The sequence below is a fragment of the Pseudomonas sp. PDM22 genome, assembly GCF_014851965.1.
Taxonomy (GTDB): Bacteria; Pseudomonadota; Gammaproteobacteria; order Pseudomonadales; family Pseudomonadaceae; genus Pseudomonas.
The window spans coordinates 285,583-1,138,572 of record NZ_JACVAR010000002.1 but is presented as its reverse complement, the minus strand read 5'-3'; the positions used below and the strand labels follow the sequence as shown (position 1 = coordinate 1,138,572).

The 852,990-nt window shown below is 64.0% G+C and carries 770 protein-coding genes, 7 tRNA genes, 1 rRNA gene, 5 pseudogenes and 3 riboswitches (1 of these 786 only partly in view); of the genes and pseudogenes, 365 read left to right on the top strand and 418 right to left on the bottom strand.

Going from position 1 to position 852,990, the window contains the following annotated elements; all coding sequences use genetic code 11:
• Window positions 1-121: ribosomal RNA gene (locus tag IB255_RS10860) — 16S ribosomal RNA — on the bottom strand; the annotation flags it as partial.
• Between the two features lie 241 nt (window positions 122-362).
• A complete protein-coding gene (locus IB255_RS10855) occupies window positions 363-584 on the bottom strand; it encodes a hypothetical protein (RefSeq protein ID WP_192210327.1) in 222 nt (73 codons plus the stop codon).
• Window positions 585-1,138: 554 nt separating this feature from the next.
• Between IB255_RS10855 and IB255_RS10850 the strand changes: the two genes are divergently transcribed.
• The 6 genes from IB255_RS10850 to IB255_RS10825 all read left to right on the top strand — a co-directional run bounded on the left by IB255_RS10850 (window position 1,139) and on the right by IB255_RS10825 (window position 7,239).
• The gene (locus IB255_RS10850; RefSeq protein ID WP_081518139.1) at window positions 1,139-1,633 is read left to right on the top strand and encodes a Bro-N domain-containing protein; all 495 of its coding nucleotides are present in this window, start codon (window positions 1,139-1,141) and stop codon (window positions 1,631-1,633) included.
• Between the two features lie 570 nt (window positions 1,634-2,203).
• Window positions 2,204-2,596 carry an HIT family protein gene (locus IB255_RS31240; RefSeq protein WP_192210325.1) on the top strand — a complete coding sequence of 131 codons (393 nt, stop codon included), beginning with the start codon at window positions 2,204-2,206 and terminating at the stop codon, window positions 2,594-2,596.
• Window positions 2,593-3,669: an HNH endonuclease gene (locus IB255_RS10840; protein ID WP_192210323.1), complete on the top strand. Its 1,077-nt coding sequence runs from the start codon at window positions 2,593-2,595 to the stop codon at window positions 3,667-3,669. Before IB255_RS31240 ends, IB255_RS10840 begins: the two co-directional genes overlap by 4 nt.
• 86 nt (window positions 3,670-3,755) lie before the next feature.
• Complete coding sequence (locus IB255_RS10835) at window positions 3,756-4,109, top strand: nucleotide pyrophosphohydrolase (protein ID WP_225594814.1); 354 nt, start codon at window positions 3,756-3,758, stop codon at window positions 4,107-4,109.
• Window positions 4,110-4,137: 28 nt separating this feature from the next.
• On the top strand, window positions 4,138-5,994 hold the full coding sequence (locus IB255_RS10830) for a DUF2075 domain-containing protein (RefSeq protein WP_192210319.1): 1,857 nt from the start codon (window positions 4,138-4,140) through the stop codon (window positions 5,992-5,994).
• A 129-nt stretch (window positions 5,995-6,123) separates the two neighbouring features.
• Entirely contained in the window at window positions 6,124-7,239 is a 1,116-nt protein-coding gene (locus IB255_RS10825; RefSeq protein WP_192210317.1) for an HNH endonuclease, read from the top strand.
• A 120-nt stretch (window positions 7,240-7,359) separates the two neighbouring features.
• On the opposite strand, the gene IB255_RS10820 is transcribed toward IB255_RS10825, so the two are convergent.
• The 3 genes from IB255_RS10820 to IB255_RS10810 form a co-directional block, all read right to left on the bottom strand.
• Window positions 7,360-8,190 carry a restriction endonuclease gene (locus IB255_RS10820; RefSeq protein WP_192210315.1) on the bottom strand — a complete coding sequence of 277 codons (831 nt, stop codon included), beginning with the start codon at window positions 8,188-8,190 and terminating at the stop codon, window positions 7,360-7,362.
• 151 nt (window positions 8,191-8,341) lie between these two features.
• Window positions 8,342-9,175 carry a hypothetical protein gene (locus IB255_RS10815; protein ID WP_192210313.1) on the bottom strand — a complete coding sequence of 278 codons (834 nt, stop codon included), beginning with the start codon at window positions 9,173-9,175 and terminating at the stop codon, window positions 8,342-8,344.
• Between the two features lie 97 nt (window positions 9,176-9,272).
• On the bottom strand, window positions 9,273-11,033 hold the full coding sequence (locus tag IB255_RS10810) for a hypothetical protein (RefSeq protein ID WP_192210312.1): 1,761 nt from the start codon (window positions 11,031-11,033) through the stop codon (window positions 9,273-9,275).
• Between the two features lie 442 nt (window positions 11,034-11,475).
• Between IB255_RS10810 and IB255_RS10805 the strand changes: the two genes are divergently transcribed.
• The 4 genes from IB255_RS10805 to IB255_RS10790 are packed head-to-tail and all read left to right on the top strand — an operon-like array spanning window position 11,476 to window position 19,662.
• Entirely contained in the window at window positions 11,476-12,984 is a 1,509-nt protein-coding gene (locus IB255_RS10805) for a TIGR02677 family protein (protein ID WP_225594743.1), read from the top strand.
• Window positions 12,981-14,249 carry a TIGR02678 family protein gene (locus IB255_RS10800; protein WP_192210311.1) on the top strand — a complete coding sequence of 423 codons (1,269 nt, stop codon included), beginning with the start codon at window positions 12,981-12,983 and terminating at the stop codon, window positions 14,247-14,249. Before IB255_RS10805 ends, IB255_RS10800 begins: the two co-directional genes overlap by 4 nt.
• Window positions 14,246-18,391, top strand: coding sequence for a TIGR02680 family protein (locus tag IB255_RS10795; RefSeq protein WP_192210310.1), 4,146 nt, complete (start codon window positions 14,246-14,248; stop codon window positions 18,389-18,391). Before IB255_RS10800 ends, IB255_RS10795 begins: the two co-directional genes overlap by 4 nt.
• Window positions 18,388-19,662, top strand: coding sequence for a TIGR02679 family protein (locus IB255_RS10790; protein WP_192210309.1), 1,275 nt, complete (start codon window positions 18,388-18,390; stop codon window positions 19,660-19,662). Before IB255_RS10795 ends, IB255_RS10790 begins: the two co-directional genes overlap by 4 nt.
• 258 nt (window positions 19,663-19,920) lie before the next feature.
• Here IB255_RS10790 and IB255_RS10785 read toward each other — a convergent pair whose 3' ends face one another.
• The 33 genes from IB255_RS10785 to IB255_RS10625 all read right to left on the bottom strand — a co-directional run bounded on the left by IB255_RS10785 (window position 19,921) and on the right by IB255_RS10625 (window position 56,980).
• Window positions 19,921-21,708, bottom strand: a complete 1,788-nt coding sequence (locus tag IB255_RS10785) for an ATP-dependent helicase (protein WP_192210308.1) — start codon at window positions 21,706-21,708, stop codon at window positions 19,921-19,923.
• Window positions 21,701-23,500 (bottom strand): ATP-dependent nuclease, encoded by a 1,800-nt coding sequence (locus IB255_RS10780; protein WP_192210307.1) that lies wholly within the window; start codon window positions 23,498-23,500, stop codon window positions 21,701-21,703. Before IB255_RS10780 ends, IB255_RS10785 begins: the two co-directional genes overlap by 8 nt.
• Before the next feature lie 72 nt (window positions 23,501-23,572).
• Entirely contained in the window at window positions 23,573-25,795 is a 2,223-nt protein-coding gene (locus IB255_RS10775) for a S8 family peptidase (RefSeq protein ID WP_192210306.1), read from the bottom strand.
• A 3-nt stretch (window positions 25,796-25,798) separates the two neighbouring features.
• Entirely contained in the window at window positions 25,799-26,950 is a 1,152-nt protein-coding gene (locus IB255_RS10770; RefSeq protein ID WP_192210304.1) for an AAA family ATPase, read from the bottom strand.
• Window positions 26,951-27,164: 214 nt separating this feature from the next.
• Complete coding sequence (locus IB255_RS10765) at window positions 27,165-27,416, bottom strand: DUF2274 domain-containing protein (protein ID WP_192210302.1); 252 nt, start codon at window positions 27,414-27,416, stop codon at window positions 27,165-27,167.
• 2 nt (window positions 27,417-27,418) lie between these two features.
• Entirely contained in the window at window positions 27,419-28,696 is a 1,278-nt protein-coding gene (locus IB255_RS10760; RefSeq protein ID WP_192210300.1) for a TrbI/VirB10 family protein, read from the bottom strand.
• Between the two features lie 2 nt (window positions 28,697-28,698).
• Window positions 28,699-29,685 (bottom strand): P-type conjugative transfer protein TrbG, encoded by a 987-nt coding sequence (gene trbG / locus IB255_RS10755; protein WP_192210298.1) that lies wholly within the window; start codon window positions 29,683-29,685, stop codon window positions 28,699-28,701.
• Window positions 29,682-30,386, bottom strand: a complete 705-nt coding sequence (gene trbF, locus IB255_RS10750) for a conjugal transfer protein TrbF (RefSeq protein ID WP_192210296.1) — start codon at window positions 30,384-30,386, stop codon at window positions 29,682-29,684. Before trbF ends, trbG begins: the two co-directional genes overlap by 4 nt.
• A 12-nt stretch (window positions 30,387-30,398) precedes the next feature.
• The gene (trbL, locus tag IB255_RS10745) at window positions 30,399-31,772 is read right to left on the bottom strand and encodes a P-type conjugative transfer protein TrbL (protein WP_192210294.1); all 1,374 of its coding nucleotides are present in this window, start codon (window positions 31,770-31,772) and stop codon (window positions 30,399-30,401) included.
• Complete coding sequence (locus tag IB255_RS10740) at window positions 31,769-32,098, bottom strand: hypothetical protein (RefSeq protein ID WP_192210292.1); 330 nt, start codon at window positions 32,096-32,098, stop codon at window positions 31,769-31,771. Before IB255_RS10740 ends, trbL begins: the two co-directional genes overlap by 4 nt.
• 11 nt (window positions 32,099-32,109) lie before the next feature.
• Window positions 32,110-32,835 (bottom strand): P-type conjugative transfer protein TrbJ, encoded by a 726-nt coding sequence (gene trbJ / locus IB255_RS10735; protein ID WP_023087075.1) that lies wholly within the window; start codon window positions 32,833-32,835, stop codon window positions 32,110-32,112.
• The gene (trbE, locus tag IB255_RS10730) at window positions 32,832-35,282 is read right to left on the bottom strand and encodes a conjugal transfer protein TrbE (RefSeq protein WP_192210290.1); all 2,451 of its coding nucleotides are present in this window, start codon (window positions 35,280-35,282) and stop codon (window positions 32,832-32,834) included. Before trbE ends, trbJ begins: the two co-directional genes overlap by 4 nt.
• A 15-nt stretch (window positions 35,283-35,297) precedes the next feature.
• A complete protein-coding gene (locus IB255_RS10725) occupies window positions 35,298-35,567 on the bottom strand; it encodes a VirB3 family type IV secretion system protein (protein WP_023087073.1) in 270 nt (89 codons plus the stop codon).
• Entirely contained in the window at window positions 35,564-35,947 is a 384-nt protein-coding gene (locus tag IB255_RS10720; RefSeq protein WP_023087072.1) for a TrbC/VirB2 family protein, read from the bottom strand. Before IB255_RS10720 ends, IB255_RS10725 begins: the two co-directional genes overlap by 4 nt.
• Window positions 35,944-36,957 (bottom strand): P-type conjugative transfer ATPase TrbB, encoded by a 1,014-nt coding sequence (trbB, locus tag IB255_RS10715; protein WP_192210288.1) that lies wholly within the window; start codon window positions 36,955-36,957, stop codon window positions 35,944-35,946. The genes IB255_RS10720 and trbB overlap by 4 nt, the downstream gene beginning before the upstream one ends.
• Window positions 36,954-37,415, bottom strand: coding sequence for a ribbon-helix-helix protein, CopG family (locus IB255_RS10710; protein WP_023087070.1), 462 nt, complete (start codon window positions 37,413-37,415; stop codon window positions 36,954-36,956). Before IB255_RS10710 ends, trbB begins: the two co-directional genes overlap by 4 nt.
• Window positions 37,412-39,412: a conjugal transfer protein TraG gene (locus IB255_RS10705; RefSeq protein ID WP_065984934.1), complete on the bottom strand. Its 2,001-nt coding sequence runs from the start codon at window positions 39,410-39,412 to the stop codon at window positions 37,412-37,414. Before IB255_RS10705 ends, IB255_RS10710 begins: the two co-directional genes overlap by 4 nt.
• Before the next feature lie 221 nt (window positions 39,413-39,633).
• Window positions 39,634-39,897: an EexN family lipoprotein gene (locus tag IB255_RS10700; RefSeq protein ID WP_023087068.1), complete on the bottom strand. Its 264-nt coding sequence runs from the start codon at window positions 39,895-39,897 to the stop codon at window positions 39,634-39,636.
• Window positions 39,894-40,829, bottom strand: a complete 936-nt coding sequence (locus IB255_RS10695; protein WP_023087067.1) for a LysR family transcriptional regulator — start codon at window positions 40,827-40,829, stop codon at window positions 39,894-39,896. Before IB255_RS10695 ends, IB255_RS10700 begins: the two co-directional genes overlap by 4 nt.
• Window positions 40,830-41,122: 293 nt before the next feature.
• Window positions 41,123-42,496, bottom strand: coding sequence for an MFS transporter (locus IB255_RS10690; protein WP_192210286.1), 1,374 nt, complete (start codon window positions 42,494-42,496; stop codon window positions 41,123-41,125).
• A 16-nt stretch (window positions 42,497-42,512) separates the two neighbouring features.
• Window positions 42,513-44,984 carry a LuxR C-terminal-related transcriptional regulator gene (locus IB255_RS10685; protein ID WP_192210284.1) on the bottom strand — a complete coding sequence of 824 codons (2,472 nt, stop codon included), beginning with the start codon at window positions 44,982-44,984 and terminating at the stop codon, window positions 42,513-42,515.
• A 25-nt stretch (window positions 44,985-45,009) separates the two neighbouring features.
• Entirely contained in the window at window positions 45,010-46,173 is a 1,164-nt protein-coding gene (locus tag IB255_RS10680; RefSeq protein WP_192210282.1) for a saccharopine dehydrogenase family protein, read from the bottom strand.
• Between the two features lie 66 nt (window positions 46,174-46,239).
• A complete protein-coding gene (locus IB255_RS10675; protein ID WP_065985088.1) occupies window positions 46,240-47,544 on the bottom strand; it encodes a DUF1329 domain-containing protein in 1,305 nt (434 codons plus the stop codon).
• 54 nt (window positions 47,545-47,598) lie between these two features.
• The gene (locus IB255_RS10670; RefSeq protein WP_128724007.1) at window positions 47,599-49,410 is read right to left on the bottom strand and encodes a DUF1302 domain-containing protein; all 1,812 of its coding nucleotides are present in this window, start codon (window positions 49,408-49,410) and stop codon (window positions 47,599-47,601) included.
• A gap of 239 nt (window positions 49,411-49,649) precedes the next feature.
• Window positions 49,650-51,623 (bottom strand): relaxase/mobilization nuclease and DUF3363 domain-containing protein, encoded by a 1,974-nt coding sequence (locus IB255_RS10665; protein ID WP_192210280.1) that lies wholly within the window; start codon window positions 51,621-51,623, stop codon window positions 49,650-49,652.
• A gap of 384 nt (window positions 51,624-52,007) precedes the next feature.
• Window positions 52,008-52,595, bottom strand: coding sequence for a S26 family signal peptidase (locus IB255_RS10660; RefSeq protein ID WP_192210278.1), 588 nt, complete (start codon window positions 52,593-52,595; stop codon window positions 52,008-52,010).
• On the bottom strand, window positions 52,592-53,125 hold the full coding sequence (locus IB255_RS10655) for a DUF2840 domain-containing protein (RefSeq protein WP_192210276.1): 534 nt from the start codon (window positions 53,123-53,125) through the stop codon (window positions 52,592-52,594). Before IB255_RS10655 ends, IB255_RS10660 begins: the two co-directional genes overlap by 4 nt.
• Window positions 53,122-53,373 carry a chromosome partitioning protein ParB gene (locus tag IB255_RS10650; protein ID WP_192210274.1) on the bottom strand — a complete coding sequence of 84 codons (252 nt, stop codon included), beginning with the start codon at window positions 53,371-53,373 and terminating at the stop codon, window positions 53,122-53,124. The genes IB255_RS10655 and IB255_RS10650 overlap by 4 nt, the downstream gene beginning before the upstream one ends.
• The gene (gene parA / locus IB255_RS10645) at window positions 53,370-54,008 is read right to left on the bottom strand and encodes a ParA family partition ATPase (protein ID WP_192210272.1); all 639 of its coding nucleotides are present in this window, start codon (window positions 54,006-54,008) and stop codon (window positions 53,370-53,372) included. Before parA ends, IB255_RS10650 begins: the two co-directional genes overlap by 4 nt.
• Window positions 54,009-54,249: 241 nt before the next feature.
• Window positions 54,250-55,083, bottom strand: coding sequence for a replication initiator protein A (locus IB255_RS10640; RefSeq protein WP_192210270.1), 834 nt, complete (start codon window positions 55,081-55,083; stop codon window positions 54,250-54,252).
• A 26-nt stretch (window positions 55,084-55,109) separates the two neighbouring features.
• Window positions 55,110-55,406: a helix-turn-helix transcriptional regulator gene (locus tag IB255_RS10635; protein ID WP_192210268.1), complete on the bottom strand. Its 297-nt coding sequence runs from the start codon at window positions 55,404-55,406 to the stop codon at window positions 55,110-55,112.
• A gap of 84 nt (window positions 55,407-55,490) precedes the next feature.
• Window positions 55,491-56,288, bottom strand: coding sequence for a DUF2285 domain-containing protein (locus IB255_RS10630; protein ID WP_192210266.1), 798 nt, complete (start codon window positions 56,286-56,288; stop codon window positions 55,491-55,493).
• A gap of 341 nt (window positions 56,289-56,629) precedes the next feature.
• On the bottom strand, window positions 56,630-56,980 hold the full coding sequence (locus IB255_RS10625) for a DUF2958 domain-containing protein (RefSeq protein ID WP_192210365.1): 351 nt from the start codon (window positions 56,978-56,980) through the stop codon (window positions 56,630-56,632).
• 334 nt (window positions 56,981-57,314) lie between these two features.
• Here IB255_RS10625 and IB255_RS10620 point away from each other — a divergent pair, with 334 nt between their 5' ends.
• Window positions 57,315-57,596: a helix-turn-helix domain-containing protein gene (locus IB255_RS10620; RefSeq protein ID WP_192210265.1), complete on the top strand. Its 282-nt coding sequence runs from the start codon at window positions 57,315-57,317 to the stop codon at window positions 57,594-57,596.
• A 6-nt stretch (window positions 57,597-57,602) separates the two neighbouring features.
• Window positions 57,603-59,384, top strand: a complete 1,782-nt coding sequence (locus IB255_RS10615; protein ID WP_192210263.1) for an SIR2 family protein — start codon at window positions 57,603-57,605, stop codon at window positions 59,382-59,384.
• 64 nt (window positions 59,385-59,448) lie between these two features.
• Here IB255_RS10615 and IB255_RS10610 read toward each other — a convergent pair whose 3' ends face one another.
• On the bottom strand, window positions 59,449-59,739 hold the full coding sequence (locus tag IB255_RS10610) for a DUF736 domain-containing protein (RefSeq protein ID WP_192210364.1): 291 nt from the start codon (window positions 59,737-59,739) through the stop codon (window positions 59,449-59,451).
• A 440-nt stretch (window positions 59,740-60,179) separates the two neighbouring features.
• Between IB255_RS10610 and IB255_RS10605 the strand changes: the two genes are divergently transcribed.
• Window positions 60,180-60,989, top strand: coding sequence for a hypothetical protein (locus tag IB255_RS10605; RefSeq protein ID WP_192210262.1), 810 nt, complete (start codon window positions 60,180-60,182; stop codon window positions 60,987-60,989).
• A gap of 53 nt (window positions 60,990-61,042) precedes the next feature.
• Here IB255_RS10605 and radC read toward each other — a convergent pair whose 3' ends face one another.
• Window positions 61,043-61,552 (bottom strand): RadC family protein, encoded by a 510-nt coding sequence (radC, locus tag IB255_RS10600; RefSeq protein ID WP_192210260.1) that lies wholly within the window; start codon window positions 61,550-61,552, stop codon window positions 61,043-61,045.
• 787 nt (window positions 61,553-62,339) lie between these two features.
• Here radC and IB255_RS10595 point away from each other — a divergent pair.
• The gene (locus IB255_RS10595; protein WP_192210258.1) at window positions 62,340-63,683 is read left to right on the top strand and encodes a DarT ssDNA thymidine ADP-ribosyltransferase family protein; all 1,344 of its coding nucleotides are present in this window, start codon (window positions 62,340-62,342) and stop codon (window positions 63,681-63,683) included.
• Window positions 63,683-64,846 carry a macro domain-containing protein gene (locus tag IB255_RS10590; protein WP_192210256.1) on the top strand — a complete coding sequence of 388 codons (1,164 nt, stop codon included), beginning with the start codon at window positions 63,683-63,685 and terminating at the stop codon, window positions 64,844-64,846. The genes IB255_RS10595 and IB255_RS10590 overlap by 1 nt, the downstream gene beginning before the upstream one ends.
• Window positions 64,847-65,081: 235 nt before the next feature.
• On the opposite strand, the gene IB255_RS10585 is transcribed toward IB255_RS10590, so the two are convergent.
• The 3 genes from IB255_RS10585 to IB255_RS10575 form a co-directional block, all read right to left on the bottom strand.
• Complete coding sequence (locus IB255_RS10585) at window positions 65,082-65,333, bottom strand: helix-turn-helix transcriptional regulator (RefSeq protein WP_192210248.1); 252 nt, start codon at window positions 65,331-65,333, stop codon at window positions 65,082-65,084.
• Window positions 65,334-65,446: 113 nt separating this feature from the next.
• A complete protein-coding gene (locus IB255_RS10580; protein WP_318652754.1) occupies window positions 65,447-66,292 on the bottom strand; it encodes a hypothetical protein in 846 nt (281 codons plus the stop codon).
• Between the two features lie 616 nt (window positions 66,293-66,908).
• Complete coding sequence (locus IB255_RS10575; protein WP_192210247.1) at window positions 66,909-67,151, bottom strand: hypothetical protein; 243 nt, start codon at window positions 67,149-67,151, stop codon at window positions 66,909-66,911.
• Between the two features lie 35 nt (window positions 67,152-67,186).
• On the opposite strand from IB255_RS10575, the gene IB255_RS10570 reads away from it, so the two are divergent.
• A complete protein-coding gene (locus IB255_RS10570) occupies window positions 67,187-68,386 on the top strand; it encodes a tyrosine-type recombinase/integrase (protein WP_192210245.1) in 1,200 nt (399 codons plus the stop codon).
• 72 nt (window positions 68,387-68,458) lie between these two features.
• On the opposite strand, the gene IB255_RS10565 is transcribed toward IB255_RS10570, so the two are convergent.
• From IB255_RS10565 to IB255_RS10520, 10 genes are all read right to left on the bottom strand, one after another.
• Window positions 68,459-68,535, bottom strand: a tRNA-Pro gene (locus IB255_RS10565).
• 85 nt (window positions 68,536-68,620) lie between these two features.
• The gene (locus IB255_RS10560) at window positions 68,621-68,977 is read right to left on the bottom strand and encodes a MerR family transcriptional regulator (RefSeq protein ID WP_015476661.1); all 357 of its coding nucleotides are present in this window, start codon (window positions 68,975-68,977) and stop codon (window positions 68,621-68,623) included.
• The gene (gene ihfA, locus IB255_RS10555) at window positions 68,958-69,260 is read right to left on the bottom strand and encodes an integration host factor subunit alpha (protein WP_003090661.1); all 303 of its coding nucleotides are present in this window, start codon (window positions 69,258-69,260) and stop codon (window positions 68,958-68,960) included. The genes IB255_RS10560 and ihfA overlap by 20 nt, the downstream gene beginning before the upstream one ends.
• 3 nt (window positions 69,261-69,263) lie before the next feature.
• The gene (gene pheT, locus IB255_RS10550; RefSeq protein ID WP_081518114.1) at window positions 69,264-71,642 is read right to left on the bottom strand and encodes a phenylalanine--tRNA ligase subunit beta; all 2,379 of its coding nucleotides are present in this window, start codon (window positions 71,640-71,642) and stop codon (window positions 69,264-69,266) included.
• A gap of 34 nt (window positions 71,643-71,676) precedes the next feature.
• Complete coding sequence (pheS, locus tag IB255_RS10545) at window positions 71,677-72,693, bottom strand: phenylalanine--tRNA ligase subunit alpha (RefSeq protein WP_024763164.1); 1,017 nt, start codon at window positions 72,691-72,693, stop codon at window positions 71,677-71,679.
• A gap of 97 nt (window positions 72,694-72,790) precedes the next feature.
• The gene (rplT, locus tag IB255_RS10540) at window positions 72,791-73,147 is read right to left on the bottom strand and encodes a 50S ribosomal protein L20 (protein ID WP_003099086.1); all 357 of its coding nucleotides are present in this window, start codon (window positions 73,145-73,147) and stop codon (window positions 72,791-72,793) included.
• Window positions 73,148-73,168: 21 nt separating this feature from the next.
• Window positions 73,169-73,363 (bottom strand): 50S ribosomal protein L35, encoded by a 195-nt coding sequence (gene rpmI, locus IB255_RS10535; RefSeq protein ID WP_017516491.1) that lies wholly within the window; start codon window positions 73,361-73,363, stop codon window positions 73,169-73,171.
• 60 nt (window positions 73,364-73,423) lie between these two features.
• Window positions 73,424-73,975 carry a translation initiation factor IF-3 gene (infC, locus tag IB255_RS10530; RefSeq protein ID WP_174824622.1) on the bottom strand — a complete coding sequence of 184 codons (552 nt, stop codon included), beginning with the start codon at window positions 73,973-73,975 and terminating at the stop codon, window positions 73,424-73,426.
• Window positions 73,975-75,897: a threonine--tRNA ligase gene (thrS, locus tag IB255_RS10525; RefSeq protein WP_192210243.1), complete on the bottom strand. Its 1,923-nt coding sequence runs from the start codon at window positions 75,895-75,897 to the stop codon at window positions 73,975-73,977. Before thrS ends, infC begins: the two co-directional genes overlap by 1 nt.
• 241 nt (window positions 75,898-76,138) lie before the next feature.
• The gene (locus IB255_RS10520) at window positions 76,139-76,972 is read right to left on the bottom strand and encodes an alpha/beta fold hydrolase (protein ID WP_081518111.1); all 834 of its coding nucleotides are present in this window, start codon (window positions 76,970-76,972) and stop codon (window positions 76,139-76,141) included.
• A gap of 254 nt (window positions 76,973-77,226) precedes the next feature.
• On the opposite strand from IB255_RS10520, the gene IB255_RS10515 reads away from it, so the two are divergent.
• Both IB255_RS10515 and IB255_RS10510 read left to right on the top strand, forming a co-directional pair.
• The gene (locus IB255_RS10515) at window positions 77,227-77,580 is read left to right on the top strand and encodes a histone-like nucleoid-structuring protein, MvaT/MvaU family (RefSeq protein WP_081518110.1); all 354 of its coding nucleotides are present in this window, start codon (window positions 77,227-77,229) and stop codon (window positions 77,578-77,580) included.
• 443 nt (window positions 77,581-78,023) lie between these two features.
• Window positions 78,024-78,248: a hypothetical protein gene (locus tag IB255_RS10510; protein WP_045217792.1), complete on the top strand. Its 225-nt coding sequence runs from the start codon at window positions 78,024-78,026 to the stop codon at window positions 78,246-78,248.
• Window positions 78,249-78,322: 74 nt separating this feature from the next.
• On the opposite strand, the gene IB255_RS10505 is transcribed toward IB255_RS10510, so the two are convergent.
• Entirely contained in the window at window positions 78,323-78,844 is a 522-nt protein-coding gene (locus tag IB255_RS10505) for a DUF4946 domain-containing protein (protein ID WP_081518189.1), read from the bottom strand.
• Between the two features lie 734 nt (window positions 78,845-79,578).
• Between IB255_RS10505 and IB255_RS10500 the strand changes: the two genes are divergently transcribed.
• Complete coding sequence (locus tag IB255_RS10500) at window positions 79,579-79,893, top strand: hypothetical protein (protein WP_081518109.1); 315 nt, start codon at window positions 79,579-79,581, stop codon at window positions 79,891-79,893.
• A gap of 286 nt (window positions 79,894-80,179) precedes the next feature.
• On the opposite strand, the gene IB255_RS10495 is transcribed toward IB255_RS10500, so the two are convergent.
• A tRNA-Val gene (locus tag IB255_RS10495) sits at window positions 80,180-80,256 on the bottom strand.
• 186 nt (window positions 80,257-80,442) lie between these two features.
• Between IB255_RS10495 and IB255_RS10490 the strand changes: the two genes are divergently transcribed.
• A complete protein-coding gene (locus IB255_RS10490; protein WP_045217794.1) occupies window positions 80,443-81,726 on the top strand; it encodes an NAD(P)/FAD-dependent oxidoreductase in 1,284 nt (427 codons plus the stop codon).
• Window positions 81,727-81,760: 34 nt separating this feature from the next.
• Here the strand turns inward: IB255_RS10490 and IB255_RS10485 are convergent, their stop codons facing one another.
• The 7 genes from IB255_RS10485 to moaA all read right to left on the bottom strand — a co-directional run bounded on the left by IB255_RS10485 (window position 81,761) and on the right by moaA (window position 87,045).
• A complete protein-coding gene (locus tag IB255_RS10485) occupies window positions 81,761-82,720 on the bottom strand; it encodes a formate/nitrite transporter family protein (protein WP_081518108.1) in 960 nt (319 codons plus the stop codon).
• A 73-nt stretch (window positions 82,721-82,793) separates the two neighbouring features.
• Entirely contained in the window at window positions 82,794-83,738 is a 945-nt protein-coding gene (locus IB255_RS10480) for a PA2778 family cysteine peptidase (protein ID WP_081518107.1), read from the bottom strand.
• 11 nt (window positions 83,739-83,749) lie between these two features.
• Window positions 83,750-84,145, bottom strand: a complete 396-nt coding sequence (locus IB255_RS10475) for a PA2779 family protein (protein ID WP_081518106.1) — start codon at window positions 84,143-84,145, stop codon at window positions 83,750-83,752.
• 131 nt (window positions 84,146-84,276) lie between these two features.
• A complete protein-coding gene (locus tag IB255_RS10470; RefSeq protein ID WP_081518105.1) occupies window positions 84,277-84,762 on the bottom strand; it encodes a hypothetical protein in 486 nt (161 codons plus the stop codon).
• Window positions 84,759-85,094: a low molecular weight protein tyrosine phosphatase family protein gene (locus IB255_RS10465; protein WP_081518104.1), complete on the bottom strand. Its 336-nt coding sequence runs from the start codon at window positions 85,092-85,094 to the stop codon at window positions 84,759-84,761. The genes IB255_RS10470 and IB255_RS10465 overlap by 4 nt, the downstream gene beginning before the upstream one ends.
• A gap of 59 nt (window positions 85,095-85,153) precedes the next feature.
• A complete protein-coding gene (locus IB255_RS10460; protein WP_192210241.1) occupies window positions 85,154-85,918 on the bottom strand; it encodes a substrate-binding periplasmic protein in 765 nt (254 codons plus the stop codon).
• Between the two features lie 131 nt (window positions 85,919-86,049).
• Window positions 86,050-87,045, bottom strand: a complete 996-nt coding sequence (moaA, locus tag IB255_RS10455; protein ID WP_081518103.1) for a GTP 3',8-cyclase MoaA — start codon at window positions 87,043-87,045, stop codon at window positions 86,050-86,052.
• A gap of 210 nt (window positions 87,046-87,255) precedes the next feature.
• Between moaA and IB255_RS10450 the strand changes: the two genes are divergently transcribed.
• Window positions 87,256-87,909 (top strand): TetR/AcrR family transcriptional regulator, encoded by a 654-nt coding sequence (locus IB255_RS10450; protein WP_081518102.1) that lies wholly within the window; start codon window positions 87,256-87,258, stop codon window positions 87,907-87,909.
• A 113-nt stretch (window positions 87,910-88,022) separates the two neighbouring features.
• Here IB255_RS10450 and IB255_RS10445 read toward each other — a convergent pair whose 3' ends face one another.
• Window positions 88,023-88,454 carry a GlcG/HbpS family heme-binding protein gene (locus IB255_RS10445; RefSeq protein WP_081518101.1) on the bottom strand — a complete coding sequence of 144 codons (432 nt, stop codon included), beginning with the start codon at window positions 88,452-88,454 and terminating at the stop codon, window positions 88,023-88,025.
• Window positions 88,455-88,811: 357 nt separating this feature from the next.
• On the opposite strand from IB255_RS10445, the gene gcl reads away from it, so the two are divergent.
• The 11 genes from gcl to IB255_RS10390 all read left to right on the top strand — a co-directional run bounded on the left by gcl (window position 88,812) and on the right by IB255_RS10390 (window position 103,056).
• Window positions 88,812-90,587, top strand: coding sequence for a glyoxylate carboligase (gene gcl, locus IB255_RS10440; protein WP_081518100.1), 1,776 nt, complete (start codon window positions 88,812-88,814; stop codon window positions 90,585-90,587).
• Between the two features lie 132 nt (window positions 90,588-90,719).
• Complete coding sequence (hyi, locus tag IB255_RS10435; protein WP_081518099.1) at window positions 90,720-91,502, top strand: hydroxypyruvate isomerase; 783 nt, start codon at window positions 90,720-90,722, stop codon at window positions 91,500-91,502.
• A 69-nt stretch (window positions 91,503-91,571) separates the two neighbouring features.
• Window positions 91,572-92,462 carry a 2-hydroxy-3-oxopropionate reductase gene (locus IB255_RS10430; RefSeq protein ID WP_081518098.1) on the top strand — a complete coding sequence of 297 codons (891 nt, stop codon included), beginning with the start codon at window positions 91,572-91,574 and terminating at the stop codon, window positions 92,460-92,462.
• A gap of 306 nt (window positions 92,463-92,768) precedes the next feature.
• Window positions 92,769-94,040, top strand: coding sequence for a glycerate kinase (locus tag IB255_RS10425; protein ID WP_081518097.1), 1,272 nt, complete (start codon window positions 92,769-92,771; stop codon window positions 94,038-94,040).
• Entirely contained in the window at window positions 94,037-95,467 is a 1,431-nt protein-coding gene (gene pyk, locus IB255_RS10420) for a pyruvate kinase (protein WP_192210239.1), read from the top strand. The genes IB255_RS10425 and pyk overlap by 4 nt, the downstream gene beginning before the upstream one ends.
• A 408-nt stretch (window positions 95,468-95,875) precedes the next feature.
• Window positions 95,876-96,793 carry an urea transporter gene (locus tag IB255_RS10415; protein ID WP_192210237.1) on the top strand — a complete coding sequence of 306 codons (918 nt, stop codon included), beginning with the start codon at window positions 95,876-95,878 and terminating at the stop codon, window positions 96,791-96,793.
• A gap of 33 nt (window positions 96,794-96,826) precedes the next feature.
• Complete coding sequence (dapF, locus tag IB255_RS10410; RefSeq protein WP_192210235.1) at window positions 96,827-97,663, top strand: diaminopimelate epimerase; 837 nt, start codon at window positions 96,827-96,829, stop codon at window positions 97,661-97,663.
• A gap of 217 nt (window positions 97,664-97,880) precedes the next feature.
• The gene (gene sstT, locus IB255_RS10405) at window positions 97,881-99,125 is read left to right on the top strand and encodes a serine/threonine transporter SstT (RefSeq protein WP_081518093.1); all 1,245 of its coding nucleotides are present in this window, start codon (window positions 97,881-97,883) and stop codon (window positions 99,123-99,125) included.
• Window positions 99,126-99,214: 89 nt separating this feature from the next.
• Entirely contained in the window at window positions 99,215-100,066 is an 852-nt protein-coding gene (locus IB255_RS10400) for an ion transporter (protein ID WP_081518092.1), read from the top strand.
• A 147-nt stretch (window positions 100,067-100,213) separates the two neighbouring features.
• A complete protein-coding gene (locus tag IB255_RS10395) occupies window positions 100,214-101,869 on the top strand; it encodes a mucoidy inhibitor MuiA family protein (RefSeq protein ID WP_225594742.1) in 1,656 nt (551 codons plus the stop codon).
• 188 nt (window positions 101,870-102,057) lie between these two features.
• Window positions 102,058-103,056: a sulfate ABC transporter substrate-binding protein gene (locus IB255_RS10390; protein ID WP_151186440.1), complete on the top strand. Its 999-nt coding sequence runs from the start codon at window positions 102,058-102,060 to the stop codon at window positions 103,054-103,056.
• A 164-nt stretch (window positions 103,057-103,220) separates the two neighbouring features.
• Here the strand turns inward: IB255_RS10390 and IB255_RS10385 are convergent, their stop codons facing one another.
• Both IB255_RS10385 and eutH read right to left on the bottom strand, forming a co-directional pair.
• Window positions 103,221-103,577, bottom strand: a complete 357-nt coding sequence (locus tag IB255_RS10385) for a DUF1937 family protein (RefSeq protein ID WP_081518089.1) — start codon at window positions 103,575-103,577, stop codon at window positions 103,221-103,223.
• A gap of 67 nt (window positions 103,578-103,644) precedes the next feature.
• A complete protein-coding gene (gene eutH, locus IB255_RS10380; protein ID WP_081518088.1) occupies window positions 103,645-104,877 on the bottom strand; it encodes an ethanolamine utilization protein EutH in 1,233 nt (410 codons plus the stop codon).
• 376 nt (window positions 104,878-105,253) lie between these two features.
• Here eutH and IB255_RS10375 point away from each other — a divergent pair, with 376 nt between their 5' ends.
• The 4 genes from IB255_RS10375 (at window position 105,254) to IB255_RS10360 (ending at window position 110,244) form a co-directional block, all read left to right on the top strand.
• Complete coding sequence (locus IB255_RS10375; protein WP_081518087.1) at window positions 105,254-106,030, top strand: DeoR/GlpR family DNA-binding transcription regulator; 777 nt, start codon at window positions 105,254-105,256, stop codon at window positions 106,028-106,030.
• Between the two features lie 147 nt (window positions 106,031-106,177).
• Window positions 106,178-107,587 carry an NAD(P)/FAD-dependent oxidoreductase gene (locus tag IB255_RS10370; RefSeq protein ID WP_192210233.1) on the top strand — a complete coding sequence of 470 codons (1,410 nt, stop codon included), beginning with the start codon at window positions 106,178-106,180 and terminating at the stop codon, window positions 107,585-107,587.
• On the top strand, window positions 107,574-108,806 hold the full coding sequence (locus IB255_RS10365) for an NAD(P)/FAD-dependent oxidoreductase (RefSeq protein WP_192210231.1): 1,233 nt from the start codon (window positions 107,574-107,576) through the stop codon (window positions 108,804-108,806). Before IB255_RS10370 ends, IB255_RS10365 begins: the two co-directional genes overlap by 14 nt.
• Before the next feature lie 22 nt (window positions 108,807-108,828).
• Entirely contained in the window at window positions 108,829-110,244 is a 1,416-nt protein-coding gene (locus IB255_RS10360) for a glycerol kinase (protein WP_192210230.1), read from the top strand.
• 253 nt (window positions 110,245-110,497) lie between these two features.
• On the opposite strand, the gene IB255_RS10355 is transcribed toward IB255_RS10360, so the two are convergent.
• Window positions 110,498-111,595 (bottom strand): P1 family peptidase, encoded by a 1,098-nt coding sequence (locus tag IB255_RS10355; RefSeq protein WP_151186437.1) that lies wholly within the window; start codon window positions 111,593-111,595, stop codon window positions 110,498-110,500.
• 20 nt (window positions 111,596-111,615) lie between these two features.
• Window positions 111,616-112,980, bottom strand: a complete 1,365-nt coding sequence (locus IB255_RS10350; protein ID WP_192210228.1) for an APC family permease — start codon at window positions 112,978-112,980, stop codon at window positions 111,616-111,618.
• Window positions 112,981-113,192: 212 nt separating this feature from the next.
• Between IB255_RS10350 and IB255_RS10345 the strand changes: the two genes are divergently transcribed.
• The 3 genes from IB255_RS10345 to IB255_RS10335 all read left to right on the top strand — a co-directional run bounded on the left by IB255_RS10345 (window position 113,193) and on the right by IB255_RS10335 (window position 116,285).
• Window positions 113,193-113,996 (top strand): helix-turn-helix transcriptional regulator, encoded by an 804-nt coding sequence (locus IB255_RS10345; RefSeq protein WP_192210361.1) that lies wholly within the window; start codon window positions 113,193-113,195, stop codon window positions 113,994-113,996.
• Window positions 113,997-114,167: 171 nt separating this feature from the next.
• Window positions 114,168-114,752 (top strand): HD domain-containing protein, encoded by a 585-nt coding sequence (locus IB255_RS10340; protein ID WP_081518080.1) that lies wholly within the window; start codon window positions 114,168-114,170, stop codon window positions 114,750-114,752.
• A gap of 141 nt (window positions 114,753-114,893) precedes the next feature.
• Window positions 114,894-116,285 (top strand): adenylate/guanylate cyclase domain-containing protein, encoded by a 1,392-nt coding sequence (locus IB255_RS10335; RefSeq protein WP_081518079.1) that lies wholly within the window; start codon window positions 114,894-114,896, stop codon window positions 116,283-116,285.
• Window positions 116,286-116,748: 463 nt separating this feature from the next.
• Here IB255_RS10335 and IB255_RS10330 read toward each other — a convergent pair whose 3' ends face one another.
• Window positions 116,749-118,050, bottom strand: a complete 1,302-nt coding sequence (locus IB255_RS10330; RefSeq protein WP_081518078.1) for a dicarboxylate/amino acid:cation symporter — start codon at window positions 118,048-118,050, stop codon at window positions 116,749-116,751.
• Between the two features lie 365 nt (window positions 118,051-118,415).
• Here IB255_RS10330 and IB255_RS10325 point away from each other — a divergent pair, with 365 nt between their 5' ends.
• Both IB255_RS10325 and IB255_RS10320 read left to right on the top strand, forming a co-directional pair.
• A complete protein-coding gene (locus tag IB255_RS10325) occupies window positions 118,416-119,417 on the top strand; it encodes an AraC family transcriptional regulator (RefSeq protein ID WP_192210226.1) in 1,002 nt (333 codons plus the stop codon).
• A 12-nt stretch (window positions 119,418-119,429) separates the two neighbouring features.
• The gene (locus tag IB255_RS10320) at window positions 119,430-119,825 is read left to right on the top strand and encodes a hypothetical protein (RefSeq protein ID WP_139791545.1); all 396 of its coding nucleotides are present in this window, start codon (window positions 119,430-119,432) and stop codon (window positions 119,823-119,825) included.
• A 226-nt stretch (window positions 119,826-120,051) separates the two neighbouring features.
• On the opposite strand, the gene IB255_RS10315 is transcribed toward IB255_RS10320, so the two are convergent.
• The 5 genes from IB255_RS10315 to IB255_RS10295 form a co-directional block, all read right to left on the bottom strand.
• A complete protein-coding gene (locus IB255_RS10315) occupies window positions 120,052-121,395 on the bottom strand; it encodes an ATP-binding protein (protein WP_192210224.1) in 1,344 nt (447 codons plus the stop codon).
• The gene (locus IB255_RS10310) at window positions 121,392-122,069 is read right to left on the bottom strand and encodes a response regulator (protein ID WP_151186432.1); all 678 of its coding nucleotides are present in this window, start codon (window positions 122,067-122,069) and stop codon (window positions 121,392-121,394) included. Before IB255_RS10310 ends, IB255_RS10315 begins: the two co-directional genes overlap by 4 nt.
• Window positions 122,070-122,125: 56 nt before the next feature.
• On the bottom strand, window positions 122,126-122,737 hold the full coding sequence (locus tag IB255_RS10305; RefSeq protein ID WP_192210222.1) for an outer membrane beta-barrel protein: 612 nt from the start codon (window positions 122,735-122,737) through the stop codon (window positions 122,126-122,128).
• Between the two features lie 183 nt (window positions 122,738-122,920).
• Window positions 122,921-124,129, bottom strand: coding sequence for a lytic murein transglycosylase (locus IB255_RS10300; RefSeq protein WP_192210220.1), 1,209 nt, complete (start codon window positions 124,127-124,129; stop codon window positions 122,921-122,923).
• Window positions 124,126-124,797 carry a polysaccharide lyase family 7 protein gene (locus IB255_RS10295; protein ID WP_081518072.1) on the bottom strand — a complete coding sequence of 224 codons (672 nt, stop codon included), beginning with the start codon at window positions 124,795-124,797 and terminating at the stop codon, window positions 124,126-124,128. The genes IB255_RS10300 and IB255_RS10295 overlap by 4 nt, the downstream gene beginning before the upstream one ends.
• A gap of 195 nt (window positions 124,798-124,992) precedes the next feature.
• Here IB255_RS10295 and IB255_RS10290 point away from each other — a divergent pair, with 195 nt between their 5' ends.
• The 3 genes from IB255_RS10290 (at window position 124,993) to IB255_RS10280 (ending at window position 128,347) form a co-directional block, all read left to right on the top strand.
• Window positions 124,993-125,793 (top strand): dienelactone hydrolase family protein, encoded by an 801-nt coding sequence (locus tag IB255_RS10290; protein WP_081518071.1) that lies wholly within the window; start codon window positions 124,993-124,995, stop codon window positions 125,791-125,793.
• 237 nt (window positions 125,794-126,030) lie between these two features.
• Complete coding sequence (locus IB255_RS10285; RefSeq protein WP_192210218.1) at window positions 126,031-126,753, top strand: 4'-phosphopantetheinyl transferase family protein; 723 nt, start codon at window positions 126,031-126,033, stop codon at window positions 126,751-126,753.
• Between the two features lie 220 nt (window positions 126,754-126,973).
• Entirely contained in the window at window positions 126,974-128,347 is a 1,374-nt protein-coding gene (locus IB255_RS10280; RefSeq protein ID WP_192210216.1) for an OprD family porin, read from the top strand.
• 139 nt (window positions 128,348-128,486) lie between these two features.
• Here the strand turns inward: IB255_RS10280 and modC are convergent, their stop codons facing one another.
• From modC to modA, 3 genes are read right to left on the bottom strand one after another with little or no spacing between them, the layout of a single operon-like run.
• Window positions 128,487-129,590 carry a molybdenum ABC transporter ATP-binding protein gene (modC, locus tag IB255_RS10275; protein ID WP_151186428.1) on the bottom strand — a complete coding sequence of 368 codons (1,104 nt, stop codon included), beginning with the start codon at window positions 129,588-129,590 and terminating at the stop codon, window positions 128,487-128,489.
• A 7-nt stretch (window positions 129,591-129,597) separates the two neighbouring features.
• Window positions 129,598-130,284 carry a molybdate ABC transporter permease subunit gene (gene modB, locus IB255_RS10270; RefSeq protein ID WP_192210360.1) on the bottom strand — a complete coding sequence of 229 codons (687 nt, stop codon included), beginning with the start codon at window positions 130,282-130,284 and terminating at the stop codon, window positions 129,598-129,600.
• An 11-nt stretch (window positions 130,285-130,295) separates the two neighbouring features.
• Window positions 130,296-131,051 carry a molybdate ABC transporter substrate-binding protein gene (gene modA / locus IB255_RS10265; protein WP_192210214.1) on the bottom strand — a complete coding sequence of 252 codons (756 nt, stop codon included), beginning with the start codon at window positions 131,049-131,051 and terminating at the stop codon, window positions 130,296-130,298.
• A gap of 126 nt (window positions 131,052-131,177) precedes the next feature.
• Between modA and IB255_RS10260 the strand changes: the two genes are divergently transcribed.
• Complete coding sequence (locus IB255_RS10260; protein ID WP_192210212.1) at window positions 131,178-131,606, top strand: TOBE domain-containing protein; 429 nt, start codon at window positions 131,178-131,180, stop codon at window positions 131,604-131,606.
• A 218-nt stretch (window positions 131,607-131,824) separates the two neighbouring features.
• On the opposite strand, the gene IB255_RS10255 is transcribed toward IB255_RS10260, so the two are convergent.
• From IB255_RS10255 to IB255_RS10245, 3 genes are read right to left on the bottom strand one after another with little or no spacing between them, the layout of a single operon-like run.
• Window positions 131,825-133,450: an ATP-binding protein gene (locus IB255_RS10255; RefSeq protein WP_081518065.1), complete on the bottom strand. Its 1,626-nt coding sequence runs from the start codon at window positions 133,448-133,450 to the stop codon at window positions 131,825-131,827.
• Complete coding sequence (locus IB255_RS10250) at window positions 133,447-134,007, bottom strand: GNAT family N-acetyltransferase (RefSeq protein WP_192210210.1); 561 nt, start codon at window positions 134,005-134,007, stop codon at window positions 133,447-133,449. The genes IB255_RS10255 and IB255_RS10250 overlap by 4 nt, the downstream gene beginning before the upstream one ends.
• Before the next feature lie 3 nt (window positions 134,008-134,010).
• Window positions 134,011-134,715: a response regulator gene (locus IB255_RS10245; protein ID WP_192210208.1), complete on the bottom strand. Its 705-nt coding sequence runs from the start codon at window positions 134,713-134,715 to the stop codon at window positions 134,011-134,013.
• Window positions 134,716-135,485: 770 nt separating this feature from the next.
• Here IB255_RS10245 and IB255_RS10240 point away from each other — a divergent pair.
• The 4 genes from IB255_RS10240 to IB255_RS10225 all read left to right on the top strand — a co-directional run bounded on the left by IB255_RS10240 (window position 135,486) and on the right by IB255_RS10225 (window position 142,212).
• Entirely contained in the window at window positions 135,486-138,374 is a 2,889-nt protein-coding gene (locus tag IB255_RS10240) for a ribonucleoside-diphosphate reductase subunit alpha (protein ID WP_081518062.1), read from the top strand.
• Window positions 138,375-138,612: 238 nt separating this feature from the next.
• The gene (locus tag IB255_RS10235; RefSeq protein WP_192210206.1) at window positions 138,613-139,860 is read left to right on the top strand and encodes a ribonucleotide-diphosphate reductase subunit beta; all 1,248 of its coding nucleotides are present in this window, start codon (window positions 138,613-138,615) and stop codon (window positions 139,858-139,860) included.
• A 132-nt stretch (window positions 139,861-139,992) separates the two neighbouring features.
• A complete protein-coding gene (locus IB255_RS10230) occupies window positions 139,993-141,510 on the top strand; it encodes a P-loop ATPase, Sll1717 family (RefSeq protein WP_192210204.1) in 1,518 nt (505 codons plus the stop codon).
• A 234-nt stretch (window positions 141,511-141,744) separates the two neighbouring features.
• Entirely contained in the window at window positions 141,745-142,212 is a 468-nt protein-coding gene (locus tag IB255_RS10225; protein WP_192210203.1) for a Bro-N domain-containing protein, read from the top strand.
• A 1,033-nt stretch (window positions 142,213-143,245) separates the two neighbouring features.
• Here IB255_RS10225 and ycaC read toward each other — a convergent pair.
• Window positions 143,246-143,875 carry an isochorismate family cysteine hydrolase YcaC gene (gene ycaC / locus IB255_RS10220; RefSeq protein ID WP_192210201.1) on the bottom strand — a complete coding sequence of 210 codons (630 nt, stop codon included), beginning with the start codon at window positions 143,873-143,875 and terminating at the stop codon, window positions 143,246-143,248.
• Window positions 143,876-144,230: 355 nt separating this feature from the next.
• On the opposite strand from ycaC, the gene IB255_RS10215 reads away from it, so the two are divergent.
• Window positions 144,231-144,452 (top strand): DUF1654 domain-containing protein, encoded by a 222-nt coding sequence (locus IB255_RS10215; RefSeq protein WP_024763117.1) that lies wholly within the window; start codon window positions 144,231-144,233, stop codon window positions 144,450-144,452.
• A 55-nt stretch (window positions 144,453-144,507) separates the two neighbouring features.
• On the opposite strand, the gene IB255_RS10210 is transcribed toward IB255_RS10215, so the two are convergent.
• Window positions 144,508-144,831: a hypothetical protein gene (locus tag IB255_RS10210; protein ID WP_081518058.1), complete on the bottom strand. Its 324-nt coding sequence runs from the start codon at window positions 144,829-144,831 to the stop codon at window positions 144,508-144,510.
• Between the two features lie 157 nt (window positions 144,832-144,988).
• Here IB255_RS10210 and IB255_RS10205 point away from each other — a divergent pair, with 157 nt between their 5' ends.
• From IB255_RS10205 to IB255_RS10190, 4 genes are all read left to right on the top strand, one after another.
• The gene (locus tag IB255_RS10205) at window positions 144,989-145,261 is read left to right on the top strand and encodes a hypothetical protein (RefSeq protein WP_192210199.1); all 273 of its coding nucleotides are present in this window, start codon (window positions 144,989-144,991) and stop codon (window positions 145,259-145,261) included.
• Window positions 145,262-145,343: 82 nt separating this feature from the next.
• Entirely contained in the window at window positions 145,344-146,228 is an 885-nt protein-coding gene (locus IB255_RS10200; RefSeq protein WP_151186421.1) for a LysR family transcriptional regulator, read from the top strand.
• A 187-nt stretch (window positions 146,229-146,415) separates the two neighbouring features.
• Window positions 146,416-147,252: a bifunctional allantoicase/(S)-ureidoglycine aminohydrolase gene (locus tag IB255_RS10195; RefSeq protein ID WP_151186420.1), complete on the top strand. Its 837-nt coding sequence runs from the start codon at window positions 146,416-146,418 to the stop codon at window positions 147,250-147,252.
• Between the two features lie 183 nt (window positions 147,253-147,435).
• A complete protein-coding gene (locus IB255_RS10190; protein ID WP_192210197.1) occupies window positions 147,436-147,957 on the top strand; it encodes a hypothetical protein in 522 nt (173 codons plus the stop codon).
• Window positions 147,958-147,961: 4 nt separating this feature from the next.
• Here the strand turns inward: IB255_RS10190 and IB255_RS10185 are convergent, their stop codons facing one another.
• Window positions 147,962-148,810: a CAP domain-containing protein gene (locus IB255_RS10185; RefSeq protein ID WP_081518053.1), complete on the bottom strand. Its 849-nt coding sequence runs from the start codon at window positions 148,808-148,810 to the stop codon at window positions 147,962-147,964.
• Window positions 148,811-149,054: 244 nt separating this feature from the next.
• Between IB255_RS10185 and IB255_RS10180 the strand changes: the two genes are divergently transcribed.
• Entirely contained in the window at window positions 149,055-150,494 is a 1,440-nt protein-coding gene (locus tag IB255_RS10180; RefSeq protein ID WP_318652753.1) for a diguanylate cyclase, read from the top strand.
• 7 nt (window positions 150,495-150,501) lie between these two features.
• Here IB255_RS10180 and IB255_RS10175 read toward each other — a convergent pair whose 3' ends face one another.
• On the bottom strand, window positions 150,502-150,795 hold the full coding sequence (locus IB255_RS10175) for a putative quinol monooxygenase (RefSeq protein WP_081518052.1): 294 nt from the start codon (window positions 150,793-150,795) through the stop codon (window positions 150,502-150,504).
• Between the two features lie 164 nt (window positions 150,796-150,959).
• On the opposite strand from IB255_RS10175, the gene IB255_RS10170 reads away from it, so the two are divergent.
• A complete protein-coding gene (locus IB255_RS10170; protein WP_192210195.1) occupies window positions 150,960-151,550 on the top strand; it encodes an NAD(P)H-dependent oxidoreductase in 591 nt (196 codons plus the stop codon).
• A gap of 172 nt (window positions 151,551-151,722) precedes the next feature.
• Window positions 151,723-152,004, top strand: a complete 282-nt coding sequence (locus IB255_RS10165; protein ID WP_017516439.1) for a peptidylprolyl isomerase — start codon at window positions 151,723-151,725, stop codon at window positions 152,002-152,004.
• 70 nt (window positions 152,005-152,074) lie between these two features.
• Here the strand turns inward: IB255_RS10165 and IB255_RS10160 are convergent, their stop codons facing one another.
• A complete protein-coding gene (locus IB255_RS10160) occupies window positions 152,075-152,707 on the bottom strand; it encodes a LysE family translocator (protein WP_081518050.1) in 633 nt (210 codons plus the stop codon).
• A 211-nt stretch (window positions 152,708-152,918) separates the two neighbouring features.
• Window positions 152,919-153,578: a response regulator gene (locus IB255_RS10155; RefSeq protein WP_218035506.1), complete on the bottom strand. Its 660-nt coding sequence runs from the start codon at window positions 153,576-153,578 to the stop codon at window positions 152,919-152,921.
• A 27-nt stretch (window positions 153,579-153,605) separates the two neighbouring features.
• Here IB255_RS10155 and IB255_RS10150 point away from each other — a divergent pair, with 27 nt between their 5' ends.
• The 4 genes and pseudogenes from IB255_RS10150 (at window position 153,606) to IB255_RS10140 (ending at window position 158,058) form a co-directional block, all read left to right on the top strand.
• Window positions 153,606-155,375 carry a hybrid sensor histidine kinase/response regulator gene (locus IB255_RS10150; RefSeq protein WP_192210193.1) on the top strand — a complete coding sequence of 590 codons (1,770 nt, stop codon included), beginning with the start codon at window positions 153,606-153,608 and terminating at the stop codon, window positions 155,373-155,375.
• A gap of 79 nt (window positions 155,376-155,454) precedes the next feature.
• A pseudogene (locus IB255_RS31235) lies at window positions 155,455-156,288 on the top strand (PAS domain-containing protein); the annotation flags it as partial.
• On the top strand, window positions 156,268-156,828 hold the full coding sequence (locus tag IB255_RS31230) for a methyl-accepting chemotaxis protein (protein WP_412548093.1): 561 nt from the start codon (window positions 156,268-156,270) through the stop codon (window positions 156,826-156,828). The pseudogene IB255_RS31235 and the gene IB255_RS31230, both read left to right, overlap by 21 nt.
• A gap of 114 nt (window positions 156,829-156,942) precedes the next feature.
• A complete protein-coding gene (locus IB255_RS10140) occupies window positions 156,943-158,058 on the top strand; it encodes a PilT/PilU family type 4a pilus ATPase (RefSeq protein WP_081518047.1) in 1,116 nt (371 codons plus the stop codon).
• A gap of 84 nt (window positions 158,059-158,142) precedes the next feature.
• Here IB255_RS10140 and IB255_RS10135 read toward each other — a convergent pair whose 3' ends face one another.
• A complete protein-coding gene (locus tag IB255_RS10135; RefSeq protein WP_192210191.1) occupies window positions 158,143-159,375 on the bottom strand; it encodes an SGNH/GDSL hydrolase family protein in 1,233 nt (410 codons plus the stop codon).
• A gap of 105 nt (window positions 159,376-159,480) precedes the next feature.
• Between IB255_RS10135 and IB255_RS10130 the strand changes: the two genes are divergently transcribed.
• Window positions 159,481-160,389, top strand: coding sequence for a LysR family transcriptional regulator (locus IB255_RS10130; protein ID WP_192210190.1), 909 nt, complete (start codon window positions 159,481-159,483; stop codon window positions 160,387-160,389).
• 88 nt (window positions 160,390-160,477) lie between these two features.
• Complete coding sequence (locus tag IB255_RS10125) at window positions 160,478-161,029, top strand: hypothetical protein (protein WP_192210188.1); 552 nt, start codon at window positions 160,478-160,480, stop codon at window positions 161,027-161,029.
• Here IB255_RS10125 and IB255_RS10120 read toward each other — a convergent pair.
• Window positions 161,026-161,931 (bottom strand): YihY/virulence factor BrkB family protein, encoded by a 906-nt coding sequence (locus IB255_RS10120; protein WP_192210186.1) that lies wholly within the window; start codon window positions 161,929-161,931, stop codon window positions 161,026-161,028. The two genes, IB255_RS10125 and IB255_RS10120, sit on opposite strands and share 4 nt — an antisense overlap.
• Before the next feature lie 156 nt (window positions 161,932-162,087).
• The gene (locus IB255_RS10115) at window positions 162,088-162,522 is read right to left on the bottom strand and encodes a PGDYG domain-containing protein (RefSeq protein WP_192210184.1); all 435 of its coding nucleotides are present in this window, start codon (window positions 162,520-162,522) and stop codon (window positions 162,088-162,090) included.
• A 207-nt stretch (window positions 162,523-162,729) separates the two neighbouring features.
• Between IB255_RS10115 and IB255_RS10110 the strand changes: the two genes are divergently transcribed.
• From IB255_RS10110 to IB255_RS30935, 3 genes are all read left to right on the top strand, one after another.
• Entirely contained in the window at window positions 162,730-163,167 is a 438-nt protein-coding gene (locus IB255_RS10110; protein ID WP_081518042.1) for a hypothetical protein, read from the top strand.
• Between the two features lie 21 nt (window positions 163,168-163,188).
• Window positions 163,189-163,377, top strand: a complete 189-nt coding sequence (locus IB255_RS10105) for a hypothetical protein (RefSeq protein ID WP_081518041.1) — start codon at window positions 163,189-163,191, stop codon at window positions 163,375-163,377.
• Window positions 163,378-163,451: 74 nt separating this feature from the next.
• Complete coding sequence (locus IB255_RS30935; protein ID WP_017516671.1) at window positions 163,452-163,580, top strand: hypothetical protein; 129 nt, start codon at window positions 163,452-163,454, stop codon at window positions 163,578-163,580.
• 161 nt (window positions 163,581-163,741) lie between these two features.
• Here the strand turns inward: IB255_RS30935 and IB255_RS10100 are convergent, their stop codons facing one another.
• From IB255_RS10100 to edd, 10 genes are all read right to left on the bottom strand, one after another.
• Window positions 163,742-164,578, bottom strand: a complete 837-nt coding sequence (locus IB255_RS10100; RefSeq protein WP_081518040.1) for a D-hexose-6-phosphate mutarotase — start codon at window positions 164,576-164,578, stop codon at window positions 163,742-163,744.
• 180 nt (window positions 164,579-164,758) lie between these two features.
• Complete coding sequence (locus IB255_RS10095; RefSeq protein ID WP_081518039.1) at window positions 164,759-166,117, bottom strand: carbohydrate porin; 1,359 nt, start codon at window positions 166,115-166,117, stop codon at window positions 164,759-164,761.
• A gap of 52 nt (window positions 166,118-166,169) precedes the next feature.
• A complete protein-coding gene (locus IB255_RS10090; RefSeq protein ID WP_192210182.1) occupies window positions 166,170-167,330 on the bottom strand; it encodes an ABC transporter ATP-binding protein in 1,161 nt (386 codons plus the stop codon).
• An 11-nt stretch (window positions 167,331-167,341) separates the two neighbouring features.
• Window positions 167,342-168,187, bottom strand: a complete 846-nt coding sequence (locus IB255_RS10085) for a carbohydrate ABC transporter permease (RefSeq protein ID WP_151186408.1) — start codon at window positions 168,185-168,187, stop codon at window positions 167,342-167,344.
• Window positions 168,180-169,106 (bottom strand): carbohydrate ABC transporter permease, encoded by a 927-nt coding sequence (locus tag IB255_RS10080; protein WP_192210180.1) that lies wholly within the window; start codon window positions 169,104-169,106, stop codon window positions 168,180-168,182. The genes IB255_RS10085 and IB255_RS10080 overlap by 8 nt, the downstream gene beginning before the upstream one ends.
• A 102-nt stretch (window positions 169,107-169,208) precedes the next feature.
• A complete protein-coding gene (locus tag IB255_RS10075; protein WP_081518035.1) occupies window positions 169,209-170,471 on the bottom strand; it encodes an ABC transporter substrate-binding protein in 1,263 nt (420 codons plus the stop codon).
• Between the two features lie 164 nt (window positions 170,472-170,635).
• Complete coding sequence (locus tag IB255_RS10070) at window positions 170,636-172,057, bottom strand: ATP-binding protein (protein WP_139791564.1); 1,422 nt, start codon at window positions 172,055-172,057, stop codon at window positions 170,636-170,638.
• A gap of 19 nt (window positions 172,058-172,076) precedes the next feature.
• Entirely contained in the window at window positions 172,077-172,811 is a 735-nt protein-coding gene (locus IB255_RS10065) for a response regulator (protein ID WP_081518033.1), read from the bottom strand.
• Between the two features lie 47 nt (window positions 172,812-172,858).
• Entirely contained in the window at window positions 172,859-173,857 is a 999-nt protein-coding gene (locus IB255_RS10060; RefSeq protein ID WP_225594739.1) for a glucokinase, read from the bottom strand.
• 116 nt (window positions 173,858-173,973) lie between these two features.
• Window positions 173,974-175,800, bottom strand: coding sequence for a phosphogluconate dehydratase (gene edd / locus IB255_RS10055; RefSeq protein WP_192210178.1), 1,827 nt, complete (start codon window positions 175,798-175,800; stop codon window positions 173,974-173,976).
• A gap of 128 nt (window positions 175,801-175,928) precedes the next feature.
• Between edd and gap the strand changes: the two genes are divergently transcribed.
• A complete protein-coding gene (gene gap / locus IB255_RS10050; RefSeq protein WP_192210176.1) occupies window positions 175,929-176,933 on the top strand; it encodes a type I glyceraldehyde-3-phosphate dehydrogenase in 1,005 nt (334 codons plus the stop codon).
• A 94-nt stretch (window positions 176,934-177,027) separates the two neighbouring features.
• Here the strand turns inward: gap and IB255_RS10045 are convergent, their stop codons facing one another.
• Window positions 177,028-177,210, bottom strand: coding sequence for a DUF1289 domain-containing protein (locus IB255_RS10045; protein ID WP_081518029.1), 183 nt, complete (start codon window positions 177,208-177,210; stop codon window positions 177,028-177,030).
• Window positions 177,211-177,386: 176 nt separating this feature from the next.
• Here IB255_RS10045 and IB255_RS10040 point away from each other — a divergent pair, with 176 nt between their 5' ends.
• Window positions 177,387-178,166 (top strand): hypothetical protein, encoded by a 780-nt coding sequence (locus IB255_RS10040; RefSeq protein WP_192210168.1) that lies wholly within the window; start codon window positions 177,387-177,389, stop codon window positions 178,164-178,166.
• Window positions 178,167-178,225: 59 nt separating this feature from the next.
• Here the strand turns inward: IB255_RS10040 and bglX are convergent, their stop codons facing one another.
• From bglX to IB255_RS10010, 6 genes are all read right to left on the bottom strand, one after another.
• Window positions 178,226-180,523 carry a beta-glucosidase BglX gene (bglX, locus tag IB255_RS10035; RefSeq protein WP_318652758.1) on the bottom strand — a complete coding sequence of 766 codons (2,298 nt, stop codon included), beginning with the start codon at window positions 180,521-180,523 and terminating at the stop codon, window positions 178,226-178,228.
• Window positions 180,524-180,740: 217 nt separating this feature from the next.
• Window positions 180,741-181,799: an SMC-Scp complex subunit ScpB gene (scpB, locus tag IB255_RS10030; RefSeq protein WP_192210164.1), complete on the bottom strand. Its 1,059-nt coding sequence runs from the start codon at window positions 181,797-181,799 to the stop codon at window positions 180,741-180,743.
• Window positions 181,800-181,883: 84 nt separating this feature from the next.
• Window positions 181,884-182,771 (bottom strand): segregation and condensation protein A, encoded by an 888-nt coding sequence (locus tag IB255_RS10025; RefSeq protein ID WP_412548119.1) that lies wholly within the window; start codon window positions 182,769-182,771, stop codon window positions 181,884-181,886.
• A gap of 485 nt (window positions 182,772-183,256) precedes the next feature.
• Window positions 183,257-184,471, bottom strand: a complete 1,215-nt coding sequence (locus IB255_RS10020) for a tryptophan--tRNA ligase (protein WP_081518025.1) — start codon at window positions 184,469-184,471, stop codon at window positions 183,257-183,259.
• Between the two features lie 61 nt (window positions 184,472-184,532).
• On the bottom strand, window positions 184,533-185,162 hold the full coding sequence (locus IB255_RS10015; protein WP_081518024.1) for an L-threonylcarbamoyladenylate synthase: 630 nt from the start codon (window positions 185,160-185,162) through the stop codon (window positions 184,533-184,535).
• Entirely contained in the window at window positions 185,159-186,034 is an 876-nt protein-coding gene (locus IB255_RS10010; RefSeq protein ID WP_081518023.1) for a PHP domain-containing protein, read from the bottom strand. Before IB255_RS10010 ends, IB255_RS10015 begins: the two co-directional genes overlap by 4 nt.
• A 200-nt stretch (window positions 186,035-186,234) precedes the next feature.
• Between IB255_RS10010 and IB255_RS10005 the strand changes: the two genes are divergently transcribed.
• From IB255_RS10005 to IB255_RS09975, 7 genes are all read left to right on the top strand, one after another.
• A complete protein-coding gene (locus tag IB255_RS10005; protein WP_081518022.1) occupies window positions 186,235-186,828 on the top strand; it encodes a septation protein A in 594 nt (197 codons plus the stop codon).
• A 1-nt stretch (window position 186,829) separates the two neighbouring features.
• Window positions 186,830-187,129, top strand: a complete 300-nt coding sequence (locus IB255_RS10000) for a YciI family protein (protein WP_081518021.1) — start codon at window positions 186,830-186,832, stop codon at window positions 187,127-187,129.
• A 107-nt stretch (window positions 187,130-187,236) separates the two neighbouring features.
• Window positions 187,237-187,659, top strand: coding sequence for a translation initiation factor 2 (IF-2, GTPase) (locus IB255_RS09995; protein WP_081518020.1), 423 nt, complete (start codon window positions 187,237-187,239; stop codon window positions 187,657-187,659).
• A gap of 13 nt (window positions 187,660-187,672) precedes the next feature.
• Window positions 187,673-188,350, top strand: coding sequence for a response regulator transcription factor (locus IB255_RS09990; RefSeq protein WP_045210141.1), 678 nt, complete (start codon window positions 187,673-187,675; stop codon window positions 188,348-188,350).
• A gap of 170 nt (window positions 188,351-188,520) precedes the next feature.
• Window positions 188,521-188,976, top strand: coding sequence for a Spy/CpxP family protein refolding chaperone (locus tag IB255_RS09985; RefSeq protein ID WP_045210140.1), 456 nt, complete (start codon window positions 188,521-188,523; stop codon window positions 188,974-188,976).
• Window positions 188,977-189,069: 93 nt separating this feature from the next.
• Window positions 189,070-190,407: a sensor histidine kinase gene (locus tag IB255_RS09980; RefSeq protein WP_151186397.1), complete on the top strand. Its 1,338-nt coding sequence runs from the start codon at window positions 189,070-189,072 to the stop codon at window positions 190,405-190,407.
• A gap of 26 nt (window positions 190,408-190,433) precedes the next feature.
• The gene (locus IB255_RS09975; protein WP_151186396.1) at window positions 190,434-190,913 is read left to right on the top strand and encodes a hypothetical protein; all 480 of its coding nucleotides are present in this window, start codon (window positions 190,434-190,436) and stop codon (window positions 190,911-190,913) included.
• Here IB255_RS09975 and IB255_RS09970 read toward each other — a convergent pair.
• Window positions 190,894-191,454 (bottom strand): nitroreductase family protein, encoded by a 561-nt coding sequence (locus IB255_RS09970; RefSeq protein WP_138212796.1) that lies wholly within the window; start codon window positions 191,452-191,454, stop codon window positions 190,894-190,896. The two genes, IB255_RS09975 and IB255_RS09970, sit on opposite strands and share 20 nt — an antisense overlap.
• A 179-nt stretch (window positions 191,455-191,633) precedes the next feature.
• Between IB255_RS09970 and IB255_RS09965 the strand changes: the two genes are divergently transcribed.
• Window positions 191,634-193,088: a TrkH family potassium uptake protein gene (locus tag IB255_RS09965; protein WP_081518016.1), complete on the top strand. Its 1,455-nt coding sequence runs from the start codon at window positions 191,634-191,636 to the stop codon at window positions 193,086-193,088.
• Window positions 193,089-193,256: 168 nt separating this feature from the next.
• Here the strand turns inward: IB255_RS09965 and IB255_RS09960 are convergent, their stop codons facing one another.
• Complete coding sequence (locus tag IB255_RS09960) at window positions 193,257-194,255, bottom strand: AraC family transcriptional regulator (RefSeq protein ID WP_192210160.1); 999 nt, start codon at window positions 194,253-194,255, stop codon at window positions 193,257-193,259.
• Window positions 194,256-194,403: 148 nt separating this feature from the next.
• On the opposite strand from IB255_RS09960, the gene IB255_RS09955 reads away from it, so the two are divergent.
• Window positions 194,404-194,721, top strand: a complete 318-nt coding sequence (locus IB255_RS09955; protein WP_081518014.1) for an Mpo1-like protein — start codon at window positions 194,404-194,406, stop codon at window positions 194,719-194,721.
• Between the two features lie 12 nt (window positions 194,722-194,733).
• Here IB255_RS09955 and IB255_RS09950 read toward each other — a convergent pair whose 3' ends face one another.
• Both IB255_RS09950 and IB255_RS09945 read right to left on the bottom strand, forming a co-directional pair.
• Window positions 194,734-196,254, bottom strand: a complete 1,521-nt coding sequence (locus IB255_RS09950) for a glycosyltransferase family 39 protein (protein WP_192210158.1) — start codon at window positions 196,252-196,254, stop codon at window positions 194,734-194,736.
• A 57-nt stretch (window positions 196,255-196,311) separates the two neighbouring features.
• Entirely contained in the window at window positions 196,312-200,628 is a 4,317-nt protein-coding gene (locus IB255_RS09945; protein ID WP_192210157.1) for a DEAD/DEAH box helicase, read from the bottom strand.
• Window positions 200,629-200,739: 111 nt separating this feature from the next.
• Here IB255_RS09945 and IB255_RS09940 point away from each other — a divergent pair, with 111 nt between their 5' ends.
• Window positions 200,740-201,108, top strand: a complete 369-nt coding sequence (locus IB255_RS09940; protein WP_192210155.1) for a hypothetical protein — start codon at window positions 200,740-200,742, stop codon at window positions 201,106-201,108.
• 190 nt (window positions 201,109-201,298) lie between these two features.
• Here IB255_RS09940 and IB255_RS09935 read toward each other — a convergent pair whose 3' ends face one another.
• The gene (locus tag IB255_RS09935) at window positions 201,299-202,861 is read right to left on the bottom strand and encodes a sigma-54-dependent transcriptional regulator (protein ID WP_081518010.1); all 1,563 of its coding nucleotides are present in this window, start codon (window positions 202,859-202,861) and stop codon (window positions 201,299-201,301) included.
• Window positions 202,862-203,121: 260 nt separating this feature from the next.
• Between IB255_RS09935 and phhA the strand changes: the two genes are divergently transcribed.
• The 3 genes from phhA (at window position 203,122) to IB255_RS09920 (ending at window position 205,565) form a co-directional block, all read left to right on the top strand.
• The gene (gene phhA, locus IB255_RS09930; protein WP_081518009.1) at window positions 203,122-203,910 is read left to right on the top strand and encodes a phenylalanine 4-monooxygenase; all 789 of its coding nucleotides are present in this window, start codon (window positions 203,122-203,124) and stop codon (window positions 203,908-203,910) included.
• A gap of 105 nt (window positions 203,911-204,015) precedes the next feature.
• Window positions 204,016-204,372: a 4a-hydroxytetrahydrobiopterin dehydratase gene (locus tag IB255_RS09925; RefSeq protein WP_081518008.1), complete on the top strand. Its 357-nt coding sequence runs from the start codon at window positions 204,016-204,018 to the stop codon at window positions 204,370-204,372.
• Window positions 204,369-205,565, top strand: coding sequence for an amino acid aminotransferase (locus IB255_RS09920; protein ID WP_192210153.1), 1,197 nt, complete (start codon window positions 204,369-204,371; stop codon window positions 205,563-205,565). Before IB255_RS09925 ends, IB255_RS09920 begins: the two co-directional genes overlap by 4 nt.
• Window positions 205,566-205,691: 126 nt before the next feature.
• On the opposite strand, the gene IB255_RS09915 is transcribed toward IB255_RS09920, so the two are convergent.
• From IB255_RS09915 to IB255_RS09890, 6 genes are all read right to left on the bottom strand, one after another.
• Complete coding sequence (locus tag IB255_RS09915; protein ID WP_081518006.1) at window positions 205,692-206,714, bottom strand: transporter; 1,023 nt, start codon at window positions 206,712-206,714, stop codon at window positions 205,692-205,694.
• A gap of 158 nt (window positions 206,715-206,872) precedes the next feature.
• On the bottom strand, window positions 206,873-208,003 hold the full coding sequence (locus tag IB255_RS09910) for a TIGR03364 family FAD-dependent oxidoreductase (RefSeq protein WP_192210151.1): 1,131 nt from the start codon (window positions 208,001-208,003) through the stop codon (window positions 206,873-206,875).
• A 337-nt stretch (window positions 208,004-208,340) separates the two neighbouring features.
• Entirely contained in the window at window positions 208,341-209,366 is a 1,026-nt protein-coding gene (locus IB255_RS09905; RefSeq protein WP_081518004.1) for a putative 2-aminoethylphosphonate ABC transporter substrate-binding protein, read from the bottom strand.
• 95 nt (window positions 209,367-209,461) lie between these two features.
• Window positions 209,462-211,177 (bottom strand): putative 2-aminoethylphosphonate ABC transporter permease subunit, encoded by a 1,716-nt coding sequence (locus IB255_RS09900; protein ID WP_081518003.1) that lies wholly within the window; start codon window positions 211,175-211,177, stop codon window positions 209,462-209,464.
• A 1-nt stretch (window position 211,178) separates the two neighbouring features.
• The gene (locus tag IB255_RS09895) at window positions 211,179-212,234 is read right to left on the bottom strand and encodes a putative 2-aminoethylphosphonate ABC transporter ATP-binding protein (RefSeq protein ID WP_081518002.1); all 1,056 of its coding nucleotides are present in this window, start codon (window positions 212,232-212,234) and stop codon (window positions 211,179-211,181) included.
• 469 nt (window positions 212,235-212,703) lie between these two features.
• Entirely contained in the window at window positions 212,704-213,555 is an 852-nt protein-coding gene (locus IB255_RS09890; RefSeq protein WP_081518001.1) for a LysR family transcriptional regulator, read from the bottom strand.
• 255 nt (window positions 213,556-213,810) lie between these two features.
• On the opposite strand from IB255_RS09890, the gene wecB reads away from it, so the two are divergent.
• The 5 genes from wecB (at window position 213,811) to IB255_RS09865 (ending at window position 222,357) form a co-directional block, all read left to right on the top strand.
• Window positions 213,811-214,965, top strand: a complete 1,155-nt coding sequence (gene wecB, locus IB255_RS09885; RefSeq protein WP_081518000.1) for a non-hydrolyzing UDP-N-acetylglucosamine 2-epimerase — start codon at window positions 213,811-213,813, stop codon at window positions 214,963-214,965.
• Window positions 214,962-217,136, top strand: coding sequence for a cyclic di-3',5'-guanylate-activated glycosyltransferase NrfB (nrfB, locus tag IB255_RS09880; protein WP_081517999.1), 2,175 nt, complete (start codon window positions 214,962-214,964; stop codon window positions 217,134-217,136). The genes wecB and nrfB overlap by 4 nt, the downstream gene beginning before the upstream one ends.
• Complete coding sequence (locus IB255_RS09875) at window positions 217,133-220,318, top strand: NfrA family protein (protein WP_081517998.1); 3,186 nt, start codon at window positions 217,133-217,135, stop codon at window positions 220,316-220,318. The genes nrfB and IB255_RS09875 overlap by 4 nt, the downstream gene beginning before the upstream one ends.
• The gene (locus IB255_RS09870; protein WP_081517997.1) at window positions 220,318-221,193 is read left to right on the top strand and encodes a DUF4434 family protein; all 876 of its coding nucleotides are present in this window, start codon (window positions 220,318-220,320) and stop codon (window positions 221,191-221,193) included. The genes IB255_RS09875 and IB255_RS09870 overlap by 1 nt, the downstream gene beginning before the upstream one ends.
• A 96-nt stretch (window positions 221,194-221,289) precedes the next feature.
• Window positions 221,290-222,357, top strand: coding sequence for a sensor domain-containing diguanylate cyclase (locus IB255_RS09865; RefSeq protein ID WP_192210149.1), 1,068 nt, complete (start codon window positions 221,290-221,292; stop codon window positions 222,355-222,357).
• A gap of 53 nt (window positions 222,358-222,410) precedes the next feature.
• On the opposite strand, the gene IB255_RS09860 is transcribed toward IB255_RS09865, so the two are convergent.
• Window positions 222,411-222,487: transfer RNA gene (locus IB255_RS09860), tRNA-Arg, on the bottom strand.
• A gap of 92 nt (window positions 222,488-222,579) precedes the next feature.
• Here IB255_RS09860 and IB255_RS09855 point away from each other — a divergent pair.
• Entirely contained in the window at window positions 222,580-223,056 is a 477-nt protein-coding gene (locus tag IB255_RS09855; protein WP_192210147.1) for a GNAT family N-acetyltransferase, read from the top strand.
• A 2-nt stretch (window positions 223,057-223,058) separates the two neighbouring features.
• On the opposite strand, the gene phnN is transcribed toward IB255_RS09855, so the two are convergent.
• The gene (gene phnN, locus IB255_RS09850; RefSeq protein ID WP_192210145.1) at window positions 223,059-223,622 is read right to left on the bottom strand and encodes a phosphonate metabolism protein/1,5-bisphosphokinase (PRPP-forming) PhnN; all 564 of its coding nucleotides are present in this window, start codon (window positions 223,620-223,622) and stop codon (window positions 223,059-223,061) included.
• A gap of 487 nt (window positions 223,623-224,109) precedes the next feature.
• Between phnN and amrZ the strand changes: the two genes are divergently transcribed.
• Window positions 224,110-224,442 (top strand): transcriptional regulator AmrZ, encoded by a 333-nt coding sequence (gene amrZ / locus IB255_RS09845; RefSeq protein WP_017517196.1) that lies wholly within the window; start codon window positions 224,110-224,112, stop codon window positions 224,440-224,442.
• A gap of 125 nt (window positions 224,443-224,567) precedes the next feature.
• On the opposite strand, the gene mgtE is transcribed toward amrZ, so the two are convergent.
• Window positions 224,568-226,010 (bottom strand): magnesium transporter, encoded by a 1,443-nt coding sequence (mgtE, locus tag IB255_RS09840; RefSeq protein WP_081517981.1) that lies wholly within the window; start codon window positions 226,008-226,010, stop codon window positions 224,568-224,570.
• Between the two features lie 322 nt (window positions 226,011-226,332).
• Between mgtE and IB255_RS09835 the strand changes: the two genes are divergently transcribed.
• Window positions 226,333-226,857 carry a DUF4124 domain-containing protein gene (locus IB255_RS09835; RefSeq protein ID WP_192210143.1) on the top strand — a complete coding sequence of 175 codons (525 nt, stop codon included), beginning with the start codon at window positions 226,333-226,335 and terminating at the stop codon, window positions 226,855-226,857.
• Between the two features lie 82 nt (window positions 226,858-226,939).
• On the opposite strand, the gene IB255_RS09830 is transcribed toward IB255_RS09835, so the two are convergent.
• From IB255_RS09830 to IB255_RS09710, 25 genes are all read right to left on the bottom strand, one after another.
• A tRNA-Arg gene (locus IB255_RS09830) sits at window positions 226,940-227,016 on the bottom strand.
• Window positions 227,017-227,114: 98 nt separating this feature from the next.
• Window positions 227,115-227,191, bottom strand: a tRNA-Arg gene (locus IB255_RS09825).
• Window positions 227,192-227,300: 109 nt separating this feature from the next.
• Window positions 227,301-227,391 (bottom strand) — tRNA-Ser (locus IB255_RS09820).
• A 60-nt stretch (window positions 227,392-227,451) separates the two neighbouring features.
• Window positions 227,452-227,637: a carbon storage regulator CsrA gene (gene csrA / locus IB255_RS09815; protein ID WP_003085981.1), complete on the bottom strand. Its 186-nt coding sequence runs from the start codon at window positions 227,635-227,637 to the stop codon at window positions 227,452-227,454.
• A gap of 186 nt (window positions 227,638-227,823) precedes the next feature.
• Window positions 227,824-229,059 carry an aspartate kinase gene (locus tag IB255_RS09810; protein WP_081517979.1) on the bottom strand — a complete coding sequence of 412 codons (1,236 nt, stop codon included), beginning with the start codon at window positions 229,057-229,059 and terminating at the stop codon, window positions 227,824-227,826.
• A 101-nt stretch (window positions 229,060-229,160) separates the two neighbouring features.
• Complete coding sequence (alaS, locus tag IB255_RS09805) at window positions 229,161-231,785, bottom strand: alanine--tRNA ligase (protein ID WP_192210141.1); 2,625 nt, start codon at window positions 231,783-231,785, stop codon at window positions 229,161-229,163.
• Between the two features lie 121 nt (window positions 231,786-231,906).
• Window positions 231,907-232,911 carry a low-specificity L-threonine aldolase gene (gene ltaE / locus IB255_RS09800; RefSeq protein ID WP_192210139.1) on the bottom strand — a complete coding sequence of 335 codons (1,005 nt, stop codon included), beginning with the start codon at window positions 232,909-232,911 and terminating at the stop codon, window positions 231,907-231,909.
• Between the two features lie 92 nt (window positions 232,912-233,003).
• A complete protein-coding gene (gene astE / locus IB255_RS09795) occupies window positions 233,004-233,996 on the bottom strand; it encodes a succinylglutamate desuccinylase (protein WP_081517976.1) in 993 nt (330 codons plus the stop codon).
• A 50-nt stretch (window positions 233,997-234,046) separates the two neighbouring features.
• Entirely contained in the window at window positions 234,047-234,328 is a 282-nt protein-coding gene (locus tag IB255_RS09790; protein WP_026078911.1) for a GTPase, read from the bottom strand.
• A gap of 9 nt (window positions 234,329-234,337) precedes the next feature.
• The gene (gene astB / locus IB255_RS09785) at window positions 234,338-235,684 is read right to left on the bottom strand and encodes an N-succinylarginine dihydrolase (RefSeq protein ID WP_192210357.1); all 1,347 of its coding nucleotides are present in this window, start codon (window positions 235,682-235,684) and stop codon (window positions 234,338-234,340) included.
• A 14-nt stretch (window positions 235,685-235,698) separates the two neighbouring features.
• Window positions 235,699-237,165, bottom strand: a complete 1,467-nt coding sequence (gene astD, locus IB255_RS09780) for a succinylglutamate-semialdehyde dehydrogenase (protein WP_192210137.1) — start codon at window positions 237,163-237,165, stop codon at window positions 235,699-235,701.
• Between the two features lie 25 nt (window positions 237,166-237,190).
• Window positions 237,191-238,210 (bottom strand): arginine N-succinyltransferase, encoded by a 1,020-nt coding sequence (gene astA, locus IB255_RS09775; RefSeq protein ID WP_081517973.1) that lies wholly within the window; start codon window positions 238,208-238,210, stop codon window positions 237,191-237,193.
• Between the two features lie 11 nt (window positions 238,211-238,221).
• Window positions 238,222-239,238, bottom strand: a complete 1,017-nt coding sequence (aruF, locus tag IB255_RS09770; RefSeq protein ID WP_081517972.1) for an arginine/ornithine succinyltransferase subunit alpha — start codon at window positions 239,236-239,238, stop codon at window positions 238,222-238,224.
• A gap of 165 nt (window positions 239,239-239,403) precedes the next feature.
• Window positions 239,404-240,624, bottom strand: coding sequence for an aspartate aminotransferase family protein (locus IB255_RS09765; RefSeq protein ID WP_081517971.1), 1,221 nt, complete (start codon window positions 240,622-240,624; stop codon window positions 239,404-239,406).
• Between the two features lie 512 nt (window positions 240,625-241,136).
• Window positions 241,137-242,120, bottom strand: coding sequence for a transcriptional regulator ArgR (gene argR, locus IB255_RS09760; RefSeq protein ID WP_081517970.1), 984 nt, complete (start codon window positions 242,118-242,120; stop codon window positions 241,137-241,139).
• Window positions 242,121-242,154: 34 nt separating this feature from the next.
• On the bottom strand, window positions 242,155-242,919 hold the full coding sequence (gene aotP, locus IB255_RS09755) for an arginine/ornithine transport ATP-binding protein AotP (protein ID WP_015476463.1): 765 nt from the start codon (window positions 242,917-242,919) through the stop codon (window positions 242,155-242,157).
• Between the two features lie 17 nt (window positions 242,920-242,936).
• On the bottom strand, window positions 242,937-244,049 hold the full coding sequence (locus tag IB255_RS09750; RefSeq protein WP_081517969.1) for a succinylglutamate desuccinylase/aspartoacylase family protein: 1,113 nt from the start codon (window positions 244,047-244,049) through the stop codon (window positions 242,937-242,939).
• A gap of 10 nt (window positions 244,050-244,059) precedes the next feature.
• Window positions 244,060-244,758 carry an ABC transporter permease gene (locus IB255_RS09745; protein ID WP_081517968.1) on the bottom strand — a complete coding sequence of 233 codons (699 nt, stop codon included), beginning with the start codon at window positions 244,756-244,758 and terminating at the stop codon, window positions 244,060-244,062.
• Between the two features lie 16 nt (window positions 244,759-244,774).
• On the bottom strand, window positions 244,775-245,464 hold the full coding sequence (locus IB255_RS09740; RefSeq protein WP_081517967.1) for an ABC transporter permease: 690 nt from the start codon (window positions 245,462-245,464) through the stop codon (window positions 244,775-244,777).
• 140 nt (window positions 245,465-245,604) lie between these two features.
• Window positions 245,605-246,384, bottom strand: coding sequence for an ABC transporter substrate-binding protein (locus IB255_RS09735; RefSeq protein WP_081517966.1), 780 nt, complete (start codon window positions 246,382-246,384; stop codon window positions 245,605-245,607).
• A 627-nt stretch (window positions 246,385-247,011) separates the two neighbouring features.
• Entirely contained in the window at window positions 247,012-248,967 is a 1,956-nt protein-coding gene (acs, locus tag IB255_RS09730; protein WP_081517965.1) for an acetate--CoA ligase, read from the bottom strand.
• A gap of 162 nt (window positions 248,968-249,129) precedes the next feature.
• Window positions 249,130-250,410 (bottom strand): C4-dicarboxylate TRAP transporter large permease protein DctM, encoded by a 1,281-nt coding sequence (dctM, locus tag IB255_RS09725; RefSeq protein ID WP_081517964.1) that lies wholly within the window; start codon window positions 250,408-250,410, stop codon window positions 249,130-249,132.
• Window positions 250,407-251,045, bottom strand: coding sequence for a TRAP transporter small permease (locus IB255_RS09720; RefSeq protein ID WP_081517963.1), 639 nt, complete (start codon window positions 251,043-251,045; stop codon window positions 250,407-250,409). Before IB255_RS09720 ends, dctM begins: the two co-directional genes overlap by 4 nt.
• A gap of 61 nt (window positions 251,046-251,106) precedes the next feature.
• A complete protein-coding gene (locus tag IB255_RS09715; RefSeq protein WP_081517962.1) occupies window positions 251,107-252,123 on the bottom strand; it encodes a TRAP transporter substrate-binding protein in 1,017 nt (338 codons plus the stop codon).
• Between the two features lie 204 nt (window positions 252,124-252,327).
• Window positions 252,328-253,275, bottom strand: a complete 948-nt coding sequence (locus IB255_RS09710; RefSeq protein ID WP_081517961.1) for a LysR family transcriptional regulator — start codon at window positions 253,273-253,275, stop codon at window positions 252,328-252,330.
• A gap of 363 nt (window positions 253,276-253,638) precedes the next feature.
• Here IB255_RS09710 and IB255_RS09705 point away from each other — a divergent pair, with 363 nt between their 5' ends.
• Window positions 253,639-255,786, top strand: a complete 2,148-nt coding sequence (locus tag IB255_RS09705) for an FUSC family protein (protein WP_081517960.1) — start codon at window positions 253,639-253,641, stop codon at window positions 255,784-255,786.
• 475 nt (window positions 255,787-256,261) lie between these two features.
• Window positions 256,262-256,525 carry a DUF2790 domain-containing protein gene (locus tag IB255_RS09700; protein WP_081517959.1) on the top strand — a complete coding sequence of 88 codons (264 nt, stop codon included), beginning with the start codon at window positions 256,262-256,264 and terminating at the stop codon, window positions 256,523-256,525.
• Between the two features lie 58 nt (window positions 256,526-256,583).
• On the opposite strand, the gene IB255_RS09695 is transcribed toward IB255_RS09700, so the two are convergent.
• Window positions 256,584-257,906: a phospholipase gene (locus IB255_RS09695; protein WP_081517958.1), complete on the bottom strand. Its 1,323-nt coding sequence runs from the start codon at window positions 257,904-257,906 to the stop codon at window positions 256,584-256,586.
• A 237-nt stretch (window positions 257,907-258,143) separates the two neighbouring features.
• On the opposite strand from IB255_RS09695, the gene IB255_RS09690 reads away from it, so the two are divergent.
• Window positions 258,144-259,808: an MFS transporter gene (locus IB255_RS09690; RefSeq protein WP_081517957.1), complete on the top strand. Its 1,665-nt coding sequence runs from the start codon at window positions 258,144-258,146 to the stop codon at window positions 259,806-259,808.
• Between the two features lie 59 nt (window positions 259,809-259,867).
• On the opposite strand, the gene IB255_RS09685 is transcribed toward IB255_RS09690, so the two are convergent.
• Window positions 259,868-261,205: a DEAD/DEAH box helicase gene (locus IB255_RS09685; RefSeq protein WP_139791562.1), complete on the bottom strand. Its 1,338-nt coding sequence runs from the start codon at window positions 261,203-261,205 to the stop codon at window positions 259,868-259,870.
• 171 nt (window positions 261,206-261,376) lie between these two features.
• On the opposite strand from IB255_RS09685, the gene IB255_RS09680 reads away from it, so the two are divergent.
• The 3 genes from IB255_RS09680 to IB255_RS09670 all read left to right on the top strand — a co-directional run bounded on the left by IB255_RS09680 (window position 261,377) and on the right by IB255_RS09670 (window position 263,266).
• A complete protein-coding gene (locus IB255_RS09680; protein WP_139791537.1) occupies window positions 261,377-261,922 on the top strand; it encodes a dihydrofolate reductase family protein in 546 nt (181 codons plus the stop codon).
• Window positions 261,919-262,317 (top strand): NUDIX hydrolase, encoded by a 399-nt coding sequence (locus IB255_RS09675; protein ID WP_081517954.1) that lies wholly within the window; start codon window positions 261,919-261,921, stop codon window positions 262,315-262,317. The genes IB255_RS09680 and IB255_RS09675 overlap by 4 nt, the downstream gene beginning before the upstream one ends.
• A gap of 343 nt (window positions 262,318-262,660) precedes the next feature.
• On the top strand, window positions 262,661-263,266 hold the full coding sequence (locus IB255_RS09670) for a C40 family peptidase (RefSeq protein WP_081517953.1): 606 nt from the start codon (window positions 262,661-262,663) through the stop codon (window positions 263,264-263,266).
• 56 nt (window positions 263,267-263,322) lie between these two features.
• On the opposite strand, the gene rarD is transcribed toward IB255_RS09670, so the two are convergent.
• From rarD to mtnA, 11 genes are all read right to left on the bottom strand, one after another.
• Complete coding sequence (gene rarD, locus IB255_RS09665) at window positions 263,323-264,219, bottom strand: EamA family transporter RarD (protein WP_081517952.1); 897 nt, start codon at window positions 264,217-264,219, stop codon at window positions 263,323-263,325.
• On the bottom strand, window positions 264,216-265,085 hold the full coding sequence (locus IB255_RS09660; RefSeq protein WP_081517951.1) for a carboxylate/amino acid/amine transporter: 870 nt from the start codon (window positions 265,083-265,085) through the stop codon (window positions 264,216-264,218). Before IB255_RS09660 ends, rarD begins: the two co-directional genes overlap by 4 nt.
• 140 nt (window positions 265,086-265,225) lie before the next feature.
• The gene (rpsA, locus tag IB255_RS09655; RefSeq protein ID WP_017517968.1) at window positions 265,226-266,908 is read right to left on the bottom strand and encodes a 30S ribosomal protein S1; all 1,683 of its coding nucleotides are present in this window, start codon (window positions 266,906-266,908) and stop codon (window positions 265,226-265,228) included.
• A 396-nt stretch (window positions 266,909-267,304) separates the two neighbouring features.
• Window positions 267,305-267,994 (bottom strand): (d)CMP kinase, encoded by a 690-nt coding sequence (gene cmk / locus IB255_RS09650; protein ID WP_192210135.1) that lies wholly within the window; start codon window positions 267,992-267,994, stop codon window positions 267,305-267,307.
• Entirely contained in the window at window positions 267,994-270,219 is a 2,226-nt protein-coding gene (locus IB255_RS09645) for a bifunctional prephenate dehydrogenase/3-phosphoshikimate 1-carboxyvinyltransferase (RefSeq protein WP_081517949.1), read from the bottom strand. The genes cmk and IB255_RS09645 overlap by 1 nt, the downstream gene beginning before the upstream one ends.
• A complete protein-coding gene (gene hisC / locus IB255_RS09640; protein ID WP_081517948.1) occupies window positions 270,212-271,324 on the bottom strand; it encodes a histidinol-phosphate transaminase in 1,113 nt (370 codons plus the stop codon). The genes IB255_RS09645 and hisC overlap by 8 nt, the downstream gene beginning before the upstream one ends.
• A 31-nt stretch (window positions 271,325-271,355) precedes the next feature.
• Window positions 271,356-271,871: an adenylyl-sulfate kinase gene (cysC, locus tag IB255_RS09635; protein WP_353620472.1), complete on the bottom strand. Its 516-nt coding sequence runs from the start codon at window positions 271,869-271,871 to the stop codon at window positions 271,356-271,358.
• Window positions 271,872-271,950: 79 nt separating this feature from the next.
• Entirely contained in the window at window positions 271,951-273,048 is a 1,098-nt protein-coding gene (gene pheA, locus IB255_RS09630) for a prephenate dehydratase (protein WP_015478144.1), read from the bottom strand.
• On the bottom strand, window positions 273,048-274,133 hold the full coding sequence (serC, locus tag IB255_RS09625; protein WP_151186365.1) for a 3-phosphoserine/phosphohydroxythreonine transaminase: 1,086 nt from the start codon (window positions 274,131-274,133) through the stop codon (window positions 273,048-273,050). The genes pheA and serC overlap by 1 nt, the downstream gene beginning before the upstream one ends.
• 14 nt (window positions 274,134-274,147) lie before the next feature.
• On the bottom strand, window positions 274,148-276,928 hold the full coding sequence (gene gyrA / locus IB255_RS09620; protein ID WP_081517945.1) for a DNA gyrase subunit A: 2,781 nt from the start codon (window positions 276,926-276,928) through the stop codon (window positions 274,148-274,150).
• Window positions 276,929-277,161: 233 nt separating this feature from the next.
• On the bottom strand, window positions 277,162-278,238 hold the full coding sequence (mtnA, locus tag IB255_RS09615) for an S-methyl-5-thioribose-1-phosphate isomerase (protein ID WP_081517944.1): 1,077 nt from the start codon (window positions 278,236-278,238) through the stop codon (window positions 277,162-277,164).
• Window positions 278,239-278,389: 151 nt separating this feature from the next.
• On the opposite strand from mtnA, the gene IB255_RS09610 reads away from it, so the two are divergent.
• The 5 genes from IB255_RS09610 to IB255_RS09590 all read left to right on the top strand — a co-directional run bounded on the left by IB255_RS09610 (window position 278,390) and on the right by IB255_RS09590 (window position 283,195).
• Window positions 278,390-279,715: a TRZ/ATZ family hydrolase gene (locus IB255_RS09610; RefSeq protein ID WP_081517943.1), complete on the top strand. Its 1,326-nt coding sequence runs from the start codon at window positions 278,390-278,392 to the stop codon at window positions 279,713-279,715.
• Between the two features lie 111 nt (window positions 279,716-279,826).
• A complete protein-coding gene (ubiG, locus tag IB255_RS09605) occupies window positions 279,827-280,525 on the top strand; it encodes a bifunctional 2-polyprenyl-6-hydroxyphenol methylase/3-demethylubiquinol 3-O-methyltransferase UbiG (RefSeq protein ID WP_081517942.1) in 699 nt (232 codons plus the stop codon).
• Entirely contained in the window at window positions 280,522-281,199 is a 678-nt protein-coding gene (gene mupP, locus IB255_RS09600) for an N-acetylmuramic acid 6-phosphate phosphatase MupP (protein ID WP_139791535.1), read from the top strand. Before ubiG ends, mupP begins: the two co-directional genes overlap by 4 nt.
• A gap of 58 nt (window positions 281,200-281,257) precedes the next feature.
• Complete coding sequence (locus IB255_RS09595; protein WP_081517940.1) at window positions 281,258-282,001, top strand: YciK family oxidoreductase; 744 nt, start codon at window positions 281,258-281,260, stop codon at window positions 281,999-282,001.
• A gap of 267 nt (window positions 282,002-282,268) precedes the next feature.
• The gene (locus IB255_RS09590) at window positions 282,269-283,195 is read left to right on the top strand and encodes a GGDEF domain-containing protein (RefSeq protein ID WP_081518181.1); all 927 of its coding nucleotides are present in this window, start codon (window positions 282,269-282,271) and stop codon (window positions 283,193-283,195) included.
• A gap of 92 nt (window positions 283,196-283,287) precedes the next feature.
• Here the strand turns inward: IB255_RS09590 and rluB are convergent, their stop codons facing one another.
• On the bottom strand, window positions 283,288-284,682 hold the full coding sequence (gene rluB / locus IB255_RS09585) for a 23S rRNA pseudouridine(2605) synthase RluB (protein ID WP_081517939.1): 1,395 nt from the start codon (window positions 284,680-284,682) through the stop codon (window positions 283,288-283,290).
• 122 nt (window positions 284,683-284,804) lie between these two features.
• Between rluB and IB255_RS09580 the strand changes: the two genes are divergently transcribed.
• The 4 genes from IB255_RS09580 to IB255_RS09565 all read left to right on the top strand — a co-directional run bounded on the left by IB255_RS09580 (window position 284,805) and on the right by IB255_RS09565 (window position 287,584).
• Window positions 284,805-285,239, top strand: a complete 435-nt coding sequence (locus IB255_RS09580; RefSeq protein ID WP_081517938.1) for an NUDIX hydrolase — start codon at window positions 284,805-284,807, stop codon at window positions 285,237-285,239.
• Between the two features lie 151 nt (window positions 285,240-285,390).
• Window positions 285,391-286,818 carry a cytochrome-c oxidase, cbb3-type subunit I gene (gene ccoN / locus IB255_RS09575; protein ID WP_151186357.1) on the top strand — a complete coding sequence of 476 codons (1,428 nt, stop codon included), beginning with the start codon at window positions 285,391-285,393 and terminating at the stop codon, window positions 286,816-286,818.
• Between the two features lies 1 nt (window position 286,819).
• Window positions 286,820-287,050 (top strand): cytochrome Cbb oxidase CcoQ, encoded by a 231-nt coding sequence (locus IB255_RS09570; protein WP_081517937.1) that lies wholly within the window; start codon window positions 286,820-286,822, stop codon window positions 287,048-287,050.
• Between the two features lie 267 nt (window positions 287,051-287,317).
• Complete coding sequence (locus tag IB255_RS09565) at window positions 287,318-287,584, top strand: DUF2790 domain-containing protein (RefSeq protein ID WP_081517936.1); 267 nt, start codon at window positions 287,318-287,320, stop codon at window positions 287,582-287,584.
• Between the two features lie 185 nt (window positions 287,585-287,769).
• On the opposite strand, the gene IB255_RS09560 is transcribed toward IB255_RS09565, so the two are convergent.
• A complete protein-coding gene (locus IB255_RS09560) occupies window positions 287,770-289,674 on the bottom strand; it encodes a potassium transporter Kup (RefSeq protein ID WP_081517935.1) in 1,905 nt (634 codons plus the stop codon).
• 244 nt (window positions 289,675-289,918) lie between these two features.
• On the opposite strand from IB255_RS09560, the gene rimO reads away from it, so the two are divergent.
• Genes rimO through IB255_RS09545 form a run of 3 tightly spaced genes read left to right on the top strand, consistent with a single transcriptional unit; the run spans window position 289,919 to window position 292,128 of the window.
• Window positions 289,919-291,241 (top strand): 30S ribosomal protein S12 methylthiotransferase RimO, encoded by a 1,323-nt coding sequence (gene rimO / locus IB255_RS09555; RefSeq protein WP_081517934.1) that lies wholly within the window; start codon window positions 289,919-289,921, stop codon window positions 291,239-291,241.
• Between the two features lie 49 nt (window positions 291,242-291,290).
• Window positions 291,291-291,752, top strand: coding sequence for a DUF1456 family protein (locus IB255_RS09550; RefSeq protein ID WP_081517933.1), 462 nt, complete (start codon window positions 291,291-291,293; stop codon window positions 291,750-291,752).
• 7 nt (window positions 291,753-291,759) lie between these two features.
• A complete protein-coding gene (locus IB255_RS09545; RefSeq protein ID WP_081517932.1) occupies window positions 291,760-292,128 on the top strand; it encodes a DUF2784 domain-containing protein in 369 nt (122 codons plus the stop codon).
• Here the strand turns inward: IB255_RS09545 and IB255_RS09540 are convergent.
• On the bottom strand, window positions 292,076-293,659 hold the full coding sequence (locus IB255_RS09540; RefSeq protein WP_081517931.1) for an ArnT family glycosyltransferase: 1,584 nt from the start codon (window positions 293,657-293,659) through the stop codon (window positions 292,076-292,078). The genes IB255_RS09545 and IB255_RS09540 overlap by 53 nt on opposite strands.
• A gap of 173 nt (window positions 293,660-293,832) precedes the next feature.
• Between IB255_RS09540 and IB255_RS09535 the strand changes: the two genes are divergently transcribed.
• Window positions 293,833-294,606 (top strand): SDR family oxidoreductase, encoded by a 774-nt coding sequence (locus IB255_RS09535; protein ID WP_081517930.1) that lies wholly within the window; start codon window positions 293,833-293,835, stop codon window positions 294,604-294,606.
• Window positions 294,607-294,663: 57 nt separating this feature from the next.
• The gene (gene tsaA, locus IB255_RS09530; RefSeq protein ID WP_081517929.1) at window positions 294,664-295,362 is read left to right on the top strand and encodes a tRNA (N6-threonylcarbamoyladenosine(37)-N6)-methyltransferase TrmO; all 699 of its coding nucleotides are present in this window, start codon (window positions 294,664-294,666) and stop codon (window positions 295,360-295,362) included.
• Between the two features lie 8 nt (window positions 295,363-295,370).
• Here tsaA and IB255_RS09525 read toward each other — a convergent pair whose 3' ends face one another.
• Entirely contained in the window at window positions 295,371-295,673 is a 303-nt protein-coding gene (locus tag IB255_RS09525) for a putative quinol monooxygenase (RefSeq protein WP_081517928.1), read from the bottom strand.
• Window positions 295,674-295,733: 60 nt separating this feature from the next.
• Between IB255_RS09525 and IB255_RS09520 the strand changes: the two genes are divergently transcribed.
• Complete coding sequence (locus tag IB255_RS09520) at window positions 295,734-296,147, top strand: VOC family protein (RefSeq protein WP_081517927.1); 414 nt, start codon at window positions 295,734-295,736, stop codon at window positions 296,145-296,147.
• Window positions 296,148-296,439: 292 nt separating this feature from the next.
• Here the strand turns inward: IB255_RS09520 and fpr are convergent, their stop codons facing one another.
• Window positions 296,440-297,216, bottom strand: a complete 777-nt coding sequence (gene fpr / locus IB255_RS09515) for a ferredoxin-NADP reductase (protein WP_081517926.1) — start codon at window positions 297,214-297,216, stop codon at window positions 296,440-296,442.
• A gap of 222 nt (window positions 297,217-297,438) precedes the next feature.
• Between fpr and IB255_RS09510 the strand changes: the two genes are divergently transcribed.
• Window positions 297,439-298,365, top strand: coding sequence for a LysR family transcriptional regulator (locus tag IB255_RS09510; protein WP_081517925.1), 927 nt, complete (start codon window positions 297,439-297,441; stop codon window positions 298,363-298,365).
• A 115-nt stretch (window positions 298,366-298,480) separates the two neighbouring features.
• Here IB255_RS09510 and IB255_RS09505 read toward each other — a convergent pair whose 3' ends face one another.
• The gene (locus tag IB255_RS09505) at window positions 298,481-298,852 is read right to left on the bottom strand and encodes a diacylglycerol kinase (RefSeq protein ID WP_192210133.1); all 372 of its coding nucleotides are present in this window, start codon (window positions 298,850-298,852) and stop codon (window positions 298,481-298,483) included.
• Window positions 298,853-298,960: 108 nt separating this feature from the next.
• Window positions 298,961-299,611, bottom strand: a complete 651-nt coding sequence (erdR, locus tag IB255_RS09500; protein WP_024765291.1) for a response regulator transcription factor ErdR — start codon at window positions 299,609-299,611, stop codon at window positions 298,961-298,963.
• A gap of 265 nt (window positions 299,612-299,876) precedes the next feature.
• Here erdR and IB255_RS09495 point away from each other — a divergent pair, with 265 nt between their 5' ends.
• Complete coding sequence (locus IB255_RS09495; RefSeq protein WP_192210131.1) at window positions 299,877-300,761, top strand: DMT family transporter; 885 nt, start codon at window positions 299,877-299,879, stop codon at window positions 300,759-300,761.
• A gap of 66 nt (window positions 300,762-300,827) precedes the next feature.
• On the opposite strand, the gene IB255_RS09490 is transcribed toward IB255_RS09495, so the two are convergent.
• Both IB255_RS09490 and IB255_RS09485 read right to left on the bottom strand, forming a co-directional pair.
• Window positions 300,828-301,544: a tRNA-uridine aminocarboxypropyltransferase gene (locus IB255_RS09490; RefSeq protein ID WP_081517923.1), complete on the bottom strand. Its 717-nt coding sequence runs from the start codon at window positions 301,542-301,544 to the stop codon at window positions 300,828-300,830.
• Window positions 301,545-301,697: 153 nt separating this feature from the next.
• Window positions 301,698-303,395: an OmpP1/FadL family transporter gene (locus IB255_RS09485; protein WP_081517922.1), complete on the bottom strand. Its 1,698-nt coding sequence runs from the start codon at window positions 303,393-303,395 to the stop codon at window positions 301,698-301,700.
• Window positions 303,396-303,726: 331 nt separating this feature from the next.
• Here IB255_RS09485 and IB255_RS09480 point away from each other — a divergent pair, with 331 nt between their 5' ends.
• Entirely contained in the window at window positions 303,727-304,134 is a 408-nt protein-coding gene (locus IB255_RS09480; protein ID WP_017518004.1) for a quorum-sensing-regulated virulence factor family protein, read from the top strand.
• 9 nt (window positions 304,135-304,143) lie between these two features.
• Window positions 304,144-304,359, top strand: a complete 216-nt coding sequence (locus IB255_RS09475) for a DUF3820 family protein (RefSeq protein WP_045210039.1) — start codon at window positions 304,144-304,146, stop codon at window positions 304,357-304,359.
• 40 nt (window positions 304,360-304,399) lie between these two features.
• Here IB255_RS09475 and IB255_RS09470 read toward each other — a convergent pair whose 3' ends face one another.
• Window positions 304,400-306,805 (bottom strand): xylulose 5-phosphate 3-epimerase, encoded by a 2,406-nt coding sequence (locus IB255_RS09470; protein ID WP_081517921.1) that lies wholly within the window; start codon window positions 306,803-306,805, stop codon window positions 304,400-304,402.
• Between the two features lie 125 nt (window positions 306,806-306,930).
• On the opposite strand from IB255_RS09470, the gene IB255_RS09465 reads away from it, so the two are divergent.
• Together IB255_RS09465 and IB255_RS09460 are read left to right on the top strand one after the other, a co-directional pair.
• A complete protein-coding gene (locus IB255_RS09465) occupies window positions 306,931-308,352 on the top strand; it encodes an MBL fold metallo-hydrolase RNA specificity domain-containing protein (protein WP_081517920.1) in 1,422 nt (473 codons plus the stop codon).
• A gap of 167 nt (window positions 308,353-308,519) precedes the next feature.
• Entirely contained in the window at window positions 308,520-309,593 is a 1,074-nt protein-coding gene (locus tag IB255_RS09460; RefSeq protein ID WP_081517919.1) for a TIGR00730 family Rossman fold protein, read from the top strand.
• 61 nt (window positions 309,594-309,654) lie between these two features.
• Here the strand turns inward: IB255_RS09460 and recX are convergent, their stop codons facing one another.
• The 3 genes from recX to IB255_RS09445 form a co-directional block, all read right to left on the bottom strand.
• Complete coding sequence (gene recX / locus IB255_RS09455) at window positions 309,655-310,119, bottom strand: recombination regulator RecX (protein ID WP_081517918.1); 465 nt, start codon at window positions 310,117-310,119, stop codon at window positions 309,655-309,657.
• Between the two features lie 5 nt (window positions 310,120-310,124).
• Window positions 310,125-311,180 carry a recombinase RecA gene (gene recA, locus IB255_RS09450; RefSeq protein WP_081517917.1) on the bottom strand — a complete coding sequence of 352 codons (1,056 nt, stop codon included), beginning with the start codon at window positions 311,178-311,180 and terminating at the stop codon, window positions 310,125-310,127.
• Between the two features lie 85 nt (window positions 311,181-311,265).
• Window positions 311,266-311,778 (bottom strand): CinA family protein, encoded by a 513-nt coding sequence (locus IB255_RS09445; RefSeq protein WP_081517916.1) that lies wholly within the window; start codon window positions 311,776-311,778, stop codon window positions 311,266-311,268.
• Window positions 311,779-311,860: 82 nt separating this feature from the next.
• Here IB255_RS09445 and mutS point away from each other — a divergent pair, with 82 nt between their 5' ends.
• Together mutS and fdxA are read left to right on the top strand one after the other, a co-directional pair.
• Entirely contained in the window at window positions 311,861-314,434 is a 2,574-nt protein-coding gene (mutS, locus tag IB255_RS09440) for a DNA mismatch repair protein MutS (protein WP_177429484.1), read from the top strand.
• Window positions 314,435-314,499: 65 nt separating this feature from the next.
• Window positions 314,500-314,823, top strand: a complete 324-nt coding sequence (gene fdxA, locus IB255_RS09435; protein ID WP_015476292.1) for a ferredoxin FdxA — start codon at window positions 314,500-314,502, stop codon at window positions 314,821-314,823.
• 435 nt (window positions 314,824-315,258) lie between these two features.
• On the opposite strand, the gene rpoS is transcribed toward fdxA, so the two are convergent.
• The 8 genes from rpoS to IB255_RS09395 form a co-directional block, all read right to left on the bottom strand.
• Window positions 315,259-316,263 (bottom strand): RNA polymerase sigma factor RpoS, encoded by a 1,005-nt coding sequence (gene rpoS, locus IB255_RS09430; protein ID WP_045210031.1) that lies wholly within the window; start codon window positions 316,261-316,263, stop codon window positions 315,259-315,261.
• A 95-nt stretch (window positions 316,264-316,358) separates the two neighbouring features.
• Window positions 316,359-317,207 (bottom strand): peptidoglycan DD-metalloendopeptidase family protein, encoded by an 849-nt coding sequence (locus IB255_RS09425; protein ID WP_081517914.1) that lies wholly within the window; start codon window positions 317,205-317,207, stop codon window positions 316,359-316,361.
• A 73-nt stretch (window positions 317,208-317,280) separates the two neighbouring features.
• Window positions 317,281-317,916: a protein-L-isoaspartate(D-aspartate) O-methyltransferase gene (locus IB255_RS09420; RefSeq protein WP_139791561.1), complete on the bottom strand. Its 636-nt coding sequence runs from the start codon at window positions 317,914-317,916 to the stop codon at window positions 317,281-317,283.
• A gap of 25 nt (window positions 317,917-317,941) precedes the next feature.
• A complete protein-coding gene (gene surE / locus IB255_RS09415) occupies window positions 317,942-318,700 on the bottom strand; it encodes a 5'/3'-nucleotidase SurE (RefSeq protein WP_081517912.1) in 759 nt (252 codons plus the stop codon).
• A complete protein-coding gene (truD, locus tag IB255_RS09410; RefSeq protein WP_081517911.1) occupies window positions 318,688-319,746 on the bottom strand; it encodes a tRNA pseudouridine(13) synthase TruD in 1,059 nt (352 codons plus the stop codon). The genes surE and truD overlap by 13 nt, the downstream gene beginning before the upstream one ends.
• Window positions 319,743-320,216 (bottom strand): 2-C-methyl-D-erythritol 2,4-cyclodiphosphate synthase, encoded by a 474-nt coding sequence (gene ispF / locus IB255_RS09405; protein ID WP_081517910.1) that lies wholly within the window; start codon window positions 320,214-320,216, stop codon window positions 319,743-319,745. The genes truD and ispF overlap by 4 nt, the downstream gene beginning before the upstream one ends.
• Window positions 320,217-320,275: 59 nt before the next feature.
• A complete protein-coding gene (gene fghA, locus IB255_RS09400) occupies window positions 320,276-321,127 on the bottom strand; it encodes an S-formylglutathione hydrolase (RefSeq protein WP_081517909.1) in 852 nt (283 codons plus the stop codon).
• Window positions 321,128-321,172: 45 nt separating this feature from the next.
• Entirely contained in the window at window positions 321,173-322,285 is a 1,113-nt protein-coding gene (locus IB255_RS09395) for an S-(hydroxymethyl)glutathione dehydrogenase/class III alcohol dehydrogenase (protein ID WP_081517908.1), read from the bottom strand.
• A 216-nt stretch (window positions 322,286-322,501) separates the two neighbouring features.
• Here IB255_RS09395 and IB255_RS09390 point away from each other — a divergent pair, with 216 nt between their 5' ends.
• The 3 genes from IB255_RS09390 to yedF all read left to right on the top strand — a co-directional run bounded on the left by IB255_RS09390 (window position 322,502) and on the right by yedF (window position 324,904).
• Window positions 322,502-323,395: a LysR substrate-binding domain-containing protein gene (locus tag IB255_RS09390; RefSeq protein ID WP_081517907.1), complete on the top strand. Its 894-nt coding sequence runs from the start codon at window positions 322,502-322,504 to the stop codon at window positions 323,393-323,395.
• Window positions 323,396-323,463: 68 nt separating this feature from the next.
• A complete protein-coding gene (gene yedE, locus IB255_RS09385) occupies window positions 323,464-324,690 on the top strand; it encodes a selenium metabolism membrane protein YedE/FdhT (protein ID WP_081517906.1) in 1,227 nt (408 codons plus the stop codon).
• On the top strand, window positions 324,656-324,904 hold the full coding sequence (gene yedF, locus IB255_RS09380) for a sulfurtransferase-like selenium metabolism protein YedF (protein ID WP_081517905.1): 249 nt from the start codon (window positions 324,656-324,658) through the stop codon (window positions 324,902-324,904). Before yedE ends, yedF begins: the two co-directional genes overlap by 35 nt.
• Before the next feature lie 237 nt (window positions 324,905-325,141).
• Here yedF and ispD read toward each other — a convergent pair whose 3' ends face one another.
• The 23 genes from ispD to rpsB form a co-directional block, all read right to left on the bottom strand.
• Window positions 325,142-325,840, bottom strand: a complete 699-nt coding sequence (ispD, locus tag IB255_RS09375; RefSeq protein WP_151186279.1) for a 2-C-methyl-D-erythritol 4-phosphate cytidylyltransferase — start codon at window positions 325,838-325,840, stop codon at window positions 325,142-325,144.
• Window positions 325,837-326,121 carry a cell division protein FtsB gene (gene ftsB, locus IB255_RS09370; RefSeq protein ID WP_041711814.1) on the bottom strand — a complete coding sequence of 95 codons (285 nt, stop codon included), beginning with the start codon at window positions 326,119-326,121 and terminating at the stop codon, window positions 325,837-325,839. The genes ispD and ftsB overlap by 4 nt, the downstream gene beginning before the upstream one ends.
• A gap of 67 nt (window positions 326,122-326,188) precedes the next feature.
• Entirely contained in the window at window positions 326,189-327,478 is a 1,290-nt protein-coding gene (eno, locus tag IB255_RS09365) for a phosphopyruvate hydratase (protein WP_081517903.1), read from the bottom strand.
• 107 nt (window positions 327,479-327,585) lie between these two features.
• Window positions 327,586-328,431: a 3-deoxy-8-phosphooctulonate synthase gene (gene kdsA, locus IB255_RS09360; RefSeq protein ID WP_081517902.1), complete on the bottom strand. Its 846-nt coding sequence runs from the start codon at window positions 328,429-328,431 to the stop codon at window positions 327,586-327,588.
• 2 nt (window positions 328,432-328,433) lie between these two features.
• A complete protein-coding gene (locus IB255_RS09355; RefSeq protein WP_024766069.1) occupies window positions 328,434-330,062 on the bottom strand; it encodes a CTP synthase in 1,629 nt (542 codons plus the stop codon).
• A gap of 171 nt (window positions 330,063-330,233) precedes the next feature.
• Complete coding sequence (tilS, locus tag IB255_RS09350; protein WP_192210129.1) at window positions 330,234-331,553, bottom strand: tRNA lysidine(34) synthetase TilS; 1,320 nt, start codon at window positions 331,551-331,553, stop codon at window positions 330,234-330,236.
• A gap of 69 nt (window positions 331,554-331,622) precedes the next feature.
• Window positions 331,623-332,573, bottom strand: coding sequence for an acetyl-CoA carboxylase carboxyl transferase subunit alpha (gene accA, locus IB255_RS09345; RefSeq protein ID WP_192210124.1), 951 nt, complete (start codon window positions 332,571-332,573; stop codon window positions 331,623-331,625).
• Window positions 332,574-332,696: 123 nt separating this feature from the next.
• Window positions 332,697-336,227: a DNA polymerase III subunit alpha gene (dnaE, locus tag IB255_RS09340; RefSeq protein ID WP_081517899.1), complete on the bottom strand. Its 3,531-nt coding sequence runs from the start codon at window positions 336,225-336,227 to the stop codon at window positions 332,697-332,699.
• Between the two features lie 154 nt (window positions 336,228-336,381).
• On the bottom strand, window positions 336,382-336,993 hold the full coding sequence (gene rnhB, locus IB255_RS09335) for a ribonuclease HII (protein WP_081517898.1): 612 nt from the start codon (window positions 336,991-336,993) through the stop codon (window positions 336,382-336,384).
• Complete coding sequence (gene lpxB / locus IB255_RS09330; RefSeq protein ID WP_081517897.1) at window positions 336,993-338,135, bottom strand: lipid-A-disaccharide synthase; 1,143 nt, start codon at window positions 338,133-338,135, stop codon at window positions 336,993-336,995. Before lpxB ends, rnhB begins: the two co-directional genes overlap by 1 nt.
• 2 nt (window positions 338,136-338,137) lie before the next feature.
• Window positions 338,138-338,914 (bottom strand): acyl-ACP--UDP-N-acetylglucosamine O-acyltransferase, encoded by a 777-nt coding sequence (lpxA, locus tag IB255_RS09325; RefSeq protein WP_081517896.1) that lies wholly within the window; start codon window positions 338,912-338,914, stop codon window positions 338,138-338,140.
• Window positions 338,911-339,351: a 3-hydroxyacyl-ACP dehydratase FabZ gene (gene fabZ / locus IB255_RS09320; RefSeq protein WP_081517895.1), complete on the bottom strand. Its 441-nt coding sequence runs from the start codon at window positions 339,349-339,351 to the stop codon at window positions 338,911-338,913. The genes lpxA and fabZ overlap by 4 nt, the downstream gene beginning before the upstream one ends.
• Before the next feature lie 48 nt (window positions 339,352-339,399).
• Complete coding sequence (lpxD, locus tag IB255_RS09315; RefSeq protein ID WP_081517894.1) at window positions 339,400-340,461, bottom strand: UDP-3-O-(3-hydroxymyristoyl)glucosamine N-acyltransferase; 1,062 nt, start codon at window positions 340,459-340,461, stop codon at window positions 339,400-339,402.
• Window positions 340,461-340,964: an OmpH family outer membrane protein gene (locus IB255_RS09310; protein ID WP_081517893.1), complete on the bottom strand. Its 504-nt coding sequence runs from the start codon at window positions 340,962-340,964 to the stop codon at window positions 340,461-340,463. The genes lpxD and IB255_RS09310 overlap by 1 nt, the downstream gene beginning before the upstream one ends.
• 48 nt (window positions 340,965-341,012) lie before the next feature.
• Window positions 341,013-343,388, bottom strand: coding sequence for an outer membrane protein assembly factor BamA (gene bamA / locus IB255_RS09305; protein WP_081517892.1), 2,376 nt, complete (start codon window positions 343,386-343,388; stop codon window positions 341,013-341,015).
• 73 nt (window positions 343,389-343,461) lie between these two features.
• Complete coding sequence (gene rseP / locus IB255_RS09300) at window positions 343,462-344,814, bottom strand: sigma E protease regulator RseP (protein ID WP_081517891.1); 1,353 nt, start codon at window positions 344,812-344,814, stop codon at window positions 343,462-343,464.
• 16 nt (window positions 344,815-344,830) lie between these two features.
• Window positions 344,831-346,021: a 1-deoxy-D-xylulose-5-phosphate reductoisomerase gene (gene ispC / locus IB255_RS09295; protein ID WP_081517890.1), complete on the bottom strand. Its 1,191-nt coding sequence runs from the start codon at window positions 346,019-346,021 to the stop codon at window positions 344,831-344,833.
• Entirely contained in the window at window positions 346,018-346,833 is an 816-nt protein-coding gene (locus IB255_RS09290) for a phosphatidate cytidylyltransferase (protein ID WP_081517889.1), read from the bottom strand. Before IB255_RS09290 ends, ispC begins: the two co-directional genes overlap by 4 nt.
• A complete protein-coding gene (gene uppS, locus IB255_RS09285) occupies window positions 346,827-347,582 on the bottom strand; it encodes a polyprenyl diphosphate synthase (protein ID WP_081517888.1) in 756 nt (251 codons plus the stop codon). The genes IB255_RS09290 and uppS overlap by 7 nt, the downstream gene beginning before the upstream one ends.
• Before the next feature lie 16 nt (window positions 347,583-347,598).
• Window positions 347,599-348,156: a ribosome recycling factor gene (gene frr, locus IB255_RS09280; protein WP_081517887.1), complete on the bottom strand. Its 558-nt coding sequence runs from the start codon at window positions 348,154-348,156 to the stop codon at window positions 347,599-347,601.
• A gap of 1 nt (window position 348,157) precedes the next feature.
• A complete protein-coding gene (gene pyrH / locus IB255_RS09275) occupies window positions 348,158-348,895 on the bottom strand; it encodes a UMP kinase (protein ID WP_017521181.1) in 738 nt (245 codons plus the stop codon).
• Window positions 348,896-349,101: 206 nt separating this feature from the next.
• Window positions 349,102-349,971, bottom strand: coding sequence for a translation elongation factor Ts (gene tsf / locus IB255_RS09270; RefSeq protein ID WP_017521180.1), 870 nt, complete (start codon window positions 349,969-349,971; stop codon window positions 349,102-349,104).
• A 125-nt stretch (window positions 349,972-350,096) separates the two neighbouring features.
• Complete coding sequence (gene rpsB, locus IB255_RS09265; protein ID WP_045210003.1) at window positions 350,097-350,837, bottom strand: 30S ribosomal protein S2; 741 nt, start codon at window positions 350,835-350,837, stop codon at window positions 350,097-350,099.
• A 302-nt stretch (window positions 350,838-351,139) separates the two neighbouring features.
• Here rpsB and map point away from each other — a divergent pair, with 302 nt between their 5' ends.
• The 3 genes from map to dapC all read left to right on the top strand — a co-directional run bounded on the left by map (window position 351,140) and on the right by dapC (window position 356,028).
• Window positions 351,140-351,937 carry a type I methionyl aminopeptidase gene (gene map / locus IB255_RS09260; protein WP_225594795.1) on the top strand — a complete coding sequence of 266 codons (798 nt, stop codon included), beginning with the start codon at window positions 351,140-351,142 and terminating at the stop codon, window positions 351,935-351,937.
• A gap of 143 nt (window positions 351,938-352,080) precedes the next feature.
• Window positions 352,081-354,780: a [protein-PII] uridylyltransferase gene (locus tag IB255_RS09255; RefSeq protein ID WP_192210123.1), complete on the top strand. Its 2,700-nt coding sequence runs from the start codon at window positions 352,081-352,083 to the stop codon at window positions 354,778-354,780.
• Window positions 354,781-354,831: 51 nt separating this feature from the next.
• The gene (gene dapC, locus IB255_RS09250) at window positions 354,832-356,028 is read left to right on the top strand and encodes a succinyldiaminopimelate transaminase (protein WP_081517884.1); all 1,197 of its coding nucleotides are present in this window, start codon (window positions 354,832-354,834) and stop codon (window positions 356,026-356,028) included.
• Window positions 356,029-356,285: 257 nt separating this feature from the next.
• Here the strand turns inward: dapC and IB255_RS09245 are convergent, their stop codons facing one another.
• Window positions 356,286-357,950 (bottom strand): Na+/H+ antiporter, encoded by a 1,665-nt coding sequence (locus IB255_RS09245; protein ID WP_192210122.1) that lies wholly within the window; start codon window positions 357,948-357,950, stop codon window positions 356,286-356,288.
• A gap of 171 nt (window positions 357,951-358,121) precedes the next feature.
• Here IB255_RS09245 and IB255_RS09240 point away from each other — a divergent pair, with 171 nt between their 5' ends.
• From IB255_RS09240 to IB255_RS09220, 5 genes are all read left to right on the top strand, one after another.
• Window positions 358,122-358,472: an ArsC family reductase gene (locus tag IB255_RS09240; RefSeq protein WP_081517882.1), complete on the top strand. Its 351-nt coding sequence runs from the start codon at window positions 358,122-358,124 to the stop codon at window positions 358,470-358,472.
• Between the two features lie 11 nt (window positions 358,473-358,483).
• Window positions 358,484-359,110 (top strand): LysE family translocator, encoded by a 627-nt coding sequence (locus tag IB255_RS09235; RefSeq protein ID WP_081517881.1) that lies wholly within the window; start codon window positions 358,484-358,486, stop codon window positions 359,108-359,110.
• A 43-nt stretch (window positions 359,111-359,153) separates the two neighbouring features.
• Window positions 359,154-360,188, top strand: a complete 1,035-nt coding sequence (dapD, locus tag IB255_RS09230; RefSeq protein ID WP_081517880.1) for a 2,3,4,5-tetrahydropyridine-2,6-dicarboxylate N-succinyltransferase — start codon at window positions 359,154-359,156, stop codon at window positions 360,186-360,188.
• Between the two features lie 94 nt (window positions 360,189-360,282).
• Window positions 360,283-361,488 carry an aminotransferase class V-fold PLP-dependent enzyme gene (locus IB255_RS09225; protein WP_081517879.1) on the top strand — a complete coding sequence of 402 codons (1,206 nt, stop codon included), beginning with the start codon at window positions 360,283-360,285 and terminating at the stop codon, window positions 361,486-361,488.
• A complete protein-coding gene (locus IB255_RS09220) occupies window positions 361,485-361,895 on the top strand; it encodes a SufE family protein (protein WP_081517878.1) in 411 nt (136 codons plus the stop codon). Before IB255_RS09225 ends, IB255_RS09220 begins: the two co-directional genes overlap by 4 nt.
• Before the next feature lie 52 nt (window positions 361,896-361,947).
• Here IB255_RS09220 and tcdA read toward each other — a convergent pair whose 3' ends face one another.
• Window positions 361,948-362,754 carry a tRNA cyclic N6-threonylcarbamoyladenosine(37) synthase TcdA gene (tcdA, locus tag IB255_RS09215; protein WP_081517877.1) on the bottom strand — a complete coding sequence of 269 codons (807 nt, stop codon included), beginning with the start codon at window positions 362,752-362,754 and terminating at the stop codon, window positions 361,948-361,950.
• Between the two features lie 301 nt (window positions 362,755-363,055).
• Between tcdA and IB255_RS09210 the strand changes: the two genes are divergently transcribed.
• The 5 genes from IB255_RS09210 to IB255_RS09190 all read left to right on the top strand — a co-directional run bounded on the left by IB255_RS09210 (window position 363,056) and on the right by IB255_RS09190 (window position 368,364).
• A complete protein-coding gene (locus tag IB255_RS09210; RefSeq protein WP_081517876.1) occupies window positions 363,056-365,653 on the top strand; it encodes a glycosyltransferase in 2,598 nt (865 codons plus the stop codon).
• 177 nt (window positions 365,654-365,830) lie between these two features.
• Complete coding sequence (gene dapE, locus IB255_RS09205; RefSeq protein ID WP_177429483.1) at window positions 365,831-366,988, top strand: succinyl-diaminopimelate desuccinylase; 1,158 nt, start codon at window positions 365,831-365,833, stop codon at window positions 366,986-366,988.
• On the top strand, window positions 366,985-367,179 hold the full coding sequence (locus tag IB255_RS09200; protein ID WP_081517874.1) for a hypothetical protein: 195 nt from the start codon (window positions 366,985-366,987) through the stop codon (window positions 367,177-367,179). The genes dapE and IB255_RS09200 overlap by 4 nt, the downstream gene beginning before the upstream one ends.
• Window positions 367,173-367,982: a putative RNA methyltransferase gene (locus IB255_RS09195; RefSeq protein ID WP_081517873.1), complete on the top strand. Its 810-nt coding sequence runs from the start codon at window positions 367,173-367,175 to the stop codon at window positions 367,980-367,982. Before IB255_RS09200 ends, IB255_RS09195 begins: the two co-directional genes overlap by 7 nt.
• Window positions 367,983-367,992: 10 nt before the next feature.
• Complete coding sequence (locus tag IB255_RS09190) at window positions 367,993-368,364, top strand: hypothetical protein (protein WP_081517872.1); 372 nt, start codon at window positions 367,993-367,995, stop codon at window positions 368,362-368,364.
• 65 nt (window positions 368,365-368,429) lie between these two features.
• Here the strand turns inward: IB255_RS09190 and IB255_RS09185 are convergent, their stop codons facing one another.
• Both IB255_RS09185 and IB255_RS09180 read right to left on the bottom strand, forming a co-directional pair.
• Window positions 368,430-368,639 (bottom strand): cold-shock protein, encoded by a 210-nt coding sequence (locus IB255_RS09185; RefSeq protein WP_045209986.1) that lies wholly within the window; start codon window positions 368,637-368,639, stop codon window positions 368,430-368,432.
• Window positions 368,640-369,195: 556 nt separating this feature from the next.
• The gene (locus tag IB255_RS09180; protein WP_081517871.1) at window positions 369,196-369,666 is read right to left on the bottom strand and encodes a YMGG-like glycine zipper-containing protein; all 471 of its coding nucleotides are present in this window, start codon (window positions 369,664-369,666) and stop codon (window positions 369,196-369,198) included.
• Between the two features lie 169 nt (window positions 369,667-369,835).
• On the opposite strand from IB255_RS09180, the gene plsB reads away from it, so the two are divergent.
• The 20 genes from plsB to IB255_RS09080 all read left to right on the top strand — a co-directional run bounded on the left by plsB (window position 369,836) and on the right by IB255_RS09080 (window position 393,218).
• Complete coding sequence (gene plsB, locus IB255_RS09175; protein WP_081517870.1) at window positions 369,836-372,346, top strand: glycerol-3-phosphate 1-O-acyltransferase PlsB; 2,511 nt, start codon at window positions 369,836-369,838, stop codon at window positions 372,344-372,346.
• A gap of 90 nt (window positions 372,347-372,436) precedes the next feature.
• Window positions 372,437-372,883, top strand: coding sequence for a low molecular weight protein-tyrosine-phosphatase (locus IB255_RS09170; protein WP_081517869.1), 447 nt, complete (start codon window positions 372,437-372,439; stop codon window positions 372,881-372,883).
• Window positions 372,884-373,032: 149 nt separating this feature from the next.
• Window positions 373,033-374,085 (top strand): glycosyltransferase family 4 protein, encoded by a 1,053-nt coding sequence (locus IB255_RS09165; RefSeq protein ID WP_081517868.1) that lies wholly within the window; start codon window positions 373,033-373,035, stop codon window positions 374,083-374,085.
• A gap of 223 nt (window positions 374,086-374,308) precedes the next feature.
• A complete protein-coding gene (locus tag IB255_RS09160; RefSeq protein WP_081518180.1) occupies window positions 374,309-374,755 on the top strand; it encodes a low molecular weight protein-tyrosine-phosphatase in 447 nt (148 codons plus the stop codon).
• Window positions 374,756-374,777: 22 nt separating this feature from the next.
• Window positions 374,778-377,021 (top strand): polysaccharide biosynthesis tyrosine autokinase, encoded by a 2,244-nt coding sequence (locus IB255_RS09155; protein ID WP_081517867.1) that lies wholly within the window; start codon window positions 374,778-374,780, stop codon window positions 377,019-377,021.
• Window positions 377,022-377,058: 37 nt separating this feature from the next.
• Window positions 377,059-377,556: a transcription/translation regulatory transformer protein RfaH gene (rfaH, locus tag IB255_RS09150; RefSeq protein ID WP_081517866.1), complete on the top strand. Its 498-nt coding sequence runs from the start codon at window positions 377,059-377,061 to the stop codon at window positions 377,554-377,556.
• 157 nt (window positions 377,557-377,713) lie between these two features.
• Window positions 377,714-378,130: an adenylyltransferase/cytidyltransferase family protein gene (locus IB255_RS09145; RefSeq protein ID WP_081517865.1), complete on the top strand. Its 417-nt coding sequence runs from the start codon at window positions 377,714-377,716 to the stop codon at window positions 378,128-378,130.
• Window positions 378,131-378,161: 31 nt separating this feature from the next.
• Window positions 378,162-379,391 (top strand): oligosaccharide flippase family protein, encoded by a 1,230-nt coding sequence (locus IB255_RS09140; RefSeq protein WP_192210121.1) that lies wholly within the window; start codon window positions 378,162-378,164, stop codon window positions 379,389-379,391.
• Window positions 379,381-380,424 carry a CDP-glycerol glycerophosphotransferase family protein gene (locus IB255_RS09135; RefSeq protein ID WP_081517863.1) on the top strand — a complete coding sequence of 348 codons (1,044 nt, stop codon included), beginning with the start codon at window positions 379,381-379,383 and terminating at the stop codon, window positions 380,422-380,424. Before IB255_RS09140 ends, IB255_RS09135 begins: the two co-directional genes overlap by 11 nt.
• A gap of 7 nt (window positions 380,425-380,431) precedes the next feature.
• A complete protein-coding gene (gene wzy, locus IB255_RS09130; protein WP_081517862.1) occupies window positions 380,432-381,736 on the top strand; it encodes an O-antigen polysaccharide polymerase Wzy in 1,305 nt (434 codons plus the stop codon).
• The gene (locus IB255_RS09125; protein WP_192210120.1) at window positions 381,729-382,856 is read left to right on the top strand and encodes a glycosyltransferase; all 1,128 of its coding nucleotides are present in this window, start codon (window positions 381,729-381,731) and stop codon (window positions 382,854-382,856) included. Before wzy ends, IB255_RS09125 begins: the two co-directional genes overlap by 8 nt.
• Window positions 382,853-384,088, top strand: a complete 1,236-nt coding sequence (locus tag IB255_RS09120) for a glycosyltransferase (protein WP_081517860.1) — start codon at window positions 382,853-382,855, stop codon at window positions 384,086-384,088. Before IB255_RS09125 ends, IB255_RS09120 begins: the two co-directional genes overlap by 4 nt.
• A gap of 37 nt (window positions 384,089-384,125) precedes the next feature.
• Complete coding sequence (locus tag IB255_RS09115) at window positions 384,126-385,535, top strand: mannose-1-phosphate guanylyltransferase/mannose-6-phosphate isomerase (protein ID WP_081517859.1); 1,410 nt, start codon at window positions 384,126-384,128, stop codon at window positions 385,533-385,535.
• Between the two features lie 205 nt (window positions 385,536-385,740).
• Entirely contained in the window at window positions 385,741-387,156 is a 1,416-nt protein-coding gene (locus IB255_RS09110; RefSeq protein ID WP_081517858.1) for an undecaprenyl-phosphate glucose phosphotransferase, read from the top strand.
• A 166-nt stretch (window positions 387,157-387,322) separates the two neighbouring features.
• Window positions 387,323-388,429 carry a polysaccharide biosynthesis/export family protein gene (locus IB255_RS09105; RefSeq protein WP_192210119.1) on the top strand — a complete coding sequence of 369 codons (1,107 nt, stop codon included), beginning with the start codon at window positions 387,323-387,325 and terminating at the stop codon, window positions 388,427-388,429.
• Window positions 388,430-388,438: 9 nt separating this feature from the next.
• Window positions 388,439-389,095 (top strand): YjbF family lipoprotein, encoded by a 657-nt coding sequence (locus IB255_RS09100; protein ID WP_192210117.1) that lies wholly within the window; start codon window positions 388,439-388,441, stop codon window positions 389,093-389,095.
• On the top strand, window positions 389,092-389,865 hold the full coding sequence (locus tag IB255_RS09095; RefSeq protein ID WP_192210115.1) for a capsule biosynthesis GfcC family protein: 774 nt from the start codon (window positions 389,092-389,094) through the stop codon (window positions 389,863-389,865). The genes IB255_RS09100 and IB255_RS09095 overlap by 4 nt, the downstream gene beginning before the upstream one ends.
• Window positions 389,862-391,949 (top strand): YjbH domain-containing protein, encoded by a 2,088-nt coding sequence (locus IB255_RS09090; protein ID WP_192210110.1) that lies wholly within the window; start codon window positions 389,862-389,864, stop codon window positions 391,947-391,949. Before IB255_RS09095 ends, IB255_RS09090 begins: the two co-directional genes overlap by 4 nt.
• Window positions 391,950-392,030: 81 nt before the next feature.
• Window positions 392,031-392,432: a YbaY family lipoprotein gene (locus tag IB255_RS09085; RefSeq protein ID WP_151186251.1), complete on the top strand. Its 402-nt coding sequence runs from the start codon at window positions 392,031-392,033 to the stop codon at window positions 392,430-392,432.
• A 108-nt stretch (window positions 392,433-392,540) separates the two neighbouring features.
• A complete protein-coding gene (locus IB255_RS09080) occupies window positions 392,541-393,218 on the top strand; it encodes a DUF4197 domain-containing protein (protein WP_081517852.1) in 678 nt (225 codons plus the stop codon).
• 197 nt (window positions 393,219-393,415) lie between these two features.
• On the opposite strand, the gene IB255_RS09075 is transcribed toward IB255_RS09080, so the two are convergent.
• The 3 genes from IB255_RS09075 to IB255_RS09065 form a co-directional block, all read right to left on the bottom strand.
• The gene (locus IB255_RS09075) at window positions 393,416-393,880 is read right to left on the bottom strand and encodes a Bro-N domain-containing protein (protein WP_225594734.1); all 465 of its coding nucleotides are present in this window, start codon (window positions 393,878-393,880) and stop codon (window positions 393,416-393,418) included.
• A 542-nt stretch (window positions 393,881-394,422) separates the two neighbouring features.
• Window positions 394,423-397,491, bottom strand: coding sequence for an efflux RND transporter permease subunit (locus tag IB255_RS09070; protein ID WP_192210109.1), 3,069 nt, complete (start codon window positions 397,489-397,491; stop codon window positions 394,423-394,425).
• A gap of 6 nt (window positions 397,492-397,497) precedes the next feature.
• Window positions 397,498-398,601, bottom strand: coding sequence for an efflux RND transporter periplasmic adaptor subunit (locus tag IB255_RS09065; RefSeq protein ID WP_081517850.1), 1,104 nt, complete (start codon window positions 398,599-398,601; stop codon window positions 397,498-397,500).
• A 97-nt stretch (window positions 398,602-398,698) separates the two neighbouring features.
• Between IB255_RS09065 and IB255_RS09060 the strand changes: the two genes are divergently transcribed.
• On the top strand, window positions 398,699-399,331 hold the full coding sequence (locus IB255_RS09060) for a TetR/AcrR family transcriptional regulator (protein WP_081517849.1): 633 nt from the start codon (window positions 398,699-398,701) through the stop codon (window positions 399,329-399,331).
• A gap of 296 nt (window positions 399,332-399,627) precedes the next feature.
• Here IB255_RS09060 and IB255_RS09055 read toward each other — a convergent pair whose 3' ends face one another.
• The 8 genes from IB255_RS09055 to ppc all read right to left on the bottom strand — a co-directional run bounded on the left by IB255_RS09055 (window position 399,628) and on the right by ppc (window position 407,646).
• Window positions 399,628-400,410: a class I SAM-dependent methyltransferase gene (locus IB255_RS09055; RefSeq protein ID WP_192210108.1), complete on the bottom strand. Its 783-nt coding sequence runs from the start codon at window positions 400,408-400,410 to the stop codon at window positions 399,628-399,630.
• 55 nt (window positions 400,411-400,465) lie between these two features.
• On the bottom strand, window positions 400,466-401,116 hold the full coding sequence (locus IB255_RS09050) for an extensin family protein (RefSeq protein WP_192210107.1): 651 nt from the start codon (window positions 401,114-401,116) through the stop codon (window positions 400,466-400,468).
• Window positions 401,117-401,161: 45 nt separating this feature from the next.
• Window positions 401,162-401,989, bottom strand: a complete 828-nt coding sequence (locus IB255_RS09045; RefSeq protein ID WP_081517846.1) for an isocitrate lyase/PEP mutase family protein — start codon at window positions 401,987-401,989, stop codon at window positions 401,162-401,164.
• A gap of 75 nt (window positions 401,990-402,064) precedes the next feature.
• On the bottom strand, window positions 402,065-402,925 hold the full coding sequence (locus IB255_RS09040) for a DUF72 domain-containing protein (RefSeq protein ID WP_139791533.1): 861 nt from the start codon (window positions 402,923-402,925) through the stop codon (window positions 402,065-402,067).
• Window positions 402,922-403,269, bottom strand: coding sequence for a hypothetical protein (locus IB255_RS09035; protein WP_151186248.1), 348 nt, complete (start codon window positions 403,267-403,269; stop codon window positions 402,922-402,924). The genes IB255_RS09040 and IB255_RS09035 overlap by 4 nt, the downstream gene beginning before the upstream one ends.
• Before the next feature lie 67 nt (window positions 403,270-403,336).
• Window positions 403,337-404,011: a tRNA (adenosine(37)-N6)-threonylcarbamoyltransferase complex dimerization subunit type 1 TsaB gene (gene tsaB, locus IB255_RS09030; RefSeq protein WP_192210106.1), complete on the bottom strand. Its 675-nt coding sequence runs from the start codon at window positions 404,009-404,011 to the stop codon at window positions 403,337-403,339.
• Between the two features lie 102 nt (window positions 404,012-404,113).
• Window positions 404,114-404,761 carry an adenylate kinase gene (gene adk, locus IB255_RS09025; protein ID WP_081517842.1) on the bottom strand — a complete coding sequence of 216 codons (648 nt, stop codon included), beginning with the start codon at window positions 404,759-404,761 and terminating at the stop codon, window positions 404,114-404,116.
• A gap of 248 nt (window positions 404,762-405,009) precedes the next feature.
• Window positions 405,010-407,646 (bottom strand): phosphoenolpyruvate carboxylase, encoded by a 2,637-nt coding sequence (ppc, locus tag IB255_RS09020; protein WP_192210105.1) that lies wholly within the window; start codon window positions 407,644-407,646, stop codon window positions 405,010-405,012.
• A gap of 196 nt (window positions 407,647-407,842) precedes the next feature.
• Here ppc and IB255_RS09015 point away from each other — a divergent pair, with 196 nt between their 5' ends.
• Window positions 407,843-408,178, top strand: coding sequence for a pilin assembly protein (locus IB255_RS09015; protein WP_081517840.1), 336 nt, complete (start codon window positions 407,843-407,845; stop codon window positions 408,176-408,178).
• Window positions 408,179-408,512: 334 nt separating this feature from the next.
• Here the strand turns inward: IB255_RS09015 and cadR are convergent, their stop codons facing one another.
• A complete protein-coding gene (gene cadR / locus IB255_RS09010) occupies window positions 408,513-408,980 on the bottom strand; it encodes a Cd(II)/Pb(II)-responsive transcriptional regulator (RefSeq protein WP_192210104.1) in 468 nt (155 codons plus the stop codon).
• An 87-nt stretch (window positions 408,981-409,067) separates the two neighbouring features.
• Here cadR and IB255_RS09005 point away from each other — a divergent pair, with 87 nt between their 5' ends.
• The 4 genes from IB255_RS09005 to IB255_RS08990 all read left to right on the top strand — a co-directional run bounded on the left by IB255_RS09005 (window position 409,068) and on the right by IB255_RS08990 (window position 413,509).
• Window positions 409,068-411,440, top strand: coding sequence for a heavy metal translocating P-type ATPase (locus tag IB255_RS09005; protein ID WP_225594733.1), 2,373 nt, complete (start codon window positions 409,068-409,070; stop codon window positions 411,438-411,440).
• Between the two features lie 204 nt (window positions 411,441-411,644).
• Window positions 411,645-412,064, top strand: a complete 420-nt coding sequence (locus tag IB255_RS09000) for a DUF4398 domain-containing protein (RefSeq protein WP_081517837.1) — start codon at window positions 411,645-411,647, stop codon at window positions 412,062-412,064.
• A gap of 37 nt (window positions 412,065-412,101) precedes the next feature.
• Entirely contained in the window at window positions 412,102-412,893 is a 792-nt protein-coding gene (locus IB255_RS08995) for an OmpA family protein (protein WP_081517836.1), read from the top strand.
• A gap of 166 nt (window positions 412,894-413,059) precedes the next feature.
• Entirely contained in the window at window positions 413,060-413,509 is a 450-nt protein-coding gene (locus IB255_RS08990) for a hypothetical protein (protein WP_192210103.1), read from the top strand.
• 1 nt (window position 413,510) lies between these two features.
• Here IB255_RS08990 and IB255_RS08985 read toward each other — a convergent pair whose 3' ends face one another.
• The 15 genes from IB255_RS08985 to IB255_RS08915 form a co-directional block, all read right to left on the bottom strand.
• Window positions 413,511-414,020: an O-acetyl-ADP-ribose deacetylase gene (locus IB255_RS08985; protein WP_192210102.1), complete on the bottom strand. Its 510-nt coding sequence runs from the start codon at window positions 414,018-414,020 to the stop codon at window positions 413,511-413,513.
• A 38-nt stretch (window positions 414,021-414,058) separates the two neighbouring features.
• Window positions 414,059-414,385, bottom strand: a complete 327-nt coding sequence (locus tag IB255_RS08980) for a hypothetical protein (protein WP_081517833.1) — start codon at window positions 414,383-414,385, stop codon at window positions 414,059-414,061.
• Window positions 414,382-415,320 (bottom strand): alpha/beta hydrolase, encoded by a 939-nt coding sequence (locus IB255_RS08975; protein ID WP_081517832.1) that lies wholly within the window; start codon window positions 415,318-415,320, stop codon window positions 414,382-414,384. Before IB255_RS08975 ends, IB255_RS08980 begins: the two co-directional genes overlap by 4 nt.
• A 162-nt stretch (window positions 415,321-415,482) precedes the next feature.
• Window positions 415,483-416,787 carry a flavohemoglobin expression-modulating QEGLA motif protein gene (locus IB255_RS08970; protein ID WP_081517831.1) on the bottom strand — a complete coding sequence of 435 codons (1,305 nt, stop codon included), beginning with the start codon at window positions 416,785-416,787 and terminating at the stop codon, window positions 415,483-415,485.
• Window positions 416,784-417,347: a hypothetical protein gene (locus IB255_RS08965; RefSeq protein WP_081517830.1), complete on the bottom strand. Its 564-nt coding sequence runs from the start codon at window positions 417,345-417,347 to the stop codon at window positions 416,784-416,786. The genes IB255_RS08970 and IB255_RS08965 overlap by 4 nt, the downstream gene beginning before the upstream one ends.
• A 107-nt stretch (window positions 417,348-417,454) precedes the next feature.
• The gene (locus tag IB255_RS08960) at window positions 417,455-418,171 is read right to left on the bottom strand and encodes a TetR/AcrR family transcriptional regulator (RefSeq protein ID WP_081518178.1); all 717 of its coding nucleotides are present in this window, start codon (window positions 418,169-418,171) and stop codon (window positions 417,455-417,457) included.
• A 349-nt stretch (window positions 418,172-418,520) separates the two neighbouring features.
• Window positions 418,521-420,026 (bottom strand): lysine--tRNA ligase, encoded by a 1,506-nt coding sequence (gene lysS, locus IB255_RS08955; RefSeq protein WP_081517829.1) that lies wholly within the window; start codon window positions 420,024-420,026, stop codon window positions 418,521-418,523.
• 82 nt (window positions 420,027-420,108) lie between these two features.
• Window positions 420,109-421,204, bottom strand: a protein-coding gene (gene prfB, locus IB255_RS08950) for a peptide chain release factor 2 (protein ID WP_138212621.1) whose coding sequence is annotated in 2 segments (ribosomal slippage) — window positions 420,109-421,131 and window positions 421,133-421,204 — 1,095 coding nt in all. Because the reading frame shifts where the segments join, the coding sequence is not laid out codon by codon here.
• A gap of 119 nt (window positions 421,205-421,323) precedes the next feature.
• Window positions 421,324-422,334 (bottom strand): response regulator, encoded by a 1,011-nt coding sequence (locus IB255_RS08945; protein ID WP_139791560.1) that lies wholly within the window; start codon window positions 422,332-422,334, stop codon window positions 421,324-421,326.
• A gap of 38 nt (window positions 422,335-422,372) precedes the next feature.
• Complete coding sequence (locus IB255_RS08940; RefSeq protein WP_081517827.1) at window positions 422,373-423,380, bottom strand: chemotaxis response regulator protein-glutamate methylesterase; 1,008 nt, start codon at window positions 423,378-423,380, stop codon at window positions 422,373-422,375.
• The gene (locus IB255_RS08935; protein WP_081517826.1) at window positions 423,377-425,656 is read right to left on the bottom strand and encodes a hybrid sensor histidine kinase/response regulator; all 2,280 of its coding nucleotides are present in this window, start codon (window positions 425,654-425,656) and stop codon (window positions 423,377-423,379) included. The genes IB255_RS08940 and IB255_RS08935 overlap by 4 nt, the downstream gene beginning before the upstream one ends.
• Window positions 425,653-426,354 (bottom strand): chemotaxis protein CheW, encoded by a 702-nt coding sequence (locus IB255_RS08930; protein ID WP_192210101.1) that lies wholly within the window; start codon window positions 426,352-426,354, stop codon window positions 425,653-425,655. The genes IB255_RS08935 and IB255_RS08930 overlap by 4 nt, the downstream gene beginning before the upstream one ends.
• On the bottom strand, window positions 426,347-427,582 hold the full coding sequence (locus tag IB255_RS08925) for a CheR family methyltransferase (protein ID WP_192210100.1): 1,236 nt from the start codon (window positions 427,580-427,582) through the stop codon (window positions 426,347-426,349). The genes IB255_RS08930 and IB255_RS08925 overlap by 8 nt, the downstream gene beginning before the upstream one ends.
• Window positions 427,579-428,091 (bottom strand): chemotaxis protein CheW, encoded by a 513-nt coding sequence (locus IB255_RS08920; protein WP_151186239.1) that lies wholly within the window; start codon window positions 428,089-428,091, stop codon window positions 427,579-427,581. Before IB255_RS08920 ends, IB255_RS08925 begins: the two co-directional genes overlap by 4 nt.
• Window positions 428,066-429,685, bottom strand: coding sequence for a methyl-accepting chemotaxis protein (locus IB255_RS08915; RefSeq protein ID WP_151186238.1), 1,620 nt, complete (start codon window positions 429,683-429,685; stop codon window positions 428,066-428,068). Before IB255_RS08915 ends, IB255_RS08920 begins: the two co-directional genes overlap by 26 nt.
• 203 nt (window positions 429,686-429,888) lie before the next feature.
• Here IB255_RS08915 and IB255_RS08910 point away from each other — a divergent pair, with 203 nt between their 5' ends.
• From IB255_RS08910 to IB255_RS08900, 3 genes are all read left to right on the top strand, one after another.
• On the top strand, window positions 429,889-430,326 hold the full coding sequence (locus IB255_RS08910; protein ID WP_192210099.1) for a YqaA family protein: 438 nt from the start codon (window positions 429,889-429,891) through the stop codon (window positions 430,324-430,326).
• A gap of 156 nt (window positions 430,327-430,482) precedes the next feature.
• Complete coding sequence (locus tag IB255_RS08905) at window positions 430,483-432,105, top strand: methyl-accepting chemotaxis protein (RefSeq protein WP_192210098.1); 1,623 nt, start codon at window positions 430,483-430,485, stop codon at window positions 432,103-432,105.
• A gap of 118 nt (window positions 432,106-432,223) precedes the next feature.
• Window positions 432,224-432,613 (top strand): hypothetical protein, encoded by a 390-nt coding sequence (locus IB255_RS08900; protein ID WP_081517819.1) that lies wholly within the window; start codon window positions 432,224-432,226, stop codon window positions 432,611-432,613.
• A gap of 305 nt (window positions 432,614-432,918) precedes the next feature.
• On the opposite strand, the gene IB255_RS08895 is transcribed toward IB255_RS08900, so the two are convergent.
• A complete protein-coding gene (locus tag IB255_RS08895; protein WP_081517818.1) occupies window positions 432,919-433,203 on the bottom strand; it encodes a hypothetical protein in 285 nt (94 codons plus the stop codon).
• A gap of 266 nt (window positions 433,204-433,469) precedes the next feature.
• Here IB255_RS08895 and IB255_RS08890 point away from each other — a divergent pair, with 266 nt between their 5' ends.
• The 8 genes from IB255_RS08890 (at window position 433,470) to IB255_RS08855 (ending at window position 439,787) form a co-directional block, all read left to right on the top strand.
• Window positions 433,470-434,060, top strand: coding sequence for an amino acid synthesis family protein (locus tag IB255_RS08890; RefSeq protein WP_081517817.1), 591 nt, complete (start codon window positions 433,470-433,472; stop codon window positions 434,058-434,060).
• Window positions 434,061-434,083: 23 nt separating this feature from the next.
• Window positions 434,084-434,917 (top strand): alpha/beta fold hydrolase, encoded by an 834-nt coding sequence (locus tag IB255_RS08885; RefSeq protein WP_081517816.1) that lies wholly within the window; start codon window positions 434,084-434,086, stop codon window positions 434,915-434,917.
• Window positions 434,914-436,395, top strand: a complete 1,482-nt coding sequence (locus IB255_RS08880; RefSeq protein ID WP_192210097.1) for an aldehyde dehydrogenase — start codon at window positions 434,914-434,916, stop codon at window positions 436,393-436,395. The genes IB255_RS08885 and IB255_RS08880 overlap by 4 nt, the downstream gene beginning before the upstream one ends.
• A gap of 13 nt (window positions 436,396-436,408) precedes the next feature.
• Window positions 436,409-436,897, top strand: coding sequence for a flavin reductase family protein (locus tag IB255_RS08875; RefSeq protein WP_081517814.1), 489 nt, complete (start codon window positions 436,409-436,411; stop codon window positions 436,895-436,897).
• A gap of 172 nt (window positions 436,898-437,069) precedes the next feature.
• Entirely contained in the window at window positions 437,070-437,459 is a 390-nt protein-coding gene (locus IB255_RS08870; protein WP_081517813.1) for a carboxymuconolactone decarboxylase family protein, read from the top strand.
• 82 nt (window positions 437,460-437,541) lie between these two features.
• A complete protein-coding gene (locus IB255_RS08865; protein WP_081517812.1) occupies window positions 437,542-438,294 on the top strand; it encodes a GntR family transcriptional regulator in 753 nt (250 codons plus the stop codon).
• A gap of 4 nt (window positions 438,295-438,298) precedes the next feature.
• On the top strand, window positions 438,299-438,862 hold the full coding sequence (locus tag IB255_RS08860) for an NUDIX hydrolase (protein WP_081517811.1): 564 nt from the start codon (window positions 438,299-438,301) through the stop codon (window positions 438,860-438,862).
• A 460-nt stretch (window positions 438,863-439,322) separates the two neighbouring features.
• Entirely contained in the window at window positions 439,323-439,787 is a 465-nt protein-coding gene (locus IB255_RS08855; protein ID WP_081517810.1) for an REP-associated tyrosine transposase, read from the top strand.
• 573 nt (window positions 439,788-440,360) lie between these two features.
• Here IB255_RS08855 and IB255_RS08850 read toward each other — a convergent pair.
• From IB255_RS08850 to ribBA, 5 genes are all read right to left on the bottom strand, one after another.
• Complete coding sequence (locus IB255_RS08850) at window positions 440,361-441,503, bottom strand: ABC transporter ATP-binding protein (RefSeq protein WP_081517809.1); 1,143 nt, start codon at window positions 441,501-441,503, stop codon at window positions 440,361-440,363.
• 17 nt (window positions 441,504-441,520) lie between these two features.
• Window positions 441,521-442,330 carry an ABC transporter permease gene (locus IB255_RS08845; RefSeq protein WP_081517808.1) on the bottom strand — a complete coding sequence of 270 codons (810 nt, stop codon included), beginning with the start codon at window positions 442,328-442,330 and terminating at the stop codon, window positions 441,521-441,523.
• Window positions 442,331-442,333: 3 nt separating this feature from the next.
• The gene (locus tag IB255_RS08840; RefSeq protein ID WP_081517807.1) at window positions 442,334-443,284 is read right to left on the bottom strand and encodes an ABC transporter permease; all 951 of its coding nucleotides are present in this window, start codon (window positions 443,282-443,284) and stop codon (window positions 442,334-442,336) included.
• Window positions 443,269-444,294: a polyamine ABC transporter substrate-binding protein gene (locus tag IB255_RS08835; protein ID WP_081517806.1), complete on the bottom strand. Its 1,026-nt coding sequence runs from the start codon at window positions 444,292-444,294 to the stop codon at window positions 443,269-443,271. Before IB255_RS08835 ends, IB255_RS08840 begins: the two co-directional genes overlap by 16 nt.
• Window positions 444,295-444,617: 323 nt before the next feature.
• Window positions 444,618-445,727: a bifunctional 3,4-dihydroxy-2-butanone-4-phosphate synthase/GTP cyclohydrolase II gene (gene ribBA / locus IB255_RS08830; RefSeq protein WP_192210096.1), complete on the bottom strand. Its 1,110-nt coding sequence runs from the start codon at window positions 445,725-445,727 to the stop codon at window positions 444,618-444,620.
• 88 nt (window positions 445,728-445,815) lie between these two features.
• On the opposite strand from ribBA, the gene IB255_RS08825 reads away from it, so the two are divergent.
• On the top strand, window positions 445,816-446,109 hold the full coding sequence (locus tag IB255_RS08825; RefSeq protein ID WP_081517804.1) for a DUF1330 domain-containing protein: 294 nt from the start codon (window positions 445,816-445,818) through the stop codon (window positions 446,107-446,109).
• Between the two features lie 504 nt (window positions 446,110-446,613).
• Here the strand turns inward: IB255_RS08825 and IB255_RS08820 are convergent.
• Complete coding sequence (locus tag IB255_RS08820) at window positions 446,614-448,011, bottom strand: purine-cytosine permease family protein (RefSeq protein WP_081517803.1); 1,398 nt, start codon at window positions 448,009-448,011, stop codon at window positions 446,614-446,616.
• A gap of 334 nt (window positions 448,012-448,345) precedes the next feature.
• Here IB255_RS08820 and IB255_RS08815 point away from each other — a divergent pair, with 334 nt between their 5' ends.
• On the top strand, window positions 448,346-448,831 hold the full coding sequence (locus IB255_RS08815; protein WP_045209928.1) for a flavin reductase family protein: 486 nt from the start codon (window positions 448,346-448,348) through the stop codon (window positions 448,829-448,831).
• A gap of 575 nt (window positions 448,832-449,406) precedes the next feature.
• On the opposite strand, the gene IB255_RS31225 is transcribed toward IB255_RS08815, so the two are convergent.
• Window positions 449,407-450,135 (bottom strand): methyl-accepting chemotaxis protein, encoded by a 729-nt coding sequence (locus IB255_RS31225; protein ID WP_412548118.1) that lies wholly within the window; start codon window positions 450,133-450,135, stop codon window positions 449,407-449,409.
• A gap of 129 nt (window positions 450,136-450,264) precedes the next feature.
• Window positions 450,265-451,197, bottom strand: a pseudogene (locus tag IB255_RS31220) (cache domain-containing protein); the annotation flags it as partial.
• A 357-nt stretch (window positions 451,198-451,554) separates the two neighbouring features.
• Here IB255_RS31220 and IB255_RS08805 point away from each other — a divergent pair.
• The gene (locus IB255_RS08805; RefSeq protein WP_081517801.1) at window positions 451,555-452,598 is read left to right on the top strand and encodes an LLM class flavin-dependent oxidoreductase; all 1,044 of its coding nucleotides are present in this window, start codon (window positions 451,555-451,557) and stop codon (window positions 452,596-452,598) included.
• A gap of 283 nt (window positions 452,599-452,881) precedes the next feature.
• On the opposite strand, the gene IB255_RS08800 is transcribed toward IB255_RS08805, so the two are convergent.
• The 3 genes from IB255_RS08800 to IB255_RS08790 all read right to left on the bottom strand — a co-directional run bounded on the left by IB255_RS08800 (window position 452,882) and on the right by IB255_RS08790 (window position 456,798).
• Window positions 452,882-453,220: a DUF5713 family protein gene (locus IB255_RS08800; protein ID WP_081517800.1), complete on the bottom strand. Its 339-nt coding sequence runs from the start codon at window positions 453,218-453,220 to the stop codon at window positions 452,882-452,884.
• A 149-nt stretch (window positions 453,221-453,369) separates the two neighbouring features.
• Window positions 453,370-455,007 (bottom strand): MFS transporter, encoded by a 1,638-nt coding sequence (locus IB255_RS08795; RefSeq protein WP_081517799.1) that lies wholly within the window; start codon window positions 455,005-455,007, stop codon window positions 453,370-453,372.
• Window positions 455,008-455,133: 126 nt separating this feature from the next.
• Window positions 455,134-456,798: a GMC family oxidoreductase gene (locus IB255_RS08790; RefSeq protein ID WP_081517798.1), complete on the bottom strand. Its 1,665-nt coding sequence runs from the start codon at window positions 456,796-456,798 to the stop codon at window positions 455,134-455,136.
• 124 nt (window positions 456,799-456,922) lie between these two features.
• Here IB255_RS08790 and IB255_RS08785 point away from each other — a divergent pair, with 124 nt between their 5' ends.
• The 7 genes from IB255_RS08785 to IB255_RS08755 all read left to right on the top strand — a co-directional run bounded on the left by IB255_RS08785 (window position 456,923) and on the right by IB255_RS08755 (window position 467,304).
• Window positions 456,923-457,828, top strand: coding sequence for a LysR family transcriptional regulator (locus IB255_RS08785; protein ID WP_081517797.1), 906 nt, complete (start codon window positions 456,923-456,925; stop codon window positions 457,826-457,828).
• A 956-nt stretch (window positions 457,829-458,784) separates the two neighbouring features.
• Window positions 458,785-459,255, top strand: a complete 471-nt coding sequence (locus IB255_RS08780) for a Bro-N domain-containing protein (protein ID WP_081517795.1) — start codon at window positions 458,785-458,787, stop codon at window positions 459,253-459,255.
• A 198-nt stretch (window positions 459,256-459,453) separates the two neighbouring features.
• A complete protein-coding gene (locus IB255_RS08775; RefSeq protein WP_081517794.1) occupies window positions 459,454-460,182 on the top strand; it encodes a WGR domain-containing protein in 729 nt (242 codons plus the stop codon).
• Window positions 460,183-460,676: 494 nt separating this feature from the next.
• Window positions 460,677-462,062 (top strand): chitoporin ChiP, encoded by a 1,386-nt coding sequence (gene chiP, locus IB255_RS08770; protein ID WP_192210095.1) that lies wholly within the window; start codon window positions 460,677-460,679, stop codon window positions 462,060-462,062.
• 26 nt (window positions 462,063-462,088) lie between these two features.
• The gene (chiQ, locus tag IB255_RS08765) at window positions 462,089-462,403 is read left to right on the top strand and encodes a ChiQ/YbfN family lipoprotein (RefSeq protein WP_081517792.1); all 315 of its coding nucleotides are present in this window, start codon (window positions 462,089-462,091) and stop codon (window positions 462,401-462,403) included.
• 17 nt (window positions 462,404-462,420) lie between these two features.
• Window positions 462,421-465,090 carry a family 20 glycosylhydrolase gene (locus IB255_RS08760; RefSeq protein ID WP_192210094.1) on the top strand — a complete coding sequence of 890 codons (2,670 nt, stop codon included), beginning with the start codon at window positions 462,421-462,423 and terminating at the stop codon, window positions 465,088-465,090.
• 237 nt (window positions 465,091-465,327) lie between these two features.
• Window positions 465,328-467,304, top strand: coding sequence for a tetratricopeptide repeat protein (locus tag IB255_RS08755; RefSeq protein ID WP_151186221.1), 1,977 nt, complete (start codon window positions 465,328-465,330; stop codon window positions 467,302-467,304).
• Window positions 467,305-467,400: 96 nt separating this feature from the next.
• Here IB255_RS08755 and eco read toward each other — a convergent pair whose 3' ends face one another.
• The 3 genes from eco to IB255_RS08740 form a co-directional block, all read right to left on the bottom strand.
• Entirely contained in the window at window positions 467,401-467,883 is a 483-nt protein-coding gene (gene eco / locus IB255_RS08750; RefSeq protein WP_081517789.1) for a serine protease inhibitor ecotin, read from the bottom strand.
• Window positions 467,884-467,992: 109 nt separating this feature from the next.
• Window positions 467,993-468,730, bottom strand: coding sequence for a tellurite resistance TerB family protein (locus IB255_RS08745; protein WP_081518177.1), 738 nt, complete (start codon window positions 468,728-468,730; stop codon window positions 467,993-467,995).
• A gap of 289 nt (window positions 468,731-469,019) precedes the next feature.
• Window positions 469,020-469,742: a tellurite resistance TerB family protein gene (locus IB255_RS08740; protein WP_081517788.1), complete on the bottom strand. Its 723-nt coding sequence runs from the start codon at window positions 469,740-469,742 to the stop codon at window positions 469,020-469,022.
• Between the two features lie 259 nt (window positions 469,743-470,001).
• Between IB255_RS08740 and IB255_RS08735 the strand changes: the two genes are divergently transcribed.
• The 11 genes and pseudogenes from IB255_RS08735 to IB255_RS31210 all read left to right on the top strand — a co-directional run bounded on the left by IB255_RS08735 (window position 470,002) and on the right by IB255_RS31210 (window position 482,682).
• A complete protein-coding gene (locus IB255_RS08735; RefSeq protein WP_081517787.1) occupies window positions 470,002-470,913 on the top strand; it encodes a LysR family transcriptional regulator in 912 nt (303 codons plus the stop codon).
• Between the two features lie 296 nt (window positions 470,914-471,209).
• Window positions 471,210-472,664, top strand: a complete 1,455-nt coding sequence (locus IB255_RS08730) for a gamma-aminobutyraldehyde dehydrogenase (protein ID WP_412548113.1) — start codon at window positions 471,210-471,212, stop codon at window positions 472,662-472,664.
• Window positions 472,665-472,784: 120 nt separating this feature from the next.
• Window positions 472,785-473,930 carry a putative ABC transporter substrate-binding protein YdcS gene (ydcS, locus tag IB255_RS08725; protein ID WP_192210092.1) on the top strand — a complete coding sequence of 382 codons (1,146 nt, stop codon included), beginning with the start codon at window positions 472,785-472,787 and terminating at the stop codon, window positions 473,928-473,930.
• Between the two features lie 200 nt (window positions 473,931-474,130).
• The gene (locus IB255_RS08720) at window positions 474,131-475,159 is read left to right on the top strand and encodes an ABC transporter ATP-binding protein (RefSeq protein WP_192210091.1); all 1,029 of its coding nucleotides are present in this window, start codon (window positions 474,131-474,133) and stop codon (window positions 475,157-475,159) included.
• A gap of 1 nt (window position 475,160) precedes the next feature.
• Complete coding sequence (locus IB255_RS08715) at window positions 475,161-476,111, top strand: ABC transporter permease (RefSeq protein WP_192210090.1); 951 nt, start codon at window positions 475,161-475,163, stop codon at window positions 476,109-476,111.
• A complete protein-coding gene (locus tag IB255_RS08710; RefSeq protein ID WP_192210089.1) occupies window positions 476,101-476,922 on the top strand; it encodes an ABC transporter permease in 822 nt (273 codons plus the stop codon). Before IB255_RS08715 ends, IB255_RS08710 begins: the two co-directional genes overlap by 11 nt.
• Window positions 476,923-477,187: 265 nt before the next feature.
• Window positions 477,188-478,612 (top strand): gamma-aminobutyraldehyde dehydrogenase, encoded by a 1,425-nt coding sequence (locus tag IB255_RS08705; protein WP_192210088.1) that lies wholly within the window; start codon window positions 477,188-477,190, stop codon window positions 478,610-478,612.
• A gap of 278 nt (window positions 478,613-478,890) precedes the next feature.
• Entirely contained in the window at window positions 478,891-480,753 is a 1,863-nt protein-coding gene (locus tag IB255_RS08700) for an FAD-dependent oxidoreductase (RefSeq protein WP_192210087.1), read from the top strand.
• Window positions 480,754-480,839: 86 nt separating this feature from the next.
• Entirely contained in the window at window positions 480,840-481,316 is a 477-nt protein-coding gene (locus IB255_RS08695; protein ID WP_024766936.1) for an ester cyclase, read from the top strand.
• 49 nt (window positions 481,317-481,365) lie between these two features.
• Window positions 481,366-481,818: pseudogene (locus IB255_RS31215) on the top strand (methyl-accepting chemotaxis protein); the annotation flags it as partial.
• A gap of 132 nt (window positions 481,819-481,950) precedes the next feature.
• Entirely contained in the window at window positions 481,951-482,682 is a 732-nt protein-coding gene (locus IB255_RS31210; RefSeq protein ID WP_412548090.1) for a cache domain-containing protein, read from the top strand.
• 51 nt (window positions 482,683-482,733) lie between these two features.
• On the opposite strand, the gene IB255_RS08685 is transcribed toward IB255_RS31210, so the two are convergent.
• Window positions 482,734-483,063, bottom strand: a complete 330-nt coding sequence (locus IB255_RS08685; RefSeq protein ID WP_081517779.1) for a hypothetical protein — start codon at window positions 483,061-483,063, stop codon at window positions 482,734-482,736.
• 594 nt (window positions 483,064-483,657) lie between these two features.
• Here IB255_RS08685 and IB255_RS08680 point away from each other — a divergent pair.
• The 3 genes from IB255_RS08680 to IB255_RS08670 are packed head-to-tail and all read left to right on the top strand — an operon-like array spanning window position 483,658 to window position 485,674.
• A complete protein-coding gene (locus tag IB255_RS08680) occupies window positions 483,658-484,398 on the top strand; it encodes a hypothetical protein (RefSeq protein ID WP_192210085.1) in 741 nt (246 codons plus the stop codon).
• 38 nt (window positions 484,399-484,436) lie between these two features.
• Entirely contained in the window at window positions 484,437-484,838 is a 402-nt protein-coding gene (locus tag IB255_RS08675) for a TssQ family T6SS-associated lipoprotein (RefSeq protein ID WP_081517777.1), read from the top strand.
• A 26-nt stretch (window positions 484,839-484,864) separates the two neighbouring features.
• A complete protein-coding gene (locus tag IB255_RS08670; RefSeq protein ID WP_192210084.1) occupies window positions 484,865-485,674 on the top strand; it encodes a hypothetical protein in 810 nt (269 codons plus the stop codon).
• An 88-nt stretch (window positions 485,675-485,762) separates the two neighbouring features.
• Here the strand turns inward: IB255_RS08670 and IB255_RS08665 are convergent, their stop codons facing one another.
• The 3 genes from IB255_RS08665 to IB255_RS08655 all read right to left on the bottom strand — a co-directional run bounded on the left by IB255_RS08665 (window position 485,763) and on the right by IB255_RS08655 (window position 488,004).
• Window positions 485,763-486,869 (bottom strand): NADH:flavin oxidoreductase/NADH oxidase, encoded by a 1,107-nt coding sequence (locus tag IB255_RS08665; RefSeq protein ID WP_081517775.1) that lies wholly within the window; start codon window positions 486,867-486,869, stop codon window positions 485,763-485,765.
• Between the two features lie 197 nt (window positions 486,870-487,066).
• Window positions 487,067-487,375 (bottom strand): transcriptional repressor, encoded by a 309-nt coding sequence (locus tag IB255_RS08660; RefSeq protein WP_081517774.1) that lies wholly within the window; start codon window positions 487,373-487,375, stop codon window positions 487,067-487,069.
• Between the two features lie 8 nt (window positions 487,376-487,383).
• Window positions 487,384-488,004, bottom strand: a complete 621-nt coding sequence (locus tag IB255_RS08655; RefSeq protein WP_192210083.1) for a hypothetical protein — start codon at window positions 488,002-488,004, stop codon at window positions 487,384-487,386.
• Window positions 488,005-488,311: 307 nt separating this feature from the next.
• On the opposite strand from IB255_RS08655, the gene IB255_RS08650 reads away from it, so the two are divergent.
• Genes IB255_RS08650 through IB255_RS08640 form a run of 3 tightly spaced genes read left to right on the top strand, consistent with a single transcriptional unit; the run spans window position 488,312 to window position 490,334 of the window.
• Window positions 488,312-489,496 (top strand): PepSY-associated TM helix domain-containing protein, encoded by a 1,185-nt coding sequence (locus IB255_RS08650; RefSeq protein WP_192210082.1) that lies wholly within the window; start codon window positions 488,312-488,314, stop codon window positions 489,494-489,496.
• Window positions 489,493-490,017, top strand: coding sequence for a thiamine pyrophosphate-binding protein (locus tag IB255_RS08645; protein WP_192210081.1), 525 nt, complete (start codon window positions 489,493-489,495; stop codon window positions 490,015-490,017). The genes IB255_RS08650 and IB255_RS08645 overlap by 4 nt, the downstream gene beginning before the upstream one ends.
• Window positions 490,014-490,334 (top strand): hypothetical protein, encoded by a 321-nt coding sequence (locus tag IB255_RS08640; protein WP_081517770.1) that lies wholly within the window; start codon window positions 490,014-490,016, stop codon window positions 490,332-490,334. Before IB255_RS08645 ends, IB255_RS08640 begins: the two co-directional genes overlap by 4 nt.
• Before the next feature lie 164 nt (window positions 490,335-490,498).
• Here the strand turns inward: IB255_RS08640 and recJ are convergent, their stop codons facing one another.
• The 3 genes from recJ to IB255_RS08625 form a co-directional block, all read right to left on the bottom strand.
• Window positions 490,499-492,214, bottom strand: a complete 1,716-nt coding sequence (recJ, locus tag IB255_RS08635; protein WP_081517769.1) for a single-stranded-DNA-specific exonuclease RecJ — start codon at window positions 492,212-492,214, stop codon at window positions 490,499-490,501.
• A gap of 67 nt (window positions 492,215-492,281) precedes the next feature.
• Window positions 492,282-492,821, bottom strand: coding sequence for a YaeQ family protein (locus IB255_RS08630; protein WP_192210080.1), 540 nt, complete (start codon window positions 492,819-492,821; stop codon window positions 492,282-492,284).
• Between the two features lie 61 nt (window positions 492,822-492,882).
• Window positions 492,883-494,061: a GGDEF domain-containing protein gene (locus IB255_RS08625; RefSeq protein WP_192210079.1), complete on the bottom strand. Its 1,179-nt coding sequence runs from the start codon at window positions 494,059-494,061 to the stop codon at window positions 492,883-492,885.
• Between the two features lie 260 nt (window positions 494,062-494,321).
• Between IB255_RS08625 and IB255_RS08620 the strand changes: the two genes are divergently transcribed.
• On the top strand, window positions 494,322-495,521 hold the full coding sequence (locus tag IB255_RS08620) for a CaiB/BaiF CoA transferase family protein (RefSeq protein WP_192210078.1): 1,200 nt from the start codon (window positions 494,322-494,324) through the stop codon (window positions 495,519-495,521).
• Window positions 495,522-495,716: 195 nt separating this feature from the next.
• Here IB255_RS08620 and IB255_RS08615 read toward each other — a convergent pair whose 3' ends face one another.
• Entirely contained in the window at window positions 495,717-496,403 is a 687-nt protein-coding gene (locus IB255_RS08615; protein WP_081517765.1) for a GntR family transcriptional regulator, read from the bottom strand.
• Window positions 496,404-496,475: 72 nt separating this feature from the next.
• On the bottom strand, window positions 496,476-497,210 hold the full coding sequence (locus tag IB255_RS08610) for an SDR family NAD(P)-dependent oxidoreductase (protein ID WP_045209895.1): 735 nt from the start codon (window positions 497,208-497,210) through the stop codon (window positions 496,476-496,478).
• A 333-nt stretch (window positions 497,211-497,543) separates the two neighbouring features.
• Between IB255_RS08610 and IB255_RS08605 the strand changes: the two genes are divergently transcribed.
• The 3 genes from IB255_RS08605 (at window position 497,544) to IB255_RS08595 (ending at window position 501,116) form a co-directional block, all read left to right on the top strand.
• Window positions 497,544-498,572, top strand: coding sequence for an ABC transporter substrate-binding protein (locus tag IB255_RS08605; protein WP_151186205.1), 1,029 nt, complete (start codon window positions 497,544-497,546; stop codon window positions 498,570-498,572).
• 136 nt (window positions 498,573-498,708) lie between these two features.
• Window positions 498,709-499,797 carry a phosphotransferase gene (locus IB255_RS08600; protein WP_192210077.1) on the top strand — a complete coding sequence of 363 codons (1,089 nt, stop codon included), beginning with the start codon at window positions 498,709-498,711 and terminating at the stop codon, window positions 499,795-499,797.
• Complete coding sequence (locus IB255_RS08595; RefSeq protein ID WP_081517761.1) at window positions 499,794-501,116, top strand: aspartate aminotransferase family protein; 1,323 nt, start codon at window positions 499,794-499,796, stop codon at window positions 501,114-501,116. Before IB255_RS08600 ends, IB255_RS08595 begins: the two co-directional genes overlap by 4 nt.
• A 77-nt stretch (window positions 501,117-501,193) precedes the next feature.
• On the opposite strand, the gene IB255_RS08590 is transcribed toward IB255_RS08595, so the two are convergent.
• The 3 genes from IB255_RS08590 to IB255_RS08580 all read right to left on the bottom strand — a co-directional run bounded on the left by IB255_RS08590 (window position 501,194) and on the right by IB255_RS08580 (window position 503,190).
• Window positions 501,194-501,652 carry a sn-glycerol-3-phosphate transporter gene (locus tag IB255_RS08590; RefSeq protein ID WP_192210076.1) on the bottom strand — a complete coding sequence of 153 codons (459 nt, stop codon included), beginning with the start codon at window positions 501,650-501,652 and terminating at the stop codon, window positions 501,194-501,196.
• A gap of 14 nt (window positions 501,653-501,666) precedes the next feature.
• Window positions 501,667-502,131, bottom strand: coding sequence for a glycine zipper 2TM domain-containing protein (locus tag IB255_RS08585; RefSeq protein WP_081517759.1), 465 nt, complete (start codon window positions 502,129-502,131; stop codon window positions 501,667-501,669).
• 129 nt (window positions 502,132-502,260) lie between these two features.
• The gene (locus IB255_RS08580) at window positions 502,261-503,190 is read right to left on the bottom strand and encodes a LysR family transcriptional regulator (RefSeq protein WP_192210075.1); all 930 of its coding nucleotides are present in this window, start codon (window positions 503,188-503,190) and stop codon (window positions 502,261-502,263) included.
• Window positions 503,191-503,283: 93 nt separating this feature from the next.
• On the opposite strand from IB255_RS08580, the gene IB255_RS08575 reads away from it, so the two are divergent.
• Window positions 503,284-503,883: a short chain dehydrogenase gene (locus IB255_RS08575; protein ID WP_081517757.1), complete on the top strand. Its 600-nt coding sequence runs from the start codon at window positions 503,284-503,286 to the stop codon at window positions 503,881-503,883.
• A 128-nt stretch (window positions 503,884-504,011) separates the two neighbouring features.
• On the opposite strand, the gene IB255_RS08570 is transcribed toward IB255_RS08575, so the two are convergent.
• Entirely contained in the window at window positions 504,012-504,410 is a 399-nt protein-coding gene (locus IB255_RS08570) for a DUF488 domain-containing protein (RefSeq protein ID WP_081517756.1), read from the bottom strand.
• Window positions 504,411-504,486: 76 nt separating this feature from the next.
• Between IB255_RS08570 and IB255_RS08565 the strand changes: the two genes are divergently transcribed.
• Complete coding sequence (locus tag IB255_RS08565) at window positions 504,487-505,155, top strand: COG3650 family protein (RefSeq protein WP_192210074.1); 669 nt, start codon at window positions 504,487-504,489, stop codon at window positions 505,153-505,155.
• Between the two features lie 211 nt (window positions 505,156-505,366).
• On the opposite strand, the gene IB255_RS08560 is transcribed toward IB255_RS08565, so the two are convergent.
• From IB255_RS08560 to IB255_RS08510, 11 genes are all read right to left on the bottom strand, one after another.
• The gene (locus IB255_RS08560) at window positions 505,367-505,618 is read right to left on the bottom strand and encodes a hypothetical protein (protein ID WP_081517755.1); all 252 of its coding nucleotides are present in this window, start codon (window positions 505,616-505,618) and stop codon (window positions 505,367-505,369) included.
• Between the two features lie 14 nt (window positions 505,619-505,632).
• The gene (locus tag IB255_RS08555) at window positions 505,633-506,322 is read right to left on the bottom strand and encodes an aspartate/glutamate racemase family protein (RefSeq protein WP_192210073.1); all 690 of its coding nucleotides are present in this window, start codon (window positions 506,320-506,322) and stop codon (window positions 505,633-505,635) included.
• A gap of 16 nt (window positions 506,323-506,338) precedes the next feature.
• Window positions 506,339-507,439 (bottom strand): PLP-dependent cysteine synthase family protein, encoded by a 1,101-nt coding sequence (locus IB255_RS08550; protein ID WP_192210072.1) that lies wholly within the window; start codon window positions 507,437-507,439, stop codon window positions 506,339-506,341.
• A 38-nt stretch (window positions 507,440-507,477) separates the two neighbouring features.
• Entirely contained in the window at window positions 507,478-508,383 is a 906-nt protein-coding gene (locus IB255_RS08545; protein ID WP_081517752.1) for a DMT family transporter, read from the bottom strand.
• 104 nt (window positions 508,384-508,487) lie between these two features.
• Window positions 508,488-508,823 carry a Na+/H+ antiporter subunit G gene (locus tag IB255_RS08540; protein WP_081517751.1) on the bottom strand — a complete coding sequence of 112 codons (336 nt, stop codon included), beginning with the start codon at window positions 508,821-508,823 and terminating at the stop codon, window positions 508,488-508,490.
• Window positions 508,820-509,089, bottom strand: coding sequence for a K+/H+ antiporter subunit F (locus IB255_RS08535; RefSeq protein ID WP_081517750.1), 270 nt, complete (start codon window positions 509,087-509,089; stop codon window positions 508,820-508,822). The genes IB255_RS08540 and IB255_RS08535 overlap by 4 nt, the downstream gene beginning before the upstream one ends.
• Window positions 509,074-509,574: a Na+/H+ antiporter subunit E gene (locus tag IB255_RS08530; RefSeq protein WP_081517749.1), complete on the bottom strand. Its 501-nt coding sequence runs from the start codon at window positions 509,572-509,574 to the stop codon at window positions 509,074-509,076. The genes IB255_RS08535 and IB255_RS08530 overlap by 16 nt, the downstream gene beginning before the upstream one ends.
• On the bottom strand, window positions 509,571-511,067 hold the full coding sequence (locus tag IB255_RS08525; protein ID WP_192210071.1) for a monovalent cation/H+ antiporter subunit D: 1,497 nt from the start codon (window positions 511,065-511,067) through the stop codon (window positions 509,571-509,573). Before IB255_RS08525 ends, IB255_RS08530 begins: the two co-directional genes overlap by 4 nt.
• Window positions 511,064-511,396 (bottom strand): Na+/H+ antiporter subunit C, encoded by a 333-nt coding sequence (locus tag IB255_RS08520; protein WP_081517747.1) that lies wholly within the window; start codon window positions 511,394-511,396, stop codon window positions 511,064-511,066. The genes IB255_RS08525 and IB255_RS08520 overlap by 4 nt, the downstream gene beginning before the upstream one ends.
• A complete protein-coding gene (locus IB255_RS08515) occupies window positions 511,396-514,194 on the bottom strand; it encodes a monovalent cation/H+ antiporter subunit A (RefSeq protein ID WP_081517746.1) in 2,799 nt (932 codons plus the stop codon). The genes IB255_RS08520 and IB255_RS08515 overlap by 1 nt, the downstream gene beginning before the upstream one ends.
• A 257-nt stretch (window positions 514,195-514,451) precedes the next feature.
• Window positions 514,452-514,916 carry a glycine zipper 2TM domain-containing protein gene (locus IB255_RS08510; RefSeq protein ID WP_045209875.1) on the bottom strand — a complete coding sequence of 155 codons (465 nt, stop codon included), beginning with the start codon at window positions 514,914-514,916 and terminating at the stop codon, window positions 514,452-514,454.
• 195 nt (window positions 514,917-515,111) lie between these two features.
• Here IB255_RS08510 and IB255_RS08505 point away from each other — a divergent pair, with 195 nt between their 5' ends.
• Window positions 515,112-515,348 carry a hypothetical protein gene (locus IB255_RS08505; protein WP_192210070.1) on the top strand — a complete coding sequence of 79 codons (237 nt, stop codon included), beginning with the start codon at window positions 515,112-515,114 and terminating at the stop codon, window positions 515,346-515,348.
• Here IB255_RS08505 and IB255_RS08500 read toward each other — a convergent pair.
• The 6 genes from IB255_RS08500 to dinG form a co-directional block, all read right to left on the bottom strand.
• Window positions 515,333-516,472 carry a glycerate kinase gene (locus tag IB255_RS08500; protein WP_192210069.1) on the bottom strand — a complete coding sequence of 380 codons (1,140 nt, stop codon included), beginning with the start codon at window positions 516,470-516,472 and terminating at the stop codon, window positions 515,333-515,335. The genes IB255_RS08505 and IB255_RS08500 overlap by 16 nt on opposite strands.
• A gap of 228 nt (window positions 516,473-516,700) precedes the next feature.
• On the bottom strand, window positions 516,701-517,348 hold the full coding sequence (pdxH, locus tag IB255_RS08495; RefSeq protein WP_192210068.1) for a pyridoxamine 5'-phosphate oxidase: 648 nt from the start codon (window positions 517,346-517,348) through the stop codon (window positions 516,701-516,703).
• 108 nt (window positions 517,349-517,456) lie between these two features.
• Window positions 517,457-518,269: an OmpA family protein gene (locus IB255_RS08490; RefSeq protein WP_192210067.1), complete on the bottom strand. Its 813-nt coding sequence runs from the start codon at window positions 518,267-518,269 to the stop codon at window positions 517,457-517,459.
• A gap of 244 nt (window positions 518,270-518,513) precedes the next feature.
• Complete coding sequence (locus tag IB255_RS08485) at window positions 518,514-519,659, bottom strand: serine hydrolase domain-containing protein (RefSeq protein ID WP_192210066.1); 1,146 nt, start codon at window positions 519,657-519,659, stop codon at window positions 518,514-518,516.
• A 118-nt stretch (window positions 519,660-519,777) separates the two neighbouring features.
• Window positions 519,778-522,060, bottom strand: a complete 2,283-nt coding sequence (locus IB255_RS08480; protein ID WP_192210065.1) for a beta-galactosidase — start codon at window positions 522,058-522,060, stop codon at window positions 519,778-519,780.
• A gap of 79 nt (window positions 522,061-522,139) precedes the next feature.
• Complete coding sequence (gene dinG / locus IB255_RS08475) at window positions 522,140-524,284, bottom strand: ATP-dependent DNA helicase DinG (protein ID WP_081517739.1); 2,145 nt, start codon at window positions 524,282-524,284, stop codon at window positions 522,140-522,142.
• Between the two features lie 122 nt (window positions 524,285-524,406).
• Here dinG and IB255_RS08470 point away from each other — a divergent pair, with 122 nt between their 5' ends.
• Window positions 524,407-524,871, top strand: coding sequence for a CopD family protein (locus tag IB255_RS08470; protein ID WP_192210064.1), 465 nt, complete (start codon window positions 524,407-524,409; stop codon window positions 524,869-524,871).
• A gap of 64 nt (window positions 524,872-524,935) precedes the next feature.
• Here the strand turns inward: IB255_RS08470 and IB255_RS08465 are convergent, their stop codons facing one another.
• The 3 genes from IB255_RS08465 to IB255_RS08455 all read right to left on the bottom strand — a co-directional run bounded on the left by IB255_RS08465 (window position 524,936) and on the right by IB255_RS08455 (window position 526,733).
• Complete coding sequence (locus IB255_RS08465; protein ID WP_081517737.1) at window positions 524,936-525,700, bottom strand: collagen pro alpha-chain precursor; 765 nt, start codon at window positions 525,698-525,700, stop codon at window positions 524,936-524,938.
• Window positions 525,693-525,980, bottom strand: a complete 288-nt coding sequence (locus IB255_RS08460; RefSeq protein WP_192210063.1) for a DUF1145 domain-containing protein — start codon at window positions 525,978-525,980, stop codon at window positions 525,693-525,695. Before IB255_RS08460 ends, IB255_RS08465 begins: the two co-directional genes overlap by 8 nt.
• A 120-nt stretch (window positions 525,981-526,100) precedes the next feature.
• On the bottom strand, window positions 526,101-526,733 hold the full coding sequence (locus tag IB255_RS08455; protein WP_081517735.1) for an OmpA family protein: 633 nt from the start codon (window positions 526,731-526,733) through the stop codon (window positions 526,101-526,103).
• Window positions 526,734-526,873: 140 nt separating this feature from the next.
• Between IB255_RS08455 and IB255_RS08450 the strand changes: the two genes are divergently transcribed.
• From IB255_RS08450 to IB255_RS08440, 3 genes are all read left to right on the top strand, one after another.
• On the top strand, window positions 526,874-527,362 hold the full coding sequence (locus tag IB255_RS08450; RefSeq protein ID WP_192210062.1) for a DUF6231 family protein: 489 nt from the start codon (window positions 526,874-526,876) through the stop codon (window positions 527,360-527,362).
• A gap of 2 nt (window positions 527,363-527,364) precedes the next feature.
• Window positions 527,365-527,838: a YchJ family protein gene (locus tag IB255_RS08445; protein ID WP_192210061.1), complete on the top strand. Its 474-nt coding sequence runs from the start codon at window positions 527,365-527,367 to the stop codon at window positions 527,836-527,838.
• A gap of 123 nt (window positions 527,839-527,961) precedes the next feature.
• Window positions 527,962-528,588, top strand: a complete 627-nt coding sequence (locus IB255_RS08440) for a trimeric intracellular cation channel family protein (protein ID WP_138212538.1) — start codon at window positions 527,962-527,964, stop codon at window positions 528,586-528,588.
• On the opposite strand, the gene IB255_RS08435 is transcribed toward IB255_RS08440, so the two are convergent.
• Window positions 528,589-529,149 (bottom strand): hypothetical protein, encoded by a 561-nt coding sequence (locus IB255_RS08435; protein ID WP_151186193.1) that lies wholly within the window; start codon window positions 529,147-529,149, stop codon window positions 528,589-528,591.
• Between the two features lie 122 nt (window positions 529,150-529,271).
• Here IB255_RS08435 and IB255_RS08430 point away from each other — a divergent pair, with 122 nt between their 5' ends.
• The 4 genes from IB255_RS08430 (at window position 529,272) to IB255_RS08415 (ending at window position 533,446) form a co-directional block, all read left to right on the top strand.
• Entirely contained in the window at window positions 529,272-529,757 is a 486-nt protein-coding gene (locus tag IB255_RS08430) for an LEA type 2 family protein (RefSeq protein ID WP_081517731.1), read from the top strand.
• An 8-nt stretch (window positions 529,758-529,765) separates the two neighbouring features.
• Window positions 529,766-529,966 carry an SEC-C metal-binding domain-containing protein gene (locus tag IB255_RS08425; RefSeq protein WP_045209858.1) on the top strand — a complete coding sequence of 67 codons (201 nt, stop codon included), beginning with the start codon at window positions 529,766-529,768 and terminating at the stop codon, window positions 529,964-529,966.
• A gap of 183 nt (window positions 529,967-530,149) precedes the next feature.
• Window positions 530,150-532,690 carry a penicillin acylase family protein gene (locus tag IB255_RS08420; protein ID WP_192210060.1) on the top strand — a complete coding sequence of 847 codons (2,541 nt, stop codon included), beginning with the start codon at window positions 530,150-530,152 and terminating at the stop codon, window positions 532,688-532,690.
• A gap of 198 nt (window positions 532,691-532,888) precedes the next feature.
• Window positions 532,889-533,446, top strand: a complete 558-nt coding sequence (locus IB255_RS08415; RefSeq protein ID WP_192210059.1) for an AAA family ATPase — start codon at window positions 532,889-532,891, stop codon at window positions 533,444-533,446.
• Here IB255_RS08415 and IB255_RS08410 read toward each other — a convergent pair.
• From IB255_RS08410 to apbC, 3 genes are all read right to left on the bottom strand, one after another.
• On the bottom strand, window positions 533,420-534,010 hold the full coding sequence (locus tag IB255_RS08410; RefSeq protein WP_081517728.1) for a hypothetical protein: 591 nt from the start codon (window positions 534,008-534,010) through the stop codon (window positions 533,420-533,422). The two genes, IB255_RS08415 and IB255_RS08410, sit on opposite strands and share 27 nt — an antisense overlap.
• 25 nt (window positions 534,011-534,035) lie before the next feature.
• Window positions 534,036-534,602 (bottom strand): dCTP deaminase, encoded by a 567-nt coding sequence (gene dcd / locus IB255_RS08405; RefSeq protein ID WP_017521037.1) that lies wholly within the window; start codon window positions 534,600-534,602, stop codon window positions 534,036-534,038.
• A gap of 96 nt (window positions 534,603-534,698) precedes the next feature.
• A complete protein-coding gene (gene apbC / locus IB255_RS08400) occupies window positions 534,699-535,790 on the bottom strand; it encodes an iron-sulfur cluster carrier protein ApbC (protein WP_081517725.1) in 1,092 nt (363 codons plus the stop codon).
• Between the two features lie 210 nt (window positions 535,791-536,000).
• On the opposite strand from apbC, the gene metG reads away from it, so the two are divergent.
• Genes metG through IB255_RS08375 form a run of 5 tightly spaced genes read left to right on the top strand, consistent with a single transcriptional unit; the run spans window position 536,001 to window position 540,708 of the window.
• Window positions 536,001-538,034, top strand: coding sequence for a methionine--tRNA ligase (gene metG / locus IB255_RS08395; protein WP_081517724.1), 2,034 nt, complete (start codon window positions 536,001-536,003; stop codon window positions 538,032-538,034).
• 35 nt (window positions 538,035-538,069) lie between these two features.
• Entirely contained in the window at window positions 538,070-538,867 is a 798-nt protein-coding gene (locus tag IB255_RS08390) for a DUF4349 domain-containing protein (protein WP_412548117.1), read from the top strand.
• Window positions 538,864-539,184 (top strand): hypothetical protein, encoded by a 321-nt coding sequence (locus tag IB255_RS08385; RefSeq protein WP_151186187.1) that lies wholly within the window; start codon window positions 538,864-538,866, stop codon window positions 539,182-539,184. The genes IB255_RS08390 and IB255_RS08385 overlap by 4 nt, the downstream gene beginning before the upstream one ends.
• Window positions 539,184-540,299, top strand: coding sequence for a glutathionylspermidine synthase family protein (locus IB255_RS08380; RefSeq protein WP_151186186.1), 1,116 nt, complete (start codon window positions 539,184-539,186; stop codon window positions 540,297-540,299). Before IB255_RS08385 ends, IB255_RS08380 begins: the two co-directional genes overlap by 1 nt.
• 10 nt (window positions 540,300-540,309) lie before the next feature.
• A complete protein-coding gene (locus IB255_RS08375) occupies window positions 540,310-540,708 on the top strand; it encodes a DUF350 domain-containing protein (RefSeq protein WP_151186185.1) in 399 nt (132 codons plus the stop codon).
• Here IB255_RS08375 and IB255_RS08370 read toward each other — a convergent pair.
• Window positions 540,702-541,232, bottom strand: coding sequence for a hypothetical protein (locus IB255_RS08370; protein WP_192210057.1), 531 nt, complete (start codon window positions 541,230-541,232; stop codon window positions 540,702-540,704). The genes IB255_RS08375 and IB255_RS08370 overlap by 7 nt on opposite strands.
• Before the next feature lie 208 nt (window positions 541,233-541,440).
• Between IB255_RS08370 and rsxA the strand changes: the two genes are divergently transcribed.
• The 8 genes from rsxA to IB255_RS08330 all read left to right on the top strand — a co-directional run bounded on the left by rsxA (window position 541,441) and on the right by IB255_RS08330 (window position 548,188).
• Window positions 541,441-542,025, top strand: coding sequence for an electron transport complex subunit RsxA (gene rsxA, locus IB255_RS08365; protein ID WP_192210056.1), 585 nt, complete (start codon window positions 541,441-541,443; stop codon window positions 542,023-542,025).
• The gene (rsxB, locus tag IB255_RS08360; protein ID WP_192210055.1) at window positions 542,022-542,576 is read left to right on the top strand and encodes an electron transport complex subunit RsxB; all 555 of its coding nucleotides are present in this window, start codon (window positions 542,022-542,024) and stop codon (window positions 542,574-542,576) included. The genes rsxA and rsxB overlap by 4 nt, the downstream gene beginning before the upstream one ends.
• The gene (gene rsxC / locus IB255_RS08355; RefSeq protein WP_192210054.1) at window positions 542,573-544,885 is read left to right on the top strand and encodes an electron transport complex subunit RsxC; all 2,313 of its coding nucleotides are present in this window, start codon (window positions 542,573-542,575) and stop codon (window positions 544,883-544,885) included. The genes rsxB and rsxC overlap by 4 nt, the downstream gene beginning before the upstream one ends.
• Window positions 544,885-545,925 (top strand): RnfABCDGE type electron transport complex subunit D, encoded by a 1,041-nt coding sequence (locus IB255_RS08350; RefSeq protein WP_192210053.1) that lies wholly within the window; start codon window positions 544,885-544,887, stop codon window positions 545,923-545,925. Before rsxC ends, IB255_RS08350 begins: the two co-directional genes overlap by 1 nt.
• Window positions 545,922-546,557, top strand: a complete 636-nt coding sequence (gene rsxG, locus IB255_RS08345; RefSeq protein ID WP_192210052.1) for an electron transport complex subunit RsxG — start codon at window positions 545,922-545,924, stop codon at window positions 546,555-546,557. Before IB255_RS08350 ends, rsxG begins: the two co-directional genes overlap by 4 nt.
• Window positions 546,550-547,263: an electron transport complex subunit E gene (locus IB255_RS08340; RefSeq protein ID WP_192210051.1), complete on the top strand. Its 714-nt coding sequence runs from the start codon at window positions 546,550-546,552 to the stop codon at window positions 547,261-547,263. Before rsxG ends, IB255_RS08340 begins: the two co-directional genes overlap by 8 nt.
• Complete coding sequence (nth, locus tag IB255_RS08335; protein WP_081517715.1) at window positions 547,260-547,898, top strand: endonuclease III; 639 nt, start codon at window positions 547,260-547,262, stop codon at window positions 547,896-547,898. The genes IB255_RS08340 and nth overlap by 4 nt, the downstream gene beginning before the upstream one ends.
• Window positions 547,899-548,005: 107 nt before the next feature.
• Window positions 548,006-548,188 (top strand): PA3496 family putative envelope integrity protein, encoded by a 183-nt coding sequence (locus IB255_RS08330; RefSeq protein ID WP_081517714.1) that lies wholly within the window; start codon window positions 548,006-548,008, stop codon window positions 548,186-548,188.
• A gap of 77 nt (window positions 548,189-548,265) precedes the next feature.
• Here the strand turns inward: IB255_RS08330 and ppnN are convergent, their stop codons facing one another.
• From ppnN to IB255_RS08310, 4 genes are all read right to left on the bottom strand, one after another.
• A complete protein-coding gene (gene ppnN, locus IB255_RS08325; protein ID WP_081517713.1) occupies window positions 548,266-549,657 on the bottom strand; it encodes a nucleotide 5'-monophosphate nucleosidase PpnN in 1,392 nt (463 codons plus the stop codon).
• A 287-nt stretch (window positions 549,658-549,944) separates the two neighbouring features.
• A complete protein-coding gene (gene gloA, locus IB255_RS08320; protein ID WP_045209838.1) occupies window positions 549,945-550,337 on the bottom strand; it encodes a lactoylglutathione lyase in 393 nt (130 codons plus the stop codon).
• Window positions 550,338-550,432: 95 nt separating this feature from the next.
• Window positions 550,433-551,650: an argininosuccinate synthase gene (locus IB255_RS08315; protein ID WP_081517712.1), complete on the bottom strand. Its 1,218-nt coding sequence runs from the start codon at window positions 551,648-551,650 to the stop codon at window positions 550,433-550,435.
• 132 nt (window positions 551,651-551,782) lie between these two features.
• Window positions 551,783-552,781: a flagellar protein MotY gene (locus IB255_RS08310; RefSeq protein ID WP_318652751.1), complete on the bottom strand. Its 999-nt coding sequence runs from the start codon at window positions 552,779-552,781 to the stop codon at window positions 551,783-551,785.
• 138 nt (window positions 552,782-552,919) lie between these two features.
• Between IB255_RS08310 and pyrC the strand changes: the two genes are divergently transcribed.
• Both pyrC and rnt read left to right on the top strand, forming a co-directional pair.
• Window positions 552,920-553,966 (top strand): dihydroorotase, encoded by a 1,047-nt coding sequence (gene pyrC, locus IB255_RS08305; protein ID WP_151186176.1) that lies wholly within the window; start codon window positions 552,920-552,922, stop codon window positions 553,964-553,966.
• Window positions 553,963-554,643 carry a ribonuclease T gene (rnt, locus tag IB255_RS08300; RefSeq protein WP_037011317.1) on the top strand — a complete coding sequence of 227 codons (681 nt, stop codon included), beginning with the start codon at window positions 553,963-553,965 and terminating at the stop codon, window positions 554,641-554,643. The genes pyrC and rnt overlap by 4 nt, the downstream gene beginning before the upstream one ends.
• Window positions 554,644-554,703: 60 nt before the next feature.
• Here rnt and IB255_RS08295 read toward each other — a convergent pair whose 3' ends face one another.
• Window positions 554,704-555,306: a peroxiredoxin gene (locus tag IB255_RS08295; RefSeq protein ID WP_081517709.1), complete on the bottom strand. Its 603-nt coding sequence runs from the start codon at window positions 555,304-555,306 to the stop codon at window positions 554,704-554,706.
• Between the two features lie 268 nt (window positions 555,307-555,574).
• Between IB255_RS08295 and IB255_RS08290 the strand changes: the two genes are divergently transcribed.
• Both IB255_RS08290 and bfrB read left to right on the top strand, forming a co-directional pair.
• The gene (locus IB255_RS08290; RefSeq protein WP_081517708.1) at window positions 555,575-555,790 is read left to right on the top strand and encodes a bacterioferritin-associated ferredoxin; all 216 of its coding nucleotides are present in this window, start codon (window positions 555,575-555,577) and stop codon (window positions 555,788-555,790) included.
• A gap of 220 nt (window positions 555,791-556,010) precedes the next feature.
• Window positions 556,011-556,487, top strand: coding sequence for a bacterioferritin BfrB (gene bfrB, locus IB255_RS08285; RefSeq protein ID WP_017521012.1), 477 nt, complete (start codon window positions 556,011-556,013; stop codon window positions 556,485-556,487).
• Between the two features lie 46 nt (window positions 556,488-556,533).
• Here bfrB and IB255_RS08280 read toward each other — a convergent pair whose 3' ends face one another.
• From IB255_RS08280 to IB255_RS08270, 3 genes are all read right to left on the bottom strand, one after another.
• A complete protein-coding gene (locus tag IB255_RS08280; RefSeq protein WP_081517707.1) occupies window positions 556,534-557,697 on the bottom strand; it encodes an MFS transporter in 1,164 nt (387 codons plus the stop codon).
• Between the two features lie 64 nt (window positions 557,698-557,761).
• The gene (gene grxD, locus IB255_RS08275) at window positions 557,762-558,088 is read right to left on the bottom strand and encodes a Grx4 family monothiol glutaredoxin (protein WP_017521010.1); all 327 of its coding nucleotides are present in this window, start codon (window positions 558,086-558,088) and stop codon (window positions 557,762-557,764) included.
• A gap of 132 nt (window positions 558,089-558,220) precedes the next feature.
• Entirely contained in the window at window positions 558,221-560,314 is a 2,094-nt protein-coding gene (locus IB255_RS08270) for a molybdopterin oxidoreductase family protein (protein ID WP_081517706.1), read from the bottom strand.
• 315 nt (window positions 560,315-560,629) lie between these two features.
• Between IB255_RS08270 and argF the strand changes: the two genes are divergently transcribed.
• Complete coding sequence (gene argF / locus IB255_RS08265; RefSeq protein WP_081517705.1) at window positions 560,630-561,547, top strand: ornithine carbamoyltransferase; 918 nt, start codon at window positions 560,630-560,632, stop codon at window positions 561,545-561,547.
• 149 nt (window positions 561,548-561,696) lie between these two features.
• Window positions 561,697-562,758 carry an ABC transporter ATP-binding protein gene (locus tag IB255_RS08260; protein WP_081517704.1) on the top strand — a complete coding sequence of 354 codons (1,062 nt, stop codon included), beginning with the start codon at window positions 561,697-561,699 and terminating at the stop codon, window positions 562,756-562,758.
• On the opposite strand, the gene IB255_RS08255 is transcribed toward IB255_RS08260, so the two are convergent.
• From IB255_RS08255 to ybaK, 3 genes are all read right to left on the bottom strand, one after another.
• Window positions 562,755-563,711, bottom strand: a complete 957-nt coding sequence (locus tag IB255_RS08255; protein WP_081517703.1) for an FAD-binding protein — start codon at window positions 563,709-563,711, stop codon at window positions 562,755-562,757. The genes IB255_RS08260 and IB255_RS08255 overlap by 4 nt on opposite strands.
• 95 nt (window positions 563,712-563,806) lie before the next feature.
• Window positions 563,807-564,592 carry a PhzF family phenazine biosynthesis protein gene (locus IB255_RS08250; protein WP_081517702.1) on the bottom strand — a complete coding sequence of 262 codons (786 nt, stop codon included), beginning with the start codon at window positions 564,590-564,592 and terminating at the stop codon, window positions 563,807-563,809.
• 93 nt (window positions 564,593-564,685) lie between these two features.
• Window positions 564,686-565,156 carry a Cys-tRNA(Pro) deacylase gene (gene ybaK, locus IB255_RS08245; RefSeq protein WP_081517701.1) on the bottom strand — a complete coding sequence of 157 codons (471 nt, stop codon included), beginning with the start codon at window positions 565,154-565,156 and terminating at the stop codon, window positions 564,686-564,688.
• A gap of 171 nt (window positions 565,157-565,327) precedes the next feature.
• Between ybaK and glpK the strand changes: the two genes are divergently transcribed.
• The 3 genes from glpK (at window position 565,328) to glpD (ending at window position 569,511) form a co-directional block, all read left to right on the top strand.
• On the top strand, window positions 565,328-566,842 hold the full coding sequence (gene glpK / locus IB255_RS08240) for a glycerol kinase GlpK (RefSeq protein WP_081517700.1): 1,515 nt from the start codon (window positions 565,328-565,330) through the stop codon (window positions 566,840-566,842).
• 224 nt (window positions 566,843-567,066) lie between these two features.
• Window positions 567,067-567,822 carry a DeoR/GlpR family transcriptional regulator gene (locus IB255_RS08235; protein WP_081517699.1) on the top strand — a complete coding sequence of 252 codons (756 nt, stop codon included), beginning with the start codon at window positions 567,067-567,069 and terminating at the stop codon, window positions 567,820-567,822.
• A gap of 147 nt (window positions 567,823-567,969) precedes the next feature.
• Complete coding sequence (gene glpD / locus IB255_RS08230; protein WP_081517698.1) at window positions 567,970-569,511, top strand: glycerol-3-phosphate dehydrogenase; 1,542 nt, start codon at window positions 567,970-567,972, stop codon at window positions 569,509-569,511.
• A gap of 12 nt (window positions 569,512-569,523) precedes the next feature.
• Here the strand turns inward: glpD and IB255_RS08225 are convergent, their stop codons facing one another.
• The 5 genes from IB255_RS08225 to glnH are packed head-to-tail and all read right to left on the bottom strand — an operon-like array spanning window position 569,524 to window position 573,626.
• The gene (locus IB255_RS08225; protein WP_192210049.1) at window positions 569,524-570,426 is read right to left on the bottom strand and encodes a MurR/RpiR family transcriptional regulator; all 903 of its coding nucleotides are present in this window, start codon (window positions 570,424-570,426) and stop codon (window positions 569,524-569,526) included.
• Window positions 570,423-571,481, bottom strand: a complete 1,059-nt coding sequence (locus tag IB255_RS08220; RefSeq protein WP_192210048.1) for a C45 family autoproteolytic acyltransferase/hydolase — start codon at window positions 571,479-571,481, stop codon at window positions 570,423-570,425. The genes IB255_RS08225 and IB255_RS08220 overlap by 4 nt, the downstream gene beginning before the upstream one ends.
• 9 nt (window positions 571,482-571,490) lie before the next feature.
• A complete protein-coding gene (gene glnQ, locus IB255_RS08215) occupies window positions 571,491-572,213 on the bottom strand; it encodes a glutamine ABC transporter ATP-binding protein GlnQ (protein WP_081517696.1) in 723 nt (240 codons plus the stop codon).
• Window positions 572,210-572,866 (bottom strand): glutamine ABC transporter permease GlnP, encoded by a 657-nt coding sequence (gene glnP, locus IB255_RS08210; RefSeq protein WP_081517695.1) that lies wholly within the window; start codon window positions 572,864-572,866, stop codon window positions 572,210-572,212. Before glnP ends, glnQ begins: the two co-directional genes overlap by 4 nt.
• 16 nt (window positions 572,867-572,882) lie before the next feature.
• Window positions 572,883-573,626 carry a glutamine ABC transporter substrate-binding protein GlnH gene (gene glnH, locus IB255_RS08205; RefSeq protein ID WP_151186169.1) on the bottom strand — a complete coding sequence of 248 codons (744 nt, stop codon included), beginning with the start codon at window positions 573,624-573,626 and terminating at the stop codon, window positions 572,883-572,885.
• 355 nt (window positions 573,627-573,981) lie between these two features.
• On the opposite strand from glnH, the gene IB255_RS08200 reads away from it, so the two are divergent.
• Window positions 573,982-575,310 carry an aspartate aminotransferase family protein gene (locus IB255_RS08200; RefSeq protein WP_192210047.1) on the top strand — a complete coding sequence of 443 codons (1,329 nt, stop codon included), beginning with the start codon at window positions 573,982-573,984 and terminating at the stop codon, window positions 575,308-575,310.
• A gap of 10 nt (window positions 575,311-575,320) precedes the next feature.
• A complete protein-coding gene (locus IB255_RS08195; RefSeq protein WP_081517692.1) occupies window positions 575,321-575,884 on the top strand; it encodes a carboxymuconolactone decarboxylase family protein in 564 nt (187 codons plus the stop codon).
• 9 nt (window positions 575,885-575,893) lie between these two features.
• Here the strand turns inward: IB255_RS08195 and IB255_RS08190 are convergent, their stop codons facing one another.
• The gene (locus IB255_RS08190; protein ID WP_081517691.1) at window positions 575,894-576,904 is read right to left on the bottom strand and encodes an alpha/beta fold hydrolase; all 1,011 of its coding nucleotides are present in this window, start codon (window positions 576,902-576,904) and stop codon (window positions 575,894-575,896) included.
• A gap of 194 nt (window positions 576,905-577,098) precedes the next feature.
• Between IB255_RS08190 and IB255_RS08185 the strand changes: the two genes are divergently transcribed.
• The gene (locus IB255_RS08185; RefSeq protein WP_081517690.1) at window positions 577,099-577,542 is read left to right on the top strand and encodes a CopD family copper resistance protein; all 444 of its coding nucleotides are present in this window, start codon (window positions 577,099-577,101) and stop codon (window positions 577,540-577,542) included.
• A gap of 141 nt (window positions 577,543-577,683) precedes the next feature.
• Complete coding sequence (gene metR / locus IB255_RS08180; RefSeq protein WP_024765378.1) at window positions 577,684-578,604, top strand: transcriptional regulator MetR; 921 nt, start codon at window positions 577,684-577,686, stop codon at window positions 578,602-578,604.
• A gap of 645 nt (window positions 578,605-579,249) precedes the next feature.
• On the opposite strand, the gene IB255_RS08175 is transcribed toward metR, so the two are convergent.
• From IB255_RS08175 to IB255_RS08165, 3 genes are all read right to left on the bottom strand, one after another.
• Entirely contained in the window at window positions 579,250-579,894 is a 645-nt protein-coding gene (locus tag IB255_RS08175) for a glutathione S-transferase family protein (RefSeq protein ID WP_192210046.1), read from the bottom strand.
• A gap of 57 nt (window positions 579,895-579,951) precedes the next feature.
• Window positions 579,952-581,274, bottom strand: a complete 1,323-nt coding sequence (locus tag IB255_RS08170) for an APC family permease (RefSeq protein ID WP_054911245.1) — start codon at window positions 581,272-581,274, stop codon at window positions 579,952-579,954.
• Window positions 581,275-581,435: 161 nt separating this feature from the next.
• Complete coding sequence (locus tag IB255_RS08165) at window positions 581,436-582,254, bottom strand: carbon-nitrogen hydrolase family protein (protein WP_192210045.1); 819 nt, start codon at window positions 582,252-582,254, stop codon at window positions 581,436-581,438.
• Window positions 582,255-582,404: 150 nt separating this feature from the next.
• Here IB255_RS08165 and IB255_RS08160 point away from each other — a divergent pair, with 150 nt between their 5' ends.
• The 4 genes from IB255_RS08160 to IB255_RS08145 all read left to right on the top strand — a co-directional run bounded on the left by IB255_RS08160 (window position 582,405) and on the right by IB255_RS08145 (window position 588,069).
• A complete protein-coding gene (locus IB255_RS08160) occupies window positions 582,405-583,184 on the top strand; it encodes a helix-turn-helix transcriptional regulator (protein WP_081517684.1) in 780 nt (259 codons plus the stop codon).
• Between the two features lie 264 nt (window positions 583,185-583,448).
• Window positions 583,449-584,828, top strand: coding sequence for an L-serine ammonia-lyase (locus tag IB255_RS08155; protein WP_081517683.1), 1,380 nt, complete (start codon window positions 583,449-583,451; stop codon window positions 584,826-584,828).
• A 455-nt stretch (window positions 584,829-585,283) separates the two neighbouring features.
• Window positions 585,284-586,894 (top strand): FMN-binding glutamate synthase family protein, encoded by a 1,611-nt coding sequence (locus IB255_RS08150; RefSeq protein ID WP_192210044.1) that lies wholly within the window; start codon window positions 585,284-585,286, stop codon window positions 586,892-586,894.
• A 176-nt stretch (window positions 586,895-587,070) separates the two neighbouring features.
• Complete coding sequence (locus IB255_RS08145) at window positions 587,071-588,069, top strand: acyltransferase family protein (RefSeq protein WP_081517681.1); 999 nt, start codon at window positions 587,071-587,073, stop codon at window positions 588,067-588,069.
• A 53-nt stretch (window positions 588,070-588,122) separates the two neighbouring features.
• On the opposite strand, the gene IB255_RS08140 is transcribed toward IB255_RS08145, so the two are convergent.
• The gene (locus tag IB255_RS08140; protein WP_081517680.1) at window positions 588,123-588,554 is read right to left on the bottom strand and encodes a hypothetical protein; all 432 of its coding nucleotides are present in this window, start codon (window positions 588,552-588,554) and stop codon (window positions 588,123-588,125) included.
• Window positions 588,555-588,711: 157 nt separating this feature from the next.
• Here IB255_RS08140 and IB255_RS08135 point away from each other — a divergent pair, with 157 nt between their 5' ends.
• Both IB255_RS08135 and IB255_RS08130 read left to right on the top strand, forming a co-directional pair.
• Window positions 588,712-589,548 (top strand): AraC family transcriptional regulator, encoded by an 837-nt coding sequence (locus IB255_RS08135; protein WP_192210043.1) that lies wholly within the window; start codon window positions 588,712-588,714, stop codon window positions 589,546-589,548.
• Between the two features lie 52 nt (window positions 589,549-589,600).
• Window positions 589,601-590,209: a LysE family translocator gene (locus IB255_RS08130; RefSeq protein ID WP_192210042.1), complete on the top strand. Its 609-nt coding sequence runs from the start codon at window positions 589,601-589,603 to the stop codon at window positions 590,207-590,209.
• A 3-nt stretch (window positions 590,210-590,212) separates the two neighbouring features.
• On the opposite strand, the gene IB255_RS08125 is transcribed toward IB255_RS08130, so the two are convergent.
• Complete coding sequence (locus tag IB255_RS08125) at window positions 590,213-591,121, bottom strand: LysR family transcriptional regulator (RefSeq protein WP_192210355.1); 909 nt, start codon at window positions 591,119-591,121, stop codon at window positions 590,213-590,215.
• 118 nt (window positions 591,122-591,239) lie between these two features.
• On the opposite strand from IB255_RS08125, the gene IB255_RS08120 reads away from it, so the two are divergent.
• Window positions 591,240-592,997 carry an amidohydrolase gene (locus IB255_RS08120; RefSeq protein WP_192210041.1) on the top strand — a complete coding sequence of 586 codons (1,758 nt, stop codon included), beginning with the start codon at window positions 591,240-591,242 and terminating at the stop codon, window positions 592,995-592,997.
• A gap of 148 nt (window positions 592,998-593,145) precedes the next feature.
• Window positions 593,146-593,889 (top strand): TorF family putative porin, encoded by a 744-nt coding sequence (locus IB255_RS08115; protein WP_081517676.1) that lies wholly within the window; start codon window positions 593,146-593,148, stop codon window positions 593,887-593,889.
• Here the strand turns inward: IB255_RS08115 and IB255_RS08110 are convergent.
• From IB255_RS08110 to IB255_RS08060, 11 genes are all read right to left on the bottom strand, one after another.
• Window positions 593,886-594,278: a DoxX-like family protein gene (locus tag IB255_RS08110; protein ID WP_081517675.1), complete on the bottom strand. Its 393-nt coding sequence runs from the start codon at window positions 594,276-594,278 to the stop codon at window positions 593,886-593,888. The two genes, IB255_RS08115 and IB255_RS08110, sit on opposite strands and share 4 nt — an antisense overlap.
• Window positions 594,271-594,699: a thiol-disulfide oxidoreductase DCC family protein gene (locus IB255_RS08105; protein WP_081517674.1), complete on the bottom strand. Its 429-nt coding sequence runs from the start codon at window positions 594,697-594,699 to the stop codon at window positions 594,271-594,273. Before IB255_RS08105 ends, IB255_RS08110 begins: the two co-directional genes overlap by 8 nt.
• A gap of 61 nt (window positions 594,700-594,760) precedes the next feature.
• A complete protein-coding gene (locus tag IB255_RS08100) occupies window positions 594,761-595,216 on the bottom strand; it encodes a DUF3237 domain-containing protein (protein WP_081517673.1) in 456 nt (151 codons plus the stop codon).
• Between the two features lie 69 nt (window positions 595,217-595,285).
• On the bottom strand, window positions 595,286-596,107 hold the full coding sequence (locus IB255_RS08095; RefSeq protein WP_081517672.1) for a class I SAM-dependent methyltransferase: 822 nt from the start codon (window positions 596,105-596,107) through the stop codon (window positions 595,286-595,288).
• A 1-nt stretch (window position 596,108) separates the two neighbouring features.
• Complete coding sequence (locus IB255_RS08090) at window positions 596,109-596,480, bottom strand: nuclear transport factor 2 family protein (RefSeq protein ID WP_081517671.1); 372 nt, start codon at window positions 596,478-596,480, stop codon at window positions 596,109-596,111.
• Window positions 596,481-596,570: 90 nt separating this feature from the next.
• Complete coding sequence (locus IB255_RS08085; protein WP_192210040.1) at window positions 596,571-597,395, bottom strand: aldo/keto reductase; 825 nt, start codon at window positions 597,393-597,395, stop codon at window positions 596,571-596,573.
• Window positions 597,396-597,497: 102 nt separating this feature from the next.
• A complete protein-coding gene (gene ddlA / locus IB255_RS08080; protein WP_192210039.1) occupies window positions 597,498-598,592 on the bottom strand; it encodes a D-alanine--D-alanine ligase in 1,095 nt (364 codons plus the stop codon).
• Between the two features lie 91 nt (window positions 598,593-598,683).
• A complete protein-coding gene (locus IB255_RS08075; protein WP_192210038.1) occupies window positions 598,684-599,577 on the bottom strand; it encodes an ABC transporter substrate-binding protein in 894 nt (297 codons plus the stop codon).
• Between the two features lie 71 nt (window positions 599,578-599,648).
• On the bottom strand, window positions 599,649-600,353 hold the full coding sequence (locus tag IB255_RS08070; RefSeq protein WP_192210037.1) for a (2Fe-2S) ferredoxin domain-containing protein: 705 nt from the start codon (window positions 600,351-600,353) through the stop codon (window positions 599,649-599,651).
• Entirely contained in the window at window positions 600,353-602,242 is a 1,890-nt protein-coding gene (locus tag IB255_RS08065) for a TonB-dependent receptor plug domain-containing protein (RefSeq protein WP_225594783.1), read from the bottom strand. Before IB255_RS08065 ends, IB255_RS08070 begins: the two co-directional genes overlap by 1 nt.
• 159 nt (window positions 602,243-602,401) lie before the next feature.
• A riboswitch (cobalamin riboswitch) is annotated at window positions 602,402-602,609 on the bottom strand.
• A gap of 73 nt (window positions 602,610-602,682) precedes the next feature.
• Window positions 602,683-603,111 carry a VOC family protein gene (locus IB255_RS08060; protein ID WP_081517666.1) on the bottom strand — a complete coding sequence of 143 codons (429 nt, stop codon included), beginning with the start codon at window positions 603,109-603,111 and terminating at the stop codon, window positions 602,683-602,685.
• 173 nt (window positions 603,112-603,284) lie between these two features.
• Between IB255_RS08060 and IB255_RS08055 the strand changes: the two genes are divergently transcribed.
• Window positions 603,285-603,653 carry a cupin domain-containing protein gene (locus IB255_RS08055; protein WP_081517665.1) on the top strand — a complete coding sequence of 123 codons (369 nt, stop codon included), beginning with the start codon at window positions 603,285-603,287 and terminating at the stop codon, window positions 603,651-603,653.
• Between the two features lie 191 nt (window positions 603,654-603,844).
• Window positions 603,845-604,150 (top strand): DUF3303 domain-containing protein, encoded by a 306-nt coding sequence (locus IB255_RS08050; protein ID WP_081517664.1) that lies wholly within the window; start codon window positions 603,845-603,847, stop codon window positions 604,148-604,150.
• Here the strand turns inward: IB255_RS08050 and IB255_RS08045 are convergent.
• Window positions 604,140-605,138, bottom strand: coding sequence for a GlxA family transcriptional regulator (locus IB255_RS08045; protein WP_192210035.1), 999 nt, complete (start codon window positions 605,136-605,138; stop codon window positions 604,140-604,142). The genes IB255_RS08050 and IB255_RS08045 overlap by 11 nt on opposite strands.
• A 109-nt stretch (window positions 605,139-605,247) precedes the next feature.
• Between IB255_RS08045 and IB255_RS08040 the strand changes: the two genes are divergently transcribed.
• The 5 genes from IB255_RS08040 to IB255_RS08025 all read left to right on the top strand — a co-directional run bounded on the left by IB255_RS08040 (window position 605,248) and on the right by IB255_RS08025 (window position 609,269).
• Entirely contained in the window at window positions 605,248-605,796 is a 549-nt protein-coding gene (locus IB255_RS08040) for a cysteine hydrolase family protein (RefSeq protein WP_081517662.1), read from the top strand.
• Between the two features lie 37 nt (window positions 605,797-605,833).
• On the top strand, window positions 605,834-605,965 hold the full coding sequence (locus tag IB255_RS30925; protein WP_263866017.1) for a hypothetical protein: 132 nt from the start codon (window positions 605,834-605,836) through the stop codon (window positions 605,963-605,965).
• A gap of 34 nt (window positions 605,966-605,999) precedes the next feature.
• Window positions 606,000-606,596, top strand: coding sequence for a LemA family protein (locus IB255_RS08035; protein ID WP_138212478.1), 597 nt, complete (start codon window positions 606,000-606,002; stop codon window positions 606,594-606,596).
• Window positions 606,597-606,617: 21 nt separating this feature from the next.
• Window positions 606,618-608,528 carry a M48 family metallopeptidase gene (locus IB255_RS08030; protein ID WP_192210034.1) on the top strand — a complete coding sequence of 637 codons (1,911 nt, stop codon included), beginning with the start codon at window positions 606,618-606,620 and terminating at the stop codon, window positions 608,526-608,528.
• Between the two features lie 366 nt (window positions 608,529-608,894).
• Window positions 608,895-609,269 carry a 5-carboxymethyl-2-hydroxymuconate Delta-isomerase gene (locus tag IB255_RS08025; RefSeq protein ID WP_192210033.1) on the top strand — a complete coding sequence of 125 codons (375 nt, stop codon included), beginning with the start codon at window positions 608,895-608,897 and terminating at the stop codon, window positions 609,267-609,269.
• Between the two features lie 59 nt (window positions 609,270-609,328).
• Here IB255_RS08025 and IB255_RS08020 read toward each other — a convergent pair whose 3' ends face one another.
• The 3 genes from IB255_RS08020 to IB255_RS08010 all read right to left on the bottom strand — a co-directional run bounded on the left by IB255_RS08020 (window position 609,329) and on the right by IB255_RS08010 (window position 612,040).
• Window positions 609,329-610,723 (bottom strand): amino acid permease, encoded by a 1,395-nt coding sequence (locus IB255_RS08020; RefSeq protein ID WP_139791530.1) that lies wholly within the window; start codon window positions 610,721-610,723, stop codon window positions 609,329-609,331.
• Between the two features lie 325 nt (window positions 610,724-611,048).
• Window positions 611,049-611,726, bottom strand: a complete 678-nt coding sequence (locus tag IB255_RS08015; RefSeq protein ID WP_192210032.1) for a class I SAM-dependent methyltransferase — start codon at window positions 611,724-611,726, stop codon at window positions 611,049-611,051.
• Window positions 611,727-611,770: 44 nt separating this feature from the next.
• A complete protein-coding gene (locus IB255_RS08010; RefSeq protein ID WP_151186144.1) occupies window positions 611,771-612,040 on the bottom strand; it encodes a hypothetical protein in 270 nt (89 codons plus the stop codon).
• Window positions 612,041-612,270: 230 nt separating this feature from the next.
• On the opposite strand from IB255_RS08010, the gene IB255_RS08005 reads away from it, so the two are divergent.
• On the top strand, window positions 612,271-615,387 hold the full coding sequence (locus IB255_RS08005) for a transglycosylase domain-containing protein (RefSeq protein WP_192210031.1): 3,117 nt from the start codon (window positions 612,271-612,273) through the stop codon (window positions 615,385-615,387).
• 378 nt (window positions 615,388-615,765) lie between these two features.
• On the opposite strand, the gene IB255_RS08000 is transcribed toward IB255_RS08005, so the two are convergent.
• From IB255_RS08000 to IB255_RS07990, 3 genes are read right to left on the bottom strand one after another with little or no spacing between them, the layout of a single operon-like run.
• The gene (locus IB255_RS08000; RefSeq protein WP_081517655.1) at window positions 615,766-615,987 is read right to left on the bottom strand and encodes a VF530 family DNA-binding protein; all 222 of its coding nucleotides are present in this window, start codon (window positions 615,985-615,987) and stop codon (window positions 615,766-615,768) included.
• 59 nt (window positions 615,988-616,046) lie between these two features.
• Window positions 616,047-616,355 carry a DMT family transporter gene (locus tag IB255_RS07995; RefSeq protein ID WP_081517654.1) on the bottom strand — a complete coding sequence of 103 codons (309 nt, stop codon included), beginning with the start codon at window positions 616,353-616,355 and terminating at the stop codon, window positions 616,047-616,049.
• Window positions 616,355-616,993 (bottom strand): FMN-dependent NADH-azoreductase, encoded by a 639-nt coding sequence (locus IB255_RS07990; protein WP_151186142.1) that lies wholly within the window; start codon window positions 616,991-616,993, stop codon window positions 616,355-616,357. The genes IB255_RS07995 and IB255_RS07990 overlap by 1 nt, the downstream gene beginning before the upstream one ends.
• A gap of 139 nt (window positions 616,994-617,132) precedes the next feature.
• On the opposite strand from IB255_RS07990, the gene IB255_RS07985 reads away from it, so the two are divergent.
• Both IB255_RS07985 and IB255_RS07980 read left to right on the top strand, forming a co-directional pair.
• Window positions 617,133-618,047: a LysR substrate-binding domain-containing protein gene (locus IB255_RS07985; protein WP_192210030.1), complete on the top strand. Its 915-nt coding sequence runs from the start codon at window positions 617,133-617,135 to the stop codon at window positions 618,045-618,047.
• 159 nt (window positions 618,048-618,206) lie between these two features.
• Entirely contained in the window at window positions 618,207-619,403 is a 1,197-nt protein-coding gene (locus tag IB255_RS07980) for a sugar transporter (protein WP_192210029.1), read from the top strand.
• A 132-nt stretch (window positions 619,404-619,535) separates the two neighbouring features.
• Here the strand turns inward: IB255_RS07980 and putP are convergent, their stop codons facing one another.
• Both putP and IB255_RS07970 read right to left on the bottom strand, forming a co-directional pair.
• Window positions 619,536-621,053 carry a sodium/proline symporter PutP gene (gene putP, locus IB255_RS07975; protein WP_151186139.1) on the bottom strand — a complete coding sequence of 506 codons (1,518 nt, stop codon included), beginning with the start codon at window positions 621,051-621,053 and terminating at the stop codon, window positions 619,536-619,538.
• Between the two features lie 787 nt (window positions 621,054-621,840).
• Complete coding sequence (locus IB255_RS07970) at window positions 621,841-622,590, bottom strand: helix-turn-helix transcriptional regulator (RefSeq protein ID WP_192210028.1); 750 nt, start codon at window positions 622,588-622,590, stop codon at window positions 621,841-621,843.
• Between the two features lie 250 nt (window positions 622,591-622,840).
• On the opposite strand from IB255_RS07970, the gene IB255_RS07965 reads away from it, so the two are divergent.
• Entirely contained in the window at window positions 622,841-624,889 is a 2,049-nt protein-coding gene (locus IB255_RS07965; protein ID WP_192210027.1) for a TonB-dependent receptor, read from the top strand.
• 4 nt (window positions 624,890-624,893) lie between these two features.
• On the opposite strand, the gene IB255_RS07960 is transcribed toward IB255_RS07965, so the two are convergent.
• Window positions 624,894-625,757, bottom strand: coding sequence for an ATP-binding protein (locus IB255_RS07960; protein WP_081517647.1), 864 nt, complete (start codon window positions 625,755-625,757; stop codon window positions 624,894-624,896).
• 84 nt (window positions 625,758-625,841) lie between these two features.
• Between IB255_RS07960 and IB255_RS07955 the strand changes: the two genes are divergently transcribed.
• The 8 genes from IB255_RS07955 (at window position 625,842) to cmoB (ending at window position 633,981) form a co-directional block, all read left to right on the top strand.
• A complete protein-coding gene (locus tag IB255_RS07955) occupies window positions 625,842-626,648 on the top strand; it encodes an AraC family transcriptional regulator (RefSeq protein WP_081517646.1) in 807 nt (268 codons plus the stop codon).
• A gap of 118 nt (window positions 626,649-626,766) precedes the next feature.
• Entirely contained in the window at window positions 626,767-629,166 is a 2,400-nt protein-coding gene (lon, locus tag IB255_RS07950; RefSeq protein WP_081517645.1) for an endopeptidase La, read from the top strand.
• A gap of 400 nt (window positions 629,167-629,566) precedes the next feature.
• A complete protein-coding gene (locus tag IB255_RS07945; protein ID WP_081517644.1) occupies window positions 629,567-629,962 on the top strand; it encodes a protease inhibitor I42 family protein in 396 nt (131 codons plus the stop codon).
• Window positions 629,963-630,079: 117 nt separating this feature from the next.
• On the top strand, window positions 630,080-630,754 hold the full coding sequence (locus IB255_RS07940; protein ID WP_081517643.1) for a lysoplasmalogenase: 675 nt from the start codon (window positions 630,080-630,082) through the stop codon (window positions 630,752-630,754).
• 1 nt (window position 630,755) lies between these two features.
• A complete protein-coding gene (locus tag IB255_RS07935; protein ID WP_081517642.1) occupies window positions 630,756-631,502 on the top strand; it encodes a substrate-binding periplasmic protein in 747 nt (248 codons plus the stop codon).
• An 87-nt stretch (window positions 631,503-631,589) separates the two neighbouring features.
• Entirely contained in the window at window positions 631,590-632,162 is a 573-nt protein-coding gene (locus IB255_RS07930; RefSeq protein ID WP_081517641.1) for a hypothetical protein, read from the top strand.
• A 113-nt stretch (window positions 632,163-632,275) separates the two neighbouring features.
• A complete protein-coding gene (cmoA, locus tag IB255_RS07925) occupies window positions 632,276-633,016 on the top strand; it encodes a carboxy-S-adenosyl-L-methionine synthase CmoA (RefSeq protein ID WP_081517640.1) in 741 nt (246 codons plus the stop codon).
• A complete protein-coding gene (gene cmoB / locus IB255_RS07920) occupies window positions 633,013-633,981 on the top strand; it encodes a tRNA 5-methoxyuridine(34)/uridine 5-oxyacetic acid(34) synthase CmoB (protein ID WP_081517639.1) in 969 nt (322 codons plus the stop codon). Before cmoA ends, cmoB begins: the two co-directional genes overlap by 4 nt.
• A 234-nt stretch (window positions 633,982-634,215) precedes the next feature.
• Here cmoB and pdxJ read toward each other — a convergent pair whose 3' ends face one another.
• The 12 genes from pdxJ to rpoE all read right to left on the bottom strand — a co-directional run bounded on the left by pdxJ (window position 634,216) and on the right by rpoE (window position 644,795).
• Window positions 634,216-634,959: a pyridoxine 5'-phosphate synthase gene (pdxJ, locus tag IB255_RS07915; protein WP_081517638.1), complete on the bottom strand. Its 744-nt coding sequence runs from the start codon at window positions 634,957-634,959 to the stop codon at window positions 634,216-634,218.
• Window positions 634,952-635,656, bottom strand: a complete 705-nt coding sequence (gene recO / locus IB255_RS07910; protein WP_081517637.1) for a DNA repair protein RecO — start codon at window positions 635,654-635,656, stop codon at window positions 634,952-634,954. Before recO ends, pdxJ begins: the two co-directional genes overlap by 8 nt.
• Window positions 635,657-635,744: 88 nt before the next feature.
• Window positions 635,745-636,686: a GTPase Era gene (era, locus tag IB255_RS07905; protein WP_081517636.1), complete on the bottom strand. Its 942-nt coding sequence runs from the start codon at window positions 636,684-636,686 to the stop codon at window positions 635,745-635,747.
• Entirely contained in the window at window positions 636,679-637,371 is a 693-nt protein-coding gene (gene rnc / locus IB255_RS07900) for a ribonuclease III (RefSeq protein WP_017517395.1), read from the bottom strand. Before rnc ends, era begins: the two co-directional genes overlap by 8 nt.
• The gene (locus IB255_RS07895; RefSeq protein WP_081517635.1) at window positions 637,368-637,745 is read right to left on the bottom strand and encodes a DUF4845 domain-containing protein; all 378 of its coding nucleotides are present in this window, start codon (window positions 637,743-637,745) and stop codon (window positions 637,368-637,370) included. The genes rnc and IB255_RS07895 overlap by 4 nt, the downstream gene beginning before the upstream one ends.
• Before the next feature lie 142 nt (window positions 637,746-637,887).
• Window positions 637,888-638,742, bottom strand: a complete 855-nt coding sequence (lepB, locus tag IB255_RS07890; protein WP_081517634.1) for a signal peptidase I — start codon at window positions 638,740-638,742, stop codon at window positions 637,888-637,890.
• Between the two features lie 5 nt (window positions 638,743-638,747).
• Complete coding sequence (gene lepA / locus IB255_RS07885) at window positions 638,748-640,547, bottom strand: translation elongation factor 4 (RefSeq protein WP_045210230.1); 1,800 nt, start codon at window positions 640,545-640,547, stop codon at window positions 638,748-638,750.
• A gap of 147 nt (window positions 640,548-640,694) precedes the next feature.
• Entirely contained in the window at window positions 640,695-642,125 is a 1,431-nt protein-coding gene (locus IB255_RS07880; RefSeq protein ID WP_081517633.1) for a DegQ family serine endoprotease, read from the bottom strand.
• A gap of 36 nt (window positions 642,126-642,161) precedes the next feature.
• Window positions 642,162-642,632: a SoxR reducing system RseC family protein gene (locus IB255_RS07875; protein ID WP_192210026.1), complete on the bottom strand. Its 471-nt coding sequence runs from the start codon at window positions 642,630-642,632 to the stop codon at window positions 642,162-642,164.
• Window positions 642,629-643,573 (bottom strand): MucB/RseB C-terminal domain-containing protein, encoded by a 945-nt coding sequence (locus tag IB255_RS07870; RefSeq protein WP_151189625.1) that lies wholly within the window; start codon window positions 643,571-643,573, stop codon window positions 642,629-642,631. The genes IB255_RS07875 and IB255_RS07870 overlap by 4 nt, the downstream gene beginning before the upstream one ends.
• A 21-nt stretch (window positions 643,574-643,594) precedes the next feature.
• On the bottom strand, window positions 643,595-644,179 hold the full coding sequence (locus IB255_RS07865) for a sigma-E factor negative regulatory protein (protein ID WP_081517630.1): 585 nt from the start codon (window positions 644,177-644,179) through the stop codon (window positions 643,595-643,597).
• 31 nt (window positions 644,180-644,210) lie between these two features.
• Window positions 644,211-644,795: an RNA polymerase sigma factor RpoE gene (gene rpoE, locus IB255_RS07860; protein ID WP_017516654.1), complete on the bottom strand. Its 585-nt coding sequence runs from the start codon at window positions 644,793-644,795 to the stop codon at window positions 644,211-644,213.
• Window positions 644,796-645,256: 461 nt separating this feature from the next.
• Between rpoE and nadB the strand changes: the two genes are divergently transcribed.
• Window positions 645,257-646,873, top strand: a complete 1,617-nt coding sequence (gene nadB, locus IB255_RS07855) for an L-aspartate oxidase (RefSeq protein ID WP_192210025.1) — start codon at window positions 645,257-645,259, stop codon at window positions 646,871-646,873.
• Here nadB and IB255_RS07850 read toward each other — a convergent pair.
• Both IB255_RS07850 and IB255_RS07845 read right to left on the bottom strand, forming a co-directional pair.
• Window positions 646,842-647,294, bottom strand: coding sequence for a protein YgfX (locus IB255_RS07850; protein ID WP_192210024.1), 453 nt, complete (start codon window positions 647,292-647,294; stop codon window positions 646,842-646,844). The two genes, nadB and IB255_RS07850, sit on opposite strands and share 32 nt — an antisense overlap.
• Window positions 647,278-647,532 (bottom strand): succinate dehydrogenase assembly factor 2, encoded by a 255-nt coding sequence (locus tag IB255_RS07845; protein ID WP_138212446.1) that lies wholly within the window; start codon window positions 647,530-647,532, stop codon window positions 647,278-647,280. The genes IB255_RS07850 and IB255_RS07845 overlap by 17 nt, the downstream gene beginning before the upstream one ends.
• Window positions 647,533-647,702: 170 nt before the next feature.
• On the opposite strand from IB255_RS07845, the gene IB255_RS07840 reads away from it, so the two are divergent.
• The gene (locus IB255_RS07840; RefSeq protein ID WP_192210023.1) at window positions 647,703-648,638 is read left to right on the top strand and encodes a YgfZ/GcvT domain-containing protein; all 936 of its coding nucleotides are present in this window, start codon (window positions 647,703-647,705) and stop codon (window positions 648,636-648,638) included.
• Between the two features lie 45 nt (window positions 648,639-648,683).
• Entirely contained in the window at window positions 648,684-649,520 is an 837-nt protein-coding gene (locus IB255_RS07835; RefSeq protein ID WP_081517625.1) for an HDOD domain-containing protein, read from the top strand.
• 55 nt (window positions 649,521-649,575) lie between these two features.
• Here the strand turns inward: IB255_RS07835 and IB255_RS07830 are convergent, their stop codons facing one another.
• Complete coding sequence (locus IB255_RS07830) at window positions 649,576-650,982, bottom strand: sensor histidine kinase (RefSeq protein ID WP_192210022.1); 1,407 nt, start codon at window positions 650,980-650,982, stop codon at window positions 649,576-649,578.
• Window positions 650,975-651,646, bottom strand: coding sequence for a response regulator (locus IB255_RS07825; RefSeq protein WP_192210021.1), 672 nt, complete (start codon window positions 651,644-651,646; stop codon window positions 650,975-650,977). Before IB255_RS07825 ends, IB255_RS07830 begins: the two co-directional genes overlap by 8 nt.
• A gap of 286 nt (window positions 651,647-651,932) precedes the next feature.
• Here IB255_RS07825 and IB255_RS07820 point away from each other — a divergent pair, with 286 nt between their 5' ends.
• Genes IB255_RS07820 through IB255_RS07805 form a run of 4 tightly spaced genes read left to right on the top strand, consistent with a single transcriptional unit; the run spans window position 651,933 to window position 656,277 of the window.
• Entirely contained in the window at window positions 651,933-653,222 is a 1,290-nt protein-coding gene (locus IB255_RS07820) for an OprD family porin (protein WP_151189620.1), read from the top strand.
• A 29-nt stretch (window positions 653,223-653,251) separates the two neighbouring features.
• The gene (locus IB255_RS07815; RefSeq protein WP_081517622.1) at window positions 653,252-654,229 is read left to right on the top strand and encodes a Bug family tripartite tricarboxylate transporter substrate binding protein; all 978 of its coding nucleotides are present in this window, start codon (window positions 653,252-653,254) and stop codon (window positions 654,227-654,229) included.
• 49 nt (window positions 654,230-654,278) lie between these two features.
• Window positions 654,279-654,746 (top strand): tripartite tricarboxylate transporter TctB family protein, encoded by a 468-nt coding sequence (locus tag IB255_RS07810; protein ID WP_081517621.1) that lies wholly within the window; start codon window positions 654,279-654,281, stop codon window positions 654,744-654,746.
• 10 nt (window positions 654,747-654,756) lie between these two features.
• On the top strand, window positions 654,757-656,277 hold the full coding sequence (locus IB255_RS07805) for a tripartite tricarboxylate transporter permease (protein ID WP_192210020.1): 1,521 nt from the start codon (window positions 654,757-654,759) through the stop codon (window positions 656,275-656,277).
• Between the two features lie 77 nt (window positions 656,278-656,354).
• Here IB255_RS07805 and ung read toward each other — a convergent pair whose 3' ends face one another.
• Window positions 656,355-657,047: a uracil-DNA glycosylase gene (ung, locus tag IB255_RS07800; protein WP_081517619.1), complete on the bottom strand. Its 693-nt coding sequence runs from the start codon at window positions 657,045-657,047 to the stop codon at window positions 656,355-656,357.
• A gap of 54 nt (window positions 657,048-657,101) precedes the next feature.
• Entirely contained in the window at window positions 657,102-657,665 is a 564-nt protein-coding gene (locus tag IB255_RS07795; protein ID WP_081517618.1) for a hypothetical protein, read from the bottom strand.
• A gap of 209 nt (window positions 657,666-657,874) precedes the next feature.
• On the opposite strand from IB255_RS07795, the gene IB255_RS07790 reads away from it, so the two are divergent.
• On the top strand, window positions 657,875-659,122 hold the full coding sequence (locus IB255_RS07790; protein ID WP_081517617.1) for an ABC transporter substrate-binding protein: 1,248 nt from the start codon (window positions 657,875-657,877) through the stop codon (window positions 659,120-659,122).
• Between the two features lies 1 nt (window position 659,123).
• Here IB255_RS07790 and IB255_RS07785 read toward each other — a convergent pair whose 3' ends face one another.
• Window positions 659,124-660,002 carry an AraC family transcriptional regulator gene (locus IB255_RS07785; RefSeq protein ID WP_081517616.1) on the bottom strand — a complete coding sequence of 293 codons (879 nt, stop codon included), beginning with the start codon at window positions 660,000-660,002 and terminating at the stop codon, window positions 659,124-659,126.
• Between the two features lie 170 nt (window positions 660,003-660,172).
• Here IB255_RS07785 and IB255_RS07780 point away from each other — a divergent pair, with 170 nt between their 5' ends.
• The 6 genes from IB255_RS07780 (at window position 660,173) to IB255_RS07755 (ending at window position 665,945) form a co-directional block, all read left to right on the top strand.
• Window positions 660,173-661,336 carry an isobutyryl-CoA dehydrogenase gene (locus IB255_RS07780; protein ID WP_017516638.1) on the top strand — a complete coding sequence of 388 codons (1,164 nt, stop codon included), beginning with the start codon at window positions 660,173-660,175 and terminating at the stop codon, window positions 661,334-661,336.
• 142 nt (window positions 661,337-661,478) lie between these two features.
• Window positions 661,479-662,297 carry an enoyl-CoA hydratase gene (locus tag IB255_RS07775; RefSeq protein WP_081517615.1) on the top strand — a complete coding sequence of 273 codons (819 nt, stop codon included), beginning with the start codon at window positions 661,479-661,481 and terminating at the stop codon, window positions 662,295-662,297.
• Window positions 662,298-662,307: 10 nt separating this feature from the next.
• A complete protein-coding gene (locus IB255_RS07770; protein ID WP_081517614.1) occupies window positions 662,308-663,411 on the top strand; it encodes an enoyl-CoA hydratase/isomerase family protein in 1,104 nt (367 codons plus the stop codon).
• A 174-nt stretch (window positions 663,412-663,585) separates the two neighbouring features.
• Window positions 663,586-664,470 (top strand): 3-hydroxyisobutyrate dehydrogenase, encoded by an 885-nt coding sequence (gene mmsB, locus IB255_RS07765; RefSeq protein ID WP_081517613.1) that lies wholly within the window; start codon window positions 663,586-663,588, stop codon window positions 664,468-664,470.
• Between the two features lie 70 nt (window positions 664,471-664,540).
• A complete protein-coding gene (locus IB255_RS07760; protein ID WP_177429481.1) occupies window positions 664,541-665,173 on the top strand; it encodes a potassium channel family protein in 633 nt (210 codons plus the stop codon).
• A gap of 130 nt (window positions 665,174-665,303) precedes the next feature.
• Complete coding sequence (locus IB255_RS07755) at window positions 665,304-665,945, top strand: NAD(P)-dependent oxidoreductase (RefSeq protein WP_081517611.1); 642 nt, start codon at window positions 665,304-665,306, stop codon at window positions 665,943-665,945.
• Between the two features lie 344 nt (window positions 665,946-666,289).
• Here the strand turns inward: IB255_RS07755 and IB255_RS07750 are convergent, their stop codons facing one another.
• From IB255_RS07750 to IB255_RS07740, 3 genes are read right to left on the bottom strand one after another with little or no spacing between them, the layout of a single operon-like run.
• Window positions 666,290-667,660 (bottom strand): HlyD family type I secretion periplasmic adaptor subunit, encoded by a 1,371-nt coding sequence (locus tag IB255_RS07750; RefSeq protein WP_081517610.1) that lies wholly within the window; start codon window positions 667,658-667,660, stop codon window positions 666,290-666,292.
• Window positions 667,650-669,806, bottom strand: coding sequence for a type I secretion system permease/ATPase (locus IB255_RS07745; RefSeq protein WP_081517609.1), 2,157 nt, complete (start codon window positions 669,804-669,806; stop codon window positions 667,650-667,652). Before IB255_RS07745 ends, IB255_RS07750 begins: the two co-directional genes overlap by 11 nt.
• Window positions 669,807-669,827: 21 nt before the next feature.
• Window positions 669,828-671,189, bottom strand: coding sequence for a TolC family outer membrane protein (locus IB255_RS07740; RefSeq protein ID WP_045209747.1), 1,362 nt, complete (start codon window positions 671,187-671,189; stop codon window positions 669,828-669,830).
• 339 nt (window positions 671,190-671,528) lie between these two features.
• On the opposite strand from IB255_RS07740, the gene IB255_RS07735 reads away from it, so the two are divergent.
• Complete coding sequence (locus tag IB255_RS07735; protein WP_192210019.1) at window positions 671,529-685,691, top strand: retention module-containing protein; 14,163 nt, start codon at window positions 671,529-671,531, stop codon at window positions 685,689-685,691.
• Between the two features lie 115 nt (window positions 685,692-685,806).
• On the top strand, window positions 685,807-686,136 hold the full coding sequence (locus IB255_RS07730) for a tryptophan synthase subunit beta (RefSeq protein ID WP_081517608.1): 330 nt from the start codon (window positions 685,807-685,809) through the stop codon (window positions 686,134-686,136).
• 186 nt (window positions 686,137-686,322) lie between these two features.
• Here the strand turns inward: IB255_RS07730 and lapD are convergent, their stop codons facing one another.
• From lapD to IB255_RS07715, 3 genes are all read right to left on the bottom strand, one after another.
• On the bottom strand, window positions 686,323-688,266 hold the full coding sequence (lapD, locus tag IB255_RS07725) for a cyclic di-GMP receptor LapD (RefSeq protein WP_081517607.1): 1,944 nt from the start codon (window positions 688,264-688,266) through the stop codon (window positions 686,323-686,325).
• Window positions 688,267-688,326: 60 nt separating this feature from the next.
• Window positions 688,327-688,974 carry a cysteine protease LapG gene (gene lapG, locus IB255_RS07720; RefSeq protein WP_192210018.1) on the bottom strand — a complete coding sequence of 216 codons (648 nt, stop codon included), beginning with the start codon at window positions 688,972-688,974 and terminating at the stop codon, window positions 688,327-688,329.
• A gap of 222 nt (window positions 688,975-689,196) precedes the next feature.
• On the bottom strand, window positions 689,197-691,170 hold the full coding sequence (locus IB255_RS07715; RefSeq protein ID WP_192210017.1) for an alkyl/aryl-sulfatase: 1,974 nt from the start codon (window positions 691,168-691,170) through the stop codon (window positions 689,197-689,199).
• A 97-nt stretch (window positions 691,171-691,267) separates the two neighbouring features.
• Here IB255_RS07715 and IB255_RS07710 point away from each other — a divergent pair, with 97 nt between their 5' ends.
• Entirely contained in the window at window positions 691,268-692,179 is a 912-nt protein-coding gene (locus IB255_RS07710; RefSeq protein WP_192210016.1) for a LysR family transcriptional regulator, read from the top strand.
• A gap of 3 nt (window positions 692,180-692,182) precedes the next feature.
• On the opposite strand, the gene IB255_RS07705 is transcribed toward IB255_RS07710, so the two are convergent.
• Together IB255_RS07705 and IB255_RS07700 are read right to left on the bottom strand one after the other, a co-directional pair.
• Complete coding sequence (locus tag IB255_RS07705) at window positions 692,183-692,347, bottom strand: hypothetical protein (RefSeq protein ID WP_167523272.1); 165 nt, start codon at window positions 692,345-692,347, stop codon at window positions 692,183-692,185.
• Between the two features lie 123 nt (window positions 692,348-692,470).
• Window positions 692,471-692,728: a DUF1145 domain-containing protein gene (locus tag IB255_RS07700; protein WP_081517603.1), complete on the bottom strand. Its 258-nt coding sequence runs from the start codon at window positions 692,726-692,728 to the stop codon at window positions 692,471-692,473.
• Window positions 692,729-692,995: 267 nt separating this feature from the next.
• Window positions 692,996-693,094, top strand: a riboswitch (guanidine-I (ykkC/yxkD leader).
• Between the two features lie 57 nt (window positions 693,095-693,151).
• On the opposite strand from IB255_RS07700, the gene IB255_RS07695 reads away from it, so the two are divergent.
• The 13 genes from IB255_RS07695 to IB255_RS07635 all read left to right on the top strand — a co-directional run bounded on the left by IB255_RS07695 (window position 693,152) and on the right by IB255_RS07635 (window position 708,987).
• On the top strand, window positions 693,152-694,216 hold the full coding sequence (locus IB255_RS07695) for a putative urea ABC transporter substrate-binding protein (protein WP_151189607.1): 1,065 nt from the start codon (window positions 693,152-693,154) through the stop codon (window positions 694,214-694,216).
• A gap of 116 nt (window positions 694,217-694,332) precedes the next feature.
• Window positions 694,333-695,148 (top strand): ABC transporter permease, encoded by an 816-nt coding sequence (locus tag IB255_RS07690; protein WP_192210015.1) that lies wholly within the window; start codon window positions 694,333-694,335, stop codon window positions 695,146-695,148.
• A complete protein-coding gene (locus IB255_RS07685) occupies window positions 695,145-695,990 on the top strand; it encodes an ABC transporter ATP-binding protein (protein WP_192210014.1) in 846 nt (281 codons plus the stop codon). Before IB255_RS07690 ends, IB255_RS07685 begins: the two co-directional genes overlap by 4 nt.
• Window positions 695,962-696,681: an urea amidolyase associated protein UAAP1 gene (locus IB255_RS07680; RefSeq protein ID WP_192210013.1), complete on the top strand. Its 720-nt coding sequence runs from the start codon at window positions 695,962-695,964 to the stop codon at window positions 696,679-696,681. Before IB255_RS07685 ends, IB255_RS07680 begins: the two co-directional genes overlap by 29 nt.
• An 11-nt stretch (window positions 696,682-696,692) precedes the next feature.
• Window positions 696,693-697,328, top strand: a complete 636-nt coding sequence (locus IB255_RS07675; protein ID WP_192210012.1) for an urea amidolyase associated protein UAAP2 — start codon at window positions 696,693-696,695, stop codon at window positions 697,326-697,328.
• 315 nt (window positions 697,329-697,643) lie between these two features.
• Entirely contained in the window at window positions 697,644-701,447 is a 3,804-nt protein-coding gene (locus IB255_RS07670) for a 5-oxoprolinase/urea amidolyase family protein (protein WP_192210011.1), read from the top strand.
• A gap of 190 nt (window positions 701,448-701,637) precedes the next feature.
• Complete coding sequence (gene atzF, locus IB255_RS07665; RefSeq protein WP_192210010.1) at window positions 701,638-703,446, top strand: allophanate hydrolase; 1,809 nt, start codon at window positions 701,638-701,640, stop codon at window positions 703,444-703,446.
• A gap of 317 nt (window positions 703,447-703,763) precedes the next feature.
• Window positions 703,764-704,840 (top strand): DUF2157 domain-containing protein, encoded by a 1,077-nt coding sequence (locus tag IB255_RS07660; RefSeq protein WP_192210009.1) that lies wholly within the window; start codon window positions 703,764-703,766, stop codon window positions 704,838-704,840.
• Window positions 704,837-705,670: a DUF4824 family protein gene (locus IB255_RS07655; protein ID WP_081517594.1), complete on the top strand. Its 834-nt coding sequence runs from the start codon at window positions 704,837-704,839 to the stop codon at window positions 705,668-705,670. Before IB255_RS07660 ends, IB255_RS07655 begins: the two co-directional genes overlap by 4 nt.
• Window positions 705,671-705,768: 98 nt before the next feature.
• Complete coding sequence (locus IB255_RS07650) at window positions 705,769-705,984, top strand: cysteine-rich CWC family protein (RefSeq protein WP_192210008.1); 216 nt, start codon at window positions 705,769-705,771, stop codon at window positions 705,982-705,984.
• Window positions 705,984-706,679, top strand: coding sequence for a pseudouridine synthase (locus IB255_RS07645; RefSeq protein ID WP_192210007.1), 696 nt, complete (start codon window positions 705,984-705,986; stop codon window positions 706,677-706,679). The genes IB255_RS07650 and IB255_RS07645 overlap by 1 nt, the downstream gene beginning before the upstream one ends.
• A gap of 132 nt (window positions 706,680-706,811) precedes the next feature.
• The gene (locus tag IB255_RS07640) at window positions 706,812-707,864 is read left to right on the top strand and encodes a L,D-transpeptidase (protein ID WP_081517591.1); all 1,053 of its coding nucleotides are present in this window, start codon (window positions 706,812-706,814) and stop codon (window positions 707,862-707,864) included.
• Window positions 707,865-708,240: 376 nt separating this feature from the next.
• Window positions 708,241-708,987 (top strand): murein L,D-transpeptidase catalytic domain family protein, encoded by a 747-nt coding sequence (locus IB255_RS07635; protein ID WP_081517590.1) that lies wholly within the window; start codon window positions 708,241-708,243, stop codon window positions 708,985-708,987.
• A gap of 69 nt (window positions 708,988-709,056) precedes the next feature.
• Here IB255_RS07635 and IB255_RS07630 read toward each other — a convergent pair whose 3' ends face one another.
• Together IB255_RS07630 and IB255_RS07625 are read right to left on the bottom strand one after the other, a co-directional pair.
• Window positions 709,057-711,930, bottom strand: coding sequence for an HD domain-containing phosphohydrolase (locus tag IB255_RS07630; protein WP_151189599.1), 2,874 nt, complete (start codon window positions 711,928-711,930; stop codon window positions 709,057-709,059).
• Between the two features lie 3 nt (window positions 711,931-711,933).
• The gene (locus IB255_RS07625) at window positions 711,934-712,767 is read right to left on the bottom strand and encodes a substrate-binding periplasmic protein (protein ID WP_081517588.1); all 834 of its coding nucleotides are present in this window, start codon (window positions 712,765-712,767) and stop codon (window positions 711,934-711,936) included.
• A 502-nt stretch (window positions 712,768-713,269) separates the two neighbouring features.
• Between IB255_RS07625 and IB255_RS07620 the strand changes: the two genes are divergently transcribed.
• From IB255_RS07620 to IB255_RS07600, 5 genes are all read left to right on the top strand, one after another.
• Window positions 713,270-714,163 (top strand): alpha/beta fold hydrolase, encoded by an 894-nt coding sequence (locus IB255_RS07620; protein WP_081518170.1) that lies wholly within the window; start codon window positions 713,270-713,272, stop codon window positions 714,161-714,163.
• Between the two features lie 153 nt (window positions 714,164-714,316).
• A tRNA-Gly gene (locus IB255_RS07615) sits at window positions 714,317-714,390 on the top strand.
• 101 nt (window positions 714,391-714,491) lie between these two features.
• A complete protein-coding gene (locus tag IB255_RS07610) occupies window positions 714,492-716,894 on the top strand; it encodes a site-specific integrase (protein ID WP_192210006.1) in 2,403 nt (800 codons plus the stop codon).
• 167 nt (window positions 716,895-717,061) lie between these two features.
• The gene (locus tag IB255_RS07605) at window positions 717,062-717,424 is read left to right on the top strand and encodes a histone-like nucleoid-structuring protein, MvaT/MvaU family (RefSeq protein WP_192210005.1); all 363 of its coding nucleotides are present in this window, start codon (window positions 717,062-717,064) and stop codon (window positions 717,422-717,424) included.
• Window positions 717,425-717,860: 436 nt separating this feature from the next.
• Complete coding sequence (locus tag IB255_RS07600) at window positions 717,861-718,892, top strand: IS110 family transposase (protein ID WP_192210004.1); 1,032 nt, start codon at window positions 717,861-717,863, stop codon at window positions 718,890-718,892.
• Between the two features lie 289 nt (window positions 718,893-719,181).
• On the opposite strand, the gene IB255_RS07595 is transcribed toward IB255_RS07600, so the two are convergent.
• Window positions 719,182-720,033, bottom strand: a complete 852-nt coding sequence (locus IB255_RS07595; protein ID WP_192210003.1) for an aldo/keto reductase — start codon at window positions 720,031-720,033, stop codon at window positions 719,182-719,184.
• Window positions 720,034-720,271: 238 nt separating this feature from the next.
• Between IB255_RS07595 and IB255_RS07590 the strand changes: the two genes are divergently transcribed.
• From IB255_RS07590 to IB255_RS07575, 4 genes are read left to right on the top strand one after another with little or no spacing between them, the layout of a single operon-like run.
• Entirely contained in the window at window positions 720,272-721,363 is a 1,092-nt protein-coding gene (locus tag IB255_RS07590) for an alpha/beta hydrolase (RefSeq protein ID WP_192210002.1), read from the top strand.
• Window positions 721,364-721,418: 55 nt separating this feature from the next.
• The gene (locus tag IB255_RS07585) at window positions 721,419-722,474 is read left to right on the top strand and encodes an alpha/beta hydrolase (RefSeq protein ID WP_192210001.1); all 1,056 of its coding nucleotides are present in this window, start codon (window positions 721,419-721,421) and stop codon (window positions 722,472-722,474) included.
• Entirely contained in the window at window positions 722,471-722,992 is a 522-nt protein-coding gene (locus IB255_RS07580) for a cupin domain-containing protein (RefSeq protein WP_318652750.1), read from the top strand. Before IB255_RS07585 ends, IB255_RS07580 begins: the two co-directional genes overlap by 4 nt.
• Window positions 722,970-723,752: a carboxymuconolactone decarboxylase family protein gene (locus IB255_RS07575; RefSeq protein ID WP_225594730.1), complete on the top strand. Its 783-nt coding sequence runs from the start codon at window positions 722,970-722,972 to the stop codon at window positions 723,750-723,752. Before IB255_RS07580 ends, IB255_RS07575 begins: the two co-directional genes overlap by 23 nt.
• A gap of 29 nt (window positions 723,753-723,781) precedes the next feature.
• Here the strand turns inward: IB255_RS07575 and IB255_RS07570 are convergent, their stop codons facing one another.
• Window positions 723,782-724,675: a LysR family transcriptional regulator gene (locus IB255_RS07570; protein ID WP_192209999.1), complete on the bottom strand. Its 894-nt coding sequence runs from the start codon at window positions 724,673-724,675 to the stop codon at window positions 723,782-723,784.
• A gap of 155 nt (window positions 724,676-724,830) precedes the next feature.
• Window positions 724,831-725,283 (bottom strand): Lrp/AsnC family transcriptional regulator, encoded by a 453-nt coding sequence (locus tag IB255_RS07565; protein ID WP_192210351.1) that lies wholly within the window; start codon window positions 725,281-725,283, stop codon window positions 724,831-724,833.
• Window positions 725,284-725,447: 164 nt separating this feature from the next.
• Here IB255_RS07565 and IB255_RS07560 point away from each other — a divergent pair, with 164 nt between their 5' ends.
• The 3 genes from IB255_RS07560 to IB255_RS07550 are packed head-to-tail and all read left to right on the top strand — an operon-like array spanning window position 725,448 to window position 727,425.
• Entirely contained in the window at window positions 725,448-726,065 is a 618-nt protein-coding gene (locus IB255_RS07560) for a LysE family translocator (protein ID WP_192209998.1), read from the top strand.
• 23 nt (window positions 726,066-726,088) lie between these two features.
• A complete protein-coding gene (gene panB, locus IB255_RS07555) occupies window positions 726,089-726,925 on the top strand; it encodes a 3-methyl-2-oxobutanoate hydroxymethyltransferase (RefSeq protein ID WP_192209997.1) in 837 nt (278 codons plus the stop codon).
• A gap of 23 nt (window positions 726,926-726,948) precedes the next feature.
• The gene (locus tag IB255_RS07550) at window positions 726,949-727,425 is read left to right on the top strand and encodes a MaoC family dehydratase (RefSeq protein WP_192209996.1); all 477 of its coding nucleotides are present in this window, start codon (window positions 726,949-726,951) and stop codon (window positions 727,423-727,425) included.
• 89 nt (window positions 727,426-727,514) lie between these two features.
• Here the strand turns inward: IB255_RS07550 and IB255_RS07545 are convergent, their stop codons facing one another.
• On the bottom strand, window positions 727,515-727,796 hold the full coding sequence (locus tag IB255_RS07545) for a hypothetical protein (RefSeq protein WP_225594729.1): 282 nt from the start codon (window positions 727,794-727,796) through the stop codon (window positions 727,515-727,517).
• Between the two features lie 435 nt (window positions 727,797-728,231).
• On the opposite strand from IB255_RS07545, the gene IB255_RS07540 reads away from it, so the two are divergent.
• On the top strand, window positions 728,232-729,488 hold the full coding sequence (locus tag IB255_RS07540) for a tyrosine-type recombinase/integrase (RefSeq protein ID WP_192209995.1): 1,257 nt from the start codon (window positions 728,232-728,234) through the stop codon (window positions 729,486-729,488).
• Window positions 729,489-729,607: 119 nt separating this feature from the next.
• Here IB255_RS07540 and IB255_RS07535 read toward each other — a convergent pair whose 3' ends face one another.
• The 4 genes from IB255_RS07535 to IB255_RS31200 all read right to left on the bottom strand — a co-directional run bounded on the left by IB255_RS07535 (window position 729,608) and on the right by IB255_RS31200 (window position 732,346).
• Complete coding sequence (locus IB255_RS07535; RefSeq protein ID WP_192209994.1) at window positions 729,608-730,990, bottom strand: relaxase/mobilization nuclease domain-containing protein; 1,383 nt, start codon at window positions 730,988-730,990, stop codon at window positions 729,608-729,610.
• Window positions 730,987-731,283, bottom strand: coding sequence for a plasmid mobilization protein (locus IB255_RS31205; RefSeq protein WP_192209993.1), 297 nt, complete (start codon window positions 731,281-731,283; stop codon window positions 730,987-730,989). The genes IB255_RS07535 and IB255_RS31205 overlap by 4 nt, the downstream gene beginning before the upstream one ends.
• 326 nt (window positions 731,284-731,609) lie before the next feature.
• Window positions 731,610-732,053, bottom strand: coding sequence for a hypothetical protein (locus IB255_RS07525; protein ID WP_192209992.1), 444 nt, complete (start codon window positions 732,051-732,053; stop codon window positions 731,610-731,612).
• Window positions 732,050-732,346: a helix-turn-helix domain-containing protein gene (locus IB255_RS31200; protein ID WP_192210349.1), complete on the bottom strand. Its 297-nt coding sequence runs from the start codon at window positions 732,344-732,346 to the stop codon at window positions 732,050-732,052. The genes IB255_RS07525 and IB255_RS31200 overlap by 4 nt, the downstream gene beginning before the upstream one ends.
• Window positions 732,347-732,474: 128 nt before the next feature.
• Between IB255_RS31200 and IB255_RS07515 the strand changes: the two genes are divergently transcribed.
• A complete protein-coding gene (locus IB255_RS07515) occupies window positions 732,475-732,804 on the top strand; it encodes a hypothetical protein (RefSeq protein ID WP_192209991.1) in 330 nt (109 codons plus the stop codon).
• 712 nt (window positions 732,805-733,516) lie between these two features.
• Here the strand turns inward: IB255_RS07515 and IB255_RS07505 are convergent.
• Window positions 733,517-733,822, bottom strand: a pseudogene (locus IB255_RS07505) (pirin family protein); the annotation flags it as partial.
• Window positions 733,823-733,922: 100 nt separating this feature from the next.
• Here IB255_RS07505 and IB255_RS07500 point away from each other — a divergent pair.
• Window positions 733,923-734,064 (top strand): annotated as a pseudogene (locus IB255_RS07500) (LysR family transcriptional regulator); the annotation flags it as partial.
• A 462-nt stretch (window positions 734,065-734,526) separates the two neighbouring features.
• Window positions 734,527-734,736 (top strand): cold-shock protein, encoded by a 210-nt coding sequence (locus tag IB255_RS07495; protein WP_192209989.1) that lies wholly within the window; start codon window positions 734,527-734,529, stop codon window positions 734,734-734,736.
• A 357-nt stretch (window positions 734,737-735,093) separates the two neighbouring features.
• Here the strand turns inward: IB255_RS07495 and IB255_RS30805 are convergent, their stop codons facing one another.
• Complete coding sequence (locus IB255_RS30805) at window positions 735,094-735,303, bottom strand: hypothetical protein (protein ID WP_225594728.1); 210 nt, start codon at window positions 735,301-735,303, stop codon at window positions 735,094-735,096.
• Between the two features lie 412 nt (window positions 735,304-735,715).
• Between IB255_RS30805 and IB255_RS07485 the strand changes: the two genes are divergently transcribed.
• Window positions 735,716-736,453, top strand: coding sequence for a Crp/Fnr family transcriptional regulator (locus tag IB255_RS07485; RefSeq protein WP_192209988.1), 738 nt, complete (start codon window positions 735,716-735,718; stop codon window positions 736,451-736,453).
• Between the two features lie 7 nt (window positions 736,454-736,460).
• Here IB255_RS07485 and IB255_RS07480 read toward each other — a convergent pair whose 3' ends face one another.
• Together IB255_RS07480 and IB255_RS07475 are read right to left on the bottom strand one after the other, a co-directional pair.
• A complete protein-coding gene (locus IB255_RS07480) occupies window positions 736,461-744,971 on the bottom strand; it encodes a GH36-type glycosyl hydrolase domain-containing protein (RefSeq protein ID WP_225594727.1) in 8,511 nt (2,836 codons plus the stop codon).
• 443 nt (window positions 744,972-745,414) lie between these two features.
• The gene (locus IB255_RS07475; protein WP_192209987.1) at window positions 745,415-745,657 is read right to left on the bottom strand and encodes a hypothetical protein; all 243 of its coding nucleotides are present in this window, start codon (window positions 745,655-745,657) and stop codon (window positions 745,415-745,417) included.
• A 209-nt stretch (window positions 745,658-745,866) separates the two neighbouring features.
• On the opposite strand from IB255_RS07475, the gene IB255_RS07470 reads away from it, so the two are divergent.
• The gene (locus IB255_RS07470) at window positions 745,867-746,373 is read left to right on the top strand and encodes a hypothetical protein (protein ID WP_192209986.1); all 507 of its coding nucleotides are present in this window, start codon (window positions 745,867-745,869) and stop codon (window positions 746,371-746,373) included.
• 53 nt (window positions 746,374-746,426) lie between these two features.
• Here the strand turns inward: IB255_RS07470 and IB255_RS07465 are convergent, their stop codons facing one another.
• Window positions 746,427-746,576, bottom strand: a complete 150-nt coding sequence (locus IB255_RS07465) for a lmo0937 family membrane protein (RefSeq protein WP_192209985.1) — start codon at window positions 746,574-746,576, stop codon at window positions 746,427-746,429.
• A 569-nt stretch (window positions 746,577-747,145) separates the two neighbouring features.
• Here IB255_RS07465 and IB255_RS07460 point away from each other — a divergent pair.
• Complete coding sequence (locus tag IB255_RS07460) at window positions 747,146-748,054, top strand: slipin family protein (RefSeq protein WP_192209984.1); 909 nt, start codon at window positions 747,146-747,148, stop codon at window positions 748,052-748,054.
• A gap of 65 nt (window positions 748,055-748,119) precedes the next feature.
• On the opposite strand, the gene IB255_RS07455 is transcribed toward IB255_RS07460, so the two are convergent.
• A complete protein-coding gene (locus IB255_RS07455; RefSeq protein ID WP_192209983.1) occupies window positions 748,120-748,329 on the bottom strand; it encodes a cold-shock protein in 210 nt (69 codons plus the stop codon).
• Window positions 748,330-748,604: 275 nt separating this feature from the next.
• Here IB255_RS07455 and IB255_RS31195 point away from each other — a divergent pair, with 275 nt between their 5' ends.
• A complete protein-coding gene (locus IB255_RS31195; RefSeq protein WP_412548112.1) occupies window positions 748,605-748,778 on the top strand; it encodes a hypothetical protein in 174 nt (57 codons plus the stop codon).
• A 72-nt stretch (window positions 748,779-748,850) separates the two neighbouring features.
• On the opposite strand, the gene IB255_RS07450 is transcribed toward IB255_RS31195, so the two are convergent.
• The 14 genes from IB255_RS07450 to IB255_RS07385 form a co-directional block, all read right to left on the bottom strand.
• The gene (locus IB255_RS07450; protein ID WP_192209982.1) at window positions 748,851-749,126 is read right to left on the bottom strand and encodes a hypothetical protein; all 276 of its coding nucleotides are present in this window, start codon (window positions 749,124-749,126) and stop codon (window positions 748,851-748,853) included.
• A gap of 117 nt (window positions 749,127-749,243) precedes the next feature.
• Entirely contained in the window at window positions 749,244-749,489 is a 246-nt protein-coding gene (locus IB255_RS07445) for a hypothetical protein (RefSeq protein ID WP_192209981.1), read from the bottom strand.
• 193 nt (window positions 749,490-749,682) lie between these two features.
• Window positions 749,683-750,072, bottom strand: a complete 390-nt coding sequence (locus tag IB255_RS07440; RefSeq protein WP_192209980.1) for a response regulator — start codon at window positions 750,070-750,072, stop codon at window positions 749,683-749,685.
• Between the two features lie 737 nt (window positions 750,073-750,809).
• Window positions 750,810-752,447: a mechanosensitive ion channel domain-containing protein gene (locus IB255_RS07435; protein WP_192210345.1), complete on the bottom strand. Its 1,638-nt coding sequence runs from the start codon at window positions 752,445-752,447 to the stop codon at window positions 750,810-750,812.
• A gap of 126 nt (window positions 752,448-752,573) precedes the next feature.
• Window positions 752,574-754,547 carry a BCCT family transporter gene (locus IB255_RS07430; RefSeq protein ID WP_192209979.1) on the bottom strand — a complete coding sequence of 658 codons (1,974 nt, stop codon included), beginning with the start codon at window positions 754,545-754,547 and terminating at the stop codon, window positions 752,574-752,576.
• Between the two features lie 154 nt (window positions 754,548-754,701).
• A complete protein-coding gene (locus IB255_RS07425) occupies window positions 754,702-757,212 on the bottom strand; it encodes a fused MFS/spermidine synthase (protein WP_192210343.1) in 2,511 nt (836 codons plus the stop codon).
• A 124-nt stretch (window positions 757,213-757,336) separates the two neighbouring features.
• Window positions 757,337-758,911 carry an arylsulfatase gene (locus IB255_RS07420; protein ID WP_192209978.1) on the bottom strand — a complete coding sequence of 525 codons (1,575 nt, stop codon included), beginning with the start codon at window positions 758,909-758,911 and terminating at the stop codon, window positions 757,337-757,339.
• Between the two features lie 111 nt (window positions 758,912-759,022).
• Window positions 759,023-760,021 carry an HAD family hydrolase gene (locus tag IB255_RS07415; protein ID WP_192209977.1) on the bottom strand — a complete coding sequence of 333 codons (999 nt, stop codon included), beginning with the start codon at window positions 760,019-760,021 and terminating at the stop codon, window positions 759,023-759,025.
• A 13-nt stretch (window positions 760,022-760,034) separates the two neighbouring features.
• Entirely contained in the window at window positions 760,035-761,357 is a 1,323-nt protein-coding gene (locus IB255_RS07410; RefSeq protein ID WP_192209976.1) for a BatD family protein, read from the bottom strand.
• Window positions 761,354-762,928: a VWA domain-containing protein gene (locus IB255_RS07405; RefSeq protein WP_192209975.1), complete on the bottom strand. Its 1,575-nt coding sequence runs from the start codon at window positions 762,926-762,928 to the stop codon at window positions 761,354-761,356. Before IB255_RS07405 ends, IB255_RS07410 begins: the two co-directional genes overlap by 4 nt.
• Entirely contained in the window at window positions 762,928-763,935 is a 1,008-nt protein-coding gene (locus IB255_RS07400) for a VWA domain-containing protein (protein WP_192209974.1), read from the bottom strand. Before IB255_RS07400 ends, IB255_RS07405 begins: the two co-directional genes overlap by 1 nt.
• A complete protein-coding gene (locus tag IB255_RS07395; RefSeq protein WP_192209973.1) occupies window positions 763,922-764,419 on the bottom strand; it encodes a DUF4381 domain-containing protein in 498 nt (165 codons plus the stop codon). The genes IB255_RS07400 and IB255_RS07395 overlap by 14 nt, the downstream gene beginning before the upstream one ends.
• A complete protein-coding gene (locus IB255_RS07390; protein WP_192209972.1) occupies window positions 764,416-765,357 on the bottom strand; it encodes a DUF58 domain-containing protein in 942 nt (313 codons plus the stop codon). Before IB255_RS07390 ends, IB255_RS07395 begins: the two co-directional genes overlap by 4 nt.
• Window positions 765,358-765,368: 11 nt before the next feature.
• Window positions 765,369-766,343, bottom strand: coding sequence for an AAA family ATPase (locus tag IB255_RS07385; protein ID WP_192209971.1), 975 nt, complete (start codon window positions 766,341-766,343; stop codon window positions 765,369-765,371).
• Window positions 766,344-766,664: 321 nt separating this feature from the next.
• On the opposite strand from IB255_RS07385, the gene IB255_RS07380 reads away from it, so the two are divergent.
• The 3 genes from IB255_RS07380 (at window position 766,665) to IB255_RS07370 (ending at window position 769,784) form a co-directional block, all read left to right on the top strand.
• On the top strand, window positions 766,665-767,966 hold the full coding sequence (locus IB255_RS07380) for an OmpP1/FadL family transporter (protein WP_192209970.1): 1,302 nt from the start codon (window positions 766,665-766,667) through the stop codon (window positions 767,964-767,966).
• Between the two features lie 65 nt (window positions 767,967-768,031).
• Window positions 768,032-768,703 carry a DUF3313 domain-containing protein gene (locus IB255_RS07375; protein WP_192209969.1) on the top strand — a complete coding sequence of 224 codons (672 nt, stop codon included), beginning with the start codon at window positions 768,032-768,034 and terminating at the stop codon, window positions 768,701-768,703.
• A 64-nt stretch (window positions 768,704-768,767) separates the two neighbouring features.
• Window positions 768,768-769,784: an AraC family transcriptional regulator gene (locus IB255_RS07370; protein ID WP_192209968.1), complete on the top strand. Its 1,017-nt coding sequence runs from the start codon at window positions 768,768-768,770 to the stop codon at window positions 769,782-769,784.
• A gap of 4 nt (window positions 769,785-769,788) precedes the next feature.
• Here IB255_RS07370 and IB255_RS07365 read toward each other — a convergent pair whose 3' ends face one another.
• Entirely contained in the window at window positions 769,789-772,032 is a 2,244-nt protein-coding gene (locus IB255_RS07365; RefSeq protein ID WP_225594766.1) for a tetratricopeptide repeat protein, read from the bottom strand.
• A 321-nt stretch (window positions 772,033-772,353) separates the two neighbouring features.
• On the opposite strand from IB255_RS07365, the gene IB255_RS07360 reads away from it, so the two are divergent.
• From IB255_RS07360 to IB255_RS07350, 3 genes are read left to right on the top strand one after another with little or no spacing between them, the layout of a single operon-like run.
• Window positions 772,354-772,704: a DUF3302 domain-containing protein gene (locus IB255_RS07360; protein WP_192209967.1), complete on the top strand. Its 351-nt coding sequence runs from the start codon at window positions 772,354-772,356 to the stop codon at window positions 772,702-772,704.
• A 1-nt stretch (window position 772,705) separates the two neighbouring features.
• On the top strand, window positions 772,706-773,665 hold the full coding sequence (locus IB255_RS07355; RefSeq protein ID WP_192209966.1) for an HlyD family secretion protein: 960 nt from the start codon (window positions 772,706-772,708) through the stop codon (window positions 773,663-773,665).
• A 48-nt stretch (window positions 773,666-773,713) separates the two neighbouring features.
• Window positions 773,714-774,091 carry a metalloregulator ArsR/SmtB family transcription factor gene (locus tag IB255_RS07350; RefSeq protein ID WP_192209965.1) on the top strand — a complete coding sequence of 126 codons (378 nt, stop codon included), beginning with the start codon at window positions 773,714-773,716 and terminating at the stop codon, window positions 774,089-774,091.
• A 156-nt stretch (window positions 774,092-774,247) separates the two neighbouring features.
• On the opposite strand, the gene IB255_RS07345 is transcribed toward IB255_RS07350, so the two are convergent.
• On the bottom strand, window positions 774,248-774,496 hold the full coding sequence (locus tag IB255_RS07345; RefSeq protein ID WP_192209964.1) for a helix-turn-helix domain-containing protein: 249 nt from the start codon (window positions 774,494-774,496) through the stop codon (window positions 774,248-774,250).
• A 200-nt stretch (window positions 774,497-774,696) separates the two neighbouring features.
• Here IB255_RS07345 and IB255_RS07340 point away from each other — a divergent pair, with 200 nt between their 5' ends.
• From IB255_RS07340 to IB255_RS07330, 3 genes are all read left to right on the top strand, one after another.
• The gene (locus IB255_RS07340; RefSeq protein WP_192209963.1) at window positions 774,697-775,653 is read left to right on the top strand and encodes a hypothetical protein; all 957 of its coding nucleotides are present in this window, start codon (window positions 774,697-774,699) and stop codon (window positions 775,651-775,653) included.
• A 50-nt stretch (window positions 775,654-775,703) separates the two neighbouring features.
• A complete protein-coding gene (locus IB255_RS07335; RefSeq protein WP_192209962.1) occupies window positions 775,704-776,150 on the top strand; it encodes a hypothetical protein in 447 nt (148 codons plus the stop codon).
• Between the two features lie 284 nt (window positions 776,151-776,434).
• Window positions 776,435-776,893 (top strand): hypothetical protein, encoded by a 459-nt coding sequence (locus IB255_RS07330; protein ID WP_192209961.1) that lies wholly within the window; start codon window positions 776,435-776,437, stop codon window positions 776,891-776,893.
• Between the two features lie 233 nt (window positions 776,894-777,126).
• On the opposite strand, the gene IB255_RS07325 is transcribed toward IB255_RS07330, so the two are convergent.
• The gene (locus tag IB255_RS07325; protein WP_192209960.1) at window positions 777,127-778,020 is read right to left on the bottom strand and encodes a LysR family transcriptional regulator; all 894 of its coding nucleotides are present in this window, start codon (window positions 778,018-778,020) and stop codon (window positions 777,127-777,129) included.
• Window positions 778,021-778,151: 131 nt separating this feature from the next.
• Between IB255_RS07325 and IB255_RS07320 the strand changes: the two genes are divergently transcribed.
• Together IB255_RS07320 and IB255_RS07315 are read left to right on the top strand one after the other, a co-directional pair.
• The gene (locus IB255_RS07320) at window positions 778,152-778,574 is read left to right on the top strand and encodes an ester cyclase (protein WP_073700333.1); all 423 of its coding nucleotides are present in this window, start codon (window positions 778,152-778,154) and stop codon (window positions 778,572-778,574) included.
• Between the two features lie 388 nt (window positions 778,575-778,962).
• Entirely contained in the window at window positions 778,963-779,271 is a 309-nt protein-coding gene (locus IB255_RS07315; protein ID WP_192209959.1) for a hypothetical protein, read from the top strand.
• A 189-nt stretch (window positions 779,272-779,460) separates the two neighbouring features.
• Here IB255_RS07315 and IB255_RS07310 read toward each other — a convergent pair whose 3' ends face one another.
• Window positions 779,461-779,742 (bottom strand): CopG family ribbon-helix-helix protein, encoded by a 282-nt coding sequence (locus IB255_RS07310; RefSeq protein WP_192209958.1) that lies wholly within the window; start codon window positions 779,740-779,742, stop codon window positions 779,461-779,463.
• Between the two features lie 236 nt (window positions 779,743-779,978).
• Between IB255_RS07310 and IB255_RS07305 the strand changes: the two genes are divergently transcribed.
• The 12 genes from IB255_RS07305 (at window position 779,979) to IB255_RS07250 (ending at window position 792,880) form a co-directional block, all read left to right on the top strand.
• Window positions 779,979-780,353 carry a hypothetical protein gene (locus tag IB255_RS07305; protein ID WP_192209957.1) on the top strand — a complete coding sequence of 125 codons (375 nt, stop codon included), beginning with the start codon at window positions 779,979-779,981 and terminating at the stop codon, window positions 780,351-780,353.
• Window positions 780,354-780,453: 100 nt separating this feature from the next.
• Entirely contained in the window at window positions 780,454-781,812 is a 1,359-nt protein-coding gene (locus tag IB255_RS07300) for a PepSY-associated TM helix domain-containing protein (protein ID WP_192209956.1), read from the top strand.
• 13 nt (window positions 781,813-781,825) lie between these two features.
• Window positions 781,826-782,203 carry a DUF2946 domain-containing protein gene (locus tag IB255_RS07295; RefSeq protein WP_318652749.1) on the top strand — a complete coding sequence of 126 codons (378 nt, stop codon included), beginning with the start codon at window positions 781,826-781,828 and terminating at the stop codon, window positions 782,201-782,203.
• A 71-nt stretch (window positions 782,204-782,274) separates the two neighbouring features.
• Window positions 782,275-784,482, top strand: a complete 2,208-nt coding sequence (locus IB255_RS07290; protein WP_192209954.1) for a TonB-dependent receptor — start codon at window positions 782,275-782,277, stop codon at window positions 784,480-784,482.
• Window positions 784,483-784,797: 315 nt separating this feature from the next.
• Window positions 784,798-785,169, top strand: a complete 372-nt coding sequence (gene copC / locus IB255_RS07285) for a copper homeostasis periplasmic binding protein CopC (protein WP_192209953.1) — start codon at window positions 784,798-784,800, stop codon at window positions 785,167-785,169.
• A gap of 5 nt (window positions 785,170-785,174) precedes the next feature.
• Window positions 785,175-786,029: a copper homeostasis membrane protein CopD gene (copD, locus tag IB255_RS07280; protein ID WP_192209952.1), complete on the top strand. Its 855-nt coding sequence runs from the start codon at window positions 785,175-785,177 to the stop codon at window positions 786,027-786,029.
• 287 nt (window positions 786,030-786,316) lie between these two features.
• Complete coding sequence (locus IB255_RS07275) at window positions 786,317-786,697, top strand: DUF2946 family protein (RefSeq protein WP_192209951.1); 381 nt, start codon at window positions 786,317-786,319, stop codon at window positions 786,695-786,697.
• A 123-nt stretch (window positions 786,698-786,820) separates the two neighbouring features.
• Complete coding sequence (locus IB255_RS07270) at window positions 786,821-787,120, top strand: c-type cytochrome (RefSeq protein WP_192209950.1); 300 nt, start codon at window positions 786,821-786,823, stop codon at window positions 787,118-787,120.
• A gap of 57 nt (window positions 787,121-787,177) precedes the next feature.
• The gene (locus IB255_RS07265; protein ID WP_225594726.1) at window positions 787,178-789,115 is read left to right on the top strand and encodes a TonB-dependent receptor plug domain-containing protein; all 1,938 of its coding nucleotides are present in this window, start codon (window positions 787,178-787,180) and stop codon (window positions 789,113-789,115) included.
• 25 nt (window positions 789,116-789,140) lie between these two features.
• On the top strand, window positions 789,141-789,575 hold the full coding sequence (locus tag IB255_RS07260) for a copper uptake system-associated protein (protein ID WP_192209949.1): 435 nt from the start codon (window positions 789,141-789,143) through the stop codon (window positions 789,573-789,575).
• Window positions 789,576-789,616: 41 nt separating this feature from the next.
• Complete coding sequence (locus IB255_RS07255) at window positions 789,617-791,716, top strand: TonB-dependent copper receptor (protein WP_225594725.1); 2,100 nt, start codon at window positions 789,617-789,619, stop codon at window positions 791,714-791,716.
• Window positions 791,717-791,966: 250 nt separating this feature from the next.
• A riboswitch (cobalamin riboswitch) is annotated at window positions 791,967-792,162 on the top strand.
• Between the two features lie 37 nt (window positions 792,163-792,199).
• Window positions 792,200-792,880, top strand: a complete 681-nt coding sequence (locus IB255_RS07250; RefSeq protein WP_192209947.1) for an energy-coupling factor ABC transporter permease — start codon at window positions 792,200-792,202, stop codon at window positions 792,878-792,880.
• 328 nt (window positions 792,881-793,208) lie between these two features.
• Here IB255_RS07250 and IB255_RS07245 read toward each other — a convergent pair whose 3' ends face one another.
• The 5 genes from IB255_RS07245 to IB255_RS07225 are packed head-to-tail and all read right to left on the bottom strand — an operon-like array spanning window position 793,209 to window position 800,466.
• Window positions 793,209-793,853: a BRCT domain-containing protein gene (locus IB255_RS07245; protein ID WP_192209946.1), complete on the bottom strand. Its 645-nt coding sequence runs from the start codon at window positions 793,851-793,853 to the stop codon at window positions 793,209-793,211.
• Window positions 793,846-794,247, bottom strand: a complete 402-nt coding sequence (locus IB255_RS07240; protein WP_192209945.1) for a hypothetical protein — start codon at window positions 794,245-794,247, stop codon at window positions 793,846-793,848. The genes IB255_RS07245 and IB255_RS07240 overlap by 8 nt, the downstream gene beginning before the upstream one ends.
• A gap of 42 nt (window positions 794,248-794,289) precedes the next feature.
• Entirely contained in the window at window positions 794,290-796,512 is a 2,223-nt protein-coding gene (locus tag IB255_RS07235; RefSeq protein WP_192209944.1) for a DEAD/DEAH box helicase, read from the bottom strand.
• Entirely contained in the window at window positions 796,487-797,782 is a 1,296-nt protein-coding gene (locus tag IB255_RS07230; RefSeq protein ID WP_192209943.1) for an ATP-binding protein, read from the bottom strand. Before IB255_RS07230 ends, IB255_RS07235 begins: the two co-directional genes overlap by 26 nt.
• Window positions 797,779-800,466 (bottom strand): TerB N-terminal domain-containing protein, encoded by a 2,688-nt coding sequence (locus tag IB255_RS07225; protein WP_192209942.1) that lies wholly within the window; start codon window positions 800,464-800,466, stop codon window positions 797,779-797,781. The genes IB255_RS07230 and IB255_RS07225 overlap by 4 nt, the downstream gene beginning before the upstream one ends.
• A gap of 357 nt (window positions 800,467-800,823) precedes the next feature.
• On the opposite strand from IB255_RS07225, the gene IB255_RS07220 reads away from it, so the two are divergent.
• Complete coding sequence (locus tag IB255_RS07220) at window positions 800,824-803,532, top strand: AAA domain-containing protein (protein ID WP_192209941.1); 2,709 nt, start codon at window positions 800,824-800,826, stop codon at window positions 803,530-803,532.
• 233 nt (window positions 803,533-803,765) lie between these two features.
• Here the strand turns inward: IB255_RS07220 and IB255_RS07215 are convergent, their stop codons facing one another.
• Window positions 803,766-804,698, bottom strand: coding sequence for a hypothetical protein (locus tag IB255_RS07215; RefSeq protein ID WP_192209940.1), 933 nt, complete (start codon window positions 804,696-804,698; stop codon window positions 803,766-803,768).
• A gap of 272 nt (window positions 804,699-804,970) precedes the next feature.
• Here IB255_RS07215 and IB255_RS07210 point away from each other — a divergent pair, with 272 nt between their 5' ends.
• From IB255_RS07210 to IB255_RS07195, 5 genes are all read left to right on the top strand, one after another.
• Entirely contained in the window at window positions 804,971-805,726 is a 756-nt protein-coding gene (locus IB255_RS07210; protein WP_192209939.1) for a metallophosphoesterase, read from the top strand.
• Window positions 805,723-806,130 (top strand): DUF6957 family protein, encoded by a 408-nt coding sequence (locus IB255_RS31190; protein WP_412548111.1) that lies wholly within the window; start codon window positions 805,723-805,725, stop codon window positions 806,128-806,130. Before IB255_RS07210 ends, IB255_RS31190 begins: the two co-directional genes overlap by 4 nt.
• 27 nt (window positions 806,131-806,157) lie before the next feature.
• Complete coding sequence (locus tag IB255_RS07205; protein WP_192209938.1) at window positions 806,158-807,468, top strand: type II toxin-antitoxin system HipA family toxin; 1,311 nt, start codon at window positions 806,158-806,160, stop codon at window positions 807,466-807,468.
• Between the two features lie 237 nt (window positions 807,469-807,705).
• Entirely contained in the window at window positions 807,706-808,197 is a 492-nt protein-coding gene (locus IB255_RS07200) for a transcriptional regulator (RefSeq protein WP_318652748.1), read from the top strand.
• Window positions 808,184-808,375, top strand: a complete 192-nt coding sequence (locus IB255_RS07195) for a type II toxin-antitoxin system PrlF family antitoxin (protein WP_192209937.1) — start codon at window positions 808,184-808,186, stop codon at window positions 808,373-808,375. Before IB255_RS07200 ends, IB255_RS07195 begins: the two co-directional genes overlap by 14 nt.
• Before the next feature lie 392 nt (window positions 808,376-808,767).
• Here the strand turns inward: IB255_RS07195 and IB255_RS07190 are convergent, their stop codons facing one another.
• From IB255_RS07190 to IB255_RS07165, 6 genes are all read right to left on the bottom strand, one after another.
• Window positions 808,768-810,036: a hypothetical protein gene (locus IB255_RS07190; protein ID WP_192209936.1), complete on the bottom strand. Its 1,269-nt coding sequence runs from the start codon at window positions 810,034-810,036 to the stop codon at window positions 808,768-808,770.
• Between the two features lie 18 nt (window positions 810,037-810,054).
• Complete coding sequence (locus tag IB255_RS07185; RefSeq protein WP_192209935.1) at window positions 810,055-811,035, bottom strand: tyrosine-type recombinase/integrase; 981 nt, start codon at window positions 811,033-811,035, stop codon at window positions 810,055-810,057.
• The gene (locus IB255_RS07180; protein WP_192209934.1) at window positions 811,035-812,330 is read right to left on the bottom strand and encodes a hypothetical protein; all 1,296 of its coding nucleotides are present in this window, start codon (window positions 812,328-812,330) and stop codon (window positions 811,035-811,037) included. Before IB255_RS07180 ends, IB255_RS07185 begins: the two co-directional genes overlap by 1 nt.
• A gap of 626 nt (window positions 812,331-812,956) precedes the next feature.
• Window positions 812,957-813,346: a hypothetical protein gene (locus tag IB255_RS07175; RefSeq protein WP_192209933.1), complete on the bottom strand. Its 390-nt coding sequence runs from the start codon at window positions 813,344-813,346 to the stop codon at window positions 812,957-812,959.
• Window positions 813,339-813,554 carry a hypothetical protein gene (locus tag IB255_RS07170; RefSeq protein WP_192209932.1) on the bottom strand — a complete coding sequence of 72 codons (216 nt, stop codon included), beginning with the start codon at window positions 813,552-813,554 and terminating at the stop codon, window positions 813,339-813,341. The genes IB255_RS07175 and IB255_RS07170 overlap by 8 nt, the downstream gene beginning before the upstream one ends.
• Window positions 813,555-813,576: 22 nt before the next feature.
• Window positions 813,577-813,792 (bottom strand): hypothetical protein, encoded by a 216-nt coding sequence (locus IB255_RS07165; protein ID WP_023084896.1) that lies wholly within the window; start codon window positions 813,790-813,792, stop codon window positions 813,577-813,579.
• A 151-nt stretch (window positions 813,793-813,943) separates the two neighbouring features.
• On the opposite strand from IB255_RS07165, the gene IB255_RS07160 reads away from it, so the two are divergent.
• From IB255_RS07160 to IB255_RS07140, 5 genes are all read left to right on the top strand, one after another.
• Entirely contained in the window at window positions 813,944-814,183 is a 240-nt protein-coding gene (locus IB255_RS07160) for a DNA-binding protein (RefSeq protein ID WP_225319078.1), read from the top strand.
• Between the two features lie 128 nt (window positions 814,184-814,311).
• Window positions 814,312-814,605, top strand: a complete 294-nt coding sequence (locus IB255_RS07155) for a hypothetical protein (RefSeq protein WP_192209931.1) — start codon at window positions 814,312-814,314, stop codon at window positions 814,603-814,605.
• A gap of 80 nt (window positions 814,606-814,685) precedes the next feature.
• Window positions 814,686-815,384, top strand: coding sequence for a hypothetical protein (locus IB255_RS07150; protein ID WP_192209930.1), 699 nt, complete (start codon window positions 814,686-814,688; stop codon window positions 815,382-815,384).
• 34 nt (window positions 815,385-815,418) lie between these two features.
• On the top strand, window positions 815,419-819,054 hold the full coding sequence (locus IB255_RS07145; protein WP_192209929.1) for a hypothetical protein: 3,636 nt from the start codon (window positions 815,419-815,421) through the stop codon (window positions 819,052-819,054).
• A gap of 298 nt (window positions 819,055-819,352) precedes the next feature.
• A complete protein-coding gene (locus IB255_RS07140) occupies window positions 819,353-821,203 on the top strand; it encodes a diguanylate cyclase (protein WP_192209928.1) in 1,851 nt (616 codons plus the stop codon).
• Between the two features lie 2 nt (window positions 821,204-821,205).
• On the opposite strand, the gene IB255_RS07135 is transcribed toward IB255_RS07140, so the two are convergent.
• Window positions 821,206-821,709, bottom strand: coding sequence for a Bro-N domain-containing protein (locus tag IB255_RS07135; RefSeq protein WP_192209927.1), 504 nt, complete (start codon window positions 821,707-821,709; stop codon window positions 821,206-821,208).
• A gap of 546 nt (window positions 821,710-822,255) precedes the next feature.
• Here IB255_RS07135 and IB255_RS07130 point away from each other — a divergent pair.
• The gene (locus IB255_RS07130) at window positions 822,256-823,608 is read left to right on the top strand and encodes an SIR2 family protein (RefSeq protein WP_192209926.1); all 1,353 of its coding nucleotides are present in this window, start codon (window positions 822,256-822,258) and stop codon (window positions 823,606-823,608) included.
• 55 nt (window positions 823,609-823,663) lie between these two features.
• Here the strand turns inward: IB255_RS07130 and IB255_RS07125 are convergent, their stop codons facing one another.
• A complete protein-coding gene (locus IB255_RS07125) occupies window positions 823,664-824,863 on the bottom strand; it encodes a cytochrome c biogenesis protein DipZ (RefSeq protein WP_192209925.1) in 1,200 nt (399 codons plus the stop codon).
• Window positions 824,864-824,960: 97 nt separating this feature from the next.
• Window positions 824,961-825,233: a DUF2790 domain-containing protein gene (locus IB255_RS07120; protein ID WP_192209924.1), complete on the bottom strand. Its 273-nt coding sequence runs from the start codon at window positions 825,231-825,233 to the stop codon at window positions 824,961-824,963.
• Between the two features lie 223 nt (window positions 825,234-825,456).
• On the opposite strand from IB255_RS07120, the gene IB255_RS07115 reads away from it, so the two are divergent.
• From IB255_RS07115 to IB255_RS07100, 4 genes are all read left to right on the top strand, one after another.
• Window positions 825,457-826,197: a response regulator gene (locus IB255_RS07115; RefSeq protein WP_081517582.1), complete on the top strand. Its 741-nt coding sequence runs from the start codon at window positions 825,457-825,459 to the stop codon at window positions 826,195-826,197.
• Window positions 826,194-827,504, top strand: coding sequence for an ATP-binding protein (locus IB255_RS07110; protein ID WP_151189545.1), 1,311 nt, complete (start codon window positions 826,194-826,196; stop codon window positions 827,502-827,504). The genes IB255_RS07115 and IB255_RS07110 overlap by 4 nt, the downstream gene beginning before the upstream one ends.
• Before the next feature lie 118 nt (window positions 827,505-827,622).
• Complete coding sequence (locus IB255_RS07105; protein ID WP_192209923.1) at window positions 827,623-828,261, top strand: hypothetical protein; 639 nt, start codon at window positions 827,623-827,625, stop codon at window positions 828,259-828,261.
• Between the two features lie 93 nt (window positions 828,262-828,354).
• Window positions 828,355-828,870 carry a DoxX family protein gene (locus IB255_RS07100; RefSeq protein ID WP_151189541.1) on the top strand — a complete coding sequence of 172 codons (516 nt, stop codon included), beginning with the start codon at window positions 828,355-828,357 and terminating at the stop codon, window positions 828,868-828,870.
• A gap of 152 nt (window positions 828,871-829,022) precedes the next feature.
• On the opposite strand, the gene IB255_RS07095 is transcribed toward IB255_RS07100, so the two are convergent.
• Window positions 829,023-829,955, bottom strand: coding sequence for a DMT family transporter (locus IB255_RS07095; protein ID WP_151189539.1), 933 nt, complete (start codon window positions 829,953-829,955; stop codon window positions 829,023-829,025).
• A gap of 79 nt (window positions 829,956-830,034) precedes the next feature.
• Between IB255_RS07095 and IB255_RS07090 the strand changes: the two genes are divergently transcribed.
• The gene (locus tag IB255_RS07090; protein WP_151189791.1) at window positions 830,035-831,477 is read left to right on the top strand and encodes a PLP-dependent aminotransferase family protein; all 1,443 of its coding nucleotides are present in this window, start codon (window positions 830,035-830,037) and stop codon (window positions 831,475-831,477) included.
• A 227-nt stretch (window positions 831,478-831,704) separates the two neighbouring features.
• Here the strand turns inward: IB255_RS07090 and IB255_RS07085 are convergent, their stop codons facing one another.
• The 5 genes from IB255_RS07085 to IB255_RS07065 form a co-directional block, all read right to left on the bottom strand.
• A complete protein-coding gene (locus IB255_RS07085) occupies window positions 831,705-832,127 on the bottom strand; it encodes an organic hydroperoxide resistance protein (RefSeq protein WP_081517574.1) in 423 nt (140 codons plus the stop codon).
• 12 nt (window positions 832,128-832,139) lie between these two features.
• On the bottom strand, window positions 832,140-832,913 hold the full coding sequence (locus IB255_RS07080) for a DUF2063 domain-containing protein (RefSeq protein WP_192209922.1): 774 nt from the start codon (window positions 832,911-832,913) through the stop codon (window positions 832,140-832,142).
• Entirely contained in the window at window positions 832,906-833,751 is an 846-nt protein-coding gene (locus tag IB255_RS07075) for a DUF692 domain-containing protein (RefSeq protein WP_151189535.1), read from the bottom strand. Before IB255_RS07075 ends, IB255_RS07080 begins: the two co-directional genes overlap by 8 nt.
• A 59-nt stretch (window positions 833,752-833,810) precedes the next feature.
• Window positions 833,811-834,335 (bottom strand): hypothetical protein, encoded by a 525-nt coding sequence (locus tag IB255_RS07070; RefSeq protein ID WP_081517571.1) that lies wholly within the window; start codon window positions 834,333-834,335, stop codon window positions 833,811-833,813.
• Window positions 834,336-834,734: 399 nt separating this feature from the next.
• Window positions 834,735-835,112, bottom strand: coding sequence for a RidA family protein (locus IB255_RS07065; protein WP_081517570.1), 378 nt, complete (start codon window positions 835,110-835,112; stop codon window positions 834,735-834,737).
• Window positions 835,113-835,562: 450 nt separating this feature from the next.
• Here IB255_RS07065 and IB255_RS07060 point away from each other — a divergent pair, with 450 nt between their 5' ends.
• The 4 genes from IB255_RS07060 to IB255_RS07045 all read left to right on the top strand — a co-directional run bounded on the left by IB255_RS07060 (window position 835,563) and on the right by IB255_RS07045 (window position 840,645).
• Window positions 835,563-836,891 carry an OprD family porin gene (locus IB255_RS07060; RefSeq protein ID WP_138212384.1) on the top strand — a complete coding sequence of 443 codons (1,329 nt, stop codon included), beginning with the start codon at window positions 835,563-835,565 and terminating at the stop codon, window positions 836,889-836,891.
• 368 nt (window positions 836,892-837,259) lie between these two features.
• Complete coding sequence (locus IB255_RS07055) at window positions 837,260-837,604, top strand: hypothetical protein (RefSeq protein WP_081517568.1); 345 nt, start codon at window positions 837,260-837,262, stop codon at window positions 837,602-837,604.
• A 182-nt stretch (window positions 837,605-837,786) separates the two neighbouring features.
• Entirely contained in the window at window positions 837,787-839,457 is a 1,671-nt protein-coding gene (locus tag IB255_RS07050) for a sensor domain-containing diguanylate cyclase (RefSeq protein WP_081517567.1), read from the top strand.
• A 384-nt stretch (window positions 839,458-839,841) separates the two neighbouring features.
• The gene (locus tag IB255_RS07045) at window positions 839,842-840,645 is read left to right on the top strand and encodes a gamma-glutamyl-gamma-aminobutyrate hydrolase family protein (protein ID WP_151189532.1); all 804 of its coding nucleotides are present in this window, start codon (window positions 839,842-839,844) and stop codon (window positions 840,643-840,645) included.
• 45 nt (window positions 840,646-840,690) lie between these two features.
• On the opposite strand, the gene IB255_RS07040 is transcribed toward IB255_RS07045, so the two are convergent.
• Entirely contained in the window at window positions 840,691-841,725 is a 1,035-nt protein-coding gene (locus IB255_RS07040; protein WP_225594724.1) for an acyltransferase family protein, read from the bottom strand.
• A gap of 202 nt (window positions 841,726-841,927) precedes the next feature.
• Between IB255_RS07040 and IB255_RS07035 the strand changes: the two genes are divergently transcribed.
• Window positions 841,928-842,701, top strand: coding sequence for an SDR family NAD(P)-dependent oxidoreductase (locus IB255_RS07035; protein ID WP_192209921.1), 774 nt, complete (start codon window positions 841,928-841,930; stop codon window positions 842,699-842,701).
• Here IB255_RS07035 and chrA read toward each other — a convergent pair.
• The 7 genes from chrA to IB255_RS07000 all read right to left on the bottom strand — a co-directional run bounded on the left by chrA (window position 842,698) and on the right by IB255_RS07000 (window position 847,835).
• On the bottom strand, window positions 842,698-843,894 hold the full coding sequence (gene chrA, locus IB255_RS07030) for a chromate efflux transporter (protein WP_081517564.1): 1,197 nt from the start codon (window positions 843,892-843,894) through the stop codon (window positions 842,698-842,700). The genes IB255_RS07035 and chrA overlap by 4 nt on opposite strands.
• Window positions 843,895-843,952: 58 nt before the next feature.
• Window positions 843,953-845,206, bottom strand: coding sequence for an RNA polymerase sigma factor (locus tag IB255_RS07025; RefSeq protein ID WP_192209920.1), 1,254 nt, complete (start codon window positions 845,204-845,206; stop codon window positions 843,953-843,955).
• A gap of 208 nt (window positions 845,207-845,414) precedes the next feature.
• Complete coding sequence (locus tag IB255_RS07020; RefSeq protein WP_081517562.1) at window positions 845,415-845,855, bottom strand: YybH family protein; 441 nt, start codon at window positions 845,853-845,855, stop codon at window positions 845,415-845,417.
• Between the two features lie 32 nt (window positions 845,856-845,887).
• Entirely contained in the window at window positions 845,888-846,649 is a 762-nt protein-coding gene (locus IB255_RS07015; protein ID WP_412548116.1) for a DUF899 domain-containing protein, read from the bottom strand.
• 32 nt (window positions 846,650-846,681) lie between these two features.
• Complete coding sequence (locus tag IB255_RS07010) at window positions 846,682-846,834, bottom strand: hypothetical protein (protein ID WP_167523265.1); 153 nt, start codon at window positions 846,832-846,834, stop codon at window positions 846,682-846,684.
• A gap of 29 nt (window positions 846,835-846,863) precedes the next feature.
• Entirely contained in the window at window positions 846,864-847,394 is a 531-nt protein-coding gene (locus IB255_RS07005) for an SRPBCC family protein (RefSeq protein WP_081517560.1), read from the bottom strand.
• A 72-nt stretch (window positions 847,395-847,466) separates the two neighbouring features.
• Complete coding sequence (locus tag IB255_RS07000) at window positions 847,467-847,835, bottom strand: YciI family protein (protein ID WP_081517559.1); 369 nt, start codon at window positions 847,833-847,835, stop codon at window positions 847,467-847,469.
• A gap of 266 nt (window positions 847,836-848,101) precedes the next feature.
• Between IB255_RS07000 and IB255_RS06995 the strand changes: the two genes are divergently transcribed.
• The 4 genes from IB255_RS06995 to IB255_RS06980 all read left to right on the top strand — a co-directional run.
• A complete protein-coding gene (locus IB255_RS06995) occupies window positions 848,102-848,647 on the top strand; it encodes a fimbrial protein (RefSeq protein ID WP_081517558.1) in 546 nt (181 codons plus the stop codon).
• 99 nt (window positions 848,648-848,746) lie between these two features.
• On the top strand, window positions 848,747-849,499 hold the full coding sequence (locus IB255_RS06990; protein WP_081517557.1) for a molecular chaperone: 753 nt from the start codon (window positions 848,747-848,749) through the stop codon (window positions 849,497-849,499).
• The gene (locus tag IB255_RS06985) at window positions 849,483-852,074 is read left to right on the top strand and encodes a fimbria/pilus outer membrane usher protein (RefSeq protein WP_081517556.1); all 2,592 of its coding nucleotides are present in this window, start codon (window positions 849,483-849,485) and stop codon (window positions 852,072-852,074) included. The genes IB255_RS06990 and IB255_RS06985 overlap by 17 nt, the downstream gene beginning before the upstream one ends.
• On the top strand, window positions 852,071-852,990 hold the 5' portion of the coding sequence (locus IB255_RS06980) for a fimbrial protein (protein WP_081517555.1). 439 nt of this gene lie beyond the right edge of the window; the window shows 920 of its 1,359 coding nt (coding positions 1-920); it begins with the start codon at window positions 852,071-852,073; its stop codon lies off the right edge, out of view. Before IB255_RS06985 ends, IB255_RS06980 begins: the two co-directional genes overlap by 4 nt.

The window sequence follows — 852,990 nt, the reverse complement described above, 5'->3', positions numbered from 1 at the left end:
CTAGGCATTACTCACCCGTCCGCCGCTGAATCCGGGAGCAAGCTCCCATCATCCGCTCGACTTGCATGTGTTAGGCCTGCCGCCAGCGTTCAATCTGAGCCATGATCAAACTCTTCAGTTCAATACTGCTTGGGTTTTGAGAAAACCCTAAACTTGGCTCAGCAATCGCATGCTCTATTTAAAGAGCTAAAACTCTCGAATTCACGAGTGTTACTTGCGTTGCTGATAATCAGTCGATCATCAGTCTTACATCACAAGCACCCACACGAATTGCTTGATTCAACTTGTTAAAGAGCAGTTGGTTAAGGCTTTCGCCTCAACCGAGGCGCGCATTCTACGCTAACCTCACCCTCCGTCAAGCTTTATTTTTCGAAAATTTCTTTTCTACTCAATCGCTTGTGCTTCAGCGAAGGAAACCTTCTCATCAGCGGGAGGCGCATTCTACAGCGATCAAACTCGCTGTCAACCACCTCGGCGACCTTCTTTTCAGCTCGCTGCCGGAGCAGCCAATGAAGAGCGGCAAGTGAATCACCTGCCTGATCACCACCCTCAACTTCGAATCCCTGTAAGTACTTGATTTTCAAGTTCTTTCAGCGCTTAGTCGTTGGGAGTGGTGCGCATTATAGGGAGTTTAAATTGGCCGTCAACGACTTTTTGCAGAAAGATGACAAAGGGGCTTCTCCCCTCCCCCCTTTATATAGAAGCAGCACGTGCCCGCCCCCGCTCCGCACCGGCGCAGCAACGGTTTCCAGCCAGCTACGCTCTGCCACCTATATAAAGAAGGCACCGCTGAACCTCACATCCCAGAGATGCGCTTCCCGGATTCCTACGCGCTTTGCAGGTTGCCGCCTCGGCAAGCCCTCCCCCATCCTCCACCCGTCACGGTCAATCCCGTGACCAGGTTTAGCGACTTGAGAGATGGCGCGACTGCGCTGAAAGCGCATGCGGGAAACAGCGAAGGTTTCCTGTAGGCCCTTTCACGCCTGTAGTATTCACTACTGGCTCTATGGCGGATCGCGCGGGGAGACCCTCGGGTCTGCCGGTACCATCTCCCGGTTCGCTAACCCTGCGCGGTCCGCCACCCTTCGAATAGCGACGACGCGTGGCGGCTCCTCAACCTCGTAGATGGAGCTCCACCATGCAAGACGCCTACAGACCTGTCATTTTCCAACGCCATACCCTCCAGTTACGCGCCGTCCTGATCGACCACCAGCCCTGGTTCGTCGGCCTCGACTTCGGCCGCTTAATCGGCACCGGCCGCCCCTACCACCTGCCCAAGCGCATGGACCCGGAACAGAAACGCGCCGTTGTCCTGGAATACCTCAGCGGCTTCCGCGAGGAAGTGGAAGTCATCAGCGAATCCGGCGCCTACAAAGCCCTCTACCGCTTCTGGCACCCCGAACACCGCCACATCGCCAAATGGCTCAGCGACGAAGTCCTCCCCACCCTCCACGACACCCAGCACATCCCCGACACTCACCCCCACCGCGCCTTCATGACCTGGGCCGACCAACGCATCGGCGTCATCAAGTGGCAAGGCGAAATATGGATAGCGCGACGGGACCTGCCGACATTTCTGGCGGCGCAGGATGATTGGGCGCTCAGGGACGCGCCGAGTTGGCGGACGATTTAGGTAATCTTTGCGAAAAGAGAAATACAAAAAGGCCGGTTCATTGCTGAACCGGCCTTTTCAGATTTTGGTCGGGACGGAGTGATTCGAACACTCTACCCCTTGCACCCCATGCGAGTAGTCGACCATGTAACCCATTGATTTTAAAAGCACTACTCAGGACGCTCGCTGCAACCGATGTCCTACAGCTCCCCACGATTATTTACGGTTTCCCGCAAAAGTCCCTGGCGCCGCGAATGGCTGTGAGCCGAATACGCAGCACTTTCGGCTCACTGAATGAGCCGAATAAGCCCGGTAATCTACGCACATACGATCAATCACCACGGATGCCCTCTGTGGCTCAAATGATCGCGCGTCAATGGGCCTCCAACTCAGCGATCCGCCGAGATGCTTGGGCCGTAGCAAGTCCTTTGCCGGCTTGAGGGTTGAGCCGATACAAGGCCAGGGGGCAAAGCTCGACAAAAGGCTCGAGGCTGAGCACATGGTGAGCTATTCAGCTTTCTTGCCCGGAGATTCCGCAGGTGCCAAAGTTCGGGTTTTAAGCGCGTTCACTTTGGAATTGTTCGCCATCCCATGACCGAAATAGCCTGCCCCTTCTGCACCCTGCCCTCCTCTCGAGTCCTTGGGGAAAATCTCCACGCTTTCTGGATCCGGGACGGGTACCCAATATCACCTGGGCATAGCCTGATCATCCCCAAAAGGCATGTCGGATCCTTTTTTGAGGCAACGCCAGAGGAACGGGCTGCACTTCTGACGCTCTTGGACGAGGCCAGAAGCAATGTTGAGAAGGAATATCAGCCTGATGGCTACAACATCGGCATCAATGACAGCGCGGCTGCAGGCCAGACCGTTCCACACCTACATATCCATCTCATCCCACGCTTTCACGGCGACATGAAGGACCCCCGAGGTGGCGTACGCTGGATCATTCCGGCTAAAGCGGATTACTGGAGTCAGCGAGAGTGAGCCTGAATACTCCGCCGCCTTCAGCTGACGCACAGTTACTCTTCCTCACGAAGCTGCAAAGACTTTTTGCCGAGGGTGATTTCACCGCGACCTACAAATTCGCTCTTCTCATCGTGCTAGCTGACTTAGCGGTTGAGCTCGGTACTGATAACGGGGACTCACTTGATCTCACTACACGAGAGATTGGTGAACGCTTCATCCAGCTCTACTGGCACCAGACCTCCCCTTATTTGGCCTCGCAACCAGACGCCACGCCCAAAGTGCTCATCCAAAACAACGGAGCACAGGCTGCAGTTGTCTCAGCTATCGAGAGTTTTCGAGCTAGAACGCTTTGCTCAAGCCCTTTAGCTGCATCCAAACATCCGGAATACGCATCTCTACGGGCAACCGTGACTCAGACCGTGTCAGCGCAGCCGCTGACTTACCTCCAAAATTTTGCCGGCGGTACTGATGAATTCATCTATGAAAGGCCGGCACGCGGGCTCGTTCGGCTTAAGAGCGGTGTAGCGTTCTGCTTCCGACGTTTCCAACCCATACTGCAAGAGATTGCGCGCTCAAACTGGGTGAAGCACATCAAGAATAATCGTCTCAACCACATGATTCTGGGCGTAGCTGATGATCTTGAGCAGTTCCTGTTTGAGGCGTCCCGCCAGTCTCTAGCTTCGCTAGCCGTCGGACTCCGAAAGGTTGATGGCAATAACTGCTTCTATTGCGGCGCGCCCTTGAACAAGGTCGACATTGACCACTTCATTCCCTTCTCACTTTACCCGCGGGACTTAGCCCACAACTTTCTTCTTGCACACCCTGCTTGCAACCGAAGCAAGTCGTCCATGTTGGCGGGCAGGCAGCACCTGGAGCGATGGCTCGAGCGTCTGGCCAAACGTGGCGACGACATTGCGGATATTGGCCTCCAAGCGGGCCTCGTTGTTGACGCTCAAGCATGTCGCCGAGTCGTCAACTGGGCTTACTCCAATGCCTATTCAAGCGGAGCTACCGCGTGGCTCAGGCCGGGCATTTTTGAAACAGTCGACAGGGATTTCTTAAGCTTGGCCGTACTGGGTTCTCCAGGATGACCCGCTTACTAAGCCCCGTCTAAGCCCTCTGAATACTCGACTTAATACGATAGGAATTCATAGTGACATCCCAAAGCACCCCAGCCCTGGTCGACGTAACGCATCTTGCGAAAGAGCTTGAGCAGTTTGCCAATGACCGTAACTGGGCTCAGTTCCACTCCCCCAAAAATCTGGCAATGGCCCTGAGCGGCGAGGTAGGTGAACTCGTGGAGATTTTCCAGTGGATGACTGAAGACGCCTCCAAGGCGGCAGCTGGCAACCCGGAGACATCCCAAGCTGTGAAGGATGAGCTTGCGGACGTGCTTATGTATGTGGTCCGGCTTGCCTCTGTACTCGGGGTAGACTTGAACGCTGCAGCCCAGCAGAAGCTGAAGCTCAACGCTGAAAAATATCCAGTCGCTAAAGCCTGGAACACAAGCAAGAAGTACGATCAGATCTAGACCTGACGTTTGCCAAGGAAGACTGAAGTTGATTGTCTACGAAGCCACGAAGAAGCAGTTCCTTCACGTACATGACAATGAAGACATCGAGGATGTAATCCTCGCCCACTACACCGCCAAAACAGGCAAGCGAGTTGGGCGCTCCGAAATGGAGTCCTGGAGGGGATCTCTCGGCTACATGGCCAAGGTCCTTCGCGATGAAGGGGTACCTGACGATGCAGGTCTCGCTATCGAGCTGCACCTTCCTCAATCGTCAAAACGAATCGACTTCACCCTAACCGGTCACGGCGAGGCCGGCCAAAAAAATGCCGTTCTCATCGAGCTCAAGCAATGGAGCTCATCGAGGCTGTCTGAGAAAGACGCCATCATCGTCACCGCGCTAGGTAAAGGCTTGAACGAGACCGTTCATCCCTCATACCAGGCTTGGTCTTATGCCTCCTTGCTCGAAGGCTTCAACGAGGCCGTATACGACCGCAGCATCGCTCTTCGACCATGCGCCTATCTGCACAACTATGTGCGCGACGGCGTCATTGATGCGCCTCACTACCAGCCTTACATCGAAAAGGCTCCGCTGTTTCTTAAGGGTAAGGACGAGCTCGAGCAGCTGCGGGCATTCATCCGAAAATACATACATTCTGGCGACAGCAAGACTGTTCTATACGAGCTGGTCAATGGCCGTATTCGCCCATCCAAAGCTCTTGCTGACTCGCTGACTGGCCTGCTCAAGGGTAAGCCCGAGTTCGTCCTGATTGACGACCAGAAAGAGGTCTACGAGGCCACGCTTGCCGCCGCAAAATCCTCCTCGAGCGATCAGCCCCGTGTTGTGATAATCGAAGGCGGCCCAGGAACAGGTAAAACCGTCCTTGCGCTGAACCTACTCGTCAAACTGACATCCTTGGGGCTTCTGGGGAAATACGTTTCTAAGAATGCGGCCCCTAGACGTGTTTACGAGACAAAACTGGTTGGGACGATCACTCGAACCAAGTTTTCCCACATGTTCACGGGCTCTGGCTCATTTGTCGATGCCGAGACCAACCTCTTCGACTTCCTGATCGTCGATGAAGCCCACCGGCTCAATGAGAAGAGTGGTCTCTACGCCAACTTGGGTGAGAACCAGATCAAGGAGCTCATCGAGGCCTCCAAGTGCACGGTCTTTTTCATCGACGAGGATCAACGTGTAACCCTGAGCGATATCGGCAGCAAGAAGGCAATACGTCACTTTGCCGAAGCTAAGGGCGCGATAGTCGAAGAGTACGACCTAGCATCGCAGTTCCGCTGCAGCGGCTCTGATGGTTATCTGGCCTGGCTCGATAACGCTTTAGATATCAGGCCAACGGCAAATGAGGTTCTAGATCGTCGCGATTATGACTTCCAGGTCTTCGACACCCCTCAAGCGCTTCATGAGGCCATCGAGGCCCACAACGCAGGCAACAAAGCCCGAGTCGTCGCCGGATACTGCTGGCCATGGCGGAGCAAGAAAGACCCTCTCGCAGACGACATCGTGATCGGCGAGTACCGGCGGCAATGGAATCTAAGCGAAGACGGCAGCCTTTGGATCATTGCTGATCAGTCCATTAATCAGGTGGGATGCATCCATACCTGCCAGGGGCTTGAGGTTGACTATATCGGCGTAATCATCGGGCCAGATCTGGTCGTGAGAAATGGAGAGGTCGTCACCTGCCCCTCCGAGCGGGACAAACATGACAAATCGATTCGCGGCTACAAGAAGCTGAGCAAGGAGGACTCGGCCTTTGCTCAGAGGGAGACCGATCTGATCATCAAGAACACCTACAGAACCCTCATGACCCGAGGAATGAAAGGTTGCTATCTGTATTGCACTGATCCGGAGACGGCTGAGTACTTTCGAAAGTTTCTTGCGCCGTGACCAATGTCCGGCGGGGCAGTGAAACGGGCCATCGTGAGCCATCGTGGGCTTGGCCTAGATCGCGAGCCTGGCTACCTATTTCCATCACTTGATAAACCTTCACCATGAATTCGATCAGGGACGTCTGAATTGATCCTGCCAAACGCCACTGCTGCCAAGCTCGAACGAGCTATCAAACTGTTCGACCGCGATCTGCGCGACACCCAAGAATGGGATGGTTGGGAAGAAAACAGAGCTCATCGCTATGCGATCAAATGGCAAGGCCGCCTCTACCCAGCGAAGAAAATCGTCTCCCTGGCAACAGGAACACCCGTTGGGCATTTTTCCGGAGGCATCCAAACCAACGGCTATCTTCGAGCGCGCGGATTCGAGGTCATTAACCTACGAGGGGCTGAGAACTCCCCGTTCAAGATTAGCTTTGAAGTGGGCGAGATTTACGATCGTAGAGAAGACATCCATGGTCTGTTCGGCGGTAGCAAACAAAGCGGCATTTCCCCCTCGAAAAAAGCGCCAGTCGTTTTTCTGTTTACCGGAGATAGCGGTAAGCAGTACGGGTACCAGGACCATTTCGATGAAGCCGGCGTATACCATTACACGGGCGAAGGACAATCCGGAGACATGCGTCTTTCGGGTGGAAACAAAGCCGTCTTAAATCATGCACAAGAGGGCCGCTCCCTTCATCTATTCAAGTCTCTCGGCAAGAAGGCAGGCAAAAGCCTTGGCCAAAAATACTTGGGGGAGTTCGTCTGCGCAGACCACTACTGGGCGGAGGGAGAAGACCGCGAGGGGAATCGACGAGCGATTGTGATCTTCCAGCTTGTGCGCCTGAATAGCATGAACGAGGCAGGTATCGAGGATGACGTCGATGAACCTAAGCCTCCTACTCTCGATGACGCTCGCAAGCTCGCCCTGCAGGCAATCGAGTCTGGGGAGCAATCAGCTACAGGAAACGCGCTGCGCAACATCTACAAGCGAAGCGTCAAGGTCAAAAACTATGTACTGATGCGCGCCGCAGGTCTCTGCGAGTCGTGCGGCGAAAATGCTCCATTCAAACGAAAAGATGGTTCTCCCTACCTCGAACCACACCATATCAATCGCCTTTCGGATGGAGGTCTAGATCACCCACGTTTCATTGGTGCGGTATGTCCCGCGTGCCATCGGGAGATCCACTATGGTCTTGATGGCGATGCCAAAAACGAAAGGCTGCGAATTTACGTCGCTAGCGTTGAGCAAAGCCTTAACTAACACACTATAGATTTTTCTCAGTGTGAGCGCAGCACGTTAGGATGCCTTCCATAAGGGAAATATCAAAGAGACACTGAAGACCCTTTGAGCTCATGAGCCGCCTCATCAAGGATGCTGACTCTACCGCAATGACGGCATTACCATGGGACTTTCAGGAAGTGACTGATCTTTACAATAAGTGGAGATCAGATCTCCTCGATCAATTTTCGCAAAGACAAAATCCCCATCCAACCGTCCCAGCATGTGGCCAGGAGCCGCAATAACATAGGTGGCATTCATTGCATCCACGGTTAATATAAAAACCGCCAGATGTTTAGCCTCAAGCCCTCTCACACCCCAATTAACGCCTAAACCATTTAGTTCAACGTATCTCTCTGCTTGGTGCTTTGAATAAAACAGCAAAGCATATGAGTCCTTCCCCTGCCTCATTCCGAACGGTGCAAATGTTTTAATGTCATAGATCGTCCAAAATGGCTGCCCTATCACGTGCGCACCTGGGATAGCGACACTCTCCAACCTCATTCCAAGGAGTCTTCCAATAGAGGGTAACTCGTTTAGTGTTATAGCGATAATTCCGTTATCATTCGCGTATTTTGTCGCACCTTCTTGAAAACCATTAGCAGCCACAATGATTCCCTGCAGGCCAAAGCAGTCCTCAACCTTCCCTTTGAATGCAATCACATCATTACGCTCAACTGCCCGCTTAGTGTTTTTGCACTCTATGGCCACTCTGTGCCGCACGCCGGCAAGCTCAAATTCATAGTACACATCTATTTGATATTCCGATCCATCCCTGCCGCGGACATGCACATTTCGCCCAACGACAGCTTTTTCACCATCTAGATCAATCAAGGTTTGATATACCGCCTGAACATGCTCTTCCAGACCACTCCAATCTTTAGGGCCAGGGCGTTCTTCACTAGACTTAAGAACCTCTATGAGAGCGGCCATCGATGGACCGTTATCCATAAAAAACCCCACGATTGGAAAAGGGAAATTCAGACTTAGTAAGAAATTTTGAACGAAGCCGACGAGTACTACAACCCCACAGAGCGACTGAGCTTTTCACTTACCCTTCTAAATACTTGCTCTGAAACAGACCCTACGGAATGTAGAGGAACACTAAAGCTCCGTTCATAAAGACCGACAGCTTCCTCCTTAGGATCCAAAAGGGAACCCGCCAATACAAAATTACTGAAATACAGTTCTCGCCGTACTTGCTAAAAAATTTTCTAACCTCTAAAGATATCCGCTCATCGCTTGCCTTGAGCTGACTTGATATATTTGAAAACCCATCAATTCTTATGAACTCATTACCCGGATTAATCAACGAGGACATATCAATCGCAGCAATGCCTTTCTGATTACGAAAATCACTTGAGCTAAACCTTCCAACCGCTTGTTTTAGAGCCTTCTCAACATTTTTACCAAAAGTATCTTCTTTAGAGGGTCGTTTACACTCTACAAATATCGAATCCCGCTCATCATGAGCATTAAAATCCGCGACCGTTTTAAAACTTATAGAGTACCCTGCCCGCTTGAAGCATCTAGCCATATAAAGCTCAAACAAAAAATCTCTTGCAGAATTAGGCTTTGAGCCCACCAACTCATCGCTATATCTCTCCTGCCCAGAAATAATCTTCCTTAAACTTTGATGTAAATCCTCACAGTAAAGCTCAGACAGCTTATCTTTTATCTCTATAACTCCATGAACCTCATAAATAGAGCTAGCATAGTCACGATCGGCAGAAATCTGACTGAAGCTCTCACTCCCCCAATTATCAATCAGTCTTTCATAGTGGGCAGCATACCTACCGTATCTGCTAGCGCGAACGTGAAGTCCTTTTGACTCTAGCCAATCCACCGCCTCGCTGTATTTTTCGAGCGTTTTAGATAATGACTCTTTTTTCAATTTTGAATTTACGATTGAAGGCATGCAGCTTTTGCACTCTGAGTAAATTAACTATAAAAGTAGATCCAGTGACACACCAGCCTAAGCCATCAAGCCGCATGTGAAAATCGTTTATTCCGCCTCACTCTTGACAATAAACAATTGGATGAATCCCAGCTTCTTTAGCCGCATGCACAAATGACGAAAGAATCCAGTAGAGCTGGGTTATATTTCCAGCTACAGCCTTACCCTTTTCGATTTTCCTAAACTCCCTTTCTATCATTTTCTTAGAAATGAACGAGCAGCAGATAATGCACCTGCGATTGAATCGGTAATCCTGTCTAACTCGATAAAGGTAATCTTCAAATTTACCAGGAAGGCTTTTTCTTGTTCGACTTAAAAGACCACCACTATAGGTTTTTCGAAATTTATCTTTATATTTTTTTAGGAAAATTTTTGGCTCAATATCCATATTGCCAATGTTTTTAATAGCCTGCCCAACGACCTCATGAAGATTGCTTGCTGACCTGCTGGGCTTTCCGTGTTTGGAGTGTATGAAAGACACAGAGAAATCGGACTGATTAAAGGTGATATGATCAGCCCACTCATTACCCAGGTCATCGCAAAAAATGTAGTCGTCGGCACCATGCGCTCTCTCGACGATGTCGAATATCGAGACGGAATCGAACTTGGTTATCTTCTTCGTGAACTCACCTTTCTCCGAAGTAGCTAAAGAAAGTGTTGGTAGGACCTTCAGAGTTCGAAGCATTGCAGGAATTTCATTGATCCCTGCACCATCCTCGAAGCACTGCCCCATGAAGTACATGTACCTTGGATCGGAAAACGTGATGGTCGCGAGATTATGCTTCTTTATATAGGCCTGAAGCGTCGTCTTCTTGCCGTTTTGCTCGAAATTGACACTTCGAAGTGCCAGGCTATTTACAGCAATTGAGTGCAAATTTTTTTTGAGTTCAGCCTGCCGAAAACTGCCTATGAGCTCATGGTCTGGCGCCGGCCCGATCTCGTAAACTTGCTCCATCTCCGCAATCAAAGATTTGATTTGCTTGGATGTCATCTCGATGACACGACCACTTCTGGTTGTGTAGAAAATTGGAACACCTTGGTTAACTACGTTCTCAACAAAAAAAGAATGCTCCAGCAAAACCGCGTTTGGTGTGCTTGATTTCCAGACCAGGTCTAGATCTATAAATTTGGCAAAATTGTTGAGAAAGTCTTTTTCAGTGGAAGGGTTATGGATGTCGTGTAGCTGTGCCCTAGCCCACTCCACGGCGTGATGGATTGATTTACGCTCCGATGCCTCGACCACGCGACCACTTTGCGCGGATATAGTCTTGGTACGCCCTTTTAGTTTCAGCTTGAAGAAGTACGGGATTGACCTCCCTGCAGCATGTACAGACATAAGCCCTTTCAGATCAGAAGCTTCGAAGGCTCGGCCACGCATAGCACGATCGGAAACGGTCATGTTGCGGGTTGCCATCTTTTGATACTGCGCATCGACGTCACTAAATGCGGAGGTTAGCTCACTACTTCGAATCAGCTTCGCATGTTTATCCATGCTTTCCGCTATACTGGCACAAGACTTTTTAAAAACTGCAATACAGCCATCAACAACAACGATCAATATAAATGCATAAATTGTGTCTTTGATCGGCTGCTGCCAAAAATGTACATCGCGGTCTGTTTTGAAGACACGAAGGCTATAGGAAAACTTGCTGCCATCTGGAAGCGTATCCTCATGATCAAGAATGTCCGCGATAAGCGCGCTGCCAATTGTCATATTGGAACTAGCAGCTTCGAGGATGACGGTAAGCGTAGCCTTCGTGAAAGGTGCAGTTGGACGATAGAACTGGGCATTCTGCGTAAGTAGAAGATCTTGCGACATCACGGTCCTTCCTTGGAATTCTGGCAGTTAGTGGCATAACGCCACCTATATTTCTGATGTACGGCATACGCCCCCCCAGCGTCAAGTCAGGCAGCCCTTACCTGGCCAATTCTGGCCGTTCTTTGGACGCAACAGTGGCGCCAACCCCCGTAATCAACCCCTATACAAATGAAACCAAGAGAACTGCACCGTTGACGCTGCAGCAGTAGAAGTGCAGTAGTGCATGAGCTGCCAATGGGCCCGGCCTCAAGCGGGCGCGGTGCAAAAATAGCGCTGCTACGGACACACTGCACCGGCATCCCTTTACCCCTTGCCACGTGAATCGCGGGTAAGGCTTGGCAAATAGCGAAGAGGACTGAAGAATGGCCTCGTCGATCACGGAAGGTCACTGAGGCAAAATTTGGTGATTCACGAATCATCCTGGCCGGAAGCTTCAGCGGACTTGTTCCGCCACGCCACGGCGGAAAAAGCAGCCCTCTATCGCGCCATCATGGAGGTGTTCGCTGCTGCCAAGCGCCAGTACCGCCTGCAATTACGGCCCGACGAAGTATTGTCCGAGGCGAAATGGGGTCAACGGACGCCACCGGCTCAGGAAGAGGTTGCCGCTGCATTAGCTCAGTTGGCGGCCTGGGGCAATCTCGAATCGCAGCCGGACATGACGCGTGTATCCACGCTCAATGACTATTACCGGGCACGTTTTCTCTATCGGCTATCGCGCGGCGGCGAGGCAGTAGAGGCAGGGCTGACCGCGTTCGCGCAGAGCCTCCGTCATAGAGCCGAGCTACAAACGGTCGCGCTGGAGGATATCGACAGCCGTCTACAGGCCTTGCAGCGACTAATGAGCGAAGCGCAATCCAGGGATGATTTGGATACTGCCAAGGCACATGAAATTCTGCGCGATCTGGTGCGGGTGTTTGAGGGCCTTGCTGAAAACGCCCAAGCGTTCATGGCCGGGGTGGCACGTAGTTTGGAACTACAGCAGGCCGACGCAACCACATTGGTCGCCTACAAGCGACGGTTGATCGACTATCTCGAACGCTTCATGGGCGATCTGATCCGTCGCTCCGACGCCATCGCCCGCACGTTGCATGACCTGTCCACCTCCATCGACTACGTCTTGCGCCAAGTCGCCACACGTGAAGCACGTGATACCGCCCCCGACGGCACTGGCGAACAGGCAGAGGAAGCACAACGCCGCCAGGGTATCTGGCGCGAGCGCTGGAAAGGATTACGTGGTTGGTTCCTGGCAACCGGCAACGAACCACCTCAAGCAGAACTGCTGCGTGCGAGGGCACGCTCGGCGATTCCGCAACTGTTAAGTGCCATCGCGACGATCAATGAGCGCCGCAGTGGGCGCAGCGACCGGTCGGCCGATTTCCGAGTGTTGGCGCAGTGGTTCGCTGCATGCGACACCGACGACGATGCTCACCGTCTTGCGCATGCAGCCTTCGCGTTACACCCAGCACGCCACTTCTCACTTGAGGTTGCTGAAGCAGACGACGTGCCAGCGAGCACCTCTTGGCTGGATGCACCGCCGCTGATCATAAATCCTCGCCTGCGCGAGTATGGAGAAGCGGCACCGCGTGGCGCACTGGCGAAAGTGCGGGATCGTAGCCGGGATCGTGCGCTGATGGCTCAGCAATTAGCGGAGGAATCGCGTCAGGTCGAAGCCGCGCGCCGGAGATTGGCGACCGGCAGCCCGACTCGCCTATCGGAGCTAGGTGAGCTCGATGTGCATGCTTTCGGCCTCTTTCTAGGATTGCTTGGCGAGGCACTGGCTGAACAACAGGACCCGAACAGCCCTGTCGAGCGCCAAACGGGCGACGGTCTGCTGCATATTCGCCTGGAACCTCTGGCTGAAAACAGCCGCGCCCAAATCTGCACGGCCGCCGGCGTGTTCTCCGGCCGGGATCATCTGCTGACGATCCGGCTCACCGAGGACAGATCATGAGCATACCCTCGTCCCGCCGTGGCATCCGACATGTCGGAGAAACACAGAAGGCGCAGCAACAAGACGAATTCCGCCGGGCTCTGCGCAGCCTGCTGATGTGCCCGCTCATGCCGCCGGGGCACGCGGACTTCCCCGCCGTACGTCGCCAAGCCGAGCGCCTGCGCGAGTGGTTCGCCCGCGAGACCGGCTGGCCGCTGCATGTGGACCGCGAGGGTGCCCGCCTGTTCAAGCGCCCGGCCGACCTGTCCGCCCCGACCCGCGGCCTGCCGGACTATGACCGACGTCGCTATGTACTGCTGAGTCTGGCTGCTGCAGTGCTGGAGCGAGCCGACCCGCAGATCACCCTGCGACAGATCGGCGAACGGATCGTACAACAAGCCGCCGACCCGGCATTGAAGACATTGGGTTTCGCCTTCACCTTGCACGGCGCTGCCGAAAGGCGCGAGTTGGTCATGGTGTGCCGTACCCTCCTGGCTCATGGCGTTCTCGAACGTGTCGCTGGCGAGGAAGAGAGTTACGTACAGGACGGCAGCGGGCCACAGTCCGACGCGCTCTACGACATTCACCGGCGCTTGCTGGCCGGCCTGCTGGCGGCGGTGCGCGGGCCCTCGACCTGGAGCACAGAGGAGACTCCGGGAAGTACCGAGGCGCGGCTGCATGCACTGGTGGCCGGCTTTACAGCGGACAGCGAGCAAGGCAGGCGCGACGCCATACGCCACCACCTGGCGCGACGCCTGCTCGACGATCCGGTGCTGTATACCGACAGCCTGGATGAAGAGACGCGCAGCTATTTCCTCAATCAGCGGGGTGTTCTCGCCAACCGCCTGTGTGAAGCCACCGGACTGGTCGCCGAGCAACGTGCCGAAGGCCTGGCCCTGATCGATGAGAGCGGGCAACTGACGGATGTAGCCATGCCCGCCGAGGGCACTGAGGCTCATGTAACGCTGCTGGTAGCGGAGTACCTAGCTCGGCGTCTGCGGGATAAACGTGCCCCATTGCGAGCGACCGAAAGCGAGATTGCCCTGTTCCTGCGCGAGGCCGCTGGGCGATATGGCCGCTACTGGCGCAAATCGGCGCGCGCGCCAGGCGCCGAACACGAGCTGGCGGAAATCGCCATCGTTCGCCTATGTCGTCTGGGCCTAATGCTGCGTGATATGCATGGCGTACATCCGTTGCCCGCTATCGCCCGCTTCTCCCTCGGACAGACCGAGGTACGCAACGCCCTGGGGGCCGAAACCCTGTTTCTAACCGAGCCTGACGCATGACCAGCGACCTATTCATCACCTCCTCCCGCCCCGCACTGCCCAAACCTCTGCGCGAACGCTGGCAGCCCTTACGTCTTGGCCTCGTCGAACTGTTCCACTACGACAGCGAGGAGTTCTGGTTCCACGATGGTCATTTACTTCTACGCGGCAATAACGGTACCGGGAAATCCAAGGTGCTGTCGCTGACCTTACCGTTGCTGCTGGACGCACAATTGCGCTCGTCGCGCGTCGAGCCCGACGGTGATAGCGGCAAAAAGATGGCCTGGAACCTCCTGGTCGGCAACTATCCCCGCCGTATCGGCTACAGCTGGATCGAGTTCGGCCGACGCGAGCTCGATGGCCGCCCCCGCTACCTGACCCTGGGGGTCGGTTTGTCGGCAGTCGATGGCCGAGCTCAAGTGGACAGCTGGTTTTTCATCGTGGAAGGTGACGGCACGACACTAGACCCACGTATCGGCGAAGATCTCTGGCTTACCACTGCCGAGCGCCAGGTTCTTACTCGCGAGCGCTTGCGCGATGCACTTGGCGGACGCGGTCAGCTATTCGAAAACCATCAGCTGTATCGCCGTGCCGTGGACGAGCGCCTGTTCCAGCTAGGGACACGGCGCTATGACGCGCTGATGGATACGCTGATCCAGCTGCGCCAGCCACAACTGTCGAAGAAACCCGACGAAACCGGCCTTTCCAATGCCCTGAGCGAGTCGCTGCCACCGCTACCACCCGAGCTGCTGGGCGATGTGGCCGAAGCGCTCAACCAGTTGGAGGAAGACCGCACTCAATTGGAAGAAACGCGCCTTCTGGAGCAAACCGTCACCCAGTTTGAACGGCGCTACCGCATCTATACCGGTATGTTGGCGCGGCGCCAGGCACGCGAACTACGCCAGGCTCAAACCCATTTCGACAACGCCAGCGAGGCCCGCAATCAAGCGCAGGCTGAACTCGCCGGCGCACAGAGCGCGCAGGGTGAGGCTTTTGCGGAGCACGAAGCCGCGAAGCTGAAGTATTCGGCGGCCCGGGAGCTGGTAGATACGCTGCAGAGCGATCCCGCCAACCAGGACGCCAACCGTCTTGCCTTGGAAGAGCGCAATGCCACTGAACGGCAACATGCAGCTCACACGGCAGGCCGACAGCGCGATCAAGCGCGTAGCAAACTCAATAGCGAAGTAGAACTGAGCCAGCGACGGACCGCTGCGGCCACTCAAGCTCGCGATGAGCTGGACAAGTCGCGTACTCGTACGCTGGACGCGGCCGAAGCACTCGCTATAACAGCAGACCTCGCAATCAACCCACTGCTTAGCCTTGAAGCCGAAGTGCTCGCGGCACATCCGCCCGAGTACAGGGCCGCTGAAGAAGCCCTGCGCGAGCTGGTGAGAAATCGGCGCCAGGACATCGCCCATCTGCGTAAGCGTCATGCCGAAGTTAGCCAACACCAAGCGGTACTGGCGGACAAGCAAGAACACGTTCGAAGCATTCGCGGTGAAATGGACATAGCACTGGCGCAACGCGAGCGGGCCGATCAGCACGCCGAACAGGCAGGCAGCGTTTTGCTCGGAGCCTGGTCCGAGCACTGCACAAGCCTCGTCCAGCTGCGCTTCGATGCTGAGCAGCCCTTGCTGCAACTGGCCGAGTGGGTGGCCCTTCCGGAAGGCGAAAACCCGGCGCAAGTGGCACTGGACAACGCCTGGCAGACGACGCTACAACGACACGCCGCCCAACAGGCGGAGCTGGACAGTAACCTTACTAGCCTGGACAAGCAGCGCGCCGATATCGAGGACGAGTGCACCCGCCTGGCCGCTGGCGAAGATGCGCTGCCCGCCGAGCCGACCACCCGGGCCAGTGGTGTGCGCCTGCAACGGCATGGCGCGCCACTCTGGCACCTGGTGGATTTCCACCCGAGCCTGGATGCCGCGCAACGGGCCGGGCTGGAAGCCGCCCTGGAAGCCAGCGGCCTGCTTGACGCCTGGCTGTCGCCAAATGGGGTATTGAGCGATAACGACGGTACGCCGCTGCTGGATAGCAGCTGGCACCAGCGCGCGCCAGTGAACGGTGCCAACCTGAACGCTGCGCTGATTCCCGCATTGCCCGAGGCCTGCCCGATCACACTAGCTACGCTGACTGCGCTGTTGGCGGGCGTGGCTTACGGCACGCAGGAGCCGAGCGATGCCGAAGCCTGGCTGTCGCCTGATGGTCGCTATCGTCTGGGGCCGCTGGCAGGTGCCTGGCAAAAAACCGAGGCAGGCTACATCGGCCGTAGCGCACGGGAGCTGGCGCGACAACGACGGCTGGAAGCACTCGCCACCCTCCTCGCCGAACTCGACATGGCGCAAGCCAAGCTCGAACGGCAATACGAAACCCTGGCCGCCGAGCGCAACCAAGCCGAACGGGAACGGAAAAGCGTACCCTCCGAGCGCCAACTGCACGATGCGATTGCTGCCGCGCTGCAGGCCGCCCGTGATGTTGATCGGACCCGGCAGCTGCTGGCGCTGGCCGAAACGCGCAGCCAGGAAGCCAAAGACGCATGGCAATCGGCACGCGAGCAGTTACACCACGACGCGACCGACCTGAGCCTGCCGGCAGACCCCGAGCTGCTACCGGCAACCGAAGAGGCCTTGGAACACTTCGCCAACGTCCAGGCGCATCTGGTCCAGGCAGCGCGCGACTGGCAGCGCGCATGGCCCGATCAGTGCCAGCAGCAACAGCGCGAAGGCGAAGCGCGCAGGGTGCTGGAACAGGCTGAGGAAACCCTGATGGTCGCCGACGAGCAGGCCGAACAGGCCCGGGTCCGCTTGGAGGCGCTACGCCAGTCCATCGGCCAGCAGGTGGAAGAATTGCTGGCAAAACTGGCCACCGCGCTCGCCGGACGTGCGCAGGCCGAGCAGGACGCCGAAACACGCCGCACAGCGCTGGGCGAAGCGGAAAAAAGGCTGGCCGTGACCGCAGCGCACGTCGAACGCACTGAGCAGACTCTGAGCGAGCGTAGCAACGAGCGCGCCATGGCCGTCGAACGCCTTCGCCATTTCAGCGCCAGCGGCCTGCTGGCCGCCGCATTGCCGGACCTGCAATTGCCTGAGCATTGGAGTATCGACCCGGCGCTGAACCTAGCCCGCCGCATCGAACAGGCGCTGGCTGACATCGCCGATGACGAGGTCACTTGGGCCCGCGTACAGAAACAGATCGCCGAAGACCTAAGTGAACTACAGCGCGGGCTGAGCGCCTTGAACCACCAGGCCATCTCAGAACCCAACGATTGGGGCATCACCGTCACAATCCAGTACCAGAACCGTGCCGAGCGCCCCGATACCCTCGCGCTACTGTTGGCCGAGGATATCGCCCAGCGCAGCGAACTGTTGTCTGCGCGCGAACGCGAGGTATTGGAAAATCACCTCCAGGCGGAAATCGCCGCCGAACTCCAGCGCCTGATGCGGGCTGCCGACGACCGAGTCAAGGCGATAAACCACGAACTGCACAAACGCCCAACCACCACAGGCGTACGCTACCGTCTTCTATGGGAGCCGCTATCCACCGAGGAAGGTGCGCCAGCCGGCCTGGAAGCTGCCCGCCAGAGCCTGCTCAATACCAGCGCAGACCTTTGGACGGCCGAGGACCGGCGCGCAGTAGGCATCATGCTGCAACAGCAGATCGCCACCGAACGCGCCCTGGCCGACGCCGACAGCGCCGGCAGAAGCCTGCTCGATCAACTCGCCCACGCGTTGGACTACCGCTATTGGCACCGTTTCCGCATCCAGCGCCAGCAGGATGGTCAATGGCGTAAGCTGTCCGGGCCGGCTTCCAGCGGCGAGCGCGCACTGGGCCTGACCGTACCACTATTCGCAGCGATCGCCAGCTTCTACGGCCACGGCGGCAGTCCCTTGGCGCCACGCTTGATGCTGCTCGACGAAGCCTTCGCCGGTATCGACGATACCGCCCGCGCCCACTGCATGGGCCTGGTGCGGGAATTCGACCTGGACTTCGTCATCACCAGCGAACGGGAGTGGGCCTGCTATGCGGAGCTACCTGGCGTGTCGATCTGCCAGTTACAGCGTCGTGAAGGTATCGATGCGGTGTTCGTCTCGCGCTGGACCTGGGATGGACGGGCTAAGCGACTCGAAGAAGATCCTGATCGCAGGTTCCCCTTGGCATGAAGACCAGCCCCGACTTACGTCTACAGCGCCTGCTCGGCGGGCCAGCACTGGCCGCCCTGCGCCAGCGCCTGCGCCGCCGCTTTGAGCTCGCCGATGCCGAGCAGTCGCTATCCTCGGTTCACTTGAGCAACCTTGCCGCGGAAGAGTACTCGGCTCTTTGCCAACTGACTGGTCGTCCCTCGCGTATAGCACGCTCAATGACGCTGGACATTACCGACCTCGATGCTCGGTTGCGTGCAGCCGGGCTCGCCACCTCGCTACAAGATGCCCTAGAGCAGCTGGATGGCCCAATTGTTGCGAAAGCCAGGCTCCGTAAAACGCTATCGGAACAATGGTCGGCCCTGACAACGTCGGCGTCGGCCGAAAGCAGCCCGATTCTCCGCGCCTGGCTGCAAAACTCAGCCACCTCCATGCCCCTGCTAAAGCGTCTTGGGCGTGATCCCGCGCGCGCCAATCAGCTACTGGCAGCGACTGATACTGTGCTCCGCCGTCTGCCCGAGGAAGGACTGCCTCGCTCGCAACTTGCCGCCGAAACGCTGGGCGATGCCCATGCGCTGGATCCCGGCCGTCCTGTAGCGACCCTGGTACTGTCGGCGTGGCGCCTGCACGAGCGCGCGGGCGGCTCTCAAGAAGATGAGGCAACAACCGAGACTGGCGGTGGAGCCGAAGAGCGTGTGCGGGAGGTCTGGTCGAGGACGGGAGTTCTCGTCAACGAGCTGGCCCGCCCTGCTCTCTTTCTTAACTTGCCTGCGCTGCCAGACACTGCCCACACCTGGCTGCCTGGCGAGCCCGCCTACCTCTCACTGCGGCAATTGGTTCGCAAGCCGTATTCCTGGGCAGTAGACGGACGGAATGTGTACGTATGTGAAAACCCGAACATATTAGCCATCGTCGCCGACCGTCTGGGTGCCGGTAGTGCTCCATTAGTCTGCACCGATGGCATGCCCGCCGCTGCGCAGCGAATTCTACTCGACCAGTTGGCCGCCGCCGGCGCGCGCCTGCACTACCATGGCGACTACGACTGGCCAGGGATCGTCATCGGCAATCACGTCATGCGTACTTGGCAGGCAGCCCCTTGGCGATTCGGGTGCAGAGACTACCTCGAAGCGGTGATGGTAACGCCGACGCGATCGCGCGATTTGGACATCAACGGGGTCGAGGCTCTATGGGACAAAGAGCTGCATACAGCTATGGACACCCAAGGACTCGCCATTCCAGAGGAGGCGGTTTTCAGCACGCTCTTAGACGATCTGAGCCATAAGGTGAATTAACCCACTCCATCATCAACAGATCGCCTAAACCAGCGTAGTCAAAGGGATTGGCAGTGATCGACATGGGCCTTGACCGTCATAAGCGTCAACCTTTTGCTGGCGCGGAAGATGGGGCAATTTGCGGGGTGGCGATTCTGGCTAGCCCATTGTCAATCGGTAGACATCAAGAGCGCGTCGTATGCACAGCATCATGGCGCCCAAGCATTCGTGCCGCAGCTTTGCCCCGTAGGAAGGCTGCCGGCATCAAATACGGGGCCATCAAGCACCCTCGGCCAAGTGATCTTCAATTTCTTCCACAAACGGCGATGAACGCCCCGCGGTGTGCACCAGATGAATCTCAGACTTAGCACGCGTAAAGCCTACGTAGAACAGCCGGCGCGCCTCGACGACCTGTTGCGGACCAACACCGTTGCGCGGTAACCGGCCGCGGTCCATACCAAACATAAACACCACATCGAACTCCCTGCCCTTCGCGCTGTGCAGCGTCGACAGTGTTAGCCGATTCAAATGTTCGCCGTCGCCAGCCAACTCGCCCAGAACCATATCTGCACGATCTCCCGCCGGGGCAATCCGAGCAGCGAAGACGGCCAGGGTGTCCATCTCATCCCTCAGCGCAGGACATTCGGAGACGAATGGCTGGATCACCTCCATCGACAGTCTTGCAAGCCAACCATGTAGGTTCAGGTTCGCCTCCCGGCTATCCCACAGGGTGGCGATCAATTGGCGATGAAAGTCCATCGCCTGGCCATCGCTATGTATGGACTCTGCGAACAGTCGCCGCCCCTCCCGCGCTAGCTGAGCAAAACGCGGCTTCCCCGTTCGCCATCCACCACAACACCATTGGCCACACAATTCCAACCACTGCATGACGCGACTGGAACGTGGGTACAGGGCGTTGCCATCTGTGCGCACGATTGGTATGCCGGCAGCTTGCGCCGCCCCGGCTACAGCATCGCCGATCCATGCGGCCGGGTAGAGCACTGCAACATTACGGTAACTGAGTTGCGGGTGACGCCTCAGCGCCTGGGGCAACAACTCGCCGACAAGGCGGGCCGATTGCTGCTCATAGGTACCGCCTGTCGGGTGAATATAAACAGTTCCCTGCGCCGCAGCATCAGCCGCCTCGTAGTCACGCTCTTCACCCAAGGCCACGCGCGATGCCAGGACGATACGGTTCCCACTGCGGTAGTTCAGCCGCAGGCGCACAGTCTCGACGTCGTCGCGCTCTGACAATCTGCGGAGCAAATCAGGGCGAGCCCCAGTGAATCCGTAAATCGACTGATCAATGTCGCCCACTGCAAAGAGCCGCATGCCCGCTCGAAAACACAACCCCATCACCATACGATGCAACGCGACACCAAGGTCCTGGTACTCATCGACGACAAGTACGGGGTATTTGGCGAGCAACGCCCGCTGCAACCACGGGTTTTCACGCAGCGCTCGAACCGCGAGCAAGGGCATATCATCGAAGTCGATCAAGCCACGACGACGAAGCTGTGCTTCGTAGGTTTCCACAAGGCGCGCAAGCTCCGGATCGGTATCAGTCCATTCTTGACTGTCGCGATTTAAGATTGATCGGCGATAGTTGCCAAGCCGGAACTCCCAATCTTGAGGATTGCCGGGCGCTTCGATCGTGAGGTTCACCGCTTCGGCCAGTGCTGCCTGTCGCTCAGCCCGGGTCGCCACGCCGAAGCCCTCAGGCAAACCCAATCGGGCAACCTTGGCATAAGGTAAGAGGATCTGCGTAAGCGAGAAGGAATGCACGGTCCCGACAAACACACGTCCACCCGGCGCCACTCCGAGTGAAGCCAGCCGAACTTCCAGCTCACGCGCGCATTCATTGTTATATGTGATGCACGCGATGCCGCGAGATTCCGGCACGTCCTCCACGAGCATACGCGCCAACTTTGTCACAAGAGTCTTGGTTTTCCCACTCCCGGGCCCCGCCAGCACGACGCAATGACCACGGGATTCGTATGCAGCCCATTGCCCCGCATTGCGCTGAAGCTGCGCGGCCGCCCGCAGGTAGGCCGCGCGATCAGACACGGTCGACCACGTAGGTAATTGCGCGCGCAATGTAGGGGGGCGGTGCAATACCCTCAATGCGAGACGCCAAACGCTGTGCAAATCGCCCTTTTCCGACGGCTTCGATCAGCTTGAGGTAGTTCTCCCGATCCAACGTCTCTGGGTCGTCTTCCCACTGGTTCACCCAAACCTGCCGCTCCTCGCTTAACCTTTGCTCCCGGAGTGTTTCGATGATGGCCGCTGTGAAATCTTCATCTTCAAACAAGTCGACTTCTAACGTGTCGAGATTGGTGAAAACTCCATACCCCTCACAGCGATCAGAGAAATCGCTGTACTGCTCGATCCTCTTGATCTCCTCGATGAGCCCACGTTGATCCTCACCCGTTCGGACTTCCTCAATAGTTTTTACGAGTCGCCACGAACGGTTGTAGCCGAGAGGTGTCCGGTCTCCCTGTGGATCCCAATCGGTCACTATTGAAAACGGGATGCCTAAGGCAGCAAGGAATTTCGAGTATGGCGTGAAGTTCGTGCCCGCTACCGAGCACACCGTAATACCGAGATGATCGAGATCGTGCCCCATTGAGGCGGCAAACACCGGCAGCAAGAATTTCTCGGCATCCCCTTCGACCAAGACAATCCCTCGTGCGAACAGCATCTCGGCACGCGTCACGTCAAGGTAGCGCGCAAGATCGTCCTCCTCTTCATCGGTGAGGTCGATCGACGCGGCCGAGGCGGCCACAGTTCCCTCGTCAACCGTGTCGCGAAGCAGCACCAGGGAACGCAGAGGTGCGACGCTAGCAATATGCGGCGAGTGTGTTGTCAGGAGTAGTGAGAGCGACTCATTCTCCTCCTCACCCGCAAGACCTTCGAATAGATGGCGATACACGGACCGTTGCAGATGGGGGTGCAAGTGGGCCTCTGGCTCCTCAATTGCCAGTAAAGTGTGGTCGCGCCGGTTCTCGCCCATCAGTTGGCGAAGCTCCAGGGCCTTCAAGGTCAGGAACGCCACATTAGCCGAACCGAGACTGGCCTCGCTAATTGTGCGTAGGCCGCCATCGATCAGTAGCCGAAGATTGCGGAACAGGCGTGTCACGTCGGTCGTCCCGAACCCTAGGCTAGGTTCGATATCCTGCTTGGGACCGCTCATCGATGCGAACAGTTGCTGCAGAGCCTGCTCCAAGTTCTGCACCGAAGGGAAATCCGCCAGTTGTCCCGTCGCGGCCTGGACAGCATTGCGAACACCTGCGAGGTCTTCGCCAGACACGCTTGCAAAGGCGCGTTCGAGCAAGGGCCGCAAAGGCGAGCGGCGCCACGTAGCTAGATCACCTTCAGCATCGCGCAGCGCCGGCAGGAGGTCCATAGCAATGCGCCGACGCACTTCGTGACCAAACCGCTTCGTCTCGACTTCACCGCCGAAGCAGATGAACTCGTAGTCGTCGTCGCATTCTGGCGCCCCCTCTAAGCCAGGAATCGGCCGGAAATTGTAGGTAAGCCGCACTGTGTGCGGATCGTCGTCAAGTCGAAAGTCCGTGAGCTGAGCGAGAAGATCCAGATCATCTTCAAACTCCTGCAACTCTACGAAGACAGTGATTTCTTCGTCTTCGAGTGGCTCTCCCAAGCCATCCCAGAAATCGCCCTGCCCAAGCTGTCGACCGCTATCGGGTAAGCTGGGATCGAAAACAAGTCGCAAAGCATGAAGCAGGTTACTCTTACCAACGCGATTCTCGCCGACGATGACGACACTTCCATCTACGACGATGTCTGCGTCGCGAAAGTTGCGAAAATTGCTAACGTAAATTCTTGTGAGTTTCATGCCCCATCTCTTCTTGAATTTTGCGATCGAAGCCGGCAAGGCATTGTAGCGATACGTGTCCGCCTTTTTCCGCTACACACGGATTGGCAATGTGACCTTGGGCTGAATGGGCACCAACATCTTGGCGTAAGCGCGCAGAATTTCGTTGTACAGATCCGCGTGCTTGGGCGCCTCGACCGTGATAATTAGCGCGTAGCGAATCTTTTCTGCACTCGTCGTCGGCGCACCAGCCTCGCGTGCGTTGTAGTGGATATCGAACACGGGGTTATCCAGGCTAGTGCCACGCATGGACTTGTTACCGTGTAGGACCGTCTCCCACTTGCCCATGTCGGAACGACGCTCCTCTTCCGTAGCGTACTTCTTCATATCGAAGAAGCCCTTCGTGTCCGCGTTGCTCTTGCCTTCCTTGATCTTCTTATCGCTGGGCCGGAACACGATTTCCAAACCGGCCCGCGTGTAAGCAACAGCATCCTGCGGATCTGTCGGAGACGCATAGCAGAAGGTCGCCTTCAAGCGGATGTTGCCTTGCAAACCACCGGCAGGCAGAGGGAGTGACGCGCGCAGATATTTCCCCGGCTTTAGCTCGCCCTGGTAGACCACTCGCGCCACGCCGGTTGGGCACGTAATGACATCCATCAAGTCTTCCGGCACCTTGCCCCAACCGACTTCGAGCTTGTCGTGCGTGGATGAATCCGCGGCATGAACAAGCAAGGCCTTGATAGCCAGCGGAGTCAAATCTGCTCCGAGGATCGCTCGAACACCAACGGCATTGCGCAATAGATACGGTGACGCAAAGCTGGTGCCCAACTGCGGCACCAGTGTCGGCTTCGCACCAGGTGCCAGCACATGGAAATACTGGGAGCTGGCGGCATCCCCACCGAAGGCCATGAGGTCCGGCTTTACCACGCCGGGGCTGCGCCCCGGCCCGATGGCACTGTAGGCGGCACGCGACCATGACGCGTTCGTGTTGTCGGCAGCGCCGACGGATAGCGCATTAACGCAGTCGGAAGGCACCTGCACACGGGCATTTCCTACCGACCGATCCATTTGACCATTGTTGCCAACAGCCACGGTCATCAACGTCTCGCCATCGCTGAGAAGGTCGTCGATCACGGAAGTCCAGGCATGCACGTCCGTGTCATCGATTGGGAGGTCCGGCCCAAGGCTCAAATTGATGAACTGATACTGCCGCGACAGCAGCACTTCCTCGACTAGCCCCAGTGTGCGATACAGCTCCAATGGGTCCTCCGAGTCAGTCTCACGATCCAGTACACGCAGGTGGTCGACGTAAGAGTAAGGGCGTGCAGCGACGCTGTTAGGAGCAATTGGGCCAAACAGGAATGCTGAAGTCACGCCAAGTCCGTGCTCCAGGCCGCCCGGATCGTCGGCCGCCGTTTCATCGAGAACTCGGTAGGTATGCAACCATGGAGCGATACCGTGCTGCTCAGGCAAGCCGCCATCGAGGATAGCCACCTTAGGTTCGGACGATAGCGGCTGTTCCGTCGGCAGACTGCATGACACTGTTACACCCGCCGAGCGCTGTACGGGACGCATGCCACGCAACTTCGGCATGGAACGAATCACCCGCACAAATGAGAACTCAGCCAGACGCACAACATTGTCATGCGCTCCCTCAACCGGGAGGAACCACAGATTGCCAGCGCTAAACGCCAAGTCGGCATGGATTTTCACGCCGACATCGGTCGCGTACTTGGCAAATGCTCGCTGCACAAACTGATCGTTGTCGCCAGGAAGCAGATGGATGCCAACCTCGAAGAAGCGATCCTTTTCCTCGCCGAGCGAAACAATACGGTCATTCGGCTCGAATGCGGAAATCCGCTCAATATGCGACAGATCCTTCGCTTCGTTAGATCCCTCCTCCAGTTGCCCTGCCCAGTCCTTCAACTGCCGAAAGGCCTGGCGCCTGCCCACCACGAATAGCTCTGTGGTGGTCGACTCCCGCGGCGCCCCCTTCTTCGACCAGCTCTCCGGCGTCAGTTTGACCGCCCTACTACCGACAGATTCAAGACCTACGCTACGCAGCATGGCCGCCGGAAAGAAGGACCGCGCGATGTAACTAGGATTAAGTGCGAGGCGTGCCACTCCCAAATCCCCCGGACAGGCGTTGTTGGGCAAACTGTCGAGGCTTGCTGCAACGTCGACGAACTGCGGTGTCAGTCGGATCCTCGCCTGCTGCAACGTGTAGACCTCGGCCTTATCCATGCCGCGCTTCGGCCCCTTGATTTCGTGGGTCAGCAACTCGCCACGTCCGATCAGGAAATTGGTCTGGTTCATGCCTCACGCCCCCCGTTTTTTGGGCGCGACGGTCAGTCCGTCGCTTGTGTACTTCCGAATGGTGTCTCGGCTCACGCCGGTGATATCCGAGATGCTGTGCTGGGATAAACGCGTCTGCTTAGCCAGCAGCACCGCCATATCGATGCGCCCCTGACGATCAAGCGACAGGGCGCGCGCCTTTATGAACTCTTCGATCAAATCTGCATCCGGCGTCGTCCCCAACGCCACGGCACGCCGAAAACGCTGTATCTCGCGCTCGATGTCACTGAAGGATTGGCCACGAAACGCGAAGGCCAGAATCTCGATCCAACGCCCAAACAGCGCGAAGTCCGGCCCCAAGAACCGCTTGATCGCCTCTTTGACCGCTGCTGCTTCTGGCACCTTGAATTCGACCACGAGGTCGAATCGACGCCAAAGCGCCGGATCGATCAGTTCAGGATGATTGGTTGCTGCCAGTAACATCCCCGTCGCAGGCCACTCATCAACCTCCTGCAGTATCACGGTCACCAGCCGCTTGAGTTCGCCGACGTCAGTATCATCGCTGCGGCGTTTGGCGATCGCGTCGATCTCATCCAGCAATAAGACACAGGGGACGCGTTTGGCAAAATCTAGCGCCGCGCGCAGATTGGTGCCACTACGCCCCAGCAAGCTACTCATCACAGCAGTCAGGTCGAGTACGTACAACGGCACGCCAAGTTGAGCTGCCAACCAACGCGCTGTCAGTGTTTTCCCAACACCTGGCTGACCAACGAAGATGGCAGAGCGTGTCGGTGTCAGGCCCAGTGCGGTAAGACGCGCTACCTGCTTGCGCTCCTGAATTAGCTGACCAAGGGACTCCTCCAGACTGGCAGACAGCAGTGGCGCGTCCCGATCCGGAGAGTCCTTGAAAACCTTAAGCAGCGACAAACGCGACTCATCATCCATCGGCAGCACCTGCTCGACGAGCGACGGCGCGGCCGCCTTGCGCAATGGCTTTCCCGCCCGATGCGGCTTGGCGCGAAGAAATAAATCCACCTGCTCAGCCAGTTCCGGCTCAGTGCTCCGATACTTTCTGACCAGCCTCGCAGCGTACAGACGAACATCCTCCGTCTGTTCAGCCAACGCCAGCCTCACAATCTGGGCTAAATCAGCCTTCAAACCAGTCAATTCGCCCATAAAATTTTCAACCTACTGATTTATAAGGAATTTTTTAAAACAAAAAACGGACTATATTTATTCTCACACACTTTCAGATGTCTGTGAAGGCGATTGGAAATGGGCAAATCGCGCCTGCCTCCGATAAAAGGCGGGCGCAGAGATTGCACGGGAGGACACAGATCACCGAGTCAGGCGCAGGGGGGGCAGTCAGCGGAGGTGCGGCAGATAGCTGTCAGTCGTCGCTGGCGTTGGGCTTTGCGACCGGAAATTTGCTAGTCCGCCGAAACGTTCGATCCCCTGCCATAAAGGCCTCCAACATGTGCGGAATCAAAACAGTGGCATCGACGGCCTCGCCATATGCTTGCGCGTGCAGCGTGGCGTAGCGGTCGAGATCGGCTTTCAAGCTGGCCGGACAGGCAAAGGCCAACCTGATGCTCTCAGTCTTGGGCAGCGGCCCCAGCCGCAGCTTTCGAGTCGTACTCATTGCTAAGTCCCCCGATTGAAGAACAGTGGTTGGTAAGGCCGAAGCACCAGATCCCGGTTGACAATGATGCGCACCGGCAGGCCAGGCCGCTCGGTCAACATGGGCTGGATGTTCATGTTGCGTCGAGTCATCTCCTGCCCGACCTGATTCACGCTGTCCTGCAGGCCGTCACGGCTAGCGATGATGATGCGATCGCCACCCTGACGGCTCTCGGGCGCGGCCAGCTCAGCACCAACGCCCAGCAGTGTCGTCAGCGCCGCGCCTGCGAAGACGCGATCCCAGTGCCAATCCACGCCGTCCTCCAGACCTGCATAACCGGCCGGATCGGTGCCCACGAGGTTGTCCAGCGTCAGCGAGGATGTGTCCGGCAGGATGATTCGATTCCACACCACCTGCACGCGGCTCTGCCCGTAGCTGACCTGGCTGTTGTAGCGGCCGAGGATGCGTGAGCCCTGCGGGATCAGCAGGTGCTTGCCGGTCGCCGTGTCGTAGACTGGTTCCGTCACCGTACCAATCACGTCACCCGGAAGATCCGACTTGATGCCCGTCACCAGGGCGCCGGCGATCACCGTACCGGCCATGACCTGGTAAGGCGACGCCGGTAACTGGAGGTTCCCGGAACTGCGGGTTTCCGTAGTGCCGGCTTGAAGGAATGCCTCTTTCTGCTCCTGCCGGTTCTGCACGGCTGTCGGATCGAGGGGTTGCGCCGCCGTCGAGGCGGGGCTGGCGACCAGCGAATCGAAGCCCACCAGTGTTGTTCCATCTGCGACAGGTTGTGCAGGTGCAGCCATGGCTGGGCGCTGGCCGCCCGTGCGGAAAAACACCGACGAGGCGACCGCTTCCTCCGCCTCCTTCAACCGCGCCAGCCGCTCAGCCTCGGCGGGATCGCGGCCAGGGGTCGTGTAGCTGGGTGCCGCAGGTCGTTGCGACTGCACGATGGCCGGGCCAAGGTCGCCCGGCAGGGGTGGCCCCAGCTCGGGTGGTTGCGGCGGTGCTGGCAGCTTGGAGTAGTCCGAGGGCAGCCGATCGAGCCCTTCGGAGCGCGAAACCCGGTCGACGTTGTACAACTCGGCCGGACCGTTTCCACTCCGAGGCTTCGGCGGTTGCAGGGACCAGATGGTAGCTCCCAGCACTGCGGCGGAGAGTCCACCAGCAAGCACGGCCAAGGTGCGCCGGTTCAACCGCGTGACCGGGCGCGGCTGGGCACGCAGCGCGACCGACTCGGGCGGAACCTTGTCCGCCCGCAGCGCGACAGGATCGGAGGTGTCGTCCTGGTTCATGCTCATTTCCCCTGGGCCACGCCGTCCGTGCGCTCGATACGCACCACGTCGCCCTTCTCACCGCCCAAGCGCAGCTCGGCCGCGCCGAACAGTCGGTCCACGATGTAATACGGCGAGCGGAAACGGTAGTTGACCAGTTGCCCATCACCCTGCGCGCCGATCACGAACAGCGGTGGCAGCTCGCCCTGGGCGATGCCGGCGGGAAACTGGATATAGACCTTCTCGCTATCGTCGAAGGCGCGTAGCGGCTGCCATGGAGGATTGCTGCCGCTGATCGCGTAGCGAAAGCGGATCTTCTCCAGCGAGAGGCCGGTATCGACCGGCGCGCTCGCCTGCGCGGCCTGCGCCTGGCGCTGCAAGGCCAGCATCCGGTCCTTCGGGTAGTCCCAGGACACCGAGGCCATCCAGGCTTTCTCGGTCGAGGTCAGCTCGATCAGGTAGGTACGCCGGCTGGTGGTGATGACCAGGTTGGTCTTCAAACCCGAGCGAATCGGTTTGACCAACACGTTGACACGTAGCGCATCGCCGGCGCCGCTGGAGGTGTCGCCGACGATCCAGCGCACCGTGTCGCCAGCAGCCACAGTCACCAGCTCTTCGCCGGCCTGCAGCGTGATCACCGTCACCCGCCCCGGCGCGGCATAGACTTGGTACAGCGCACCGTCGCTGTAGGGCCAGACCTGGATCGCATTGACGTAGCCCTCGCGGGTAGGCGCCACCCTCGCCTCCTGGTTCGCACGCGACACCCTCACCTTCTCGTCGGCCGGCTCCGGGGCAGGACTGGCCTCGTCCGGCAATGGCTTCATCTGCCCTGGCATCGGTAGCACCTTCGGCACCGCCACCACTTCCACCGGCTTCGGCGGCTCCGGCAGCGGCTGCGCCCGCACCGGCTCGTCGAGCGAGATGCGCGGCGGCGGCTTGCCCGGGCTGGAGCAGCCGGCCAAGGCCAGCAGGACCAGGGGGAACGCGGACTTACGCAAGGACAGGTTCATGGCTTAGCTCCTTCGGACGCATCGAGCTCGCGGCTCCACGACAACCCGTTGACGTAGATACCCAAGGGGTTCTTGCGCAGTCGCTGCTCGGTGCGCGGGGTTTGCAGGACGGTGGAGATCACCGCGTTCCAGAGCTCGGTGCCAGCGGGCGCGCCATTGACGAAGCGCCGCTCCGTCCAGCGCACGTTAAAGGAGGCGTCGCTGGCCCGCACGACGCTGCTGACCTGCACCGTCACCGACTCCTTGCCCACGCGGGCGAACGGATCGTTGCTGCGCGCGTAGTCGTTGAGTACGGCCGCACCACGGTCAGTGGTGTAGTCGTAGGCGTCGAGCCAGTTCTGCCGCACCACGATCGGGTCGATGGACAGCGAGCGCACCAGCGTGACGAAGCGCGCCAGGTGGTAGGCGACCTGTGCATCGGCCGGCCGGTAGGGTGTGGCGGCCTCGCCGACCGCACGTACCTGACCGGTCTTGTCCACCTCCACCACGTAGGGTGTGACGATGGACTGCGCCGAGCGCCAGACCAGGCAGCCCGCCATAAGCAGCGCGAGCACCAGGCAGCCGAAGGCCATCAGGCGCCAGTTCTTCGCCTGCACGCGGGCCGAGCCGATGCGCTCGTCCCATGCCTGGGCGGCAGCCTGGTACGGGGTCTCGGATTGTGGCGTCTCGGCGTAACGCACCCACGGTCGTTTGAAGCGCATGGCTCGCCCTCCTTATGAGTCCGAATCCCGCAAGCTCGGGCCACTGCCCGATCCACCGCCGTCTCCACCACGCAACGTGTGCGCAACGGTGGTGGCTGCATGGCTGATCTGCTGACGCCTCTGCAAGCGCCTGGCCCAGGCAGGCTGCGCCGTTGTACTAGAAGTAGCGTCGACGGAATCGCTCTGGGTCGCATTGCCTTGAATGCTCCTGCCGCCGCCAGAAGAGGCACCAGCCCCTTCGGCTTGGAAGGTGGAGGCAGCGCGTGACTTGAGTGAACGCATACCGGCGGCAACCCTCTGTCCCGCAGCCTGCGTGCCGGCCTTGGCAACGTTGCCCAAGCCGGCCGCGGTGCCCTTGAGGCCGCCACCGGCAGCGGAAGATCCGAGTTGGAATGCGGCACGCGCACTGCTAGCTGTCGAGGTGGCGGCACGCACGCCACTGCCAGCCATCCTGGCGGCGGCCGGCGCCATACGCGCCCCGGCCGCAACCGCAGCACCGACACCCGTGGCAGCGGCACCGACGGCGACGGCCGTACCCGCCGCGCCGAGTGCGGTGCCCGCCATCGCCCCCGCCCCGAGCTGCGGGCCACCGGAAATCAGCCCGGTAGCGATACCCGGGCCGAAGATGCCCAGGGCGAGCAACGCCAGCGAGGCCAGCATGACCACCAGCGCGTGGTCGATGGAGGGTTCGTCGGGATGCACCTGGAACTCGGCGAACAGCCCCGTGCCGATACCGACGATCACCGCCAGCACCAGCACCTTGACGCCGGAGGACACCACGTTGCCCAGCACCTTCTCGGCGAGGAACGCGGTCTTGCTCCACAGCGCGAAGGGCACCAGCACGAATCCCGCGAGCGTGGTCAGCTTGAACTCGATCAGAGTGATGAACAGTTGCACCGCCAGCACGAAGAAGCAGACGATGACCACCAGGTAGGCCAGGAACAGGATGACGATGGGGTCGAGGTTGACGAACACCTCAGGGAAGCCGGTCAGTTCGCCGATCTGCTCCAGGATCGGCGCACCGGCGTCGATGCCGGTTTTCGCCAGCCGTCCCGGTTGCAGGAAAGTCTCCATGCTGAGCGCGCCGGTCGCCGTCAGGCCCAGCCCGGCGAAGGAGCGGAAGACGATGCCGGCCAACCAGTTGAAGTTGCCGATGATGTAGGCAAAGGCACCGACGTAGAGCACCTTGCGGATCAACTTCGCCATCACGTCCTCACCCTGGCCGGTGGCGTGACCGAGCGACCAGTAGAGCCCGGCAATCGTCATGTCGATCGCTATAAGCGTGGCGGTCAGGTAGGCGACTTCACCTTGCAGCAGCCCGAAGCCCGAGTCGATGTAGCGCGAGAAGGTATCGAGGAAACGGTCGATGACCGTAACGTCGTTCATGGTGCGTCCTCCTTGAAGACAACCAGCCACGCAGCGCTTTCGGCCACCTCGTCGCCGGGCTCATCGAAGGTCGGTGGAACCGGCGGTAACGCCTCCAGAACAACGTACTCGCCCGGGCCGGAGTGGCCGGTGAAGAAGCGGCGCCGGTACGCTTCGGCGGCGGCCCTACAGATACCCTCGCCCACCGCCTGCCAGTCGGCCGAACACTCCGCACGCAACGTCGCGAGCCGCGCGGGATTGGCGGCCAGCGTTTCGGCCAGATACTCGCAGGGCGACCGACCCCAAGCCGCCAGCAAGGCAACCGAGAGCACGAGAACGCTACGCATGGCGGCCACCCTCAATTCCCGTAGAACCGGACCGCCTGCGGCGTGTACGGCGTGCCCTCGCCCAGGAAGCGCCGCCGCACCTCGCGGGCGCGCTCGGTCGCCGCCGCCTGCCGCGCCAGCTCCAGCGAGGCGGCGCGATCTTGGGTGAGCTGGAGCTGCTGCGCCTGGATGGACTGCTTGGCCTGCAGGGCCAGCAACTGGTTGGTCGCCTGCATGGCCTGCAGGGCACCCGTCGCCGATTGGCTCTGCCCCACCAGGTCGGCCAGCGCGCTTTCGTCCTCACTCAGGTTCCGCGACACCTGCGCCTGCAGACGCATCGAGGTGTGCAGGCCGTCGAGCGTGTGCTTCCAGCGCTCGCGGGCGTCCCGGTACATTTGGTCGCCGCTGACGGTGGCGGCGTACTCCTCCGGGTACAGCCGCGCGAACTCTCGGTCGAGATTCTGCACGTTATAGGCCAGCCCCTGCGCCTCGGCGATAAGTTGCTCGCTCCTCGCCAGCGACGCGCGCAGCCGGTTGACGACATTGAAGTCCAGGCTCGCCAGGTTGCGCGCCTGATTGATGAGCATCTGCGATTCGTTCTGCAGTTGCTGCACCTGGTTGTTTACCTGCTCCATCGCGCTGATAGCAGTCAGGGTGTTCTGCACGAGGTTCGTCGGGTCGATGACGGTGAATGCCGACACGGGCTGAACAGCCAGCAACGACACCGAGAGCACGACGGCGAGCACGCGGGTTTTCATGGCGAAACCTCCAGGGCTTGGGCGGCCAGAGAAGGGACGGCGGATGGCGCGGACGGCAGCAGCTCGGCCGCCCAATCGAGGCCGCGATGGCGCAACCAGGCTCCGGCGAAACCCGGCACTCCGGCATCGCGCAGCACGTCGTCGATGGCGCGCTGGTCCAGGGGCATCGAGGCGCCGGCGAACGCGAGCGCGACCGGCCCCAGATCGAGGTCGAACAGGCGGTTGCCCGCACGGGACTGGTAGTAGTAATCGCGCTTGGGCTGCGCGGTGGCGACGATCTCGATCTGCCGGCCGTTGAGGCCGAAACCCTCGTAGATCGAGCGAATCTGCGGCTCGGTCGCCTGCGGGTTGGGCAGGAAGATGCGGCTCGCGCAGCTCTCGATGATCGCCGGGGCGATGGTCGAGTCCTTGATGTCGGCGAGCGACTGCGTGGCGAAGATCACGCTGACGTTCTTCTTGCGCAGCGTCTTCAGCCACTGGCGAATGCGCGCGGCGAACACAGGGTCGTCGAGGAACAGCCAGGACTCGTCGAGGATCAGCAGCGTCGGCGTGCCATCGAAACGCTCCTCGAAACGCGCGAAAAGGTAGCCCAGCACGGCCAGCACCGCCGCCTTGCTGGGCATCAGCTCCTCCATCTCGAAGCACTGCACATCAGCCATGCCCAGATAATCGAGGTCGGCATCGAGCAGCTTGCCGTGCGCCCCGCCCAGCACATAGGGCGCGAGCGCCTGGCGCAGCGCGTTCGATTGCAGCAGCACCGACAGGCCGGTGAGCGTGCGCTGTTCGACCGGCGCGCCGGCGAGGCTGCCGAGCGCCGACCAGATGGCCGCCTTCTCGTCGGGGCCGATGGCCACGCCCTCGTGTGCCAGGCGACCCTCCACCCATTCGGCCGCCCAGGTGCGGTAACCCGCCTGGTCGATGCGCGCGAGCGGCTGGAAGGCGATCGCGCCATCAGCGCCCAGGTCATAGTGCTCGCCGCCCAGGCCCAACACCGTCGCCCGCATGGAACGCCCCATGTCGAAGGCGAAGATGCGCGAACCGGGGTAGCGGCGGAACTGCATCGCCAGCGTGGCGAGCAGGACGGACTTGCCCATGCCAGTCGGGCCGACGACCAGCGTGTGCCCCACATCGCCGATATGCGTCACAAGCCGGAAGGGCGTCGCGCCCTCGGTGCGGGTGATGATCAACGGTGGGCCGTCGAGATGAGCGTTGCGCTCCGGCCCGGCCCAGACCGCCGATACTGGTATCAGATGGGCAAGATTCAGCGTCGAGACGATGGGCTGGCGCACGTTGGCGTAGGCATTGCCCGGCACCGACGACAGCCACGCCTCCACCGAATTGAGAGTTTCCGGGATGGTCACGAAGCCCCGGCCCTGGATGACACGCTCCACCCTGCGCAGCTTCTCGTCGGCCAAGGCAGCGTCAGCATCGAGCACCACCACGGTGGCGGTGACAAAACCGAAGGCGACCTGGTCGCTTCCCAGCTCCTGCAGAGCGGCATCCGCGTCGGCCGCCTTGTTGCTGGCGTCGGTGTCGACCAGCGGGCTCTCCTGCTGGAAGAGGGTTTCGCGCAACAGCGCCAGGATGTTCTTGCGCTTGGCGAACCACTGGCGGCGCAGACGGCCGAGTTCCTTTTCCGCCTCGGCCTTGTCCATGCAGAGGAAGCGTGTGCTCCAGCGATAGGCGAAGCCCAGCCGGTTGAGGTCATCCAGAATCCCCGGCCAGGTCGAGGTAGGGAAACCACGTACCGTCGCCACGCGCAGGTGCGCGTCGCCCAGCATCGGCGCCAGGCCGCCGAACAGCGGAGTATCAGCCAGCAGCGTGTCGAGGTGGAACGGTACTTCCGGCGTGTCGATGCGGTAGCGTCGCGTCGAAACGGTCGCGTGCAGGTAGGTCAGCGTTTCGTCGTCATCGAGCCAGTCGAGCTCCGGCATCACGCCCATGAGCAGATCGAAGATGCGTTCGATCTCCGCGATAAAGGCCGTGAGGCGCTCGCGCCAGTCCACGCCGGCGGTAGGCGTGTGCTCGTACAGCAACCTGGCCGCGCGGGCATGCGACTCCTCCGGCGGCAGGTATTGCAGCGTGAGGTGGTAACCGCTCTCGAAGTGCTCGCCGGACTCCTCGAACGTAGCCCGCCGCTCCTCGTCCACCAACCACGACAGCGGTTCGGGGAAGTCCGAGTGCGGGTAATCTGCCGCCGGCCTACGCTCGGCCTCGACGAACAGCGCCCAGCCCGCGCCGAGCCGACGCAGCGCGTTGTTCAGCCGCGCGGTGGTGGCCATCAGCTCCCCTTGCGTGGCGCTGTCCAGGTCAGGCCCACGAAAGCGCCCCGTGCGCTGGAACGAGCCGTCCTTGTTCAGCACCACGCCGGGCGCCACCAGGCCGGCCCACGGTAGCCAGTCGGCGAGCAAGGCCGGGCGCTGGCGGTACTCGGTGAGGTTCAGCATCGTGGCCCCCTCCCCTCACACGTCCAGCAGCGGTTTGTGCTTGAGGTGCCGGGCGAACACCTGCATGAACTGCGGGTCGACACGCGCGCCCCATACCGCGAGCGCATGGCCGACCATCCACAGCGCCAGGCCCGGCAGCCAAAGCTGCAGGCCCAGCCCGACGGCGGCGGCCAGCGTGCCGTTAGCGATCGCCACGGTGCGCGGCGCACCACCGAGCAGAATCGGCTCAGTCAGCGAGCGGTGCAACGGTACCTCGAAGCCCGGCAGGTCGCTTCCCGTGCTCATACGACGGCCCCGCCGGAGAAGCTGAAGAAGGACAGGAAGAACGAGGACGCGGCGAAGGCGATGCTCAAGCCGAACACGATCTGGATCAGCTTGCGAAAGCCGCCCGAGGTGTCGCCGAACGCCAGCGCGAGCCCCGTGGCGATGATGATGATCACCGCCACGATGCGCGCGACCGGCCCCTGGATCGACTCGAGGATGGATTCGAGCGGACCTTCCCAGGGCATCGAAGAGCCGGCGGCCCTCGCCGTGCCGGCCGTCATCAGCATGACGGCGGCCAGCAGCAGGCCACTCCGCACGGGAGCGGCCAGGCGATGCAGGCGTGCGAGGACCGGAACCGGATTTACGGAAAAGCGGAAAGCAGGGGCGCGTGTCGGCGTCATGGCAGTTCTCCAGGCGTGGTCGGGGACAGGAAAAAGGGCGTGAGCTGATCGGCGAGCGGCTCTCCCGGCACTTCCGCCAGGCGGTAGCCCGCCTCGTCGAAGCCGGTTACGCGGGCGATGCTCTCGATGCGGCGCTTGCGGCCGCGGCCGGCGATGAAGACCACCATGTTGACCGCCTCGGCGATCAGCGCACGCGGCGGATTCACCGCCACTTCGAGCACCAGTTGTTCCAGGCGCAGCAGCGCGCCCAGGGCGGAGCCGGCATGGAGGGTGGCGATACCGCCTGGATGGCCAGTGCCCCACACCTTGATGAGATCCAACGCCTCGCCGCCGCGCACCTCACCAACCACCACGCGGTCAGGACGCAGGCGCATCGTGGCGCGCACCAGCTCGCGCATGGACACCACACCCGCGCGGGTGCGCAGCGGCACGTGGTCGCGCGCGGCGCATTGCAGCTCGATGGTGTCCTCGAGCACCAGCACGCGGTCGCCGGTGGCGGCGATCTCCGCGAGCAAGGCATTGGCCAGCGTGGTCTTGCCGGTGCTGGTGCCGCCGGCGATCAGGATGTTCTGTCGCTCGCGCACCGCGCCGCGCAGGAACTCGGCCTGCGCGGCAGTCATCATCCCGTCGGTCACGTAGCTCTCCAGCGGGATGACACCCACGGCGCGCTTGCGAAGCGCGAAGGCCGGCCCCGGCGCCGCCGGCGGCAGGATGCCCTCGAAACGCTCACCCGTTTCCGGTAGTTCGGCGGTCAGCAACGGCTGGCCGCGATGCACTTCCGCGCCGACGTGAGCAGCGACCAGACGGATGATGCGCTCGCCGTCTTCCTCGGACAGTTCCGCGCCCAGCGGTGCGCGCCCTGACGACAGGCGATCGACCCAGAGCGTGCGGTCGGGGTTGAGCATGATCTCGACCACGTCCGGGTCTTCGAGCGCGGCGGCGATCACCGGCCCCATTGCCGTGCGGAGCATGCAGATGCGCCGGTCCAGCGAGGTCACCGTGGCACTCATGAGGCACGCTCCCGCGCTTCGCCCAGCACCGCCTCATCCGCGTGCGGGCTGTCCGGGTACAGCTCCTCAACCACGTCGCGTACCAGGCTGCGCCCACGCAGCAGGTGGCGTCCGAGCTGCTCCACGAATTGCTCGAAGCGCGCCTTGCCCTGGGCCTTGGCCGCTTCCTGGTGCGCCTCGGGCACCGGCGTGCTGACGGTCAGGAAGTAGCGCACGAATAGTGCCAGCGTCTCGATCTCGATGGCCTGGTCGCGCTCCAGGCGCTCGAACTGGCGCGACAGGCGATCCAGCCGCTTGGCGATGACCGCCTCGCGCTGGTCGCCCGCATCCGGCGACAGCCACGATGCGAGCGCCGCAGCGACGATGGAAGACTTGGACACGCCCTTCTTGGCGGCCAGCTCGTCCAGTCGGCGGGCATGCTCGGGCTGAATGAACAGGTTGAGGCGGTACTGGCTCATAGCTGGATTCCGTCGTCAGGATCGAGGGAAGCAAGCCGGGCGACCCGCTGCATGGCCGGATCGAGCTGGCGAGAGAGAACGGGCTGCAGATCATCGTCATCGAGCAGCGCCAGGTCGCTGCAGGCTGGCGCCCGCTCCGGGCTGTAGGCGACGGTCTCGGACAGTTCGGGCTGGTGGCGTGGACCACCCTCCTCGACGGTGGCGGCCAATTCATCGCCCAGGGCCGAAGCCAAGGGTGCCGGCACAGCCGGCATGGCCAGGCCGCTCCAGTCGTCCGCTCGCGCCGGCGGTGCGTCGGCGTAGCGCCCGGCCACGAGGACGGGAGGCGGCAGCACGCGATGCTTGAAGTTGGCGTCGGTGTAGTAGCGCAGCTTCCTGGCCCTGATCGGCGCGACGCTGGAGATCATCACCACGGCCTCGTCCGGCGGCAGCTGCATCACCTCTCCAGGCGTCAGCAGCGGCCGCGCTGTTTCCTGACGTGAAACCATCAGGTGCCCCAACCATGGCGCGAGCCGGTGGCCTGCGTAGTTGCGTTGCGCGCGCAGCTCCGTCGCGGTGCCCAGCGTCTCGGAAATGCGTTTGGCCGTGCGCTCGTCGTTGGTGGCGAAGGTCACACGCACATGGCAGTTGTCGAGGATGGAATGGTTCTGCCCGTAGGCCTTGTCTATCTGGTTGAGCGATTGGGCAATGAGAAAGCTGCGGATACCGTAACCGGCCATGAAGGCAAGCGCCGTCTCGAAGAAGTCGAGCCTGCCCAATGCAGGGAACTCGTCGAGCATCAGCAGTAGCTTGTGGCGGCGCTCGATGCCGTCAGAACCGTCGAGCGATTCGGTGAGCCGCCGCCCGATCTGGTTCAAGATGAGCCGAATCAACGGCTTGGTGCGGCTGATATCGGACGGCGGCACCACCAGGTACAGCGACACCGGATGCTCGGCGGCGATCAGGTCGGCGATGCGCCAGTCGCACCGCGAGGTGACCTCGGCCACCGTGGGATCACGGTACAGGCCGAGAAACGACATGGCGGTGCTCAGCACACCCGAGCGCTCGTTCTCCGACTTGTTGAGCACTTCGCGTGCGGCGGACGCCACCACTGGATGCGTCCCGTCACCCAGGTGACGCGTCGTCATCATCTGGTGGAGCGTCACCTCGAATGGGCATGCCGGGTCGCTCAGGAAGTTGGCGACGCCGCGCAGCGTCTTGTCTTCGCCCGCAAAGAGCACGTGCAGGATGGCGCCGACTAGCAGCGCGTGGCTGGTCTTTTCCCAATGGTTGCGGCGCTCCAGCGCACCTTCAGGGTCGACCAGGATGTCGGCGATGTTCTGCACATCGCGCACTTCATGCGAGCCGCGTCGAACCTCCAGCAACGGGTTGTAGGCAGCCGACAGCGGGTCGGTGGGGTTGAACAGCAGGCAATGCGAGCAGCGCGAGCGCCAGCCGGCGGTGAGGTTCCAGTTCTCGCCCTTGATGTCGTGGATGACCGCCGAGGCCGGCCAGCTCAGCAGCGTGGGGATAACCAGGCCGACGCCCTTGCCGGAGCGTGTCGGTGCGAAGGCCAAAACATGCTCAGGCCCTTCGTGGCGCAGGTACTGGTCGCCATGCAGGCCAAGGAAAACCCCCGCTGTCTGGTCCAGGCCCGCCTTGTGGATGTCGGCGGCCTCGGCCCAGCGCGCCGAACCATAGGTCGTGACCAGGCGCGACTGGCGCGAACGCCTGATCGACATGGCGATGGCGACCGCCACGGCGACCATGCCACTGGCGGCTGCAATGGCGCCCCCGATGTCGAAGACCTGTGGCGCATAGGCACCGAAGAAGAACCACCAGTCGAACAACCGCCAGGGGTGATAGACCGGCGTGCCGAAGCAGTCGAACCAGGGCGAGCCCAGGCGTACCTGATAACCCAGGGCGGAGGCTGTCCATTGTGTGGCGGTCCACACGCCGGCGATCACGATGCCAAATACGGCGGCGATCTGCCCGAACAGCACGTTCGTCCCTTGCATTTCCCGGCTCCCAATCTCTCCAGTGAAGACAGCAAAAATGCTGGCTGCGTAGTCGAGATTCGGTGCCGGGGCAGTGCCGGTCAAAGACCTTTATCGGGATAAAACTAAACCGGAGCGCATCAATTCATGCGAGAGCAGATGTAGGGAAAATACCGCAAGCACGAGCGCATGGCAGCGTGTAGGGCGAGAACATGGAAGGTGTGTGGAGGCCCCACACACGATCAGAGCTTGGGCGGCTCTTTCGGCAGCGTGTAGGGCACTTTCCCATCGCCATAGAACCGTTTGCGCGTGGCCTCGGCCACACGGTTGCACAGTTCGTCACCCAGCTGGGCGCGCTCCAGCTTGCACTGCTGGCGCAGCTCTTTCAGTCGTGCGGGATCGACCACGAGCTCATCAATCGTAGGCAACGCCGACGTCGTCGGTGTTTCAGGCTGACCGCAGGCCGCAAGGGCCAGGACACAGAGAAACGGCATAATTTTCTTCATGGCTCGATTTCCTCCCTGGTATTGGTCTGGCTAGCGATCTGGACGTCATCCGAAGAATCGATGGTCTGTACCCGCTCGATGAAGCGAGCCAGCGTTGCCGATGGTTCACGCGACGAACGCAGCAGATAGGTCGTAAGTTGAGGAGAGCCCCTTAATGCGCGACCCACGACACCCGATTCGCGGCTAGCCGCGATGCACGACTCACCGGTCAGACCCAAGGCGAAACCAGCCGCGACAAGCGCCATCATCAGGTCGCAGGAGGCCACCTGCTCCGCGACCAGGGGCTCGGCTTCGGTCTGGCGCAGGAAGCGCTCGACCTGCCGTGCATGGCCTTCACACGCCTGTGGGTCACATAACACCAGTGGATAACGCAGCAGTTCTTCCAACGAAATGCGTTTGTGGGACAGGATGGGATGGCGCTCAGGCACCGCCGCCACCAATGGCTCGCTCCAGGCCAAAATAGCAACGACGCCATCTCCGACCTCGTCCGACTGGGCGAACCCCACGTCATAAAGATCGTCATGCAGTCCCTTGATCTGCTGCGACAGCGACACCTCAAACAAGCGAATCTCGACCTCCGGCTCCTCTTGCCGGCATAGCGCCAGAAACGAAGAGAAGCGCAAGGGAGAGATCCCGTCCGAGAGAGCCACCCTCAGTTGGCCGCAGTACCCATTCGCGACGGCCTTCACGCTGTCGCGCGCCTGTTGCAAAGCAGTAAATACGCGCGGCACATGCTCCAGAAACAGTCTCCCGGCATGCGTAAGCCTCGTGCTCCGCGTGGTTCGCAGGAAGAGCTGCGTGCCCAGCTCTTCCTCAAGCTCCTTGATCGCACGCGATAACGGTGACTGCTCGATATGCAACCGCTCAGCCGCACGAGCAAAGTGCAACTCCTCTGCAACGGCCAGGAAGCAGCGAAGATGTCGAAGTTCCACTTTTGACACTTTCCCTTGTCATATAAGACAAAAACATTAATAAAATCCGACCACAAACATCAACCCAAAAGCAGCGAAATCAAATAACTCCCGAAGACTTCTCGAAGAATGAACCCAACCAGCACACCATACCCGCCACAAGCAAGAAAAAATCTTCAGCGAGAATAACACCAGAATACCCAAAGCCAACTACAGTCACTACACGACACCCAGCCAAGCTCACATACAACGCCAAATAACGATTACCTAACCCCCCTATATAAAATCCGGGACACTCTAAGTGAACGATGACATCAGCCAGACGAAAGCCCAGGACTCTGCTGCGCCTTGTTTGACAAATGATCACGCCCACCTAGCCCAGACATAGCTTTGGCAGAACATAGCAAAGCTGGTATCGAGAGCAAGCAAACCAGCGCCGGTAGCAAAGTGGCCATCAATAGAATCCCATACAATGCGGTCTCACTCTGCTCCAACACCTGGACACCCGCGCCCTGCTGAAACCCGACTAGTTGCAAAACCAGACCACTGAGCCCGGCACCGATAGCCAAACCAACTTTCTCTCCCCATATCCAAAGTCCAGTGAAAGCACCTTCCTCGGCAATTCCCGTCCTCGCTCGCTGCAGCGCGATAATGTCAGGAACAATCGCGAAGCAAAATAATTGTTGGCCAGCATTGGCTATGCCGAACAGGATGATTGCAAATGCTAAACCGACGTTACCGTACATAATGAGCCATAAAGACGCGGTTGCTGCTGCATAGAGCACTGTAGCCACAATAAAGGCTCGGTGTTTACCTATACGCCTCGACAGTAAAGTCCAGCACCAAGTAGTAACAACCGTGAGCAGAGCCATACCTGCGAAGATGCTGGGGATGGTGCTTTCCTTATTCCCCAGCCAATACTTGTCGTAAAATGGCAACATTGCTGTGCAGATACTCACCGAGACCATCTGCACGATGAATCCCAACCACAACCAAGTGAACGCCTTGTTGCTGAACGGTGCCAGCATGTTTCTTGGCGGATGTGCGATAGGTCTGTGAGCAGGGATACCGCCGGTACCAACTACCGCGCCAGCCATTCCAGCAAAAGCGATCAGCCCTACGAGGATTCCCATCTGGGCATAGCCCTTCTCGCCCCCTCCCCCCGCCCCCACAAGCCAAGGCGCCAGGCTTCCTGCGAGAACGAAACCAATGGCAAGTAAACCACTGCGCCAGGCGGCAACTCTGGTTCTGGCATGCGGATCTTCAGTAGCTTCGGCTAGCAAGGTTGCATAAGGCACCGTGAATAGTGAATAGGCGGTGGAGGTCAGCGTATAGAACGCAATCACCCAGGCCAGCGAATACCGCCAGTCATTGAAACTCGGAGGAGAAAACATCAGTGCAAAGGTGGCCAGGAACATCACGCTACCTACAGCCATCAATGGTCGACGGCGCCCCCAGCGGGTTTGCAGGCGATCTGACCAACGACCGATCAGTGGATCACTGATCAACTCCCAGAGTTTCGGGATCAGCAAGCCTCCGCCAGCCATACCGGCGGGGATACCAAGGGTTTCCGTCATAAAGAACAGCAGCAACACCTGGGGAGTCAGAATAAATATGGCCGGACCGAAACTGCCCAGCCCATAGGCAGGAGCGAAGTAGCGTGAAGGGAGATTGTTCGTACTTTGCATTTCGCTTCCTTAAAAGTCACAAGAGCAGGCCAAGGGCTTTGGCTCGAGCTGCCGCCATCGTCCGATTGCTGGCTTTAAGCTTCGAGTTGATGTGCTTGGCGTGGGTTTTCACGGTATGCAGGGATAGCGAGAGGATTGAGGCGATCTCGTTATTGGAATAGCCCTTCGCTATCAAGCCCAGCACTACCAACTCACGCTGGCTGAGCAATTCCGTTTCTTGTGTCGGCATACCCTGGGGGATGACGGCAATATCGTTCTCCGATGTAGGTTCGACTACTCCTGATTGAATGCCCGTGAGTAAATTGCGCTGCCCTTGATGCACCGCCATCGCCGCTGCAGAGGCGAAAAGTCGCTCCGACTGGAGCACGTCACCTTTCATGCGGCGGACCTCCGCCAAGGCGTATCGAGCCTGGCAGACAAGAACTTCGAAAGTGTTTCCCTCCGCCCACTCCAGCACTGCGTCAAGTAGAAGACCTGCATCACCTAATGAGCCTCTGGAGCACAGAACCTCAGCTTGAAGGAAGCCCAACAGGGCGTGCAGTTCGGGAAACGAACTTGGAGGAGTGAGGGCTTGCGTGCCTTCATACTGCTCACGCAGTCGAGACAGTAACTGGCTTGCCGAGCTGGAATGGTTGCTCCGCAGCCAGACCCTGGCAGTGCTCATGCTCAGAACACCGCGATAGATGACTTCGGCGACATTCCACGCATGCATCTGGCGCTGCACATTAACCAGGCGCTGCTGAGCCGAGGCGAAATCGCCATTGTTGGCATCGAGTTGAGCCAACAAGACATGGCCGTAGACGCTCACCGGGCTACGGCAGGCCTGGACCAGCAACATCCCATCCTCCAAGGTCTGGCGTGCTTGGTGCTCCTGGCCAGTGAGGATCAACAACCAGCCGCGCCGGATCGACTTGCATCCCTTTAGCAGAGCGGAGCTAGGGTTCTGGGCCAGCAGCAAGTCGATCTGGTCAAGAACCAGAAGGGCCTGGGGCAGATTGCCTGCGAGTTCGTCGATCTGCGCTTGGTCGAGCATAAGCAGGCATTCGAAAAGCACTTCGCCCTTGCGCCGCGACAACTCGATCCCCTGATGCTGCAGATGCCTGGCCGTGGCGATGTCACCGAGGGCAAGGCTGGCACGGGTCAGGCATGAGAAGCAGAGGATCATCTGCGCCCACAGGCCATTTCGCGCCAACCCATCGAGGGCCTGGAAACCCAGGCTACGGGCCTTCTGAGCCTGCCCCTGATGCAGCGACAGCTCGGCGCTCAGGGCCATGCGCAGGTCGCTATCTCGCTCCGCAATCAGTTCGATGGTGGCCTCGGCCTCATCCAGCCGCCCCCCCATCAACAGGGACCTGGCGATGATCTCCAGAGCCTCCGGATGTTGTTTGAGCCAGTCCGGGCCAAGCTGATCGATGCCTTCTAGCAGATAGTTCAGGTTCTGCCCGATATACAGCTCGCGCGGGGCAGTCCGCCCTATGGACACAAGCGCACGCGAGGTGTCCGGAATGGCCAGCGCATATCGGAAGGCCTCGACGTGAGCGCCGGCAAGATGCAGCCAACTGCTGGCGGCAAGCAAAGGAGTAGCTTGGTCCGGGTAGCGCTCCTGAAGGATCCTCTTGAGCGGAGCAAACAACGTAAAGCGGTCTTCGGAGCCCGGCAGACGGTGCATGAAGACTTGTTGCTCCAGAAGCCGGTTCAGAGCCAGTGGATCGTCGGCGAGGAAGGTACAGAGCGGTCCGTCGACGAATGGCGCATGGGCGATGACGCGCAAGAGGTCGAGCATCTCCGCTGACAGGTACTCCATCACTTCGCTGTCGAGGTAGTCCTGTATCAGCGCGTTCCGGTGCAATAGGCCGCTCGCATGGTGGCCCACCGACTGCAACGAGAGCAGGTGCAGGCGAATGCCGGCGATCCAACCTTCGCTCTGCCGCTGCAGGTCCTCGGCGGAAATGCTGCGGGCCATGTTCAGCCTCGACAGCAGCATTTCAGTCTCGCCGACGGTAAACGCCAGGTCGTCTCCATCCAGGATGAGCAGTTCGTCGGCCAGCAGCCAGCGACCAATCCGCCAGGCGGGTCGGCAGCGTGCGCAAACCAGCCACTGAAGACCTGGCGGGGATGCCTCGAACAGGCGTTCGAGCCATTTGTCCGTGGTTGCCTCGTTGCTGTAGCCGTCCAGCACGACGAATGCATTTACGTGCCGTTGCAAGGCCTCCTCTACCTGGCCGAAGGAAGCCTCGGCATCGAGACCGAGCGCCCCGGCGAGCTGACTGCAGAATTGCTCGAGCCCACCCGGCGAACTATGCAGATCCAACCAAAGCAACGGCTGCCGAGCCTGCTCAGCGAACTGCCGGGCAAGCTCGCTCTTGCCGAAGCCGGCCGGCGCATGTAGCAAGCGGATGCGCCGACAGCGCCCCGGCTCGAGCCGTTCCAGCAGGCGAGTACGCACGATCAAGCCCGGCTTTCTCGATGCTTCGCTTGGCGAGGTCATGCTGCTCGTCCTCCGGTCGCCGGGGTCAGTGGGCGAATGTCACGGTCAGGCCGCAGTCCCGCCCTTCGACGAAGCCATTCAACAAGGCGAAGAAGGCATCGGCATCGATTGCCTGCTCGGGGGAGAATACCCCAGATCCCTTCACGGCTCCCTGATGCAGCAGCGGCAGGAACAACGCATGGGGGATGCCGGTGACCGCGCTCATGCCTCCGCTCGGCACATGCCGCAGGCGCGCGCCAGCCCGTGCCGGCCGGCCGTCTTTGAGGCCGCCGGCAAAAGCCAGGATGCCCGGCGCGTCCGGACCTTCATGCTCCTGCAGGCGCTGGCGGCGTTTCTCACGGCCACCATCGCTGGTCAGAAGGGCGGCAGCCTGCTCCAGGCTCATCGCGCCGGCGCGCACATGGTCCGCCAGCTGGTGCAGGTCGTCGATGATGGTTTCGACGCCGAGCATGCCGTTCAGGCAGTTGCGCAGACCAGTGTAGTGGCGCGGCAGGGTGACGGCCTCGGGGTGGCCGATGGTCCAGATATCCAGCTTGCCGACGCCCGGGTAGTCGAAACCGCAATGCTCCAGCGGCAAGCGGTCCTCGACTCGACCGTCTCGCACCAGCGGAATCTTCTCGCTCAGGCAGTGCACCAGATGTACTGCCGCCGCGTCGGTATTGGCCTCGTTCTCGTCGAAGAAACCATCGTCCTCGTTGTGGGCATTGGACAGGCGCCAGGCCGAGTACAGTTCGTGCACTTCGTCCAGTTGCTCGGCAGCCTTGACCGCCAGCAGGTTGGCGATGCCAGGGCTGGCACCGAGCCCGATGACCGCTGTGACGCCCTGGCGCCTCGCCTCCTCGTCGAGGGCGAACATGTCCAGGGTCGGCTCCCAGTCATCGCAGATGTCGCAGTAGTTCTTGCCTTCGGCGATAGCTGCTCGCAGCACCGGCAGGCCAAACCGGAAGAATGGGCCGGCGGAGTTGAGGACCACGTCGCACTGGCGGATCGCCTGACGCAAAGCGTTTTCGTCGGTGATGTCCAGATAGATTGCGCGGATGCGCGGATCATTCAGCGACCGGGCGAAGCGATCGGCACGCTCATGGTCGATGCCGGCCAGGACGATCTCCTCGACAAATGGGAATCCCAGTGCGGTGCGGGCCGTGGTTCTTCCCATGCCGCCGCCGCCACCGATGGACAAAACTTTCATTAGGCCTCTCCTGCCTGATTGCGATTGGTTGGCCGAAGCGAAGTGCTCCGGCCTGATGGAGTGATTTCAGCGCACGCCGCTCTTGCGCAGCGCCGAGGGGGTGTAGTCGCTTATCCGCGCCTTGAAGCCATATTCGAAGCTGCGCGCCTCCTCGTTCTTCATGCCCAGCGCCAGATAGCGGCCTGCCTGCAGGTCGTAGAGAGCTTCGAGGGTGTAGCCCATATGCTGATGGTCGAAGTACTGCTGGGCATGCCCCTCACCTACGCGCCACAGCTGTCCCCGCCCGTCGAAGTGATCGGCCAGGGCGATCTGCCAGCTATCCTCGTCGACGTAGAACACGCGTTTGGCGTAGATATTGCGCTGGCCATCCCTGAGAGTGGCCTCGACCACCCAGACCCGGTGCAGCTCGTAGCGCGCCAGATCCTGGTTGATATGGCCGGCCTTGATGACCTGCTCGTATTTGAGCGCAGGAGAGTCCAACTCATAGCTGTTGTACGGGATGTAAACCTCACGCTTACCCAGCAGCTTCCAGTCGTAGCGATCCATTGCCCCGCCGAACATGTCGAAGTTATCGGTGGTGCGCAGGCCATCCGAGGCAGTACCCGGTCCGTCGTACGCCACCTGCGGGGCTCGCCGGACTCGGCGCTGGCCAGAGTTGTAGACCCAGGCAAGACGCGGCTCTTTCAACTGGTCGAGTGTCTCGTACACCAGCAGCACGTTCCCGGCCAGGCGCGCGGGGGCAGTCACCTTCTGCTTGAACAGTTGCAGCAGGTTTTGTGCTCGCGCAGGCTCGATGCCCTCAGCCTGAGCCGGTTCGACAATTTCCTCCTCGAAATGCACGGTGGTGAAGTCGCCATTCACCTGGGGCGTTACCTGGGTGATCCAGCGCCGGAAATTGCCTCCGTGATAGCGGGCCTGGTGGTTCCATATCACTTCGGTACCCGTCTTCGGTAGCGGGAACGGGTAGTAGCTGGTGGTGAAGTTTTCGATGCTCAGTCCGTTCGAACCGAGCCTGGTGACCTCGGCATTGGTGGCGGCAGCCTTATAAAGGCGCTCAGGCAAGGCGAGCGTGCGGTGGGTCGGATACACGGGCAGGCGATAGGTATCCGGATAGCGACGCAACATCGCCATCTGCCCCTCGCTGAGGTGCTCGCTGTATCGTTCGGCGTTCTGTGCGGTGATCACGAACAGCGGCTTCTCGCCGGCGAAAGGGTTGGAGAGAAAGCCCTTGCCATCGACACTGGCCGCGTCGGTTGGCAAGCCGCCGGTCCATGCGGGAATAGTCCCCTCCTTGTTGCCAGCCTTCTCGGCACCCAGGGGGGTTAGGCCAGTGAAATCAGCCGCGACCACTGGCAGGCTGGAACCGCCCATGACCAGCCAGGCGAAAGGCAACCACAAATACATTCTCATGGCGTTTTCCTCTAGTTAGAAGCTGACACTGACGCTGGCTGCGACATAGTCACGATCAGTAGTCGGGTTGAACTCGCCACCGAAGAAATCGGTGTAGGAAATCGTGGCGCTGTAGCGGTTCAGGTAACTGGCGTTGAGCGCCAGGTACACCGACTTGGCGCCCTCGTTGAAGTTAGGGCCGTAGCCATCTACGTCGTGGGACCAGGCAATCTCTGGCGTGAGGTTGATGCCGGCAATGACGTTGCTGTATTCCAGACTGGTAGCCAGGCGGTACCCCCAGGAGCCACTGGTATAGAAGCCGTGTCCATTGCAGTTGTCGGGGTTGTCGGTATTCAGAAGCCCCTCGCACAGACCCGGGACGCCCACTTCCCCGTACCCATAAATGGAGTCGCGGCCAAAACGCAGTTCTCCTGGCCCACTCTTCAGGCCATTGATGCGGTTGTAAGCCACCTCACCCAGGAGCGACATGCGCTCCGCGCCCGCGACTTGGTCGATGAAGTGGATCGCGGCCAGTTGCACTTGGCTGACGGGCATCCGCTTGTAGCCAGCCACGTATGCGCCAGGACGCAAGGGGCCATCATTGATTACTGAGGGACTGATTGGCTGCCCTACCCCGCCCCAGGCCGGCGGAAGGCCGGTCACCGAGTCGAGCCCAAGGGCGGCGAATGTGAGGTCAGTGCTATTGAGCTGGAGCGGCATGTTTGGTCGATAGCTGAACTCACCGCTAATCGAGGTACTCCCGAGAGTGGTCTGGAAACTAAGACCATACAGGCGCATATCCTCGGGGTACTCGACTAGGTAACCCGCCTTTGGAGAGTTGCCGATCAAGTTGGGATCGAAGCCCGGATCAGTCGCATCCAACACCGAACTGCTTGTGACACTGTAAACAGGCATCCGGCTATGCAGGTTCATGGCATAGAGGCCGATTTCGGTGTCGTTCAACTGGGGAACGAACCAGCGCAGCGCCACGCCGTACTGCCCACCATCGCGAGCATCCCGGTCCTTAAGGCGTGGGACGAACAGGTTGCCTGCATTGTTCGGGTTGTAGTCGCTGCCGAAGATCAGATTGCGATCATTGCAGCCATCGGCCACCACATCGGTACCCGAGAAGAAGGTGCCGCAGTTGTCGACGACCGTCTTGTCCCATTCGAGCTGATAGAAAGCCTCCATGGACAGGTTGGCGGCCAGGTCTTGGCCGAGATAGAACATATTGACCGGTATCAAGCCTTCCTTGATCTCCGCACCGGGGCGGCGGAAGGCGGCCACATCGATAGGGTTGATCTGGTTTACACCGCGGATGAAGAGGTTCTCGCCCCAGCTGACCACCTGTTTGCCGAGGCGCGCCGTGCCGGCCAGCTCGTTGATTTCGTAGCCGGTATAGACGAAGGCGTCGAGAATCTCCGCACCCGAGGCCTTAGCGCTGCGGGCACGACCGCTGTCGTCAATATCGAAGAGCCGCTGGTGACCATCCTTCAGCTCGAAGTCGTACCAGTACTTGCCACGCAGGAATACACCGCTATCGCCGTACTTCAGCTCCAGATCGTGAACGCCCTTGAAGGTGTTGGAGATCAGATCGCGTTTCTTGAAGTTCAAGCGACCGTCGTCGGACGACAGGGTCGATGCTGTTCCGCCGTTGCCGACTCCGACGAAGTCCCGATCCGGATCACGCATGGCCCAGCTCGCGCCGACGGAAAGGGTGCTATCGAAATTTCCTTCGATCTCACCCACGTCAAAGCTCAAGGCTTGCACCTGGGGTACCTGTGCCAGGGAAACCAGCGGTAGCAATATGAGCGGCAGCCTTTTTGCCTTTCTTGTTGTGAATGCCATAACTCCTCCCATGAAGGGGGTATCCCTTCGGAGGAAGCAGATTCGCAATCAAAGCTTCATGCGGGAATGACTCCATGGGGGTATTCGTCAATACCCCCATGGCAGCGCTTCTCTAGAATATGAATCTTTACATTGAGCTAAATGACTCCAGGCGAACCCGCGTACAGATGGCACGCAGTCAAGTCGGGTACAAATGCAGCACTGCTTTATGTCACGCCTGTGCGCTCATATCAGTGCAACTATCGCCCTATGCCTCTATCAACATCCCAGGTCGCTCCCGGCCCGCTTATCGTGACTGAAACTGACTGGCCCAAGTAGCGCTCAGCCACTCCCTTCCAAGGAACCAGGCTGAATCCCTTGCCATCATCGAGCACCGCGTAACGTCCGCTTGCGAGCATGATGCTACGCCGATAGATGCCAGCAACTCGCTGTCCCTCATGCAAAGACCGATACACCAACCCGGTTTCGGCAGCAATCTCCCGAGCGGTTTGGCTCAGCTCCCGATTGCGCAGGGCAGCCAGCAGGTTGCGCGCCAGTATCACTCGTTGGCCTTGCCTTTCCGCCAGGCCTTGCTCGACCAAAAAATCCACACGCTGCTGAATGGCCTGCCGCACCTCGCCAGCAAACCCGAGTTCGCCTAGCCCTCGCCCACTTCCAATCAGTTGCTGGTCGAGCCAGGTGGCGCCAATTATGCGAGCCAGCTTTTCAATCGGCAGGTGCGATTTCAGCTCCACAGCAACTCCCCCTCGGCGCTGCGCGTCGTACTGGCGGCCACGCTCGGGCAAATCGTCCGGCACCTTCCACAGCCCTTCAGCCATACGCTCCACGATACCGGCACGACGCAGGGCTTCCAGTCGGCGGACGTGAGTCGCCACGATCTCCTGCGGATCGCGGCCAGTCTTTGCCTGGCCCTGAGCAACTTCCAGATGATGGTCGGTGCGATACAGGCCATCGCTCGCCAGTGCGACAATGGTGCGGTCGGCCGCACGTATCTCGGCCGAGCCACGCACCTCCACCACCGAGCCTGTGGGGTAGTTCGCTAGTTCGTCGCGGGCGTTAAGCGCGACGTAGTGGGCCTTGCCGTCCACGCCGTCGATGACCAGATAGCCGCGGTCGTGCAACTCGTCGGCCAGCCCTTTGGCGGTCACTCGGCCGATAACGGTACGCCCCTCTTCTCCCGGCTCGAACACCGCCAGCTCGCGCGGCTGACCGCCCATGGCGCGCTGCAGGGTACGGATGATGTCGCCACGCTCGCCCAAGGCGCGCAAGGTCTTCTCAACGTCGGCCTGGAGAGCCCAGATGCCTGGCCGAATCTCATCTGCTAGATCCATGCGCTGCAAATGTTGCAGGCGGCCGATCAGCAGCAGGCGCTGGCGTTGCAGACGGAGTTCGTTGAGGCGTTCGACATGTATCTGGCCATCGTTGCCAGCCTCACGTTTTAGCGTTCGGTCGAGGCTCGTCCACCGCCCCGGCTCCACCTCGCGCAGTAGGGCCTGCTGGATCTCCAGCTCGGTGCGTGGCCCCAGCCATTCGGTGGCCAATTCTGCGGCCCGGTGGCGGAAGCCGTGGGCGATGTAATCGCCAGCGATGATGAGGTCCTTGCCGGTGTCGTCGCGCCCGCGCAGGACGATATGGGTGTGCGGGTTATCTGTGTTCCAGTGATCCACCGCCACCCAATCCAGCCGCGTGCCCAGGTCGGCCTCCATGCTCCCCATCAGATGCCGGGTGTAGGTGCGCAGGTCGTCCAGCTCGGCACCATCCTCTGGCGCGACGATAAAGCGGAAATGGTGCCGGTCGTCCTGGCAGCGCTCCTTGAATGCACCAAGGTCGGCCTCGTCCGCCTGCGGCCCATAGGCCCGCCCCGGTTCGCCGTCGCGGCCGGCGCCGTCGCGTTCGATGTAGCGCAGGTGCTTGGCCAGCGACCGTGGGCTGGCCTGGCGCTGGTTGACCAGCAGGGTCTTGATGGTCACTCGGCGCGAGAATGGCGTAAGTGAGGCGCCCGCGAAACGCGCCGCCGTGTGCCCACGCCCCAGGCGCGAGCCGGGCCGCTGACCGGCGTGTTGTCCCTTGCCTCCGGCCAGTGCCGGACGCCGTACAGCCGACTTGCCACCGGCCTTGCCGACCTGCTTGAGCACCTTGGAGACAAAGCCCTTGCCCCGGCTCTTCGGGGCGCTGGGCCGGATGCGGAAATCGTCGTCACGCCGGTCGGTCATGGCTGTTCCCTCGTCGAGCCAGGGCGTGTCCTGGCGTGTGAAGCACACGGGTATGCCGGCATCGGAGCGTGTTGCGCGTCGCACACAGCACGGCGGCGAAGCCGCGCCGTGCCGCTTCTCCCCCACGTGCAGACGGGTGTTGCGGGCGAGCAGGTGCCGCCCCCTTTTGTCTTGCCTTCCGCTTTTGCTCTGCCCTGCCCCCCTGGCCTCGGCGGCCAGGCGGCTCTGCTGCACCAGAAGCCTGCCTGTCTGCGAATGCGCCAATGGCCACAGCCCGGAAGCGTTCGAGGCAAGACAGCTGCGCCGGATGTTGTGCAAAGCGTGGTGCGGATGCGCCCGCGCTGCACGTGCGACGACAAGGCAGCAGCAGCGAATCGGCGACCATCATGGATGTGTCTCCGACCAGATCGGGCGCGCGACGCCGATCACGGCGGACGTGCTGATCGGCCCGAAGTAGCGGCTGTCGAACGACGCCGGGTTAGTCACGCTCAGCAGGAACAGTTCGCCCTCGATCAGCGCTCGGCAATGCCGCCAGGATGGCAGCGGCCGGCCCAGGTGATCGGCAGGCAACGCGGTGGCCACCGGCACGCCGTCGATACGTACCTGGCCGGCGACGATACAGACGTATTGCGGCGCAACCGCGCCCACGCGCTTGAGCAGCGGGATGTGCGCCGGCAGGTAGCCGCGCTGCGCAGCGAGTGCGGTAGCGTCGGCAGGCAACCGGACCAGGACGATGCTGCCCACGGACAACGGACGAGGCAGCGAGCCGGCCCGGTGCTGGCGTGGTTCGATGCGATACCAGCCGACCGGAACGCTGTCGGACGGGTTGTAGATCAGGCGCGGCAGCGGCTGCACGAAGGACGCCCAGGCCAGCGCGGCAAGGCCGACGGCGGACAGTACGGCCAAGACGATGCGAGCGCGCAGACGCGAGTATGGACGCGGCGCGAGACCTGCCGTGGAAACAATGGTCATGACCATGATCTCCCGGCGAGCCAGGCGGCGTGCCGCTCGGCGGTGTAGTCGGGCAGCGGCGAGCGTGCAACGATTCGGTTGCCCAGCGTGCGCCAGTACGCGGGCGATGCGGCGGCGGGTGCGATGCCCAGCGCCTCAATGGCGTCGATGCGTTCGAGCACGGCACGCACCGTGTTATCGCCTTCCGTATGCAGCAGCAGGCGCGCGCCAGGCAGCACGCCGGGGATGCGCTGCACGGCGTCCAGTGGCGTGCAGGCCTGCATCACCATCAGTTGCCAGCGGATCGTGCCGTAGTCGTTGGCCTGCCAGCGGATACGGCAGAAGACGGCACCCGGCAGGAACACCGCGACACGTCGCCAGTGATCCAGGCGGGTGATGCGTGCCGGCTCGCCGAAACGCAGGTAGAGCTTGATGCGCTGCTCCACATAGGCGAGCGAAACTCGGGTCAGCTGCGCGACGTCGGTCTGGCCGGCGAGCACTGCGAGCGACGGCGAAGACGCAGGTGTGGCCTCCGAAAGCTGGGCATTCATGAGGATTTCTCCGGGAACTCACGCTCCAGCAGCGCGCGCAGCAGATCGGCAACCGTTACCCCCTGGGTGAACGCCGACACCTTGATGCGGGCGCGCATGGCGGGCGTGATGTCGAGGGTCAGGCGCGCGGTGTACAAGTCGCCTTTCTGCAGACCGTCGGCGTCCCCCTGGCGCACCCACGCCTCGGCGTGCGGATTCGCCGGCGGACGCGCGCCGATGGCCGTGCGCTTGCCGCGCTCGCGGGTCATGCCGTCCACCGCAGCAGCTCGTCGACCAGCGCGGTGATCTCGCGCGCGGCGGAGCTGTCCGGTGCCGTCTCACGAGCGAGTCGCCCGGCGGCCACGCTGTCGGCAAAGACGATGCGCTGGCGCACCTCCGCGCACAGCGCCGGCAGTGGTTGGTCGGCCAATGCCTGGCGCGCCTCGCGACCAATGATGGTGGTGCTGACGCGCCGGTTGATGACGAAGGCCGCCGCCAGTTGCGGCCGGAACACCTGCGCCTCGCGGATCAGCGCGACCATCTCGGCGCTGGCCCACAGGTCGTACGGGCTGGGCTGCACCGGGATCAGCACGCGCTCGGCCGCCAGCAGCGCGGAGCGCGCCAAGGCGGCGATGCGCGGTGGCCCGTCGATGATCACGTGATCGGCGCGACGTGCCAGTTCGGGCGCTTCCTGGTGCAGGGTTTCGCGGGCGAGGCCTACGGTGCTGAACAACCTGGGCAAGCCCTGCTGGGCACGCCGTTGCATCCAGTCCAGCGATGAACCCTGTGGGTCGGCATCCAGCAGGACGACGTGCGCACCGCGCAGCGCCAGTTCGCCGGCGATATGGGTGGCGAGCGTGGTCTTGCCGACACCGCCCTTCTGGTTAAGCAAGGCGATGATCATGGCGCGGCCCTCCCCACTGGAAAGCCGGCCTGGCCGTGCCGTTTCGTGGTTGTCCACCGGAACGGCGCGCCCCTACAAAAAGTTAGAGCTTTTAAGTTAGAGAAGTTAAGGGAGGATGGAGCCCGCGCAGGCTCTGGCCTGCAGAGGATTTCGCACGCCCGATAGCACGATAGTAATACGCCTGATAGCACGATACCCCGTACGCCTGATAGCACGAGTCCGCTCACAGGTTTTACCGCGCTTATCCCCGTGCCGTGGGCGACACGGGCCGGAACGTCAGCAGCTCCACGTTGGCTTCCGGTATACGCTCGATGCCTAGCACGTAGCCGGGCAGCGACTGACGCGCCGCCAGGGCACGCAGGTCGCAAGCGAAATCGCAGAGCCTGGCCGTGCTGCCCGACTTGCGGTGCAGGTGACGGAAGTCGAACTGCCAACCGTCCGGCTGCTTGCCGCCATGCTTGCGCACCAGGCGGTACAGCCAGCGCTCGATGCCGCCGGTGAGCCGGAAATACGCCGGGTCGATGGTCAGCACCAGGGCTGCGTCCAGCACGCCCGCGTAGAACCAGTCCGGCAGGATCAGCTCGATGCCCTGCGGGGTGCCACGGGCGTCGGCCAGCTCCTTCCACTCGTTGATCCAGGAAAAACGGTGCAGGCGCCGACCGCTGGTCTCGCGGATGGAGGTGGCCACCGTGGTCGACTGCAGGCGATCCAGGGCGGCCTTGAGGCGCTGGTAGTCGCGCAGCGACACTCCGCGCCCGATGAAGCGCAGGATCTCGTAGGGCGTGGCGCGCATCAGGCGCGAAGGGTGCAGGCCCACGTCGCGCGCCGCAACGATCTGGCTGGCCGCCCAGATCAGCACGTCGGCATCCCAGATCGTGGCAATGCCGTGCTCCCGCGTGCCTTCCACACGTACCGTAACGCCACCGGACTGGAAATCGATCGGCGCGGTGCGCCGCGACTTGGCCAACGAGAAGAACGGGTAGGCCATCAGGTCCTGGCTGTCGCGCGGCGCCATGTCGCCCGGCAAGGCGCGGAACAGGTCGAGCTGTTCCCGCTCCGGTGCCGAGCTGGGCATGGCGATGGCCTCCGGCGAGCCGCCGCTCAGCGCGCACGGCTGTCGGCCGAGTGCTGCTCGGCGTACTCGGGATCGGAGGTGGCCTCGAAGCTGTGCTGGTCAGCCCAGGCATCGAGATCGGCGACGGCGTACGTGACGCGCCGGCCGAACTTGCGAAAGCGCGGGCCACCGCCGATCACACGCTGCTTCTCCAGCGTGCGCGGCGACAGGCGCAGATAGGCGGCCGCCTCGTCATTGGTCAGGTAGCGCTGCGGCTGGACAGCGGCAGCGGGTTGCAGGGGCTTGGCGTGGGCGGCAGCAGGCCGCACAGGAGCGGGTCGCATGGGATGAGCCTCCATCGTTCAGGACAGCCCGGCCACACCAGCGCAGCCGGATGGAGGCAGTCTCAGAAAGGCTTGGAGGCCTGCTCAGGGTCGTTTTACGGGCCGCGTCGAACGGCCCTCCCCGTGCCCGTCGATCTGTGCCAGGCGGCGATAGCCGCCGTGCATCAGCTCCCGGCCACGCCGCACCAGACGACGCACCTTCGAGCGCAGGCCGCCGTCGGCGTGCCAACCGCCAGTCACCGCCACCGGGCCGAACAGCCCTGCGGCCACCTCGCGCAGGGACGCTCCCGCCAGGGTGGCGTCGAGCGCTTGCAGGGTCTGCAGCTCCAGCAGTACGGCCGGGCAGGGTCGGCAGCGGGCCGCCGCGAGCGGCGCAGCATCGGCGGCGACAGCCAGCCTGTCCAGCTCGGCCGCGATGGCGCGGAAGCGTGCGCAGGGTCTGGCGCAGGCCCGGACGGCGTGGACATAAGCCATGCCCTGCTCCAGGCCGGGCGCAACGGTCAGCCGCAGGAAACAGCCTGGCCAGCGTGTCGTCAGCAGCAGGCGCCGGCCATCATGGATCAGGCCTTTGCTGCCAGGGATACGCCAGAAGTCGAAGGCCACGGAGTCGGGCATGGGATCGACATCGGGATACAGGTGGATCAGCTCTGGGTGCTCAGGAAACCAGGCCGGATGCGCATCGCGCGCGTCCAGGCGTGGGTCTTCCAGCTGGCGCAGCCCCCAGCGTTGCGCCGCTTCGGGCCGACGCTGGCGATCCCGCCAGTCGCGGCGGTACTCCGGGTTCCGGCGCAGGTACTCCCAGGCCAGGGCAAGGTCATCCAGGTGCAGGACGTAGAGATAAGCTGCGGTGGGATACCACTGCTCGGCGTTGTGATCGGCCATGGGGCAACCTCCCTTTGCACAGAGTCCGTCGCCACGGGGCTCGCAACGCGAGGTCAGCGCCTCCTCGACACAGCATTAGATGGAAATACGTCAAACGACAACATCGAGACCGATTGACTCCGAAGCCTTACGCGGATCGTCCGAATGCGACAGAGCCGCCGCCCATCATTGGTGCGGCGCCAGGCATATCCTGCAGCCTTGAGCGGTAGCCATCGTGACCGATTGGGTCAGGCTTGTAGCGCCTGAGTGCAATAGCACCGATTAAGACCTGGGCGGTCTGGACTCGGATCGAGTCGATCACAGTGCCCCCCAGACAACCTGGGCGGGATAGGCCGGATCGGTCAGTCCATGATCGAGCCGTTGAGCTGCGCCAGCCGCATGTACTCCGACAATGTGCGTGTCGGCCGGAAGTACAGGTCGCGCATGACCGGACACTTGAGCGGCCCGACTATGGACGCCAGCTCGGACAGCTTCACGGTGCCCAGCGCGGGCATGCCAATCCCCACATCGCACAGACCATAGGCCGTGTCTCCGTCGACCGGATCGAGAGCAGCCAGAAGCCAGGTCGCATGCGCATCGGGGGTGAACAGGCGCACCACCGGCAACGGATCGACGGCCTGGTCCACCGCCCGGGCGCGGCTGTTCGCCAGCAGTTGCTCGCGCTCCGTCTCGGTGATGAGCGACAAGGTCATGGCCGCACGCAGGAATTCGCCCACGCCCTGCTTGCAGGCGTGGACGCAAAGAGGTGCTTTCGCACGGATTCGCCAATCCGCCGATGCGGATTCGTGCATTCGTTCAGAGGCACGGATGCGCATACCAACGAATCCGCAAAAGCGCCAAGGCGTGAAATCGGCATTGCGCAACTCAGGAAAGACACGGAGGCGCCTCTGGGTTCTGATGAAATCCACCGGTACGGATTTCCGTAAAAGCACGAAAGCGGCACTAATTGCACCACATTGAACACTATAGTTTGTAGCCCTATAGGGCGCAATCAGCTGACATCTTGGCTTTTATGGGAGCCAGTGGATGACAGCGAAACCCTCGTTGGCAACAGCACTACGGACGGTCAGGAAAGCCCGCGGCTTGAGCCAGGAAGCCTTCTCCGATGTATCCAGCCGCACCTACATGAGTTCGCTGGAACGCGATCTGAAAAGCCCGACGCTGAATAAGTTGGCAGAGCTGTGCGATGTGATGGAAATCCATCCGATGACACTTCTAGCACTGGCATATTCTGGAAATGACCGTAACAAGGCGGAACAGCTGCTCTCGACGGTTAGGGATGAGCTTGAACTGCTGGCAAAGGACTGACGATCAATGACACTTCTCCAAAATGACCCCACCACCCAACTTGCATTTTCCGTCTACGAGAACAAGGGAGTTTTCGCGGTTCTTCTAGGGTCAGGCCTGTCACGCTCTGCAGAAATTCCGACAGGCTGGGAAATCACGTTGGACTTGGTACGTCGCGTGGCAACCGCCCAAGGCGTTGAGGAGCAGTCCGATTGGGCAGCCTGGTACCGTGAGAAGACGGGCCAAGAACCGAACTATTCTGCTCTGCTGGAAGAAATCGCGGGCTCCCCTGATGAGCGAAGGGCGATACTGCATCGATATATCGAGCCAGACGAGCGGGATCGCGAAGAAGGTCGAAAAGTCCCCACCAAGGCACATCATGCGATAGCGCAGTTGGTTCGCTCTGGTCACGTCCGCGTGATCGTCACAACGAACTTTGACCGGCTCATGGAAAATGCTCTTCGGGAGCAAGGGATTGAGCCCACAGTTGTGTCCTCCGCCGATGTTCTATCTGGCGCAGAACCGCTGACACACAGCCGATGCTATCTGCTCAAGCTACATGGTGACTACAAGGATGCCCGCATCCTGAACACCGATCAGGAACTGAGCGCTTACCCAGAAAGCTACGACAAGCTGCTAGACCGCATCTTTGATGAGCATGGTCTGGTCATCTGCGGCTGGTCGGGTGAATGGGATCATGCACTACGGGCTGCCTTCCTCCGTGCACCGAACAGGCGCTATCCCGTGTATTGGGCAGCTCGGGGTAAGTTGGGCTCGGGAGCCAGCGAGCTGGCCATCCATCGAAGTGCCAAAGAGATACCAATCTCAGGCGCGGACGAATTTTTCCAAACACTTCAACAGCGAGTCGAAACGCTTAATCAAAGCCAGCGCCAGAATCCGCTGAGCATCGAATTGCTGGTCAATAGTACGAAGCGCTACCTAGCGAAGCCAGAACATCGCATTCAACTGGACGAGTTGCTTTCGCAGGAGGCGGAGCGGTTGATGACGCAGCTCGATGGGGGCCAATTCGCACCCCATGGCCAGTGGGATCAGGAAGAATTCCGATCAAGGGTACTGCGATACGAAGCGTTGGCAGAACCCCTGACGCGCATGGCTGGCGTGCTCGGTAGATGGGGGGATGGTTCTGAACTAACCACAGTCCTCGACATCGTCCGGGGGTTGTATCTGCAGGCCGAGAAAGTCGGAAACGGCTTGATGGTTTGGCTCGGTCTGCGATCCTACCCGGCCGTCTTGATATTCACTGCCTACGGAGTCGGCCTGACACGCTCGCAGCGGTGGCAGACACTTCACGAACTGCTGGTTGCTCCGTGGCCTCGGGAATATCGTGACCCGAAACGAGTGGTTTCCACGCTGTTCTTGGATGAGTGGAAGGGAGCGAAGAATGAGCTCTGGAAAGAGTTGGAAGGACTTGATCGCCGCAAGACTCCCCTGAGCGATCATCTGCTCGAAGTGATGACGAACTGGCGATCCAGCTTTGCCGGTGTATCGGCTGAGTTTGAACTGATGTTTGAACGATTTGAACTGCTCGCTGCTCTTGCCTATCTGGAGGAAAACAGCGAAGCGAGTTTGGAACAAGCCTTTGCCGATACGCCTCACGGACTATTCGCCCGTATGCCCGTAGGGCGTGTTGGATGGCATGACTCCTCAGCCAATGCACTGATTCTGGAGCTTCAATCGGAAGCGACTATCACAGCTTTGCTGGACGCAGGCTTTGCGCGGAACAGCCGCCGTTTCTTGGAGCTCTCCATCGAGAGTTTCAAGCGCTACATGAACAAGATGTCCTGGTAGCAGTCTCCCCGCCGCAACGGGCGGGGCGCCGAGGTGGCCGTCAGGCAGCCGGCTTGCTGCGCGATCAGATCAGATTGTGCGTACCGTCCTCCTCCTCGATCAGCCGGGCGTAGATGGTCGCCGGGAACGAAGGGGCGTCTAGGGTCACGGACAGGTAGGGCCGTTCGGCATGGCTGACTTTCTTCCAGGCCGCGCCAATGTCGTAGCCGCCGGCCGCCTGGATGCGGTAGTCGGGGGCGTTCTCGCTGTTCCTGTCGTTCGGGACGAACTTGACCTTGACGTTGAGCGTCAGGGTGCGGATTGTGCCGGTGAAGCCGTCGTTCTGAGCCCTGAGTTCATCGCCCGCGACGGTCAGGAGCGCGCGGACGGGGCCGTCAAGGAGGCAAGCGCTGGGTGGGTGCGGACCGCAGGCGCAGCCGAGGACACGGCCCGGCGCGCCTTGACGGCTCAAGGCCGCGGGCTACAGTCGCGACAAGGTGATGAAGTCAGGGAAAGGCGGATCGACAGGCCACGGCCGCAGCGTTGGCGCAGACGCCACGCAAGCGCAGCGCGCAGGCCCTGCGTAGCCGGGCCGAAGGCATCAGCCGAACGCAGTAAGGGAACGATGGAAGCCCGAATGGGGCGAGACTCGCGCAGCGTGGCTCGATGCACAGCACGACAGCGCGACGGGCCATTGACCGGGATGCCCAAAAACACAGGTACCTGAGGGCAGGCCGAACAACAGGCCCTGGGGTACCGACAAGCGCAACTCGGCTCATTACGCTGCCAAGCATCCTCACCACTCAGAGACGACCCATGCGTACCGCACCAACCCTATCCCCGCAGCAAACCTGCGAGAACATCCTGATCGACGATAAAACCTACAACGTCGAGCACAACATCCTGTCCAGCGAAAACGCCATCATCGATCGCCTGCTCGCGCGACGCCTCGAACTGAATGAAGCCTACGGTGAGCTGTACGACAAACTGCACCTGCATCCTCGGGCACTCTCGGTATTCCTGAGCCTCTTGCTCAGTACCGCAGCATTCTGGGCCCCAGAGAAGATCGCCAGGGCTCGTGCTCAACGGGACGAACTTGTCGACACCAACCAGCAGATTGCACAGAAAGCCGAGGAGCTGGCCCAACTGCTGGAGCACCGCTCCAACCTGCACAACACATCGGGTTTCAGCAGTGACACTCACTACCATATTTGCGACGTAATTGAGGATGCAGCGAAGGATCACTACCTTTTTAACGCCTATGTGAGAGAGCGCCTGAACACCGTTCGCAACCAGTTCGAATGGAAGTACTGGCCCACCGTGGAACAGTTCGTTCGAGCGCTGGGCAGAGATGCCAACGGCGCCAAACTGGAGGCCACAGACCCGCTGACTCGAGTCGCAACCGCAGCCACACGTCACTCGCCTGCGGACTTCTTCAAGGCACTCTTCGCCGCCATCGAGGAGAACAGCGAGCCGAACGGTGGGCCGCTACCCGAAGGCTTCAAGCTCAGCGATGCCACGCTGGCCTCGCTGGTGAACTGTGCATTGGATCTGAGCCCTGACGAACTGAAAGACAGCGCCTACGTGAAGCGACTGCGACAACGCGAACGCAATAGCGACAAGTGATGCACGGCCAGCAGGCAGGGCGCAGCAAAAAAGGGGGCCGAAGCCCCCTGCTGTCAGAGTAACCCCTGTTCGGCAAATGATGCAGTCGCCTCGCCACCCACGATGACGTGATCCAGCGTGCGCACATCCACCAGTGCCAGAGCCTCCTTGAGGCGCTGGGTCAGCACCTTGTCTGCCTGGCTTGGCTCTGGATTTCCGCTCGGATGGTTGTGCGAGAAAATCACCGCCGCTGCGTTGACGCGCAATGCCTCCTTCACCACTTCCCGTGGATACACCGCCGCCGCATCGATGGTGCCACGAAACAACTCCACATACTCAAGCAGCCGATGCTGGCTGTCGAGGAATAGCGCCGCGAACACCTCGTGCTCGAAACCAGCCAGTTTGGTGCGCAGGTAGTCCTTGACCAGCTCCGGCGACGTGAACAACGCTCCACGTTGGTATTTCTGGTCGATCACCTGACGCGCCATGTTCAGGATCTGATCTGCAGACGCAGGCAGGTAGCGCCCCTGTGCATCACGCACCAGCAGCATGGCATCGAACGAGGAAAAGGAAAGTTGCGACATGGTCGTGCTCCGGTTGCTCGGGCGGAATTGCCCGGAACCGGCGCCAGCACGGCGCAGCGCAGCTGTCAGGGGTCACCGACGGCCGCCAGGACGCCAGCGTGCAAGGCACGCGCAGCCCTTGACGGCGAGAACGCCGTGATACGGTGAAGGGAACAGCAAGACCGCCCCACTCCACCCATGCCACGGATTGGCAAGCGGAGCGCGCAGGCCCTCATGGGCCGGAGGCGTCAGGGATCAAGGTCATGACTCGGCACGAGGCACGGGGCGTAGCCTGCGAGCCCGACGTGGAACGCCGGGTACTCTAGCTAATGGCAAAATACGAGCTCGCAGCCTTAGGCCAAGCAGAGTAAATGAGCAAGACTCATCGGTGATGGATGAGTATTAGCCTGCTAGCTCTACACTGCAGTTCGCTGTTGATTGGCAGAAACAGCCAATTGCGGTCAGTAGGCCAGCAAATAAATCTGTTCACTTTTTGTACTGACTGGTGCTGGAGGTCGAAGTAAATCATTTGATTTGGTATAGGCTTGGGATACACAATCCAAAATGCGATTCGGCGTGCCTTGCCAAGGCTCAAATAAAAAACAGTAAAGATCGGGGGCGATTAAGTTATGGCGGAGGTGTTTGGCTCTATTCCAGAATGCGAAATAAAACTTGCTGAGAAAATTTTTCGCGATGGCGAACAAAGAGGGATTTAAACTCTGCCTCGACAAATTGCAATGATGTCAGAGAAATATAAAGAACAATGATTTTAGTGTCGCTCTATCAATAGCTTATCCAAGGAGGAAACATGGCAGTTCCCGCACACCACAGGGGTCGCAGTGCATATCATTTCACATCGATAGAGAATCTAGAGTCAATAATTGATCACGGTATTTTTTCGACCAATCAGAAAATTGCTCGCGGTATCCTGCATGTTAACGTTGCTGAGGAAGGCATACAGAGGCGTCGGGCGCTGATGCAAGTGCCTGGAGCCAACGGTCGGTGTGTTCATGATTTTGTTCCATTCTATTTCGCAAAGAAAACGCCTATGCAACTGGCGGTGTTGCATAAAAAAAACGTAGATCAGCAATTTATTATCTACCTCTCCGTTTCGGTTTTGCTGATGGAGACAAGACCTGGGGCCTATTACACAAGCGCGTCCGCAAATACGGAAATCCCCCCAACTTTCTTTGCTGGAAATTATCAGTCTGATCAGCTCGATCAACTAGATTGGCCAACTATTGATAACGGTCGATGGGGATATGACGACGATGATCAGAAGCACCGTAAAATGGCGGAACTTTTGTTACCAGATCATGTTCCATTGTGCGAAATTAATCAAATAGTTACGTTTAATCGCAGCGTGTCTGACTGTGTCAGGCAAATTTTTCAGAGCAAAGGGGTTATTCCGCCGAGCGTGGTTGAGGCGGGATGGGAGCATTATTATCTAGAGCCTGGAAATTGGAGTGCTTCTTTGGTTACAGGGCCTTTTTTTCTGAAGCGCTTTGTGGATGAAGCTGTTTCTCATGTAATCTCTTTTCAGCGTCAGGTGATGCCGAAATTCCGGACCCTAAGTGACGCCTTGCATGCTATTCGCGCTAACTTATCGGCCATCAGAGAGTTAGAGGATATCGATGGTCTAGGTGCTAACTACGGGCCGCATAACGAAGATGTTGGCGCTCATTCTCGACGCGTTGCGGGGCTGGTGCTGAACTCACCTGAATATAATCAGTTGGATCCTATCCATCGTGAAGTTTTGGAGCTTTCTGCTTATCTTCATGACATAGGCAAAGGGCCGAAAACACGCTGGCCCAATAGCTTTATGAATAAGGCAGACGAGGAACACCCAAAAAAATCCCTGCCCATGTTGAAGAGAATTCTGACAGAGGATTTGCCCATTCTGCCGCCAGATATAGTTCGAAAAATTATAACCCTGGTGACCTATGACGACCTACTGGGTGAGATCGTTGCTAAAGGCCGGAACAAAAGTCAGTTGTTCGATATAATTACTTGCCCTGAAGATATCAATATGTTGGTGGCTTTGAGCAAGGCTGATATTGGTGCAATAAATCAGTTTTGGCTGATGCAAGTCTCTGCTGGAATAGACAACCTCAGAGCTGAGTCACTCCAAAAATTGCAAGGTGGCAACTAATGATAGAGTTTGTTACTGGAGATTTTTTCGATTTTGATGCGGACATCATGATCAATACAGTCAACTGTGTTGGTGTGATGGGCGCAGGTGTGGCACTCGCATTTAAGAAAAGATTTCCTGAAATGTTTGATGATTATGCTGAGAAGTGTCGCTTGGGCATCATTCGCCCCGGACTGCCCTCCGTTTGGTTGCAAAAGGATATGATCTCAAAAGACATCGAGATCATAAATTTCCCGACTAAAAAGCATTGGAAAAAACCATCTGAATATCATTATATCGATGATGGGTTGGAATGGCTTTCTAAGTATCTTGAAGATAAAAGTGGGAAAATAGTAACTCTCCCGGCCTTAGGCTGTGGCCATGGTGGTTTGGACTGGGGCAGGGTCCGATCCATGATTGCTGAGAAGCTAAAAAACTCTCCTGCGCATATATACGTCTTTGAACCTTTCGACTCAGTGAAGGCGGGCGATGTCAAGGCTTCAGAGCCAGACTATGAGCAACTGCTTGGCTCGGTGGGGGCTGGGGTTGTTAAATATGAGTCAGACTCATACCCGGAAAAATTACGCAGCTATACTAAGAAAAACGTTTATTACTATCCAAAGCAGCAAAAAAAAATTGGATACGATTATTCAATGGTGTGCAGCAGCACGCCTGGCTCTAGCGAAATAAATGCTATACGGAAATTTGTTGATTTTTGCGTCATCGAGAGGCGGAGTATTTTGTTGGGAGGGACAGCCTTTGAAAAAAAACTCGCACTTGAACTTTCGGCAAAAGGTCTAATTTGCGGCTGCGTTCTACCATCCGGAATTTACGAGTCCATAAAAAAAGTATCGTCATCGCCGCGAAAAGAAAAACCTAATCTTCTTTCGATAGGCAATCCAGTAGTTGCCTTCGACAAGAAAGAATTCATGCCTTCTGTTTTTGCGAGAATGTATCTTTCTGAGAAAGTGGTATTTTTTTCTGGAAAGCTTGCTTGGTTGGAGAGATATAAGAGTCAACTCAAGCGAATATCTATAGATGCGTATTATTGCGTTTCTGAAATCAGCTCTCCAGAGGATATGAAGGCAATATCAAGCATAGGGGCAAAAGGATTTGACTTGGATGTCCACTTAAAAAGCTTTTTCGCGGATGATACTCACAAGTCTGATGCGGCTAGGGGGTAGGTGATCAGGCTCTTGCTTGATCTTAACTTATCTAAATTAGAGCTATGGCATAGCTCATTGCATTTAATGGCTTGTGATGTGTAATCATTTTATTTAAGAGTTTTATTTTTGACAGAAATAGAGCACTGGTAAAAAGGCAGATTTATTTACTGGTCTACTGTCCGCTAATCCCTGGAACTGCTGAGGATCTTCCCGCTATAACCCTCTGACGTTGAAAGCTGCAGCACGGTAGCCATCAGTCAAACACTCCCTGAATTTCGTCCAACGTCGGCATGGCCGCAGGCACCAGCGCGAACTCACAGCCCAGGGCTCCCAGTAGTCGCGCATAGGCCGTCATACCCACCGTCAAGTCTCCCCTCTCGATGGCGATGACCTTCTGCCGGGTGATGCCTGCCAAGGCAGCCAGCTTGGCCTGTGTTAGACCGCGATTCAGGCGGCGCTGCCGGATCTGCTCGCCAAGGCGCCTCGTGATAAGGGAATAATCCATGTTCTGTATACGTAACAAATTAGATTAAATGTAACGTATACGTAACCTATGGAAAAATCAAAGCGGATTAGAGCAGCCATGCTCGAGAATCAAAGCCAGCCTGCACTTCTGCCTCACCGCTCTTCTGGTCCTCGCCATTTCATCAACACGCCAAGCGTATCCATCTTCCCAACAAGCTCCGTGGCAATGGCCAGGCGCCCCAGCAATACCTCCCTCTCCTCGCTTGTTCTCGACAAGGCTTCGTCCTCGGCCTCGCGGAAGAATGCTTGTATCCGCCGCACGTCATCCCAGGCACGAATGGCATCAAGCAGCTCTTGCCGGGCTTCGGCCCTAGCTTTTTCCTGGCGCTCCCGCTCCCACCGCTCCTCCAGTCGCCGCCGCTCTTCCTCCCATTCCCGCCTTCGGATCTCAGCCTGGCGCTCACCCTCCTCGACTAGGCCAGCAATAGTGGTAGCCGCCTTTGCCAGGTAGTCGACTATTTCGTCCAGTTGCCCCCGAAGTTCGCGCACCTTGGCCTCTGGCCAGCGCTGCACCCAATCTGCGACTGGGTACGGACTGAATGCCTGAAGACACAGCCGTCCGGTAGCGAAATGCTTCTGCGTGGTCCAGCTCCAACTGGGCATCGGACGACGTCGCTCGGCAGCCGGCAGCTTGCCAAGAGGGATATACTCCCCATCGACGTACCGCGCCTCCAGCTCCTCGGTCATCTCGAAAAGGGTCAGGCCGATAGCGACGGAGCCCACGAAGACAACAGTCGCCTTGGAGGGATGCCAAAGGCTCGGATAACGATTATTAACCGTCTTTCCAGGCTTTTCTCTTTCCTCCACGGGAGCGCGGGAATAGGTACGATCGCTCGGCGCCAGCATGACCCGGTAACCAGCAACTTCCAGCCTGAGGAAAAGGGCATTGGCCGTATCCAGCGCATCGTCGAGCATCGGCTCCGAGACAACTACATCCACCAGGCGCCTCTGCGACGGCTTCAGGTAGCCGCTGTCGATTACCTTTCCCTTGGTAAAAAGGTCTCGTACACCGCTGACCAGGGTATGGCGGGCTGAGCGAGAAATACGTGGCCGCGGACGGGCAACCTGGCGCTCCGGCGGTTTGGGAAGCGGATACCTGGCCGGCCCCGGGGCATCGCCTCTTCGCCATATCAAATGGTCTCCCGGGCGTGCGTCAGGCAAGGGTACCTGGGGACTTGGCTTGCCATGCTCGAGCTTGGTCCAGTGGCCGCGCGGCGGGCGCGGCACGTTCATGGAGGTGCAGACCCTCGCCATGAAGCTCGACGAAACCCCATAGCGCTCCGCCACCCTGATCATCGGATGACGCCACACCTCATCGTAGAGTGCCTCCCGGGACACCTGCCCAGGCGGATCCTCGCGATCAGTGGCATCTAGCAGAACTGAATTCACCCACTATCCTCCTGTCGCTCATCGTCAAGATTCGTCACCTCCCGCATCGCCTGGCCGCTCTTGGCTGCACCTTCGCCTGAACATGCAGCAACCCGCCACAGCGGGTTGCCCCTTCAATTGGTCTGTCTTGAACATGACACCCTCATGCCAGGAGGCAGATGCCATGTCAGACGCCAGCAGGAAACCCCTGCCCAACCGACTTTCTTGCCCACCACGCGTTATCCGGGCCGGGGCGGCTCCCGCTTATCTTGGGATGTGCAGGGATGAGTTCAACAAGACCGTACGTCCCTATGTCCGCGAATTTCGCATAGGCCGGCAAGGCATCGGCTTTGATCGCGAGGAGCTGGACGCCTGGGCAGATGACTACATCGAACGAACGGTTATTGAAAAGAATGGTGCCCAGGGACAAGATCGATTCCGCAGCGAGCGCCAAGGAGAAAAACCATGGCGCGAAAAACCATCACTGGCCTCTACGAGAGAAACGGAATCTGGCACGTCGACAAGGTCGTCAGAGGTCAGCGACTTCAAGAAAGCACTGGCACAAGCAACCGGGAGGAAGCAGAACAGTACCTGATACACCGGCTCGAGAAGCTCCGACAGGAGAAGGTCTACGGTATTCGCCGAGTCAGGAGCTGGCGCGAAGCCGCGACCCGCTACCTGATGGAGTATAAGGACATGCCGTCGATCGGTCTGGCCGCCATCTACCTCGAGCAGTTGGATCCCTACATCGGCGACCTACCGCTCACGCACGTCGATGACGAGTCGCTTGCCCCGTACATCAGGGACAAGCTGAAGCCGAGCAGGACATCGACCGGCAAGGTGAAGCCTGGTGTAACCCCAAGGACGGTGAACATCGCCCTGGAGAAGGTCATCCGCATTCTCAACCTATGCGCCCGGAAATGGCGTGACGAAGAGAAACGGCCCTGGCTGGACACGGTACCGATGATCAGCAAGCTGGACGAGAAGCGATCGAGGCGAACGCCCTACCCACTTTCGTGGGAAGAGCAATCGCTGCTGTTCTCGGAACTGCCAGACCACCTGCGCCGAATGGCGCTTTACAAGGTCAACTGCGGCTCCCGGGAGCAAGAAGTGGTCAAGCTGAGGTGGGACTGGGAGATCCCGGTGCCAGAGCTCGACACTAGCGTGTTCCTGATTCCTTCGGATTTTGGAGGCAGGGACAAAGGATCGGGTGTGAAGAACGGAGAGGAACGGCTGGTCGTGCTGAACGCGGTGGCCAAATCGGTCATCGAGGGACAGCGTGGCCTGGATCCGGTCTGGGTATTCCCGTATGGGATGCCCGACAGGAACGGCAAGGCGACACCGGTTCATCGGATGAACGATAGCGCCTGGAAGAAGGCCCGGATCCGGGCGGCGAAGAAGTACCAGGAACGCTTCCTGCGACCGGCACCGAAGGGGTTTGCCTCGATCCGCATCCACGACCTGAAGCACACCTTCGGGAGAAGACTCCGGGCAGCCGGTGTAACCGAGGAAGACAGACGGGCCCTGCTGGGCCACAAGAACGGCAGCATCACCAGTCACTACTCGGCGGCGGAGCTGGGAAAACTGATCGATGAGGCCAACAAGATATCGGCGACGGACTCGCGAGGACCGGCGCTGACGATACTGAGGAGGAAGGCAGGATGAAAAGTCCCGCAAAAGTCCCTGAAACGAAAAAGGCCAGCTCATCTCTGAACTGGCCTAAGTCGTGGAGTTATTTGGTCGGGACGGAGTGATTCGAACACTCGACCCCTTGCACCCCATGCAAGTGCGCTACCAGGCTGCGCTACGCCCCGACGTTGCTTCCAAGTTCCCTCAGAAGCGGATCGCACTATACCCCAAGCATTTGCTTTGGAGAAGTGCTTTTTTCATTTTTTTCAGTTACTTGCGCAGCACATGCAGCACATCTTCCAATTCGGCGATCATCTGCCGGATCAGTTGCTTGTACTGGGTGGCGTCCTCGCGGGCTTCATCGCCGGTAAGGCGCTGACGGGCTCCACCGATGGTGAAGCCCTGGTCGTAGAGCAGCGCGCGGATCTGGCGAATCATGAGCACATCCTGGCGCTGATAGTAGCGCCGGTTGCCCCTTCGCTTGACCGGGTTGAGTTGCGGGAACTCCTGTTCCCAGTACCGCAGCACGTGCGGCTTAACCGCGCAAAGGTCACTGACTTCACCGATGGTGAAATAGCGCTTGCCCGGGATGGGGGGCAACTCGTCGTTATGACTTGGTTCCAGCATAAGCTTCAACCCTGGCCTTCAGTTTCTGCCCTGGACGAAAGGTGACGACGCGCCGGGCTGTGATCGGGATTTCCTCTCCCGTCTTCGGGTTGCGTCCGGGACGCTGGCGCTTGTCGCGCAGATCGAAGTTGCCGAAACCCGACAACTTCACCTGTTCGTTATGCTCCAGCGCCTGGCGGATCTCTTCAAAGAAGAGCTCCACCAGTTCCTTGGCTTCCCGCTTATTCAGGCCCAGCTCTTCGTACAGACGTTCAGCAATTTCAGCTTTCGTCAGAGCCCCCATACGCTACTTCCTTAACGTGGCGTTGAACCTTTGTTCCAGCGAGGCGACGATATTCTGCGTAGTCGCGTTCACCTCGTCATCATTAAGAGTGCGTGATGGATGCTGCCAGGTCAAGCCAACGGCCAAGCTTTTTCTAAGCGGATCAATGCCTTTACCGTGGTAGACGTCAAAGAGCCTGAGGTCCGTCAGCCATTCGCCCGCCGTTTCACGGATATTTGCCAGGACGAATTCGGCCGGGGTATCCAGATCGACGACCAGCGCGAGGTCACGGCGCACTTCGGGGAAGCGCGACAGTTCGCTGAATTTCGGCAGGCGACCCTTGGCAACCTCGGCCAGTACCAGCTCGAAGACGTAGACCGGGCAATCCAGGTCCAGCGCCTTGGCCAGCTCCGGGTGCAGGGCGCCCAGGTAGCCGACCAGCACGCCGTCGCGCTCGATCTTGGCGGTCTGGCCCGGGTGCAGTGCCGGGTGTTCCGCCGGGGAGAAGGTGAAGGCTTCGAGGGCGCCGGCATTACCCAGCAGCGCTTCGACGTCGGCTTTCACGTCGAAGAAGTCGACGTTCTCGCGGCCGTTGGCCCAACCTTCCGGCTGACGGGCACCGCAGACGACGCCGGCGAGCATGTTTTCCTGCACCAGACCTTCCAGCTGGCCGACGAAGCGCAGGCCGCTTTCGAACAAGCGCACGCGAGTCTGCTGGCGGTTGAGGTTGTGCTGCAGGGACTTCACCAGACCCGGCCAGAGCGAGGCGCGCATGGCGGCCATGTCGGCGGAGATCGGGTTGGCCAGCATCAGCGGCTCGACACCAGGGTGGAACAGCTGGAACAGCTTGGGATCGATGAAGCTGTAGGTGATGGCTTCCTGGTAGTCGCGCGCGACCAGCAGGCGGCGCAGTGCCGGCAGCTCCGCCTGGGACTCAGACTTGGTGTTCGGTGCCAGGCGAGCCTGCGGGTAGCGAACCGGCAGGCGATTGTAGCCGTACAGGCGGCCCAGCTCTTCAATCAGGTCGACTTCGATGGAGACATCGAAGCGATGGCTCGGCACACCCACGGTCCAGGCATCGGCACCGGCTTTCTGGACATCGAACTCCAGGGCAGTGAGCAGACGCTCGATCTCGGCGTTCTCCAGGGTCATGCCCAGCATCTGGGTGACGCGATCGGCACGCAGGGTGACCGGTGCGACCTTCGGCAGATCGGCTTCGCTGGCTTGCTCGACGATCGGGCCAGCTTCGCCGCCAACGATCTGCAGCAGCAGTTCTGTGGCGCGCTCCATGGCACGACGGGCCAACTGCGAATCCACGCCACGCTCGAAGCGGTGCGAGGCATCGGTGTGCAGGCCATAGGAACGGGCCTTGCCGGCCACGGCGATGTTGTCGAAGAAGGCGCTTTCGAGGAACAGGTCGCGGGTCTTGGCGCTGACGCCGCTGTGCTCGCCGCCCATCACGCCGGCAATGGCCAGGGCGCGTTCGTGGTCGGCGATCACCAGGGTATCGGCACGCAGGGTGACTTCCTGGCCATCGAGCAGAACGAGCTTTTCGCCCTCCTCCGCCATGCGCACGCGAATGCCGCCCTTGATCTCGTCGAGGTCGAAGGCGTGCATTGGCTGGCCCAGTTCGATCATCACGTAGTTGGTGATGTCGACGGCGGCATCGATGCTGCGGATGTCGGAACGGCGCAGGCGCTCGACCATCCAAAGGGGGGACGGCTTGCTCAGGTCGACGTTGCGGATAACGCGGCCGAGGTAGCGCGGGCAAGCCTTGGGCGCCAGCAGCTCGATGCTGCGAACCTCGTCGATGCGCGGGGCAACGGCATTGACCACCACCGGCTTGACCTCGGCGCTGTACAGCGCGCCGACTTCGCGAGCGAGGCCGGTCAGGGACAGGCAGTCGCCGCGGTTCGGGGTCAGGCCGATCTCGATGGAGGCGTCGTCCAGTTCGAGGTAGTCGCGCACGTTGGCGCCCACCGGCGCATCTGCGGCGAGCTCCATCAGGCCGGCGTTCTCTTCGCTGATTTCCAGCTCTTTGGCCGAGCAGAGCATGCCGTTGGATTCAACGCCGCGCAGCTTGGCTTTCTTGATCTTGAAGTCGCCCGGCAGTTCGGCGCCGATCATGGCGAAGGGGATCTTCAGGCCCGGGCGCACATTAGGCGCGCCACAGACGACCTGGAAGGTCTCCGAGCCGTTGCTGACCTGGCATACGCGCAACTTGTCGGCGTCCGGGTGCTGTTCGGTCGACAGCACTTCGCCTACGACCACACCGCTGAACTGGCCGGCAACCGGGATCACGGCGTCGACCTCGAGGCCGGCCATGGACAGACGAGCGACCAGCTCGTCACGGGATACCTGCGGATTTACCCAGCTCCGCAGCCACTGTTCACTGAATTTCATCCTGCTCTCCTAAATGCGTTGACGGTCGTGCGGGCTAGCGGAACTGGCCGAGGAACCGCAGATCGTTGTCGAAGAACAGGCGCAAGTCGTTCACGCCATAGCGCAGCATGGCCAGGCGCTCGATCCCCATGCCGAAGGCGAAGCCCTGGTATTTCTCGGGGTCGATGCCGGACATGCGCAGCACGTCGGGGTGGACCATGCCGCAACCCATGACTTCCAGCCAGCCGGTCTGCTTGCAGACGCGGCAACCCTTGCCGCTGCAGAGCACGCACTGGATGTCGACTTCCGCCGAAGGCTCGGTGAAGGGGAAGAAGGACGGACGGAAGCGGACGGAGAATTCCTTCTCGAAGAAGGCGCGGAGGAATTCCTCGATGGTGCCCTTGAGGTCAGCGAAGCTGACGTCTTCATCGACCAACAGACCTTCGACCTGGTGGAACATGGGCGAGTGGGTCAGGTCGGAGTCGCAGCGGTAGACGCGGCCCGGGCAGACAATGCGAATCGGCGGCTTCTGGTTTTCCATGGTGCGGACCTGTACCGGCGAGGTATGGGTGCGCAGCAGCATGTTCGCATTGAAGTAGAAGGTGTCGTGCATGGCACGAGCCGGGTGGTGGCCCGGAATGTTGAGCGCTTCGAAGTTGTGGTAATCGTCTTCGACTTCCGGCCCCTCGGCCACTTCATAGCCGATGCGGGTGAAGCACTGCTCGATGCGCTCTTTGGTGCGGGTGACCGGGTGCAGGCCGCCGGAGGACTGGCCACGGCCCGGGAGAGTCACGTCGATGCGCTCGGCAGCCAGCTTGGCGGCGAGGGCGGCGCCCTCAAGCTCAGCCTTGCGGGCGTTCAGCACATCCTGAACCTTTTCCTTGGCGACGTTGATCAGCGCACCGACCTTGGGGCGCTCTTCGGCCGGCAGGTCGCCCAGGGTCTTCATGACCTGGGTCAGCTCGCCTTTCTTGCCGAGGTAGTGAACCCGGATCTGCTCCAGGGCGTTGACGTCTTCGGTGTTCCGCACGGCGTCCAGGGCCTGCGAGACCAGCGCGTCCAGGTTTTCCATGTACCAACTCCAGATACAAAATAGGGGAAGAGCGGTAAGGCTCTTCCCCTATCGGTGACGTTACGTCCGGACCGAGATCCGGTAACTGTCGTGGGGCTTAAGCCAGGCTGGCCTTCGCTTTCTCGACAATCGCGGTAAACGCCGCTTTTTCGTTCACAGCCAGATCGGCCAGGACCTTACGGTCGATCTCGATGGCCGCCTTTTTCAGGCCAGCGATCAGACGGCTGTAGGACAGACCGTTCTGACGAGCACCAGCGTTGATACGGGCGATCCACAGGGCGCGGAACTGACGCTTGCGCTGACGACGGTCACGGTAGGCGTATTGGCCGGCCTTGATTACCGCCTGTTTGGCAACACGGAACACGCGCGAACGCGCGCCGTAGTAGCCTTTTGCGAGCTTCAGAATCTTTTTGTGACGACGACGGGCAATCACGCCACGCTTAACACGAGCCATTTATTTATCCTCTACCAGAAATCAACGCAGACGCAGGGAGCGCGCTACACGGCGAACGTCGGAAGCAGCGAGCATCGAAGTGCCGCGCAGCTGACGCTTACGCTTGGTGGTCATTTTGGTCAGGATGTGGCTCTTGAAAGCGTGCTTGTGCTTGATGCCACCAGCAGTCACTTTGAAGCGCTTTTTGGCGCCACTCTTGGTTTTCATCTTTGGCATGTTTGGTACTCCGCATTCGTTAACAACTGATAACCATCAGGCCTGCCAGTGCCCGGGAGGTTATTTACGCTTCTTGGGAGCGATGACCATCATCAGCTGGCGTCCTTCCAGCTTAGGATGCTGTTCCACGGTGCCGACTTCGGCGAGGTCGGTTTCGACTCGCTTCAGCAGCTCCATGCCCAGCTCCTGGTGGGCCATCTCACGACCACGGAATCGAAGCGATACCTTGGCCTTGTCCCCTTCATTAAGGAAACGTACCAGGTTGCGTAGTTTTACCTGGTAATCCCCTTCTTCCGTCCCTGGACGAAACTTGATTTCTTTGATCTGTTGCTGGTGCTGGTTCTTCTTCGCAGCAGCGGCTTGCTTCTTCTTCTCGAAGAGGTGCTTGCCGTAGTCCATGATGCGGCAGACAGGGGGCACCGCATCAGCAGAAATTTCCACCAGGTCCAGCTTGGCTTCGTCAGCCAGACGGAGAGCCTCATCGAGGGAGACCACACCAATCTGCTGACCGTCAGCACCAATCAGGCGAACCTCACGGGCGGTGATGTTCTCGTTGATCGGCGGTTTCGGGACAGCCCGCTTATCCTGTCTCATTTCACGCTTAATAATGATTACTCCGAGTCTTGGCGACCACGCCGGGAAACCGCCTGAGCGAGCAGCTCAGCGAACTGGGCGACCGGCATCGAGCCGAGGTCTGCCCCTTCGCGCGTACGTACGGCGACGGCCTGCGATTCAACTTCTCTATCGCCGATAACCAGCAGATAGGGAACCTTGAGCAAAGTATGCTCGCGGATTTTAAAGCCAATTTTCTCGTTTCTCAAGTCAGACTTGGCACGGAATCCGCTTTGCTCGAGCTGACGCACCACTTCTTCAGCCCATTCGCCCTGCTTGTCAGTGATATTCATCACTACTGCCTGGGTCGGTGCGAGCCACGCCGGGAACAGGCCGGCATAGTGCTCGATGAGCATGCCGATGAAGCGCTCGAAGGAGCCGAGGATCGCGCGGTGCAGCATGACCGGGCGGGTACGGCTGTTATCTTCGGCGATATAGCTGGCATCCAGACGCTCCGGCAGGTTCGGGTCGTACTGCAGGGTGCCGCACTGCCAGTTACGGCCGAGGCAGTCCTTCAGGGTGAACTCGATCTTCGGACCGTAGAAAGCCCCCTCCCCCGGCTGGTATTCCCACTCCAGGCCGGATTCGTTCAGAGCGTCGGCCAGCGCACTTTCGGCGCGGTCCCACAATTCTTCGGAACCGACTCGCTTGGCCGGACGAGTGGACAGCTTCATGGAAACATCGGTGAAGCCGAAGTCCGAGTAGACCTGCAGGGTCAGCTTGATGAAGTCGGCCGCTTCCTTCTTCACCTGTTCTTCGGTGCAGAAGATGTGGGCGTCGTCCTGGGTGAAGCCACGCACGCGCATGATGCCGTGCAGCGCGCCGGACGGCTCGTTGCGGTGGCAGGCACCGAACTCGGCGAGACGCAGCGGTAGGTCGCGGTAGGATTTCAGACCCTGATTGAATATCTGCACGTGACATGGGCAGTTCATCGGCTTGACCGCGAAGTCACGGCTTTCCGACGAAGTGGTGAACATGTTCTCGGCGTAGTTGGTCCAGTGGCCGGAGCGCTCCCAGAGGATGCGGTCGACGACCTGCGGGGTGCGGACTTCCACGTAGCCGTGGTCGCGCTGCACCTTGCGCATGTACTGCTCGAGCACCTGGTAAACGGTCCAGCCGTTCGGGTGCCAGAAGACCATGCCAGGAGCTTCTTCCTGGAGGTGGAAGAGGTCGAGCTGCTTGCCGATGCGACGGTGATCGCGCTTCTCGGCTTCCTCGATGCGCTGGATGTAGGCAGCCAGTTGCTTCTTGTCCGCCCAGGCGGTGCCGTAGACGCGCTGCAGTTGCTCGTTCTTCGAGTCGCCACGCCAGTAGGCACCGGAAATCTTGGTCAGCTTGAAGGCCTTCAGGAAGCGGGTGTTCGGCACGTGCGGGCCGCGGCACATGTCCACGTACTCCTCGTGGAAGTACAGGCCCATGGCCTTCTCGTCCGGCATGTCGTCGATGAGGCGCAGCTTGTATTCCTCACCACGAGCCTTGAAGGTCTCGATGACTTCGGCACGCGGCGTCATCTTCTTGATGACGTCGTAGTCCTTCTCGATCAGCTCGGCCATGCGCTTTTCGATCGCAGCCATGTCTTCCGGCGTGAAGGGGCGCTCGAAGGCGATGTCGTAATAGAAGCCTTCGTCGATCACCGGGCCGATAACCATCTTGGCGATCGGGTACAGCTGCTTGACCGCATGGCCCACCAGGTGAGCGCAGGAGTGGCGGATGATTTCCAGCCCATCCTCATCCTTCGGGGTAATGATCTGCAGGGTCGCATCGCTGTCGATGATGTCGCAGGCATCGACCAGTCGGCCGTTGACCTTGCCGGCCAGGGTGGCTTTCGCCAGTCCCGCGCCAATGGATTGCGCCACCTCGGTCACACTGACCGGATGATCGAAGGAACGCTGACTACCGTCGGGAAGAGTAATGATGGGCATGGCGCCTCCTCTCCTAGTGGTGACCCCTACGAAAGGCCACATGGGTTGGGATGTGCCAGTAAGCGTCGCCCGCCGGGTAAGCCTGCCTCACAGTGGCAGGCGCCTTGTCGGCACCCTGCGCATTCGCGCGCGGACGTAGATCACTGGAAGAAATCGAAAACCTGCCCGCAAACGATAGCGGGCAAGGCGTGGGATGTTACTGCAAGTTAAGGAAGCTGACGAGCGGCAAGCCTGACTTCGCTCAGTACTGCTCGACAAATTCCAGCACGCTGCGATTGAACGACGCAGGGCGGATCACATTCATGCCGTGGGACGCACCAGGAATCGTCACCGAGCGCGCACCCACCAGTGTCGATTGCAATGCCTGGATGATTCGCGGAAACGGCTCCGGACTTTTTGCCCCGCCGATCAGCAATACCGGCAACTGCAATTGCAGGATCTGCTCATGCTTTATAGGCACGGGATGATCGGCGACCTGCCCAACCAATGTCATGGCATTAGCTGTCGCCATTTCGCGGAATTGCCGGGAAGACCGCGACCAGACTCCCGCACCACTGACAGTATCGACAAAGAGTTGCAGCCCCTCTTCCACCGCCCCCGCTCGAATCATCTCCAGCGCCTGCTGACGAAACTGATTACGCGCCACGGGAGATACTGGCGCCTCGATATTTACCCCCGCGAAAACATCATCGGCAAAGTCCCCGCCGGGATCGGCGAGCGTCAACGAGAGCAATTTCTGCGGAGCCGCCAGCGCCACACGCAGACAGATATTACCGCCCCGCGAATGCCCCAGCAGGTGAACCGGACCGGGCAACTGATCGAGCAACGCCAACAGATCATCGACATGCTGCTGCGTTGTAAAACCCGGCCCCGCGCCATCCCACTGCTCGGGAAAATAGTGGCGCAGGCTGGGCACCAACACACGATAACGGGCAGACAACGCCTGAACCTGCCCCTGCCAGTAGCGGTAGTCACAGAGTGACCCATGCACAAGCAGCAGCGGCACGCCCTGCCCGGCAACCTGGCACGTCAGTTCATAATCATTGACCCGGTATTGCACTATCTCGTTATTCATCCAGCACTCGCACGCAACGCACCACAATAAAGCACACAGATTTCGCAGGGGTTATTGATCGACGAAAAATACCGCCACACCCTTTAGCCTGGGCATTATCCCTCATTGATCAATTAATCGACCAACCCTTCATGCGCCCTTAACATTTAAAGCGTGCCTCCCAATCGCAACAATTCATATATTCAGTTGACGCGAACAATCACAAGAACACAGAATCGCGCCGTACTAATCACCCTGCATACGGGAGCACCCAGATGTCCAAACTTGCGGAATTCCGCGAAGCCGAGCGCAAACTCCAGGAACAACTCGCCCTGCTCGAGAAACTCAAGAGCGATGGCGGCCTGAAGAAAGAACTGGAGTTCAAGGATCAACTGCAAGCCTTGATGGACCAGTACGGCATGAACCTGCGCAACGTCATCAACATTCTCGACCCGCAGAATTCCACCGAGCCGGCTGCCGCACAACAGCCGCGCCGCACCCGCCAACTGAAGGTCTACAAGAACCCGCACAACGGCGAGACCATCGAGACCAAGGGCGGCAACCACAAGACCCTGAAAGCCTGGAAACAACAATACGGTGGCGACACCGTGGAATCCTGGCTGCAGTAATGCTGATGTTCCGCGGAGCGCTCCCGCTCCGCGGAATCTCTCCCTCGCTCGGCGACTTCTGACAGACGGCTGTATAAAAACTAGCCATCGTTAGAAGAAATCCTTATACTGGCTGACAGCGAGCACCAAACCCAAGGTCGCCCCTCCCAGCACTCCCTACCTGATCCAGGGCAGAAGCTGGGCTCTACAGGGCCACGGCCAGCGCATCCTCCGCATCGATTCCAGAGCACGCCAACCGCGCCAGGAACATTTGCCCGAGCGATCAGCGCCCCACGTCAGATCCTCTGCTTTCACCCAACATCGCAGCCTGACGCGAACAGACCCTCAAGTTTCCAATCGCTGCCATATTCCGGTCATACGTTTTCTGCATTCTCAGATCGCACCCGGAGCTTTTGACGATTTCGACGGTCATAGGACCGTTACCTATTTGGAAAGACAAGACAATGAAAACCTCCCTGCAAATCCAGGAGGCGATTCGCACCCTCTCGGCGGCTTTCGCCCCTCTGAACTGCGTCATCCAGGCCAAGCGCAAGCACGGCTTCAGCTTCACCCTGGTGAACGAGCATGGCATCGCCAAGCACACCGAACGCCTCTACCCTCAGCAGTACCAGGGCGAGGCACCGCTGAGCGCGGTGATTCAGCGAGTGCAAGCCACTATCGCTGCCTGAGCCTGAAAACGAAAAAAAAAAGCCCCGCATGAGCGGGGCTTTTGCTTTTCTGCCTCTCCTATAGAGGCAGCACCTCAATTCAGACTGATGCCCGCCTTCACCGCTTCGATCTCCGCCATCAGTGCCGCATAGCGCTCCGATGGTGCCGCATAGGTCAGCGAGTACGCCGCCCCATCACCCAATGCGACCTGAACGGTCTGCTTGAGCACCTCGGTGCCGTTCTGGCTGATACCGCAATGCACTTCCAGCCCCGCGAGCCCACCCAGCTTTGCATCCAGAGGCTTGCTGCACGCTGCCTGGAACCCCTGGCGCATGAAGTCCTTCTGGAGCGCCTTGCGCATCTCGACGATAACATTCTCGACACTGACCTGGGCGGCAGAGCCAAGTCGACTGCGGGTAACCTCCATGATCAGGTCCTGGGAGCCATCCTCCGCCATGCGCACCCCACGCTGACGAACCACGGGCGCATCAGCTGCCGCATCCATTGGCGAGCGCGAAACTTCCCAACCCTGCGGCCAGATCACCTGCATTTCCGCCAACGCCGGTAGCGGCACCCACAACACGCTGAGCAACAACCAGGATCGCAGACCGCTCATCACCACCTCCGGGCACACCTCAACGGACACCATAGCAGGCTCCCCTGTCATTTCGCGGGCCAGCCGCCCTTCGGAGAACCAACGGAAGGGCGACCCTACCGAACCGCCCATCCAGCGCCAAGTGCCACTGACGACACCTGACGAGCCAACCACTGGAAGGACGCCAGGCCGGAGCTACAGTCCACAGTGCAGCCGAAGGACCGGCCAGCTCGCAATCCCCTGAGTTGCCGTCTTGAAGCCCCGCTCTCTCCAGGTGCGGGGCTTCTCGTTAGTGCCGCCGGCACAATCCCTTCCATCGCCGCCGGTCATGCATCGGCGCCGACACAATACTTACCTTGCCGATACCAAATTCTTCGAGACACCCGCGCCGCCTGCGGGTCTACTTTGCGCCGTTTTTTCCCGCCTCATGGTGTCTCGATGTTGTCCAAGCTGACCAAAGCCGCTCTGCTCACCACCTTAGTATTGCTCTCCGGCTGCTGGCCGTTCTTCCCACCCTTCGGCGGCCCGGGCGGCGGCCCAGGAGGCGGAAGCAACCATGGAGGTGGCGGTCACGGCGGCGGCCCCGGCTTTGAAAACCACCGATAAGACGACGCCCGATGCACAGCATCGGGCGTTTTTTGTTTACGACCCGCCCCGCCCGATCCCCCTGAAGATGAGCCCCGCCGGACGAGCAGAAGACCGCAGCAGACTCCATACTGACAGGCAGAACCAAATTGCAGGCTCAGTGAGGCCAAATGAACAAGCTCACAGCGATGCTCCTGCTCATGACCCTCGCCAGCAGCGCTCAAGCGTCTGACTTCTGCACCGGCATCGGCTTGTTTGCACGTGCGGGAGCGCTGTACCGAAACGAGGGGAAAACCGAACAGCAGGCCATCGCAGCCATTCACGAGGGTAGCGCCAAGCTTGACGCTGATACGCAGGTGATCGTCAGGTACTTCGTGCGCTTCGGCTACCACGGCAACCAGACTCCCGATCAGGCGTCCGCCAACGCCGAACAGAAGTGCCGACAGTACGAAGCCTCCAGCGAACGCAGGAACGCCATGAACTAGGGCCGGCACCTTTAACCCTCGCCCCACACTCCTACTGCCGAAGAGCAGCACGGGCACACACACGAACTGCACGCGAATGAATTCAGGCTCTCCATATAAGGAAGGCTTGCCGAGCAAACAGACACAAGCTCCGCCAGGCCGTGCCAACCCAAATCAGAAGCAGCAGGCGCGCCAAGCCGAAGCAACGGAGCATGCAGGCGCTTCCCGACTCAGAAAAGAAACGCGCAAAACAAAAAGGGCGACCCTTTCGGATCGCCCTTTCTGAAATCGCCGAAGCGATTATGTTTGGTAGGCACAATTGGACTCGAACCAACGACCCCCACCATGTCAAGGTGGTGCTCTAACCAACTGAGCTATGTGCCTGTCGTGTGGGGCGCATTCTACGCGATCGTTTTAGAGCGTCAAGCACTTTTTTCAGCTAAGCCACTGAAAAAGTGAATTTTTTTATGTTCGACCGTCCGTAAATTATTTTGCACGGGCACTAGCCGGTCTGATTCGACTCAGGTAGCATCCGCACATCTCGTAAAAAATAACAAACACAGGTGCATTATGCCGCACACCTCCTACCCCTCCTCCTATTACGCAGCTTCGGCCAACCCGGTCCCGGCCCGTCCTGAACTGCAAGGCGAGGTGGAAACCGATGTCTGCGTGATCGGCGCAGGCTACACCGGCCTGTCGACCGCCCTGTTCCTGCTGGAAAACGGTTTCAAGGTCACCGTACTGGAAGCCGCCAAGGTTGGCTTCGGTGCCTCGGGCCGCAACGGCGGTCAGATCGTCAACAGCTATAGCCGCGACATCGACGTCATCGAACGCACCGTCGGCGCCAAGCAGGCCAAACTGCTGGGCGACATGGCCTTCGAAGGCGGCCGAATCATTCGCGAGCGCATCGCCAAGTACAACATCCAGTGCGACCTGAAGGACGGTGGCGTGTTCGCTGCCCTCAGCGCCAAGCAGATGGGCCACCTGGAGTCGCAGAAGAAGCTGTGGGAGCGCTTCGGCCATACCCAGCTGGAACTGATGGACGCCAAGCGCATCCGTGAAGTCGTCGGCACCGACAGCTATGTCGGCGGCATGCTCGACATGAGCGGCGGCCACATCCACCCGCTGAACCTCGCCCTGGGCGAAGCCGCCGCCGTCGAGTCGCTCGGCGGCGTGATCCACGAGCAGTCCCCTGCCGTGAAGATTGACCGCGGCGCCAACCCGGTAGTGCACACCCCGAAGGGCCGCGTGAAGGCCAAGTTCATCGTGGTGGCCGGTAACGCCTACCTCGGCGGCCTGGTGCCGGAACTGGCTTCCAAGTCCATGCCGTGCGGTACCCAGGTGATCACCACCGAGCCGCTGAGCGCCGACCTGGCCAAGTCCCTGCTGCCGACCGACTACTGCGTCGAGGACTGCAACTACCTGCTCGACTACTACCGCCTGACCGGCGACAACCGCCTGATCTTCGGCGGTGGCGTGGTCTACGGTGCACGCGACCCGTCGAACATCGAAGCGATCATTCGTCCGAAGATGCTCAAGGTGTTCCCGCAGCTGAAGGACGTGAAGATCGATTTCGCCTGGACCGGCAACTTCCTGCTGACCCTCTCGCGCCTGCCGCAGGTTGGTCGCATCGGCGACAATATCTACTACTCCCAGGGCTGCTCGGGCCACGGTGTGACCTACACCCACCTCGCGGGCAAGCTGCTGGCCGAAGTGCTGCGCGGCCAGGCCGAGCGTTTCGACGCCTTCGCCACCCTGCCGCACTACCCCTTCCCGGGCGGCCGCATGTTCCAGGTTCCGTTCTCCGCGATCGGCGCCTGGTACTACACCATGCGCGACAAGCTGGGCATCTGACGCCTTGCTTCTCACCGCACGAAAAAACGGCGCCTCAGGGCGCCGTTTTTCTTTTCGGGGACTTCTCCGGTGGCGACGTATCGCTGCGCACCTGGGCATGGCTCATCAAAGCGAAGATCAGGCTGCCACCGACGATATTGCCCACCAGCGTCGGCAAGGCGAAATCGACGACGAACGCCGCCAGCCCCACTTCGCCGGCAAACATCAGGTAACCCACCTCGCAGGTGCCGACCACGATGTGGCTGAAGCTGCCCAACGCCATCAGGTAGGTAACCAGGAAGATGATCCACACCTTGGCGTTTTCCGCCGCCGGCACCAGCCAGACCATGGTGGCGATCATCCAGCCGGAAACGATGCCCTTGGAGAACATCTGCCAGTGGTCGTTCTCCATCACCTCGCGGCCTATGTCGAGGAAGGCCTGGTCGGCCTTCGTGTCGAAGATCGGCAGATGCAGCATGCCGTAGGCGAACAGCAGCGCGCCGACGACATTGCCCGCCAAGACCACCGACCACAGCCGCAGCAACTGGCCGAACTTTTCCAGCGTTGGTTCGCTCATCACCGGCAGCACTGCCGTCAGGGTGTTCTCGGTGAACAGCTGCTGGCGCGCGAGAATGATCGCCAGGAAGCCCACCGGATAACCCAGGCTGGTGGTGATCACCGCCATGTCGTGATCCGGCAGCCGAGCACGGAACAACCCCATGGCCATCAGCGACAGGCCGATGGTCAGCCCGGCCGCCAGCGCCGACCACCAGAGCGCCGCAAGGGTGCGGTCCAGTTCATGATTGCCCTGCAGGCGGATGACTTCATGCAGCACCAGCGCGCGGGGCGGCTGGCTTTTCTCGACCTTGCGGCGCTCCTCGGCGGAGAGATCGTCGGCCGTGTCACTTCCGGCTTTCGAGCTGCGGGAAGGATTGCGAGGCGCCGCCTTCTTGGCAGTCGACGCGCTCTCCTTGGCACGCGCGCCGCCGCGTGCCGGTGGTTTTTCGCTGGCCATGCCAAGCACCTCGCTGGGACATTGCAGGTTTAGGCTGTGCCCTTCCCGCTTCGGTTCCAGAAACCTTCGCGCCTCAGTTCGCCGGGCAGGCCGGAACCGCCTGGCAACTGCCACCTGCCGCGGCCGTACTGCCGATCTTCTGCGAGAAGCGCGCATCGTCCGGCGCCAGGTACCGCGCACAACTCGCCGCTGCGCCAGCCTGCTGCGGACAACCACGCTCGCCCAATACGTTGGCCAGATTGAACCAGCCCGCCGCAAACCCCGGCTTCGCGCCGACGCTGTGGCGCAGCGCATCCTCGGCATCGCCGAGATTTCCGTCGCTGTAGCGCGCATTGGCCAGGGCGAACCAGCCGAGCGACTCCTGCGGCCAGGCCCTGGTCGCGGTGCGGTAGGCCTGCTCCGCCAATGCCGGCTGACCGGTTTCCTCCAGATCGTGGGCCGCCCTCAACCAGGCCGTCGGCTCCGCCGTCGCCGGTAGCCGATCCGCCGGCACGGTCAGCACAGCCCAGCGCTGGCTGCGCTTCCAGGTCACGTCGAAGGCGGTGAAGTCGATCACCAGGCGCTCGGTGATGCCCGAGCGGAGGATCAGTTCGTGCCGATTGCGATCGAAGCCGACCACCACCGCGAAGTGCCAGACAGGCAGCCAGTCCAGCCCCTGATTCTGCAGGATCAGCACCGGATTGCCCGCCGCCACTTCGGTCAGGATGTTCTCCAGGCGCGGCTTGAGCGGATAGACCAGCATGCCCTTCTCCCGCGCCGCCGCTACCAGCTCCACCTGCAAGCTGCCCTCGCGTCCGGGGATGAACACCCGATCCTTCAGTTCGCGCGGCGTCACCCGCACGCCGCGCTGGTTAAGCATGGTCGCCAGCGCGGCCGGGCCGCACTGGAACTCCTGCTGCGGGAAGAACTGCACATCACTCAGTTCCACTCGCTCCGGCAACGCCTCCACGCTGGCTGGCAACGTCGGCGACTGCGCGCAGCCGCCGAGTGCCACGGCCGCCGCAAACGCGACGGCCATGGCCCAGCGTCTCAACGCTGGCACCTCACAAAGGTGAAGATGTGGGTGATACAGAGCAGGTCGGTGATCACGAAGATCAGCAGGAACAACAGGATGATGCCGATGATGCCGCCAGCGGGGGCCTCGTCCAGTTGCTGGTTGAACTGCGCCAGCTCTTCATTGGACAGGCTCTTGATGCGCTGCTCGACCTTGCTGCGCTCGACGCCCATGGACTGCAGTTTTTTCTGCACGCCCTGGTCATCGAGCATTTTCAATAACTGTTCGCGGTCGACCTGTTGCTGCTGTGCCTGCAGCACTTCGCCGGTGCCAACCATGGCGGCCTGAGCCAACGGGACTTCCGCAACGACACCCAACTGCGCGAACACCAGGACTGCTGCAAGGCTCTTTACCCGTCTTGTTATGGTCATTCTGGGTCACCTCATCATGGACTGCATGCACTGGGCAGGAGGTGCAGGCCGCTCGCACGCGAGACAACCGACCATGACGCTCCCGCCATATCGGCGGCAACCGCAGGGCCGCTATCTAGTGTGATGCCGGCTCAGGAAAAGAGTTCGAAGCGTATTTGGCGCCAGTCGGCGTCCAGATGCCCCAGGTAGAGGCAGGCATGGCCACGGGGAAAGAGGATGTGCTCCGGGCCGATGCCCGGACCTTCGAGACGCAGCAGGCGCCCCCAGGGATGGTGGCTGATGCGCCCGCGCACATCGTCGACCGTGCCGCCACGCCACCAGTGGATGGCGGCCTCGGCATCCTCGACGCCTTCGGGCTGCTCGATACGCACCGGCTCGTCGCGCCAGCCGATCACCCGCTGCGGGTCGAATCCGACCTGCTGGGCCAGCGGCAGCGGCGTGATCCACTGTGCGCCGTCACGCTCCTCGAGCGACACAGCCAGCGGGCACCACTGCGGCTGCTCCAGCGCCCAGAGCAGATCGCCGTCGATGGCCAGCGAGGGTTCGGGCTGTGCCTGGATGCGGAAACCGGGGCAGACCAGCGTGCCTTCGCGCAGGGGAATATGGAGCTCGCTCATGCACTCTCCTGCCGCAGGAGAGGTCCGACCTTGCGCTCCAGCAGGAGTACCAGCTCGGGCTGCAGATAGACGTAGTCGTCAGGGATATCCAGGCACACCAGACGCTTGCCGCGCATCGCCACGGGGAAGCGGCGCAGCAGTGCCTGCCGATGGCGGCGCTCCATGACGAAGACCAGGTCGGCCCACTCCAGTTGCTCGGCACTCAGCAGGACTTCCGCATCCGGCGCCAGCCCGGCGGAGTCGGTCTCGACCTCCGGCCAGCTGGCGAAGACGGTTTCGGCGGTGGGACTGCGCAGGCGATTGCGGCTGCAGATGAACAAAGCGCGGCGCACTTCATCCTCCCTACGGCTGGCGCGCAAACGGCAGCGGCGATTCTAGGGAAGAAGGCGGCTCACGGCGACTTCTGTTTCGCTTTCTGGCGCTCGAGGAAATCCACTTTCCACTGCTCGACGCCCAGGTGCTCGGAATCCAGGCTAGCCTCGACGCCGTACTTGGCCTTTAGCACGGCCACCTCCCTGGAATGGTCGACGAGGAAGCGGTCGAAGCGCTCGATCAGCTCGCCCTGCTTCACCGTGGACAGGTGGAAGGCGCTGCGCGCGTGTGGCAGTGAAGGATCGAACACCAGCGCCCCCGGCTTCGCACGGATGTTGTCCAGGTAGAAAGTGGCGACCACCACGTTGAAGTAGACGCCATCGGCCTGCTTCTTCAGCGCGGCATGGATCATCTGCTTGAGGTCGGCGCTGGGCGTGAGGGCAATCTGCCCGGCCTGCACCGACTGCTCGTAGCCACGCGGCGTCCAGCCGTCCACCAGCGCCAGCCGCTTCAAGGCGCCAACGCCTTGCCCCAGCCGCTCCGGCGCCACCAGCACGCCGTCGACGTACTCGGTCACCGGCTGGCTGTAGCGCAGGGTTTTCCCGGCTTTCTGCTCGGGCGCCCAGTTCGGGTTGTCCGGGTACTTGAGATCGATCTGGCCCGACAGCAGCGCCGGCAGCAACTCATCCACCGGCAGCGGGCGATATTCCAGTGTGATGCCGCTGGTACTGGCGAACAGGTCCAGCACCTCGCGGGCGAAGCCCTGGTAACTGCCCTGCGCATCGGTGCTGTAATGGGGGGCGAACGCCAGGTTCTCGACGCCGACGACGTAGGTCTGCGCCATGGCGGCACTTGAAACACCGCTGGAAAAAATGCTGGCGAGCGCGCAGCAGAATGCCTTGAGCTTCAAACGACTCTCCTTGTTGCCTGTTGTTTTTGTTCTGTCCGGCGGGCCGGGCGCCCGCCGTGGCGGACTCAGCCGCCGGTCATGCTCATGAAGCGCAGCACCTGCACCTGCTGGTCGGCTTCGAAATGATGGCGTTCGGGCTTGAGCTGCAGCGCCTGCATCAGCGCCTCGCGCAGGCGCGCGCCGTCGCCGGGGTGCTCGCGCAGCAGTTGGCGCAGGTCCAGCGCGCCCTCGTGACCCAGGCAGAGCACCAGCTTGCCTTCGGCGGTCACCCGCACCCGGTTGCAGTCGCCGCAGAAGTTGTGGCTGTGCGGGGAAATGAAGCCGATGCGGCTGGCGTAGCCGTCGATGCGGTAGTAACGCGACGGGCCGCCACTGCGCTCCGGCGTCGGCAACAGTTGCCAGCGCTCGGCGAGCTGCGCACGGACTTCGTCGCTGCTGCACAGAGTCTGCTTGCGCTCGTGGCTGCTGACGCTGCCCAGCGGCATCTCCTCGATGAAGCTGATGTCGATACCCTTCTCCAGGGCGAAGGCCACCAGGTCGCAGACTTCGTCGTCGTTGCGGCCCTTCTGCACCACGGCATTGAGCTTGATGCGCTCGAAGCCGGCCTCGCGGGCGGCGTCGATTCCGTCGAGCACCTGCTCCAGCTTGTCGGAGCGGGTGAAGGCGGCGAAGCGTTCGCGGCGCAGCGAGTCGAGGCTGATATTCAGCCGACGCACGCCGGCCGCGCGCAGCTCTGCTGCACGCTCGCGCAGTTGCGAGCCGTTGGTGGTGATGGAGAGATCGTCCAGCTCCGAACGTGCGCCCAGTCTTGCCAGCAGACCGGTCAGGCCCTTGCGCACCAGCGGCTCGCCGCCGGTGATGCGGATGCGCTTCACGCCCAGGCCGATGAAGGCGTCGGCGACGGCTTCGAGTTCCTCCAGGCTCAATACCTGGTCGCGCGGCAGGAACTGCATGTCTTCGCTCATGCAGTAGGTGCAGCGGAAGTCGCAGCGGTCGGTGACCGACAGGCGCAGGTAGGTGATGCGTCGACCGAAGGGGTCGACCAACTGGGAATCGGACATGGGGGGTTCCGGATGGCAGGTGCCGAACGAAAGTGCGCTAGAAATACCCTAGAACGCCGTCGCTGTACACACAAAACCGACCCGCGAGTCAGGAAATTGCACGCAAGTACCCGCAACGGGGCCGAGTTGAGGGGCTCAAGAACCCGGTGCTACCATGCCCGGCTCGGTGACAACAGCTATAACAGCAATAAAAGAAAAGAAGACCAGCCAATGACCAGCATCCGCGAGCGTAACCGTCGCCTCATCCTTCGCGCCGCCAGCGAAGAATTCGCCGAAAAGGGTTTCGCGGCGACCAAGACCAGCGACATCGCCGCTCGCGCCGGGCTGCCCAAGCCCAACGTCTACTACTACTTCCAGTCCAAGGAAAACCTCTACCGCTGCGTACTGGAAAGCGTGGTGGAGCCGCTGCTGCAGGCCTCCGCGCCGTTCCGCGAGGATGACGAACCGAGCGAGGCGCTGCGCGCCTACATCCGTTCCAAGGTGAAGATTTCCCAGGAGCTGCCGCACGCCTCCAAGGTGTTCGCCAGCGAGCTGATGCACGGTGCGCCGCACCTGCCCAGGGAATACCTGGATGAGTTGAACGCCCAGGCACAGCGCAACATCGCCTGCCTGCAGAGCTGGATCGACCGCGGCCTGCTGGCGCCGGTGGACCCGCATCACCTGCTGTTCACCATCTGGGCGGCGACCCAGACCTACGCCGACTTCGACTGGCAGATCTCCATGGTCACCGGCAAGACCAGCCTCAGCGAGGCAGACTTCGAAGCGGCCACCGAGACTATCACCCGCCTGGTGCTGCGCGGCACCGCGCCGGACAATGGCGCCGAACACAAGCCGCAGGGGCGTTTGCGGCCGTTGTCGATCTGACGGTTATCAACCGCTGCGGCATGGGTATCGCTTCGCTCCACCCATCCTACGGATGCCCCGGAAACGCGTAGGAGCGAGGCGCGCGATGAACCGCGCGCCCTGCCCTTCTTCGATCAGCCCGCGTCAGCGACCAGGCCCAGCGCCTGCACGCCACGGATCGCGCATTGCTCGTCGATGTCCGAGACGTCGCCGCTGATGCCGATGGCACCAATCACTTCATTGGCCGAATTGCGGATCAGCACGCCGCCGGGCGCGGGCACCACATTGCCTTGCGCCAGGGTGTTCACCGCGGCGATGAACGACGGCCGCTGCTGAGCGTCCGCCGCCAGCACGCGCGACGATTTGCCCAGCGCCACCGCGCCCCACGCCTTGCCGATGGCGATCTGCGGACGAAGCATGCTCGCGCCGTCCTCGCGCTGCAGGCTCAACAGGTGCCCGCCGGCATCCAGCACGGCGATGGTCAGCGGAGCGGTGGACAGCTCGCGGCTGGCGACCAGGGCGTGACGGGTGATGTCCAGTGCGGTTTCCAGACTCAGGGTGCTCATGAGGTTTTCCTCTTCAAGTTGATAAGGCGGTTCAAGGTCGACAAGCCGGGGCCACGCCATGCGCAGAGGTGAATGCTGCGCACACGCGTATCAGAAATCTGTACGCAATCTAGTAGCCGAAGGTCTCAACCAAAGCAACTGAAAAGGACAATTCACATCTATTTTTGTATACATTTTTTCAAACGACAGTTTGACCCAGCGTTCAGCTTTTTCTCGACCCCCCCGGAATACAAGGCCTACAGCGAAAAATGACCACTCAGTCCCTCGTATACAACCCGTCTTGACCTTCGTCGAATTGCCTGCCTAGAATCGCCTCAACTTTTGTACACAATCAGTATAAGAACCGAGGAACAAAATATGGCCAGAATGAGAGCAATCGAGGCTGCCGTACTCGTCATGCGTCGCGAAGGCGTGGATACCGCCTTCGGCGTACCGGGCGCCGCCATCAACCCCATGTATGCGGCCATGAAGAAACTCGGTGGCATCGATCACGTCCTGGCCCGCCACGTGGAAGGCGCCTCGCACATGGCCGAGGGCTACACCCGCACCAACGCCGGCAACATCGGCGTGTGCATCGGCACCTCCGGCCCCGCCGGCACCGACATGGTCACCGGCCTGTACTCGGCTTCCGCCGACTCCATCCCGATCCTCTGCATCACCGGCCAGGCTCCCCGTGCGCGTATGCACAAGGAAGACTTCCAGGCCGTGGACATTACCAGCATCGTCAAGCCGGTCACCAAGTGGGCAACCACCGTGCTGGAGCCGGGCCAGGTGCCCTATGCCTTCCAGAAGGCCTTCTTCGAAATGCGCAGCGGCCGTCCCGGCCCGGTGCTGATCGACCTGCCCTTCGACGTGCAGATGGCCGAGATCGAGTTCGACATCGACGCCTACGAACCGCTGCCGGTGAACAAGCCCAAGGCCACTCGTGCCCAGGCCGAGAAAGCCCTGGCCCTGTTCAATGACGCCGAGCGTCCGCTGATCTGCGCCGGCGGCGGCATCATCAACGCCGACGCTTCCGACAAGCTGGTGGAATTCGCCGAGCTGACCGGCGTGCCGGTCGTCCCGACCCTGATGGGCTGGGGCACCATCCCCGACGACCACCCGCTGATGGCCGGTATGTGCGGCCTGCAGACTTCGCACCGCTACGGCAACGCCACCGTCCTGGAATCGGACATGGTGCTGGGCATCGGCAACCGCTGGGCCAACCGTCACACCGGTTCGGTCGACGTCTATACCGCTGGCCGCAAGTTCGTCCATGTGGACATCGAGCCGACCCAGATCGGCCGTGTGTTCACCCCGGACTTAGGCATCGTTTCCGACGCCGGTTCCGCCCTCGACGTGTTCCTCGAAGTAGCCCGCGAGTGGAAAGCCGCCGGCAAGCTGAAGGACCGCAGCGCCTGGGTCGAAGCCTGCCGCGAACGCAAGCGCACGATGCAGCGCAAGACCCACTTCGACAACGTGCCGGTCAAGCCGCAGCGCGTCTACGAAGAGATGAACGAGTTCTTCGGCAAGGACACCTGCTACGTCAGCACCATCGGTCTGTCGCAGATCGCCGGCGCGCAGTTCCTGCACGTGTACAAGCCGCGCCACTGGATCAACTGCGGCCAGGCCGGCCCGCTGGGCTGGACCATTCCGGCAGCGCTGGGCGTGGTCAAGGCCGACCCGAGCCGTCAGGTCGTCGCACTGTCGGGCGACTATGACTTCCAGTTCATGATCGAAGAACTGGCCGCCGGTGCGCAGTTCAACCTGCCGTACATCCACGTGCTGGTGAACAACTCCTACCTCGGCCTGATCCGTCAGGCGCAGCGCGGCTTCGAGATCGACTACTGCGTGCAGCTGGCCTTCGACAACGTCAACGCTCCGGAGCTCAACGGCTACGGTGTGGACCACGTCGCGGTGGTGGAAGGTCTGGGTTGCAAGGCGATCCGCGTATTCGACCCGAACCAGATCGGCGCCGCCTTCGCCCAGGCTCGCGAGCTGATGCAGCAGCACCGTGTACCGGTGGTGGTCGAGGTCATCCTGGAGCGCGTCACCAACATCTCCATGGGTACCGAGATCAACGCGGTCAACGAGTTCGAAGAGCTGGCCCTGAAAGGCGTTGATGCGCCGACCGCCATCTCGCTGCTGGACTGATAGATCCGAACGACTCCTCCCTTCGGGGAGGAGCAGGGGGTGGATATTTCCTGGCGGAGAGTCCCCCACCCCCTGCTCTCTTTCATCAGGAAGCCGAGCGCCACGCACCACCCGTTTAACAGGAGTGACCCCATGCCCCGTTTCTGCGCCAACCTGTCCATGCTGTTCACCGAGGTGGACTTCCTCGACCGCTTCGAAGCCGCCGCGCGCGCCGGTTTCAGCGGTGTCGAGTACCTCTTTCCGTATGACGTCGAGGCCGAGGTGATCAAGGCCCGCCTGGACGCCAACAAGCTCGAACAAGTGCTGTTCAACCTGCCGGCCGGCGACTGGTCGAAAGGCGAGCGCGGCATCGCCTGCCACCCGGACCGCGTCGAGGAATTCCGCGCCGGCGTCGACAAGGCCATCGCCTACGCCAAGGTGCTGGGCAACACCCAGGTCAACTGCCTGGCCGGCATCCGCCCGCAGGGCCACGACTGCGCGACCATCGAGAACACCTTCCTGAACAACCTGGAGTACGCGGCGGGCAAGCTCGAAGCCGCGGGCATCAAGCTGGTCATGGAAATGATCAACACCCTCGACATTCCCGGCTTCTACCTGCAGACCACCAAGCAGGCCCAGGACATCCGCGAGAAGGTCGGCAGCGCCAACCTGTTCCTGCAGTACGACATCTACCACATGCAGATCATGGAAGGTGACCTGGCGCGGACCATCGAGAAGAACCTCGCCTCGATCAACCACGTGCAGCTGGCCGACAACCCCGGCCGCCACGAGCCGGGCACCGGCGAGATCAACTACCGCTTCCTGTTCGATCACCTGGACCGCATCGGCTACCGCGGCTGGATCGGCTGCGAATACAAGCCCAAGACCACCACCGAAGCCGGCCTCGGCTGGCTCAAAAGCCACAACGTCATCTGATTCGCCAGCCGGCGCGGTGGGTACGCACTGCGCCAGCCAGCCTAACAAGAACAACCAGGAGAACTCCTCATGGCCAAAATCGGATTCATCGGCACCGGCATCATGGGCCTGCCCATGGCGCAGAACCTGCAGAAAGCCGGTCACCAGATCTTCGTTTCCACCCACCACGACGCAGCCCCGGCGGCCCTGGTCGAAGCCGGCGCCATCGGCCTGGCCAACCCCAAGGAAGTCGCCCAGGAAGCCGAGTTCATCATCGTGATGGTCCCGGACACCCCGCAGGTCGAAGACGTGCTGTTCCGCAAGGACGGCATCGCCGAAGGCGTGGGCCCGAACAAGGTGGTGATCGACATGAGTTCGATCTCCCCCACCGCCACCAAGAACTTCGCCGAGAAGATCAAGGCCACCGGCGCGCAGTACCTGGACGCCCCGGTCTCCGGCGGTGAAGTCGGCGCCAAGGCTGCTTCCCTGAGCATCATGGTCGGCGGCTGCCCGAACACCTTCGAACGCGCCCTGCCGCTGTTCCAGGCCATGGGCAAGAACATCACCCGCGTCGGCGGCAATGGCGATGGCCAGACCGCCAAGGTAGCCAACCAGATCATCGTCGCCCTGAACATCCAGGCTGTTGCCGAAGCCCTGCTGTTCGCCGCGAAGAATGGCGCCGACCCGGCCAAGGTACGTGAAGCGCTGATGGGCGGCTTCGCCTCCTCGCGCATTCTCGAAGTGCACGGCGACCGCATGGTCAAGGGCACCTTCGATCCGGGCTTCCGCATCAGCCTGCACCAGAAGGACCTCAACCTGGCCCTGGCCGGTGCTCGCGAACTGGGCCTGAACCTGCCCAACACCGCCAACGCCCAACAGGTGTTCAGCACCTGCGCGGCCATCGGCGGCAGCAACTGGGACCACTCCGGCCTGATCAAGGGCCTGGAGCACATGGCCAACTTCTCCATCCGCAAGGATTGAGAAAGGCATTCGTAGGATGGGTGGAGCTTGCGATACCCATCATTCAGCGGTACCGGGATCGATGGGTATCGCTTCGCTCCACGCCATCCTACGAAGAGCAAGTTGTACGGCGGATAACGCCAGCAAGAGCAAAGTGACGGGCGAAGTTATGGGAGTGGCCTCGCCCGCCACGCTGCAAAGCGACTCGAACACCCGGCCGTAGGGAATACGGCCTCGCCGGCCGGGATGTTCGATTCCATCGCTGAGTCTTCTTGAGACAGAAGCCTGAGCCATGGAACACCACAACAAGAATCATCGGAGCCTGTCATGAGCCTCGACCCACGCGCCTTCCTGCGCGAGCTGTTTGACACCGCCATTGCCGCCGCGCATCCGGCCCAGGTACTGGCGCAGCACCTGCCCACCGACAAGGGCGGCCGCACCATCGTCATCGGCGCCGGCAAGGCCGCCGGAGCCATGGCTGAAGTCGCCGAGAAGCACTGGAATGGTGACGTCCAGGGTCTGGTGGTGGCGCCTTACGGCTATGGCGCCGAGTGCCGCAGCATCGAAGTGGTGGAAGCCTCACACCCGGTGCCGGACGACGCCGGCGAACGCGTCGCCCGTCGCGTGCTGGAACTGATCAGCGGCCTGTCCGAGAACGACCGGGTGATCTTCCTGCTCTCCGGCGGCGGCTCCGCCCTGCTCGCCCTGCCGGCCGAAGGCATCAGCCTCGACGACAAGCGCAACGTAAACAAGGCGCTGCTGAAATCCGGCGCCGCCATCAGCGAAATGAACTGCGTGCGCAAGCACCTCTCGGCCATCAAGGGCGGCCGCCTGGCCCGCGCCTGCTGGCCAGCCAGCGTGTACACCTATGCGATTTCCGACGTGCCCGGCGACGAGGCCACGGTGATTGCCTCCGGCCCCACCGTGGGCGACCCGACCACTTCCGCCGATGCCCTGGCGATCCTCAAGCGCTATGCCATCGACATCCCGGCGAACGTGCGCGCCTGGCTGGAAGACCCGCGCTCGGAGACCGTCAAACCCGGCGACGAATGCCTGTCGCGCAGCCACTTCAAGCTCATCGCCACGCCTCAGCACTCCATTGACGCGGTAGCTGCCAAGGCCGAAGCCGCCGGCATCCCGACGCTGATCCTCGGCGACCTGGAGGGCGAATCCCGCGAGGTCGCCAAGGTCCACGCCGGTATCGCCCGGCAGATCCGCAAGCATGGCCAGCCGCTGAAGGCGCCGTGCCTGATCCTTTCCGGTGGCGAGACCACCGTGACCGTGCGCGGCAACGGCCGTGGCGGACGCAATGCAGAGTTTCTCCTCAGCCTCACCGCCGACCTCAAGGGCGAACCGAACATCTGGGCCCTGGCGGGGGACACCGACGGCATCGACGGCATGGAAAGCAACGCCGGTGCCCTGATGAGTCCGTGCAGCTACAGCCGCGCCCTCAAGGCCGGCCTGAATCCGCTGCACGAACTCGACAACAACAACGGCTACGGCTTCTTCGCTGAACTGGGCGACCTGGTGATTACCCGGCCGACCCGCACCAACGTCAACGACTTCCGCGCCATCCTGGTCCTCGAGAACGACAAATGACTCCGGATAAAAAAGTAAAGATCCTCGCCACCCTGGGCCCGGCGATCAAAAGCCGCGACGACATCCGCGCCCTGGTGGAAGCCGGCGCCAACCTGTTCCGCCTGAACTTCAGCCACGGCGAATACGACGACCACGCCCAGCGTTTCGCCTGGGTGCGCGAAGTGGAAGCCGAACTGAACTACCCCATCGGCATCCTCATGGACCTGCAAGGGCCGAAGCTGCGCGTGGGTCGTTTCGCCGACGGTGCGGTCCAGCTGCAGAAGGGCCAGACCTTCACCCTCGACCTGAACGACGCACCGGGCGACGACAAGCGCGTCACCCTGCCCCACCCGGAAATCATCCAGGCGCTGGAGCCGGGCATGAGCCTGCTGCTGGACGACGGCAAGATTCGCCTGCAGGTACTCAACGCCCATAGCGATGCCATCGAGACCCGCGTGATGAACAGCGGCGAGCTGTCCGACCGCAAGGGCGTCAACGTCCCCGAAGCGGTGCTCAAGCTCAGCCCGCTGACCGCCAAGGATCGCCGCGACCTGGCTTTCGGCCTGGAGCTGGGCGTGGACTGGGTCGCCCTGTCCTTCGTGCAACGCCCCGAAGACATCGAGGAAGCCCGCGAGCTGATCGGCGACAAGGCCTTCCTCATGGCCAAGATCGAGAAGCCCTCGGCGGTGCAGTCCATCGAAGCCATCGCCAGGCTGTCCGACGCGATCATGGTCGCCCGTGGCGACCTGGGCGTGGAGATGCCGGCCGAGAGCGTACCGGGCATCCAGAAGCGCATCATCCAGGTCTGCCGCCAGCTCGGCCGCCCGGTGGTGGTCGCAACCCAAATGCTCGAATCCATGCGTTTCTCCCCGGCGCCGACCCGCGCCGAGGTGACCGACGTCGCCAACGCCGTCAGCGAAGGCGCCGACTGCGTGATGCTCAGCGCCGAGAGCGCCTCGGGTCAGTACCCGCGTGAAGCGGTGGAGATGATGGCGAAGATCATTCGCCAGGTCGAAGCCGAACCGGACTACCAGGCCACGTTGGAGATCAACCGCCCGGAACCGGACGCCACCGTCTCCGACGCCATCAGCTGCGCGATCCGCCGGATCAGCCGCATCCTGCCGGTGGCGGTGCTGGTGAACTACACCGAGTCCGGCGCTTCGACCCTGCGCGCCTCCCGCGAACGGCCCAAGGCACCGATCCTCAGCCTGACGCCGCAACTCAAGTCCGCCCGCCGCCTGACCGTGGCCTGGGGCGTCCATTCGGTGGTCAACGCACAACTCGCCCATGTCGACGAGATCTGCTCCACCGCCCTGGACATCGCCCTGGCCCAGCGCATGGCGCGCCGTGGCGACACCGTGGTGATCACCGCCGGCGTGCCCTTCGGCCAGCCGGGCAGCACCAACATGCTGCGGATCGAGACGGTGGCGCCGGCATTGCAGGCGTAAGCGTGAAAGCCCCTTTCCCCTTCGCGGGAGAGGGCAACCGAGTTCAGGAGCCACGCCCAAGCGCGTGCCTCCGCACCGAGTCACTCCCGGACGGACGGGGCCGGGAATACGGGGCCGCGTCCCCGTCCGTCCGGGATTGACCTTTGTTCTGAGTGCTTGCGCACCAGCAACATGCGTACCGAATGCTTGTCGGTCCATGGCCCCCACGCAGCAACTCCCAATGCTGGCCATGGAATTTCGAGGTTGCCTGCGGTGATCCCGCCGGCAGCCTCTTTTCTTTTTCCAGACCCGTGGCGCAGCCCCGTATGGCGGCGTCACAAGATTCTCACGCAGCGCCCGCCGATGGGGCCTCGATGCCCCACACCCAACGAGGCGCTGCGGAGTCACTTCCAACTGCCCAGAACCAAGATGCCCCTGACCCTCTTCTCGCAGAAACGGCTCCTCCCCAACCGGCTGATCGGCTTCGGCCAGATCTACCTGCAGGCCGACGCGCGCTTCGGCCTGATCCTGCTACTGACCATCGCCTGGTCCGCGCCGCAACTGCTGCCCGGTGCCCTGCTCGGCGCACTGCTCGGCCCGCTCACCGCGCGCTTCGTGCGCGAGCCGCAGGCGGACATCGACGCCGGCCTGCACGACTACAACCCGATCCTCATCGGCCTGCTGCTGCCTTTCCAGTTCCAGTGGTCGCTGGGGCTGGTGATGCTGACCGTTGCCGCCATCCTCACCAGCGTCGCCGTGCAGGCCGTGCTGCTGCGCCAGTCGCGCCGGCGCTTCGGCCTGCCGGCCTACACCTCGGCCTTCGTGCTGCTGGGCTGGGTCTCGGTGGCGCTGGGCAAGGCGCTCGGTTTCGCGCCGGCCAGCGGCGTCGCCTGCCTGTCCTGCGGCGCTGCCAATCCGCTGCTGGATTCGACCGCACTGGGCTTCGGCGAAGTGATCTTCCTCGGTGAACCGCTGGCCGGCCTGACTATCGCCCTCGGCCTGCTGCTGATGGAGCGTCGCACCGCGTTCTGGGCACTCGCCGGCGCCGCCGGTGCGCTGGCCATGGCGCCGCTGTTCGACCTGCCGGCCGCCTCAGCGCAGGCCGGCCTGCTCGGCCTGAACGGCGCGCTGGCCGGTATCGCCCTGTCGCTGCGTTTCCGCAGCCCGCTGGCGCCGCTGTGCGGCATCGTCCTGGCGGTGCTGCTGCAACCCGGCTTCGCCCTCGTCGGCCTGCCCGCGTTCACCGCGCCGTTCATCCTCGCCTGCTGGCTGGTGATCCTCGGCCAGCGCGCGCTGGAAGCGCTGCTGCACGATCCGCGAAGGGAAAACAGCGGCCCGCGTGTATAGTCAGGAGCCTTCTTCCGGCGACGGATCGCACCGATGAACTTCGTGAAATACCAGGCCCTGGGCAACGACTACCTCGTCTATGCCAGCGACGCACCTTTTGCCCTGACCGCTGCGCAGATCGGCCGCGTCTGCGACCGCCACCACGGCATCGGCTCCGACGGCATCCTGGTGGCGAACCACAGCGACGCCGCCTTCGGCCTGCGCATCCTCAACCCCGACGGCTCCGAGGCGGAGAAGAGCGGCAACGGCCTGCGCATCTTCTCCCGCTACCTGTGGGACTGCGGGCTGGTCGCCGGGCAGGCGTTCGACATCGTCACCGCCGGCGGCACCGTCACCAGCCAGGTGTCCGACGAGGGCCGCACCGTGAAGGTGTCCATGGGCCGCGCCGAGTTCGCTTGCGCGAAGATCCCGGTGCTGATCGATGCTCCCGAGGCGCTGGACTTTGCGCTGGAAGTCGACGGCGTGGCGCTGAGGATCAACGCCGTCTCCATGGGCAACCCGCACTGCGTGGTGTTCGTCGAACAGACCAGCCGCGAGCTGGCCTGCCGCCTCGGCCCGCTGCTGGAAAACCACCCGCTGTTCCCCCGCCGCACCAACGTGCAGTTCGTCCAGTGGCTATCCCGCGATGCGCTGCGCGTGGAAATCTGGGAGCGCGGCGCCGGCTACACGCTGTCCTCGGGCACCAGCAGCTGCGCCGCCGCTGCGGTGGCGCGCCGGCTCGGCCTGTGTGACGGGCACATCGACCTGCACCTGGCCGGCGGCCTGCTGAAAATCCGCGTCGAAGACGACTTCCAGGTGACCATGCGCGGCGCCGTACAGCGGGTCGCCGGCATCGACCTGGACCCGGAAGCCTTCGCCGACCTCGGCTGACCCGCCGGCTGGTTCCTCGGGAATTGCCGACGCGACCGGCATGGATCAATGCCGGTCCGCTCGCGCCCGTCCAGACTGCGACCTGACACCTGCCGAAGCAAAGCCTGACCGATCAATCGACGGGTAACCGCGCATTTCCCGGCATCAGACGGCATAATCCGCGACCTTTCGCACCCGGCCCGCCGGGGCGATCCCACTTCCAGCAGCGAAAGACGTCATGACGCTTCCAACTCCCACCCTCCTGCAGCGCCTCAAGGGCACCAGCCTGGTCCTGCGGATCTTCATCGGCATGCTCTGCGGCATCGCCCTCGCCGTACTCTGGCCGCAGGGCGCGGCGGCGGTCAGCCTGCTCGGCAAGCTGTTCATTTCCGCCCTGAAGGCCGTGGCGCCAGTGCTCGTCCTGGTGCTGGTGATGGCCTCCATCGCCAACCACAAGCAAGGCCAGCGCACCCACATCCGGCCGATCCTGCTGCTGTACCTGATTGGCACCTTCTCGGCTGCCGTGGTCGCGGTGATCGCCAGCTTCACCTTCCCCTCGACCCTGGTGCTCAGCGCCCCCACCAGCGAACTGGCGCCGCCCGGCGGTATCGGCGAAGTCATGCGCTCGCTGCTGTTCAGTGTCACCACCAACCCGGTGAAGGCGCTGCTGGAGGCGGACTTCATCGCCATCCTGGCCTGGGCTATCGGTCTGGGCATCGCCCTGCGCCACGCGCGCCAGAGCACCCGCGACCTGCTCGATGACATGGCGGGCGGCGTGACCCTGATCGTCCGCGTGGTGATCGCCTTCGCCCCGCTGGGCATCTTCGGCCTGGTGGCCGGCACCATCGCCGAATCCGGCTTCGACGCACTGCTGGGCTACCTGCACCTGCTGGCCGTGCTGCTGGGCTGCATGCTGTTCGTGGCGCTGGTGGTCAACCCGCTGATCGTCTTCGCCAAGATCCGCCGCAACCCCTACCCGCTGGTCCTGCTGTGCCTGCGCGAGAGCGGCATCACCGCTTTCTTCACCCGCAGCTCGGCGGCCAACATCCCGGTCAACCTGCAACTCTGTGAACGCCTGGGCCTGCACGAGGACACCTACTCGGTGTCGATCCCGCTGGGCGCGACCATCAACATGGCCGGTGCAGCGATCACCATCAGCGTGCTGACCCTGGCAGCGGTGCACACCCTGGGGATAGCCGTGGACCTGCCCACCGCCATCCTGCTCAGCGTGGTCGCCTCGGTCTGCGCCTGTGGCGCCTCCGGCGTGGCCGGCGGCTCGCTACTGCTGATCCCGCTGGCCTGCGGCCTGTTCGGCATCTCCAGCGAAGTGGCGATGCAGGTGGTGGCGGTCGGCTTCATCATCGGCATCCTCCAGGATTCGGCCGAGACCGCGCTGAACTCCTCCACCGACGTGCTGTTCACCGCCGCGGCGTGCATCGCCGAAGGCGACGTGGACGAGCCGCAGGAAGGCGAGCGCGCCTGAACCTGCTTTCCCGGATGTGAACCGGGGCGGCTGCGGCCGCCCCGGTGCATCTCGGCTAAGGTGTCTGAATCCCTTCCGTGGATTCCCCCATGGCCGACTCACCCAGCTGGCGCCAGCGTCTCTACGTCGTCATCTTCCAGTCCGACACCATTGCCGGCCGGCGCTTCGACAGTGCGCTGCTGATAGTCATCCTCGCCAGCCTGCTGGTAGTGATCCTCGACAGCGTCGACGACATCAGCCACGCCTACGGCGGCCTGCTCAGCGACATCGAGTGGGTGATCAACGGCCTCTTCCTCATCGAATACCTGCTGCGCCTGTACTGCTCGCCCAAACCGCTGCGCTACGCGCTGAGCTTCTACGGGCTGGTCGACCTGCTGGCAGTGCTGCCGGGAGTGATCGCCATCTTCTATCCCGACGCGCAGTACCTGCTGGCGGTACGGGTGATCCGCGTGCTGCGCATCTTCCGCATCCTCAAGCTGCGCCAGTACCTGCGCCAGGCCGACTTCCTGCTCACCGCGCTGCGCGGCAGCCGGCAGAAGATCACGGTGTTCTTCGTCTCGGTGATGAGCCTGGTGACGGTGTTCGGCTCGCTCATGTACGTGGTCGAAGGCCCCGAGCACGGCTTCACCAGCATCCCGCGAGGTATCTACTGGGCCATCGTCACCCTCACCACCGTGGGCTTCGGCGACATCACGCCGAAGACGCCGCTGGGCCAGGCCATCGCCAGCCTGGTGATGCTCACCGGCTACTCGATCATCGCCGTACCCACCGGCATCTTCAGCGCCGAACTGCACAACGCCATGCGCCAGGAACGCCCAGCGGGCGCGCTGGACAAGCCTTGCCCCGCCTGCGCCAAGGCCAGCCACGAGGCCGAGGCGGCGTTCTGCTCGCGCTGCGGAAACCCGCTGTTTCCTCGAGCGGACGACGCCACCCAACGCTGACGGCCGATGACCGCTCGTCGTCCATGACGGCATGGCCTCCCCCGTGCTCAACCCGTTTCCACCGCCCTCTTCGTCACACGCTGCATGGACGGACGCCGTGGTGGCGTTCCGCAGTGCCGGCCGCCTTCCAGGCCGCGAGGTGAGCACATGCCCTTTCGATTCCACCCACTGATCCTCGCCATGGCCGGCGCGCTGGCCAGCCCTTCGCTGCTGGCCGCACCGCAGGTGGCCGACAGCCGAATCAGCGCGGTCACCGTCTACACCGACCGCGCCATCGTCACCCGCACCGCCACCCTGCAATTACCTGCCGGCCAGCATGAAATCGCCCTGGAGCAGTTGCCCCTGCGCATCGACGACAACAGCCTGCAGGCCTCGCTCAGCGCCAGCGCCGCCGCGACCCTGCTCGATGTCAGCAGCGCGCCGCAGGTGTCGCCGCCCTCCGCGGACAACCGTCTGCAACAACTGGACGCACAACTGCGCGACATCGAGCGGCAGGAGCGTGAGATCAGCGACCGAGGCAGCGTGCTGGAGAACCAGAAGCAGTTTCTCGCCGACATCCAGGCCAGCAGCACCAAGCCGGGCAAGAACCAGGCACTGCCGAGCATCGACGAACTGAAGAACCTGCTGCAGATGAGCGAGGGCAACCTCGGCCGCATCCTCGACGAGCAGCGCAAGCTCGACCAGCAGGGCGAGGAGTTGCAGCAGCGCAAGCAGGAGCTGGAGAACCAGCGCAGCCACCTGGCTGGCGACGGCACCCACTACAAGCGCGCGATCCTGCGCGTAGCGCTGGAGAAGCCCGCGCAGGTCCAACTGCAGCTCAGCTACACGCTGTATGACGCCTCCTGGCGCCCGGCCTACGACGCCCGCCTGCGCGATGGCGAAGAGCAGATCGAGATGACCTACCAGGGCATCGTCCGGCAGAGCAGCGGCGAAGACTGGACCGACGTCGACCTTACCCTGTCCACCGCCCGCCCCAATCTGGGCAGCAGCGTACCGGCACTCTCGCCGTGGTTCGTCGATACCTTCGACCCGCGCACGGTGATGGCCGCCCGCCCCGCCCCGGCGCCAGCCGCGCCGATGATGGCGCTGGAGGCGAAGAAGGCCCAGCGCTTCGCCGCCGACGAGATGGCCGTTGCCGGTTCGCTGGAAGAGATGCCGGTGGCCGTCGCCGAAGTCAGCGGCGCCACCACCAGCGCCTCCTTCCATATCCCGACCCGTGCCACACTGAACAGCGACGGCAGCTCGCAGAAGGTCTCCATCGCCCAGTTCAAGCTGCCGGCGACCTTCCGCTACCTGGCCACGCCGTCGCTGCGCGAAGCCGCCTACCTGCAGGCCGACACCCGCAACGCCAGCGACTATCCGCTGCTGCCGGGCACACTCAACACCTACCTGGGCAACACCTTCGTCGCCAGCGGCCAGCTGCGCGCAGTGATGCCGGGCGAGACCTTCGAGCTGGCCCTGGGCGGCGACGAGGCGATGTCGATCAAGCGCAAGCTGGTCAACCGCTACACCGACTACACCGGCCTCACCGGCAGCCGCAAGCGCGTCACCTACGAGTTCCGCATCGACGCGCAGAACAACCACAAGACCGAGCAGCGCCTGCAGTTCAAGGATCAGTTGCCGGTCTCGCGCAACGAGCAGATCAAGGTGGCCCTGCTGGCGCCCGAAGACCAGTCCGCCACCCGCGAGGACGACGGCAAGCTGCTGTGGGACTGGCAACTGAAGCCGGGCGAGAAACGCAGCACCACCTTCAAGTTCAGCGTGGAGTATCCGAAGGAGCTGGAAGTCAGCGGGCTGGACTGACGTCCGTCGGGGCAGTCATTGCCCGGCAGGCCTGCTAGGCTGCCGGGCAAGCTTCCCCTTCGTTGGGTGCGGAATTCGCGGAACCGCGAACCGGGTCCCCGCATAAGCAAATAGCCTTTAAGTATTTAAGTGCCATATAACCTGTCGGCATAATCGACACCCAACAACATTGCCAAAAGGAACTGCTCGTGAAACGTCTGTTCAGCGCCTCGCTGCTGGCCGCCGGCCTCGCCCTGGCCTCCACCGCCCAGGCCGCCCAGCCCCTGCTCAACGTCTCCTACGACGTGATGCGCGACTTCTACAAGGACTACAACGCCGCCTTCCAGAAACACTGGCAGGCCGAGAAAGGCGAGAAGATCACCATCCAGATGTCCCACGGCGGTTCCAGCAAACAGGCCCGCGCAGTGATCGACGGCCTGCCGGCCGACGTCATCACCATGAACCAGGCCACCGACATCGACGCCCTGGCCGACAACGGCGGCCTGGTGCCCAAGGACTGGGCCACCCGCCTGCCCAACGACAGCGCACCCTTCACTTCCGCCACCGTGTTCATCGTGCGCAAGGGCAACCCCAAGGGCCTGAAGGACTGGAACGACCTGGTGAAGCCGGGCGTGCAGGTCGTGGTGCCGAACCCGAAGACCTCGGGCAATGGCCGCTACACCTACCTCTCCGCCTGGGGCTACGCGCAGAAGCACGGCGCCGATGAAGCCAAGGCCAAGGAATTCGTCGCCCAGCTGTTCAAGAACGTCCCGGTGCTGGATACCGGCGGCCGCGCAGCGACCACCACCTTCATGCAGAACCAGATCGGCGACGTGCTGGTGACCTTCGAGAACGAAGCCGAGATGATCGCCCGCGAATTCGGCCGTGGTGGCTTCGAAGTGGTCTACCCGACCGTCTCCGCCGAAGCCGAGCCGCCGGTGACCGTGGTCGACAAGGTGGTCGACAAGAAAGGCACCCGCGCCGAGGCCGAGGCCTACCTGAAGTACCTGTGGTCCGACGAAGGCCAGACCATCGCCGCGAACAACTACCTGCGCCCGCGCAACCCGGAAGTGCTGGCCAAGTTCTCCGACCGCTTCCCGAAAGTGGACTTCTTCTCCGTGGTGAAGACCTTCGGCGACTGGCGCACCGTGCAGAAGACCCACTTCGCCGACGGCGGCGTGTTCGACCAGATCTACACTCCGAACTGATTCCGCACCCGCGAAAATGTGAAAGCCGGAGCTGCCCAGCAGCTCCGGCTTTTTTATGGCTCGGCAATCCCCTGCAGGAACACGCCGCTTTTTAGAAGGCATTTGGGGCGCGCCCGCGGGCGTGGCCCGCTCGTGCAAGAAGCCACTGGCTCGCTCGCGTCGGCTCAGTGAAACTCGTGCTTCACCTCGCTCCACAGGCTGACCCGCAACCCACGTGCCTCGAAGAACTCGATCTCGCGGCGAATACCGGCGCTCTGGTCCCAGCCCTCCAGGTCCAGCACCACCAATTCCTCCAGCGCTTCCATGAAGAACGCATCCACCGGCCCCCACATCTTGCCGATGGCCGCCCGGTCCAGTTCCGGCAGGCAGCGATTGATCGGGTGGGACATGGACACCTGGCTGTAGACCGCATGGCCTGACTTGACGATTTCGGCAGCTACCTGATTGCAGGCCGCGAAGCGTTGCTCGACCACTGCGGCGTCCGCATGGCTGTAGGGGCAGGCCAGGAAAATCTTGCGCATGAATACCTCTTGCAGAGAAAAACGCCCCGGCCGGCATCACCGGCGCGGGGCTATGGGAAGGGTTGGATCAGGCGGTGCGCAGTGCGCCGTCCTGTTCCTCGGGCTGCGGGTCCTGCAGGGCGAAACGCTCAGCGGCAGGGACCGAGATCTTGATGGCGATGAAGACGGCGAACAGACCACCAAACAACTTGCCGAGCAGGATCGGCAGAATCAGCGTGGGCTGGAAGTTGGCGGTAAAGGCCAGGTGATCGCCGATGGTGGCCTGGGCGCAGACTCCCAGCGCCACGCACAGCACCTTGTCGCGCGCGTTCATGTACTTGAACAGGTGGTAGGTGGCGATGATGTTCGCCAGCACCATGACGAAGGCCGTGGCGCCGATGCGCGTCAGGTTCAGCTGACGGCCGAGCAGCTCCATGGGCTTCCTGCAGTAACGCTGGAACAGGTAGCAGATGGGGAAGGTACCGGCGAGCATGATGCCGATGTAGCCGGCGATCTCGATGGCGCGGATCAGTTCCTTCTCGTCGGCGAACATCGGGTCGAGCCCCCAGCTGCCGAAGACCTTGGCGAATACCCCGGTGAAGTGCTCGACGATGGACAGGGCCAGGGCGATCTTGATGAAGGCATCCATGATCTTGCCGAACACCAGGAACCCCGAAACCATCATGTTGGCGCGGTACTTCAGCCCCGCCGCCAGCAGGAAGCAGAAGACGAACAGCGGCGCCAGCAGCTTGAGCATGCCGATGAAGTCCAGCGCCAGATAATGCGTGGCCGGCGAAGAGGTGGAGACCAGCTCGCGGACCGGCAGCTCGCCCAGGGTGATCAGCAGCAGCGCCGCCAGCACCGCGAAGGGAATGCTGATCAGCCCGGCCATCGCTCCCAGCGCCAGGTACTTGTGATCCTTGCGCTCGAGCATCGTCAATCCGACCGGGATGAGATAGACGATGGTGGCGCCCGAGGTGTAGCCCACCAGCATCGCCGTGATCCACATGTCACGATTGGCCGTCAGGGCATCAGCCAGCTGATAACCGCCCATGTCGACCGCGATGATCGATAGCGCCGCAATGGATACATCCGAGCCCAGGGCGTGGAAGAACGGCCCCAGCACATGGGAAATCAGCTTCGACAGGTAAGGGATCGCCACCATGATCCCGGCCTGGGCCAGGAACACCGGGCCAATGGAGTGAATGCCATTGACGAATTCGCGCCCCAGCCCGCTGTCGGGCCGCAGTATCGATGCCAGCGCGCCGATGACGGCCCCCAGCATGATCAGATAGATCACGTAATTTCCGAACTCGGCCATCTGCCGTGCACTCCCCTCATCGAGTCTTGTAATGGACGCGTTCAGCGTCGCTGCTTGCCGACCAGTCAGGCGAATGGTCGTTCTGGCTGTGGTTGCTTCGAATGCTCTCTCGCACGCAGCGTGCCAACGCTTGGTTTTAATGTTGATTTGAGGTTTTAAACTGCCTAAATTAATGGAAAAACCACAGCCAGCGACTTCCGTGTCTGAGCAGGGAAAAGCCTTACAGAGCTGTGGGAGATTTTTTCCAAACGTACAGAAGACATGTCTTGCACACCCCACCTGGTGCAAAGCGCGGCTGGCCGGGCGCCCCAATGGTGTGCCTTGGTAACAGTCACGGCCCCAGTGGGTGGCAAGACAATGATCCGGAGAACGGCGCATGCGCCCCAATGAAAGACGGCAACAGATTCTCGAACTGCTCCGCCAACGCGAACGCGTGTCGGTGGATGAACTGGCGCACCTGCTCGCCACATCCCAGGAAACCATTCGCCGCGACCTCGCCGAACTCGCCGCCGGTGGCCACGTCACCAAGTTCCATGGCGGCGCCTCGCTGCCTCCCAGTGGCGAGCACGAGAACGCCTTCCAGACCCGACTGAACGAGCATGCCCAGGAAAAGCGCGCGGTGGCGCGCTACACGGCCGGCCTGTTCGCTCCCGGCGACAGCATCTTCGTCGATACCGGCACCACCACACTGCTGCTGGGGCGGGAACTGGCGCGGCTCAATCGCCTGACGGTCATCACCAACTCGCTGCTGATCGCCAACGAGGCGGCGGCGTCCGGCAATCGGGTGTTCATGATCGGCGGCGAATTCCGCAGCGAATCGCAGCAGAACGTCGGCGCCCTGGCGCTGGAGCAGATCAGCCGGTTCAACGCCGAGCACGCGGTGATCACCATCGGCGCCCTGGACTGTGACGGCGCCATGGACTTCTCCATCGAGGAGGCCGAAGTGGCGCGCGCCATGATTGCCCAGGTGCGTACCCTGACGGTGATTGCCGACTCCTCGAAAATGGGACGTCGCGCACTGTTCAAGGTGTTTCCCCTGAACCGGATCGACCGCCTGGTAGTGGACCGCTCGCCGACCGGCGCGCTGCTCGAAGCCTTGCAGGAAGCGGGTGTCGAGATCCACGTGCCGCCAGTTCGCAACCCGATCAGCTGAGCGGAGCCTGAGGCGAAGGGAATGATCGGCTGTTGACTGAGTTGAAATTAAAAGCCACATTAAAACAACATAACTTCAACACAATTCCGCTAATACGGTAACAAAACCTCCTAAAATGGAGTGTTACCACAGGAAACAGTCAATAAAATGACCGATCATACCGCGAAGGCCGAAACGGCCTTCGACATCGCCGTCATAGGTGGCGGTGTAGTGGGCTGCGCCATGGCGCGCCGCTTCACCCTCGAGGGTGCGCGAGTGGTGCTGCTGGAGCGTGGCGCCGATATCCTCTCAGGGGCCAGCAAGGGCAACAGCGCGATCCTCCACACCGGCTTCGATGCGCCGCCGGGCAGCGTCGAACTGGCCTGCATGCAGGAGGGTTACCAGGAGTACCTGGAGATTCACCGCAAGATGAATCTGCCCCTGCTGGAAACCGGAGCCCTGGTGGTGGCCTGGAGCGAAGAAGACCTCGCCCGGCTCGACGGCATAGTCGCCCAGGCCCACGCCAATGGCGTCATGGACACGGTCAGGGTCGACGGCAGGGAACTGCTCACCTATGAACCCGCGCTGGCGCGCAGCGCGCTGGCTGCCGTGCGGGTTCCCGGCGAACACCTCATCGACCCCTGGTCCGCACCGCTGGCCTACCTGCGCCAAGCCGTTTTGCATGGCGCCGAGGTTCGCCTGGGCACGGAAATCCTCGGCGGCGAGTTCGATGGCGAGTGCTGGTCCCTGCGTTCGGCCGACAGCACGCTGAAGGCCCGCACCGTGATCAACTGCGCCGGCCTGTTCGGTGACGTACTCGAAGAGCGCCTGCTGGGCGAGGCAGCCTTCCGCATCCATCCCCGCAAGGGTCAATTCGTGGTGTACGACAAGGCGGCCTCAAGCCTGATCAACCACATCATCCTGCCGGTGCCCAACGAGCGCACCAAAGGCATCGTGTTCACCCGCACCATCTTCGGCAACCTGCTGGTCGGGCCGACCGCCGAGGAGCAGGACGATCGCGTACACGCTGGCCTGGAAACGCCAACCCTGCAGCACCTGATGGAGGCCGCCGAGCAGCGCATTCCCGGTCTCGTCGGCATGCCGGTCACCGCGACCTACGCCGGGCTGCGCCCCGCCAGCGACAAGAAGGAGTACCGCATTCGTGATCTGCCCGAGCGCCACTGGATCACCGTCGGCGGCATTCGCTCGACCGGGCTCACGGCGGCGCTGGGTATCGCCCGGCATGTCCATCGACTCTATGCCCAGCGGCAAACCCATTTACCGCCGGGCGACCTCCAGTGGCCGCAGCTGCCCAACCTCGCCGAACACCTGCCGCGCGACTGGCAGCGAGCCGGCTATGGGGAAATTGTCTGCCACTGCGAAATGGTCACCGAACGGGAGATCCGCGAGGCGCTCGACGCCCCGCTGCCTCCGGGAGACTTCGGCGGACTGAAACGGCGCACCCGTGCCTGCATGGGGCGTTGCCAGGGCTTCTACTGCGGCGCGCGGGTTGCCGAACTGAGCGCGGGCCGACTGGCCCTGCCACTTGCCATCGGGGCCTGCCATGAACCGCACTGAGACCACCGACGTCGCCATCATCGGCTCCGGCCCGGCGGGCCTGGCTGCCGCCATCGAACTCAAGCGCCTGGGCGTTGCCCGGGTCATGGTACTGGAGCGCGAGAGCGAAGCCGGCGGCATTCCACGCCACTGCGCTCATCCGCCCTTCGGTTTTCGCGAATACGGCCGGTTGCTGACCGGCCCCGCCTATGCCCGTTTCAATGCCGAGACCGCCCGAAATGCCGGAGTGGACATCCGCCTGCGCCACAGCGTCGTCAGCCTGGGGCTGCTGGGGCATCTGGAAGTCGCCACCCCGGAGGGCCCGCTGAAGGTGGAGGCCAGGCGCGTCCTGCTGGCCACCGGCGCGCGGGAGACGCCCCGCTCGGCACGCCTGGTCGGCGGTGACCGCCCCTTGGGCGTGATCAATACCGGCGCCCTGCAATCCTACCTCTACCTGCAAGGGCTCAAGCCTTTCGAACGCCCGCTGATCGTCGGCACCGAACTGGTCAGCCTGTCATCGGTCCTCAGCTGCCGACGCGCCGGCATCCGCCCGGTGGCCATGATCGAGGCGCGTGAGCGCGCCACCGCACGCTGGCCGCTGAGCCTGTTCCCGAAACTCTGCGGCGTGCCGATGCACTTTGGCTGCGAGCTGCTGGACATCCAGGGCACCGGCCGCGTGGAGTCCGCGCGGGTACGGCAGGCCGACGGCAGCATCCGCGAGTTCGACTGCGATGGCGTGCTGCTGACCGGGCGCTTCACCCCGGAGTCCAGCCTGGTGCGCCTGAGCCACCTGCACCTGGACCCGGCCAGCGGCGGCCCGAGCATCGACCAGTTCGGGCGCTGCTCCGACACCAGTTACTTCGCCGCCGGCAACCTGTTGCGCCCCATCGAGACGGCCGGCTGGTCGTATCGCGAAGGCAAGCGGCTTGCCGGGCTGATTGCCGAAGATATCCAGCGGTCGCTGCCGGCTCCCGGCGACTTCATTACCGTGAAGTGCTCGGCGCCCCTGAAGCTCTGCGTGCCGCAGCGCCTGGTACCCAGCGACAAGGTCGGCCTGCAGCAGTTGCAATTGCGCGTGGACCAGGCCGTCAGCGGCGAGCTGCAGGTCTGCCTGGATGGCCGCGAGATCTGGCGCCGCCGGACCTCCTGCCTGCCGGAGCGACGCCTGCTGATCCCGCTGGGCGAGCTCCCACTGACCGCGAGCGTCCAACGCCTCGACATCGCCTTCCTGCCACGCTGAACATCGTCCAAGAGAGCACGCCATGCGCATTGCAGCACTCGACCAGGGAACCACCAGTACCCGCGTTCTGGTCACTGGCCAGGATGGCTCGGCCGACATTCATCTGGCCTTGCGGCATCGGCAGCACCACCCGCAGTCCGGCTGGGTCGAGCACGACCCGCTGGAGCTGCTGGCCAATCTGCAGAGCTGTCTGGAGGCTGCAGGCCCGATCGACGCCATCGGCCTGGCCAACCAGGGCGAAAGCTGCATGGCCTGGGATGCTCGCAGCGGTGAGCCGCTTTCGCCCCTGATCGTCTGGCAGGACAACCGCACCACCGGGCGCATCGAGGAGCTGCGCGCCCAGGGCGGCGAAGCACTGACGCTGGAACGAGCAGGCCTGCCGCTGGACGCCTACTTCTCGGCCAGCAAGCTGGCCTGGATCATCGAGCATCTGCCCGCCGCGCGTGATGCGCTGGCGACAGGGCGACTGCGCCTGGGCACCAGTGACGCCTGGTTCCTCGACCGCCTCACCGGCATCTACGCCACGGATGTCACCACCGCCTCGCGCACCTCGCTGATGAATCTCTCCAGCGGGCAATGGGACCCGGATTTGTGCGCCCTGTTCGGCGTGCCGATCGAGGCGCTGCCGGAAATCCGCGATACCGTCGGGTACTTCGGCGACATCGGTGTGACGCCGGTGACCGCCTCGGTGGTCGACCAGCAAGCGTCCCTTTACGGGCATGGCTGCCGCCAGCCCGGCGATGCCAAGATCACCTTCGGCACCGGCGCCTTCGCTCTGACGCTCAGCGGCGACCGCATCATTCGTTCGCCGGAAAACGGCCTGCTCGCCACCATCGCCTGGCAGCTCGACGGCAAACCCGTCTATGCCATGGATGGCGGCGTGTACGACGCCAGCGCCGCCGTCGAGTGGGCCGGGCGGCTGGGGTTGTTCAGCGATGTCTCCGAGCTCGCCGGATTCGACCAGCCGGCAGCCATCAGTCGCGGGCTGGCGTTTGTCCCTGCGTTGTCCGGGCTCGCCTGTCCGCACTGGGACCGCAGCGCCGGAGCACTCTGGCTGGGCATGAACGCCGCCACCACCCGCGAGGACATGTGCCAGGCACTGCTGGAGGGCGTCGCCCTGCGCAGCGCGGAGGTGATCCGCTCGATGGATGGTTTCCTGACCGTCACCGACCGCCTCTCCATCGACGGCGGCCTGGCCCGGAGTCCCTACTTCGCACAGTTCCTCGCCGATATTCTGCAGCGCCACATCACCACGCAACGCTTCGACGAGCTCACCGCGTTCGGCTGTGCTGCGCTGGCGGCGCGCGGCCTGGGCGTTGAGCTGAAAGCTCCGCGCAACACCTGCACCGAGTTCCGCCCGAAGATCGACAAGGCGACCGCGGAGCAATGGCAGGCGCGCTTCAGCGATGCCATCGGCCGTAGCCGCGGTTGGCGCTGACGGCGCGAAAATGAAAGCCGGAGCTGCCCAGCAGCTCTGGCTTTTTTCATGGCACGGCATTCCCCTGCAGGAGCGCGCCATGCGCGCGATCGCGCCCCTGCATTTCTAATAAGCGGCCCGCTCCTACAGGGATGCTCGCCGCCAACTGTTTTTCGTAGGAGCGAGCTTGCTCGCGAACCCGCCCAGCTCTGGATCTGCCGGAAAATCCGTTCGCGAGCAAGCTCGCTCCTACACATCCTGCAAATACGTCACGTCATCCCTTCCAACCGACCTCGCGCAACGCTGCCAGCAGGCGCTCCCCACTCAACGCCGGCACCAGCACGCCGTCATCGGTGCGCATGTCCTTGCCGGCCAGCAGCACGTTGACGATGGCTTCCTCCACTGCCTCGGCGGCGGCGGAGAACAGCGGCGAGATGTGGTCGTTGTTGAGCATTTCCAGCGCCGTGGCGAAAGGCAGGTCCTTGCGCCCATAGTCTGCCGGCGGCAGGTCGCGGTTGCCGGTGGCGAAGGCCAGGAAGATGTCGCCGCTGGAGTCGTCGGTACCGCCCCCCGTGCGGGCGATCCCCAGCGAAGCACGCTGCGCCAGGCGCTGGCACTGGTGCGGCAACAGCGGCGCGTCAGTGGCGAGGATCACCACGATGGAGCCCATGCCCGGCGTGCCCTGCTCGGCGAAGGGTGACGGCAGGTCACCCAGCTGGCGGCCGACCGGGTAACCATCCACCCGCAACTCGCGACGCTGGCCATGGTTGGCCTGTACCAGCGCGCCCACGGTCCAGCCGCCCTGCTCCATCGGCAGCTTGCGCGAGGAGGTGCCAATGCCGCCCTTGAACTCGTGGCAGATCATCCCCGTGCCGCCGCCCACCGGCCCCTCCCGCACCGGACCGGATTCAGCCGCGGCCAGCGCCTCGCGCACCTGTTCGGCGCCGATGTGCTGGCCCCAGATGTCGTTGAGCAGCCCGTCGTAGGTTTCCATCACCACCGGCATGCACCAGTAGATCGACGGGTCCGCCAGTTCGGCATGTTCGGCGGCGATCAGCGCATCGCGCACCGTGCCCACGCTGTGGGTGTTGGTGATGGCGATGGGCGTGGTCAGCAGCCCTGCCTCGCGAATCCACTCAAGCCCGGTGGCGTCGCCGTTGCCATTGAGCACGTGGCAGCCGGCGAAGCAGGGTTGCTGGCGCGCTGCGCCGTCACGGGGTTGCACTACCGTGACGCCGGTGCGCACGGCCTTGCCGTCATGCTCGCCGATCAGGGTGCTGTGGCCGACGCGGATGCCGGGAACATCGGTGATGGCGTTGAACTCACCGGGAGTGCCCAGGCCGAGGGTGATGCCGAGTTGACGAGCGCGCATGCTGTCTCCTTGGTTGGGTTTCAGAGCTTCTGGAAGGCCGGACTGAGCTTGCCGTAGGTGCTGTAGAGAATCACCGACACGGCCAGTATCCCGACAATGATCATGACGTCCCGCGAAGAGGCGTCCAGTAGCAGGTTGAGCAACAGGTAGCCGGCGCCGACCACCGCCAGCATCGCCGGCAGCGGCCACAGCGGCATGCGGTAAGGGTGTTCACGGTCGCGGCGCAGTACGCGGCTGAACAGCGCGCAGAGCGCCACCACCAGGTAGACCATCACCAGCAGCAGTACGGTGAAGGAGGTCAGCTCCTCCAGGTTCGAGCTGAAGCTCAGCGCCGCCGAGGGCACGCCGAGGAACAGCGTGGCGATCCACGGCGATTCCCAGCGCGGGTGGATGCGGGTGAACGCGCGGTTCATCAATGGCGTCCACAGCTCGTCGCGGCCGCTGCTGAAGATCACCCGACCGACCTGGATGACGATGGCGACGATGGCATTGAACACCGAGAGGAAGATGCCGGCGCTGACCAGCCGCGACAGCGTTGCATTGCCGTGGGCGGTGAGCAGGTAGCCGACCGGATCGGGGCTGGCGATCATGTCCTTCAGCGAAGGCGCGCCCAGCAGCAGTGCGGTCAGCGGGACGATCTCGATCGCCACCACCAGCACCAGCGACCAGATCACCGCGCGGTGCACATTGCGCCCACCGCACTTCATGTCCTCGGCCAGCAGCACCGCGCCGCCGAAGCCGTTGTAGGAGAACAGCGCGGTGCCCACGGCGCCGATCACCAGCGCCCAGGGCGCGGCGGCCAGTATCCCGCCGTCGATGTGCTGTGGCTGCACCAGCACGCTCACCGGCTGGCTGACGTGGCCGAAGCCGAGCACCACGATCACCAGCAGCGCCGCCACTTCGCAGAGCAGGAACACACCGGTGATCCAGGCGTTCACGCGGATGTTGAGGATGCCCAGCACGTAGCTGGCGGCGACTATCACCAGGGCGACGGTCTGGGTGTCGAAGCTCGTCCCCAGGGCGTTGTTCAGGTAGGTCGCCGCGCCCGTCGCCAGTACCGGCGGGATGAACAGCAGCGAGACCAGCACGGTAAGGAAGGTGGCGTAGCCGGCGAGACCACCGAACACGCGCTTGGCGTAGACGTACTCGCCGCCAGCGGAGCTGTGCGCGCGGCCGAGTTCGGCATAGCACCAGGCGAACATCAGGGCCAGGAAGCCGGCGAAGACGAAGGCCAGGAAGGCGCCGCTGCCGGCCTGCTGGATGGCGAAGGGGGCGATGACGAAAACGGAGCTGGCGGGAGTGACCGCCGAGACGGTGATCGCGACTACGTCGGGCACGCCCAGGCTGGGCTTGAGCGCGCTCGCTGGCGCAGGGGAAGCGCTCATATCGTTGTTTCCTCGTGTTGTTATTGGTGGCTGAGGCAGGAACGAAAACCTTGTTGCGCCCTCTTGCTCGGGGCGTCAGGTGGCGCTGAGTCTGTGCGTGGCAGGCAAAGCGGCCAATCACCATTTGGGGTTACGCCCCCTTGACGGCGAACCGGTAAAAGGAGGAAACCGTGGGCCGAACCCACGCCGCCTCTTTCGGAGAAACGCCGCCGATGCACACCCTGTTCCGCGAGGTCGGCATGCACGCCAACCTCGGCCGCGCCATCGAGCAGATCGGCCAGCCGCGCTTCTGGAAGCAACTGGTCCTGCTGCTGCACCAGTGGTTGCCGTTCGATAACGCCCTGGCGATGTTCTACCCGGCCAGCGGCACCCCGGTGGCGCTGGAGGAGTACGACGCCGAGCCCACCGCCGGCCCGGCCGCCATGGCCATCTACCTCGACGGCCTGTTCCAGCTCGACCCGTTCTACCAGGCCTGCCGCGAGGGCGTGCCCAGCGGGCTGTACCGGCTGGAGGAAATCTCCCCGGACCAGTTCCGCCAGAGCGAGTACTTCCTCAGCTACTTCCACGACAACGTGCTGGAGGACGAGGTGCAGTTCATCCTCCAGCTTCCCGGCCAGGGCGCGCTGTCGCTGTCACTGGGTATGCGCCAGCTGTTCGATGGCGAGCAGACCGGTCTGCTGGCGATGCTCTGCCCCTGGGTGCTGGCACTGATGCAGCAGCACTGGCAACAGCGCAGCCAGCGCCTGCTGCCGGGCACAACCGACGGTGTGGCGGTGCAGGTGCGCGACGCCCTGAGCCACTTCGGTGCCGGCGTGCTTTCCGAGCGTGAGCTGGAGATCGCCCGGCTGATCCTGCGGGGTTACTCCTCCAAGGCCATGGCCGAGCGCCTGGCGATCTCGCCGGAAACCATCAAGGTCCACCGCCGCCACCTGTACAACAAGCTCGACATCTCCTCGCAGCCGGAGCTGTTCTCGCTGTTCCTGCAGTCGCTGGGGCACGACCCGCAGAATCCCTGAGCGTCGCCTCAGGCCAGAGCAGCCGCCATCCGCGCGGCTGATGCCAAGCCATTCGCGCCCACCGGGACACCCTGCTGGCGTTGCACGGACACTACCGCGTGCCCGTCAGGCTTCTAGACTGGACCCGTGCCATCCAGACACGCCACGACAATCACAAGAGAGCACAGCCTGATGAACGCACGCGCCAACTTCACCCACATGGAAGACGGCAGCGCCGAGGACTGGGCGATCATCGCCAAGGACTTCGGCCAGTACGCCGCGCTTCTGCCCGACCGGATCATGACCCACCTGCGCCTGCTCGACGGCGACTTCGGCGGCTTCCCGGTGGACCGCCTGACCCACTCGCTGCAGACCGCCACCCTGGCCCACCGCGATGGTCGCGACGAGGAGTACGTGGTCTGCGCCCTGCTCCACGATATCGGCGACACGCTCGGTTCGTTCAACCACGCCGACATCGCCGCGGCCATCCTCAAGCCGTTCGTCAGCGAGGCCAACCTGTGGATGATCGAGAAGCACGCGATCTTCCAGGGTTACTACTTCTTCCATCACCTGGGCCTGGACCGGCACCTGCGCGAGCAGTTCAAGGACCACCCGCAGTTCGAGCAGACCATCGAATTCTGCGCGCGCTACGACGCCGCCGCCTTCGATCCGGACGGCGAAGTGCTGCCCCTGGAGTTCTTCGAACCCATGCTGCGCCGGGTCTTCGCCCAGCCCCGCCGTTCGATCTACCAGAAGCCCGATGGCACGATGGCCTGAGGGTCCCGTGGTGACCGGCGGTCCGCGACGAAGAGTGGCGAACCGCCGCTGGCCCGGGGGCTGCGCATGGAATAAGATTCCTCCCAAAATCAGACGCGCAATTGGCCACGAGCCTACGCGCACCAGGGAAGTTTCTTGCGCATGAAGCCTAACGTTCTTGAGCGTTCCAGCAGTCCGCTCACCCCCGCCCCTCTGCGCGAATACCATTCCCGCGTGCTGGCGTATATCGCCGTCGCCGCGACCATCACCGCCGGCACCTTCGCCAGGTACTTCGGCTACGAGATCCTCTGGATGATCCCGTACGCCCTGCTCTACCCGCACCTCGCCCAGCAGGTCAGCCGCCGCTTCAAGCGTGACAACCCGCAACGCACCCGCCTGGTACTGCTGTTCATCGACGCCCTGCACGCCGGCATCGCCACCACGCTGCTGGGCTTCTCCGAAGTACCCAGCCTGATGCTGGTGCTGATCCTCGCCTTCTCCGCGCTGATCATCGGCGGCCTGCGTTCCCTGGGCCTGGCACTGCTGGTGGCGCTGAGCGCCGCGGTCCTCAGCGCCGCGCTGATCGCCCCGGCCTACAAGGGCCAGACGCCGAGCATCGTCGCGCTGGTCAGCGTGCTGTTCTCCACCCTGTACATCTGCATCACCGCCTTCTTCGTGCACCAGCAGGGCCTGCGCCTGGCCCAGGCCCGCTCGGACATCACCCTGGAGCAGGAAAAGGCCGCGCGCCTGGCCAGCAACCTGGCCAAGTACCTGTCGCCACAGGTGTGGGAATCGATCTTCAGCGGCAAGCGCACGGTGCGCCTGGAGACCCAGCGCAAGAAGCTCACGGTGTTCTTCTCCGACATCAAGGGCTTCACCGAGCTGTCCGAAGAGCTCGAAGCCGAAGCCCTTACCGACATGCTCAACAACTACCTCAACGAGATGTCGAAGATCGCCCTGAAGTACGGCGGCACCATCGACAAGTTCGTCGGCGACTGCGTGATGGTGTTCTTCGGCGACCCGGCCACCCAGGGCGCGAAGAAAGACGCCGTGGCCGCCGTGTCCATGGCCGTGGCCATGCGCAAGCACATGAAGGTCATGCGCCAGCAGTGGCGCGCCCAGGGCATCACCAAGCCGCTGGAAGTGCGCATGGGCCTGAACACCGGCTACTGCACCGTGGGTAACTTCGGCGCTGACACGCGCATGGACTACACCATCATCGGCCGCGAAGTGAACCTCGCCAGCCGCCTGGAAAGCGCCGCCGAAGCCGGCGAGATCCTCATCAGCCACGAGACCTACTCGCTGGTCAAGGACGTGCTGATGTGCCGCGACAAGGGCCAGATCGCGGTGAAGGGCTTCAGCAAGCCGGTGCAGATCTACCAGGTGGTCGACTTCCGCCGCGACCTGGGCTCCAACCCCAGCTTCGTCGAGCACGAGGTGCCGGGGTTCTCCATGTACCTGGACACCAACAACGTGCAGAACTACGACAAGGAACGGGTCATCCAGGCGCTGCAGCAGGCGGCGGAGAAGCTCAAGGACAAGATCATTCTTTGATCGTCCCGATTTCCTCGCCGGCAGCTCGAATTCGCAGAATTGTTCTCCCTTCGCTGACGCCTCCCCTATCGCGGATGGAGACCGCTCCTGCGCTCGCCGGGTGCCATCTGCCGTCCGGCAAGGCTGACGCCTTGCGTCGCGGGCATGGCCCGCTCCTACACCACACCGGATAGCCCCGCGCCAGCCCCCCTGCAGGAGCGGGCCATGCCCGCGATCCGTCGCCTGGCGACGGCCATCCCAACCACAACTGCTGGGCCATGCGCGCCGCCGTGGCCTGGCTTGCGAACCCGCCCCACTCCGCAATTGCCGGGAAAGGCTTCGCGAGCAAGAGCCAGGCGCCCCCTCGCTCCTACGAAGAGCCGCCGTCTTTCACCCGCCCATAAAAAAGCCCGCTCAATCGAGCGGGCTGGAAAGGCTCCGGCGCTTCACGTTCACCGGGCCGAATTGCTCGTTGAGGAACTCGTCAGGAGGGCTGAAGCTCCGCGGAGTTGCCCGGGCCGGCGGCCAGTTCGGTGGACAGGGTCTTCTCGTCCAGCTGCTTGCACCACTTGGCGACCACGATGGTGGCCACGCCGTTGCCGACCAGGTTGGTCAGGGCGCGGGCCTCGGACATGAAGCGGTCGATACCCAGGATCAGCGCCAGGCCGGCAACCGGCAGGTGGCCGACGGCGGACAGGGTGGCGGCCAGCACGATGAAGCCCGAACCGGTGACGCCGGCAGCACCCTTGGAGGCGATCAGCAGCACGACCAGCAGGGTCAGCTGGTGGGTGATGTCCATCGGGGTATCGGTGGCCTGGGCGATGAACACCGCGGCCATGGTCAGGTAGATCGAGGTGCCGTCCAGGTTGAACGAGTAGCCGGTGGGGATCACCAGGCCGACGACGCTCTTGTCAGCGCCCAGCTTCTCCATCTTGGCGATCATGCGCGGCAGGGCCGACTCGGAGGACGAGGTGCCCAGCACGATCAGCAGTTCTTCGCGGATGTAGGAGATGAAGCGCAGGATGCTGAAGCCGTGGGCGCGGGCGATACCGCCGAGCACGATCAGCACGAACAGCAGGCAGGTGATATAGAAGCACAACATCAGCTGGCCCAGCTGCACCAGCGAGCCGAGGCCGTAGGCGCCGATGGTGAAGGCCATGGCACCGAAGGCACCGATGGGAGCGACCTTCATGATCACGTTGATGATGTTGAACATCACGTGGGTGATGCGATCGATGAACTCGAACACCGGCTTGCCGTAGTCACCCAGGCGGTGCAGCGCGTAGCCGAACAGCACGGAGAAGAACAGCACCTGGAGGATGTCACCGTTGGCGAAGGCGCCGACCACGGTGCTGGGGATGACGTTCATGAAGAAGTCGATGGTGCTCTGCTTCTCGCCCGAAGCGATGAAGCCGGTGAGCGCCGCGTTCTTGTTCATTTCGGCGGTCAGCGTGGCGACGTCGGCGTGCATGCCGGCACCCGGCTGGACGACGTTGACCACGACCAGGCCGATGATCAGCGCGACGGTGGAAACGATTTCGAAGTACAGCAGCGCCATACCGCCCGTCTTGCCCACGGCCTTCATGCTCTGCATGCCGGCGATGCCGGTAACCACGGTGCAGAAGATGATCGGCGCGATGGCCATCTTGATCAGTTTGACGAAGCCATCGCCCAGCGGCTTCATCAGTTTGGCGGTGTCGGGGTAGAAGTGGCCGAGTGCGATACCGATGGCGATGGCGATCAGTACCTGCACGTACAGGCTTTTGTAGAAGGGTTGCTTGGTCATGGCAGCTCTGTCCTCACGGGCGAGTGCTCCCTGGGAGGAAACACAAGACCGAACGCGTTATCTCCCTGCAATGGGAGAATTTGTTTTCAGGGCATGCCAGAAGGCAGGCCTTGATCGCATATGGCAAGTGCTGTGCCAGACCTTTAAAAAATATGTAATCCCTTTAAATTCAATAGCTTCCGTAAAAAGTCGCGGCACGGAAGGCCTCAGAAATGGCGGAAACCCGCCTCCTGGCTGGCGGGTTTCCCGCCCTCTGGCGGGTATCCGCCACGGCCTTCGTACCGTAGATTGTAGAACTCCGATCAGGTTCGATCGGGTTAACCGCGCGGCTGTTGGACGTGCGGCCAGAACAACAAGGACCGCTCATGCGTGAACGCACCATTGCCAGCCATTTCGTCCGCGCCGCCGTCCACGGGGCCCAGCGCAAGGGGCTGGATGTCCAAGTCCTGCTGCGTGACGCCGGTATCGCCCCGGCCATCCTCGACGAGCCCCGCGCACGCATCGATCCGTCGCAGTTCACCTGCCTGATGCAACTCCTGTGGGAAGTGCTCGACGACGAGTACATGGGCTTCGGCGCCATGCCCAGCAAGCGCGGCACCTTCGCCATGATGTGCAACGCGATCATCCACTGCCGCACGCTGGAAAAGGCTCTGGGACGCGGCGCGCTGTTCTACGGACTGTTTCCCGAGGCGCCACGGATCGAGCTGGTGCGCGACGGCGACCGCGCCCGCCTGACCCTGGACGAAACGCACCTGCGCGACCCGGACCACTTCCTCGCCGAGAGCCTGCTGCTCATCTGGCACCGCCTGGCCAGCTGGCTGATCGGCCAGCGCATCCGCCTGGAGGAAGCTACCTTCAGCTACCCGGCGCCCGAGCATCAGGCCGAGTACGACCTGCTGTTCCCCTGCCCTCGCCGCTTTTCCGCCGGCAGCACCAGCCTGCTCCTGCAGGCGCGCTACCTGGACATGCCGCTGCTGCAGGACGAGCGCACGCTCAAGCACTTCCTCAAGGATTCCCCCGCCGACCTGCTCGCCCGCCCCGATGGCGGCGACAGCCTGACCAGCCAGATCCGCCGCCTGCTCGGCCGCGACTGCCGCAGCTGGCCGGACCTGGAACAGGTCGCCGCGCAACTGCACATGAGCCCGCAGACCCTGCGCCGCCACCTGCGCGAGGAAGGGCCGAACTTCCAGGAGCTGAAGGATCAGTTGCGTCGCGACCTGGCGATCTACTACCTGGGCCGCGACGAACTGTCGATCCAGGACATTGCCGACCAGCTCGGTTTTTCCGAGCCCTCGGCGTTCCATCGGGCTTTCAAGAAATGGACGGGGCTGACGCCGGGGGCCTATCGTTCGCAACACTCCGAATGAATAGGTAATGCCATGAGCACTCCGCCCATCGCCGCACCTCTTGCCGATGCCGAGGAAAAAGCCATCCAGCTCAGGCAAGCAAACCGTCTGATATTGCAGGGCTTTGCAGGAGCCGTTGGAAGCGTGGCAAAAATGGCATTCGCCATTGCATTATTCGCCGCCAGCCCGGAAGTAAGGCTAGGCCGCACAGGTGTTGCAATTGGATTGGCCTTGCTCGCATTTGGTTTGCTCCGAAAAAGTCGTGCATGCGCCGCGACCTTGCTGCTCTATGCCCTGTTTACAGTAGTTTTTACAGCCAACAATTCAGCGTGGACTCCGTGGTGGCTAATCCAGCTGGCCATTGCGTGGCTTCAAGTGCAAGGGCTGCGAGGCACGTTGCTGCATGCCCAGCTCAAGCAAGCAAACTAGACCGTAGGGCGCATAACCCGGAACGGGTTATCCGCCGATTGCTCTCGCGGCGGATAACGCTGGCGCGTTATGCGCCCTACGACTAAAACGAGGCTCCGGTGCGTGGGCGTTCGCGAGCAAGCTCGCTCCTACGAAGAGCGGGCCCTGCATAGCGGTCTTCGGCAGCACAGGTCGACCGGCTTTTCTGTAGGAGCGAGCTTGCTCGCGAACCCGCACCGGCGCCCGATCACCCTGGCAAGCGAATCCTGAAACACGCCCCGCCCATCGAGGAATCCTCCAGCGCCAGCTCGCCGTCGTAGCTGTCGATGATGTCCTTCACCACCGCCGTGCCGATGCCCTGGCCGGGGTGCTGGGTGTCCAGGCGCTCGCCGCGCTTGAGGATGCGTTCGCGCTGGCTGGCCGGCACGCCGGGACCGTCGTCCTCGATGATCAGCTCGAACAGCCGGCCGGGCTTGCGTGCGCTGACCTTTACCGTGGTCAGGCACAGGCGGTAGGCGTTCTCCAGCAGGTTGCCGAGCATCTCCAGCAGGGCGCCCTTCTCCAGCGGCAGGGAAAAGCCCGGCGGAATCTCCCGCTCCAGCTTCACACGCTTGTCGCGGTAGACCTTGTCCAGCGCGCCGCCAATGGTGTCCAGCAGTGGATCGAGTTCCGCACGGTGGCGGATCAGGCCGCTCTTGCGCATCGTTGCGCGCTGCAACTGGTAGCCGATCTGCTGGCTCATGCGCTCGATCTGGGTCTGCAGCACCTGCACCTGCTCGCGGTTCTTCGGCTCGTCGGCGAGGGTTTCGCTGACGCCCTGCAGCACCGCCAGCGGCGTCTTCAGGCTGTGGGCAAGGTCGCCCAGGGAGTTGCGATAGCGCTCGCGCTGGGCGCGCTCACTTTCCAGCAGGCGGTTCACCGAGTCGGTCAGGCGCAGCATCTCGGCGGGGTGATCGTCACTCAGGCGCTCGCGGTCGCCGGTCTCGATCTGGTCCAGTTCCGAACGCAGGCCGCGCATGGAGCGGAAGCCCCAGCCGAGGCCGAGCCACAACAGGCCCAGCAACAGCAGCAGCGCGCCACCCAGCCAGAGGTAGAGCTGGTCGCGGAAGCCGCTGACCAGCTCGCGGAACTCGCTTTCCGGCTGCATGGTGACGATGCTGTAGGCCGCACGCTTGCCACCGAGCAGGTCGATCTCCACGTCGTAGACGAAGAACTCCTGGCCGGTGGCGTCGCGGATGCGGGTGAACTCGTCGATCAGGCCGTCGTACTTGGGCGAGTAACTGACGCTCTCGTCCTGGGCCGAGGTGGAGCGCCACACCAGCCTGCCGGACTGGTCGTAGATGAAGCCCAGCAACTTGGACTCTGGGAGGTTGAAGTCCTCCACCGGCAGGTGCTCGGGCATGCTCAGGACATTGCCCTCGATGCGCGCCGAGGACACCAGGGTCGCCACGTCCGCCGCCAGGCGCTGCTGGATGGCGTTCTCCAGGGCGATGCTGAACGCACGCTGGAGAGCCGGCAGCAGCGCCGCCATGAACAGCACGGCGAGAATCGCCGCACCGATCATCAGCCGCAGCCGCAGCGAGCGGATCATTTACACAGCTCGTTGAAGATATAGCCCTGGCCGCGCACGGTATCGATCGGCTTGAAGCCCGCGGCACTCTCCAGCTTGCGGCGCAGGCGGCCGACCAGCACTTCGATGACGTTCGGATCGCGCTCGTCGTCGTCCGGGTAGAGCTGCTCGATCAGGCGCTCCTTGGCCACCACCTGCTGGTGATGGCGCATGAGGTATTCAAGGATGCGGTACTCGAAGGCCGTCAGCTGCAGCGACTCACCGTTGACCAGCGCCTGCTTGCGGTTGGTGTCCAGCACCAGCGGGCCGGCCTCGATGCTCGACTGGGCGAAGCCGCTGGAACGGCGCAGCAGCGCGTTCAGCCGGGCCTCCAGCTCTTCGAACTGGAAGGGCTTGACCACGTAGTCGTCGGCGCCGGCGGCCAGGCCTTCGACCTTGTCCTGCCAGTTGCCGCGAGCGGTGAGGATGAGAATGGGGAAGGTCTTGCCCTGGCTGCGGAATTCGCGGATCAGGTCCAGGCCGCTCATGCCCGGTAACCCGAGGTCGATCATCGCCAGGTCGTGATGGTATTCGCTGGCGCGGTACAGCGCCTCTTCGGCATTGGCGACGGCATCGACCACATGGCCTTGCTCGCCGAGCCGGGTATACAGGTGATGGCGCAACAGCGCCTCGTCTTCCACCACCAGCAGTTTCATGCGCGTGCTCCCTGAGTCAGGCAACCGGGCCACGCGGGGCCCGGTTGCGGTACCGGTCAGAACTTGTAGTTGGCACCCAGGTAGAACTGGGAGCTGCTGTGCAGGTCAAGGGATCCCACCTTGCCGCCGCCGTGCGGGCTCATCTCGGTACTCGCGTTGGTACGCAGGTAACGGTAGCCGCCTTCTACGGATGCGTTCTTGCCGAGTTCCTGGAGGATACCGGCTTGGGCGCCGATGGCGTAACCCACATCGCTGTCGCGGCTGTAGCCCTTGGAGTCCTGCTCCAGCTTGACCAGGCCGGCGGTGCCGCCGCCGAACAGCTTGGTGCCCTGGTCGCCCAGCGGCAGGAGGGCGTCGTAGCTGCCGAGCAGGTTCTGCTGGCGCAGCTTCAGGCCGTTCTCGGTGTCGGAGACGTTTTCATAGGTGACGTAGTAGCGACCCTGCTCCATCTGCTGGCCGGCGCGTACGCCCCAGGTGCCGCTGTTGTTGATCACGCTGTCGAATTTCGGGTTGCCGAGGTTGCGGTTCAGCGCATCGGACTTCTGGATGTTGTTGCTGGTTTCACCCCAGGTCATACCGACGAAAGTGTCGGCGGCATTGGCTGCGGTAGCGGCGACACTGGCACCGAGAATGGCGGTGGCGAGGGCGATTTTCTTCATGGTTTTCATGGGGATTCTCCCGTCAAGGATGTCTGTAATGTGTTGACGGGGAGTAGGTTACGAGGGGGGCACTGAACCGAACCTGTCGGACTGCTGAACCAATGCTGAACGACCTGGCTGTAGGAAATTTCGCTCATACAGAAATGCAAAGCCCCGGCACAGGCCGGGGCTTTGCTGGAGCGGGAAGGATGCTCAGCCGCCCTGCAACGCCTTGAGGATCTTCTGCCCCGCGCGACCGTCCGCTGGCGTCATACCGCGCTTGTTCTGCTCCTGCTGGATCGCCTTGCGCGTCACGTCGCCGATCATGCCGTCGGGCTGGCCGATGTCGTAGCCACGCTGGATCAGCAACTCCTGCAGCTCCTTGCGCTGCGCCCGGCTCAGGCCCGGATCGTCGGTCGGCCAGGGCGTGCGCAGGCCCTGCTCGCCACGCAGGCGATCGGACAGCAAGGCAATGGCCAGCGCGTAGCTTTCCGCCGCGTTGTAGGAATAGATCGCGTCGTAGTTGCGCAGCACCAGGAAAGCCGGGCCGTTGGCGCCCGCCGGCAGCAGGATCGCCGCCTTGGAATCGATGCTCGGGATCGGCTTGCCGTCGACGCGCTTCACGCCGCGGCTGGTCCAGTCGGACAGCGCACGGCGCTTGGTGCGCCCGGCCAGCGAGGCGTCGAAGCCCGCCGGCAGTTTCACTTCGTAGCCCCACGGCTGCCCTTCGCGCCAGCCGGCCTTGCGCAGGTAGTTGGCGGTGGACGCCAGGGCATCGGCGGTGCTGCCGACGAGGTCGCGATGACCGTCGCCGTCGAAGTCCTCGGCGATGCGCGCGTAGGTCGAGGGCATGAACTGCGTCTGGCCAAAGGCGCCCGCCCAGGAACCGGTGATGCCGCTGTCGCGGATATCGCCCTGCTGCAGCAGCTTGAGGGTGGCGATGAACTCGCCCTGGAAGAACGACTGGCGCCGCCCGTAGCAGGACAGCGTCGACAGCGACACCAGCAGCGGGCGCTTGCCGGTGATGCGCCCGTAATCGCTCTCCACGCCCCACACGGCGACCACCGTGGCCGGGTCGACCTGATAGCGCGCCGCGACCTTGCGCAGCAGGTCGGCATGCTCGGCCATGCGCGCCTTGCCGTCGGCCACGCGTTGGTCGTCCACCAGCCCGGCCAGGTAGTCCCAGATCGGCGTGGTGAACTCGGGCTGGGCGTCCAGCAGCGGCAGCACGCTCATGTCCGGCTGCAGGCCTTTGGTGAACTGCGCGAAGCTGGCGGCGCTGACGCCCTTGGCCTGGGCTGCGCCCTGCAAGCGGTTCAGGCAGGAGCCGAAATCGTCGCCCGGCGCTGCCTGCGCCAATGCCGCCGGGAGCAGCAGGGACAAGGCCAGGGACGCGCGGCGCGCGATGGAGGAAGTCTTCATTGGTGTCGAATGCTCAGATCGGTGAAGGTGGCGCGCCCGCCCTCGCTGGCGGGCCCGCGATTGTCCTGCAGGTAGAGCCCTGCCTTGAAGTACAGGCCCTGGTAGGCCCATTTCGTATCCAGTTGCTGGCTGACCTGGCCGCCCTCGACCTGCACGCTCAGCACCCCGCTACTGGACACGCCCAGCCGGTAGGTAAAGGTATCGCCCAGCGCAATGCCGTCATAGACGGTATAGGTGCGCGTGGTGATGTCGTCCGGCCGATCGCGAACCAGCGCCTGTACCCGCGCCTTGTCCAGGCGCTGCTGGTAGACCAGCTTGACCAGCGGCAGGGCCTCGGCGCTGCCGCTGCCGTTGCTGTGGATCTGCCCGATGACCATGCGCCGGCTGGAGGGCACGGATTCCACGCGCAGGGTGGCGACCATCAGGTTCTCCGCCAGAGGATAGCGCCAGGTCACCAGGCGGCCGTCGGGCTTGGTCTCGCGCAGTTCGGTACGGGGATATTCGCTGCCGCTGGTGTGGGCGCCGTTCACCGGCACCCAGAACTCCACGCCATCGGTGCTGCGGCGGAAATACGGGCTCTCGTAGTCACGGCCGAGTTTCGCCGTGGAAATGGTCGCGGCCGGGCCGCGTTGGGGAATGGTCAGATTCCAGGTGCTCAGGTCCAACATCGGCCTATCGCTTCGCGGGTCAGGACATGGGCGCAAGGGTAGACGAGGCTGTCGGACTTTTCATCCATACGGCTTCCCCATCTTCTGGCGGACAACCGCGCCCTTGAGCGGCCGCGTACAGGCTGCACAGGCGTTTTCCGCATCAGCGGCTATCGTCATGGTTTCCGCCATCCGCCATCGCCACGGAGAAACCTCATGCGCCTGCTCACTGCCTTGCTGCTATTCGCCTTCGCGGCCAGCGCTTCAGCCGCGATCAAGACTCAGGAAATCCCCTACGAATCCACTGACGGCACGAAGATGATCGGTTACTTCGCCTACGACGACGCCAAGTCCGGCATCCGTCCCGGCGTCATCGTCGTCCACGAATTCTGGGGCCTGAACGACTACGCGAAAAGCCGCGCGCGGCAGCTCGCCGAACTGGGCTACAGCGCCCTGGCCATCGACATGTACGGCGAAGGCAAGCACACCGACCATCCCAACGATGCCAAGGCCTTCATGGCCGAGGCGCTGAAGAATGCCGACGCCGCCAAGGCGCGCTTCCAGGCCGGCCTGGAGCTGTTGAAGAAACAGCCGCAGACCGACCCGAGCAAGATTGCCGCGATCGGTTACTGCTTCGGCGGCAAGGTGGTACTGGACATGGCCCGCGCCGGCCTGCCGCTGGCCGGCGTGGCCAGCTTCCACGGCGTGCTGGCGACCCAGACGCCGGCGCAGCCGGGGCAGATCAAGGCGAAGATACTGGTCGAGCACGGCGGCGCCGACACCCTGGTACCGGCCGAGAGCGTTGCGGCATTCAAGACAGAAATGGACAACGCCAAGGCCGACTACAAGCTGGTGATCCAGCCTGGCGCCAAGCACAGCTTCACCAGCCCGGACGCCGACAAGCACAAGGGGCACGGCCTGGACGTGGGCTACGACAAGACCGCCGACCAGAAGTCCTGGGCGGACCTGCAGGCGTTCTTCAAGGAAATCTTCGACGTCAAACCGGACGCGTCATAAATCGCAGGCAATAAAAAACGGGAGCCCATTCGGGCTCCCGCACTCAATCAAGTGTCTAAGGTCAGAGCCCGCCTTGGCGGCACTCCAACAACAACCTCACCTGCGTCCCCTAGGGAACGCGGCGTGCAGTGTGACAAAGCTTGTCAGACGAATCCGTACGCCTTTGGTGAAGGTTTGCAAACGAATGTAAGTGCCGCGTGACTGGTGAGCCACGTTCTGGCGCGGCAGAATGCTCCCATGACTGCCCTCCCCGACTTCTGCACCCCCCTCGATGCCGACTGGCCCCTGCCCACCCCGCTGGCAGGCATTCAATTGCGCAGCACCCGCTTCGACCGCCGGCGCCTGCAGGCCGGGGACTTTTCCCTGAGCCAGGTCGAGGCGCCGGCCAACATCCAGCGCTCCGTCGCCAAGCGCCAGGCCGAGTACCTGGCGGGGCGCATCTGCGCCCGCGCGGCATTGCTGGCCGCAGGCTCGACGGCCTGGGTACCGGGCACCGACGAGGAACGTGCGCCGGTCTGGCCGACGGGCTTCTGCGGCTCGATCACCCACGGTGACGGCTGGGCGGCGGCCATTGTCGCCCGCGACAGTTGCTGGCGCGGGCTCGGCCTGGACGTGGAGAACCGCCTGGAAACCGCACGAGCGGAGCGACTGGCCGCTGAAATCCTCACGCCGGACGAACTGGCGCGCCTCGACCCACGGCAGGCGGCGCTGCAGGTCACCCTGACCTTTTCCCTCAAGGAAAGCCTGTTCAAGGCGCTCTTCCCGCTGGTGCGCAAGCGCTTCTACTTCGAACACGCCGAGCTGCTGAGCTGGTCCGCCGGGGGCCATGCGCGCCTGCGTCTGCTCACCGACCTGTCGGAGGAATGGCACCACGGCAAGGAGATCGACGGGCAGTTCAGCCTGTTCGATGAACGCCTGCTGAGCCTGGTGGCCATTCCTTCGGTCAAGGGCAGCGCCTGACCGCCGCGACTGACAGACACATCTGAAAGTCTTGACTTAAAAGTCAGAATTTGGCGTCATGCACGCCATCCAGACGTCCCCGTACCTCTTTTGATCCTCAGATTTTGCCTTCAGAGGAATCGTCAGCAGGCCTATCGGTATATAGAATCTTATACAGCCAAACGGCAACGTCTGGTTCTTGGGGTCCCCACAAAAAGAAATGACCATCGGAGCAAACGTAATGACCAGAAACACCCTGGCGCTCGCCATTGCCGCCAGCTCGCTCGGCCTCATCGCGCAATCGGCACACGCCGGCGGCTTCATCGAAGACAGCAAGGCCAGCCTGACCCTGCGCAACTTCTACATCAACACCGACAACCGCAACGGCCCCGCCTCGCCCAGCAAGCAGGAAGAATGGGGCCAGGGCTTCATGCTCAACTATTCCTCGGGCTTCACCCAGGGCACCGTGGGCTTCGGCGTCGACGCCCTGGGCCTGCTCGGCGTGCGCCTGGACGGCGGCGGCAAGTCCGGCAAGGCCGGCGTGGATCGCCAGCCCGGCACCATCTTCCCGCTGGAGAGCGATGGCAGCGCCGTCGACGAATTCAGCAGCCTCGGCATGACTGCCAAGGCGAAGATCTCCAAGACCGAATTCCGCTACGGCACCCTGCAGCCCAAGCTGCCGGTGGTGGTCTACAACGACGCCCGCCTGCTGCCGATGACCTACGAAGGTGGCCAGGTCACCTCCACCGACATCGACAACCTGACCCTGACCGGCGGCCAGCTGACCCACACCAAGGGCCGCAACTCCACCGACTGGCGCAGCATGTCCATCGCCGGCGCCAACGGCAGCAGCGCCTCTTCGCGCGACAGCAACAAGTTCTACTTCGCCGGCGGCGACTACAAGGCCAGCAAGAACCTGACCCTGTCGTACTACTACGGCGAGCTGGACAACTTCTACAAGCAGAACTACCTCGGCCTCGTCCATAGCTTGGCTGTAGGAACGGGTACCCTGAAGTCCGACATCCGCGTCTTCATCAGCGATTCCGACGGCAAGAACGGCAGCGCTTCCGGCCGCGCCGACGGCTACGTCAGCAGCGGTTACTACGGCGGCAACAGCCTGAAGGGCGAAGTGGACAACAACGTCTACAGCGGCATGTTCACCTACTCCCTGGGCGGCCACAGCATCGGCGCCGGTTACCAGACCATGACCGGCGACAGCGACTTCCCCTACCTCAACCGCGGCGACGGCGAAGGCACCAGCACCTACCTGATCTCCGACGCCCAACTGCTGAAGTTCAACCGTGCCGGCGAGCGCACCTGGATCGGTCGCTACGCCTATGACTTCGCCGACCTCGGCATGCCCGGCCTGACCTTCAGCGTGCTCTACCTGAACGCCGACAACATCGACACCAAGCAAGGCGACAAGGGTGAGTGGGAACGCGATATCGCCCTGGGCTACGTGGTCCCGGAAGGCACTTTCAAGGGCCTGGGCCTGGCCTGGAAGAACGCCGCCATGCGCAGCGGCCTGCCGGCAACCAGCACCGCGGGCGTGCCGAGCCAGCGCGATCAGGACGAGAACCGCCTGATCGTCAGCTACACCATTCCGCTGCTGTAAGGCGTGGAGTGAAACGAAAAAGGGCGGCCACTGGCCGCCCTTTCTGTTTCTGATCTATCCGCAAAGCTGGACGTCAGGAGGCATCTGCAGGATGGCGTGGAGCGCAGCGATACCCATCCTACGAGAGGCAGGCGCAGTCTCAGGCCAGCAACGCCACCGATTTGATCTGCGCCCAAACTTCCTGCCCGGCGTGCAAGCCGAGTTGGTCGTGGGAGTAGCGGGTGATCCGCGCCAGCAGCGGCGTGCCGGCCACATCCAGCTTCACCAGCAGGTGCGCCGGGTTGTCCGTCGGCACTATCTCGACCACCGTCGCCGGCAGCACGTTGAGAATGCTGCTGTGGGCCGCCGGCTCCAGGCTCAGGCTGACGTCCCGCGCCTGCACCTTGATGCGCAGCGCCCTGCCCTTGTCCATCGGCGCGTGGGCCAGGCGAATGCGCTGCTCGCAGTGCGGCAGCGCCAGGGTCAGCAACCCGTAGTCGGCGTTGTGCCCCAGCACCTGGCCGTCGATTACCACGCCGGCGTCTTCCAGATGGGAGATGGGCAGGTCGGTGCGCGCCAGGGTTTCCACTACCGGGCCACTGGCGATGGCCTTGCCCTGGTCCAGCAGCACCAGGTGATCGGCCAGCCGCGCCACTTCATCCGGCGAGTGGCTGACATAGAGAATCGGGATATCCAGCTCGTCGTGCAGGCGCTCCAGGTACGGCAGGATTTCCGCCTTGCGCTTGAGGTCCAGCGCCGCCAGCGGCTCGTCCATCAGCAACAGGCGCGGGCTGGTCAGCAACGCGCGGGCCATGCCGACACGCTGGCGTTCGCCGCCGGAGAGGTGCCCCGGCATGCGCTCCAGCAGATGACCGATGCCCAGCAGCTCGGTGGCTTGCTCCAGCTCGACTCGGTGCTGGTCGCGCGGCACGCGCTTCATGCCGTAGGTGAGGTTGCGCTTCACCGACAGGTGCTCGAACAGATTGGCGTCCTGGAACACATAGCCCAGTGCCCGTTTGTGCGGCGGCAGGAACACGCCGCTGGCGCTGTCCTGCCAGACCTCGCCGTTGACCACCAGCCGGCCGAGCGGCGCGCGCTCCAGGCCCGCCACGCAGCGCAGGCAGGTGGTCTTGCCGGAGCCGGAATGGCCGAACAGTGCAGTCACACCCTTGCCCGGCAGCTGCAGGTCGACGTCGAGGCTGAAGCCCGGATAGGCGATCTGGAAGCGGGCCTCGATGGCACGCGCGGAAAGCTCTTGCGACATGCCCACCTCAGGCCCAGGCCGACCGGCCGCGGCGACTCGCGTAGAGCGCCAGCAGGACGAAGAAGGAGAAGATCACCATGCCGCCGGCCAGCCAGTGCGCCTGGGCGTACTCCATGGCCTCGACGTGATCGAATATCTGCACCGACACCACGCGGGTCTTGCCCGGGATGTTGCCACCGATCATCAGCACCACCCCGAACTCGCCCACCGTGTGGGCAAAGCCGAGGATGCTGGCGGTGATGAAGCCCGGCCGCGCCAGCGGCAGGACCACGGAAAAGAAGGTATCCAGGGGGCTCGCGCGCAAGGTCGCGGCGGCCTCCAGCGGCTTGTTGCCGATGGCCTCGAAGGCGTTCTGCAACGGCTGCACCACGAAGGGCAGCGAATAGAACACCGAGCCCACCACAAGCCCGGCGAAGGTGAACGGCAGACGCCCCAGCCCCAGGCTCTCGGTCGCCTGGCCGATGACGCCGTGAGGCCCCATGGTGATCAGCAGGTAGAAGCCGATCACCGTCGGCGGCAGCACCAGCGGCAGCGCCACCACCGCTCCCAGCGGACCTTTCAGCCAGGAGCGGGTGCGCGACAGCCACCAGGCGATCGGCGTGCCGATCAGCAGGAGGATCAAAGTGCTCAGGGCGGCCAGCTCGATGGTGAGCCGGATGGCCAGGAAATCCTCCTGCGTGAGGGGCATCGCTATTCCTTGAAGGCTTAGAGTTCGTAACCGTAGGACTTGATCACCGCAGCGGCCTTCGGCCCTTTCAGGTACTCGACCAGCGCCTTGGCGGCGGCACTGTCCTTGCCCTTGTTGAGGATCACCGCGTCCTGGCGGATCGGGTCATGCAGGTCGGCCGGGACGATCCAGGCGGAACCGCTGGTCACCTTGCCATCCTTGTAGATCTGCGACAACGCCACGAAGCCCAGCTCCGCGTTGCCGGTGGAGACGAACTGGAAGGCCTGGGTGATGTTCTGGCCTTCGACGATCTTGCCGGCGACCTTGTCCTTCAAGCCGAGCTTGTCGATCACCTGGGTCGCTGCCAGGCCGTAGGGCGCGGCCTTCGGGTTGGCGATGGACAGGTGCTTGTACTCATTCTTCTTCAGCACGTCGCCCTTGGCGTCGACGTAGCCGTCCTTCGCCGACCACAGCGCCAGGGTGCCCACGGCATAAGTGAAGCGCGAACCGGGGACGATTTCCTTCTCTTCCTCGAGTTTCTTCGGCGTGGTGTCGTCGGCGGCGAGGAAGACCTCGAACGGCGCGCCGTTCTTGATCTGGGTGTAGAACTGGCCGGTGGCACCGTAGGCGGCGACCAGCTTGTGGCCGGTGTCCTTCTCGAAGTCCTTGGCGATCGCCTGGATCGGCGCGGTGAAGTTGGCGGCGACGGCAACCTGCACTTCATCGGCCAGGGCCGAGTGCAGGGTGAAGCAGGAAGCGACCAGCAGGGAAAGACTTGCGAAGCGGTGTTTCATCGTGAGGCTCCAGTGGGTGTTGTTTTAAAACTTCGATCTGTCAGGACTGGTCTATAAACTCGGTTCAGCCCCGTGTTACGTCCGGCGATAAGTCGGCCATTCAAAACGTTCAAGGAGAGTCAGTTCATGAAGGTCAGTGCACGCAACGTGTTCAAGGGCAGCGTCAAGCAACTGCGCAACGGTGCGGTCAACGCGGAAGTCGTGGTTGCCCTGCCCGGCGGCAGCGAGCTGGTGGCGATCGTCACCGAGGAAAGCGTGAAGAGCCTGAGTCTTGCCCAGGGCAAGGAAGTCATCGCGCTGGTTAAGGCGCCCTGGGTGATGCTGATGACCGAGGCCGACGGCATCCGCCTGTCCGCGCGCAACTGCCTGGCCGGCACGGTGAAATCGGTCACCGACGGCGCGGTGAATGCCGAAGTCGTGCTGAGCCTGCCGGGCGGCACCGACGTGGTGGCCGTGGTCACCCGCGATGCGGTCAGCGAGCTGGGCCTGGCGGCCGGCGTGAAGGCGACTGCAGTGATCAAAGCGTCCCATGTGATCCTCGGTGTTCCTGCCTGAAACCCTGTGCGGGCCTGTCGCTGACAGGTCCGCCTGCCGTGCCTGCAAGCGATCGTTATAGCAAAAATTACATAACGATACCGGTGACTCTGCAATACCCCCTAAGAGAGAGTGATCCCGGAAGGGCTATTTACCGTAGGGAAGGCATGCAGAGTGACGCGGCGACTGCCATCCACCCGTGATGGCACCGCAGCATTCTGCATTTTTTGACTTCAAGGTCAAATACTGTCTTCGACCTTCGGCGCCTGGCGGCGTGGCCACATCAGCGTGAAGCACGCGCCGCCCAGCACTTCGCTTTTGGCGATCTGCGCGCGGCCGCCGTGCCAGTGGATGATCCGCCGCACGATGGAGAGCCCCAGCCCATGCCCGCCGGTAACCCGCGCGCGGCTGTCGTCGGCGCGGAAGAACGGCTGGAACAGCCGGTGCCACTGCGCTTCCGGCACGCCGGGGCCGTCGTCCTCCACGTCCACCTGGCAGCGGTCCACGCTCACCCGGTAACTGATGCGCACCCGCCCTTCGGCGTAGCGCAGCGCATTGGTCATCAGGTTCTGCAGCGCGCGATGCAGGTAGCGCGGCTCCGCCTCGATCCAACTGCCCTGGTCGAACGGCACCAGTGCACCCGCCTCGCAGGTGACGGTGATTTCCCGGCGCAGCGGGGCGATCTCCGACACCACTTGCTCCACCAGCGCGCCCAGCTCGATACGCTGGTAGCTCAGCGCCGGCGAGCCCTGCTCCAGCCGCGCGTAGGTGAGCATCTCGTCCACCAGCTGGTCGAGGTCCTGGATGTCGCCATCCATGCCTTCCATGTACTTGCGCCGGGCCTTGTCGGTCTCGGCGGACTCGATCATCTCCAGCCCGAAGCGCAACCGCGCCACCGGCGTGCGCAGCTCGTGGGACACCGCGCGCACCAGCTCGCGCTGCACCGTCAGCAGCAGGTGCAATTGCTCGGCCATGTGGTTGAAGGCCCCGGCGAGGCGCCCCACCGAGTCCGCGCCGCGTACCTCCACGCGGGTATCCAGGCTGCCGCGGGCGATGCGCGTGGCAGCAGACTCGAGGCCGCGCAGGCGCTGCTCCAGGCCGCTGATCAGCAGGTACAGGGTCAGGCCGATCAGGGTCAGCGCGACCACCACGATGATCGTCAGCAGCTGCGGCGGGTACGGGTTCATCTGGTAGATCGGCCCCAGTTCCAGCACCCAGGGCGTGTCGAGGATGCCGGAGAGCACGCGGATCGAATCGCCGCCCTTGCCCAGCGCCATCACCGTGTCGCCCTCCTCCACACGACGGCTCTGGTCGTCGTCCAGATCGACTTCCTTCAGACGCAGCAGGTGCACCTCGAAGCCGAAACGCTTGTCGCGGACGATGCGCGCCAGGTGATAGGGCTGCTCGCTGGCCGGGTAGCGCTTGAGCTCGTCCATCAGCAGGTAGATGGTGGCGCGCGCCAGCTGCTCGCTGACCTGCTCCACCTCGCCGGTGAGGACCAGCCCTTCCGCTGCGCTCACCTGGGTCATCACCTTCACTTCATGGGGCGCACCGGCCTGCACCAGCACCTGGTCGTTCATCAGCCGCGCCCGGCTGCGCCCTTCCATGCCCAGCGCGTCCAGGCTGGTGAGCTTCAGCGGGATGCCCAGCAGGCGGCTCCACTGGCTCAGCGCACGCTTGCGGTCCACCTCGCTCATGGGCAGCAACTCATCCGCCATCAGGCGGAAGGTGCCGCGCGCCAGGTCCTCGCGGTAGCGCTCACCACGCACGTCGTTGACCAGGTGCAACGTCAAAACCGCCAGCGCGGCGACCGCCACCAGGGTCAGCAGCATGCCGCCGTAGATGCGCAGGAAGATGGATTTCATGGCCGGGACTCTGCCGCTGGCGCGAGCAACCCATAGTTGTCCAGGCTGAGGAACGCCCCGTCCTTCACCTCGCACTCGCGGCGCCGGCCTTCCAGCGTGAACCCCTGGCGCAGCAGCAGGCGGCCGCTGGCAAGGTTCTCCGTTTCCACCTCGGCCTCGATGCGGTGCACGTTCATTTCGCGGAAGGCGTGGCGGAAGATCAGCGGCAGGCACTCGCCCATCACGCCCTGCCCCCAGTGCTCGGGCAGCAGCCAGTAGCCCAGTTCCAGGCGCCGATGTTCCTGCTGCCAGTTGTTGAAGCCGCAGCCGCCGAGGATGTCCTCGGGCGCATCCGGCCGGCAGATCGCCCACCAGATGCCGCTGCTTTCCTTATGGATGCGCTCGAACCATTCCATCTGCTCGCGGGTGGCTTCCAGCGTCGCGTAGGAGACGCCGTAGTAGCGGATCACCTCGGGATGCGACAGCGCGCGGAACACCGCCGGCTGGTCGGCATCGGTGAAAGCCCGCAGGCGGAAGCGTTCGCCGTGCAGCTCGGGGAACGGTGGCACGGCGCTCACGGCTCAGAGTTCCCCGACGAACAGGTAGCCCTTGCTGCGCACCGTTTTGATCAGGCGCGGGTGCATCGGGTCGTCGCCGATCTTCGGGCGGATGCGCGAGATACGCACGTCGATGGAGCGGTCCTGGCCGTCGTACTCGATGCCGCGCAGGGAGTTGAAGATTTCCTCGCGGGAGAGGATGCGCCCGGCGTTGGCCGCCAGCAGCCAGAGCAGGTCGAACTCGGCGCTGGTCAGCTCGATGGTCTGCTCGTCCAGCCAGGCCTCGCGCATCGCGTTGTCGATCACCAGCTTGCCGAAGGTCAGGCGCTTGCCGCCCACCACAGGCGCGGCTTCGGCCGGCTCGCTGCGGCGCAGCAGGGCGCGGATGCGCGCCAGCAGCACGCGCGGGCGCACCGGCTTGCACACGTAGTCGTCGGCGCCCATCTCCAGGCCCTGCACCTGGTCCATGTCGTCGGTACGCGCGGTGAGCATCAGGATCGCCCCGTCATAGTCCGGGCGCAGGCGCTTGCAAATGGACAGCCCATCCTCACCCGGCAGCATCAGGTCGAGCACCACCAGGTCCGGCCGTTCGGCCAGCACCCGCTCCACCGCCTTGCCGCCATGGGACTCGATGGACACCGTCAGGCCGTTGCTCTCCAGGTAATCCTGGGTCAACTCGGCCAGTCGCTGGTCGTCCTCGACGATGAGAATGCGCGCTTCTTGTTCCACCTTGCCTCCTGATGCGCCATGAGCGAGCACGGGCCCCCTAACTATAGAGAGCCCGCAAAAGCGGCCGGCATTGTAGCCAGATTGCCAGCGCCGCCGCACGCCAACGGCGTAAACAGGCATTACGCAAAAAGGTCAAGGGCTGCTGCGCCAGAAACACTACATATTGTGGTAATGTTCCTCCCCGTGCAGCGCCCCCTACGCGTGTGAAAAATCTGTCGCCAGGCACGACGAACGGTGAAAGGCAGACAGCATCAGGGATAGCGCGAGTTACCCCGCTTCACCCACATTCCATGCACATTTTATCCACAGCTTTTCCCCGTCTCCCCGCCTTGCAAACACCCCCTTAGCGCATTATCTTGTATCCCCGTTGCGGTATACCCCTACATCTTGGGGTTGCAGCAGCGAACCGGACACAAGAAGAAAGTCGAAATCCCGAGCCTGTTCCACGGCTCCTCCGGTTCCACCACAACGTATTCCAGACGTACTGATGTGCCAGGCGGGCCCACCCGCAAGGAGCGATTCATGTCGATGGAAATGCGGTACGGGTGTTGCAACGTAACGTTCAACACCACTAGGTATTGTGGTCCCGGCCCGTAAAGCCGGCACCCGAGATGGGCCAGGGAGGCGCTTCGGGTCATTCCCCCTGTTCCAGAAGAATTCCAGCTCGCGGCTGCAATCGCGGGCGACTGCTCTTTTTGCTCTTTTTATCTAGGAACGGCGCCCCGGCGTCAGCAACACACCAAATTACGAGAACGTGGAGACAACCACCCATGCAAATCGACACCACTCGCGAGAACCCGCAGGCCGCAGCGCCCACGGCCGCCGAATCCGCTCAGGATCTGGCTGCCACTGCGCCCGGCCAGCTGCGCGTGATCAAGCGCAACGGCACCGTAGTTCCCTACACCGATGACAAGATCACCGTAGCCATCACCAAGGCGTTCCTCGCCGTGGAAGGCGGCACCGCCGCCGCCTCGTCGCGCATCCATGAGACCGTGCGCCGCCTGACCGAACAGGTCACCGCGACCTTCAAGCGCCGCATGCCCTCCGGTGGCACCATCCACATCGAAGAAATCCAGGACCAGGTCGAACTGTCCCTGATGCGCGCCGGCGAGCAGAAAGTCGCCCGCGACTACGTGATCTACCGCGAAGCCCGTGCCAACGAGCGCAAGACCGCCGGCACCGCCAGCGACATCGCCCAGCCGCACCCGAGCATCCGCATCACCAAGGCCGACGGCAGCACCCAGCCGCTGGACATGGGCCGCCTGCAGACCATCATCCGCGAAGCCTGCGAAGGCCTGGCCGAAGTCGATGGCGCCCTGATCGAACGCGAAACCCTGAAGAACCTGTACGACGGCGTAGCCGAGAAGGACGTCAACACCGCCCTGGTGATGACCGCCCGTACCCTGGTCGAGCGCGAGCCGAACTACTCCTACGTCACCGCCCGCCTGCTGATGGACACCCTGCGCGCCGAAGCCCTGGGCTTCCTGGGCGTCGCCGAGAGCGCCACTCACCACGAGATGGCCGACCTCTATGCGCAGGCCCTGGTCGCCTATGTCGAGAAAGGCTCCGAGTTCGAGCTGATCGACAGCAAGCTCAAGGGCTACGACCTGGCCAAGCTGGGCGCCGCGATCAACCACGAGCGCGACCAGCAGTTCACCTACCTCGGCCTGCAGACCCTGTACGACCGCTACTTCATCCACAAGGACGGCATCCGTTTCGAACTGCCGCAGGTCTTCTTCATGCGCGTGGCCATGGGCCTGGCCATCGAAGAGAAGGACCGTGAAGCTCGCGCCATCGAGTTCTACAACCTGCTCTCCTCGTTCGACTACATGTCGTCCACCCCGACCCTGTTCAACGCCGGCACCCTGCGTCCGCAGCTCTCCAGCTGCTACCTGACCACCGTTCCGGACGACCTGTCGGGCATCTACAACGCCATCCACGACAACGCCATGCTGTCCAAATTCGCAGGCGGCCTGGGCAACGACTGGACTCCGGTCCGCGCGCTGGGCTCCTACATCAAGGGCACCAACGGCAAGTCCCAGGGCGTGGTTCCGTTCCTCAAGGTAGTGAACGACACCGCCGTCGCCGTCAACCAGGGTGGCAAGCGCAAGGGCGCCGTCTGCGCCTACCTGGAAACCTGGCACCTGGACATCGAGGAATTCCTCGAGCTGCGCAAGAACACCGGTGACGACCGTCGCCGCACCCACGACATGAACACCGCGAACTGGATTCCGGACCTGTTCATGAAGCGCGTCTTCGACGACGGCAAGTGGACCCTGTTCTCCCCGTCGGAAGTTCCGGACCTGCACGATCTGACCGGCAAGGCCTTCGAAGAGCGCTACGAGTATTACGAAGCCCTGACCGAGTACAACAAGATCAAGGTGTTCAAGGTCGTCCAGGCCAAGGACCTGTGGCGCAAGATGCTCTCCATGCTCTTCGAGACCGGCCACCCGTGGCTGACCTTCAAGGACCCGTGCAACCTGCGCAGCCCGCAGCAGCACGTGGGCGTGGTCCACAGCTCGAACCTGTGCACCGAGATCACCCTGAACACCAACAAGGACGAGATCGCGGTCTGCAACCTGGGCTCGATCAACCTGGTCAACCACATCGTCGACGGCAAGCTGGACACCGCCAAGCTCGAGAAGACCGTGAAGACCGCCGTGCGCATGCTCGATAACGTTATCGACATCAACTACTACTCGGTCCCGCAGGCTCGCAACTCGAACCTCAAGCACCGCCCGGTAGGCCTGGGCATCATGGGCTTCCAGGACGCGCTGTACCTGCAGCACATCGCCTACGGCTCCGACGCTGCCATCGAGTTCGCCGACAAGTCCATGGAAGCGGTGAGCTACTTCGCCATCCAGGCTTCCTGTGACCTGGCCGACGAGCGTGGCGCCTACGAGACCTTCGACGGCTCCCTGTGGTCCAAGGGCATCCTGCCGCTGGACTCCCAGCAGATCCTCATCGAAGCCCGTGGCCAGAAGTACATCGACGTCGACCTGACCGAATCCCTCGACTGGGCTCCGGTACGTGCCCGCGTACAGAAAGGCATCCGTAACTCGAACATCATGGCCATCGCGCCGACCGCGACCATCGCCAACATCACCGGCGTATCGCAGTCCATCGAGCCGACCTACCAGAACTTGTACGTGAAATCGAACCTCTCCGGCGAGTTCACCGTGATCAACCCCTACCTGGTTCGCGACCTGAAAGTGCGCGGCCTGTGGGACCCGGTCATGGTCAACGACCTGAAGTACTACGACGGCTCCGTGCAGCAGATCGAGCGCATCCCGCAAGACCTGAAGGACCTGTACGCCACCGCCTTCGAAGTCGAGACCAAGTGGATCGTCGACGCCGCCAGCCGCCGCCAGAAGTGGATCGACCAGGCCCAGTCGCTGAACCTCTACATCGCCGGCGCCTCGGGCAAGAAGCTTGACGTGACCTACCGCATGGCCTGGTTCCGTGGTCTGAAGACCACCTACTACCTCCGTGCCCTGGCCGCTACCAGCACCGAGAAGTCCACCATCAACACCGGCAAGCTCAACGCCGTGTCGGCCGGTGGCAACGAAGGCCTGCAAGCCGCCGCTGCCGAGCCGCAGCCGGCTCCGGTCCCTCAGGCTTGCTCCATCGACAATCCTGATTGCGAAGCCTGCCAATAAGGTGAGCGCGCCGCGAAAGCGGCGCTGACACCGAAACGGCAGACCGCACGGACTGTCCCCTCTCCCTCTGGGAGAGGGCTAGGGTGAGGGGCTCTTCCGGGCCCCTTTTCCCCACCGAACAACAGCCTCCTCCGCCGCGCACCGCGCAGGACGGAAGACGCACAAGCTCTTAGCGTGCACCACACGCCACCAGACATCAGGCCGCCCTAGAACGGCCATCCAGAACAGGAGAGGACCCATGCTGAGCTGGGACGAATTCGACAAAGAAGACGCCACCGAAGCCAAGGCCGCCCCGGCCGTCGCCCAGGCCGCCGCGCACAACGCTGACAAACTCGACGCCGACGCCGCTGGCTCCGTCGAAGAAGCGCGCGCCGTATCCGCCGACGACTCCGACGCCGTCGCCCGCGCCAAGCAGGCCCTCGACGCCCTGGACATCCAGGAAGGCCTGGACGATCTCGAAGGCTCCGCCGCCCGCGTACAAGTCGGCGACAAGCAGATGATCAACGCCCGCGCCGACCTCAACCAGCTCGTACCCTTCAAGTACGACTGGGCCTGGCAGAAGTATCTGGATGGTTGCGCCAACCACTGGATGCCCCAGGAAGTGAACATGAACGCCGACATTGCCCTGTGGAAGAGCAAGGACGGCCTGTCCGAAGACGAGCGCCGCATCGTCATGCGCAACCTCGGCTTCTTCTCCACCGCCGACTCCCTGGTCGCCAACAACCTGGTGCTGGCCGTCTACCGCCTGATCACCAACCCCGAGTGCCGCCAGTACATCCTGCGCCAGGCCTTCGAGGAAGCGATCCACACCCACGCCTACCAGTACTGCATCGAGTCGCTGGGCATGGACGAGGGCGAAATCTTCAACATGTACCACGAGATTCCTTCGGTCGCTAAGAAGGCGTCCTGGGGCCTCAAGTACACCCGCTCGATCTCCGATCCGAAGTTCGAAACCGGCACCCCGGAGACCGACCGCCAGTTCCTGCGCAACCTGATCGCCTACTACTGCGTCCTGGAAGGCATCTTCTTCTACTGCGGCTTCACCCAGATCCTCTCCATGGGCCGCCGCAACAAGATGACCGGCACCGCCGAGCAGTTCCAGTACATCCTGCGCGACGAGTCCATGCACCTGAACTTCGGCATCGACGTGATCAACCAGATCAAGATCGAGAACCCGCACCTGTGGGATGCCCAGATGAAGGACGAGGCCACCCAGATGATCCTCCAGGGCACCCAGCTGGAGATCGAATACGCTCGCGACACCATGCCGCGCGGCGTACTGGGCATGAACGCCGCGATGATGGAGGACTACCTCAAGTTCATCGCCAACCGCCGCCTGACCCAGATCGGCCTCAAAGAGGAATACCCGGGCACCAGCAACCCGTTCCCGTGGATGAGCGAAATCATGGACCTCAAGAAGGAAAAGAACTTCTTCGAGACCCGCGTGATCGAGTACCAGACCGGCGGCGCGCTGAGCTGGGACTGACGGAAGTAGTAGCACCACCGCAAGTCAAGACCATTAGAAACGCTGTAGACCGAAATGGATTTTTGGGGCAGTGATAAAAAGACAAAGCCCCGCCTAGTGCGGGGTTTTTTTTAATACAAAATGGGAGAGATCATGGGAGTCCTCAACTGGCTGTCAAAGGTTGGCGAAGTAGCCGCAGAGAATGACCTAAACCTGCATCACTATTTCTATGACGCTGGAATTTCCAGAGAGATCGTAGTAAGCGACAGAATGTATCTTATGCTTGGTCGAAAAGGTGCAGGAAAAACTGCCGTATATAAGCACCTCACAGACCCAAATTGCGACTTATTCACGAAAAGCAGCGACATCGTTATACCTCTCTCACTTTCTAGCTACAGCTGGAATGCACATGCACTGCTTGCGAACAGAGAGAAAGCTGCTGGTTTCGAGCAGAAAGACTCTTGGCGCTTTATCCTTTCCGTTGAGGTTATCAAGGCATTCTCTGAGAAGCTTAAAGAGGAAGGAGCCCCTGCTTCAAAGCCTATTAAAAAAGCACAAAATATTCTTGAAAAGCTTTTCAGCGAACCCACCCCTTCGTGGTTTTCAATACTTGGCGAAAAACTCTACTCACTAGCCCATATCAAACTCCCATCTTTGGAGAGCGACGACCTTCAGATATCCGCAAATGGCGGGGAAGTCAGCTTCGAAGAAATAAAAGAAGACAAGAACCTCTTAAGTAGCTTAAACAAGAACATAGACGGCCTCACCATATATCTTGAGCAACTAATCAAGACCGAAATCAAAGATAGAAGAATTTTCCTTATCTTTGACAGACTTGACGAAGGCTGGGTAGATGCATCTGCGAACTCTTGCAAAGAGATCATAAGTGGATTAATTCATGCTAGCGATGACTACACTCAAAGATTCAGCGGAAAGGTAAGACCAATTATTTTCCTCAGGGAGGACATCTTCTCCGTCCTTGATATAAATGACAAAAACAAACACCTAGAGGACTTTGGAAAAACCTTAACATGGAACCAAGACACTCTAGAAAAATTAGTTCTTCGCAGAATTAAATATTACGCCGGACTGCAAAACATCGAAGCGCCCTCATCCTTAGATGAGTTATTCGATAAAACAGAAATGCGAAATAGAAATCGCCCAAAGAACTACATACTGGGCAGAACATTCTACCGCCCACGTGACATAATTTGCTTTATGAACCGTCTCCTCACCACAATGCGGGAAGAAGCCCAAGAAGAAAGCGAACTTCTCAACTATGATACCTTGAGAGCAGAGGACGTTTACAGTGCAGAACCAGGATATAGTGAATGGCTGTACAAAGAGCTTCACGACGAGTGGAGAGTACAGCGACCAGACCTCTTTGAGAACATAGACAGTCTTCAGAATATTGGATATTCAATATTCAACACCGACTCTTTTTTCGACCAACTAAAATCAAAAAACCCCGAAATAACACGAACAAATTTCAGAGAAAATCTGAAGTTCATGTATGACAACTCGATTATTGGATTCAAAAAGGGTGACAATAAATGGCGATTTAAATGCCATCGTCCCACTCAAGGATTCCAAGATGAACAGACATACAAAGTTCACCCAGGACTTATCAGACATCTCGGTCTAAAAGAGTCCTCCGAAGACAGCTATTAATGCCCAAAGTCTTCGGTGCATGAGTCTTAACACTTATGTACCGAAGCTTGACATCTAGAAAAAATTTTATAGCTTCTATCCAGCGCCTAAGAAACGCTTCACGTAGCGGCAATACTGCTCCCGAAAGCAGCGGTGTACCCATTGAGGAAATGGATATGCCCCTCCCTCTTTGCCTTCACCCCGAAAGCGCTTCGCTGTACCTGTCCTCTTCTCCCTCCTACCCGGAGGTGCGCCATGTCTGAAGAGGTCCTGACCCCCACCGAATTCATCCGCCACAAGCGCCTGCTGCGCGCCGTGCTGCTGGAAGACCAGTGCTGGTTCTGCGCCCACGACCTGGGCCGGCTGATCGGCGTTCCATGGCTGGCCGAGCGCGTGGAACGCAACCTGGACGACGACCAGTTCCGCCGCGCCTGGGTGCGCGATGGCAGCGGCGATTACGTCGATGAGCTGCTGATCAGCGAGTCGGCGGTGTATGCGGCGTTGATTCACTACTTCCATCCGGAGAATCGCAGCGTGCGGCAGTGGTTGTCGCTGCATGTGATTCCGGCGTTGCGGGACCAGCATCGGCTGGATGCTGGCGAGCCGAGACGGGAGCTCCTGCGGGGGGCGACGACGTTGTCGGTGTTGAAGTGGCAGGGTGTGACCTGGGTGCCCTACCAGAACTGGCCCGAGCTGAGCCTCGGGCCGGAGAGCAAGACGTAGGATGGTGTGGAGCGGAGCGATACCCATCGCTCTGCTCTTCCGTTGACCGGCTGACTCCCCTGTAGGAGCGGGCCATGCCCGCGATCCGCCGGCAGGGCCGGCGTCTGTTTCTGCGCCGGTGTTGGTCGGTTGCTTGGGAATGGGTGTTTCTGCGCCGCTTCGGCGTGCGCGCGGGCTTCTTGTTTCGCCCCCTCGGGCGAGTCCCTTTTGGCAAACGCCCCAAAAGGAACTAAAAGGTCTTGCCCCTGCCATCCGGCTTTTCGCTTCGCGAAAAGTACCCTCGGTTCCTCGGAGTTTCAGGGGGCCGCCGCGAAGGGCCATCCATGGCCAGTCGCGGCTTCCGCGGCATCCATGCCGCTCTCCCCCTGAAACTCCGATCACCTTCGGCCTCCTGAAAGGGGCACTTCGGAGTGTGCGGACGTTTCTCTGGAAGACTTTAAAAGAAAGTGCAGGAGCCAAGAGCTGTTCGCGAGCAAGCTCGCTCCTACAAAGTCCAAACGTCTCGATCTGGCTTTGGCTTTGGCCCTGGCTCTGAAAGACTTCCAGAGAAATACCCGCGCACTCCGAACGGCCCCGTTCAGGAGGCCTCGTTGAATTGGAGTTTCAGGGGTTGAGCGACATGGATGTCGCGAGAGCCGCGATGGGCCAGGGATGGCCCTTCGCGGCGTGCCCCTGAAACTTCGATTCAACGAGGGAATTTTTCGCCTATGCGAAAAACCGGATGTCCGGGGCAAGACCTTTGCCTACTTTGGGGCGTTTGCCAAAGTAGGTCGCCCGAGGGGGCGAAACCCAATACATCCGCGCACGCCAAAGCGACGCTGAACACCCAACGAGAAGCATCCCCGCTCCTGCAAAGGGCACCGCATCGCAATGGGCCCAGGTGAGAGCGAAGTCCGCCGCGAGGGATTTCGCGGACAAGGTCCGCTCCTACGGGGAAATTCCGTGCCATGCGGTTCGCGAGCAAGCTCGCTCCTACAAAAAAGCAAAAACCGGAGCCCCCAACGGAGGCTCCGGTTTTCATTTCAGCGGGCTGTTACTTGCCAGCTGCAAACGCGTTGTAGCTGGTCATCAGATTCCGATAATCCGGAATGTGGTTGGAGCACAGCGCCGCCAGCCCTTCGACATCGTTGCGCCAGTCGCGGTGAAGCTCACAGGCCACGCCGAACCAGGTCATCAGTTGCGCACCGGCGGCTTCCATCCGGCGCCAGGCGGCGTCGCGGGTCATCTCGTTGAAGGTGCCGGACGCATCCGCCACCACGAAGACGTCGAAACCTTCCGCCAGGGCCGACAGCGCCGGGAACGCCACACAGACCTCGGTCACCACACCGGCGATGATCAGCTGCTTCTTGCCGGTGGCCTTCACCGCTTTCACGAAGTCTTCGTTGTCCCAGGCGTTGATCTGGCCAGGACGGGCAATGTACGGCGCGTCGGGGAACTGGGCTTTCAGCTCGGGAACCAGCGGGCCGTTGGGGCCTGTTTCGAAGCTGGTGGTAAGGATGGTCGGCAGGTTGAAGAATTTGGCCAGGTCACCCAGCGCCAGCACGTTGTTCTTGAACTTGTCCGGATCGATGTCGCGGACCAGCGAGAGCAGACCGGCCTGGTGGTCGACCAGCAGTACGGCGGCGTTGTCTTTGTCCAGGCGGTTGTAGGTGGCGTTGGTCATGGTGAAATCCTCGATTTGCTTTCAGTGGGTGCCGGCTGGGCCGGGAAGGTTTGGACTCGTTTGCAGTGCGTCACTGCATGGAACAAAGATTAAATTCGGCACCCTTTATCCACCAGACGGCAAAATTCACTTCTAGCGTTCCATTTTCAGAACGATAGCAACCAGACACCCCGCAAACCCACAGCTCCCAGGGGCTGCGCCCCTGAGCAAACGCCGACCATCACTCCAAGCACCGCCCCAGAGCCCCCGATTTCACGTCCTTCAGAAATCAGCCTACCAACGATCACCCAGGCCTTTACAAGAAATACTGTATTTACATACAGTATTTCCATCCACCCCGAACCGGAGGCCTCCCATGCACGCCGCAACCTACAATCAGCTGTCCGCCCGCGTGAACGCCCTGCTGGCAGACCCGACCACCCTGAAGAACCTCGGCATCACCCTGCGCCGCGAACCCAGCGACGACTCCGCCGCCTGGAGCCAACTGGTCACCGACCTGCGCCAGGCCCCGAACCTGACCCTGCTGCCCCTGCAGGACGGCGCGATCCGACTGGCCTGGCACAGCTGGCTGGATTGATCGGCGAGAGGGAAAGCGAATCAGGATGGACCACAAACACCCCATCCCAGGTGACTTACGGCGAGCTGGTCCGCGCCGTATCGGCGATGGCGTTGCAGGTGGTGGGGTTGAGGCAGTAGGTGATGTAGGTCGCCTGCTTGTTACAGCCGCGCACGCCGATGGTGTATTCGGTGCGCTCCATGGCACGGCGCACCTGGGTGACCTTGCTCGACAGCACGCTGCTGGTGACCGACTCGCAATTGAGCTCGAACTTCGCCCGTGATTCAGTGGCACTGATCGCGGCCTGCTGGTTCGAGGCAAGGAACTCTTCGTTGCTCATGCAACCGGACAACGCGGCGACAGCAGCCAGCACCGGCAGGGACAGCGGTAGACGTTTCATGAAGACGCACTCCGTGTGATTCCCCCGGTAGGGTCAGCTTCTGGAGTCTAGATCGCGCTGAAGGAAACGTCTGACGTGCAGTCCGTCGGCTGATACGGCGCAACGCCACTACGCTTCTACGCTCACCTCTGAGGGTATTGCAGTGGAGCGACGCGTGATGAATCTCGACGACGATTTCGACCTCAGTGATTTCAACTTCGATGACCTGAACAGTGACGAACTCAGCCTGGTTCCCATGGAACCCGCCGCAGCGCCCGTTGCGGCAATGCCGGCCAAGCCCAGGGCCAAGTTCCAGATCGACACCCGCCACACCGAGCGCCGTTGCAGCGCCGACCGACGACAAACCATCCGCTTCGAAGACGACCGCCGCAAGGGCGACCGGCGCGGTAGCAGCGTCAGCGATCCCTGGGCGAAGACAGTCGACTTCTGAGCGTCGGCGGCGCCAGGTGATTTGCCGGGGCTCGGGCTGAGCTGCTAGAAAGCGGTATCGCATTCAGATTTCCGATACTGCCATGAGCGACAGTGATAAACCGAATACCCGCCTCTTCGACCTCGACCTGCTCCGCGCCATCGTCACGGTGGCCGACTGCGGCAGTTTCACCACGGCCGCTACGCGCCTGCACTCGACCCAGTCCACCGTCAGCCAGAAGATTCGCCGGCTCGAGGAAATGGCCGGGCACCGCCTGCTCGAGCGCGGCAACCGCGATGTGCTGCCGACTGACGCCGGCGACACGCTGCTGGGCTATGCCCGGCGGCTGCTGGCGTTGAATGACGAGATGCTCGAGGCGCTGTCCGGCGCCACCGTGGCGCTGACGGTGCGCATCGGCGTGCCGGACGACTTCGCCACCGGGCGCACGACCGAGCAACTGGCCGCGTTCAACCGCCGCTACCCGCAGGTGAAGCTGGAAGTCACCAGCGGGCTGAGCCGTGATCTGTCCGCCAGCTATGACCGCGGCGAGCTGGACCTGGTGCTGCTCAAGCAGCGGCAGAACGCCCGCGAGGCGGTGGCCTGCTGGCCGGAGAAGACGCGCTGGGTGGACAGCGCGAAGAACGCCTGCATCGAACTGGACCCGCTGCCCATCGTGACCTTCCCGCCGCGCGGGGTGTACCGCGACGAGATGATCGCCGCGCTGGAATCCATTGGCCGGCGCTGGCACATCAGTTTCACCAGTTCGAGCCTCTCCGGCATCCAGTCGGCCATCGCCGACGGCATGGGCATCGGTCTGCTGCCGCAGCGCGCGGTGACGATGGAGCACGCCGTGCTGCCGAAGAATATCGGGCTACCCTCGGTGGACGTGTTCGAAGTGGCGATGCTCCACCGGCCGGCGGTGGACCCGATGGTGAAGGAGCTGGCGCGGGTGCTGTCGCGGGTTCTGGCGCAGGACACGAAAGGCTGAGCGCCACCACCGCAGCATTCAGAAATTGAATACAGCGGATTCCAACATTTAATTTGTGCATGAACACGCCGCTGGATATCGTGGTTTCCAGCGACGGCCAGCGCACCGACAGCGCGCCGCTCTGCACCAATTGCTCACCACGGCGCCGCACGCGCCGGGCAGCAAGACAACAATGAGGAATTACCCCATGGCCAAATCCACTTATTACGCGCCGCACGGCGGGCACCCGGCACAGACCGAGCTGCTCACCGACCGCGCCATGTTCACCGAAGCCTATGCCGTGATCCCCAAGGGCGTGATGCGTGACATCGTCACCAGCCACCTGCCCTTCTGGGACAACATGCGCATGTGGGTCATCGCCCGCCCGCTGTCGGGCTTCGCCGAGACCTTCGCGCAGTACATCGTCGAGCTGGCGCCCCAGGGCGGCAGCGACAAGCCCGAGCAGGACATCAACGCCGAAGCGGTGCTGTTCATCGTCGAAGGCGAGCTGACCCTGACCCTGCAGGGTGAAGTGCACAAGATGCAGCCGGGCGGCTATGCGTTCATTCCGCCGGGCGCCGACTACAAGGTGCGCAACACCAGCGGCCAGCACACCCGCTTCCACTGGATCCGCAAGCACTACCAGAAAGTCGACGGCGTACCGCTGCCCGAGGCCTTCGTCACCAACGAGCAGGACATCGAGCCGAAGGTGATGCCGGACACCGAAGGCCGCTGGAGCACCACCCGCTTCGTCGACATGGCGGACATGCGCCATGACATGCACGTGAACATCGTGAACTTCGAGCCGGGCGGCGTGATTCCGTTCGCCGAGACCCACGTGATGGAACATGGCCTGTACGTGCTGGAAGGCAAGGCGGTGTACCGCCTGAACCAGGACTGGGTCGAGGTGGAAGCCGGCGACTTCATGTGGCTGCGCGCCTTCTGCCCGCAGGCCTGCTACTCCGGTGGCCCCGGTCGCTTCCGCTACCTGCTGTACAAGGATGTGAACCGTCACATGCGCCTGACCTTGAACCAGCCGCACTGAGTGGCAGGCTCAGCCGGGAACTGACCCAGGTTTCCGCAGCGACACCCGAAAGACCGGCGCCCAGGCGCCGGTTTTTCTTTTGCGCGTCGCCCGTAGCGTGACCGGTCTCGCGTGGCAAGCATGGCCTGGTCTGCTAAAACGTCTGGCTGGGAAATGTTTTGCAGTCGCCGAGGAAACAGGTACATGGAAGTCCGGTTCTTGCCGCAGACCGAGTTCGACAACGTCCATTTCTACCGCGCCGCCACGCTGCTGATCCTGCTGGCGATGGCCGCCTTCACGCTGATCAAGATGTTCAGCGGCGTCGTTCCCCTGTTCTCCGCCCTGCCCCTCTGCCTGCTGCTGCTCGGCGGGCGCTTCGCCGTGGAGTGGCGGCGGGTGTCGAAGGCAGAACCGGCCTTCATCGACAAGGGTGAACTGGTGCTCTGCGGCCAGGAAAGCCACCGGAAGATCGCCCTGGAGAAGATCAGCTCGGTACGCAGCCGCCACAGCCTGTTCATGGTGCGGCGCTATCGCTCCTGGTCCGAGCACCTGGCGTTCGTGGAATTCACCCTGGACAGCGGCGAGCGCGTCTCCACCCTCGCCGAGAGCCGCGTGCTCGAACTTCCCGCGGCCTCGGGCACGCTGGCGGCGGTCGAGTCGGCCATCCTCGCGGCGAAGGTGAAGCGCCAGGGCGGCGAGGCTGACGCCGTCAGCGGCGGTCGATGACGGCTCAGGGCGAGCCGAACATGGCCGTCCAGTAGATGCCCGCGTCGCTCTTCGGGTCCGCCGCGTAGGCTGCGCCCAGTTCGCTGTACTGCGGGTTCATCAGGTTGGCGCAATGGCCGGGGCTGGCCAGCCAGCTGTCCACCACCTTCTGCGCGTTGCCCTGGCCGGCGGCGATGTTCTCGCCGATGCGCTGGCCGGCGTAGCCGTCCAGTTCCGCGCGGTCGCCCGGCGTGCTGCCGTCGCGGCCCTTGTGGTCGAAATAGTTGTTGTTGGCCATGTCGCGACTGTGGGCTTCGGCGGTGCCGCCCAGGGTGGCGTTCCAGCTCAGCGCAGCAGCCGGGCCGAAGGCCTGGCCGCCGCACTGACGGCCCTTGCCGCGTGCCGCGTTGATCGCCTGCAACAGTTGCTGGCCTTCGGCTTCCCAGGTGCCCAGCTTGCCCTGCAGCAGCGGGCGACCGAGCAGCACGCGCCAGTCATCACCCTCGCGGACGATGCCGACATCGACGAACTGCGGGTCCAGCAGCACCTGGCAGAAACTCTCCTGCAGCGCCTTCATGGCCGCCGTCACGTCGCGCGGGCCGGTGAGGCTGAGCATGCGCACGCTGCTCATCGGGTAGCCGGCCTGGTTCAGCGCGGCCTTCCACTCCCCCGCAGAAGCGGGCAGCGCCAGGCGCGGGTCCGGCGACAGTGGCGGCAGCACCTGGGAGGCCTGGCCACCGCAGGACTGCACGTCGCCACGGTAGGCGTTGATGGCTTCGAGCAGTTGATCCTGGTCGGCCGCGCCGGCATTGGCGGCGGCCAGCAGGCCGAGCGACAACAACAGGCTACGCGGAAGGAACGACTGGCTGGGCATGGATGGCTCCGATGGTCGAAAAGGGCTCAATGATGCGTGATTTCTCGGCGTTTGGCTGCGGCCGGGACGTTCCGGTTCCCTTTGCGGAAAAACCCGGCAACCTTTGCCACCACCCCGCCGCAAAAGAAATCGTGACGCGCCTGACATAGGACAAGGGAGTCCGGGACTGCGATTGAAGGCCGCGCGCCAGCACGGACAATTCAGGTACCTGAATGAATCCTGAATCGCCCGGGAGGTGGGCATCGTGCTCAAACCGCTGCATGTCTTCGCCCTGACCTTCCTCCTGGCCGTGCTCGCCACGCTGCTGGCCGGCTGGCACATGCTGCAGATGAAGCAGGACGCGCTGATGTACGCCCGCGCCAGCGGCACCAACACCCTGCTGCTGGTGGAGCGGGAATTCCACCGCGACCTCGACGTCCACGCGCAGACGTTGCAGACCCTCGCCAATGTCATCACCGGCCCCAGCACACCGGCCATGACCCAGCAGGTGCTGCAGGAACTGGTACAGGGGCACGCGGCGGGCGCGCTGCAGTCCGGCACCCTGGTGGTGACCGACGCCAAGGGGCAGTTGCTGGTGGACCTCAACCATGCCGGCGAAACCCGCCGCGACCTGTCGGCCCGCGAGTACTTCACCGCGCAGCGCGCCAACCCGGGGCATCTCTACCTCAGCCATCCGTTCCTGCCGTCCTATCCCGGCTCGGGGCCGAGCATCGCGCTCAGCCGCGCCATCGTCGGCAAGGACGGTCAGTTCCAGGGCGTGGCCGTGGCGATCAAGGACCTGCATCACCTGGACGCCTTCGTCCACGGCCTTGACCTGGGCCAACGCGGCGTGGTCGCCATTCGCCTGCTGGACGGCACACCGCTGACGCAATGGCCGCCGCAGCACCCCATGCACGAGGACGAGAGCGGCACCTTCCATGACTTTGTCGCGTCCGGCCGCGCCGAAGCGATCGACGAGAGCATCGGCGGCGCCAGCGCCCACTGGCGCGGCTACCGGCGTATCGGCGATTACCCGGCGGTGGTCTCGGTGGAGTTGTGCCGCGAGGAAATCTTCCACACCTGGACCGGGCGCACCTGGATCACCGCGGGCCTGCTGCTGGCGATCAATGCCGCGACCATCTGTTTCGCCTACCGCCTGACCCGCCACCTGAAGCGCCGCAATGCCAAGGAGAACAAGCTGCGCATCCAGGCCGACACCGACCCGCTGACCGGCCTGCACAACCGTCGCTGGTTCGATGAGAAGGCGCAGCACGAATGGCAGCGCCGCCGTGCCGGGGATGGCCATCTGGCGGTGCTGATGATGGATATCGACCAGTTCAAGGCCTACAACGACCACTACGGCCACCCGCGCGGCGACCTGGCGCTGATCAATGTCGCGCACCTGGTGCGCAAGGGCTGCCGCCGCGAGGACGACGGCGCGGCGCGCTACGGCGGCGAGGAGTTCGTGATGATCCTCCCCGGCTGCGACAGCGCCGCCGCCGCCCAGGTCGCCGAATCGATCCGCCGCGACGTGGAGGAAACCGCGCTGCCCCACGAAAAGAGCCAGCGCGGCGTGGTGACTATCAGCATCGGTGTGGCCAGCACCTCGGACACACCGGCGGACAGCCTGCAGGCGCTGATCGATGCGGCGGACGCCAACCTCTACAAGGCCAAGGAGGCCGGGCGTAACCAGGTGGTGGCCTGAGCGCCGGTCAGCGCGGCTGCATGACCTCGACTTCCTGAATATCGAAATCGCGGCGCAGGTATTCCATGCGCCGCTCGTGGAACTCGCGCATGTGCGGTAGCGAGGAGTGGATGGCCAGGTGCTCGCGGCTCTGCCAGACCTCGAAGAAGGTGAACAGGGTCGGGTCGCTGGCGTCGCGCAGCATGTGGTACTGGATGCAGCCTTCCTCGGCGCGGCTGGGGATGAGGTAGGTACGGAACAGGTCTTCGAAGGCCTGGGATTTTTCCGGAAGGGTGTGGGCCTGGAGGGTGAAGGCGTACATCGGATTGGCTCCTGAGGGGCGAAAAGATTGCCTAATCCTGACGCAAATCAATCCTCTTCATTCTTGATTCTCACGCACGGATCATTTGTCCGAGAACGGGTTTTTCCGCCCCGCTGCGCTCGATATTCTGCCGCCATCCAATTTCTCACCTCAGGGCCCACACCATGAAAAAGATCCTGCTGATCAATGGCGGCAAGCAGTTCGCCCACTCCGATGGCCGCTACAACGCGACCCTGCATGAAGCCGCCATCGCGCATCTGGACCACGCCGGTTTCGACGTGAAGGAAACCTTCATCGACGGCGGCTACGACATTCAGGAAGAAGTGCAGAAGATGCTCTGGGCCGACGTCATCGTGTACCAGATGCCCGGCTGGTGGATGGGCGCGCCCTGGACCGTCAAGCAGTACCTCGACGAGGTGTTCACCGCCGGCCACGGCAGCCTCTACGCCAACGACGGCCGTACCCGCTCCGACGCTTCGCAGAAGTACGGCAGCGGCGGCCTGCTGCAGGGCAAGCAGTACATGATCTCGGCCACCTGGAACGCACCGCAGCAGGCCTTCGACGACCCGACCGATTTCTTCGAGGGCAAGGGCGTGGACGCGGTGTACTTCCCCTTCCACAAGGCCAACCAGTTCCTCGGCATGAGCCCGCTGCCGACCTTCCTCTGCGTGGACGTGATGAAGCGCCCGAACATCGAGAATGATGTGGTGCGTTATCAGCAGCACCTGAGCGAAGTGCTGGGCGGCAAGGCCTGATATCCCGAAGCGCGGGCGCCGGGCTTAACCTGTAGGAGCGCGCCACCCGCGCGATCGCGGGCGTTGCCTGCTCCTGCAGGGGAACGCCGTACCGCTTGGCCAACAGCATTGGGTTCGAGCCTGGAATCGGCTAGGCTTCGCCCTTTCCTACTGCCTGTTCAGGAGTTATCCCATGGCCCGTGCATCCGCCCGTCACATCCTGGTTTCCAGCGAAGCCAAGTGCAATGAACTGAAAACCGCCATCGAAGGCGGCGCCGACTTCGCCCAGGTGGCGCGCGACAACTCCACCTGCCCGTCCGGCCGCAGCGGCGGCGACCTGGGCACCTTCCGCCCGGGCCAGATGGTTCGCGAGTTCGACCAGGTCGTGTTCAGCGCCCCGCTGAACGTCGTCCAGGGTCCGGTGAAGACCCAGTTCGGCTACCACCTGGTGGAAGTGACCAGCCGCGAGGACTGATCCGCTTCGCCCGCGCCGCGCCCTTTTCCGGGGGCGGCGCCTGCTCTGCTTTGCGCTCCAGATCCCCGCGTCACACCGGCCCGCCCCGCGCCACCAGCATCACGCCCAGCCCTACCAGGATCGACCCGCACACCCGCGGCATCAGCCGTTGTCCGCGTCCCTTGCCCAGTGCGCCCAGCAACAGCGAGGCGAACAGCACGGCGAGCACGTCGGCGGTGGAAAACACCAGGTTGACGATCATTCCGAGGATGAAGAACTGCAGGCCCACCGGCAGGCTCGCGGTCGGGTCGACGAACTGCGGCAGGAAGGTCAGGAAGAACAGCGCCGTCTTGGGGTTGAGCACCTCGACGATGATGCTGTCGCGCAGCACCTTCGGCCGAGCCTCACCTGCGCCCTGCTCGTTCCCGAGCAGGCGGCGCCCGCCGAAGATCATCGTGCCGCCAAGCCAGATCAGGTAGGCCGCGCCGGCCAGCTTCAGCGTGAGGTACAAGTTCGGCGCGTGGTGCAGCAGTGCGGCGAGGCCGGCGCTGGCGGCGAGGATGTGTGCGTAGCAACCCAGGTGAATGCCCAGCGCGGCGTGCAGGCCGGCGCGGCGGCCGTGGGCGAGGGTCTGCGAGGTCATGTAGAGGATGGCCGGGCCCGGCATGCAGGCGAAGGCCAGCGTCGCCACGGCGAACGAGGCCCAGTAGGCAGGCAGTGTCATGGTGTGATCCTTCCCTTGATCGGGTGTCGGCCGGCGCTCATCGAGGCGGCGTCTGGTCCGTGACGGGAAAGGTTAAGCAGCGCGGGCGGCCGGGCACATACGGCAGTTGCCGTATTTTTTCCCGGCGTGCGGGACGCTAGTCTCTGCCGGACGACTCATCCATGGGACGGGGACGCTCCGCATGCGCACGCAGGCAAGGCACAGGTTCGACTCAGGCGCTGGGCAGGCCCAGGCGCACGGCGAAGGCAGCCAGCTCCGCAGGGCTGTGCAAGTCGAGCTTGCGCATGAGGTTTTCGCGGTGCTTGCGCACGGTCAGCGGGCTGATGCTGAAGTGCTCGGCGATTTCCCGCGCGCTGTGCCCCTGGGCGGCGAGGATGAGAATCTGCCGCTCGCGCCTGGTCAGTTCCACGGCCGACAGCAGGCTGGAATCAACCGGGGCGCGCGCGTTCGGGCTGTCCAGCAGGACGCGCAGGCTGTGCGCCAGGAAGTGCCGGCCGCCGCGCAGGGCATCGATGGCTTCGAGCAGCTCGCCGGTATCATCGTTCTTGCTCAGGTAGCCATGTACGCCGGCGTCGAGCACCGAGCGCACCGTGGCCGTTTCCGTGTTGGCGGTGAGCACCAGTATCTTCAGCCGGGGGTGACGCTGGCGCAGTTCGTGGATGAACTGCAGCCGGTTGAGGCCGGGCATGTTCAGGTCGAGCAGGAGCAGGTCCGCGCCCTGTTCTTCCAGCAGGGCGTGCAGGCGCATGCCGTCCCCCGCCTCGCCCACCACCTGGATGCCGTCCTGGGTCGACAGCAGCAGGTGCAAGCCGTCCCTTACGATGCCGTGGTCATCGGCGATGACCACCCGCATTTCGCGCTTCCCGTCCATCTTTCGTCTCCCTGAGGCATTCCGGATATGCACAACAGCCTGCAGCAGCGCGATCTGGTCGATCTCTTGTTCCGCCAGTCCTACGCCGTGCTCTTTGCCAACCTGGTGATACCCCTGCCGGTGCTGTACATCTTCCGCAACGCCCTGTCGCCGACGACGATGGTCTTCTGGTTGGTCGCGCTCTACGCGCTCACGCTGGGGCGGATTGTCCTGGCACGCACGTACTTCCGGCAAGCCCCGGCGCGCACGCGGGAAGAAAAATGGTTGTGGAGCAATACGCTGCTGTCCTGGGCCAGCAGCCTGCTCTGGGGATGGCTGGGCTGGGCCGGCTTCGCCCATGGCGATCCGCAGCTGTTCGCCTTCACCTGCATCGTGCTCACGGGCCTGGTGTGCGGCGCGGTGCCCTCGCTGTCGGCCTTTCCGCCGGCCTACATCGGCTCGCTCACCGCGATGCTGCTGCCCATGCTGGTACGCTGCCTGAGCATTGCCGATGAACAGCACACCACCTACAGCTTCTTCATCGTCTGCCTGGCCGCGGTCAACCTGTACTACAGCCGGGTGACCTACCGCAGCCTGTGCGAGACCATCCGCCTGCGTCAGGAAAACTCCGAGCTGGTGCACGATCTGCGCGAGCAGCGCGACCGCGCCCGCGCTGCCGACCAGGCCAAGACGCGCTTCCTCGCCGCCGCCAGCCACGACCTGCGCCAGCCGATCCACGCCCTCGGGCTGTTCGTCGGAGCGCTCTCCGCCCTCGCCGAGCGCGGCCCCGTCGATGCCCGCCAGGCGCGCGATATCGCCTCGCGCCTGCGCGCCATGCTCGGCAACCTGAGCGACCTGCTCAACGGCCTGCTGGATATCTCGCGCCTGGACGCCGGCGTGGTGCCGGTGGCGCGCGAGCCGATCTCGCTGCACAAGCTGTTCGCCGACCTGCGCGAGGCATTCGCCGGCACCGCCAGCGAGCACAACCTGCGCTGGCGGGTGCAGGACAGCCGGCTGTGGGTGGATAGCGACCCGCTGCTGCTCAAGCGCATCCTCGACAACCTGCTGAGCAACGCCTTCCGCTATACGCCCAAGGGCAGTGTGCTGCTGGGCTGCCGGCGCCGCGGCGACGAACTGGAGATCCAGGTGATCGACACCGGCGTCGGCATCCATGCCAGCCAGCAGGAAGTGATCTTCGACGAGTTCGTCCAGCTGCATAACGCCGAGCGCGACCGCAAGCAGGGGCTCGGCCTGGGCCTGGCCATCGTGCGCCACACCGCGCGGCTGCTCGGGCATCCGCTGGCGCTGACCTCCGAGGCCGGCCGGGGCACCTGCTTCAGCCTGCGCGTGCCAGTGGCCGAAGCGCCGTTGCAGGCTCCGCCCCTGCCACTGCCGACGGCCGCCCGCGGGCCCGGCCTGGGCATCATGGTGGTGGAGGACGAAGTCGACGTGCTGCACGCGCTGTGCAGCCTGCTGGAGGTCTGGGGCCATCGCGTCTATCCCGGCACCAGCGCCCTGCTCGCCTGCCAGCGGCATATCGAGGCCAGCCACACTGGCCGCGCGCCCGTGGACCTGATCCTCAGCGACTACCGCCTGGGTGAGGGCCAGACCGGCGCCGACGCCGTCCGCCGTATCCGCAGCTACCTGTCGCGCGGGCAATTGGGAGAGGTGCCGGCGCTGATCATCACCGGCGACACCTCCCCCGAGCGCCTGCGCGAGGCCGCCGCCAGCGGCAGCCGGCTGTTGCACAAGCCGCTGGACACCGACCAGCTGCGCGCCGCCATCGCCAGCAGTCAGGATGTGACCAGTACCGCCTGAAAACTGGCGCCAGGCCTTGTGGCATGGGGGCTACGCCGATTCATCCGGGGCTAAAGTCGCGGCTGGATCGGCCGATGCAATGGGTGAAACGAATCGGCAGCAGCCTTCGTGCCTCACCACTAGAGAAAGCCCTCGCATGTTCAACTCGCGTCTGAAGCAGGAAATCGCCACCCTGCGTGAAGAACTCGCTTCCATCGAAGAGATCCGCGCCAGCCTCGACGAGGAAATGCTCGTGCTGTTCCTCGACCCCCGAGGGCGCATCGAGTCGGTGAATGCCAACTTCGAGAAGGAAATGCTCCACCGCGGCGAACAGCTCAAGGGCCGCCCGCTACTCGACCTGATTCCCGACCATGTACGCGGGCTGGACTTCCACCTGAAGGTGAAGCACGCCATCGAACGCGGCGAGCACCTGGCCGGAGTCATTCGCCTGCTGCGCGGCGACGGCGAGGAAGCCTGGCTGCGCTCGATCCTGCAGCCGGTGCACGACAGCGCCGGGAAGATTCAGCGCTTTTCGATCTACGCCAGCGACCTGACCCGCACCATCGAGAACTCCCGCGAGCACGAGAACCTGATCGAGGCGCTGCAACGTTCCACCGCGGTGATCGAATTCAACCTGCAGGGCGAAGTGCTCGCCGCCAACGACCGCTTCCTCAACGCCATGGGCTACAGCCTGACGCAGATCCAGGGCAAGCATCACCGGATGTTCTGCGAGCCGGCCGAATACAACTCGTCGAACTACGACGCCTTCTGGGCCAAGCTGCGCCGTGGCGAATTCGTCACCGGCCGCTTCAAGCGCCTCGACAGCCGCGGCCACGAGGTCTGGCTGGAGGCCTCGTACAACCCGATCATCGACGCCCACGACCGCCTCTACAAAGTGGTGAAGTTCGCCACCGTGATCACCGAACAGGTGCACCGCGAGAACGCCGTCGCGCAGGCGGCGACCATTGCCTTCGACACCTCGCAGACGACCGACGACAGCGCCACCAAGGGTGCGGCCGTGGTGCAGCAGACCGTGGATGTGATGCGCGAGCTGGCGGACCGCATGCAGGAGGCCGCCCAGGGCATCGAGGCACTGGACCGCCAGTCCCAGGCCATCGGCGCGCTGGTGCAGAGCATCCGCAGCATCGCCGACCAGACCAACCTGCTGGCCCTCAACGCCGCCATCGAAGCCGCCCGCGCGGGCGACCAGGGACGCGGCTTCGCGGTGGTCGCCGACGAGGTGCGCCAGCTCGCCTCGCGCACCAGCGCTGCCACCGAGGAAATCACCCGCGTGGTGGAGCAGAACCAGCACCTGGCGGGTCAGGCCGTGGCCATGATCGACCGCGGCAAGCAGCAGGCCGAGCTGGGCCTGGAGCTGTCCGGGCAGGCCGGTACGGTGATCATCGAGATCCAGGACAGCGCCCAGCGCGTGGTCAACGCCGTCGGCCAGTTCGCCAACCAGCTGTCGACCTGAGGTGCTTCCCTGCGGCACGTCAACACGGCGTGTCGCAGCCTCCCCTAGGCTCCCGTCCGGCATTGCAGCTAGGCTCAATGCAGATGCGCACCCTCGCCATCGAAGGACGATCCCATGAGCGACACTCCCCTCCCCGACGTCATCCAGTACCTGCGCCTGCTGCCCGAGCGTGGCGGCTCGGACATGTTCTTCAGTGTCGGCGCGCCGCCGCACCTGAAGGCCGAAGGCCACAGCCAGCCGGCGGATGACCGCGTACTACAGAACGGCGAAGTGAAGACCCTGGCCTGGCAACTCATGTCGCCGGCGCAGGCCCAGGATTTCGAGCGCGACCTGGAGATGAACCTGGCGCTGAGCGTGCCGGACGTCGGGCGCTTCCGCGCGAACATCTACTACCAGCGTGGCGAAGTGGCCATGGTGGTACGCCTGATCAAGCAGGTGATCCCCGACGTCACCTCCCTCGGCCTGCCGTCGATCCTCGACAAGCTGGCCATGCAGGATCGCGGGCTGATCCTGGTGATCGGCGCGGCCGGCGCGGGCAAGTCGACGACCCTGGCGAGCATGCTGGACTTCCGCAACCGCCACCGTTCCGGGCACATCGTCTGCATCGAGGACCCCATCGAGTTCCTCCACACGCACAAGAAGTCGATCATCGACCAGCGCGAGGTGGGCCTGGACACCCACAGCTACGAGGACGCCCTGCGCAACGTGCTGCGCGAGGCGCCGGACGTGATCATGCTCGGCGAGATCCGCGATGCCGCCACCATGCAGCACGCCCTGCACTACGCCGAGACCGGCCACCTGTGCGTCGCCACCCTGCACGGCACCAGTTGCCGCCACGCCATCGAGCGCATCACCCGCTTCTTCCCCGACGAGGCGCGCCCGCAGGTGCTGGCCGACCTGTCGCAGAACATCCTCGCGCTGGTCGGCCAGCGCCTGGTGCCCGGCACCCACCAGCGCCGCGCCGTAGCGGTAGAGCTGGTGCTCGGCACGCCACACATCCGCGGCATCATCCAGCGCGATGAACTGCCCGAGCTCAAGGGCGCGGTGGAGCGCGCGCTGGAAAGCGGCATGCAGAGCTTCGACCAGAGCCTCTACAAATTGCTCGAGGAAGGCCGCGTGAGCGTGAGCGATGCGCTGAAGTTCGCCGACTCGCGCACCGACCTGGCGCTGAAGATCAAGCTGGAGCGCGGCATGGACGACGACAGCGTCGGGCCGGTGTTCGGCAGTTGAGTTGACCCGGCTCGCTCCTACAGGTGTGGTGCGTGGAACTTGCAGGAGCGGGCCATGCCCGCGATCAGCGCCCGCAGGGCGCTCCTACAGGATGCCCTTGAGCAACGCATCGATATCCACGCTCTGGGCCATCGCCCGGTTTCCCGCATCGTTGGGGTGCAGGTGGTCGCCGCTGTCGTAGGCCGGCAGCAGGCGCAGCGGATGGGCGGGATCGCGCAGGTGCGCATCCAGGTCCACCACCGCATCGAACTCGCCGCTCTCGCGAATCCACTGGTTAACCCGCTGGCGCAGCGCTTCCTTGTTGGCGGCGTGATAGTTCTCGATGGGCGACCCGCTGAGCGCACGCTCGAACGGCAGAAGGGTCGCGCCGATGAGACGCACACCACGCACATGGGCCTGGGCGATCAGCTGGCGGTAACCGGCGACCAGGTCCTCGTACTGCACCAGCGGGTTGTTCGGCGCGAAGGTACTGCCGGGCCAGGAGATGTCATTGATCCCCAGCGCCACGATGGCCGCCTTCACACCCGGCTTGCCCAGCACGTCGCGCTGGAAGCGCACCAGGGCGCTCTGCCCCATGCCGTCGGAGAGCAGGCGCGCGCCGGAGATGCCGGCATTGATCACACCCACGTCACGCGACGCCAGCCGCTGCGCCAGCAGGTCCGGCCAGCGCTGGTTGCCATCGAGGCCGGCACCACGACCATCGGTGATCGAGTCGCCGAGCACCGCTACCACCGGGCGCGCTGCGGAGCTTTCCACCAGCACGTCGGCGAGGAACAGTCGCGCTTCCATCTTGCCGTCCGCCGGCAGGCGCACGGCGTCGAGCTGTTCGCCCGGACCACCGTAGACGCGCTGCTTGCCGTCCCAGTGGAAGCTTTCGATGGCGGTTGGCTGCGGCAGATAGATCGACACGGCCAGCTCGCCCAGCGGCGGAACGGCGAGGTCCAGCGGATCGCTCAGCAGCTCGGCGCCCGGTGCGATGTACGCCGTGGGCTGACCGGCGAAGGTGAGGCGGCGGCTCGGGCCATCGAGCTGGCCGGCGGGCGCGGCGCGTGCGACCGCGACACCACCGATGGCCACCGGCTGGCTGCCATAGGCGTTGGACAGCGCGATGCGCACGCGCTGGCCACCCAGGCTGAGCTTCACGCTCTGCCGCAGTGTGTGGTTGCCGATCACCGACGGCACACCCAGCGGCAGCGGTACTTCCTTGCCCCAGGTGCGTTGCGGGCTGGCGCTCCAGGTCGCCTGCCAGTGTCCTTCTTCGGCCTGCGCCAGCGGCAGGGCCAGGGTGATCAGGGCGGCGAGCAGCAGTCGTTTCATGGCATTCCTCGAGATCGGTGATGGGATGACCACAGGCTCGGCCATTCCCAATCACGGCGGTAGACGGCATATTTGCAGACCCGTCATTCGATAAACGAATAGGACATGGATACTCTCAAGGCGTTGCACTGTTTCGTCCGCGCCGTGGAGCTGGGCAGCCTATCCGCCGTGGCCCGCGAGTCCGGCAGCAGCCAGCCGACGGTGAGCAAGACCATGGCAGCGCTGGAGCGGCAGGTCGGCGCGCAACTGCTGATCCGCAGCACCACCCGCGTGCAGCCCACCGAACAGGGCCGGCGCTTCTACGAGCATGCCCGGCAGACGCTGGAAAGCTACGGCGAAGGCGTCAGCGAGGCCCGTGGCGAGACCGAGCAGGTGCGCGGCCGCCTGCGGGTCAGCGCACCGGTGAGCCTGGGCGTGCTGCGCCTGAATGCGCTGCTGCTGGAGTTCATGCAGTTGCACCCGGAGGTCGAGGTGGAATTGCTGCTCAACGACCGCTTCGTCGACCTCGCCGAAGAAGGCATCGACCTCGCCCTGCGCCTGGGCGGCGAACTGCCGGACCAACTGATCGCCCGCCCGCTGGCGCGCTCGCCGCGCTATCTGGTGGCTGCCCCGGCATGGCTTGCGCGGCAGCCCGGGCTGCAGGCTCCCGACGACCTGCCGCTGGCCGACTACCTGCGCTTCGCCTGGCTCGACGCCGGGCAGAACCTGTTGCTGCGTCACGCCGATGGGCGCGCGCTGAACCTCGCCACACGCAGCCGCTACACGGTGAACAGCTCCCTGGCGATCCGCGAGAGCTACTGCCTGGGCGCCGGCTTCGGTCTGACGCCGGCCTGGCTGGTGGCCGACCTGCTGGCCGACGGCAGCCTGCAACGCCTCCTTCCGGAGTGGCGCGGGCCTACCCAGGAGGCCAGTCTGCTGTATCCTTCGCGGCTTTTTCTGCCGGCCCGGACCCGTGCGCTGATCGATTTCCTCATCGAGCGCCTGCCGCGCCTGCCTGGTTTCGAAGCTCTCTGACGGGCAGCGGCTATGCTTTTCGCCAATGAGCAGAACCGGCGCGCCCACCGACCGGTCGAACCCTGACATCCGCTCCCGAGGGACTTGCATGGGCAAGCAACACATACCTTACCTGCTGGCCGCCCTGGCCCTGCCGCTGCTGCTCGCCGGTTGCTCGACGAACGCCAGCAACCCCTGCGACGAGCCACTGAGCGGAGAGGCCTGCCGGCAGGAGCACCTGCTCTACCAGAACGACATGCTGCAGGCGAAGCTGCTGATCGCCAGCGGCGACCTGGCCAACTACGAGCTGGCCGAGGCGCTGCTCGCCCGTTCCATGGAAAAGGACGTGCGCGGCGAGGCGAGCTTCTACCTGGCGCTGCTGAAGATCAAGGAAGGCCCGCAGGTGGACGAGGTGCTGCCGCTGCTGGAGAAGGCCGCCGACGCCGGCCAGCCCTACGCCGTGGCGCTGCTCTACAAGATCTGGTCCGAGCCCTTCCTGGTCAAGCAGGCTGACCCGGCCAAGGCCCAGCGCTACCAGAAAGCCTATGGCAGCCTGGACGTCGCCCGGAGCGGCTACCCCTCCTTCGAGAAAGCCACCGCGCTGGTCAACGCGCTGCTCAGCGAGCCGCCCGCCGTCGCCGACCAGCCGGCCCAGCCCTAGCCCTCATCGGGCGCCGGAGCGGCCTGCTCGAAGGTCTTCTCGCCCGCGTCCTTGCCGTGGGGCAGATGGTGCTCGATCACCGCATTGAGTTCCGCGCCCAGCAGCAGCACCGCCGACGAGATGTAGAAGTACAGCAGCAGCACGATGATCGCCCCGACGCTGCCGTACATGGCGTTGTAGTCAGCGAAGTTCTTCACGTAGTAGCCAAAGCCCAGCGAGGCGGAAATCCACAGCACCACGGCGAGCACCGAGCCGGGGGTGATGAAGCGGAATCTCTGCTGCACGTTGGGCGTGACGTAGTAGATGATCGCCACCGCCATCATCATCAGCAGCACGATCACCGGCCAGCGCAGGATGCTCCAGAGGATCACCACGAAGTCCTCCAGGCCCACCTTGGCGGCGATCCAGCCCATCACCTGGGGCCCGAGGATCATCAGCGCGGCGATCAGCATCAGCATCGCCACCAGGCCGAAGGTGTAGAACAGCGACAGCGGGATGCGCTTCCACGCCGGGCGTGCTTCGCGCACGTCGTAGGCGGCGTTGAGCGCGATCATCAGCGAACGCACCGCCGCCGAGGACGACCACAGCGCCACCACGATACCGATGGACAGCAGCCCGCCCTGGCGCTGCTGCAACTGGTCGATGACCGGGTTGACCTGATCCAGCGCCTGCGCCGGCAGCACATAGTCGGCCTGCTGGCGGAGGAAGTCGAAGAACTCCGGCAGGTGCAGGAAGCCCAGCAGCGCGATGAGGAACAGCAGGAAGGGAAACAGCGAGAACAGCCCCTGGTACGCCAGCGCGGCGGCATAGGTGGGCATCTCGTCGTCGAGGAACTCCTTCACCGTCAGGCTGATCAGCTTCCAGGGCCCCAGACTGAGCCCGCGCATGTCCATGAATCGCATCCCGCACCGTCCTCCCGATGAGCGTCCCGCTCGCCGGCGGGCTGCAGGGTGGACCTGCGCAACGCCGGCAAAGTTGCAACAAAAGCGCGACGCAGAGCACCCGCCAGCACAGACCATAGCCGCTGGCGGGGCGTGGAAGCCAGTGCGGAGGCGGTTTCAGTCGGCCAGGCGATAGACCTTGGCGAAGCGCTCGGCCTTCACCACGCCGTAGTCGCCGGGGGCGTATTGCATGACCCAGTCGCCAGGGGCACCGGTGAGGCGGTCGCCACCGGCCGAGCGCAGCAGGGTGAAGGGTTCGTCCATGCGCCGGGCCAGCACCGGGCTGGGGATGTTGCGGTAGGCACCCGGCTCGCCGTGGGTGAGCGCGGCTTCGGCGGGCCGGTACTTCGGATCGAAGCGCTCGCGGGAAACGACCCAGCGCTCGCCGGTCGCGCCGCTGATGATCGCGTCGCCGACGGCATAACGGTTCGGGCCTTCGAGGCTCATCAATGCGCCGGCCACCACAGCGAATTCGACGGTGACGGTTTCGTCCTTTACCACGCGCTGCGCGGCGGGATCGGTGCGGAGGTCGACCTGGGTCAGTTCGATCATGGCGGGACTGCGGACCTGCGGAAAAGGTGGGGGGGAGAACGGGGGCAAGCCTACTCGCAAAAGAATCGCCCTGCGAGAAGCCAGCCGCTGGTGGTGCTCTACACTCACTGACCATGCGTGCCGTCACGACACTCCCGGCCGAACCCAGCCCGCTTTCCGGCGGTCGCACCTACTGAGCCAACCCCATCAGCCGTACAGGAATCTCCCATGCCGTTTGCCCGTCTCGCCCTGCCCTTCCTGTTGCTCACCAGCCTTGCCGTCCACGCCGAAGACACTCCCGAAGAAGCGAAATTCCTCAAGGAATCGGCGGACTATTTCGACCAGGTGACCAAGTCCAACCTGCCACGCCAGGTAGACAAGGTGACCACCCTCAACAGCGTGCAGCTCGACCCGGCGAAGAAGATGCTGTATTACCGCTACGCCATCTCCAACCTGCGCCTGGACGCCATGGACCTGGGTGCCCGCGCCAAGTTCGAGAACGGGCTGAAGAAGCAGCTCGAAGGCACCACCTGCGAGCAGCCCGACCTGCTGCAGCGCTTCCGCGAGCACCACCTGAGCGTCACCCACGAGTACGCCGGCAGCGACGCCAAGCCGCTGGCCAGCATCACCATTGATCCGCAGACTCTGAGCTGCGCCAAGACCTGACGTTGCACCGAAGAACCGCCGATGAGCCGTGCCGACTACCACCAGGAAAACGCCCAGCGCGCCGAAGCCGAAGCCCGGCGCCTGCTGGCCGAACGCGACCAGCTCGGCGCCCGCTGGCTGCCCTGGGTGGCCGGCGAGCTGTACCGGCTGAGCCCGCCGCACTACGCCAACATGGTGCGCCGCGAGCTGGAGCGCCTGACCGCCGGCTGAACAGCCGCCTGCCACGGGACTATGCTGAAGCAGTCAGCTCTCGGCCCGAGGGCGTCCCGTTGGAGGACAGGCTCGTGAAAGGTCTCGACGCGAAGAAACAGGCGAAGAAGAAGCCGCTGAAAACCGCGCACGAAAAACGCATGGCCAAGCGGCAGAAGAAAACCGGCAAGTCGCTGCTGGGTACTCCGCAGCAACCGTCCTGAGGGCGCGCCCCTCGTCCTGCGGATGGCCTCGGTGAGGCTGTCCGCTCACCTCTCTCCCCGAGACTCTGCAGGAGCGCGCCATGCGCGCGATCGCGGGCATGGCCCGCTCCTACAAGTGTGTTCCTACGCTCCCCAGGTAGGGGGCGCGACACCAATCCTGATCAGATCAATCCCGCGCGCAGATTCAGCAGCATCCGCTCGCCCTGGGCGAGAATCAGCCCGCCAGCGCGATAGCCGGCGGCGCCGATGCACAGGAAGCGCTCCGCTTCACCCGGCTCCACCTGTTCCACCGCGCGGCTGCCGGGGTGCCAGATGACACTGCCGGCGCTGGTGTTCTTGTCGATGCGCAGGCGCCGCTGCCAGCCGGCATCCTCCAGCACCAGGGAACCGGTGTTGTAGAGCACCTGCTTGACCGCGCCACGGGGAGCCCAGGTGTTGGGCAGGCCGCTGGCCTTGCCGTCCAGCTCCATCCCATGGACCACCGAGCGGCGCAGCGAACCCACGCGCCAATAAGGCTGCAGGGCGAAGCTGAAGAGACAGTCGCTGTCATCCTCGTGGTAGCTGGAGAGTTCGATGTCCAGGTCCTGGCCCAGGCGCGCTTCCAGGCGCACGTGCCAGTCCTCGATATCCAGCTGCCAGCTGACCACCACCTTGCTGTCGTCGGCCCAGGCATCGAGCATGCGCCACTCGCGCTGGCGCGCCCAGCCGTGCTGCGGCCAGTCGGCTTCCACCGGGTGGCTGCCGAACCAGGGCCAGCAGACCGGAATACCTCCGCGGATCGGTGCCGTGCTCAGGCTCGGCCACTGGCTCGAACACCACAGCAGCGGGCGCGCGCCGCGCGGCTGGAAGTGCAGCAGCTGCGCGCCCTGGCGGCTGAACACCGCCTGGCATTGCGGGTGATCGATGAGCAGCAGGTCGCGACGCTGGAAGCGCACCCAGTCGAAGGGGCGCTTGCCCCGCATGGAATGAAAAAAGCGCTGCAGCGGATGCTCGAGCATTGTCCGGATGTCCTGATCCAATCCCTGCCCGGACATTCCGGGGCGTGAAGATCTCTGTAGTTTCACTACATCTTACAGAAAAGGCGGCGATTCTAACCGCAAAGCCTAGTCACGCGCAGCGCCCGCGCCAATGAAAAAAGGCCCGTCGCAAGGACGGGCCAGGTTCGCACCAGGGAGCAATCAGAAACTGGACTGGATCTTCAGGCCGGCCACCACGGCGTTGTTGACCTCGTCCACGCCGCCCGGATGGCGGATGTACTGCAGGTTCGGCCGCACGGTGAGCCAATTGGTCACATGCACGCCGTAGTACAGCTCGGCGTTGTACTCGGTGTCCTGGATGGGCTGGTACAGCGGGTTGTCGTAGTCGTCGATGCCGTTGACCTGGTTCACCAGGCGCTGGCGATCCTGCACGTCGTCGTTGACGTGGATGCGCGCCACGCCGAAGCCGATGTCGTCCTTGGGCCGCGCGTCGAACGGGCCCTTGTAGACCACGCCGAGCTGCTGGTAGTTGTCGACGGTGTTGGTGGCCTTGTCGTGCACGGTGAAGTTGGCGAACAGGCTCAGGCCGCGCGAAGTGTCGCCGTCATGGGCGGTGACCTGCTGCTGCGCCACCACCCACCAGCCGTGCTTGCCGCTGTGGGTCTTGGCCGGCTCGCCGGTGAGCGCCTGCGGGTTGCCGTTGACGTCGTCGTACACGTCGTCGGCCTCGGCCGTGCTGTAGTAGTAGCCCAGGCGGTACTCGCCGGGCAGTTGCTGGGCGCCGACCTTGGGCATCCACACCAGCTCCACCGGCAGGATGGTGCCCTTGGTGCCGCTGCCGTTGAGCTTGAAGCCGTTGCCGGTTTCCAGGTTCGACGGGTTCTGGTTGTACGCGCCGACCTGGGCGTACCACTCGTCGTTGAAGTTCCACTTCACGCGGGCCGCCCACTGGCTGACCGGCCAGTTGTACCAGATGCCGCCGACCCAGTTGCCCACCTGCGAGCCGCAGAAGGCCAGGTTCTGGAAGTCGCAGGGGAAGCTGTTGAAGTCCTCGCCCTCGCCGAAGCGGCCGACTTTCACGTCCAGCGCGCCATCGAAGTACTGCTGCTTGATCCACATCTGCGTCAGGCGCCAGGTCTGGCCACGGCCCCAGACTTCCTGCACGGAGCTGAACTGCCCGGCGCGCGGGTCGCTGATGCGGTCGTTGGAGAGGTTGCGGCCGCTACGCTCGGTGACCGTCAGCTGGAACTCGGTGGCGTCCCAGCCGAGGATCTTCTGCAGATCCAGGTGGGTGCCGAGGGCGAACTGGTCGGAGTAGCGTGCCGTGGTGTGCTGGTCGTAGCCGCCGCCCAGGTTGCTGGCGGCCTCGCCGACGTAGTCGAGCTTGAAGTCGTAGCCCTTCTCCAGCAGCTCGGTGCGCTTGCCGCCCCAGTCACCCAGGCCCCACTTGGACTCGGATGAGAAGGCATCGGCGGCATGCGCGACGTTGCCCGCGCAACCCAGTGCGAGCAGGCAGCCCAGGGTTCGTGCTGCAGGCCGGTTCTTGTTGTTCTTGTGCATCTCCAGCGTCCTCGTTGTCTTGGTTTCTAGCGTAGTTACAGGCAGGGGTGTTTCAGGAATGCTTCTGGCGGGCCAGCGGCGTCACCTTGTTCGCGCCGTCGCCGCGCGGCTCGGCGCGCAGGCGCTCGCCGCTCTGCGCGTCGAACAGCAGCGCGCGGGAAGGATCGAAGCGCAGCTGCAGTGACGAGCCCGGCTGGGGCGCCTGGTCCGGCGCGAGGCGGCAGCAGACCTTGGCACCATTGAGCGTGACGAAGGCCAGGGTGTCCGGGCCGGTGGGCTCGACCACCTCGACCTCGGCGCGCAGGTCGCTGGGACCGTTGGCGCCATCGCTGGCCAGCTGCACCTGTTCCGGGCGCACGCCGAGGATCAGCTCGCGGCCCTCGATCAGCCCGGCCTCCAGTTGCAGCGGCAGCTCGCAGCGGTCCTGGCCGCTGTCCAGCAGGCCGACCAGCCGGCCGCCCTGCTGCTGCACCTTGAGCGGGATGAAGTTCATCGGCGGCGAACCGATGAAGCTGGCGACGAACAGGTTCGCCGGGTCGTTGTAGATCTGCTGCGGTGTGCCGAATTGCTGGACGATGCCGTCCTTCATCACCGCCACCTTGTCACCCAGGGTCATGGCCTCGATCTGGTCATGGGTCACGTACACCGTGGTGGTCTTCAGGCGCTGGTGCATCAGCTTGATTTCGGTGCGCATCTCCACGCGCAACTTGGCGTCGAGGTTCGACAGCGGTTCGTCGAACAGGTAGATCTTCGGCCGCCGCGCCAGCGCCCGGCCCATGGCCACGCGCTGCTGCTGGCCGCCGGAGAGCTGCGAGGGCTTGCGCTCGAGCAGGTGCTCGATCTGCAAGAGCTTGGCCACGCGAGCCACCTCGGCATCGATCTCGGTTTTCGGCAGCTTGCGGATCTTCAGGCCGAAGGCGATGTTCTCGCGCACGCTCATGGTCGGGTACAGCGCGTAGGACTGGAACACCATGGCGATGTCGCGATCCTTCGGGCTCATGCCGCTGATGTCCTGGCCGTCCACCAGGATGGCGCCGCCGGTGACGTTCTCCAGCCCGGCGATGCAGTTCATCAGGGTGGATTTGCCGCAGCCGGAAGGGCCGACCAGGATCAGGAACTCGCCCGACTCGATCGACAGGTTGATCGACTTCAGGGTGTCCGCCAGGCCTGCGCCGTAGGACTTGTGCAGGTTGTGCAGTTCAAGGGTGGACATCGGTGCTTACCTCAACCTTTGACGGCGCCGGCAGTGAGCCCGCGCACGAAGTACTTGCCGGCCAGTACGTAGACCACCAGCGTGGGCAGCGCCGCGATCATCGCGGCCGCCATGTCGACGTTGTATTCCTTCACGCCCGTGCTGATGTTCACCAGGTTGTTCAGAGCCACCGTGATCGGTTGCGCATCGCCACTGGCGAACACCACACCGAAGAGGAAATCATTCCAGATCTGGGTGAACTGCCAGATCAGGCAGACCATCACGATGGGGGTGGACATCGGCATCAGAATGCGCAGGAAGATGGTGAAGAACCCCGCGCCGTCCAGGCGCGCGGCCTTCACCAGCGCATCCGGGATCGCCACGAAGTAGTTGCGGAAGAACAGCGTGGTGAAGGCCAGGCCGTAGATGCAGTGCACCATCACCAGGCCGGTGGTGGTGTTGGCCAGGCCGAGCTTGCCGAGGGTGAAGGACATCGGCAGAAGGATCACCTGGAACGGCAGGAAGCAGCCGAACAGCAGCGCGCCGAAGAACAGCTGCGAACCGCGGAAGCGCCACATCGACAGCACGTAGCCGTTCATGGCGCCGATGAAGGTGGAGATCAGCACGCCCGGCACGGTGATCTTCACCGAGTTCCAGAAGTAGTCGCCCACTGCGCCCCAGGCTTTCACCCAGCCGATCGCGGTGAACACATCCGGCAGCGCCAGCAGGTTGCTGTTACGGATGTCCTCGGGCGACTTGAAGCTGGTCAGCAGCATCACCAGCAGCGGGATCACGTACAGCGCCACGGCGCCCCAGAGGGTCGCGTGCACCGCCAGGCGGCTCAGGCTGAACGACGGTTTCAGGGTCGAGTCATGCATGGCGCTTGCCTCGCAGTTCGGAGTACAGGTACGGCACGACGATGGCCAGCACGGCGCCCAGCATCAGCATCGCGCTGGCCGCGCCCAGGCCCATCTGGCCACGGGTGAAGGTGTGGGCATACATGAACATCGCCGGCAGGTCGGAGGAGTAGCCGGGGCCGCCGGCGGTCATCGCGGCGACCAGGTCGAAGCTCTTGATGGCGATGTGCGCGAGGATCATCAGTGCGCTGAAGAACACCGGGCGCAGGCTCGGCAGGACGATGCGCAGGTAGATGGTCGGCAGGCTCGCGCCGTCCACCTGGGCGGCACGCACGAGGGCCGGGTCGACCCCGCGCAGACCGGCGAGGAACAGCGCCATGACAAAGCCCGAGGCCTGCCACACGGCGGCAATCACCAGGCAGTAGACGACCCGCTCCGGGTCCACCAGCCAGTCGAAGCGAAAGCCGCTCCAGCCCCAGTCGCGCAGCAGCTTGTCCAGGCCCAGGCCGGGGTTGAGCAGCCACTTCCAGGCGGTGCCGGTGACGATCATGGACAGCGCCATGGGGTACAGGTACACCGTGCGGATGAAGCCTTCGCGGCGGATACGCTGGTCCAGCAGCACCGCGAGGAACACCCCGAGCACCAGGCAGACGCCGATGAACAGGCCGCCGAACAGCAGCAGGTTCTTGCTCGCCACCCACCAGCGGTCGTTGTCCCACAGGCGCAGGTACTGGGTCAGCCCGGCCCAGCTGTAGGCGGGCATGAAGCGTGAGTTGGTGAAGGACAGCAGCAGCGTCCAGCCGATGTAGCCGTAAACGCAGACCAGCACCACGAGCATGCTCGGGGCCAGCACCAGCTTCGGCAGCCAGGCCTGCAGGCCATCGAGCAGCGAAGCGCGGGGCGCGGCGGCGGGAGTGAAAGTCGGAGATCGGGTCGCCATCTGCTTTCTCGAGGATGAGTGAGCCCACCCGGGCTGCCATGGCGGCCCGGAGTCGTTCAGTTGGGGAGAGAGGCCGGCTCCGCGACGGAGCCGGCGAGCGCCTTACTGCGCGGCGGCCTGGATGGCGGCGCCCAGTTGCTGCGCGGCCTTCTGCGGGTCGGCGGCGGGGTCGTTGAAGAAGTTGGTGACCACGTCGAAGATCGCGCCCTGCACATAGCTGGAGGCGGCCATGCTGTGGGCCATGCTTGGCACCAGGTTGCCGCTGGCGGAGGCTGCCTTGAAGTCCTTCATCGACTGCTGGGCGCAGCTGTCGAAGGGCGTCATGTCGACGTCCAGGCGCACCGGGATCGAGCCCTTGTTCAGGCTGAAGTCCTTCTGGAAGGACGGGTCGAGCACCGCGCGCGCCAGGTCTTCCTGGGCCTTGCGGTTCTCCTCGTTGCTCAGCTTGAACATCACCAGGGAGTCGATGTTGTAGTCGAAGGCCTTCTGCGTGCCGGGGAACGGCAGGCACTGGTAGTCCTTGCCCGCCACCTTGCCGGCGGCGGTGAACTCGCTCTTGGCCCAGTCGCCCATGATCTGCATGCCGGCCTTGCCATTGATGACCATGCCGGTGGCGACGTTCCACTCGCGGCCGGCGGCGTCGGCGTCAACGTAGCCGTGCAGCTTCTTCAGCGCGGCGAAGACGTCGGCCATCGGCGCGCCGGTGAGGGTTTCCTTGTCCAGTTCGACGAAGGCCTTGCGATAGCCCTCCGGGCCCATCTTGCTGAGCACCAGGTTCTCGAACAGGGTGCCGTCCTGCCAGGGCTGGCTGCCGTGGGCCAGCGCCGTGAAGCCGGCGGCCTTGAGCTTGTCGGCGGCGGCGAAGAATTCATCGAGGGTGGTCGGCGGCGTGGCGCCGGCCTTCTTGAAGACTTCCGGGTTGATGTACAGCCAGTTCACCCGGTGCACGTTGACCGGCACGGCCACGTAGTCGCCCTTGTACTTCATGATCTGCGCCACCTGCGGCGGCAGCAGCTGGTCCCACTTGCCTTCGGCGGCGACGTCGTTGAGGTCGGCGAGCAGCCCCAGCTCGCCCCACTCCTGGATGTCCGGCCCCTTGATCTGCGCGGCGGCCGGCGGATTGCCGGAGACGGCGCGGGTCTTCAGCACGGTCATGGCCGCTTCACCACCGCCACCGGCGACGGCGAAGTCCTTCCAGGTGTGCCCCTTGGCTTCGACGAGTTTCTTCAGGGTTTCGGCAGCGCGCTTCTCACCGGGGGAGGTCCACCAGTGCAGCACTTCGACTTCACCGGCGTGGGCCAGCAGGGGGGAGAGACAGAGGGAGGAAAGGCAGATGGCGGCCGACAGGCGACGGATCGCATTCATGGGGAGCACCTTGTTCTTGTTATTGGAGGCAAGTCTTCGCTTGCGATGGTCCGAGTCTATCCAAGGCATTCTGGTCTCCGGGTAACGAAGCGATCTTCGATTGTCACCGGCCGGTGACATTGGGCGAATGTTCATGGCGAAAGATGACGGAAGCGCGAAGCGCCCTACTCCACCTCCAACCGCGGCAACCTCAACGTCACCCGCAGTCCACCCTCACGGCGATTCTGCAAGGTCACTTCCCCACCATGGGTATGCGCAATGTTGCGCGCAATGCCCAGGCCCAAGCCGTAGCCCTGCCCCCGTTCGGACAACCGGAAGCGCGGTTCGAAGACTTTCTCCAGGCGTTGTTCCGGCACGCCGGGGCCCTGGTCGTCGACGTGCAGAACCACCGCGTCGGGATCATCCTCGATGCTCAGCTGGGCGCGGCCGCCGTACTTCAGGGCGTTGTCCAGCAGGTTGCCGATGCAGCGCTTGAGCGCCAGCGGCTTGCCCGGATAGGGCTCGAGCGCCGCGCCCAGCACTTCGACACGGCCGTCGGCGATGTAGGGCCCGGCGACGTATTGCAGCAACTGGTTGAGGTCCACCGACTCGACGTTTTCGTGGATGTCGGTGTCCTTCACGCATTGCAGCGCGCCCTTCACCAGCAGCTCCAGTTCATCGAGGTCGTGGCTGAACTTGTCCTGCGCCTGTTCATCCTCCAGCAGCTCCACGCGCAGGCGCAGGCGGGTGATCGGCGTGCGCAGGTCGTGGGAGATGCCGCTGAACAGCTGCGCGCGTTCGTTGACGTAGCGGTCAATGCGTTCGCGCATGGTGTTGAAGGCGCGGGAGACCTCCACCAGCTCACTCGCGCCGCTCTCCTCCAACGGCTGTTCCTCGCCGCCCAGGGCGATGTCGCGGGCGGCGCGGGCCAGGCGCTTGAGCGGGCGGCTCTGCCAGTGCACCAGCAGGCCGGTGAACAGCAGCAGCAGGAGGCTGGTGAAGACGATGGAGATGACCTGCTGCGGCGGCAGGCCTTCGGGTTCCAGGGTGACGTAGGGCGCCGGCATCAGGCTGGCGATGTACAGCCATTCGCTTTCGCCGATGCGGATCTGCGTGACCAGCACCGGTGGGTTCACCGGCTCCAGGGTCAGCGCGTAGTGCGCCCAGGAACGCGGCAGTTCCTCCAGCTTCAGCTCGCCGTTGAACAGCCGCAGGTCGTCCGGGCTGACGAACTCCACCTGCAGCTCGACGTCCTTGCCCAGCTTCTGGTGCAGGACGTCCTGCACGATGTCGATCACCGCCTGCTTGTTGGTGGTATCCGGCAGCGCGCGCAGGTTCAGCGGGCGTTCGTTGAGCGAGACGAAGAAGCGCGTACCGCCCATGCTGCGCAGCTGGTCGAGCACCAGCGGACGGTAACCGATGGGCAGCGAGCGAAAGTAGCTGACGCTGGCAGCCATGGAGTAAGCCAGGCTGCGCGAGCTGGTGAGCAGGCCGTCGCGCTGGCTGGTGCGCAGGTGGGATATCCAGAACAGGCTCGACAGACCCTGGGCGATCAGCACCGCCAGCAGGGTGAGCAGCAGCATGCGGCCGAGCAGCGAGCGCGGCACCAGGGCCCAGCGGCGGCGTTCACTCATGGCCGGCGAGGTGCGGACGAACCTGGGCGGCCAGCAGGTAGCCGCTGCCGCGCACGGTCTGGATCAGCCGCGCCGGTTTCTCGGTGTCGCGCAGACGCTGGCGCAGGCGCGACACGGCCATGTCGACGATGCGCTCCAGCGGCATCACCTCGCGGCCACGGGTGGCGCTGGCGATGGTGTCACGGTCGAGAATCTGCCGGGGATTGTCGAGGAACAGCTTGAGCAGGGCGAAGTCGGCGCCGCTGAGGAAGTGCTCCTCGCCGTCCTCGTGGAACAGCCGGTGGCTGATGGTATCCAGCCGCCAGTCGTCGAACGCGATGACCTCGCCGCCGCGCACCTGGGTGAACTGCGCGCGGCGCAGCAGCGCCTTGATCCGCGCCAGCAGTTCGCGGGGGCTGAAGGGTTTGCCGAGGTAGTCGTCGGCGCCCAGTTCCAGCCCCACCACGCGGTCGGCCTCGTCGGAGCTGGCGGTGAGCATGATCACCGGCATGCAGGCGTGGCGCTGGTGTGAGCGAATCCAGCGGCACAGGCTGAAGCCGTCCTCGTCGGGCAGCATCACGTCGAGGATCGCCAGGGCGGCGTCCTCGTCGCACAGCGCGCGGCGGAAGCTCTCGCCATCGGCGACGCTGCGCACCTGGAAGCCGGCGCGGCTGAGGTAGGTTTCCAGCAGCTCGCGGATTTCCTGGTCGTCGTCCACCAGCAGGATGGATCGGGCAGGCTGGTTCACTTCGGGCGTCCTTTGTTCTTGTTGTTCTTCAGGGATGAAGCGGGGTGTCAGCCTTCGTTGCGCAGCGCCTGCTCCAGGGCCACGCCGGCGCCGAACAGGCCCGGATGATCCGCCGTCATGACCCACACAGGAACCTGGTCGAGGTACGGCCCGCTGGTCTTGCCACGGCTGCGGAAGGCCTCGGCGAAGCCGCTGTGCTGGAAGCGCTCGAGGAAGCGCGGGACGATGCCACCGGTGATGTACACGCCACCCAGCGCGCCGACCGTCAGCACGGCATTGCCGGCGACGCGCGCCAGCCAGACGAAGAAGTGCTCCAGCACCGCGTCGGCATAGGCGTCGCCGGCCATGGCGCGCTCGCCGATCTCGGCGGCAGTCGCGCATTTCGGCTCCACGCCATCGAGCTGACAGCTCATGCGGTAGAGGTTTTCCAGGCCGCTGCCGGAGAGCACGCGCTCGGCCGAGACATGGCCGTACTTCTCGCGCAGCAGTTGCCAGAGGGCGAAGTCACGTTCGGAGGTCACCGGCAGGTCGACGTGGCCGCCTTCGCAGGGCAGCACTTCCCAGCCGCCACCCGGCAGCGGCATCAGGCTGCCGACACCCAGGCCGGTGCCCGGACCGATGATCAGCTTGGCGCGGCCTTCGAGCGCCTTGCCGGGACGCACCTGCACCAGGTGTTCCTCCGACAGCCGCGAAGCCGCCCAGGCCATGGTGCTGAAGTCGTTCACCAGCAGCAGGTGACTCAGGCCCAGTTCGGCACGGAAGGCGTCGCGTTTGATCACCCAGTGGTTGTTGGTGAACTTGAAGTCGCCTGCGCCAACGGGGCCGGCGCAGGCCAGGCAGACGTTGTCGACGGCCGACAGCGGCTGGCCGACGCGCTGCAGGTAGTCGCGCACGGCATCTTCCGGGCGCGGGTAGTCGGCGCAGGCCAGAACCTCGATGCACTCGAGGACTTCACCGCGCCACAGGGCGAAGCGGGCGTTGGTGCCGCCGATGTCGCCGACCAGGGCGAAGCCGTTCGGGGCGGGCTGAGCGTTGTTGGAAATCATTGTGGGCTCGGGCCTGGAAGTGGGGGGAAAGATTCAGCGTAGGACAGCACCGGAGGCTCTCCCGCGCGGCGGACAGGCAGTCAACGCCGCGCAGAAGATTCCATCAGGTGAGCGTCTCAGCGCAAGCCGTCGAGCTCGGCGGTAAAGCTGCAGGCGCCCTGCTCGGCCGAACTGAAGGCATTGCGCATGAAGGCGAACAGCTCGCGGCCCATGCCCATGTTATCCAGCGCGGGGGTTTCCACGAGCGGACGGGCATCCCACTCCGCCGCATCCACCAGCACGCGCAGCTCGCCGGTAGTACCGTCGACGCGCACCACATCGCCGTCGCGCAGTTTGGCCAGCGGGCCGCCGTTGAGCGCCTCCGGAGACACATGGATCGCCGCCGGCACCTTGCCGGAAGCGCCGGACATGCGCCCATCGGTGACCAGCGCCACCTTGAAGCCACGGTCCTGCAGCACGCCAAGGAACGGCGTGAGCTTGTGCAGCTCCGGCATGCCATTGGCGCGCGGGCCCTGGAAGCGCACCACGGCCACCAGGTCTCGCTCCAGCTCGCCGGCCTTGAAGGCGGCGGCCAGGCTCGACTGGTCGTGGAAGATGCGCACCGGGGCTTCGACGATCTGGTGCTCCAGCGCCACGGCGGAGACCTTCATCACGCCGCGCCCGAGGTTGCCTTCCATCAGGCGCAGGCCGCCTTCGGCCGAGAACGGCTTGTCGATGGGGCGCAGGATGTTCTCGTCCAGGCTCGCCGCCGGGCCTTCGCGCCAGACCAGCTTGCCGTCGTCGAGGAAAGGCTCCTGGATGTAGCGACGCAGGCCCTTGCCGACCACCGTCTGCACGTCTTCATGCAGCAGGCCGCCATCGAGCAGCTGACGGATCAGGAAGGACATGCCGCCCGCCGCCTGGAAGTGGTTGATGTCGGCCTGGCCGTTGGGATAGATGCGCGCCAGGGTCGGCACGATTTCGGAGAGGTCGGCCATGTCCTGCCAGGTCAGCTGGATGCCGGCGGCCTGGGCGATGGCCAGCAGGTGCAGGGTATGGTTGGTCGAGCCGCCGGTGGCCAGCAGCGCCACCACCGAGTTGACCATGGCCTTCTCGTCGACGATCTCCGCCATGGGCACGAACTGGCCGTTCTCCGGCGCCAGGCGCGCGGCCTGGCGCGCGGCTTCGCGGGTCAGCTCGTCGCGCAGCGGGGTGTTCGGGTTGACGAAGGAGGCGCCCGGCAGGTGCAGGCCCATCACTTCCACCAGCAACTGGTTGGTGTTGGCGGTGCCGTAGAAGGTGCAGGTGCCCGGCGCGTGGTAGGAGGCCATCTCCGAGGCCAGCAGCTCCTCGCGGGTGGCCTTGCCTTCGGCGAACAGCTGGCGCACCGCGGCCTTCTCCTTGTTGGAGATGCCGGTGGGCATGGGGCCGGCGGGCACGAACACCACCGGCAGGTGGCCGAAGCGCAGCGAGCCGATCAGCAGACCGGGGACGATCTTGTCGCACACGCCCAGGCACAGCGCGGCGTCGAACATGTTGTGCGACAGCGCGATGGCGGTGCCCATGGCGATCACGTCGCGGCTGGCCAGGGACAGTTCCATCCCCGGCTCGCCCTGGGTCACGCCGTCGCACATGGCGGGCACGCCGCCGGCGAACTGGCCGACCGAGCCGATCTGCCGCAGGGCGTCCTTGATCAGTTCCGGGAAGCGCTCCAGCGGCTGGTGCGCGGAAAGCATGTCGTTATAGGCGGAGACGATGGCGACGTTGGCCTGGTTCATCAGCCGCAGCGCCTGTTTGTCGGAATCACCACAAGCCGCGACGCCGTGGGCGAGGTTGCCGCAGGGCAGCGTGCCGCGGTGCGGACCCTTGGTGGCGGCTGCCTTGACCAGATCGAGGTAGCGCTGACGCGTGGCCGCGCTGCGGGCCTGGATGCGCTGGGTGACTTCAAGCACACGAGGGTGCATGGCAGCATTCTCCTACAGACTATCGGTTGTTGTTTTTACAACATTATCGTTGATTACTCGGTGTTTACTTTTCATCAACGTGGAAATTTAATTGTTTTTACCACAACAAAAGAAAAGAGACGACCTTCATGACTATACGCCTGGCAATCAACGGATTTGGCCGCATCGGTCGGAACGTACTCCGCGCGCTCTACTCGGGCCCCTACCGCCAGCACCTGCAAGTGGTGGCGATCAACGACCTGGGCGACGCCGCGATCAACGCCCACCTGTTCCAGTACGACAGCGTGCATGGGCGCTTCGCCGGCCACGTCGAGCACGACGCCGAAAGCCTCAGGGTAGAGGGCGACCGCATTGCCGTCACGGCGATCCGCCATCCGGCCGAGTTGCCGTGGAAGGCCCTGGGGGTGGATATCGTGCTGGAGTGCACCGGCCTTTTCACCTCCCGCGACAAGGCTGCGGCTCACCTGCAGGCCGGCGCGCACCAGGTGCTGATCTCCGCGCCCGGCCAGGACGTGGACGCCACGGTGGTGTTCGGCGTCAACGAAGACATCCTGCGCGCGGAACACCGCATCGTCTCCAACGCCTCCTGCACCACCAACTGCCTGGCGCCGGTGGCCCAGGTGCTGCACCGCGAGCTGGGCATCGAACACGGGCTGATGACCACCATCCACGCCTATACCAACGACCAGAATCTCTCCGACGTCTATCACAGCGACCCGTACCGCGCGCGCTCGGCCACCCAGTCGATGATCCCGACCAGGACCGGCGCCGCCGAAGCCGTTGGCCTGGTGCTGCCGGAACTGGCGGGCAAGCTGACGGGCCTGGCGGTGCGGGTGCCGGTGATCAACGTGTCGCTAGTGGACCTCACGCTGCAGGTCGCCCGTGACACCAGCGCGCAGGAGGTCAACGCGCTGCTGGAGCGTGCCAGCGAAGGCTCGGCGATCCTCGGCTTCAACCGCCAGCCGCTGGTCTCGGTGGACTTCAACCACGACCCGCGCTCGGCCATCTTCGACGCCAGCCACACGCGGGTGAATGGCCGGCTGGTGAAGGTGATGGCCTGGTACGACAACGAATGGGGCTTCTCCAACCGCATGCTGGATACGGCGCGGGCGATGGCTGCGGCACGCGGCTGACATTCTGTAGGGCGCATAACGCGCCAGCGTTATCCGCCGTGGAGGATGCGGCGGATAACCCGTTCCGGGTTATTCGCCCTGCGTCTAACGCCTCTCAGCGGTATAGCCGCTTGCCCTGCGCCTCCAGCACCAGCAGACGCATGTCCGCCTCGGCCAGGATCGCCTCCTGGCCCAGGTGGTCGACACGCTTCCACGCCTTGATTTCCTCACGGCTGCGGCCGCAGCCCAGGCAGATGCCCTCTTCGAACTCGCAGACCTTGATGCACGGACTCTTCACGGACTTCCTCTCGATTCGATGGGTGAACGTCAGTGGGCCTGCACAATGGACACCCGCGCGGCGCCAAGGTCCAACTCGATTTCCCCATCGGCGCCATCGACGCGGGTTATCGAAGCGGGCAATCGAAGTCTGCGCGCCTTGCTAGAATCCGCCCTCCACGCCTTCCGGCCTCGCCCATGCTCGCCCTCAAGCTCACCCTGGTTCCGTTGTTCCTGCTGCTGGTATCCCTTTCCGGGCGCTGGTGGGGGCCGACCGTTGCCGGCTGCCTCGCCGCCCTGCCCGCCATCGCCGGTCCCATCCTGTACCTGATCACCGTGGAGCACGGCCGCGACTTCGGCGCCCAGGCCGCGCTGCTGGCGCTGGCGGCGATCTTCGCTTCGGAAGCGTTCAACTTCGCCTATGCCTGGTTGTGCCGGAAGCACCGTTGGACGCTGGCCCTGAGCGGCGCGATGCTCGCCTGGCTGGTGGCTGCCTGGGCCCTGACGCAACTTCCAGCCGCGCCCGCCTGGGCGCTGATCGCCGCAGCACTGGGCGCGCTGACCAGCCAGCTGTTCATGCCCCGCGCCGAGTTGCCGGGCACGGTCGCCGCGTTGGGCCGCTTCGAGCTGGGCCTGCGCATGCTCGCCGGTGCGTTGCTGACCCTGGCCGTCACCGCCCTCGCCGGCTGGGCCGGGCCGCGCTGGAGCGGCCTGCTGGCGGTCTTTCCGCTGCTCTCCATCGTGCTCTGCGTGTCATCGCAGCGCTTGCACGGCGCGGGCTTCGTCATCGCCCTGCTGCGCGGCATGGTCAGCGGGCGCCCGGCCTTCGCAGCGTTCTGCCTGTGGCTGGCGTTGCGCCTGCCGGCCAACGACACCCTGCCGAGCTTCGCCGAGGCGGCGCTACTGGCCGTGCTGGTGCAAGGCGCGGTGCGCTGGCTGATCGGGCTCCGCTCCCGCAAGGCAGCCAAAGCTGCCTGAAAGCAAAACGCCACGGCTGGGTCAGCCGTGGCGTTCTAGTTTGCAGCAGCGAGTGACGCTTAGAGCAGCGTGAAGCTCTGCTCTTTCACGTTGTCCGAATCCAGGCCGACGTAGACCTTGAACTCGCCCGGCTCCGAGGCGTAGCGCAGCTGGCTGTCGTAGAAGCGCAGGTCCTCCTCGCGGATCGGGAACTGCACCACCTTCGACTCGCCCGGCTGCAGCAGGATCTTGCTGAAGCCCTTGAGCTCCTTGACCGGGCGGCTGATGGACGCGGCGACGTCGCGCAGGTAGAGCTGCACGGTGGTCTCGCCGGCAACCTTGCCGGTGTTCTTCACGGTCACGCTGGCGGTCAGCTGGTCACCCTTCTTCAGCTTGCTGCCCGACATCTTCACGTTCGAGACGCTGAAGTCGGTGTAGCTCAGGCCGTAGCCGAAGGGGTATAGCGGGCCGTTCTGCGAGTCGAAGTAGCGCGAGGTGTACTTGTTCGGGTGCTCGTGGTCGAACGGGCGGCCGGTGTTCAGGTGGTTGTAGTAGATCGGCACCTGGCCCACCGAGCGCGGGAAGGTCATGGTCAGCTTGCCCGACGGGTTGTAGTCGCCGAACAGCACGTCGGCGATGGCGTTGCCGCCCTCGGTGCCGCTGAACCAGGTTTCCAGCACGGCGTCGGCGTTGGCGCTTTCCCAGCGCAGGTCCATCGGCCGGCCGTTCATCAGCACCAGCACCAGCGGCTTGCCGGTGGCCTTGAGGGCCTTGAGCAGCTCGATCTGGCTCTGCGCGATGTGCAGGTTGGTCTTGCTCGACGCCTCGTGGGCCATGCCCTGGGATTCGCCGACCACAGCCACCACCACGTCAGCCTGTTTCGCCTTCTCGACGGCTTCGTCGATCATGGCTTTCGGGCTGCGCGAGTCGACCTTCACGTCTTCGCTGTACTCGTTGAGGTATTTGACGATCTCCGGATCGTCGGTGACGTTGGCGCCCTTGGCGTAGAGCAGCGCGGCATGGCCACGGGTGGCGGCGCCCATGCCCTCGAGCACGGTCACGGCCTGGAAGGCCTTGCCAGCGGCGGACCAACTGCCCATCACGTCGCGCTTGCTGTCGGCCAGCGGGCCGATCAGGGCGATCACGCCGTCGCGCTTGAGCGGCAGCACGCCGCCTTCGTTCTTCAGCAGGACCATGCCCTTGCGCGCGATCTCGCGAGCGTCGGCACGGTGCAGGCGGTCCTCGGCGTCTGTGTCGACCGGGTCCTTGCCCTGCAGGTAGCGGTACGGGTCGTGGAACAGGCCCATGTCCCACTTGGCGGCGAGCACGTCGCGGCAGGCACGGTCGATCTCGTCCTGGCTGATCAGCCCGGCCTTGAGCAGCTCGGGCATGTGCTTGCCGTAGAGATCGTCGTTCATGTTCATTTCGACGCCGGCGTTGATCGCCGCCTGGGTGGCGTCACGCTCGGTGGCGGCCACGCCGTGCTTGATCAGCTCCAGCACCGCGCCATGGTCGCTCAGGGTCAGGCCCTTGTAGCCCCACTGGCCGCGCAGCAGGTCCTGCAGCAGCCACTTGTTGGCGGTGGCCGGCACGCCGTTGATGCTGTTCAGCGAGACCATCACCGCGCCGGCGCCGGCGTCGATGGCCGCGCGGTACGGCGGCAGGTAGTCCTGGAACATGCGCTGCGGGCTCATGTCCACGGTGTTGTAGTCGCGGCCGCCTTCGCCGGCGCCGTACAGGGCGAAGTGCTTGACCCCGGCCATGATGGTTTGCGGCTGGTTCAGGCCCTGGCCCTGGTAGCCCTTGACCACCGCGGCGGCGACCTTGCTGGTCAGCCAGGCGTCTTCGCCGAAGCCTTCGGAAACACGGCCCCAGCGCGGATCGCGGGCGATGTCGACGGTGGGCGAATAGGTCAGGTTGAGGCCGTCGGCGCTGGCCTCGATGGCCGCGACGCGGGCGCTGCGCTCGATGGATGCCATGTCCCAGCTCGCCGCCAGGCCCAGGCCGATGGGGAACACGGTCCGGTGGCCGTGGACCACGTCATAGGCGAAGAACAGTGGGATCTTCAGCCGGCTTTTCATGGCCGCGTCCTGCAGGTCGCGGATGCCCGGACGGACCACGGTGTTGAACACCGCGCCGGTGGTGCCCTCGGCGATTTCCTTCAGCAGTACCGGCTTGGGATGGTCCGGCCCGACACTGACCAGGCGCAGCTGGCCGATCTTCTCTTCCAGCGTCATGCGCTGCATCAGGCTGTCGATGAAGGCGTCCTTCGACTGCCCGGCCAGCGGCACGGCGGGTGCAGCGGCAGGTGCCTGGGCGGCGGAAAGCGAAGCGCTGCCAAGGCCCAGCAGGAGGCCGAGCCAGCAGATACGGCTGATTGGAGTTCTTTTCATATGGGTACTCAGCAGCCTGCGCGCAGCGCCAGGCCACTGTGGATTGTTGTCGAGAGACGTCGTCAGGGCGGTCGATCGGGCGGCATCCCCGGGTGTTGCCGCCAGCGCCTTGCGAACGCGGCACATAAGGTCGTCGCGCCGAGGGCGGAAGTCAATCACCGAACGGCTGGAAAGCCTCGGTCAGATGTGCCAAAGGCCGGGCTCAATGGTCGCGATTGCGCGCGTTGAACTCCATTTCCTCGAGCATGGCTTCGCGCAGGGCGCGCTCTTCGTCCCATTCGTCTTCCGCGGGCGCGGACGGCGCGGGGGCCGGCGGCGGCACGGGCGCTTCAGGCTCGGCTGCCGCTTCGGGCTGGCCTTGTGTTTCGGGCGGGACATCCGCTTGGGCTTCGTCCTGCGGCTCGACCTCCGGCAGCGCGTGCACGCCGCTGAAGTCGGCATCCACGCCGGTGTCTTCGTCGTCGCTCGGTGGACGGTCGATCAGGTCGTCGAAGTCGGTCTTCAGGCCCTGTTCCATCTCGTCCAGCTCGGCGAGCAGGCTGCGGAAGCTGGTCTCCTCCTTCGGCTCCTCCGGCGGCGCGGGCTCCGGCTCTTCGCCGGCATCGCGCACGGCCTGGTCGGCCAGGGCCTGCAGCGACGGCGGCACGTAGTCCTCGTCGTATTCCTCGGGGCTCGGCAGGCTGGCCACCGGCGCCATGTCCTCGAGGATCGGCTGCGGCTCGGGCTCCATCAGTTTCAGCTCGGCCAGCGGCGGCAGGTCTTCCAGGCTCCTGAGGTTGAAGTAGTCGAGGAAGGTGCGGGTGGTGGCGAGCATGGCCGGGCGGCCGGGGACTTCGCGGTAGCCGACGATGCGGATCCACTCGCGCTCCATCAGCGTCTTGACGATCTGGGTGTTCACCGCGACGCCACGGATTTCCTCGATCTCGCCACGGGTGATGGGCTGGCGATAGGCGATCAGCGCCAGGGTTTCCAGCAGCGCACGGGAGTAGCGCTGCGGACGTTCCTCCCAGAGCCGGCCGACCCAGGAAGCGAACTTCTCGCGCACCTGCAGGCGGTAACCGGTGGCGACTTCCTTCAGCTCGAAGGCCCGCCCGGAACAGGACAGGCCCAGCACCGCCAGCGCATCGCGGAACTGCTGCGGCTCGGGGCGCTCCGCCTCTTCGAACAGCTCGCCGAGGCGCTCCAGCGACATGGGCTTGCCGGCAGCCAGGAGGATGCCTTCGAGCAGGGTCGCCAGTTCTTGCGGGTCGGAGAGATTCATCGGGGGCTCGGGTCGGGGGTTGAAGGTTTCGCCGTTCAGGCGGGAAAGCTACTCAAAGCGCGGCGCCAGGGCAACGCTGGCGGATCAGAGCGGCTCGTCTTCCGGCTCGCCGTCCAGGGCCTGGTCGAGCGCCGACTCGCCTTCGGGGCCGTCGAAGTGGCCGTCCTCGAAGGTCAGCTCGGCCGGCGGCTCTTCGCGCGGTTCGAAGACGTCTTCGTCGCCCTCTTCCAGTACATCTTCCGGCACTTCCCCGAAGCGCGCGGCGCCTTCCTGTACCTCGGTGCGGGCGCGGACGTGGATGGGCGCGAAAGCTTCGTTCTGCACCAGTTCCACCAGCTGTTCCTTGACCAGCTCCAGCACCGCCATGAAGGTCACCACCACGCCGAGCTTGCCCTCCTCGACACGGAACAGGCTGATGAAGGGCACGAAGCCCTCGCCCTTCAGGCGTTCGAGGATTTCGGTCATGCGCTCGCGGGTGGAGAGCATCTCGCGGGTGACCTGGTGGCTTTCGAACAGGTCGGCGCGGCGCAGCACCTCGGCCATGCACAGCATCAGTTCCTGCATGTCCACTTCCGGCAGCAGCCGGCGCGCCCGCGCATCCGGCGCGGCGACAGTGGGCACCACGTAGTCGCGGCCCAGGCGCGGCAGGTCGTCGAGGTCCTCGGCGGCCTTCTTGAAGCGTTCGTACTCCTGCAGGCGGCGAATCAGTTCGGCGCGCGGGTCTTCCTCTTCTTCCTCGGCCTCGGCCGAGCGCGGCAGCAGCATGCGCGACTTGATCTCGGCGAGCATGGCGGCCATCACCAGGTACTCGGCAGCCAGCTCCAGGCGCACCGATTTCATCAGTTCGACGTAGCCCATGTACTGGCGGGTGATTTCCGCCACGGGGATGTCGAGGATGTTGATGTTCTGCTTGCGGATCAGGTAGAGCAGCAGGTCGAGCGGGCCTTCGAAGGCTTCGAGGAAGACCTCCAGGGCGTCCGGCGGGATGTACAGGTCCTGCGGCATCTCCGTCAGGGCCTCGCCGTAGACGAGCGCCAGCTGCACCGGCACCTGGTATTCAGGGGCGGCGGCGGGGGCTTCCGGCTCGGTCAGGTCACTCATCGGCCACTCGTCAGGCGCTGGGGTTCGAAGGCGGCATTATCCCTGCTTTTGCCGGCGGCGCGAGGGGCTTTTGGCGGATTTGCGGCCTGTGCGGTTTGCCTGCGCGTAGGAGCGGGCTCTGTCCGAGATGGGGTCTGCGCTTGGCTTCGGCGCGATGCGGGCCTATCACGGACAACGTCCGCCCCTACAAAGAGCGAAGGCCCCTCACCCTAACCCTCTCCCGCAAGCGGGAGAGGGGACAGATCGGAGCCGGCTGAAGCCACGGAGTCAGCCGGCACGGACGGCCCCCTCTCCCTCTGGGAGAGGGCTGGGGTGAGGGAGCCGCGAGCACCAACTACCCGAAGAGCAATGGCGCGTCAGCGGTAGGACAGCCCCATCGCATGCCGCACTTCCACCAGCGTCTCCCGCGCGGCCTCGCGGGCGCGCTCGGCGCCTTCGGCGAGGATGCTGCGCACCAGTTCGGGATTGTCCTCGTAGTCCAGCGCGCGCTCCTGGATCGGCGCCAGTTCGTGGAGGATCGACTCGATCACCGGCCGCTTGCAGTCCAGGCAGCCGATCCCGGCGCTGCGGCAACCTTCCTGCACCCACTGGCGGCAACTCTCGTCGGAGTAGATCAGGTGCCACTGCCATACCGGGCAGCGCTCCGGGTCGCCCGGATCGCGGCGGTGCACGCGCGCGGGGTCGGTGGGCATGCGCGCGATCTTTTCCTCGACCACCGCCGGGCTGTCGCGCAGGGCAATGGTGTTGTGGTGCGACTTGGACATCTTCTGGCCGTCCAGCCCCGGCATCTTCGGCGCGTGGCTGGTGAGGGTCTGCGGCTCGGGCAGCAGCATGCGACTGGTGCCTTCGAGGTAACCGAACAGCCGGTCACGGTCGCCCAGGGTCAGGCTCTGCTGCTCCATGAGCAGCGCACGGGCGGTCTCCAGCGCCTCGGCGTCACCCTGTTCCTGCCAGGCGCGGCGCAGGCTGCTGTAGAGCTTGCCGGTCTTCTTGCCCAGGCGAGCGATGGCAGTCTGGGCGCGGTCTTCGAAGTCCACCTCGCCGCCATAAAGATGGTTGAAGCGGCGGGCGATCTCGCGGGTGAACTCGACGTGGGCAAACTGATCCGAGCCCACCGGCACCAGGCCGGCGCGGTAGATCAGGATGTCAGCGGCCTGCAACAGCGGGTAGCCGAGGAAGCCGAAGGTGGAGAGGTCCTTGTGGACCAGCTTTTCCTGCAGCTCCTTGTAGGTCGGCACACGTTCCAGCCAGGACAGCGGGCAGATCATCGACAGCAGCAGGTTCAGCTCGGCGTGCTCGGGCACCTGGGACTGGATGAACATAGTCGCGGCGCTGGGGCTGACGCCCACTGCCAGCCAGTCGATGGCCATGTCGCGCACGTGCTGGCGGATGCTGGCGGTCTCGTCGTACTCGGTGGTCAGCGCATGCCAGTCGACGATGGAGAAGAAGCATTCGTACTCGTGCTGCAGTTTCACCCAGCTCTGCAGCACACCGTGGTAATGCCCCAGGTGCAGGCGCCCGGTGGGGCGCATGCCGGACAGCACACGGCGCAGGGATTCGACGCTGGTCAAGCGGTCAACCTCGCGGGTTCGGCGATGGGACGAGGGAGTATAGCCAGCACGCAGGGCGTGTTCAGGCGTTGACCATGAAGGGTTCCGGGTCGCCGCAGCCGACGCGCACGACCACCGGGTCTTCGTCGGTCAGGGCGATCACGGTGGAGGCCTCGCCGCCGCCGAAACCGCCGTCGATGATCAGGTCGACCAGGTGCTCCAGCGAATCGCGCATCTCGTACGGATCGTTCAGCGGCTCGCTCTCACCGGGCAGGATCAGGCTGACGCTCATCAGCGGCTCACCCAGTTCCTCCAGCAGCGCCAGGGCGATTGGGCAGGCCGGCACGCGCAGGCCGATGGTGCGGCGTTTGGGATGCAGCAGCATGCGCGGCACTTCGCGGGTGGCGTTGAGGATGAAGGTGTAGGGGCCGGGCGTGTGCGCCTTGAGCAGGCGGAACAGGCCGGTGTCGACCTTCGCGTAGAGGCCCAGCTCGGACAGGTCGCGGCAGACCAGGGTGAAGTTGTGCTTGTCGTCGAGCCGGCGGATGTGGCGGATGCGCTCCACCGCGGATTTCTCACCGATGCGGCAGCCCAGCGCGTAGGAGGAGTCGGTGGGATAGGCGATCACCCCCCCCTGCCGGACGATCTCCACCGCCTGCTTGATCAGGCGCGCCTGGGGATTTTCCGGATGGATCTGAAAGAACTGGCTCATGGAGTCTCCTTGATCCCGATGGCGTTCTCGGCGCTGGCAAAGCGCGGCCAGAGCGGCACCAGGTCTTCCGGCACGCTCCGGTAAAGGCCCAGCTCCGACCAGTCGCTGGGGCCGTGGAAGTCGCTGCCGGCGGTGACCATCAAGCCGAATTCGCGGGCGAGGATGCTCAGCACGCCGACCTGCTCGGCCGGCTGCGGGCCGTTGCAGACTTCCAGCGCATGACCGCCGGCGGCGATGAAGTCGGCCACCAGCTTGCGCCGCTTGGTGCGGGTGAAATCGTACTGGTAGGGGTGCGCCAGGCTGATCCAGGCGCCCGCCGCGCGCAGCGTGCCGACGGCGTCGGCGAGGCTCGGCCAGTGCTGCTTGACGTCGCCCAGCTTGCCGGCGCCCAGCCACTTGCGGAAGGCCTCGGCGCGGTCCTTGACGTAGCCCTGGCGCAGCAGGAACTCGGCGAAATGCGGGCGTGCCGGGGCGTTCTCGCTGTCGCCCAGTTCGGCCTGAATCGCCCGCGCGCCCTCGAAGGCACCGGGCATGCCCTTGACCTCCAGGCGCCGACCGATTTCCTCGGCGCGGGTCCAGCGGGCGCGGTGCAGGTCGTCCAGCGCCTGCACCAGCGGCTCGGCCGTCACATCGAAGCCGTAGCCGAGCACGTGAATGGTCGCCCCGCCCCAGGTGCAGGACACTTCGACGCCGTCCACCAGCTCCATGCCCAGCGCCTGCGCGGCGCGGCGCGCCTCGGGCAGGCCGTCGAGGGTATCGTGGTCGGTCAGCGCCAGTACGCGCACGCCGCGCCCATGGGCACGCTCGACCAGGGCCGTCGGGCTGAGCTGTCCGTCGGACGCGGTGCTGTGGCAGTGCAGATCGACTCGCATGGGGCTTCCAGGGAATGCAGGGGGTGGCTTTGTGTCAGGACAGCTTTGTGTCGGGATAGCTTTCTGTATAGACGCTTCTGTGCCAACGCTCCCGCGGCAACGCATTGAAACCATGATCTGACGCAGCGTTGGGCGGATGGCTCTTTCAGTTCATCCGCAGGTTGGTATTATGCCGGCTCTACTGGGCTCTGGCTGCCGTAATGAAGCAATTCATCGATTTCATTCCCCTCATCCTCTTCTTCATCGTTTACAAGCTCGACCCGCGCAACGTCGAACTCGCCGGCCAGAGCTTCTCGGTCGGCGGGATCTACAGCGCCACGGCCGTGCTGATCGTCGCCTCCGTGGTGGTCTACGGCGCCCTGCTGATCAAGCAGCGCAAGCTGGACAAGGGCCAGTGGGTGACGCTCGCCGCCTGCCTGGTGTTCGGCGGCATGACCCTGGCCTTCCACAGCGAAACCTTCCTCAAGTGGAAGGCGCCGGTGGTGAACTGGCTGTTCGCCCTGGCTTTCGCCGGCAGTCACTTCATTGGCGGCCAGCCGCTGATCCAGCGCATCATGGGCCATGCGGTACACCTGACCGATACCCTCTGGGCGAAACTGAACGTCGCCTGGGTGCTGTTCTTCCTGATCTGCGGCTGTGTCCAGCTGTTCGTCGCCTTCACCTTCCAGGACTACTGGGTGGACTTCAAGGTGTTCGGCAGCCTGGGCATGACCCTGCTGTTCCTGATCGGCCAGGGCGTATTCCTGGCCCGCCACATGCACGATGAACCTACCGGCGAAAAACCCAAGGACTGACATGCTCTACGCGATCATTGCCCGTGATATCACCGCTTCCCAAGAACGCCGCCTGGCCGCCCGTCCCGCGCACATCGCACGCCTGGAGCAGCTGAAGGAAGAAGGCCGCCTGGTGCTGGCCGGCCCGCACCCGGCCATCGACAGCAACGACCCGGGCGCCGCCGGCTTCACCGGCAGCCTGATCGTCGCCGAGTTCGACTCGCTGACCGCCGCCCAGACCTGGGCCGACGCCGATCCGTACCGCGCCGCCGGCGTCTACGCCGAAGTCGTGGTCAAGCCGTTCAAGAAAGTCCTGCCCTAACAGCGCGCGAGCGTTGCACCCCGAGGCACGGAGCGCCACGGGGCATCGCAGCCGGACTGCGCCGGGATGGCCATGGACGGCGGCACATCATCGAACAAGGAGTCCCGATGCGCCGTTTGCCCCTGCTCGCCTGCCTCGCCCTGCCGCTGCCCGCCCTCGCCGAAGAGCCCGTCACGGAGCAACCGGCGCAAGGCGCTGTCCAGGCAACAGCTCAACCGCCGGCCGCCAATCCTGAACTGGAGCAGCGCCTGGCCGACAGTGAACGGCAGCGCGCCGAACTGGCCGCGCAACTGGCCGCGCAACCGGCACAGCAGGATAACAGCCAGGATGAAGCCCGCATCGCCCGCCTCACCCAGGAAAACCAGCGCCTGAAGCTGCAACTGCGCGAGGCCCAGGCCAACCAGCCGCCGCGCCTGCTCAGCGAGCAGCAGACCTGGTACGTGGCCGGTGCCGGCACCGCCCTGCTGGCGTTCATCCTGGGCATGCTGAGCCGTGGCCGCCGCCGCTCGCGCCGCGAATGGATCAACTGAAAGAAGCCTCTTCATGAGTGAACTGCTGCTGATCGACGACGACGTCGAACTCTGCGAACTGCTGACCACCTGGTTGACCCAGGAAGGTTTCAGCATCCGCGCCGCCCACGATGGCGCGCAGGCCCGCGCCGCGCTGGGCAGCCGTGCGCCGGACGCGGTCGTGCTCGATGTCATGCTGCCCGACGGCAGCGGCCTGGAACTGCTCAAGTCGCTGCGCAGCGACCATCCGGACCTGCCGGTGCTGATGCTCTCCGCCCGCGGCGAGCCGCTGGACCGCATCCTCGGCCTGGAGCTGGGCGCCGACGACTACCTGGCCAAGCCCTGCGACCCCCGCGAGCTGACCGCCCGCCTGCGCGCCGTACTGCGCCGCAGCCACCCGGCACAACCCGCCGCGCAACTGGAACTGGGCGACCTGGCGCTGAACCTGTCGCGCGGCGTGGCCACCATCGGTGCCGAAGAAATCAGCCTGACCCTCTCCGAGAGCCGCATCCTCGAAGCCCTGCTGCGCCAGCCGGGCGAACCACTGGACAAGCAGGCGCTGGCGCAGCTCGCGCTGGGCCGCAAGCTGACCCTGTACGACCGCAGCCTGGACATGCACGTCAGCAACCTGCGCAAGAAGCTCGGCAGCCACCCCGACGGCCGCCCGCGCATCCTCGCCCTGCGCGGGCGCGGCTACTTCTACGCAGCCTGAAATCTCGCCCTGCGGAGGGCCCGGGCCGCTCTGGCCCGGGCTTCGTAAAGTTTCCAGCCGGGCTTCACGTAATCTTTACCGAAGCTTTACGTGGGACTGACCGCCCTTGACCTTGCCGACCCTAGACTGGGCTCATCCGGTAACGACCGGCCCCTGAAAGGAGAAACACCATGCGCAAGACCCTGACCGCCCTGCTGATCGCTGCCGCCCTGCCGACCGTCGCGCTGGCGGCCACTCCCGCGCCGACCGACGCTCCGCCGCCGGCCCCGTTCATGAAGGACCACGGCCCGGGCATGCACCGCGGCGAACACGGCGGTGCGTTCCGCGAACTGAACCTGACCCAGGACCAGCGCCAGCAAGTCGGCAAGTTGATGGGCGACTCGATGAAGGATCGCCGCGCGATCACCGAGAAGTACTGGAACAAGCTGCCCGAGGCCGACCGCAAGGCCATGCAGGAAGAACTGAAGGCCAACCGTGACAAGGCCGACGCCGGCATCCGCGGCATCCTCACGCCCGAGCAGCAGAAGAAGTTCGACGAGATGAAGAAGCAGCGCGAACAGCGCAAGGCCGAATGGGCTGAATTCCAGACCTGGAAGGCCCAGAAGGACGGCGCCAAGACCAACTGATTCGCTCCAGCAAACGCAGGCGCCGGGTTCTACCCGGCGCCTTGCCGTGGAGCCCCCGACAACGGATAGACCATGCGGCTGAACAGGAAGACCATGCGTTCACTCTTCTGGCGGATCCTCGCCGCCTTCTGGCTCGCCCTGCTGCTGGTGGCCGGACTGTCGATCCTGCTGGGCCGCGCCCTGAACCAGGACACCTGGGTGATCGCCCGCTATCCCGGCCTGCATGACATCGCCAAGCAATGGACCCTGCTTTACGAGACGCAAGGCCCGGATGCCGCGCAGGAACTGCTGGAAAGCCGCCGCAAGCAATACGAACTCTCGGTGCAGGTGCTCGACGAGACTGGCCAGCGCCTGGTCAACGGTACCTACCTGCCGCGCCCGCCACGCCCGCGCGACAACAACTTCGACCGGGAAAACCTGCCGCGCTTCCCCTGGCGCCAGTTGAGCCAGGAATACACCAGCAGCCGTACCGACCAGACCTACCTGTTCATCTACCGCATTCCGCACCCGACACTGCAGGCCTGGCACCGCAGCAGCCTGCTCTGGCCGCTGAGTGCGCTGGGCATCGCGCTGGTTGTGCTGACCGTGTTCAGCCTGCTGCTGACGCTGTCCATCACCCGCCCGCTGAACCGCCTGCGCCGCGCTGTGCATGACCTCGGCCAGACCAGTTATCAACAGGACAGCCTTGCCCGCCTCTCCCGCCGTGGCGACGAACTAGGCGTGCTGGCCCGTGATTTCAACCGCATGGGCGCCCGCCTGCAGGGGCTGATCGGCAGCCAACGCCAGCTCCTGCGCGATGTGTCCCACGAGCTGCGTTCACCGCTGGCGCGCCTGCGTATTGCCCTGGCCCTGGCCGAACGCGCCGAGCCCGAACAGCGCGCCGCCATGTGGCCGCGTCTGGAACAGGAATGCGACCGCCTGGAAGCGCTGATCAGCGAGATCCTCGCCCTCGCCCGCCTCGACGCCGAACCCGGCCCGACCAGCCGCATCGACCTGCTGCCGCTGTTCGAACGCCTGCGCAACGACGCGCAAGTGCTTTACCCGGAACAGAACATCCAGCTCGACGTCTCGCCGCAACTGGCTGTCGACGGCTGGCCCGACATGCTCGAACGCGCCCTCGACAACCTGCTGCGCAACGCCTCGCGCTTCAACCCGGCCGAGCAACCGCTGGAGGTCCAGGCACGGATCGATGACGAGCGCCTGCACATCAGCGTGCGCGACCACGGTCCCGGCGCCAGCGAGGAACACTTGACGCAATTGGGCGAACCCTTCTTCCGCGCTCCCAACCAGAGCAGCCCCGGCCATGGCCTGGGCCTGGCCATCGCCCGCCGCGCCATCGAGCGCCATCACGGACGGCTGCGCCTGGCAAACCATCCCGATGGCGGTTTCCTGGCCAGCATCGACCTGCCGCTGCGCCGCCAGGGCGCCTGAACCGAGCGCATTTTCGGAGAGCAACCATGAGCCTGCCCGCCTTCGCTACCCCGATCCCCGCCCTGCAACAGCCGCTGCCGCCGGCAGCCCTGCTGAGCCACGACCCCTACGACGACCCGCAGTACCTGGTGCTGGCGGTAGAACTGGCGCGCCATGCGGCGCAATGGCGCGAACGTTGGCCAGGCCTGCGCCTGAGCCTGCCGCAAAGCGGTACCTGGCCGCTGGAAAGTTGGCCGGATGCGTTGGGCGAAGCACTGGATGCCTTGCTGGAAGGGGCGCTGACGCGTCATCCACATGCGGCGCTGGAGCTGTCGCTCAGTTCAGCACACGGTGAGCTGCGTCTGGATCTGCAAGGCTACGACCCGCAGGCAAGGGCCTGGCTGCCGGAGGCCCTGCCCCCGGCGCGGCGCCTGGCCGCCTGGCAGGGCGGACACCTGCTCTGGCGCGCCCGCGACGGTGGCTGGAAGGTACGTCTAGAACTGCCGCTCAGCCCCGCCAGGCGCTGACGAACCCGGCCGGGTCCAGCGGCGCCGGGCGACGCAGCTCGCCAATCGGCGTGCCTAGGTAGATGAAGCCGACGATGCGCTCGTTCTCGGCCAGGCCCAGGCCTTCGCGCACCAGCGGATCGAACGCCATGGCGCCAGTGCGCCACATCGCTCCCAATCCTTCGACGTAGGCCGCCTGGATGATGCCGTGGGCGGCGCAACCCGCCGCCAGCCACTGCTCGATCTCCGGCACCTTGGGGTGATCCTGCAGACGGGCCACGGCGACCACCAGCAGCGGCGCGCGCAGCGGCATGGCGCGAGCCTTGTCCAGCGCCTCGGGCTTGCCATCCGGCTCATTGGCCGCCACGGCACGGGCGAACAGCTCACCCAGCTCCTTGCGCGCCTCGCCTTCCACGGTGAGGAAGCGCCACGGGCGCAGTTGCCCGTGATCCGGGGCGCGCAAGGCGCTGCGGAACAGGCGGTCCAGCTGCTCGGCAGACGGTGCCGGCTCGCTCAGGCGGGCATGGGACACACGGTTGAGCAACGCGTCGAGAGCCTCCATGGGCTGCCTCCAGTTAATCTCGAAAGCCGCCATTGTAGACGCAAAGGGTTCGCATTTGTCCGGGAAAGACGGCGCACTCCTTCTCCGCCCAACTTGTAAAGGGGAACGGTGTCACGCGGTTTACTCTCGGCAGGCGGCAGGTAAAATGGCCGATTCCTCCTGGATTCAGACCTCAGCGCATGGCCCTGCCGACACTACGCACCCTCGGATTCATCATCGGCATCTTCGTGATCACGCTGGCGGTCGCCATGCTGGTCCCCATGGCCACGCTGCTGTATTACGGCCGTGCCAACGAGCTGCACCCGTTCATCTGGTCGGCGATCATCACCTTCACCTGCGGGCTGGGCATGGTCATTCCCGGCCGCCCGGAGCAGGTACACATGCGCCCGCGGGACATGTACATGCTCACCGTGTCGAGCTGGGTGATCGTCTGCTTCTTCTCCTCCCTGCCGTTCATGTTCGCGCGGCACATCAGCTTCACCGACGCGATCTTCGAGAGCATGTCGGGCATCACTGCCACCGGGTCGACCGTGCTGTCGGGGCTGGACAAGATGTCCCCGGGCATCCTCATCTGGCGCTCGCTGCTGCACTGGCTGGGCGGCATCGGCTTCATCGCGATGGCGGTGGCGATCCTGCCGATGCTGCGCATCGGTGGCATGCGCCTGTTCCAGACCGAATCCTCGGACCGCTCCGACAAGGTCATGCCGCGCTCGCACATGGTGGCCAAGTACATAGTCGGGGTCTACGTGGCCATCACCATCGCCGGCACCCTGGCCTTCTGGTGGGCTGGCATGGGGCTGTTCGACTCGCTCAACCACGCCATGTCGGCAATCTCCACCGGCGGCTTCTCCACCTCCGACCAGTCCCTGGCCAAGTGGCACCAGCCGGCGGTGCACTGGGTCGCGGTGGCGGTGATGATCCTGGGCAGCATCCCCTTCGTGCTCTACGTCGCCACCCTGCGCGGCAACCGCAAGGCGTTGATCCGCGACCACCAGGTGCACGGTTTCCTCGGTCTGCTGGTATTCACCTGGCTGGTGATGGGCACCTGGTATTCGGTGAACTCGGGCCTGCCCTGGTTCGACGCCTTCCGCATCGTCGCGGTGAACGTGACCTCGGTGATGACCACCACCGGCTTCGCCCTGGGCGACTACGGTCTGTGGGGGCACTTCTCGATCATGCTGTTCTTCTACCTGGGCTTCATCGGCGGCTGCTCCGGCTCCACCGCCGGCGGCATCAAGATCTTCCGCTTCCAGGTGGCCTACACCCTGCTGCGCGCCAGCCTGTACCAGCTGATCCACCCGCGCGCGGTGATCAAGCAGAGCTACAACGGCCACCGCCTGGACGAAGAGATCGTGCGTTCGATCCTGACCTTCTCGTTCTTCTTCGGCGCCACCGTCGGCGGCCTGGCGCTGGGCCTGTCGTTCCTCGGCCTGGACTGGATGACCTCGCTCACCGGCGCGGCCAGCACGGTAGCCGGCGTCGGTCCGGGCATGGGCCCGATCATCGGCCCGTCGGGCAACTTCGCCTCACTGCCGGACGCGGCCAAGTGGCTGCTCTGCGGCGGCATGCTGCTCGGGCGCCTGGAGATCATCACCGTGCTGGTGCTGTTCACCCCGGCGTTCTGGCGCCACTGATCGCTCCAACAGCCGCTTAATGGGCCGAATGAACAGGCCGTAGGATGGCGTGGAGCGCAGCGATACCCATCGAATCCGCGCACCGACAGCATGGGTATCGCTGCGCTCCACCCATCCTACAAATCGATATACCGGGAACGCCGGCACACGGCGCTTCTACACAACGACTCACAAGTCCTCGCGGTACTCCCCCGGCGTCTTGCCGAACCAGCGGCGGAAGGCGCGGAAGAAGTTGCTCGGCTCCGAGAACCCCAGCAGGTAGGCGATCTCCAGCAGCGTCATGCGCGGCGTGGCGAGGTACTGCTGGGCCAGTTCGCGGCGGGTGTCGTCGAGCAGTTGCTGGTAGCTGGTGCCCTCTTCCTGCAGGCGGCGCTGCAGGGTGCGCTCGGACAGGTTCAGCGCCTGGGCCACGCTTTCGCGCTTGGGCTCGCCCTGAGGCAGCAGGCGGCACAGCACCTGGCGAGTCTGGTGGCTGAAGCGGCTGCTGACGAAGCGTGCCAGGTACTCCCCGGCGAAACGGTCGTGCAGGCGCGCCAGCTCCTCGTTGGCAGTGGGCAGCGGCGCGCTCATGTCCTCGTGGGAGAACAGCATCGCGCAGTCGGCATGGCCAAAGCTCAGCGGCGCCTGGAACAACTCGCGGTAGGGCTCAATGTCCGGCGGTGCCTCGCCCGCCAGGCGCACCTCCAGCGGCTTGATCGCCCGCCCGGTGATCCAGCGCAGCATGGCGATCAGGCTCGCCAGTGAGCACTCTGCACTCTGGCGCGGCACCGGCAGACGATCACCGTGGACCACGATGCGATACAGGCAGCCCTCGGGCAGGCGGCGGAAGGTCAGGTCGGCGCCCTCGGCGATGATCCGCTGGTAGCGCTCCAGGCGCTCGAAGCCCTCGCCCAGGTTGCGGCTGGACATCAGCGCATAACCCACCACGGGGAACGCCGGCGTGTGCACGCGGGCAATGTTCAGGCCGATGGCCGGGTTGCCGGACAGCTCCACGGCGCGGTTCCACAGGCGGCTCATGGCGTCCTGCGGGAAGCGCGCATCGGGGTCGTCGAGGGCGGCGAAATCCAGCTGCAGTTCAGTGAACAGCGCGCGGCAGTCGAGGCCTTCCAGCTCCAGCGACTGGACGATCCCCCGCACCCAGCTCGACAGGGTTGTACGCTCAGGCATGCAATTTCTTCTGGTTATGGTGGTGATCCGCGCCGAACGGCCGGAGAAGCCGGCGGCACAGGGGGATACTAAACTGGCCCCCTATGTCATCCGCAAGTCTGAAGGCACCGGCCTACACTGGCGCCATCACAACAACAGGAGGTGCGCCATGAGCACCCAGACCGCCGATCGATTCCAGAGCTTCGCCGAGTTCTACCCGTACTACCTGCAGGAACACAGCAACGCCGTGTGCCGTCGCCTGCACTACGTGGGCAGCCTGCTGGTGCTGTCGATCCTCGCCTACGCCCTCGTCAGCGGGCACTGGCTGTGGTTGCTGGCCATGCCGCTGGCCGGCTACGGCTTCGCCTGGGTCGGCCACTTCGTGTTCGAGAAGAACCGCCCCGCCACCTTCAAGTACCCGCTGTGGTCGCTGATGGGCGACTGGGTGATGCTCAAGGACGCCTTCACCGGGCGCATCCGTTTCTGAGCCATTGAGCGGTCAGCGCGCGGCGTTACGCAGCGACGCGCGCTCGAACAGCAGCGCCTGCACTTCCCCGCCGGCATGCTGGGCGATGCGCCGCCAGTTGGCCGGCACATCGGGAATCTCCTGGTCGTTGTAGCGACTCATCACCAGCCAGACACGGCCATCGCCTGGCGGCAGGTCGGCCAGGCGGTCGACGAAGCTGTGCTGGCGATCATCGATCAGCGAGCCGAAACCGTAGAGCCCCGGCCGCCCGGACGAACCATCCGCAGCCGGCGCGGTGTACAGCAGCGGTTCGCTGCCGGTGCGGTTGTAGTAACGGAACGCCAGGTACCAGAGGATATCGTCCACCACCACCCGGTCGCCGGCACGGTAATGGGCGTTGACGTAAGCGACCATGCCGTCGAACTGCTCGTCCGGGTCCGTCTCGTAGGCGCGCGCCAGCCCCATGGCCTGCAGGCCGAGCAGCGTCGCCAGGGTCACCACTCCCAGTGCCCGCCGCGCCTCCGGCAGGCGGTCCAGCGCCAGCGCGAACAGCAGCGGCAGCCCCAACGCAAAGGCTGTCAGGTAGCGCTCGACGAACACCGGCGAAACAAAAGACACGCCATACAACCCCAGCAGCGGCAGGCCGACGTACAGCGAGAGCAACACGCCCGCGCGCTGGCGGCTGCGATCATGACGCAGCACCAGCAACATCGCCCCCACCACCAGCAACGGCACGCCCACCAGCAGGGGCCACGCCAGCTCGTTGCCATCGGACTGCGCGAGCCATTGCCAGAGCATCGACGGGACGGAACGGCCATCCACCGGCGGCGCCCAGCCCACGTCTCCGCCAGCGACCAGCACCGCCATGTGGCGAACCAGGTCCAGCAGGCCGGGCAACCAGGGCAGGAACAGCATGGCGATGGCCAGGTTGGCCAGCCACCAGTCGCGGCGACACAGGGGAGCGTTCGGCAGCGACGCCAGCCAGGCCCAATGCACCAGCAGGCCGAACAGGCTGAAGTAATGGGTGTAGAACGCCGCCGCCATCAGCAGGACGTAAGCCAGCAGATGGCGCCGTTTGCCCTTCTCCCGCCAGTAGAGCAAGGCCAATGTCGCCGCCAGCAGCCAGCAGCCGAGCAACGAATACATGCGCACTTCCTGGCTGTAGCGCACCGCCGTGGGCAGCAGCGCCAGCAACACGACAGCGAGCAAGGCCGCGCGGCGACTGGCGAGGCGCCAGGCCAGCCAGCCGCCGAGGAACACCGCGAGCGTGCCGAACACCGCACTGAACAGGCGCAGCGACAGCACGCCCTCGCCCAGCAGTCCGGTCCACAGGTGCAGCAGATAGAAGTACAGCGGCGGATGCACGTCGTGGGCAGCATGCTGCCAGAGTTGCAAAGGCGAATAGCGGGCGAGGAACAAGCTGGAGCCTTCGTCGCCCCAGATAGCCGAGCCGGTCAGCTCATACAGGCGCAGGCACAGCGCGAGGGTCAGCAACGGCAGGAACCACCACTGGCGCAACAGCTCAGGCAGGCTCGGGGACTCGCGGGAAGACATCACGGCCTCGCAGGGACAAACTTCCGTGCCGCTGAGTGTACGTCAGGCGCGCCCGGCTTACCGGCGGATCAGCAGCTCCCGCGCGCGGGCCTGGTCGTCTGGCGGCAGCTCCGCGAGCAGCTCCACCTCGCCGGCGATCAGCGCGCCCACCGGCACGCCATCGCGATAGAGCACGCGGTTGCCGCTCACGGCCGGCACCTTGCGCCCCGGCAGCAGGGTGCCAGCCAGGTTCAGCGGGTCGACCGCCGACACCACCACCCATTCGCCGCTTGCTTCCCGGCGACGCACTTCACGCAACAGGCCGACGGCTTCAGGCAAGGCGAACTGCTCACCGGTCAGCCCGGCAACGAAGCGCCCGCCGCGGATTTCCCCGCGCGCTTCCAGGCGGTGGTAGACCCGCAGCAGGTCGCGCCACGGCGGCAGCCAGTCGGCTTCGCGGTCGAGCAGGCGCCAGCAGACCACGCCGTAGCGGCGCAGCAGGGTCATGGCGACGTGCTCGAGCACCTCCGCCGGCAACCGCGTTCCTGGTTCCAGCGTGGCGCGGCGCAGCAGCGCCCAGCGCCCGGCATCGGCCATGCCGAACAGCGGCGTGCGCGAACGACGCTGCGGGTGCCGCCGAGCCGCCGGCATCAGCAGGGCGCGCAGGCCGGCGAAGCTGTCGGCATTCACCCGCCCGGCAGCCACCAGCTCGCCCAGCACGGTTTCCAGCTCGGTGCGCAGCAGGTGGCTGTCGCTGGCCAGTTCCTCGAAGAAGGACGCGCCGTGCTCCTTGAGCACCTCCAGCACCTTGCTGGCCTTGGCGGACAGCTCGGCACCCGCCTGCCCCGCGCTCAACGCGCTCCACTGCGCCATCTGCGTGCGGGGCAGCAGCACAATGGGAGTGCTCTTCAGCGGGCCGCCGCGCCCCTTTACAGCGGCGCGGCCCGGCAAGCGCGCCCAGACGATGCGACCGGCGCGGCACAGGTCATCCAGCCAGTTGATGCCGTAGTCGGCCACGCGGCTGGGCAGGATGTCGCTTTCCCAGGCACTGGCAGCAGCCTGGAAGCCTTCCAGCTGGCTAAGTACGCCGGCCAGGGATTCAGCACCGCGCACCCTCGATCCAGCGGACACTCGCTGCCAGTCGAACAGGAAGCGCATGAAATCCGCCCGCGCCACCGGTTCGATCTCCCGGCGCAGGCGCTTGACCGTGTAACGGTGGATACGCGCCAGCAGGTGGCGCTCGCACCATTCCTCCTCGCTCGCGCCCGGCGTGAAGCGACCGCGCAGCACGTAGCCCTCGCGCTCCAGGCTGGCCAGGGCGAAGCCAGTATCGCCGGAGGAAATGCCCAGGTCATCCGCCAGCTCGCGCAGCAGGCGCGGGCCGAAGCCGGTCAGGCGCGCCCGCACCAGTTCGACCTGCGCTTCGTCCACCGCACAGGGCTCGCAGAGCGCCGCAGGCAGATCGAGCGAAGGCTTCATCGCGACCTGCGGATGCAGCGAGAGCCATTGGCTGAGCCGTTCCGCCGCCACCCAGACGGCGCCTGCGGGCAGCTCCAGACGCGTTGCCCTCCCCGCTTTGGCCAGTGACTTGAGCAGGAATGGCCAGCCCTCGTTGGCCTGCGCCTCGCTTTCGCGGATGCCACCCAGACCGGTCAATGCCTCGTGCATCTCGTCGGCGTCGCGGGCTTCGGGCCAGGCCTCGGCGCGGACCGCGTCGATGGCATCGGCATCCAGCGCGCCGAGGTCGTCGGCGCTTTCCGGGTCGGTCCAGCGGCGGCTCTGCACGGCCTGGGTGCGGCGCTCTTCCAGCGGTGCGTCATCGAGGAAGGAATAAGGGCTGACGGACAGCACCTCCGCCGCCAGCGGCGATGGTGCTGGCAGGTCACGCGCCAGCAGGGTCACCGCTCCGCGTTCCATGCGCCGCAGCAGGTCCAGCCAGCCTTCACAGTCCATCGCCTCGTGCAGGCAGTCGTCGAGGGTCTGAGCCACCAGCGGATGATCGGGGATCTCGCGCTCGCCGACGATGCTCTCCAGGCACGCGACCTGGTCGGGGAACACCGAGGCCAGCAGGTCCTCGCTGCGCATGCGCTGCAACTGCGGCGCGACTTTCCGCCCGCCGCTGTAGCGCGGCAAGGCCAGCGCGGTGGTGGCGTTCCAGCGCCAGCGCACGCCGAACAGCGGCGCGTCAAGCAGCGCCTGGATCAGCACATGTTCGCCGCTGTTGGAGTGCAGGTAGCGCCACACCTCGTCCAGCGGGAAGCTGTGGCTGGTGGACAGCGAGAGGATGATCGCGTCTTCCGTGGCCGCAGCCTGCAGCTCGAAGTTGAAGGTGCGGCAGAAGCGCTTGCGCAAGGCCAGGCCCCAGGCGCGGTTGATACGGCTGCCGTAAGGCGAATGGATGACCAGTTGCATGCCGCCGGATTCGTCGAAGAAGCGTTCGAGGATCAGCGTCTTCTGCGTCGGCAACGCACCGAGCGCGTGGCGTGCGCGGGCCAGGTACTCCACCAGTTGCCGCGCCGCTGCATCGTTCAGGCCGAGCAGGCCCTGCAGCCAGTCGATGGCCCGTGCCAGCGGTTCAGGGTCGTTCTCGCCCTGGGCGAGCAACTCGTCCAGCTGCCCGCGCAGGCGAGCGACACTGGTGGACAGCTCGTCGGTGCGCCCTGGCGCCTCGCCGAGCCAGAAGGGGATGTTCGGTGGCTGGCCCTGGGCGTCTTCGACGCGCACGCGGCCTGGCTCCACGCGCAGGATGCGGTAGGAGATATTGCCCAGCTGGAACACATCGCCGGCCAGGCTCTCCACCGCGAAGTCCTCGTTCACCGTACCCACGCTGAGGCCCTGCGGCTCCAGCAGCACGGCGTAGTCGCCGGTATCGGGAATGGTGCCACCGGAGGTCACGGCGGTGAGCTTGGCTCCGCGCCGGCCACGCAGGCGCTGGTGCACGGCATCACGGTGCAGGTAAGCGCCGCGCTGACCGTTGCGGCTGGTGTAGCCCTCGGCGAGGGTACGCAGCATGGCGTCGAAGTGCTTGCGGCTGAGGTCGGCGTAAGGTTGTGCGGCAGTGAACAGTTCGAACAGCGCGTCCTCGCGCCATTCCTGGCAAGCGACTTCGGCGACTATCTGCTGGGCCAACACGTCCAGCGGAGCGTGGGGGATGCTCAGGGCATCCAGCTCGTTCTGCCGCACGCTGTCGAGCAACGCTACGCATTCGATCAGGTCATCCCGCGAAGTGGGGAACAGCCGCCCCTTGGGCGTGCCGCCAACGCTGTGGCCGGAGCGGCCGACCCGCTGCAGGAAGGCGGCGATGGAACGCGGCGAGCCGATCTGGCAGACCAGCTCGACGTCGCCAATATCGATGCCCAGCTCCAGCGACGCGGTGGCCACCAGCACCTTCAGTTGCCCGGCCTTGAGCCGCCGTTCGGCGCCCAGGCGAAGTTCCTTGGACAGGCTGCCGTGGTGCGCCGCCACCCAACCGGCGCCGATGCGCTCGGCGAGGTGCCGGGTGATGCGCTCGGACAGCCGCCGGGTGTTGACGAACACCAGCGTGGTGCGGTGCTCGCTGGCCAGCTCGGCGAGGCGGTCGTAGACCTTGTCCCAGACATCGTGGGACATCACCGCCTCCAGCGGCGCTGCGGGCACTTCCAGGTTCAGGTCGCGCTCGCGGCTGTAGCCGATGTCGACGATGCAGCAGGTCTGGTGGCGCCCGACCAGGAAGCCCGCCACTGCCTCGATGGGCTTCTGCGTGGCGGACAGGCCGATGCGCACCAACGGCGCTTCGCACAAAGCCTGCAAACGCTCCAGTGACAGCGCCAGATGGCTGCCACGCTTGCTCGCGGCCAGTGCGTGGATTTCATCGACTATCACGCTGCGCGCGCCGGCGAGCATGGCGCGGCCGGAATCCGAGCCGAGCAGCACGTAGAGCGATTCGGGTGTGGTGACGAGGATGTGCGGCACCTGCCGGCGCATGGCCTCGCGCTCGCTGGAAGTGGTGTCGCCGGTGCGCACCGCCGTGCGGATATCCACCTCCGGCAGGCCCATTTCCAGCAGCGCCGAGCGGATGCCGGCCAGGGGCTCCTCGAGGTTGATGCGGATGTCGTTGGACAGCGCCTTGAGCGGCGAAACGTAGACCACCGAGGTGCGATCCGGCAGCGTACCGCCGTTCGCCAGCCCCTCGCGGACCAGTGCATCGATGGCCGAGAGAAAGGCCGTGAGCGTCTTGCCCGAACCGGTGGGCGCCGCCACCAGGGTCGATTCGCCTGCCTGGATTGCCGGCCACGCCTCGACCTGCGCCTGCGTCGGTGCCGCGAAGTGCGCACGGAACCAGCCGGCCACCGCCGGGTGGAAAGCGGACAGCACATCGGCGCGCCTGGCGCGGGAGGAAGTTCGAGGAGCAGTCATGCAGACCAATATGGTGGTGCGCGAAGCCCGTCACAAGGACCACTGATCGCGCCTCGCCGCAGGTCGCGCCAGCCGTTACTCTTCACGCATCCACCCGGCGGAAGTACACCGATGAGCGAGCGTGATCGCGACTATTACTGGGAGCAGGTCAGGCAGCGGAACAAGCAGAAGCCGCCCGAAGACCCGAAACGCAACTGGCGGCTGCTGGTGAAGCCGCTGCTGTGGTTCCTCATCCCGCTGCTGCTCCTCGCCGCCGGTACTGCCCTGTGGCGCAACCCCACCAGCCATGCCTGGCTTCAGGAGCGCTGGGTGGTGCTGCAAAGCCGCCTGGGTATTTCCCCTGCCGGCCCACAGGCGACTCCAGCGGCCTCTCCCTACAGCGATAGCCCGCGCAGGCTGTCCGACTGCATCAAGCCGGGCAACGTGATCGACGACGAGGTGCGGGCCTGCGTGAAGGGGTATCGGCCGAAGACCTGGTGATTGGCTGGCGCCGGCCCTGCCGACGGATCGCGGGCATGGCCTGCTCCTGCAACGCGCGCTCCCCCGTTTACGTAGGGCGGATAACCCGGAACGCCCTACGAACTGCTCGGGAAGGAACGGGCCTTGTCCGCGAAATCCTGCACACCGGAACGTCCCCCACCCGCGACCGCGAGCAGGTCCCACGCCCTCATCAGGATTCGTCGTTCTGCCCCAGCCCATGCATCCGCAGCTTGTTGGCGATGGTGGTGTGCGACACCCCGAGCCGCTTGCCCAACTGCCGGCTGCTCGGGTGCTCGCGGTAGAGCCGCTCCAGCACCGCCCGTTCGAACCGGCCGACGATGGCGTCGAGCCCGCCTTCCAGGGAGAAATCCCCCAGTGGGTGCGGCGCGCCGTAGTCCGGCAGGCGGATGTGCTCGGGGCGGATGGTGCCGCCTTCGCACAACGAAACCGCCTGGAACAGCGCGTTCTCCAGCTGCCGCACGTTGCCGGGCCAGTGGTAGCGACCGAGGCGATCCAGTGCCTGCGGCGACAGCCTGGGCAGCGAGCAGCCGATCTGCCGGCTGGCCTGGTCGAGGAAGTGCTCCACCAGCGGCTCCAGGCCGTCCAGGCATTCGCGCAGCGGCGGGATGTGCAGCGACAGCACGTTGAGGCGGTGGTAGAGGTCCTGACGAAATTCGCCCTTGGTACACAGTTCGGACAGGTCGACCTGGGTCGCGCAGATCACCCGCACGTCCAGGTACACCTCCTCGTCGCTGCCGACGCGGCGGAAGCAGCCGTCCTGCAGGAAGCGCAGCAGTTTGGCCTGCAGGCGCGGGCTCATTTCGCCGACGCCGTCGAGGAACAGCGTGCCGCCGGCGGTCAGCTCCAGCAGGCCGAGCTTGCCTTCCGGGCGTGCGCCCTCGAAGGCACCGGGGCCGTAGCCGAACAGTTCGGTCTCGGCCATGGATTCGGGCAGGCCGGCGCAGTTCAGCGCCATGAACGGCGACTGCCCGCGCGGGCTGGCGAGGTGGCAGGCGCGGGCCAGCAGCTCCTTGCCGGTGCCGGTCTCGCCTTCGATCAGCAGTGGCGCGTCCAGCGGCGCCATGCGCCGCGCTTCGCGCACCACGGCGGCCATCACCCGCGAGCTCTGGAAGATGCTGTCGAAGCCGCGCAGCTCCAGGCGACGCACGTTGTAGATGCGCTCGCCGACGCGGTCGGCGCGGTGCAAGGTGAGCACAGCGCCAGCCAGTGCTTCGCTTTCGTCGTGCTCGGTCTGCAGCGGCGCGATGTCGGCGAGGAACACGTCGCCCTTCACCTTCACCCGCAGGCCGTTGATGCGCGCCTTGTTGGCCCGCACCAGCTCGGGCAGGTCGAGGTCCTCGACGTAGCGCGACAGCGGGATGCCCGGCACTTCGTCGACGCGCACACCCAGCAGCTGAGCAGCGGCGCGGTTGCCCGCGACGATCTGCCCGGCCATGTCGATGGACAGCACCGGGAACTCCAGCGCCGCCAGCAGCGCGTTCAGCTCCAGGTGACGGCGTTCGCTGGGCATCAGGCCGACGCGCTTGACGCCGAACACGCCGGGCACCGCTTCAAGCTTGGGCTTGAGCGACTGGAACTGCAGGTTGATGAGGTTCGGGCAGAGCAGGTAGATGGCGTTGCCCTGCTCGCCACCGACTTCGCCGCGGTTGACGTTGATGCCGTAGTCGACCAGCAGGTTGAGGATGTCGCGCAGGATGCCGACGCGGTTCTGGCAGTGCACTTTGATGCGCATGGCGGGCCCGTGGTTGTCGTTGTGGTGGGCGCTCCGGCACGGGTATTCGCAAGGCGGCCGGAAATTACCGTCAAGAATATGTGACAGATCACCGCACCTTCAAGCCATGGCCGGATGCTGGCGCCGACGATCGTAATGTTTTCTTTACGGATTGACGGACCACCGACCTGCCAGGGTAGCGCCAAGGGGGCTGTTCGCCGGCACGCATCGCGCTATTTGTGAGTCATCACAAGAACAGGCAGCTCGACGCCGGAGGCTCCATGAAGACAACGCAGTACGTGGCCCGCCAACCTGACGAAGACGGTTTCATCCACTACCCGGAAACCGAACATCAGGTCTGGAATACCCTGATCACCCGCCAGCTGAAAGTGATCGAGGGCCGCGCTTGTCAGGAATACCTGGACGGCATCGAGCAGCTCGGCCTGCCCCATGAGCGCATTCCGCAGCTGGGCGAGGTCAACCAGGTGCTCCAGGCCGCCACCGGCTGGCGCGTGGCGCGGGTGCCGGCGCTGATCCCGTTCCAGACCTTCTTCGAGCTGCTGGCCAGCCAGCAATTCCCCGTCGCCACCTTCATCCGCACCCCGGAAGAGCTGGACTACCTGCAGGAGCCGGACATCTTCCACGAGATCTTCGGCCACTGCCCGCTGCTCACCAATCCCTGGTTCGCCGAATTCACCCACACCTACGGCAAGCTCGGCCTCGCCGCCAGCAAGGAAGAGCGCGTGTACCTCGCCCGCCTCTACTGGATGACCATCGAGTTCGGCCTGCTGGATACCTCGCAGGGCTTGCGCATCTACGGCGGCGGCATTCTCTCGTCACCCAGGGAGACGGTCTACAGCCTCTCCGGCGAGCCCGAGCACCAGGCCTTCAGCCCGCTGGAATGCATGCGTACGCCGTACCGCATCGACATTCTGCAGCCCCTGTATTTCGTGCTTCCCGAACTCAAGCGGCTGTTCGAGCTGGCCCATGAGGACATCATGGCGCTGGTGCGCGAAGCCATGCGCCTGGGCCTGCACGCGCCGAAGTTTCCGCCGAAACAGGCCGCCTGATCCGCTGCAATCGAGCCCATCTGTGCCTAGGATGAGACGTGCTCGCGAGCCTAAGATGGTTCGCGAGCGCACTCCTATGCCACCCCACGACAAGGAGAACCTTTCATGACCGCACTCACCCAAGCCCATTGCGAAGCCTGCCGCGCCGACGCCCCGAAGGTGTCCGACGAAGAACTGGCGGTGCTGATCAAGCAGATTCCGGACTGGAACATCGAGGTCCGTGACGATCACATGGAACTGGAGCGGGTCTTCCTGTTCAAGAACTTCAGGCACGCCCTGGCCTTCACCAACGCCGTAGGCGCCATCGCCGAGGAAGAAGGCCACCACCCCGACCTGCTGACCCAGTGGGGCAAGGTCACCGTCACCTGGTGGAGCCACGAGCTGAAGGGCCTGCACCGCAACGACTTCATCATGGCCGCGCGCACCGACGAGCTGGCCGCGACAGCAGAGGGACGCAAATGAACCATTTCGCCAAGGTCACCCGCGTACCGGGCGACCCGATCCTGGGCCTGCTCGAAGCCTACCGGGCGGACCCCAATCCCGCGCGGCTCGACCTTGGCGTGGGCGTCTACAAGGACGCCCAGGGCCTCACCCCGATCCCCCGCGCGGTGAAGCTCGCCGAACAGCGCCTGGTGGATAGCGAAACCACCAAGAGCTACGTCGGCAGCCACGGTGATGCCCTGTTCGCCGCGCGCCTGTGCGAGCTGGTGCTGGGCGTCACCTCGCCGCTGCTGGCCGATTCGCGCGCCGACGCCACCCAGACACCCGGCGGCACCGGTGCCCTGCGTCTGGCGGCGGAGTTCATCGCGCACTGCCTGCCGGGCAAGAGCATCTGGCTGAGCGACCCGACCTGGCCGATCCACGAGACCCTGTTCGCCGCCGCTGGCGTGCCGATCAAGCACTACCCCTACGTTGGCGCAGACAACCGCCTCGACGCCGAAGCCATGTTCGCCAAGCTGGAGAAAATCCCCCAGGGCGACGTGGTGCTGCTGCACGCCTGCTGCCACAACCCCACTGGTTTCGACCTGGATCACGGGCAATGGCAGCGCGTACTGGAAATCGTCCGTCGCCGCGAACTGCTGCCGCTGCTGGACTTCGCCTACCAGGGCCTGGGCGACGGGCTGGAAGAGGACGCCTACTCCGTGCGCCTGCTCGCCCAGAGCCTGCCGGAAGTGCTGATCACCAGTTCCTGCTCGAAGAACTTCGGCCTCTACCGCGACCGCGTCGGCGCGCTGATCGTCTGCGCCGAGAACGCCGACAAGCTCACCGACATCCGCAGCCAGCTGGCGCTGTTCGCCCGCAACCTGTGGTCCACCCCGCCAGCCCATGGCGCGGAAGTGGTCGCCACCATCCTCGGCGACCCGGAACTGAAGAACCTCTGGCTGGACGAACTGGACGGCATGCGCGGGCGCATCGCCGAGCTGCGTGTCGGCCTGGTGGAAGCCTTGCGCCCCCACGGGCTGGCGGATCGCTTCGCACACATCGCCATCCAGCGCGGCATGTTCTCCTACACCGGCCTGCAGGCCGACCAGGTGCGCATCCTGCGCGAGGAGCACAGCATTTACCTGGTGAGCAGCGGCCGCGCGAACATCGCCGGGCTCGACGGCGAGCGCCTCGACCACCTGGCGGCGGCCATCGCCCGGGTCTGCCGCTGACAACGAATTCTTCCCCCTCGACCGGCCTTTGCGCCGGTCTTTTTTTGCCCAGACGCCGGAATCTGACTGTAGGAGCGCGCCATGCCCGCGATCGCGCGCATGGCGCGCTCCTACAGGGAAATCCCGTCAGTAATCGTCGCGCTTGCGGAACGCCCAGCGCCCGGCCAGGCCGGTGAAGCTGGCCACCAGCACCACCAGGATCCAGAAACCTTCCGGGTCGCCGGAAAAGGGAATGCCACCGACGTTCATGCCGAAGAAGCCGGCGATGATGTTGATCGGCAGCGCCAGCACCGTGACCACGGTGAGGGTGAACAGCGTGCGGTTGCTCTGCTCGTTGATCTTCGCGGCGATCTCTTCCTGCAGCAGCTTGATGCGTTCGCCCAGCGCGGTGAGGTCGTTGATCACCAGGGAGAACTCCTCGGTAGCCTCGCGCAGCACGCGCACGTCGTCCTCCGTCAGCCACATCGGTGGGCGGTTGAGCAGGCGCATCAGCGAGCCCGGTTCCAGCGCCAGCAGGCGCTGCAAACGCACCAGCACGCGGCGCATGGCACCCAGGTCGGCGCGGCTGGCGGAGAGGCGCGAGGACAGCAGCTGGTCCTCGATGCGGTCCACGCTGATGCTGGTCTCGCGAACGATGCGGGTGAGGATTTCACCCTGGTCGCGCAGCAGGTGGATCAGCAGCTCCAGTGGCGAGTTGAAGCTCTCGCCGTGCTTCACCGAAGAACGCAGCGTGTCCACCGAGCGCAGCGGCTGCGCACGGGCGGTGACCAGCAGGCGCCCACGGGCGCAGACCCAGAGGGTGGCAACATCCGAGGACATGCGACTGCCGAAGTCGAATACCACGTCGTTGACCACCGCCAGCAGCGCACCGTCCACATGCTCGATGCGGGTGGAGCGCGAGCCTTCGCGCAGGGTCTCGAAGAAGTAGTCGGGCAGCTCCAGGTGCGACTTCATCCAGCGCTCGCAGGCCGCGTGCGCCAGGTTCAGGTGCAGCCAGAGGAACTCGTCCGCCGCTCGCGGCTCCTGCAGACGCTGCAGGGCGGTGGGCGAATCGATCTCGAGCCCTGGCTGACCGGGGCGAAAGCTGAAACCATACAGCAGGCCGAACAGGTCGGAATCCTGATGGTTCTGGACGATGCTGTGGTTCATGGGACCCCGCTGAACCTGGGATATCTGACGTAGGGCGAATGACCGCTTGCGGTCATCCGCCATGGCGGATGAAGCGTTCCGCTTCATGCGCCCTACGAAAGCCGCGTCGCCCTTCCGGTGTTATCAGAACCGGGTGAACGGCAGATGACAGCCCCGTGTCAGCCGAACAGTGTGGCAACAGTGCGTTCACCCAGCGCCGGGCCGATGCTCATGCCCACGCCGGTGTGCATCAGCACGGCGCTGATGCCGTCGGCGGCCTGCAGCACCGAGAACGGTCCTGGCCCACGCGAGCCGTAGACGCCCTGCCAGCGTTCGACAACCTCGACGCGCATGCCCAGCGTGTCCTCGGCCAGCTCCAGCATCAGCCGGTCGACGAATTCGGCGTTGAACGGCGCGGCGTCGCTGCCGTAATGGTGGGAATCGCCGATGATCAGCTCGCCATGGGGCGTCGGGCTGACCAGCAAATGGATGCCCTGCTCTTCCAGCTCCGGCGTTTCGCGGCGGATCTGCTCGCGCACCGCTTCGGCCTCGGGCAGGTCGGAGAAGGCGCCGTAATGCACGCAGCTCAGGCCGGTGAGGATCGAATGGGAAAGACCGATGTCGACCTGCGGGCGGGCGCGCAGCATCTGCAGCCGGCATACCTGCGGCTCCAGCGGCGCGATGACCTCGGCCAGCAGCGTCTGGTAATCGTGGCCGGAGCAGACGATCACCTGCCCGGCGGTGAAGGTGCCCGCCGTGGTGCGCAGCACGCCGGTGTCGACGTCACGCACCAGGGTGGAGAAGTGGAACCCCACGCCGTGCTCGCGGCGCAGGTAGTCGATCAGGCTCGGCAGTGCCTCGCGGGAATACAGTTGCTGGTCGTCGAAGCCCAGCAACGCCGCGCGATGATGACGGAAGTGGCCCTGGTAGAGGTCGTTCAGTTCGCTGCCGCGCAGCAGGCCCACGCGGTAGTCCAGCTCCCTGGCGCGGCCGGCGCAGAAGGCTTCCAGCAGGTGCTCTTCGGCTTCGGTGCGGGCGAACAGCAGCGAGCCATTGCGCCGCAGGGAGAACCCGGCGCCTTCCGCCCATTGCGCCCAGATCGGCCGGCTGGCGCGGGCCAGTTCCGACATCACGCCCGGCGGCTGGCCGGTGACCAGCGCCTGGCCGAAGTTGCGCACCGAGGCGCCCAGGGGCGTGGCGGTGCGCTCGAAGACGCGCACGGAGAGGCCGCGGCGAGCGGCGGCGTAGGCGTGGGAAAGGCCGAGGATTCCGGCGCCGACGATGGCGACGTCGCAGTGGGGCTGGGTCATGGGGATAAGTTCCTTGCGTATAAAACAAGCAGAAAAGCGCCTCTCCCAGCACTGGCTACGCGCCTTGCTCCGAAGGGAGAGGGAACCCTCCTCTGCCGAGAAGAATTCCGAGCTCATCCTGCTGCCTCAGGGCATTCAGGCAACTGCCTTCAGCAACCCGCTGCCTGGGTCGGCAAGCAAATGACACGTCGGTCGCGCCGCCCTGTCACGCTTCGCTGGCTAACAGGACTGCGCCAACCTCGAACCAGCACACCGGACAGCCCCCTCTCCCCTCGGAGCGGGGCGCGCAGCCAGGGTTGGGGAGAGGGAGCCGCCAGTGCCGAATCTCAGTCGAACCTTACTTCTGCGCGACCTTCTCCGACTTGCCGTCATAGCGCTTGCGCCACTCGGCAAGGATCTCGTCGCGGTTCTTCGAGGCCCAGGCGAAGTCGTTCTTGATCAGGCGCTGCTCGTAGTCGGCCGGCAGTTCGGTCTGCGGCTTGGCGATGCCCGGCTGGGCCAGCACGGCGAAGTTTTCCTTGTACAGCTCCATGGCCTTGGGGCTGGCGGAGAAGTCGGCGAGTTTCTTCGCGGCGGCTTCGTGCTGGGTGCCCTTGACGATGCCGGTGGCTTCGATTTCCCAGCCCAGGCCTTCCTTCGGCAGGACGATGTCCAGCGGCGCGCCCTGGCGCTTGAGCTGCACGGCCGGGTACTCGAAGGAGATGCCGATCGGGAACTCGCCGGCGGCGGCCAGCTTGCACGGCTTGGAGCCGGAGTGGACGTACTGGCCGATGTTCTCGTGCAGCGCGTCCATATAGGCCCAGCCCTGCTTCTCGCCGAAGGTCTGCAGCCAGGCGGAGACGTCGAGGAAGCCGGTGCCCGAGGAAGCCGGGTTCGGCATGACGATCTTGCCCTTGTACTCGGGCTTGGTCAGGTCCTGCCAGCTCACCGGTTTCTCCAGGCCCAGCTTCTGCGCCTCGACGGTGTTGAAGCAGATGGTGGCGGCCCAGACGTCCATGCCGACCCACGCCGGCGGGTTGGCCGGGTCGCGGTAGTTCTTGCCGATGGCGCCCAGGTGCTTGGGCGCGTACTTCTCCAGCATGCCCTGCTGGTCGAGGATGGCCAGGCTGGAGGCGGCCAGGCCCCACACGGCGTCAGCCTGCGGGCGATCCTTCTCGGCCAGCAGCTTGGCGGTGACGATGCCGGTGGAGTCGCGCACCCACTTGATCTTGATGTCCGGGTTCTCGGCTTCGAAGGCCTGCTTGTAGGCGGTCAGCTGTTCCGGTTCCAGGGCGGTGTAGACGGTCAGCTCGGTGTCGGCGGCGTGGACCTGTGCAGCGAAACCGGCAACCACGGCGGCGGCGAGGGCAAGACGTTTGAACATGTGGAGCTCCTTGGCAGTGTTGGTCTCCCGCTCGGGGCGGGTTTGTCAGGGGTTGAGCCCGGCGCACAGGCGCCGGGCGACAGCGTCCAGCGGTGTTAAGGGTTCGCGCCCGTCCTCCAGGCCTGCGAGCGGCGCAGCAGGCCGCGCGAGGCGCCGGCCAGCAGCAGCGACACGGCCGCGGAAGTGAGCAGGATCAGGGTCGACATGGCAGCAGCGCCGCCGACGTTGCCGGAGTCGTCCATGTTCAGCACGGCGACGGCGGCGAGAATGGTGTCCGGGTTGTAGAGGAAGATCGCCGCCGAGACGGTGGTCATTGCCGAGACGAACAGGTAGCGGGTGATGTCCAGCAGCGCCGGCAGGCAGATCGGCACGGTGACGCGCAGGTAGTGGCGCCACAGCGGCATCTTCAGCGACAGCGCGGCAGCCTCGAACTCGCCGTCGAGCTGGCGCAGCGCGGCGGTGGCGGTCATCTGCGCGGTGGTCAGGTAGTGGGCAATGGTGCACACCACCAGCAGCGCCATGCTGCCGTAGAACACGTGCAGCGGGTTACCCGGCAGGTTGAAGAAGAACACGTAGCCCAGACCCAGCACGAGGCCCGGCACGGCCATCGGCACGAAGCACAGCATGCGCAGCAGTTGGCTCAGCCAGCGCTGCTCGCGGGTCTTCTCGATCAGGAAGGCGCCGGTGAAGATCAGCGCGCTGCCGATGATCGCGGTGCACGCGGCCATGGTCAGGCTGTTGCGGTAGGCCAGCCAGCCTCCACCGGCGGTGGTGTTGAAGTCGTAGTGGTTCAGCGACAGCGAGAGGTTATAGGGCCAGAACTTCACCAGCGAGGAATACACGGCCATGCCCAGCACGCCCAGCAGCACCGCGCTGATCAGCACGACGATGGCGAGGAAGGCACCGTCGCGGCGACGCGACGGCTTGGGATGGTAGACCTGTGCGCGGCCGCTCATGGCGTCGCCCTGGCGACGGCGCAGCCAGGTGTCGACGGCGAAACTGAGCAGTGCCGGCAGCAGCAGGATCATGCCGATCTGCGCGCCACGGCCGAACTGCTGCTGGCCGACCACCGCCTTGTACGCTTCCAGCGCCAGCACCTGGTAGTCGCCGCCCACCACGACCGGCACGCCGAAGTCGGTGATGGTCAGGGTGAACACCAGGCAGAAGGCGGCGAACACACCCTGGCGCGAGGCCGGCCAGGTAATGCTGCGGAAGGCCTTCCAGGGCCCGGCGCCCATGCTCGAGGCGGCGTCGAACAGGCGCGCATCGGCCAGCGACAGCGCCGACAGCAGGATCATCAGCGCATGGGGGAAGGTGTAGATGGCCTCGCCGAGGACGATGCCCCAGAAGCCGTAGATGTTGTCCGGCAGCAGGTGGCGCAGCAGGCCCTGGTTGCCGAACAGGTAAATCAGCGCGATGCCCGGCAGCATCGACGGCGCCAGCAGCGGCAGCAGGGAAATCCCGCGCCACAGGCCCTTGGCCGGGATCAGCGTGCGTTGCAGCGCGTAGGCAAACAGGTAGGCCGCCGGCACGACGATGCACGCCACGCTCAACGAAACCTTCAGACTGTTGCCCAGCAGCCAGTGGAAGTTGTCGCTGCGCAGCAGCTCGCCCATGGCTGCCAGGCCGCCGCCCTGCCCTGCTTCGCCGCTGAAGCCGCGCCAGAAGATGGCCAGCAGCGGCATCAGCACCGCGAGAGTGAGCAGGAGCAGCAGCAGGTACTTGCCGCCGCGGACGAACAGGCGATCACCCAGATCGCCGCGAATCTTGCCGGCGGACAGCGCCGGGCTGTGTTTCACCACGGCTTCCATCTCAGGCGAACACCTGCAGGCTGCGGGGCGGCAGCGACACCCAGATGTCCGGGGTGCCCAGGCGCGGCATGTCCTCGGGCGCCAGCTCGGCGAGCAGCGCGTGGCCCGGCAGCTGTTCGAGCTCGAAGCTCATGCGGCAGCGGTTGCCGAGGAAGGTGATCTCGCGGACCTGCGCGCGGAACAGGTTTTCCTGGTGCACGGCGGGGTTCACGCTGATCGCTTCCGGGCGGCAGAACAACCGGCCCGAGGCGCTCGGTGCCTGGCAGTGCAGGCGCAGATTGAGGCTGCCGACCCGCGCGTGACCGTCACTGCCGCGCTCAAAGGGCAGCCAGTTGCCCTGGCCGACGAACTCGGCGACGAAGGGCGTGCTCGGGCTGCTGTAGATATCCTGCGCCGTGCCGTACTGCTCGATGCGCCCGTGGTTCATCACCGCGATGCGGTCGGCCATCAACATGGCCTCGTCCTGGTTGTGGGTGACCATCACGGTGGTGATGCCCAGGCTCTTCTGCAGCTGGCGCAGCTCGCCGCACAGGTGTTCGCGGACGCGGGCGTCCAGCGCCGACATCGGCTCGTCGAGCAGCAGCAGCGACGGGCTCGGCGCCAGCGCGCGAGCCATGGCGACGCGCTGCTGCTGGCCACCGGAGAGCTGGCCGGGGTACTTCTTCTCACTGCCGCTGAGGCCGACCAGCTCGAGCATCTCGGCGACGCGGCGGCGGGCTTCATCCTTCGAAGCGTTGGCCAGGCCATAGGAGATGTTCTGCTCGACCGTGAGGTTGGGAAACAGCGCGTAGGACTGGAACAGGATGCCGTAGTCCCGCGCCTGCGGCGGCAGGTTCGAGACATCGCGCAGGCCCAGGTGCAAGGTGCCTTCGTCCTGCTGCTCCAGCCCGGCAATGCAGCGCAGCAGGGTGGTCTTGCCGCAGCCGGAAGGGCCGAGCAGGCACACCAGCTCACCGGCCTTGACGTCCAGCGACACGTCGTCGAGGGCGACGAACTGGCCGAAGCGTTTGCGGATGTGGCGCACGCTGAGCGGCGTGCCGGCAACGGTGGGATGCATGGCGGTACCTCGTATTCTTGTGGTCCACGCCGGGTGAGCCGCGGCGTGAAGGAACGAGGTCCATGCTAGGGAGCGATTGCGACGGCACTATTGCTAAAGGGCCAAGTGCGCCGATAGATCCATAGGCAGATTTGGGTATGGGGGCGAAAATTTTTTGGAAGTGGCGGTGTAGAGCGGGCAAACGTAGGGCGCATAACCCGCAACGGGTTATCCGCCAATACCCATGTGGCGGATAACGCTGGCGCGTTATTCGCCCTACGAACTGCCACCTTGCCCGGCGCCCTGCCGTCCCTGCCGGTGAACGCTTAGTAGGATGGTGTGGAGCGCAGCGATACCCATGCTGACGGCACACGGAAATTGATGGGTATCGCTTCGCTCCACACCATCCTACGTTCGTGCGTCGCTCTGACTTCGGTGGGGAGGGAAACTCTGATCCCGGGCATGGCCCGCTCCTACACGGGAATCGGTTCTACACCTGCGCCAACGCCAGAAACGCGCTCGGCAGGCGCGCCTGCCGCCGGTCCTTCAGGCAATACAGGTACTCGTCGATCAGGCTGGCGCCCTTGATCTCAAGCACGCACAACTGCGGGTTATCCGGCACTTCCTGGCGGGCGATGATGCTCACGCCCAGGTTGCGGATCACTGCCTCGCGGATCGATTCGCGGCTGCCGATCTCCAGCATCGAGGCGGGTGTCACCCCCGCCTGCTGCAACATCGCTTCGGTCAACTGGCGGGTGGTGGAGCCCGCCTCGCGCATCAGCAGGCAATGGCTGCGCAAGTCGCCCAGGCTCACCGACTGCAGCGCCGCCAGCGGGTGGCTGCGGTGTACCGCCAGCACCAGCGGATCGCTGCCCAGCACCACGCGGGTCAGGCGCGCGTCGTCCACCTGCTGCGAGGAGGCCGCCAGGTCCACCCGGCATTCGATCAGCGATTCGAGCACCTGCTGGGAGTTGCCGATCTCCACCGACACTTCGATCTGCGGGAAGCGCTCGCGAAAGTTCTTGATCAGCCCGAGCACGTAATAAGGAGAGGTGGCGCCGATGCGCAGCGCGCCCTGCATCTGCCCGCAGTTGCGCAGGTAGAACTCGATGTCGGCTTCCTGCTGTAACAGCGTCTCGACCATCGGCAGCAGACGCGCGCCCTCGTCGCTCAGGGTCAGGCGACGGCCGCCGCGATAGAACAGCTCCACCGCATACTGGCTCTCCAGGTTGCGGATCTGCGTGGTCACGGTCGGCTGGCTGAGGCCGAGCTTCTTCGCCGCCTGGGTGATGCTGCCCAGCTTCGCTACCCGGTAGAACGCCTTCAATTCCGCGCTCAGCATCGACCGATCCGCCTTTTCGAAAAATTCATCAACAGTTTTTCTCGGCGCTGCCGGCAAACCGGCGCCAGCCCACTGACGACGCGGCCTGCAGCCAGGCGACAAAACACCCAAAAAGGTCAATGTACCTGACCTGTATCACTGGCAACACCAGTTGTCGCTGGACAGCCCGGACTTGAGCGACTTTCATTGCCCTTGGAAAAATCCCACACGGAAAACCGAAGGCGGCCCCACAAGGGTGCGCCCAAGGAGCAATTGATGAAGTACAAAGTCACCATGGTTTTCGGAACCCGCCCGGAAGCCATCAAGATGGCCCCCCTCGCCCGCGTCCTCCGCCGTACCCCGGAAATCGAGCTGCGCATCTGCTCCACCGGCCAGCATCGCGAGATGCTACAGCAAGTGCTGGACTCCTTCGAACTCGAGGTGGATGAAGACCTCGACGTCATGACCCAGGGCCAGACGCTGAACAGCCTGTCCCTGCAGATGATGGGCAAACTGGACGACAGCTACGACCGCCATCGTCCGGACATCGTGCTGGTCCACGGGGATACCACCACCAGCTTCATCGCCGCTCTGACCGCCTTCCACCGGCAGATCCCGGTGGGCCACGTCGAGGCCGGCCTGCGCACCGGCAACATCCACCAGCCCTGGCCGGAGGAAGCCAACCGCCGCCTCACCGCGGTGATCGCCGACCTGCACTTCCCGCCGACCAAGGCCTCGCGCGACAACCTGCTGCGCGAAGGGGTGAACATCGACCAGATCGAGGTCACCGGCAACACGGTGATCGACGCCCTGCTGTGGATGCGCGAGCACCTGCACGAGACCGGCTGGAAACCCGCCATCGACTCGCCCCTGGCCAAGTTCACCGGGGACCGCCGCCTGGTGCTGATCACCGGCCACCGCCGGGAGAACTTCGGCAAGGGCTTCGAGCGCATCTGCCAGGCCCTGGCCGAGCTGGCCCAGCGCTTCCCCGAGGTGGACTTCGTCTACCCGGTGCACCTCAACCCGCAGGTGCAGAAAGCCGTCTACGGCCTGCTCTCGGACAAGCCGAACATCCACCTGATCGCCCCGCAGGACTACCAGCACTTCGTCTGGCTGATGGACCGCGCGTACATCATCCTCACCGACTCGGGCGGCATCCAGGAGGAAGCGCCGGCGCTGGGTAAACCACTGCTGGTGCTGCGCCGCGTCACCGAGCGCCCGGCCGTGCTGGAAGGCGGCACCGTGGTGCTGGTGGGGACCAACACCGGACGCATCGTCAGCGAAGCCAGCCATCTGCTGCGCGACGAGGAAGTCTACGAGCAGATGAGCCGGGTATTCAGCCCCTACGGCGACGGCCATGCCAGCGAGAAGATCGTCGCCCGGCTGCTGTCCTGGTTCGGTGAAACACGCACGACAAGCGAGTTCGAATGAGCCTCGAACTGGTCGATATCCTCACCTACGTTCTCTATGCCCTGAAGTACCTGGCGATCATCCTCGCCGCGCTGATGTTCCTGCTCGGCCTGGATGACCTGTTCATCGACCTGGTGTACTGGGGCCGGGTGCTGGTGCGCCGCTTCCGTATCTACAACCGCTTCGACCGGGCCGACGAGGAACGCCTCTTCGCCGCCCCGGAAAAGCCGCTGGCGATAATGGTGCCGGCCTGGAACGAGGTCGGCGTGGTGGGCGAGATGGCCCGCCTGGCGGCCTCCACCCTGGACTACGAGAACTACCAGATCTTCGTCGGCACCTATCCGAACGATCCGCAGACCCAGGCGGACGTCGATGCGGTGTGCCTGCACTACCCCAACGTGCACAAGGTGGTCTGCGCGCGCCCCGGCCCGACCAGCAAGGCCGACTGCCTGAACAACATCATCGACGCGATCCTGCGCTTCGAGGCCGACGCCCGCATCGAATTCTCCGGCTTCATCCTGCATGACGCCGAAGACGTCATCTCGCCGCTGGAACTGCGCCTGTTCAACTACCTGCTGCCGGCCAAGGACCTGATCCAGATCCCCGTCTACCCCTACGCCCCGGAATGGACCGGCTTCACCGCCGGCCACTACGTCGACGAGTTCGCCGAGAACCACGGCAAGGATGTGCCGGTGCGCGAGGCGCTGACCGGCCAGGTGCCCAGCGCCGGCGTCGGCACCTGCTTCAGCCGCCGCGCCATCGCCGCGCTGCTCGAAGACGGCGACGGCATCGCCTTCGATGTGCAGAGTCTCACCGAGGACTACGACATCGGCTTCCGCCTCAAGCAGAAGGGCATGAAGTGCATCTTCGCCCGCTACTCCATCACCGACCCGCAGCTGGCGCTCAAGAGCGACTGGGTGCCGGGCATGGACCGGCGCTTCTCCCAGGTCATCTGCGTGCGCGAACACTTCCCGCGCACCTGGCAGCACGCCATCCGGCAGAAGTCCCGGTGGATCACCGGGATCGTCTTCCAGGGTACGCGCAACCTGGGCTGGAGCAGCAAGGGCATGCTCAACTACTTCCTCTGGCGCGACCGCCGGGGGCTGATCGCCTACCTGCTGAGCTTCCTGGTCAACCTGCTGTTCCTGGTGCTGATCACCATGTGGCTGATCACCAGCCTGTCGCCCAACGCCTGGCGCTTCCCGTCGATCCTCGAAGGCAGCCAGTTGCTGGTGGTGCTGCTGTTCCTCAACGGCTTGATGCTGCTCAACCGGCTGTTCCAGCGCTTCTGGTTCGTCACTCGCTTCTACGGCATCTTCGAGGGGCTGCTGTCGGCGCCGCGGATGATGTGGAGCAACTTCGTCAACTTCTTCGCCAACCTGCGCGCACTCAAGCAGGTGATGGAGATGGGCGATTCGCGCCGGGTCGCCTGGGACAAGACCACCCATGAATTCCCCGCCCTCGCCGGCCCGCAGCGCACGCCGCTGGGCCAGCGCCTGGTCGCGCAGGGCCTGATCACCGAAGAACAGTTGCAATCGGCACTGACCAGCCCGGTCCGTCGCCGCCTGGGCCGCGAGCTGCTGCTGCGCGAGCTGATCACCAGCACCCAGCTGGTCACCACCCTGGCCGAGGAACTGGGTGAGGAATGGGCGCCGCTCAACCCCTTCACCCTCGACGAGAAGCTGATCGAAGCCCTGCCGCGCAAGCTGGCGCTGCGCTATGCAGTGCTGCCGGTGGCCATCGACGGCAACACCCTGGTCCTGGCCAGCGAGCAGCAGATCAGCCAGGTTTCCCTCGGCGCCATCAGCCGCCAGCTCAAGCGCCCGGTGCGTGGCGTCCTGGCGCCGCAGGGCCGGGTGACCATCGGCCTGCGCTACTGGTATGGCGGCCGTCACCAGAACGAGGAGACCCGGTCCATCCTCGATGTGCTGCAGCAGCATCAGGGCGATGAGGCACTGATGGAGAGGATCTGCAGCCACCTGGTGCTGTTCGGCACCCTGCTGCAGGTTCGTGGGATGGTCCCGCCGAGCCTGTTCAACCAGGCCCTGATCGATTTCGACCCGGAGCAGGACTCCCTCGGCGAACACCTGATCAAGCGCGGCATGATCACCCAGCAGGTGCTCGAGGAAGCCCTCAAGGAACAGGCCAGCGAACAGCACGAGGCCTATCGCATTGCCCGGGAGGCCGTGTGAAACCGCAACAACCCCTGCTTTACGGCCTGATCCTGGCGAGCTTCGCCGCCCCGCTGGCGCAGGCCGCCGATGACCAGCTCACGGAGTTCCAGCGCTTCCGCAGCTTCCCCTACCTCGACAAGGGCTACAAGGAAGCGAAGAAGAGCAACTGGGCGGAAGTCGAACGCCTGATGCGCCACCTGCTGGGCCGCGTGCCGAACAACACCGAGGCACGCTCCCTGCTGATCCAGTCCCTGGCCAAGCAGCGGCGTTTCGACGATGCCGAGAAGGAAGCCCAGGCACTGGCCGGCACCGATGCCGGCGCGCAGGCCCTGACCGAACTGCGCCTGGACCTGATCGAGAACGGCCCGCCACCCGAAGCCCAGATCAACCAGTGGCTGGCCCACACCAGCAACGCCAACGAGCGCGTACGCCTGTGGCAAGCCTACAGCCTCAAGCTCGGCCAGACCCAGGGGGCCGCCAAGGCGCTGGACTGGCTCGGCAGCCTGCCACCGGGCAACGATGGCCGCGTGCTGCGCGAGGCCCGCGCCAACTGGGCCGAACAACTGCGCGACTGGGACACCACCATCGCCCAGCTGGCTCCGCTGGCCACCGCTCACCAGCTCTCCGCCGATGACTGGCGCCGCCTGGCCAACGCCTACGCCCAGCGCCTGGAAGAAAAGCCGCTGGAGCAGTTGATCCAGCAGGCCCCCGACGCCAACGCCGCGCGCCAGGCAAGACTGGCGATCATCGACCGTGCCATCGCCGTCGATCAGACCGAGGTGGCCAAGCGCTGGTTGCTCACCCTGCCGGAGCAGGACCGCAACGACCCGACACGCCAGGCGCAACTGCTGGAGGTCGCCCGCGACAGCGCCGACACCTCGCTGGTGAGCAAGCTCAGTGACCAGCAGAACCGCCCGTGCCTGGAAACCACCGAATGGCTGTCGCGCCACGACCAGGCGCAGGCACTGGCGAAGCTGCAGCAGTGCAAGCCCGCTGACGATCCGAAGACCTGGCTGGTGCTGGCCCAGCGCCTGGACGCCACCGACCTGCTGGAAAACACCCGGCTGCCCGAACCCTGGGACACCGCCCGGCGCGACCAGTTGGTGGACACCTGGCGACGCCAGGGGCGCACCGACCTGGCGCTGGCCTGGCTGTCGCGCCAGCAGCAGACTCCCGACACCGTGCGCCAGCGCGCCGAGCTTCTGCAGGCCCGCGGCCGCACGGGCGAAGCGGCGGCACTGTGGGAACAACGCTACCGCCAGACCGGCGACCTCAAGGCGCTGGATCAGGCCAGCTACCTCGCCCTCAACGCCGGGCGCACCGAACGCGCCAAGCAACTGCTGGAGAGCGCCTACGACCGCCGCGGGGGCAACCTGCCTCCTGCGCTGCTTCAGCGCCTGGCCGGCATTCACGCGCGCAGCGACACGCCTCTGGATGTCGCGCGCATCGAAGCCCTGCTGCCCAAGGCCGATCCGGTCTCGCGCGGCTACCTGCTGGGCCGTCTCGCCGAAGCCGGGCGCTGCGACGCCCTGCAACGCTACCTGAGCCCGGACTCCAACACCCCCGGCGAGCTACGCGCCCTCGGCCGCTGTTCCATGCCCGCGCGGCCCGGCGAGGCGGTGGTCTACTACCAGGCCGCGATCGCCCACGGCGACAAGCAAAGCCAGCTGCCACTGGCCTATGCGCTGGAAGCCGCCGGCGACCCGGCCGGCGCGCTGCGCATCTTCAACGCCCTGCCCACCAGCGAACTCAACGACAACGCCCGTCTCACCGCCAGCCGCGCCGCGTTGCTCACCAACGACAATGCCGGTGCCGAACGCTACTGGCAGCAGGCGAAGAAAAGCAGCGCGGACGACTGGGCACTGGGCGCCAACATTGCCGACGCCCGCGGCGATTACCCCGAAGCCCTTTCGCGGCACCGCGAGGCCCTGCAGCACCAGCCCAACGGCCAGCACTTCTACAACGCCGCCGGCAGTGCACAGAAGGCCGGGGACACGCAGCAGAGCAAACTCTGGCTGGCCGAGGCGGTACGCCGCGAACCGGACAATCCGCGCTTCCGCGCCGACTACGGCATGCGCCTGGCCGGCACCGACACCCCGGAAGAACGCCGCACCGCGATCCCCTACCTGGAGCGTGCCACCCGCGATTACCCCGAGGACTTCCGCCTGGGCGAAACCCTCGCCTGGCGCTATGACGAAGCCGAAGACAGCTTCGCCGCCCGCCGCGAGCTGCGCCGGGTGATCGATCTGGAACAGGACCCGGTAGCCGCCGATGACGAGTACGGCAGCCTGGAAGCCCGCCGCTTCCGCCAGCGCCGCGCGCACCAGGTCATGTCCCAGCGCGACAACCTGACCATCGCCAGCACCTGGTCCCCCGCAGGCGTCACCACGGTGCCGATCCTCAATGGCGACACTCAGACCGGCGACCGCCGCCGCGCGCAATCGCAGAACCTGCAGACCTTCATCTGGGACCACGCCCTGGGCGAGGAGCCGACCCGCAACGGCAGCACCCTCTCGGTCTATGGCCGGGCGATCGCCGGCAACGAAGGACGCAAGCAGTACACCCAGACCCTCGCCGCGGGCTTCGGCCTGCGCTACAAGCCCTTCGGCGACTACAACCTCAACCTCTACAGCGAGCTGTACAAGCAGAACACCGTGAACGACGACGGCGATTCCGACTACGCCTTCGACGGCATCCGCCTGCACGAGATCGGCACCCCCGAGAAGTTCGAGCGCTATGTGCGCCAGCGCGACAAGTACGGCCAGACCTCCACCGATTTCCTGCTGCGCGCCACCGCCTCCTTCCTCGACCAGGGCGAGTACCGCAACGACTGGCGCGTCGACGAGAGTGACTGGGACGAGCGCTTCCTCTACACCGACTTCGCCTGGTGGACCCACGCCGGCGATCACCAGTGGGTCTCGCGCTACCAGCAGGGCCACACCTGGAAGCTGCCGGTGGACTCGCCGCAGACGATCATGCCGTACGGCTTTGCCGAGTTCTCCGCGCAGGACCCGAGCAACGACTGGCGCCAGGACCTGCGCAGCGGCGTCGGCCTGCGCTGGCAGTACTGGTACGGCGAGGACCGCTACAACGCCTACCGCGCCCACGTCACCGTGCGCACCGAGTACCAACTGGGCATGGCGGGCAATCTCTACGAACAGGCCAACGGCTGGCTGGTGGGACTCGAGGTGAACTTCTGATGCGACGTCTGATTTTCGCCCTGGCCCTGCTGTGCTCCGCCGCCACGGCGCACGCCGATGACCGTTTGTTCTACCAGCCGCTGAATGTCGATGCTGCACTGAGCGACGCGCAGTGGCAGCAGGTCTGGCGCGCCAGTGCGGCCCAGGGTGCGAAGACCCTGATCGTGCAGTGGACAGCCTATGGCGACTCCGACTTCGGCGGTGCCAACGGCTGGCTCGCACGCTCCTTGAAAAGCGCCCACGACAACGGCCTGCAACTGGTCCTCGGGCTGTACATGGACCCGGCCTACTACCAGCGCCAGAGCGAGCTGGACACGCCCGGCCTGGAGGCCTACTGGCAGCATCAGCTGGGCCGCTCCCTGGCGCAGCAACGGCAGGTGAGCGAGCAGTGGAAACTGCCCGTCGCCGCCTGGTACCTGCCGATGGAACTGGACGACTGGCACTTCCAGGCCGCCGAGCGCCGCCAGGCGCTGCAGCATCAGCTCAAGGACTTCGCCGGCCAGTTGAAGGCGCCGCTGCAGCTGAGCGCCTTCTCCGGCGGCAAGCTGGCACCGCAAGTGTATGGCGACTGGCTGGGGCAGATTGCCGGGCTCGGCGTGCAGGTCTGGTGGCAGGACGGCGCCGGCACCGGTGCGCTACCCGAGCGCGTGCGCCAGGCTTACGCCGCCGCCCTGCCCTGCCCGGTCGGCATCGTCCGCGAAGCCTTCCGCCAGACCAGTGCCGCCGGCCAGCCTTTCCACGCCGAACCTGCCGCGCCTTCCAGCGCGTCCACCGGCTGTCACGCCAGCGCCGTGTTCGAGGTGCGCTACCGACCCTGGGGCAAGGCGCTGCTGGACAACCAGCGCGCGCATCCCAGCACCTCCGCAACGCCCTGAAACATCCCCCACCCGATGCCCGCCGCACGCTAGCGCGGTGGGCATCGGGTTCGGCTATTCTCGCGCGAGCGATCCCACACGCGCACAGGGCGGTTCATGTTCAAGACCATCGAGTCCGAGATACTCAAGCAAAGCGTCCCGGCCGGGATCAGGGCCGAATTCCTCCAGCACGATTTCGAGCGACTCCACGGGCTCAGCCTGCTGATCTTTGCCGTGAGCGCCGCCATGTGGCTGCTCTTCGACCTCATCGTCAGCTTCCAGGCCGGCCAGGGTTTCACCTACGTCTCGGTGCTCTTCCTCGGTGTGTTCTTCCTCATCACCGTGGTGGCCAGCTTCGTACGCAAGGCGGTGCACTTCTACTGGCTCAACCTGGCCTTCGTCATCACCTTCAGCCTCGGCGCCCGCCTGGTGATCGACGGCTTGCCGGAGCCACTGCGCCCTGCCTGGCTGGTGATCGCGGCCGCCACGGTGCTCTACAGTGCCACCGCGATGCCGCTGAACAATCTCGCCTTCTATTCCGTGCTGGTAGTGACCTGGACCTTCCTCAACCCGTTGCTGGGCGATGTGCCGGCCCTGGACGCGCGGCGCAGCATGCTGGTCTGCTACCCGCTGTTCATCAGCGCGCTCTCGGTCTACATCTTCCACCACCTGAGCAAGGCCAAGCTGTACAACTACGCCATGGCCCGGCTGCTGCTGGACCAGGCCTATCTCGACGTGCTCACCGGCATCCCCAACCGACGCTCCTTCATGACCCGCGTCGGCCAGCGCCTGGGAGGCGACGGCGAGCAGCGCTACCTGGTGATGATCGACATCGATCACTTCAAGCGGGTCAACGACACCTACGGGCATGACATCGGCGACGAAGTGCTGACCCGCGTCGCGCGTGCCATCCAGCATGAAATGCAGGACTTCGAATTCGCCCGCCTGGGCGGCGAAGAGTTCGGCCTGTACCTGTGGGGGATCAGCGTGGAGGAGGCTCAGTCACGGGTCGAGCAGTTGCGCCGCGTGACCGCCGAGCTGCCCGGCACGCCCGGCGTCACCATCAGCCTGGGGCTGGCCCATCTCTCCGCCGATGGCACCCTCAGCCAGGCGCTGATCAAGGCCGACCAGGCCCTGTACGACGCCAAGCACAACGGGCGCAACCGGGTGACCTATTCGCCCTGATGACCACCCCGGGCAGAAACGAAAAAGGCCCGCAGATGCGGGCCTTGGCGTACTGGTGTCCCGGAGAGGGGTCGAACCTCCAACCTTCCCCTTAGGAGGGGGACGCTCTATCCAATTGAGCTACCGGGACAATCGGGTCGGCATGTTAACCACCGACAAGCGATTTGTCATGCCGCCGCCACCGTCGCGGTCCATAATTTCGCCGTCAGCCGGAGAATCACCATGACCACAGACGACGGCGCCCTGCCCGATTCCCCTTTCGCTACCTTCGATGTGCGCGTCGCCACGGCCGATGATGCGGCGGCGCTTGCTCCGCTGCTGCAGCAACTGGGTGCACGTGACCCACTGCCCGACACCGCTTTGCTCGCCCTCGCCCTGAGCGACCGGCAACCGTCACGAGTGACACTGATCGCCGAGCGCGACGGAGCCTTACTCGGCACCTGCACGCTGCACCTGATCGAACACATCGCCCACGGCTTCGCCCGCTCTGCAATCCTCGAGGACATGGTGGTGGACAGCCGCGCACGCGGCCAGGGCATCGGCCAGGCGCTGATCGGCCGGGCCGTGGAATGGGCGCGGGACTGGAAGTGCTACAAGCTGGCGCTCTCCAGCCACCAGGACCGGGAAATGGCGCACCGCTTCTATGCCGCGATGGGCTTCGCGCCCCACGGCGTCAGCCTGTCGCTGAGCCTGGACTGACCTCAGCTGGCCTGGGCATCCGGCGGGGCGAGCAGGTCCAGCAGGTGGCCCACCGTGACATCCAGGGACACCGAGTTGTCCAGTTCCACCAGCGGCCCGGGCAGGCCATCGGCGAAGTGCGCATTGCGCGCCAGGCGCTCCTCGATTTCCGCCAGCGTCTCCCGCCCACGCTGGAGCAGGCGCTGGCGCAGCACCTCGGAATCGACCTTCAGCAGCACTGCGATCAGTCGCGGATAGCGACGACGGGCCTCGGGCAGGTACTTGCGCGAGCCATTGACCAGCACGTCATGGCCGGTGGCAAGCCAGGCGTCTATCTCGCGGGGAATGCCGTAGTGCAGGCCATTGGCGCGCCAGCTCATGGCGAAGGCGCCGGAGCGCTCCAGCTCGGTGAATTCGTCGACGCTCACCGAATGCGCTTCTTCACCGCGTGCCTCTGCAGAACGGGTGATGACGCGCCGGACGATCCGGCAATCCATCGCGGCCAGCGGAACGCTGGCGGCCTGCAATACGCTGTCCTTGCCGGAACCCGAAGGGCCCATCAGGAAAATCAGTCTGCCTGGGGTCATGAAACTCTCGGTGCGCCGGCGGCTCGGCGCTACTTCAATTCTGATCCGCGGGGCGGATAATACTCCGAGCCTTGTGCGATATCAGTGAAATCCCGATATCGATGCCTGCCCTCCGCCACCGCTCCTGACTCTCCACCCAGCGCTGTGCCATCATGGCAATCCGCGACGAAGTGCCCTCATCAGGCTGCCCAACGGCAGGCAGGCGCACGGTACACATCGACTACGCTGACTGGAACGGGCACTTCGCCAGCTTTCCCTTCAATTCCCATCCAAAGAAGGGTCTGCCTAGGCGGTCTCATTTCGGACGATTGGTGCTGGCATTTAGCCTTCACCCGAGACACAATATGCCGAAGGTTTGACGTCAAGTTATTGGATATTTTTTCAAAAGCTTTGACGACGCGCTGAACGGCCACTGGAAATCGCTGTCAAAGGGCCTGAACGAACGCTGACCCATGGCATCGGCCTCCCTGACTTACAGGTTTAAAGTATGCGCCCATTGAAACAGGCAACCCCCACCTACTCCAGCCGTACCGCTGACAAGTTCGTCGTACGTCTGCCCGAAGGCATGCGTGAGCGTATCGCCGACGTCGCTCGCAGCCACCATCGCAGCATGAACTCCGAGATCATCGCGCGTCTCGAACAGAGCCTGCTGCAGGAAGGTGCGCTGCAGGACAACCTGGGCATCCGCCTGGACAGCCCGGAACTCAGCCTGCACGAACGCGAACTGCTGCAGCGCTTCCGCCAGCTGACCCATCGTCAGCAGAACGCCCTGATCGCCCTGATCGCGCACGATGCCGAGATGGCACAGAACGACGCCTGATTCGTTCGCGCCACCCGAAACAGCCGGCCTTGAGCCGGCTTTTTCTTGCCCGCGACTCACCGGTGCCGCATAACCACAGGCACAAAAAAGCCGCCTCGCGGGCGGCCTTTTCGGCAGGGCTGGCGTTACATCAGGAACAGCGTGGCCAGTCCGAGGAAGATGAAGAAGCCGCCGCTGTCGGTCATGGCGGTGATCATCACGCTGGAGCCCATGGCCGGGTCGCGCCCCAGGCGCAGCAGCGTCATCGGGATCAACACGCCCATCAGCGCGGCGAGCAGCAGGTTGAGCGTCATGGCGCCGGTCATGACCGCGCCCAGCTCCCAGTTGCCGTACAGGTAGAAGGCGACCAGACCGATCACTCCACCCCATACCAGGCCGTTCACCAGCGCTACGCCCAGCTCCTTGCGCAGCAGGCGGTTGGCACTGCTGGTCTGGATCTGATCCAGTGCCATGGCGCGGACAATCATGGTGATGGTCTGGTTGCCGGAGTTGCCACCGATGCCGGCCACGATGGGCATCAGCGCGGCCAGCGCCACCAGCTTCTCGATGGAGCCTTCGAACAGGCCGATCACCCGCGAGGCGATGAAGGCGGTGACCAGGTTGGTGGCCAGCCACGCCCAGCGGTTGCCGACCGACTTCCAGACCGAGGCGAAGATGTCTTCTTCCTCGCGCAGACCGGCCATGTTCAGGACTTCGCTTTCGCTTTCCTCACGGATCAGGTCGACCATCTCGTCGATGGTCAGACGGCCGATGAGCTTACCGTTCTTGTCCACCACAGGGGCGGAAATCAGGTCGTAACGTTCGAACGCCTGGGCGGCGTCATAGCCGTCCTCGTCGGGGGTGAAAGTCACCGGATCGGTGGCCATGACTTCAGCCACGTCCTTGTCCGGATCGTTCACCAGCAGGCGCTTGATCGGCAGCACGCCCTTGAGCACGCCGTCGTAGTCGACCACGAAGAGCTTGTCGGTATGGCCCGGCAGCTCCTTCAGTCGACGCAGGTAGCGCAGCACCACTTCCAGGCTGACGTCGTCGCGGATGGTGACCATCTCGAAGTCCATCAGCGCGCCGACCTGGTCTTCCTCGTAGGACAGCGCCGAACGCACACGCTCGCGTTGCTGCTGGTCGAGGCTTTCCATCAGCTCGTGGACCACATCGCGCGGCAGTTCCGGCGCGAGGTCCGCGAGTTCGTCGGCGTCCATGTCCCTGGCCGCAGCGAGGATCTCGTGATCGTCCATGTCGGCGATCAGGGTCTCTCGTACGGAGTCGGAGACTTCGAGGAGGATGTCGCCGTCGCGCTCGGCCTTGACCAGCTGCCAGACCGTCAGGCGGTCATCCAGCGGAAGGGATTCGAGAATGTGGGCGATGTCGGCCGGGTGCAGCTCTTCCAGCTTGCGCTGGAGTTCCGCCAGGTTCTGGCGGTGCACGAAGTTTTCGACGAGGTCTTGATGCTGGCCTTCCTGACGATGCGTCAGGTCTTCCACCAGCTTGTGCTTGTGCAGCAGGTCGACCACCTGGTTGAGGCGGTCCTGCAGGCTTTCCTGCGGCTTCTTGGCTTCTACTTCGGTCATAGCACGCTCCACCCCCAGTGGCAGAACGGGCCAGAGGGGATCAATACATCAGGTCGTGTGTACGCAATCGGGGTTCTGAGTAACTACTGGGTAAGTCCATGGTGGTGTCCCATGCGCCCATCGAGGGCAGATGCGGGAAATGATAACACTCCGGGGTGTATTAGGCGTTACAAAATGGCGGCCAGAACAATCGCTTGCGGGCGAAAGTTCACTGGCGAATCACTGCCCGGTTCGACGCCCGAAAGCTCCCACAGGACACCCGGCTCCGACTGACAATTTCCACTCCTAGGCTGCAGGCAGGCCCGCCATCACGGAGGAAACCATGCGCCTGTCCGCCCTGCTCTGCTCACTCCTGATTCCACTGGTTCCGACCAGTGAGGCGGCCTCGGTGTTCCGCTGCACTGCGGCCGACGGCAGCGTGCTGTTCAGTCAGTATGGCTGCCCCGCGGAAAGGCAGCAGGAAATCCAGGAAGCGAACAACCCCACGCCCGGCAGCGGCGAGCCGGTGCCGATGGCGATCCCGCAGGAGTCCACCCCACAGAAGCCGCTGGTGCGCAGCAAAGGCCAGGGCAAGGAAGCCGAGCGCGAGTCCGTCGTGGTCGTTGGTGAACAGCAGAACGGCTGCGGCAACCGCGTCACCGGCAGCGCACGACGCAAGGCGATCATCGAGGGGCGCGTGAGGACGGGAATGACGCGCGGCGACGTGGAGAGCGCCCTCGGGCGGCCGGACAGGACCAGCCAGCACAACGAGACGCTGCGCTATCACTACGAGGCGGACAAGAAGCACGGTGCACGCACCGTGACCTTCGATGAGGATGGTTGCGTGATGGGCAAGGCGAAGCGCTGATTACGCTGCCCATATTTTTCGAATGGAAAGTTTTTTGAAGGCAAAGAAAAAGGGCCTGCATTACTGCAGGCCCTTTTGTATATGGCGCACTCAGGAGGATTCGAACCTCCGACCGCTCGGTTCGTAGCCGAGTACTCTATCCAGCTGAGCTATGAGTGCGTCGTTGGCAAAGTTTAACCAGATTCACCAACTGGTTGCAGCTAATGGCTTTTCAGCCCTTTCGCCACTGAAGCCCCGCTCTCGCGTTGCCTCGTATATGGCGCACTCAGGAGGATTCGAACCTCCGACCGCTCGGTTCGTAGCCGAGTACTCTATCCAGCTGAGCTATGAGTGCGCTGATGAGGGCGCAAATTCTAGGGCGATTTTTCTGACCTGTCAACAAGATTTTTCAATCTTTTCAGTCACTTACGTAACCGGACAACTCATCGCACCAGAGGATGCAATGGCGGAGAGGGGGGGATTCGAACCCCCGACACCCTTTTGAGGTGTACTCCCTTAGCAGGGGAGCGCCTTCGGCCACTCGGCCACCTCTCCGCAACACGGGGCGCATGATATCCATGTTTTCCCCGTTTGCAAAGAAAAATTTTAGAAAAATTAATGGTTTGGTTCTTGGTCTTTCTCTTTCTGGATGCGCTGGTAGATTTCCTCACGGTGCACGGCAACTTCCTTCGGCGCATTCACACCGATACGCACCTGATTGCCTTTGACGCCCAGTACAGTCACGGTGACGTCATCACCGACCATCAGGGTCTCTCCGACCCGGCGTGTCAGAATCAGCATTCCTTTCTCCTTACGTGTTACGGGATAAGCAGTCTGCAAAAAAAGAAATGGTGGCAGATTCGTATAGATCAAGTGCGCGAATCCTTCACCCAAGTATTGACCAGTCCTGCCGGAAAGAAAGTTCCTGTCAGACAGTCAAAAACGACAAAAGGCGCGGGGTAGCCGCGCCTTTCGGTATATCCCGCCTTACTCGCCCTGTCGGGCCGGGGCGTCGAGTTCGAAAGCGGTGTGCAGGGCACGGACCGCCAACTCGAGGTATTTCTCTTCGATGACCACGGAAACCTTGATTTCCGAGGTGGAGATCATCTGGATGTTGATGGTCTCCTTGGCCAGGGCTTCGAACATGCGGCTGGCGACACCGGCGTGGGACCGCATGCCGACACCGACGATGGAAACCTTGGCGATGTTGGTGTCGCCAGTGGCTTCGCGCGCACCGATGGTGGTGGCGGTCTGCTTGAGGATTTCCAGGGCAGCCTGGTAGTCGTTGCGGTGCACGGTGAAGGTGAAGTCGGTGGTGTTATCGTGCGCGACGTTCTGCACGATCATGTCGACTTCTACATTGGCGGCACTGATCGGGCCGAGAATCTTGAAAGCAACGCCGGGGGTATCCGGTACGCCACGGATGGTCAGCTTGGCTTCGTCGCGGTTGAAGGCGATGCCGGAGATGATCGGCTGTTCCATGGATTCCTCTTCATCAAGGGTAATGAGGGTGCCCGGACCCTCCTGGAAGCTGTGCAGCACGCGCAGCGGGACGTTGTACTTGCCGGCGAATTCCACCGAGCGGATCTGTAGCACCTTGGAACCGAGGCTGGCCATTTCCAGCATCTCTTCGAAGGTGATCTTGTCCAGGCGACGCGCCTGCGGCACGACGCGCGGGTCGGTGGTGTAGACGCCATCGACGTCGGTGTAGATCTGGCACTCGTCGGCCTTCAGTGCCGCCGCCAAAGCTACGCCGGTAGTGTCGGAACCGCCACGGCCGAGGGTGGTGATGTTGCCCTGCTCGTCCACACCCTGGAAGCCGGCGACCACGACTACGCGGCCTGCTTTCAGATCTGCGCGAATGTTCGCATCGTCGATGCTCAGGATACGCGCCTTGGTGTGGGAACTGTCGGTCAGGATACGGACCTGGTTACCGGTGTAGGAAACCGCCGGCACGCCGCGCTTCATCAGCGCCATGCTCAGCAGGGCGATGGTCACTTGCTCGCCGGTGGAGACCATCACATCCAGCTCGCGCGGAATGGGCTGGTCCATGATCTGTTTCGCCAGACCAATCAGGCGGTTGGTCTCGCCGCTCATGGCGGACACCACCACGACGATGTCGTCGCCCGCTTCACGGAATTTCTTCACCTTCTCGGCTACCTGCTCGATTCTCTCGACGGTGCCGACGGAGGTCCCTCCAAACTTCTGTACGATCAAAGCCATTTCAAAAGCCGCCTGATTCCTGAAGGGCGCCCATTAAACATGCATCACCGCATGCTGCCAAGGCCCGCCGGACGCGCTGCGGGCCCCGTATTTCAGGGCCTTTAGAGGCCCTGTTCGACAAATTTCACTGCCAGCGCCAGAGCTTCGTCCAGCTTGCCGGCATCGACGCCACCGCCCTGGGCCATGTCCGGGCGACCACCGCCCTTCCCGCCCACGGCCGCCGCGGCCTGCTTCATCAGATCGCCCGCTTTCAGCCTGGCGGTCAGGTCCTGGGTCACGCCGGCAACCAGCACGACCTTCTCTTCGAACACGCCGCCCAGCAGGATCACGCCGCTGCCCAGCTTGTTCTTCAGCTGGTCGACCAGCGCCAGCAGCGCCTTGCCGTCCAGGCCATCAAGGCGCGAGGACAGCACCTTCACGCCACCGACGTCCACGGCAGAGCCCGCCAGATCGTCGCCGGCAGCGCTGGCAGCCTTGGCCTTCAGCTGTTCCAGCTCTTTCTCCAGCTGACGGTTGCGCTCGATCAGGCCGGAGAGCTTGTCCAGCAGGTTGTCGCGGCTGCCCTTGACCAGGCCGGCCGCTTCCTTGAGCTGCTCTTCGGCGCCGTTGAGGTAGGCCAGTGCAGCACCGCCAGTGACTGCTTCGATACGGCGCACGCCGGAAGCCACACCGCCTTCGCTGGTGATCTTGAACAGGCCGATGTCACCGGTGCGGGACACGTGGGTGCCGCCGCACAGCTCGACGGAGAACTTGCCGCCCATGCTCAGCACGCGGACCTGATCACCGTACTTCTCGCCGAACAGCGCCATGGCGCCCTTGTTCTTGGCGGACTCGATGTCGGTCTCTTCGGTCTCGACCTCGGAGTTCTTGCGGATTTCGCTGTTGACGATGTCTTCCAGCTGCTTCAGTTGCTCGGGCTTGATCGCCTCGAAGTGGCTGAAGTCGAAACGCAGGCGCTGGCTGTCGACCAGCGAGCCCTTCTGCTGGACATGATCGCCCAGCACCTGGCGCAGCGCGGCGTGCAGCAGGTGGGTAGCGGAGTGGTTCAGCGCAGTGGCCTGGCGCACGCCAGGCGCGACCTCGGCCTTCACGGCAGCGCCAACGGTCAGGCTGCCCTGGGCAACCACACCGTGGTGCAGGTGAGCGCCGCCAGCCTTGGTGGTGTCGCGCACGTCGAAGCGCACGCCGGCAGCCTCAAGGAAACCGCTGTCGCCAACCTGGCCGCCCGATTCGGCGTAGAACGGAGTCTGGTCGAGGACGACCACGCCCTCCTCGCCTTCGCCCAACTGCTCGACGGCCTTGCCGTCCTTGAACAGGGCGATGATCTGGCCGGCGCCGGAAACGCCCTGGTAGCCGAGGAAGCGGGTGTCGCCATCCACTTTCACCAGGCTGTTGTAGTCCATGCCGAAGGCGCTGGCGGAGCGGGCACGCTCGCGCTGGGCCTCCATCTCGCGCTCGAAGCCTTCCTCGTCGAGGGTCAGGCTGCGCTCGCGGGCGATGTCGTTGGTCAGGTCCACCGGGAAGCCATAGGTGTCGTACAGCTTGAACACCACGTTGCCGGGGATGACGCTGCCCTTGAGCTCGGACAGGTCCTGCTCGAGGATCTTCAGGCCCTGCTCCAGGGTCTTGGCGAACTGCTCTTCCTCGGTCTTGAGCACGCGCTCGATGTGCGCCTGCTGCTGCTTGAGCTCGACGAAGGCTTCGCCCATCTCGCCGACGAGGGCGGAGACGATCTTGTGGAAGAAGGTGCCCTTGGCGCCCAGCTTGTTACCGTGGCGGCAGGCGCGACGGATGATGCGGCGCAGCACGTAGCCACGGCCTTCGTTGGACGGCAGCACGCCGTCGGCGATCAGGAAGCCGCAGGAACGGATGTGGTCGGCAACGACTTTCAGCGACGGTGCGTCGTCGTTGGCGCAGCCGATGGCGTCGGCCGAAGCCTTCAGCAGGCTCTGGAACAGGTCGATCTCGTAGTTCGAGTGGACGTGCTGCAGCACGGCGCTGATCCGCTCAAGGCCCATGCCGGTGTCCACGCTCGGCGCCGGCAGCGGGTGCATGACGCCGTCCGCGGTGCGGTTGAACTGCATGAAGACGTTGTTCCAGATCTCGATGTAGCGGTCGCCGTCTTCTTCCGGCGAGCCGGGCGGGCCGCCCCAGATGTCGGCGCCGTGGTCGAAGAAGATCTCGGTGCACGGACCGCACGGACCGGTGTCGCCCATCGCCCAGAAGTTGTCCGAAGCGTAGGGAGCGCCCTTGTTGTCGCCGATGCGGACCATGCGCTCGGCGGGAATGCCGACTTCCTGGGTCCAGATGTCGTACGCCTCGTCATCGCTGGCATAGACGGTGACCCAGAGCTTTTCCTTGGGCAGGTTCAGCCACTTGTCCGAGGTCAGGAATTCCCAGGCGTAGGTGATGGCGTCACGCTTGAAATAGTCGCCGAAGCTGAAGTTGCCCAGCATTTCGAAGAAGGTGTGGTGGCGCGCGGTGTAACCGACGTTTTCCAGGTCGTTGTGCTTGCCGCCGGCACGCACGCACTTCTGGCTGGTGGTGGCGCGGGTGTAGGCGCGCTTTTCCAGGCCCAGGAAGCAATCCTTGAACTGGTTCATGCCTGCGTTGGTGAACAGCAGGGTCGGGTCGTTCGCCGGGATCAGCGAACTGGACGCTACGCGGGTGTGCCCCTTCTCTTCGAAGAAGCGGAGGAAGGCTTCACGGATTTCAGCGCTTTTCATAGGTTCTTCCACGGAAAAATGCGGCCACGAATCGCCGGCAAAGGGCCGCATTATATCGGCCCCGCATCAAGGTTGTAGTGTCTTTGCGCGATAGTTAACCCCTATCGCGCAATAATTTCTGTCAGGAACGACGAAAGGCGGCAAAAGCTTCGACGATACGCGGGATATCGGCGTTTTTCACATCCAGGTGGGTGACCAGCCGCAGGCGCGCCGCGGGGCTGACGCGAATGCCGCGTTCGGCCAGGTGCTCGCCCAGCGCGCCGGCCTGCTCGCCGATGCCGACGTAGACCATGTTGGTCTGCACCGGCTCGATGGCGTAGCCCAGTTCAGCCAGGCCACGGCCCAGCGCTTCAGCGTTGGCGTGGTCCTCGGCCAGGCGCTCGACCTGATGGTCCAGCGCATACAGCGCCGCCGCCGCGAGGCCACCGGCCTGACGCATGCCGCCGCCGACCATCTTGCGCAGGCGACGCGCGCGACCGATCAGCTCGGCATCGCCGCAGAGCACCGACCCCACCGGCGCGCCAAGGCCCTTGGACAAGCAAACAGAGACGGAGTCGAAGTGGCGGGTGATCTCGCTGGCATCAACGCCCAGCTTCACTGCCGCGTTGTACAGGCGCGCGCCGTCCAGGTGCAGCGCCAGGCCACGGCGGCGGGTCATTTCCCGTGCAGCGGCCAGATAGGTCAGCGGCAGGACCTTGCCCTGCATGGTGTTTTCCAGCGCCAGCAGGCGAGTGCGGGCGAAGTGGAAATCGTCCTGCTTTATTGCCGCCTCGACCTTGGCCAGGTCCAGCGAGCCGTCGGCTTCGCCATCGATGGGTTGCGGCTGGATCGAGCCCAGGACCGCGGCACCACCGCCTTCATATTTATAGGTGTGCGCCTGCTGGCCGACGATGTACTCGTCGCCCCGGCCGCAATGGGCCATCAGGCCGAGCAGGTTACTCATGGTGCCAGTGGGCACGAACAGCGCGGCGGCGAAGCCCAGGCGCTCGGCCAGGGTCGCTTCCAGGCGGTTCACCGTCGGGTCTTCGCCGTAGACGTCATCGCCCAGCTCGGCCCGCGCCATCGCCTCGCGCATGCCGGCGGTGGGCAGGGTCACGGTGTCGCTGCGAAGGTCGATGATGGACATGGCAAGGCTCCTCGGGCATCAGGCTCAAAGGGCCGATGCTAAGCGCTCGCCAGAGGGGAAACAAGGCGCGCGATGGGCGCGCGCCGGGGAGATCAGAGCTCGGTGGGAATGACCAGGATGCCGGCGCGCAGGCCGTTCTTCACCCGCGGGTTGGGGAAGATGATCCGCGCGCCCTGCTCTTCCACGATCCAGCGGGTGCCGCCGATGTCCTCGGCGAGCAGGAAGCCGTGGTCCAGCTCGGTGAAATTGTCCACCGCGTCGTCCAGGTGCAGGCGGAAGTGGTCGCTGTGCTTGATCACTTCGCGGGAGACCGCGAACAGTTGCAGGCCGTCGAGCTGTGCGCCGTCCGCTTCCTGGCCGCTGATCACGCCCTGCAGCATCGCTTCGAGGCGATCCAGGTTCACCGCCTGGTTCTGCCCGAACGGCCGCGCCTTGCCCAGTTCCAGGGTGAACGCCTCGGCGCCGAGCTGGCTGTAGGTGTAGGCGCTGAAGGTGATGCCCGGCTTGCTTTGCAGCAGCACCGCATCGATGCCGGCGCTGCGCAGGCGCGCCAGCTCGTCGCGGGAGTGCTCGCGACCGCTGGCCCAGGGGTAGAGCGCGAACTGCTCGATCTTCGAACCCCGGATGGCCGTGTGCAGGTCGTAGTGCAGGCGCGGGCGGCCCTCACGGGCGAAGAACGCGGCAGCCAGACGCTCCAGCTCCGACGCACGCAAGGCCTCGTTGCCGCTGCCCTCCTCGTGGCGACCGCAGAACAGGCGGTTGATGTCCTGTTCCAGGTAACGCTCGCCACGGCGCATGGCCTCGGGATTGCCGAGCAGGAACAGCACCCGCGACGCCGGCTTCAGCTCGCCACGGGCGATGCGGTGCACCAGTCGGTCGAGCAGTTCGATGGGGGCCGTCTCGTTGCCGTGGATACCTGCCGAGAGCAGCAGGTCGCGGCCATTGTCGCGCGCCACCGGCGGAGTGACTTCGAGGGCGCCTTCAGCCAGCCAGTGCAGACGGGTGCCGTCCGCGGTGAGCTGAATCTTTTCCGTCGGCTCACGGCCGGCGAGGGTCAGTTCGAGCAGTTTGCCCAGAGCTAGCATGCGGACGCCTCCATCATTCCCCGCGGCCGGAGCGGCCACGGACTCCGCGATCAGTGGTGATGGTCACATCCACAGTCTGGACCATGTTCGTGGACTTCGGCGGCTTCCAGCTCGAGGCTCAGGCCCAACTGGTTCACCGCCTGCGGGCGCACCACCAGCAGCGGGATCTCGGCGTCGTCCTCATGGGAGTCGGCGTAGATCGTAAGGCCGCCCTTGCCGTCGGCCTCCAGCCACAGCTCGCGCCCTTCCAGGCGGATGGCCAGGCGCGCGGTGTGGGTCTCGCGGCGCTCGCCCTTGTTGTCTTCGAGAATCAGCGGGAGGCTTTCGGTCATGTCAGTTACTCAAATCTGCTGGAAGGGATAAACCGAGCCCAGTTTAAGGATCTGGCTCAATTCATCCAACGCCGTCCGGCACTCGACGAGCAGTTGCGGATCGGCCAGGTCGGTTTCGGCCAGGCGATCGCGGTAATGCTTGTCGACCCAGGTGACCAGGGTGTCGTGCAGGGTCGGCGTCATGATCACGCCCGGATTGACCGCAGCCAGCTCGGCGTCGCTGAGCGCCACGCGCAGGCGCAGGCAGGCGGGGCCGCCGCCGTTCTGCATGCTCTGCTTGAGGTCAAACACCTTCACCTCGCGGATCGGGCCGTCCTCGGCGGTCAGACGCGAGAGGTATTGCCACACGCGCTCGTTCTTGCGGCACTCCTCCGGGACGATCAGCAGCATGTTGCCGTCGGCACGGGTGAGCAGCTGGCTGTTGAACAGGTAGGACTTCACCGCGTCCTCGACGGTGACCTGATCGCGCGGCACGCACACGGCGCGGAAGCGACCGCCACGGCGCCCCAGCTTGTCGTGCAGCTCGGCAAGCACGCGCTCGGTGTCGAGGAAGGCGTCTTCGTGGTGGAACAGCACTTCGCCATTACCGACCGCAATCACGTCGTTGTGGAACACGCCCTGGTCGATCACCGCCGGGTTCTGCTGGGCGTAGACCACGCCGTCATCGCTCAGGCCGTGCAGGCGGGCAACCGCCTGGCAGGCTTCCAGGGTCTGCCGCGCCGGGTAGCGCTGCGGCGCCGGGAAGCGGCTGTCGAAGGCGCTGCGACCGAACACGAAGAACTCGACGCCGGCCTCGCCATAGGACTTGCAGAAGCGCGTGTGGTTGGCCGCGCCCTCGTCGCCGAACTGGGCGACTGCCGGCAGCGCGGCGTGGTGGGCGAAGTGCTGCTCATCATTGAACATCGCCGCGAGGATACGGCTGGTCTGCGGATGTTCGATGGAGCGGTGGAACTTGCAGTTCAGGTTGGCGGCGGTGAAGTGCACGCGGCCATCGGCCGTGTCGGCACCGGGGCTGACGGTGGCGGCGTTGGCGGTCCACATGCAGGACGCCGAGCTGACGGCGGCGAGCAGCGGCATGGCCTCTTTCGCCGCCCTGGCGATCACTTCGGCGTCGCTGCCGGAGAAGCCCAGGGCGCGCAGCGAGGCAACGGCCGGACGCTCCTGCGGGGCGAACACGCCCTGCTTGAAGCCCATCTCCATCAGCGCCTTCATCTTCGACAGGCCCTGCTTCGCCGCTTCGCGCGGGTTGGACGCGGCCTGGCTATTGCTCTGCGAGGCGACGTTGCCGTAGGACAGGCCGCCGTAGTTGTGCGTCGGCCCGACCAGACCATCGACATTCAATTCAACAGCGGGCATTTCATAGGCGGTCATCACAGGCTCACTCCCGGAGTCAGGGTTGCAGGCAGGCTCAGGCTGTCGCTTTCCAGCGAGGCGACCGGGTACGCGCAGTAGTCGGCTGCGTAGTAGGCGCTCGGGCGGTGGTTGCCGGAGGCGCCGATGCCGCCGAACGGCGCGCTGCTGGCGGCGCCGGTCAGTTGCTTGTTCCAGTTGACGATGCCGGCGCGGCTCTCGATGAGGAAGTCCTCGTAGCGCTCGCGGGAATCCGACAGCAGGCCGGCGGCGAGGCCGTACTGGGTGGCGTTGGCTTCACGCACGGCGGCGTCGAAATCGGCATAGCGGATCACTTGCAGCAGCGGGCCGAAGAACTCTTCGTCCGGGCGCTCGCTGACGGCGCTCACGTCGAGGATGCCGGGAGTCAGCAGCGCGGCGGTGGCCAGCGGCTGGGTCATCGCCAGCAGCGGCTTGGCGCCCTTGGCCAGCAGTTGTTCCTGGGCCTTGATCAGGTGCTGCGCGGCGGCCAGCGAGATCACCGAGCCCATGAAGGGCGCCGGCTGCTCGTCGAAGGCGCCGACCTTGATGGTCGCGGCCACGGCCACCAGGCGCTCGATCAGCGCGTCGCCCCAGGCGCCCTGCGGGACCAGCAGGCGACGGGCGCAGGTGCAGCGCTGGCCGGCGGAAATGAAGGCGGACTGGATGATGGTATAGACGGCAGCATCCACGTCCTTCACTTCGTCGACGATCAACGGGTTATTGCCGCCCATTTCCAGCGCCAGGATTTTCTGCGGGCGACCGCCGAACTGGCTGTGCAGCAGGTTGCCGGTGCGGCTGGAGCCGGTGAAGAACAGGCCATCGATGTCGTCATTGCCCGCCAGAGCCACGCCGGTATCGCGGGCGCCCTGCACCAGGTTGATCACACCAGAGGGAATGCCCGACTCGATCCAGGCCTGCAGGGTCAGCTCGGCGACCTTGGGAGTCAGCTCGCTGGGCTTGAACACCACGGCATTGCCGGCCAGCAGGGCCGGCACGATGTGGCCGTTGGGCAGGTGGCCGGGGAAGTTGTACGGGCCGAACACGGCGACCACGCCATGAGGCTTGTGGCGCAGCACGGCGGTGGCGTCGGCCAGCGGGCCGCTCTTCTCGCCGGTACGCTCACGGAAGGCCTGGACCGAGATGGCGACCTTGTTGACCATGCTGGTCACCTCGGTGGCAGCTTCCCACAACGGCTTGCCGGTTTCCTCGCCGATGGCACGGGCCAGCTCCTCGGAACGGCCCTTGAGGGCAGCGGCAAAGCGCTCCAGCACGGCGATGCGCTCTTCCACCGGGCGACGGGCCCAGGCCGGGAAGGCACTGCGCGCGGCGGCGACGGCGGCAGCGACTTGCGACTCGGAAGCGGCGCGGCCGGACCAGACTACGTTCTGGCTGACCGGACACAGCGATTCCAGAGGCTCGCCTTCGCCCGCCAGCCACTGGCCGGCAATGTAGTGGGTATTCATCATCAGGCTCCCCTGACGCCGGGCGGCGTCAGTTGCGTTTTCCGGAGAGGGGCACCGCGCGGACCGAGGCCCCGGCGGACAGGCGCAGGCGCTTGGCGGTCTGCGCATCGACCACCAGCGAGCCGGCGGCCACGCGCGCCGGGGCCGCGGTGATACGGCACTCCTCGCGCTTGCGGTTGTGGATCAGGTAAGGCTCGGCGTCGTCGCCCGGCGTGCCGATCGCCAGCACCAGGTTCTGGCTGTCGGCAATGGCGCGGACCTTCTCGGTCGGCGCCTCGATGGCCGGACCGGCGTCGAAGATGTCGACGTAGCCCTGATAGCTGAAGCCCTCGGCCTTGAGCATGGCCAGCGCCGGCTCGGTATCGGAGTGCACGCGGCCGATCACCGAGCGTGCCTCTTCCGAGAGGAAGCAGGTGTAGAGCGGGAACTTGGGCATCAGTTCGGCGATGAAGGCCTTGTTGCCCACGCCGGTCAGGTAGTCGGCCTGGCTGAATTCCATCTTGAAGAAGTGCCGGCCCAGGCTTTCCCAGAACGGCGAACGCCCGGCGGCATCGGACATGCCGCGCATCTCGGCGATCACCTTGTCACCGAACAGTTCGCGGAACTCGGCGATGAACAGGAAGCGCGCCTTGGACAGCAGGCGACCGTTCAGGCCGGCGCGATGATCGGCATGCAGGAACAGCGAGCACAGTTCGGACTGCCCGGTGAGGTCGTTGGCCAGGAACAGCGTGGGAATCTCGCGGTGGATACCCAGCTCCTGGGAGGCGCTGACGGTGAGGCCGACACGGTAGTTGTACCAGGGCTCGCGCAGGCCGACTGCGCCGGCCACGGCGGAGATGCCGACGACCTTGCCTTCGTCGTTCTCCAGCACGAACAGGTAGTCGGCATCGGCGCGCTCGGCTTCGCCGCGGAAGGCCTTCTCGGCCCAGCTCACACGGTGCTGCAGGCGCTGCTCGTTGGCCGGCAGCGTGGTCAGGCCGGTGCCGGTGCTGCGCGCCAGGTCAAACAGAGCCGGCAGGTCGGCACTGGTTACGGGACGGACGATCATGCTCTCTCCCCTCAGATCGCAACCAGGCGCACGCTGGCGCCCTCGCCGATGCCCAGGGCATCGGCGGTTTCCTGATTCAGGGTGACGGGCTTGCCCGGCACCCAGTCGAGTTCGGCGACAATGGCGCGGAAATCCTGCAACTGGCCGTTGGTGACGAGGTAACCACGGTTACCCTTGCCGCCCTCGCCAATACGCACCGGCACCTGCCGGCTCTGCGCGATGGAGCGGATGTTCGAGGTGCGCGCATGCAGCGCCGGGCCGCCATCGAAGATGTCCACGTAGTTCTCGGACTCGAAGCCGTCGCGCATCAGGATGTCGAAGGTGATCTGCGCACGCGGATGCACCTGGCCCATCGCCTCCTGCGCCTCGTCTGGCAGCAGCGGCACATAGATCGGGTAGTGCGGCATCAGCTCGGCGAGGAAGGTGCGGCTCTTCAGCCCGGAAAGCTTCTCGGCCTCGGTGTAGTCGAGGTCGAAGAAGTTGCGACCGATGGCGTTCCAGAACGGCGACTGGCCCTGATCGTCGCTGTAGCCGACGATCTCCACGACCACCGCATCGGCGAAGCGCTCCGGATGGCTGGCCATGAACAGCAGGCGGCCACGGGAGTTGAGCTCGGCGATCGGCGTGTTCACCAGGTCGCGCTCGACGTAGAAGCTGGTCAGCAGGCTGTTGCCGGTGAGGTCATGGCACAGCGAGAGGACATGGATCTTGTTGTGGATCTTCAGCTCGCGGGAAGCGTGCACGAAGGTCTCGTTGCGGAAGCTGTAGAACGGCTCGGAGAAACCGGCCGAGGCGACAATGGCCGAGCAGCCGACGAGGCGGCCGGTCTCACTGTCCTCGAGCACGAAGAAGTAGCTCTCTTCACCGTTGAAGCTCACTTCGGCGGTAAACGAAGCCTCCGAGGCAAGTATCTTCTCGCGCAGGCGTTCCGCGTCGTCCGGCAGCGACGTGACGCCGACCGGGCTGTCCGCGGCGAGACGCTGCACTTGCTGCAGGTCGGCCACTTGGGCGGGGCGCATCACCAGCATGGCGTCACTCCTCTAACCAGACAAAAATTGTGATTCTTGGTTGATGAATCATGGGCGCGACACGGCCTGTGCCGCGCACATAGGGGCATTCGAAGAACCGGCCGGGACGATCCGACCGGTTGAGCGGCGAGGCGCGGGCCCCGCCGGTTCAGCGTAGCCGGGGGATCAGCCGCGGGTCAGCTTGGCGATGGCGCGCTCGAGGCGATCCAGGCCTTCGTCGATGTCCGCGTCCGGGATCACCAGGCTGGGGGCGAAGCGCACCACGTCCGGGCCGGCCTGCAGGACCATCACGCCTTCCTTCTCGGCAGCGTTGAGCACGTCCTTGGCCTTGCCCTTGAAGGCATCGTTGAGCACCGCGCCGATCAGCATGCCCATGCCGCGGACCTGGGTGAAGATGCCGTACTCGGCGGCGATCTTTTCCAGGCGGACCTTGAAGCGCTCATGCTTGGCCTTCACGCCTTCGAGCACTTCCGGGGTATTGATCACGTCGAAGGCCGCGCCGGCGACCGCGCACGCCAGCGGGTTGCCGCCGTAGGTGGTGCCGTGGGTGCCGACGACCAGGTGCTCGGCGATCTTCGCGGTGGTCAGCATGGCGCCGATCGGGAAGCCGCCACCCAGTCCCTTGGCGCTGGAGAGGATGTCCGGATTCACGCCGTAGTACTGGTGGGCGTAGAGGTAGCCGATACGACCGAAGCCGCTCTGCACTTCATCGAAGATCAGCAGCGCGTTGTTCTCGTCGCACAGCTTGCGCACGCCTTCCAGGTAGGCCTGGTCGGCCGGCAGCACGCCGCTCTCGCCCTGCACCGGTTCGATGATCACGGCGCAGGTCTTGTCGGAGATGGCCGCCTTCAGGGCTTCCAGGTCGTTGAACGGGATGTGGGTGATGCCTTCGACCTTCGGGCCGAAACCATCGGAGTACTTGGCCTGGCCACCGACATTGACGGTGAACAGGGTACGCCCGTGGAAGCTGTTGACCATCGAGATGATCTCGTACTTCTCGGGGCCGTAGACGTCGTGGGCATAGCGGCGCGCCAGCTTCAGCGCAGCTTCGTTGGCCTCGGCGCCGGAGTTGGCGAAGAACACGCGCTCAGCGAAGGTGGCGTCGATCAGCTTCTTGGCCAGGCGCAAGGCCGGCTCGTTGGTGAAGACGTTGGAGACGTGCCAGATCTTGCCGGCCTGCTCGGTCAGCGCCTGCATCAGCGCCGGATGGGTGTGGCCCAGGGAGCTGACCGCGATGCCGCCAGCGAAGTCCACCAGCTCTCGGCCGCTCTGATCCCAGACTCGGGAACCCTCGCCACGCACCGGAATGAAGGCAGCCGGCGAATAGTTGGGAACCATGACCTGGTCGAAGTCGGAGCGTTGGACCTGAGCTTGCGGAGCGGACATCGGTGTTCTCCTGCCTGGTTGAGGCGGCTATCGATGAATGGATTGTAGGGACGAACAGCGGGCCGTCATTGCCGCCATGCGACAACTTGTTATAGCGCCAACCCGCGAATTGCCGAGGCTTACGGAAATGCGACAGAAAGCGTCGGGAAGGCGCAGTGTAAGGCCTGCGGCCTGCTGCGGGTACAAGGAGGCGTGGAATTTGTTCGCTGCGCGAACGGGGGAAAAAGGAATAAGGCAGGAAGGGGCTTTTATGCAGGAACGAGGCGCCTAGGCCTTGTTCGCGAACTGCTTTACAGCGTTGCATCCGTCAGGATGCATTCGCGAGCAAGCAAGCGCCTGCAAACGACCGTGCTGTAGGGCGCATAACGCGCCAGCGTTATCCGCCATGACCGCATCGACGGATAACCTGTTCCAGGTTACTCGCCCTACGGCATTGCGCTGACAAACGACAGGAAGTTGAGCAGAGGGGGGCTTTCGCAGGAGCGAGCTTGCTCGCTCTTACACAAGAGCAGTCAGCCGCGCTCGGTGGCGACCGGCGCGGCTTCGGCGGCGCCCTGGCCGCGGCGCTGGTTGCGATCTTCGCGCGGGGTCACGCCAAAGAAGTTGCGGTAGGCGCTGGAGAAGTGCGGACCGCTGGAGAAGCCGCAGGACAGGCCGATCTGGATGATCGACTTGCTGGTCTGCATGAGCATCTGCCGCGCGCGATTCAGGCGCAGCTCCAGGTAGTACTGGCTGGGCACGCGGGTCAGGTACTGCTTGAAGATGCGCTCCAGCTGGCGGCGCGAGACGCACACGTGCTGGGCGATCTCGTCGGTGGTCAGCGGCTCCTCGATGTTTGCCTCCATCAGCAGCACCGCCTGGGTGAGCTTCGGGTGACTGGAGCCCAGGCGGTTCTTCAGCGGGATGCGCTGGCGTTCGGAACCTTCGCGGATGCGCTCCACCACCAGCTCTTCGGAGACTGCGCCCGCCAGCTCCGCACCATGGTCGCGGGACAGCACGGCCAGCAGCAGATCGAGCACCGCCATGCCGCCGCAAGCACTGAGTCGATCACGGTCCCACTCGAACAGGTGGTTGGTGGCGATGACCTTGGGGTAACGCTCGGTGAAATCGTCGTGCCAGCGCCAGTGCACAGCGGCGCGGTAACCGTCGAGCAGACCCAGCTGCGCCAGCGGGTAGATACCGGCGGACAATGCTCCGATGCTCACACCGCTGCGCGACAGCTGCTTGAGTACGGCAGCCAGTGGCGCGGGGACCGTCTGCGGAATCTCGTCGGCGACCAGGAATATCCGCTGGCACTGCTCCAGCACACCGTTCCAGGCCTGCCCCGGCAAGCGCCAGCCATCGGCCTCGGCCACTGGCTCGGCGCTCATGAACACCGGCTCGTAGAGCGCTTCGGGATGCAGTCGGCGGGCGACCCGCAGGGCCTCCTCGGCCAGACCGAGGGTCAGCGCCCGCGTGTGCGGCCAGAGGAGGAATCCGATGCGTTGTGCGGTCATGCGATCAGGTCACCAGGCGACTGTAACGGACAGCTTACTTCAAGCTGCCGGAAAGGAACTGCTTGAGGCGTTCGGATTGCGGATTGGCCAGGACTTCCTTCGGGCAGCCCGCCTCTTCCACCAGGCCCTTGTGCAGGAACACCAGTTGGTTGGAGACCTCGCGGGCGAAGCCCATCTCATGGGTCACTACCACCATGGTGCGGCCTTCCTGGGCCAGGTCCTGCATCACGCGCAGGACTTCGCCGACCAGCTCGGGGTCGAGCGCCGAGGTCGGTTCGTCGAACAGCATGACTTCCGGCTCGACCGCCAGGGCACGGGCGATGGCCACGCGCTGCTGCTCACCGCCGGACATGTGGGCCGGGTAGGCATCCTTGCGGTGCGCCACGCCGACTTTCGCCAGGTAGTGCTCGGCCTTTTCCAGTGCCTCTTTCTTCGATACGCCCAGCACATGGACCGGCGCTTCGATGACGTTTTCCAGGGCGCTCATGTGCGACCACAGGTTGAAGTGCTGGAACACCATCGACAGGCGCGAGCGCATGCGCTGCAGCTGCTTGGCGTCGGCAGCCTTGAGCGCGCCGTCCTTGTTCGGCACGAGCTTGAGCTCTTCGCCGTTGAGCAGGATCTTGCCCGCATGGGGCTGTTCGAGCAGGTTGATGCACCGCAGGAAGGTGCTCTTGCCCGAGCCGGAGGAGCCGATGATGCTGATCACGTCGCCCGCTTTCGCCGCCAGGGAGACGCCCTTGAGCACCTCGTGGGTGCCGTAGCGCTTGTGCAGGTCCTGGATTTCCAGTTTGTACATGGTGTCGGTTCTCGAATTCAGTCGTTGATCAGCCGGCCCTTGCGGAACGGCTCACGCCCGGCCACCTTGGCCAGCCAAAGCCCCGGCTGGGCGTAGCGCCCACGCTCGATGGCGAACAGCACGCCGGAAGTCCCGGCGCGAACAATGCTGACCTGGTCGTTCAGTGGGTCGACCACCTCGAACAGTGCGTCGCCCTTCTCCACCCACTCCCCCGCCTTGCGCAGGAAACTCACCACGCCAACGTGAGGTGCGTAGAGATATTCGGTGCCTTCGAAGGGCATGCCCTCGCAGCATTCGGCCGGTGCCGCCGGCCAGTCGCCGGCGATCAGGCCCTGCTCGGCGAGGAAGCCGAGAATGGCCTCGGCATTGGCCTGCCCCTGGTCGACGCGGGTATCGCCCACGCCGCCCAGTTCGACGGTGGTCGCCAGGCACGCGAGCGGAATCGCCGCCTGCGGGAAGGCCTGCGCCAGGCGCAGCCAGGGCAGCGAACAGGATTCGTCGAAGGAACTGCCGCCGGAATCTTCGGCAAGCAGAGCGACGCCGGCTTTCAGACGCGCTGCCAGCGACTTCCAGCGCGGCCAGTGCTGCGGGATCGCGTAGACGTGGATGGCGGCGTCGAAGTCGCAGTGCAGGTCAAGCACCACTTCGGCGTCGCAGGCGTGGCGCAGCAGGATGCGCTGCATGCCCTGCAGCTCGGACGAGCCCGACGGCAGCGCGTCGAGGCCATCTCGCATGGCCTGGCGGATCAGCTCGACGTTGGCAGCTTCATCGGCGCCCAACTGGTCGCCGACACGTTCGGCAACCAGAGCGCTCAGCTCGACGAAATCGCGGTTGAAGTTCTTCCCGCTGCCAAACTCGAAACGGCCCAGATGGCTGGCCTGCAGGGTCTGGCCCAGGCCGATGGGGTTGGCCACCGGCACCAGCTCGACGATGCAGTTCAGTTGCCCGCGCGACTCGAGGTCGGCCAGGCGCTGCTTGAGCTCCCAGGCGGTGCGCATGCCCGGCAGCTCGTCGGCGTGCAGGCTGGACTGGATGTAGACCTTGCGCGGGCCCGTGCCGTAGCGGAAAACGCTCAGGCGGCGCTCGCTACCCAGGCTGCTCCACGGCAGCAGATGATCGATACGTTCCACGGTGTATTCCTCAGTGCTTGCGCGGCGCGAGATAGGCCAGCCAGCGGCGCTCGGCCAGCTTGAACAGGCGCACCAGGGTGAAGGTCATGATCAGGTAGAAGATGCCGGCGGTGATGAACGCCTCGAACGGCAGGTAGTACTGCGAGTACACGGTGCGCGCGGCGCCGGTGATGTCCACCAGGGTCACGATGGACGCAAGGCTCGTGGTCTGCAGCATCATGATCACTTCGTTGCTGTACTGCGGCAGCGCGCGGCGCAGGGCCGAGGGCAGCAGGATGCGGCGGTACAGCTTGAGCCGCGACATGCCCATGGCCTTGGCGGCTTCGATCTCGCCATGCGGAGTGGCGCGGATGCTGCCGGCGAGGATCTCGGCGGTGTAGGCGCTGGTATTGATGGCAAAGGCTGCGCAGGCGCAGAAGGTGGCGTTGGACAGCAGCGGCCACATCGCGCTCTCGCGTACCGCCTCGAACTGTGCCAGGCCGTAATAGATGAGGAACAGCTGCACCAGCATCGGGGTGCCGCGGATCACATAGGTGTAGAGCCAGGCCGGCAGGTTCACCGCCGGGTTCTTCGAGCAGCGCATCAGCGCCAGCGGCACTGCCGCCAGCAGGCCGAAGAACAGCGAGATCGCCAGCAGCTTGAGGGTCACCAGCAGACCGCTGAAGTAGAGCGGCAGGCTGTCCCAGATGACGGAGAAGTCGAAAATCATGATCAGGCTCCCGGTCTCAAAGCTCGGCGACTTTCACGCCGACCGAATAGCGGCGTTCGAGCATGCGCAGCAGCACCAGGGAAACGCTGGTGACCACCAGGTAAAGCGCCGCCACGGCGAGGAAATAGGTGAAGGGTTCGCGGGTGGCGTCCGAGGCCTGCTTGGCCTTGAACATCATGTCCTGCAGGCCGACCACGGAGATCAGCGCGGTGGCCTTGACCAGCACCAGCCAGTTGTTGGTGAAGCCGGGGATGGCCAGGCGGATCATCTGCGGCACCTGGATGCGGAAGAACACCTGAAGCGGGCTCATGCCGTAGGCGAAGCCGGCCTCGCCCTGCCCTTTCGGGATGGCCATGAAGGCGCCACGGAAAGTCTCTGACAGGTAAGCACCGAAGATGAAGCCCAGAGTGCCGACGCCGGAGGCGAAGGGGTTGAGGTCGATGTAGTCGTCATAGCCGACCATGGGCGCGATCCAGTTCACCGCAGCCTGGCCGCCGTAGAAGATCAGCAGGATCAGCACGAGGTCCGGTACGCCGCGGATCACGGTGGAATAGAGGTCGCCGCACCAGGCCAGCCACTTCACCGGCGACAGGCGGATGGCCGCGCCGAGCAGACCCAGCGCGATCGCCAGGGCCATCGACAGCAGGGACAGCTGAAGCGTCAGCCAGGCACCATCGACGATGGTGGCTCCGTAGCCATTGAGCATAATTTCGTACCTCGTGAAACCGGACGCCGCCCGCAACGACACGGACGCTCAGGGCGAGCGCGACTGCAGGCTCACCCCCAATAAAAAAGTGGCACAAACTTCAGGATCAGGCCTGGGTCTGTGCCACTTCTGGACGTGGATCAGTTCTCGCCGTAGACGTCGAACTTGAAGTACTTGTCCTGTACTTCCTTGTACTTGCCGTTGGCACGGATGCCGGCGATGGCCGCGTTGAATTTCTCGGTCAGGGCGGTATCGCCCTTGCGCACAGCGATGCCGGCGCCACCACCGAAGTACTTCGGATCGTTGTATTCCGGACCTACGAAGGCGTAGCCCTTGCCGGCATCGGTTTTCAGGAAGCCGTCGTCGAGGTTGACCGAGTCAGCCATGGTCGCGTCGATGCGGCCGGAGACCAGGTCCATGTTGGCTTCGTTCTGCGAGTTGTAACGCACGACTTCGATGCCGGCCGGGGCCAGGACGTCGGTGGCGTAGCGGTCATGGGTGGAGGCGCGCAGCACACCGACCTTCTTGCCCTTCAGGTCCGCCAGCGGATCGCTCAGGGTCACGCCTTCCTTCATCACGAAGCGCGCGGGGGTGTGGTAGTACTTGTTGGTGAAGTCCACGGACTTCTTGCGCTCGTCGGTGATGGTCATGGACGAGAGGATGGCGTCGATCTTGCGAACCTTCAGTGCCGGGATCAGGCCGTCGAACTCCTGCTCGACCCAGGTACATTTGACCTTCATCTCTTCGCACAGGGCGTTGCCGATATCCACGTCGAAACCGGCGAGCTTGCCGTCGGGAGTCTTGAAGGAGAAAGGCGGATAGCCGGCTTCGATGCCGATGCGGACCGGCTTGTCGTCAGCGTGGGCAACCAGGGAAAGCGCGGACAGGGCCAGCGCACCGAGAAGTGCAAACTTCTTCATCAGTAACTCCTTCGAGGGTAGGGCTTCGATTGGCAGGAGAAAGGGGTTGGCCCAGGCTGCCCGTGCAGAAGTGAAGGTTATTGTTCGTCTGCGCATTGCCGGCGCGATTCTTGTGAAAAGCGCGCCTACCGGGGTGAGCGGCATTCTAGCGACAGCCCCGGAGCGGTTATTTCTTCAATGCGACAAGTAATTATAGAAGCGCCGGAGACAGAGCCCCGGCGGCTTGACGGCGTGGATTTTACGTGATCTGAAAGCGAGTAGTAAAACCCAATTTACTTGCAGTAATTGGGCCACAAATACCAGACCTCAGTCCCTGCGCGGGGTGCGCGATATTGACTCATTCCGCGCGGACAGAAAAGACGCACCGAAGCTGTGCGAAATGTTTCCTGGCGCCTCATTTTGTCGCAGGGAAATGTTACCGGTGGGAGGGACGCACACTGTAGGAGCGAGCTTGCTCGCGAACCGCATCCGGTCAGTGCCGGGATTGATGGGTATCGCGGCGCTCCACGCCATCCTACGTTGATGCTCCAGGAGAGCTTCGGCGATTGTGGATTGTGGGCCGCCGGCACAAAAGCGCAGAAATGAAAAACGCCCCGGCAAGCGGGGCGTTTTTCATCGGGCGGCGGATCAGGCCGCGCGCATGGCCTGGTGCGTATCGATCAGGTGCTGCACCACACCCGGATCGGCCAGGGTGGAGATATCACCCAGGGTGTCGTACTCGGCCGTGGCGATCTTGCGCAGGATGCGGCGCATGATCTTGCCCGAGCGGGTCTTCGGCAGGCCCGGCGCCCACTGGATCACATCCGGCGTGGCGATCGGGCCGATTTCCTTGCGCACCCAGGCACGCAGTTCCTGGCGCAGTTGCTCGTTGCTTTCCTCGCCGGCATTCAGGGTGACGTAGACATAGATGCCCTGCCCCTTGATGTCGTGCGGTACGCCAACCACTGCGGCCTCGGCCACTTTCGGGTGGGCGACCAGGGCGCTCTCGATCTCGGCGGTACCCATGCGGTGGCCGGAGACGTTGAGCACGTCATCGACGCGGCCGGTGATCCAGTAGTAGCCGTCTTCGTCGCGGCGGGCGCCGTCACCGGTGAAGTACATGCCCTTGAAGGTCTTGAAGTAGGTGTCCACGTAGCGGTCGTGGTCGCCGTACAGGGTGCGCGCCTGGCCCGGCCAGGAATCCAGGATCACCAGGTTGCCCTCGGTGGCCCCTTCCAGGATGTTGCCCAGGTTGTCCACCAGCGCCGGCACCACGCCGAAGAACGGCTTGGCAGCGGAGCCCGGCTTCAGGCCGTGGGCGCCCGGCAGTGGGGTCATCAGGCAGGCGCCGGTTTCGGTTTGCCACCAGGTGTCGACGATCGGGCAGCGCGACTGGCCGACGGTCTCGTAGTACCACTGCCAGGCTTCCGGATTGATCGGCTCGCCCACCGAACCCAGCAGGCGCAGGCTGGAGCCGTCGGCGCCTGCGACCGCTGCCTTGCCCTCGGCCATCATGGCGCGGATGGCGGTCGGGGCGGTGTAGAGGATGTTGACCTTGTGCTTGTCGACGATCTTCGCGACGCGGGAGATGTCCGGGTAGTTCGGCACGCCCTCGAACAGCACGGTGGTCGCGCCGTTGGCCAACGGGCCGTAGACGACGTAGGTGTGACCGGTGACCCAGCCGATGTCGGCGGTGCACCAGAAGACTTCACCCGGACGGTAGTCGAACACCCGCTCATGGGTCAGCGAGGCGTACACCAGGTAGCCGCCGGTGGTGTGCAGCACGCCCTTGGGTTTGCCGGTGGAGCCGGAGGTGTAGAGGATGAACAGCGGGTCCTCGGCGCCCATTTCCTTCGGTGCGCAGGTGGAGCCGGCGACCTTCATCAGGTCCTCGAACCACACGTCGCGGTGCTGGTTCCACTTGATGTCCGAACCCGTGCGCTTGCAGACGATGATCTTCTGCACACTGTTGGTTTCCGGGTTGGTCAGGGCGTCGTCGACGTTGGCCTTGAGCGGGGTCTTCTTGCCGCCACGCAGACCTTCGTCGGCGGTGATCACCACCTTGGAACGGCAGTCGATGATGCGGCCGGCCAGGGCTTCGGGGGAGAAGCCGCCGAACACAACGGAATGGATCGCACCGATGCGGGCGCAGGCCAGCATGGCGACCACGGCTTCCGGGATCATCGGCATGTAGATGGTCACCACGTCGCCACGGTGCACGTCCTGGCCGCGCAGGGCGTTAGCGAACTTGCAGACCTGCTCGTGCAGCTCGCGGTAGGTGATTTCACGGTGCTCGGAAGGATCGTCGCCTTCCCAGATGATGGCGAGCTGGTCGCCGCGCTCGGCCAGGTGGCGGTCGAGGCAGTTGTAGGAGAGGTTCAGGGTGCCATCGGCGAACCACTTGATGTCCACGTGGTGATCGTCGAAGGAGGTCTGCTTGACCTTGGTGAACGGCTTGATCCAGTCGATGCGCTGGGCCTGTTCGCGCCAGAAGCCGTCGGGGTTGACCACCGACTGCTGGTACAGCTTCTTGTAGGTGGCCTCGTCGGTCAGAGTGGTCGCGGCCACTTCGGGACGCACGGGGTACACGGATGCCGCTGTCATGGCGTTCTACCTCGGTGAAGAGTGTTGTTTTTGTTGCCCTAAGTTGTAACGGCGACACCCTCTCCCGAACCATACGACCATGGTCTTACCAATCCTTAGTCTTAGTGATGAGCCCCATAAGCCGTTGTTTTGGCAACGGACTCATGGAGCCGCGACAACCTGTCACATGCCAAGGGCGTGGGGCAGCGCCAGCGAGATGTAGGGCACGTAGGTCACCAGGATCAGGAACAGCAGCAGGATCATCAGCCACGGCAGCGCCGCGCGGATGGTCGAGCCCAGCGGCAGGCCGGTGACCGCCGAGGTGACGAACAGGTTGAGCCCCACCGGCGGGTGCACCAGACCGATCTCCATGTTCACCACCATGACGATGCCGAGGTGGATCGGGTCGATCCCCAGGCGCATGGCGATGGGGAAGAAGATCGGCGCCAGGATCAGCACGATGGCCGAGGGCTCCATGAAGCTGCCGGCCACCAGCAGCACCACGTTGACCATCAGCAGGAAGCCGATCGGCGTCAGCCCCTCCTGCATCACCCACTCGGTGATCTGCTGGGGAATCTGCTCGGTGGTCAGCACGTGGGCGAAGAGCATGGCGTTGGCGATGATGAACATCAGCATGATGCTCAGCCGCCCGGAGTCCACCAGCACCTTGGGGCAGTCGCGCAGGCGCATGTCCTTGTAGACGAACAGCGCGACGAAGGCCGAGTAGACGGCCGCCACCGCCGCCGCCTCGGTAGGCGTGAACAGCCCGGAGTAGATGCCGCCGAGGATGATCACCAGCAGCAACAGGCCCCAGATCGCCCGGCGTGCGGCGGCCAGCCATTCGCGCAGGCTGGCGCGCGGTTGCGCCGGCAGCTTCTTCACCCGCGCGACGATGTAGATCACCACCATCAGGATCACGCCCAGCAGCAGGCCCGGCACCACGCCGGCGACGAACAGCTTGCCCACCGAGGTCTCGGTGGCAGCCGAGTACACCACCATGACGATCGACGGCGGGATCAGGATGCCCAGGGTGCCGGCGTTGCAGATGATTCCGGCGCCGAACTCGCGCGGGTAGCCCGAACGCACCATGCCGGCCACGGCAATCGAGCCCACCGCCGCCACGGTCGCCGGCGAGGAACCCGACAGCGCGGCGAACAGCATGCAGGCCAGCACCGCCGCGATCGCCAGGCCGCCACGGATATGGCCGACGCAGGCATTGGCGAAGTCGATCAGCCGGCGGGCCACGCCGCCGGTGGTCATGAAGGCGCCGGAAAGCAGGAAGAACGGGATCGCCAGCAGCGTGTAGGCCTCGGAGGTCTCGAACAGCTTGATCGCCAGCGAACGTACCGAGTCAGGGCTGAACAGCAGGATCGTCAACGCACCGGACAGGCCCAGGGAAATGGCGATGGGCACGCCGATGAACATGAAGACGAAGAGCAGGAGGAACAGGATCATCACGGTCATGGACGGCTCTCCGCGGCTTCTTCACCGGCCAGCTTCGAGGCTTCCGCGGCCTCGTCGGCGAGGCCCAGGCCGAGCTGGCGGCCGCGCAACAGGTTGACGAGGATTTCCAGGTAGCGCAGGACCACCAGGCCGAAGCCGATGGGCACGATCACCGCGATGTAGGCCTGGAGGATGCCGAAATGGTCGAGGTCTTCCGCACCGATGCCGGCGATGAACAAGGTCTTCACCCAGTCGAAACTGGCGACCATGAACAGCCCGGCGTAGCCCAGGCAGCAGAGGCAGGCGAGCACGCCGATGCAGCGCTGTACCGGGCGCGGCGCCAGCCGCACCAGCGCGTCCACGCCCAGGTGGCCGGCGGTGCGCACGCCATAGGCGATGCCGAGGAAGATCAGCCAGCCGAACAGCGCCTTGGTCAGCGCGTTGCTCCAGGACATGTCCTGGGCGACGCCGAGGATCGCATCGCCGATGGCGTAGAGCGGCCCCTGTAACGGTGGCAGGCGGTCGCCCAGGTCATAGAACAGGGTGAAGACGTTGGTCATCACCACGTAGACGAAGGTCACCAGCGTCATGGCCGCCAGCAGGAAGGCGATGGCGCCTTCCTCGAAGTGGTTCCAGACGCGCACGAGTCGGTTCATCGAAAGTTCTCCACAACGGAACATCCGCACACAGCCCCGCCAGCCGGCGGGGCCGGGTGGATCAATGGGGACGGTTGGAGGCTTCGGCGGCCTGGAGGAAATCGGCGCCGACGTTGTCGCGGAATTTCTGCCACACCGGCTGCATCGCCTCGCGCCAGTCGGCGCGCTGCTGCGCGGTGAGCGGGTGGATCTCGCTGGTGCCGCTGGCGAGGATGCGCTGGCGGGCGTCGCGGTTCAGCCGCTCGGCTTCCTGGTTCACCTTCACGGTGACCTCGGCCATGATCCTTTCCAGCTCGGTGCGCAGGTCCGGCGGCAGGCCGTTCCAGAACTTCGCATTGGTGATCACCATGTAGTCCACCAGGCCGTGGTTGGACTCGGTGAAGTACTTCTGCACCTCGTTGACCTTCTGGCTCTCGTAGTTCGACCAGGTGTTCTCGGTGCCATTCACCACGCCGGTCTGCAGGCCCTGGTAGACCTCGGCGAAGGACATCTTGCGGGAGATCGCACGCAGCTCGCGGAACTGTTCGTTGAGCACGTCGGAGGCCTGCACGCGGAACTTCAGTCCGCGCGCATCGCCCGGCTCGAGCAGCAGGCGGTTGGCGGACAGCTGCTTCATCCCGTTGTGCCAGTAGGCGAGGCCGAGGATGCCCTTGCCCTGCATGCTGGTCAGCAGGCTCTGGCCCTGCGGGCTGCGCTGGAAGTTGTCGACGGCGTCGATATCGTCGAAGAGGAACGGCAGGTCGAAGATCTGCACCTTGCGGGTGTACTGCTCGAACTTGGCCAGGGACGGCGCGAGCATCTGCACGTCCCCCAGCAGCAGCGCTTCCATTTCCTTGCCGTCGCCGTACAGCGAGGAGTTCGGGTAGACCTCCACGCGCACCCGGCCGGGCAGGCGCTCTTCGGCCAGGCGCTTGAACATCAGCGCGCCCTGCCCCTTGGGCGTGTTCTCCGCAACCACGTGAGCGAACTTGATCACTATCGGTTCGCTGGAAGGCCGGGGTTCATCGGCAGCCTGAATGGCAGAAGCGCAGGCCAACGCCAGGACGGCGAGCAACGCCCGCCCCATGGTTGTAAACATCGCGTCACCCTCAATTTGTTCTTGTGCTTGCGAGGTGAGCCTGGCGACAGGCTCGCAACGAGACTGACGCAAATAGTCGCGTTCGGAGAATTCGTCTTTTCCCAAAGCGGCGTTCGACACAGCGGAACGCAAGGTACGAAAAAACACGCCCGGCAGATGCCGGGCGCGGTGAGGTTCATAGGCTCAAGACAGAAGAATGGCGCGTCAGCCGGGCACTTGGGTGCGATGCTCGAGCATCATCCGTTCGTGCTCCTCAAGCATGCCGGGCACACAATCACGGAGGAACTCCACCCAGGTGCGGATCTTCGCGTCGAGGTACTGGCGCGACGGGTACAGCGCATAGACGTTGAGGTGGAACAGGCTGTAATCGGGCAGCACGCGCACCAGGCTGCCGTCCTTCAGGCCCTGCACAGCGGAGTACACCGGCAGCGCGCCGATACCCATGCCGGCACGTACCGCCTCGGTCATGGCGTCAGCGGTGTTGACCTGGAAATGCGTCTGGTTGATGCCGACCATTTCCTGGCCGTCGGGGCCGTCGAACAGCCACTTGTCCAGCGACATCACCGAGTTCACCAGGCGCAGGCAACGGTGATCGGTCAGCTCGCCGAGTTGCTTGGGCAGGCCATGGCGCGCCACATAGTCGGGCGACGCGCAGAGCACGCTGTAGGTCTTGCCGATGCGCTTGGAGACGAAGCCCGAATCAGGCAACTCCTGGGCGATGACCACGGAGATGTCGTAGCCCTCGTCGAGGATGTCGGTGATGCGGTTGGCCAGGGTCAGGTCGAAGGTGACCTCCGGGTAGATCTCGCAGTACTGCGAGATCGCGCGGATCAGGTAGTGCTGACCGATGCCGGTCATGGCGTGCACCTTCACCTTGCCGTGCGGCCGGGCGTGGGCATCGCCGGCCTCGGCCTCGGCTTCCTCGATGTAGCCGAGGATCTGTTGGCAGCGCTGCAGGTAGCGCTGGCCGGCTTCGGTGAGGGCGATGCGGCGGGTGGTTCGGTGCAGCAGGCGGGTGCGCAGGTGTGCTTCGAGCTTGGCAACCGTCCGCGAGACGTAGGCGGTGGTGAGGTCCATGCGCTGGGCAGCGGCGGTGAAGCTGCCGGTCTCGGCGACACAGACAAAGGCACGCATGTTGTGCAGCAGGTCCATCATTTCTCCAAAAGAGCCTGTCCACGCCACGGCGGGCGGCCTCTGCAACGGCGCTCGGGCGAGCAACGCCTTGTTACAGACTCATGACAGGCGGCGAATTGTCGCACACCTGTCGCGACGGGATTATTGTCCTTTCAGGCAACAATAATTCATCCAACCGTCAGCTTATCCTGCCCCCCGGCGCACTTCTAGAATCGCCCTCCCCAACGCGGCCCGCCGCGACACCCCAGGATTCGCACCCGTGCTCCGCCTTTCGTGCAACGTGCTGCCACCCCTTCGCTCGGCCTCAGAACTACAGGGTTGTCCAAACCCGTCCGCCGCCTGCCAAGAAAAGCCCGACCACCGCCTGCCGAGATAACCCCGATGAGCAGTCTGTCCGTGCGCCTGCCCAAGGCCGCCGCGGTGCGCTTCGCCCTGTCCGACTGGGCGCACACCGACGGCGTTACCTGGATGTTCATCCTCAAGACGCTGATCACCGCCTTCACCGCGCTATGGCTGGCCTACCGCCTGGAGCTGCCGCAGCCCAACACCGTGCTGGTGAGCGCCTTCATCGTGCTGCAGCCGCAGAGCGGCCAGGTGCTGGCGAAGAGTTTCTACCGCATCCTCGGTACGCTGGCCGGGCTCACGGTGATGGTTACCTTCATTGCCCTGTTCGCCCAGGAGCGCGTGCTGTTCCTGCTCTGCGTGGCGATCTGGGTCGGCCTGTGCACTGCGGGCGCGGCGCGTTACCGCGACTTCCGCGCCTATGCCTGCCTGCTTGCCGGCTACACCGCGGTGATGATCGGCATCCCCGCCACCCTGCACCCCGAGGGTGCCTTCATGCAGGCGCTGTGGCGGGTGATCGAGATCACCCTGGGGATTCTCTGCACCGGCGTGATCAGCGCCGTGGTCCTGCCGCAGACCAGCACCGCCGCCCTGCGCAACGCGCTGAACACCCGCTTCGGCGACTTCGCCGGCCTCGCCAGCGCGGGCCTCAACGGCACGCTGGAGCGCGAGCGCTTCGAGCAGGCCAGTGCGCGCATCGCCGCCGAAGTGGTGGGTCTGGAAAGCCTGCGCAACGTCACTGCCTTCGAAGACCCGCACATGCGTCTGCGCAGCGGCCGCCTGGCGCGGCTGAACAGCGAGTTCATGCAACTGACCACACGCTTCCACGCGCTGCAGCGGCTGCTCGACCGCCTGCGCGAACGCCAGGCCAGCAACGTGCTGGAAGTGCTGATGCCGTGCCTGATCGATGTCAGCGAGCTGCTCGCCAGCTGGCACGGCCGGCCGCTCAGCGAAGCGGATGCCGAGCGCCTGAGCGTGCAACTCGAACTCTGCAAGCATCACCTCATGCCCCGCATCCGCGAAGCCCGCGCCAACCTCGGCCACACCTGCCCGCGGGAAGCCGACCAGCTGGATTTCGAGACGGCTGCCGAACTGCTCTACCGCTTCGCCGACGATATGCACAACTACGCCCAGACCCACGCCTCGCTCGCCGCGCACAAGCACGAACGTGAGCAGTGGAAGGAGCGCTTCACACCCAAGGCCAACGCCCTCGCCGCCGCCGTCGCAGGGTTCCGTTGTGCGCTGCTGGTGATAGTCGGCGGGGTGTTCTGGATCGAGACCTCCTGGCTGAGCGGAGCCACCTTCGCGCTGACCTCGGTGCTGATCGCCGCGCTCTCCTCCGCCTCGCCGAATCCCAAGCGGCTATCGCTGCAACTGACCCTTGGCACGCTGCTCGGCGCCACGCTCGGCTTCATCCTGACCTTCCGCGTGCTGCCGCACATCGACGGCTTCCCGCTGCTGTGCTTCGTACTCTCGCCGGTATTCGCCCTGGGCGCCTTCCTGATCACCCGGCCCAAGTGGAGCGGCTACGGCGTGGGCCTGCTGGTGTGGTTCTGCATCGCCTCGCTGCCGGCCAACGTGGCGCGTTACGACGCCTACACCTTCATCAATGAATACCTGGCGATGCTGCTGTCCATGGGCATGGCCGTGGTCGCGGCCATCGTCATCCTGCCGCCGAACCGGCCGTGGCTGTGGGAGCGCCTGGAAGCCGAGCTGCGCCTGCGCGTGGTGCAGGTGATCAGCGAGCCGCTGAAGGGGCTGTCGTCGAATTTCGAAAGCGGTACCCGCGACCTGCTGAACCAGGCTTACGGGTTATCCACAGGCCGCCCGGACGTGCAGCGCCGGCTGCTGCGCTGGACCTTCCAGGTGCAGGAGATCGGCCTGTCGATCATCGAGCTGCGCCGCGAGCAGGCGGCCCTGCCGAAGGAGCCCTGGTACGCCGAGCGCATGCCCTGGCGCCGGGCGATCCGCGCGCTGGGCCGGGCGCTGATCCGGCTGTTCATCCAGCCCAGCGAGAGCAACCGCCAGCGCGCCCTGGCGGCAGTGGAACACGCCATCCATGCCACGCGCACCACGGATGATCGCCGCCCGCCGCACTTCGACTCATCGCCCCTGCGCCGGGTGTGCAGCTACCTGCACTTCATCCGCACTTCGCTGCTCGACCCGCAGTCGCCGCTGCGCGATTGAGGGCGCCCATGTTCGCGAGCAAGCTCGCTCCTACGAAGACCCCAAGCTGCATGCGGGACCTGCAGGAGCGAGCTTGCTCGCGAACTACACGGCACGCTGCGGCACTCCCCTGCAGGAGCGCGCCATGCGCGCGATCGCGGGCATGGCCCGCTCCTACAACAGCGTCATGTCTCGCTATCCCGCTCCCACGCATCCTGCAACCCCGCCGCGAATCCGCCAGACCTGCGACAGCCCGCCGCAAGACCACCCCCGAAACCCGCGTCACGCCTGGATTGTTGCCTCTGAGTACGAAGTCTTGTTGGCGCCTGGATATATGACTCAGGTCAGGCAAATCCTATTATTTCCGTGCTGTTACAGCGCGCGCCGCAACACCACCCAAGACCCATCATCATTCCCCAACGCTTCCCGATGCAGCCATGAGCTGAACGTCACGGACCCGTCACGTCCGGACTCCGGGAACAAGGCAGGTAAATTCATGAAAGCTGTAGTCATCCTGGCCATGCTGGGCTTCTCTTCGCTCGCCCTCGCCGAGCAGGTGAACGCCGCCGACCAGGCGCCAAGCGCGGCCGTGGAGCAGTACACCTACGACATGAAACTGGACGTCGCCCACGTCATCTCGACCACCGACGTATCCAACGAATGCGGCATCGTGCCGGCACGCATGACCTACGACGACTCCAACGGTCAGCGCCACACCGTCGAATACCAGGTGTGGGGCAACGGCTGCTCCGGCGGCTAAGCGATTTGCGCACTCCCGCCGCGGCCCACGCAGCCCCGGCGGGAATGCCAACCCCTCTTTACGGCTGCAGGACCGCCTTCGCGATGTTGCGACTGTGCGCTCCGAAGTGCCGGATCAACTGCAGAATCTGCTCATCCAACGCCTCATCGTGGCGGAACGGTTCCGGTGAGTTCCCCGCGCTGAAATCCCCCGCCGGCGCCTTCTCGTTTTCCAGCCAATGGCCGATCGCCGCATCGAACGCCGCCGCATGGGCATGGGACTCGCTCGCCACGACCTCGCGCAGGTACTGGGTCGAATACGGCGGATAAGTGCCATCCGTGCTGACATCCGCATAGGCCGCCAACAACGGCGACTGCCCACCCAGGCGCAGCGTCTCGCGCAGCCAGTCCACCTGATAACGCTCCACCCCCGTATGCCGGTCCGCCACGCGCTGGATCGCCGCCTGCTTGTCGGCATCGAAACCGGCGATGGACTTGCCCGCCGTCCACAGCATGCTGGTGGTGGTCTCGCCCGGCAGCGGCGTCGAGTGGTAGGGCTGGGTCATGTCCTGGATGTAGTGCATCGCCCAGCCGAGGAAACGGTAGCCCCAGTACGGATGGCCCTTGTCGAAGGCGAAGCGCGCCAGGCCGTAGAACTGGTAGGCACGCCACTCCGGCCAGTTGCGCTCCAGGTACGGTGCACCGGCGTAGATGACCGCGTCCTCGTGGTAGAAGCCCATGTGGAACGGCGCCTGGGAGCTGAACTCGTAACGCGGGTCGCCGAACGGCTGGGTGCCGAAACCGTAACGCTGGCCGGCCTCGCCAGGGTTGTCGCTGAACAGGTTGATGTCGTGGCCGAAGTCCGGCTCATCGGCGGCGCTGGCCAGCACGTCCAGCGCAGGAATCTTCTCCCCCGCCTGCAACTGCACGAAGCGCCATTGGTTCCAGCCCGACAGGTTGCGGAACACCAGCACGTCCGCCGGCTGCAGGGCCGCATGCTTCTGCAACAAATCGCTCGGCGGCTCGCCCCCCGGCGGTGGCTGCACGGCGGTGGCCAGCTTGATCTCGGGGTTCAGGCGCAGCGCCATGAGGAAGGCCTTGCGCAGGTCGTCGCGACTGTCCTCGGTCAGGCGCAGATCGTCCGGGCGCGGCGGGTACTGGCGGAAGCGCTCGCGGGCATAGGCCTCCTGCTCGTCCAGCAGTTGCACCAGGCCGGCGCGCTGCTGGCTGACGAAGCTCTCCAGCGGCTCGACCTCGACATCCGGCGCCTGGGCGAGCGCCGGCAATTGTTGCAGGGCGATGTAGCTGCCCAGGGTGTGATTGGACCAGGCCCAGAGGCTTTGCGGCAGGGCCAGCAGGCCCGCCAGCAGGCAGGTGGGCAGACAGATGGAAAGTCGCTTCATCGGCTCTTCGCTCTTATTTGCCAGTGCAGTTATTTGCCAGTGCAATGCGGAAAATTCCGACGCAGCCTAACAATCCAGAGCCACTCCGGCACTGTCGAAGCTTGCCAGCGCGTGTCACCGATAACGCCATCGCTGACCATCATCAATGGCACGAACCGTCCCAGCCACTACACTTGCCCGGCATGGAAAGGCACCGGTTGCGCGCGCGTGCCGGCCACTCGAAATAAGGGCGTCCCCATGCTGCAGTCCGTTTCACCCAAGCAAGACCTTCCCCTCAAGCCCGATCCAGCCGAACCCCGCAGCGGCGTCCTCGCCCCCTTCAGCATCGCCGCGTTCCGCATCATCTGGATCTGCAACCTGTTCGCCAACCTGGGCACCTGGGCGCAATCGGTTGCCGCCGCCTGGGTGGTCACGGAGGCCCATGCCAGCCCGCTGATGGTGGCGATGATCCAGGTCGCCTCGGCGCTGCCGCTGGTGCTGCTGTCGATCATGTCCGGCGTGCTGGCCGACAACCACGACCGCCGCAAGATCATGCTGGTCGGCCTGACGGTGGAACTCTCCGGCGCCGCGCTGGTGACGGTGCTGGCGTTCATGGGCTACCTCGACCCGCTGATGCTGATCGTGTCGATCCTCTGGCTGTCACTGGGCAGCTCGATCACCATTCCGGCCTGGCAGGCGGCGGTGAACGAGCAGGTGCCGCCGCGCATGCTCGGCGATGCGGTGTTGCTCAACAGCGTCAACTACAACGTCGCCCGCGCCGTCGGCCCGGCCATCGGGGGCCTGCTGCTGTCGGCCACCGGGGCCTCCTGGGTATTCCTGTTCAACTGCCTGTGCTACGCCGCGCTGATCTGGGCGATCTGGCAATGGCGCCGCGACGTGCCCAAGCGCACCCTGCCGCCCGAGCACATCTTCGAAGGCGTGATCGCTGCGCTGCGCTTCACCCAGTACTCCAGCGTCACCCGCCTGGTGATGCTGCGTTCGGCGGTGTTCGGTCTCTCCGCCAGCGCCGTCTGGGCATTGCTGCCGCTGCTGGCGCACCGCAACCCGGACGGCAGCGCCTCGGTGTACGGCTACATGCTCGGCGCCCTTGGCCTGGGCGCCATCGTCGCCAGCACCATGGTGAGCAAGGCGCGGCAGTGGCTGGGCAGCAGCCGGTTGATCAGCTTCGCCGCCGCCACGCTCGCCGTGGTCATGCTCATTCTCGGCTGGGTCGACAACCTCTGGGTGATCTTCCCCGCGCTGGTGCTGGGCGGCGCCTGCTGGATCGCGGCAGTGGCCACGTACAACTCCGCCGTGCAGATCCTCGTGCCCGACTGGGTCAAGGCCCGCGCCCTGGCGCTGTACCAGACCGCGATCTACGGCGGCCTGGCGGCAGGCTCCTTCCTCTGGGGGCACTTCGCCGAGACCATGGGCGTGCAGGGCGCGCTGATCGCCGCCGGCTGCCTGCTGCTGGTTTCGGTGGCGCTGCTCTACAACTCCCGGCTGCCGGAGCTCGATTCGACCAGCATTGCCCGCGCACCGGGCGGCGTGCCAGGACAGCCGACTTTCGTGTTCAACCCCGAGCGCGGCTCGGTGCTGGTCTCCATCGAGTATCGGATTCCCGCCGAGCGCACCCGTGACTTCGTCCGCTCCGCCAAACCCCTGCGTCGCCTGCGCCTGCGCAACGGCGCGGAGCGCTGGGCGCTGTACCGGGACGTCAGCAACCCCGAGGTCTGGCAGGAGCTGTTTCTGGTGGACAACTGGATCGGCCACCTGCGCATGCTCGATCGCCTGACCCTGGAGGACAAGACCATCATCGACAATGTCACCAGCCTGCACGTGGGCGACGCGCCGCCGGTGATCCGGCACGGGGTGAGCTACGAGTCGGGCAGCTATGAGCCGCCGCCGGAGACGCTGGGCTAGCGGCGCACAAACAAAAACGCCTCCCGGTCAGGGGAGGCGTTTGGGGTGACGCGAAAGACTTATTCCGCAGCCGGCTTCTTGCGCTTGAGCGGCGCCAGGCCGTCCTGGCTCACGACCTTCGACGGGCCAGCCTTGCGCTTGGCAGCGGGCTTCTTCTTCGCCGCCGCCTTGCCACCGGCCTTCTTCGCATCGTCCTTTTTCTTCTTGGTGCCAGCGGCCTTGCCGGAAGCCTTGACCTTCTTCGGCCCCTTGTAGGTGGCCTTCAGCTCATTGATGACACGCAGTTCGAAGCGCAGCTTGAGGTAGCGCTCGATGCTCGACATCAGGTTCCAGTCGCCATGGCCCACCAGCGAGATCGCCGCACCCGCGGCGCCTGCACGCCCGGTACGGCCGATGCGGTGCACGTACTCATCGCCGCGACGCGGGATGTCGAAGTTGATCACCAGATCCAGGCCGTCGACGTCCAGGCCGCGTGCGGCCACATCAGTGGCGACGAGGATCTTCACCGCACCCTGCTTCAGTCGCTCGATGGCCAGCTTGCGATCCTTCTGGTCCTTCTCGCCGTGCAGCACGAAGACCTTGTGGCCAGCGGCGATCAGGCGGCCGGTCAGACGGTCGGCGGCAACGCGGGTGTTGGTGAAGACGATGGCCTTCTCGTAGGTCTCGTTGGTCAGCAACCACTGCAGCAGTTGCTCCTTGTGGCCAACGTGGTCGGTCAGGATCACCTGCTGGCTGACGTCCTCGTTCAGCTCGCTGACGCGGTTGAGCTGCAGAACCTCAGGCTCGCGCAGGACCTTCTCGACCATCTCGTGCAGGCCGCTGCCGCTGGTGGCGGAGAACAGCAGGGTCTGGCGCTCGGTCGGGCACTGTGCGGCGAGCTTGAGCACGTCCTCGGAGAAGCCCATGTCGAGCATGCGGTCGGCTTCGTCGAGGATCAGCACTTCAACGTCGCCCAGCGGCAGGTTGCCGGCGTTGAACTGCTCGTTCAGGCGACCCGGGGTGCCGATGATGATCTCCGGGTTCTTGCGCAGACGCGCACCCTGCACCTTGAAGTCCTCGCCGCCGGTGATCAGGCAGGCCTTGATGTAGGTGAACTGGGCGAAGCGCTCGACTTCCTTGAGGGTCTGCTGGGCCAGCTCGCGGGTCGGCAGCAGGATCAGCGCGCGGGCGCCGCTCTTGGGCTTCTCCTCGGCGAGCAGGCGATGCAGCAGCGGCAGCAGGAAGGCGGCGGTCTTGCCGCTGCCGGTCTGCGCCGTCACCCGCAGGTCGCGTCCCTCCAGGGCCTTCGGAATGGCCGCGGCCTGGACCGGGGTCGGCTCGGTGAAGGACAACGAATCGAGCGCCTTGAGCAGGCGTTCGTGGAGGGCGAATTGGGAGAACAAGGCAGACCTCGATATCACGTAAAGACCAAATAGCTGCATAGCTTAATGTTTGCCGAGCCGGCGCGCTGGAATTATTGCCGATGGCCCCTGTGCGCGACCCGCCGCGTCAATAACCCGACAAACGTACCGGCGCCCCGCCTAAGGCGATGCCATGCTCTGATGGGCCTGACAAAAAGGAGAATACAGGTGCCATCGACTCTCATTTATTACGTGGCGGCCAGCCTCGACGGCTACATCGCCCGCCCCGACGGCAGCGTGGACTGGCTCGAAGGCTACGGCAGCGAAGCCGACGACCACGGCTACAACGCCTTCTATGCCGGCATCGACGGGCTGCTCATGGGTCGCGCCACCTACCTTTTCTGCCTGAAGCAGGACCAATGGCCCTACCCGGACAAGCCCGCGCTGGTCATGACCCGCTCCAACCATCTGCCCAAGGCCGCGCCGCAGGTGGAACTGGAGCACTACACACCAGTGGACGCGCTCGCCTCACTGGAACAGCGCGGCTGCGAGCACATCTGGCTGGTGGGTGGCGGCAGCCTGGCGGGCAATTTCCTCGCCGCAGGCTTGCTCGACGAAGTGATCGTCAGCATCATTCCGCACCTGCTCGGCGCTGGCATTCCCCTGTTCAGCATCGGCCTCGAGCAACGCCTGCAGCTGCTGGAGCAGCGCAGCTTCCCCAGCGGCATCGTGCAGATGCGCTATCAGGTTCTGAAGGAAACGCCCTCGCCATGACCATTCATATCGCCGCCGCCTGCCTGCTGGATGAAGCCGGACGCCTGCTGCTGGTACGCAAGCGTGGCACCCAGGCCTTCATGCTGCCTGGCGGCAAGCACGAGCCCGGCGAGACTTCAGTCCAGGCGCTGCTGCGCGAACTGGGCGAAGAGCTCGACCTGCACCTGGCGGCCTCCGCACTGACGCCGCTCGGCCACTTCCAGGCCAATGCCGCCAACGAGCCGGACATGCGCGTGGACGCGCAGGTCTACCTCGCCGCCCTGCCCCACCCCGTCCAGCCCGCCGCCGAGCTGGAAGAGCTCGCCTGGCTGGACCCAGCTGGCGACTACCCGCACAACCTCGCCCCGCTGCTGCGCGAGCAGGTGCTTCCCGCTCTGCTTGCCCATCTGGGCTGATTCGTTCAGCTCAAATACCTGCATTTCGTCGGGTTTTTCCTTAAGAAGCCTTAAGCGACTGGCTTCTGGCTAGTACCCCGCCAGTTTTCTGCCGCCAGGCGGAAAGCCCCGTTTTATAGGGCTTCCGGCTATAAGGTCAGGCCATGACTGATGCGTCGGAGCACATGTCACGCAGCGCCCTGCAAGTCACAAGGGAAAAGTCAGAATCGACAGACGGTACGAACTGTCATGAAAAGTCGTTCAGAATGCGTGGAATTTTTGAGCGGACCAAAGGAAACCACGCCGACAACAATGGCGATCCAGCGGAGTCTGGGCGATATCAACCAGCAAGAAGACATGCCGAATGCGAAGTACCCTTTTGACATGCCTTTCCATAGGCTTGGCGACCTTTTTGGCCGCTACCGAGGCTACCGCCTCCTACAAGATCACGCGCACCTATCAACCCGCCCCGGTTGATCTCCGTGTCCCGGTCCAGGGCAGCGCCCTGCTGACCTTCAACGCCAAGCCGGTCAAACAGACCAAGAGCGAGGCGCACCAGGTTACCCAGCGTGCCTACAGCATGATCGGTACGCCTTACCGCTGGGGCGGCACGTCGCCCAAGCGCGGCTTCGATTGCAGCGGCCTGGTGAACTACGTGTTCCAGAACGTCGACGAAGTCGACCTGCCGCGTACCGCGCAGCAGATGTTCAGCATGCGCGGCAACTCCAAAGTGGCGCGTGATGATCTGCAGCCCGGCGACCTGGTGTTCTTCCGCATCCACAACCGCCGCAATGTCGACCATGTCGGCATCTACGTCGGCGACAACCAGTTCGTCCACGCGCCGCGTCGCGGCCAGAAGGTCCGCGTTTCCGACCTCGGTGGCGACTACTGGAAGAAGCACTACACCGCTGCCCGCCGCATCCTGCCGGAAACCCTGGCCAAGGCTGACGTCGGCGGTCGCTTCGACTGACGCCGAGCGCTCTCCCCTTGCGGTAGAGCGCTCGCTCCTCCTCTCTCTCCCTGCGCTTACAGGCCGCGACGCGCCTGTCGGCGCAGCAGTCGCGCGCTATCCCAACCGGTCAGCAGCACGGCGATCCAGATCGGCCCGTAGGTCCAGATCTGCGCCGGGTTGAACGCCTCGCCCAGGAACAGCACGGCAATGGCAAACAGCAGCACCGGCTCGACGTAGCTCAGAATCCCGAACAGCCCCATGGGCAGCAGCCGGCTGGCGGCCATCATCGCGCCGAACGCCAGCGCGCTGATCAGTCCCAGCAGCGGCAACAGCGCCCACAGGCGCGGCACCTCCTCCAGCACCTTGCCGCTATCGGTTATCCACAGGGCCGCCAGGGCGAACGGCAGCAGCACGATCATCTCGAAGACGAAGCCCGACAGCGAATCCACCGCCATCTTGCGGCGCAGCATGAAGTACGGCGGATAGCCCAGCGCAGTGATCAGGGTGAACCAGGAGAATGCGCGGGTCAGCCAGAGTTCGTGCAGCACGCCCGCCAGCGCGAAGGCAACGGCGATGGCCTGCAGCGTGGTCAGGCGCTCGCCGTAGAACACCCGACCGCACAGCACCATGGTCAGCGGCAGCAGGAAATAGCCCAGCGACAGCTCCAGCGTACGCCCGACCATGGGCGCCCAGATGAACACGCCCCACTGGATCAGCATCATCGCCGCCGTCAGCGGGAAGCACGCCAGCAGCCACGGCTCGCGCAGCAGGCGCCGGCCCGCGTCGCGCAGCACGCCACCCTGACGGGTGAACAGCACCAGGAGCAGGACCATGGGAATCGACCAGACGACCCGGTGTGCGATCACCTGGATGCTGGTCAGCGGCTCCAGCGAGTGGATGTAACCCGGCAGGGTCACGAACAGCACGGAAGACGCCAGGGACAGCGCTACGCCACGTCCGGATATGTTCATGCGAAGCGCTCCTTCTGACGACGCAGACCGAAACGGTTGACGCCCAGCGACGCGACGATCACCACACCACCCAGCGCCAGGCGCGGCAGGTCGGCGGCTTCGTTCCAGATCAGCAGGTTGATCAGCAGCCCCACCGGTACGTGCAGATTGTTCATCACCGCGAGCGTACCGGCATCCACCAGCGTGCCGCCCTTGTTCCACCAGAACTGCCCCAGCGCAGTGGCCAGCAGGCCCATCCACACCAGCACGCCCCATTGCAGGTCGGTGGTTGGCAACTTCTGTGGGTTGCCGAAGAGCAGCCAGCCCGGCAGCGCAATCAGCAGCGCGCCGACGAAGAAGTAACCGAAGCGGCGGTACTGCGGGATATCCGAGGGATAGCGCTGCACCAGGTGCTTGTAGAACACCTGCCCCGCGGCAAAAGTCGCGTTGGCCAGTTGCAGCAGCAGGAAGCCCTGGATGTAGTCGCCGCTGACGCCGTCGTAGCGAATGATCCCGGCGCCGAGCACCGCCACGGCGGCTGCCAGCAGCGCCCAGGCGTTGAAGCGGCGGTTCAGTGCGTCATCGATCAGCGCCACGTGCAGCGGGGTCAGCACAGTGAACAGGAGCACTTCCGGCACCGTCAGCACGCGGAAGCTCTGGTACAGGCAGACGTAGGTAATGCCGAACTGCAGCGCGCCCGCCAGCATCACGCCGGCGATGAAGCGCGGTTCGACGCCGCGCCAGCGGGTCAGCGGCAGGAACACCAGGCCGGCCAGAACCACGCGGGTCAGCACGGCGAAATAGCTGTCGACCTGCCCGGCAAGGTACTCGCCGATCAGGCTGAAGGAGAACGCCCAGAGGACGGTGACAAATAGCAGGTAAGGCATGGAAAAGGCGACCGGAACGGGGCAGGCAACATAGCGCCAGTCTCAACGTAGAGAAAGCACTGCGCGCCCGCGCCCCAGGAAAGGCAGAAACGAAAAAGGGCGACCGAAGTCGCCCTTTTCCTTGGATGGTGAATCAGGGATTAGCCCTGGTTCTCCATCTGAGCACGGATCAGATCACCGATGGTGGTCGGACCAGTGTTTTCTACGTCTTGCTTGGTGCGCAGTTCTTTCATCGCATCTTTCTCGTCATCAACGTCTTTCGACTTGATGGAGAGGGAGATGACGCGGCTCTTACGGTCGATGCTGATGATCTTGGCTTCGACTTCTTCGCCTTCTTTCAGAACGTTGCGAGCGTCTTCAACGCGGTCACGGCTGATTTCGGAGGCTTTCAGAACGCCTTCGATTTCGCCGCCCAGGCTGATGACAGCGCCTTTGGCATCGACTTCTTTCACGGTGCCGCGAACGATGGTGCCTTTCTCGTTGAGCGAGGCGTAGTTGGAGAACGGATCGTCTTCCAGCTGCTTGATGCCCAGGGAGATGCGCTCACGCTCCGGATCAACGGAGAGGATGACGGTTTCCAGCTCGTCGCCCTTCTTGAAGCGGCGAACGGCTTCTTCGCCAACTTCGTTCCAGGAGATGTCGGACAAGTGAACCAGACCGTCGATGCCGCCTTCCAGGCCGATGAAGATACCGAAATCGGTGATCGACTTGATGGTGCCGGAGATCTTGTCGCCCTTGTTGAAGCGGCCAGAGAAGTCTTCCCACGGGTTGGACTTGCACTGCTTGATGCCCAGGGAGATACGACGACGCTCTTCGTCGATGTCCAGAACCTGAACTTCCACTTCGTCGCCAACCTGAACGACTTTCGACGGGTGGATGTTCTTGTTGGTCCAGTCCATTTCGGAGACGTGTACCAGGCCTTCCACGCCCTCTTCCAGCTCGGCGAAGCAGCCGTAGTCGGTGAGGTTGGTAACGCGCGCGGTAACGCGGGTGCCTTCCGGGTAACGGGCTTTGATGGCAACCCATGGGTCTTCGCCCAGTTGCTTCAGGCCCAGGGATACGCGGTTGCGCTCGCGGTCGAACTTCAGAACCTTGACATCGATCTCGTCGCCAACGTTGACGATTTCCGACGGATGCTTGATACGCTTCCAGGCCATGTCGGTGATGTGCAGCAGACCATCGACGCCGCCCAGGTCAACGAACGCACCGTAGTCGGTGAGGTTCTTGACGATACCTTTGACCTGCTGGCCTTCCTGCAGCGATTCCAGCAGAGCTTCGCGCTCGGCGCTGTTTTCGGCTTCCAGGACGCTGCGACGGGAAACGACAACGTTGTTGCGCTTCTGGTCCAGCTTGATGACCTTGAACTCGAGCTCTTTGCCTTCCAGGTGAGTGGTGTCACGCACCGGACGCACGTCGACCAGCGAACCCGGCAGGAACGCACGGATGCCGTTGACGTCGACGGTGAAGCCACCCTTGACCTTGCCGTTGATGACGCCTTTGACCACTTCGTCGGCAGAGAAAGCAGCTTCCAGAACGATCCAGCTCTCGGCACGCTTGGCTTTTTCGCGGGACAGCTTGGTTTCACCAAAGCCATCTTCTACCGCGTCCAGCGCAACGTGGACTTCGTCACCCACATTGATGGTCAGCTCGCCCTGTTCGTTGTAGAACTGCTCGACCGGGATGACGCCCTCGGATTTCAGACCGGCATGGACGGTGACCCAGTCACCATCGATGTCGACCACGATGCCGGTGATGATTGCACCCGGCTGCATGTCGAGGGATTTCAGACTTTCTTCAAAGAGTTCTGCGAAGCTTTCGCTCATGTCTATACCTGTAGTCAAAGGCTTGTAAGCCCGATTCCGCGCCACCAGCAGACACGGTCAAGTGATGAAAAAGAAGCCAGCGGGATCAAGACTGGTATCCCGCCGGCCCCCTGTTGCACCCGCCGAAACGGATGCTCCACATTCAGATTTTAAGGGAACGTTTCGCTCGATATGGGCGAAACCCTCCCGATATAAGGTCTGGAATGGTAGCAACGGATCCCGATTGCGTCAATCGGCGCTCCCGGTTTCCAACGCTCTTCGCGGCTCCAGCCTCACCTCTTCATTTTCGCCCAGCCTCGGGAATTGGGAGAACCGCCCGTCAGATCCCTCCTGCGGACGTCCTTACCCGAAAAGAAAAATCCCCGGCATGGCCGGGGATTTTCGTTTCCCGATCGACTAGTCGGCCAGACCCAGCCGCGATACCTCGGCGAGGATGCTCTCCACCACCTCGTCGATACTCATCGAGGTGGAGTCCACCAGGATGGCGCCCTCGGCAGGCTTGAGCGGGGCGACGGCACGCTGGCTGTCGCGCTCGTCACGGGCGCTGATTTCCTCGGCCAGTTGCGCCTGATCGCTGTCGATGCCCTTGCCCTTGAGTTGCAGGTAGCGGCGACGGGCGCGCTCCTCGGCGGAAGCGGTGAGGAAGATCTTCAGCGGAGCGCTGGGGAAGACCACGGTGCCCATGTCGCGACCATCGGCCACCAGCCCTGGCGCTTCGAGGAAAGCACGCTGGCGTTGCAGCAGCGCATCGCGGACCGCCGGCAGCGCGGCAACCTGCGAGGCGCCGGCGCCGACCTGTTCGGTACGGATCACGTCGGTGACGTCTTCGCCTTCGAGGATGATGTACTGGCCCTGCCCGCCCTTGGCGTGGGTGAACTGCACGTCCAGGTGCGCGGCGAGGACCTTGAGGGCTTCCTCATTGGTCAGGTCGATGCCGTGATTACCGGCGGCGAACGCCAGCAGGCGATACAGTGCACCGGAGTCCAGCAGGTTCCAGCCCAGACGCTTGGCCAGCAGACCAGCGACGGTGCCCTTGCCCGAGCCGCTGGGGCCGTCGATGGCGAGGACCGGCCATTCGCCGTTCATCAGTTCTTCTCCTCGGCGACACGGATGCCTGCACCGGACGCCAGCCCGAGGAAGTTCGGGAAGGAAGTCGCGACGTTGGCACAGTCGTGGATGCGGATCGGCGCGCCGGCGCGCAGGGAGGCCACGCTGAAGGACATGGCGATGCGATGGTCGCCGTGGCTCCAGACTTCGCCGCCGCCGTAGCTGCCGCCGTCGATGATGATGCCGTCCGGGGTCGGCTCGCACTTCACGCCCAGGGCCAGCAGGCCGTCGGCCATGACCTGGATGCGGTCGGACTCCTTCACCCGCAGCTCTTCCGCGCCGCGCAGCACGGTTCGGCCTTCCGCGTTGGCGGCGGCAACGAAGAGTACCGGGAATTCGTCGATAGCCAGCGGCACCAGGTCTTCGGGGATATCGATGCCTTTAAGCTGCGCCGAACGCACGCGAATGTCGGCAACCGGCTCGCCGCCCACTTCACGCTGGTTTTCCAGGGTGATGTCGGCGCCCATGAGCTTGAGGATGTCGATGACGCCGGTGCGGGTCGGGTTGATACCGACGTGCTCCAGGGTCAGGTCGGAACCTTCGGCGATGCTCGCGGCGACCAGGAAGAAGGCCGCCGAGGAAATGTCGGCCGGCACTTCGATGGAGGTGGCGCTGAGCTTGTGGCCGGACTCGACGCGGGCGGTGGCGCCTTCGACGTCGACCGGGTAGCCGAAGCCGCGCAGCATGCGCTCGGTATGGTCGCGGGTCGGGGCCGGCTCGGTGGTGGAGGTTTCGCCAGCGGCATAGAGGCCGGCGAGCAGCAGGCAGGACTTCACCTGGGCGCTGGCCATCGGCATGTCGTAGTGCATGCCGGTGAGTTTCTGGCCGCCGCGGATGGTCAGCGGCGGACGGCCTTCGGGGCCGGTCTCGATCACCGCCCCCATTTCACGCAGCGGTTTGGCGACGCGGTTCATCGGGCGCTTGGACAGCGAGGCATCACCGGTCAGGGTGGTGTCGAACGGCTGGGCGGCGAGCAGGCCACTGAGCAGACGCATCGAGGTGCCGGAGTTGCCCAGGTAGATCGGGCCGGGCGGAGTCTTCAGGCCGTGCAGGCCAACGCCGTGAACGGTCACGCGGCCGTGGTGCGGGCCTTCGATGACCACGCCCATGTCGCGGAACGCCTGGATGGTGGCGAGGGCATCTTCACCCTCGAGGAAGCCTTGCACCTCGGTCGTGCCTTCGGCGAGGGAGCCGAGCATGATCGAGCGGTGGGAAATGGACTTGTCGCCCGGTACGCGAACACGTCCGGAAAGGCGGCCACCCGGCTGGGCCAGGAAAATCAGGTCATTGTTGTGCATGGCGTCCACATAGGCCCGACGGGCCAGGATTTTGCTGAAATGCTCGCGGGCAACGCGGGCGCGGGTAAAGACGCCCATCAGTTGTTGCCCGTCCCCTTTGTCGACGGCCTCGCGCAGATCATCGAGGTCGTCACGGAATACGTCGAGGATGCGCAGCACCGCCTCGCGGTTGGCGAGGAAGATGTCGTGCCACATCACCGGGTCGCTGCCGGCAATCCGCGTGAAGTCGCGGAAGCCGCCAGCGGCGTAGCGGAAGATTTCCAGATTCTCGCTGCGTTTGGCCAGCGAGTCGACCAGCGTGAAAGCCAGCAGGTGCGGCAGGTGGCTGGTGGCAGCGAGGACTTCGTCGTGGTGCTCGACGGCCATCTGCTCGACATCCGCACCCAGCTCGCGCCAGAGGCTCTCGACGCACTGGATCGCATCCGCGTCGGCATTATCCAGTGGAGTGAGGATGACTTTATGACGGCGGAACAGTTTCGCGTTGGCCGCCTCCACACCGCTCTGCTCGGAACCGGCGATGGGATGGCCAGGGACGAAGCGCGCCGGCATGCCACCGAACACTGCTTTCGCGGCGCGCACCACGTTGCCCTTGGCGCTGCCGACGTCGGTAAGAATCGCGTTGCCGATGTCGAGGCCCGCGAGTTCGCCGAGGACCTTCTCCATGGCCAGGATCGGCACGGCGAGCTGGATCACGTCGGCGTCGCGGCAACCGACGGCAAGACTTTCCTCGCAGCGATCAACCACGCCCAGCTCCACCGCCAGGCGACGGGTCTGCGGGTCACGGTCGACACCGACCACTTCCTCGAACAGGCCTTTCTCGCGGATACCCTTGGCGAAGGAGCCACCGATCAGGCCGAGCCCCACCACCACCAGGCGGCGCAGCTTGTGCGACTGGACATCAGGCACGGGCGAGCACCTTGGCCAGCGCGTCAAGGAAGCGGGCGTTCTCGGTCGGCAGGCCGATGGAGATGCGCAGGTGCTGCGGCATGCCGTAGCCGCCCACCGGACGGACGATCACGCCCTCGGCGAGCAGGGCCTGGTAGACCGGGCCCGCATCGCGCTTGAGGTCCACGGCGATGAAGTTGCCCTTGGAGGGGATCCATTGCAGGTCCAGCGCGCGCAGGCCGCTTTCCAGTTGAGCCATGCCTTCGTCGTTGATGCGCTTGCCTTCGGCCAGGTACTGCGCGTCATCCAGCGCGGCGCAGGCGGCGGCCAGAGCCAGGCTGTTGACGTTGAACGGCTGGCGCACGCGGTTGAGCACGTCGGCGACCTGCGCCGAGGAGATCGCGTAGCCGACGCGCAGCGACGCCAGGCCGTAGGCCTTGGAGAAGGTACGCGAGACCAGCAGGTTCGGGTAGCGGGCCAGGTACTTCAGGCCGTCCGGCAGTTCCTCGCCTTCGGCGTACTCGATGTACGCCTCGTCGAGCACCACCAGGACGCTTTCCGGAACCTGCGACAGGAAGCGCTCCAGCGCGTCCGGGCCGAACCAGGTACCGGTGGGGTTGTTCGGGTTGGCGATGAAGACCACGCGGGTGTTGGCGTCGATGGCCGCCAGCATGGCTTCCAGGTCATGACCCCAGTCTTTCGCCGGCACGACCTTGCCCTGGGCACCGACGGCCTGGGTGGAGATCGGGTAGACGGCGAAGGCGTACTGGCTGAACACGGCGTTCAGGCCGGGCGCGAGGTAGGCGCGGGCCACCAGGTCGAGAATGTCGTTGGAGCCGTTGCCCAGGGTGACCTGCGCAGTCTCTACGCCGCAGCGAGCGGCGAGGCGGGACTTCAGCTCGAAGCCGTTACCGTCGGGATAGCGGGTCAGTTCGGCGAGTTCGGCACGGATGGCCTCGAGAACCTTCGGGCTCGGGCCCAGCGGATTCTCGTTGCTGGCCAGCTTGACGATGCCGGCGGGGTCGAGCTTAAGCTCGCGGGCCAGTTCATCGACCGGCTTGCCGGGGACGTAGGGGGAAAGCTTCTGCACGCCCGGTTGGGCCAGGGCAAGGAAATCACAGCTCATGAACATCTCTCTCGACTGGGACCGCGCAGATTTACCCGATGTAACCGGCGGCAGCCATGTAATCGCAGATACGGTGGACAGATTCCTCTACCGACAGCACGGAGGTATCGATGCTCACTTCGGCGGCCAGCGGCGCCTCAAACGGAGCATCGATGCCGGTGAACCCCTTGAGTTCACCGGCTCGCGCCTTGCGGTAGAGCCCTTTGGGATCCCGCTCCTCACACACTTCCAGCGGCGTGGAGACATGAACCTCGATAAAGCGCTCCGGCAACAGCTGGCGGACTCGATCGCGGTCCGCACGGAACGGTGAGATGAATGCAGCGATGGTGATAAGCCCGGCATCCACCATCAGCGCACCCACCTCGCCAACCCGGCGAATATTTTCGCTGCGGTCTTCGGCACTGAACCCCAGATCCCGATTCAGCCCCTGACGGAGGATGTCGCCATCCAGCAGGTAGGTATGCCGCCCGGCGGCGTGCAGTCGCTGTTCGAGAGCTTCGGCCAGCGTCGACTTGCCGGAGCCGCTCAGCCCTGTCAGCCATACCATGCCAGGGCGCTGGGCCATCAGCCTTGCGCGCCCCGTACAGTCGACCATTGGCGACCGCCGACGGGCGTTTCGCTCCATGTCAAAGCACGGCCTTGGGGTACGAGCCCAGCACCTTCAGGGCAACGGCTTCGCTGTTGATCTTCTCCAGCACATCCTTGATCAGCGGATCCTTGTGGTGGCCGACGAAGTCGATGAAGAACACGTAGGTCCACTTGCCGCTGCGCGACGGGCGGGTCTCGATGCGGGTCAGGTCGATGCCGTTGTTGTGGAACGGGACCAGCAGCTCGTGCAGCGCGCCCGGCTTGTTGCGCATGGAGACGATGATGGAGGTCTTGTCGTCGCCGGTGGGCGGCACTTCCTGGTTGCCGATCATGAGGAAGCGCGTGGAGTTGTCCGGGCGGTCCTCGATCTTCTCGTGCAGCTTGTCCAGGCCATACAGGCTGGCGGCCATGTCGCCGGCAATCGCGGCGCTGTTCCACTCGCTCTTTACCCGCTTGGCAGCGTCGGCGTTGCTGGAAACCGCCACGCGCTCGACGTTCGGGTAGTGCGCGTCCAGCCACTTGCGGCACTGGGCCAGGGACTGGGCGTGGGAGTAAATGCGGGTGATGTTGCTGGTCTTGGTGTTCTCGCCCACCAGCAGGTGGTGGTGGATGCGCAGCTCCACCTCGCCGCAGATCACCATGTCGTGCTCGAGGAAGCTGTCGAGGGTGTGGTTGACCGCACCCTCGGTGGAGTTTTCCACCGGCACCACGCCGAAGTTCACCGCACCGGCGGCGACTTCGCGGAACACTTCGTCAATAGCCGCCATCGGCGTGCTGATCACCGCATGGCCGAAGTGCTTGAGCGCCGCGGCCTGGGTGAAGGTGCCTTCCGGGCCGAGGTAGGCCACTTTCAGCGGCTGTTCCAGGGCCAGGCAGGAGGACATGATCTCGCGGAACAGACGAGCGACTTCCTCGTTGTCCAGCGGGCCCTTGTTCAGCTCCATGATGTGCTTGAGCACCCACGCCTCGCGCTCGGGCCGGTAGAACACCGGCTTCTCGCCTTCGGGCAGGGCGGCCATCTTCACGCGCGCCACATCGGTGGCGCAGCGGGCGCGTTCGCTGATCAGCTCGAGGATCTTCTCGTCGAGGCTGTCGATGCGTACGCGCAAAGCCTTGAGCTGGTCAGCGTCGCTCATCAGCCGTGCTCCTTCTCGAACTCGGCCATGTAGCCAACCAGGGCTTCGATGGCGTCCAGGCCCAGGGCGTTATAGATGGAGGCACGCATGCCGCCCACCGAACGGTGGCCCTTCAGGTTGAGCAGGCCGCGCGCATCGGCGCCTTCGAGGAAGGCCTTGTCGAGCTTCTCGTCGGCCAGGCGGAATGGCACGTTCATCCAGGAGCGGGCGCTGGGCTGGATCGGGTTGGTGTAGAAGTCGCTGTTGTCGATGAAGCCGTACAGCATGTCCTTCTTGGCGCGGTTGCGCTGCTCCATGGCATCGACGCCGCCCTGCTCCTTCAGCCACTCGAAGACCAGGCCGGAGAGGTACCAGGAGTAGGTAGCCGGGGTGTTGTACATGGAGCCGTTATCGGCGGCGACCTTGTAGTTGAGCATGGTCGGGCAGATGCTGCGGGCGCGGCCCAGCAGGTCTTCGCGAACGATGACGACGACCAGGCCGCTTGGTCCGATGTTCTTCTGCGCGCCGGCGTAGATCAGGCCGAACTTCGACACGTCGGTCGGGCGGGAGAGGATGTCCGAGGACATGTCCACCACCAGCGGGACGTCGCCGACTTCCGGAATCCAGTCAAATTCCAGGCCGCCGATGGTCTCGTTGGACGCGTAGTGCAGGTAGGCGGCGTCCTTGGACAGGTTCCACTCGTTCTGCCCGGGGATGGCGAAGTAGTCGTACTTGGACGCACTGGCAACCACGTTGACGTTGCCGTAGCGGCGAGCCTCTTCGATGGCCTTCTTCGACCAGATGCCGGTTTCCACGTAGTCCGCCACGCCGTCTTCGGGCAGCAGGTTCAGCGGGATCTCGGCGAACTGCTGGCTGGCGCCGCCCTGCAGGAACAGCACCTTGTAGTTCGACGGCACGCCCATCAGGTCGCGCAGGTCCTGTTCGGCCTTCTCGGCGATGGCCACGTAGTCGTCGCTACGGTGGCTCATCTCCATGACCGACAGGCCCTTGCCCTGCCAATCCAGCAGTTCGGCGCGGGCGCGCTCCAGCACCTCGGTGGGAAGCGCCGCAGGACCGGCGCAGAAGTTAAAGGCTCGCTTGCTCACATCCACTCTCGCTATCAGTCTTCGCTGGCCTGCGGGGCTTCTTCAGCCGCAGCTTCGCCTGCTTCTGGGTTCTCTTCCGACACTTCGCCCTCGACGATCTCGCCGTCGATGACGTCGTCTTCGTCTTCCACCACCGTCGGCTCCTGCACCCGCTCCAGACCCACGACGGTCTCGTCGGCGGCCAGCTTGATGAGGATCACGCCCTGGGTGTTACGGCCAGCGCCGCGGACTTCGTCGACACGGGTACGCACCAGGGTGCCCTGGTCGGAAATCAGCATGATCTCCTCGCCGTCCAGCACCTGTACGGCGCCCACCAGGTTACCGTTACGCTCGTTGATCACCATGGCGATCACGCCCTGGCCACCACGACCGCGACGCGGGTAGTCGGCCAGCGGGGTGCGCTTGCCGTAGCCACGCTCGGAGGCGCTGAGGATCTGCGCTTCGCGGCACTCGGGGATCAGCATGGAGATGATGCGCTGGCCTTCGGCCAGGCGCATGCCGCGCACGCCACGGGCGTTACGGCCCATGATGCGCACCTTGCTTTCCTTGAAGCGGATGACCTTGCCGGCGTCGGAGAACATCATCACGTCCTTCGAACCGTCGGTGATGGCGGCGGCGATCAGCGAGTCACCCTCTTCCAGCTTCAGGGCGATCAGGCCGTTGGAGCGCGGCTTGGTGAACTGGATCAGCGGGGTCTTCTTCACGGTGCCTTTCATGGTGGCCATGAAGATGTACGCGCCGGTCGGCTCGTCCTGGCTGAAGTCGGCGTCGTCGCCCTCTTCGGCCTCTTCGGCTTCCACTACTTCGGCGACCTGCTCGGCGACCACGTCGTCGTCATCGTTCTCGTCGCCGGCGAACTGGGCGCGCACGGCTTCCAGGTCGATCTGCAGCATCGCGGTGATGCGCTCGCCCTCGTCCAGCGGCAGCAGGTTCACCAGCGGACGGCCACGGGCGGTACGCGAGGCTTCCGGGATCTCGAAGGTGCGCAGCCAGTAGACCTTGCCCTTGCTGGAGAACAGCAGCAGGGTGGCGTGGCTGTTGGCGACCAGCAGGTGCTCGATGTAGTCCTCGTCCTTCACGCCACTGGCGGACTTGCCCTTGCCACCGCGACGCTGGGCCTCGTAGGCGGCCAGCGGCTGGGACTTGGCGTAGCCGCCATGGGAGATGGTCACCACGCGCTCTTCTTCGGTGATCAGGTCGGCGATGGTCAGGTCCATCTGCGAGGCGACGATCTCGGTGCGGCGGGCGTCGCCGAACTCGGCCTTGACCTTCTCCAGTTCCTCGCGGATGACTTCCATCAGGCGCTCGGGGCTGGTCAGGATACGGATCAGCTCGCCGATCAGGGTGAGGATTTCCTGATACTCGGACAGGAGCTTCTCGTGCTCCAGGCCAGTCAGGCGGTGCAGGCGCAATTCCAGGATGGCCTGGGCCTGTTCCGGCGACAGGAAGTACTTGCCGTCACGCAGGCCGTACTGCGGGTCCAGGTCTTCCGGACGGCAGGCATCGGCGCCGGCGCGCTCGACCATCGCTTCCACGGCGCTGGATTCCCAGCCAGTGGCGATCAGGCGCTCCTTGGCCTCGGCCGGGGTCGGCGAGGTCTTGATCAGTTCGATCACCGGGTCGATGTTCGACAGGGCAACGGCCTGACCTTCGAGGATGTGGCCACGCTCGCGCGCCTTGCGCAGCTCGTAGACGGTCCGGCGGGTCACCACTTCACGGCGGTGACGGATGAACACCTCGAGCATGTCCTTGAGGTTCATCGTGCGCGGCTGGCCATCGACCAGGGCCACCACGTTGATACCGAAGACGCTCTGCAGCTGGGTCTGGGCGTAGAGGTTGTTCAGCACGACCTCGCCCACTTCCCCGCGACGCAGCTCGATGACCACACGCATGCCGTCCTTGTCGGACTCGTCGCGCAGCTCGGTGATGCCTTCGATCTTCTTCTCTTTCACCAGCTCGGCGATCTTCTCGATCAGACGGGCCTTGTTCAGCTGGTAGGGCAGCTCGGTGATGATGATCTGCTGGCGGTTGCCGCCCTTCTCCATGTCCTCGATGGTGGCGCGGGCACGGATATAGACGCGGCCACGACCGGTGCGATAGGCCTCGATGATGCCCGCACGGCCGTTGATGATGCCCGCGGTCGGGAAGTCCGGGCCGGGGATGTACTGCATCAGGTCATCGATGGACAGCTCGGGGTTGTCCATCAGCGCCAGACAGCCGTCGATCACCTCGGTGAGGTTGTGCGGCGGAATGTTGGTCGCCATGCCCACGGCGATACCGCTGGAGCCGTTGACCAGCAGGTTCGGGATCTTGGTCGGCATGACCGCCGGGATCTGCTCGGTGCCGTCGTAGTTGGGCACCCAGTCGACGGTTTCCTTGTCCAGGTCCGCCAGCAGCTCATGGGCGAGCTTGGACATGCGCACTTCGGTGTATCGCATGGCTGCGGCGTTGTCGCCGTCCACCGAACCGAAGTTGCCCTGGCCGTCGACCAGCATGTAGCGCAGCGAGAACGGCTGGGCCATGCGGACGATGGTGTCGTACACCGCGGTGTCGCCGTGCGGGTGGTACTTACCGATCACGTCGCCGACCACACGGGCGGACTTCTTGTAGGGCTTGTTCCAGTCGTTGCCCAGCTCGCTCATGGCGTACAGGACGCGGCGATGCACGGGCTTCAAGCCGTCGCGCGCATCGGGCAGGGCACGACCGACGATCACGCTCATGGCGTAATCGAGGTAGGACTGTCGGAGTTCGTCTTCGATGTTGACCGGGAGGATTTCTTTGGCCAGTTCGCCCATGAGAAGCCTGGTTCCTTTTTCAAATGGGACTCCGCCAAGCCCGTCCTGAGCCCGGCGGAGCGCGGTGCGCCATCAAAGCGCCACCGACTCTCTACAAATCAACGACTTGGCCGTTGATCCGCGATGCTGTGGGGGCCGAAAAAATGCCCCATCAAGAACCGTCGGAGCTTACCACAAGCCAGGGTCAAACCCTACCCTCGGCCAAGCCCCTCGATGAATTGCCGCAGGCCCCGTCAGTGCAGGCGCTTGCGGCTCATCAGCTGGGCCATCCGCTCGGTGTCCGGACGCTCGACGACGCCGCGCTCGGTCACAATGGCGTCGATCAGGTCGGCCGGAGTCACATCGAAAACCGGATTGAAGGCTTCGACGTCAGCCGCGACACGTTTACCGCCGATTTCCAGGAGTTCGCGACCGTCGCGCTCCTCGATCGGAATGTCTTCGCCACTTTCCAGCCCCATGTCGATGGTCGAACTGGGCGCAACCACCATGAAACGCACACCGTGGTGCATGGCGGTGACCGCCAGCTGGTAGGTGCCGATCTTGTTGGCGACGTCGCCGTTGGCGGTGATGCGGTCGGCGCCGACGATGACCCAGGTGATGCTTTCGGTCTTCATCAGGTGCGCGGCGGCCGCGTCCACGTTCAGGGTGACCGGCACGCCTTCGTTGGCCAGCTCCCAGGCGGTGAGGCGAGCGCCCTGCAGCCAGGGGCGGGTCTCGTCGGCGTAGACACGCTCGATCAGCCCTTCCAGGTGCGCCGCGCGCAGCACGCCCAGTGCGGTGCCGAAGCCGCCGGTGGCCAGGGCGCCGGTGTTGCAGTGGGTGAGAATCTTCTGCGGGCCGCCATGGTGCTTGCGGATCAGATCCACGCCCAGTTGAGCCATGGTCAGGTTCGCCTCGCGGTCGCTCTCGTGGATCGCCACGGCCTCGGCTTCCAGCAGCGGCAGCGGGTCCTCGCCCGGCTTCAGGCGCTCCAGGCGGTCGCGCATGCGGTTCAGCGCCCAGAACAGGTTGACTGCGGTCGGACGCGACTCGGCCAGCACCGTGAAATCATCTTCCAGTGCCGCGCGCCAGTCGCCACCAGCGGCCACACGGGCACGCAGGCCCAGCACCAGGCCATAGGCAGCGGCGATGCCAATCGCCGGCGCGCCGCGCACGACCATCTGGCGAATGGCGTCGGCTACGCCTTCGGCGGTCTCGTACGACAGCCAGGTTTCCTCCAGCGGCAGCAGGCGCTGGTCCAGCAGACGGAGTGTGCCCTTGCGCCAATCAATGGCCGTGACCCGTTCGGCCGCCAACAGTCGCTCACGCATGGAACACCTCTTCATTTCAATGGAATCGCGGGCCGCTCCGGCGCCACGGGAATCACCCGGAAACACCGGGAAGCGGCCGAGTATACCGAGCCTGAAGCCCTGGTGCTCGGCTATACTCGGCGCCTTTATCCACGCGCCCAGGATGCGCTTCATGCCGACCGAAAAAGTCCCGCTCGACCTGCTGCTCTTCCCCACCTGGATCGTCCCCGTCGAGCCCGCTGGCGTCGTCCTGCGCGATCACGGCCTGGGCATCCGCGACGGCCGCATCGCCCTGCTCGCCCCGCGCGCCGAAGCGCTGCGCCATCCGGCCACGGAAACCCGCGAGCTGCCGGGCATGCTGCTCTCCCCCGGCCTGATCAACGCCCACGGCCACGCGGCGATGAGCCTGTTCCGCGGCCTGGCGGACGACCTGGCGCTGATGACCTGGCTGCAGGAGCACATCTGGCCGGCGGAAGCCAAGTGGGTCAGCGAGGACTTCGTCCGCGACGGCACCGAACTGGCCATCGCCGAGCAGCTCAAGGGCGGCATCACCTGCTTCTCGGACATGTACTTCTTTCCGCAGGTCGCCTGCGAGGTGGTGCACAAGGCCGGCGTACGCGCGCAGATCAGCGTGCCGGTGCTGGACTTCCCGATCCCCGGCGCCCGCGACGCCGACGAGGCGATCCGCCAGGGCCTGGCGCTGCGCGACGACCTCAAGCACCACCCGCGCATCAAGGTCGCCTTCGGCCCGCACGCGCCCTACACGGTCAGCGACGACAAGCTGGAAAACATCCTGATGCTCGCCGAGGAGCTCGACGCCGGCATCCACATGCACGTCCACGAGACGGCCTTCGAGGTCCAGCAGGCAGTGGAAAAGCACGGCGAACGGCCGCTGGCCCGCCTGCACCGTCTCGGCCTGCTCGGCCCGCGCTTCCAGGCGGTACACATGACCCAGGTGAGCGACGAGGACCTGGTCATGCTGGTGGAAACCAACAGCTCGGTGGTGCATTGCCCAGAATCCAACCTAAAGCTGGCCAGCGGCTTCTGCCCGGTGGAGCGGTTGTGGCAGGCCGGCGTCAACATCGCCATCGGCACCGACGGCGCCGCCAGCAACAATGACCTCGACCTGCTCGGCGAAACCCGCACCGCCGCGCTGCTGGCCAAGGCCGTGGCCGGCCAGGCCACCGCGCTGGACGCCCACCGTGCGCTGCGCATGGCCACCCTGAACGGCGCCCGCGCGCTGGGCATGGAGCAGGAAACCGGCAGTCTGGAGCTGGGCAAGTCCGCCGACCTCACTGCCTTCGACCTCTCGGGACTGGCCCAGCAGCCGGTGTACGAGCCGGTCTCGCAGGTCATCTATGCCAGCGGCCGCGACTGCGTGCGGCATGTCTGGGTCGGCGGCAAGCAACTGCTGGACAACGGCAAGCTCACCCGCCAGGACGAAGAACGCCTGATCGCCGTCGCCGGCGAGTGGGGCCGCAGGATCGCCGGCGCCTGAGCCCCGACGCCCCTGGCGCTGCGACAATCTGTCATGCCGCGCCCCATCCAGTGAACGAAGCTGGCATCATAGTCAGCCTTCGTTTCCAGCTTTTTGATCAATAGGGACACCATGAGCAACGTCGACCACGCCGAGATCGCCAAATTCGAGGCCCTCGCCCACCGCTGGTGGGACCGCGAAAGCGAGTTCAAGCCCCTGCACGACATCAACCCGCTGCGGGTCAACTGGATCGACGAGCGCGTCAGCCTCGCCGGCAAGAAGGTGCTCGACGTCGGCTGCGGCGGCGGCATCCTCAGCGAAGCCATGGCCCAGCGCGGCGCCACCGTCACCGGCATCGACATGGGCGAAGCGCCCCTGGCGGTCGCCCAATTGCACCAGCTGGAATCCGGCGTGCCGGTGGAATACCGCCGCATCACCGCCGAAGACCTGGCCGAAGAGATGCCCGAGCAGTTCGACGTGGTGACCTGCCTGGAGATGCTCGAGCACGTGCCGGACCCGGCCTCGGTCATCCGCGCCTGCTACCGAATGGTCAAGCCCGGCGGCCAGGTGTTCTTCTCCACCATCAACCGCAACCCGAAGGCCTACCTGTTCGCCATCGTCGGTGCGGAGTACGTGATGCGCCTGCTGCCGCGCGGCACCCACGACTTCAAGAAGTTCATCCGCCCCTCCGAGCTGGGCGCCTGGTCGCGTGACGCGGGCCTGGCGGTCAAGGACATCATCGGCCTGACCTACAACCCGCTGACCAAGCACTACAAGCTGGCGGGCGACGTCGACGTCAACTACATGATCCAGACCCTGCGCGAGGAGTGAGTCGCATGCTCAGAGCGGTTCTCTTCGACATGGACGGCACGCTGCTGGACACCGCGCCGGACTTCATCGCCGTGTGCCAGGCGATGCTTGCCGCCCATGGCCGTGCGCCAATCGATGACCAGCGCATCCAGGACGTGGTTTCCGGCGGCGCCCGCGCCATGGTCGCCGCGACCTTCGACATGGACCCGGAGGCCCCCGGCTTCGAGGCCCTGCGCCAGGAGTTCCTCGACCGCTACCAGGAGCATTGCGCCGTCTTCACCCGCCCGTACGACGGCATGACCGAGCTGCTGGAGAGCATCGAACAGTCGCGCCTGATCTGGGGGGTGGTGACCAACAAGCCGGTGCGCTTCGCCGCGCCGATCATGGAGCAGCTCGGCCTGGCCGAGCGCTCCGCCGTGCTGGTCTGCCCGGACCACGTGACCAGGAGCAAGCCGGACCCGGAAATGCTCCTGCTGGCCTGCAGCCAGCTGAAGGTCGACCCGTCCGAAGTGCTGTTCATCGGTGACGACCTGCGCGACATCGAGTCGGGCCGCGCCGCCGGGACCAAGACCGCGGCCGTGCGCTACGGCTATATCCACCCGGACGACAACCCCGCGCACTGGGGCGCCGACGTCATCGTCGACGCACCCCGCGACCTGCTCGCCGTCCTCGACCGCGCCCTCTGCTCCTGCTGAGCCCCATCCCCGCGAGCCCGTTGTCCGTCGCGCTGACGGGCTCCGCCAAGGAGAAACCATGTTCGACTATTCCGCCCGCCCCGACCTGCTCAAGGGCCGCGTGATCCTGGTGACCGGCGCCGGCCGCGGTATCGGCCGGGCCGCCTCGCTCGCCTTCGCCGCCCACGGTGCCACCGTGCTGCTGCTGGGCAAGACCGAGGACTACCTCAACGAGGTCTACGACCTGATCGTCGCCGCGGGCCATCCGGAACCGGTGGTGATCCCGCTGAACCTGGAAACCACCCTGTCGCACCAGTACGACGAACTGGCGGCGATGATCGAGAAAGAATTCGGCAAGCTCGACGGCCTGCTGCACAACGCCTCGATCCTCGGCCTGCGCTCGCCCATCGAGCAGATATCCACGGACAACTTCACTCGCGTCATGCAGGTGAACGTCAACGCCATGTTCAGCCTCACCCACACCCTGTTGCCGCTGCTCAAGCTCTCCGAGGACGCCTCGGTGGTCTTCACCTCCAGCAGCGTTGGCCGCAAGGGTCGGGCCTACTGGGGCGCCTACGCGGTATCGAAGTTCGCCACCGAGGGCCTGATGCAGGTGCTGGCGGACGAGTGCGAGGACATCACCCGCGTGCGCGCCAACAGCGTCAACCCCGGCGCCACCCGGACCGCCATGCGCGCCCACGCCTATCCGGGCGAGAACGCCTACAACAACCCGGCGCCGGAAGAGATCATGCCGGTCTACCTGTACCTCATGGGCCCGGACAGCCAGGGTGTGAACGGCCAGGCCTTCAACGCCCAGGACTGATTCCGCCCCTGAAGATCCGGCACGGACGTACCAGCGGCGTCGGCCTGCAGCCCAGCAACCACGCCGCTTTCCGCCAATTTTCCGGCTCCATCGCTCACCGCCCTCCGGCAAAGTGCCACTATTTCGCCAGACTTCTGGCGAAACCTTCCTCCCCTCGGGAACCCTGACCGCCATCGGTCGGTCAATACGGCGTCTTTTCAGGCCTTTCCGCGCCCTGGCACGGAAATCGCTCCGTCCTTCGCAAACGCCGTAAAAATGGTCACCGCCATGGTTCCTCCCAAGCAGTCCAACACCATCGATTTCGATGCTGCCAAGCTCCAGCGCGCAGCCAGCCAGGACACCCGCCCTCTCTCGCGGCGTCCGCTGGACCTGCTGGAATTGCGCCAGCAATTGAACCTGCAATTGCAGGTGAGCCTGGAGGCCGAGCGCATCCTGGCGGTGTTCTTCCGCGAGATCCAGCAGATGCTGCCGGTGGAATACATGGCCTACTACCACGCCGGCGCCGACCTGCGCCTGGAGTTCGGCGAGGCGGCCCGGCACAGCGCCGACTACCGCCTGACCCACGGTAGCGAATACCTCGGCGAGATCAGCTTCCGCCGCGCCCGGCGCTTCTCCGAGGCCGAGCTGTCGCAGCTGGAATCGCTGATGGCCTGCCTGCTCTACCCGCTGCGCAACGCCCTGCTCTACCGCGCCGCCGTGCAGTCGGCACTGCGTGATGCGCTGACCGGCACCGGCAACCGCATCGCCATGGACCAGACCCTGGGCCGCGAGGTCGAGGTGGCGCGGCGGCACCTGCTGCCGCTGTCGATCCTCATGCTCGACCTTGACCACTTCAAGCAGATCAACGACGAGCACGGCCACAGCGTCGGCGACGACGCCTTGCGCGCCGTGGCCACGGCACTGAAGAACAGCCTGCGCAACGTCGACATGGTGTTCCGCTTCGGCGGCGAGGAGTTCCTCGTACTGCTCTCCAACACCCCCGGCGTCTCCGCCGTGCAGGTGGGCGAACGGCTTCGCGCTGCCGTGGAGGAGCTGAACCTGGCCGCCGACGGCAAGCACTTGCCGCTGTCCATCAGCCTGGGCTGCGCGACACTCAATGGCGGCGAGTCGGTGGACGATCTCCTGCGTCGGGCAGACAACGCCCTCTACGAGGCCAAGCGCGACGGTCGCAACCGGCTGGCCTGCGCCAGCTGACGCCTGCCTCGCTCCTACGAAGAGCCCATCCGGGTAATTCGCAGGCAATAAAAAAGGGCTCCGAGGAGCCCTTCTTCATTTACTGCTGTCGCTTAGCGCTTGAAGCCCGGACGCATGCCGTCACCGGCAGCTTGCGGACGACGCTTGGCGATCGGCTTGCGGGCGACCGGCTTGCCGGGACGCTCGGCCAGCGGGGCGCCTTTCTCGCGAGCCGGGCGGTCGCTCGGCGCCTTGCGCGGTGCGCGGCCTTCGCCGGCATCGCTGCGCGGACCACGGGCCGGACGATCGGCGCCGTCACGCGGCTTGCGCGGAGCGCGGCCTTCACCAGCATCGCTGCGCGGGCCACGAGCCGGGCGATCACCCGCATCGCGCGGAGCACGAGCAGGACGATCGCCACCGGCGTCACGCGGCTTGCGCGGGGCGCGGCTGTCGGCGGAATCACCACGCGGGGCGCGCGCCGGACGGTCGCCTGCATCACGCGGAGCGCGAGCCGGACGCTCGTCGGAATCGCGCGGAGCACGGGCCGGACGCTCACCAGCAGCCGGACGCGGAGCACGCTGCGGACGCTCGCCTTCGGCGCGCTCGGTGCGGGTACGCGAGCCACGGCCCGGACGCTCGCTGGGCGCCAGCTTCTTGCCGAGCTTGCGCTCCTGGCGCTCGACCTTTTCCTTGGTCTTGGTGGAGACCGCCGGCAGGGCGATCGGCGTCAGGCCGACTTCCTCGCTGAGGATGTCCAGCTCGCGCTGGCCCATCTCGCGGTAGCGGCCCATGGTCAGCTCGGAGGTCAGGAAGACCGGTCCGAAGCGCACGCGCTTCAGGCGGCTGACCACCACGCCCTGGGATTCCCACAGGCGGCGGACTTCGCGGTTACGGCCTTCCATCACCACCACGTGGTACCAGTGGTTGAAGCCTTCGCCACCCGGCGCTTCCTGGATGTCGCTGAACTTGGCCGGGCCGTCTTCGAGCATCACGCCGGCTTTCAGGCGCTCGATCATCTCTTCGTCGACTTCGCCACGCACGCGTACGGCGTACTCGCGGTCCATCTCGTACGACGGGTGCATCAGGCGGTTGGCCAGCTCACCGTCGGTGGTGAACATCAGCAGGCCGGTGGTGTTGATGTCCAGGCGACCGACGTTGATCCAGCGACCACTGCGCAGGCGCGGCAGGCGGTCGAATACGGTCGGGCGGCCTTCCGGATCGTCGCGGGTGCAGACTTCGCCTTCGGGCTTGTTGTAGATCAGCACGCGACGGACGTGCTCTTCGATCTTCTCGCGCTTGAGCAGGCGGTCATCGACGGCGATGGCATCGCGGTCGCCTACGCGCTGGCCGAGGGTGGCCACGGCGCCATTGACCTTGACGCGGCCTTCTTCGATCCAGGCTTCGACGTCGCGGCGCGAGCCGACGCCCATGCGGGCGAGGACTTTCTGCAGTTTCTCGCCGGCCGGGGCTGGGGTAAGTTCTTCAAGGTTTTCGTGCGTGTCGGTCATCTGGGCACCTCCCGGTGTGGCATGCAACGAATAAAAAAGGTCGCGCATCATACGCGCTTGCGGGCAGCAAAGCACCGTCCGCAGTCGGGAAAGACTAGTCGACTTACAGGGGGAAGAAAGCCATGCAGCCAGAAGACGACTTCACCGGCGCCAAGCTCGCGCTGTTCCACGCCGGCCAGTTGGTGGTCTACAAGCGCGACGAGAAGCCCGGCATCCCCTACCCCGGCTGCTGGGATTTCCCTGGCGGCGGCCGCGAAGGCGGCGAAACGCCGGCGCAATGCGCGCTGCGCGAACTGGAGGAAGAATTCGCCCTGCGCCTGGACGAGCAGCGCATCGAATGGCAGCGCCGCTACCCGGCCACCCATGGCCCGGCGCCCTGGGCGTGGTTCCTGGTGGCGCGCCTGGAGCAAGCCGAGTTCGAGGCCATCCGCTTTGGCGACGAAGGCCAGTACTGGCGCCTGATGCGGGTCAGCGAATACCTCGCCCATGACGAGGCAGTGGATTATCTGCAGGAACGCCTGCGGCATTTCCTCGCAGGGCGGCGGGACATCGCCTGATTCCGCAGCGCAGGCCGCTGATCCGTATTTGCGCGGCCTATCTGAATCTGTTTCCTGCCCGCGCATTTTCCTAGATTGCCCGCTCACCGAAGCGTGTCGGACTCGCAGTCCATGGCGCGCCCGGACGTTCTGACACAAGCGGGAATCGAGCATGAACACGAGAAGCACGGAGCAGGCGTACAACTACAAGGTGGTCCGCCAGTTCGCCATCATGACGGTGGTCTGGGGCGTCATCGGCATGGCCATGGGGGTTCTGATCGCCTCCCAGCTGGTCTGGCCGCAACTGAACCTGGACCTGCCCTGGACCAGTTTCGGGCGCCTGCGCCCGCTGCATACCAGCCTGGTGATCTTCGCCTTCGGCGGTTGCGCACTGTTCGCCACCAGTTACTACACGGTGCAGCGCACCTGCCAGACGCGGCTGTTCTCCGACAGCCTCGCCGCCTTTACCTTCTGGGGCTGGCAGGCGCTGATCGTGACCATGATGATCACCCTGCCGCTGGGCTACACCACCACCAAGGAATACGCCGAGATCGAGTTCACCGGCGCGGTATGGATGGCCATCGTCTGGGTCGCCTACGCCGTGGTGTTCTTCGGCACGCTGATGAAGCGCAAGACTCCGCACATCTATGTGGGCAACTGGTTCTTCGCCGCCTTCATCCTCGTTACGGCAATGCTGCACATCGTCAACCACCTGGCCATTCCGGTGGACTGGTTCAAGTCCTACCCGGTGTACTCCGGCGCCACCGATGCCATGGTGCAGTGGTGGTACGGACACAACGCAGTAGGCTTCTTCCTCACCACCGGCTTCCTCGGGATGATGTATTACTTCGTGCCCAAGCAGGCCGGACGACCGGTGTACTCCTACCGGCTGTCCATCGTGCACTTCTGGGCGCTGATCACCCTGTACATCTGGGCCGGCCCGCACCACCTGCACTACACCGCGCTGCCCGACTGGGCGCAGAGCCTGGGCATGGTGATGTCGCTGATCCTCCTGGCGCCCAGCTGGGGCGGCATGATCAACGGCATGATGACCCTCTCCGGTGCCTGGCATAAGTTGCGCACCGACCCGATCCTGCGCTTCCTCGTGGTTTCCCTGGCGTTCTACGGCATGTCGACCTTCGAAGGTCCGATGATGGCGATCAAGACCGTCAACGCCCTGTCTCACTACACTGACTGGACCATCGGCCACGTCCATGCCGGCGCACTGGGCTGGGTGGCGATGATTTCCATCGGCTCGCTCTACCACCTGATTCCCAAGGTCTTCGGTCGCGAACAGATGCACAGCATCGGTCTGATCAACGCACACTTCTGGCTAGCCACCATCGGCACGGTCCTCTACATCGCCTCGATGTGGGTCAACGGCATCACCCAGGGCCTGATGTGGCGCGCGGTGAACGCCGACGGCACGCTCACCTATTCCTTCGTCGAAGCGCTGCAGGCCAGCCACCCCGGCTTCGTGGTGCGCATGAGCGGCGGCATGCTGTTCCTCGGCGGCATGCTGCTGATGGCCTGGAACACCTGGATGACCGTGCGCCAGGCGCGCCCGGAAGCCCTGCGCATCGCCGAGCGGATGGCCTGAGATGACGCTCTGGCTGGGGCTGGTCAGCCTGCTGGCGCTGTACTTCGGCGTCGGCTGGTGCCTGCGGGCGCACCGCGAGCGGGGCATCGAGGAGGCCAGCATGCTGCCCTTCGCCGATGACGAAGAAGCCGCCCAGCGCATGGAGAAAGCCACGGGCCGCAGCCGCACCGGCTGCGCCTGCCCCGGCCGCTGCCAGGGCGACTGCGAGCACTGGCGCGACTGGCAGCCCTAGCGCGCCACCTCGGGCGCGTACCTGCGACAGAGCGCCGCATCACCTCCATCAATTTTCATTAGCAAGCACATCAATTTCCCGGCGGGCAGCCCGAGGAGGAATATCACTCCCGTGCCCCGCCACCTGATGGACGCCTGAAGCATCGTCCCCTGTCCTGTCTGGACCCCAGGACAGACATCATCGATGCCAGTGCTCCCCGGTGGGGCTTTCAAACCCATTCAGGGCCCCAGCGGGCCCTCACCGAGCGTTTTATCGAGGGAATAAAGAATGAAGCTTGCCTCTGTCGTGTCGGCTGTCATCTCCAGCCTCGCCCCGATGGCTTTTGCCCAGGACGCAATCAAGAACCCCGGCGCCGAGCTGCCGGTTACCGAATACCACTACGGCATGTCCCTGGACGTCGACAAGGTTCTGCACCGCACCGACAACTCCGGCAAGGTCGGCATCGTGCCCGCCTACATGGTCTACCAGGATCACAACGGCGAGACCCACAAGGTCCGCTTCCTCGAATGGGGCGGCAGCACCAGCCAGGGCTGAGCCTTTCGCGAACATCGTCCTCCGGCCGTCTTGGCCCAACCCCGCGAGCCTGTGGTGGCGGTCGGGGGGCGATCCTGACTTCCTGCACAGCGATGCAGTTCGCCCCTGCGAAGAGCCATCAGCACGGGGCTGCACCCACAATGAAAAAACGCGCCATTGGGCGCGTTTTTTCATACAGCGAAAACTCAGATTTCCACCTGCGTCCCCAGCTCGATCACCCGGTTCAGCGGCAGGTTGAAGTAACGCAGGTTGCCATTGGCGTTCTTCAGCAGGAAGGCGAACAGCGCCTCGCGCCAGCGCGCCATGCCGATCAGCTTGGACGGGATCACCGTCTCGCGACTGAGGAAGTAGGTGGTGCGCATCGGACTGAAGTCCAGCTCGTTGAGGTGGCACAGTTTGAGCGCCTGCGGGATGTCCGGGTCTTCCATGAAGCCGAAGTGCAGCACCACGCGGAAGAAGCCCTCGCCGTAGGCATCCACCTCGAAGCGACGGTCCGGCGGCACGCGCGGGCTGTCTTCGTTGACCACGGTGAGCAGCACGACCTGCTCATGCAGCACCTGGTTATGCAGCAGGTTGTGCAACAGCGCATGGGGCACGGCGTCGGTGCGGGCAGTGAGGAACACGGCGGTGCCCTGCACACGGTGCGGCGGCTGCGAGCGGATGCTGGAAATGAACAGCGGCAGCGGCAGCGAGCCCTCGTCGAGGCGGTCCACCAGCAGTTGGCGGCCGCGCTTCCAGGTGGTCATCAGGATGAACAGACCGATACCGGCGATCACCGGGAAGGCACCGCCCTGAACGACCTTGGGCAGGTTCGCGGCGAAGAACAGGGTGTCGACGAACAGCATCATCAGGAAGAACGGAATCGCCAGCCACAGCGGCCACTTCCACAGCAGCCAGACCACCACGCCCATCAGCAGGGTGGTCATCAGCATGGTCCCGGTCACCGCCACGCCATAGGCCGAGGCCAGGGCGGCGGAGGATTCGAAGCCCAGCACCAGCAGGACCACGCCGACCATCAGCGCCCAGTTCACGCCCGGAATGTAGATCTGCCCCTGCTCGTGGCTGGAGGTGTGCTGGATCGACATGCGCGGCACGAAGCCGAGCTGGATGGCCTGGCGGGTCAGCGAGAAGGCGCCGGAAATTACGGCTTGCGATGCAATCACCGTCGCCGCAGTGGACAGCGCCACCATCGGCACCAGCGCCCAGCCCGGCGCGGTCAGGTAGAAGGGGTTCCGCGCGGCTTCCGGGTTGACCAGGATGGTCGCGCCCTGGCCGAAATAGTTCAGCACCAGCGCCGGCAGCACCAGGGCGAACCAGGCACGGGCGATGGGCTTGCGGCCGAAGTGGCCCATGTCCGCGTACAGCGCTTCGGCGCCGGTCAGCGCCAGCACGGTGGCGCCGAGGATGGCCACGCCGATGCCCGGATGGGAAACGAAGAAGTTGAAGGCCCAGGCCGGGTTCATCGCCTTCAGCACTTCCGGCTGCCGCGACACGCCGTAGGCGCCCAGCGCCGCCAGCGCGAGGAACCACGCCACCATCACCGGGCCGAACAGAATGCCGATGCGCGCGGTGCCGTGCTTCTGGATGAGGAACAGGCCGACCAGCACGATCAGCGACAGCGGCACCACCCAGTGCTCCAGGCCGTCGAAGGCGATCTCCAGGCCCTCGATGGCAGAGAGGACCGAGATCGCCGGGGTAATCATGCTGTCGCCATAGAAGAGTGCCGCACCGATCAGGCCGGCGATCACCACCATTGCCTGCAACCGATGCTTCCCGGCGGCGGCGCGGCGAGCCAGCGCGGACAGCGCCATCACCCCGCCCTCGCCCTGGTTGTCGGCGCGCAGTACGAAGATCACGTACTTGATCGACACCACCCAGATCAGCGACCAGAAGATCAGCGACAACACGCCGAGAACGCCGTCGTGGTTGGCCTGTACGCCATATCCGCCGACGAAGACTTCCTTGAGGGTGTACAGCGGGCTGGTGCCGATATCGCCGTAGCAGACGCCCACGGCGCCGACCATCAGGCCGATCGCGGAGCTCGAATGGGGCTGCTCATGCTCAACGGTGCCGGCGCTTGCATCGGACATGTAACAAAATTCCTCAAAAAAATTCGGCGCATCCTGCTCCGACCCTTTCGTCGATGCAAGAGCCGGGTACGAAGGTTCTGAATGACTATAGAGCGTGTTGCCCGGAATTACCGGGCGAACGGGGCTGTCAGGCGGCGTGCGACAGCTTGTCCCAGAGAGGCTGGTCAAGTGCGCGGGACGCCGCTAGAATTGCGCACTTTTTGATCAGAGGCGCCGCCAGCGCGCCCTTCGAGGTTAGCCGCACATGTCCACCGCCACACCCAAAGTCGGATTCGTCTCGCTCGGATGCCCGAAAGCGACCGTCGACTCCGAACGCATCCTCACCCAGCTGCGCATGGAAGGGTACGAAATCGTTCCCACCTACCAGGACGCAGACGTGGTGGTGGTGAACACCTGCGGCTTCATCGACAGCGCCAAGGCCGAATCCCTGGACGCCATCGGCGAAGCCATCGCCGAGAACGGCAAGGTGATCGTCACCGGCTGCATGGGCGTCGCCGAAGACAGCATCCGTGACGTGCACCCCAGCGTGCTGGCCGTGACCGGCCCGCAGCAGTACGAGCAGGTGGTCAATGCCGTCCACGAGGTGATCCCGCCCAAGGCCGAGCACAACCCGCTGATCGACCTGGTGCCGCCGCAAGGCATCAAGCTGACCCCGCGTCACTATGCCTACCTGAAGATTTCCGAAGGCTGCAACCACAGCTGCAGCTTCTGCATCATCCCGTCGATGCGCGGCAAGCTGGTCAGCCGCCCGGTCGGCGACGTGCTCAGCGAAGCCCAGCGCCTGGTCAAGGCCGGCGTGAAGGAACTGCTGGTCATCTCCCAGGACACCAGCGCCTACGGCGTGGACCTGAAGTACAAGCTGGACTTCTGGGACGGCCAGCCGGTGAAGACCCGCATGCTGGAGCTGTGCGAGGCGCTTTCCTCGATGGGCGTGTGGGTGCGCCTGCACTACGTCTACCCGTACCCCAACGTCGACGACGTGATCCCGCTGATGGCCCAGGGCAAGCTGCTGCCCTACCTGGACATCCCCTTCCAGCACGCCAGCCCGAAAGTGCTCAAGTCCATGAAGCGCCCCGCCTTCGAGGACAAGACCCTGGCGCGCATCAAGAAGTGGCGCGAGATCTGCCCCGAGCTGACCATCCGCTCCACCTTCATCGTCGGCTTCCCCGGCGAGACCGAGGAAGACTTCCAGTACCTGCTGGACTGGCTGACCGAAGCCCAGCTCGACCGCGTCGGCTGCTTCCAGTACTCCCCGGTGGAAGGCGCTCCGGCCAACGACCTGGGCCTGGACGTCGTACCCGATGACGTCAAGCAGGACCGCTGGGAGCGCTTCATGGCGCACCAGCAGGCGATCTCCGCCGCCCGCCTGCAACTGAAGATCGGCAAGGAAATCGACGTGCTGATCGACGAAGTGGACGATGAAGGCGCGGTCGGCCGCTCCTACGCCGACGCCCCGGAAATCGACGGCGCCGTGTACATCGACAGCTTCGACGTGAAGCCGGGCGACAAGGTGCGTGTACGCATCACCGACGCCGACGAGTACGACCTCTGGGCCGAACTGGTCTGATCCGCAAAAGCCCCGCTGAAGCGGGGCTTTTCATTTCAAGGGTAAGAACATGACCAACAACGACGTGCTGCGCAGCCTGCGCTACCTGCTGGACATCCGCGATGCCCAGGTGGCCGAGATCACCGCGCTGGCCGGGTTCAACGTCAGTGCCGAGGAAATCGGCGCCTACCTCGCCCGCGACGACGAGCCGGACTTCAAGCCGTGCAGCGACCGCGTGCTGGCGCACTTTCTCGACGGCCTGATCGTGCATCGCCGTGGCCGCGACGAATCGCGCCCGCTGCCGCCGGTGGAACTGCCACTGACCAACAACATCACCCTGAAGAAGCTGCGCGTCGCCTTCGAGCTGCGCGATGACGACATCCTCGCGATCCTCGACAGCGTCAGCTTCATCGTCACCAAGACCGAACTGGGTGCACTGTTCCGCAAACCCGGCCACAACAACTACCGCCCCTGCGGCGACCAGTTGCTACGCAACTTCCTCAAGGGCCTGACCCAGCGCCAGCAGCGCTGAGGCCAACGTGCTCTATCGCCTGGCCGCCGACGCCGTCGTCCTGCTGCACCTGGGGTTCATCCTCTTCGTGCTGCTCGGCGGCCTGCTGGTGCTGCGCTGGCCGCGCCTGGCCTGGCTGCACGTGCCGGCGGCGGCCTGGGGCATGGCGGTGGAGTTCCTCCACCTCTACTGCCCGCTCACCCCGCTGGAAAACCACTTCCGCGCGCTGGCCGGCGACAGTGGCTACAGCGGCGGCTTCATCGAACACTACCTGATCCCGCTGATCTACCCCGCCGGCCTGACCGAGGCGACCCAGGTCGTGCTCGGCCTCGTGGTGGTCGCGGTCAATCTGCCGCCTTACCTGCTTCTGCTGCACCGGGCACTGCGTTCGCGCTGAGCGGATTGGTCATGGGCAGATACGCCAGGCTGGCCTCCTTGTTCTTCGCATGGCCCAGGCGCTGGCCATTGTTGAGCTTCGACTCGATCAGCCGGTGATCCGCCGTCAGCCAGTTCAGCGGCTGCTTTCCGTCGTGCGTCACCTGGGAAATGATCAGGGTACGCGCCGGGCCCCAGTCCTCGCCGGTAGTCTTGCGCAGCCAGTCGAACAGCGCGGCGCTGTCGCCCTGTGGATAACCGGAGTGGATGTAGAGGAACGGATGCGCCTGGCGTTCGCCGCGCTGCTCCAGGTACATCGGCAGGCGTGCATCGTCATCGCCGAGGATCAGTACCCGCCACTGCGACCAGGGCGCGGCCTGCTCCGCCACGGCGCGCACCTCCTTGGCGAACAGCGGAACCCCGCCACCGCCGTTGCTCCACGGATAAGCCACGCCAACCACCAGCAGCATCAGCACCGCTCCCGCGCCCACCACCCGAGGCCAGATGCGGCCCAGCCCGGCGAGCCCGCGCTCGTGCCGCGATTCGACCACCCACCAGGCAGCCAGCAACTGGGCGAACGGCACCAGCGGCAGCACGTAGTAGCTGCGCCGGCCGCCGCTGGCGGTGAAGAAGGCGAACAGCAGCACCAGTGCCCAGACCAGCCAGCGGGCGTTGGGTTGCAGTTGCTGCCAGCGGTGCGCGGCGAACCACAGGCCGAGTATCCACAACGGCGCCCAGGGCAGCGTGTAGGCCGGCAGGTACAGCAGATAGGTGTAGATCGGCCCCTCATGATCAAAGGGCTGGAAGAAGCGCACGACGTTCTCGCGGAACACCAGCGCCAGGCCGCTCTCACCGTAGCTGGGCTGGCCGTAGAAGTGCGACAGCGCGAAGGGGATCGCGTAGGCGGCACCGGCCACCGCCAGCGCCGCCATCAGCCGCAGGTTCAGGTGCCGGCGCCAGCGCCCCTCGCTGAACAGGTGCGGCAGCAGCACCAGCCCCGGCAGGACGAAGCCGATCAGGCCCTTGCACAGCGAGGTCAGCGACAGGATCAGGAAGAAGCCCAGGTAGCCCGAGAACCGTGTGTCCTCCGGATCACGCCAGTACCAGGCCAGCGCCGCCAGCACGCCGAACACCGTGAGCATGTCCGCCGTCGCCACCCGCGCCCAGAACAGGAAGTAGAAGGTGGTCGCCAGCAGCCAGCCAGCCAGCACTCCAGTTCCCTTGCGCAACAGGCGCTCACCCAGCCACCAGGTCAGCCAGACGCTGCCCAGCCCGGCCAGTACGGTGCTCAGACGCAGCGTCCAGTGGTTGAGGCCGAACAGGCTGGCGGGCGCGGTGATCAGCCAGTAGGACAGCAGTGGCTTGTCGTAGTAAGGCGCGCCACGCAGGTAGGGATCGAAGTAGTCGCCCGACTGCAGCATCTGCAATGAAATGTCCGCCCAGCGCACTTCCGGCCCCCAGACCTCGCGCGAGCCCAGCCCGAACACCAGCAGCACCAGCGTGGCGCCCAGCAATAGTGCCAGCGCCTTGCGATCGTTACTCCAACCCTGCATCACCCGGCCCCCGGCCTCTCGAACGTGCGCCGGACACTAGGGCTGCGATGGTTATGCGCAGGTTAAGAAAATGCAGCCATCGCGTAATGCGTCGGCATTTGCCGATTGGATAGTGCTCGGAGCGCCCCGGCGATACCGCTAGGGTGAGGCGAAAACCCAGCCAGGAGAGGCTCATGCACCCGTACTTTTCCCTCGCCGGACGGACCGCTCTGGTCACCGGCGGCACCCGCGGCATCGGCCGGATGATCGCCCAGGGCCTGCTCGAAGCCGGCGCCAAGGTAATCATCTGCGCCCGTGATGGCGCCGCCTGCGCCGACACCGCCACTGAGCTGTCGCAGTACGGCGAGTGCATCGGCCTGCCGGCCAACCTCGCCACCGAGGAAGGTGCGCGCGCCCTGGCCGCCGAGCTGAACGAGCGCCTGGACCAACTCGACATCCTGGTGAACAACGCCGGCACCACCTGGGGCGCACCGCTGGAAAGCTATCCGGCCTCGGGCTGGGAGAAGGTCATGCAGCTCAACGTCACCGCCGTGTTCAGCTGCATCCAGCAACTGCTGCCGCTGCTGAAGAAAGGCGGCAGCGCGCAGAACCCGGCCCGGGTGATCAACATCGGCTCGGTGGCCGGCCTCACCTCCCACGGCGAAAGCGCCTACGCCTATGGCCCGAGCAAGGCCGCGCTGCACCAGCTATCGCGCATGCTCGCCCGCGAACTGGTGAAGGACCACATCAACGTCAACGTCATCGCCCCCGGCCGCTTCCCCAGCAAGATGACCCGCCACATCGCCAACGACGAACAGGCCATGGCCGAGGACACCGCCGTCATCCCCATGCGCCGCTGGGGCCGCGAGGAAGAGATGTCCGCCCTGGCAATCAGCCTGGCGAGCGCCGCCGGCGCCTACATGACCGGCAATATCATCCCCATCGATGGCGGCTTCCACCTCGGCTGAGCCCCGCTACGAGGGGAATCGGGTACCATGGCGGCCCCAGCAACAGCCCGTGCCGCCATGTCCCACAGCATCTCGCCGATCGGCCACGTCCGCTCCTGCTTCAAGGAGAAGTTCGCCATCCCGCGCCAGCCGCAACTGGCCCCGGCCGCGACCGGCGTGCTGGAACTGCTGCCGCCATTCGATACCGGCGACGCGGTGGCAGGCCTGGAGCAGGTCAGCCACGTCTGGCTGATCTTCCTCTTCCACCAGGCGCTGGAAGACAAGCCGCGGCTGAAGGTGCGCCCGCCGCGCCTGGGCGGCAACCAGTCGATGGGCGTGTTCGCCACCCGCGCCACCCACCGCCCCAATGGTCTTGGCCAGTCGGTGGTGAAGCTGGAGAAGGTCGAGCCCGGCCGCCTCTGGCTATCCGGCATCGACCTGCTGGACGGCACCCCGGTCATCGACATCAAGCCCTACGTGCCCTACGCCGATAGCGTGCCGGACGCACACAACGCCATCGCCGACGCTCCGCCCGCACCCATCGCCGTGCACTGGAGCGACGAAGCCCTGCGCCAGGCCCATGAGCACGGCCTGCGCCTCGGCCAGCCGGTGCGCGAACTGGTCGAGCAGTGCCTCGCCCAGGACCCACGCCCGGCCTACCAGAGGCCGCCGCCCGAGCGCCGCTATGGCGTGCGCCTGTGGGACCTCGACGTGCACTGGCACTACCCCAGCGACGGCGAAATCCGCGTGCTGGACCTGCAACCCGCCGCCGACTGAAGCCTGCGTCAGTCCACCGGATTGAGGGCGATCACGTCGCTCTCGAAGCACTCCTGCTCGAGGATCAGCGGTTCCACCAGCGGGCGGCTGTCGCGGAAGTGCGCGGTTTGCGTGTGCGCCTCGTAGGCCGCGTCGTCGCGGTAGATCTCGTAGAGGTAGATCACGTCCGGATCGAGGCGATCCTGGGACACATCGAAGACCAGGCAGCCGGGCTCGCTGGACACGGAAGCGGCGGCGTTGGCCTTGATGGCGTGGAGGAAATCCTCGGCGCTGCCGGGCTTCACGCGGGTCTTGATGAACAGACTGTACACAGGACGTTCCTTTTGTTTTAAATTTGAAATCAAATTGTATACAAAAAAGGAACCGCGTCCATGTCCGATCTCCCTGCCCGCCCCGGCCGCCTCAACGGCCTGCGCCACCTCGCCCTGCTGGTACCGAACCTCGAGGAGTGCGAGCGTTTCTACGTCGAGGTACTCGGCATGCAGGTGCTCAACCGCGCCAACGAAGACCTGGTCTACCTCACCTGCGGCAACGACAACCTCTCCCTGGGGCGCGGCTTCGGCGCGGCCAACGGCCTGCAGACCATGGACCACTACGGCTTTGTCGTCGACAGCGTGGAAGAGCTGGAGGCCTGGTACCAGTATTTCAAGGCGCGCGGCGTGACCCTGCTGGACCGCCCTTTCGACCATGGCGACGGCGCGCGCAGCTTCCACCTGCTCGACCCGGCGGGGAACAAGGTGCAGCCGCTGTATCACCCGGCGGTTTCCGGCCAGCGCCTGGCCTGAAAAGCACACGCGCTCTGGAAAGGCCGTGCCCGTGCTTTCCCCTCACCCCAACCCTCTCCCAATGGGAGAGGGGGCGATCCGAGCCGGATGACACCTCAACCTTCATCCTGCACCGAACGGTCCCCTCTCCCTCCGGGAGAGGGTTAGGGTGAGGGCAATCTCCCGCGCTGATGCGTCCTCGAACAGAGGCATAACATTGCGGAGAAAAGACCAGCGATAAAAAAACGCCGCGATCCCAAAGGAGTCGCGGCGTTCTTTCGACTGAAGCGTCGTGCGCTTCTTACTTCTCGGCTTACTTTTCTACGAAGGCGCGCTCGATCAGGTAGTCGCCCGGCTCGCCCATGCGCGGGGAGATCTGCAGGCCGAAGCCGTTCAGCACTTCGCTGGTCTCGTCGAGCATGCTCGGGCTGCCGCAGATCATCGCGCGGTCGTCCTGCGGGTTCATCGGCGGCAGGCCGATGTCGGCGAACAGCTTGCCGCTGCGCATCAGGTCGGTCTGGCGGCCCATGCTGTGGAACTCTTCACGGGTAACCAGCGGGCAATAGATCAGCTTCTCTTTCACCATGTCGCCGAAGTACTCGTGCTCCGGCAGGACCTTGGTGATGAAGTCGGAGTAAGCCAGCTCGCTGACCCAGCGTACGCCGTGGACCAGGATGACCTTCTCGAAGCGCTCGTAGACTTCCGGGTCCTGGATGACCGACAGGAACGGCGCCATGCCGGTGCCGGTGCTCAGCAGGTACAGGTGCCGGCCGGGCTTGAGGTCGTCCAGCACCAGGGTGCCGGTGGGCTTGCGGCTGACCATCAGCTCGTCGCCTTCCTTCAGGTGCTGCAGACGCGAAGTCAGCGGGCCGTCCGGGACCTTGATGCTGAAGAACTCCAGGTGCTCTTCGTAGTTCGGGCTGGCGATACTGTACGCGCGCATCAGCGGACGACCGTTGACTTCCAGGCCGATCATCACGAACTGACCGGTCTTGAAGCGCAGACCCGGGTTACGGGTGGTCTTGAAGCTGAAGAGGGTGTCGTTCCAGTGGTGCACGCTGAGAACGCGCTCGGTGTACAGGTTGCTCATCAAGGACTCCTAGGAGAAACGTGGCGCACCCCAGCAGATCCCGGACGTAGCGCAATTGCGCGACATTTTATAGGCGGCGACAATATCCGCAAAATAAATTATCTGGATATTGCTAATCCAAAACGCAGATAAGGCCGCCCGGTCGCCGCGAAAGGATACCGTCAGGTGCTTCCTACGCCGGGGTGACGAAATGTCGCGCAGCCTTCTCCGGAGCCCCACAGCATGAAGTTCACCCTGCGCCAGCTCGAAGTCTTCGTCGCCGTCGCCCAGCAGGAAAGCGTCTCCCGCGCGGCCGAAGCCCTGTCCATGTCGCAGTCGGCCACCAGTACCTCGCTGGGCGAGCTGGAGCGACAGTTCGACTGCAAATTGTTCGACCGCTCCGGCAAACGCCTGACACTCAACGCCCTCGGCCGCCAGTTGCTGCCCCAGGCAGTGGCCCTGCTCGACCGCGGCAGCGAGATCGAGAACATGCTCAACGGCAAGAGCGCCTTCGGCTCGCTGGACCTGGGCGCCACCCTGACCATCGGCAACTACCTGGCGACCCTGCTGATCGGCACCTTCATGCAGCGTCAGCCCGATTGCCGGGTGCGTCTGCATGTGCACAACACCGCCCACGTGGTGCAGCGCGTGGCCCACTACGAACTGGACCTGGGCCTGATCGAAGGCGACTGCCAGCACCCGGACATCGAGGTGCAGCCATGGATGGAAGATGAACTGGTGGTCTTCTGCGCGCCGCAGCACCCGCTCGCCCGTGAAGGCCGCGCGAGCCTGGAGCGACTGACGGAGGAAGCGTGGATTCTGCGGGAACAGGGCTCGGGCACACGGCTGACCTTCGACCAGGCCATGCGCCATCACGTGGAGCCTTTGAACGTGCGACTGGAGCTGGAACACACCGAGGCGATCAAGCGTGCGGTGGAGTCGGGGCTGGGCATCGGCTGCATCTCGCGCCTGGCCCTGCGCGACGCCTTCCGCCGTGGCAGCCTGGTGCCGGTGGAAACGCCGGACCTGGACCTGCGCCGGCAGTTCTACTTCATCTGGCACCGGCAGAAGTACCAGACCGCGACCATGCGCGAGTTCCTCGAACTGTGCCGCAGCGAAACCGCCGGGGTGACGCGCAGCGACGACATCGTCCTGCCGATGATCCCCTGACGCGAAACCGAACGCTGCGCAGGGCGAATAACCTGGAACAGGTTATCCGCCGGCTCTTGCTGGCGGATAACGCCGGCGCGTTATCCGCCCTGCGAAAGCCCCAGCAGAAAACCGTTTAGCCGAGCAGGATGCCCGCCCAGGTCACGGTGATGATGGTCAGCGCGACGAACTGGGCGGCGCTGCCCATGTCCTTGGCGTTCTTCGACAGCGGGTGGCGCTCCAGGGAAACCCGGTCCACCACCGCCTCGATGGCGGAGTTGAGCAGCTCGACGATCAGCGCCAGCAGGCACACGGCGATCATCAGCGCGCGTTCGCCGCGGGTCACGTCGCAGAAGAACGACAGCGGGATCAGGATGACGTTGATCAGCACCAGCTGGCGGAAAGCCGCTTCACCCTTGAAGGCGGTGGCAAAGCCGGCCAGGGAGTAGCCGGCGGCGTTGAAGATGCGTTTCAGGCCAGTCTGGCCCTTGAAGGGGGAAGCGGACACGTGTGGTTCTCACAGGCAAAGGTCGCGGCACTCTATACCAGCGATCGTCAAAATGGGGTCAAGGCCATTACAGAATGTGACGGCCTCAGGGGCTGAATGTGACGGGCCTCAGGCCCCCGGCACCGATTCCATTTGCGCCAGCAGCAACGCCGCCTGGGTGCGGGTGCGCACGTTCAGCTTGCGGAAGATCGCCGTCACGTGAGCCTTCACCGTGGCTTCGGAGACACTCAGCTCGAAGGCGATCTGCTTGTTCAGCAGGCCTTCGCAGACCATGGTCAGCACGCGGAACTGCTGCGGGGTGAGGCTGGCCAGACCGGCGCTGGCGGCGCGCACGTCGTCGCTCATCTCGGTCACGGCGTCCACCTGCGGCGGCCACCAGACATCACCATCGAGCACCGCACGCACGGCCTGCTGCAGCACGCTCAGCTCGCTGGACTTGGGGATGAAGCCGCTGGCACCGAACTCGCGGGAGCGCTGCACCACGGCGGCATCTTCCTGGGCCGAGACCATCACCACCGGAATCTGCGGGTACTGCCCGCGCAGCAGCACCAGGCCGGAGAAGCCATAGGCGCCGGGCATGTTCAGGTCCAGCAGGACCAGGTCCCAGTCGGCCTTCTCGTTCAGGCGCGTCTCCAGCTCCGCGATACTCGCCGCCTCCGACAGCCGCGCCTCGGGGCCGAGACCGATGGTCAGGGCCTGGTGCAGGGCACTGCGGAACAGCGGGTGATCGTCAGCGATCAGGATCTCGTAGGAAGCCATGAATTTTCCTTGAAGGCCGCGCCGAAGTCCCGCCGTGGATAACAGCCAGACTTGCGCAGGAAAGGTCGGAGCACGGATAGAGCACTACTTGTCACATTGTACGCAAAGAGCGGCTTCGCTGTCCGCCGCGAATACGTCCCTCGCAGTACATGCACAATGGCCTGAAAGCCCCTGCCACTGTGCCCGCCGGGAACCCTGTCCCCTTTCCAAAGGCCCGGCGTTACGGCAGAGTTCCGCTTTTTTTCCTGCCCGTTACGAGAACAAGATGAAAAGCCATGCGCTGCGCGCCGATTTCCTGATGCTGTTCACCGCGATGATCTGGGGGGTCTCCTTCGTCGCGCAACGCCTCGGGATGGATGCCATCGGTCCCTTCCTCTATACCGGCCTGCGCTTCACCCTCGGCGCCATGGCACTGCTGCCGCTGCTGGCCTGGTCGAGCAAGCGCGGCGCCCAGCCGTTCAACCGCGGCCTGATCCTGGCCGGTCTGGCCATCGGCACCGCGCTGACCATGGGGATCAACCTGCAGCAGGTCGGCCTGATGTTCACCAGCGTGACCAACTCCGGCTTCATCACCGGCCTGTACGTCATCATCGTGCCGCTGCTCGGCCTGCTGATCGGTCATCGCGCCGGCACGGGCACCTGGATCGGTGCTGCGCTGGCGGTGACCGGCATGGCGATGCTGAGCATCGGCCCGGACTTCCACGTCGCTTCCGGTGACTGGCTGCAACTGACCGGCGCCTTCGTCTGGGGCGGCCACGTCCTGCTGGTGGGCCTGTTCGCCAGCCGCTACGACCCGATCCGCCTGGCCTTCCTGCAGTTCGCCACCTGCGCGGTGGTGAGCATGATCCTGGCGCTGGTGTTCGAGGAGATTCACCTCGACGCCATCCTCCAGGCCGGCCCTGCCCTGCTCTACGGCGGCCTGTTCGGCGTCGCCACCGGCTTCACCCTGCAGGTCATCGCGCAGAAGCACGCCATCGCCTCCCACGCGGCGATCATCCTCTCGCTGGAAGCCGTGTTTGCCGCCATCGCCGGCGCGCTGTTCCTCAACGAAACTCTGCACGTGCGCGGCTACTTCGGCTGCGCGCTGATGCTCGCCGGCATGCTGGTCGCTCAGCTGTGGCCGAAGAAGGCTGACGCCAAGGCGGCTTGAAACACCCAATAAGCCTGCAGGCGCGCGCATGACCCGCGTCTGTAAAGGTTGCGTTGGCGAGGCAGGTTATCGCTGGGTAAACGGCATCAACGCCTGATGCGCCGGGCTCTGCTCGTCCAGCGGCTGCTGGCGCTTGGAGCCCAGGTAGCGTTCGCTGAACACATCCAGGTAGGCATCCAGCGCATCGCCGGCGCGGCGGTCGCCGGCCAGCCCCAGGCACAGCGCGGCAACCTCGGCGGTGCACAGGTGTTCGTCGAACTTGGAGCGGCGCAGGCGATAGCGCGACAGCGCATCGGGGGTGATGCTCAGCACCGGGAAGCGGTCCAGGTACGGGCTCTTGCGGAACATCTTGCGCGCCTCGTTCCAGGTGGCATCGAGCAGGATGAACAACGGGCGCTTGCCGTCCTGCGGCTCCACCGTGGTGACCACGCGCTCGGGCTGGACGAACTCGCCAGGGAACACCACATACGGCTGCCACTGCGGATCGTCGAGCAGCGCCAGCAGCGCAGGGTCGACCTCGATGCGCGACCAGCCGAAGGCCCAGGTCTCGGGCACGGTCTCGGCGATCAGCCAGCCGGTGTTGCTGGGCTTGAGCGGTTCGGTGTCGAACATCACCAGGCACATCGCCGAGTTGGACTCGACCTGCGGGCGCAGGCTGCACATGCAGTAGTTCGGCCGCAGGCGGCAACCGGGGCAGCGCGGCGAGCGTGAGCCACGGGCGAAGAACGGCTTGATGCAGCGGGCCAGGCGTTCATCGCGAAGGCGGGCGACGGCGTGGCTCATGCTGCAGCCACCGGGATGAGGAAAAGCGAACGGGACATCGAAGGCTCGAACGGGACGACGGTTGCGGACCGCCGATTGTACCAGAGCGGCCGCCCGCCTCCCTGCGAGCGGCGCGGTGGCTTTCAAGGCAAGTAGCTTGGAGATAAGCGGCCTTCAGAAGCTGTGGTTGAGCGCCAGGCCGATGAACTGGATCTGCTGCTTGTATTCGCCCTTGTAGTTGCCGCCGTTGCCGGTGCAGCGCACGCCGCTATCGACGTAGAGCCCTCCGGAACCGGGCGCCCAGCCAGCCGGCGAGCAGCCGTCGGCGTAGTCCATCTTGCCGCTGTCGAACTTCACGAAGCTGTAGGCCAGGTCCACCGAGGTGTCCTTGGTGAAGTGGTAGTTGGCCCCCAGCGACAGCCACTTGCGATTGGCGTCGGGGAAGGCCGGGTGGCGTAGCCCGTCGCCGCTGACCGGGGTCTTGTCGTAGGCGATGCCGCTGCGCAGCAGCAGGTCGTCGTTGAACTGGTAGTTCATCCCAAGCGAGACCTTGTAGGTGTTCTTCCAGTCCTGCTTGACGCTCAGGTCCCCCTCGTTGACGCCATTGAAGTACGGGTAGCCCTGCACCTGGTCGATGCCGATATCCACCGAGTCCAGCCGCGAGTGCCGCGTCCAGGTCACGTCGGCCATCAGCGCGACCTTGTCGTTGAGTTGGTGGAAGCCGTTGATGGACAGAGATTCGGGCGTGTCGATGGTGACCTTGGCCTTGGAGTTGGGGTGCAGCCGGGTGGCGGCGAACTGGCCGGGGTTGACCCACTGGTCCGGGTCGAACAATTGCTGGATGGCGTCCTTGGGCGGCAGTTCGATGATGCCCAGGTCCAGGCCGCCGCTGAGGTCGGTATCCGGCGAGGGCACCGTGCCCTGCACGTCGGAGAAGCTCCACTTGGTCTTGCCTTCCAGCTCATGCTTGATCCGCGAACGATAGGCGATACCAAAGCGCGTGCGCTCCGTGGGTTCCCACAGGTAGCCGAAGTTCCAGCCGTAGCCCCAGTCGTCACCCTTCACGCGGAAGTAACCGTCGCCCTGGACGTTGTCGGAAAAGTTTTTCGCCACGCAGTCGACGAAGGCATCACCGTTCTGGCCGTTACAACTGGTCACCTCCTCCGGCACCTGCACGCCGTAGACCAGCGGGATCACCGCCTGCCCCAGGGGCGAGGCGGCCAGTTCGGTGACGTCCTGATTCTCCTTGACGAACTGCCCGGCCAGTTGCCGCGAGGCGCCCTTCACGTCGGCCGCGCCGCGCTGGATGGAGCGGATGTACTGAGCCGAGACGCCGAAACCGACGCTATGGTGCTCGTTGAGGCGGAAGGAAATGCTCGGGTTGAAGGTGACGGTTTCCAGCGAGGCCGACTGGATGCCGTAGCGGCCGCTCCAGTCCTTCTCGTAGTCGAGCTTGGCGCCATAGGGCGTGAAGATGCCCAGGCCGATGTTGATGGTGTCGTTCACCTGGTGGGAGAAGTAGAAGTTCGGCGCGGCGGCCGCGTCCGGCAGGTAGGAGCCGGCGTCGCCGTCGCCCTCACCGGTGCGGTTGCCGAACACGTCGGTGGAGCCGTCGTCATCGTACTCGCCCTTGGGCAGCAGGATGGTTAGGCCGCCGGTGACCTGGTTGCCGGGCAGGCGGGCCATGCCGGCGGGGTTGTAGAAGATGGTCGAGGCGTCGGCCGCTTCGGCGCCGTTGGCGTGGGCGGTGCCCTGGGCGGACACCGACTGTGAGCCGAAGTGATAACCGGACGCCTCGGCCTGCTGCGCGGGGACTGCGATCAGGCACCAGGAGCCCAGGGCAAGCGGCCAGGGGCGCAATACTCTTGTCATTGTTCTTCTCCTGCGATGGGATGATTCGCCCGACGCATCGACAAGAGTCCGCCCTACCGCAGAAGCAGCATGAAAATGGCACCGCCTTGCGCGGCGGCTGGACCTCCCGATGGTCGACCCTCCCGCTCGGAGGGCAGAGGTTGTGACCGGAGAGCGGCGCCATCCTCCCCCCATCCTTTGACGGGGTTGGCCACCCGGCGGCGCGGTCTGGGGTCTGAGGTAACAGTTCCTCGGCAGGCGCGCCGTTTTAAGGGACAATAGGCGGCTTGAATGACCGTCGAACCCGGAAGGCTCGCCACGGTCGAATCGGCACCATTGTCAGGAGATGCCCATGCTGCGCCTCACCGCCCTCGCCCTCTGCCTCGTCATTCCCGTCGCGCACGCCGCGTCGAAGAAGGACTTCGAACTGACCCAGACCCTGGAAAAGGTCGCCAAGGAAAGCAGCGAAGGCACCCCGCGCGCCATCAACGAGGACATCCTCGACCAGGGCTACACCGTCGACGGCCCGCAGTTGATCAACCACCTGAGCGTGCGCGCCAGCCATGCCGAGCGCATGCGCGAGAACCCCGACAGCGTGCGCAGCCAGCTGGGCGACAGCGTCTGCAGCAACACCGCCTACCGCCAGTTGCTGGCCGAGGGCGCGATCCTCACTTACAGCTTCACCGAGTACAAGACCAACGCCCCGGTCGCCACCGAGCGCTTCGACGCTGGCAGCTGCAAGATCAAGCTGAAGAAGTAAGCCGCACCCATGCTCGACAAGGAAATGCTGCTGAAGATCGCGCGTACGCCGATGCCCTTCGGCAAGTACCAGGGTCGCATGCTGGTGGACCTGCCTGACGAGTACCTGCTGTGGTTCCACAAAAAGGGGCAGTTTCCGGCCGGCGAATTGGGCCGGCTGATGCAGCTGACCCTGGAACTGAAGATCGATGGCCTGGACGACCTGATCAAAGCGCTCAAGCGCTGAGGCCCGCGCAACCGCCCTGTGGCGGTTGCGCCAGCGCTCGTCAGCGCAGCACGGCGGGGTTCTCCTTGCCGGCCACCGCCGCTGCTTCGTCCGGCGCCAGCAAGGCGCTGCGCGGCACATCCAGCAACCGCGCGCAGGCCGCCAGCACGTGGGCCCAGCTGCAGCGGTTGGCGAACAGCATGCCCGCCTCGTCCAGCGTACCGCCCTGGTTGCGATAGCCCAGCACCGCCGTCTTCAAGGCGTCCGGCAGGATCGGCCAGAGGTGCCCGCGCGCCACTTCCGGACGCATGTGAGTGAGCAGCACGCGGCGCTGGTAATGGTCTGGGAACAAACGCATGGCCACGGACTCATCCGTCAGCGCCTGCAACTCCCAGTTGTCACGCGGCGCGCGGAAGCGCCCCGGCTCCTGCAGATAGACCAACCGATACGGATAACCGGCCTCCTCCAGCCGCAACGCGGCGCGACGCATCTCGGCCAGTTGGTAGCTGCCGTTGGCGATCAGCAGCAGTGGCTCGGCGCCGGGATGTTCGTCCATCAGGATCGCGCCATCGCGGGCCAGCTGTTCCGCCTGGGCCTGGTTGAATACGGCCGGACGCTCGCGCTTGGGTGCCACGATGCAGGCCAGTTGCCCGCGACTACGGTAGATGTCTGGCAGCAGGGCCAGGTGACTGTTGTGGTCGACCGGGAAAACCACCCGAACCATGTCGCTCATCTCGCCCAGCAGCGCCTCGCAGAAGGTGGTGTCCTGGTGCGACTGCTGGTTCTTGCCGTTCTCCCACGTATGCGAAGTCGCCACCAGCGGCCAGCCGAGCCAGCCCGCCGAACGCCCGGCTTCCTTCTGCTGGCGGGCAAAAATCAGCGTCTGGCGCACGGCCCCGAGCATCTTCACGCAGAAGGCTTCGTAGCTGGCCACCAGGTTCAGTCCGCCCTGGTTGGCCAGGCAGGCGGAAACCACCGCTTCCTCGTTGAGCGCGGTGATGATCCGGCCATCCACGGCCTCCAGATCGCTTTCCGGCTCACTCACCCGGTGCCGGAGCGCCTTGAGCACGCCGCCCAGGCGGTTGCTCGCCAGCTCGTCCGGGTTGCCGACGCGGGCGCGCAGGTCCGGGTTGGCGCCGCACAGGTCAACGAAAAAGCGATCCAGCGCGGCCATGGGCGAGCATTCGTCGTTGCGGTAATGCAGCGGCGGAATCGAAGGTTCGATAGGCCGACGCACGGCCAACGGGTTGTCCCGCTCCAACACCCGGCCGCTGCGCGAGGCAGTGAACAGGCCGCAGGCCTCGGCGAGCTCTTCCGGCTCCACCCACAGCGGCGCCGCATGCTGGTTGAACAGCTCGCGCGCCTCGGCGTCCACGCCGGGGTTACCCGGGAGTGGCAGGTTGTGCGCGGCGTTGCTGCCGGCCCCGTAGAAGCCGTAACCCTTGGTCGTCTCGGCAATGCCATAGGGAATCGGCAGCGGATAGCGCAGGATGCCGCGCTCCTTCTCGTCGACGCGATGTTGCAGGCGTTCTTCCATTTCCCACAGGGCGCAGACGAATGCCGCCGGGTCACGTCCATCGAAGCTGATCGGGTCGAAGCCACAGCGCCGCAGGTGCAGCTTGAAGCCTTCCAGTCCCTCGTGGGTGCCCAGGTCGGTACGCTGCTCGATGCGCCGGCCGTTGGCGATCATCACCGGCAGCGCCGTGCCGCAATCTTCGGCGCGCCACCAGCGGGGAATCCAGTCGCTGCCGCGCTGCTCCTCGGCGGCGCCGTCGGAAAGAAACGCCACCAGGGTTTCGCCCGGTAGCGGCATGTGCGCATACATCAGCTCGGCGAAGCCGAGGTAGCCGCCTTCGGCAATGCCACCAGCGGTATGCGGGTTGACGTGGCTGCCCAGCGGCGCGGCGACCTTACCGTCCGGCTGCTGCGCGTAGCTGTAGAAGTCCTGCACCAGCCGATCCAGCCCTGCCGCGCCGCTTCCGTAGGCGGCAGCCTGTTCCGGATGCAGGTTACCGGTGAGCACGTTGAGCGCGTCGATCGCCGCCACACAGTGCCCCTGCCCCATCAGCCAGCCGCGGGTCTTGCCGCTCAGGGCATTCAGGGCGAGGTAACCGGCATAGGCCGGCACCATGTTCAGCGCACCGCCGGTGTGCCCTTCGGGCTGCGCCTTGAAATCCTCGGCCTGCAAGGGAGCGCCATCAAGGCGGACGCGCCTGGCGTAGGTCATGTGCGCCACCAGCCAGAGCCCGGCGCAGCTCAGCCGGTCCAGCGCGCCAAACAGTCGGTAGACGCTGGCCAGATCAGGCTGCAGACCGTACTGGACCAATTGATGAGCAACACGAAAGACCGCCGCCTGGGTCTGCGGGCTATGCTGAAGCGGTCCACGGCCTTGCCGCCAACGGGCAAATTCCGGCTCGGCTGCCGCGTGGCTGTCGAGTTCCTCGGGACTGGGCAGTATCTGTGGCATCTCGGCTCTCCCTTGGCTTTGCAGGAAAGTCTAGGTCGCTACGGATCGGACCGGCGCTGACATGTATCAACGAGCGCCCCGACCATTCGAGCAAGGCTGAAAGAGAATTCCCACAAGGAGACGACATGGCGCTTCTCACTTTCATCGGCGCGATCCAGGAAGTCACCGGTTCCTGCTACCTCCTGGAAACCCGCGACGGCGTCCGCGTGCTGCTCGAATGCGGGATGCGCCAGGGGCGCGGCGGCAACAAGGGTACCCGCGAAAACGAAGCGACCAACCGCACGCCCTTCCCTTTCGACCCGAAGGAGCTCGATGCCGTCGTCCTGTCCCACGCCCACCTGGACCACAGCGGCCTGCTGCCGCGCCTGGCGAAGGAAGGCTACAAGGGTCCGATCTACGCCACCGAATCCTGCTGCGACCTGCTGGAGCTGATGCTGATGGACTCGGCGCACCTCCAGGAGAAGGACGCCGAATGGGAGAACAAGTGGCGCGCGCGCCTGGGCAAGCCGCCCGTCAAGCCTCTATACACCGTCGAAGACGCTTCCCGCGCCCTGAACCAGCGCCGCCGCGTCAGCTATGGCAGCACGGTAGACGTAGCGCGCGGCATCCGCGTGACCTTCCACAACGCCGGGCACATCCTCGGCTCGGCCATCGTCGAACTGGAAATCCATGAGTTCGGCTCGACCCGCCGCCTGGTGTTCTCCGGCGACCTGGGCAGCACCTGCTCGCCACTGATGCGCACGCCGACCCCGCTGACCCGCGCCGACGTGGTGCTACTGGAATCCACCTACGGCGACCGCGACCACCGCGACGCCAACGAAACCCTGCTGGAACTGGCCGGCATCCTGCAACGCGCGCAGAACGAAGGCGGCAACGTGCTGATCCCGTCGTTCGCCGTCGGCCGCACCCAGGACCTGATCTACTACCTCGGGCGCTTCTACCAGGAAGGTCGCCTGCCGCAGCAGGTGGTCTACCTCGACAGTCCCATGGCCGCCCGGGCCAACAACATCTACCTGCAACACATCGGCGAGATCGCCGACGTCGACCGCGAGTACATGCGCGGTACCGGCACGGCCAAGGTCGGCGAGTGGCTGCCGATCCTGCGCACCACCCAGAGCGCCGATGAATCCATGGCGCTGAACCGGATCAAGAGCGGGGCTATCATCATCGCCGGCAGCGGCATGTGCACCGGAGGGCGCATCGTCCACCACCTCAAGCACAACCTCTGGCGCGAGGAATGCCATATCGTCTTCCCTGGCTTCCAGGCCAAGGGCACGCTGGGCCGCGCCATCGTCGACGGCGCCCAGACGGTACGCATCCTGCGGCAGCGCATCAGCGTGAAAGCGCAGATCCATACCCTCGGCGGGTTCTCCGCTCACGCGGGACAATCACAATTAATTCAGTGGGTTGGCCACTTCGAGAACAAACCCGAGCTATACCTGATACATGGCGAGCGGGAAAAGATGGATGTACTCAAGGGTGCACTCCAGGATCGCCTGAACTGGACGGCCAACATTCCGGAGCCCGGAGACCGGATCGCCATCTGAAATCGGGGCCTCACCGACTGTCACACCCCGCGTGCCAGACTGGGCAGGCCTCCTGCTGAACCCTGTGCGTGCGGCGAAGCGCCAATGCGTCAACACCAGAGCCACCTTGCGTGGCCGGCGCCGCCCATGGACAGGCGATCAGGGGTTGATGAACAAGGAGTATCAACATGCCCTATGAGCCCGACGACTACCTCTCCAGACACTTCCAGACCAGCGGCACCGACCTCGCACAGAAGATCGAGGAACTGGCCGAACTGGCCGCCCCCGGAAACAGCCAGAACCTGCCGCTGTACCGCGAGATGCTCACCACCGTGGCCCGCATGGCCCAGGCCGACCGCAACCGCTGGGACGCCAAGATCATGCTGCAGACCCTGCGCGAGATGGAGCACGCCTTCAGCACCCTGGAGCAGTTCAAGCGTCGCCGCAAAGTCACGGTGTTCGGCTCGGCCCGTACACCGGCCGACCACCCCGTCTACGCCCTGGCCCGCGAGCTGGGCGAAACCCTCGCCCGCTACGACCTGATGGTCATCACCGGCGCCGGCGGCGGCATCATGGCCGCGGCCCACGAAGGCGCCGGGCTGGAAAACAGCCTTGGCTTCAATATCACGTTGCCCTTCGAACAGCACGCCAACCGCACCGTGGACGGCACCAGCAACCTGCTGTCCTTCCACTTCTTCTTCCTGCGCAAGCTGTTCTTCGTCAAGGAGGCCGATGCCCTGGTGCTCTGCCCTGGCGGCTTCGGCACGCTGGACGAAGCACTGGAAGTACTGACGCTGATCCAGACCGGCAAGAGCCCGCTGGTACCGATCGTGCTGCTGGACCAACCGGGTGGGCACTACTGGGACCACGCCCTGGAATTCATCAAGGAACAGCTGGAAGACAACGGCTATATCCTGCCCAGCGACATGAACCTGATGAAACTTGTTCACACCGCCGAGGAAGCCGCCGAGGAAATCGCCCAGTTCTACAGCAACTTCCACTCCAGCCGCTGGCTCAAAGATCGCTTCGTGATCCGCCTGAACCACCCGCTGAGCGTGCGCGCACTGCAGTTGCTGGAGCGCGAGTTCGGCAGCCTGTGCGTCACTGATGGCTTCCACCAGCAGCCCTACAGCGAATCGGAACTGGACGAGCCGGAGTTCTCCCACCTGACCCGCCTGGCCTTCGCCTTCAACGGCCGTGACCAAGGTCGCCTGAGAGAACTGCTGAACTTCATCAACCAGCCGGAGAACTGGGAGCGCTGATTTCCTGGGCAACTTCCAGAACAAGAAAACAAAAAAGGCACCCGGTGGGTGCCTTTTTCGTTCAATCATCTGATCGTCGACCGCTCAGAAGCCGGCTGATGGCTTCCATCGAGTAGCCCCGATAGCTCAGGAACCGGCCCTGCTGGGCTCGCTCGCGAGCGTCCTGCGGCAGTCGGGCGAACTTGCGGCGCCATACTTCACGCAGGTTTTCACTCCAGTCGACATCCGACTCGCTCAGCGCACCGTCGATCTCGCTACGGGGCAAACCACGTTGCGACAGCTCCTCGCGAATCCGCACCGGACCGTAACCGGCCCGCGCACGGCTGGCGATGTAGCTTTCCAGGTAGCGGCTTTCGTTGAGCAGCCCTTCCTCGGCCAGACGGTCGAGGGCGGGATCGATCAGGTCCTGCGTGGCGCCGCGTTGCCGCAGCTTGCGTGAGAGCTCGGCCCGGCCATGCTCGCGTCTTGCCAGCAGGTCCATGGCGACCCGCCGCACCGCGACGGGGCTATCGAGCTCGACGGCCATCGCTATCAGTAGTCGGCTTCAGCTTCTGCTTCGGCTTCCGCCGCAGCGAGCTCGGCCTTGGTCGGCGGAGTCTGCTTGGACAGCAGCTGGTCACGGATAGCCTTGTCCAGGGTGGTGCAGACCTCGGCGTTGTCTTCCAGGAACTTGGCGGCATTCGCCTTGCCCTGGCCGATCTTGCTGCCCTGGTAGCTGTACCAGGCGCCGGACTTCTCGATCAGGCCCAGCTGTACGCCCAGGTCGATGATCTCGCCGGTGCGGTAGATGCCGCGGCCGTACATGATCTGGAACTCGGCCTGACGGAACGGCGGAGCAACCTTGTTCTTCACGACCTTGACGCGGGTTTCGCTGCCGACCACTTCGTCGCCTTCCTTCACCGCACCGGTACGGCGGATGTCGAGACGGACGGAGGAGTAGAACTTCAGCGCGTTACCACCGGTGGTAGTTTCCGGGTTGCCGAACATCACGCCGATCTTCATGCGGATCTGGTTGATGAAGATGACCAGGCAGTTGGCGTTCTTGATGTTGCCGGTGATCTTGCGCAGCGCCTGGGACATCAGGCGGGCCTGCAGGCCGACGTGCTGATCGCCCATCTCGCCTTCGATTTCGGCCTTGGGTACCAGGGCCGCTACGGAGTCGACGATGATCACGTCAACGGCATTGGAGCGCACCAGCATGTCGGTGATTTCCAGGGCCTGTTCGCCGGTGTCCGGCTGGGAAACCAGCAGGTCGTCGACGTTGACGCCCAGCTTGCCGGCGTAGTCCGGGTCCAGGGCGTGTTCGGCGTCGACGAAGGCGCAGGTGGCGCCGATTTTCTGCGCCTGGGCGATGACCGACAGGGTCAGCGTGGTCTTACCCGAGGATTCCGGGCCGTAGATCTCGACGATACGGCCGCGCGGCAGACCGCCGATGCCCAGCGCGATGTCCAGGCCCAGCGAGCCGGTGGAGATGGCGGGGATTGCCTGGCGCTCATGGTCGCCCATGCGCATGACCGCGCCTTTGCCGAATTGGCGTTCGATCTGTCCCAGGGCCGCGGCCAGGGCGCGCTTCTTGTTGTCGTCCATTGAAGTCCTCGCGAAGTCAGGCGGCCGGGCGGCCACGAACAACTGTATAAGTAGACAGTATTATTCCACAGGGCAAGCCGCTCGCCTACCCCTGAATCGGATTTTCCCCGTCCGCCAGTCGCAATAGCCCTTCCAGAGCGGTCGCCACGGTCTGCCGGCGAACAGCTTCCCGATCACCGGCATACAGACGGCGTTCACTGAACACCTGTGCGCCTTTCCTCCAGGCCAGCCAGACGGTGCCCACGGGTTTCTCGGCAGAACCACCATCCGGTCCGGCAATACCGCTGACCGCTACGGCGATATCCGCGCCACTGCGCGGCAACGCACCGTCCACCATGGCCTCGACCACCTCACGGCTCACCGCGCCGACTTGCGGGAACAGCTCGGCCGGCACATCCAACTGACGCGTCTTCTGGCTGTTGGAGTAGGTAACGTAGCCTGCCTCGAACCAGGCGGAGCTTCCGGATATACGGGTGATCGCCTCGGCAATGCCGCCACCTGTGCAGGATTCGGCGGTGGTGACGCGCAATTTGTTGGCAGCCAGCCGCGCGCCAAGCCGGGAGGAGAGTTCAGTAATAAAGGAATCGGTAACGGGCACAGTGCGCTCCGGGGTTAAAGAAGGCCAGGCGGATACCGTACACTAGGCGCTTTTGCATGTTGAAGCCGGACAGCCAGAAGCCATGAGTCAGAGCGACCTCTCCGCCCACACACCGATGATGCAGCAGTACTGGAGGCTGAAGAACCAGCACCCGGACCAACTGATGTTCTACCGCATGGGCGACTTCTACGAGCTGTTCTACGAGGACGCCAAGAAGGCCGCCAAACTGCTGGACATCACACTGACCGCACGCGGCCAGTCCGCCGGCAACTCCATTCCCATGGCCGGCATTCCCTTCCACTCCGCCGAAGGCTACCTGGCCAAGCTGGTGAAGCTCGGCGAATCGGTGGTGATCTGCGAACAGATCGGCGACCCGGCCACCAGCAAGGGACCGGTTGAACGCCAGGTTGTACGCATCCTGACCCCCGGCACCGTCAGCGACGAAGCGCTGCTCGACGAGCGCCGCGACAACCTGATCGCCGCCGTGCTGGGCGACGAGCGCCTGTTCGGCCTGGCCGTGCTGGACATCACCAGCGGCCGCTTCAACGTCCAGGAAATAAAAGGCTGGGAAACCCTGCTGGCCGAACTGGAGCGCTTGAACCCCGCCGAGCTGCTGATCCCCGACGACTGGCCCCAGGGCCTGCCGGCGGAAAAGCGCCGTGGCGCACACCGCCGCGCCCCCTGGGACTTCGATCGTGACTCGGCGAAGAAGGGCCTGTGCCAGCAGTTCGGCGTGCAGGACCTCAAGGGCTTCGGCTGCCAGGAACTCACCCTGGCTATCGGTGCGGCCGGCTGCCTGCTGACCTACGCCAAGGAAACCCAGCGCACCGCCTTGCCGCACCTGCGTAGTCTGCGTCACGAGCGGATCGATGACACCGTGATCCTCGATGGCGCCAGCCGCCGCAACCTGGAGCTGGACACCAACCTCGCCGGCGGTCGCGACAACACGCTGCAGTCGGTAGTCGACCGTTGCCAGACTGCCATGGGCAGCCGTCTGCTGACCCGCTGGCTGAACCGCCCGCTGCGCGACCGTGCCGTGCTCGAAGCTCGCCAGGAGTCCATTGCCTGCCTGCTGGAACGCTATCGCTTCGAAGTCCTCCAGCCGCAGCTGAAGGAAATCGGTGACGTTGAACGAATTCTCGCCCGAATCGGCCTGCGCAACGCCCGCCCGCGCGACCTCGCGCGCCTGCGCGACGCCCTCGCCGCCCTGCCGCAACTGCAGAGTGGCATGACCGAGCTGGAAGCCCCGCACCTGGGCGAATTGGCCGTCAGCATCCGCACCTACCCGGAACTGGCCGACCTGCTGGCCCGCGCAGTGATCGAGAACCCGCCGGCCGTGATCCGCGACGGCGGCGTCATCGCCCGCGGCTACGACGCCGAGTTGGACGAACTGCAGATGCTCAGCGAGAACGCCGGCCAGTACCTGATGGATCTGGAGACTCGCGAGAAGGCCCGCACCGGCCTGCCAAACCTGAAGGTCGGCTACAACCGCATCCACGGCTACTACATCGAACTGCCCCGTGTGCAGGCCGAACAGGCACCCGCCGACTACATCCGCCGCCAGACCCTGAAAGGCGCCGAGCGCTTCATCACGCCGGAACTGAAGGCCTTCGAAGACAAGGCGCTGTCAGCTCAAAGCCGTGCCCTGGCTCGCGAGAAGCAACTCTACGAAGAACTGCTGGAACTTCTGATCGGCCAACTGGCGCCACTGCAGGACACCGCTGCCGCCCTGGCCGAACTGGACGTGCTGTCCAACCTCGCCGAGCGTGCACTGAACCTCGACCTGAACCGCCCGCGCTTCGTCGAAGAGTCCGGCATCCTGATCGAGCAAGGCCGCCACCCGGTGGTCGAGCAGGTGCTGGATACGCCCTTCGTCGCCAACGACCTGAACCTCGACGAAGACACCCGCATGCTGGTGATTACCGGCCCGAACATGGGCGGTAAATCGACCTATATGCGACAAACAGCGCTGATCGTGCTGCTAGCGCACATCGGCAGTTTCGTCCCGGCTGCGCGTTGTGAACTGTCCCTCGTGGACCGAATTTTCACCCGTATCGGCTCCTCCGACGACCTCGCCGGTGGCCGCTCCACCTTCATGGTGGAGATGAGCGAAACCGCGAACATCCTGCACAACGCCAGCGACCGCAGCCTGGTGCTGATGGACGAAGTGGGCCGCGGTACCAGCACCTTCGACGGCCTGTCGCTGGCCTGGTCGGCCGCCGAACACCTGGCCAAACTTCGCGCCTTTACCCTGTTCGCGACGCACTATTTCGAGCTGACCGTGCTGCCCGAAAGCGAACCGGCGGTGGCCAACGTTCACCTGAACGCCACCGAACACAACGAGCGCATCGTGTTCCTGCACCACGTACTGCCCGGTCCCGCCAGCCAGAGTTATGGTCTTGCGGTTGCACAATTGGCCGGTGTGCCGGGTGCGGTAATTCAGCGCGCCCGCGAGCATCTGTCGCGCCTGGAAACCACCAGCCTGCCCCATGAAGCACCGCGTTCGACCGACCCGAAAAGCCCGGCACCACTGCAAAGCGACCTGTTCGCCAGCCTGCCGCACCCGATCGTCGAAGAGCTGATGCGTGTCAGCCCCGATGACCTGACTCCGCGTCAAGCTCTCGAATTGTTATATGCATGGAAGATGCGGGTCTGACGGACCGCTGGACAAGCTGCTAGAATCGCGCGCGCTTAGCCGCCCGCCTGAGGAGAAAATTAGAAATGACCTTCGTCGTCACCGACAACTGCATCAAGTGCAAATACACCGACTGCGTGGAAGTATGCCCGGTGGACTGCTTCTACGAAGGCCCGAACTTCCTGGTCATCCACCCGGATGAGTGCATTGACTGCGCCCTGTGCGAACCGGAGTGCCCGGCACAGGCGATCTTCTCCGAGGACGAGGTCCCGGATGGCATGCAGGAGTTCATCGAGCTGAACAAGGATCTGGCCGATGTATGGCCGAACATCACCGAGAAGAAGGACTCCCTGCCGGACGCCGAAGAGTGGGACGGCAAGCCGAACAAGATGCAGTATCTGGAGCGCTGATTTCCAGCACCTCCGGAAATAGAAAAGGCCCGCCTGGTGCGGGCCTTTCTGCATCTGGATGCTTCACTTTTCTGCAGGCAAAAAAAGGGGCGGGATAACCCGCCCACTCTTTCTTCCCTTCTTCATCATCCTGATGAACCGCATCCTGCGGTGGGTCCTGACCGACATCCTTACCGGCCTGCGCCTTTCCGTGTACGCAGGAGTGATATTACCCGCCTGCCGGAACACGGCAACTGGGACACTTCCGCGCATCCACCACCGCCAGCGCCCCATCATTGAAATAAAATGCTTACAAAACAACAAGATAAGAAAATTAGACGTCAAGGCTGGCGACACTTCAAGCGGAACACTCACACACTATGTAAGCGAATGCTTACATCGCGACGCATAAAAAAGCCCGGAATCATCCGGGCTTCTTCGTTGTCGACCTGAACGCTACTGGAACAGTGCGTCGCTCGACAGGCCGTTCTTCTCGAGAATCTCGCGCAGACGCTTGAGGGCCTCAACCTGGATCTGCCGGACACGCTCGCGAGTCAGGCCGATTTCCTGGCCGACTTCCTCCAGGGTACTGCTTTCATGGCCACGCAGGCCAAAGCGGCGAATCACCACCTCGCGCTGCTTGTCGGTCAACTCCGACAGCCAAAGGTCGATGCTCTCGCTGAGGTCGTCGTCCTGCAGCAGTTCGCAGGGATCAGTGGGACGGTCGTCGGTCAGGGTATCGAGCAGGGTCTTGTCCGAATCCGGGCCGAGGGAAACATCCACCGAAGTGACCCGCTCGTTCAGACCAAGCATCCGCTTGACCTCTTCCACCGGCTTCTCGAGCAGGTTGGCGATTTCCTCGGGCGACGGCTCGTGGTCCAGCTTGTGGGTCAGCTCGCGAGCGGCCCGCAGGTAGACATTGAGTTCCTTCACCACATGGATCGGCAAACGAATGGTGCGGGTCTGATTCATGATGGCCCGTTCGATGGTCTGACGAATCCACCAGGTTGCATAGGTGGAGAAGCGGAAGCCACGTTCGGGGTCGAATTTCTCCACCGCGCGGATCAGCCCGAGGTTGCCCTCTTCGATCAGGTCGAGCAGGGAAAGGCCGCGGTTGACGTAACGTCGCGCGATCTTCACCACCAGACGCAGGTTGCTTTCGATCATTCGCCGCCGACCGGCCGGGTCGCCCTTCTGCGCGAGACGCGCGAAATGGACTTCCTCTTCCGGAGTCAGGAGCGGCGAGAAACCGATTTCATTCAGATACAGCTGGGTCGCGTCGAGCGCGCGGCTGTAGTCGATGTGCTTGTGTTGCTTGAGAGACGAGAGTGAGGTGGCTTTAGGAGTGACTCGAAGCGATACCTGCTCTTCGGCAAATGACTCTTCGAGGATGATGCCAGGCTCCAGCAGGAGCACTTCATCATCGACGTCAAACTCCGGCCCTTCTTTTTTAAGTGCCATGTCGTTATCCCTTGCTGAGTTCGACAACAAGCCCAGGTGCTTCCTTATCCTTAGGACACCTAGGCCCGCTCACCCACGCAGGGGAACAGCAAGCGTCAACGACTTGGCAGGTATTGCAGCGGATCTACAGGTTTACCCTGGCGGCGAATCTCGAAGTGCAGCTTCACCCGGTCGGTCCCTGTGGAGCCCATCTCGGCAATGTTCTGCCCGACTTTGACCTGTTGCCCTTCCCGCACCAGCAACCTACGGTTGTGACCGTAGGCGCTCACGTAGGTATCGCTGTGCTTGATGATCACGAGTTCGCCGTAGCCCCGCAAACCACTACCGGCGTACACCACCGTGCCATTAGACGCAGCCAGGACAGGCTGGCCCAATTGCCCGCCTATATCAATCCCTTTATTCAAACTGCCGTTTGATGCAAAACGCCCAATGAGAGTGCCATTGGTCGGCCATATCCAGCCCCCCGGAGCCCCCCCTGCAACCGCCGGAGTTCCGCCGCTGGCGGGGGGCTGCGCCGGAGTCGTGACAGCAGGCGTGGTCGGTTTGCTGGCGGTTGCCGGTGTGGATGTCGGTTTGTTGACTACGACTGGAGCGACAGGCGTCGTATTTTTTGCGACAGACGGTGCTGTCGACGAGCCACCATCGAAGCGGATGGTTTGGCCGGGGCGAATGGTGTACGGCGCGGAGATGTTGTTGCGCGCGGCCAGGGCTTTCCAGTCCCAGCCGTAACGGAAGGCGATGGAGTACAGCGTGTCACCGCGGCGCACCAGATACTGCCCGCTGGTGACAGCCGGCTTCTGCTGGGCATTGCGGTCCACCACGGTCGTGGTGCTGCGCGAAGTCGAAGAACAGGCCGCCAGCAGAGAGCAGACGGCAATGGCCACCACAGCGTGGCCCAGGCCCTTGATCCAGTTCCGTTGACACAGGGTCGCTGTCAAGCTCACCCATCCCCCTTATCCATGAATTGACGTCCAGCCTCACTGGCCGGCAGTTACCGCAGACTTGACCGGCTTGCTCTCAGCCTAGCGGACCGTTGAGCAGCGGGACGAAGCGTACGGAATCCAGCACCTGGCGCTGGAAGCCGTCCTCGGTGCGGACGATCAGCATCAGTTGCTGCACCTCGCCGCCGCCGACCGGAATCACCAGCCGCCCCCCAGGCGCCAGCTGGTCCAGCAGCGCCTGCGGGACCTCGGCCGCTGCCGCGGTGACAATGATGCCGTTGTAAGGCGCAAGGGCGGGCCAGCCTTCCCAGCCATCGCCCCAACGAAAGACAACATTTCTCAGGTTTAGCTCCGCAAGTCGCTCCTTGGCGCGATCCTGCAGGGCCTGGATGCGCTCGACGGAGAACACCCGCTCCACCAGTTGCGACAGCACGGCGGTCTGGTAGCCGGAGCCGGTGCCGATCTCCAGCACCTTGTCCAGCGGGCCGGCGGCCAGCAGCAACTCGGTCATCCGCGCCACCATGAAGGGCTGCGAGATGGTCTGGTTGTGCCCGATGGGCAGAGCGGTGTCTTCGTAGGCGCGGTGCGACAGCGCCTCGTCGACGAACAGGTGGCGCGGCGTACGACGGATCACTTCCAGCACGCGGGCGTTGGACAGGCCCTCTTCGTAGAGACGCTGGATCAGACGCTCGCGGGTGCGCTGGGACGTCATGCCGATCCCGCCGCGACGCGACAATTCATTGGCCATGGTCGAGCCCTCCGAGCCAGTCGCCAAGGACATTGAACGCCTCCCGGAAGGTCCGGTCCATCTGCAGCGGCGTGATCGACACGTAACCCTGCATGACCGCGTGGAAATCGGTGCCCTCGCCGCCATCCTCGGCATCGCCGGCAGCGGCGATCCAGTAGCCTTCCTTGCCACGCGGATTGACCACCTTGACCGGCGGCTTGGCGCGGGCACGATGCCCCAGGCGGGTCAGCTGGATGCCCTTGATGCGCTCCAGCGGCAGGTTGGGAATATTCACGTTGAGCACGGTGCGCGGCGGCAGCTCGAGCTTCTCGTGGGACTCCACCAGCAGGCGGGCGAAGTGCATGGCGGCCGGCAGGTTGTCGGTCAGGCGCGAGCACAGCGAGAAGGCAAAGGCCGGGCGGGACAGGAAACGCCCCTCCAGGGCCGCTGCCACGGTGCCCGAATAGAGTACGTCGTCGCCCAGGTTGGCGCCCAGGTTGATGCCCGAGACGACCATTTCCGGCACTTCTTCGAGCAGGCCGTTGAGGCCCAGGTGCACGCAGTCGGTCGGGGTGCCGTTGAGGCTGATGAAACCATTGCCCAGGCGATGGGGATGCAGCGGCCGATCCAGCGTCAGCGAACTACTCGCTCCGCTACGATCGGCTTCCGGGGCGATCACGATGCAGTCCGCATAGTCGGACAGCGCGTCGTGAAGCGCGGCGATACCGGGTGCAGTGACCCCGTCGTCGTTGGCAATCAATATGCGCATGGGCTTTCCGTCTGCCCTGCCGGCACGAGGTCGATCAGCTCGCGCACTACCACGGTGGCGAAGCAGCCAGCCGGCAGGACGAATTCCAGTTGCAGAATGTCAGGGGCGGGATAATGCCATGTAAGACCCGGGATGGGGAGGCGCAGAATGCGCCGTTCGTGCGCCATGTCCGCACTGGCGAGCCACTGGCAAAGCGCCATCTCCGCCTGCTGTACGCTGCTTTCGATCTCTCCGGGCTGGTTCGTCGCCGGTGAATCGCCCTCGCCCCACATCGGACCGGTGGGGTGCAGGTCGAGCGCGGCGAGGCGCGGGTCGGAGCACTCCGCTTCGCCAGCGGGGAAGAAGCTGCGGCTGTCGGTGAACGCCAGCAGGTCGCCGACCCGCGCCTGGTTCCAGGTGCCTTCCGCGACGCGGCGGGCCAGCACCTGGTTGAAGATGAAGCTGCGGGCCGCCGAGAGCATCCGCGAGCGCATGTTGCGATGTTCCGGCAACTTGCCACGCTCGGCGAAGCCACGGGCGTCGAAGACGTTGCCGCCGTCATGGCCGAAACGCTGGGTACCGAAGTAGTTCGGCACGCCCTGGGCGACCAGGGCCTTCAGGCGCGCTTCGAGTTGTTCGCGATCGGCCTGCAACTCGGTCAGGCGCAGGGTGAAGCCGTTGGCCGAATGCGCGCCGCGTTGCAGTTTGCGGCGATGGCGGTTGCGCTCGAGGATGCGCAGGCTGTCGTCCTCGGCGGCGGCCAGGTCCGGATCGGACTTGCCCGGCAGGTGCAGGCTGAACCACTGGCGGGTCAGCGCCTGGCGATCCTTGAGGCCGGCGTAGCTGATCATCTTCACCGGTACGCCGGCGGCACGGGCCAGGCGACGGGCGGCTTCTTCGGTGTTCAGGCCGCGCTTCTCGACCCACAGCCAGAGGTGTTCGCCGTCGCCGGAGAGCGGGATGTCCAGCACTTCGTCGACCTGGAAATCTTCCGCCACGGCCTTGAGCACGGCGCTTCCGCAGGCATCGCCATGGGCGCGCGGGCCCAGCAGTTCCAGCTCCGTCATGCGCGAACCAGCAAGGCGACAGCGTGGACCGCGATGCCCTCTTCTCGGCCGGTGAAGCCGAGTTTCTCGGTGGTGGTGGCCTTGACGTTGACCTGGTCCAGTTCGACCTTCAGGTCGGCGGCGATGCTCTCGCGCATGCTCTGGATGTGCGGCGCCATCTTCGGCGCCTGGGCGATGATGGTGGTGTCGACGTTTTCCACCTTCCAGCCCTTGGCTTCCACCAGGCTCAGCACGTGGCGCAGCAGCGCGCGGCTGTCGGCACCCTTGAACTGCGGGTCGGTGTCGGGGAAGTGCTTGCCGATATCGCCCAGCGCGCAGGCGCCCAGCAGGGCATCGGAGAGCGCGTGCAACAGCACGTCGCCGTCGGAGTGGGCGACGAGCCCGAACTTGTGGGGAATACGCACGCCGCCGAGGGTGATGAAGTCGCCCTCGCCGAAGCGGTGCACGTCGTAGCCATGTCCGATACGCATGAAATAACGCCCTGTAGATGTCAGGGCGTCGATTCTACCGGATCACTGCCCCGAGGGTGTCAGCCACAGAGCGCCGCAGCGTGGTGGCGCAGGTGATCATCGATGAAGCTCGCAATGAAGTAGTAGCTGTGGTCGTAGCCGGGCTGCAGGCGCAGGTCCAGCGGATGGCCGACCGCAGCGGCAGCTTCGCGCAGGGCTTCGGGCTTGAGCTGCACGGCGAGGAAGTCGTCGCGCTCGCCCTGGTCCACCAGGATCGGCAGGCGCTCACTGGCATTCGCCAGCAGTTCCACGGCATCCCACTCACGCCAGGCCGCCGGATCTTCACCGAGGAAGCGGCCCAGGGCCTTCTGACCCCATGGGCAATCGCTGGGATGGGTGATGGGCGCAAAGGCCGACAGCGACAGGTAGCGGCCCGGGTTGCGCAGGGCGCAGATCAGCGCGCCATGGCCCCCCATGGAGTGGCCGCTGATGCCGCGCTTCTGGGAAACCGGGAAGTTCGCCTCGATCAGCGCAGGCAGCTCCTGCACCACGTAATCGTGCATCCGGTAGTGGCGCGCCCAGGGTTCCTGGGTGGCATTGACGTAGAAGCCGGCACCAAGGCCGAAGTCCCAGGCGCCATCTGGATCGCCCGGCACTTCCGGCCCGCGCGGGCTGGTGTCCGGCGCGACGATGACAATCCCCAGCTCAGCAGCCATGCGCTGCGCGCCGGCCTTCTGCATGAAGTTCTCGTCGGTGCAGGTCAGGCCGGACAGCCAGTACAGCACCGGCAAGCCCGCCTCGGGCTCGGCCTGGGGCGGCAGATACACCGCGAAGACCATGTCGCAGCCGAGGGTGGCGGAACGGTGGCGGTAGCGCTGATGCCAGCCGCCGAAGCTCTTCTGGGTGCTGATGAGTTCGATGGAATCCGTCATGGAGCCTCCTGTGAGGCCGGGCGCGTGGCGCGCCCGGCGGTTCGATCAGTAATGGATGACGGAGCGGATGCTCTTGCCTTCGTGCATCAGGTCGAAGGCCTCGTTGATCTTCTCCAGGCCCATGGTGTGGGTGATGAAGGTATCCAGCGGGATTTCGCCCTTCTGCGCCTTTTCCACGTAGGTCGGCAGCTCGGTGCGGCCCTTCACGCCGCCGAAGGCGGAACCGCGCCAGACACGACCGGTGACCAGCTGGAACGGACGGGTGCTGATTTCCTGGCCGGCACCGGCGACGCCGATGATGGTGGATTCGCCCCAGCCCTTGTGGCAGCACTCCAGCGCCGCACGCATCAGCTGGACGTTGCCCACGCACTCGAAGGAATAGTCCACGCCGCCATCCGTCATTTCGACGATGACTTCCTGAATCGGCTTCTGATGATCCTTCGGATTGACGAAATCGGTGGCACCCAGTTCCTTGGCGATATCGAACTTCGCCGGGTTGATGTCCACCGCGATGATGCGCGAGGCCTTGGCCATCTTCGCGCCGATGATCGCCGCCAGGCCGATGCCGCCCAGGCCGAAGATGGCGACGGTAGCGCCCTCTTCCACCTTGGCAGTGTTCAGCACGGCGCCGATGCCGGTGGTCACACCGCAACCGAGCAGGCAGACCTTCTCCAGCGGCGCCTCCTCGGGGATCTTCGCCAGGGAGATTTCCGGCAGCACGGTGTACTCGGAGAAGGTCGAGCAGCCCATGTAGTGGAAGATCGGCTCTCCCTTGTAGGAGAAGCGGCTGGTGCCGTCGGGCATCAGGCCCTTGCCCTGGGTGGCGCGCACGGCCTGGCAGAGGTTGGTCTTGCCGGATTTGCAGAATTTGCACTCGCGGCATTCGGCGGTGTACAGCGGGATCACGTGGTCGCCCACTTTCAGCGAGGTCACGCCCTCGCCCACCGCTTCAACAATGCCGCCACCCTCGTGGCCCAGGATGCACGGGAACACGCCTTCGGAATCCTGGCCGGACAGGGTGTACGCGTCAGTGTGGCAGACTCCGGAGGCGACGATGCGCACCAGCACTTCGCCCTTCTGCGGCGGCGCAACATCCACTTCGACGATTTCCAACGGCTTGTTGGGGGCGAAGGCGACGGCGGCACGGGACTTGATCATCGGGAAACTCCTGAACGAAGGAAACGACAACGCCCGCCTGGGGCGGACGGGTTCGGCGCGGTGGCCGAGAAACCGGGACGGGCCTGGGCCACGTCGGGGAGCGTTCGGGGCAGCGCGGCAAAAGCACGCCCCAAAGCCTTGGAAGTGTAGAAAACCCCGTTTCAGGGAATAATCAGGCAATAATCAAAACATTATTGCCATACAGGGATAATCCAGATGCACCGCTGGGAAGGACTGGACGAATTCGTCGCCGTCGCCGAAACCGGCCAATTCACCGCCGCCGCCGAACGCCTAGGGGTTTCTTCGTCGCACGTCAGCCGCCAGGTCGCGCGACTGGAAGAGCGACTGCAGACGCGCCTGCTCTACCGCAGCACGCGAAAGGTGACGCTGAGCGAAGCCGGGCAGACCTTCCTGCAGCACTGCCGACGCCTGCAGGATGCCCGCGAGGAGGCACTGCGTGCGGTCAGCGATCTGTCCGCCGAGCCCAAGGGCCTGCTGCGCATGACCTGCGCCGTGGCCTACGGCGAGCGCTTCGTGGTGCCGCTGGTGAACGAATTCATGGCGCAGTTTCCGCAACTGCGGGTGGAGATCGAGCTGTCCAACCGTCAGCTTGATCTGCTCCACGAAGGCTTCGACCTGGCGATCCGCCTCGGCCGCCTGAGCGATTCGCGGCTCGTGGCGACTCGCCTGGCGCCGCGCGTGATGTATCTCTGCGCTACCCCGGACTATCTGGCGCGTCACGGCGCACCACAGAGCGTCGCGGAACTGGCGCAACACAACTGCCTGGTGGGCAGCAGCGACCAGTGGAGCTTCCTCGAGGACGGCCGCGAAACCCAGCACCGGGTACAGGGCAACTGGCGCTGCAACAGCGGCCAGGCGGTGCTCGATGCGGCATTGCGCGGCTTCGGACTGTGCCAGTTGCCGGACTACTACGTACTGGAACACCTGCGCAGCGGCCGCCTGGTGTCCCTACTGGATGCGCACCAGCCGCCCAACACGGGGGTCTGGGCGCTTTATCCACAGCAACGGCACCTGTCGCCCAAGGTGCGGCAGCTGGTGGATCATCTGAAGGAAGGCCTGCAGCATCTTCAACCCACTCCGTTGCCCTGAAACAAGCGCCTGAAAGACGCGTTGGCTAGAATGGGCGGTTTCCCACCCTTCGGATCAAGGACGACGAGATGTCAGCCCTTACTTCTTTCCGGGAGCGCTATCTGCTGCGCTTCTGGTCGCCCCTGCCAACCCTGGTTGCCCTGGGCGTCATCTCCGCCTACTACTTCGCCATGACCGGCACCTTCTGGGCAGTCACCGGCGAGTTCACCCGCTGGGGCGGTCACGTGCTGTCCTGGTTCGGCCTGCAGCCCCAGGAATGGAGCTACTTCAAGATCATCGGCCTCCAAGGCACGCCGCTCGACCGCATCGATGGCGTGATGATCATCGGCATGTTCCTCGGCGCGCTGGCCTGCGCGCTCTGGGCCGGCAACGTCAGCCTGCGCTGGCCGACCAGCAAGCGCCGCCTGCTGCAGGGCCTGGTCGGCGGAGTGATCGCCGGATTCGGCGCGCGCCTGGCGATGGGCTGCAACCTGGCGGCCTTCTTCACCGGCATCCCGATGTTCTCCGTGCACGCCTGGGCCTTCATGTTCTCCACGGTGCTCGGTGCCTGGTTCGGCGTGAAGATCAGCCTGCTGCCCTTCCTGCGCATTCCGCTCAAAGTCGGAGGCAAGGCCGCCGCCCTGCCAACTGCCGAAGCGCTCGCTCGCCGTGCCAAGCTGCAATGGCGCCTGGGCATGGGCGTGCTGGCGATCGCTGCGCTGTTCGCTGCCTGGCGCTTCGAAGTCTCGCTGGTGCTGGGCATGGCCTGCCTGTTCGGCCTGCTATTCGGCGGCCTGATCGAACGCGCACAGATCTGCTTCACCAGCGCCGCCCGTGACCTCTGGACCACCGGCCGAACCCAGGCCGCACTGGGTATCCTGCTGGGCATGGCAGCCGCCTGCGTCGGCACCTTCGCGGCGATCCACAACGGCCTGCCGCCGAAGATCTTCTGGATGGGTCCGAATGCCGTGATCGGTGGTGTGCTGTTCGGCATCGGCATCGTGCTGGCCGGCGGCTGCGAAACGGGCTGGATGTATCGCTCGATGGAAGGCCAGGTGCACTTCTGGGTGGTAGGCGTCGGCAACGTCATCGGCGGCACCCTGGTCGCGGTGTACTGGGACCCGCTCGGCACCAGCCTTGCCCTGCCCTATCCCAAGCTCAACCTGTTGCAGGAGTTCGGCCCTGGCGGCGGCCTGCTGATCACCTTCGCCGGCCTCGCCCTGTGCATGCTGCTGGTACAACTCAACGCGCAACGCTTCACCCGTAAACGGAAACCGTCCGATGCCCGACACCAAGACGCCGACGCTGTCGCTTGATCTGCGCGGCGAACACTGCCCCTACAACGCCATCGCCACCCTGGAAACCCTGGAGACGCTCAAGCCAGGCGATCTGCTGGAGGTGATCACCGACTGTTCGCAGTCGGTGCACGGCATTCCGGAAGACACGAAGCGCCATGGCTATCACTGTCTGGCGGTGGAACAGCACGGGGCGCTGTTTCGCTTCCTGATCGAGGTGCCGCTGCTGGGCTGATGCCCGGCGCTCAATCTGTAGGAGCGGGCCGTGCCCGCGATCGTGCACATGGCGCACTCCTGCAGTCGTAGGGCTGCATAACGCGCCAGCGTTATCCGCCGCACAACGCCGGCGGATAATCTGTTCCAGATTATTCGCCCTACAGCTTCGGTGCCGGGCGGGTTCGCGAGCAAAACGATGGCGTCCCCCTCGCTCCTACAGGGACCGGATATGCCGGAGCAGCGGCGCCGGCGGGATTCAGTGCTTGGCGAAATTGCGCTGCAGGCGCTGCAGGTCTTCCGGGGTGGTGACCTTGATGTTGTCCACCCGCCCTTCCACCATGCGCGGCGCATAGCCCGCCCACTCCATGGCAGAGGCCTCGTCGGTGATGGCCGCATCGGCCACCAGCGCATCGGCGAGCGCGCGGTGCAGCGCGCCGAGGCGGAACATCTGCGGGGTATAGGCCTGCCAGACCACGCTGCGGTCGATGGTTTCCACCACGCGGCCGTCAGCGCCAACGCGTTTCAGGGTATCCCGCGCGGGGACCCCGAGCAGGCCACCCACGGCGTCGAACTCCAGCTCGCCCAACAGGCGATCCAGATCAGCGCGAGCCAGGTTCGGCCGGGCGGCGTCGTGCACCAGCACCCAGTCGTCACTGCCAGCGCCCAGCTCGGTCAGGCGCAGCAGGCCATTGAGCACGGAATCGGCGCGCTCGCGGCCACCGTCGGCACGCTGGATCAGTTCGTTGGAAGCACTCGGCAAGGTCGGCCACCAGGGATCGTCGGCGGCCAGGCACACCACCAGACCCTTCAGCCGGGGATGGCCGAGGAAGCAGTCGAGGGTGCGTTCGAGAATGCTGCGACCGGCAAGGTCGAGGTATTGCTTGGGGCGGTCGGCGCGCATCCGCGAACCGATGCCGGCGGCCGGGATCACGGCCCAGAAGGCGGGTGTGGTCATTGCGCGAGCTGGTAGAGGGTTTCCTTGTCCTTGACCATGCCGAGTTCGTGGCGCGCACGCTCCTCGACGGTCTCGGTGCCTTTCTTGAGCTCGGCGACTTCCGCCTCGAGGATGCGGTTACGCTCGAGCAGGCGCTCGTTCTCGCCCTGCTGGTCGGCGATCTGCTTCTGCAGGTCACGCACCTGCGCCAGGCTGCCATCACCAATCCACAGGCGATACTGCAGGCCGGCCAGCGCCAGGATCAGCACGACGAACAGCCAGTAAGGGCTACGTAACCTCAAACCATCAGCTCCATACGCAAAGGGGTGGCTCGTGCCACCCCTTTACCGTACCAGACTAGTATCAGGATCAGCCGCGGAATTCCGCGCGACCACGGTACGGCGCCTTGGCGCCCAGTTGCTCTTCGATGCGCAGCAGTTGGTTGTACTTGGAAACGCGGTCGGAGCGGCAGAGGGAACCGGTCTTGATCTGACCAGCGGCAGTGCCGACAGCCAGGTCAGCGATGGTGCTGTCCTCGGTTTCGCCCGAACGGTGCGAGATCACCGCGGTGAAGCCAGCGGCCTTGGCCATCTGGATGGCTTCCAGGGTCTCGGTCAGCGAGCCGATCTGGTTGAACTTGATCAGGATCGAGTTGCCAATCTGCTCGTCGATGCCGCGCTTGAGGATCTTGGTGTTGGTGACGAACAGGTCGTCACCGACCAGCTGTACCTTCTCGCCGATCTTGTCGGTCAGGACTTTCCAGCCAGCCCAGTCGGACTCGTCCATGCCGTCTTCGATGGAGATGATCGGGTAGCGCTGGGTCAGGCCGGCCAGGTAGTCGGCGAAACCTTCGGCGCTGAACACCTTGCCTTCGCCTTCCAGGTCGTACTGGCCGTCCTTGAAGAACTCGGAGGAGGCGCAGTCCAGGGCCAGGGTGACGTCGTCGCCCAGCTTGTAGCCGGCGTTGGCGACAGCTTCGGCGATGGCGGCCAGGGCGTCTTCGTTGGAAGCCAGGTTCGGCGCGAAGCCACCTTCGTCACCTACGGCAGTGTTCAGGCCACGGGCCTTCAGCACGGCCTTGAGGTGATGGAAGATCTCGGCGCCCATGCGCAGCGCGTCGGCGAAGTTCTTGGCGCCAACCGGCTGAACCATGAACTCCTGGATGTCGACGTTGTTATCGGCGTGCTCGCCGCCGTTGATGATGTTCATCATCGGAACCGGCATGGAGTACTGGCCAGGGGTGCCGTTCAGGTCGGCGATGTGCGCGTACAGCGGTACGCCCTTGGCCTGAGCGGCAGCCTTGGCGGCAGCCAGGGAGACGGCCAGGATGGCGTTGGCGCCCAGCTTGCCCTTGTTCTCGGTACCGTCGAGGTCGATCATCGCGTGATCCAGACCTTTCTGGTCAGCCGCGTCCTTGCCCAGCAGCAGGTCGCGGATCGGGCCATTGATGTTGGCCACGGCTTTCAGCACGCCCTTGCCCAGGTAACGGCTCTTGTCGCCATCGCGCAGTTCGAGAGCCTCGCGGGAACCGGTGGATGCACCGGACGGGGCGCAAGCGCTGCCGACGATGCCGTTGTCCAGGATCACGTCCGCTTCAACGGTCGGGTTGCCGCGGGAGTCCAGGACCTCACGGCCCTTGATGTCGACGATCTTTGCCATTCTTGATAACACTCCGAAGATAGAGATAAACGGGGCGGCTGGTGAGACATCAGAACCTGCCCGATGCCCCGCCGAGCTTGACGCTACGGGGCACATCGGGCGGATTCTCAGGCAGTCTCGATAATGGGGAAATTCTTGACCAGGTCGTCCAGCTGCTTGAGCTGGGACAGGAAAGGCTCGAGCTTGTTCAGACGCAGGGCGCACGGACCGTCGCACTTGGCGTTCTCAGGGTCCGGGTGGGCCTCCAGGAACAGGCCGGCGAGGCCCTGGCTCATACCGGCCTTGGCCAGGTCGGTGACCTGGGCGCGGCGGCCGCCGGCGGAATCAGCGCGGCCGCCCGGCATCTGCAGGGCGTGGGTCACGTCGAAGAACACCGGGTACTCGAACTGCTTCATGATGCCGAAGCCGAGCATGTCCACCACCAGGTTGTTGTACCCGAAGGAGGAACCACGCTCGCAGAGGATCAGCTGGTCGTTACCCGCCTCCTCGCATTTGCGCAGGATGTGTTTCATCTCCTGCGGCGCGAGGAATTGGGCCTTCTTGATATTGATCACCGCTTTGGTCCGGGCCATGGCCACGACCAGGTCGGTCTGCCGAGACAGGAAGGCCGGCAACTGGATGATGTCGCAGACCTCGGCCACCGGAGCAGCCTGGTAAGGCTCGTGCACATCAGTGATGACCGGCACGTTGAAGGTCTTCTTGATCTCTTCGAAGATCTTCAGCCCTTCTTCCATGCCCGGACCACGGAACGAGGTGATCGAGGAACGGTTGGCCTTGTCGAAGCTGGCCTTGAACACGTAGGGGATACCGAGCTTCTCGGTGACCTTGACGTACTCTTCGCAGACCTGCATCGCCAGGTCGCGCGACTCCAGCACGTTCATGCCGCCAAACAGCACGAACGGCAGGTCGTTACCGATCTGGATATCACCGACGCGGATGATCTTCTGGGTCATGTTCAGGCTTTCCCGGCTTGCTTCAGGGCGGCGTTGACGAAGCCGCTGAACAGCGGGTGACCATCACGCGGGGTGGAGGTGAATTCCGGGTGGAACTGGCAAGCCACGAACCACGGATGGTCCGGCGCTTCCACGACTTCCACCAGCGCACCGTCGCCGGAGCGGCCGGAAATCTTCAGACCAGCGGCTTCCAGTTGCGGACGCAGGTTGTTGTTCACTTCGTAGCGGTGACGGTGACGCTCGACGATCACTTCCTTGCCGTAGCAGTCGTGCACCAGGGTGCCGGCGGACAGCAGGCATTCCTGGGCGCCCAGGCGCATGGTGCCGCCCAGGTCGGAGGCTTCGGTGCGCACTTCGGTGGCGCCGGTAGCGTCCTGCCATTCGGTGATCAGGCCGACGACCGGGTGGCCGCTGGACTTGTCGAACTCGGTGGAGTTGGCATCGGTCCAGCCCAGCACGTTGCGGGCGTATTCGATGACGGCCACCTGCATGCCCAGGCAGATGCCCAGGTACGGAACCTTGTTCTCGCGAGCGTACTGCACGGCGGTGATCTTGCCTTCCACGCCGCGCAGGCCGAAGCCGCCCGGAACCAGGATGGCGTCGGCGCCTTCGAGCAGGCTGGTGCCCTGCTGCTCGATGTCCTCGGAGTCGATGTAGCGCAGGTTGACCTTGGTGCGGCTCTGGATGCCGGCATGGGTCATGGCTTCGATCAGCGACTTGTAGGCGTCGAGCAGTTCCATGTACTTACCGACCATGGCGATGGTGACTTCACGCTCGGGGTTGAGCTTGGCGTCGACCACGCGGTCCCATTCGGACAGGTCGGCGGGGCCGCACTCCAGGCCGAAGCGCTCGACGACCAGGTCGTCGACGCCCTGGGCGTGCAGGACGGACGGAATGCGGTAGATGGTGTCGACGTCTTCCAGCGAGATGACCGCGCGCTCTTCCACGTTGGTGAAGAGGGCGATCTTGCGGCGGGAGGACACGTCCACCGGATGGTCGGAACGGCAGATCAGGATGTCAGGCTGCAGGCCGATGGAGCGCAGTTCCTTGACCGAGTGCTGGGTCGGCTTGGTCTTGGTCTCGCCAGCGGTGGCGATGTACGGGACCAGCGTCAGGTGCATCAGCATGGCGCGGCGCGAACCGATCTCCACGCGCAGCTGGCGGATAGCCTCAAGGAAGGGTTGCGACTCGATGTCACCGACGGTGCCGCCGACTTCAACCAGGGCCACGTCGGCATCGCCGGCGCCCTTGATGATGCGACGCTTGATCTCGTCGGTGATGTGCGGGATGACCTGCACGGTGGCGCCCAGATAGTCACCACGGCGCTCCTTGCGCAGCACGTCCATGTAGACGCGGCCGGTGGTGAAGTTGTTGTTCTGGGTCATCGTGGTACGAACGAAACGCTCGTAGTGGCCCAGATCGAGGTCGGTCTCAGCGCCGTCGTGGGTGACGAACACCTCACCGTGCTGGAACGGGCTCATGGTGCCCGGATCGACGTTGATGTAGGGGTCCAGCTTGAGCATCGTGATCTTCAGGCCACGCGCTTCCAGAATGGCAGCCAAGGAAGCCGAGGCGATGCCTTTCCCCAATGAAGAAACAACACCACCCGTGACGAAGATGTAGCGCGTCATGAAAAGCCCTGAATGTCAGCGTTTAGGCGGCTCGGCCGCCGGGGAAGCGAAGGTGTCGGGTACAAGACCCGGCTCACGACTTCGTCGTGAAAATAGCGAACTCCCACTGATTCGAAGGCGAATCAACAGGAGCGGTACAAGACGGGAGCGTAGTCTACCGGAAAGCCGCTATCAGCTCAAACCCGAGTCATTCGTCGGAGGTGTCCAGCGCAGAGTCCAGCCCTGCCCCGCCTCCCCCCGCAGGTCCGGCAGCAGGGCTACGCCAAGCAGTTCGTCGGCTCGCCAGAGCAGCGGCAGACGACCACGCAGGAAGGCCGGCACGGCCGCTTCATTGAGCAGGCGTTTGAGGTCGCGGGAGCCTCGACCGGCCAGCAGCATGACCTCCCCACCCTGCCGGTAGCGAACCTCCAGCGGCCCGTTCGGCGGTTCGCCCTCGAAACGCAGCGAGCCGTTGTCCGGCAGCGAAAGCGGCTGCGCCGGATCACGCCAGGCCTGATTCGCCGGTACGAAGCCGAGCCAGGGGTTGGCCAACCACCAGAGCCGGCCATGAGCGCGGCGCAGTTCACCATCGGCGAGGCGCCAGATCGGTTCGGCATCCTCGCGGGCGTCACGCAGGTCCTGCCAGCCAGCCCAGTGCGCGCGGTCGGGCAGACGAGCCAACGGTGCCAGCCAGTGACGCAATGCATTGCGCTGGCGCGGCTCACTCAGCTCCGCCAGCGCGGCGATGGCCAGCGAGGGCAATTGCATGCCGATGTATTCGTTGCGCGCCCCAGCGGAAATCAGGTCGCTTTGTGCCAGCTCGCCCAGCAGCCCGTCGGCTTCCGCCAGGTGCTCGGCGCTGCGGCTGATGGTTTCGACGGCCGCAGGCCAGCGCTCGACGATGCCCGGCAACACCCGGTTGCGCAGGTAGTTGCGGTCGTAATCGTCGCCGGCATTGGACGGGTCCTCCACCCAGGTCAGCCCATGACTGCGGGCGTACCGCTCCAGCTCCGCGCGACTGAAACCCAGCAACGGACGCAGCAGCATTCCAGCGCCAAACGGACGACTGGCCGCCATGGCGGACAGGCCCCGCACCCCGGCGCCGCGGAACAGCCGGAACAGGACGGTTTCCGCCTGATCGTCACGGTGCTGGCCGGTCAACAGGCATTCGCCCTCCCCTAGCGCTGCGGCGAAAGCCGCATACCGCGCCTCGCGCGCCGCGCGCTCCTGGCTGGCGCCGTCATCGACTTGCACGCGCGCCACCTGCATTGGCACGCCAAGGGAGTCGCAGAAACGCTGGCAATGTTCCGGCCAGGCATCAGCGACAGCCTGCAGGCCGTGGTGCACGTGAATGGCGGAAATCGGCGGCAAGACCTCGCAGGCAGCGAGTTGCGCCAGGAGATGCAGGAGAACGGTGGAATCGAGCCCGCCGGACAAGGCGACACGCCACGCCGGCGCGTTGCGCCAGGGCGCGAGAAAAGTCAGCAATCGGGATTGGAAATCAGCAGACATGGCGCAGATCGGCAGGGTCGGGGACGAGGCAAGGATACCTCGTCACCCGCGCTGCGCCGAAGGCGTCGATCAGGCGACGCCGTAGCTCATCAGGCGCTCGTAACGGCGCGCCAGGAGCTCTTCGCTGCTCAGCTGGTTCAGCGTGTCGAGCTGGCCGAGCAGGGACTTGCGGATGGTCTCGGCCATCGCGGCCGGGTCGCGGTGGGCGCTGCCCAGCGGCTCGGGGATGACGCTGTCGACGATACCCAGTTCCTTCAGGCGGTTGGCGGTGATGCCCATGGCTTCGGCCGCTTCCGGCGCCTTCTCGGCAGTACGCCAGAGGATCGAAGCGCAACCTTCGGGCGAGATCACCGCGTAGGTGGAGTACTGCAGCATGTTCAGCTGGTCGCACACGCCGATGGCCAGTGCACCGCCGGAGCCACCCTCGCCGATCACGGTGGCGATGATCGGGGTCTTCAGACGCGCCATGACGCGCAGGTTCCAGGCGATCGCCTCGCTCTGGCCGCGTTCTTCGGCGTCGATGCCCGGGTAGGCGCCGGGAGTGTCGATGAAGGTCAGGATCGGCATCTTGAAGCGTTCGGCCATTTCCATCAGGCGGCAGGCCTTGCGGTAGCCTTCCGGACGCGGCATGCCGAAGTTGCGGCGCACCTTCTCGCGCACTTCGCGGCCCTTCTGGTGGCCGATGATCATCACCGGCTGGTCTTCCAGGCGGGCAACGCCACCGACAATCGCGGCGTCGTCGGAGAAGTGGCGGTCACCGTGCAGCTCTTCGAACTCGGTGAAGATGTGCTCGATGTAGTCCAGCGTATAGGGGCGACGCGGATGGCGCGCGAGCTGGGCGATCTGCCAGCTGGACAGGTTGCCGAAGATATTCTCGGTCAGCGCCTTGCTCTTCTCCTGCAGACGGGAGATTTCGTCGGTGATGTTCAGGGCGTTGTCGTTACCGACCAACCGCAGCTCTTCAATCTTGGCGTGCAGGTCGGCAATGGGCTGTTCGAAATCGAGAAAATTCGGGTTCATGGGCTATCCGTCGTTCTGTTGGCGGCTGGGCCTGGTCCGTAGGCGCCCTACCTTACGGTATCGGGCGCCAAGGGTCGAGACTGGCGGGCGGCCTTTGGCCACCGGCTTCACTAGCGGGCTTCACTAGCGGTAGTTGAGGAAGACGTTGTCGCGGCCGAACTGGTCACGCAACGCTTGAATCAGGTTGTCTGCCGGGTCGATCCGCCACTGCTCGCCGAACTGCAACAGGGCGCGCGCCTGCTCGCCACTGTAGTCGACGGTGACCGGGCAGCTGCCGCGGTGACGGGTGCACAGGTCGGCCAGCCAGCGCAGACGGTCGCCCTTGAGCGCGTCGGCGTGGACGCGCACGCGCAGGCTTTCCGCCAGCGAGGTGCGCGCCTCTTCCAGGCCCATCACGCGCTTGGCGCGCAGGCGCAGGCCGCCGGAGAAATCGTCCTGGCTGACTTCGCCCTCGATCACCACCAGCGCGTCGGTCTGCAGCAGCGCCTGGTTGGCGGCGAAGGCTTCGGCGAACAACGAGGCTTCGATGCGGCCGGAGCGATCGTCCAGGGTCACGAAGCCCATCTTGTCGCCACGCTTGTTCTTCATCACCCGCAGGTTGACGATCAGGCCGGCAACGGTCTGGGTATCACGCGCGGGCTTCAGCTCGACGATGCGCTGGCGGGCAAAACGTCGCACTTCGCCTTCGTACTCGTCGATGGGGTGACCGGTCAGGTACAGGCCGAGGGTGTCTTTCTCGCCCTTCAGGCGCTCCTTGAGGTTGAGCTCCTTGACCTTGCGGTGGTTGGCATAGACATCGGCCTCAGGCTCGGCGAACACGCCGCCGAACAGGTCCATGTGGCCGCTGTCGTGGCTGCGCGAGGTCTGCTCGGCGGCCTTGACGGCTTCTTCCATGGACGCCAGCAGCACGGCGCGGTTGATGTCGACGTGGGCGTGGTAGGCCTTCTGCTCTTCATGGAAGTGCGGGCCGAGGCGATCCAGCGCGCCGGCGCGGATCAGCGCCTCCAGGGTGCGCTTGTTGACGCGCTTGAGGTCGATGCGATCGCAGAAGTCGAACAGGGTCTTGAATGGCCCGCCTTCGTTGCGGCACTCGGTGATAGCTTCCACCGGGCCTTCGCCCACCCCCTTGATCGCGCCCAGGCCGTAGACGATCTGGTTGTCCTCGTCGACGGTGAAGCGGAACTCGGAGTTGTTCACGTCCGGCGCCAGGATGCGCAGCTTCATGTGGCGGCACTCTTCGATGAGCGTCACCACCTTGTCGGTGTTCTGCATATCCGCGGTGAGTACCGCGGCCATGAACGGGGCTTTCCAGTGGGTCTTCAGCCAGGCGGTCTGGTACGACACCAGACCGTAGGCGGCCGAGTGCGACTTGTTGAAGCCGTAGCCGGCGAATTTTTCCACCAGGTCGAAGATGTTGCCCGAGAGGTTTTCGTCGATGCCATTGCTGGAGCAGCCTTCGATGAAGCCGCCGCGCTGCTTGGCCATTTCCTCGGGCTTCTTCTTGCCCATGGCGCGGCGCAGCATGTCCGCGCCACCGAGGCTGTAGCCCGCCATCACCTGGGCGATCTGCATCACCTGTTCCTGGTACAGGATGATGCCGTAGGTCGGCTTGAGCACCGGTTCGAGGCCGGCGTACTGGTAATCCGGGTGCGGGTAGGAGATTTCCTCACGACCGTGCTTACGGTTGATGAAGTCGTCCACCATGCCCGACTGCAGCGGACCGGGACGGAACAGCGCCACCAGTGCGATAAGGTCTTCCAGGCAGTCCGGCTTGAGCTTCTTGATCAGCTCCTTCATACCGCGCGATTCAAGCTGGAAGACCGCAGTGGTTTCCGCCTTCTGCAGCAGGTCGTAGGTCTTCTTGTCGTCCAGCGGAATGCGATCGATGTCGACCAGATCGGTCTCGCCAGCCTTCTGCTGGATGCGATGGATGATTTCCATCGCCCATTTGATGATGGTCAGGGTGCGCAGGCCGAGGAAGTCGAACTTCACCAGACCGGCGGCCTCCACGTCGTCCTTGTCGAACTGGGTCACCAGACCGGCGCCCTCTTCGTCACAGGCGATGGGGGCAAAGTCGGTCAGCTTGGTCGGCGCGATCACCACACCACCGGCGTGTTTGCCGGTACCACGGGTCACACCTTCCAGCTTGAGCGCCATGTCCCAGATTTCCTGGGCTTCCTCGTCGGTCTTGAGGAAGTCGCGGAGCATTTCCTCCTGCTCGAAGGCCTTCTCCAGGGTCATGCCCACTTCGAAGGGAATCATCTTCGACAGCTTGTCGGCCAGGCCGTAGGACTTGCCCTGCACCCGCGCCACGTCGCGCACCACCGCCTTCGCGGCCATGGAACCGAAGGTGATGATCTGGCTCACCGCGTTGCGGCCGTAGGCGCCGGCCACGTAGTCGATCACCCGGTCGCGGCCCTCCATGCAGAAGTCGACGTCGAAGTCGGGCATGGAAATACGTTCGGGGTTCAGGAAGCGTTCGAACAGCAGGTCATAGGCCAGCGGGTCGAGGTCGGTGATCTTCAGCACATAGGCGACCAGCGAACCGGCACCCGAGCCCCGGCCAGGGCCTACCGGCACGCCGTTGTTCTTGGCCCACTTGATGAAGTCCATCACGATCAGGAAGTAGCCGGGGAAGCCCATCTGGATGATGGTGCCCAGCTCGAACTCCAGGCGATCGACGTAGAGCTGCCGCTTCTCTTCGTAGTTCGGCGTGGTGTCCTTCGGCCAAAGCACCGCCAGGCGCTCCTCCAGACCCTCGTAGGAGACATGGCGCAGGTAGTCGTTGATGTCCATGTCATCAAAGGGAATCGGGAAGTTGGGCAGGAAGTACTTGCCCAGCTGCACGTCGATATTGCAGCGCTTGGCGATCTCGACGGAGTTTTCCAGAGCCTCGGGAATGTCGCTGAACAGCTCGGCCATTTCTTCCGGGCTCTTCAGGTACTGCTGGTCGGAATAGCTGCGCGAACGGCGCGGGTCATCCAGGGCACGGCCTTCGCCGATGCATACGCGGGTCTCGTGGGCCTCGAAATCCGCTTCCTTGATGAAGCGCACGTCGTTGGTCGCCACCAGCGGAGCGCCGCTGCGCGCGGACAGGGCCACGGCGGCATGCACGTGTTCTTCGTCGTTGACGCGACTGGTGCGCTGGATATCCAGGTAGAAGCGGTCCGGGAAGACCTCCAGCCACTCAGCCAACAGCGAGTCCGCCAGGGCGTCGTCACCCTCCAGCAACGCCATGCCGATCTCGCCTTCCTTGGAGCCGGACAGCGCGATCAGGCCTTCGGCGGCGTCCTTGACCCACTGCCGCTCGATGATGATCTCGCCGTTGCGCTGGCCTTCCTGCCAGCCACGGGAAATCAGCTCAGTGAGGTTGCGGTAGCCCTTGGCGTTCATCGCCAGCAGGGTCAGGCGGGTCAGAGGGCCGTCCTCGTCGCGGTTGGCCAGCCAGATGTCGGCGCCGCAGATCGGCTTGATCCCGCCACCCATGGCCGTCTTGTAGAACTTCACCAGCGAGCACATGTTGCTCAGGTCGGTCACCGCCACCGCCGGCATGCCCGCCCCACCCACCGCCTTGATCAGCGGCTTGACCCGTACCAGGCCGTCGACCAGGGAGAATTCGGTGTGCAGACGCAGGTGAACGAAGGTGGCGGTCATGGTGGTCCTTGGCAAACGCGAAAAACGGCAAGCCCCGGATTGTACCGGGGCTGTCCGCAAAGCTACAGGGATCAATGGGCCAGCCGTCGCGCCGGGTGTTTGAAGTCACCGGCGGGCCGCTGGCCGCGAGGAATTCCAGAGTAATAACAGGGTGTTACAGGATGCCGGCAGGGTTTTCCAGCAACGCGCGCACCGGCCCGAAGGAGCGACGGTGGATGGGCGTCGGGCCCAGACGCTTTAGCGCCTCCAGGTGCACTGGCGTCGGGTAGCCCTTGTGGCCGCCGATGCCGTAGCCGGGGTACTGCGCTTCCATTTCCTGCATCTCGCGGTCGCGGCTGACCTTGGCCAGGATCGACGCGGCAGCGATGGCCGGCACCTTGGCGTCGCCCTGCACGACTGGCGCGGAAGGCACCTTCAGTTTCGGGCAGCGGTTGCCGTCGATCAGCGCCAGTTTCGGCGTGACGCTGAGGCCTTCCACCGCGCGCTGCATGGCGAGCATGGTGGCGTGAAGGATGTTCAGCTGGTCGATCTCGTGCACATCGGCACGGGCGATGCACCAGGCCAGGGCCTTCTCGCGGATCTCGTCGAACAGCGCTTCGCGGCGCGCTTCGCTGAGCTTCTTCGAGTCGTTGAGGCCCTTGATCGGACGAGCCGGATCGAGGATCACCGCCGCGGTGACCACGGGGCCGCACAGCGGACCACGACCGACTTCGTCGACACCGGCCACCAGTTCTTCCACCAGGGTGAAGTCCAGGCCCATCTGCATCAGCGTTTCTCCACCAGGGCGAGCACCGCTTCGGCGGCCTGCGCGGACGCATCCTGGCGCAGGGCGCGATGGATGGCGTCGAAGGATTCGGTCTGCACACTGCCGTCGTCGAGCAGGGGCAACAAGGTCATGGCCAGCGCCTCTGGAGTCGCCGCATCCTGGATCAGCTCGGGCACCAGCAGGCGGCCGGCCATCAGGTTCGGCAGCGAGATGTACGGACTCTTCACCAGGCGCTTGAGGATGCGGTAGGTCATCGGCGCCACCTTGTAGGCGACGACCATCGGCCGCTTGTACAGCAGAGCTTCCAGCGTGGCGGTGCCGGAGGCGATCAGTACGGCGTCGCAGGCGGCGAACGCTTCGTGGGAAGCTCCGTCGAGCAATTGCACCGGCAGATCGCGACCCGCAAGCATTTCTTCGATCTGCACGCGGCGTTCGGGGCTCGCGCAAGGCAGCACGAAGCGCAGGCCAGGGCGATCCTGGAGCAGGCGCTGGGCGGTATCGAGGAACAACGCGCCGAGCTTGCCGACCTCCCCTCCCCGGCTACCGGGCAGGAGCGCGACGACGCTGGCTTCCTGCGGCAGCCCCAGACGCTCGCGCGCACCGGCGCGGTCGGCTTCCAGCGGAATGGTATTGGCCAGCGGATGCCCGACGAAACGCACCGGCACCGCATGTTCTTCGTAGAAACGCGCCTCGAAGGGGAAAAGCGCGAGCATCAGGTCGCAGGCTTCCTTGATCTTCAGTACACGCTTCTGCCGCCAGGCCCAGACCGAGGGGCTGACGTAGTGCACCGTACGGATGCCCGCGCGGCGCAGCTTCAATTCAAGAGTCAGGTTGAAGTCCGGCGCGTCGATGCCGATGAACACGTCCGGTTTGGCCGCGATCAGCATCTTCAGCAGGTCCTTGCGCCGGCGCAGCAGTTCGCGCAGGCGACCCAGCACCTCAACCAGGCCCATGACGGCCAGGCGCTCCATCGGGAAATGCGACCGCAGCCCTTCGGCCTGCATGCGCGGGCCTCCGACGCCGATGAACTCGATGTCGGGGTGGCGCTGCTTGAGCGCCTGCATGAGGCCGGAGCCGAGGATATCGCCGGACGCCTCGCCCGCGACCAGGGCGACGCGCAGCTTGCGTGCGGTCGATTGCATGGTCAGCGGGTGATGCCGCGGGTGGAGCTCTGGATGGAGTCGCGGAACACCGCGACTTCCGGGAACTGCTCGGAGACTTCGGCCAGTTCGGCCAGCGCCTCGTCCACCGTCAGGCCCTGGCGGTAGACCACCTTGTAGGCACGGCGCAGCGCCTGGATCGATTCGGCGCTGAAACCACGACGGCGCAGGCCCTCGAAGTTCATGCTGCGGGCCTCGGCGGGGTTGCCGAAGACCGTGACATAGGCCGGAACGTCCTTACCGATGGTGGTGCCCATGCCGGAGAAGGCGTGCGCGCCAATGCGGCAGAACTGATGCACCAGGGTGTAGCCGGAGAGGATCGCCCAGTCATCCACATGCACATGCCCCGCCAGCGCGGTGTTGTTCACGAGGATGCAATGGTTGCCGATCACACTGTCGTGGCCGATGTGCACATAGGCCATGAGCAGGTTGTGATCGCCGATGGTGGTTTCCGAGCGATCCTGGATGGTGCCGCGATGAATGGTCACACCTTCGCGGATCACATTGTTGTCACCGATCACCAGGCGAGTCGGTTCGCCCTTGTACTTCAGGTCGGGGGTATCTTCACCCACGCTGGAGAACTGGAAAATCCGATTGTGCTTACCGATCTTCGTGGGGCCTTTGACCACCACGTGCGGACCGATCACCGTACCTTCGCCGATCTCCACATCCGGCCCGACCATGGACCAGGGGCCCACTTCTACGTCGTCAGCCAGCTTTGCGCGCGGGTCGATGATGGCGCGAGGATCGATCAAACTCATAGTTTGCGTTCCGCACAGATGATTTCGGCCGAGCATACCGGCTTGTCATCGACGGTGGCATGGCAATCGAACTTCCAGATGCCACGCTTGACGCTCAGGAACTGGGCGTTGAGCTGCAACTGGTCGCCCGGCAGCACCGGCTGGCGGAAGCGCAGCTTGTCGGAGCCGACGAAGTAATACAGGGTGCCGTCGGCCGGCTTCACGTCGAGCATCTTGAAACCGAGGATGCCGGCCGCCTGGGCCATGGCCTCGATGATCAGCACGCCCGGCATGATCGGATGCTGCGGGAAGTGGCCATTGAAGAACGGCTCGTTGATGCTGACATTCTTGTAGGCGCGAATGCGCTTGCCTTCGATGTCCAGCTCGACCACCCGATCCACCAGCAGGAAGGGGTAGCGATGAGGCAGGTATTCGCGAATCTCGTTGATGTCCATCATGTTCAGGGGAGCCTGTTCAGAAAAGGGAAACGCCAAAAAATGCGTGGATCACGCATCTGATGGAGCGTCTCCGCTTGGGGTCACGGCGGCCACGCGCTTTTCCAGCTGCTGCAGACGACGGGCCATGTCATCCAGCTGACGAATGCGCGCGGCACTCTTCTTCCATTCAGCCGCAGGCTGCATGGCGGTACCGGACGAGTAGGAGCCCGGTTCGGTGATCGAACGGGTCACCATGGTCATCCCGGTGACGAAGACGTTGTCACAAATCTCGATGTGGCCGACCAGGCCGACACCGCCAGCAAGCATGCAGTGCTTGCCGATCTTGGCGCTGCCGGAAATCCCGCAGCAGCCGGCCATGGCAGTGTGATCACCGATCTGCACGTTGTGGGCGATCATGATCTGGTTGTCCAGCTTCACGCCATTGCCCACCAGGGTATCGGACAGCGCACCACGGTCGATGGTGGTGTTGGCGCCGATCTCGACGTCGTCACCCAGGGTCACGCCGCCAATCTGGGCGATCTTCTGCCAGATGCCCTTGTGGTTGGCGAAGCCGAAGCCCTCACCCCCCAGCACGGCGCCGGACTGGATCACCACGCGCTTGCCAATGCGCACGTCGTGGTAGAGCGTCACGCGGGGCGCAAGCCAACCACCGTCGCCAACCACGCTGCGCGCACCGACGAAGCAGTGGGCACCGATGGTGACGTTGGCACCGATCTGCGCACCGGCCTCGATCACGGCATAGGGGCCGACACTGGCGCTCGCGTCGACCTGCGCACCTTCATCGACCACCGCAGTGGGATGAATGCCGACCGGCGCCTTGGGCTTGCGGTCGAACTGGTGGGAAAGGCCGGCATAGGCCAGGTAGGGATTGGGGACGATCAGCGCGTTGCCGGTAAAGCCCTCGGCGTCAGCAGCAGTCAGCAAAATGGCGCTGGCCTGGCTGCCTTCGAGGAACTTGCGGTACTGCGGATTGGCCAGGAAGCTCAGCTGACCGGCGCCTGCGTCCTGCAGGGTAGCCAGCCCGCTGATCACCTGAGCGGGATCGCCGCGCAACTCGGCATCGAGTTGCGCAGCCAGTTCGGCGAGGGTAAAGGACAGCTCGGTCATCATCAGCGCAGTTGGTTCATGCGCTCGATGACTTGGCGGGTGATGTCGTACTGCGGCTTGACGTCGACCACGGCACCACGCTCGACCACGAGGTCATAACCACCTTTTTTGATGGTTTCCTCGACGGCCTGGTCCAGCTTCGGCTTGAGCTTCTTCAGCATGTCGCGGTCGGCGACGGCCTTGGCTTCGTTCAGCTCCTTGGACTGGAACTGGAAGTCACGGGCCTTCTGCTTGAAGTCACCTTCGGCCTTGTCGCGCTCGGAAGCGGACATCTTGCTGCCGCCGTTGACCAGCTTGTCCTGCAGGGCCTTGGCATCGGTTTCCAGGGCCTTGAGCTTGGTCAGCTGGGGACCGAACTTCTTCTCGGCATCCACGGCGTACTGCTTGGCCGCATCCGACTCGAGGAGTGCCATCTGATAGTTGAGCACCGCGATCTTCATGTCGGCGAACGCGGGGCTCGCTGCCAGGGCGGCGGTGATCAGGACGAACTGGGTCAACTTACGCACAATGCACTCCTGCACAAAGCATGGTTGTCATTACAACGATACGGCCAATTAGAAGGTCTGCCCGAGGGAGAACTGGAAGATCTGGGTTTCGGCGTTATCCGGTTTCTTGATCGGAGTCGCCAGACTGAAGCTCAGCGGGCCCAGAGCGGTGATCCAGGTCAGACCGACACCCGCGGACATCGCCATGTCCTGGAACTTGACGCCGTCACAGCCCTGGGTGGTGGAGATCGGGCAATCGGTGTCGAACACGTTACCGATGTCATAGAACAGCACGGTACGCAGTTGGCGCTGATCCTTCACGAACGGCAGCGGGAACAGCAGTTCGGCGCCACCGGTGATCAGGATGTTACCACCGAAGGCTTCCGGATCCTGATCCGGGTCGGTGTAGCGGCCATCCGCGTCAGGACCGTCGCCGTTGCTGCGCGCCTTGCTCGGAGTACTGCGCGGACCAAGGGAGCTGTCCTTGAAGCCACGCACCGAGTTGAAGCCACCGGCGTAGTAGTTCTCGTAGAACGGCAGGCGATCGGTGTCGCCGTAAGCGCCGCCGTAACCGAGTTCGGTATGGAAGCGCATGGTGTAGTTTTCGGTGAGCGGCGCGAAAATCTGGCCACGGTAGTCGAGCTTGTAGAACGACAGGTCGCTGCCCGGAATAGTGGTTTCCAGCACCAGGCTCTGCGAGTGACCGCGGTTCGCCAGCACGCCCTTGTTCAGGGTCGACTCGGACCAGCCGATGGACGCCTTGAAGTTGGTGAAGCTGTCGCCTTCCTTCTCGATGAAGTCGAAGATCTCGTCGACGGTATAGGCGCCAGTGTCGATGTCGTCGCGCTGCACGGTCAGGCCGTAGGTCAGGCGCGAGGTCTCACTGATCGGGTAGCCGATGCTGACGCCGGCACCCAGGCTGTTCACCGAGTAGCTGGAAACGTCGACATCGAGCTCGTCGTAGTCGGTCTTGCGGTAGAAGGCGTTGTAACCCAGGCTCACGCCGTCGACGGTCCAGTAGGGGTCGACGAAGCCGAAGTTGTAGCGGGTCTGGTAGTCGGACTTGGTCAGGCCGATGCTGACCTTGTTACCGGTACCCAGGAAGTTGTTCTGGCTGATCGAGCCGCCGAGGATCAGACCGGCGCTCTGGGCGAAGCCCACGCTCGCGGTGATCGAGCCGGACGGTTGCTCTTCCACGCTGTAGTTGACGTCGACCTGGTCGTCGGTGCCCGGAACGGCCGGGGTTTCGACGTTGACTTCCTTGAAGTAGCCCAGGCGCTCGAGACGCTGCTTGGACTGGTCGATCAGGTAGGTCGAGGCCCAGCCGCCTTCCATCTGGCGCATTTCGCGACGGAGTACTTCGTCCTCGGTCTTGGTGTTGCCACGGAAGTTGATGCGGTTGACGTAGGCGCGCTTGCCCGGATCGACCACGTAGGTGATCGATACGGTCTTGTTCTCGTCGTTCGGCTCGGGAACGCCGTTGACGTTGGCGAAGGTGTAACCCTCGTTACCCAGGCGACGGGTGATCAGGTCGGAGGTGGTGGTCATCACCTTGCGGGAGAACACCTGGCCCTTCTTCACCAGCAGGAGCTTCTTCACTTCGTCTTCCGGCACTTTCAGGTCGCCGGAGAGCTTCACGTCGCTGACGGTGTACTTCTCGCCTTCGTTGACGTTGACGGTGATATAGACGTGCTTCTTGTCCGGGGTGATGGACACCTGGGTGGAGGCGATATCCATGTGGATGTAGCCGCGGTCCAGGTAGTAGGAGCGCAGACGCTCCAGGTCGCCGGAGAGCTTCTCGCGGGAGTACTTGTCGTCGTTCTTGAAGAAGGACAGCCAGTTGGTGGTCTTCAGCTCGAACAGGTCGGTCAGGTCTTCCTCGGAGAAGACGGTGTTGCCCACCACGTTGACATGGGCGATGGCCGCCACGGTGCCTTCGTTGATGTTGATCTTCAGCGCGACGCGGTTGCGCGGCTGCGGCACGACTTCGGTCTCGATCTCGGCGGAGTAGCGGCCCTGGGCCACGTACTGGCGCTGCAGCTCGTTGCGCACGCCCTCGAGGGTCGCACGCTGGAAGATTTCGCCTTCGGAGAGGCCGGACTGCTTCAGACCCTTCATCAGGTCTTCGGTGGTGATGGCCTTGTTGCCCTCGATCTCGATGCTGGAGATGGACGGACGCTCGACCACATTGACGATCAGCACATTGCCATCACGGCTGAGCTGAATGTCCTGGAAGAAGCCGGTCTTGAACAGCGAGCGGGTCGCTTCGACCAGGCGGCGATCGTCGATCTGCTCGCCGACGTTCAGCGGCAGGGCCGCGAACACGCTGCCGGCAGACACGCGCTGCAGGCCGTTGACCCGGATATCGGAAACAGTGAAGGACTCGGCGTGAACCTGGGCGATCATCAGCGCGGAAAGGGCCGCGGGAAGCAGAAAGCGTTTCATGGAGTCCTTTTATTCCAACTGACAAATAGAGAATCTGCCGCAAAGGGCGGCAGATCCGAAAACCAACGGGCGGTTACAGTCGACTCAGATCGTTGACCAGGGCCAACAACATGACCCCGACTACCAGGCTGATGCCAATCTGCATCCCCCAAGCCTGGACCCGCTCCGACAGTGGGCGACCTCGCACCCACTCGACCATGTAGAACAGCAGATGCCCGCCATCGAGGACGGGAATCGGCAACAGGTTGAGAACCCCCAAGCTGATGCTCAGATAGGCGAGGAAATGCAGAAAATCCCCTACGCCGGACTGGGCTGAAGCGCCCGCCACTTTAGCAATGGTTATCGGCCCGCTCAAGTTTTTTACCGAGAGCTGCCCGAGCACCATTTTCTTTAGAGAATCCAGAGTTAGCAGGCTCATGGACCAGGTTCGGGAGAGCGCCTGCCCCACCGCAGCCACCGGCCCATAGCTCACTTCGCGGAGCATTTCCGGCGGCCACTGACCACCGGCGACACCCGCGCCCAGGTAGCCGGTACGGGCCTTGCCCTCCCCTTTGGCCGCCAGGGTCAGGGCAAGCTCCTCGCGCTGGCCTGCGCGCTCGATGCCGAGCGTCACCTTGCTTTCAGGCATGGCGCGGACACGCGAGACCACTTCCTGCCAATCCGTGACCGACTGACCATCCAGACTGACGAGCCGGTCACCAATCTGCAGGCCGGCAGCCTTGGCAGGTCCTTTTTCATCCAGTTCAGCGATCACCGGTGCGACAGCGGGTCGCCAGGGCTGGATTCCCAAACCACCGATGGGGTCGGGATTGTCTTCGTTCTTCAGCCAGGAACTGATGCGCACCTGGTGCACGGCCGGAGCACTCGAACCCTGCTCCAGCACCGAAACGCTCAGCTCGCCGGTTTCACCGAGACGGCGCACCAGCTGCAGGTTGACGCCGCTCCAGCCATCGACGGCCTCACCGTCCACCGCAACGACTTCCTGGCCGGACGCCAGACCGGCGATGGCCGCGGGACTGTTCGCCACCACGGAACCGATGATCGGCTTGATCTGCTGACTGCCCAGCATGGCCAGGACCCAGAAGAACAGGATGGCCAGCAGGAAGTTGGCAATCGGCCCCGCCGCAACGATGGCGATGCGCTGGAATACGGTCTTGCGATTGAAGGCGCGGTCGAGCAGCTCGGCGGGAACATCGCCTTCCCGCTCATCGAGCATCTTCACGTAGCCGCCCAGCGGAATGGCAGCGACAACGAACTCGGTGCCCTGGCGATCTTGCCAGCGCACCAGCGGCGTGCCGAAGCCCACGGAGAAGCGCAGGACCTTGACCCCGCAGCGGCGGGCGACCCAGAAGTGTCCGAACTCGTGGAAGGTGACCAGTACGCCCAGGGCGACAATCAGTCCCACCACCATATAAAGGGCGCTCATCGCTACCTCCTCGGGCTCAATGCCCGCGCTCCTGCAACCACGCCTGTGCGGCGCCGCGTGCACGCTGGTCGGCCGCCAGCACCGCATCGAGCGATTCGACCGGTGTGTGCGCCTCGCGGTTCAGCACTTCGTCGATGATAACCGGGATATCCGTGAAGCGGATGCGCCGCTCGAGGAACGCCGCGACGGCCACCTCGTTCGCCGCATTGAGCATCGCCGGCACGCTACCACCCGCCTCGGCGGCCTGCCGCGCCAGGCGCAGACAGGGGAAACGCTGCTCATCGGGCGCACTGAAGTCCAGGCGAGCGATGGAGAACAGGTCCAGCGGCGAGACACCGGAGTCGATTCGCTGCGGCCAGGCCAGGGCGTGGGCGATGGGGGTCCGCATATCCGGATTGCCCAACTGTGCGAGCACCGAGCCATCGACGTAGTCCACCAGGGAGTGGATCACGCTCTGAGGGTGGATAACCACCTCGACCTTTGACGGCGCGGCATCGAACAGCCAGCAAGCCTCGATCAGCTCCAGGCCCTTATTCATCATGCTGGCCGAATCGACGGAAATCTTCCGCCCCATCGACCAGTTGGGGTGTGCGCAAGCCTGCTCCGGGGAAACCCGGGCCAACTGCTCCAGCGGCGTTTCGCGGAACGGGCCACCCGAGGCCGTCAGCAGGATACGACGAACACCGACCTCACCCAGGCCGCGAGCGTAGTCCGCCGGCATGCACTGGAAGATCGCATTGTGCTCGCTGTCGATGGGCAGCAGGACGGCGCCGCTGGCTCGCACCGCATCCATGAACAGGGCGCCGGACATCACCAACGCTTCTTTATTGGCCAGCAAGACCCGCTTGCCAGCCTCGACGGCTGCCAGAGTAGGTTTCAGACCCGCAGCGCCAACGATGGCCGCCATCACCGCGTCCACTTCCGGATGAGCGGAAATCTCGCAAAGACCGGCCTCGCCGACCAGCACCCGGACCTCGAGCCCCGCAGAGCCCAGGCGATCCTGCAAGGCACGCGCCTGCTCAGCCTCCGGCACGACGACGAAGCGCGGCTGGTGGCGCAGGCAAAGCGCCTCGAGCTCAGCCAGGCGGGAAAAGCCGCTGAGCGCGAAGACGCGGTAACGATCAGGATGACGCCCGATGACGTCGAGGGTACTGAGGCCGATCGACCCGGTCGCCCCCAGCACGGTAATCCACTGCGGATGACTCACGGCGTACCCCAGCCCACGGCCCAGAGCAGCGCAGTGAACACCGGGATGGCTGCGGTCAGGCTGTCGATGCGGTCCAGCACGCCACCATGCCCCGGCAGCAGGTTGCTGCTGTCCTTGAGCCCGGACTGGCGCTTGAACATGCTTTCGGTCAGGTCACCGATGACCGACAAGGCCACCACGATGGCCGCACACGGCAGCGCCAGCAGCAGTTCACGCACAGTCCAGTCACGGTAGATAGCGACAGCAACGGTGATCACCAGGCACAGCGCCATGCCGCCGAAGAAGCCTTCCCAGCTCTTGCCCGGGCTGACGCGGGGGGCGAGCTTGCGCTTGCCGAAGGCCTTGCCGGAGAAGTAGGCGCCGATGTCGGCAGCCCAGACCAGCACCATCACGGCAACGATCAGCCAGTTGGACAGCGGCCATTGCTTGAGCAACACCAGCCCTTGCCAGGCCGGCAGCAGGATCAGCAGGCCGATCAGCAGGCGGCGCCAACGGCCGCCCCAGCTCGACGCGCTATCCGGATAGGTCAGCACCATGACGGTCGCGAGCGCCCACCAGAGCAGTGCCAGTACCAGGACTGCACCTGCCAGCTGCGGCAACCAGGCCAATACCAGCATCAGAACGGCCACCACGGCGGCATAGCCGACGCGGGCGGGTTGTTCGTTGTAGCCCGCCAGCCGCGCCCATTCCCAGGCACCCAGGCTGACCACCAGACCGATGAACAGCGAGAAGGCCGCACCATCGAGCAGGAAGAAACCACCCAGCGCGATCGGCAACAGGATCAGCGCCGTGATGATTCGTTGTTTCAACATTTCGGGGGCGCCTCGGCCTCGACCTGCTCACTGGTCTTGCCGAAACGGCGCTGACGAGAGGCGTAGTCCTGCAACGCAGCCTGCATGGCTTCGTGCTTGAAGTCGGGCCAGTAGAGATCGGAGAAATACAGCTCGGCATAAGCCAGCTGCCAGAGGAGGAAGTTGCTGATGCGGTGCTCGCCGCCGGTGCGGATGCACAGGTCGGGTAGAGGCTGGTCGCCCGTGGTGAGACAACCCTGGATCAGCTCCGGGGTGATCTCTTCCGCCGCCAGATGACCGGCTTGCACTTCACGGGCGAGACGCTGCGCAGCCTGGGTGATGTCCCACTGGCCGCCATAGTTTGCTGCCACCTGCAGGAGCATGCTGCCGCCATTGGCGGTGAGCGCCTCAGCCTCGCGCATCGCCGCCTGCAATTCAGGAGCAAAGCGACTGCGGTCGCCGATGATGCGCAGGCGGATGCCGTTGGCACTGAGCTTGCGTACCTCACGGCGCAGGGCCATGAGGAACAGCTCCATCAGCGCGCCAACCTCTTCCGCCGGGCGCTGCCAGTTCTCGCTGGAGAAGGCGAACAGCGTCAGCACCTCGACGCCCGCCTCGGCGCAGGTCTTGATGACTGCACGAACGGCATCCACGCCAGCTTTGTGCCCGGCAACGCCGGGCATGAAACGTTTCTTTGCCCAGCGGTTGTTGCCGTCCATGATGATCGCCACGTGCCGAGGCACGGGCGTCACCTGCTTGGTCTTTTCCATGACGAGAGCCCGGCCGTCAAACGGCCATCAGGTCCGCTTCCTTGGCCTCGAGGGCCTTTTCGATGTCGGCGACGAACTTGTCGGTGATCTTCTGCACATCGTCACCAGCGCGGCGCTCTTCGTCCTCGCTGATTTCCTTCTCTTTCTGCAGATCCTTCAGCTGTGCCAGTGCGTCGCGACGGATGTTGCGCACGGAAACACGCGCCTGCTCGGCCTCGGCGCGAGCCTGCTTGGTGAAGCCCTTGCGGGTCTCCTCGGTCAGCGCCGGCATCGGTACGCGAATGGTGGTACCGGCGGTCGCGGGGTTCAGGCCCAGGTCGGAGGTCATGATGGCCTTCTCGACCGCCTGGATCATGCTCTTGTCGAACACGCTCAGAGCCAGGGTACGGGAGTCTTCCACGGTGACGTTGGCCACTTGGCGCAGCGGAGTGTCGGAACCGTAGTAGGACACCATCACGCTATCCAGGATGCTCGGGTGCGCACGGCCGGTACGAATCTTGGCGAAGGCATGGCCCAGGGCTTCCAGGGTTTTGCCCATACGATCCTGCGCTTCCTTCTTGATCTCGTTGATCATCTCAATCCTCCTCGATCAGGGTGCCTTCAGCACCACCTACAACAATATTCAGCAGCGCGCCGGGCTTGTTCATGTTGAACACGCGCAGCGGCATTTTCTGGTCCCGGCACAGGCAGATGGCGGTGAGGTCCATCACACCCAGCTTGCGATCGAGCACTTCATCGTACGTCAGACGTTCGAACTTCTCGGCATTCGGGTCCTTGAACGGGTCGGCAGTGTACACGCCGTCCACCTTGGTCGCCTTGAGTACTACGTCAGCATCTATTTCGATGGCACGCAGGCAGGCGGCGGAATCGGTGGTGAAGAACGGGTTGCCGGTACCGGCGGAGAAGATCACCACTTCGCCACTCTTCAGGTGACGCATGGCCTTGCGGCGGTCGTAGTGATCGGTCACGCCGACCATGGAAATGGCGGACATGACGATGGCGGTGATGTTGGAGCGCTCCAGGGCATCACGCATGGCCAGGCCGTTCATCACGGTGGCGAGCATGCCCATGTGGTCGCCGGTGACGCGATCCATGCCGGCCGCGGACAGCGCCGCGCCACGGAACAGGTTGCCACCACCGATCACCAGGCCGACCTGCACGCCGATACCGACGAGCTGGCCGATCTCCAGCGCCATGCGGTCCAGCACCTTGGGATCGATGCCGAACTCCTCGGAGCCCATCAGGGCTTCGCCGCTCAGTTTTAGAAGAATGCGTTTATAGCGAGGTTGACGAGCGCTCAGCTGCTGAGCCATGACCTTTTTCTCCTGCGGCGATTGAATGCTGTGCGCCTTGTGGGCGCTTGGCGGAAAGCTTGGACCAGCCAGCCTTACGGCGCTCTTAAACCCGCCTTGCGGGCCCGCGCCGTGGAAACCGCCCCTTTTGGTTTCCCCAGTTTGGCAAAGAGGCCGCGCGCGTTAGCGGGCAGCCTCTTGCGGGGCGACAGTCGTGAGACTGTCTATTACTGCTTGGAAGCGGCTACTTGAGCAGCAACCTCGGCAGCAAAGTCAGCTTCGACTTTCTCGATGCCTTCGCCTACTTCGAAGCGAACGAAGGAAACGATTTCGGCGCCGGCTTTCTTGGCCAGGTCACCAACCTTGACTTCCGGATCCTTGACGAACGCTTGTTCGACCAAGCTGGCTTCGGCCAGGAACTTCGAGATACGGCCTTTGACCATGTTCTCGACGATGTTTTCCGGCTTGCCAGCGATCTTGTCGGCGTTCAGAGCGAGGAAGATTTCCTTCTCTTTGGCCACGGCTTCTTCGGAAACCTGCGACGGATCGAGGAACTGCGGGTTGCTGGCAGCGACGTGCATGGCGATGTCGCGAGCCAGTTCAGCGTTGCCGCCCTTCAGGGTGACCAGAACGCCGATGCGGTGGCCGTGCAGGTAGGCGCCAACCACTTCGCCTTCGGTACGAGCCAGGCGACGGATGTTGACGTTCTCGCCGCACTTGGCGACCAGAGCTTCACGGGCCGGCTCTTGTTCCGCGATCAGCGGAGCAGCATCGGTCAGCTTCTGGGCAACCGCCTTGTCCAGGCTGGCAGCGACGAAGTTCTTGAAGTCGTCCTGCAGGGCCAGGAAGTCGGTCTGCGAGTTGACTTCGATGATGGTGGCCGATTTGCCGTCGTCAGCCACTTTGGCGGCGATGGCGCCTTCGGCGGCGATGTTGCCAGCCTTCTTGGCAGCCTTGATGGCGCCCGAAGCGCGCATGTCGTCGATGGCCTTCTCGATATCGCCTTCGGCGGCTACCAGTGCCTTCTTGCACTCCATCATGCCCTGGCCGGTACGCTCACGCAGTTCCTTGACCAGTGCTGCAGTAATTTCTGCCATTTCGAAATCCTCTTGAGTTGTTCTCAAAACCAGATCGCCCGGATACCCGGGCGGAATTCTCAGGGTGGCAAAAAGGGGGCCTAGCCCCCTTCCTGCTCACCGTAGGACGTCTGGACGTCCTGGAATCAGCCTTCGGCGGATTCGGCCGGTGCTTCTTCGACGAACTCGTCAGCAGTCACGCCGCCGGCATTCTTGCCGCGCAGGACGGCTTCAGCCATCGAGCCCAGGTACAGCTGCACGGCGCGGATGGCGTCGTCGTTACCCGGGATAACATAGTCAACGCCTTCCGGGCTGCTGTTGGTATCGACGATGCCGATAACCGGGATGCCCAGCTTGTTGGCTTCGGTGATAGCAATGCGCTCGTGGTCAACGTCGATCACGAACAGAGCGTCCGGCAGGCCGCCCATGTCCTTGATGCCGCCCAGGCTGCGATCCAGTTTTTCCAGATCACGGGAGCGCATCAGAGCTTCTTTCTTGGTCAGTTTGGCGAAGGTGCCGTCCTGGGACTGCACTTCCAGCTCGCGCAGACGCTTGATCGACTGACGGATGGTCTTGTAGTTGGTGAGCATGCCGCCCAGCCAACGGTGGTCGACGTACGGCATGCCGCAACGGGCAGCTTCTTCGCGAACGATCTTGCCGGCGGAACGCTTGGTGCCGACGAACAGGATCTTGTTCTTGCCCTGGGCCAGGCGCTCAACGAAGGTCAGGGCCTCGTTGAACATCGGCAGGGTTTTTTCGAGGTTGATGATGTGGATCTTGTTACGCGCGCCGAAAATGAACTTGCCCATTTTCGGGTTCCAGTAACGGGTCTGGTGGCCGAAGTGCACACCGGCCTTCAGCATATCGCGCATATTGACTTGGGACATGATAGTTCCTCGATAAGTCGGGTTAGGCCTCCATGCATCCCAACGGCCAACCGTCCGACTGTGTCGAAAGGCACCCAGGCCATCGTGTCGATGCATGTGTGGGTTAATGCCCCGAAATGGCCGTAGCCTTCAGAGCGGGGCGCTTTATACCACAACCATGGCCAGAACAAAACCCGAAAGGACGCCCGGCACCTCTCCCGCCGCCTCGCCTGAGCAGCCCCTCGGCCGCCTGCCCTTAATAGAAAGGCGCCAAATCTGATAGACTTGCGTATTCCTCTCATTTACCCGCGCGTACGCAGCGCCTGAAGAGAAGTCGCATGACCGTCACCATCAAGACGCCCGAAGACATCGAGAAAATGCGCGTCGCCGGCCGTCTGGCCGCCGAAGTGCTGGAAATGATCGGCGAACACGTCAAGCCCGGCGTCACCACCGACGAACTGGACCGCATCTGCCACGACTACATCGTCAATGTGCAGAAGGCCATTCCCGCGCCGCTGAACTACAAGGGCTTCCCCAAGTCCATCTGCACCTCGATCAACCACGTGGTGTGCCACGGCATCCCCAACGAGAAGCCGCTCAAGGAAGGTGACATCGTCAATATCGACGTCACTGTGATCAAGGACGGCTACCACGGCGACACCAGCAAGATGTTCTCCGTGGGCAAGACCCCGGAATGGGCAGATCGCCTGTGCCAGATCACCCAGGAATGCATGTACAAGGGCATCGACGTGGTCAAGCCGGGCGCGCGCCTGGGTGACATCGGCGAAGTGATCCAGAAGTACGCCGAGAAGAACGGCTTCTCCGTGGTGCGCGAGTACTGCGGCCACGGCATCGGCCAGGTGTTCCACGAAGAGCCTCAGGTGCTGCATTACGGCCGCGCCGGCACCGGCCTGGAGCTCAAGGAAGGCATGATCTTCACCATCGAGCCGATGATCAACCAGGGCCGCCCGGAAACCCGTTTGCTGGGCGACGGCTGGACCGCCATCACCAAGGACCGCAAGCTGTCCGCACAGTGGGAGCACACCGTGCTGGTCACCGCCGACGGCTACGAGATCCTGACCCTGCGTAACGACGAAAGCTTCCCGCGCACCTCGGCCTGAGGCGCGGTTTGCAATCTCGCCGACGGCTGGGTAGAACATAGAAATCCCGGCCCGGCACAGCCATCGGGCCTTGCGCCATGCGCACAGGCCCGGTTGCCCTCTTGCCCCTGCCCTCCCCTAAGCCATTGATCAGGAAGGCCGCCATGCCGCAGGTGGATCCCGAGTTGTTCGACCGTGGGCAGTTCCAGGCGGAACTGGCCCTCAAATCCAGCCCCATCGCCGCCTTCAAGAAGGCCATTCGTCAGGCCAACGAGGTGCTCGACGCCCGCTTCAATGGCGGCCGCGACATCCGCCGTCTGATCGAGGACCGCGCCTGGTTCGTCGACCAGATCCTGCAGCAGGCCTGGAACCGCTTCGACTGGGGCGACGACGCCGACATCGCGCTGGTTGCCGTGGGCGGCTACGGGCGCGGCGAATTGCACCCGCATTCGGACATCGACCTGCTGGTCCTGCTCGACAGCGAGGACCAGGAAAGCTTCCGCGAGCCCATCGAGGGCTTCCTCACCCTGCTCTGGGACATCGGCCTGGAAGTCGGCCAGAGCGTGCGCTCGGTGGCCGAGTGCGCCGAGGAAGCGCGCGCCGACCTGACGGTGGTCACCAACCTGATGGAATGCCGGACCATCTCCGGCCCGGACAGCCTGCGCCTGCGCATGCTCGAAGCCACCAGCACGAAACAGATGTGGCCCAGCGGGCAGTTCTACCTGGCCAAGCGCAAGGAACAGATCCACCGCCACACCAAATACAACGACACCGAATACAACCTCGAGCCCAACGTGAAGGGCTCGCCCGGCGGCCTGCGCGACATCCAGACTTTGCTCTGGGTCGCCCGCCGCCACTTCGGCAGCCTCAACCTGCATGCCCTAGTCCGCGAAGGCTTCCTGGTGGAAAGCGAATGCGCGGTGCTGGCCTCCAGCCAGGAATTCCTCTGGAAGGTCCGCTACGCCCTGCACATGCTCGCTGGCCGCGCCGAAGACCGCCTCCTGTTCGATCACCAGCGGCGCATCGCCGGAATGCTCGGCTATGAAGGCAACGACGCCAAGCTGGCCGTCGAGCGCTTCATGCAGAAGTATTACCGCGTGGTGATGGCCGTTTCCGAACTGAACGACCTGATCACCCAGCACTTCGAGGAAGTGATCCTGCGGGCCGGCGAGAACGGCCAGATCCAGTCGCTCAACAGCCGTTTCCAGCTGCGCGACGGCTACCTGGAGGTCACTCACGCCAACGTCTTCAAGCGCACCCCGTTCGCCCTCCTGGAAATCTTCGTCCTGCTGGCCCAGCACCCGGAGATCAAGGGCGTGCGCGCCGATACCATCCGCCTGCTGCGCGACAGCCGGCACCTGATCGACGACGACTTCCGCCACGACATCCGCAACACCAGCCTGTTCATCGAGCTGTTCAAGTGTCAGGAAGGCATCCACCGCAACCTGCGGCGAATGAACCGCTACGGCATTCTTGGCCGCTACCTGCCGGAATTCGGCCTGATCGTCGGGCAGATGCAGCACGACCTGTTCCACATCTATACGGTCGACGCGCACACCCTCAACCTGATCAAGCACCTGCGCAAGCTGCGCCGCCCGGACATGGCGGAGAAATATCCGCTGGCCAGCAAGATCATGGAGCGCCTGCCCAAGCCGGAGCTGATCTACATCGCCGGCCTCTACCACGACATCGCCAAGGGCCGCGGCGGCGACCACTCGGAACTGGGCGCGGTGGACGCCGAGCACTTCTGCCAGCGCCACCAGCTGCCGCCGTGGGACACCAACCTGGTGTCCTGGCTGGTGCAGAACCACCTGATCATGTCGACCACGGCCCAACGCAAGGACCTGTCCGACCCGCAGGTGATCTACGACTTCGCCCAGCTGATGGGCAACCAGACCTACCTGGACTACCTCTACGTGCTCACCGTGGCCGACATCAACGCCACCAACCCGACGCTGTGGAACTCCTGGCGCGCCAGCCTGCTGCGCCAGCTCTACACCGAGACCAAGCGCGCACTGCGGCGCGGCCTGGAGAACCCAGTGGACCGCGAGGAGCAGATTCGCCAGACACAGAGCGCGGCCATCGACATCCTGGTGCGCAGCGGCATCGACCAGGACGACGCCGAGCAGCTCTGGAGCCAGCTGGGCGACGACTACTTCCTGCGCCACAGCGCCGCCGACGTGGCGTGGCACACCGAAGCCATCCTCCAGCACCCGGACGACGGCACCCCGCTGGTGCTGATCAAGGAAACCGCCCAGCGCGAATTCGAGGGCGGCACGCAGATATTCATCTACGCCGGTGACCAGCACGACTTCTTCGCCGTGACCGTGGCGGCGATGGACCAGCTCAACCTGAACATTCAGGACGCGCGGATCATCACTTCCACCAGCCTGTTCACCCTCGACACCTACATAGTGCTCGATGCCGATGGCGGCTCGATAGGCAATAATCCCAGCCGGGTCGAGGAAATTCGCGAGGGTCTGGTCAACGCCCTGAAGGACCCGGACGAGTACCCGACCATCATCCAGCGCCGCGTGCCGCGCCAGCTCAAGCACTTTGCCTTCAACCCGCAGGTGACCATCTCCACCGACGCGGCCCGCCAGGTCAGCGTGCTGGAAGTCACCGCGCCCGATCGCCCCGGCCTGCTGGCGCGCATCGGAGGGCTGTTCCTGGACTTCGACCTGTCGGTACAGAACGCCAAGATCGCCACCCTGGGCGAGCGCGTGGAGGACGTGTTCTTCGTCACCGATGCGCACAACCAGCCGCTCTCCGACCCGGAGCTGTGCAAGCGCATCCAGACGGCCCTGGTGGACATCCTCTCGGATGGCGGCCAGCCGAGCATGCCGGTGCGCATCAGCATCTAGCCCCCATTCAGTCAGAATCAGTCGTCAGAATCAGAAAGAAAGAGCCTTGCCATGAACCCTGCCCTCGACTCGCTCCAGCCCTACCCCTTCGAGAAGCTCCGCGCCCTGCTGGCCGGCGCCCAGCCGCCGGCTGAGCTGAAGCCCATCGCGCTGTCCATCGGCGAACCCAAGCACCGCTCACCGGACTTCGTCGCCAAGGCCCTGGCCGACAGCCTCGACCAGCTGGCCGTCTACCCGACCACCCTGGGCATCCCCGCCCTGCGCGAAGCCATCGCTGCCTGGTGCGAGCGCCGCTTCAAGGTGCCGGCCGGCTGGCTGGACGCCGCGCGCCACGTGCTGCCGGTGAACGGCACCCGTGAAGCGCTGTTCGCCTTCACCCAGACCGTGGTGGACCGCAACGCCAAGGGCCTGGTGATCAGCCCGAACCCGTTCTACCAGATCTACGAAGGCGCAGCCCTGCTGGCCGGCGCCGAGCCGCACTACCTGCCCTGCCTGGAAGACAACGGCTTCAACCCGGACTTCGACGCCGTCCCGGCGGACGTCTGGGCGCGCTGCGAGATCCTCTTCCTCTGCTCGCCGGGCAACCCCACCGGCGCGCTGGTTCCGCTGGAAACCCTGAAGAAGCTGATCGCCCTGGCCGACGAGCATGATTTCGTGATCGCCGCCGACGAGTGCTACAGCGAGCTGTACTTCGACGAACAGAACCCTCCGGCCGGCCTGCTGACCGCCTGCGCCGAACTGGGCCGCTCGGATTTTGCGCGCTGCGTGGTGTTCCACAGCCTGTCCAAGCGCTCGAACCTGCCGGGCCTGCGCTCGGGCTTCGTCGCCGGTGATGCCGAAGTACTGAAGAAATTCCTCCTGTACCGCACCTACCACGGCTGCGCCATGCCGGTTCAGACCCAGCTGGCCAGCGTCGCGGCCTGGAACGACGAGGACCACGTGCGCGCAAACCGCGACCTGTACCGCGAGAAGTTCGACGCCGTGCTGGACATCCTCGGCGGCGTGCTCGACGTGCAGCGCCCGGACGGCAGTTTCTACCTGTGGGCGAAAACTCCGGTGGCCGACACCGAGTTCTGCCGCGGCCTGTTCGACCAGCAGCACGTCACCGTGGTGCCGGGCTCCTACCTGTCCCGCGAAGTGAACGGCGAGAACCCCGGCGCCAACCGCGTGCGCATGGCGCTGGTGGCCCCGCTGGCGGAATGCGTGGAAGCAGCCGAGCGCATCAAGCAGTACGTGAAAAGCCTCTGACGCTGCACCGCCCCTTGTAGGAGCAACTGTCTTTCCCTGGTAGTTCCGTGTTTGTGCTTTCCCCCTCACCCCAGCCCTCTCCCTCAGGGAGAGGGAGCAAATCGTGCCGGCTGACGCTGTGGTTTCATCCGGCACCGAACGGTCCCCTCTCCCTCTGGGAGAGGGTTAGGGTGAGGGCCGATCCGAGCACAGATCTATCCGGTAGGAGCGGGCCATGCCCGCGATCGCGCCGACCGGGCGCTCCTACAGGAGAGCCGCTACACCCAGCGCCCCGCCTTGCTGGTCACCCAGGCCTCCTGGTTATCCAGCTCGCCCAGCACCTCGCGCATGGTCTCGTCGTCGATCTCGTGCTCGCGGCGCATCCGGTAAAGCTCCAGCCGCTGCGCGCGCAGTGCCTTGATGCGCAGCGCCTGGTCAGCCAGCTCCAGGGCGCGGGCGCGCTCGCGGGCCTCCTTGCTGTCCGGCGCCGGGTCCAGCTCGTGGCGATATTCGGCCATCAGCCTGGCCTTCATCTCCGCCAGCCGCGCCGTCTCGTCGGCATCACCGCCACCCTCGCTGGCAGGCACCTCCTCGCTCTCCAGCATGTGAATGGCCGCTGCCGCGGTCTTGCGCCAGACCCCCTGCACCTCCAGCTCGCGCTGGTCGTTGCTGGCCGCCGGCAAGCCACGCAACAGGATCGGCAGGCCAATGGTGGCCGCAATCAGCGACACCAGGATCACCCCGGCAGCGATGAAGATGATCAGGTCACGCTGCGGGAAGGCCGAACCGTCCAGCAACAGCAAAGGAACCGACAGCACGCCGGCCAGGGTCACCGCCCCGCGCACTCCGCTCAGCGCGGAGATCGCCGACAGCCGCAGCACTGGCTCGCCCGGCTTGCCGCCCAGCTCGATGCCCCACCACTGCTCGAAGCGCACGGAAATCTTCCAGTAGCACCAGACCCAGCCAAAGCGCAGCGCGAGCAGCACGGCAAATACCGCGAACACGTAGAAGGCCAGCAGCGACGAGCGCCACATCACGTCGTCGGCGTGATGCGCGACGGACTTGAGGATGTCCGGCAGTTGCAGCCCCAGCAGCAGGAACACCACGCCGTTGAAGGTGAACTCCAGCATCGACCAGACGCTGCGGTTAAGCAGGCGGGTGTTGGTCTGCCGGGGCAGCAGGTCGACCCAGCTCTGCATCATGCCGGCCGCCACCGCCGCGAGGATGCCGGAGACGCCCAACTCCTCGGCGATCATGTAGCAGGCGAAGGGCAACAGCAGCATCAGCACCACATGGGTGGCCGGGTCATCCCAGCCGCGGCGGATCATCCAGGCGCGGATGCGCCCCAGCAGCCAGCTGAGGAACACGCCGCTGGCAAGGCCGCCGACTGCCACCAGGAGGAAGTTCAGGCTGGCGTCCATCAGCGAGAAGGTGCCGGTCAGGGCCGCGGCGATGGCGAACTTGAACGCCACCAGGCCGGAAGCGTCGTTCATCAGCGCCTCGCCCTGCAGCACGTGCATCAGGCGCTTGGGCAGACGGTTCTGGGCGATCGCCGAGACCGCCAGCGCATCGGTCGGTGACAGTACCGCCGCGAGGGCAAAGGCCGCGGCCCAGGGAATCTCGGGGATCAGCAGGTGGATGAACACGCCGCCGCCGACCACGGTAAACAGCACCAGGGCGAAGGCCAGGGTGAGGATCGGCCAGCGCATCTTCCAGAACTCGCCCTTGGGCATGCGCCAACCATCAGCGAACAGCAGCGGCGGGATGAAAAGGAACATGAACAGTTCCGGGTCCAGCCCCACATGCAGCCCCAGGCTCGGCCAGGCCAGCATCGCTCCGGCGGCGATCTGGATCAGCGGCAGCGGCAGCGGGATCAGCTGCGCCGCAAGCCGCGTTCCCCCCACGACCAGCAGCAGGATGAGTACGGTGTAAACGGTTTGCATCGACGAACTCCCAGCACAGCTCTCCATTGAAGCACCCGTAGCGCGGCGGATCAGCCCCGCAATGGGCAAAAAACTGTTGCAAACGACCGACCTCCCGGCGGCGTCCCGCAAGCGCTGCGGAAATGGCATAATCCCGCGCCTGAAAAATGCATCGAAAAGGAGTAGCGCCCCGTGAGTGAGCGGACGCTGTATGGAATCAAAGCTTGCGACACCATGAAGAAAGCCCGCGTGTGGCTGGAAGAGCATGGCGTCGACTACGCCTTCCACGACTACAAGAGTAGCGGCATCGACCGCGAACACCTGCGCCAGTGGTGCACCGAGCATGGCTGGGAAACCGTCCTGAACCGCGCCGGCACCACCTTCCGCAAGCTCGACGACGCGCAGAAGGCCGATCTCGACCAGGACAAGGCCATCGAACTGATGGTCGCCCAGCCGTCGATGATCAAGCGTCCGGTGCTGGACCTGGGTGACCGCACCCTGGTCGGCTTCAAGCCCGACGCCTACGCCGCCGCGCTGGCCTGAGCAGCACCACGATGAGCATCGCCTGGGCCCTGTTCCTTCCCGCCTGCTTCGCCCTGAACCTGGCGCCGGGACCGAACAACCTGCTGTCGCTGAACAACGCCGCACGCTTCGGCCTGCTGCGCGCCACCGTCGCGGGCGGCGGCCGGCTGGTCGCCTTCGCCGGCATGCTGGCCCTGGCCGCCTCCGGCCTGGCGCTGGTGCTGCAGGCATCGGCCTGGCTGTTCCTGGCGATCAAGCTGGTGGGCGCCGGTTACCTGTTGTGGCTGGCCGTACAGCTGTGGCGTGCCCCGACGGCGAACCTGTCGGTGGACGGCACCCCGGCTCCCGCCACCAGCCTGTGGCGCCTGGCTCGCCAGGAGTTCTGGGTGGCCGCCGGCAATCCCAAGGCAATCCTCATCTTCACCGCTTTCCTGCCGCAGTTCGTCGATCCGCGTCAGGCCGTGGGCGCCCAGTTCGCCCAACTCGGCGCAGCCTTCCTGCTTCTGGAATGGCTGGCCATCGCCCTTTACGGGCTCGCCGGGGTCCGCCTCGGCAAGCTGCTCGCCGGCGCACGCGCCCGGCGCCTGTTCAACCGTGGTTGTGCCGCGCTGCTGGGCAGCGCCGGGCTGGGCCTGCTGCTCAGCCGCCGTCCGGCCTGACCGACTTCATTCGCCAAGTACCTCTTTGCAAGGAAATACCCACATGTCGAAATCCCTGTTCAGCATCGCTTTCGGTGTCGGCACCCAGAACCGCCAGGGCAACTGGCTGGAAGTCTTCTACGCGCAGCCGCTGCTCAACCCCAGCGCCGAACTGGTCGCTGCCATCGCCCCGCTGCTGGCCTACGAAGGCGGCAACCAGGCGATCGCCTTCACCGCTCACCAGGCCTACCAGCTGGCCGACGCCGTCGAGACCGTCGACGCCGCCCAGGCAGCCCTGCTCAACCGCCTGGCCGAGAGCCAGAAGCCGCTGGTCGCCACCCTGCTGGCCGAAGACGCCGCCCCCAGCTCCACCCCGGAGGCGTACCTGAAGCTGCACCTGCTGTCGCACCGTCTGGTCAAGCCCCACGGCCTGAACCTGACCGGCATCTTCCCGCTGCTGCCCAACGTCGCCTGGACCAACCAGGGCGCCGTCGACCTGGCCGAACTGGCCGAACTGCAACTGGAAGCGCGCCTGAAGGGCAAGCTGCTGGAAGTCTTCTCCGTCGACAAATTCCCGAAGATGACCGACTACGTGGTCCCGGCCGGCGTGCGCATCGCCGACACCGCCCGTGTGCGCCTGGGCGCCTACGTCGGTGAAGGCACCACCGTGATGCACGAAGGCTTCGTCAACTTCAACGGCGGCACCGAAGGCCCGGGCATGATCGAAGGCCGCGTCTCCGCTGGCGTGTTCGTCGGCAAGGGTTCGGACCTGGGCGGCGGCTGCTCCACCATGGGCACCCTGTCCGGCGGCGGCAACATCGTCATCAGCGTCGGCGAAGGCTGCCTGATCGGCGCCAACGCCGGCATCGGCATTCCGCTGGGCGACCGCAACATCGTCGAGGCGGGCCTGTACGTCACCGCCGGCACCAAGATCGCCGTGCTGGACGACCAGAACAACCTGGTGAAAGTGGTCAAGGGCCGCGACCTCGCCGGCCAGGCTGACCTGCTGTTCCGTCGCAACTCCCAGACCGGCGCAGTCGAGTGCAAGACCAACAAGACTGCCATCGAGCTGAACGAGGCGCTGCACGCGCACAACTAAGCTGGGCGCCCCGCTCGCGCGGGGTACGCACTAAGCTTTGAGAAGCGGGGGCTGCGGCCCCCGTTTTCCATTCGCCACAACCGGCCGCACGCCCATGTCCATTCCCTCGCCCTGGCGCACCGACTTCCCGGCCCTCGCCGCCTTCGAGGCCGAAGACCAGACCTACCTCGACAGCGCCGCCACCGCGCAGAAACCGCGCGCCATGATCGACGCCCTCGCCGGCTACTACGCCAGCGGCGCCGCCAACGTGCACCGCGCCCAGCACCTGCCCGGCGAGCGCGCCACTCGAGCCTTCGAGTCGACCCGCAGCCTGGCCGCCCACTGGCTCCATGGCGGCAGCCCGGCGCAGATCATCTTCACCCGCGGCGCCACCGAAGCGCTGAACCTGCTGGCCTACGGGCTGGAAGGCCAGTTCCAGGCGGGCGACGAGATCGTCGTCAGTGCGCTGGAACACCACGCCAACCTGTTGCCCTGGCAGCAACTGGCCAAGCGTCGCAGCCTGAGCCTGGTAGTGCTGCCGCTGGACGCTGACGGGCGTATCGACCTGAACCGCGCCGCCGGCCTGATCGGCCCGCGCACCCGCCTGCTCGCTGTCAGCCAGCTGTCCAACGTGCTCGGCACCTGGCAGCCGCTGCCGGAACTGCTGCAGATGGCCCGCCAGCGCGGCGCATTAAGCGTGGTCGATGGCGCCCAGGGCGTGGTCCACGGCCGGCACAACCTGTCGGCGCTGGGCTGCGACTTCTACGTCTGCTCCAGCCACAAACTCTACGGCCCGGAAGGCCTCGGCCTGCTCTGGGGCCGCCCGGAAGCACTGGAGCGCCTGGCGCACTGGCAGTTCGGCGGCGAGATGGTGCGCGTGGCGGACTACTTCGACTCGCAGTTCCACAGCGCGCCCATGGGCTTCGAGGCCGGCACCCCGCCTATCGGCCCGGTGATCGCCCTGGGCGCCACGCTGGAATGGCTGGCCAGCCTGGACAGCGCCGAAGTCAGCGCCCACGAGGACTTCCTCCACGCCCGCCTGCTGGCCGGCCTGCGCGCCCGTGACGGCGTGCGCGTGCTGGGCGAGCCGGAAGTGGCGCTGGTCAGCTTCGTGGTCGAGGGCGTGCACGTCTCCGACCTCGGCCACCTGCTCACCGAGCAGGGCATCGCCGTGCGCGCCGGGCACCACTGCGCCATGCCGCTGATGAAGACCCTGGATGTCGCCGGCGCCCTGCGCGTCTCCCTCGGCCTGTACAACGACAGTGCGGATATCGAGCGCTTCTTCGGCGCGCTGGACAGCGCCCTGGAATTGCTGCGATGAGCCTCCCCGTCGCTGCCGCCGAGGCATTGGAGACCTTTACCGCCCTGCAGGGCTGGGAGCAACGCGCCCGCCTGCTGATGCAGTGGGGCGAGCGCCTGGAGCCGCTGAGCGAAGCCGAACTGGGTGACGAGCAGCGCGTACAGGGCTGCGAGAGCAACGTCTGGCTGGTGGCGGATCGGCGTGATGAGCGCTGGCACTTCCGCGCCTACAGCGATGCGCGCCTGCTGCGCGGGCTGCTGGCGTTGCTGCTGGTGCGGGTGGACGGCCTGCCGGCGGACGAGCTGTCCGCCATCGATCTGCCGGGCTGGTTCGAGCAATTGGGGCTGGGCCGGCAACTGTCACCGTCGCGCAGCAACGGCCTGAATGCCGTGCTGAAACGGATGCAGGAACTGATCACCCGCCTGTAGGAGCGCGCCATGCGCGCGATCGTGGGCATGGCCCACTCCTACAAGGTAACGGTCAGCCCGCAACGCGCTCCGAAGGCCGCCGCGCACCCGCGACAATCTTGTCCACGGCCCGCGCCGCCGCGACCATGCCGAAGGTCGCGGTCACCATCATCACTGCGCCGAAACCACCGGCGCAGTCCAGCTTCACGCCCTCGCCGACAAAGCTCTTGGACTGGCACACGGTGCCGTCCGGCTTCGGATAGCGCAGCTGTTCGGTGGAAAACACGCATTGCACGCTGTAATGCCGGCCCGGCGTGCGCGAGAAGTTGTAGTCGCGACGCAGTGTCGAGCGAACCTTGGCGGCCAGCGGGTCGTTGAAGGTCTTGTTCAGGTCGGCGACCTGGATCTGCGTCGGGTCCACCTGCCCGCCCGCGCCACCGGTGGTGATGATCTGCAGCTTGCGGCGCTTGCACCAGGCAATCAGCGCGGCCTTGGCGGCGACGCTGTCGATGCAGTCGATCACGCAGTCCAGTTCGGGGGTGATGTAGTCCGCCATGGTCTCGCGGGTGACGAAATCGGCTACGGCGTGCACGACGATGCCCGGGTTGATCGCCTTCAGGCGCTCGGCCATGACCTCGACCTTGGGCTTGCCCACGGCGCCCTGGATGGCATGCACCTGGCGGTTGGTGTTGGTGACGCAGACGTCGTCCAGGTCGAACAGCGAAATCTCGCCCACGCCGCTGCGCGCCAGGGCCTCAGCCGCCCAGGAGCCCACGCCGCCGATCCCGACCACCGCCACATGGCTGGCCGCCAGTCGCTCCAGGCCCTCACGGCCGTAAAGCCGCGCGATTCCGCCGAAACGCTGTTCATCCAGTTGCATCGCCCACACCTCATCTCGAAACGGCCGGCATTCTATAACGACCGGGCCCCTGTAACGACCGCGCCCCTATAACAATCGGCCAGGGCCGTCCTGCAACAAAGCCGGATTGCCGCAGTCTCAGTCACGCGCCTGCCACACATTCTAAACTGTCGGAAAATGCCCACGAACGCCCACGCGGCGGACGGCGCCGGCAACCTGTACAGCCCCCGGAGTGCGGGGTAGGATGCGCCCCGACCGAGCTGTCCCGTACAGAGATTGTCCCGGCCCCTCCCCGTTCCACCCTTTGGAACCCGATCGCACCATGCCTGCACGCAAGTTCGGCCTCAACCTGGTGGTGTTCGTTGCCCTCGCGGCACTCTTCACCGGCTTCTGGGCCCTCTACAACCGCCCCGTCAGCGTTCCCGACTGGCCGGAAAGCATTTCCGGATTCTCCTTCTCGCCCTTCCGCCTGAACCAGAATCCGCAGAAGAACCAGTTCCCCAGCGACGACGAGATCCGTTCGGACCTGGAACTGGTCTCCAAGAGCACTGACAACATCCGCACCTACTCGGTGAAGGGCTCGCTGGCCGACATCCCGCGCCTGGCCGAAGAACTGGGCATGCGCGTCAGCCTCGGCATCTGGATCGGCCCGGACGAGGCCGAGAACGAGGCCGAGATCGAACGCGGCATCGAGATCGCCAACAACTCGCGCAGCGTGGTGCGGGTGATAGTCGGCAACGAAGCGCTGTTCCGCCGCGAGGTCACGGTCGAGCAACTGACGGCCTACCTGGACCGCGTGCGCAAGGCGGTGAAGGTGCCGGTGACCACCGCCGAGCAGTGGCACATCTACGAGAAGTACCCGGAGATGGCCAAGCACGTCGACCTGATCGCCGCCCACGTGCTGCCCTACTGGGAATACACGGCGATGAACGATGCCATCCCGTTCGTCCTCGAACGCGCCAAGGAACTGCGCGCCAAGTTCCCGCGCAAGCCGCTGCTGCTGGCCGAAGTCGGCTGGCCGAGCAACGGCCGCATGCGCGGCGGCGCCGACGCCACCCAGGCGGACCAGGCCATCTACCTGCGCACGCTGACCAACGCACTGAACAAGCGCGGCTACAACTACTTCGTCGTCGAGGCCTTCGACCAGCCGTGGAAAGTCGGCGACGAAGGCTCGGTGGGCGCCTACTGGGGCGTCTACAACGCCCAGCGCCAACCGAAGTTCAACTTCGACGGACCGGTAGTCAACATCCCGCAGTGGCGCGCCCTGGCAGTCGCCTCGGTGGTGATGGCGCTGCTCGCCCTGACCCTGCTGATGATCGACGGCAGCGCCCTGCGCCAGCGCGGGCGGACCTTCCTCACCGTGGTCGCCTTCGCCGGCGGTTCGGTGCTGGTGTGGATCGCCTACGACTACAGCCAGCAGTACAGCACCTGGTTCAGCATGACCGTCGGCGGCCTGCTGGGCATCGGCGCGCTGGGCGTGTTCATCGTCCTGCTGACCGAGGCCCACGAACTCGCCGAGACCGTTTGGGTACGCAAGCGCCGCCGGCCGTTCGATCCGGTCCTCACCGATACCGGCTACCGGCCCAAGGTCTCGGTGCACGTGCCCTGCTACAACGAACCACCTGAAATGATGAAGAAGACCCTGGATGCGCTGTCCAGGCTCGACTATCCGGACTTCGAAGTCCTGATCATCGACAACAACACCAAGGACCCGGCGGTCTGGGAACCGGTGCGCGACTACTGCGAAGTCCTCGGCCCGCGCTTCCGCTTCTTCCACGTCGCACCGCTGGCCGGCTTCAAGGGCGGCGCGCTGAACTACATCCTGCCGCACACCGCACCGGACGTCGAAGTCGTGGCGGTGATCGACGCCGACTACTGCGTCGAGCCGAACTGGCTCAAGCAGATGGTGCCGCACTTCAGTGATCCGAAGATCGCCGTGGTGCAGTCCCCGCAGGACTACCACGACGGCGAGGAAAACGTCTTCAAGAAGCTCTGCTACGCCGAGTACAAGGGCTTCTTCCACATCGGCATGGTCACCCGCAACGACCGCGACGCGATCATCCAGCACGGCACCATGACGATGATCCGGCGGACCGTGATGGACGAGCTGAAGTGGGCCGACTGGACCATCTGCGAGGACGCCGAACTGGGCCTGCGGGTGTTCGAGAAAGGCTATTCGGCCGCCTACTCGCACCAGAGCTTCGGCAAGGGCGTAATGCCCGACACCTTCATCGACTACAAGAAGCAGCGCTTCCGCTGGGCCTACGGCGCCATCCAGATCATGAAGGGCCACGCCCGCGCGCTGTTCCAGGGCAAGGACAGCAAGCTCACCCTCGGCCAGCGCTACCACTTCATCGCCGGCTGGCTGCCGTGGATCGCCGATGGCATGAACATCTTCTTCACCGTCGGCGCGCTGCTCTGGTCCTCGGCGATGATCATCGTACCCAAGCGGGTCGACCCGCCGCTGCTGATCTTCGCCATCCCGCCGCTGGCGCTGTTCTTCTTCAAGTTCGGCAAGATCATGTTCCTCTACCGCCGCGCGGTGGGCGTCGACCTGTTGCGCTCGTTCCAGGCGGCGGTGGCCGGCCTTGCGCTGTCCCACACTATCGCCAAGGCGGTGCTCTACGGGACGTTCACCAAGACCATCCCGTTCTTCCGCACGCCGAAGATGGCCTCCAACCACGGCCTGCTGGTCGCACTGGCCGAAGCCCGTGAGGAGGTATTCATCATGCTGCTGCTGTGGGGCGCGGCGCTGGGCATCGTGCTGGTGCAGGGCGTGCCGAGCCGCGACATGATGTTCTGGGTAGCCATGCTGCTGGTGCAGTCGCTGCCCTACCTCGCCGCCCTGGTGATGGCGCTGCTGTCCGCCGCACCCAAGGCCCAGGAAGCACCGGTAGCCGACGCCGCACCAGCCAGCTGAACTCGAACGTAGGATGGCGTGGAGCGAAGCGATACCCATCCTAAGAAAGACCGAGGCCTGCAGGAGCGAGCGTGCTTCTACAGGTTGAGCTGCACCGCTTATCCGCTACCAAGAACGCCGGCCATGCGCCGGCGTTTTTGCTTTAAGATGGGCGCCTTTTTCCGTTCCACCCCCAGGATGCCCTCAATGCCCCTCTCGCCGACACTGGCCCTCGCCTGCGAGCTGATTCGCCGTCCCTCCGTCACACCGGTCGATGCCGACTGCCAGCAGATGATGATGCAGCGCCTGGACGCCTGCGGCTTCGCCCTGGAGCCCATGCGCATCGAAGAGGTGGATAACTTCTGGGCCCTGCGCCAGGGGCGCGACGGCGCCAACGGCCCCGTGCTGTGCTTCGCCGGCCACACCGACGTGGTCCCCACCGGCCCCGAGCAGGCCTGGCAGCACCAGCCGTTCGACGCCCTGATCGACGCCGACGGCATGCTCTGCGGCCGTGGTGCGGCAGACATGAAAGGCAGCCTGGCGTCGATGATCGTCGCCACCGAGCGCTTCGTCGCCGACCATCCGGACCACCGCGGCAGCATCGCCTACCTGATCACCAGCGACGAGGAAGGCCCGGCCCATCATGGTACCAAGGCCGTGGTCGAGCGCCTGAAGGCCCGTAACGAGCGCCTGGACTGGTGCATCGTCGGCGAACCGTCGAGCACCACCCTGGTCGGTGACATCGTCAAGAACGGTCGTCGCGGCTCCCTCGGCGCCACCCTCAGCGTGCGCGGCAAGCAAGGCCACGTGGCCTACCCGCACCTGGCGAAGAACCCGATCCACCTCGCCGCCCCGGCCCTGGCCGAACTGGCCACCGAGCACTGGGACAACGGCAACGACTACTTCCCGCCGACCAGCTTCCAGATCTCCAACATCAATGGCGGCACCGGCGCGACCAACGTGATCCCCGGCGAGCTGAAGGTGATCTTCAACTTCCGCTTCTCCACCGAATCCACCGTCGAAGGCCTGCAGCAACGCGTCGCTGCGATCCTCGACAAGCACGGCCTGGACTGGCACATCGACTGGGCGCTGTCCGGCCTGCCGTTCCTCACCCAACCGGGTGAGCTGCTCGATGGCGTGGCGGCGGCGATCCGCGCGGTCACCGGCCGCGAGACCACGCCGTCGACCTCCGGCGGCACCTCCGACGGCCGCTTCATCGCCACCATGGGTACCCAGGTGGTCGAGCTCGGCCCAGTGAACGCCACCATCCACCAGGTGGACGAACGCGTGCTGGCCAGCGACCTCGATGTACTGACCGAAATCTATTACCAGACCCTGGTGCGACTGCTGGCATGAGTGGACCGAACAAAGGCTTCTGCCTGGGCGCCGTACAGCCCGACACCCCGCCGCCCGCGCCAGCCGCCGAGCGTCGTTATTCCCTGCGCGTGTACCAGATCGCCCAGCGCCGCCGTTCCCTGCCCACCGTGCTGCGTAATGACTTGCCGCAGCCGCTGGTGCCGCCGCCGCAAGGGAAGAAAGGATGCTGATCTGTCCGCTGTGCCGCGAGGCGCTGACCGAGGTCGACAACGGTGTCGCCTGCTCCGCTGGCCATCGCTTCGACCGCGCCCGCCAGGGTTACCTGAACCTGCTGCCGGTGCAGCATAAAAAGAGCCTCGATCCGGGCGACAACGCCGCCATGGTCGAGGCGCGCCGGCACTTCCTCGGTGCCGGCCACTATGCTCCGCTGGCCAGACGCCTGGCAGAGCTGGCCGCTGAGCGCGCTCCGGGGCGCTGGCTGGATATCGGTTGCGGCGAGGGTTACTACACCGCGCAACTGGGTGAAGCCCTGCCGCAGGCCGACGGCTATGCGCTGGATATCTCCCGCGAGGCTGTCAAACGCGCCTGCAAGCGCGCTCCGCAGCTGACCTGGATGGTCGCCAGCATGGCCCGCGTGCCGCTGGCCGAGGCTTCCTGCCAGCTGCTGGCCAGCGTGTTCAGCCCGATCGACTGGAAGGAAGCGGCTCGCCTGCTCACTCCCGGCGGCGGCGTGCTGCGCCTGGGCCCGGCGCGCGACCACCTGCTGGAACTGCGCCAGCGCCTGTACGACGAAGTTCGCGAGTACGTCGAGGACAAGCACCTCGCCGACCTGCCCGAAGAGCTGAAACTGGCGCACAGCGAACAACTGAGCTTCAAGCTGCCGCTGCACACCCGCGAAGCCCGCGAGCACTTGCTGGCGATGACGCCCCACGGCTGGCGGGTCAACCCCGAGCGGCGCGAGCGCATCCTTGCCGAGCCCTTCGAGGTGACGGTCGCGGTACGCTACGATTGGCTGGAACGCCAAGAACCCTGACGAGGACGCCATGCGCCAACCGGATATCGAGATCTACATCAAGGATGCCGACCAGGCCGCCGTCGGCGCCTGGCTGGAGAAGGCTCTTGGCCCCTGCTCCGAATGGCGCGCCCAGGGTGAGACCTTCAAGTGCACCGCCGGCAGCATTCCCGCCACCTGGCTGCCCAAGGCCGTGGGCAAGTGGAACAGCCTGTTCCTGGACAGCGACAAGACCCCGTGGGACGACGATGTCGCCTGCGCCCGCGATGCCTGCGCTGCTCTGGAAGTGGAGGTGCGCTGCGCACCGGGTAGCTGGAGCGAGGATCAGGGCGAGGAAGACGCCGACCGCTGGCTGAAAGTGACCGCCGCGGGCGTCGAAGAGATTACCTGGCGCACGGGCTGAAACCGTGCCGGCAGAGAGTGAAAATCAAAGGCCCGTCCATTGGACGGGCCTTTGATTTCGGGGGCTCAGACCTTCGACACGTCTTCTGCCTGGAGGCCTTTCTGACCCTGGATCACCGAGAACTCCACTTTCTGGCCTTCGACCAGGGAGCGGTGACCATCGCCACGAATGGCACGGTAGTGAACGAATACGTCCGGACCGCTATCGCGTTGAATGAATCCATAACCTTTGGCGTCATTGAACCACTTGACGGTTCCGACCTCACGATCAGCCATTACCACACTCTCCAACTTGCCTATTATTTTTGGATGGCCCCCGGGAATGAGGACTTCGGCAGTCGCCGGCTGAACGCTTTCCTTATCATCCAACCCGCGCCGAAAGGCACGTAGGAAGGTAATTCGAATAACGCCCAAGGGCGACAGCGCTCCCGAGTATATAAATCAAAAGTTACAGCTGAAAAGCACTTTTTCATCAGCTTCCCGAGCCTATGACCAATCAGGCCAAAGTGCCATTTTTCGGGGCCTGCAGAGCCATTTTGGTGCTCGTTACCCTGCGTAACGAAAGTGTTTCGAACGTGGACCCTTTCGCACTTTCGCGCATTTACGGCGGGTAGTTTCGTTCCCGTTGATCCGTTTTCGGCAACCTACGGAAATGTCTTTCAGAAGCAGTCGGAGTGCGCCCTGCAGTTTCTGCCGCGGCAATATGCCCAATCATTTATCTGCTGAATTGGCAGTCCGCCAATCCATTGGGCCCGATGAATAACGGCCATGAAATACCCCACTGACCGCACTCATGCGCGGTCAGTCGTGCACCATCAGAGGACTCGCGCGCTCAGGGGCTGACCTGGTAGCCCCGCCCCTGCAGGCAACCACTGTAGGCGCTGGCACTGGCAGTGTTCTGCGCCTCGCTCTGGGTGCGGCGGTCCTCCCGGCGGTCCTGGCGCTGGCGCGAAGCGCCCACTACGGCACCCGCCGCCGCCACGTCGCCAGCACGGTTCTGCCGGTACTGCTGCTTGGCATCGTCACTGGCGCGATCGTAAACCTCATCATGCCGCTGCCCACGCACTTCCGCCGCCACAGCGCCGGCCGCCGCACCCCTTGCCGCGCCGCGAACCCGGCCGCCGACATTCGGATCGGAACTGCTGGTGGCGCTGCTCGCCGCGTTGGCGGCGACGCTGTTGCACTCAGTCATGTCCTGCTGCATCTGCTGGCTGCTCTGGCCCTTGAGCGGGACAACGGTCTGGGCCGCGACGGGCAGCACAACCGACAAGGCGAGCAGGCATCCCCAGGTGAACGTACGCATCGCGGAACCTCCATAGAATGTCATCCCCTAAATGGCAGGATAGCCGCAGTCCACGGGGTGTCCGCCCGCGCCGACCAAGCGCTCGTGACTTTGCTGGCGGGGGTCTAATCCGGCAAACTAGCCGGCCTGAGCAATCGCTCGTTTTACCTACGCCAGCCATAGGGCCTGTATGCCTCGTTACCCGTTCCGCCGCTTCGGTTTTGGTGCCCTGCGCCGCCTGCTGTACCTCTGGGTGCGCTCGGAAACCATCAACCAGTCGGCCTTCAGCCTGAAGATCGACCGCAGCAAACCGGTCCTCTACGTCCTGCAGCAGCCCTCGGTGACCGACCTTGCCGTGGTCGATACCGAGTGCCGCAAGGCCGGCCTGCCGCGTCCGGTGATGCCGGTGGCAGTGGGGGAATCCATCGAGCCGGCGGCCTTCTTCTACCTGACGCCCGAGCCCGACTGGCTCGGCCGCCAGGACAAGCGCGGCGCGCCGCCAGCGCTGGTGCGCATGCTCGGCGCCATCGGCCAGAACGGCATCGACGATGCGCAGATCGTTCCGGTCAGCGTGTTCTGGGGGCAATCCCCGGACAGCGAGAAGAGCGCCTGGAAGCTGCTGTTCGCCGACAACTGGGCCGTCACCGGCCGCCTGCGCAAACTGGCGCGCATCCTCATCCTCGGCCGCAAGACCCGCGTTCAGTTCTCCGCGCCCATCCACCTGCGCGAACTGGTAGAACAAAACAAGGGCCACGAGCGCACCCTGCGCATGGTCCAGCGCATCCTGCGGGTGCACTTCCGCAACCAGAAGACCGCGGTAATCGGCCCGGACCTCTCCCACCGCCGCACCCTGGTCAAGGGCCTGCTGCGCGCGCCGCTGGTGCGGCAGGCGATCCAGGAAGAATGCGATACCCAGAAGATCTCCCAGGACAAGGCCGAGGCCGCTGCCCTGCGCTACGCCAACGAAATCGCCGCGGATGTTTCCTACCCGGTGATCCGCTTCCTCGAAGTGACCCTGACCTGGTTCTGGAACAAGCTCTACGAGGGCGTGAAGGTCAACCACATCGAGCGCGTGCAGGAAGTCGCCCAGGGCCACGAGATCGTCTACGTGCCCTGCCACCGCAGCCACATCGACTACCTGCTGCTGTCCTACCTGCTATTCCGCAACGGCCTGACCCCGCCGCACATCGCCGCCGGCATCAACCTCAACATGCCGGTGGTGGGCTCGATCCTGCGTCGTGGCGGTGCCTTCTTCATGCGCCGCAGCTTCAAGGGCAACCAGCTGTACACCGCGGTATTCAACGAATACCTGCACACGCTGTTCAGCCGCGGTTTCTCCACCGAGTACTTCGTGGAAGGCGGCCGCTCCCGCACTGGGCGCATGCTGCACCCGCGCACCGGGATGCTGGCGATCACCCTGCGCAGCTTCCTGCGCGACTCGCGCCGGCCCATCGTCTTCGTCCCCGTGTACATCGGCTACGAGCGCGTGCTCGAAGGCCGCACCTACCTGGGCGAACTGCGCGGCGCGACGAAGAAGAAGGAGTCTATCTTCGACATCTTCAAGGTCGTCGGCGCACTGAAGCAGCGCTTCGGCCAGGTCTGGGTGAACTTCGGCGAGCCGATCCACCTCGACGACTTCCTCGACCAGCAGCAGCCGGACTGGCGCCAGCAGGAACTGGGGCCGGAATACCGTCCGGCGTGGCTGTCGGAAACCACCAACCACCTGGCCCGCGACGTCGCCCGTCATCTCAACGACGCTGCAGCGATCAACCCGGTGAACCTGGTCGCCCTGGCGCTGCTCTCCACCACCCGCCTGGCCCTGGACGAAACCGCCCTGGCTCGGGTGATCGACCTCTACCTCGACCTGCTGCGCAAGGTGCCCTACTCGCCCAGCGCCACGCTGCCCGAGGGCGACGGCCACGAGCTGATCGAGTACGTGAAGAGCATGAACCTGCTCAGCGAGCAGAAGGACGCCCTCGGCCGCATCTGCTACCTCGACGAGCAGAACGCGGTGCTGATGACCTACTACCGCAACAACGTGCTGCACATCTTCGCCCTGCCGGCGCTGATCGCCAGCTTCTTCCAGAACAGCGGGCGGATCAGTCGCGAGCAACTGCTGCGCTACACCCGCGCGCTGTACCCGTACCTGCAGGCCGAACTGTTCATCCGCTGGAGCCTGGACGAGCTGGACGCCGTGGTCGATCAGTGGCTGCAAGCCATGGTCACCAGCGAACTGCTCAGGCAGGAGAACGACACCTTCATCCGCCCGCCGCCCAGCTCGCGCCAGTACGTGCTGCTGACCCTGCTGGCCCGCGCTATCGCACAGACCCTGCAACGCTTCTACATGTCCATCTCGCTGGTGCTCAACGCCGGGCAGAAGCAGCTCACCGCCGAGGAACTGGAGAACCTCTGCACCGTGATGGCCCAGCGCCTGTCAGTCCTCCACGGTCTCAACGCCCCGGAATTCTTCGACAAGAGCCTGTTCCGCCACTTCATCCAGACCCTGCTGGACGAAGGCGTGCTGCGCAAGGACGAGCACGGCAAGCTGAGCTACCACGAGCTGCTCGGCGAACTGGCCGAAGGTGCCGCCAAGCGCGTGCTGCCGGCGGAGATCCGACTGTCCATCCGCCAGGTTGCCCTGGAGCGACCACCCCAGGAAGAAAGCTCCCCCACCGAGCCCCCGGCTGCCAGCCAGGGCTGATCCGCCCTCCTGCCGGCTGCTTGACGCCCCCGCACCGCGACCGATAGATTTCTGACGATCTACCCTCGGTCGCGGTCAGGGACGCTCCCCGTGTTCAACAGGATTCTGATCGTCTGCGTCGGCAACATCTGCCGCAGCCCCATCGCCGAACACCTGCTGCGCGAGTCCCTGCAGGGCAGCGACATCGCCGTGGCCTCCGCCGGGCTCAGCGCGCTGGTCGGCCACTCCATCGACAACACCGCCCTCGCCACCCTTCGCCGTCACGGCCACCACCCCCAACCGCACCGCGCCCGCCAGCTCACCGCCGAACTGGTCCACGAGGCCAACCTCGTCCTGGTGATGGAGCAATCGCAGATCCAGAGCGTTATCCGCCTGGCCCCCGAGGCTCGCGGCAAGACCTTCCTGCTGGGCAAGTGGCAGACCGACCAGGAGATTCCGGACCCTTATCGCAAAGGCCCAGATGCCTTCGAGCGCGCGTATGCGCTGATCGAGTCCGCGGTAGCTCCCTGGGGCGATCGACTGCGAATTCGCCGGTAATTTGACGAATAACTGTCTTCCCGACAAAAGCGTCAGAAAACCTTACAAACCGATGATAAAAAAGGCTACGCTCTAGCCCAGCAAGACCATATTCAGCTGTTTGGTCTCCCAGTTACGACAAGTAATTTTCCAGGGGCCTACATCGCTTTATGAAGATCCTGCACATCACCGAGTCCTTTGGCGGCGGCGTCACCTCGGCCATCAACTCCTACATCCTCAACTCCCAGCAGCATGAACACTACCTGCTGGCCTCAGTGCGCAAGGGCGACACCACGGGAGAGGAAAGCCAGGGCCTGTTCAAGCACATGGAACTGGTGCCCCGCCGTCTTTCCAGCCTCGCCCGGGTGAAGCCGTACATCGATCGTGTGCAGCCGGATGTCATCCATCTGCACAGCACCTATGCCGGCGCCCTGATCCGCGCCCTGCCCTTCATTCCCGCAAAGAAGATCGTCTACACCCCCCACGGCTTCGCCTTCCTGCGCGGCGACCACCCCATGATGCTCAAGGCCTACCGGGCCATCGAATCGCTGCTGGCGAAGCGCACGGCGGTGATTGCCGGCTGCGGCCTGGACGAACAGCGCATCGCCGGGGAACTGATCGAGCCGGGGCATACCCTGGGCCTGGTGAACATCTGCGACGACCTCCCGGAAGTGCCGGCGATCCACAGCCTTACCAGCAAGCCGGTGATCGGCATGGTCGGGCGCATCAGTCGGCAGAAGGGCCACGAGTATTTCCGCGCGCTGGCAGAGGGCTGCGCGGACGTTGCGCACTTCAAGTGGATCGGTGGCGGGGACGCCCAAGTCACGGCCGAGATGATCCAGGCCGGCATCGAAGTGACCGGTTGGCGCCCGCGCGGCGAGGTCATCGCCCACATGAAGGGGCTCGACCTCTACTTCCACACGGCAGCGTGGGACGGCTTCCCCATCTCGGTGCTGGAGGCGGCGAAGCTCGATCTTCCCATCGCACTGCGGCGCATCGGTCCTTTCAGCGCGGAGGGGCTTTCCACCCTGCAGGACCTCGGCCACGCGCGCCAGGAAATTCACGCTTTCATCAAGGGCGACCCCGGAACGCTTTCCCGCCTGCGTCACAATACTCACAGCATTCGGCAACTGCACTGCGGTGAACACTTACGCAGTTCACTGAGCGCGCTTTACTCTCGCTTCCCCTCAGAAACGGCCCAAAACGAACTCGCCCAGGGCTGACCCCTTCCTCCTCGAAAATGCCCTTTTCGAAAGCGCTGCCCAGTCGTTCGAGGCGCTCAGAAAACGACCAGAATTGTCCGGCACTTTCATTGTTTTGACAGGATTCCCTTTAACCCTCCTCAGAGAATTCTTAAACCCCTGAAACCGGGGGAGGAGTGCATTGAATCGACCGGCCGCGAGGCTTAATTTCGCGGCCTCATTGATTCATGCAGCGGTGACAACCGTGTTCAACAGGGTACTGATGGTCTGTGCTGGCAACATCTGCCGCAGTCCTACAGCAGAACATCTCCTTCAGTGTGAACTGACAGACTCCGGCGTTCATGTCTCCTCCGCCGGGCTGACGGCTCTGGTCGGCCGCCCGCTCGAGCCGCGCGCCCTTGCCACGCTCCAGCGCCATGGCCAGCAGCCTCAGGAGCACCACGCCCGGCAACTGACAGCCGAACTGCTGCAGGCCGCCGATCTGGTGCTGGCCATGGAGCAGCGCCACCTGCAAGACATCTTCCGTCAGTTTCCCGAGTCTCGCGGCAAGACCTTCCTGCTCGGAAAGTGGCAGCACGACCGCGAAATTCCAGACCCCTACCGACAGAGCGACGCCGCCTTCGAGCACGCCTACGCGCTGATCGCCCAAGACGCCGCTGCCTGGGCGAAACGCATTCGCCCTGCCCGCTAAGACATTCCGAGACCCCGCCACCATGCAACACCCACACACGCCCAAGCCCCAAGCTCCCGTGCTGCAAGCCTCGCACGACGATGACGAGATCGACCTGCTCGCCCTCTTCGGCACCCTGCTGGACCGCAAATGGATGATTGCCAGCATCACCGCCGGCTTCATGGTGATGGGCGTAGCCTATGCCCTGCTCGCACCGCCGGTGTACCGCGCCAGCGCCACCCTCCAGGTGGAACAGAAGAAGCCCGGCATTCCGGGCCTGTCGGACATGAGCGACCTGCTGGGTGCGCAATCGCAAGCGGTCACCGAGATCCAGCTACTGACCTCGCGCAGCGTGATCGGCAAAGCCGTGGACAGCCTCAAACTGGATATCGATGTCCAGCCCTCGCTGTTCCCGGTGTTCGGCAACTTCCTTCATCGCCACTACAGCCCGGAGCACCCTGGCGATATCTCGCCCGCGCTGCTGGGGATGAGCCGTTTCGCCTGGGGCGGCGAAAGCCTGAAGATCTTCCAGCTCGATGTACCCGACGTACTGCTGGAAAAGCAATTGACGCTCATCGCCGGTGAGAACGAGCGCTACAGCCTGTTCGACGACGACAACAACCTGCTGGTGGAAGGCACTGTTGGCCAGCCCGCCGAGCAGAACGGCGTGAAGGTGCAGGTAGAGGCCCTGGCCGCCAATCCCGGCACCCGCTTCAAGGTCACCCGCGAACGGCGGCTGAGCGCGATTCTCGACTACCAGCAGAACCTCAACGTCAGCGAAACCGGCAAGGAATCCGGCATCCTCACCCTGGCCCTGGACGACGAGCAGCCCGAACAGGCCCTCGCCGTACTCGATGCCATCAGCCAGCAGTACGTGCTGCAGAACGTCGAACGAGCCTCCGCCGAAGCCGCCTCCAGCCTGGAGTTCCTGCGCGGCCAACTGCCGGAAGTCCGCAAGGACCTGGAGCAATCGGAAAACGCCCTGAGCGGCTACCAGTCCCGCGCCAAGTCGGCGGACATCAGCCTGGAAACCAAGGCCCTGCTGGACCAGATCGTCGCGCTGGACACCAGCATCTCCCAGCTGAAGCTGCAGCAGGCCGAGATGGACCACAAGTTCACCCGCCAGCACCCGGCCTACCAGGCCCTGATGCGGCAGATCGGCGAACTGACCAGCAAACAGGCCGGCCTCTCCAAACGCGTCGAAGCCCTGCCGGAAACCCAGCAGGACCTGCTGCGCCTGACCCGCGACGTACAGGTCAGCACCGCTATCTATACGCAGATGCTGAACAAGGCCCAGGAACTGGACGTCATGCGCGCCGGCGCCGTCGGCAACGTTCGCGTCATCGACCCCGCCGATGTCGATATCACCAAACCGGTGAAACCCAAGAAACCCTTGATCGTTGCCATTGCGACGCTGCTGGGCCTGTTCTTCGCCATCGCCCTGGTGCTGCTGCGCAAGGCCATGAACCGTGGCATCGAAACCCCTGAAGCCATCGAGCAGCTCGGCCTGCCGGTGTATGCCTCGATTCCTTACAGCGCATTGCAGAAGGCCGAAGAAGACCGGCGCAACAAGAGCAACAAGGGCTCGTTCCAGCCCGCCCCGCTGCTGGCCACCAGCCACCCCACGGACCTTGCTGTCGAGTCCCTGCGCAGCCTGCGCACCAGCCTGCACTTCGCCATGCTGGAGTCCGGCGACAACCGCCTGATGATCTCCGGGCCAAGCCCCTCGGTGGGTAAATCCTTCGTCAGCGCCAACCTGGCGGCCGTGATCGCACAAACCGGCCAACGCGTTTTGCTGGTCGATGTCGATATGCGCAAGGGCTACCTGCACAAGATCCTCAACGCACGTGAGCAAAGCGGCCTTTCCGACCTGCTGATCCGCCGCTGTGGCTTCGACAGCGCCATTCAAGCCACGAGCGTGCAGAACCTCAGCTTCATCTCCCGTGGGCAGATTCCGCCCAACCCGTCGGAACTGCTGATGCACCCCAACTTCACCGACATGCTGGAACGGGCCAGCGCCGAATTCGACCTGGTCATCCTCGACACCCCCCCTCTGCTGGCGGTGACCGATGCCGCCATCGTCGGCCGGCAGGCCGGCACCAGCCTGATCGTCACCCGCTTCGCCAAGAACGCCCAGCGAGAAATCGAGCTGACCATCCGCCGCTTCGAACAGAACGGCATCGAACTGAAGGGCGCCATCTTCAACGGCGTCGAGCGACGCGCAGCGGATTACTACGGCGCCGGGGCCTATGCCTACCAGTACGAATACGTCTCGGACAAGAGCTGAACACGCTTTCCTGCGGGGCACCCCGCATGGAGGACATATGCAAGCAACAACGGATAAGCGCTGGTATTTGCTCCAGTGCAAGCCCAGGCAGGATTTTCGTGCACTCGAGCATCTGGAGAACCAGGGGTTCGAGTGCCTGTTGCCGACACATCAAGTCGAGCGCTTGCGCAATGGCCAGTGGCTGCGCCAGGAAGAAGCATTATTCCCTGGTTACCTGTTCATCGAACTGGACACCCAGCAGGACAACTGGATGCCAATTCGCTCGACACGAGGCGTCAGCCAAATCGTGCGATTTGGCGAAAACCCGTTGCCGGTTTCGAACAACATCATCGATTACTTGCGGCAGAGAAATGTTCCCATGGAGCACGAACTCCAGTCCGGAGACAAGGTAATTATCAACTGGGCAGGGACCAGTGGTATCGAAGCAATCTACCTCGTCAAGGACGGAATGCAACGGGTAATACTTTTGCTGAATATCCTTCATCGCGAAGTCAAAGTCAGCTCCCCGATTAACTGCCTAATAAGAGCCTGTTAGTTAACTTCGTCACTCGATCAAAAATCCAACTTAACCGGCGCCACACAGATAATTCTCTCAAGTAATTCATCTACGTCTTAGGAGTAAACGAAAAATCCTAGGGCGGTAGCGTTTCGAAAATCCCAGTAGAGACCCCATGCTACAAAAATTTTAAATTATGAAAAAAACCATACTTACTTACGGAACATTTGATCTCTTCCACATCGGACACCTCAACATCCTAAGAAATCTAAAAGCATTGGGAGACATACTTATTGTTGGCGTTTCCACTGATGAATTCAACTTACAAAAGGGAAAAAAAACAGCAATACCTTTCCACGAGAGGATTGAAATAATTAAAAGTATAAAGTATGTAGACATAGCGATTCCCGAGAGCACCTGGGATCAAAAAAAGAGTGACATATTTGAGTATAGCGTATCGACTTTTGCAATTGGTGACGATTGGGCTGGAAAATTCGACCACCTAAAAGAATATTGCCAAGTAATATATCTACCAAGAACAGAAGGGATATCAACAACACAACTAAAGAATAAATTAAAAACATCCAACCACCCAAGCCTAATCAAAAGATAAAGGAAACAGCACTACCCCAGAGACAACAACAATGGTGAACAAAGAAAAACCCAGGCTACTTAAAAACACTAGCGCACTACTACTAATACAGTTAATAAATTATATCTCCCCACTTCTACTTATCCCTTATCTAACCCGTACTCTCGGAGCTGAGATATTTGGTGTAACCGCTATTGGTATTTCAATAGTCCAGATAGCCTGCACGATTACAGACTACGGATTTAACTTATCCGCAACACAGCAGATTGCTGAATCAAATAGCAAGCAACACATTAGAGAAACTTTTTACGCAGTAATCATATGCAAAATACTGATATTAATACCAGTATTTATAGCACTCTCCCTTTTCATAGAGCTAAACGAGCAATATTCAAAATACCAAATTTATTTCTGGTTATTACTTATCCCCATAGCCGGACAAACATTTCAACCAATTTGGCTATTTCAGGGAATCGAGAGAATGGGCTTTATAACCATATATAGCACGACTTCTCGAGCAGCATATTTACTAACTACAGTTCTATTCGTAAAATCAGCGTCGGATTATTATCTTGTCGCGATCACGAATGGAATTAGCACCGTTCTAGCTACTGCTCTAGCATTCGTATTATTATGGAGAATTGGCTACAGCCCGGTAAGATGCAGCTGGAAGAAGATCAAGCATACATTTAGCCATTCCACTCAATTCTTTTGGGCCAGAGCTGCAGTAGCCACATACACAGCTGGGGGGGCATTTTTTCTCGGAATAGCATCTACTCCACTTCAAGTTGCTTATTACTCAGCAGCAGAGCAAATATACAAAGGTGCTCAGTCTCTTATACAACCAGTATCTCAAGCACTTTACCCTTACATGATAAAGAACAAAAATATCGAGCTTTTCAAAAAAATCCTAATAGCACTTACAACTCTAAGCATTATAGGAGCATGCCTCGGCGCACTATTTAGCAAAGAGGTTATTGAGTTAATTTTTGGAAACGAGTACTCCGAAAGCAAAAGCTCTCTATTAATATTCCTCATAACATTTTGCGTAACTACCCCTTCAATTCTTTTAGGGTACCCTTTCTTAGGAGCACTAGGATTCTCCAGAACTGCAAACCTAAGTGTAATCCTAGCCGGCGTGCTTCAGCTAATTCTACTCCTATGCATCACAAAATTTAATTTAACCTCAGCTTCTTATGTGTGCCTATCCATACTTACAGTGGAAATTACAGTGCTAGCCATAAGAGCTAAAAAATCCGTAAGCATACTAAATGAAATATGAAAAATTCTATAGAAAGAGCAACTTCCAGAAGCTCTCTCTTCTGTTGCTATCGCCCCTAGCCTGGGCATCACAGATAATACCCAAAAACAATGAAATAGAAATATATTCCTCCATGAACGGATATAGGATATCCGACAATTCAAAATATGCTTTCCTGCATAGTAAAAACAAATCAAAATACTGGATCACAAAAAATAAATCATTACTCAGAAAGCATCATCCCGAGATCCTTTATGCCTACTCTATAAAAGGCATAATTATCCAGTTACGCGCCTGCCGGGCTTACTACTCGCATTCAATATTTGATTTCGCAGCACCATTAATAATGGGCTCAGAGAAATTCAATCTCTGGCATGGCGTGCCATTAAAAGAGATCGGCCCACCATCTGACTGGAAAAATAAGAGCACTTTAAAGAAAAAACTTCTCACCGCCTACTACAGGATTTTTAAACATTGCTATTACATGCACTGTGATTATATTTTGTGCCCTCAAGAATCCCTCATAAGAGATTACGAGCGTTTCTTTAGTGTAAGCCGCCCCAAAATAATAATTCAACCTCAGCCTAGGAACACTTACTGCACACCCCACATTAGTACAAAAGAAATTCTATTTGCCCCGACTCATAGAATGCAAATAGCGGGGAGCGACATAAATAAAGTCATTGAGGAATCTGAATTATTCAGCAACGAGGTGCGTGAATTTCTAAAATCAAATGAAATCACAATAGTAATTCGGCCACACCCCGTAGATAAAGACAATATAAAATCCATAGAATCAGAAAGCTACAGACTTGACTTTAGTGACGATTTATACGACTCAATAAAGAAGTACAGCCTAATAATAACAGATTACTCCAGCATATATTACGACTGCAAAGACCTTAATATACCAAGGCTAATAATTGCTAGCGATGCGGAGGACTACATAGATAAAGTCGGGGTAACAGAAAACTATATAAAAGAACTAAAATCAGAAAACCTACTCAACTTCCGAAATGCGCTACCGCATATTAAAAATGCGCTAGCCGGATAGTTCAACAATGTCAGAAATCCTCATAGCTATCACTATCCTTCTTTCAATCACAGGATCCGTAAGAATATACAAATCCACAAAAGAAGCAGTTTCTATAGTTTTTTTTATACCCGTTATTGTATTTTTTTGCTTAAGACCCTTACTCTATTTAATATCAGGATTCAAAGCACCATACGTACATCAGATTAGTGGGACAGATCTATTTACGTATCAAATTTCAGGTGTGATTTTTTGCGTAACAGCAATTATATTTTTCCCTAGATTTTATAAAATACCTTATGAAAGACTCTTTGAGTCAAAGTCAGCCGAACGTGTATTCGGTAATTCTTCATCATTTAAACCATTGATCTTAATTCTATTTTTCTCCACCATTTCTTACATAGCAAACACCCTCAGATTCCATTCATTTACCTACCCCCTTGAATCCCACAATCACTTTGCTGCAATGATGGATCTCGCGGGCTCAAGCTATTATTTAAACTATCTATCCGAAGCACTGCTCATACCAATCTTATTGGGGCTAGGACGAGCATCAAGATCAAACAACAAAATTAAACTTGCGACATACTTATTAATAACATGCACCATCTACGTATTTATTGGGGCACCCTCCACTAGATCATGGGCAATAATAATATTGGCCACAATAATATTCAGCAACCATACTCGCTTAGGATTTAAAACATTAGCGCCATGTCTTCTAACACTTCCGCTACTCCCTATAATACTATATATATTCAATCAACTCCGCCAAAACATACCTATTGACTGGTCTGAAACCCTTTACAACTCATATAGCAGTCTATATATAAATTTCCTTCAATTTGAAAATTCAATACTACTAATACAAAAACTTAAATCCCATGAGTGGTTCTACTTTTCTCAACTACTTCCTGCTTTAACACCACTTATCGCAATACCGTCTGCAATATTCCCATGGAAGCCAGCAATGGACAAGGATGCGCAACTAACAGATCTTATATTTGGGAAATTTGGATTAGACAACTCGATTTACGCAGAAGGATCCACACTCACATACACAGTCCCAATGTCCGGATATGCCGATCTTGGATATATAGGCGTATTTATCTCTTCACTTGTATTTATTTGGCTGGCAAGCCTATATCTTAGACTTGCGTCTTGCAACTGGACGAGAGTCTTAATGATATTTTTATTTATAAGAACAACGCTTGGATTCCGCGTTGCAGCAGAAGCGAACTTCGCTTTCGCGTACTTCTTAATGGCAATGCTAGTCCCAATAACTATATTTGTAAGATTGACACTAACCCGCCACCGATTAAAAAATGAATAACCACATAATATTTGTCACCTTTGGAGATTTTGCGAACCTGTCCGATGGCGGTAGTAAATTTTCAAATGGAATACTCGAAAGCTTAAATAAAATATACAAAAACATCACAACGTATAATTTTTACGACAATACAAGAATTAGAAATAGAAAAATTCGAAAACTCATCGCCGCTATAATCTGCGCAATAAAAAAACTGCCCCTCCCGGTTGCCTACTTTTATAGCCGCGCACTTATAAAGAATTTACTTAATCATATCCAGAAAGTTGTAGAAAGCACCACTCCACCTGAAAAAATAATTGTCATTATCGATCACCTGGAGCTTTGCTACCTCATACCTATACTTAAGTCAAGATACAGCTCATTAATAACAATAATACATATTAGCCACAACCATGAATCATCTCTATTTCAGCAAAGATTTTCTTCAAACTTAATATATCGGTTCTCAGAGTATTTCAGAGAGTATTCCGACTTCGAACGTGATGCAATAATGGAAAGCAACGTCATTCTTTCTATTTCTGAGGATGAAACACGCTTCTACACTGAGCTATTAAAGTCTCAAAAGCCTACTATCCCTCCGCCTGTAATCACTATCCCACCTATATTTTCATATCCGCGCAGCATAATTAACATCGACGCAAACGCAATTAATTACAAAGTTGTATTCCTAGCCAATTTAAACTGGTGGCCAAACATACAGGCATACAACTGGATTCGAGACTCACTTTCCAAATCGTTACCAAAAAACATAAAAATACATATATATGGCAATGGGAGTCTTCGCTATCAAGACACAACAAATATTGCTCATCATGGATTTGCCCCAGATATATATAGCATATGGAAGGACGCGATTTGCTCTATCGCTCCAATAATCTCGGGATCTGGGGTCAATATAAAAGTTGCTGAAAGCCTATACAATAATATCCCAGTTATCGGGACGGCATTGGCATTCAAAGGAATAGCACAAAAAAATCTAAGCGGAGCTATTACTGCTGATTTGAATTCAACCCAATGGGTTTCTCTATTGATTGAGATGACAAAATCGCGCGAAGTAATTTCAAAGCCTAACTACCCCGACGCCGATGAGATTCTAGCCGAAATTCGTAGGTTCATATGAAACACAGATTATTAATGGTACTGGCACGAGAGCTTTTTCCTATTGATGGGGGGAGAGAATTCTTACTTGTTGATCTAATAAAGCGACTCTCCCCACACGTAGAAATCCACCTCGCGATTTTCCCAAACAAGAGCACACCGGGAAATTTAGAAAGCTTGCCATATACAACACTGGGAATATCGTCTTTAACAATACTTTCCCAGCCAACTAAATTAGAAACACTCGGAAACCTAATCTCCTCAATAGGAACAATACAAGAGAGCTTATTCTTCAAAAAAAGAAATCTTGAGGAAATACAAAAAATCATTTCAACCCTTGAGATTAAGTGCATATACTTCGACATGATTAGGCTATTCCGATATGCAAAAAAGCTGTACTCCCGTGGTGACGTAAACATAATTTATGACTTAGACGACCTTATATCAGATAGATATATTTATTTCTTGAAAAATAATAAATCACTTAAAAACCCTCTTGGCAGCTACGCCAAAATATTCAACTCAAAGGTTTTCAAATTTACTTTCAGGGCTCTAACTAAGCCAATTCTTTCCTATGAAGCTCATGCTGCATTTAGGCGCGAAAGTGAGGTTTCAGAAATAAGTAAAGTTGTGTTATTAACCTCTCCTACTGAAGTTCTAAGCTATAGAGAAAGAGTTAAACAAAATATCTTGGTTCTACCTAACTTCCCAATCATAGAAAAGGCTACGGATATTATCTATTCGAGCAATGAGAAAGAGATTATCTGGATCGGAAACAATACCATCCCACACAATTCCGCCGCTCTTGATTTAATCATAAAAGAAATATTACCAAGACTCCCGGAGTTCAAGCTAAAGGTAGCAGGAAAGCTAGACAACGATAGTTTAAATCCGAAATATGGAAGTAACATTGAATTTCTTGGATATGTGGACTCAATAAAATATATATACAAAAGAGGCAGCATTTTGATTGCGCCATTTTTATTTGGAACAGGAATAAAAATAAAGCTGCTAGAGGCACTTTCCTACGATGTAGCAGTAATCACCAATAACATAGGATTTCAAGGAATACCATATGACAAGAATAACTTATTCAAACCCATAGAAGATATAGAAGAGATGGCAAGAATAGCCAGACGTATGACTACAGACGAATTCTTTTTGTCCCAATGGATAACAGAGCAACAAAAAACACTTAAGAATAATTTCTCAAAAAGCCATGAATTAAAAATTCTTGAAGTAGCACTTTCGTAATTACACACCAACATCTACCACGGATCGACTACCACAAATGCTAATTCCAATTGTAATGGCCGGCGGATCCGGCTCTCGCTTATGGCCTATGTCACGTCAGCTAAACCCAAAGCAGTTTCTTCGAATGACAGATAGCAGTCTTTCAATGCTTCAATCAACTATAAACAGGCTTCGAGGACTAAACATTAAAGACCCTTACCTGATTTGCAATGAGCAGCACCGATTTATTGCAGCGGAGCAGCTACGCCAATTAGACCTTGTCGGTGCACGAATATTGTTGGAGCCTACTAGTAGAAGTACCGCACCGGCCATTGCACTCGCTGCTCTGCAGATAGTTTCAGAGTTCGAAGATGCTAACTTACTAGTTCTTGCAGCAGACCATATGCTAAAGGATGTTGAAACCTTCCACTCAAGCGTCCGCGATGCAATCCCCTTAGCGAATGATGGAAAACTCGTGACTTTTGGGATAGTTCCAACCTCACCAGAGTCTGGTTATGGGTACATAGAAAGAGGGGAGAGCATTTGTAACTTAGGCTTTTCCGTCCGCCGTTTTGTAGAAAAACCGAGCCAAGCAGAAGCAGCGGGCTACATTGCGAGCGGAAATTTCTTTTGGAACAGCGGAATGTTCATGTTTAAAGCAACCCGCTACTTGGAGGAGCTAGAAAAATTCCACCCGGACATTCTTAGGGTTTGTCGCGAAGCGTTAAGCCGATCAAGTCAAGATATGAATTTCACACGATTTGATCTTGGCACATTTTCTGAGTGTCCTGAAAGCTCGATTGATTACGCCGTTATGGAAAGAACATCTTCAGCTGCAATGGTTCCGATGGACGCAGGTTGGAGTGACATTGGATCTTGGTCTGCACTCTGGGATATCAGTGAAAAGAATTTAGAGGGAAATGTGTCGATTGGAGATGTAATAACCCATGAAACCAAAAACTCTTACGTCCATTCTAATAGCCGCTTAATAGCCACATTAGGAGTTGAAAATTTAGTTATTATAGAGACAAAGGATGCCATCCTAGTTGCAAACAAAGACAAGGCTCAGGATGTAAAGGAAATTATCAAAGGAATGAAGAGCAGCAACCGGCATGAGCATATAAATCACAGAGAGGTTTCTCGCCCTTGGGGGCACTACGACTCTATTGATACAGGCACTCGCTATCAGGTTAAGCGAATAACTGTTCAGCCAGGAGCTAAGCTTTCAGTACAAATGCACCACCATCGTGCAGAGCATTGGATAGTTGTCAGCGGTACGGCTAAGGTTACTAATGGTAGCGAGACTTATCTAGTCACAGAGAATCAATCAACTTATATTCCGGTCGGCCAGATTCACGCATTAGAGAACCCAGGAGTCATTCCTCTTGAGTTAATCGAGGTACAGTCCGGAACCTATCTCGGAGAGGATGATATAGTTCGCCTTGGCGACAAATACGGGCGCGCTTGATCTGGACCTAAACTAATAATTAACCACAACTCATAATTAATAATACATCCAACACTGTTAATTTTTCAATAACTACAGTTTCCCGATAGATCCGGGATCCGCTAGGCCCAACCTAAGCACCGCCATTAGTATCATGGGGCTCCCCGTTCCCGAAAGAAGTTCTACTTTCCCAGAGTTCACCGATATATCTAGAGAGAATACTAAAATGAATACCAGGGACCGCGGAATTCTCCGCCCCCATCAAGCCACTATCTCCGTCCTGCAGAAGATGCTCGATCTTTGTGTCATCTGCTTCAGTATGGAACTGGTGCTCATTGCCAACAAAGACCACTGGGACTATTCAGCGGTCATCGCAACGCTGTTTGCCCTGGTTATCTTCTATCTGCTCAGCGACTTCGGTCAGCTGTACACCTCCTGGCGAGGTGAGCGAACGCGCGAAGAACTCCGCAAGGTGGCCGGCATCTGGGCAGTCAGCTTCGCGGGAGTGGCTGTCGCGGATTATCTGATTCCTGAAATCACCCTGCTCGATGCAAAAGGTCAGGTTCAGTGGTTTTCTCTGGTACTGATCAGCCTCGGAGGCTACCGCATTCTGTTGCGCTCCGGCCTGCATGCGCTGCGGCGTCGCGGCTTCAATACCCGCTCGATCGCCATTGCCGGGGCCGGCTCACTGGGGCAACGCCTGGCCAGCAACATTGCCGGCGCTCCGTGGATGGGCTTGGAGCTCGCCGGCTTCTACGACGATGTTCGCTGTGAGCCGGTCAGCCTGGGCAAGGGAAAGGTCCAGCTCCCCATTTCCGGTGATCTGGAGAAGCTGGTCGAGCAAGCGCGCGCCGGCAAGCTGGATCGTGTCTACATCACCCTGCCCATGCGCAGCGAAGAGCGCATCAAGTGGCTGGTCGGGCAATTGAGCGATACCACCGTCTCAGTGCACATCGTGCCCGATGTTTTCGTCTTCGACCTGCTCCACGCCCGCGCACAGAACATCGACGGCATCCCCACCATCAGTATCTTCGACAGCCCCATGGTTGGCGCTGGCGCGCTGGTCAAGCGCCTGGAAGATATCGTGCTGTCCACACTGATCCTCTGCCTGATCGCCATACCGATGCTGCTGATCTCTGCGGCGGTGAAGTTCACCTCGCCGGGCCCGGTGTTCTTCAAGCAGAAGCGCTATGGCATCGATGGCCGCTCCATCGAAGTCTGGAAGTTCCGCAGCATGCGGGTAATGGAAAACGGCGCGAAGGTGACGCAAGCGACTCGCAACGACAGCCGCATCACCCCGGTCGGTGCCTTCCTGCGCCGCACGTCGCTGGATGAGTTGCCGCAGTTCATCAACGTGCTGCTCGGCGACATGTCCATCGTTGGTCCACGCCCCCATGCAATCGCCCACAACGAGGAATACCGCGGGCAGATCAGCAGTTACATGCTGCGTCACAAGGTCAAGCCGGGCATCACCGGGTGGGCGCAGGTGAATGGCTGGCGCGGGGAGACCGACACCCTGGAGAAGATGCAAAAGCGGGTGGAGTTCGACCTCGCCTACATCAATAACTGGTCACTCTGGTGGGACCTGAAGATCGTCTTCCTGACCCTGTTCAAGGGCTTCGTTCACCAGAACGCCTACTGAACCACCGCCAGCACGCCTTAACCAGATATCCCCTTCACCAGCCTCTCTCTTTTCTGACAGCCACCTTCCAAGTCGGTTGCTAACCTGCGCCACCTCCCAGGCTCCCGCTGCCAAACGCCGCTGAGGAAGCCTCACTGTCCATTCCATTTCCTATCCTGGCTTCGTCATGATTCGTCCATTGTCCGTCGCTATCCTTACCGCCCTCGCCTTGCAAGGCTGCATGTTCTCCCCCGGCCAGTACCTGGATACCGGGCGACTGACGCAGGAAGACTCGGCTGAATCCAGCCGCGTCCAACTGGTGCAGATCACTCCCAAACTGCTCACGATCGAAGCCGCGACACAGAAGACGGAGTCGATCCCGACGGAGCTGACCAGCTTCCACCCCGAGAGCTATCAGATCGGCGCTGGTGACCTGCTTTACATCACCGTGTGGGACCACCCCGAGCTCACCTCTCCGGCTGGCCAGCAACAACAGACCGACGCCAACGGGCGACTGGTCCGGCCCGACGGCACGCTGTTCTACCCCTACATTGGCACCTTGCAGGTCGCCGGTCACACCATCGAAGACGTCCGCAAGACCATCAGCCTGGCGCTCTCGGCCTATGTGGAAGAGCCGCAGGTCGATATCGCCATCCTGCGCTTCGCCAGCCAGCGCGTGCTGCTCAATGGCGCCTTCATCAAGGCCGGGCCACAAGCGATCACCACGACGCCGCTGACCCTGATGGAAGCCATCGGTGCCGCCCAGCTCGACACCGTCAATGCCGACCTCTCCGGCCTGACCCTACAGCGCGACAACCAGGTCTACCCCTTGAACCTGGATGCCCTGAATACAGCGCAGGGCTCCGACCTGTACGGCCTTTATCTGAAGGACGGCGATCGCATTTACCTGCCCTACAACGACCGCAAGAAGGTCTACCTGATGCGCGAGGTCAACGCCCCGCGCGCTCTGACCTTCAAGACTCGCGACATGAACCTGGCCGATGCGCTGGGCAGTGTCGGCGGCTTGAACCAGACCACGGCCAGCGGCAAGGCGGTTTATGTCATCCGCGGGGTCGAGAACCTCGAACAGGAACGCGCCACGGTCTTCCAGCTCGACGCCAACTCGCCCACCGCGTTCATCCTGGCCCAGCAGTTCCAGCTGCAGCCGCAGGACGTGGTCTACGTTGGCCCGGCCGGCGTGACGCGCTGGAACCGCCTGATCAGCCAGTTGGTGCCGTCCGCCGGCATCCTGGGCACCGGTTCGACCGTGCAGCGCAACCTCAACAACAACTGACCCCTAGCCATGAACGCCCTTCGCTTGCCGCTGCTGGCCTCTCTGGCCGCCTCGCTGTGCGCCTGCAATCCCCTGATGCAAGGCTCCCTGAACACCCTCGGCGCCAGCCTCAGCCGCCCAGCGCCGCTGGAGCTGACCCGCGCTCAGGTCGAAGCCCTGCCCTATTACCAGATTCAGGTCACCACCGAGTACGGCTCGGCGGTGATGGCCCTGGTACGCATCCAGGGCGACCTGCAGTACTGGCGCACTTCTTCAGGCCAATTTCTGCTGCTGCAGGATGGCGTCGTGGTGCGCACCCTGGGCTTCCCGAATGACCTGTTGAGCACAAGGCTCAGCGCTGATTCGCCCTTCCACCGGGGGTTGCACCAGATCACCGACGGCCAGCAGAGCCAACGCAGCGTCGATCTCGGACCTGATTATCAGCTGGGCGTCCTCGTCAACGGCAATCTCTCCCACGGCGGCACCGAGACCATACGTGTTCTCGATCAAGACCTGGCTCTCCTGCGCATCGACGAGCAGTTGAGTGCGCCCATCGACGGAATGTCGTCGACCAATCGCTACTGGGTCGATCCCAAGGACGGTTTCATCCTGCAGAGCCAGCAGCAGGTCGCACCGGGGTTGAACGTCACCATTACCCAACTGCGCCCACTCCGGGGGCAACCATGAAGTTCGCTCGACTCTGCTGCCTGGCCGCCTGCTTCCTGGCCAGCACCACGCTCCTCGCCGCTTCCCGTATCGAAGTACTGGGCTCCCTGCCCTCCCCCGGGGAAAAGCAGATCGCCGAAGGCCTGCGCCTGGGGCAGTTGCTCGGGCAGTTGCAGGTGGACCCTCTCGGTTACTGGCTCGGTGCATCCTGGCAACGGCAAAGCCTGAAGCAGGAACAACAGCGGCTGAAGGCCGGCATCCTGTTCGATCTGATCCAGTTGCAACGTCTGGCCCGACTGCAGGACAACCCCAGCCTGGCGAACGCCGCGCGGCAGTTGAACGAGCAGGTAAGCGCACTTCCGGTGACCGGTCGAAAGATCTACCCGCTTGACCCGCTCGCCGTGGAGTTGAACGCAGCACACTCGCCGAAACTGCTGGGCGGCGACCGCCTGATCTTTCCGCCCCGCCCGGACTACCTTCGCATCGTCGGCGCGGTATCGCAGGACTGCGCACTCCCATTCGTTCCGTTGCAGCAGGCCTATCGCTACGCACAACAGTGCCCCGCATTGGCCGACGCAGACCCGGACTACCTCTACCTGATCCAGCCCGACGGCCAGGTGACGCGCCTGGGCATTGCCCTGTGGAACCGTGAAGAAGCGGTTCCGCCGGCTCCCGGTGCCGTGTTGCTGGTTCCACTGAACGCCAGCGATATCAATGCCATCGCCCCGGACCTGAACCGCGAGCTGGCCGAGTTTCTCGCCACCCAGCCCTTGCCGGCGGACGCACCATGAACCTTCGCTACGGTCTTTACCCCCTGCTGGTCGTTGCCAGCCTGGCGAGCGCCGAACCCCGCTATACCCAGAATGATTTCGGCGGCGTCGGCCTGCTGCAAACCCCCACTGCGCGCATGGCGCCGGCCGGGGAAATCAGCATCAACGCCAACCGCACCGATCCCTACTCACGCTACAGCTTCTCGTTGCAGCCGTTCGACTGGATGGAGGGCACCTTCCGTTACACGTCCATCAGCAACCGCAAGTACGGGCCCGATGATCTGAGTGGCGACCAGAGCTACAAGGACAAGGCCTTCGACGTCAAATTCCGTCTCCTGCAGGAAAGTCGCTGGGTACCGGAAATCGCCTTGGGCGGGCGCGACGTTGGCGGCACTGGATTGTTCTCCAGCGAGTATCTCGTGGGGAACAAGCGTGTGGGTGATCTGGATTTCAGTCTTGGGCTGGCCTGGGGTTACATCGGCAACCGTGGCGAACTGGATAACCCGCTGGGGTGGATCGATGACAGATTCAACACGCGGCCTACTTCCGAGGGCACCGGAGAGCTGAGCTCCAATAGCTACTTCCGCGGCCGCCCCTCCCCCTTCGGCGGCATCAACTGGCAAACCCCCTGGGAGCCGCTCTCGCTCAAGCTGGAATACGACGGCAACGACTACCAGCACGAGCCGCTGAACAACAACCAGAAGCAGAGTTCGCCCTTCAACATCGGCATGGTTTTCAAGGCCAACGACGCGATCGACCTGACTGCCGCCTTCGAGCGCGGCAACACGGCAATGTTCGGCATCACCTTGCACACCAACTTCGCCACGCGCACGGCACCGGCCAAGGTCAGCGACCCGGCCCCCGAACCCCTGGTGGAGCGCACGTCCGAGCCCGGTACCAGCTCAGCGGATTGGGCAGACGTCTCCCGCCGCGTTGAGGAAAATGCCGGCTACAAGGTCGAACGCATCACCCGCAAGAACAGCGAAGTGGTGGTCTATGGCGAGCAGACCCGCTACCTCTACCCGCCCGAAGCCGTCGGCCGTGCCGCGCGCATCCTCGACAACAGCGCCGATGACGATGTCCAGTGGTTCACCGTCGTCGATACCCGCTATGGCCAACCCATGGTCGAAACCAGCGTACCGCGCAAAGTATTCCGTGACGTGGCCAACCAGGAACGCCCGCTGGAAGACCTGCGCCGCAGCACCGAACAGAACGTACCGCTGCCGCAGCAGGAAGAGCTGCTCTACGCACAGCAACCCGACCCGTTCAGCTACAACGTCGGGCTGGGCTACAACCAGAGCATCGGCGGGCCGGACAACTTCCTCCTCTACCAATTCACCGCCGATCTCGACAGCGAATACCGCTTCACGCCGAGCCTGTGGGCGAACGGCCTGCTCAGCGTCAACCTGATCAACAACTACGACGACTTCAAGTACGACGCCCCCAGCGGGCTGCCGCGAGTGCGCACGGACATCCGTCAGTACATGACGACCTCCAACGTCACCCTGCCGACCTTCCAGCTGAACAAGACCGCACGGCTGGACCAGGACCTCTACGGCATGGTCTACGGCGGCTACCTGGAAAGCATGTACGCCGGCGCTGGCGGCGAATTGCTGTACCGCCCAATGAATCAGGACTGGGCGCTGGGCGCCAACCTTGACCTGGTGCGCCAGCGCGATTTCGACCAGCACTTGGGCTTGCGTGACTACCAGACGGCGACCGGCTTCGTCACCCTCTACTGGCAGACCGGCTTCGAAGACATCCTCGCCACCGCAAGCGCCGGCCGCTATCTCGCACGGGACTGGGGTGGCACCCTGGACCTTTCACGGCAGTTCCGCAACGGCGTCCGCTTCGGCGCCTGGGTGACGCTGACCACCGCCAGCAAAGACGAATACGGCGAAGGCAGCTTCGACAAGGGCATGTACGTATCGATCCCCTTCGATGAGCTGATGAGCAGCTCCACCATGCGCCGCGCCAATCTCTCCTGGGACCCGCTGACCCGCGATGGCGGCGCAAGGCTCAACCACTACTACTCGTTGTATGACCTCACGGACGGGCGCGACCAGACGATGTTCCAGAACCTCTTCGGACGTATCGTGAAATAACTCGACGCTCACTTGGATCATGGCGCGGAAACCAAAGTCCCCCACAATGGTCTGACGCCCCTTGGTTCAAAGGAGAGCTCCATGAAGAAAACCCTTCCCCTGCTGCTGATGACCGGCCTGCTCACCGCCTGTAGTTCCAACTTCTCCGGCGACAAGGCGTCGCTGGATGGCGAAGTCGTCTACCTGCAACGCATCGCCCTGCCGCCGACCGCCCAGGTCACCGTCAGCCTGCAGGACGTATCGCTGGCCGATGCCCCGGCGGTCGATCTGGCCCAGCAGCAACTGGAGCCCGGGCGTCAGGTGCCGCTGGCGTTCCATCTGGATTACGACCGCAACCAGGTCAAACCGGGCCACACCTACGCCGTCAGCGCGCGTATCGAGGACAGCGGCCGCCTGCTGTTCATCACCACCGAGCGCCACAGCGTGAAACTCGATGGCAGCGATCCGCAGCCGCTGCGCGTCCGCGTCGACCCTGTGCGCTGATTCACCGCGCCGCCGGGTTTTCCCCGGCGGCCATCCTCCGTTAATCTCCCCCCTCCATTCTCCACCTCGGCGGTTCGCAAACCGCCGGGTTTCGCCAAGGAAGTACCGATGCTGCGATTCCCCGTTCTGCTGGCCGGCGCCCTGCTGTCCGTCAATGCCTTCGCCCTGTCCCTCTCCGACCTCAGCCAGAGCGACGCCACCGGCGGCCTGAAGGATGCGCTGACCCAGGGTGCACAGGTAGCCGTGAAGCAGCTCAGCCAGCCCGGCGGTTTCAGCAATGACCCCGCCGTGCGCATCGAGCTGCCCGGCAAGCTGGGCAAGGCCGCCAAGACCATGAAGCAGTTCGGCATGGGGGCCCAGGTCGACCAGCTCGAGGCGAGCATGAACAAGGCAGCCGAGGCCGCCATGCCGCAAGCACAGGCGCTGCTGGTCGATGCGGTGAAGAAGATGAGCGTGACCGACGCCAAGGGCATCCTCCAGGGCGGCGACCACTCCGCCACCGACTACCTGAACCGCAGCAGCCGCGATCAACTGCGCGCCAAGTTCCTGCCCATCATCAAGCAGGCCACCGACCAGGTGGGCGTGGCCAAGCAGTACAACGCCTTCGCCAGCCAGGCCGCCGCCTTCGGCGTGGTCGATGCGAAGAACGCGAACATCGAGAACTACGTGACCGAGGAAGCGCTGGACGGCCTGTTCAAGCTCATCGCCGAGCAGGAAAAAACCATCCGCCAGAACCCGACTGCAGCGGCCACCGGGCTGGCGAAGAAGGTGTTCGGGGTGCTCTGACTTCGATCCGAACGAGACAAGGGAAAGCCCGGCAACTGCCGGGCTTTTTCGTGCCTGCTTATCTCTCCCCTGTAACAGCGCGCCGGGACGTAAGCGATGGATATCGCTTCGCTCCACACCATCCTACGAAGAGCTCCCCTTTCCGTAGGGCGCATAACCCGGAACGGGTTACCCGCCGTGATGGCTACGTCCGTCTCTCAGCCCAGCAGGCGGGCGGCATCGCCGAAGCGCAGCCAGACGCCGCCTTGCCACTCCAGTACCGCCAGCGGGTAACCCTGCACCTCGCGCACGGCGTGGCGGGGGACGAACCCCGGTGGCAACTGCGCGTCACGCAGGGCCGGCACGACTTCGTTGCTCAGCCACTGGCGCAGGTTGCGGTTTTCCGGGTGGTAGAAGTACACCAGCAGCAGGGTGTAGAGGCCGCTTTCGCTGACCAGTAGCTCGTCCTCTCTCCCGCCTTCGAGCCGTACCCAGCGGTACTGGTCGGCGTCTAGCTTGCGCGGTACGCGGGCGGCGAAGTGGGTATTGGTCAGGCGCGCGAGGTCGCGGGCGGAGAACCAGGCCTGCCGATCAATCATCAGACCGCGCAACGGGCGATCGTAGCGCTGGAAGGTGTGGAAGCTCAGGCCGTTGTCGGCTGGGAACATCGTCGAAGGGTTCATGCGGTCTCTCCCTGTACAGCTCAGTTGGCTACAGCTGGAAAGCCGCCATCCCGGAAAGGGAGGCGGACCGTGCAAGGGTGGAAAACCGGGAGCTTTAAGCCAAAGACCGGCCGGGCCGAAGCCCGCCTCGCACGGTCCGCCATGGACAGCCAGAGTCGGCCCGGCCTTTGAAAAGGCCGGGCCATTCCCTGCTATGGCGAATGCTTAAAGCTCACAGGTTTCCACACCTGACCACGGCTGTTCCGTGGCGGAGAGAACGCTAAGCAGTGGCTTTGTAGGACCGCAACGCCGTTGATGAGTCAGGCGGTTCCCGAATGAATGTCCCGAGCCTGACGGAGTGATCCGGGCTTGGGAATCGTGCTCAGGAAAGGACAGCGAGGGTGACAGGTCGAAGGGTTCGCGTCTGTCGGGTTATTCGCCTCAGAGCGTCGGACGGTGGATAACGCTGCGCGTTATTCGCCCTATATCGGGGTTCGACCTGTAGGAGCGCGCCATGCGCGCGATTCGCGGGCATGGACCGCTCCTACAGGGAGGTACTGAAGCTAGGCCTCTTTCTTCACGCGGAACCAGGCCGCATAGAGCGCCGGCAGGAACAGCAACGTCAGCGCCGTGGCAACGATCAGGCCGCCCATGATCGCCACCGCCATCGGCCCGAAGAACACGCTGCGCGACAGCGGGATCATCGCCAGCACGGCGGCCAGGGCAGTCAGCACGATGGGGCGGAAGCGCCGCACCGTGGCCTCGATGATGGCGTGCCAGGTGTCCAGGCCGTGGGCGCGGTCCTGTTCGATCTGGTCCACGAGGATCACCGAGTTGCGCATGATCATCCCCGCCAGGGCGATGGTGCCGAGCATGGCGACGAAGCCGAAGGGCTTCTGGAACACCAGCAGGAACAGGGTCACGCCGATCAGCCCCAGGGGCGCGGTGAGGAACACCATGATCATCCGCGAGAAGCTGCGCAGCTGGATCATCAGCAGGCTGAGCACCACCACGATGAACAGCGGTACGCCGGCGTTCACCGAGTTCTGCCCCTTGGCCGAATCCTCCACGGTGCCGCCGACGTCCAGCAGGTAGCCGTCGGGCAGCTCGGCGCGGATCGGGTCCAGCGTCGGCGAGATCTGCTTCACCAGGGTCGCTGGCAGCGAGTCGTCGTAGATGTCGGCACGGATGGTCACCGTGGGCAGGCGGTTGCGCCGCCAGATGATGCCTTCCTCGAAGCCGTACTCCAGCGTCGCCACCTGCGACAGCGCCACGCTGCGGCCACTGCTGGTCTGCATCGACAGGCTGGGCAATTGCGAGAGGTCATGCCGGCCACGCTCGTCGCCACGCAGGAGGATCTCGATCAGCTCGTTGTCCTCGCGGTAGTAGCTGACGGTGGAGCCGGTCAGCGAGCTCTGCAGGAACTGCGAGATGTCCGAAGTGCTCACGCCGAGGGCGCGGGCGCGTTCCTGGTCGATGTCGAGGAAGATCGCCTTGCTCGGCTCTTCCCAGTCCAGGTGCACGTTCACCACGTGGGGGTTCTCGCGCATCTTGTCGGCGACCTTGCGCGCCAGTTCGCGGACCTTCGGGATGTGCTCGCCGGAGACGCGGAACTGCACCGGGTAGCCCACCGGCGGGCCGTTCTCCAGGCGGCTGATACGGGTACGCAGGGTCGGGAAGTCTTCGTTCATGTGCTTGATCAGCCACTGACGAATCTCTTCACGGGACTCCAGGCTCTTGGCCAGGACCACGAACTGCGCAAAGCTCGCCGCCGGCAGTTGCTGGTCCAGCGGCAGGTAGAAGCGCGGCGAACCGGTGCCGATATAGGCTACGTAGTTGTCGATGCCCGGATGCTCGGCGAGCATTTTTTCCAGTCGGTTGACCTGCTCGGTGGTGGCGGTCAGCGAGTCACCCTCGGCCAGCTTCAGGTCCACCAGCAGTTCCAGGCGCGCCGAGGGCGGGAAGAATTGCTGCGGCACCAGGCGGAACAGCATGATCGAGCCGATGAAGGCCGCCACGGTGAGCAGGATCACCGTCTTGCGGTAGCGCACACACCACTCCACCACACGGCGGAAGCGCTGGTAGAAAGGCGTCGAATACGGGTCATGGCCCTTGTCGCTGCCGCCATGTTTTTCCGCATGGCGCTTGGCGAGGTCGGGCAACAGCTTCTCACCCAGGTAGGGCACGAAGACCACGGCGGCGATCCAGGAGACCAGCAACGCGATGGTCACCACCTGGAACAGCGAGCGGGTGTATTCGCCGGTGCCCGACTGCGCGGTAGCGATGGGCAGGAAGCCGGCGGCGGTGACCAGGGTGCCGGTGAGCATCGGGAAGGCCGTGCTGGTCCAGGCGTAGCTCGCCGCCTTGAGCCGGTCGTAGCCCTGCTCCATCTTCACCGCCATCATCTCCACGGCAATGATCGCGTCGTCCACCAGCAGGCCCAGCGCCAGCACCAGCGCGCCGAGGGATATCTTGTGCAGGCCGATGCCGAAGTAGTACATGCAGGCGAAGGTCATCGCCAGTACCAGCGGGATCGACAGCGCCACCACCAGGCCGGTGCGCAGGCCGAGGGAGAAGAAGCTCACCAGCAGCACGATGATCAGCGCCTCGGCCAGCACGCGGACGAACTCGCCTACGCCTTCGCGCACCGCTGCCGGCTGGTCGGATACCTTGCGCAGCTCCATACCCGCCGGCAGCGTCTGCTGCAGGCGTTCGAACTCGGCGTCGAGCTTCTTGCCCAGCACCAGGATGTCGCCGCCGTCCTTCATGGCCACGGCGATGCCGATGGCGTCCTCGCCCATGAAGCGCATGCGCGGAGCGGGCGGATCGTTGAAGCCGCGATGGACCTCGGCGACGTCGCCGATGCGGAAGGTGCGATCGCCGACGCGGATCGGGAAGGAGCGGATGTCCTCCACCGAATCGAAACGTCCGGAGACGCGCAGTTGCACGCGGTCGGTCGCGGTCTCGAAGAAGCCGGTGGCGGTCACCGCGTTCTGTTCTTCCAGCGCCTTCTGCACCGCCGCCAACGGCAGGCCGAGGGTCGCGAGCTTGGTGTTGGACAGGTCGATCCAGATCTTCTCGTCCTGCAGGCCGACCAGCTCGACCTTGCCGACGTCCTTGATCCGCTGCAGTTGCAATTGCAGACGGTCGGCGTAGTCCTTGAGCACCGCGTAGTCGAAGCCCTTGCCCGACAGCGCGTAGATATTGCCGAAGGTGGTGCCGAACTCGTCGTTGAAGAACGGCCCCTGGATGCCCTGCGGCAGGGTGTAGCGGATGTCGTTGACCTTCTTGCGGATCTGGTACCAGAGCTCGGGAATGTCGCGGGAGTGGAAGTCCTCGCGGGCGACGAAGGTCACCTGGGATTCGCCGGGGCGGGAGAAGGAGATGATGCGGTCGAAATCACCGGTCTCCATCAGCTTCTTCTCGATGCGCTCGGTGACCTGGCGCGAGACTTCCTCGGCGGTCGCGCCCGGCCAGTTGGTCTTCACCACCATGGCCTTGAAGGTGAACGGCGGGTCCTCGCTCTGCCCCAGCTTGGAGTAGGACAGCGCCCCGACAATGCCCAGCAGGAGCATGAGGTACAGGACGATGGAGCGGTTGTGCAGCGCCCAGGCGGAAAGGTTGAATTGCATCGGGCGTTACTCCTTCGCCACCAGCTTGACCGACCGGTTCTCCCGGTCGACAGGCCGTACCTCCTGACCTTCACGCAGCACCTGCACACCCGCCGCCACCACCCAGTCGCCATCCTTCAGGCCTTCGAGCACTGGCACGCGGTCTTCGGCGTAGGGGCCGATGCGCACCGGGCGGCGATGCAGGGTGGAAGTTTTCGGATCGACTACCCAGACGAACGGCTGGCCGGCTTCGGACGTCAGCGCGGCGAGCGGCACGGCGAGCGGCACGGTGCCCTCGGCATGGATGTAGACGCGGGCGCTCTGGCCCAGCTCGGCCGGCACCTTGGCATCGTCGAACGCCACCCGCGCGGCAAAGGTGCGCGACTGCGGATCGGCCGCCGGCGACAGTTCACGGATCTTGCCGCTGAAGCGCTTGTCGCGCTGCGACCAGAGTTCGACGCTCACCGCCTCGCCGACGCGGAAGCGTTCGAAGGCATGTTCGGGGAAGCTGATCAGCACTTCGCGATCACCATCGGCGGCCAGGGTGAAGACGGTCTGCCCGGCGGCGACCACCTGCCCCACTTCCACCCGGCGGGTGGCGATCACGCCATCCTGGGGCGAGCGCAGCACCGCGTAGCCGGCCTGGTTGCTGGCCACGTCGTACTCGGCGCGAATCTGCTTAACCCGCGCCTCGCCGGCGCGGTAGGTGTTCTCGATGTTGTCGAACTGCGACTGGCTGACCAGCTGGCGCTCCAGCAGGGTCTTGTAGCGGGCGTATTCGGAGCGCACCGTCTGCAGGTTGGCTTCGGCTGCGGCCACCTGGGCGCGCGTGGCTTCGAGCTGCAGGCGGACGTCTTCAGGATCGAGTTCCGCCAGCGGCTGGTCCTTCTTCACCCGTTCGCCGGTTTCCACCAGACGCTTGCTGACTTTTCCGCCGATGCGGAAGGCCAGTTCCGGCTCATGGCGCGCATGCACTTCACCGGGATAGGCCTCGGTGATATCCCGCGCCGGCAGCGGCTGCACCACGATGGCAGGGCGTACCGCGGGCTTCGGCGGCTCGCCGTTACCGCAGGCGGAAAGGGACAGGATGAAGGCAGCAGGCAGCGCGACAGACAGAGCATGGCGGAACATGATGTGTGACCTTTCGCAAAACGCGGTTGGAATTCTTATACTCGCCGGTATAGTAAAAATACAGAACCCATCAGTCCAGTATTAGAAATGTAAAGACATGTCACCAACGAACTCATCGAACGGACCGGGTCGCCCCAAGGATCCGGCCAAGCGCAAGGCCATTCTCGAAGCCGCCAAGGAGCTGTTCGTCCGCTACGGCTACGACGGCAGCAGCATGGAGGCCATCGCCGCCGAGGCCGGGGTGTCCAAGCTCACCGTGTACAGCCACTTCACGGACAAGGAGACGTTGTTCGTCGAGGCGGTGCAGGCCAAGTGCGCCGAGCGCATGCCCGAGCTGTTCGCCGAGCCGCCGGCCGACGCGCCGCTGGAAAGCCTGCTGCTGAACCTGGGTCGCGGCTTCAATCAGTTGATCAACAGCCCCGAGGCGATTGCCCTGAGCCGGCTGATGGTGGCCCAGGGCGCGGGCAACCCGCATCTCTCGCAGCTGTTCTTCGAGGCCGGTCCGCAGCGCGTGCTGGACCAGATGGAGCGCCTGCTGGAGCAGGCCCGCCAGCAGGGCAAGATGAAGATGGACTGCCCGCGTCGAGCCGCCGAGCATTTCCTGATGCTGGTGCAGGGCTGCGTGCACTTCCGCCTGATGATCGGCTGCGAGAATCCGCCGACCGCGGAAGAAGCCGAGGCGCATGTGCAGGAAGTGGTGGCGTTATTCCTCAGGGCCTTTGCGCCCTGATGCTCACCGTAGGGCGCATAACCCGGAACGGGTTATCCGCCGATGCCATGGCGGCGGATAACGCTGGCGCGTTATGCGCCCTACGGGCTGAACAGCCGTAATCGGCTAATCGCGAGAAAACGCGTCGAGATCAAAAGCCCCTCACCCTAACCCTCTCCCGCAAGCGGGAGAGGGGACCGTTCGGCACAGGATGAAACCATAGTGTCAGCCGGCGCGGGCGACTCCCTCTCCCTGAGGGAGAGGGCTGGGGTGAGGGGGAAGCGCAAGCACGGATCGCTCGGCCGGGAAAAGAAAACTCAGCCCTTCAGGCTTTTCAGCGGATAGATGTCATAGCGGCTGGACTTGCCTTCCAGGCTGTAGCTGGGCTTGCCGCCCTCGATGATCGGCGCCTTGCGCGGGCGCTTGACCACCACCCGGTGGCTGGCCAGTTTCAGTGCCGCCTCCAGCAGCGCCGGAGCGTCGAGGTCATCGCCCACCAGCGGACGGAACAGACGCATTTCCTTCTTCACCAGTGCGCTCTTGTCGCGGTGCGGGAACATCGGGTCGAGGTAGATCACCTGCGGCGCCTCCCCTTCCCACGCGGTCATGCGCTCGATGGAGTTGCCCTGCAGCAGGCGCATGCGCGCGACGATGGCGCCCACCTCGAAATCCCCCGCCGCACGGGCCAGGCCGTCTTCCAGCAGCGCGGCGATGATCGGCTGGCGCTCGGTCAGGTCCATCTCGCACCCCAGGGTCGCCAGTACGAAGGCGTCCTTGCCCAGGCCAGCGGTGGCGTCCAGCACACGAGGACGCACGCCCTGCTGGATGCCGACGGCCTTGGCGATCATCTGCCCGGCGCCGCCGCCGAACTGCCGGCGATGCGCAGCAGACCCTTCGAGGAAATCCACCCGCACCGGGCCGGGCGAATCCGGCCCCAGCTGCAGCAGCTGCAAGCCGTCATCACCCAACTGCAGGGCGAAATCGGCATCGCCCTCGCCCATCGACAGACCGAGCCGCTGCGCCCACTGCTCGGCGGCGGCCTGCCAGGCAGGCGCCAGCGCCTGGACGACGATGCGCGGCGGGGTGAGGACTTCGGTCATGACGGGGCGATCCTGGGAAAAGCCGCCATTCTACCGCAGCACGCAGCGGGCAGGCTCAACGGCAGATCTGCCAGCCGCCCAGGTCGAGGTGGAAGTGATCGTGGTGCGCGCGGTTGTAGTCCGGCCCGAGCACGCCGTCGAAGTTGCCGCACGCGCGGTCGCGCACGGCACGCAGGAAGCGCGCGGCGTCGCCATCTCCGCTCCAGTCTTTCGCTACCACGATGCGCCGGCCATCGGCCAGGCGGAAGGCGGCAACGTCCAGCGCGTTGGCCGTGGCATGCTGGCTGCGCCGAGCGTCGGCGCGGCCGTAGATATTGCGGCAGGCGAAGCTGCCCAGGTGCTCCACTGCCACCACCGGCTGGCCGTAGATTTCCCGCGCGGCCGGTTGCAGGGAATGGCGCTCGAACAGCGCAAAACTCACCGCCAGCGGGCAACTGGCGAGGAAGCTGCTGCTCAGCTTCACCCCGGCAGCCTGCACGCGCCAGACGTTGTGCAACGGGCAGCCGGCCACGGGTTCGCTGTCGGCCATGGCCTGCGCCTTGAGGTCGGAGCTTTGCAGCGCCAACTGGCACAACTGCGCATCATCACGCAGGCGCCAGAGCTTGTAGCGCGTCAGCAGGTTCGGCTCGTCGCGCACATCCAGCGGCACCCAGGGATTCCAACGGCCTGGCACCTCGATCCAGCGCTGCTGCAGCGCCAACGCCATGCCGGCGCATATGACGACGAATCCGAGCAACCACCAGCGCAAGGCTCAGCCCCGGAACAACCCGTTGATCCGGTCGAACGGCATGGCGCCGTGCATCGGCGTCAGGTCGCCTTTGGCCAGGGCTTCGGAGGCGCTGAAGAACGCACCGTAGGCCGCCCGCGCCAGACAAGAGCCGACGCTGACGCGCTTTACACCCAACTCGGCCAGTTCCTCCAGATTCAGCTGCAGCGCCGGCGAGCCCACCAGCACGTTGACCGGGCGCGGCGCCACGGCGCTGACGACGGCGGCGATTTCCTCGCGGGTCTTCAGGCCCGGCGCATAGAGCACGTCGGCGCCGGCTTCAGCGAAGGCCACCAGACGGCGGATGGTGTCGTCCAGGTCGACGCGGCCGTGCAGGAAATTCTCCGCCCGCGCCGCCAGGGTGAAGGTGAACGGCAACGCGCGGGCGGCCTGCACGGCGGCAGCGACGCGCTCGACTGCCAGCTCCAGCGGGTAGATCGGCGCATCCGGGCGGCCGGTGGCGTCTTCGATGGAACCGCCAACCAGCCCGCAAGCAGCGGCCAGACGGATGGTTTCAGCGCAGTCTTCCGCTGCATCGCCGTAGCCGTTCTCCAGGTCGGCAGCGACCGGCAGCGGCGTCGCTTCGACTATCGCGCGGGCATTGGCCAGCGCTTCGTCACGGCTCACCGTACCTTCGGCGTCGCGCCGGCCGAGCGCGAAGGCCAACCCTGCGCTGGTGGTCGCCAGGGCTTCAAAGCTCAGGTGGGCGAGCATCTTCGCCGAGCCGGCATCCCAGGGATTGGGCAGGACGAACAGGCCGTCGCGCTGGTGCAGCGCGCGGAAGGCTTCGCCGCGTTGCTGTTGGTTGGTCATGGCTGTCTCCGTGCCGAACGAGGGAAGGAGCAGGTTAGTCCCCTCGCCTGCAGGGCGCCATGCACAGTTGGCGGCTCAGAGCAGGCCGAGCTGTTCCACTTCCGGCTTGGGCTCGAACAGCGGTGGCAGCCCCGGCAGGCGCTCTCGCAGCAAGGCGTGGAAGCGCTGCGCCTGTTCGGCGGCGCGGTGGTTGTCCGGAGTGTGGAGGAAGACGTAGGGCGTCAGGCCCTGTTCGATCCACTCGGCAACCTTGCCAACCCAGGGCGCGAGATGGACGAGATTGGCGTCCAGATCGGGGCCGCCGATGAAGCGCACCTGCGGGCTGTCGCTGAAGGCTGCCGGGCGCACCGGCACCTTGGGCTTCTTCGACTGGGCATGGAGCACGGCCGGATCATCGGACTGCACGGCGAACAACGCCCGCGAGTCCAGGCAGATGCGTTCGACGCCACGGTCCAGCAGCAGGCGGTTCAACGCCCGCTCCTCGTCGCCCTTGGCGAAGAACGCCGGGTGGCGCACCTCCACGGCGATGCGCCGCTCGGAGAACTCATCCAGCCAGGCAGCCAGCTCGCCCAGGCGATCCGGGCCGAAGCTCGCGGAAACCTGCAGCCACAGCGGCGCCACGCGCTGGCCCAGCGGCGCCAGCAGCGCGAGGAAGTCCCGGGTGTTTTCCAGCTGGCCGCGCAGGTCGCCTTCGTGACTGATGTCGCGCGGCAGCTTGGCGCAGAAGCGGAAGGTCTCAGGCATGGTTTGCGCCCAGCGCGCGAGGGTGTCGGCGTTGGGGCGGGCGTAGAAGGTGGTGTTGCCTTCCACGGCGTTGAACACCTGGGCGTAGAAGGACAGTGTTTCGGCGGGGCGCAGGTCGGCGGGATAGAAAGTGCCGCGCCAGGCGGGCTCGTTCCACGAAGGGCAGCCCAGGAAATACGGCAGTTGCATCAGGCGTAGAGGTCGAGACCGACGACTTCCTGGCCTTCGTACTGGCTGACCATGCTGGCGGTGCTGGTGTAGCTGGCGAGCGCCTGGGCCGCGCGGGAGGTCAGCGGGCGCTGGTAGTCGAGGTTGTCGCGCAGGGTCGCCGGCAAGCTGTAGCTGCTGGCGTTGGAGGACTCCACACGGCGGGTCTGCGATTGCGAGTCGAGCCCCTGGCTGGCCGAGGTCGGCGCGGGCTGCTCGCGGCGGGTCTCGACGTCACGCTGCACTTCCCGGAACGGAGTGACAGCAGTGCCCGTGCGGGAACTGCGCTCCGTGGTCTGGGATGTGGAGGTAAAGCCGTCGATACGCATGGCGAAAACTCGGTGGGAATGCCCATCACTCTAGCGACCGCGCGCGACTGCGGTCAATTGGCACATGTCAGGCTTGCTTGGGGGTCGCCACGTTGTCGCGCAGGTAGACCGGCTGGGCCTGCTCTGCGTCAACCGCATCGCCGCGGGTCCAGGCGAATTCGGCCAGGGTCAGCAGGTCTTCGGAGTGCGGCAGCAGGCTGGAATCACAGGCGGCAACCTTCACCGCCAGGCGCTCTTCGAAGCCCCAGCCGGTGCCGGAGCCGAACCAGTCGCCCTGGGCATCGCGCGGCAGCTCGACACGCTCGGGCGGCAGTACCGCCTCGGCGCCGGCCAGGCGCATCTCGCCCTGCTCCAGGCGGTAGCAGCCCCAGTACACCTCGTCCATGCGCGCATCGATGGCCGCAGCCACCTGATGGGCGCCGTGCTCACGGTAGGCGCGCTGGGCGAGCACGGCCAGGTCGGAGATCGGCAGCACCGGTTTCTGCAGCGCGAACGCCAGGCCCTGCACCACGCCGATGGCGATCCGCACGCCGGTGAAGGCGCCGGGGCCGCGACCGAAGGCGATGGCGTCGACGGCGGAGAGCGCGATGCCGGCCTCGGCGAGGATGTCCTGCACCATGGGCAGCAGACGCTGGGCATGCAGGCGCGGGATCACCTCGTGGCGTACGAACCGGCGGCCGTCATGCAGCAGGGCGACGGAACAGGCTTCGGTCGAGGTATCCAGGGCCAGCAGCGTGGGCATGGTGTTTTCCATAGGACGTTGAGAACAGGGCGATAAAAACGGGCGGGCATTATAAACGCCAAAGGCCCGCATGTGCGGGCCTTTGGCTGATACGGCGATGGATCAGTTCAGAGCGCCGAGCACCTTGGAGGTGATCTGCTCGACCGAACCGACACCCTCGACGCGGGTGTACTTCGGAGTGCCCTGCGCATCCGCCAGCTTCTGGTAGAAGTCGACCAGCGGCTTGGTCTGCGAGTGGTAGACCGACAGGCGGTGACGCACGGTGGCTTCCTTGTCGTCTTCGCGCTGGATCAGCTCTTCGCCGGTCTCATCGTCCTTGCCAGCCACTTTCGGCGGGTTGTGCTCGACGTGGTAGACGCGACCCGAGGCCGGGTGAACGCGGCGACCGGCGATACGGCCGACGATTTCCTCGTCGTCCACGGCGATCTCGACCACGTGGTCGATGGAGACGCCCGCTTCCTTCATGGCCTCGGCCTGGGGAATGGTGCGCGGGAAGCCGTCGAACAGGAAACCCTTGGCGCAGTCGGGCTGGGCGATACGCTCCTTGACCAGGTTGATGATCAGGTCATCGGAAACCAGGCCGCCGGCGTCCATTACGCTCTTGGCCTGCAGGCCGAGCTCGGTGCCAGCCTTGACCGCTGCACGCAGCATGTCGCCGGTGGAAATCTGCGGAATGCCAAACTTCTCAGTGATGAAGCGAGCCTGGGTACCTTTGCCGGCACCGGGCGCCCCGAGCAGAATCACACGCATCGATATGCTCCTTAATACTTGTTAAGCGAAATCACGGATCCGCCTCGTGGGGCCAATCTCATCATGCTTGGAATGGCGCAGAGGTGCGCCGAAAGGTTGCTCACGATACACAGCGGTCCCACACCACACAAGCCGGCCATGGGGACTGCGCACGCCGATCCCGGGCCGTTTCCGCACCCGGGATCAGCCATCAAATTAATCTCAATTGGCGGCGCGGCAATCCACCTTTGGTGGGGGGTTGCCGACCCTCAGCCGGTATTTCGCAGCCCCGCCGCAATACCGGCCACTGTCACCAGCATGGCTTGCTCCAGACCGCCGCAGGCATCGCCCGTGCAGCGCCGCGAGCGCGCCAGCAGCTCGGCCTGGAGCAGGTGCAGCGGGTCCAGGTAGGTGTTGCGCACGCCGATGGATTCGCGCGTCTCGGCGGCGTGGGCGAGCAGCTGCGATTGCCCTGTAAGCCCCAGCACCACTCGCACCGACTGCGACAATAGGTCGCGTAAATGCGCACCTAATGGTCGCAGTTCCGATTGCACCAGTCGCTCGTCGTAGAGTTGGGCAATTTCCCGGTCAGCCTTGGCCAGCACCATCTCCAGCATGTCGATGCGCGTGGTGAAGAACGGCCACTCCTTGCGCATGCGCCCCAGCAGTGCGCCTTCACCGCGCTCGATGGCCTTGAACAGGGCATCTTCCCAGCCCAGCCAGGCCGGCAGCATCAGGCGCGTCTGGGTCCAGGCGAAGATCCAGGGGATCGCGCGCAAGCTTTCCACCCCGCCCTCGCGGCGCTTGGCCGGGCGGCTGCCCAGCGGCAGGCGGCCCAGCTCCTGCTCCGGCGTGGCCTCGCGGAAGTAATCGACGAACTGCGGGTTCTCCCGCACCACCGCACGGTAGGCGAGTACGCCATCGGCGGCCAGGCGGTCCATCTCCTCGCGCCAGGCTGGCTCGGGCACCGGCGGCGGCTGCAGGGTGGCCTCCAGCACGGCGGCCAGGTAGAGGTTGAGGTTCTGCTCGGCGATGTCCGGCAGGCCGAACTTGAAGCGGATCATCTCGCCCTGCTCGGTGGTGCGGAAACGCCCGGCCACCGAGCCCGGCGGCTGCGAGAGGATCGCCGCGTGGGCCGGGCCGCCGCCACGCCCGACGGTGCCGCCACGGCCGTGGAACAGCAGCAGCTCGACACCATGGTTGCGACAGATGTCCACCAGCGCCTCCTGCGCGCGGTACTGCGCCCAGGCCGCGGCCAGGGTGCCGGCGTCCTTGGCCGAGTCGGAGTAGCCGATCATCACTTCCTGCGGCCCGGCCAGGCGGGTTCGGTAGCTGTCCAGGCTGAGCAGGCGGTCGATGCAGGGGCCGGCGTTGTCCAGGTCATCCAGGGTCTCGAACAGCGGCACCACGCGCATCGGCCGCTCCAGCCCGCATTCCTTGAGCAGCAGTTGCACGGCGAGCACGTCGGACGGCTGCCCGGCCATGGAGATGACGTAGGAACCCAACGAGGCGGCCGGCGCCTGCGCCACCACACGGCAGGTGGCGAGGACTTCGGCGGTCTCGGCCGAGGCCTGGTAATTGGCCGGCAACAGCGGGCGGCGGCTGGCCAGTTCTTCCAGGAGGAATTCCTGGCGCACGCTTTCGTCCCACTCGGTGTAGTTGCCCAGGCCCAGGTGCTCGGTGATCTCGGCCATGGCATTGGCGTGGCGCGTGGAGTCCTGACGCACGTCCAGCCGCGCCAGGAACAGCCCGAAAGTGGCGGCGCGGCGCAGGGTATCGAGCAGGTCGCCATCGGCGATCACGCCCATGCCGCAGGCCTGCAACGAGCGATAGCAGAGTTGCAGCGGCTCCAGCAGTTCACGGTTGTCCTGCAGCACCTCGGCGCCCGGCTCCTCGCCGCTGTGGATGGCGCGCTCGGCCCAGGCGCGGGTGGCGCGCAGGCGTTCGCGCAGTTGCTTGAGCAGTGCGCGATAGGGCTCGGCAAGGTCGCCGACCTCGCCGCGCAGCTCATCGCTGGCCTGCTGCATGGAGAGCTCGGCGGCCAGGCTGTCGACGTCGCGCAGATAGAGGTCGGCCGCCATCCAGCGCGCCAGCAGCAGCACCTCACGGGTGATGGCGGCGGTGACGTTGGGGTTGCCGTCGCGGTCGCCGCCCATCCAGGAGGCGAAGCGGATCGGCGCGGCGCCCAGTGGCAGGCGCTCGCCCAGGGTTGCCTGCAGGGTTCGATCGACATGGCGGAGGAAGGCCGGCAAGGCGTGCCAGAGGGAATGCTCGATCACCGCGAACCCCCATTTCGCCTCGTCCACCGGGGTCGGACGGGTACGGCGGATCTCGTCGGTGTGCCAGGCTTCAGCGATCAGGCGCTGGAGTTTTTCCTGCACCGCCTGGCGCTCTTCGGGCAGCAGGTCGGAATGGTCGCCGGCGGCCAGTTGCCCGGCAATGGCGTCGTACTTCTGGATCAGCGTGCGGCGCGCCACCTCGGTGGGGTGCGCGGTGAGCACCAGCTCGATCTCCAGGTCCGCCACCTGACGCGCCAGGCCCTCGGCGCCCAGGCCGGACTTGCGCAGGCGGCCCAGCAGTTCGGCGAGCACACGATTCTCGAAGGGCTCCGGCTCCTTAGGCGTGCGCCGGCGGATACGGTGGTACTGCTCGGCGATGTTGGCCAGGTTGAGGAACTGGTTGAAGGCGCGCGCCACCGGCAGCAGTTCATCTTCGCCCAGGCCGTCGAGGGTCGCGGTGAGCTGCTTGGCGCCTTCGGCGGAGCCGCGCCGGGCGGCCTTGGCGCCAGTGCGGATCAGCTCGATCTTGTCGAGAAAGCCCTGCCCGTACTGGGCGCGAATGGTCTGCCCGAGCAGCTCGCCGAGCAGGTGAACGTCCTCGCGCAGGCGCGCATCGATATCCGGCATCGCAGTCTCCTGGATCAGAGAGAGAAAGGGCGTCGCAGGGTTTACAGTGCCGCCGGCGCAGCCGGCAGGCAAGCGCTCGACGAACGCCCGCAATCCTGCTCGGACAACGTCTAGGCTGAAAGTTATCCCCATCGATGGGAAAACCTGCGGCGACCTCACGAGGGCCGACCGCCACGTAACGACCCTAGAGGTGAACATGAAAATCCGCGAGCTGGTACGCCATTGGGAAAAGAACGCCAGGGGGCGCATGACCAACCACCAGTACAGCATTCCGCTGGACGTCGAGACGGCCGCGCGTCTGGCCGCGCTGCATGACATGTACCCCAAGCGCAGCGTCGAGGAACTGCTGGGAGAACTGGTCAGTGCGGCGCTGGAAGAGCTGGAGGCGAGCTTCCCCTACGTGCAGGGGACCAAGGTAGTGGCCCAGGACGAACAGGGCGACCCGATCTACGAGGACATCGGCCCTACGCCGCGTTTCCTCGCGCTATCGCGCAAGTACCTGCATGAGCTGACGGAGGCCGAGCACTCCTGAATGCAAACGCCCCGGCAGATGCCGGGGCGTTTGGTTTTTCGTAGGGCGGATAACCTGGAACAGGTTATCCGCCGGCTACTCAATCGGCGGATAACGCTGGCGCGTTATGCGCCCTACGACTGGTAGTTCCGTGTTTGTGCTTTCCCCCTCACCCCAGCCCTCTCCCTCAGGGAGAGGGAGCAAATCGTGCCGGCTGACGCTGTGATTTCATCCGGCACCGAACGGTCCCCTCTCCCTCTGAGCGGGGCGCGCAGCCAGGGTTAGGGTGAGGGCCGATCCGAGCACAGATCTATCCGGTAGGAACGGGCCCATAGCGCGGTCCCAACGGATGGGATCAATGCCGGCCGTGAACGCCGGGCACATGCAAATGCCCCGCCTCCGCGCAGGCCTCCGGAATCACCGACGGCTCCGCCGGCTGCTCCAGCTCGCGCAGGATGCCGCAATCCTCGCTGCTGCCCTCTCCCTGGCACTGCGCGCGCAGGTCGCGCAGTTGCTGGCTGAGCGACTGCAGCTCGGCGATGCGCACCTCGACGTGGTGCAGGTGCTCGTCGATCAGCCGGTTGGCGGTGCCGCAGTCGGATTCGGGGCGGTCGCGCAGGCCGAGGAGAATGCGGATCTCGTCCTGGGTCATGTCCAGCGAACGGCAATGGCGGATGAACGACAGCCGCTCGACGTGGCTGGCGTCGTACTGCCGGTAGTTGCCTTCGCTGCGCGATGGCGCGGGCAGCAGTCCTTCGCGCTCGTAGTAGCGGATGGTCTCCACCGGGCAGCCGGTCAGTTTCGTCAGTTCACCGATCTTCATTTTCGACTCCTCGCCAAGGGACACTTGACTCTGTAGTTGCTACAGGGTGTGCAATCGGCAGCAACTCGTCAAACAGGAACGGACGACATGACTGCCAATCGCCAGGGGCCGACCATTCACGGCCCTGTACAGGACCGTGAACATGATGCCACCGATTGCTGCGGCTGCGACAAAGGCGCGCTGCTGCGCGCCCCGGCTGCCGAACCTGCCCCGCGCAAGCATGACCACGGCCATGCTCACGATCACGATCACGATCACGATCACGATCACGATCACGATCACACCCATGATCAGGGCGAAGATCGCAGTGCGCGTGCCGAAAGTGCCGCCACGGCCGCGGCCGGCTCGGCCAGCGGCGAGCTGCGCTGGACCAGCCTGCGCATCGAGGCCATGGACTGTCCCACCGAGGAACGCCTGCTGCGCGACGCGCTGGGCCGCGTGTCCGCCGTGGAGGACCTGGACTTCAACCTGATGCAGCGCCTGCTGCGCGTACAGCACCGCTTCGACAGCATCGAACCGCTGCAGAAGCTGGTGGCCTCCCTCGGCATGCAGGCCGAACCGGTGGATGAAAACGCCCCCGCGTCCGCACCGCCTGCCAGGCCGAAACCCTGGTGGCCGCTGGCCCTGGGCGCCGTTGCCGCCGCTGCGTCGGAGTTCTTCGAGTGGTTCGCCATCGGCCCGCAATGGCTGGTGGCCGCACTGGCCGTCGCTGCCATCCTCGGTGCAGGCCTGCCGACCTACCGCAAGGGCTGGATCGCCCTGAAGAACCGCAACCTCAACATCAACGCCCTGATGAGCATTGCCGTTACCGGCGCCATGCTGATCGGCCAGTGGCCGGAAGCGGCCATGGTGGCGGTACTGTTCGCCATCGCCGAGCTGATCGAAGCCAAGTCGCTGGAGCGCGCGCGCAACGCCATTCGCGGCCTGCTGCAGCTGGCCCCGGAGCAGGCCACCGTGCAGGTGGATGGGCAGTGGCAGGAAGTCTCCGCCAAGTCCGTCGCCCTCGGCGCACGGGTGCGCGTGCGCCCCGGCGAGCGCATCGCACTGGACGGCGAAGTGCTCGACGGCCGCTCCAGCGTCAACCAGGCGCCCATCACCGGCGAGAGCCTGCCGGTGGAAAAACAGGTCGGCGACACCCTGTTCGCCGGCACCATCAACGGCGAAAGTGCGCTGGAGTACCGTGTCACCCGCGTAGCCGACGACAGCACCCTGGCACGCATCATCCACGCCGTGGAAGAGGCCCAGGGCTCGCGCGCACCGACCCAGCGCTTCGTCGACCAGTTCTCGCGCATCTACACCCCGGTCGTGTTCCTCATCGCCATCGCCACCGCGCTGCTGCCGCCGCTGTTCTTCGGCGGCGCCTGGCTGGACTGGGTGTACCGCGCGCTGGTGCTGCTGGTGATCGCCTGCCCCTGCGCGCTGGTGATTTCCACGCCGGTGACCATCGTCAGCGGCCTGTCGGCGGCGGCTCGCCTGGGCATCCTGATCAAGGGCGGGGTGTTCCTGGAGATGGGCCGTTCGCTGGAGTGGATCGCCCTGGACAAGACCGGCACCCTCACCGAAGGCCGCCCGCGCCAGACCGACTTCACCGCCCTGCGGGAATCCGCTGCCGGCGACGTGCGCACCCTGGCCGCCAGCCTTGCTGCGCGCTCGGATCACCCGGTGTCCCACGCCGTGGCCCAGGCCGCCGAGGCCGACAACATAGCGCTGTACAGCGTCGGCGAGCTGACCGCCCTGCCCGGCCGCGGCGTGAAGGGCGAGATCGACGGCCGCACCTATCACCTGGGCAACCACCGCCTGGTGGAGGAGCTGGAGCTGTGCTCGAAGGAGCTGGAAGCCCGCCTCGACGCGCTCGAACAGCAGGGCAAGACGGTCATCGTGCTGCTCGACGCGCAAGGCCCGCTGGCGCTGTTCGCCGTGGCCGATGGCGTCAAGGAAACCAGCCGTGAAGCCGTCGCCCAATTGCACGACCTGGGCGTGAAGACACTGATGCTGACCGGCGACAACCCCCACACCGCCAACGCCATCGGCGCCCAGGTCGGTATCGACGAGGCGCTGGGCAATCTGCTGCCCGAGGACAAGCTGCGCGAAGTGAAGCAGCGCCAGGAAGGCGGCAAGCGCGTCGGCATGGTAGGCGATGGCATCAACGACGCCCCGGCCCTGGCCCGCGCCGACATCGGCTTCGCCATGGGCGCAGCGGGTACCGACACGGCCATCGAAACCGCCGGTGTCGCGCTGATGGACGACGACCTGCGCAAACTGCCGTCCTTCATTCGCCTGTCGCGCCAGACCCACCGGGTGCTGATCCAGAACATCACGCTGGCGCTGGGCATCAAGGCGGTGTTCCTCGCCCTCACCCTGACCGGCGAAGGCACCCTGTGGATGGCAGTGTTCGCCGACATGGGCGCCAGCCTGCTGGTGGTCTTCAACGGCCTGCGGTTGTTGCGCTATCGCGGCTGATCGACGCCGATGACCGAAGAATGCCCGCCTGTACGGCGGGCATTTTTTTTGAACCCCCTGACAAGACCCCCAGTCATCTAAACAGATAGCCCCCTAAACAGATGCTCGCTATCCGAACGGCAGAACTGCGCCGGAGAGCGGCCCGCATCCGCCGGCAATCGAAACGCCGAGGGAACCCCTTACCAACGTCAGAGGATTCGCCCAATGGAACTGAAATCTCAGAGCGCTCGAACCGTCCCTGCTCTTTCCACCCGTGTCTCGCTGCGCAGCTGGCGCCTGGGGTTGCTCGCCCTCGGCAGCGCCGTGCTGCTGGCCGGCTGCGCCGGTAACCCGCCCAGCGAACAGATGGCCGTCACCGAATCCGCGGTGAATGCTGCCGTCAGCAACGGCGGCCCCGAGTTCGCCCCGGTGGAAACCAAGAACGCCCAGGACAAGCTCGCCCAGGCGCGTATCGCCCTGAACGACAAGGAATACGACCAGGCCCGCAACCTGGCCCAGCAGGCCGAGTGGGACGCCCGCGTGGCCGAGCGCAAGTCCCAGGCCGTGAAGGCCCAGAACGCGGTGAAGGACGCCCAGCAGGGCGTGATGGAGTTGCGTCAGGAAGGCCTGCAGCAGGCCCAGTGATCCCGCCCCTACGCCCGGTCATATAAGGAATTTCGACATGAACAAACTCATCGTACTGCCCGCCATCTCGACTCTCGCCCTGGCCCTGGCCGCCTGCTCCACGCCACCCAACGCCAACCTGGAGAAAGCCCGTGGCGACTTCCAGGCCCTGCAGGCCGAGCCCCAGGCCACCCAGCAGGCCGCCTTGGAAACCAAGGACGCCGGCGACTGGCTGGCCAAGGCCGACCAGGCCTACCGCGACGGCGCCAACCAGAAGGAAGTGGACCAGCTGGCCTACCTGACTCAGCAGCGCATCGAACTGGCCAACCAGACCGTGGCCCTGCGCGACGCCGAGGATCAGCTGAAGAACACCTCCGCCCAGCGCGCCCAGGCACGTCTCGACGCCCGTACCGCACAGCTGAACAAGCTCAAGGGCGAGCTGAACGCCAAGCAGACTTCCCGCGGGACCATGGTGTCCTTCGGTGACGTGCTGTTCGATCTCGATCGCGCCGAGCTCAAGCCGGGCGCGATGAGCAACGTGCAGAACCTGGCGGGTTACCTGCAGCAGAACCCGGAACGCAAGGTGATCGTCGAGGGCTACACGGACAGCAGCGGCTCATCCTCCTACAACCAGGGCCTGTCGGAGCGTCGCGCCGACGCCATCCGCCTGGCGCTGCTCAGCCAGGGCGTGACGCCTGACCGCGTCGTTGCCCGTGGCTACGGCAAGGAATACCCGGTATCGAGCAACGGCACTGCGGCCGGCCGGGCCATGAACCGCCGCGTCGAGGTGACCATTTCCAACGACGCCAATCCGGTGCAGCCGCGCTCCTCGGTGAGTGGGGCCTACTGATCCGGCAGAACGCCCGCTCCTACTTTCACAGTAGGAGCGGGCCGCCTTTTAGAAGAGCGTATCGAGCGCGATCGCGCCCATGGGGCCCGTCGACGATGGGCCCCATCACCAACCATATGCTTACCGATCTGGCAGAATCAGCGGCCCAACTGCAGTCGGAGCCCCCATGAAATACGATGACGCCTCCTGGCACTACGAAGGCGACTTCCCCGAAGACCTGCCGCCGTCCGCCGCCGCCACCCACATCGGTATGTTCCTGGCCTGGCTGATCCTCAATGAAATGGTCAGCGACGAGTTGCTCGAGGATGCCGCCGAAGCAGTGGCGGCGCTGCAGCGCAAGGACATGACCGGGGCCCGGTTCCTGATCGAGGTGCTGGACGAGAAGCTGATCGGCGAAGACCTCGCTGCGCATGGCAACGCGTTCACCATTGCCTACTACCGGGGCCTGGATCATGACAGCCGCTATATCGATGACTACTTCGAGACGTTCGGCGTGGATGAAGAGGCTCTCTATTCGGTAACCGACAGCTGGGACAACTACGCAAAGCTGAGCCCCGCCATCGACGCGCGTTATCAGCGCTGGACTGACGACGGACGCCCGGAATACGTCGTTTGATCTAGGCCAGAAGACGCCGATACAGCTCCGCCATCTCGGCGGAGAACGGCACCAGCACCAGTTCCTTCAACGAACTTCCCTGCCCCCGTGGACGACGCAGCTCGTCCACGGCGACCTGTGCTGCCGCTTCAGCGGGATAGCCGTAGATGCCGGTACTGATAGCGGGGAATGCGACGCTGGCGAGGCCCTTGTCCTCGGCCAGTTGCAGGCTGTTGCGGTAGCACTGGGCGAGCAGCTCCGGCTCACCGTGCTCACCGCCGCGCCAGACCGGCCCGACGGTGTGGATGACGAAGCGCGCCGGCAGGCGAAAGCCGGCGGTGAGCTTCGCCTGGCCGGTCTTGCAGCCACCCAGCGGGCGGCAGGCGTGGACCAGGTCCGGGCCGGCGGCCCGGTGGATGGCGCCATCGACGCCACCGCCGCCCAGCAGCGAGCTGTTGGCTGCGTTGACGATGGCATCGACGTCGAGGCGGGTGATGTCGCCCTGCCAGACGCGGATCTCGGGATGGCTCACTGTGCTTGCTCCCTTGGCCTGCGACGGCGGGCTCGCCGTCACTTGACCTCTTGCGGGGTCTGCTCGCCCATGCAGCGCACGGCGCGCTTGCGGCCGTCGACCAGTACGCCGGTGAGGCCCTTCTGGCTCATGTCGAACATCACCAGCACGCCATCGATGCACTGCGCCTGCTGGTCGGCCGGGTCCAGGGAAAGCTTGGTGCTGTCCTGGCCGGGGATGCTTTTCAGCATGGTGAACTGGGTCAGTTCCAGCGCGTCCTCGGGCTTGGCGAAATGCAGGTAGCCGTAGTACCAGAGCGTGCCGACCGAGACGAAGATGGTGGCGATGACGGTGAGGATGTAGGAGATCGGGTTGCGCTCGTTCATGGGTTGCCTTGTTGTTTCGGGTCCGCCTGCGATTCCTGTGGCTTCGCCGGAGAGGGATAGTTCGGGACTTCAGCCAGGCGCCGCAAACCGGTGAAGTGCTGCGGGTCGTCGAGGAAGCGCAGCATCACTTCGCGCCACACGGGTTCGCCGAAGGTTTCCACATGGTTGCCGCGCGTCAGCTGGAAGACCTTCGGCGGCTGCTTGGCCTTGTAGAGGCTCAGGCCGTTGTCCAGGGGCACAATGGTATCGTCGATGCTGTGGAAGAGCAGCACGGGTGCGCCAGAAAGTCGCGGCATGGAGCGGATCGCGCTATCGCCGTCGGGCACCAGCCAGGACAACGGAACCTGCAACGGCCAGGTCAGCCAGCTGGTGGACAGGGTGTACTGCGCCACATCGCGGTAGCTGGCGGGTACGCCGTCGAGCACCACCGCGTGCAGCTGCTTCTGCCGCTCCGGGTGCAGGCCCAGGTAGTGCACGGCCATGGCGCCACCCAGGCTCTGGCCGAGCAGGATCACCGGCTTGCCCTGCACTTCCGGCGCCTTGTCCAGCCAGGCGAAGGCGGCGTCGATGTCCTGGTAGATCGCCGGCAGGCTCGGTTCGCCCTCGGAATGCCCGTAGCCGCGGTAATCCACCATCAGCACCTGGTAGCCCTGCTCCGGCAGCCAGTAGGCTCCGCCCAGGTGCCAGGCCATGTTGCCGCCGTTGCCGTGCAGGTGCAGCACGGTGCCCTTCACCGGCACGCCCGCCTTCGCCGGCAACCACCAGCCGGCGAGCTTCACGCCGTCGGCGGTGGTCAGGGTGACGTCACGGTAGTCGAGCTTGGCGCGGGCGGGGGTGATGGCGACATCGTCGCTGGGGTAGAACAGCAGCGAGCTGCAGCCGCCGAGTGCGAGGAGCAGCGAGACGGCAACAGCGCGGAAACAGCGGTTCAGCATGAGTTCATCCATGGAATACGTCGCACCCTGATTGCAAGGAAGCACCTTACGTAGGATGGGTGGCGCTTGCGATACCCATCACCCGGCAGCGCCGAAATATCGATGGGTATCGCTTCGCTCCACGCCATCCTACGACCGAGGCCCGTTTTGAACGCATGGCGGTCAAAGGATATTGGCGTAATCCGCCTCGATGCGGTCGAGGCTGAGGTGGTTGAGGAAGTTGGAGAAGCACATCCACGCCGACAGTGCGTTGAGGTCGCGGAACTGCGGCGGCAGGTACTTGGGCGGCACCACCAGGCCTTCGTCCACCAGCTGGCGCAGGGTGCGCATGTCTTCCAGGGTGGCCTTGCCGCAGAACAGCAGCGGGATCTGCTCCAGCTTGCCCTTGCGCACGGCGAGCTGGATGTAGTTGTAGATCAGGATGAAGCCCTTGAGGTACGACAGGTCCTTGGTAAACGGCAGGCCGACCGGGGTCGAGCCACGGAACACGCGGCTGGCATTCTGGTAGCTGCTCTCCACGCTGTAGTTCTGCTCGCGGTAGAAGTGGAACACCTCGAGGAAATCCGCCCCCTCCTCGGCCATGTGGATGGCGCGGGTGCGGTTGGTGAGCTTGCGCAGGCGCGTCGGGTAGGAGGCGAAGGCGATCACTTCCATCAGGATCGCCAGGCCTTCCTGGGTCACCGTGGAGGACGGCGGCCCCTTGGCGAGGAAGGTGCAGATCGGCTGGTTGAGGCCGTTGAGCGTGGTGCCGACATGCACCAGGCCTTCATGGACTTCCAGCGCGCGCACGTCGCGCTCGTTGAACATGGCGTCGGCGCGCACCTTGATGTAGTCGGCGCCGGCCGCAGCGTCGGCGACGATGCCGTCGGACTCGAAGACGCGGATGGTGTCTTCCTTGCCGTCGAACACCTTGTTCAGGCGTTCCTGCAGCATCTTCACCGCGTCGCTGGCGGTAAGGGTCTTGGGTTCGTCCTTGAGGTCGCCACGGTCGGCGATGTTGTTCAGGTAGTCCGAGAGCATCAGGCCGAGGTCGGCCAGGGTCGGGTCGCCGGCATGGAAGGCGTCGGAGGCCGAGCCATAGAGCTCCTGGGAGATCAGGCCGAAGTCCTGGGTGCCGCGCGCTTCGAGCATGCGGATGACCATGCGGTATTCCTTGCACATGCGCCGCATGATCTGCCCGACCGGGTTGAACTGCCCCAGGTGGCGGGTGATGTCGCGCTCGATGTTCTGGAATTCCTGCTTTTTCGCGCTGCTGTCGAAGGACAGCGGGCGGCTGTCGTAGTAGGCGCGGTCGACCTTGGGCGCGTGCTTGCCCCGGCCCTTGAGGAAGTCGTCGCGGATGCCGTCGTCCCACTTGATGGCGTCGAGCACGCGGATCGGCGTCTGCGCCTCGACGATGCGGTCGGACAGGCCGCGGATGATCTGCTGGTACTCGTTGGGCGTGGACTTCTTGCGCCGTGGGGTCATTGCTTTTCTCCCGGGGTCACGCGCGAAAAGCGCAGCGCTTCGACGAACACGTCGGAGTTGGCCGGATCGTTGAGGTAGGCGATGACCTGGGGCAACTGGCTGGTCACCAGCGCTCCTGCACCCTGTTCGGTGTCGACCTTCTCGCCCTTGAGCGCGCCTTCCTTCATGTCCTGCAGGATGTGCTCGACATCCAGGTTATAGATCACCAGTTCGTCCTTGTCGGTAATCTCGAAGCCGGCCAGGGCGAAGTTGCCGCCCATGCTCTTCGGCAAGCCGGCAGACAGGTACCAGCGCTTGCCGTGGTGGGCGACGGTAAAGCCGAAGTCCTCGACGCTGTCGGTGTTGTCCTTGCTGTCGACGTAGCTCAGAGCGCGGTAGAGGTTGGAGCCGGAGCGGGTGACTTCGAGGAACTGCTCCTCGCCGTACTCGTCCACACGCGACCACTGGCCCAGCAAGTGAGCCGGCGCGGGCTCGTTGGCCGGAATCGGGTCCTTGAACGTCACCAGACAGCCACTGAGCAGGCCGATGCTCAACAGCAGCAGTGCACGCCAGACTTTCATCACGCCCTCCTTAAATCCGTATGCCTTCCCATGCGACAGGCGCGGGCATCCGGAATTCCGATACGAAAACCCCGCCGGATGGCGGGGTTGGAATGCAGCAGCCGGGGCTACAGGCCCATCACCAGATCGAGATAGCGGCTAAGGATGGCACGCATTTCCTCGATCTGCAGGTGGTCGGCCCCGTCCAGCAGGCCCTGATACTCCATCTGCAGGATGATGGCCGTCAACACCCGGGCATCCTGTTCGGGCTGTCTGGAACCGAGCACTTCGAAGAAATGCACCACGCCCAGGGAAAGAATCCGCCGGTGACGCTGTGCCAGATCGCTGAGGCTGGGGTTGAGCAGCGCTTCCTGGCGGAAGGCCTGTTCGGCCAGCAGGTGCTCGCGGCGCTCGTTGAGCTGGACCATGACGTACTGGATCGCCAGCTCGACGATATTGGCCGTCAGCTCGCGGCGAGCCAGCGGGTCGTCCTGGCCGAGGCCGGCGGCCATGGCTTGGAGATCGCCCTCGACGCTGCTCCAGAAGGTCGACAGGGCTTCGGCGCTGCGTTCGACGAAGAGCGCGAAGGTGTCGGTGATGAGGTCCTGGATGTCCTTGAAGTAGTAGGTGGTGGCCGATAGCGGCACACCGGCCTCGGCGGCCACGGCGCGGTGGCGCACGGCGCGGACGCCATCACGCACGATGATCCGCAGGGCGGCGTCGAGGATCGCCTGGCGGCGCTGCTCGCTGCCCTGGCGGCTGGCCTTGCGGCCCTGGTATTTGACACTTTCTGCGATGGCGCTGGCGACTTGCGCTGCGCTGTCTCGCGGGGACACTTGGGTCACTGGCATTACCTCCGGCGGCGCGACCTGATGGCTCATTGTTCGAGCTTTTCTGTGGGAAAACAATTGCCGCTTTGCAGCTGCGACACCGGCGCACGGAACGGGCCGCGAGGCAGAGCAGGCGGCTGGGAATCAGGCCTGGGAGTGAGACGTGCCACAGCGTGGCCGAGCCACGGCGGCAGGCATGCATTTCGTCGGATGGTATACCGCAAGTTTCCCACCCGTTTGTAGGAGCGAGCCATGTCCGCGAACGCACGCATGGCACGCTCCTACAGGTTGACTCCGGCGCCGCCAGACAGCGCGGAAACGAAAAAGGCCGCCCGAGGGCGGCCTTTCTCTCCTGTTCCTGCGCTTACGCCTGCGGGCGCATGTGCGGGAAGAGGATGACGTCGCGGATCGACGGCGAGTTGGTCAACAGCATCACCAGGCGGTCGATGCCGATGCCTTCACCGGCGGTGGGCGGCATGCCGTATTCGAGCGCGTTGACGAAGTCGGCGTCGTAGTGCATCGCCTCGTCGTCACCGGCGTCCTTCTCCTTGACCTGCAGCATGAAGCGCTCGGCCTGGTCTTCAGCGTCGTTGAGCTCGGAGTAGGCGTTGGCGATCTCGCGGCCACCGATGAACAGCTCGAAGCGGTCGGTGACGCTCGGGTCGTTGTCGTTGCGGCGGGCCAGCGGGGACACTTCGAACGGGTACTGGGTGATGAAGTGCGGCTGCTCCAGCTTGTGCTCGACCAGTTCTTCGAAAATCATCACCTGCAGCTTGCCCAGGCCTTCGTGGCCGAGGACCTTGGCGCCGGCCTTCTTGGCGATGGCGCGGGCCTTCTCCAGGTCGGTCAGGTCAGCCGCGGTGAGCTCCGGGTTGTACTTGAGGATGGCGTCGAACACGGACAGGCGGGCGAACGGCTCGCCGAAGTGGAAGACCTTGTCGCCGTACGGCACGTCGGTGCTGCCGAGCACGGCCTGGGCCAGCTCGCGGAACAGCTCTTCGGTCAGGTCCATGTTGTCTTCGTAGTCGGCGTAGGCCTGGTAGAACTCGAGCATGGTGAACTCGGGGTTGTGCCGGGTCGAGACGCCTTCGTTACGGAAGTTGCGGTTGATCTCGAAGACCTTCTCGAAGCCACCGACCACCAGGCGCTTGAGGTAAAGCTCCGGGGCGATACGCAGGAACATGGCCATGTCCAGCGCGTTGTGGTGGGTTTCGAAGGGCTTGGCCGCCGCGCCGCCGGGAATGGTCTGCAGCATCGGGGTTTCCACTTCGAGGAAGCCGCGATCGGACAGGAAGCGACGGATGTGGGCGATGACCTGGGAACGCACGCGGAAGGTGTGGCGGGTTTCCTCGTTGACGATCAGGTCGACGTAGCGCTGGCGGTAGCGCTGCTCGGTGTCGGTCAGGCCGTGGTGCTTGTCCGGCAGCGGGCGCAGGGACTTGGTCAGCAGGCGCACGTTGGTCATCTCGACGTACAGGTCGCCCTTGCCGGAACGGGCCAGGGTGCCTTCGGCGCCGATGATGTCGCCCAGGTCCCAGGTCTTGATCTCGGCCAGGGTCTCTTCGGGCAGGGTCTTGCGGTTCACGTAGACCTGCAGACGGCCGCTGCTGTCCTGCAGGACGATGAAGGAGCCGCGGTTGAGCATGATGCGACCGGCAACCTTGACCGGGATGGCAGCTGCTTCCAGCTCTTCCTTGGTCGCGGTTTCGTACTGTTTCTGCAGGTCCGCGAAGTAGTTCTCGCGGCGGAAGTCGTTGGGGAAGGCGATGGCCTTGGCTTCACGCACGGCGGCAAGCTTTTCCTTGCGCTGGGCGATCAGCTTGTTTTCTTCCTGTTGCAGTTCGGTAGCGTCGAGTTGTTGGTCGCTCATGGTCGTCTATCTGCCTGGCGTCTTGATCAATAGGGGTTACTGGCGGGAGCGGGCCGCGCGGCCCGCCCCGCAGGGGGTGCTGTTACAGGCCTTGTTTCAGGCTGGCTTCCAGATACTCGTTCAGGTCGCCGTCGAGCACCTTGTCGCAATCGCTGCGTTCCACGCCGGTACGCAGGTCCTTGATGCGCGACTGGTCGAGCACGTAGGAACGGATCTGGTGACCCCAGCCGATATCGGACTTGGTGTCTTCCAGCGCCTGCGAGGCGGCGGTGCGCTTCTGCATCTCCTGCTCGTACAACCGGGCCCGCAGCATCTTCATGGCGGTGTCCTTGTTGGCGTGCTGGGAGCGTTCGTTCTGGCACGCCACCACGGTGTTGGTCGGCACGTGGGTGATACGCACCGCGGAGTCGGTGGTGTTCACGTGCTGACCGCCCGCGCCGGAGGAGCGGTAGGTGTCGATGCGCAGATCGGCCGGGTTGATCTCGATCTCGATGTTGTCGTCGATTTCCGGCGACACGAATACCGCGGTGAACGAGGTGTGGCGACGGTTGCCGGAGTCGAACGGGCTCTTGCGCACCAGGCGGTGCACGCCGATCTCGGTGCGCAGCCAGCCGAAGGCGTATTCGCCCTTGATGTGCACGGTGGCGCCCTTGATGCCGGCGACTTCGCCCTCGGACAGCTCGACGATCTCGGCGCTGAAGCCGTTCTTGTCCGCCCAGCGCAGGTACATGCGCAGCAGCATGTTGGCCCAGTCCTGGGCTTCGGTGCCGCCGGAGCCGGCCTGGATGTCCAGGTAGGCGTTGTTGGGGTCCATCTCGCCGCTGAACATGCGGCGGAACTCGAGCTTCTCGAGAATCTCGCGCAGGCGCTGGACTTCGGCCTCGACGTCGCCGACGGCGCCCTCGTCATTCTCCTCGACCGCCATGTCGAGCAGGTCGCGGGAGTCGGCCAGACCGCCGGTGAGCTCGTCGAGGGTCTCGACGATCTGCGCCAGCATGGCGCGCTCGCGGCCCAGGTTCTGGGCGTATTCGGGCTTGTTCCAGACCGCCGGGTCTTCCAGTTCGCGGTTTACTTCGATCAGACGATCATGTTTCAGATCGTAGTCAAAGATACCCCCGAATCGAATGGGTACGGTCGGAGAGGTCCTTGATGCTGTTGAGGATCGGTTGGATTTCCATGGCGGGCATCTCTCACGGGTAAAGGGCGTAGAAAAGCCGGCAAGTATACGTGATTTTTCGGCGCCCTTTCAGGCTTTACGACAAAGCACGCTCACCGTTTCCGCGCCCTCCCCGCCCGTTCAGCCGGCGATGGCCACCTGGTTGCGCCCGCCGTGCTTGGCGTTGTAGAGCGCCTGGTCGGCCAGTTCGATGAGCTGGCGGCAGGCCTGCCCGGCCTGGGGAATCAGGGTCGCCACGCCGATGCTGATGGTCAGCGACGAACCCGGTGTCGGCAGCTCGTGGCGGATGTTCAGGTCCTGCACCAGGCGCCGCAGCTTCTCCGCCAGCAGTCGCGCGCCGCCGGGCGAGGTGTTGGGCAGGACCATGACGAACTCCTCGCCGCCGTAGCGCGCCGGCAGGTCAGAGGGGCGGCTGGCGCTGGCGCGGATGGCCCCGGCCACCTGGCGCAGCGCCTCGTCGCCCTGTACGTGGCCGAAGGTATCGTTGTAGGCCTTGAAGTGGTCCACGTCGATCAGCAGGATCGACAGCTGGGTCTGCTCGCGCAGGGCGCGGCGCCACTCCATTTCCAGGTACTCGTCGAAGTGCCGGCGGTTGGACAGCCCGGTGAGGCCGTCGGAGTTCATCAGGCGCTGCAGCACCAGGTTGGTTTCCAGCAGCTGCTGCTGGCTCTCGCGCAGGGCGCGGTAGGCCTCGTCGCGCTGCTGCAGGGCGAGGTAGGAGCGCGAGTGGTAGCGCACCCGCGCGATCAGTTCGATGGCGTCGGGCAGCTTGACCAGGTAATCGTTGGCGCCGGCGCTGAACGCCGCGCTCTTCACGGCCGGGTCTTCCTTGGTCGACAGGACGATGATCGGCAGGTCGCGGGTCGCCGGGTTGGCACGGTACTCGCGCACCAGTGAGAGACCGTCGGCACCGGGCATCACCAGGTCCTGGAGGATCACCGTGGGCTTGATCTGGATCGCCAGGGCGATGGCCTGGTGCGGATCGGAGCAGAAGTGGAAGTCGATGCTGGGGTCGTCCGCCAGCGCGCGGCGCACGGCTTCGCCGATCATTGGCTGGTCGTCCACCAGCAGCACCATGACTGCGGTATCGCCTGGGGTCGTCACGGGGTAGTCACTCTGGCTTGAGTTCATGGATAGGGGGTTCATGCAATCAGCTCCGTAGCCCGCGCTCAGGCGCAGACCTCAGCGAGTCGTCGGGCGATGTCGCCCAGCGCGCGAATCTCCACTGCGGCGCCGATCGCCGCCGCAGCCTTGGGCATACCGTACACGGCACTGCTTTCCTGATCCTGGGCCAGGGTCAGGTAACCTCGTTCGCGCATGTGTTTCAGGCCCTCGGCGCCGTCCCGCCCCATGCCGGTGAGCAGCACGCCGACGGCGTCGCCGACCCAGTACTCGACCACGCTGTCGAAGAACACGTCGATCGAGGGCCGGTAGATGTGGCTGCTGGGCTCGGCGGTATAGGCCAGCTCGCCGCCCTTGAGCAGGCGGATATGGTGGTTGGTGCCGGCCAGCAGCACGCAGCCCGGCTGCGGCGGCTCGCCGTTGCGCGCCAGGCGCACGGGAATCTTCGACTGGGTCGAGAGCCATTCGGCCATGCCGGCGGCGAAGACTTCGTCGACGTGCTGAACGACCACGATGGCAGCGGGGAAATCTTCCGGCAGGCGGGCGAACAGATCGGCCAGCGCCGCCGGGCCGCCGGCCGAGGAGCCGATGGCGATCAGCTTGCGCGCGCCGCTGCCCTTGCGCGCCGGCACTGCGTTGATCGCAGGCCGGCTGTCACGCGGGGCGTTGAGCCAGGCCAGGTTCTGCAGCTTGCGCAGCAGTGGGCGGGCCGCTTCAGCGGGGTCGCCGGTGCCCATGACCGGCGTGTTCACCGCGTCCACCGCGCCATTGCCCATGGCGTCGAACACGCGGCTCATGTTGCGCTCCAGGTCCACCGTCACGACGATGATCGCGCAGGGGCTCTGGGCCATGATCCGGCGGGTCGCCTCGACGCCATCCATCACCGGCATCAGCAGGTCCATGAGGATCACGTCGGGCTTGTGCGCGGCGCACATCTCCAGTGCCTCCGCGCCGTTGGCGGCGACCCAGACGATGCGGTGCGCCGGCTCGAAAGCCAGTGCGCGGCGCATCGCCTCGACCGCCAGGGGCATGTCGTTGACTATCCCTATCTTCACCCGTGGGCTCCTCCGATCAGATCGACCACCGCATCCAGCAGGGCCTCGTCGTGGAAGCTGGCCTTGGCCAGATAATAGTCGGCGCCGGCATCGAGCCCGCGCCGCCGGTCTTCTTCGCGGTCCTTGTAGGACACCACCATCACCGGCAGCGACTGCAGGCGGGTGTCGCGGCGGATCAGGGTCACCAGCTCGATACCGTCCATGCGCGGCATGTCGATGTCGGTGATGACCAGGTCGAAATGCTCCGAGCGCAGCGCGTTCCAGCCGTCCATGCCATCGACCGCCACGGCGACATCATAGCCGCGCCCCAGCAGCAGCTTGCGTTCCAGCTCGCGCACGGTGAGCGAGTCGTCCACCACCAGCACGCGCTTGCGCGCCGGGCCGGTAAGGCGACCGGTGGGGTCGATGCGTTCCAGGCGACCGGTGGCCAGGAGTTTTTCCACCGAGCGCAGCATGTCCTCGACGTCGAGGATCAGCACCGGCGTGCCGTCGTCCAGCAGCGCGCCTGCGGAGACGTCCTGCACCTTGCCCAGCCGGGCATCCAGCGGCACCACCACCAGGGTGCGCTCGCCGATGAATTTCTCCACCGCCACGCCGTAGGCGCTTTCCCGTTCGCGGATGACCACTACCGGAATCTCGTCGGGCGTGGCTTCGCCGTCGGGGCGCTGCAACAGCTGGCTGGCGGACACCAGGCCGACATGCCGGCCCTCGTGCCAGAACTGCTGGCGGCCTTCGAGCTGGACGATCTCGTCCGGCGCCAGACGGCGCATGCGCTCGATGTGCGCCAGTGGGAAGGCATAGGCTTCACCGCCAATGCTGACGACCAGGCTGCGCACCACGGACAGCGTCAGCGGCACTTCCAGGTGGAAACGCGCGCCCTGCCCGCGCACCTGTTCCATGCGGATGCCGCCGCGCAGCTGGCGCACCATGTGCTGCACGGCGTCCAGGCCGACGCCACGGCCGGACACTTCGGTGACCTGCTCGCGCATGCTGAAGCCGGGCAGGAACAGGAAGCTCAGCAGCTCTTCCTCGGTGAGGCGCGCCACGGTTTCCTCGGTGGACAGCTGGCGGCGCACGATGGCCGAGCGCAGGCGGTCGAGATCGACACCGCCGCCGTCATCCTGCAGTTCCAGCACCAACATGCCGGCGTGATGGCGGGCCAGCAGCTGGATCGTGCCCTCCTCCGGCTTGCCGTTGCGGGCACGCACTTCAGCGGACTCGATACCGTGGTCGACGGCATTGCGCAGCAGGTGGGTGAGCGGCGCCTCGAGCTTCTCCAGCACGTCGCGGTCGACCTGGGTGGTGGCGCCCTGGATGTCCAGGCTCACGGTCTTGCCCAGCGAGCGACCGAGGTCGCGGACCATCCGCGCCTGCCCGGAGAGCACGTCGGAGAACGGCCGCATGCGGCAGGACAGCGCGGTGTCGTAAAGCGACTGGGCGCGCTGGCCGGCCTTGAAACTGAATTCGTCGAGCTCGGCGATCTGCTCGCTGAGCAGTTGCTGGCACTCACCGACCAGACGGCGAGCGTCGGCCAGATAGGCCTGCGCCTCGGCGTCGAGATTCGCCGTGCTGGCGGCATCGCGAGCGCCGTCGAGCACACGACTGGCGCTGGCCTGGATGCGCTTGAGGCGCTGCAGCGAATCGAGCAGCGGCTTCAGGCGCTGGGATTCCACCAGCGACTTGCTGGAGTAATCGAGCAACTGGTTGAGGCGCTCGGCGGTCACCCGCAGCACGCGCTCGCCGGCTTCATCGCTGTCGCTGGAGCGGCGGCGCTGGGGACGTTCGGCGGGAGCCGCGGGAGCCGGCGCGGGTGGTTCGACAGCTACCGGTGCGGGCTCGGCGGGCACCGGAACAGACGGTGCCGGCTGCGCCGGGGCCTTTCCGGAAACCAGCGCCTGCAGGCGTTCGACCATGGCCGGCACGCCTTGCTGGGCCTGTTCGGCGCGCTCGGGCTGGGCGTCGGCGATATGCAGGAGGATATCGGTGCCGGCCAGCAGCGCGTCGATATGCCCGGAGGTCAGCAGCAGCCGGCCTTCCTGGGCGCCAACCAGGCAATCCTCCATGACGTGGGCGACCTGCACGCCGGCATCGAGGCCGACGATCCGCGCGGCGCCCTTGAGCGAGTGCGCGGCGCGCATGCAGGCTTCGAGCTGGTCGGCCTGGGTCGGGTTGCGCTCCAGCGCCATCAGGCCGTGAACCAGCACCTGCGTCTGGGCCTCCGCCTCCAGGCGGAACAGCTCCAGCATCGACGCGTCCTTCATCTGGTCCGGGGTCATGCGAGGCTCCGGGTGGCGGCGTCGAGCAGGGCTTCCTGGTCGAGCAGGCGGATGCTGCGGTTGCGCCACTGCATCACCCCACGGGTGAAGCGGTCGTTGGCGGCGTGGCTCTGGGACGAGGCTTCGACGATGGCCTTCTCGTCCAGCTCATGGATGCCGTCCACTTCGTCCACCGGCGAGATGATCGGTCCGCCGACCGCCGCCAGGATCAGCATGCGCGGCACGATGCGGGCGTCGTCGCGGGCGGCCGCGCGGCTGTCGAGGCCGAGCAGTTCACCCAGGGAAATGCACGCCACCAGCGTGCCGCGCACGTTGGCCACGCCCAGCAGCGCGGGCGAGCGCTGGTGCGGCAATGAATGCACCCCACAGGCCGGAGCGACCTCGGCCAGCGCGCGGGTGGGCAAGCCCAGCCATTCCTCGCCAAGGCGGAAGATCAGGTGCGGACGGCCGTCCTCGACCGCCGCTTCGTCGACTTCGACGGGCGCCAGGTGCGCGCCTTCGCTGCCCAGAGCGTAGCGATCCAGCAGGCTGATGGCCGCGGCGGCATGCACCGGACAGTTACGGCAATGGATGTACTCGGCCAGCTTCGGGCAGCTGCGGTCACCGCGCACGCCGATGCGGTTCCAGCAGTCATCCACCGTCGGCAGGTCATCGTCGATGGATGAGCCATCAATGAATGGCGGGGCGCGTTCAACCATTGCGCTTCACTCCTCGCGCGGCGCGCTCCTGCAGACGGCGGGCGCCGGCTGCATCGCCCTGGGCCGCGAGCAGCGCGGCCAGGTGTTGCAGGCTTTCCTGGTGATCGGGTTGCAGGTACAGGGCCTTGCGGTAGTACGCCTGGGCCTCGCTGCCCAGGCCCTGGGCGTCGGCCAGCAGGCCGAGCCAGTAGAAGGCTTCGGCGTTCGGGCCCTTCTCGGCCAGCAGCGCCTCGCAGCGTTGGCGCGCTTCGGCGGCCTGCCCGGAATTGGCCAGCCGGGCGATCTCCGCCAGCGCGTTGCCGGCGGCAGCAGCGGGCGGCTGACCGGGCTGGCTCGCCGGACGCGGGCGCACCGGTGCGGGCTTGGGCGGAGCCGGGCGGGGAATCGGCGGGGGCGCCGTCCAGTTCAGCGGCGCCGCACGCGGCGCCGGCTCGGCATCCTGCAATGGGAAGGCGAAGGACTGCGGCACACCCAGCGGACGCAGGCCGATACGCGACATCAGGCTGGCCTCGGCCGGGCCGATGAACAGCACGCCGTCGGGCCGCGCGAGCCGGCGCAGCACGTCCACCACCTGCTCCTGGGTCGGGCGGTCGAAATAGATCAGCAGGTTGCGGCAGAACACATAGTCATAGGGCGCTTCGCCAGCCAGCAGGCCCGGCGCGAGCAGGTTGCCGACGCGGAAGCGGACCTTGCGGCGCACCGCCTCGGCCAATTGGTAGTCGTTGCCGTCGGCGCTGAAATAACGGTCACGGAATGCCAGGTTGGAGCCACGGAACGAATTGCGCCCGTAGCGCCCCTCCTCCGCCCGCTCCAGTACCGCGCGGCTGACGTCCAGCGCGTCGACCTGGAAGGCGGCCGGCGCAAGCCCCGCATCCAGCAACGCCATGATGATGGAGTACGGTTCCTCGCCGGTGGAGCACGGCAGGCTGAGGATGCGCAGCGGCCGGGTACCGGCCAGCTCCAGCACTCGCCGGGACGCGAGGTCCGCCAGCGCGCCGAAGGATTCGGGGTAACGGAAGAACCAGGTTTCCGGGACTATCACCGCCTCGATCAGCGCCTGCACTTCCTCGGCGGAGCCTTGCAGCTGCATCCAGTAATGTTCGGCGTTGCCGCCGCTGACCTTGTTGCAGCGCTGGCGCACGGCGCGCTCGATCACGGCGTCGCCGACCGACTCGGCATCCAGGCCGATGCGTTCCTTGAGCAACTGGGCGAAGCGCGGATCGGTCATGCCGGCGCTCCTCCCGCATCCCGCAGCAGACGCGCGCGGGCTTCGTCGCTGAGCAGCTGATCGACGCCTACCCGCTGCAGCAGGCCCTGCTCGTCCTCCAGCACGGGGCCGAGGTAGCGGGCGCTGCCGTTGTCCAGTTCGTAGTCGCGGAAGGCCGCCGGATCACGGCGCAGGGTGTGAGTCGCCTGTTCGAGGATCAGCCCGAGGCGCTGCTCCGGGCCCTCGCCTGCGGCGCGGTAATGCACCAGCACCAGGCGCGTGCTGGTGCGGCGTGGCGCGCTGTGCCCGAAGGCCAGTTGGCTCATGTCCAGCACCGGCAGCAGTTCGCCGCGGTGCGGAAACAGCCCGGCCACCCAGGCCGGCGCTTCCGGCACGCGCTTGAGCGCAGGCACCGGCAGCACCTCGATGACGTCATGGACGTCCAGCGCATAGCGGTCCGCGCCCAGGCGGAACTGCAGGTACAGCCTGCCCGCCGCGGCGGCGTCAGACCTTGAAGCGGGAGACGCCATTGCGCAGTCCGTTGGCCACGAGGTTCAGCTCGTCGATGGCGAAGCTGGCCTGGCGCAGGGATTCCACCGTCTGCCCGGTGGCCTCGCCGAGCTGCACCAGCGCCTGGTTGATCTGCTCGGCGCCGGTGGCCTGGGCCTGCATACCTTCGTTGACCATCTGCACGCGCGGCGCGAGTGCCTGCACCTGCTGGATGATCTGCGAGAGCTGCTCGCCGACCTGGCCGACTTCCGAGATGCCGCGACGCACCTCCTCGGAGAACTTGTCCATGCCCATCACACCGGCAGACACGGCGGACTGGATCTCGCGGACCATCTGCTCGATGTCGTAGGTGGCCACGGCAGTCTGGTCGGCCAGGCGGCGCACTTCGGTGGCGACCACGGCGAAGCCACGGCCGTACTCGCCGGCCTTCTCCGCCTCGATGGCGGCGTTGAGCGAGAGCAGGTTGGTCTGGTCGGCCACCTTGACGATGGTGGTGACCACCTGGTTGATGTTGCCGGCGCGCTCGTTGAGGATCGCCAGCTTCGCGTTGACCAGCTCGGCGGCGCCCATCACGTGGTGCATGGTCTCTTCCATGCGCGCCAGGCCCAGCTGGCCGGAGCCGGCCAGGGTGGAAGTCTGCTCGGCGGCCGAGGACACCTCGGTCATGGTGCGCACCAGGTCGCGCGAGGTGGCGGCGATTTCCCGCGAGGTGGCGCCGATCTCGGTGGTGGTGGCGGCGGTTTCGGTGGCAGTGGCCTGTTGCTGCTTGGAAGTGGCGGCAATCTCGGTCACCGAGGTGGTCACCTGGATGGCCGAGCGCTGCGCCTGCGACACCAGGCCCTTGAGTTCCTCGGCCATGCCGTTGAAACCGGTCTCGATCACCGCGAATTCGTCGTTGCGCTCCATTGCCAGGCGCGTGGTGAAATCACCGCTGCCCATGACCTGAAGGCCCTTCACGACCTGACGCACCGGCTCGGTGATGGCGCGCATCAGCAGCAGCCCGCAGACCGCCGCGGCGACGATGGCCAGCAACAGCGAGATGAGCATGATCGCCTTGGCGGTGGCGACCTCGCTGACGATGTCGGCGGCAGCCGCGTCGGCGATTTCCTTGTTCAGCGAAATCAGCTGGTTGAGCGTCTTGCGACCGTCTTCCCACAGGGGTTCGAGACGTTCCAGCAGCAGGCGCCGGGCGCCGTCACGGTCGGTGGTGTAAAGCTGCAGGACCTGCCCCAGCAGGGCATCGTATTCGGTCGCCTGCTGCTTGAAGCGGCCGAGAATTTCCTTGTCGCGGGAATCGTTGACGGTCCGCTCGTAGAGCGCGATGCGTTCGATCAGCGCATCGTGGATAACGCGGAACTCCTGCCGGCGTGCTTCATCGTAGGGCTTGCCGTCGCTCAGGCCGACCAGCACCTGGGTCAGCAGGATGCTGTCGGTCCAGGCCGAACGCACGGTGGTCAGGGCGTAGGTGCCGGGCATGGCATCTTCGCTGACCCGCTGCGTGCTGTGCTCCACCCGCAGAAGACGGGTGTAGGAAATCACCACCATCAGCAGCATGATCGCGACGACGACGGCAAAGCTGGCCAGGATGCGTTGGCGTAGAGTCCAGTTCTTCACAGCGTTCCCCAGAAGAGTTGTGGCGTGCCGACGGACTTTTCACTCGGGCGCGTAGTCGCCGCGAATGTAAATTCCTACCAAGTCCTCAGCAAGATAGGACATATAGTATCTGGACATACCGGAACCTCATCTCTTTATTCCGAATTTTTAGTACGCCGATCCTCCTCATTCTCCCAGCCCATTAACCACCCTCGATCGACCCGATGCTCAGCCTCGCCCTGGCCGCCCACGCCGGCCTCTTCCTCTCCGCCTTCGCCGCCGCCACCCTGCTGCCGCTGCAGTCGGAAGCCGTGCTGGTCGGCCTGCTGCTGGGCGACCAGTACCCGCTGTGGTCACTGCTGCTGGCGGCGAGCCTGGGCAACGTGCTCGGCTCCCTGGTGAACTGGCTGCTGGGGCGCGGAATAGAGCGCTGGCACGGCAGCCGCTGGTTCCCGGTGAGCGATTCGGCGCTGGAGAAAGCCCAGCGCCACTACCGGCGCTTCGGCTGCTGGTCGTTGCTGCTGAGCTGGGCGCCGGTGATCGGCGACCCGCTGACGCTGATCGCCGGCGTCATGCGCGAGCCACTGTGGCGCTTCCTGCTGCTGGTCACCGTCGCCAAGGTCGGGCGCTACGCGGTGCTGGCCTGGCTGACGCTCGTCTGAATGATCCCCTCATCAAAAGCGGACAGGTTTTTCGTCTGCTAGTCCTGTTTTGCCACTGCCGCGAAAAAATGGCGCCCAGTAATATCACGGAGCCATCACTGCGCATGGCGGAGCCCAAGAGCTCCACACACTGGATGAAGAAAAGGGAATTTCACGATGTTCAGAAGCATGAGTATTGGCCGCCGCGCGTCCCTGGGTTTCGCAGTCATGGGCCTGCTCCTGGTGTTTCTCGGGTTGTTCTCCCTGTACAAGCTCTCGACCCTGCGCGCCGCATCCGAAGAGATCGACAGCAACTGGCTGCTGAGCATCAACCACATGAACCAGCTGTCGGGCGACATCGCCCGCATCCGCCTGGAATCCATGCGCCTGCTGGTCAACCACGACAGCGCCGCCCGCGAACGCAGCCTGGGGCTGATCGCCGAGGCACAGCAGGACAAGGACAAGGTGCTCGCCGACTACCACCGACTGATCCTCAGCGCCGAGGAGCAGCAGCACACCGACGAGCTGCGCCAGGCGCTGGACGGCTACCTGGGCTACGTCGACCAACTGGTGGAGAAGGTCCGCCAGAACGACGACGAAGGCGCGCTGCACATCCTCAATGGCAGCATCGCCCAACAGGGTGCCGAACTGAACAAGCGCCTTACCGCGCTGATCGATCTCAACCGCAATGGTGCAGCGGCCGCCGCCCAGCGGGCCGTGGAGCAATACCAGGGCGGCCGGCTGGTGGTCAGCGCGGTCCTGCTGCTGAGCGTAGGCCTGACCCTGCTGCTGGCCTGGCAGCTCACCCGCAGCATCGTCGTACCGCTCAACCAGGCGGTGCGCGTAGCGCAGACCATCGCCAGTGGCGACCTCAGCCAGCGCTTCACGGTCGAGGGCCGCGACGAGCCGGCGCAACTGCTCAATGCCCTGGCAGACATGCAGCACAGCCTGCGCGAGACCATCCGCGGCATCGGCAACTCGGCTAGCCAGCTGGCTTCCGCCGCCGAGGAAATGCACAGCGTGACGGAGGAAAGCAGCCGCGCGCTGCAGCAGCAGAGCGACCAGATCGAGATGGCCGCCACCGCCGTCAACCAGATGACCAGCGCGGTGGAGGAAGTGGCCAGCAACGCCGCCTCGACCTCCGCCGCCTCCCGCGAGGCCATCGACGCCGCACGCAGCGGCAGCGAGCGGGTCGATGAGACTTCCAACGCCATCGGTACCCTGGCCGGTGAAGTGGGCCAGGCCTCGCAGCAGGCGGAAGTGCTGGCGAACCAGGCGCAGGACATCGGCAAGGTGCTGGAAGTGATCCGCAGCGTCGCCGAGCAGACCAACCTGCTGGCGCTCAACGCTGCCATCGAAGCTGCCCGCGCCGGCGAGGCCGGGCGCGGCTTCGCGGTGGTCGCCGATGAGGTTCGCTCGCTGGCGCAGCGCACCCAGAGCTCGACCCGCGAGATCGAGGAACTGGTCTCGGCCATCCAGAACGGCAGCGACCGCACCGTCGCCGCCCTGCTCAGCAGCACCGCCCACGCCGAGCGCACCGTCAGCCGCACGGGCGAGGCCGGCGCGTCGCTGCAGGTGATCCTCGAGCGCATGTCGCTGATCAACGAGCGCAACCTGGTGATCGCCAGCGCTACCGAGGAACAGGCCCAGGTCGCCCGCGAGGTGGACCGCAACCTGCTGAACATCCGCGACCTGGCAACCCAGACCTCGGCCGGCGCTACCCAGACCAGCGCGGCGAGCCAGGAACTGTCGCGCCTGGCCGTGGACCTGAACGGAATGGTGGCGCGCTTTGTGGTCTGACGACGTCCTGCCCTACTCCCGTTTCGCCAACTTGATAGCGAAACGGGAGTTGTCGGCAGGGAATTTTTCCGGCCTTTTCCTATCCAATGGCCATCATGGAACGCCACAGGGTGGATAGATGAACGTATTGAAATTGTCGGCCGTGCTGGCCACTGCCGCGCTGCTGAGCGCCTGCGGTGGCAACGAGGCCAAGGTCTGCGGCTCGGACGATGTGAAGAACCAGCTGGTGAAGATCTTCCTGTCCGGCGCACTTTCCGCGCAGTCCGACGCGCTGAGCAAGGCTGAGCTGAAGGACGTGGCCATCATCGACAAGGACCCGGACAGCGGCGTGCTGGAATGCGTCGGCACCCTGACCGTGCCGGTGGTCGGCCAGGTGGCCTCGGGCACCCTGAAATACCAGATCGCGCCGGCGGCCAAGTCCGAGCACGACTACCTGCTGCTGCTCGCCGACGGCCCGCTGGCGAACGCCTTTGCCAAGCGCATCGAGGGGATGGTCCCGCAGCAGTGAGGGCTATTCACAGGCAATGAAAAACCGGCCTATGTGGCCGGTTTTTTATTGGGCGAGCCGATCAGGCTCGGAACCACACTCACTGTAGGAGCGAGCTTGCTCGCGAACCGCTTGGTGCCGTTTCTCCCGGTGAGCGCTTACGTAGGACAGGTGGAACTTGCGATACCCATGCTGGCGGCACGCGAGAATCGATGGGTATCGCTGCGCTCCACGCCATCCTACGTTGGTGCATCAGTGTGATTTCGGTGTGGGTGGCAACTCTGATCGCGGACAGGCCCGCTCCCGCGAATGCCGAAACGACGGGATTAGAACCCTTCCAGATCGATCAGCTCGCCTTCGAAGCGAATCGACCCACCCTCGGCATTCGCCTCGCCGCCCTGGATCTCGCCGTAGTAGGAAAGCCCGTTCTCCAGCGTCACGCAGACGTGGGTCGGCTCATCCGGCGCATCCAGCTGGCCCTTGAAGCTCACCTCGATCACACCCTCCTGCGGCGCGCTGAGGGTCACCGTCACGCGGGCGTTGTCCACCGCTTCGGCCTCGCGGCCCCAGTGCTCGGCGCTGACGGTCACGGTGGCGATTTCCTGTTTCATGCTCGAAGACTCTCCAACAAGGCTCCGGCGCCATGCGCGCCGGCTGATGGCGCCAAGGATACCGCGCCGCCGAAGCCACCGAAACGGCGGTTTTTCCCTGCGACCGCCTGTCGCCTGCCCTCCCCGCACTTCCACGCACCGCCCGCCACTGCTGGCTCCGGGCGCTCCGACCCCAGGGCAAATACGCCTTGCGCAAACTGTATTATGGTATACCATGATACCGAATCCCTTCCCCAACCCAGCCGAAGTCACAACTGGAGCGACCCATGAGTTTCGAGATTCGCAAGATCGTCACCTACAGCGAGCAGACCTTCATCGAAGCCGGCAAGGCCACCGACACCCCGGTGACCATGGTCGGCCTGGCCGTGGTGATCAAGAACCCGTGGGCCGGTCGCGGCTTCGTCGAAGACCTCAAGCCCGAGATCAAGGCCCACTGCTCCGAGCTGGGCGCGCTGATGGTCGAGCGCCTGACCGCCGCCATCGGTGGCGCTGACAAGATCCAGGCCTACGGCAAAGCTGCCGTAGTGGGCGCCGATGGCGAGATCGAGCACGCCTCCGCCGTCATCCACACCCTGCGTTTCGGCAACCACTACCGCCAGGCCGTGGACGCCAAGAGCTACCTGAGCTTCACCAACAAGCGCGGCGGCCCGGGCACCTCGATCCAGATCCCGATGATGCACAAGGACGACGAAGGTCTGCGTTCGCACTACATCACCCTGGAAATGCAGATCGAAGACGCCCCGCGCGCCGACGAGATCGTCGTGGTCCTGGGCGCCGCCGACGGTGGCCGTCTGCACCCGCGCATCGGCAACCGTTACATCGACCTGGAAGAACTGGCCGCCGAACAGGCTCAGTGATCCACACCGTGCAGGAGCGCTCCATGATTCGGCTCACCGCTGAACGCACACCGGCCGGCACCAGTTACCTGGCGACCGGCCAGGGCCACCCCGTGGTACTGATCCACGGCGTCGGCCTGAACAAGGAAATGTGGGGCGGCCAGATCGTCGGTCTGGCCCCGCATTTCCAGGTCATCGCCTATGACATGCTTGGCCATGGCGCGAGTCAGCTGCCGCAGCCGGACTGTGGACTGGTCGGTTACGCCGACCAGCTGCGCGAGCTGCTCGACCACCTGGGCGTGACCAGTGCCACGGTCATCGGCTTCTCCATGGGTGGTCTGGTGGCGCGGGCCTTCGCCCTGCACTACCCCGAGCGCCTGGACGGCCTTGTGGTGTTGAACAGCGTGTTCAACCGCAGCGCCGAACAGCGCGCCGGCGTGATCGAGCGGACCCGCCAGGCCGCCGAACACGGCCCGGACGCCAACGCTGAGGCCGCCCTGTCGCGCTGGTTCAGCCGCGAGTACCAGGCCGCCAATCCGGCGCAGATCGCCGCGATCCGCCAGACCCTTGCCAGCAACGATCCGCAGGGCTATCTGACTACCTATACCCTGTTCGCCACGCAGGACATGTACCGCGTGGACGATCTGGGCAGCATCAAGGTGCCGACCCTGGTCGCCACCGGGGAGCTGGACCCGGGCTCGACGCCGAAGATGGCCACCGAGCTCGCCGAACGCATTCCGGGCGCCAAGGTGACGGTGCTCGACGAACAGCGCCACATGATGCCGGTGGAGTCGCCGCGGCTGGTCAACCAGATGCTGCTCGACTTCCTGCAACAGGCGCAGGTTTCCAAGAATCACGTACAGGGGAATGTCGCATGACCCTCGCACGCTTCCAGATGTTCATCGATGGCCAGTGGGTCGACGCTGTTTCCGGCAAGACCTTCGAGAGCCTCGACCCCGCCCGCGCGCAAGCCTGGGCCGAACTCCCCGATGCCGATGAAGCCGACGTCGAGCGCGCCGTGCAGGCCGCCCAGCGCGCCTTCAACGACCCGGCCTGGCGTGGCCTCACCGCCACCGCCCGCGGCAAGCTGCTGCGCCGCCTGGGCGATCTGATCGCCGAGAACAAGGAACACCTGGCGCAGCTGGAAAGCCGCGACAACGGCAAGCTGATCCGCGAGACCCGCGGCCAGGTCGGCTACCTGCCGGAGTTCTTCCACTACACCGCGGGCCTTGCCGACAAGCTCGAAGGCGGCACCCTGCCGCTGGATAAGCCCGACCTGTTCGCCTACACCGTGCACGAGCCGCTGGGCGTGGTCGCCGGGATCATCCCGTGGAACAGTCCGCTGTACCTGACCGCGATCAAGCTGGCCCCGGCCCTGGCCGCCGGCAACACCATCGTGCTCAAGCCCTCGGAACACGCCTCGGCGACCATCCTCGAACTGGCCCGCCTGGCCACCGAAGCCGGCTTCCCGGCCGGTGTGGTCAACGTGGTCACCGGCTTCGGCCCGACCACTGGCGCTGCGCTCACCCGCCACCCGCTGGTACGCAAGATCGCCTTCACCGGCGGCGCCGCCACCGCGCGCCACGTGGTGCGCAGCAGCGCGGAAAACTTCGCCAAGCTGTCGCTGGAGCTGGGTGGCAAGTCGCCCAACATCATCTTCGCCGACGCCGACCTGGACAGCGCCATCAACGGCGCCGTCGCCGGCATCTACGCCGCCTCCGGACAGAGCTGCGTCGCCGGCTCGCGCCTGCTGGTGCAGGACGAGATCTACGACGAGTTCGTCGCCCGCCTGGTGGAACGCGCCCAGCGCATCCGCATCGGCAACCCGCAGGACGAGCAGAGCGAGATGGGTCCCATGGCCACCGCGCAGCAGCTCGCCGTGGTCGAAGGCCTGGTGGCCGACGCCCTTGCCGAAGGCGCCCGCCTGCGCCTGGGCGGCAAGCGTCCGTCGATCGACTCCGAGGGCTGGTTCTACGAGCCGACCCTGTTCGAGTGCGACAGCAACTCGATGAAGATCATGCAGGAAGAAGTCTTCGGCCCCGTTGCCTCGGTCATTCGTTTCAAGGACGAGGCGCAAGCGCTGGCGATGGCCAACGACTCCCAATTCGGCCTCGCCGCCGGCATCTGGACCCGCGACCTGGGCCGCGCTCACCGCATGGCCCGTGGCGTTCGCAGCGGGATCATCTGGGTCAACACCTACCGCGCGGTGTCCGCCATGGCGCCCATCGGCGGCTTCCACAACAGCGGCTACGGCCGCGAGAGCGGCATCGATTCGGTGCTGGCCTACACCGAGCTGAAGACGGTGTGGATCAACCTCTCGCCAGCGCCCATGCCCGATCCCTTCGTGATGCGCTAAGAGGAGCGACGAGATGATCGAACCTGGCATCTACAAAGAAGTGATGGGCTCCTTCCCGTCCGGCGTCACCGTGGTCACTACCCTGGACGCCGACGGCAAGATCGTCGGCATCACCGCCAGCGCGTTCAGCGCGCTGTCGATCGACCCGGCGCTGGTGCTGTTCTGCCCCAACTACGAATCGGACACCTACCCGGTCCTGCGTGACAGCAAACAGTTCGCCATCCACCTGCTGTGTTCCGACCAGCAGGCCGAGGCCTACGCCTTTGCCAAGAAGGGCCAGGACAAGGCCAAGGGCATCGAGTGGCGCCTGAGCGAGCTGGGCAACCCGCTGCTGACCAAAGCCACCGCGATCATCGAATGCGAGCTGTGGCGCGAGTACGACGGCGGTGATCACGCGATCATCGTCGGCGCGGTGAAGAACCTGATCCTGCCGGAGCAGGAGGTCACCCCGATGGTCTATCACCGCGGCAAGCTCGGCGCGCTGCCGGAGATAGCCAGCTGACGCTTTCCAAGGCCGCTCGCCATCACCCTCGGCAGCGGCCTTTTTTATTCCAGCCCAGGGGCTGGTGCTTTTCGTAGGAGCGAGCTTGCTCGCGAACGGATTTCCCGGCGACACCGATGCTGGACGGGGTCGCGAGCAAGCTCGCTCCTACAGGGATAGAAAGGAGCTACCGATGAGCAACGACAAATACGAGAAAGGCCTGGCGATCCGCACCCAGGTGCTGGGCGAGGCCTACGTGAACAAGTCGATCCAGAACGCCGACGACTTCACCCGCCCGCTCCAGGAGATGGTCACCGAGTACTGCTGGGGCCACGTCTGGGGCCGGGACGGCTTATCGCTCAAGGAACGCAGCATGATAAACTTGGCGATGATTTCGGCACTCAACCGCCCCCACGAACTCAAGCTGCACGTGCGCGGCGCTCTGCGTAACGGGTTATCCCGCGAGCAGATCCGCGAGATCCTCCTGCAGGTCGGCATCTATTGCGGGGTTCCCGCGGCGGTGGACAGTTTCCGCCTCGCCCGCGAAGCCTTCGCCGAGGCCGACGCCGAGGAACGTGGTTGATTGCTGGCCCGACTTGACGATGGAGCGCCCGAAGGTGCTCCATCGTTCTTCCTATGGACAGCCAGAACACAGAGCGGACCCCATGAAACGCTTGCCACTCGACGATAGCTTCAAGGTCAATCGCAACCCCGTCACCCTGCGCGAAATCGTCCTCGACAAGCTGCGCGGCGCCATCCTCAACTTCCAGCTGCTGCCGGGCGACCGCCTGGTGGAGCGCGATCTGTGCGATCGCCTGGGCGTCAGCCGCACTTCGGTGCGCGAGGCCCTGCGCCACCTGGAGTCCGAGGGCCTGGTGGAGTTCGCCGATGCCAAGGGTCCGCGCGTCGCCATCATCACCCTGGAAGACGCGGTCGACATCTACGAGCTGCGCTGCGTGCTCGAAGGCCTGATCGTCCAGCTCTTCACCTTGAACGCCAAGGCCCGCGACATCCGCAACCTGGAGCGCGCGCTGGAAGAGAACCGCCAGGCGCTGGAAGACGGCGAGCTGCAGCAGGTGATCGAATCGGTACAGGGCTTCTACGACGTGCTGCTCGAAGGCTCGGGCAACCGCACCGCCGCCACCCAGCTGCGCCAGCTGCAGGCGCGCATCAGCTACCTGCGGGCCACCTCCGTGTCCCAGGAAAACCGCCGCGCCGCCAGCAACCAGGAAATGGAGCGCATGGTCGAGGCGATCAAGAGCGGCGACCCGGTCGCGGCTCACCAGGCCTCGGTCGACCACGTCCGCGCCGCCGCCAAGGTCGCCCTGGACTACCTGCGCTCCAAGCAGGACGGCGCCGGCAACGTGCGCGACATCGCCACCCCCATCGCGCTCAAAGAGCCGCGCATAGGCCGCTGACGCCATGCCCGCCCCGCGCTTCTGTCCCGCTTGCGGCAGTGGCGGCCTCAGCCGCCAGTGCCCGCCGGGGGATACCCATGAGCGCCTGATCTGCGCGGGCTGCGGTTACATCCACTACGAGAACCCCAAGGTCATTGCCGGCTGCATCATCGAGCGCGACGGCAAGTACCTGCTCTGCCAGCGCGGCATCCCGCCGCGCCCAGGCACCTGGACGCTGCCGGCCGGATTCATGGAGAACGGCGAAACCACCGAACAGGCAGCCCTGCGCGAAGTCTGGGAAGAAACCGGCGTACGCGCCGACATCGTCTCGCCCTACTCCATCTTCAGCGTGCCGAAGATAAGCGAGGTCTACATCATCTTCCGCGCCAGCGTGATCGAGGAAACCGGCGAGCACGGCCCCGAGACCCTGCAGGTGAAATTCTTCGCCCCGGAAGATATCCCCTGGGAATGCATCTACTACCCGGCGATCCGGCAGATCCTCGAACGCTACATCGAGGAGCGCCAGGCCGGCGTCTACGGCATCTACATGGGCAATGACGACACCGGCAAGGTGCACTTCATCCGCTGACGCCGAACTCTCCTGTAGGAGCGTGCCATGCACGCGACCCGTCGGCACGGCCAACGGTTGATCCGAACACCATCGGCACCCACAGATAGCTGAAGCGCACCTGCGAGTTTCCCTTCGACAACGCCGGCTGGATCTGACCGCGCGTACTCGCGCGTTCGCGGGCATGGCCCGCTCCTACACGAGCTTCGATACAAACCTGTAGGAGCGTGCCATGCACGCGATCCGTCGGCAGGGCCGACGGATGATCCGAACACCATTGGCCCCCAACAGAGAAATAAAGCGCCCCCGCGATTTTCCCCTCTAGGCCGACAACTGGATCTGACCGCGCGTGTCCGTGCGGTCGCGGGCATGGCCTGCTCCTACAAGTGACACCGAATCAGCCGGACGGCTTCCGGGTATTTCCTCTCGTAGAGAACAGCAGCGAACCTGATAGTCGATCCAGTCATCAAGAGGATCGACCATGGCCCTCCACTCCCCCGGCCACGCCGCGCTGCGCAAAGGCCGAATCGCTTTGCCCCATGCGGTCTATCTGATCACCACCACGACGCTTCGGCGCCAATCTTTCTTCACCAATTTCGCAGCAGGCTGCGCGGCGGCTCGCTGCTTCGAAGATCGGCACCTGCTGAATGGCTGCACCATGCTGGCCTGGATCCTGATGCCTGATCATGTGCACTGGCTGCTCCAGTTAGGCGAAGAGCCCTGCCTGGAGGCCACCGTGAAGAACCTGAAATCCGCCAGCGCGCGCCTGGCCAATCGGGCCATGGGCAGACGCAGCGAGTTATGGACGCCAGGCTTCCATGACCGAGCTCTGCGACGTGAGGATGATCTGCACAAAGCCGCACGCTATCTGGTGGCAAACCCGATACGCGCAGGACTGGTTCGGCGAGTCGGCGATTATCCCTTCTGGAACGCCATCTGGATCTGACCGCGCGTACTCGCGCGCTCACAGGCATGGCCCGCTCCTACACGAGCATCGATGCCAACTTGTAGGAGCGTGCCACGCACGCGATCCGTCGGCCGGGCCGACGGTTGATCCGATCACCATCGGCCCCCACAGACAGCTGAAGCGCACCTGCGAGTTTCCCTTCGACAACGCCGCCTGGATTTGACCGCGCGTGCTCGCGCGTTCGCGGGCATGGCCCGCTCCTACACGAGCTTCGATACAAACCTGTAGGAGTGGGCCACGCACGCGATCCATCGGCAGGGCCGACGGTTGATCCGATCACCATCGGCACCCACAGACAGCTGAAGCGCACCTGCGAGTTTCCCTTCGACAACGCCGACTGGATTTGACCGCGCGTACTCGCGCGTTCGCGGACATGGCCCGCTCCTACACGAGCTTCGATACAAACCTGTAGGAGCGTGCCGCGCACGCAATCCGTCGGCAGGGCCGACGGCCGATACCGACGCCATCGGCACCCGCAAAAAACCCAAGCAAAAAAGCCCCCGGCTCCACGAGGGAAACCGGGGGTTCAAGGGATGAAACGTCAGAACCGAATCAGTGCGCGCCCTTGGTCAGGTCGCTCTCGTTCCACTGGTCATACACGCACGCATCGGCGGCGGCCCAGCGCACGCGGACTTCGCTGCCGGGGGCCAGCGGCTGGGTGTTGCCGGAAAGCTCCTTCAGCGTCAGGGTCGCACCGCTGGCGGTGACCACGCTGCAGGTCAGGCTCTCGCCGAGGAACACCGTCTCGGCCACTTTCGCCGGGATTTCGTTCCAGCCTGCCGCCAGCGGTGTGGCAGCGGCTTGAGCAGGGCTCAGCACCTGGGCTTTTTCCGGGCGCACCATCAGCAGGATGTCCTGGCCTTCGCGCAGGTTCGCGGTCGGGCGGATGGCCAATGCGCGGCCTTCGAACTCCGCCGCGGCGTTGCCGTGGGCACGGGCGCGGAGGAAGTTGGAATTGCCGAGGAACGAGGCCACGAAGGCATTCGGCGGGTTCTGGTAGAGGTCGTAGCCGCTGCCCAGGCCGACGATCTTGCCGTGGCTGAAGATGGCGATACGCTGGGAAAGGCGCATCGCCTCTTCCTGATCGTGGGTGACGTAGACGATGGTGATGCCCAGGCGACGGTGCAGGTGGCGCAGCTCGTCCTGCAGGTCTTCGCGCAGTTTCTTGTCCAGCGCGCCGAGGGGTTCGTCCATCAGCAGGATGCGCGGCTCGTAGACCAGCGCGCGGGCAATGGCGACGCGCTGCTGCTGGCCGCCGGAAAGCTGCGCCGGGCGGCGGTGGGCGAACTTGTCCAGTTGAACCAGCTTGAGCATGGCGTCGACGCGGCGGTCGCGCTCGGCGCCCTTCTGCTTGCGGATGTCCAGCGGGAAGCCGATGTTGTCGCGCACGGACAGGTGCGGGAACAGCGAATAACGCTGGAACACCATGCCGATGTCACGCTTGTGCGGCGGCACGTTCACCAGCGACCGGCCTTCGACCAGGATTTCGCCGCTGCTGGGCGTCTCGAAGCCGGCCAGCATCGACAGCGTGGTGCTCTTGCCCGAGCCGCTGGAGCCGAGGAAGGTGAGGAATTCGCCGTCCTGGATGTCGAGGGAAATGTTGTCCACGGCGGTGAAGTCGCCATAGAACTTGTTCAGGTTGCGCAGGCTGACCAGGGTCTTCTGCTCGCGGGATTCTTGGATCACGGCACTCATGGCATTTACCTCGGCGCTCAGGCGCGGATTTCGTTGCGCCGGCGCAGGGCGGCGGCGATCACCATCACCAGCACCGACAGGCCGATCAGCAGCGTCGAAGCGACGGCGATCACCGGGGTCAGGTCCTGGCGCAGGGTGGTCCACATTTTCACGGGCAGGGTCTGCAGGGTCGGGCTGGCCATCATCACGCTCAGCACCACTTCATCCCAGGAGACCAGGAAGGCGAACAGCGCACCGGCGACCATGCCGGGGCGAATCGCCGGGAAGGTCACCTTCATCACCGCCTGCAGGCGCGACGCCCCGCAGATAACCGCGGCGTCCTCGATGGACTGGTCGAAAAGCTTCAGCGAGTTGATGATCGAGATGATGGTGAACGGCAGCGCGACTATCACGTGGCTGACCACGAAGGAGAACAGCGTGCCGGTGTAGCCGAGCTTGAGGAACAGCGCGTACACCGCCACCGCGATGATCACCAGCGGCACGATCATCGGCAGGGTGAACAGCCCGTAGAGCAGCTCGCGGCCGGGGAACTTGCCGCGCACCAGGGCGAAGGCGGTGGGCAGGCCCAGGGCGACCGAGCAGAGGGTGGTGAGGATCGCCACCTTCAGGCTGGCGAACGCTGCGCTCATCCACTCGGGGTTGGAGAAGAACTGGCCGTACCACTTCAGCGTCCAGCCCGGCGGCGGGAACACCAGCCACTGCGAGGAGCCGAACGACAGCAGGACGATGAACACGATGGGCAGCAGCAGGAAGGCCGCGATGGTGCCGGTCGTGAGGTACAGGCCGACGCGCATGCGCCGGCTCATGGCATTGGGTGAGAGCAGCATGGCTTACCTCGCGCTACTGGAAGCCACCGGGGATTCCGGCTGCAGCTTCAGGTAGAGGTAGAACAGCACCAGGGTGATGGCGATCAGCAGCGCGGCGGCGGCGCTGGCCAGGCCCCAGTTGAGGAAGGATTGCACCTGCTGGACGATGAACTCCGGCAGCATCATGTTCTGCGCCCCGCCCAGCAGCGCCGGGGTGACGTAGTAACCCAGGGACATGACGAAGACCATCAGGCCGCCGGAGAACAGACCCGGCCGACACAGCGGGATGAATACCCGGAAGAAGTTGGTCCAGGGGCTGGCGCCGCAGATCGAACCGGCCTGCAGCACCATCGGGTCGATGGCGGCCATGGTCGCCTGCAGCGGCAGCACGATGAACGGGATCATGATGTAGCTCATGCCGATCACCACGCCGGTGAGGTTGTGCACCAGTTCCAGCGGCTGGTCGATGATGCCCAGTGCCATGAGGGTCTTGTTGATCACCCCCGAGGCCTGCAACAGCACCAGCCAGGAGTAGGTGCGCGCCAGCAGGCTGGTCCACATCGACAGCAGCACGATGTTCAGCAGCATGCGCCCCCAGCCACGCGGTACCAGGGTGATCGCCCAGGCCAGCGGGAAGCCCAGCAGCAGGCTGATCACGGTGACCAGCGCGCCGACCGCGAAGGTGTTGAACAGCACCCGCGAGTAGGCCGAGTTGGCGAACAGCTGGGCGTAGTTGTCCAGGCCCAGGGTGGGTTCCATCACGCCGCGCAACAGCAGGCCGATCAGCGGGGCGAGGAAGAACAGGCCGAGGAACAGCAGCGCCGGCAGCAGGTTGCGGAAGCCGCGCCAGCGGTGAGTGAGCACTTCATCCTGTCGCATGGGTTCTGCCTTCGGGGCCGGCGTGCCGGCGGCGCGGGATGCGCCTCCGGTTGCCTGGCCCGGCTGCATCACAGCCATTTTCACTTGACCAGCCATTCGTTCCACCGTGCGGCGATCGCCGGGCCGTTCTTCGCCCAGTAGGCGTAGTCGAGGGTGATCTGCTCCTGCGCGTAGGCGGTGGGCAGGTTAGGCGCGAGGTCGCCCTTGAGCTGGCCGACGCTGTCCAGGTTCACCGGGGCGTAGGCGGTCAGGTTGGCGAAGTCGGCCTGGCCCTTGGCGCTGCTGGAGTTGGCCAGGAACTTCATCGCCGCGTCCTTGTTCTTGGCGCCCTTGGGCACCACGAGGAAATCGGCCATGACCAGGTTCTGCTTCCAGCTCACGCCCACCGGCGCGCCGTCCTGCTGCAGGGCGTAGATGCGGCCGTTCCAGAACTGGCCGAGGGTTGCCTCGCCGGAGGCCAGCAGCTGCTGCGACTGTGCGCCGCCGCCCCACCAGACGATGTCCTTCTTGATGGTGTCGAGCTTCTTGAAGGCGCGGTCCAGGTCCAGCGGGTAGAGCTTGTCCTTGGCGACGCCGTCGGCCAGCAGGGCCAGTTCCAGCACGCCGGGGCTCGGCCATTTGTACAGCGCGCGCTTGCCCGGGTAGTTGGCGGTGTCGAACAGCGCCGACCAGTCCTGCGGCTCTTTGCCGCCGACCTTGCCCTGGTTGTAGCCGAGCACGAAGGAGAAGTAGAACGAGCCGACGCCGTGGTCGGAAACGAAGCGCGGGTCGATGCGGTCGCGCTTGATGGTGTTGAAGTCCAAGGGCTCGAGCAGGCCTTCGGCGGCGGCGCGCAGGGCGAAGTCGGCTTCGACGTCGACCACGTCCCACTGGACGTTGCCGCTCTCCACCATGGCCTTGAGCTTGCCGTAGTCGGTGGGGCCGTCCTGCACCACGGGGATGCCGGTGGACTGGGTGAAGGGTTCGGCCCAGGCCTGCTTCTGCGCATCCTGGGTGGTGCCACCCCAGCTGACGAAGCTGAGGCTGTCGGCGCCGAAGGCAGCGGTGCCGGTTGCGCCCAGTACTGCAGCGGCCAGGACCGCGATCGCACGTTTCTTAAACACCATCTTGCTTGCCCTCATTGTTGTGATTGTTCACGGCGACCTTCGTGGATCGCCTGTCTGGAGCAGGTGGCCGTAGCGTCTTGTAGGCAGCGGTGGGTTGGCACGCTGACTGGTAGAAAATGCAAGGCCTACGGAATGTCATATTATGGTATTCCAAACTTTCCGCAAGTCCTCGGCGACACCGGCCATCGTGGCAGCGAAGCTTGCGTGGAAACCGCGTCGTTCCTCGTTTTGCTCAGGTTGTTGATTGGAAAGGAAATCTTTTTTCCCACTGGCCGTGCTGAAATTTCCTGGCGAAAAGCCAGCACGGCGAGCGGACGAACGGATCAGCCTTCGAAAGGCAGCGTCTCCACCACTTCCAGGTCGTAGCCGGTGAGCCCGGCGTACTTCAGCGGCGCACCCAGGTGGCGGATCTTGCCGACGCCGATGTCCTGCAGGATCTGCGCGCCAGTGCCGACCTCGGAATAGATGCGCGACTGCGAGCGGGTGAACTGCCGCGGCGCCTGGGTGAGCTGCGGTACGCGAGCCAGTAGCGCCTGGGAGGATTCGTTGTTGGCCAGCACCACGACCACGCCGCGACCGACCTCGGCGACCTTCTGCAGGGCAGCCCAGAGGGTCCAGTTCTTCGGCCCGGTGTACTCGGCGCCGACCAGGTCGCGCAGCGGATCGATCACGTGCACGCGCACCAGGGTTGGCTCGTCGCGCTTGATGTCGCCCATCACCATGGCCATGTGCACGCCGCCTTCGATGCGGTCCTCGTAGGTGACCAGGCGGAAGGTGCCGTGCACGGTGGGCAACTCGCTCTCGCCGATGCGCGCGACGGTGTGCTCGTTGCTCAGGCGGTAGTGGATCAGGTCGGCAATGGTGCCGATGCGGATGCCGTGGCGCTTGGCGAAGGCTTCCAGGTCCGGGCGCCGGGCCATGCTGCCATCGTCGTTCATGACTTCGACGATCACCGAGGCCGGGGTCAGCCCGGCCAGGCGCGCCAGGTCACAGCCCGCCTCGGTGTGGCCGGCGCGGGTCAGCACGCCGCCTTCGCGGGCGCGCAGGGGGAAGATGTGGCCGGGCTGCACCAGGTCCTCGGCGCGGGCGCCCGGCTGCACGGCGGTGATCACGGTGTGCGAGCGGTCGGCGGCGGAGATGCCGGTGGAAACGCCGGTGGCCGCCTCGATGGACACAGTGAAGGCGGTGGAATAGGCGCTGCCGTTGGCCGGCACCATCTGCTCCAGGCCCAGGCGGGCGCAGTGCTCATCGGTCAGCGTCAGGCAGATCAGCCCACGCGCCTCACGGGCCATGAAGTTGATCGCCTCGGGCGTGCAGCGCTCGGCAGCGAGCAGCAGGTCGCCCTCGTTTTCACGGTCTTCGTCGTCGACCAGGAGCACCATCTTGCCCTGGCGGTAGTCTTCGATGATGTCTTCGATGCGATCGAACGGCATGGTGCGGTACTCGGCTGGATCGTGGATGAAAAAATCTGGTATACCATAATACATTTCTTATCCGAAACAGCAGCAAGCAGAGGTGAACATGAAGGCTTACTGGATCGCTCACGTCGATATCACCGACCCGGAGCAATACAGCGAATACACCCGCCGCGCCCCGGCGGCCTTCGCCAGGTACGGCGGCAAGTTCCTCGCCCGTGGCGGCCGTTCAGAGGCCCTCGAGGGGCGCCCTACTCCTCAGCGTAGCGTGGTGATCGAGTTCGATTCCTATGAGCAGGCGGTGGCCTGCTACCGCTCGGCGGAATACCAGGAAGCCTGCGCGCACCGGCAGGGCGTGGCGAAGGCGGATATCGTCATCGTCGAGGGGTTCGAGGGGTAAGGCCCCAGCCATGGGCGAGCGGGATTGCCGTCGGCCCTGCCGACGGATCGCGGGCATGGCCCGCTCAGTACCGCTCTGGCTCTGGCTCTGGCTCTGGCTTTAATGAGGCTTCCAGAGAAGTATCCACACGCGCCGACTGCCCCGTTCAGGAGGCCTCGTTGAAGCGCAGTTTCAGGGGTTGAGCGACATGGATGTCGCGAGAGCGCTGTCGGGCCAGGGATGGCCCGTCAGCGCGTGCCCCTGAAACTGCGCTTCAACGAGGGAATTTTTCGCCTAAGCGAAAAACCGGATGTCCGGGGCAAGCCTTCTTGGTTACTTCTTCGGCGTTTGGAAGAAGTGACTCGCCCGAGGGGGCGAAACCCAATATCTGCGCGTACTCACAAGCGGCGCAGAGACACCGGGCTCCAGGCAACCCACAGCTCTCCAATCTCTAAGCCGCACAGGCAAAAAAAAAGCCCCACCGAAACCCGGCAGGGCAGAGAGTGTAAAACCCAGGTCGAAACCTTATTCCGCGATCCCCAGCGCCACCGGCTGGCCGACTTCGCGGGCCTGGCCGCGGGTGGCCAGGCAGTAGTACAGCGGGACGGTCACCAGCAGGCCGACCAGCCACGACAGGTCCACCCCGTCGATGTAGTTGGCGTACGGGCCGACGAACAGCGAGGTATTGGCGAACGGCAGCTGCACGATGATGCCGATGAAGTAGGCAATGATCGCGTGCGGATTGAAGCGCCCGTACACGCCGCCGTCACGACGGAAGATCGAGTTGATGTCGTAGCGGCCGCGCTTGATCAGGTAGAAGTCGATCAGGTTGATCGAGGCCCAGGGCACCAACACGATCAGCATCGCCAGAATCAGGCCGATGAACTGCGAGATGAAGTTGGCCGAGGCGCCCAGCGCCATCAGGCAGCTGCCCGCCAGCACCACCGAAGACAGCACCACGCGCACCCGCACGCTGGGCGTCCAGCTGCCGGCGAAGGTCTGGATCGAGGTGACGATGGAGAGCACCGCGCCGTAAAGATTCAGCGCGTTGTGGCTGATGATGTTGAGCAGGAACAGCAGCATCAGCACCGGGCCGAACATACCGGTGGCCTGCTTGACCGCGACCATCGCGTCGGTGCCCTCCGGGGTCGCCAGCACGGCGACGGCACCGAAGCTGAACGACAGGCTGGTGCCCGCCACCGCGCCGGCGAAGGTCGCCAGGAACGGCTTGCCGATACCGACGCTGGCCGGCAGGTAGCGCGAGTAGTCCGAGGTGTAGGGCGCGAAGCTGATCTGCCAGATGATGCCCAGGCACAGGGTGGCCAGGAAGCCGGACAGGTTGAAGGCGCCGCGGGAGAGGAAGTTCGCCGGCAGGTCGCCGCCGAGCATGATGACGAAGCCCAGCAGCAGCGCGCCACCCATCACCCAGGTGCCGATACGGTTGAGGGTGTGGATGAAGCGATAGCCGATCACGCCGATGGCGGTGGCACTGAGTGCGCCGAGGATGATCGCCACGGGCGTCGGGGTCGCCGGCACCAGGCCCTGGATCGATTTGCCCGCCAGGACGATGTTGGAAATGAAGAAGCCGACGTAGATCAGCGCGGTGAAGAACACGATCAGCAAGGCGCCGTAACGACCGAACTGGCCCCGGCTCTGGACCATCTGCGGGATGCCCATCTGCGGGCCCTGCGCCGATGCCAGGGCGAGGAACACGCCGCCGAACATGTGCCCCAGGACAATGGCGATCAGCCCCCAGAGCAGGTCGAGATGGAACACCTGCACCGCCATCGCGCCGGTGACCACCGGCAGCGGTGCGATGTTGGTGCTGAACCATAGCGTGAACAGGTCACGGGAGCGCCCATGACGCTCGGCCGGCGGCACGTAATCGACGGTATGGTTCTCGATCAGCGGAGTATCGGACATCGTTTTTGCCTTGCTTATTGTCTTTGTAAGGTCAGGTCATCCGGCGCCCTGAATCGGGCAGAAACGGCGCTGCGGTGACGCCGGCAATATTATGGTATTCCAAATACCAAGCAAGGTATTTCTGAGTAACCGTTGGTCGAATGGTAGCCAACGGGGTGTCTGGCGGACACTCACCCTATCGGCGAAAGCCCCGTATTCCCTAGCCTCCAGCCGACATTCGACCTTTCACCGTCCATCCATCGGGAAAAGAAAGGGCTTGCTTTCGAAGTATTACGGTATACCATCAGACGAAACGACCACTCCCGATGGCCGGCTCACAAGACAGGTACACGCAATGATCGACCACGCTGCCTACAAACAAGTCATGGGCTCCTTCCCGTCCGGCGTCACCGTCATCACCACGATGGACGACGATGGCCAGGTGGTCGGCCTCACCGCGAGTGCCTTCAGTTCCCTGTCGATGGACCCGGCACTGGTGCTGTTCTGCCCCAACTACAGCTCCGACTCCTACCCGGTGCTGATCCGTCGCAAGCACTTCGCCATCCACTTGCTCTCCGCGGACCAGAAGGGCGAGGCCTACGCCTTTGCCAGCAAGGGCAAGGACAAGGCCCAGGGCATCGAATGGACCCTGAGCGAACGCGGCAACCCGCTGCTGGAAAATGCCACCGCCATCATCGAATGCGAACTGTGGCGCGAATACGAAGGCGGTGACCACGCCATCCTGGTCGGCGCGGTAAAGAACCTGATCGTGCCGGACCAGCAGATCACCCCGATGATTTACTGCCGCGGAAAGATGGGCGCGCTGCAGGCTTTCGCCTGACCGCCTGATCTTTCGCCGTCCGGCGCAGGCCCCTTCTTGCGGGAGTGAGAAGGGGCTTTTCTTTTGTCTGTTGATTGGCGAGGCGCCCTGCCCTCGCCAGCGGCGGATAACGCTGGCGCGTTATGCGCCCTACCCTGCTTCGATGTATCGCCCTCGCGGCGGAGCTGCCATGTGACGTAAACGTAGGATGGCGTGGAGCGCAGCGATACCCATCAACCCGGAGCACTGGCAGCATGGGTATCGCTGCGCTCCACCCATCCTACAAACGTGCCCCCGGTGATTTCGCGCTACCCCAGCGCCTATGCCATTGCGGAGGCGGATAACGCTGGCGCGTTATGCGCCCTACCCAGCTGGACGCCTCGGTTTTCGTATGAGCGGACCTTGTCCGCGAAAGGGTGATACCGACGGGATTCGCAGCAACGTAGGGCGCATAACCTGGAACAGGTTATCCGCCGTTGCCGCGCAACAGGTGAACCTCACGCTCACAGGTTCCCTGTAGGAGCGAGCAAGCTCGCCCCTACGAAAAGCGACTCGGCCAATAAAAAGGGCCCGCCTTCACGAGCCCCTTTTCCCCATCAAGTCCTGAACCGCGACACCAGGCGGTTCAGCTCGTCCGACAGCCCGCTCAGGGTCTGCGCATCGCCCCGCGTGGCGTCCGCCAGGCTAGCGACTTCCTGGGCGTCGCGGTGGATCTGGCTGATGTGCCGGTTGATCTCTTCCGCCACCTGGTGCTGTTCCTCGGCAGCGGTGGCGATCTGGGCGTTCATGTCGCGGATCACGTCCACCGATTCGCGGATCGCCCCGAAGCACGCGCGCGCCTCGCGGATCGAACCGACAGTGCGCTGCGACGCCTCCAGGCTCGACTGCATCTGTCGCCCGGTGTCATGGGTGCGGCGGGCCAGGGTGCCGAGCAGGTTGTCGATCTCGCCGGTGGATTCCGCCGTGCGCCGTGCCAGCGCGCGCACCTCGTCGGCCACCACGGCGAAACCACGGCCCTGGTCGCCCGCCCGCGCCGCCTCGATGGCCGCGTTGAGCGCCAGCAGGTTGGTCTGTTCGGCGATGGAGCGGATGGTGCCGAGGATCGACTGGATGTCGTTGCTGTCCTGCTCCAACTGGCGCATGGCGTCGGCCGAGTGGGCAATCTCCTCGCTCAGGCGACCGACGCTGTCCACCGCCTCGTCGATCTGCAGTTGGCCATCGTGGGCCTGGCGCTGGCCGCTGTCGGCGGATTCCGCCGCCTGGCTGCAGGAGCGCGCGACCTCGTTGGCGGTCATCACCATCTCGTTGAACGCGGTGGAGACCATGTCCACCGCCTCACGCTGACGCGCGGCGGTATCGGCCAGCGCCTGGGAGGTCTCGCGGCTGCTGCCCGAGCTCTGGTGGATGCTGCCGGCGGCGGTGCCGATGCTCTGTACCAACCGGCGGATCGCATCGAGGAACTGGTTGAACCAGCCCGCCAGTTGCGCCGTCTCGTCGCGACCACGCACGGCAAGACGGCCCGTGAGATCACCGTCCCCCTGGGCGATGCCTTCCAGGCCTGCTGCCACGGCACGCACCGGGCGCACCACCAGCCCGGCGAACAGCGAGCCGAGGCCGGCGAAAACCAGCGCGATGATCACCGCCACCAGGGCGATGCCCCAGGTCAGGCGTGTCGCCTTGCTCATCACCTCGCTTTCCTTGATCAGCCCGACGAAGCGCCAGCCCAAGGTCTCGGACGGCCAGACGTTGGCGAGGTAGGGCTCGCCGCCGATAGTCACTTCCACCAGCCCTTTCTGCGCACTGGCCAGGCGCTGGAAATCGCCGCCCAGCTCGCCCAGCTGTTTGAAGTTGTTCTCCGGGTTGTGCGGGTCGACCAGGATGGTGCCGTCGCCTTCCATCAGCATCAGGTAGCCGGATTCGCCCAGGCGGATAGCCTTGACGATATCGGTCAGGCGCTTGAGCGAGACGTCGATATTGACCACCCCGCCCTGCGGGCCGAACTGGTTGGCAAAGGTCCGCACGCTGCTTACCAGCACCACCTTGTCCGCGGCCCAGTAGTAGGCTTTGGTGCGCAGGGTCTTGCCCGGCTGGGCCATAGCCGCCTGGTACCAGGGCCGGGTGCGCGGGTCGTAGTTGGCCAGCTTGGCGTCGCCCGGCCAGAAGCTGTAGCCGCCCTCGCGGGTGCCCAGGGAGACGTAGGCGTAGTCCGGGTGGCTCTGCGCCAGGCCGGTGAAGAGGTCGAACACGCGCTTGTCCAGCTCCCCGGTCGGGTGCTGCGCGGCGTCGGCACCGATGTACTGCTTGAGACTGCTGTCGATGGCCGTCAGCTGGGGATGGCCGGCGAGGTATTCGACGTTCTGGGTGATGCCGTCGAAGAATATCTGCATGGCGTTCTCGACCTGGCGGATCTCCCGGCTGCTGCCATCGATGAAGCTTTCCCGCGCCTCGCCGCGCAGGTTGAGGATCACCAGCACGGCGACGAGGATCACCGGCAGGCTGGCAATGGCGGAAAAGGCGAGGATCAGTTTTTGTTTGAGGTTCATCCCTACTCCCTTGGTCTGCTCGCGGCAGAAACGCCTTGCAGACATCCCGTATTATGGTATACCAATATGCAACGGATTCCCTAGCGCGGAAAACGGCCACTCTCCCGCCGCCGCGCCTGACCGCCGAAAAGCAGCGATGCGTGCCTGCGCATCTCCCGCCGGCTGCCGCGCCGGATACAAGAAAGGTTCGAGGTAAGCGATATGAAGTTTTCCCTGTTCGTGCACATGGAGCGCTACGACGACCAGCCCAGCCACCGCCAGCTGTTCGAAGAGCTCACCGAGCTGACGCTGATGGCCGAGGCCGGTGGCTTCTCCACCGTCTGGATCGGCGAGCACCACTCCATGGAGTACACCATCTCGCCGAGCCCGATGCCGCTGCTGGCCTACCTCGCCGCGCGCACCCAAACCATCCGCCTGGGCGCCGGCACCATCATCGCGCCCTTCTGGCACCCCATCCGCGTGGCGGGCGAATGCGCCCTGCTCGACGTGATCAGCAACGGCCGCATGGAAGTGGGCCTGGCGCGCGGCGCCTACCAGTACGAGTTCGACCGCATGGCCAACGGCATGCCGGCCGGCGACGGCGGCAAGTACCTGCGCGAGATGGTCCCGGTGGTGAAGGCGCTGTGGCAGGGCGATGTCGCCCACGAAGGCGAGATCTGGAAGTTCCCCACCTCCACCTCCTCGCCGCGCCCGATCCAGAAGCCGACCCCGCCGATGTGGATCGCTGCCCGCGACCCGGACTCGCACAACTTCGCGGTGGCCAACGGCTGCAACGTGATGGTCACACCGCTGATGAAGGGCGACGAGGAAGTCGTCGACCTGAAGAACAAGTTCGAGGCTGCCCTGGCCAACAACCCGGATGTGCCGCGCCCGCAACTGATGGTGCTGCGCCACACCCACGTGCACACCGCCGACGATCCGGAAGGCTGGAAGGTCGGCGCCGAGGCCATCTCGCGCTTCTACCGCACCTTCGACGCCTGGTTCGGCAACAAGCAGACCCCGGTCAACGGCCTGCTGCCGCCCAGCCCCGAGGAGAAGTTCAAGGAGCGCCCGGAGTTCGAGCTGGAGAACATCCGCAAGAACACCATGATCGGCACCCCGGAAGAAATCATCGCGCGCATCCGCCACTACCAGGAACTGGGCGTGGACGAGTTCAGCTTCTGGGCCGACAACAGCCTGCCGTATGAGCAGAAGAAGAAGTCGCTGGAACTCTTCATCAAGCACGTGGTGCCGGCGTTCCGCTGATCACCGCTGCTTGCCACAAAGGGCGCCTTCGGGCGCCTTTTGTTTTTCTTCTCGCACCCACCGATATCGGGAAAAACCTCGAACGCAGGATGGCGTGGAGCGCAGCGATACCCATCGACTCCGGCGCACCGACAGCATGGGTATCGCTGCGCTCCACCCATCCTACAAGGTGCCTCCCTCCCAGCCCGCGAACTACCAAGCTCCTACAGGCGGACTCCGGCTTCCCAATGAAAAGGCCCGGCATCAAGCCGGGCCTTCGTCATTTCACGGAAGCTCGAACGATCTACCACTCGCGTGGCGCGATCAGTTCCTCGATATCGGCATCGAAGCCATAGGCCTCGGCGATGAAGGCGACATCCCCGCCGATGTTGTCGCGGGCGGCGGTCTCGATCTCGCTGCCCTGGTCCTCGAACTCCTCGCCCAGCGCGTTGAAGGCCAGGGTGGTTTCATGGGTCAGCGCGTACAGCGCATCCAGGTCCGCCGGTGCCTGCGCCTCGATGGTCTCGCACAGCGCCACCAGCAGTTGCTGGCCCTTGGCGACCAGATGCGGCGGGAAGTAGCTGTCGCGCTGCATCTCGTCGAGGAAGCTGTACTGACTCAGCTTTTCGTTCCTGATGGCCATGATCGTATTCGCTCCTTGAGTGATCCGGCGGTGTACCGGGCACGGCATCCTAAGGCGAAGCCGCAGCCGATGCCACGCAGGACTCCCGCGCTGGCGACAGACATGAAAAAGCCCGGCAACCAGCCGGGCCCTTTCACCTCAGCCGGGGATCAATCCGCGTGGATGTCGTTGTCCTTGGTCTCCTTCAGGAACAGCAGCGAGCAGACCAGGCTCATCGCCGTGATCAGCACCGGGTACCACAGGCCGTAGAAGATGTTGCCGGTGTACACCACCAGCGCGAACGAGATGGTCGGCAGCAGTCCGCCGAACCAGCCGTTGCCGATGTGGTACGGCAGCGACAGCGACGTGTAGCGGATGCGCGTCGGGAACAGCTCGACCATCAGCGCCGCCAGCGGGCCGTAGCAGCAGGTAGCGATGAAGATCAGCGCGACGATGATCGCCACCACCATCGGCCGGTTCACCAGCGAAGAGTCGGCCACGGTCGGGTAGCCGGCGTCCTTCACCGCAGCGCCCAGCGCGGCGGCGTCGAAGCCCTCGAGGCGCTTCTCGCCCACCGTCACCACCAGCTCGCTGCCGGCCGGCGCGGCCACCGTGCTGTAGGGCACGCCGCCCTTCACCAGCAGGGTCTTGGCCTTGTCGCAGGCGCTGTCGAATTTGGCCTTGCCCACCGGGTCGAACTGGAAGGTGCAGGTGGCCGGGTCTGCCATCACGGTGACCGGCGCCTGGCGCGTGGCCGCATCGATCTGCGGGTTGGCGTAATGGGTCAGCGCCTGGAACAGCGGGAAGTACAGCACCGTGGCCAGCAGCAGGCCGGTGATCAGCACCGGCTTGCGGCCGACCTTGTCCGACAGCCAGCCCATCACCACGAACAACGGCGCGCCGATCACCAGGGAGATGATCAGCAGCCCGTTGGACAATGCCGGGTCCACCTTCAGCACCTGGGTGAGGAAGAACATCACGTAGAACTGCGCGGCGTAGAAGGTCACCGCCTGGCCCGCGTTGATGCTGAACAGCGCGATCAGGACGATCTTCAGGTTGCCCCAGTTGGTGAAGGACTCCTTGAGCGGCGACTTGCTCACCTTGCCCTCGGCCTTCATCTTCAGGAACGCTGGCGACTCGTGCATCGACAGGCGAATCCAGGTGGAGATGCCCAGCAGCACGATGGAGATCAGGAACGGCAGCCGCCAGCCCCAGGTCTCGAACTCGGCGCCGGTGAGCTGGCGGCAACCCCAGATCACCACCAGCGAGAGCAGCAGGCCAGCGGTGGCGGTGCACTGGATCCAGCTGGTGTAGGCGCCACGCTTGTGGTCCGGCGCGTGCTCGGCCACATAGATCGCCGCGCCACCGTACTCACCGCCCAGCGCCAGGCCCTGCAGCAGGCGCAACACGATGAGGATGATCGGCGCGGCCACGCCGATGGTGGCGTAGGCCGGCAGCAGGCCCACCGCGAAGGTCGACAGGCCCATCAGCAGGATGGTGACGAGGAAGGTGTACTTGCGCCCGATCATGTCCCCCAGGCGGCCGAACACCAGCGCGCCGAAGGGGCGGACCAGGAAGCCGGCGGCGAACGCCAGCAGGGCGAAGATGAATGCAGTGGTGTCGTTGACCCCGGCGAAGAAGTGCTTGGCGATGATCGCCGCCAGCGACCCGTAGAGGAAGAAGTCGTACCACTCGAACACCGTGCCGAGCGACGAGGCGAAAATCACCTTGCGCTCGTCGCGACGCGAGGTCGCGGGCCGCTCATAGGAGCTGGTCTGTGTCGCACTCGTGATTGCTGGATCGGTCATTGCGGGCTCTCCCGCCCCTTCTGGGGGCTTTTGTTTTTGTCAGCCTCGACTGCCACGGTTTTCACACCGCGCGATACCGTTGATTTGCTACACGCCAAATAAAAAAGTGGGCAGACGGGATCGCCGTCACGCCACCGGAGCTTCCTCCTGTGTGCGCCCACTGGAAGGGATGACCTCCGCGCCACGCGCGGGTTCGCTCAAAATCATCTGCGCGGCCTTTTCCGCGATCACCAGCACCGGCGAGCAACTGTTGCCGGAGGTCAGGCTGGGCATGATCGAGGCGTCGGCGATGCGCAGGCCGGGGATGCCGTGCACGCGCAACTGGCTGTCCACCACCGCGCCCTCGCCCTGCCCCATGCGGCAGGTGCCGGCCGGGTGGAAGATGGTGGTGCCGATCTCGGCGGCGGCGCGGTGCAGGTCTTCCTCGGTCTGGTAGTCCGGGCCGGGCTTGAACTCCACCGGCTGGTAGCGCGCCAGCGCGGGCGCGGCGGCGATGCGGCGGGTCAGGCGGATGGCGTCGGCAGCCACGCGCAGGTCCTGCGGGTGGCTCAGGTAGTTGGGCTGGATCACCGGCTTGTCGCGCGGGTCCAGCGAACGCAGCGTCACCGAGCCACGGCTCAGCGGGCGCAGGTCGCACACCGAAGCAGTGAAAGCCGGGAAGCTGTGCAGCGGCTCGCCGAAGCGCTCCAGCGACAGCGGCTGCACGTGGTATTCGAGGTTGGCCGAACGCTGGCCGGGGTCTGACTTGGCGAACGCGCCCAGTTGGCTCGGCGCCATGGACAGTGGGCCGCTGCGCTTGAGCAGGTACTCCAGGCCCATGCCCATCTTGCCCCACAGCGTCGAGGCGATCTGGTTCAGCGAGGGCGCGCCGTTCATGCGGTAGATCAGGCGCAGTTGCAGGTGGTCCTGCAGGTTGCCGCCGACGCCGGAAAGCTCATGGCGCACGCCGACGCCGTGTTTCTCCAGCAGATCGCGCGGGCCGATGCCGGAGCGTTGCAGCAGCACCGGCGTGTTGATCGCCCCGGCGCAGAGAATCACTTCACGCCGGGCCCGCAGCTCGCGCCGCGCACCCTGCCAGTTCACTTCCAGCCCGGCGGCGCGACCGTTTTCCAGCAGCACGCGCAGGGCCTCCACGTTGGTCAGCACAGTGAGATTGGGGCGGTTGGCGATGGGCCGCAGGAAGGCCTTCGAGGCGTTCCAGCGCACGCCGGAACGCTGGTTCACCTGGAAGTAGCCGCAGCCTTCGTTGTCGCCGCCATTGAAGTCGTCCACCGGGCGCACGCCGGACTGCGCTGCCGCCTCGCGGAAGGCATCGAGGATGGTCCACGACAGCCGCTGCTTCTCCACCCGCCATTCGCCGCCCGAGCCATGCAGCTCGCTCGACCCGCCGAAGTGGTCCTCCATCTTCATGAACAGCGGCAGCAGGTCATTCCAGCCCCAGCCAGCGTTGCCCTCGGCGGCCCAGCCGTCGTAGTCCAGTGCCTGGCCACGCATGTAGATCATGCCGTTGATCGAGGAGCAGCCGCCCAGGGTGCGCCCGCGCGGGTACTTGATGGCGCGGCCGTTCAGGCCCGGCACCTTCTCGGTGTCGAAACACCAGTCGGTGCGCGGGTTACCGATGCAGTAGAGGTAACCGACGGGAATGTGGATCCAGGGATAGTTGTCCGGGCCGCCGGCTTCGAGCAGCAGCACGCGGTTGGCAGGGTCGGCGGACAGGCGATTGGCCAGCAGGCAGCCGGCAGGGCCCGCGCCGACGATCAGGTAGTCATAAGCATCCAGTGCCTGGGGCATGGAGAAGTACCTCGTCGTGCTTGTTCTTTTTATCTGAGGACCGAGCCTAGTCGTTCGTTCGTGATAAAAGAACAGTCGTTTCGAGTCAGCTGCTGTGCGTTTTCTAACAACAAGGACTGCCGAGATGTTCGACTGGAATGACCTGCGCTACTTCCTGGAGCTGCACCGCAGCGGGCGTCTGCTGACCACCGCCAAGCGCCTGGGCACCACCCACGCCACGGTGGCGCGGCATATCGAGAGCATCGAGCGCGACTTGGGCACCCAACTGTTCGCCCAGCACACCGGCGGCTACCAGCTCACCCCGGCCGGCCAGGCGCTGCTCAAGCACGCCGAGGCCATGGAGAACACCGCCCTCCTCGCCCAGGAGGAAATGAGCCAGGCCATCTCGCCGCTGGGGCAGATCCGCATCGGCGTCACCGAAGGCCTGGGCACCATGTTCCTCGCCCCGCGCCTGGGCGAGCTGATGCAGCGCTATCCCGGCCTGGAAGTGGAACTGGTATCGGTGCCGCGCTTCGTCAGCATCACCAACCGCGAGGCGGACATCGCCATCACCCTGGAACGCCCCAGCGCCGACCTGGTGATCAGCCGCCGCCTGACGAGCTACCGCCTGAGCCTGTTCGCCAGCCCCGCCTACCTGGAAAACGCCCCGCCCCTGCGCGACCGCGAAGACCTCAGCCGCCACCCGTGGATCGGCTACGTCGACGACCTGCTGTTCAGCCAGGAACTGCTGTTCCACCACAGCTTCTGCCGCCACCCGCAGGTAGTGTTCCGCAGCACCAGCGTGGTCGCCCAGCAACAGGCCGCCCAGGCCGGCATCGGCATCGCCATCCTCCCGCAGTACATGGGCCTGCACGACCCGCGGCTGGTGCCGGTGCTGCCGGAGGAATTCATCGAACGGGAATACTGGATGTGTACCCGGCGCGAACTGCACCGCTCGGTGCGGCTGCGACTGGTGTGGGATTTCCTGGTGGAAGTCTGTGGGCGCGAACAGGGGATTCTGGTGGGCGGCGAAACCTCCGTCTCCCTGTAGGAGCGCGCCATGCGCGCGATCTCGGGCATGGCCCGCTCCTACAATGTGCACCGGCTGCGCTCGTAGGGCGCATAAAGCGGAACGCTTTATCCGCCGTCGGGATGGCGGATAACGCTTGGGGCGTTATGCGCCCTACGCACTGGTGGGCGGCCAAACGACGTCATTGGCCTTATCTGTAGGAGTAACGCGTATGTATGAGTGCTGTCACCGGCTATTCATTAGCAAAAAATTCATTCAACAACTTCGTGCGCCCACTTGTAGCTGCTATACAAAAAAGACTGCCCACCTTCTTTATCTGTCTCAACTACATCCAAGTACACCCTTGTGCCTAGTGGATACCCTCTAATTAACTTAGAGCACTCTATTTTCATATCCACAGAAAAACCCTGTCCCGCGCATGGCCGAACGCCATTTCTACGACGACAAGGGTCAAAGAATACCTCCGCCATAATTCGGCGATACTCTCTTGGATCTCGTTGACCACCGTACCCCATAGAATTTCTCTCAAAGATAAAAGCGGAGCATTCTGCATTCAAACTTACCAATACAATGAACACTAGAAGCTCCGCTGATCTACTCTATATAAAGATTAGTCACTTCTTCCGCGACTTTCCTGCGTCATCACGTTTCTCACGAATCTGACCATCCTTATTTCGAGATCGCGGCTGATCTCCGCCACCTGGTTTCGGGACGGTAACATTTGGGTTTATGGGCCTTCTATCAGTCATGGCATCATCCTTAAAAATCAGGTTCCTTGATTTTTGGTCGCTGAGTGCGACCAAAATGGAGCATAGCCAAATTCCACTGTTTCGCGTTTTCCTACCAGAAATTCGGCACTTAAGTCCATTGACTCGACAGAGAGCGATATTTAGCCTGCCCAATATGGTGCTGAACACACCCTCGCGGCGGAATACATGCCCGTTAGCATGGAGCGTTACGTATAGGACGCCCAATCCATGTCCCTTTCCACAACCCAAACACCATTCCTCCCCACCACTTTCTACCGCCACAAACGCCGCCTGCGCGCCCTGCTGATCGAGGAGCAACCGTGGTTCGTCGTACGCGATCTGGCGAAGCTGATGCGTGCCTACCTGGAAGAACGTCTGGAACACAACCTGGACGCAGACCAGTTGTGTCGCCGTTCGATCCTGGGTGAGTACCAACCCACCGAGGAAGTGGAGTTGGTCAGTGAATCCGGTTTGTACGCCACGCTGATTCACTTCTATCACCCGGAAAACCGCTGCATCCGCCAGTGGATCACCCAGACAGTGGTGCCCAGCCTGCGGGCGGAAGCTGGCAGCGGGCCGACTGAAGGCCCACGCCGTCGCCTGTTGCATTGGGAGCGCGAGCAACTGAGCGTGCTCGATTGGCAGGGGCAGGTCTGGGTGCCACTGCCGGAGTTGCCGCAGGCGTTGCGCCTGAGTTGATGGTGAGCGCCCCGCGGCGATGGCTGCGGGGCGCGCTCCTACGATGTGCCCCGGCTGCACTCGTAGGGCGCATAAAGCGGAACGCTTTATCCGCCGTCGGGATGGCGGATAACGCCTGGGGCGTTATGCGCCCTACGCCCTCGACCATCCGGCCGGGAATCCAGATAATCCTTCACCTGCAAACCACCCGAGGTCAGGATGAAGGCGTCACTGAAATTCACGGAAGAAAAAGCGGACAAGTTCTGGCGAGTTGAAACGCTGGGCTCCGAATTGCTGCTCAATTACGGCAAGAGCGGCACCAGCGGCCGCAACCAGATCAAGGCATTCGCATCCCCCGAAGACTGCGAGGCGCAGGCCCGGAAGCTCACCCAGGGCAAGATGAAGAAAGGTTATGTCGACTTCCCCTTCGACTATGACAGCCACCGCTACTTCGACGACGAGGAAGTCGGGCTGCATCGCCTGACCTCGCACCCGCGCTTCGTCGCCCACTTTGCCGATGACGTCTACTACGACTGCTGCGATGAAGACGCGCCCTTCGGCAGCGACGAAGGTAGCGATGCCCTCGGTGAGCTTGCCGCTTTCATCCGCACCCAGAAGACTCCGAACGCTTCGAACTTCCCGCGATGGCTGATCGAAACCCAGTGGGGGATGACCTTCATCGAGCCGGCCTCAATCGATATCGAGGATGCGCTCAAGCCGGAAAACAAAGCGCTCGAGCCGGACATCTACCAGAGCTGCCGCGTCGTCATTGCCGCCGCATTCGGGCAAATGAAGATCACCGGCAGCATGGACGCCTCGCTGAAAGCCTCCGCCATGGCGGCCATCGCGTGCCTCGACAGGATGGGCGTGCATCTGGGATGGGGGGACGGCAAGCCTTCGGCCATTCTCGACCAGTTGAGGACGGACCTGGCCGCTTACGCCCAGTAAAACCATCTTGAGTCATGGCGCCTCATGTTTGCTTCATGGGGTGCTGCATCGCCAACCTGAGTCCGCCAGACAAGGCAACTCCCCCACTTCAGCGCTCACTCCTCCACTTGTACGAAATTCCCTTCAGACGAAGCCAGGCATTCAGACAAGCCATTCTCCGCCGAGCCGTCCACCGGAGCCCGAGGCAGAACTGGATACTGAAACTGTGCGCTAACACCACTTGTTGAAATCCTGCACCCAACAAACAATTCCGCTCCCATCTCCGCCCGCGCCTCCCCATTTCGCACGTTGCCGCTTCTGTGCCCTGGCGCATGCCGTGCACATATTTCCCGCCTTCCGCCAAGCACCACTCATTGCCGCCAACTGCCCCTGAATGCAGCGCTGGCAGTGAACCCTGCAAGCCCTTCAGAAATTAACGTCCCGCCCCTTTCAGGTTGCGTCAGGGCATTCCAACGCCACTGACCGCGCATATCCAAGGCAACGAGAAACAACCGATGACTCTTCATCGCCATGGGCGTAGGACACTGGGGCTGGCCGTCGCCAGCATTCTGCTGGGCAGCGCTGTGCCATTCGTTCCAGCGGCCAGTGCAGCTGGCTTCGTTGAGGATTCAACCCTCACCGGCGGGCTCTACTATTGGCAGCGTGACCGTGAACGCAAGGACATTTCCACCGGCAATTACGAGACCAACCTCAAGCACGCCACTGGCAACGCCAACCTGGACTTCTCCTCCGGCTACGCCGCCGAACTGATCGGCCTGGACTTAGGCGCATTCACCGCCATCGAGTTCGCCGAGGACCACGACAGCGCCCACCCCAACGAGATCGCCTTCTCCTCGAAGAACAAGACCTACGACGAGGACTATTCCGGCGACAAGGGCGGCGCGAGCCTCTACAAGGCAGCGGCCAAGTTCAGGTTCGGCCCGGCCTGGGCGCGGTCGGGCTACATCCAGCCCAGCGGGCAGTCGCTGCTGGCCTCGCACTGGAGCTTCCTGCCAGGCACCTACCAGGGCGCCGAAGCAGGCGCTGACTTTGACTACGACGATGCCGGGGCGCTGGGCTTCTCCTACATGTGGACGGACAAGTACAAGGCGCCGTGGCACACCCAGGTGGACAGCTTCTACCGCAACGACCGCACGACCCGCGTCGACTACCTGCACTCGCTGGGCGCCAAGTACGACTTCAAGAACAACCTCGTGCTCGAAGCCGCCTTCGGCCAGGCGCAGGGCTATGTGGACCAGTACTTCACCAAGGCCAGCTACCAGTTCGAGTTGGCCGGGCGCCCACTGAGCACCAGCTACCAGTTCTATGGCGCGCGCGACAAGGTGAACGATGGCGGGGTCAACGACCTCTATGACGGCCTGGCGTGGCTGCAAGCCGTGACCTTCGGTTATCGCCTCGGCCAGGTCGACCTGCGCCTGGAAGGCACCGCCGTGAAGGCCAACGGCAACCAGGGCTATTTCCTCCAGCGCATGACGCCGACCTATGCCTCATCCAACGGCCGCCTGGACGTGTGGTGGGACAACCGCTCGGACTTCAACGCCAACGGCGAGAAGGCCGTGTATGCCGGTGCCCTCTATGACCTGGCCAACTGGAGCCTGCCCGGCTTCGCGGTGGGCGGCTCCTATGTCTACGCCTGGGACGCAAGGCCCAGCACCGCCCCGCAATACGACCAGAGCCAGCGCGTGATCGAGACGGCCTACAGCCTGGACGCTCTGTACACAGTGCAGAGCGGCGCAGCCAAGGGAACCCTGTTCAAGCTGCATTACACCCGCTACGACAACCACTCGGACAACCCGAGCTGGAGCAACGGCTACGGGAACATGTTCCAGGACGAGCACGACCTGAAGTTCATCGTGATCGCGCCCTTCACCATTTTCTGACCCAGCCGCCGAGAGTGATCCCGAGCATGAAAAAAATCCTTCTGCTTGCCGCTCTGTCCGCTGCAACGAGCGGCTGCGCGCAGCACAGCGACACCACCACCGACCCACGCCAGGCCTACCGCAACTGCATCACCGCAGCCCAGGGCCAGGCGGACCAGGTGAAGGTCTGCCAGTCGATGCTGCAAAGCCTGATGCAGGGTGACCAGCACCGCGCCTTCGCTGAGAAAGAAAGCGTGCGCGTGCTGGATTACCAGAAGTGCCTGGAAGAGGCAAAGACCGGAGCAGGCGAGAACGAACAACCGGCCTGCCAGAAGATCTGGCAGGAAATCCGCAATCACTGATTCAGGACGAACAGGCCATGGTCCGTTTGAACCGAACCACGCTGGCAGCCGCCATTGCACTGAGCATGCTGGCCTTCGCCAGCGCCAGCCAGGCGCAGCAGCAAACCGTCGACCAACTCAGCCGTTTGAAGCTCCAGGTCACGGTGAAGGACAACCATGCCGCGGACAACGGCATCGACTGCGCGGCGCTGGGTGCGGACTGGGCATCGTGCAATCTGTGGAGCGTGACCCTGACCAGCGATAGCGCGATTCAAGACAAGGACTGGGCGATCTACTTCCACAATCCGCGACAGGTGCTGAAGACCCTCAACGACCAGTTCAAGGTGACCTTCGTCACCGGGGACCTGCACCGCATCGAGCCGACGGAAAAGTTCACGGGCTTCGCCGCCGGCCAGTCCGTGGAAATCCCGCTGATCGGCGAATACTGGCAACTGTTCGAAAGCGACATCATGCCTCGCTGGTACGCCACCGCCCCGGACGCTCAGCCGAAGGTCATCGCCAGCACCGACACGGAGAAGCTGCGCCACTTCGTCACGCCTTTCACCGGTGATCTGTGGAAGCGCACGGCGGCCGACCACAACGTACTGATGCTGCCGGGCAGCCGCTTCGAAAGGAACGCGGACCTGTCCGTGCTGCCGGCGGCAAACCTGCGCGGGCAGATAATACCCACGCCGCAAAACGTGAAGATCTTCGACGAGGATGTTGACCTCAGCGCCGGAGTGAACCTGACCCTGGACGTGCTGGACGAAGCCAGCGCGGCGGCGGTGCAACAGCGTTTCACCCTGCTGGGCGTGAAGACGCTCAAGAGCGGCTACCCGATCAACACCTCCATCGCAGCGACCAGCTTCAAGGGCAGGCAGGCGGTGAGCGGCGCCTACCAGTTGGTCATCGGCGCCAAGAAAACGGAAGTGCGCGGTTACGACCAGGCCGGCGTATTCCACGGCCTGCAATCCATTCTCTCGCTGCTGCCCGCCGACGGCAGTGCGAAGATCGCTCAGCTGGAGGCCAGGGACGCACCGCGCTTCGCCTATCGCGGCGTTCAACTGGACATCGGGCGCAACTTCCACAGTAAGGCGGCGGTGGAGCGTCTGCTCGACCAGATGGCCGCCTACAAGCTGAACAAATTCCACTTCCATCTCACCGACGACGAGGGGTGGCGCCTGGAGATTCCCGGTCTGCCGGAACTGACCGAAGTAGGCGCCCGGCGCTGCCACGACCTCAGCGAGAAGACCTGCCTGCTGCCGCAGCTGGGCTCCGGACCGAACCCCGACAACAATGGCAGCGGCTTCCTGACCCGCGCCGACTACATCGAGATCGTGAGATACGCCAAGGCGCGACAGATCGAAGTGATCCCTGAGATCGACATGCCTGCCCATACCCGTGCTGCGCTGATCTCCATGGAGGCGCGTCACGACAGACTGCTCAAGGCCGGTGACGAAAAAGGCGCCAATGAATTCCGTCTGCTCGACCCGACCGACACCTCCAACACCACCTCGGTGCAGTTCTATGACCGCCGCAGTTACCTGAACCCCTGCCTGGACTCCTCGAAGCGCTTCGTCGACAAGATCATTGGCGAGGTGGCGCGCATGCACGCCGAAGCCGGCCAACCGCTGGCAACCTGGCACTTCGGCGGAGACGAGGCGAAGAACATCCGCCTGGGGCCGGGCTACCAGGACAAGGGCGGCAAGCTCGAGCCAGGCAAGGGCATCGTCGACCAGAGCGTCGAGGACAAGCCCTGGGCAAGGTCGCAGGCCTGCCAGGCGCTGATTGCCAAAGGTGAAGTAGCCGACCTGGAACACTTGCCGAGCCACTTCGCCATTGAGGTCAGCCAGATGGTCAAGCGCCACGGTATCGACGGCATGCAGGCCTGGCAGGACGGCCTGAAAGACGCCAAGGATGCCAAGGCCTTCGCCACCCGGCGCGTCGCCGTGAACTTCTGGGACACCCTCTACTGGGGCGGTTTCGACACAGCCAACGACTGGGCGAACAAGGGCTACGAGGTGATCATCTCCAACCCCGACTACGTCTACCTGGACTTCCCCGCCGAAGTGAACCCGCAGGAGAACGGTTACTACTGGGGCACCCGCTACAGCGACGAACGCAAGGTCTTCAGCTTCGCGCCGGACAACCTGCCGCAGAACGCCGAAACCTCGGTTGACCGCGATGGCACCCCCTTCACCGCGAAGAGCGACAAGCCCTGGCCGGGCGCTTACGGCCTGTCCGCCCAGCTATGGAGCGAGACCACACGCACCGACGAGATGATGGAGTACAAGCTCTACCCGCGCCTGCTGAGCGTGGCCGAGCGTGCGTGGCACCGCGCCGGCTGGGAGCAGGACTACCAGGCCGGCCGCGAATACAAGGGCGGCGAAACCCACTGGATCGATGCCAAGGCGTTGCACGGCGACTGGCAGCGCTTTGCCAACCTGATCGGCCAGCGCGAACTGGCGAAGCTGGACAAGGCCGGTGTCGGTTATCGCCTGCCGGTACCAGGAGCGAAGGTGATCGGCGGCAAACTGGAAGCCAACAGCGCCCTGCCCGGCCTGGGCATCGAGTACACCATCGATGGTGGGCAGCACTGGCAGAGCTACGACGTGAAAACGCAGCCCAAGGTGAGCTCAACGGTTCAGGTGCGCTCGGTCAGCCCGGATGGCAAGCGCCATAGCCGCGAGGAGCCGGTAGACAACTGATCGACCGCGAACGCCCCGCAGCCAAGGTTGCGGGGCGTTCTGCCATGTACGACACACCCCACCCGTAGCCTTACCCGCAACTCCCGCGCATCGGCTGAAGTCATCTCGGACACCGGAGACGCCAGCGACGGCAAATTGGAACAGACCTATAGCTTCAGGGATCCCTGACAGCTATTTCCGATTCATCCAAGGCGAAATTTACCGAAGATATCCGGCGTCCCATTCCGGAGAATCGTCATGCGCCAGCGCCAACCCAGCCTTTCCCTGCAGAGCATCGTCGATGCGCTCAACAGTGGCGCCCTCGCCCGTGGCGAAAACCTGGCGCGGCAGCTGCTGCGCACGCAGCCACGCAATGCCGATGTGCTGCATCTCTGCGGTGCGGCCTGCCTGATGCAAGGCAAGGCGGAGCAGGCGCGGGAGCTGTTCAAGCGAGCCCTGATGCTGCGCAAGGACGGCACCTTCTATCTGAACCTGGCTCTGGCCGAGCGCGCGGTGAACGATGAGGGCGCGGCAGAGGCGGCCTTCCGCAACTGCCTGAAACTGCAGCCGTGCAACGCCAAGGCGGCGAACAACCTGGCGAATATCCTCAATGGCCGGCGCGAGTACGTCGAGGCGGAACAGCTCTATCGCCAGGCCATAGCCAGTGAGCCGGGCTACGTACTGGCTTACAAGAACCTGGCCAACCATCTGCGTGAACGCGGCTACAGCGAGGCGGCGATTCCGCTTGTGACCCAGGCGCTGAAGATCAGCCCCGACAACACCGACCTGCAGCTGGAACTGGCCCGCGCCCTGGAGAAACGCAAGCGCCACGCGGAAGCGGCGCACTGGTTCAGCAAGGCCAGGCACTGGGGCGACCTGCAATTCGCCCTGCGCAACCTGGCCGATTGGCCGCGGCTGGCGGAAGTGGATGCAGTGCTGTTGCAGCAACTGCGCAATCCCACTCAGGAACGCACCACACCCTGGAGCCTGATCAACCTTCCCGCCCTCACTCCCGAGCAACACCGAGACGCGGCGCGGCATTACGCCGAATCCCGCTGGCCGGCGGAGCTGGAGAGCGCGTCGCTGGCGATGGAGCCGGTGGACGGCGAACGCCTGCGCATCGGCTACCTGTCCAGCGACTTCTACGGGCACGCGACGATGCACCTGATGATGGGCGTGCTTGAAGCCCACGACAGAACGAAGGTGGATATCCAGCTGTTCGACTACAGCCCGCAGCGCGAGGATTACTTCACCCGCCGCATCGCCGCAACCGGTCTGCCTCGCCATGATCTGCGCGAGCTATCCGACGAAGCGGCGGCACGGCTGATCGCCGAGCAGCGCCTGCACATCCTGGTGGACCTGAAGGGCTACACCACCGGCGCGCGCCAGGGCATCACTGCCCTGCGCCCGGCGCCGGTGATCGTCAACTGGCTGGGTTACCCCGGCAGCTTGGGCCACCCGCGCCTGGCCGACTATCTTATCGGCGACCCGACCGTGACGCCCGCCGAACATGCGCCGCGTTTCAGCGAGAAGCTGGCGCTGATGCCCCACAGCTACCAACCCAATGACCGTGACCGACCACTGGCCCCACCGCCGAACCGCGCCGATGCGGGATTGCCGGAACAGGGCGTGGTGTTCGGCAGCTTCAACCAGTTACTCAAACTCAACCCTGGCGAGTTCGACCTCTGGTGCCGCCTGCTGAGGGAAGTGCCGGGCAGCGTGCTCTGGCTGCTCGAGCCGGAAGCGGAGGAAGCCCGCGATAACCTGCGCCGGGAAGCGCAGGAGCGCGGCGTCGGGGCCGAGAGACTGGTGTTCGCCCCACGGCTGAAGCAGTCGGAGCATCTGGCTCGCCTCGCCCTGGCCGATATCGCACTGGACAGTTTCCCCTGTACTTCACACACCACCGCCAGCGATGCACTGTGGGTGGGAGTGCCGCTGCTGACCCGGCTTGGCGAGACATTTACCAGCCGCGTGGCGGGCAGCCTGCTCAAGACACACGGGTTCGATGAACTGGTGGCGACCGATGCGCAGGACTATTTCGACCGGCTGAAGGCGCTGGCGCTGGACGCTGCGAAGCGCGAAGACCTGCGCCAGCGGCTGAGCGCAGCACGAATGGAGTCGCCGCTGTTTGACACGGCGCGCTTCACCGTCGATCTGGAGGCTTTGTTTGCGGCCATCTGGCGGCATCACCGTGCTGCGCCGGAGGATCGCGCTGCGGTGGTAATCGCGGAGTAGACATTGTAGGAGCGAGCTTGCTCGCGAACCCGCCCACCACCGGCATCGCCGAAAGAGCTGTTCGCGAGCAAGCTCGCTCCTACAGGGAGAGCAGCGTTATTCGGCGCGGGCCTTCTCTACCTTCTCGGAGGCCGACCACAGTCGGTAGCGGACTTCAACGTCTTTCGGCGCATAGATCACGATGGGTAGCTTGCTGTTGTAGCGCAGCACGAAGCCATCTCCGACCACCGGGACGAAGTCCTGGCGAGTCTTGCCATCCGGGCAGGCCATCAGGGTGCTGGCCGGGCCGCTGACCTTGTCCAGGCGGTAGTAGGAGTAGCCCCAGCCTTCCAGGGTCTTTTCTTCCAGGGTGCCGCCCAGGCGCTGGCGGTTGCAGTCGACGGTCAGCGTCTTGCCGGCGAGGATCTCGACCTTGAAGTTCTCTTCCTGCGCCTGCTTGGGCAGGTGGATGACCTGGCGCACGAAGCCTTCATCGGCTTTGGGATAAGGCGCGACGTCTTCCAGCTTGGCGGCGTTGGCGAAGGTGGCGGTGGCGCTGAGCAGCAGCGCGGTGGGGAGGGTGAATCGTACGAACGGCATGAAGCCTCCTTGCAGAATTGAAGAACGAACGCACCTTGTGGGTGCGTTCGTCCGAGCGCTCTGACCGTCAAATTGTACGAACGCTCCTACATCCGTGCGCTGAGTTGCATCAAGCTACTTCACCGCCGGCCTTGGCCTGCTGCTCCAGGTGCGCCTGGAGTTCCGGGGCCAGGTTGAGGTTGTAGGCGAGTTCGTCCAGGTACGTGCGCTCGGTGCCCTGCTGGTCGTCCACCAGCATCACGCTGACCAGGTACATCTCCGCAGCCACGGCCGGGTCGCCCTGGGCGGATTCGGCGACTTCGGCGGCGTCCAGCGGCTTGCGCACCTCGGCATCGAGCCAGTCCTGCAGCTCCGGCTCATCGGTGTGGCGGGCGATTTCGGCCTGGATGGCGGCCTTTTCCTTTTCATCGATGCGACCGTCGGCCTTGGCGGCAGCGATCATGGCGCGCAGGATCGCATGGCTGTGGGCCTCGGCCTCCGGGCCGGAGAGCTGGTCCACGGTCATCAGCGACTGCTGCTGCGGTGCTGCAGCCGGGTGCTGGCGCTGGTAATTCTGATAAGCCTGGAAGGCCATCATGCCGAGGGAGGCGAGCATGGCGTAGTTGATGCCGCCGCTGCTGCCCGTGCGGCCTTGCGGCGCGCCGCCGCTGTTCATGCCGCCTCCGAGCATGCCCCCGAGTACATCGCCCAGACCGCCGAGTCCACCCCCGGCGCCGCCGGAAGAGCCGCCCAGCAACCCACCCAGCAACCCGCCGAGGCCACCAAGGCCTCCCGCGCCGCCGCCCTGTTGTCCCGATGCGCCTTGGCTGCCGCGCAGCAATTGTTCCAGTAGATCTGCAGTGTTCATGGAGTGACCCTCGCCGGCTTGCGTGGCGCGCCGGGCGGCGTCGCCAACCTGTTGCAGCAATGAGCTCTGACCTGCCTTGAGCAGTTGATCGAAAAGAGAACCAGCATTCATGAGATGACAACTCTCGCTATGCGTTGGGCAACGATAGTCCCGCCACACCGATGCGCCAGCGCCGTTCGCCGGCCGGGTGTCAGGGCGGGACACCCGGGGCGAAGCCTGCCGCCGCGAGAGATTGCCAGCCAGGCGATTGCCGCCCGGCGCCGACTTCAGCCGGCGATTGCGAGGAAGGTCACGCGGGCACGGCGTCCAGCGCCTTCTGCGCCTGGGCTTCCAGCTCGACCTTGAGGCCGGCGTCGAGGCTCAGCTGGCGGGCCAGCTCGTCAAGGTAGGCGCGTTCCATGTAGCTGGTCTCGTCGACCATCAGCAGGCTGGCCAGGTACATCTCGGCAGCCATTTCCTCGCTGGTGGCGGCGCGGGCGACTTCGGCCGGGTCCAGCGGTTTGGCCAGTTCGCGATCCAGCCAGCCCTGCAGTTCGACGTCGCCGGTGAGCTTGGCGATTTCGCCGTCGATCAGCTGGCGTTCGCGATCATCGATATGCCCGTCGGCCTTCGCGGCGGCGACGATGGCCCGCAGGATGGCGTGGCTGTGCTGCTCGGCCTGCGCCGGTGGCAGGCGGTCGACGGTCTGCGGCTCGCCGCGCGGGGCACTGGCCTGCTTCTGCTGCCAGTTGCCGTAGGCCTTGTAGGCAAGCACGCCGAGCGCCGCGAGGCCGCCATAGGTGACGACGTTGCCGCCGATCTTGCGCGCCTTCTTGCTGCCCATCAGCAGGCCCAGCGCGCCCGCCGCCAGGGCGCCGCCACCGGCACCGGAGAGCAGGCTGCCCAGGTCCAGGCCGCCGCCCTTGCCGGACGAAGAGGACTGTTGGGCGCCGTCCTGCCGGGCCACGCCCTTGTTCTGCAGGAGGTCCTGGCCGGATTTGAGGAGTTGGTCGAGCAGGCCGCGAGTGTTCATGGCGATCTCCACTGTTCTATCGGAAATTGTGTCTATCGAAAATTGTGGATTCCGACTCTAGTCCAGCGCGCGGCCGGGACGCAGCGACAGTGTGCTTCCGGATATTGCGGGCCAATGCCCGCGGGTCCGCAGCGCAAATAGGCCGCTTTCATTCGATTTAAAAGAATGCTCCTATAGATTTTCGATAATCAACAATGAAAAGCGCCGAGAGCGGCTAGACAAGGCTCTAGACCGGGCTTGGCGCCAGCGGCCAATCACCATGATGACGCTCCGCCAGATTCGCCATTTCATCGCCGTCGCCGAGACCGGCTCGATTTCCGCCGCCGCCCAGGCGGTGTTCATTTCCCAGTCCACCCTGACCCTCGCCATCCAGCAGTTGGAGGAGGAGATCGGCGTGCGCCTGTTCGACCGCCACGCCAAGGGCATGACCCTGACCCACCAGGGCCACCAGTTCCTGCGCCAGGCGCACCTGATCCTGGCCACGGTGGAGAACGCCAAGCGCAGCCTGCAGCAGAGCACCGACCAGGTGGCCGGCAGCCTGACCATCGGCGTGACTAGCCTGGTAGCGGGTTACTACCTGGCGGACCTGATCAACCGCTTCCAGCGCGCCTACCCTAACGTGCAGACCCGCGTGGTGGAGGACGAGCGCCCCTACATCGAGCACCTGCTGGTGAGCGGCGAGATCGATGTTGGCGTGCTGATCCTCTCCAACCTGGAAGACCGCCACGCCCTGCAGACCGAGGTGCTGACCCACTCGCCGCACCGTCTGTGGCTGCCGGCGCAGCACCCGCTGCTGGAGCGCGACAGCATCGGCCTGGCCGATGTGGCGGGCGAGCCATTGATCCAGCTGAACGCCGACGAGATGGGCCTGCACACCCAGCGCATCTGGTCCCGCGCCGGGCTGGTACCGCAGGTGACGCTGCGCACGGCGTCGGTGGAGGCGGTGCGAAGCCTGGTGGCGGCGGGCCTGGGCCTGTCGATCCAGCCGGACATGACCTACCGCCCCTGGTCGCTGGAAGGCGACATCATCGAGGCGCGGCCGCTGGTGGACCTCTCCGAGCCACTGGACGTCGGCCTGGCCTGGCGCCGCGGCACCGCGCGGCCGCCGCTGGTGGACCCGTTCCTCACCGTGGCCCGCGAGCAGCCCAACGCGAAGAAGCTGTCGATCTGAGGAGAGCGACTCCGAGTCTATGTAGGGCGCATAACCGCTTGCGGTTATGCGCCGAGAAGTTTCGGAACTGCGCGGACGGCGGATAACGCCTGGGGCGTTATGCGCCCTACGGGTTCGGTGCAGCAAAGTCAGCCATTCGATTTAATCGAACGCCGCTTTCAGTAATTAGAATTTGTCGACCCCACGCCCGGACTCTAGTCTCTGCCCTCATACAAAGGGCCAGCTCCGGGTATCGCCCCATCCGGAGCACGCACATGGCCACCGAAAACAAGACAGATAAAAGACGAGTTTCCAAGATGACCGGCGCAACCCTGCACACCGCCTTGCTGATCGACGGCCAACTGGTCGCCGGCGAAGGCATGGCCGAGCCGATCATCAACCCGACCACGGGCGACACCCTTATCAGCATCGCCGACGGCTCTCTGGATCAGGTCGAGCAGGCCATCGCTGCCGCGCACCGCGCCTTCCCCACCTGGGCCCGCACCACGCCCGCCCAGCGCGCCACCGCCCTGCTCGCCATCGCCGATGCCATCGACAAGCGCGCGAACGACCTCGCCCAGCTGGAATCGCTGAACTGCGGCAAGCCGCTGCACCTGGCGCGCCAGGACGACATTCCGGCCACCGCCGACGTGTTCCGCTTCTTCGCCGGCGCCGTGCGCTGCCAGCAGGGCCAGCTCGCCGGCGAATACGTGCCCGGCCACACCAGCATGGTTCGCCGCGACCCGGTAGGTGTGGTCGCGTCGATTGCGCCCTGGAACTACCCGCTGATGATGGCTGCGTGGAAGATCGCTCCCGCGCTGGCCGCCGGCAACACCCTGGTGTTCAAGCCGTCCGAGCACACCCCGCTGAGCATCCTGGCGCTGGCCCCGGCGCTGGCAGAAATCCTCCCCGCCGGCGTGATCAACATCGTCTGCGGCGGCGGCGAAGGCGTCGGCAGCCACCTGGTCAGCCACCCGAAGGTGCGCATGGTGTCGCTGACCGGCGATATCGTCACCGGGCAGAAGATTCTCCAGGCCGCCGCGCGCACCCTCAAACGCACCCACTTGGAACTGGGCGGCAAGGCGCCGGTGATCGTCTGCAACGACGCCGACCTCGAAGCCGTGGTCCAGGGCGTGCGCACCCACGGTTACTACAACGCCGGGCAGGACTGCACCGCCGCCTGCCGCATCTACGCGCAGGCCGGTATCCATGACCGCCTCGTCGCCGAGCTGGGCGACGCCGTGGCCAGCATCCGCTTCGCCCGCAAGCGCGATGCCGACAACGAGATCAGCCCGCTGATCAGCGCCCGCCAGCGCGACCGCGTGGCCAGCTTCGTCGAACGCGCCCTCGGCCAGCCGCACATCGAGCGCGTCACGGGCGCCGCCGTGCATTCGGGCCCCGGCTTCTACTACCAGCCGACCCTGCTGGCCGGTTGCAAGCAGCAGGACGAGATCGTCCAGCGCGAGGTGTTCGGCCCGGTGGTCACCGTGACCCGTTTCGACCAGCTGGAACAGGCGGTGGACTGGGCCAACGACTCCGAGTACGGCCTGGCCTCCTCGGTATGGACGCAGAACCTCGACAAGGCCTTCCAGATCGCCAACCGCCTGCAGTACGGCTGCACCTGGATCAACACCCATTTCATGCTCGCCAGCGAGATGCCCCACGGCGGGCTCAAGCGCTCGGGATACGGCAAGGACCTGTCCAGCGACTCACTGCAGGACTACAGCGTGGTGCGCCACATCATGGCGCGCCACGGCCAGCGACTGGATTGAACCACCCGGCGGGGTCGCCCGCCGGCACATAAGAAACGCCCCCGACGCCAAGCCGTCAGAGGGCTGTTGCTCGATTGAACTGCCCCACCAATAGAGACAACAACGAGAGGGAGACACCCGATGCGCAAGACCGCACTGCTCAGTGCCATCACCACCGCCCTGCTGGCCAGCGCCGGCGTCCAGGCCGCCGAGGCCCTGAAGGAAGTCGGCAAAGGCGAAGGCCGCCTGGACATCATCGCCTGGCCCGGCTACATCGAGCGCGGCCAGTCCGACAAGAACTACGACTGGGTCACCCAGTTCGAGAAGGACACCGGCTGCCAGGTCAACGTGAAGACCGCCGCCACCTCCGACGAGATGGTCAGCCTGATGGCCAAGGGCGGCTATGACCTGGTCACCGCATCCGGCGACGCCTCCCTGCGCCTGATCTACGGCAAGCGCGTGCAGCCGATCGATCCGTCGTTGATCCCCAACTGGAAGAACATCGACCCGCGCCTGAAGGACGCCGCCTGGTACGTGGTCAATGGCAAGACCTACGGCGCGCCGTACCAGTGGGGCCCGAACCTGCTGATGTACAACACCAAGGTCTTCCCCACCGCGCCGGACAGCTGGAAGGTCGTGTTCGACGCCCAGGACCTGCCTGACGGCAAGTCGAACAAGGGCCGCGTGCAGGCCTACGACGGCCCGATCTACGTCGCCGACGCCGCGCTGTACCTGAAGGCGACCCAGCCGGAGCTGGGCATCACCGATCCGTACCAGCTCGACGAGAAGCAATACGCCGCCGTGGTCGAACTGCTGCGCAAGCAGCATGACCTGATCCACCGCTACTGGCACGACACCACCGTGCAGATGAGCGACTTCAAGAACGAAGGCGTCGCCGCTTCCAGCGCCTGGCCGTACCAGGCCAACGCCCTGAAGGCCGAAGGTCAGCCGATCGCCACGGTGTTCCCGAAAGAAGGCGTCACCGGCTGGGCCGACACCACCATGCTGCACGCCGAAGCCCAGCACCCGAGCTGCGCCTACAAGTGGCTGAACTGGTCGCTGGAGCCCAAGGTCCAGGGCGACGTGGCGGCCTGGTTCGGCTCCGTGCCGGCCGTACCCGAAGGCTGCAAGGCCAGCACCCTGCTCGGTGCCGAAGGCTGCGCCACCAACGGTTACAACCAGTTCGACAAGATCGCGTTCTGGAAGACCCCGGTGGCCGAGGGCGGCAAGTTCGTGCCGTACAGCCGCTGGACCCAGGACTACATCGGGATCATGGGCGGCCGTTAAGCCGCAGAGCGTTCGCGAGCAAGCTCGCTCCTACGAAAAGCTGAACCCCCTGTAGGAGCGAGCTTGCTCGCGAACCCGCCCCGTGCGGAGCGCCACCCCGGCGCCCCACGGTTTCCATCCGATTGCATCGATTCACCCGTATCTCAGATTCACGGGCAGGGCTCCCCTACGCCGGATTCCTGCCCCTTGGAGCGTGCACCATGACCACCCCCGCTGTTCAATTCACCCAGGTCTCCCGCCAGTTCGGCGACGTCAAGGCCGTTGACCGGGTGTCCATCGACATCAAGGACGGCGAGTTCTTTTCCATGCTCGGCCCGTCGGGCTCGGGCAAGACCACCTGCCTGCGCCTGATCGCCGGCTTCGAGCAACCCAGCGCAGGCTCCATCCGCATCCATGGCGAGGAGGCCGCGGGCCTGCCGCCCTACCAGCGTGACGTCAACACGGTATTCCAGGACTACGCGCTGTTCCCGCACATGAGCGTGCTGGAGAACGTTGCCTACGGCCTGAAGGTGAAAGGCGTCGGCAAGGCCGAACGCCTCAAGCGCGCCGAAGAAGCCCTCGGCATGGTCGCCCTGGGCGGCTATGGCGTGCGCAAGCCGGTGCAGCTTTCCGGCGGCCAGCGCCAGCGCGTGGCCCTGGCCCGCGCCCTGGTGAATCGCCCGCGCGTGCTGCTGCTCGACGAACCCCTCGGCGCCCTCGACCTCAAGCTGCGCGAGCAGATGCAGAGCGAGCTGAAGAAGCTGCAGCGCCAGCTGGGCATCACCTTCATCTTCGTCACCCACGACCAGAGCGAAGCGCTGTCCATGTCCGACCGCGTCGCGGTGTTCAACAAGGGCCGCATCGAGCAGGTCGACACCCCGCGCAACCTCTACATGAAACCGGCCACCCCGTTCGTGGCTGAATTCGTCGGTACCTCCAACGTGCTGCGCGGCGACCTCGCCCAGGGCCTGACCGGCAACGCCCAGCCCTTCTCCATCCGTCCCGAGCACATCCGTTTCGCCAATGGCGAGCGCAGCGCCTCGGACATCGAGATCAGCGGCCTGCTGCACGACATCCAGTACCAGGGCGCGGCGACCCGCTACGAGATCCGTCTCGACAACGGCCAGAACCTCTGCCTCAGCCAGGCCAACAGCCAGTGGGCCGACATTGACCTCGCCCACCAGCCGGGCCAGCGCGTGACCGCCCGCTGGGCGCGCGAGGCGATGGTGGTGCTGAACGAGGGCGCGTGACATGGAACTGACGATGAACGCTCCGGTGCCGCAGGCCAGCAATGGCCCGCTGCGCCGCCTGTGCAACCTGCTCTACCGCAAGCCGACGCTGTACCTCTCGCTGCTGCTGATCCCGCCGCTGCTGTGGTTCGGCGCGATCTACCTCGGCTCGCTGCTGACGCTGCTGTGGCAGGGTTTCTACACCTTCGACGACTTCACCATGACGGTGACGCCGGACCTGACCTGGGCCAACTTCGGCTCGCTGCTCAGTGGCTCCAACTTCGACATCATCCAGCGCACCGTCCTGATGGCGGTTGCGGTGTCCATCGCCAGTGGCGCGGTGGCCTTCCCCATCGCCTACTACATGGCGCGCTACACCACCGGCAAGACCAAGGCGTTCTTCTACATCGCCGTGATGATGCCGATGTGGGCCAGCTACATCGTCAAGGCCTACGCCTGGACCCTGCTGCTGGCCAAGGGCGGCGTCGCCATGTGGTTCGTCCAGCACCTCGGTCTTGAGCCCGTGCTGAACCTGTTGCTGGGCATTCCGGGCATCGGTGGCAACACCCTGTCGACCTCCAGCTTCGGACGCTTCCTGGTGTTCGTGTACATCTGGCTGCCGTTCATGATCCTGCCGATCCAGGCCTCCCTGGAACGCCTGCCGCCGTCACTGCTGCAAGCCTCGGCCGACCTCGGTGCACACCCGCGGCAGACCTTCCTGCAGGTGATCCTGCCGCTGTCGATCCCCGGCATCGCAGCCGGCTCGATCTTCACCTTCAGCCTGACCCTGGGCGACTTCATCGTGCCGCAGCTGGTGGGCCCGCCGGGCTACTTCATCGGCAGCATGGTCTACGCCCAGCAGGGCGCGATCGGCAACATGCCAATGGCCGCCGCCTTCACCCTGGTGCCCATCGTGCTGATCGCGGTCTATCTCTCCATCGTCAAACGCTTAGGAGCCTTCGATGCACTCTGACTCTTCATCTCAAGGGCAGGCTTCCTGGGGTCTGAAAGCGGCCGCCTGGGGCGGGCTGGTGTTCCTGCACTTCCCGATCCTGATCATCTTCCTGTACGCCTTCAACACCGAGGACGCGGCCTTCAGCTTCCCGCCCAAGGGCTTCACCCTGCACTGGTTCAGCGTCGCCTTCGCGCGCCAGGACGTGCTCGAAGCCATCGAGCTGTCGGTGAAGATCGCCAGCGTCGCCACGCTGATCGCCATGTTCCTGGGCACCCTGGCCGCGGCCGCGCTGTACCGCCGCGACTTCTTCGGCAAGGAAGGCATCTCGCTGATGCTGATCCTGCCGATCGCCCTGCCCGGCATCATCACCGGCATCGCACTGCTGTCGGCGTTCAAGACCCTCGGCATCGAGCCGGGCTTCCTGACCATCGTCATCGGCCACGCCACCTTCTGCGTGGTGATCGTCTACAACAACGTCATCGCGCGCTTCCGCCGCACCTCGCACAGCCTCATCGAAGCCTCGATGGACCTGGGCGCCGACGGCTGGCAGACCTTCCGCTACGTGATCCTGCCCAACCTCGGCTCGGCGCTGCTGGCCGGCGGCATGCTGGCGTTCGCGTTGTCCTTCGACGAAATCATCGTCACCACCTTCACCGCCGGCCACGAACGCACCCTGCCGATCTGGCTGCTCAACCAGCTGGGCCGCCCGCGCGACGTGCCGGTGACCAACGTCGTGGCGATGCTGGTGATGATCGTGACCATGCTGCCGATCCTCGGCGCCTACTACCTGACCAAGGGTGGCGAGGGCGTGGCGGGGAGCGGCAAGTAACTTGGGGTGCCGTGCGCCCCTCACCCTAACCCTCTCCCGAGGGAGAGGGGACTGTCCGGTGCAGGAGGAAACCAAGGTTTCAGCCGGCACGAATAGCTCCCTCTCCCTCAGGAGCGGGGCGCGCAGCCAGGGCTGGGGTGAGGGAAATCCGCGGCACCGATATCAACAGAACCCCTCAGGCCCGCCGGCCCCCTCGCCGGCAGGCCCCTAAAAAGAAACACCCCAACCGAATTTGCACCACGCTCCTGAACAAGAGGACTCAACCATGCAAACCAATCTGCTGATCAACGGCCAACTGGTCGCTGGCGAAGGCGAGAAGCTCGCCGTCCTGAACCCGTCCCTGGGCACCACCCTGGTGGAAATCGCCGAGGCCACCCCGGCCCAGGTCGACGCCGCCGTGCTGGCCGCCGACGCCGCCTTCGACAGCTGGTCGCAGACCGCGCCGAAGGATCGCTCCCTGCTCCTGCTGGCACTGGCCGACGCCATCGACGCCAACGCCGAGGAACTGGCCCGCCTGGAATCCAACAACTGCGGCAAGCCCTACTCCGCCGCGCTGAACGACGAACTGCCGGCCGTGGCGGACGTGTTCCGCTTCTTCGCCGGTGCCTGCCGCGTGATGCAGGGCTCCGCCGCTGGCGAATACCTGCCGGGCCACACCTCGATGATCCGCCGCGACCCGGTGGGCGTGGTCGCCTCCATCGCACCGTGGAACTACCCGCTGATGATGGTCGCGTGGAAACTCGGCCCGGCCCTGGCCGCCGGCAACACCGTGGTGCTCAAGCCCTCCGAGCAGACCCCGCTGACCGCCCTGCGCCTGGCCGAACTGATGGCCGGCATCTTCCCCGCCGGCGTGGTCAACCTGGTGTTCGGCCGTGGCCCAAGCGTCGGCGAGCCGCTGACCACCCACCCGAAAGTGCGCATGGTGTCCCTGACCGGCTCGGTCGCCACCGGCAGCCGCATCATCGCCGGCACCGCCGACACCGTGAAGCGCATGCACATGGAACTGGGCGGCAAGGCCCCGGTGCTGATCTTCGACGACGCCGACATCGACGCCGCCGTGGAAGGCATCCGCACCTTCGGCTTCTACAACGCCGGCCAGGACTGCACCGCCGCCTGCCGCATCTATGCGCAGAAAGGCATCTACGCCAAGTTCGTGCAGAAGCTCGGCGAAGCGGTGGCCAGCATCCAGTACGGAGAGCAGGACGACCCGAACACCGAGCTGGGCCCGGTCATCACCGAGCAGCACCTGGAGCGTGTCGTCGGCTTCGTCGAGCGCGCCCGCCAGGTGCCGCACATCGAAGTGGTCACCGGTGGCAAGCGTGCCGACCGCCCGGGCTTCTTCTTCGAGCCCACCGTGCTTGCCGGCGCCCGCCAGGACGACGAAGTGGTCCGCCGCGAAATCTTCGGCCCGGTGGTTTCGGTCACCGAGTTCGAGGACGAAGCACAGGCGCTGGCCTGGGCGAACGACTCCGACTACGGCCTGGCCTCCTCGGTATGGACCAGCGACATCGGCCGCGCCCATCGCCTGTCCGCCCGCCTGCAGTACGGCTGCACCTGGGTCAACACGCACTTCATGCTGACCACCGAGATGCCCCACGGCGGCATGAAGCTGTCGGGCTACGGCAAGGACATGTCGATGTACGGCCTGGAGGACTACACAGCCATCCGCCACGTAATGATCAAGCACTAAAACGACCGGCTGCGCGTCGGCAGTACAGCGTTGGAAACGGGGGCGGGCCCAGTCATTTACAGCTCGTAAACTCCTGGGCCCGCCCCCGTTTCCGCCTCGTCCTGCTCTAGCTCGCGCGGTCGTTGGCTCCTCGCGACATCGTAAAGATCCAAAGCCTCAAAACGGCGCCCCGCTCGACCGGGACCGCCGCGCGGCCACGCATGCCGCACTCCCTTCCGGATGGAAGGGCATAACCATGACAGCCCGTGCCCCGGGCCATCACCTTGCAAGGACTTCCCATGACCATCACCCGCCGCGACTTCCTCAACGGCGTTGCCCTCACCATCGGCGCGGGCCTCACCCCGCTGCAACTTCTCCAGGCCGCACCCTCCGGCCGCTACTACCCGCCCGCCCTCACCGGCATGCGCGGCAGCCATCCCGGCGCGTTCGAGGTCGCGCACCAGATGGGCTGGGAGAAGAAGGTATTCGATACCGATGGCCTGAAAATCGAGGAGCAGTACGACCTGGTGGTGGTCGGCGGTGGCATCAGCGGCCTGTCCGCAGCCTGGTTCTACCGGCAGAAGAACCCCAAGGCGCGCGTGCTGATCATCGAGAACCACGATGACTTCGGCGGCCACGCCAAGCGCAACGAATTCCAGGCCGGCGGGCGGATGATCCTCGGCTACGGCGGCAGCGAAGCCTTCCAGTCGCCCAAGCACCTGTACAGCGACACGGTCAACAACCTGCTCAAGCAGCTCAACGTCGACGTGGACCGTTTCGAGACCGCCTTCGACCGCGACTTCTACCCGAACCTGGGCCTGTCGCGCGGCGTGTTCTTCGACAAGGCCGGCTTCGGCGAAGCGAAGCTGGTGTCCGGCGACCCGACACCGATGGTGGCCGACGACATCGCCCCGGAAAAACTCAACGCCCGCAGCTGGCGCGCGTTCATCTCCGACTTCCCGCTGCCCGAGGCCGACCGCCAGGCGCTGATCGACCTGCACGAAGCGCCGAAGGACTACCTCGCCGGCAAGACCCGCGAGGAGAAAGAAGCGCACCTGGCCAAGACCAGCTACCAGGACTTCCTGCGCAAGGACGTGGGCCTGAGCGAAGCGGCCACCCGCTACTTCCTCAGCCGCACCAACGACTTCTCGGCGCTGAGCATCGACGCCGTTTCCGCGGACTCGGCCTACTCCGTGGGCTTCCCCGGTTTCGCCGCCATGGACCTCTCGCCCATCAGCGAGGAAGCCAAGGCCGAGATGGAAGAGCCGTACATCTACCACTTCCCCGACGGCAACGCCTCGCTGGCGCGCCTGCTGGTGCGTGGCCTGATTCCGGGCGTGGCGCCGGGTAAGGACATGAACGACATCGTCCTGGCCACCTTCGACTACGCCAAGCTGGACCAGCCGAAGAACGCCGTGCGCCTACGCCTGAACAGCACCGCAGTCAGCGTGAAGAATCGTGATGGCGGCGTGGACGTCGGCTACAGCCGCGCCGGCGCCCTGCATCGCGTGCGCGCCAAGCACTGCGTGCTGGCCTGCTACAACATGATCATCCCCTACATCCTGCGCGACCTCTCCGCCGAGCAGAGCCACGCCCTGGCGCAGAACGTGAAGTTCCCGCTGGTGTACACCAAGGTGGTGATCCGCAACTGGCAGAGCTTCATGAAGCTGGGCGTGCACGAGATCTACGCGCCGAGCCAGCCATACAGCCGCGTGAAGCTGGACTACCCGGTGGACATCGGCGGCTACAGCCACCCGCGCGATCCGAACCAGCCCATCGGCCTGCACATGGTCTACGTGCCCACCAGCCCCAACGCCGGCATGGACGCACGCACCCAGGCTCGCGTCGGCCGCGGCAAGCTCTACGCCATGAGCTTCGAGCAGATGGAGGCGATGATCCGCGACCAGCTGCAGGCCATGCTCGGCCCGGCCGGCTTCGACCATCAGAAGGATATCCAGGGGATCACCATCAACCGTTGGTCGCACGGCTATTCGTACTTCTCCAACAGCCTCTTCGATGATGAGGAAGAGAGCGAAAAACTGATGAACCTGGCTCGTACCAAGGTCGGCAACGTCACCATCGCCAACTCCGATGCCGCCTGGGACGCCTATGCCCATGCGGCCATCGACGAAGCCTGGCGCGCGGTGGGCGAACTGTCCTGACAGACCCGGCGCCACGCCCAGCGTGGCGCCACACCTAACGGCCGTCCGGCCGACAACCCGCGGGCACGCCCGCAACGGAGGCAAGCATGCGTCACCTCGTCAGAGCGTTTTACCTGCTGTCGCTGTTCACCTTTGCCGGCCTCGTCCAGGCCGCAGAGTCGCCCAAACAGATCGTCGATGCCTACATGGCCGCGTGGAACGCCCACGATGCCGAGAAGGCCGCCGGCTACCTGGCCAAGGATGCGGAGTACTTCGACGTCACCGTCGGCACCCCGCAGAAGGGCCGCGATGCCGCGCGCGACAACGTGATCAAGGTGTTCGTGGGGGCCGTTCCGGATCTTACGTGGAAGATGAACGGCAAGCCGATCGTCGACAAGGACGGCATCGCCTTCCAGTGGACCTTCAGTGGCACCAACACCGGCGCCTGGGATGCCCAGACACCGGCGACCAACAAGCCGCTGTCGTTCGACGGTGTGAGCTACGTGAAGGTCAAGGACGGCAAGATCGTCTACCAGGGCGACTACTACGACGCCCTGGGTCTGCACAAGCAGCTCGGCTGGTAAGCGGCATCCGGTAGCGCCTTTGTAGGATGGGTGGAGCGCAGCGATACCCATGCTGTGTACGCAAGGAGCGATGGGTATCGCTGCGCTCCACACCATCCTACGACCTGCGCCTTGCCACAGATCCGCCTCTCGGGGGTGCGTCTGCCACAACAAGAAAACGATCCCTCGCCTACCTCTGCCCTCCTCCGCCACTGCAGTGTCCCAAGCCATGTCAATCACACTCGAACCACGGCCCGCCAAGGCCGAAGACAGCTCCAGCACCCGCTCCACCATCGACCAGGTCAAGCAGCTGATCGCCGACCTCAACGTGCGCTGGACCGAGATCAGCAAGGTCTCGGAAGTCATCAAGCAGATCGCCAGGAACACCAACCTGGTGGCGCTCAATGCCGCGATCGAAGCCGCCCGCGCCGGGGAAAGCGGGCGCGGCTTCGCGGTGGTCGCCGATGAGGTGCGCCGCCTGGCGACCCAGTCGGCCAACGCCACCGCCGATATCGGCAACGTCGTCGCCTCGATCAAGAGCGAGAGCGCCCGAGCCCTGGCCGATGTCGAGCAGGCCGAGCACTCCAGCCTGCTGGACACCGCCCGCGTGGTGCTCGCCAGCGAGACCCAGCGGCTGGAGGCGAGCTTCGCCGTAATGGCCACCGCGCTCTACGGCCTCAAGCACTTCATCCTCGGCATGAAGAGCCGCAACCTCGGCCCGCAGCGCGAGCAGATCGACGCGGTGATGCACGAGTACCTGACCCGCAACCCCGAGCTGCTGGCCTTCGCCTGCGGTTGCGAACCCAACGCCTTCGACGGCCGCGACCGCGAGTTCATCGATGCCCCCGGCCACGACGCCAGCGGGCGCCTCATGGCCTACTGGCACCGCGGCAGCGGCGTGGCCCAGCGCGAATGCCTGGTCGGCTACGACAAGGCCGACGGCAGCGGCGACTGGTACCAGATTCCCCGCGACAAGGGCCGCGACGTGTTCATGGAGCCCTACGAGTACAGCGTCGGCGGCAGCACCGTGCTGATGACCTCGTTCATGTCACCGATGTATTCCAATGGCCGCTTCCTCGGCATCCTGGGCGCCGACTACACCCTGCACCAGCTGCAGGAAAGCCTCGGCAAGCTGAGCCCGATGGGCAATGGCCAGTACGCGCTGCTGTCCAACGCTTGCGTCTACGTCACCCATTCCGACGCCAGACGCCTGGGCGACAAGGCCGGCGAGCTGCCGCAGGAAGCACGCAACGCCATCGCCCAGGGCCGCTGCTGGGAACAGGTGAAAGGCCGCCGCGTGCAATTGCTGCAACCCATCCGCGTGGGCGACAGCGATGCGCCCTGGGCGCTGATGATGAGCTTCGAGCTGGCGCAGGCCGGCGAATAGGGCATCAACCTGCAGGAGTGCGCCATGCGCGCCCCTGCAGGGGAGTTCGGATCACGTCCGCTCGGGCAACTCGGTGATATGGATTTCCGTCACCAGCGACGGCTTCACCAGCGGCGTGCGCGACAGCAGCGGGCAGAAGCGCGCCAGCGCGCCGATCAGCTCCCACTGGGTGTCCAGGGATTGCGCCAGCACATCCACATCCGCCAGCACCCGCTGGCCCACGCGCTGCAGGTGCGGATCGGGGCTATGCCCGAGCTCCACCGACAACTGGGTGATCAGCGTGCTGAGGTTGGACATGTTGCGGGTGGCGAGGGCGAGGATGTTCGCCAGTAGGGCAATTTCCGATTGCGGGATGACAGCAGGCGTTGCAGAAGCGTCCATGCGTGCTCCAGTGGTGCTCTGAGGGGTAGTGGCGCAATCCTTGCGCGAGCGCGGTGAGAGTAGCATCACAGCGCCACCGTGCGACAGATATCACATTTCATTTCTTTTCCTGACCTTTCGGTCACGCCTCCCGAACTGGCGTTCCGGAAGCTGCCGCAAAGCGCGACCTGATCCTCAAATCCCCACCCCGGCGACGGAAACCACCCAGGGCATTTGAGCCGTGGAAATCGGCTTTCTATGATCCGCGGCCATTTTTCGAACATTGAATGCCTGCTTCTCGTCGTGCACGGCAACGCGCTTCCAGCACGAGGCCAGGCCTCTTCTCTACCCCCTTGAAGATGCCGCCCGATGGAATCCACCTCGAACGCTTCCCGCCCCCATGACACCCGGACGCCTCCGGGCACTGAGCATGCCGGTTCTACTCCCGTCGATGCCCTGAGTTCCTGGGACGGCCCGGGCACCGCCTACACCCTGGCGCCACGCCCCGCGGTTCCTGTACCGATTTCCGCCCAGCCTGCCGTTCAGAGCGCGCCGCAGGAACCACCCGAAGCTTTACCAGCCCCCCACTCCTCCCTGCCCACACCCGGACCATTGGTGAACTGGCTGCTGATCGTCGGCGTTGCCGTCTGTGTGCTGCTGGTGGCGCTGTGGAAAGCCGGAACATTCGACAACCCGATCGCCGCCCCCGCCCCGACAAACCACGAGGCTAGCCCCCCGCCGCCTGTGCAAACACAGCCCGCGGACAAGCCGCTGGAAAGCACCGTGACCCTTACCCAGGAGCCCATGGACGACGAGTTGGAGCAGCCGCCGTCCTCCGCGCCCGTTGTGGACGAACTGCCCGACCCGGCGGCTCATGACCACCAGCTCCCATCCGACGCCAATAGCATCAGGCCAGCCGCGCCCGATGCGCAGAACGTAGAAAAGCCAGCACCTGCACCTGCACCTGCAACAGCCCCGTCCCCAGCAAAGGTTTCGGCGCAAAAGCCTGCGGAACACAGGCAACCAAAACCCACTACGCCTGCCATCGCGGCGCAGAAAGTACGCCCGCTGCCCACCGACGCAGTGGTCATCACCGGCACCAGACCGGCCAGCCCGACCAGACCGCGCAGCACGCCGGCGCCGGCCACGGTCGGTACGCTGATCGTCGCCGTGCAGCCGTGGGCCGAAATCTGGATCGACGGCCGCAAGCGCGGTATCAGCCCGCCGCTGTTCAAGCTGCAACTGCCACCCGGCGTCTACACCGTCGAACTGCGCAACCCCGACCTGCCCGGCTACAGCCAGAAGGTGCAGATAGTCACAGGACAGTCGGTGACGCTGCGGCACAGCTTCCAGTGAGTGCCGGCAGCCCCCTTTTCCCGCATACGGACCGCCCCATGAAGACTCTGCACACTCTGTCGGCCTCGCTGCTGGTCGCCTTTCTGGCGCTGGCATCAGGCTGCCGGAGCCACCTCGAAGCACCGCCTGCGCCGCCGGCAGACGACACCCAGGCCAACGCCGAGAGCACCTTCGCCGAAGGCCTGCGGCTGTATGAAGCGGGGCACTACTACCTGGCCGAGGAACAGTTCCTCGCGCCGCCCCTGTGGGCCGGCGATGCTCAGGTACAGCTGAAGGCGCTCAAGTACCTGGCGTTCAGTTACTGCGTGACCGAGCGGCCGATCCAGTGCCGCTTCGCCTTCGACCGCGCCCTGCAGATCGACCCGACCTTCCACCTGGGAACCGCCGAAGCGAGCCATCCCCTCTGGGGCCCGGTGTTCGTCCTGGCGGCGCGCCGTTGAACCTCCCCCCCGATCGCGAGGCCCCCATGTCCTTCACTCACCGATCAGGCCGCTTTGGCCTGGTGCTTGCCCTTCTGGGCGTGCTGCCGCTCGCCCAGGCCGACACCCATGAAAGCCTGAACGCCGCCGTCGAGAGTCTCTGGAGCGGCGAACAGGTCTCCATCAGCGTGCTGAGTTCCAGCTTCACCCAGCAGGCGTCGAAGGCCGGGACCGAGTACCGGACCGAGGTGAAGAACGCACCGGTCTACCTGCAGACCGCCGGGGAATCCGCCTGGGTGGTCGCGGGCCGGACACGCTTCAATGCCGTCGCCACCCCCTGGGGCAACTTCCCCCGGCTGGACATACGCAACGCCCGCCTGCTGGCAATCGACCTGCCGAAAAAGCACTACCAGGTACTGGCCAGCCCCGGCGCCGGTCTGTTCAGTGTCGGCGACTGGCAGCGCTATGGATTTCTCCAGGTGATCGACGTCAGCACTCCCTCCGCACCTTCCCATTACCCGCTCTACACCGACGCCGACGTGGGCGAGCGCGCACTGGGGCGCCTGGCGAACTCCCCGGTGCTCAATTATGCGCGCCTGGTCCCCGCCAGCCGCAGCAAGGCCGGAGAGATCGACGCTTATGAGGTCTCGCTCTACGCGCTTGGCCGCAAGGGCCCGGAGCGCGTGCTCAGGGAGGGTGTTCCGCTGGCCTACCTGCTCAGGCGCGAAGGCGACAGCTGGAACATCGACAGCGTGGACCGCACGCCGATGACGACGGCACGGGACGAAGAGCATCGCCCGTTCACCACCCCGCTTCGTCCGGCGCTGTTCTCGGTGAAGGATGACGGCCCGCAGTAAGCGGCCACCGCGCGGGCTGCCGCTGACTCATCGGTGGCTGGCAAAGGTGGGGAGCACGCGGTTCTCGCCCGCGTGCTCCGACCAGGCGTCAAACCTGTCCGTAGGCCTTGCGCTTGGGCGTACCGCGTTGCGCGGCGCGCAGGTACTGCGCCGGCCACGGCACCTGCTGGCCGCCCAGTTCATCGGCGGCGTGCAGCGGCCAGTACGGGTCACGCAGCAGTTCGCGGGCCAGCAGGATCAGGTCGGCCTGCCCGGTGCGCAGGATGTGCTCGGCCTGCACCGGCTCGGTGATCATCCCCACGGTGCCGCTGGCGACGCCCGCCTCCTTGCGCACCCGCTCGGCAAACTGCGTCTGGTAGCCCGGCCCCACCGGAATTTCGGCGTTCACCGCGGTACCGCCGGAAGACACATCGATCAGGTCCACGCCCAGGTTCTTCAGACGGCGCGCCAGCTCCACCGTCTCGTCGGGGTTCCAGCCGTCCTCCACCCAGTCGGTGGCGGACAGGCGGACGAACAGCGGCAACTCCTGCGGCCAGACCGCGCGCACGGCTTCGGTCACTTCCAGAAGGAAGCGGATGCGGTTCTCGAAGCAGGTGCCGTACTGGTCGCGGCGCTGGTTGGAAAGCGGCGACAGGAACTGGTGCAGCAGGTAGCCGTGGGCGGCATGCACCTCGGCGATCTTGAAGCCGGCCGCCAGCGCGCGCTCGGCGCCGCGCACGAACTGGTGCTTGATGGTCGCCATCTGCTCTTCGCTCAGGGCGATGGGCGCGGTGTGCTGCGGGTCGAAGGCGATGGCCGAGGGCGCCACCGGCGTCCAGCCGCCTTCGCTGATCGGCACTGAACCGTGCTTGCCCAGCCACGGCGCCCAGGTGCTCGCCTTGCGTCCCGCATGGGCCAGCTGCACGCCGGCCACCGCGCCCTGGGATTCGATGAAGCGGGTGATGCGCCGTAGCGGCTCGACCTGTTCGTCATTCCAGATGCCCAGGTCCTCGGCGCTGATCCGCCCTTCCGGGGCGACCGCCGTGGCCTCGACTATTACCAGACCGGCGCCGCCCACGGCGCGGCTGCCCAGGTGCACCAGGTGCCAGTCGTTGGCCAGGCCGTCCTGGGCGGAGTACTGGCACATGGGGGAAACGGCGATGCGGTTGGACAGGGTCAGCTGGCGCAGGGTCAGGGGCTCGAACAACTGGCTCATGGTGGCACTCCCTCTCTGGTCTTCAGATCTTGTCCTACAACTGTAGACCGGGATCGCCTAAGGATAGGCCCAGATGATAGGTGGCTCGGTCGCAGCCGGGACACCTGCAACCGGAAGGAAATGCCGCCCCCCTTGCAGGAGCGCGCCATGCGCGCGATCGCGGGCATGGCCCGCTCCTGCTGGGAGCTTCGCCGCGGTCAGTGCAACTCGTTCGACTTGCCCATGGCCGCTACCGCGCCGGGTGCCAGGCTGTAGCGCTTGTTGGTGTCGCGCTCGAGCAGGCCGGAGAGGTGCAGCCGACGCAGGGTCTGGCTGACGCAGCTAAGGGAGATCGGCAGGCCCGGCTCCTCCAGATAGGCGTGCAGCTCGACCGCGGTCGCCTTGCCGCAGATCACCAGCGCATCGAGGATATTCAGCCGTGGCAGGCTGCTACGCAGGCCGGCGTGCTCCAGCAGTTGGCGGGCCGGGCGCGGCAGACGCGGCTGCACCGGGGTACTGACTTTCATCGCAGCTCTCATGGGCGCACCTCGAAAGACAGTGTGGAAACGTGGATCACGCTGTCATAGCGCTTGCCCTCGATACTGGCGCCGCCGTTGACCTGGGCGGAGACCTCCAGCACGTAGCGCGCCGGGAACGGCGTGATCAGGGTCACCGTGCCGTCCGCCGCCGGTTTCAGGCTGCGGGTCCACTGCTCGGAGGTGTACACGTTGACCTGCGAGGCCGGCACCACAGTGCCTTTCCAGTGCAGGGCGAAGGTGTTGCCGCCGGGCGTGGTGGGCACCAGCTCAAGATCATTCTGCGCCCGGGTTTCGGTCCGCCCCTCGCGCGCCTGATAGATGGTCAAAGTGCCACCCTCGGCCCGCTGGGCGGCGACCCGCAGGTCGCCTGCCGGAGCGCTGGCAATCTCGAAGGAGTCGATGCCGGCCTTCATTGGCGCGGTCTTGCCATCGCCCAGCACGACGCGGGAGTTCTGCAACTGGGCCACCGGCAGGTGCTCACCGGGCTGCAATTCGCTGAAATAGCTTTTCGCGCTCTGGCCTGCACTGCGTTCCAGCCACAGGTAGTCCGCGTTGGCCAATGGCGCGCAGCTCAGCGCCAGGGCCAGCAGCACGGGCTGGCGAAGGGAAACGTTCATGCGGGGGGATTCTCCTGTCTGGGGCGCTACTCGAAAGAAACGTCGCTCGCATCCGTTGCGAATCGATCGCTTTCACATAACAAGACGGATGAGCCGCGAAAAACACGCACAGAAATTGTGTAAAGAAATCGAAAAGGCCGGGAAACCGGCGCCGAAACATTTATTTGCAACTGCACATGGCCGGTTTTTCGATCTCATCCGTCCTTACTCCTAGAACACCGCTGCTCCTTTGGTGTCTTCGCGCCTCGTCGGCCCTGTCCGGCGGGGGGCCTTTTCCTTTGTCCCCTTTTGCGTGGCCGTGATTCCCATGTCCAAGAAATCCCGCTCCAGGCTCTGGTTCCTGGTCCACAGCTGGCTGGCCCTGCCCATCTGGTTCTTCGTGTTCCTGGTGTGCATCACCGGCACCCTGGCCACCGTGAGCCAGGAAATCATCTGGCTCGCCGACCCCACCGTGCGTGCCAACCCGCCAGACGACAACGCCCAGCGCCTGGGCTACGACCAGGTGCTCACGGCCATGGCCCAGCAGCAACCGCAGGCCGCCGTGCGCATAATCAGCGCGCCCACCGAAGCGCATTTCGCGCTGCGGGTCAGCGTGACCTATCCGGACAGCGCTACCGCCATGCTCTACGTGAACCCCTACACCGGGGTCATCCAGGGCAAGATGCCGCTGTTCGACTTCCGCCAGTTCACCCGCGCGCTGCACGGCTGGTGGCTGGTGCCGTTCAGCCACGGCTTCAGCTGGGGCTGGTACCTGGTCTCGCTGCTCGGCCTGCCGATGCTGGCGTCGCTGGTCACCGGCCTTGTGGTGTACAAGCGCTTCTGGCGCGGCTTCCTCAAGCCGACCCTGCGCCTGCGCCAGGGCGCGCGCATCTTCTGGGGCGACATGCACCGGCTGATGGGCATCTGGTCGATCTGGTTCATCGCGGTGATCTCCGTCACCGGCACCTGGTTCCTGATCCAGGCGACGCTGTTCGACAACAGCATCTCCATCTCCAGCGAGGGCGTGCCGACCATCATCCAGCGCGACAGCATCCCCGTGAGCGCAGACGGCAAGGCGCCGCCGCGCATCGGCCTGGACGCCGCCGTGCTGGTTGCCCAGCAGCGCATTCCCGGCTTCGAACCGAACTTCTTCCGCCTGCCCTCCAGCGCCTACGACCCGGTGACCATCTTCGGCAAGGCCTGGTATCCGCTGATGTTCGAAAGCGCGCAGGTGAACCCCTATGACGGCAGCGTGGCCTCGACCCGCCTGCTGGACGACCGCACTGGCCTGGAGTTCGTCACCGAGTCCATGCGCCCGCTGCACACCGGCGATTTCGGCGGCGTGTGGGTCAAGCTGATCTGGTTCGTGTTCGGCCTGATCCTCAGCATGATGGTGCTCAGCGGCCTGATGATCTGGAGCAAGCGCACCCTGATCGCCACCGCCAAGGAACTGAAGAAACAGAAGGCCCGCGAGCGGATCCTCGTTGCAGCCACCCCGGAGGCCAGCCAATGAGCGGCAACAGCAAGCTGCGCCGCCAGTGGCTGCGCTGGCGATTCCACCTCAGTGCCCTGCTGGTGCTGATCCCGCTGGGCTTCATGCCCCACTACTTCCACGAGGTGAAGCTCGACCGTGGCCTTCGCGGGCTTGGCGAACGCGAGATCGGCGCCGTACAGGTCGGCCCATGGACCGCGCGCATGGCCGAATGGGAAGTGGGCGAGCCCGAGGACGAAGGCCGCGCCGGCTTCGTCAAGGCCTTCACCCTGGCCTTCTGCGACAGCTGTTATCCCCAGGTGAAAGCCGCCTACCTGCGCATCGGCCAGCCGCGCAGCCTGCGCGCCGCCGGCGGGCTGTTCGCCGGTGCGCGTCACCAGCAGTTCGCCGAGGTCACCATCCCGCCCCGCGTCACCCCGGCCGATGAGCTGTGGCTGACCGTGGAAGGCTGGGACGGCGCCGTGCACCAGGCGCAGATCCCCTTGGACAAGGCCTCGCCCTCGCTGGTGGCCTGGCTGGAAAAGACCCGGAGCAACCGATGAAAGCGATCCTCAAGTTCAGCGCCATACTGCTCGGCCTGAGCGCTAGCGCCAGCGCCCTGGCCCACGCGCCCTACTGCGAATGCACAGCACTGGATGCGCAGACCATCCGCTGCGTCGGCGGCTTCACCGACGGCAGCGCCGCGCCGGGCGTGACCCTGGACGTGATGAGCAGCGACAACCAGGTGCTGATCCCCGGCAAGCTGGGCGCGGACTCCAGCCTGACCTTCAAGCGGCCGAGCGGGGATTTCTACATCCTCTTCGACGTCGGGCCGGGGTACATGGTCGAGGTTGATCCGAGCGAGATCAAAGGCATCTGAGGCGTATATCGACGCGCCCATTGCAGGAGCGCGCCATTCGCGCGATCGCGGGCATGGCCCGCTCCTACAGGTCAGCTACGGCGTTTCCGTCAGCGTAGGAGCGAGCTTGCTCGCGAATCCGTCCCGGCAGTGGAACAACCGGCAAGCTCGCTCCGGCAAAAGACTCAACGTGGCGCGATATGCGCCACCATCAGCTGCACCGTTTCGTTGCCGCGGAACTCGTTGACGTCCAGCTTGTAGGCTACTTCCGCCCAGCGCACGGTGGGGTTCGGCCAGATTTCGCGATCGATGTTGAAGGCGATGGCGTCCAGCTGCAGCGAGCCGCATTCGGTCTTGAGCACCAGCTTCAGGTGACGCTCGCCAACCACGCGCTGCTGGACGATCTGGAAGATGCCGTGGAACAGCGGCTCGGGGAAATGCTGGCCCCAGGGCCCGGCCTGGCGCAGGGCGCGGGCCAGTTCCAGGTGGAACTCCTCGGCGCCCAGCTGGCCGTCGGAGAGCAGGCGGCCGGTGAGGTCTTCTTCATCCAGCTGGCGGCGCACCTCGGCGTCGAAAGCGGCGGCGAAGGCACCGAAGTTTTCCTGCGGCAACGACAGGCCGGCGGCCATGGCGTGGCCACCGAACTTGCTGATCAACCCCGAATGACGAGCAGCCACGGCGTCCAGCGCGTCGCGGATATGGAAGCCCGGCACCGATCGCGCCGAGCCCTTGAGCGTGCCGTCGCCGGCATCGGCAAAGGCGATGGTCGGACGGTGGTAACGCTCCTTCAGGCGCGAAGCGAGAATGCCGATCACGCCCTGGTGCCACTCCGGGTCGAACAGGCAGAGGCCGAAGGGCATCTCCTCCACCGGCAGCTCCTTGAGCTGCGCCAGCGCCTCGCGCTGCATGCCCTGCTCGATGGCCTTGCGGTCCTGGTTGAGCTGGTCGAGCTGCACTGCCATGTCGCGGGCGACGCTTTCGTCTTCGCAGAGCAGCAGCTCGATCCCCAGGGACATGTCGTCCAGGCGGCCGGCGGCGTTCAGGCGCGGGCCGAGGATGAAGCCCAGGTCGGTGGAGGTGATTCGCCGGCAATCGCGTCCGGCCACTTCCAGCAGCGCACGCAGGCCCGGACGGGCGCGGCCGGCGCGGATGCGCGCGAGGCCCTGGTGCACCAGGATGCGGTTGTTGGCGTCCAGCGGCACCACGTCGGCGACGCTGCCCAGGGACACCAGGTCGAGCAGCTCGGCGAGGTTCGGCTCGGCGATGCCGCGCGCGGCGAACCAGCCGCGCTCACGCAGGCGCGCGCGCAGGGCGAGCATCACGTAAAAGATGACGCCGACACCGGCCATGGCCTTGCTGGGGAAGTCGCAGCCGGGCTGGTTCGGGTTGACGATGGCGTCGGCGGCGGGCAGTTCCGCCCCCGGCAGGTGGTGGTCGGTGACCAGTACGCGCAGGCCGGCGGCCTTGGCAGCGGCGACGCCGTCGATGCTGGAGATGCCGTTGTCCACGGTGACCAGCAGTTCCGGGCGCTTCTCCAGCGCCACCGCGACGATCTCCGGGGTCAGGCCGTAGCCGTACTCGAAGCGGTTGGGCACCAGGTAATCGACCCAGGCCGCGCCGAGCATGCGCAGCGCCAGCACGCCGACGCTGCTGGCGGTGGCGCCGTCGGCGTCGAAGTCGCCGACATAGAGAATCCGCTGGCCCTTTTCCAGCGCATCGACCAGCAGTTCCACCGCCGCGTCCACACCCTTGAGCTGCTGGTACGGGATCAGCCGCGCCAGCCCCTTGTCCAGCTCGGCGGCGCTCTGCACGCCACGGGCGGCGTAGAGACGGGTCAGCAGCGGCGGCAGGTCGCCCAGGTTGGGCAGGGTTGGCGGGAGGGGGCGGGATTCGATGCGCATGGGTGTTCCAGTCGATTCATTCAGGCGCCGATCCCGGCGCCCTGGTTACAGCAGGTACAACGAGCGATCAGCGCTCGCCCATCAGCCATTCCACCTGGAGCTCGTGCTGGCCGCGTTCGTCGGTCACAAAGAGGGTCCCTTCGCTGATCATCACGGTCCAGTTGATCGAGCGCGGCAGGTCGCGGGAGATTTCCTCCAGCGCCTCCTGGGGCATGGCGACGACGTTGAGGTTCTTCAGGTGGCGCACCGTGTCGAGCACCTTGGTGGTCCATACGCGCAGGTTGCCGTAGGCGACCAGGGTCAGCTTCTCGCAGCGGCGCGAGCACCAGGTCAGGCGCTCGGCGTCGGGCTGGCCGACTTCGATCCAGTGCAGCACACGGTCGTCCAGGCTCTTTTCCCAGAGCGAGGGCTCTTCCACGTCCGACAGGCCGCGCCCGAAAGCCAGCTGCTCGTTGTACCAGATGACGTAGGCGAGCAGGCGCACCGCCAGGCGCTCCTCGGTTTCCGAGGGATGGCGGGCGACGGTGAAGCGCAGGGTCTCGTAGACCCCACGGTCGAGGTCGGTCAGGCTGATATCGGCTTTGTAGGGCGTGGCGGACAGGGCCATGGGGGTTCCCGGCGAATTTTCGAAGGCGGCAAGTCTACCGCGAAAGCACAGGCGCCGTGGCTTATGTCCGTGGACGCCGGTCGGCTCCCGGCTCCGGCGCGGCCAGTTCGATGCGGTTGCGACCCTTGGCCTTGGCGGCGTAGAGCGCCTGGTCGGCCAGCGACAGCAGGCGCAGCAGGTCATGCCCGGCCTCGCGCGTGGTAGCAATGCCGATGCTGACGCTGAGCTGGCCCTCGGCCATGAACGGCAGCTCGGCGAACTCGCGGCGCACCCGCTCGGCGACCTGGCAGGCGCCTTCGGTATCGGCGGCCACCAGCAGGCAGGCAAACTCTTCCCCGCCGATGCGGGCGAACTGGTCGTGCTTGCGCATCCGCGAGGCAGTGATGCGACTGAATTCCACCAGCACGCGGTCGCCGGCCGGATGGCCGAAGGAGTCGTTGAGGCGCTTGAAGTTGTCCAGGTCGCAGAGCAGCAGCGAGGCCTGTTCACCGCGCTCCACGCACAGGCGCAGCAGGCGCTCGCCGGTCTCCATGAAGGCACGGCGGTTGCCCACGCCGGTCAGCGGGTCGCTCAGGGCGGCGCTGCGGAACTGCAACTCGGCGCGCTCCTTGACCATCGCCAGGGTGGCGAAGGCAATACCGATAGCGAACAACATGGTCTCGAAGACCAGGAAGGTGAAGAAGGTCGAGCCCTGGCCATTCTCCGCCACGCTCTGGAACGGCATGCCGCGATCCACCACCAGACGCACGCCGTAGACCAGCGTGTGGAAGATCAGCAGCGCCAGGGTCGGGCGCAGCTCCACTTCCAGCTTGAGGCGGCTGCGCCAGAGTTCGGCGATGGACGCCAGGCAATAGACGATGGTGATCGCCGTGCTGACCAGCACCCGCGCCGCGAGGGATTCATAGAAGGCCGGGACGAGGCAGAGCACCGCCCAGAACGCCGCGCCTGCACCGATCAGCGGCCAGTTCGGCTTGCGCCCGGCAAACACCCGCATGGCCGTCCAGGTCATGGCCGAACACAGGTGCAGGACGACATTGCCCAGCAGGATCGCCACCCAGTCGATGCCCATGCCGCGCAAAGTAGCGAGCAAGGTGCCGACGGCTCCCAGCAGAAGCGCGGCGCTCATATAGCCCAGGGTAGGGTCGCGGCGGCCGCTGTGCCAGGCGAAAGCCATCAGCACACCGACCAGGGTCAGCACATACAGGTCGACGACTACCAGCGTCGGCAGGTTCAACGTCATGCAGCCCCCTCGCCACCCGCCTGCGCGCATTCGTCGGGGAATGCCGCCAGGCCAAGGGGCTGTCTGGAAGTGGGCGAGCGCATCACGGTATACCTGTCCGAAAACCGGCGGGCTGAAGTCAGAAACATCCTTGAATGTCGCTACTCTACGCGCGCCAAAGGTCGGCGCAAAGCACCGTTGCCAGGCGTCTGCCCGGCGGCCTGTTCGAAGCGGCGCACAAGCGTTAGAGTCCGGCGATTCCTCTCTGATCGGACAGACCGATGAACAGCACCGCCAAACCCCTCGCCGGCCTCAAGGTCATCGAACTCGGCACCCTGATCGCCGGCCCCTTCGCCTCGCGCCTGTGCGCGGAATTCGGCGCCGAAGTCATCAAGGTCGAGTCGCCCGATGGCGGCGACCCGCTGCGCAAGTGGCGCAAGCTCTACGAAGGCACGTCGCTGTGGTGGTTCGTGCAGGCGCGCAACAAGCGTTCGCTGACCCTGAACCTCAAGCACGAGTCCGGCCGCGAGGTGCTGAAGAAGCTGCTGGCCGAGGCTGACATCCTGATCGAGAACTTCCGCCCCGGCGTGCTGGAGAAGCTCGGCCTGGGCTGGGACGTGATCCACGCGCTGAACCCGAAGCTGGTGATGGTGCGCCTGTCCGGCTTCGGCCAGAGCGGCCCCTACAAGGACCAGCCGGGCTTCGGCGCGGTCGGCGAATCGATGGGCGGGCTGCGCTACATCACCGGCTTCGAGGACCGCCCGCCGGTGCGCACCGGCATCTCCATCGGCGACTCCATCGCCGCGCTGTGGGGCGTGATCGGCGCGCTGATGGCGCTGCGTCACCGCGAAGTGAACGGCGGCGCCGGGCAGGTGGTCGACGTGGCGCTCTACGAAGCGGTATTCGCCATGATGGAATCCATGGTCCCGGAGTTCGACGTGTTCGGCTTCATCCGCGAACGCACCGGCAACATCATGCCCGGCATCACCCCCTCCTCCGTGCACACCACGGCCGACGGCAAGCACGTGCAGATCGCCGCCAACGGTGACGCCATCTTCCGCCGTTTCATGACCGCCATCGGCCGCCTCGACCTCGCCGAAGACCCGAGCCTGGCCAGCAACGACGGCCGCGATGCGCGCCGCGACGAGCTGTACGGCATCATCGACCGCTGGGCGCGCTCCGAATCGCTGGATACCGTGCTCAAGGTGCTCACCGAAGCCAAGGTGCCGGCCAGCCGCATCTTCTCGGCCGAGGATATGTTCAGCGACCCGCAATTCCTCGCGCGGGAGATGTTCCTCTCGGCCAAGCTGCCGGACGGCAAGTCCTTCCGCATGCCCGGCATCGTCCCCAAGCTCTCCGACACCCCCGGCAGCGCCGAGTGGATCGGGCCGAAACTGGGGGAACATACGGATGAGGTGCTGACCGGGCTGGGCTACGACGCAGCGGCCATCGCGGCGCTGCGCAAGGATGGCGCGGTCTGATTTTTTGCTGCTTGCAGGAGCGGAGCTTCTCCGCGAAATCCCGTCGCAACCGGGGTAGGAGCGCCGGCCTATTGCCGGACCGTGGATAAGAGTCGAAGTCCCGTGCAGGCGGCCCCGACATCGGAGCCGAACCTGTAGGAGCGTGCAATGCACGCGATCGCGGGCGTGGCACGCTCCTACAGGGAGCAATAAGGCTCAGCCCGCCTCCTGCTCCGGCTCTTCGGTCTGGGCGATGAACTCCAGCATCTTCTCGCTGCCATCCAGCAGGTCCGCGTGGATCGCCTCGCGGGCGGCGGTGCCGTTGCGTTCGCGCAGGGCACGCAGGACATCCCAGTGGTGTTCGATGGCCATGCGCTCGTTGAAGTCGGCGTAGGCCTGGGCGATCAGCGGGCCGGTACGCATCCACAGACTGTCGAGGAAGGCGCGCAGCAGCGGCATGCCGGCGATGTCGGCCAGGGCGAAGTGGAAGGCCTGGTTGAGCTTGAGCGCCAGCACCAGGTCATCGGCGTGGATCGCCTCGAGGTTCTCGCGGATGTTGGCTTCCAGCTCGTCCAGTTGCCCGTCGCTGGCGCGCTCGGCGGCGGTCTCGGCGGCCAGGCCTTCGAGCGCCACGCGGATGCTGCGGATTTCCAGGTACTGCTCGCGGGTGAGCAGCGGCACGCGGATGTCGCGCGGGGTCTTCAGTACCAGCGCCTGCTCCTTGGCCAGTTGCAGGATGGCGTCGCGCACCGGGGTGACGCTGGTGCCCAGCTGCTGGGCCAGGTCGCGGATGCGCAGGCGGTCGTCCGGCTTGAAGCGACCGGTGATCAAAGCCTCGCGCAGCAGCGCGTAGACGCCGCTGCCAAGGTAGGAGTGATTCAGGCCTTCGATCGGGTAGTTCATCGCTTTCTCATCGCGTGCTGCGGCATTTCCGGCGCGCATGATGCGGATTGAGCGCGCTGGATGCCAGCGGGATCACACATGCTGGCCGCCGTTGACGTGGATTTCCGCACCATTCACGTAGGACGCGCCGCTGGTGCAGAGGAAGTGGATCAGCGAGGCGACCTCCTCCGGCTTGCCCAGGCGGTGCATGGGAATGTCGCGCTCGACGATCAGCTCGGTGCCCGAGGACAGGATGGCCGTGTCGATCTCCCCCGGCGCGATGGCGTTGACGCGCACGCCGTGCGGGCCGAAGTCGTGGGCCATCTCGCGGGTCAGCGCCGCCAGCGCGGCTTTCGAGCAGGCGTAGGCGGCACCGGCGAACGGGTGCACGCGGGAGCCGGCGATGGAGGTGACGTTGATCACCGAGCCCTTGGCCGCCTTCAGTTCGTCGAACAGGCCGCGCGCCAACAGCGCTGTGGAGAACAGGTTGACGTTGAACACCTTGAGCCAGGTGCCGTAGTCGCTGCCCAGCACGCCCAGGCGCTCGCCTTCCGGGCCCTTGGGCGAGATGCCGGCGTTGTTCACCAGCGCATGCAGGCTACCGCCGAGCTTCTCGCGGATCATCGGCAGGCTGGCCTGGACGCTGTCGATGTCTTCCAGGTCCAGGTGGATGTGGTTGATCAGCCCTTCGGCCCAGGGGCATTCGGCGCTCCAGTCCTGGCGCGAGGCGGTGAACACGCGCCAGCCGGCAGCGTTGAAGTGCTTCACCGTGGCATGGCCGATGCCGCGGCTGGCGCCGGTGAGCAGCAGGGTGCGGGTCTGGTTCATGGTGCTTCCCTCTCAAGTCTGAGCCGCTGTCTGCGCCACCCATCGGGGCGCGCGATCTGTGAACATCCGTGAAGCGATGGCGCCAATAAAAACATGATGCATCATGTTTTGGAAGGTGTTTTAATCGGCTCAGCTTGGTCCTACAACGAGCTATCCGAACAACAACAAGAAACGGAGCACATTCCCATGATCGACCTCACCCGTTCCGCCCGTTCTTCTCCCTGATGTCCGAGGGCGTATCAGCCGGCCTTTCAGCTTGGCCTGGCGCAGCGCCCCACTCTTGAAGCTGCCCTCTTATTCATGGGCCGGATTGGCCCGCTCAGGAGTCATCGCATGTTCAAGAAAGCCATAGCACTGATGATGCTGGCCGGCGGCGCCGCCCAGCTGCATGCCGAAACACTCACCGTGGTGTCCTTCGGTGGAGACAACAAGGTGGCCCAGGAAAAGGCCTTCTACAAACCCTTCGAGCAGCAGGCCAAGGTCACCGTCCAGGGCGCCGAATACAACGGCGAGATGGCCAAGATCAAGGTCATGGCCGACACCGGCAAGACCAGCTGGGACGTGGTCGAGGTGGAATCCCCGGAACTGATGCGCGGGTGCAGCGAAGGCCTGTTCGAGCAGCTCGACTGGTCGAAGCTGGGCAAGCGCGAGGACTTCCTCGACGCCGCCGTCAGCGACTGCGGCGTGGGCATCTTCATCTGGTCCACGGTGCTCACCTACGACGCCAAGAAGCTTGCCAGCGCGCCCACCGGCTGGGCCGATTTCTGGGACGTGAAGAAATTCCCCGGCAAGCGCGGCCTGCGTCGCGGCGCCAAGTTCACCCTGGAGTTCGCCCTGGAAGCCGACGGCGTGAAACAGGCCGACCTGTACAAGGTGCTGGGCACCAAGGAAGGCGTGGACCGCGCGTTCAAGAAGCTCGACGAAATCAAGCCGTACATCCAGTGGTGGGAAGCCGGTGCGCAACCGCTGCAGTGGCTGGCCGCCGGTGACGTGGTGATGACCAGCGCCTACAACGGCCGCGTCGCCACCGCGCAGAAGGAAGGCCGCGACTTCGCCATGCAGTGGGACGGCAGCATCTACGACCTGGACCACTGGGCCATCGTCAAGGGCAGCCCGAAGAAGGAGCTCTCCGAGCAGTTCATCGCGCTGGCCAACAAGCCCGAGCACCAGAAGGTCTTCGCCGAGAACATTCCCTACGGCCCGACCAACAAGAACACCATCCCGCTGATCGACCCGGCCATCGCGCCGAAGCTGCCCACCGCGCCGCAGAACCTGGCAAACGCGCGCGCCATGGACACCGAGTTCTGGATCGACCACGGCGAGGAACTGGAACAGCGCTTCAACGCCTGGGCGAGCAAGTAACACCGGCGACTCCCGCCCGGCCCCGCGCCGGGCGGGAGCAACCAGCTCACTGAAACAGCGCAATACCGTTGCACCGCTGAACCCTGCTTGACCCGTTATCCCTGTTGGACCCGTTATCTCTGCTGGAGAAGTACCCGTGCCCCTCAATACCGCTCCCGTCCACGATCACCTGCTGGAAGCGGCCCCCGCCCAGGTGAGCGACGCCCAGGCCGCTGCCATCGCCGAGGAATACTTCGGCCAGCACGGCACGCTGCACCGCCTCGCCGGCGAGCGCGACCTGAACTTCCATATCGCCCACGGCCATGGCGACGACCGTCTGCTGAAGCTCTCCCACCCGCTGGAAGACCCGCAGGTCGTGGACTTCCAGACCCGCGCCCTGCTCCGCGTCGAAGCGCAGGACCCGACCCTGGCAGTACAGCGCGTCTACCCCTCGCTCAATGGCGAGCACCAGATTCCCATCGAAGTCGACGGCCAGCCGATGATTGCCCGGCTGTTCTCCTTCGTCGACGGCGTCCCGCTGCACCGTGTCGCGCAACGCAGCCGTGCCCTGCGCGAGAACCTGGGCGACGACCTGGCCCGCCTGGGCCTGGCGCTCAAGGGTTTCGAGCACCCGGCCACCGCCGGCCACGAACTGCTCTGGGACCTCAAGCACGCCTCGCGCCTGCGCAACCTGCTGGTCTACATCCAGGATCAGGAACAACGCGCTCTGGTCGAGCGCTTCCTCGACAACTTCGAGCGCCACGCCCTGCCCCGCCAAGCCACGCTGCGCGCCCAGGTCATCCACAACGACCTGAACCCGCACAACGTCATCGTCGACGCGCAGCACCCGGACCAGGTGCGCAACATCCTCGACTTCGGCGACATGGTTCATGCGCCACTGATCAACGACCTCGGCGTCGCCGCCGCCTACCAGGTGGGCGAGCCGGACGCACCGCTGGGCACCGCCTGCGAGATGATCGCCGCGTACCACCGCCGCTGCCCGCTGCTGGCCGAGGAACAGGAAATCCTTCCCGACCTGATCGCCACACGGCTGATCATGACCCTGAGCATCACCGCCTGGCGCGCCAGCCTGCACCCCGAGAACCGCGACTACATCCTGCGCAACACCCGCCACGCCTGGCAGAGCCTGCAAGGCCTGGCCGGCCTCAGCCGGGAGCAGGCGCAGGAGCAGATCGCCGCCGCCTGCGCCCCTTCAAGCGCGAATCAACAGGAGCCCCGCCCATGACCATGCCCAACGGATTCAGCGCCGCCGATGCCGAGCGCCTGAGCGAACAGGAGCGCCGCCTCATCGAACGCCGCGCGCGCCTGCTCGGCCCGGCCTACCGGCTGTTCTACGAGCGCCCGCTGCACACCGTGCGCGGCGAAGGCGTGTGGCTCTACGACAACCAGGGCAACCGCTACCTCGACGCCTACAACAACGTTGCCTCCATCGGCCACTGCCATCCGCGCGTGGTGCAAGCCATCGCCAGCCAGGCGGCAGTGCTGAACACTCACACGCGCTACCTGCAGGAAGGCATCCTCGACTACGCCGAAGACCTGCTCGCCACCTTCCCCGACGGCCTGGACCAGGTGATGTTCACCTGCACCGGCAGCGAGGCGAACGACCTCGCCCTGCGCATCGCCCGCCAGTACACCGGCGGCACCGGGGTGATCATCACCCGCTTCGCCTACCACGGCGTCACCGCCAGCATTTCCGAGCTGTCGCCGTCCCTCGGCGCCGGCATCACCCTCCCCGCCCACGCGCGCACCGTGATTGCACCGGACGCCTACCGGCTGGGTGCGGAGAACGTCGGCAAGCGGTTCGCCGATGACGTGCGCGCTGCCATCGCCGATATGCGCGCCCACGGCATCAAACCCGCTGCGCTGCTGCTTGATGGCATCTTCGCCAGCGACGGCGTGCTGGCCGGCCCGGCCGGTTTCCTCGCCGAAGCCGTGAAGGTCGCCCAGGACGAGGGCCTGCTGTATATCGCCGACGAAGTGCAGAGCGGCTTCGCCCGCACCGGCGACGCCATGTGGGGCTTCCAGCGCCACGGCGTAAAGCCGGACCTGGTCACCCTCGGCAAGCCCATGGGCAATGGCCAGCCCATCGCCGGCGTGGTGGTGCGCCCGGAAATCCTCGAAAGCTTCGGCCGCGAGGTGCGCTACTTCAACACCTTCGGCGGCAACCCGGTGTCGTGCGCGGCGGCCCAGGCAGTGCTCGACGTGATCCGCGACGAGAAACTGCAGGAGCGCTCTCAGCGTATCGGCGCCTTCCTCGCCGACGGCATCCGCCAGTTGGCCGAGCGCCATGAGCTGATCGGCGATGTGCGCGGCGCGGGGCTGTTCCTCGGCGTCGAACTGGTCACCGACCGCGCGTCGAAGTCTCCCGCCGCCAACCAGACCCGCCAGGTAGTCAACGGCATGCGCGAGCGCGGCGTGCTGATCAGCGCCGCCGGGCCCCTGGAGAACATCCTGAAGATCCGTCCGCTGCTGGCCTTCGAGCAGGAACATGCCGAGCTCTTCATCGACTGCCTGGACAAGTCGCTGAAGGACGTCACTGCCTGACGCTTTCTTCCTTCAGAAACGACGCAGGCCGCGATGAACACTCATCGCGGCCCGTTGCATTTCGGCTGTCGGAAGTATCAGAAGCGTAAACCAACGTTGACCATTGCGGCGGCGTTGCCCAACACCACGAGTTCGGCGCCGACCGGCCCGAAGTGCGCGCCGACCGAAGGAATGATCGCCGGCGCCACACCCAGGTGGTTCAGCGGGATCTTGTCGCGGTACTCGCCGCGATAGCCCTGCAACGCGCCGCCAGTGACCTTGGCGTAGAAAGGCGTGCCTTCCCAGTCGAAGCGCTTGCCGGCGTAGACATAGTTGGAACGCTGGCTGAAGGAGTTCTTGAAGGTCGCACCGCCCCAGACCAGGCCATCGGCGCGGTTGCGCTCCAGGCCTATCAGCTCCTGGTGGTTGTTGTGGTCCGGGTCGTGGTTCCAGTGGGTGGTGTAGACGCTGGTCTGCAGGTACCAGAATCCCCCGTCGTCGGCCATGGCGATGCCACAGCCGAGCAGGACCAGCGCGGCAATCAACAGGCGGCGCATGGGGCGTCCTCCGTTCAGAGGGTGACGCGGCTGGCGCCGTTGACGGTCATGATGCGGACGCGATCACCGATGCGGAACTGCTGGTTCGCATCCACCGCCTGGACATAGGCACGGGTGCCGCCGTCATCTTCGCGGACCACGATTTCAACGCCCTGGGTGCGGGTGATGCCCTCTTCCACCGCAGAACCCGCCGCGCCGCCAGCGACGCCGCCGAGAATGGTGGTGATGGCCTTGCCGCGACCGCCGCCGATGGAGTTGCCGGCGATGCCGCCGACTGCCGCGCCGGCCAGGGTGCCGATGGGCGTCTTGGTGCCTTCGATCTGTACCGGGCGCAGCGATTCGATGGTGCCCATGCGCACGTTCTGCACGGCGCGGGCGTCAGCACGGGAGTAGGAAGACCCCGACAGGTTGGAAGCGCAGCCGCTCAGCAGAGCGGCGCTGGCAAACAGGGCAGTCAGAAGCAGAGTGGGACGGTTCATGATGTTGACCTCGGAAGGCTCTCAAAAGTGATGGTGAAAGCCTAACGATCGGTCCCTGAACTCCCCCTGAACCCTCTCTGAACCAATGCTGAACGAAGCTGAACGACTGAATGAATTTACTGAAAGACGTCAGCCTTCCAGGGCGACCAACTGCATCCGGCTGCGCTCGAACCAGCGCAGCAGGTAGTCCGCCAGCAGCTGCGTGCGGCGCGGCAGGCGGCTCTGGTAGGCGTGGATGAGGAACACCGGCTGGGTCCGGGTCTGGTAGTCGCGCAGCAGCCAGACGAGGCTGCCTTCAGCCAATTCCTGCTGAATCATGTAGGACGGCAGCCGGCTGATCCCCGCACCCGCCAGTGCCGCCTTCTTCAGCAGGGTGTAGTGGTTGCTCGCCAGCAGGCCGCTCACCGTCACGCGGAACAGTTCGTGGTGGCGCTGGTAGAGCCAGACGTCGCTGTCCTGATAATGGGTGTTCTGCAGGCAGGAATGCCCGGCCAGTTCCGCCGGCACTTCCGGTACGCCGTGCTCGGCGAGGTAGTCCGGCGTGGCGCAGGTCAGTTCCTGCAGGGCGAACAGCGGCCGCGCCACCAGGCGCTCGTCCACCGCCAGGCTGCCGGAGCGGATCGCCAGGTCGAAGCCGTCGGCCACCAGATCGCGGCGTTCGTTGGACAGGTCCAGCTCCAGGCGGATGTCGGGGTACTGGCGGGAGAACTCCATCAGCCAGGCATCGAAGAAGGTCTCACCCAGCGACACCGGCACGCTCAGCCGCACCTTGCCCTGCGCCTCCTCCTGCAGCGCCAGCACCGCCTGCCGCGCCCGCGCGGCCTGGGCGTTGAGCGCCTGGGCCTCGGGCAACAGCGCGGCGCCCGCGGCGGTCAGCGACAGGCGTCTGGTAGTACGGTGCACCAGCGTCGCCCCCAGGGCTTGTTCCAGCGCGGAAATCCGCTTGGACAGCTGGCCCTTGCTGCAGCCGAGCTTCTCCGCCGCGCGGGTGAAGCTGCCGCACTCGAGGAGCACGGCGAAGGCGGAGAGGTCTTCCAGGTCGCTGGCGATTGTTTCCATATGAAAACCAAAGGTTATCGATTGGCGTGATTATCTAAACAGGAGACCACTCTACTCTGAAGCCGTCTTCAGCCAAATCCCTTCGGAGCCTTCATGAAAATCATCCTGATCGGTGCCAGCGGCACCCTCGGCCAGGCCGTCGCCAACGAACTGGGCCAGCGCCACGAGATCGTCCGCGTCGGCCGAAACAGCGGCGACTACCGCGTGGACATCACCGACAGCGCTTCCATCCGCGCGCTGTTCGAGCAGGTCGGAGGCTTCGATGCGCTGATCAGTGCCGCCGGCAAGGTGCACTTCGGCGCGCTTGCGGAAATGGGCGAGGCGGAAATGGCGGTCGGCCTGAAGGACAAGCTGATGGGCCAGGTGAACCTGGTGCTGATCGGCAGCCAGTACGCCAACGACGGCGCCTCCTTCACCCTCACCACCGGCATCCTCAGCGAACAGCCCATCGTGCTGGGCAGCTCGGCCAGCCTGGTCAACGGTGCGGTGGAGGGCTTTGTGCGCAGCGCTGCCCTGGAACTGCCGCGCGGCCAGCGGATCAACGCGGTGAGCCCGAACGTGCTGGTGGAATCGATGGAAGGCTACGGCCCGTTCTTCCGCGGCTTCAAGCCGGTGCCGGCCGCCGACGCCGCGCTTGGCTTCGCCCGCAGCGTGGAAGGCAAGCAGAGCGGACAGGTGTACAAGATCTGGTAACGGGACTTCCTCGCAGGGCGCATGACCTGGAACAGGTTATCCGCCGAACCTGTCGCGGCGGATAACGCTGACGCGTTATCCGCCCTACGACTCCGGTGACGATTTCCCTTGGCTCGCGAGCAAGCCCGCTACTCGGTCTTGCCGGCATAGCAGACCGGGGAACTGCCCTCGCCCTGCTTCTCCAGCTCGTCTTCCAGAAACTCCGCCAGCACCTGCGCGTTGTTGTGTTCCTCGTCCTTGGCCGCATAGAGCAGCGTCAGCGGGCCCTTGCGTGCCAGGTCGAGCAGGCCCATCCAGTGTTCCGGATGGGCATTCAGCTCGCCGTGGTAAGCCTTGCGGAAATCCTCGAACAAGCTCGGATCGTGGTGGAAGCGCTGGCGCAGTTCGTTGGACGGCGACGCCTCCTTGGCCCACTGCTCCATGTGCAGGTCTTCCTTGCGAATCCCCCGCGGCCACAGGCGGTCCACCAGCACCCGCTGGCCGTCTTCCTTCGCCGCCGGTTCATAGGCGCGCTTGCAACGAATCATCCGAAATCCTCCGTGTCAGCTTGAGGTGGCCGGCTTCGCTGGGTAACGTGGGCGCACTTTCGAGGGAGCCCGTTTCATGCGATCCAGCCGTTTCATTCTGTTCAGCCTGCTGCCCCTGTTCGCCGCCTGCCAGGTGTGGACGCCGAACAAGACCGATCTTAACGCCTCCACCCGCCTGCAGGGCGAACTGACCCGCCAGGACGGCAAGCTGGTGTTCCGCAGCTGCACCGAGCAACGCCGCTTCAGTATCGAGGACACCGGCAACACCGGCCTGCCCCGCGATGCGCTGGAAATGTTCAACGACGGCTCGACCTCGCTGTACGCCGACCTGCGCGGCAGCTTCAGCGGCAGCAGCGCCCAGGGCACCGACGGCAAGCTGGAAGTGGCCAAGGTCTATCGCCTACAGAACGAAGGTTCCGGCTGCGACGATCAGAACTTCAAGCGCGCGGTGGTCCGCGCCCACGGCAACGAGCCGGGCTGGAGCGTGCTGGTGAACAGCCAGGGCATGTTGATCGAGCAGCCGGGCAAGGAGTCGCTGGCGCTGCCGTACATCGCCGAAGGCGTGCCTGACGGCAGCACCAGTTATTCCAGCGAGGCCAACGGCGAGAAGGTCGAGCTGTGGGTCGCTCCGGCACGCTGCCAGGACAGCATGAGCGGCGCGTTGAGCAACCTGTCCGCCGAGCTGCGCCTGGACAACAAGGTCATGCGCGGCTGCGCCTATCCGGGCGGTTCCAGCGGTGACTGATAGCCGCCCGCTGCAAACGTGCCTGCAACGTAGGAGCGGACTCCGTCCGCGATCGATATCCGGCGCGATTCGGACCTATCGCGGACAGAATCCGCTCTTACGCAACCGGAAACCTCAAACCAGATCGTAGGGCGCATAACCTGGGACAGGTTATCCGCCGAACCCGTCGCGGCGGATAACGCTGGCGCGTTGTGCGCCCTGCAGAGAGGCGTCAGACCAGCAATCCTGCCGCCACCAGCCGCGCCTTCAGCACGGCGAATTCCCCGTCGTATTCCCAGTACGCCAGCCGGCCATCGCTGGCGGTCACCAGCACGTACTTCTCGCTGATCGACTGGATGCGCTCGATGCGCACCAGCTTCTCGACGAAGTCCGGGTCCGCGACCTGCTCGATCACCTCGCGGTTCTGCTCGTCGTAGCCGTGCATGATGAACGCCGCACGCACCCTCAGGCTGATGAAGCTCATGCTGTGAGTTCTCCTCAAATGGCGGCGTCGGCCGCGTGCAAGGCATGCAGTGCCGTGGTGTCGAACAGCGGCACCGAGGCATCCGCCGGACCGACCAGCAGGGAAATCTCCGTGCAGCCGAGGATCACCGCCTCCGCGCCCTGCTCCACCAGCGCAGCGATGATGCGCCGGTACTCTTCCCTCGATTCGTCGCGAATCCGCCCCAGGCACAGTTCCTCGTAGATGATCCGGTGCACCACCTGGCGGTCTGCTTCGTTCGGCGTCAGTACCTTCAGCCCGAACCTGTCCACCAGGCGATCCTTGTAGAACGCCTGCTCCATGGTGAAGCGCGTGCCCAGCAGGCCGACCTTGGCAACGCCCGCCGCACGGATCGCCTCGGCGGTCGGGTCGGCGATGTGCAGCAGCGGGATATCCACCGCCGCCTCGATGGCCGGCGCCACCTTGTGCATGGTGTTGGTACAGAGCACGAGGAAGTCCGCGCCTGCCGCCTTCAGCGAACGGGCCGCGTCAGCCAGCACACGGCCGGCAGCGTCCCAGTCGCCGGCGTGCTGCAGGCGCTCGATCTCGTGGAAGTCCACGCTGTACAGCGCGACCTTCGCCGAGTGCAGGCCGCCCAGGCGTTCCTTGATGCGTTCGTTGATCTGCCGGTAGTAGGGAATGGTCGATTCCCAGCTCATGCCGCCGATCAGGCCGATGGTTTTCATGCGTCCCTCCATGGGCTCAGTCCAGTCCGATGCAGGGCAGATCACCGGGCAGCGCCGCGCCGTGCTCGGCGCACTGGCGCACGGCCTCGATCAGCGGGTCGAGGTCGAAGCCCTGGGAAATCAGCCACAACGGGTTGTAGTAGGTGGTCTCGTAGCGCTCGCCGCTGTCGCAGAGGATCGCCACCACCGAGCCGCTCTCGCGCCGCGCCACCATCTGCCGCGCCACCAGCAGCGCGCCGATCAGGTTGGTGCCGCTGGAGCCGCCGACATGCCGGCCCAGGCGCCGGGCCAGGTAGTGCATGGCCGCCAGCGACAGGTCGTCCGGCACCTTGCAGCAGGCGTCGAGCACGTTGGGCAGGAAGGACGCTTCCACACGGGGGCGGCCAATGCCTTCGATGCGCGAGCCGTAGCTCAGGGTCAGGTCGCGGTCACCGGTCTTGTAAGACTCGAAGAACACCGAGCGTTCGGCGTCGGCGCAGAGCACGCGGGTGTCATGCCGGCGATAACGGGCGAAGCGCCCCAGGGTCGCCAGGGTGCCGCCGGTGCCGGGGCTGGAGACCAGCCACGAAGGCTCGGGGAAGCGCTCGTGACGCATCTGCTGGAAGATCGACTCGGCGATGTTGTTGTTCGCCCGCCAGTCGGTGGCGCGCTCGGCGTAGGTGAACTGGTCCATGAAGTGGCCGCCGGTTTCCTTCGCCAGGCGCTCGGACTCGGCGTAGATCTGCGTCGGGTCATCGACCAGATGCGCCTGGCCGCCGTAGAAGGCGATCTGCGCGATCTTCTCCTTCGAGGTGCTGGCCGGCACCACGGCAATGAAGGGCAGGCCGAGCAGTCGCGCGAAGTACGCCTCGGAGATCGCCGTCGAGCCGCTGGACGCCTCGATCACTGGCGCGCCCGGCTTCAGCCAGCCATTGCACAGCGCATAGAGGAACAACGAGCGTGCCAGGCGGTGCTTGAGGCTGCCGGTGGGGTGGCTCGACTCGTCCTTGAAGTACAGGTCCACGCCCGGCAGGCCGGGCATGTCCAGGGGGATCAGGTGGGTATCGGCGCTGCGCTGGAAATCCGCCTCGATGATGCGGATCGCCTCACGGGTCCAGTTGCGTTCCTGGGTGGCCATCGTGTCGTTCTCCTGGCAGGGCAAGCGGTTCAATGGGTTCAGTCCAGCACACCGGCAGGCGATGTGGGCGGCGCACTGCGCCACTGGCTGAGGGCGACGCCGATGAACACCAGGCCGGCGGCCAGCGCCTGCTGGCCGCTGAGCACCTCTCCCAGCAGCAGCGCGGCGAAGATCAGGGTGAACACCGGGATCAGGTTGATGAAGCCGGTCGCCTGGCTCGCCGGCAGGCGGCTGACGCCGAAGTTGTACAAACCATAGGCGCCGACGGTGACCACGCTGCCCAGGTAGACCAGGGCGAACCAGCCGGTCGGGCCGGGCGCCGGCGGCAGGCCGGAGGTCGCCAGTGCCAGCGGCAGGAAGAACAGCGAGCCGATGAATGCCTGCATCGCGGTGAGGATAAAGGGCGAGTAGCGCGCCGACAGGTGCTTGAGCAACAGGGTGTAGCCGGTGGCGCAGAGCATTGCCACCAACTCGTAGAAATTGCCCAGCAGCGGGTTGGGCGCATGGCTGTCCGGCTCGCTGGCCAGCGTCAGCCAGAGCGAGCCGAGCACCGCCAGGGCGAAGCCCAGCCAGGTGTTGCGGGCGATCTTCTCATGCAGCAGGAAGAACGCGCCGACCGCCACCAGCAGCGGCAGCAGCGCGGTGATCATCCCGGCCTGCGCAGCGCTGGTCTGCTGCAGCGCCAGGGACTCGAAGATGAAGTACAGGCAAGGCTCGCAGGCGGCCAGCGCGAGCAGCCACTTCCAGTCGCCGGGGCGGTAGTCGATGCGTCCACGCCAGCGCCAGGCGGCGAGGAAGATCAGGCTGCCCAGCGCCATACGGGCGAAGATCACCCACATGGCCGGCATTTCCTGGAAGGCGAACTTCAGCGCGATGAAGGAACTGCCCCAGAGCGCCATGGCCAGCACCAGGCACGCGAGGGCGAACGGCCGGGATTGCTGCACGGGACGCTCCAGTCAAAAGGTCCCCGGAGTATAGGAGGCGCGCACCGGCCGCCGACAGGTACAGAATCGTGGCGAAACTGTATGGGCGATCCGATGTTTCCGGATCAGTCCCAGGGCTTGCCCTTGGTTCCCCGCTCCACCGGCACGCGCTGCTGCATCGCCGCCTTGGCCAGCAGGTGCGCGCTGACCGGCGCGGTGATGAAAAGGAACACGGTGATCAGCACCTCATGCAGGCTGACGCCCTCGCCGCGCGTGCTGAAGTACAGCAGCGAGGCCAGCACGACGCCGCCCACGCCCAGGGTCGAAGCCTTGGTTGGCGCGTGCAGGCGCGTGTAGAAGTCCGGCAGGCGGTACAGACCGATGGCGCCAAGTAGCGCAAACAGGCTCCCCGCCAGCAGCAGCACGCAGACCAGCGCTTCCACGATCATTTCGCCATTCATTCGATGATGTCTCCGCGCAGCAGGAACTTGCACAGGGCCACGGTGCTGACGAAGCCCATCACCGCGATCAGCAGCGCCGCCTCGAAGTACAGGCCGCTGCCCTTCCAGATGCCGAACAGCACGATCAGCGCGATGGCTTCCACCGACAGGGTGTCCAGCGCGAGGATGCGGTCCGCCACCGACGGCCCGCGAACCAGCCGCACCACGGTGAGCAGCACGGCGATACCCAGCAGCGCCAGGCAGATCGGGATCACGATACCGAGCATGCGAACACCTCCTTCAGCGGCGCCTCGTAGCGCGCCTTGATGTCCGCCACCAGCGCCTGCGGGTCCGGCACGTCGATGCCGTGGACCAGCAGCGTGCGGCGATCGGCGGAAAGGTCGGCCGAACAGGTGCCCGGGGTCAGGGTGATGACGCTGGCGAGGATGCTGATGGCCAGGTCATCGGTCAGCTCCAGGGGAATCTCGACGAAGCCCGGCTGCAGCTTCGCTTTCGGTCCCAGCACCAGTTTCGCCACCTGCAGGTTGGCGACCACGATGTCGTAGAGCACCAGGCCAATGAAGCGCAGCAGCAAGCCCGGCCGCTGGATGCGCGGCGCGGCCAGCAGCAGGTTGCGGCACAGCAGCGGGATGCTCAGGCCGAGGAAGGCGCCGAGCAGCCAGTGGCCGAGGGAGAAGTCGTTGACCAGCAGCAGCCAGCTCAGCAGGAGCACACCGCTGAGCAGCGGGTGCGGAAGGATGCGCCGGATCATGCGCCACCTCCCAGCAGGATCGCCTGACGGTAGAGCCCGGCGTCCAGCAACTGCACGGCTGTGGCCTGTGCATATGTGATCAGCGGCCGCGCGGCGACCACCATCAGCGGTGCGCTGGCCAGCAGGCCGAAGCACGCCAACATCTTCACCGGCTCCCGATTGGCGCTGCCCAGCACACTCAGGCCGGTGCGCCAGAACAGCGTGCTGCCGGCGCGACTGAGCGCGACGATGGTCACCAGTCCGCTGACCAGCACCACGCTCCACAGCGCGATGGCCTCGCTGCCCCCACTCACCGAGCGCAGCAGCATCAGCTTGCCGAGGAAGCCCGACAGCGGCGGCAGGCCGGCAACGGCAATGGCGCCGAAGAAGAACGCGCCACCGAGCAGATGCGGTTGCAACAGCGCCGGGCCCTGCACCAGCCGGCCACTCTTCTCACCGCGCTGGCGAGCAATCAGGTCGGCCAGCAGGAACAGGCCGCCGGCCACCCAGATGCTGTGCAGCAGGTAGTAAAGCGCGGCGGAAAGCGCCTCCGGCGTGCCCAGGGCGATGGCCGCCAGCAGCGTGCCGGCAGAGACCACCACCAGGTACGAGAGCAGCCCCTGCAGCGTGGTCGCCGCCAGCGCGCCCAGCGCACCGGCGACTATCCCGGCCAGCGCCAGCGGCCACAGCCAGGCCTGCGCGAGGTTCGCCAGCTCGCCGGCCTGCTCACCGAAGATCAGCGTGTAGACCCGCAGGATCGAGTAGATGCCGACCTTGGTCATGATCGAGAACAACGCCGCCACCGGCGCGCTGGCCTCGGCATAGGCTTTGGGCAGCCAGAAGTACAGCGGCAGCAGCGCCGCCTTCAGGCCGAACACCACCAGCAGCAGCAACGCCGCCGCCCGCACCAGCGGCGCCTGCTCGGCGCTCAGCTGGGCCACTCGCTCGGCCATGTGCGCCATGTTCAGGGTGCCGGTGATGCCATAGAGCGTGCCCACCGCGAGGAGGAAGAACGCCGAGCCGACGAGATTGAGCACCACGTAATGCACACCCGCACGCACCCGCCCTGCCCCGCCGCCATGCAGCAGCAGCGCGTAGGAGGCGATCAGCAGGATCTCGAAGAACACGAACAGGTTGAACAGGTCTCCGGTGAGGAACGCCCCGTTCAGACCGAGCAACTGGAACTGGAACAGCGCATGGAAGCGCTTGCCGCGCCGGTCATCCCCGCGCACCGCGTAGATCAGCGACAGGCTGGCGAGCAGCGCGGTGGCAGCGATCATCAGCGCGCTGAGGCGGTCCAGTACCAGGATGATACCGAACGGAGGCTGCCAGTTGCCCAGCGCGTAGAACTGCACCACGCCGCTGTCGGCCTGTTGCAGCAGCAAGGCGGAAAGCGGCAGCAGCGCCAGGGTGGCGAGCAGCGACAGGCTGCGCTGCAGGCGCTCGCCCACGAGCAGCAGTGCGCAACCGGCGAACAGCGGCAGCAGGACCGGCAGGATCAGCCAGTGATTCATCGGCCTTCCTCCCCTTCGCCGCCATCCACATGGTCGCCGCCGGTATCCGCCAGCCCTCGCAGGGCCAGCACGATGACGAAGGCCGTCATGGCAAAGCCGATGACGATGGCCGTCAGCACCAGCGCCTGGGGGATCGGGTCGCCGGCGTTGGCGACCATGCCGATCACCGCCGGGTCGCCAGCCAGCCGGCCCATGGCGAAGAGGAACAGGTTGACCGCGTAGGACAGCAGGGTCAGCCCCAGCACCACCGGGAAAGTGCGCGCGCGCAGCAGCAGGTAGACGCCGCTGGCGGTCAGCAGGCCGAGGGCGATGGCGAACAGCGCTTCCATCAGGGCGCCTCCTTGGACAACAGCGGCTCCGGCGGCGCGGTGACCGAACCCAGCCCGGAAAGAATCAGCAGCGTCGCGCCAACCACGGTGAAGTACACGCCCAGGTCGAAGAGCATGGCCGTGGCCAGTTCGATGTCGCCCACCAGCGGAATGTGGAAGTGGCCGAACGCCGAAGTCAGGAACGGGAAGCCGAAGAACCAGGCGCCCAGCCCGGTCAGCCCGGCGATCAGCACCCCGAGGCCGGCGAGACGGCTGTAGTCCAGCGGCAGGCGCGTGCTCACCCAGCGGCTGCCGCAGGCGATGTACTGGAGGATCAGCGCCACCGAAGTGATCAGGCCGGCGATGAAGCCTCCACCCGGCAGGTTGTGGCCGCGCAGGAAGATGAACACCGAGACCAGCAGCGCCAGCGGCAGCAGCAGTCGCGACAGCGTGGCGAGGATCGGCGGGAAGCGGTCTTGCGCCCAGGCGCGGCCTTCGTCGTCACCCTCGCGGCGCAGCAGGCGCAGGCCGTCGAGCAGTGCGAAGATGCCGACGGCGGCAATCGCCAGCACGGTGATCTCGCCGAGGGTATCGAAGCCGCGGAAGTCCACCAGGATCACATTCACCACGTTGTGCCCGCCACCACCGGAGACGCTGTTTTCCAGGTAGTAGCCGGCAATGCTGTCGTAGGGGCGCGTGAGCACGGCATAGGTCAGCAGCGTGACCATCACGCCGGCGCCAATGGCGATCACGAAATCGCGCAGGCGGCGCAGGCTGCTGGAGGTCTTCGGCGTGCGCGCCGGCAGGTAGTACAGCGCCAGCATCAGCAGGACCATGGTCACCACTTCCACCGACAGCTGGGTCAGCGCCAGGTCCGGTGCGGCGAAGCGGGCGAAGGCCAGCGCCACCAGCAACCCGGCGATGCTGAGGATCACCAGCGCGGTCAGGCGCTGGCGATGGAACCAGACGGTGAGCGGCCCGGCGATGGCCAGCAGGACCAGGCCCAGCGCGGTGATGCCATCCAGCGGCGTCTGCGCCCGATCACCGGCAATGCCCGGCAGCGGCGCGAGGCCGGCGAACACCACCACCACGGCGGCCAGCACCAGCAGCATGGCGTAGCGCTGCAGCGAGCCGTTCTCCAGGTAATCGGTCACGCACTTCGCGAAGTGCACCACACGCTGCACCTGCTGCTCGAACACCAGCTTGGCGTCCACCGCCGGCAGCCCGGCGTACCAGTCGAACAGCGGCTTGCGCAGCACATAGAGCAGCACGCCGCCGGCGGTGGCGACGAAGCTCATCGCCAGCGGCGCGTTGAAGCCGTGCCAGATCGCCAGGCTGTATTCGGGCAGCACGCCGTTCAGGCTCGACGCGGCGGCGCCGGCCAGCAGCGGACCGACGATAACCCCCGGCATGACGCCCACCAGCAGGCAGATCAGCACAAGGATTTCCACCGGCACCTTCATGTAGCGCGGCGGCTCGTGGGGGTGCGGATTGGGCAGGTTGATCGGCTCGCCGTTGAAGAACACGTCGTGGATGAAGCGCACCGAGTAGCTCACCGAGAACAGCGCGCCCACGGTCGCCAGCGCCGGGATCACCCAGTTGAAGCTGCCCATCATGTTCTGCGCCAGGGTCTCGCCGAAGAACATCTCCTTGCTGAGGAAGCCGTTGAGCAACGGCACGCCCGCCATGGACGCCGACGCCACCATCGCCAGCACGGCGGTGTGCGGCATGTATTTCCACATGCCGTTGATGCGCCGCATGTCGCGGCTGCCGGTCTCGTGGTCGATGATCCCGGCAGCCATGAACAGCGAGGCCTTGAAGGTGGCGTGGTTGATGATGTGGAAGATCGCCGCGACGTTGGCCATGGGCGAATCCAGGCCGAACAGCAGGGTGATCAGGCCCAGGTGGCTGATGGTCGAGTAGGCCAGCAGGCCTTTGAGGTCGTTCTGGAACAGCGCCATGAAGGCGCCCATCAGCAGGGTCGCAAGCCCCGTCAGGCTGACCAGGTAGAACCACAGGTCGTTGCCCGACAGCAGCGGGTACAGGCGCGCCAGCAGGAATACGCCGGCCTTCACCATGGTCGCCGAGTGCAGGTAGGCCGACACCGGCGTCGGCGCCGCCATCGCATGGGGCAGCCAGAAGTGGAACGGGAACTGCGCGGACTTGGTGAACACGCCCAGCAGTACCAGGCACAGCGCCAGCGGGAACAGCGGGCTGGCCTGCAGCACCTCGCGGGCACCGAGCACGGTGGAGAGTTCGAAGCTGCCGACCACATGGCCGATCAGCAGGATGCCGGCGAGTAGCGCCAGGCCGCCACCACCGGTGACCGCCAGGGACATGCGCGCGCCCTTGCGCGCATCCGAGCGATGGCCCCAGAAGCCGATCAGCAGGAATGACGACAGGCTGGTCAGCTCCCAGAACACCAGCATCAGCAGCAGGTTTTCGCTCAGCACCACGCCGAGCATGGCGCCCATGAACAGCAACAGGAAGGCGAAGAAACGCCCGGCGGGCTCCCTCTCGGACAGGTAATAGCGGGCGTAGAGGATCACCAGCAGACCGATGCCGAGGATCAGCAGGGCGAACAGGAAGCCCAGGCCGTCCAGGCGCAGGCTGAGGTTCAGGCCCAGCTCCGGCAGCCACTCCAGGCGCTGCACCTGCGGATTGGCGCCGAGCACCGAGCGCTGGCCCAGCAGCAGGATCAAGCCCAGCAGCGGCACCAATCCGGTGGCGGCGGCGCAGGCGGTTCGGCCGAAACGCTCGGCCAGCAGCGGCAGCAATACCCCGAAGAAAGGCAGCGCGATGATCAGCGCCAACGTCATGACCCACTCCTTTTCACCGCCGGACGGCGTTCAGACAGGCAACACCGCGCAAAGGCGGCCGGCTTGCAAAGGCGACGATTATCCATATCTATCGATTACGCGTCATGGATTGAATTATTACGAAATTGCAAGCTTGAGCCGCGCCCGCAGTGGGCTGTGACAGATTTTCCTAACCCCCAAACGATAGCGCGCGACAGCCGGGTCGACTGTCGCGCGCTGGGTTTCGCTGGCTGCCACGGGCGGGCAGCCGTTGCCGGTCAGTGAGCGACGCGGCTGGTACCGTTGACGGTCAGGATGCGCACGCGCTCGCCGACGCGGAACACGGCGCCTTCGTCAACCTGCTGGACGTAGGCGCGGGTGCTGCCGTCGTCTTCGCGGACGGTGATTTCCACACCCTGGGTGCGGGTCAGGCCTTCTTCGGTGGCCGCACCGAGCAGGCCGCCGGCTACGGCACCGATGATGGCAGTGACATAGCTGCCCTTGCCGCCACCGATGGCGCTGCCGCCGATACCGCCAACGGCGGCGCCGGCAACGGAGCCGATGGGAGTCTTGGTGCCTTCGATCTTCACCGGGCGCAGGGCCTGGATGGTACCCATGCGAACGTTCTGCACGGTGCGTGCTTCTTCACGGGTGTAGGTGTCGCCGGTCAGGCTGGACTGGCAACCACCGAGGGTCATGGCCAGGGCCGCGAAAGTCACGGCGATCAGGGCAGTTTTACGCATTAGGGAACCTCCGAGTAGGGCTACGGCTATTAGACTCCGACGGCAGCCCGCCTGTCACGCCAGGTCATGAAACATGCTGATCTCGATTCAGCTTTCGTACAGTTTGTGCCAGATCGTCGGAAAACGCCTGCCCTGGCTCAGTTTTTCGTGCAGCACGATGGGTTAGCCTTGCGGCCGCAGAAGGAGCAGTCGTTCATGGACTATTTCATTATCGTCGTCACCACCGCCGCCGGCCTGTATTTCCACTGGTGGATCTACTGGCGAATCCGCCGCTGGATGGACCGCGACCTGGCGTTGTCGCTGGCCGGTGATGATCCGCAGAAACGTATCTATCTGTTGCAGCGCCTGGCCGATGCCAAGCGCGAGAAGGTGAAGCGCCGCGACCTGCCCGACTGGCTGCAGCGCGCCGCCGACAATTACCGCGCGGCCTGAGCCAGCGACCAGAAGCGCGCCAGCGCCTCGGCGCGGTTTTCCAGTTCCTGCGCCGCCCGAGCGCAGGCATCGGCCAGGGTGATGGGCCCCGGCGCCAGGCTGAACGCCGCTTCGATCCCCGCTTCACGCAATTCGGCCAGCCCTTCGCCCACACTGCCCGCCAGCGCGATCACCGGCACACCCGCGCGCCGGGCGACATGAGCCACGCCCACCGGCGTCTTGCCGTGCAGGCTCTGGCCATCCAGCCGCCCTTCCCCGGTGATGACCAGCGACGCGCCGGCCAGCGACGCCTCCAGCTCCGACAGTTCGGCAATCAGCTCGATGCCCGGTCGGAAGCGCGCCTTGAGGAAAGCCCGGCAGGCGAAGCCCAGGCCACCCGCGGCACCGACGCCGGGGAACAGGCTGTGATCCTGCCCGAGTGCGAGCGCAGCAACTTCGGCGAAGCGTTTGAGTGCGGCATCCAGCTGCTGCACCTGCGCCGGATTCGCACCTTTCTGCGGGCCGAAGACGGCCGAGGCGCCGTGGGGGCCGCAAAGGGGATTGTTTACGTCGGCAGCCACTTCGACCTCGACTGAGGCCAGTCGCGGGTCGAGGCTCGACAGGTCGATGCGCTCCAGTTCCGCGAGCCGCGCGCCGCCGGCACCCAGCTCCTTGCCCTGGCCATCGAGGAAACTCACGCCCAGCGCCTGCAGCAGGCCCAGGCCGCCGTCGTTGGTAGCACTGCCGCCCAGGCCGATGATGATCTTCTTCGCACCCGCATCCAGCGCCTCGCGGATCAGCTCGCCGGTGCCGCGACTGGTGGTGCGGGTGGCGTCGCGCTGCCCTTCCGGGACCCAGTGCAGGCCACTGGCGGCGGCCATCTCGATCACCGCGGTGGCGTCCTCCAGCCAACCCCAGTGGGCTTTCACCGGCTGCTCCAGCGGGCCGCAGACATCCAGCTCGCGGCGCTCGCCCGGCCGCGCCGCCAGCACCGCGTCCACCGTGCCTTCGCCGCCGTCGGCCATGGGCCGCAGCAGGGTTTCGTCGCCAGGCCGCGCGCGCAGCCAGCCACGGGAAATGGCCTCGGCGACCTCGGGGGCGGAGAGGCTTTCCTTGAAGGAGTCGGGAGCGATGACGACTTTCATGGGGACAGGTCCGTTGTGCGAGAGGATGGGGGCATCCTACACCGCCAACCGCGTAGGCAATGTCCCTGCGCGGGCCTGTTTCACTGTAGGAGCGCGCCATGCGCGCGATCGCGGGCATGGCCCGCTCCTACAGGGACCTCTGAGGCCTGGCGCGAAGGAACACCAGGCCCGAGGGGAAGCGAACCCCGGTCAACGGCGTATGGCCGCGAACGGTCATATGGCCCAGGCTCAGGGCGCCAGGCGCTCGCGCACCCAGGCTCCATTTTCGTGGCGGTAGTTGAGGCGATCGTGCAGGCGGCTCAGGCGGCCCTGCCAGAACTCGATGCGGCTCGGCAGCAGGCGGAAGCCACCCCAGAAATCCGGGCAGGACGGTGCCGTGTCGGCAAAGCGTTGCTCGGTCTCGGCCAGCAGTTGCTCCAGCTCGCCACGGCCGTCGATCACCCGGCTCTGCGGCGAAGCCCAGGCACCCAGGCGACTGCCCAGCGGGCGCACACGGTAGTAGGCAGCGGATTCTTCGCTGGAGACCTTCTCGACCCGTCCCTCGATGCGCACCTGGCGTTCCAGGGCCGGCCAGAAGAAGGTCATGGCCGCGCGCGGGTTTTCCCCGAGCTGCTGGCCCTTGGCGCTTTCGTAGTTGCTGAAGAAGGTGAAGCCGCGCTCGTCCAGGCCCTTGAGCAGGAGCACGCGGCAGTGCGGCTGGCCGTCGGCGTCCGCGGTGGCGAGCATCATCGCGTTGGGCTCGACCGGCAGTTGCTCGGTCTTCACCGCGTCCTCGAACCACTGGTTGAACAGGCTGAACGGTTCGGCGGGCGCCTGGGTCTCGGTCAGTCCGTCACGGGTGTATTCGCGGCGCATATCGGCCAGGGTCTGGGCCATCGGAAATCTCCTGCAGAAGAAGTCCTTAAGCTTATCCAGAGTTGCGCCTTCGCGCTTGATCCACGACAAGCGTCATTCCAGCGGGAATGACGCTTGTTGCACAAGGGATCAGTTGGCCTGGGCGAGTGCCAGCAGGCTGGTGCGCTGGGTCACCAGCACTTCGACGCGGCGGTTCAGCGCGCGGCCTTCGGCGCTGGCATTGTCGGCGCGCGGCAGGCTGGAGCCGACGCCCTTCAGACGCAGGCGATCGGCGCCCAGGCCGCTCAGGCGGAAGATCGAGGACACCGCCTGGGCACGCTGCAGGCTGACCTTGTCGTTGAGCGCCTTGTCGCCCGAGCTGTCGCTGTGGCCGAGCACCAGCACGCCGCTTTCCGGATCGTTCTGCAGCATCTTCGCCACGTTGCCCAGCGGCGCCAGGGTGATCGGCAGCAGCAGTTCAGGACGCTTGGGGTTGAAGGAGCCTTCCACCGGCGCGATCAGCACCAGGGCGTTCTCGCGGCGCTCGACGGTGAACTTGCTGCCCGCGACAGCGGCACGCAGGGACTGCTCATGCTGGTCCAGCCATTCCTTGCTGACCTTGGTGTCCTGCGGCTTGGCCGCCTTGTCGGCGCCCGGCTTGCTGTCGCTCACGCCGAACGGCCACCACCAGTGGCCGCCGGGCTGCTGGCTGCCAGCGGCGGCGACCTTGGCCGCTTCGACGGGCTTTTTCTCCGGCGCGGGGGCCGCAGCGCTCACTTCCTCGTCGCCACCGAAGGGCCACCACCAGTGGCCGGTGCCGGGCTTGGCGGCAGCTGCAGCGCTTTCCGTGGTTTTCGCCGGGTCCTTGGCCTGATCCTGAGACTGGAACTGGCTGCAGGCGGAAAGACCGACGCACAGCGCAAGGGTGGAGACTTTCAGCGAATTCGAGAACAGCAGGTTCATGGGAGCGATTCCATAAAGTCGGAACATGAAGAGAGGCCGGGTGTAGCTGGCAGGCAGCGGCACCCTGACTTCAGCAATCAGCTTAAGAGTTGTACATAACTTACTCAGTTGGAACGAGATTTTAATCCCGAACTGACGAGCGGCGCATAGCTGTGCGCAGGGGAAGACCGTCGCGGCCAGCGCGACGGCAATTGCGGACGACCTTAAGAAGGCGCAGCGGGAGGAAGGTTCCTCCCGCTCGTCGTTACAGGCAGTCGCCGGCGAGGCGGGCCAGGCGCTGGGCGCGCGGGTCCATCAGCACATAGGGGCCGAGGGTGTTGACGACGAAACCCAGCGCCAGCTCGCGCTCGGGATCGGCGAAACCGATGGAGCCACCGGCCCCCGGATGCCCGAAGGCCTGCGGGCCAAGGCCGTAGGTGGCGTTCGCCACGCTCGGTTGGTCAAGCATGCAACCCAGCCCGAAACGCGTACAGGTCAATAGAGTTCGATCCTCGCCAACGGCATGCTCGCGGGTGAGTTCGGCCAGCAGCGCTTCGTCCAGCAACTTGCCCTGCAGCAGGCCCGTATAGAAACCGGCCAGCGAGCGCGCATTGCCGTGGCCGTTGGCCGCCGGCTGCGACATGCGGCGCCATTCGGGCTTGTTGGTGCTGGTGAGCACCGAAGGCGGATTGGTGAAGGCGCGGGTGGAGAGCGCGGCGGCGTCGGTCATCATGGTCCGCAACAGGCGTTGCGCAGCGGCGTCCCCCAGGTTGCCCTTGCCCCGCGCGATGTGCGCGACGCGGTGGAATTCGCTGTCATCCAGGCCGATATGGAAATCCAACCCCAGCGGCTCGGCGGTGCGCGCGATGATGGCGGCGCCCGGCTCGCGGCCGTCGACACGACGGATCACTTCGCCGATCAGCCAGCCGTAGGTAATGGGGGCGTAGCCGTGTTCGGCGCCCGGCGTCCACCAGGGCGTCTCGGCAGCCAGTGCGGCGGTCATGCTCGACCAGTCATACAGCGCCTCGGGCGCCAGCGGCTCGCGGATCGCCGGCAGGCCCGCGCGATGGCAGAGGAGCTGACGCACGGTGATTCCCTGCTTGCCGGCCTGCTCGAACTCCGGCCAGTAGCGCGCCACCGGGGCGTCCAGTTCCAGCCGGCCCTCGCCCACCAGTTGCAGCGCGGCAACGGCGGCGAAGGTCTTGGTGCAGGAGAACAGGTTGAGAAGCGTGTCGGCCTGCCAGTCCTGGCCCGGCTCCTTGCCCGCGCTGCCGGCCCAGAGATCGACCACGGTTTCGCCGCCGACCTGGATGCACAGCGCTGCGCCGCGCTCCTGTGGGTCTTCGAACAGCGCACTGAAGGCGTCGGCAACGGGGGTGAAGCGCGGATCACAGTGGCCGTTCAGGGTCATTTCAGGCTCCGGAAATGCACATACTCAGGGACGGAAAGTGCGGAAGACGCCATTCTTTCAGCGCGTTCCGCCCCTGGGAACCCTGCCGAAGGCGGGGTGTGGCTTCACGAATGACGGATCATTGCTCCGAGGCCTGTTCCTCGTCGTCGCTGTCGTCCCCGGCGGGCGCGGCTTTGGGCTGCGGTTCCGGCGCCACCTTGGCGGCGGCGCGGGCCTGTTCGTCGATGCCTTTGAGCGTCTGCTGGTTGGCCTTGCGCACGGCGTCGACGAAGCCGGTGAACGGCAGGTCGGTGATGCCGACCAGGCCGATGTGACCATTCTCGCCGTCGAGCAGGCGGCCGGTCACCGGCTGGTCGAGGTACTGGAACCAGTGCGCGCCGACGATGTTCGGCTCCTTCGCGGCCTCGGCGAGGAAGCGCTGGTACGCCTCGCCACGCTGCTGCTCGTTGTACACCTCGGCGACACCGCCCCAGAACGGCCCGCGATCGCGGGAGCCGAAGTGGAATTCGGTGATCAGCACCGGCTTGTCCAGGCTGCGCACGTAGTTGGCGTCGAACCCCTGCTGCGGCAGCGGCACGTAGAGGTTGAAGCTGAGGATGTCGCAATACTGCGCACAAGAGGCCAGTGCTTCCGGCGTGCTGACGGCGAAACGCGGGCCGAGCAGCAGGTGGTTCGGCGCGTGCCACTTCAGCGAGTCCTTCAGGGTCTTGAAGTACTGGTCGGCGTACAGCCGCAGGAAGGCGCTGTAGTCCTGGGCGATGGCCGGGTGCGCCTCGCTCGGGACCGGTGCCTGGTAGCCCGGCGCGTCCAGGTCCTCCCAGGAGCCCAGCTGTACGCCCCAGGCCTCGGCGAGCTGCTCGTGATCCTCGTACTTGTCCTTGAGCTGCTTGATGAAGGCACGCTTGGCCGGGCTGTCGGTGGACAGCTTGAGCGTGCCGAAAGCCAGGGCGAAGTGCGCCTGGTCATCGTCGCCACGGCCGGCCCAGGCCAGTTCGTTGTCGGCGTAGTAGCCCAGCAGCCAGGCATCCTCGCGGTGATCGCGGGCGGCGATGGCGATGGCGCGCTCGGCGGCCATGGCGAAGCGCGGGTCGAACGGATCGGGCATGGCGCCCCACCAGTCGTAGCCGGTGCTGACTGTGGCGTAGTCGCCGCTGATGGACAGCGGCACGCTGTACGGCAAGCGCGGATCGTCGGCGAAGGCCGGATCGCTCCAGTCGCCCAGGGTGTTGAAGCCCCAGGAGCCGAGGCGCTGCACGGTGCGTTCGCGCCAGGCGACCGCGGCGGCGTCAGCGCTCAGGCCACCGTCGGCACGGAAGCGGTTGGCGGCGTAGAAGTCGAACCAGCGGCCGTTGCCGAACGCGCGGCCCTGCTGGGCGCCGACACCACTGCGGTCATCGCGCTGGCCATAGAAGGCGGCCAATGGCTCGTCCTCCTTGGGCAGGCTGGCGAACATGTACTCGCGGCCTTCCACGTAGGTCTGGCTGCTGTCGGCGTTCACCGCGTTGACGCCCATGGACCAGAACGAATGCCCTTCCGGCGTCACCAGCCACCAGCGGCCGTTGCGCTTTTCGGTGCGGAAGAAGCCGGTGCCTTCGAAGGCCGGGCCGTCCAGCAGGCCACCAAAGGCGTCGCGACCGGGCGCCGGCTGCCACTTCTTCAGTTGCTCGCCTTCGGCTTTCCAGGCGCTGGCCAGTTGCTCGGGGCTCTTCACCTTTTCCGGCCAGTCGCTGCGGGTGGACTGGCCGAAAGCGTCGACAATGCCGGAGTAGGCCTTGTGGTACTCGTCATTGCCGGCGCGGGTGCCGAAGCGGCCGACGAGGATGTCCTGCGCCGCCTTGGGCGCGGTGAGGAACAGCTTCACCGCGCCGACCTGGCTGCGGTTCAGCTCGCCGGTAACCTTGCTCGCCAGCAGCAGGCGCTGGCCGTCCTGGGTGACGGGCATGGGCACGCCGGCACGCATGCCGAAGTCTTCCGGGGCGATGGCGTGCAGCGGGATCACCAGGGTCTGCGCCGGGCCCGGCGGCAGGGCGATGCTCGCGCGCAGGCCGGGAGCGCCGGCGACGCCTTCGATTTCCACTTCCAGGGTGATGGCCCAGTCCATGGCGTTCTGCAGGCGCAGGCTGACACTGTCGGCCTGGGACCAGTCCCAGCTGCCGCTGGAAGGCGCGAGACGCAGGGTCGGTTGCGGCGCGGGGTTGAAGTTCACCCGGCGGAGGATTTCGCCCTCGGGTGTGGCCTCGGCGGTGGAGCTGGGCAGGTCGGCGTTCTGCGTGGTGACGCTGACCACAGCCATCGGCTTGACGAAGTTGAAGAGGGTTTCATTGCCGCCAGCCGACCAGGCCGGGGCGCTGGCGATGGCCAGGCTGAGCAGCAGAGGCAGATGCCAACGCATCGATGTCATGGATTCGAGTCCTTGCAACACGCCCGCCGGGCGGCGGGCGTTCGTTTGACAGCAAGCGCGGGAGCTCGCTCCCGCACACTCAAGCGATTTCTCGGCGGAATGGGGGTAACGCGTTCAGGATGGCCTTGCCGTAGCGCTGCGTCACCACGCGGCGGTCCAGCAGGGTGATGGTGCCGCGGTCCTGCTCGGTCCGCAGCAGGCGGCCACAGGCCTGCACCAGGCGCAGCGAGGCGTCGGGCACGGCGATCTCCATGAAGGGATTGCCGCCTCTCGCCTCGATCCATTCCGACAGCGCCGCCTCCACCGGGTCATCCGGCACGGCGAAGGGAATCTTGGCGATCACCACGTGCTCGCAATAGGCACCGGGCAGGTCCACGCCTTCGGAGAAGCTGGCCAGGCCGAACAGCACGCTCGGTTCACCATCGTCGACCCGCGAACGGTGCTTGTTCAGGGTTTCCTGCTTGGACAGGTTGCCCTGGATCAGCACGCGCTTGCGCCAGTCGCGGTCCAGGCCGTCGAAGACTTCCTGCATCTGCTTGCGCGAGGAGAACAGGATCAGCGAGCCGCGCGAGCCTTCGACGATCTCCGGCAGCTCGCGGATGATCGCCGCGGTATGGGCAGCAGCATCGCGCGGGTCGGCCTTGAGGTCGGGCACGCGCAGCACGCCGGCGTCGGCATGGTGGAACGGGCTCGGCACCACGGCGGTGACGGCGGCGCGCGGCAGGCCGGCGCGCATGCGGTAGCGGTCGAAGGTGCCCAGCGCCGTGAGGGTTGCGGAGGTCACCAGCACGCCGTAGGCCACGTTCCACAGGTTGCGGCGCAAGGTCTCGGCGGCGAGGATCGGGCTGGCGTTGGCCTCGATGTCATAGAAGGTGCCGCTCTCGGCGAGGGTCAGCCAGCGCGCCATGGGCGGGCTGTCTTCCGGGTCCTCGCAGGTGAAGGCGGTCCACAGCTCCCAGTTGCCCTGGGCGCGGGACAGCAGGCTGCCGAACAGCGGGTACCACTCCTCGGCCTGGTGGCTGGCGATACCGACGCTGCCCTCCCCGTCCATGGCTTCCTTGAGCAGTTCGGTGAGGCGGGTGAAGAGGTCGGTGAGCTTGGAGAAGCCCTTCTTCAGCTCGATGCCCATCTCGCGGATGTGCTCGGGAATCACCCCGCCCTCGAAGCGATGGCGCGGCCGCTCGCGGCCTTCCATGTCCTCGCCGGCGCGGAAATCGCCGACCTCCTCGCAGGCGGTGAACATGAATTGCTGGTGCGTGCGCAGCTCGCGGGCCAGCTCCGGCACCTGTTCGATCAGGCGGCCGAGGTCACCCGGCAGCGGGTTCTGCGCCAGCAGCTTGGTCAGGTTCTTCTCCACCTGGCCCAGCCAGTCGGCGGTGGCGCGCAGGCGGGTGAAGTGGGCGAAGTGGCCGATGGCCTTGTCCGGCAGGTGATGACCTTCGTCGAACACGTAGAGGGTGTCGCGCGGGTCCGGCAGGATCGCGCCGCCACCCAGGGCGAGGTCGGCCAGCACCAGGTCATGGTTGGTGACGATCACGTCGACCTTGGTCATGCCTTCACGCGCCTTGTAGAAGGCGCACTGCTGGAAGTTCGGGCAATGGCGGTTGGTGCACTGGCTGTGGTCGGTGGTGACCTGCGCCCACTGCGCGTCCTCGATGGCCTCGGGCCAGGAGTCGCGGTCGCCGTCCCAACGGTTGCCCGCCAGGCGCTCGATCATCTGGTTGAACAGCTTGGTGGAGGTCTCGTCCACGTCGATGCGGAAACCTTCCTCCTCGAACAGCTGGGCGGTGGCGCTCTGCGCCTGGCCTTCCTGCAGCAGGTGGTCGAGCTTGGACAGGCACATGTAGCGCCCGCGCCCCTTGGCCAGGGCGAAGCTGAACGACAGGCCGGAGTTGCGCAGCAGGTCGGGCAGGTCCTTGTGGACGATCTGCTCCTGCAGGGCGACGGTGGCGGTGGCGACGACCAGGCGCTTGCCGGCGGCCTTGGCGCAGGCGATGGCGGCGAGGCTGTAGGCGACGGTCTTGCCGGTGCCGGTGCCGGCTTCCACGGCGACCACGGCGGCATCGCCCAGGCGATGGCCTTCCTCGTCGCTGGCGATGGTCCCCAGGACTTTGGCGACTTCGGCGATCATCAGGCGCTGGCCGTAGCGCGGCTTGAGTTCCTTGGCCTCGAGGAAACGCGAGTAGGCGCCCTGGATCGTGGCCTTGAGTTCGGTGCTGAGCATGGACTTCCCGGGCCCCGGAGCGTGCCTTGAGGACACATCCGGATGCTGGATAAATTTTCAGTGGTTCGAATCGGCGGCTATGATAGCGCGCTTGACTTCAATCGCCAGCGGAGATCGTCCGAATGACACCCTTTGCCTTCATCTACGCCCTGCACGTCCTGGCCGCCCTGGTCTGGGTGGGCGGCATGTTCTTCGCCTGGATGATCCTGCGCCCGGCCGCCGTCGCCGCGCTGGAGGCGCCGCCCCGGCTGAAGCTGTGGCTGGAGGTGTTCCCGCGCTTCTTCCGCTGGGTGTGGGCCGCGGTGATCCTGCTGCCGGTGACCGGCGTGGGCATGCTGCACCTGAGCTTCAACGGCATGGCCGGCGCGCCGCGTTATGTGCAGGTGATGATGGGCCTCTACGTGGCGATGCTCGCGCTGTTCCTGCGCATCCAGGCGCTGCAACTGCCGGAACTGCGCCGCGCGGTGGGCGCCGAGGACTGGCCGGCCGGCGGCGCCGCGCTGGGCAAGATCCGCAAGACCGTGGGCCTGAACCTGCTGATCGGCATGGCGCTGGTGGCTTTCGTCGCCGCGCGTCCGCACTGGTAAGACGCGCACGGCCAAGAAAAAAGCCCGCCGGTTGCCGGCGGGCTTTTTTTTCAGGCACGTCGTTTCAGAAGCGTTTTACGTCCAGGCGGCCTTCGCTGCCTTTCGCCCCTTCCGCACCGCCGCTGCCTTCCGCGCCGGGCTTCTCACCCGCCACCGAATAGAACCAGCAGCCCTTCTCGCTGCTGCGCGGGCCGGCCTTGCCGGGCTTGCCGCCAGCTCCGCCTGCGCCGCCTTCCAGGCGAACCCTGACCTTCGCGACATCGAACTGCTCGGGTACTTCCAGACGCACCACGCCGCCGGACGCGCCGGTCTGGCCGTCGGCGCCGTTCTGGCCATTGCCGGCGGACTTCCCGCTGCCCCACAGGCAACCGGACGTCTGCGCGCTGCCGCCATCCAGGCCGTCATAGCCCGGCGCGCCGACACCACCACGGACGTCGATCAGCAGGTTTTCCACCGCCACATCCTGTAGCCGCAGTACCAGGTTGCGGCCGCCGCTGGCAGGCTTCTCGAAGCTGCCGGAACTGCCTTGCGCGGCGATCACGCTGCCGTCGGCGAGGCTGCCGTGCTGCACTTCGATCTGCAGCGCATCGTTGCCGGGGAACACGCCGATCCGCGCATTCTTCGCCAGATCCAGCTCGCCGATCTTCAGCTCCTTGACCCGCGAAGGGATCAGCAGCGCGCCTTCCGGGCCGACGCTGATACGGTCCAGGCTCAGGCTCTCGCCCTTCACCGGCAGGCGCAGCACGGTATTGGCCTCCACCGAGACAGTGCCGGCGGCCGAACACGCCAGCGGGGCGAACAGCGCCAGGCCCAGCAACGACTTACGCATGGGTATCTCCTTCTACTTTTGCGGATGCCGGCTGCGGCAGGGTAGCGAAATGGAAGACGCCGAACAGCAGGATCTGCAGGCGGTCCATGCCCGGATGCGGGCGGCCCTGCAGCCGCTTGCGCAGCGCCACGAGTTCGAGAATGTGGATCAGCAGGATCAGCGCGCCCGCCGCATTGAGCAGCAGCGCGAAGGGATGTGCGAAGGGTTGGATCAGGTTGGCCAGCACCGCCAGCCAGAACAACAGGGCAATCAGTTTGCCCAGCCCCAACAACGCTTTCATGAAGTGCCCCCGTGTTTTTCTTTGCCGGGGAACATACGCCTCTGCTCCGCCCTGTGCCAGTGGCAACCGGGAATGACAAAGGGGGCCACGAGGGCCCCCTTTGCACAGATCACGCCGGACTTACTGACGGGTGATCTTGATTTCCACGCGACGGTTCTCGGCGCGGCCTTCCTTGGTCTTGTTGTCCGCAACCGGCTGGCTCTCGCCATAGCCGACGACCGACTTGATGCTGCTGGCAGGTACGCCAGAGTCGACCAGGTAGTTGGACACGGCGTTGGCGCGGCGCTCGGACAGTTTCTGGTTGTAGGCGTCGGTACCGATGCTGTCGGTGTGACCGCCGATGTTCAGCTCGGTGCTCGCAGCCTCACCCTTCAGGCGGGTAGCGATGGTGTCGAGCTTGTCCTTGTCCTGCGCGTCGATCTTCGACGAGTCGAAGGCGAAGTGCAGGTCACGCACCACGATGGTCTCTTCCTTGGGCAGCGGAGCCGGAGCAGGCTCAGGAGCCGGTGCAGGCGGCGGAACTTCGGCCACTTGCTCTTCGGCGCCATGCACCCAGCAGTAGGACGCACCCAGCACGCCACCAATCAGGGCCCCCCAACCGGCCCAGGCGCTGCTTTCGATGGAACCCAGACCGGCGCCGCCGACACCGCCAACCACGGCGCAGGTTGGCCAATCGGACTTCTGCAACCCTGCGCAGCCGGTGAGCAACGTGCTTACCAGCAGCAGGGGTAAAGCGGTCCTTGTGATGCTCATAAAGTTATGTCTCCTCTAATGATCGGGTCTTGACCGACAATTACCGAGTAAAGACGTGACTGACAGAATGCGCCAGCACTAGGCCATATGGGTGTCACACGCTAGTCTTCGTTCATTATTTTTCGCCTTCGACGAGCCTCATGATTTCGACACGCACGCCGCAACAAGCCCTGGCCGCCCTGCTCGATCGCTATGCGCCGCAGCGCCTCCTGCTGGTGGGTGCCAGCCAGATTCCGGCAGTGGACGCCTTCCTCGCGGCGCATCCGGATTGCGAACTGCTTCACGCTGACGCCGGCCCCCTGCCGGCGGAGCTGGCTGGCCAGCGCTATGACCTTGCGCTGCTGGCCGATTGCCTGGAACACCTGCCGCGCCGCGAAGCGCAACAGCTGGTGGGCGGCATCCGCAACCTCAACAGCAGCCGCGTGGCCGTGCTGGTCGACCTCGACGCCGCCCAGGCGCAGGACGCCGACTTCTACGCCCTGGCCATGCAGGCCAGCGAGCGCTTCCAGCGCGACGAGCAGGTGATCACGCTGTTCACCTACGATCTGCACGAATACAAACAGGTCCCGGACTGGCTCAATGCGAAGTTCTGGGCCAACCCGGAAAACTTCGGCAAGTACTGGTGGTGACCATGATCGAACCGACCTGCCCCTGCGGCAGTGGCCGCCCATTGCCCGACTGCTGCGGGCGTTTCCATACCGGCGTCGCAGCGCCCACTGCCGAGGCACTGATGCGCTCGCGCTACAGCGCCTACGCGCTGGGCCTGGTGGATTACCTGCGTGACACGACGCTGCCCGCCCAGCAACAGGGCCTGGACCTCGAGGCCATCCGCACCTGGAGCCTGGGCAGCACCTGGCTGGGCCTGGAGGTGGTGAGCCACGAAGTGCTCGGCGGCCAGCCGGAACATGCACGGGTGACTTTCATTGCGCGCTGGCACGATGCTGGCGGCGAACACAGTCACCGCGAGTGCTCGGGATTCGTCCAGCGCGACGGACGCTGGTACTTCCTCGACCCCACCGTGCCGATGAAGCTGGGACGCAACGACCCGTGCCCCTGCGGCGCCGGCGGCAAGCTGAAGAAATGCTGCGGGCCCTGGATTGAGTAGGACAGGATCGAGTGAGGCGCGAACTCGCCCCACTTGGGGGCGTCCGGTGTCTGGGCTAGAATCCGCGCTTTTTTCCGGGGCGGCGGTGTTTCGCCGCACCGGCTACTCCTGCCGGACCTCGCCATGCTGCTGACCGTTCTCTACATCATCGCCATCACCGCCGAAGCCATGACCGGCGCGCTGTCCGCCGGCCGGCGGAGCATGGACCTGTTCGGCGTGGTGCTGGTGGCCTGTGTCACCGCCCTGGGTGGCGGTTCGGTGCGCGACATGCTGCTGGGCCACTACCCGCTGACCTGGGTGCGTCACCCGGAGTACCTGGCACTGACGGCCGGCGCCGCGCTGTTCACGGTGTTCATCGCCCCACTGATGCGCCACCTGCGCTCGATGTTCCTCGCGCTGGACGCCGTGGGCCTGGTGGCCTTTACCCTGATCGGTTGCCAGGTCAGCCTGGAGATGGGCCACAGCCTGCTGATCGCTGCCGTGAGCGGCGTGATCACCGGGGTGTTCGGCGGCATCCTGCGGGACATTTTCTGCAACGACGTGCCGCTGATCTTCCGCCGCGAGCTGTACGCCAGCGTGTCCTTCGCCAGCGCCTGGTGCTACCTGATCTGCCTGCAGATCGACCTGCCCAAGGAGCAGGCCATGCTGATCACCCTGTTCTCGGGCTTCCTGTTCCGCATGCTGGCGATCCGCTTCCGCTGGGAAATGCCCAAGTTCGTCTACAAGGACGACCCGCACCAGGGCGACTGATCAGTCCTGCAGCTTGAGGTGGCTGGTGTCCGGCGCAGGCCCGGCAGGCTCGGGCTTGGCCTGGCCCATGTCGCTGCCCACCGGGGCGACGCTGAACTGGCTGAGGTCCACGCGCGGCGCCTGGGCGTCGGGCTTCTCGTCCTGCAGGTCGGTGCCCACCGGAGCCAGGCCGAAGTCCGGCGCATCCACATCGGCGAAAGCGGCCATGTACTCGTCACGCGGCGCCACCTTCAGGCGCCCCTGCGGTGCAGCGGCAGAAGCAGCTGACTGTACCGGTGCGCTGACAGGCTCGGCGGGCGGCGGCGGGGCCAGTTCGATCTCCTCGATCTGCGCATCCATGTCGACCACTTCGACGACAGCGCCGGCGCGCTCGATCACACTGCGGTACTTTTCCGCGGCCTCGGCATCGAGGTTGTTCTTGATCACCATGCGGCGACCGGAGAACAGCAGTTCGATGCGCGGCGCGTCGGCCTGGAACAGCCTGGCCAGGTTGGCTTTCACCGTCTCGAGCTGAGCACCCGGCACGGTCTGTCCCGAGAAGGCAATCTCATAGCGGCTCATCTTCACTCTCCTGTGTTAACCCGCCGGTTACATTCGGCCAGTATGGTGCAGCTTCTTTTAACGTAACAACAACTTGCGGCCGAGCAGGTGCTTGGTACACTGGGGCGTCTTGAGGGGTAGACATGAATTATCAGGCGCAAATGATAAGAATTTTCAGCCTGTTCTGGCTGTTCAGCCTTGTTTCGGGCTGCGGCTGGATGTCAGGCAATTTCGAGCAACCCGACGTGAAGCTGCAGAAGGTAGACGTCGTGAAAGCTCGTTTGCTGGAGCAGGAATTCGTCCTGCATTTCCGCATCGACAACCCGAACGACTTCAGCCTTCCGGTTCGTGGCCTGGCCTACAAGGTCAAGCTGAACGATATCGACCTCGCCGAAGGCGAGTCGAATAACTGGTTCACAGTGCCGGCCAACGGCCACGAAACCTTCGAAGTACCGGTGACCACCAACCTGTGGCGGCACATGAAGTACATCGTCAAGTTGCTGGAAGACCCGGACAAGCCGATCCGCTATCGCCTCGACGGTGAAGTGAAGACAGGCCTGCTCTTCGGACAGAGCGTGCACATCGCCCGCAATGGCGAGATAATTCCCGGTGATTTCATCCCCGAGTGAGCGTCACCATGAGCCAGGAACCCCACGTACACGGTCCGAACTGCAACCACGACCACGATCATGACCACCACCATGATCACGGCCACGTGCACGGCCCGCACTGCAACCACAGCCAGGAGCCTGCGCGTAACCCGCTCAAGGATGTGGGCCGCAACGATCCTTGCCCCTGCGGCAGCGGCAGCAAGTACAAGAAGTGCCACGGCGCCTGACCCAGGCCCCGAGCACTGCGAAGAAGGCCCGCCCAGCGCGGGCCTTCTGCTGTCCGGCCCAACTATTCGTCGGCTGCTGAAAATCCCGCCGCGCGCGGCTTGCGAAGCTATCCTCGGCTCACTAACGTAGCGCGCTTCAAGCAACCTCCTTCAAGCGACCTTTTTGTGCAGGAGCACATCCCCATGGCCCCGCGAGCCTTCCGCCGGCTTCCCAGCTTCGGCCTTGCCGCCACCCTCAGCGCCGCTGTCAGCCTCACCGGTTGCCAGGGCTGGCTCAACGACCGCTATGCAGGCAGCCTGCCGCCGAGCTACGGCGTGCAGCCGATCAAGGGCCTGGCGGACAACGTGTCGATCCGCCGCAACAGCCTGGGGATGCCGCTGATCGAGACCAGCACCTTCCACGATGCGCTGTTCACCCTGGGCTACGTGCATGCCAGCGACCGCATCAGCCAGATGGTCGGCCTGCGCCTGATGGCCCAGGGACGCCTGTCGGAGATGGTCGGCCCCGGCGCCCTGGAGACCGACCGTTTCATGCGCACGGTGAACCTGAAGAAGGCCGCCGATGCGCTTTACGCCGGCTCCTCGCCACGCCTGAAGCGCTTCTTCGAGACCTACGCGCGCGGCGTCAACGCCTACCTGTACCGCTACCGCGACAAGCTGCCGATGGACCTCGCCGAGTCCGGCTACCGTCCCGAGTACTGGAAGGCCGAAGACTCCGCGCTGGTCTTCAGCCTGCTGAACTTCGGGCTGGCGGTGAACCTGCAGGAGGAGATCGCCTCCCTGGTGCTCGCGCAGAAGGTCGGCGCCGACAAGCTGCCCTGGCTGACGCCGATCTACCCGGACGAAGCGCTGCCCTTCGAGGAAGCCGAGAAGCTCAAGGGTCTGCGCCTGGACGGCAGGATCGCCGGCCTCGACGCCCTGGACCGCGCCGCCGGGCAAGTCGCCTCGCTGCAGATGATGGGCGTCGCCGCCTCCAACAACTGGGCCATCGCCCCGCAGCGCACACGAAGCGGCAAGAGCATCCTGGCCAACGACACCCACCTGCCGCTGTCCATGCCTTCGGTGTGGAACTACGTGCAGATCCGCTCGCCCAAGTACAACGCCGCGGGCGTCTCCATCGCCGGCGTGCCAGGCGTGGTTGCCGGCTTCAACGGCAAGCTGGCCTGGGGCATGACCATGGTCATGGGCGACAACCAGGACCTGTTCCTCGAACAGGTGAAGCGCCAGGGCAGCAAGCTCTACTACCTCGCCGATGGCCAGTGGAAACCCGCCATCGAGCGCAACGAGACCTTCTTCATCAAGGGCCAGAGCCCGGTCCGCGAAGTCATCTACGAGACCCGTCACGGCCCGCTGCTCAACAGCGCGCTGGGCGAGCGCAAGCACGACCTGCAACCGCTGCCGCTGTCCAGCGGCTACGGCATCGCCTACCAGAGCATCCAGGGCGAGACCGACCGCACGCTCGACGCCTTCTTCGATCTTTCCCGCGCGAAGAACGTCGAACAGGCCTTCGACGCCACCCGTGACGTGCGCGCGATGGCGCTGAACATCGTGTTCGCCGACGAGAAGCACATCGGCTGGCAGGTCACCGGGCGCTTCCCCAACCGCAAGGAAGGCCGCGGCCTGCTGCCCTCCCCCGGCTGGGACGGCCGCTACGACTGGGACGGCTATGCCGACCCGATCCTGCACCCGTCCGACCAGGACCCGGCGCAGGGCTGGCTGGGTACCGCCAACCACCGCAGCGTGCAGCCGGGCTACGGCGCGCAGCTGTCCAGTTCCTGGTACTACCCGGAGCGCTACGAGCGCATCGCCCAGCTCGCCGGCGGCAGCAAGAGCCACGACTACCGCAGCATGATCGCCATGCAGTACGACCAGACCACGCCGTTCGCCGGCAAGCTGCAGTCGATGCTGGATGCACCGGGCATGGCGCAGCCGCTGAAGAAAGCCATCGACGCCCTGCCCGCCGACCAGCGCGCCCGCGCCCGCGAAGCGCTGGACCGGATCATGGCCTTCGACGGCAAGCTCTCGGCCACCTCCGGTGACGCCGCGCTCTACGAAGCCTTCCTGCAGGAAAGCACCAAACAGATCTTCCTCGACGAACTGGGCCCGGAAGACAGCCCGTCCTGGAAGGCCTTCGTCGAGACTGCCAATCTCTCCTACTCGGCCCAGGCCGACCACCTGCTGGGCCGCGACGACAGCCCATTCTGGGATGACACCCGCACCCCGCAGAAGGAAGACAAGCCGGCGATCCTCGCCCGCAGCCTGGCCGCCGCCACCGCCTTCTGCGAGCAGAAGCTGGGCAGCGACCGCCACGCCTGGCAGTGGGGCAAGCTGCACACCTACGAGTGGGTCAGCGACAGCACCAAGATGGCGCCCAACCTCGGCGCCGGCGACCGTGCCAGCCTGGGTGCGATCAAGGGCTACCTGGACCGCGGCCCCTACCCGGCCGGCGGCGACCACAGCACGCTGAACGTCTCGGCCTACCACTGGGGCCAGGACTTCAACACCTGGCTGATCCCGGCCATGCGCCTCGTCGTCGACTTCGGCCAGAGCGAGCCGATGATCGGCCTCAACAGCAGCGGCCAGTCCGGCAACCCGGCCAGCCCGCACTACGCCGATGGCATCGACGCCTGGCTGAAGGGCAACTACATGAGCTTCCCCTTCCAGTCGCAGAACCTGGAGAAGGTCTACGGCGTGAAACGCCTGACGCTGGTGCCGGAGAAGTGATGATCTGAAAAATATTTCCGGGGACCGGGAACTTGGCTCCCGCCCCGGAATCAGATTTGTCGACTTACTCCATGATCATATTCAGGCACCCTCTGGGTGCCTTTCTTTTTTCCCCGCTCCGTTTCCGCTGCACCTCCCTTCGCAACACCCTTCCCCGGCCGGAACTCCCTCGTATCCTTTCCCACAGGAGTCATCGCCATGTCCGAATCGCTCATCGTCATCACCGGCGGCCCCGGCGCCGGCAAGAGCACGCTGCTCGACCATCTGCACCAGCATCACGGCCTGAACGTCGTCGAGGAAGGCGGCCGGGCGATCATCCGCGAACAACTGGCCCGTGGCGGCGATGCACTGCCATGGGCAAACCGGGAGGCCTTCTGCCGGGAAATGTTCGAACACGCGCTGACGACCCGCGAGCGAGCGCTCGATACGGTTGGACTGTGGCTGTTCGATCGCGGCCTGCCGGACGTGCTGGGGTACGCGCGGCTCTGCGGCCTGCCGATTTCCGAAGCACTGGAAACCGCCGCACGGGAACAGCGCTACGGGCAAACCGTGTTCCTGGCGCCCGCGTGGGAAGCCATCTACCGCAACGACGCCGAGCGCCGGCAGGACTTCATCGAAGCGCGGCGAACGGCGGCGATGATGGCCCAGGTGTACGAAGTGCTGGGGTATCGCGTCGTGCAGTTGCCGCTCGCGAGCCTGAAGGAACGAGCGGCCTTCGTGCTGGAAGTCCTAGGGACGGCTCATCACGCCCATTGAGGCAGCGGCAGCAGGCGGTTCGGGGATACTTACACTGAGGGAAACCACGACCTGACGGCTCTCACCCTGGATGCCGTAGTCGTCGGAGTTGCCATAGCCCAGCCAGACTTCGCTGTTGCCACTCATGCGGACATCGGACAGCTCGTCACCGTCACCTTCGTGGCCATTGAGCCAGCCGGAAGCGGCACCGCGCTCCTGTCCCAGATGCAGCGTGCCATCCACGGCGAAGGTCAGCGGGTCCTTGCCCGGCTCGACCTGATCCAGCCAACCGAGGAACAGCGAAGGAGTGAATCGGCTGTGCAGCCAGCAGCGAACCTGCGTGAGGCGCTGGTTCTTGAACACCAGGAGCGTGGCGTTGCCGTAGAGCAGGCCCTGCTCGCCGCCGCGCATGGGCAAGCGCGCCGTGGGCTCGCCCAGGCGTTCGACGAACTGGTTCAGGGGAGCGCTGGACGGCAGGCCGAGCACTTCGCCACCGGGAGTGACGTTGAGTTCGGCCGCCGCCAGATGGCCGCTGGCGCCCAGCAACAGGGCGCAAAGCAGGCCCCGCAATCCTTGCGAGGTCATGTCCGTTTCTCTCTGTGCGGCGCGATCAGGCCTTGGGCAGGGTGACGCCGGTCTGGCCCTGGTATTTGCCGCCGCGATCGCGGTAGGACACTTCGCAGGCTTCGTCCGACTGCAGGAACAGCATCTGCGCCACGCCTTCGTGGGCGTAGATCTTCGCCGGCAGGTTGGTGGTGTTGGAGAACTCCAGGGTCACGTGGCCTTCCCACTCGGGTTCCAGCGGGGTCACGTTGACGATGATGCCGCAGCGCGCGTAGGTGCTCTTGCCCAGGCAGATGGTCAGTACATCGCGCGGGATGCGGAAGTACTCGACGGTGCGGGCCAGGGCGAAGGAGTTCGGCGGGATGATGCAGACGTCGCTGTTGATGTCGACGAAGCTCTTCTCGTCGAAGTTCTTCGGATCGACCACGGCCGAGTGGATGTTGGTGAACACCTTGAACTCGGCGGCGCAGCGTACGTCGTAGCCGTAACTGGAAACGCCGTAGGAAATCACCCGGCTGTCATCGGCACCGCGAATCTGGCGCTCGACGAACGGCTCGATCATGCCGTGTTCCTGAGCCATGCGGCGAATCCACTTGTCCGATTTGATGCTCATGGCGGGTGTCCTGTGCGGCGGTTGAAAAAAGAAGGCGAATCTTACCGGCAGGCGCGCCGCCCGGCAAAGGGGCGCGCCCGGCGGCGTTGTCACAGTTCAGTCGTCGCTGATGGAGATGTTCGGCATGTCCGGCGCAGCCTTCTCGCTCAGGGCGATGCGGGCGCCGACGCAGCGGGCCATTTCCTGGTAGATCATCGCCAGCTGGCTTTCCGGGTCGGCGATCACGGTGGGCTTGCCGCCGTCGGCCTGCATGCGGATGGCCATGGACAGCGGCAGCGACGCCAGCAGCTCCACGCCGTACTGCGCGGCCAGCTTCTCCCCGCCGCCTTCACCGAACAGGTGCTCGGCGTGGCCGCAGTTGGAGCAGATGTGCACGGCCATGTTCTCGACCACGCCCAGCACCGGGATGTTGACCTTGCGGAACATCTCCACGCCTTTCCTGGCGTCGAGCAGGGCCAGGTCCTGCGGGGTGGTGACGATCACCGAGCCGGCCACCGGGACTTTCTGCGCCAGGGTCAGCTGGATGTCGCCGGTACCCGGTGGCATGTCGATGACCAGGTAATCCAGGTCGTTCCAGGCGGTCTGGGTGATCAGCTGCAGCAGCGCGCCGGAAACCATCGGGCCGCGCCACACCACCGGGGTGTTGTCGTCGGTGAGGAAGGCCATGGACATGACTTCCACGCCGTGGGCTTCCAGGGGGATGAACCACTTCTGGTCGCGGATCTTCGGCCGGGTGCCTTCGGGGATGCCGAACATGATGCCCTGGCTCGGGCCATAGATGTCGGCGTCGAGGATGCCGACCTTGGCGCCTTCGCGGGCCAGCGCCAGCGCGAGGTTCGCCGCGGTAGTGGACTTGCCCACGCCGCCCTTGCCGGAGGCCACGGCAATGATGTTCTTCACGTTGCTCATGCCCGGCACTTGCGCCTGAGCCTTGTGCGCGGCGATGTGGGTCTCCACCTTGACCTGGGCCGAGTCGACGCCGTCCAGCGCTTCCAGGGCCATCTGCACGGTCTGCGCCAGGCCGTTCTTGAACAGCCCGGCGGCGTAGCCCAGCTCAAGGGTCAGCGAGATACGCCCGCCCTGGATGTCCAGCTCGCGCAGGTAGCCGGCGTCCAGCAGGTTCTGGCCGGTGTGAGGGTCGTTGATCTGGCGGAGAAGGTTTTCCACCGTGGCTCGGTTGGCGCCCATGGGTACTCCCGATGAAAGACTGAGCAGAATAGGCGGGCATTCTAACAGCAGCGACAAGCTTCAGGCTGCAGGCTTCAGGTGCGGCGCATCGCATCACCTCGCTCGTGCCTGCAGCCTGCGACCTGCCGCCTGTAGCCCGTTCTGGCCTGCCACAGGTCGCTTCCTATATAGTTGCCGATTCCCTCGTTTTAACCGGAACGGCCGATCATCATGTCCGAAGCCCGCAAGATCCTCGTCACCAGCGCCCTGCCCTACGCCAATGGTTCGATCCACCTGGGTCACATGCTGGAATACATCCAGACCGACATCTGGGTGCGCTTCCAGAAGATGCGTGGCAACCAGGCGGTGTACGTGTGCGCGGACGATGCCCACGGCTCGGCCATCATGCTGCGCGCCGAGCGCGAAGGCATCACCTCCGAGCAGTTGATCGACGGCGTGCGCGCCGAGCACATGGCCGACTTCGCCGACTTCCAGGTGAACTTCGACAACTACCACTCGACCCACTCGGAAGAGAACCGCGAGCTGTCCTCGGCCATCTACCTGAAGCTGCGCGACGCCGGCCATATTGCCACCCGTCCGGTGACCCAGTACTTCGACCCGGAAAAGCAGATGTTCCTGGCCGACCGCTTCATCAAGGGCACCTGCCCGAAGTGCGGCACCGCCGACCAGTACGGCGACAACTGCGAAGCCTGCGGCGCGACCTACGCCCCGACCGAGCTGAAGGACCCGAAATCGGCGATCTCCGGCGCCACCCCGGTGCTCAAGGAATCGCTGCACTACTTCTTCAAGCTGCCTGACTTCCAGGACATGCTGCAGCAGTGGACCCGCAGCGGCACCCTGCAGGATTCGGTGGCCAACAAGCTCGCCGAGTGGCTGGATTCCGGCCTGCAGGAGTGGGACATCTCCCGCGACGCACCCTACTTCGGCTTCGAGATTCCCGACGCGCCGGGCAAGTACTTCTATGTCTGGCTGGACGCGCCGATCGGCTACATGGCCAGCTTCAAGAACCTCTGCGCACGCCGCCCGGAACTGGACTTCGACGCCTACTGGAAAGAAGGCTCCGAAGCCGAGCTGTACCACTTCATCGGCAAGGACATCGTCAATTTCCATGCGCTGTTCTGGCCGGCCATGCTCCAGGGCGCCGGCTACCGCAAGCCGACCGCGGTCAACGTCCACGGCTACCTGACCGTCAACGGCCAGAAGATGTCCAAGTCGCGCGGCACCTTCGTCAAGGCGCGCACCTACCTGGACCACCTGGACCCGGAATACCTGCGCTACTACTACGCCTCCAAACTGGGCCGCGGCGTCGACGACCTCGACCTGAACCTCGAAGACTTCGTGCAGAAGGTCAACTCCGACCTGGTCGGCAAGGTGGTCAACATCGCCAGCCGTTGCGCCGGCTTCATCCACAAGGGCAACAACGGCCTGCTGGTGGACGCCAATCCGGCGCCGGAACTGGTCGAGGCCTTCCGCACTGCCGCGCCGAGCATTGCCGCGGCCTATGAAGCCCGTGACTTCGGTCGCGCCATGCGCGAGATCATGGCCCTGGCCGACCAGGCCAACGCCTGGATCGCCGACAAGGCCCCGTGGTCGCTGAACAAGCAGGAAGGCAAGCAGGACGAAGTCCAGGCCATCTGCGCCCTGGGCGTGAACCTGTTCCGTCAGCTGGTGATCTTCTTGAAGCCAGTGCTGCCGAAGCTGGCCGAAGCCGCCGAAGCCTTCCTCAACGTCGCCCCGCTGAAGTGGGCCGACCACGAGCAACTGCTGGCCAACCATCAACTGAACCCGTTCAACCCGCTGATGACCCGTATCGAGCCTGCGAAAATCGAAGCCATGATCGAAGCCTCCAAGGAAGACCTCGCCGCCGCCAACAAGCCCACTGGTAATGGCGAACTGACCAAGGACCCGCTGGCCGCGGAGATCAACTTCGACGCCTTCGCCGCCGTCGACCTGCGCATCGCGCTGATCGAGAAGTGCGAGTTCGTCGAGGGCGCCGACAAGCTGCTGCGCCTGTCCCTGGACATCGGCGACGAGAAGCGCAACGTGTTCTCCGGCATCAAGAGCGCCTACCCGGACCCGAGCAAGCTCGAAGGCCGCCTGACCCTGTACGTGGCCAACCTGGCCCCGCGCAAGATGAAGTTCGGCATCTCCGAAGGCATGGTCCTGGCTGCCGGCCCCGGTGGTGAAGAGATCTACCTGCTGAGCCCGGACAGCGGCGCCAAGCCCGGCCAGCGCGTCAAGTAAGACAACTCATCACGGCAAGGAGGCCATTGATGAAACTGCACCACTGGGCAGCACTCGTCCTGAGCGCCGCCCTCGCCGGCTGCGGTGCTCCGTCGGAGCACGGCGCCGGTTCCGGCGCCGCTTTCCAGGGGGAAGCGGCGAAGGCCGGCACCTTCCTCGCCTATGAACACCAGGTCGGCATCCGCCTGACCAGCGAGCGCATCGACGCGCAACTGGCCGCCGCCCGCGATGCCTGCACCCAGGACCGCTTCGGCCAGTGCGAGCTGATCGCCATCGAGCAGAGCGGCGACAGCCAGATGCGCAACGCGCACCTGGTCGTGCGCATCGTCCCCGAAGGCGTAGAGAAACTTGTCGCCCTGGCAGCCGACGGCGGGCAATTGCAGAGCCGCAGCACCCGTGCCGAAGACCTCGCCCAGGCCGTCAGCGACAACCAGCAACTGCGTGGCCGGCTGGAGCGCGAGTACCAGACCCTGCAGGGCTTCCAGGGCCGCAAGGACATGAGCGTCAGCGACCTGCTGGCCCTGGCCAAGGCCACCGCCGAGGTCGAGCAGCAACTGCAGGCCTCCAGCCAGGAAGCCGCCCAGCAGCAACGGCGCATCTCCACCAACCTGCTCACCCTGGACTTCTCCAGCGAATACCAGCCCAGCGGTCGCTGGTCACGCATCGGCAAGGCCTTCGGCAACTCGCTGGACGAACTCACCGACGGCACCGTCAACGCCATCCAGGTGGCCGCGTTCGGCCTGCCGCTGCTGGTCGTACTGCTGGTCGCCGGGCTGATCCTGCGCTGGCTGTGGCGAAAACTCGGAACCCGGCGCGCCACTCACCCAGCATGAAGAAATCCAACATCGTCTTCACCACCCTGCTCACCGGCGGGGTGCTCTATAGCGTGCTGCACCACAACCCGGTGTACCGCGACCTCTACGCCAACCGCGAGGATTGCCTGAAGGACTGGGGCGCGACGCCCAATGCCTGCGAGCCGGAATCCACCAGCAGCAGTGGCGGCGGCAGCAGCTCCGGGCGCTATCGCGGGCCGAGCTACGAGGACGGCTCGCGACCGAGGACCGCGCAGACCTATCAGGTGCAATCGCGCCAACTGGTCACCCGCGGCGGCTTCGGCCACTCCGGCGCGCGCTTCTCCGGGGGCGGCTGATGCGTCGCCTGGCCATGACGCCGCGCACCGACTGGCGCGAGCGCTGCGAAGCGGTCGGCTTCACCTTCCACAGCATCGACGGCCTGTACTGGGACGAATCGGTGGCCTACGAATTCAGCCTCGAACAGATCGAGACGCTGGAGGCCGCCAGCGAAGACCTGCATCAGCGCTACCTGGAGTGCGTGGAATGGGTGATCCGCACCGGCCACTTCGAGCCCTTCCAGCTGCCGCCGGGAGCCCGCGAGGAAATCATCCGTTCCTGGAAGCGCCAGGACCCGAGCCTCTACGGCCGCTTCGATTTCGCCTGGAACGGCGAGGGCCAGCCGAAGATGCTCGAGTACAACGCCGACACCCCCACCGGCCTGCTGGAAGCCAGCGTGGTGCAGTGGCAGTGGCTGAACGATGTGAACCCGGCCGCCGACCAGTTCAACTCGCTGCACGAGAAGCTGATCGCGCGCTGGAAGGCCATCGCCCCGGACGGCCTGCTGCACTTCACCGCCATCGACGGTCACGAGGAAGACACCGGCAACGCCCTCTACCTGCTCGACACCGCGCACCAGGCCGGGCTGCCCACGCGCTACCTGCCACTGGAGTTCATCGGCCATCACGCCGGGCGCGGCACCTTCATCGACCAGTACGAGCAGGACATCCGCCACTGCTTCAAGCTCTACCCCTGGGAATGGCTGCTGCAGGACAGCTTCGCCGAGCACCTGGAGCGCAGTGGCATCCGCTTCCTGGAGCCGGCGTGGAAGCTGCTGATGTCGAGCAAGGCCATGCTGCCGATCCTCTGGAAGCTCAACCCGCAGCATCCCAACCTGCTGCCCGCCAGCTACCGCCAGGACATCCCCGGCGCCTACGTGCGCAAGCCGCTGTATTCCCGCGAGGGCGAGAACATCCGCATCGTCGCCGGCGACCTGCAACTGGAAAGCGACGGCCCCCACGCCGACGCGCCCTGCATCTACCAGGGCTATGCGCCGCTGGCCAACCACGACGGCAATTATGCCGTGCTGGGCTGCTGGGTGATCGACGGCGAGGCCGCCGGCCTGGGCATCCGCGAGGACGCCAGCGCCATTACCCGCGACAGCAGCCGCTTCGTTCCCCACTATTTCGTCTGAAGGATCCGCCATGAACCTGCTGCAGACCCTGCCCAACTTCCTCGCCTACTTCGCCTCGGCCATCGGCCTGTTCGGGCTGTTTACCAGCCTCTACATCCGCCTGACGCCCTACGCGGAAATCCAGCTGATCCGCCAGGGCAACATCAGCGCCGCCGTGGCCCTGGTCGGCACCCTGCTGGGCTTTGCCCTGCCGCTGGCCAGCGCCATCGCCCACAGCGTCAGCCTGGTCGACATGCTGATCTGGGGCGTGATCGCCATGCTGGTGCAGGTGCTGGTGTTCCTCGGCCTGTCGCGCCTGGTGCCGGAGCTCAAGGGCGGCATCGAAAGCAACACCCTGGCCCACGGCGTATTCCTCGGCGGCGCCTCGCTGTGCATCGGGCTGCTCAACGCCGCCTGCATGACCTACTGAGCGTCTCCGCAGTCCACGTCGCCGCCACCCAGGTGCTCGAAGCCTTCCAGGTAGAGGCACGACGCATCCGACGCACAGTCCTGCAGCGAAGCGTTGCTCAGGTTGTCCCGTGAAGTGGGGTCTTCCAGGTTCACCTGCGGGAAGATGTCGGCCACCTCCTCCGCCGTCATGATCCTGTCGAAGGTGACGTTGACCGATTGCAGGCGGCCATACTCCCAGTCCAGGTCCACCGCCGCGATGCGCGGGTCGAGCGCCCGCACCTGCGCCTCGGCCAACTGCGGGCCGGCGTAGCTGAGATCGGTGTCGTGGCAGGCGTCGCCCCAGTTGCTCAGCTTCTTGCTGGCGGCGCAGCTGAACTGCGCGTCGACATGACCAGTGCGCTGCTCCAGCAGGCAAGCGAAGTCGGCCACGCTCATGCGCGGCCAGCCGACCAGATCGGCCGTGGTGAAGGGCGCGGCCGAAGCCAGGGCACTGGAGAACAGCAGGCAAAGGGCGGTGAAGCGCCCAGACAGGGGTTTGCGCATCGCGACTTCCGTGAGGGGAACCGATCGGGTTCGGCAGCCGCCGATATTCCTCCCGCCGCCCCTGGCACCGCAACTGATTTCGGGGAGGTACAATTGCCTACTTCGCACCTTGTATTCGAGCCATGTCCTCTCGCCGCCATCAACCCGCTGACCATCGGTCTCCGAGCATGATCCGCCTTTCCTTGCGCCCGGCTGCGAGTGCCCGGCCGTGACCGAACTCGCCCTGATCCTGGTCAGCGCCATCCTGGTCAACAACTTCGTGCTGGTGCAGTTCCTCGGCATCTGCCCGTTCATGGGCGTGTCGCGCAAGATCGAGACGGCGCTCGCGCTGGCCCTGGCGACCACCTTTGTCCTCACCCTCGCCTCGGCATTGAGCTACATCCTGCAGCGCTACGTGCTGCAACCGCTGGACCTGGAATTCCTGCGCACCATCGGCTTCATCCTGGTGATCGCCGTGGTGGTGCAGTTCACCGAGCTACTGGTGAACAGAACCAGCCCGCTGCTGGGTCGAACCCTGGGCATCTTCCTGCCGCTGATTACCACCAACTGCATCGTGCTGGGCGTAGCGCTACTGAATGCGCGCAAGGCCGAGTTCGGCTTCCTGCAATCCACCCTCCAGGGCTTCGGTGCCGGGCTGGGCTTCACCATGGTGCTGGTGCTGTTCGCCGCCCTGCGCGAGCGCATCGCCATCGCCGACGTGCCCAAGCCGTTCAAGGGCGCGGCCATCGGCATGATCACCGCCGGGCTGATGTCCCTGGCGTTCATGGGCTTCAGCGGGTTGCTCAAGCCATGATCGCGGCGCTGCTGATCATCGTGGTTTGCCTCGGCGGCGCCGTGGCGCTGCGCCTGGCCTCAGCGCGGGTGAAGGTCGCAGGCGAGCCCATCGCCGGGCAGATCAATGACCTGCTGCCGCAGACCCAGTGCGGCCAGTGCGGCTATGCCGGCTGCAAGCCCTACGCCCAGGCCATCGCCGAGGGTGACGCGATCAACAAGTGTCCGCCCGGCGGCGCCGCGACCATCGCCGCCCTCGCCGAGTTGCTGGACGTCGCCCCCCTGCCGCTGGACGCCGCCGAAGAGACGCCGCTGCGTGTGGCCTACATCCGCGAGGCCGAGTGCATCGGCTGTACCAAGTGCATCCGCGCCTGCCCGGTGGACGCCATCGTCGGCGCGGCCAAGCTGATGCACACGGTGATAGTCGACGAATGCACCGGCTGCGACCTGTGCCTGGAACCCTGCCCGGTGGACTGCATCGAGATGCGCGACCTGCCGCTGCGCGTCGCCGACTGGAAATGGCCGCTGCCACAGGGCCGGCTGATCCAGACCGACCGGGAGCAGGCGGCATGAACGCGCAGGTCTGGGACTTCCCCGGCGGCCTGACGCTGCCGGCGAACAAGCAGCAGTCCACCGGCATGCCAATCCAGCAGCCACCATTGCCGCGCCGACTGGTGCTGCCCCTGCAACAGCATATCGGCGAGCCTGCCGTGCCCTGCGTCACTGCTGGCCAGCGCGTGCTCAAGGGCCAGCGGATCGCCGAGGCCGGCAGTGCCATCAGCGCCGCGCTGCATGCGCCGACCTCCGGCACCGTGGTCGAGATCAGCGAGCAACCTTATCCGCACAGCTCCGGCCTTTCAGTGCGCGCCATCGTCATCGAGAGCGACGGCGCGGATGAATGGATCGAGCTGAACCCCGTGTCCCAGTATGCGTCCCTCTCCGGGGTCGAACTGCTGCAACGCATCCGCCAGGCCGGCATCGCCGGCCTCGGTGGCGCCGGCTTCCCCACCGCCGCCAAGCTGGCCTCGCGCGCCCAGGACGACCTGCATACGCTGATCATCAACGGCGCCGAGTGCGAGCCCTACATCAGCGCCGACGACCTGCTGATGCGCGAGCGCGCCGTCGAACTGGTCGAAGGCATCGAGGTGCTGATGCACATCCTCCAGCCGCAGCAGGTGCTGCTCGGCATCGAGGATGACAAGCCCGAGGCCATTGCCATTTTGCAGGCCACCATTGGTGAGCGGCCGATCCGCCTGCAACCGGTCCCGACCCGCTACCCCTCCGGCGGCGAGCGCCAGTTGATCCAGGTGCTGACCGGCCGCGAGGTGCCGTCCGGCGGGCTGCCGGCGGATATCGGCATGCTCTGCGTGAGCGTCGGCACCGCCGTCGCCGTGGCCGACGCCGTGCTGCGCGGGCGGCCGCTGATCTCGCGCATCACCACCCTGACCGGCGCCGCACTCGCACGCCCGTGCAACGTTGAAGCGCTGCTCGGCACGCCCGTGGGCGAGCTGCTGGCGTTCGCCGGCCTCGACAGCGCGAAGCTCGACCGCCTGCTACTCGGCGGCCCGCTGATGGGCGACAGCCTGCCGTCGCTGGACGTGCCGCTGATCAAGACCGCCAACTGCCTGCTGGCCGCCACCCGCGAAGAGCTGCCGGCTCCGGCACAGGCCATGCCCTGTATCCGCTGCGGCGACTGCGCACAGGTCTGCCCTGCCAGCCTGCTGCCGCAACAGTTGTACTTCTTCGCCGAAGACCACGACCAGTTGATGGCGCACAACCTGTTCGACTGCATCGAGTGCGGCGCCTGCGCCTACGTCTGCCCGTCGAGCATTCCGCTGGTGCAGTACTACCGCGCCGCCAAGGGCGAGATCCGCGAACTGGAACAGCGCCAGCTGAAGGCCGAGCAGTCGCGCCTGCGCTTCGAGCAGCGCCAGGAGCGCCTGCGCCGTGAGGAAGAACAGCGCGCTGCCGACCGCCTGGCCCGCCAGGAACGTGCGCAGGAAGACCCAGCCGAAATCGAGACGCCCAGCGCACCGGCCGCGCAATCGGTGATCGAGCGGGTGAAGGCCGAAAAGGCCGTGGGCAATGCGCCTGACCAGCTCAAGCGCCTGAAGATCGACGCCAGCATGGCCCAGGTCGCGCTGAACAAGGCCGAGAAGCAACTGGCCAGCCATGACACCGAGCAGTTGCGCACCCAGGTTGCCGAGCTGCGCATCGCCGCCGCCGAGGCGAAAGCCGCACTGGCAGCTGCCGAAGTGCAAGGCGCCAGCGCGGAGCCGACGCCCGCTGCCGCCCCCGTCGCGGGCGAAGCGGCACTGAAGAAAGCGAAGATCGACGCCGCCATGGCCCGCGCCCAGCTGAAGAAGTCCGAGAAGGCCTTCGGCGAATCGCCCAGCGACGAGCAGCGCGCCACCCTCGCCTCCTTGCGCGGGGACGTCGAACGTATCGAGCGCCAACTCAACGAACTGCAGGGGACCGCCATGCCAACCGAACCGAAAACCGAGCAGCCCGTCGACGGCGTACTCGCCCTGCGCCAGGCCAAGCTGGTCTATATCGCCCAGCGCGACGCCCTGCGCGCGGCTGAACGCGAAGGCGTGTCCGCCGAGGCGCTGGACGCGATCCGCCAGACGCTCGCCGCCGCGGAAGCTGCCCTGCACGCCGCCGAAGACGCCAGCGGCAAGGCGCCGCCGGACCTGGTGCGTACCGACAGGCGCCCGATCACCGACGCCCTGCGCGCCGCCAAAACCGAACTGGCCTACGCCCGCGCCGACCTGAAGAAGCTCGAACGCGAAGGTGCTGGCGACTCGGCACTGGCCACTGCCCGTGAGCGCCTGCAAACGGCGGAACGCGCAGTCGCCGATGCCAGCGGTGAGGCGCCTTGATGAAGCTGCCACGCATCAGCTCGCCCCACGCCACAGGCGCCAACCGCACGCAGCGAGTCATGCTGACGCTGCTGGCCGCCTGCGCGCCGGGTGCGCTGGTGCTGATCGGCCTGTACGGCGTCGGCACCCTGTTCAATCTGCTCTGGTGCAGCCTGCTCGCCCTCTCCACCGAGGCGCTGATGCTCAAGTTGCGCAACCGCCCGGTGACCTTCTTCCTCAAGGACGGCAGCGCGCTGGTCACCGCGGTGCTGCTCGCCCTCGCCCTGCCGCCCTACTCGCCCTGGTGGCTGAGCGCGGTCGCCACGGTGTTCGCGCTGATCTTCGGCAAGCACCTGTACGGCGGCCTCGGGCAGAACCCGTTCAACCCGGCGATGGTCGGCTACGCGGTCGTGCTGGTGTCCTTTCCGCAGCAGATGAGCCAGTGGCCGGCGCCGGACAGCGCGCTCGGCTTCGCCGAGGGCCTGCGGCAGATCTTCGGCTTCGCAAGCCTTGGGCCGGACGCCTGGGTCGGCGCCACCGCGCTGGACGTGGTGCGCAACAACCACAGCCTGACCATGGAAGAACTGCTGGCGCAGTCCCCCGCTTTCGGCCGTATCGGCGGGCGCGGCGTGGAACTGGTCAACCTGGCCTTCCTGGCCGGCGGGTTGTTCCTGCTCTGGCGCAAGCTGTTCACCTGGCACGCGCCGGTGGGCATGCTCGGCGGCCTGTTCGTCATGAGCCTGCTGTTCTGGAACGGCTCCGGCTCCGACTCCCACGGTTCGCCGCTGCTGCACCTGTTCAGCGGCGCGACCATGCTCGGCGCCTTCTTCATCGTCACCGACCCGGTCTCCGGCGCCACCAGCAACCGCGGCCGACTGCTGTTCGGCATCGGTGTCGGCGTGCTCACCTACGTGATCCGTGCCTGGGGCGGCTACCCCGACGGCCTGGCCTTCGCCGTGCTGCTGATGAACCTCGCCGCGCCGACCCTCGACTACTTCACCCGCCCACGCACTTACGGACACAAGAAGCCCGAACGCGGCTTCAAGGCGGGTGAGCGATGAACCGCACCCTACTGAAGAATGTCCTGGCGCTGGGCCTGCTCGCGGTGCTTGCCGCCGGCGTGGTGGCGACCGTCCACCAGCTCACCGCCCAGCGCATCGACACCGCCCAGCGCGAGGCGCGTGGCCGCACCCTGCTGGAACTGCTGCCCAGGGGCAGCTACGACAACCATCCACTGGAGACCGAAGTCAGCGCCTTCGATCCCAAGCTGCTGGGCCGCGACGAGCCGGCGCCCGCCTACCTCGCCCGCCTCCAGGGGCAGACCACGGCGGTCGTGCTCCAGCCCGTGGCGCGAGATGGCTATGGCGGCTCGATCCAACTGCTGGTGGGAGTGACCGCACAAGGCCGTCTGCTCGGCGTGCGGGTCGTGGCGCATCACGAGACGCCCGGCCAGGGCGACCGCATCGAACTGGGCAAGAGCGACTGGCTGCACGGCTTCGACGGCCGTTCCCTGAGCGACCCGGCCGAGGCCGGCTGGAAAGTGAAGAAGGACGGCGGCCAGTTCGACCAGTTCGCCGGCGCCACCGTCACCCCGCGTGCGGTGGTCAAGGCCACGCACCTGGCGCTGCAGTACTTCGACGCGCACAAGTCCGAGCTGCTGGCCCCTGCGACCTCGGGAGACAAGCATGAGTAATCCCGGCTACCGCGAAATCGCCCTGCAGGGCCTGTGGAAGAACAACCCCGGCCTTGTGCACTTGCTCGGCCTGTGCCCGCTGCTGGGCACCAGCAGCTCCATGGTCAACGCCCTCGGCCTGGGGCTGGCGACGATCTTCGTGCTGGTCTGCTCCAGCGTCGCCGTAGCGCTGATCCGTGGCACGCTGAGCGAGGCCGTGCGCCTGCCGGCCTTCCTGCTGGTCATCGCCACCCTCACCACCTGCGTCGAACTGCTGATGCAGGCGTGGCGGTACGAGCTGTATGAAGTGCTGGGCATCTTCGTGCCGCTGATCACCACCAACTGCGTGATCCTCGGCCGCGCGCAATCCTTCGCCGCGAACAACAACGTGGCGCGCTCGGCCTTCGACGCACTGATGATGGGGCTGGGCTTCGCCCTGGTCCTGCTGGCCATCGGCACGCTGCGCGAACTGCTCGGCCATGGCACGCTGCTGGCCGGCATGGACCTGCTGTTCGGCCCCGGCGCCGCCAGCTGGAAACTGCAGATTCCCGGCTACCAGGGCCTGTTGCTGGCCGTGCTGCCGCCCGGTGCCTTCCTGGTGCTGGGCCTGCTGATTGCCCTGAAGAACCGTATTGATGAAAGCCTGGCGGACCGCGCCAAGGCGCAGGCGGGCGACGTACCCGCGACCGAGCGCCAACGCGTCCGCGTGACCGGAGTGATCGAATGAATGCCGCCAAACGCGCGGAGATTTTCCGCCGACTCAAGGAAGACAATCCCAACCCCGAAACCGAGCTGGCCTACAGCACGCCGTTCGAGCTGCTGATCGCGGTGCTGCTCTCCGCCCAGGCCACCGACGTCGGGGTGAACAAGGCCACCGCCAAGCTCTACCCGGTGGCCAACACCCCGGAGGCGATCTACGCCCTGGGCGTGGAAGGCCTGTCGGAGTACATCAAGACCATCGGCCTGTACAACAGCAAGGCGAAGAACACCATCGAGACCTGCCGCATCCTCATCGAGAAGCACGGCGGCCAGGTTCCGGAGAACCGCGAAGACCTGGAAGCCCTGCCGGGCGTGGGCCGCAAGACCGCCAACGTGGTGCTCAACACGGCTTTCCGACAGCCGGCGATGGCAGTGGACACCCATATCTTCCGCGTCTCCAACCGCACCAACATCGCGCCGGGGCGCAATGTGCTGGAAGTGGAGCGCAAGCTGCTCAAGTTCGTGCCCAAGGAATACCTGCTGGATGCGCACCACTGGCTGATCCTGCATGGGCGCTACGTCTGCAAGGCGCGCAAGCCGCAGTGCGGCAGCTGCCGAATCGAGGACCTGTGCGAGTTCAAGCACAAGACGTCGGACGATTGAGCGTTATGGGAAAATTCCTTCAGGCTGATTGAAAAAATCTTTTTTACCGCTTACGCCTTTGTCGATATAAGGGGCGCCAACACACCCCGTGTTGTGGAGTGCACCGAATGGCAAACGACAAAGAAGACCTCGAACTCGAGGACGATGTCAGCACAGACGACAGCGATGACGGCGCCGAAGCATCGGCAGAGGTCGCCAAGACCAACCTGACCAAGCGCCGCATCATCGACAACTACCTGGAAGAGCGTCGCCTGCAGCGCCAACTGTCCGACTACGATTTCGATCTGTAAGCCTTCTCCTAAGCGAAGTACCTGCATGAAAAAGCCCCGCATCCTGGCGGGGCTTTTTGTTTTCTGCTCCTACAGGCTCACACCGCTACACCAGCGCGCTGCACCACCCGGTAGCACGGCTCGTACGCCGCGCCGCCTGGTAACTTCATGCGGTGCTGTTCGACGAAGGCCTGCAGCAGAGCATCCAGCGGTTCCATGATGGCCGCGTCGCCGTGGATTTCGTACGGGCCGAACTCTTCGATCATGCGGATGCCGCGGTCCTTCACGTTGCCCGCGACGATGCCGGAGAACGCCCGGCGCAGGTTCGCCGCCAGTTCGTGTGGCGGCACGTCGCGACCCAGATCCAGGCCGGCCATGTTCTCGTGGGTCGGCTCGAACGGGCGCTGGAACCCCTCGTCGATCTTCAGCAGCCAGTTGAAGTGGTAGGCGTCGTTGCGCTCGCGGCGGAACTGCTTGACCCGCTTCAGGCCGGTGCTCATTTCCCGCGCCACTTCCGCCGGGTCGTCGATGATGATGCGGTAGCGCTTCTGCGCCGCCTCGCCCAGCGTCGCACCGACGAAGGCATGCAGCTGTTCGATGTAGGCCGCCGCGCTGCGCGGGCCGGTGAGCACCAGGGGGAACGGCATGTCCTGGTTTTCCGGGTGCATGAGGATGCCCAGCAGGTAGAGGAACTCCTCCGCCGTACCGACGCCGCCGGGGAACACGATGATGCCGTGACCGACACGGACGAAGGCTTCGAGGCGCTTCTCGATGTCCGGCAGGATCACCAGTTCGTTGACGATCGGGTTCGGCGCCTCGGCAGCGATGATTCCCGGCTCGGTCAGGCCCAGGTAGCGGCCATCGGTGATGCGCTGCTTGGCGTGACCGATGGTGGCGCCCTTCATCGGGCCCTTCATCACGCCCGGGCCGCAACCGGTGCAGACGTCGAGGCTGCGCAGGCCCAGTTCGTGGCCGACCTTCTTGGTGTACTTGTACTCGTTGGTGCTGATGGAATGGCCGCCCCAGCACACGACGATCTTCGGCTCCACGCCGGCGTGCAGGGCACGGGCGTTGCGCAGAAGGTGGAAGACGTAATCGGTGATGCCGGCCGAGCTGTCCAGGCCGAAGCGCCGGCTGTTCAGGGCGTTCTGGGTGTAGACGATGTCGCGCAGGGCGCTGAAGAGCATCTCGCGGGTGCTGGCGATCATCTCGCCGTCGACGAAGGCGTCGGCCGGCGCATTGAACAGCTCCAGGCGCACGCCGCGGTCCTGCTGGTGGATTTCCAGTTCGAAGTCGCGGTAGGCGTCGAGGATGTGCTTGGCGTTGTCGATCTGCGTGCCGGTGTTGAGGATGGCCAGGGCACACTGGCGGAAGAGCTTGTAGGTACTGCCCGAGCCCGCTTCGCTGAGCTGGTGGACTTCACGTTGGGAGAGGGTTTCGAGGCTGCCCTTGGGGCTGACCGAGGCATTGTTTACCGGTCTTGGGGACATGCTGTATTCCTTGACGATGGAAGCCGGGCACCTGAGCACGCGGCTTTCCGATAAATCGATGCGGCCGTCCATTCGGCCGTCATTGCCGGGGGCGTCGCGGCGGGGATTCTCCGGCCCGCAGCGCGCTCCTTCTGACTGTGACAAGCGAATGGCGGAAACTGCTTCCGCAATCGACGCGTCCGACGTCGATGCCCCTTGAGTATGAACGCTGCGATGACTTTCTGATGACGCACCGCAAAAGAAAAACCCCGCTGGATTGGCGGGGTTTCTTCAAGGACGCTTCGCGATCAGTCCTTGCGCTGCGGGCTCAGCAGCTCGATCTTGTAGCCGTCCGGGTCTTCGACGAAGGCCAGGATGCTGGTGCCGTGCTTCATCGGGCCCGGCTCGCGGGTGATCTTGCCGCCACGGGAGCGGATGTCCTCGCAGGCCTTGTAGACGTCCGCCACTTCCAGGGCGATGTGGCCGTAGCCGGTGCCCAGCTCGTACTGGTCCACGCCCCAGTTGTAGGTCAGCTCGATGACGCTGTTGTCGTCTTCGTTGCCGTAGCCCACGAATGCCAGGGTGAACTGGCCGTCCGGATAATCCTTGCGACGCAGCAGGGTCATGCCCAGGACTTCGGTGTAGAAGGCGATGGATTTGTCCATGTCGCCGACGCGCAGCATGGTGTGCAGCAGTCTCATCGGTTCTTTCCTCATCAGGTGCCCGGAGTGCGGGCTTATAAACACAAACCCCGGCTCGTGGCCGGGGTCTGCTTGTCACGGGAGACGCAAGCTTATCAGAACAGCTTGCGGCCCTTGTTCGCGGCGATACGCATGCGCAGCGCGTTGAGCTTGATGAAGCCAGCGGCATCGGCCTGGTTGTAGGCGCCGCCGTCTTCCTCGAAGGTCGCGATGTTGGCATCGAACAGCGAGTCGTCGGACTTGCGGCCGGTGACGATGACGTTGCCCTTGTACAGCTTCAGGCGCACGACGCCGTTCACGTGTTCCTGGGAGGCATCGATCATCTGCTGGAGCATCTCGCGCTCCGGGCTCCACCAGTAGCCGGTGTAGATCAGCTTGGCGTAGCGCGGCATCAGCTCGTCCTTCAGGTGAGCGACTTCGCGGTCCAGGGTGATCGACTCGATGGCACGGTGCGCCTTGAGCATGATGGTGCCGCCGGGGGTCTCGTAGCAGCCACGGGACTTCATGCCGACGTAACGGTTCTCGACGATGTCCAGACGGCCGATGCCGTTGGCGCCGCCGATGCGGTTCAGCTCGGTCAGTACCTGGGCAGGAGTCATGTCCTTGCCGTCGATGGCGACGATGTCGCCCTTGCGGTAGGTCAGCTCGATGTAGGTGGCGGAGTCAGGGGCCTTCTCCGGGGAGACGGTCCACTTCCACATGTCTTCTTCGTGCTCGGTCCAGGTGTCTTCCAGCACGCCGCCTTCATAGGAGATGTGCAGCAGGTTGGCATCCATGGAGTACGGCGATTTCTTCTTGCCGTGGCGCTCGATCGGGATGTTGTGGGCTTCGGCGTAGTCCATCAGCTTCTCGCGGGACAGCAGGTCCCACTCGCGCCAGGGGGCGATCACCTTCACGCCCGGCTTGAGCGCGTAGGCGCCCAGCTCGAAACGCACCTGGTCGTTGCCCTTGCCGGTGGCGCCGTGGGAGATGGCGTCAGCGCCGGTGGCGTTGGCGATCTCGATCAGGCGCTTGGCGATCAGCGGGCGGGCGATGGAGGTACCCAGCAGGTACTCGCCTTCGTAGACGGTGTTGGCACGGAACATCGGGAAGACGAAGTCGCGGACGAATTCTTCTCGCAGGTCCTCGATGAAGACCTCTTTCACGCCCATCTGCTTGGCCTTGGCGCGGGCCGGTTCGACCTCCTCGCCCTGACCCAGGTCGGCGGTGAAGGTCACCACTTCGCAGTTATAGGTATCCTGCAGCCACTTCAGAATTACCGAGGTGTCCAGGCCACCGGAATACGCCAGGACTACCTTCTTCACGTCCGCCATGCCACTCAACTCCACGGGGGTTGTCACGAAAGGGGCCGATTCTACTGTCCGCTCGGAATAATTTACAGAGGGGCGACAGCTTTTGACGACAAAGCGACAAATACTATCGTCGGTGCGACCCGACGCCGCGGGTCAGCCCTTGGGTGTCGCGGGCGGCGTGGCGGGTGGGTTGGCCGCGTTGGCGGCAGGCGCTGCCGGCGCGCCCTGAGCCGGCGCGCTGGCGGTGCTGGGAGCCGGTGCGGCAGGGGCTGGCGGGGCTTCGGCGGGTGCCTGCTCGACGACCGCCTCGCGGGACAGGTTCACCGTTACCCGGCGATTCTTCGCGCGGTTGGCGGCGGAGTTGTTCTTCACCAGCGGGTAGCGCTCACCGTAGAAGCGCACGGTGATCTGCGATTCCGCCACACCATTGGCCTTCAGGTACTCCATCACCGCGATGGCCCGGCGGCGCGAGGCCTCGCGGTTGGCCAGGCGGTTTCCGCTGTTGTCGGAATGGCCGTCCAGCTCGATGCGATTCACCGTCGGATCGGCCTTCATGTACTGCAGGATGATGTCCAGCTTGGCGCGGCCCAGCAGATCGACCTCGGTGCCGCCGTCCGGGAAGCCGACCTGGCTCTGGCGCACCTGGTCGAAGTTGACCGGGAGCATCTTCGTCGAACAGTCCTGGAACTTCACGTATCCGTCGGCGAAACGCGTTGGCATCAGCCGTACCAGGAGGTTCTCGCCGGTGCGCGTGCGGTGGCGCACTTCCGGCGCACGGCCTTCCAGCAAACCGCCGAGCAGCCGCCCGGCCTGCTGCTGGGTGCTGTTGAAAGGCACATCGCCCGAACCCACCTGCACTGCCCCCAGGTTCAGGTCGCCCTGCCCCGGACGCCACGGCGGCGCGGCCGCCAGCAGGGTTGCCGAGCCGCTGCCCAGCCAGCCCGTCTGCGGCTTGAGCCGGAAGGTCGGCTGCTCGCCGGCGCGCCAGACGAATTCGCCCAGGCCGAAACCGGCCACGCTCTGCGACAGCCGGCACTCGAACTGGTCGCCCTCCACCGTCCATTGCGCACTTTCCATGCGCGTCTGGAAGGTCAGCCCCCAGGCCGGGAGGCTGGCACAGAGAGCGAGCAGGAGAAGGGAGGGCTGGCGCACGATGGCTTCCATACAGATAAAGAGGCGTCCCAGATTCTATCGGTCGGCCTCGGCAAAACTTGATAGCGAGTGCCGGCGGCGGCCTTTTCCGGTAGCATTTCACCCTCTTCCCGCTGCAACCGCACCCCTGGAATCCGCATGTCCGACCGCCTGACACTCCTGCGCCCCGACGACTGGCACATCCACCTGCGCGACGGCGCCGCACTCGCGCAAACCGTCGGCGACGCCGCCCGCACCTTCGGCCGCGCCATCATCATGCCGAACCTGGTCCCGCCGGTACGCAACGCCGCCGAAGCCGACGCCTACCGCCAGCGCATCCTGGCCGCCCGTCCCGCCGGCAGCCGCTTCGAGCCGCTGATGGTGCTGTACCTCACCGACCGCACCAGCGTCGAGGAAGTCCGTGCCGCCAAGGCCTCCGGCTTCGTGCACGCCGCCAAGCTGTACCCGGCCGGCGCCACCACCAACTCCGATTCCGGCGTCACCAGCGTCGACAACATCTTCCACGTGCTCGAAGCCATGGCCGAAGTCGGCCTGCCGCTGCTGGTACACGGCGAGGTGACCCGCGCCGAGGTCGACGTGTTCGACCGTGAGAAGCGCTTCATCGACGAACACCTGACCCGCGTGGTCGAGCGTTTCCCGACCCTCAAGGTGGTCTTCGAGCACATCACCACCGGCGATGCCGCCGCCTTCGTCAAGGCCGCCCCGGCCAACGTCGGCGCCACCATCACCGCACACCACCTGCTGTACAACCGCAACCACATGCTGGTTGGCGGCATTCGCCCGCACTTCTATTGCCTGCCGATCCTCAAGCGCAACACCCACCAGGAAGCCCTGCTGGATGCCGCCACCAGCGGCAGCCCGAAGTTCTTCCTCGGCACCGACTCGGCCCCCCACGCGCGCCACGCCAAGGAAGCCGCCTGCGGTTGCGCCGGCTGCTACACCGCCTACGCCGCCATCGAGCTGTACGCCGAAGCCTTCGAACAGCGCAATGCGCTGGACAAGCTGGAAGGTTTCGCCAGCTTCCACGGCCCGGATTTCTACGGCCTGCCGCGCAACAGCGACCGCATCACCCTGGTCCGCGAAGAGTGGGAAGCCCCGGCGGCCCTGCCGTTCGGCGATTTCGACGTCGTCCCGCTGCGCGCGGGTGAAAAACTGCGCTGGCGCCTGCTGGAGACCGAGGCATGAGTGACGAGAACGAAATCTTCGAAGAAGAACTCGACGGTTCCTTCCCGCCCGGCCCACGCCACCCGATGGCGCGCCGCTTCCGTGGCTACCTGCCGGTCGTGGTGGACGTCGAGACCGGTGGATTCAACGCCGGCACCGACGCCCTGCTGGAAATCGCTGCCGTCACCATCGGCATGGACGAAAGCGGCTACCTGTTCCCCGAACACACCTACTTCTTCCGCGTGGAGCCGTTCGAAGGCGCCAACATCGAGCAGGCGGCGCTGGAGTTCACCGGCATCAAGCTGGACCACCCGCTGCGCATGGCCGTGCCGGAAGAACAGGCGCTGACCGAAATCTTCCGCGGCATCCGCAAGTCGCTGAAGTCCAACGGCTGCAAGCGGGCGATTCTGGTCGGCCACAACAGCAGCTTCGACCTGGGCTTCCTCAATGCGGCGGTGAACCGCAGCGGCGTGAAACGCAATCCGTTCCACCCGTTCTCCAGCTTCGACACCGCTACCCTCGCCGGCCTCGCCTACGGCCAGACCGTCCTGGCCAAGGCCTGCCAGACCGCCGGCATCGAGTTCGACAACCGCGAGGCTCACTCGGCGCGCTACGACACCGAGAAGACTGCCGAGCTGTTCTGCGGCATCGTCAACCGCTGGAAGGAATTCGGCGGCTGGATGGAAGACGATCACTGATCGCGCCGTCCTGAATAAAAAAGCCCCGCAATCGCGGGGCTTTTTTATTCACCAGCAGCCTTACAGCTTGCCGGCGTTCTCGGCCAGGTAGGCAGCAACGCCTTCGGGCGAGGCGGTCATGCCCTTGTCGCCCTTCTTCCAGTTGGCCGGGCAGACTTCGCCGTGTTCCTCGGTGAACTGCAGGGCGTCGACCAGACGCAGCAACTCGTCCATGTTACGGCCCAGCGGCAGGTCGTTGACGATCTGCGAACGCACCACGCCGTTCTGGTCGATCAGGAAGGCGCCACGGAAAGCCACGCCGCCTTCGGATTCGACGTCATAGGCCTTGGCGATCTCGTGGGTGATGTCGGCGGCCAGGGTGTACTTGACCGGGCCGATGCCGCCCTTGTCCACCGGAGTGTTGCGCCAGGCGTTGTGGGTGAAGTGGGAATCGATGGAAACGCCGATCACTTCGACGTTGCGCGCCTGGAAGTCGGGGATGCGGTGGTCCAGGGCGATCAGCTCGGACGGGCACACGAAGGTGAAGTCCAGCGGGTAGAAGAACACCAGGCCGTACTTGCCCTTGATGGCTTCGGACAGCACGAAGCTGTCGACGATCTCGCCGGTGCCCAGCACGGCGGCCACGTTGAAATCGGGAGCTTTCTTACCTACGAGTACGCTCATTCCTTGTCTCCGGAAATGGTGAGGCGCTTGGGAGCGAAACGCCCGCTGCCCGGTCGAAACTGCCGGGCTTGAGGGGTTGCCGCTCCAGTGGGGCAGCCATCATACACCCGGCGCGCAAGGCCTTCATCCATGCGGCTTTCGCGGCTGATTCACTGACCTCACGACCATTTATCGGAGACCACGAAAGGGGTTCCTGGTAAATTTTGACAATCATTCTCATTATTATTAGTATCGCTTCCAACAACCCCACAGCGACTGTAGTGCAACCATGTACGTCTGCCTCTGCAACGGTGTTACCGATACTCAGATCCGCGATGCGATCTACGACGGCGCCTGCAACTATCGTGAAGTGCGCGAGTGCACCGGCGTCGGCACTCAATGTGGCAAGTGCGCCTGCCTGGCCAAACAGGTGGTTCGCGATACCCTCGGCGAGCTGCAAAGCGCCCAGGCGATGAACTACAACCTGGCCTACGCGGCGGGTTGAGAAAAAAGACCGCTGATCGATTCAGCCAAAATTCCAAGGAAACCGGGCTCTGGCCCGGTTTTTTTATGCCCGTAATTCAGTGGTTTAGCGCCAAGTTGCGGAATGAAAACATTCGCATTCATATTCCTTTTTATAGCAAATTCAAGGACTTATGTTTGACAGATGGTTATAAGGGCGCGAGAATTTCAATCTCTCCCACTCCACACGGCAGGACCCCGGCATGAAAGGCGACAAGAAAGTCATCCAGCATCTGAACAAGATCCTCGGCAACGAGCTGATCGCCATCAACCAGTACTTCCTGCACTCGCGCATGTGGAACGACTGGGGCCTGAAGCGCCTCGGCGCGCATGAGTACCACGAGTCCATCGATGAGATGAAGCACGCCGACAAGCTCATCGAACGCATCCTGTTCCTCGAAGGCCTGCCCAACCTGCAGGACCTGGGCAAGCTGCTGATCGGCGAGAACACCCAGGAAATGCTGCAGTGCGACCTGAACCTGGAACTCAAGGCCTGCAAGGACCTGCGCGACGCCATCGTGCATTGCGAAAGCGTGCATGACTACGTCAGCCGCGACCTGCTCAAGGACATCCTCGAGTCCGAGGAAGAGCACATCGACTACCTGGAAACCCAGCTGGGCCTGATCCAGAAAGTCGGTCTGGAAAACTACCTGCAGTCGCACATGCACGAAGACGACTGATAGAAAAAGGCACCGGCGCTGTTGTGGACGCCGGTGCCCTTCTCTTCTAGACGTTCGCCTTTGGCGGACGGCGCACCAGTGACGCCTTCAGCACCAGCCCCGCGCACAACCCCACCACCACCAGCAACGACAGGCGCAAGCCCACGTGCTCGGCGAGGAAGCCGATCAGCGGCGGGCCCATCAGCAAGCCGCCATAGCCGAACGACGCTACCGCCGCCACGCCGCGCGAAGGCTCGACGCCCGGCCGGTTGCCCGCGGCGCCGATCAGGATCGGCACCACCACCGACAGTCCCGCGCCCACCAGGGCGAATCCGGCAATCGCGCCGGCAACCCACGGACTGAACAGCGCCAGGAACATGCCCGAAATCGCCAGCAGCGCCAGGTTGCGCACCAGCGCCTCGTCGGCGAAGCGCACGCGCAAGCGATCACCGAACAGCCGCCCCAGCACCATGGTTGCGGAGAATGCCGCGAAGCCCAGTGCTGCCAGGCGTTCGGACGCGCCCAGCACCTGATGCAGCAGCAAGGCCCCCCAGTCGGCAACCGCCCCTTCGGAAACGAACGCGCAGAGGGTCAGCAAGCCCAGACCGATCAAGGCCGGTGGCGGCAGGCGCCAGCCACGTTGGGCTGGCGCCTCCTCCTCCATAGGTTGCGGGCGGCCCTCGAACAGATGACGGGCGAAGAACGGCAGGATCGCCACGGCGATCAGCGCCAGCAGGCTGAAGTGCCAGATCGGCGCCAGGTCGGCAAACGCTGCCGCGCCGACTGCACCGACCAGACCGCCCAGGCTGTACATGCCATGCAAACTGGAGATGCACGGGCGGCCGAGGCGCCGCTCGACTTCCACCGCCTGGGTGTTCATCGCCACGTCCATGGTCGCGAAGTTCAGGCCGACGGCGAGGAAGCCCGCCGCCAGTACCCAGACATCCTGCGCCAGCCCGAGCAAGGGGAAGGTCGCCATCAGCGCCAACCCGGAAATCACGGTGATCGCCCGGCTGCCATAGCGCCGCACCAGCGCGCCGGCGAAGGCGAACGCCAGCAGCGCGCCGAAGCCAGCGCCCAGAAGCGCCTGGCCCAGTTGCTGCTCGTCGACCCCGGTCATGCTCTTGAGGGCCGGCACCCGCCCCATCACGCTGCCATGGACCATCCCGCCCATGGCGAAGCAGTATCCGCACGCCCAGCGCGCGGCGTTGGCCCGCGTCTGTTCAGTCATCTTTTATTTCTTCCCAAAAACAAAGCCCCGCCAAGGCGGGGCTTTGTGCGACAGCACGAAAGACTCAGGCGTTGGCCTTGCTCACGGCGTCCTTGATCAGCGGTTGCAGCTCACCCTTCTCGAACATCTCGGCCAGGATGTCGCTGCCGCCGACCAGTTCACCACCGACCCACAGTTGCGGGAAGGTCGGCCAGTTGGCGTACTTGGGCAGGTTGGCGCGGATTTCCGGGTTCTGCAGGATGTCGACGTAGGCGAACTTTTCGCCGCAAGCCATCAGCACCTGCGCGGCGCGGGACGAGAAACCGCACTGGGGAGCGTTCGGCGAACCCTTCATGTACAGCAGAACAGGGTTGCTGGAGATCTGCTCTTTGATGGTATCGATGATATCCATGAACTTCCTCGGCTTAACTATCAGACACTGACCCGGCAGTCGCCTCTGGGGGCACAGGCCGGCACGGTACCGCGCATTGTACTGCAAAGCCGAGTGCAACGCTCGGCTTTGCAGGTGACGTGCGTCAGCTTGTCAGGCCGCCTCGACCTCCACCGGCACACCATTGAGCGCAGTGTTGCCGGAGAGTGCATCCAGGTGGCGCTCGTCGGTCAGATCGTTGGCGCTGGCACCGCCCTGCTCGCGCGCGATGGCCAGTTGCACGCCCGGTCGCCCGTGGCCCCAGCCGTGGGGCAGGCTGACCACGCCGGCCATGACTTCATCGCTGGAAGCCACTTCGATCTCGATGCTGCCTACCCGCGAACGCACCCGCACCTTCTGCCCATCTACCAGCCCGCGCGACGCCAGGTCCTGCGGATGCATCAGCAACTGGTGGCGCGGCTTGCCCTTCACCAGGCGGTGATAGTTGTGCATCCACGAGTTGTTGCTGCGCACGTGGCGGCGGCCGATCAGCAGCAATTGGTCGATGGCCGGCGACTGGCTGTCGGCAAAACGGCGCAGGTCGTTGAGGAAAATCTCCGGTGCCGCCTCGATGCTGCGGCTGGCGGTCTTCAGGCGCGGCGCCAGGTTCGGCTGCAGCGGCCCCAGGTCCAGCCCGTGCGGGTGCTCGCGCAGCCGCGCCAGGTTGAGCTTGTGCTCGCTGGCGTCGCCGTAGGGGCCGAAGCGCAGGCCCATCTCGATCATCTGCTCCGGCGCCATGGTCGGCTTGAGCTCGCTGCCCTGACGCGCGGCATAGGCCTTGGCCAGGCCGACGAAGATTTCCCAGTCGTGCAGCGCCCCTTCGGGCTTGGGCAGGACCGCCTCGTTGAAGCGGGTGACGTTGCGCACTGCGAAGACGTTGAAGGTGGTGTCGTAGTGATCGTGCTCCAGCGGCGCGGTGGGCGGCAGGATCAGGTCGGCGTAGCGGGTCGTCTCGTTGATGTACAGATCGACGCTGAGCATGAACTCCAGGCCATCCAGCGCCTGCTCCAGGCGACGGCCATTGGGCGTGGACAGCACCGGGTTGCCGGCCACCGTCACCAGCGCGCGCACCTGCCCCTCCCCTTCGGTGAGCATCTCCTCGGCCAGCGCCGCCACCGGCAGTTCACCGCCGTATTCCGGCAGGCCGGACACGCGGCTTTGCCAGCGATTGAAAGCGCCGCCCGCAGTGGTCGCCACCAGGTCCACCGCCGGCGTGGTGCACAGGGTGCCGCCGACGCGGTCGAGGTTGCCGGTGACCAGGTTGATCAATTGCACCAGCCACTGGCACAGGCTGCCGAAGACTTGCGTCGAAACGCCCATGCGCCCGTAGCAGACCGCCTTGTCGGCGGCGGCAAAAGCCCGCGCCAGCTGGCGGATATCCTCGGCCGGCACACCGCAGCGCGCGGCCATGGCTTCGACCTTGAACGGCGCCAGGGCTTCGCGTACCGCCTCCAGGCCATTCACCGGCAGGGCGGTTGCGCGGGTCAGCCCTTCGCTGAGCAGCGTGTCGAGGATGCCCAGCAACAAGGCTGCATCCTCGCCGGGACGGACGAACAGATGCTGGTCCGCCAGCGCCGCCGTCTCGGTGCGACGCGGATCGACCACCACCAGCTTGCCACCGCGCGCCTTCAGCGCCTTCAGGCGTTTCTCCACGTCCGGGACGGTCATGATGCTGCCGTTGGAGGCCAGCGGGTTGCCGCCCAGGATCAGCATGAAGTCGGTGTGGTCGATGTCGGGAATCGGGATCAGCAGGCCATGGCCGAACATCTGCTGGCTGACCAGATGATGCGGCAACTGGTCCACCGAGGTCGCCGAGTAACGGTTGCGGGTCTTCAGCTGGCCGAGGAAGTAGTTGCTGTGGGTCATCAGCCCGTAGTTGTGCACGCTGGGATTGCCCTGGTACACGGCCACGGCGTCGTTGCCATGGCGTAAACGAATCTCGGCAAGACGCGTGGCGACCAGTTCGAAAGCCTCGTCCCAGCCAATCGGCTGCCACTCGTTGCCGACGCGGCGCACCGGCTGGCGCAGGCGGTCCGGGTCGTTCTGGATGTCCTGCAGCGCCACCGCCTTGGGGCAGACGTGGCCGCGACTGAAGCTGTCATGGGCGTCGCCCTTGATCGAGAGGATGCGCTCATCCTCGGTCTCGATGGTCAGGCCGCAGATGGCCTCGCACAGGTGGCACGCACGGTGGTGGAGGGTCTTGCTCATGGCTCGCCTCGTTATTGTTGTCGCCGGCGCCTCATGGGGCCGGTCGCGGGGTCGAAAGCACTATGAATCCTGGCCTGGCGAAGCACCACCAGCTTCCGTCGGGTGAATCGCGGGGCATCAGGAACGATCATGTTGAAGCCCCGCCCGACGGGCCTTCCGGGGGAAACTTGCGTAGATCCGTCATTTCCTTATAGGATCGCGCCTTCCCCCATTTTCCGCTCCATGCGGTCCCGCCGCAGGTTCAGCCCGTTTTTTCTCACGAAAGCCGGTCGGTACCTCGGCCTGATTTCTGAGAATAAGTAGTAGGTACGAACCATGAGCGCACGTCACTTCCTCTCGATGCTGGATTACACGACCGAAGAACTGCTCGGTCTGATCCGCCGCGCCACCGAGCTGAAGGACCTGCGAGACCGAGGCGTGCTCTACGAACCACTGAAGAACCGCGTGCTGGGCATGATCTTCGAGAAAGCATCGACCCGTACGCGGATTTCCTTCGAAGCCGGCATGATCCAGCTCGGCGGCCAGGCCATCTTCCTCTCCCCGCGCGATACCCAGCTGGGCCGTGGCGAGCCGATCGCCGACGCCGCACGGGTGATGTCGCGGATGGTCGATGCGGTGATGATCCGCACCTTCGCCCACAGCAACCTGATCGAGTTCGCCGAAAACTCCCGCGTGCCGGTGATCAACGGCCTGTCGGACGACCTGCATCCCTGCCAGTTGCTGGCCGACATGCAGACCTTCTTCGAGCACCGCGGCAGCATCGCCGGCAAGACGGCGGCCTGGATCGGCGACGGCAACAACATGTGCAACAGCTACATCGAGGCGGCGATCCGCTTCGACTTCCAGCTGAACGTGGCCTGCCCGGAAGGTTACGAGCCGAATGCCGCCCTGATGGAACTGGCTGGCGATCGCGTGAAGATCTTCCGCGACCCGCGCGAGGCGGTGGCCGGCGCGCACCTGGTAAGCACCGACGTCTGGGCCTCCATGGGCCAGGAAGACGAAGCGGCCGCGCGCCTGCGCCTGTTCCAGCCATATCAGGTAACACGTGCGCTGCTCGACGGCGCTGCGGCGGATGTACTATTCATGCACTGCCTGCCGGCCCACCGTGGCGAAGAGATCAGCGAAGACTTGCTGGACGACGCGCGCTCCGTGGCCTGGGACCAGGCGGAAAACCGTCTCCACGCCCAGAAGGCGCTGCTCGAACTGCTGGTCGAGCACGCCCACTACGCCTGAGAACCTGCCCATAATCTGCCTGCGCTGGCCCGGGCGGCGTTGGAATCAGGTAAAAAATGCTCATTCAGCAGGCGTAAACTGCGCTTTTTTACCTGATTCCGCCTAGCCCGGACTGCGCTCGGCGAGATTCTGAACAGGTTCTACGTTCAATGACCCAAACGCTGCTGCTCAACCTCGAAGATCTTTCCTGTGGCTATGAACAGCAGCGTGTGGTGCAAGGCGTCAGCCTGCACCTGAACGTCGGCGACATCGGCTGCCTGCTCGGCCCCTCGGGCTGCGGCAAGACCACCACCCTGCGCGCCATCGCCGGTTTCGAGCCGGTGCAGGCCGGCCGCATCGAACTGGCCGGCGAAGTGATTTCCCGCCCCGGCTTCACCCTGTCGCCGGAGAAGCGCCGGATCGGCATGGTGTTCCAGGACTACGCGCTGTTCCCGCACCTGTCGGTGGCGGACAACATCGCCTTCGGCATTCGCAAGCACCCCGAGCGCGAGCGCATCGTCGGCGAATTGCTGGAGCTGGTGAAGCTCGACGGCCTCGGCCAGCGCTTCCCCCACGAGCTCTCCGGCGGCCAGCAGCAACGCGTGGCCCTGGCCCGCGCGCTGGCGCCGCAACCGCAATTGCTGCTGCTCGACGAACCCTTCTCCAACCTCGACGTGGAACTGCGCCGCCAGCTCAGCCACGAGGTGCGCGACATCCTCAAGGCTCGCGGCACCAGTGCGGTCCTGGTCACCCACGACCAGGAAGAGGCCTTCGCCGTCAGCGACCACGTCGGCGTATTCCGCCATGGCGTGCTGGAGCAGTGGGACACCCCGTTCAACCTCTACCACGAACCGCAGACACCCTTCGTCGCCAGCTTCGTCGGCCAGGGTTATTTCATTCGCGGACAGATGTGCGGACGCGATGCGGTGCAGACCGAACTGGGCCTGCTGCGCGGCAATCGCGCCTACAGCCTGCCGGACGGCAGTGCGGTGGATGTGCTGCTGCGCCCGGACGACCTGGTGCCGGCCGCCGATGGCGCGCTGAAGGCGCGGATTGTCGGCAAGTCGTTCCTCGGCGCGGCGACGCTCTATCGTCTGCAATTGCCCACCGGCACCCAGCTGGAATCGCTATTCCCCAGCCACTCCGACCATCAACCGGGCGACGAAGTGGCCATCGGCGTCGCCGCCGAGCACCTGGTGCTGTTCCCGGCACAGGGCAGCGTGGCGCTCTAGCCGAGCGCGCTGTCCAACTCGAGCATCAACGCCGGCAGCAACTCGAACAGGTCGCCCTGCAGGCCGTAGTCGGCGATCTCGAAGATCGGCGCGTCCGGATCGAGGTTGATCGCGGCGATGACCTTGGCGTCCTTCATCCCCGCCACGTGCTGCACCGCACCGGATATCCCTACCGCCAGGTAAAGCTCCGGCGCGACGATGCGCCCGGACTGGCCGATCTGCAGCTCCGCCGGTGCGAAACCTGCGTCCACCGCCGCCAGCGAAGCGCCCACGGCGCCGTGCAGGCGATCCGCCAGGGGATAGAGCGCCGCGAAGCCTTCCTCGGTCTGCAGCCCGCGCCCGCCAGCGACTATTACCCGCGCCGCTTCCAGTGCCGGGCGTTCGAAGTCCGGATGCTCCTCACCCTGCCAGGACGAAAGCGCGAGATCGCCCGCCCCATTGCGTCTTTCCAGCTCGGCGTTGCCGCCTTCAGCGGAAACCGGGTCGAAGGCCGTTGGCCGGATACCCAGCACTTTCAGCCGCCCTGCGCAGCGCACCGTGGCAATCGCATTGCCGGCGTAGATCGGGCGCTGGAAGGTCTCGTCATCGATCACCGCGATGACATCGGAAACCGCATCGACGTCCAGCAGCGCGGCAATACGCGGCAGGCAATCACGGCCCATGGCGCTGGCAGGCGCGAGAATATGGCTGTAGCCGGGAGCGAGCTGCACGACCAGTGTGGAGAGATTTTCCGCCAGCAGGTGGTCGTAGGCGGAATCGTCCACCAGCACGACGCGCGCGATGCACTCGATGCCGCGAGCGTGCTCCGCCAGTTGGGCCAGGCCGCTGCCGGCCAGCAGCAGATGCACCTCACCGCCGACCTGCCGGGCGGCCGCCAGGGCGTTCAGGGTCGCCGGGGCAAGAACGGGGGAGCCGGTGTGGGTGTGATAGTCAGCGATGACCAGGGTTGCCATGGGCCTTCCTCCGAAGCTGCGAACCGCGCCAGAGGGGCGCGGTTTTCAGGGAAGGCCAGCCTACGCCGGGAAGACGAAATCTCCCCGGTCACAGATCAAACAACCAGCAGACGACCGCTGGCCACCAGGCGCGCATAACCGGCGATGTTCACGCGGTCGTCCTCCAGGCGGCACCACAGCTCGCCGCCGCGCTCGGAGCACTGGAAGGCGCGCATCTGCAGCTTGTTCAGGCGGCCCGACCAGTAGGGGATCAGGCTGCAGTGGGCGGCGCCGGTCACCGGGTCTTCGTTGAGGCCGATGGCCGGGGCGAAGAAGCGCGAGACGAAGTCGTAGTCATCGCTGCGCGCAGTGACGATCACCCCCAGGTACGGCAGACGTGCCAGGGCGGCGAAATCCGGCTTGCAGTCGCGCACGGCCTGCTCGGATTCCAGCAGCGCCAGCAGGTGCGAGGCGTTGCTCAGGGCATCCACCACGTCCACGCCCAATGCGCTGGCCAGTTCCACGGTGGCGCCGGTTTCGCTCGGCGGCTGCGCCGGGAAGTTCAGCGCCAGACGGCCCTCCTCGCGGGTCACGCGCAGCGGGCCGGACAGCGAATTGAGCTCCAGCACCTCGCCCGGCTCATCGAACACCTCGAACAGCACGTGGGCGCTGGCCAGGGTGGCGTGGCCGCACAGCGGCACCTCGGCGGTCGGGGTGAACCAGCGGATGCGCCAGCCCTCGGGTTCCTTCACCAGGAAGGCGGTCTCCGAGAGGTTGTGCTCGGCGGCGATCTTCTGCATCAGCTCGTCGTTCAGCCAAGCATCGAGGCGGTAGACCATGGCCGGGTTGCCGGCGAAAGGACGGTCGGTGAAGGCGTCCACCTGATGGAAGTCGAGCAGCATGGCGATCTCCTTGTAAGTGATGGCCGAGCATGACAGAAGCCGGCGGGCGGCGAACCGTACAGTGGGGACCACACAGTCCCCGGGGTTGAGCGATCAGGGGCGGCCGATGGGCGCGAACTTCGCCGAGGTCAGGCCGGCCAGCGTCTCGGCGCTCAGCTCCACTTCCAGACCGCGTCGGCCAGCGCTGACATGGATGGTCGGGAAGCCCTGGGCGGATTCGTCGATGAAGGTGCGCAGGCGCTTCTTCTGTCCCAGCGGGCTGATGCCGCCAACCAGGTAGCCAGTGGCGCGCTGCGCAGCGTTGGGGTCGGCCATGTCGGCCTTCTTCACGCCCGCCGCGTGGGCCAGCGCCTTGAGGTCCAGGCTGCCCACCACCGGCACCACCGCCACCAGCAGTTCGCCCTTCTCGCTTGCCGCCAGCAGCGTCTTGAACACCCGCGCCGGGTCGAGGTTGAGCTTCTCGGCGGCCTCCAGGCCGTAGGACGGCGCCTTGGGGTCGTGCTCGTAGCTCAGTACGTGGTGTTCGGCGCGGTTCTTTTTCAGCAGGTCGATGGCGGGGGTCATGATCGGCGGGCTTCTCGCAGGCGGCTTTCCAGCGCATAACAGTAAGCCAAGGTGTGGCGTACTGCACGGTGTTCGCTTCACCGACGGGGATGAATCCCGTATGTTCACCGCCAATCCCTACCCGGCCCTGCCGCCGGGGTTGCCGAACGGAATCCGCACAAGGCCGCTGCCATGACCGACCTTACGAACAAGAAATACGTCGTCGCCCTCGACCAGGGCACCACCAGCTCGCGCGCCATCATCTTCGACCACGACGCCAACGTGGTCAGCACGGCCCAGCGCGAGTTCGCGCAGATCTACCCGCAACCGGGCTGGGTCGAACACGACCCGATGGAAATCTGGGCGACCCAGAGTTCGACCCTGGTGGAAGCCCTCGCCCAGGCCAGCATCAGCGTCGCCGAAGTGGCCGCCATCGGCATCACCAACCAGCGCGAAACCACCCTGGTGTGGGACAAGAGCACCGGCCGGCCGATCCACAACGCCATCGTCTGGCAGTGCCGGCGCAGCGCGGCGATCTGCGAGCAGCTCAAGCGCGACGGCCTGGAACAGCACATCCGCGACACCACCGGGCTGGTCATCGATCCCTACTTCTCCGGCACCAAGCTGAAGTGGATCCTCGACAACGTCGAAGGCGCCCGTGAACGCGCGCAACGCGGCGAGTTGCTGTTCGGCACGGTCGACAGCTGGCTGATCTGGAAGCTCACCGAAGGCGAGGTGCACGTCACCGACTACACCAACGCCTCGCGCACCCTGATGTTCGATATCCACAAGCGCGACTGGGACGAACGCCTGCTCGCCGCGCTGGGCGTACCGCGCGCGATGCTGCCGCAGGTGCGCCCGTCCTCCGAGGTGTATGGCCACGCCAAGGTCGGCGGCCTCGGCGTGCACCGCACGCCGATTGCCGGGATCGCCGGCGACCAGCAGGCCGCGCTGTTCGGCCAGATGTGCGTGGAGCCGGGCCAGGCGAAGAACACCTACGGCACCGGCTGCTTCCTGCTGATGAACACCGGAGACAAGGCGGTGAAATCCACCCACGGCCTGCTCACCACCATCGCCTGCGGACCGCGCGGCGAAGTGGCCTATGCGCTGGAAGGCGCGGTGTTCAACGGCGGCTCCACCGTGCAGTGGCTGCGCGACGAACTGAAGGTGATCAACGACGCCCACGACTCCGAGTACTTCGCCACCAAGGTGAAGGACAGCAATGGCGTCTACCTGGTCCCCGCCTTCACCGGCCTCGGCGCGCCCTACTGGGACCCGTACGCCCGTGGCGCGCTGTTCGGCCTGACCCGTGGGGTGAAGGCCGACCACCTGATCCGCGCCACCCTGGAATCCATCGCCTACCAGACCCGTGACGTGCTCGACGCCATGCAGCAGGACGCCGGCGAGCCGCTGCGTGCCCTGCGCGTGGATGGCGGCGCGGTGGCCAACAACTTCCTCATGCAGTTCCAGGCCGACATCCTCGGCACCCCGGTGGAGCGCCCGCAGATGCGCGAGACCACCGCCCTCGGCGCCGCGGTGCTGGCGGGGCTGGCCTGCGGTTTCTGGGGCAGCCTGGGCGAGCTGAAGAACAAGGCGGTGATCGAGCGGGTGTTCCAGCCGGCCTGTGACGAAGCAGAGCGCACGCGGTTGTATGCGGGATGGAAGAAGGCCGTGGAGCGCACACGCGGCTGGGCTGCGGACGACTGAAAGTTGGATGCCATTTCTACCCTCACCCTAGCCCTCTCCCAGAGTGAGAGGGGACTGATCGGTGCAGGCTGACACCGTGGCATCAGCCGGTATGGACGGCTCCCTCTCCCTCCGGGAGAGGGCTGGGGTGAGGGAAAGCCGCCCGCGCCGAACTCGCCTGGCATGACAGCAAGGCCCCCGCTGCGGCATTCTTGTCCCTTCGCCCGTCCGCACGAGCACAGCGCATGAACCTGCCACCCCGACAGCAAAGCATCCTCGACCTGGTCCGCGAGCGCGGCTACCTGAGCATCGAGGAACTCGCCCAGCAGTTCGCCGTGACGCCGCAGACCATCCGCCGCGACATCAACCAGCTCGCCGAGCAGAACCTGCTGCGCCGCTACCACGGCGGCGCGGCCTGGGACTCGAGCATCGAGAACACCGCCTACAACACCCGCGCCGACCAGATGCGCGACGAGAAGCAGCGCATCGCCGAGGCCATCGCCGCGCACATTCCGGACAACGCTTCGCTGTTCATCAACATCGGCACCACCACCGAGGCCATCGCCCGCGCCCTGCTCGGCCACAAGAACCTCAAGGTCATCACCAACAACCTGCACGTCGCCAGCATCCTCGCCGGCAAGGACGACTTCGAAGTGCTGATCGCCGGCGGCACCGTGCGCGGCGACGGCGGCGTGGTCGGGCAGGCGGCAGTGGACTTCATCGAGCAGTTCCGCGTCGACTTCGCCGTGGTCGGCATCAGCGGCATCGACGAGGACGGCAGCCTGCTGGACTTCGACTACCAGGAAGTGCGCGTCTCCCGCGCCATCATCGACAACGCCCGGCAGGTGTTCCTCGCCGCCGACTCCAGCAAGTTCGGGCGCAACGCCGTAGTGCGCCTGGGGCCGATCTCCCTGGTCAGCCGGGTGTTCACCGACTGCCCGCCGCCCACCGCCGTGGCGCGCCTGATGCACCAGCACAAGGTCCAGCTCGAACTGGTCTGAGTCGCGCCCGACTCCTTCACTTTCGAACATTCAGACGAATGTCTGCGCGAATTCGCGCTCAAGGCTGGTCATATTTCATTCATTGAACTAGGATATTTTCGAAAACGAACATCAAAAGATTCACTTTCAATCCCCAAGGCGGCCCCCATGAACCCAACCAGCAAGCGCCACGCGCCCCTGGCCGAAGTCTATGACCTGGCCGTCGTCGGTGGCGGCATCAATGGCGCGGGGATCGCGGCGGACGCTGCCGGGCGCGGGCTGTCGGTGTTCCTTTGCGAACAGCACGACCTCGCCGCCCACACCTCCTCCGCCAGCAGCAAGCTGGTCCACGGCGGCCTGCGCTACCTGGAGCACTACGAATTCCGCCTGGTCCGCGAAGCCCTCGCCGAGCGCGAAGTGCTGCTGGCCAAGGCTCCGCACATCGTCCACCCGCTGCGCTTCGTACTGCCGCACCGCCCCCACCTGCGCCCGGCCTGGATGATCCGCGCCGGCCTGTTTCTCTACGATCACCTGGGCAAGCGCGAGAAGCTGCCGGCTTCCCGGGGTGTGCGCTTCGGCCACGACAGCCCGCTGAAGGCCGAGATCATCCGCGGCTTCGAATACTCCGACTGCTCGGTGGACGACGCCCGCCTGGTGGTGCTCAACGCCATGGCCGCCCGCGAGAACGGCGCCCATGTGCACCCGCGCACCCGCTGCGTCAGCGCCCGGCGCAGCAAGGGTCTGTGGCACCTGCATCTGGAGCGCGCCGATGGCAGCCTGTACTCGGTGCGCGCCCGCGCGCTGGTCAACGCCGCCGGCCCCTGGGTCGACCGCTTCCTGCGCGAGGAACTGCGCCAGAAGCCGCCCTACGGCATCCGTCTGATCCAGGGCAGCCACCTGATCGTGCCGCGCCTGTACGAAGGTGAGCACGCGTACATCCTGCAGAACGAGGACCGGCGCATCGTCTTCGCCATCCCCTACCTGCGCCAGTTCACCCTGATCGGCACCACCGACCGCGAATACCAGGGCGACCCGGCGAAGATCAGCATCAGCGAAGAAGAGACCGACTACCTGCTCAACGTGGTCAATGCGCACTTCAAGCACCAGTTGGGCCGCCAGGACATCCTGCGCAGCTTCTCCGGCGTGCGCCCGCTGTGCGACGACGAGTCCGACGACCCTTCGGCCGTGACCCGCGACTACACCCTGGCGCTGGACAATACCCCCGGCGAAGCGCCGCTGCTGTCGGTATTCGGCGGCAAGCTGACGACCTACCGCAAGCTCGCCGAGGCCGCACTGGAGCAACTGGCGCCGCACTTCGCCGGCGTGATGAAAGCCAGCTGGACCGCCAGCGCCCCGCTGCCCGGCGGTGAAGCCATGACCTGCGTGGACGACCTCGCCGTCCAGCTCATGGACCGCCTGCGCCAGCTCGACCCGGCCCTCGCCCGGCGCTGGGCCAGCACTTACGGCAGCCGCATCTGGAAACTGCTGGACGGCGCGCACAACCTCAGCGAACTGGGCGAACACCTGGGCGCCGGGCTCTATGCGCGGGAAGTGGAATATCTGGTCCACGAGGAGTGGGCGCGCGACGCCGACGACATCCTCTGGCGCCGCACCAAGCTCGGCCTGTTCCTCAATGCCCGGCAGCGCGAGCGCCTGGAGCAGTTCCTCAGCAGCGAAAGCCCGCTGGAGCCCAGAACCCAGGTCGCCTGAGGCGGCGTCGCCTCAGAGCGACGCGTTCAGCTCGCTGATCAGTTCTTCGCGCTGGCGCAGTGACTCCAGCGCGCTTTCGCCCAATCGCCCCGCCACCTCGCTCAACAAGCCCTGCGCCAGCAGCATGAAGGCGCACATGCTGTTGCTGTAGAACAGGCTGTGGTTGGGCACATAGAAGCTGTGCCGCGCCACCTTCGCCAATGGCGAGCTGGAGGAATCGGTCAGGGCCACGACCTCGATGCCATGGCGCGCGGCGACTTCCGCCGTGGCCAGCACGCTGGGCGTGTAGGGGAAGCAGCTGGCGACCACCAGCACATCGCCGGCATCCAGTTGCGCCAACGCATCGGCCACGCCCTGGCGGCTGGCATCCAGCGCTGCCACGTCCTGGCGCAGCATGCCCAGGCCGTAGGACATGAACAGCGCCAGCGAAGTGAACTGGCGCATGCCATGGATTCGCACACGGCGCGCGCTGGCGAGAAGCTCCACCACGCGGGAGAACACCTCCGGCTCGACCTGCTCGATCAGGCTGGCGATGTTGGTGCTTTCCTGCCGGCCCAGGCGGGTCAGGCGCGACAACGTGGTGTCGGCGGGAGTCAGCAGCAGGCGCGAGGCCTGGTCGCTGTAGAAATTCTTGCCCTCGGTCAGCTCGCGGCGGAACAGGTCCTGGAACTTGCTGAAACCGCCGTAGCCCAGGCGCTGGGCCAGGCGCGACAAGGTCGAGGCGTTCACCCCGAGCTGCTCCGCCAGCTCGCTGATGGAAGACACCGCGGTGCGCTGCGGTGCCTCGATCAAGGCAGCCAGCACCCGCCGCGAACTGCCGCCCAGGGAGATGCCCGACTCACCGCGCTCGATAGCCTCCAGCAGTTGCTTGAGGGCTCCCAGGTTATCGGGCAGTGCGGCGGGCGCTTGGTTCATCGGGCAGGTCCGTTGGCGGAAGAAGGACGGGTACTGCCGGCGCTTTCCACGTGCTGGACATCCGGCTGGCAGTAGACGCGCCATTCTACCGAGTTCGCGCCGATGAGAAACACGGCGGTGGCCAGGGTGTTCTCATCGTCCGGGTCGTCCACCGCGCGACGGTAGATCGGCAGCTCGGGATCAGCGCCATCGCGCAGGATCGCCAGCGCGCGGGCCTCGTCGAGCAGACCGCCCCCCTCCCCCAGCAACCCGTCGACGCGACGCTGGCGGCTGCCGGAACTGCCGGTGATGCGCTGGCCGGCGGCGTCCAGCCCGGCATCCAGCAGATGATTGGAGTGCCCGCCCGGACGCCGCACCTTGCGCACAACGACGCCGGCCGAGCAGGCTTCGACGCTCAGCAGATGGGCCGAACCGACCTGCCCGAGGGCATGGTGGAAGGCACCGGCGCGGCCTGCGCGGGAGAGCACGTCGACCGCCTCATCCAGGCTGGCGCAATCCAGCACCGCACGGGCCAGTACCTGACGCGGCAGGCCGGTCGGGATGTTGGCAGGGCGGATGTTGTTCACCGTACTGACCAGCCCGGCGGCATTCACTGCGAAGGTGTGGCCGGGAAGGGAGCCGGGGTAGACGAAGCTGGTGAAAGCCATGCCTTGCTCCGGCGCCGCCTGCAGCAGGCCGCAGGCACCCTCGAGGGAAGGCAGGCCATCCTCGTTGTGGGCGATCAGCCAGCCCTCGGCGGTCGGCCCGAACACCGTGGTGCAGCCATCCACGCTCTGCGGGCTGACGAAGTCGCCGCGGCAATTCCACAGGAAGACTTCCTCGACCGGCAGTTCCAGCCCATCGGCCAGGCCGCGGATTTCCTCCCAGATACGCGGGAAGTCGGCCTCGACCTGCGCCTGCATGGCTTTCGCCACACCCGCTCCGGCCAGGGCCGCGAGGCTCCGCCACAGGGGCAGCGGGCGAAGGCGCTGATGCACCGCGTCGCGGCCGAAGCGGCCCAGCCCCAGGCCGATGTCATACGGGCTGCCGCCCAGTTTCAGGGGTTGCAGGATCATCGGCGCACCTCAGGCGACATGTTGCAGGAACTCCCGCAGACGCGGGCTGGTGGGGTTGCCGATCAGGCTGGCGGGGTCGCCGTCCTCGGTGATGCGGCCCTGGTCGATGAAGATCAGCCGCGAGGCGACCTTGCGGGCGAAGTCGATCTCGTGGGTGACGATGACCATGGTCATGCCCTCCTCCGCCAGGTCCTTCATCACCTGCAGCACTTCATGGCGCAGCTCGGGGTCGAGCGCCGAGGTGGGCTCGTCGAACAGCATCAGCTTGGGCTTCACCGCCAGCGCGCGGGCGATGGCCACGCGCTGCTGCTGGCCGCCGGACAACTCCGACGGATAGTGCCCGGCGCGCTCGGAGAGCCCCACCTTCGCCAGCAGCGTACGCGCCAGCGCCTCGGCGTCCGCCTTCTTCGCCCCGCGCACGCGGATCGGCCCGAAGGCAACGTTTTCCAGTGCGGTCATCTGCGGGAACAGGTGGAACTGCTGGAACACCATCCCCGCCTCCTGGCGGATCAGGCGCTCGTCCACCTTCGGGTCGTTGACCTCCATGCCATCGACGAACAACTGGCCGTCGGTGATCACTTCGAGCTTGTTGATGCAGCGCAGCAGCGTCGATTTGCCGGAGCCGGAAGGGCCGATGATGACCACCACCTCGCCGCTGCCGATCTTCAGGTTGATGTCGTGGAGCACCTTGGTCTCGCCAAAGTGCTTGGCGACCTGCTTGAACTCGATCATAGGATCTTCAGCCTCGATTCCATGCGCCGCAGCACGTAACTCAACACCAGGGTGATGACCAGGTAGATCACCGCCACCGCCGACCAGATTTCCATCGCGCGGAAGTTGCCGGCGATCACCTCCTGCCCCTGGCGGGTCAGTTCGGCGACGCCGATGACGATGAACAGCGAGGTGTCCTTGATGCTCACGATCCACTGGTTGCCCAGCGCCGGGATCATCCGCCGGAAGGCCAGCGGAGCGATCACGTAGCGCAGCGTGTCGCGCCCGGAAAGCCCCAGCGCCAGCCCCGCCTCGCGGAAGCCCTTGTTCACCGAGAGCAGCGCACCGCGGGTGATCTCGGCGATGTAGGCGCCGGAGTTGATCATGATGGTGACCACCGCTGCGCTGAACGGATCGATGCGCACCGGGATCATCAGCGGCAGGGCGAAGTAGATGAACATCACCTGGACCATGATCGGCGTGCCACGGATCAGCTCGACGAACACCAGCGCCGCGCGACTGCCGATGAAGCCGCCGTAGGCGCGGCCGACACCGGCCACCAGGCCGATCACCGCGCCGCCGATCAGACCGAGAATGGATATCCACAGGGTCAGCCGGGCGCCCTCGAGCAGCACCGGCAACGCGTCCCAGATGGCGGACCATTGAAAATGCATGGATGCCTACCTCGTCTTATTTCGGGTCGGTGCCGAACCACTTGCGGTAGATCTGCGCATAGGTGCCGTCCTCACGCAGCTTCTTCAGCGCCGCGTTCACCGGCTCGCGCAGCTCGCTGCCCTTGGGGAATCCGATGCCGTACTGCTGCGCCATCATCTGCTCGCCCACGGCCTTCACCTGCCCGTCGCCGGCGGTCTTGATGTAGTAGAGGACGTTGGGAGTGTCGTGCATCGCGGCATCGACGCGGCCGGTGCGCAGCTCCAGGTAGGCGTTGTCGACGTTGGGGAACTGGCGCAGGTCGCCGGCCTTCAGATTGGCCTTGGCGTAGTCCGCCGAGGAGGTGCCGCTCTTCACCGCCAGGCTCTTGCCGGCAATGTCGGCGGAGCTCTTGATGCTGTCGTTATCGGCCTTGACCATCAGCAGGAAGCCGCTGTCGTAGTAGCCGTCGGAGAAGTCGATGACCTGCTTGCGGTCTTCCTTGATGGTGATGCCGGCCAGGGCCGCGTCGACGTTGCGGGTCTGCAGCGCGGGGATGATGCCGTTGAAGTCCATCGGCTTGAGCTGGTAGCTCACGCCCATCTCCTTGGCGATGGCTGCCCAGAGATCGATGTCGAAGCCGACGTATTTGTCGCCCTGTTTGAACTCGAAGGGAACGAAGGCGGTATCGGTGGCGATCAGCAGCTCCTTGTCGGCAGCCATCGACTGGCTGGCGGCGAACAGGGAGAGAGCGGCGAACGAGGCTTGCAGCAGCTTTTTCATGCAGGACTTCCTCTTGCGGGACGGCGGGATGCGCCATGCCCTGGGGCTGGCGCGCATTAGCGGCAGTTCGATGCAACGGGCCTGGGCCCGGACTTTATTGTTTTGAGCGGCTAACCCCCGTCAGGGGCTGCATGCACTTGCGTGCTTTTGTGCAAAATAAACATGCAATAAATTTATTTGCAAGTATTTTTCCCATCCCAGAACACCTCACGCCCCGCCTGATGCACCCGGAAAATCGAAGAAAAGCACCGCAGGACGCGCATTAGCCAAATGTAGAGCAATGCCATTCTTCGCAAGAAAAATTTGCCAAGAACAAAAATGCATTTAATATTTGCGAAAACCCCAGGAGGTCACCATGAGCCACGTCCTGCACCGCAGCCTCATCCAGTCCTACCCCACGGCCGTTCGCGGCGACGGCGCCTACCTGATCGACAGCGAGGGCCGTCGCTACCTCGACGCCAGCGGCGGAGCTGCGGTGTCCTGCCTGGGGCACAGCGACGCCGAAGTGATCGAAGCGGTACGCCGGCAGATCGGCACCCTGGCCTACGCCCATACCTCCTTCTTCACCAGCGAGCCAATGGAAGAACTGGCCGACTTCCTGATCGCCCGCGCCCCGGCCGGGATGCGCTCGGTGTACTTCGTTTCCGGCGGTTCGGAAGCGGTAGAGGCGGCGCTCAAGCTGGCCCGCCAGTACTTCGTGGAGATCGGCCAGCCACAGCGCACGCACCTGATCGCCCGCCGCCAGAGCTACCACGGCAACACCCTCGGCGCCCTGGCCGCCGGCGGCAACGCCTGGCGACGCCAGCAGTTCCAGCCGCTGCTGATCGATGTCAGCCACGTCAGCCCCTGCTACGCCTATCGCGACCAGGCCGAAGGCGAAACGCCGGAAGCCTACGGCGAACGCCTGGCACGGGAACTGGAAACGGAAATCCTCAACCTCGGCCCGGACAAGGTCATGGCCTTCGTCGCCGAGCCGGTGGTGGGCGCCACGCTGGGCGCAGTGACCGCCGTGCCGGGCTACTTCAGACGGGTGCGGGAAATCTGCGACCGCTATGGCGTGCTGCTGATCCTCGACGAAGTGATGTGCGGCATGGGCCGTACCGGCAGCCTGTTCGCCGCCGAACAGGAAGGCATCAGCGCCGACCTGATCACCATCGCCAAGGGCCTGGGTGCCGGCTACCAGCCCATTGGCGCCACCCTGGTCAGCCAGCGTATCCACGACGCCATCGCCAACGGCTCGGGCTTCTTCCAGCACGGCCACACCTATATCGGCCATGCCACCGCCTGCGCCGCTGCCCTGGCCGTGCAGAAGACCATCGAACAGCGCAACCTGCTGCCACGCGTACGGGAGCTGGGCGAACAGCTGCAGCAACGCCTGCTCAGCGCCCTTGGCGAGCATCCCAACATCGGTGACATTCGCGGTCGCGGGCTGTTCCAGGGAGTGGAGCTGGTGGCCGAGCGCGCCGGCAAGACGCCCTTCCCCGCCGAAGCAAAACTGCACGCACGGATCAAGAAGGCCGCCATGCAGGAAGGCCTGATGTGCTACCCCATGGGCGGCACGCTGGATGGCCGCCACGGCGACCACATCCTGCTGGCCCCGCCCTTCATCCTCGAAGAAGCGCAGCTGGATGAACTGACTGAAAAGCTGCAGCGCGCCATCGTCAAAGCCATCGGCAGCCTCTGAAGGACCTCGCATGAAAATCGACTCACGCCTGACCCCGCTGTCCGACGCCAACATGGACGACGAACAGCGCCGCGTATTGCAGGAGATCCTCAGCGGTCCGCGCGGCAATCTGGACGGCCCGTTCCTGGCCTGGGTGCACAGTCCCGGACTGGCGGACAACGCCCAGAAGCTCGGCGCCTTCTGCCGCTACGGCACACGCCTGGAACTGCGGCTGAGCGAACTGGCGATCCTGGTCACCGCCGCCTGGTGGCAATCCCAGGCGGAATGGCAGATCCACGAACCCATCGCGCGCCAGGCCGGCCTCAGCGACGAAGTGATCGAGGCCTTGCGGCAGAATCGGACACCGGACTTCCAGCGTGAAGACGAACGCCTGATCCATCGCCTGGGCCGCTCGCTGTACGAAACCCGACGCATCGACCAGGCGTTGTACGAAGAAGCCACGGCCAGCTTCGGTGAGGCCGGACTGGTGGAGCTGGTGGGAATCTTCGGCTACTACGCGCTGGTGGCCATGACGCTCAACGCGTTCTCGGTGCGGCGCGAAACCGAGGCGCCACTGCCGTTCAGCGAACCCTGAGGCAGGCGATCAGAGTTGTGCGACGTGCCCGCCGCCCTGATGTTCGCGCAGGTAAGGCAGCACCGCGCCCAGCAGCGGCTCCTTGAAGTCTTCCTGGAAGCGGTGCGCCATGCCGGGGATCAGCTTGAGTACCGAACCGCGGATGTGCGCCGCCACATGTACGCCGTGCATCACGGGCAGTAGCGGGTCGGCGGTGCCGTGGACCACCAGGGTCGGTACGTTCAGGCGGTTGAGCAGTTCCACCCGGCTCGGCTCGGCGAGGATCGCCAGCATCTGCCGTTGCACGCCTTCAGGATTGAACGCTCGATCGTAGGAACGCGCCGCCTGCTGCAGCAACTGCTGGCGATCGTCGCGCACTTCCGGGCTGCCGAGGGCTGCCAGCAGATCAGCCTGCTGCTCGATGGCCTGTTCGCGGCTGGCCGCTTCACGCCGGGCGAGCAGGCGCAGCAATGACTCGCTGGGCGCCGGCAGGCCTTCTGCACCGGAACTGGTCATCACCAGTGTCAGGCTGATCACCCGGTCGGGCGCCATGTCGGCCACGTGCTGGGCGATCATCCCGCCCATGCTCGCGCCCAGCACATGGGCACGCTCGACATGCAGCGCATCCAGCAGGTGCAGCGCGTCGCCGGCCATGTCGGTCAGGCTGTAGGGCGCGCTCACAGGCAGGCCGAGGCGATAGCGAATGACTTCGTAGGTCAGGTTGCCGCTGGGCGTAGGAACGCGCCAGGAAGACAGGCCGACATCGCGGTTGTCGTAGCGGATCACCCGAAAGCCCTGCTGGCAGAGCGCCTCGACCACTTCGTCCGGCCAGTGGATCAACTGGCCACCCAGGCCCATGACCAGCAACAGCGTCGGGTCCTGCGGACGACCGATGCTCTGGTAGGCCAGACGCACGTCACCCAGGTCGACCAGTTCGGTCGGCACCCGCGCATCGCAACGATCGGCGGCAACCGCCCGATCGGCAAAAGAAAGAGAGGACAGGCCGCAGCAAAGTGCGACTGCCAGCAGGAAAGCTCGCATGAATGAAAATCCGGAACGCAAAACCCCAGTTGAGCGCGATTCTGATGAATTTCCGTCGCTCGCTCTGCCACAGGTCCGTGACAGTTTGATGAAAGGCGCTGAGCGGTCACCGACGGCTCTTCCCATGATCCGGATCAAGGGAGGTCGCCCCTCGCACTGGCGAAGATAGGAAACCCCCGCTCGGAAGTTTCCTCATGGCCTACCCCATCCTGCTGGTGCTGCACCTGTTCGCCGCGATCATGTTCGTCGGCACGGTGTTCTTCGAAGTGCTGATCCTGGAAAGCGTCCACCGCCATGTCCCGGCACGGGCGATGAAAATGGTCGAGGGTGCGCTGGGCCGTCGCCTGCGCCGGGTGATGCCCTGGGTGATCCTGACCCTGTTCGGCAGCGGTCTGGGCATGCTGCACCTGCGTTACGCACCGCTGCTGGCCGCCCCGCTGGCATCGCCCTTCGCCACCCTGCTCAGTCTCAAGCTGCTGCTGGCCACCAGCGTCCTGGGCCATTTCCTCTTCGCCATGTATTCCTTCCGAGTCGGGCGCATGACCGGCCAGCGCTCCCGGCGCATCCACTACAGCGTGTTTGCCCACGTGGTACTGATCGTGCTGCTGGCCAAGGGCATGTTCTACCTGAGCTGGTGACCCCCGGCCGGCAGCTCCAGCCCGGTAAGGCGGGCTGGCGAAAGCGTGCTGGTGAAGTGCCAGTCACCGGCTTATCATGAGAGCAGTTCAATTGATCTGCCGTTTCATCAAGATTTCCTCATAGTGAGGCGAGGCCGCGCCATGCTTGAACTCCGTCACCTGAAAACCCTGCATGCCCTGCGCGAAGCCGACAGCCTGGTGGAGGCCGCCGAGCGTCTGCACCTGACGCAGTCCGCCCTGTCCCACCAGTTCAAGGAACTGGAGGAGCGCCTCGGCCTGTCCCTGTTCATCCGCAAGACCAAGCCGGTGCGTTTCACCAGCGCCGGCCTGCGCCTGCTGCAGCTGGCCGACGCCGTGCTGCCGCAACTGCGCGGCGCCGAGCGCGATCTCGCGCGCCTGGCCGGTGGTACCGCCGGCCGCCTGCACATGGCCATCGAGTGCCACAGCTGCTTCCAGTGGCTGATGCCGACCATCGACCAGTTCCGTGACGCCTGGCCGGAAGTGGAGCTGGACCTCGCCTCCGGCTTCTCCTTCGCCCCGCTGCCGGCGCTGGCCCGCGGCGACCTGGACCTGGTGGTGACTTCCGACCCGGTGGACATCGCCGGCATCACCTACGTGCCGCTGTTCACCTACGAGGCTCTGCTGGCGGTGGACAACCACCATGCGCTGGCCGGCAAGTCGTTCATCGTCCCGGAAGATCTGGCCAACCTGACGCTGATCACCTACCCCATCGAGCGCGATCGACTGGACATCTTCACCCGCTTCCTCGAACCCGCCGACGTCGAACCGGCGCAGGTGCGTACCTCGGAGCTGACGGTGATGATGATGCAGTTGGTGGCATCCGGACGCGGCGTCTGCAGCCTGCCCAACTGGGCGCTGCACGAGTACAGCTCGCGAGGCTACGTGACCGCCAAGCGCCTGGGGGAAAAAGGCCTGTACTGCACCCTGTTCGCCGCCATTCGCGCCGACATGCTGGACGCACCGTTCATGCGTGATTTCCTGCTGACCGCGAAGGACACCTCCTTCGCCACCCTGGAAGGGGTCAGCGCGGCGAAGGGCTGACAGACAAGACCCGACATCACCCGTAGTCCGAAGAAAGTTCCCGCAAGCCACTCGAACAAGCCCAGACCATGGCTTGGCCGGATACAGCCGCGCATAAAAAAGGCCCGCCATGACTGGCGGGCCAAAAATTAACAATTGACTAGTCGATCAATCGTTACCGCAACGTGTAGGAACACGCTGCGGAACGAATGATCTTAGACAGAAGATATTTCGCCAAGCCCGTTGATCTGCGTAGGAAGCATCTGCCACTTAATTGCGAAATCCGCCACAGCCTCAGCCATTTCCCGCACTAAAGGCCTCGCTATCAGACAAGCCCAACCTTCCGCACCCCTTGACTTGTATAGACAGGCTAAATCGCCCGTCTGATTGGCCCGAAAAGAGCAAGAAAAAAGGCCCATCCTTGCGGATGGGCCATCGGGGGACATAACCGGTCAACACCTGTGGTTCTTATGGTTCCAGCGACGCCGTGTGATGGGGTTACGCGGCGTTGGGGCAATCATTGACCAGCACCCTGCTACGGAAAATATGGCCACACGAAAAAAAGAACTTTCCCACATGGCCTGAGACCGATTCCGCAAAAAGCGTCAGGGCCACCACGACGGCCCGAAACCCTTCTATGGCTCTGGAACGGTCCGTTTCCGGCTATCAGGGCGCTTTCGCTTCCGCCACGCGGGTGTGTTCTTCCGCCCACTGCACATCCCGTTCCCACACTCGCTTGAAGGCCGGGCGCGAGGTCACCAGCTCCACATAGCGCTCGAACACCGGCAGCTTGGGCACCACGCCGAAGCCGATGGTCCAGCGCAGGGCCGCGCCCCACAGCACGTCGGCAGCGGTCATGCGACTGCCCTGCAGGTAGGGGCCGGTTTCCAACTGTTCGGCGAGGGCGCGCATGACGCTGTCGTAATCGCCGTAGGGGCTCATGGCCTGCGGAGCGGCATCGCGCTTCAGGGCACGGTCGACGATGGCCGGTTCGAAGCTGGAGCCATAGAACACCAGCCAGCGCAGGTAGGGGCCGCGCAAGGGGTCGTCGAGGGCAGGAGCGAGATTCGCCCGGGGGAACAGGTCGGCGAGGTAGATGAAGATGGCGCCTTGCTCGGTGACCAGCGACTCGCCGAGGCGGATCGCCGGGACCTTGCCCAACGGGTTGAGCGCGAGGAATTCCGGCTTGCGTTGCTCGCCGGCCTTCATGTTGATCAGTTCGAGGTCGTACTCGGCGCCCAGTTCTTCCAGCAGCACCAGGGTGCCGCTGGAGCGTGTCTGGGGCGAATGATAGAGGGTGAGGCGGGGCATGGCGGGATCTCCTCGGGCATCACGGCTCGGAGTCCCCAGCATAGCCCCGCGCGGGGCTCACGCCTCCTCGAAATGCATCTCCGGCGGTTGCTGGCGGAAGCCGCTGGTGATCACCGCCAGGTAGATCACGCCGAGCACCAGCCAGGTGGCGCCGAGCCAGATGGCCAGGTGGTCGAGGCTGACCATCAGCCACAGGTCGGCGAGCAGGCCGATCAGCGGGAACAGCAGGAACAGCACCAGCTCGCGCAGGCCGCGGCGCTCGGCGTTCAGGTAGTAGTGGAAGATCACCGAGAGGTTCACCAGGCTGAAGGCGAGGAAGGCGCCGAAGTTGATGAACGAGGTGGAGGTGGTGACGTCCATGTGCAGCGCCAGCAGGGCCACCACGCCGCACAGTACGATGCTGTTCACCGGGGTTTCGAAGCGCTTGCTGATGCGACCGAAGAACGGGCGCGGCAGCACTCCGTCGCGGCCCATGGCGAACAGCAGACGCGAGGCGCTGGCCTGGGCCGACAGGCCGGAGGTGAACTGGCCGACGATCAGGCCGATCAGGAAGAAGCTGACGAACAGGTCGCCGCCGATGTTGCGGGCAATTTCGTAGGCCGCCGAATCGGCGTTCTGGAATTCCACCGACGGGTGCGCCAGCTGTACGAAGTAGCTGGCGGCGATGAAGATGCCGCCACCGATCAGGGTGATCAGCAGGATGGCGCGCGGAATGGTCTTGCGCGGCTCGTGGGTTTCTTCGGTCAGGGTACTGACCGCGTCGAAGCCCAGGAAGGAGTAGCAGGCGATGGCTGCACCACCCATGATCAGCGGCAGCTGGGTGCCCTCCTTGAGGAAGGGTTCCAGGGTCCACAGCGGACGACTGCCATCACCGGTGATGTAGTGGATGGCCAGGCCGACGAAGGCGATCAGCACGAGGAACTGCACCAGCATCAGTACGCCGTTGATGTTCTTCGCCAGGCGCAGGCCGACCACGTTGATCGCGGTGGTCACGCCGATGAACGCCAGCACCCACAGGGCCTGGGGCACGGCTGGGAAGGCGGAGTGCAGGTAGGCGGCGCCGATCAGCCAGATGGCCATGGGCAGGAACAGGTAATCCAGCAGCACTGCCCAGCCGGCGAGGAAGCCGAGTTTCGGGCTGATCGACTTGCGCACGTAGGTGTAGGCGGAACCGGCCACCGGGAAGGCAGCCGCCATGCGCCCATAGCTCAGCGCGGTGAACAGCATTGCAACGGATGCTACGAGGTAGGCCGAGGGGACTACGCCGCGGGTGACGTCGGCGAGGATGCCGAAGGTACCGAGGACGATGATCGGGGTCATGTAGGCGATGCCGAACAGCACCACCGAACCCAGCGACAGGGTTCGTTTCAGTCGAGCCATTACTGCTTACTCCGCGTTGTGTTTGTTATGGCAGTGCAAAGTGCTGGCCTGCGCTCACCCGCAGGCCTCGCGGGCGCTCTGGTCGCCCGTCGAATGTGGAATAACGCTGTGGCGGCGCGGCCCTGCGCCCCGGCCCGGTTGCAGTGGGCCGGATAGGAAACTCAGGCGGGAATGATCAGCTCGCGCAGGCCGCTTGCGTGCTCGCGCATCTCGCCGGGCAGCTCGAAGCGGCGCTCGGCCAGGTAGCTGTAGTCGCGGCGCGACTGCGCCAGGCGCTCGAAGTCCAGTTCGACGATCTGCCGGCACTCTTCGCGGCCGGCTTCGACGATCAGTTGGCCGTAGGGGTCGATCACGGCGCTGCCGCCAGCAAACACCAGGTCGTCATCGCCTGCGCCAACGCGGTTGACCATCACCGCGTAGGCCTGGTTTTCCATGGCGCGGCCCATGATCGCGGTGCGGTGGGTCGGGCCGTAGGGGTCCATGTTGCCGTTGGTCACGATGATCAGCTCGGCGCCAAGCTGGCCCAGCGCACGGGCGGACTCGGGGAACTCGATGTCGAAGCAGATCACGATGCCGACGCGGATGCCGTTCCACAGGCAGGTGGCGTAGCGATCGCCGGGGGTGAAGATGCCGCGGTCCGACGCCCACAGGTGCGTCTTGCGGTACTTCAGGGCGATGCCGTCGGGGGTGATCAGCAGCGTGGTGTTGTAGAAGCGGCCATCGGCGGCCTCGGCGAAGCCCACGGCGACGCTGATGTTCTTCTCCCGCGCGGCCTGCTGGACGGCCTGCACGCTGGGGCCGTCCACCGGCTCGGCGATGGCGGCGATGTTCTGCTCGGTGGGGAAGCCGGTCAGCTGGGTCTCGGGGAACACCACCAGCTGGGTGTCGTCGGCGCAGGCGTGGATGGCCTCCAGGGTGCGGGCCAGGTTCCAGGCCACATCGCCATCACGGCCGGCGAGTTGGACGAGTTCTACTTTCATGGGGCTTCCTCGGATTCTTGTCTTCCAGTGACCAGACGATGCAAAAGGGTCAGAATGCGCACCGCGCCGGCTCAAGGCATCCACCGAGTATGCCGGGCGTGCCATCACCGGGTAATTACGCCCGCGTGGTAACCCATCGGGGGTAGAGTCATGAGCCTTTCCCTTCAGGATATCGCCTGGCACCGCTCGGTCGGGCAACTGATCGAGGCGCTGGACAAGCCGAACTTCTGGACCTCGCTGGTGCGCCTGCTGGGCCAGTATGTACCCTTCGACAGCTGGGTCGTGCTGCTCTTCAGCGACGGCCGTCCCCAGGTTTTCGCCGAATGCCCGGGCGAGGATGGCGGCCCCGATCCGCTGTTCCAGGACTACCTCAAGGGCCTCTACCTGCTCGATCCTTTCTACATCGCCAGCCGCGAGGCGCCCGGCAGCGGACTGTTCCGCCTCGATGACGTGGCGCCGGAGATGTTCGAGCAGACCGACTACTTCCAGCGCTACTTCAGCCTGAACGTGGTCGCCGACGAAGTGCAGATCAACGTGCAGCTCGACAGCGAACGCACCCTTTGCTGCTCGGTGGGCAGCAAGGGCCGCTTCACTCCGGAGCAGATCGCCCTGCTTGCCCTGGTGCAACCCTGGGTCGCCGGCCTGATGCGCCAGCGCATGGCATTCGAGCGCGAAGTCCAGGAAGCGCCCCCGCCGCCGCGCTGGCAGAACCGCCTGGAGTCCACTGCGCAGCAGATGGAAACCCCGCTCACCGCCCGCGAGCTGGAAGTCGGCCGCCTGATGCTCAGCGGCTGCTCCAGCAAGGAGATCGCCCGCAAGCTGGCCATTTCCGCCGAGACGGTGAAGGTCCACCGCAAGCACATGTACGCCAAGCTGGGGATCAAGTCGCAGTCGGAACTGTTCTCGCTGTTCCTGCAGGCGCAGGGCTGAGAGCACTCCGCCTCACTCATACGGGCGCCGTAAAGCACTTGGCCACCAAGCGGTCAGTCCGTAGGGCGCATAACGCGTCAGCGTTATCCGCCGCCGTGGTTTCGGCGGATAACCCGTACCGGGTTATGCGCCCTACGTGCTGGCCGGTTCCGTCGTGAAGCGGATCGCGAGCAAGCTCGCTCCTACAAATAGCGCCCAGCCGTCGAGCGGTCGGTGAGCATTCGGGGCCACGCGGGTCCATGCTTGAGGACAGGAGGAAATCCCATGAGCCTCAGCGTCTTCGATATGTTCAAGCCCGGCGTCGGGCCGTCCAGCTCCCACACCGTGGGGCCGATGCGCGCCACCCGCGAGTTCGTCGACCGCCTGCGCGACGACGATCTGCTGCCGCGCACCGCCGCCGTGGAAGTACATCTCTACGGTTCCCTCAGCGCCACCGGCAAGGGCCACGCCACCGACCGCGCCTGCCTGATCGGCCTGCTCGGCATTGATCCGGCCGAAGCCGATCCTGCGGCCCTCGCCCCGCAGGTGGACGACATCCTGCTGCGCCATCGCCTGCGCCTGGGCGGCGTGCAGGAGATCGACTTCGACCCGGCGCGCCAGTTGGTCTTCCACGACGACAGCCTGCCCGCCCACCCCAACGGCCTGCACCTGCGCGCGCTGGACGACAACGGCGAACTGCTGGCCGAGCGCATCTGCTATTCGGTTGGCGGCGGCTTCGTGGTGGATGCGCAGGACTTCAACACCGACCGCGCCCTGCAGGGCAACCCGATGCCCTACCCCTTCCACAGCGCCGAGGAACTGCTGCGCCTGTGCCACGAGCAGGGTTTCAAACGCATCAGCGACCTGATGTGGGCCAACGAACGCGCATTGCGCAGCGACGAGGAGATCCACGCAGGCCTTGCGCATATTTGGGACGAAATGCAGGCCTGCGTGAACCGTGGGCTGGAAACCGAAGGCACGCTGCCCGGCGGCCTCAAGGTGCGGCGCCGTGCGCCCATGCTGTTCCGACGGCTCAACGAGGCGGACAGCGGCAACCTGATCGCCACCACCCTCGGCGCGCTGGACTGGGTGGACCTCTGGGCGCTGGCGGTGAACGAGGAGAACGCCGCCGGCGGGCGCGTGGTGACCGCGCCCACCAACGGCGCGGCCGGCATAGTCCCGGCGGTGCTGCATTACTACGCGCGCTACGACGCCCACGCCAATGCCGAAGGAATCGAACGCTACCTGCTGACCGCTGCTGCCATTGGCATCCTGTGCAAGCTCAACGCCTCCATCTCCGGTGCCGAAGTCGGTTGCCAGGGCGAGGTCGGATCAGCCTGCGCCATGGCTGCCGGGGGCCTGGCGGAAGTGTTGGGCGGCAGCCTGGAGCAGGTGGAAAACGCCGCCGAGATCGGCCTTGAGCACAACCTCGGCCTGACCTGCGACCCGGTGGCCGGGCTGGTCCAGGTGCCCTGCATCGAACGCAACGCCATGGCCTCGCTCAAGGCCATCAACGCCGCCCAGCTCGCCCTCCGCGGCGACGGCCAGCACCTGGTCAGCCTCGACAAGGCCATCGACACCCTGCGCGACACCGGCCGCGACATGATGGACAAGTACAAGGAGACGGCGAAGGGCGGACTGGCGGTAAATGTGATTGCCTGTTAGTCCGGCTGAGCGCGGGTTCGCGGGCATGACCCAGGCACCCCGCGTTTCTCCTACAAGGTCAAGAGCCCCTCACCCTAGCCCTCTCCCGCAAGCGGGAGAGGGGATCTTACGGAGCAGGATGAAACCATCGCGTCAGCCGGCACGAATTGCCCCCTCTCCCTCTGGGAGAGGGCTGGGGTGAGGGAAAACCTAGGCACGATCCCACAGAAGGAAGCAGTACCAGCTATTTCTTGCAGCCCCCGAAACAGCCTTTCTCAGCCCCGGAGAAAATCGTTAGCTAGCTTTCTTTTTCCTTCGCTTCGGGCTACCGTCGATGCCCGCCAGAACTAGAAAGACTTCCGAAAGTCCGCCGCATTGACCTTTACCCAGGCGCGTTCGCGCGATGCCTGCCATGCTCTGTGGCGGCCCTTTTGGCCAACCTGACCGTGATCAAAAGCCCGACGACTGGAGACTCCATGAACCTGTCGCTGCTCAGCCGCTATGCCTTTTTCGCCGCGTGCGTCCTGTTCACCGTGCTCAGCCTGCCCTTCCTCGGGCATGACTGGGTATGGCCCTTCACCCTCACCACCTTCGCCCTGAGCGTGCTCGGGGTCTTCGACCTGCTGCAGGAACGCCATGCGGTACGCCGCAACTACCCGGTCCTGGGCAACATCCGCTACCTGGTGGAAGCCATCCGCCCGGAAATCCGCCAGTACCTGCTCGAAGGCGACGAGGAGGCCCTGCCCTTCTCCCGCGCCCAGCGCGCCCTGGTGTACTCGCGGGCGAAGAACGAGACCGCCGACAAGCCCTTCGGCACCCTGATCGACGTCTACCAATCGGGCTTCGAGTTCATCGCCCACTCTATCCGCCCCGCCCCGGTGGCCGACCCCTGCACCTTCCGCGTCACCGTCGGCGGCCCGGAGTGCAAGCAGCCCTACTCCATCTCGGTGTTCAACATCTCGGCGATGAGCTTCGGCTCGCTCAGCGCCAACGCCATCCGCGCGTTGAACAAGGGCGCCAAGCTCGGCGGCTTCATCCATGACACCGGCGAAGGCAGCATCAGCCCCTACCACCGCGAGTACGGCGGCGACCTGACCTGGGAACTGGGCAGCGGCTACTTCGGCTGCCGCAACGACGACGGCACCTTCAGCCCCGAGCGCTTCGCCAAGCAGGCGGTCGACCCGCAGGTGAAGATGATCGAGATCAAGCTCAGCCAGGGCGCCAAGCCCGGCCACGGCGGCATCCTGCCCAAGCACAAGGTGACCCCGGAAATCGCTTCCACCCGTGGCGTGCCCATGGGCCAGGACTGCATCTCGCCCTCCTCCCACAGCGCCTTCGATTCGCCCCACGGCCTGCTGAACTTCATCGTCCAGCTGCGCGAACTCTCCGGCGGCAAGCCGGTGGGCTTCAAGCTGTGCATCGGCCACCCGTGGGAATTCATGGGCATCGCCAAGGCCATGCACGAGACCGGCATCCTCCCCGACTTCATCGTCGTCGACGGCAAGGAAGGCGGCACCGGCGCCGCGCCCCTGGAGTTCACCGACCACATGGGCCTGCCGATGCGCGAAGGCCTGCTGTTCGTGCACAACACCCTGGTCGGCCTGAACCTGCGCGACAAGATCCGCATCGGCGCCAGCGGCAAGGTCGTCAGCGCCTTCGACATCGCCAGCGTGCTGGCCATGGGCGCCGACTGGGCCAACTCGGCGCGCGGCTTCATGTTCGCCATCGGCTGCATCCAGAGCCAGAGCTGCCACACCAACAAGTGCCCCACCGGCGTCGCTACCCAGGACCCGCTGCGCCAGCGCGCCCTGGTGGTGCCGGACAAGGCCGAGCGCGTCTACCACTTCCACCGCAACACGCTCAAAGGCCTGGCCGAGATGATCGCCGCCGCCGGCATCCAGCATCCGTCGCAGCTGGAAGCCAAGCACCTGGTACGCCGCGTCTCGGCCACCGAGATCCGCCTGTTCTCGCACCTGCACTACTTCCTCAAACCCGGCGAACTGCTCTCGGGCAACATCGAAGGCGAGTTCTACGAGCGCATCTGGCGCATGGCGCGCAGCGACAGCTTCGAGGCTGCCGCCGGCTGAACAGCCTGAGCAGCCCCAGGAGGACAGTCCCGGCCAGGGACTGTCCCGATGGACAGCTCCCGCAGCCACTGAAAGCCATAAGCCGCCTGACGACGTGGAAACAACAGTGAGCCTGTTCTTTGGCGGTAAAGCATCGTAATTTACCCGCCACAATTACAAGGATGCCGGGGGCTTGAGTGGGGGCGTATCGTCTGTTGTTGGCCATTCTAGTGGCCGTGTCCCATTTGGGTATCACCTTCGCCGGACTGAATCCTGGCGTAGTTGCGGTGATCTCCTTCCTGATCATCAGCGGCTTCGTGATGACCTCGCTCATCGAACGTAATTACGCCGCTGCGGATAAGGTCGCCCTGTTCTACCTGGACCGGGCGATGCGGCTATACCCGCAGTTTCTGCTCTACTTCGTCGCGGCCTGCGTGGTGGTCTACTTTCTCCTCCCCGGCACGCCTCAGGCAGCCGAACTGACACCTGGAAAGATCGCCGCCAGTCTCACCATGGTGCCGCTGGGTTTCTACATGTTCGGAGCAGCCAGCACAGAAATCCTGCCGCCGGCCTGGTCGCTTGGCCTGGAGTCCTGCTTCTACCTGGTGATCCCTTTCCTGATCATCTACAAGGCGCGCGGCATAGCGTTTTCGCTATCCGTCGTGGTTTTCCTGGTCGCCTGTCTCGGATACGTCAACACGGACCTCTACGGATATCGCCTGCTTCCTGGCGTTCTGTTCATATTCCTCTGTGGCAGCTACCTGTACAAAGCACAAGCCAGAGGCCTGACCATTGCCGTCTGCACGACCGCTGCGGCCACATTGATGTTCGTGGCGATCATGGCGGGCCTTATCGAGCGTCGACCATTCAATGCCGAAGTAACCGCCGGTATCGCGTTAGGCGTGCCTGCTGTCTACCTGCTGACGAAACTCAAATTCCATCCAATTGACGAGCTCCTCGGCAACATCAGTTATGGAGTGTTCCTCAATCACTTCGTGGTGATGTACCTCCTGCGAGTTTTCTGGCCGGTCAGTTACTCGGATTACCTGGTTACCGCGCTGCTGGTGTTCTCCTTCCTGCTCAGTGGCGTGTCGTATTACTGCATCGAGCGGCCGGCGTTGAGGCTCCGGCATGCACTGCGGGGCAGTAGCAAACAGCCGAGAGTTCAAACGCTGGGAAGTGAAACGGCGACCTGAAGACTGACGAGGCACATCCCTGGCTCTCGCCACTGGTTGCGGGCAACCCACCGCTACCCCAACCGGCTCCAGACCTGCGCCAGCCCCACCAGATGCACCAGCGCAAAGCCCAGGCAGATCGCCGAGCTGACGCAGATGAAACGCCGGCTGCGACCGGTGTCCTTGAGAATGACAGGGCCAGCCACGCCGCGCAGCAGGTAGACCAGCGAGATCGCCACCAGCGCCGGGCGCAGCAGCGGCAGCGGGCACAGCACCCCCGCCGCAGACAGCGCAAAGGCGGCCCAGACGAACAGCACGAAGGCGATGCCGAAGGTGATCAGCGCCGGGTAGACGCGCCCGGCTTCGGCGGCCCGCGCGAGCCTCTCCCCGGCGCCGAACAGCCGGTACCAGCGCGGCCCGACCAGCACCACGCCGACATGCAGCGCCCCGGCGATGGCACTGAGCGCGGCAGCAATGATCAACGCCAGGTTGTATTCCTGCCCCATGAACAGCTCCCTCCTGGAGATCGTCTTTTCCGGTCGCTGCATCCTATCGCCAGCACGCAGGATTCACGACACTCGACCGCCGGCTGCACGAATCTTCCAGACAGCCACTCCACGCGCGCTATGCTGGCCGACCGGGCAAGCGGTGCGGAGACGGCCCATGCACAAAGACAACTGGATCGACCTGCTGCAGGATGCCGACACCGGCATCCAGAGCCTGCGCGCGCACTTCAAGGGCCACGCCTACGACCCGCACTGGCACGACAGCTACCTGATCGGCTACACCGAGTCGGGTGTCCAGCAGTTCCGCAGCCGCAACCAGCGCTACATCAGTACCACCGGCCAGGTGTTCTTCCTTGAGCCCGGCGACATCCACGATGGCGAGGCGCCCACCGAAGGCGGCTTCACCTACCGCACCCTGTACCTCGACGCGCCCTGGCTGGAACGCGAGATCGGCACGCTGTTCGAAGAGGCGCCGGGCAACTGCCAGCTGAGCGTGCCCGAACTGCTGATCGACGACCCGCGACTGGCTCGACGCGTCGACAACGCCTTCCAGGCGGTGCACGGCAACGACCTGAGAATCGTCCGCCAGACCGCCATGGACGAGCTGCTCGACGGCATGACCCGCCACCTGCACTGGCGCCAGCGCGGGGAAGCGCAGGTTCATCTGCCCATGGTGGCGCAGCGCGCGCGGGACTTCCTGCACGCCAACCTGACCGCCGATATCGGCCTCGACGACCTGGCCCGCGCCAGCGGCTGTGACCGCTTCCGCCTGACCCGCGCCTTCAAGCAGGCCTTCGGCCTGCCGCCCCATGCCTACCTGATCCAGCTGCGCCTGGCCCGCGCGCGGCAATTGCTTGGTCGCGGCCTGGCGCCCGCGGACATCGCCGCCGACCTCGGTTTCGCCGACCAGAGCCACCTCGGCCGCTGGTTCCGCCGCGCCTATGGCGTAACCCCCGCCTACTACCGCAAGCGCTGCTCAAAGCTTCCAGACTGAGCCCGCCGCACTGGCGAAGATGAGCTCCCACGGATTTACCGGAGTTCCCGCCATGCACGTCTCGCAGCTCGGCCAATGGCTGCCCTTCATCCTCTTCGCCTTCGTCGCCTCGATCACGCCGGGGCCGACCAACCTGCTGATCTTCAGCAACAGCGCCCGCTTCGGCTGGGGCGCCGCGCTGCCGATCATGTTCGGCGGCTGCGCGGCAGCAGCCGCGCTGGTACTCGCCGTGGGCAGTGGCCTGGGTGAAGTGCTGGCCAGCCTGCCGCGCGTACAACAGGCGATGAGCGTGGTCGGCGTGCTCTGGCTGAGCTGGCTGGCGTGGCAAATATTCCGCAGCCCGCCGGCTGATCTGCAGCGTGACACCGACGCCGCACGCCTGGGAGCGCTCGGCGCCGCCGCGCTGCAACTGGTCAACCCCAAGACCTGGATGATGGCACTGGCGGTGATCAGCGTGTACGCCGGCCACGGCGTGGATCGACTGGACCGCGTGCAACTGCTGTCGCTGCTGTTCTTCCTCGTGTCGATTCCCTGCACGGCGGTCTGGGCCGGCCTGGGCATCGGCAGCCAGCGCCTGCTCTCACCCATGCAGATGCAGCGGCTCAACCAGCTGATGGCGATCCTGCTGCTGGTGTCGGCCTGGGCCGGCGCACTGCTCTGATCCTTAAAGGATTCCGTCGCGCCGCAGGTACTCGCGCAGGTGCTCGATGAACGCGTGGATCTTGCGCGTTGCGCGGCGGTTGCTCGGGTAGACCGCGAGGATCTGCGCGCCGAAGGTGTCCGGTTCGAAGAAGTAGTCTTCCAGCACCGTCACCAGCCGCCCGCTGCGCAGGTGCTCCAGCACGCTCCAGTGCGGGCAGGGCAGCAAGCCGTGCCCGGCCAGGCAGGCGGTGAGCAGCACGGCCTGGTTATCGCTGTTCAGGCGGCCGCTGCGCGGGGTCGAGAAGCGCTCGCCCTCGACGTCGAACCACCAGCGGTCGTCCAGCGCCGGATGGCGGTAGACCAGGCAATCGTGGTCGATGATTTCGCTGGGGTGACGCGGGGTGCCGCGCCGGGCCAGGTAGGCCGGGCTGGCGCACATGATCAGGCGGCTCTCGGCCAGCGGCTGGGCGATCAGCCCCGGCAGGTCGCTGTTGCCCATGCGCAGGGCGAGGTCGTAACGGCCGTCGAGCAGGTCGACATAGCTGTCGGAAAGGTCCACCTGCAGACGCACGTCCGGGTGCAGGTCGAGAAATTCGGCGCAGGCCTGGTCGAGGAACACCGGGCCGACGATCAACGGCCCGGTGATGCGCAGCACGCCGCGCAGGCTGTGCTGCAACTGGGCGATTTCCTCGGTGGTCTCGCGCATCCGCGCCAGCACCTCGCGGGCGCCGTCGAGATAGAGCTGGCCGGCTTCGGTCAGCGACATGCTGCGCGTGGTGCGCTCGAACAGGCGCGCGCCGACTTCGATTTCCAGCTGGCCGACTGCCTTGGTCACCGCCGAGGGCGTCTTGCCCAACTGCTCGGCGGCGCGGCTGAAACTGCCGGTCTCGGCACTGGCGACAAACATTGCCAGGCTGCTGAATCTGTCCATCGTCATTCGTGCCAATCCTTCACAAGTGTTATGCCTGGCGGCGACTTCCGCACGATCCGGTCCGCCAGTAGCCTGCGCCGCAGACCAACAATAATCCACCGAAAAGCAGAGGGAAGTCATGCACGGCATGCTCAAGGGCGCGCTGGCGCTCGCCATCGCACTGGGTACTTTTGAAGCTCAGGCACAGAACGCGGACCTGATCCTGTACAACGCCAAGGTCTTCACCGCCGAGCCTGGCCAACCGTTGCAGCAGGCCGTCGCGGTCGCTGGCGGCAAGGTGCTGCAGGTAGGTTCCAACGAGGACATCCGCAAGCTCGCCGGCACCGGCAGCAAGCAGGTCGACCTGGGCGGCAAGGTACTGATGCCCGGCTTCATCGACAGCCACTCGCACTCCATCTTCGGCGGCCTGGAACTGATCTCCGCCAGTCTGATGGATGAAGAGATGGACCTCGACGCCTTCGTCGCCCGCCTGAAGCAGGACCGCGACAGCGGCAAGGCGAAGAACGGCGACGTCGTCGTGATGAACGGCATGAACTCCAGCTACTGGTCCAAGGCCGACGGCCTCGCCGAGCGCCTGAACCATGGCGAATGGGAGAAGGTGCCGGTGATCCTGATCGGCAGCGACCACCACACCGCCTGGGCCAACGCCGCCATGCTCAAGCGCGCCAAGCTGGACGCCCAACGGGTGCGCGGCCTCAGCTCGCTGGAACAGGGCAACATCGCCCACGGCAAGGACTTCGCCCCCACCGGCTTCCTGGTGGACTCGGGCTTCGACCTGGTCGCTGCGACCATGCCCGCCGCCAGTACCGAGACCATGGACCGCGCCGGCCGCGCTGCGGTGAAGTACAACAACAGCCTCGGCATCACCGCCTGGATGGACCCGGCCGCCAACGGCGCACCGGGCGAGGCGGTATTCAACATCAAGCCCACCGAGAAGACCGTCGGCGTACTGCCGGTGTACCGCGACCTGGCTCGCGACGGCGAACTCACCGCCCACGTCGCCGCACTGCAGGTGGTCAATCCCAGGAGCACTCCGGCCGATCTTGACGTCATCGAGAAGGTCCGCCAGCAGTTCCAGGGCATCCCCAACCTGACGCTGCCGGGCATCAAGGTGTTCGCCGACGGCGTGATCGAATTCCCGGCGCAGTCCGCCGCGCTGCTGGAGAACTACAAGAACAGCCACAAACCGGGCGAGTTGCTGATCGATCCCAAGCACTTCGGCGAACTGGTCAGCGCCGCCGATGCCCGTGGCTGGCTGGTGCACGTGCACGCCATCGGCGACCGCGCGGTGCGCGAATCGCTCAACGGCGTCGCCCAGGCGCGCAAGGACCGGCAGAGCGGCGTGACCCACTCGATCACCCATTTGCAGCTGGTCAACCCCAAGGACTTCCCGCGCTTCAAGCAGCTGAACGTGATCGCCTCGATGCAGCTGGACTGGGCCACCGCCGAGCCCTACACCGTGGAGCTGGTCAAGCCCTACATCGCCGACGAGGCCTACCGCTACATGTACCCGGCCAAGTCGCTGCTGGACAACGGCGCCACGATCGCCGGCGCCAGCGACTGGCCGGTGTCCACACCCGATCCGCTGAAGGCCATCTACCAGGCCGTCACCCGCCACGGGGAAGAAGGCGTGCTCAACGCCGCCGAGCGCGTGGATCGCCAGACCATGTTCTATGCCTACACCCGCAACGCCGCACAGACCATCGGCCTGGGCGACAAGATCGGCACCCTGGCGCCCGGCAAGCAGGCCGACATGGTGGTACTCGACCGCGACGTGTTCAGCGTGCCCGACCAGCAACTGGACGAAGCCCGCGTGCTCCACACCCTGTTCGAAGGCCGCGAGATCTACCGCGCCGAAGACCAACCGGCTCTCTGAGCCGGGCTCCTGCGCCGGGGCGTGAACACCCCCGGCGCCCTGCCCGCCAGCCCTACCCTTGCCGAAGCTTCCCGAGTTGACCGGGAGGGTCGGCGCTGCGCGGGATTTTTCATCTGCCCACAGACAATCACAACAAAGGGAACCCCGTATGAATCGCCCGCAATGGCTTGTCGGCGCGCTGCTCGCCTGCGCCCCGCTCACCTCCGCCCTGGCCGTGGAGCTCGGCGAAGGCTTCGCCCTGCAGATCGACACCGCCCTGGTCAGCGACTACCGCACCCGCGGTATCTCGCAGACGCAGAACGACCCCGCCGCCCAGCTCGGCCTGACCCTGCAGCATGCCTCCGGCGCCTACCTGGGCGTGTGGACCTCCAACGTCGACTTCGGCGGCGGCCTGAAGACCCGCCAGGAAACCGACTACTACGCCGGCTGGTACTGGCAGGCCAACGACGACATCGCCCTGGACCTGGGCTACATCAAGTACGCCTACCCGAAGGAAGCCCAGTTCAACCAGAGCGATACCTACGCGATCCTCCACGCCTACGGCTTCGAAGTGGCGGCCTACTATGGCAACGACTACCCGACCTACTTCGGCGAGAACCAGGCCAACCTCTACACCTACCTGGCCTACAACGCCGAGCTGCCGGCGGAGTTCAAGCTGCGCGTGCGCTACGGCCGCAATGACGCCAAGGACCCGCTCTACCTCTCCGGCAGCGGCGACACCCGCGATACCTACTATGAGTGGGAAGCGAAGCTGAGCCATGAATGGGTGGGTTTCGACTGGGGCGTGAGCTACATCGACACCGACCTGTCGCAGAACGAGTGCCGCACGCAGTTCGGCTTCGGCGACGTGTGCACGGCGACCGTGCTCGCCAGCGTGAGCAGGAGTTTCTAACGCGGACGGACGGGGTGCGACTGGTGCGCGCCCCGCTCGCCCAGCAGGGCGATGGCGCAAAGCGCCAGAGCGGCGACGTTGGTGGACACCGGGTTGAAGGCACCCAGCAGCAGTTCAGGGGCGAACAGCGCCACATCCACCAGCAGCGCCAGCAGGGCGAAAGCCGCCAGCCACAAGGGCCAGCGGCTGCGGCGAAGCAGCAGGATGCACAGCGCCAGGACGATCTCGGCGGCACCGGCGACCTGGGCGACGCGAAGGGTCGACAGTGGCCAGTTGTGGGCCTCAATCATGCAGACTTCATCAGGGCTGAGGAACAGCAGCTTGGGCACCAGGCCGTGGTAGAGAAACACCACGCCCAACGCCAGCCGCGCAATGGCGACGCTAGTCATTGCCAAGGAAGCGCCCGCGATACTGCGGCGACGGGACCAGGCAGATGTCCTCGCGGCCGAACAGGCGGTAGCGGTTGAGCGCGACGCGGTCGTAAAACCAGTCACGCAGCGGCCGGGGCACCAGCCAAAGCACCCGCAACCAGTTCCAGGGCGCCGGTAGCTGACCGATCACCCGCAGGAAGGCATCGCTACGCTCGAAGCCTTCGCGGCCATCGACATAGAGCATGGTGTCGAAGTATCCGGTGGGCAGGCCGAACCAGTCGAGAATCGCCTGGCCCTCGGCGGACTGCACGCTGCAAAGCTTCACGCGGCGCTCGCGGTCGTAGCGCAGGAGGAAGCGGCTCCAGCCATTGCACAGCCGGCAGGTACCATCGAACAGCACGACCTTGTCATCGGGCTGCATGTTGGGGGGCAGAGCCATGGCGTCGTCTCCAGAAGCCTGGTGAAGCAACCTTGCCCGCCGCTTGTGACAAGTCATCGACTCACCCATTGGCCAATGAAAACAACCGGTATTCCACCCACCCCGGCCCCAGCCGTCCTTCGCCCACCGCCAGTTGGTGGTTGAGCCAGCGGTAGCGGTCGTCGCCGACCTCGAAGCGCGGCTGGATCATGAAATAAGTATCGCCGAACTCGGTACTGTCACCCCGCGAGACCGCGTGGATGATCTTCGGATTGGCCACCAGAAGGCCAATGTGCTGCATCAGAATACGCGCACCATCGTCGGTACGCAGCACCAGACGCACCTCCAGGTGCCAGCCGCCGTCACTGTCCACCAGGATCCAGTCGCCGCCGCCGGGCAGCACCTCGCCGCTCAGGCGTCGGCCTGTGAAGGTGCCACCGCCGGCCGCCGAGATCAGCCGCTGGCCCTGCGGCACGCGGCCGATCTCCAGCGGCACACTGGCCTTCACGTTCATTTCCATCAACGGCTCGAGCTTCATCGCCAGCTCCTGAACAAGGTCGTCGTAGACGCATCAGTAAAGCAGCCGGGGCGCGGTGCGGCCATCTGCTCAGGACGTTGGGCCGAAGCGATAGCGCAGCAGCCGGCCCATGCGGCGCATCGCCGGAATGGCCAGGGTGATCTCGTAGAGCAGGCGCATGCCCAGGGACAGCCGGGCGATCTGCTCGCGGTCGTAGGCGGCGATGGCATCGACGAAACGCAGGGCCGGCACCTGTTGTTCGAGCTCCTGCGGCTCGTCGATGCCCCAGTGCAGCACGGCACCGGTGCGACGGATCATCGGGTTCCACTGCAACAGACGGATGCCCAGGCGACTGTAGCCGTCGAACAGCAGCTCGCCCTGGCCGAAGCGCGCGGTCAGCGCAGTCAACAGGCGGAACACCTCTTCAGTTTCCACATAGGGCAGCACGCCCTCGGCGATCATCAGCACCGGTCGCCCGGTCGGCACCGCGCGCCACCAGTCCGGCGCAGTCAGGGAGCTGGCCAGCAGGTGGCAGTTTTCCCGCGCCGGATACAGGCGCTCGCGCAGGGCGATCACTTCCGGGAAGTCCACCTCGAACCACTGCACGGAAGACGGCGGGTCGATGCGCAACACCCGGCTGTCCAGCCCGCAGCCCAGTTGCAGGACCACGCAGGCCGGATGCCGCGCCAGGAAGTCGCGCACCCAGTCATCGAACAGCCGCGCCCGCAGGGCGATGCCCACCTGCTCGGCACGGCCGATGCGCAGGCGGGCGAAGTCGTAGTCGATCTGCTCCACTGCCTGCCGCGAGAAACGGTCACGCAGCAGGCTATCGGGCAGCTCGCTCTCCTTCGCCTTGGCGTACAGCGTGATCAGCAGGGTTTCCGGGGTGCCGCGCAGGGTGATGCGTTCCACGTCATTCGTGCAGGTAGTAGAGCTTGTTGATGATCTGCCAACCGTTGCCGAGGCGCAGCAGGGAGAGGTAGTCGGTGAAATGCATGCCGAGGAACTCGTCGGTAACCTTGGCTACCGCGCTGTCGCCGGTGATATCCAGCGATTTCAGCTCCCAGGGCGGGGGGGCACCTTCGGAGGGCGGCGACTCGGCCTTGATCGCGCCGATGAACTCGTCCAGCGACGCCCACTCCAGCGCGCCGTGGTAGTTGCCGATGATCTTGCAGGACGGATGGAACGCCAGGCGCAGGCGCGACTCGTCACCGAAGGTCATGCCCTCGACGTAGTCCGTCAGTACGCGGTTGATGGCGGCGCTGTCCGCCGTGTAGTTGCTCATCGCTGCAGCCCTCCCCGGTCGGTGACCATGGGGCAAGGCTAGCACCGCACCCCGGCCGTGCCCTGGCGAGCGACGACCGGGGCTCCGGCGTCAGACCACCGCCAGGTGCCGCTTGCGGGTCGGCGGCGGGAAGGCGGCGTCGAGGGCTTCGAGGTCCTCGGGGGTCAGACGCAGTTGCAGCGCGGCGGCGTTGTCGCGCACGTGCAACGGCTCCACCGCCTTGGGAATGGCAATCACACCCGGCTGGTGGATCAGCCAGGCCAGCGCCACGCGGGCCGGGGTGGCATCGTGGCGGCCGGCGATTTCGCCCAGCACGCGGTGGCGCAGCAACTTGCCGCCCTGCCCCACCGGGCAGTAGGCCATCAGCGGCATGCGCTCTTCCTGGCACCAGGGCAGCAGGTCCCACTCGATGCCGCGCTCCTCCAGGCTGTACTGCACCTGGTTGGTGGCGCAGGCCGGTTCGTTCAGTTCCTGCAGGTCGTCGAGGTCGAAGTTGGAGACGCCCCAGCGCTTGATCTTGCCGGCCTCACGCAGGCGCTCGAAGGCTTCGACGGTTTCCTCCAGCGGATACTGGCCGCGCCAGTGCAGCAGGTAGAGGTCCAGGCAATCGGTGCCCAGGCGCCGCAGGCTGCGTTCGCAGGCCTCGGGGATGCCGCGCCGGCTGGCGTTGTGCGGGTAGACCTTGCTGACCAGGAAGACCTGGTCGCGCAGGCCGGTCAGCGCCTCGCCGACCACCTCTTCCGAGCCACCCTCGGCGTACATCTCGGCGGTGTCGATCAGGGTCAGACCGCGCTCGATGCCTTCACGCAGGGCGGCAATCTCGCGCTTGCGCTGGAAGCTGTCCTCGCCCATGCGCCAGGTGCCCTGGCCGATGGCGGGAACGGCGGTGCCGTCGGCGAATACCACGGTGTTCATCTCGTGCTCCTTGTTGCGCTGGTAATGGGGACACGGGGCCAGCCGCCCGAAACCGGGCGACGGGCACACAGGGTAGCGCAGAAGCAGGAGCCAGGCTGTGGATCAGCGGTTGGTCTGCAGGTTGCGGCGGGCGACGTGGCGCTCGATGGCCAGGTCGATCAGCCGGCTGACCAGCTCGCTGTAGGTCATCCCGGCGGCCTGCCAGAGCTTGGGGTACATGCTGATGCGGGTGAAGCCGGGTAGCGAGTTCAGCTCGTTGATCAGCACCTCGCCAGTCTCGGTGAGGAACACGTCGACCCGCGCCAGACCGGAGCACTCCAGCGTCAGGAAGGCGTCCACGGCGAGCTGGCGGATGCGCTCGCTGGCCTGTGCGGGAATGTCCGCCGGCACCACGACCTTGGCCGCGTCCTCGTCGATGTACTTGCTGTCGTAGGAGTAGAAGCCGCTGCCCACGACGATCTCGCCGCAGCCACTGGCGATGGGCTGCTCGTTGCCCAGTACCGCGCACTCGATCTCGCGGCCCTTCACGGCGGACTCCACCAGCACCTTGTCGTCGAAGGCCAGCGCCAGGCGCACGGCTTCATCGTAGGCGGCCTCGTCCTCGACCTTGCTCACGCCCACCGAGGAGCCCATGTTCGCCGGCTTGATGAACAGCGGCAGGCCGAGCTTGCGCTGCGCCTCGGCGAAAGGCGTACGCGCGGCGTTGGCGCGGGTCAGGGTGACGAACGGTGTGATGGCGATGCCGGCGTCGCGCAGCAGGCGCTTGCTCACGTCCTTGTCCATGCAGATGGCCGAGCCCAGCACGTCGGAGCCGACGAAGGGGATGTCGGCCATGCGCAGCAGGCCCTGCAGGCAACCGTCTTCGCCCTGGGTACCGTGGACGATGGGGAAGATCACGTCGACGTGGTCGAGCAACTGGCGGCTGCCGGTTTCCACCAGTTGCTGCTCGGCCTTGCCCGGCACCACGGCCAGCTCGCGGTTGGAGCGGTTGAGGGCAATCAACGCCGGGTTTTCCTGGTTGAGCAGGTAGTCGGAGGCATCGTTGAGGTGCCAGCGGCCCTCCTTGTCGATGCCCACCAGCACCGGTTCGAAGCGCTCGCGATCCAGGGCATCGACAATATTCTTCGCCGATTGCAGGGACACCTCGTGCTCCGCCGAACGCCCACCGAAAATCACCCCAACACGCAACTTGCCCATGACAGCCTCCGAATGAACGATGGGCGTTTTCTAACACGGGCTCCGGCACTTGGGTAGGAACAGTGGCCGGCGAACAGACGGGACGCTCTGCTCAGAGCTGACCCAGCGCCTGCGCCAGCTCGCGCGCGGCCTGGCCGCTGTGCACGCCGGGGAACAGGTGGGTGAAAGGCAAGGCCACGAAGCGCCCTTCGCGCACGGCGCGCAGGCGCGAGAGCACCGGGTCCGCGCGCAGCGCTCGGACCTTCTGATCGGCCGTGGACCAAAGCGCATCGGCCAGCAGGATCACATCCGGGTCGCGCGCCAGCAGTTGTTCGGTGTTGGCGGTAAAGCCTCCCAGGTCGACATCCCCGAACAGGTTGTGCGCGCCGGCAGCGTGCAGCAACTGGGTGACCACGCCGCGCCGCCCCTGGCTCTCCAGGCCATTACTGACGCTGTCGAGGTAGAAGACTTCCAGCGGTTTGTTCCCGGAGAAATGGCGGCGTGCCTTGGCCAGTTCGGCGTGTTGCTGGCGGATCAGCTTCTGGGCCCGCTGCTGCTCGCCGAGCAGGCCCCCCAGTGTCGTCAGGTCCGCCTCGACACCGGCGAACAGATCGTCCTGCCAAACCCCGCAACCGGCATCCAGCAGGTAACTGGCGACGCCATGGCCGGCCAGTTCCTCGCGGGAGAGGTTGCCCAGCCGGAAGGCCGAGGCAAACCCGGCCACCACCAGGTCCGGGCGCTGCGCGTAGACCGCTTCCGCCGACGGGTACTGGCGCGATAGCAGCGGCACCCCCCGATAGCTTCCTTTGGTCAGGTCGAGATCGTCATCGATGTAGGCCACGCCGATCAGCCGCTCCCCGGCGCCCAGCGCCAGCAGCAGGTCGGCGGCGTGCTGGTTGAGGGCGAGGATGCGTTGAGGCGGGTGGTCGATGCGCCAGGTCTGGGCGCAGTTGCGGTAGTCCTGTGCGAAGGCATTTCTCGCCCCCAGAATCAACGCGAGTAACATCAACACCTGTAGGAGCGCGCCATGCGCGCGATCGCGGGCATGGCCCGCTCCTACAAAAAACCATCCTCCCTTCATGTCTCAGCATCCACCCGCAGCTCCGCCACCGGCACGCCATCGCGCAAATGCTCCGCCACCACTCGGCGCACCTGCTCGTCACTGCGCAGGCCATACCAGACGCGCTCGGGATAGACCGTCAGCAACGGCCCGCGATTGCACGGGAACTGGCAGCCGGTGCGCGTCAGCAGAGCGCCCTCGGCGTTCTCATGGAGATCGTGGCGGATCAGCTCGCGACGCAGGGTCTTCCACAACGGCAGCGCACCACGCCGCACGCAGCGCGGCCCGGTGCAGAGGAACAGGTGATGCCGGTGCGGCGGCGGCGCGGACCAGTCCGGCTGCGACGGCACTTCACCGACACCCTGACAGTCCAGCTGTTGCGCCGGGTCACCAATCGCCGCCAGCACCGCCGCCGCGTCCAGCCCGCGCCGGCCGAGCGCCGACGCGGTGACTTTCGGCGGCGGCGCCTGCGGATGATCTTCCGACAGCGCGGCCAGCTCGGCACGCAACCAGTCGAGGTAGGCACCGTCAGCGGTCGGTTCAAGGTCGACCAGCAACAGCTCCCGCGCCTCCGCCAACAGCGCGCGCACCCGCCCCCAGAGCGAATCGAAACCCTCGCCGGTATCGATGCATTCGACACCGGCGAGGCGCGCCGACACCTCGCGGTGCAGGCGCTCGCCCTGGGCTCCGGCGAGCGGGCCGACCAGCAGGATGGCCTTCATCAGAAGCTGAAGGTGTAGCGCAGCTCGGCGGTACGCGGCCGGCCGAGGTTGTCCACCTGGCGGATGCCGTTGCTGGTGCGACCGGTGGCGTAGTCGCGGTCCAGCAGGTTCTCCAGCAGCAGACTCAGGCGGTGCGCGTGGGCGGCGTCGAGGTAGCGGTAGGCGTCGCCATCGAGCACGCTGTAGTGGCCGTAGTCGTCATCCTGGGCACTGACGATGGAACCGACATAGCGGGTGGCAAGGCCCGCGCCCCAGAGGCTGTCGTCATAGCCCAGGCGCAGGCGGGCGAAGAAGTGCGGGATGTTGTTCACCGTCACGCCTTCGCGGCTGTCCACGAGGTTGCGCGTGGCGTCCGCAGAAAGCTGCCAGTGCCGCCCGAACTGCCACTGGCCGTTGGCTTCCACGCCACGCACGGTGATCTCGCCATTGCCGTTCACCCACTGGTCGCCCGCGAGGGTGATGAGATCGGTGATCTCGCGGCGGAACAGCGTGACGCTGCCGCTCCACGGCTGCTCGAACAGCTCGCCGGTGTAGTCCAGGCCCAGCTCGGCGTTGCGGCTGCGCTCGGGCTTGAGGTCGCGGTTGCCGACTTCATCGCCCGGCTCGTTGACGAACAACTGCTCGGCGGTGGGCAGCTTGAAGGCGGTGCCGAACTGGCCGCGCAGCTTGAGCTGCTGCGTGAGGTCGTAAAGCGAGGTCAGCATCCACACGGTGGCGCCTTCACCGCCGGAGATTTCCTCGCGGCGCACGCCCAGGCTCGGGTGCCAGTCGGGCAGCGCCTCGATGTTCGGCCGCAGCTGGGCGTAGAGCGCGTGGGACTCGGCCTTGTCGTTGTCGATGATCAGCACATCGTCCTGGCCCTTGTACCACTGGTTGTCGTTGCCCAGGACCAGTTCGTGGCCGCCCGCCAGCTTCGCCTTGCCTTCGAGCTGCGCGCCCCAGTCGGTGAAGCCCCAGTAGTCGTTGTGGTTGAGTACCTGGGTACCGCCGCCCTGCAGGTTGTAGACGCGGTCGTAGCGGGTGTCCCAGTCGTTGATATGGGTCTTGGCGAACCAGCTGAAGTCCTCGCTGACGCTCTGCTGGAAAGTCGCCGTGGCGATCTGCTGCACGCGGTTGTTGCTGGTGTGGTGGTTGGAGGTCGGCCGGGCGAAGTCCAGCTCGGCGTCGGCGTACTGGGAGAACAGCTCCAGGCGCGAGGCATCGCCGATGGCCTGGATGGCCTTGGCGCCGAACACGTTGACGTCGTAGGAGCGGCGCTTGTCGCTCACCGTGTCGGTCATGTCGCGGTCGCGGTAGGGCTGGTAGCCGTCGGAGCGGTTGTGGCTGACGTAGGCCATCAGGCCGAGGTCGCCCAGGCCGTTCTGCACGATTTTCTCGGCGCGGGCATCACCACTGCGGCCCTTGAAGGTGTCCAGGCCGAGGTTCACCTCGCCGGATGCTTCGCGGCTGCGCGCGCTGCGGGTGACGATATTGATCACCCCGGACACCGCCTGGGTGCCGAACAGCAGGCCCTGGCCGCCCTTGAGCACTTCGATGCGCTCCACCGCGGTGGTCGGCAGGGTGTCGATGTAGATGCCGCCGTAGAGGCGGTTGTTCAGGCGCACGCCGTCCAGCAGGATCAATGTGTCGTCGTTGCGCCCGCCGAGCAGCGAGTAGGTGCCGTAGTCGAACGGGCCATTCTTCGGCGCGACGAACAGGCCGGGCACATACATCTGCAGCACACGGGTGATGTCGGCGCTGGGGCCGGCGCGTTCGATCTGCTGGCGGTCGATGACCTCCAGCTTGCTGCCGTAGCGGGCCATGTCGGCCACGGTGGTGGACTCCACGGAAGGGCCGCCGACGACTTCATCGGCCAGGTCGAGCGGCGCCGCCGACAGGTGCGCACCCAGGACATAGAGGGGGAGAACGGGAGTCCAGCGCAGGGCGCGCCGGTTCAGGAACGAAGAATGTTGCAAGGTGATCGCCTCGAAATCGGGATTTCGCAGGCGGCGCAGCGACACCCGGAACGAGCGCGCCCCGGGAACCGGCTCACGCCCGCCCACCGCGGGTTTGCCAAACAGGTTCCAGGCCGGTCTCCGGGCTTGCGAGGGTCATGGAACATCCGCCTTCCCATGCCTGAGCACAGTGGCTTAGTGGACGCTCCGCTCGCTTACCGTTGCGGGGGCAGCGCCGGACTGATCGCACGAGGGCGACGCACCGGCTTCCCGTTTCACCCCACGCACGGCGGCGGGGGGCACCTGAAACGGGGCGAATCTGAACACCTGGCGGACGAAAGCGTCAAGCGCGGGGGTTGGGCAGGATGTTGCGGACGCGGCGCAAAAGCGCGAAATCAGTGCCAGGGATCGTAGGTGCCGAAACTCCAGATGTGCCCTTCCGGATCACGGCAGGTGAAGCCCTGGCCGCCGTAGTCCTCGTCCTTGATGTCGATGACGATCTGCGCGCCGGCCTCGACTGCTGCGCGATACAGCGCTTCGGCGTCCTTCACCACCACGTAGATACTCTGGGTACAGCCACCGATCTCGTCGGGCTGGCGCATCAGCCGGCCGTACTCGTTGTCATGCAGCGACCCGAGCATCACCAGCCCGCTGCTGTCGGCCAGCGCCAGCTGTGCGTGGGCAATGCCGCCGTGGTCATCGGCGACCACCAGTTGCCGCTGGAATCCGAAGGTGGCGCACAGCCAGTCGATGGCCTGGGGCGCATCGCGGTAGCGCAGGCAGGGAATGACGCTGGGGCGGGCGATGGGAACGGGCGTGGACATGGCGGTCTCCGGAGCAGAACGAGCGCGATGCTCTGAGCATAGTCGCCCGCTTTTCGCTCCCCGCTACGGCATGGCGACCAGCAGCAACAGCGACACCGAAGCGCAAGTTCCTGCAAGACCGCTCCAGGGGCCGGCAGTAGTTTGGGCAGACCGATCCCAAGGAGACAACCACCGTGACCCAACGCCAACCGATCAACCTGCAGGACAAGCTCGGCCGCATCAGCGAAACCTGGCAACCACGGGTGATCGCCGAGATGAACGACTACCAGCTCAAGGTGGTGAAGCTGCAGGGCGACTTCGTCTGGCACAGCCACGCCGACACCGACGAGACTTTCATCGTGCTGGACGGCGAGCTGCGCATCGACTTCCGCGACGGCCCGCTGACCCTGCGCGCCGGCGAGCTTTACGTGGTACCCCGTGGGGTGGAGCACAAACCCTATGCCGAGCATGAGGTGCAGCTGATGCTTATCGAACCGCGCGGCGTGCTGAACACCGGCGACCAGGGCGGCGATCGCACGGCGGAGAATGATCGCTGGGTGTGACCGTCGATCACCTGCCCTGGTGACCGCCGATCAGCGGCCTCTCCCGCTTCGCTGGGTGCTGCTATGCCTGTCGGGAGAACGCCGCTCCCAGCCGGAGGCTGTCACGCCTGGGATACACCGGCGCGGCTCTGGCGGCGTCGCCGGTTCGGGTCCGCGTCCATCGAAGCCCGGAGCCGGGCCGGAGGTGCGACATGCTCTATCTGGTGAACTGGACCATCCCCATCGAGAACCGCGACAGGATCATTCAACGGTTCCTCAAGACCGGCGGCCTGCCGCCGCCCGGCGTGAAGCTGGTCGGCCGCTGGCACGCCATGGGCCACATGCTCGGTTTCGGCCTCGCGGAGGCCGAGAACCCGCTCGATGTGCAGCGCTGGATGCTGCAGTGGACCGACCTGATGCACCTGCAGGTGCACCCGGCCATGACCGACGCGGAATATGCACCGCTGCTCACGCAGATGCTGCAGCAGGCGGCGGACAACCCATCGGTCAGTCCCTGAGCAGGACCTCGGCTGGCTTGGCCCCGAAGCGCTTGCGGTAATCGCTCGGCGCCATCCCGGTGATCTTGCGGAAGGTGCTACGGAACGAGCCCGGATCGAGGTAGCCGACCGTGTAGGCGATATGGTCCACGGTGCCGTTGGTGAACTCCAGCAGTTCGCGCGCCTTGCCCACCCGCAGGTGCTGGCAGTACTCGGTGGGTTTGAGCCCGGTGGCGGCGCGGAAGCGGCGCAGGAAGGTGCGCTCCTCCAGCCCGGCCTGGGCGGCCATGGCGGCGAGGCTGACGTCTACCGCGCCATTGCCCTGCAGCCAGTGCTGCACCTTGAGGATGGCGGCGTCGCCGTGGCCCAGCAGCGGCGCGAAATTGCTGCCGCATTGCTGGGCGCTGTCGCTGTGCTCCACCACCAGGAAGCGCGCGGTGCGGTTGGCGATGCTAGGGCCGAGCAGGCGGTCGACGATGCGCAGGCCCAGCTCCGACCAGGCCATCAGCCCGGCGGAGGTGATCAGGTCGCCGTCGTCCACCATCGGTTTGTGCGCTTCCAGGCGCACGCGCGGGAAGCGTGCGGCGAAGGCCTCGGCGCCACTCCAGTGGGCGGTGGCGCTACGCCCGTCGAGCAGCCCGGCCTCGGCCACCAGCAATCCGCCAATGCAAACTGAGCCGACGATGGCGCCCTCGCCATGGCGCGCTGCGAGCCAGTCGGTGAGGTTGCGTAGCGGCGCGGCGTCGGGCAGACCGAACAACGACGGCGGCACCAGCACGGCGACCAGCCGGCTATCCGCACCGGGGTGGGTGTCAAATACGCGCCGGAGCTCGCCACCGTCCTCACCGGACCAGTGGCTGACCCGCAGCGCCGGCAATTGCTGCGCGGCTTCTTCGCCGGCGATGCGCTCGGCCACCGCGAACAGGTCGGTGAGCCCATGCAGCGCCGCCGTCTGCACACCGGGATAGAGCAGCAACCCGATCTCGACGACGCTCCGTTCCGCAACCATTGTCAGTTTTCCCCCGGTTATTGTCGTTCCGCCTGATCCCCACGCGGCGCGCGGCGAACCATACTGGTCCCACTTCCTCACCACTCAACGTTCAAGAAGGACTTCGGAAATGGCCAAGCAAGCGCTCATCCTAGTGGATATCCAGAACGACTACTTCCCTTCCGGCAAGTGGCCACTGGTCGGCATCGAAGCCGCCGCCGACCAGGCTGCCAAGGTACTGGCCGCCTTCCGCGAGCGCGGTGATCTGGTGGTGCACGTGCGCCACGAATTCGAAAGCGCCGATGCTCCGTTCTTCGCCCCCGGCAGCGACGGCGCGAAGATCCACGCAAAGGTCGCCAATCTGCCCGGCGAGCCGGTGGTGCTCAAGCACTTCGTCAACTCGTTCCGCGACACCGACCTGAAGGCCATCCTCGACCAGCACGGCGTGGAATCGCTGGTGGTGGTCGGCCACATGAGCCACATGTGCGTGGATGGCGCAGTGCGCGCCGCCGCCGACTTCGGCTACCCGGTGACCGTGCTGCACGACGCCTGCGCCACCCTGGACCTGGAGTTCAATGGCGTGAAGGTTCCGGCAGCCCAGGTACACGCGTCCTACATGGCGTCCCTGGCTTTCGCCTACGCCGAGGTGGTGTCCACCGCCGAGTACCTGAATCGCTGATTTGCTGAGACAGGTGACTCTCCTGTAGGAGCGGGCCATGCCCGCGATCGCGCGCATGGCGCGCACCTACAGGGACACCAGGCAGGCCGTGCTCGCTCAGAACAAAAGCACGATCAGCCCAAAGTATCGGGAAAAGGATAAGGCCCGCTTTGCTGGCTTTCCGCTATGATCGACGCTCGATCGCCTGCCGATAAGGACATCCCATGAGCGTTTCCTCGATCATCACCCTCGCCATCATCGCTGGCGTCATCTTCCTGCTGATCAGCGTGTTCAACCGCCTGGTGGCGCTGCGCAACCGCTACCAGAACGCCTTCGCGCAGATCGAGGTGCAGCTCAAGCGCCGCTACGACCTGATCCCCAATCTGGTGGAAACCGCCAAGGCCTACCTCAAGCACGAACGCGAGACCCTGGAAGCGGTGATTGCCGCCCGTAACGCGGCGGTGGCCGGTCTGAAAGCCGCTTCCGAACAACCCGGCGACGCCGGCCGCATGGCGCAACTGGCCGCCGCCGAGAACGCCCTGGGCGGTGCCATGGGTCGCCTGAACGTGACCCTGGAAGCCTACCCGGACCTCAAGGCCTCGCAGAACCTGCAGCAGGTCAGCGAGGAGCTGTCGAGCACCGAGAACAAGGTCGCCTTCGCCCGCCAGGCCTACAACGATGCGGTGATGGAGTACAACACCTACCGCCAGTCGTTCCCCGCCAACTTCCTGGCCACCACCTACGGCCACAGCAAGGACGCCAGCCTGCTGGAGTTCGAGGACAGCAAGGCCATCCAGGCCGCGCCGAAGGTCGCCTTCTAAAACCCTGGCGCAGGACGCGCGATGAACTTCTTCGAACACCAGGACCGCGCCCGCAAGCAGACCGGGCGCCTGGTCCTGCTGCTGACCGTCGCGGTGGTCTGCCTGGTCACCATCACCAGCTTCGCCCTGGGCTGGCTCTGGCGTCACCTGGGTGAGCCGGCGCTGCACCTGACCTCCCGCGCCTCCCTGCCCGACCCGGAGCTGTACCTGTCGGTGGCCGCCGTGATCATCGGTGTGGTCGTGCTCGGCGCGCTGTACAAGCAGGTGCAGTTGAGCGCAGGCGGCAAGGTGGTGGCCGAGAGTCTCGGCGGTCGCCTGCTCAACCTCAGCGCCGGCAACGCCGATGAGCGCCGTCTGCTCAACGTCGTCGAGGAAATGGCACTCGCCTCTGGCTCGCCAGTGCCGCCGGTGTACGTGCTGGAAGATGGCTCGATCAACGCCTTCGCCGCCGGGCTGACGCCACGCGACGCGGTGATCGGCATCACCCGTGGCGCCATCGAGCAGCTCGACCGCAACGAACTGCAGGGCGTGATCGCCCACGAGTTCAGCCATATCCACCACGGTGACATGCTGCTCAACACGCGGCTGACCGCCCTGCTCCACGGCATGCTCCTGCTCGGCCTGATCGGCGGGATGCTGCTGCGCGGCTGGAGCGAAACCAGCACCGGCATCCGGGTCAGCAGCCGGAGCAGCAGCAACGACAAGAACGGCGGCGGCAGCGTGGTGTTGCTGGTGATCGGCGCCGGCGTGGTGCTCTATGTGCTGGGCTATGTCGGCACCTTCTTCGGCCAGCTGATCAAGGCGTCGGTGAGCCGCCAGCGCGAGTACCTGGCCGACGCCTCGGCGGTGCAGTTCACCCGCGATCCCTCGACCATCGCCGGCGCGCTCAAGAAGATCGGCGGCAACCCGCTGGGCGCCCTGCTCAGTGCGCCACGCGCGGCCGAGTTCAGCCACATGTACTTCGGCGACGGCGTGGGCAGCAGCTGGTTCGACACCCACCCACCGCTGAAGGATCGCATCCGCCGCGTCGATCCGGGCTGGGATGGCCGCTACCCGAAATTCGAGCCGCGCCTGGACGTGGCGCTGATGAACCAGGAGGCCTGGACTGCCGCCGTCACCGGCCAGCCTTACCAGCCCAGCGCCGTGGAAATGGCCGTGACTGCCGTGGGCGCGCCGACTGCCGCGCACCTGCTGGAAGCGCGCAGCACCCTGCAACGTCTGGATGAGCGCCTGCAGCGCGCCGCCCATGACAGCGAAGGTGCCGAGGCACTGATCTACGGCCTGCTGCTGGACAACGAACCCGGCCTGCGTGCGCGCCAACTGGAAGCAATCAAGCAGCGCCTGAACCTGAGCCTGGCGCTGCAACTGGACCTGCTGGAAGAGTCGTTGCTGCGGCTCGACCCCGGCCAGCGCCTGCCCTTGCTGGACCTGGCGATGCCGGCACTCAAGCAGCTGGACGCCATGGCCTTCCTCGCCCTGCGCGAGAACATGGCGCTGCTGATCAAGCTGGACGGCAAGGTGAAACTGCTGGAGTGGACCCTGCTGCGCATCGTCGAACGCAACCTGCGACCGGGCAGCGGGAAGATCGGCAATGTGGCGCTGGCGGAGCTTGCCGAAGAGTCCGCGACGCTGCTGGCCTTCCTCGCCCGCGTCGCTGAAACCAGCGATGCGGAAACCGCACAGGCATTCTCCGATGCCTGGAACGGTCTACCCTTCCCGCCTCGTCCCATGCCGGCGGAAGGCAGCCTGCGCGACCTGGAAGGCGCCCTGAAGAAACTGGAGCAACTCAGGCCGCTGCAGAAGCCGCAACTGCTCAAGGCGCTGGCGCGCTGCATCGAACACGACGGGCGCATCAGCACCGGCGAGGCGGAACTGATGCGCGCGGTGGCGGATATCCTAGATTGCCCGATGCCGCCGTTGCTGGCGGCCTGAGGTTCCAGCACGCAGGGCGCATAACCCGGAACGGGTTATCCGCCGATACCATGACGGCGGATAACGCTGGCGCGTTTTCCGCCCTACGATCTTGCCGCCCTCTGCGGCGGATGCAGGAAAACTGCTTTGTAGGATGGTGTGGAGCGCAGCGATACCCATCGCTTACCGCGCACCGAAGCAGCATGGGTATCGCAAGCTCCACCCATCCTACGTTGGTACTTCACCCGTAAGTTCGATTTGGATGAAAACGCCAATCGCGCGCGGGCGTTTCTGCAGATCAGCACCATCGGATACGTAGTCACCCGCATATCCGCCGTAACCTCATCTCCCTAGGATGACCAGCATCACGGATGCCGGATATTCCCCATGCCCCACATCGCCATCGACTACACCGCCAACCTCACCGACGACCTCACGCCACTCGGCCTTCCACAGAAGCTCCACGAAGCCGCGCAGAGTCTCGGTGTGTTCCCCGTCAACGGCCTGCGCACCTTCGCCCGCGCCATCGGGGAATACCAGGTGGGCGCGAACACTAAGAACGAAGCCTTCATCAATATCCAGGTCCGCATCGCCCCCGGCCGCCCGGAGGAGTTGCGCCAGCGCATCGTCGACACGCTGTTCGCCACCGCCGAGCAGACCCTCGCCGCGCTCATCGAAAAACGCCCCGTCGGCCTGCAACTGGAGATCACCGAGTTCGACCGCAGCCTGACCCGCATGGCCGGCAGCCTGCCCAGCGCCTGATTCGGCACGAAAAAAAAGGGCCTCCGCAGAGGCCCTTCTTTCATTCGCTCAACCGCGCATCAGGCACGGCTGGCGACGCTGCCCTGCTCTTTCGGAGCCAGATTTTTAGGAGCAAGGTTCAGCGCGTAGTACAGCACCGTCAGCAGCACCAGGAACGCCGGGCCGATGTACAGCGCGATGCGGGTGTCCTCGAAGAAGGCCATGAGCACCACCACCAGCACCAGGAAGGCCATGGCGAGGTAGGAGCTGAGCGGGTACAGCCACATCCTGAACTGCAGCTTGCCGGCTTCGGCGGCGGAGAGGCCGCGGCGGAACTTCAGCTGCGCCAGCAGGATCATCGCCCAGGTCCAGATCGCACCGAAGGTGGCGATGGAGGTCACCCAGGTGAACACCTTCTCGGGTACCAGATAGTTCAGCAGCACGCCCAGCAGCAGCGCGAAGATCGACAGCAGCAGCGCATTGCGCGGCACGCCGCCCTTCGAGGTCTTGGCGAACACGGCCGGGGCCTGGCCATGCTGGGCGAGGCTGTAGAGCATGCGGCCGGTGCTGAAGATGCCACCGTTGCAGGACGACAGCGCGGCGGTGATCACCACGAAGTTGATGATGCCGGCGGCGGTCTTGATGCCCATGCGCTCGAAGGTCATCACGAAGGGGCTGCCCTGGGTGCCGATCTCGTTCCAGGGGTAGATCGACATGATCACGAACAGCGCGCCCACGTAGAACAGCAGGATGCGCCAGAACACCGAGTTGATCGCACCGGGGATGGTCTTCTGCGGGTTCTTCGCTTCACCGGCGGTGAGGCCGATCATCTCCACGCCCAGGTAGGCGAACATCACCATCTGCAGCGACATCAGCACGCCGGTGATGCCGTGGGGCATGAAGCCGCCGTTGCTCCACAGGTTGGAGATGCCGGTGGCAATGCCACCGTTGCCCAGGCCGAAGAAGATCATGCCGGCGCCGGCCAGGATCATGGCGACGATGGTGACGATCTTGATCAGCGCGAACCAGAACTCGAATTCACCGAAGGCGCGCACGGCGATGAGGTTGATGGTGCCCATGCTCGCCAGCGCGGCCAGCGCCCAGATCCAGCGTGGCACGTCAGGGAACCAGATGCCCATGTAGATGGCCACCGCGGTGATTTCCGCGACGCAGGTCACCAGCCAGAGGAACCAGTAGTTCCAGCCGGTCAGGTAGCCGGCCAGCGGGCCGAGGTAGTCCTGCGCGTAGCGGGCGAAGGAGCCGGCCACCGGATTGTGCACGGCCATCTCGCCGAGGGCGCGCATGATCACGAGAATGGCGAGACCGCCGATGATGTAGGAGAGCATGATGGCCGGGCCGGCCATCTGGATGGCCTTGGCGGAGCCAAGGAACAGGCCGACGCCGATGCAGGCGCCCAGGGCCATGAGACGGATGTGCCGCTCGTTGAGATCCCTTTGGAGATCGTGGGACGACATGGTGATGCAACCTCATTTTGTTCTTGGGAGTAATCAGCTGCGGACTCTGAGTGCAGTCAGGGTGCGGAACCACCGGAAAGGCTTCGCCACCGCGCCGGGAGGCACGGAGAGAGAAGTGTCTGGCAGTTCCAGGACGGCACACCGGAAGAGGCTGCCCGCTCTTGTGAAGCGGACGTGGGCATTGCGGGAGGACCACGGCTGAGGTCGCGGGCGAGTGTTACACAAGTGTGTAGGAAACGTCTGCACCACCAAGGTGCAATGTGACCAAAGGAATAGCGGCGTATCGCCACATCCACGCGCCCGGCCAGCACCGTTTTAGAGCGGTTCAGCCCGCCAGCGGCTGCAGTTCCAGCAACAGCGAGCAGGCCTGGCCGGTGCCCGTATGGCGCGGTTCGCGCAGCTGCCGCAAACGCCAGCCGCTGGCGGCCAGCAGCGCCAGCCAGGACTCCAGGGTGCGGAAGAACCAGGGCATCGGTGAGCGGAACTCGCCACCGAATGCGGCGAAGGTTTCCAGCCGCCAGCCATCGGCATAGGGCTCGTCGCCGCAGGCGGTCCAGGGGTGAACGGTCTGGATCAGCAGCCGCCCGCCGGGGTTGAGCCGCTCACGCAATGCGCCGAGCAACGGCGCGATGGACTCATCGAGCAGCGCGAAGTTGCAGACCAGCACGTCGAACTGGCCCAGGCTGCTGCCGGACTCGATCAGCGCCACGTAATCCATCACCTCGAAGCGCCCCTCGCCTGCCGCCTGCGCCGAATCGATCAGTGGCGCCGAGGCATCCACGCCGACGCACTCGCTGCCCCGCTCCGCCAGCGCGCGACACAACCAGCCTTCGCCGCAGCCGATATCGAGCACGCGCCGCGCCGGGCCATCGGCGATAGCGCCGAGGATCGCTGCGTCAGTGACCAGCCGCCGGCTTTCGATACGCTGCTCGCGCACCGCACGGGTCCAGGCATCGGCGTTGGTCTGCCAGCTCTGGCGGATTCGGGCGTCGTGATCGGTCATGGTCTGCTCCGTGCGATCGCGCGCATGGCGCGCATGGCGCGCTCCTACAAAGGCTTCAACACCTTGGGCACCGCCAACCCCTTGGGTGGCGGCGTCTGCGGCAGCGCTTCACGGCAGCCGGCGTCACGGAACGGCCCGCCGATCTTCTGCCAGCCACTGCCCGGCGACGTCTGCTGGCAGGTGTAGGCGCCATCGAGCTTGCTCTGCCAGCGGTAGAACGGCATGGGCGCCGCCTGGGCGCTCAAGGACGCCAGCAGCAGCGCTGCCAGAGGCAGAACACGGGGCAGGCTGCAAGGCAGAAAAGGCGAACGCATGGGCAAGGGTTCCTGTCGAAGTCAGTACATTGCACCTGCTGGCCGTCGGCAAATCAATCCGCACGGCCATGAACGGTGCCAGCCGGTGCGCAGTTTTTTTGCCGCCGACTACGCTGGAAGTTAGGAAAGCCGCGGGGGAAGCGGGTTTCGCGGCGCCAGGATGGCGCCGGCCATCACGTGGGCGGAGTCCGCTACCTGGGCTGTCGTACAAGCAAGGGCGGGGCGTGAAGATGGGCAACTCGAAGCATTCCGGTACGCAAGTGGCAGGTCAACCGGGAAGTCTGGGGCCCGGCCTTTCCCCGCAGAAAGTGCATCACCACCGTTTCCTCATCCTCTTCCTCTTTCTCCTGCCGTTGCTGGCCGCCATGGGCGCGGCGCTGCTCTATGAAGCGCGCACCTCCAAGCTGCAGGCGCGCGAGCTGGCACGCTACGCCACCGGGCTGACCTGGAGCCTGGAACAGGGCGGCACCGGCGACGTGGTCTATCCCCAGGGCGGCCCCTTCGACCGGCGCCTGGGTTACCAGCAGCTGCCGAGCTTCCTCGGCCGCTTGCACGAACGCAATTTCGTCACCCTGAGCCAGGCGCGCTTCTCCGATCCGCTGATGCAGTACACCAGCCACGGCATGTTCCCGCCCTACCCGGAGAAGGCCCAGGCCGGCGTCGACATCGCCGACTGCCGCGGCCTGCCGATCTACAACTTCCGCTACCCGCAGCGGCTCTACGCCAACTTCGAGAGCATCTCGCCGGCCATCGTCAACAGCCTGCTGTACATCGAGAACCGCGACCTGCTGGACCCCGACCGTCCCTACCTGAACCCGGCCATCGACTGGAGCCGCTTCACCCAGGCTTCGGTGGCGCAGGTGGGCAAGCTGGTCGGTCTGGGCAACCACGCGCCCGGCGGCAGCACCCTCGCCACGCAGATCGAGAAGTACCGCCACTCCGAGGATGGCCGCACCAACTCCATCACCGACAAGCTGCGGCAGATGGCCTCGGCCAGCGTGCGCACCTACCAGAACGGCGCGGAGAATATGGCCGCGCGGCGCAACGTCGCCCTCACCTATCTGAACTCCGTGCCGCTTTCGGCGCAGCCCGGTTACGGCGAAGTCAGTGGCCTGCCGGACGGGCTGTGGATCTGGTACGGCGCCGACTACCAGCAGGTCAACAAGCTGCTCAACGCCCCGCCCGGCTCCGGCGCCGAACTGGCCGCCCAGAGCAAGGCGCTGCGCCAGGTGGTGTCGCTGATGATCGCCCACCGCCGGCCGTCCTGGTACCTGGCGCGCGGCCGAGAACAGCTCGCCGTGCTGACCGACAGCTACCTGCGCCTGCTGGCGCAGAACAACGTGATCGCCCCCGAACTGCGCGACGCCGCACTCAAGCAGAAGCTTACGTTCCGCGATCCGCGCAGCGAGCCGAGCTTCACCCCGTTGGAGAACAACAAGGGCATCGGTCTGGCCCGCACCCGCCTGGCCGGCATGCTCGATGTGCCGCTGTATGACCTCGACCGCTTCGACATGAGCTTCACCACCACCCTGCAGCATGAGTTGCAGGAGCAGGTCACCGGTTACCTGCGGCATCTGTCCGACCCGGAATTCGCCGAGCAGATCGGCCTGTTCGGCGAGCACCTGCTGTCCAAGGACAAGACCAAAGACGTGCGCTACAGCTTCACCCTCTTCGAGCGTACTCCCAGCGGCAACCGCGTGCGCGTGCAGACCGACAGCACCGAGCAACCCTTCGACATCAACGAAGGCAGCAAGCTGGAACTGGGCTCCACCGCCAAGCTGCGCGTGCTTTCCACCTACCTGGAAACCATCGCCGACCTGCACCAGCTGTACGCTCCGATGAGCGTGGCGGAGCTGAAGAAGGTGCCGGTGGAGCCGCTGGATTTCCTTACCCGCTGGTCCATCGACTACCTGATCACCGCCAAGGACCGCGACCTGCCGGACATGCTCGCCGCCGCGCTGCAGCGCAAGTATTCCGCCAGCCCCTACGAGAGCTTCTTCACCGGCGGCGGCATCCACACCTTCAGCAACTTCCGCAAGGAAGACAACGGCCGCATCCCGACCCTGCAGGACGCCCTGCGCGAGTCGATCAACCTGCCCTTCGTGCGCCTGCTGCGCGACCTGGTGCGTCACGACATCTACGCCAACGAGGGCAGCAAGGTCGCCGTGCTCGCCGACGACAAGGACCCGCGCCGGCAGGACTACCTCGACCGCTTCGTCGACAAGGAAAGCCAGGTCTACCTGCTGCGCTTCTGGCAGAAGTACAAGGGCAAGGACAACGACGCGCGCCTGAGCACCTTCCTCGACGGCCTGCGCGCCTGGCCGGTGCGGCTGGCGGCGATCCACCGCTACCTGCAGCCGCAGGCGGATGTCCCGACCTTCGCCGCCTTCCTGCAGGATCGCCTGAAGCAGGGCAAGTACGCCGGCGACAAGCTCACCGACAAGCGCATCGAGGACCTCTACACCCGCTACGGGCCGGGCGCCTTCAACCTCAACGACCAGGGCTACGTGGCCCGCGTGCACCCGCTGGAACTCTGGCTGCTGGGCTACCTGCAACGCCAGCCGGCAGCGACCTTCGCCGACGCCGTGGCCGCCAGCAGCGCCGAGCGCAAGGAAGTCTATGGCTGGCTGTTCAAGTCGCGGCACAAGTACGCCCGCGACAAGCGCATCCGCATCATGCTGGAGGTGGAAGCCTTCCTCGACCTGCATGAACAGTGGAAGCGCCTGGGCTACCCGTTCGACCACCTGGTGCCATCGCTGGCCACCGCGCTGGGCAGCTCGGGCGACCGCCCGGCGGCGCTGGCGGAGCTGATGGGGATCATCCTCAACGATGGCGTGCGCCTGCCGACCCTGCGCATCGACAGCCTGCACTTCGCCGCCGCCACACCCTATGAAGTCACCCTCGGCCCGGAATCCGGCAATGGCCGCCAGGTGATGCGCTCGGAAGTGGCCCAGGCCCTGCGCACGGCGCTATCCCAGGTGGTGGATGCGGGCACTGCGCGGCGTCTGTCCGGCACCTTCAAGCTGGCTGATGGCAATGCACTGGTGATGGGCGGCAAGACCGGCACCGGCGACAACCGCATCGAGAGCGTCACCCGCAGTGGCTGGGTGAAGAGTTCGAAGGCGATGAACCGCACGGCGACCTTCGTCTTCTACATCGGCCCGCGCCACTTCGGCACGCTCACCGCCTACGTGGCGGGCAGCGAGTCGGACGGCTTCAAGTTCACCTCGGCGCTACCGGTGCAGGTGCTCAAGGGCATGGCGCCGCTGCTGACCAGCTACCTGGAGCCAGGGATCAGCACCGGCTGCCAGGAGCGGCTGGATAATCTGCGGGTGAGTTGGCGCTGAGTGCCGCACCGATTGGCTTCGCCCCCTCACCCTGGCCCTCTCCCGGAGGGAGAGGGGACTGTTCCGAGCACTCTGGCATTACTGCGCTAGCCGGCTGGCTCGGTTTGTATTCAGTACGTAGGGCGAATAACCCGGAACGGGTTATCCGCCGATACCACGACGGCGGATAACGCTGGCGCGTTATGCGCCCTACGATCCTGGCTTCATTCATATCTGCCGCGCCGGACGGCCCCCTCTCCTCGGGGAGAGGGCTGGGGTGAGGGGAAAGCCCAGGCGCCGATACATCCCTGAACCGTAGGAGCGGACTTCGTCCGCGATGGTTTCAGGCGCGAGGCGGGCCAATCGCGGACGAAGTCCGCTCCTACACACGCCCCGCCATCAGTTCTTCTGCACGCTCTTCACGTACAGCGCCTCGACCTGCTCCCGCGCCCACGGCGTGCGGCGCAGGAAGGTCAGGCTGGACTTGATGCTCGGGTCGTTCTTGAAGCAGCGCACGTCGATGCGCTTGGCCAGTCCGTCCCAGCCGTACTGCGCCACCAGCTGGTTGAGGATGGCTTCCAGGGTCACGCCATGCAGCGGGTTCTTCGGTTTGTCGTTCATCTTCGGTGCCGTCGTGGAGAATGCGCGGCACCTTACCATCAAGCATCAGCCACCGGCGATCAGGCCCGCAACCCGGCCACGCCCGCCACGATCAGGGCGACCGACGCCAGCTTGGTCAGGGTCAGCGCCTCGCCCAGCAGGACGAAGCCGAAGAACACCGTCCCCAGCGTGCCGATGGCCGTCCAGACCGGATAGGCGATGCTCACCGGCAACTGGCGCATCGCCAGGGTGAGGAAGAAGATCCCGCCGATCACCGCGACCACCGTCACCACGGTCGGCAGCGGTCGGGTGAAGCCCTCGGCGTACTTCATCGACACCGCGAACATCACCTCGAACACCGCCGCCACCATCAGCATCGCCCAGGCCATCACGCACGCGCCCACTCGCTCTCGGCGAGATCGGCCAGGGCCTGCTCGGCCTGTTGATAGGAAGCGCGGAAGGCTTCGGGATTGCCCTCCTCGCCCTCCGCGGCGATCACCTGCACGTCCTCTATGCCGAGGAAACCCAGCGCCACACGCAGCCAGGTATCGGCGTGGTTCATCCATTCCAGCTCGCCGCCCGGCCCCATGCCGGCGCCGCCGCGGCTGGTGACGATCAGCGCCTTGCGCCCCTTGAGCAGCGGTTCGTATTCCGCCTCGCCGTCCTTCAGGTGCAGGTCGAAGGTGCGGCCGATGCGGACGATCTGGTCGACCCAGGCCTTCAGCCCGCTGGGCACGCTGAAGTTGTACATGGGCGTGGAGATCACCAGCAGGTCGTGGGCGAGCAGTTCATTCACCAGCTCCTCGCTCAGCGCCAGCTCGGCCTGCAACTCGGCCGGGCGATGCTCTCGCTGCGGGTGGAAGGCGGCGGCGATGAAGCCTTCGCTGACGTGGGGCAGATCGGCACGGCCGACCTCGCGGCGGGTGAGTTGCGCCTGCGGCAGCGCGGCGAGAAAGCCCTCGGCCAGGCGACGGGAATGCGAGCGGTCGGCGCGGGGGCTGGCGTGAATGGCGAGAATCCTGTTCATCTGTCGTTCCTTGCTGAAGGTGTACACTGCGGAAGCCCTGATTGGCCTCCTGTTGCCGCCTAAGCTATTTCCAGCCGTATTGCCGGACAACTGAGGGGATTTCCTTCCAGATGAATTCAACTCATCCATGGAGCGCACCATGTTCGCCAACCTGCCGCTTCCCGCCCTGCGCACCTTCGAATCCGCCGCGCGCCAGCTGAGCTTCAAGGCCGCCGCCCAGGAGCTCGCCGTCACGCCCACGGCGGTGTCCCACCAGGTGCGCGCGCTGGAGGAATGGTTGGGCCTGCCGCTGTTCGAGCGCCTGCCACGCCAGGTGCGCCTGACCGAAGCCGGTGAGCGGCTGTTCCGCAGCCTGCATGGCGCGCTACTGGAGGTATCGCAATCGGTGGACAGCCTGCGCCCGCAGCGCAGCGCCAGCAGCCTGACGATCTCCACCACCCCGGCCTTCGCCGCGCTGTGGCTGGTGCCGCGCCTGGGGCGCTTCTACGCGCGCTACCCGCACATCCGCCTGCGCCTGGACAGCCAGTGCGAACTGCTCGACCTGCAGCAGGACGCCAGCGTCGACCTGGCGATCCGCTACGGCTTCGGCGACTACCCGCGCATGCACAGCCAGTTCCTGCTGGCGGAGCGCTTCGCCGTCTATGGCGCGCCGGCACTGGTGGCCACCGCCGACGTGGAAGTAGCGGAGATGATCAGCGTGCGCTGGCACAACTCCGAGCTCTACGAGCGCGGCTGGAAGGCCTGGTGCCAGGTGGCCGGCGAGCAATGCCTGCTGGCCCAGGCAGTGCAGCGCGAATACGACGAGGAGTTCTACGCCCTGCAGGCGGCCATCGCCGGGCAGGGGCTGGTGCTGGCCAGCTCGCTATTGGTGTCCGAGAGCGTGGAGAAAGGCCTGCTGGTGCCCTACCGCCCCGACATCAACGTGCCCGGCGCCCGATACACCGCGCTCTGCGTACCGGGCCGCGAGCGTCACCCGCCGGTCCGCGCGTTCCTCGACTGGTTGGCCGAGGAAGCCGCGCAAGCCGCCGACCCGCTGATCGACAACGCTGCCTGAGCCTGCCGCTGCGCCCGCGCAGGGCGGCATTCGCCGTGCGCGATGGGCAACCCGTGGGTAGAATCAGGCCCGCCGCAACAACAATTCTTCTTTGCCAGGGACACGTCTTTCGCGTGATCCGCAGGCACGGCCTGAGCCCCACTTCACCTCAGGATTCCCATGACCACCGTGCAAGAAACCCGCTCCGGCAGTTGGCTGAACGTCATTGCCCTGGCCATCGCCGCCTTCATCTTCAACACCACCGAGTTCGTCCCGGTGGGCCTGCTCAGCGACATCGGCGCGAGCTTCGACATGCGTCCCGAACAGACCGGGCTGATGCTCACGCTCTACGCCTGGGTCGTGTCGCTGGCCTCGCTGCCGCTGATGCAGCTGACCCGCAACATGGAACGCCGGCGCCTGCTGGTGGTGATCTTCTGCCTGTTCATCGTCAGCCACGTGCTCTCGGGCTTCGCCTGGAACTTCACGGTGCTGATGATCAGCCGCTTCGGCATCGCCTTCGCCCACGCGGTGTTCTGGTCGATCACCGCGTCGCTCGCGGTACGTGTGGCGCCGCCGGGCCAACAGGCGAAAGCCCTCGGCCTGCTGGCCACCGGGACCATCCTGGCGATGGTGCTGGGCATCCCGCTGGGCCGCGTGCTGGGCGAAGCGATGGGCTGGCGCACCACCTTCCTGGCGATTGCCGGCGTCTCGGTGGTCGTGGTGCTCTGGCTGGCCCGCGCGCTGCCGCTGCTGCCGAGCCAGAACTCCGGCTCGCTGCGCAGCCTGCCGCTGCTGTTGCGCCGCCCGGCGCTGGTGTCGATGTACGTACTCACGGTGCTGGTGATCACTGCGCAGTTCACCGCCTACAGCTACATCGAGCCGTTCGCCCGCGAGGTCGCCGCACTGGACAGCCACAAGACCACCCTGCTCCTGCTGCTGTTCGGCGGCGCCGGGATGTTCGGCTCGATCCTCTTCAGCCGCTACAGCGAGCGTTTCCCCCGCGCCTTCCCGTGCCTGGCCATCGCCGTGCTCGGCGGCTCGCTCCTGCTGCTGATGCCGCTGGCCCATTCGCCCACGGCATTGCTGGGGCTGAGCCTGTTCTGGGGCGCGGCGATCCTCTGCTTCGGCCTGGCGCTGCAGGCCAAGGTGCTGCAACTGGCCCATGATGCCACCGACGTGGCCATGGCGATGTTCTCCGGCCTGTACAACGTCGGCATCGGCGGCGGCGCGTTGCTGGGCAGCCGCGTGGCGGTAGGCATGGGGCTGGAATGGATCGGCTACGTCGGCGGCGCGCTGGCGGTGGTCGGCCTGCTGCTGTGCCTGTTCGCCTGCTGGCGCTTTGCGGCGGCGATGAGCGGCGGGCACGCATCCAGCTGACACTCCAACGCTCCAGGGAGCTCCACCCATCCTACAAGAGCGCATCCGGTCAGCGCGAAGCACATCACCGGACACCCCAACGAAAAAGGCCGCGCCCCTCACGGAGCGCGGCCTTTTTCATTCAGCGAAGACTCAGCGGCTGGTCACGGCAGTGCCGGTCGACTGAGTGGCTTCGGCGTATTCCGCCTCGGCTTCCTCGAAGCGCTGGATCATCGCCTTGGACGGCGCGGAGCCGAGCAGGCTGAAGACCACGATGGAAACGCTGGAGAGGATGAAGCCCGGGATGATCTCGTACAGGCCGAGCCAGCCGAACTGCTTCCAGACGATCACGGTGACCGCACCGACGATGATGCCGGCCAGCGCGCCGTTGCGGGTCATGCCCTTCCACAGCACGGAGAACAGCACCAGCGGACCGAAGGCGGCGCCGAAGCCGGCCCAGGCGTAGGACACCAGGCCCAGGACGCGGTTTTCCGGGTTGGCGGCCAGGGCGATGGACACCAGCGCCACCAGCAGCACCATGGCACGACCGACCCACACCAGCTCCAGCTGGCTGGCGTTCTTGCGCAGGAAGGCCTTGTAGAAGTCTTCGGTCAGCGCCGAGGAGCACACCAGCAGCTGGCAGCTCAGGGTGCTCATCACCGCGGCGAGGATGGCGGACAGCAGGATGCCGGCGATCCACGGGTTGAAGAGGATCTTCGCCAGCTCGATGAAGATGCGCTCGTGGTTCTCGCCCACGGCGCCAGCCTGCTCCGGGTGCGCCTGGAAGTAGGCGATGCCGAAGAAGCCGACGGCCACGGCGCCGCCCAGGCAGAGGATCATCCAGGCCATGGAGATGCGGCGGGCAGCCGGGATCGACTTCACCGAATCAGCGGCCATGAAACGCGCCAGGATGTGCGGCTGGCCGAAGTAGCCCAGGCCCCAGGCCATCAGCGACAGTACGCCGACGAAGGAAGCGCCCTTGAACATGTCGAAGTTCGCGGCGTCCTTCAGCTCGATGGCGGCGAAGGCCGGGTCGATACCGCCGGTGGCGAGCAGCACGAAGATCGGCGTGAGGATCAGCGCGAAGATCATCAGCGAAGCCTGCACGGTGTCGGTCCAGCTCACCGCCAGGAAGCCACCGACGAAGGTGTAGGCGATGGTCGCGGCGGCACCGGCCCACAGGGCGGTCTCGTAGGACATGCCGAAGGTGCTTTCGAACAGGCGGGCGCCGGCGACGATGCCGGAGGCGCAGTAGATGGTGAAGAACACCAGGATCACCAGCGCGGAGATGACGCGCAGGATGCGGCTGTTGTCCTCGAAGCGGGTGCTGAAATAGTCCGGCAGCGTCAGGGCGTTGCCGTTGTGCTCGGTGTGCACACGCAGGCGACCGGCGACGAACAGCCAGTTCAGGTAGGCGCCGCAGATCAGGCCAATGGCGATCCAGCTTTCCGAGATGCCCGACAGGTAGATGGCGCCCGGCAGACCCATCAGCAGCCAGCCGCTCATGTCCGAGGCACCGGCCGACAGCGCGGTGACGAAGCTGCCGAGGCTGCGACCACCGAGGATGTAGTCGGAGAAGTTGTTGGTCGAACGGTAGGCAGCCAGGCCGATCAGAACCATGGCCGCGATGTAGATCACGAAGGTGATCAGTGTTGGCGTGTTGACGCTCATGGGGACTCCCCTACAGCTTGTTTTTATCCGGGACCGCGGGGTATCGCGGCCCCTTGACTGGCAGCCGGCGTGGTTGACGCCGACCGGTTAGCGCTTGCTCACAGGCAAACCGGGTTGCGCGTGGCACCAAACCGGCACCGAACCGCTACGCATCCCGACGCAGGCACGCCCTCGTCCTTGCTGGCGTCTTCCTGCAGCCACCGTCTCACCACGGCGACCTCCGTCCCGCCTTCGCCGGTAAGCGAGGTGCGGGCCGTTTCCCGGGCTGGGCCCGGTGATCCATCAGGCGCCTGAACGGGCGCCAGCACTGCGGCAATACCTGGCGCGCCGTCCCGTGGACGGGCAGCACTGCTTGCCGGAGCGATTCGAAACTGGGTTCACGCGCGCATGGAGGTGCGGCAGGGGGTAGCCGGTACGCGAGGGCGCGGATTGTACAGAAAGCATCGGAGCGAATGGCGCCGCTGGTCCGAGGGCGGACGGCGCAGGACCACGGGCGGGCGCTGCGGGCCGGGCCGTGGAGGGAGTGGCGCAGCCAGGTGCAGGCGCGCTACAGGCAAAGACAAAACCGGTGATGGGCATGCTGCCCCTCCCGCGTATCGAGCTGGCTGTTGTTCTTGGCTTGACCGGGTTGCACCTTGGAGCACCAGCAACGCGGTGGGCGGACTCTATGGGTTGCACCCAACGAATTTCTTGCTGAAAGCTCTGGAGTTCTTGCAAAAGACTCCAGCACCCAAAGGTCGGCAGCTGACCGTTCGATCAGCAATCCAGGACGCGCAGGCTAGCGGATTCAGCAGCGGCGCAGGCTGCCCGGGGTCAAGCCGAGGTATCGGCGCATCGCGGTGGTCAGCGCGCTCTGGCTGGAGAAGCCGCATTCGCCGGCCACGCCGACCAACGGCAGGTCGGTTTCCCGCAGCAGGCGCGCGGCGCGGTCGAGCCGCTGGCGCAGCAGGTACTGGTGCGGCGTGAGGCCGACGCGATCCTTGAACTGCGCATGGAAGTGACTGGGGCTCAGGCAGGCGACCTGGGCCAGTTCAGCCACGGTGATGCGCCGGGACAGGTGATCGCCGATATAGCCGTCCAGCCGCTCCAGGTCCAGCGGCCCGCTGCGCGGCGCACGGTCTTCGCCGAACAGGCGCAGGTGCAGCGCGCGCAGCAGCAAGCCGCCCAGGGCACGGGCGAGCAATGGGTCATCGCCGTAGCGGGCGATCTCCGCGCCGGCGTAGCTGAGCAGGTGCTGGAAGTCCGCATCCAGGGTCGGGTAGCGCGGCACCTCGAACAAACGCGCCAGCAGCTCGCGATCCTGCTCGCCGGTGCCGGCCTCGTTCAGATCGAGGATCAGCATGCGGTTGTCGCCGAGCCCGGCGAACTCGTGGGCGACATCGCCCGGCACCAGGCAGGCGCGCATCCGGCAGACCTCGCCACCGGCGCCGCCGATCTCGAATTCCGCGCGGCCGCTCAGGGCCAACACCAACTGGTGATGGCCATGGGCGTGCTGGTCGGTCTGGTCGGACAGCGTGGCGAGGCGGGTATCGAACATGGCGCTGGACTGATCAAATTTTGAGCATGGTACGGGATTCGACCGGGCCTGCCCAGCGCACAGGTGCAACCGGGCGCAACTCCAGGGGCTAGCAAGCACGAAAGCATCTAAGCCGGAAAATCTTACTAACCGACGGATATGTTATGTTATAACAAATAACACATTCCCATTTCCCCTCCTCCGCCGCCTGGCGCATCCCTGACCACGAGGGAGGGGTTCGCTTTGCCAGAAGAAAAACCAGGAGTTCGTCATGCCCCCATCCCTTCCCCGTCCGCGCTGGCGTCTAGCACCGCTGGGCCTCGCCCTGTGCGCCGGCGCCCCCTCGCTGGCCGATGCCGCCCCCACCGAACTGGAGCCCCAGGTGATCACCGCCAACCCGCTGGGTGATGCCTCCCCAGCCGCCCCCAGCAGCGTCCTGCGGGGCGACGAGCTGACCCTGCGGCAGAAAGGCAGCCTGGGTGAAACCCTCAATGGCACGCCGGGCGTGTCCTCCACCTGGTTCGGCCCCGGCGCCAGCCGCCCGGTGATCCGCGGCATGGACGGCGACCGCATCCGCCTGCTGCGCAATGGCGTGGGCGCGCTGGACGCCTCGTCGCTGTCTTACGACCACGCCGTGCCGGAAGACCCCAACGTGGTCGAGCGCATCGAAGTGGTGCGCGGCCCAGCCGCCCTGCTCTACGGCGGCAATGCCATCGGCGGCGTGGTCAACAGCTTCGACAACCGCATCCCCAGCGAACCGGTGGACGGCATCCACGGCCAGGGCGAGCTGCGCTACGGCGGCTCGGACACCACCCGCAGCGCCGCCGGCGCGCTGGAAGCCGGCGACGGCAACTTCGCCCTGCACCTGGACGCCGGCTCCCGCGAGTTCAATGACCTGCGCATCCCCGGCTACGCCCATTCGGCACGTCAACGCCAGATCGATGGCGATGACGCGAAGCACCGCGTGAACAACAGCGACGGGCGCCAGGACAGCGGCGCCATCGGCGGCAGCTACCACTGGGATCACGGCTATGCCGGCCTGTCCTACAGCGGCTACGACAGCAACTACGGCTCGCCCGCCGAAGACGACGTGCGCCTGAAGATGCAGCAGGACCGCTACGCCTTCGCCTCGGAAATCCGCGACCTCGACGGTCCTTTCAGCTCGGTGAAGCTAGACGCCGCCTACACCGAGTACCAGCACAAGGAAATCGAGGACGGCGAGACCGGCACCACCTTCAAGAACGATGGCTACGAGGCTCGCATCGAGGCGCGGCACAAGCCCATCGGCCCGCTGGATGGCGTGGTCGGCGCGCAGGTCGCCAACAGCCGCTTCTCCGCGCTGGGGGAAGAAGCCTTCGTGCCGCACACAGAGACCGACAGCGCCGCGCTGTTCTTCCTCGAGAACTGGCAGGCCAGCGAGCGCCTGGCGCTGAACCTGGGCGGCCGCGTCGAGCACACGCGCATCGAGCCCAACGCCAAGGACAACGAGCGCTTCGCCGAGAACGACGGCTCGCGCAGTTTCACCGCCGGCAGCCTGTCCACCGGTGCCGTCTACAAGCTGACGCCGATCTGGTCGCTGGCCGGCACCCTGGCCTACACCGAACGCGCACCGACCTTCTACGAGCTGTACGCCAACGGCGCCCACGCCGCCACCGGCACCTTCGAAGTGGGCGACGCCGACGCGAGCAAGGAAAAGGCCGTTTCCACCGACCTAGCCCTGCGCTTCGACAGCGAACGCCACAAGGGCAGCGTCGGCGTGTTCTACAGCCGCTTCTCCAACTACATCGGCCTGCTGGCCAGCGGGCGCTACCGCGACGAGGAAGGCGCAGTGGTGGATGCCGGCGACGACGAGGCACTGCCCGAGTACCTCTACAGCGGCGTGAAGGCGGACTTCTACGGCGTCGAGGCGCAGGACCGCATCCACCTGGCGGACAGCCCCTACGGCCGCTTCGACCTGGAGCTTTCCGGCGACTACACCCGCGCCAAGAACAAGGACACCGGCGAAGCCCTGCCACGCATCGCCCCACTGCGCCTGAACAGCGCGCTGCTGTGGGAACTGCAGCAATGGCAGGCACGGGTCGGCGTGGAATACGCCGCCGACCAGAACCGCGTTCCGGAGAACGAGCTGCGCACCGACGGCTACACCACCCTCGGCGCCAGCGTCGGCTACCGCTTCGACCTGGGCGACAGCCGCTGGCTGGCCTTCGTCAAGGGCGAGAACCTGACCAACCAGACCGTGCGCTACGCCAGCTCCATCCTGCGCGACAGCGTGCCCGCCGGCGGGCGCGGTATCCAGGCGGGGGTGAAAGTGGCTTTCTGATCTCCTAGAGCTGACGCCCGGCGTAATCCCGGGCGAACTGCGCGGCGATCCGCCCGGACCGCGACCCGCGATGGGTGGCCCAGCGGATCGCCGCCTGCTCCCACTCCTCCTGCCGCACGCCGCCCAAGCCATGGGACTCGAGCCAGCGGGCGACCGCCTCCAGGTACTGCTCCTGGCTGAAGGCGTAGAAAGATATCCACAGGCCGAAACGCTCGGAGAGCGAGATCTTCTCTTCCACCGCCTCGCCAGGGTGCAACTCGCCACTCTCGCTGCGCTGGAACGACAGGTTGTCCTCGGCGCGCTCGGCCAGCAGGTGGCGGCGGTTGGACGTCGCGTAGATCAGCACGTTTCCGGACTGCCCCGCCACCGAGCCGTCGAGCACGGTCTTCAGACCCTTGTAGCCGGTCTCGCCGTCCTCGAAGGACAGGTCGTCGCAGAACAGGATGAAGCGCTCCCGGCGGTGGCGCAGCAGGTCGATGATCTGCGGCAGGTCGGCCAGGTGCTCCTTGTCGACTTCGATCAGACGCAACCCTTCGGCATGGAAGGCATGCAGGCAGGCCTTCACCAGCGAACTCTTGCCGGTGCCGCGCGCGCCGGTCAGCAGCACGTTGTTCGCCGGGCGGCCAGAGACGAACTGACGGGTGTTCTGCTCGATCAGCGCCTTTTGCCGGTCGACGTTGCGCAGGTCGTCGAAGCCGATCAGCGCCGGCTCGATCACCGGCGTCAGGCGCGGCTGGCCCTGGCGGTATTCCCAGAGGTGAGCGATGGCGCCCTCCTGCAGCGCCAGCTCGGGGCGCGCGGGCAGGGATTGTTCGAGCAACCGGGCGATACGGGCCAGTTGTTCGGCGATAACGGACATGTCGGTCATGGCGGGATCATCGATGCAGATGGGGACTGTTCAGCAGCCTAACGATGGCGGAAAGTGGTCGTCTAACGACAAACAGGCATCCAGATGCGAAAAAAGGACATTTCAGCCCAACCGCTGGAAAACCACGGCGACGAACGGGCCGCCAGCCCGGTGGCGGCCGTCGCCCTGGACTTCCCCGATGGGCATCAGGTGACTGCGCACAGCCATCACCGCGCGCAACTGCTCTACGCCGTGCGCGGCGTGCTGGTGGTGGGCAGCGCCAGTGGCCAGTGGGTGGTGCCGGACAACCGCGGCCTGTGGATACCCGGCGGCGTGGAACACTGGACGCGCATGGTCGGCGACGTGCAGGTGCGTACTCTTTATGTGGAGCCGGGCAGCGCGCCGCACCTGCCAGCGGACTGCTGCGTGCTGGCGGTCTCGCCGCTGCTGCGGGAACTGATCCTGGCGGCGCTGTCGATCAGTGGAGAGGTCACCCCGGACTCGCGCGACGGCCGCGTGCTGGGCCTGATGCTCGATGAACTGCGTGAAGACCCGATGCTGCCGCTACACCTGCCGCTGCCCGCCCATCCGCGCCTGCGAGCATTGTGCCAGGCTATCCAGGCCCAGCCCGGCGACAGCGCCAGCCTTACCGACTGGGCCGCCCGGCTGAATGTCGACAGCAAGACGGTACAGCGCTGGTTCTTCGGCGAAACCGGGCTGACCTTCGGCCAATGGCGGCAACAGGCACGGCTTCTGGCCGCACTGGAGCGCCTGGCCCTGGGCGAAAGCGTGCTGAGCGTGGCGCTGGAAGTGGGCTACAACACGCCCAGCGCCTTCAGCGCCATGTTCAGCCGCCAGTTCGGCCGGCCGCCCAGCGATTTCCTGCGGCCGCGCCCGCTAATCCGCTCGTAAGCTTCGTTCACACACAATCGGCCGCAACATCTCCGGACACATCCTTCCAAGCAATGGGATTGAAACCCCGAGCCGGTTTCCCCATCTAGACTGTCATGTTCAATCAGTCAGGTGCCTCATGAGCGACCACGACGAGATTCACGATATCCACAGTGCCGAAGAGGTCAGCAACACCGGGCTGGTGTTGCCGGGGCAGAACCTGCCGACCACGGTCTACGTCATTCCGATCCACAACCGCCCGTTCTTCCCGGCGCAGGTGCTGCCGGTGATCGTCAACGAGGAGCCGTGGGCCGAGACGCTGGAACTGGTCGCCAAGACCGAGCACCACAGCCTGGCGCTGTTCTTCATGGAGAACCCGCCGGAAGACCCGCGCCACTTCGACCCGGACAGCCTGCCCGAGCACGGCACCCTGGTGCGCGTGCACCACGCCAGCCGCGAGGGCGGCAAGCTGCAGTTCGTCGCCCAGGGCCTGTCGCGCGTGCGCATCCGCGGCTGGATCAAGCGCCACCGCCCGCCCTTCCTGGTGGAGGTGGAGTACCCGCACACCCCCAACGACCCGAGCGACGAGGTGAAGGCCTACGGCATGGCCCTGATCAACGCGATCAAGGAACTGCTGCCGCTCAACCCGCTGTACAGCGAAGAGCTGAAGAACTACCTCAACCGCTTCAACCCCAACGATCCGTCGCCGCTGACCGACTTCGCCGCCGCGCTGACCACCGCGCCGGGCGCCGAGCTGCAGGGCGTGCTGGACACCGTGCCGATGCTCAAGCGCATGGAGAAGGTGCTGCCGCTGCTGCGCAAGGAAGTGGAAGTCGCGCGCCTGCAGAAGGAGCTGTCCGCCGAGGTCAACCGCAAGATCGGCGAGCGCCAGCGCGAGTTCTTCCTGCAGGAACAGCTGAAGATCATCCAGCAGGAACTGGGCATCACCAAGGACGACAAGAGCGCCGACTCCGACGAATTCCGCGCGCGCCTGGAAGGCAAGACCCTGCCCGAGCAGGCGAAGAAGCGCATCGATGAAGAGCTGAACAAGCTGTCGATCCTGGAGACCGGCTCGCCGGAATACGCCGTCACGCGCAATTACCTCGACTGGGCGACCTCGGTGCCGTGGGGCCTGATGGGCGTCGACAAGCTCGATCTCAAGCACGCGCGCAAGGTCCTCGACCGCCACCATTCCGGACTGGAAGACGTGAAGGACCGCATCCTCGAATTCCTCGCGGTCGGCACCTTCAAGGGCGAGATCGCCGGCTCCATCGTGCTGCTGGTGGGCCCGCCCGGCGTGGGCAAGACCAGCATCGGCAAGTCCATCGCCGAGAGCCTGGGGCGGCCGTTCTATCGCTTCAGCGTCGGTGGCATGCGTGATGAGGCCGAGATCAAGGGCCACCGCCGCACCTACATCGGCGCCCTGCCCGGCAAGCTGGTGCAGGCGCTGAAGGACGTCGAGGTGATGAACCCGGTGATCATGCTCGACGAGATCGACAAGCTCGGCAGCAGCTACCAGGGCGACCCCGCCTCGGCGCTGCTGGAGACGCTCGATCCGGAGCAGAACGTGGAGTTCCTCGACCACTACCTGGACCTGCGCCTGGACCTGTCCAAGGTGCTGTTCGTCTGCACCGCCAACACCCTGGATTCCATCCCCGGCCCGCTGCTGGACCGCATGGAAGTCATCCGCCTTTCCGGCTACATCGCCGAGGAGAAGCTGGCCATCGCCAAGCGTCACCTGTGGCCCAAGCAGCTGGAAAAGGCCGGCGTGCCGAAGAACCGCCTGTCGATCAACGACGCCGCCCTGCGCGCGGTGATCGAGGGCTACGCCCGCGAGGCCGGCGTGCGCCAGCTGGAGAAAGTCCTCGGCAAGCTGGTACGCAAGTCGGTGATGAAGCTGCTGGATGACCCGGATTCGGTGGTGAAGATCGGCGCCAAGGACCTCGAGGAATACCTCGGCATGCCGGTGTTCCGCACCGAGCAGGTGCTCTCCGGCATCGGCGTCATCACCGGCCTTGCCTGGACCAGCATGGGCGGCGCGACCCTGCCCATCGAGGCGACGCGCATCCACACGTTGAACCGCGGCTTCAAGCTCACCGGGCAACTGGGCGACGTGATGAAGGAGTCAGCGGAGATCGCCTACAGCTACATCAGCTCGAACCTGAAGAAGTACGGTGGCGAATCGACCTTCTTCGACCAGGCCTTCGTCCACCTGCACGTTCCCGAGGGCGCCACGCCCAAGGACGGCCCCAGCGCCGGCGTGACCATGGCCAGCGCCCTGCTGTCCCTGGCGCGCAACCAGGCGCCGAAGAAGGGCGTGGCCATGACCGGCGAGCTGACCCTCACCGGCCAGGTGCTGCCCATTGGCGGGGTGCGCGAGAAGGTCATCGCGGCGCGCCGGCAGAAGATCTTCGAACTGATCCTGCCCGAGCCCAACCGTGGCGACTTCGAAGAACTGCCGGAGTACCTGAAGGAAGGCCTGACGGTGCATTTCGCCAGGCGCTTCGGCGATGTGGCGAAGGTGCTGTTCCCGGCCTGACGTCCCGAGGCCCGCTCCTATGAGGAGCGGGCTCTACTCCCTCCCGCAGGTTTACCCTCCCTTTTTTCAACTCTCTCGCTTGGTGGCGGCGCACTCTGCCGCCGCATCCGGCAAGCACAGACGTAGGATGGGTGGAGCTTGCGATACCCATGCTGTCGCTTCGGCGGAATCGATGGGTATCGCTGCGCTCCACGCCATCCTACATTCGTGCTCCGTCGTGATTTCGGCGTGGTTGTGGAATTCTGGTCGCAGGCAAGGTCCATGCAATCCTCGCGCAGAAATTCACTGCCATCGGTGAGTTCCCGACATCCGCGCCCGCGCATACGCCCCCCGCGAAGCATCCCCTGCCCACATGATTGCGGTATCCTGCGGCGCAACCTGTCCCCTCCCAGGAGCCGTCATGCCGTCGTACCGCTCGTTGCTGCCCCTCACCCTGGCCCTGCTCGCCGGCTGCGCCGGGCAGACCAAACCCGTGGTCACCCTGGAAGACGCCAGCGACTGCAAACCGCTGAAGCTGCACACCGGCCAGGAGCTGGTGCTGATCCTGCCGAGCAACCCCACCACCGGTTTCCGCTGGGAACTGCGCAACGCCGCCAACGGCCTGCTGCGCGCCCTCGGCCCGGAGGTCTACAGCAACCCGGAAGACGCAGGCCTGGTCGGCAGCGCCGGCGAATCCACCTGGCGCTTCCGCGTGACCGCCGCCGGCGAGGACAAGCTGGAACTGGCCTACCGCCGCCCCTGGGAGGCGGAAGTGGCACCGGCGCAGACTTTCGTCTGCCCGATCAGCGTCAAGTAAATCGCACTCGACAGGACGCCCCCGGCGCCATAAGCCGCTCGCCCTGGCGCCTTCGGCCTGTGGGCCGGGCACCGTGCTGCGGCACAGTGGGCGTTCATTTCCTCGGGAGGGAACCCCATGCGCTGGGCACTCTTGGCACTGATCGGCGGTGCCGCCTACCTGTTCGCCGTCACCTTCGACCTGCCGACCCTGCGCATGCTGTGCAAGCCGCTGCCGGTGCTGGCCATGCTGCTGTGGATTCTCGCCACGCCCGCCGACGGCTATCGCCGCTGGGTCGCCATCGGCCTGGTGCTGTCGATGCTCGGCGACATCCTGCTGGAATGGCCGATCAACGCCTTCGTTCCCGGCCTCGCCGCCTTCCTGCTGGCACACCTCGCCTACCTGGTCGCTTACCTGGGCGATACCCGCCGCTTTGCCCCGCTCGGACTGCTGGTCGCAGGCGGCGTGGGTGGCGGCCTGTTCGCCCTGCTCTACAGCCGCGGCCTGGGTCCGCTGCTGCTGCCGATTGCGCTGTACAGCCTGACCATCAGCGCCATGCTCTGGCGCGCCATTGCCCGCCTTGGCGTACCCAGCATCGCCAATGCCAGCCGGGTGTTTGCCGCCCTCGGCGCACTGCTGTTCGTCAGCTCCGATTCGATGATCGGCATCAGCCGCTTCGTCGCTGCTTTCGACGGCTCCTCCTACGCCATCATGCTCACCTACTGGCTCGGCCAGTTCGGTATTGCCGCGTCCGTCACATCCCGTCATATCGCTCTACCATACTCGGAAGGACACTCCACTTCCCGGGCCTGACATGCTGCGAATCGCTTCACCGCTGCTGCTCCTCTGTTCGGCGCTGGCCAGCGCCGAACCCCTGCGCCTGGCCGGCGACGACTGGTGCCCTTACCTCTGCCCTGACGATCCGGACAAGCCCGGCTACCTGCTCGAAGCCCTCGGCCGGGTGCTGCCGCAACCACCCCGCTTCGAGCCGCTGCCCTGGCCTCGCGCCCTGCAGATGGCCCGCGAAGGGCTGGTGGATGGCGTGGTCGGCGCCTACAGCGAAGAGTCCGCGGAACTACTGATCGGTAAAGAGCCCATCGGCTGGGTGACCATGCGTTTCTACGTGCGCCAGGACAATCCCTGGACCTGGAAGGGGCCTGCCTCGTTGAGCAGCCAGTCCATCGGGCTGGCTCAGGGCTATTCCTACGGCAAGGAGCTGGACGACTGGCGCGACGAGCACCTGGCCAACCATGAACAGGTGCAGGTGCTCAGCGGCGAGAAGGTGCTCGAACGCAACATCCAGAAGCTGCTGCTGGGGCGCATCACGGTGCTGCTCGAGGACAGCCAGATCGTCGAGCACTACCTGCAGCGCCACGGCCTCTCGGAGCGCATTCAAGCGGCCGGCGAGCTCGCCGATAAACGTCCTATGTACGTCGCGCTCAACCCGCGCCTGGAAGGCGTGCAGGAGCGCCTGGCCGACCTCGACGAGAGCCTGCGCGAGCTGCGCCGCAACGACCAGTGGAAACCCCTGATGCAGGGTTACGGCATCGCCGTTGACTAGTCCTGCGAAGGCGTGAGAAAAGTCCGGCAGAGCCCTCTGTCATCGGCTATAGATCAATCAATAAGAGACTGGGAAAAGGGGAGCTCCATGCGTGCAGTAGTTCGCTCCATGTTGTTGCTGGGAGCCTGCCTGACACTCTCGGCCTGTGGCAGTCTGTTGCCCAGCGAACGCGCGGAAGTGCAGTCACCATTCCTGGATTACCAGGATGCACAGAGCCGCTACAACCAGGTCGATCCTGGCAAGACCACCAAGTCTCAGCTCTACGCGCTGGGCTTCGATCCGCTGTCCCAGGGCAACGCCAAGATGCTTTCGTTCATCGATGTGCGCCTGCTCTTCGTGCAGCCCAACATCCCCATCGACTACCTGCCCGACGGCCTGGTGACCTGCCTGCAGGCCAAGGACCGCTGCGTCGGCTACGCCTTCGACTTCAACAAGACCGACAGCCAGCGCGTGGGCAGCTTCTGGGCCGACATCTTCAACTTCCGCAAGCGCCGCCAGGTGCAGGGCTGGTCGTTCCGCCCGGTGTTCGTGCTGATCGACGACGTGGTGGTGCACAAGACCAGCAACGGCGAGCCGAACATCCGCCGCATGGAAGACAAGAAGAACCCCCTCGGCCCACTGCAGGGCGCCGGCGAATACTTCTCCGACCAGCTCAAGTGACCCTCGTCCGCTAACGGTTGGGCGCACCTCGCGCCTCGGCTACAATGCGCGCCCCGGCAAACCGGGCGCGCCGCGCCTGGTTGCCTGTTCAGCGTAACGAGGCCCCATCCAGCGTGAGCGAATCCGACCGCATCTTCGCCCAGCCGCAAACCCAGGTTCCCGACTTCACCTTCAACGAGGACGTGGTGCGCGTCTTCCCGGACATGATCAAGCGATCGGTGCCGGGCTACCCCACCATCGTCGAGAACATCGGCGTGCTCGGCGCGCGCTTCGCCGCCCCGCACAGCGTGCTCTACGACCTCGGCTGCTCGCTGGGCGCCGTGACCCAGGCGCTGCGCCGCCACGTGAAGACCGAAGGCTGCCGCGTCATCGGCGTCGACAACTCCGCCCCGATGATCGAGCGCTGCGGCGAATACCTGCGCGCCCAGGACGCCATGCACCAGGAACTGCTGCCGGTCGAGCTGATCGAGGCGGACATCCTCAAGCTGGACCTCAAGCCCTGCTCGCTGATCGCGCTGAACTTCACCCTGCAGTTCATCGCCCCCGAACAACGCCTGGAACTGCTCACCCGCCTGCACAGCGCCCTGCTGCCCGGCGGCGCGCTGATCCTCTCGGAAAAACTGCGTTTCGCCGACGAGCAGGAGCACGAGCTGCTCACCGACCTGCACATCGACTTCAAGCGCGCCAATGGCTACAGCGAACTGGAAATCGCCCAGAAACGCACCGCCATCGAGAACGTCATGCGCCCCGACACCCTGGATACCCACCGCGAGCGCCTGCTGGCCGCCGGTTTCTCCAAGGTCGTGCCCTGGTTCCAGTGCCTCAACTTCGCCTCCCTGATTGCCCTGCCATGATCGAACGCTTCGACCTCGACCGCCTGCGCCTTGAACTGGCCGGCACGCCACTGGAATCCTGGGCTGCGTCGCTGCCCGCGCAACTGGCCAGCAAGGTCGACGATGGCCACGGCGATCTCGAGCGCTGGCTGGCCGCAGTGGATCGCCTGCCGCCGCTGCAAGCTGCCGCCGTCGAGCTGCGCGAGCGCTTCAACCTCGAAGGCACCTGCGACGAGGACACCCGCGCGCAGCTCAAGCTCGCCCTGCAAGGGCTGATCCCGTGGCGCAAGGGGCCGTTCAACCTGTTCGGCGTGCACATCGATACCGAATGGCGCTCGGACTGGAAATGGGAGCGCGTCTCGCCGCACATCGACCTGGCGGGCAAGCGTGTCCTCGATGTTGGCTGCGGCAACGGCTACTACCAGTGGCGCATGCTCGGAGCCGGCGCGCGCAGCGTGGTCGGCGTGGACCCGAACTGGCTGTTCTTCTGCCAGTTCCTCGCCATGAAGCGCTACCTGCCGGATCTGCCGGCCTGGCACCTGCCCTTCGCCCTGGAAGACCTGCCCGAGAAACTGGAAGGCTTCGACACCGTGTTCTCCATGGGCGTGCTCTACCACCGCCGCTCGCCCATCGACCACCTGCTGGCGCTCAAGGACTGCCTGCGCCGTGGCGGCGAGCTGGTGCTGGAAACCCTGGTGGTGGAAGGCGATGTGAACACCGTGCTGGTGCCCGAGGACCGCTACGCGCAGATGCGCAACGTGTGGTTCCTGCCCTCGGTGCCGGCGCTGGAGCTGTGGCTGCGCCGCGCAGGGTTCACCGACGTACGCAGCGTGGACATCAGCCGCACCTCGGTGGAAGAGCAGCGCGCCACCGAGTGGATGCGCTACCAGTCGCTGCCGGACTTCCTCGACGCCGACGACCACAGCCGCACCATCGAGGGCCTGCCGGCGCCGCTGCGTGCCACGCTGGTGGCGCGCAAGCCTTGATCTGTAATTCCGCAGGAGCAACTGCGCTCCTCTGAAAATCCTTGCCTGGGTTTCCCTCTCCCCCGCCCTCTCCCTGAAGGGAGAGGGAGCCATTCGGCGCTCCCGGCCAGGACGAAGCCAGCCGGATGGCACAGGGCTACCCGCCTGCACCGGACAGTCCCCTCTCCCTTCAGGGAGAGGGTTAGGGAGAGGGAAGCTCTCTGGCACGAACTACCAGATGAAGCCCTTCCCCCGTCAGCGGTTGGCTGCCGCCACGATCAGCGCCTTCATCTCGGCAACCGCCTGCTTGAAGCCCACGAACAGCGCATGGGCGACGATGGCGTGGCCGATGTTCAGCTCGTTGATGCCAGCGATGGCCGCGACGGGCTCGGCGTTGTGGTAATGCAAACCGTGGCCGGCATTGACGATCAGGCCATGGGACAGACCGAACTCCACGCCATCGCGGATGCGCGCCAGCTCATGGGCACCTTCGGCCGGGCTGTGGGCATCGGCGTAACGACCGGTGTGCAGTTCGACGGCGGGGGCGCCAACACGTGCCGACGCCTCGATCTGGCGCTGGTCCGGGTCGATGAACAGCGACACCTCGCAGCCTGCGGCCGCCAGGCGCTGCACCGCTTCGCGGATGCGCGCTTCCTGGCCGGCGACGTCCAGGCCACCCTCGGTGGTCAGCTCCTGGCGGGTCTCCGGGACCAGGCAGACATGGGCAGGGCGGATGATCTCGGCGAACTTCATCATCTCCTCGGTGACGCCCATCTCGAAGTTCATGCGGGTCTGCAGCACTTCGGCGAGCACGCGCACGTCGCGGTCCTGGATGTGCCGGCGATCTTCGCGCAGGTGCACAGTGATACCGTCGGCGCCGGCTTCCTCGGCGTCCAGCGCGGCTTTCACCGGGTCGGGATAACGGGTGCCGCGGGCCTGGCGCAGGGTGGCGACGTGGTCGATGTTCACGCCGAGCAGAATACGGTTGGCTTCAGTCACGGGAGTTGTCCTTGCGATTCATGAAGAGCTCGCGGCTGACCAGCGGTCGGCCGCCAAGATGGGGTGCCAGGGCCTGGCGCATCAGGCGCTTGGCTGCTGCCAGGGCGCCGGGGGCGCTCCAGTCGGCTTCGGCCATGGCCAGCAGGTCGGCACCGTGGAACAGCCCCGGCTGCAGGCTACCGACCGGCTCGAGGCCCGCGTCGGGCAGCAGGCGGTAGAGACCATCGGGCGCCACAGCCTGGCCGACGATATCGGTGTCCAGGGAAAAACCATAGCCCAGGTCATCCAGCAGCCGCCATTCGAACGAGCGCAGCAGCGGCTCCAGCGGACTGCCAGCGGCCAGCAGCGGCAGGGTCGCTCGGTAGTGCTCGAACAGCGCGGGATGCGGGTCTTCGGCCGGCAGCAGGCGGATCATCAGCTCGTTCAGGTACAGGCCGCTGAACAGCGCTTCGCCACTGAGCAGGTTGGGGATGCCATTGGGTTCCAGGCGCACGACATTCTTCAGATCGCTGCGCCCGCGGAATTCGGCTTCCAGCGGTACGAACGGTCGCGCCAGCGCTCCAGCCTTGCCCCGCGCGCCACGCAGGACGGCACGCAGACGCCCCTGCGGGGTGAAGAAATCCACCAGCGCGCTGGTTTCCTTGTAGGGGCGGCTGTGCAGGACGAAGGCAGCTTGGGCAATAGAAGCGAGGCTCATGGCGCTGCGCCTGGAATGAGAGTCGGGAGGCGGGCGCGCTCAGGCGCCCGAAGGGTGCGCCCCGCGAATGCTCGCGGGGCGCTGAAGGTCAGAGGTCGCCGTAGCCCAGCGAACGCAGTGCGCGCTCGTCGTCGGACCAGCCGCCTTTCACTTTCACCCAGAGGTTGAGCATGACCTTGGAGTCGAACAGCACTTCCATGTCCTTGCGGGCGTTCTGGCCGATGCTTTTGATGCGATCACCCTTGTCACCGATGATGATCTTCTTCTGGCCATCGCGCTCCACGAGGATCAGCGCGTGGATGTGCAGGATCGGACCGTCCTGCTTGAACTCTTCGATCTCCACGGCGACCTGGTACGGCAGCTCGGCGCCCAGTTGGCGCATGATCTTCTCGCGCACCAGTTCGGCGGCGAGGAAGCGGCTGCTGCGGTCGGTGATCTGGTCTTCCGGGAAGAAGTGGTCATTCTCCGGCAGGCGCTCGGCCACCAGGCCTTCGAGCACATCGAGGTTCTGCCCGTGCTGAGCGGAAATCGGCACGACTTCGGCGTTGGGCAGTTGCTCGGCCAGCCACTGCAGATGCGGCAGCAGCTCGCCCTTGTCTTCCATGCGGTCGACCTTGTTCACCGCCAGCAGGACCGGGCAGCTCACGTACTTGACCTTGTCGTAGACCATCTGGTCTTCGTCGGTCCAGCGGTTGCGGTCGACAACGAAGATCACCACGTCGACGTCCTTCAGCGCGGCGCTGGCCGAACGGTTCATGTAGCGGTTCAGCGCCTTGTCGTTGTCCTTGTGCAGGCCAGGGGTGTCGACATACACAGCCTGCACATCACCCTCGGTCTTGATGCCCAGCAGGGTGTGGCGAGTGGTCTGCGGCTTGCGCGAGGTGATCGCCAGCTTCTGCCCGAGGATGTGGTTGAGCAGGGTCGACTTGCCGACGTTGGGGCGGCCGACGATGGCGACGTAACCGCAACGAACGGCTCCTGCTTCATCGTGCTCGGATGGGTCGTGCTGGTCTTGCTCGTGCTCACTCATGGCCATTCTCCACGCCCAGGGCTGCCAGTGCGGCGGCGGCTGCCACCTGCTCGGCGATGCGGCGACTGCCGCCGTGACCGTGGGTCTTGTCGTTCAGCAGGGCCACCTCGCACTCCACGAAGAAAGTGCGGCAATGCGGTTCGCCCTGGATATCCACCACGTCGTAACGCGGCAATTCGCACCCACGGGACTGCAGGAACTCCTGCAGGCGGGTCTTGGGGTCCTTGTTGGTATCCACCGGGGTCAGCTCGCGCAATTGCGGGCCAAGCCAGTCCATGATCCGCTCACGGGCGGAATCCATGCCGGTGTCCAGATAGATGGCGCCAATCAGCGCCTCCATGGCGTCAGCCAGGATCGACTCGCGGCGATAACCGCCGCTCTTCAGCTCGCCCGAGCCCAGTCGCAGGTAATCCCCGATCTCGAAACCGCGGGCCAGCAGGGCCAGAGTCTCGCCCTTCACCAGTCGCGCGCGCAGGCGTGACAGCTGGCCTTCGCGGGCCTGGGGAAAGTGGGTGAACAGGGCTTCGCCGATGACGAAGTTGAGGATGGCGTCACCGAGGAACTCCAGGCGCTCGTTGTTGCGCCCGGCGAAACTGCGATGGGTCAGCGCCAGGACCATCAGGTCCTGGTCGCGGAAGGTGTAGCCAAGCTTGCGCTCGAGTCGATCCAGACTGTTGTTACTCACGGCATTCGTACACGGAATTCTTTGTCAAATTTGACCACCAGGTCGATGTTCTGTACCAGTGGCTCGCGTTTTTCGTATTTCAGGTGGGCGCGGAATTCGTTGTTCTCGAGTTTCACGTCCAGCGCGTCATCCAGCTTGAGGTCGCGGATGTTGTTGAGCATCAGTGCCTTGTCCACATAGGAGTAGAACTCCGGAACAGTGCGCACTTCGGCGGCCTTGTCGGTCTCAACCGAGGTGATGGCCTTCTCGATGGCGTAATAGTCCAGGTAATGCGGAATGATCTTGAACGCGGCACTGGCCAGGAACGCCACGACGGCGAGCACCACCAGCCAACCCAGCAACGACATTCCCTTCTGCGAACGTGCGTACGTCATATCGACCTCATGTCGGTATCTTTCTTATTTGCCCGCCAACCACGGCGGGTCCAAGTGAAGCGGGGCCGCCTCGCTCCCCGCGTGCAGCCCCGCCCTTTTCCAGCACCGATCCAGCCCTGCAGGCCTGGAACGTCTCACCAGTTTAGTGAATCACACCAACTCGCGAGAAATTCGGCAGATTGCGCATCTTCGGATCCGGCCAGCTCATCCAGACCGCGAAGGCCTTGCCGACGATATTGCGGTCCGGAACCATGCCCAGCAGGTCCTTGGGAATCTTCGGATCGTTCCAGTAGCGGCTGTCGTTGGAGTTGTCGCGGTTGTCGCCCATCATGAAGTAATGGCCGGCCGGCACCTTCCACTGCTTGCCCGGCTCGATGCGGAAGCGGGTCATTTCCTTGCGGATCATGTGCTCCGCGGCGCCCAGCTTCTCCTGGTACAGGGTCACGCTGCCCAGGGTGCCCGGCTCCTCGCCCACCAGCGACTCGGCTACGGCCTGGTCATTGATGAACAGGCGCTTGTCGCTGGTGTAGCGGATGGTGTCCCCAGGAACACCGACCACACGCTTGATGTAGTTGATGTTCGGATCGCTGGGATAGCGGAACACCATGACATCGCCGCGCTGCGGGTCACCCACCGGGATCACCTTGGTGTCCAGCACCGGCAGGCGGATGCCGTAGGCGAACTTGTTCACCAGGATGAAATCGCCCACTTCCAGGGTCGGCTTCATCGAACCCGACGGGATCTGGAAGGGCTCGACCAGAAACGAACGCAGCACCAGCACGATGAACAGCACCGGGAAGAACGACTTGCCGTACTCGACGAGCACCGGCTCCTTGTTCAGTTTCTCCAGCACTTCCGGGTCAGCTTCGCCGACCGAACCTTCATAGGCGGAAATGGCCGCCCGGCGGCGCGGTGCGAACAGCACCAGGTCCACCAGGGCGAGAACGCCGCATACCGCAACGGCAATCACCAGCAACAGCGGGAAATTCAGGGTCATAGGGTTCAACTGTCCACTTTGAGCACAGCGAGGAAGGCTTCCTGCGGAATCTCCACGCTACCGACCTGCTTCATCCTTTTCTTACCGGCCTTCTGCTTCTCCAGCAGCTTGCGCTTACGGCTCACGTCACCACCGTAGCACTTGGCCAGCACGTTCTTCCTGAGCGCCTTGACCGTCGAGCGGGCGATGATCTGCCCACCGATGGCCGCCTGAATCGCGACGTCGAACATCTGCCGCGGAATCAATTCCTTCATCTTCTCCACCAGCTGACGGCCCTTGTACGGGGCATTGTCGCGGTGGACGATCAGGGCGAGGGCATCGACCTTCTCACCGTTGATCAGCACATCGAGGCGAACCAGGTTGGCCGGCTCGAAGCGGTCGAAGCTGTAGTCCAGCGAAGCATAGCCGCGGCTGGTGGACTTCAGGCGGTCGAAGAAGTCCAGCACCACTTCGTTCATCGGCAGATCGTAGATCACCTGGACCTGGCCGCTGAGGAAGTGCATGTCGCGCTGGACGCCGCGCTTCTCGATGCACAGGGTAATGACGTTGCCCAGGTGCTCCTGAGGCACAAGGATGGTCGCGCGGCAGATCGGCTCGCGCATCTCGTCGATGGACGAGAGGTCGGGCAGCTTGGACGGGTTGTCGACGTAGAGAATCTCGCCGTTCTTCTGCACGATCTCGAAGATCACGGTCGGTGCGGTGGTGATCAGGTCCAGGTCGTACTCGCGCTCCAGGCGCTCCTGGATGATCTCCATGTGCAGCATGCCGAGGAAGCCGATGCGGAAGCCGAAGCCCAGGGCCTCGGAGCTTTCCGGCTCGTACTGCAGCGCGGCGTCGTTCAGGGTCAGCTTCTGCAGCGCTTCGCGGAAGTCCTCGAAGTCATCGGAGCTGACCGGGAACAGGCCGGCGTAGACCTGCGGCTTGATGCGCTTGAAGCCTGGCAGCACGTCCACGTCGGGGGTGTTGTTCAGGGTCAGGGTATCGCCCACCGGCGCGCCGAGGATGTCCTTGATGCCGGCGATGATGAAGCCCACCTCACCGGCCTTGAGGTCCGGAGTCTCGGTGTGCTTCGGGGTGAAGACGCCGACGCTGTCCACCTGGTGGACCTTGCCGGTGGACTTCACCAGGATCTTGTCGCCTTTCTTGACGCGGCCGTGCTTCACACGCACCAGCGAGACCACGCCCAGGTAATTGTCGAACCAGGAGTCGATGATCAGCGCCTGCAGCGGTGCGTCGATCTCGCCTTCCGGAGCGGGAATGGCAGTGACCAGGCGCTCCAGCACGTCTTCCACGCCCATGCCGCTCTTGGCCGAGCAGGCCACGGCGTCGGTGGCGTCGATGCCGATGATGCTTTCGATCTCGTCCTTCACGCGGTCCGGATCGGCCTGCGGCAGGTCCATCTTGTTCAGGACCGGCATCACTTCCAGGCCCTGCTCGATGGCGGTGTAGCAGTTGGCGACCGACTGCGCTTCCACGCCCTGGCCGGCATCCACTACCAGCAGCGCGCCTTCGCACGCGGCCAGCGAACGGCTGACTTCGTAGGTGAAGTCGACGTGGCCGGGGGTGTCGATGAAGTTCAGCTGGTAGGTCTTGCCGTCCTTCGCCTTGTAGTGAAGGGTGACGCTGTGCGCCTTGATGGTGATGCCGCGCTCACGCTCCAGGTCCATGGAGTCCAGTACCTGGGCCTCCATCTCGCGGTCGGACAGGCCGCCGCACATCTGGATGAAGCGGTCTGCCAGCGTCGACTTGCCATGGTCGATGTGGGCGATGATGGAGAAATTGCGGATATGACTCAGGTCACTCACGGCGAACACACTCGGAAGGCTGAAGGCGGCGGTCCGCCGAAAAATAGCGGGGGAGTTTACCTGACTACAGCCTGATGCGTCACGCCGCGCCGGACGGTCAGGCATGAAAAAGGGCGACCGGAGTCGCCCTTTTCTGGTGCGTCGACCTTACTCGGTCAGTTTGAACGTGATGAAGCTCGCACGGCCCTGACGCAGCACGCGCATGGAAATCGAACGATCCTTCGGCAGCGCCTTGGCGATCTCGCTGAAGGTTTTCGAGGAATCCACCGCGCGATTGTTCAGGTGAGTGATGACGTCGCCCGGACGCAGGCCGATCATGGCCGCCGGACCGCCCTGCACTTCCTTGATGACCACGCCGCCCTTGATATCCAGGGACTTGCGCTGCTCGGCAGTCAGCTCCGCCACGGTCACACCCATGCGGTTGCTGCTGCGCTCGGCACCCTTGCCCTCGACTGCGGCGACGGCATCGTCGTCGTCCGGCAGGCTGCCGATGGTCAGGCTCAGGGTCTGGCGCTTGTTGTCGCGGATGACTTCCAGGGACGCCTTGTCGCCCGGCTTCATGTTGCCCACCAGGTGCGGCAGGTCGGCGGATTCATTGATGGTCTGGCCGTTCAGGCTCAGGATCACGTCACCCACCTGCAGGCCGCCCTTGGCCGCCGGGCCATCTTCCACCAGCTGCGCGACCAGCGCGCCGGCCGGTTTGTCGAGACCGAAGGATTCGGCCAGGTCCTTGTTCACTTCCTGGATCACCACGCCCAGCCAGCCACGGTTGACCTTGCCGCCGGCCTTGAGCTGATCGGCGACGTTCAGCGCCACATCGATCGGGATCGCGAAGGAAAGGCCCATGAAGCCGCCGGAACGGGTGAAGATCTGCGAGTTGATACCCACCACTTCGCCCTGCAGGTTCAGCAGCGGACCACCGGAGTTGCCCGGGTTGATCGCCACGTCGGTCTGGATGAACGGCACGTAGTTCTCGTTCGGCAGGCTGCGGCCCTTGGCGCTGACGATACCGGCAGTCACCGAGTGGTCGAAGCCGAACGGCGAACCGATGGCCAGCACCCACTCGCCGACCTTCAGCTTGTCGGAATCACCCAGCTTGAGCGTCGGCAGGCCCTTGGCATCGATCTTCAGCACGGCCACGTCGCTGCGCGGATCGGCACCGACCAGCTTGGCCTTGTGCTCGCTGCGGTCGGACAGGCGTACGAGGATCTCGTCGGCGTCGGCCACCACGTGGTTGTTGGTGAGAATGTAGCCATCATCGGAAATGATGAAGCCCGAACCCAGCGACTGGGCCTCGCGCTGCTGGCCACGGGGCGCCTGACCCTGACCGCCCTGGCCGCGGGGAATGCTGCGCTCGAAGAATTCGCGCAGGCCCGGCGGCAGGCCGTCGAGGTCCGGAATGCCCATCTGCGCGTTGGAGCGGTCGGGAAGTTTCTGGGTGGTACTGATGTTGACCACCGCCGGCGAGGCCTTCTCGACCAGCGGAGTGAAGTCCGGTAGTTCAGCCCGCGCGGTGACCGACAGGCTCAGGGCCAGCAGGGCGACCAGCGCAGCCATGCTGCGTTTCAGGGTTTGCATTGACTACAGCTCCCGTGATGTTGATTGGGAAGATCACTAAACAGGGCCGGGCGGCCCACCGACCAGCGCACGCAGCACAACCGGTTGCATCGCCGGATCATCCGTATGGCGTCGCGCATGGCGACGCACCAGCAGCCAGGCCAGCAGGAAACCCGCCAGCCCGGCCACGATGATGAGAGGCTCCGCCAGATCGAGGCGCGCCGCCAGTAGCGCCAGCGCGAACAGCCCGATCAGCGGGGAAAGATAGAAAAGCAGGGCGCTTTTCAGCAGAAGGTCTTCATCCACGCCCAGCAGGATTTCATCGCCAGGCTTAAGACTCGATGAAGCCAGGTTCGGCGAGATGAGCGCTCGCACTCGGCTGCGTCCCTGGGAACCCCCCAGCCGCTCCAGGAGACCCTGGCCGCAGCCGGCGTTGACCGAACATCCCGAGCAGGTGGAGCGGCGCAGCGTTTCGACCTGGACCGCACCAGACTCGACCGCAACCACTCTTCCCCGCTCATGGATCACTGTGGCTGAGCTCCCGTTGGCCGCATGGACAACGCCACGCGCTCGGCCGTGCCACTGGGTATCTCGCCGACCACGGTCACCATGGTGCCACCATCTTCACTGGCGAACCGCCTCGACACCACGGTGGTCGGGCCCAGCTGGGTGCGGGCATCATCGACCTTGGCGCCGTGCAGCGGCTCGAGGAATACCGAGAAACGCGCCAGTCCGTCGCCGTAGGCCAGGCACAGGACCTGGTCATTGGAGACCGGGCTGCGCTCCTGCAGCGTACTGTTCAGGGTAAAGCCCGGCGGCACCCATTCCGAATGCCAGTTGGTCTTCACCTGGGCAACCTTGGCTTCCTTCACCGGCTTGCAGGCCGCGCTCGCTTGCAACTCGCCGTCATCCGGCGCTGCCATGTCGATGCGGGTGAACTGCAGGCGCTCGATGATCTGGCCCTTGTCATTGAGCAGCAGGGACTTGAGCGGCAGGCCCGTCTCCTTGTCCACGTGCAGCTCGAAGCCATAGCGATGCTGGTCACGCGGGATCACCGCCAGCACCACCGCCGGACGATCGGCAATACGCGACTCGCCGGCGACGCGAACGTCGTAGTAGGTAGATAGATCGGCAGGGTTGAGCTTGCGTGCCGGCCACATCTCGCCGGTCGACGCCTGCCCCGACATGCCTCCACCTACGCACTGGGTGGCGCCATCGACGCGCACCACTTCCTGGCGCGGCCCATCGACCTGGACCAGGTGCTCGCGCACCGAGCCGTCACTCTCCACACGATGCCAGACATCGTGGGTGGAGAAGGCTCCGCTGCGTTCGTAGATGAAGGTACCCTGGAAGTTCTGTTGCTGATCAGCCTCGGAGAGGCGCTTGATCCAGTCCAACGCATCGGCGGCCTGGACTGGCAATGCCAGCAGACCGCCGAGGAAGAACAACAGTGCTGTCGTCGCGCGCATGTCGCTCCTTAAGGTCGCAAATCAGCGGCTTTCCAGGCTCGCGGCGCGTGCATAAGGCAGGGCGCTGTCGGTGCCGCTGACGGCGGACTGCTGCGCGTGTTGACGCAGGTAACCCGGAAGACGCTGCTCATGCCAGGTGGTCTGCCCGCCCTGGGCATTGGTGATCACCTGCGGCGCCTCGTCCTGAGTGTAGCCTGCCAGTACCGCCGGGCCTTGCACTTGCGGCAGGGCGATCTGCGGGGTGGCACCTTGCTGGGCAAGGCCGTTGGCGACACTGTCATCCTGGTGGTACATGCGTACACCGGCCAGCACAGCCAGGGTCACCGAGGCGGCGACGGCCAGGCGGCCGACGTTGCGCCACGGATTGCGGCTGCGCGGCGCCGGTGCGGCTTCATCGGCCAGCGCGGCGGACACGGCGGCGGCAATGTCCAGCTTGGGCATGGCCGGCTCGCGGTGCATCACTGCACGGGCCAGTTGGTAACGGGACCAGGTGGCCCGCAATTCGGCGTCCTCGCCGCAGGCTGCAAGCACACGCCGCAGCTCAAGCTCATCCGCTTCGTTATCCATTACCGCGGACAGCGACTCCTGCAGGGCTTCACGACTCATAGCGGTACCTCTCTTGGCTTCTGCCGCTGTATCAGACTTCATCATGCAACAAAGGCTGCAAAGCTTTGTCGATCGCTTCCCGCGCACGGAATATCCGTGAGCGGACGGTCCCCACCGGACACTGCATCACGGTGGCGATATCTTCGTAACTCAGGCCTTCGAACTCGCGCAGGGTCAAGGCCGTGCGCAAATCATCGGGCAGCTGCTGGATGGTGCGATGGACGGTTTCCTCGATCTCATCCCGCAGCATGGCTCTTTCCGGCGACTCGATGTCCTTCAGGGCGTGATCGCCGTCGAAGAACTCCGCGTCCTCTGCCGTGACATCGCTGTCCGGCGGCCGCCGACCGCGCGCAACCAGATGGTTCTTCGCGGTGTTGATGGCGATACGGTACAGCCAGGTATAAAAGGCACTGTCGCCCCGGAAGTTGCCCAAGGCGCGATACGCCTTGATGAATGCTTCCTGTGCAACGTCCTGGGCTTCCTGCGCGTCGTGCACGAATCGCACGATGAGACCCAGAATCTTGTGCTGGTACTTCAGCACCAGCAGGTCGAATGCCCGTTTGTCTCCGCGCTGTACCCGTTCAACCAGTTGCTGATCCTGTTCCTGGGTTAGCATGAATGCTCCTCTGAAAACCTGGAGGAGCTTCGAGCACCCTGGTAAATCGTCCTGCCAAGATAGACTCGGGTCTTTTGCAAAAGTTCTCCCCTCCAAGCATGCGCCGCACAGTTTTTTCACATTTGCGGCAATCGGACCCCGACATGCGTCCGAAGCCCGTCAAATTCAACTGCACCGGGCGGAACACCCGCTCCCCTTCCGCGCAATGTCAATCTGCGCGCAAAGTTGATTGGGTATTCCGCGTTCGAACCGGAACGCCTGAAAAAGTTCCGGTGATTTGCCGTGATCGTTCAATGACTTCGACGCAACCCCTGGCGCCTGCCGGACCGGCTTGAGCGGGGAAGAAAGCTTCCCGCCCTGCGACTGCCGCCCCACCTCACGCGCCTTCGGTGTCATCGGTTCGCCAGTATTGTGCCGTGGCCCCCTTCTATATACTAGGGCGCCATTTTGTGGAGCCGGGTATGAGTCAGCATTTCCAGCACGACGTCCTAGTGATCGGCAGCGGGGCCGCCGGCCTGACGCTGGCTTTGACGCTGCCTTCGCACCTGAAGATCGCCGTGCTGAGCAAGGGCGAACTCTCCCAGGGCTCCACCTTCTGGGCCCAGGGTGGCGTTGCCGCCGTGCTGGATGACACCGACACCGTGGAGTCCCACGTCGAGGACACCCTGGTCGCCGGCGCCGGCCTGTGCCGCGAGGACGCGGTGAAATTCACCGTCGAGCATAGCCGCGAGGCCATCCAGTGGCTGATCGAGCAGGGCGTTCCCTTCACCCGCGACCATGAGCCGGGCCGCGAGGACGGCAGTTTCGAGTTCCACCTGACCCGTGAAGGCGGCCACAGCCATCGGCGGATCATCCACGCTGCCGACGCCACCGGCGCCGCGATATTCAATGCCCTGCTGGAACAGGCCCGCCAGCGGCCGAACATCGAACTGCTGTCGCAACGGGTCGCCGTCGACCTGATCACCGAGCAGAAACTGGGCATGGGCGGTCAACGCTGCCTGGGCGCTTACGTACTGGACCGCTCGACCGGCGAAGTCGATACCTTCAGCGCGCGCTTCACCGTGCTTGCCTCGGGCGGCGCCAGCAAGGTCTACCTCTATACCAGCAACCCCGACGGCAACTCCGGCGACGGTATCGCCATGGCCTGGCGCGCCGGCTGCCGGGTCGGCAACCTGGAATTCAACCAGTTCCACCCGACCTGCCTGTACCACCCGCAGGCCAAGAGTTTCCTGATCACCGAGGCGCTGCGTGGCGAAGGCGCCCTGCTCCGACTGCCCAATGGCGAGCGCTTCATGCCGCGCTTCCACGCCCTGGGCGAACTCGCCCCGCGTGACGTGGTGGCCCGCGCCATCGACCACGAGATGAAGCGCCTGGGCATCGACTACGTCTACCTGGACATCAGCCACAAGCCGGCCGAGTTCATCCGCGAGCACTTCCCCACCGTCTACGAGCGCTGCCTGGACTTCGGCATCGACATCACCCGCGAGCCCATCCCGGTGGTGCCGGCGGCGCACTACACCTGTGGCGGCGTGCTGGTGGATTCCCAGGGGCGCACCGACGTGCCGAACCTCTACGCCATCGGCGAGACCACCTTCACCGGCCTGCACGGCGCCAACCGCATGGCCAGCAACTCGCTGCTGGAGTGCTTCGTCTACGCCCGCTCCGCCGCCGCCGACATCCTCGCCGAACTGCCCAAGGCCCAGACGCTGGTCGCCCTGCCCTGCTGGGACGCCAGCCAGGTGACCGATTCGGACGAGGACGTGATCATCGCCCACAACTGGGACGAGCTGCGGCGCTTCATGTGGGACTACGTGGGCATCGTGCGTACCAACAAGCGCCTGGCGCGCGCCCAGCACCGGGTTCGCCTGCTGCTGGACGAGATCGACGAGTTCTACTCGAACTACAAGGTCAGCCGCGACCTGATCGAGCTGCGCAACCTCGCCCAGGTGGCCGAACTGATCATCCTCTCCGCCATGCAGCGCCACGAGAGCCGCGGCCTGCACTACACGCTGGACTATCCGGACCTGTTGCCCGAAGCCCGCGACACTATCCTGGCGCCGTCCACCTATTGCGACTGAAGCGCAGCCGCACCCGCAGGCGCCGGTGCAACTCCGGCGCCAGGGCGTCGGAAGGTACGCAGACGCTGCGCGCCAGCCAGTCACCAGGACGACGGAAACGCAGGACGATCAAAGAGGGCAGCGCCAGGCTGTCCGGCATCAACTGCACGGGTTGAAACCCTTCCCGCTCGCTCCACAACTGCCAGCCCTCGGCGTTGTGGCGCAGCGCACGCATCGAATCCGGCGCGCGCAATAGAATCCGCCCAGGCACAACCCGGCACGCATGCAGCAGGCAGAGGCTCAGGCCGAGCGTTTTCCAGTGAAGGGGAATGTCCGCGAGCAGCAGCGCCAGGACGGCGCAGCATTGCGCGGCGAGGTAGGCCGCCAGCAAACCGATGGACGGCTGCCAGCGGCACTCGAAGGGGTCACTTCGGCTGGACACGGTCCAGGATCATGCGAACGATGATGCGCAGGTCGGCATCTTCCGGCTCGCCGCGCTGCATGAACCAGCCGAACATGTCCTGGTCCTCGCACTCCAGCAGCTTGCGGAAGCGCGCCTGATCGTCGGCGGGCAGGCCCGGGTAGACTTCCTGGACAAAAGGCACCAGCAGGACGTCCAGTTCCAGCATGCCGCGGCGGCTGTGCCAGAAAAGGCGTTTGAGTTCGGTTTCGTCGTTCATCTGCGGGTTCCCTCGAATAACTGCGAGCAAATACATCGGAACGCTCGCGAAGTCGACGGACGGCGCGAGCCGAGCGGCATTATACGCATGCTCGGCTCACCCGGCACCCGCTGACAAGGCTGGGCCTGAGCTCTATCATGAGGCCCCTAACTTTCTTCCAGCGAATCGTGATGACCGACTCTGCTTTCTACACCGAACTCAATCACGAAGGGATTCTCGCCGTCCGTGGCGCGGACGCCGCCAAATTCCTCCAGGGCCAGCTGACCTGCAACCTCAATTACCTGAACGCCGAATACTCCAGCCTCGGTGCCCGCTGCACGCCCAAGGGCCGCATGACCTCCAGCTTCCGCATCCTCGCCGAAGGCGAAGGCTTCCTGCTGGCCATGGCCAACGACCTGCTGGACAGCCAGCTGACGGACCTGAAGAAGTACGCGGTGTTCTCCAAGGCCACCCTCTCCGATGACAGCACCCAGTGGGCGCGCTTCGGCCTGAGCGGTGCGGACGCTGTCCTCGCCGAACTGGGCCTGAGCCTCTCCGGCGAAGCCGACCAGGTAGCGCGGGTCGAGGGCCTGATCGCCATCGGTCTCGGCCAGGGCCGCGTCGAACTCTGGGCATCGGCCGAACGCGCCGCCGCCATCGCCGACCTGCTGCAGACCCGCCTGCCCCACGCCGAACTCAACGACTGGCTGCTCGGCCAGGTTCGCGCCGGGGTCGGCCAGGTGTTCGGCGCCACCCGCGAGCTGTTCATCCCGCAGATGATCAACCTGCAGGCCGTAGGCGGCGTGAGCTTCAAGAAGGGCTGCTACACCGGCCAGGAAATCGTCGCGCGCATGCAGTACCTGGGCCGCCTCAAGCGCCGCCTGCAGCGCCTGAAACTCGATGGTGCCGAACTGCCGGAGCCGGGCCGCGAGCTGTTCTCGCCGGTGCATTCCACCAGCGTCGGCGAAGTGGTACTGGCCGCCCGCGCGGCCGATGGCGTGGAGCTGCTCGCTGTGCTGCAGGACGACGCCGCTGCCGACGGCAACGTGCGCCTGGGCGAGGACCAGCCCCTGCGTCTGCTGGACCTGCCTTACGTTCTGGACAGCGACCGCGAGATCCAGCGCTGAATTTCGTGCCGGGCGGGGAGCCCGGCTTTCCCTGAAGGACACTTCATGAGCAAGCTTGCCGAAAAAGTACAACAGGAACTGCTGCGGGCCATCGACAACGATGAGCTGGTGCTGCCGACGCTGCCGGAAGTCGCCCTGCGCGTCCGTGAAGCGGCGGAAGACCCGGACATCAGCATCCAGGATCTGGCCAAGGTGATCGGCAACGACGCTGCCCTGACCGCGCGCATCATCAAGGTGGTGAACAGCCCGCTGCTGCGCACCAACAAGGAAATCACCGACCTGCAGATGGCGATCAGCCGCCTGGGGATCAACTACACCTGCAACCTGGCCACCGGTCTTGCCATGGAGCAGATGTTCCAGGCCACCTCCGACGTGGTCGACCGCAAGATGCGCGAGGTGTGGAACAAGAGCACCGAGATCGCCGGCATCTGCCACGCGCTGTGCCGCCACTACACCCGCCTGGCGCCGGATCAGGCGACCCTGGCCGGCCTGGTGCACCAGATCGGCGTGCTGCCGATCCTCACCTACGCCGAGGAGCACAGCGAACTGCTGGCCGATTCCATCAGCCTCAACCATGTGATCGAGCGCATCCACCCGGTCATCGGCGACCGCATCCTCAAGGCCTGGGACTTCCCGGCGCCGATCGCCGCCGTGCCGGGCCAGCACCTGGACTTCAGCCGCGACTCGGCCAAGGTCGACTACGTGGACATCGTCCAGGTAGCCACCCTGCAGAGCTACCTGGGCAGCCAGCACCCCTACACCGAACTGGACTGGGCGACCATTCCGGCCTTCGCCAAACTGGGCCTGGACCCGAAGGCAGACGTGAAGGAAGACGAAGACCTCTCCGCCGCCATGGAAGCGGCGATGAGCATGCTGCAGTAAGTTCACGCCGTACCACCCGAAACCCGCCCTTACCGGCGGGTTTCGTTTTTATGGCTCAGGCGTTTTCCGCCGGGAAGGTCACCCGCACCAGCAGCCCGCCCAGTTCGCCCTGGCCCAGCTCGATGCGCGCACGATGCGCACTGCAGATCTCGCCGACGATGGCCAGGCCCAGCCCGGTGCCCTGCTGGCGGCGGCGGTAGAAGCGGCGGAACACCTTGTCGCGTTCCTCCGGCGGGATGCCGGGGCCGTCGTCTTCGACCTCCAGCTCGGCCGGCGAGCGCACGCGGATGATCACGTTGCCGTCCGCCGGGGCATGGGCAATGGCGTTATCCACCAGGTTGCTGAGCAGTTCGTTGAGCAGGGTCGGATCGCCCTTCACCCAGGCCGGCTCGTCCGCCTCCAGCGCCAGCGCCACACCGCGCGAATACGCCAGCGGCGCCAGAGCAAGGCCCAGCTCGCGGGCCAGTTGGCCCAGCTCGAGGCGCTCCCCCGCACCTTCGGCGATGGCGCGAGCGCCGCTTTCCACCCGCGCCAGGGACAGCAGCTGGTTGGCCAGCCCGGTCACCCGGTCGGTGTTCTGCACGGCGTCGACCAGCGTCGCACGCCATTGCTGCGGGTCCTGCTCGCGCAGGCCCAGCTCCAGCCGCGCCTTGAGCGCTGCCAGTGGGGTACGCAGCTCGTGGGACGCCTCGGCAATGAACTGCGACTGGCGGTCGAACAGCCCGCGCAGGCGCACGGTGAAGTGGTTGAGCGCCGCTACCAGTGGGCGCAGCTCCTTCTGCACGCGGACTTCCGGCAACGGCCGCAGATCGTCCGGCTGGCGCTCCTCCACCGCCTCGCGCAGACGGTCCAGCGGGCGCAGGCCGGCGCTCACCGCGTACCAGACCATCATCAGCGCGGCGATGGCCGACAACGCGAGGTTGAGCAGGGTATCGGCGAGCAGGTTGCGCGCCAGCCGCTCGCGGGCGCCCATGGTTTCGGCGACACGGATTTCCGCCATGCCGTTGACCGTCGGCTGGCTCACCGGCTGCAGCAGGCTGACCACCCGCACGCCCTGCCCTTCGTAGGTGGCGTCGTAGAACTTGGCCAATGCCGGGTAATCGTCGGTGCGCGGCGTGGTCGGCAGTGGCGCCGGCAGGTTCTCGTAGCCGGAGATCATCTTCCCCTGCGGATCGATCACCTGGTAGAAGATGCGCCCGGCGCTGTCGTACTCGAAGCTGTCCAGCGCCACGTAGGGCACGTTGGCGCGCAGGGTGCCGTCGCTGGCGTAGAGGCCGTCGGCGATGTCCCGCGCCGACGCCAGCAGGGTGCGGTCATAGGCGATGTCGGCCGCGTGCCGGGCACGCCAGTAGGTGGCCGCGCTGCCGATCAGCAGCAGCACCAGCAGCAGCCCGCCGAGGCGCCAGAGCAGGCGCCCGCGCAGGCTGCCCGTGCCGGGAAGCACCCAGCGCCATTCAGCCATCCTGGGCCTCGAGCAGATAGCCCAGGCCGCGGAAGGTAACGATGCGCACCGAGCTGCCTTCGAGCTTCTTGCGCAGGCGGTGGACGTAGATTTCGATGGCGTCCGCGCTGGCGTCCTGGTCCAGGCCGAACACCTGCGCCGCCAACTGCTCCTTGCTCATCACCCGCCCCGGACGAGCAATCAGCGCCTCCAGCACGGCCTGCTCGCGGGAGGTCAGGTTCATCGCCTGCTCGGTCAGGGTGAAACGCCGCGCGCCGAGGTCGTAGACCAGCTCGCCACAGCGCTGCTGCTGCTCGCCACCCAGCACACTGCGGCGCAGCAGGGCCTTCACCCGTGCTTCCAGCTCGGTGAGTTCGAAGGGTTTGGCCAGGTAATCGTCGGCGCCCAGGTTCAAGCCGTGCACGCGGTCGCGCACTTCACCACGGGCGGTGAGCATCAGCACCGGCAGGGTCTTGCCGCGCTCGCGCAGGCGCGCCAGCACCTGGAAGCCGTCCAGCCGCGGCAGGCCGACGTCGAGGATCGCCAGCGCGTAGTCCTCGCTGGCCAGGGCCAGGTCGGCGGCCACGCCGTCCTGCAGCAGGTCCACGGTCCAGCCGGCGCCCTTGAGCGCCTGGGCGACGCTTTCGCCGAGTTGCGGATGGTCTTCAACCAGGAGGATTCGCACGCGTTTCTACCCCTCGGACTACAGGTTCGGGCCGGCAGTTTACCCATCCGCGCGCCACTGTGAATGGGGGAAATTCGCTGAAATCACTGCGAAAGGCGACTGAAAGCCTGGCGAAAGCTTAGCCCGTTAGCATCGCCAACGAGCCGCCTCCCAACCCCGAATATTTCAGCGCCGACTGCCCAGGCGCAACGGCGGGAGCAGCGGACTCGACGACGGCAAAGACCGTCAACAGAGCGGAAGGCGGCGTGGTGCCCTTTCGCGACAACAACAAGAACGGAGACCACAGATGCCCACCGCCCGGCCTTTGGCTGCACCGGCTTTTTCCAAGCCCAACTCCCGCTGTCTGACTCCCGCCCTGCTGGCTTTCGCCGGGGTCGCCCCGCTGTGCGAAGCCGCCGGCTTCGTCGAAGACAGCAGCGCCACGCTCAGCACCCAGAACATCTACTTCAACCGTGATTTCCGCGACGGCGCCGGCCAGTCCAAGCGCGAAGAATGGGCGCAGGGTTTCATCCTCGACTTCCAGTCCGGCTACACCCCCGGCACCATCGGCGTCGGCCTGGATGCCATGGGCATGCTCGGTCTGAAGCTCGACTCCTCCCCGGACCGCACCGGCACCGGCCTGCTGCCGACCCACGATGACGGCCGCGCCGCCGACGAGTACAGCAAGCTCGGCCTGACCGCCAAGTTCAAGGCCTCCGAGACGGAGCTGAAGATCGGCAGCCTGATCCCCGACCTGCCCACCCTGCAGCCCAACGACAGCCGCCTGTTCCCGCAGACCTTCGAGGGCGGCCTGCTCAACTCCACCGACCTGCCGGGCCTGAACTTCACCGGCGGGCGCCTGGAGAAAGTGAAGGACCGCGACTCCACCGACTTCACCGACCTGGCGCTGAACAACAAGAACCGCCGCTTCTCCGGTGGCAGCGCCGAGGGCAAGCACTACGACCTGGCCGGCGGCGACTACCAGTTCACCGACAACCTCACCGGCCGTTACCACTACGCGCAGCTGGACGAGGTCTACCGCCAGCACTTCGTCGGCCTGCTCGCCAGCTACCCGCTGGGCCCCGGAAAATTCAGCGCCGATGTGCGCCTGGCCATCAGTGACGACCAGGGCGAGGCGCGCGGCGGCGAGATCGACAACCGCGCCTTCAACGGCATGCTCGGCTACGCCCTGGGCGCCAACAAGTTCAGCCTCGGCTGGCAGCAGATGAGCGGCGACAGCGCCTTCCCCTACATCGACGGCAGCAACCCCTACCTCGTCAACTTCGTCCAGGTCGGCGACTTCGCCGAGACGGATGAGCGCTCCTGGCAGGTCCGCCACGACTACGACTTCGCCGGCCTCGGCCTGCCCGGCCTGACCCTGATGAATCGCTACATCAGCGGTGACAATGCCAAAATCAACGGCATGGACGGTCACGGCAAGGAATGGGAGCGCAACACCGACATCAAGTACGTGATCCAGAGCGGCCCGCTCAAGGACGTCGCGGTGCGCGTGCGTAACGCCACCTACCGTTCCAGCTTCGCGCGGGACGCCGACGAGACGCGTATCTACCTCAGCTACTCCCTGGCGATCTGGTAAACCGACAACAACAAGAGAGGCATCGCACCATGACCACCGTCCTGCGCAACCTGACCCTCGCCGGCGCCACCCTGCTCGCCGCCAGCCAACTGATGGCCGAGCCCAAGCGCCCGGAATGCATCGCCCCGGCATCCCCCGGCGGCGGCTTCGACCTCACCTGCAAGTTGGCGCAGAGCGCCCTGGTGGACGAGAAACTGCTGACCAAGCCGATGCGCGTCACCTACATGCCCGGCGGCGTCGGCGCCGTGGCCTACAACGCGGTGGTCGCCCAGCGTCCGGCCGACGGCAACACCATCACCGCCTTCTCCAGCGGCTCGCTGCTGAACCTGGCCCAGGGCAAGTTCGGCCGCTTCGACGAGAACGCCGTGAAGTGGCTGGCCGCCGTGGGCACCAGCTACGGGGCCATCGCGGTGCCCAGCGACTCGCCGTACAAGAACCTCGGCGACCTGGTGGCCGCGCTCAAGGCCGACCCGGGCAAGGTGGTGATCGGCTCCGGCGGCACCGTCGGCAGCCAGGACTGGATGCAGACCGCGCTGATCGCCAAGGCCGCCGGCATCGACCCGAAGCAGCTGCGCTACGTCGCGCTGGAAGGCGGCGGCGAGATCGCCACGGCGCTGCTGGGCGGGCACATCCAGGTGGGCAGCACGGACATCTCCGACTCCATGCCACACATCCGCGCGGGCAAGATGCGCATCCTCGCGGTGTTCTCCGAGGAGCGCCTGAAGGATGAAGGCATGGCCGACATCCCGACCGCCAAGGAGCAGGGCTTCGACATCGTCTGGCCAGTGGTGCGCGGCTTCTACGTCGGGCCGAAGGTGAGCGAAGAGGACTACCAGTTCTGGAAGGCCTCCTTCGACAAGCTGCTGGCCTCGGAAGACTTCGCCAGGCTGCGCGACCAGCGCGAGCTGTTCCCCTTCGCCATGACCGGCCCGGAACTGGACGCCTACGTGAAGCAGCAGGTCGCCCAGTACAAGCAGCTGGCCCGCGAGTTCGGCCTCATCCAGTAACGCCCCGAGCGGCGCCGTCTTCCGCGAAGGCGGCGCCAGGAGACTCCCCATGTCCCGTACCAGCCTCTTCCAGCGGCTGTTCGCCGGCGCCTGGCTGTTCGCCTGCGTCGCCTTCGCCCTGATCGCCTGGCAGCTCCAGGCGCCCTTCTCCTACGAACCGGTCGGCCCGCGCGCCTACCCGCTGCTCTGCCTGGGCCTGATGGCCGTGGGCCTGGCCTGGCTGATCGCCCGTCCCACGCCGATCAAGCGCGAGGAAGACGAACCCGCGCTGGAAGGCGCGCTGCTGGGCAAGGTGGTGCTCTGCGTCGTGCTGCTGGCGGTGTATGCCGGCCTGTTCGAGCCGCTGGGCTTCATCCCGGCGAGCGCGATGATCGGCACCTTCATCGCGCTGATCTACGGCGGCCGCCCGGTGGCCAGCGTGATCACCGCGACGCTGCTCGCCATCGGCCTCTACGTGCTGTTCGACCGCACTTTGGACGTCCCGCTGCCGCTGGGCATCCTCGACCCCCTGCTCTGAGGAACTCGTCATGGAAACTTTGAGCTATCTCGGACAGGGCTTCGGCGTCGCCCTGAGCCCGTACAACCTCATCACCGCGCTGATCGGCACCCTGATCGGCACCGTCGTCGGCCTGCTGCCGGGCCTGGGCCCGATCAACGGGGTGGCACTGCTGATCCCGGTGGCCTTCGCCCTCGGCCTGCCGCCGGAGTCGGCGCTGATCCTGCTGGCCGCCGTGTACCTGGGCTGCGAATACGGCGGGCGGATTTCCTCGATCCTGCTGAACATTCCCGGCGAAGCCTCCACCGTGATGACCACCCTCGACGGCTACCCCATGGCACGCAACGGCCTGGCCGGCGTGGCCCTGTCGCTGTCGGCCTGGAGCTCGTTCATCGGTGCCTTCATCGCCACCTGCGGCATGGTGCTGTTCGCCCCGCTGCTGGCGAAATGGGCCATCGCCTTCGGCCCCGCGGAATACTTCGTACTGATGGTCTTCGCCATCGTCGCCCTCGGCGGGCTGGCCGGCGACCGGCCGCTGAAGACCCTGCTGGCGGCGCTGCTCGGGCTGTTCCTGTCCAGCGTCGGGATCGACGCCAACAGCGGCGTGTACCGCTTCACCTTCGACAACATCCACGTCTCCGACGGCATCCAGTTCGTCGTGCTGGTGCTGGGCCTGTTCTCGGTGAGCGAGATCCTCCTGCTGCTGGAGAAGACCCACCACGGCCACAAGATGGTCGAGGCCAGCGGGCGCATGCTGTTCAACATGAAGGAAGCCGCCTCGGTGGCCGTGATCAACGTCCGCTGCGGGCTGCTCGGCTTCGTCATGGGCGTGCTGCCCGGCGCCGGTGCGACCCTGGCCAGCGCCGTGGCCTACATGACCGAGAAGAAGCTGGCCGGTGACACCGGCAAGTTCGGCAAGGGCGACCTGCGCGGCCTGGCCGCCCCGGAAACCGCCATTGGCGCCTCCGCCTGCGGCGCCCTGGTGCCGATGCTGACCCTCGGCGTACCCGGTTCGGGCACCACCGCGGTGATGATCGGCGCGCTCAGCCTGTACAACATCACCCCCGGCCCGCTGCTGTTCCAGGAACAGCCGAACATCGTCTGGGGCCTGATCGCCTCGCTGTTCATCGCCAACGTCATGCTGATCATCCTCAACGTGCCGATGGTGCGGGTGTTCACCCGCATCCTCTCGGTGCCGAACTGGGCGCTGGTGCCGGGCATCGCGATCATCACCGCCATCGGCGTCTATGCCGTGCACGCCACCACCTTCGACCTGTTCCTGATGGTCGCCATCGGCATCCTCGGCTACATCCTGCGCAAGCTGGACTTCCCGCTGTCGCCGCTGCTGCTGGGCTTCATCCTCGGCGGGCTGATGGAACAGAACCTGCGCCGCGCGCTGTCCATCTCCAACGGCGAACTGGGCATCCTCTGGTCCAGCCCCATCGCCATCGGCACCTGGGCACTGGTCGCCCTGATGCTCGGCCTGCCGCTGTACCGCGCCTGGCGCAAGCGCGCCCGCCGTTCCCGCGAGGCCGTGGCTGACGCCGCGTAAAGCAACCACGCTCGCCGCGTCGAGACGCGCGGCGATTTTCAAGGCCCGCCTTTGTGCGGGCCTCTTTTTTGGGGCGGTTAAAGCGGCGGCAGCGACCAATCGATAGGCGTCAGACCGTGCTGTTCGAGGAACTTGTTGGTACGGCTGAAGTGCCCGTTGCCGAGGAAGCCGCGATAGGCCGAGAGCGGTGACGGGTGCGCGGACTTGAGCACCAGGTGCTTCTGCGCGTCGATCAGCTTCTGCTTGCTCTGTGCGTGGGAACCCCAGAGCAGGAACACCAGGTTCTCGCAGCGCTGGCTGACCACTTCGATCACCTTGTCGGTGAACGGGCCCCAGCCTGCCTGGGCGTGGGAGCCGGCGCGGGCCTGCTCGACGGTGAGCGAGGTGTTGAGCAGCAGCACGCCCTGTTCGGCCCAGTGCTGCAGGTAGCCGTGGCTGGGGATCGGCAGGTTGAGGTCGCGTTGCAGCTCTTTATAGATGTTCTGCAGCGACGGCGGCGTCGGCACGCCCGGCTGCACCGAGAAGCACAGGCCATGGGCCTGGCCCGGGCCGTGGTACGGGTCCTGGCCGATGATGACGACCTTGATGCGCTCCAGCGGCGTGGTGTTCAGCGCGTTGAAGATCAGCGGGCCGGGCGGGAAGATCACCTTGCCGGCGGCCTTCTCCGTGCGCAGGAACTCGCCCAGCTGCTTCATGTAGGGTTTTTCGAACTCCTCATGGAGGGCTTCTTTCCAGCTGGGTTCCAGCTTGATCCGGTCGTCATTGGTCATGGTGCATCTGCCTGGTGAAACGAACCGGCACGCTAAGCAAGCGCCCCGGCCAAGTCAAGGCGACTTGTGCCGCACCGCCCAGGAGCCCGGCAAGCGCGGTGCACCACTGCCCAGGCCAGCCAGAATCCACACCGAGACGGCGACCGTCAGCCCCAGGTGGAACAGCTCGCGGCGCGGCACGCCGGCCAGTTCGCCACGGGTGCCGATCAGCAGGCCGCTACCGATGAACAGCAGCGCGCCAAGCAGCGCCAGCGAATAGCGCCGGGAACGACCGGGCCAGGCGATGACCAGCAAGGCGATCAGGTTGCTCACCAGCGAGAGCTGCGCCAGGAAGACCAGCAGCACGCCGATCACCAGCACCATCACTTGCCGGCCGGGCCCGCCGGACAGACGCCCGAGCGCGATCAACGGCAGGCCTATGGCGCCGGACACCACGCTCGCCAAATGATGCGCCTCAGACAATGCCACGACGCCGCCATACTCCAGCGCGCCCAGCAGCGCCGCGATACCCATGGACAGGAAGCCCAGCGCGCGCCAGCCCATCTGCTCGCGCAGGGCGAGCCAGGCGGCGATGGTGCAGGCCAGGGTGAGCAGCAGTTCGGCGATCACGGGCAACATGGGGCAGTCCTTCTTCTTGTCATCGGCGCAGACTAGCGAGCCCCGCCGCTGCGCGCACGGTCGAGCACGCCAGCGCAGGCGACGCCGCGCGCCATCCTGCGTCCATCGACCAGGTCCGGATTCGACCAAAGGCCAATGGGAGTGGCCGGCCAGTCTGTGCACAGTCCCCTCTTCGCTTCACCCGCCAATAAAAACAACAGGGAACGAACATGCGCTTTCTGACTGCCGCACTCTCGCTGGTGGCTGCCTTCAGCTGCCTGGCGCAAGCCGCCGAACCGATCAACCTCGGCCTCAATTACCCCCGCACCGGCTCCTACAAGGAAGAAGGCCTCGCGCAGATGCGCGGCGCGCTGCTGGCCATCGACGAGATCAACGCCCAGGGCGGCGTGCTCGGCCGGCCGCTGCATCTGCTGAGCAAGGACGACGCCTCGCGCCCGGAAAAGGCCCTGCGCAATATCGACGCCATGGCCGCCGACGGTGCGGCGATGTTCTTCGGCGGCGCCTCCAGCGCGGTAGCCATCGCCGCCGGAGAACGGGCGGCGCAGAAGAAGTTGCTGTACTTCGGCACCCTCACCTACTCCAACGACACCACCGGCAAGGACGGCCAGCGCTACATGTTCCGCGAGTGCAACAGCGCCTGGATGAGTGCCCGCGCGCTGGGCAACTACCTGGGCCGCACGCTGCCGGGCAAGCGCTACTTCTACGTCACCGCCAACTACACCTGGGGCCTGACCACCGAAAGCTCGCTGCGCCACTACACCGGCACCGAAGACGCCGCCCGGCACCCGTCGATCAAGGTGCCCTTTCCCGGCGCACGCCTTTCCGATTACCGCGATGCGCTGACCCAGGCGGCTGCGAGCAAGGCGGACGTGCTGGTCCTGGCGCTGTTCGGCGAGGACCTGGTGCATGCCATGCGTATCGCCGATGAACTGGGCCTGACGCGCAACCACCAGATCATCGCGCCCAACCTCACCCAGAGCATGGTCGAGCTGGCCGGGCCCGGCCTGATGCAGGGCGTGATCGGCACCGAACCCTGGACCTGGCAGGTCCCTGAGCGCGAAGGCTCGGCGCGCGGCCAGGCCTTCGTGCGCGATTTCACCCAGCGCTACGGCGTCTACCCCGCCAGCTCCGCCGCCTCGGCCTACAGCATCGTCTACCAGTGGGCCGACGCCGCCCGGCGCAGCGGCAGCCTGGACAGCGACGCGCTGGTCAAGGCGCTGGAAGGCCATCGCTACAGCCTGCTCAAGGGCGAGCAGCAATGGCGCGACTTCGACCACCAGAACATCCAGCGTGTCTACGTGGTGAAGGTGAAGCCGCGCGACGAGGTGATGCGCAGCCCGCTGCACCAGGACTACTTCGAGATCGTCGAGCACATGGACGGCCCCGAGGCGGCCCCCTCCCTCGCCGAATGGCAGGCCGAACGCAGCGCCGCAGGCAAGCCGCTGACCCTGCAATGACTCAGCCGGTGTGCAGCGCCCGGTAGTGACTGGGCGCCATGCCCACCACGCTCTTGAACAGCCGCGAGAAGTAGTACGGGTCGGCGTAGCCCAGTTGCTCAGCCACCTGGCGTACTTCCAGGTTGCCCTGGTCGAGCAGCCGGCAGGCGTGGGTCATCTTCAGCCGGATGAAGTCCTGGATCGGCGCCTGGCCGGTCAGCGCGCGGTAGGTCTTGGCGAAGTGGAAGCGCGACAGGCGGAACTGCGCCGCCAGCTCGTCGAGGTTCAGCGCATCGTGCAGGTGCTCGCGCATCATCGCCTGCACCGCCTCCACGTCCAGCACCCGTCCGGACTTCAGCCGCGCCCGCGCCGGGCGCAGGGCCAGCGAGGTCAGCAGGCTCTGCAGCAGGTGGGCGGCATGGATGAAGTGCGGCAGGCTCAGGCCTTGCCGGCGCAGCGCCAACAGCGCATCGAACTCACCGAGAATGCGCGGCTGCACGCCCACGCGCAGGCGCGGCGACTTGCCCAGCGGGCGCAGAAAGTCCTCGGCCAGCCGGCCTTCCAGGTGCACCCAGAAGATCGACCAGGGTTGCTGCAGGTCAGCGCCATAGGCGTGGGCGCGGCCCTTGGGCAGCACCAGCAGATCACCGCCGGCGACCTCGAATCGTCCATCCGCCGTTTCCAGCCAGCCGAGCCCTGCGCTGCAGTAGATCAGCAGGTGATCGTCCGGGTCTTCCCGCTCCATGCGATGCCCTACCGCTGCCGGGTAGTAGCCCAGCGCCAGCGGATAGCAGGCCTGGCCCAGCGGATGGCGATCCAGCGCGCGGCGCAGGCGTGGCGGGGTGATGAAGCGCACGCCCTGCTGCGGCAGCGGCCAGGTAGAGATCAGTGGACGGGACATGGGCACGAATCCGGGATCGGCAATACCAAGATCGTCCATCCCCAGCACAAGATCGTCAATCCACAGCCGATGGCGCAACGGCTATAACCGAAGGACTCTTTACCCAAGAGCCCAAGAAGCGCGCCACGAGCGCGAAGCGGTAGCCGACAAGAACAAACAGAGGTAGCTGCATGCATTTCGATCTGTCCGAAGAACAACGCCTGCTGGTGGAGAGCGCCCGCGCCTTCGCCAGCCGCGAACTGGCGCCCCACGCCGCCGACTGGGACCGCCAGCACCACTTCCCGGTGGAAGTGATCCGCCGCGCCGCCGAACAGGGCTACCTGGGCCTGTACATCGCCGAGGAAGACGGCGGCCTGGGCCTGTCGCGCCTGTCCGCCTCGCTGATCTTCGAGCAGCTGGCCGCAGGCTGCGTCGCCACCACCGCCTACATGACCATCCACAACATGGCCAGCTGGATGCTCTCAAGCTTCGGCGACGCCGCGCTCAAGGAGCAGTGGCTGCCGGGGCTGATCGGCGGCGAGCTGCTGGCCTCCTACTGCCTGACCGAGCCGGACGCTGGCTCCGACGCCGCGCGCCTGCGCACCCGCGCCAAACGCGACGGCGATGACTACGTACTCGACGGCGCCAAGACCTTCATTTCCGGCGCCGGCTCCACCGACGTGCTGATCGTCATGGCGCGCACCGGCGAGGAAGGCGCCAAGGGCATTTCGTGCTTCCTGGTGCCGGCCAACGCCGAGGGCATCCGCTACGGCCGCAACGAGGACAAGATGGGCTGGAAGGCGCAGCCGACCCGCACCATCACCTTCGAGGGCGTGCGCATCCCTGCCGGCAACCGTATCGGCCCGGAGGGCCAGGGTTTCGTCTACGCCATGAAGGGCCTGGACGGCGGCCGCCTGAACATCGCCAGCTGCTCCCTCGGCGCGGCCCAGGCGGCACTGGAACAGTCGCTGCGCTACGTCGAGGAGCGCAAGCAGTTCGGCAAGGCGCTGGCCGAGTTCCAGGCCCTGCAGTTCAAGCTCGCCGACATGCTCACCGACCTCACTGCCAGCCGGCAGATGGTGCGCCTGGCCGCGCACAAGCTGGACCACAAGGACGGCGAGGCGACCCTGTATTGCGCCATGGCCAAGCGTTTCGCCACCGACCGCTGCTTCGCCCTGTGCAACGAGGCGCTGCAGCTGCACGGCGGCTACGGCTACCTCAACGACTACCCGCTGGAGCGCTGGGTGCGCGACAGCCGCGTGCACCAGATCCTCGAGGGCACCAACGAGATCATGCGGGTGATCGTCGCCCGGCGCCTGCTGGAACAGGGCGGAATGCTGGACCGCCTGCTCTGACCCGGCCGCAACGAATCACTGGAAAAACCGCCCGCCCACGCGGGCGCAATCGAACAGATCGGACATGGACTCGCCCTGCCGCGCACGCCTAGAGTCCATGCCCATACGCCCGCCCGCTGGCGACACCGACAAGGAGATGCCCATGAGCAACGCCCTCGAACCCTACAAGCCCGGAGTCTTCGACCTGACCCACAAGCTGACCGTGGAAAAACACGGGCACACCGCGCTGATCACCATCAACCACCCGCCGGCCAACACCTGGGACCGCGACTCGCTGATCGGCCTGCGCCAGGTGGTCGAGCACCTGAACCGCGACGACGATATCTACGCCCTGGTGGTGACCGGCCAGGGCCCGAAATTCTTCTCCGCCGGCGCCGACCTGAACATGTTCGCCGACGGCGACAAGGCCCGCGCCCGCGAGATGGCCCGCCGCTTCGGTGAAGCCTTCGAGACGCTGCGCGACTTCCGTGGCGTATCCATCGCCGCGATCAACGGCTACGCCATGGGTGGCGGCCTGGAATGTGCCCTGGCCTGTGACATCCGCATCGCCGAGCGCCAGGCGCAGATGGCCCTGCCCGAAGCCACCGTGGGCCTGCTGCCCTGCGCCGGCGGCACCCAGGCGCTGCCGTGGCTGGTCGGCGAAGGCTGGGCCAAGCGCATGATCCTCTGCGGCGAGCGTGTCGATGCCGACACCGCGTTGCGCATCGGTCTCATCGAGCAGGTCGTCGATACCGGCGAAGCCCGCGGCACCGCCCTGCTGCTGGCGGCCAAGGTCGCGCGGCAGAGCCCGGTGGCGGTGCGCACCATCAAGCCGCTGATTCAGGGCGCCCGCGAGCGCGGCCCGACCACCTGGCTGCCGGAGGAGCGCGAACGCTTCGTCGACCTGTTCGACGCCGACGACACCCGCGAGGGCGTGAACGCCTTCCTGGAAAAACGCGACCCGCACTGGCGCAACCAATAAGGCCCTGACCATGAATGTGATGTTCGAAGAACGCCCCGGCCTGCACGGCTTCCGCATCGGCGTGGTGACGCTGGACGCGGAGAAGAGCCTGAATGCCCTGAGCCTGCCGATGATCGAGGCGATGAACCACCAGCTGCGCGTCTGGCAGGACGACGCGCAGATCGCCTGCGTGGTGCTGCGTGGCAACGGCGGCAAGGCCTTCTGCGCCGGCGGCGACGTGCGCAAGCTGGTCGATGCCTGCCGCGAGAAGCCCGGCGAGGTGCCGGAACTGGCGCGCCGCTTCTTCGCCGACGAGTACCGCCTGGACTACCTCATCCACACCTATTCCAAACCGCTGATCTGCTGGGCCCACGGCTACGTCATGGGCGGCGGCATGGGCCTGATGCAGGGCGCCGGCGTGCGCATCGTCACTCCGAGCAGCCGCCTGGCCATGCCGGAAGTGAATATCGGCCTGTACCCGGATGTCGGCGCCAGCTGGTTCCTCGCCCGCCTGCCCGGCCGCCTTGGCCTGTTCCTCGGGCTGACCGCGACGCAGATGAACGCCCGCGACGCGCTGGACCTGGACCTCGCCGACCGCTTCCTGCTCGACACTCAGCAGGACGACCTGATCGAAGGCCTGGTGCAACTGAACTGGCGCGAACAGGCTGACGTGCAGCTGCACAGCCTGCTCCAGGCGCTGGAGCACGAAGCCCGTGGCGAGATGCCCGAAGCCCAGCTGCTGCCGCGCCGCGCACGCCTGGATGCGGTGCTCGACAGCGCCAATATCGCCGAGGCCTGGAACGCACTGACCGCGCTGGTCAACGACGAGGACGCGCTGATCGCCCGCGGAGCGAAGACCCTCGCCTCGGGCTGCCCGCTGACCGCCCATCTGGTCTGGGAACAGATCCGCCGCGCGCGCCATCAGTCGACTGCCGAGGTGTTCCGCATGGAATACGCGATGAGCCTGAACTGCTGTCGCCACCCGGAATTCCCGGAGGGCGTGCGGGCCCGGCTGATCGACAAGGACAACACCCCGCACTGGCACTGGCCGGATATCGCTGCCATACCTGATGCTGTGGTGAATGCGCACTTCGACGCGACCTGGGAGGGCGAGCATCCGCTGGCGGACCTGTAACCGCCCTCCCTGAGCAGCGTAGGGCGCATAACCTGGAACAGGTTATCCGCCGCCGACCGAGCGGCGGATAACGCTGGCGCGTTATACGCCCTACGCGAACCGCTACCCGCCTCGGATTGGGAGTGCGGTCTGCTGGCGCTGGCGTGTTCTGTGGTCCAACAGGAGGAAACCAGCATGCAAACCATCGCCTTCATCGGCCTCGGCCACATGGGCGCCCCCATGGCCGCCAACCTGATCAAGGCCGGCTACCTGCTGCGCGTGTTCGACCTGGTGCAGAGCACCATCGACGGCCTGATCGCCCAGGGCGCCAGTGCCGCACGCAGCGCCCATGACGCAGTGGACGGCGCCGACGTGGTGGTCACCATGCTGCCGGCCAGCCAGCACGTCGAGGGCCTCTACCTCGGCAACGAAGGCCTGCTCGCGCACATCGCCCCCGGCACCCTGGTGCTGGAGTGCTCCACCATCGCCCCGGCCTCGGCGCGCAAGGTGCATCAGGCGGCGGCCGAAAGGCATATCCCCCTGCTCGACGCTCCCGTCTCCGGCGGCACTGGCGGCGCCATCGCCGGCACCCTGACCTTCATGGTCGGCGGTGACGCCGAGGTGCTCGAACGCGCGCGCCCGGTGTTCTCAGCCATGGGCCGCAATATCTTCCACGCTGGCGGCGACGGTGCCGGGCAAGTGGCCAAGGTATGCAACAACCAGCTGCTCGCCGTGCTGATGATCGGCACCGCCGAATCCCTCGCCCTGGGCGCCGCCAATGGCCTGGACCCGGTAGTGCTGTCGGAGATCATGCGGCGCAGCTCCGGCGGCAACTGGGCACTGGAGGTGTACAACCCGTGGCCCGGCGTGATGGAGAACGCCCCCGCCTCGCGCGGCTATACCGGCGGCTTCATGGCCGCGCTGATGACCAAGGACCTGGGTCTGGCGCAGGAGACCGCGCAGGTCAGTGGCAACAGCACGCCCATGGGCAGCCTGGCACTGGCGATGTACCGGCTGCTGGTGAAACAGGGCCATGGAGAACAGGACTTTTCCGTCGTGCAGAAGCTGTTCGATTCCTAGGTACAGGCATGGTGCGCTCGTGTGTCCCGGCCGAGACTGGCCTCCCCTGAAGGACAGAGGGCCATCGGCCTTGAACTCATTCCTGCTGCGCTATCGCTTTCGTCTTCTGCTCAACAGCATCCTTCTGCTGCTGGTCGTCCTGGCTTTCCCATCGCCCAACCCGCTGCTGGAATTGTGCAGCCTGTTGCTGATGGTGCTGGCTGGCCTGAACACCGTCCGCAGCCATAGCGTGCTTTTCAGCTTCATCAGCGTGATGGGTGTGCTCAGCCTGTTCATGCTGTTCGCCCCCGCCGCGTGGCATGTGCACCCCACACTGCAGCGAGGTATTCCGCAATTGATCTTCATTCAGTTGCTGGTCGTCGCACTGTTCCGCCGCGTCACCCAGGAACGCCCCGTCACCCGCGAGCTGCTCTACGGGCTCTGCGCCCTGTACCTGAACTTCGCCCTGTCTTTCGCCCTGGCCTATAACCTGATCGAGGACCTCAGGCCGGGCAGCTTCCAGACCAACAACGGAGCCCTGCATCTGGATGCCTTCATCTACTTCAGCATGATCACCCTGACCACCATCGGCTACGGCGACATCGTCCCGGTGAACCCGCTGGCGCGCCTGCTGGCGGGCAGCGAAGCGATCATGGGCGCGCTGTTCATCGCGCTGGCGGTGGCGCGGGGGCTGAGCCTGATGAGCGACGACAGCAAGGACTGATTGTGAAGCCGGGCTTACGAGTGCATGGCGTCAGCCGGTCTTTATCGCCGGCGGTCGCCGGCCGAAGATGAATCACCTGCCAACCCTGCACAGCCAGGCGCGGCACTCCCTCCCACGAAAAGGTGATTCCATGAACATTGCCCTGATCGGCGCCACCGGCCACGTCGGCCATTACTTCCTCGAAGAGGCCCTGCGCCGAGGCCATCAGGTCACCGCATTGGTGCGCGACCCGGCGAAACTGCCGGCGCGCGACCACCTCAAGGTGATCCAGGCCGACGTCTTCGACGCGGCCCAGGCCGCCCGTGCCGTGGCTGGCCAGGACGTCGTGGTCAGCGCGTTCAACGCCGGCTGGGGCAACCCGGATATCCGCGAGGCCCACGCCAACGGCAGCCGCGCCATCCTCGACGGGGTTAAGGCTTCCGGCGTGAAACGCCTGCTGGTGCTCGGCGGCGCTGGCAGCCTGGAGATCGCTCCCGGCCAGCGCCTGGTGGACAGCCCGGAATTCCCCGAGCAGTGGAAGCAGGGCGCACTCGGCGCCGCCGACGCACTGGATCAATTGCGTGGCGAGAAGGAGCTGGATTGGGCCTTCCTCAGCCCGGCCATGCTGCTCGACGGCGAGACCCGCAGCGGCAGCTTCCGCATTGGCGGCGACCAGGTACTGTTCGACGGCAATGGCGAGAGCCGCATCTCCCTGCCGGACCTGGCGGTGGCGATGATCGACGAGGCCGAGCAGGCCAACCATCACCAGCAGCGGTTTACCGTGGCTTATTGATGGAACCGAATAGGTCCATGGGCCACGTTCAAGCCAAAACGTAGGATGGCGTGGAGCGCAGCGATACCCATCGACCCCGCGCACCTGCATGGGTATCGCAAGCTCCACCCGTCCTACGCAAGCGTCCTCCGGGAACTGCGGTAGACGCGTAGGGCGCATAACCCGGAACGGGTTATCCGCCGATTCCCGCGCGGCGGATAGCGCTGGCGCGTTATCCGCCCTGCGATCCTGCAAGCAACGAATTCCGCCGCGTTGGATTTCGCGGACAAGGTCCGCTCCTACGGTGCGTAAAAACAAGACGGGCCACCCTTGGGTGGCCCGTTTCGTTTGGTCCCGCGCGGCAATCAACGCTCGCGCAGCGCCTCCGCCTTGGCCCGCAGGATCGGCTTGAGCAGGTAGCTGAGGATGCTCTTCTTGCCGGTCATGATGTCCACGGTGGCGATCATGCCGGGGATGATCAGCAACGGCTTGTCGTCCGTGCCCAGGTGGCTTTTGCGGGTGCGCAGCTTGATCAGGTAGAAGCTGTTGCCGTCGTCGTCGGTGACGGTGTCGGCGCCGATCTGCTCCAGGTCCGCCTGCAGGCCGCCGTAGATGGTGTAGTCGTAGGCGGTGAACTTGACCATGGCATGCTGGCCGGGACGCAGGAAGGCGATGTCCTGCGGACGGATGCGCGCTTCCACCAACAGGGTGTCGTCCAGCGGGACGATCTCGATCAGGTCACTGCCCGGCTGGATCACGCCGCCGATAGTGTTCACCAGCAGCTGCTTGACGATGCCGCGCACCGGCGAGGTGACCAGGGTGCGGCTGACGCGGTCTTCCAGCGCCTTGCCGGTGGCGGTGGCCTTGCTCAGTTCGGTGCGGGCTTCGTTGAGTTCTTTCAGCGCGTCGCTGCGGAAGCGCGACTGAGTCTCGGCGACCTTGCGCTCCACTTCCTTCACGGCCGCTTCGGCACGCGGGATCGCCAGGGTGGTGGCGTCGAGCTGGCCACGGTTCTCCACTTCACCGCGCTTCAGGCGCAGCAGTTCCACCTGGGACATCGCGCCCTGGGCCACCAGCGGCTCGGACATGGATATCTCCTGGCGCAGCAGGTTCAGGCTGTTACGGTACTGCGCCTGCTTGGAGATGAACTCGCGCAGTTCCTGCTGCTTCTGCACCAGTTGCTGCTGCAGGCCGTCGGTTTCGTCCTTGAGCTGTTGCTGGCGGCTGTGGAACAGCGCTTCTTCGCTGCTGGCCTGGCCCGGAGCCTTGGCGCGCACGTCGTCGGGGATGTTCAGAGCGCGGTCCTCGACCTCGGCGGACAGGCGCTCCACGCGCAGGAACATCGCCAGGCGGTCGGCCTCGGTCTCGCCGACGTTGGACTGGAAGCGCGTCGGGTCCAGGCGCATCAGCTGCTCGCCGGCCTGCACCACCTGCCCTTCGTGGACGAAGATCTGCGAGACGATGCCGCCTTCCAGGTTCTGGATCTTCTGCACCTTTGACGAGGGAATCGCCTTGCCCTCGCCACGGGTGACTTCGTCGATCTGCGCGAAGTGCGCCCAGAGCAGCAGGAAGGCCACGAAGCCGATGAGAATCCAGATGGTCAGGCGCACCACCCGCGGCGCGTCCTCGATCAGCGCCTTGCTGACCTCCGGAAGCGGCTGGCCGGAGAGGTTGTCGCCGCCCTTGAAATAGCCACGGACAGAGTGGCGGATACTGCCCAGAGGATTAAGCGACACTGATCTGCCCCTTCTTCAGTGCATCCATGACCACGTCCTTCGGACCGTCGGCGATGATGCGGCCCTTGTCGATGATCACCAGGCGGTCCACCAGGCTGAGCATGGAGGCGCGGTGGGTGACCAGCAGCAGTGTCTTCTCGCCCATGATCGCTTGCAGGCGCTGTTTCAGGCGTTCTTCGCCGGCGTTGTCCATGGCGCTGGTGGGTTCGTCCAGCAGCAGGATCGGCGGGTCGAGCAGCAGCGCGCGGGCCAGGGCGACGTTCTGCCGCTGGCCGCCGGAAAGATTGTGCCCGCGCTCGCCGACCTGCAGTTCGTAGCCCTGCGGGTGCAGGCGGACGAACTCGTTCACGCCGGTCAGCTCGGCTACTTCCAGCACGCGCTCGTCATCGATGTAGCGCGCGCCGCTGACCAGGTTGTCGCGCAGGGTGCCACTGAACAGGCTGATGTCCTGAGGCACGTAGCCGATGTTGTGGCGCAGCTCGCTGATGTCCAGCTGGCGCACGTCGGCGCCGTCCACCAGCAGATTGCCGTTCTCGGGCTGGTGCAGACCGACAATCAGCTTGGCCAGTGAACTCTTGCCCGAGCCGCTGCGGCCGATGATGCCGATCTTCTCGCCGGCGCGGATCTGCAGGTTGATGCCATGCAGCGCCGCCACCTGCTGGTTCGGGTAGGCGAAGTCGAGGCCGCGCATCTCGATGCCGCCGCGCAGTTGCGAGCGGGTCAGCGGACGTTCGTCAGCGTTGCGCTCCTGCGGCAGCTCCATCATCTGGTTGGTGGTGGCCATGGACAGGCGCGCCTGCTGGTAGCGCTGGATCAGCCCGGAGAGCTGGGTCAGCGGGCCGAGGGCGCGGCCGTTGAGCATATAGCAGGCGATCAGGCCGCCCATGGACAGGTCGCCGGCGATGATCAGGTAGACGCCGCCGATGATCATGATGACCCCGGCCAGCGCCTGGATCAGCACGGTGATGTTCATCGCCAGGGTCGACAGCAGCTTGACCCGCAGCTCCAGGCGGCTGAGGGTGCCGATGGTCTGCTCCCAGAGGTACTGGCGCTCGCTTTCGGCGTTGTTGACCTTCACCGCGTCGAGGCTGGCGAGGGTCTCGATCAGGCTCGACTGGCGTTCGGCGGCCAGCGCCATGGTGCGGTTCATGGTCTCCACCAGCGGCTTCTGCAGCAGCCAGCCAAGACCTGCGGCCAGCGGGAAGGCGATCAGCGGGACGAACACCAGCGGCCCGCCGATGATGCCGATCACCAGCAGGATCAGCAGGGTGAACGGCATGTCGATCAGGGTGGTGAGCGTGAGCGAGTTGAGGAAGTCGCGCAGCGTCTGGAATTCGTGGATGTTCTGGGCGAACGAGCCGACCCGTGCCGGGCGGTACTTCATGCTCATGCCGACGATGCGCTCGAACAGCGTCGCCGAGATGATCAGGTCGGTCTTCTTGCCGGCCAGGTCCAGGCACAGGCCGCGCATGGTCTTGAGCAGCAGGTCGAACAGGTAGGCGCCGCTGATGCCGATGGCCAGCACCCAGAGGGTGGCGGCGGCCTGGTTGGGCACCACGCGGTCGTAGACGTTCATGACGAACAGCGGCGCGGCCAGGGCGATCAGGTTGATCAGCAGGCTCGCGGCCACGGCGTCGACGTAGAGCCAGCGCGAGCGCTTGAGGGTGTCGCGGAACCAGCTCTTGGCGCGCGGGATCAGCTCACCGTGCTGCAGGTCGAACTTGTGCTGCGGCTGGGCGAAGAAGGCCTGACCGGCGTAGTCCTCGCTGAGCAGCTCGCGGGTGACGCGTACTTCACCGCCGTCGCTCTCGGACAGCAGCAGGCGCGCATCGCCGTTGTTTTCCCACCCCAGCAGCACCGCGCAACGCCCTTCGCGCAGCAGCAGCATGGCAGGCATGGCCAGCGCGGGAATCTGCTCCAGCTTGCGCTGCAGCAGGCGCCCCTGCAGGCCGGCGCGAGCCGCCGCACGGGGCAGCAGCTCGGCGGACAGGCGCTGGCCGGGCAGCGGCAGGCCGCTGGTGAGCATGGCGCGGCTGGCCGGCTTCTGGTGCAGCTGACAGAGCGTCAGTAGGCTGTCCAGCAGCGGGTCATCCAGCAGACCGCGCGGATCGTGGCTTAGGGGTACTTCGCTGACTTCTTGATCCACGCGGATGCTCTCTCGGGCAGGTTAGTTGAGGCCGGGCAGCTGGACTTTCGGCTTGATGTCTTCGGACGCCACTGCGGCCATCGGCGCGACCACGCCCTGGCTCTTGAGCAGTTCGCCCAGGGTGGCCTTGATGCGGTACTGGGTGAACAGCTCGGTGTACTTCAGGTCGACCAGGCGGCGCGAAGCGTTGAACAGTTCGTTCTCGCTGTCCAGCAGGTCGAGCAGGGTGCGCTCGCCGATGGTGAACTGCTTCTGGTAGGCCTCGCGCACACGGGTGCTGTAGTCCACATACTGGCGGGCGATCGGCAGCTGGTCACGGGCGTTGTTCAGGGCGTTCCAGGACAATCCGAGTTCCTCGTTCAACTGGCGCAGGGCGTTGTTGCGGATATCCAGGGCCTGGTTCGCCTCATAGGACTTGGCTTCCAGCTCGGCCTTGTTGCTGCCACCGGCGAACAGGTTGTAGCGCATGCGCAGCATGGCCTGCCATTCGTTGTTGTGGCCTTCTTCTCCGTCGAGGTTGTTATCGGCACCTCGGGAAAGTTCTGCATCGAATCTCGGATAGAAGGTCGATTTCGCAGCGTCGTACTGCTTCTCGGCGGCGGCCACGTCGGATTCTGCGGAGCGCAGGATCGGGCTGTTCTCGACCAGTTGGCGACGGGCGGCCTGCAGGTCTTCCGGCAGTTGGCCGACAAGCCCGGTGGGCTCGCTCAGCTCCACCGGGTCGCTGCCCACCACGCTGTAGTAGTTGGTGCGGGCGTCGGCCAGGTTGGTCTTCTCGGTCATCAGGTTGTTCTGCGCCTGGGCCAGACGGGCTTCGGCCTGGTCCTGGTCGGCGAGTCGGCCGACGCCACGGGAGCTGCGCAGGCTGATCTGGTCGTAGACGCGCTGGTGATTCTTCAGGTTGTCCTCGGCCAGGCGAACCATCTCCTGGCGACGCAGCACGTCGGTGTAGACCTGGGCGACGTCCAGCGCGGTGCGCTCGGAGGTACCCAGCAGCGCGTAGGCGCGGGAGTTGACGTTGGCCTGCTGGCGGCCGACTTCGCTGGAGGTGGCGAAGCCGTCGAACACCATCTGGCGCAGGGCGAGGTTGGATTCGCCACGGTTCAGCGTGTCCCAGTGGTCGCCTTGGCCACGGGTAGTGGTGTTGTCGGAGCCTTCACGGCCGTAACCGGCGGTCAGGTCGACGGACGGCAGGTAGCCACCTTTCGCAGCGCGCAGTTGCTTGTCCGCAGCGAGACGCGAGTTCACCCCGGCCTGGATTTCCGGGTGGTACTCCAGGGCCTTCTGCATGGCCTGGTTGAGGGTGTCGGCCTGCACCGGCAGAGCAACGGGAATGACGAAAGCCAGGGCGAAGGGCACGGCTTGAGCGAATCGCATGCGCATGAGGAAAACATCCTTATCAGTGAGATAGCCGCAGCGATTCGATTGCCGCTAGGGAGCGTCAAAAGACCGGCGAATGGCTGCAAGGAAAGCTTCAAAAAGCGTGATGAATTTCACGCTAAATTTTTTTGGGCGGACCACCGATATCAAAGTGACATCGATTTGCCAATTGTTTAGGATGGCAATCGAATGGTCAATACATTGGCATATACGTAATTTCGATACGCTATAAGCCAAAGGATTGACGCCAAACTTTTTGCTCTTAAAGACAAAGGAATGCCTCCTGAGCCGACCTCACCTGCGGCCGGTCGGCAACCAGGCAAGCCTCACCAGGAGAAGTGCATGAGCAGCGTCGTCGCCGTCGTAAAAAGCATCATCGGCCAAGTGATTGCGGTATCCCCCGAAGGCGCCCAGCGCGTCCTGGTCGAAGGTGACCGCATCTACCAGGGCGAGCAGCTGCTCACCGGCGCTTCCGGCGCGGTGACGCTCGACGTCGGCAAGGGCAAGCTGGTCGACCTGGGCCGCGACAGCCAGTGGAGCAGCGCCGACCTGCCGCAGGCCGAGACGCACCACGCCGCCGCGCAGCCGGTCAATGCACCGAGCACCGAAGACCTGCAGAAAGCCATCGCCGCCGGCCTCGACCCGACCCAGGCGCTGGCGCCCACCGCAGCGGGCCCGACTGCCGCGCCTTCGGCCGCTGGCGGCAATGGTGGCGTTGGCGGCGGCCACAGCTTCGTGGTGCTGGATGCTACCGCCGGCCGCGTCGACCCGAACATCGGCTACACCACCTCCGGCCTGGACAACGGCGGCGCTACCGGTGACGAGCGCCAGAACGAACTGCCGGCCAACCTTGCGCCGCAATTCGAAGACGGCGGCAACGGCGTGCTGAACCTCACCACCGCCGAAGACACCCTGCTCACCGGCGCCTTCTCCGCCCGCGACCCGAATGGCGACCTGATCTCCTACAGCGTCGGCCAGGCACCGGCCAACGGCCTGCTGGTGCTCAACCCCAACGGCACCTGGCAGTACAACCCCAACGGTGACTACAACGGCGCCGACAGCTTCACCGTGATCGTCACTGACAGCCGTGGCGCGTCCAGCACCCTGGTCGTAAACGTTGGCATCACCCCGGTGAACGACGCTCCGGTGGCCACGGGCACCTATACCAGTGCCATCACTGACACCGCCGCCAACGACAGCTTCGCCGACATCAAGGGCCAGCTGACCGCCACCGACGTCGACGACACCAACCTGACCTGGAGCGGCAGCGCCAAGGGCGCCTACGGCGAGCTGACCGTCAACGCCGACGGCAGCTACACCTACGTGGTTGACGCCAACGCGGTGAACGCCCTGCCGCTGGGTCAGAACCCGAGCGAGAGCTTCACCGTCACCGTCACCGATCCGTCCGGTGCCACCGACACCCGCGTCATCACCATCAACGTCCAGGGCGCCAACGACACCCCGGTCGCCCAGGATGGCCAGGCCAGCGGCAACGAAGACAGCGTGATCGGCGGCCAACTGGTAGCCACCGACCGCGACACCGGCAGCACCCTCACCTTCACCACCAACGGCAATCCGCCGGCGGGCTTCACCCTGAAGCCGGACGGCAGCTGGACCTTCGATGGCAAGGACCCGGCCTACCAGCACCTGGCCGAGGGCGAGACCCAGGTCGTGCAGGTGCCCTACACCGTCACCGATGAGCACGGCGCGACCAGCACCGCCACCCTCACCGTGACCCTGACCGGCACCAATGACGCGCCGGTCGCCCTGCCGGGCGCAGCCACCACCGAAGAAAACAGTGTGCTCAACAGCCAGGTCCCGGCCGCCTCCGACGTGGACGGCAACGTCGCCGGCTACCAGCTGACCACCGGTGTCGGCAACGGCAATGGCAACCTGACCTTCAACCCGGACGGCAGCTACAGCTTCAACCCCGGCAAGGACTTCGACAGCCTGGCCCAGGGCGAGACCCGTGACGTGACCTTCACCTACCAGGCGAAGGACAACAACGGCGCGCTGAGCGATCCGCAGACCATCACCATCACCGTTACCGGCACCAACGATGCGCCGGTAGCCCTGCCTGGCGCGGCCACCACCGAGGAGAACACCGTTCTCAACGGCCAGGTCCCGACCGCCACCGACGTCGACGGCAGCGTTGCCGGCTACCAGCTGACCACCGGTGTCGGCCAGGGCAACGGCAGCCTGACCTTCAATCCGGACGGCAGCTACAGCTTCAACCCCGGCAAGGACTTCGACAGCCTGGCGCAGGGCGAGACCCGCGACGTGACCTTCACCTACCAGGCGAAGGACAACAACGGCGCGCTGAGCGATCCGCAGACCATCACCATCACCGTCACCGGCACCAACGACGCTCCGGTCGCTTATGCCGACAGCGCCACCACCGAAGAAAACACCGTCTTCAACGGCCAGGTTCCGACAGCTTCCGACGTGGACGGCAGCATCGCCGGCTATCAGCTGACCACCGGCGTGGGCGCCAACAACGGCACCCTGACCTTCAATGCCGACGGCAGCTACAGCTTCAACCCCGGCAAGGACTTCGACGGCCTGGCCGAAGGCGAATCCCGCGACATAACCTTCACCTACCAGGCGAAGGACGACAACGGCGCCCTGAGCGATCCGCAGACCATCACCATCACCGTCACCGGCAGCAATGACGCGCCGGTCGCCAGCGCCACCACCGGCGCGGTGAAGGAAGATGCACAGATCAGCGGCCAACTCGCCGCCACCGACGCCGACAACGGCGCCAAGCTCAGCTACGCCCTGGACAAGGCCGCCCCGGCCGGCTTCAGCATCGACGCCGACGGCAAGTGGAGCTTCGATGCCAGCGGCAGCGAGTACCAGCACCTGAAGGCCGGCGCCACGCAGACCCTCAGCATCCCGTTCACCGTCACCGACGAGCACGGCGCCACCAGCTCCAGCAGCCTGACCATCACCATCACCGGCACCAACGATGCGCCGGTCGCCAACGCGGCGTCCGCCAAGGCCAGCGAAGACAAGTTCAGCTTCGGCAAACTGACCGCCAGCGACGTCGACGACGGCGCCAAGCTCAGCTTCAGCCTGAATGACAAGGCACCGGCCGGCTTCACCCTGTTCAAGGACGGCACCTGGGCCTTCAGCGGCCTCGACCCGGCCTACCAGAGCCTCGCCGCCGGCGAGACCAAGGTGCTGTCGATCGACTACACCGTCACCGACGAACACGGCGCCACCAGCAGCAACACCCTGACGCTGACCGTCACCGGCACCAACGACACGCCGATCGCCCTGCCCTCGCTGCTCAATGGCGTCAAGGAAGATGCGCAGATCAGCGGCGAGCTGAAGGCCATCGACGTCGACAACGGCGCGCAGCTCACCTACAGCCTGAACAAGGCCGCTCCGGCGGGCCTGACCCTGAACAGCGACGGCAAGTGGAGCTTCGACGCAAGCGATGCCGCCTACCAGCACCTGAAGGCCGGCGCGACCCAGCTCATCAGCGTGGGTTACACCGTCACCGACGAACACGGCGCCAGCACCCAGAGCGTGCTGGTGATCACCGTCACCGGCACCAACGATGCGCCCAAGGCCGACGCCGCGACGGCAGCCGCCAAGGAAGACGCCGTCAGCAAAGGCCAGCTCACCGCCACCGACGTGGACGATGGCGCCAAGCTGAGCTTCAGCGTTTCCGGCAACCCGCCGGCCGGCTTCACCCTGAAGACCGACGGCAGCTGGAGCTTCGACGGCAAGAACCCGGCCTACCAGTCCCTCGCCGAAGGCGAGACCAAGGACATCCAGGTCAAGTACATCGTCACCGACGAACACGGCGCCACCGACACCCAGACTCTGACCATCACCGTTACCGGCAGCAACGACCCGGCGGTGATCGGCGGCGTGGCCAGCGTGAATGTCAACGAGACCAACGCGCCGGTCACCACCGGCGGCCTGCTGACCGTCAGCGATGTCGACGGCCCGGCCAGCTTCCAGGCGCAGAGCAACGTCGCCGGCAAGTACGGCACCTTCAGCCTGGGCACCGATGGCACCTGGACCTACACCGCCAACGATGCCTACAACGAGCTCAAGCAGGACGAAAAACTGACCGACAGCTTCACCGTCAAGGCGACCGATGGCACCAGCGCCACGGTCACCGTGAACATCGTCGGCACCAACGATGCGCCGGTGGCATTCGGCGACAGCAAGACCACCGGCGAGAATGCGGCCTTCACCAGCCAGGTTCCGCTGGCGACCGATATCGACGGCAGCGTCGTCGGCTACGAACTGGCCACCGACGTCGGCCAGGGCCATGGCAGCCTGACCTTCAACGCCGACGGCAGCTACACCTTCGAGCCGGGCACCGACTTCGACCACCTGGCCGCCGGCGAAAGCCAGGACGTCACCTTCACCTACCAGGCGAAGGACGACAACGGCGCGCTGAGCGACCCGCAGACCATCACTATCACCGTCACCGGCAGCAACGACGCCGCGGTCATCAGCGGCCAGACCTCGGTCAGCGTCTACGAGACCAATGCACCGATCAGCACCAGCGGCCAGCTGGCCATCAGCGACGTCGACAGCCCGGAAACCTTCCAGGCGCAGAGCAACGTCGCCGGCAAGTACGGCACCTTCAACCTGGGCGCCGACGGCCAGTGGACCTACACCGCCAAGTCCGCCTACAACGAGCTGAAGGTCGGTGAAACCCTGGTCGACACCTTCGCCGTGAAAGCCGCAGACGGCACCGCCTCCAGCGTCACCGTGAACATCGTCGGCACCAACGACGCGCCTGTCGCCTACCCGGCCACCGCCAGCGCGGTCGAAGGCGGCATCAAGGACCCCGGCGTCGTGGCCGGCGCCACCGACGGCTCGTCCGTCACCCTGACCATCACCACCACCCAGCCGGGCGAGGCGGTCAGCTTCAACTGGAAGTTCAGCACCAACGACGAATCGGCCTTCAACGATTTCGCCTACGTGCAGGTCAACGGCCAGAAGGTGCAGCTGCTTTCCAGCGTGGCTCTGGTCGGCGACGGCGGCAGCTCGGGGCTGCAGACCTTCCAGCAGGTGTTCGACAAGCCGGGCACCTACACCATCGTCCTGGGCGTTTCCGATGCCGTCGACAAATCCGTCGACTCGACCCTCGTGCTGAGCAACCTGCCTTCGCAGGTGAGCGTCGGCAATGTGGTCGGCCAGGTCACCCACATCGGCAGCAACTGGACCCTGACCACCAGCGGCGCCAACAACACCACCCTGACCAACCAGCTCAAGCCGGTCAGCGAGATCACCGGCAAGCTGCAGGCCACCGACGTCGACCACGACGCCCAGCTGACCTTCAGCACCGCGCAGAACACCGCCGGCTTCACCCTGAAGTCCGACGGCAGCTGGCTGTTCGACGCCAAGAACCCGGCCTATGACCACCTCGCCCAGGGCGAGACGCAGACCCTGGCGATCAACTACACCGTCACCGACGAACACGGCGCCACCGGCACCAGCACCCTGACGCTCACCATCACCGGCACCAACGACGCACCGGTCGCCGGGGTGATGAAGGAAACCGTCTACGAAGACAGCAAGATCGGTGGCCAACTGGCCGGCAGCGATGTCGACGACAATGCCGTGCTGACCTTCGCCACCACCGGCAACCTGCCGGCGGGCTTCAGCAGCGACAGCAGCGGCAAGTGGAGCTTCGACGCCGGCAACGCGGCGTACCAGCACCTGGCCGTGGGCGCGACCCAGAACTTCACCGTCAACTACAGCGTCACCGACCAGTACGGCGCCAAGAGCAGCAGCACCCTGACCATCACCGTCATCGGCACCAACGATGCGCCGGTGGCCAAGGCCGCCAGCGCCTCGGTGAATGAAGACAAGATCAGCGGCGGCACGCTCACCGCCACCGACGTCGACGACGGCCACGCGCTGTACTTCAGCCTGAAGGACGCGGCGCCCAGCGGCTTCACCCTGAACGCCAACGGCACGTGGAGCTTCAACGGCAACCACGCCGACTACCAGAAGCTCGGCGCCGGTGAAACCCTCGAGCTGCAGGTCAAGTTCATCGTCACCGACGACAAGGGCGCCACCGACGAGAACGTCCTCACCCTGACCGTGACCGGCAGCAACGATGCCGCAGTCATCAGCGGGGCGAAGATCGTCAACGTCTACGAGACCAACGCGCCGATCACCACCAGCGGCAAGCTGGACGTCAGCGACGTCGACGGCCCGGATACCTTCCAGGCCCAGACCAATGTCGCCGGCAAGTACGGCACCTTCAACCTGGGCACCGACGGCACCTGGACCTACATCGCCAAGGACGCCTACAACGAGCTGAAGCCGGGCGAGTTGCTGACCGACACCTTCACCGTGAAGGCCGCCGACGGCACCAGTTCCAGCGTCACCGTGAACATCCTCGGCACCAACGATGCGCCCACCGCGTACGATGACAGCGTCACCATCGACGAGAACGGCCGCGTCAACGGCAAGGTACCGGCCGCCACCGATCCGGACGGCAGAGTCTCCAGCTACCAGCTGGTCACCGACGTCGGCCAGGGCAACGGCTCGCTGAACTTCAACTCCAGCGGCACCTACCACTTTGAGCCGGGCAGCGACTTCGACCACCTGGCCGCCGGCGAGAGCCAGGTCGTCACCTTCACCTACCAGGCGAAGGACAACAACGGCGCGCTGAGCGAACCCAAGACCATCACCATCACCGTCACCGGCAGCAATGACGCCGCCGTCATCAGCGGCGTGAAGTCCAGCAGCGTCAACGAGACCGACGCGCCGGTCAGCACCAGCGGCAAGCTCAACGTCAGCGACGTCGACAGCCCGGAAACCTTCCAGGCGCAGAGCAACGTGGCCGGCAAGTACGGCACCTTCAACCTCGGCACCGACGGCAACTGGACCTACGTCGCCAGCAGCGCCTACAACGAACTGAAGGTCGGCCAGACCCTGACCGACACCTTCACCGTGAAGGCCGCCGACGGCACCAGCGCCACCGTGACCGTCAACATCGTCGGCACCAACGATGCGCCGGTAGCCTTCGACGGCGTCGCGGCCACCGGGGAGAACACCGTCTACAGCGGCCAGGTTCCGACCGCCACCGATGTCGACGGCACCATCGCCAGCTACCAGCTCGCCACCAACGTCGCCGCCGGCAAGGGCACCCTGACCTTCAACGCCAACGGCAGCTACAGCTTCAACCCGGGTAGCGCCTTCGATCACCTGGCTGCCGGCCAGAGCGAAACCGTGTCCTTCACCTACCAGGCCAAGGACAACAACGGCGCGCTGAGCGATCCGAAGACCATCACCATCACCGTCAACGGCTCCAACGACGCGCCGGTCGCCTACGCCGACAGCAAGACCACCGAAGAGAACACCGTTCTCAACGGCCAGGTTCCGACCGCTACCGACGTCGACGGCACCGTTGCCGGCTACCAGCTGACCACCAGCGTGGCCGCTGGCAAAGGCACCCTGACCTTCAACACCGACGGCAGCTACAGCTTCAATCCGGGCACCGCCTTCGACCACCTGGCCGCCGGCCAGAACGAAGCCGTGACCTTCACCTACCAGGCGAAGGACAACAATGGCGCACTGAGCGATCCGAAGACCGTCACCATCACCGTAACCGGCACCAACGACGCGGCGGTGATCACCGGCCAGACCACCGGCAGCGCCGACGAAACCAACGCCCCGGTCACCATCGCCGGCAAGCTGGACATCAGCGATGTCGACGGCCCAGCCAGCTTCCAGGTGCAGAGCAACACCGCCGGCACCCTCGGCAAGTTCAGCATCGCTGCTGACGGCACCTGGAGCTACGTCACCAACGAGGCCTACAACGAACTGAAGGACGGCGAGCACCGCAGCGAGTCCTTCACCGTCCTGGCTGCCGACGGCACCAGCACCAGCGTCACCGTGACCCTCATCGGCACCAACGACGCGCCGGTCGCCTACGCCGACAGTCAGACCACCGAGGAGAACAGCGTTCTCAACGGCCAGGTTCCGACCGCCACCGACGTAGACGGCAGCGTCGCCAGCTACCAGCTGACCACCAGCGTGGCCGCTGGCAAAGGCACCCTGACCTTCAACAGCGACGGCAGCTACAGCTTCAACCCGGGCGCCGCCTTCGATCACCTGGCCGCCGGCCAGAGCGAAGCCGTGACCTTCACCTACCAGGCGAAGGACAACAATGGCGCGCTGAGCGATCCGCAGACCATCACCATCACCGTTACCGGCAGCAACGACGCAGCCGTCATCGGCGGCCTGTCCACGGCCAACGTGTACGAGACCGACGCCCCGGTCACCACCAATGGCCAGCTGAGCATCAGTGACGTCGACAGCCCGGAAAGCTTCCAGGCACAGAGCAGCACCGGCAAGTACGGCACCTTCAACCTCGGCAGCGACGGCGCCTGGGTCTACACCGCCAAAGAGGCCTACAACGAGCTGAAGGACGGCCAGACCCTGACCGACACCTTCACCGTGAAGGCCTTCGACGGCACCAGCAGCACCGTCACCGTGAACATCGTCGGCACCAACGACAAGCCGGTGGCGTTTGCCGACACCGTCAGTACCGACGAAAACGCCGTGTTCAACGGGCAGGTGCCGGTCGCCACCGATATCGACGGCACCGTTGCCAGCTACCAGCTCACCACCAACGTGGCTGCTGGCAAAGGCACCCTGACCTTCAACAGCGACGGCAGCTACAGCTTCAACCCGGGCGCCGCCTTCGATCACCTGGCCGCCGGCCAGAGCGAAGCCGTGACCTTCACCTACCAGGCGAAGGACAACAACGGCGCGCTGAGCACCCCGCAGACAGTCACCATCACCGTCACCGGCAGCAACGACGCGGCGGTGATCACCGGCCAGAACAGCGGCAACGCCGATGAAACCGACGCCCCGGTCACCATTGGCGGCAAGCTGAATGTCACCGATGTCGACGGCCCGGCCAGCTTCCAGGCGCAGACCAACACCGCCGGCACCAACGGCAAGTTCAGCATCGCCACCGATGGCACCTGGACCTACGTCGCCAACTCCGCCTTCAACGAACTGAAGGCCGGCGAACACCTCGTCGAGACCTTCGTCGTGAAAGCGGCCGACGGCACCAGCACCAACGTGACCGTCACCATCAACGGCACCAACGATGCGCCGGTGGCCTACGCCGACACCCAGACCACCGGCGAGAACGCCGTGTTCCAGGGTCAGGTTCCGGTCGCCACCGACGTCGACGGCACCATCGCCAGCTACCAGCTGGCCACCGGTATCGGCGGCGGCAAGGGCACGCTGACCTTCAACAGCGACGGCAGCTACACCTTCAACCCGGGTACCGCCTTCGACTACCTGGCGGCGGGCCAGACCCAGGACGTCACCTTCACCTACCAGGCGAAGGACAACAACGGCGCCCTGAGCGATCCGAAGACCGTCACCATCACCGTCACCGGCACCAACGACGCGGCGGTGATCACCGGCCAGAACAGCGGCAGCGCCGACGAAACCAACGCCCCAGTCACCATCGGCGGGAAGCTGATCGTCAACGATGTCGACAGCCCGGCGGTCTTCCAGACCCAGACCAACACCGTCGGCACCAACGGCAAGTTCAGCATCGCCGCTGACGGCACCTGGACCTACGTGGCCAACTCCGCCTTCAACGAACTGAAGGCCGGCGAACACCTCGTCGAGACCTTCGTCGTGAAAGCCGCCGACGGCACCAGCACCAATGTGACCGTCACCATCAACGGCACCAACGATGCGCCGGTTGCCTACGCCGACACCCAGAGCACCGGCGAGAACACCGTGCTCCAGGGCCAGGTTCCGGTGGCGACCGACGTCGACGGCACCATCGCCAGCTACCAGCTCGTCACCAACGTGGCGGCCGGCAAAGGCACCCTGACGTTCAACGCCAACGGCAGCTACACCTTCAATTCAGGCACGGCCTTCGATCACCTGGCCGCCGGCGCTCACGAACTGGTGACCTTCACCTACCAGGCGAAGGACAACAACGGCGCCCTGAGCGATCCGAAAACCATCACCATCGACGTCACCGGCACCAATGACCGTCCGGTTGCGGCCGACGGCACCGCGTCGACCGGAGAGAACACCGTTCTCCAGGGCCAGGTCCCGGTCGCCACCGATATCGATGGCACCGTGGTCGGCTACCAGCTGGCCACCGATGTCGCGCAGGGCAAGGGCAGCCTGGTCTTCAACGCCAACGGCAGCTACACCTTCACGCCGGGTACCGCCTTCGACCACCTGGCCGCTGGCCAGAGCGAAACCGTCACCTTCACCTACCAGGCGAAGGACAACGACGGCGCGCTCAGCGATCCGAAGACCATCACCATCACCGTCAACGGCAGCAACGACGCTCCCAACGGCGCCGACAACACCATCACCCTGAACGAAGACAGCAGCCGCAGCTTCAGCGCCGCCGACTTCGGCTTCAGCGACGTGGACGCCGGCGACACCCTGAGTGGCGTGCGTATCGACAGCCTGCCCACCAACGGCACGCTGAAGTTCAACGGCAGCGCCGTGACCGCAGGCCAGGTGATCGACTCCGCCGACCTCGGCAAGCTGGTGTTCACCCCGGCCGCCAATGCCAACGGCAACAACTACGCCAACTTCACCTTCTCGGTGAAGGACAGCAGCAACACCTACGACACCACGCCGAACAAGATCACCTTCAACGTGACACCGGTGAACGATGCCCCGGTGGCGGTGAACGACAACTTCACCCTCAGCGGCCTGAAGGGCAACTACTGGGGCTACAACGAAGGCCCCGATGGCACTAACCTGACCAGTCTGAGCCAGGTAACCAGCTTCATGGCCGGGCACAACCCCAGCGCCACCTTCACCTCCACCACGCTGAACTACAACCTCAGCGGCGGTGACCTGGGCGGCGACGGCAACCTGCAGAAGTTCCTCGGCAACGATGCGAAGAGCCTCAACACCGATCCGGCGAACACCTCCGACGCGATCATCCAGCTGACCGGCGCGATCAACCTCAACGCCGGCAGCTACCAGCTGCGGGTCAACGCCGACGATGGCTTCAGCATCAAGATCGACGGCGTGGAAGTCTTCAAGTACGACAACATCCAGAGCCCGACAGGCCGTGAATCGGCGGTGTTCACCATCGCCCAGAGCGGTAGCCACAGCATCGAGATCGTCTACTGGGATCAGGGCGGCCAGGCCCAGCTGCAGGTGGAGATGCGCCCGCAGAACGGCACCTACACCACCGTCGGCGGCACCTCGCTGACCCACACCGTGGGCGAGTTGGTGACCAACGAGGACACCGCGCTGACCATCGCTCCGCAGACCCTGCTGGGCAATGACAGCGACGTGGACGGCGACAGCCTGACCATCGTCAGCGTTCAGGGCGCGGTCAACGGCAGCGTGAAGCTCGAGGGCGGCAACGTCGTCTTCACCCCGGCCAAGGACTTCAACGGCAGCGGCAGCTTCACCTACACCATCAGCGACGGCCACGGCGGCACCAGCACCGCCACGGTCACCGTGGGCGTCAATGCGGTGAACGATGCGCCGGAAGCCAAGAACGACCAGCAGACCACCGGCGAGAACAACACGTACAACGGCCAGGTCCCAGCGGCTACCGACATCGACAGCGCGGTCAACCCCAACGGCTATGCCCTGGTACAGAGCGTGGGCGCCGGCAACGGCACCCTCACCTTCAACGCCAACGGCAGCTACGAGTTCAATCCGGGCACCGACTTCGACTCGCTGAACGTCGGCGAATCGCGCCAGGTGACCTTCACCTACACCGCCAAGGACGCCCAGGGTGCAGTCAGCGCACCGGCCACCGTGACCATCACCGTGACCGGCAGCAACGACCTGCCCACCGCCACCGACAGCACCGTGACCCTGAACGAGGACGGCAAGCGCAGCTTCAGCGCCAGCGACTTCGGCTTCAGCGACAAGGACGCCGGCGACGCACTCAAGGCGATCCGCATCGACAACCTGCCCACCGCCGGCAGCCTGACCCTCAATGGCCAGTCGGTGACTGCCGGCCAGGTGATCGCCGTCAGCCTGCTCGCCAGCCTGGTCTACACCCCGGTGGCCAACGCCGCGGGCAATGCCTATGCGACCCTGAAGTTCTCGGTGCAGGACAGCCACGACGGCTTCTCCAGCTCGTCCAGCACCCTGACCTTCAACGTCACCCCGGTGAACGATGCGCCCCTGTCGGCGGATGGTTCGGCCAGCGTCTACGCCGGCAAGACCTACACCTTCGGCACCAAGGACTTCGCCTTCAGCGACACCGCCGACTCCGCCAACGGCCAGAACCACAGCCTGCAGAACATCCTGATCAAGGCCCTGCCGGACTCCGGCACCCTGCTGCTCAACGGCACCGCCGTGAAGGCCGGCCAGGCCATCAGCGCCAGCGATGTGGCTGGCGGCAAGCTGACCTTCGTACCCGACGCTTCAGGTTCCAACGCGCACTTCAGCTTCGCCGTGCAGGACAGCGGTGGCGTGGCCAACGGCGGCGTCGACACATCGCCGACCTACGGTTTTGACATCCACGTCGGCCAGGTGCAGATCCCCGGCACCACTCCCAACGGTGACAACACCCTCACCGGCGGCTCGGGGGACGACGTGATCCTCGGCGACGTAGGCGGCATGCTCACCACCACCCAGCCGGGTACCAACTACAACATCGCCCTGGTGGTCGATACCTCCGGCAGCATGGCCTACAACCTTGCTGGCAACAGCGGTGCGGCCTACGCCGACTCGCGGATGAAACTGATCAAGGATGCACTGATCAACCTGGCCAACGAGCTCAAGGGCCACGATGGCGTGATCAACATTACCCTGATCGGCTTCTCCGCCTCCGCCAGCATCAAAGTCACCGTCGCCGACCTGAACAACGGCAACGTCGACCAACTGATCAACGCCATCGGCAAGACCCAGAACACCGGCCTGCAGGCCGACGGCGGCACCAACTACCAGTCGGCCTTCGAGCAGGCGGTCACCTGGTTCAACGGCCAGAAGAACGGCTATCAGAACCTCACGCTGTTCCTCACCGACGGTGACCCGACGTACTCGAAGAACTACGGTAACGGCAACAGCACCAGCGACAACATCGTCGCCGAGTCCGCACAGTCCTTTGCCGGCCTGAGCGGTATCAGCGATGTGCGGGCAATCGGTATCGGCACCGGCGTCAACGCCGACATCCTCAAGTACTTCGATAACACCAAGGTTACTGGGACCGGCACCATCAACCTGGGCAATACCACCACTGTTCTCGCCAACTTCGACAACAACAGCGGCACTGGCATCGCCAAGGTCGACAACTGGAGCAAGACCGGTACCGGCTCGATCTCCCGCACCAACAGCGAGCTGAAGATCACCGACGCCTACGGTGGCGCCGCAACCAAGGCCAGCAGCCCGGAGTTCAACGTCAACGGAAACAACCTGGGCAAGCTGAGCTTCGACTATCGCACCGGCGAATTCGGCAGCGGCGACAGCTTCGCCTGGAGCCTGATGAAGAAAGTGGTCGCGGCCAACGGCGCGGTCAGCTGGGAACTCGTCGACAGCGGCTCCCGCACCAGCTCGGACAGTGCCACCATCACCAGCAAGACCCTGGTCGACGGCATCTACAAACTGGAGTTCTCGGCCAATGACAACAGTACCCACTGGCTCTGGGGCAGCTCCGATGTCGACGTCCGCATCGACAACATCACGGTCGTGAGCCCCAACGTGGTGACCGCCCCGACCGGCCAGGTAGATATCGTCAAGCAGGCCAGCGACCTCACGGCCGCCCTGCACGGCGGCTCCAGCAGCTCCGAGCTGGCGCCCTCGGGCCACGACACCATCAACGGTGGCGCGGGCGACGACATCATCTTCGGTGACACCATCAACACCGACAACCTGCCCTGGGGCGTCAACGGCAACCCGGCCAAACCGGCCGACATGCCGGCGGGCTCGGGCGTCAGCGCGCTGTCGGCGTTCCTCGAACTGAAGAATGGCCATACGGCGACCACCGAGGAGATGTACAGCTACATCAAGGCCAACCACGCGACCTTCAACGTCGAGGGCGATACCCGTGGCGGCAACGACCACCTGTATGGCGGCGATGGCAACGACATCCTCTACGGCCAGGGCGGCAACGACTTCCTGTTCGGCGAGAATGGCAACGACATCCTCTTCGGCGGCACCGGTGACGACCAGCTCACCGGCGGCAAGGGCAACGACATCCTCACCGGCGGTGCGGGTGCCGACACCTTCATCTGGAAGGCCGGCGATATCGGCAACGACACCATCACCGACTTCAAGGCCGGTGAAGGCGACCGCATCGACATCAGCGACCTGCTGCCGGAGACCGCGCACAACGACATCCTCAGCTACCTGAAGGTGGACACCACGACCTCGACCCTGCAGGTGAGCACCACAGGGCAGATCAACAACGGCGGGGCCGCGGACGTCACCATCAAGCTGAGCGGGGTCGACCTCTCCGCCTACGGCTCGACCTCCACCGAGATCGTCAACAAGCTGGTGGCGGGTTCCGACCCGGTGGTCAAGACTGAGCATCACTGATCCAAGGTTGCCGCCAGGCTTCCAAAAGGTCAGGCTCTGACACGACGACAGCGGGGCTACCCTTCGGGGTGGCTCCGCTGTCGTTCCTTCACATCACGAGAAATGGGGACGGTCGATGCTGTACATCCAGCGCAACGCCGAGGGGAGAATCTCGCGCGTCGAGGACGCCGAGTTCGACGGAATGACCGGCACCCTGCCGGCGGACCACCCGGACATCCAGGCCTGGGCGGCCGAGAGCAGCCTGCTGCAGCTCAAGCAGAGCGACCTGGACATGATCCGGGTACTGGAAGACTTGATCTCGGTGCTGATCACCAAAGGGGTGATCCGCATCACCGACCTGCCGCCGGCGGCGCGTTCCAAGTTGCTCAACCGGACGCAGGCCCGTGAAGCGCTGGGCGGGCTGACCCGGCTGATCAACGACGACGAGGAAACGGGGCTGATCTGAGCCCCGTTTTTCTTTTCCGGCAAATGTTCCCCTGTAGGGCGCATAACCCGGAACGGGTTATCCGCCGATGCCACGACGGCGGATAACGCTGGCGCGTTATGCGCCCTACGGCCCTGGAACCACGGCACACGTCGGCCCTGCCGACGGATCGCGGGCATGGCTCGCTCCTACAACGTTACAGACGCATCACCACGGCGCCGGCCCACCGAACAGCTGCCCCTGCACGCCCTGGATACCCATCTCCTTCAGCACCCGGAACTCCCCTGCCGTCTCCACGCGCTCGGCAATCAGCGGCAGGTCGATGCTGTGCGCCGCGCGCTGCATCGCCTCGATGAACAGGCGCTTGTCGTTCTCCTGGTCGATGTGGCGGATGTGGCTGCCATCGACCTTGAGGTACGCCAGCCCCAGCCGCGCCAGGTTGCCGATCATGCTGAAGCGCCCGCCGAAGTGCTGCAGGCTCAGGCGATAGCCCAGCTCGCCGAGGCGGCGGGTCAGCGCTTCCAGCACCGGTTGCGCCGGCAACTGGTCTTCTTCCAGCTCCAGGGTCAGGCGCCCGGCGAATTGCGGGTGCTGGCGCAGCAGGTCGAACACGCGGGTGGTCGCCCATTCATCCCGCAGCAGCGCAGCGGACAGGTTCAGCGCCAGCGGGCGGTTGTGTTTGGCCATGTCGGCCAGCACGCTTTCGAGCATCAGCAGGTCCAGCCGCGCGGTCCAGCCGAAGCGGTCCAGCCAGGGCAGGAAGCGCCCGGCGGCGATGCTGCCGCCCTGCCCGTCCGGCAGGCGCGAGAGCACCTTGTAATGCAGCACCACCTGCGGGTCGGCGCAGGACACCACCGCCTGGAAATGCAGCTGGAAGCGCTTGTGCATCAGCGCCTCGTCCAGCAGCTGGTGCCAGCTGTGGCGCTCCTCGGCGACCGGCTTGGCGCCGCCCTGGAGGAAGGCCCAGCAGCTGTCGTTCTGTCGCTCGGCCTGCACCAGCGCCTCGTCCGCGCGCTGCAACAGCGCCTGCGCCGACTCGCCGGAAACGAAGGGCACCAGCCCCAGGCAAGCCACGGGGCTCACATCGCTGGCGCCGGTGGTGGCCAGCGCGGCGAGCATGCCTTCCAGGCGCATCGCCAGGGCTGGCGCGTCCTCGGGCATCAGCCCCGGCGCCAGCATCACGAACTCGCCGCCACGGCTGCGCGCCAGGGTCAGGCCGGCGCCCAGGCCCTGCCCGGACAGACGCAGCTGGTCAGCCACCGCCTTGAGCAACTGGTCGACGCGCTGGCCGCCCAGACGCTGGTTCAGCCCGGCGAGGTCGTTGACCCGCAGTACCAGCAGCACGCCGCTGCTGACCTGGTCCTCGGCGCTCAGGCGGTTATTCAATTGCATGTCGAAGAAGCGTCGGTTGCCCAGCCCGGTCAGGCTGTCCTGGTAGGCCTCGTCGCGAAGGCGTTCGCTGCGCTGGGCCTGCTCCTGGAACAGCGCCTTGAGCTTCTCCACCATCTGGTTCATGGCCTGCACCACGCGGCGCAGTTCGGGGGTGCGCGGCAGTTCCGGCAGGCTGAGGAATTCGCGGCGGGCAATGGCGTGGGACTGCGCCACCATGTAGTCCAGCGGCCTGAGCTGGCGGCGCAGCAGGATAGCGCCGAGCACGGCGCTGGCGATGCCGCACAGCACCAGCCAGAGCAGGCTGCCTAGGGTGCTCTGCCAGAGCTTGGCGATGGCGAACATCGGGTGGCTGAGCACCTCGACCCGCGCGGCCTGGGTCCAGCCGCGGCTGACGATGGCGTCGCCGCCGGCCGAATGCAGGTCGATCAGAGAGATGAACCACTGCGGCACCTTGGCGGCCACCGCGTCGGGGACCCCGGTGCGCTCCACCATCACCTTGCCGGTGGCCAGGTCGATCACCCGGATGCTCTCGTAGTAGCCGCTGTCGAAGATCGAGCTGACCATCAACTCGACCATCGCCGGGTCGTCGATGTTCGGCGTCAACGACAGTCCCAGCGCGGTGGCCGCGTCCTGGGCGTGGGAGCGCAGCTGGTTGCCGTACTGCTCGCGCGAGCTTTCCAGGCCGACCATGAAGCTGCCGCTGAAGGCGACCACCAGGAACAGGCAGATGGCGATCAACAACTGTTTGAACAGGGACATCGTGTCTCCAGGCTCCCCCCGCGGGAGCTATTCGTGTCGGTGCAGCTATTCGTTCCGTGGCTACTCATCCAGAGGGAAGCCTTCGGCCTTCATCTTCTTCAGCAGGTCCTGCCAGCGCGACAGCCGCTTGCTGTCGCCGACCTGCTTGCCGCCACCCGCGCCATTGCCGGCGAGCCACAGGCCCTCGCCGTTGAACGCGTAGACCGGCTGCAGGTCGCTGCGCTGGCTGGCCGGCAGGATGCTGCCGATCAGGTTGTCCAGCACCAGCGGCACGGCATCGGGCCGTGGGTAGTACGTGAGCACCATATGCGCCTGGTTCAGGCGCAGCGCCTTGACGTAGGTAATGCGCAGCTTCTGTGCCGGCACGCCCAGGTGTCGCAGGCTGATGTACTTGGCGATGGCGAAATCCTCGCAATCGCCGGCGCCCTTGAGCAAGGCCTCCACCGGCGTGGCCCAGTAGTCCACTTCGTGCCAGAGGCTCAGGTCATCGGTGAAGCGCAGCTGGTCGTTGAAGAATCGATTGACCGCCTGCAACTGGTCGCCCTCACTCGCCGTGGCCTGCTGCGCGAGCAGCTTCTGCCAGGCGTCGATGCGCACCTGGCCTTGACCCAGCGGCCCGTAGAGGCGCGTGGATTGCTGGCTGATCAGCTGGAAGTCCCATTCGGCCTGCTGCGCCCCCGCCAGGACGCCGAGCGAAGCCGCCAGCATCAGGGCCAACGGCCCCGGCCAGCAACGACGCAACACCCTGGAACAACGGTTGAGCACGATCGCGACTACTCGACTGCGAGCGCCGGCAACCAGCTGCCGGTGCAGGGGTCGCATGGTGCAGACTGGCCGCGAAAAAAACAATGGCACAATGCAATCATCGCATTGTGCCATCCAGGGGAGACGCGGCCTGGCGGGGAACCGACCGCGTAGATGGGGAAAGAATCAGCTCTTCTGCGGCGGGGTGACGACGTCGAACCAGAAGTTGAAGTCTTCCAGCATGCCGAACAGCTTGGCCAGCAGCAGCGGGTTGCCCGAGCTCTTGAGCTTGCCCTCGAACACCAGACGCACCGGCGAGACTTCCTTGAGCATCAGGCGGTTGAGGTCGGCACGGTCGATGGTCACGGTCTGCCCGGCGCTCTCGCTCTGCACACCCTTGATGTTGTTCAGGTGCGAGTTCTTCAGCTCCAGCAGGTACTGCTCGTTCTTGTCCGGCAGCACCAGGTTGATGGCGAAGTCTTCACCCTCGGCCTTCTCGGCATTCAGGCGCACGCCGAGGTAGTCGAACAGCAGGCCGGTGTCCATCGCCGCCAGCGCATCGGGGCTGCCCGATTTCATGGTCGGCATGTCACGCGGCACACCATTGCGCAGCTCCTGTGCGGCGGTCAGGTAGCTGTTGCGCCAGCCGGCGTTCTCCGCCTGGTAACCGAGCTGCTCCAGGGCGTCGGCCTGCAGGTTGCGCGCGGCCTGGTTGGTCGGATCGGCGAAGACCAGCTTGTTGACCACCTCCACCACCCAGCGGTACTCGCCCTTGTCGAAGGACGCCTTGGCCATCTGCAGCAGGTGATCGGCGCCGCCCATGAACTCGACGTACTTCACTGCCGACTCCTCCGGCGCCAGCGGGTTCAGCGTCGCCGGGTTGCTGTCGTAGTAGCCCAGGTACTTGTTCACCACCGCGCGCACGTTGTGGCTGACGCTGCCGTGGTAGCCACGGTTGAACCACTCGTTGGCCAGCTCCGGCGGCACTTTCAGGCGCTCGTGGATCTGGTTGATGGTCACTCCGTTGTTGGCCAGGTGCAGCGTCTGGTCGTTCAGGTAGCCGTACATGTCACGCTGCTTCTCCAGGGTGCGGACGATGTCCTCGTGCCCCCAGCGCGGCCAGTTGTGCACGGCGAACATAACCTCGGCCTTGTCGCCGAACCGGTGCAGCGCCTCGTTGATGTACTTGCTCCAGCCCAGCGGGTCGCGGGTCTCGGCGCCGCGCAGGGTATAGAGGTTGTGCAGGGTGGCGGTGACGTTCTCGGCCATCAGCAGCGCCTTCTGCTGCGGCAGCCAGACGTTCATCTCCGCCGGCGATTCGGTGCCCGGGGTGTTCTGGAAGGTCACAGGCACGCCATCGATCTCCATCTCCACCAGCGAGCCATCGACGGTCTTGGTCGGCGCGATGATGCTCATCGGGCCCTTGGCGACGGCCTTGCCGATGGCCATGTCGACGTGGCCTTCCGGGCCCTGCGGCAGCATGGTGCCGTACTGGTAGGTGGCTCGGCGCAGCATGGCGTTGCCGGCCAGCACGTTCTCCTTGATCGCCGCTTCCATGAAGCCCTTGGGCGCGATGATCTGCACCTCGCCCTTGTCCACCTGCTCCTGGCTGACCAGGCCCTTCACGCCGCCGAAGTGGTCGATGTGGGCATGGCTGTAGATGACCGCGCGGATCGGCTTCTGCCCCAGCTCCTGGCTCACCAGGGCGTAGGCGGCCCTGGAAGTCGCCGGGGTGGTCAGGGTATCGATGACGATCCAGCCGGTCTTGCCTTCGATGAAGGTGGTGTTGGCGAGGTCGAAACCGCGCACCTGGTAGATGCCGTCGGTGACCTTGAAAAGGCCGTAGCTGAGGTTCAGCTGGGCCTGGCGCATCAGGCTCGGGTTGACGCTGGCGACGTCCCTGGCGGCCTTGAGGAAGTCGTAGCCGCCCAGTTGCCAGGCCACCGTGCCGTCCTCGTTCTTGATCACGAGGTTCTCGGGGCGCTTGATCAGGCCTTTCTCCACCCGGTCGAAATCGGCACGGTCACTGAACGGCAGCGACTGTCGCACCTGCTCCTGCGCGGCCTGGGTGAAGGAAGTCGGGGGCTTGGGCTGTTCGGCGGCGACCAGCAGGCCGGGGCAGAGGCTGGCGAGCAGCACGGCAGCGGAAAGACGGGACATCGGAAGGCTCCGGAATTTGTTGTTGTGCTCGCACTATGCCGGCCGTCGCGCTAATAATTCCAATGCATTCCAACTTAACAATCAATGCAGGAAGCGCATGAGCGATCTCCGCCAGCTACGCCACTTCGTCGCCCTCGCCGAGCACGGTCACTTCGCCCGCGCCGCCGATGCGGTGAATCTTAGTCAACCCGCCCTGTCGCGGAGCATCCAGGCGCTGGAAGGCCAGCTGAGCTGCCAACTCGTGGACCGCAACCCGCGCGGGGTCACCCTCACCGCCCATGGCCGGCTGGTGCTCGAACATGCCCGCCGCCTGCTGGCCGGTGACCGTGCGCTGAAGAACGCCGTGCTGCAACTGGCCGACCTGGAGACCGGCGAGCTGCGCCTGGGCGCCGGCCCCTTCCCCGGCGCGCGGCTGATGCCGCAGGTGCTCGCGCGCTATAGCAGTGCGCACCCGAAGGTGTCGGTGCTGCTGTCCATCGAGAACTGGAGCGAGCTGCACCAGCGCCTGCTGGACGACGAACTGGAGCTGTTCATCGCCGACTACCGCGAACTGGAAGGCGACAACCGCCTCGACATCCTGCCGCTGCGGGTACACCGGGGCGTGCTGTTCTGCCGGCCGGGGCATCCGCTGCTCGGCAGCGTGCCATCGGTGGAGCGTGCGCTCGACTACCCGCTGGCCGGCCCGCGCCTGCCGCGCGACGCCCACGAAGGGCTGGCTCGCACCCTCGGCCGCGAGCAGCCGCTGAGCGTGCAATGCGATGACGTGCTGATGCTCAAGGAGCTGGTGAAAGGCAGCGACGTGCTCTGCCTGGCTACCTGGGATGTGGTGGCCGCGGATGTGCAGGCCGGCAGCCTGGCGGTGCTGCCCTGGCCCAGCAGCGGCGACGTTGCAGGGCGCGGCTCCGCCTATGCCCTGGTACGCCACGCCAGCCGCAGCCTGTCGCCTGCGGCCAGCCAGTTCGTCGAGTTGTTGCTGGAGGAAGACGCGGCGTTCAACGCCGCGTCATGAGGCTCAACGGCGCCAGCCCTGGTAAGGGCCACCGTAATAGGCCGGCGGCGGCGCCGGGCGATAGTAGTGCGGCCGGTCATGCCAGCCACCACGGTCGTGGTCATGCTCGTAGACCACGCAGCCGGTCAACGGAAGGATCATCAGTACAGCAGCGAAGAAACGACGCATGGCGCCTCCATCAGGCGAGCCGGCCGCCCCGCCGGGGTGCGGGGCGTACATTCTTCCGGTCTCACAAGATCAGACATGTCTGTCAGAAGGCGGTGCCGCGGCGAAAGGTAAAGCTTGGGTAAATCAGCCGTTTACAGTGGCCAGACGGCGAACCTTGCGGCTCTGCAGGTGGAGCACGCCGAACAGCAGCACCTGCACCTGCTCCAGCCAGGAACGGCGGCGCGCCAGCAACAGCACCTCGCCCACATGCACCACCAGCAGGATCGCGGAGAGCCACAACAGCGGGCGATGCAGCTCGCCGAACGGGTAGATCAGGTTGAGCACGGCGGCGACCCAGAACATGGTCAGCGCGCCCTTGGCGAAGCTCAGCAACTCGGACATGGCGATGGATTCCTCAAGGTGAAGGTGACTGCAGTCTGCCGCCCGGCGCGCCCCGCCCGCTCCTGCCTTTCGACTGGCCCCGCGCACCAGGATGCGGCGTCGCGCTTCATTTGAGGGCGGCGCAACGCTCCGGCTTGCAGCGAAACCTCCGCCCCGATCCAGCGCAGCCCTTCTGCCCCGGCACTTTCGCCAACTTGGCACGCCGCTCGCTTTGTATCGAGTGTGCAGGATCGATCCGAAGCATTCGGAAAGCGGCACCACAATCTGACAATGGATGACTAGGGTTCCGGCTCGCGCAGCGAGTGACTGGTCCGAGAGTCATCGACCTCCAGCGAGGTTACACGGCGGGACAAAAGCCCGGGAGACGAGAGCGACAAGTGCCGCCCGACTCCTGCCTGCCCGCCAATCGACTGGAGATGCTCCATGCGCAAGCCCCTTCTGACCGCCCTGTTCGCCGCCGGCCTCGCCGCCTTCAGCCTCTCAGCCTCCGCCGCCGCGAAGAACAGCTTCAACCTCTGCTGGACCATCTACGCCGGCTGGATGCCCTGGGAGTACGCGGCCAGCCACGGCATCGTCGACAAGTGGGCGAAGAAGTACGGCATCGAGATCAAGGTCACCCAGCTCAACGACTACATCGAGTCGATCAACCAGTACACCGCGGGCCAGTTCGACGGCTGCACCATGACCAACATGGACGCCCTGACCATCCCCGCCGCCGGCGGCGTCGACTCCACCGCGCTGATCGTCAGCGACTTTTCCAACGGCAACGACGGCATCGTCATCAAGGGTGAAGGCAAGACCCTGGCCGACCTCAAGGGCATGAACGTCAACCTGGTGGAGCTGTCCGTCTCCCACTACCTGCTCGCCCGCGCCCTGGAGAACGCCCGCCTCAGCGAGAAGGACGTGAAGACGGTGAACACCTCCGACGCCGACATCGCCGCCGCCTTCAACACCGACGACGTGCAGGCCGTGACCACCTGGAACCCGATGCTCGCCGAGGCCCGCGCCAAGCCGGGCACCACCGAGGTGTTCAACTCCAGCCAGGTCCCCGGCGAGATCATGGACATGATGGTGGTCAACAGCACGGTCCTGAAGGACAACCCCGCCCTGGGCAAGGCCCTGACCGGCGCCTGGTTCGAAACCGTGGCGCTGATGCAGGGCGAAAGCGCCGAGACCCGCGCCGCGCTGGAGCACATGGCCAAGGCCTCGGGCACCGACCTCGCCGGTTACCAGAGCCAGCTCGCTACTACCAAATTGTTTGCCACTGCGCAGGAAGCACTGGCCTTCGCCACCAGCCCGAAACTGCCGGCGACCATGGACAAGGTCGCGGCCTTCTCCTTCGCCCACGGCCTGCTCGGCGAGGGCGCGAAAAGCGCCGAAGCGGTCGGCATGAGCTTCGCCGGCGGCCTCACCACCGGCGACGCGCAGAACCTCAAGCTGCGCTTCGACCCGACCTACGTGCAGATGGCGGCCGACGGCAAGCTCTGACCAACCCACCGCGTCCCTCGTAGGGCGAATAACCGTTTGCGGTTATCCGCCGTCCCGACGCCACGGCGGATAACGCGCTCCGCGTTATCCGCCCTACGAATCGACAGGTACGAAACATGCGCCTGATCAACCGAACCCCCGACCGCAGCGGCCGCCTGTTCCTCGTGCTGCTGCCCTTCGCCCTGCTGCTGTTCGCCTACTTCGCAGGCTCCACCTCGCGGTTGGCAGAGAACCCCAATGACAAGCTGCTGCCCAGCGCCGCGCAGATGGCCGACGCGGTGAACCGCCTGGCCTTCAGCGAAGACAAGCGCACCGGCGAAGTGCTGTTCTGGAAGGACACCGGCGCCAGTCTGCAACGCCTTGGGATGGGCCTGTCCATCGCCGCCCTGCTCGGCCTGGTGCTGGGCATCGCCGCTGGCAGCGTGCCGCTGTTCGGCGCGCCGCTCTCGCCCTTGCTCACCGTGCTGTCGATGATCCCGCCGCTGGCGATCCTGCCGGTGCTGTTCATCGTCTTCGGCCTTGGCGAACTGTCCAAGGTGGTACTGATCGTCATCGGCGTCGCCCCCTGCATCGCCCGCGACATCGAACAACGCGCCCGGGAAATCCCCCGCGAACTGCTGATCAAGGCACAGACCCTGGGCGCCAGCACCTGGACGCTGATCCTGCGCGTGGTACTGCCGCAACTGCTGCCACGCCTGCTGATCTCCCTGCGCCTGATGCTCGGCTCGGCCTGGCTGTTCCTCATCGCCGCCGAGGCCATCGCCTCCACCGACGGCCTGGGCTACCGCATCTTCCTGGTGCGCCGCTACCTGGCCATGGACGTGATCCTGCCCTACGTGGTGTGGATCACCGCACTGGCCTGGCTGATGGACTGGGCACTGCGCGCGCTCACCCGGCGCGCCTTCCCCTGGTATGAAGGAGCCAAGGCATGAGCTTCATCCAGGTGAAGAACGTCTGGCAGGAATACGCCGGCAACGTGGTGCTCGAACGCCTGAATCTCGAGGTGCAGGAAGGCGAGTTCTGCACCCTGGTCGGCGCCTCCGGCTGCGGCAAGTCCACCTTCCTGCGCCTGCTGCTCGGCCAGGAGCGCCCCAGCCGCGGCGAGCTGCTGCTCGGAGGCCAGCCGCTGGCCGCAGAACCCGATCCGAGCCGTGGCGTGGTGTTCCAGCGCTACTCGGTGTTCCCGCATCTGTCCGTGCTCGACAACGTCGCCCTCGGCCTGGAACTGCCGCGCTCGCCGCTGCTCGGCCGGCTGTTCGGCAGCGCCAAGCGCGAGGCTCGCGAACAGGCCGCCGAATTGCTCAAGCGCGTCGGCCTTGGCCATGCGTTGCAGCAGTACCCGAGCGCCCTCTCCGGCGGCATGCAGCAACGCCTGGCCATCGCCCAGGCGCTGGTGATGAAGCCGCGCGTGCTGCTGCTCGACGAACCCTTCGGCGCGCTGGACCCGGGCATCCGCAAGGACATGCACGCCCTGCTGCTGGAGCTGTGGCAGGAAACCCGGCTCACCGTGTTCATGGTCACCCACGACCTCGCCGAGGGCTTCAGCCTGGGCACCCGCCTGCTGGTCTTCGACAAGGTCCGCCACGACCCGCAGGCGCCCAACGCCTACGGCGCCCGCATCACTTACGACATCCCGCTCAACGCCGACCGCCGGGCCGCCCGCGCCGCCCTGCCAGCCACGCTCGCCGCGCGCCTGCAACCGGCCGCCGAGCCCGCGATCACACCGGCCTACCAAGGAGCCCGCCATGAACGAACTGCGCACCACCCTCTTTGAGGAAACCGTCCCCGGTGGCGGCCACACCTCCTTCATCCTCAAGCGCGGCCAGCTGCTGCGCCTGACCGACCTGGAAGGCAGTGGCAACGCCAGCGTGCTGCTGTTCAACGCCGCCGAGAAAAGCGAGCGGCTGAACCTGCCCGACAGCCTCAAGTGCCAGCACACCGCGCGCCTCACCGCCGGCCACTGCCTGTACTCGGACATGGGCCGCGTGCTGGCCGCCATCACCGCCGACAGCTGCGGCTGGCACGACAGCTTCGGCGGCGTGCTGAACGCCGCCGAGGTGCAGGAGAAGTACGGCGCGGGCCGCTACCAGGAACTGCGTAACGGCTTCCACCGCAACGGCGTGGACAACCTGTTGGTGGAAATGGGCAAGTGGGACATGCGCCTGCAGGACCTGCTGATGTGCCTGAACCTGTTCAGCCGCGTGGACGTCGACGCCGATGGCTGCTTCCGCTTCGCCCAGGGCAACTCGAAAGCCGGCGACTACGTCGAGCTTTACGCGCCGATGGACACCCTCGTCGTGCTCACCGCCCTGCAACACCCGCTGGACCCTAACCCGCAGTACGCGCCCAAGCCCATCGGCCTGACCTGGCAGCAGGTCGCGTCCGACGGCATCAGCGTGCTCTGCCGCACTTCCCGCGCGGAGAACGGCCGCGGCTTCCACAACACCGAACGCCAGTACCTGTAAGGAGCGCGAGCATGCCCATCGTCCCCAGCGACAAACACCCCGAAGCCTGCGTCTCGCGCACCCTGATCCCGGCCGGCGAACCCAGCCTCACCGAACTCAAGGCCGGGCAGACCCTGCGCATCCTCGACCTGGAAGGCAACCAGGCGGTGGACACGCTGTTCTTCAGCGCCGCCAACCCGCGCGAGCGCTACGACGTGCAGCGCACCCTGCGCAAACAGGGGCAGGTCTACCTCAGCGCCGGCAGCGTGCTCTGGTCCAACCTCGGCAACCCGATGCTGACCATCAGCGCCGACACCTGCGGTCGCCACGACACCCTCGGCGGCGCCTGCGCCCAGGAGAGCAACACCGTGCGCTACGCCCTGGACAAGCGCTACATGCACAGCTGCCGCGACAACTTCCTGCGCGCCAGCCTGCAGGACGGCCGCCTGACCAAGGCCGACATCAGCCACAACATCAACTTCTTCATGAACGTGCCGGTCACCGCCGAGGGCGGCCTGACCTTCGAGGACGGCATCTCCGGCGCCGGCAAGTACGTCGAGCTGTTCGCCCACATGGACGTGATCGTCCTGATCTCCAACTGCCCGCAGCTCAACAACCCCTGCAACGGCTGGAACCCGACCCCGGCGGAGCTGCTGGTATGGGACTGAAGCGGCTGCACACGGCAGGCGATGGGCTGCACGTGCTGCGGCGCTGGCTGTACATCCTCAGCCAGAGCCGGAGTGCCCAATGCAGCCCGGCGCTGCGGACTGCCAGAACCTGCATCGAACGGACTTCGCCCGAGCCCCGGAGCTGACCGAGTAGGACGCATAACGCGCCAGCGTTATCCGCCAAACAGATCGCGCGTAGCCGGACAGCGGATGGATAGAGCACATCCGCCCTACGGCAGCATGAACCTGCCCCGGACGACCGGGATAGGCACCGAATGACGGCGGGACGGCCCGCCACCCCATGGGGACGCCCTCATGTTCGACAAGCTCCTGATCGCCAACCGCGGCGCCATCGCCTGCCGCATCCTGCGCACCCTTCGTGAGCTGCAAGTAGAGGGCGTGGCCGTCTACTCCGAAGCCGACGCCGCCAGCCTGCACATCCAGCAGGCCGACCAGGCCATCAGCCTCGGCGAAGGCCCCGCGTCGAGCACCTACCTGGTGGTCGAGAAGATTCTCCAGGCTGCCCGCGACAGCGGCGCGAAAGCGATCCACCCCGGCTACGGCTTCCTCTCCGAGAACGCCGCCTTCGCCGAAGCCTGCGAGGCCGCCGACATCGCCTTCGTCGGCCCGACGCCGGAACAGCTGCGCCTGTTCGGCCTCAAGCACACCGCCCGTGCGCTGGCCCGAGAACAGGGCGTGCCGATGCTCGAAGGCACCGACCTGCTGGAAGACCTCGACGCCGCCCTGCGCGCCGGCGAGCAAGTCGGCTACCCGGTGATGCTCAAGAGCACCGCCGGTGGCGGCGGCATCGGCATGCGCGTGTGCCGCTCGGCGGACGAGCTGCGCGACGCCTTCGACGCAGTAAAGCGCCTGGGTCAGAACAACTTCAGCGACTCGGGCGTGTTCATCGAGAAGTACATCCAGCGCGCCCGCCACCTGGAAGTGCAGGTGTTCGGCGATGGCCAGGGCGAGGTCATCGCCCTGGGCGTGCGCGACTGCTCGGTGCAGCGGCGCAACCAGAAGGTGCTGGAGGAAACCCCCGCGCCCAACCTGCCCGCCGGCATGGCCGAAGCCCTCTGCGCAGCGGCGATCCAGCTGGCAAAAGCGGTCAGCTACCGCAGCGCCGGCACCGTGGAATTCGTCTACGACAGCGAGGCGCAGGACTTCTACTTCCTCGAAGTGAACACCCGCCTGCAGGTGGAGCACGGCGTCACCGAACAGGTCTGGGGCGTCGACCTGGTGCGCTGGATGATCGAACTGGCCGCGAGCGACCTACCGCCCCTGGCCGAGCTCGCGGCCACGCTGAAGCCCAGCGGCCACGCCATCCAGGCGCGCCTCTACGCCGAAGACCCCGGCCGCGACTTCCAGCCCTGCCCCGGCCTGCTCACCGCCGTGCAATTCCCGCCGGCCGACGGCAAGGCGCTGCGCATCGACACCTGGGTCGAAGCCGGCTGCGAGATTCCGCCCTACTTCGACCCGATGATCGCCAAGCTCATCGCCTGGGCGCCGACCCGCGAACAGGCCGGCGCCGGCCTCGACCGCGCCCTCGGCGAAAGCCAGCTCTACGGCGTGGAATGCAACCGCGACTACCTGCGGCAGATTCTCGCGGACGCTCCCTTCGCCAGCGGCTCGCCCTGGACCCGTTGCCTGGAAGGCCTGCGCTACCGCGCGCAGACCTTCGAAGTGCTCAGCGCCGGCACCCAGACCAGCGTGCAGGACTACCCCGGCCGCCTAGGCTACTGGGCCGTGGGCGTGCCACCGTCCGGTCCGATGGACGACCGCGCGCTGCGCCTGGGCAACGCCCTGCTGGGCAACCCCGAAGGCGCCGCCGCGCTGGAAATCACCATGAGCGGCCCGACCCTGCGCTTCAACACCGACGCAGTGCTCGCCATCACCGGCGCAGCGCTGCCGATCAGCCTCGATGGCGTCGAGCAGCCGATGAACACTTCGCTGTTCATCGCCGCCGGCTCCACCCTCAGCCTCGGCACCGTTGGCGGCGCCGGCGCACGCAGCTACCTGTGCCTGCGCGGCGGCCTGCAGGTGCCGGACTACCTGGGCAGCAAGAGCACCTTCACCCTCGGCCAGTTCGGCGGCCATGGCGGCCGCGCGCTGCGCGCCGGCGATGTGCTGCACCTGGCCGAACTGGCAGACGACAGCCATGGCGCCAGCCTGCCTGCCGCACTGCGCACCGAGCTGCCGGCCGTAAGGCAAATCCGCGTGATCTACGGCCCCCACGGCGCACCGGAATATTTCACCGCGCCCTACATCGACACCTTCTTTGCCACCGACTGGGAAGTGCACTTCAACTCCAGCCGCACCGGCGTGCGCCTGATCGGCCCGAAGCCGGAATGGGTGCGCGAGAGCGGCGGCGAGGCGGGCCTGCACCCGTCGAACATCCATGACAACCCCTACGCCATCGGTGCGGTGGACTTCACCGGCGACATGCCGGTGATCCTCGGCCCGGACGGCCCCAGCCTGGGCGGCTTCGTCTGCCCGGTGACGGTGATCGAGGCCGACCTATGGCAACTCGGCCAGCTCAAGGCCGGGGACAAGGTGCGATTCCTGCCGGTGGATATTTCCACCGCCCGCGCGCTTGCGGCTTTTCGCAGGACCGAGGGGAGCGCCTCGGCCCTTGCTCGCGAACCTCATGTCACCGGCGCTCCAGACGGAACTCCGTTCGCGAGCAAGCTCGCTACAGGTCAGGCGAACCACGGCGCCACCGGTTTCCCCTCACCCCAGCCCTCTCCCGGAGGGAGAGGGAGCAGTCCGGCGTTGTCGGCGGGCGCAGTGTTTCCCGGTGGCACGGACAGCCCCCTCTCCCGCTTGCGGGAGAGGGCGGGGGGTGAGGGCAGCCCTAGTACCGGACTCACCTCCCCCATCGTCCTCGACCTCGGCCAGGACGACACCCGCCTGGTCGCCCGCCTCTCCGGCGACACCCACCTGCTGCTGGAAATCGGCCAGCCCGAGCTGGACCTGGTCCTGCGCTTCCGCGCCCACGCGCTGATGCAGGCGCTGGAAGCCAAGGCACTGGCCGGCGTGATCGACCTCACCCCCGGCATCCGCTCGCTGCAGGTGCACTACCAGCCGGAAACGCTGCCGCTGCAAAGCCTGCTGGAAACCGTCGCCGGCCTGTGGGACGCCGTCTGCGCCGCCCAGGACCTCAAGGTGCCGTCGCGCATCGTGCACCTGCCGCTGTCCTGGGACGACCCGGCCTGCCAGCTGGCCATCGAGAAGTACATGACCACCGTGCGCAAGGACGCGCCCTGGTGCCCGAGCAACCTGGAGTTCATCCGCCGCATCAACGAGCTGCCGGACCTGGAGGCGGTGTACCGCACGGTGTTCGAGGCCAGCTACCTGGTGATGGGCCTGGGCGACGTCTACCTCGGCGCGCCGGTGGCCACGCCGCTGGACCCGCGCCACCGCCTGGTGACCACCAAGTACAACCCGGCACGCACCTGGACTGCGGAAAACTCCGTGGGCATCGGCGGCGCGTACATGTGCGTCTACGGCATGGAGGGCCCCGGCGGCTACCAGTTCGTTGGCCGCACCCTGCAGATGTGGAACCGCTACCGCGCAGTCGCGGCGTTCGACGGCAAGCCCTGGCTGCTGCGCTTCTTCGACCAGGTACGGTTCTACCCGGTGTCCGCCGAGGAGCTGCTGCGCATCCGCCGTGACTTCCCGCTGGGCCGCTACCCGCTGCGCATCGAGCACAGCGAACTGCGCCTGGCCGACTACCAGCAGTTCCTTGCCGAGGAAGCGCAGAGCATCGCCGCCTTCCGCAGCCACCAGCGCGCCGCCTTCGACGCCGAGCGTGAGCGCTGGATCGCCTCCGGCCAGGCCCACTTCGAGAGCGAGGAGGCCGCCGCCGATACCGGCGAGGAGGCCCCGCTCGGCGCCGGCCAGCACGCCGTCGAGAGCCACATCGCCGGCAATCTCTGGCAGGTGCAGGTGGAAGCCGGCGCCAGCGTGAAGGCCGGCGACATCCTGGTGATCCTCGAATCCATGAAGATGGAAATTCCCCTCACTGCCCCGCGCGACGGCGTAGTCCGCGAGGTCCGCGTGCAGCCCGGCTCACCGGTGCGCGCAGGGCAGCGGGTGGTGGTGATGGAGGAGGCTTGAGCTGGCACCGCAGAAATTGCGAGAGCCCCTCTCCCCAGCACAGGAACCCGAAACCACGACACACCGACTGGTGGGTCGTGCTTGGAAACAGACACCGCACCGGACTGCTCTTCCCCCTCTCCCTCCGGGAGAGGGCCGGGGTGAGGGGCAATCCGAGTGAAGAACTGACAGGCCCAATGGAATCCTGACCATGCCCAAAACCTTCGACCTCCGCCTTGCCACTCTGCGCGCCGCCTACCGCGAAGGCCGCGCCACGCCGCGCCAGCTGATCGCCGGGCTGCGCGACAAGGCCGCCGCGCTGAACCCCGACTACCGCCTGTTCATCCACCTGCTGAGCCTGGAAGAACTGGAACCCTACTTCGCCGCACTGGATGAACAGTCCCCCGAAGCGCTGCCGCTGTACGGCATCCCCTTCGCCATCAAGGACAACATCGACCTCGCCGGCATCCCCACCACCGCCGCCTGCCCGGCCTTCGCCTACACGCCGGAGACCTCGGCGACGCTGGTTCAGCAACTGATCGACCTGGGCGCCATCCCGCTGGGCAAGACCAACCTCGACCAGTTCGCCACCGGCCTCAATGGCACCCGCTCGCCCTATGGCGAATGCCGCAACAGCGTGCTGCCGGAGTACCCCTCGGGCGGCTCCAGCGCCGGTTCCTCGCTGGCCGTGGCGCTGGGCGCGGCGAGCTTCGCCCTGGGCACCGACACCGCCGGCTCCGGCCGTGTGCCGGCGGCGCTCAACGGCCTGCTGGGGCTCAAGCCGAGCAAGGGCCTGCTGTCCAATACCGGCCTGGTTCCGGCGTGCCGCACTCTGGACTGCATCACCTACTTCACCGCCAGCGCCGCCGAGGCCAGCGAACTGCTGGGGCTCACCGCCCGACTCGATCCGCTGGACGGCTACAGCCGCGCCAATCCCGCCTGGAACGACACCAGCGCCTTCGGTACGCCGAAACCCTTCCGCTTCGGCGTGCCGCGTGCCGACCAGCTGGAATTCTTCGGCTGCCACGAAGGCCCGGTGCTGTTCACCGACGCCCTCGACCAGCTCAAGGCGCTGGGCGGCGAGGCTCAGGAAATCGACTTCGCGCCCTTCCTCGAAGCCGCGCGCCTGCTCTACGAAGGTCCGTGGGTGGCCGAGCGCTACAGCGTGGCGGGCGAGCTGATCGAGCGCGACCCACAAGCCGTGCTGCCGGTGATCCGCGACGTGCTGGCGAAAGCTCCCGGCGCCACCGCCGTGCAGGCGTTCCGCGCGCAGTACCGGCTGCAGGAACTCAAGGCGCAGTGCGACGTGATCCTCGCCGATCTCGACTGCGTGCTGACGCCCACCATCGGCCGCCCGGTGACCCTGGACGAGCTGCACGCCGAACCGGTGAAGCGCAATTCCGATCTGGGCTACTACACCAACTTCATGAACCTGCTGGACTACGCCGCCGTCGCCGTGCCCAGCGCGATAATGGGCAACGGCCTGCCCTGGGGCGTGACGCTGTTCGGCCGCGTCTTCACCGACCAATACCTGCTCGGCGTGGCAGACGCCCTGCAGCGCCGGCACAACCTGCCGCTCACCGGCGGCAACGCCATCGCACCCTCCTCCTCCGCCAACGCTGCGCGCAACGACCGCGCGCGCCTGGTGGTGTGCGGCGCGCATCTCGATGGCCTGGCGCTGAACTGGCAACTGCGCCAGCGCGGCGCACGCCTGCTGCGTGCTACCCAGAGCGCCCCGGCCTACAAGCTCTATGCCCTGGCCGGAGGCCCGCCGCTGCGCCCCGGCATGCTGCGCGTGGCCGACGGAGGCGTGGCCATCGAAGTGGAAGTCTGGGAACTGCCCAGCGCCGAACTGGGCTCCTTCCTCACCGGCATCCCGGCGCCGCTGGGGCTGGGCAAGGTGCAGCTGGAAGACGGCAGCTGGGAGACCGGCTTCATCTGCGACCCCTGGGGCCTGGAGGGCGCCGAGGACATCAGCCGCTTCGGCGGCTGGCGGGCCTGGCTGCAGAGCCGTAGCTGATCGCGGCGGGATTTCGTAGGGCGGATAACGCGCCAGCGTTATCCGCCGCGCAAGATCGGCGAAAGGCAGGCCGCAGGATGGCGTGGAGCGCAGCGATACCCATCAACCCCGTGCACCGGCAGCATGGGTATCGCTCCGCTCCACCCATCCTACAGTGAGCACGCGCCCATCGGCGGTGGCTGGACACCCCCTTGTAGGAGCGGGCCATGCCCGCGATGGCGTATGACGTCACGCTTCATACGCACTGCGAAGCTGCCCATGGAACCCCGCCCCGCCGACAGCTAGAGTTCAAGCATCTCCCGCCGCAAGGACCGGTCATGCCCGACCTCAGCCACCAGCAGGCGCAGCACCGCGTCGACGATATCCTGGCCTTCGACCGCGAGCTGCGCCGTCTGCACGACGAAGGCGCCCTCGTCCTCGACACCACCCAGCGCGACCGCCTGCACGACCACCAGCAACGCCTGCTCGCCGACTACCGCACACGCTTCGACATCGACCGCGACAGCCAGGACCATCGCCTCTCCCTGGGCATGCGCATCGCCTCCTTCCTCGGCGCGCTGGCCCTGGCCGCCAGCCTGTTCTTCCTGTTCTACCAGTTCTGGGGCCTGTTCGCGGAAACCGCCCAGGTGCTCACCCTCATCGCCGCATCGCTGATCAGCCTGCTGCTGACCCTGTTCCTGCAACGCCGCGACGCCTCCGGCTACTTCGCCAAGCTCGGCGCCATGCTGGCCTTCGCCTGCCTGGTGCTGAACGTCGTAATGGTCGGGCAGATCTTCAACATCACGCCCTCGGACAAGGCCCTGTTGCCCTGGGCCGCCTACGCCCTGCTGCTCGCCTACACCTGCAACACCCGCCTGCTGCTGGCCGCCGCGCTGATCTGCGTGATGGGCTACGTCGCCGCGCGGGTCGGCACCTGGAGCGGCGTCTACTGGCTGGATGTGGGCGAGCGCCCGGAGAACTTCTTCCCCGCCGCACTGCTGATCTTCCTCGTCCCCTCGTTCATCGCGCAGAACCGCTTCGACGGCTTCGCCGCGATCTACCGCGTATTCGGCCTGCTCGGTCTGTTCCTGCCGATGCTGGTGCTGGCCAACTGGGGCGGCGGCAGCTACCTGCCACTGGGCTTCGCCGCGGTGGAGAACCTCTACCAGGTGCTCGGTTTCATTGCCTCGGCGCTGGTCATCTGGCAGGGCGCACGCCGCGAATGGCCGGAAGTGGTGAACACCGGGCTGACCTTCTTCGTGATCTTCCTCTACACCAAGTTCTTCGACTGGTGGTGGGAGGTGATGCCCAAGTACCTGTTCTTCCTCGTGCTGGGCCTGTGCGCCGTGCTGATCCTGCTGGTGCTGCGACGCCTGCGCCGTGCCCATGGCCTGCTGGGAGGGACTTCGTCATGAACTGGACGCGCACCCATGCCCTGGTCGGCGGCGCCGGCCTGATCCTGCTGGTCAACGCCGTGGCCCTGGGCGGCGTCGCCTGGAACCGTTCGGCCGAGCCCGAGAGCAGACTGCCCCTCAGCCAGCGCGAGCTGATCCGCAACACCACCTGGCACAACGAGAACAGCGGCCTGAGCCTGCGGCTGCGCTGGCGGACTCCCACGCGCGATGAGGGCTCGCGGCACAATCGTGGCTGGCTGCCGGCCATCGACGCGCAGAAGATGGCGAAGCTGGGCTTCAACATGCCCGCGCAAGTGGATGACGACAGTGCCCAGCACTTCGGCCGCCAGCAATCGCGCGACGCCCTGCTGGTGCTGGAGCTGGCCGGCCCGCTGTACGAGCGCGAAGTACAGCTGACGCGCAAGCGCCTCGACGAGGCTCGCCAGGCCGCCGACGCCGCGCCGCAGAATGCGCGGCTGGCGGACGAGCGCGACTTCATCCGCCGCGAACTGGACAGCGAAGAGAAAACCGACACGCGCCTGCTGCTCAAGGACGTCGGCCTGGATCTCCAGGCCCTGCGCACCCAATACCCCGACCGCCAGCGCTACCTGATCATCCATGGCCGCGTGCGCCCCATTTCCAACTACTACCAGCACATCTGGACACTGGGCGGCACCGCCAATGGCATCGGCTCCGACAGCATCAACGTGCCCTACCAGTGGCGCGGGCGCCTGGACGAGATCACGGCGCAGCCCCACCGGACGTCGGACGGCCTGCCCCAGCCCTTCGTCGCCGAAGTCGCCTTCGGCCGGCGCCTGGAGCCCTGGATCGAACGTATCGAAATCCCCTGACCGGCACCCGCCGCGCCGATCCGAATCCGCTTGCGCGATGCGGGTCGGCGCTGCACCCTGTGCGCCCGCCTCACCACCAGCCTCCGCCCTGACCGGCCATGAACGACGCCACTCCCGATCCCAGCCGCTGCCCGCTCTGCGGCCAGTCCAACCGCTGCACCCAGGCCGATCTGGCGCTGCAGGGCCAGGACTGCTGGTGCTTCAGCACGCCCATCGACCGTGCGGCGCTGGAGCGTATTCCGCCGGAGCTGGTCGACCGCGCCTGCCTGTGCCCGCGCTGCGCCGCCGGGCTGAAGGATGCCGGGAACGCCTGATGCGTCTGGACCGTTTCATTGCCAACCTGCCTCACCTGAACCGCCAGCAGGCCCGTCAGCTGCTTGCCGAGGGCCGCCTGCGCGTGGATGGTCAGGTGGTGCGCGATGCTCGCCACGAGGTGCGCGAGTTTTCCCGCGTGGAGCTGGACGACGACGTGCTGCAGGTCGGCAAGCCGGCACGCTACTTCATGCTGCACAAGCCCGCCGGCTGCGTCAGCGCCACCCGCGACGCCGAGCACCGCACCGTGCTCGACCTGCTGGACGAGCCGGACAAGCACGAGCTGCACATCGGCGGGCGCCTGGACTACAACACCACCGGCCTGCTGCTGATCACCAACGACGGGCAATGGTCGCGACGCATGACGCTGCCGGGGCGCAAGCTGCCCAAGGTCTACTACGTCGAGACCGAGGACCCGATCGAGGAGCGCTACATCGCGACCTTCGAGCAGGGCCTGTACTTCGCCTTCGAAGACCTCACCACCCTGCCCGCCCAGCTGCAGATCCTCGACGCCCATGCCGCGCGCCTGACCCTGCACGAAGGCCGCTACCACCAGGTCAAGCGCATGTTCGGCCACTTCCAGAACAAGGTGACCCGCCTGCACCGCGAAAGCATGGGCAGCCTGCAGCTCGACCCGGCCCTGCAACCGGGCGAGTACCGCACGCTGACGGCGCAGGAAATCGCCGAGCTGGGCTGAGCCATTCCTCCGGGCATCGCGATCCAGGTCACGTCCTGAAACACCCTGCGCAGACCGTTCGGCCCAGCGGTTTGCAGCCCGCCTCGCCGCTTGGCTAATCTCCCAGCCATGCCCGCGATCCAAGGAAAGGTAATGAAGAAACTGTCGGTTGCCCTGCTGATCGCCCTGAGCGCCAGCGTCGCCTTTGCCAATCCGGGCAAGCCCTCGCCGCTCTCGGACCTGCAGGCCGCACTGAAGACGCTCAAGCCCGGCCAGTTCCTCTGGTACCCGGAAATCTCCCCGGCGGGCCCGGTCACCCTGGTGGTCAGCCTCACCGAGCAGCGCGCCTACGTGTACCGCAACGGCATCGCCATCGGCGTGGCCACGGTGAGCACCGGCAAGAAAGGCAAGGAAACCCCCACCGGCGTGTTCTCCATCCTGCAAAAGAAGGTCGAGTACCACTCCGACCTCTACAACAGCGCGCCCATGCCCTACATGCAGCGCCTGACCTGGGACGGCATCGCCCTGCACGCCGGCAACCTGCCCGGCTACCCCGCCTCCCACGGCTGCATCCGCCTGCCCATGGCCTTTGCCAAGAAGCTCTACGAAGTCACCGGCTTCACCTCCACAACTGTGATCATCTCCGATGCCAAGAGCTCGCCGGTGGAGGTCTACCACCCCGGCCTGCTCGCACCCATCGTCAGTGATGGCCGCGCCGCCGGCCCGCATGATGACAGCGGCATGGTGGTGCCCTTCTGGAGCGACCCGGGGGCGGAAAAGGGCCCGGTCTCCGTGCTGGTCAGCCGCGCCGACCGCCGCCTCTACGTCTACCGCGGCGGCCTGCAGATCGGCACCGCGCCGGTGGCCTTCGAACACCCGGAGGAAAAGACCGGCGTCGCCGCCTTCTCCCTCATGGAAAAACCCTCCCAGACCGAGATCGACAGCGAAAACCCGAACCTGCGCTGGACCAGCGTGCAGGTCAGCGACCCGCAACGCGGCCTTTCACCCGCCGAGCAACTGGGCAAGTTCAGCCTCGACCGCGAGTTCCTGCGCAACCTGCTGACCAGCATGGACGTGGGCAGCACCCTGGTGATCACCGACCTGCCGTCCACCCGCGACATGCGCAGCAACCCGGACTTCACGGTCATCACCACCAACGACCGCAAGGCCGAGCAGAAGCCGGTCAAGAACCAGAGCGTGCAGTAACGCGGTGGGCCGGAGCGACACCAGCGCGCTCCGGATTTCCCCTACAGCGTCTTCATCATTCCACTGCATAGCCCCTCGCCCGCCTCCTGCAAACTGCCGGCACTCACCGACGGACAGACGGCCTAAAGCCAGCCGTGCAAGCAGCCGAAGAATCTCGAAACACAAGGAGTCAAGGCGCCTGTCCGGGGGTGAGCTCCCTTGCTCCTCGCGCAAGGAAACTCGCCGTCTCACGCGCTCAATCGCGCTGGAAAGTTCGTAATTACCGACGGGCGGAACCATACTTGATTAAAAAACAACCACAACACTGGTCAAAAATCGCGCACAATGCGGCGTTTCCCAGAAAAAACCATATCGATTCAACGGGAATGTTGTATTCATGCTGACTTTTTTGAAGTTACGGGGGTTCTTCCGGATTTCGCTCGCCAGTACCGCGCTTTTCGCGATCGGTAGCTGGCAGACTGCGTCCGCTGCCGCCCTGCCCACCGCCGAGGAACTGCACCGCCTCGCGCCGGCGACCAACACCGAAACCCTGCGCCTGGCGCTCAGCGCGCTGCAATGCGCCAGCACCCAGCTCGGCGGCCAGAACCGCCTGCTGACGGTGATCGACTATTCCAAGCCGTCCCGCGACAAGCGCCTCTGGGTCTTCGACCTGAAGCAGCGCAAACTCCTCTTCGAGGAGTGGGTTGCCCACGGCAAGAAGAGTGGCGACGACATGGCCACCTCCTTCTCCAACCGCCCGGAGAGCAACCAGTCCTCCATTGGCCTCTACCAGACCGGCCAGACCTACAGCGGCAAGCACGGCCGCTCCCTGCGCCTGCTGGGCCTGGAGCCGGGCTTCAACGACAACAGCGAAGAACGCGCCATCGTCATGCATGCCGCCGCCTACGCCGATCCCAAGGTCGTCTCCGGTCTCGGTCGCCTCGGCCGCAGCCTGGGCTGTCCCGCCGTGCGCCCACAGGTGGCGCAGAAGCTGATCGACACGGTGAAGAACGGCAGCTACGTGTTCGCCTACTACCCGCAGCAGCAGTACCTGAAGACCTCGCAGTTCCTCGCCGGGCAAAGCTGCACCGTGGCGAAGAACCCGCAGATCAACCGCTACGCCACCAACCTCGCCAAGCGCTGATCTCATCGCTGAAATGCAAACCGCCGGCTGATGCCGGCGGTTTGCGTTTCAGGGGACCGAGGTGTGCGACTAGGCCTTCACCCCATCGAGGATTTCCAGGATCGCGCGCACGTCCACGGCGTCCATCTGTTCGGGATTGAGGAAGCGTTCGCCGTACTCGCGGTACACACCCTGGCTGATGAACAAGCGGAACAGGTCGGCGTCGATGTGCTGGTCGCGGGCCATGAAGGCGAGGATCTTCAGCGACTCGGAGAGTGTCTTCGGCGCCTTGTAGGGGCGGTCGGCGGCGGTCAGCGCTTCGAAGATATCGGCGATCGCCATCACCCGCTCGGGGATGCTCATCTGCTCGCGGGAAAGTTTGCGCGGGTAGCCGGTGCCATCCATCTTCTCGTGGTGGTTGGCCGCGATGGTCGGCACGCGGCGCAGGTTGCGCGGCAGCGGCAGGGTGGTGAGCATCATCAGCGTCTGCACGATGTGCTCGTTGATCTTGAAGCGCTCCTCGTCGTTCAGCGTGCCGCGGCGGATGCCCAGGTTGTACAGCTCGCCATAGTGGCTGGCGTAGGGCGGCAGGCGCATGTCGAAGCCCCAGATATTGCGCGGGTCGTCCTTGGTCACCGGTGGTTTGCGCTCGCCCCACATCACGCGGTGCTCGGCCTTGTCGGCAAGGAGGAACTCCTCCGCCGGCAGCGGCTGCGCCGGCCGCCCCTGCAGGCGCTCGGCCTCGTCGTGGGAGATGCCCAGGCGATCGTCGAAATAGCGCAACCAGCGGCGCTCGCCGATCAGCTTGAGGCGCTCGATATCCTCGTCCTTCATGAATTCACCGCCGACGTTGGCCTGGGCGACGAAGGCATAGTCGTCGCGCAGTGACTCGTGCAGCGCGTCGCGGCGGGCGGCGAGCAGGCCGATGTCGCTGCCCTCGGCGATGCCGCGCCAGTAGTCCAGTTCGATGTCGCGCCAGATCACCTCGAAGCGCGTGCGCACTTCGTGCAGGCGGTTGTACAGGGTCTCCAGCTTGGTCGCCTTGTCCACCACGTACTCGGGGCTGGTGATCTTGCCGCAGTCGTGCAGCCAGGCGGCGATCTGGAACTCGTAGCGCTCCGCATCGCTCATGGTGAAGCCGGCGTACTCGCCATCGTGCGAGTCGATGACCTTCTGCAGCAGCAGGTCGGCCAGTTGCGGCACGCGCTCGCAGTGGCCGCCGGTGTAGGGGCTCTTGGCGTCGATGGCGTCGGCCAGCAGCTTGATGATCGCATCCAGCAACCGCTGCTGCGCTTCGATCAGCTGGCGGGTCTCGATGGCTACGGCAGCGGCGCCGGAGAGTTCCTCGACGAAGCGCTTGAACGGCTTGCGCGGCTGGCGACTGTGTACGCCTTCCTGGGCCAATTGCAGGACCAGGATGCCCAGTAGCTCGTCCGAACGGTTACGCAGGGAAACCTCCAGGTACTGGCCGCGATTGGCCAGCGCCAGGTCCACTCGCTCGGCCAGTTCCGCCTCGGTGAAGCCTTCGATCAGCATCGATTGCGGGTACTGCTCGCCATTCACCGAGCAGGCCAGACGCAGGCGGCACTCCTCATCGTCCAGCAGGTAGACCGCACCGCCCATGACGCCGGTAGCTTCCACCAGGCGCGAGAGCACGCCTTCGAGCATGCTTTCCAGCCGCGTCTCGCGGCTCAGGGTCAGGGTGATCGCCTGGAAGTTGTGGATGGTGCGCGACATGCTGCCCATCACGCTGCTCAGGTCACGAACCTCGGCGATCTTCGACTCCACGCCCACCGGCCGGGCGAAATCGAAGGCCGCCAGCGCGCCGACCTGGTCGGCCAGCGCGGTCAGCGGACGGGCGATGCGCCGGCCGATGTACCAGCCGATCAGCAGCAGGACCAGCAACAGGGTGCCGCTCCACAGAGCCTGGTTGAACAGCAGTTGCCGCGCGCCGGCCAGCAGCTCCACGGCGGGAATGGCGATCAGCACCTTCACCTCGTTGCTGGTGAAGTTCGACAGCGGCACCCAGATGCCGTACCAGTCCTCGCCATTGACCCGGTAAGCCTGCGGCGTACCGGAGGGCACCTTCTCGGCATTGAGTTCACTCAGTGCCGGCACCTTCAACTCGGCCAGCGAGGCCAGGCGCAACTCCTTGCCCTCGTGGATCATCAGCCGGGACAGGTCCGGGTAGGCGATCACCGTCCCCTTGCCGTCGACCACCGCCAGTTCCGTATTGGCGGTCTGGCGCAGGTCGCCCATCTCGCCACCCAGATCGTTGACCGAGGCATCCATGCCGATCACCGCGGCGCCGTCGACGCTGCGGTGCGCCAGGGTCAGGCCGATCTCGCGGGTGGTGAAGAACACGTAAGGCTGGGTCAGCACCGTCTTGCTGGTGAGGCGCGCTTCGTTGTACCAGGGCCGCTGACGGGGGTCGTAGGTGTAGTCGGGGCGCTCCTGCACGCGCAGCAGACGCAGCTCGCTGTCATAGAAACGCCATTCACCGAGCAGCCCGCCCTGGCCGTTGAGCGTCTGGCTCTGCACCAGGTACTTGGCCGCATCCGGCGCCTGCAACGCGCGGCGCACTTCCGGCACGCGCAGTGCGCGGATCAGCAGGAACTCGCCGTTCGGGTAGCCGATGTACACCGCACTCAGGGTGCGGTTGGCGCGCAGGTTCTCCACCAGCATCGGCAGGCGGTCGAGGCGCGCCGGCAGGTTGTCGGTCTGCGAGATGGGGTCGTGGGTCAGCAGGCGCAACGCGCTTTCCGCCGGGTCGATCAGGCGGCGGATTCGCTCGTTGATGGTCGCGCCCAGTTGGCTGGCCGACTCCCCGGCCGCCGTCACCAGCGCCCCTTCCACACCGCGATATCCCTGGATCAGCAACGCCCCCGCCAGCACCAGCATGCTGGCGATGATGGCTCCGGCCACCAGCAGTTGCAGCGGAATACCCCGTTCGAATGCCTTCATCCTTTACCAGCCTCTGTCCGTGGAGCTGTAGCGATAGCCGCTGTCGAGCAGTCCTTCCGCCTGTTGCGGCGGCGCATTCTTACGCATGATCCGGGCCAGGGTGCCATCCAGCCACAATGTCTCCATCAGGCGCATCCATTCGGCGCTTTGCGCCGGGGTGAAGCGCTTGCGCGAGAGCATCAGGTTGTGGGGTGTCGCCGGTCCCGGCATCACATCTATCACATGAAAGCGTTCCCGTTGACGACGATCGCTCACCGCGCCCTCGAGATTCATCTCGTGGCCGATCACACCCTCCACGTCACCGTTGAGCAACGCGCTGAAACGCGTCGCGTCGTCCTTGTATTCCACCACCCGGCCTTCGGCCCTGAGGATGCGCAACATGCCGTCGATGTAGGCACCATGGCGGTAGCCGGCGATCACCCCCAGGCGCGCACCGGGCATGTCGTGGAAGGCATCCAGGCTGGTCATCTCGCCCAGGTCGTCGCGCACGATCAGCTTGTTGCGCATATACAGATAGGGCAGCAGGTAGGTGTAGCTGCGCCGCTGCGGCGTGGCGACGCCGCTGGTGCCCATCTGCAACTCGCCGCTCTCCAGCTTGCTCCAGATTTCGTCGCGCGGGCGGACGGACGTCGCGAACTGGCAGCCGGTGCGCTTGCCCAGCTCGGCGATCAGGTCCGGGTCGATGCCAACGTCGTCATGGAAGAACACCACATTGCGGGTGTAGGCGATGGATATCGGCTGTTCGCAGCCGTAGCGATCCTCGGCCATGGCTTCCGCACACGGCCAGGCGGCCGGAGCCAGGACCAGCAGAGAAACGAACTGTCGGTGAAGTGCCATGGACCCGCTCCGCACGCGGTATCGGCCTCAGGGGGAGCACGGCAGGATCGCTCGTCTTCGGCAGGGGGCATTACAGCTATCACAAGAGTGTAATCCGGCTTCACCAAAGCGCCGGACAATCGCGCAGAGAAATGTCATTTCGTCGGAATCCGCATCGCCGATGTGACTCAGGCGCCCAGCGGTGGTTGCGCCGCCTGAACGGGGCTGCTTAACTCAGGCCCAAGCGTGACCAATGAGTCACACGCTGCATCCAAGAGAGCTTTTCGCGGCACGCCGTTCCCCCAAGCCGCCCCTTCCCTGCCTGATCAATAGCCCGAATCCGCGCCTTCAACGGTGCCGGAAATCGTGCCTATTGATGCTCCAACTAGTTGAAAATCAAGAAATTGTTAACTTTCGTCGAGTGACATGAAGCTGTCACGTCAAGACGCTTTCCTCTGCCTGGGTACTTTCTTCGCATCCGATGGTGGATGCGCACCATGACCTGCGTCTGGAGGAATACGACATGAGGCCGGAAACCGCCGTCGTCGAGATTCAGCAACACCGGGTACACACGGAGTTTCACGCCAACAGGGAAGCGCGCCAGACCATCATCCTGGTCAACGGCTCGCTGGCAACCACCGCCTCCTTCGCGCAAACGGTGAAATACCTGCAACCGCACTTCAACGTGGTGTGCTACGACCAGCCGTACGCCGGCCGGTCCAAGGCCCACAACGACTGCCGCGAGTTCATCACCAAGGAGTACGAGGCGCAGCTGCTGCTCGGCCTGATCGAGCATTACCGCGCCGATGTGGTGATGTCCTTCTCCTGGGGGGGCGTCGCTACCCTGCTGGCCCTGGCCGAACGCCCGGCGCGGATTCAGAAGGCCGTGATCAACTCCTTCTCGCCGCTGCTCAACGCCTCGATGCTCGACTACCTGCACCGCGGCCTGGACTACCTGTCCGCCTGCGACCGCACCAACGTCGGCAACCTGGTGAACGACACCATCGGGCAGTACCTGCCGCAACTGTTCAAGCGCTACAACTTCCGCCACGTCAGCGGCCTCGACGAGCACGAATACCAGCAGATGCACTTCCACATCTGCCAGGTGCTCAAGCTCAGCGCGGAAAGCTACATGGAGAAGTTCGCGGCCATCGACATCCCGCTGCTGTTCATGAACGGCGAGCTGGACATCTACACCACCCCGGCCGAGGCCAAGCTGTTCCAGCAACTGATCCGTGACTGCGAATTCCGCACCATCCGCAACGCCGGCCACTTCATCGACGTGGAGCACAAGAAAGCCTGGCAGGAAACCCAGGACGCCCTCCTGACCTTCCTCCAGCCCCAGCGCCACCCGGTCCTGGCCAACCCCTACCTGCCCAGCAGCCAGGGCGTTCCCATCGCCGCCATGGTGGGCTGATGCAGCCAGCGCACACAGCCGGGGGCCGGCCCCAGACCTTCCGCCCCCCGGTTTTTAATTGCGCCACGTTGTTCACAGCTGCAGCCCGCTCGTAACACCTGAACGTCCGAGGCTTCACTCAGCCCCGCCCTTCTGGTAAAAAGGCACCCCCAAGCGGGCGTCGTATAATGGCATTACCTGAGCTTCCCAAGCTCATGACGAGGGTTCGATTCCCTTCGCCCGCTCCATATCACACCCTGAAACCGCTCTAGCACGCGGCTTTCAGGGCGGAAATGGTGGGAACGCAAATTAGGTCAGTCACGAAATCAACCATTTCGAGGACTGTCCCATGTCACAGCGTACCCCCCGCACCCCTCATGTGCTCTTCACCCGCGATCGCGGTTTCCAGTACGTTCGTAGCCTGCCCAAGGCCCTGCTCACGGACGAACGCCTGCCCAAACAGATTCGTTGGCCGCTCGGCCAGCACCATGAAATCGCCCGCGACATCGCACGCCAACTCAACGAGGCGTTCGACGATCTGCTGCACCTGATCACCGAGCGTCGCCTCGGCGCGGACTACCTGCTGCAGTCGCTGGGCCAGATGTACCTGCAGCATCAGCGCGTGATGCAGGACATGCGCGTGCCGCTGGGTAGCCTGATCACTCCCAACGCGTTGGCGAAAGAGCCGTTGGAGCTCGGTTACGAACGCCTCGCCGACCAGGAGGCGGTATCCACCGTCCTCTTCACCGATGCCCAGGGCGAGTACAGCTTCGTCCTGCGCGACAACGGCTACGCGAAGCACCTGGACATGCTCCCCTTCGCTCGCTATGACATTCCCCTTGGCACTCACGATCTCGCTGCGGCACGCTGGAAAGCCGCGTTCCTGCTGGAGGCCCTGGAGCGTCTGAGAGGCTGGAAGCGTGACGGCTATCTGCATGTGCTGCATCCGCTGCTCACCCGCACCCTGGCGTGGGAGCAATTCATCCGTTTCGCGGCCAAGCCGCGGGAAGTGTCACTGTTAGAACAGCGTCTGCCGATCAGCTTGAGCGCGCTGGAATCCCAGCCCAGCCTCCAATACCTCGCGCAGCCGCACGCAGAGCTGATGCAGATTTGCCAGTTGGAAACGGGCGTCTATGTGCTGTATGTCGATGTCCAGAAGCTCGGCGCACCGCATGTGCCGGAGGGAGGCGCGCTCCAATTGCTGCTCCAGACCACCGACTGGGTTCTCGCCAACCTGCTGTTTGCCGTGGCGGCACCGGATTTGCTCAGCCTCCTGGCAGCCCTCCTCAGGCAGGAGGAAATCGACACCGCATCGTTGTTACAACTCCTCCAGCAAATTCACGACCTGTTGGAGAAGTACCTGGCGGGACTGCCGAAGCCGGACAGCCTGCCAGAGCTGCCAGCGCCCAGTTCTCCCCAGGCCGCCCTGCCCGCACAGACGCAGTCGGTGCTCCAGGCCCTTTCCGGCCTGCTGCCCGAGACACAAGCCGTGGCCCTCAATCGCGCGCTGAGGGACGCCGGCGTCTTTACCGCACCGCCGACCGGCGGGACTCGCTACGTCACGCTGGTCGAGCGCTTTAAGAAACACCATGAGATCAGCCAGACCTGGACGAATGCCGATACCCGTATCCAGAACCTGGCCCGTCTCGATGCGCTGGTCGAAATCGTTGGCCCTGGTGTTGCCATCGAACAGATCACCCGCCAGGAAGCAGTACGGGTACGCGACGCCCTGCGGCTGTATCCGAAATCGCGGAACAAGACACCGGGCCTGCGGCAGAAACCACTCGGCGAAATCATCACGGAGGGTGGCTATACCCCCATCCACCCGCGCACGCTCAAACGCTATTTTGCGCTGTTCAAGTCAACCCTCGACTACGCCGTCGACCAGGGGCTGCTGGAGCAAAGTCCAGCGCAGTTGGTGCATTACAAGGCACCACAGGCTGGACGCAGCAATCGGAGTTACAGCCAAGAACAACTGCGGGTACTCCTCACCGGGCCGGTGTATACGCTGAGCAGTCCGCCCCGCTGGCAATTGCATGCCTTCAAGTTCTGGCTGCCCTTATTGGGTGCCTATCAAGGCGCCCGTCTCAATGAACTGTGCCAACTGCGCGTCGGCGACGTACGTCAGGAAGCGGGGATCTGGTACTTCTCGCTGAATACCGAACAACTCGGAAAACGCTTGAAAAACACCAGCAGTGAGCGCGACGTGCCGATTCACCACCGCGTCCTGCAAGCAGGCTTCCTGGAGTTTGTAGAAATGCGCAGCCGAGAGGTCGGCGCGGATCGCCATGCGATGCTGTTTGACGGACTCACCCCTGTCCGCCACAAATTGCCCGGCGCCAGCGCCAGTCGATGGTTCCTGGGAAATGGTAGTGACTCCGGCGGCTACATTCAGGCCTGTGGATTAGAGGGGCAAGGCCGAACCTTCCATGGACTGCGCCACACATTCATTGCCCAATTCCGCGCGCAGAAATTGGACATGGCGATTGCCAAAGCTTTGGTCGGACATACTGATCGCTCCGTGACCGGACAGTACGGACGTGGCTATCCGCTGGAGGTACTCAAGGACGAGTTGGATCGTATGGATCATGGTCTTTCCCTCGAACATATTCACTACCGCAACTACCTGAAGCTGCAGGAGCAACAAGAACCGTCCAAGGGACATTCTGCCACTATGTCGCGGCGAGGCACGACCAAGGTACAAAAACGTAACTGGCGGCGATTTATTCCGCTCAACATCGCCGCGAGCTAAAACAGCGAGGCCCCTGTAGGGGCCTCTTCTTTTTGTAATAGAAGAAACTGGTTATGTTCATCTGGACGCCCCGTAATACTGGGCCCAGGACTCGATGGCGTTTGTGGAAGTATCACGCCACTTCCGATACATTGATCGAGATATTTTTTCTTCCCGAGGTTACGTCAATGTCCAAACTTGCAGAGTTCCGTGCGGCTGAGAAGGCCCTCGCTGAACAACTGGCCCATCTGGACTCCCTAAAGAAGAGTTCCGCTCTCCAGCGAGAAATCGAGTTCGAGGAGAAGCTCAAGAAGCTGATGGCAGAGCACGCCAAATCGCTGCGCGATGTCGTGGCAATCCTGGATCCTGATTCGGCTCGCACCAACACCACTCTTGCTGCACGTCCCGGCCGGCGGCAGCGTACCGTGAAGGTCTACAAAAACCCGCATACCGGCGAGGTCGTTGAGACCAAGGGCGGCAATCAAAAGACCCTGAAATCCTGGAAGGCCGAATACGGTAGCGACACTGTCGAGTCGTGGCTGCAAGGCTAAATGACGCCCTCGTTAGAACGCTTGGCCAAGTAAACGTAGTGGAGGCTCTTCCCCTCCTCTCCGCGGGCCAGGCGTGAGGCATTCATCTTTCCCGTGACTATCCCCACCAGTCGTCTACTGCTACCCACCTTCGCGGCTCTCCCCCTCCCGATACACATGTCGTCATCCTCCGAGATATCGCCCGTCTCGTAAGCTCAAACTCCACACCAACGCGCGCTATCTCTGATCGGGCCTTAAATTTCGTAATTGCATCGCACTTGACCACCCAATTGCATTCCTACTGACCACCGTTTGCATCCGACCTGGCCTGTACACGCCGAAGAGGCGACCGGCAGAAAACGGCCAGAAGCAATGGGATGGACTCCCCCTCACCTCGGCACTTCGAGTGCCAGACTGAAGGTGCGAACCGCAGTCACTGATGAGAAGGGGTCCAGACATGAAGGTTATGCGCATTGGGGTCGACCTGGCCAAGAGCGTGTTCCAGATCCACGGCGTCGACTGCCAGGAGAGGCCTGTCTGGCGGCAGCGGTTATCTCGCGAACGCTGGCTTCAAGCGATCCTGGAGAAGGCCGAGCCCGATTGTGAGATTGGCTTGGAGAGTTGCGGTGGAGCCCATCATTGGGCTCGGCAACTTGAGGCGCGTGGATTTCGGGTCAAGTTGATCGCGCCCCAGTTCGTGAAGCCCTACGTGAAGAGCAACAAGAACGACGCCAATGACGCGGAAGCAATCTGTGAGGCAATGAGCCGGCCCAGCATGCGCTTCGTGGCGATCAAGACGGTTGAACAGCAGGACATTCAGGCGGCACATCGCATTCGAGCAGGGTTGATTGAGCAACGCACCGCCAAGGCCAACCAGGTTCGTGGCCTGGTCGCAGAGTACGGCCTGATTGCACCGAAAGAACTGTGTGCACTGCGACGCGCCATTCCCTGCTGGCTGGAGGATGCAGACAACGGTTTAACGCTGCGCTTTCGGCATTTGCTGGATGGGTTATGGCGCGACTTGCGCATGCTGGATGAACGGGTCAAGGAGCTGGATTGCGAGATATCCGGGATTGCGGCCAATGAGCCGAGCGCTCAGAGCTTGCAGCAACTGCGCGGCGTCGGCCCGATGATCGCCACCGCCCTCGTCGCGGCCATCGGTGACGCCCGTCAGTTTGCCAATGGTCGACAGTTTGCTGCCTCGCTGGGATTGACGCCGAGGCAGCACAGCTCCGGTGGCAAAGATCGACTGCTGGGCATCAGCAAACGCGGCGATGCCTACCTGCGAACACTGATGATTCATGGCGCTCGATCCGTGCTGCGCACAGCTCCATCCAAAGATGACCGGCTGAGCCAATGGGCCGTCCGCTTGGCTGAACGATCGCACACCAACGTGGCCGCCATCGCGCTGGCCAACAAGACCGCGCGCATGGCCTGGGCGATGCTGCGCAATGGCACTGCCTACCAGCCGGAACGGGCTGCGGCCTGACTCACTATCAGTCAAAACGCTACGAGAGAGTGACCGTCACCCACGATTGCGAAGCAACCTGAACGATGGCAAACCGGTCGAACCGGCGCGAGAAAACCCCTCAAATGTCCATGTGCGCAGAGCACGTAGAAGCGATTGGGAGCCCGCGCGCGAATAGCCCATCATGGCCCAGCATCAGAAGACGATGCCGAAATCAGAGGCCGGATATACGTGTGCAGTCGGCACGGGCGCCAAAGTGACGGGAGCTTGCAATGAGGGGGAGTCCATATACGGACGTTGGTTACTCCAACTACACGTCCAGTTTGCGCGCAGTGAGCCACTCGACCATCGCCGGATCTCGGTGAGAGAAGAACGCACTGGTCGCGGTGTCCATCGCTGTGATGCTGTTCATTTCGTCATCGGACAGTTCGAAGTCCAGCACCGCCAGGTTCTCCTTCATGCGCTCCTTGCGAGTGGTCTTGGCCAGCGCGACCACGCCACGCTGGACAACCCAACGCAAGACAACCTGCCCCACTGACTTGCCGTAACGCTGGGCAATATCAACTAGGACTGGATTCGAGAACAGGGAATTACGGCCCTCGGCGAAAGGCGCCCAGGCTTCCGGCTGAATGCCTTTGGCCTTCATCCAGGGCACGGCATGCAACTGCTGATTGAAGGGGTTGACCTCAATCTGGTTGACGGCGGGCTTGATGCTGTTGAATGCCATCAGGTCGGCCAGGCGGTCGGGCTGGAAGTTGCTGACGCCGATAGCGCGTACCTTGCCGGCGTCCAGCAATTCTTCCATGGCACGCCAGGCGCCATGCACATCACCGTAGGGCTGATGGATCAGATACAGGTCCAGGTAATCGAGCTGCAGGCGGTTACGGGAACGTTCGAACTGCGCCTTGGCACCTTCGTAGCTGGTGTCCTGCAACCACAGCTTGGTGGTGACGAACAGCTCGCTTCGCGCCATGCCACTGCGTTGCAGCGCATTGCCCACCTGGCTTTCGTTTTGATAGGACGCGGCGGTGTCGATATGGCGGTACCCACTATCAAGGGCGTCCAGGACAGCACGTTCGCATTCCGCGGGGTCGGTGATCTGGAAGACGCCAAAGCCCAGTACGGGAATGTCGACGCCATTGTTCAGGGTCAGGGTATTCATGGAGTTCCTCGTGATGGCTGATTGCATCGACCTGCTCATGTGATACGTCAAAGACTGCTTCGCGGCAGGCTGAGCTCAGATGCGAGGATGAGAATAGACCTGACAGCCGACCTTGATTAGACATCGGCAGTCAATTGCTTTCATGTGTTTTTGATATGAGTCCAATTCGACTACCGCCGTTTATCAATCAATAGCGGCGGCGTAACTTGCTCCCAGGTATTCACACAGGGAGTACGCCATGGTCCGCCACCTTTCTCGCAAGTGCGTACAGGCCATCTGGCTGGGCTGCCTGTGCGCGGCTCTCGGGGCCTGCGCGGTCGTGAGTCCGGCGAAACGCGACGTACTGGCCATCAAGGAACAGGGCAGCTTCCTGGCAGGGGGCAGCGTTGCCACCCAGCCAGGTACCTTCGACCCTTACCACCCGCTGCAGCCGGATGGCCAGACCTACCACGGCGACCATGTCTATACGTTCTATCAGGTGCCGGTAGATACTCGCCCGTTGCCCATCATCATGTGGCATGGCGCCGGCCAATCCGCGAAATCCTGGGAAACCACCGCCGACGGTCGAGAAGGTTTTCAGAACCTCTTCCTGCGCCGTGGCTTCACGACCTACCAGATCGATCAACCACGGCGCGGCGATGCCGGGCGCAGCATGGTCGAAGTCACCCTCAAACCCACGGCTGACGAACAACTGTGGTTCAACCAGTTCCGCATCGGCCTGTGGCCCAACAAGTTCGCTGGCAGCGAGTTCCCTGACGGTCCGGCCGCGCTAGAGCAGTTCTTTCGCTCGATGACACCCAACACCGGCCCTTTCGACATGGAGGTGGCCGCCGAGGGTGTCTCCGCCCTGCTCGACAAGACCGGCCCCGCCATCCTCTTCACGCATTCGCAGGCCGGAGGTCCGGGTTGGCTGACGGCGATCAAGAATCCCAAGGCGCGGGCGATTGTTGCCTTCGAGCCAGGCAGCGGCTTCGTATTTCCCGAGGGCGAGGCGCCCGCACCGATTCCCAGCGCCTTCGATACGCTCTCGGCGACTGTCGTGCCAAAAGCGCAGTTCGACGCGCTGACGCGCATTCCAATCCTCATCCTCTACGGCGACAACATCCCTACCGCGCCAGTTAGCTTGCCGGCCCAGGACAGCTGGCGCGCCCGCCTTGAAATGGCACGCAAGTGGCGCGATACCGTGAACCGCCACGGCGGCGACGTCACCCTTGTCCACCTCCCGGAGATAGGGATCAAGGGCAATACCCACTTCTTGTTCTCGGATCTCAACAATGTCCAGATCGCGGATCTCGTCTCCAGGTATCTCGCAACCAGGAAGCTCGACTGAACGGGTACCCGGCAACGGCAGGATATTCAGCAACTCGAACTGCAGGAGCCATCCCATGAAACACACTGGATTGAAAGCCACGCTCATGGCCGCGATGGTCGGCCTCGGGGCCGGTGAAGCAGGTGCGGCGGATTACCGCAAGAACCCCTTCACCCTGGTCTACGACGGCGCAATCACTGCCAACCAGCCGGGCAAGGTCAACATTCACCCGGTCACCTTTACGCTTAACGGCTTGAGCATTTCGGCCAACGTCTACACCCCGGCCAACTATGACTCGACCAAGCATTACCCCGCTGTGGTCGTGGCACACCCCAATGGCGGCGTGAAGGAACAGGTCGCAGGCCTGTATGCCCAGCGCCTGGCGGAGCAGGGCTACATCACCATTACCGCCGATGCGGCCTACCAGGGCGCGAGCGGCGGCCTGCCGCGCAGCGTCGACAAGCCCTCGAACCGAATCGAAGACATCCACGGCATGGCAGACTTCATCACCGGCTATCCCGGCGTCGACAGTGCTCGTATGGGCTTGCTCGGCATCTGTGGGGGCGGCGGCTATTCCTTGGCCGCTGCGCAAACCGACAAGCGCTTCAAGTCGATCGCGACCCTGAGCATGTTCAATTCCGGAAGGGTTCGTCGCAATGGCTACGCCGACTCGCAACTGGACAGCATCCAGGCACGCCTGCAGCAGGCGTCCAAAGCCCGAGCGCAGGAGGCTGCCGGTGGCGAGGTGCTGTACTCCGGTGACGCTAACCTGACCGACGAGCAAATCGCCAAGTTGCCGTTTGACCTGTATCGCCAAGGGTATGAGTACTACTGGAAAACCCACGCGCATCCCAACTCGACCTTCAAGTACACCACGAGCAGCCTGCTGGACCTAATGCGCTTCGACGCGACTGACCAGATCGAACTGATCGACAAACCGCTGCTGATGATTGCTGGCAGCAAGGCCGATAGCCTCTACATGACCGAAGATGCTTTCGCCAAGGCCATGGGAACCTCGGACAAAGAGTTGTTCAAGCTCGAGGGCGCCACGCATATCGAAACCTACTGGGTGCCGAAGTACGTGAACGCTGCGATGGAAAAGCTGACGGCGTTCTTCAGCAGAACCCTATGATTTGCACCTGGAGGTACGCCCTCATGAACAGGAACCTGGTAGGTATCGCTGTGTGCATGGCGAGCTCTTTCATCGACGCAGGAAACTCCTCCGCCGTAGCCGAAGCCCCCTCCATGAGCCAGCAAATCGTTCGCTCCGGGTCCCTGGGGACTAGCGCTGGGGCACCGGAGTATTTCACTGGTCAAGTACGTGTCGCGCCGCTCTTTCCGGCTAGCACGGAGATAGGAGCCTCCGCCGCGTATGTGACCTTCGAGCCGGGCGCACGCTCGGCCTGGCACACGCACCCCGCGGGTCAACGATTGGTAGTGATCTCTGGCGTTGGCCTGATCCAGGAGTGGGGTAAGCCCGTGCAGGAAATCCATCCAGGAGATGTCGTGGTATGCCCTGCAGGGATCAAGCATTGGCATGGAGCCGGGCCGACTACAGCGATGACGCACCTGGCCGTAACCGGAACGGCAGACGGCAAGAGCGTGGAGTGGATGGAGAAGGTAACCGATGATCAATACAGCGCCCGCTAGGCGACGCATGGGCTGCACATTTGCGGCAACCTGGGCAATTGGCGCCGGACTGATACTGGTGCTCCTCTGCACTGCCCAGGCAGCCGAGGAGATTGCCAACATGCCAAGTACGCCAATCGTTTCCCAAATGCTGTCCGCCACGGAACAATCCATACCCTTGATTGCGGCAGCTATGGCGGTTAGCGACATGCCTAGGCTAGATGCCGCCCTGAACCAGGGTCTAGACGCCGGCCTGACAGTCAGCGAGGCTAAAGAAATCCTCGTACAGCTTTATGCGTACACGGGCTTTCCGCGCAGCCTGAATGCACTCAGTCAACTGATGAAGGTGCTGGAAGTGCGGACGAAGCGTGGCATTCAGGACGCCCCCGGACGCGAGCCGAGCCGCCCCGCGCCAACCGGCGAAGCCTTGCTGGCGGCGGGCAAGGCCAATCAGACGAAAATTGCTGGCGCCCCAGTGCGGGGCCCACTGTTCGATTTTGCGCCCGTCATCAATCAGTACCTGCAAGCGCATCTGTTCGGCGACATCTTCGAGCGAGACAACCTGGACTGGCAAAGCCGCGAGCTGGCCACCGTCGGCGCCCTGGCCGCCACGCCGGGAGTCGAGGCTCAACTGCGTTCGCACCTGACTGCCAGCATGAGGGTTGGCTTAAGCGCCGGTAAATTGCGCCACCTGGCCCAGGTGCTCGCCGATCATGGCGACGCTGACTCAGCCAATCGCGTGCGTGTCGCGCTGGCTGCCATCGGCCCACAACCCGGCTGACGGCGAGCCCGCAAGCACGGTTTCACCAATCAATCCGAATAACGCAGGGCGTCGCGGAACAGGGTGAAGGCAGGCGAAGCCTGGCGCCTACTGGGGTAGTACAGGTGGTAGCCCGAAAATGGTTCGCACCAATCCGCGAGTACGCGAACCAGGCGTCCGTCGGCCAGGTGAAGCTGCACCAAGTCCTCGGGCATGTACGCGAGTCCCAGCCCTTGCATAGCCGCCCCCAGGCGCAGAGCAATGGTGTTGAATACCAGTTGGCCCTCTACGCGTACTTTCACCTCTTGGCCCTTCTTCTCGAACTCCCAGGAAAAAATGCCCCCGTGGGTAGGCATACGAAGATTGATGCAGTTGTGCTGCATCAGATCGCGCGGGGCCTTGGGCGGAGGATGGCGGCGGAAATACGAGGGAGAACCGACCACCGCCATGCGCATATCGGGGCCGATCCGGACGGCGATCATATCTTTGGCGAGTTGCTCCCCCAGACGTACGCCGGCGTCATAACCTTCGGCGACAATGTCCGTCAGGCCGTAGTCCACGATGATCTCGATATTCAGGTCAAGGTTGTCTGGCAGCAGCTTCGCCAGCACCGGTTGCAGCACGGTAATAGCTGCATGTTCTCCAGCCGTGATGCGTATCTTGCCGGCCGGCCTGTCACGAAACTCGCTGAGCAACGCCAGTTCGTTGTTGATCTCTTCAAACTTGGGGCCGATGACTCGAAGGAGACGCTCCCCGGCCTCAGTGGGAGAAACACTTCTAGTGGTGCGAGCCAGCAGCCTGACACCTAGGCGTTCCTCTAACTGGCGCATTGCCCGACTTAGAGCCGGTTGCGACATGTTCAGCTTGGCAGCAGCGCGGGTGAAACTGCGTTCTTGCGCGACCACTGAGAAAATCGCTAATTGGTCGTAGCTTTCAGTGGCCATTGATACGCCCCAGTTATAAGTTGGCTTTGATTCTGCCATTAACTGGCGCGCCTCCGAAGAAGTAGCGCTTCAAGAGAGCTCGCCAGGGTTCGGGAGCTGTCGTCTGGAGTTAGCGGCCCCCAACAGGCGTCTATCGGCCAATAGCGGACGAACATCTACAACGGCAAAACCCGGTCAGTGACGATGCGCTTCATCACCAACGTGGAGGTCAGACGCTGGACATTAGGTAAGGCTGACAACTGCTGATCGTAAAGTTGCTGAAAGGCCGGCAGGTCGCGAGTGATCACATGCAGAAGATAGTCAGGATCACCGAACAGTCTCTGCGCCTCAATCACCTGGGGAATTCCCTGAACCGCCGCCTCGAACTCGCTGACTGCACGGCTGGTGCCTTCGCGCATGGTGACGAATACCAGTGCTGAGAAGTTCAGGCCAAGAGCATCCGGTGCCAGATGCGCGCGGTAGCCCTGGATAACCCCGGCGTCCTCCATGGCTCGCAATCGACGATGGCAGGGAGAGAGGCTTAGCCCTACTCGTTCGGCAAGCTCAGTTATAGATAGCCGCCCATCTGTTTGAAGCTCGGCAAGAATCTTTCGATCAATGCGATCCACCTGGAAGAAGCTCCCCAATTTCACCTTAGCTGCTGGAAGATTCGAAAGAAAATTCTACCAGCATCTCTCTATTCTTCCTCTCTCCCTGATCTGAATATCCTCAAGGCGAGAGACGACGCTATGCAACACCTGACCTCCGACAATCTGCCCACAGGTCGGCAATCGTGAGCCTTAGCTTGCTGGCAGCCTTCTGGGCAGTGTCATTCCTGTTTGTGATCACCCCAGGAATGGACTGGGCCTACATGATCTCTGCCGGAATGCGTGGCCGCAGAGTCATGGCCGCCGCAACGGGGCTCTTGTCGGGCCATTTTGCAGCGACGCTTGTCGTTGCTGCCGGCGTTGGCGGGTTACTGTCGCGCAGCCCAGGAACGCTCTCCGCCATCACCATGGTCGGCGCTGCCTACCTTCTATGGCTGGGCTTCAACATGGTGCGACACCCTCCGGTTCCGCAGTCAGACTCTATCGATCAGGAGGACTCCTGGACGAGTTGGGCCTTCAAGGGGTTTGGCATCAGCGGCCTCAATCCGAAGCTCTTTCTCCTGTTTTTGGCGTTGATGCCTCAATTCACCGATCCCCAAGGTGGCTGGCCAGTGTCACTGCAGATACTCGTCCTTGGGGCAGTGCATATCGTGAGCTGCACGACGATTTACCTTGCCGTGGGCTTCAGCGCCCAGGCCGTGCTTAAAACTCGGCCGATTGCCGCTCGATTCGTCAGCCGCTTCTCTGGAGTCGCGATGATCATCATCGCGGCCGTCCTGCTTTTCGAGCAGGCCAGCCCCTGAATGGAACCCCAAGCGAGTAGCCCATGAGTAAACAGACTCCTTCTCCGTATTCTTCGTCTCCCGTTGCCGCGCGAGTGCGTATTCCCCACCTTCAGGAAATGAAGGCACAGGGACGCAAATGGGCGATGCTCACCGCTTACGACCTGTACAGCGCAGAGATTTTCGAAGCCGCAGGCATACCGGTGCTTCTGGTCGGCGATTCAGCTGCAAATACCGTCTTCGGATATGAGTCGACTCTGACGGTGACAGTCGAAGAGTTGCTTCCCCTGGTACGCGCAGTCACCAACGCTACTCGCAGGTCGCTTGTCATCGCCGACCTGCCTTTCGGCTCTTACCAGGCATCTGCGGAACAGTGTTTCCACACCGCTGTTCGCTTCATGAAGGAAGGTGGTGCGCAGGCCGTCAAGCTGGAGGGTGGCCTCGAAATGGTGCCGCAGGTTCAAGCCCTGTCTCGTGCCGGAATTCCAGTCATGGCACACATCGGCTTCACTCCGCAGCATGAGCATCAGATTGGCGGTTATCGAGTCCAGGGTCGAGGTGAGCAAGCGGAACATCTGCTTGAAACGGCAAAGGCATTCGAGGCTGCCGGCGCCTTTGCACTGCTGATCGAAATGGTGCCCGGCGAAGTTGCCGCCGCTATTACGCAGGCGGCCACAATCCCCACTGTAGGCATCGGCGCGGGCAACCAATGCGACGCCCAGGTGCTGGTCTGGCAGGATATGGCGGGCCTGCGCACTGGGCGCCTTCCTCGCTTCGTCAAACAGTATGCGGGCATGCGCGGAGTGCTCAGCGAGGCGGCAAAGGCGTTCGCGGCGGATGTGGAAGCAGGCACCTTCCCAGGGCCGGAACATACCTTCTGACACCAAGAGAAGCGGGAGCAACGATGCGGAACGCCAGGCAACGAGCGATCGATGGATTGAGTAAGGGTGATCGGTTCACCGTCGTGCGGACATTCTCCGTGGAGGACATACAGCGTTTCGCGGACATCTCCCGTGACTACAACCCAGTACACGTCGACCTGCCTTATGCCCAGTTGAGGAGCTTTCGCGCGCCCATCTCTCACGGTTTGCTGACGGCAAGCCTGCTCACGGAAATTGGCGGGCAGATCGGCTGGCTGGCGACGGGCATGAGCTTCCAGTTCAAACGCCCGGTTTACGCTGGTGAGCAAATCACCTGCGTCTGGGAAATCACGGATATCGACGAGCGCGGCCGCGCTCGTGCATCCATTCAGATCACCAACCCGGACGGCGAAGTCGTGCTGCAAGCAGAAACCACCGGTGTGCTTCCCGGAGAAAATGAGCGAGCTCGCTTGCGGGAAATGGTGGCGGATGGCGACCCAACCAATGGTGTCTGTCCCTAGCTCGAATAATGTCCGCTATGGGTCGGTAGCTGCCCCACGTCACAGGCAGAAATCGGCCAGAAGCTGACTTGTGCTCCCCACTTAAAGGGTCAGATGACCAGTCCATAGGCCCAGCAGGCCAGCAAGCGCCATGCCTCCCCCCGATCGCTACAAGCGCATTTGAACGAGTACATCGAGAACAGCAGGTACGGAATCAGCGCCAGAGAAGTGGAGAACGATAGGAGTGCCAGGTAGCCAGCGTGGCCGAAGCCGGCGACCAGCATCATCGCCTGGGCAATACCTGTGGTTAGCCACATGGTGTCACGCGGCGCACCGTTCTTATTCAGCCGGCCGAGCCAGGCGGTAGCGCTTTTACCGCGCCCGGAGAGCATGACCTCCTCGGAGCTCAGCGCTACCCATGCGATGAGGGCGCCTGCTGCGCCCGCGCCTGGATATCCTGCAGAGACTCATCATCATGCACGGCCACACGCGAGTCCCCTCCGACTTTGCGGTGTTACGTAAAACTCGCCGCCTTCGATCAGCGACAGACCTGAAGTGGGCTTTAGTCTCCCAGTCAACGCTGGAGCAGGAGTAGTACCAACGATCCCACTCCTGATCAAAGTGGTTGTAGCAAGAAATTTTTTTATGCTCCCTGGTTGAAAAAGTCGCTCTTTTAATAGTATCGAAACCCGCCTGGCATCTGAAATCTTGTAAAGTTTGACAGCTTGTCAATAACTCTTAGAAGAGCTCTCCGCGAAAATAGGCTCTTGTCGAAGAGGAGCTTTCTAAATACGATTTCCGGGAATCAATCATTGATGAAGATGCCTATGAGTGAAACCCAAGAGCTGCGCTTCAGTGTCATGCCAGGCGTGGATGTTTGCTGCCGCACGCCGGCGGGTGCCCCCTATGCGCTTGATCTGATCAAGGTCCTAGAGGCACCTATTCGACAGTTTCAACGGATGCAGTCGGCTCCTCTCCTGAGAGAGTTTGCAAGAGACTTTATTGAGTGTCATATACGAGAAAGCTCACCCAGCGTCAAACATGCGGCTCAATTGCGTAGCAGAGTTTCTAGCTTGATAGAATTGCTAACAGCAGTAGATCCCAATAGAAACGTTAGTTCACTGGATGGCGCTGATGTAACGGTGCTGCGCACCAAGCTGCATCAACAGCTGGAGCGTTACTCTGACGGGCAAGGCTCTACACTTGATCGCTATTACTCCTTGTTTAACAGATTAGTGCGAGCAGCTAAGAAGGAGGGATACGTTTCAGAGGACTTGGTGATCGAATCTTCCTACGCGCGCCCGACGCTGGACATGACGCCTCCATTTAGTCTTTCAGATCTGCAGAAGCTGTTTGACGGCTACATCTATCAGGTAAATGGCGACGAAGGTCGGAAACCGTCATGGGATCCGCAGTCGTTTAAGTTTTGGCTCGTCCCCCTCGGAGCGTTCTGCGGGCTTAGGCTAAACGAAATTTGCCAACTACAACTCAAAGATGTTCAGCCTGAGGAGGCGATGTGGACCATCCATGTAAACGATGATGGCAAACATCAGAGTATCAAAAATCCACATTCGCGCCGAAAAATCCCGGTTTCACAGTTACTAATCGACATGGGATTTCTAGAGTTTGTGGAGGAAAGGCGGAGCGAATGCGAAGGGAGAGAGACAAGTCAGTTGTTTCCGGAATTATCGTTTAATGAGATGCATCTCTTCTCTCGTCAGGCCAGCCGATTCCTGATGGGATATGATCGTGTAGCTGGTTACCTGGATCGCAGCTGTGGGGTCGCGACCAGCGAGGGAGGATGGGGCGCACGCAGCCTTCGCCGCACGTTTGCTGAGCAGTTGCGGCAACGAGGCGTTTCGGCTGAGATCATTGCGGACTTACTGGGGCATGCAGATCCTACAGGTTTGGAGGTCACCCGGCCCCACTATGCGGGTAAAACGCTGTTGGCCGCTAGAAAAGAAGTTCTCGAACTGCATCTGAACTACGGACTGATACTGAATCATGTGCGCTGGTGCAACTATCGTGAATTTCGTCGGCGGGTAGGCAAGCGAAAAACTAGGGGCACTAATCGCTCTCGTTGACTTAACACCGCACGCGCAGGATGCGCGGTCCTTAGTCTCTCCCACCAAGCTCTATGCCTTTCTAAGAACTCCCTCTCTAAAGTGCCATCGCCATCCTAGGCGATATGATCCAATCTCTCTTAGCCTTCGAACTTATCATTGCTTCGCGTTGAGTGAGGCTTATGGCCGATCCCACTTTTTTCGACTCTATACGCCTCGGCTAATAGCCCCATAATTTCATCGCTGGTTGGCGTGAAGTTTGTAACAGCAAGCCCGGTCAGCGCGCACGCCAGCCATAACTTGGTCAATGCCTTCCTGTCTGAGGCACGAATTTCGACGCTGCTCCAGCCCTTATTTCTGGCAAGCTCGGCCATGGCTAAATATATGGTTTGATTCTGCCGACTGCTTGTAACGATCCTGTCTCCGCGGTCTGAAAAAGCTGGCTTTGTGCAGCGCTTTTGATTTCTCCAATAGTAGTCCATAGTACCGTCGCTAGAGCTTTCATACTTAAACCGTCTAAGAGCATTTGACCAATTCTTGTCAGGAGGTCCTAGCTTATGAATTTTGCTTTCAGCGCCCCTAGGTATTTTCATATTGGACTGTTTTAATTCCAATTTTGACTCTACCGGCTTTAGTCGCTCCAATTCATCGACGATGTCTCTGTGCCGGGTTTCGTCAAAACTCAATCTTCTGCTCAATTTGCTCCATGACCACTCTCGATTGAGCTGACTACCTTTAAAAATAGGCCCCTTCGACATTTGGAATGAGATACCGGAAACTCGCCCACTTTGTGAGCGCGTTAGAATTATCGACAAACCGATCCTTCGGCATATCTGAATGAATTCTCGAAACTCAATACTTCCCCGCCCCAGTATTCTGCCGAGATGAAATTTCAGCTTTCTTTTTTCGCTTTGATCACCAGTCCGCTTTTCCATTTGAATAGAACCATGATCAAGTGCGATGTCGGCCACCACTTCGCCACGAGATATCCGATTGGGTGTACGGTAAAGTTTGTACTTAATTTCTAGTTTCTCGGCTGCGCTCTCCCACAGACGATAGTCATGACGCGGGTTCCATATTTTCCCGTTTCCGCAAACGGTGGAGAACAACACATGGACGTGTAGATGCTGGGTGTCACCATGAACCACATAGAGCGCGAGTCGTTCACCTGGGGCAACATCGCCAACCAACTCCCTCGCAATTTCGATAGCTCGTGATGGGTCGACTGGATCCCTAGGAAAAGCTTTGCAGCCAGGGTAAAAACTAACGGTTACGCTCTGCGCGATCGATTTTGGCGCCTTTTTATTTGCCCTATGCTGCGCTGTCCATTTTCGAGCCAGATCACTAAATGTTTTGGCATAAGCTGTTGCGGAGCTACTTGAATTTGGAGGGAGCGCATAGGTGGCCGCAGCCAGTAACACGCGCTCACCATCAGAGGGTGGCTTCCTTTTATCGGAGAGCAAATAATTTACAAGTTTCTGTGCAGAGCTCGCGTCAGCCACTTTTGAGGTTTCGACGATCATTGGAATGCCGCCCACAAAACCTCTAAGGAGTGCCAAATCCGAGCGAGGTCATCAGACGTAATTGAGTCCCCGCGGTTGGCATGCCTAGTCAGCTGATTCAGGTTGTTGCCGATCCTAGATAACTCTTGGACAAGACTCGCAGGAGCGTGACTTTCTCTTCTAACGATAATTTCTTTGCCCAGCAAAACGCTACGCAGATAGTCGGAAAGACTCATTCCCTGCTCGGCAGCCAGGCGAATGAGCTCTCTTTTTTCCTCTTCCGAAACACGCACGTCAATTCTGAGATTTCTCATATATTTGCCTTTTTTATTATTCTTGTTATACGGCTGAGAACGCAGTGATGGGCCGTCGAGCGTTTTGTCAGGACAAATGTACACACGTTAGTGGGTGCGGTTTGTCCTGACAGAACCTTTGCTCGCCGGCCTTTTATTGTTAACAAAAAAGCAGGAACGAATCAACAGCTCTGTAATTGGCAAGATATTTAATTCTATTATGATTTATCAGATGGACCAACGCAGATTGAATCACACGCTTCCATACCGCAGAGCGCTCATACTAAAAACTGAGACAATCGACTTGCCCTACCCACCCTCTCGCAAACCATACGTGCCGTGCCACACTATTGACCTTGTTCGCTGCAATAAACTTTTGCACGCGAAGTGGGGACTTCACCCTCCATAATCGGGTCATCGGCAAACTCACCATCTACCGTCTCGACCAAGAACGACGAGCCACCCTGCGAGGAAAAGACTGCCTCATAGATATTGAGAACCTTTTGGCACTCTTGCTTAATAGCTATGCCATCGTGCGAGCAGAAGAGAACATAAAGAGTATGCCGACTCCATACGGGATCGGCAGCCAGATTAACTGCATCCGCCAAAGACCTGATCAGATAGGTTCGCCAGAATACAGAGCGATCATCAACTGCTCGGAGTAAAAAGCTCCATCGAGACCCTTCTATCTCGACAATTCGATAGCAGGCCCGATTGACTCCTCGATTGAAAATCGCCCCTCGGATCTCCGCATCGTGATCGCGAAACTCCTCCAACACGCTAAAGCTCATGGTTCATCTCCTTCGGATTTACGACGAGACGCTCTTCTTGGTAGGCGTTCGTCTTGCAGCTGACGGCCGATGTCGTCTCCCTGAGCCCACAGATCAATGTCCCCTGCCAGCCCTAGGGCCTCTAGCACTCGTGCATAGCTCCCCAATGCAACACCTGGATCTCCGCGCTCAATTTTGTTGAGCGTCTCCCGAGAAATTCCCGCGTTGTCGGCGACAACCACCATGGAAAGGTCCCGTCTCAGGCGCGCTAGACGGATCCGCTCACCAAATCCCAGCAGCAGACGCTCCAGCATCGGGTACAGATTAGGACGCTCACGACCCATTGATTACTCCCATCAAAATGTGCATTTAATGACTATAGTATTTGGCATTCGACACTGCAAGCCCTACCACCAAGATCGTCACAGGAGAGCTAACCAATATGTCCCCTATCCCTTATCCGTCAGAGGTCGTCTCCGCATTGAGGCAATGGAAAGAGGAAGAGGCGCCTACCGCCTATCTCATCGACGTCGCCAGCGTCTTCGGTTATCTCGTCGGCACCGTATATGGTGATGTTCACAGCCGATTTATAGACGGGCACCAAATAGCCACCTCTTTCGTAATTAGCATCGGGGTTGAGTTTGGCTATCTAGTTGCATATACCTTCTCCGGGAGTCGCTATGTGATTGTCACCCACCGACAAGAGCAAGCGACTTTATTTGAAACCTATCTGCGAAAATTGACCGGAAGCAACGACAAGTCAGCTAAATGAGTCTCTATAGCAATTACCCAAGTAAATTTTTCTGTAGGGAGACTGCTGATGAAACCTATCGAAGAAAATAACTCCGCAGCGACTACTAAAGTTAGTTGCTATGCTTGCTGCAGGACAGTAGACGCGGACGGGTGCGAGATGGAGTTTGGCTCACTTAGAGCCAACTGGGGAAGGAGTTCAAATCACGAGGGTGAGAGTTACGACTTAAGTCTTTGTGACGAATGCTTTTTTCGAGTACTCGGAGATCTGCGTCTTCAGCGAGCGATTCAGATGAACATAGATGCCGATGAAAATTATCTGAACGCTTTTGATCGAGTTACGGGCACACCGGGTAGCGAGTAAAATGGCAATGAGCATTAATCGAGCTTGGAATGTAGAGCATGCTTTGACCTCAGCGAGACTCTCCGATGTCAGGCCTAGCGAGAAGTTCCTAAAGCTGGCTGATCAATATAAAATGGGTAATATTTCCGCTGCTGAACTGGTCCTAAAAATGAAAAAGCATCATGAGCATTCGATTAGATAGCAGGGACAATTATTCCCAGAATGACTCAACGGCATCCTGCATATAAAGCGTGACAGTGATCATGGATCGTTTAGCAAAGACGAACCAAGGTCATGGTTGGTAGCTTGCTCGTATCGTAAACAGGGCAACGTTGCACACGCACTTGATGACTGCGTTATCCGCTCCGACTCTGACATGGTCAGCTTTGGCTATGCGCCCCGCCCCAGTCATCCACTGCACGTCGCCAGGGCCGATGCGGCCGCCACCGCTGGAGTCGCGGTGTTCCAGTTCGCCGTCATAGACCAGGGTCACGGTCTCGAAACCTCGGTGCGGGTGCTGGCCGACGCCACGGCGCACCGTGCTGGGGCCGAAAGCGTGGGGGCCGGCATGGTCGAGCAGCAGGAAGGGGCTGAGGTGCTCGCCCAGGCTGTCGTAGGAAAACAGCGTGCGAACCGGAAAACCGTCACCGACCCAGTGCGGCCGGGCGGCGCTGTAGATACCAAGAATCTGTTTCATGGGTGCCTCCTGTAGTGCATGGAGGTCACGATGCGGATGGAACAATTGCCTCGGTAGACGGCAAAAATTAGTATCAGTGTCCCAGAGGAGGAACACTGGAATGGACGATCTCAACGACCTCTATTACTTCGCCCAGGTGGTCGAGTACGGCGGTTTCACCCCGGCCGGCCGCGCCCTGGACGAGCCCAAGTCGAAGCTCAGCCGGCGCATCGCCGCGCTGGAGGAGCGCCTGGGTGCCGGCCGCCTGCGTAACGCTACTCCCAGCAATCACCTGAAAGACTCCGGCACCGTGGGGAGGAGCCAGCCATATGCCATGCAGCAGCTAGACTCGCTACGAGAGGATTCTTTGTTCATATGCACTCAAATGGCTGGAATGAATCTGGATCGGGTATCTTTTCCGCCAAGTTTCATCCGTTTAGGGAAACATCCCCCGCAACTGCGGCCACCAAAACTGCTGGCCAACATCTCAACGAAATCAAAAAGCAGAAAGAGAAAATAACAACCCTATAAAAACATCATCTCGATATCGACATATACCCAGCAGACCACTCATCCGAATAATCCAAATCCATCTTAAAAACCCTGAAGATATCCCCAGACGGTGTATAATTTGATTCCCCTGCCGTGTTTAGCGGCTCCGTCTTGATGCATGACGCCCATCTCCTCGGCCACTTCACTCTGCAGCCATTTCCGTGGAGATCATCATGGCTATTCGTCAGAATGGAACCGTAAAATGGTTCAACGCAGTAAAAGGTTTTGGCTTCATCACACCCGAGATAGGGCCGGACATATTCGTCCATTTCCGAGAAATCGACACTCCAGGCTTCAAGTCACTAGATGAAGGCCAGCGCGTGAGCTTCCTGGTGGGCGTTGGCCCTAAAGGTGATCAGGCCGAGCAGGTGAAAGTACTGTGAAATCCCCAGACCCCGCTACCTGCGGGGTCTCTCATTGGGTTCAAGCCATGCGACTCACAGGGAAATAGCGGGGATTCGACATGAAAGAAAAGCGATTTGGGCAAAGCCTTAATATTGCAAGCAGTTGCCTGACACAGGCGATAAATGATCTTGCGGCAGAAGAAGTCAGTTCTGAATCTTCCACGAACAGGGAAAGTCTCGCCAGAATCAGACAACAACTTGAATGTGTCGCCGTGATCATGGAATCACTCAAGCGGGCAAATGCCCAGCCAATCTCGAATATATTTCCAATCCACTGATTAGAAACCACCTAACTGGCTTCAATTTAACAAAAAGGCAGGGCACGGTCAGGCACAATCAATCATAATCTGAAATCTCCGACTGGCTCAGCTCCATAATAAGCAGGTATATCCCGCCCCATGTCGGATCCTGCATGTCCGGCCAATCATCCTTGTCGAACCCCGGTGCGCTGCTGAGGCGGTCCTGGTCGACGTCAAGCACGAAGTGCTTGTTCGCTATATCCAGCCTCCAGAGACGCCATGGAACTGAAAACAGTTTTTCTCCCATCCCCAGGAGTCCGCCGAACGACAGCCCGGCACAGGCAACTTACCTACTTTGCGAATACAGCATGATTTTCTTGAGGCCGCCAAGACCTTCGTCCTCGAAGTTGCAGATGTCACTCTCGATGAGCGTATCTGCGCTCAGCAATTAGGGGCCGAGACAGGAATGGTCATCGGCGGCTACGCCGTTATGGCCCTCGTACATACTGAAGGAATCGCCATCTTCAATGTTCATGGAAAATCCCTGAAAAGATGCGATGACTTGGTCTTACAAAGCGCCAGATCAGCATCCGCCGCCGCAAGCTCCAGACTGCGCGCCAGCGGAAGCCCGGTCTGTGCGATAGGGAACGTTGCACCACCGGTAAAGGCCTGAAACTGTATGCTCGAGTAGTCGCGATACGCCCCGTGAGGAGGCCGCCATGCGAGAAACTCCCTCCCCCGCGCAGAACCATTTACTGGCCGCACTCCCCCGAGAGGTTCAGGAGCGCCTCTTCCCCCATCTGGAGCTGCAACGTCTGGAACTGGGCAAGGTGATCTACGAACCCGGTGATGCGATGCGTTACGTGTTCTTCCCCACCGACTCCATCGTTTCGCTTTTGTACGTGATGGAAAGTGGTGCATCGGCCGAGATATCCGTGGTCGGTAACGAGGGGCTGGTCGGTATAGCCGTCTTCATGGGCGGCGAGAGCACCCCCAGCCGCGCTATCGTGCAAAGCGCCGGCAGCGTTTACCGGCTCGCAGGGCAACGAATGAAGGACGAGTTCGGCCGCCACGGCGACATGCTCCAGTTGTTGCTCCGCTATACCCAGGCATTGATCACTCAGATGGCCCAGACGGCTGTCTGCAACCGCCATCACTCCATCGACCAGCAACTCTGCCGCTGGCTGCTGCTGTCCCTCGACCGCCTGCCCGGCAACCAGCTGATCATGACCCAGGAGCTCATCGCCAACATGCTCGGTGTGCGGCGAGAGGGCGTCACCGAAGCGGCCGGCAAACTGCAGAAGCAAGGTGTGATCGAGTACAGCCGGGGGCGGATCACCGTGCTGGACCGCCCGCGCCTGGAGGCATTGAGTTGCGAGTGCTACGCGGTGGTGAAGGCGGAAACCGACCGCTTGCTACCCTACGTTCCCCGTCGTCCAGGCCATACGGCGGGGTGACACGCGTTTACAGGAACAGCTCGAGGCGATGCTCGCCAACCGCCAGCGGCACCCGCACAGGGCTTTCGCCGCAGACCAGTGAACAGCCATTCAGAAGCGCGCGCTGGATGCCGCGGCAGTGCTTCCCGGCCGAGGTCAGGACGATGCTGTAATGGCAACCATCCACCGTTACGCTGGCGTCGAACCCCGGCCAGTCCAGCGGGATACACGGATCGATGACCAGACTTGCACCCTCGCGCCGGAGCCCCAGGATTCCCTCCACCCCCGCTCGGTACATCCAGCCAGCGGAGCCGGTATACCAGCTCCAGCCACCACGCCCGACATGGGGGGCAATGGAATAGACATCGGCGGCGACGACATAGGGTTCGATCCTGTAGCACTCAACCTCTGCCGCCGTGCGCGTGTGGTTGATCGGGTTGAGCAGGGAGAACAGCCCGGCCGCCTTGTCGCCCTGACCGAGACGGGCAAACGCCAGGATGCTCCACATCGCCGCATGACTGTATTGCCCGCCGTTCTCGCGCAGGCCCGGCGGGTAGCCTTTGATGTACCCGGGATCATGTGCTGATTGATCGAAGGGGGGAGTGAACAGCAAGGCCAACCCCTCATCCTGACGGATCAACCAGCGCTCCAGCGACGCCATGGCAGTGGCTGTACGCTCGGGATTCGCACCGCCGCAGAGCACTGCCCAGGACTGGGCAATGGAATCGATCCGGCATTCGTCGCTGGCCGCCGAACCGAGCCAGGTGCCGTCGTCGAAGGTCGCCCGGCGATACCACTGGCCGTCCCAACCATGCTCCTCCAAGGCCAGTTGCAGCGCCGCCGAATGTTTTCGCCAGCGCACGGACCGTACCTCATCCCGCCCCTCGGCCAGGGCAGCGAAGCGATCCAGGGTATGCAACAGCAACCAGCCGAGCCACACACTTTCGCCCTGGCCGCCGACGCCCACACGGTTCATTCCGTCGTTCCAGTCTCCGCTCCCCATCAGTGGCAGGCCGTGGGCGCCGGTCATCTCCAGGCACCGGTCCAGGCCCCGAGCGCAGTGTTCGAACAGCGAGGCGCTCTCCTCCGCAAGCATCGGCTGGAAAAACGTATCGCTCTCGCCAGGATTCAGCTGTGGCCCTTCGAGGAAAGGCAGCATTTCGTCGAGCACCGCAAGGTCCGCGGATGACTCGATGTAGCTGGCACAGGCATAGGCCAACCAGACCCGGTCATCGGAGATTCGCGTGCGCACTCCCTGCCCCGTCTGTTCCAGCCACCAGTGCTGCACATCGCCCTCGACGAACTGACGCCCGGCGGCCCGCAGCAGGTGGTGGCGGGTCAGCTCTGGGCAGGCGAACGACAACGCCAGAGCATCCTGCAACTGGTCACGGAAACCATAAGCACCGCTGGCCTGGTAGAACGCCGATCGGGAATGGATGCGGCACGACAGGGTCTGGTAGAGCAGCCAGCCATTGAGCATCAAGTCCATGGCGCGATCGGGCGTGCGGACCTGAACCGCGCCAAGCCGTTGTTCCCAATACCGGGTCACGTCGGCCAACACTGCATCGAGATCAAGACTGCGGTAACGCAGCACGAGTCGACTAACATCCTCGTTCGATCCGGCCTGCCCCAGCAACGCCAGCACTTCCACGGACTCGCCGACGCCCAGCTCGACGATGCATTGCAGGGCAGCGCAAGGATCGAAGCCAGCGCCGCTGGCGCCCGACAACGCCGTGGTGCCGAGCAGCGCCCGAGGAGCCGACAGGCTACCGGCAGGACCGATGAATTCGCTGCGATCGGCGGTCCAGCTGCTCTGCCGCCCGCCCAGGTCTGCGAAAGCCAGCAGCTCGGAATAAGCGATGCTCCATGGGTTACGTGCCAGTAGCGCGCCGCTGTCGACATCCACCCCCGTCAGGATGAAAGGGGCACAGGCTCCGCGCGCGGTACCCAGTATCCATTCCACGTAAGCTGTCACCGATAGCCGGCGCGGCCGGCCGGAGGTATTGCGCAGTGTCAGCCGCGATATCTTCAGCGGGTCTTCCAGCGGCACGTACTGCAGCAGCTGCGCCTCGATACCGTGGGCCGTGTGGCTGAACCGGCTGTAGCCGAAACCATGGGCGGCGCGGTACAAGCCTGCGTCGCGGATCGGCTGGGCGGTAACGCCCCAGACTGCCAGACTTTCTTCGTCGCGCAGGTAGAAAGCCTCACCTGCAGGATCGATGACCGGGTCGTTGGACCAGGGGCTAAGCTGATTGTCCCGACTGTTGCCGGCCCAGGTGTAGCCGCTGCCTTCCGCCGAGACCTGGAAGCCGAACGCTGGATTGGCGATCACATTGATCCACGGCGCCGGGGTCATGTGGCCATTGTTCAGAGCGATGTGGTACTCGCGCCCGCCCAGCGCGAAGCCGCCCAGGCCGTTGAAAAACTCCAGCGGCTCATCACTGCTCGCTCCCTCGGTCGCGGGCACCAGCGGCAAGGCCACCGGTGAGTGCAGGGCGGCAGACGGCCGCGGCTGGGCCAGCGGCAGGCGCTCCAGGTGGGCAGCGATGGAGCCGCGGCGCGCCAGCAGGTTGACCCGCGCCACGGCGTTCAGCAGTGCCCTTGCCTCCACGGTCATCAGGTCGGCACGCAAAGTGTACACGGCACCCCGTAAGGCCTCGCCCTCCCTGCGTTGACGCGAGGGGCTGCTGCGTACGGCCGTTTCGATAGCTGTCTGCAGATCCTGGACATAGGACGAGGCTCGTTCGTTGACGATCACTAGGTCGACGTCCAGGCCCTTCATCCGCCAGTACTCGCGAGCACGCAGGAGTTGCCGCAGCAGCGACAGATCGTCGACTTCGTCGATGCGCAACAGCACGATCGGTAAATCTCCGGAAATCGCCAGCGGCCAGAGCCCGGACTGGCGCCCCGCCCCGCGCCGGAGGGCTTCCTGCGGTGCCCGCCAGCGATAATCCGCATAGAGAATCGGCGCCGCCAGGCGCTGGAAATCGGCGGCCTCCTCCGCATCGATCCCCAGGTCGCGCAATTCCACCTGGGCCTGGGTCCAGGCTAGGGTCTTGGCGCGTTCGAAGGCGTTGCGTTCGTGATGCTTGTCGATCAGGTCAAGCAAGGCGTCCCGGGTACTGGCTACCAGTGTCCAGAATGCGACCCGTGCAACCTTGCCCGGCGCCACCCGCAGGCGCTGGCGAAGGGAGAAGATCGGATCGAGCACGCTGCCCTGGGAGTTGCCCAGGGCACGGTGGCTCAGAACTGCCTGCGCCTCCCGCAGGGTTCGGCCGCGGCCGAGGAAGCGAGCGCGGTCGGACTCATACTGCGTCTCGCCGATCACCTCGCCCTCGACCACTGCGAAATGGGCCGCCCATATCGATGGATCGTCCGGCGAGCGCAGGCGCCGCGTGGCGATCAGGGCGCCGAACTCGGCAAGGTATTCTGTCTGTACGAACATCCGCGAGAACACCGGATGCGCGGCATCGGCTGCCGGCGTTGCCAGCACCACTTCGGCATAGGAAGTCAGTTCGATTTCGCAGGCACGGCGACCATGATTGGTCAGCGACACCCGCCGCACCTCGCCGTCGTCCTCCCCGGACACCAGTACCTCCAGGTTGGTCAGCAGCGCGGCGTCGCGCTGGATGAACTCGGCGTGGTCCTCGTCGAACAGTACCTCGCCATTCTCCACCGGTTGTCCGCCAGGCTGCGCCGTGGTCGACCACAGTGCGCCGCTCTGCAGGTCGCGCAGGAAGATGAAACTGCCCCAGTCGTCGCAGGTAGCATCCTCGCGCCAGCGCGTCACTGCGATATCGCCCCAGCGGCTGTAGCCGCCACCGCTGGCAGTCAGCATCAATGCGTAGCGGCCGTTGGACAGCAGATGAGTGATCGGCGGCCCATCGAGCATTGCATCGACTCGGCGCAACGTGGACGCATCGGCAATGGTGTCACTGGGCGCTACCGTAATTTCCTCGGCGCGGGGATGCCCCAGCGCCACGTCGCGCGGGACGCGCTCCTGCAACAGCAGTTCGCTGGCCTGGATCATCGGCTCGCGATGCAGGCGGCAGCGCATGCGCCCGTGCTGCAGGGTATTGGCGATGGCGACGATGCTCATGCCCTGGTGGTGGGCCATGAAACTGCGGACGATGGCAGCGCTTTCCCCATCCTGCAGGCGTGAGCGGGTGAAGTCCAGAGCCTCGTAGAAGCCATAGCGGCCGAGCGCACCGACGGCCGTCAAGTGATCGAAATTGCGCTGCGCCCCTTGCGCATCGACCATGGTCGCCAGCGCCGTGGCATAGGGAGCTATGACAACGTTCTCGGCCAACCCGCGCTTGAGACCAAGACCCGGCACGCCGAAGTTCGAATACTGGTAGGTGAATTCCAGATCGCGGGCGTTGTAGGCCGATTCGGAGATTCCCCAGGGGATGCCCAGCGCGGCGCCATAGGCCTGCTGCCGCGCCACGACAAGGCGGTTGGTCTGTTCCAGCAGGCTGCCGGCCGGCGCCCGCATGACCAGCGAGGGCATCAGGTACTCGAACATTGAGCCGGACCAGGAGATCAGCGCCGAGCCACCGGGCACCGGCGTGGCCGTGCGGCCCAGGCGGAACCAGTGGCGGGTCGGCAGGTCGCCCTTGGCGATGGCGAACAGGCTGGCCAGGCGTGCCTCGGAGGCCAGCAGGTCGTAGCAACTTGGGTCCAGGCAGTTGTTGTCCACGCAATAGCCGATGGACAGCAGCTGGCGCTCCTGGTTGAGCAGGAAACCGAAATCCATCTCCAGTGCCAACCGCCGTGCCGTATCGGCCAGGGCCTGAAGGCGACGGTCCACTGTCTTTTCATGGCCATGCCGTCGGTCTCGGCTGTGCTCGGCAAAGGCCCTGCGCAGTGCGTCGAACCAGAACGACAGGTCGTCGCCCTCCTCGCCAGCCGGCGCGAGGCCCGCGACGCAACGCACGGCCTTTTCTGCGCGGTGCCCGAGGGCGGGCAGCAAGGCGTCGAGCGATTGTGGGCCGGTGAGGGCCCGGTGAATCACCCGCACGTCCTCCTTCACCTGCAGCAACGCGACATCTTCTGCCAGCGGAAGCCTTGCGACGGCTTGCCGTGCCAGATGCAGGGTGTCGAGCAGGCCCTGGCGCGCTTCCACCACCAGCGGGCTGGCGCGCCACTCCTCGCACGCGTTGGCCAGCACGATCAGGTGCCCAGCCAGGTTGCCACTGTCCACCGAGGACAGGTACCTCGGTTCGAGGGCACGCAGGTCGTGGGTTCCGTACCAGTTGAAGAAATGGCCGTGGCTGCGCGGCAGCTTCTCCAGCACCGCCAGGGTGCCTTCGAGGCGCTCCAGCGTCTGCAGGCCGCCGGCCCAACCGAAATCGCGGGCGGCCACCGCGGACAGCAGGTAGAGGCCAATATTGGTAGGTGAAGTGCGGTGAGCCAGCACAGGCCTGGGCTGCTCCTGGAAGTTGTCCGGCGGCAGCAGATTGTCCGCCGGTGTGACGAAGGTCTCGAAGAAGCGCCAGGTCCGCCGTGCGCCCAGGCGCAGTGCAGTTGCGTCATCCTCTTCCAGGCCCGAACGGCGCGCCGGCTGCGTGGGCCTGCTGCTGTAGAACGCGAGCAGAGGCGCGCCTAACCAGAGCAGGGTCAATGGCAGGATCAGCAACCAGTTCGCCGGATGCAATACCAACCCGGTGATGCCGGCCGATGCGGCGAGGGCCGTCCCGCCGGCCATCTGCCGATAGCTGCCGAGCCAGCCGGGGCGCGGCTTGCGTGAGGACTGTGCGGCGGTGGTCCACTCCAGCAGGTTGCGCTGGCTGACGTACATCCGCCAAAGCGTGCGCAGGATGGCATCGACCATGCTCCAGGCATCGTTTGCCAGAAAGGCCAGCGACAGCAGGATCTGCAGCAACGCACGACGGAAGTCGGCACCGAGCATGGCGAAGTGGCTGCGTATTCGAACACCCGAGCGCGCTGGCAGCAATGCGCAGTAGATCGGCAGTAACGGCGGGATCGCCTGGGTCAGAATGACCAACATCGCGGCCAGCAGCGCCTGGGGCAATGGCAACCACCAGCAGAGCAGAAGGCTGGACAGGGCGAAGGGCACGACCAGCGACCGTCGCAGGTTGTCGAGCATCTTGCAGCGGCCGATCAACGGCATCGCCTGCGGCCCGCGCCAGTGGCCGAGCATCCACGGCAATAGCTGCCAGTCGCCGCGGGTCCAGCGATGCATGCGCCTGCTCGCCACATCGAAGCGCGACGGCGACTCTTCAACGACCTCGACATCCGACACCAGCCCTGCGCGGGCGAAGATGCCTTCGAACAGATCATGGCTGAGCAGTCGATTGTCCGCGACCCGACCGGCCATCGCGCGCTCGAAGGCATCGACGTCATAGATCCCCTTGCCGGTGAAGGAGCCTTCGCCGAACAGATCCTGATAAACGTCCGACACCGCCGCCGCGTAGGGGTCCATGCCTGCCGGGCCGGAAAAGACGCGCTGGTACAACGACCCCTCCCCGCCCATCGGCAGCGATGGCGTCACCCGCGGCTGGAGTACCGCGTGGCCGTTGATCACTCGCTGCTGCGAGGCATCGAAGCGCGGCTGGTTCAGCGGGTGGCCCATCTTGCCGATAAGGCGCAGGGCCGCCTCGCGGGGCAGGCGGGTATCGGCGTCGAGGGTGATGACCAAGCGTACCTCGCTCGGCACTCGCGGCGGCTCTCCGGCAATCGCCACGAAGCTGGTATCGGTGGCGCCGCGCAACAGCCGATTCAGTTCATGCAATTTTCCGCGCTTGCGCTCCCAGCCCATCCAACAGCCCTCGGCAGAGTTGAAGCAGCGCCTGCGAAACAGCACGAAGAAGCGCTGGCCGCCGGGCCCTGGGCCGTAATGCTGATTCAGGCGGTCGATGGCCGCAGCCGCAGCGTCGAGCAGCGGTGCATCACTGGGCAGGACCTCCTGTGGCGCGTCGACGCCATCGAGAATCAGCACGAAAGTCAGGTCACCGCCGATACCCGCGAGATGGTGGACCTCCAGCCGCTCGATCTGCTCCAGCAGATCGGCCTCGGTGGTCAGCAAGGTCGGCACCGCCACCATGGTGCGCAACGCCCGTGGCACGCCGGCCAGGAGTTCCAGCGCAGGCAGCGTGATCGCGCCAAAGCTCCAGGTCACCAAGCGGTTGATGAGTGCCGTGGCCACTTCGGTCACCGGAACGAAAAGGCAGGCCAGGAAGGCCAGCATCCAACCCCAGGAGAGCGCAGGCTGATTCAGCAGATGGGATACGAATCCCAGCAGCACCAGGCTGAGCAGGCCGATGGCACCGATGTAGCCGCCCATGCCCAGGCGCACGCTGAAGCGATTCAGGCGCAGGTGCAGCGTCGGGCTGAAGCAGATGGCGCGCTCCAGCGTCGGGCGGCCTTCAGCAATCAGATGAAATCCGGGATCGAATTCACGGCGGGAGTCTTCGCCGTCCGGATGTTCGGCAACGGCCTGACGGCAAGCCTCCAGGGCGTGATCGACCACCTGGAGCTCGTCCAGACACGAGCCGCGCGCCAACTGTTCGATGGCGCTGCGATAGAGGTTACGAGTGGGAAAGTCCATGGCAGCGAAGTTGCTGCCGTCGCGCAGCCGCGCGTCGACCAGACTGACATTCTCGAACAGCTGTGCCCAGTCGATATCGGAGATCAGGCGCATGCTAGTGATCACATTGCGCACAGTGACATTGGAGGCGCCCAAGCGCTGCTGCGCATGCTGGACCGCCGCCTCGACGCTGACACCCTGTTCGTGCAGGCGCTCTTCGAGCCAACCCAGTGTCGGTGTCGTGCGCGGGTCCTGGTCGCGCATGCGTTTGGCCAGTTGGGCCGAGAACACCTCGGAAAGCGGACCGGTCGAGCGCGCGGCGATATCCGCCTCCAGTGCCGAACGAGCGTGCCCTGGCGAGAGCAGACGCTCGGCCAGGGCATCGGCATCGGCACGGGCTATGCGCCCGGCACTGATCTGCTCGGCCAAGCGCCGCAGGTTCTCGATCAGGACGATGCGCAGGGTAATCGCTACCGCCCACAACTCACCAATAGTCAGTGGCTGGACCCGCTGGTAGGCATGGATGAAGCGCTGCAGCAGTTCCACATCGAGGTGGCTGTCGGTGTGCGCCACGAAGGCCCAGGCCAGCCCGAAGACTCGCGGGTAGCCGGCGAACGGCCCATCGGCCAGCTTGGGCAACTGCCGGTAGTAGCCAGGCGGCAGGTCGTCGCGGACCTCGCGGATTTGCTCTTCGACAATGTGGTAATTGTCCAGCAGCCACTCGGCAGCCGGTACCACACCATTGCCCCTTTCCAACTCGACAGCGCTAGCCCGGTAGGCAGCCAGCAGGACACGGGAGTTGTCATCCAGGCGCACATGCAACGGCAGTACACGCTTTGGCGTATCCGTCACTTGTTGTGCCAGGGCCAGGCTCTGCGCGTGCTGTTCGAGCCGTTCGATGCCGAAGAGTTCTTCTCGAACCGGTGCCAGACTGTCCCAGGGAGGCTTTGATCGGTCGCGGCGCAAGGCCCGGAAATGGAGCGACATCATGGCATTGCTCCGGAAGTGCAGCGGAAACCTGGCCGGTCGACACGAGCGTCAGGGGGGCACGTACAGAGAAAGCCCCCTCTGTCGGTACCCGGCGAGTCCTGAAGAAGCTGCCTGTATCACCGCAAGCCGTGGGGCATGTCTGACTGCAACCTTCGCAGACCAGGACTACGACGTCGGTGCGGTTGCGCACTTAAGGTAAGGGCCGTTTGATGCTCGGCTCTGGTGAACTCCATCGGAACCGGCAGTTGCACGATCAACGACGCGGCTTGCGCCGAACCACCGGCGTTTCTTTCACCCTGATCCGGCGATTGACCTGCGGCACGGAGTGTGTCGTCATGGACAGCTGACGCCATGCCCTCTTGCAGAGAATCACCGCATGCCGCCATTGGCGCCGGAGACCCGCCGCCACACTGCGCGCTCTGTAGTCATCCGTCGATGGCGCATCACTGCTCATGAACAGCTCCGGCGCGGCTGGGCTTCGTGCCCTTCTCCGGTCGATGGATGGGATTTCCAGCAGAATCGACCTCCAGCGATTGCTGGAGTACCACTTCCGCTCTGGTCTTCGGATTGGCGTCGTTATCTGAGCCCGGCAGACGCGGCGCTTCGCTGCGCCTGCCGGGCGGATGAGTCTTCCCCTTGGGATCAGCGGCCCCGCCATGGGGGGCTTGCTTGCCTGTCTGGTTCATGGTCGCCTCGCCGCGCTTGCCACTCCTGCACCATGCAGAGTGTGGAGGGAGCGACAATGACAACCTTTCACCAGGTTGTCGGTGCGGTAGCCCACTTGCGCTGGTCATCCAATAACGGGCACCGGTACGTGCGGTAACAGACGGACCGACGCCTTGGCTTCGCGGATGCTGGAAACTGGTTCGAAAGGTCGCATGCCAGGAGAGCAACCATGACCCGCTACTGCCATCAGGTCTCAGGTGTGTTCAACCGACGATCACAGGCCGATTGCGCAAAACAGGACCTGTTGGGGTTGGGCATTCGTCTGGACCGAGTGCGCATATTCGACAACCATGAACTGGTGCCCTCCGGGCGCCTGCGCGCGAAGCGGCGCCCCTTCAGGCAGGTCATCAAGGGCGTTGCCGTCGGGACGCTGTTCGGCCTGCTGGTCAGTGCGCTGTTCGCATTCGCCATGACGAACGCCGGAGCAGGCCTCTTCGGCGGCTCGCCGCTATTCGAAATGCTGGGCTGGGGTGCTGTCGTGGGAGGGCTGGCGGGCGCGGCAATCGGCGCGTCGGCGAACGTCAGCCAGGACGACCATCCCTTCGGGTACACCCTCCTGCCAGGAAATGTTGTTCTGCTTGCCGAGACCCGCTCGGCGCGCGAAACCCTGCGCGCCTTCGACATCATCGAAAGAGCACCCGGAGTCGGTGCGCACATGGACATCAGCCTGGTCTGAGTTGGCACATGACGACGCAGCGGCCGACTCCGGGCAGCGGACGGACAACAGCGTCAGGATGGCCGTCGTCCCTGGAGCATACGCATCACCACTATTGCTACTGCCGCGATCAACAGAACATGAATGAAGCCGCCCAGGGTGTAGGCGGTGAACATCCCGAGCGCCCAGAGGATGAGCAAGCAAACAACAACGGTTTCCAGCATGATGATTTCTCCTGCTGCGGCTTGCGGCACTCGATGACCTGATTCGCCAGCCAGGCCTGATAGCCGTCCGTGCGCCATCGCACGTTCGGTGGGGACTACTCCTCCGAGGGATCGACCGGAGACTGGTGCGGAGCCTGTGATGGTGCTTCGGCCGGGTTAACCGATGGAGGCAGCGTCGGCTGTTTCTTGTCGCGATCTCGAAATGAATATCGCTCGGCGGGAGAGCCATATTCACCGCCCGGCAGTGTGGGCCTGACACCACCACCGGCTGGCGATGGGCTGTCCGGAACTGTTCCCGGTTGTCTTTTCATGGCGACCTCTGGTGAGCCGATCACTGCTGGTCGCCAGGACGTACCGAAACACCAGGCCAGCTCGCTGTCGACGGAATGCAACCATGGCAGGTCGCAGCTCCTGGCGTCGGTGCGCAAGCGCGCTTAGCCCATCACAAAGACCGGCAGTGCTCGCGGGGACCTTCCCAACGGACCGCTCCAGTGGTCTAGCGCACAGACAGACGAACGCCTCAGGCGCAATCTTCAAATGAGCGTTGCACTTGAATGCAGGAGGACACTATGAACCCCATCACCCTCTTCATTGTCATGGTTCTGACAGCCATGGGGGCCGTCCTCATCTACTTTGGCCACACGGTTGTGGGCATCGTTGTGCTGGTGTGCGCACTGGTCGTCTCGCTGTCCCTCAAGATGGCCAATACCTGGCAGAAATTCGTCGTGTTGCGCGCAGGCAACCTGCAAGGCGTGTGCGGGCCCGGACTGTTCATGATCATTCCGGTCCTGGACAGCGTCGTCGCTGTGATCGACGAGCGAATCCAGACCACGGCATTCAATGCCGAGCAGGCACTGACCCGCGATACAGTGCCGGTGAACGTCGACGCCATCATCTTCTGGCACGTGCACGACGCCCGCAAAGCGGCACTGGCGATCACCGACTACCGGCAGGCCATCGACCGGGTAGCACAGACCTCTCTGCGGGAAATGATCGGCTCGTCGATGCTGGCCGCGCTGCTATCCGATCGACGCAGCTCCGATCAGCAGTTGTGCCGCGAGATTGGTGAAAAGACTCAGGAATGGGGTGTCACCGTCGGCTCGGTGGAGATCCGCGACGTGGCCATCCCGGTAGCATTGCAGGACGCCATGTCACGCCAGGCGCAGGCCGAACGCGAGAAGCAGGCGCGAATCATCCTAGGCTCCGCAGAGGCGGAAATCGCCGGACGTTTCGTGGAAGCGGCCACTATCTATGCCGGTCAGCCTACTGCCTTGCAGTTGCGCGCAATGAACATCATCTACGAGACCACCAAGGAGCGCGGAACCACCATCCTCATTCCCAGCGCCATGATCGACAGCATGAATCCGACCGTTGCCGTCGCCACAGCCGTGGCCACCCAGGCCGGTGCGATTGATGTCGGCGACGAACCTTCGTATAAGAGTCCGCGAGTCAATGCTGCAATAAGGGGAAAGGTGTAAACTTTATTCAGGACGGGGCATTGGAAAAAAAACCCCGCATTTGCGGGGCTTTTTATTTGCGCAGATTACATTGCTTGCACTTGATCAGCCTGAGGACCTTTGGGCCCGTTGGTCACGTAAAAGCTGACCTGCTGACCGTCATCAAGCGTTTTGTATCCGCTGCTTTCGATCGCGCGAAAGTGAACAAAAACATCTGCGCCGTTTTCGGGGGTTATGAAACCGAAACCTTTCTCAGCGTTGAACCATTTAACGATACCAGTTTGACGAGTAGTCATGATGAATCTCCAAATAATGATCATGCCATGCGATATGCGAGACATGACTGGATGCGAAGTGAAGAGGGGCCGCAAAGATGGAGAATCCAGAAGACAAAACATCAATCGGTGCCGCTAAACCGAGCAGGCAGGAGACTCACCATACAGGTTCTGCAAGGAATAGATAGGCAATTTAAAAAAATATGCAGATATCTGGCAGACGGTCGGGGATGAGCACGAGATATGCGTATAGTGAATGCTAGTCACCAACCTGGTGGCTCATCGCCTGAGGTGACATGATGTCTTATTCAATGTTAGAAACTGCGCGCTCGGATCTGGAGAAGAAAATCGCAGCGTTCCTTTCCAAAGGCGGAGAAATCCAAGAAATTCCCGCCGGTAGGCATGGCCGTAAGGAGCCATACAAACGGAGCGAGTGGACGATTGGCAAGGCGAAAAATTCAGCCGCCTGATGTTTTTGAAAAAAACCGCATCGGAAGATGCGGCTTTTACCGTGTGACCGCTACTCCTCAAACCATTCGGCATCACCAGATCCCAGCCGGTTTGCAAGTCCTCGACCTGCACCGCCAAGCCCGCACATCGCTCTTGGTCTTCGCCTCCCTCGCAATCAATTCCGCCAATCCATTCGCGATCAGGTCAGCATTGCTAACCAGCACATCGAGATGGCTTTTAGCCGCCAAGGCTGTTTCGGTGGAACCGCGTTGCTCGATCCAGATTGCCAACTCCTCTGCTGCTGCACCGATGGCGTTGATGTTCTCATTGAGGCGATAAAGCAGCGCCGAGACAGTAGTATCGGTCATGCCGGTCTCCTAAGTGAAAGCTCTCTTAGGGCGGGAACTAAAAGCCCGCGGGGACCTGCGGGCAGGGAAGACAGCTTGCGACTGTATGCCCCTAAGCGGAGCTATTGGTAGGTTGCGTCAGCAATCTGGCGAGCTGAATACCGGCTCGCCGTGGCGATTGATGCGCGTGATCTTTGCCAGAGCTTTTTCTGCTGCGGCAAACGCTTGGGACATCACACCAAAGCAGGACAACCCATAGACCAAGTGAAAACTCGGCGTCGAGCCCTCATACTGGTCCTGCACTGCGATAAAGGCTAATGCGTGGTCGCCATTCATCTTGGCTAGGCTCCACGTGTCGTAACCGGGGAATGCACGTTCGTTCATGGGAGCCTCACAATTTCAGGGGATAACCCACTATCCTCCTGATACCGCTGAATAGCTCTCAATGGTTCGGTTATTCGACCAAGGGTCGAGAACGCGACAGACACTGATCTCCCTACCCTTCGCTGACCGCACTGACTGCCGATAACTGCTCGGCAGATCCATCGGCGTTGTCACGCGCACGCGAGCTGTTCGCTCAGTGTTGAGGCGCTAGAGCCTCTTCTACAGTGGTCATGAGCGCCGTGAGATCAAATGGCTTGTCGAGAAATCTATACGTTGGGAAGTCTCTGCTCCAAGAGCCGCCGGACATGATGATGATAGGGATGTCTGGGGATCTTTCTGCAATTTGACGCGCGAGTTCTACGCCGTCGATTTCCCCAGGCATTGAGATGTCAGTAAGCAAGAGGGCCAGTTGGCCAGGATTAGCATTGATCCAGTCTTGCCCGTCATCGGCATTTCCAAGAACGATCGCGGGGATTCCATAGTCTTCCATCGCTAGACCCAGAACTCTGGCCAGAGTCGAATCGTCATCGAGGATGAGCACGTATGTGACATTTTTCGTGGGCGGGTCTCTGAGCGTTTCCATGCCTAAACTCCTGTGTGTGTACAGCGGTAGAAGGCACAATCTCGCGTACGTTCCCCTTATCCGTGTAACTCGTCACTTTGCCGACGCATGGTGGAAATTCTTAGCCTTTGCCCCATCGGCCACTTATCGTCTTGGGCGATTAACGCCTATCTAAGATGGCGGTCTCTCATCCGAACTAAGGCTAGGGGGGAGAGGATGGCGCCTGAGGCGCCCACGTGAAGGAGCAAGGAGCTCGTGAGTAGCTCAGCCAAATCAGATTTTTGACTGTATTCTGACCTCTCGATATTAGCCATCCAAAGCTGTGGGGATCGTCGGGCAAATTTTGAATGAACGACAAGTGCCTGTGATTCGTTTGCAGGCTCTCCAAGATCAATGCACAACACTCTAAGTTGCGCCGAAGATCGCTCAAGCGCTGGGTAGAGAGAGAACAATCAGATGGGGCGTGATCTGTAGAGAGTTCATCCGCCAGCATTCTCAGATAGCAAGCAGCGATGTTTAGACCACAGGCGAATCGTCGATCGTCCATACCGTCCTCGGTTGACGACCGAACGGTGAAAGGAAATTCCTCCATAGCTCGGGCGCGGTAGGGATCACCTTCCTCCCTTATCTCTGATTCTGCAATCGATTTAGTTGTGTAGGTGCCTAGGGGAACTTCGCCCCTTAGCTGTCGATATCAGCTTTGAGTCGGAAACCGCGCCCCTATGTGACAACCGGACAGTGGCTGCCCCCAGTTGGTCTCAACGATTCACTTCCTGATTGCTCACGTCGGATGGGCTCGCAGGAGCTGCATACCACTTGTCTCGTGGTACCAGCTTCTCTCCTTGAGGATCACCCAGATAGTGAGGGGACATGATTTGCACCCCGTACTGGTTAAATACATCCTGGATGTTGGCGTGCAGCACGCTGAGGAGCTCTGCTCTTGGTCGAGGTTCGCTGGGGATCGCTTGCGCGACCAGCCGGTACTCTGGATAGAAGTCGGATAAGGCCGTCTGGAACACCTGGGGCGCAGGCCGGTCAAGAATGCCGTCGGTACGACGTGCCGCCTCCACCAGCATGGCTTCGACTTGTCGCCAGGGGGTGTCGTAACCGATAGTGACCACGGTATCGACAATATAGCCAGCGCCCTGAACGGCGCGGGAATAGTTCTTGGTGACTGAGCCCGTGATCATCGAGTTCGGAAGCGTCAGCACCTCCCCAAGGCCGGTGCGAATCGTCGTGTTGAATACACCCACTTCTGTGACCGTGCCCTCATGCTCGCCGATTCGCACGAATTCGCCTGCTCTTAAGGTGCGGGCATAGGTGAGGATCAGGCCAGATGCTGCCTGGCCAACGACGCTGGAAGCGCCAAGGGAAATCATCAGACCCAGCAGTACCGAGACGCCCTTGAACGCCTCCGTGCCAGCTCCAGGAAGATACGGATAGGCCATGACGATCGCGAATAGCCAGATTGCCAGGGACATTAGCCGTGTGGTCGGCTGCAGGGTCTCCTGGGTCAGCCACTTTAAATTACCGGGGCGCGCCAGTCGCTCAAGGATATGCCGAGAGAATCCGCTTATCGCGCGTGCGATAAAGATGATGCAGAACGCCACCACCAGGCCTGGCATTGCATCGAGCACTCCGTTGAGCAGGTAGCGCGCTAGGTCGAGCAGGTGAACGTTGAGGCTTTCTCCCCACGGCCGGGTATAGGGAAAGCGAGACAGCACAAAGCTCAGCCACTGATAGCAGAGCAGGAACACAAGCAGCCAGTAGACCAGCCATACCAGCCGGCCGAGCAGGTAGTAGAGATAACGCCGGTCCAATAGTCTGGTGCGCCCCACTTGCAAGCGATGCTCGTGGTGACTCATCAGGACCGGTAAACGATCGAGGATGCGTCGCCGCAGGTAGCCGGCCCCGCGTACCAGCAGGGCAAATATGACCGTAGCGGCGGCTGCGAATGCCGTAGCCGTGAGCAGGTAGCGCAGACTGCGTGCTTCCAGCCCTTCATCAACCACCCGGCGCAAATTCTGCGCGGCCTGCTCTGCAGCAGCCCGCACGGAACCACCGGGAGCCTCCACGTCATCGGGCGAGACGATGAAGGCGCGACTGTAGCCAAGTAGGATCAAATAGCTGTTCTGGATCGAGTCGACGCTGACGATCAGAGCTTCGCCGCTTTCCAGCGCATCGTGTATCACCGACTCGGCCCGATGAGCCCGCTGCACAGGTGTTTCACCCAATAGCGTGGCCCGGAAGGTGATGACCAGGCGATTTCCCACCCGCAGATCGGCGGACTCTTCTGCGCGCTGTGATACCGGCGGAACATCCGCGCCCTGTACGAGCAACGGCATCAACAGGAGCAACCACACCAGCCGCTTACCGTTTTTGCAAAACCACCCCATGTTTCCCTCCTGGCAAGTGATCACACGGCTCTTTCCTGGTTCCTTGGCGAATAGGGCCGGTCCTTGACGTTTTAATGCAACCACCGTCACACCTGCGACAGACGTGCCAGTACAACGCCAACGGCGTTAGCGAACGACGTGCAGGTAGTGCAGGTGGCGTTCGTACTGGTCGAGGATGTCGGCAATGACGTCGTTGCGGTTCCAGCCCATCACGTCGTAATCCTGACCGCCTTCTCGCAGGTGCACCTCGGCGCGGAAGTACTTGCGCCCTTCCCCTACGTCATCTTCCTCGAGCAGGACGAAGCTCGGGCTGGTGAAGGCCCGTGGCCGAACCTCGTAAAGGAAGTGCCCCTCGCCTGGCTGCGCAAGCTCCAGCGCCACGCGTCCGTCCTCGCGTTCCAGCACCTGCACGTCATGCCCTTGCTTGCGCAGCTCTACCGCAACTTCGTCGCAGGCCGGACGGACCACCTCGCTGATGAAGCGCGTAACGTGAGCGCGGCGAGGCTTCATGGCGATGTTGCGCAGGCGACGCTGCCAGCCGCCTTCGTGATGGGCTGCATGGCGCGGCGCCGGCATGGCCTGAGAACGCAAGCCGCGTCGGGTAGCGTCCAGGTGCAGAGCGCGGAACAGGCCCCAGATCGACGCCAGGAGGATGATCGAGAACGGCAGCGCGCTGGCGATGGTCGCCGTTTGCAAGGCCTTGAGCCCATTGGCCAACAGCAGGGCTATCGCCACCACGCCGATGCTCACCGACCAGAAGATGCGCTGCCACAGCGGCGAATGCTCGTGGCCGGACGAGGCCAGCATGTCCACCACCAGCGCGCCGGAGTCGGCGGAAGTGACGAAGAACACCACCACCATCAGCACCGCGACCATCGACACCACACCCGACAGCGGGAAGTGTTCGAGGAAGGCGAACAGCGCCAGTGAGCTGTCCTGGTCGACCACCGTGGCCAGGTCGCGTACGCCCTCGTTGACGATCATGTGGATGGCCGAGTCGCCGAATACCGTCATCCACAGCAGGGTGAAGCCGGCCGGCACCAGCAGCACGCCGCAGACGAATTCGCGGATCGTCCGCCCGCGCGAGATGCGCGCGATGAACAGCCCGACGAAGGGCGACCAGGACAGCCACCAGCCCCAGTAGAGCAGCGTCCAGCCGCCGATCCAGTCGGTGGGCTGGTAGGCGTAGAGGTTGAAGGTCTTGTTGACGATGTCCGAGAGGTAGGAGCCGGTGTTCTGCACGTAGGTCTGCAGCAGGAACACGGTCGGCCCCAGCAGCAGCACGAAGAGCATCAGTATCACCGCCAGGCCCAGGTTCAGCTCGGACAGGATGCGGATGCCCTTGTCCAGGCCGCTGGCCACCGAGAGGGTCGCCAGGGCGCAGGTGATGGCGATGAGGACGATCTGCACGGTGGCGTTCACCGGCAGGCCGAACAGGTGGTGGAAGCCGCTGTTGATCTGCAGTACGCCGTAGCCCAGCGAAGTGGCGACGCCGAATACCGTTCCGAGGATCGCGAAGACGTCGACCGCATGGCCGATGGGCCCGTAGATGCGTTCGCCGATCAGCGGGTAGAGCGCCGAACGCAGGGTCAGCGGCAGGCCCTTGCGGAAGCTGAAGTACGCGAGGATCAGGCCGACGATGGCGTAGATCGCCCAGGCATGCAGGCCCCAGTGGAAGAAGGTGATCTTCATCGCCTCGCGGGCGGCGGTGACGGTGCCCGGTTCACCCACGGGCGGGTTGGTGAAATGCATGACCGGCTCGGCCACGCCGAAGAACATCAGGCCGATGCCCATGCCGGCGGAAAACAGCATGGCGAACCAGCTGCTGCTGCGGTACTCCGGCTCGCTGTGGTCAGGGCCGAGCTTGATGTCGCCATAGCGGCTGATGGCGAGGAACACCACGCTGATCAGGATCAGCGCGACGGCGAGGATATAGAACCAGCTGGCGTTGACGACTATCCATTGCTGGACCTTCTCGAACTGCGCCTGGGCCTGTTCCTGGAAGGCCACGGCATAAAGCACGAGAAGGAAGATCAGCACGGCGCTGGTATAGAAAACTGGTGGGTTGAGGGTGCTGCGGGGGCGGGACGAAGTCTCCATCGAATGTTATCTCCTGTAACGCATCGACCTGCGCCAGTGACGGACGCAGGTGTCGCATAGGGTAACCGGATTTCGCCTAGAGCATGTTCGACGGACCGCTCGTGCCGCCAAAGCGGCGGCGCGGCGACCGCCAACAGGCGCCCGTTTCGAGCACTCAGGGAGTGCCCAGGAACCAGCGGTAGTAGGGATTGTCGCCATCATCCAGGGCCACCTGCCGGGCATCCCGCGCCCAGCTCTTGCGATCGCCGCGGTAGGCACTCAGGCTCAGGTCGTAGAAGCGCCGCAGCCGCAGCCAGTTGTCGTTGACCGAGGCCTGCACCGAGGGCAAGGCATTTTCCAGCGGTGGCGCGGTGCGCAGCGCGAGCAGGGTCGGCAGCACCCGGGCGATCTCCTTCGGCCGCACCCACGGCGCGTACTCGATGCGAGGGTGATCGTCGGTCACCGGCAGCGCATCGCCGGCGTAACGTTCCAGGCCGGCGCGGTCAGTGACCCAGGTGGCCAGCAGCGCTTCGACCGAGTCGACCCCGACCTCGCCCAGCGCGGCGGCCACCGGCGGTTGCTCGAAGCGCTGGCGGATGGTCGTCACGTCCAGGTGCAGCGGCTGCAGCGAGCCCACCAGCAGCATCTCGTGAAACTCGGTGGTCCACAGCGTGGCGTAGGGGAAGACGTCGATGAAGCTGCGCACCAGCGAGCGGCTTTCCTCGTCGTTCTGCGTCGGCAGCGGCAGCCACTGGGCGACCACCCCGCCCTCCTGCAGGCGCGCGGCGGCCAACTGGTAGAAGTCGCGGGAATACAGGTTGACCACCCCGGCGGCCGAAGGTGGCGGCGGCTCCAGGGTGATCATGTCGTAGCGTTCGGCACTACGCAGCAGCTCGCGGCGGCCATCGCGCAGGCGGATGTCCAGGCGCGGATCGTGGATGGCGTCGAAGTTGCCCTTGAAATTCGGCGCGGCGGCCAACACCTCGGGCAGCAGTTCGGCCACCACCGGATGCTGCAGGTCGTGGTATTGCAGCATGGCACCGGCGGTGATGCCGGTGCCGAAGCCGATCACCAGCGCCGAGCGCGGCTCGCCGTTGTGGATCAGCAGCGGCAGCAGCGCCTGCAGACGCATGTAGCGCAGCGAGGGCATGGCATCGCCGGTGTTGGAGACGCCCTGGATATAGAGACGGTTGAAGCGGTTGTCGCCACGGCCCTGCTCCACCACCGCGACGGTGCCGCCGCGGCCTTCGGCGTAGTAGCCGATGCGGCCGTTGCGCGCGCCGGGCATCAGCTCGGCCAGCAGCTGCGGCGGCGTCGTGGCGCCGATGCCCAGCGCTAGTACCGCCACGCCGGCAACGCCCAGGCGCAGCCTTTTGCTCACGCCCTCGCCGCGCCAGACGGCGAGCAGGCCGATGACGGCGGCCAGCGCGCCCAGCACGGCCAGGGTGCGCACCAGCCCCAGGCCGGGGACGAGCACGAAGCCGGTCAGCATCACGCCGACGATGCCGCCCAGGGTATTGAGCGCCACCACCACGCCGACATCGCGGCCGACGTGGTCGCGGTCCACTGACAGCCGCAGGGCAATGGGGAACGCCGCGCCCAGCAGGGTCGTCGGCAGGAACACCACGCACAGGGCCGCCACTGCGAAGCGCGCGCACATGCCCGCCAGCTCGCTGCCACCGGCCTGCATGACCAGCCATTCGGCACGGGTCTGCAGGCCGAACAGCCAGTCGCCAAGGCCGGCGATCTGCAGGATCGCGAGCAGCCCGGCGGCGGCGATGAGCAGGCCAAACAGGCCCCAGGGATCGCGGATACGGTCAGCGCGGCGGGCGTACAGGGCGCTGCCCAGCACCAGGCCGCACAGGTAGGTCGCCAGCACCACGGCGAAGGCGAAGGTGCGGGTGCTCATGAACTGGACGATGGACTGCGTCCAGACCACTTCGTAGCCCAGCGCTACGCCACCGGCGACGCAGTACAGCGCAATGGCCAGGCGCGCCGCGCGGCTGCGCGGGCCGGCTGCCGGTGCATCCAGCGCCTGAGTCCGCGCCGCCTGCTGGCGAATCAGCAACGCCCCGCCGGCAGCGAACAGGTTGAACACGGCGGCGGCGCAAGCGCTGCCCAGCACGCCCAGCCAGGGCAGCAGCACGAAGGCCGCCAGCAACGTGCCGGCGATGGCGCCTGCCGTGTTGGCCGCATACAGGCCACCACCGGCGCGGCCCATCTGCCCTTCGGCGGGCTCCAGCGCGCGCACCAGCACCGGCAGCGTGCCGCCCATGAAGAATGCCGGTACGCCGACCAGCACGAACGGCAACCCCCAGGCCAGGGGCCCGACGGCTTCCTCGAGAAACGCGAAAGCGCTGGCGGCGTTGGCCAGCGCGAGAGTAGCGGCGACGCCCAGCAGCGCCACCAGAAATTCCAGACCGGCATACAGGCGCAGGGGCCGTTCCAGGCGGTCTGCGAGTCGGCCGAAGGCCAGGCCGCCAAGGGCCAGGCCGGCAAAGAAGGCACTGATTGCGGTGGTGACGGCATACACCTCCACCCCCACCACCAGGGACAGCTGCTTGACCCACAAGACCTGGAACACCAGCGCCGATCCGCCCGAGGCGAACAGCAGCAGTGCCGGCACCCAGGCCGCGAGCCCAGGTTGCGAACGATGCTGCGTCGACGTGGCGCGACGGGAGTTCATCGGGGACGAGCTGACCGCTGGAGGCATCGAATCAACCTTGTCTGACAGTAAAGCCCCCGCGACAGCCAGGCTGTCGCGGGGGACGGGAGGAGCACCCGCAAGCGGGCGCTCCGACTAACGATCACTACTTGGCGCCCTGCTTCATCTTCGCTTCGATCTTCGCATCAACATCCTTGCGGATCTGGTCGATGCTGAAGCTGGCCGGGCGTTGGCTCGGCGGATAGTCCACGAAGGTCTGCAGGAAGGCTGCCGCCTTGCGAGTACCCTGGAACAGCAGGTAGTCATTCTTGGTCAGCCAGTCGTAGTACTGGTCGGAGACCACGTCAGCCCGCTCGTACGGGTCCATGCGCAGGTTGAACAGCTTGGGTACCCGCAGGCAGGTGAAGGGCTCGCTCCAGACCTTCAGGCCACCCGGTGCACGTTGTTCGCACCAGACGATCTTCCAGTCATCGAAGCGCATGCCCACCAGCTCGGCATCGTCGTTGAAGTAGTAGAACTCGCGACGCGCGCCCTTGTCGGTCTTGCCAGTCAGGTAGTCCAGCTGGTTGTAGCCGTCCAGGTGCACCTTGAAGTTCTTGCCACCCACATCGGCACCCTTGAGCAGGCGTTCCTTGACGTCGGTGTCGCCGATGGCGGCCAGCAGGGTCGGGAACCAGTCCAGCCCGGAGAACATCTGCGTGGCGACGCTGCCCGGCTTGATGTGGTTCGGCCAGCGGATCATCGCCGGCACCCGGTAGGCGCCCTCCCAGTTGGAGTCCTTCTCGTTGCGGAACGGGGTGGTGGCGGCATCCGGCCAGGACCACTGGTTCGGGCCGTTGTCGGTGGTGTAGACGACGATGGTGTTGTCGGCGATCTTCAGGTCGTCCACCGCCTTGAGCAGCTTGCCGACGTCGCCGTCGTGCTCGAGCATGCCGTCGGCATAGTCGTTGCCGGCCATGCCGCTCTGGCCTTTCATGGAATCACGCACGTGGGTGAAGGCGTGCATGCGCGTGGTGTTCATCCAGACGAAGAACGGCTTGTCCGCCTTCACCTGTTTGTCCATGAAGTTGATCGCAGCCTGGGTGGTTTCGTCGTCGATGGTCTCCATGCGCTTGCTGTTCAGCGCACCGGTGTCCTCGATCTTGCCGTCGGCGGTAGCCTTCAGCACACCACGGGGCGAAGCGGCCTTGACGAAGGCTTCGTCATCCTTGGGCCAGTACGGGCGCTCGGGCTCTTCCTCGGCGTTGAGGTGATACAGGTTGCCGAAGAACTCGTCGAAGCCGTGCTTGGTCGGCAGGTATTCGTCGCGGTCACCCAGGTGGTTCTTGCCGAACTGCCCGGTGGCGTAGCCGTGGGATTTCAGCACCTGGGCAATGGTCACGTCGCGGTCCTGCAGGCCCACCGGCACACCCGGCATGCCCACCTTCGACAGGCCGGTACGCAGGATCGTCTGCCCGGTGATGAAGGTGGAACGACCGGCGGTGCAGCTGTTCTCCGCGTAGTAGTCGGTGAACATCATCCCTTCCTTGGCGATGCGGTCGATGTTCGGCGTCGTGTAGCCGACCACGCCGAAGGAATAGGCGCTGATGTTGGTCTGACCGATATCGTCACCGAATATCACCAGGATGTTCGGTTTATCCGCCGCGCTGGCGATTGAGCAACCCATTATCGCCGTCGCCGCCAGGGCGAACCGCGATATCCATCTTCCCGTGCGCTTCATTGGTGTTTCTCCATTCCAGTTACTGGTCGTTTTGCCACGACTGCGTTCACTGGAGATGCCGACTGCCTGGCTGGAAATCCCCGTGTCCCTGCGGTTTTGCTTGTTGGCTTGCTATTGATCGAACGGATAGATCCGCTTCCACTCCCTTGCCATGTCCACTACCACCCATTCCTTGCTCTTCGCCATGTCGAGCGCCTTGTCCAGGCGCCCGACCTTGCTCTGCCGGTCGTAGGCCCATTCACGCTTCTCGTCGGTGTGGTGCACCAGTCCGGCGAAACGCAGGCCTTTGCCAGCGGTGGTCCATTGCAGCATCTGCAGGTCGCCGTCGGAGTTGCCGAAGGCGAGGATCGGCCGGCGGCCGATGATGCTGTCGATGCTCTCCGGCTTGCCGGGGCCATCGTCGTTGTGTACCAGCTGCGGCAGGCGCTGGATCGACAGCTTGCCGTCGCGGTCCTCGAAGCGGCTGCCCAGGGTGGTGCCGATCACCTGCTCGGGCGGAATGCCGTAGACCTCTTCGGCGAAGGCGCGCATGAACGCCACTTCGCCGCCGGAGACGATGTAGGTCTTGAAGCCGTTGGCGCGCAGGTAGCCCAGCAGTTCCAGCATCGGCTGGAAGACCATCTCGGTGTAGGGCTTGTGGCTGCGCGGATGCCGGGCGCTGGCCAGCCAGCGGCGGGCATTGGCGATGAACTCGTCGGTGCTCACCCCGGCATGGGTCGCGGCGACGATCTGCAGGATGCCCGGCATGCCACTGTCGGCCAGGGCCTTGTGGTCGCCTTCGAGCACCGCCTTGAACGGCTGCACTTCCTTCCAGCGCGGGTGCTGCGGCGCCTGCCGCTTCACCTCGTCCAGGGCGAAAAGCACCTGGAAGTACATCGGCTGCTCGCTCCACAGCGTGCCGTCGTTGTCGAACACCGCGATGCGTTCGGCCGGCGGCACGAAGTCCTTGCCGCCCTCCTGGGTCACCGCCTCGACGAAGGCGATGATCGCCTGCCGCGAGGGCCCGTCGTTCCAGGATGGCAGTGGCTCGGCGGCCTGCGCCAGGAATGGCAGGCCGAGCAGCAGCAGGAGCATCCAGCGGGCTATCGGTTGAGCGGGGTTCGAATACATGTGCGTCCCTGGATCACGGATTCAAAGGTTTGAGAGCGTGGGCCGGCAAGCTCGTTGGCCCGCCCTGCCCCAGTTCTCGGCGGATATCCGGCAGCGCATGGATCAGCGGTTCAAGCCCCGAATCCGACTGCGTACCTGGGCGGCCGTAACGGCCCCTGAGAAAAGCTAGCAAAGGATTGGCGACTTTGACGCTTTGTTCGGGAACCGCTGCACTCATTTCACGACAACCGTTGGTCCGACGAAGCCAGAGATAGAGCGCCCCCAGCTGCGGCGGGTCGCCTGCGAGTTCATGGCGCACCTGGCGCCAGGCGTAGTTCGGCGAATCGAGCCATTGCTGGCGACGACGCTGGAAAGCGCCTTTCGCCGCCGCGCTGATAGCGCCGCCCCAGAGCCGAACAGCGTAGCCAACGCCTGCCAGCACCAGCAGTGCAGCGAGCAGGGCCAGCCAGTGGCCGGCGATGCGCACCTGCGCCTTGCGGCCGAGCGCGCGCAGATCCTCGCTGATGGAAAATGGCGCCTGGTAGACCGCAGCCGCCTGGGCCGATAGCTTCATCTCCGGCACCGACACCGAGCGCTGCTCGCCGCTGTCCGCTGCCCACCAGTGCAACTCGATGGCCGGCAGGCGGAAATCGCCGGGCTGGTTGACCACATAGGTCACCGCGTCCACCCGCTCGCCGCCCAACACGCCGCCACGGCCGTCGCTCAACGGCTGCACGGTCGGGGTCTGCAGGTAGCGGCGCAGGCCATCCACCTCGGCGAATTTCGGCGCGGGGATCAACATGGCCTGCGCGCCCTCTGCGCGGACGTGCAGCGTGCGCGTCACGCTGTCTCCCACCCGCAGTGGCTCGTGGGAGGCCTTGAGTTCCTGGCTGACGGTCACCGCGCTGGCCACCAGGCGCTGCCCGGCTTGGGCGCTGGCACCGGCGGGCTGGCTGGCGCTGAAGTGCAGCGCCGGGCTGCGCACCTGCACCGGGCCGCTGGCCTGCCCCGGCTGCACCTGGATATCCAGCGCCGGGATGTCGAACTCGCGCGCCGCTTGCGGGGTGATCTGGTAATGGAAGCGCAGGCCGAAGAACGGCTTGCCGTCGATCGTTTCGTTGAGGTGCGTGGCCTCGCTGGAAGGTTCGGAGACCACCGCGCCGGCGAGCTTGAGTGGCGGCAATTGCGGCGGCTGGCTGAACCAGGTGTCCACCAGCAGATCGACCTGCAGGCTGAGCGTACCGCCGACCATCACCGATCCCGCCGGGTGCAACTCGGCGCGCACCCTCACCTCGGGCTCGGCAGCCAGCCCGAGCAAAGGCAGGCACAACAACACCACGGCCAGTAGGCGCTTCATGATCCGGCCCCCGCCGCTGCATCCTGCAGGCTGAACTTGCGGCGCAGGAACTGCGCCGGCGACGTGCTCAGGTTGTTCAGCCACTGGTCGTCGGACTCGGCCTCGCCCGCCTTGCGCTGCACGTCCTTGCCCTTGCCGGTAGTGTTGTCGAAGACTTCCTGGTCGGGCTTATCCTCGGGCGGGCCGGCCTTCTCCTGTGCCTCGCGGTCCTTCTCCAGCGCCTGGGCCAGCGCCAGGTTGGCGGTGGCCTGGGGGAAGTCGGCCTGGCGCTTCAGCACCTGCTGATAGGCGCCGATGGCCTGGTCGAACTTCGACAGACGAACGTAGGTGTTGCCCAGGTAGAAATACGCTTGCGCCGAATCCAGGCGGGCGAAACTGGCCAGGGCCAGCGGGTAGTCGGCTGCGTGATAGGCGGCCACGCCCTTCCAGAACGGGTCGCGGAAGTGCTCGGCGGCCTGCGGGTAGTGCTCGTGTTCGAATGCCCAGCGCCCCTGCTGGTCGGCGGTGAAGAAGGCATCGGCGAGCGCTCCGGCACGTGCAGGCTGCGGCATGCCGCCCAGGCTGGCGGCGAGCAGCAAGGCGCTCAACCAATGCACCTTCCAGCCTTTGCGCACACTCAGCAGCACGAGCAGCAGCAAGGGCCAGCACAGCCAGTAACCGGCATCCTTCCAGTGCAGTTGCTTCTCGTCGCCTTGCGCTGCCTGGAAGTGCTGTTGGGCGTGCAGTTCGATCCAGTCCAGGTCATCGTCATTGAGGGTCAGGCTGCCCAGCGGCGCATCCGCGGCGTCCGCCAGGCCCTTGAGGCCTTCAGTATCGAAGCTGGCCAGCAACGGACGGCCCGCGGAATCCTGCTGGCCCCCGGCAAGCAGGCCGCCATCCTGGCTGCCGACCGCCAGCACCAGCACTTGCAGGTCGCTGCCGCGCAGGGCCTTGTCGATGGCGTCGAACTGCTGCTTGTCGGCGCCATCGGTGAGCAGTACCAGGGTGCCCGGCGACTGCTCGGCGGCCAGCAGCCGCTTGGCCAGTTCGATGGCGCCCAGCGCGTCCTTGCCGCTGCGCTGGATCAGCCCCGGCGCCAGCGCCTGGAGGAAGCTGTCGAGCAGCGCCGCATCCTCGGTCGCGGGCAGTACCAGGTGCGCGCTGCCGGCGTAGGCGATCAGTGCCGTGGGGCTGCCCGGCCGGCGGGCGATGAGGTCGTGCAGCTTGTGCTTGGCCGCCTCGATGCGCGAGGGCGGCACATCGTTGGCGGCCATGGACGGCGACAGGTCCAGGGCGAGGATCAGCGGCGCGCGGTTTTCCATGAAAGCCGGGCGGTCCTGCTCCCAGGTTGGCCCCGCTCCCGCCACGGCGCCGAGGACCAGCACAGCGCCAAGCCACTGCACCGGGCGCACACGGTGCTGGTCGACCGGGGTGATCACCAGGTGCTGCAGCAGATGCGGCGCGATGACCCCATCCAGGCGTCGCGCCAGGTCGTGACGGCGGCTCCACAGCACCGGCAGCAGGACACCCGGCACGATCAGCAGCAGCCACCAGGGGCGCAGGAAATGGAAGGCACTGAGATCGATGTCCATCAGCCCTCCGCCTCCTGGCTGGTCGACGCGCGGCGCGGCGCGGCCAGCCGGCCGGAAATGGCCGCCAGCACATGGGCCGCGAGCAGCAACAGCAGGGCCGCGCCCAGGGGCATCCAGAACAGGTCGCGCTTGGGCTGGTGGCTCAGGGTCTTCACCTGGTGCGGGGTGATCTGGTCCAGCGTCGCGTAGACCGCCTGCAACGCCTCACGGTCGCCGGCGCGGAAGAACCGCCCGCCTGTGGTCCGGGAGATGTCCTGCAGGGTGCGCAGGTCCACCTTCGCGTCGCCGCTGGCCTCGGGATCACCAATGCCGATGGTGTGCACCACCACGCCCCGGTCATGGGCCATGGCGGCGGCGTGACTGGGCGTGATGGCGCTGCCGGTGTCGTTGCCGTCGGTGAGCAGGATCAGCACCTTCTGCTGCTCCGGCGCATTCTCCAGCAACTTGATGGTCAGGCCGATGGCATCACCCAGCGCGGTATTGGGCCCGGCCATGCCGATGCCCACTTCGTCCAGCAGCATCAGCAGGCTGGCGTGGTCCAGGGTCGGCGGCGACTGGGCGAAGGCGCCGGTGCCGAAGACGATCAGGCCGATGCGGTCGTCCTTGCGCTGGCCGATGAAGTCGCGCACCACGCCCTTGACGATGCTCAGGCGGTCGACGCGGTTGCCCGCGGCGTCCCGATAGTCGTTGGTTTCCATGGACTGGGAGATGTCGATGGCCAGCATCAGGTCGCGGATCGGCTGCACGCGCTGGATGGGCTTTTCCACCAGCACCGGTCGCGCGCAGGCCAGCAGCACCAGCACCCACAGCAGCAGGTTGAGCGGCAGCTGCCAGCGCTCGCCGGCCGCGCCACCGCGGCTCGGCTCCTGGCCGGCGGCGTGGCTCATGGCGGCGAAGAACGGCACCCGCAGGGCGCTGCGCGACTCGCGGTAGGCCGGCAGGTAGCGCCAGGCGAGCCAGGGCAACGGCAACAGGAGCAACAGCCAGGGGTATTCAAGCTGCCACATGGTGCACCTCGACCCATTGCCGGCAGGCCGACAGCAGGGCTTGCGCGTCCTGCTCGCCGATGGCCTGGAGGCGCGTATCCGGTGCGTAGGCGAGCAGCGCCAGCTGGCGTTCGAGATCGGCCGGCAACGCCGCCGGGCTGCGCTTCTGCAGAAACGCCTGCCAGTCGGCGCCGCCCAGCGGTGCCGCAGTGGCGCCATCGGGCATCGACAGGGCGACCCGCTTGATCAGCGCCGGCACCTGGCGCAGCGCTGCGAGCCGCTGTGCCGGGTCGTGCAGTGCCACACCGAGATCGTCGAGCAGGATCAGCGCCTCGCGCCGGTAGCGATCACGCTGCCATTTCCGGTAGCGCCAGAATCCCCACGCTGCCAGGAGCAGCAGCAAGGCAATGGCGAGCCACACCCAGGCCCAGGTCTGCGGCCAGTAGCTGACCAGCGGCGGCGGCGGTGGCAGCTCCTGGAGTTGATCGATGCTGGGAATGCTCATCTGGCCAGGCGCCCGAGTTCGCCACGCAGCTGTTCCAGCGCGTCGCGCCCGCTGCTGAACATCATCAGCGGCACCTGGCTGCGGCGCAGCAGGGTCGCCACGTCCTTCAGGCGCCCGGAGAGAAATTCCCCCAGCGGCCGGTGGACCTGGCGTCGGCCGACCTCCAGCTCGACCTGCAGCTCGCCCTGGGTAACCGTCACCCGGCCCCGGTCGGGTAGCTTGATGGCGATGGGGTCGAACACCTGCAGGGCCAGCACGTCGTTGTGCGCACTCAGCTGCCGCAGCAGTTGCAACGTCTGTTCGGTCACGCCAGCGAAGTCGCTGATGATCACCACCAGGCTGTCGTGCCCGGCCACGCCCAGGCACTGGCGCAGCACGCGGTCGAGTTGGCCTGGGGAGTCGTCATCGCTGCGCGTGGCATGCAGCGAATGGTTGTGGCGGACGATGGCGGCGCACAGCGCCTCTACCCTCGCCCGGCTGCGCAACGGACGGATGTATTCGATGTGGCGGTCGCCGAACACCAGGCCGCCGACCCGGTCGCCGGCCTGCAGCGCCATCCAGCCGCCCAGCGCGGCCAGCTCGGCGGCGATTACCGACTTGAAGCTGCGCCGCGAGCCGAAATACATGCTCATGCGCTGGTCCACCAGTAGCAGCGTTGGCCGGTCGCGTTCCTCGGTATAGCTGCGCACGAAGGGTTTGCCGTAGCGCAGCGAGGCACGCCAATCCAGGTGACGCAGGTCGTCGCCGGGGTTGTACTGGCGCAGCTCGTCGAAGCTCAGCCCGCGCCCGCGCAGACGCGCGGCATGGCTACCGGAGAGGATGCTGGAAAGCGGTTGCCGCGACACAAAGCTCAGGCCACGCACCTGGTGTTCCAGCAGCATCAACTGGTCCAGCGAGGCGTAGACGAAACCATCGGCAACCGGTTGGGGTTCGGCCATGGATACTCTCCTCAGGCCGGGATCGCCACTTTGTCCAGCAACCGGTCGATCACCTGATCGGCACTCACACCGTCCGCCACGGCGTCATAGGACAGCAGCAGGCGATGGCGCAGCACCGGGTGCACCACGGCGCGCACGTCGTCGGGGGTGACGAAATCGTTGCCCGCCATCCAGGCGTGGGCGCGGGAAACCCGGTCGAGGCTGATGCCGCCACGGGGGCTGGCGCCCACCTTCAGCCAGCGCGCCAGGTCGGCATCGTAGTCGGCCGGGCGGCGGGTGGCGTTGATCAGGTCGATGAGATAGCGGTCGATGGCCTCGGAGACATGCACGTCGCCGACTTCCTTGCGCGCGGCAAACACCGCCTCTTGGGCCAGCGGCGTGATCGCTTCGGCCGCCGCGCCGGACTGCTGGCTGCGCTCCTCGGCGCGCACCAGCTGCAGCACGCGGGACTCGTCCTCGACCTTGGGATAGTCGATCAGCAGCTTCATCAGGAAGCGGTCCATCTGCGCCTCGGGCAGCGGGTAGGTGCCTTCCTGTTCGATGGGGTTCTGCGTCGCCAGCACCATGAACAGCCCCGGCATGCGGTGGGTCTGCCCGGCCACGGTGATCTGCCGTTCCTCCATGGCTTCGAGCAGCGCCGCCTGGACCTTGGCCGGCGCGCGGTTGATCTCGTCGGCGAGAATGACGTTGCCGAACAGCGGTCCAGGCTGGAATTTCAGCTGGTTGCCCTGCTCGGTCTGCTGGAGGATTTCCGCGCCGGTGATGTCCGAGGGCAGCAGGTCGGGGGTGAACTGCACGCGGCTCATGCGCGCGTCGAGATGCCGCGAGAGGGTCTTCACGGTGCGGGTCTTGGCCAGGCCAGGAAGGCTTTCCAGCAGCACATGACCATTGGCCAGGAGGCCCAGCAGGATATGCCGGACAGTGTCTTCCTGACCCAATACCTGCGCCGAAACGGCAGCTTCCAGACCTGCAATCTGTTCACGCATGGACACGGGTTTGTTCCTTGTTCCGTCGATTCGGATTCCTTGCCGATGGCGTGTTGGGGCCGAACGCTCCGCATACTGCCGTGCCACCGCATGCGGTATAACTGTAGCTCCTGTGTAACGCCGCGCCATGCTGGCACTTGTCGTGAAATGAGCAGAGAGCCACAAAAGAACAGCGCCACGAAGCTTGCACAACCCAAGGCAGCATCTAGGCTGGAGTACGTCACTGCGCAAGCCTCGGGGGAGCCCTGCGGTGCCGAGGAAGGGCGCCGCTGCGCAACGCTGATCAGCGTGTGCACCAATACGCTTTGGCAGAGGAAGCCCATGTCCAGATCGCCTGCATCCCACCGCTGCTCCCTCTCGGCCGCCATAGTTCTGTCCGCTTTGACGCTGGTCACAGCGCAGGCCCGTGCCGCCGACCTACTGATCTATGAGGCCGGTCAAGAAGGAGCTGGGCTATCTAACGCAGGCGCTGCCGCCCTCGCGCGCGATCCCAGTGTATTGATGAGCAACCCAGCCGGGATAGCCGAACTCAAAGGCACGCAGTTGAACGTCAACGCACAGCTGATCCTGGGGCATTATCAGTTCGCCCGAGACAGCGACAATCAGTTCGACGGCAACGAAGGCGGCAACGCACTCAAGTACCTGCCTGGCTCCAGCCTGTTCATCAGCCACCAGATCGACGAGCGCTCGGCCATCGGTTTCGGCATGTACGGCAACTTCGGCCTGCTGGCGGACTACGACGACGACTGGGCGGGCCGCTACTTCACCCAGGAAGCGACTTTGATCGGCGTGTCCTTCCAACCCACCATCGCCCACAAGTTCACCGACGACCTGACCATCGGCATTGGGCCGCGCCTAGTCTATGGCTACTACCGCACCGAGGTGGCGGTGAACAACAGCGTGCTAGGACTGGTGGACCGTCCCGACGGGCAGCTGCGCTACAAGGACACCGACCTCGCTGGCGGCGTGAACCTCGGCCTGCTCTACCAACTCGGGCCCCGCACCAAGCTGGGCCTGGCCTACACCAGCAAGGTGAAGTTCGAGTTCGAGGACAAGCCGGAGCTCAAGAACATCAACAATCCGCTGCTCAACCTAGCGCTCAACCGCGGCAACCTGGACTCGCTGGAGCTGGACATGGGCATCCCGCAGACCATCCTGTTGAGCGTGGCCCACGAGCTGGATGGGCAGTGGACGCTGCTCGGCAGCCTGGGCTGGCAGGACTGGAGCGACTTCGGCCAGGTGGGTGTTTCCGTGGATGGCGACCGTATCAGCGAGAGCACGACGGTCGACCGCGGCTACAAGGACTCCTGGAACATTTCCGCCGGCTTCCAGTACCAGTACACCCCGCGCCTGCGCTGGAGCTTCGGTCTGGGCTACGACTCCTCGATGATGGACGACGACGATCGCACAGCGGACAACCCGGCCGGGACGGTCTATCGCCTGTCCACCGGATTCAACTACGACTTGGGCGATGGCCTGGACGTACACGCCGCCTACACATTCATGTGGTTGGGCGACATGGATATCGAACAGACCAAGTCACGGAGCGGCCAGACACTGTCCGGAACCTACAAGGATGCCTACCTGCACGCGCTGGGCGGCGGCCTGACCTGGCGCTTCTAGAGTGCCAAGCAAGAGTTTTTCGCAAGCCAACCTCCCAGCAAGTCTTGAACCCAAGGAGCACTTCCATGAAGTTGAAGTCGTTAGCGGTCTCGCTGTGCCTCACATCCCTGGTACTGTCCGGCTGCGCGAGCAAATACGTGGCGCCCGAGCAGTACTCCGGCTTCCTCAAGGACTACAGCGTGCTCAAGGAAGACAAGTCGCCTTCCGGGGCCCCGGTGATGCGCTGGATCAAGCCCGGCGTCGATGTAAATCAGTTCACCAGCGTGTATGTCGAGCCCAGCCAGCTGTATCCGCAGCCACAGCCGACCGAGAAGATTCCGCAGAGCACCCTGGACGGCATCACCCAGTACTATGACCAGGTGCTAAAGACCCAGTTTGCCAAGGCGCTGCCCCTGGCGGACGGCCCTGGCCCGGGCGTGCTGGTCGTCCGTCCGGCGATCACCGCGGTGAGCGCCTCGACCAAGGGCCTGCAGCCTTATGAGGTGATTCCCATCGCCCTGGTCGCGGCGGGCGTCAGCGCCGCCACCGGTATCCGCGACCAGGACACCAGCATCGCCACCGAGGCCGCCTTCCTCAGCGGCAGCGACGGTACGGTCGTCGCCGAAGTAGTACGTAAGGGAGCCGGCACGGAGCTGGATAACTCCTCGCAGGTGATGACCGCCAACGATGCTAAGGCCGTGCTGGATGGCTGGGCGCGGGACATGCTCAAATCCTTTGAGCAACTCAAGCACAAGTGATGGATACGGCGCCCGACGGCGCCTTTTCCTCCAGCAGCCGGCATCCCCTGTACTGGAGAAGGCCATGGACAGAATTCGCGGAACGGCCCTACTGCAGTTCGGTGAGCTACTTGCGGAGCGAGGTGCGTCGTTACGAGATCAACTAGCGCCCCATCGTATAGGTCTGGATATCGTGGGCAATTATCGAAAGACGCTCTCCTATAAGTCCCTCGTACAGGTCTTTGAAGGAAGCGCAAGCGCCGTCCAGCTGCCCACGCTTGGCCTGGAACTGGCCACTCGTCAGGGTTCTACACTGCTGGGCCCGCTTCAGCACCTGGCCCGCACGGCCGCTACTGTCGGCGAAGCACTGATCGCGGTGTTGCGCTACATGAGTCTCTACAGCGCCTCTATCCATTACCGGCTAGAGCAGCGAGCCGGCGTGGTCATGCTGTACTTTGACAACGCCTTACCTTACAGCACAGAAATGCCCCAAATCGTCGAGAAATCCGTGCTGCATGGCCAGCTTATGATCACCGAATTGCTGGGCATTCCTTTCATCCCCAAAGCGGTATTGTTTCGCCACCAACCACTAAGCAGCCCGGACAGTTACCTGCACTATTTTGATTGTCCCATCCGGTTCGGCCAGGGGCACAATGCACTGGTGCTGCGTCCAAAAGATCTTAAGCAGCCCTGCATCCAGGCGGATGCGACGCTGCATGAAATCGTAAGGTTCTACCTTGATGCCCAATGTACGCCAGATAACAATCTCTATCTTCAACTCCAAGGGCATATCCAGACCCTATTACCAAGAGGTCGATGCTCGCTTGAGGAAGTGGCGCGGTTAATGAGTCTGCACTCAAGAACCTTGCAGCGCCGGTTAGCCAGCAGCGGCATGGACTTCGAGGTTCGCGTTGATTACTTTCGTCGGAAGCAGGCCGAGCAGCTACTGCAAAATACCAATCTGACTGTGGCGCAGATCGCAACAGAGCTGGGGTACCAACGCAGTACTTCCTTTTGCCGCGCACACCATCGCTGGTTTGGCATGACACCTATCGAGCATCGTCTGCAGTACCAACCTCGCTTCAAACCTTCGTCCAGTTAGGGAGCTATTGCTCCGGATTACCCCATTGCCGGTTGATGGGTTCAAGACGAGGATCTTTCGGTGCAACTCGCTGCAGGCGCTGCACGTAGCCCTTCGCCTGATCCAGTTGGCCTGCCGAGGTGTGCAGGTAGATCAGCGCGTAGAGCAGGTCGGGATCGTCGGGCGAGTTTTCCAGCCCCTTGGCCAGGGCGGCGGCCGCCTCGCCCGGGCGTCGCAGCTGGGCCAGCAACAGGCCCTGATTGTAGTGAACCCGGGCGTTACCTGGCAGCTCGTCTGCCGCGGTGGACATCCACTTGCTTCCCTCCTCCGGGTTGCCGTGTTCCACCAGCAAGAGCGCCAGCATGTAGGCCAGATTGCCATGGTCCGTCGCAGGCAGCCCGTCCAGGGCGAGCCCCTCGCGCAGCAACTGCTCGGCTTTTCCGCTCTGCTCAGAGCCGCTGTAGAGCGTCACCAGGTTCACCCGTGCCGGAATGAAGTGGGCGTCCAGGCGCAAGGCCTGCTGGTACTGCTCGATGGCCTGCGCTATCGCGCCCCGACGCTGGAGGAAGATGGCCAGGTTCAGACGTCCTCCGGGCAGGTCGGCATTGCTGCGCAAGCGCTTTTCATAGTCCGCCAACTGCTGGGAAAACGCCTCGCGACGCTCCAACGGAATCGATTCGAGCGGCACGTCGGCCAGGACCTTCACGGCCTCATCGCGCACGGCCAGGCTGGTGTCGTCCAGTTGTGCCAACAGCAGCCGCGCACGGGGATCGGGCGGCATCCGGGCGAAGCCGGGAATCGCGTAGGCACGCACCAGCGCACTGTCGTCATTGAGCGCCCAGCGCAAGGTCGCCAGACCCGGCTGGCCCAGTTCGACCAGTTGCTGCGCCGCGGTGGCGCGGACGATCGGCGGGCTGCCGATGTCGGCGATCACCGCACCCAGCAGGCTTACCGAGCCGGGGTCGCGCTGGCGCACGCCATGGAAGGCTTCGCCGTAGTGTTTCGGCCGTTTCGGCGAGCCGAACCAGCCTTCGATGGCCTTGGCGGCCCAGGCCGGCTTCTGGTCGCTGTGGCAGGCAGTGCAGGCATCCGGCGAGCCGGTCTGTTCGGCCAGGTCGGGGCGCGGCAGGCGGAAATCATGGTCGCGGCGCGGGTCGACCACCATATAGGTCTTGCTCGCCATGTGGCAATTGACGCACTGGGCGCCTGGCGAACCGGCCGGATGGTGATGGTGCTCGGGGCTGTCATAGTTCTTCGCCTGCAGCTTGGCAAAGCGCGTAACCGGAGGGTTGGCGTTGTGGCACTGGGTACACAGGCCGTTGCCCTCGATGCGCACCTGGCCGGTGTGCGGGTTGTGACAATCGGTGCAGGCGACGCCGGCCGCGTACATCTTGCTCTGGCTGAAGGAGCCGAACTCGTAGACCTCGCCGTCGATCTGCCCGTCGGCATGGTAGAGCCCGGCACGCAAGGTCGCCGGCAATGAAGTATCCAGCTGCGGATGGCCCGGTTGCTGGCCGACGCCCAGGGTCTGCCGACGACTGTGGCAGAAGGCGCACTGGCCCACCAGTTCCTGGCTGCTCAGCGCCTTGAGGTCGAACGGCAGGCCGATCTCCTTGGCCGAGGCATAGGCCTTGGTCGCGCTCCTGTTCTGCTTCGCCCAGTCGACATGAGCCTGGCCGGGGCCGTGGCAGCCCTGGCAGCCCACTGTTTTCTCCTGCCAGGTAGTGGCGAAGGCATCGGTCTTGTCCTCGTAGTGCTTCATCAGCCGGGTCGAGTGGCAATCGGCGCACATGGCGTTCCAGTTCTGGAAGCGCCCGGTCCAGTGCAGGGCGTCGTCCGGTGCGAAGCGCTGGCCGGGATAGAGCGAGAACCAGTGCTGCCCGCCAGCCTCTTTCGGGCGGCTGTCCCAGGCGATCGTCAGCGCCTGCAAGTGGCCATTGGGGAAGGCCACGAGGTACTGCTGCAGCGGGTAATGACCGAAGGTGTACTGGATCGGGAAGTCGCCGGGCTTGCCGTCGCGTCCTTCGGTGTGGACGAAGTAGCGACCGTCCTTCTCGTAGAAACGCGCGCTGACGCCGGCCTCCTCGAAGGTCTGGTCCGCAAAGTTGCCCAGCACGTTGCCCGCCGTGGCATCACGCATCGCCCACGCATGGTCGGATGTCTGCCACTGCTGGGACTGTTCCTGGTGGCAGCCCATGCAACTGGCGGCATCGGCATAGCCTTCGCGATCCTTGGCCAACCCTGGCTTGGCCGCTGAGGTCGCCGCCATCGAGGAGCCGCAACCCAACAACAGCAAAAGCAAAAGCATGTAGCGTTGCAGCACGCGGTTTCCTTACTCATCGGCCATGAGGGCTATGCGGTGTGACGGTATCAACCGCTGCGCTGTTTGGCATCACTGTCTGGTAAAAATGCATTCCATCACACAGCCAAAAAAGCGTGAACTGCAGCGGGCCACCTCGAGCGTCATTGTCTACGCTTTAGCGTGAAACCTCGCTCTCCCCCAACCGTGTGGGGTAGCAATAGACACCAAGGGCTGTCATGCCGGCGCGCCGCTGGTTCACTCGCAGTTCCTACAGCCAAGGACAAATCGATGCTCAATTACGTCGCCCTAGGCATCTTGATTGCCGTCGCACTCATCATCTTCTACGGGATCATCGTGATCCACGACATACCCTACGATATCGCCAAACACCGTAACCACCCACACCAGGACGCGATACATGTCGCCGGCTGGATTAGCCTATTCACCCTGCATGTGCTCTGGCCGTTCCTGTGGATCTGGGCGACGCTTTATCGTGAGGACCGCGGCTGGGGCATGGGCCAGGTGGAGCGTGGCGGTGGGCAGGAGTCAGAGCTGGCGGCGATCAAGGCCGAGCTGCTGGAGCTCAAGCGCACCTTGGCCGTCGCCCACATCACCGGCAATGACGCTGGGGAAAACTGACATGGAAACCCTGCTGCTACTGACCTACACCGCGATCTGCGTGGTGATTTTCAAGATATTCCGCATCCCGAAGAACAAGTGGACAGTACCCACCGCTGCCCTGGGCGGCGTCGTCCTGGTGGGTTGCCTGGTGTTCTTCATGAACTACAACCATCCCTACTCAGAGGTGCTGCGCAGCTATTTCATTAGCACGCCTATCTCGCCCAATGTAAGTGGGCAGGTGATCGATGTGCCTGTGCAACGCGATCACATTGTGAAGAAAGGCGACGTACTATTCCGCCTCGACTCGACGCCGTTTGAGAGCAAGGTCAAGTCGCTAGAAGCGCAGTTGGTCTCGGCCAAATCGGACGTTAACCGTGCCGCGGCCTTGGTCGAGCGGAACGTCGGCAACCGCCGTGACTTGGATCAGGCCACCGCGCGAGCCAATGACCTTGAGGCCCAACTGCTCGGTGCGCGCTACGACCTAGACAGCACCACAGTACGAGCACCGGCTGACGGCACGGTAACGCAACTCATTCTTCGCCCGGGCGTGCGCGCCACGCGCTTCGCTACAAGACCGTCGATGGTCTTCGTGCCCAGCGAGGACTACTTCTACGTCGCCTGGATGCGTCAGAATAGCCAGTTGCGTCTAGAGGCTGGAGCGGCCGCTGAGATTGCCTTTGACGGCCTTCCCGGGCAGGTCTTCCAGGCCAAGGTTCGGCGCGTGCTGCCGGTGATTGGCGAAGGGCAGATTCAGCCCGGCGGCAATCTAGTTTCGTTTACCGGCTCACCACCTCCCGGACGGGTGCCGGTGGTTCTCGACATCACTGACCCTGCCTTTGAGCCCTACCGCGCTGAATTGCCTGGCGGTGCCTTTGGCCAAGCGGCGGTATATAGCGAGCACGCCAAGGAACTGGCTGTGATGCGTAAAATTCTGCTGCGCATGTCATCTTGGCTTAACTACATCTATCCTTTCCACTGAGCGTGCAGTTCACCAAGGAAGACTAGGGCTCTATTCTAATCTTGCGAGATGGGAGTTTTAGCTACGAGCTTACATCCGCTTTTCCAGTGTCTGGCAGTAGAGGGGCGCGCTCGCGCGCTTTTGCTAATCGCTCATGAGGGTGAACTTAGTGTTCTGGAGCTCATGCACGCAATGACAATGATGCAGCCTCAGGTAAGCCGCCATTTGGCACACATGGTACGCTCTGATCTTCTCATATTCCAACGAAGAGGAACTTGGGTGCACTACAGGCTAAGCCCGAGTGCGCCCACGTGGGTTCAAGAGATCATTCAGAAGACACTGCAATCGAACAAAGTATGGCTTCACCCCTCTCTCGTGCGCCTGGCTGATATGCAAAGCAGGCCATCCCGCGCTTCCTCGCATTCACAGTTCGCTTTGGGTCTGTAGCTACCGATGTCCATGGTTCGTCTAACCAGAACGCCCCCTGATCCTTGACTCCTTCCACTCCCAATCCTCAGTCCCCATGAACTGCTCAGCTTGCTGCCGACTAGTCGATTACGACTGCATGCATACGGCCGTCGGTTAACTGGGAAAGCCACGGCTTCAGCTCGCCCGCAATTGGGACTCGAAGTCGGAGATCAGCTCCGGAAGGTCACAACCCATGACCTTGCATAGATCACGAATCTGAATGATGTCCAAGCGGCGAATACCCCGCTCCACATCACTCATGAAGGATTGAGGTCGTCCTAAGGCGGTGGAGCAGGCCTCCTGGGTTAGTCCTGCCTCCAAACGGCGTCGCTTCAGGACTGCGAGGAACACGCTGTACTCCTCCCGATAAATCGCTTTGGTCATAGGTGCCGGCCGTGATTGGTCAGCCCAGCAACCTATATCTGGTTTTCAAATATCTGATTTTCAGATATTTTGCATGCTAGCACTGTGCCTTAAAGTGCAGCCTGGACGAGATGAAGCCTCTGGGGAAGCGTCTTCCCCAGTGTCGCAGGTAACAGTTCCCCACAGGCTAAGTGGACTCACAAAATCATAAGGACGCATAAGTGCATCTAAGAAAAGTTGGTGTTTTGACAGCAGCAATTCTCTTGACTGGCTGTGGTGACAAAAGCGAGAAGCACGCAGAGCAAGCCGCCGAGCCAAAAACCGGTGTAATGGCCCAAATTGAAGCCATGAATGCCAAAACAGCTGCAGAGCGTGCCGCCAGGGGCGAACAGAAGCAGGAAAGTGACGCTCCGACCTTCCAGAGCCTCCCTGCTCCGCCACAGCTCATTGATGAATCTGAATACACCAAGATCGAAAATGGCAGCCAGTTGCTGTATCTCTATAACGCGCACTCTGATCAACCCGAAGATGTACAAGCGTTCATAGATAGTTTCGGTTCTTCTTTGTTCATACCGAACAGCGGAAGTCTGAGCGGCGATAAAGATATCGACAGCCTGTTACGCCAGTATGGCAACACTCATGACAAATTCAGACAGAAAGACATTGCACAACAAATCGAGCCACTCATTAAAGCCAACTATGAAAATTACAAAAAAATTCGCTACGTTAAAATTGATCTTCCAGAAAATAATGGCTACAGCCTAAAGAGCTACGACTTCGACAAAAAGGCATTCCCATTCGACTACTCTCCTTTCAACGCATACCACTACGTCACCCAGGCTGAACGCAAAAAAGCAATTATGGGTGGCACTATGCCCGAACGCCGTGGCTGGATTGGCTGGAGCAACAACCGTAATTACCACTTAAACTTCAACAACGGCATGCAGTTTAAGTACTTATCAGTCGTGAATGAAGACAAGGCGCGTCAACTCGAATCCTACATCTCTGAAAACAAGCCACTTACGATTACCGTTTATGGATACTTAGATAGCCTCCAAAATGGCTACGATTCAAAGAAGGATGGATCTCGCATAGCGGTGATTAAGATAAATAGATTAATCATCACATCAGGCAAAAACTCGAACAATATCCTGCTATCGCTAAATTCAGAGCACTGAACAAAAATCAAGAGAAACCTATCTAACAAGATATGATCTGGAAACTCCCTATGCTGAAAAAAATTCTAATGACCGTGACAGTTCCAACAATTCTTGTAGGATGCGCGGGAGCTCCTCTGGGTTTGGACATGGGACAGAAGCCAATGGCGGGCCTCTGGAAGGGAAGCTACTTGTGCCCTAACCTAAAGCTGACGCGTCAGGACATTGTGATGAACCTAAAAGATGGGAATATTCCCGGAACTTTCAATGGGATTATTGAAAACACCTTTTATTATGGCGGCCAGAAAAACTTCATGAAGTACACCGTAGTGGGCTCTACGATTGCAAGCCATGTTGAGATCAAGGGTAAGCAGATATTGCAAACCACCCGCGGTGATTTCACCATGGGGCCGATTAGCGGCGACATGCCTGACAGCAACACAATCATGGCTGTTGGGTGTGGCAGACTGCACACTCTGAAGAGAGTTTCTGAAAGTGAGCAGACAGCTCAACGCTAACTCAAAAATCTGGATTCTAGAAGGGGCCACGCGCCCCTTCTTTATTATTTACTTCAACGAAGTACTACTCGGTGACTAGGAGCAGTTGGATACAGACGAACCATGGTCAGCCTCCAACTCCCGCCTGGAAAATCATCGAATACTACAGCCCAACACCAGCGCAATGAGAATTATCAAGATAATCTTGAGTGATAGGAAATATACATCAAAGTTCCTATTGAACACCGCTGCCCATTCCTTCCCTTTTTCGCCCCCGTAAAAACTCTTATAGAAAGGACATCTACTTGGAATTTCCCATACTGAAACGTGCTCTGATTGTCTCCACCATATCTATAACCCTGGTTGGCTGCGCAGGCGCACCGCTCGGACTCGATATGGGTCAAAAACCCATGGCCGGAACCTGGAAAGGTGACTTCGTATGCCCGCCGTCCCGTATGAGCATGCAGTCCTTCACCCTTACCCTTCAAGATGGCGGAATTCCGGGCGCGGTTAACGGCATCGTTGAGAACCATCTAGTGTGGGCTGGCCAACCGCAATACCTTAAGTACACCGTGGTCGGTTCCAACGTCGCTGGTCACGTAGTCCTCAAGCCCAAGCAATTGATCAAGCGCAGCCGTGACGACTTCGAGATGGGTTACCTAGAAGGCGACCTAGCAGATGCCGACACCATCCATTTCAAAGTCTGCGGCCGTGAGCACACACTGACGCGCCTATCCGCGCCAAAGCAGACTGTACAGCGCTGATAACTCGACTGCTTTCTCTAGGGGCCTATGGCCCCTAGTTGATGTTGCTAAGAGCATCGATCGTCGGCTGCTTCGGGAGGACCGCAACCGGCCAGAAGCGGGCACCCGCGGACGGAATGATCAAGCCGACTCGCTTCCCCCGCCTTAACTATCAGGGAGAGAGACGTATCACACCCGATAACTGCGGTGCGCTAACTAACGGTGTCAGTAAACAAAGGGTTATTAGTGATTACTCAAATGAAACTCTGGAACTCTTGCATGAGAAAATCGATGAAAACTCGCGTCTTGGCAGGCAGGTGCGATCGAGAGGTATAAACCAGATTTATTTCCAGTAATGGTAGTTCCCAGTCGGACAAAACCGTGGTTAAGCGACCCGTCACCAGGTCATCGTGAATCACGTAGACAGGCTGCGCTAGGACTCCCATGTGCTGAAGTGCAGCAGCGCGTAGGAGATAACCATCGTTGGACTCGAAAGCGGGCTTGGTGGGAATCCTGACTGACTCTTCGCCTCGTTGAAATGTCATTTCATACGGAGAGTCCGCATATGTGTAGAGCAGTAATGGATGTCCGGAAAGCTCAGTAGGGTGGCGAGGGAAGCCATGGATCTTCAAGTACTCGGGCGATGCTGCCAATACGCGTTTTGTTTTCGACAACTGGCGAACGATCAAGCTTGTATCTGCTTCACTCCCTCTTGTGCGAATGGCGACATCGATATTGTCGTCGATTATGTCGTAATAGCGATTCTCCGCCACAACATCTAGGCGCACATCAGGATATAGCTGATTGAATTTCGGAATCAAAGGAATGATATGCTTCAGGCATAACGATAACGAGCCAGTGACTCGCAACACTCCCACTGGATGACTTTTACTTGCGGCAACTGCATCTACTGCGCCACTCATGGTGGAAAGAGAACATTTGGCTTTTTCGTAAAATTTCTTGCCGATCTCGGTCACAAAAAGGCGTCGTGTATTGCGCTCTATCAACCTTACTCCGAGTCGGTCCTCCAGCGCTGCCATGTGACGACTTGCCGCGGCATTCGAAAGCCCCAGCGCCTCTGCGGCCTTGCTGAGGCTACCCAACTCAGCAGTCTTTACAAAAACCTCGTATTCGGTCCAGCGATCCATATGCATTTCTCCAGTTCACGAAAATATGATTTCCAGAATTAAGCTTTTTCATCGAATTGACCCTAGGCACTATAGCAAAATCCTTTGCAGTGAAGACTGTCTGAACTGAAGGCTGAATGGTGGATTTATAAATGATCGACATTATGGGTGTAGTGAGGAACTACTTCAAATTTTGTATTGATGGCAAGGACGTGGAGCGAGTTTCTGAATTTTTTTCAGATAATGTCATTATTCATAGACCAGATTGCGCCGCCCCCATCGTGGGTATCGAGCCTTTCAAAGCAGCCTTGAGATTGAATGTAACCGAGCGGTACGAGGCTATCCATACGACGTTCTACAAGGAAGTAGTAACATCGGACACCGTTGTCGTGGCATTAACGCATGAGGCTAAAGGGTCCAATACTTGGCACGGATTCGACGTGAAAGGTAAGGATGTAACCTGGACAGCGCTAACGTATTTTCGCTTTGGCGATGACGGAAAAATAGTCGAAGAGATTGTCGAGCGTAACGAACTGGCTATGGCCAAACAGCTAGGAATTATTGATTATAGATAATTAATTGCTTTCCCAAGCTGAACGATTAGAACAGGCACCGAGCACCTCCAGCAGAACTTTTTAAGCTACTTGGCTAGACCGCCTCGAAGCGGGCAGGCAGTAGCGGCTGTTGTGTGCTCGTCGCCGGCCGCTGCTGTTTAACCATCTTTCGTCACGATCGGGCTTACTGACGTCCGTTTTGGGTCGGTAGCGGCCGGTGACCATGGTTGGTCCTAGATGGACGAACCATGGTCAGGCCCCCCTCATGTCGGCGCGACACCATGTGCACATGCTCTAAAAAGTAGAGATATCTCCGAATGCGCGGGGATCAGGCTTCAAATGGCCACGATTGACTGCCCACCAAAACACTGTTTTTATTTACAGGATGTCACTAGGAGATCACGTCGAGATGACACCTACCACTGCCTATGACGCAGCGATCCACGAAACCCTAAACGAACTGCAAAGCCTGGCTGCCGACCTCGCAGGCCCCACCTATCGCACCTACAAGGTGACGTGGACCCCAGGCCAGGAGAGCCACTTCGCTCTGGTGGAACAAGACGATTGTGATGGTTGGCCTATGCGCCACTACTCCACCGCAGAGGAGTGCCGTGCAGATATCCAAGCATTGGTGCAGGACCCATCTCCTTTAGAAAAAGGCCGGAACCCTGACACTCTGGAAATGGAGCGGCTCAAGGACGAACAGGGCTGCTGGTAGCAATCGTGTGATTTGGGGACGTTCACCTGCAACTGCCCCTGATCGCTGCAGCCCACCAACGCACCCGACCTCAGCGCAGAGTCCTACCTGTTAACCATTTTTTTCGACTGTAAACCTAGGCTGTTTACAGTCGAAAAAAATGGTTAACAGGAGCTCTACAGCCCCCGTCAGTAGCCGTCTCCAATGATTTTACGGCTGCCTAAAAGGCGCCGGCAGCGGATCCTCGGAACTCAGACTTTCAGCCCACGCCAGCACTGCCTGGTGATCAACTACATGACCGCTATCTACGTCGCTCAGAGACTCGCGAGTTAGTCGGCTGCGTGTTTGCTCCCGCTCCACCCAAGCCTCCAGCGCCTGATGCACAATCTGGTCCCTGCTTTGCCCTGTACGCTCGACCAATTGCTCAACTGCCCTGGCCAGTTGCAGGGGAAGGAGTACCGAGACGGCCGTAGTTTTGACTATAGGAGACATGGGTTACTCCTGTTCCAAAACACAGAGTTTAGCCGGCAACAGCCATCAACCCTGAAACCCATGGAACCTGTTAGCTCGTTGATCAGGAGCCGTTGGCATACGACGAACCCAGGTCTGCGAACGGCCAGAAGCGGACTTTTCCGCTTCCCCCTGTAACTCAGTCCCGAGAACTGAATGGCCCTGGCTTCACCGTCTGCTACTAGGTCATCGCTATACCAGGTGGTAAAGTGCGCGCCATGAACGCTTCGCATTTCCTCCGCTCCTTACCAGCACTGATGCTGCTGGGAATTTTGCTGATCAATGGTTTGATCTGCAGTCTGGGGCATGGAAATGCAATAGCATGCATGCCAAGCGCCGTTTCCCATGATCATCATGCCCATGACATGTCGATGTCGATGGGCGGTCAGCATGAGCATCCCTCGCCTATTCACGCCATGGGCAGCGCCGGTGGGGACTGCCTGTTCGCGGGCTCACTTCCGCTGGGGTTTCTGGTGTTCCTCGCGCTGGGTTGGCTCATGCGCGCACCACCGGAGCCACCACCAAGCGTCAGCAGCGGTCTGCTTTTCCAAGCGCGCTATGTTCTTCCACGAGTCAATCCGCAAGGCCCTTGAGAGACACGGCCCTCGCCGCTCACCGTCTCTTCGAATCAACTGTCCTCGATTCCCTCGCGATACCTGACACAACGGGTGCCGCGCGGTTGGGTGTACCTCTATGACTCACTCTACTTCATCCGGCGCGGCTTCTTCGCGCGCCTTGGGCACCGTGCTGCGGCGCCTGCACTTCTGCATCGGGCTATTCGTTGGCCCCTTCCTTCTCGTCGCAGCGCTAAGTGGCGTGCTCTACGCGCTGACTCCTCAACTGGAAGAGCTGATTTACGAGGATGCCCTGCACGCTTCGACCCACGGCGCACCTCTCGCGATTGCGGAGCAAGTTCGCCTGGCTCGCCAGTACTTGGGGGCTGACGCTCCCGTTTTCGCCGTTAGACCGAGCCCCGCGCCAGGCGATACCACCCGGATCATGTTCCGGGACGACAAGTCCGCCCCTTCGGAGAGTCGCGCGCTTTTCATCGATCCGGTGTCCGGAGAGATTCGTGGCGACATGACCGTCTATGGCACCAGTGGCGTGCTGCCGCTGCGCACCTGGCTCGACCAGTTCCATCGTGGGCTGCTGCTGGGTGATCTGGGCCGGCTCTACAGCGAACTAGCTGCCTCCTGGCTTTGGGTGGCGGCGCTGGGCGGGGTTTATCTCTGGTCACGCCGTCGTCGCAGCAAAGGGCTTCTTGCCTGGCACAGTCAAGCGGGATTGTGGCTCATGCTGGGGCTGCTGTTCTTCTCCGCCACCGGGCTGACCTGGTCACAATATGCCGGCGGCAACATCGGTGTACTACGCGCCTGGTACGGCTGGGGAACGCCTTCGGTCTCTACCCAACTTCATTCTTCGATGGCCAGTCGCGGGATGAACGATGAGCATGCCGAGCATCACATGTCGATGCCCATGGACATGCCCACAATGCCCATGGAGGACGGTATTTTCGACCGAGTCCTGAGTGTTGCCAGGGCAGCGGGCATCCAGTCTGCGCACATCGAGATCAAGCCGGCTGCTAAACCCGGCCAGGCCTGGACGGTGACCGAGATCGACCGCCGCTGGCCAACCCATGTCGACGCTGTCGCTATCGATCCGACCAACCTGCAGGTGACCGACCACGCCGTCTTCTCTGATTACCCCATGGCAGCAAAGCTCACCCGCTGGGGAATCGATGCACACATGGGAGCGCTGTTCGGCTTGCCCAACCAGCTTTTGTTGATCGTGGTCGGCATCGGCTTGGTGGTGATGGTGTGCCTGGGGTATGCGATGTGGAGGAAGCGTCGTCCTACTCGCGGCCTGCAGCCTTCCTTGATGGCTGCCTGGCGTGAACTTTCGCCACTGGCACGCGGCATCAGCCTGCTGGCAAGCCTGGCCCTGGGAGTTGCCCTGCCGGTGTTGGGCGGCAGCCTTGTGCTACTACTTGCAATCGATGCGTTGCTGGGGCTGCGTACGGCAAATATTGCGCTGGACAATGAGCAGGCCTGACAAGACGTTCCGCGTGGGCGCCTGGCTGGGCGCCTTCGCCATGCTCATGGTGCTCCTTGGCCCCCTGCTGGGCCAGGGCAGTGCGTTGCTGCACGCCGAGCACGGACAGTCGATGGAGATACCCTACTGCATGGACATGCCGGGCATGTCCATGCAGCACTCGGCCGCAACTGAGCATTCGACCGTCAGCAGCGACCTGGCGGGTTGGGAGAAATGCGGTTATTGCTCGCTGCTGTTCCAGCATCCGGCGCTATGCCACGCGGATATTCATCTCAGCCGTGCCGTGGCTCCACTGCATGCCCTGCACCACGAGCCGGTTCACACACGTAAGGTCGATGCCCCGACCTTTCCCGGCGCGCGCAGTCGCGCGCCACCTCTGCTCATCGGTTGATCCTGCAAGACTTCTGGTAGCTCTCCGCCCTTGTGCGGGGCGCTCGCATTCAACCTGTTTTCGAGCTTCCGATGACTCTTCGACTGACCCGATATCTCTCCCCACTTCTGCTCATGCCGCTCGGCTGCGGCGCAGCGCTGGCCGACGATGGCGCGCACGAACAACCCGTGGATCTCGCTCCCATGCAAATCAGTGGCGAGGCCCCGAGCGAGGATGTCGACCCTTTGCATATCGATAGCGTCAACGGCACCGGCAGTCGCCTTGGCATGAGCGCGCGGGAGACGCCCGCCACCGTGGAAACCAAGACGCAGAAAGACATGCAGCGGAAAGGCCTGCGCACTACCAAGGAAGCATTCGGCGACATCACCGGCGCGACCGTCGGCAATGTGCCGGGCAACCCGGCCGTGCTCAGCATGCGCGGCTTCACCGGCAATACCATCAACGTGCTGCAGGACGGTGTGCGGGTCGCCGCATCGACCATCACCACTCGCGACGTCGATACCTGGCCATATGAGCGTATCGAAGTACTCAAGGGCCCGGCGTCGGTGCTCTACGGTGAAGGCGCACTGGGCGGCACCGTCAACCTGATCACCCGCAAGGCGAGCCTCGATGGGCAGCAGGTGGACGGGCAGCTCAGCTATGGCAGCTTCAACACTCAGCGCGCCGCCATCGGCGTCAATCAACCCTTAAGCGACAGCGTCGCCGCTCGCTTCGACGTCAGCTACACCGACTCGGACAGCTTCTACGACGTGGACGATCAGGACACGACCGCTTTCAGTTTGACCGGCAGCGTGCTCTACAAGCCCAGCGATGATCTGTCGATGCTGTTCGCGTTCGACCACTTCTACGACAAGTACGACTCCACCTACCAAGGCTCTCCGCTGGTACCTGCGTCAGTAGCGAAGAACCCCAGCAGCATCGTCGATAACCCCTATGGCCTAGTGGTGGATAAAGGCAACCGTTACACAAACTACAACCCGGACGGTGCCCACTCAGGCGCCCGCAGCAACATGCTGCGCTGGACGACCGACTACCGCTTGAACGATACGTGGACGCTCAACAACCTGATGAGCTACTACACCGCACGGCGGGACTTTTTCCTTAGTGGCGAACAAACCTATAACAACAGCACCGGTAAGCTCGACCGAACCGTTCAGCGCATCAGTCACGACCAGCAGTTCTGGAGCGAGCGCCTGAGCCTGGGTAACGACACCTATTGGGGCGAACACCGCAACCGCTTCACTATCGGTACCGAATACAGCTACACCGACCTGAACAACCCTCGGCAAAATGGCACCACCACTTCGGTGACGGTCAGTGATCCGGACGTCGGCAGCTTCCCCTCCTCGGCAGCGTCGAACTGGCCGGGCAGCGGCAAGAACGTGGTGTACCAATCCAACATGGACAGTACAGCGGTGTTTGCCGAGGACGCATTCAACCTGACGCCGGATTGGCTGCTGGTGGGTGGAATCCGCTACGAGGATATAAACCTGCGCCGCAGCATTACCGATCTCAATCTGGGCACCCGCCAATCCTTCCATCCCACCTACGAACCCTTCTCCTGGCGACTGGGCACCGTCTACAACCTGACTCCCGATGTGCAGCTCTATGCGCAGTACAGCACCGCCGTCACCCCGGTGTCCTCGCTGCTGCTGATTTCCACCGCAAATGGCGAGTTCGGCCTTTCCAAGGGCAAATCGGTGGAGGTGGGCTTCAAGGCGACGGCATTCGACGGCGCTACCGACATTCTCGGATCGCTGTACTGGATTCAACTGGACGACATCCTCACTCGCGACCCTAATGATGTAACGCAGACCGTGCAGGGTGGTCGTCAGACATCCAAGGGCATGGAGCTAACGACGTCGACCAAACTGACTTCACAGCTTCGCGCAGACCTCGGCGTCTCCCTGGTCGATGCCCGATACGACGACCTGATTGAAGCCGGCGGCGCCGATCGCTCGGGCAATCACCCGGTCAACGTACCGCACACCACCGCCAACGCGGCGCTGATCTATCAGTTCAACGCATTGCCGGTGACGGCAGGTGTCTATGCCAAGCATGCCAGCGGTTTCTATACCGACACCGCCAACACCTACTTCGTCGAAGGACACACCGTGTTCGACGCCTCGTTGGCCTACGACCTGAAAAACGCCACCGTGACGCTGCGCGGCCGCAACCTCACCAATCGCTTCTATGGCGAATACTCGGGGTACTCGGCGACTCAGGTGTACGTGGGGGCGCCACGAAGCGCTGAACTCGGCCTGACCTTCAAGTTCTGACGGACAACCGGCACTGGTTGTAAGGGGCAGCCGTGAGCGCCCTTGAAAACTGCGACAGCTGGTGCAGCGACCTCCCGGGCAATGAACCTTGCGCTGGTGGCACGCAGAGGCCCGCTTTCGGGCGGGTCTCTCGCTCGTGAACTGCGCTACGCCGGGACTACTGCAACGGTGAACGTCACCCTGCCAGCGAGGTGTTGGCGGACTGCCCGACACCGTTTTTCACCGTTTCTGGCGATGACGATTTGACCATTCTGGCCTATGCCTTTAACTAGGCACGCGAAGTTTCATCTCCCTACCACTGGAGACGTTTTATTCATGTCGATCAAATGCGGTTTTTTGAATACCTCGATGTTACTCGCCAGTCTGCTCGGGGCCTCATCGGTGTTGGCCCATGCTCACCTGGAGAAGGAGGCACCAGCAGCCGACAGCAGTGTAAGCCCACCCAGCGAGCTGCGACTGATGTTCTCCGAAGGCATTGAGCCAAGGTTTACCAAGGTCAAGATCACCACCTCTGCAGGCGCCGAAGTGGCCATCAGCGGGATCGCCACCAATCCCGGAGACAACAAGGAGTTGATTGTCACGCCAGCCAAGCCATTGGCCGCAGGCGAGTACAATGTCGAATGGCATGCCGTGTCAGTGGATACGCACAAAAGCGAGGGGCATTACCGCTTCAAGGTGAATCCCTGAGCTCCATGGACTACGCCTTGGTTTTCTGCCGCTTCGTACACTACGCAATGGTTTTCTTGGTGTTCGGCAGCGTCTTGTTTCGGCACATCCTGGGTCGCAGCGAACCCATAGCATTTTCAAGTCTGGATCGATGCCTGCTTCCAGGGTATCGAACCTTAGCCTGCCTGATCATGTTGGGGGCTTTCGCCTGGCTGCTTCTCACGGCCGCCAGCCTGGAAGATGACTGGCGGGCCGCCCTCGACTTGTCGGTCATTGCAGCGGTCCTTATGGAGACCTACTTTGGTCACGTCTGGTGCTGGCATCTACTGTGTTGCCTCGGCCTGCTGCTGAGCTTTGTTTTCAACTTACGCCAGTTCCGCTTGCCACTTTCAGCGGCGGTGGTCGCCACCCTTGCTCCGGTGGGACATGTCGCTATGTTCAGCGGCTGGGAAGGTCTTGCGCTCACACTCAACCAGGCCGTCCACCTCCTCTGCGCGGGAGCATGGTTCGGTGGACTACTTTGGCTCTGCGCAGTCCTCTACTTAACCTCTTCGTTCACCTGGAGGATGCTCCAGCGCTTCAGTTATATCGGTTACGGCTTAGTGGCGGGTGTTCTGGGCACAGGGCTGCTGAATGTGTGGGCACTCACCGGGAGCTGGCCGGATCCTCGCACTTCGACATTCGGCCAGGTGCTCACCATCAAGCTCGCTTTAGTTGGTTGTATGCTCCTGCTTGCGATACTCAATCGTTCTATTTTGGCAACACGATCGCAGCGTCAACTGTTGATGTTGCGGCGGAGTGTTGTGATCGAGTGGTGTTGTGGGCTAGCTGCAGTGATGGCTGTTGCGTTGCTGGGTACCCTCCCACCGATGGCTACCTGATCCACACAACTATTCTTGCAGCTTCTTTGCCGGACTCATGCCTCGCTTATTCCTCGCGAATGGTTCAGCCAGCCCCGCCGACACGATTCACCTTCAAAGCTAGGCACCAGGTGTGCCAGACATCAGCACTTTGCACTGTGCGAATTTGCCGCAGGGAGTCCCGCATAGCCGCCAGCGCTTGCGGCTCTCAGCGCCCAAACAACGAACATGAAAATTCTGTTTCGGGGGCTCTTGCTCACAACGAAGGGCTTCCGCAGAGATTCGAAGGACTGCTAGATTATTCGGCCATGAACCCACTTCGCCATCACCGCCTGCCCGTCATCTGGATGCTGTACGTCAGCGTTCTGGTGAACCTGCTTGCCTGTGGAATATTCCACGGTCAAGCCGTGGGGCTGAAGCTGAGTGGCATCGATGGCATCAGTTGTTCGCTGACCTCGGCGACCCAGCCAGTGGACGACAGCGGCAAGGCCACCACTTCCGACGGCCTGATGTCGAACTTCAAATGCCCGGTTTGCGCCGGTGTTGCCTTCCTGGTCCTTCCTTTGCTGGTGCTGGGCTGGCTGCTGCGTCGCGCGCGGCGTATCGGCTTGCCCCACCAGTCCTTCGCCATACCGGCTCCCCGCGACACCTGGCCCACGGCCAATCCACGCGCCTCTCCCGCGGCCTGATCTGCCTTTCTCACCGCCCACTTCAATTTCCGAGTGATGCCCGCGCGCGTTTGCGCTCGGCACTCCGAACCGTTGAATGACGTTCGCGGCCGCTCCGACGGCCACAGATCAGGCTATCTCACCATGAAAAGAACCTCCGTTCTCACCGTGCTTACCGCCGCGCTCGGCTTCCTTCCGCTCGCCCACGCAGCCCAGGATCCGGAAGCCGTCTTCAACCGCGCCTGCGGTGCCTGTCATAACGGTCAGTTGCCTCAGGCCCCGAAGAAAGGCGATCAGACCGCCTGGAAGCCTCGCCTGGCACAGGGTGATGAGGTGCTGGTGCAGCACGTTACCCAGGGCTTCAACGCCATGCCGCCACGAGGGCTGTGCATGGACTGTAGCGTTGAGGATTACAAGGCCGTCATCCGCTGGATGTCGCACTGACTCTATCCAGGCGGCGGTGCCTGACGGGACCCGCCGCCAGCACGGGAAAGAACAAGAATGCAGGGATTCAAACGATTCAAGGCCGGCGCGCTTTGCGGCGGTGCTTGCGCCGCCATGCTGGGCGCACCGCAAACCTGGGCCGCTGAGGCGCCAGTCGAATTGCCGGCTCAGGACGTCATCGGCTCCGCCGTCATTGAGCAGAACAGCGTCGATACATTCGGCAGCCTGAGCACCATGGTGACTCGCGAGCAGATACGCGACCTCAATGCGCTGGACCTTTCCTCGGCGCTGCGCCGCACACCGGGAGTCACGGTGTCGCGCTTTAACCCAGTGGGCTCCTTCGGCGGCGCTGAAGGGGGCGCTGTGTACATCCGCGGCATGGGCGCCAGCCGACCGGGTAGCGAGATCAAGACCTACGTCGACGGAATTCCCTTTTACATGGGGGTATGGAGTCATCCGCTGCTCGACCTTCTGCCGGTCCACGGTATGCAGAGCATCGATGTCTACAAGGGTCCGCAACCGCAGAAGTTCGGCAACACCTTCGCCGCCATCGACCTCACTCCGCGCCAGGCAGCTCCCGGCGATAACCAGCATGGTGACCTGCAGGTCACTGGCGGCAGCTTCCATACCGCCACTGACCAGGCGTCGCTGATCGGCCGGAGCGGCCAGTGGGACTACCTCCTGGCCCAGGGCTCAGCCTACTCGGCCGGCGACCGTCCCGACGGCGATGGTCGGCTCAACAACGGCATGGCTCGCCTGGGCTATCAGTTGAACGACAATTGGTCCAGCCATGTCCTGCTGCTGCATGCCGAAAACCAGGTGTCCGACCCTGGCCAGCAGGGAAAGCCGGGCACCAGCATGGGAGACTTCAATACCCGCGGCACGTTGCTTAGCTGGTCGCTGGACCACCAGTACGACTGGGCTCAGGGCAGCCTGAAGCTGTACCACAACGAGGGCCGCGGTAGCGCCCTGGACCAGCCGGCTCCCGATGGCGACACCATCAGCGATTTCACCCTGCAGGGGGTGCGCTGGGAAGAAGCCCTGCGGCCGTGGCGCAACGGCGAAGTATCATTGGGCCTGGAGATTGACGAGAGCAGTGGCGAGGCCAAGTTCAAACGCATCGCTCCGGCTCCGCGCGACGACTTCGATACTCCGACCCTGCGCGTCACTTCCCCTCACGTGGCGCTGAGCCAGTCAATCGCTCTGGGTGAGAGATGGACGCTGACACCCTCGGCCGGCATCCGCGCCTATCAGCACAATGTCTTCGACAACGCCACAGCCCCCCATGCCGGGGTGTTGCTGGCTACCGATGGCCTGGAGTTCCGCGCCAACGTCTCGCGCGGCATCAATTACCCGGGCCTGGACGCCGCGGTGATGTCGCACCTGATTCCCGCCCTGGGCAGCAGTTGGAAGGACCTGGATCCCGAGCGCCTCGACCACCAGGAGCTGGGAGTGAAGTTCCAGCCGCTGTCTGACACGACCCTGGACCTCGCCCTGTTCAAGGATCGACTCAAGGATCGCTACCTGTTCGCCTTCCCGCCAACGGTGTCGCAACCCTCCTTCGTCAACCTCGGCGACTACGACATGCGCGGTGCCGAAGCGACCTGGCAGCAACGCTGGAATAGCCAGTGGAGCAGTTTCCTGGGCTTTACCTGGCTCGACCCGAGTATCTCCACGCTGCCCTACGCGCCGCGCCGTTCGGTGTCCTTGGGCAGCACCCTCGAGAACGGTCCCTGGCGCCTAAGCGCGGACGCTCAGTACCAGAGCGAGATGTACGTTCTCGCCGAAGAGCGCAGCGCCGGTGCCAGCAATTACGAGCAGGTTGGCGGCTTCACCGTGGTGAACATGCGTATTGGCCACCAGGTGCCGGCCTTCGGCCCGGACGGCGAAGTATTTGTCGCCCTGGAAAACCTCTTCGACCGTGACTACGCCTATCGCCCCGGTTACCCCATGCCCGGTACCTCCGCACAGTTGGGTGTGCGGATGGGCTTCTGATTTCAATCCGACAAGGAGTAACGACATGCACCTGCACAAATGGATGGCACTGCTTTTCCTGGCGGTCGCATCTCCCTTGATGGCGGCCGGTTCCGATGCGGCGAACGACATCACCCAAATGATGAAGCACACCTGGGAGCGCCCCGACGCGCCTTTGCAGGTGGACCCGGTGACGGTCGAGAGCGACTACGCCGTGGCCGGGTGGACCCAGGGCAAACGCGGTGGCCGCGCGCTGCTGCAACGTGTCGAGGGTCAGTGGAGGGTGGTGCTCTGCGCCGGTGACGCCCTGCGCAAGGCCGAAACCTTGCGCAGGGCCGGCCTTTCCGCGCAAGAAGCGGACTCTCTGAGCCAGGCCATTGCCCGCAGCGAAAGCAGTATTGCGCCGGAACGCCTCAAACAGTTCGCGCTGTTCCAAGGCACGCAGCGCATGGATGGGCATCCCCATCCAGCAGACCACTGAGCATCTGCCCCATGAACACGATAAGGAAAAAGAGAAAAACGATGCCAACCTATCCCCTGAATCCGCTGCGTCAGGCCTGCATGCTGGTGTTCGGCCTGTCGCTTCCGGCCCTTGGCGTTGCCGCCGGCGCGGGTGATAACGACGAAGCACCGAGCAACGTGTTGGTGCTGCAGCCACAGGTCATCACAGCGGTGCAGCAGAGCTCGCCGCTGACCATCGTCACCAATCCCAAGGAGGCCCGGCAGCCAGTGCCGGCCAGCGATGGCACCGACTACCTAAAGACCATCCCTGGTTTCTCTGCCATCCGCAGCGGAGGCACCAACGGCGACCCGGTCTTGCGCGGCATGTTCGGCTCGCGCCTGAACCTGCGTACCAGCGGCGGACTGATGCTCGGCGCCTGTCCGTTTCGTATGGATGCGCCCAGCTCCTACATTTCCCCCGAAACCTTCGACAAGCTGACCGTGATCAAGGGCCCGCAGACCGTGCTCTGGGGACCTGGCGCTTCCGCCGGCACGGTACTCTTCGAGCGCGAGCCGGAGCATTTCGGCGAATTGGGGACTCGGATCAATGGCAGCATCCTGGGCGGTTCCAACGGTCGCTTCGACAAGGTTGTCGACGCCGCGGCCGGCGGCCCACAAGGCTATGTGCGGGCGGTGGGCAACCAGGCCCAAGCCGATGACTACAAGGACGGCAACAACGATACCGTGCCTTCGCGCTGGAAAAAGTGGAACGGCGACGTGGCCGTGGGCTGGACCCCTGACGCCGATACCCTGCTCGAGCTGAGCGCCGGCAAGGGTAACGGCGAAGCGCGCTACGCCGGTCGCAGCATGGACGGCTCGCAGTTCAAGCGCGAGAGCCTGGGCCTGAAATTCGAAAAGCGCCACATCAATGAAGCGTTCGACAAGCTGGAGGCGCAGGTCTACTACAACTACGCAGACCACATCATGGACAACTTCCGTCTGCGCACGCCGGATCCGAACAGCATGATGCCCATGGCGATGGCCGCTCAGGTGGATCGCCGCACTGTCGGCGGGCGTGTCGCCGCCACCTTCAAGTGGACGGATTACCAGTTGGTCACCGGGCTTGATGCGCTGCGCAGCGAGCACCGCGACCGCAGCTCCAGCTACGACATGATGAGCGACACTTACATCGACACCGACGCTTTCCCCTGGACGAAAGACGCGGTGATGCACGACTACGGCGCCTTTGCCGAACTGACCTGGTACGCCGCCGAACGCAGTCGGGTGGTCACCGGGGCCCGGGTCGACCGAGCTGACGCCAAGGACTATCGCCAGACCTTGAGCAGCATGTCGATGAGCATGCCCAACCCGACCGCCGACGACACCCGCACCGACACGCTGCCCAGCGGCTTCGCACGCTACGAGTATGACCTGGCCGACTCGCCCACCACCCTCTACGCCGGTATCGGCCATGTCCAGCGATTCCCCGATTACTGGGAGCTATTCTCCCCCGGTAGCGGTCCGAGCGGCTCGGTCAATGCCTTCGACTCGATCAAGCCGGAGAAGACCACCCAGCTGGACTTCGGCGCCCAGTACAACGACGGCAAGCTACAGGCCTGGGCCTCGGGTTACGTGGGTGAGGTACGCGACTTCATCCTGTTCCAGTACAGCACCGACATGATGGGCATGAGCAGTTCTCAGGCCCGCAACATCAACGCCCGCATCATGGGGGGCGAGCTGGGTGCCAGCTACAAGCTCGACGCCAACTGGAAGACCGACGCAACTCTGGCCTATGCCTGGGGCAAGAACACGACCGATGGTCGCGCCCTGCCGCAGATGCCGCCGCTGGATGCACGCCTGGGCCTGACCTACGAGCGCGACCAATGGAGTGTCGGCGGGCTCTGGCGCGTGGTGGCCGCGCAGAACCGGGTGGCAGTAGGTGACGGCAACGTCGTCGGGCAGGACTTTGGCAAGACCGCTGGTTTCGGCGTCTTCTCGCTCAATGGCGCCTACAAGCTGAGCAAGAACTTCAAGGTCAGCACGGGCGTCGACAACCTGTTCGGCAAGAACTACTCGGAACACCTGAACCTGGCAGGAGATGCCGGTTTCGGCTTCCCGGGCGACAAGGCTATCAACGAACCGGGACGTACCTTCTGGACCAAGGTGGACTTCAGTTTCTGAGGCCCGTCTTCCGGTCTTGACGAAACTCCGCCGAGCCAGCAGTGCGGCAGAGCACAGGGGTCAGTCGTGAGTGCCCTTGAAAAACCGCGACAGCTTGCGCAGCGACCTCCTAGGCATTTCCGCCTTTCGCTGGTGGCAGGTAAGGGCCCGCTCTCACGAGCGGGCCTTTCTTCAACTATCCACGACAGCTGTGACCAGTTGCCGACGCGTCAGATGGCATCCTAGGACGCTGCTTTGAACAGCTGTAACGAGTAATCTGAATCGCGATGGTTCCGCCTCACGGCGGACTAGAGGGAACAGGGTTCGGCGATTACTGCCCAAGCCCTGACTGCCCCCGCAACTGTAGGCGGTGAACGACACCCTGTAGCCACTGGCCAATTGGCCGGGAAGGAGGGCGAAGTGCCAAGCCGCAAGTCAGGAGACCTGCCATCACGTCAACCAATAGCCACCATACTGCGCGGCGGGCGCAGAAAAGGAGTCATCATGCATATCGAACCCGGCGTCGTTGAAGGCGCCAAAATCTACCTGAGCTATGCCACAGCGGTGGGCGCTTTCGGCCTCACCACCAAGCTCGCCCTGGATAGCATTCGCCATAACGGAGGCGTCACTGCGCTGGCATTGCGCAGTCTGCTGACAACAGCCCTGGTGTTCTGCTTCTTCGAGCTGCTGCCGCACCATGCGGTCGGAGTTTCCGAGGTGCATCTGATCCTTGGTTCGACGCTGCTTCTACTGTTTGGGGCGGGCGCCGCCGCCATAGGCCTGGCAGCCGGCCTGTTGATCCAAGGCCTGTTCTTTGCCCCCTTCGATCTGCCGCAATACGGTATGAACGTTACGACGCTGCTGGTTCCGCTGTGGGGCATCAGTATGGTGGCGAAACGAATTATTCCGTCCCGTACCGCTTACGTAGACACCAGCTACAAACAAGCGCTTGCACTGTCCACTACCTATCAGGGCGGAATCGTTGTCTGGGTCGCCTTCTGGGCACTCTATGGTCACGGATTCTCCGCAGAAAATCTCGCATCGGTCGGCAGTTTTGGCCTGGCCTACATGAGTGTGATCCTGGTGGAGCCCTTGATTGACCTGGGTGTGCTGGCCCTCGCCAAGACCTTCGCGCGCTTCGGTCAGGGGCCGCTGTTCAACGTGCGCCTACACCAAGCTGCCTGAGACCGCGCCTCCGCGGGCACCTCATCCGGAGTGTCACCGAGAATGGCGCTCCGGATAGTAGAGGTCCGCTATGGGTCGGTAGCTGCCCCACTTCAAAGGCATAAATCGGCCAATAGGCGCCGGTGACTGTGGTTCGTCTTGCTAAGACGAATCAAGGTCATGGTTGGCAGCTTAACTGCTATTTATGGCCACGGGCGCCGGCATCAAACGCGCTCTTGATGGCCACAGGGGAGAATACCAAGCATAAGAGCGTGAGGAGATCCACGTGTTTGGCCTCTAATGAAGACCATCCTAATGCCAGTCGCTGCCGTGTGCGTCACTCCGTGGTCTAACCGAATAACGCCTTTTGCCAGTGCTGCTCGCTGATAATCGCGAGTGGCGCTCCACCCTCTCGCAGCTCCACAGCTTTCTTGATCTTCGTACCGTAAGTGCTGTGCAACCACTGCTCGTTGCCAATCTCGCCGACCACCAAGTAGTGGATCTTTTTACTGACGCCCGGCGCTATCTCCCCTCCCCGCTTGAGCACAAGTGCTTCGCAGTCCTTCCTCGGCCCGTATGCCATGACGCCGGTGAACAGGAACAGCCGCCCCGCCCAAACCAACTCCGGTGCAGGGTGATCCAGCGGAAGTCCATTCGGGCGCATAAAGTTATTGTCGCTTGCCTTCGGCTTTGCTGCGGAGAGCCCTGCGAACGACCGGAGCATCTCGAGCAAGTCTTTAGACTCCTCAGCGTCCAACACGCCGTCAGCAAGCATGTCAGACAGCCGTCGATACAACAGGTTGATCACTGGATCGTCGAGATGAGCGAGGTTTGTCGCGATCCAATTTCGGAGGAATTCTGCCTCCATCTGATTAATGTGCCCATCAGCTGTAATTCCTGCGGCCAGCCCCACCAAAGCGTCCGCAGCTCTGCGGTCGATACGAGCCTCGTGATAGAAGCGGCTTCCCTCAAATTCCCGGTGCAAATCAACCATCGGATCCATCCTCATCTTCAGTGCTTCCAGGGCCTGCGAGCTTCGAAAGGTCAGCCGTGAAGATCACCGTCATTTCTGTCTTCGAGCAGACCAATCTCTGCTCCTGGGAAATATCGAGATCGAGGTCTTCTCCACGTAGCCCCTGCCATTCCGCCAAGTACCTGAACGAGCCGTACTTCTCGAGCTTCTTCAGGCGTTTTGCGACACCTCCTTTCCAACCGAGCGGGGGCAGTTCACCCAGCAGACATTTAGCTGCGAGCTCCTCTTCGGCGACGGCTCGACGTCGACCAATCTCCCAGCAGTGAATCAAGCCCTTGTCTTCCTGCAACCAGGCTTCTTCCCGCGTTAGATTGGGACGTAAAGGCTCTTGTATCGATCGTTTGAGCGGTTCCATCTGCAGACCATCCTTGTTGCGTTGCTGGGGCTAGCAGGTTCGCTACTGCCTTTCTTGACCCAGGCGAGCAGCGACCTTTCGAGCGTTTTCAACATCGAGATAGGTTGAGGCGTATGAAGCGGCGAGCAGGTCTGAAGGAAGCACCCAGTCCCATTTCTCGCACATCATGTTTTGCACGTCAGATAGCAGCTCCGAAAGCGGCGGAACAGGTGCCTCAGCTATGAGGCGCAACGCCTCTTGGACACGACCCACGCTGCCATCAACCTCAAGCACCAGCCCTGCTCTCTCACATTTCAAACCTTGCCGTTCGAGCAGTATTGCCAGGGCGTCATTCGTCCAATCGCCATGCCAAGTAAACACCGCGGTTTCGGCACCAGCATCAACCAGTCCACGACTCGCAAGTCCGAGATCACTGAAGCAACGGCGCGCCTCGCCCAAAAGGAGCTGCCCCGTCGTATCCACGAACGGACAGGGAGCTTCTTCGCTTAGGAGTTGCTTCATCTCTTGGCGAACATGGTCGTGGACGCGCGCGCCAATACCGTCAAATACGGGAGGTGCGCCTCCTGGTGATGGCCGTACAACCACCACTTTCGCGTTTGCGTCGACATCAGTCACTTGCCACCTGCGTCCCGCAAAAATGATGCGTTGCTCAACAGTCAGCGGACGGGAGACAGGCAAAGACCCAAGCGCCTTGCCGTCACAGATGAGCCGGAATTCCTCATCGCTGATAAAGGCACTGTAGAAGTCATAGTGATTGATGAACCGCTCTCCTGACTCTCCAGGTAGGAGCAGACCAGAGGACTCTTGGACGACGAGATCGTGTTCACCCATGGCCCGCAGCAGCATCAGGAAGTCGGGCTGAGCGACCGTCGAGAATGGCCCTATAGCGACGAGGCTACGCCAGAGCTCACCTGCTGTTGCCCCGCCACGTTGAGCAATGATCGACAGGATCTGCTGAACGAGAGTCGAGTAATGGCAGCCCTGCACTTTGGGAGGCTCAAACCAGTTAGCCATCAGTAGACGTATCATCGCGACGCTCTGCACTAGCCCCTGGCGCAGCCGATCAGACAGTGACGAGTCATCGCTCAATGAGCGCTCTTTGCAGTAGCTACGAAGGATGGCTGACTCGCCCTGCCGACGCCCTGAGCGGCCTAGTCGCTGACGCAGGCTTGCCACGCTCGGTGGCGATCCAATTTGCCCGACAGTGCGAATGCTCCCGATATCGATACCCAGTTCAAGGGTCGTGGTGCATACCGCCGTTGCCGGGCGATTGCCAGCCTTCAGGGCCTTCTCGGTCTCTTCTCGGACATCCTTGGAGAGATTGCCATGGTGGGGCCAAAACTCGTTCGGAACCCCGTCTCTTTCGCACAGCCGACGCAACTGGTCGGCGTACCACTCAACCTTTCCGCGGCTGTTGGGGAAGACGAGGTTGTTGCTCCCTCGAAGTACTTGGTACAGGTGCGCAGCGATCGCCTGCTCTACGCCCGAGTCATCGTCCTGCTGTACCTCTTCACTATTTGCTGTCCCTTGCTGCGAGAGCGCCTCAACGTACCCTCTGACCTGAACCTTAAGTACCTGACCAGAAGTCTTTGATTCGATGATCTCAACGCCCTGCTCTTTTCCAGGACGTAGGAAAGAAGATGCCAACGCCATGTCGCCCAACGTTGCCGAGAGCCCCACTCGGGGAACGGTTCGCCCTACGACCAGCTCAACCCTATGGAGCAGCGACTGAAGCTGCTTACCACGCTCGCTTCCAATAAATGCATGCAGCTCATCAACGACCAGGTAGCGCAGGTTGGCGAAAACGCCTGCGAGGCCTGTCCCTCGATTCACAAACATCGCTTCGAGCGACTCGGGCGTGATCAAGAGGACGCCGCGAGGAGACTTCAAGAAGCGCTGCTTACGGCTCGCAGAGATGTCTCCGTGCCAGGCAATGACGGGGATATTCAGCTCTTGGCAGAGGGTCTCAAGCCGGCCCCATTGATCGTTGATCAGCGCCTTCAAAGGACTGACGTAGATAACAGAGCCTGCAGGGTCATCATGCTTCAGCAGGTTCGTGAGAATCGGAAGGAACGCTGCTTCGGTCTTACCTGCCGCAGTTGAAGCCGCAATGATCACATCGCGATCGGCGTTCAGAAGCGCAGGAATAGCTCGCTCCTGCGCATCTCGCAGTGACGTCCACCCCTCTCGCCAGACCCAGCGTTGAATCGCTGGGTCTAGCAGACCGAAGCCGGCAGAGTCAGAGTTTGAAGGTGGCAAGCTCATCGTCGGGATCTACCTGCGTGTCAGCTGCACCACCCTCGTCAGTAGCTACCTCGATCGCACCGAGGAGACTCCTCCAATCCGCGCCTGGGTTTTGTTCCAGTACCGCAAGAAGGTTGATGAAGGCTGTGATCGTCGTCCGCGGCGTACGGAAGTAAGCGTCACCTAGCCGCTGATTGCAGTGAGCCATGAACGCGGGCAGAGCCTCGTCAGGCAGCAGATATCGCGACTGCTCACCGCCAGCGTAAACATGCCGCAGCTTCTGCAGGAGGACGTAGAAATCCTCTGGCGACAGACTGGCCAGCCGGATGACTGGCCCGGACAGGTCGACCAGGCCGGATTTCGCGAAAGAGTTCTCGGCTAGGCGCGACTGCAGCGCAGGGTAGCTGTAGAGCCCGCGCCGGGTATCCATCAGGAACTCTGGCGTGCCGCCAAGCACGAACCCAAGACCTTCTGCCGCGCCCTGGAGGGAGTCATTTAGGATCCGCAGGATCTGCTCGTAGTTGGCGTTTCGTGCCTGCGTATTCGAGAGCTTGTACAGGTTTACCAGTTCATCCAGACAGACCATCAAACCGCTAAAGCCCGCGAGCCTCACAAACCGCGAGAGGAGCTTGAGCTGGTCGTAGACAGATGCGTCATCGATGATAGTGCGAACACCGAGGGCGGCCCGGGCATCTGTCTTCGTGGTGAACTCACCACGCAGCCAGCGAATGGCATCGGCTTTCAGTTGCTCGTTCCCTTCTTCAAAGCCTTTGCAGTAAGCCGCGATCACATCGGCAAAGTCGTAGCCATTCACCATTTCGGTAAGCTCGTCGAGATGCGCGCGAATAACCTCTTCGCTGCTCTTTCCTGAGCTCTTCGCCTCTGCCTTAGCCTGAGCGATGAACTTCTCCACGATGCCCTGCAGTGCACCACCGTCGGGCTTGGTACGCGTGGACATGTTCTTGGCGAGCTCGGCGTAGAGCGAACGCGCCTGGCCTCCCGTGGCGTGCAGACGCCGATCAGGATTGAGATCCGCGTGCATCGTCACGAGCTTCCGTTCCATCGCAATGGCGCGAACCAAGTTCAGGAAGAACGTCTTACCTGCACCGTACTCCCCTATCACGACTCTGAAGGCAGAGCCCCCATCCGATAGTCGTTCGACGTCGCGGATCAGCGATTCAAGCTCGCCGACACGCCCTACCTGGATGAGATGCTGGCCAACGCGGGGAACCACGCCGGCACGAAGAGACTGAATGACTGCGTCACGATCTTTAGCTCTGATGGTACTCATACAGTTAGCTGTTCCCTGATCTCTGAGTTGATTTCGACAGGCTCCTCACCTTCAGTGAGCGGCATGTCAAACAAGTCGAATGCTGCGTCGTTGACGTGCTCCAGAGCGCCATCAAGCATCAGCTCCATGTCCGCGGCTGCGGCTTCAAGTTCGTCTCGACTCCACTCGCTGCGCGATACAAGCAAGCGAAGGAACGCAGAGTGCTCTGCGTCGAGGTTCCAAAGACTTGTATCGCCCGAAGCCTCCTCCTCCACCGTAGGTTCCTCGGGCTCGACAACTTGCTCCTCGACGAACACCTGAGCGAGGAGCTTGGAGACTTGCTCCGTCTCCTTTTGTAGTGCAGCAATTCGATCCTGGTCGAGGACAAAACCACCGCCTGCTGTCGGCGACGGCGCAACTGCTTGAGGCGACGGCGAAGCAGACGGAGTACTACCAGGCTGGCTGCTTGCTGCGATATGCAAGTCGCTATAGAGCAACTGGGCATCTAGCTGCAGAGATTTATAGACACGCTCGAGCAGCTTCACTTCCGCCGGACTCACTTCCCCATCGGCTTGAGCAAGGTGCGCTAGGAAAGCAACAATCGCCCGTTTCGCCGACGGATCTAAAGGATCCAGGCGTTTCTTGAGGCTCTGCAGAGTCGGCGGCTGATTCAATTGGAGGCGCAGGTGTGCTTTCAGACGCTTGCGATGGGCGCTGCTCAAGTGACTCCAGGAGTCGATGTGACGCGAGAGCAGCATGATCTCTTGAGGCGATGTCTCGCCATCAGCGGCGGCAACGGCACAGGCAAGATCTAGGGTTACCGATGCGGCACCGTATGCAGGAGACGATCGCAGATCACCGTCTTCGGGCTGCGTAGCAAACAGCGCGATCAAGTCCTCAGCCTTAGGAATTCGGCTCCCCGCGAGAACGTCGGGTTGCAGGCCTATGTGCAAAGACTCAAGCGCTCGCGCAAACGCTAAGACTTTGTCCCTCGAAAGCGCGCCCGCGCTCTTCAGGCGGCCCGCGAGCTCGCCAAAACTCATGACGAGCATACCCTCGCCGATCCGCTCTTTTAGCGACTCGAGTTCGGTGCGCGTAGTCTCCGGCCAGAGCGAAATGGGCAGTTGAAGCACCGCTTCCAACGCATCACTTGCATCGGGATTACGCCCTAAGTAACGACTGTAGGAATCGAGCTGCGCCGTGCATTCATCAGTAAGCGCTTGCAGCTTTTTCCGAGGGCCGCTGACGGCAGAAACGTCAGGCAAATCCTCAGTCCCAGGAACCGTTTGCGGCGACAATGTGGCAGATGCTGGGCGGTACTCGACCTTCAAGCGAGTTTTGTTCTGCGGTAGAACAATTCCCGCGCGATAAACCTCCTCATACCGAGTCTTGAATAGCTTCGCGAACTCAGCCGGACAGCGAGTTGCAGGCGTACGCAATCCAATGTTGTAGTCAGACAGTACCCAGGCCAATGCCCACTCTGCCGGCAATGGTTGCTTGTCCCGAGCAAGCTGGCCCAAGCCAACCCTGAGCTCCATAGGCATGTCGTACGAAGAGCGATCGGCCTTGGGAGGATTTTCCAAGTAACGCCTTTCTTGGACGCCACCAGGCGTAACGAAATCCAAGAACCTACGGACGTAGCCCTGGAAGGAGTTATTGTCGTGGTAGATGGCCAGCAGGCGCTCAGCCTCGGCGATGATTACCGGTATTTCAGCTGCAGCTACCGGATCAGTTTTCGCGTCGAGCAAAGCCCGCCGTTCCAGCCCGTAGAAAAATATGAACACGTAACCGATATTTGCGTGCGGGGCCTTCCTGCCGCTGGAAAGCCATTGCAGATAGGCACGCCTAGCCTCAGGTGAAATGCTGTCATACCTAGGCCAGTAGGACGTCAGACGTTCGGCGATATCCACAATCCGCCGAGCCACCGGAAGATGCGTGTCGATCATCGAAGGTTCGGTGGTTCCGTACCATTGCCCCTTCGTACTCCCTAAATAGAGCATGCCCCCTGGAATTTTTTCACCAGCGATCTCGATCGCTTCACCTGCTGGCAACCAGCGGCTCTCTTTCTGCTCCAACTCGGCGGATCGATCGGGAATACGGAAAGCAACTGGTTTACCGGGCTCAATCAAGACTGTGAAAAACTCCGAATGGTCTTTCTCAATCCCCGCCGGCGGAACAAAGCGTGTAGTGACCGGAGGCGCCTGAACAACAGGACGGGAAGCCTCAGAAGTCGTCGCTTCGGCTTCCTTAGTTTCGCTCTTGGGACTCTCGGCTCGAGCAAGCGGAGTAGCCTCGGAGGCTGCCCCAGCTTCATCCAACGATAAATTGAATAACCCGGACAGGTCGATTTCAGTACGAGGAACTACTTGAGACGGCTTGGCTGTCAGGCCTGGCTTCGTGGCGCGCGGGGGTATGGCATCCGAAGAGACTGGCTTAGTTGTTTTGGCAGGTTTAACAGGCCTCGCTGACTTGGCGGGCTTAGATGGCGCTGGCTGATCAACCTTGGCAGGAGGGGGACGATTAACAAGTGGCTTTGAATCAGCAACAAGCTTGGCAATTAGCCAAATGATTCCCCCTACCACAAGCGCGATGCCAATGAGAAACCAAACGGTCTTGGGAATAGATGCAAGGATCACGATGAAGATGGCGGCCAAAACCAACCCACCAGATGCGTTCGCCTTCTTCCCTCTGCGCTTCCTTGCCATGAGCATAACCCTTCCTAGTCCTGATACTGGCAGATCGTCAGTATCGGCAATTTGAACTCAGTCGCCAACCATCAGGAGACACTCGGCAAATTGATCTTGATCACTTGTGAAACGAGCCGATTAGGACGGGCTCGGGAGGTTTTCAGAGACATCAACATGACATCCTCGTCATGACCCCTCCATCGGGCTGCGGCCTTAAAGCAGGGAATGCCGCGACTGACAGGAACGCGTAGCCACAAGGATTGGATACCTACTTGGCCTCAAATGATGTCAATATGACACCAACCATGGAATCAACGACGTTCGATGTGCATCGTGAAACGCAGCCGGATGCCGTGCATATACAAAAAGGAATGTATGGTTTCGATTCAAGTGAGTGGTGAGGACAAGACCGCAGAAATCACCAGTTGGTGGATCTGGAACGATACGCACGAAGGTCTGCAACTGAGGTGCTCTTATCTTAAAAAGGGCAAGGCTGCACACGCACTAGATGAATGCGTTATCACGCCCTGCCGTGAGCTGGGCAAGATGTTGCTGATCGAGCCCGGTAGCACGATTGTCACCCCCGTCGCCAAGGCAACTATCTACGGCGAACGCTATGCCGTGGTGTTTTATCAAGATTCGGGGCAGCCCTACGTCCGCAAGATGGACGGCATCAGTTTTGTCGTACCGACAGCGATGAAGGACGCACCGGTCTTTCACTATCTCTCAGCTGTAGCCAATGCCCGGCAGGAACGCGCCGAGTCGGAGGATGACCGTAAGATCGCCGCCAATATCGTGCTCCAACTGGAAAAGCTGCCCGCTAGTGCCGACACCGCCTTACATGCCTATTGCACTGGGCGCATCGGCACATTGACGCCGGGCCAGGGGCTGATCTATCCGTTCGGATTGAACGAGAGTCAGCTTGAGGCGGTCGAGCAAGCCTTCCGCGCACAGGTCAGTGTGATCGAGGGCCCACCGGGAACAGGAAAGACCCAGACCATCCTCAACATCCTCGCCAATATCCTATTGCGTGAGCAGACGGTTGCTGTGCTGTCCAACAACAATGCGGCGGTGGAAAACGTCTACGAGAAGCTGGAGAAATGCGGCCTGGGCCACCTTATCGCCAAGCTCGGCAATAAGGTCAACCGCGAGGGCTTCTTTGCTCACCTGCCGCCCTGGCCATCGAGCAAGCCTGAGCCCGCACCGACTTTGGAAGAAATTCAGACGTTGCTGGCCCGCTTGAAGCAGCACTTGCACAACCACAATCGGGCGGCACAACTGCAAGTCGAGCTCGACGAGCTAATCATCGAGCGGCGCTACCTGCAGCAGTGGCAGGCAGATAACGGCATACAGGCTGCCAACTCACTAGACAGGTACAGGTTGTCGCCGCGCAAAACGGCGGACCTGATGGCCTACCTGGCCCATCTCGGTGAGCAGCGCATTCGCCTCAAGGATCGCATCGAGCTGCTGTTCAACTTCCGGATTTTCCGCACCAAAGCTTTCGCGCGGGGGGATGCACGCTTGTCTGTCTTTCATGCCCTGCAGATGCACTACTACGACAAGGCGTTGCGAGACACGGAAGCGGAGCTGCAGGCGTGCCGCGAATCGTTGGAACGCGGCAACTTCACGGCCTTGCTGGATGAATTGCAAACGGCATCGATGCGCCATCTGAAGCAGCAATTACAGCGCCAGGCGCCGCCATCGGTCAGCTTCGATATCAAAACGTACCGTCAACAGTTCGATGCCTTCGTTCAGCGCTTTCCGATTCTGGGCAGCGGCACGCACTCCATCGTCAATTCGATCGCGCCGGGAGCAATCCTCGACTACGTGATCATCGACGAAGCCTCGCTGCAAGACATCGTGCCGGGCATTTTAGCCCTGGGCTGCGCGAGGAATCTGATCGTCGTCGGCGACAACCGCCAGTTGGCGCATATCCCCGTGATATTGGGCCTACCGGCTCCCGCCGAAGCCTACGATTGCGAGCGCTACAGCCTGCTTGATTCGTGTATCGGCGTGTTCAAGGATGCGCTGCCCAAAACGCTGCTGAAAGAGCATTACCGCTGCCATCCCAGAATCATCCAGTTTTGCAACCAGCAGTTCTATAACAACGCGCTGGTGCCCATGACGGAGGACAAGGGCGAAGCTCCACTGCGCCTGGTGGTGACCGCCAAAGGCAACCACGCTCGCCAGAACACCAACCTGCGAGAGTTGGACTCTTTGCTCAAGCTGCTCGACGACGAGGACGAGCCGGTCATGCTGGACGGTGACGGGCGCGGCTTTATCGCGCCGTTTCGGGCGCAGGTCAATCTCTCCGGCAAGCACCTGCCGCCGGATTTTGTCAGGGACACCGTGCATAAGTTCCAGGGCAGAGAGTGTAACGAGATCGTTTTCTCCACCGTGTTAGACAAGAAGCGCTACAACCAAGCGCGTAAACGCCTGGATTTCGTCGATGACCCACGCATGATCAACGTGGCGGTGTCGCGGGCCAAGCATCGCTTCACTCTGGTGACGGGCGATGAGGTGTTCACGGGGAACAACGGCCACATCGCGGCTCTGATGCGCTACGTCACCTATTACGCGCCGGAGGAGCAGATCGTGCGCGCCCCCGTGGTGTCGGCATTCGACTTGCTGTATCGGGAGTTTGACCTGTCCCTGGCGCGCTTGGACGCCCGTCGGCGACCTGAAGATTCCCGCTATAAGTCCGAGCAGATCATGGCGCAACTGCTGCGCGAGGCACTGTCCGCCACGGCTTGCCATTCACTGATGTACCACTCGCAGATAAAACTAGATCAGATCGCATCGCCAAGTAACCCAGATTGGACAAACATCGAACGGGCCTTCATGGCGCGCGCCAGTTGCGATTTCGTGATCTATTTCAAGGTAGGCAAGATACCGGTGGGGGTAATCGAGGTCGATGGCGGCTCTCACGACCAGCCCGACCAAGCGGCGCGAGACGTTATAAAGAATCGCGTTCTAGCGAAAAGCGGCATTCCCATTTTGCGCCTGCGCACGGTCGAGAGCCGCATTGAGGAAAGAATCGATGACTTCATCGCCCAGTGGTCCAGCCCAACGTCCGGCGTGTAAGGCAGAACCGTTTCTAGGCAGCCCTTGACCGAAAGCCGTGGGTAACTGTGGTTCGTCTAGTTAGGACGCACCATGGTCATAAGAGCTCTTCACAATTGCTGCCGACCCAATCAGTAGCTGCAACTACTGTCCCCGATGCACATGTGCGGCGCCTGGATCAATCCACACGCATGCTGAACGGTGCTTTCCAGCATATGCACAGGATGGCAACCGCTATCACATCGATTGCATGACTATCCATCTGTGAGAGCTCTGAAATAGTTGAGGCTTATCTCTTCGCCTGTCGCAATGTCGCGCCCTGTCCAGCGAAGTTCGCTCAAGTCGAATTCAAAAATAGATAGAGAGGCCTGAGCTAAATAAGCATCATTACTCTGCACCTCAAGACTTCCACTCTCCGGATCGAGCGTTGCAATGCTCAGCCATCCTTTCTGATGCGGAGCTCCACCCACCATGGTTGCCAGGCGAGTCAGCGGGGCAACGACTGGACTGTCCTTTGGCAGCAGATACCAAACTCTGGGTACTAGCGCATGATGGGCGATTGCAAGTTGGAGGAACTCCAAGCTAACAGCCATTGCGGACTTCGATATTCCTCCGACCCGAGTAAAAATGGCGGCTTGAATCTCATCCCCCTGCGTCACGACAAAATTTGGAGCCTGATACTGCGTGCTGCCGATTTGCCGCAAGATACTGCCACTGGGGGCTCCAAAAAAAACTGCGCCGGAGCGAGCAACGGCTTCAGCACAATTGCGCTCATGAGCTAGGACAAGCCGCCTGGTGCTGTCCCTGTTATGAAGTGATGCTGTCTCCGGTTGCGTCTGTTGCAGCTCGATCAATGCAGTCTTAAGTTGCTCGATAGTGCAGTTGTTGTTCAGTACTGTATCGAGTAGCGCTTGTGCACGGACTGCCGATATTTGGGCGATCTTGCCAAGAAAGTCTGCCTGCATGTACGTGCACCGCACCTGCTCGACCTGAAGCTCGGGCATCAGATTATCCAACGCTCGGCCAGCTTTCATCATGCGAGCAAAGGTCGACTCTTTGACCCCCGCGCCCTGGGTGTGACGCAGCAACACCTCTCCCCTACGCTCCCCATTGGCTAGAGCAGACGGAAGCTCAGCAGACGCTGCTCGATACTGGCTGAACCATGCTGTTTTGATGCGCCTTCCCACTGTGCCCTCCTTCCAGCGAGGGCTCATTTTGCCGGAAATTACGCGGATCATGCGATCAATTGACGGCAAGGATGGAGTGCGCTATTCATACTCGACCAAAATAGATAACAGGCCGTTATTAAAATGCATGTTCAGACAGATGCTCTATGGCCCCGGAAAGGACACGTCGTGAAGACCGATGCCGCTTCTCGGTCCCACAGCAGAACCGTGGCTCATAGCTTCCGCAGCAGACAGCAATCCTCTACCGCAACCGGCAATTGGTGGGACTAGGGATGCACATCTACTTGCTATCGGATTTGCACAACGAGTTCGAGCAATTCCAACCACCCCATGTCGCGGCAGATGTCGTGATCCTTGCCGGGGATATCGACGTTGGTGTTCGCGGCGTTGAATGGGCGAAGAAGACCTTCTCCTGCCCCGTGCTGTATGTGCCAGGTAACCATGAGTTCTACCGAGGGCACCTCGGACGAACCTTGGAAAAGCTACGGGCGGCACAGGCCGATCAGGTACGGGTGCTGGAACGAGATGTGGTGGAAATTGGCGGGGCGCGCTTTCTAGGGACTACCGCTTGGACGGATTTCACGGCAACAGGCAATCAACCTGTCGCAGCGGCGATGGCAGAGCAATTGCTAAACGACTTCCGGCAAATCCGGACCGATAACTATCGCCCTTGCCGCCCTATGGATTTCATCACTCAGGCGTCACTCGCGCGCCTGTGGTTGCGCGAGCAATTGGCCGTGCCCTTTGCCGGACCGACCGTGGTGATCACCCACCATGCCCCCTCACTTAAATCTCTGCACGGCAACCCATATGCGGGTGGTCACTTGGATGCTGCCTTTGCGAATCAGTGGGAAGACCTGATAGGCGGTCCAGTTGTGCTGTGGGTGCATGGCCATGTGCATACGGCCGTGGACTATGAACTGGCAGGTACCCGAGTTGTATGCAATCCAAAGGGATATCCCGGCGAATTGACAGGCTGGTCTCCCCATAAATTGATTGAACTGCATGTACCGGAGGTACAGGGATGAATTTGGAACAAATGGTTGGCCAAGCCTGGGAAGCCTTACATGGAGATGGTACCCCGCTGGTGGGATGCATGCTGAGTGAGGCTGATGCAGAAGCAGAGGTCCAGCGACGCTTCCCCAGGAAATCTTACTGCCTGGTGCGAAACTGGTCGTTGATTGATCTGGAGTGTCCGCCTGAAGCTCTCGCGGTAATCGAGCGCAGCGGCAGGCGTCCGACCGTAATATTGGCGCACCGCGTCGTTCTGGATAGCGCGCTGCGCTGTCCACCGGGCTCTTGGATCCGCAGTACGTTCGAGGTCTCGAGAGACGATGCCGGCTTTTTCGTAAGTCGGAATACCGTTTATGTGTTGCTGGGCCGGGGAACGCGCAGGTCCGCCCCATTGAGTGTTGTTCTGTCCATTCACTAGTCGCCAATGTGGTGACCGGAGGGGAGCATGTCAAAGCCCCTGCAGTTAACGCTTCAGGCGTACATAGGTGATCATTGGTACGACGCGATCACCATGGAGTTCACCCATCCCAAGCAGGGGCGTTTCGGCCCCTGCGCATTTCGTTATGCCGATGCGTTCCTGACTGCCTTTTATGATGAGCTTGGCTCTCCCCTCGCTCCCTCAATCAGCGTGTGCCATCGCTTGGATTGGGATCGCCATTACTCGTCTGGCTTCCCGGCCTTTCTCTACGACATTGCTCCCTCAGGAGCGGCGCGGAGGTTTTTGGCAAGAAGCAATATGGAGCGGAGTCTGGATATTGCGCAGGACTTGCACTGGCTGAAGCAGTGTACGCCGGCGCCAATTGGACACCTGCGAGTAAAGGAATCGACGGAGCTCATGGCAGAAGCTCCAACTGAAACTCTGCACCGCGAAGAGGTGATTCAGCACAACCTTCGCCTCCTCGATCCAGGCAATGAATATGGAATGGCTGCCGGTGCCCTTGGTGCAGGCGGCGAAGCTCCCAAGCTGCTGTTGACTGAAACGCGGGCGGGAGTGCTTCAGGCGGATGCAGCACTTCCTGATCATTTGGCGAAGAGGCATTGGCTAGTGAAGTTTCCACGCCGTGCAACCTCATTAGATCGAGACATTCTGTACAGCGAATATCTCTACTATCAGGCTGTTGGTGAGGTGGGGCTAGAGTCAATTGCGCTGGATGGTCTGTCATTCGAGGAGGATCGTACTCCCAGCCTCTGGATGCCCCGCTTTGATCGATATGTCCTCAAGGAACAGGTGCGACGGGTTCCCGTGGAGTCGATTTATTCCCTCAGCGGCAACGTGCAACCAGGCTCCTCTATGTGCCATGAGAACGTGGTCGCCACCCTGGCGGCGCTATGGCGCGAAGCAGGACAATCTAACCAGATTGAAGACCTGGTATTCGAATATCTACGCCGGGATTTGCTCAATCGCGTTTTGGGCAACTCTGACAATCACGGACGAAACATCGCAGTTCTGCGCGAAGGTCAGCTGAGGCTAGCCCCCATCTATGATCTCGCACCGATGGTGCTCGACCCTGAGGGCATCACCCGCTCGACCAAATGGACGGCAGAACGCTCCGAGCGGCAGGTATGGTGGGCTGCATGTCAGGCGTTGGCGGAGTTTGCTGAACCTAGCGCCATGTTTGATCGGCTGCGTGACACCGCGCAGACGTTCCGTGCACTGCCAGACTTGCTCTGTGATTTGCCCACAGCAGTCAGGAACGCCGCGGTCATTCCCCTCAATAATCTGGATGTGCGCCTGCGTGAGTGGGGCCTTCGTTGAGGTGATGCGCCGGAACAGCATGAGGAGAGGGCCATGTCGAAAATCGCAACGATGCAAGACACCTTTTGCAGTGCTTGCCTCCGAGAGCTTCCACTTGCAAATAGTGGCCACCAGTGTGGTGCGTTGACTGCGAACTGGGGTCACGGCGCGAGACACGCCGGTGAGAATTACCGGCTGAGTCTCTGTGAAGCTTGCTTCTTTTATGCCCTTTCGAGCCTTCGTAGGGCTCGATGCACAGTGAGACTTTTCGATGATGCGTCCTGGCCTGATGAAGAGCGCTTCGGTCGAGTGGATCACGATCCCTCCGCGACTATGGAGGTTCCGTCGAAGCTCACCTTGTTGGAGCACGCCTGCGCGCATTGGTCCTTTGTAGAACCACTACTGAGAATGCCCGCGAATGAGCGGGACTATCTGGCCTTGGTGGAGGTGTTAGGTCAGCTATTGGCCGTGATCGGAGATGACGAAATGCACCCGCTGGCAGGACTTGTCGCCCGAATTGGTGACAGCCTGGAAGCGTACGACGCAACTCACTATCCGATGCCCTGCGTAAGCGCAGCTACAGTGTTGCACTACCTGATGGCCGAGCACGATCTAACTCCTTCCGACCTGCCAGAGGTGGCCAATGCGACAGTCATAGCCGACCTTCTCAGCGGAAAACGCCAACCCACTCGGCGACAAATCGTGGCGCTGTCGAAGCGCTTTGGAGTATCCCCTGATGTGTTTCTCTGACCAGAAAGACCGGGATGCAGACACAATGGATGACCCGGCACTCTCCCGGTTTCTGGCGTTGTTGGCTAGAGACATTTCTGCCCATCCAGAGTGCTTATTGGCTGTCGACACGAACCTCAGACAGCGTGCTCAGAGCCTTGTTGAGGGTATTGCCGTAGATCTTGATGCTCCGTTGTGATCCTCAGAACACGTCACCGGCTTGAGCTCATCCACTCTCCCGCTGTCCAAAAGGTATGGATATGGCGCCTCTCCTCAGCTGAATGGATCAACAGCCTAACCCCACCCTCTCAGCATAAAAATTATTCCGCATTGATGCTGGAAATTATCTGAAATCCGGATATCATGGCGACGTGCTGACCTGATCAGTTCCTGATACCGACTGCATCCATATCCATCCGGAGATGCAGTCGATATGCGGCTTAAGGGGAATGGTTGCATTTCCCTTCGCCCGCTCCAGAACACCCTGCCGAACCCCTGAAATGCCTAGCGTTTCGGGGGTTTTGCGTTTTTTGGAGCCGGGAAGGTGTCGAAAAAGTGTCGAAGCCCTGGCAGAGAGAACAAGAAAATAGATCAGAACGGCTCTTCCGGGGAAATATCGGGAAAACCGTCACTAGCTTCCTCGTCTTGATCTCCCTTGTACTTAATCCACGCCAACTCTATAAATGGGTAATTTCTATCGACTATAGAATCAACGACGGACAAACCAATTTCCGGGTCCATCATCGAGCATGAGGTATTACCAGCCCTGTACTCTTCTTTAAGCTTTAAGAGCATTGCCTCACCAAACAAACCCCACCCAACAAAAGCAACCTTCGAATCACGACCAAGCATAACAGAACGAAGCTCACCCCAATGGGTATATCCTTCCGGACGGACAGAACAGACATTACTTAGTATATCAGTCGCGGTATCACGAATTTCCGAAAGAGCGTTCCCATGACCGACAGGGTCAAACTCAACCACGATATCCATAAACCGACTAACCATTTCCGGAATATCTTCCAGATCTATTTTTTGTAAAAACCTTTCAATAGACTGGTAAGGCGCAAAATTAATCACAGTTATCGAATAGGGAGCCAAGCTCAACTCCCATTCATCTTTCCAAAGAAAAGCAAACCCATGACTATTTAATCGAGCTCCGATGGTAGCCATAGATTGCAAGGCAGTTTTAAACTGCTCTATGCAGCCATCTAATCGATCTCTATTTGCATTTGGCTGATATAGCCCATCGTCATACAAGCAAATCTGATATCCCCCGAGATGACGATCACTGATAACCATGTCTAAACCACCTTCGGCGAGCTCTTGAACTGGCAATATCTCGAGACGCCTTACGCCTTCATGAAGCACCGGCCTCAAACAGATTAGGTTTTTCCTTTGCCAAAAGACCTCCTGCCGAACATAGTGCTTTAGGAGTGTCGACCATTCAGTAGAAACCAAAACATTCACCACATCACCGTCAGAAATAAAAGGTATCGAAGCCCTTATCTCACAGCAATACGCAGACAGTTCTGTTCCAGCCTGCCGGCTCGGACTAACTAAATTCTTTAACTCAACAATAACGATCGATTCTGTCTCAGTGGCGTATAGTACAAAGTCAGGCTTTAACGCCTCTCCTTCGTTAATAGATATATTTTCATTTTCAGATACCACCACATTAGAATAGAGCGATTCTTTGCATACATTTATAGAATCAAGAATACGCTGCTCCATCCTTCCGCTAGGCTTATAGTCATCATAGCAATCAATATTAACAATAACATCTGCCAGACCATCACCATTCGACAGCTCTTCAGACAACCAATCTTGCATTTCAGATTCACTTTGAAAAAGCCCCATACACCTGCATCCATCCGATTAAAGTAGTGGATTCAGTGTAACCGCAGATGCCAAATAGTCTTGAGAAAGATGCGCATACCGCATTGTCATTGAAATCGACGCATGCCCCAAGATTTGCTGCAACGTCACGATGTGCCCGCCGTTCATGATGAAGTGACTTGCGAAGGTATGGCGTAGCACGTGGCTGGCCTGCCCTCTCGGGAGCGTGATCGAAGTGGACAGCAGCACGATGCGGAACACGCCGAGGCAGTTGGTGAACGGTCCGTGAGTCTGCCAGTGCTGACGAATCTCTTTGGCCAAGGCTTCCGAGATTGGCACCGAGCGAACGCGCTTCGACTTGGTGTTGGCGAAGATCACCGTGTTGCCCTTCAACCGATCCAGGGTCAGTGCCTGCGCTTCTCCCCATCGAGCACCGGTTGCAAGGCAGATGCGAGCGACCATCTTCGGATGCGGCGATGTGGTTCGAGCATCGAGCGCGGCCAGCAGCTCGGATACCTGATGCTTGGTCAGATATGACAGCGGCTTCTCCTGAAGCTTCAGGGGGCGCATGCGTCCAACGGGATTCTCGTAGTCGATGGCCCCCAGCTGACGTAGCTCGTTGTACATCGACTTGAGGTAGCCAAGGCGGTTGTTGGCGTACTTGCCCGACATGCCTTTAGCGACCTGCAACGAACGCACACGGGCCACTTTCGCCGGCTCCAGGGTTACCGCCACCGGGTCCCCCAAATCCTTCGCTATCAGCCGCAGAATCGCCACACAGCGCTTACCGTTCGCCAGAGTCTGGCCATGTAGCTCGTACCAGAGTTCGACCAGCTCAGAGACCTTACGGCGGTCCTTCGGCTTGATCGTCCAGCCTGGGTTCTCGGAGCACTTCTGACGAGCATTGGCTTCAAACTGCTGCGCTTCCATCTTGGTCTTGAACCGCTTACGGAAACGCTTGCCCTTGATCGGCTCTACATCGACGAACCAGCGGCCATCGGGGAGCTTAGTGATGCTCATCAGATGGCGTATCCACGCCTCAAGTAGCGATCATTGATTAGCCCGCAGATGTGCTTCTCGAGGTCGCGAGTGCTGTAGCCCTTGGCCGTGTAGTGGTCTTCGATCACATGCCAGAAGGGGAGCGTTCTCCCGACCTCAAGTGCCTTTTTTGAGGGAATGCGCTCCCGCGCGATCAGGCTGGCGAACTGACCCAGGAACATCTCGCAGTTCTTGCCGGAGAAGCCCTGTGCGGTCTTGTAGTAGCGGCGATATTCGGTGCGCTCAATCAGCGGATCAGCCTCTACCTGGACCTTCGTATCCAGGGTGATCAGCGACCAGAACGGGTCGTACCACTTCGGGTCTTTCAGCAGCAGCCGGAAGCTGTCACAGGCGTATTCCCACAGGCCTTGCAGGTGCGGGCATAGACCAGCATAGGTGCGGCAGCCGATCACCTCTCCAGAGGACAATTTGGAGCCTTCGGAGAACTGCTGGACTATCGAGTGATGGAAGCGAAACTCGATACGCCACACGGTTTCCTCTGGGTTGTAGGCGGGCTCGCCATCACCGAAGGGGTCGCCATTCAGTGACGCCCATACGTTGCTCCAGTAATCGAGCTTGTCGGTGGCGCGTGCCTGGAGCGTCTTGTTGTAGATGCAAAGCTGCATGCCGTTGGCCGAGCCGAACATGAAGGTCTCACCACGCCCATACACCGAGGCGTTGCCGTGGAACTCGATACGGTCGATGCCGCTGATCTGCCGCACGCGAGTGGAACGACAGCGCATGCGCTCCGCGATGTCCGCGGAAGGCGTCCAGCCCTGCACATCCAGCGCGAGATGCACAGCGCACTGGTTCGTCTCGCAGTGAGCAAGCACGGCACTAGCCAGGTCATCGAGCATGCCTTGCAGGATCGCAGGATCGGCTCCGTCCAGGGCGTGTGGAGACACCTCAATCTTGAGATGCGGCCCGATGTTCTCCAGCTTCACGTTGTGATTCTTGATCAGCAGGATTAGGCCCGTGTCGGCGTTCTGCAGGCGGTACTGGTAGCCGGAGTCGCGCCCTACCCTGCCCTTGACCCACTGGTAGCCAGCGAACTCCACGATGTCTTCCGGCTCATCGAACAGCGCCATTACTTCGAGACGGATCATGCCGTTGTACAGCTGGCGGACCGTATCCACGCCACAGCGCAGCAGGCGCACGCCGGACAGATCAGTGAACTTGGCCAGCTTGTCGTCGAAGAACAGGCGCCCCTCGGGCGACTCGTAAATCTCGCCAGCGGACTTAACCGTGACACGGACTTGATGCTTTGGCTTGGTCATTGAAGTGCTCCAAATAGCTACGTAATGAAACAGTGATCAGTGGGTTATCCGACGTGTTACAGGGGCGTCGGCCGCGCCTTCGGCCTACCGCTCGTGCCTGGCGCTCCCGGCCGGCGTCGCGGCCCACGCCCGGCTCATGCACATCAATAGGGAAACGCCACCGCTGGCGAGGAAGACCCCAGAGCCGAGAGAGCGCCCAACAGGTAGGCCAGCGCCACCAGCACAAGGTCATGAGTCCAATCGGGTAGTTGCATCGCGCTGCCTCCTTTGCCTTTTCGCAGGCATGAGTTGGCCCGGCACGGATAAACAGGCGCGCTCGCCGGTTCATCTGCGCTATCGAGGTTTTGCAGTGGGATATGGGTATTGAATCAAACAGCCGGCGGCGCGACTAATCGTTTGATTTGATGACTGAAAGCCCGTCCTAGACGCATTGGAACGAATAGTGACGGAACGACATTCAAGGTCAGGAGCAGGCGTTCCGAGCCATCAGCTTCATTGATGGCTGACGCCAGCAACACACCAAGGGCGCTGCCCTTGTCATCCCGCTCTTGCCGCCGAGGGCTCGGGAGCGCGGGGCGGAGAAGCTGCCCCACACTCACCGGCCGAGGCTGATGAGGGGCATGCGTTCAAGGGTTCGCTCCGCCCGTGCTTCCGTTCGACGGAACGGTGGAGCTGTTCCGACGATCCGGGAGCGCGGCCCTTGAGCGCGAGTCGTTGGGGTGGGTGACGCGGCCCAGTACGTTGCCGGAACCGTGCCGGTCGCGGTACCGCATCACCCGGATCGTGCGGATGTTTTCCCAGAAGGCTTCATCCGCGAATGCTTTTTCTGCTCCGGGCTTGAGGGTCAGGAAATGCGGCCCACCGCGCAGCCCTTCGGCAGGGAGCACAACACCAACGACACGTACCCAGCGCCAGATTGGGTCCGGCTCTTCATCGAACACCATTTCGATCAGGACGGTCTGGCCCAGGTAGTGCACTGCGCTCTGAGCATCCAGGGTGATGGACGAGCTAGTCATGGCTGTAATCCCCCGCACCGAAGGTGGCCTTGCCGCGCTCCATGTCATCGCGGAAGCGGGCAAGGTTGATCATGCGGAAGCACCCCATTTGGATGCTCGGGACGGTGCCGTCTTCTGCCCACTGGGCCGCTTCGTCGTACGTCACGCTGCACATCTTCGCAAAGGTAGCGATGCCGCACAGGTCCAGATTCCATTTGTCCTTGCTCACAGTCGTTCTCCGATTCCGTCGTTCATGCCGTCCACTCCTGTTCCAGCAACCAAGCGCGGAGCAATGCGCTGTTCACTACGCGCAGCTTGCCGAGCTTCACCGAAGGCAGGATGCCCCGGTATACCCACGCGCGGGCGATGCCATAGCTGATGCCGTTTCGGTCAGCCCACTTCTCGATGCGCTCCAAATCTTGCTGCGGCCCTACCAGGGCGCTGGGGTTCAGCTCTTCCAGTTCCATGCTCGTTCCGTCACTATTCGTTCCAATGCAGACAATCATTTCTGCGTAAATAATACGCTTGCGTGCATATTACGCAAAGCAATTCAGTGCGTAAAGATTACTCGGATTGAATTTATCTTTGATGGACGGCGTAAAAGATAGAGCCCTTCAATTGATCAAGAAGGTCGGCCCACGGCGACTGAGCGATATGGGCGGCAAAAACTACGATCGGTGGAGGAACATCAGCAGCGAGAAGATACGCATCAGCACTGAGGAAATTGGCATCCTTGCTCAAGCGTTTCCGGAGTACGCCCTTTGGTTAGTGAGCGGTCGCGTTGAGCCTCAGAACGGCCACGTGAGCCCTGACTACGAGGAAGCCGATGCCAAATTAGCCAAACCCAGCGCGGGGTAGAGCTAACCAGGAAGGTGGCACTGCGCTGGTTCAGCAAAGGATGTGGTTAGCGCGGCAATCCGACCAGTGACGATTGCCGACTAGCCAAGCGCCAGCAAAAATACTGTTTATTTAAACAGTATTTCACCATGCAATTTGATATTCGCCGCATGCGCCGCTTTGGCAAAGCTCTTGGACGCGCTGGTCTCGACAAAGCCCCTGCGCTAAGGGGAGACGTATGGGTTCGGATGGCCTCAACCTCGCCACTCAACCGCCCTACCTTGATCGCCGAAATCCTCAAAACCAGTCCTAGCGCGTCGATTCTGCCAACACTGCACGACGTGCAGATTCACGGAATGGCGACCAATGCGCTGGTCATCACCGGCATTGAGTTCATCGACGGCGTGGCCTACTCGCAATCCTGGCATTGCCGAGTGACGTGAGCCCTTCCCTATCCCTTTAGAAAGTAGGACTATTCGATGGCACAATGACAGTGCAGCACAACTCAAAGGATTGAGTGCAGATGAAGGCAGACTGGGACGACGCACCGCAACATCTCAAGCGCAAGCGCCAAAGCGCTGGAAAGTGGGTGGTTGCCGTTATCTTCGGAGTCGTCTTCACAGCCCTTGCCGTCTACGTTGCCGATCACAAACACCCGTTTCCGCCTGAGTCATCAATCGCCCAGTCGCCCCCCGCAGAAAGCTACACGCCGAAGTACGAATTCAACGAGCCCGCCAGCCAGCCCGCAGCGACACCTGAGCAACTGTTCTGGGATGACGTAAACGAACGCAACCGCCAGCAGGCCCAGCCAAAGCAAACCGTATACAACGACACCAACTATGTTCCCAAGGGCGCTACTAACGTCGTTGACATGGAGGCCGTGCGCCAATCAGAGGCGTATCGAAATCCTACTGCGGCATCGAGCAGATCGTCTCGAAACAGTATTGAGCAATCTGGCGCATGGGTCGATAAATGGAGCGGAGGAGGCCATTACTACGCAGAGTGGACAGTATTCAATAATTACATTGACGACACTTCGGTATGCGCCAATCACAAACGTGGATCAATTGACTACCGCGAATGCAGAAAGGGAGCGAAGCAATTCTTCAAAGAAGAATGCCGTTCATGGGAAGGTAGATGGCATAGCGACCGGAAGCCAAACAGTGATTACATGAAGCAGCGCTACTGCTCAGCAGCAAGTAGCTTCAGCCCCATGAGTTAAAAATGGGAAGCAATAAGACGTCAGGACATATAAATTGAAAAGAACAATTTCTAATTTATTAAAAAAAATCCTATTTCGAAGCACAAAAAACAATGAAAATCTTTCGAAACTAGAGACGTTTCATGACCTAGCACCGGTTAATGGCGCCGACCCGGATGGGATCTATTCCAAGGCACTAGACTTTGCCATGCAAAATCGAGCCGTCCGGAATCTGGCCATAACAGGCCCATATGGATCCGGAAAAACAAGCATAATAAACACATACGAAATAAATTCAGAATACAAATTCCTGAACATATCACTAGCAACATTCAACGACCCAAATTCAAGCGAGTCCCCCGACGACAGTCCAGAAGCAACAGCTAAAATAGAAAGAAGCATCCTACAACAAATGTTATACGGGGCCGACTCAAGAAAGCTTCCTTACTCCCGATTCAAAAGAATAACCAAACCTCGCTGGTTAAAATCCAATGCCGCCATACTCTCAGGATGGATAGCATTAACGATAGCTCTGTATAAAAAACAAAACGATCTTTCATTCAGCGGATCTTTAAAGGAAATAGACTGGCTATGGACTTCAATAGTTATACTTTGCTTTATATATCTTGCATGGATTATAACTAGAGCACTTCAAATATTTCACAACCTTACTGTAAAGAAGCTCTCCCTGCAAAATGGCGAAGTTGAGTTAGATGGGGTTCCAGAAAGTTCTATACTTAACAAGTATCTCGACGAGATCATCTATTTTTTTGAGGAAAACCACTATGACTTAGTAGTCTTCGAGGACCTTGATAGATTCGGAGAGCCAGAGATATTCATTAAGCTACGAGAAATAAATAAAATAATTAATGAAAAAAGAAGAAACAATGATGACCTAGCAAAACAACAACCATTAAAATTTATTTATGCAATAAAAGACGACATGTTCCTTAACAAGGACCGCGCAAAATTCTTCGACTTCATCATCCCCGTCATTCCAATTATAAACAGCTCAAACTCACGAGAGATGCTGAAGCAGTGCCTCCAGCGTCCTGATGCTATAGCTATAGATGAGAAATTTATAGGCGAAGCTTCTCTTTACCTAGACGACATGCGTCTCATAAAAAATATCAGCAATGAATTTTTGATATACGAAAAAAAGATAAACGCAACAAAACTTAATAGAAACAAGCTCCTCGCCGCCATACTTTACAAAAACACTTATCCAAAAGACTTTGAAGCCCTCCACTACGAAAGTGGGTTCCTATATGAGATTATAAAGACAAGATCAAACCTAATTCTTGACCTATCAGAAAAGATAGATAAAAAAATTGAAGAAATTAAAACTGATCTAATCAAAATAGAGGACGAACCATTAAACGAAAGCAGTGATTTAGTAAAGCTATTCCTGGGGCACATCGCAAGCACCAACCCTTCAGTATCAATATTTGGGATATATTGCGAAGGCAGTGTCATCTCACTAGAAAACCTTCTCGACTGGAATAACTTCAAACGCCTTTTCAAAGAAAAAAACATTGCATTACATGCCAGACAACAGTACGGCTCAACTCAGATGTATCCGCTCTCAAAATCATTCAGAGAGCTGGAAGAAGATTGCTCACCTAGTGCAAGTTTTGAGGAGCGCTATAAAAGAATCCAAGAAAAGAATATCAGCACTCGCTTAAAGCTAAGCGCAGCGATAGAGAAATTGAAAGAGGAAAAGCTAGAAACCGCCAGGCGACCGCTATACCAACTGCTTAGAGATGCCAAATTCACAACAGACAGCATAGAGAAAAAATATAACATCAATGACCCGCGCTTACTTCGCTATCTAATACGAAATGGCTACCTCGATGAAACCTATAATTCCTACATATCGATATTCCACGAGGGCAGACTATCAAGAAATGACTGGGAATTTATTCTTTCTATTCGCGACTTTAAACCACTCGCACCGGAAACACAGTTAACCTCCCCTCAAGAAGTCTCGGCAGAAATGCGCCGTGAAGACTTTGGTACACGTTACGCTCTTAACGTTAACCTCGTCGACTATCTCATAGCCACAAAAGAGAAAAATAAAGACAAGGCAATTTCACTTATAAGATTTATATCAAAAGACATCTCAATAGCAAGCGAGTTCTTTCAGATATATTGGATAACGGGAACTGAGGTTGAAAACTTCACAATAGCAATATCCAATGCGTGGCCGCAATATGCGATCTCAGCCATCGAAAGTGAGCTCGCGGCAAAACACGTCGCACACGTAATATCTTACGTTGATCCAAAACACATAAGCACTGAGATGAATGAAAAATCGAAACTCACCAAATTCCTATCGGAGAAGGCGGCGCTAGTATTCAATGAAAATATACCATTCAAAATGGGATACTCAGCCCTAGAGTTTCTAAATGTAAAAATAAATTCACTTCATGAGATATCAACCCTAGATAAGCTAATAGAGTTTGCGCACCAAAAAAGCCTATACAAAATATCCATTGACAATATAAATATATTGCTCTCTAGATTCAATGATGAAAGCACTGACCAACATCAATCTGATGCGTTGAATGTAGAGACCTCAAATTATTCTTACATTCTCAACTTTGGCAGCGCGCATCTTAAGAGCTACATATACAAAAACATAGACAGCTATTTAGAGAATATAGCTCTAACCTTGAGTTCGAACACAAAGGAATCGAAGCAAGCAGTATTGGAAGTATTGAATAATGATGACGTCGATGTGGATCTAGCACTGCAATACATAATAAAGCAAGACTACATTGCTGAAGACTTTGATAAAGTCCCCGACTTCTATTGGGGCGACATACTCATCAATAGAAAAATAAACATAAACTGGAAAAATATTCTTGACTACCATGGAAGTACAGAATTTGAAGTAGAAAAGCTCAATGAAATTCTAAACAACAAAGAAACAGCTAGCGAATTAGCCGCCAATAAAATACCCGCACCAAGCACAAACGACGAGCAGAGCAAGTCCCTTTCGCGAACTATAATAGCGAACGAAAAAGTAGATATCGATAACTACCAACTGATATGCAAAAGCATACCTTACACATATAAAGGAATACCTGAAGACCTACCCGAGAACAGAGCATTAATCCTAATTAATCTTGGGATAATTTCACTTACTGAAAAATCATTTGAGCAAGTTTCGAAATCCACGCTTCTCGCCCAAAAACTGCTAGCTCGAAAAATTACAACATATCTACAATCACCAGAAAAATTCCAAGTAACCCCAGAAATAAAAGCCGCTCTTATCTCCGCACAAATGGAAATAGCACACAAATCAAAAATAATTGAAGCAATAAGTATTGTTGATTTGCAGCAAAGTAATATTCTAGCTCGAAGCGTTGCCACTGCGATTGCAAATGAAGATCTTCCAAAAAATAATATCGCTATACAGACAATATCTTATTGCATCGCGCTAGCTAGCAATAATGAAAAAATCGAAATACTGCGCAAATACATCCTGCTTCTCCCAACTGAAGATATCATCTCCACTCTAAGCAGTTTGCCCGAACCATATCACTCTATATCCGAGAAAAGAAAAAGACCCAAAATAGCTAACAACTTAAATAATCTGAATTTTGTGCAAGCTCTAGAAACCAGAGGGCTAATCTCATCGTGGAAAAAAGAAGGCGACTCAATCCGAATAAACACATTCCGTTAAACTATGTGGATGGCGACACCGGAATGAATGAGTCCAACTCCCAACCTGTCGAAAATATGTCGAAATCAATGGCACGAAAAGGTACGGAATGAGGCCTGAAAGCGGCGGCGGGGGTAGCACTGACACGCATAGCGACGCATCAACGCCCTGTTCTCAAGGGTTCGATTCCCTTCGCCCGCTCCAGAATCCCAAGCAAAAGCCCCCGGCAGCCTGAATTGCCGGGGGCTTTTGTGTTTTTGGCGTCGCCAAAGTCTGTCTTGTAAACTCCGTGGCACACCTACATCCCCGGACCCGCCGCATGCCCGCCCTCGCCTCGCACCGGCAATCCCTGTCCTGGCTCCTGCTCACCCTCCTCCTTCTATTGATCCGGCCTGCCTGGGCCGATCAGGTGGTCGATGCCGCCAGCGTCACCACGCAGCCGCTGACGCTGACCACCTACGTCTCCGTGCTCGAAGACCCAACCGGCAACCTGACGCTGGCGGACGTGCAATCCCCCGAGCAACAGGCGCGTTTCAAGAGCGACCAGCCGCCGGGCAGTGCGCTGGCGATGGGGTTCACCCGCTCGGCGTTCTGGTTGAAGGTGCGGTTGAGCAACTCCAGCGACGCACCGTTGCAGCGGTTTCTGGTCGTGGAGAACCCTCGGGTGTCCCATGTGCAGGCGAATATCCCGCAGGCGGATGGTTCGTATAAAACCATCAACACCGGCAGCGACGTGCCGCAATCGAGCAAGGTCTACCCGAATCGCAATTTCGTCTTTCCGCTGAACCTGCCGGCGCGGTCGGAGAAGGTGGTGTACCTGCGGGTGGAGTCGAGCATTGGCTTGCTGGTGCCGCTGCAGCTGTGGCCGGTGAAGGCGTTCCACGCCTACGAGCGCGACGACTACACCGGCAAGGCGTGGTACTTCGGCATCGCCATGGCGATGATCCTGTTCAACCTGATGCTGCTGTTTGCCCTGCGCGACCCGATCTACCTGCTCTACGTGGTCTTCGTCGGCTGCACGGCCTCGGCACTGGCGATCAAGAACGGGCTGGCGCCGGACTGGGCGATCTTCGGCGTGCCGCTCAACTCGAACATCGTCTACTACTCGGGCGTGTCGCTGGCCCTCGCCGCGCTGCTGCTGTTCGCTCGCAGGATGATGCAGCTCGAACGCATCCTGCCGCGCCTGGACTGGGTGCTGCGCGGGATGATCGTGCTGTACCTGCTCAGCCTTGTCGCCTACGCGTTCGCGCTGCCCTATGTGTCCCGCGCGGGCATCCTGCTGAACTTCGCTACTGCCGTGGTGCTGCTGGCGGCGGCCATCGTCTGCGCCTTCAAGCGCCAGCGCAGTGCGTTCTTCTTCCTCGCCGCCTTCGCGCTGCTGATGCTGGGCGGGGCGATGACCTCGCTGCGCGCCATGGGCATCGTACCGACCAACCTGTTCACCGTGGACGGCCTGCAACTGGGTTCGGCGATGGAGATGATCGTCCTGGCCTTCGCCCTCGCCGACCGCTTCAACGTGATGCGCCGGGAGAAGGCACGGGTGCAGGAGGAGTTGATCCGCGCCCAGCAGCAGCTTGTGGATAACCTGCGCACCTCCGAGCACGAACTGGAGCTGCGCGTCGCCGAGCGTACCGATGAGCTGCGCGAGCTGAACAATCAGCTTGAAGCCATGAGCCTGACCGACGCCCTCACCGGCATCGCCAACCGCCGCCGTTTCGACCAGGTACTGGAGCAGGAATGGGGCCATGCGCGCCGCTCGGGCGAGTTGCTGGCGCTGGCGGTGGTCGATGTGGACTGGTTCAAGCGCTACAACGATCACTACGGCCACCCGGCCGGCGACGCCTGCCTGCGCGAGATCGCCCAGGCGCTGGCAACGACGGTCAACCGTTCGACCGATCTGGTGGCGCGTTACGGCGGCGAGGAGTTCGTCTTCCTCGCGCCGATGACCGACCTCGCCGGCGTGCGTGGCATGGCGAACAAGCTGCTGCAGGCGGTGGAAGCCCTTGCCCTGCCCCATGAGCTTTCGCCGTTGGGGCGGGTGAGCGTGAGCATCGGCATTGCAGCAGCGGTGCCGGGGCAGGAAGCCTCTGCCGAGGCGCTGGTGGCAAGGGCGGACGCGGCGTTGTACGAGGCGAAGAAGCAGGGGCGCAATCAGGTGATGAGCAGTTAGCTTCAATCGATTGGCCGGTCGCCACGCAACTTTCCCAACCACCCACCGACACCCGCCGAGATCGTGCTGAACTTCGGCACGTCGTCCCAGGAAACCCACAGGCGCCCCTGCCAGTCGAGGACCGTCACCCGGTCGGAACGCCAGCTCATCTGGACGCGCCGAGGACGCTGCGGATCGACGCGCCCCTGATCGCGCAGCAGTGGGATCACCTCGTCCGACAACCAGCGCGCCACCGTGCGGTACTCCGCATGGCCGTAGCGGATCAGTGCCTTGTACAGCGCCGGCTCGTTGATTACCTCGACCTTCTCCTCAGTACCTCGGGCCTGCAACAGCCAGACGGTTCGCACCTTATCGCCCGACACCTTCCCCGCCAGGCTCTGCGGATGCCGCAGGCCAAGCAGCCGCGCGAAGTCGTGCGCGACGATCCAGGGCTGGTCGTCGATCAGCACGCCGCGCAAATGGTGGTTGTCACGCGTGAAGGTGGTGGCGGTATAGAGATCATCCATGGCTGGCCTCCAAGGGCTGGAAAGAGCGATCCATTGCTTCGAGTCGCCAAGCTCGAGATGGGTGACTTTTGAAAGGGCGGGAAGATACGCAGGCGCGAGGCTTCCCGTTCGAGAAAGGTTGGGTCAGTATTTGACTTCAGTAGTCAAACCTGATGGCTCGGGCACCGCCTAGGGTAATTATTTACCCAAGCCTGATTTAGAGCAACTATTTACCTGTGAATATTTTTTATATGGATAGGATGGCCGATAGAGCACGACTATTAATAAAGAAGCTTGGTCCCAAAAAGGTAAGCTTGTATGGAGGGGACTACGACAGATGGAAAAGTGTCAGCAAAGGTGCAGTTCGGATTAGCACAGAAGAAATTGAAGTACTTGTTAAGATTTATCCCCAACATGCATTTTGGCTGGTATCAGGGAAAAAAGCTCCGGAAATAGGTCAAACCAGCCCTTTAGATACAGACCAAGCCTAACGAGCCACCATTTAGCATAGAGGAACAATTAGTAGGCAATAACCTTATTTCATCTCACGCATTTAGGGAGAGAAGCATGAGCGCAGAATACCAGCGTTACATTGAGGACATTTCAGACGACATCAAGGCATGTTTGGAGGCCATGGGTTGCCAACCGATTTTATTCATCGGATCGGGCCTCACGAAACGATATTTAAACGGGCCAAACTGGGAAGAACTCCTGCAGATCCTTAGTGAAACCTGCCCAGAAATCGACAAAAAATTTGCCTATTACAAGCAGCGATATACTGACCCAATAGATATTGGAGAAGTATTTTCAGAGAAGTATAACGAATGGGCCTGGGGTGCAGGAGAGAAAAACTTCCCTAAGGAGCTTTTCGAGCAGGAAAACCCACCAGACATATACTTCAAATACTCAATAGCAAATCTCTTCAACGAGTTAACTAAAAGTCAAAATCCAGCCAATCAGGATGAAATTAGCCTTCTCCAAAAAATCCACCCACACTCCATAATAACAACCAACTACGACCAACTACTAGAACAGATATTCCCAGACTACGAACCTATTATTGGCCAAAAAATACTATATGCCAACAATGCTAGCATTGGCGAGATATTCAAAATACATGGATGTTCATCCATCCCAGAAAGCATCGTCGTAAACCGAAGCGACTACGATTCATTCTGCAAGAAGAAAAAATATTTAAGCGCAAAGCTATTAGCTTTCTTTGCCGAGCACCCCCTGGTCTTTATTGGCTATAGCGCTGAAGACCCAAACATCAAATCAATCCTATCGGACATTGACGAAATACTATCAGAAAATGGCGATTTAATACCCAACATATACATTCTTGAATGGTCAAGGGAGCCACTGATCGAATACCAAAGAAGAGAGCGCTTAATTCCTGTAGCAGAAAATAAAAGCGTACGCATAAAAAGCATCGTCGCCCATGACTTCTCTTGGGTTTTTCAAGCCTTCGCGGCAAACAAGGCACTTGAAAACGTCAATCCCAAACTGCTAAGAGCTCTTTTGGCTAGAACTTATGAGCTTGTTCGTTCCGACATTCCCAAAAACCCCATCCAAGTCGACTATACCGTTCTTTCCAACGTATCCGAAGTAGATGGCGAACTAGCAAAGCTTTATGGAATAGCTAATGCAGCAGACGGCGTAGCATTCAACGCAAATTACCCCTTCACATTGAGTGCAATTGGCAAAGCCCTAGGATTTAAAGGATGGCACGACGCCCAAAAGCTTCTAGAGATAGTAAAAAACTCTACCGGAGTTGACATAAAATCCTTCGACAACATTTACCACTGCGCAATTATGAATGGCGAAGTCGTACAATCGCATCGATACTCCGCCCTACTAAAACGACTTCTCGAGAAGGTAAAATCTGGCGAAGAGTACACCTTAGAATTAAAAAAATAGCTTCTCCCGAGGGAGAGGAATAATCCTCCTCCCTCGGCTAATTCCATGAGCACTATTACTTCTCCTTCAGCAACGCCTGAATCACCTGCTCCTGCTCCTCATACCCGCCCTCGCCGATCGACAGGTGGCGAATCCGCCCCTGGGCGTCGATGAAGTAGTGCGCCGGCCAGTACTGGTTGGCGAAGGCGTTCCAGAGGCGGTACTGGTTATCCAGCGCCACGGGGTAGTGGATGTCGTGCTGTTTCACCGCTTCGCGGACGTTGGCCGGCACGCGTTCGAAGGGGTATTCCGGGGTATGCACGCCGATCACCACCAGGCCCTGGTCGGCGTACTTCTTCGCCCAGGCGTTCACGTACGGCAGGCTGTGCTGGCAGTTGATGCAGTCGTAGGTCCAGAAGTCGACCAGCACTACCTTGCCGCGCAGGTCACGCAGGCTCAGTTCGGGGCTGTTGATCCATTCCACTGCACCTTGCAGTTCCGGAGCCGGGCCAAGGTCAGGCAGGCGTTCGGCGCCGTGGGCCATGTCGCCGGGCAGCAGTTGGCTGATGAGCGCGGGCACGCCGTCGATGACTTTGCGCTCCAGGCTGTTCACTAGCGTGGATGAGCTACCGGAGGCGATCTGCGCGCTGGTGCCGCTGGCGATGCCGACCACGGCCAGCAACGCGAGCACGCCGGTGGCCCGGCGCAGGCCTTCGATGACAGTCATGCGCGGCCGCAGGTGCTGCATCAGCCGGCGACCGGCGAAGAGCACGACGCCCAGCACCGTGGCACTCCCCAGCCCGTAGGCAAACAGCAGCAGGCTGGTCTGCGCGCTCGGGCCTTGCAGCATGGCGCCGGAGAGAATCAGCCCCAGCACCGGCCCGGCGCAGGGCGCCCACAGCAGGCCGGCGGCGAAGCCCAGCACCCAGGTGGAAAGCGCCGGCGGCAGGCGACGGGATTTGCCCTGCAGGCGATCGCCGATCCATGCCCAGGGCTTGGCCAGCGCGTCGCTGAAACGCGGCCAGAGCAGCGCAACGGCGGAAACCGACAGCAGCGCGAGGGCGAAGTAACGGCCCCACTCGCTGGCAGCAATTACCCAGTTACTGGAGACGGTCGCCAGGCTCGCCAGCACGGCGAAGCCGCTGGCGAGGCCCAGCAGCGTGACCCACGGCGACCACGCCGGACCGCCGGCGCGCTGCAGCAACAGGGGCAGTACGGGAAGGATGCAGGGGCTGAGCAGGGTCAGCGCCCCGCCGAGAAAGGCGATGAGCAACATGGGCACCTCGGTGGGCCATCGGCCCGTGGGGTTCACGCTTGGGATAAACGCCGGGGAATGAACGCCGCGGCCACTCATGGCCGCGGCATCAGGCGAATCAGCCGCCTTCGTTGCAGTTGGTGGCGAACTTGCGATAGGCCAGGCTGTGCGGCTGGCCGCTGGAATCCAGGTAATCCATGCGGGCGTTGACGATGCCGCAATCGAACGGCGAGGCGTTCTCTTCGTGGATGGCCAGGACGCGCTTCACGTCCAGTTTCTGACCGTAGTGGTAAGTCTCGGCGGGCTGGGTGTCGGCGGCCTGGGCGCTGAAGCTGGCGAAGGCGGCGACGGCAGCGAAGAGGCAAGCGTTGGCGAGTTGGATGGCTTTCATGGTGGTTCTCCTGTCCTGTGTCGGGTTTGGCCGGCGGGGGCTGTGCCTCGCCGTTGGTGCCCATTTCACGTTCAGGAGGTATCGGGCTTGTGTCGCGCAGGGCCCGGGTTTGCCGCGCCGGGTATCGGCGGCGGCTGTAGATACAGTGGAATACAAAGCACGGAAGGCAAGCGCGGCGCTGCGCTATAAACTCGCCTCAACCCACTACGAACGAGGAACCGGCATGGACCATGTCGATCACGTACTGATCGTCGACGACGACCGCGAGATCCGCGAGCTGGTCGGCAACTACCTGAAGAAGAACGGCCTGCGCGTGAGCCTGGCGGGAGACGGCCGGCAGATGCGCGCCTTCCTCGATGCCAACAGCGTCGACCTGATCGTCCTCGACATCATGATGCCCGGCGACGACGGTCTGAAGCTGTGCCGCGAGCTGCGCGTGGGCAAGCACAAGTCCACACCGGTGCTGATGCTCACCGCGCGCAACGACGAGACCGACCGCATCATCGGCCTGGAAATGGGCGCCGACGACTACCTCACCAAGCCCTTCTCCGCCCGCGAGCTGCTGGCGCGGATCAACGCCGTGCTGCGCCGCACCCGCATGCTGCCGCCGAACCTGCAGGTCAGCGAGGCCAGCCGGCTGATCGGCTTCGGCCGCTGGAAGCTCGACACCACCGCGCGCCACCTGCTGGATGAAGACGGCACCCTGGTCGCCCTGAGCGGCGCCGAGTACCGCCTGCTGCGCGTGTTCGTCGATCACCCGCAGCGCGTGCTCAGCCGCGAACAGCTGCTGAACCTCACCCAGGGCCGTGAAGCGGACATCTTCGACCGCTCCATCGATCTGCTGGTCAGCCGCCTGCGCCAGCGCCTGCTGGATGACGCCCGCGAGCCGGCCTACATCAAGACGGTGCGCAGCGAAGGCTACGTCTTCGCACTGGCCGTCGAACTGCTCGAGCCCAACCAATGAAATCCCTCCTGCACTGGCCACGCACGCTGGCTGCGCGCCTGGCGCTGATCTTCCTCGCCGGGCTGGTGTTCGCCTACAGCCTGTCGTTCTGCTCGCAGTTCTACGAGCGCTACCAGAGTGCGCGCAGCATGATGCTGGGCAACCTGGAGACCGACGTCAGCACCGCCGTCGCCCTGCTCGACCGCCTGCCCAAGGATGAGCGCGAGGCCTGGCTGCCGATGGTGCAGCGGCCCAACTACCGCTACCGGCTGGATGGCGGTGAACCGGGCGAGCCGATGAACATGGCGCAGGCGCCGATGGCCGCGACGTCCATTGCCGACTCCATTGGCCCGCGCTACGCGTTGCGCTTCGAGGACATTCCCGGCTCCATTCCGCACTTCCAGGCGCACCTCAAGCTCGCCGACGGCATGCCGCTGACCATCGATGTGACGCCCAAGGGTGTGCCGGTCGCGCAATGGTTGCCCTGGGTGCTGGTCGTGCAACTGGCGCTGCTGCTGTTCTGCACCTGGATTGCTGTGCGCCTGGCGATCCGTCCGCTCACGCGTCTGGCCCAGGCCGTAGATCATCTCGATCCGGATGCCCCGGCGCCGGAGCTGGACGAGCGCGGCCCCAGCGAAGTCGCCTACGCCGCCCGTGCATTCAACGCGCTGCAGGGGCGTATCGGCTCCTACCTCAAGGAGCGTATGCAACTGCTCGCCGCCATCTCCCACGACCTGCAGACGCCCATCACGCGGATGAAGCTGCGCGTCGAGCAGATGGACGACTCGCCCGAGCGCGAACGCCTGTGGAGTGACCTGGAAGAGATGCAGCACCTGGTCCGCGAAGGCGTGGCCTACGCACGCAGCATGGACGGCGCCAGCGAGGCGGCGGTGAAGGTCAACCTTGACGCCTTCCTAGACAGCCTGGTCCTCGACTACCAGGACAGCGGCCAGGCCGTGGAGCTGCAGGGCAACAGCAACGCCGTGCTGGAAACCCGCCCCCACGCGCTGCGCCGGGTACTCACCAACCTGGTGGACAACGCGCTGAAGTTCGGCGGGGCCGCCCAGGTGGAAGTCGAGCGCGATACCCAGGGCATCGTGTGTGTTCGTGTACTCGACGACGGCCCGGGCATTCCCGAGGAAGAGCTCGCCGAAGTGGTGAAGCCGTTCTACCGGGTGGAAAGCTCGCGCAACCGCAGCACCGGCGGCACCGGCCTCGGGCTGGCGATCGCCCTGCAGCTGAGCCAGGCGCTGGGCGGCACGCTGACCCTGTCCAACCGCACCAGCGGCGGGCTGTGCGTGCAACTGGAATTGCCGCCCGCCCGATGATGTACACAGAGATACAAGACGGCCTTCCCCGGACACATCCGGGATAAGGCCCGTCGACAAGATGGCTCCACGAACAGCGGCGGCACCCCGCCCGCCGCGTTCCCCAAAGGAGCCCGCCATGAACCGTCCCGCCGAACCTGCCCGCCTGCATGGCTGGCGCCTGTTTTCCCTGCTTTCGCTGCTGGTGCTGATCGTCACCGCGCTGGCCCTGTGGTCCCAGCCGCAAGAGGTGGAGGCGCTGCGCAGTTCGATCCGCGTCACCGCCCGCACTTCCTTCGCGCTGTTCCTCGCCACCTTCCTCGCCTCGTCCCTGGCAGCGCTGGTGCCGAGCGATTTCACCTGTGGCCTGCTGCGCGAAAGACGCTTCCTCGGGCTGGCCTTCGCCTTCTCCCACACCGTGCACGCGGTGCTGATCATTCTCTACGTGAAGTTCTTCCCGGAGACTTTCTGGCACGGCCGCAGCGTCGCCGCGAACATTCCCGGCTCGGTCGGCTACCTGTTCATCGCCCTGCTGGCCGTCACCTCCTTCCCCTACGCGGTGAAGCTGCTCGGCGTCCGCGTCTGGAGGGGCCTGCACAGCACCGGCACCTGGGTGATCGCCGGGGTGTTCTTCCTGTCCTTCTACAAGCGCCTGCCGATGGGCTCCTGGTACCCGCTGGGCTTCGGCCTGATCTTCAGCGCCATCGCCTTCAAGCTCATCGCCAAGCTGGCCGTCCGCCTGCGCCGTAGCGTACGTCCTGCGCTGCCGAGCGCCTGATCCCGACTTCTCCGCCACCGGGCGAAACCCTCGCCCGGCCGCCCAAGCCTTGCCCACGACCGACTGCCCACAACATTACCCACGAGGTGCGCCATGACCCTGCTGACCCTGAACCCGCTCAAGACCGCTTTCGACCAACTCGACCGCCTCGCCGCCTGGGGCTGGGACATCCCGCTGCGGCTGTTCCTGGCCTGGGAATTCTTCGAATCGGGCCTGGAGAAATGGCACGGCGACAACTGGTTCGAACAGATCCACGCCAGCTTCCCCTTCCCTTTCAACCACTTCTCCGCCGGCTTCGACTGGCAGGTGTCGATGTGGGCCGAGCTGATCGCGCCGGTGTTGTTGCTCCTGGGGCTGGCGACTCGTTTCGCCTCGGCCTCGCTGATCGTCGTGACCCTCGTCGCCATCGCCGCAGTGCACTGGCCGGCGCAGTGGTCGAGCCTGGCGGAACTGGCCCAGGGCTACTCGATTACCGATCATGGTTTTGGCAACTACAAGCTGCCGCTGATCTACCTGGTAGCGCTGGTGCCGCTGGTGTTGAAGGGAGCGGGAGCGCTGAGTGTGGATGGGCTGGTGCGGCGGGTAATGGGAGCTTCGCGGAACGTCTGATAGGCTGGCGATTCATCTGGTCGACCCACGACGCCCTCTCCTTTTGGAGAGGGCGTTTTTGTTTGTCTGCGGGAAGTCGGTGCAGGGGGTTGAACACGGACTTTGTCCGTTGTTCGCGGGCATGGCCCGCTCCTACAAGGTGCGCGTCGCGCTCACTTCCGGCCGGTTCCGGGAAGCTTGGTGATGGCAAAACCTGTCAGCAACAGCAGCGAGTATGCCGCCAGTTCTCGCGAGACCACCTGGCCTTCGTACCAGGCGCCGAGAAGCACCGCGAACACCGGAAAGATGATGAAGACGAAGGACAGGATTACCGGGCTAAGCCGCTTGAGCAGGACGAAATAGGCAATAAAACCACCTACCGATGCGCCTACCCCCAGATAGACCAGCGCCCACCAGGATCGCGTCGTGATGCTCGCAAACGACGGCGCTTCGACCATCTGACCGAGGGTGAACAGCAGCAGGCCGGCAATACCGATGGGCAGCGTGTTGTATGTGATGACGCTGATGTCGGCGCCCTTCTTCTTGGTCACCACGTAGCAAAGCGCATGCAATACAGCGGCTCCCAGGATGGCGACCACCCCCGCGAATCCGCCATGGTCCATGCCGATGCCCTGAACCCGCAGGATCATGAACAGGCTTCCGAAGCCGATCGCGATGCCCAGGACCTGGGCGAAACGGACGCGTTCGTGCAACACCAGGGCGGAGAACGCCAGGATGAACACCGGCATGCAACTGAACAACAGCGCGGTGAGCCCGGAGGAAACCTGGGTCTCGCCAAAGTTGAGCAGGTAGTACGGCACGCCGAAATAGCAGAGCGTGACAAACACGAAGAACCCACGCGCCTTTCGTGGGAAGAAGATCGGATCACGGCGCACCAGGGCGAACACAAGGAACAACGGGAACGCGATGAAAAAGCGCAGCCCGGATGCCGTCAACGGCGGCACGCTCTCGATGGCGATCCGGATGCCCAGCCAAGTCGTTCCCCAGCTCAGGCAGACACACAGAAAGAGCAGGCTGGTGATGAACCCGCCCAGCCACCCCCTCGCCGATTTTGCCGTGGCTTGCGCCGCTGATGACGTCGTCATGATGCTGCCCCTCAGTCGCTCGATGGTTGGTGCTACGCTGGCAAATGACACCTTTTATTCGAGGCTATTGAGAGGAAAAATGGCTGTCAAAGAGAGTATTGACACCGTATCAATGCTGAAGAATGCGCTGAGCGTTCCTCCTGGGGCGAAGTACAAGCGCCTCGCCAAAGCCCTTGAGGCCGGCATTCTCAGCGGCGACATCGGCGCTGGCACCAAGCTGCTACCGCAGCGGATTCTGGCCGACCGACTGGGCGTGACGGTTGGCACTATCAGCCGCGCCTATGCGGAGCTGGAACGCATGGGACTGGTCACGGCCCGCGTGGGCGACGGTACTTTCGTTCGCCAGAGTGGCCAGGAGACTCTCCGCAGCCAGGGATTCCGCAATTTCGTGGATGAAATCCCCGAGTGGTATGACATGAGCCGAAACATGCACATACCAGGGCCAGAGATTTCCTTTCTCGAGGAAAGCTTGAGGAATCTTTCCGGTGATACACGGAAGCTTCATGAGCTGATGCTGTACATGCCTGAGGCCGGCGCTCCTCGTTTCCGACAGGCAGGTGCAGAGTGGCTATCCACCGACACCTTTCAGGCCCACCCGGAGCAAACGCTCTGTGTGAACGGTGGCCAGCATGGGCTGATCTGCACGCTGATGGCATTGCTTCGAGCCGGCGACACGGTCGTCACCGAGCAGCTCACTTATCCGGGATTGATCTCCGCATCCCGCTTGCTGGGCATCCGCTTACTGGGGGCAGCCATGGACGAGGAGGGCCTGCTCCCGGAGTCGCTGAACGAGCTCTGCCAACAGCATCGAGTGACCGCTCTGTATTGCACGCCGACTCTGCAGAATCCCACCACAGCGACTCTGTCACCGCCCCGCCGGGAAGCCATTGCGCGCATCTGTCGTCAACACAATGTGCTGATCATCGAAGACGAAACCCACGCGGTGCTGGTCGGAGGCCGAGCACTCCCGCTGAGCCATTACGCGCCCGAGCGCAGCATCCTGATCGGCGGGCTCAGCAAAGCGGTTTCCGCCGGCCTTCGTGTCGGCTACCTGCATGCGCCAGCCGCCCTGGTCAGCCGGATCGCCTCGGCCATCCGCGCCTCATGCTGGATGGCAACACCCCTGGCCTTCGAATTGGCGACACAGTGGATCGAAAACGGTACGGCCAGGGAGCTGCGACAACAGCAAGTCATCGAGATCAGACGTCGCAAGGAGCTGGTAGAAGGAACGCTCGCCAGGCTGAACTACCGGACGCATCCTCAGTGCCCACACTTCTGGATCGAAGTCCCCGAGCCCTGGCGAGCATCGGATATCGAGCGCGATCTGAGGCTGAAGAATCTGCTGATTGCCACGGCAGAGGCGTTCGCCGTTGGACGTGCTGCAGTCCCGCAATTTGTGCGAGCGAGCATCAGCAACACAACGCAGGATGACCGACTGCTCCAGTCCGCCTTCGCGACGTTGGCCGATGCACTACAAGCGGACGGGCCCGAGAGCGAACCTGGCATCGCAGCCCAACTGTAGGAGCGCCCCATGGGCGGATCGCGGGCATGGCACCTGCCTGAAATATCGCGCCGGGGCATACCCTCTCCCCCGCCCTGGCTGCACGCCCCGCTCCGAAGGGAGAGGGTTAGGGAGCCAAGGCACGATCTATCAGAAGAAGACAGTTGCTCCTACAGGGGACGCCGAGCGAGCGAAAAAGCCCGCACACCGATGACGGTGCGCGGGCTGCCCTGTGGACAAGGGATCGATCAGGGAATGACGAACCCCACCTCGATATTGCCGCGCGAAGCCTTGGAATACGGGCAGATCTGATGCGCCTCGTCGACCAGCTTCGCCTTGTCCTCGGCCTCCAGCCCCGGCAGGTGCACGGTGAGCTGGGCGGCCAGGGCGAAGCCGCCGTCGGCGGTGTTGCCCAGGGAGACTTCGGCGTCCACCGCCACATCGGCCGGCAGGCGCACGTTCAGCTTCTGCCCGGCGCGGCGCAGGGCGCCGATGAAGCAGGCGGACCAGCCGATGGCGAACAGTTGCTCGGGATTGGTGCCGGGGCGGCCGGAGCCGGGCGGGCTCAGGGGCAGGTCCAGTTCACCGTCGGTGGTCTGGCCGCGACCATCACGACCTCCGGTGGTGTGGGTGTGGGCGGTGTAGATCACGGTTGCCAGGGTGTCGGTCATGACGCTTCTCCTTCAGGGGCGATGCAACGGGGGACGACGTGGAGTGGTGCAATTCGGGCGGGTGCCGAGCACCACGCCCTGTTCTTTCAGGCTGCCCAGCAGGGCAACGCCCTGCCCTTCGATGGAGGCCGGTTCGACGCCGGCGATTTCAGCCAGCGCCTTGAGGTGTTGGCGACCGGTGAGCTGCCACTGTTGCAGCGACACCAGCAGAGCATGGGCCAACGGGGCCAGACGCGAGAAGTACACCTTCAGGTCGGTATCCCGGCGCACCAGCAGCAGTGTCGGTTCGGCCGGGGCGTCCAGGGGAATGTGTTGCGGACCGATGTGGCTGACCGGCCAGGCATAAGCCAGCGGCGCGGCAAGCGCTGACAGCAGCGGCACACCCTCGAGCAGGTCACCGTCCGGGTCGTGGGCCGGCTCGGCGTTGTCGCTGAGCAGCAGCGCGGTCTCGATGAATTCGTAGTGCGCCAGTTCAGCGACCCAGCCGGGCTGCTCGCTGCACCCCTCCAGGTATTCGACGAACTCGCCGGCCACCTCGGTGAACAGCGGCGTCTGGCAGTGGAAGCTGGCGTAGAAATCCTCCGTCAGCGCCTGCCACTGTTCACTTGGCAGGCTGGCATGCAGCACCGGGAAGTTGCCGGCGAGCAGCGCTTGCAGGTTGCCGAAGAACAGTTGCCGGTACACCGCCAGGCGCCGCGCCTCGATGCCGGGCGGCGGCTCGTTGGCCTGCGGGTCGCGGATGTAGCGGGTCATGCGCAACTGCTGCTCGCGCAAGGTCTCAGCCATGACGCACCTCCGGTCGGCGCGCGGATGTTTGCAGGTGGCGGATGGTGGCTACTTCGCCGAGCAACTCGGCCAGCGGCGGCAGGTTGAAGTCGCGTTCCAGCAGGGTCGGGACGCTGCCCAGGTGCTGGTAGGCGCTGGCCAGCAGGCTCCAGACGTCGTCCTTCACGGCGGCGCCGTGGGTGTCGATCTTCAGGTCCGGCGCTTCGTCGTAATGGCCGGCGACGTGCAGGCAGGCGACGCGCTCGGCCGGCACGCGGGCCAGGAAGCCGGCGGCGTCGTAGCCATGGTTGTGGGCGTTGACGTAGAGGTTGTTGACGTCCAGCAGCAGGTCGCAGTCAGCCTCGCCGAGCACCGCGAGGAGGAAGTCGATCTCGCTCAGCGCCTGGTAGGGCGCGGCGTAGTAGGAGATGTTTTCCACGGCGATGCGGCGACCGAGGACGTCCTGCACCTCACGGATGCGGCTGGCGATGTGGCGCACGGCCTCGTCGGTGAAGGGCATGGGAATCAGGTCGTAGAGGTGGCCTTCGTCGGAGCAGTAACTCAGGTGTTCGCTGAACAGCGGTACCTGGTGCTGGTCGAGAAATTCGCGGACGCGACCGAGGAATACATGGTCCAGCGGTTCCGGCCCGCCCAGGGACAGCGACAGGCCATGGCAGGACAGCGGGAAGCGTTCGGCCAGGCGGGCCAGCCCTTCACCATAGGTCCCGCCGACGCCGATCCAGTTGTCCGGGGCGACTTCGAGGAAGTCCACGGCGCGGTCGTCCAGGGTCAGCAGGTCAGGCAGCATCGCGCGGCGCAGGCCGAGGCCGGCTCCCTGCAGGGGTACGGAAGGGGTCATGGCAGTCTCCTTGGCGAAGTGCCCTCCCCGGCCATCGGCTCGGGGAGGGGCAGCGTCGGTCAGTTCTTGGCCTGGCTCAGCTTGCTGTACAGGTCGGACGGGAAAGGCTTGCCGTTGGAGTCGAACTGGTTCTTGCGGAACTGGTAGACCTCGGCCTCGGAGAGATAGCCGTCGTGGTTGGCGTCGATGGCGTCGAACTCCGCGCCCGCCTTGGGTGCCACGGCCAGCAGTTCGGCGCGGGAGACGCGGCCGTCGTGATCGGCATCGGTGCGGGCAAAGGAGGCATCGCCGCACTTGCCTTCACCGCACTTGCCCTCGGCGCCGGTGGCCTTGGCCTGGGCGCCGTCGGCACCGCATTTGCCTTCGCCGCACTTGCCTTCGCCCTGGCTCACCTTGGCTTTGGCCTTGGCCTCGTTGGCACCGCACTTGCCCTCGCCACACTTGCCCTCGCCGGCCTTGGCGGCGGAAGCCAGCTGGTAGCCCTGCGGCAGGGCTTCGACGGCGAAAGCGGAGGACGCCATGTTCAAGCCGCCAGCCAGCGCGATAGCGATCAGGCCCAGTTGAGTCTTCGAGGTACGAGTCATGCTGCTTCTCCAGATGCTGTGGCGCTTGCTGCGCCGAGTCATGCCGCAAGGGCGAATCCCTGGAACGAGGCACTGGAGGTTTCCCAGCCGTTGCGCCGTGTCGTTCGGGTAGGGCTATTTCGCCGCAGTGATGTATCGCGGACGTATCGGCGTCTGGAGGCTTTTGTATGCGTGTGTCCGCTCAGGGAGCGGTGGATACAAAGGAATACATTCGGGAGGGTTTGGAGCGGGGACTGTTCGCGAGCAAGAACCAGGCGTCCCCCTCGCTCCTACGCAGAGCAGCATGGCGTGGACCTGTAGGAGCGAGCTTGCTCGCGAACCAGAGACGTGCTCAGGTCGAAGAAGCGCAACACATAAAGAAAGGGCCGCAGAGCGGCCCGATCCTGCGGGACGGAGAGATCAACCCGCGCGCTTGGCCGCGATGGCGGTGACTTCCACCTTCATGCCCTCGACGGCCAGCTCGGAGATACCGACGGCGGCGCGCACCGGGTAGGGCTTGGCGAAGAAGCTGCAGTACACCTCGTTGAACGCGGCGCGGTCGGCCATGCTGGTGAGGTAGATGGTCAGGTGCAGTACGTGGTCCAGGCCGCTACCGGCCTTTTCCAGGGCCAGTTGCAGGCTGCGCAGGGTCGCCACGCTCTGGGCCTTGATGTCGCCCAGTTCCAGGCTGCCGTCCTCGAGGGTGGGGATCTGCGTGGAAACCAGCAGGCCGCCGAAGCCGGCGACGTCGGAGGAGATGGATTCGGGGTCCGCGTCGGGGATGAAGGTAGGCGTCATGGGACAAATCTCTGCTGTCGGTGAATGGGGCACGTCGCCGCAGCGGGTGCGGCGGCCGGGTCGCGCAGCTTAGCCGCATCGCCCCGATGCGCGCCATGTCACCGTGCCCGCAGCCCCCGGAAACAGTGACATTGCTTATATACGCGGAACTTCCAAATGCGTTATGTCAACTCGACCAACGTCCTGATTATTACAGTTTGAGACATAGACCTTTTCATAATCCGTGATTTAAACGGCGAACTCTTTCGGCATTATGACGTCGGCTCTCCCACGCTTGGAGCAATTCGTGGGGGAATACAAAGCCAGTTAACTGCAACAATGCCAACGCAACTTCCTGCGACTTTCCGCCGTGGTCAATCCACGTTCGGATTCATTGTGCCTGCCTATAAAAACGTCCGGTTCTCACGCACTTCATCGAGCCGGTCCTCCAAGACTCTAGGGGCAATATCCATGAAGCACCTCAAACGCAGCGCCATCGTGCTCGCTGTTTCCGCCGCCGCCAGCCAGTTCGCCAGCGCCGAACCCTTCGTCACCGATCAGGCCGATGCCAAGGGCTTCGTCGAGGACGCCAAGTTCGACGTCCTGCTGCGCAACTACTACTACGACCACGACGGCAAGAACGGCAAAGCCGACAACCGCGACTGGACCCAGGGCTTCCTGGCGAACTTCTCCTCGGGCTACACCCAGGGCACCGTCGGTTTCGGCGTGGACGCCTTCGGCTACCTGGGCATCAAGCTCGATGCCGGCCGTGGCCGCGCGGGCACCGGCAACCTGCCGGTCGGCAACGACGGCAAGCCGGATGACGACTACGGCAAGGCCGGTGGCGCGCTGAAAGTGCGCATCTCCAAGACCGAGCTGAAATTCGGCGACATGCAGCCGACCGCTCCGGTGTTCGCCGCCGGCGGCACCCGCCTGATCCCGCAGACTGCGTCGGGCTTCAACCTGTTCAGCAGCGAAATCGAAGGCCTGGACCTGGAAGCCGGTCACTTCACCTCCGGCACCAGCCCGGTCACCACCGCCCGCGACGGCGGCCTGTGGGCGGCCTATGCCGGCGTGGAAACCAGCGACGTCGACTTCCTCGGCGGCAAGTACGCGATCAACGACAACCTGAGCGTTTCGCTGTACGGCTCCGAGTTCAAGGACATCTGGCGCCAGTACTATGGCAACGTGAACTGGGTGCTGCCGGTCGCCGATGACCAGTCGCTGGCCTTCGACTTCAACATCTACCGCACCAACGACGAAGGCCAGGCCAAGGCCGGCGAGATCAGCAACACCACCTGGTCGCTGGCAGCCGCCTACTCCTTCCTGCAGGCGCACACCGTCACCCTGGCCTACCAGAAGGTCCACGGCGACACCCCGTTCGACTACGTCGGCTTCGGCGACGACGGCGACGGTGCCACCGGTGACTCGGTGTTCCTCGCCAACTCCGTGCAGTACTCCGACTTCAACGGTCCGGGCGAGCGCTCCTGGCAGGTGCGCTACGACCTGGCGATGGACACCTACGGCGTACCGGGCCTGAGCTTCATGGCCCGCTACATCAACGGTACCGGCATCGACGGCAGCCACGCCGACGCCGATGGCAGCTACGCTGGCATGTACGGCGAGGACGGCAGCCACCACGAGACCGACCTGGAAGCCAAGTACGTGGTCCAGGAAGGCCCGGCGAAGGACCTGTCCTTCCGCGTGCGTCAGGCCTTCCACCGCGCCAACGCCGACCAGGGTGAAGCCGACAACAACGAACTGCGCCTGATCGTCGAATACCCGCTGTCGATCCTGTAATTCAGCACGAACATTCACTGAATTATTGAGCGGGGCAACTTTCGGATTCGTCTGAAAGTTTGCCCCGTGTCCAGGCGAGATTATTACGCCCGTGCAGAAAGTCTCTTCCCGGAATAACGGTTTATCCCGCCGCTGCAACTTTCTAGAATTACCCCATCTTCCCGCTTCCGCACTTTCCCTGCGGAAGACAACTCCTGACGTTGATATTGTGATTGCTCCTTCGACGTCCTTCGAGCCGCTCCATTGGAGCGGCTTTTTTTATGTCCCGAATGCTGTCTTGAACAAAAAGTGAGCGAACCTGCCAGCGAAACGGTCCAACTCTGCGACGACGCGTTGTATCCCTACGCGAACCACGGAGGCACCTCACCATGAGCGCAATGACCCTCGAAGGCTGGTGCAAGACCACCGCCGAGCAGAAGCCCACGCCGCTGGAAGACATCCGCTTCTACCTGACCGATGAGGACCGCCTGCACCTGGAGCAGGCCGAGGTGTACCTGCAGGAGAACGGCCAGAAGGAAATGATGGTGGACGCCGACCTGCGCACCCTCGACCTGCACATGCCCGAAGCGGTCGGCCCGCTGGCGGACTGCATGTTCCGCGTGTACCTGGGCGGCGCCGAGCACCGCGGGCAGTTCCACCTGGTCGGCCACAGCGCCCGCGACGGCAGCCTGATCTACACCAACGCCGTGCTGATCGACCAGCTCATCAACTGACGCCCTCCTCGCCCGTCGCAGACGCGGCGGGCGAGGTGCGCTCGTCGCCCATGTCGCAGGTGGAGATTGTGGCCGCTGAGCGGCCGTGATTTCATAAAGCCACCTGCGTCCGCCTGCCGCATGTCCGGCGCGGAGCACAATCCAGAACTACGCCCATCCTCCGTTGAAGAAGCTGCTATCGGATGCGAACTTCCAGTAAAGCTGGGGTACAGGAGTACGGGCGATACGACGGCCTGCTGCGTCTCGCCCGCCATGCGGGTGGCGATTGCGCCGTCCTGCTCATCGACATGCGCGGCCAATTGCTCGGCCAGCTCGGCATCGACGGTGCCGGCGCCCTCTCTCTGGCTACCCTGCTGTCCCTCAATGCCGCCACCAGCCCGCTGAGCCACCAGGGCCAGCTCCTGAACCTGCTGGCCAGCCAGACGCTGCGCGACCAGGAAGGCTTCCCCCAGGCGCGCCTGCTGCTGCTGGGCAACGGCGACCAGTCGCTCAGCCAGCAACAGCAGACGCTGCTGGACGATGTACTGGAGCTGGGCGAGGCCCTGCTCGACCGCGCCCGCATGCCACAGAAGGAAAGCGAGCGGCGCATGGCCCTGGCGGTGGACGGCAGCGGAACCGGCATCTGGGATCGCCACGTGCCCACCGGCGAGATCCACTATTCCAGCGCCTGGAAGTCCCTGCTGGGCTACGCCGAGGACGAGATCGGCAGCCGCATCGAGGACGCCTACACGCGCCTGCACCCGGACGACCTCGAGTACGTGCAGAACACCATGCGCGATCACTTCGAGGGTCGCACCGAGGCCTACGAAGTGGAGCATCGCCTGCGCCACAAGGACGGCCACTACCTCTGGGTCTGCAGCCGCGGCAAGGTGGTCGAGCGCGATGCCGCCGGCAACGCGCTGCGCATGCTCGGCACCACCACCGACATCACCGCCCTGCGCGGCATGGCCGAGCAACTGCGCGAAAGCGTGGAGCTGCTCACCGACCTGACCAATGAAATACCCGGCATGGTCTTCCAGTTCCGCCGCCTGCCCGATGGCACCGGCACCTTCCCCTATGTCAGTGCCGGGGTGATGGACATCTATGGCATTGCGGCCGAGCAGATGCAGCACAACTCCGTGTTCCTGCGCGACCTGATCCACCCCGAGGACCTGCCGGCCTGCCTTGCCTCGCTGGAGGCCTCCGCCGCCCTCCTGCAACCGTGGCGGCACGAATACCGCGTGCAGATCGCCGGGCGCGGTACGCTCTGGCGCCAGGGCAACGCGCACCCCAAGCGCGTGGCCGACGGCACCCTGATCTGGCACGGCTTCATCACCGACATCACCGAACGCAAACGCATCGAAGCCGAGCTGCAGGTGCTGGCCACCACCGACTTCCTCACGCAACTGCCCAACCGTGGCCACTTCATGCGCCTGATCGAGGCGGAGCTAGGCCGCGTGCAGCGCTCGACGACGCACCACGCAGCGATCCTGATGTGCGATATCGACCACTTCAAGGCGATCAACGACCGCTGGGGCCACGCCGTCGGCGATGAGGCCCTGCGCCACTTCGCCAGCATCCTCGGGCGTGACATTCGTCGCGTCGACTTCGCCGGGCGCATGGGTGGCGAGGAGTTCGCCGTGGTGCTGGGGGATGCCGACGTTGCCGCCGCCCAGGTCTTCGCCCAACGCCTGCAGCAGCAATTGCTGGAGCAGCCGCTGATGCAGGGCGGGCAGCGCATCCCGCTGAGCATCAGCATCGGCATCGCTGCGCTGGAAGCCAGCGACGCGTCTGCCGAGGCCGGGCTTTCCCGCAGCGACAGCGCGCTCTACCGGGCCAAGCAGAACGGCCGTAACCGTATCGAGTGCCACTGAGGGCAAACCCGCGAGGCAGAGCGTGCCGCCTGCGCGGGCGTTGCCGATCCTGAACGGCTGCCGTGAAAAAGCGTGCAGAATTTTTCACCATTATGACCAGGCGTTTTAAATAATGGACTTTTCAGCACGTCGAGATATTACAATAAATCCTTTAAAAACAATTAGATAGAATAATTGTAAGACAGGATTTCGGCCATTATTTTTGACGGCCCGCGTCGAATTCGTTTGACATATTTAACGGCTCTGGCAGGCTGGTAGGCAGGTTTCGACCGGGAAACTTCGCCTTCTGTGCGCTCCCGGCAGTGCTCGGGGCCTCAGGTAGCGCGCCTTTCCGCTGCGCGCCTGCACAAAAACGATGGGCTGCAGCCCGTCCAAAGGTGACATATGTCCAACAGCAACATTGGCAACAAGAAACAGACTCTCCGTAAACCCGTCGTCCTGATGTCCATGGGCAGCCAAGAGCGCAAAGGCCACGACTATCAGGTAATGACCCACAAATACATCGTGCCCCTGGTCGAACAGTCCGATTGCGTGCCGGTACTGGTACCGACCTGCTGCGGCATCGAAGACCTCGAGCAATACCTGGACATGGCCGACGGCGTGTACCTGACCGGCGCCGGCAGCAACATCGATCCGACCCTGTATGGCCAGGAGAATGAAACTCCCGGCAAGGGCCAGGACAAGGACCGCGACAACTTCGACATCCCGCTGATCAAGGCCGCCATCGCGCGTGGCCTGCCGATCTTCGGCATCTGCCGCGGCATGCAGGAAATCAACGTGGCCCTGGGCGGCGATATCTACCAGAAGGTCTATGCCGAACCCGGCTTCAACGACCATCGCGAGAATCCCGAAGACCCGGTCGACGTGCAGTACAGCCCGGCCCACGGCGTTCGCCCGATCCAGGGCAGCTGGCTGCAGCAGCTGCTGGGTGACGAGATCCGCGTCAACTCGCTGCATGGCCAGGGCCTGAAGAACCTGGGCAAGGGCATCGAAGCCATCGCCCACGCCGAAGACGGCCTGGTCGAGGCCATCCACGCCCCGACGCTTTCCTCCTTCCTCTTCGCGGTGCAGTGGCACCCTGAATGGCAGGCGGCGAAGAACCCCGACTCGGTGAAGATCTTCCAGGCGTTCGGCGATGCTTGCCGCGCGCAGGTGAAGAAGAAGCAGGCTCGCGCACTCGCTGCCTGATTCGTTTCCCGTGTCATGAAAAAGCCCGGCATCCGCCGGGCTTTTTTATTCCATCTGTCCGCCGACTGGCGCTACCACAGACCGCGCGGCGCGTCGGTGGGCCATGCGCAACGCCGGACGCTCCAGCAGATGCCATGACAGCGCCGCCAGGACCAGCACCAACAGCGCTGTCAGCGCCATGCCCGGATAGAAGCCAAGACCGCTACGGTTGATGACGACCTGTTGCACCGGGAAGGCGTAGAGGTAGATGCCGTAGGAAACATCAAAACGCCCGGCAATCAGCCGATCGGTGAACAGCAGGCCAACTCCCAGGGTAATCAGGCACATCGCCAGGCTGCCCACTGGCAGCGACCAGGCCGAGCCAAGTGTGCCGCCCAGGAGAGCGATGCCGACCACGATCATCGACACCAGCACTTCCGGTCGGGCCAGCCAGGCCTGGCGAAAGGCGAAGAAGGAGCCGAGGAAGAATGCACTGGCCACCGACAGGTAGGTTGTCAGCTTGGCCGCCCATACACCCTCGCCGAAACGCCCCAGATAGCCGCTCAAACCCGCCAGCAGCAAAGCCGCGCCCAGCGGCAGCAGCGGGCCACGCGTCAGACTGAGCAGGGCCGCTACCGCCAGGTAGCAGGCGAACTCGATTTTCAGCGTCCACAGACTCCCATTGAAGGAGTCGGGGAAGATGAAACCAACGGTCACATCCGGCAGATTCGCCTGCCCCATGGCGGAGATGCGGAGGAAATCGAGTAACGCGCTGCCATCCAACAGCCGCGACATACCGCGCTCCGACAATAGCGGCGCGGCAACGTAGACCATCAACAGGGAGCAGCCGATCAGTGCCGGAAACAACCGCGCCACGCGCTTGAGCAGGTAGTTGGAGAAGCTGGCGGACCGGCAGAAGCTCAGGGTGATCAGATAGCCGGAGATCGAGAAGAATGCGAGCACCGCCAACGCACCCAGATTGTGCGAGCCGCCCAGTCCGGGAGAATCCAGACCGGACAATGCGTAATGGTGGCTGACCAGGACCGATAGCGCAGCGAGATGGCGGATGAGATCGAATGCATTGCGGTGCAGGCTGGGCATATCGGCAGTCCGTTGCAGAAACGGCCTGCATTATTCCACAACCTGCCGCGTCTGAGCCGATCGCGACAGCGGAGCCCCGACCATTCAGACCGCGAATGAAACCACGGTCTCACCGGCGGCTGTTTATCCTGCTGACATGCCGGGCCGGCAGACTGGCCCGGCATGTCAGCAGCGCCCGACATGGGCTTTGGACGAGGTCCCCATGAACAACGATATCTTCTCCCTCGCAGGCAGGACCGTCCTGGTCACCGGCGCCTCCAGCGGCATCGGCGCACACCTGGCGCGCGTCGCCGCCCGTGCGGGCGCCCGCGTGGTGCTGGCGGCACGTCGCACCGAGCGCCTGGCGCAACTGGCCGAAGCCATTCGTGCCGACGGCGGCGAAGCCCTTGCCGTGGCGCTGGATGTGACCGACCGCGCCAGCGTCGAGGCCGCCTTCGACAGCGCCGAGGCGCAGTTCGGGGTGGTGGATGTGGTGCTCAACAACGCCGGCATCGGCAACGGCCAGCGCGCGCTGGAGGTCAGCGAGGAAGACTGGCGCAGCATGCTCTCCACCAACCTCGACGGCGTCTGGCGCGTCGCCCAGTGCGCGGCGCAGCGTCTGGCCAAGGCCGGGCGTGGCGGCAGCATCGTCAACATCGCCTCGATCCTCGGCCTGCGCGTGGGCGGCGGCTACAGCCATTACTGCGCGGCCAAGGCCGGCGTGGTGCAGCTGAGCAAGTCCCTGGCGCTGGAACTGGCGCGCTTCAACGTGCGGGTCAACGCCATCGCACCGGGCTACTTCAGGACTGAAATGAACGACGCCTACTTCGACAGCGACAAGGGCCAGGCCTACATCCGCGACACGGTACCGATGCGCCGCCTCGGCCAGCTCCGGGAACTGGAAGGCCCCTTCCTGCTGCTGGCCAGCGACGCCGGCGCCTTCATGACCGGCGCGGTTCTCGCCGTGGATGGCGGGCACCTGGTGAGCAGCCTCTAGAGCGCCCCGGCCAGGCCTCCGCCCAGCGCGCCCAGCAGCACCAGCGCCCAGGGCGGAACCCGGCCACTGAGCAGCACCAGGAAGGCCAGCGCGACCAGGGAAATGTCGAGCAGGCCGACGATGGTCTCGCTGCCGATGGGATGGATGAGCGCCGCCAGCAACAGGCCGACCACGGCGGCGTTCACCCCGGCCAGTGCCGCGCGCAGAGGCCGCTGGCGACGCAGGCTCTGCCAGAACGGCAAGGCGCCGAGCACCAGCAGGAAGGACGGCAGGAAGATCGCCAGCAGGCACAGCAGCGCGCCGGTCGCGCCGCCCGGCTCGGTGATGGCCGCGCCGAGGAAGGCGGCGAAGGTGAACAGCGGCCCCGGCAAGGCCTGCGCCGCGCCATAGCCGGCGAGGAAGGTCGGTGCATCCACCCAGCCGGGGTCAACCACCGCACTCTGCAATAGCGGCAGCACCACATGCCCGCCGCCGAATACAAGGCTGCCGACCCGGTAGAAGGCGTCGAACTGCGTCAGCCATGGCCAATGCCACGCGGCCGCCGCCAACGGCAGAAGCGCCAGCAGCACGAAGAACAGCAGCAGGTAGAAGCCGCCCCGACGACGCGACGCGCAATGGCCCGGGCCCACCGAATCGTCCACCGTGGACGGCCGCAGCCAGGCCATGCCAATCAGCGCAGCCGCGAGGATCACCAGCAATTGCACGACAACGCCGGGCCAGCGCAGCGCCACGGCGGTCACCAGGATCATCAGCCCCTGGCGCTGCCAGTCCGGACACAGCGACCTGGCCATGCCCCAGACGGCATGGGCCACCACGGCGACGGAGACCAGCATCAGCCCGTGCAGCGCACCGGCCGGCAACCACTGGCCATGCCGCGACAGCCCCAGGGCGACCAGCAGCATCAGCAAGGCCGACGGCAAGGTGAAGCCTGTCCAGGCCACCAAGGCGCCCCACTGCCCCGCGCGCAAGGCGCCCAGGGCCATGCCCAGCTGGCTGCTGGCGGGGCCGGGAAGGAACTGGCAGAGGGCGATGAGATCGGCGTAGTGCGGCTCGTCCAGCCAGCGCCGCCGGCTCACGAACTCCTCGCGGAAATAGCCCAGGTGCGCCACCGGCCCGCCAAAGGAAGTCAGGCCCAGGCGCAGGAAGATCAGGAAGACGCTCCAGAGGGAATCGCGCGGCGTCGGTTCGGTCATGGGCACGGGTCGGCAGGGGTCAGTCGCACAGTCTGGCAGTTGGATGCTGCAATGCAACTCAGCGGTCGAGTTCGCGAATCCGCTGCTCCAGGAAGCGCCGCTCCGGCTCCAGCTTCGCCAGTTCCAGGGCGCGTTCGTAGGCCCCGCGCGCCTGCTCGCGGAGCTCCAGGCGGCGACAGAAATCGGCGCGCGCGGCATGGGCCAGGTGGTAATCCTGCAGGTCGCCACGGGCCAGGATGGCATCGACCTGCGCCAGCCCCGCTTGCGGGCCATCGCGCATGGACAGGGCCACGGCACGGTTGAGTTCAATCACCGGCGAGGGCTGCATCGCCAGCAGGAGGTCGTAGAGGCCGACGATTTCCGCCCAGTCGGTGCTGGCCATGTCGGCCGCGGCGGCATGCACGGCGGAGATCGCCGCCTGCAGGGTGTAGGGGCCGATACGCCGGGTAGCGAGCGCAGCGCTGATCAGTTGCTGGCCCTCCCCGATCAAGGCACGGTCCCAGCGCGCGCGGTCCTGGTTTTCCAGCAGCACCAGTTCGCCGTCCTCGGCGGTGCGCGCCTCGCGCCGCGACTCGTGCAGCAGCATCAGCGCCAGCAGGCCCATCACTTCCGCTTCCGGGAGCAATTCGAGGAGCTGCCGGCCCAGGCGGATGGCTTCGGCGGACAGGTCGGTGCGGGTCAGCGAATCGCCGGCCGAGGCCGAGTAGCCCTCGTTGAACACCAGGTAGATGACCCGCAGCACACTGGCCAGACGCTCCGGCAGTTCGGCGGCTTCCGGCACCTGGTAGGGAATCTGTGCGTCGCGGATCTTCGCCTTGGCGCGGACGATACGCTGGGCGATGGTCGAGGGCGTGGCGAGGTAGGCGCGGGCGATTTCCTCGGTCTTCAGGTCGCAGACCTCGCGCAGGGTCAGCGGCACCTGCGAGTCCGCCGGCAGGGCCGGGTGGCAGCAGGTGAAGATCAGCCGCAGGCGGTCGTCCTCGACGCTTTCGTCGGCCAGTTCTTCCACCGATTGCGCGTCGATCTCCAGTTGCTCGGCGATCTGCGTCAGGGACGCGTCGAAACGCGAACGCCGACGCAGGCCGTCGATGGCCTTGAAGCGCCCGGCAGAGACCAGCCACGCGCGCGGGTTGGCCGGCACGCCGTCGCGCCGCCACTGGTCCACGGCGGCGACGAAGGCTTCATGCAGCGCCTCCTCGGCGAGGTCGAAATCCCCCAGCAGACGGATCAGCGTGGCCAGCACCCGGCGCGATTCACGGCGATAGACCTCGTCCACCACGTCGCGCAGGGGCTGGGGAGCGTACTCGTGCATGGGCCGAAGGTCCTTGGCGTGTAGAAGTCTGCCTATCCTGCACGCATTCCCTTCAAGGTGGGAGCTGGTCGGACGGATGCGACGAGGGGATCGTTGCGGGGTGTTTCGCTGGAGCGAACGTACACGCGAACTCGTTGCACGGTAGCCCCTGCAGGAGCGGGCCACGCCCGCGATCGCGCGCATGGCGCGCTCCTACAGGTCAACCAGATTAAGGTTTGGCGTCGAACAACAGCTGCCCCGTCGCCGGATCGAAGGGAATGGAGAAGTGCTCGTGGGCGATCTTCCACTGCCCTGCCTCGCGGCGCAGGCCGACGCTGACCCGCGCCCAGGAGGCGTTGTGCTGGCCCTTGTCGTCGGTGCCGCCGCAGTAGGCGAGGTAGTGCCCGAAGGCCGTATCGCCGCTGCTTTCGAAGCTCAGCTCATGGATCTCGAAAGTGGGCTCCTTGCACATCTGCGTACAGTCGCGCCAATGGCTGGCGTAGGCCTCGACGCCCTTGAACTGCAGTTGCTTCACCGCATCGAAGGCGAGGATGTCGCGGGTGTAGTGGCTGGTAATGCCTTCCACGTCGGAGGCGCGCACGGCTTTCAGCCAGCTTTCCAGCAGCGCGTGCAGTTCGCTGTGGGTGGCGTTCTTCTGGGCAGCAGTCATCGGGAATCTCTCCGTGTAGTAGTCGGGTCGGTTCAGGACCCGCAGCAGCTGTGCGGCGGCGCGGCCTGGTCGTAGTCGTCGTGGAAGCGCGTCCAGTTCATGCCCTTGCCCTGGTAGTCGGGCATGCCGTCCCAGCCTTCGCCGCGCCCCAGCGGGGTGAGGTCGAGCAGGTGGTAGGTGAACAGCGGCGCCTCCAGCCCGCGGCCGTAGGTCGAGTAGCTGTGGAAGACCTGGTCGCCGTCGCGCAGGAACACGCTCATGCCTGGCTGCTCGCCGCGCACGTGGTAGTCCTGGCCGAGGCGCTCCAACTCCGTCTTGTCACGATAGTTGTATTCCACCGGGGCGACGGACTCATCGACGCTGACGTGGAAGTCGTAGTTGAAGTCGCTGCCGAACGACGAGTACCAGGGGAACTGCCAGCCCATGCGAGCGCGGAATGGCGCGATTTCCTCCAGCGGCGCGCGGGACACCATGGCGAAGGTGGTACCACGCGCATGCAGGTGCTCCAGCCGGCCAAGGTTGTCGATCAGGTAGGAGCAGCCCTCGCAGCCCAGCCCCGTGTCGCGATGGAACATGAAGTGGTAGACGATCAGCTGCGGCCGGCCTTCGAACAGGTCGAGCAGGCGCAGCGGGCCGTGCGCGCCTTCGAAGCGGTAGTCCTTGTCGATGCGCACCACCGGCAGCTCGCGACGCTGGGCGTTGAGCGCGTCGCGGGCTTTGGTGGCAGCCTTTTCCTGCTCCAGCAGGCGGATGCGTGCCTGTCGCCAGGCGGCCTGGGACACCACGCGGGGCATCTCCGGAAATGAAGAAGCTTTATCGGCCAGTTTCATGTCGCACGCTCCTGGGGGCGTTCCCGTTGCTCATTGGGCCGGGCGCGGCGCTTGCCGCGCAGGCGGGTGACGGCGAAGGCACTGACGCCGCCGGCGGAAAGGACGCTGGTCACCGCCAGCGTCAGGGTCGATACGCACAGAGGGCACATGGCTCACCTCCTTCAGGTTGCGGGCTGCATCAGCCCTTCTCGGCAAGCGCCTTGAGGCTGGCCAGGCCCGCCTCGAAGTCCTTGCCAACCATGCTGTCCACGTCGAAGAACAGGTGCATGATCTTCGCCACGAAAGGCACCGGACCGAACATCGCCCAGGTCACCTCGGTGCCGCCGTCGCGCGGCACCAGGGTGAACTCGGCGGTGTTGCTGGCCTTGAACGGTTTGAAGAAGTCCAGCGCGATGGTCACGCGGCTGCCGGGGTCGCTTTCGAGGATTTCCATGCGCCCAGCCCCGGCCTTGCCGTTGCCTTCCCAGGCGTACACCGCGCCGCGGCCCTTGTCGGCACCAGAGAAGCTGCGCTGCATGGCCGGATCGAGCTTCTCGAAGGGCGACCATTGCGCCCACAGGTGGAAGTCCTCGATATAGCCCTGGACCTTCTCCGGCGGTGCCTGGATGCGCGCGCTGCGCTCCACGCGGAAGGTGCCCGGACGATTCGCCGCCAGCACCAGAACCACCACCACGGCCACTACCACCACCAACCCGATCCACTTCAGCATCACATCCTCCTGACGTTGCTCGCTCTTGAAATAAAGAGCCCTTGAAACAAAGAACTCTCGAAGAGCCGGGCCTCAGCGCCCGGCGAAATAACGATCCCAGTCACGCACAGGGCGGACCTCCACGGCACCCAGCCGACCGCTGGGAATCCGCTGGGCAATCTGCAGCGCTTCGTTGAGGTCGCGGGCGTCGATCAGCACGAAGCCGCCCAGGTACTCGCGGGTCTCGGCGAAGGGCCCGTCGGTGACCGCCAGCCCCGTCGCGCCATGCCGCAGCGTAGTCGCCGTCTCCACCGTTTCCAGCGCCTCGGAGGCGAGTACCCGCCCGGCCCGGCGCTGGTATTCGTCGTTGGCGAAGCACTCGTCCATCAGCCGCCGGTACTCGGGCTCGGACAGGCTCGACAGGCGCCGGTCATCCACATAGATCAGACAGAGGTACTTCATGGTCGTCTCCCCGCTCGGTGCGCTTGCAGTTACTTCCTAGTCGAAGCGCGCGGGCGGGAATCGACAGGCGAGCAAAAGTTTTTTCTCCCGCGGCACGGCAGCGGTCCCCGGCAGCCCCGGCACAGGGCTCTGCCACGGCCCCGGCACCGTTGGTCAGGCGCCGCAGAAAACCTGCAGCGGTGCTTTCAGATTCGTCTCAGAGCTTTCCGAAAGCTCTGACGGGAAGATTGGCCTGGGAAAAAACCCTGACCATGGAGCTCAAGAGAATGAAACTTCGCGCAACCGCCCTGGCTGTCGCAGCCACCTTCGCTGTGCCGGGCTTTGCTTTCGCCGCCAACACCATCAACTTCAGCGGTGAAGTAACCGACCAGACCTGCTCGGCGGTGGTCGACGGCAACACCGACCCGACCGTCATCCTCGACAGCGTGCCGGTCAGCGCCCTGAGCGGCACCGTCGGCCAGACCACCGGCGAGACCAGCTTCACCCTGCAGCTGACCGGTTGTGCCGCCCCCAGCGGTGCCGCCGAGCACTTCACCACCCTGTTCCAGGCCACCAACGCCACCGCCTCGGGCAACCTGACCAACACCGCCGCCAGCGGCGCCACCGGCGTGGCCCTGCAGCTGCTCGACGGCCCGGCCGGCGCTCCGGTGAACCTGGCAGGTGGCGCGGCCGTGGCCGCCGGTGACATCGTCCTGGCCGACGGTGAGACCAGCGCCAGCTACGACTACGCGGTGCAGTACATCTCCGAAGACGCCGTCGTGACCCCCGGCCCGGTACTCGGCTCGGTGACCTACACCCTGCGCTACGAGTGATACCCCGCGGCACCGCCCCCCGGTGCCGCCTTCCCGCATTGCGCCGCGTCGTTCAGGGGTGAACCCGCCCCGAACGTCCCGGCAACACAGGTGAACCGGATGAACGCCCTCCCACCGCGCCCGCTTCGCGCGGCGACGCTTGCGCTCGCCCTGCTGGCATCCTTCACCGCCTCGCTCGCCCAGGCCAGCGTGGTGATCACCGGCACCCGCGTCATCTATCCCGGCGACGCCCGGGAGAAGACCGTGCAGCTGACCAACAAGGACGGCTTCCCCAACGTCATCCAGGCCTGGATCGACATCGACGACCCTGCCTCCACGCCGGACACCGCCAAGGCCCCTTTCGTGGTGAACCCTTCGGTGTCGCGCATGGCGCCCGGCAGCGGCCAGACCCTGCGCATTCTCTACACCGGCTCCGGCCTGCCCCAGGACCGCGAATCGCTGTTCCACCTCAACGTGCTGCAGATACCGCCACGCAACGCCGCCAAGGCCGAGCAGAACCAGATGCTGCTGATGCTGCGCAACCGCCTGAAGCTGTTCTACCGCCCGGCAGCCATCGCCGGCAGCCCGGAGCAGTTGCCCGAGAAGCTGCGCTTCTCCCTGGTGCAGAACGGCAGCAGCTGGAGCGTGAAGGTGGAAAACCCCACCGGCTTCCACGCCTCCTTCGGCGGCGCGACGCTCAGCGTCGGCGAACGCCAGTGGACACTGCAGCCGGGCATGGTCGCGCCCATGGGCCAGGCCCAGTGGCAGGCGCAGAAGCCTTCGGCACTGCCCGCCGGCACGCCGCGACTGTCCGCGCTGCTGATCAACGACTACGGCGCAAGAGTGGAACTTCGCCATGATCTGCCGCGTTGATCTCCACCGTGGACCGCTGCTGCCCTTCGCCCTCGGAACCCTCGCCATGGTGGTCGCGGGACTGGCCCAGGGCGATGCGGACTACCGCTTCGACGACAGCCTGCTGATGGGGTCGGGGCTGGCCGGCGGCAGCCTGGAGCGCTTCAACCGCGCCGACCAGGTGGACCCCGGCACCTACCACGTCGACCTCTATCTCAACGGTCAGTACGCCACCCGCGCCGAAGTGGAAATGCGCCAGCGCGGCGAGCGCGCCGAGCCCTGCTTCAGCGAACGCTTCCTGCGTCAGAGCCTGGGTGCGCGCCCCGACCCGAAGGCCGGCAAGGACGACCAGGGCATCTGCCACTGGCTCACCGAGCGCCTGCCGGACTCGACCTGGAACCTCGACACCGCACGCCTGCGCCTGGACCTCTCGGTGCCCCAGGCGTTGCTCGACATCAAGCCGCGCGGCTATGTCAGCCCGGATGAATGGGACGCCGGCAGCACCATGGGCTTCGTCAACTACGACGCCAACCTCTACCGTTCCACCTTCGAGGACTCCGGCAGCGGCGGCGATTCGGACTACGGCTACCTGGGCCTGAACGGCGGCGTGAACCTCGGCCTGTGGCGCCTGCGTCACCAGTCCAACTACACCTATTCCAGCTACGCGGGGAACACCCGCAGCGACTGGAACAGCATCCGCACCTACGCCCAGCGCGCGGTGCCGGGCCTGCGCAGCGAACTGACCCTGGGCGACAGCTACACCGAGGGCAACCTGTTCGGCAGCATGGGCTACCGAGGCCTGCGCCTGGCCACCGACGACCGCATGCTGCCCGACTCGCAGCGCCAGTACGCGCCCCAGGTGCGCGGCACGGCCAACACCAACGCGCGGGTAGTGATCAGCCAGAACGGCCGGAAGATCCACGAGACCACCGTGGCGCCCGGCCCCTTCGTTATCGACGACCTCTACGGCACCGCCTACGACGGCGACCTGGATGTGCAGGTGATCGAGGCCGACGGCAGCGTGTCGCGCTTCTCCGTGCCCTTCTCCGCCGTGCCCGAGTCCATGCGCCCTGGCCTGTCGCGCTACAGCGCCACGGTCGGCCAGGCGCGCCAATACGGCGACGGCAACGACCTGTTCGGCGACCTGACCTACCAGCGCGGCCTGACCAACGCCCTCACCGCCAACCTCGGCACCCGCGTCGCCGAGGACTACCTGGCCGTGCTCGGCGGCGGCGTTCTGGCCACGCCCTATGGCGCCTTCGGCATGAACACCACCTTCTCCAGCGCCACCGTGGAGAACAACCAGCGCAAGCAGGGCTGGCGCGTCGGGCTGAACTACAGCCGGACCTTCCAGCCGACCCAGACCACCCTGACCCTCGCCGGTTACCGTTACTCCACCGAGGGCTACCGCGACCTCGGCGATGCGCTTTCCGCCCGCGATGCCGGCGAACACGGCGACAGCTGGGATTCGAGCAGCTACAAGCAGCGCAACCAGTTCACCCTGCTGGTCAACCAGGGCCTGGGGCAGTACGGCAACCTCTACCTGTCCGGCTCCACCGCCGACTACTACGACGGCAAGAGCCGCGACACCCAGCTGCAGCTCGGCTACTCCAATGTCTGGCGCCAGCTCAGCTACAACCTGTCCTACTCGCGCCAGCAGACCACCTGGTACCGCGACGTGAATGACGACTACGACCCGTCTCAGCCGCCGCAGTACAACCTGCAGCACGGCAGCAACCGCAACAACACCCTGACCCTGAGCCTGTCCATGCCGCTGGGCTCCACCAGCCGCGCACCGAACCTCAGCGCCATGGCGTCGCGGCGCTCCGGCGACAGCAGCGGCAGCACCTACCAGACCGGCCTCAACGGTACCCTGGGCGAGGCGCGCACCCTGAGCTACGCCCTGTCCGCCGGGCGCGACAGCGAAGGCCAGGGCACCGACTTCAACGGCAGCGTGCAGCAGCAGACCTCGGTCGCCACCTTCAACGCCGGCTACGCCGAAAGCTCCAGCTACCGCCAGGTCAACGGCGGCATGCGCGGCGCGGCGGTGCTGCACAGCGGCGGCCTGACCCTCGGGCCCTATGTCGGCGACACCTTCGCCCTGGTGGAAGCCAAGGGCGCCAGCGGCGCCGGCGTGCGCGGCGGCCAGGGCGCGCGGGTGGACAGCAACGGCTATGCCGTGGTGCCCTCGCTCTCGCCGTACCGCTACAACCCCATCAGCCTCGACCCGCAAGGGATCGACGAGAACGCCGAACTGGTGGAAACCGAACGCAAGATTGCGCCGTACGCCGGTGCCGCCGTGCGCGTCGAATTCAAGACCCTCACCGGCCACCCCCTGCTGATCCAGGCCAGGCTGCCCGATGGCCAGCCGCTGCCGCTGGGTGCCGACGTGCTCGACGGCAATGGCGTCAACATCGGCATGGTCGGCCAGGGCGGCCAGGTCTATGCCCGCGCGGAAGGCGAGAACGGCCGACTGCGCGTGCAGTGGGGCGAACGCCCGGAAGACGGCTGCCTGCTGCCGTATGACCTCAAGGGCGCCGACGTCGACCAGGTACTGGTCCGCCTGCAGGCAACCTGCCTACCGGAGGCTTCATGAACCCTATCCTGCGCAGCCTGCCGCTGCTCGCCCTGCTGCTCGCGCCAGGCGCCTGGGCCACCTGCTACAAGGTCACCAGCGTCGGCAGCGCCACCACCACCGCCACCTACCAGATCCGTCCCGGCGAGGGCGTGGCCGGCGCCTGGCCGGGTGACGGGGCCTGCGATACCTGCAACGGCTCCCTCGGCCTTCCCAGCGTGATCAACGTCAGCGACGCCAGTTTCCAGCCCGACGGCAGCCTGATCGCCAGCTCCGTGTCACCCATCACCCAATATGGGAACTCCGCCGGCTACGACGCCGAGCGCGTGTTCTTCCGCTGCGCATCGGGGGACGCGGTGTACGAGATGTTCTCCACCAACGCCGACAACCTCTACAGCGGCTGGTACCAGGGCGGCGACAGCGCCGGCAATTCCATCGGCCTGCAGTCGGCCTACCGAACTGCCTGGCCCAACGTCCTGCTACGCCTGACCCATGTGGAAAGCGGCCAGTATTTCACCGACGTCTGGCGCGAGCGTCTGCTGACCGGGCTGGACATCGATTCGCGGGGCTTCCAGCTGGTCAAGGCGAAGAATCTCAGCGCCGTACGTGCCGAGCTGTTTCGCGGGCCGCTCGAGACCAGCCTCGGCTTCCCCTATTCAGCCACCATCGCCTCGCAGGCCTACCTCTACACCCAGCCCGCCGGCTACATCGCCATCAAGGGCCCGGGCCTGGCCTACCCCAACGTCGGCCAGACCCACTATGGCAACTACAACGGCTGGCACTACAACTGGCCCGGCGCCATTGGCCTGTACAACACCATGACGCTCAAGCGCTACCCCACCTGCGCCGTCACCAACGTCACGCCGCACGTGGTGTTCCCGTCGATCTCCATCGGCGAAATCAACGCTGGCTCGAGCCGCGAGATGCCTTTCCAGGT

What these genes read in the sequence shown, in the direction of transcription:
- IB255_RS10850 (WP_081518139.1), top strand. Translation starts at nt 1,139, where the DNA reads ATGCAAGACGCCTACAGACCTGTCATTTTCCAACGCCATACCCTCCAG.
- IB255_RS31240 (WP_192210325.1), top strand. Translation starts at nt 2,204, where the DNA reads ATGACCGAAATAGCCTGCCCCTTCTGCACCCTGCCCTCCTCTCGAGTC.
- IB255_RS10820 (WP_192210315.1), bottom strand. Translation starts at nt 8,190, where the DNA reads ATGGCCGCTCTCATAGAGGTTCTTAAGTCTAGTGAAGAACGCCCTGGC.
- IB255_RS10815 (WP_192210313.1), bottom strand. Translation starts at nt 9,175, where the DNA reads ATGCCTTCAATCGTAAATTCAAAATTGAAAAAAGAGTCATTATCTAAA.
- IB255_RS10810 (WP_192210312.1), bottom strand. Translation starts at nt 11,033, where the DNA reads ATGTCGCAAGATCTTCTACTTACGCAGAATGCCCAGTTCTATCGTCCA.
- IB255_RS10800 (WP_192210311.1), top strand. Translation starts at nt 12,981, where the DNA reads ATGAGCATACCCTCGTCCCGCCGTGGCATCCGACATGTCGGAGAAACA.
- IB255_RS10795 (WP_192210310.1), top strand. Translation starts at nt 14,246, where the DNA reads ATGACCAGCGACCTATTCATCACCTCCTCCCGCCCCGCACTGCCCAAA.
- IB255_RS10790 (WP_192210309.1), top strand. Translation starts at nt 18,388, where the DNA reads ATGAAGACCAGCCCCGACTTACGTCTACAGCGCCTGCTCGGCGGGCCA.
- IB255_RS10780 (WP_192210307.1), bottom strand. Translation starts at nt 23,500, where the DNA reads ATGAAACTCACAAGAATTTACGTTAGCAATTTTCGCAACTTTCGCGAC.
- IB255_RS10775 (WP_192210306.1), bottom strand. Translation starts at nt 25,795, where the DNA reads ATGAACCAGACCAATTTCCTGATCGGACGTGGCGAGTTGCTGACCCAC.
- IB255_RS10770 (WP_192210304.1), bottom strand. Translation starts at nt 26,950, where the DNA reads ATGGGCGAATTGACTGGTTTGAAGGCTGATTTAGCCCAGATTGTGAGG.
- IB255_RS10765 (WP_192210302.1), bottom strand. Translation starts at nt 27,416, where the DNA reads ATGAGTACGACTCGAAAGCTGCGGCTGGGGCCGCTGCCCAAGACTGAG.
- IB255_RS10760 (WP_192210300.1), bottom strand. Translation starts at nt 28,696, where the DNA reads ATGAACCAGGACGACACCTCCGATCCTGTCGCGCTGCGGGCGGACAAG.
- trbG (WP_192210298.1), bottom strand. Translation starts at nt 29,685, where the DNA reads ATGAACCTGTCCTTGCGTAAGTCCGCGTTCCCCCTGGTCCTGCTGGCC.
- trbF (WP_192210296.1), bottom strand. Translation starts at nt 30,386, where the DNA reads ATGCGCTTCAAACGACCGTGGGTGCGTTACGCCGAGACGCCACAATCC.
- trbL (WP_192210294.1), bottom strand. Translation starts at nt 31,772, where the DNA reads ATGAACGACGTTACGGTCATCGACCGTTTCCTCGATACCTTCTCGCGC.
- IB255_RS10740 (WP_192210292.1), bottom strand. Translation starts at nt 32,098, where the DNA reads ATGCGTAGCGTTCTCGTGCTCTCGGTTGCCTTGCTGGCGGCTTGGGGT.
- trbJ (WP_023087075.1), bottom strand. Translation starts at nt 32,835, where the DNA reads ATGAAAACCCGCGTGCTCGCCGTCGTGCTCTCGGTGTCGTTGCTGGCT.
- trbE (WP_192210290.1), bottom strand. Translation starts at nt 35,282, where the DNA reads ATGCTGAACCTCACCGAGTACCGCCAGCGCCCGGCCTTGCTCGCCGAC.
- IB255_RS10725 (WP_023087073.1), bottom strand. Translation starts at nt 35,567, where the DNA reads ATGAGCACGGGAAGCGACCTGCCGGGCTTCGAGGTACCGTTGCACCGC.
- IB255_RS10720 (WP_023087072.1), bottom strand. Translation starts at nt 35,947, where the DNA reads ATGACGCCGACACGCGCCCCTGCTTTCCGCTTTTCCGTAAATCCGGTT.
- trbB (WP_192210288.1), bottom strand. Translation starts at nt 36,957, where the DNA reads ATGAGTGCCACGGTGACCTCGCTGGACCGGCGCATCTGCATGCTCCGC.
- IB255_RS10710 (WP_023087070.1), bottom strand. Translation starts at nt 37,415, where the DNA reads ATGAGCCAGTACCGCCTCAACCTGTTCATTCAGCCCGAGCATGCCCGC.
- IB255_RS10705 (WP_065984934.1), bottom strand. Translation starts at nt 39,412, where the DNA reads ATGCAAGGGACGAACGTGCTGTTCGGGCAGATCGCCGCCGTATTTGGC.
- IB255_RS10700 (WP_023087068.1), bottom strand. Translation starts at nt 39,897, where the DNA reads ATGAAGAAAATTATGCCGTTTCTCTGTGTCCTGGCCCTTGCGGCCTGC.
- IB255_RS10690 (WP_192210286.1), bottom strand. Translation starts at nt 42,496, where the DNA reads ATGCAAAGTACGAACAATCTCCCTTCACGCTACTTCGCTCCTGCCTAT.
- IB255_RS10685 (WP_192210284.1), bottom strand. Translation starts at nt 44,984, where the DNA reads ATGACCTCGCCAAGCGAAGCATCGAGAAAGCCGGGCTTGATCGTGCGT.
- IB255_RS10680 (WP_192210282.1), bottom strand. Translation starts at nt 46,173, where the DNA reads ATGAAAGTTTTGTCCATCGGTGGCGGCGGCGGCATGGGAAGAACCACG.
- IB255_RS10675 (WP_065985088.1), bottom strand. Translation starts at nt 47,544, where the DNA reads ATGGGCGGTTCCAGCCTGCCAGTGGTCGCGGCTGATTTCACTGGCCTA.
- IB255_RS10670 (WP_128724007.1), bottom strand. Translation starts at nt 49,410, where the DNA reads ATGGCATTCACAACAAGAAAGGCAAAAAGGCTGCCGCTCATATTGCTA.
- IB255_RS10665 (WP_192210280.1), bottom strand. Translation starts at nt 51,623, where the DNA reads ATGACCGACCGGCGTGACGACGATTTCCGCATCCGGCCCAGCGCCCCG.
- IB255_RS10660 (WP_192210278.1), bottom strand. Translation starts at nt 52,595, where the DNA reads ATGACCATTGTTTCCACGGCAGGTCTCGCGCCGCGTCCATACTCGCGT.
- IB255_RS10655 (WP_192210276.1), bottom strand. Translation starts at nt 53,125, where the DNA reads ATGAATGCCCAGCTTTCGGAGGCCACACCTGCGTCTTCGCCGTCGCTC.
- IB255_RS10650 (WP_192210274.1), bottom strand. Translation starts at nt 53,373, where the DNA reads ATGACCCGCGAGCGCGGCAAGCGCACGGCCATCGGCGCGCGTCCGCCG.
- parA (WP_192210272.1), bottom strand. Translation starts at nt 54,008, where the DNA reads ATGATCATCGCCTTGCTTAACCAGAAGGGCGGTGTCGGCAAGACCACG.
- IB255_RS10640 (WP_192210270.1), bottom strand. Translation starts at nt 55,083, where the DNA reads ATGCCCAGCTCGGCACCGGAGCGGGAACAGCTCGACCTGTTCCGCGCC.
- IB255_RS10635 (WP_192210268.1), bottom strand. Translation starts at nt 55,406, where the DNA reads ATGCGACCCGCTCCTGTGCGGCCTGCTGCCGCCCACGCCAAGCCCCTG.
- IB255_RS10630 (WP_192210266.1), bottom strand. Translation starts at nt 56,288, where the DNA reads ATGGCCGATCACAACGCCGAGCAGTGGTATCCCACCGCAGCTTATCTC.
- IB255_RS10625 (WP_192210365.1), bottom strand. Translation starts at nt 56,980, where the DNA reads ATGACCTTGTCGCTCATCACCGAGACGGAGCGCGAGCAACTGCTGGCG.
- IB255_RS10620 (WP_192210265.1), top strand. Translation starts at nt 57,315, where the DNA reads ATGACAGCGAAACCCTCGTTGGCAACAGCACTACGGACGGTCAGGAAA.
- IB255_RS10615 (WP_192210263.1), top strand. Translation starts at nt 57,603, where the DNA reads ATGACACTTCTCCAAAATGACCCCACCACCCAACTTGCATTTTCCGTC.
- IB255_RS10605 (WP_192210262.1), top strand. Translation starts at nt 60,180, where the DNA reads ATGCGTACCGCACCAACCCTATCCCCGCAGCAAACCTGCGAGAACATC.
- radC (WP_192210260.1), bottom strand. Translation starts at nt 61,552, where the DNA reads ATGTCGCAACTTTCCTTTTCCTCGTTCGATGCCATGCTGCTGGTGCGT.
- IB255_RS10595 (WP_192210258.1), top strand. Translation starts at nt 62,340, where the DNA reads ATGGCAGTTCCCGCACACCACAGGGGTCGCAGTGCATATCATTTCACA.
- IB255_RS10590 (WP_192210256.1), top strand. Translation starts at nt 63,683, where the DNA reads ATGATAGAGTTTGTTACTGGAGATTTTTTCGATTTTGATGCGGACATC.
- IB255_RS10585 (WP_192210248.1), bottom strand. Translation starts at nt 65,333, where the DNA reads ATGGATTATTCCCTTATCACGAGGCGCCTTGGCGAGCAGATCCGGCAG.
- IB255_RS10570 (WP_192210245.1), top strand. Translation starts at nt 67,187, where the DNA reads ATGGCGCGAAAAACCATCACTGGCCTCTACGAGAGAAACGGAATCTGG.
- IB255_RS10560 (WP_015476661.1), bottom strand. Translation starts at nt 68,977, where the DNA reads ATGCTGGAACCAAGTCATAACGACGAGTTGCCCCCCATCCCGGGCAAG.
- ihfA (WP_003090661.1), bottom strand. Translation starts at nt 69,260, where the DNA reads ATGGGGGCTCTGACGAAAGCTGAAATTGCTGAACGTCTGTACGAAGAG.
- pheT (WP_081518114.1), bottom strand. Translation starts at nt 71,642, where the DNA reads ATGAAATTCAGTGAACAGTGGCTGCGGAGCTGGGTAAATCCGCAGGTA.
- pheS (WP_024763164.1), bottom strand. Translation starts at nt 72,693, where the DNA reads ATGGAAAACCTGGACGCGCTGGTCTCGCAGGCCCTGGACGCCGTGCGG.
- rplT (WP_003099086.1), bottom strand. Translation starts at nt 73,147, where the DNA reads ATGGCTCGTGTTAAGCGTGGCGTGATTGCCCGTCGTCGTCACAAAAAG.
- rpmI (WP_017516491.1), bottom strand. Translation starts at nt 73,363, where the DNA reads ATGCCAAAGATGAAAACCAAGAGTGGCGCCAAAAAGCGCTTCAAAGTG.
- thrS (WP_192210243.1), bottom strand. Translation starts at nt 75,897, where the DNA reads ATGCCCATCATTACTCTTCCCGACGGTAGTCAGCGTTCCTTCGATCAT.
- IB255_RS10520 (WP_081518111.1), bottom strand. Translation starts at nt 76,972, where the DNA reads ATGAATAACGAGATAGTGCAATACCGGGTCAATGATTATGAACTGACG.
- IB255_RS10515 (WP_081518110.1), top strand. Translation starts at nt 77,227, where the DNA reads ATGTCCAAACTTGCGGAATTCCGCGAAGCCGAGCGCAAACTCCAGGAA.
- IB255_RS10510 (WP_045217792.1), top strand. Translation starts at nt 78,024, where the DNA reads ATGAAAACCTCCCTGCAAATCCAGGAGGCGATTCGCACCCTCTCGGCG.
- IB255_RS10505 (WP_081518189.1), bottom strand. Translation starts at nt 78,844, where the DNA reads ATGAGCGGTCTGCGATCCTGGTTGTTGCTCAGCGTGTTGTGGGTGCCG.
- IB255_RS10500 (WP_081518109.1), top strand. Translation starts at nt 79,579, where the DNA reads ATGAACAAGCTCACAGCGATGCTCCTGCTCATGACCCTCGCCAGCAGC.
- IB255_RS10490 (WP_045217794.1), top strand. Translation starts at nt 80,443, where the DNA reads ATGCCGCACACCTCCTACCCCTCCTCCTATTACGCAGCTTCGGCCAAC.
- IB255_RS10485 (WP_081518108.1), bottom strand. Translation starts at nt 82,720, where the DNA reads ATGGCCAGCGAAAAACCACCGGCACGCGGCGGCGCGCGTGCCAAGGAG.
- IB255_RS10480 (WP_081518107.1), bottom strand. Translation starts at nt 83,738, where the DNA reads ATGGCCGTCGCGTTTGCGGCGGCCGTGGCACTCGGCGGCTGCGCGCAG.
- IB255_RS10475 (WP_081518106.1), bottom strand. Translation starts at nt 84,145, where the DNA reads ATGACCATAACAAGACGGGTAAAGAGCCTTGCAGCAGTCCTGGTGTTC.
- IB255_RS10470 (WP_081518105.1), bottom strand. Translation starts at nt 84,762, where the DNA reads ATGAGCGAGCTCCATATTCCCCTGCGCGAAGGCACGCTGGTCTGCCCC.
- IB255_RS10460 (WP_192210241.1), bottom strand. Translation starts at nt 85,918, where the DNA reads ATGGCGCAGACCTACGTCGTCGGCGTCGAGAACCTGGCGTTCGCCCCC.
- moaA (WP_081518103.1), bottom strand. Translation starts at nt 87,045, where the DNA reads ATGTCCGATTCCCAGTTGGTCGACCCCTTCGGTCGACGCATCACCTAC.
- IB255_RS10450 (WP_081518102.1), top strand. Translation starts at nt 87,256, where the DNA reads ATGACCAGCATCCGCGAGCGTAACCGTCGCCTCATCCTTCGCGCCGCC.
- IB255_RS10445 (WP_081518101.1), bottom strand. Translation starts at nt 88,454, where the DNA reads ATGAGCACCCTGAGTCTGGAAACCGCACTGGACATCACCCGTCACGCC.
- gcl (WP_081518100.1), top strand. Translation starts at nt 88,812, where the DNA reads ATGGCCAGAATGAGAGCAATCGAGGCTGCCGTACTCGTCATGCGTCGC.
- hyi (WP_081518099.1), top strand. Translation starts at nt 90,720, where the DNA reads ATGCCCCGTTTCTGCGCCAACCTGTCCATGCTGTTCACCGAGGTGGAC.
- IB255_RS10430 (WP_081518098.1), top strand. Translation starts at nt 91,572, where the DNA reads ATGGCCAAAATCGGATTCATCGGCACCGGCATCATGGGCCTGCCCATG.
- IB255_RS10425 (WP_081518097.1), top strand. Translation starts at nt 92,769, where the DNA reads ATGAGCCTCGACCCACGCGCCTTCCTGCGCGAGCTGTTTGACACCGCC.
- pyk (WP_192210239.1), top strand. Translation starts at nt 94,037, where the DNA reads ATGACTCCGGATAAAAAAGTAAAGATCCTCGCCACCCTGGGCCCGGCG.
- IB255_RS10415 (WP_192210237.1), top strand. Translation starts at nt 95,876, where the DNA reads ATGCCCCTGACCCTCTTCTCGCAGAAACGGCTCCTCCCCAACCGGCTG.
- dapF (WP_192210235.1), top strand. Translation starts at nt 96,827, where the DNA reads ATGAACTTCGTGAAATACCAGGCCCTGGGCAACGACTACCTCGTCTAT.
- sstT (WP_081518093.1), top strand. Translation starts at nt 97,881, where the DNA reads ATGACGCTTCCAACTCCCACCCTCCTGCAGCGCCTCAAGGGCACCAGC.
- IB255_RS10400 (WP_081518092.1), top strand. Translation starts at nt 99,215, where the DNA reads ATGGCCGACTCACCCAGCTGGCGCCAGCGTCTCTACGTCGTCATCTTC.
- IB255_RS10395 (WP_225594742.1), top strand. Translation starts at nt 100,214, where the DNA reads ATGCCCTTTCGATTCCACCCACTGATCCTCGCCATGGCCGGCGCGCTG.
- IB255_RS10385 (WP_081518089.1), bottom strand. Translation starts at nt 103,577, where the DNA reads ATGCGCAAGATTTTCCTGGCCTGCCCCTACAGCCATGCGGACGCCGCA.
- eutH (WP_081518088.1), bottom strand. Translation starts at nt 104,877, where the DNA reads ATGGCCGAGTTCGGAAATTACGTGATCTATCTGATCATGCTGGGGGCC.
- IB255_RS10375 (WP_081518087.1), top strand. Translation starts at nt 105,254, where the DNA reads ATGCGCCCCAATGAAAGACGGCAACAGATTCTCGAACTGCTCCGCCAA.
- IB255_RS10370 (WP_192210233.1), top strand. Translation starts at nt 106,178, where the DNA reads ATGACCGATCATACCGCGAAGGCCGAAACGGCCTTCGACATCGCCGTC.
- IB255_RS10365 (WP_192210231.1), top strand. Translation starts at nt 107,574, where the DNA reads ATGAACCGCACTGAGACCACCGACGTCGCCATCATCGGCTCCGGCCCG.
- IB255_RS10360 (WP_192210230.1), top strand. Translation starts at nt 108,829, where the DNA reads ATGCGCATTGCAGCACTCGACCAGGGAACCACCAGTACCCGCGTTCTG.
- IB255_RS10355 (WP_151186437.1), bottom strand. Translation starts at nt 111,595, where the DNA reads ATGCGCGCTCGTCAACTCGGCATCACCCTCGGCCTGGGCACTCCCGGT.
- IB255_RS10350 (WP_192210228.1), bottom strand. Translation starts at nt 112,980, where the DNA reads ATGAGCGCTTCCCCTGCGCCAGCGAGCGCGCTCAAGCCCAGCCTGGGC.
- IB255_RS10345 (WP_192210361.1), top strand. Translation starts at nt 113,193, where the DNA reads ATGCACACCCTGTTCCGCGAGGTCGGCATGCACGCCAACCTCGGCCGC.
- IB255_RS10340 (WP_081518080.1), top strand. Translation starts at nt 114,168, where the DNA reads ATGAACGCACGCGCCAACTTCACCCACATGGAAGACGGCAGCGCCGAG.
- IB255_RS10335 (WP_081518079.1), top strand. Translation starts at nt 114,894, where the DNA reads ATGAAGCCTAACGTTCTTGAGCGTTCCAGCAGTCCGCTCACCCCCGCC.
- IB255_RS10330 (WP_081518078.1), bottom strand. Translation starts at nt 118,050, where the DNA reads ATGACCAAGCAACCCTTCTACAAAAGCCTGTACGTGCAGGTACTGATC.
- IB255_RS10325 (WP_192210226.1), top strand. Translation starts at nt 118,416, where the DNA reads ATGCGTGAACGCACCATTGCCAGCCATTTCGTCCGCGCCGCCGTCCAC.
- IB255_RS10320 (WP_139791545.1), top strand. Translation starts at nt 119,430, where the DNA reads ATGAGCACTCCGCCCATCGCCGCACCTCTTGCCGATGCCGAGGAAAAA.
- IB255_RS10315 (WP_192210224.1), bottom strand. Translation starts at nt 121,395, where the DNA reads ATGATCCGCTCGCTGCGGCTGCGGCTGATGATCGGTGCGGCGATTCTC.
- IB255_RS10310 (WP_151186432.1), bottom strand. Translation starts at nt 122,069, where the DNA reads ATGAAACTGCTGGTGGTGGAAGACGAGGCGCTGTTGCGCCATCACCTG.
- IB255_RS10305 (WP_192210222.1), bottom strand. Translation starts at nt 122,737, where the DNA reads ATGAAAACCATGAAGAAAATCGCCCTCGCCACCGCCATTCTCGGTGCC.
- IB255_RS10300 (WP_192210220.1), bottom strand. Translation starts at nt 124,129, where the DNA reads ATGAAGACTTCCTCCATCGCGCGCCGCGCGTCCCTGGCCTTGTCCCTG.
- IB255_RS10295 (WP_081518072.1), bottom strand. Translation starts at nt 124,797, where the DNA reads ATGTTGGACCTGAGCACCTGGAATCTGACCATTCCCCAACGCGGCCCG.
- IB255_RS10290 (WP_081518071.1), top strand. Translation starts at nt 124,993, where the DNA reads ATGCGCCTGCTCACTGCCTTGCTGCTATTCGCCTTCGCGGCCAGCGCT.
- IB255_RS10285 (WP_192210218.1), top strand. Translation starts at nt 126,031, where the DNA reads ATGACTGCCCTCCCCGACTTCTGCACCCCCCTCGATGCCGACTGGCCC.
- IB255_RS10280 (WP_192210216.1), top strand. Translation starts at nt 126,974, where the DNA reads ATGACCAGAAACACCCTGGCGCTCGCCATTGCCGCCAGCTCGCTCGGC.
- modC (WP_151186428.1), bottom strand. Translation starts at nt 129,590, where the DNA reads ATGTCGCAAGAGCTTTCCGCGCGTGCCATCGAGGCCCGCTTCCAGATC.
- modA (WP_192210214.1), bottom strand. Translation starts at nt 131,051, where the DNA reads ATGAAACACCGCTTCGCAAGTCTTTCCCTGCTGGTCGCTTCCTGCTTC.
- IB255_RS10260 (WP_192210212.1), top strand. Translation starts at nt 131,178, where the DNA reads ATGAAGGTCAGTGCACGCAACGTGTTCAAGGGCAGCGTCAAGCAACTG.
- IB255_RS10255 (WP_081518065.1), bottom strand. Translation starts at nt 133,450, where the DNA reads ATGAAATCCATCTTCCTGCGCATCTACGGCGGCATGCTGCTGACCCTG.
- IB255_RS10240 (WP_081518062.1), top strand. Translation starts at nt 135,486, where the DNA reads ATGCAAATCGACACCACTCGCGAGAACCCGCAGGCCGCAGCGCCCACG.
- IB255_RS10235 (WP_192210206.1), top strand. Translation starts at nt 138,613, where the DNA reads ATGCTGAGCTGGGACGAATTCGACAAAGAAGACGCCACCGAAGCCAAG.
- IB255_RS10230 (WP_192210204.1), top strand. Translation starts at nt 139,993, where the DNA reads ATGGGAGTCCTCAACTGGCTGTCAAAGGTTGGCGAAGTAGCCGCAGAG.
- IB255_RS10225 (WP_192210203.1), top strand. Translation starts at nt 141,745, where the DNA reads ATGTCTGAAGAGGTCCTGACCCCCACCGAATTCATCCGCCACAAGCGC.
- ycaC (WP_192210201.1), bottom strand. Translation starts at nt 143,875, where the DNA reads ATGACCAACGCCACCTACAACCGCCTGGACAAAGACAACGCCGCCGTA.
- IB255_RS10215 (WP_024763117.1), top strand. Translation starts at nt 144,231, where the DNA reads ATGCACGCCGCAACCTACAATCAGCTGTCCGCCCGCGTGAACGCCCTG.
- IB255_RS10210 (WP_081518058.1), bottom strand. Translation starts at nt 144,831, where the DNA reads ATGAAACGTCTACCGCTGTCCCTGCCGGTGCTGGCTGCTGTCGCCGCG.
- IB255_RS10205 (WP_192210199.1), top strand. Translation starts at nt 144,989, where the DNA reads ATGAATCTCGACGACGATTTCGACCTCAGTGATTTCAACTTCGATGAC.
- IB255_RS10200 (WP_151186421.1), top strand. Translation starts at nt 145,344, where the DNA reads ATGAGCGACAGTGATAAACCGAATACCCGCCTCTTCGACCTCGACCTG.
- IB255_RS10195 (WP_151186420.1), top strand. Translation starts at nt 146,416, where the DNA reads ATGGCCAAATCCACTTATTACGCGCCGCACGGCGGGCACCCGGCACAG.
- IB255_RS10190 (WP_192210197.1), top strand. Translation starts at nt 147,436, where the DNA reads ATGGAAGTCCGGTTCTTGCCGCAGACCGAGTTCGACAACGTCCATTTC.
- IB255_RS10185 (WP_081518053.1), bottom strand. Translation starts at nt 148,810, where the DNA reads ATGCCCAGCCAGTCGTTCCTTCCGCGTAGCCTGTTGTTGTCGCTCGGC.
- IB255_RS10175 (WP_081518052.1), bottom strand. Translation starts at nt 150,795, where the DNA reads ATGTACGCCTTCACCCTCCAGGCCCACACCCTTCCGGAAAAATCCCAG.
- IB255_RS10170 (WP_192210195.1), top strand. Translation starts at nt 150,960, where the DNA reads ATGAAAAAGATCCTGCTGATCAATGGCGGCAAGCAGTTCGCCCACTCC.
- IB255_RS10165 (WP_017516439.1), top strand. Translation starts at nt 151,723, where the DNA reads ATGGCCCGTGCATCCGCCCGTCACATCCTGGTTTCCAGCGAAGCCAAG.
- IB255_RS10160 (WP_081518050.1), bottom strand. Translation starts at nt 152,707, where the DNA reads ATGACACTGCCTGCCTACTGGGCCTCGTTCGCCGTGGCGACGCTGGCC.
- IB255_RS10155 (WP_218035506.1), bottom strand. Translation starts at nt 153,578, where the DNA reads ATGGACGGGAAGCGCGAAATGCGGGTGGTCATCGCCGATGACCACGGC.
- IB255_RS10150 (WP_192210193.1), top strand. Translation starts at nt 153,606, where the DNA reads ATGCACAACAGCCTGCAGCAGCGCGATCTGGTCGATCTCTTGTTCCGC.
- IB255_RS10140 (WP_081518047.1), top strand. Translation starts at nt 156,943, where the DNA reads ATGAGCGACACTCCCCTCCCCGACGTCATCCAGTACCTGCGCCTGCTG.
- IB255_RS10135 (WP_192210191.1), bottom strand. Translation starts at nt 159,375, where the DNA reads ATGAAACGACTGCTGCTCGCCGCCCTGATCACCCTGGCCCTGCCGCTG.
- IB255_RS10130 (WP_192210190.1), top strand. Translation starts at nt 159,481, where the DNA reads ATGGATACTCTCAAGGCGTTGCACTGTTTCGTCCGCGCCGTGGAGCTG.
- IB255_RS10125 (WP_192210188.1), top strand. Translation starts at nt 160,478, where the DNA reads ATGGGCAAGCAACACATACCTTACCTGCTGGCCGCCCTGGCCCTGCCG.
- IB255_RS10120 (WP_192210186.1), bottom strand. Translation starts at nt 161,931, where the DNA reads ATGCGATTCATGGACATGCGCGGGCTCAGTCTGGGGCCCTGGAAGCTG.
- IB255_RS10115 (WP_192210184.1), bottom strand. Translation starts at nt 162,522, where the DNA reads ATGATCGAACTGACCCAGGTCGACCTCCGCACCGATCCCGCCGCGCAG.
- IB255_RS10110 (WP_081518042.1), top strand. Translation starts at nt 162,730, where the DNA reads ATGCCGTTTGCCCGTCTCGCCCTGCCCTTCCTGTTGCTCACCAGCCTT.
- IB255_RS10105 (WP_081518041.1), top strand. Translation starts at nt 163,189, where the DNA reads ATGAGCCGTGCCGACTACCACCAGGAAAACGCCCAGCGCGCCGAAGCC.
- IB255_RS10100 (WP_081518040.1), bottom strand. Translation starts at nt 164,578, where the DNA reads ATGCTCGAGCATCCGCTGCAGCGCTTTTTTCATTCCATGCGGGGCAAG.
- IB255_RS10095 (WP_081518039.1), bottom strand. Translation starts at nt 166,117, where the DNA reads ATGCACAAGAACAACAAGAACCGGCCTGCAGCACGAACCCTGGGCTGC.
- IB255_RS10090 (WP_192210182.1), bottom strand. Translation starts at nt 167,330, where the DNA reads ATGTCCACCCTTGAACTGCACAACCTGCACAAGTCCTACGGCGCAGGC.
- IB255_RS10085 (WP_151186408.1), bottom strand. Translation starts at nt 168,187, where the DNA reads ATGCATGACTCGACCCTGAAACCGTCGTTCAGCCTGAGCCGCCTGGCG.
- IB255_RS10080 (WP_192210180.1), bottom strand. Translation starts at nt 169,106, where the DNA reads ATGGCGACCCGATCTCCGACTTTCACTCCCGCCGCCGCGCCCCGCGCT.
- IB255_RS10075 (WP_081518035.1), bottom strand. Translation starts at nt 170,471, where the DNA reads ATGAATGCGATCCGTCGCCTGTCGGCCGCCATCTGCCTTTCCTCCCTC.
- IB255_RS10060 (WP_225594739.1), bottom strand. Translation starts at nt 173,857, where the DNA reads ATGATTTCCAACAACGCTCAGCCCGCCCCGAACGGCTTCGCCCTGGTC.
- edd (WP_192210178.1), bottom strand. Translation starts at nt 175,800, where the DNA reads ATGCACCCTCGTGTGCTTGAAGTCACCCAGCGCATCCAGGCCCGCAGC.
- gap (WP_192210176.1), top strand. Translation starts at nt 175,929, where the DNA reads ATGACTATACGCCTGGCAATCAACGGATTTGGCCGCATCGGTCGGAAC.
- IB255_RS10040 (WP_192210168.1), top strand. Translation starts at nt 177,387, where the DNA reads ATGCTCGCCCTCAAGCTCACCCTGGTTCCGTTGTTCCTGCTGCTGGTA.
- scpB (WP_192210164.1), bottom strand. Translation starts at nt 181,799, where the DNA reads ATGAATCTCTCCGACCCGCAAGAACTGGCGACCCTGCTCGAAGGCATC.
- IB255_RS10015 (WP_081518024.1), bottom strand. Translation starts at nt 185,162, where the DNA reads ATGAGCCAGTTCTTTCAGATCCATCCGGAAAATCCCCAGGCGCGCCTG.
- IB255_RS10010 (WP_081518023.1), bottom strand. Translation starts at nt 186,034, where the DNA reads ATGCGAGTCGATCTGCACTGCCACAGCACCGCGTCCGACGGACAGCTC.
- IB255_RS10005 (WP_081518022.1), top strand. Translation starts at nt 186,235, where the DNA reads ATGAAGCAATTCATCGATTTCATTCCCCTCATCCTCTTCTTCATCGTT.
- IB255_RS10000 (WP_081518021.1), top strand. Translation starts at nt 186,830, where the DNA reads ATGCTCTACGCGATCATTGCCCGTGATATCACCGCTTCCCAAGAACGC.
- IB255_RS09995 (WP_081518020.1), top strand. Translation starts at nt 187,237, where the DNA reads ATGCGCCGTTTGCCCCTGCTCGCCTGCCTCGCCCTGCCGCTGCCCGCC.
- IB255_RS09990 (WP_045210141.1), top strand. Translation starts at nt 187,673, where the DNA reads ATGAGTGAACTGCTGCTGATCGACGACGACGTCGAACTCTGCGAACTG.
- IB255_RS09985 (WP_045210140.1), top strand. Translation starts at nt 188,521, where the DNA reads ATGCGCAAGACCCTGACCGCCCTGCTGATCGCTGCCGCCCTGCCGACC.
- IB255_RS09980 (WP_151186397.1), top strand. Translation starts at nt 189,070, where the DNA reads ATGCGTTCACTCTTCTGGCGGATCCTCGCCGCCTTCTGGCTCGCCCTG.
- IB255_RS09975 (WP_151186396.1), top strand. Translation starts at nt 190,434, where the DNA reads ATGAGCCTGCCCGCCTTCGCTACCCCGATCCCCGCCCTGCAACAGCCG.
- IB255_RS09970 (WP_138212796.1), bottom strand. Translation starts at nt 191,454, where the DNA reads ATGGAGGCTCTCGACGCGTTGCTCAACCGTGTGTCCCATGCCCGCCTG.
- IB255_RS09965 (WP_081518016.1), top strand. Translation starts at nt 191,634, where the DNA reads ATGGCCCTGCCGACACTACGCACCCTCGGATTCATCATCGGCATCTTC.
- IB255_RS09960 (WP_192210160.1), bottom strand. Translation starts at nt 194,255, where the DNA reads ATGCCTGAGCGTACAACCCTGTCGAGCTGGGTGCGGGGGATCGTCCAG.
- IB255_RS09955 (WP_081518014.1), top strand. Translation starts at nt 194,404, where the DNA reads ATGAGCACCCAGACCGCCGATCGATTCCAGAGCTTCGCCGAGTTCTAC.
- IB255_RS09950 (WP_192210158.1), bottom strand. Translation starts at nt 196,254, where the DNA reads ATGTCTTCCCGCGAGTCCCCGAGCCTGCCTGAGCTGTTGCGCCAGTGG.
- IB255_RS09945 (WP_192210157.1), bottom strand. Translation starts at nt 200,628, where the DNA reads ATGACTGCTCCTCGAACTTCCTCCCGCGCCAGGCGCGCCGATGTGCTG.
- IB255_RS09940 (WP_192210155.1), top strand. Translation starts at nt 200,740, where the DNA reads ATGAGCGAGCGTGATCGCGACTATTACTGGGAGCAGGTCAGGCAGCGG.
- IB255_RS09935 (WP_081518010.1), bottom strand. Translation starts at nt 202,861, where the DNA reads ATGCGCATCAAAGTGCACTGCCAGAACCGCGTCGGCATCCTGCGCGAC.
- phhA (WP_081518009.1), top strand. Translation starts at nt 203,122, where the DNA reads ATGAAGACAACGCAGTACGTGGCCCGCCAACCTGACGAAGACGGTTTC.
- IB255_RS09925 (WP_081518008.1), top strand. Translation starts at nt 204,016, where the DNA reads ATGACCGCACTCACCCAAGCCCATTGCGAAGCCTGCCGCGCCGACGCC.
- IB255_RS09920 (WP_192210153.1), top strand. Translation starts at nt 204,369, where the DNA reads ATGAACCATTTCGCCAAGGTCACCCGCGTACCGGGCGACCCGATCCTG.
- IB255_RS09915 (WP_081518006.1), bottom strand. Translation starts at nt 206,714, where the DNA reads ATGAACCACAGCATCGTCCAGAACCATCAGGATTCCGACCTGTTCGGC.
- IB255_RS09910 (WP_192210151.1), bottom strand. Translation starts at nt 208,003, where the DNA reads ATGACCCAGCCCCACTGCGACGTCGCCATCGTCGGCGCCGGAATCCTC.
- IB255_RS09905 (WP_081518004.1), bottom strand. Translation starts at nt 209,366, where the DNA reads ATGTTCAAACGTCTTGCCCTCGCCGCCGCCGTGGTTGCCGGTTTCGCT.
- IB255_RS09900 (WP_081518003.1), bottom strand. Translation starts at nt 211,177, where the DNA reads ATGGAAGCCGTGGTGAAACACAGCCCGGCGCTGTCCGCCGGCAAGATT.
- IB255_RS09895 (WP_081518002.1), bottom strand. Translation starts at nt 212,234, where the DNA reads ATGCATCCCACCGTTGCCGGCACGCCGCTCAGCGTGCGCCACATCCGC.
- IB255_RS09890 (WP_081518001.1), bottom strand. Translation starts at nt 213,555, where the DNA reads ATGCTGAGCGCGGAATTGAAGGCGTTCTACCGGGTAGCGAAGCTGGGC.
- wecB (WP_081518000.1), top strand. Translation starts at nt 213,811, where the DNA reads ATGAAGTACAAAGTCACCATGGTTTTCGGAACCCGCCCGGAAGCCATC.
- nrfB (WP_081517999.1), top strand. Translation starts at nt 214,962, where the DNA reads ATGAGCCTCGAACTGGTCGATATCCTCACCTACGTTCTCTATGCCCTG.
- IB255_RS09870 (WP_081517997.1), top strand. Translation starts at nt 220,318, where the DNA reads ATGCGACGTCTGATTTTCGCCCTGGCCCTGCTGTGCTCCGCCGCCACG.
- IB255_RS09865 (WP_192210149.1), top strand. Translation starts at nt 221,290, where the DNA reads ATGTTCAAGACCATCGAGTCCGAGATACTCAAGCAAAGCGTCCCGGCC.
- IB255_RS09855 (WP_192210147.1), top strand. Translation starts at nt 222,580, where the DNA reads ATGACCACAGACGACGGCGCCCTGCCCGATTCCCCTTTCGCTACCTTC.
- phnN (WP_192210145.1), bottom strand. Translation starts at nt 223,622, where the DNA reads ATGACCCCAGGCAGACTGATTTTCCTGATGGGCCCTTCGGGTTCCGGC.
- amrZ (WP_017517196.1), top strand. Translation starts at nt 224,110, where the DNA reads ATGCGCCCATTGAAACAGGCAACCCCCACCTACTCCAGCCGTACCGCT.
- mgtE (WP_081517981.1), bottom strand. Translation starts at nt 226,010, where the DNA reads ATGACCGAAGTAGAAGCCAAGAAGCCGCAGGAAAGCCTGCAGGACCGC.
- IB255_RS09835 (WP_192210143.1), top strand. Translation starts at nt 226,333, where the DNA reads ATGCGCCTGTCCGCCCTGCTCTGCTCACTCCTGATTCCACTGGTTCCG.
- csrA (WP_003085981.1), bottom strand. Translation starts at nt 227,637, where the DNA reads ATGCTGATTCTGACACGCCGGGTCGGAGAGACCCTGATGGTCGGTGAT.
- IB255_RS09810 (WP_081517979.1), bottom strand. Translation starts at nt 229,059, where the DNA reads ATGGCTTTGATCGTACAGAAGTTTGGAGGGACCTCCGTCGGCACCGTC.
- alaS (WP_192210141.1), bottom strand. Translation starts at nt 231,785, where the DNA reads ATGAAAAGCGCTGAAATCCGTGAAGCCTTCCTCCGCTTCTTCGAAGAG.
- ltaE (WP_192210139.1), bottom strand. Translation starts at nt 232,911, where the DNA reads ATGTCCATCATCGACCTTCGCAGCGACACCGTGACCCTGCCCACCGCC.
- astE (WP_081517976.1), bottom strand. Translation starts at nt 233,996, where the DNA reads ATGCTAGCTCTGGGCAAACTGCTCGAACTGACCCTCGCCGGCCGTGAG.
- IB255_RS09790 (WP_026078911.1), bottom strand. Translation starts at nt 234,328, where the DNA reads ATGACCGAAAGCCTCCCGCTGATTCTCGAAGACAACAAGGGCGAGCGC.
- astB (WP_192210357.1), bottom strand. Translation starts at nt 235,684, where the DNA reads ATGCCCGCTGTTGAATTGAATGTCGATGGTCTGGTCGGGCCGACGCAC.
- astD (WP_192210137.1), bottom strand. Translation starts at nt 237,165, where the DNA reads ATGATGAATACCCACTACATTGCCGGCCAGTGGCTGGCGGGCGAAGGC.
- astA (WP_081517973.1), bottom strand. Translation starts at nt 238,210, where the DNA reads ATGATCGTCCGTCCCGTAACCAGTGCCGACCTGCCGGCTCTGTTTGAC.
- aruF (WP_081517972.1), bottom strand. Translation starts at nt 239,238, where the DNA reads ATGCTGGTGATGCGCCCCGCCCAAGTGGCCGACCTGCAGCAAGTGCAG.
- IB255_RS09765 (WP_081517971.1), bottom strand. Translation starts at nt 240,624, where the DNA reads ATGTCCGCTCCGCAAGCTCAGGTCCAACGCTCCGACTTCGACCAGGTC.
- argR (WP_081517970.1), bottom strand. Translation starts at nt 242,120, where the DNA reads ATGACCGCACAACGCATCGGATTCCTCCTCTGGCCGCACACGCGGGCG.
- aotP (WP_015476463.1), bottom strand. Translation starts at nt 242,919, where the DNA reads ATGTACAAACTGGAAATCCAGGACCTGCACAAGCGCTACGGCACCCAC.
- IB255_RS09745 (WP_081517968.1), bottom strand. Translation starts at nt 244,758, where the DNA reads ATGATTTTCGACTTCTCCGTCATCTGGGACAGCCTGCCGCTCTACTTC.
- IB255_RS09740 (WP_081517967.1), bottom strand. Translation starts at nt 245,464, where the DNA reads ATGCTCAATGGCTACGGAGCCACCATCGTCGATGGTGCCTGGCTGACG.
- IB255_RS09735 (WP_081517966.1), bottom strand. Translation starts at nt 246,384, where the DNA reads ATGAAGAAGTTTGCACTTCTCGGTGCGCTGGCCCTGTCCGCGCTTTCC.
- acs (WP_081517965.1), bottom strand. Translation starts at nt 248,967, where the DNA reads ATGACAGCGGCATCCGTGTACCCCGTGCGTCCCGAAGTGGCCGCGACC.
- dctM (WP_081517964.1), bottom strand. Translation starts at nt 250,410, where the DNA reads ATGACCGTGATGATCCTGTTCCTCCTGCTCTTCGTCTTCATGTTCATC.
- IB255_RS09720 (WP_081517963.1), bottom strand. Translation starts at nt 251,045, where the DNA reads ATGAACCGACTCGTGCGCGTCTGGAACCACTTCGAGGAAGGCGCCATC.
- IB255_RS09715 (WP_081517962.1), bottom strand. Translation starts at nt 252,123, where the DNA reads ATGTTTACAACCATGGGGCGGGCGTTGCTCGCCGTCCTGGCGTTGGCC.
- IB255_RS09710 (WP_081517961.1), bottom strand. Translation starts at nt 253,275, where the DNA reads ATGGACCTGCTGCACAACATGCGTGCCTTTGTCTGTGTCGCCGAGACC.
- IB255_RS09705 (WP_081517960.1), top strand. Translation starts at nt 253,639, where the DNA reads ATGAGCAGTCTGTCCGTGCGCCTGCCCAAGGCCGCCGCGGTGCGCTTC.
- IB255_RS09700 (WP_081517959.1), top strand. Translation starts at nt 256,262, where the DNA reads ATGAAAGCTGTAGTCATCCTGGCCATGCTGGGCTTCTCTTCGCTCGCC.
- IB255_RS09695 (WP_081517958.1), bottom strand. Translation starts at nt 257,906, where the DNA reads ATGAAGCGACTTTCCATCTGTCTGCCCACCTGCCTGCTGGCGGGCCTG.
- IB255_RS09690 (WP_081517957.1), top strand. Translation starts at nt 258,144, where the DNA reads ATGCTGCAGTCCGTTTCACCCAAGCAAGACCTTCCCCTCAAGCCCGAT.
- IB255_RS09675 (WP_081517954.1), top strand. Translation starts at nt 261,919, where the DNA reads ATGACCATTCATATCGCCGCCGCCTGCCTGCTGGATGAAGCCGGACGC.
- IB255_RS09670 (WP_081517953.1), top strand. Translation starts at nt 262,661, where the DNA reads ATGCGAAGTACCCTTTTGACATGCCTTTCCATAGGCTTGGCGACCTTT.
- rarD (WP_081517952.1), bottom strand. Translation starts at nt 264,219, where the DNA reads ATGAACATATCCGGACGTGGCGTAGCGCTGTCCCTGGCGTCTTCCGTG.
- IB255_RS09660 (WP_081517951.1), bottom strand. Translation starts at nt 265,085, where the DNA reads ATGCCTTACCTGCTATTTGTCACCGTCCTCTGGGCGTTCTCCTTCAGC.
- rpsA (WP_017517968.1), bottom strand. Translation starts at nt 266,908, where the DNA reads ATGAGCGAAAGCTTCGCAGAACTCTTTGAAGAAAGTCTGAAATCCCTC.
- cmk (WP_192210135.1), bottom strand. Translation starts at nt 267,994, where the DNA reads ATGAACGGCGAATGGCCGGTCCTCGCCATCGACGGCCCCAGCGGCTCG.
- hisC (WP_081517948.1), bottom strand. Translation starts at nt 271,324, where the DNA reads ATGAGCTGTGATTTCCTTGCCCTGGCCCAACCGGGCGTGCAGAAGCTT.
- cysC (WP_353620472.1), bottom strand. Translation starts at nt 271,871, where the DNA reads ATGGTATGGCTGACAGGGCTGAGCGGCTCCGGCAAGTCGACGCTGGCC.
- pheA (WP_015478144.1), bottom strand. Translation starts at nt 273,048, where the DNA reads ATGAGCGACGCTGACCAGCTCAAGGCTTTGCGCGTACGCATCGACAGC.
- gyrA (WP_081517945.1), bottom strand. Translation starts at nt 276,928, where the DNA reads ATGGGCGAACTGGCCAAAGAAATCCTCCCGGTCAACATCGAAGACGAA.
- mtnA (WP_081517944.1), bottom strand. Translation starts at nt 278,238, where the DNA reads ATGCGTGAGCGACTGTTGGCGGCCGAACGGGTCACGGCCATTGATTGG.
- IB255_RS09610 (WP_081517943.1), top strand. Translation starts at nt 278,390, where the DNA reads ATGCCGACCGAAAAAGTCCCGCTCGACCTGCTGCTCTTCCCCACCTGG.
- ubiG (WP_081517942.1), top strand. Translation starts at nt 279,827, where the DNA reads ATGAGCAACGTCGACCACGCCGAGATCGCCAAATTCGAGGCCCTCGCC.
- IB255_RS09595 (WP_081517940.1), top strand. Translation starts at nt 281,258, where the DNA reads ATGTTCGACTATTCCGCCCGCCCCGACCTGCTCAAGGGCCGCGTGATC.
- IB255_RS09590 (WP_081518181.1), top strand. Translation starts at nt 282,269, where the DNA reads ATGGTTCCTCCCAAGCAGTCCAACACCATCGATTTCGATGCTGCCAAG.
- rluB (WP_081517939.1), bottom strand. Translation starts at nt 284,682, where the DNA reads ATGACCGACACGCACGAAAACCTTGAAGAACTTACCCCAGCCCCGGCC.
- IB255_RS09580 (WP_081517938.1), top strand. Translation starts at nt 284,805, where the DNA reads ATGCAGCCAGAAGACGACTTCACCGGCGCCAAGCTCGCGCTGTTCCAC.
- ccoN (WP_151186357.1), top strand. Translation starts at nt 285,391, where the DNA reads ATGAACACGAGAAGCACGGAGCAGGCGTACAACTACAAGGTGGTCCGC.
- IB255_RS09570 (WP_081517937.1), top strand. Translation starts at nt 286,820, where the DNA reads ATGACGCTCTGGCTGGGGCTGGTCAGCCTGCTGGCGCTGTACTTCGGC.
- IB255_RS09565 (WP_081517936.1), top strand. Translation starts at nt 287,318, where the DNA reads ATGAAGCTTGCCTCTGTCGTGTCGGCTGTCATCTCCAGCCTCGCCCCG.
- IB255_RS09560 (WP_081517935.1), bottom strand. Translation starts at nt 289,674, where the DNA reads ATGTCCGATGCAAGCGCCGGCACCGTTGAGCATGAGCAGCCCCATTCG.
- rimO (WP_081517934.1), top strand. Translation starts at nt 289,919, where the DNA reads ATGTCCACCGCCACACCCAAAGTCGGATTCGTCTCGCTCGGATGCCCG.
- IB255_RS09550 (WP_081517933.1), top strand. Translation starts at nt 291,291, where the DNA reads ATGACCAACAACGACGTGCTGCGCAGCCTGCGCTACCTGCTGGACATC.
- IB255_RS09540 (WP_081517931.1), bottom strand. Translation starts at nt 293,659, where the DNA reads ATGCAGGGTTGGAGTAACGATCGCAAGGCGCTGGCACTATTGCTGGGC.
- IB255_RS09535 (WP_081517930.1), top strand. Translation starts at nt 293,833, where the DNA reads ATGCACCCGTACTTTTCCCTCGCCGGACGGACCGCTCTGGTCACCGGC.
- tsaA (WP_081517929.1), top strand. Translation starts at nt 294,664, where the DNA reads ATGTCCCACAGCATCTCGCCGATCGGCCACGTCCGCTCCTGCTTCAAG.
- IB255_RS09520 (WP_081517927.1), top strand. Translation starts at nt 295,734, where the DNA reads ATGTCCGATCTCCCTGCCCGCCCCGGCCGCCTCAACGGCCTGCGCCAC.
- fpr (WP_081517926.1), bottom strand. Translation starts at nt 297,216, where the DNA reads ATGAGCAACCTGTACACCGAGCGCGTTCTCAGCGTGCACCACTGGAAC.
- IB255_RS09510 (WP_081517925.1), top strand. Translation starts at nt 297,439, where the DNA reads ATGAAGTTCACCCTGCGCCAGCTCGAAGTCTTCGTCGCCGTCGCCCAG.
- erdR (WP_024765291.1), bottom strand. Translation starts at nt 299,611, where the DNA reads ATGGCTTCCTACGAGATCCTGATCGCTGACGATCACCCGCTGTTCCGC.
- IB255_RS09495 (WP_192210131.1), top strand. Translation starts at nt 299,877, where the DNA reads ATGAAAAGCCATGCGCTGCGCGCCGATTTCCTGATGCTGTTCACCGCG.
- IB255_RS09490 (WP_081517923.1), bottom strand. Translation starts at nt 301,544, where the DNA reads ATGAGCCACGCCGTCGCCCGCCTTCGCGATGAACGCCTGGCCCGCTGC.
- IB255_RS09485 (WP_081517922.1), bottom strand. Translation starts at nt 303,395, where the DNA reads ATGACAAGAGTATTGCGCCCCTGGCCGCTTGCCCTGGGCTCCTGGTGC.
- IB255_RS09480 (WP_017518004.1), top strand. Translation starts at nt 303,727, where the DNA reads ATGCTGCGCCTCACCGCCCTCGCCCTCTGCCTCGTCATTCCCGTCGCG.
- IB255_RS09475 (WP_045210039.1), top strand. Translation starts at nt 304,144, where the DNA reads ATGCTCGACAAGGAAATGCTGCTGAAGATCGCGCGTACGCCGATGCCC.
- IB255_RS09470 (WP_081517921.1), bottom strand. Translation starts at nt 306,805, where the DNA reads ATGCCACAGATACTGCCCAGTCCCGAGGAACTCGACAGCCACGCGGCA.
- IB255_RS09465 (WP_081517920.1), top strand. Translation starts at nt 306,931, where the DNA reads ATGGCGCTTCTCACTTTCATCGGCGCGATCCAGGAAGTCACCGGTTCC.
- IB255_RS09460 (WP_081517919.1), top strand. Translation starts at nt 308,520, where the DNA reads ATGCCCTATGAGCCCGACGACTACCTCTCCAGACACTTCCAGACCAGC.
- recX (WP_081517918.1), bottom strand. Translation starts at nt 310,119, where the DNA reads ATGGCCGTCGAGCTCGATAGCCCCGTCGCGGTGCGGCGGGTCGCCATG.
- recA (WP_081517917.1), bottom strand. Translation starts at nt 311,180, where the DNA reads ATGGACGACAACAAGAAGCGCGCCCTGGCCGCGGCCCTGGGACAGATC.
- mutS (WP_177429484.1), top strand. Translation starts at nt 311,861, where the DNA reads ATGAGTCAGAGCGACCTCTCCGCCCACACACCGATGATGCAGCAGTAC.
- fdxA (WP_015476292.1), top strand. Translation starts at nt 314,500, where the DNA reads ATGACCTTCGTCGTCACCGACAACTGCATCAAGTGCAAATACACCGAC.
- rpoS (WP_045210031.1), bottom strand. Translation starts at nt 316,263, where the DNA reads ATGGCACTTAAAAAAGAAGGGCCGGAGTTTGACGTCGATGATGAAGTG.
- IB255_RS09420 (WP_139791561.1), bottom strand. Translation starts at nt 317,916, where the DNA reads ATGACGTCCCAGCGCACCCGCGAGCGTCTGATCCAGCGTCTCTACGAA.
- surE (WP_081517912.1), bottom strand. Translation starts at nt 318,700, where the DNA reads ATGCGCATATTGATTGCCAACGACGACGGGGTCACTGCACCCGGTATC.
- truD (WP_081517911.1), bottom strand. Translation starts at nt 319,746, where the DNA reads ATGACGGAGCTGGAACTGCTGGGCCCGCGCGCCCATGGCGATGCCTGC.
- ispF (WP_081517910.1), bottom strand. Translation starts at nt 320,216, where the DNA reads ATGCGTATCGGACATGGCTACGACGTGCACCGCTTCGGCGAGGGCGAC.
- fghA (WP_081517909.1), bottom strand. Translation starts at nt 321,127, where the DNA reads ATGACGGATTCCATCGAACTCATCAGCACCCAGAAGAGCTTCGGCGGC.
- IB255_RS09395 (WP_081517908.1), bottom strand. Translation starts at nt 322,285, where the DNA reads ATGATCAAGTCCCGTGCCGCCGTCGCCTTCGCCCCCAACAAGCCGTTG.
- IB255_RS09390 (WP_081517907.1), top strand. Translation starts at nt 322,502, where the DNA reads ATGCACCGCTGGGAAGGACTGGACGAATTCGTCGCCGTCGCCGAAACC.
- yedE (WP_081517906.1), top strand. Translation starts at nt 323,464, where the DNA reads ATGTCAGCCCTTACTTCTTTCCGGGAGCGCTATCTGCTGCGCTTCTGG.
- yedF (WP_081517905.1), top strand. Translation starts at nt 324,656, where the DNA reads ATGCCCGACACCAAGACGCCGACGCTGTCGCTTGATCTGCGCGGCGAA.
- ispD (WP_151186279.1), bottom strand. Translation starts at nt 325,840, where the DNA reads ATGACCACACCCGCCTTCTGGGCCGTGATCCCGGCCGCCGGCATCGGT.
- eno (WP_081517903.1), bottom strand. Translation starts at nt 327,478, where the DNA reads ATGGCAAAGATCGTCGACATCAAGGGCCGTGAGGTCCTGGACTCCCGC.
- kdsA (WP_081517902.1), bottom strand. Translation starts at nt 328,431, where the DNA reads ATGACCCAGAAGATCATCCGCGTCGGTGATATCCAGATCGGTAACGAC.
- IB255_RS09355 (WP_024766069.1), bottom strand. Translation starts at nt 330,062, where the DNA reads ATGACGCGCTACATCTTCGTCACGGGTGGTGTTGTTTCTTCATTGGGG.
- tilS (WP_192210129.1), bottom strand. Translation starts at nt 331,553, where the DNA reads ATGTCTGCTGATTTCCAATCCCGATTGCTGACTTTTCTCGCGCCCTGG.
- accA (WP_192210124.1), bottom strand. Translation starts at nt 332,573, where the DNA reads ATGAACCCGAATTTTCTCGATTTCGAACAGCCCATTGCCGACCTGCAC.
- dnaE (WP_081517899.1), bottom strand. Translation starts at nt 336,227, where the DNA reads ATGACCGCCACCTTCGTTCACCTGCGTCTGCACACCGAATTCTCCCTG.
- rnhB (WP_081517898.1), bottom strand. Translation starts at nt 336,993, where the DNA reads ATGCAGATGGGCCTGGACTTCACCCTGGTGGAAGAACTGGTGGCCGGT.
- lpxB (WP_081517897.1), bottom strand. Translation starts at nt 338,135, where the DNA reads ATGCAATCGACCGCACGCAAGCTGCGCGTCGCCCTGGTCGCGGGCGAG.
- lpxA (WP_081517896.1), bottom strand. Translation starts at nt 338,914, where the DNA reads ATGAGTTTGATCGATCCTCGCGCCATCATCGACCCGCGCGCAAAGCTG.
- fabZ (WP_081517895.1), bottom strand. Translation starts at nt 339,351, where the DNA reads ATGATGGACATCAACGAGATTCGCGAATACCTGCCTCATCGCTACCCC.
- lpxD (WP_081517894.1), bottom strand. Translation starts at nt 340,461, where the DNA reads ATGATGACCGAGCTGTCCTTTACCCTCGCCGAACTGGCTGCGCAACTC.
- bamA (WP_081517892.1), bottom strand. Translation starts at nt 343,388, where the DNA reads ATGAAACGCTTTCTGCTTCCCGCGGCCCTTTCCGCGCTGATGATCGCC.
- rseP (WP_081517891.1), bottom strand. Translation starts at nt 344,814, where the DNA reads ATGAGCGCCCTTTATATGGTGGTGGGACTGATTGTCGCCCTGGGCGTA.
- IB255_RS09290 (WP_081517889.1), bottom strand. Translation starts at nt 346,833, where the DNA reads ATGTTGAAACAACGAATCATCACGGCGCTGATCCTGTTGCCGATCGCG.
- uppS (WP_081517888.1), bottom strand. Translation starts at nt 347,582, where the DNA reads ATGGAAAAGACCAAGCAGGTGACGCCCGTGCCTCGGCACGTGGCGATC.
- frr (WP_081517887.1), bottom strand. Translation starts at nt 348,156, where the DNA reads ATGATCAACGAGATCAAGAAGGAAGCGCAGGATCGTATGGGCAAAACC.
- pyrH (WP_017521181.1), bottom strand. Translation starts at nt 348,895, where the DNA reads ATGGCTCAGCAGCTGAGCGCTCGTCAACCTCGCTATAAACGCATTCTT.
- tsf (WP_017521180.1), bottom strand. Translation starts at nt 349,971, where the DNA reads ATGGCAGAAATTACTGCAGCACTGGTCAAGGAACTGCGTGAGCGTACC.
- rpsB (WP_045210003.1), bottom strand. Translation starts at nt 350,837, where the DNA reads ATGTCCCAAGTCAATATGCGCGATATGCTGAAGGCCGGTGTGCACTTC.
- IB255_RS09255 (WP_192210123.1), top strand. Translation starts at nt 352,081, where the DNA reads ATGCCGCAGGTGGATCCCGAGTTGTTCGACCGTGGGCAGTTCCAGGCG.
- dapC (WP_081517884.1), top strand. Translation starts at nt 354,832, where the DNA reads ATGAACCCTGCCCTCGACTCGCTCCAGCCCTACCCCTTCGAGAAGCTC.
- IB255_RS09245 (WP_192210122.1), bottom strand. Translation starts at nt 357,950, where the DNA reads ATGCAAACCGTTTACACCGTACTCATCCTGCTGCTGGTCGTGGGGGGA.
- IB255_RS09235 (WP_081517881.1), top strand. Translation starts at nt 358,484, where the DNA reads ATGAGCATCGCCTGGGCCCTGTTCCTTCCCGCCTGCTTCGCCCTGAAC.
- dapD (WP_081517880.1), top strand. Translation starts at nt 359,154, where the DNA reads ATGTCGAAATCCCTGTTCAGCATCGCTTTCGGTGTCGGCACCCAGAAC.
- IB255_RS09225 (WP_081517879.1), top strand. Translation starts at nt 360,283, where the DNA reads ATGTCCATTCCCTCGCCCTGGCGCACCGACTTCCCGGCCCTCGCCGCC.
- IB255_RS09220 (WP_081517878.1), top strand. Translation starts at nt 361,485, where the DNA reads ATGAGCCTCCCCGTCGCTGCCGCCGAGGCATTGGAGACCTTTACCGCC.
- tcdA (WP_081517877.1), bottom strand. Translation starts at nt 362,754, where the DNA reads ATGCAACTGGATGAACAGCGTTTCGGCGGAATCGCGCGGCTTTACGGC.
- IB255_RS09210 (WP_081517876.1), top strand. Translation starts at nt 363,056, where the DNA reads ATGCCTGCACGCAAGTTCGGCCTCAACCTGGTGGTGTTCGTTGCCCTC.
- dapE (WP_177429483.1), top strand. Translation starts at nt 365,831, where the DNA reads ATGCCCTCAATGCCCCTCTCGCCGACACTGGCCCTCGCCTGCGAGCTG.
- IB255_RS09200 (WP_081517874.1), top strand. Translation starts at nt 366,985, where the DNA reads ATGAGTGGACCGAACAAAGGCTTCTGCCTGGGCGCCGTACAGCCCGAC.
- IB255_RS09195 (WP_081517873.1), top strand. Translation starts at nt 367,173, where the DNA reads ATGCTGATCTGTCCGCTGTGCCGCGAGGCGCTGACCGAGGTCGACAAC.
- IB255_RS09190 (WP_081517872.1), top strand. Translation starts at nt 367,993, where the DNA reads ATGCGCCAACCGGATATCGAGATCTACATCAAGGATGCCGACCAGGCC.
- IB255_RS09185 (WP_045209986.1), bottom strand. Translation starts at nt 368,639, where the DNA reads ATGGCTGATCGTGAGGTCGGAACCGTCAAGTGGTTCAATGACGCCAAA.
- IB255_RS09180 (WP_081517871.1), bottom strand. Translation starts at nt 369,666, where the DNA reads ATGCGTACGTTCACCTGGGGATGCCTGCTCGCCTTGTCGGTTGTGCTG.
- plsB (WP_081517870.1), top strand. Translation starts at nt 369,836, where the DNA reads ATGCCTCGTTACCCGTTCCGCCGCTTCGGTTTTGGTGCCCTGCGCCGC.
- IB255_RS09165 (WP_081517868.1), top strand. Translation starts at nt 373,033, where the DNA reads ATGAAGATCCTGCACATCACCGAGTCCTTTGGCGGCGGCGTCACCTCG.
- IB255_RS09155 (WP_081517867.1), top strand. Translation starts at nt 374,778, where the DNA reads ATGCAACACCCACACACGCCCAAGCCCCAAGCTCCCGTGCTGCAAGCC.
- rfaH (WP_081517866.1), top strand. Translation starts at nt 377,059, where the DNA reads ATGCAAGCAACAACGGATAAGCGCTGGTATTTGCTCCAGTGCAAGCCC.
- IB255_RS09145 (WP_081517865.1), top strand. Translation starts at nt 377,714, where the DNA reads ATGAAAAAAACCATACTTACTTACGGAACATTTGATCTCTTCCACATC.
- IB255_RS09140 (WP_192210121.1), top strand. Translation starts at nt 378,162, where the DNA reads ATGGTGAACAAAGAAAAACCCAGGCTACTTAAAAACACTAGCGCACTA.
- IB255_RS09135 (WP_081517863.1), top strand. Translation starts at nt 379,381, where the DNA reads ATGAAATATGAAAAATTCTATAGAAAGAGCAACTTCCAGAAGCTCTCT.
- wzy (WP_081517862.1), top strand. Translation starts at nt 380,432, where the DNA reads ATGTCAGAAATCCTCATAGCTATCACTATCCTTCTTTCAATCACAGGA.
- IB255_RS09125 (WP_192210120.1), top strand. Translation starts at nt 381,729, where the DNA reads ATGAATAACCACATAATATTTGTCACCTTTGGAGATTTTGCGAACCTG.
- IB255_RS09120 (WP_081517860.1), top strand. Translation starts at nt 382,853, where the DNA reads ATGAAACACAGATTATTAATGGTACTGGCACGAGAGCTTTTTCCTATT.
- IB255_RS09115 (WP_081517859.1), top strand. Translation starts at nt 384,126, where the DNA reads ATGCTAATTCCAATTGTAATGGCCGGCGGATCCGGCTCTCGCTTATGG.
- IB255_RS09110 (WP_081517858.1), top strand. Translation starts at nt 385,741, where the DNA reads ATGAATACCAGGGACCGCGGAATTCTCCGCCCCCATCAAGCCACTATC.
- IB255_RS09105 (WP_192210119.1), top strand. Translation starts at nt 387,323, where the DNA reads ATGATTCGTCCATTGTCCGTCGCTATCCTTACCGCCCTCGCCTTGCAA.
- IB255_RS09100 (WP_192210117.1), top strand. Translation starts at nt 388,439, where the DNA reads ATGAACGCCCTTCGCTTGCCGCTGCTGGCCTCTCTGGCCGCCTCGCTG.
- IB255_RS09095 (WP_192210115.1), top strand. Translation starts at nt 389,092, where the DNA reads ATGAAGTTCGCTCGACTCTGCTGCCTGGCCGCCTGCTTCCTGGCCAGC.
- IB255_RS09090 (WP_192210110.1), top strand. Translation starts at nt 389,862, where the DNA reads ATGAACCTTCGCTACGGTCTTTACCCCCTGCTGGTCGTTGCCAGCCTG.
- IB255_RS09085 (WP_151186251.1), top strand. Translation starts at nt 392,031, where the DNA reads ATGAAGAAAACCCTTCCCCTGCTGCTGATGACCGGCCTGCTCACCGCC.
- IB255_RS09080 (WP_081517852.1), top strand. Translation starts at nt 392,541, where the DNA reads ATGCTGCGATTCCCCGTTCTGCTGGCCGGCGCCCTGCTGTCCGTCAAT.
- IB255_RS09075 (WP_225594734.1), bottom strand. Translation starts at nt 393,880, where the DNA reads ATGAACCCTTCGACGATGTTCCCAGCCGACAACGGCCTGAGCTTCCAC.
- IB255_RS09070 (WP_192210109.1), bottom strand. Translation starts at nt 397,491, where the DNA reads ATGCAATTCAACCTTTCCGCCTGGGCGCTGCACAACCGCTCCATCGTC.
- IB255_RS09065 (WP_081517850.1), bottom strand. Translation starts at nt 398,601, where the DNA reads ATGTTCCGCCATGCTCTGTCTGTCGCGCTGCCTGCTGCCTTCATCCTG.
- IB255_RS09060 (WP_081517849.1), top strand. Translation starts at nt 398,699, where the DNA reads ATGTCACCAACGAACTCATCGAACGGACCGGGTCGCCCCAAGGATCCG.
- IB255_RS09055 (WP_192210108.1), bottom strand. Translation starts at nt 400,410, where the DNA reads ATGACCGAAGTCCTCACCCCGCCGCGCATCGTCGTCCAGGCGCTGGCG.
- IB255_RS09050 (WP_192210107.1), bottom strand. Translation starts at nt 401,116, where the DNA reads ATGGCGTTGGCGCTGCAGCAGCGCTGGATCGAGGTGCCAGGCCGTTGG.
- IB255_RS09045 (WP_081517846.1), bottom strand. Translation starts at nt 401,989, where the DNA reads ATGACCAACCAACAGCAACGCGGCGAAGCCTTCCGCGCGCTGCACCAG.
- IB255_RS09035 (WP_151186248.1), bottom strand. Translation starts at nt 403,269, where the DNA reads ATGCGTATCGACGGCTTTACCTCCACATCCCAGACCACGGAGCGCAGT.
- tsaB (WP_192210106.1), bottom strand. Translation starts at nt 404,011, where the DNA reads ATGCCCACGCTGCTGGCCCTGGATACCTCGACCGAAGCCTGTTCCGTC.
- adk (WP_081517842.1), bottom strand. Translation starts at nt 404,761, where the DNA reads ATGCGTGTGATTCTGCTCGGGGCGCCCGGTGCCGGCAAAGGTACCCAG.
- ppc (WP_192210105.1), bottom strand. Translation starts at nt 407,646, where the DNA reads ATGCCGGATATCGATGCGCGCCTGCGCGAGGACGTTCACCTGCTCGGC.
- IB255_RS09015 (WP_081517840.1), top strand. Translation starts at nt 407,843, where the DNA reads ATGAAAATCCGCGAGCTGGTACGCCATTGGGAAAAGAACGCCAGGGGG.
- cadR (WP_192210104.1), bottom strand. Translation starts at nt 408,980, where the DNA reads ATGAAGATCGGTGAACTGACGAAACTGACCGGCTGCCCGGTGGAGACC.
- IB255_RS09005 (WP_225594733.1), top strand. Translation starts at nt 409,068, where the DNA reads ATGACTGCCAATCGCCAGGGGCCGACCATTCACGGCCCTGTACAGGAC.
- IB255_RS09000 (WP_081517837.1), top strand. Translation starts at nt 411,645, where the DNA reads ATGGAACTGAAATCTCAGAGCGCTCGAACCGTCCCTGCTCTTTCCACC.
- IB255_RS08995 (WP_081517836.1), top strand. Translation starts at nt 412,102, where the DNA reads ATGAACAAACTCATCGTACTGCCCGCCATCTCGACTCTCGCCCTGGCC.
- IB255_RS08990 (WP_192210103.1), top strand. Translation starts at nt 413,060, where the DNA reads ATGAAATACGATGACGCCTCCTGGCACTACGAAGGCGACTTCCCCGAA.
- IB255_RS08980 (WP_081517833.1), bottom strand. Translation starts at nt 414,385, where the DNA reads ATGAACGAGCGCAACCCGATCTCCTACATCCTCACCGTCATCGCCACC.
- IB255_RS08975 (WP_081517832.1), bottom strand. Translation starts at nt 415,320, where the DNA reads ATGCTGAACCGCTGTTTCCGCGCTGTTGCCGTCTCGCTGCTCCTCGCA.
- IB255_RS08970 (WP_081517831.1), bottom strand. Translation starts at nt 416,787, where the DNA reads ATGACCCCACGGCGCAAGAAGTCCACGCCCAACGAGTACCAGCAGATC.
- IB255_RS08965 (WP_081517830.1), bottom strand. Translation starts at nt 417,347, where the DNA reads ATGAAAGTCTGGCGTGCACTGCTGCTGTTGAGCATCGGCCTGCTCAGT.
- lysS (WP_081517829.1), bottom strand. Translation starts at nt 420,026, where the DNA reads ATGAGCGACCAACAACTCGACGCTACCGAACTGCAACAGGAAGAAAAC.
- IB255_RS08945 (WP_139791560.1), bottom strand. Translation starts at nt 422,334, where the DNA reads ATGAACTCAAGCCAGAGTGACTACCCCGTGACGACCCCAGGCGATACC.
- IB255_RS08935 (WP_081517826.1), bottom strand. Translation starts at nt 425,656, where the DNA reads ATGACCCCGGACCAGATGAAGGACGCGTCGATGCTGGAGCTGTTCCGC.
- IB255_RS08930 (WP_192210101.1), bottom strand. Translation starts at nt 426,354, where the DNA reads ATGGTTGAACGCGCCCCGCCATTCATTGATGGCTCATCCATCGACGAT.
- IB255_RS08925 (WP_192210100.1), bottom strand. Translation starts at nt 427,582, where the DNA reads ATGACCGATCCGCGCTTCGCCCAGTTGCTCAAGGAACGCATCGGCCTG.
- IB255_RS08920 (WP_151186239.1), bottom strand. Translation starts at nt 428,091, where the DNA reads ATGGCGTCTCCCGCTTCAAGGTCTGACGCCGCCGCGGCGGGCAGGCTG.
- IB255_RS08910 (WP_192210099.1), top strand. Translation starts at nt 429,889, where the DNA reads ATGCTCAGCCTCGCCCTGGCCGCCCACGCCGGCCTCTTCCTCTCCGCC.
- IB255_RS08905 (WP_192210098.1), top strand. Translation starts at nt 430,483, where the DNA reads ATGTTCAGAAGCATGAGTATTGGCCGCCGCGCGTCCCTGGGTTTCGCA.
- IB255_RS08900 (WP_081517819.1), top strand. Translation starts at nt 432,224, where the DNA reads ATGAACGTATTGAAATTGTCGGCCGTGCTGGCCACTGCCGCGCTGCTG.
- IB255_RS08895 (WP_081517818.1), bottom strand. Translation starts at nt 433,203, where the DNA reads ATGAAACAGGAAATCGCCACCGTGACCGTCAGCGCCGAGCACTGGGGC.
- IB255_RS08890 (WP_081517817.1), top strand. Translation starts at nt 433,470, where the DNA reads ATGAGTTTCGAGATTCGCAAGATCGTCACCTACAGCGAGCAGACCTTC.
- IB255_RS08885 (WP_081517816.1), top strand. Translation starts at nt 434,084, where the DNA reads ATGATTCGGCTCACCGCTGAACGCACACCGGCCGGCACCAGTTACCTG.
- IB255_RS08880 (WP_192210097.1), top strand. Translation starts at nt 434,914, where the DNA reads ATGACCCTCGCACGCTTCCAGATGTTCATCGATGGCCAGTGGGTCGAC.
- IB255_RS08875 (WP_081517814.1), top strand. Translation starts at nt 436,409, where the DNA reads ATGATCGAACCTGGCATCTACAAAGAAGTGATGGGCTCCTTCCCGTCC.
- IB255_RS08870 (WP_081517813.1), top strand. Translation starts at nt 437,070, where the DNA reads ATGAGCAACGACAAATACGAGAAAGGCCTGGCGATCCGCACCCAGGTG.
- IB255_RS08865 (WP_081517812.1), top strand. Translation starts at nt 437,542, where the DNA reads ATGAAACGCTTGCCACTCGACGATAGCTTCAAGGTCAATCGCAACCCC.
- IB255_RS08860 (WP_081517811.1), top strand. Translation starts at nt 438,299, where the DNA reads ATGCCCGCCCCGCGCTTCTGTCCCGCTTGCGGCAGTGGCGGCCTCAGC.
- IB255_RS08855 (WP_081517810.1), top strand. Translation starts at nt 439,323, where the DNA reads ATGGCCCTCCACTCCCCCGGCCACGCCGCGCTGCGCAAAGGCCGAATC.
- IB255_RS08850 (WP_081517809.1), bottom strand. Translation starts at nt 441,503, where the DNA reads ATGAGTGCCGTGATCCAAGAATCCCGCGAGCAGAAGACCCTGGTCAGC.
- IB255_RS08845 (WP_081517808.1), bottom strand. Translation starts at nt 442,330, where the DNA reads ATGCTGCTCTCACCCAATGCCATGAGCCGGCGCATGCGCGTCGGCCTG.
- IB255_RS08840 (WP_081517807.1), bottom strand. Translation starts at nt 443,284, where the DNA reads ATGGCTGGTCAAGTGAAAATGGCTGTGATGCAGCCGGGCCAGGCAACC.
- IB255_RS08835 (WP_081517806.1), bottom strand. Translation starts at nt 444,294, where the DNA reads ATGGTGTTTAAGAAACGTGCGATCGCGGTCCTGGCCGCTGCAGTACTG.
- ribBA (WP_192210096.1), bottom strand. Translation starts at nt 445,727, where the DNA reads ATGCCGTTCGATCGCATCGAAGACATCATCGAAGACTACCGCCAGGGC.
- IB255_RS08825 (WP_081517804.1), top strand. Translation starts at nt 445,816, where the DNA reads ATGAAGGCTTACTGGATCGCTCACGTCGATATCACCGACCCGGAGCAA.
- IB255_RS08820 (WP_081517803.1), bottom strand. Translation starts at nt 448,011, where the DNA reads ATGTCCGATACTCCGCTGATCGAGAACCATACCGTCGATTACGTGCCG.
- IB255_RS08815 (WP_045209928.1), top strand. Translation starts at nt 448,346, where the DNA reads ATGATCGACCACGCTGCCTACAAACAAGTCATGGGCTCCTTCCCGTCC.
- IB255_RS31225 (WP_412548118.1), bottom strand. Translation starts at nt 450,135, where the DNA reads ATGGTCTCCACCGCGTTCAACGAGATGGTGATGACCGCCAACGAGGTC.
- IB255_RS08805 (WP_081517801.1), top strand. Translation starts at nt 451,555, where the DNA reads ATGAAGTTTTCCCTGTTCGTGCACATGGAGCGCTACGACGACCAGCCC.
- IB255_RS08800 (WP_081517800.1), bottom strand. Translation starts at nt 453,220, where the DNA reads ATGGCCATCAGGAACGAAAAGCTGAGTCAGTACAGCTTCCTCGACGAG.
- IB255_RS08795 (WP_081517799.1), bottom strand. Translation starts at nt 455,007, where the DNA reads ATGACCGATCCAGCAATCACGAGTGCGACACAGACCAGCTCCTATGAG.
- IB255_RS08790 (WP_081517798.1), bottom strand. Translation starts at nt 456,798, where the DNA reads ATGCCCCAGGCACTGGATGCTTATGACTACCTGATCGTCGGCGCGGGC.
- IB255_RS08785 (WP_081517797.1), top strand. Translation starts at nt 456,923, where the DNA reads ATGTTCGACTGGAATGACCTGCGCTACTTCCTGGAGCTGCACCGCAGC.
- IB255_RS08780 (WP_081517795.1), top strand. Translation starts at nt 458,785, where the DNA reads ATGTCCCTTTCCACAACCCAAACACCATTCCTCCCCACCACTTTCTAC.
- IB255_RS08775 (WP_081517794.1), top strand. Translation starts at nt 459,454, where the DNA reads ATGAAGGCGTCACTGAAATTCACGGAAGAAAAAGCGGACAAGTTCTGG.
- chiP (WP_192210095.1), top strand. Translation starts at nt 460,677, where the DNA reads ATGACTCTTCATCGCCATGGGCGTAGGACACTGGGGCTGGCCGTCGCC.
- chiQ (WP_081517792.1), top strand. Translation starts at nt 462,089, where the DNA reads ATGAAAAAAATCCTTCTGCTTGCCGCTCTGTCCGCTGCAACGAGCGGC.
- IB255_RS08760 (WP_192210094.1), top strand. Translation starts at nt 462,421, where the DNA reads ATGGTCCGTTTGAACCGAACCACGCTGGCAGCCGCCATTGCACTGAGC.
- IB255_RS08755 (WP_151186221.1), top strand. Translation starts at nt 465,328, where the DNA reads ATGCGCCAGCGCCAACCCAGCCTTTCCCTGCAGAGCATCGTCGATGCG.
- eco (WP_081517789.1), bottom strand. Translation starts at nt 467,883, where the DNA reads ATGCCGTTCGTACGATTCACCCTCCCCACCGCGCTGCTGCTCAGCGCC.
- IB255_RS08745 (WP_081518177.1), bottom strand. Translation starts at nt 468,730, where the DNA reads ATGAACACTGCAGATCTACTGGAACAATTGCTGCGCGGCAGCCAAGGC.
- IB255_RS08740 (WP_081517788.1), bottom strand. Translation starts at nt 469,742, where the DNA reads ATGAACACTCGCGGCCTGCTCGACCAACTCCTCAAATCCGGCCAGGAC.
- IB255_RS08735 (WP_081517787.1), top strand. Translation starts at nt 470,002, where the DNA reads ATGATGACGCTCCGCCAGATTCGCCATTTCATCGCCGTCGCCGAGACC.
- IB255_RS08730 (WP_412548113.1), top strand. Translation starts at nt 471,210, where the DNA reads ATGACCGGCGCAACCCTGCACACCGCCTTGCTGATCGACGGCCAACTG.
- ydcS (WP_192210092.1), top strand. Translation starts at nt 472,785, where the DNA reads ATGCGCAAGACCGCACTGCTCAGTGCCATCACCACCGCCCTGCTGGCC.
- IB255_RS08720 (WP_192210091.1), top strand. Translation starts at nt 474,131, where the DNA reads ATGACCACCCCCGCTGTTCAATTCACCCAGGTCTCCCGCCAGTTCGGC.
- IB255_RS08715 (WP_192210090.1), top strand. Translation starts at nt 475,161, where the DNA reads ATGGAACTGACGATGAACGCTCCGGTGCCGCAGGCCAGCAATGGCCCG.
- IB255_RS08710 (WP_192210089.1), top strand. Translation starts at nt 476,101, where the DNA reads ATGCACTCTGACTCTTCATCTCAAGGGCAGGCTTCCTGGGGTCTGAAA.
- IB255_RS08705 (WP_192210088.1), top strand. Translation starts at nt 477,188, where the DNA reads ATGCAAACCAATCTGCTGATCAACGGCCAACTGGTCGCTGGCGAAGGC.
- IB255_RS08700 (WP_192210087.1), top strand. Translation starts at nt 478,891, where the DNA reads ATGACCATCACCCGCCGCGACTTCCTCAACGGCGTTGCCCTCACCATC.
- IB255_RS08695 (WP_024766936.1), top strand. Translation starts at nt 480,840, where the DNA reads ATGCGTCACCTCGTCAGAGCGTTTTACCTGCTGTCGCTGTTCACCTTT.
- IB255_RS31210 (WP_412548090.1), top strand. Translation starts at nt 481,951, where the DNA reads ATGGCCACCGCGCTCTACGGCCTCAAGCACTTCATCCTCGGCATGAAG.
- IB255_RS08685 (WP_081517779.1), bottom strand. Translation starts at nt 483,063, where the DNA reads ATGGACGCTTCTGCAACGCCTGCTGTCATCCCGCAATCGGAAATTGCC.
- IB255_RS08675 (WP_081517777.1), top strand. Translation starts at nt 484,437, where the DNA reads ATGAAGACTCTGCACACTCTGTCGGCCTCGCTGCTGGTCGCCTTTCTG.
- IB255_RS08670 (WP_192210084.1), top strand. Translation starts at nt 484,865, where the DNA reads ATGTCCTTCACTCACCGATCAGGCCGCTTTGGCCTGGTGCTTGCCCTT.
- IB255_RS08665 (WP_081517775.1), bottom strand. Translation starts at nt 486,869, where the DNA reads ATGAGCCAGTTGTTCGAGCCCCTGACCCTGCGCCAGCTGACCCTGTCC.
- IB255_RS08660 (WP_081517774.1), bottom strand. Translation starts at nt 487,375, where the DNA reads ATGAAAGTCAGTACCCCGGTGCAGCCGCGTCTGCCGCGCCCGGCCCGC.
- IB255_RS08655 (WP_192210083.1), bottom strand. Translation starts at nt 488,004, where the DNA reads ATGAACGTTTCCCTTCGCCAGCCCGTGCTGCTGGCCCTGGCGCTGAGC.
- IB255_RS08650 (WP_192210082.1), top strand. Translation starts at nt 488,312, where the DNA reads ATGTCCAAGAAATCCCGCTCCAGGCTCTGGTTCCTGGTCCACAGCTGG.
- IB255_RS08645 (WP_192210081.1), top strand. Translation starts at nt 489,493, where the DNA reads ATGAGCGGCAACAGCAAGCTGCGCCGCCAGTGGCTGCGCTGGCGATTC.
- IB255_RS08640 (WP_081517770.1), top strand. Translation starts at nt 490,014, where the DNA reads ATGAAAGCGATCCTCAAGTTCAGCGCCATACTGCTCGGCCTGAGCGCT.
- recJ (WP_081517769.1), bottom strand. Translation starts at nt 492,214, where the DNA reads ATGCGCATCGAATCCCGCCCCCTCCCGCCAACCCTGCCCAACCTGGGC.
- IB255_RS08630 (WP_192210080.1), bottom strand. Translation starts at nt 492,821, where the DNA reads ATGGCCCTGTCCGCCACGCCCTACAAAGCCGATATCAGCCTGACCGAC.
- IB255_RS08625 (WP_192210079.1), bottom strand. Translation starts at nt 494,061, where the DNA reads ATGACGTTGAACCTGCCGACGCTGGTAGTCGTCGACCTGTATGTGCTG.
- IB255_RS08620 (WP_192210078.1), top strand. Translation starts at nt 494,322, where the DNA reads ATGAACAGCACCGCCAAACCCCTCGCCGGCCTCAAGGTCATCGAACTC.
- IB255_RS08615 (WP_081517765.1), bottom strand. Translation starts at nt 496,403, where the DNA reads ATGAACTACCCGATCGAAGGCCTGAATCACTCCTACCTTGGCAGCGGC.
- IB255_RS08610 (WP_045209895.1), bottom strand. Translation starts at nt 497,210, where the DNA reads ATGAACCAGACCCGCACCCTGCTGCTCACCGGCGCCAGCCGCGGCATC.
- IB255_RS08605 (WP_151186205.1), top strand. Translation starts at nt 497,544, where the DNA reads ATGTTCAAGAAAGCCATAGCACTGATGATGCTGGCCGGCGGCGCCGCC.
- IB255_RS08595 (WP_081517761.1), top strand. Translation starts at nt 499,794, where the DNA reads ATGACCATGCCCAACGGATTCAGCGCCGCCGATGCCGAGCGCCTGAGC.
- IB255_RS08590 (WP_192210076.1), bottom strand. Translation starts at nt 501,652, where the DNA reads ATGCGCCGCCTGTTGATTGCCGCGCTGGTCCTGCTCGGCTGTGGCATC.
- IB255_RS08585 (WP_081517759.1), bottom strand. Translation starts at nt 502,131, where the DNA reads ATGAACCGTCCCACTCTGCTTCTGACTGCCCTGTTTGCCAGCGCCGCT.
- IB255_RS08580 (WP_192210075.1), bottom strand. Translation starts at nt 503,190, where the DNA reads ATGGAAACAATCGCCAGCGACCTGGAAGACCTCTCCGCCTTCGCCGTG.
- IB255_RS08575 (WP_081517757.1), top strand. Translation starts at nt 503,284, where the DNA reads ATGAAAATCATCCTGATCGGTGCCAGCGGCACCCTCGGCCAGGCCGTC.
- IB255_RS08570 (WP_081517756.1), bottom strand. Translation starts at nt 504,410, where the DNA reads ATGATTCGTTGCAAGCGCGCCTATGAACCGGCGGCGAAGGAAGACGGC.
- IB255_RS08565 (WP_192210074.1), top strand. Translation starts at nt 504,487, where the DNA reads ATGCGATCCAGCCGTTTCATTCTGTTCAGCCTGCTGCCCCTGTTCGCC.
- IB255_RS08560 (WP_081517755.1), bottom strand. Translation starts at nt 505,618, where the DNA reads ATGAGCTTCATCAGCCTGAGGGTGCGTGCGGCGTTCATCATGCACGGC.
- IB255_RS08555 (WP_192210073.1), bottom strand. Translation starts at nt 506,322, where the DNA reads ATGAAAACCATCGGCCTGATCGGCGGCATGAGCTGGGAATCGACCATT.
- IB255_RS08550 (WP_192210072.1), bottom strand. Translation starts at nt 507,439, where the DNA reads ATGGCCACCCAGGAACGCAACTGGACCCGTGAGGCGATCCGCATCATC.
- IB255_RS08540 (WP_081517751.1), bottom strand. Translation starts at nt 508,823, where the DNA reads ATGAATGGCGAAATGATCGTGGAAGCGCTGGTCTGCGTGCTGCTGCTG.
- IB255_RS08535 (WP_081517750.1), bottom strand. Translation starts at nt 509,089, where the DNA reads ATGCTCGGTATCGTGATCCCGATCTGCCTGGCGCTGCTGGGTATCGCC.
- IB255_RS08530 (WP_081517749.1), bottom strand. Translation starts at nt 509,574, where the DNA reads ATGATCCGGCGCATCCTTCCGCACCCGCTGCTCAGCGGTGTGCTCCTG.
- IB255_RS08525 (WP_192210071.1), bottom strand. Translation starts at nt 511,067, where the DNA reads ATGAATCACTGGCTGATCCTGCCGGTCCTGCTGCCGCTGTTCGCCGGT.
- IB255_RS08520 (WP_081517747.1), bottom strand. Translation starts at nt 511,396, where the DNA reads ATGGAAGCGCTGTTCGCCATCGCCCTCGGCCTGCTGACCGCCAGCGGC.
- IB255_RS08515 (WP_081517746.1), bottom strand. Translation starts at nt 514,194, where the DNA reads ATGACGTTGGCGCTGATCATCGCGCTGCCTTTCTTCGGGGTATTGCTG.
- IB255_RS08510 (WP_045209875.1), bottom strand. Translation starts at nt 514,916, where the DNA reads ATGCGTAAAACTGCCCTGATCGCCGTGACTTTCGCGGCCCTGGCCATG.
- IB255_RS08505 (WP_192210070.1), top strand. Translation starts at nt 515,112, where the DNA reads ATGGACTATTTCATTATCGTCGTCACCACCGCCGCCGGCCTGTATTTC.
- IB255_RS08500 (WP_192210069.1), bottom strand. Translation starts at nt 516,472, where the DNA reads ATGAAAGTCGTCATCGCTCCCGACTCCTTCAAGGAAAGCCTCTCCGCC.
- pdxH (WP_192210068.1), bottom strand. Translation starts at nt 517,348, where the DNA reads ATGGCCCAGACCCTGGCCGATATGCGCCGCGAATACACCCGTGACGGA.
- IB255_RS08490 (WP_192210067.1), bottom strand. Translation starts at nt 518,269, where the DNA reads ATGAACCTGCTGTTCTCGAATTCGCTGAAAGTCTCCACCCTTGCGCTG.
- IB255_RS08485 (WP_192210066.1), bottom strand. Translation starts at nt 519,659, where the DNA reads ATGACCCTGAACGGCCACTGTGATCCGCGCTTCACCCCCGTTGCCGAC.
- IB255_RS08480 (WP_192210065.1), bottom strand. Translation starts at nt 522,060, where the DNA reads ATGACATCGATGCGTTGGCATCTGCCTCTGCTGCTCAGCCTGGCCATC.
- dinG (WP_081517739.1), bottom strand. Translation starts at nt 524,284, where the DNA reads ATGCTCAGCACCGAACTCAAGGCCACGATCCAGGGCGCCTACTCGCGT.
- IB255_RS08470 (WP_192210064.1), top strand. Translation starts at nt 524,407, where the DNA reads ATGACACCCTTTGCCTTCATCTACGCCCTGCACGTCCTGGCCGCCCTG.
- IB255_RS08465 (WP_081517737.1), bottom strand. Translation starts at nt 525,700, where the DNA reads ATGCGTAAGTCGTTGCTGGGCCTGGCGCTGTTCGCCCCGCTGGCGTGT.
- IB255_RS08460 (WP_192210063.1), bottom strand. Translation starts at nt 525,980, where the DNA reads ATGAAAGCGTTGTTGGGGCTGGGCAAACTGATTGCCCTGTTGTTCTGG.
- IB255_RS08455 (WP_081517735.1), bottom strand. Translation starts at nt 526,733, where the DNA reads ATGAGCATCACAAGGACCGCTTTACCCCTGCTGCTGGTAAGCACGTTG.
- IB255_RS08450 (WP_192210062.1), top strand. Translation starts at nt 526,874, where the DNA reads ATGATTTCGACACGCACGCCGCAACAAGCCCTGGCCGCCCTGCTCGAT.
- IB255_RS08445 (WP_192210061.1), top strand. Translation starts at nt 527,365, where the DNA reads ATGATCGAACCGACCTGCCCCTGCGGCAGTGGCCGCCCATTGCCCGAC.
- IB255_RS08440 (WP_138212538.1), top strand. Translation starts at nt 527,962, where the DNA reads ATGCTGCTGACCGTTCTCTACATCATCGCCATCACCGCCGAAGCCATG.
- IB255_RS08435 (WP_151186193.1), bottom strand. Translation starts at nt 529,149, where the DNA reads ATGAGCCGCTATGAGATTGCCTTCTCGGGACAGACCGTGCCGGGTGCT.
- IB255_RS08430 (WP_081517731.1), top strand. Translation starts at nt 529,272, where the DNA reads ATGAATTATCAGGCGCAAATGATAAGAATTTTCAGCCTGTTCTGGCTG.
- IB255_RS08425 (WP_045209858.1), top strand. Translation starts at nt 529,766, where the DNA reads ATGAGCCAGGAACCCCACGTACACGGTCCGAACTGCAACCACGACCAC.
- IB255_RS08420 (WP_192210060.1), top strand. Translation starts at nt 530,150, where the DNA reads ATGGCCCCGCGAGCCTTCCGCCGGCTTCCCAGCTTCGGCCTTGCCGCC.
- IB255_RS08415 (WP_192210059.1), top strand. Translation starts at nt 532,889, where the DNA reads ATGTCCGAATCGCTCATCGTCATCACCGGCGGCCCCGGCGCCGGCAAG.
- IB255_RS08410 (WP_081517728.1), bottom strand. Translation starts at nt 534,010, where the DNA reads ATGACCTCGCAAGGATTGCGGGGCCTGCTTTGCGCCCTGTTGCTGGGC.
- dcd (WP_017521037.1), bottom strand. Translation starts at nt 534,602, where the DNA reads ATGAGCATCAAATCGGACAAGTGGATTCGCCGCATGGCTCAGGAACAC.
- apbC (WP_081517725.1), bottom strand. Translation starts at nt 535,790, where the DNA reads ATGGGCGCCAACCGAGCCACGGTGGAAAACCTTCTCCGCCAGATCAAC.
- metG (WP_081517724.1), top strand. Translation starts at nt 536,001, where the DNA reads ATGTCCGAAGCCCGCAAGATCCTCGTCACCAGCGCCCTGCCCTACGCC.
- IB255_RS08385 (WP_151186187.1), top strand. Translation starts at nt 538,864, where the DNA reads ATGAAGAAATCCAACATCGTCTTCACCACCCTGCTCACCGGCGGGGTG.
- IB255_RS08380 (WP_151186186.1), top strand. Translation starts at nt 539,184, where the DNA reads ATGCGTCGCCTGGCCATGACGCCGCGCACCGACTGGCGCGAGCGCTGC.
- IB255_RS08375 (WP_151186185.1), top strand. Translation starts at nt 540,310, where the DNA reads ATGAACCTGCTGCAGACCCTGCCCAACTTCCTCGCCTACTTCGCCTCG.
- IB255_RS08370 (WP_192210057.1), bottom strand. Translation starts at nt 541,232, where the DNA reads ATGCGCAAACCCCTGTCTGGGCGCTTCACCGCCCTTTGCCTGCTGTTC.
- rsxB (WP_192210055.1), top strand. Translation starts at nt 542,022, where the DNA reads ATGATCGCGGCGCTGCTGATCATCGTGGTTTGCCTCGGCGGCGCCGTG.
- rsxC (WP_192210054.1), top strand. Translation starts at nt 542,573, where the DNA reads ATGAACGCGCAGGTCTGGGACTTCCCCGGCGGCCTGACGCTGCCGGCG.
- IB255_RS08350 (WP_192210053.1), top strand. Translation starts at nt 544,885, where the DNA reads ATGAAGCTGCCACGCATCAGCTCGCCCCACGCCACAGGCGCCAACCGC.
- rsxG (WP_192210052.1), top strand. Translation starts at nt 545,922, where the DNA reads ATGAACCGCACCCTACTGAAGAATGTCCTGGCGCTGGGCCTGCTCGCG.
- IB255_RS08340 (WP_192210051.1), top strand. Translation starts at nt 546,550, where the DNA reads ATGAGTAATCCCGGCTACCGCGAAATCGCCCTGCAGGGCCTGTGGAAG.
- nth (WP_081517715.1), top strand. Translation starts at nt 547,260, where the DNA reads ATGAATGCCGCCAAACGCGCGGAGATTTTCCGCCGACTCAAGGAAGAC.
- IB255_RS08330 (WP_081517714.1), top strand. Translation starts at nt 548,006, where the DNA reads ATGGCAAACGACAAAGAAGACCTCGAACTCGAGGACGATGTCAGCACA.
- ppnN (WP_081517713.1), bottom strand. Translation starts at nt 549,657, where the DNA reads ATGTCCCCAAGACCGGTAAACAATGCCTCGGTCAGCCCCAAGGGCAGC.
- gloA (WP_045209838.1), bottom strand. Translation starts at nt 550,337, where the DNA reads ATGAGACTGCTGCACACCATGCTGCGCGTCGGCGACATGGACAAATCC.
- IB255_RS08315 (WP_081517712.1), bottom strand. Translation starts at nt 551,650, where the DNA reads ATGGCGGACGTGAAGAAGGTAGTCCTGGCGTATTCCGGTGGCCTGGAC.
- pyrC (WP_151186176.1), top strand. Translation starts at nt 552,920, where the DNA reads ATGTCCGACCGCCTGACACTCCTGCGCCCCGACGACTGGCACATCCAC.
- rnt (WP_037011317.1), top strand. Translation starts at nt 553,963, where the DNA reads ATGAGTGACGAGAACGAAATCTTCGAAGAAGAACTCGACGGTTCCTTC.
- IB255_RS08295 (WP_081517709.1), bottom strand. Translation starts at nt 555,306, where the DNA reads ATGAGCGTACTCGTAGGTAAGAAAGCTCCCGATTTCAACGTGGCCGCC.
- IB255_RS08290 (WP_081517708.1), top strand. Translation starts at nt 555,575, where the DNA reads ATGTACGTCTGCCTCTGCAACGGTGTTACCGATACTCAGATCCGCGAT.
- bfrB (WP_017521012.1), top strand. Translation starts at nt 556,011, where the DNA reads ATGAAAGGCGACAAGAAAGTCATCCAGCATCTGAACAAGATCCTCGGC.
- IB255_RS08280 (WP_081517707.1), bottom strand. Translation starts at nt 557,697, where the DNA reads ATGACTGAACAGACGCGGGCCAACGCCGCGCGCTGGGCGTGCGGATAC.
- grxD (WP_017521010.1), bottom strand. Translation starts at nt 558,088, where the DNA reads ATGGATATCATCGATACCATCAAAGAGCAGATCTCCAGCAACCCTGTT.
- IB255_RS08270 (WP_081517706.1), bottom strand. Translation starts at nt 560,314, where the DNA reads ATGAGCAAGACCCTCCACCACCGTGCGTGCCACCTGTGCGAGGCCATC.
- argF (WP_081517705.1), top strand. Translation starts at nt 560,630, where the DNA reads ATGAGCGCACGTCACTTCCTCTCGATGCTGGATTACACGACCGAAGAA.
- IB255_RS08260 (WP_081517704.1), top strand. Translation starts at nt 561,697, where the DNA reads ATGACCCAAACGCTGCTGCTCAACCTCGAAGATCTTTCCTGTGGCTAT.
- IB255_RS08255 (WP_081517703.1), bottom strand. Translation starts at nt 563,711, where the DNA reads ATGGCAACCCTGGTCATCGCTGACTATCACACCCACACCGGCTCCCCC.
- IB255_RS08250 (WP_081517702.1), bottom strand. Translation starts at nt 564,592, where the DNA reads ATGCTGCTCGACTTCCATCAGGTGGACGCCTTCACCGACCGTCCTTTC.
- ybaK (WP_081517701.1), bottom strand. Translation starts at nt 565,156, where the DNA reads ATGACCCCCGCCATCGACCTGCTGAAAAAGAACCGCGCCGAACACCAC.
- glpK (WP_081517700.1), top strand. Translation starts at nt 565,328, where the DNA reads ATGACCGACCTTACGAACAAGAAATACGTCGTCGCCCTCGACCAGGGC.
- IB255_RS08235 (WP_081517699.1), top strand. Translation starts at nt 567,067, where the DNA reads ATGAACCTGCCACCCCGACAGCAAAGCATCCTCGACCTGGTCCGCGAG.
- glpD (WP_081517698.1), top strand. Translation starts at nt 567,970, where the DNA reads ATGAACCCAACCAGCAAGCGCCACGCGCCCCTGGCCGAAGTCTATGAC.
- IB255_RS08225 (WP_192210049.1), bottom strand. Translation starts at nt 570,426, where the DNA reads ATGAACCAAGCGCCCGCCGCACTGCCCGATAACCTGGGAGCCCTCAAG.
- IB255_RS08220 (WP_192210048.1), bottom strand. Translation starts at nt 571,481, where the DNA reads ATGATCCTGCAACCCCTGAAACTGGGCGGCAGCCCGTATGACATCGGC.
- glnQ (WP_081517696.1), bottom strand. Translation starts at nt 572,213, where the DNA reads ATGATCGAGTTCAAGCAGGTCGCCAAGCACTTTGGCGAGACCAAGGTG.
- glnP (WP_081517695.1), bottom strand. Translation starts at nt 572,866, where the DNA reads ATGCATTTTCAATGGTCCGCCATCTGGGACGCGTTGCCGGTGCTGCTC.
- glnH (WP_151186169.1), bottom strand. Translation starts at nt 573,626, where the DNA reads ATGAAAAAGCTGCTGCAAGCCTCGTTCGCCGCTCTCTCCCTGTTCGCC.
- IB255_RS08200 (WP_192210047.1), top strand. Translation starts at nt 573,982, where the DNA reads ATGAGCCACGTCCTGCACCGCAGCCTCATCCAGTCCTACCCCACGGCC.
- IB255_RS08195 (WP_081517692.1), top strand. Translation starts at nt 575,321, where the DNA reads ATGAAAATCGACTCACGCCTGACCCCGCTGTCCGACGCCAACATGGAC.
- IB255_RS08190 (WP_081517691.1), bottom strand. Translation starts at nt 576,904, where the DNA reads ATGCGAGCTTTCCTGCTGGCAGTCGCACTTTGCTGCGGCCTGTCCTCT.
- IB255_RS08185 (WP_081517690.1), top strand. Translation starts at nt 577,099, where the DNA reads ATGGCCTACCCCATCCTGCTGGTGCTGCACCTGTTCGCCGCGATCATG.
- metR (WP_024765378.1), top strand. Translation starts at nt 577,684, where the DNA reads ATGCTTGAACTCCGTCACCTGAAAACCCTGCATGCCCTGCGCGAAGCC.
- IB255_RS08175 (WP_192210046.1), bottom strand. Translation starts at nt 579,894, where the DNA reads ATGCCCCGCCTCACCCTCTATCATTCGCCCCAGACACGCTCCAGCGGC.
- IB255_RS08170 (WP_054911245.1), bottom strand. Translation starts at nt 581,274, where the DNA reads ATGGCTCGACTGAAACGAACCCTGTCGCTGGGTTCGGTGGTGCTGTTC.
- IB255_RS08165 (WP_192210045.1), bottom strand. Translation starts at nt 582,254, where the DNA reads ATGAAAGTAGAACTCGTCCAACTCGCCGGCCGTGATGGCGATGTGGCC.
- IB255_RS08160 (WP_081517684.1), top strand. Translation starts at nt 582,405, where the DNA reads ATGAGCCTTTCCCTTCAGGATATCGCCTGGCACCGCTCGGTCGGGCAA.
- IB255_RS08155 (WP_081517683.1), top strand. Translation starts at nt 583,449, where the DNA reads ATGAGCCTCAGCGTCTTCGATATGTTCAAGCCCGGCGTCGGGCCGTCC.
- IB255_RS08150 (WP_192210044.1), top strand. Translation starts at nt 585,284, where the DNA reads ATGAACCTGTCGCTGCTCAGCCGCTATGCCTTTTTCGCCGCGTGCGTC.
- IB255_RS08140 (WP_081517680.1), bottom strand. Translation starts at nt 588,554, where the DNA reads ATGGGGCAGGAATACAACCTGGCGTTGATCATTGCTGCCGCGCTCAGT.
- IB255_RS08135 (WP_192210043.1), top strand. Translation starts at nt 588,712, where the DNA reads ATGCACAAAGACAACTGGATCGACCTGCTGCAGGATGCCGACACCGGC.
- IB255_RS08130 (WP_192210042.1), top strand. Translation starts at nt 589,601, where the DNA reads ATGCACGTCTCGCAGCTCGGCCAATGGCTGCCCTTCATCCTCTTCGCC.
- IB255_RS08125 (WP_192210355.1), bottom strand. Translation starts at nt 591,121, where the DNA reads ATGGACAGATTCAGCAGCCTGGCAATGTTTGTCGCCAGTGCCGAGACC.
- IB255_RS08120 (WP_192210041.1), top strand. Translation starts at nt 591,240, where the DNA reads ATGCACGGCATGCTCAAGGGCGCGCTGGCGCTCGCCATCGCACTGGGT.
- IB255_RS08115 (WP_081517676.1), top strand. Translation starts at nt 593,146, where the DNA reads ATGAATCGCCCGCAATGGCTTGTCGGCGCGCTGCTCGCCTGCGCCCCG.
- IB255_RS08110 (WP_081517675.1), bottom strand. Translation starts at nt 594,278, where the DNA reads ATGACTAGCGTCGCCATTGCGCGGCTGGCGTTGGGCGTGGTGTTTCTC.
- IB255_RS08105 (WP_081517674.1), bottom strand. Translation starts at nt 594,699, where the DNA reads ATGGCTCTGCCCCCCAACATGCAGCCCGATGACAAGGTCGTGCTGTTC.
- IB255_RS08100 (WP_081517673.1), bottom strand. Translation starts at nt 595,216, where the DNA reads ATGAAGCTCGAGCCGTTGATGGAAATGAACGTGAAGGCCAGTGTGCCG.
- IB255_RS08090 (WP_081517671.1), bottom strand. Translation starts at nt 596,480, where the DNA reads ATGAGCAACTACACGGCGGACAGCGCCGCCATCAACCGCGTACTGACG.
- IB255_RS08085 (WP_192210040.1), bottom strand. Translation starts at nt 597,395, where the DNA reads ATGAACACCGTGGTATTCGCCGACGGCACCGCCGTTCCCGCCATCGGC.
- ddlA (WP_192210039.1), bottom strand. Translation starts at nt 598,592, where the DNA reads ATGGGCAAGTTGCGTGTTGGGGTGATTTTCGGTGGGCGTTCGGCGGAG.
- IB255_RS08075 (WP_192210038.1), bottom strand. Translation starts at nt 599,577, where the DNA reads ATGTTACTCGCGTTGATTCTGGGGGCGAGAAATGCCTTCGCACAGGAC.
- IB255_RS08070 (WP_192210037.1), bottom strand. Translation starts at nt 600,353, where the DNA reads ATGAAGGCCATCCTGCTGGTCGGCCCGCTCGCCGGAGCCCAGGGCGAG.
- IB255_RS08060 (WP_081517666.1), bottom strand. Translation starts at nt 603,111, where the DNA reads ATGTCCACGCCCGTTCCCATCGCCCGCCCCAGCGTCATTCCCTGCCTG.
- IB255_RS08050 (WP_081517664.1), top strand. Translation starts at nt 603,845, where the DNA reads ATGCTCTATCTGGTGAACTGGACCATCCCCATCGAGAACCGCGACAGG.
- IB255_RS08045 (WP_192210035.1), bottom strand. Translation starts at nt 605,138, where the DNA reads ATGGTTGCGGAACGGAGCGTCGTCGAGATCGGGTTGCTGCTCTATCCC.
- IB255_RS08040 (WP_081517662.1), top strand. Translation starts at nt 605,248, where the DNA reads ATGGCCAAGCAAGCGCTCATCCTAGTGGATATCCAGAACGACTACTTC.
- IB255_RS30925 (WP_263866017.1), top strand. Translation starts at nt 605,834, where the DNA reads ATGCCCGCGATCGCGCGCATGGCGCGCACCTACAGGGACACCAGGCAG.
- IB255_RS08035 (WP_138212478.1), top strand. Translation starts at nt 606,000, where the DNA reads ATGAGCGTTTCCTCGATCATCACCCTCGCCATCATCGCTGGCGTCATC.
- IB255_RS08030 (WP_192210034.1), top strand. Translation starts at nt 606,618, where the DNA reads ATGAACTTCTTCGAACACCAGGACCGCGCCCGCAAGCAGACCGGGCGC.
- IB255_RS08025 (WP_192210033.1), top strand. Translation starts at nt 608,895, where the DNA reads ATGCCCCACATCGCCATCGACTACACCGCCAACCTCACCGACGACCTC.
- IB255_RS08020 (WP_139791530.1), bottom strand. Translation starts at nt 610,723, where the DNA reads ATGTCGTCCCACGATCTCCAAAGGGATCTCAACGAGCGGCACATCCGT.
- IB255_RS08015 (WP_192210032.1), bottom strand. Translation starts at nt 611,726, where the DNA reads ATGACCGATCACGACGCCCGAATCCGCCAGAGCTGGCAGACCAACGCC.
- IB255_RS08010 (WP_151186144.1), bottom strand. Translation starts at nt 612,040, where the DNA reads ATGCGTTCGCCTTTTCTGCCTTGCAGCCTGCCCCGTGTTCTGCCTCTG.
- IB255_RS08005 (WP_192210031.1), top strand. Translation starts at nt 612,271, where the DNA reads ATGGGCAACTCGAAGCATTCCGGTACGCAAGTGGCAGGTCAACCGGGA.
- IB255_RS08000 (WP_081517655.1), bottom strand. Translation starts at nt 615,987, where the DNA reads ATGAACGACAAACCGAAGAACCCGCTGCATGGCGTGACCCTGGAAGCC.
- IB255_RS07995 (WP_081517654.1), bottom strand. Translation starts at nt 616,355, where the DNA reads ATGGCCTGGGCGATGCTGATGGTGGCGGCGGTGTTCGAGGTGATGTTC.
- IB255_RS07990 (WP_151186142.1), bottom strand. Translation starts at nt 616,993, where the DNA reads ATGAACAGGATTCTCGCCATTCACGCCAGCCCCCGCGCCGACCGCTCG.
- IB255_RS07985 (WP_192210030.1), top strand. Translation starts at nt 617,133, where the DNA reads ATGTTCGCCAACCTGCCGCTTCCCGCCCTGCGCACCTTCGAATCCGCC.
- IB255_RS07980 (WP_192210029.1), top strand. Translation starts at nt 618,207, where the DNA reads ATGACCACCGTGCAAGAAACCCGCTCCGGCAGTTGGCTGAACGTCATT.
- putP (WP_151186139.1), bottom strand. Translation starts at nt 621,053, where the DNA reads ATGAGCGTCAACACGCCAACACTGATCACCTTCGTGATCTACATCGCG.
- IB255_RS07970 (WP_192210028.1), bottom strand. Translation starts at nt 622,590, where the DNA reads ATGTTCGATACCCGCCTCGCCACGCTGTCCGACCAGACCGACCAGCAC.
- IB255_RS07965 (WP_192210027.1), top strand. Translation starts at nt 622,841, where the DNA reads ATGCCCCCATCCCTTCCCCGTCCGCGCTGGCGTCTAGCACCGCTGGGC.
- IB255_RS07960 (WP_081517647.1), bottom strand. Translation starts at nt 625,757, where the DNA reads ATGACCGACATGTCCGTTATCGCCGAACAACTGGCCCGTATCGCCCGG.
- IB255_RS07955 (WP_081517646.1), top strand. Translation starts at nt 625,842, where the DNA reads ATGCGAAAAAAGGACATTTCAGCCCAACCGCTGGAAAACCACGGCGAC.
- lon (WP_081517645.1), top strand. Translation starts at nt 626,767, where the DNA reads ATGAGCGACCACGACGAGATTCACGATATCCACAGTGCCGAAGAGGTC.
- IB255_RS07945 (WP_081517644.1), top strand. Translation starts at nt 629,567, where the DNA reads ATGCCGTCGTACCGCTCGTTGCTGCCCCTCACCCTGGCCCTGCTCGCC.
- IB255_RS07940 (WP_081517643.1), top strand. Translation starts at nt 630,080, where the DNA reads ATGCGCTGGGCACTCTTGGCACTGATCGGCGGTGCCGCCTACCTGTTC.
- IB255_RS07935 (WP_081517642.1), top strand. Translation starts at nt 630,756, where the DNA reads ATGCTGCGAATCGCTTCACCGCTGCTGCTCCTCTGTTCGGCGCTGGCC.
- IB255_RS07930 (WP_081517641.1), top strand. Translation starts at nt 631,590, where the DNA reads ATGCGTGCAGTAGTTCGCTCCATGTTGTTGCTGGGAGCCTGCCTGACA.
- cmoB (WP_081517639.1), top strand. Translation starts at nt 633,013, where the DNA reads ATGATCGAACGCTTCGACCTCGACCGCCTGCGCCTTGAACTGGCCGGC.
- recO (WP_081517637.1), bottom strand. Translation starts at nt 635,656, where the DNA reads ATGAGCCTCGCTTCTATTGCCCAAGCTGCCTTCGTCCTGCACAGCCGC.
- era (WP_081517636.1), bottom strand. Translation starts at nt 636,686, where the DNA reads ATGAGTGAGCACGAGCAAGACCAGCACGACCCATCCGAGCACGATGAA.
- IB255_RS07895 (WP_081517635.1), bottom strand. Translation starts at nt 637,745, where the DNA reads ATGACGTACGCACGTTCGCAGAAGGGAATGTCGTTGCTGGGTTGGCTG.
- lepB (WP_081517634.1), bottom strand. Translation starts at nt 638,742, where the DNA reads ATGACCCTGAATTTCCCGCTGTTGCTGGTGATTGCCGTTGCGGTATGC.
- IB255_RS07880 (WP_081517633.1), bottom strand. Translation starts at nt 642,125, where the DNA reads ATGCAAACCCTGAAACGCAGCATGGCTGCGCTGGTCGCCCTGCTGGCC.
- IB255_RS07870 (WP_151189625.1), bottom strand. Translation starts at nt 643,573, where the DNA reads ATGCGCGCGACGACAGCACTGTTGTTCTTCCTCGGCGGTCTGCTGGCA.
- IB255_RS07865 (WP_081517630.1), bottom strand. Translation starts at nt 644,179, where the DNA reads ATGAGTCGTGAAGCCCTGCAGGAGTCGCTGTCCGCGGTAATGGATAAC.
- rpoE (WP_017516654.1), bottom strand. Translation starts at nt 644,795, where the DNA reads ATGCTAACCCAGGAACAGGATCAGCAACTGGTTGAACGGGTACAGCGC.
- nadB (WP_192210025.1), top strand. Translation starts at nt 645,257, where the DNA reads ATGAGTCAGCATTTCCAGCACGACGTCCTAGTGATCGGCAGCGGGGCC.
- IB255_RS07845 (WP_138212446.1), bottom strand. Translation starts at nt 647,532, where the DNA reads ATGAACGACGAAACCGAACTCAAACGCCTTTTCTGGCACAGCCGCCGC.
- IB255_RS07840 (WP_192210023.1), top strand. Translation starts at nt 647,703, where the DNA reads ATGACCGACTCTGCTTTCTACACCGAACTCAATCACGAAGGGATTCTC.
- IB255_RS07835 (WP_081517625.1), top strand. Translation starts at nt 648,684, where the DNA reads ATGAGCAAGCTTGCCGAAAAAGTACAACAGGAACTGCTGCGGGCCATC.
- IB255_RS07830 (WP_192210022.1), bottom strand. Translation starts at nt 650,982, where the DNA reads ATGGCTGAATGGCGCTGGGTGCTTCCCGGCACGGGCAGCCTGCGCGGG.
- IB255_RS07820 (WP_151189620.1), top strand. Translation starts at nt 651,933, where the DNA reads ATGCCCACCGCCCGGCCTTTGGCTGCACCGGCTTTTTCCAAGCCCAAC.
- IB255_RS07815 (WP_081517622.1), top strand. Translation starts at nt 653,252, where the DNA reads ATGACCACCGTCCTGCGCAACCTGACCCTCGCCGGCGCCACCCTGCTC.
- IB255_RS07810 (WP_081517621.1), top strand. Translation starts at nt 654,279, where the DNA reads ATGTCCCGTACCAGCCTCTTCCAGCGGCTGTTCGCCGGCGCCTGGCTG.
- IB255_RS07805 (WP_192210020.1), top strand. Translation starts at nt 654,757, where the DNA reads ATGGAAACTTTGAGCTATCTCGGACAGGGCTTCGGCGTCGCCCTGAGC.
- ung (WP_081517619.1), bottom strand. Translation starts at nt 657,047, where the DNA reads ATGACCAATGACGACCGGATCAAGCTGGAACCCAGCTGGAAAGAAGCC.
- IB255_RS07795 (WP_081517618.1), bottom strand. Translation starts at nt 657,665, where the DNA reads ATGTTGCCCGTGATCGCCGAACTGCTGCTCACCCTGGCCTGCACCATC.
- IB255_RS07790 (WP_081517617.1), top strand. Translation starts at nt 657,875, where the DNA reads ATGCGCTTTCTGACTGCCGCACTCTCGCTGGTGGCTGCCTTCAGCTGC.
- IB255_RS07785 (WP_081517616.1), bottom strand. Translation starts at nt 660,002, where the DNA reads ATGTCCCGTCCACTGATCTCTACCTGGCCGCTGCCGCAGCAGGGCGTG.
- IB255_RS07780 (WP_017516638.1), top strand. Translation starts at nt 660,173, where the DNA reads ATGCATTTCGATCTGTCCGAAGAACAACGCCTGCTGGTGGAGAGCGCC.
- IB255_RS07775 (WP_081517615.1), top strand. Translation starts at nt 661,479, where the DNA reads ATGAGCAACGCCCTCGAACCCTACAAGCCCGGAGTCTTCGACCTGACC.
- IB255_RS07770 (WP_081517614.1), top strand. Translation starts at nt 662,308, where the DNA reads ATGAATGTGATGTTCGAAGAACGCCCCGGCCTGCACGGCTTCCGCATC.
- mmsB (WP_081517613.1), top strand. Translation starts at nt 663,586, where the DNA reads ATGCAAACCATCGCCTTCATCGGCCTCGGCCACATGGGCGCCCCCATG.
- IB255_RS07755 (WP_081517611.1), top strand. Translation starts at nt 665,304, where the DNA reads ATGAACATTGCCCTGATCGGCGCCACCGGCCACGTCGGCCATTACTTC.
- IB255_RS07740 (WP_045209747.1), bottom strand. Translation starts at nt 671,189, where the DNA reads ATGCGCATGCGATTCGCTCAAGCCGTGCCCTTCGCCCTGGCTTTCGTC.
- IB255_RS07735 (WP_192210019.1), top strand. Translation starts at nt 671,529, where the DNA reads ATGAGCAGCGTCGTCGCCGTCGTAAAAAGCATCATCGGCCAAGTGATT.
- IB255_RS07730 (WP_081517608.1), top strand. Translation starts at nt 685,807, where the DNA reads ATGCTGTACATCCAGCGCAACGCCGAGGGGAGAATCTCGCGCGTCGAG.
- lapD (WP_081517607.1), bottom strand. Translation starts at nt 688,266, where the DNA reads ATGTCCCTGTTCAAACAGTTGTTGATCGCCATCTGCCTGTTCCTGGTG.
- lapG (WP_192210018.1), bottom strand. Translation starts at nt 688,974, where the DNA reads ATGCTGGCGGCTTCGCTCGGCGTCCTGGCGGGGGCGCAGCAGGCCGAA.
- IB255_RS07715 (WP_192210017.1), bottom strand. Translation starts at nt 691,170, where the DNA reads ATGTCCCGTCTTTCCGCTGCCGTGCTGCTCGCCAGCCTCTGCCCCGGC.
- IB255_RS07710 (WP_192210016.1), top strand. Translation starts at nt 691,268, where the DNA reads ATGAGCGATCTCCGCCAGCTACGCCACTTCGTCGCCCTCGCCGAGCAC.
- IB255_RS07705 (WP_167523272.1), bottom strand. Translation starts at nt 692,347, where the DNA reads ATGCGTCGTTTCTTCGCTGCTGTACTGATGATCCTTCCGTTGACCGGC.
- IB255_RS07700 (WP_081517603.1), bottom strand. Translation starts at nt 692,728, where the DNA reads ATGTCCGAGTTGCTGAGCTTCGCCAAGGGCGCGCTGACCATGTTCTGG.
- IB255_RS07695 (WP_151189607.1), top strand. Translation starts at nt 693,152, where the DNA reads ATGCGCAAGCCCCTTCTGACCGCCCTGTTCGCCGCCGGCCTCGCCGCC.
- IB255_RS07690 (WP_192210015.1), top strand. Translation starts at nt 694,333, where the DNA reads ATGCGCCTGATCAACCGAACCCCCGACCGCAGCGGCCGCCTGTTCCTC.
- IB255_RS07685 (WP_192210014.1), top strand. Translation starts at nt 695,145, where the DNA reads ATGAGCTTCATCCAGGTGAAGAACGTCTGGCAGGAATACGCCGGCAAC.
- IB255_RS07680 (WP_192210013.1), top strand. Translation starts at nt 695,962, where the DNA reads ATGAACGAACTGCGCACCACCCTCTTTGAGGAAACCGTCCCCGGTGGC.
- IB255_RS07675 (WP_192210012.1), top strand. Translation starts at nt 696,693, where the DNA reads ATGCCCATCGTCCCCAGCGACAAACACCCCGAAGCCTGCGTCTCGCGC.
- IB255_RS07670 (WP_192210011.1), top strand. Translation starts at nt 697,644, where the DNA reads ATGTTCGACAAGCTCCTGATCGCCAACCGCGGCGCCATCGCCTGCCGC.
- atzF (WP_192210010.1), top strand. Translation starts at nt 701,638, where the DNA reads ATGCCCAAAACCTTCGACCTCCGCCTTGCCACTCTGCGCGCCGCCTAC.
- IB255_RS07660 (WP_192210009.1), top strand. Translation starts at nt 703,764, where the DNA reads ATGCCCGACCTCAGCCACCAGCAGGCGCAGCACCGCGTCGACGATATC.
- IB255_RS07655 (WP_081517594.1), top strand. Translation starts at nt 704,837, where the DNA reads ATGAACTGGACGCGCACCCATGCCCTGGTCGGCGGCGCCGGCCTGATC.
- IB255_RS07650 (WP_192210008.1), top strand. Translation starts at nt 705,769, where the DNA reads ATGAACGACGCCACTCCCGATCCCAGCCGCTGCCCGCTCTGCGGCCAG.
- IB255_RS07645 (WP_192210007.1), top strand. Translation starts at nt 705,984, where the DNA reads ATGCGTCTGGACCGTTTCATTGCCAACCTGCCTCACCTGAACCGCCAG.
- IB255_RS07640 (WP_081517591.1), top strand. Translation starts at nt 706,812, where the DNA reads ATGAAGAAACTGTCGGTTGCCCTGCTGATCGCCCTGAGCGCCAGCGTC.
- IB255_RS07635 (WP_081517590.1), top strand. Translation starts at nt 708,241, where the DNA reads ATGCTGACTTTTTTGAAGTTACGGGGGTTCTTCCGGATTTCGCTCGCC.
- IB255_RS07630 (WP_151189599.1), bottom strand. Translation starts at nt 711,930, where the DNA reads ATGAAGGCATTCGAACGGGGTATTCCGCTGCAACTGCTGGTGGCCGGA.
- IB255_RS07625 (WP_081517588.1), bottom strand. Translation starts at nt 712,767, where the DNA reads ATGGCACTTCACCGACAGTTCGTTTCTCTGCTGGTCCTGGCTCCGGCC.
- IB255_RS07620 (WP_081518170.1), top strand. Translation starts at nt 713,270, where the DNA reads ATGAGGCCGGAAACCGCCGTCGTCGAGATTCAGCAACACCGGGTACAC.
- IB255_RS07610 (WP_192210006.1), top strand. Translation starts at nt 714,492, where the DNA reads ATGTCACAGCGTACCCCCCGCACCCCTCATGTGCTCTTCACCCGCGAT.
- IB255_RS07605 (WP_192210005.1), top strand. Translation starts at nt 717,062, where the DNA reads ATGTCCAAACTTGCAGAGTTCCGTGCGGCTGAGAAGGCCCTCGCTGAA.
- IB255_RS07600 (WP_192210004.1), top strand. Translation starts at nt 717,861, where the DNA reads ATGAAGGTTATGCGCATTGGGGTCGACCTGGCCAAGAGCGTGTTCCAG.
- IB255_RS07595 (WP_192210003.1), bottom strand. Translation starts at nt 720,033, where the DNA reads ATGAATACCCTGACCCTGAACAATGGCGTCGACATTCCCGTACTGGGC.
- IB255_RS07590 (WP_192210002.1), top strand. Translation starts at nt 720,272, where the DNA reads ATGGTCCGCCACCTTTCTCGCAAGTGCGTACAGGCCATCTGGCTGGGC.
- IB255_RS07585 (WP_192210001.1), top strand. Translation starts at nt 721,419, where the DNA reads ATGAAACACACTGGATTGAAAGCCACGCTCATGGCCGCGATGGTCGGC.
- IB255_RS07580 (WP_318652750.1), top strand. Translation starts at nt 722,471, where the DNA reads ATGATTTGCACCTGGAGGTACGCCCTCATGAACAGGAACCTGGTAGGT.
- IB255_RS07575 (WP_225594730.1), top strand. Translation starts at nt 722,970, where the DNA reads ATGATCAATACAGCGCCCGCTAGGCGACGCATGGGCTGCACATTTGCG.
- IB255_RS07570 (WP_192209999.1), bottom strand. Translation starts at nt 724,675, where the DNA reads ATGGCCACTGAAAGCTACGACCAATTAGCGATTTTCTCAGTGGTCGCG.
- panB (WP_192209997.1), top strand. Translation starts at nt 726,089, where the DNA reads ATGAGTAAACAGACTCCTTCTCCGTATTCTTCGTCTCCCGTTGCCGCG.
- IB255_RS07550 (WP_192209996.1), top strand. Translation starts at nt 726,949, where the DNA reads ATGCGGAACGCCAGGCAACGAGCGATCGATGGATTGAGTAAGGGTGAT.
- IB255_RS07545 (WP_225594729.1), bottom strand. Translation starts at nt 727,796, where the DNA reads ATGCTCTCCGGGCGCGGTAAAAGCGCTACCGCCTGGCTCGGCCGGCTG.
- IB255_RS07540 (WP_192209995.1), top strand. Translation starts at nt 728,232, where the DNA reads ATGAGTGAAACCCAAGAGCTGCGCTTCAGTGTCATGCCAGGCGTGGAT.
- IB255_RS07535 (WP_192209994.1), bottom strand. Translation starts at nt 730,990, where the DNA reads ATGATCGTCGAAACCTCAAAAGTGGCTGACGCGAGCTCTGCACAGAAA.
- IB255_RS31205 (WP_192209993.1), bottom strand. Translation starts at nt 731,283, where the DNA reads ATGAGAAATCTCAGAATTGACGTGCGTGTTTCGGAAGAGGAAAAAAGA.
- IB255_RS07525 (WP_192209992.1), bottom strand. Translation starts at nt 732,053, where the DNA reads ATGAGCTTTAGCGTGTTGGAGGAGTTTCGCGATCACGATGCGGAGATC.
- IB255_RS31200 (WP_192210349.1), bottom strand. Translation starts at nt 732,346, where the DNA reads ATGCTGGAGCGTCTGCTGCTGGGATTTGGTGAGCGGATCCGTCTAGCG.
- IB255_RS07515 (WP_192209991.1), top strand. Translation starts at nt 732,475, where the DNA reads ATGTCCCCTATCCCTTATCCGTCAGAGGTCGTCTCCGCATTGAGGCAA.
- IB255_RS07495 (WP_192209989.1), top strand. Translation starts at nt 734,527, where the DNA reads ATGGCTATTCGTCAGAATGGAACCGTAAAATGGTTCAACGCAGTAAAA.
- IB255_RS30805 (WP_225594728.1), bottom strand. Translation starts at nt 735,303, where the DNA reads ATGGGAGAAAAACTGTTTTCAGTTCCATGGCGTCTCTGGAGGCTGGAT.
- IB255_RS07485 (WP_192209988.1), top strand. Translation starts at nt 735,716, where the DNA reads ATGCGAGAAACTCCCTCCCCCGCGCAGAACCATTTACTGGCCGCACTC.
- IB255_RS07480 (WP_225594727.1), bottom strand. Translation starts at nt 744,971, where the DNA reads ATGATGTCGCTCCATTTCCGGGCCTTGCGCCGCGACCGATCAAAGCCT.
- IB255_RS07475 (WP_192209987.1), bottom strand. Translation starts at nt 745,657, where the DNA reads ATGAACCAGACAGGCAAGCAAGCCCCCCATGGCGGGGCCGCTGATCCC.
- IB255_RS07470 (WP_192209986.1), top strand. Translation starts at nt 745,867, where the DNA reads ATGACCCGCTACTGCCATCAGGTCTCAGGTGTGTTCAACCGACGATCA.
- IB255_RS07465 (WP_192209985.1), bottom strand. Translation starts at nt 746,576, where the DNA reads ATGCTGGAAACCGTTGTTGTTTGCTTGCTCATCCTCTGGGCGCTCGGG.
- IB255_RS07460 (WP_192209984.1), top strand. Translation starts at nt 747,146, where the DNA reads ATGAACCCCATCACCCTCTTCATTGTCATGGTTCTGACAGCCATGGGG.
- IB255_RS07455 (WP_192209983.1), bottom strand. Translation starts at nt 748,329, where the DNA reads ATGACTACTCGTCAAACTGGTATCGTTAAATGGTTCAACGCTGAGAAA.
- IB255_RS31195 (WP_412548112.1), top strand. Translation starts at nt 748,605, where the DNA reads ATGATGTCTTATTCAATGTTAGAAACTGCGCGCTCGGATCTGGAGAAG.
- IB255_RS07450 (WP_192209982.1), bottom strand. Translation starts at nt 749,126, where the DNA reads ATGACCGATACTACTGTCTCGGCGCTGCTTTATCGCCTCAATGAGAAC.
- IB255_RS07445 (WP_192209981.1), bottom strand. Translation starts at nt 749,489, where the DNA reads ATGAACGAACGTGCATTCCCCGGTTACGACACGTGGAGCCTAGCCAAG.
- IB255_RS07440 (WP_192209980.1), bottom strand. Translation starts at nt 750,072, where the DNA reads ATGGAAACGCTCAGAGACCCGCCCACGAAAAATGTCACATACGTGCTC.
- IB255_RS07435 (WP_192210345.1), bottom strand. Translation starts at nt 752,447, where the DNA reads ATGGGGTGGTTTTGCAAAAACGGTAAGCGGCTGGTGTGGTTGCTCCTG.
- IB255_RS07430 (WP_192209979.1), bottom strand. Translation starts at nt 754,547, where the DNA reads ATGGAGACTTCGTCCCGCCCCCGCAGCACCCTCAACCCACCAGTTTTC.
- IB255_RS07425 (WP_192210343.1), bottom strand. Translation starts at nt 757,212, where the DNA reads ATGAACTCCCGTCGCGCCACGTCGACGCAGCATCGTTCGCAACCTGGG.
- IB255_RS07420 (WP_192209978.1), bottom strand. Translation starts at nt 758,911, where the DNA reads ATGAAGCGCACGGGAAGATGGATATCGCGGTTCGCCCTGGCGGCGACG.
- IB255_RS07415 (WP_192209977.1), bottom strand. Translation starts at nt 760,021, where the DNA reads ATGTATTCGAACCCCGCTCAACCGATAGCCCGCTGGATGCTCCTGCTG.
- IB255_RS07410 (WP_192209976.1), bottom strand. Translation starts at nt 761,357, where the DNA reads ATGAAGCGCCTACTGGCCGTGGTGTTGTTGTGCCTGCCTTTGCTCGGG.
- IB255_RS07405 (WP_192209975.1), bottom strand. Translation starts at nt 762,928, where the DNA reads ATGGACATCGATCTCAGTGCCTTCCATTTCCTGCGCCCCTGGTGGCTG.
- IB255_RS07400 (WP_192209974.1), bottom strand. Translation starts at nt 763,935, where the DNA reads ATGTGGCAGCTTGAATACCCCTGGCTGTTGCTCCTGTTGCCGTTGCCC.
- IB255_RS07395 (WP_192209973.1), bottom strand. Translation starts at nt 764,419, where the DNA reads ATGAGCATTCCCAGCATCGATCAACTCCAGGAGCTGCCACCGCCGCCG.
- IB255_RS07390 (WP_192209972.1), bottom strand. Translation starts at nt 765,357, where the DNA reads ATGGCCGAACCCCAACCGGTTGCCGATGGTTTCGTCTACGCCTCGCTG.
- IB255_RS07385 (WP_192209971.1), bottom strand. Translation starts at nt 766,343, where the DNA reads ATGCGTGAACAGATTGCAGGTCTGGAAGCTGCCGTTTCGGCGCAGGTA.
- IB255_RS07380 (WP_192209970.1), top strand. Translation starts at nt 766,665, where the DNA reads ATGTCCAGATCGCCTGCATCCCACCGCTGCTCCCTCTCGGCCGCCATA.
- IB255_RS07375 (WP_192209969.1), top strand. Translation starts at nt 768,032, where the DNA reads ATGAAGTTGAAGTCGTTAGCGGTCTCGCTGTGCCTCACATCCCTGGTA.
- IB255_RS07370 (WP_192209968.1), top strand. Translation starts at nt 768,768, where the DNA reads ATGGACAGAATTCGCGGAACGGCCCTACTGCAGTTCGGTGAGCTACTT.
- IB255_RS07365 (WP_225594766.1), bottom strand. Translation starts at nt 772,032, where the DNA reads ATGGCGGCGACCTCAGCGGCCAAGCCAGGGTTGGCCAAGGATCGCGAA.
- IB255_RS07360 (WP_192209967.1), top strand. Translation starts at nt 772,354, where the DNA reads ATGCTCAATTACGTCGCCCTAGGCATCTTGATTGCCGTCGCACTCATC.
- IB255_RS07355 (WP_192209966.1), top strand. Translation starts at nt 772,706, where the DNA reads ATGGAAACCCTGCTGCTACTGACCTACACCGCGATCTGCGTGGTGATT.
- IB255_RS07350 (WP_192209965.1), top strand. Translation starts at nt 773,714, where the DNA reads ATGGGAGTTTTAGCTACGAGCTTACATCCGCTTTTCCAGTGTCTGGCA.
- IB255_RS07345 (WP_192209964.1), bottom strand. Translation starts at nt 774,496, where the DNA reads ATGACCAAAGCGATTTATCGGGAGGAGTACAGCGTGTTCCTCGCAGTC.
- IB255_RS07335 (WP_192209962.1), top strand. Translation starts at nt 775,704, where the DNA reads ATGCTGAAAAAAATTCTAATGACCGTGACAGTTCCAACAATTCTTGTA.
- IB255_RS07325 (WP_192209960.1), bottom strand. Translation starts at nt 778,020, where the DNA reads ATGGATCGCTGGACCGAATACGAGGTTTTTGTAAAGACTGCTGAGTTG.
- IB255_RS07320 (WP_073700333.1), top strand. Translation starts at nt 778,152, where the DNA reads ATGATCGACATTATGGGTGTAGTGAGGAACTACTTCAAATTTTGTATT.
- IB255_RS07315 (WP_192209959.1), top strand. Translation starts at nt 778,963, where the DNA reads ATGACACCTACCACTGCCTATGACGCAGCGATCCACGAAACCCTAAAC.
- IB255_RS07310 (WP_192209958.1), bottom strand. Translation starts at nt 779,742, where the DNA reads ATGTCTCCTATAGTCAAAACTACGGCCGTCTCGGTACTCCTTCCCCTG.
- IB255_RS07305 (WP_192209957.1), top strand. Translation starts at nt 779,979, where the DNA reads ATGAACGCTTCGCATTTCCTCCGCTCCTTACCAGCACTGATGCTGCTG.
- IB255_RS07300 (WP_192209956.1), top strand. Translation starts at nt 780,454, where the DNA reads ATGACTCACTCTACTTCATCCGGCGCGGCTTCTTCGCGCGCCTTGGGC.
- IB255_RS07290 (WP_192209954.1), top strand. Translation starts at nt 782,275, where the DNA reads ATGACTCTTCGACTGACCCGATATCTCTCCCCACTTCTGCTCATGCCG.
- copC (WP_192209953.1), top strand. Translation starts at nt 784,798, where the DNA reads ATGTCGATCAAATGCGGTTTTTTGAATACCTCGATGTTACTCGCCAGT.
- copD (WP_192209952.1), top strand. Translation starts at nt 785,175, where the DNA reads ATGGACTACGCCTTGGTTTTCTGCCGCTTCGTACACTACGCAATGGTT.
- IB255_RS07275 (WP_192209951.1), top strand. Translation starts at nt 786,317, where the DNA reads ATGAACCCACTTCGCCATCACCGCCTGCCCGTCATCTGGATGCTGTAC.
- IB255_RS07270 (WP_192209950.1), top strand. Translation starts at nt 786,821, where the DNA reads ATGAAAAGAACCTCCGTTCTCACCGTGCTTACCGCCGCGCTCGGCTTC.
- IB255_RS07265 (WP_225594726.1), top strand. Translation starts at nt 787,178, where the DNA reads ATGCAGGGATTCAAACGATTCAAGGCCGGCGCGCTTTGCGGCGGTGCT.
- IB255_RS07260 (WP_192209949.1), top strand. Translation starts at nt 789,141, where the DNA reads ATGCACCTGCACAAATGGATGGCACTGCTTTTCCTGGCGGTCGCATCT.
- IB255_RS07255 (WP_225594725.1), top strand. Translation starts at nt 789,617, where the DNA reads ATGCCAACCTATCCCCTGAATCCGCTGCGTCAGGCCTGCATGCTGGTG.
- IB255_RS07250 (WP_192209947.1), top strand. Translation starts at nt 792,200, where the DNA reads ATGCATATCGAACCCGGCGTCGTTGAAGGCGCCAAAATCTACCTGAGC.
- IB255_RS07245 (WP_192209946.1), bottom strand. Translation starts at nt 793,853, where the DNA reads ATGGTTGATTTGCACCGGGAATTTGAGGGAAGCCGCTTCTATCACGAG.
- IB255_RS07240 (WP_192209945.1), bottom strand. Translation starts at nt 794,247, where the DNA reads ATGGAACCGCTCAAACGATCGATACAAGAGCCTTTACGTCCCAATCTA.
- IB255_RS07235 (WP_192209944.1), bottom strand. Translation starts at nt 796,512, where the DNA reads ATGAGCTTGCCACCTTCAAACTCTGACTCTGCCGGCTTCGGTCTGCTA.
- IB255_RS07230 (WP_192209943.1), bottom strand. Translation starts at nt 797,782, where the DNA reads ATGAGTACCATCAGAGCTAAAGATCGTGACGCAGTCATTCAGTCTCTT.
- IB255_RS07225 (WP_192209942.1), bottom strand. Translation starts at nt 800,466, where the DNA reads ATGGCAAGGAAGCGCAGAGGGAAGAAGGCGAACGCATCTGGTGGGTTG.
- IB255_RS07220 (WP_192209941.1), top strand. Translation starts at nt 800,824, where the DNA reads ATGGTTTCGATTCAAGTGAGTGGTGAGGACAAGACCGCAGAAATCACC.
- IB255_RS07210 (WP_192209939.1), top strand. Translation starts at nt 804,971, where the DNA reads ATGCACATCTACTTGCTATCGGATTTGCACAACGAGTTCGAGCAATTC.
- IB255_RS31190 (WP_412548111.1), top strand. Translation starts at nt 805,723, where the DNA reads ATGAATTTGGAACAAATGGTTGGCCAAGCCTGGGAAGCCTTACATGGA.
- IB255_RS07205 (WP_192209938.1), top strand. Translation starts at nt 806,158, where the DNA reads ATGTCAAAGCCCCTGCAGTTAACGCTTCAGGCGTACATAGGTGATCAT.
- IB255_RS07195 (WP_192209937.1), top strand. Translation starts at nt 808,184, where the DNA reads ATGTGTTTCTCTGACCAGAAAGACCGGGATGCAGACACAATGGATGAC.
- IB255_RS07190 (WP_192209936.1), bottom strand. Translation starts at nt 810,036, where the DNA reads ATGGGGCTTTTTCAAAGTGAATCTGAAATGCAAGATTGGTTGTCTGAA.
- IB255_RS07185 (WP_192209935.1), bottom strand. Translation starts at nt 811,035, where the DNA reads ATGAGCATCACTAAGCTCCCCGATGGCCGCTGGTTCGTCGATGTAGAG.
- IB255_RS07180 (WP_192209934.1), bottom strand. Translation starts at nt 812,330, where the DNA reads ATGACCAAGCCAAAGCATCAAGTCCGTGTCACGGTTAAGTCCGCTGGC.
- IB255_RS07175 (WP_192209933.1), bottom strand. Translation starts at nt 813,346, where the DNA reads ATGACTAGCTCGTCCATCACCCTGGATGCTCAGAGCGCAGTGCACTAC.
- IB255_RS07165 (WP_023084896.1), bottom strand. Translation starts at nt 813,792, where the DNA reads ATGGAACTGGAAGAGCTGAACCCCAGCGCCCTGGTAGGGCCGCAGCAA.
- IB255_RS07155 (WP_192209931.1), top strand. Translation starts at nt 814,312, where the DNA reads ATGCAATTTGATATTCGCCGCATGCGCCGCTTTGGCAAAGCTCTTGGA.
- IB255_RS07150 (WP_192209930.1), top strand. Translation starts at nt 814,686, where the DNA reads ATGAAGGCAGACTGGGACGACGCACCGCAACATCTCAAGCGCAAGCGC.
- IB255_RS07140 (WP_192209928.1), top strand. Translation starts at nt 819,353, where the DNA reads ATGCCCGCCCTCGCCTCGCACCGGCAATCCCTGTCCTGGCTCCTGCTC.
- IB255_RS07135 (WP_192209927.1), bottom strand. Translation starts at nt 821,709, where the DNA reads ATGGATGATCTCTATACCGCCACCACCTTCACGCGTGACAACCACCAT.
- IB255_RS07130 (WP_192209926.1), top strand. Translation starts at nt 822,256, where the DNA reads ATGAGCGCAGAATACCAGCGTTACATTGAGGACATTTCAGACGACATC.
- IB255_RS07125 (WP_192209925.1), bottom strand. Translation starts at nt 824,863, where the DNA reads ATGTTGCTCATCGCCTTTCTCGGCGGGGCGCTGACCCTGCTCAGCCCC.
- IB255_RS07120 (WP_192209924.1), bottom strand. Translation starts at nt 825,233, where the DNA reads ATGAAAGCCATCCAACTCGCCAACGCTTGCCTCTTCGCTGCCGTCGCC.
- IB255_RS07115 (WP_081517582.1), top strand. Translation starts at nt 825,457, where the DNA reads ATGGACCATGTCGATCACGTACTGATCGTCGACGACGACCGCGAGATC.
- IB255_RS07110 (WP_151189545.1), top strand. Translation starts at nt 826,194, where the DNA reads ATGAAATCCCTCCTGCACTGGCCACGCACGCTGGCTGCGCGCCTGGCG.
- IB255_RS07105 (WP_192209923.1), top strand. Translation starts at nt 827,623, where the DNA reads ATGAACCGTCCCGCCGAACCTGCCCGCCTGCATGGCTGGCGCCTGTTT.
- IB255_RS07100 (WP_151189541.1), top strand. Translation starts at nt 828,355, where the DNA reads ATGACCCTGCTGACCCTGAACCCGCTCAAGACCGCTTTCGACCAACTC.
- IB255_RS07095 (WP_151189539.1), bottom strand. Translation starts at nt 829,955, where the DNA reads ATGACGACGTCATCAGCGGCGCAAGCCACGGCAAAATCGGCGAGGGGG.
- IB255_RS07090 (WP_151189791.1), top strand. Translation starts at nt 830,035, where the DNA reads ATGGCTGTCAAAGAGAGTATTGACACCGTATCAATGCTGAAGAATGCG.
- IB255_RS07085 (WP_081517574.1), bottom strand. Translation starts at nt 832,127, where the DNA reads ATGACCGACACCCTGGCAACCGTGATCTACACCGCCCACACCCACACC.
- IB255_RS07080 (WP_192209922.1), bottom strand. Translation starts at nt 832,913, where the DNA reads ATGGCTGAGACCTTGCGCGAGCAGCAGTTGCGCATGACCCGCTACATC.
- IB255_RS07075 (WP_151189535.1), bottom strand. Translation starts at nt 833,751, where the DNA reads ATGACCCCTTCCGTACCCCTGCAGGGAGCCGGCCTCGGCCTGCGCCGC.
- IB255_RS07070 (WP_081517571.1), bottom strand. Translation starts at nt 834,335, where the DNA reads ATGACTCGTACCTCGAAGACTCAACTGGGCCTGATCGCTATCGCGCTG.
- IB255_RS07065 (WP_081517570.1), bottom strand. Translation starts at nt 835,112, where the DNA reads ATGACGCCTACCTTCATCCCCGACGCGGACCCCGAATCCATCTCCTCC.
- IB255_RS07060 (WP_138212384.1), top strand. Translation starts at nt 835,563, where the DNA reads ATGAAGCACCTCAAACGCAGCGCCATCGTGCTCGCTGTTTCCGCCGCC.
- IB255_RS07055 (WP_081517568.1), top strand. Translation starts at nt 837,260, where the DNA reads ATGAGCGCAATGACCCTCGAAGGCTGGTGCAAGACCACCGCCGAGCAG.
- IB255_RS07050 (WP_081517567.1), top strand. Translation starts at nt 837,787, where the DNA reads ATGCGAACTTCCAGTAAAGCTGGGGTACAGGAGTACGGGCGATACGAC.
- IB255_RS07045 (WP_151189532.1), top strand. Translation starts at nt 839,842, where the DNA reads ATGTCCAACAGCAACATTGGCAACAAGAAACAGACTCTCCGTAAACCC.
- IB255_RS07040 (WP_225594724.1), bottom strand. Translation starts at nt 841,725, where the DNA reads ATGCCCAGCCTGCACCGCAATGCATTCGATCTCATCCGCCATCTCGCT.
- IB255_RS07035 (WP_192209921.1), top strand. Translation starts at nt 841,928, where the DNA reads ATGAACAACGATATCTTCTCCCTCGCAGGCAGGACCGTCCTGGTCACC.
- chrA (WP_081517564.1), bottom strand. Translation starts at nt 843,894, where the DNA reads ATGACCGAACCGACGCCGCGCGATTCCCTCTGGAGCGTCTTCCTGATC.
- IB255_RS07025 (WP_192209920.1), bottom strand. Translation starts at nt 845,206, where the DNA reads ATGCACGAGTACGCTCCCCAGCCCCTGCGCGACGTGGTGGACGAGGTC.
- IB255_RS07020 (WP_081517562.1), bottom strand. Translation starts at nt 845,855, where the DNA reads ATGACTGCTGCCCAGAAGAACGCCACCCACAGCGAACTGCACGCGCTG.
- IB255_RS07015 (WP_412548116.1), bottom strand. Translation starts at nt 846,649, where the DNA reads ATGCCCCGCGTGGTGTCCCAGGCCGCCTGGCGACAGGCACGCATCCGC.
- IB255_RS07010 (WP_167523265.1), bottom strand. Translation starts at nt 846,834, where the DNA reads ATGTGCCCTCTGTGCGTATCGACCCTGACGCTGGCGGTGACCAGCGTC.
- IB255_RS07005 (WP_081517560.1), bottom strand. Translation starts at nt 847,394, where the DNA reads ATGCTGAAGTGGATCGGGTTGGTGGTGGTAGTGGCCGTGGTGGTGGTT.
- IB255_RS07000 (WP_081517559.1), bottom strand. Translation starts at nt 847,835, where the DNA reads ATGAAGTACCTCTGTCTGATCTATGTGGATGACCGGCGCCTGTCGAGC.
- IB255_RS06995 (WP_081517558.1), top strand. Translation starts at nt 848,102, where the DNA reads ATGAAACTTCGCGCAACCGCCCTGGCTGTCGCAGCCACCTTCGCTGTG.
- IB255_RS06990 (WP_081517557.1), top strand. Translation starts at nt 848,747, where the DNA reads ATGAACGCCCTCCCACCGCGCCCGCTTCGCGCGGCGACGCTTGCGCTC.
- IB255_RS06985 (WP_081517556.1), top strand. Translation starts at nt 849,483, where the DNA reads ATGATCTGCCGCGTTGATCTCCACCGTGGACCGCTGCTGCCCTTCGCC.